The organism is Pseudomonas sp. LBUM1656 (genome assembly GCF_059716065.1).
Genome location: NZ_CP166800.1, coordinates 400,257 through 1,323,002, shown reverse-complemented (window position 1 = coordinate 1,323,002; position 922,746 = coordinate 400,257). Strand labels below are relative to the sequence as shown.

765 protein-coding genes, 7 tRNA genes, 3 rRNA genes, 1 other RNA gene, 10 pseudogenes and 1 riboswitch (2 of these 787 running past the window's edge) are annotated in these 922,746 nt (G+C 59.6%); of the genes and pseudogenes, 354 read left to right on the top strand and 432 right to left on the bottom strand.

Features of this window, described 5'->3' with window-relative positions; all coding sequences use genetic code 11:
- The 5 genes from ACA072_RS05775 to ACA072_RS05755 form a co-directional block, all read right to left on the bottom strand.
- Positions 1–103, bottom strand: partial view of a phage baseplate protein gene (locus ACA072_RS05775; protein ID WP_497623568.1) — the start only. The gene continues 230 nt to the left of window position 1, outside the view; only the first 103 of its 333 coding nucleotides appear in the window; it begins with the start codon at positions 101–103; the stop codon falls past the left edge of the window.
- Between the two features lie 10 nt (positions 104–113).
- Positions 114–725 carry a phage baseplate assembly protein V gene (locus tag ACA072_RS05770; RefSeq protein ID WP_497623567.1) on the bottom strand — a complete coding sequence of 204 codons (612 nt, stop codon included), beginning with the start codon at positions 723–725 and terminating at the stop codon, positions 114–116.
- Between the two features lie 3 nt (positions 726–728).
- Positions 729–1,241 (bottom strand): hypothetical protein, encoded by a 513-nt coding sequence (locus ACA072_RS05765; protein ID WP_497623566.1) that lies wholly within the window; start codon positions 1,239–1,241, stop codon positions 729–731.
- Between the two features lie 48 nt (positions 1,242–1,289).
- A complete protein-coding gene (locus tag ACA072_RS05760) occupies positions 1,290–1,640 on the bottom strand; it encodes a phage holin family protein (RefSeq protein ID WP_497374005.1) in 351 nt (116 codons plus the stop codon).
- Positions 1,641–2,142: 502 nt separating this feature from the next.
- Complete coding sequence (locus ACA072_RS05755) at positions 2,143–2,877, bottom strand: XRE family transcriptional regulator (RefSeq protein WP_462029906.1); 735 nt, start codon at positions 2,875–2,877, stop codon at positions 2,143–2,145.
- 211 nt (positions 2,878–3,088) lie between these two features.
- Here ACA072_RS05755 and mutS point away from each other — a divergent pair, with 211 nt between their 5' ends.
- Both mutS and fdxA read left to right on the top strand, forming a co-directional pair.
- Positions 3,089–5,656: a DNA mismatch repair protein MutS gene (mutS, locus tag ACA072_RS05750; RefSeq protein ID WP_497624947.1), complete on the top strand. Its 2,568-nt coding sequence runs from the start codon at positions 3,089–3,091 to the stop codon at positions 5,654–5,656.
- 142 nt (positions 5,657–5,798) lie between these two features.
- Positions 5,799–6,122 carry a ferredoxin FdxA gene (fdxA, locus tag ACA072_RS05745; protein ID WP_497623565.1) on the top strand — a complete coding sequence of 108 codons (324 nt, stop codon included), beginning with the start codon at positions 5,799–5,801 and terminating at the stop codon, positions 6,120–6,122.
- A gap of 473 nt (positions 6,123–6,595) precedes the next feature.
- Here fdxA and rpoS read toward each other — a convergent pair whose 3' ends face one another.
- From rpoS to ACA072_RS05705, 8 genes are all read right to left on the bottom strand, one after another.
- Complete coding sequence (rpoS, locus tag ACA072_RS05740) at positions 6,596–7,603, bottom strand: RNA polymerase sigma factor RpoS (RefSeq protein WP_056856224.1); 1,008 nt, start codon at positions 7,601–7,603, stop codon at positions 6,596–6,598.
- 105 nt (positions 7,604–7,708) lie between these two features.
- Positions 7,709–8,566 carry a peptidoglycan DD-metalloendopeptidase family protein gene (locus ACA072_RS05735; RefSeq protein ID WP_497623564.1) on the bottom strand — a complete coding sequence of 286 codons (858 nt, stop codon included), beginning with the start codon at positions 8,564–8,566 and terminating at the stop codon, positions 7,709–7,711.
- Between the two features lie 211 nt (positions 8,567–8,777).
- Positions 8,778–9,413 carry a protein-L-isoaspartate(D-aspartate) O-methyltransferase gene (locus tag ACA072_RS05730; RefSeq protein ID WP_170948756.1) on the bottom strand — a complete coding sequence of 212 codons (636 nt, stop codon included), beginning with the start codon at positions 9,411–9,413 and terminating at the stop codon, positions 8,778–8,780.
- A gap of 41 nt (positions 9,414–9,454) precedes the next feature.
- A complete protein-coding gene (gene surE / locus ACA072_RS05725; protein WP_462025006.1) occupies positions 9,455–10,204 on the bottom strand; it encodes a 5'/3'-nucleotidase SurE in 750 nt (249 codons plus the stop codon).
- Positions 10,192–11,250: a tRNA pseudouridine(13) synthase TruD gene (truD, locus tag ACA072_RS05720; RefSeq protein WP_497623563.1), complete on the bottom strand. Its 1,059-nt coding sequence runs from the start codon at positions 11,248–11,250 to the stop codon at positions 10,192–10,194. Before truD ends, surE begins: the two co-directional genes overlap by 13 nt.
- The gene (ispF, locus tag ACA072_RS05715) at positions 11,247–11,720 is read right to left on the bottom strand and encodes a 2-C-methyl-D-erythritol 2,4-cyclodiphosphate synthase (protein WP_010462780.1); all 474 of its coding nucleotides are present in this window, start codon (positions 11,718–11,720) and stop codon (positions 11,247–11,249) included. Before ispF ends, truD begins: the two co-directional genes overlap by 4 nt.
- Positions 11,721–11,773: 53 nt before the next feature.
- The gene (fghA, locus tag ACA072_RS05710; RefSeq protein WP_497623562.1) at positions 11,774–12,619 is read right to left on the bottom strand and encodes an S-formylglutathione hydrolase; all 846 of its coding nucleotides are present in this window, start codon (positions 12,617–12,619) and stop codon (positions 11,774–11,776) included.
- Between the two features lie 8 nt (positions 12,620–12,627).
- Positions 12,628–13,740: an S-(hydroxymethyl)glutathione dehydrogenase/class III alcohol dehydrogenase gene (locus ACA072_RS05705; RefSeq protein WP_497623561.1), complete on the bottom strand. Its 1,113-nt coding sequence runs from the start codon at positions 13,738–13,740 to the stop codon at positions 12,628–12,630.
- 107 nt (positions 13,741–13,847) lie between these two features.
- Between ACA072_RS05705 and ACA072_RS05700 the strand changes: the two genes are divergently transcribed.
- A complete protein-coding gene (locus ACA072_RS05700; protein WP_497623560.1) occupies positions 13,848–14,744 on the top strand; it encodes a LysR substrate-binding domain-containing protein in 897 nt (298 codons plus the stop codon).
- Positions 14,745–14,848: 104 nt separating this feature from the next.
- Here the strand turns inward: ACA072_RS05700 and ispD are convergent, their stop codons facing one another.
- The 23 genes from ispD to rpsB form a co-directional block, all read right to left on the bottom strand.
- The gene (gene ispD / locus ACA072_RS05695; protein ID WP_497623559.1) at positions 14,849–15,556 is read right to left on the bottom strand and encodes a 2-C-methyl-D-erythritol 4-phosphate cytidylyltransferase; all 708 of its coding nucleotides are present in this window, start codon (positions 15,554–15,556) and stop codon (positions 14,849–14,851) included.
- Positions 15,553–15,831 carry a cell division protein FtsB gene (gene ftsB, locus ACA072_RS05690; RefSeq protein WP_008028992.1) on the bottom strand — a complete coding sequence of 93 codons (279 nt, stop codon included), beginning with the start codon at positions 15,829–15,831 and terminating at the stop codon, positions 15,553–15,555. The genes ispD and ftsB overlap by 4 nt, the downstream gene beginning before the upstream one ends.
- 170 nt (positions 15,832–16,001) lie before the next feature.
- Positions 16,002–17,291 carry a phosphopyruvate hydratase gene (gene eno / locus ACA072_RS05685; RefSeq protein WP_008154033.1) on the bottom strand — a complete coding sequence of 430 codons (1,290 nt, stop codon included), beginning with the start codon at positions 17,289–17,291 and terminating at the stop codon, positions 16,002–16,004.
- 156 nt (positions 17,292–17,447) lie between these two features.
- Positions 17,448–18,293 (bottom strand): 3-deoxy-8-phosphooctulonate synthase, encoded by an 846-nt coding sequence (gene kdsA / locus ACA072_RS05680; RefSeq protein ID WP_007949350.1) that lies wholly within the window; start codon positions 18,291–18,293, stop codon positions 17,448–17,450.
- A gap of 5 nt (positions 18,294–18,298) precedes the next feature.
- Positions 18,299–19,930 (bottom strand): CTP synthase, encoded by a 1,632-nt coding sequence (gene pyrG / locus ACA072_RS05675; protein ID WP_131059170.1) that lies wholly within the window; start codon positions 19,928–19,930, stop codon positions 18,299–18,301.
- A 274-nt stretch (positions 19,931–20,204) separates the two neighbouring features.
- Positions 20,205–21,533 (bottom strand): tRNA lysidine(34) synthetase TilS, encoded by a 1,329-nt coding sequence (tilS, locus tag ACA072_RS05670; protein WP_497623558.1) that lies wholly within the window; start codon positions 21,531–21,533, stop codon positions 20,205–20,207.
- Between the two features lie 133 nt (positions 21,534–21,666).
- Positions 21,667–22,614: an acetyl-CoA carboxylase carboxyltransferase subunit alpha gene (locus ACA072_RS05665; RefSeq protein WP_497623557.1), complete on the bottom strand. Its 948-nt coding sequence runs from the start codon at positions 22,612–22,614 to the stop codon at positions 21,667–21,669.
- Between the two features lie 139 nt (positions 22,615–22,753).
- Positions 22,754–26,275, bottom strand: a complete 3,522-nt coding sequence (gene dnaE, locus ACA072_RS05660; protein WP_497623556.1) for a DNA polymerase III subunit alpha — start codon at positions 26,273–26,275, stop codon at positions 22,754–22,756.
- A 74-nt stretch (positions 26,276–26,349) separates the two neighbouring features.
- A complete protein-coding gene (gene rnhB / locus ACA072_RS05655; RefSeq protein WP_497623555.1) occupies positions 26,350–26,988 on the bottom strand; it encodes a ribonuclease HII in 639 nt (212 codons plus the stop codon).
- The gene (gene lpxB / locus ACA072_RS05650; RefSeq protein ID WP_497623554.1) at positions 26,985–28,115 is read right to left on the bottom strand and encodes a lipid-A-disaccharide synthase; all 1,131 of its coding nucleotides are present in this window, start codon (positions 28,113–28,115) and stop codon (positions 26,985–26,987) included. The genes rnhB and lpxB overlap by 4 nt, the downstream gene beginning before the upstream one ends.
- Before the next feature lie 2 nt (positions 28,116–28,117).
- Positions 28,118–28,894, bottom strand: a complete 777-nt coding sequence (gene lpxA, locus ACA072_RS05645; protein WP_131059164.1) for an acyl-ACP--UDP-N-acetylglucosamine O-acyltransferase — start codon at positions 28,892–28,894, stop codon at positions 28,118–28,120.
- Positions 28,891–29,331 carry a 3-hydroxyacyl-ACP dehydratase FabZ gene (gene fabZ, locus ACA072_RS05640; RefSeq protein WP_008154051.1) on the bottom strand — a complete coding sequence of 147 codons (441 nt, stop codon included), beginning with the start codon at positions 29,329–29,331 and terminating at the stop codon, positions 28,891–28,893. Before fabZ ends, lpxA begins: the two co-directional genes overlap by 4 nt.
- A 108-nt stretch (positions 29,332–29,439) precedes the next feature.
- Complete coding sequence (gene lpxD, locus ACA072_RS05635) at positions 29,440–30,495, bottom strand: UDP-3-O-(3-hydroxymyristoyl)glucosamine N-acyltransferase (protein WP_497623553.1); 1,056 nt, start codon at positions 30,493–30,495, stop codon at positions 29,440–29,442.
- A gap of 3 nt (positions 30,496–30,498) precedes the next feature.
- Positions 30,499–31,002, bottom strand: coding sequence for an OmpH/Skp family outer membrane protein (locus ACA072_RS05630; protein WP_010462812.1), 504 nt, complete (start codon positions 31,000–31,002; stop codon positions 30,499–30,501).
- Between the two features lie 45 nt (positions 31,003–31,047).
- Entirely contained in the window at positions 31,048–33,423 is a 2,376-nt protein-coding gene (bamA, locus tag ACA072_RS05625) for an outer membrane protein assembly factor BamA (RefSeq protein WP_497623552.1), read from the bottom strand.
- Positions 33,424–33,497: 74 nt separating this feature from the next.
- Positions 33,498–34,850, bottom strand: a complete 1,353-nt coding sequence (rseP, locus tag ACA072_RS05620; RefSeq protein ID WP_497623551.1) for a sigma E protease regulator RseP — start codon at positions 34,848–34,850, stop codon at positions 33,498–33,500.
- Between the two features lie 53 nt (positions 34,851–34,903).
- Positions 34,904–36,094, bottom strand: coding sequence for a 1-deoxy-D-xylulose-5-phosphate reductoisomerase (gene ispC / locus ACA072_RS05615; RefSeq protein WP_497623550.1), 1,191 nt, complete (start codon positions 36,092–36,094; stop codon positions 34,904–34,906).
- On the bottom strand, positions 36,091–36,897 hold the full coding sequence (locus ACA072_RS05610) for a phosphatidate cytidylyltransferase (protein ID WP_497623549.1): 807 nt from the start codon (positions 36,895–36,897) through the stop codon (positions 36,091–36,093). The genes ispC and ACA072_RS05610 overlap by 4 nt, the downstream gene beginning before the upstream one ends.
- Positions 36,897–37,652, bottom strand: coding sequence for a polyprenyl diphosphate synthase (uppS, locus tag ACA072_RS05605; RefSeq protein ID WP_461979908.1), 756 nt, complete (start codon positions 37,650–37,652; stop codon positions 36,897–36,899). The genes ACA072_RS05610 and uppS overlap by 1 nt, the downstream gene beginning before the upstream one ends.
- A 13-nt stretch (positions 37,653–37,665) precedes the next feature.
- Positions 37,666–38,223, bottom strand: coding sequence for a ribosome recycling factor (gene frr, locus ACA072_RS05600; RefSeq protein WP_007949335.1), 558 nt, complete (start codon positions 38,221–38,223; stop codon positions 37,666–37,668).
- Positions 38,220–38,963, bottom strand: a complete 744-nt coding sequence (gene pyrH, locus ACA072_RS05595; RefSeq protein ID WP_003172271.1) for a UMP kinase — start codon at positions 38,961–38,963, stop codon at positions 38,220–38,222. Before pyrH ends, frr begins: the two co-directional genes overlap by 4 nt.
- A 208-nt stretch (positions 38,964–39,171) precedes the next feature.
- Positions 39,172–40,035, bottom strand: coding sequence for a translation elongation factor Ts (gene tsf / locus ACA072_RS05590; protein ID WP_063342635.1), 864 nt, complete (start codon positions 40,033–40,035; stop codon positions 39,172–39,174).
- A gap of 191 nt (positions 40,036–40,226) precedes the next feature.
- On the bottom strand, positions 40,227–40,964 hold the full coding sequence (gene rpsB / locus ACA072_RS05585; protein ID WP_007907989.1) for a 30S ribosomal protein S2: 738 nt from the start codon (positions 40,962–40,964) through the stop codon (positions 40,227–40,229).
- 373 nt (positions 40,965–41,337) lie between these two features.
- Between rpsB and map the strand changes: the two genes are divergently transcribed.
- The 7 genes from map (at position 41,338) to ACA072_RS05550 (ending at position 49,581) form a co-directional block, all read left to right on the top strand.
- The gene (map, locus tag ACA072_RS05580; protein ID WP_497623548.1) at positions 41,338–42,120 is read left to right on the top strand and encodes a type I methionyl aminopeptidase; all 783 of its coding nucleotides are present in this window, start codon (positions 41,338–41,340) and stop codon (positions 42,118–42,120) included.
- Between the two features lie 50 nt (positions 42,121–42,170).
- Entirely contained in the window at positions 42,171–44,873 is a 2,703-nt protein-coding gene (locus ACA072_RS05575) for a [protein-PII] uridylyltransferase (RefSeq protein ID WP_497623547.1), read from the top strand.
- Between the two features lie 56 nt (positions 44,874–44,929).
- The gene (gene dapC / locus ACA072_RS05570) at positions 44,930–46,129 is read left to right on the top strand and encodes a succinyldiaminopimelate transaminase (RefSeq protein WP_497623546.1); all 1,200 of its coding nucleotides are present in this window, start codon (positions 44,930–44,932) and stop codon (positions 46,127–46,129) included.
- A 273-nt stretch (positions 46,130–46,402) separates the two neighbouring features.
- Complete coding sequence (locus ACA072_RS05565) at positions 46,403–46,765, top strand: ArsC family reductase (protein WP_222589966.1); 363 nt, start codon at positions 46,403–46,405, stop codon at positions 46,763–46,765.
- Positions 46,766–46,798: 33 nt separating this feature from the next.
- Entirely contained in the window at positions 46,799–47,833 is a 1,035-nt protein-coding gene (gene dapD / locus ACA072_RS05560) for a 2,3,4,5-tetrahydropyridine-2,6-dicarboxylate N-succinyltransferase (RefSeq protein WP_219096741.1), read from the top strand.
- Positions 47,834–47,974: 141 nt separating this feature from the next.
- On the top strand, positions 47,975–49,180 hold the full coding sequence (locus ACA072_RS05555; protein ID WP_497623545.1) for an aminotransferase class V-fold PLP-dependent enzyme: 1,206 nt from the start codon (positions 47,975–47,977) through the stop codon (positions 49,178–49,180).
- Positions 49,177–49,581, top strand: a complete 405-nt coding sequence (locus ACA072_RS05550) for a SufE family protein (RefSeq protein WP_497623544.1) — start codon at positions 49,177–49,179, stop codon at positions 49,579–49,581. Before ACA072_RS05555 ends, ACA072_RS05550 begins: the two co-directional genes overlap by 4 nt.
- 120 nt (positions 49,582–49,701) lie before the next feature.
- Here ACA072_RS05550 and tcdA read toward each other — a convergent pair whose 3' ends face one another.
- Positions 49,702–50,511, bottom strand: coding sequence for a tRNA cyclic N6-threonylcarbamoyladenosine(37) synthase TcdA (gene tcdA / locus ACA072_RS05545; RefSeq protein WP_497450344.1), 810 nt, complete (start codon positions 50,509–50,511; stop codon positions 49,702–49,704).
- Positions 50,512–50,729: 218 nt separating this feature from the next.
- On the opposite strand from tcdA, the gene ACA072_RS05540 reads away from it, so the two are divergent.
- The 4 genes from ACA072_RS05540 to ACA072_RS05525 all read left to right on the top strand — a co-directional run bounded on the left by ACA072_RS05540 (position 50,730) and on the right by ACA072_RS05525 (position 55,954).
- Entirely contained in the window at positions 50,730–53,321 is a 2,592-nt protein-coding gene (locus ACA072_RS05540; protein ID WP_497623543.1) for a glycosyltransferase, read from the top strand.
- Positions 53,322–53,540: 219 nt separating this feature from the next.
- Positions 53,541–54,692 carry a succinyl-diaminopimelate desuccinylase gene (gene dapE / locus ACA072_RS05535; protein WP_497623542.1) on the top strand — a complete coding sequence of 384 codons (1,152 nt, stop codon included), beginning with the start codon at positions 53,541–53,543 and terminating at the stop codon, positions 54,690–54,692.
- Entirely contained in the window at positions 54,692–55,501 is an 810-nt protein-coding gene (locus tag ACA072_RS05530; RefSeq protein ID WP_497623541.1) for a putative RNA methyltransferase, read from the top strand. The genes dapE and ACA072_RS05530 overlap by 1 nt, the downstream gene beginning before the upstream one ends.
- Before the next feature lie 75 nt (positions 55,502–55,576).
- Entirely contained in the window at positions 55,577–55,954 is a 378-nt protein-coding gene (locus tag ACA072_RS05525; protein WP_497623540.1) for a hypothetical protein, read from the top strand.
- A 136-nt stretch (positions 55,955–56,090) separates the two neighbouring features.
- On the opposite strand, the gene ACA072_RS05520 is transcribed toward ACA072_RS05525, so the two are convergent.
- Positions 56,091–56,300 carry a cold-shock protein gene (locus tag ACA072_RS05520; RefSeq protein ID WP_497623539.1) on the bottom strand — a complete coding sequence of 70 codons (210 nt, stop codon included), beginning with the start codon at positions 56,298–56,300 and terminating at the stop codon, positions 56,091–56,093.
- Positions 56,301–56,535: 235 nt separating this feature from the next.
- Between ACA072_RS05520 and plsB the strand changes: the two genes are divergently transcribed.
- The 5 genes from plsB (at position 56,536) to ACA072_RS05495 (ending at position 61,434) form a co-directional block, all read left to right on the top strand.
- A complete protein-coding gene (gene plsB, locus ACA072_RS05515) occupies positions 56,536–59,022 on the top strand; it encodes a glycerol-3-phosphate 1-O-acyltransferase PlsB (RefSeq protein ID WP_497623538.1) in 2,487 nt (828 codons plus the stop codon).
- 105 nt (positions 59,023–59,127) lie between these two features.
- Positions 59,128–59,724, top strand: coding sequence for a hypothetical protein (locus ACA072_RS05510; protein WP_497623537.1), 597 nt, complete (start codon positions 59,128–59,130; stop codon positions 59,722–59,724).
- Positions 59,725–59,876: 152 nt separating this feature from the next.
- Positions 59,877–60,242, top strand: coding sequence for a YbaY family lipoprotein (locus ACA072_RS05505; RefSeq protein ID WP_497623536.1), 366 nt, complete (start codon positions 59,877–59,879; stop codon positions 60,240–60,242).
- A gap of 76 nt (positions 60,243–60,318) precedes the next feature.
- Positions 60,319–60,717, top strand: a complete 399-nt coding sequence (locus ACA072_RS05500; protein ID WP_497623535.1) for a YbaY family lipoprotein — start codon at positions 60,319–60,321, stop codon at positions 60,715–60,717.
- Between the two features lie 27 nt (positions 60,718–60,744).
- Entirely contained in the window at positions 60,745–61,434 is a 690-nt protein-coding gene (locus ACA072_RS05495) for a DUF4197 domain-containing protein (protein WP_497623534.1), read from the top strand.
- A gap of 45 nt (positions 61,435–61,479) precedes the next feature.
- On the opposite strand, the gene ACA072_RS05490 is transcribed toward ACA072_RS05495, so the two are convergent.
- The 3 genes from ACA072_RS05490 to ACA072_RS05480 form a co-directional block, all read right to left on the bottom strand.
- Positions 61,480–62,826 (bottom strand): Fic family protein, encoded by a 1,347-nt coding sequence (locus tag ACA072_RS05490; protein WP_497623533.1) that lies wholly within the window; start codon positions 62,824–62,826, stop codon positions 61,480–61,482.
- Positions 62,827–62,922: 96 nt separating this feature from the next.
- Positions 62,923–65,988: an efflux RND transporter permease subunit gene (locus tag ACA072_RS05485; RefSeq protein ID WP_497623532.1), complete on the bottom strand. Its 3,066-nt coding sequence runs from the start codon at positions 65,986–65,988 to the stop codon at positions 62,923–62,925.
- 6 nt (positions 65,989–65,994) lie between these two features.
- Positions 65,995–67,095, bottom strand: coding sequence for an efflux RND transporter periplasmic adaptor subunit (locus ACA072_RS05480; RefSeq protein WP_497623531.1), 1,101 nt, complete (start codon positions 67,093–67,095; stop codon positions 65,995–65,997).
- A 94-nt stretch (positions 67,096–67,189) separates the two neighbouring features.
- On the opposite strand from ACA072_RS05480, the gene ACA072_RS05475 reads away from it, so the two are divergent.
- A complete protein-coding gene (locus ACA072_RS05475) occupies positions 67,190–67,834 on the top strand; it encodes a TetR/AcrR family transcriptional regulator (protein WP_497623530.1) in 645 nt (214 codons plus the stop codon).
- Between the two features lie 106 nt (positions 67,835–67,940).
- On the opposite strand, the gene ACA072_RS05470 is transcribed toward ACA072_RS05475, so the two are convergent.
- Positions 67,941–68,723, bottom strand: a complete 783-nt coding sequence (locus ACA072_RS05470; protein WP_010462878.1) for a class I SAM-dependent methyltransferase — start codon at positions 68,721–68,723, stop codon at positions 67,941–67,943.
- Positions 68,724–68,816: 93 nt separating this feature from the next.
- On the opposite strand from ACA072_RS05470, the gene ACA072_RS05465 reads away from it, so the two are divergent.
- On the top strand, positions 68,817–69,437 hold the full coding sequence (locus tag ACA072_RS05465) for an energy transducer TonB (protein WP_497623529.1): 621 nt from the start codon (positions 68,817–68,819) through the stop codon (positions 69,435–69,437).
- A 17-nt stretch (positions 69,438–69,454) separates the two neighbouring features.
- On the opposite strand, the gene ACA072_RS05460 is transcribed toward ACA072_RS05465, so the two are convergent.
- The 7 genes from ACA072_RS05460 to ppc all read right to left on the bottom strand — a co-directional run bounded on the left by ACA072_RS05460 (position 69,455) and on the right by ppc (position 76,775).
- The gene (locus tag ACA072_RS05460) at positions 69,455–70,150 is read right to left on the bottom strand and encodes an extensin-like domain-containing protein (RefSeq protein WP_497623528.1); all 696 of its coding nucleotides are present in this window, start codon (positions 70,148–70,150) and stop codon (positions 69,455–69,457) included.
- 2 nt (positions 70,151–70,152) lie between these two features.
- Entirely contained in the window at positions 70,153–70,974 is an 822-nt protein-coding gene (locus ACA072_RS05455) for an isocitrate lyase/PEP mutase family protein (RefSeq protein ID WP_497623527.1), read from the bottom strand.
- Positions 70,975–71,007: 33 nt separating this feature from the next.
- Positions 71,008–71,868, bottom strand: coding sequence for a DUF72 domain-containing protein (locus ACA072_RS05450; RefSeq protein ID WP_497623526.1), 861 nt, complete (start codon positions 71,866–71,868; stop codon positions 71,008–71,010).
- Complete coding sequence (locus ACA072_RS05445) at positions 71,868–72,173, bottom strand: hypothetical protein (RefSeq protein WP_497623525.1); 306 nt, start codon at positions 72,171–72,173, stop codon at positions 71,868–71,870. The genes ACA072_RS05450 and ACA072_RS05445 overlap by 1 nt, the downstream gene beginning before the upstream one ends.
- Before the next feature lie 267 nt (positions 72,174–72,440).
- Positions 72,441–73,115, bottom strand: a complete 675-nt coding sequence (gene tsaB, locus ACA072_RS05440; RefSeq protein ID WP_497623524.1) for a tRNA (adenosine(37)-N6)-threonylcarbamoyltransferase complex dimerization subunit type 1 TsaB — start codon at positions 73,113–73,115, stop codon at positions 72,441–72,443.
- Positions 73,116–73,208: 93 nt separating this feature from the next.
- Positions 73,209–73,856: an adenylate kinase gene (gene adk / locus ACA072_RS05435; RefSeq protein WP_497623523.1), complete on the bottom strand. Its 648-nt coding sequence runs from the start codon at positions 73,854–73,856 to the stop codon at positions 73,209–73,211.
- A 288-nt stretch (positions 73,857–74,144) separates the two neighbouring features.
- A complete protein-coding gene (gene ppc, locus ACA072_RS05430) occupies positions 74,145–76,775 on the bottom strand; it encodes a phosphoenolpyruvate carboxylase (RefSeq protein WP_497623522.1) in 2,631 nt (876 codons plus the stop codon).
- A 215-nt stretch (positions 76,776–76,990) separates the two neighbouring features.
- Between ppc and ACA072_RS05425 the strand changes: the two genes are divergently transcribed.
- The 3 genes from ACA072_RS05425 to lptF (ACA072_RS05415) all read left to right on the top strand — a co-directional run bounded on the left by ACA072_RS05425 (position 76,991) and on the right by lptF (ACA072_RS05415) (position 78,967).
- A complete protein-coding gene (locus ACA072_RS05425; protein ID WP_094468905.1) occupies positions 76,991–77,335 on the top strand; it encodes a pilin assembly protein in 345 nt (114 codons plus the stop codon).
- A gap of 374 nt (positions 77,336–77,709) precedes the next feature.
- Entirely contained in the window at positions 77,710–78,123 is a 414-nt protein-coding gene (locus ACA072_RS05420) for a DUF4398 domain-containing protein (protein WP_497623521.1), read from the top strand.
- Positions 78,124–78,178: 55 nt separating this feature from the next.
- Complete coding sequence (lptF, locus tag ACA072_RS05415) at positions 78,179–78,967, top strand: lipotoxin F family OmpA-related lipoprotein LptF (RefSeq protein ID WP_497623520.1); 789 nt, start codon at positions 78,179–78,181, stop codon at positions 78,965–78,967.
- A 202-nt stretch (positions 78,968–79,169) separates the two neighbouring features.
- Here lptF (ACA072_RS05415) and ACA072_RS05410 read toward each other — a convergent pair whose 3' ends face one another.
- The 16 genes from ACA072_RS05410 to ACA072_RS05335 all read right to left on the bottom strand — a co-directional run bounded on the left by ACA072_RS05410 (position 79,170) and on the right by ACA072_RS05335 (position 97,502).
- On the bottom strand, positions 79,170–79,499 hold the full coding sequence (locus tag ACA072_RS05410; RefSeq protein ID WP_497623519.1) for a PA3694 family proteiin: 330 nt from the start codon (positions 79,497–79,499) through the stop codon (positions 79,170–79,172).
- Complete coding sequence (locus ACA072_RS05405) at positions 79,496–80,410, bottom strand: alpha/beta hydrolase (protein ID WP_497623518.1); 915 nt, start codon at positions 80,408–80,410, stop codon at positions 79,496–79,498. Before ACA072_RS05405 ends, ACA072_RS05410 begins: the two co-directional genes overlap by 4 nt.
- A 162-nt stretch (positions 80,411–80,572) precedes the next feature.
- Positions 80,573–81,850, bottom strand: coding sequence for a flavohemoglobin expression-modulating QEGLA motif protein (locus ACA072_RS05400; protein WP_497623517.1), 1,278 nt, complete (start codon positions 81,848–81,850; stop codon positions 80,573–80,575).
- 35 nt (positions 81,851–81,885) lie between these two features.
- Positions 81,886–82,446, bottom strand: a complete 561-nt coding sequence (locus ACA072_RS05395; RefSeq protein WP_497623516.1) for a hypothetical protein — start codon at positions 82,444–82,446, stop codon at positions 81,886–81,888.
- Positions 82,447–82,606: 160 nt separating this feature from the next.
- The gene (locus tag ACA072_RS05390) at positions 82,607–83,323 is read right to left on the bottom strand and encodes a TetR/AcrR family transcriptional regulator (RefSeq protein WP_497623515.1); all 717 of its coding nucleotides are present in this window, start codon (positions 83,321–83,323) and stop codon (positions 82,607–82,609) included.
- A 102-nt stretch (positions 83,324–83,425) separates the two neighbouring features.
- Complete coding sequence (gene lysS, locus ACA072_RS05385) at positions 83,426–84,928, bottom strand: lysine--tRNA ligase (RefSeq protein WP_497623514.1); 1,503 nt, start codon at positions 84,926–84,928, stop codon at positions 83,426–83,428.
- Between the two features lie 71 nt (positions 84,929–84,999).
- Positions 85,000–86,095 (bottom strand): peptide chain release factor 2 gene (gene prfB, locus ACA072_RS05380; RefSeq protein WP_095920368.1). Its coding sequence is split into 2 segments (ribosomal slippage): positions 85,000–86,022 and positions 86,024–86,095, totalling 1,095 coding nucleotides; the frame shifts between segments, so codons are not numbered across the junction.
- 293 nt (positions 86,096–86,388) lie between these two features.
- Positions 86,389–87,390 carry a diguanylate cyclase domain-containing protein gene (locus tag ACA072_RS05375; RefSeq protein ID WP_497623513.1) on the bottom strand — a complete coding sequence of 334 codons (1,002 nt, stop codon included), beginning with the start codon at positions 87,388–87,390 and terminating at the stop codon, positions 86,389–86,391.
- Between the two features lie 48 nt (positions 87,391–87,438).
- Positions 87,439–88,449 (bottom strand): chemotaxis response regulator protein-glutamate methylesterase, encoded by a 1,011-nt coding sequence (locus ACA072_RS05370; RefSeq protein ID WP_497623512.1) that lies wholly within the window; start codon positions 88,447–88,449, stop codon positions 87,439–87,441.
- Positions 88,446–90,734: a hybrid sensor histidine kinase/response regulator gene (locus tag ACA072_RS05365; protein WP_497623511.1), complete on the bottom strand. Its 2,289-nt coding sequence runs from the start codon at positions 90,732–90,734 to the stop codon at positions 88,446–88,448. Before ACA072_RS05365 ends, ACA072_RS05370 begins: the two co-directional genes overlap by 4 nt.
- A complete protein-coding gene (locus tag ACA072_RS05360) occupies positions 90,731–91,414 on the bottom strand; it encodes a chemotaxis protein CheW (RefSeq protein WP_497623510.1) in 684 nt (227 codons plus the stop codon). The genes ACA072_RS05365 and ACA072_RS05360 overlap by 4 nt, the downstream gene beginning before the upstream one ends.
- Positions 91,411–92,676 (bottom strand): CheR family methyltransferase, encoded by a 1,266-nt coding sequence (locus ACA072_RS05355; protein ID WP_497623509.1) that lies wholly within the window; start codon positions 92,674–92,676, stop codon positions 91,411–91,413. The genes ACA072_RS05360 and ACA072_RS05355 overlap by 4 nt, the downstream gene beginning before the upstream one ends.
- Complete coding sequence (locus ACA072_RS05350; protein WP_497623508.1) at positions 92,673–93,209, bottom strand: chemotaxis protein CheW; 537 nt, start codon at positions 93,207–93,209, stop codon at positions 92,673–92,675. Before ACA072_RS05350 ends, ACA072_RS05355 begins: the two co-directional genes overlap by 4 nt.
- Positions 93,209–94,831 carry a methyl-accepting chemotaxis protein gene (locus ACA072_RS05345; protein ID WP_497623507.1) on the bottom strand — a complete coding sequence of 541 codons (1,623 nt, stop codon included), beginning with the start codon at positions 94,829–94,831 and terminating at the stop codon, positions 93,209–93,211. Before ACA072_RS05345 ends, ACA072_RS05350 begins: the two co-directional genes overlap by 1 nt.
- Before the next feature lie 404 nt (positions 94,832–95,235).
- Entirely contained in the window at positions 95,236–96,624 is a 1,389-nt protein-coding gene (locus ACA072_RS05340; protein ID WP_497623506.1) for a cytochrome D1 domain-containing protein, read from the bottom strand.
- A gap of 155 nt (positions 96,625–96,779) precedes the next feature.
- Positions 96,780–97,502 (bottom strand): tellurite resistance TerB family protein, encoded by a 723-nt coding sequence (locus tag ACA072_RS05335; protein WP_497623505.1) that lies wholly within the window; start codon positions 97,500–97,502, stop codon positions 96,780–96,782.
- A 174-nt stretch (positions 97,503–97,676) separates the two neighbouring features.
- On the opposite strand from ACA072_RS05335, the gene ACA072_RS05330 reads away from it, so the two are divergent.
- From ACA072_RS05330 to ACA072_RS05280, 11 genes and pseudogenes are all read left to right on the top strand, one after another.
- Positions 97,677–98,591: a LysR family transcriptional regulator gene (locus ACA072_RS05330; RefSeq protein WP_497623504.1), complete on the top strand. Its 915-nt coding sequence runs from the start codon at positions 97,677–97,679 to the stop codon at positions 98,589–98,591.
- Between the two features lie 99 nt (positions 98,592–98,690).
- A complete protein-coding gene (locus ACA072_RS05325) occupies positions 98,691–100,178 on the top strand; it encodes a gamma-aminobutyraldehyde dehydrogenase (RefSeq protein WP_462025713.1) in 1,488 nt (495 codons plus the stop codon).
- Positions 100,179–100,260: 82 nt separating this feature from the next.
- Positions 100,261–101,412 carry a putative ABC transporter substrate-binding protein YdcS gene (gene ydcS / locus ACA072_RS05320; RefSeq protein ID WP_497623503.1) on the top strand — a complete coding sequence of 384 codons (1,152 nt, stop codon included), beginning with the start codon at positions 100,261–100,263 and terminating at the stop codon, positions 101,410–101,412.
- Positions 101,413–101,610: 198 nt separating this feature from the next.
- Complete coding sequence (locus tag ACA072_RS05315; RefSeq protein ID WP_497623502.1) at positions 101,611–102,648, top strand: ABC transporter ATP-binding protein; 1,038 nt, start codon at positions 101,611–101,613, stop codon at positions 102,646–102,648.
- Between the two features lies 1 nt (position 102,649).
- Entirely contained in the window at positions 102,650–103,597 is a 948-nt protein-coding gene (locus ACA072_RS05310; protein ID WP_497623501.1) for an ABC transporter permease, read from the top strand.
- The gene (locus ACA072_RS05305; RefSeq protein ID WP_497623500.1) at positions 103,587–104,396 is read left to right on the top strand and encodes an ABC transporter permease; all 810 of its coding nucleotides are present in this window, start codon (positions 103,587–103,589) and stop codon (positions 104,394–104,396) included. Before ACA072_RS05310 ends, ACA072_RS05305 begins: the two co-directional genes overlap by 11 nt.
- Positions 104,397–104,553: 157 nt before the next feature.
- Positions 104,554–105,978 carry a gamma-aminobutyraldehyde dehydrogenase gene (locus tag ACA072_RS05300; protein WP_497623499.1) on the top strand — a complete coding sequence of 475 codons (1,425 nt, stop codon included), beginning with the start codon at positions 104,554–104,556 and terminating at the stop codon, positions 105,976–105,978.
- Between the two features lie 226 nt (positions 105,979–106,204).
- Positions 106,205–107,689 carry an APC family permease gene (locus ACA072_RS05295; protein WP_497623498.1) on the top strand — a complete coding sequence of 495 codons (1,485 nt, stop codon included), beginning with the start codon at positions 106,205–106,207 and terminating at the stop codon, positions 107,687–107,689.
- Positions 107,690–108,077: 388 nt separating this feature from the next.
- Positions 108,078–108,588 (top strand): annotated as a pseudogene (locus tag ACA072_RS05290) (BRO-N domain-containing protein).
- A gap of 269 nt (positions 108,589–108,857) precedes the next feature.
- Positions 108,858–109,106 carry a CopG family ribbon-helix-helix protein gene (locus ACA072_RS05285; RefSeq protein ID WP_134101860.1) on the top strand — a complete coding sequence of 83 codons (249 nt, stop codon included), beginning with the start codon at positions 108,858–108,860 and terminating at the stop codon, positions 109,104–109,106.
- Positions 109,084–109,374 (top strand): type II toxin-antitoxin system RelE/ParE family toxin, encoded by a 291-nt coding sequence (locus ACA072_RS05280; RefSeq protein ID WP_134101863.1) that lies wholly within the window; start codon positions 109,084–109,086, stop codon positions 109,372–109,374. The genes ACA072_RS05285 and ACA072_RS05280 overlap by 23 nt, the downstream gene beginning before the upstream one ends.
- Before the next feature lie 51 nt (positions 109,375–109,425).
- On the opposite strand, the gene ACA072_RS05275 is transcribed toward ACA072_RS05280, so the two are convergent.
- Positions 109,426–109,611, bottom strand: a complete 186-nt coding sequence (locus tag ACA072_RS05275) for a hypothetical protein (RefSeq protein WP_438662641.1) — start codon at positions 109,609–109,611, stop codon at positions 109,426–109,428.
- 391 nt (positions 109,612–110,002) lie between these two features.
- On the opposite strand from ACA072_RS05275, the gene ACA072_RS05270 reads away from it, so the two are divergent.
- A complete protein-coding gene (locus tag ACA072_RS05270) occupies positions 110,003–111,628 on the top strand; it encodes a glucan biosynthesis protein D (RefSeq protein WP_497623497.1) in 1,626 nt (541 codons plus the stop codon).
- Positions 111,629–111,836: 208 nt separating this feature from the next.
- Here ACA072_RS05270 and ACA072_RS05265 read toward each other — a convergent pair whose 3' ends face one another.
- The 3 genes from ACA072_RS05265 to ACA072_RS05255 form a co-directional block, all read right to left on the bottom strand.
- On the bottom strand, positions 111,837–112,943 hold the full coding sequence (locus ACA072_RS05265) for an NADH:flavin oxidoreductase/NADH oxidase (RefSeq protein ID WP_497623496.1): 1,107 nt from the start codon (positions 112,941–112,943) through the stop codon (positions 111,837–111,839).
- 358 nt (positions 112,944–113,301) lie between these two features.
- Complete coding sequence (gene recJ / locus ACA072_RS05260) at positions 113,302–115,011, bottom strand: single-stranded-DNA-specific exonuclease RecJ (protein WP_497623495.1); 1,710 nt, start codon at positions 115,009–115,011, stop codon at positions 113,302–113,304.
- A 66-nt stretch (positions 115,012–115,077) separates the two neighbouring features.
- The gene (locus ACA072_RS05255; protein WP_150709869.1) at positions 115,078–115,620 is read right to left on the bottom strand and encodes a YaeQ family protein; all 543 of its coding nucleotides are present in this window, start codon (positions 115,618–115,620) and stop codon (positions 115,078–115,080) included.
- 147 nt (positions 115,621–115,767) lie between these two features.
- On the opposite strand from ACA072_RS05255, the gene ACA072_RS05250 reads away from it, so the two are divergent.
- Together ACA072_RS05250 and ACA072_RS05245 are read left to right on the top strand one after the other, a co-directional pair.
- Positions 115,768–116,967, top strand: a complete 1,200-nt coding sequence (locus ACA072_RS05250; RefSeq protein ID WP_497623494.1) for a CaiB/BaiF CoA transferase family protein — start codon at positions 115,768–115,770, stop codon at positions 116,965–116,967.
- On the top strand, positions 116,915–117,874 hold the full coding sequence (locus ACA072_RS05245) for a TIGR02285 family protein (protein ID WP_497623493.1): 960 nt from the start codon (positions 116,915–116,917) through the stop codon (positions 117,872–117,874). Before ACA072_RS05250 ends, ACA072_RS05245 begins: the two co-directional genes overlap by 53 nt.
- Before the next feature lie 169 nt (positions 117,875–118,043).
- Here ACA072_RS05245 and ACA072_RS05240 read toward each other — a convergent pair whose 3' ends face one another.
- The 11 genes from ACA072_RS05240 to ffh form a co-directional block, all read right to left on the bottom strand.
- Complete coding sequence (locus ACA072_RS05240; RefSeq protein ID WP_497623492.1) at positions 118,044–118,331, bottom strand: DUF3509 domain-containing protein; 288 nt, start codon at positions 118,329–118,331, stop codon at positions 118,044–118,046.
- Between the two features lie 161 nt (positions 118,332–118,492).
- Positions 118,493–119,848, bottom strand: a complete 1,356-nt coding sequence (locus ACA072_RS05235; protein WP_497623491.1) for a transporter substrate-binding domain-containing protein — start codon at positions 119,846–119,848, stop codon at positions 118,493–118,495.
- Positions 119,849–119,969: 121 nt separating this feature from the next.
- Positions 119,970–121,379, bottom strand: a complete 1,410-nt coding sequence (gene thrC / locus ACA072_RS05230; RefSeq protein WP_497623490.1) for a threonine synthase — start codon at positions 121,377–121,379, stop codon at positions 119,970–119,972.
- A gap of 66 nt (positions 121,380–121,445) precedes the next feature.
- Positions 121,446–122,750 (bottom strand): homoserine dehydrogenase, encoded by a 1,305-nt coding sequence (locus ACA072_RS05225; RefSeq protein ID WP_109635956.1) that lies wholly within the window; start codon positions 122,748–122,750, stop codon positions 121,446–121,448.
- 133 nt (positions 122,751–122,883) lie between these two features.
- Entirely contained in the window at positions 122,884–123,615 is a 732-nt protein-coding gene (dsbC, locus tag ACA072_RS05220) for a bifunctional protein-disulfide isomerase/oxidoreductase DsbC (protein WP_497623489.1), read from the bottom strand.
- 252 nt (positions 123,616–123,867) lie between these two features.
- Positions 123,868–124,764 (bottom strand): site-specific tyrosine recombinase XerD, encoded by an 897-nt coding sequence (gene xerD / locus ACA072_RS05215; protein ID WP_497623488.1) that lies wholly within the window; start codon positions 124,762–124,764, stop codon positions 123,868–123,870.
- A 98-nt stretch (positions 124,765–124,862) separates the two neighbouring features.
- Positions 124,863–125,213 (bottom strand): 50S ribosomal protein L19, encoded by a 351-nt coding sequence (gene rplS / locus ACA072_RS05210; protein ID WP_003175895.1) that lies wholly within the window; start codon positions 125,211–125,213, stop codon positions 124,863–124,865.
- Between the two features lie 45 nt (positions 125,214–125,258).
- Complete coding sequence (gene trmD / locus ACA072_RS05205) at positions 125,259–126,032, bottom strand: tRNA (guanosine(37)-N1)-methyltransferase TrmD (protein ID WP_173860472.1); 774 nt, start codon at positions 126,030–126,032, stop codon at positions 125,259–125,261.
- Entirely contained in the window at positions 126,014–126,550 is a 537-nt protein-coding gene (gene rimM / locus ACA072_RS05200; protein ID WP_497623487.1) for a ribosome maturation factor RimM, read from the bottom strand. The genes trmD and rimM overlap by 19 nt, the downstream gene beginning before the upstream one ends.
- Positions 126,551–126,555: 5 nt before the next feature.
- Positions 126,556–126,807 carry a 30S ribosomal protein S16 gene (gene rpsP, locus ACA072_RS05195; RefSeq protein WP_007944872.1) on the bottom strand — a complete coding sequence of 84 codons (252 nt, stop codon included), beginning with the start codon at positions 126,805–126,807 and terminating at the stop codon, positions 126,556–126,558.
- Between the two features lie 250 nt (positions 126,808–127,057).
- Entirely contained in the window at positions 127,058–128,434 is a 1,377-nt protein-coding gene (gene ffh, locus ACA072_RS05190) for a signal recognition particle protein (RefSeq protein WP_497623486.1), read from the bottom strand.
- 210 nt (positions 128,435–128,644) lie between these two features.
- Here ffh and ACA072_RS05185 point away from each other — a divergent pair, with 210 nt between their 5' ends.
- The 3 genes from ACA072_RS05185 (at position 128,645) to ACA072_RS05175 (ending at position 132,414) form a co-directional block, all read left to right on the top strand.
- Positions 128,645–129,457, top strand: coding sequence for a cytochrome C assembly family protein (locus tag ACA072_RS05185; RefSeq protein ID WP_497623485.1), 813 nt, complete (start codon positions 128,645–128,647; stop codon positions 129,455–129,457).
- A 12-nt stretch (positions 129,458–129,469) separates the two neighbouring features.
- Entirely contained in the window at positions 129,470–130,705 is a 1,236-nt protein-coding gene (locus ACA072_RS05180; protein ID WP_497623484.1) for a transporter associated domain-containing protein, read from the top strand.
- Between the two features lie 392 nt (positions 130,706–131,097).
- Positions 131,098–132,414 (top strand): MFS transporter, encoded by a 1,317-nt coding sequence (locus ACA072_RS05175; protein ID WP_497623483.1) that lies wholly within the window; start codon positions 131,098–131,100, stop codon positions 132,412–132,414.
- Between the two features lie 113 nt (positions 132,415–132,527).
- Here ACA072_RS05175 and purT read toward each other — a convergent pair whose 3' ends face one another.
- From purT to ACA072_RS05150, 5 genes are all read right to left on the bottom strand, one after another.
- On the bottom strand, positions 132,528–133,709 hold the full coding sequence (gene purT / locus ACA072_RS05170; protein ID WP_497623482.1) for a formate-dependent phosphoribosylglycinamide formyltransferase: 1,182 nt from the start codon (positions 133,707–133,709) through the stop codon (positions 132,528–132,530).
- Between the two features lie 99 nt (positions 133,710–133,808).
- On the bottom strand, positions 133,809–134,276 hold the full coding sequence (locus ACA072_RS05165) for a 7-cyano-7-deazaguanine/7-aminomethyl-7-deazaguanine transporter (RefSeq protein ID WP_077748287.1): 468 nt from the start codon (positions 134,274–134,276) through the stop codon (positions 133,809–133,811).
- Between the two features lie 205 nt (positions 134,277–134,481).
- A complete protein-coding gene (locus ACA072_RS05160; RefSeq protein WP_497623481.1) occupies positions 134,482–134,697 on the bottom strand; it encodes a DUF1289 domain-containing protein in 216 nt (71 codons plus the stop codon).
- Positions 134,694–135,218 carry a gamma carbonic anhydrase family protein gene (locus ACA072_RS05155; RefSeq protein ID WP_497623480.1) on the bottom strand — a complete coding sequence of 175 codons (525 nt, stop codon included), beginning with the start codon at positions 135,216–135,218 and terminating at the stop codon, positions 134,694–134,696. Before ACA072_RS05155 ends, ACA072_RS05160 begins: the two co-directional genes overlap by 4 nt.
- A 54-nt stretch (positions 135,219–135,272) precedes the next feature.
- The gene (locus tag ACA072_RS05150; protein WP_497623479.1) at positions 135,273–135,872 is read right to left on the bottom strand and encodes a CoA pyrophosphatase; all 600 of its coding nucleotides are present in this window, start codon (positions 135,870–135,872) and stop codon (positions 135,273–135,275) included.
- A 146-nt stretch (positions 135,873–136,018) separates the two neighbouring features.
- Between ACA072_RS05150 and ACA072_RS05145 the strand changes: the two genes are divergently transcribed.
- The 7 genes from ACA072_RS05145 to nagE all read left to right on the top strand — a co-directional run bounded on the left by ACA072_RS05145 (position 136,019) and on the right by nagE (position 144,713).
- Complete coding sequence (locus tag ACA072_RS05145; protein WP_497623478.1) at positions 136,019–136,570, top strand: NUDIX hydrolase; 552 nt, start codon at positions 136,019–136,021, stop codon at positions 136,568–136,570.
- Positions 136,571–136,638: 68 nt separating this feature from the next.
- Entirely contained in the window at positions 136,639–137,142 is a 504-nt protein-coding gene (locus ACA072_RS05140; RefSeq protein ID WP_497623477.1) for a L,D-transpeptidase family protein, read from the top strand.
- 293 nt (positions 137,143–137,435) lie between these two features.
- Positions 137,436–138,167 carry a GntR family transcriptional regulator gene (locus ACA072_RS05135; RefSeq protein ID WP_497623476.1) on the top strand — a complete coding sequence of 244 codons (732 nt, stop codon included), beginning with the start codon at positions 137,436–137,438 and terminating at the stop codon, positions 138,165–138,167.
- Positions 138,168–138,188: 21 nt separating this feature from the next.
- A complete protein-coding gene (gene nagA / locus ACA072_RS05130) occupies positions 138,189–139,295 on the top strand; it encodes an N-acetylglucosamine-6-phosphate deacetylase (RefSeq protein ID WP_497623475.1) in 1,107 nt (368 codons plus the stop codon).
- The gene (locus tag ACA072_RS05125; protein WP_497623474.1) at positions 139,276–140,298 is read left to right on the top strand and encodes an SIS domain-containing protein; all 1,023 of its coding nucleotides are present in this window, start codon (positions 139,276–139,278) and stop codon (positions 140,296–140,298) included. The genes nagA and ACA072_RS05125 overlap by 20 nt, the downstream gene beginning before the upstream one ends.
- Positions 140,299–140,451: 153 nt before the next feature.
- Positions 140,452–142,968, top strand: coding sequence for a phosphoenolpyruvate--protein phosphotransferase (gene ptsP, locus ACA072_RS05120; RefSeq protein ID WP_497623473.1), 2,517 nt, complete (start codon positions 140,452–140,454; stop codon positions 142,966–142,968).
- 29 nt (positions 142,969–142,997) lie between these two features.
- A complete protein-coding gene (nagE, locus tag ACA072_RS05115) occupies positions 142,998–144,713 on the top strand; it encodes an N-acetylglucosamine-specific PTS transporter subunit IIBC (protein ID WP_497623472.1) in 1,716 nt (571 codons plus the stop codon).
- A 202-nt stretch (positions 144,714–144,915) separates the two neighbouring features.
- Here nagE and ACA072_RS05110 read toward each other — a convergent pair whose 3' ends face one another.
- Together ACA072_RS05110 and purL are read right to left on the bottom strand one after the other, a co-directional pair.
- On the bottom strand, positions 144,916–145,227 hold the full coding sequence (locus ACA072_RS05110) for an NGG1p interacting factor NIF3 (protein ID WP_497623471.1): 312 nt from the start codon (positions 145,225–145,227) through the stop codon (positions 144,916–144,918).
- A gap of 5 nt (positions 145,228–145,232) precedes the next feature.
- Entirely contained in the window at positions 145,233–149,129 is a 3,897-nt protein-coding gene (gene purL / locus ACA072_RS05105) for a phosphoribosylformylglycinamidine synthase (protein WP_497623470.1), read from the bottom strand.
- A 274-nt stretch (positions 149,130–149,403) separates the two neighbouring features.
- Between purL and mltF the strand changes: the two genes are divergently transcribed.
- Positions 149,404–150,864, top strand: a complete 1,461-nt coding sequence (gene mltF, locus ACA072_RS05100) for a membrane-bound lytic murein transglycosylase MltF (protein WP_497623469.1) — start codon at positions 149,404–149,406, stop codon at positions 150,862–150,864.
- A 158-nt stretch (positions 150,865–151,022) separates the two neighbouring features.
- Here mltF and pdxJ read toward each other — a convergent pair whose 3' ends face one another.
- From pdxJ to lptF (ACA072_RS05060), 8 genes are all read right to left on the bottom strand, one after another.
- Entirely contained in the window at positions 151,023–151,769 is a 747-nt protein-coding gene (gene pdxJ / locus ACA072_RS05095; RefSeq protein WP_497623468.1) for a pyridoxine 5'-phosphate synthase, read from the bottom strand.
- Between the two features lie 51 nt (positions 151,770–151,820).
- Positions 151,821–152,504: a DNA repair protein RecO gene (gene recO / locus ACA072_RS05090; protein ID WP_497623467.1), complete on the bottom strand. Its 684-nt coding sequence runs from the start codon at positions 152,502–152,504 to the stop codon at positions 151,821–151,823.
- 167 nt (positions 152,505–152,671) lie between these two features.
- Positions 152,672–153,574 (bottom strand): GTPase Era, encoded by a 903-nt coding sequence (gene era / locus ACA072_RS05085; protein WP_059403406.1) that lies wholly within the window; start codon positions 153,572–153,574, stop codon positions 152,672–152,674.
- A complete protein-coding gene (gene rnc / locus ACA072_RS05080) occupies positions 153,567–154,256 on the bottom strand; it encodes a ribonuclease III (RefSeq protein WP_010463056.1) in 690 nt (229 codons plus the stop codon). The genes era and rnc overlap by 8 nt, the downstream gene beginning before the upstream one ends.
- 184 nt (positions 154,257–154,440) lie before the next feature.
- A complete protein-coding gene (lepB, locus tag ACA072_RS05075) occupies positions 154,441–155,295 on the bottom strand; it encodes a signal peptidase I (protein WP_367372863.1) in 855 nt (284 codons plus the stop codon).
- 5 nt (positions 155,296–155,300) lie between these two features.
- Positions 155,301–157,100 carry a translation elongation factor 4 gene (lepA, locus tag ACA072_RS05070; RefSeq protein ID WP_497623466.1) on the bottom strand — a complete coding sequence of 600 codons (1,800 nt, stop codon included), beginning with the start codon at positions 157,098–157,100 and terminating at the stop codon, positions 155,301–155,303.
- 171 nt (positions 157,101–157,271) lie between these two features.
- The gene (lptG, locus tag ACA072_RS05065; RefSeq protein ID WP_497623465.1) at positions 157,272–158,333 is read right to left on the bottom strand and encodes an LPS export ABC transporter permease LptG; all 1,062 of its coding nucleotides are present in this window, start codon (positions 158,331–158,333) and stop codon (positions 157,272–157,274) included.
- Positions 158,326–159,444 carry an LPS export ABC transporter permease LptF gene (gene lptF / locus ACA072_RS05060; protein ID WP_497623464.1) on the bottom strand — a complete coding sequence of 373 codons (1,119 nt, stop codon included), beginning with the start codon at positions 159,442–159,444 and terminating at the stop codon, positions 158,326–158,328. Before lptF (ACA072_RS05060) ends, lptG begins: the two co-directional genes overlap by 8 nt.
- Before the next feature lie 307 nt (positions 159,445–159,751).
- On the opposite strand from lptF (ACA072_RS05060), the gene ACA072_RS05055 reads away from it, so the two are divergent.
- From ACA072_RS05055 to rlmF, 5 genes are all read left to right on the top strand, one after another.
- Positions 159,752–161,242, top strand: coding sequence for a leucyl aminopeptidase (locus tag ACA072_RS05055; RefSeq protein ID WP_497623463.1), 1,491 nt, complete (start codon positions 159,752–159,754; stop codon positions 161,240–161,242).
- Between the two features lie 60 nt (positions 161,243–161,302).
- The gene (locus tag ACA072_RS05050) at positions 161,303–161,731 is read left to right on the top strand and encodes a DNA polymerase III subunit chi (RefSeq protein WP_131062823.1); all 429 of its coding nucleotides are present in this window, start codon (positions 161,303–161,305) and stop codon (positions 161,729–161,731) included.
- An 8-nt stretch (positions 161,732–161,739) separates the two neighbouring features.
- Entirely contained in the window at positions 161,740–162,126 is a 387-nt protein-coding gene (locus ACA072_RS05045) for a DNA polymerase III subunit chi (protein WP_497623462.1), read from the top strand.
- A gap of 222 nt (positions 162,127–162,348) precedes the next feature.
- The gene (locus ACA072_RS05040) at positions 162,349–165,195 is read left to right on the top strand and encodes a valine--tRNA ligase (protein ID WP_497623461.1); all 2,847 of its coding nucleotides are present in this window, start codon (positions 162,349–162,351) and stop codon (positions 165,193–165,195) included.
- Positions 165,196–165,444: 249 nt separating this feature from the next.
- Entirely contained in the window at positions 165,445–166,467 is a 1,023-nt protein-coding gene (gene rlmF, locus ACA072_RS05035) for a 23S rRNA (adenine(1618)-N(6))-methyltransferase RlmF (protein WP_010463074.1), read from the top strand.
- Positions 166,468–166,618: 151 nt separating this feature from the next.
- Here the strand turns inward: rlmF and ACA072_RS05030 are convergent, their stop codons facing one another.
- Together ACA072_RS05030 and ACA072_RS05025 are read right to left on the bottom strand one after the other, a co-directional pair.
- The gene (locus tag ACA072_RS05030; RefSeq protein ID WP_497623460.1) at positions 166,619–167,548 is read right to left on the bottom strand and encodes an IS110 family transposase; all 930 of its coding nucleotides are present in this window, start codon (positions 167,546–167,548) and stop codon (positions 166,619–166,621) included.
- Between the two features lie 381 nt (positions 167,549–167,929).
- A complete protein-coding gene (locus tag ACA072_RS05025) occupies positions 167,930–168,211 on the bottom strand; it encodes an HU family DNA-binding protein (protein ID WP_007905514.1) in 282 nt (93 codons plus the stop codon).
- A 406-nt stretch (positions 168,212–168,617) separates the two neighbouring features.
- Here ACA072_RS05025 and yejK point away from each other — a divergent pair, with 406 nt between their 5' ends.
- Positions 168,618–169,622 (top strand): nucleoid-associated protein YejK, encoded by a 1,005-nt coding sequence (yejK, locus tag ACA072_RS05020; protein ID WP_010463075.1) that lies wholly within the window; start codon positions 168,618–168,620, stop codon positions 169,620–169,622.
- Positions 169,622–169,972 (top strand): glutaredoxin family protein, encoded by a 351-nt coding sequence (locus ACA072_RS05015; protein WP_497623459.1) that lies wholly within the window; start codon positions 169,622–169,624, stop codon positions 169,970–169,972. Before yejK ends, ACA072_RS05015 begins: the two co-directional genes overlap by 1 nt.
- Before the next feature lie 154 nt (positions 169,973–170,126).
- Here the strand turns inward: ACA072_RS05015 and ACA072_RS05010 are convergent, their stop codons facing one another.
- The 4 genes from ACA072_RS05010 to ACA072_RS04995 form a co-directional block, all read right to left on the bottom strand.
- Positions 170,127–171,062: a glutathione S-transferase family protein gene (locus ACA072_RS05010; protein WP_497623458.1), complete on the bottom strand. Its 936-nt coding sequence runs from the start codon at positions 171,060–171,062 to the stop codon at positions 170,127–170,129.
- A gap of 88 nt (positions 171,063–171,150) precedes the next feature.
- A complete protein-coding gene (locus ACA072_RS05005) occupies positions 171,151–171,468 on the bottom strand; it encodes a GIY-YIG nuclease family protein (protein WP_497623457.1) in 318 nt (105 codons plus the stop codon).
- Positions 171,469–171,508: 40 nt separating this feature from the next.
- Positions 171,509–171,979 (bottom strand): nuclear transport factor 2 family protein, encoded by a 471-nt coding sequence (locus tag ACA072_RS05000; RefSeq protein ID WP_497623456.1) that lies wholly within the window; start codon positions 171,977–171,979, stop codon positions 171,509–171,511.
- A gap of 103 nt (positions 171,980–172,082) precedes the next feature.
- Entirely contained in the window at positions 172,083–172,715 is a 633-nt protein-coding gene (locus ACA072_RS04995; RefSeq protein ID WP_497623455.1) for a response regulator, read from the bottom strand.
- Between the two features lie 353 nt (positions 172,716–173,068).
- Here ACA072_RS04995 and ACA072_RS04990 point away from each other — a divergent pair, with 353 nt between their 5' ends.
- The 7 genes from ACA072_RS04990 (at position 173,069) to ACA072_RS04960 (ending at position 180,308) form a co-directional block, all read left to right on the top strand.
- On the top strand, positions 173,069–173,698 hold the full coding sequence (locus tag ACA072_RS04990; protein WP_497623454.1) for a DUF1120 domain-containing protein: 630 nt from the start codon (positions 173,069–173,071) through the stop codon (positions 173,696–173,698).
- 66 nt (positions 173,699–173,764) lie between these two features.
- Positions 173,765–174,385, top strand: coding sequence for a DUF1120 domain-containing protein (locus tag ACA072_RS04985; RefSeq protein WP_497623453.1), 621 nt, complete (start codon positions 173,765–173,767; stop codon positions 174,383–174,385).
- A 52-nt stretch (positions 174,386–174,437) separates the two neighbouring features.
- Positions 174,438–175,154 (top strand): fimbria/pilus chaperone family protein, encoded by a 717-nt coding sequence (locus ACA072_RS04980; protein WP_497623452.1) that lies wholly within the window; start codon positions 174,438–174,440, stop codon positions 175,152–175,154.
- A gap of 117 nt (positions 175,155–175,271) precedes the next feature.
- Complete coding sequence (locus ACA072_RS04975) at positions 175,272–177,728, top strand: fimbria/pilus outer membrane usher protein (RefSeq protein ID WP_497623451.1); 2,457 nt, start codon at positions 175,272–175,274, stop codon at positions 177,726–177,728.
- Positions 177,729–177,738: 10 nt separating this feature from the next.
- Positions 177,739–178,881 (top strand): DUF1120 domain-containing protein, encoded by a 1,143-nt coding sequence (locus ACA072_RS04970; RefSeq protein ID WP_497623450.1) that lies wholly within the window; start codon positions 177,739–177,741, stop codon positions 178,879–178,881.
- Positions 178,882–178,962: 81 nt separating this feature from the next.
- Complete coding sequence (locus tag ACA072_RS04965; protein ID WP_497623449.1) at positions 178,963–179,583, top strand: DUF1120 domain-containing protein; 621 nt, start codon at positions 178,963–178,965, stop codon at positions 179,581–179,583.
- A gap of 74 nt (positions 179,584–179,657) precedes the next feature.
- Complete coding sequence (locus tag ACA072_RS04960) at positions 179,658–180,308, top strand: DUF1120 domain-containing protein (protein ID WP_497623448.1); 651 nt, start codon at positions 179,658–179,660, stop codon at positions 180,306–180,308.
- Here ACA072_RS04960 and ACA072_RS04955 read toward each other — a convergent pair whose 3' ends face one another.
- The 6 genes from ACA072_RS04955 to ACA072_RS04930 all read right to left on the bottom strand — a co-directional run bounded on the left by ACA072_RS04955 (position 180,309) and on the right by ACA072_RS04930 (position 186,694).
- Positions 180,309–181,613 (bottom strand): CynX/NimT family MFS transporter, encoded by a 1,305-nt coding sequence (locus tag ACA072_RS04955; RefSeq protein WP_497623447.1) that lies wholly within the window; start codon positions 181,611–181,613, stop codon positions 180,309–180,311.
- Entirely contained in the window at positions 181,603–182,262 is a 660-nt protein-coding gene (locus ACA072_RS04950; protein WP_497623445.1) for a FadR/GntR family transcriptional regulator, read from the bottom strand. The genes ACA072_RS04955 and ACA072_RS04950 overlap by 11 nt, the downstream gene beginning before the upstream one ends.
- Positions 182,263–182,517: 255 nt before the next feature.
- Positions 182,518–183,282, bottom strand: a complete 765-nt coding sequence (locus ACA072_RS04945) for an amino acid ABC transporter ATP-binding protein (RefSeq protein WP_461953338.1) — start codon at positions 183,280–183,282, stop codon at positions 182,518–182,520.
- 28 nt (positions 183,283–183,310) lie between these two features.
- On the bottom strand, positions 183,311–184,408 hold the full coding sequence (locus ACA072_RS04940) for an amino acid ABC transporter permease (protein ID WP_497623444.1): 1,098 nt from the start codon (positions 184,406–184,408) through the stop codon (positions 183,311–183,313).
- Between the two features lie 10 nt (positions 184,409–184,418).
- Positions 184,419–185,600: an amino acid ABC transporter permease gene (locus ACA072_RS04935; protein ID WP_497623442.1), complete on the bottom strand. Its 1,182-nt coding sequence runs from the start codon at positions 185,598–185,600 to the stop codon at positions 184,419–184,421.
- A 65-nt stretch (positions 185,601–185,665) separates the two neighbouring features.
- On the bottom strand, positions 185,666–186,694 hold the full coding sequence (locus tag ACA072_RS04930; protein WP_497623440.1) for an amino acid ABC transporter substrate-binding protein: 1,029 nt from the start codon (positions 186,692–186,694) through the stop codon (positions 185,666–185,668).
- A 469-nt stretch (positions 186,695–187,163) separates the two neighbouring features.
- Between ACA072_RS04930 and ACA072_RS04925 the strand changes: the two genes are divergently transcribed.
- The 5 genes from ACA072_RS04925 to ACA072_RS04905 all read left to right on the top strand — a co-directional run bounded on the left by ACA072_RS04925 (position 187,164) and on the right by ACA072_RS04905 (position 192,473).
- Complete coding sequence (locus ACA072_RS04925) at positions 187,164–187,820, top strand: alpha/beta hydrolase (RefSeq protein ID WP_497623439.1); 657 nt, start codon at positions 187,164–187,166, stop codon at positions 187,818–187,820.
- 85 nt (positions 187,821–187,905) lie between these two features.
- Positions 187,906–189,393 carry an ATP-dependent RNA helicase RhlB gene (gene rhlB / locus ACA072_RS04920; protein ID WP_497623438.1) on the top strand — a complete coding sequence of 496 codons (1,488 nt, stop codon included), beginning with the start codon at positions 187,906–187,908 and terminating at the stop codon, positions 189,391–189,393.
- 126 nt (positions 189,394–189,519) lie between these two features.
- Positions 189,520–190,467, top strand: coding sequence for an ornithine cyclodeaminase family protein (locus ACA072_RS04915; RefSeq protein WP_497623437.1), 948 nt, complete (start codon positions 189,520–189,522; stop codon positions 190,465–190,467).
- Positions 190,468–190,613: 146 nt separating this feature from the next.
- Positions 190,614–191,741, top strand: coding sequence for an NAD(P)/FAD-dependent oxidoreductase (locus ACA072_RS04910; RefSeq protein ID WP_497623436.1), 1,128 nt, complete (start codon positions 190,614–190,616; stop codon positions 191,739–191,741).
- A gap of 90 nt (positions 191,742–191,831) precedes the next feature.
- Positions 191,832–192,473 carry a helix-turn-helix transcriptional regulator gene (locus ACA072_RS04905; RefSeq protein WP_497623435.1) on the top strand — a complete coding sequence of 214 codons (642 nt, stop codon included), beginning with the start codon at positions 191,832–191,834 and terminating at the stop codon, positions 192,471–192,473.
- Between the two features lie 114 nt (positions 192,474–192,587).
- Here ACA072_RS04905 and ACA072_RS04900 read toward each other — a convergent pair whose 3' ends face one another.
- The 6 genes from ACA072_RS04900 to ACA072_RS04875 all read right to left on the bottom strand — a co-directional run bounded on the left by ACA072_RS04900 (position 192,588) and on the right by ACA072_RS04875 (position 197,971).
- A complete protein-coding gene (locus tag ACA072_RS04900) occupies positions 192,588–193,364 on the bottom strand; it encodes an ABC transporter substrate-binding protein (protein ID WP_497623434.1) in 777 nt (258 codons plus the stop codon).
- A 334-nt stretch (positions 193,365–193,698) separates the two neighbouring features.
- Positions 193,699–194,151 carry a molybdopterin synthase catalytic subunit MoaE gene (gene moaE / locus ACA072_RS04895; RefSeq protein WP_497623433.1) on the bottom strand — a complete coding sequence of 151 codons (453 nt, stop codon included), beginning with the start codon at positions 194,149–194,151 and terminating at the stop codon, positions 193,699–193,701.
- A gap of 2 nt (positions 194,152–194,153) precedes the next feature.
- Positions 194,154–194,396 carry a molybdopterin converting factor subunit 1 gene (gene moaD, locus ACA072_RS04890; protein ID WP_497623432.1) on the bottom strand — a complete coding sequence of 81 codons (243 nt, stop codon included), beginning with the start codon at positions 194,394–194,396 and terminating at the stop codon, positions 194,154–194,156.
- Positions 194,393–194,866: a cyclic pyranopterin monophosphate synthase MoaC gene (moaC, locus tag ACA072_RS04885; protein WP_497623431.1), complete on the bottom strand. Its 474-nt coding sequence runs from the start codon at positions 194,864–194,866 to the stop codon at positions 194,393–194,395. The genes moaD and moaC overlap by 4 nt, the downstream gene beginning before the upstream one ends.
- 237 nt (positions 194,867–195,103) lie before the next feature.
- Positions 195,104–196,498 carry a PhoH family protein gene (locus ACA072_RS04880; RefSeq protein ID WP_109628080.1) on the bottom strand — a complete coding sequence of 465 codons (1,395 nt, stop codon included), beginning with the start codon at positions 196,496–196,498 and terminating at the stop codon, positions 195,104–195,106.
- 348 nt (positions 196,499–196,846) lie between these two features.
- Entirely contained in the window at positions 196,847–197,971 is a 1,125-nt protein-coding gene (locus ACA072_RS04875; protein ID WP_497623430.1) for a polysaccharide deacetylase family protein, read from the bottom strand.
- Positions 197,972–198,205: 234 nt separating this feature from the next.
- On the opposite strand from ACA072_RS04875, the gene yaaA reads away from it, so the two are divergent.
- The 13 genes from yaaA (at position 198,206) to ACA072_RS04810 (ending at position 216,493) form a co-directional block, all read left to right on the top strand.
- Complete coding sequence (gene yaaA / locus ACA072_RS04870) at positions 198,206–198,985, top strand: peroxide stress protein YaaA (RefSeq protein WP_462025593.1); 780 nt, start codon at positions 198,206–198,208, stop codon at positions 198,983–198,985.
- 808 nt (positions 198,986–199,793) lie between these two features.
- Positions 199,794–201,110: a nucleotide sugar dehydrogenase gene (locus ACA072_RS04865; protein WP_497623429.1), complete on the top strand. Its 1,317-nt coding sequence runs from the start codon at positions 199,794–199,796 to the stop codon at positions 201,108–201,110.
- A 188-nt stretch (positions 201,111–201,298) separates the two neighbouring features.
- The gene (gene alg8 / locus ACA072_RS04860) at positions 201,299–202,780 is read left to right on the top strand and encodes a mannuronan synthase (protein WP_497623428.1); all 1,482 of its coding nucleotides are present in this window, start codon (positions 201,299–201,301) and stop codon (positions 202,778–202,780) included.
- Between the two features lie 36 nt (positions 202,781–202,816).
- Positions 202,817–203,986 carry a PilZ domain-containing protein gene (locus tag ACA072_RS04855; protein ID WP_497623427.1) on the top strand — a complete coding sequence of 390 codons (1,170 nt, stop codon included), beginning with the start codon at positions 202,817–202,819 and terminating at the stop codon, positions 203,984–203,986.
- A gap of 138 nt (positions 203,987–204,124) precedes the next feature.
- Positions 204,125–205,504 carry an alginate biosynthesis TPR repeat lipoprotein AlgK gene (gene algK, locus ACA072_RS04850; RefSeq protein WP_497624946.1) on the top strand — a complete coding sequence of 460 codons (1,380 nt, stop codon included), beginning with the start codon at positions 204,125–204,127 and terminating at the stop codon, positions 205,502–205,504.
- Positions 205,501–206,988, top strand: coding sequence for an alginate export family protein (locus ACA072_RS04845; protein ID WP_497623426.1), 1,488 nt, complete (start codon positions 205,501–205,503; stop codon positions 206,986–206,988). The genes algK and ACA072_RS04845 overlap by 4 nt, the downstream gene beginning before the upstream one ends.
- Positions 206,989–207,014: 26 nt before the next feature.
- Entirely contained in the window at positions 207,015–208,604 is a 1,590-nt protein-coding gene (algG, locus tag ACA072_RS04840) for a mannuronan 5-epimerase AlgG (RefSeq protein WP_497623425.1), read from the top strand.
- Positions 208,605–208,614: 10 nt separating this feature from the next.
- Positions 208,615–210,063, top strand: coding sequence for an alginate O-acetyltransferase (locus ACA072_RS04835; protein ID WP_497623424.1), 1,449 nt, complete (start codon positions 208,615–208,617; stop codon positions 210,061–210,063).
- 7 nt (positions 210,064–210,070) lie between these two features.
- Positions 210,071–211,192, top strand: coding sequence for a mannuronate-specific alginate lyase (locus tag ACA072_RS04830; RefSeq protein WP_497623423.1), 1,122 nt, complete (start codon positions 210,071–210,073; stop codon positions 211,190–211,192).
- A 212-nt stretch (positions 211,193–211,404) separates the two neighbouring features.
- A complete protein-coding gene (locus ACA072_RS04825) occupies positions 211,405–212,970 on the top strand; it encodes an MBOAT family O-acyltransferase (protein WP_462025585.1) in 1,566 nt (521 codons plus the stop codon).
- An 11-nt stretch (positions 212,971–212,981) separates the two neighbouring features.
- Positions 212,982–214,157, top strand: coding sequence for an alginate O-acetyltransferase (locus ACA072_RS04820; protein ID WP_145306902.1), 1,176 nt, complete (start codon positions 212,982–212,984; stop codon positions 214,155–214,157).
- A 17-nt stretch (positions 214,158–214,174) separates the two neighbouring features.
- On the top strand, positions 214,175–214,828 hold the full coding sequence (locus ACA072_RS04815) for an alginate O-acetyltransferase AlgF (protein WP_042932354.1): 654 nt from the start codon (positions 214,175–214,177) through the stop codon (positions 214,826–214,828).
- A 213-nt stretch (positions 214,829–215,041) separates the two neighbouring features.
- Positions 215,042–216,493, top strand: a complete 1,452-nt coding sequence (locus ACA072_RS04810; RefSeq protein WP_497623422.1) for a mannose-1-phosphate guanylyltransferase/mannose-6-phosphate isomerase — start codon at positions 215,042–215,044, stop codon at positions 216,491–216,493.
- A gap of 84 nt (positions 216,494–216,577) precedes the next feature.
- Here ACA072_RS04810 and ACA072_RS04805 read toward each other — a convergent pair whose 3' ends face one another.
- Positions 216,578–219,457, bottom strand: a complete 2,880-nt coding sequence (locus ACA072_RS04805) for an RHS repeat domain-containing protein (RefSeq protein WP_497623421.1) — start codon at positions 219,455–219,457, stop codon at positions 216,578–216,580.
- Between the two features lie 166 nt (positions 219,458–219,623).
- Between ACA072_RS04805 and ACA072_RS04800 the strand changes: the two genes are divergently transcribed.
- From ACA072_RS04800 to ACA072_RS04790, 3 genes are all read left to right on the top strand, one after another.
- On the top strand, positions 219,624–220,088 hold the full coding sequence (locus ACA072_RS04800) for a multidrug transporter (protein WP_131063464.1): 465 nt from the start codon (positions 219,624–219,626) through the stop codon (positions 220,086–220,088).
- Between the two features lie 33 nt (positions 220,089–220,121).
- Positions 220,122–220,946 carry an SDR family oxidoreductase gene (locus tag ACA072_RS04795; protein ID WP_497623420.1) on the top strand — a complete coding sequence of 275 codons (825 nt, stop codon included), beginning with the start codon at positions 220,122–220,124 and terminating at the stop codon, positions 220,944–220,946.
- A gap of 118 nt (positions 220,947–221,064) precedes the next feature.
- Complete coding sequence (locus ACA072_RS04790; RefSeq protein WP_497623419.1) at positions 221,065–221,463, top strand: DUF4440 domain-containing protein; 399 nt, start codon at positions 221,065–221,067, stop codon at positions 221,461–221,463.
- Positions 221,464–221,611: 148 nt separating this feature from the next.
- Here the strand turns inward: ACA072_RS04790 and ACA072_RS04785 are convergent, their stop codons facing one another.
- The 4 genes from ACA072_RS04785 to ACA072_RS04770 all read right to left on the bottom strand — a co-directional run bounded on the left by ACA072_RS04785 (position 221,612) and on the right by ACA072_RS04770 (position 226,507).
- The gene (locus tag ACA072_RS04785) at positions 221,612–222,460 is read right to left on the bottom strand and encodes an efflux RND transporter periplasmic adaptor subunit (protein ID WP_497623418.1); all 849 of its coding nucleotides are present in this window, start codon (positions 222,458–222,460) and stop codon (positions 221,612–221,614) included.
- A 25-nt stretch (positions 222,461–222,485) separates the two neighbouring features.
- Positions 222,486–222,686, bottom strand: coding sequence for a DUF1656 domain-containing protein (locus ACA072_RS04780; protein WP_497623417.1), 201 nt, complete (start codon positions 222,684–222,686; stop codon positions 222,486–222,488).
- Positions 222,676–224,868 carry an FUSC family protein gene (locus ACA072_RS04775; protein ID WP_497623416.1) on the bottom strand — a complete coding sequence of 731 codons (2,193 nt, stop codon included), beginning with the start codon at positions 224,866–224,868 and terminating at the stop codon, positions 222,676–222,678. The genes ACA072_RS04780 and ACA072_RS04775 overlap by 11 nt, the downstream gene beginning before the upstream one ends.
- 139 nt (positions 224,869–225,007) lie before the next feature.
- The gene (locus tag ACA072_RS04770; protein ID WP_497623415.1) at positions 225,008–226,507 is read right to left on the bottom strand and encodes an efflux transporter outer membrane subunit; all 1,500 of its coding nucleotides are present in this window, start codon (positions 226,505–226,507) and stop codon (positions 225,008–225,010) included.
- Between the two features lie 282 nt (positions 226,508–226,789).
- On the opposite strand from ACA072_RS04770, the gene ACA072_RS04765 reads away from it, so the two are divergent.
- The 4 genes from ACA072_RS04765 (at position 226,790) to ACA072_RS04750 (ending at position 231,058) form a co-directional block, all read left to right on the top strand.
- Positions 226,790–227,758: a LysR family transcriptional regulator gene (locus tag ACA072_RS04765; protein WP_010463147.1), complete on the top strand. Its 969-nt coding sequence runs from the start codon at positions 226,790–226,792 to the stop codon at positions 227,756–227,758.
- Between the two features lie 328 nt (positions 227,759–228,086).
- Positions 228,087–228,464, top strand: a complete 378-nt coding sequence (locus tag ACA072_RS04760; protein ID WP_497623414.1) for a DUF6124 family protein — start codon at positions 228,087–228,089, stop codon at positions 228,462–228,464.
- Between the two features lie 967 nt (positions 228,465–229,431).
- Entirely contained in the window at positions 229,432–230,406 is a 975-nt protein-coding gene (locus ACA072_RS04755) for a 2-hydroxyacid dehydrogenase (RefSeq protein ID WP_497623413.1), read from the top strand.
- 142 nt (positions 230,407–230,548) lie between these two features.
- Entirely contained in the window at positions 230,549–231,058 is a 510-nt protein-coding gene (locus tag ACA072_RS04750; protein WP_497623412.1) for a DUF2165 family protein, read from the top strand.
- Positions 231,059–231,079: 21 nt separating this feature from the next.
- Here ACA072_RS04750 and ACA072_RS04745 read toward each other — a convergent pair whose 3' ends face one another.
- Positions 231,080–231,982, bottom strand: coding sequence for a DMT family transporter (locus ACA072_RS04745; RefSeq protein WP_497623411.1), 903 nt, complete (start codon positions 231,980–231,982; stop codon positions 231,080–231,082).
- Positions 231,983–232,120: 138 nt separating this feature from the next.
- On the opposite strand from ACA072_RS04745, the gene ACA072_RS04740 reads away from it, so the two are divergent.
- Positions 232,121–233,002 carry a helix-turn-helix domain-containing protein gene (locus tag ACA072_RS04740; RefSeq protein WP_497623410.1) on the top strand — a complete coding sequence of 294 codons (882 nt, stop codon included), beginning with the start codon at positions 232,121–232,123 and terminating at the stop codon, positions 233,000–233,002.
- A gap of 111 nt (positions 233,003–233,113) precedes the next feature.
- Here the strand turns inward: ACA072_RS04740 and ACA072_RS04735 are convergent, their stop codons facing one another.
- The 6 genes from ACA072_RS04735 to ACA072_RS04710 form a co-directional block, all read right to left on the bottom strand.
- Positions 233,114–235,543 (bottom strand): TonB-dependent siderophore receptor, encoded by a 2,430-nt coding sequence (locus ACA072_RS04735; protein WP_497623409.1) that lies wholly within the window; start codon positions 235,541–235,543, stop codon positions 233,114–233,116.
- 243 nt (positions 235,544–235,786) lie between these two features.
- Positions 235,787–236,776 (bottom strand): FecR family protein, encoded by a 990-nt coding sequence (locus tag ACA072_RS04730; protein ID WP_497623408.1) that lies wholly within the window; start codon positions 236,774–236,776, stop codon positions 235,787–235,789.
- The gene (locus ACA072_RS04725) at positions 236,773–237,336 is read right to left on the bottom strand and encodes an RNA polymerase sigma factor (protein ID WP_497623407.1); all 564 of its coding nucleotides are present in this window, start codon (positions 237,334–237,336) and stop codon (positions 236,773–236,775) included. Before ACA072_RS04725 ends, ACA072_RS04730 begins: the two co-directional genes overlap by 4 nt.
- Positions 237,336–237,659 (bottom strand): DUF3325 domain-containing protein, encoded by a 324-nt coding sequence (locus ACA072_RS04720; protein ID WP_497623406.1) that lies wholly within the window; start codon positions 237,657–237,659, stop codon positions 237,336–237,338. The genes ACA072_RS04725 and ACA072_RS04720 overlap by 1 nt, the downstream gene beginning before the upstream one ends.
- Positions 237,660–239,240 carry a PepSY-associated TM helix domain-containing protein gene (locus ACA072_RS04715; RefSeq protein ID WP_497623405.1) on the bottom strand — a complete coding sequence of 527 codons (1,581 nt, stop codon included), beginning with the start codon at positions 239,238–239,240 and terminating at the stop codon, positions 237,660–237,662.
- Positions 239,237–239,542 carry a DUF3649 domain-containing protein gene (locus tag ACA072_RS04710; RefSeq protein WP_497623404.1) on the bottom strand — a complete coding sequence of 102 codons (306 nt, stop codon included), beginning with the start codon at positions 239,540–239,542 and terminating at the stop codon, positions 239,237–239,239. The genes ACA072_RS04715 and ACA072_RS04710 overlap by 4 nt, the downstream gene beginning before the upstream one ends.
- Positions 239,543–239,719: 177 nt before the next feature.
- On the opposite strand from ACA072_RS04710, the gene ACA072_RS04705 reads away from it, so the two are divergent.
- The 3 genes from ACA072_RS04705 (at position 239,720) to fecA (ending at position 243,673) form a co-directional block, all read left to right on the top strand.
- A complete protein-coding gene (locus tag ACA072_RS04705; protein ID WP_497623403.1) occupies positions 239,720–240,208 on the top strand; it encodes a sigma-70 family RNA polymerase sigma factor in 489 nt (162 codons plus the stop codon).
- Positions 240,205–241,143 carry a FecR domain-containing protein gene (locus ACA072_RS04700; RefSeq protein ID WP_497623402.1) on the top strand — a complete coding sequence of 313 codons (939 nt, stop codon included), beginning with the start codon at positions 240,205–240,207 and terminating at the stop codon, positions 241,141–241,143. The genes ACA072_RS04705 and ACA072_RS04700 overlap by 4 nt, the downstream gene beginning before the upstream one ends.
- A 196-nt stretch (positions 241,144–241,339) precedes the next feature.
- Positions 241,340–243,673, top strand: coding sequence for a TonB-dependent Fe(3+) dicitrate receptor FecA (fecA, locus tag ACA072_RS04695; RefSeq protein WP_497623401.1), 2,334 nt, complete (start codon positions 241,340–241,342; stop codon positions 243,671–243,673).
- A 252-nt stretch (positions 243,674–243,925) separates the two neighbouring features.
- Here fecA and ACA072_RS04690 read toward each other — a convergent pair whose 3' ends face one another.
- Both ACA072_RS04690 and ACA072_RS04685 read right to left on the bottom strand, forming a co-directional pair.
- Entirely contained in the window at positions 243,926–244,333 is a 408-nt protein-coding gene (locus ACA072_RS04690) for an HPF/RaiA family ribosome-associated protein (protein ID WP_054049780.1), read from the bottom strand.
- Between the two features lie 213 nt (positions 244,334–244,546).
- Positions 244,547–245,494: a LysR substrate-binding domain-containing protein gene (locus ACA072_RS04685; protein WP_497623400.1), complete on the bottom strand. Its 948-nt coding sequence runs from the start codon at positions 245,492–245,494 to the stop codon at positions 244,547–244,549.
- A gap of 135 nt (positions 245,495–245,629) precedes the next feature.
- On the opposite strand from ACA072_RS04685, the gene ACA072_RS04680 reads away from it, so the two are divergent.
- From ACA072_RS04680 to ACA072_RS04670, 3 genes are all read left to right on the top strand, one after another.
- Positions 245,630–247,006, top strand: a complete 1,377-nt coding sequence (locus ACA072_RS04680) for an L-serine ammonia-lyase (protein WP_497623399.1) — start codon at positions 245,630–245,632, stop codon at positions 247,004–247,006.
- 61 nt (positions 247,007–247,067) lie between these two features.
- On the top strand, positions 247,068–248,369 hold the full coding sequence (locus ACA072_RS04675) for an HAAAP family serine/threonine permease (RefSeq protein WP_497623398.1): 1,302 nt from the start codon (positions 247,068–247,070) through the stop codon (positions 248,367–248,369).
- Between the two features lie 384 nt (positions 248,370–248,753).
- Entirely contained in the window at positions 248,754–249,071 is a 318-nt protein-coding gene (locus ACA072_RS04670; RefSeq protein ID WP_403101276.1) for a DUF3509 domain-containing protein, read from the top strand.
- On the opposite strand, the gene ACA072_RS04665 is transcribed toward ACA072_RS04670, so the two are convergent.
- Positions 249,068–249,568 (bottom strand): phosphate-starvation-inducible protein PsiE, encoded by a 501-nt coding sequence (locus ACA072_RS04665; RefSeq protein WP_497623397.1) that lies wholly within the window; start codon positions 249,566–249,568, stop codon positions 249,068–249,070. The two genes, ACA072_RS04670 and ACA072_RS04665, sit on opposite strands and share 4 nt — an antisense overlap.
- 357 nt (positions 249,569–249,925) lie before the next feature.
- Between ACA072_RS04665 and ACA072_RS04660 the strand changes: the two are divergent.
- A pseudogene (locus ACA072_RS04660) lies at positions 249,926–250,180 on the top strand (YebG family protein); the annotation flags it as partial.
- A 160-nt stretch (positions 250,181–250,340) separates the two neighbouring features.
- Here the strand turns inward: ACA072_RS04660 and ACA072_RS04655 are convergent.
- Positions 250,341–251,360 (bottom strand): Glu/Leu/Phe/Val dehydrogenase family protein, encoded by a 1,020-nt coding sequence (locus ACA072_RS04655; RefSeq protein ID WP_219095759.1) that lies wholly within the window; start codon positions 251,358–251,360, stop codon positions 250,341–250,343.
- Between the two features lie 183 nt (positions 251,361–251,543).
- Between ACA072_RS04655 and ACA072_RS04650 the strand changes: the two genes are divergently transcribed.
- A complete protein-coding gene (locus ACA072_RS04650; protein ID WP_497623396.1) occupies positions 251,544–252,347 on the top strand; it encodes a SirB1 family protein in 804 nt (267 codons plus the stop codon).
- Between the two features lie 111 nt (positions 252,348–252,458).
- On the opposite strand, the gene maiA is transcribed toward ACA072_RS04650, so the two are convergent.
- From maiA to hmgA, 3 genes are read right to left on the bottom strand one after another with little or no spacing between them, the layout of a single operon-like run.
- Positions 252,459–253,100: a maleylacetoacetate isomerase gene (gene maiA / locus ACA072_RS04645; protein ID WP_497623395.1), complete on the bottom strand. Its 642-nt coding sequence runs from the start codon at positions 253,098–253,100 to the stop codon at positions 252,459–252,461.
- Between the two features lie 12 nt (positions 253,101–253,112).
- On the bottom strand, positions 253,113–254,417 hold the full coding sequence (gene fahA / locus ACA072_RS04640) for a fumarylacetoacetase (RefSeq protein WP_497623394.1): 1,305 nt from the start codon (positions 254,415–254,417) through the stop codon (positions 253,113–253,115).
- A 3-nt stretch (positions 254,418–254,420) separates the two neighbouring features.
- Entirely contained in the window at positions 254,421–255,725 is a 1,305-nt protein-coding gene (gene hmgA, locus ACA072_RS04635; RefSeq protein ID WP_497623393.1) for a homogentisate 1,2-dioxygenase, read from the bottom strand.
- Between the two features lie 165 nt (positions 255,726–255,890).
- Here hmgA and ACA072_RS04630 point away from each other — a divergent pair, with 165 nt between their 5' ends.
- Positions 255,891–256,682, top strand: a complete 792-nt coding sequence (locus ACA072_RS04630) for an IclR family transcriptional regulator (RefSeq protein ID WP_497623392.1) — start codon at positions 255,891–255,893, stop codon at positions 256,680–256,682.
- A 38-nt stretch (positions 256,683–256,720) separates the two neighbouring features.
- Here ACA072_RS04630 and ACA072_RS04625 read toward each other — a convergent pair whose 3' ends face one another.
- From ACA072_RS04625 to ACA072_RS04605, 5 genes are all read right to left on the bottom strand, one after another.
- On the bottom strand, positions 256,721–260,137 hold the full coding sequence (locus tag ACA072_RS04625; protein ID WP_497623391.1) for a dermonecrotic toxin domain-containing protein: 3,417 nt from the start codon (positions 260,135–260,137) through the stop codon (positions 256,721–256,723).
- Between the two features lie 119 nt (positions 260,138–260,256).
- The gene (locus ACA072_RS04620; protein ID WP_497623390.1) at positions 260,257–262,791 is read right to left on the bottom strand and encodes a LuxR C-terminal-related transcriptional regulator; all 2,535 of its coding nucleotides are present in this window, start codon (positions 262,789–262,791) and stop codon (positions 260,257–260,259) included.
- Between the two features lie 140 nt (positions 262,792–262,931).
- Positions 262,932–264,299: a DUF1329 domain-containing protein gene (locus tag ACA072_RS04615; protein ID WP_497623389.1), complete on the bottom strand. Its 1,368-nt coding sequence runs from the start codon at positions 264,297–264,299 to the stop codon at positions 262,932–262,934.
- A gap of 23 nt (positions 264,300–264,322) precedes the next feature.
- Positions 264,323–266,116, bottom strand: a complete 1,794-nt coding sequence (locus ACA072_RS04610; protein ID WP_497623388.1) for a DUF1302 domain-containing protein — start codon at positions 266,114–266,116, stop codon at positions 264,323–264,325.
- A gap of 305 nt (positions 266,117–266,421) precedes the next feature.
- Positions 266,422–266,676: a hypothetical protein gene (locus ACA072_RS04605; RefSeq protein WP_497623387.1), complete on the bottom strand. Its 255-nt coding sequence runs from the start codon at positions 266,674–266,676 to the stop codon at positions 266,422–266,424.
- Between the two features lie 237 nt (positions 266,677–266,913).
- On the opposite strand from ACA072_RS04605, the gene ACA072_RS04600 reads away from it, so the two are divergent.
- The 3 genes from ACA072_RS04600 to ACA072_RS04590 are packed head-to-tail and all read left to right on the top strand — an operon-like array spanning position 266,914 to position 269,236.
- Positions 266,914–268,569, top strand: a complete 1,656-nt coding sequence (locus ACA072_RS04600; protein WP_497623386.1) for an S-type pyocin domain-containing protein — start codon at positions 266,914–266,916, stop codon at positions 268,567–268,569.
- Positions 268,570–268,584: 15 nt separating this feature from the next.
- On the top strand, positions 268,585–268,971 hold the full coding sequence (locus ACA072_RS04595; RefSeq protein ID WP_497624945.1) for an HNH endonuclease signature motif containing protein: 387 nt from the start codon (positions 268,585–268,587) through the stop codon (positions 268,969–268,971).
- Position 268,972: 1 nt separating this feature from the next.
- Complete coding sequence (locus tag ACA072_RS04590) at positions 268,973–269,236, top strand: bacteriocin immunity protein (RefSeq protein WP_497623385.1); 264 nt, start codon at positions 268,973–268,975, stop codon at positions 269,234–269,236.
- A 41-nt stretch (positions 269,237–269,277) separates the two neighbouring features.
- On the opposite strand, the gene ACA072_RS04585 is transcribed toward ACA072_RS04590, so the two are convergent.
- The 5 genes from ACA072_RS04585 to ACA072_RS04565 all read right to left on the bottom strand — a co-directional run bounded on the left by ACA072_RS04585 (position 269,278) and on the right by ACA072_RS04565 (position 273,178).
- A complete protein-coding gene (locus tag ACA072_RS04585; protein WP_497623384.1) occupies positions 269,278–270,189 on the bottom strand; it encodes an SDR family oxidoreductase in 912 nt (303 codons plus the stop codon).
- 109 nt (positions 270,190–270,298) lie between these two features.
- Positions 270,299–271,201, bottom strand: a complete 903-nt coding sequence (locus tag ACA072_RS04580) for an alpha/beta fold hydrolase (protein WP_497623383.1) — start codon at positions 271,199–271,201, stop codon at positions 270,299–270,301.
- A complete protein-coding gene (locus tag ACA072_RS04575; protein WP_497623382.1) occupies positions 271,201–271,983 on the bottom strand; it encodes a class II aldolase/adducin family protein in 783 nt (260 codons plus the stop codon). Before ACA072_RS04575 ends, ACA072_RS04580 begins: the two co-directional genes overlap by 1 nt.
- A 132-nt stretch (positions 271,984–272,115) precedes the next feature.
- The gene (locus ACA072_RS04570) at positions 272,116–272,802 is read right to left on the bottom strand and encodes an LrgB family protein (protein ID WP_497623381.1); all 687 of its coding nucleotides are present in this window, start codon (positions 272,800–272,802) and stop codon (positions 272,116–272,118) included.
- Positions 272,792–273,178, bottom strand: a complete 387-nt coding sequence (locus tag ACA072_RS04565) for a CidA/LrgA family protein (protein WP_497623380.1) — start codon at positions 273,176–273,178, stop codon at positions 272,792–272,794. The genes ACA072_RS04570 and ACA072_RS04565 overlap by 11 nt, the downstream gene beginning before the upstream one ends.
- Positions 273,179–273,272: 94 nt before the next feature.
- Here ACA072_RS04565 and ACA072_RS04560 point away from each other — a divergent pair, with 94 nt between their 5' ends.
- A complete protein-coding gene (locus tag ACA072_RS04560; protein ID WP_497623379.1) occupies positions 273,273–274,169 on the top strand; it encodes a LysR family transcriptional regulator in 897 nt (298 codons plus the stop codon).
- Here the strand turns inward: ACA072_RS04560 and ACA072_RS04555 are convergent.
- Positions 274,150–274,605 (bottom strand): flavodoxin, encoded by a 456-nt coding sequence (locus ACA072_RS04555; protein WP_497623378.1) that lies wholly within the window; start codon positions 274,603–274,605, stop codon positions 274,150–274,152. The two genes, ACA072_RS04560 and ACA072_RS04555, sit on opposite strands and share 20 nt — an antisense overlap.
- Positions 274,606–274,707: 102 nt before the next feature.
- On the opposite strand from ACA072_RS04555, the gene ACA072_RS04550 reads away from it, so the two are divergent.
- Both ACA072_RS04550 and ACA072_RS04545 read left to right on the top strand, forming a co-directional pair.
- A complete protein-coding gene (locus ACA072_RS04550; RefSeq protein WP_497623377.1) occupies positions 274,708–275,184 on the top strand; it encodes a PAS domain-containing protein in 477 nt (158 codons plus the stop codon).
- Positions 275,185–275,238: 54 nt separating this feature from the next.
- Positions 275,239–275,844 (top strand): hypothetical protein, encoded by a 606-nt coding sequence (locus tag ACA072_RS04545; RefSeq protein ID WP_109628017.1) that lies wholly within the window; start codon positions 275,239–275,241, stop codon positions 275,842–275,844.
- A 1-nt stretch (position 275,845) separates the two neighbouring features.
- Here ACA072_RS04545 and ACA072_RS04540 read toward each other — a convergent pair whose 3' ends face one another.
- Positions 275,846–276,805: a MerR family transcriptional regulator gene (locus ACA072_RS04540; protein ID WP_497623376.1), complete on the bottom strand. Its 960-nt coding sequence runs from the start codon at positions 276,803–276,805 to the stop codon at positions 275,846–275,848.
- A gap of 210 nt (positions 276,806–277,015) precedes the next feature.
- Between ACA072_RS04540 and ACA072_RS04535 the strand changes: the two genes are divergently transcribed.
- The 7 genes from ACA072_RS04535 (at position 277,016) to ACA072_RS04505 (ending at position 281,589) form a co-directional block, all read left to right on the top strand.
- Positions 277,016–277,585, top strand: a complete 570-nt coding sequence (locus tag ACA072_RS04535) for an antibiotic biosynthesis monooxygenase (RefSeq protein ID WP_497623375.1) — start codon at positions 277,016–277,018, stop codon at positions 277,583–277,585.
- A gap of 155 nt (positions 277,586–277,740) precedes the next feature.
- Positions 277,741–278,451, top strand: coding sequence for a dihydromonapterin reductase (folM, locus tag ACA072_RS04530; RefSeq protein ID WP_497623374.1), 711 nt, complete (start codon positions 277,741–277,743; stop codon positions 278,449–278,451).
- Between the two features lie 22 nt (positions 278,452–278,473).
- Positions 278,474–279,049 carry a GTP cyclohydrolase I FolE gene (folE, locus tag ACA072_RS04525; RefSeq protein WP_497623373.1) on the top strand — a complete coding sequence of 192 codons (576 nt, stop codon included), beginning with the start codon at positions 278,474–278,476 and terminating at the stop codon, positions 279,047–279,049.
- Positions 279,050–279,051: 2 nt separating this feature from the next.
- Positions 279,052–279,423 (top strand): dihydroneopterin triphosphate 2'-epimerase, encoded by a 372-nt coding sequence (folX, locus tag ACA072_RS04520; RefSeq protein WP_007970304.1) that lies wholly within the window; start codon positions 279,052–279,054, stop codon positions 279,421–279,423.
- A 68-nt stretch (positions 279,424–279,491) separates the two neighbouring features.
- Positions 279,492–279,788, top strand: coding sequence for a DUF1244 domain-containing protein (locus tag ACA072_RS04515; protein WP_339502431.1), 297 nt, complete (start codon positions 279,492–279,494; stop codon positions 279,786–279,788).
- A complete protein-coding gene (locus ACA072_RS04510; protein WP_497623372.1) occupies positions 279,781–280,119 on the top strand; it encodes a HopJ type III effector protein in 339 nt (112 codons plus the stop codon). The genes ACA072_RS04515 and ACA072_RS04510 overlap by 8 nt, the downstream gene beginning before the upstream one ends.
- A gap of 219 nt (positions 280,120–280,338) precedes the next feature.
- Positions 280,339–281,589 carry a 2-aminoadipate transaminase gene (locus ACA072_RS04505; RefSeq protein ID WP_497623371.1) on the top strand — a complete coding sequence of 417 codons (1,251 nt, stop codon included), beginning with the start codon at positions 280,339–280,341 and terminating at the stop codon, positions 281,587–281,589.
- A gap of 176 nt (positions 281,590–281,765) precedes the next feature.
- Here ACA072_RS04505 and trxB read toward each other — a convergent pair whose 3' ends face one another.
- Positions 281,766–282,728: a thioredoxin-disulfide reductase gene (gene trxB, locus ACA072_RS04500; RefSeq protein ID WP_497623370.1), complete on the bottom strand. Its 963-nt coding sequence runs from the start codon at positions 282,726–282,728 to the stop codon at positions 281,766–281,768.
- A gap of 314 nt (positions 282,729–283,042) precedes the next feature.
- On the opposite strand from trxB, the gene cysZ reads away from it, so the two are divergent.
- Entirely contained in the window at positions 283,043–283,795 is a 753-nt protein-coding gene (gene cysZ, locus ACA072_RS04495) for a sulfate transporter CysZ (RefSeq protein ID WP_497623369.1), read from the top strand.
- Positions 283,796–283,835: 40 nt separating this feature from the next.
- A complete protein-coding gene (locus ACA072_RS04490) occupies positions 283,836–285,041 on the top strand; it encodes a glycosyltransferase family 4 protein (protein WP_497623368.1) in 1,206 nt (401 codons plus the stop codon).
- Between the two features lie 111 nt (positions 285,042–285,152).
- On the opposite strand, the gene ACA072_RS04485 is transcribed toward ACA072_RS04490, so the two are convergent.
- From ACA072_RS04485 to ACA072_RS04475, 3 genes are all read right to left on the bottom strand, one after another.
- The gene (locus tag ACA072_RS04485; RefSeq protein ID WP_497623367.1) at positions 285,153–286,256 is read right to left on the bottom strand and encodes an NADH:flavin oxidoreductase; all 1,104 of its coding nucleotides are present in this window, start codon (positions 286,254–286,256) and stop codon (positions 285,153–285,155) included.
- Positions 286,257–286,413: 157 nt separating this feature from the next.
- Entirely contained in the window at positions 286,414–286,896 is a 483-nt protein-coding gene (locus ACA072_RS04480) for a glutathione peroxidase (RefSeq protein ID WP_497623366.1), read from the bottom strand.
- A 123-nt stretch (positions 286,897–287,019) separates the two neighbouring features.
- A complete protein-coding gene (locus ACA072_RS04475) occupies positions 287,020–287,505 on the bottom strand; it encodes an FKBP-type peptidyl-prolyl cis-trans isomerase (protein WP_027924551.1) in 486 nt (161 codons plus the stop codon).
- On the opposite strand from ACA072_RS04475, the gene ACA072_RS04470 reads away from it, so the two are divergent.
- Genes ACA072_RS04470 through yihG form a run of 3 tightly spaced genes read left to right on the top strand, consistent with a single transcriptional unit; the run spans position 287,474 to position 290,878 of the window.
- Positions 287,474–287,812, top strand: a complete 339-nt coding sequence (locus ACA072_RS04470; RefSeq protein ID WP_497623365.1) for a DUF3565 domain-containing protein — start codon at positions 287,474–287,476, stop codon at positions 287,810–287,812. The two genes, ACA072_RS04475 and ACA072_RS04470, sit on opposite strands and share 32 nt — an antisense overlap.
- 60 nt (positions 287,813–287,872) lie before the next feature.
- On the top strand, positions 287,873–289,972 hold the full coding sequence (pta, locus tag ACA072_RS04465; RefSeq protein ID WP_438658248.1) for a phosphate acetyltransferase: 2,100 nt from the start codon (positions 287,873–287,875) through the stop codon (positions 289,970–289,972).
- Positions 289,973–290,878, top strand: coding sequence for a 1-acylglycerol-3-phosphate O-acyltransferase, YihG family (gene yihG, locus ACA072_RS04460; RefSeq protein WP_497623364.1), 906 nt, complete (start codon positions 289,973–289,975; stop codon positions 290,876–290,878).
- A gap of 170 nt (positions 290,879–291,048) precedes the next feature.
- Here the strand turns inward: yihG and cysN are convergent, their stop codons facing one another.
- The 3 genes from cysN to ACA072_RS04445 all read right to left on the bottom strand — a co-directional run bounded on the left by cysN (position 291,049) and on the right by ACA072_RS04445 (position 294,901).
- Positions 291,049–292,947 carry a sulfate adenylyltransferase subunit CysN gene (cysN, locus tag ACA072_RS04455; RefSeq protein ID WP_497623363.1) on the bottom strand — a complete coding sequence of 633 codons (1,899 nt, stop codon included), beginning with the start codon at positions 292,945–292,947 and terminating at the stop codon, positions 291,049–291,051.
- Between the two features lie 9 nt (positions 292,948–292,956).
- Positions 292,957–293,874 (bottom strand): sulfate adenylyltransferase subunit CysD, encoded by a 918-nt coding sequence (gene cysD / locus ACA072_RS04450; RefSeq protein WP_090175435.1) that lies wholly within the window; start codon positions 293,872–293,874, stop codon positions 292,957–292,959.
- A gap of 268 nt (positions 293,875–294,142) precedes the next feature.
- A complete protein-coding gene (locus tag ACA072_RS04445) occupies positions 294,143–294,901 on the bottom strand; it encodes a Nif3-like dinuclear metal center hexameric protein (RefSeq protein ID WP_497623362.1) in 759 nt (252 codons plus the stop codon).
- Between the two features lie 102 nt (positions 294,902–295,003).
- Between ACA072_RS04445 and algW the strand changes: the two genes are divergently transcribed.
- The 3 genes from algW to ACA072_RS04430 all read left to right on the top strand — a co-directional run bounded on the left by algW (position 295,004) and on the right by ACA072_RS04430 (position 299,109).
- Positions 295,004–296,176, top strand: coding sequence for a Do family serine endopeptidase AlgW (algW, locus tag ACA072_RS04440; RefSeq protein ID WP_497623361.1), 1,173 nt, complete (start codon positions 295,004–295,006; stop codon positions 296,174–296,176).
- A gap of 86 nt (positions 296,177–296,262) precedes the next feature.
- Positions 296,263–298,368, top strand: coding sequence for a TonB-dependent siderophore receptor (locus ACA072_RS04435; protein ID WP_497623360.1), 2,106 nt, complete (start codon positions 296,263–296,265; stop codon positions 298,366–298,368).
- A gap of 12 nt (positions 298,369–298,380) precedes the next feature.
- On the top strand, positions 298,381–299,109 hold the full coding sequence (locus tag ACA072_RS04430) for a DUF4198 domain-containing protein (RefSeq protein WP_497623359.1): 729 nt from the start codon (positions 298,381–298,383) through the stop codon (positions 299,107–299,109).
- A 117-nt stretch (positions 299,110–299,226) separates the two neighbouring features.
- On the opposite strand, the gene hisC is transcribed toward ACA072_RS04430, so the two are convergent.
- The 10 genes from hisC to ACA072_RS04380 form a co-directional block, all read right to left on the bottom strand.
- Entirely contained in the window at positions 299,227–300,279 is a 1,053-nt protein-coding gene (gene hisC / locus ACA072_RS04425) for a histidinol-phosphate transaminase (RefSeq protein WP_497623358.1), read from the bottom strand.
- 2 nt (positions 300,280–300,281) lie between these two features.
- Positions 300,282–301,607, bottom strand: a complete 1,326-nt coding sequence (gene hisD, locus ACA072_RS04420) for a histidinol dehydrogenase (RefSeq protein ID WP_497623357.1) — start codon at positions 301,605–301,607, stop codon at positions 300,282–300,284.
- 124 nt (positions 301,608–301,731) lie between these two features.
- Positions 301,732–302,367, bottom strand: coding sequence for an ATP phosphoribosyltransferase (gene hisG / locus ACA072_RS04415; protein ID WP_007901570.1), 636 nt, complete (start codon positions 302,365–302,367; stop codon positions 301,732–301,734).
- A gap of 143 nt (positions 302,368–302,510) precedes the next feature.
- On the bottom strand, positions 302,511–303,776 hold the full coding sequence (murA, locus tag ACA072_RS04410) for a UDP-N-acetylglucosamine 1-carboxyvinyltransferase (protein ID WP_109627995.1): 1,266 nt from the start codon (positions 303,774–303,776) through the stop codon (positions 302,511–302,513).
- A gap of 22 nt (positions 303,777–303,798) precedes the next feature.
- Complete coding sequence (locus tag ACA072_RS04405) at positions 303,799–304,038, bottom strand: BolA family protein (RefSeq protein WP_007912386.1); 240 nt, start codon at positions 304,036–304,038, stop codon at positions 303,799–303,801.
- Positions 304,039–304,152: 114 nt separating this feature from the next.
- A complete protein-coding gene (locus ACA072_RS04400) occupies positions 304,153–304,458 on the bottom strand; it encodes an STAS domain-containing protein (protein ID WP_497623356.1) in 306 nt (101 codons plus the stop codon).
- Positions 304,455–305,108: an MlaC/ttg2D family ABC transporter substrate-binding protein gene (locus ACA072_RS04395; RefSeq protein WP_497623355.1), complete on the bottom strand. Its 654-nt coding sequence runs from the start codon at positions 305,106–305,108 to the stop codon at positions 304,455–304,457. Before ACA072_RS04395 ends, ACA072_RS04400 begins: the two co-directional genes overlap by 4 nt.
- A gap of 11 nt (positions 305,109–305,119) precedes the next feature.
- The gene (gene mlaD, locus ACA072_RS04390; RefSeq protein ID WP_109627992.1) at positions 305,120–305,587 is read right to left on the bottom strand and encodes an outer membrane lipid asymmetry maintenance protein MlaD; all 468 of its coding nucleotides are present in this window, start codon (positions 305,585–305,587) and stop codon (positions 305,120–305,122) included.
- Entirely contained in the window at positions 305,587–306,384 is a 798-nt protein-coding gene (mlaE, locus tag ACA072_RS04385; protein WP_219095728.1) for a lipid asymmetry maintenance ABC transporter permease subunit MlaE, read from the bottom strand. Before mlaE ends, mlaD begins: the two co-directional genes overlap by 1 nt.
- On the bottom strand, positions 306,384–307,193 hold the full coding sequence (locus ACA072_RS04380; RefSeq protein ID WP_109627990.1) for an ATP-binding cassette domain-containing protein: 810 nt from the start codon (positions 307,191–307,193) through the stop codon (positions 306,384–306,386). Before ACA072_RS04380 ends, mlaE begins: the two co-directional genes overlap by 1 nt.
- 277 nt (positions 307,194–307,470) lie before the next feature.
- Between ACA072_RS04380 and ACA072_RS04375 the strand changes: the two genes are divergently transcribed.
- The 10 genes from ACA072_RS04375 to ACA072_RS04330 all read left to right on the top strand — a co-directional run bounded on the left by ACA072_RS04375 (position 307,471) and on the right by ACA072_RS04330 (position 314,586).
- Positions 307,471–308,445, top strand: coding sequence for a KpsF/GutQ family sugar-phosphate isomerase (locus ACA072_RS04375; RefSeq protein ID WP_497623354.1), 975 nt, complete (start codon positions 307,471–307,473; stop codon positions 308,443–308,445).
- On the top strand, positions 308,445–308,969 hold the full coding sequence (locus ACA072_RS04370) for a KdsC family phosphatase (protein ID WP_497623353.1): 525 nt from the start codon (positions 308,445–308,447) through the stop codon (positions 308,967–308,969). The genes ACA072_RS04375 and ACA072_RS04370 overlap by 1 nt, the downstream gene beginning before the upstream one ends.
- A gap of 7 nt (positions 308,970–308,976) precedes the next feature.
- Positions 308,977–309,549 (top strand): LPS export ABC transporter periplasmic protein LptC, encoded by a 573-nt coding sequence (gene lptC, locus ACA072_RS04365; protein ID WP_497623352.1) that lies wholly within the window; start codon positions 308,977–308,979, stop codon positions 309,547–309,549.
- On the top strand, positions 309,536–310,084 hold the full coding sequence (lptA, locus tag ACA072_RS04360; protein ID WP_461979519.1) for a lipopolysaccharide transport periplasmic protein LptA: 549 nt from the start codon (positions 309,536–309,538) through the stop codon (positions 310,082–310,084). Before lptC ends, lptA begins: the two co-directional genes overlap by 14 nt.
- Complete coding sequence (gene lptB / locus ACA072_RS04355) at positions 310,084–310,809, top strand: LPS export ABC transporter ATP-binding protein (protein ID WP_109627985.1); 726 nt, start codon at positions 310,084–310,086, stop codon at positions 310,807–310,809. The genes lptA and lptB overlap by 1 nt, the downstream gene beginning before the upstream one ends.
- Before the next feature lie 272 nt (positions 310,810–311,081).
- Complete coding sequence (locus tag ACA072_RS04350; protein ID WP_497623351.1) at positions 311,082–312,575, top strand: RNA polymerase factor sigma-54; 1,494 nt, start codon at positions 311,082–311,084, stop codon at positions 312,573–312,575.
- A gap of 74 nt (positions 312,576–312,649) precedes the next feature.
- Complete coding sequence (gene hpf, locus ACA072_RS04345; RefSeq protein ID WP_007941242.1) at positions 312,650–312,958, top strand: ribosome hibernation-promoting factor, HPF/YfiA family; 309 nt, start codon at positions 312,650–312,652, stop codon at positions 312,956–312,958.
- 12 nt (positions 312,959–312,970) lie between these two features.
- Positions 312,971–313,435, top strand: a complete 465-nt coding sequence (ptsN, locus tag ACA072_RS04340) for a PTS IIA-like nitrogen regulatory protein PtsN (RefSeq protein WP_497450162.1) — start codon at positions 312,971–312,973, stop codon at positions 313,433–313,435.
- Positions 313,436–313,437: 2 nt separating this feature from the next.
- Entirely contained in the window at positions 313,438–314,295 is an 858-nt protein-coding gene (rapZ, locus tag ACA072_RS04335; protein ID WP_497623350.1) for an RNase adapter RapZ, read from the top strand.
- Between the two features lie 15 nt (positions 314,296–314,310).
- On the top strand, positions 314,311–314,586 hold the full coding sequence (locus ACA072_RS04330; RefSeq protein ID WP_462004003.1) for an HPr family phosphocarrier protein: 276 nt from the start codon (positions 314,311–314,313) through the stop codon (positions 314,584–314,586).
- A 106-nt stretch (positions 314,587–314,692) separates the two neighbouring features.
- On the opposite strand, the gene ACA072_RS04325 is transcribed toward ACA072_RS04330, so the two are convergent.
- The 6 genes from ACA072_RS04325 to pmbA all read right to left on the bottom strand — a co-directional run bounded on the left by ACA072_RS04325 (position 314,693) and on the right by pmbA (position 320,045).
- On the bottom strand, positions 314,693–315,586 hold the full coding sequence (locus ACA072_RS04325) for a ZIP family metal transporter (RefSeq protein WP_219095721.1): 894 nt from the start codon (positions 315,584–315,586) through the stop codon (positions 314,693–314,695).
- A 30-nt stretch (positions 315,587–315,616) separates the two neighbouring features.
- Positions 315,617–316,228, bottom strand: a complete 612-nt coding sequence (locus ACA072_RS04320) for a superoxide dismutase (protein WP_497623349.1) — start codon at positions 316,226–316,228, stop codon at positions 315,617–315,619.
- Between the two features lies 1 nt (position 316,229).
- On the bottom strand, positions 316,230–316,658 hold the full coding sequence (locus ACA072_RS04315) for a DUF2753 family protein (RefSeq protein WP_497623348.1): 429 nt from the start codon (positions 316,656–316,658) through the stop codon (positions 316,230–316,232).
- 27 nt (positions 316,659–316,685) lie between these two features.
- Complete coding sequence (locus ACA072_RS04310) at positions 316,686–318,062, bottom strand: class II fumarate hydratase (RefSeq protein ID WP_497623347.1); 1,377 nt, start codon at positions 318,060–318,062, stop codon at positions 316,686–316,688.
- Positions 318,043–318,450, bottom strand: a complete 408-nt coding sequence (locus ACA072_RS04305; protein ID WP_497623346.1) for a FagA protein — start codon at positions 318,448–318,450, stop codon at positions 318,043–318,045. Before ACA072_RS04305 ends, ACA072_RS04310 begins: the two co-directional genes overlap by 20 nt.
- Positions 318,451–318,698: 248 nt before the next feature.
- Positions 318,699–320,045, bottom strand: a complete 1,347-nt coding sequence (pmbA, locus tag ACA072_RS04300) for a metalloprotease PmbA (protein ID WP_010463346.1) — start codon at positions 320,043–320,045, stop codon at positions 318,699–318,701.
- 108 nt (positions 320,046–320,153) lie between these two features.
- On the opposite strand from pmbA, the gene yjgA reads away from it, so the two are divergent.
- On the top strand, positions 320,154–320,678 hold the full coding sequence (yjgA, locus tag ACA072_RS04295; protein WP_007901505.1) for a ribosome biogenesis factor YjgA: 525 nt from the start codon (positions 320,154–320,156) through the stop codon (positions 320,676–320,678).
- A 48-nt stretch (positions 320,679–320,726) separates the two neighbouring features.
- Here the strand turns inward: yjgA and tldD are convergent, their stop codons facing one another.
- The 8 genes from tldD to mreB all read right to left on the bottom strand — a co-directional run bounded on the left by tldD (position 320,727) and on the right by mreB (position 331,959).
- A complete protein-coding gene (gene tldD / locus ACA072_RS04290) occupies positions 320,727–322,169 on the bottom strand; it encodes a metalloprotease TldD (protein ID WP_497623345.1) in 1,443 nt (480 codons plus the stop codon).
- Between the two features lie 4 nt (positions 322,170–322,173).
- Positions 322,174–323,034, bottom strand: coding sequence for a carbon-nitrogen hydrolase family protein (locus ACA072_RS04285; protein WP_497623344.1), 861 nt, complete (start codon positions 323,032–323,034; stop codon positions 322,174–322,176).
- Between the two features lie 82 nt (positions 323,035–323,116).
- Positions 323,117–326,920, bottom strand: coding sequence for a YhdP family protein (locus ACA072_RS04280; RefSeq protein WP_497623343.1), 3,804 nt, complete (start codon positions 326,918–326,920; stop codon positions 323,117–323,119).
- 75 nt (positions 326,921–326,995) lie between these two features.
- Positions 326,996–328,453, bottom strand: a complete 1,458-nt coding sequence (rng, locus tag ACA072_RS04275; RefSeq protein WP_497623342.1) for a ribonuclease G — start codon at positions 328,451–328,453, stop codon at positions 326,996–326,998.
- A 57-nt stretch (positions 328,454–328,510) separates the two neighbouring features.
- Positions 328,511–329,107, bottom strand: a complete 597-nt coding sequence (locus ACA072_RS04270) for a Maf family protein (protein ID WP_497623341.1) — start codon at positions 329,105–329,107, stop codon at positions 328,511–328,513.
- Between the two features lie 43 nt (positions 329,108–329,150).
- The gene (gene mreD, locus ACA072_RS04265) at positions 329,151–329,642 is read right to left on the bottom strand and encodes a rod shape-determining protein MreD (protein WP_109627971.1); all 492 of its coding nucleotides are present in this window, start codon (positions 329,640–329,642) and stop codon (positions 329,151–329,153) included.
- Positions 329,642–330,781, bottom strand: a complete 1,140-nt coding sequence (mreC, locus tag ACA072_RS04260; RefSeq protein WP_497624944.1) for a rod shape-determining protein MreC — start codon at positions 330,779–330,781, stop codon at positions 329,642–329,644. Before mreC ends, mreD begins: the two co-directional genes overlap by 1 nt.
- 140 nt (positions 330,782–330,921) lie before the next feature.
- Positions 330,922–331,959, bottom strand: coding sequence for a rod shape-determining protein MreB (gene mreB, locus ACA072_RS04255; protein WP_002555108.1), 1,038 nt, complete (start codon positions 331,957–331,959; stop codon positions 330,922–330,924).
- Positions 331,960–332,173: 214 nt separating this feature from the next.
- Between mreB and gatC the strand changes: the two genes are divergently transcribed.
- From gatC to ACA072_RS04225, 6 genes are all read left to right on the top strand, one after another.
- Positions 332,174–332,461, top strand: a complete 288-nt coding sequence (gene gatC / locus ACA072_RS04250; protein ID WP_008026876.1) for an Asp-tRNA(Asn)/Glu-tRNA(Gln) amidotransferase subunit GatC — start codon at positions 332,174–332,176, stop codon at positions 332,459–332,461.
- A gap of 16 nt (positions 332,462–332,477) precedes the next feature.
- Entirely contained in the window at positions 332,478–333,929 is a 1,452-nt protein-coding gene (gatA, locus tag ACA072_RS04245; RefSeq protein WP_497623340.1) for an Asp-tRNA(Asn)/Glu-tRNA(Gln) amidotransferase subunit GatA, read from the top strand.
- Between the two features lie 10 nt (positions 333,930–333,939).
- The gene (gene gatB, locus ACA072_RS04240) at positions 333,940–335,385 is read left to right on the top strand and encodes an Asp-tRNA(Asn)/Glu-tRNA(Gln) amidotransferase subunit GatB (protein WP_497450148.1); all 1,446 of its coding nucleotides are present in this window, start codon (positions 333,940–333,942) and stop codon (positions 335,383–335,385) included.
- 148 nt (positions 335,386–335,533) lie between these two features.
- The gene (locus ACA072_RS04235; protein WP_497623339.1) at positions 335,534–335,908 is read left to right on the top strand and encodes a septal ring lytic transglycosylase RlpA family protein; all 375 of its coding nucleotides are present in this window, start codon (positions 335,534–335,536) and stop codon (positions 335,906–335,908) included.
- Between the two features lie 50 nt (positions 335,909–335,958).
- Complete coding sequence (locus ACA072_RS04230) at positions 335,959–337,017, top strand: calcium/sodium antiporter (protein WP_497623338.1); 1,059 nt, start codon at positions 335,959–335,961, stop codon at positions 337,015–337,017.
- A gap of 41 nt (positions 337,018–337,058) precedes the next feature.
- Positions 337,059–337,394: a carboxymuconolactone decarboxylase family protein gene (locus tag ACA072_RS04225; RefSeq protein WP_371922076.1), complete on the top strand. Its 336-nt coding sequence runs from the start codon at positions 337,059–337,061 to the stop codon at positions 337,392–337,394.
- Positions 337,395–337,540: 146 nt separating this feature from the next.
- On the opposite strand, the gene ACA072_RS04220 is transcribed toward ACA072_RS04225, so the two are convergent.
- The 5 genes from ACA072_RS04220 to kdgD all read right to left on the bottom strand — a co-directional run bounded on the left by ACA072_RS04220 (position 337,541) and on the right by kdgD (position 344,202).
- Entirely contained in the window at positions 337,541–338,482 is a 942-nt protein-coding gene (locus tag ACA072_RS04220; RefSeq protein ID WP_497623337.1) for an AEC family transporter, read from the bottom strand.
- Between the two features lie 185 nt (positions 338,483–338,667).
- Positions 338,668–340,221 (bottom strand): galactarate dehydratase, encoded by a 1,554-nt coding sequence (gene garD, locus ACA072_RS04215; protein WP_497450144.1) that lies wholly within the window; start codon positions 340,219–340,221, stop codon positions 338,668–338,670.
- Between the two features lie 11 nt (positions 340,222–340,232).
- Complete coding sequence (locus tag ACA072_RS04210) at positions 340,233–341,603, bottom strand: MFS transporter (protein ID WP_497623336.1); 1,371 nt, start codon at positions 341,601–341,603, stop codon at positions 340,233–340,235.
- A 183-nt stretch (positions 341,604–341,786) separates the two neighbouring features.
- Positions 341,787–343,232, bottom strand: coding sequence for an aldehyde dehydrogenase family protein (locus ACA072_RS04205; protein WP_497623335.1), 1,446 nt, complete (start codon positions 343,230–343,232; stop codon positions 341,787–341,789).
- Positions 343,233–343,290: 58 nt separating this feature from the next.
- Complete coding sequence (gene kdgD / locus ACA072_RS04200) at positions 343,291–344,202, bottom strand: 5-dehydro-4-deoxyglucarate dehydratase (RefSeq protein WP_046052865.1); 912 nt, start codon at positions 344,200–344,202, stop codon at positions 343,291–343,293.
- A 235-nt stretch (positions 344,203–344,437) separates the two neighbouring features.
- On the opposite strand from kdgD, the gene ACA072_RS04195 reads away from it, so the two are divergent.
- Positions 344,438–345,739, top strand: a complete 1,302-nt coding sequence (locus ACA072_RS04195; protein WP_497623334.1) for a phospholipase — start codon at positions 344,438–344,440, stop codon at positions 345,737–345,739.
- Between the two features lie 14 nt (positions 345,740–345,753).
- Positions 345,754–345,945, top strand: a complete 192-nt coding sequence (locus ACA072_RS04190; protein WP_497624943.1) for a hypothetical protein — start codon at positions 345,754–345,756, stop codon at positions 345,943–345,945.
- A 156-nt stretch (positions 345,946–346,101) separates the two neighbouring features.
- Here ACA072_RS04190 and ACA072_RS04185 read toward each other — a convergent pair whose 3' ends face one another.
- From ACA072_RS04185 to ACA072_RS04170, 4 genes are all read right to left on the bottom strand, one after another.
- Entirely contained in the window at positions 346,102–346,851 is a 750-nt protein-coding gene (locus tag ACA072_RS04185) for a FadR/GntR family transcriptional regulator (RefSeq protein ID WP_497623333.1), read from the bottom strand.
- Between the two features lie 96 nt (positions 346,852–346,947).
- Positions 346,948–348,675 (bottom strand): ABC transporter ATP-binding protein/permease, encoded by a 1,728-nt coding sequence (locus ACA072_RS04180; RefSeq protein ID WP_497623332.1) that lies wholly within the window; start codon positions 348,673–348,675, stop codon positions 346,948–346,950.
- A 96-nt stretch (positions 348,676–348,771) separates the two neighbouring features.
- Positions 348,772–349,332: a response regulator transcription factor gene (locus ACA072_RS04175; protein ID WP_109627955.1), complete on the bottom strand. Its 561-nt coding sequence runs from the start codon at positions 349,330–349,332 to the stop codon at positions 348,772–348,774.
- Complete coding sequence (locus ACA072_RS04170) at positions 349,325–350,587, bottom strand: ATP-binding protein (protein WP_403101124.1); 1,263 nt, start codon at positions 350,585–350,587, stop codon at positions 349,325–349,327. Before ACA072_RS04170 ends, ACA072_RS04175 begins: the two co-directional genes overlap by 8 nt.
- Positions 350,588–350,950: 363 nt before the next feature.
- Here ACA072_RS04170 and ACA072_RS04165 point away from each other — a divergent pair, with 363 nt between their 5' ends.
- Positions 350,951–351,667: an SIMPL domain-containing protein gene (locus tag ACA072_RS04165; protein ID WP_497623331.1), complete on the top strand. Its 717-nt coding sequence runs from the start codon at positions 350,951–350,953 to the stop codon at positions 351,665–351,667.
- A 216-nt stretch (positions 351,668–351,883) separates the two neighbouring features.
- Here ACA072_RS04165 and ACA072_RS04160 read toward each other — a convergent pair whose 3' ends face one another.
- Positions 351,884–352,252, bottom strand: a complete 369-nt coding sequence (locus ACA072_RS04160; protein WP_497623330.1) for a DUF6124 family protein — start codon at positions 352,250–352,252, stop codon at positions 351,884–351,886.
- A 1,494-nt stretch (positions 352,253–353,746) separates the two neighbouring features.
- On the opposite strand from ACA072_RS04160, the gene ACA072_RS04155 reads away from it, so the two are divergent.
- The 8 genes from ACA072_RS04155 (at position 353,747) to ACA072_RS04120 (ending at position 364,525) form a co-directional block, all read left to right on the top strand.
- Positions 353,747–355,372, top strand: coding sequence for an ABC transporter substrate-binding protein (locus tag ACA072_RS04155; RefSeq protein ID WP_438658028.1), 1,626 nt, complete (start codon positions 353,747–353,749; stop codon positions 355,370–355,372).
- A 307-nt stretch (positions 355,373–355,679) separates the two neighbouring features.
- On the top strand, positions 355,680–357,281 hold the full coding sequence (locus ACA072_RS04150) for an ABC transporter substrate-binding protein (RefSeq protein ID WP_497333386.1): 1,602 nt from the start codon (positions 355,680–355,682) through the stop codon (positions 357,279–357,281).
- 172 nt (positions 357,282–357,453) lie between these two features.
- Positions 357,454–358,872 carry an OprD family porin gene (locus ACA072_RS04145; protein ID WP_497623329.1) on the top strand — a complete coding sequence of 473 codons (1,419 nt, stop codon included), beginning with the start codon at positions 357,454–357,456 and terminating at the stop codon, positions 358,870–358,872.
- Between the two features lie 78 nt (positions 358,873–358,950).
- Positions 358,951–360,546, top strand: a complete 1,596-nt coding sequence (locus tag ACA072_RS04140) for an ABC transporter substrate-binding protein (protein ID WP_497623328.1) — start codon at positions 358,951–358,953, stop codon at positions 360,544–360,546.
- A gap of 72 nt (positions 360,547–360,618) precedes the next feature.
- Entirely contained in the window at positions 360,619–361,629 is a 1,011-nt protein-coding gene (locus ACA072_RS04135) for an ABC transporter permease subunit (RefSeq protein WP_007900379.1), read from the top strand.
- Between the two features lie 7 nt (positions 361,630–361,636).
- Entirely contained in the window at positions 361,637–362,566 is a 930-nt protein-coding gene (locus ACA072_RS04130) for an ABC transporter permease subunit (protein WP_371922044.1), read from the top strand.
- Positions 362,567–362,576: 10 nt separating this feature from the next.
- Positions 362,577–363,545, top strand: a complete 969-nt coding sequence (locus ACA072_RS04125; RefSeq protein ID WP_497623327.1) for an ABC transporter ATP-binding protein — start codon at positions 362,577–362,579, stop codon at positions 363,543–363,545.
- On the top strand, positions 363,545–364,525 hold the full coding sequence (locus ACA072_RS04120) for a peptide ABC transporter ATP-binding protein (protein ID WP_219096535.1): 981 nt from the start codon (positions 363,545–363,547) through the stop codon (positions 364,523–364,525). The genes ACA072_RS04125 and ACA072_RS04120 overlap by 1 nt, the downstream gene beginning before the upstream one ends.
- A gap of 115 nt (positions 364,526–364,640) precedes the next feature.
- Here ACA072_RS04120 and ACA072_RS04115 read toward each other — a convergent pair whose 3' ends face one another.
- The 3 genes from ACA072_RS04115 to ACA072_RS04105 all read right to left on the bottom strand — a co-directional run bounded on the left by ACA072_RS04115 (position 364,641) and on the right by ACA072_RS04105 (position 368,087).
- Positions 364,641–364,892, bottom strand: coding sequence for a hypothetical protein (locus ACA072_RS04115; RefSeq protein WP_497450129.1), 252 nt, complete (start codon positions 364,890–364,892; stop codon positions 364,641–364,643).
- Between the two features lie 156 nt (positions 364,893–365,048).
- Positions 365,049–366,284 carry an MFS transporter gene (locus ACA072_RS04110; protein WP_497623326.1) on the bottom strand — a complete coding sequence of 412 codons (1,236 nt, stop codon included), beginning with the start codon at positions 366,282–366,284 and terminating at the stop codon, positions 365,049–365,051.
- A 219-nt stretch (positions 366,285–366,503) separates the two neighbouring features.
- The gene (locus ACA072_RS04105) at positions 366,504–368,087 is read right to left on the bottom strand and encodes a peptide chain release factor 3 (RefSeq protein ID WP_007942808.1); all 1,584 of its coding nucleotides are present in this window, start codon (positions 368,085–368,087) and stop codon (positions 366,504–366,506) included.
- Positions 368,088–368,576: 489 nt separating this feature from the next.
- Between ACA072_RS04105 and ACA072_RS04100 the strand changes: the two genes are divergently transcribed.
- From ACA072_RS04100 to ACA072_RS04080, 5 genes are all read left to right on the top strand, one after another.
- Positions 368,577–369,293, top strand: a complete 717-nt coding sequence (locus ACA072_RS04100; RefSeq protein ID WP_054049992.1) for an ABC transporter permease — start codon at positions 368,577–368,579, stop codon at positions 369,291–369,293.
- Between the two features lie 20 nt (positions 369,294–369,313).
- Entirely contained in the window at positions 369,314–370,207 is an 894-nt protein-coding gene (locus ACA072_RS04095) for a glycine betaine ABC transporter substrate-binding protein (RefSeq protein WP_497623324.1), read from the top strand.
- Positions 370,208–370,219: 12 nt separating this feature from the next.
- Positions 370,220–370,873 (top strand): ABC transporter permease, encoded by a 654-nt coding sequence (locus ACA072_RS04090; RefSeq protein WP_497623322.1) that lies wholly within the window; start codon positions 370,220–370,222, stop codon positions 370,871–370,873.
- A complete protein-coding gene (locus ACA072_RS04085) occupies positions 370,870–372,027 on the top strand; it encodes an osmoprotectant ABC transporter ATP-binding protein OsmV (protein ID WP_497623320.1) in 1,158 nt (385 codons plus the stop codon). The genes ACA072_RS04090 and ACA072_RS04085 overlap by 4 nt, the downstream gene beginning before the upstream one ends.
- 470 nt (positions 372,028–372,497) lie before the next feature.
- Positions 372,498–373,661: a type III PLP-dependent enzyme gene (locus ACA072_RS04080; protein WP_438658037.1), complete on the top strand. Its 1,164-nt coding sequence runs from the start codon at positions 372,498–372,500 to the stop codon at positions 373,659–373,661.
- Positions 373,662–373,742: 81 nt separating this feature from the next.
- Here the strand turns inward: ACA072_RS04080 and ACA072_RS04075 are convergent, their stop codons facing one another.
- Genes ACA072_RS04075 through ACA072_RS04060 form a run of 4 tightly spaced genes read right to left on the bottom strand, consistent with a single transcriptional unit; the run spans position 373,743 to position 375,801 of the window.
- Positions 373,743–374,018 carry a type II toxin-antitoxin system RelE/ParE family toxin gene (locus ACA072_RS04075; protein WP_497623318.1) on the bottom strand — a complete coding sequence of 92 codons (276 nt, stop codon included), beginning with the start codon at positions 374,016–374,018 and terminating at the stop codon, positions 373,743–373,745.
- Positions 374,018–374,305 carry a CopG family ribbon-helix-helix protein gene (locus ACA072_RS04070; protein ID WP_497624942.1) on the bottom strand — a complete coding sequence of 96 codons (288 nt, stop codon included), beginning with the start codon at positions 374,303–374,305 and terminating at the stop codon, positions 374,018–374,020. Before ACA072_RS04070 ends, ACA072_RS04075 begins: the two co-directional genes overlap by 1 nt.
- Positions 374,306–374,338: 33 nt before the next feature.
- The gene (locus tag ACA072_RS04065) at positions 374,339–375,124 is read right to left on the bottom strand and encodes a tetratricopeptide repeat protein (protein WP_497623316.1); all 786 of its coding nucleotides are present in this window, start codon (positions 375,122–375,124) and stop codon (positions 374,339–374,341) included.
- On the bottom strand, positions 375,121–375,801 hold the full coding sequence (locus ACA072_RS04060) for a Fe2+-dependent dioxygenase (RefSeq protein WP_497623314.1): 681 nt from the start codon (positions 375,799–375,801) through the stop codon (positions 375,121–375,123). The genes ACA072_RS04065 and ACA072_RS04060 overlap by 4 nt, the downstream gene beginning before the upstream one ends.
- Before the next feature lie 206 nt (positions 375,802–376,007).
- Between ACA072_RS04060 and ACA072_RS04055 the strand changes: the two genes are divergently transcribed.
- Together ACA072_RS04055 and ACA072_RS04050 are read left to right on the top strand one after the other, a co-directional pair.
- On the top strand, positions 376,008–378,329 hold the full coding sequence (locus tag ACA072_RS04055; protein WP_497623312.1) for a TonB-dependent receptor: 2,322 nt from the start codon (positions 376,008–376,010) through the stop codon (positions 378,327–378,329).
- 169 nt (positions 378,330–378,498) lie between these two features.
- On the top strand, positions 378,499–381,027 hold the full coding sequence (locus tag ACA072_RS04050; RefSeq protein ID WP_497623310.1) for a PepSY domain-containing protein: 2,529 nt from the start codon (positions 378,499–378,501) through the stop codon (positions 381,025–381,027).
- A gap of 135 nt (positions 381,028–381,162) precedes the next feature.
- On the opposite strand, the gene ACA072_RS04045 is transcribed toward ACA072_RS04050, so the two are convergent.
- The 4 genes from ACA072_RS04045 to ptsP (ACA072_RS04030) form a co-directional block, all read right to left on the bottom strand.
- Positions 381,163–382,704, bottom strand: coding sequence for an alkaline phosphatase D family protein (locus tag ACA072_RS04045; protein WP_497623308.1), 1,542 nt, complete (start codon positions 382,702–382,704; stop codon positions 381,163–381,165).
- 187 nt (positions 382,705–382,891) lie between these two features.
- Complete coding sequence (locus ACA072_RS04040) at positions 382,892–384,631, bottom strand: PTS fructose-like transporter subunit IIB (protein WP_497623307.1); 1,740 nt, start codon at positions 384,629–384,631, stop codon at positions 382,892–382,894.
- Between the two features lie 11 nt (positions 384,632–384,642).
- Positions 384,643–385,584, bottom strand: a complete 942-nt coding sequence (pfkB, locus tag ACA072_RS04035) for a 1-phosphofructokinase (protein ID WP_497623306.1) — start codon at positions 385,582–385,584, stop codon at positions 384,643–384,645.
- Complete coding sequence (ptsP, locus tag ACA072_RS04030) at positions 385,584–388,445, bottom strand: phosphoenolpyruvate--protein phosphotransferase (RefSeq protein ID WP_497623304.1); 2,862 nt, start codon at positions 388,443–388,445, stop codon at positions 385,584–385,586. The genes pfkB and ptsP (ACA072_RS04030) overlap by 1 nt, the downstream gene beginning before the upstream one ends.
- 283 nt (positions 388,446–388,728) lie before the next feature.
- Here ptsP (ACA072_RS04030) and cra point away from each other — a divergent pair, with 283 nt between their 5' ends.
- Positions 388,729–389,724 carry a catabolite repressor/activator gene (gene cra, locus ACA072_RS04025; RefSeq protein WP_497451909.1) on the top strand — a complete coding sequence of 332 codons (996 nt, stop codon included), beginning with the start codon at positions 388,729–388,731 and terminating at the stop codon, positions 389,722–389,724.
- A 3-nt stretch (positions 389,725–389,727) separates the two neighbouring features.
- Positions 389,728–390,504, top strand: coding sequence for a TatD family hydrolase (locus tag ACA072_RS04020; RefSeq protein ID WP_497623302.1), 777 nt, complete (start codon positions 389,728–389,730; stop codon positions 390,502–390,504).
- 144 nt (positions 390,505–390,648) lie between these two features.
- On the opposite strand, the gene ACA072_RS04015 is transcribed toward ACA072_RS04020, so the two are convergent.
- The 4 genes from ACA072_RS04015 to ACA072_RS04000 all read right to left on the bottom strand — a co-directional run bounded on the left by ACA072_RS04015 (position 390,649) and on the right by ACA072_RS04000 (position 396,642).
- Complete coding sequence (locus ACA072_RS04015; protein WP_462029896.1) at positions 390,649–391,353, bottom strand: methyl-accepting chemotaxis protein; 705 nt, start codon at positions 391,351–391,353, stop codon at positions 390,649–390,651.
- Positions 391,354–392,961: 1,608 nt separating this feature from the next.
- Positions 392,962–393,798 carry a regulatory signaling modulator protein AmpE gene (ampE, locus tag ACA072_RS04010; protein WP_497623300.1) on the bottom strand — a complete coding sequence of 279 codons (837 nt, stop codon included), beginning with the start codon at positions 393,796–393,798 and terminating at the stop codon, positions 392,962–392,964.
- On the bottom strand, positions 393,795–394,370 hold the full coding sequence (gene ampD, locus ACA072_RS04005) for a 1,6-anhydro-N-acetylmuramyl-L-alanine amidase AmpD (RefSeq protein WP_497623298.1): 576 nt from the start codon (positions 394,368–394,370) through the stop codon (positions 393,795–393,797). The genes ampE and ampD overlap by 4 nt, the downstream gene beginning before the upstream one ends.
- A 64-nt stretch (positions 394,371–394,434) precedes the next feature.
- On the bottom strand, positions 394,435–396,642 hold the full coding sequence (locus tag ACA072_RS04000) for a DUF1631 domain-containing protein (protein WP_497623297.1): 2,208 nt from the start codon (positions 396,640–396,642) through the stop codon (positions 394,435–394,437).
- A 285-nt stretch (positions 396,643–396,927) separates the two neighbouring features.
- Here ACA072_RS04000 and nadC point away from each other — a divergent pair, with 285 nt between their 5' ends.
- Positions 396,928–397,776 carry a carboxylating nicotinate-nucleotide diphosphorylase gene (nadC, locus tag ACA072_RS03995; RefSeq protein WP_497623295.1) on the top strand — a complete coding sequence of 283 codons (849 nt, stop codon included), beginning with the start codon at positions 396,928–396,930 and terminating at the stop codon, positions 397,774–397,776.
- Positions 397,777–397,902: 126 nt separating this feature from the next.
- Here the strand turns inward: nadC and ACA072_RS03990 are convergent, their stop codons facing one another.
- Entirely contained in the window at positions 397,903–398,208 is a 306-nt protein-coding gene (locus tag ACA072_RS03990; RefSeq protein WP_497623293.1) for a DUF6388 family protein, read from the bottom strand.
- 315 nt (positions 398,209–398,523) lie between these two features.
- On the opposite strand from ACA072_RS03990, the gene ACA072_RS03985 reads away from it, so the two are divergent.
- On the top strand, positions 398,524–399,555 hold the full coding sequence (locus tag ACA072_RS03985) for a hypothetical protein (protein ID WP_497623292.1): 1,032 nt from the start codon (positions 398,524–398,526) through the stop codon (positions 399,553–399,555).
- Positions 399,556–399,566: 11 nt separating this feature from the next.
- Here the strand turns inward: ACA072_RS03985 and ACA072_RS03980 are convergent.
- The 16 genes from ACA072_RS03980 to rlmE form a co-directional block, all read right to left on the bottom strand.
- A tRNA-Thr gene (locus ACA072_RS03980) sits at positions 399,567–399,639 on the bottom strand.
- A gap of 135 nt (positions 399,640–399,774) precedes the next feature.
- On the bottom strand, positions 399,775–401,880 hold the full coding sequence (gene pnp, locus ACA072_RS03975; protein WP_497623290.1) for a polyribonucleotide nucleotidyltransferase: 2,106 nt from the start codon (positions 401,878–401,880) through the stop codon (positions 399,775–399,777).
- Positions 401,881–402,075: 195 nt separating this feature from the next.
- A complete protein-coding gene (gene rpsO / locus ACA072_RS03970; RefSeq protein WP_003176135.1) occupies positions 402,076–402,345 on the bottom strand; it encodes a 30S ribosomal protein S15 in 270 nt (89 codons plus the stop codon).
- Positions 402,346–402,460: 115 nt separating this feature from the next.
- Complete coding sequence (gene truB, locus ACA072_RS03965) at positions 402,461–403,378, bottom strand: tRNA pseudouridine(55) synthase TruB (RefSeq protein ID WP_123405159.1); 918 nt, start codon at positions 403,376–403,378, stop codon at positions 402,461–402,463.
- Between the two features lie 3 nt (positions 403,379–403,381).
- The gene (gene rbfA / locus ACA072_RS03960; RefSeq protein ID WP_461979409.1) at positions 403,382–403,783 is read right to left on the bottom strand and encodes a 30S ribosome-binding factor RbfA; all 402 of its coding nucleotides are present in this window, start codon (positions 403,781–403,783) and stop codon (positions 403,382–403,384) included.
- 156 nt (positions 403,784–403,939) lie between these two features.
- Positions 403,940–406,468 (bottom strand): translation initiation factor IF-2, encoded by a 2,529-nt coding sequence (gene infB, locus ACA072_RS03955; protein ID WP_497623287.1) that lies wholly within the window; start codon positions 406,466–406,468, stop codon positions 403,940–403,942.
- 27 nt (positions 406,469–406,495) lie between these two features.
- Positions 406,496–407,977: a transcription termination factor NusA gene (nusA, locus tag ACA072_RS03950; protein WP_045060041.1), complete on the bottom strand. Its 1,482-nt coding sequence runs from the start codon at positions 407,975–407,977 to the stop codon at positions 406,496–406,498.
- Positions 407,978–408,024: 47 nt separating this feature from the next.
- Positions 408,025–408,483: a ribosome maturation factor RimP gene (gene rimP / locus ACA072_RS03945; RefSeq protein WP_010463487.1), complete on the bottom strand. Its 459-nt coding sequence runs from the start codon at positions 408,481–408,483 to the stop codon at positions 408,025–408,027.
- Between the two features lie 138 nt (positions 408,484–408,621).
- A tRNA-Met gene (locus ACA072_RS03940) sits at positions 408,622–408,698 on the bottom strand.
- Positions 408,699–408,794: 96 nt separating this feature from the next.
- Positions 408,795–408,880 (bottom strand) — tRNA-Leu (locus ACA072_RS03935).
- Between the two features lie 22 nt (positions 408,881–408,902).
- A complete protein-coding gene (secG, locus tag ACA072_RS03930; RefSeq protein ID WP_010463489.1) occupies positions 408,903–409,286 on the bottom strand; it encodes a preprotein translocase subunit SecG in 384 nt (127 codons plus the stop codon).
- Between the two features lie 4 nt (positions 409,287–409,290).
- Positions 409,291–410,046: a triose-phosphate isomerase gene (gene tpiA / locus ACA072_RS03925; protein WP_497623285.1), complete on the bottom strand. Its 756-nt coding sequence runs from the start codon at positions 410,044–410,046 to the stop codon at positions 409,291–409,293.
- A 66-nt stretch (positions 410,047–410,112) separates the two neighbouring features.
- Positions 410,113–411,450 carry a phosphoglucosamine mutase gene (gene glmM, locus ACA072_RS03920; RefSeq protein ID WP_497623283.1) on the bottom strand — a complete coding sequence of 446 codons (1,338 nt, stop codon included), beginning with the start codon at positions 411,448–411,450 and terminating at the stop codon, positions 410,113–410,115.
- 16 nt (positions 411,451–411,466) lie between these two features.
- Positions 411,467–412,318 (bottom strand): dihydropteroate synthase, encoded by an 852-nt coding sequence (folP, locus tag ACA072_RS03915; protein ID WP_497623282.1) that lies wholly within the window; start codon positions 412,316–412,318, stop codon positions 411,467–411,469.
- Between the two features lie 8 nt (positions 412,319–412,326).
- Positions 412,327–414,240: an ATP-dependent zinc metalloprotease FtsH gene (gene ftsH / locus ACA072_RS03910; RefSeq protein WP_109627910.1), complete on the bottom strand. Its 1,914-nt coding sequence runs from the start codon at positions 414,238–414,240 to the stop codon at positions 412,327–412,329.
- Between the two features lie 202 nt (positions 414,241–414,442).
- Complete coding sequence (rlmE, locus tag ACA072_RS03905) at positions 414,443–415,072, bottom strand: 23S rRNA (uridine(2552)-2'-O)-methyltransferase RlmE (RefSeq protein ID WP_008005470.1); 630 nt, start codon at positions 415,070–415,072, stop codon at positions 414,443–414,445.
- A gap of 105 nt (positions 415,073–415,177) precedes the next feature.
- Here rlmE and ACA072_RS03900 point away from each other — a divergent pair, with 105 nt between their 5' ends.
- Positions 415,178–415,486: a YhbY family RNA-binding protein gene (locus tag ACA072_RS03900; protein ID WP_008057408.1), complete on the top strand. Its 309-nt coding sequence runs from the start codon at positions 415,178–415,180 to the stop codon at positions 415,484–415,486.
- 9 nt (positions 415,487–415,495) lie between these two features.
- On the opposite strand, the gene ACA072_RS03895 is transcribed toward ACA072_RS03900, so the two are convergent.
- From ACA072_RS03895 to grpE, 8 genes are all read right to left on the bottom strand, one after another.
- Positions 415,496–415,900 carry an MFS transporter gene (locus ACA072_RS03895; protein WP_497623280.1) on the bottom strand — a complete coding sequence of 135 codons (405 nt, stop codon included), beginning with the start codon at positions 415,898–415,900 and terminating at the stop codon, positions 415,496–415,498.
- A 28-nt stretch (positions 415,901–415,928) separates the two neighbouring features.
- Complete coding sequence (gene greA / locus ACA072_RS03890; RefSeq protein WP_131060787.1) at positions 415,929–416,405, bottom strand: transcription elongation factor GreA; 477 nt, start codon at positions 416,403–416,405, stop codon at positions 415,929–415,931.
- Complete coding sequence (gene carB, locus ACA072_RS03885; RefSeq protein ID WP_497623278.1) at positions 416,402–419,623, bottom strand: carbamoyl-phosphate synthase large subunit; 3,222 nt, start codon at positions 419,621–419,623, stop codon at positions 416,402–416,404. Before carB ends, greA begins: the two co-directional genes overlap by 4 nt.
- A 121-nt stretch (positions 419,624–419,744) precedes the next feature.
- A complete protein-coding gene (carA, locus tag ACA072_RS03880) occupies positions 419,745–420,881 on the bottom strand; it encodes a glutamine-hydrolyzing carbamoyl-phosphate synthase small subunit (protein WP_045060050.1) in 1,137 nt (378 codons plus the stop codon).
- 257 nt (positions 420,882–421,138) lie between these two features.
- The gene (dapB, locus tag ACA072_RS03875) at positions 421,139–421,942 is read right to left on the bottom strand and encodes a 4-hydroxy-tetrahydrodipicolinate reductase (RefSeq protein ID WP_109627907.1); all 804 of its coding nucleotides are present in this window, start codon (positions 421,940–421,942) and stop codon (positions 421,139–421,141) included.
- A 10-nt stretch (positions 421,943–421,952) separates the two neighbouring features.
- Positions 421,953–423,077, bottom strand: a complete 1,125-nt coding sequence (dnaJ, locus tag ACA072_RS03870) for a molecular chaperone DnaJ (protein ID WP_109627906.1) — start codon at positions 423,075–423,077, stop codon at positions 421,953–421,955.
- A 297-nt stretch (positions 423,078–423,374) separates the two neighbouring features.
- Positions 423,375–425,291: a molecular chaperone DnaK gene (gene dnaK / locus ACA072_RS03865; RefSeq protein WP_109627905.1), complete on the bottom strand. Its 1,917-nt coding sequence runs from the start codon at positions 425,289–425,291 to the stop codon at positions 423,375–423,377.
- 102 nt (positions 425,292–425,393) lie between these two features.
- Positions 425,394–425,960: a nucleotide exchange factor GrpE gene (grpE, locus tag ACA072_RS03860; protein WP_497623276.1), complete on the bottom strand. Its 567-nt coding sequence runs from the start codon at positions 425,958–425,960 to the stop codon at positions 425,394–425,396.
- A gap of 240 nt (positions 425,961–426,200) precedes the next feature.
- On the opposite strand from grpE, the gene recN reads away from it, so the two are divergent.
- Positions 426,201–427,874: a DNA repair protein RecN gene (gene recN / locus ACA072_RS03855; protein ID WP_497623274.1), complete on the top strand. Its 1,674-nt coding sequence runs from the start codon at positions 426,201–426,203 to the stop codon at positions 427,872–427,874.
- A 75-nt stretch (positions 427,875–427,949) separates the two neighbouring features.
- On the opposite strand, the gene fur is transcribed toward recN, so the two are convergent.
- Positions 427,950–428,354 carry a ferric iron uptake transcriptional regulator gene (gene fur, locus ACA072_RS03850; protein ID WP_003197684.1) on the bottom strand — a complete coding sequence of 135 codons (405 nt, stop codon included), beginning with the start codon at positions 428,352–428,354 and terminating at the stop codon, positions 427,950–427,952.
- 97 nt (positions 428,355–428,451) lie between these two features.
- Here fur and ACA072_RS03845 point away from each other — a divergent pair, with 97 nt between their 5' ends.
- On the top strand, positions 428,452–428,979 hold the full coding sequence (locus tag ACA072_RS03845) for an outer membrane protein assembly factor BamE (protein WP_109627901.1): 528 nt from the start codon (positions 428,452–428,454) through the stop codon (positions 428,977–428,979).
- Positions 428,980–429,040: 61 nt separating this feature from the next.
- On the opposite strand, the gene ACA072_RS03840 is transcribed toward ACA072_RS03845, so the two are convergent.
- The 3 genes from ACA072_RS03840 to ACA072_RS03830 are packed head-to-tail and all read right to left on the bottom strand — an operon-like array spanning position 429,041 to position 431,193.
- Positions 429,041–429,355, bottom strand: coding sequence for an RnfH family protein (locus ACA072_RS03840; RefSeq protein ID WP_497623273.1), 315 nt, complete (start codon positions 429,353–429,355; stop codon positions 429,041–429,043).
- Positions 429,348–429,782: a type II toxin-antitoxin system RatA family toxin gene (locus ACA072_RS03835; RefSeq protein ID WP_010463538.1), complete on the bottom strand. Its 435-nt coding sequence runs from the start codon at positions 429,780–429,782 to the stop codon at positions 429,348–429,350. Before ACA072_RS03835 ends, ACA072_RS03840 begins: the two co-directional genes overlap by 8 nt.
- A 7-nt stretch (positions 429,783–429,789) precedes the next feature.
- The gene (locus ACA072_RS03830) at positions 429,790–431,193 is read right to left on the bottom strand and encodes a sodium-dependent transporter (protein ID WP_497450097.1); all 1,404 of its coding nucleotides are present in this window, start codon (positions 431,191–431,193) and stop codon (positions 429,790–429,792) included.
- 118 nt (positions 431,194–431,311) lie between these two features.
- On the opposite strand from ACA072_RS03830, the gene smpB reads away from it, so the two are divergent.
- Positions 431,312–431,794, top strand: coding sequence for an SsrA-binding protein SmpB (gene smpB / locus ACA072_RS03825; protein WP_131060797.1), 483 nt, complete (start codon positions 431,312–431,314; stop codon positions 431,792–431,794).
- 144 nt (positions 431,795–431,938) lie between these two features.
- Here the strand turns inward: smpB and ACA072_RS03820 are convergent, their stop codons facing one another.
- Entirely contained in the window at positions 431,939–432,706 is a 768-nt protein-coding gene (locus ACA072_RS03820) for a GntR family transcriptional regulator (RefSeq protein ID WP_497623271.1), read from the bottom strand.
- A gap of 262 nt (positions 432,707–432,968) precedes the next feature.
- Between ACA072_RS03820 and ACA072_RS03815 the strand changes: the two genes are divergently transcribed.
- From ACA072_RS03815 to ACA072_RS03770, 10 genes and pseudogenes are all read left to right on the top strand, one after another.
- Positions 432,969–434,663: a lactate permease LctP family transporter gene (locus ACA072_RS03815; protein WP_497623269.1), complete on the top strand. Its 1,695-nt coding sequence runs from the start codon at positions 432,969–432,971 to the stop codon at positions 434,661–434,663.
- A gap of 151 nt (positions 434,664–434,814) precedes the next feature.
- Positions 434,815–435,639, top strand: a complete 825-nt coding sequence (locus ACA072_RS03810) for a (Fe-S)-binding protein (protein WP_497623267.1) — start codon at positions 434,815–434,817, stop codon at positions 435,637–435,639.
- Positions 435,636–437,090: a LutB/LldF family L-lactate oxidation iron-sulfur protein gene (locus ACA072_RS03805; protein WP_497623265.1), complete on the top strand. Its 1,455-nt coding sequence runs from the start codon at positions 435,636–435,638 to the stop codon at positions 437,088–437,090. The genes ACA072_RS03810 and ACA072_RS03805 overlap by 4 nt, the downstream gene beginning before the upstream one ends.
- On the top strand, positions 437,090–437,761 hold the full coding sequence (locus ACA072_RS03800; protein ID WP_497623264.1) for a LutC/YkgG family protein: 672 nt from the start codon (positions 437,090–437,092) through the stop codon (positions 437,759–437,761). Before ACA072_RS03805 ends, ACA072_RS03800 begins: the two co-directional genes overlap by 1 nt.
- The gene (locus ACA072_RS03795; protein ID WP_497623263.1) at positions 437,758–440,568 is read left to right on the top strand and encodes an FAD-binding and (Fe-S)-binding domain-containing protein; all 2,811 of its coding nucleotides are present in this window, start codon (positions 437,758–437,760) and stop codon (positions 440,566–440,568) included. The genes ACA072_RS03800 and ACA072_RS03795 overlap by 4 nt, the downstream gene beginning before the upstream one ends.
- Before the next feature lie 205 nt (positions 440,569–440,773).
- Entirely contained in the window at positions 440,774–441,049 is a 276-nt protein-coding gene (locus ACA072_RS03790; RefSeq protein WP_497623262.1) for a PA2433 domain-containing protein, read from the top strand.
- A 420-nt stretch (positions 441,050–441,469) separates the two neighbouring features.
- Positions 441,470–441,748, top strand: coding sequence for a PA2433 domain-containing protein (locus ACA072_RS03785; RefSeq protein ID WP_497623260.1), 279 nt, complete (start codon positions 441,470–441,472; stop codon positions 441,746–441,748).
- A gap of 95 nt (positions 441,749–441,843) precedes the next feature.
- Positions 441,844–442,241, top strand: a transfer-messenger RNA (tmRNA) gene (gene ssrA / locus ACA072_RS03780).
- A gap of 169 nt (positions 442,242–442,410) precedes the next feature.
- A pseudogene (locus ACA072_RS03775) lies at positions 442,411–442,917 on the top strand (integrase arm-type DNA-binding domain-containing protein); the annotation flags it as partial.
- Positions 442,918–443,193 (top strand): hypothetical protein, encoded by a 276-nt coding sequence (locus ACA072_RS03770; protein WP_497624941.1) that lies wholly within the window; start codon positions 442,918–442,920, stop codon positions 443,191–443,193.
- Between the two features lie 375 nt (positions 443,194–443,568).
- Here the strand turns inward: ACA072_RS03770 and ACA072_RS03765 are convergent, their stop codons facing one another.
- The 6 genes from ACA072_RS03765 to ACA072_RS03740 form a co-directional block, all read right to left on the bottom strand.
- A complete protein-coding gene (locus tag ACA072_RS03765; protein WP_497623259.1) occupies positions 443,569–446,670 on the bottom strand; it encodes an HsdR family type I site-specific deoxyribonuclease in 3,102 nt (1,033 codons plus the stop codon).
- On the bottom strand, positions 446,663–447,862 hold the full coding sequence (locus ACA072_RS03760) for an anticodon nuclease (RefSeq protein ID WP_497623257.1): 1,200 nt from the start codon (positions 447,860–447,862) through the stop codon (positions 446,663–446,665). Before ACA072_RS03760 ends, ACA072_RS03765 begins: the two co-directional genes overlap by 8 nt.
- Before the next feature lies 1 nt (position 447,863).
- Complete coding sequence (locus ACA072_RS03755) at positions 447,864–448,976, bottom strand: restriction endonuclease subunit S (protein WP_497623255.1); 1,113 nt, start codon at positions 448,974–448,976, stop codon at positions 447,864–447,866.
- Positions 448,973–450,529: a type I restriction-modification system subunit M gene (locus tag ACA072_RS03750; RefSeq protein ID WP_497623253.1), complete on the bottom strand. Its 1,557-nt coding sequence runs from the start codon at positions 450,527–450,529 to the stop codon at positions 448,973–448,975. Before ACA072_RS03750 ends, ACA072_RS03755 begins: the two co-directional genes overlap by 4 nt.
- 92 nt (positions 450,530–450,621) lie before the next feature.
- The gene (locus ACA072_RS03745; protein ID WP_497623251.1) at positions 450,622–450,825 is read right to left on the bottom strand and encodes a helix-turn-helix domain-containing protein; all 204 of its coding nucleotides are present in this window, start codon (positions 450,823–450,825) and stop codon (positions 450,622–450,624) included.
- A gap of 162 nt (positions 450,826–450,987) precedes the next feature.
- Positions 450,988–451,224 (bottom strand): hypothetical protein, encoded by a 237-nt coding sequence (locus tag ACA072_RS03740; protein WP_497623249.1) that lies wholly within the window; start codon positions 451,222–451,224, stop codon positions 450,988–450,990.
- A 223-nt stretch (positions 451,225–451,447) separates the two neighbouring features.
- Here ACA072_RS03740 and ACA072_RS03735 point away from each other — a divergent pair, with 223 nt between their 5' ends.
- Both ACA072_RS03735 and ACA072_RS03730 read left to right on the top strand, forming a co-directional pair.
- Positions 451,448–451,651, top strand: a complete 204-nt coding sequence (locus ACA072_RS03735; protein ID WP_497623248.1) for a hypothetical protein — start codon at positions 451,448–451,450, stop codon at positions 451,649–451,651.
- Positions 451,652–452,038: 387 nt separating this feature from the next.
- A complete protein-coding gene (locus ACA072_RS03730; RefSeq protein ID WP_497623246.1) occupies positions 452,039–452,416 on the top strand; it encodes a DUF6124 family protein in 378 nt (125 codons plus the stop codon).
- Positions 452,417–452,547: 131 nt separating this feature from the next.
- On the opposite strand, the gene ACA072_RS03725 is transcribed toward ACA072_RS03730, so the two are convergent.
- The 10 genes from ACA072_RS03725 to ACA072_RS03680 all read right to left on the bottom strand — a co-directional run bounded on the left by ACA072_RS03725 (position 452,548) and on the right by ACA072_RS03680 (position 467,309).
- The gene (locus tag ACA072_RS03725) at positions 452,548–452,970 is read right to left on the bottom strand and encodes an organic hydroperoxide resistance protein (RefSeq protein ID WP_497623244.1); all 423 of its coding nucleotides are present in this window, start codon (positions 452,968–452,970) and stop codon (positions 452,548–452,550) included.
- A 37-nt stretch (positions 452,971–453,007) separates the two neighbouring features.
- Entirely contained in the window at positions 453,008–453,967 is a 960-nt protein-coding gene (locus tag ACA072_RS03720) for an enoyl-CoA hydratase/isomerase family protein (RefSeq protein ID WP_497623242.1), read from the bottom strand.
- Positions 453,968–454,160: 193 nt separating this feature from the next.
- On the bottom strand, positions 454,161–455,531 hold the full coding sequence (gene pelG, locus ACA072_RS03715) for an exopolysaccharide Pel transporter PelG (RefSeq protein WP_497623240.1): 1,371 nt from the start codon (positions 455,529–455,531) through the stop codon (positions 454,161–454,163).
- Positions 455,532–457,046, bottom strand: coding sequence for a GT4 family glycosyltransferase PelF (pelF, locus tag ACA072_RS03710; protein WP_497623238.1), 1,515 nt, complete (start codon positions 457,044–457,046; stop codon positions 455,532–455,534).
- Positions 457,043–458,032 (bottom strand): HEAT repeat domain-containing protein, encoded by a 990-nt coding sequence (locus ACA072_RS03705; RefSeq protein WP_497623237.1) that lies wholly within the window; start codon positions 458,030–458,032, stop codon positions 457,043–457,045. Before ACA072_RS03705 ends, pelF begins: the two co-directional genes overlap by 4 nt.
- Positions 458,010–459,377, bottom strand: coding sequence for a PelD GGDEF domain-containing protein (locus ACA072_RS03700; RefSeq protein ID WP_497623235.1), 1,368 nt, complete (start codon positions 459,375–459,377; stop codon positions 458,010–458,012). The genes ACA072_RS03705 and ACA072_RS03700 overlap by 23 nt, the downstream gene beginning before the upstream one ends.
- Before the next feature lie 5 nt (positions 459,378–459,382).
- Complete coding sequence (locus ACA072_RS03695; protein ID WP_497333254.1) at positions 459,383–459,901, bottom strand: penicillin-binding protein activator LpoB; 519 nt, start codon at positions 459,899–459,901, stop codon at positions 459,383–459,385.
- 28 nt (positions 459,902–459,929) lie between these two features.
- Positions 459,930–463,523, bottom strand: a complete 3,594-nt coding sequence (locus ACA072_RS03690) for a tetratricopeptide repeat protein (RefSeq protein ID WP_497623233.1) — start codon at positions 463,521–463,523, stop codon at positions 459,930–459,932.
- On the bottom strand, positions 463,501–466,314 hold the full coding sequence (locus tag ACA072_RS03685) for a bifunctional glycoside hydrolase/polysaccharide deacetylase family protein (RefSeq protein ID WP_497623231.1): 2,814 nt from the start codon (positions 466,312–466,314) through the stop codon (positions 463,501–463,503). The genes ACA072_RS03690 and ACA072_RS03685 overlap by 23 nt, the downstream gene beginning before the upstream one ends.
- Before the next feature lie 62 nt (positions 466,315–466,376).
- Entirely contained in the window at positions 466,377–467,309 is a 933-nt protein-coding gene (locus ACA072_RS03680; protein ID WP_497623229.1) for an NAD-dependent epimerase/dehydratase family protein, read from the bottom strand.
- A gap of 265 nt (positions 467,310–467,574) precedes the next feature.
- On the opposite strand from ACA072_RS03680, the pseudogene ACA072_RS03675 reads away from it, so the two are divergent.
- From ACA072_RS03675 to ACA072_RS03660, 4 genes and pseudogenes are all read left to right on the top strand, one after another.
- Positions 467,575–467,771 (top strand): annotated as a pseudogene (locus ACA072_RS03675) (hydrolase); the annotation flags it as partial.
- A gap of 106 nt (positions 467,772–467,877) precedes the next feature.
- Complete coding sequence (locus ACA072_RS03670; protein ID WP_497623227.1) at positions 467,878–468,801, top strand: hypothetical protein; 924 nt, start codon at positions 467,878–467,880, stop codon at positions 468,799–468,801.
- A gap of 349 nt (positions 468,802–469,150) precedes the next feature.
- On the top strand, positions 469,151–469,534 hold the full coding sequence (locus tag ACA072_RS03665) for a DUF6124 family protein (RefSeq protein ID WP_497623225.1): 384 nt from the start codon (positions 469,151–469,153) through the stop codon (positions 469,532–469,534).
- Positions 469,535–469,569: 35 nt separating this feature from the next.
- Positions 469,570–469,827, top strand: a complete 258-nt coding sequence (locus ACA072_RS03660) for a hypothetical protein (protein WP_208670081.1) — start codon at positions 469,570–469,572, stop codon at positions 469,825–469,827.
- Between the two features lie 261 nt (positions 469,828–470,088).
- On the opposite strand, the gene ACA072_RS03655 is transcribed toward ACA072_RS03660, so the two are convergent.
- The 3 genes from ACA072_RS03655 to ACA072_RS03645 form a co-directional block, all read right to left on the bottom strand.
- A complete protein-coding gene (locus tag ACA072_RS03655) occupies positions 470,089–471,288 on the bottom strand; it encodes a type II toxin-antitoxin system HipA family toxin (RefSeq protein ID WP_497623223.1) in 1,200 nt (399 codons plus the stop codon).
- On the bottom strand, positions 471,285–471,536 hold the full coding sequence (locus tag ACA072_RS03650) for a helix-turn-helix transcriptional regulator (RefSeq protein WP_497623221.1): 252 nt from the start codon (positions 471,534–471,536) through the stop codon (positions 471,285–471,287). The genes ACA072_RS03655 and ACA072_RS03650 overlap by 4 nt, the downstream gene beginning before the upstream one ends.
- Before the next feature lie 70 nt (positions 471,537–471,606).
- The gene (locus tag ACA072_RS03645; protein ID WP_497623219.1) at positions 471,607–472,524 is read right to left on the bottom strand and encodes a YeeE/YedE thiosulfate transporter family protein; all 918 of its coding nucleotides are present in this window, start codon (positions 472,522–472,524) and stop codon (positions 471,607–471,609) included.
- A gap of 140 nt (positions 472,525–472,664) precedes the next feature.
- Here ACA072_RS03645 and ACA072_RS03640 point away from each other — a divergent pair, with 140 nt between their 5' ends.
- From ACA072_RS03640 to ACA072_RS03615, 6 genes are all read left to right on the top strand, one after another.
- Positions 472,665–474,071: a DUF2252 domain-containing protein gene (locus ACA072_RS03640; RefSeq protein ID WP_497623217.1), complete on the top strand. Its 1,407-nt coding sequence runs from the start codon at positions 472,665–472,667 to the stop codon at positions 474,069–474,071.
- Positions 474,072–474,313: 242 nt separating this feature from the next.
- Entirely contained in the window at positions 474,314–474,748 is a 435-nt protein-coding gene (locus tag ACA072_RS03635; protein WP_497623215.1) for a hypothetical protein, read from the top strand.
- Entirely contained in the window at positions 474,745–476,202 is a 1,458-nt protein-coding gene (locus tag ACA072_RS03630) for an ATPase domain-containing protein (protein ID WP_497623213.1), read from the top strand. The genes ACA072_RS03635 and ACA072_RS03630 overlap by 4 nt, the downstream gene beginning before the upstream one ends.
- Before the next feature lie 9 nt (positions 476,203–476,211).
- On the top strand, positions 476,212–477,234 hold the full coding sequence (locus ACA072_RS03625; RefSeq protein WP_497623211.1) for a sensor histidine kinase: 1,023 nt from the start codon (positions 476,212–476,214) through the stop codon (positions 477,232–477,234).
- 57 nt (positions 477,235–477,291) lie between these two features.
- Positions 477,292–477,879, top strand: a complete 588-nt coding sequence (gene rimJ, locus ACA072_RS03620; RefSeq protein WP_497623209.1) for a ribosomal protein S5-alanine N-acetyltransferase — start codon at positions 477,292–477,294, stop codon at positions 477,877–477,879.
- A gap of 84 nt (positions 477,880–477,963) precedes the next feature.
- On the top strand, positions 477,964–479,403 hold the full coding sequence (locus ACA072_RS03615; RefSeq protein WP_497623207.1) for an ArnT family glycosyltransferase: 1,440 nt from the start codon (positions 477,964–477,966) through the stop codon (positions 479,401–479,403).
- Here the strand turns inward: ACA072_RS03615 and ACA072_RS03610 are convergent.
- Positions 479,354–480,217, bottom strand: coding sequence for a phosphatase PAP2 family protein (locus ACA072_RS03610; protein WP_497623205.1), 864 nt, complete (start codon positions 480,215–480,217; stop codon positions 479,354–479,356). The two genes, ACA072_RS03615 and ACA072_RS03610, sit on opposite strands and share 50 nt — an antisense overlap.
- 26 nt (positions 480,218–480,243) lie before the next feature.
- Entirely contained in the window at positions 480,244–480,915 is a 672-nt protein-coding gene (gene pmrG / locus ACA072_RS03605) for a lipopolysaccharide core heptose(II)-phosphate phosphatase PmrG (RefSeq protein ID WP_497623204.1), read from the bottom strand.
- Between the two features lie 261 nt (positions 480,916–481,176).
- Here pmrG and ACA072_RS03600 point away from each other — a divergent pair.
- From ACA072_RS03600 to ACA072_RS03575, 6 genes and pseudogenes are all read left to right on the top strand, one after another.
- Positions 481,177–482,190: pseudogene (locus ACA072_RS03600) on the top strand (methyl-accepting chemotaxis protein); the annotation flags it as partial.
- 42 nt (positions 482,191–482,232) lie between these two features.
- Positions 482,233–483,096 (top strand): methyl-accepting chemotaxis protein, encoded by an 864-nt coding sequence (locus tag ACA072_RS03595; RefSeq protein WP_497618187.1) that lies wholly within the window; start codon positions 482,233–482,235, stop codon positions 483,094–483,096.
- 211 nt (positions 483,097–483,307) lie between these two features.
- Positions 483,308–486,715 (top strand): Tc toxin subunit A, encoded by a 3,408-nt coding sequence (locus ACA072_RS03590; RefSeq protein ID WP_497623201.1) that lies wholly within the window; start codon positions 483,308–483,310, stop codon positions 486,713–486,715.
- Positions 486,716–486,741: 26 nt separating this feature from the next.
- Positions 486,742–490,554, top strand: coding sequence for a Tc toxin subunit A-related protein (locus ACA072_RS03585; RefSeq protein WP_497623199.1), 3,813 nt, complete (start codon positions 486,742–486,744; stop codon positions 490,552–490,554).
- A complete protein-coding gene (locus ACA072_RS03580) occupies positions 490,551–495,068 on the top strand; it encodes a SpvB/TcaC N-terminal domain-containing protein (protein WP_497623197.1) in 4,518 nt (1,505 codons plus the stop codon). Before ACA072_RS03585 ends, ACA072_RS03580 begins: the two co-directional genes overlap by 4 nt.
- Entirely contained in the window at positions 495,065–497,857 is a 2,793-nt protein-coding gene (locus ACA072_RS03575) for an RHS repeat-associated core domain-containing protein (protein ID WP_497623194.1), read from the top strand. Before ACA072_RS03580 ends, ACA072_RS03575 begins: the two co-directional genes overlap by 4 nt.
- 11 nt (positions 497,858–497,868) lie before the next feature.
- On the opposite strand, the gene ACA072_RS03570 is transcribed toward ACA072_RS03575, so the two are convergent.
- The 9 genes from ACA072_RS03570 to mdaB form a co-directional block, all read right to left on the bottom strand.
- Complete coding sequence (locus ACA072_RS03570; protein WP_497623192.1) at positions 497,869–498,237, bottom strand: glyoxalase superfamily protein; 369 nt, start codon at positions 498,235–498,237, stop codon at positions 497,869–497,871.
- A 67-nt stretch (positions 498,238–498,304) separates the two neighbouring features.
- Positions 498,305–499,717, bottom strand: a complete 1,413-nt coding sequence (locus ACA072_RS03565; protein WP_497623190.1) for a hypothetical protein — start codon at positions 499,715–499,717, stop codon at positions 498,305–498,307.
- Positions 499,718–499,814: 97 nt separating this feature from the next.
- The gene (locus ACA072_RS03560; RefSeq protein WP_497623188.1) at positions 499,815–501,272 is read right to left on the bottom strand and encodes an N-acyl-D-amino-acid deacylase family protein; all 1,458 of its coding nucleotides are present in this window, start codon (positions 501,270–501,272) and stop codon (positions 499,815–499,817) included.
- A gap of 1 nt (position 501,273) precedes the next feature.
- Positions 501,274–502,134, bottom strand: a complete 861-nt coding sequence (locus ACA072_RS03555) for a MurR/RpiR family transcriptional regulator (RefSeq protein ID WP_219096629.1) — start codon at positions 502,132–502,134, stop codon at positions 501,274–501,276.
- A gap of 15 nt (positions 502,135–502,149) precedes the next feature.
- Positions 502,150–503,499, bottom strand: a complete 1,350-nt coding sequence (locus ACA072_RS03550; protein WP_497623186.1) for a GntT/GntP/DsdX family permease — start codon at positions 503,497–503,499, stop codon at positions 502,150–502,152.
- A gap of 182 nt (positions 503,500–503,681) precedes the next feature.
- The gene (locus tag ACA072_RS03545) at positions 503,682–505,127 is read right to left on the bottom strand and encodes a SulP family inorganic anion transporter (protein ID WP_497623184.1); all 1,446 of its coding nucleotides are present in this window, start codon (positions 505,125–505,127) and stop codon (positions 503,682–503,684) included.
- Positions 505,128–505,332: 205 nt separating this feature from the next.
- Positions 505,333–506,226, bottom strand: coding sequence for an NAD-dependent epimerase/dehydratase family protein (locus tag ACA072_RS03540; protein WP_497623182.1), 894 nt, complete (start codon positions 506,224–506,226; stop codon positions 505,333–505,335).
- Positions 506,227–506,329: 103 nt separating this feature from the next.
- Positions 506,330–507,241, bottom strand: coding sequence for a LysR substrate-binding domain-containing protein (locus ACA072_RS03535; protein WP_497623180.1), 912 nt, complete (start codon positions 507,239–507,241; stop codon positions 506,330–506,332).
- A 57-nt stretch (positions 507,242–507,298) separates the two neighbouring features.
- The gene (gene mdaB / locus ACA072_RS03530; protein ID WP_497623178.1) at positions 507,299–507,889 is read right to left on the bottom strand and encodes an NADPH:quinone oxidoreductase MdaB; all 591 of its coding nucleotides are present in this window, start codon (positions 507,887–507,889) and stop codon (positions 507,299–507,301) included.
- 161 nt (positions 507,890–508,050) lie between these two features.
- On the opposite strand from mdaB, the gene ACA072_RS03525 reads away from it, so the two are divergent.
- Positions 508,051–508,365 (top strand): putative quinol monooxygenase, encoded by a 315-nt coding sequence (locus tag ACA072_RS03525; protein WP_497623177.1) that lies wholly within the window; start codon positions 508,051–508,053, stop codon positions 508,363–508,365.
- Here ACA072_RS03525 and ACA072_RS03520 read toward each other — a convergent pair.
- Positions 508,355–509,119, bottom strand: a complete 765-nt coding sequence (locus tag ACA072_RS03520; protein WP_497623175.1) for a sulfite exporter TauE/SafE family protein — start codon at positions 509,117–509,119, stop codon at positions 508,355–508,357. The two genes, ACA072_RS03525 and ACA072_RS03520, sit on opposite strands and share 11 nt — an antisense overlap.
- Before the next feature lie 223 nt (positions 509,120–509,342).
- Here ACA072_RS03520 and ACA072_RS03515 point away from each other — a divergent pair, with 223 nt between their 5' ends.
- The 3 genes from ACA072_RS03515 (at position 509,343) to ACA072_RS03505 (ending at position 511,475) form a co-directional block, all read left to right on the top strand.
- The gene (locus ACA072_RS03515) at positions 509,343–510,233 is read left to right on the top strand and encodes a LysR family transcriptional regulator (RefSeq protein WP_497623174.1); all 891 of its coding nucleotides are present in this window, start codon (positions 509,343–509,345) and stop codon (positions 510,231–510,233) included.
- Between the two features lie 55 nt (positions 510,234–510,288).
- Positions 510,289–510,864, top strand: a complete 576-nt coding sequence (locus tag ACA072_RS03510; protein WP_497623172.1) for an NAD(P)H-dependent oxidoreductase — start codon at positions 510,289–510,291, stop codon at positions 510,862–510,864.
- A gap of 200 nt (positions 510,865–511,064) precedes the next feature.
- Positions 511,065–511,475: a MerR family transcriptional regulator gene (locus ACA072_RS03505; RefSeq protein ID WP_497623171.1), complete on the top strand. Its 411-nt coding sequence runs from the start codon at positions 511,065–511,067 to the stop codon at positions 511,473–511,475.
- A 66-nt stretch (positions 511,476–511,541) separates the two neighbouring features.
- On the opposite strand, the gene ACA072_RS03500 is transcribed toward ACA072_RS03505, so the two are convergent.
- The 11 genes from ACA072_RS03500 to ACA072_RS03450 form a co-directional block, all read right to left on the bottom strand.
- The gene (locus tag ACA072_RS03500; RefSeq protein WP_497623169.1) at positions 511,542–514,157 is read right to left on the bottom strand and encodes an efflux RND transporter permease subunit; all 2,616 of its coding nucleotides are present in this window, start codon (positions 514,155–514,157) and stop codon (positions 511,542–511,544) included.
- Between the two features lie 33 nt (positions 514,158–514,190).
- Positions 514,191–515,027: an outer membrane lipoprotein-sorting protein gene (locus tag ACA072_RS03495; protein ID WP_497623167.1), complete on the bottom strand. Its 837-nt coding sequence runs from the start codon at positions 515,025–515,027 to the stop codon at positions 514,191–514,193.
- Positions 515,028–515,096: 69 nt separating this feature from the next.
- Positions 515,097–516,395 (bottom strand): DUF1302 domain-containing protein, encoded by a 1,299-nt coding sequence (locus ACA072_RS03490; RefSeq protein WP_497623165.1) that lies wholly within the window; start codon positions 516,393–516,395, stop codon positions 515,097–515,099.
- 2 nt (positions 516,396–516,397) lie between these two features.
- A complete protein-coding gene (locus ACA072_RS03485) occupies positions 516,398–517,162 on the bottom strand; it encodes an SDR family NAD(P)-dependent oxidoreductase (RefSeq protein ID WP_497623163.1) in 765 nt (254 codons plus the stop codon).
- Positions 517,159–517,896 (bottom strand): 3-oxoacyl-ACP reductase family protein, encoded by a 738-nt coding sequence (locus tag ACA072_RS03480; protein WP_497623161.1) that lies wholly within the window; start codon positions 517,894–517,896, stop codon positions 517,159–517,161. Before ACA072_RS03480 ends, ACA072_RS03485 begins: the two co-directional genes overlap by 4 nt.
- A 9-nt stretch (positions 517,897–517,905) precedes the next feature.
- Positions 517,906–520,776, bottom strand: a complete 2,871-nt coding sequence (locus tag ACA072_RS03475; protein WP_497623159.1) for an aminotransferase class III-fold pyridoxal phosphate-dependent enzyme — start codon at positions 520,774–520,776, stop codon at positions 517,906–517,908.
- A gap of 46 nt (positions 520,777–520,822) precedes the next feature.
- Positions 520,823–522,040, bottom strand: coding sequence for a beta-ketoacyl synthase N-terminal-like domain-containing protein (locus ACA072_RS03470; protein ID WP_497623158.1), 1,218 nt, complete (start codon positions 522,038–522,040; stop codon positions 520,823–520,825).
- On the bottom strand, positions 522,037–523,332 hold the full coding sequence (locus ACA072_RS03465) for a beta-ketoacyl-[acyl-carrier-protein] synthase family protein (protein ID WP_497623156.1): 1,296 nt from the start codon (positions 523,330–523,332) through the stop codon (positions 522,037–522,039). Before ACA072_RS03465 ends, ACA072_RS03470 begins: the two co-directional genes overlap by 4 nt.
- The gene (locus ACA072_RS03460; protein WP_497623154.1) at positions 523,329–524,387 is read right to left on the bottom strand and encodes a beta-ketoacyl synthase; all 1,059 of its coding nucleotides are present in this window, start codon (positions 524,385–524,387) and stop codon (positions 523,329–523,331) included. Before ACA072_RS03460 ends, ACA072_RS03465 begins: the two co-directional genes overlap by 4 nt.
- 1 nt (position 524,388) lies before the next feature.
- On the bottom strand, positions 524,389–525,663 hold the full coding sequence (locus ACA072_RS03455; protein WP_497623152.1) for a beta-ketoacyl-[acyl-carrier-protein] synthase family protein: 1,275 nt from the start codon (positions 525,661–525,663) through the stop codon (positions 524,389–524,391).
- Between the two features lie 8 nt (positions 525,664–525,671).
- Positions 525,672–526,241 carry an acyl carrier protein gene (locus ACA072_RS03450; protein WP_497623150.1) on the bottom strand — a complete coding sequence of 190 codons (570 nt, stop codon included), beginning with the start codon at positions 526,239–526,241 and terminating at the stop codon, positions 525,672–525,674.
- A gap of 522 nt (positions 526,242–526,763) precedes the next feature.
- On the opposite strand from ACA072_RS03450, the gene ACA072_RS03445 reads away from it, so the two are divergent.
- Complete coding sequence (locus ACA072_RS03445) at positions 526,764–527,108, top strand: cupin domain-containing protein (protein ID WP_007946320.1); 345 nt, start codon at positions 526,764–526,766, stop codon at positions 527,106–527,108.
- A 188-nt stretch (positions 527,109–527,296) separates the two neighbouring features.
- Here ACA072_RS03445 and mmsB read toward each other — a convergent pair whose 3' ends face one another.
- Both mmsB and ACA072_RS03435 read right to left on the bottom strand, forming a co-directional pair.
- Positions 527,297–528,184: a 3-hydroxyisobutyrate dehydrogenase gene (mmsB, locus tag ACA072_RS03440; protein WP_077747330.1), complete on the bottom strand. Its 888-nt coding sequence runs from the start codon at positions 528,182–528,184 to the stop codon at positions 527,297–527,299.
- A 10-nt stretch (positions 528,185–528,194) separates the two neighbouring features.
- A complete protein-coding gene (locus ACA072_RS03435; protein WP_461957110.1) occupies positions 528,195–529,721 on the bottom strand; it encodes a CoA-acylating methylmalonate-semialdehyde dehydrogenase in 1,527 nt (508 codons plus the stop codon).
- A 149-nt stretch (positions 529,722–529,870) separates the two neighbouring features.
- On the opposite strand from ACA072_RS03435, the gene ACA072_RS03430 reads away from it, so the two are divergent.
- Positions 529,871–530,818, top strand: coding sequence for a LysR family transcriptional regulator (locus ACA072_RS03430; RefSeq protein WP_109627838.1), 948 nt, complete (start codon positions 529,871–529,873; stop codon positions 530,816–530,818).
- On the opposite strand, the gene yfiB is transcribed toward ACA072_RS03430, so the two are convergent.
- From yfiB to aptA, 13 genes are all read right to left on the bottom strand, one after another.
- A complete protein-coding gene (gene yfiB, locus ACA072_RS03425) occupies positions 530,815–531,318 on the bottom strand; it encodes an outer membrane lipoprotein YfiB (RefSeq protein ID WP_497623147.1) in 504 nt (167 codons plus the stop codon). The two genes, ACA072_RS03430 and yfiB, sit on opposite strands and share 4 nt — an antisense overlap.
- A 5-nt stretch (positions 531,319–531,323) precedes the next feature.
- Positions 531,324–532,592 (bottom strand): diguanylate cyclase DgcN/YfiN, encoded by a 1,269-nt coding sequence (gene dgcN, locus ACA072_RS03420; RefSeq protein WP_497623145.1) that lies wholly within the window; start codon positions 532,590–532,592, stop codon positions 531,324–531,326.
- Positions 532,589–533,164: a regulatory sequestration protein YfiR gene (gene yfiR, locus ACA072_RS03415; protein WP_497623143.1), complete on the bottom strand. Its 576-nt coding sequence runs from the start codon at positions 533,162–533,164 to the stop codon at positions 532,589–532,591. Before yfiR ends, dgcN begins: the two co-directional genes overlap by 4 nt.
- Positions 533,165–533,281: 117 nt before the next feature.
- Entirely contained in the window at positions 533,282–535,390 is a 2,109-nt protein-coding gene (recD, locus tag ACA072_RS03410; protein ID WP_497623141.1) for an exodeoxyribonuclease V subunit alpha, read from the bottom strand.
- Positions 535,387–539,076 (bottom strand): exodeoxyribonuclease V subunit beta, encoded by a 3,690-nt coding sequence (recB, locus tag ACA072_RS03405; RefSeq protein ID WP_497623138.1) that lies wholly within the window; start codon positions 539,074–539,076, stop codon positions 535,387–535,389. The genes recD and recB overlap by 4 nt, the downstream gene beginning before the upstream one ends.
- Positions 539,073–542,525 carry an exodeoxyribonuclease V subunit gamma gene (recC, locus tag ACA072_RS03400; RefSeq protein ID WP_497623137.1) on the bottom strand — a complete coding sequence of 1,151 codons (3,453 nt, stop codon included), beginning with the start codon at positions 542,523–542,525 and terminating at the stop codon, positions 539,073–539,075. The genes recB and recC overlap by 4 nt, the downstream gene beginning before the upstream one ends.
- Positions 542,526–542,679: 154 nt before the next feature.
- Positions 542,680–542,795, bottom strand: a 5S ribosomal RNA gene (rrf, locus tag ACA072_RS03395).
- A 158-nt stretch (positions 542,796–542,953) separates the two neighbouring features.
- Positions 542,954–545,845: ribosomal RNA gene (locus tag ACA072_RS03390) — 23S ribosomal RNA — on the bottom strand.
- A gap of 250 nt (positions 545,846–546,095) precedes the next feature.
- A tRNA-Ala gene (locus ACA072_RS03385) sits at positions 546,096–546,171 on the bottom strand.
- Between the two features lie 27 nt (positions 546,172–546,198).
- A tRNA-Ile gene (locus tag ACA072_RS03380) sits at positions 546,199–546,275 on the bottom strand.
- Positions 546,276–546,357: 82 nt separating this feature from the next.
- A 16S ribosomal RNA gene (locus ACA072_RS03375) occupies positions 546,358–547,896 on the bottom strand.
- Together the 16S, 23S and 5S rRNA genes with 2 tRNA genes alongside form the textbook arrangement of a ribosomal RNA operon.
- Before the next feature lie 627 nt (positions 547,897–548,523).
- Positions 548,524–550,017 (bottom strand): CoA-acylating methylmalonate-semialdehyde dehydrogenase, encoded by a 1,494-nt coding sequence (locus ACA072_RS03370; RefSeq protein WP_497623135.1) that lies wholly within the window; start codon positions 550,015–550,017, stop codon positions 548,524–548,526.
- Between the two features lie 65 nt (positions 550,018–550,082).
- Positions 550,083–551,432, bottom strand: a complete 1,350-nt coding sequence (gene aptA, locus ACA072_RS03365; RefSeq protein WP_208670133.1) for an omega-aminotransferase AptA — start codon at positions 551,430–551,432, stop codon at positions 550,083–550,085.
- Positions 551,433–551,556: 124 nt separating this feature from the next.
- On the opposite strand from aptA, the gene ACA072_RS03360 reads away from it, so the two are divergent.
- The 6 genes from ACA072_RS03360 to ACA072_RS03335 all read left to right on the top strand — a co-directional run bounded on the left by ACA072_RS03360 (position 551,557) and on the right by ACA072_RS03335 (position 558,058).
- Positions 551,557–552,477 (top strand): LysR family transcriptional regulator, encoded by a 921-nt coding sequence (locus ACA072_RS03360; RefSeq protein ID WP_497623132.1) that lies wholly within the window; start codon positions 551,557–551,559, stop codon positions 552,475–552,477.
- A gap of 199 nt (positions 552,478–552,676) precedes the next feature.
- A complete protein-coding gene (locus ACA072_RS03355; RefSeq protein WP_109627829.1) occupies positions 552,677–553,327 on the top strand; it encodes a TetR/AcrR family transcriptional regulator in 651 nt (216 codons plus the stop codon).
- Between the two features lie 7 nt (positions 553,328–553,334).
- Positions 553,335–553,916 carry an IMPACT family protein gene (locus ACA072_RS03350; RefSeq protein ID WP_497623130.1) on the top strand — a complete coding sequence of 194 codons (582 nt, stop codon included), beginning with the start codon at positions 553,335–553,337 and terminating at the stop codon, positions 553,914–553,916.
- 532 nt (positions 553,917–554,448) lie between these two features.
- Positions 554,449–556,014 (top strand): ABC transporter ATP-binding protein, encoded by a 1,566-nt coding sequence (locus ACA072_RS03345; protein WP_497623128.1) that lies wholly within the window; start codon positions 554,449–554,451, stop codon positions 556,012–556,014.
- Positions 556,015–556,025: 11 nt separating this feature from the next.
- Positions 556,026–557,132: an ABC transporter permease gene (locus ACA072_RS03340; RefSeq protein ID WP_497623126.1), complete on the top strand. Its 1,107-nt coding sequence runs from the start codon at positions 556,026–556,028 to the stop codon at positions 557,130–557,132.
- A complete protein-coding gene (locus ACA072_RS03335; protein ID WP_497623124.1) occupies positions 557,132–558,058 on the top strand; it encodes an ABC transporter permease in 927 nt (308 codons plus the stop codon). Before ACA072_RS03340 ends, ACA072_RS03335 begins: the two co-directional genes overlap by 1 nt.
- 81 nt (positions 558,059–558,139) lie before the next feature.
- Here ACA072_RS03335 and ACA072_RS03330 read toward each other — a convergent pair whose 3' ends face one another.
- On the bottom strand, positions 558,140–558,562 hold the full coding sequence (locus ACA072_RS03330) for a hypothetical protein (RefSeq protein ID WP_497623122.1): 423 nt from the start codon (positions 558,560–558,562) through the stop codon (positions 558,140–558,142).
- A gap of 83 nt (positions 558,563–558,645) precedes the next feature.
- Here ACA072_RS03330 and ACA072_RS03325 point away from each other — a divergent pair, with 83 nt between their 5' ends.
- From ACA072_RS03325 to ACA072_RS03315, 3 genes are all read left to right on the top strand, one after another.
- A complete protein-coding gene (locus ACA072_RS03325) occupies positions 558,646–558,996 on the top strand; it encodes a MerR family transcriptional regulator (protein ID WP_497624940.1) in 351 nt (116 codons plus the stop codon).
- A gap of 25 nt (positions 558,997–559,021) precedes the next feature.
- On the top strand, positions 559,022–559,708 hold the full coding sequence (locus tag ACA072_RS03320) for an SDR family oxidoreductase (protein WP_497623120.1): 687 nt from the start codon (positions 559,022–559,024) through the stop codon (positions 559,706–559,708).
- A gap of 271 nt (positions 559,709–559,979) precedes the next feature.
- A complete protein-coding gene (locus tag ACA072_RS03315; RefSeq protein WP_497623118.1) occupies positions 559,980–561,338 on the top strand; it encodes an 8-oxoguanine deaminase in 1,359 nt (452 codons plus the stop codon).
- 124 nt (positions 561,339–561,462) lie between these two features.
- On the opposite strand, the gene ACA072_RS03310 is transcribed toward ACA072_RS03315, so the two are convergent.
- Entirely contained in the window at positions 561,463–562,551 is a 1,089-nt protein-coding gene (locus ACA072_RS03310) for a calcium:cation antiporter (protein ID WP_497623116.1), read from the bottom strand.
- Between the two features lie 296 nt (positions 562,552–562,847).
- Between ACA072_RS03310 and ACA072_RS03305 the strand changes: the two genes are divergently transcribed.
- From ACA072_RS03305 to ACA072_RS03295, 3 genes are all read left to right on the top strand, one after another.
- Entirely contained in the window at positions 562,848–563,930 is a 1,083-nt protein-coding gene (locus tag ACA072_RS03305; RefSeq protein ID WP_497623114.1) for a BMP family ABC transporter substrate-binding protein, read from the top strand.
- A 138-nt stretch (positions 563,931–564,068) separates the two neighbouring features.
- Positions 564,069–565,034, top strand: a complete 966-nt coding sequence (locus tag ACA072_RS03300; protein ID WP_497623112.1) for a 2-oxoglutarate and iron-dependent oxygenase domain-containing protein — start codon at positions 564,069–564,071, stop codon at positions 565,032–565,034.
- A gap of 82 nt (positions 565,035–565,116) precedes the next feature.
- Positions 565,117–566,070 carry an adenosine deaminase gene (locus tag ACA072_RS03295; protein ID WP_497623110.1) on the top strand — a complete coding sequence of 318 codons (954 nt, stop codon included), beginning with the start codon at positions 565,117–565,119 and terminating at the stop codon, positions 566,068–566,070.
- A gap of 151 nt (positions 566,071–566,221) precedes the next feature.
- On the opposite strand, the gene ACA072_RS03290 is transcribed toward ACA072_RS03295, so the two are convergent.
- Together ACA072_RS03290 and vimR are read right to left on the bottom strand one after the other, a co-directional pair.
- On the bottom strand, positions 566,222–566,956 hold the full coding sequence (locus tag ACA072_RS03290) for an ArsR/SmtB family transcription factor (protein WP_497623108.1): 735 nt from the start codon (positions 566,954–566,956) through the stop codon (positions 566,222–566,224).
- Between the two features lie 296 nt (positions 566,957–567,252).
- Positions 567,253–568,182 carry a transcription regulator VimR gene (gene vimR / locus ACA072_RS03285; protein WP_497623106.1) on the bottom strand — a complete coding sequence of 310 codons (930 nt, stop codon included), beginning with the start codon at positions 568,180–568,182 and terminating at the stop codon, positions 567,253–567,255.
- Between the two features lie 118 nt (positions 568,183–568,300).
- Here vimR and ACA072_RS03280 point away from each other — a divergent pair, with 118 nt between their 5' ends.
- The 3 genes from ACA072_RS03280 to ACA072_RS03270 all read left to right on the top strand — a co-directional run bounded on the left by ACA072_RS03280 (position 568,301) and on the right by ACA072_RS03270 (position 569,961).
- Entirely contained in the window at positions 568,301–568,594 is a 294-nt protein-coding gene (locus tag ACA072_RS03280; protein ID WP_438659709.1) for a putative quinol monooxygenase, read from the top strand.
- A gap of 32 nt (positions 568,595–568,626) precedes the next feature.
- Complete coding sequence (locus ACA072_RS03275; RefSeq protein WP_497623104.1) at positions 568,627–569,640, top strand: zinc-binding alcohol dehydrogenase family protein; 1,014 nt, start codon at positions 568,627–568,629, stop codon at positions 569,638–569,640.
- Positions 569,641–569,790: 150 nt separating this feature from the next.
- Positions 569,791–569,961, top strand: coding sequence for a hypothetical protein (locus ACA072_RS03270; RefSeq protein ID WP_497450012.1), 171 nt, complete (start codon positions 569,791–569,793; stop codon positions 569,959–569,961).
- 8 nt (positions 569,962–569,969) lie between these two features.
- Here ACA072_RS03270 and ACA072_RS03265 read toward each other — a convergent pair whose 3' ends face one another.
- Both ACA072_RS03265 and ACA072_RS03260 read right to left on the bottom strand, forming a co-directional pair.
- Positions 569,970–571,166: a multidrug effflux MFS transporter gene (locus tag ACA072_RS03265; protein ID WP_497623102.1), complete on the bottom strand. Its 1,197-nt coding sequence runs from the start codon at positions 571,164–571,166 to the stop codon at positions 569,970–569,972.
- Between the two features lie 222 nt (positions 571,167–571,388).
- Positions 571,389–571,586 carry a heavy-metal-associated domain-containing protein gene (locus ACA072_RS03260; protein ID WP_497623100.1) on the bottom strand — a complete coding sequence of 66 codons (198 nt, stop codon included), beginning with the start codon at positions 571,584–571,586 and terminating at the stop codon, positions 571,389–571,391.
- Positions 571,587–571,733: 147 nt separating this feature from the next.
- On the opposite strand from ACA072_RS03260, the gene ACA072_RS03255 reads away from it, so the two are divergent.
- From ACA072_RS03255 to ACA072_RS03240, 4 genes are all read left to right on the top strand, one after another.
- Entirely contained in the window at positions 571,734–572,117 is a 384-nt protein-coding gene (locus ACA072_RS03255) for a hypothetical protein (protein WP_094469285.1), read from the top strand.
- A 95-nt stretch (positions 572,118–572,212) separates the two neighbouring features.
- A complete protein-coding gene (locus ACA072_RS03250) occupies positions 572,213–574,606 on the top strand; it encodes a heavy metal translocating P-type ATPase (RefSeq protein WP_497623097.1) in 2,394 nt (797 codons plus the stop codon).
- Positions 574,603–575,016, top strand: a complete 414-nt coding sequence (gene cueR, locus ACA072_RS03245) for a Cu(I)-responsive transcriptional regulator (RefSeq protein ID WP_497623095.1) — start codon at positions 574,603–574,605, stop codon at positions 575,014–575,016. The genes ACA072_RS03250 and cueR overlap by 4 nt, the downstream gene beginning before the upstream one ends.
- Before the next feature lie 105 nt (positions 575,017–575,121).
- Positions 575,122–576,423, top strand: coding sequence for a transposase (locus ACA072_RS03240; protein WP_497618676.1), 1,302 nt, complete (start codon positions 575,122–575,124; stop codon positions 576,421–576,423).
- A gap of 185 nt (positions 576,424–576,608) precedes the next feature.
- Here ACA072_RS03240 and ACA072_RS03235 read toward each other — a convergent pair whose 3' ends face one another.
- A complete protein-coding gene (locus tag ACA072_RS03235; RefSeq protein ID WP_462028721.1) occupies positions 576,609–577,502 on the bottom strand; it encodes a PA4780 family RIO1-like protein kinase in 894 nt (297 codons plus the stop codon).
- 447 nt (positions 577,503–577,949) lie between these two features.
- On the opposite strand from ACA072_RS03235, the pseudogene ACA072_RS03230 reads away from it, so the two are divergent.
- Positions 577,950–579,038 (top strand): annotated as a pseudogene (locus ACA072_RS03230) (HAMP domain-containing protein); the annotation flags it as partial.
- Between the two features lie 90 nt (positions 579,039–579,128).
- Positions 579,129–579,896, top strand: coding sequence for a methyl-accepting chemotaxis protein (locus ACA072_RS03225; protein ID WP_370655161.1), 768 nt, complete (start codon positions 579,129–579,131; stop codon positions 579,894–579,896).
- A gap of 127 nt (positions 579,897–580,023) precedes the next feature.
- Here the strand turns inward: ACA072_RS03225 and ACA072_RS03220 are convergent, their stop codons facing one another.
- Complete coding sequence (locus ACA072_RS03220; protein ID WP_497623093.1) at positions 580,024–580,815, bottom strand: AraC family transcriptional regulator; 792 nt, start codon at positions 580,813–580,815, stop codon at positions 580,024–580,026.
- A gap of 84 nt (positions 580,816–580,899) precedes the next feature.
- Between ACA072_RS03220 and ACA072_RS03215 the strand changes: the two genes are divergently transcribed.
- On the top strand, positions 580,900–581,928 hold the full coding sequence (locus ACA072_RS03215) for a bile acid:sodium symporter family protein (protein ID WP_497623091.1): 1,029 nt from the start codon (positions 580,900–580,902) through the stop codon (positions 581,926–581,928).
- Here the strand turns inward: ACA072_RS03215 and ACA072_RS03210 are convergent.
- Positions 581,915–583,192 carry an acetyl-CoA C-acetyltransferase gene (locus ACA072_RS03210; RefSeq protein ID WP_497623089.1) on the bottom strand — a complete coding sequence of 426 codons (1,278 nt, stop codon included), beginning with the start codon at positions 583,190–583,192 and terminating at the stop codon, positions 581,915–581,917. The two genes, ACA072_RS03215 and ACA072_RS03210, sit on opposite strands and share 14 nt — an antisense overlap.
- A gap of 279 nt (positions 583,193–583,471) precedes the next feature.
- On the opposite strand from ACA072_RS03210, the gene ACA072_RS03205 reads away from it, so the two are divergent.
- Together ACA072_RS03205 and ACA072_RS03200 are read left to right on the top strand one after the other, a co-directional pair.
- On the top strand, positions 583,472–584,824 hold the full coding sequence (locus ACA072_RS03205; RefSeq protein ID WP_497623087.1) for a 3-oxoacyl-ACP reductase: 1,353 nt from the start codon (positions 583,472–583,474) through the stop codon (positions 584,822–584,824).
- A gap of 2 nt (positions 584,825–584,826) precedes the next feature.
- The gene (locus tag ACA072_RS03200) at positions 584,827–585,681 is read left to right on the top strand and encodes a MaoC family dehydratase (RefSeq protein WP_497623085.1); all 855 of its coding nucleotides are present in this window, start codon (positions 584,827–584,829) and stop codon (positions 585,679–585,681) included.
- A gap of 179 nt (positions 585,682–585,860) precedes the next feature.
- On the opposite strand, the gene ACA072_RS03195 is transcribed toward ACA072_RS03200, so the two are convergent.
- The 5 genes from ACA072_RS03195 to ACA072_RS03175 form a co-directional block, all read right to left on the bottom strand.
- Entirely contained in the window at positions 585,861–588,248 is a 2,388-nt protein-coding gene (locus tag ACA072_RS03195) for an autotransporter family protein (RefSeq protein ID WP_497623083.1), read from the bottom strand.
- A 222-nt stretch (positions 588,249–588,470) separates the two neighbouring features.
- The gene (locus ACA072_RS03190) at positions 588,471–589,028 is read right to left on the bottom strand and encodes a DUF4136 domain-containing protein (RefSeq protein WP_497623081.1); all 558 of its coding nucleotides are present in this window, start codon (positions 589,026–589,028) and stop codon (positions 588,471–588,473) included.
- 54 nt (positions 589,029–589,082) lie between these two features.
- Positions 589,083–589,700 carry a DUF4136 domain-containing protein gene (locus tag ACA072_RS03185; RefSeq protein ID WP_497623079.1) on the bottom strand — a complete coding sequence of 206 codons (618 nt, stop codon included), beginning with the start codon at positions 589,698–589,700 and terminating at the stop codon, positions 589,083–589,085.
- Between the two features lie 12 nt (positions 589,701–589,712).
- Positions 589,713–590,462: a methyltransferase domain-containing protein gene (locus tag ACA072_RS03180; RefSeq protein ID WP_497623077.1), complete on the bottom strand. Its 750-nt coding sequence runs from the start codon at positions 590,460–590,462 to the stop codon at positions 589,713–589,715.
- Positions 590,462–590,764: a MazG-like family protein gene (locus ACA072_RS03175; RefSeq protein ID WP_497623075.1), complete on the bottom strand. Its 303-nt coding sequence runs from the start codon at positions 590,762–590,764 to the stop codon at positions 590,462–590,464. The genes ACA072_RS03180 and ACA072_RS03175 overlap by 1 nt, the downstream gene beginning before the upstream one ends.
- A gap of 257 nt (positions 590,765–591,021) precedes the next feature.
- On the opposite strand from ACA072_RS03175, the gene ACA072_RS03170 reads away from it, so the two are divergent.
- Together ACA072_RS03170 and ACA072_RS03165 are read left to right on the top strand one after the other, a co-directional pair.
- On the top strand, positions 591,022–591,315 hold the full coding sequence (locus ACA072_RS03170; RefSeq protein WP_109627794.1) for a hypothetical protein: 294 nt from the start codon (positions 591,022–591,024) through the stop codon (positions 591,313–591,315).
- Between the two features lie 162 nt (positions 591,316–591,477).
- Positions 591,478–592,827 carry an MATE family efflux transporter gene (locus ACA072_RS03165; RefSeq protein WP_497623073.1) on the top strand — a complete coding sequence of 450 codons (1,350 nt, stop codon included), beginning with the start codon at positions 591,478–591,480 and terminating at the stop codon, positions 592,825–592,827.
- Positions 592,828–592,875: 48 nt separating this feature from the next.
- Here the strand turns inward: ACA072_RS03165 and ACA072_RS03160 are convergent, their stop codons facing one another.
- The 6 genes from ACA072_RS03160 to ACA072_RS03135 all read right to left on the bottom strand — a co-directional run bounded on the left by ACA072_RS03160 (position 592,876) and on the right by ACA072_RS03135 (position 599,655).
- Positions 592,876–593,673 carry a DUF4123 domain-containing protein gene (locus ACA072_RS03160; protein WP_497623072.1) on the bottom strand — a complete coding sequence of 266 codons (798 nt, stop codon included), beginning with the start codon at positions 593,671–593,673 and terminating at the stop codon, positions 592,876–592,878.
- Positions 593,670–594,992, bottom strand: a complete 1,323-nt coding sequence (locus ACA072_RS03155; protein ID WP_497623070.1) for a type VI secretion system Vgr family protein — start codon at positions 594,990–594,992, stop codon at positions 593,670–593,672. Before ACA072_RS03155 ends, ACA072_RS03160 begins: the two co-directional genes overlap by 4 nt.
- Before the next feature lie 234 nt (positions 594,993–595,226).
- On the bottom strand, positions 595,227–597,140 hold the full coding sequence (speA, locus tag ACA072_RS03150) for an arginine decarboxylase (RefSeq protein ID WP_497623068.1): 1,914 nt from the start codon (positions 597,138–597,140) through the stop codon (positions 595,227–595,229).
- Between the two features lie 223 nt (positions 597,141–597,363).
- Positions 597,364–597,735, bottom strand: a complete 372-nt coding sequence (locus tag ACA072_RS03145; protein ID WP_010463867.1) for a translation initiation factor Sui1 — start codon at positions 597,733–597,735, stop codon at positions 597,364–597,366.
- 291 nt (positions 597,736–598,026) lie between these two features.
- The gene (locus ACA072_RS03140) at positions 598,027–598,584 is read right to left on the bottom strand and encodes an NUDIX hydrolase (protein ID WP_497623066.1); all 558 of its coding nucleotides are present in this window, start codon (positions 598,582–598,584) and stop codon (positions 598,027–598,029) included.
- Between the two features lie 3 nt (positions 598,585–598,587).
- Entirely contained in the window at positions 598,588–599,655 is a 1,068-nt protein-coding gene (locus ACA072_RS03135; protein WP_462028737.1) for a DUF2333 family protein, read from the bottom strand.
- Between the two features lie 409 nt (positions 599,656–600,064).
- On the opposite strand from ACA072_RS03135, the gene gcbA reads away from it, so the two are divergent.
- The 14 genes from gcbA to ACA072_RS03065 all read left to right on the top strand — a co-directional run bounded on the left by gcbA (position 600,065) and on the right by ACA072_RS03065 (position 618,794).
- Positions 600,065–601,735, top strand: coding sequence for a diguanylate cyclase GcbA (gcbA, locus tag ACA072_RS03130; RefSeq protein ID WP_109627786.1), 1,671 nt, complete (start codon positions 600,065–600,067; stop codon positions 601,733–601,735).
- A 52-nt stretch (positions 601,736–601,787) separates the two neighbouring features.
- Positions 601,788–603,734, top strand: a complete 1,947-nt coding sequence (locus ACA072_RS03125; RefSeq protein ID WP_497623063.1) for a methyl-accepting chemotaxis protein — start codon at positions 601,788–601,790, stop codon at positions 603,732–603,734.
- A gap of 190 nt (positions 603,735–603,924) precedes the next feature.
- Positions 603,925–605,676 (top strand): protein-disulfide reductase DsbD, encoded by a 1,752-nt coding sequence (locus ACA072_RS03120; RefSeq protein WP_497623061.1) that lies wholly within the window; start codon positions 603,925–603,927, stop codon positions 605,674–605,676.
- Positions 605,677–605,807: 131 nt separating this feature from the next.
- The gene (aroQ, locus tag ACA072_RS03115) at positions 605,808–606,260 is read left to right on the top strand and encodes a type II 3-dehydroquinate dehydratase (protein WP_497623059.1); all 453 of its coding nucleotides are present in this window, start codon (positions 605,808–605,810) and stop codon (positions 606,258–606,260) included.
- Between the two features lie 46 nt (positions 606,261–606,306).
- A complete protein-coding gene (gene accB, locus ACA072_RS03110) occupies positions 606,307–606,768 on the top strand; it encodes an acetyl-CoA carboxylase biotin carboxyl carrier protein (RefSeq protein ID WP_054044024.1) in 462 nt (153 codons plus the stop codon).
- A 17-nt stretch (positions 606,769–606,785) separates the two neighbouring features.
- Positions 606,786–608,144 carry an acetyl-CoA carboxylase biotin carboxylase subunit gene (accC, locus tag ACA072_RS03105; protein WP_008153754.1) on the top strand — a complete coding sequence of 453 codons (1,359 nt, stop codon included), beginning with the start codon at positions 606,786–606,788 and terminating at the stop codon, positions 608,142–608,144.
- A 331-nt stretch (positions 608,145–608,475) separates the two neighbouring features.
- Positions 608,476–609,354 carry a 50S ribosomal protein L11 methyltransferase gene (gene prmA / locus ACA072_RS03100; RefSeq protein ID WP_497623057.1) on the top strand — a complete coding sequence of 293 codons (879 nt, stop codon included), beginning with the start codon at positions 608,476–608,478 and terminating at the stop codon, positions 609,352–609,354.
- Between the two features lie 30 nt (positions 609,355–609,384).
- Positions 609,385–610,602 carry a DUF3426 domain-containing protein gene (locus tag ACA072_RS03095; RefSeq protein ID WP_497623055.1) on the top strand — a complete coding sequence of 406 codons (1,218 nt, stop codon included), beginning with the start codon at positions 609,385–609,387 and terminating at the stop codon, positions 610,600–610,602.
- 185 nt (positions 610,603–610,787) lie between these two features.
- Positions 610,788–611,798: a tRNA dihydrouridine synthase DusB gene (dusB, locus tag ACA072_RS03090; RefSeq protein WP_010463890.1), complete on the top strand. Its 1,011-nt coding sequence runs from the start codon at positions 610,788–610,790 to the stop codon at positions 611,796–611,798.
- On the top strand, positions 611,795–612,115 hold the full coding sequence (gene fis, locus ACA072_RS03085) for a DNA-binding transcriptional regulator Fis (RefSeq protein ID WP_007907419.1): 321 nt from the start codon (positions 611,795–611,797) through the stop codon (positions 612,113–612,115). Before dusB ends, fis begins: the two co-directional genes overlap by 4 nt.
- An 81-nt stretch (positions 612,116–612,196) precedes the next feature.
- Positions 612,197–613,804 carry a bifunctional phosphoribosylaminoimidazolecarboxamide formyltransferase/IMP cyclohydrolase gene (purH, locus tag ACA072_RS03080; RefSeq protein ID WP_497623052.1) on the top strand — a complete coding sequence of 536 codons (1,608 nt, stop codon included), beginning with the start codon at positions 612,197–612,199 and terminating at the stop codon, positions 613,802–613,804.
- A 156-nt stretch (positions 613,805–613,960) separates the two neighbouring features.
- Entirely contained in the window at positions 613,961–615,256 is a 1,296-nt protein-coding gene (gene purD / locus ACA072_RS03075) for a phosphoribosylamine--glycine ligase (protein WP_497623050.1), read from the top strand.
- A gap of 99 nt (positions 615,257–615,355) precedes the next feature.
- The gene (locus ACA072_RS03070) at positions 615,356–618,133 is read left to right on the top strand and encodes a hybrid sensor histidine kinase/response regulator (protein ID WP_497623048.1); all 2,778 of its coding nucleotides are present in this window, start codon (positions 615,356–615,358) and stop codon (positions 618,131–618,133) included.
- Between the two features lie 64 nt (positions 618,134–618,197).
- On the top strand, positions 618,198–618,794 hold the full coding sequence (locus ACA072_RS03065) for a MarC family protein (protein ID WP_008153762.1): 597 nt from the start codon (positions 618,198–618,200) through the stop codon (positions 618,792–618,794).
- A 20-nt stretch (positions 618,795–618,814) separates the two neighbouring features.
- On the opposite strand, the gene ACA072_RS03060 is transcribed toward ACA072_RS03065, so the two are convergent.
- From ACA072_RS03060 to cobG, 5 genes are all read right to left on the bottom strand, one after another.
- Positions 618,815–625,909, bottom strand: a complete 7,095-nt coding sequence (locus tag ACA072_RS03060; protein WP_497623045.1) for a TcdA/TcdB pore-forming domain-containing protein — start codon at positions 625,907–625,909, stop codon at positions 618,815–618,817.
- A gap of 319 nt (positions 625,910–626,228) precedes the next feature.
- Positions 626,229–627,932, bottom strand: coding sequence for a precorrin-3B C(17)-methyltransferase (cobJ, locus tag ACA072_RS03055; RefSeq protein ID WP_497623043.1), 1,704 nt, complete (start codon positions 627,930–627,932; stop codon positions 626,229–626,231).
- On the bottom strand, positions 627,932–628,666 hold the full coding sequence (locus ACA072_RS03050) for a precorrin-2 C(20)-methyltransferase (RefSeq protein WP_497623041.1): 735 nt from the start codon (positions 628,664–628,666) through the stop codon (positions 627,932–627,934). The genes cobJ and ACA072_RS03050 overlap by 1 nt, the downstream gene beginning before the upstream one ends.
- A complete protein-coding gene (locus ACA072_RS03045; RefSeq protein ID WP_497623039.1) occupies positions 628,663–629,289 on the bottom strand; it encodes a precorrin-8X methylmutase in 627 nt (208 codons plus the stop codon). Before ACA072_RS03045 ends, ACA072_RS03050 begins: the two co-directional genes overlap by 4 nt.
- Positions 629,282–630,589 carry a precorrin-3B synthase gene (cobG, locus tag ACA072_RS03040; RefSeq protein ID WP_497623037.1) on the bottom strand — a complete coding sequence of 436 codons (1,308 nt, stop codon included), beginning with the start codon at positions 630,587–630,589 and terminating at the stop codon, positions 629,282–629,284. The genes ACA072_RS03045 and cobG overlap by 8 nt, the downstream gene beginning before the upstream one ends.
- 142 nt (positions 630,590–630,731) lie before the next feature.
- Between cobG and cbiE the strand changes: the two genes are divergently transcribed.
- The 11 genes from cbiE to ACA072_RS02985 all read left to right on the top strand — a co-directional run bounded on the left by cbiE (position 630,732) and on the right by ACA072_RS02985 (position 642,190).
- Positions 630,732–631,943 carry a precorrin-6y C5,15-methyltransferase (decarboxylating) subunit CbiE gene (gene cbiE / locus ACA072_RS03035; protein ID WP_497623035.1) on the top strand — a complete coding sequence of 404 codons (1,212 nt, stop codon included), beginning with the start codon at positions 630,732–630,734 and terminating at the stop codon, positions 631,941–631,943.
- Positions 631,936–633,033 (top strand): cobalt-precorrin-5B (C(1))-methyltransferase, encoded by a 1,098-nt coding sequence (locus ACA072_RS03030; RefSeq protein ID WP_497623033.1) that lies wholly within the window; start codon positions 631,936–631,938, stop codon positions 633,031–633,033. The genes cbiE and ACA072_RS03030 overlap by 8 nt, the downstream gene beginning before the upstream one ends.
- Positions 633,030–633,758 (top strand): cobalt-precorrin-6A reductase, encoded by a 729-nt coding sequence (locus ACA072_RS03025; RefSeq protein WP_497623031.1) that lies wholly within the window; start codon positions 633,030–633,032, stop codon positions 633,756–633,758. Before ACA072_RS03030 ends, ACA072_RS03025 begins: the two co-directional genes overlap by 4 nt.
- Before the next feature lie 306 nt (positions 633,759–634,064).
- Positions 634,065–634,463 (top strand): DUF2946 domain-containing protein, encoded by a 399-nt coding sequence (locus tag ACA072_RS03020; RefSeq protein ID WP_497623029.1) that lies wholly within the window; start codon positions 634,065–634,067, stop codon positions 634,461–634,463.
- A 48-nt stretch (positions 634,464–634,511) separates the two neighbouring features.
- Positions 634,512–634,991: a copper chaperone PCu(A)C gene (locus tag ACA072_RS03015; RefSeq protein ID WP_497623027.1), complete on the top strand. Its 480-nt coding sequence runs from the start codon at positions 634,512–634,514 to the stop codon at positions 634,989–634,991.
- Between the two features lie 20 nt (positions 634,992–635,011).
- Positions 635,012–635,461 (top strand): DUF2946 domain-containing protein, encoded by a 450-nt coding sequence (locus ACA072_RS03010; protein WP_497623025.1) that lies wholly within the window; start codon positions 635,012–635,014, stop codon positions 635,459–635,461.
- A gap of 84 nt (positions 635,462–635,545) precedes the next feature.
- Complete coding sequence (locus ACA072_RS03005) at positions 635,546–637,663, top strand: TonB-dependent copper receptor (protein ID WP_497623023.1); 2,118 nt, start codon at positions 635,546–635,548, stop codon at positions 637,661–637,663.
- 194 nt (positions 637,664–637,857) lie between these two features.
- Positions 637,858–639,237 carry a PepSY-associated TM helix domain-containing protein gene (locus tag ACA072_RS03000; protein ID WP_497623021.1) on the top strand — a complete coding sequence of 460 codons (1,380 nt, stop codon included), beginning with the start codon at positions 637,858–637,860 and terminating at the stop codon, positions 639,235–639,237.
- Between the two features lie 213 nt (positions 639,238–639,450).
- Positions 639,451–640,239: an ABC transporter ATP-binding protein gene (locus ACA072_RS02995; protein WP_497623019.1), complete on the top strand. Its 789-nt coding sequence runs from the start codon at positions 639,451–639,453 to the stop codon at positions 640,237–640,239.
- Complete coding sequence (locus ACA072_RS02990) at positions 640,236–641,183, top strand: ABC transporter substrate-binding protein (RefSeq protein WP_497623017.1); 948 nt, start codon at positions 640,236–640,238, stop codon at positions 641,181–641,183. Before ACA072_RS02995 ends, ACA072_RS02990 begins: the two co-directional genes overlap by 4 nt.
- Complete coding sequence (locus tag ACA072_RS02985; protein ID WP_497623015.1) at positions 641,180–642,190, top strand: FecCD family ABC transporter permease; 1,011 nt, start codon at positions 641,180–641,182, stop codon at positions 642,188–642,190. The genes ACA072_RS02990 and ACA072_RS02985 overlap by 4 nt, the downstream gene beginning before the upstream one ends.
- 32 nt (positions 642,191–642,222) lie before the next feature.
- Here the strand turns inward: ACA072_RS02985 and ACA072_RS02980 are convergent, their stop codons facing one another.
- Together ACA072_RS02980 and ACA072_RS02975 are read right to left on the bottom strand one after the other, a co-directional pair.
- Complete coding sequence (locus ACA072_RS02980) at positions 642,223–645,582, bottom strand: hypothetical protein (protein WP_497623013.1); 3,360 nt, start codon at positions 645,580–645,582, stop codon at positions 642,223–642,225.
- A 149-nt stretch (positions 645,583–645,731) separates the two neighbouring features.
- The gene (locus ACA072_RS02975; protein ID WP_497623011.1) at positions 645,732–650,414 is read right to left on the bottom strand and encodes a hypothetical protein; all 4,683 of its coding nucleotides are present in this window, start codon (positions 650,412–650,414) and stop codon (positions 645,732–645,734) included.
- A gap of 150 nt (positions 650,415–650,564) precedes the next feature.
- On the opposite strand from ACA072_RS02975, the gene urtA reads away from it, so the two are divergent.
- The 11 genes from urtA to ureC all read left to right on the top strand — a co-directional run bounded on the left by urtA (position 650,565) and on the right by ureC (position 660,808).
- Positions 650,565–651,830 carry an urea ABC transporter substrate-binding protein gene (gene urtA, locus ACA072_RS02970; RefSeq protein ID WP_461979036.1) on the top strand — a complete coding sequence of 422 codons (1,266 nt, stop codon included), beginning with the start codon at positions 650,565–650,567 and terminating at the stop codon, positions 651,828–651,830.
- Positions 651,831–651,991: 161 nt separating this feature from the next.
- Positions 651,992–653,494, top strand: coding sequence for an urea ABC transporter permease subunit UrtB (gene urtB, locus ACA072_RS02965; protein ID WP_497623008.1), 1,503 nt, complete (start codon positions 651,992–651,994; stop codon positions 653,492–653,494).
- On the top strand, positions 653,494–654,573 hold the full coding sequence (gene urtC / locus ACA072_RS02960) for an urea ABC transporter permease subunit UrtC (RefSeq protein WP_497623006.1): 1,080 nt from the start codon (positions 653,494–653,496) through the stop codon (positions 654,571–654,573). The genes urtB and urtC overlap by 1 nt, the downstream gene beginning before the upstream one ends.
- Positions 654,570–655,442 (top strand): urea ABC transporter ATP-binding protein UrtD, encoded by an 873-nt coding sequence (urtD, locus tag ACA072_RS02955; RefSeq protein ID WP_497623004.1) that lies wholly within the window; start codon positions 654,570–654,572, stop codon positions 655,440–655,442. The genes urtC and urtD overlap by 4 nt, the downstream gene beginning before the upstream one ends.
- A 105-nt stretch (positions 655,443–655,547) precedes the next feature.
- Complete coding sequence (gene urtE / locus ACA072_RS02950; protein ID WP_497623002.1) at positions 655,548–656,246, top strand: urea ABC transporter ATP-binding subunit UrtE; 699 nt, start codon at positions 655,548–655,550, stop codon at positions 656,244–656,246.
- Positions 656,247–656,276: 30 nt separating this feature from the next.
- Complete coding sequence (locus ACA072_RS02945) at positions 656,277–657,116, top strand: urease accessory protein UreD (protein WP_497623001.1); 840 nt, start codon at positions 656,277–656,279, stop codon at positions 657,114–657,116.
- Positions 657,117–657,276: 160 nt separating this feature from the next.
- Positions 657,277–657,579, top strand: a complete 303-nt coding sequence (locus tag ACA072_RS02940) for an urease subunit gamma (RefSeq protein WP_128874348.1) — start codon at positions 657,277–657,279, stop codon at positions 657,577–657,579.
- Positions 657,580–657,588: 9 nt separating this feature from the next.
- Positions 657,589–658,122: a GNAT family N-acetyltransferase gene (locus ACA072_RS02935; protein ID WP_497622998.1), complete on the top strand. Its 534-nt coding sequence runs from the start codon at positions 657,589–657,591 to the stop codon at positions 658,120–658,122.
- Positions 658,123–658,128: 6 nt separating this feature from the next.
- Entirely contained in the window at positions 658,129–658,662 is a 534-nt protein-coding gene (locus tag ACA072_RS02930; RefSeq protein WP_462028770.1) for a GNAT family N-acetyltransferase, read from the top strand.
- Entirely contained in the window at positions 658,662–658,967 is a 306-nt protein-coding gene (locus ACA072_RS02925) for an urease subunit beta (protein WP_008146494.1), read from the top strand. The genes ACA072_RS02930 and ACA072_RS02925 overlap by 1 nt, the downstream gene beginning before the upstream one ends.
- Before the next feature lie 140 nt (positions 658,968–659,107).
- Positions 659,108–660,808, top strand: coding sequence for an urease subunit alpha (gene ureC, locus ACA072_RS02920; RefSeq protein WP_497622996.1), 1,701 nt, complete (start codon positions 659,108–659,110; stop codon positions 660,806–660,808).
- A gap of 75 nt (positions 660,809–660,883) precedes the next feature.
- Here ureC and ACA072_RS02915 read toward each other — a convergent pair whose 3' ends face one another.
- Positions 660,884–666,172, bottom strand: a complete 5,289-nt coding sequence (locus ACA072_RS02915) for an NEL-type E3 ubiquitin ligase domain-containing protein (protein ID WP_497622994.1) — start codon at positions 666,170–666,172, stop codon at positions 660,884–660,886.
- A gap of 236 nt (positions 666,173–666,408) precedes the next feature.
- Here ACA072_RS02915 and ACA072_RS02910 point away from each other — a divergent pair, with 236 nt between their 5' ends.
- The gene (locus tag ACA072_RS02910; protein WP_497622992.1) at positions 666,409–667,536 is read left to right on the top strand and encodes a sensor histidine kinase; all 1,128 of its coding nucleotides are present in this window, start codon (positions 666,409–666,411) and stop codon (positions 667,534–667,536) included.
- A gap of 143 nt (positions 667,537–667,679) precedes the next feature.
- Here the strand turns inward: ACA072_RS02910 and ACA072_RS02905 are convergent, their stop codons facing one another.
- Positions 667,680–667,985: a chaperone modulator CbpM gene (locus ACA072_RS02905; RefSeq protein ID WP_109627747.1), complete on the bottom strand. Its 306-nt coding sequence runs from the start codon at positions 667,983–667,985 to the stop codon at positions 667,680–667,682.
- A gap of 23 nt (positions 667,986–668,008) precedes the next feature.
- Positions 668,009–668,959: a DnaJ C-terminal domain-containing protein gene (locus ACA072_RS02900; protein ID WP_497622990.1), complete on the bottom strand. Its 951-nt coding sequence runs from the start codon at positions 668,957–668,959 to the stop codon at positions 668,009–668,011.
- 297 nt (positions 668,960–669,256) lie between these two features.
- Here ACA072_RS02900 and ACA072_RS02895 point away from each other — a divergent pair, with 297 nt between their 5' ends.
- The gene (locus tag ACA072_RS02895; protein ID WP_497622988.1) at positions 669,257–670,531 is read left to right on the top strand and encodes an Hsp70 family protein; all 1,275 of its coding nucleotides are present in this window, start codon (positions 669,257–669,259) and stop codon (positions 670,529–670,531) included.
- A 142-nt stretch (positions 670,532–670,673) separates the two neighbouring features.
- Here the strand turns inward: ACA072_RS02895 and ACA072_RS02890 are convergent, their stop codons facing one another.
- The 4 genes from ACA072_RS02890 to ACA072_RS02875 all read right to left on the bottom strand — a co-directional run bounded on the left by ACA072_RS02890 (position 670,674) and on the right by ACA072_RS02875 (position 677,689).
- Complete coding sequence (locus tag ACA072_RS02890; RefSeq protein ID WP_497622986.1) at positions 670,674–671,687, bottom strand: AI-2E family transporter; 1,014 nt, start codon at positions 671,685–671,687, stop codon at positions 670,674–670,676.
- A gap of 249 nt (positions 671,688–671,936) precedes the next feature.
- Complete coding sequence (locus ACA072_RS02885; protein ID WP_497622984.1) at positions 671,937–672,242, bottom strand: PsiF family protein; 306 nt, start codon at positions 672,240–672,242, stop codon at positions 671,937–671,939.
- A gap of 98 nt (positions 672,243–672,340) precedes the next feature.
- The gene (locus ACA072_RS02880; RefSeq protein WP_497622982.1) at positions 672,341–676,759 is read right to left on the bottom strand and encodes a dermonecrotic toxin domain-containing protein; all 4,419 of its coding nucleotides are present in this window, start codon (positions 676,757–676,759) and stop codon (positions 672,341–672,343) included.
- A 147-nt stretch (positions 676,760–676,906) separates the two neighbouring features.
- Entirely contained in the window at positions 676,907–677,689 is a 783-nt protein-coding gene (locus ACA072_RS02875) for an AraC family transcriptional regulator (RefSeq protein WP_497622980.1), read from the bottom strand.
- 97 nt (positions 677,690–677,786) lie between these two features.
- Between ACA072_RS02875 and ACA072_RS02870 the strand changes: the two genes are divergently transcribed.
- Complete coding sequence (locus tag ACA072_RS02870; protein ID WP_497622978.1) at positions 677,787–678,674, top strand: DMT family transporter; 888 nt, start codon at positions 677,787–677,789, stop codon at positions 678,672–678,674.
- Between the two features lie 97 nt (positions 678,675–678,771).
- Here the strand turns inward: ACA072_RS02870 and ACA072_RS02865 are convergent, their stop codons facing one another.
- From ACA072_RS02865 to ACA072_RS02855, 3 genes are all read right to left on the bottom strand, one after another.
- Positions 678,772–679,662: an alpha/beta fold hydrolase gene (locus ACA072_RS02865; RefSeq protein WP_438659782.1), complete on the bottom strand. Its 891-nt coding sequence runs from the start codon at positions 679,660–679,662 to the stop codon at positions 678,772–678,774.
- Between the two features lie 108 nt (positions 679,663–679,770).
- Positions 679,771–680,076, bottom strand: coding sequence for a DMT family transporter (locus ACA072_RS02860; RefSeq protein WP_034149667.1), 306 nt, complete (start codon positions 680,074–680,076; stop codon positions 679,771–679,773).
- Positions 680,077–680,715: an FMN-dependent NADH-azoreductase gene (locus ACA072_RS02855; RefSeq protein ID WP_497622975.1), complete on the bottom strand. Its 639-nt coding sequence runs from the start codon at positions 680,713–680,715 to the stop codon at positions 680,077–680,079.
- A 117-nt stretch (positions 680,716–680,832) separates the two neighbouring features.
- Here ACA072_RS02855 and ACA072_RS02850 point away from each other — a divergent pair, with 117 nt between their 5' ends.
- A complete protein-coding gene (locus ACA072_RS02850; protein ID WP_497622973.1) occupies positions 680,833–681,735 on the top strand; it encodes a LysR substrate-binding domain-containing protein in 903 nt (300 codons plus the stop codon).
- Positions 681,736–681,850: 115 nt separating this feature from the next.
- Complete coding sequence (locus ACA072_RS02845; protein WP_497622971.1) at positions 681,851–682,381, top strand: ferritin-like domain-containing protein; 531 nt, start codon at positions 681,851–681,853, stop codon at positions 682,379–682,381.
- A gap of 130 nt (positions 682,382–682,511) precedes the next feature.
- Here ACA072_RS02845 and ACA072_RS02840 read toward each other — a convergent pair whose 3' ends face one another.
- On the bottom strand, positions 682,512–684,587 hold the full coding sequence (locus tag ACA072_RS02840) for an AsmA family protein (RefSeq protein WP_497622969.1): 2,076 nt from the start codon (positions 684,585–684,587) through the stop codon (positions 682,512–682,514).
- 386 nt (positions 684,588–684,973) lie between these two features.
- Between ACA072_RS02840 and ACA072_RS02835 the strand changes: the two genes are divergently transcribed.
- The 7 genes from ACA072_RS02835 to ACA072_RS02805 all read left to right on the top strand — a co-directional run bounded on the left by ACA072_RS02835 (position 684,974) and on the right by ACA072_RS02805 (position 690,265).
- Positions 684,974–685,444, top strand: a complete 471-nt coding sequence (locus ACA072_RS02835) for a hypothetical protein (RefSeq protein ID WP_497622967.1) — start codon at positions 684,974–684,976, stop codon at positions 685,442–685,444.
- A gap of 173 nt (positions 685,445–685,617) precedes the next feature.
- A complete protein-coding gene (locus ACA072_RS02830; RefSeq protein WP_010464134.1) occupies positions 685,618–686,250 on the top strand; it encodes a TetR family transcriptional regulator in 633 nt (210 codons plus the stop codon).
- A 268-nt stretch (positions 686,251–686,518) separates the two neighbouring features.
- On the top strand, positions 686,519–687,019 hold the full coding sequence (gene ureE, locus ACA072_RS02825; RefSeq protein WP_497622966.1) for an urease accessory protein UreE: 501 nt from the start codon (positions 686,519–686,521) through the stop codon (positions 687,017–687,019).
- Positions 687,016–687,690, top strand: a complete 675-nt coding sequence (locus tag ACA072_RS02820) for an urease accessory protein UreF (RefSeq protein ID WP_497622964.1) — start codon at positions 687,016–687,018, stop codon at positions 687,688–687,690. Before ureE ends, ACA072_RS02820 begins: the two co-directional genes overlap by 4 nt.
- A gap of 23 nt (positions 687,691–687,713) precedes the next feature.
- Positions 687,714–688,328, top strand: a complete 615-nt coding sequence (gene ureG, locus ACA072_RS02815) for an urease accessory protein UreG (RefSeq protein WP_109627732.1) — start codon at positions 687,714–687,716, stop codon at positions 688,326–688,328.
- 29 nt (positions 688,329–688,357) lie between these two features.
- Positions 688,358–688,930: a HupE/UreJ family protein gene (locus ACA072_RS02810; RefSeq protein ID WP_497622962.1), complete on the top strand. Its 573-nt coding sequence runs from the start codon at positions 688,358–688,360 to the stop codon at positions 688,928–688,930.
- A 207-nt stretch (positions 688,931–689,137) separates the two neighbouring features.
- Positions 689,138–690,265 (top strand): AGE family epimerase/isomerase, encoded by a 1,128-nt coding sequence (locus tag ACA072_RS02805; protein ID WP_497622961.1) that lies wholly within the window; start codon positions 689,138–689,140, stop codon positions 690,263–690,265.
- Positions 690,266–690,372: 107 nt separating this feature from the next.
- Here ACA072_RS02805 and ACA072_RS02800 read toward each other — a convergent pair whose 3' ends face one another.
- The 9 genes from ACA072_RS02800 to amaB form a co-directional block, all read right to left on the bottom strand.
- Positions 690,373–691,140 (bottom strand): SDR family oxidoreductase, encoded by a 768-nt coding sequence (locus ACA072_RS02800; protein WP_497622959.1) that lies wholly within the window; start codon positions 691,138–691,140, stop codon positions 690,373–690,375.
- 110 nt (positions 691,141–691,250) lie between these two features.
- The gene (locus ACA072_RS02795; RefSeq protein ID WP_497622958.1) at positions 691,251–691,685 is read right to left on the bottom strand and encodes a hypothetical protein; all 435 of its coding nucleotides are present in this window, start codon (positions 691,683–691,685) and stop codon (positions 691,251–691,253) included.
- Positions 691,686–691,980: 295 nt separating this feature from the next.
- On the bottom strand, positions 691,981–692,697 hold the full coding sequence (locus tag ACA072_RS02790) for an ABC transporter ATP-binding protein (RefSeq protein ID WP_497622957.1): 717 nt from the start codon (positions 692,695–692,697) through the stop codon (positions 691,981–691,983).
- Positions 692,694–693,569 (bottom strand): ABC transporter ATP-binding protein, encoded by an 876-nt coding sequence (locus ACA072_RS02785; protein ID WP_109627727.1) that lies wholly within the window; start codon positions 693,567–693,569, stop codon positions 692,694–692,696. Before ACA072_RS02785 ends, ACA072_RS02790 begins: the two co-directional genes overlap by 4 nt.
- A complete protein-coding gene (gene livM, locus ACA072_RS02780; RefSeq protein ID WP_497622955.1) occupies positions 693,566–694,849 on the bottom strand; it encodes a high-affinity branched-chain amino acid ABC transporter permease LivM in 1,284 nt (427 codons plus the stop codon). Before livM ends, ACA072_RS02785 begins: the two co-directional genes overlap by 4 nt.
- A 3-nt stretch (positions 694,850–694,852) precedes the next feature.
- Positions 694,853–695,767 (bottom strand): ABC transporter permease subunit, encoded by a 915-nt coding sequence (locus ACA072_RS02775; RefSeq protein ID WP_010464150.1) that lies wholly within the window; start codon positions 695,765–695,767, stop codon positions 694,853–694,855.
- A gap of 171 nt (positions 695,768–695,938) precedes the next feature.
- A complete protein-coding gene (locus ACA072_RS02770) occupies positions 695,939–697,072 on the bottom strand; it encodes an ABC transporter substrate-binding protein (protein WP_438659795.1) in 1,134 nt (377 codons plus the stop codon).
- A gap of 364 nt (positions 697,073–697,436) precedes the next feature.
- Entirely contained in the window at positions 697,437–698,720 is a 1,284-nt protein-coding gene (gene amaA, locus ACA072_RS02765; RefSeq protein ID WP_497622953.1) for an L-pipecolate oxidase, read from the bottom strand.
- Between the two features lie 154 nt (positions 698,721–698,874).
- Positions 698,875–700,365: an L-piperidine-6-carboxylate dehydrogenase gene (amaB, locus tag ACA072_RS02760; RefSeq protein ID WP_497332967.1), complete on the bottom strand. Its 1,491-nt coding sequence runs from the start codon at positions 700,363–700,365 to the stop codon at positions 698,875–698,877.
- 175 nt (positions 700,366–700,540) lie between these two features.
- Here amaB and ACA072_RS02755 point away from each other — a divergent pair, with 175 nt between their 5' ends.
- From ACA072_RS02755 to nadE, 3 genes are all read left to right on the top strand, one after another.
- A complete protein-coding gene (locus tag ACA072_RS02755) occupies positions 700,541–701,452 on the top strand; it encodes a LysR family transcriptional regulator (RefSeq protein ID WP_497622951.1) in 912 nt (303 codons plus the stop codon).
- A gap of 229 nt (positions 701,453–701,681) precedes the next feature.
- On the top strand, positions 701,682–702,908 hold the full coding sequence (pncB, locus tag ACA072_RS02750) for a nicotinate phosphoribosyltransferase (protein WP_497622950.1): 1,227 nt from the start codon (positions 701,682–701,684) through the stop codon (positions 702,906–702,908).
- 4 nt (positions 702,909–702,912) lie between these two features.
- Positions 702,913–703,740: an NAD(+) synthase gene (gene nadE / locus ACA072_RS02745; protein ID WP_497622948.1), complete on the top strand. Its 828-nt coding sequence runs from the start codon at positions 702,913–702,915 to the stop codon at positions 703,738–703,740.
- A gap of 192 nt (positions 703,741–703,932) precedes the next feature.
- Here the strand turns inward: nadE and azu are convergent, their stop codons facing one another.
- Positions 703,933–704,379 (bottom strand): azurin, encoded by a 447-nt coding sequence (azu, locus tag ACA072_RS02740; RefSeq protein WP_461978961.1) that lies wholly within the window; start codon positions 704,377–704,379, stop codon positions 703,933–703,935.
- Between the two features lie 344 nt (positions 704,380–704,723).
- On the opposite strand from azu, the gene ACA072_RS02735 reads away from it, so the two are divergent.
- Positions 704,724–705,311: a cytokinin riboside 5'-monophosphate phosphoribohydrolase gene (locus tag ACA072_RS02735; protein WP_109627716.1), complete on the top strand. Its 588-nt coding sequence runs from the start codon at positions 704,724–704,726 to the stop codon at positions 705,309–705,311.
- A gap of 68 nt (positions 705,312–705,379) precedes the next feature.
- Positions 705,380–705,568 carry a hypothetical protein gene (locus tag ACA072_RS02730; RefSeq protein WP_007947526.1) on the top strand — a complete coding sequence of 63 codons (189 nt, stop codon included), beginning with the start codon at positions 705,380–705,382 and terminating at the stop codon, positions 705,566–705,568.
- Positions 705,569–705,790: 222 nt separating this feature from the next.
- Here ACA072_RS02730 and ACA072_RS02725 read toward each other — a convergent pair whose 3' ends face one another.
- From ACA072_RS02725 to rnr, 11 genes are all read right to left on the bottom strand, one after another.
- Positions 705,791–706,681, bottom strand: coding sequence for a transglutaminase family protein (locus ACA072_RS02725; protein ID WP_497622946.1), 891 nt, complete (start codon positions 706,679–706,681; stop codon positions 705,791–705,793).
- Positions 706,681–709,167 carry a circularly permuted type 2 ATP-grasp protein gene (locus ACA072_RS02720; protein ID WP_497622944.1) on the bottom strand — a complete coding sequence of 829 codons (2,487 nt, stop codon included), beginning with the start codon at positions 709,165–709,167 and terminating at the stop codon, positions 706,681–706,683. The genes ACA072_RS02725 and ACA072_RS02720 overlap by 1 nt, the downstream gene beginning before the upstream one ends.
- An 88-nt stretch (positions 709,168–709,255) precedes the next feature.
- On the bottom strand, positions 709,256–712,531 hold the full coding sequence (locus tag ACA072_RS02715; RefSeq protein ID WP_497622942.1) for a transglutaminase family protein: 3,276 nt from the start codon (positions 712,529–712,531) through the stop codon (positions 709,256–709,258).
- A gap of 327 nt (positions 712,532–712,858) precedes the next feature.
- Positions 712,859–715,162, bottom strand: a complete 2,304-nt coding sequence (locus tag ACA072_RS02710) for a YgiQ family radical SAM protein (protein WP_497622940.1) — start codon at positions 715,160–715,162, stop codon at positions 712,859–712,861.
- Between the two features lie 189 nt (positions 715,163–715,351).
- On the bottom strand, positions 715,352–716,746 hold the full coding sequence (dnaB, locus tag ACA072_RS02705; RefSeq protein WP_045061826.1) for a replicative DNA helicase: 1,395 nt from the start codon (positions 716,744–716,746) through the stop codon (positions 715,352–715,354).
- Between the two features lie 120 nt (positions 716,747–716,866).
- On the bottom strand, positions 716,867–717,313 hold the full coding sequence (gene rplI, locus ACA072_RS02700; RefSeq protein ID WP_003197251.1) for a 50S ribosomal protein L9: 447 nt from the start codon (positions 717,311–717,313) through the stop codon (positions 716,867–716,869).
- Positions 717,314–717,332: 19 nt separating this feature from the next.
- The gene (locus ACA072_RS02695; protein ID WP_497622937.1) at positions 717,333–718,226 is read right to left on the bottom strand and encodes a hypothetical protein; all 894 of its coding nucleotides are present in this window, start codon (positions 718,224–718,226) and stop codon (positions 717,333–717,335) included.
- Positions 718,227–718,262: 36 nt separating this feature from the next.
- Positions 718,263–718,493, bottom strand: a complete 231-nt coding sequence (gene rpsR / locus ACA072_RS02690; RefSeq protein WP_002551829.1) for a 30S ribosomal protein S18 — start codon at positions 718,491–718,493, stop codon at positions 718,263–718,265.
- A 28-nt stretch (positions 718,494–718,521) separates the two neighbouring features.
- Positions 718,522–718,944 carry a 30S ribosomal protein S6 gene (rpsF, locus tag ACA072_RS02685; RefSeq protein ID WP_003217491.1) on the bottom strand — a complete coding sequence of 141 codons (423 nt, stop codon included), beginning with the start codon at positions 718,942–718,944 and terminating at the stop codon, positions 718,522–718,524.
- A 318-nt stretch (positions 718,945–719,262) separates the two neighbouring features.
- Entirely contained in the window at positions 719,263–720,030 is a 768-nt protein-coding gene (gene rlmB / locus ACA072_RS02680; protein ID WP_282481578.1) for a 23S rRNA (guanosine(2251)-2'-O)-methyltransferase RlmB, read from the bottom strand.
- Entirely contained in the window at positions 720,027–722,657 is a 2,631-nt protein-coding gene (rnr, locus tag ACA072_RS02675; protein ID WP_497622936.1) for a ribonuclease R, read from the bottom strand. Before rnr ends, rlmB begins: the two co-directional genes overlap by 4 nt.
- Before the next feature lie 226 nt (positions 722,658–722,883).
- Between rnr and ACA072_RS02670 the strand changes: the two genes are divergently transcribed.
- From ACA072_RS02670 to ACA072_RS02650, 5 genes are all read left to right on the top strand, one after another.
- Positions 722,884–722,970: transfer RNA gene (locus tag ACA072_RS02670), tRNA-Leu, on the top strand.
- Positions 722,971–723,135: 165 nt separating this feature from the next.
- Positions 723,136–723,222: transfer RNA gene (locus ACA072_RS02665), tRNA-Leu, on the top strand.
- A 22-nt stretch (positions 723,223–723,244) separates the two neighbouring features.
- Positions 723,245–723,580 carry a hypothetical protein gene (locus ACA072_RS02660; protein ID WP_497622934.1) on the top strand — a complete coding sequence of 112 codons (336 nt, stop codon included), beginning with the start codon at positions 723,245–723,247 and terminating at the stop codon, positions 723,578–723,580.
- Positions 723,577–724,587 (top strand): extracellular solute-binding protein, encoded by a 1,011-nt coding sequence (locus tag ACA072_RS02655; protein WP_497622932.1) that lies wholly within the window; start codon positions 723,577–723,579, stop codon positions 724,585–724,587. Before ACA072_RS02660 ends, ACA072_RS02655 begins: the two co-directional genes overlap by 4 nt.
- A complete protein-coding gene (locus ACA072_RS02650) occupies positions 724,587–726,152 on the top strand; it encodes an ABC transporter permease (protein ID WP_497622931.1) in 1,566 nt (521 codons plus the stop codon). Before ACA072_RS02655 ends, ACA072_RS02650 begins: the two co-directional genes overlap by 1 nt.
- Before the next feature lie 124 nt (positions 726,153–726,276).
- On the opposite strand, the gene ACA072_RS02645 is transcribed toward ACA072_RS02650, so the two are convergent.
- The 12 genes from ACA072_RS02645 to ACA072_RS02590 all read right to left on the bottom strand — a co-directional run bounded on the left by ACA072_RS02645 (position 726,277) and on the right by ACA072_RS02590 (position 741,280).
- The gene (locus ACA072_RS02645; protein WP_497622929.1) at positions 726,277–728,211 is read right to left on the bottom strand and encodes a methyl-accepting chemotaxis protein; all 1,935 of its coding nucleotides are present in this window, start codon (positions 728,209–728,211) and stop codon (positions 726,277–726,279) included.
- Between the two features lie 150 nt (positions 728,212–728,361).
- Positions 728,362–729,651, bottom strand: a complete 1,290-nt coding sequence (locus ACA072_RS02640; RefSeq protein WP_497622927.1) for an adenylosuccinate synthase — start codon at positions 729,649–729,651, stop codon at positions 728,362–728,364.
- Positions 729,652–729,705: 54 nt separating this feature from the next.
- Complete coding sequence (locus ACA072_RS02635) at positions 729,706–730,893, bottom strand: ATP phosphoribosyltransferase regulatory subunit (RefSeq protein ID WP_109627704.1); 1,188 nt, start codon at positions 730,891–730,893, stop codon at positions 729,706–729,708.
- Between the two features lie 316 nt (positions 730,894–731,209).
- Complete coding sequence (gene hflC / locus ACA072_RS02630) at positions 731,210–732,079, bottom strand: protease modulator HflC (RefSeq protein ID WP_438659530.1); 870 nt, start codon at positions 732,077–732,079, stop codon at positions 731,210–731,212.
- On the bottom strand, positions 732,079–733,251 hold the full coding sequence (gene hflK, locus ACA072_RS02625) for an FtsH protease activity modulator HflK (protein WP_497332933.1): 1,173 nt from the start codon (positions 733,249–733,251) through the stop codon (positions 732,079–732,081). Before hflK ends, hflC begins: the two co-directional genes overlap by 1 nt.
- A 96-nt stretch (positions 733,252–733,347) precedes the next feature.
- Entirely contained in the window at positions 733,348–734,649 is a 1,302-nt protein-coding gene (gene hflX, locus ACA072_RS02620) for a ribosome rescue GTPase HflX (RefSeq protein WP_497622924.1), read from the bottom strand.
- Positions 734,650–734,661: 12 nt separating this feature from the next.
- Positions 734,662–734,922, bottom strand: a complete 261-nt coding sequence (gene hfq / locus ACA072_RS02615; RefSeq protein WP_007902656.1) for an RNA chaperone Hfq — start codon at positions 734,920–734,922, stop codon at positions 734,662–734,664.
- 94 nt (positions 734,923–735,016) lie between these two features.
- Complete coding sequence (gene miaA, locus ACA072_RS02610; RefSeq protein ID WP_497622922.1) at positions 735,017–735,988, bottom strand: tRNA (adenosine(37)-N6)-dimethylallyltransferase MiaA; 972 nt, start codon at positions 735,986–735,988, stop codon at positions 735,017–735,019.
- Positions 735,988–737,898 carry a DNA mismatch repair endonuclease MutL gene (gene mutL / locus ACA072_RS02605; RefSeq protein ID WP_497622920.1) on the bottom strand — a complete coding sequence of 637 codons (1,911 nt, stop codon included), beginning with the start codon at positions 737,896–737,898 and terminating at the stop codon, positions 735,988–735,990. Before mutL ends, miaA begins: the two co-directional genes overlap by 1 nt.
- Positions 737,895–739,274, bottom strand: a complete 1,380-nt coding sequence (locus ACA072_RS02600; RefSeq protein WP_497624939.1) for an N-acetylmuramoyl-L-alanine amidase — start codon at positions 739,272–739,274, stop codon at positions 737,895–737,897. The genes mutL and ACA072_RS02600 overlap by 4 nt, the downstream gene beginning before the upstream one ends.
- Before the next feature lie 48 nt (positions 739,275–739,322).
- Positions 739,323–739,793 (bottom strand): tRNA (adenosine(37)-N6)-threonylcarbamoyltransferase complex ATPase subunit type 1 TsaE, encoded by a 471-nt coding sequence (gene tsaE / locus ACA072_RS02595; protein ID WP_403106167.1) that lies wholly within the window; start codon positions 739,791–739,793, stop codon positions 739,323–739,325.
- Complete coding sequence (locus ACA072_RS02590; protein WP_497622918.1) at positions 739,781–741,280, bottom strand: NAD(P)H-hydrate dehydratase; 1,500 nt, start codon at positions 741,278–741,280, stop codon at positions 739,781–739,783. Before ACA072_RS02590 ends, tsaE begins: the two co-directional genes overlap by 13 nt.
- Before the next feature lie 63 nt (positions 741,281–741,343).
- Between ACA072_RS02590 and queG the strand changes: the two genes are divergently transcribed.
- Entirely contained in the window at positions 741,344–742,408 is a 1,065-nt protein-coding gene (queG, locus tag ACA072_RS02585; RefSeq protein ID WP_497622916.1) for a tRNA epoxyqueuosine(34) reductase QueG, read from the top strand.
- A 106-nt stretch (positions 742,409–742,514) separates the two neighbouring features.
- Here the strand turns inward: queG and ACA072_RS02580 are convergent, their stop codons facing one another.
- Both ACA072_RS02580 and orn read right to left on the bottom strand, forming a co-directional pair.
- Complete coding sequence (locus ACA072_RS02580) at positions 742,515–743,126, bottom strand: trimeric intracellular cation channel family protein (protein WP_145310220.1); 612 nt, start codon at positions 743,124–743,126, stop codon at positions 742,515–742,517.
- A gap of 243 nt (positions 743,127–743,369) precedes the next feature.
- Positions 743,370–743,912, bottom strand: coding sequence for an oligoribonuclease (orn, locus tag ACA072_RS02575; RefSeq protein ID WP_497622914.1), 543 nt, complete (start codon positions 743,910–743,912; stop codon positions 743,370–743,372).
- Positions 743,913–744,019: 107 nt separating this feature from the next.
- Between orn and rsgA the strand changes: the two genes are divergently transcribed.
- From rsgA to ACA072_RS02555, 4 genes are all read left to right on the top strand, one after another.
- Entirely contained in the window at positions 744,020–745,051 is a 1,032-nt protein-coding gene (gene rsgA, locus ACA072_RS02570; RefSeq protein ID WP_010464204.1) for a small ribosomal subunit biogenesis GTPase RsgA, read from the top strand.
- Positions 745,052–745,262: 211 nt separating this feature from the next.
- On the top strand, positions 745,263–745,670 hold the full coding sequence (locus ACA072_RS02565) for a TIR domain-containing protein (protein WP_010464205.1): 408 nt from the start codon (positions 745,263–745,265) through the stop codon (positions 745,668–745,670).
- Positions 745,671–745,673: 3 nt separating this feature from the next.
- On the top strand, positions 745,674–746,633 hold the full coding sequence (locus ACA072_RS02560; protein WP_497622911.1) for a caspase family protein: 960 nt from the start codon (positions 745,674–745,676) through the stop codon (positions 746,631–746,633).
- On the top strand, positions 746,633–747,118 hold the full coding sequence (locus ACA072_RS02555; protein ID WP_497449910.1) for a toll/interleukin-1 receptor domain-containing protein: 486 nt from the start codon (positions 746,633–746,635) through the stop codon (positions 747,116–747,118). The genes ACA072_RS02560 and ACA072_RS02555 overlap by 1 nt, the downstream gene beginning before the upstream one ends.
- A 43-nt stretch (positions 747,119–747,161) precedes the next feature.
- On the opposite strand, the gene motB is transcribed toward ACA072_RS02555, so the two are convergent.
- Both motB and motA read right to left on the bottom strand, forming a co-directional pair.
- Complete coding sequence (gene motB, locus ACA072_RS02550; RefSeq protein WP_497622909.1) at positions 747,162–748,190, bottom strand: flagellar motor protein MotB; 1,029 nt, start codon at positions 748,188–748,190, stop codon at positions 747,162–747,164.
- Between the two features lie 3 nt (positions 748,191–748,193).
- Positions 748,194–749,045, bottom strand: a complete 852-nt coding sequence (gene motA / locus ACA072_RS02545; protein ID WP_461978900.1) for a flagellar motor stator protein MotA — start codon at positions 749,043–749,045, stop codon at positions 748,194–748,196.
- A 166-nt stretch (positions 749,046–749,211) separates the two neighbouring features.
- On the opposite strand from motA, the gene ACA072_RS02540 reads away from it, so the two are divergent.
- From ACA072_RS02540 to asd, 3 genes are read left to right on the top strand one after another with little or no spacing between them, the layout of a single operon-like run.
- Positions 749,212–750,750, top strand: a complete 1,539-nt coding sequence (locus ACA072_RS02540; protein ID WP_497622907.1) for an HDOD domain-containing protein — start codon at positions 749,212–749,214, stop codon at positions 750,748–750,750.
- Positions 750,751–750,792: 42 nt separating this feature from the next.
- Complete coding sequence (locus ACA072_RS02535; RefSeq protein ID WP_497622905.1) at positions 750,793–751,608, top strand: rhodanese-like domain-containing protein; 816 nt, start codon at positions 750,793–750,795, stop codon at positions 751,606–751,608.
- Positions 751,609–751,626: 18 nt separating this feature from the next.
- Positions 751,627–752,487 (top strand): archaetidylserine decarboxylase, encoded by an 861-nt coding sequence (asd, locus tag ACA072_RS02530; protein ID WP_497622903.1) that lies wholly within the window; start codon positions 751,627–751,629, stop codon positions 752,485–752,487.
- A gap of 57 nt (positions 752,488–752,544) precedes the next feature.
- Here asd and ACA072_RS02525 read toward each other — a convergent pair.
- A pseudogene (locus tag ACA072_RS02525) lies at positions 752,545–752,907 on the bottom strand (lectin OAA family protein); the annotation flags it as partial.
- A gap of 236 nt (positions 752,908–753,143) precedes the next feature.
- On the opposite strand from ACA072_RS02525, the gene ACA072_RS02520 reads away from it, so the two are divergent.
- Positions 753,144–754,922: a cyclic-di-GMP receptor FimW-related protein gene (locus ACA072_RS02520; protein ID WP_497622902.1), complete on the top strand. Its 1,779-nt coding sequence runs from the start codon at positions 753,144–753,146 to the stop codon at positions 754,920–754,922.
- A gap of 145 nt (positions 754,923–755,067) precedes the next feature.
- On the opposite strand, the gene serB is transcribed toward ACA072_RS02520, so the two are convergent.
- On the bottom strand, positions 755,068–756,282 hold the full coding sequence (gene serB, locus ACA072_RS02515) for a phosphoserine phosphatase SerB (protein ID WP_054053330.1): 1,215 nt from the start codon (positions 756,280–756,282) through the stop codon (positions 755,068–755,070).
- A 135-nt stretch (positions 756,283–756,417) separates the two neighbouring features.
- On the opposite strand from serB, the gene ACA072_RS02510 reads away from it, so the two are divergent.
- Entirely contained in the window at positions 756,418–757,950 is a 1,533-nt protein-coding gene (locus ACA072_RS02510) for an AhpA/YtjB family protein (protein ID WP_497622899.1), read from the top strand.
- A gap of 267 nt (positions 757,951–758,217) precedes the next feature.
- On the opposite strand, the gene ACA072_RS02505 is transcribed toward ACA072_RS02510, so the two are convergent.
- The 9 genes from ACA072_RS02505 to ACA072_RS02465 all read right to left on the bottom strand — a co-directional run bounded on the left by ACA072_RS02505 (position 758,218) and on the right by ACA072_RS02465 (position 768,797).
- Entirely contained in the window at positions 758,218–758,931 is a 714-nt protein-coding gene (locus ACA072_RS02505) for a PqiC family protein (RefSeq protein WP_461956876.1), read from the bottom strand.
- 176 nt (positions 758,932–759,107) lie between these two features.
- Entirely contained in the window at positions 759,108–761,375 is a 2,268-nt protein-coding gene (gene parC / locus ACA072_RS02500; protein ID WP_497622897.1) for a DNA topoisomerase IV subunit A, read from the bottom strand.
- A gap of 7 nt (positions 761,376–761,382) precedes the next feature.
- Positions 761,383–761,907, bottom strand: coding sequence for a retropepsin-like aspartic protease family protein (locus ACA072_RS02495; protein WP_497622895.1), 525 nt, complete (start codon positions 761,905–761,907; stop codon positions 761,383–761,385).
- Positions 761,904–762,893 (bottom strand): esterase-like activity of phytase family protein, encoded by a 990-nt coding sequence (locus tag ACA072_RS02490; RefSeq protein WP_497622893.1) that lies wholly within the window; start codon positions 762,891–762,893, stop codon positions 761,904–761,906. The genes ACA072_RS02495 and ACA072_RS02490 overlap by 4 nt, the downstream gene beginning before the upstream one ends.
- Positions 762,893–764,797, bottom strand: coding sequence for a DNA topoisomerase IV subunit B (gene parE / locus ACA072_RS02485; RefSeq protein WP_497622891.1), 1,905 nt, complete (start codon positions 764,795–764,797; stop codon positions 762,893–762,895). Before parE ends, ACA072_RS02490 begins: the two co-directional genes overlap by 1 nt.
- A gap of 54 nt (positions 764,798–764,851) precedes the next feature.
- Positions 764,852–765,460 (bottom strand): YqiA/YcfP family alpha/beta fold hydrolase, encoded by a 609-nt coding sequence (locus ACA072_RS02480; protein WP_497622890.1) that lies wholly within the window; start codon positions 765,458–765,460, stop codon positions 764,852–764,854.
- A 1,362-nt stretch (positions 765,461–766,822) separates the two neighbouring features.
- The gene (cpdA, locus tag ACA072_RS02475) at positions 766,823–767,638 is read right to left on the bottom strand and encodes a 3',5'-cyclic-AMP phosphodiesterase (RefSeq protein ID WP_497622889.1); all 816 of its coding nucleotides are present in this window, start codon (positions 767,636–767,638) and stop codon (positions 766,823–766,825) included.
- 98 nt (positions 767,639–767,736) lie between these two features.
- Positions 767,737–768,189, bottom strand: coding sequence for a DUF1249 domain-containing protein (locus ACA072_RS02470; protein ID WP_008153350.1), 453 nt, complete (start codon positions 768,187–768,189; stop codon positions 767,737–767,739).
- Complete coding sequence (locus ACA072_RS02465; RefSeq protein WP_497622888.1) at positions 768,180–768,797, bottom strand: NUDIX domain-containing protein; 618 nt, start codon at positions 768,795–768,797, stop codon at positions 768,180–768,182. Before ACA072_RS02465 ends, ACA072_RS02470 begins: the two co-directional genes overlap by 10 nt.
- Positions 768,798–769,025: 228 nt before the next feature.
- Here ACA072_RS02465 and ACA072_RS02460 point away from each other — a divergent pair, with 228 nt between their 5' ends.
- Complete coding sequence (locus tag ACA072_RS02460) at positions 769,026–769,772, top strand: RsiV family protein (RefSeq protein WP_497622886.1); 747 nt, start codon at positions 769,026–769,028, stop codon at positions 769,770–769,772.
- Here ACA072_RS02460 and cytX read toward each other — a convergent pair.
- Together cytX and thiC are read right to left on the bottom strand one after the other, a co-directional pair.
- Complete coding sequence (gene cytX / locus ACA072_RS02455) at positions 769,741–771,033, bottom strand: putative hydroxymethylpyrimidine transporter CytX (RefSeq protein WP_497622884.1); 1,293 nt, start codon at positions 771,031–771,033, stop codon at positions 769,741–769,743. The genes ACA072_RS02460 and cytX overlap by 32 nt on opposite strands.
- Before the next feature lie 151 nt (positions 771,034–771,184).
- Positions 771,185–773,074 (bottom strand): phosphomethylpyrimidine synthase ThiC, encoded by a 1,890-nt coding sequence (thiC, locus tag ACA072_RS02450; RefSeq protein ID WP_416740561.1) that lies wholly within the window; start codon positions 773,072–773,074, stop codon positions 771,185–771,187.
- 163 nt (positions 773,075–773,237) lie between these two features.
- Positions 773,238–773,343: riboswitch (TPP riboswitch) on the bottom strand.
- Between the two features lie 191 nt (positions 773,344–773,534).
- Here thiC and ACA072_RS02445 point away from each other — a divergent pair.
- Positions 773,535–774,974 carry a TolC family outer membrane protein gene (locus ACA072_RS02445; RefSeq protein WP_497622881.1) on the top strand — a complete coding sequence of 480 codons (1,440 nt, stop codon included), beginning with the start codon at positions 773,535–773,537 and terminating at the stop codon, positions 774,972–774,974.
- A 119-nt stretch (positions 774,975–775,093) separates the two neighbouring features.
- Here the strand turns inward: ACA072_RS02445 and waaA are convergent, their stop codons facing one another.
- Positions 775,094–776,371 (bottom strand): lipid IV(A) 3-deoxy-D-manno-octulosonic acid transferase, encoded by a 1,278-nt coding sequence (gene waaA, locus ACA072_RS02440; RefSeq protein ID WP_497622879.1) that lies wholly within the window; start codon positions 776,369–776,371, stop codon positions 775,094–775,096.
- The gene (locus ACA072_RS02435) at positions 776,364–777,284 is read right to left on the bottom strand and encodes a LysR family transcriptional regulator (protein ID WP_497622878.1); all 921 of its coding nucleotides are present in this window, start codon (positions 777,282–777,284) and stop codon (positions 776,364–776,366) included. Before ACA072_RS02435 ends, waaA begins: the two co-directional genes overlap by 8 nt.
- 103 nt (positions 777,285–777,387) lie before the next feature.
- Here ACA072_RS02435 and ACA072_RS02430 point away from each other — a divergent pair, with 103 nt between their 5' ends.
- From ACA072_RS02430 to ACA072_RS02415, 4 genes are all read left to right on the top strand, one after another.
- Positions 777,388–777,720 (top strand): DMT family transporter, encoded by a 333-nt coding sequence (locus ACA072_RS02430; RefSeq protein ID WP_008027887.1) that lies wholly within the window; start codon positions 777,388–777,390, stop codon positions 777,718–777,720.
- Between the two features lie 191 nt (positions 777,721–777,911).
- Positions 777,912–779,087 carry an NAD(P)/FAD-dependent oxidoreductase gene (locus ACA072_RS02425; protein WP_497622877.1) on the top strand — a complete coding sequence of 392 codons (1,176 nt, stop codon included), beginning with the start codon at positions 777,912–777,914 and terminating at the stop codon, positions 779,085–779,087.
- Positions 779,084–779,896, top strand: a complete 813-nt coding sequence (locus tag ACA072_RS02420; protein ID WP_497622875.1) for an aldo/keto reductase — start codon at positions 779,084–779,086, stop codon at positions 779,894–779,896. The genes ACA072_RS02425 and ACA072_RS02420 overlap by 4 nt, the downstream gene beginning before the upstream one ends.
- Before the next feature lie 32 nt (positions 779,897–779,928).
- Complete coding sequence (locus ACA072_RS02415) at positions 779,929–780,897, top strand: metal ABC transporter ATPase (protein ID WP_497622873.1); 969 nt, start codon at positions 779,929–779,931, stop codon at positions 780,895–780,897.
- Positions 780,898–780,998: 101 nt separating this feature from the next.
- Here the strand turns inward: ACA072_RS02415 and hldE are convergent, their stop codons facing one another.
- Complete coding sequence (gene hldE / locus ACA072_RS02410) at positions 780,999–782,423, bottom strand: bifunctional D-glycero-beta-D-manno-heptose-7-phosphate kinase/D-glycero-beta-D-manno-heptose 1-phosphate adenylyltransferase HldE (protein ID WP_131058771.1); 1,425 nt, start codon at positions 782,421–782,423, stop codon at positions 780,999–781,001.
- A 173-nt stretch (positions 782,424–782,596) separates the two neighbouring features.
- Positions 782,597–784,399, bottom strand: a complete 1,803-nt coding sequence (gene msbA / locus ACA072_RS02405; RefSeq protein WP_497622871.1) for a lipid A export permease/ATP-binding protein MsbA — start codon at positions 784,397–784,399, stop codon at positions 782,597–782,599.
- Positions 784,400–784,555: 156 nt separating this feature from the next.
- Here msbA and ACA072_RS02400 point away from each other — a divergent pair, with 156 nt between their 5' ends.
- Complete coding sequence (locus ACA072_RS02400; protein WP_497622869.1) at positions 784,556–786,418, top strand: O-antigen ligase family protein; 1,863 nt, start codon at positions 784,556–784,558, stop codon at positions 786,416–786,418.
- Entirely contained in the window at positions 786,418–787,635 is a 1,218-nt protein-coding gene (locus ACA072_RS02395) for an acyltransferase family protein (RefSeq protein WP_497622867.1), read from the top strand. Before ACA072_RS02400 ends, ACA072_RS02395 begins: the two co-directional genes overlap by 1 nt.
- Before the next feature lie 87 nt (positions 787,636–787,722).
- Here ACA072_RS02395 and ACA072_RS02390 read toward each other — a convergent pair whose 3' ends face one another.
- From ACA072_RS02390 to glnE, 17 genes and pseudogenes are all read right to left on the bottom strand, one after another.
- Positions 787,723–788,607 carry a glycosyltransferase gene (locus ACA072_RS02390; protein WP_497622866.1) on the bottom strand — a complete coding sequence of 295 codons (885 nt, stop codon included), beginning with the start codon at positions 788,605–788,607 and terminating at the stop codon, positions 787,723–787,725.
- The gene (locus tag ACA072_RS02385; RefSeq protein WP_497622865.1) at positions 788,604–789,758 is read right to left on the bottom strand and encodes a glycosyltransferase family 4 protein; all 1,155 of its coding nucleotides are present in this window, start codon (positions 789,756–789,758) and stop codon (positions 788,604–788,606) included. Before ACA072_RS02385 ends, ACA072_RS02390 begins: the two co-directional genes overlap by 4 nt.
- Entirely contained in the window at positions 789,755–790,639 is an 885-nt protein-coding gene (locus ACA072_RS02380; RefSeq protein WP_497622864.1) for a DUF6625 family protein, read from the bottom strand. Before ACA072_RS02380 ends, ACA072_RS02385 begins: the two co-directional genes overlap by 4 nt.
- 53 nt (positions 790,640–790,692) lie before the next feature.
- On the bottom strand, positions 790,693–792,126 hold the full coding sequence (locus ACA072_RS02375) for a PIG-L family deacetylase (RefSeq protein WP_497622863.1): 1,434 nt from the start codon (positions 792,124–792,126) through the stop codon (positions 790,693–790,695).
- Between the two features lie 8 nt (positions 792,127–792,134).
- Positions 792,135–793,031, bottom strand: a complete 897-nt coding sequence (locus ACA072_RS02370; RefSeq protein ID WP_497622862.1) for an antimicrobial resistance protein Mig-14 — start codon at positions 793,029–793,031, stop codon at positions 792,135–792,137.
- On the bottom strand, positions 793,031–794,161 hold the full coding sequence (locus ACA072_RS02365) for a glycosyltransferase (protein WP_497622861.1): 1,131 nt from the start codon (positions 794,159–794,161) through the stop codon (positions 793,031–793,033). Before ACA072_RS02365 ends, ACA072_RS02370 begins: the two co-directional genes overlap by 1 nt.
- Positions 794,145–795,902: a carbamoyltransferase family protein gene (locus ACA072_RS02360; RefSeq protein WP_461956849.1), complete on the bottom strand. Its 1,758-nt coding sequence runs from the start codon at positions 795,900–795,902 to the stop codon at positions 794,145–794,147. The genes ACA072_RS02365 and ACA072_RS02360 overlap by 17 nt, the downstream gene beginning before the upstream one ends.
- A gap of 228 nt (positions 795,903–796,130) precedes the next feature.
- Positions 796,131–797,011 (bottom strand): annotated as a pseudogene (locus tag ACA072_RS02355) (DUF3800 domain-containing protein).
- Between the two features lie 72 nt (positions 797,012–797,083).
- Positions 797,084–797,419, bottom strand: coding sequence for a YceK/YidQ family lipoprotein (locus tag ACA072_RS02350; RefSeq protein WP_497622860.1), 336 nt, complete (start codon positions 797,417–797,419; stop codon positions 797,084–797,086).
- A gap of 242 nt (positions 797,420–797,661) precedes the next feature.
- Positions 797,662–799,113, bottom strand: coding sequence for a lipopolysaccharide kinase InaA family protein (locus ACA072_RS02345; protein ID WP_497622858.1), 1,452 nt, complete (start codon positions 799,111–799,113; stop codon positions 797,662–797,664).
- Positions 799,113–799,865, bottom strand: coding sequence for a lipopolysaccharide kinase InaA family protein (locus ACA072_RS02340; protein WP_497622856.1), 753 nt, complete (start codon positions 799,863–799,865; stop codon positions 799,113–799,115). Before ACA072_RS02340 ends, ACA072_RS02345 begins: the two co-directional genes overlap by 1 nt.
- Positions 799,862–800,596 carry a lipopolysaccharide kinase InaA family protein gene (locus tag ACA072_RS02335; RefSeq protein WP_497622854.1) on the bottom strand — a complete coding sequence of 245 codons (735 nt, stop codon included), beginning with the start codon at positions 800,594–800,596 and terminating at the stop codon, positions 799,862–799,864. Before ACA072_RS02335 ends, ACA072_RS02340 begins: the two co-directional genes overlap by 4 nt.
- Positions 800,596–801,402, bottom strand: coding sequence for a lipopolysaccharide core heptose(I) kinase RfaP (gene rfaP / locus ACA072_RS02330; protein ID WP_497622852.1), 807 nt, complete (start codon positions 801,400–801,402; stop codon positions 800,596–800,598). The genes ACA072_RS02335 and rfaP overlap by 1 nt, the downstream gene beginning before the upstream one ends.
- Positions 801,402–802,523: a glycosyltransferase family 4 protein gene (locus tag ACA072_RS02325; protein ID WP_497622850.1), complete on the bottom strand. Its 1,122-nt coding sequence runs from the start codon at positions 802,521–802,523 to the stop codon at positions 801,402–801,404. The genes rfaP and ACA072_RS02325 overlap by 1 nt, the downstream gene beginning before the upstream one ends.
- The gene (waaC, locus tag ACA072_RS02320) at positions 802,523–803,584 is read right to left on the bottom strand and encodes a lipopolysaccharide heptosyltransferase I (RefSeq protein ID WP_497622848.1); all 1,062 of its coding nucleotides are present in this window, start codon (positions 803,582–803,584) and stop codon (positions 802,523–802,525) included. Before waaC ends, ACA072_RS02325 begins: the two co-directional genes overlap by 1 nt.
- A gap of 1 nt (position 803,585) precedes the next feature.
- On the bottom strand, positions 803,586–804,620 hold the full coding sequence (waaF, locus tag ACA072_RS02315; RefSeq protein ID WP_497622846.1) for a lipopolysaccharide heptosyltransferase II: 1,035 nt from the start codon (positions 804,618–804,620) through the stop codon (positions 803,586–803,588).
- Positions 804,621–804,927: 307 nt separating this feature from the next.
- Positions 804,928–807,867 (bottom strand): bifunctional [glutamate--ammonia ligase]-adenylyl-L-tyrosine phosphorylase/[glutamate--ammonia-ligase] adenylyltransferase, encoded by a 2,940-nt coding sequence (gene glnE, locus ACA072_RS02310; protein WP_497622844.1) that lies wholly within the window; start codon positions 807,865–807,867, stop codon positions 804,928–804,930.
- 384 nt (positions 807,868–808,251) lie between these two features.
- On the opposite strand from glnE, the gene aceE reads away from it, so the two are divergent.
- From aceE to msrA, 5 genes are all read left to right on the top strand, one after another.
- The gene (aceE, locus tag ACA072_RS02305; RefSeq protein WP_497622842.1) at positions 808,252–810,897 is read left to right on the top strand and encodes a pyruvate dehydrogenase (acetyl-transferring), homodimeric type; all 2,646 of its coding nucleotides are present in this window, start codon (positions 808,252–808,254) and stop codon (positions 810,895–810,897) included.
- Positions 810,898–810,908: 11 nt separating this feature from the next.
- Positions 810,909–812,855: a dihydrolipoyllysine-residue acetyltransferase gene (gene aceF / locus ACA072_RS02300; RefSeq protein ID WP_497622840.1), complete on the top strand. Its 1,947-nt coding sequence runs from the start codon at positions 810,909–810,911 to the stop codon at positions 812,853–812,855.
- Positions 812,856–813,126: 271 nt separating this feature from the next.
- Positions 813,127–814,521, top strand: a complete 1,395-nt coding sequence (locus ACA072_RS02295) for an alkaline phosphatase D family protein (protein ID WP_497622838.1) — start codon at positions 813,127–813,129, stop codon at positions 814,519–814,521.
- 192 nt (positions 814,522–814,713) lie between these two features.
- Entirely contained in the window at positions 814,714–817,407 is a 2,694-nt protein-coding gene (locus tag ACA072_RS02290; RefSeq protein WP_497622836.1) for a putative bifunctional diguanylate cyclase/phosphodiesterase, read from the top strand.
- A gap of 184 nt (positions 817,408–817,591) precedes the next feature.
- Positions 817,592–818,239: a peptide-methionine (S)-S-oxide reductase MsrA gene (gene msrA / locus ACA072_RS02285; protein ID WP_497624938.1), complete on the top strand. Its 648-nt coding sequence runs from the start codon at positions 817,592–817,594 to the stop codon at positions 818,237–818,239.
- A 121-nt stretch (positions 818,240–818,360) separates the two neighbouring features.
- Here msrA and ACA072_RS02280 read toward each other — a convergent pair whose 3' ends face one another.
- The gene (locus tag ACA072_RS02280; RefSeq protein ID WP_497622835.1) at positions 818,361–819,200 is read right to left on the bottom strand and encodes a 23S rRNA (adenine(2030)-N(6))-methyltransferase RlmJ; all 840 of its coding nucleotides are present in this window, start codon (positions 819,198–819,200) and stop codon (positions 818,361–818,363) included.
- 270 nt (positions 819,201–819,470) lie between these two features.
- Here ACA072_RS02280 and ACA072_RS02275 point away from each other — a divergent pair, with 270 nt between their 5' ends.
- Positions 819,471–819,884: a T6SS amidase immunity protein Tai4 family protein gene (locus ACA072_RS02275; protein WP_497622834.1), complete on the top strand. Its 414-nt coding sequence runs from the start codon at positions 819,471–819,473 to the stop codon at positions 819,882–819,884.
- Positions 819,885–819,929: 45 nt separating this feature from the next.
- Here the strand turns inward: ACA072_RS02275 and ACA072_RS02270 are convergent, their stop codons facing one another.
- From ACA072_RS02270 to putP, 6 genes are all read right to left on the bottom strand, one after another.
- Entirely contained in the window at positions 819,930–820,253 is a 324-nt protein-coding gene (locus ACA072_RS02270) for a hypothetical protein (protein WP_497622832.1), read from the bottom strand.
- Between the two features lie 383 nt (positions 820,254–820,636).
- Positions 820,637–820,924, bottom strand: a complete 288-nt coding sequence (locus ACA072_RS02265; protein WP_497622831.1) for a contact-dependent growth inhibition system immunity protein — start codon at positions 820,922–820,924, stop codon at positions 820,637–820,639.
- Complete coding sequence (locus ACA072_RS02260; RefSeq protein WP_497622829.1) at positions 820,924–825,579, bottom strand: RHS repeat-associated core domain-containing protein; 4,656 nt, start codon at positions 825,577–825,579, stop codon at positions 820,924–820,926. Before ACA072_RS02260 ends, ACA072_RS02265 begins: the two co-directional genes overlap by 1 nt.
- Positions 825,579–826,316, bottom strand: a complete 738-nt coding sequence (locus ACA072_RS02255) for a DUF4123 domain-containing protein (RefSeq protein ID WP_497622828.1) — start codon at positions 826,314–826,316, stop codon at positions 825,579–825,581. The genes ACA072_RS02260 and ACA072_RS02255 overlap by 1 nt, the downstream gene beginning before the upstream one ends.
- Positions 826,306–828,324: a type VI secretion system Vgr family protein gene (locus ACA072_RS02250; RefSeq protein WP_497622826.1), complete on the bottom strand. Its 2,019-nt coding sequence runs from the start codon at positions 828,322–828,324 to the stop codon at positions 826,306–826,308. The genes ACA072_RS02255 and ACA072_RS02250 overlap by 11 nt, the downstream gene beginning before the upstream one ends.
- A 366-nt stretch (positions 828,325–828,690) precedes the next feature.
- Positions 828,691–830,175, bottom strand: a complete 1,485-nt coding sequence (gene putP / locus ACA072_RS02245; RefSeq protein WP_497622824.1) for a sodium/proline symporter PutP — start codon at positions 830,173–830,175, stop codon at positions 828,691–828,693.
- A gap of 462 nt (positions 830,176–830,637) precedes the next feature.
- Between putP and putA the strand changes: the two genes are divergently transcribed.
- The 3 genes from putA (at position 830,638) to ACA072_RS02230 (ending at position 837,230) form a co-directional block, all read left to right on the top strand.
- Entirely contained in the window at positions 830,638–834,588 is a 3,951-nt protein-coding gene (putA, locus tag ACA072_RS02240; protein ID WP_497622823.1) for a trifunctional transcriptional regulator/proline dehydrogenase/L-glutamate gamma-semialdehyde dehydrogenase, read from the top strand.
- 236 nt (positions 834,589–834,824) lie between these two features.
- Complete coding sequence (locus tag ACA072_RS02235) at positions 834,825–836,627, top strand: acyl-CoA dehydrogenase (RefSeq protein WP_497622821.1); 1,803 nt, start codon at positions 834,825–834,827, stop codon at positions 836,625–836,627.
- 231 nt (positions 836,628–836,858) lie between these two features.
- On the top strand, positions 836,859–837,230 hold the full coding sequence (locus tag ACA072_RS02230) for a hypothetical protein (protein ID WP_497622819.1): 372 nt from the start codon (positions 836,859–836,861) through the stop codon (positions 837,228–837,230).
- A gap of 90 nt (positions 837,231–837,320) precedes the next feature.
- Here ACA072_RS02230 and ACA072_RS02225 read toward each other — a convergent pair whose 3' ends face one another.
- From ACA072_RS02225 to ACA072_RS02210, 4 genes and pseudogenes are all read right to left on the bottom strand, one after another.
- Positions 837,321–838,052, bottom strand: coding sequence for a methyl-accepting chemotaxis protein (locus ACA072_RS02225; protein WP_497624937.1), 732 nt, complete (start codon positions 838,050–838,052; stop codon positions 837,321–837,323).
- A gap of 132 nt (positions 838,053–838,184) precedes the next feature.
- Positions 838,185–839,213: pseudogene (locus ACA072_RS02220) on the bottom strand (HAMP domain-containing protein); the annotation flags it as partial.
- Positions 839,214–839,358: 145 nt separating this feature from the next.
- Positions 839,359–839,661 carry a cell division protein ZapA gene (locus ACA072_RS02215; protein ID WP_010464343.1) on the bottom strand — a complete coding sequence of 101 codons (303 nt, stop codon included), beginning with the start codon at positions 839,659–839,661 and terminating at the stop codon, positions 839,359–839,361.
- Positions 839,658–839,888 (bottom strand): hypothetical protein, encoded by a 231-nt coding sequence (locus ACA072_RS02210; RefSeq protein ID WP_497622817.1) that lies wholly within the window; start codon positions 839,886–839,888, stop codon positions 839,658–839,660. The genes ACA072_RS02215 and ACA072_RS02210 overlap by 4 nt, the downstream gene beginning before the upstream one ends.
- Before the next feature lie 285 nt (positions 839,889–840,173).
- Here ACA072_RS02210 and ACA072_RS02205 point away from each other — a divergent pair, with 285 nt between their 5' ends.
- The 5 genes from ACA072_RS02205 (at position 840,174) to trxC (ending at position 849,473) form a co-directional block, all read left to right on the top strand.
- Positions 840,174–841,799, top strand: coding sequence for a methyl-accepting chemotaxis protein (locus tag ACA072_RS02205; RefSeq protein WP_497622815.1), 1,626 nt, complete (start codon positions 840,174–840,176; stop codon positions 841,797–841,799).
- A gap of 196 nt (positions 841,800–841,995) precedes the next feature.
- Positions 841,996–843,738 (top strand): potassium/proton antiporter, encoded by a 1,743-nt coding sequence (locus ACA072_RS02200; protein ID WP_497622813.1) that lies wholly within the window; start codon positions 841,996–841,998, stop codon positions 843,736–843,738.
- Between the two features lie 34 nt (positions 843,739–843,772).
- Positions 843,773–847,123 carry a mechanosensitive channel MscK gene (gene mscK / locus ACA072_RS02195; RefSeq protein WP_497622811.1) on the top strand — a complete coding sequence of 1,117 codons (3,351 nt, stop codon included), beginning with the start codon at positions 843,773–843,775 and terminating at the stop codon, positions 847,121–847,123.
- A gap of 48 nt (positions 847,124–847,171) precedes the next feature.
- Complete coding sequence (selO, locus tag ACA072_RS02190; protein ID WP_497622809.1) at positions 847,172–848,635, top strand: protein adenylyltransferase SelO; 1,464 nt, start codon at positions 847,172–847,174, stop codon at positions 848,633–848,635.
- A 403-nt stretch (positions 848,636–849,038) separates the two neighbouring features.
- Entirely contained in the window at positions 849,039–849,473 is a 435-nt protein-coding gene (trxC, locus tag ACA072_RS02185) for a thioredoxin TrxC (RefSeq protein WP_223544479.1), read from the top strand.
- 70 nt (positions 849,474–849,543) lie between these two features.
- Here trxC and ACA072_RS02180 read toward each other — a convergent pair whose 3' ends face one another.
- Positions 849,544–850,314 carry a ParA family protein gene (locus tag ACA072_RS02180; protein WP_403103163.1) on the bottom strand — a complete coding sequence of 257 codons (771 nt, stop codon included), beginning with the start codon at positions 850,312–850,314 and terminating at the stop codon, positions 849,544–849,546.
- Positions 850,315–850,668: 354 nt separating this feature from the next.
- On the opposite strand from ACA072_RS02180, the gene ACA072_RS02175 reads away from it, so the two are divergent.
- The 20 genes from ACA072_RS02175 (at position 850,669) to ACA072_RS02080 (ending at position 868,557) form a co-directional block, all read left to right on the top strand.
- The gene (locus ACA072_RS02175) at positions 850,669–851,394 is read left to right on the top strand and encodes a beta-ketoacyl synthase chain length factor (protein ID WP_497622807.1); all 726 of its coding nucleotides are present in this window, start codon (positions 850,669–850,671) and stop codon (positions 851,392–851,394) included.
- Positions 851,370–852,179, top strand: a complete 810-nt coding sequence (locus ACA072_RS02170) for a lysophospholipid acyltransferase family protein (RefSeq protein ID WP_497622805.1) — start codon at positions 851,370–851,372, stop codon at positions 852,177–852,179. Before ACA072_RS02175 ends, ACA072_RS02170 begins: the two co-directional genes overlap by 25 nt.
- Positions 852,160–852,420, top strand: a complete 261-nt coding sequence (locus ACA072_RS02165; protein ID WP_461956815.1) for a phosphopantetheine-binding protein — start codon at positions 852,160–852,162, stop codon at positions 852,418–852,420. Before ACA072_RS02170 ends, ACA072_RS02165 begins: the two co-directional genes overlap by 20 nt.
- Positions 852,421–852,429: 9 nt before the next feature.
- A complete protein-coding gene (locus tag ACA072_RS02160; RefSeq protein ID WP_007992314.1) occupies positions 852,430–852,684 on the top strand; it encodes an acyl carrier protein in 255 nt (84 codons plus the stop codon).
- Positions 852,681–853,226 carry a COG4648 family protein gene (locus ACA072_RS02155; protein WP_497622803.1) on the top strand — a complete coding sequence of 182 codons (546 nt, stop codon included), beginning with the start codon at positions 852,681–852,683 and terminating at the stop codon, positions 853,224–853,226. The genes ACA072_RS02160 and ACA072_RS02155 overlap by 4 nt, the downstream gene beginning before the upstream one ends.
- Positions 853,223–854,902, top strand: coding sequence for an ApeI family dehydratase (locus ACA072_RS02150; RefSeq protein ID WP_497622802.1), 1,680 nt, complete (start codon positions 853,223–853,225; stop codon positions 854,900–854,902). Before ACA072_RS02155 ends, ACA072_RS02150 begins: the two co-directional genes overlap by 4 nt.
- Before the next feature lie 163 nt (positions 854,903–855,065).
- Positions 855,066–855,800 carry a glycosyltransferase family 2 protein gene (locus ACA072_RS02145; protein WP_497622800.1) on the top strand — a complete coding sequence of 245 codons (735 nt, stop codon included), beginning with the start codon at positions 855,066–855,068 and terminating at the stop codon, positions 855,798–855,800.
- Positions 855,797–856,744 (top strand): lysophospholipid acyltransferase family protein, encoded by a 948-nt coding sequence (locus ACA072_RS02140; RefSeq protein ID WP_497622799.1) that lies wholly within the window; start codon positions 855,797–855,799, stop codon positions 856,742–856,744. Before ACA072_RS02145 ends, ACA072_RS02140 begins: the two co-directional genes overlap by 4 nt.
- The gene (locus ACA072_RS02135) at positions 856,725–858,269 is read left to right on the top strand and encodes an HAL/PAL/TAL family ammonia-lyase (RefSeq protein WP_497622797.1); all 1,545 of its coding nucleotides are present in this window, start codon (positions 856,725–856,727) and stop codon (positions 858,267–858,269) included. Before ACA072_RS02140 ends, ACA072_RS02135 begins: the two co-directional genes overlap by 20 nt.
- A complete protein-coding gene (locus ACA072_RS02130; RefSeq protein ID WP_403103193.1) occupies positions 858,262–858,687 on the top strand; it encodes an acyl-CoA thioesterase in 426 nt (141 codons plus the stop codon). Before ACA072_RS02135 ends, ACA072_RS02130 begins: the two co-directional genes overlap by 8 nt.
- A complete protein-coding gene (locus ACA072_RS02125; protein ID WP_497622796.1) occupies positions 858,684–859,286 on the top strand; it encodes an outer membrane lipoprotein carrier protein LolA in 603 nt (200 codons plus the stop codon). Before ACA072_RS02130 ends, ACA072_RS02125 begins: the two co-directional genes overlap by 4 nt.
- Positions 859,270–861,609 (top strand): MMPL family transporter, encoded by a 2,340-nt coding sequence (locus ACA072_RS02120; protein WP_497622795.1) that lies wholly within the window; start codon positions 859,270–859,272, stop codon positions 861,607–861,609. The genes ACA072_RS02125 and ACA072_RS02120 overlap by 17 nt, the downstream gene beginning before the upstream one ends.
- Positions 861,606–862,766 (top strand): sodium:proton antiporter, encoded by a 1,161-nt coding sequence (locus tag ACA072_RS02115; protein ID WP_497622794.1) that lies wholly within the window; start codon positions 861,606–861,608, stop codon positions 862,764–862,766. Before ACA072_RS02120 ends, ACA072_RS02115 begins: the two co-directional genes overlap by 4 nt.
- Positions 862,753–864,000, top strand: coding sequence for an NAD(P)/FAD-dependent oxidoreductase (locus ACA072_RS02110; RefSeq protein ID WP_497622793.1), 1,248 nt, complete (start codon positions 862,753–862,755; stop codon positions 863,998–864,000). Before ACA072_RS02115 ends, ACA072_RS02110 begins: the two co-directional genes overlap by 14 nt.
- The gene (locus ACA072_RS02105; protein WP_497622792.1) at positions 863,997–864,479 is read left to right on the top strand and encodes a hypothetical protein; all 483 of its coding nucleotides are present in this window, start codon (positions 863,997–863,999) and stop codon (positions 864,477–864,479) included. The genes ACA072_RS02110 and ACA072_RS02105 overlap by 4 nt, the downstream gene beginning before the upstream one ends.
- Positions 864,476–865,672: a beta-ketoacyl-[acyl-carrier-protein] synthase family protein gene (locus ACA072_RS02100; protein ID WP_497622790.1), complete on the top strand. Its 1,197-nt coding sequence runs from the start codon at positions 864,476–864,478 to the stop codon at positions 865,670–865,672. The genes ACA072_RS02105 and ACA072_RS02100 overlap by 4 nt, the downstream gene beginning before the upstream one ends.
- Positions 865,669–866,127: a hotdog family protein gene (locus tag ACA072_RS02095; RefSeq protein WP_054053151.1), complete on the top strand. Its 459-nt coding sequence runs from the start codon at positions 865,669–865,671 to the stop codon at positions 866,125–866,127. Before ACA072_RS02100 ends, ACA072_RS02095 begins: the two co-directional genes overlap by 4 nt.
- Complete coding sequence (fabG, locus tag ACA072_RS02090; RefSeq protein WP_054053149.1) at positions 866,127–866,855, top strand: 3-oxoacyl-ACP reductase FabG; 729 nt, start codon at positions 866,127–866,129, stop codon at positions 866,853–866,855. The genes ACA072_RS02095 and fabG overlap by 1 nt, the downstream gene beginning before the upstream one ends.
- A complete protein-coding gene (locus ACA072_RS02085; RefSeq protein WP_497622788.1) occupies positions 866,855–868,081 on the top strand; it encodes a beta-ketoacyl-ACP synthase in 1,227 nt (408 codons plus the stop codon). The genes fabG and ACA072_RS02085 overlap by 1 nt, the downstream gene beginning before the upstream one ends.
- A 29-nt stretch (positions 868,082–868,110) precedes the next feature.
- On the top strand, positions 868,111–868,557 hold the full coding sequence (locus tag ACA072_RS02080; protein WP_497622786.1) for an excinuclease: 447 nt from the start codon (positions 868,111–868,113) through the stop codon (positions 868,555–868,557).
- Positions 868,558–868,747: 190 nt separating this feature from the next.
- Here ACA072_RS02080 and ACA072_RS02075 read toward each other — a convergent pair whose 3' ends face one another.
- Both ACA072_RS02075 and ACA072_RS02070 read right to left on the bottom strand, forming a co-directional pair.
- The gene (locus ACA072_RS02075) at positions 868,748–869,035 is read right to left on the bottom strand and encodes an addiction module antidote protein (protein ID WP_131061443.1); all 288 of its coding nucleotides are present in this window, start codon (positions 869,033–869,035) and stop codon (positions 868,748–868,750) included.
- A 182-nt stretch (positions 869,036–869,217) separates the two neighbouring features.
- Positions 869,218–870,120, bottom strand: coding sequence for a LysR family transcriptional regulator (locus ACA072_RS02070; protein WP_497622785.1), 903 nt, complete (start codon positions 870,118–870,120; stop codon positions 869,218–869,220).
- 167 nt (positions 870,121–870,287) lie between these two features.
- On the opposite strand from ACA072_RS02070, the gene ACA072_RS02065 reads away from it, so the two are divergent.
- The gene (locus tag ACA072_RS02065; RefSeq protein WP_497624936.1) at positions 870,288–871,514 is read left to right on the top strand and encodes an MFS transporter; all 1,227 of its coding nucleotides are present in this window, start codon (positions 870,288–870,290) and stop codon (positions 871,512–871,514) included.
- Positions 871,515–871,687: 173 nt separating this feature from the next.
- Here the strand turns inward: ACA072_RS02065 and hemE are convergent, their stop codons facing one another.
- The 11 genes from hemE to ACA072_RS02010 all read right to left on the bottom strand — a co-directional run bounded on the left by hemE (position 871,688) and on the right by ACA072_RS02010 (position 887,487).
- Positions 871,688–872,755 (bottom strand): uroporphyrinogen decarboxylase, encoded by a 1,068-nt coding sequence (gene hemE, locus ACA072_RS02060; RefSeq protein WP_169371984.1) that lies wholly within the window; start codon positions 872,753–872,755, stop codon positions 871,688–871,690.
- Between the two features lie 230 nt (positions 872,756–872,985).
- Positions 872,986–874,404 carry an FAD-dependent oxidoreductase gene (locus tag ACA072_RS02055; RefSeq protein WP_033055376.1) on the bottom strand — a complete coding sequence of 473 codons (1,419 nt, stop codon included), beginning with the start codon at positions 874,402–874,404 and terminating at the stop codon, positions 872,986–872,988.
- A 33-nt stretch (positions 874,405–874,437) separates the two neighbouring features.
- A complete protein-coding gene (gene gltB, locus ACA072_RS02050) occupies positions 874,438–878,883 on the bottom strand; it encodes a glutamate synthase large subunit (RefSeq protein WP_497622784.1) in 4,446 nt (1,481 codons plus the stop codon).
- Positions 878,884–879,233: 350 nt separating this feature from the next.
- Positions 879,234–880,832 carry an SPOR domain-containing protein gene (locus ACA072_RS02045; protein WP_497622783.1) on the bottom strand — a complete coding sequence of 533 codons (1,599 nt, stop codon included), beginning with the start codon at positions 880,830–880,832 and terminating at the stop codon, positions 879,234–879,236.
- 10 nt (positions 880,833–880,842) lie between these two features.
- A complete protein-coding gene (gene aroB, locus ACA072_RS02040) occupies positions 880,843–881,943 on the bottom strand; it encodes a 3-dehydroquinate synthase (protein ID WP_497622782.1) in 1,101 nt (366 codons plus the stop codon).
- Between the two features lie 151 nt (positions 881,944–882,094).
- The gene (aroK, locus tag ACA072_RS02035) at positions 882,095–882,613 is read right to left on the bottom strand and encodes a shikimate kinase AroK (RefSeq protein ID WP_010464421.1); all 519 of its coding nucleotides are present in this window, start codon (positions 882,611–882,613) and stop codon (positions 882,095–882,097) included.
- A gap of 4 nt (positions 882,614–882,617) precedes the next feature.
- Complete coding sequence (locus ACA072_RS02030; protein WP_497622780.1) at positions 882,618–884,699, bottom strand: type IV pilus secretin PilQ; 2,082 nt, start codon at positions 884,697–884,699, stop codon at positions 882,618–882,620.
- 13 nt (positions 884,700–884,712) lie between these two features.
- The gene (locus tag ACA072_RS02025) at positions 884,713–885,240 is read right to left on the bottom strand and encodes a pilus assembly protein PilP (RefSeq protein ID WP_497622778.1); all 528 of its coding nucleotides are present in this window, start codon (positions 885,238–885,240) and stop codon (positions 884,713–884,715) included.
- Positions 885,237–885,860: a type 4a pilus biogenesis protein PilO gene (pilO, locus tag ACA072_RS02020; protein WP_497622777.1), complete on the bottom strand. Its 624-nt coding sequence runs from the start codon at positions 885,858–885,860 to the stop codon at positions 885,237–885,239. Before pilO ends, ACA072_RS02025 begins: the two co-directional genes overlap by 4 nt.
- Entirely contained in the window at positions 885,857–886,423 is a 567-nt protein-coding gene (locus tag ACA072_RS02015) for a PilN domain-containing protein (protein WP_497622776.1), read from the bottom strand. The genes pilO and ACA072_RS02015 overlap by 4 nt, the downstream gene beginning before the upstream one ends.
- Complete coding sequence (locus ACA072_RS02010; RefSeq protein WP_497622775.1) at positions 886,423–887,487, bottom strand: pilus assembly protein PilM; 1,065 nt, start codon at positions 887,485–887,487, stop codon at positions 886,423–886,425. The genes ACA072_RS02015 and ACA072_RS02010 overlap by 1 nt, the downstream gene beginning before the upstream one ends.
- A 217-nt stretch (positions 887,488–887,704) precedes the next feature.
- On the opposite strand from ACA072_RS02010, the gene ACA072_RS02005 reads away from it, so the two are divergent.
- Positions 887,705–890,149, top strand: coding sequence for a penicillin-binding protein 1A (locus ACA072_RS02005; protein WP_497624935.1), 2,445 nt, complete (start codon positions 887,705–887,707; stop codon positions 890,147–890,149).
- A gap of 238 nt (positions 890,150–890,387) precedes the next feature.
- On the opposite strand, the gene ACA072_RS02000 is transcribed toward ACA072_RS02005, so the two are convergent.
- The 3 genes from ACA072_RS02000 to rpmE all read right to left on the bottom strand — a co-directional run bounded on the left by ACA072_RS02000 (position 890,388) and on the right by rpmE (position 892,884).
- Complete coding sequence (locus tag ACA072_RS02000) at positions 890,388–891,656, bottom strand: malic enzyme-like NAD(P)-binding protein (protein ID WP_497622774.1); 1,269 nt, start codon at positions 891,654–891,656, stop codon at positions 890,388–890,390.
- A gap of 182 nt (positions 891,657–891,838) precedes the next feature.
- Complete coding sequence (locus ACA072_RS01995) at positions 891,839–892,639, bottom strand: thermonuclease family protein (RefSeq protein ID WP_497622773.1); 801 nt, start codon at positions 892,637–892,639, stop codon at positions 891,839–891,841.
- A 14-nt stretch (positions 892,640–892,653) separates the two neighbouring features.
- Positions 892,654–892,884: a 50S ribosomal protein L31 gene (rpmE, locus tag ACA072_RS01990; RefSeq protein ID WP_077747612.1), complete on the bottom strand. Its 231-nt coding sequence runs from the start codon at positions 892,882–892,884 to the stop codon at positions 892,654–892,656.
- Between the two features lie 291 nt (positions 892,885–893,175).
- Here rpmE and ACA072_RS01985 point away from each other — a divergent pair, with 291 nt between their 5' ends.
- The 10 genes from ACA072_RS01985 to ACA072_RS01940 all read left to right on the top strand — a co-directional run bounded on the left by ACA072_RS01985 (position 893,176) and on the right by ACA072_RS01940 (position 906,250).
- Complete coding sequence (locus ACA072_RS01985) at positions 893,176–895,395, top strand: primosomal protein N' (protein WP_497622772.1); 2,220 nt, start codon at positions 893,176–893,178, stop codon at positions 895,393–895,395.
- Between the two features lie 236 nt (positions 895,396–895,631).
- Positions 895,632–897,368: an arginine--tRNA ligase gene (gene argS / locus ACA072_RS01980; RefSeq protein ID WP_497622771.1), complete on the top strand. Its 1,737-nt coding sequence runs from the start codon at positions 895,632–895,634 to the stop codon at positions 897,366–897,368.
- Between the two features lies 1 nt (position 897,369).
- Positions 897,370–898,077 carry an SPOR domain-containing protein gene (locus tag ACA072_RS01975; RefSeq protein ID WP_219093402.1) on the top strand — a complete coding sequence of 236 codons (708 nt, stop codon included), beginning with the start codon at positions 897,370–897,372 and terminating at the stop codon, positions 898,075–898,077.
- Positions 898,078–898,377: 300 nt separating this feature from the next.
- Positions 898,378–898,908: an ATP-dependent protease subunit HslV gene (gene hslV / locus ACA072_RS01970; RefSeq protein ID WP_007899242.1), complete on the top strand. Its 531-nt coding sequence runs from the start codon at positions 898,378–898,380 to the stop codon at positions 898,906–898,908.
- 55 nt (positions 898,909–898,963) lie between these two features.
- Positions 898,964–900,301 (top strand): ATP-dependent protease ATPase subunit HslU, encoded by a 1,338-nt coding sequence (gene hslU / locus ACA072_RS01965; RefSeq protein WP_462028929.1) that lies wholly within the window; start codon positions 898,964–898,966, stop codon positions 900,299–900,301.
- Between the two features lie 153 nt (positions 900,302–900,454).
- Entirely contained in the window at positions 900,455–900,832 is a 378-nt protein-coding gene (locus tag ACA072_RS01960) for a gamma-butyrobetaine hydroxylase family protein (protein ID WP_497622768.1), read from the top strand.
- Positions 900,833–901,091: 259 nt separating this feature from the next.
- Positions 901,092–902,771 (top strand): class II poly(R)-hydroxyalkanoic acid synthase, encoded by a 1,680-nt coding sequence (phaC, locus tag ACA072_RS01955; protein WP_497622767.1) that lies wholly within the window; start codon positions 901,092–901,094, stop codon positions 902,769–902,771.
- 147 nt (positions 902,772–902,918) lie between these two features.
- Positions 902,919–903,773, top strand: coding sequence for a poly(3-hydroxyalkanoate) depolymerase (gene phaZ, locus ACA072_RS01950; RefSeq protein WP_438659104.1), 855 nt, complete (start codon positions 902,919–902,921; stop codon positions 903,771–903,773).
- Positions 903,774–903,887: 114 nt separating this feature from the next.
- Complete coding sequence (gene phaC / locus ACA072_RS01945) at positions 903,888–905,570, top strand: class II poly(R)-hydroxyalkanoic acid synthase (protein WP_497622765.1); 1,683 nt, start codon at positions 903,888–903,890, stop codon at positions 905,568–905,570.
- Between the two features lie 59 nt (positions 905,571–905,629).
- Positions 905,630–906,250, top strand: coding sequence for a TetR/AcrR family transcriptional regulator (locus tag ACA072_RS01940; RefSeq protein WP_033055348.1), 621 nt, complete (start codon positions 905,630–905,632; stop codon positions 906,248–906,250).
- Positions 906,251–906,441: 191 nt separating this feature from the next.
- Here the strand turns inward: ACA072_RS01940 and ACA072_RS01935 are convergent, their stop codons facing one another.
- The 3 genes from ACA072_RS01935 to ACA072_RS01925 form a co-directional block, all read right to left on the bottom strand.
- Complete coding sequence (locus ACA072_RS01935; RefSeq protein ID WP_497622763.1) at positions 906,442–907,347, bottom strand: phasin family protein; 906 nt, start codon at positions 907,345–907,347, stop codon at positions 906,442–906,444.
- A gap of 10 nt (positions 907,348–907,357) precedes the next feature.
- The gene (locus tag ACA072_RS01930) at positions 907,358–907,780 is read right to left on the bottom strand and encodes a phasin family protein (RefSeq protein WP_497622761.1); all 423 of its coding nucleotides are present in this window, start codon (positions 907,778–907,780) and stop codon (positions 907,358–907,360) included.
- 244 nt (positions 907,781–908,024) lie between these two features.
- Positions 908,025–908,300 carry a polyhydroxyalkanoic acid system family protein gene (locus ACA072_RS01925; RefSeq protein ID WP_462028935.1) on the bottom strand — a complete coding sequence of 92 codons (276 nt, stop codon included), beginning with the start codon at positions 908,298–908,300 and terminating at the stop codon, positions 908,025–908,027.
- Positions 908,301–908,455: 155 nt separating this feature from the next.
- On the opposite strand from ACA072_RS01925, the gene ubiE reads away from it, so the two are divergent.
- The 10 genes from ubiE to ACA072_RS01875 all read left to right on the top strand — a co-directional run bounded on the left by ubiE (position 908,456) and on the right by ACA072_RS01875 (position 916,564).
- On the top strand, positions 908,456–909,226 hold the full coding sequence (ubiE, locus tag ACA072_RS01920; RefSeq protein ID WP_007948968.1) for a bifunctional demethylmenaquinone methyltransferase/2-methoxy-6-polyprenyl-1,4-benzoquinol methylase UbiE: 771 nt from the start codon (positions 908,456–908,458) through the stop codon (positions 909,224–909,226).
- Complete coding sequence (locus tag ACA072_RS01915) at positions 909,226–909,849, top strand: ubiquinone biosynthesis accessory factor UbiJ (RefSeq protein WP_497622759.1); 624 nt, start codon at positions 909,226–909,228, stop codon at positions 909,847–909,849. Before ubiE ends, ACA072_RS01915 begins: the two co-directional genes overlap by 1 nt.
- Positions 909,846–911,450, top strand: a complete 1,605-nt coding sequence (gene ubiB, locus ACA072_RS01910; RefSeq protein ID WP_497622758.1) for a ubiquinone biosynthesis regulatory protein kinase UbiB — start codon at positions 909,846–909,848, stop codon at positions 911,448–911,450. The genes ACA072_RS01915 and ubiB overlap by 4 nt, the downstream gene beginning before the upstream one ends.
- Before the next feature lie 81 nt (positions 911,451–911,531).
- Positions 911,532–911,933, top strand: a complete 402-nt coding sequence (hisI, locus tag ACA072_RS01905) for a phosphoribosyl-AMP cyclohydrolase (RefSeq protein WP_054054645.1) — start codon at positions 911,532–911,534, stop codon at positions 911,931–911,933.
- Positions 911,926–912,258: a phosphoribosyl-ATP diphosphatase gene (locus tag ACA072_RS01900; protein ID WP_008047820.1), complete on the top strand. Its 333-nt coding sequence runs from the start codon at positions 911,926–911,928 to the stop codon at positions 912,256–912,258. Before hisI ends, ACA072_RS01900 begins: the two co-directional genes overlap by 8 nt.
- A gap of 25 nt (positions 912,259–912,283) precedes the next feature.
- Positions 912,284–912,556 (top strand): twin-arginine translocase TatA/TatE family subunit, encoded by a 273-nt coding sequence (locus tag ACA072_RS01895; RefSeq protein ID WP_150763379.1) that lies wholly within the window; start codon positions 912,284–912,286, stop codon positions 912,554–912,556.
- 10 nt (positions 912,557–912,566) lie between these two features.
- Positions 912,567–913,019: a Sec-independent protein translocase protein TatB gene (tatB, locus tag ACA072_RS01890; protein ID WP_497622756.1), complete on the top strand. Its 453-nt coding sequence runs from the start codon at positions 912,567–912,569 to the stop codon at positions 913,017–913,019.
- Positions 913,016–913,810, top strand: coding sequence for a twin-arginine translocase subunit TatC (gene tatC / locus ACA072_RS01885; protein WP_497622754.1), 795 nt, complete (start codon positions 913,016–913,018; stop codon positions 913,808–913,810). Before tatB ends, tatC begins: the two co-directional genes overlap by 4 nt.
- The gene (locus tag ACA072_RS01880) at positions 913,807–914,514 is read left to right on the top strand and encodes a 16S rRNA (uracil(1498)-N(3))-methyltransferase (protein ID WP_497622752.1); all 708 of its coding nucleotides are present in this window, start codon (positions 913,807–913,809) and stop codon (positions 914,512–914,514) included. The genes tatC and ACA072_RS01880 overlap by 4 nt, the downstream gene beginning before the upstream one ends.
- Before the next feature lie 133 nt (positions 914,515–914,647).
- A complete protein-coding gene (locus tag ACA072_RS01875; RefSeq protein WP_497622750.1) occupies positions 914,648–916,564 on the top strand; it encodes a methyl-accepting chemotaxis protein in 1,917 nt (638 codons plus the stop codon).
- Positions 916,565–916,675: 111 nt separating this feature from the next.
- On the opposite strand, the pseudogene ACA072_RS01870 reads toward ACA072_RS01875, so the two are convergent.
- From ACA072_RS01870 to pip, 5 genes and pseudogenes are all read right to left on the bottom strand, one after another.
- A pseudogene (locus ACA072_RS01870) lies at positions 916,676–916,910 on the bottom strand (amino acid ABC transporter ATP-binding protein); the annotation flags it as partial.
- 148 nt (positions 916,911–917,058) lie between these two features.
- Positions 917,059–919,629 (bottom strand): glucans biosynthesis glucosyltransferase MdoH, encoded by a 2,571-nt coding sequence (gene mdoH, locus ACA072_RS01865; protein WP_497622748.1) that lies wholly within the window; start codon positions 919,627–919,629, stop codon positions 917,059–917,061.
- Positions 919,622–921,445: a glucan biosynthesis protein G gene (locus ACA072_RS01860; RefSeq protein ID WP_497622746.1), complete on the bottom strand. Its 1,824-nt coding sequence runs from the start codon at positions 921,443–921,445 to the stop codon at positions 919,622–919,624. Before ACA072_RS01860 ends, mdoH begins: the two co-directional genes overlap by 8 nt.
- Positions 921,446–921,721: 276 nt before the next feature.
- Positions 921,722–922,159 (bottom strand): D-aminoacyl-tRNA deacylase, encoded by a 438-nt coding sequence (dtd, locus tag ACA072_RS01855; protein ID WP_497622744.1) that lies wholly within the window; start codon positions 922,157–922,159, stop codon positions 921,722–921,724.
- A protein-coding gene (gene pip, locus ACA072_RS01850; protein WP_109627529.1) for a prolyl aminopeptidase crosses the window boundary here: on the bottom strand, positions 922,156–922,746 show its 3' portion. It continues 381 nt past the right edge of the window; 591 of the gene's 972 nt are visible here — the last part of the coding sequence; its start codon lies off the right edge, out of view — the gene reads right to left on this strand; it ends in the stop codon at positions 922,156–922,158. The genes dtd and pip overlap by 4 nt, the downstream gene beginning before the upstream one ends.

Sequence of the window (922,746 nt, the reverse complement as noted above, 5' to 3'; positions counted from 1 at the left end):
TCTGACGAGTGCCCAAGGGGGTGGTCAGGGCCCGGGTTGCGCGCTGTACAAACTGCAGCCAGTCGTCGACCGCTACGCCGGTGTTTCTATCGATTCCAATCATGGAAAACTCTTTATGCAGTGCTAATGACTCGACCCTGGTGATCCACCAAGGGGCCGCTCAGGTGCACACCGGATGCGTCGAGCAGCAGGCCGGTCGTGCCCAGTTGCAGTTGGATCGCCTCAGGTGTCATGACCAACCGGGCCGGGCCGATGCTCAGTTTGAGCGATTCGCGAGTGCCGATGAAGGCGGCCGGGCCGTTTTGCCAGCGCAGGGTATGGCTGGCGTCGTCGTAGCCAGTTTCGGTGCCGTCCTGATAGCGGCGACGCGTCAGCGAAGCCTGCGTTGAGACCGGCGGAAACTGGCCACCATTGAGGCCGAACAAAGCAACGGACTGACCGCTGCTGTCGCCGCCGCCATGGTTCAGCAACACGCACTGTTCACCGACGGAGGGAATGCGCGACTCGCTTTGTGCACCAGCGCTGGGGTTGAAAAAGCGGATGGCCGGGGTTAGCAACTCACCGTGGCGGACCCTGCACGTGTTGCTGCTCGCATCGACTTCCTCGCACACGCCAATGCGGCAAAGGCTGTCGGCACGCCGATGCAGGTCTTCGATCTCGGTTTCCATTTCGGCCAGACGCTCGATGATCGGGCCCAGTTGCTGGTTGAACAGTGCATCGAACATGGATTACGCCTCGAGTGGCTGGTACTGGTCCGGATCGTCGATGTTCGACACCTCCCAGGTACGGGCGAATTTCGGAGTGCCCACCGGGTCGTCCAGCAACAACGGGCCGAGGTACAAGGTCTGGGTGAAGGAGACAGTCCAGGTGGCGTATACCCGGACGCCGCTGTTGAATGTGGACGCAATGCCATCAATGCCCAACGGCAGATCGCATTGATCGGCGGGCAGTTTCCAGCGGTTGTCAGTGATCAGGTTTTTCAGCTGGCTGCCCAGATCGCAGGCGGCCAGCGCGGAAACGGGCGACACGACCTGCAATGAAACGGTCATGGCATGAGCGATGCGTCCGTCATTGCCACGGTCACCGGGGGCGTCGTGTTCCAGTGCAATCAGCACCCAATCGGAATCAACCGTACTGTCGAAGTCTTGATGACGGGTTACTTTCAAACCTGCAATGGCAGTGCGTAGCGCCTCGGAGACGGCGTAAACCAGCTGCGAAGGTTTTTCGATGATGGCGGGCATTAGTAACCTCCTTTTTCTTTTAGCAATGTGAAGATCGACGAGGCCTGGTTACTGTCGATCAGAGCGAGAGTCGCGCGGCGGCACTTCGCAGACACCGATTCGCTTGGCCGCCCAGCGCTCATAAAGCCCAATGGCCACGTCCGCCCCGGCCATCGCCGTCAGGCAGCCAAACGCGCAAGCGGCCCAAATCGACACGCCGGCGGCGTACAGCAGCATGATGGCCGAGACCCCGCAGATCACGCAGGCCCCGGAGCGCAAGGCCAGACGCCGCAGCAGTGACCAGCCACGGGCACCGTCCTTGTCGGCGCGCCACATTTCGCCAGACACCCCGCCCACCAGGGCGAGCACGATGACCAGCCATATCGGCATGTCCAGCAACGCTTGTTGCTCGTTTGTCATGTCACGCCTCCTGGGGGTGATTGATGAGTGATGTGTGGTTCTTTCAAGCGGTGTCTCTTGGAGTGTTGAAGGTAGGCATTCCAAAAAGCCCGGCGCTTGCCGGGCTTTTCAGTAATGCGGTCCTTCGCGTTGATCTTTCGGCGCTACTGGCGCGGTACGGATCCATTCAGATTGTTTTTCCGACCGCGGTCCATGCCCGCCGGATAACTGCTTCTGGTGCTTTACGCTGCACACCCGGGTCAGTTGCCAACCCTCTGAACCGTTGAGGCCGGTTCATCGCTGCCTTTGTGATGGAACTGAAGAGCTTCGTTTCGAGCTGCTTTGTTGAGCGGCTTGAGACAAAGAATATGCATGGATGCATATCCAGTCAATGCATAAATGCATTTATTTATGCACTTCAAATGCACTGACGCATTAAAGTCCCGAAAACATAAGCGCTGAGGGTTTTTGGCAGGCGAAAAAAAACCCGCTCTCGGGCGGGTTTCAGCGGACAGCGGTGAGGTTAACGGGCGTACATGCCCCACCAGAAAACGTGACCGAGGATGACGATTTGCTCTTCCTGGACTTCCTGGAAGGTGTAGTCCTCGTCCGGGTGTTCATCGCGATTGAAGCTGCGCAGGCGAATGCCGGTGGGCAAGCGATAAAGCTGTTTCACGCGCAACTGGCCGTTATGGTTGATGGCATACAGGTCGCCATCAATAATGTCGCCAATCCCGCACTTGCCCGCATTCACGCCAACGGTGGCGCCATCACGCAGCACCGGTAACATGCTGTTGCCGCGCACCGTCACGCATTTGGCCTGATCGAACTGCACACCGTTGTGGCGCAAGCTACGTTTGCCGAAGCGCAGGCTAGAGCGCTCGCTCTCTTCGATGACGAATCTTCCTGATCCAGCAGCCAATTCAACCTCGCGAAGAAAGGGGACCGACACCTCGTCGTCATCGACGGGCGTGTCGTCATCCCACAGACTTATGTCCTTGAGTTCGGAATGCAATTCATCGCGCCCGGTATTGGCGGTGGACGCAACATCCGCGCGCCCCCGCAACTGATCGGTGCTCACGGCGAAGTACTCGGCGATTTTCGAGATGTGTTTATCCGAAGGATCGACGATCTTCCCGCTGAGGATCCGCGAGAGAGTGGATTGAGGCACGCCGGTGCGACGGTGAAGCTCCGTGGGGGAGATCCCGTGCTGATCGAGCAGCGCTCTTAAGACGGTAGAAACATTGCGTTTTTGCATAACCGGCATAGTGCTTGATCTTTTTTCGGGAGGCAAATGCCGAATTGCATAAATCGTGCATAAACAGCAGAAATGTATCGCAGGGGTTTCATGCCTGCGTCCGGCAGAGCGCTCATGTTAACCTTGCGCCCATCGCGGAAAAGCCGGGCCGATGTCCCTCCTTTGCCCCACACCTTTCAACGAATTTGCCTGATATCCGATGAATAAAGCACTGTCCGATCTGTCCTCCCACACGCCAATGATGCAGCAGTACTGGCGCCTGAAGAACCAGCACCCCGACCAGCTGATGTTCTACCGCATGGGCGACTTCTACGAGATCTTCTACGAAGACGCGAAGAAGGCCGCCAAGTTGCTGGACATCACCCTGACCGCCCGTGGGCAGTCGGCTGGCCAGGCGATCCCGATGTGTGGGATTCCTTACCACGCCGCCGAAGGTTACCTGGCGAAACTGGTCAAGCTCGGCGAGTCGGTGGTGATTTGTGAGCAGGTCGGCGATCCGGCCACCAGCAAGGGGCCGGTGGATCGTCAGGTGGTGCGGATTATCACGCCTGGGACGGTCAGCGATGAAGCGCTGCTGGATGAGCGTCGGGACAATCTGATCGCGGCGGTACTGGGTGACGAGCGCCTGTTCGGCCTGGCCGTGCTGGACATCACCAGCGGCAACTTCACCGTGCTGGAAATCAAAGGCTGGGAAAACCTGCTGGCGGAACTGGAGCGGGTCAATCCGGTGGAGCTGATGATCCCGGATGACTGGCCAAAGGACCTGCCGGCGGAGAAACGTCGTGGGGTTCGTCGCCGTGCGCCGTGGGATTTCGAGCGTGACTCGGCGCTGAAAAGTCTTTGTCAGCAGTTTTCCACCCAGGATCTGAAGGGTTTCGGCTGTGAAAACCTGACCCTGGCCATCGGCGCCGCCGGTTGCCTGCTCAGCTACGCCAAGGAAACCCAGCGCACCGCCCTGCCGCACTTGCGCAGCCTGCGGCATGAACGCCTGGACGACACCGTGGTGCTGGATGGCGCGAGCCGTCGCAACCTGGAACTGGACACCAACCTGGGAGGCGGGCGCGACAACACGCTGCAATCGGTGGTCGATCGTTGCCAGACGGCCATGGGCAGCCGCCTGCTGACTCGGTGGCTGAACCGTCCGCTGCGCGATCTCACCGTATTGCTGGCGCGCCAGACTTCGATCACCTGCCTGCTCGACGGCTACCGCTTCGAAAAACTGCAACCGCAGCTCAAGGAAATTGGCGACATCGAGCGGATCCTGGCGCGGATCGGCCTGCGCAATGCCCGCCCTCGTGACCTGGCGCGTCTGCGCGATGCGCTCGGTGCGCTGCCAGAATTGCAAGTCGCGATGGCTGAGCTGGAAGCCCCGCATATCATTCAACTGGCGAAGACCACTAGCACCTACCCGGAACTGGCGGCTCTGCTGGAAAAAGCCATCATCGACAACCCGCCGGCGGTGATCCGTGACGGCGGCGTGTTGAAAACCGGTTACGACGCAGAGTTGGACGATTTGCAATCGCTCAGCGAAAACGCCGGCCAGTTCCTGATCGACCTCGAAGCACGCGAGAAGGCCCGTACCGGTCTGTCGCACCTGAAAGTCGGTTACAACCGTATTCATGGCTACTTCATTGAGTTGCCAAGCAAGCAGGCCGAGTCGGCACCGGCCGACTACATCCGGCGCCAGACGCTCAAAGGTGCCGAGCGCTTCATTACGCCGGAACTGAAAGCGTTCGAGGACAAGGCGCTGTCGGCCAAGAGCCGCGCCCTCGCCCGCGAAAAGATGCTTTACGAAGCGCTGCTCGAAGACCTGATCGCCCAGTTGCCGCCGTTGCAAGACACCGCCGCGGCATTGGCCGAGCTGGACGTGCTGAACAACCTTGCCGAACGCGCCCTGAACCTTGACCTGAACTGCCCGCGCTTCGTTGACGAACCATGCATGCGCATCACCCAGGGTCGCCACCCGGTGGTCGAGCAAGTGCTGACTACGCCATTCGTGGCCAACGACCTGAGCCTCGACGACAATACGCGCATGCTGGTGATCACCGGGCCGAACATGGGCGGTAAATCCACCTACATGCGTCAGACCGCTTTGATCGTACTGCTGGCGCACATCGGCAGTTTCGTGCCGGCGGCCAGTTGCGAATTGTCACTGGTGGACCGCATCTTCACCCGGATCGGTTCCAGCGATGACCTGGCGGGCGGGCGCTCGACCTTCATGGTCGAAATGAGCGAAACCGCGAACATTCTGCACAACGCCACCGAACGCAGCCTGGTTCTGATGGACGAAGTCGGCCGCGGCACCAGCACCTTCGATGGTCTGTCCCTGGCGTGGGCCGCCGCCGAACGCCTGGCCCATCTGCGAGCCTATACGCTGTTCGCCACCCACTACTTCGAGCTGACGGTGCTACCGGAAGCGCAACCGCTGGTGGCCAACGTTCACCTCAATGCCACCGAGCACAACGAGCGCATCGTCTTCCTGCACCATGTGCTGCCCGGGCCTGCCAGCCAGAGCTATGGTCTGGCGGTGGCGCAGTTGGCCGGTGTGCCGAGCGAAGTGATCGTGCGCGCCCGCGAGCACCTGGGCCGACTGGAAGCGACTGCCCTGCCCCATGAAGTCCCGAAACCGACTAAAGGCAAACCGGCCGCGCCGCAGCAGAGCGACATGTTTGCGAGCCTGCCGCATCCGGTGCTGGATGAGCTGGCCAAACTTGATCTGGACGACATGACACCGCGTCGGGCGCTCGAAATGCTCTATACACTAAAGACACGGATCTAACGCACTTGCCTGCAAGCTGTTAGAATCTCGCGCGGTTTGGGATGCTGCTGGCTTATAGCCTGACCAGCAGACTATCGCTCCCAAACCTGGCGACCCCAACGTGAAGGGGCTCCGCTGCCGCCGCCTGAGGAGAAAATTAGAAATGACCTTCGTCGTCACCGACAACTGCATCAAGTGCAAGTACACCGACTGCGTAGAAGTCTGTCCGGTGGACTGCTTTTACGAAGGCCCGAACTTCCTGGTGATTCACCCGGATGAGTGCATCGACTGCGCACTGTGCGAACCAGAATGCCCTGCCGTGGCCATCTTCTCTGAAGATGAAGTGCCGCAAGACATGCAGGAATTCATTCAGCTGAACGTTGAGTTGGCCGAGATCTGGCCTAACATCACCGAGAAGAAAGAATCGCTGCCAGACGCTGAAGAGTGGGATGGCAAGAAAGGCAAGATCAAAGACCTCGAACGCTGATTTCCCCCGCGTTCTCGAAAAGGCCCCTCGCGGGCCTTTTTGTTTTTCTGCAGGCAAAAAAAGGGGCGGTTTGACCCGCCCACATTTTTTCCCTATTCCCTGTGTTCCTTTTCATCGTCCTGATGAAACGCTCCCTGCGATGTCCTTTCCCCTCATCCTTGAAGGGTGTGTCTGTCCGTCGACACAGTTCAGATACTAGAGAATTCTCCACCGAGAGCAATCGACCAAAAACACTGAAACTGTCTGTCACATGCATTTAATAATTAATAATAACCATATAATTCATATAGATAGAAACCAACGCAGCGAAAGATGGCCTACTGCCATGCTGTAAAAATAACGAACACTTACGAAAGAGTAAGCCAAGACTTACAGCGCAAGACTACAAAGCCGAGTCGATTGCCATTCCATATTCCAGGCATTAAAAAACCCCGAACCAGTCGGGGTTTTTTAATGCCACTCAAGCTCGTCGCTTATTGAAACAGCGACTCGCTCGACAGGCCGTTCTTCTCGAGAATCTCGCGAAGACGTTTCAGGCCTTCCACCTGAATCTGTCTGACCCGTTCCCGGGTCAGGCCGATCTCCAGGCCCACATCTTCAAGCGTGCTGCTCTCGTGGCCGCGCAAGCCGAAGCGGCGTACCACCACTTCGCGTTGCTTGTCGGTCAGTTCCGAAAGCCATTGATCGATGCTCTGGGACAGGTCGTCATCCTGCAACAGCTCACATGGATCGGTTGGTCGGTCATCGGTAAGGGTGTCCAGCAGGGTTTTATCCGAATCCGGACCCAGCGAGACGTCGACCGAAGAAACCCGCTCGTTCAAGCCCAGCATGCGCTTGACCTCTGCCACTGGTTTTTCCAGCAGGTTGGCGATTTCTTCGGGTGAGGGTTCGTGATCGAGCTTTTGAGTCAGCTCTCGTGCAGCCCGCAGGTACACGTTGAGCTCTTTGACCACATGGATCGGCAACCGGATGGTCCGGGTCTGATTCATGATTGCGCGCTCGATGGTCTGACGAATCCACCAGGTAGCGTAAGTCGAGAAGCGGAAGCCGCGTTCAGGGTCGAATTTCTCCACTGCGCGGATCAGCCCGAGGTTGCCCTCTTCGATCAGGTCCAGCAGCGACAGGCCACGATTGACATAACGTCGGGCGATTTTCACCACCAGCCGCAGGTTGCTTTCAATCATGCGCTTGCGCCCGGCCGGATCGCCACTTTGCGACAAGCGCGCAAAATGAACTTCTTCTTCCGGGGAGAGCAATGGGGAAAAGCCGATTTCATTGAGGTACAACTGCGTGGCATCGAGTGCCCGCGTGTAATCGATATACTTGTGTTGCTTTAACGAAGCGGAGTGTTTGGATTTGGCACGAACGGAAGGTGGAGCAGCCCCTTCATCATTCGACATCGAATCCGTACCGATGCCGGTCTCCATCAGGAGAACCTCATCGTCGATGTCAAACTCCGGCACTTCTTTACTGAGAGCCATTGTTATAGTCCTTTGGTGAGTTCGACCTCAAGCTCAAGCGGCGCCTCTATCCTTGGCAACGCTGGAGCCTGTTCCCTCTACGTGACGGAACAGGCTGGTAACAAATCAACGACGTGGCAGGAACTGCAGTGGATCTACAGGTTTACCTTGTCGGCGAATCTCAAAATGCAGCTTCACCCGGTCTGTACCCGTTGACCCCATCTCGGCAATTGTCTGTCCGACCTTGACCTGCTGCCCCTCCCGAACCAACAGCCTGCGGTTATGTCCGTAGGCACTGACGTAGGTATCGCTGTGTTTGATGATGACTAACTCGCCGTAGCCCCTTAAGCCACTCCCGGCGTATACCACCGTCCCATCAGACGCAGCTAAAACAGGCTGTCCCAAATCTCCGGCGATATCAATTCCTTTATTCAAACTACCGTTTGAGGAGAACTTTCCTATGAGAATGCCATTAGATGGCCATCCCCAGCCGGTCGGGGCCGGACCGGCAGGAGGCATCGGAGCGGGGGTCGGCTTGTTGGCGACGGACGGTGCAACCACCGCTGTGCTGGTAGTTGCGCCATTCGGTTGGCGTCGGATTACCGTGGTTTTCAGCGACGACGAAGGCGTTGAATCGGTAGTGCTGGCCATCGGTGCCGGGGTTGAACCGGAGCGACCGTCGAAGCGAATTGTCTGACCCGGATGGATCGTGTACGGCGTAGGAATATTGTTCCGTGCGGCGAGGGCTTTGTAGTCCCAGCCGTAGCGAAAAGCGATCGAGAACAACGTATCTTTTGGTCGAACGACATACTGACCCGTGGTCACGGCCGGACGCTGGGCAACGCCCTTGTTACGATCGACGACACGCACATCACTCGTTTTGGAACTGGAGCAACCGACCAGCAAGGTGCTCAAGACGAGGCCAGTCACCAGGCACTGAAAGCTCTTTGTACCCATACGCTGCGCAATGACTGTGAGACTCACCCGCCGCTCCCTTTGTGGTGGCTGAAATTGTGGATTGCCGTATTTCGGCACGAAATGTCGCAAGTATAACGGGCCAGACAGGCTTTACCTTTAATGAAGCGAAATCGCTTCGCGCACACGTTTGCTGCCTGCCGATGAATACCGTTTAACCCATCGATGCCGCTGTAAGACCCGGGCAATCGAAGAGAATTCAGCGCGCCTGAACAAATGCTCAGGCGAGTGGCCCGTTGAGCAGAGGCACGAAGCGCACCGACCCCAAAACACGACGGGAAAAACCGTGCTCTTCGCGGATGATCAGCATCAGTTGCTGCACCTCACCGGAGCCGACAGGAATCACCAGTCGCCCGCCCGGCGCCAACTGATCGAGCAGCGCCTGAGGAACATCGGTGGCCACCGCCGTCACGATAATGCCGTTGTACGGCGCCAGCGCCGGCCAGCCTTCCCAACCATCGCCCCAACGGAACACCACATTGCGCAGGTTCAACTCGACCAGGCGTTCCTTGGCCCGGTCCTGCAAAACCTTGATGCGCTCCACGGAGAACACCCGTTCAACCAGCTGCGACAGCACTGCCGTCTGGTAGCCCGAGCCGGTGCCGATTTCCATCACCTTGTCCAAGGGACCTGCTTCCAGCAGCAGCTCGCTCATGCGCGCCACCATATAAGGCTGGGAGATGGTCTGGTTGTGCCCGATCGGCAGCGCCGTGTCTTCGTAGGCGCGATGAGCGAGCGCTTCGTCGACGAACAGGTGACGCGGTGTACGGCGGATGACTTCCAGCACCTTGGCGTTGGAAACCCCTTCTTCATACAGGCGTTGAATCAGGCGCTCGCGGGTTCGTTGCGAAGTCATCCCGATGCCACGGCGCAGAATATCGTCTTGTTCACGAGCCATTAGCGCAGCCCCTCCAACCAGCCATCGAGACTTCTGAAGGCATCATTGAAGGTGCGATCCAGTTGCAGCGGGGTAATCGACACATAGCCCTGCATCACCGCATGGAAATCGGTGCCCGGGCCGCCATCTTCGGCATCCCCGGCGGCGGCGATCCAGTAACCGGATTTGCCGCGCGGGTCGACCACTTTCATCGGCGCCGCAGCACGTGCGCGGTGCCCGAGACGGGTCAGCTGAATACCGCGAATGTGATCCAGCGGCAGATTGGGAATGTTCACGTTCAATACCGTGCGCGGTGGCAAGTCGAGGTCCGCGTGGGCCTCGACCAGTTTGCGCGCAAAGTAAGCGGCTGTGGGGAGGTTGTCCACTTGCCGTGAGACCAACGAAAAGGCGAACGAAGGACGCTCGAGGAAACGCCCCTCAAGTGCTGCAGCGACGGTGCCGGAATACAACACGTCGTCCCCCAGGTTGGCGCCCAGGTTGATACCGGAAACCACCATGTCCGGTTCGCGCTCCAGCAAGCCGTTAAGGCCCAGGTGCACGCAATCGGTGGGTGTGCCGTTCAGGCTGATAAAGCCGTTGGCCAGGGTTTGCGGGTGCAACGGACGGTCGAGCGTCAGCGAGCTGCTGGCGCCGCTTTTGTCCTGGTCCGGGGCGATAACCACGCACTCGGTGTAATCCGCCAGCGCAGCATAAAGCGCGGCGAGACCGGGTGCGGTTACCCCATCGTCGTTAGAAATCAGAATACGCATGGGCTGTCCGTCTGCCCTACCGGCACCAGATCAACAAGCTCGCGCACCAATACGGTGGCAAAGCATCCGGCCGGGAGGACGAATTCCAGTTGCAGAATGTCAGGCTCGGGATAATGCCACGTCAACCCACCAATGGGCAGCCGCAGGATGCGACGTTCGTGGCTCATTCCGGCGTTAATCAACCAATCGCGCAGATCCGCTTCGCGAGCGGCGATTGCCTGCTCCAGTACATGGACAGCGCCGGTCGCCGGCGAGTCACCTTCGCCCCACTGTGGACCGGTCGGGTGCAGGTCGAGAATCGCCAGGCGCGGGTCGCTGCATTCGGCTTCACCTGCCGGAAAAAAGCTGCGGCTGTCGGTGAAGGCCAGCAGATCGCCGACCTGCGCTTGCTGCCAGGTGCCATCCGCCACACGCGCCGCCAGCACTTGGTTAAACAGAAAACTGCGGGCGGTTGAGAGCAGGCGCGAACGCACATTGCGCTGCTCCGGCAATGCCTTGCGCGCGGCCCAACCTCGGGCGTCGACCACATTGCCACCGTCAAAGCCGAAACGCTGGGCACCGAAATAATTGGGAATACCTTGCTTGGCGATCAGTTGCAGACGCTCTTCAATCGCGGCCTTGTCGCCAGCAAATTGCGTCAGGCGCAAGGTGAAGCCATTGGCCGAATGAGCACCGCGTTGCAGCTTGCGTTTGTGTCGACCGGTCTTGAGGATTTTCAGCGTGTCGTTTTCCGCCGCCGACAAATCAGGATCCGCCTTGCCCGGCAGTTGCACGCTGAACCACTGGCAAGTCAGCGCCTGGCGATCCTTGAGGCCCGCATAACTGACGGTGCGCAATGGCACACCCGCCGCCTTGGAAATCCGCCGTGCGGCTTCTTCAGTATTCAGGCCGCGTTTTTCCACCCAGATCCACAGATGTTCGCCATCACCGCTGAGGGGGATGTTGAGCACTTCATCGACCTGAAAATCTTCCGCCGTGGCTTTTAAAACCGCCGTACCGAGGGCGTCGCCATAGGCTCGCGGGCCGAGCAATTGCGCTTCGTTCATGCGCGCAGCAACAAGGCAACGGAATGCACGGCAATGCCTTCTTCGCGACCGACAAAGCCGAGCTTTTCGGTGGTGGTAGCTTTCACGTTCACTTGATCCAACTCAACTTGAAGATCCGCGGCAATCAGCGCGCGCATCGATTCGATATGCGGGGCCATTTTCGGCGCCTGGGCGACGATGGTGTTATCGACGTTGCCGACTTTCCAGCCTTTGGCGTGGATCAGTGCGACGACGTGACGCAACAGCACTCGGCTGTCGGCGCCCTTGAATGTCGGGTCGGTGTCCGGGAAATGCTTGCCGATATCACCCAGCGCCGCGGCGCCGAGCAAGGCATCGCTCAAGGCGTGCAGCAGGACGTCACCGTCGGAGTGAGCGAGCAGCCCGAAGCCGTGTGCAATGCGCACACCGCCCAGAGTAATGAAATCGCCTTCAGCGAAACGGTGCACATCATAGCCGTGGCCAATACGCATAAAAAAACGCCCCGATTTTTGTCAGGGCGTGATTCTACCTGCTTTGTCGGACATTAGGCGCTTAGAGCGCGCGCATGATGTTGCAAGTGGTCGTCGATGAAACTGGCGATGAAGAAATAGCTGTGGTCGTAGCCCGGTTGCAGGCGCAACGTCAGCGGATGACCGGCCAGTTTGGCCGCCTGTTGAAGGGCTTCAGGCTTAAGCTGAGTGGCTAGAAAATCATCGCGATCACCTTGATCCACCAGCAGCGGCAACTTCTCGTGAGCTTCGACAATCAACGCGCAGGCATCCCATTCGCGCCACTTCGAGCGGTCTTCGCCCAGGTAACGGGAAAAGGCTTTCTGGCCCCACGGGCAATCCATCGGATTGTTGATCGGCGAGAACGCCGACACCGACTGATATCTCCCCGGATTGCGCAAGGCACAGACCAGCGCACCGTGGCCGCCCATGGAGTGACCGCTGATGCCGCGCTTGTCCGACGCCGGGAAATGGGCTTCGACCAATGCAGGCAATTCCTGCACGACATAGTCATGCATCCGATAGTGCCGCGACCACGGTTCCTGCGTGGCATTCAGATAAAACCCGGCGCCGAGGCCGAAGTCCCAGGCGCCATCCAGATCGCCTGGTACATCGGGACCGCGAGGGCTGGTGTCCGGCGCGACGATGATCAACCCCAGCTCAGCGGCCATGCGCATCGCGCCGGCCTTGTGCATGAAATTCTCGTCGGTGCAGGTCAGGCCGGACAACCAATACAACACCGGCAGTTTGCCGCCCTGCTCCGCTTGCGGCGGCAGGTAAACGGCGAACACCATGTCGCAGCCGAGCACATCGGAGCGGTGCTTGTAGCGTTTGTGCCAGCCGCCGAAGCTTTTCTGGCAGGAAATATTTTCCAGGCTCATGACCGACCTCAGAAATGGATGACGCTACGGATGCTTTTGCCTTCGTGCATCAGGTCGAAAGCCTTGTTGATGTCTTCCAGGCCCATGGTGTGGGTGATGAACGTATCCAGCGGGATTTCGCCGGTCTCGGCCATTTCGACGTAGCTTGGCAGCTCGGTACGACCGCGCACGCCGCCGAACGCCGAACCGCGCCAGACGCGACCGGTCACCAACTGGAAGGGACGGGTAGAGATTTCCTGGCCGGCACCGGCCACGCCGATGATCACCGACTCGCCCCAACCCTTGTGGCAGCACTCAAGTGCGGCGCGCATCAATTGCACATTGCCGATGCATTCGAAGGAAAAGTCGACGCCGCCATCAGTCATGTCGACGATGACTTCCTGGATAGGACGGTCGAAATCTTTCGGGTTTACGCAGTCGGTTGCACCGAGCTGTTTGGCGATCTCGAACTTGGCCGGGTTGATGTCGATGGCGATGATCCGCGCCGCCTTGGCTTTGACCGCGCCGATCACGGCCGACAGACCAATGCCACCGAGGCCGAAAATGGCCACGGTGTCACCCGGTTTCACCTTGGCGGTATTGAGCACCGCGCCGATGCCGGTGGTGACACCGCAGCCCAGCAGGCAGACTTTTTCCAGTGGCGCTTCTTTCGCGATCCTGGCGACGGAGATTTCCGGCAACACGGTGTACTCGGAAAACGTCGAGGTGCCCATGTAGTGGAAAATCGGCTGGCCCTTGTAGGAAAAACGCGAAGTGCCATCCGGCATCAGGCCTTTGCCTTGAGTCGCGCGAATCGCCTGGCACAGGTTGGTTTTGCCCGACAAACAGAATTTGCACTGGCGGCATTCCGGGGTGTACAGCGGGATCACATGATCGCCGACGGCGACGGAGGTCACGCCCTCGCCAATCGCTTCAACCACCGCGCCACCTTCGTGACCGAGGATAGACGGGAAGATGCCTTCCGGGTCAGCGCCCGACAGGGTGTAGGCGTCGGTATGACAGACACCGGAGGCAACCACACGCAACAGAACTTCACCGGCCTTGGGCATGGCGACATCGACTTCGACGATCTCGAGGGGTTTCTTGGCCTCGAAGGCAACGGCAGCGCGCGACTTGATCATGTGGATTCTCCAGTGAATAAAAACGAGACAGGGAGTGTAATACACCGCCTTACGAGGAATAATCCGGACAAAAGCAAAACATTATTGCCATACAGGGATAATCCTTGATGTCCGAAAATCGCTGGGAAGGGATCGACGAGTTCGTCGCCGTGGCCGAGTGCAGTCAATTCACGGCGGCTGCGGAACGGTTAGGGGTTTCTTCCTCCCACATCAGTCGACAAATCGTACGCCTCGAAGAGCGTCTTCAGACCCGTCTGCTTTATCGCAGCACCCGCCGGGTCACGCTGACCGAAGCCGGGCAAACCTTTTTGCAGCATTGCCAGCGTTTGCAGGACGGGCGGGAAGAAGCCTTGCGCGCGGTTGGCGACCTGACCAGCGAGCCCAAAGGCATGCTGCGCATGACCTGCGCCGTGGCGTATGGCGAACGCTTCATCGTGCCGCTAGTGACCCGCTTCATGGGCCTCTATCCGCAACTGCGTGTCGACATTGAACTAAGCAACCGCCCGCTCGATCTGGTGCACGAAGGGCTGGACCTGGCGATCCGTCTCGGTCGCCTTCAGGATTCGCGACTGGTCGCCACACGCCTGTCACCACGGCGCATGTATTTGTGCGCATCACCGTCCTACCTGGAGCGGTATGGTCGCCCACACAGTTTGTCGGAACTCAGCCGCCACAATTGCCTGATCGGTAGTTCGGACATGTGGCAACTGGAACAGAACGGGCGGGAATTTTCGCAACGGGTACAGGGAAACTGGCGCTGTAACAGTGGGCAAGCCGTGTTGGATGCGGCGCTACAGGGTGTGGGTTTGTGTCAGCTGCCGGATTACTACGTGCTGGAGCATCTGAAAAGCGGTTCGTTGATTTCATTGCTGGAGGCGCACCAACCGCCGAACACCGCCGTGTGGGCGCTTTACCCACAGCAACGGCATCTGTCGCCGAAGGTGCGCAAGTTGGTGGATTATTTGAAGGAGGGGTTGGCGCAAAGGCCGGAGTACCGCGTTTGAAGATCAAAAGATCGCAGCCTCGTTGCACTCGACAGCTCCTACAGGTGCCGTACGGTAAACGTGGACAATGTAGGAGCTGTCGAGTGCAACGAGGCTGCGATCTTTTAGCGACGGTTAGCCCAACGCTGGCGCAGCCACTCTAGGTCTTCAGGGCGTGTGACTTTGAGGTTGTCGGATCGACCTTCGATCAAACGAGGAGCCAAACCCGCCCACTCCATGGCCGAAGCTTCATCCGTCACCAACGCATCCGCCACCAGACTGTCCGCCAAGGCCCGATGCAAGGCCCCAAGACGAAACATCTGCGGCGTATACGCCTGCCAGATCACGCTACGATCCACGGTTTCGACGACACGACCGTGCTTGTCGACCCGTTTGAGCGTATCGCGGGCAGGCACTGCCAGCAGCCCGCCAACTGGATCGTCCGCTAACTCACTCAACAATTTATCAAGATCATCACGCGAAAGATTCGGCCGTGCGGCGTCGTGAACCAGCACCCAATCTTCATCGTCCGCGCCCTGAGCATGCAAATGCAGCAACGCATTGAGCACCGAACCGGAACGCTCGTCGCCACCGTCAACGCGCTGAATGCGCGAGTCAGACGCACACGCCAGGTTCGGCCAGTAAGGATCATCAACAGCAAGACTGACCACCAACCCCTTCAGGGCAGGATGATCAAGGAAACAGCCAAGGCTGTGTTCGAGAATAGTACGCCCGCCCAGTTGCAAGTATTGCTTGGGACGGTCCGCAGCCATACGGGCACCGACGCCCGCGGCAGGAATCACGGCCCAGAAGGCCGGTAACGACTGGATCATTGGGCCAACTGGTAAAGGGTTTCACCGTCCTTGACCATGCCCAACTCATGGCGAGCCCGCTCTTCAACGGTCTCCATGCCTTTTTTCAACTCACTGACCTCAGCGTCCATGACCCGATTGCGCTCAAGCAGGCCCTCGTTCTCAGCATGTTGATCCGCGATCTGCTGAGTCAGCTCGGCCACTTGCGCCAGACTGCCATTACCCACCCACAGGCGGTATTGCAGGCCAGCCAGCAGCAAGAGCAAGACGAGGAACAACCAATTGGGACTGCGCATCGAATATCAGGTATCCAGTGGAAAAAGACAGCCATGCCAAACTATGAAGCTTCTGATAGCACGAAGCCTGGAAGACCCAGGCTTGTGCTGATAAGGCATCAGATTAGTGGCAAATTCATCGCTGTAGCGACTTTTCCGACACAATCCGGTGTCTTTTTACCAGTTAACGATTAGCCGCGGAATTCGCTGCGACCGTTGTACTTGGCTTTGCCATTCAACTGCTCTTCGATACGCAGCAGTTGGTTGTATTTGGAAACGCGGTCCGAACGGCACAGGGAACCGGTCTTGATCTGGCCAGCCGCGGTACCCACAGCCAGGTCGGCAATGGTCGAATCTTCGGTTTCGCCGGAGCGGTGCGAGATCACGGCAGTGTAACCAGCGGCCTTGGCCATCTGGATGGCTTCCAGGGTTTCGGTCAGGGTGCCGATCTGGTTGAACTTGATCAGGATCGAGTTGGCGATCTTTTTATCGATGCCTTCTTTCAGGATCTTGGTGTTGGTCACGAACAGGTCGTCGCCTACCAGCTGAGTCTTCTCGCCGATCTTGTCGGTGAGGATTTTCCAGCCAGCCCAGTCGGACTCGTCCAGGCCATCTTCGATGGAGATGATCGGGTAACGCTCGGTCAGGCCTTTGAGGTAGTCAGCGAAACCTTCAGCGGTGAACACCTGGCCTTCGCCGGATAGGTTGTATTTGCCGTCTTCGTAGAATTCGCTCGCCGCGCAGTCCAGTGCCAGGGTCACGTCGGTGCCCAGCTTGTAACCGGCGTTGGCTACGGCTTCGGAGATCACTTTCAAAGCGTCTTCGTTGGAAGCCAGGTTTGGTGCAAAACCACCTTCGTCACCGACAGCAGTGCTCAGGCCACGGGCCTTCAGAACGGCTTTGAGGTGATGGAAAATCTCGGTGCCCATGCGCAGACCTTCCGAGAAAGACTTGGCGCCAACCGGCTGAACCATGAATTCCTGGATGTCGACGTTGTTATCGGCGTGCTCGCCACCGTTGATGATGTTCATCATCGGAACCGGCATCGAGTAAACACCCGGGGTGCCGTTCAGGTTGGCGATGTGAGCGTACAGCGGCAGGTCCTGGTCCTGTGCTGCTGCCTTGGCCGCAGCCAGGGAAACGGCAAGGATCGCGTTAGCGCCCAGGGAACCTTTGTTTTCAGTACCGTCGAGCTTGATCATCGCGTGATCCAGCGCTTTCTGGTCGCTTGGGTCTGCACCTTTCAACAGGTCGCGGATCGGACCGTTGATGTTGGCGACGGCTTTGAGCACGCCTTTGCCCAGGTAACGGCTCTTGTCGCCATCACGCAGCTCGAGCGCTTCACGCGAGCCAGTGGAAGCACCGGACGGCGCGCAAGCGCTACCGATGATGCCGTTATCGAGAAGCACGTCCGCTTCCACGGTGGGATTGCCACGGGAGTCGAGAACTTCACGACCTTTGATGTCGACGATTTTTGCCATTGTTGTAAACACTCCAAAGTTGACGAAAACGACGCAGCTAGAGGAAATCTTTTACCGTCGGCAAGTGGTGTGCAGCGGGCAGACTTGCGGACGATAAGGCTCAGGCCCGAGGGCCTGAGCAACAAATCGTGCGGTACTTTACCGGAGAAATGAGGTTTACGCGGTTTCTACCGTCGGAAAACTCTTCACCAGTTCGTCCAGAGCTTTGAGCTGGGCCAGGAATGGCTCCAGTTTGTCCAGGCGCAAGGCGCAAGGGCCGTCGCATTTGGCGTTGTCCGGGTCCGGGTGGGCTTCGAGGAACAGACCGGCCAGCGACTGGCTCATGCCTGCCTTGGCCAGGTCAGTGACCTGGGCGCGACGACCGCCGGCGGAATCGGAGCGACCGCCGGGCATTTGCAGCGCGTGGGTCACGTCGAAGAATACCGGGTATTCGAACTGCTTCATGATGCCGAAGCCGAGCATGTCGACGACCAGGTTGTTGTAGCCAAAGCTCGAACCGCGTTCGCAGAGGATCAACTGATCGTTACCCGCTTCCACGCACTTGCTCAAGATGTGTTTCATCTCATGCGGGGCGAGGAACTGGGCTTTCTTGATGTTGATCACCGCGCCGGTCTTGGCCATCGCGACCACGAGGTCGGTCTGGCGCGACAGGAAGGCCGGCAGCTGGATGATGTCGCAGACTTCAGCGACGACCGCGGCCTGATCAGGTTCGTGGACGTCGGTGATGATCGGCACGCCGAAGGCTTGCTTGATGTCCTGGAAAATCCGCATGCCCTCTTCCAGGCCGGGGCCTCGGTAAGAGGTCACGGAGGAACGGTTGGCCTTGTCGAAGCTGGCCTTGAACACGTAAGGGATACCGAGTTTCTCGGTGACCTTGACGTACTCTTCGCAGACCTGCATCGCCATGTCGCGGCTTTCCAGCACGTTCATGCCACCGAAAAGCACCATTGGCTTGTCGTTGGCAATCTCGATATCGCCTACACGAATGATCTTCTGCGCCATTGGAATTACGCCTTCTTCTGGTGTTGAACCAAAGCTGCTTTAACGAAACCGCTGAACAACGGGTGACCGTCGCGCGGTGTCGAGGTGAACTCAGGGTGGAACTGGCAAGCGACGAACCATGGATGATCCGGGGCTTCAACCACTTCGACCAGCGCGCCATCACCGGAACGACCGGAGATTTTCAGGCCGGCCTCCATGATTTGCGGTAGCAGGTTGTTGTTCACTTCGTAGCGATGACGGTGACGCTCGACGATCACGTCCTTGGCGTAGCAATCATGCACCAGGGAACCCGGCTCAAGCAGGCAATCCTGCGCGCCGAGGCGCATGGTGCCGCCCAGGTCGGAGGTTTCGGTACGGGTTTCGACGGCGCCGGTGGCATCTTCCCACTCGGTGATCAGACCCACGACCGGGTGACCGCTTGCACGATCGAACTCGGTGGAGTTGGCGTCTTTCCAGCCCAGCACGTTACGAGCGAACTCGATCACGGCCACTTGCATGCCCAGGCAGATGCCGAGGTACGGAACCTTGTTTTCGCGTGCGTATTGGACGGCGGTGATCTTGCCTTCCACGCCACGCAGACCGAAGCCGCCCGGTACGAGGATCGCGTCGACACCTTCGAGCAGCGCGGTGCCCTGGTTTTCGATGTCTTCGGAATCGATGTAGCGCAGGTTGACCTTGGTGCGGTTGCTGATGCCGGCGTGACTCATCGCTTCGATCAGCGACTTGTAGGCGTCCAGCAGTTCCATGTACTTGCCGACCATCGCGATGGTGACTTCGTGTTCCGGGTTCAGCTTGGCGTCAACCACGGCTTCCCACTCGGACAGATCGGCGCTGCCGCATTGCAGGCCGAAACGCTCGACAACGAAATCATCCAGGCCCTGGGAGTGCAGGATGCCCGGGATCTTGTAGATAGTATCGGCGTCTTCCAGCGCGATCACTGCACGTTCTTCAACGTTGGTGAATTGCGCGATCTTGCGACGCGACGAGATGTCGATCGGGTGATCGGAGCGGCACACCAGCACGTCCGGCTGCAGACCGATGGAACGCAGTTCCTTGACCGAGTGCTGAGTAGGCTTGGTTTTGGTTTCGCCGGCAGTGGCGATGTACGGCACCAGTGTCAGGTGCATCAGCATTGCGCGTTTGGCGCCGACTTCGAACCGCAATTGACGGATCGCTTCGAGGAACGGCTGGGATTCGATGTCACCTACGGTGCCACCGATTTCGACCATGGCCACGTCGGCATCGCCGGCGCCCTTGATGATCCGGCGCTTGATTTCGTCGGTGATGTGCGGGATCACCTGAATGGTGGCGCCCAGGTAATCACCACGGCGCTCTTTGCGCAGGACGTGTTCGTAGACACGGCCGGTGGTGAAGTTGTTGTTCTGGGTCATGGTCGTGCGGATGAACCGCTCGTAGTGGCCCAGGTCCAGGTCGGTCTCGGCGCCGTCGTGGGTGACGAACACTTCACCGTGCTGGAACGGGCTCATGGTGCCCGGGTCAACGTTGATGTACGGGTCCAGCTTCAGCATGGTGACCTTAAGTCCCCGCGCCTCCAGGATGGCCGCCAATGAAGCCGAGGCAATGCCTTTCCCCAATGAAGAAACAACACCGCCCGTGACGAATATGTAGCGCGTCATGAAAAACCCTAGAAGTCTGCGTTAAAGCGGTCCGAGCCGCCGGGGAAAGCGAAGGAAGGCCGAAGCCCCCGATCACCTGCATTAATCACAGTGCACCTTTCAAAAAAACCGCCGCGTTGGGACAGACCGGCAGATGAAACACCGGTACGTTGCTCGCTACACATTTTTTGGAATCGCCCAGCAAAGACTGCTTGGTAATCGGCAACTTCTGTAATTCAGGCGAATCCACAGAAGTTGTATCAAGAAGGGAGCGTAGTCTACCGGAAAGCCCCTTTCAGCTCAAACCTTGATCTTCGCTCAATGGGTCCCAATGCAAATGCCAGCCTTCCTGCTCACAGCCATCAAGGCCCCGCAGGTTGGCCACCGCCAGCAATTGCGCACCTCGGTAGAGCAGCGGCAATCTGCCACGGACGAAGCCCGGAACACCGCGTTCGTTGAGCAAACGCTTTAGATCACGGTGGCCGCGATCAGGCAGATTCATCACCTCGCCTCCCTCACGATAGCGGATATGCAGCGGGCCAGCGGGGATTTGGCCGTTGAAGGTGAGTACGCCATTTTCCGGTAACACCAGCGACGTCGAGGGCTCGGCCCAGACGCCGGCGGGTGGTGGATTAAGCAGCCAGCTGCCTGATAGCCACCAGATACGCCCGCCCGCACGATGCAATTCGCCATCGGCCAGCCGCCAGACTGGACGGGCATCGCCGGTGGCATCGCGTAAATCGTCCCAACCCGACCAATGGTCGCTGTCCGGCAGCCGCGTCAACGCTGTGAGCCAGTGACTCAGGGCGTTGCGTTGGCGCGCGGCAGAAAGTTTTGCAATCGGCGCCAGCTCCAGAGACGGCACGCCCAGCCAATCGAAATCACTGACGGTGTTGGCATTGGCCAGATCGATTTGCGCCAGATCATCAAGCAACCCCTGCGCTTCGCTCAGATGCGCGGCGCTGCGGGCCATGGTCGCCATCGCTTGCGGCCATCGCTCGGTCAGGACCGGGAACACTTGATGGCGCAGGTAATTGCGAGAGAACTGACGATCCTGGTTCGAAGGGTCTTCGATCCAGCTCAGCTGGTGCTCGGCCGCGTAAGCCTCAAGTTCGGCGCGCGTGACATCGAGCAACGGACGCAGAAGATGCCCGCGACCCAAGGCGCGTTCGCGAGGCATTCCCGACAAACCTCTCACCCCCGCCCCACGCAACAACCGGAACAGCAGGGTTTCCGCCTGATCGTCCTGGTGCTGCGCGGTCAGCAGCAGTTCATTGGCTTGACTGGCTTCAACGAAGGCGCCATAGCGCGCATCCCGGGCGGCACGCTCAAGGCTGGCGCCGGGCAGAACCTGAACGTGAACTACCTGTAGCGGCACACCCAGCGCGTCACAGACCGACTGACAATGTTGTGGCCACGCATCAGCAGCAGCCTGAAGGCCGTGATGAACATGAATGGTGCTGAGCGCTGGAAGTGATTGGTTTTTTGCGAGGTGGGCGAGCAGGTGCAGCAGGACGGTGGAATCGAGCCCGCCGGAGAAGGCGATGCGCCAGGTTGTGGCGTTGCGCCAGGGTTTCAGATTCAGCAGAAGCCTGGTAGACAGATCACTTGTAGGCAGACTCATATCGATCACTTCGCACAAATCAAATGTGGGAGCGGGCTTGCTCGCGAAGGCGGCTCAACATTCAACACATCGGTTGACTGTCATACCGCTTTCGCGAGCAAGCCCGCTCCCACATGGGTAAAGCGCGGTCAGATCAGAGACCGTAGCTCATCAGACGCTCGTAACGACGGGCCAGCAGCGCTTCGTTATCGAACTTCTTCAGCATCGCCAGTTGCGAGCTCAGCTCGGCACGGATCGAAGCAGCCGCCGCCGCAGGATCGCGGTGAGCGCCGCCCAACGGCTCGCCGATCACTTTGTCGACGATGCCCAGGCCTTTCAGGCGCTCGGCGGTGATGCCCATGGCTTCAGCAGCGTCCGGTGCTTTCTCGGCGGTTTTCCACAGGATCGAGGCGCAACCTTCCGGCGAAATCACCGCGTAGGTCGAGTACTGCAGCATGTTCAGCTGATCGCAAACGCCGATCGCCAGAGCGCCACCGGAACCACCTTCACCGATCACGGTGGCGATGATTGGGGTTTTCAGACGAGACATGACGCGCAGGTTCCAGGCAATTGCTTCGCTCTGGTTGCGCTCTTCAGCGTCGATGCCAGGGTAAGCGCCCGGGGTGTCGATGAAGGTCAGGATCGGCATTTTGAAACGTTCGGCCATTTCCATCAGGCGGCACGCCTTGCGGTAGCCTTCCGGACGCGGCATGCCGAAATTGCGGCGAACCTTCTCGCGCACTTCACGGCCCTTCTGGTGACCGATGATCATCACCGGCTGATCGTCCAGTCGGGCAATGCCGCCAACGATCGCAGCGTCGTCGGAGAAGTGACGGTCGCCGTGCAGTTCGTCGAACTCGGTAAAGATGTGTTCGATATAGTCCAGGGTATACGGACGTTTCGGGTGACGCGCGAGACGTGCGATCTGCCAGCTGGTCAGCTTGCCGAAGATGTCTTCGGTCAGCGTGCTGCTTTTGTCCTGCAGGCGGGAGATCTCATCGCCGATATTCAGCGAATTGTCGTTACCGACCAAGCGCAACTCTTCGATCTTGGCTTGCAGGTCGGCGATCGGCTGTTCGAAATCTAGAAAATTCGGGTTCATAGGCGTCCGTCTTGGGTCGACGTCCAAGAGAGCTTGGGCCGGCCGGTTGTCTATTCGCGCCCTACCTTAAGGGACAGGCGCGTTCAGGTCGAGATTAAAAATTCAGGTCGAGATCAGGGCCTTCGGCGGAACCTGACCGTCAACGGTATTGGAGGAAGACGTTGTCTCGCCCGAACTGGTCACGCAAGGCTTGAATCAACGCATCCGCCGGGTCGATCCGCCAGGTCTCGCCAAACTGCAGCAAGGCCTTCGCATCGGGACTCGTGTACTCCATGGTGATCGGGCAAGCGCCGCGGTGACGCTTGAACAACTCACCCAGCCAGCGTAGCTGATCGCCCTTCAAATCCTTGGTCTGCAGCTTCAGGCGCAGGCTTTCGGCGAGGTTGGTGCGCGCATCTTCCATGCTCATCACCCGCTTGACCCGCAGGCGCAAGCCGCCGGAGAAGTCGTCATTGCTGACTTCGCCTTCGACCACCACCATCGCGTCGGTCTGCAACAGCGATTGCGCGGAATGGAACGCTTCGGCAAACAGCGAAGCTTCGATTCGCCCGGAGCGGTCATCGAGGGTGATGAAACCCATCTTGTCGCCCTTTTTGTTCTTCATCACCCGCAGGGCGATGATCATGCCCGCGACAGTCTGTGTGTCACGAGCCGGCTTCAGGTCGATGATGCGCTGACGGGCAAAACGGCGGATCTCGCCTTCGTATTCGTCGATCGGGTGACCGGTCAGGTACAGGCCCAGGGTGTCTTTCTCCCCTTTCAGGCGTTCCTTGAGGGTCAGTTCCTTGGCCTTGCGGTTATTGGCGTAGACATCGGCGTCTTCTTCGACGAACAGACCGCCAAACAGGTCGACGTGGCCGCTGTCTTTGGTTCGCAGGGTTTGTTCGGCGGCCTTGATCGCCCCTTCCATGGCGTTCAGCAGGACCGCACGGTTGCGGTCGATATTGGCCTGGTAGGCTTTCTGCTCGTCATGGAAGTAAGGACCGAGACGATCCAACGCACCGCTGCGGATCAAACCGTCCAGGGTGCGCTTGTTGATTCGCTTGAGATCGACGCGAGCGCAGAAATCGAACAGATCCTTGAACGGGCCGTCCTGACGCGCCTCGGTGATCGCTTCCACCGGACCTTCGCCCACCCCCTTGATCGCGCCGAGGCCGTAAATGATCCGGCCTTCGTCATTCACCGTGAACTTGAACTCCGAAGTATTCACATCCGGCGCGTCGAGACGCAGCTTCATGGTGCGAATTTCTTCGATCAAGGTCACGACCTTGTCGGTGTTGTGCATATCCGCCGACAGCACGGCGGCCATGAACGGCGCCGGGTAGTGCGTCTTCAGCCACGCTGTCTGGTACGACACCAGGCCGTAAGCGGCGGAGTGGGATTTGTTGAAACCGTAACCGGCGAATTTTTCTACCAGGTCGAAAATGTTACCGGCAAGGTCGGCCTCGATATTGTTGGTCTTGCAACCTTCAATGAAACCGCCGCGCTGCTTGGCCATTTCCTCAGGCTTTTTCTTACCCATGGCCCGGCGCAGCATGTCCGCACCGCCGAGGGTGTAACCGGCCATGACCTGGGCAATCTGCATCACCTGTTCCTGATACAGGATGATGCCGTAAGTCGGTGCCAAGACGGGCTTGAGGCCTTCGTACTGGTAGTCCGAGTGCGGGTACGCCAGTTCAGCGCGGCCGTGCTTACGGTTGATGAAGTCGTCCACCATGCCCGATTGCAGCGGGCCCGGACGGAACAGGGCCACCAGTGCGATCAAGTCTTCCAGGCAGTCGGGCTTGAGCTTTTTGATCAGCTCTTTCATGCCGCGCGACTCAAGCTGGAACACCGCGGTGGTCTCAGCCTTTTGCAGCAGTTGGTAAGTCGGTTTGTCATCCAGCGGGATGAACGCGATGTCCAGCGGCGGCTCGTCGACCTTGGCGCGGTCGCGGTTGATGGTTTTCAGTGCCCAGTCGATGACCGTCAGGGTCCGCAGACCCAAGAAGTCGAACTTCACCAGGCCAGCGGCCTCAACGTCGTCCTTGTCGAACTGGGTCACCAGACCATCGCCGGCCTCATCACAATAGATTGGCGAGAAGTCCGTCAGCTTGGTCGGGGCGATGACCACCCCCCCGGCGTGCTTACCGACGTTACGCACAACGCCTTCGAGCTTGCGCGCCATCTCCCAGATTTCCGCGGCCTCTTCATCGACCTTGATGAAGTCACGCAGGATCTCTTCCTGCTCGTAGGCTTTTTCCAGGGTCATGCCGACTTCGAACGGAATCATCTTCGACAGACGATCCGCCAGACCGTAGGACTTGCCCTGCACCCGCGCCACGTCACGGACCACAGCCTTGGCGGCCATGGAACCGAAGGTGATGATCTGGCTCACCGCGTTGCGGCCGTACTTCTCGGCCACGTAGTCGATCACGCGGTCGCGACCGTCCATGCAGAAGTCGACGTCGAAGTCGGGCATGGAGACCCGTTCCGGGTTAAGGAAACGTTCGAACAGCAGGTCATATTCCAGCGGATCGAGGTCGGTGATCTTTTGCACATAGGCCACCAGCGACCCGGCACCCGATCCCCGGCCAGGACCCACCGGTACGCCATTGCTCTTGGCCCACTGGATAAAGTCCATAACGATCAGGAAGTAACCCGGGAAACCCATCTGGATGATGATATCCAGCTCGAAATTCAGCCGGTCGACGTAGACCTGACGCTTGGTTTCGTAATCTTCGGTGGTGTCTCGGGGCAGCAGAACACTGAGGCGCTCTTCCAGACCGTCGAACGAGACCTTGCGGAAATACTCGTCGATGGTCATGCCATCAGGGATCGGGAAATTGGGCAGGAAGTGAGTGCCCAGCTTCACTTCAATGTTGCAGCGCTTGGCGATCTCGACGGTGTTGGCCAGCGCCTCGGGAATGTCGCTGAACAGCTCGGCCATTTCCTCGGCGCTTTTGAGGTATTGCTGATCGCTGTAATTCTTCGAACGCCGCGGATCGTCGAGGGCGCGGCCCTCACCGATGCAGACGCGGGTTTCGTGAGCGGCAAAATCTTCCTGCTTGATAAAGCGCACGTCGTTGGTCGCGACCAGCGGCGCACCGATTTTTTCGGCCAGGGCCACGGCGCCGTGCAATTGTTCTTCGTCGTTGGGGCGGTTGGTGCGCTGGATCTCCAGATAGAAACGATCCGGGAACACGGCCATCCATTCGCGGGCGAGGTTTTCCGCTTCAGCCGGATTGCCACTGAGCATGGCCAGGCCGATCTCACCCTCTTTTGCCGCCGACAGCATGATCAAGCCTTCGCTGGCTTCGGCCACCCACTCGCGCTCAATGATGATCGAGCCATTGCGCTGGCCGTCGATGAAGCCGCGGGAAATCAGTTCTGTGAGGTTGCGATAGCCCACAGCGTTCATCGCCAGCAGGCTGATCCGGCTCAAGGCGTTGTCCGGATCCTTGTTCGACAGCCACAGGTCGGCGCCGCAGATTGGCTTGATGCCTGCGCCCATGGCCGCTTTATAGAATTTGACCAGGGAACACATGTTGTTCTGGTCGGTGACCGCTACGGCAGGCATGTTCATGCCGACCAGGGTCTTGACCAGCGGTTTGATCCGCACCAGACCGTCGACCAGGGAATATTCAGTGTGCAGGCGTAGATGAACGAATGAAGCCGGCATAGTGATCCTGTCTAGAAACGTGAAGACAACAAGGCCCGGATTGTACCGGGCCTTGAGTAAAACATCAGCTGCGACTAACTCACGATCAGGTTTTCCCGCGCCTCATAAGCCAGGCGAACCGGCGCGAATGAGCGACGGTGAATCGGGGTCGGCCCCAAGCGGGCCAGGGCTTCCAGATGAACGGGGGTCGGGTAGCCTTTGTGGCCACCGATCCCGTAACCCGGGTAAATCAATTCGAAAGCAGCCATTTCACGGTCACGGCTGACCTTGGCCAGGATCGATGCTGCAGCGATGGCCGGCACCTTGCCGTCGCCCTGCACCACCGCTTCGGCGCGCATGGACAGTTTCGGGCAACGGTTGCCGTCGATCATCGCCAGTTTCGGCTGGATGTGTAGGCCTTCGATCGCGCGCTGCATGGCCAGCATGGTGGCATGGAGGATGTTCAGCTCATCGATTTCTTCGACTTCGGCCCGGGCGATACACCAGCTCAGGGCCTTCTCGCAGATTTCGTTGTAGAGCTTTTCGCGGCGGGCTTCGGTGAGCTTCTTTGAGTCGTTGAGACCGAGGATCGGACGGTTCGGATCGAGGATCACCGCGGCCGTTACCACGGCACCGCAGAGCGGGCCGCGGCCGACTTCATCAACGCCGGCAACCAATTCTTCGACTTCAGCGACCAGGGTGAAATCGAGGCCCATCTGTTGTGCTTTTGTCATTGTGTTTTGCCGATCAGATTCAGTACCGCGTCCGCTGCCTGATTGGAGGCGTCCAGACGCAAGGTACGGTGGATTTCATCGAAGCCGCGGGTCTGTTCTTCGCCACCTTCGATCAGCGGCGACAACGTCTGGGCCAGCGCTTCAACCGTCGCATCATCCTGCAGCAACTCAGGCACCAACAGGCGCTGGGCCAACAGGTTCGGCAACGAGACGTAGGGGCTCTTGACCATGCGCTTGAGAATCCAGAACGTCAGCGGCGCCAGGCGATAAGCGACGACCATCGGCCGCTTGTACAACAACGCTTCAAGGGTAGCCGTTCCGGAGGCAATCAACACCGCGTCGCAGGCTGCGAGCGCCAGATGAGACTTGCCGTCAAGCAGGGTCAGCGGCAGATCGCGACCGGCGAGCAACTCTTCAAGCTGCGCGCGGCGCTGAGGGCTGGCGCACGGAATAATGAACCGCACGCCTGGGCGCATGGCGCGCAAACGCTCGGCGGTATCAAGGAACAACGCGCCCAGGCGCCCGACTTCGCCACCGCGACTGCCCGGCATCAGCGCGACCAATGGCCCAACAGGCAAACCGAGCTCGGCGCGTGCGGCGAGACGATCCGCTTGGAGGGGTATCGCATCGGCCAGGGTGTGCCCGACAAACCGCACCGGCACGCCCTTCTCTTCATAGAATTTGGCTTCAAACGGAAACAGCGTCAGCATCAGGTCGCAGCCTTCGCGGATCTTCAGCACCCGCTTCTGCCGCCACGCCCACACCGACGGGCTGACGTAATGAACGGTCTTGATCCCGGCCTGACGCAGTTTGAGTTCGATGTTGAGGTTGAAGTCCGGGGCATCGATGCCGATAAACGCGTCAGGCTTTTCGGCGATCAGGTCGGCAATCAGCTTTTTACGACGCGCCATCAACTCACGCAATCGCCCCAGCACTTCCACCAGGCCCATGACCGAAAGACGTTCCATCGGGAAATACGAAGTCAGGCCTTCGGCCTGCATCAGCGGGCCACCGACACCGATGAACTCCACCCCCGGATGCTGAGCCTTCAACGCGCGCATGAGACCCGCGCCCAGAATGTCACCGGAAGCCTCACCCGCCACCAGCGCAATACGCAGATTAGCCATGATTAACGTGTGATGCCGCGGGTCGAAGACTGGATGGAATCACGGAACACCGCGACTTCCGGGAACTGGTCCGAAGGTTCGGCCAATTCGGCGAGTGCCTGTTCAACCGTCAGGCCTTGGCGGTAAACCACCTTGTAGGCACGACGCAGGGCGTGGATCGCGTCTTCGCTGAAACCACGACGGCGCATGCCTTCGAAGTTCATGCTGCGCGCTTCGGCGGGGTTGCCGAATACCGTGACGTACGCTGGAACGTCCTTGCCAATGGCGGTACCCATGCCGGAAAAGCTGTGGGCGCCGATGTGGCAATACTGGTGAACCAAGGTAAAACCGGACAGGATCGCCCAGTCTTCGACGTGCACATGACCCGCCAACGCGGTGTTGTTGACCAGGATGCAGTGGTTGCCGATCACGCTGTCGTGGCCGATGTGGGCATAGGCCATGATCAGGTTGTGATCACCCAGGGTCGTTTCCGAACGGTCCTGGACGGTCCCGCGGTGAATCGTCACGCCTTCACGGATGACGTTGTGGTCACCGATGACCAGACGGGTTTCTTCGCCTTTGTATTTCAGATCGGGCGTGTCCTCACCTACCGAAGAAAACTGGTAGATGCGGTTATGCTTACCGATTCGGGTCGGGCCCTTGAGAATCACATGCGGCCCGATCACTGTCCCCTCGCCGATTTCCACACCTGCGCCGACGATCGACCATGGGCCGACCTCGACACCTTCGGCCAGAACGGCCGTCGGATCGATGATTGCGCGAGGGTCAATCAAACTCATAGTTTGCGTTCCGCGCAGATGATTTCAGCGGAGCAGACTGGCTTGCCATCGACCGAAGCCTGGCACTCGAATTTCCAGATTTGGCGCTTGCAGCTGATGAAGCGGGCTTCGAGAATCAACTGATCACCGGGGGTGACAGGCTGGCGAAAACGCAGCTTGTCGGAGCCGACGAAGTAGTAAAGCGTGCCGTCGGCGGGCTTCACGTCGAGCATTTTGAAGCCAAGGATACCGGCAGCCTGAGCCATCGCTTCGATGATCAACACGCCCGGCATGATTGGATGCGCAGGGAAGTGGCCATTGAAGAACGGTTCGTTGATGCTGACATTCTTGTAGGCGCGAATGCGCTTGCCTTCCACATCCAGATCCACGACCCGGTCCACCAGCAGGAACGGGTAACGGTGAGGCAGGTATTCGCGAATCTCGTTGATGTCCATCATTTCGGGGGGAAGCCTATGTAAAGATTGGGAGCGCGCGACTGACGCGCACCCCTCTAGCAAATCAAGGAGGCAGTCTAGCGGCTGTGCACACTTGATATGGAAATGGTATCAGCCATCTGATGAAGCATTACCGTCAGGGGTCACGTCCCCTACACGCTTTTCCAGCTGTCGCAAACGTCGCGCGATGTCATCGAGCTGACGGATACGGGCCGCGCTTTTGCGCCATTCGGCGGCTGGTTGCATCGCCGTACCGGAAGAATAGGAACCCTTTTCGGTAATCGAGTGGGTCACCATGGTCATCCCGGTGATAAAAACGTTGTCGCAAATTTCGATATGCCCCACCAGCCCTACGCCACCGGCGAGCATGCAATGCTTGCCGATTTTGGTGCTGCCGGAGATCCCCACGCACGCGGCCATGGCGGTGTGATCACCGACCTGCACGTTGTGGGCGATCTGAATCTGATTGTCGAGCTTCACACCGTTACCCAATACGGTATCGGCCAGGGCACCGCGATCGATAGCGGTATTCACGCCAATCTCCACATCATCACCGACCAATACACCACCGATCTGGGCGATTTTCTGCCAGACACCTTTCTCGTTGGCAAAACCGAAGCCTTCGCCACCGAGTACCGCGCCGGACTGAATCACTACACGTTTGCCGATGCGCACGTCGTGGTACAACGTAACCCGCGGGGCCAGCCAGCCGCCCTCGCCGATTTCGCTACGGGCACCAATGAAGCAATGCGCGCCCACGGTCACACCGGCAGCGATACGCGCGCCGCTTTCGATCACAGCAAAGGCACCGATGCTCGCCGCCGGATCAACCACTGCGTCCGCAGCCACTACCGCTGTCGGGTGAATACCGACAGGCGCCTTGGGCTTGGGATCGAACAGATGGGAAATACGTGCGTAGGCCAGATACGGATCAGGCACCACCAAGGCATCGCCGTCAAAACCTTCAGCGTCTGCGGCCTTTAGCAACAGCGCCGCGGCCCGGCAGTCCACCAGGTATTTACGGTATTGGGGGTTTGCAAGAAAGCTCAACTGAGCTGGGCCAGCCTCTTGTAAAGTGGCTAGCCCAGTAATTTCTTTCTCCGGGTCGCCACGTAGCGTGGCGCCGAGGAACTCGGCCAACTGGCCGAGCTTTATAGTCGCTGTCATGGATTACTTCAGCTGATTCATGCGCTCGATAACCTGGCGAGTGATGTCGTACTGAGGTTTGACATCAATCACTGCGCCACGCTCGAAGACCAGGTCAAAAGCACCTTTCTTGATGACTTCTTCCACAGCGCTGTCCAGTTTCGGCTTGAGCTGCTTCAGCATTTCACGGTCAGCAACGGCTTTGGCTTCGTTCAGTTCCTTGGACTGGAACTGGAAGTCACGAGCCTTTTGCTTGAACTCGAGCTCAAGGCGTTCACGCTCGCCTTGCTGCATCTTGTCGCCGCCAGCCATCAGACGATCCTGGATACCTTTGGCGCTGCTTTCCAGCGTCTTGAGCTTGGACAGTTGCGGACCAAACTTCTTCTCGGCATCCACAGCGTATTTCTTGGCCGCGTCGGATTCCAGCAGGGCCATCTGATAGTTCAGAACGGCGATTTTCATGTCGGCAAAAGCCGGGCCTGCTACCAGTACGGTCGCCAGGAGAACCAATTGAGTCAACTTACGCACGATGCACTCCTACAAAATCCATTGTCGTTATTTTGGGGCAGACGCTTAGAACGTCTGGCCGAGAGAGAATTGGAACACTTGAGTCTCAGCGTCATCCGGTTTCTTGATCGGCATGGCCAACGCGAAGCTCAGAGGACCCAGTGCGGTGACCCAGGTCACGCCCACACCGACGGAACTGGCCATGTTGCTCAGGCTGATGTCGTTGCACTTTGTATTGGACGCCGAACCGTTTGCGTTGGTGGTGTCTTTGCACTGCGAGTCAAATACGTTACCCACATCCCAGAATACCGAGGTACGCAGAGAGCGTTGATCCTTGACGAACGGCAGAGGGAACAGAAGCTCTGCACCACCCTGGATCAGGACGTTGCCACCAAATGGCAGTGGATCCTGGTCCGGATCGGCCAATGTACCCGGGTTTGTACCACGGCTAGGTGTACTGCGCGGACCCAGGGTGCTGTCCTTGAAGCCACGAACCGAGTTGAAACCACCAGCATAGTAGTTTTCATAGAACGGCAAGCCATCGGTCGAACCGTATCCGTCGCCATAGCCCAGTTCGGTGTGCAGACGCACGGTGTAGTTTTCAGACAATGGCTGGAACAACTGGCCACGGTAATCAACTTTGAAGAATGACAGGTCGCTACCTGGCGTGGTGGTTTCCAGTGTCAGGCTCTGGGAACGTCCACGGGTCGCCAACACGCCTTTGTTCAGGGTGGACTCGGACCAGCCGGCCGACGCCTTGAAGTTCAGGTAGTTGTCGCCTTCCTTGTTTACGAAGTCGAAAATCTCGTCAACGGTGTACTGACCGGTCTTGATCTTGTCCTGTTGCACGCTCAGGCCAAAGGTCAGGCGCGACGTCTCGCTGATCGGGTAACCGACGTTGACGCCAGCACCCAGGCTGTCCACGGCATAGCTGGCTACGTCGACATCGAGGTCATCGTAGTCGGTGGTGCGATAGAAAGCGTTGTAACCCAGGCTCACGCCATCAGCAGTCCAGTACGGATCGACATAACCGAAGTTATAGCGGCTCTGGTATTCACTTCGGGTCAAGCCGACGCTGACCTTGTTACCAGTACCCAGGAAGTTGTTCTGGGTAATCGAGCCACCGAGAATCAGACCGGCGCTCTGGGCAAAACCGACGCTGGCGGTGATCGAACCGGAAGCCTGCTCTTCAACGCTGTAGTTCACGTCAACCTGGTCATCGACACCCGGTACGGCAGGGGTTTCGACGTTCACTTCTTTAAAGAAGCCCAGACGCTCAAGACGGGTCTTGGATTGGTCGATCAGGTAGGTAGAAGCCCAACCGCCTTCCATCTGACGCATTTCACGGCGTAGCACTTCGTCTTCGGACTTGGTGTTGCCACGGAAGTTGATGCGGTTGACGTAAGCACGCTTGCCCGGATCGACGGCGAAAGTGATGTCGACGGTGTGATCTTCATCGTGCGGCTGCGGCACGCCGTTGACGTTGGCGAAGGTGTAACCCTCGTTACCCAGACGACGGGTGATCAGTTCGGACGTAGTGGTCATCAGCTTGCGCGAGAACACCTGGCCTTTTTGCACCAGCAGCAGGGACTTGACCTGGTCTTCAGGGACTTTCAGGTCGCCGCTCAGTTTGACGTCACGAACGGTGTATTTCTCGCCTTCGTTGACGTTGACGGTGATGTAGACGTGTTTCTTGTCCGGGGTAATAGACACCTGGGTCGAAGCGATATCCATGTTGATATAGCCACGGTCCAGGTAGTAGGAGCGCAGACGCTCCAGGTCACCCGACAGCTTTTCACGAGCGTACTTGTCATCGTTCTTGAAGAACGACAACCAGTTGGTAGTCTTCAATTCAAACAAGTCGATCAGGTCTTCATCAGCGAAGACCGTGTTACCCACCACGTTGATGTGCTGGATAGCTGCAACGGTGCCTTCGTTGATGTTGACCTTCAGGCCGACGCGGTTACGCGGCTGCGGCACCACTTCGGTGTCAACAGTAGCCGAGTAGCGACCCTGGGCGACATATTGGCGCTGCAGTTCGTTACGGACACCTTCGAGGGTGGCACGCTGGAAGATCTCGCCTTCAGCCAGACCGGATTGTTTGAGCCCCTTCATGAGGTCTTCAGTAGAGATCGCCTTGTTACCTTCGATCTCGATACTGGCGACCGATGGACGCTCGACTACCGTAATGACAAGGACGTTGCCATCGCGGCCCAGCTGGATATCTTGAAAGAACCCGGTTTTGAACAGCGCACGAGTGGATTCCACCAGGCGACGATCATCCGCCTGTTCACCGACGTTTAACGGCAAAGCACCAAAGACGCTACCCGCGGAGACCCGCTGGAGGCCATTGACGCGAATATCAGAGATAGTGAAGGACTCGGCGTGAACTTCGGCGATCATCAATACGGTGAGAACCGCAGTTAGCAGCAGACGTTTCATGAAGTCCTTTCTTATTCCAACTGGCAATAAACAAACTGCCGCAAAATGCGGCAGATTCGCAATTCAGCGAAGTGTTACAGACGGCCCAAATCATTGACCAGAGCAAGCAACATCACCCCGACCACCAAACTGATACCGATCTGTATCCCCCAACCCTGCACCCGATCCGACAAGGGACGACCACGCGCCCACTCGATCAGATAAAACAACAAATGTCCCCCATCCAGTACAGGAATGGGCAACAAATTCAGAACCCCCAGGCTAATACTCAGATAAGCAAGGAAATTCAGGAAATCAGCGACACCCGACTGGGCAGAAGCGCCCGCCACTTTAGCAATGGTTATCGGTCCACTCAAGTTTTTTACCGAGAGCTCGCCGAACAACATTTTCTTGAGCGAATCGAGGGTCAGTACGCTCATGGTCCAGGTGCGTCGAGCACCCTCGCCAATTGCGGCCAACGGACCATAACTGACTTCACGAATCATCTCTGGTGGCCAATCGACCGCTTTCACCCCAGCGCCCAGATAACCGGTGGGCGCCTTGCTCTCGCCGCGAGCGGCCAAGGTCACAGGGACGTCGATTTGAGCACCATCGCGCTCAACGCGCAGCATGATTTTGGTATCGGGACGCATACGAACGGTATCGACCACCTGCTGCCAGTCATCAAGCGACTTGCCATCAAGGGCCAACAGCCGATCACCGGTCTTCAGGCCCGCAGCCTGTGCCGGCCCTTTCGAATCAAGCTCAGCCAACACCGGCGGCAGCGCCGGACGCCAAGGGCGAATACCCAACGAACGAATCGGATCCGGTTCGTCAGCACCCTTGAGCCATTTATCCAGCATCAGCTCACGAGGCGAATCCGCCGTGGAGCCCTGCTCACGCACCAATAACTGAAGAGAACCGCTCTCGCCAAGCCGACGGACCAGTTGCAGATTTACCGCGCCCCAGCCAGAAGTCGGCTCGCCGTCAATGGCAATAATTTCCTGACCAGCACCCAGACCGGCCTTGGCCGCAATGCTGCCAGATTCGACCGCGCCGATGACCGGCCGCACCTGCTCGCTGCCGAGCATGGCCAACACCCAGAAAAACACCATTGCCAGTAGAAAGTTGGCGATCGGTCCTGCGGCCACGATAGCAATACGCTGACGGACCGATTTGCGATTGAAGGATTGATCGACCTGATCGGCCGGCACTTCGCCTTCGCGCTCGTCGAGCATCTTCACGTAGCCGCCCAACGGAATGGCAGCCACCACGAACTCAGTGCCTTTCTTGTCGTGCCAGCGCAGCAGCGGCATGCCGAAACCCACGGAGAAACGCAGCACTTTGACCCCACAGCGACGTGCGACCCAGAAATGGCCGAATTCGTGGAAGGTGACCAGCACGCCCAACGCAACCAGGGTGCCGACAATCATATAGAGCGCGCTCATCTACTTTCTCCGCAATCCTATCCAGTGCCGCATGGGCCAACGTATTGCAGCACTTACCGCCCGTGACGGCTCAACCATTGCCCGGCCAGTTCTCGCGCTTTCGCGTCGGCCGTAAACACCGCCTCGAGATCATCCACCGCAACGACCGGCTCGAGGTTTAACACCTCCTCGATGATACTCGCGATTTCCGGGTAGCGAACCCGCTCGTCGAGAAACGCCGCGACAGCTACTTCATTCGCCGCATTAAGCATGGCCGGCGCGCTGTTGCCAGCTTCGGCAGCCTGACGCGCAAGGCGCAGGCAAGGGAAGCGCTCTTCATCGGGTGCCTGGAAGTCCAGGCGCGCGATGGCAAACAGATCCAGCGGCGCTACGCCCGAATCGATACGCTCCGGCCAGGCCAGGGCGTTGGCGATCGGCGTGCGCATGTCCGGATTGCCCAACTGCGCCAGCACCGAGCCATCGACATAGTCGACCAGCGAATGAATCACGCTCTGAGGGTGAATCACCACTTCGACCTGGGACGGCTTGGCGTCGAACAGCCAGCAGGCTTCGATCAACTCAAGCCCTTTGTTCATCATGCTGGCCGAATCGACCGAAATCTTGCGACCCATGGACCAGTTCGGGTGCGCGCACGCTTGCTCAGGGGAAACATGCGCCAACTCGGCCATCGGCGTCTGTCGGAACGGACCACCAGAGGCGGTCAGCAGAATCCGGCGCACACCAACCGCACCAAGCCCGCGAGCGAAATCCTGTGGCATGCACTGAAAAATCGCGTTGTGCTCGCTGTCGATCGGGAGCAACACCGAACCGCTTTTGCGCACCGCCTGCATGAACAGCGCACCCGACATGACCAGCGCTTCTTTGTTGGCCAGCAGAATTTTCTTGCCGGCCTCGACCGCCGCCAGGGTCGGACGCAAGCCCGCCGCACCAACGATGGCCGCCATGACCGCATCGACTTCAGGGTCGGAAGCCACCTGACACAGCCCCTCCTCCCCCACCAACACGCGAGTCGACAGGCCGGCGGCGCGCAGGTCGTCCTGCAAGGTCCGGGCAGCGCCCGCCTCCGGCACGACGGCGAACCGCGGCGTATGACGCACGCACAAGGCGAGCAACTCGCTCAGGCGGGTGAAGCCGCTCAAGGCGAATACTTGATAACGCTCGGGATGGCGAGCGATCACGTCCAGGGTGCTCAGACCGATCGAGCCGGTCGCCCCCAGAACGGTAATCTGCTGTGGGCGGCTCACGGTGCAGCCATCCACAACAGCACGGCAAATACGGGGATCGCGGCCGTCAGGCTGTCGATGCGATCCAGCACACCGCCATGCCCCGGCAGCAGATTACTGCTGTCCTTGATCCCGGACTGGCGCTTGAACATGCTTTCGGTGAGATCACCCACTACCGAGATAAACACGATAATTGCCGCACCGATCAGCCCTTTGAAAAGCTCGGCGACCGTCCAGTCGCGAACAAGGCCAACAATGACGGTGATGACCAGGCTCAGCGCCAGGCCGCCATACACGCCTTCCCAGCTCTTGCCAGGACTGACCTGCGGCGCCAGCTTGCGCTTGCCAAAGGCCCGACCGGAAAAGTACGCGCCGATATCCGCACCCCAGACCAGCACCATCACCGCCATGATCAGCCAGTTGCCCAACGGGTATTGTTTGATCTGCACCAGACCCTGCCAAGCCGGCAGGAGAATCAACAGGCCGATGACCAATTTGGTCGCCGCACTGGACCAACGTTCGCTCGAACGCGGATACGTCAGCACCAGATACGTCGCCACGCCCCACCAGAGCACCGAAGCGCCCAACACCCAAGGTGCGAGCCCCGGCAGGATGTGCATGACAAACAGCATCAATGCGACCACTACCGCATAGGCCACGCGAGTCGGCTGGGCGTTGAAGCCTGCCAGGCGAGCCCACTCCCACGCACCGAGGGTCACGACCAGCCCGATGAACAGCGCAAAGCCTGTGCCTTCGAGCAGGAAAAACCCGCACAAGGCGATCGGCAGCAGGATCAGCGCGGTGATGATTCGTTGTTTGAGCATTAAACCCGGGCTCCAGACTCGACCTGCTCGCTCGTTTTACCGAAGCGGCGCTGACGAGAAGCGAAATCGGCCAGCGCGTTACGCATGGCGTCGTGTTTGAAGTCCGGCCAGAACAGGTCGGAGAAGTACAACTCGGCGTAGGCCAGTTGCCACAGCAGGAAGTTGCTGATGCGGTGTTCGCCGCCGGTGCGGATGCACAAGTCCGGCAACGGCAGATCGCCGGTGGCGAGACAGGTCTGCAACAGCTCAGGCGTGATGTCCTCCGGACGCAGATGCCCGGCCTGAACCTCCCGCGCCAGACGTTGCGCGGCTTGCGCGATGTCCCACTGACCGCCGTAGTTGGCGGCGATCTGCAAGACAAAGCGGTTGGCACCGGCGGTCATAGCCTCGGCTTCACGCATGGCAGCCTGAAGCTCTGGATGAAAGCGCGAACGATCACCGATGATGCGCAGACTGATGTTGTTGTCATTGAGGCGCTTGGCCTCGCGACGCAACGCCTTGAAGAACAGATCCATCAAGGCACTGACTTCATCGGCCGGGCGCTGCCAGTTCTCACTGGAGAAGGCAAACAGGGTCAAGACCTCGACCCCGGCCTCGGCGCACACCTCGATCACTGCGCGAACGGCATCCACGCCCGCTTTATGCCCGGCGACACCCGGCATAAAGCGTTTCTTCGCCCAGCGATTATTACCATCCATGATGATCGCGACATGGCGCGGCACCGCGGACGGCGCAGTCTGCTTAGTCTTTTCCATGAAAACGCGACCCTTATACGGCCATCAGGTCGGCTTCTTTCTGCTTGGTGGCCGCATCAATGTCAGCCTCAGCCTTGTCGGTCAGCTTCTGGATATCGGCAGCGGCACGACGCTCTTCGTCTTCGCTGATTTCCTTGTCTTTTACCAGCTTCTTCAAATCACCCAAAGCATCGCGACGGATGTTACGTACCGCCACACGAGCGTCTTCGGCAGCGCTACGCGCCTGCTTGGTAAAACCTTTGCGGGTCTCTTCGGTCAGCGCCGGCATCGAGATCAGCAGCAGCTCACCCAGGTTGGTCGGATTGAGGTTCAGACCTGCGCTCTGGATAGCCTTGTCGACAGCGGCAAGCATATTGCGCTCAAACGCTACTACTTGCAGGGTGCGGGAGTCTTTTACGGTGATGTTGGCCACTTGGGTGATGGAGGTGTCTGTGCCGTAGTACGGCACCATCACGCTACCCAGAATGCTCGGGTGTGCCTTGCCAGTGCGAATCTGGCCGAATGCATGATTCAGAGAATCCAGGGATTTCTGCATACGCTCTTGAGCGTCTTTCTTGATTTCATTGATCATTGTTGGCCTTCCTCGATCAGAGTCCCTTCAGCGCCGCCATGCACGATATTCAGCAGGGCGCCGGGCTTGTTCATGTTAAAGACGCGCAACGGCATCTTGTGGTCGCGGCACAGGCAAATGGCCGTCAGATCCATCACACCCAGCTTGCGATCCAGTACTTCATCGTAGGTCAGATGATCGAACTTCTCGGCATGCGGGTCTTTGAATGGGTCAGCGGTGTAGACGCCATCGACCTTGGTCGCCTTGAGCACGACATCGGCGTCGATTTCGATCGCTCGCAAGCAGGCTGCCGAATCCGTGGTGAAGAACGGATTACCGGTACCGGCCGCGAAGATCACCACTTCCTTGGCGTTCAGGTGACGCATGGCTTTGCGGCGATCGTAGTGATCGGTCACGCCCACCATGGAAATGGCCGACATCACGATGGCCGAGATATTGGCACGTTCCAGCGCGTCGCGCATGGCCAAGGCGTTCATCACAGTGGCCAGCATGCCCATGTGGTCGCCAGTCACCCGATCCATGCCGGCCGCGCTCAGCGCTGCACCGCGGAACAGGTTGCCACCGCCGATCACCAGACCGACCTGAACACCGATGCCGACCAGTTGGCCGACTTCGAGCGCCATGCGATCCAGAACTTTCGGATCGATCCCGAACTCTTCCGAGCCCATCAGGGCCTCGCCGCTAAGCTTGAGTAGAATGCGTTTATAGCGAGCCTGATAACCACTGCCCTGCTGAGCCATTGCGAATCTCTCCTGCGGCGTATTTTAAAATTCTTTGCGAGCTGTTTACAGCTGGCGTTCACTCTAGCTTGGCGCTGCTTCAGCGCCATCGGAACATGGCTTTGTAAGCCAGTTCCAAAGGGAAACCAATAAAAATTGGTGCCCCATCTGAAAAGAGGCTGCGCGCGTAAGCGGGCAGCCTCTTCAGGGCGACAGTTAAAAAACCGTCTTATTGCTTGGCGGCAGCCAGCTGGGCAGCAACTTCTTCAGCGAAGTTGTCGACCGGCTTCTCGATGCCTTCGCCTACTTTGAAGTAGGTGAAAGAAACGATTTCTGCACCGGCCTTCTTGGCCAGTTCGCCAACCTTGATTTCAGGGTTCTTGACGAACGCCTGCTCAACCAGGCTCGCTTCAGCCAGGAACTTGCTGATACGGCCTTTGACCATGTTTTCAACGATGTTTTCCGGCTTGCCGGCGATCTTGTCAGCGTTGAGGGTCAGGAACACGCCTTTCTCGCGCTCGACCGCTTCAGCGGAAACTTCCGATGGCAGCAGGAATTCAGGGTTGGTGGCCGCTACGTGCATAGCGATGTCTTTGGCCAGCTCAACGTTGCCGCCTTTCAGAACAACTGCAACACCGATCTTGTTACCGTGCAGGTAACCACCAACAACATCACCTTCAACGCGAGCCAGGCGACGAATGTTGACGTTTTCGCCAACCTTGCCGACCAGAACCAGGCGATCAGCTTCTTGAGCTTCGATCAGCGGAGCAACATCTGTCAGCTTGTCAGCGAATGCTTTTTCAACGCTGGAAGCAACGAATGCCTTGAAGTCGTCCTGCAGAGCCAGGAAGTCGGTCTGCGAGTTCACTTCCAGCAGAACGGCGGATTTACCGTCTTCCTTCAGAGCGATCGCGCCTTCAGCAGCTACGTTGCCTGCTTTCTTGGCAGCCTTGATGGCGCCCGAAGCACGCATGTCATCAATGGCTTTTTCGATGTCGCCGCCGGCCTTGGTCAAGGCCTTTTTGCAGTCCATCATGCCTTCGCCAGTACGCTCACGCAGTTCTTTAACCAACGCTGCAGTAATCTCTGCCATTTCAAAATTCCTCTTGGATAGGTTTTCAACCATTCCACCCGATCGAACGGGCGATCAATTCTTCCCGACCCCACTTGTTAGCGGCTGCACGTTACAAAGGCTGTAGCTGCGCTGCTCACAAACGGTTTTCGAGGTGGCAAAAAGGGGGCCAAGCCCCCTTTTTGCTTACTGAGTCAACGCCAGGGCGTCAATTACTCAGCTGCAGCTGCCGGAGCTTCTTCAACGAACTGCTCGGTGCCGCCAGCAACGTGGTTGCGACCGCGGATGACTGCGTCAGCCATCGAACCCATGTACAGCTGGATAGCGCGGATTGCGTCATCGTTGCCTGGGATGATGTAGTCAACGCCTTCCGGGCTGCTGTTGGTATCGACTACGCCGATAACCGGGATGCCCAGCTTGTTGGCTTCGGTGATCGCGATGCGCTCGTGATCAACGTCGATAACGAACAAAGCGTCTGGCAGACCGCCCATGTCCTTGATACCACCCAGGGAACGATCGAGCTTCTCAAGATCGCGAGTGCGCATCAGCGCTTCTTTCTTGGTCAGCTTGGCGAAAGTACCGTCTTCGGCTTGCACTTCAAGGTCACGCAGACGCTTGATGGAAGCACGGATGGTTTTGAAGTTGGTCAGCATGCCGCCCAACCAGCGGTGATCGACGTACGGCGAACCGCAACGTGCTGCTTCTTCAGCAACGATCTTGCCAGCGGAACGCTTGGTGCCGACGAACAGAATCTTGTTTTTGCCCTGGGCCAGACGCTCTACGAAAGTCAGAGCTTCGTTGAACATTGGCAGGGTTTTTTCAAGGTTGATAATGTGGATCTTGTTACGCGCGCCGAAAATGTACTTGCCCATTTTCGGGTTCCAGTAACGGGTCTGGTGACCGAAGTGCACACCGGCCTTCAGCATATCGCGCATGTTGACTTGGGACATGATAGTTCCTTAATAAGTCGGGTTTGGCCTCCACGTATCCCAATGACCAACCAGCAGCATCAGCTGAAGGCACCCAGGTCATCGTGTCGACACGTGTGTGGATTTAAGCCTTTCGGGGTATCCCCGGAAAGCGGCGCATTTTATATCACAGGACTGCAAAAAACGGAACCCGGATTCTCGATTCCTGATGCGCGACTTCAACCGGGCCCTTGGAATCGCCCAAGAATGCGCCAATCTATAGAGAGAAGCGATGCACAGAGGCTCAGATTTGCGCTGATCGTCTGTTAGAATCGCGTTTTTCAGGGCCGCGAAGATCAACCGCGCAATGCCCATTCCGTTTTAGCAAGCGCCATCGAGCGCAGAGAGAGCCTGTATGACCGTCACCCTCAAAACCCCCGAGGACATCGCAAAGATGCGTGTCGCCGGCAAACTGGCCGCCGATGTGCTGGAAATGATTGCCGAACATGTCAAGCCGGGGATCACCACCGAAGAACTGGACCGCATCTGCCACGACTACATCGTCAACGAGCAGAAAGCCATCCCTGCCCCGCTCAACTACAAAGGCTACCCGAAGTCGATCTGCACCTCGATCAACCACGTGGTCTGCCACGGCATCCCGAACGAGAAGCCGCTGAAGGATGGCGACACCTTGAACATCGACGTCACTGTCATCAAGGACGGTTTCCACGGTGACACCAGTCGCATGTTCCACGTCGGCACCGTGCCGGTCTGGGCCGAGCGCCTGTCGCAAGTGACTCAGGAATGCATGTACAAGGCCATCGAGATCGTCAAACCCGGCTGCCGCCTGGGCGACATCGGTGAAATCATCCAGAAACACGCTGAAAAGAACGGTTTCTCGGTGGTTCGCGAGTTCTGTGGTCACGGCATCGGCAAGGTGTTCCACGAAGAGCCGCAGATCTTGCACTATGGCCGCGCCGGCACCGGCATGGAACTGAAAGCGGGCATGACCTTCACCATCGAGCCGATGATCAACCAGGGCAAGGCTGACACCAAGGTATTGGGCGACGGCTGGACCGCGATCACCAAGGACCGCAAGCTGTCGGCCCAGTGGGAACACACACTGGTGGTGACCGAGACCGGATACGAGATCTTCACCCTGCGCGCCGATGACACCATCCCGCGCGTTTCGGCCTGATCCGACCCCAGGCAGTTCCCAGCCTTATAGATAGATAGGAAAGCCAATCGATGCCGCAGGTGGATCCCGAACTCTTCGACCGCGGCCAGTTCCAGGCTGAACTGGCCCTGAAGGCAAGCCCGATCGCGGCCTTCAAGAAGGCGATCCGCCAGGCCCGCGAGGTACTCGACGGGCGCTTTCGCAGCGGCCGGGACATTCGCCGGCTGATCGAGGATCGCGCCTGGTTCGTCGATAACATCCTGCAAAAGGCCTGGGAGCAATTCAGCTTGAGTTCCGAAGCCGACATCGCGCTGGTCGCGGTTGGCGGCTACGGTCGCGGTGAGTTGCACCCTTATTCCGACATCGACTTGTTGATCCTGCTGGACAGCGCCGATCACGAAGTTTTCCGTGATTCCATCGAGCGTTTTCTGACGCTGTTGTGGGACATCGGCCTGGAAGTCGGCCAGAGTGTTCGCTCGGTGGACGAATGCGCCGTCGAGGCCCGCGCCGACCTGACGGTCGTTACCAACCTGATGGAAAGCCGCACCATCTGCGGCCCCGAGCGCTTGCGCCAGCGCATGCTCGACGTCACCAGCACTGCGCACATGTGGCCGAGCAAGGACTTCTTCCTGGCCAAGCGCGCCGAGCAGAAGGCTCGTCACCACAAGTACAACGACACCGAATACAACCTGGAACCCAACGTCAAAGGCTCGCCCGGCGGCCTGCGGGATATTCAGACGATTCTGTGGGTGGCCCGTCGCGAATACGGCACCCTGAACCTGCGAGCCCTGGCCGGCGAAGGTTTCCTGGTCGAAAGCGAAAACGCCCTGCTGGCCTCGTCCCAGGAGTTTTTGTGGAAGGTACGGTACGCGCTGCACATGCTCGCCGGGCGCTCTGAAGACCGCTTGCTGTTCGACCACCAACGATCGATTGCCAAGCTGCTGGGTTTCGAAGGCGATGACGCCAAGCAATCCATCGAAAACTTCATGCAGCAGTATTACCGGGTGGTCATGAGCATTGCCCAGCTCAGCGACCTGATCATCCAGCACTTCGAGGAAGTCATCCTCGCGCCAGAAGACGAAGCGCCGCCCCAGCCGATCAACTCGCGGTTCCAGCTGCACGATGGCTATATCGAAGCACGCAACGACAACGTGTTCCGGCGTACGCCGTTCGCCATGCTCGAGATCTTCGTGCTGATGGCCCAGCAGCCGGAAATCAAAGGCGTGCGCGCCGATACCATCCGTCTGCTGCGCGAGCACCGTCACCTGATCGACGACGATTTCCGCAATGACATTCGCAACACCAGCCTGTTCATCGAGCTGTTCAAGTGCAAGATCGGTATCCACCGTAACCTGCGCAGGATGAACCGTTACGGGATCCTCGGGCGTTACCTGCCGGAGTTCGGCTTTATTGTCGGGCAGATGCAGCACGACCTGTTTCACATCTATACGGTCGATGCCCACACCCTGAATCTAATCAAGCACCTGCGTAAGTTGCAGTACACCCAGGTGTCGGAAAAATTCCCGCTGGCCAGCAAGCTCATGGCCAAGCTGCCCAAACCCGAGCTGATTTACCTGGCGGGCCTGTACCACGACATCGGCAAGGGCCGGCATGGCGATCACTCGGAAATTGGTGCGGTGGATGCCGAAGCCTTTTGCCAGCGCCACCAACTCCCGGTGTGGGACAGCCGCCTGATCGTCTGGCTGGTGCAGAACCACCTGGTGATGTCGACCACCGCCCAGCGCAAGGACTTGTCCGACCCGCAGGTGATCCACGATTTCGCACAAGCCGTCGCCGACGAAACCCGTCTCGATTATCTGTACGTGCTGACCGTCGCCGACATCAACGCCACCAACCCGACGCTGTGGAATTCATGGCGCGCCAGCCTCTTGCGTCAGCTCTACACCGAAACCAAGCGCGCCTTGCGCCGCGGCCTGGAAAACCCGGTGGACCGCGAAATGCAGATCCGTCAGACCCAGAGCGCAGCTCTGGATATTCTGGTGCGCGGCGGTACCGATCCGGACGATGTCGAACAGCTGTGGTCGCAATTGGGCGATGACTATTTCCTGCGTCACACCGCCGGCGACGTCGCCTGGCACAGTGACGCGATCCTCCAGCAACCGGCCGATGGCGGGCCGCTGGTGTTGATCAAGGAAACCACCCAGCGCGAATTCGAGGGCGGCACGCAGATCTTCATCTACGCACCCGACCAGCATGATTTCTTCGCCGTGACCGTGGCCGCGATGGACCAGCTCAACCTGAACATTCACGACGCCCGGGTCATCACCTCCAGCAGCCAGTTCACCCTCGACACCTACATCGTGCTCGATACTGACGGCGACTCGATTGGCGATAACCCGGCGCGGGTAAAACAAATCCGCGAAGGCCTGACCGAAGCGTTACGCAACCCGGACGACTACCCGACCATCATTCAGCGCCGCGTGCCGCGCCAGCTCAAGCATTTCGCGTTTGCGCCACAGGTGACGATTCACAATGATGCTCAGCGTCCGGTGACGGTGCTGGAACTCAGTGCTCCGGATCGCCCGGGGCTGCTGGCACGGATCGGCACGATCTTCCTTGAGTTCGACCTTTCGCTGCAAAACGCCAAGATTGCGACCCTCGGCGAACGGGTGGAAGACGTGTTCTTTATTACCGACGCGAACAACCATCCGCTGTCCGACCCGCTGCTGTGCACCCGCTTGCAGGATGCGATCGTTGAACAGCTGACCGTCAGTAATGAACCCGATATCAAATTGTCCCGACTCAGTATCTGAGTTAACAAACTTCCCCCTGTGGGAGCAGGCTCACTCCCACATTGAAAGAGGCCCCCATGAACAACGCTTTGTCCCAGTTGCAGCCCTACCCGTTCGAGAAGCTCCGCGCCCTGCTCGGCAGCGTCACGCCAAACCCGGACAAACGCGCCATCGCGCTGTCCATCGGCGAGCCTAAACATCGTTCGCCAAGCTTCGTCGCCGAAGCCCTGGCAAGCAATCTGGACCAGATGGCCGTGTACCCGACCACTCTGGGCATCCCGGCCCTGCGTGAGGCCATCGCCGCCTGGTGCGAGCGCCGCTTCAGCGTCCCGACCGGCTGGCTCGACCCGGCCCGCAACGTGCTGCCGGTCAACGGCACCCGTGAAGCGCTGTTTGCCTTCACCCAGACCGTGGTCAACCGTGGCGCAGACGCACTGGTGGTCAGCCCGAACCCGTTCTATCAGATCTACGAGGGCGCGGCGTTCCTCGCCGGGGCCAAGCCTCACTACCTGCCATGCCTGGACGAAAACGGCTTCAACCCGGATTTCGACGCGGTTTCGCCGGACATCTGGAAACGCTGCCAGATCCTGTTCCTGTGTTCGCCAGGTAATCCGACGGGTGCGCTGATCCCGGTCGAAACACTAAAGAAACTGATCGCCCTCGCCGACGAATACGACTTCGTGATTGCCGCCGACGAGTGCTACAGCGAACTGTATTTCGACGAACACACCCCGCCGGCTGGCCTGCTCAGCGCCTGCGTCGAACTGGGCCGCAAGGATTTCAAGCGTTGCGTGGTATTCCACAGTCTGTCCAAGCGCTCCAACTTGCCAGGCCTGCGTTCAGGTTTCGTCGCCGGCGACGCCGACATTCTCAAAGGCTTCCTGCTCTATCGCACTTACCACGGCTGCGCGATGCCGGTTCAGACCCAACTGGCCAGCGTTGCCGCGTGGAACGACGAAGTGCATGTACGCGCCAACCGTGCGCTGTACCGCGAGAAGTACGATGCGGTGCTGGAAATCCTCGGCCCAGTGATGGATGTACAGCGACCGGATGGTGGCTTTTACTTGTGGCCGAATGTTGAAGGCGACGACGAGGCGTTCTGCCGTGATCTGTTTGTTGAAGAACACGTGACGGTGGTGCCGGGTTCTTATCTGTCCCGAGAGGTTGATGGATCCAATCCGGGTGCAGGTCGCGTGCGCATGGCCCTGGTCGCGCCGCTGGCCGAATGTATAGAAGCCGCAGAACGTATTCGCGCGTTTATTACCCGCAACAAATAGTCTCCCGCCCGCACTGTGCAACGCAGTGCGGGCACACTTTTATAACCGGTAACACGTCAGCCGAAATAGCATTGAAGTGCCATATTAGCTGCTTAGACTGCGGACAGGCCGTTGCACCAATGTCGCATCGCCCTTGCACACCGCAATCCATGTGGGAGCAAGCTCGCTCCCACAGCTTTTGCGGTGGCATACAACCACGGCCGACGCGAAACCGTCCGGTCATGGCATAATCCGTCACCTTCAATTTCCAGCACCTGCAAAGGGGGCAATTCCTTGACCGTTTCAAGCAAAACGTTGCACCTTTTCGGCATCAAAGCCTGCGACACCATGAAAAAGGCGCGCACCTGGCTCGATGAACACGCTGTCAGCTATGACTTCCATGATTACAAGACGGTCGGAATCGACCGTGAACACCTGACCCAATGGTGCGACGAGCACGGCTGGCAAGTGGTGTTGAACCGTGCAGGCACGACCTTTCGCAAGCTCGACGACGAACGCAAAGCCGATCTCGACCAGCGCAAAGCCATCGAACTGATGCTCGCACAACCCTCGATGATCAAGCGCCCGGTGCTTGATCTCGGTGACCGAACCCTGATTGGCTTCAAGCCAGATATCTACGCGGCAGCTCTCAAGTAAGGCAGCCCGTTCCATTTTGTTAGAGGTATCAACATGTCCACTACTCTGTTCAGCCTGGCCTTTGGTGTCGGCACTCAAAACCGTCAAGGCGCATGGCTGGAAGTGTTTTACGCACAGCCACTGCTCAATCCGTCGGCCGAACTGGTCGCGGCCATTGCGCCGATTCTGGGCTACACCGAAGGCAATCAGGCCATCGCATTCAGCACCGCCCAGGCCTCGCAACTGGCTGAAGCGCTGAAGGGCGTCGATGCTGCACAGGCTGCCTTGCTGACCCGTCTGGCCGAGAGCCACAAGCCGCTGGTCGCGACCATTCTGGCTGAAGACGCTCAGCTGACCTCCACGCCTGAGGCTTACCTCAAGCTGCATCTGCTGTCCCATCGTCTGGTCAAGCCGCATGGCCTGAACCTGGCGGGCGTGTTCCCGCTGCTGCCGAACGTGGCGTGGACCAGCCAGGGCGCCATCGACCTGGCCGAACTAGCCGAGCATCAACTGGAAGCCCGTCTGCGCGGCGAGCTGCTGGAAGTATTCTCGGTAGACAAGTTCCCGAAAATGACCGACTACGTGGTTCCGGCTGGCGTGCGTATCGCTGACGCGGCGCGTATCCGCCTGGGCGCTTACGTCGGCGAAGGCACCACCGTGATGCACGAAGGCTTCGTCAACTTCAATGCCGGCACCGAAGGCCCGGGCATGATCGAAGGCCGCGTTTCCGCTGGCGTCTTCGTCGGCAAGGGTTCGGACCTGGGCGGCGGTTGCTCGACCATGGGCACCCTGTCGGGCGGCGGCAACATCGTGATCAAGGTCGGCGAAGGCTGCCTGATCGGCGCAAACGCCGGTATCGGCATTCCGTTGGGCGACCGCAACACCGTTGAGTCCGGCCTGTACGTGACCGCGGGGACCAAAGTGGCGTTGCTGGACGAGAAAAATCAGCTGGTTAAAGTCGTGAAGGCCCGCGAACTGGCCGGTCAGCCTGATCTGCTGTTCCGCCGCAATTCGGAAACCGGTGCCGTGGAATGCAAAACCCACAAATCGGCGATCGAACTGAACGAAGCGCTGCACGCTCACAACTAAGCGTCGCGGGCAACGAAACTGAACCTGTGGGAGCGGGCTTGCTCGCGAAGGGAGCTTTTGAAGCCGCCAAAAGCTTCGCGAGCAAGCCCGCTCCCACAAGGTCAGGCGCATATCCGCCCATGTTCACCAGGGCCGAACAACATGATGACTCCCTCTCCCTGGCGCGCCGATTTCCCGGCCATCGCCGCGCTGCAACGGCAAGACCAGACCTATCTGGACAACGCCGCCACCACGCAAAAACCTCAAGCCCTGCTGGATGCCCTGGCGCATTACTACGCCAACGGCGCGGCCAACGTGCATCGGGCGCAACACTTGCCCGGCGCCCATGCCACCCAGGCGTTCGAGGCCAGCCGCAGCAAAGTCGCCCAATGGCTGAATACCGGCGAGTGCGGGCAGATCATCTTTACCCACGGCGCGACCTCCGCGCTGAACCTCCTGGCGTATGGCCTGGAACACGTATTCAAACCGGGCGATGAGATTGTCATCAGCGCCCTGGAGCATCACGCCAACCTGCTGCCGTGGCAGCAACTGGCCCTGCGTCGCGACTTGAAACTGGTGATTCTGCCGCTGGACGCTGACGGCTTGATCGACCTTGATGCCGCCGCGCAGTTGATCGGTCCGCAAACCCGCTTGCTGGCGGTCAGTCAGCTGTCCAACGTACTCGGTGCATGGCAGCCCTTGCCCGCCTTGCTGGCGATGGCCCAGGCACATGACGCATTGACCGTGGTCGATGGCGCGCAAGGCGTGGTCCATGGCCGGCATGACGTGCAGGCGCTGGGTTGCGACTTTTATGTGTTTTCCAGCCACAAGCTCTATGGCCCCGACGGTTTGGGCGTGCTGTTCGGTCGCCATGAAGCGCTGAAACAACTGCGCCATTGGCAGTTCGGCGGCGAAATGGTACTGGATGCGGATTACCACAGCGCACGCTTTCGCCCTGCTCCATTGGGTTTCGAGGCGGGCACACCGCCGATTGCCGGTGTGATCGGCCTGGGGGCAACGCTGGATTATTTGGCGGGGCTTGATCAGGACGCCGTGTCTACCCATGAGGCGGCGCTGCATGACTATTTGTTGAAAGGCCTTGAAGCGCGCAATGGCATTCGGCTGCTGGGCAAGCCGCAACTGGCGCTGGCCAGTTTTGTCGTCGAGGGTGTGCATAACTCGGATCTGGCGCATTTACTGACGGAACAGGGCATCGCCGTGCGCGCCGGTCATCACTGTGCCATGCCGTTGCTCAAAAGTTTCGAACTGGCCGGAGCAATCCGGGTGTCGTTGGCGCTGTACAACGACTCCGAAGATTTGGAGCGGTTCTTTGAAGCGCTGGATCAGGCGCTGGAGTTGTTGCGATGAGCTTGCCGGCCGATGCGGTGACGGCGCTGGAAACCTTTCAGAGCGCGGCTGGCTGGGAGCAGCGGGCGCGGTTGTTGATGCAATGGGGCGACCGCCTGCCTGCGTTGAGTGATGTGGACAAGGTAGATGCCAACCGCGTGCATGGTTGTGAAAGCCAGTTGTGGTTGGTGGGGTCGCTGGAGGATGGTCACTGGCAGTTTGCGGCCAGCAGCGATGCGCGGATGATTCGCGGGTTGGTGGCGTTGCTGCTGGCGCGGGTCAACGGGTTGTCGGCGGATGAGTTGCGGCAGGTCGACCTACCTGACTGGTTTACTCAGCTAGGTCTGTCGCGACAACTATCGCCTTCGCGCAGTAATGGCCTCAATGCCGTGCTACAGCGGATGAATGAGTTGGCTCAGTAACTGATCGTTCCCACGCTCTGCGTGGGAATGCCTCAAGGGACGCTCCGCGTTCCAGCTTTCGAAAGGGACGCAGAGCGTCCCGGGCTGCATTCCCACGCAGAGCGTGGGAATGATCACGGGTCAGGCAGGCTTAACCCGATCCGCCGGGCGCCGAACCCCCGCCACAATCTTATCCACAGCCTTGGTCGCCGCGACCATACCGAACGTCGCCGTGACCATCATCACCGCGCCAAACCCGCCGGCGCAGTCGAGCTTCACGCCATCGCCGACAAAACTCTTCTGCAGGCAAATGCTGCCATCCGGTTTCGGGTAGCGCAGTTGCTCGGTCGAGAACACGCACGGCACGCTGTAATGACGCGTCACGGTGCGTGAAAAGCCGTAATCCCGACGCAGAGTCGAACGCACTTTTGAAGCCAGCGGATCATTGAAGGTCCGGTTCAAGTCGCAGACCTGAATCAGCGTCGGGTCGATCTGCCCGCCCGCACCGCCTGTGGTGATGATCTGGATCTTGCGGCGTTTGCACCAGGCAATCAGCGCAGCCTTCGCATTCACGCTGTCGATGCAATCGATCACGCAGTCGATGTTCGGCGTGATGTATTCGGCCATGGTCTCGCGCGTCACGAAATCCGCCACGGCGTGCACGGTGCAGTCCGGGTTGATCCCGCGCAAGCGCTCAGCCATCACCTCGACCTTGGGTTTGCCGACGGTGCTGTCCAGCGCGTGCAACTGACGGTTGGCATTGCTGACGCAGACGTCATCGAGGTCGAACAGCGAAATCTCGCCCACACCACAACGGGCGATGGCTTCCGCCGCCCAGGAACCGACGCCACCGACGCCGACGATGGCCACATGGGCTGCGCGCAGGCGCTCAAGGCCGTCGATGCCATACAAACGGGCGATACCTGCAAACCGCGGATCTTCTGTACTCATGAGCATTACCCCAAAAACCGGCGCGCATTATAGGGCTAGTACGACAACAAGATCTAAGTTACCGCGACAAGTGAAAGAACTTATGCGAAACGGGATTGCCAAACGTAGGGCATTTCCCTGTCAGCTATACGCTCAAGGAATGCCCGGTGTAGGATGCGCGCCCCTTGGCACACGCCGACCGGTCCTTCGTTCCACAGCCTTTGGAACCTGAAATAACTATGTCATCGCGTAAATTTGGACTCAACCTGGTCGTGGTGCTTGCCATCGCAGCCTTGTTTACCGGCTTCTGGGCGCTGATCAATCGCCCGGTGACCGCTCCCAACTGGCCTGAGCAGATCTCCGGCTTTTCGTACTCGCCGTTCCAGCAGGGTCAGTACCCACAAAAAGAGCAGTACCCGACCGACGATGAAATGCGTCGCGACCTGGAGATCATGAGCAAGCTGACGGACAACATCCGTACTTACTCGGTCGACGGTTCCCTGGGAGACATTCCCAAACTGGCGGAAGAATTCGGTCTGCGGGTCACCCTCGGTATCTGGATCAGCCCGGACGAGGTACGCAACGAGCGTGAGATCCTGCGCGCCATCGAACTCGCCAACACCTCCCGCAGTGTGGTTCGCGTGGTCGTAGGCAACGAGGCGATCTTCCGTAAGGAAATTACCGCCGCAGAACTCAGCATCATTCTGGATCGCGTTCGCGCGGCAGTTAAAGTGCCGGTAACCACGTCCGAGCAATGGCACGTCTGGGAAGAGAACCCGAGCCTGGCCAAGCACGTCGACCTGATCGCTGCCCACGTCTTGCCGTATTGGGAACATGTGCCGATGGAGCAATCCGGGCAGTTCGTACTCGACCGTGCCCGCGATCTGAAAAAGATGTTCCCGAAAAAGCCGCTGTTGCTGTCGGAAGTCGGCTGGCCGAGCAACGGCCGCATGCGCGGTGGCGCCGATGCATCACCCGCGGATCAGGCGATTTACCTGCGCACGCTGGTCAACAAGCTCAACCGCCAGGGTTTCAACTACTTCGTGATCGAAGCGTTTGACCAACCGTGGAAGGCTAGCGACGAAGGTTCGGTGGGCGCTTACTGGGGCGTGTTCAACGCCGCACGCCAGCAGAAATTCAACTTCGAAGGCCCGGTCGTTGCGATCCCGCAATGGCGCGTGCTGGCGGTTGGCTCGGTGGTGCTCGCGCTGCTGTCTCTGACCCTGTTGATGATCGACGGCTCGGCCCTGCGTCAACGCGGCCGCACCTTCCTGACCTTTATCGCCTTCCTCTGCGGATCGGTGCTGGTGTGGATCGGTTATGACTACAGCCTGCAATACAGCACCTGGTTCAGCCTGACGGTCGGGGGCCTCCTCGCCCTCGGCGCACTCGGGGTCTTTATTGTGCTGCTGACCGAGGCCCATGAACTGGCCGAAGCGGTCTGGACCCACAAGCGCCGGCGTGAATTCCTGCCAGTAGTGGGCGATTCGGACTACCGACCAAAAGTGTCGATTCACGTCCCTTGCTACAACGAGCCGCCGGAGATGGTCAAACAGACCCTCAACGCCCTGGCCAACCTCGACTATCCGGACTTCGAAGTCCTGATCATCGACAACAACACCAAGGACCCGGCGGTCTGGGAACCGGTGCGCGATTATTGCGAGACCCTCGGCCCGCGCTTCAAGTTCTTCCACGTCGCGCCGTTGGCCGGCTTCAAGGGCGGCGCGCTGAATTACCTGATTCCGCACACCGCCAAGGATGCCGAAGTCATTGCCGTGATCGACTCGGACTACTGCGTCGACCCGAACTGGCTCAAGCACATGGTGCCGCACTTCGCCGATCCGAAAATCGCCGTGGTGCAGTCGCCACAGGATTATCGCGACCAGAACGAAAGCACCTTCAAAAAGCTGTGCTACGCGGAATACAAAGGCTTCTTCCACATCGGCATGGTCACCCGAAACGACCGTGACGCGATCATCCAGCACGGCACCATGACCATGACCCGGCGCTCGGTGCTCGAGGAACTGGGCTGGGCCGACTGGTGCATTTGTGAAGACGCCGAGTTGGGTCTGCGCGTGTTCGAAAAAGGCTTGTCGGCGGCGTATTACCACACCAGCTACGGCAAGGGTTTGATGCCCGATACCTTTATCGACTTCAAGAAACAGCGATTCCGCTGGGCCTATGGCGCGATTCAGATCATCAAGCGTCACACCACCAGCCTGTTGCGCGGCAAGGGCACCGAACTCACCCGTGGCCAGCGTTACCACTTCCTCGCGGGCTGGTTGCCGTGGGTCGCGGACGGCATGAACATCTTCTTCACCGTCGGCGCGCTGTTGTGGTCGGCGGCGATGATCATCGTGCCGCAGCGGGTCGATCCGCCGTTGCTGATTTTCGCGATCCCGCCACTGGCGCTGTTCGTGTTCAAGGTGGGCAAGATCATTTTCCTCTACCGTCGTGCGGTCGGGGTCAACCTGAAAGATGCGTTCTGCGCGGCACTGGCCGGGCTGGCGTTGTCGCACACCATCGCCAAAGCGGTGCTGTACGGCTTCTTCACCAGCAGCATTCCGTTTTTCCGCACACCGAAGAACGCCGATAACCACGGCTTCTGGGTGGCGATTTCGGAAGCGCGCGAAGAAGTGTTCATCATGCTGCTGTTGTGGGGCGCGGCGCTGGGGATTTACCTGGTGAACGGCATGCCGAGCAACGACATGCGCTTCTGGGTGACCATGTTGCTGGTCCAGTCGCTGCCGTACCTGGCGGCGCTGATCATGGCGTTCCTGTCTTCGCTGCCGAAACCGGCACCTGTAGCTGAAACGGCACCGGCAGTCTAAATCTGCGCTGATGCACTAAACGGCGGCCAATGGTCGCCGTTTTGCTTTAAGATAACCGCCATTTTGCGGGCCTTGGCGGGACTCGGTTTAACGGCCGAACTCAATACCTGTGGGAGCGGGCTTGCTCGCGAAGGCGTCGTCACTGACGCCAAAAGCTTCGCGAGCAAGCCCGCACCCACATTTAGACCGCGCCCATATTCAAGTTTTCCGGAGTTTTCCATGACGGCCCACGCCGACCTTTCGCCGACCCTTCAACTCGCCATCGACCTGATCCGCCGTCCGTCCGTGACGCCGGTCGACGCCGATTGCCAGAAGCAGATGATGCAGCGCCTGGGCAATGCCGGTTTCACCCTGGAGCCGATGCGCATCGAAGATGTGGATAACTTCTGGGCCACCCACGGCCAACACGACGGCCCGGTGCTGTGCTTCGCCGGTCACACCGACGTGGTGCCGACCGGCCCGGTGTCCGCCTGGCAGATCGACCCGTTCAACGCGCTGATCGACGAACACGGCATGCTCTGCGGCCGTGGCGCGGCCGACATGAAAGGCAGCCTCGCTTCCATGACCGTGGCGGCCGAGCGTTTCGTCGCCGACTACCCGGACCACAAGGGCAAGGTCGCGTTCCTGATCACCAGCGACGAAGAAGGCCCGGCGCACCACGGCACCAAGGCTGTTATTGAGCGCCTCGTCGCGCGCAAGGAACGTCTGGACTGGTGCATCGTCGGCGAACCGTCGAGCACCACCCTGGTGGGTGACGTGGTCAAGAACGGTCGTCGCGGCTCCCTCGGCGCCAAGCTGACCGTGCGCGGTGTGCAGGGTCACGTGGCGTATCCGCATCTGGCGAAAAACCCGATCCACCTCGCCGCCCCGGCCCTGACCGAACTGGCCGCCGAGCATTGGGACCACGGCAACGATTTCTTCCCGCCAACCAGTTTCCAGATCTCCAACGTGAATTCCGGCACCGGCGCGACCAATGTGATTCCGGGCGACCTGGTGGCGGTGTTCAACTTCCGCTTCTCCACCGAATCCACCGTTGAAGGCCTGCAAAAGCGCGTTGCTGACATCCTCGACAAACATGGCCTGGACTGGCACATCGACTGGGCACTGTCCGGTCTGCCGTTCCTGACCGAGCCGGGTGCGCTGCTGGATGCCGTGGCGTCGAGCATCAAGGACATCACCGGCCGTGAAACCAAGGCATCCACCAGCGGTGGCACCTCCGATGGCCGCTTCATCGCGACCATGGGCACGCAAGTGGTTGAACTGGGCCCGGTCAACGCAACGATCCACCAGGTCAACGAGCGTGTACTGGCTGCCGACCTCGACGTGCTGACCGAAATCTATTACCAGACCCTGATCAAGTTGCTCGCCTGATGCTCGCCTGCCCGATCTGCAGCGAACCGCTGAACGCGGTGGACAACGGCGTGGCCTGCCCCGCCGGGCATCGATTCGACCGTGCGCGGCAGGGTTACCTGAACCTGCTGCCGGTGCAGCACAAGAACAGCCGCGACCCTGGGGATAACCTTGCCATGGTCGAAGCCCGTCGCGACTTCTTGAACGCCGGCCATTACGCGCCGGTGGCCAAGCGCCTGGCGGAGCTGGCAGCGCAATACGCGCCCCAGCGCTGGCTGGACATCGGTTGTGGCGAGGGTTACTACACTGCGCAAATCGCCGAGGCGTTGCCGAATGCTGACGGTTACGCCCTGGACATCTCCCGGGAAGCGGTGAAACGCGCCTGCAAGCGCAATCCGCAGCTGACCTGGTTGATCGCCAGCATGGCGCGGGTGCCATTGGCCTCGGGCAGTTGCCAGTTTCTCGCCAGCGTCTTCAGTCCGCTGGATTGGGAGGAAGCCAAGCGCTTGCTCAGCCCCGGTGGCGGCTTGATGAAAGTCGGGCCGACCAGCGGCCATCTGATGGAATTGCGCGAGCGCCTGTACGACGAAGTCCGTGAATACACCGACGACAAGCATCTGGCCCTGGTGCCGGAAGGCATGGCGCTGCAACACAGCGAAACCCTGGAATTCAAACTGACGCTTTCAAAGAGTCAGGACCGTGCCAACCTGCTGGCCATGACGCCTCACGGCTGGCGCGCCAGTGCTGAACGCCGCACAGCAGTGATCGAACAGGCCGAGCCGTTCGAGGTCACCGTGTCGATGCGCTACGATTATTTCGTACTTCAATAATTTTTGGTTTCGAGCAATGGCTCGAGGCCGGCTAAATCCGCGAATGGATTTTTCAGACCCGCAGTGAGGACATCCATGCGCCAACCCGATATCGAGATTTACCTGAAAGACGCCGACGTCGACTACAAGGCCATTGCGGCCTGGCTCGGCGCCGCTATCGGCCCATGCACCGACTGGGTTCAGAAAGGCCAGACCTACAAGTGCAAGGCCGGCAACGTGCCCGTCACCTGGCTGCCGAAGGCGGTAGGCAAATGGAACAGCCTGTACCTGGAAAGCGACCAGACCCCATGGGACGACGACATCGCCTGTGCCCGCGCAGCCTTTGCCGCACTGAACGTCGAAGTGCGTTGCGCGCCGGGTACATGGGTCGAGGAGGAAGGCGAAGAGACAGCCGACCGCTGGATGCGCATCAGCGCCGACGGCGAAGAAGAAATCACCTGGAAAACTGCTTAAGAGCGACACCGACCAAATGTGGGAGCGAGCCTGCTCGCGATGAGGCCCTTTCAGTCAACATTGATGTTGAATGTCAGTCAGCTATCGCGAGCAGGCTCGCTCACACAGTAGGTTTGGGGTGATCTGAAGAGTGGTTTTACAGACCCACCACATCCTCAGCCTGCAAGCCCTTCTCGCCAGTCACCAGGCCGTATTCAACCTGCTGACCTTCAGCCAGCGAGCGATGCCCCTCACCGCGAATCGCGCGGTAGTGCACGAACACGTCCACCCCGTCCTCGCGCTGAATAAAGCCGTAGCCCTTGGCGTCGTTGAACCACTTCACATTGCCGGTTTCACGTGTTGCCATCTGTTCATACTCCTTTCTTATTATTGATCGGGCTTTTCGCAGGAAAGCCTCGGGAACATTGCTTGCACTGAGAGGTGCCACTGTCTGGCCAGTGCGGGCACGCCGAGTATATGTCAGAGGTTAAAACTCTCAACTGGAGTTTACTTGCGCGCTTTTTTGCCGATTTTCGGCGAATCCGGCACACTATCGGCCGCCCGAGCATTTGCTCGGTTTTACTCACTCACGCAGATGCCGTATGACCCGTTCCCCGTTCCGCCGTCTTGTGTTTGGCACCCTGCGCCGGCTGCTCTATCTCTGGGTTCGCTCGGAGACGATCAACCAGTCGTCGTTCACCCTCAACCTCGACCGCAGTCGTCCGGTGTTCTACGTCCTGCAAAACCCTTCGCTGACCGACCTTGCCGTGGTCGACACCGAATGCAGCAAGGCTGGTTTGCCCCGTTCGGTGCTGCCCGTGTCGGTGGGCAACCTGGTGGAACCCGCCGCGTTTTTCTACCTGACGCCGGAGCCCGACTGGCTTGGTCGTCAGGACAAACGCGGTGCACCGCCCACCTTGACCCGCCTGGTCAGTGCCCTGAGCCAGAACGCCGCCGAAGACGCGCAGATCATTCCGGTCAGCGTGTTTTGGGGCCAGTCGCCGGACAGCGAATCGAGCCCGTGGAAACTGCTCTTCGCCGACAGCTGGGCGGTTACCGGGCGCCTGCGCCGCTTGCTGAGCATCATCGTGCTGGGGCGCAAGACCCGCGTGCAATTCTCCGCACCGATCCACTTGCGCGAACTGATCGACCACAACAAAGGTCACGAGCGCACCGTGCGCATGGCCCAGCGGATCCTGCGCGTGCACTTCCGCAACCTCAAAGCCGCCGTGATCGGCCCGGACATCTCCCACCGTCGCAATCTGGTCAAAGGCCTGCTCAACCAGCCGCTGGTCAAGCAAGCGATCCTCGATGAAGCCGAGCGCGAAAACATCTCCCCGGAGAAAGCCAAGGCCCAGGCCCTGCGCTACGGCAACGAGATCGCCTCGGACTACACCTACACCGCGATCCGCTTTATGGAAGTGGTGCTGAGCTGGTTCTGGAACAAGATCTACGACGGCATCAAGGTCAACAATATCGAAGGCGTGCAGAAGGTCGCCCCGGGTTACGAAGTGATCTATGTGCCGTGCCACCGCAGCCATATCGACTACCTGCTGCTGTCCTATCTGCTATTTCGCAACGGCTTGACCCCGCCGCACATTGCCGCCGGGATCAACCTCAACATGCCGGGCATCGGCGGTCTGCTACGTCGCGGCGGCGCGTTCTTCATGCGCCGTACCTTCAAGGGCAACCCGCTGTACACCTCGGTGTTCAACGAATACCTGCACACCTTGTTCACCAAAGGTTTCCCGGTCGAGTACTTCGTCGAGGGCGGCCGTTCGCGCACCGGGCGCATGCTGCAACCGAAAACCGGGATGCTGGCGATTACCCTGCGTAGCTTCCTGCGTTCGTCGCGCATGCCCATCGTGTTCATTCCGGTGTACATCGGTTACGAGCGTGTACTGGAAGGCCGGACCTACCTCGGCGAACTTCGCGGCGCGAGCAAGAAGAAAGAATCGATCTTCGACATTTTCAAAGTCATCGGCGCACTCAAGCAGCGTTTTGGCCAGGTGGCGGTGAACTTCGGTGAGCCGATCAAACTCGCGGAATTCCTCGACAGCGAACAGCCTGACTGGCGTAAACAGGAACTCGGTCCGCAGTTCAAACCGGCCTGGCTCAATGAAACCACCAACCGTCTCGGCGAGAAAGTCGCGCAGCACTTGAACGAAGCAGCGGCGATCAACCCGGTCAACCTGGTGGCCCTGGCGCTGCTGTCCACCACGCGCTTGGCCCTGGACGATCGCGCCATGGCACGGGTGCTGGATTTGTATCTGGCGCTGTTGCGCAAGGTCCCGTATTCGCCGCACACCACCCTGCCGGAAGGTGACGGCCGGGCGCTGATCGAACATGTGAAGGACATGGACCTGCTGTCCGAACAGAACGATGCCTTGGGCAAGATTCTGTACCTGGACGAGCAGAACGCCGTCCTGATGACCTACTACCGCAACAACGTGCTGCACATCTTCGCCCTGCCGGCGCTGCTCGCGAGTTTCTTCCAGAGCGCGTCGCGCATGAGCCGCGAACAGATCCTGCGCTACACCCGGGCGCTGTATCCGTACCTGCAATCGGAGCTGTTCATTCGCTGGACGCTGGACGAACTGGATGGCGTGATTGACCAATGGCTCGAAGCGTTCGTCGAGCAAGGGTTGTTACGTTTCGAGAACGACGTCTACCTGCGCCCTGCGCCAAGCTCACGGCATTTTGTGTTGCTGACCTTGTTGTCGAAGAGCATCGCCCAGACGCTGCAACGCTTCTACATGACCGTGTCCCTGCTGCTCAACAGCGGCCAGAACAGCATCAGCGCCGAAGAGCTGGAAGATTTGTGCACCGTCATGGCCCAGCGCCTGTCGATCTTGCACGGGCTGAATGCCCCGGAGTTCTTCGACAAGAGCCTGTTCCGCCACTTCATCCAGACCCTGCTGGATCTCGACGTGCTCAAGCGCGACGAGGCCGGCAAGTTGAGTTATCACGAACTGCTGGGTGAACTGGCAGAAGGCGCGGCCAAACGGGTGTTGCCGGCGGAGATTCGTTTGTCGATCCGTCAGGTGGCGTTGCATCGAAGTGAAGATGCGGCGGACCAGGCTAGTTGAAGTAGCCCGTAACTTTCTGACAATGTCTATAAGAACAAGGAAGTTCTTATAATCGGTCAGTTATGGATTAATAGAGATCCATTTAATCCAGATACGGATATCGCAATGAACCCTTTGGAAGACACCAACCATTACGTCACCCTCACCTTTAGTTTGCCTGAAGGCTTTCTGCCTCCAAGTGATGGCGAAACTTGTATAAATGTTCAAACTGCCAACACGTCTCCTCCCGTCAACGTAGCGCAATCCCGTGAACCGATACTACGCATTGGGCGCTGGAACTTTTCATTTGCACACAACTATTCCGATGTCAGCGTCAAATACCGTGTGACGATCAACATGACCCATAACGGAGCTCCCCTGTTGATTGACCTGGACTACTTTGTGATTGTCCATCGCGCCCCGCACCGACAGACCCTGCATCTCAGTCCGATCGGACGCCTTTATATCCAGGCACAAGCGCCTCGATCGGTCGAACCCGAGCAGGCCGTTACCGTTGCCGCCCACGAACACGACGACCCCCATGCACTCGTCACTCAGATAGATATAAGCGAAAGAATGGCGGAGGCATTTTATCTGGAATACGATCCAGCCACTGTCGTTCCCGGCAAGCGCTATACCCTGACCGCCACCGAAAACGAATACCGAAATTCAATCGCAGTCTATCCGGGATCCGTTGTATTGAAGCCCTTTGGCACGGTTTGAAAGAGGTTCGATAATTCCACCTTCGTCGCTCGCCATCTATTTCGCTGCCTATTCGCTCAGCAAGTAAGGAAACACCCTACATAGGTTCGTTGCTCTCGGCGATATGCTGACGACTCGTCATTCCCGACGATTCTTTTGATAAGGAAATCAAAATGAGCAACGATTACGAAAAGAGCATCAGCGGCACCGTACACTATCTGCTAAGAATTCAGTTACCAATAAACTCGACACTTCACGTCAATCTATTGGATATTACTTCAGCGGACGCCCCGGCCAAAGAACTCGCCCAGCAAGTCATTCCCCACGCAGAAACAACAGGGTTGGACTTTAGCTTGCTGTACAAGATGGCCGATGTGCTGACTGGCCACCGATATGTAATCCGTGCACGAATCGAAACCACCGAACAAGTGATCTTCGCGACCACTAAAGATCACGCAGTGGAGTTGGGTGTCGACCACCTCCGTCCTGAGGACGTTATTGTCCGCAATGTTCGTACCAAACCAGACAGTAACTTCTAAGCCTTGAGCTGAAAAAATCCGTTAAATTGTCGTTGGCGCCGGTCTTCTTCGGGCGCCAGGGACAAGGATTGAATTCATGAAAAAACTCTCGCTTCTGGGGCTGACTGCTTTGCTCAGCGCCTGCCAAACCCTGCAACCTGCCGCGAAAACCAGCCTCGACGGCGAAGTCTTCTACCTGCAACGCATCGCGCTGCCGCCAAGCGCCACCTTGAGCGTCAGCCTGCAGGACGTGTCCCTCGCCGACGCGCCCGCCGTTGTCCTCGACGAACAGAAAGGCCCGGTCAAAGGCCAGGTGCCGCTGCCGTTTCATCTGAGGTACGATCCGGCCCAAGTCAAACCCGGCCGTCGCTATTCCGTCAGCGCGCGCATCGAAGTCAACGGCGAACTGATGTTCATCACCACCGAACACCACGCCGTACAGCTTGATGGCAGCGATCCGCAGCCACTGAAAATCCGCGTCGAGGCCGTCCGCTAATTTCCTCTTTCAAACAAGGAAGCTGCCATGCTCCGCCCTACCCTCCGCTTCGCCGGCCTCTGCGCAGGCTTGATGATCTCCGCCAGCGCGCTGGCACTGTCGCTCAGTGACCTGTCACAAAAAGACGCCACCGGCGGCCTCAAGGATGCCCTGACCCAAGGCGCGCAACTGGCCGTCAAACAACTCGGCACACCGGGCGGTTTCAGCAACAACCCGGACGTGAAAATCGAACTGCCGGGCAAACTGGGCAAAGTCGCCAGCAAAATGAAACAGTTTGGTATGGGTGATCAGGTCGATCAGCTGGAAACCAGCATGAACAAAGCGGCTGAAACCGCCGTGACTCAAGCCCAGCCAATCCTGGTGGACGCGGTGAAGAAGATGAGCGTCGAAGACGCCAAAGGGATTCTCAGCGGCGGCAATGATTCGGCCACCCAGTACCTGAGCAAGACCAGCCGCGAACAGATTCGCCTCAAGTTCCTGCCGATCGTCAAACAAGCCACTGACCAGGTTGGCTTGGCCAAGCAATACAACACCTTCGCGGGCCAAGCGGCGACGATGGGTGTGCTGGATACCAAGAACGCCAACATCGAAAGCTACGTCACCGAGCAGGCTCTGAACGGTTTGTTCGAAATGATCGGCAAACAGGAAGAAACCATCCGCCAGAACCCTGCGGCGGCGGCGACGAGTCTGGCGAAGAAGGTCTTCGGCACGCTCTAAGCCTTAACACCGATCCTGTGGGAGCGGGCTTGCTCCCACAGAAGATCAGATCGCCGATGCTGCACGCAGAAAGAACACCCATTCACGTCCCATCTTTCTCTTCTCAAATACATTCAACTCCACCAGCCCGTTCAACGTGGCTGATGCGGTGTTGTATGAGCACTCCAGATTCTCTTTCACATTGACCGCCGTGAACTCTTTGGCCATTCCGCTCTTGGCTACTTGGTAAACGGCGCGCTGCTTCTCGGTCAGACGATCAAAAAATCCGGATTCTGTCAGCCAGCGATCAAAGCGTTCCGTATACGTCAGACTTTTCCGATACGCCTCGGTAAAACCACTGACAGCTCGCAGAATCACTGAGCACTGAAAGTCGATGAAATAAGTCAGATCCAGATCATCAGCCTCGGTATTCAAATAGGATCGCCCATATTTCACCGGCGCATTGCGCAGCAAAATACTGATCGCTACGTAACGGAATGCAGAAAAATCATTCTTGAACATGAACCAGTAGAACAGCGCCCGCGCGACCCGGCCGTTGCCATCACGGAAAGGATGCTCATAACCCAAGGCAAAATGCAGCGCGGTGCCTTTAATCATCGGATGCAGATAGTCCGCTCGTTCGGGATCGTCGTGTGACTGGTTGATCCATTCCGACAATGTCCGCAATCGCGAAACCAGACCCATGGCAGGTGGCGGGATATGAACGGTGTTCCCCTCGCCGTCCTGCACCACCACATCGTCGTTGGCCCTGAATTCCCCGGGCGAATACTGTGCATCTTCAATCCCCTCGACACCGACGCGGTGCATCGCCGTTATCAACTGGACGCTCAGGGGTTCATAACGCTGTTCCCAGGCGAAATTCATCATCTTGTAATTGCCCACCACCATTCGCTCATCCGGCGTGCTTGGCAGCCTTTTGCGCTTAAGCATGTCCTTGGCCACCCGCGTGGTGGTTGCCGCACCTTCGAGTTGGCTGCTGCTGATGGCTTCGTCTTCGATCAGGTCGTTGAGCAGATAACTGAAATGCGCATGCTCACCGATCCGGCTGGTCATGTATTTCAGCGCAGCTGTCGTGGCCTGTCGGTCTACCGCCGAGATGGCCTTTTGCGCCAATGGGGTCAGGACGAAGTTGCCCCACTGAACGGGCTCGCCCAATGGCAGCAGACTTGAATACTGTGCGGTCCGGGCTTTCTTCACCAACGCCCAGCACAGACTCGAGTCCATTCCTGGGGCCCAGCGGTAGCGTAATTCGTGGAATGGCAAGTAACGCCCTTGGTCATCCAGCGGCTTGAGCAAGGCGAGATAGTCCGTAAGGCGCTCTTTGTGGGGCGACTGCGCCAACAGATCAAACACCGGGTCCGACCGTCCCGAGAACAAGGGTGGTTTTTTCACTATTGCTGTCTCAAAAGCTCATTAAACTGAGCCTCGAGTACAGCATCCGGATCTCTCTGACTCAATATCAGAGGGATCCGAGATTGTTGTAGGAAGTCAGACCGACTCTTTCTTGATCCTGAACCACGCCGCATACAACGCCGGCAAAAACAGCAGCGTCAGCGCCGTCGCCACGATCAGCCCGCCCATGATCGCCACCGCCATCGGCCCGAAGAACACGCTGCGGGACAACGGGATCATTGCCAGCACCGCTGCGAGCGCGGTCAACACGATAGGCCGGAAACGCCGCACCGTGGCTTCGATAATCGCTTGCCACGGCTTGAGCCCGGCGGCGATGTCCTGCTCGATCTGGTCCACCAGGATCACCGAGTTACGCATGATCATCCCGGACAGCGCGATGGTCCCGAGCATCGCCACAAAACCGAACGGCTGGCGGAACACCATCAAGAACAGCGTCACACCAATCAAGCCCAGCGGCGCGGTCAGGAACACCATCACCGTGCGTGAGAAACTGCGCAATTGCAGCATCAGCAAGGTCAGCACCACCACGATGAACAGCGGCACGCCGGCCTTCACCGAGTTCTGGCCACGGGCCGAGTCCTCCACGGTGCCGCCGACGTCCAGCAAGTAGCCATCCGGCAATTCGGCGCGAATCGGGTCGAGGGTCGGCATGATCTGCTGCACCAGCGTCGCCGGTTGTTCCTTGCCGTAGATGTCGGCGCGGATCGTCACGTTCGGCAGGCGGTTGCGGTGCCAGATGATGCCTTCTTCGAAGCCGTATTCCAGCGTCGCGATCTGCGAGAGTGCGACGCTGCGACCGTTGTCGGTCGGCACCGCCAGGCTCGGCAGCAACGACAGTTCGGTACGCTCATGCAAGGTGCCGCGCAGCAGGATCTCGATCAACTCGTTGTCTTCGCGGTACTGACTGACGCTGGAACCGGTCAGGGAGCTTTGCAGAAACTTCGACAGGTTCGCCGTGCTCACGCCCAGCGCCCGGGCGCGGTCCTGATCAATATTCAGGTAAACCACTTTGCTCGGCTCTTCCCAGTCCAGATGCACGTTTACCACATGCGGGTTCTCGCGAACCTTGGCCGCCACTTTACGGGCCAATGCGCGAACTTCCTCGATGTGCTCACCGGTCACCCGAAATTGCACCGGATAGCCAACCGGCGGACCATTTTCAAGGCGTGTAACCCGCGAGCGCAGGGCCGGGAATTGTTCGTTGAGGGTTTCGATCAGCCAGGTGCGCAGGGTTTCGCGCTCCTCGATGGTCTTGGCCAGGACGACAAACTGGGCAAAGCTCGCCGCCGGCAGTTGCTGATCCAGCGGCAGGTAGAAACGCGGCGAACCGGTGCCGACGTAGGCCACGTAGTTGTCGATGCCGGCGTGATCCTTGAGCAAGGCTTCAAGGCGTTTGACCTCGTCGGCGGTGTTGCTCAGGGACGCGCCTTCAGCGAGTTTCAGATCGACCATCAACTCGAGCCGACCCGAAGCCGGGAAGAATTGTTGCGGCACAAAGCGGAACAGCACGATGGAGCCGATGAACAACACCACCGTCAGCACGATGACGGTTTTACGCCAGCGCACGCACCACTCCACCAAGCGTCTGACACGCTGATAGAACGGCGTACCGTAAGGGTCAGGCTGGCCCGCGCCATGTTTGGCAGCATGAATCTTCGCCAGGTCCGGCAGGAGTTTTTCCCCCAGATATGGCACGAAAACCACCGCCGCAATCCACGAGGCCAACAACGCGATGGTCACCACCTGGAAGATCGAACGCGTGTATTCGCCTGTGCCCGATTGCGCGGTGGCGATCGGCAGGAACCCGGCAGCGGTAATCAGGGTGCCGGTGAGCATCGGGAACGCGGTGCTGGTCCAGGCATAACTCGCGGCCTTGATGCGGTCGAAGCCCTGCTCCATTTTGATCGCCATCATTTCCACGGCGATGATCGCGTCGTCCACCAACAGGCCCAGCGCCAAGACCAGCGCACCGAGGGAAATCTTGTGCAGGCCGATGCCAAGGTAATACATGCAGGCGAAGGTCATCGCCAACACCAGCGGAATCGCCAGCGCCACCACCATGCCGGTGCGCACGCCGAGGGAGAAAAAGCTCACCAGCAACACAATTGCCAGGGCTTCCACCAGCACCTGAACGAACTCGCCAACGCCGGTTTTCACTGCGGCAGGCTGATCGGACACCTTGCGCAGTTGCATGCCGGCCGGGAGATTCTTCTGGATGCGGTCAAACTCGATTTCCAGCGCCTTGCCCAGCACCAGAATGTCGCCGCCGTCCTTCATCGCTACGGCCAGACCGATGGCGTTTTCCGCCATGAAGCGCATGCGCGGTGCCGGCGGATCGTTGAAGCCACGACGCACGTCCGCCACATCGGAGATACGGAAGGTGCGATCACCGACGCGGATCGGGAAGTTCTTGATTTCGTCGACGGTCTGAAAATTCCCAGAAACCCGTAGCTGCAATCGCTCGCTGGTGGTTTCAAAGAAACCGGCCGTGGACACCGCGTTCTGCTCTTCAAGGGCTTGCTGCACGGCGGCCAATGGCAAACCGAGTGTCGCCAGTTTGACGTTGGATAGCTCGATCCAGATCTTCTCGTCCTGCAGCCCGAGCAGATCGACCTTGCCCACATCCTTGACCCGTTGCAGCTGAATCTGGATGCGGTCGGCGTAATCCTTGAGCACCGCGTAATCAAAACCGTCGCCGGTCAGCGCATAGATATTGCCGAAGGTGGTGCCGAACTCATCGTTGAAAAACGGCCCCTGAATGCCCGGCGGCAACGTGTGCCGTATGTCGCTGATCTTTTTGCGGACCTGATACCACAGCTCCGGTATTTGCACCGAGTGCATGGAATCCCGGGCAATGAAGGTAACCTGGGATTCGCCGGGGCGCGAGAACGAGACGATGCGCTCGTACTCGCCGGTTTCCATCAGTTTCTTTTCAATGCGCTCGGTGACCTGGCGCGACACTTCCTGCGCCGTGGCACCCGGCCAGTTGGTGCGAATCACCATGGCTTTGAAGGTGAACGGCGGGTCTTCGCTTTGGCCGAGTTTGGTGTAGGAAAGCGCGCCGACGATGGCCAGCAAGAGCATCAGGAACAGTACGATCTGGCGATTGCGCAGCGCCCATTCAGAAAGATTGAAACCCATCGGGGATTACTCCTTGTCCGCCAGATTGACCACGCGGTTGGAGCGATCCACCGGGCGCACTTGCTGCCCTTCAAGCAGGACATGGACGCCAGCGGCCACCACCCAGTCGCTCGCATTCAGGCCTTCGAGCACCGGCACGGTTTTCTCGCCGAAGGCACCGACCCGGACCGGGGTTTTCTTCAAGGTATTGTTGGCACTGACGACCCAGACGTAGGTCGCGCCGTTTTCCGCCGTCAGTGCCGACAGCGGAACAGACAGCGGTATCACGTCAGCGGTCTGGACGAACACCCGGGCGCTCTGGCCGAGTTCGGCCGGGACCTTGCCGCCAGTGAATGAAATGCGGGCAGCGAAGGTGCGCGACTTGGGATCGGCAGCGGGTGACAGCTCACGAATGCGCCCGGCGAAACGCTGATCGGGTTGAGTCCAGAGTTCCACCGACACCGGCTGACCGACCTTGAAGCGGCCGAAGCTCTGCTCCGGCAAGCTGATCAACACTTCGCGCTCACCATCGGTGGCAAGGGTAAACACGGTTTGCCCCGCCGCCACCACTTGCCCGACTTCAACTGCGCGTTTAGCCACCACGCCATCCTGGGGCGCACGCAGCACCGCATAGCTGGCCTGATTGGTCGACACGTTGAATTCGGCTTTGATTTGCTTGAGGCGTGCTTCACCGGATCGGTAAAGGTTTTCGGCATTGTCGTATTGCGAACGGCTGACCATCTGACGGTCCATCAGGGTCTTGTAGCGATCACGCTCGGCGCGCACCAGGCTCAGATTGGCCTCGGCGGCGGCAACCTGGGCGCGGGTGGCTTCCAGTTGCAGGCGAACGTCCTGAGGATCGAGTTCGGCCAAAGGCTGATCAGCCTTGACCCGCTGCCCTTCTTCAACCAGTCGTCGGCTGACCTTGCCGCCAATGCGAAACGCCAGGTCCGGCTCATAACGAGCCCGCACTTCACCCGGAAAGCTTTCCATTGCCTGGGCCGAAGGCTCTGGCTGCACGACCATGGCCGGGCGGACAGTGGCTTTAGGCGCCTCTTCGTGGCCACACGCAGACAATAAAAGCGCCAGGCTGACTGGCAACGCGAGGGGCAAGGCATAGCGGAACATGGTGAAGGACCTTTCGCTAATGGTGCTTGGAATAATTATACTGGCGAGTATGTTATTAATAGCAAACTCACCAGTCCAGTATTAAAAGCGAAGAATGTCGAACAATCTTTCAGCACCCAACGGTCCGGGCCGTCCCAAGGATCTGGCCAAGCGTCAGGCCATCCTCGATGCGGCGAAAATTCTGTTTCTGAGTAATGGTTACGCCAGCACCAGCATGGATGCCGTGGCGGCTGAAGCCGGCGTGTCGAAGCTGACGGTCTACAGCCATTTCAACGACAAGGAGACGCTGTTCTCCGCCGCCGTGATGGCCAAATGCGAAGAGCAGCTGCCCACGCTGTTTTTCGAGTTGCCGGACGGCATTTCGGTAGAAACGGTGCTGCTGAACATCGCCCGTGGCTTTCATCAGCTGATCAACAGCGATGAATCGGTGAACCTGCACCGGCTGATGATGGCCCTGGGCAGCCAAGACCCAAAACTCTCACTGATTTTCTTCGAGGCCGGGCCGCAGCGCATGCTGCATGGCATGGAGCGGTTGCTGGCCAAGGTTGATCAGAGCGGCGCGTTGAGCATCGATAAACCACGCAACGCGGCCGAGCATTTCTTCTGTTTGCTCAAGGGTGCGGGGAATTTTCGCTTGCTGTATGGCTGCGGCGAGCCGGTGACCGGCGATGCGGCCGAGGAGCATGTGAGGGAAGTGGTGGGGTTGTTTATGCGGGCTTATCGACCTGAGACAGCCTGATCGATTTGGGTTGCCTGGTCTGGCGCCTTCGCGAGCAAGCCCGCTCCCACAGGGTTAGCAGAGATCCTGTGGGAGCGGGCTTGCTCGCGAATGGGGCGATGCGGTCTTACGGCTTGAGCGCTTTCTTCGGATAAATGTCATACCGACTGGATTTCCCGTCCAGCGCATGGCTCGGCTTGGGCCCGGCAATACAAGGCGCCTTGCGCGGTCGCTTGACCACCACCCGATGGCTGGCCAGTGCCAATGCAGCTTCGAGCAGTGCCGGCGCGTCCGGGTCATCGCCGACCAACGGCCGGAACAGACGCATTTCCTTCTTCACCAACGCCGTTTTCTCACGGTGCGGAAACATCGGGTCGAGGTAGATCACCTGCGGCGGCTCGCCTTCCCAGTTGCGCATCACCTCGATCGAATTGCCTTTGAGCAACTTCATTCGCGCCACAATCGGTGCGACATCGAAATCTTCCGCGCCACGGGCCAGTCCATCCTCAAGCAACGCCCCAATCAACGGCTGCCGCTCGATCAGGCTCATCTCGCAGCCCAGGCTCGCCAGCACGAACGCATCCTTGCCCAGCCCCGCCGTGGCATCCAGTACACGGGGACGCACGCCCTGGGCGATGCCAACCGCCTTGGCGATCATCTGCCCCGTGCCACCGCCGAACAACCGGCGATGCGCCGCGCCACCTTCGACGAAGTCCACCCGCACCGGCCCCGGTGCGTCCGGCCCGAGTTGTTGCAGCTGCAAACCCTGTTCGCCCACCTGCAAGGCAAACTCGCCGTCATCCACGTGCAAAGGCAAGCCCAGGCGTTCGGCCCATTGCTCGGCTTGTGGCTGAAACGCCGGGGCCGAGGCCTCGACGTGGATGCGGCAGGCCGCAGGTTGCTCAATCATGGGAAAACACGCTCAAAAAATTAATGATCGGCAAAAACGGCCGATAACAAAACTAACGAGCATTTTGCCAGAGCTGAGCGTTGACCGAGAAAAATGTCAGGCATTCAATCCACATCCGTAGGTTACCTATCGCGTCATGGCGATTATGGCTTGCGAAATTCACAGGCACTGAGCGGCGTCAGTCACCTGTGGCAGGATTTTTTTGCCCAGGCAATGGCCGAACAGTCGACCGATGTGGTGCCGGCGTGCGGGACTTTCCCACCGGTTGATCTTGAAAGCCCGGTCGAGCCTACCGTTGGCAGCGAGCTGCTGGCGCACATCGTCAGCCAGCGCGAATGCGATGTGAAAGAAACCGAAGTCAAGCCACCCGAGCCGCTGTTCCTGCCGATCGCCGAGTTCGAAATGGACCTGGCCGACAAACCTTTCCCGCCGTTCCCGGCTGAAGAAATCGTCGCGCAACAGAAACAACAAGACTTCGAAAGTGGCTGGGTGCGTCCGATCGTGCTCACCGCTGGCCAGCCTGCGCCCGAAGCCGGCCCGGCGCCACAACCGCGCCCGCTGCGTTTGCCGATCGCTGAATTCGAAATGGACCTGCTGGACAAACCCTTCCCGCCGTTCTCCGCCGAAGAACTGGTGGAGCAACAGAAACAACTCGATTTCGATAACGGCTGGGCTCGCCCGATCGTCCTGCAAAACCTGCGCATCGCCGCCTGATCTTCAATAACAGGCAGTCAGCGACACACCCACCACGGCCCGACATCGACATGAAAGTGATTGCGATGAGCGGCGTTGTAGTCCGGGCTCAACACCACACTGAACAGGCCACAGGCGCCATCGCGAACCTGGCGCAGAAACCGTGCGTCCTGATTATCCTTCGGCCAATCCCTGAGCACGCTGATGGCTCGACCGTCCGCCAGGCGGAAACCGGCAATATCCAGCGCATCGGCGCTGGCATGCTGGCTTCGCCGGCCGTTTTCGCGGCCATAGACGTTGCGGCAGGCAAAGCTGCCGAGATGATCGACCCGGCTGACGGGCTGTCCATACACCGCTTGAGCAGCAGGTTGCAGGGCATGGTGTTCGAACAGGGCAAACGAAACCGCCAGGCGGCAACTGGCGAGAAAGCTGCTGCTTAGCGCGACATCGCCGCCCTGCACACGCAAGGTGTTCATCAAGGGACACGTCGCGCCAGGGCTGTCGGCCTGATGTGCAACGCGTAAACCGGAACTGCTCAAGGCTTGGTCACACAACTGCGGATCATCACGCAGGCGCATCAGTTTGTAGCGCGTCAGGAAGTTCGGTTCAGCCTTCACGTCCAGCGGTGCCCAAGGGTTCCACTGGGGTGGCAGCGAGATCCAGCCGCGCCAGACGCTCACGCCTGCCGCACCAATGATCAACAGCATCAACAACAGCCACCACCGAAACCGCATCGTCAGCCTTTGAACAATTGATTGGCCTGCGCATAGGGCATGGACCGCGACGTGAACCCGAAGGTGCCCGACGTCTTGATCTCTTCGGCGGCGCGGAAGAACTCGCCATAGGCCGCCAGGGCCAGGGCCGAACCGACGCTGATGCGTTTGACGCCCATCTCGCTCAACTGCTGGACCGTCAATTTGAGCCCGCCAGACATCAACACGTTGACCGGTTTCGGTGCCACGGCGCGGACCACCGCCAACACGTCTTCAGCGCTGCGCAGACCCGGCGCGTACAACACGTCGGCGCCCGCCTTGGCGAACGCCTGCAAGCGGCGGATGGTATCGGCCAGGTCAGGATTGCCGTGCAGAAAATTCTCGGCGCGGGCGGTCAGGACAAAAGGGAAAGGCAAGCTGCGAGCGGCTGAGACGGCGGCTTCAATGCGCGCCACAGCATGTTCGAAGCAATAGATTGGCGCTTCTTCACGGCCGGTGGCATCTTCGATCGAGCCACCAACAGCGCCGGCCGCGGCAGCCTGCAAAATGCTTTGTGCGCACTCGGCCGGGTCGTCTGCGAAGCCGTTTTCCAGATCCACCGCCACCGGCAAGTCGGTTGCCGCGACAATCGCCCGGACGTTCGCCAGCGTATCGTCCAGCGTCAACCCGCCATCGGGGCGCGCGTTGGAAAAAGCATAACCGGCACTGGTGGTCGCCAGCGCCTCGAAACCCAGGCTGGCGAGCATCTTCGCCGAGCCGGCGTCCCACGGGTTGGGAATGACAAAAGCGCCCTCGCGTTCGTGCAGTGCTTTGAACGCCTGGGCTCGAAGGGTTTGCGCATCCATTGGCAGGCTCCTGAAAAGGGGGACGAATCCGCCTCAGAGCAGGCCAAGTTGCTCGGCGGCGGGCTCTCTGTATAGCTCAGGCAACGGCGGCAAGCCAGGCAAACGCAGCATCAGTTTTGCGTGAAAACGTTGCGCCAGTTTCGCGGCCAGCAGGTTATCGGCGGTGTGCAGGAAGATATAGGGCGTGCGGCCCTCTTCGATCCACACGGCGACTTTCTCGACCCACGGCTCGAGGAACGGATCATTCGCCTCAAGCTGTGGATGGCCGATGAAGCGCACTTGCGGGAACTGGGTGAACGCTGCCGGACGCGGCGGCACCCTGGGCTTTTTCGATTGGGCGTGGAGTACCGAAGGCTCGGTCGACGTGCAACTGAACAGCGCTCGCGGATCGAGGCAGATACGCTCGACGCCGCGGTCCAGCAGCAGGCGATTGAGCATCCGCTCGTTATCACCCTTGGCGAAGAATTCGTCATGCCGTACTTCAACGGCCAGCGGGCGCTCAAGTGCATCAATGAAACCGGCGAGTTCGGGCAATCGGTGAGGCGTGAAGCTTTTCGACAATTGCAGCCACAGTGGCGAAACCCGTTCACCGAGCGGGCTGAGCAATTGCAGGAAAGTTTCGGCGGCGGTCAGTTGTTCGCGCAGGTCACCGCCGTGACTGATCTCACCGGGAAACTTGGCGGTGAAGCGAAAGTGTTCAGGCATGGTTTCGGCCCAGCGCTGCACGGTGCTGGCAGCCGGGCTCGCGTAGAAGGTTGTATTGCCTTCTACGGCGTTGAATACCTGGGAATAGAGGTTCAGAAATTCGGCGGGTTTGGCGTCTGGCGGATACAGATAATCGCGCCAGGCGTTTTCACTCCAGGATGGGCAGCCGAGGTAGTAAGGCAGCAACATCAGATGTACAGGTCGAGGCCCAGCACATCCGTATCCCAATCGACAAAACCGGCGGTACTCAGGTAGCTGGCGAGTGCCATGGCTACGCTTTTCTTCATGGCGCGGTGATAGATCATGTCTTGTTGACGAGCAGGAAGATTGCTCAGGCGTTGCGCGGAAGCTTTGGCGGCACGGGCGGCCATTTGCTCTTCGGACGGAATTTCCAGTTCGCCGTCGATATCGACGTAATCGTCATCCGCCACCGGGCCTTTGCGGGGCTTGCGCTTGATGGGGTAGGACTGGGAGGAAACGCCGTCTATACGCATGGAGTACATGTCCGGTATCAGTAGTGGCAGTCTAGTGGCACATAACCCACTTCGCAAACCGCCGAGTGATAACTAGAACACAGAAATACGAAAAGGTTTAAAAGCCAGGGGATAAATCGACGATTGGCTGCAGTTAAACGCTGATTGTGGACAGGTCACTGACCTGTGGGAGCTTGCTTGCTCGCGAAGGCGGTGGGTCAGCCAATATCTATGTCGACTGACACTACGCCTTCGCGAGCAAGCCCGCTCCCACATGGACCGAGCAGATCAACGCGCTTTGGGGGTCGCCACTTTGTCGCGCAGGTAAACTGGCTGAGCCTCATCCGCCACAATCGCCTCACCACGTTCCCAGGCAAACCGCGCCAGCGTCAGCAGGTCTTCAGCGTGGGGCAGCATGCCTGCGTCCTGCCCGCTCAGATTGACGGCTATGCGCTCGGCATATCCCCAACCCGTGCCGGCGCCGAACCATTCACCGTTGGCATCGGCCGGCAATGCGGCCGCTTCCGGGGCCAACACCGCTTCATTGCCGACCAGGCGCATCTCCCCCGCCGTTTCACGGTAGCAGCCCCAATACACTTCATCCATCCGCGCATCGATGGCAGCCGCGACCTGGCTCACGCCGTGTTCGCGATACGCCCGCTGCGCCAACACCGCCAGGTTGGAGACCGGCAACACTGGGCGATCCAGTGCAAACGCCAGGCCTTGCACCACACCGATGGCGATCCGCACGCCGGTGAATGCGCCCGGGCCGCGACCGAAGGCGATGGCATCGACCGCTTGCAGGGTGGTCCCGGCATCGGCGAGCAACTGCTGGATCATCGGCAACAGCTTCTGCGCATGCAGGCGCGGGATCACCTCGTAATGGCTCGTGACTTTGCCGTCATGCAGCAAGGCAACGGAGCAAGCTTCAGTCGCGGTGTCCAGGGCCAGCAAGGTGCTCATCGATGTTTCCGTAAGAGAGGTCAGAAAAAGTGCGCCAGTATAAACAACTACGGCCCGCAAGCGGGCCGTAGACGATAAAGCGATTCAGTCTTTTCAGTTCAGCGCTTCGAGCACCTTGCCGGTGATCGCTTCAACCGAGCCAACGCCTTCGACGTGGCTGTACTTCGGTTTGCCTTGAGCGACGGACAGTTCCTGGTAAAACTTCACCAGAGGCTCGGTCTGGGCGTGGTAGACCGACAGGCGATGACGCACGGTTTCTTCGGTGTCGTCTTTGCGCTGTACCAGCTCTTCACCGGTGATGTCGTCTTTACCGGCAATTTTCGGCGGGTTGTAGACGATGTGGTACACGCGGCCGCTGGCCTCGTGAACACGACGGCCAGCGATACGCTGGACGATGTCTTCGTCTTTAACGTCGATTTCCAACACGTGGTCCAGCTGAACGCCGGCTTTCACCAGGGCTTCAGCCTGAGGAATGGTGCGCGGGAAACCGTCAAACAGGAAACCGTTGGCGCAATCGGCCTGGCTGATGCGTTCCTTGACCAGATTGATGATCAGGTCATCGGAAACCAGGCCACCGCTGTCCATGACGCTCTTGGCGATCAGGCCCAGCTCGGTGCCGGCCTTGACTGCGGCACGCAGCATGTCGCCGGTGGAGATTTGCGGGATGCCGAACTTTTCGGTGATGAACTTAGCCTGAGTACCTTTACCGGCCCCGGGAGCTCCCAGCAGAATGACGCGCATCGATGTGCTCCTCAATTTTTTATATAGATAACAACGGATTCGCCTCGTGGGGCCAATCTCAAAAACAGGGTCGTGGCCGCCCAAACGGCCAAAGGCTGATCAAGATACACAGCAGGCCCGGACCACACAAGCCGCCGAAAGTCGGAGAAACCCGCGCCTTGTGTGACCTTGCGACGGGGTACCCCAAGTCGCAACCCCATCATTAACTGTCGCCTGGCAGACCTTTTTCGCTCCTCGCCCACCGGCACCCGAACCTCGCGCCGGGCGCCTTTCCCCACGACGAAAACCTTAGCCGGTATTTCGCAAACCGGCAGCAATCCCCGCCACAGACACCAGCAGCGCCTGTTCTACCGGGCTGCCCTGCGCCACTTCCTGTTGCCGCGAACGGGCCAGCAGTTCAGCCTGCAATAGATGAAGCGGGTCGAGATAGGTGTTGCGCAGGCGGATGAATTCGAGGGTGGCTGGGCTATGTGCCAGTAGTTGAGACTGTCCAGTCAGCCCAAGGACCACGGCGCAGGCCTGCGACAATAGGTCGCGTAAATGCGCACCCAAAGGGAGCAAATCCGGCTCGACCAGGCGCTCATCGTAGGATCGGGCGATGTCGGCATCGGCTTTGGCCAGGACCATTTCCAGCATATCGATGCGCGTGCGGAAGAACGGCCACTGTTCGCGCATCTGCCCCAACAGCTCACCTTCGCCACGTTCCAGCGCCTTGCTCAGCGACGCTTCCCAGCCAAGCCAGGCCGGCAACATCAGGCGCGTCTGGGTCCAGCCGAAGATCCATGGAATGGCGCGCAGGCTTTCTATACCGCCAGCACGGCGCTTGGCCGGGCGGCTGCCCAGCGGCAAACGACCCAATTCCTGTTCCGGGGTGGACTGGCGGAAATACTCGACGAACTGCGGGTTTTCCCGCACCACGGCGCGGTAAGCCTTGACGCCATCGGCAGCCAATTCGTCCATCAGATGGCGCCAGGCCGGTTCCGGTGGAGGCGGCGGCAGCAAGGTCGCTTCCAGCACGGCGGCCAGGTACAGATTGAGGTTTTGCTCGGCGATGTCCGGCAGGCCAAATTTGAAACGAATCATTTCCCCCTGCTCGGTAGTACGGAAACGCCCCGCCACCGAACCCGGCGGCTGCGACAGAATCGCCGCGTGCGCCGGACCGCCGCCGCGCCCCACGGTGCCGCCACGACCATGGAACAACAACAGCTCGACTTGCTGCTCGTGGCAGATATCGACCAAACGCTCCTGCGCCCGGTACTGCGCCCAGGCCGCCGCAGTGGTGCCGGCGTCCTTGGCCGAGTCGGAATAGCCGATCATCACTTCCTGCGGCCCTTGCAGGCGCGAACGATAGCCCGGCAGCAGCAACAGCTTTTCAATCACTGGACCGGCGTTGTCGAGGTCGGCGAGGGTTTCGAACAGCGGCACCACGCGCATCGGCCGCAACACGCCGGACTCTTTGAGCAACAGTTGCACGGCGAGCACGTCGGAGGCGGCGCCGGCCATGGAGATCACATAAGAGCCAAGCGAAGCCCCCGGGGCCGCTGCAATTTCCCGGCACGTCGCCAGTACTTCGGCGGTGTCGGCCGACGGTTTGAAATACGCCGGCAGCAACGGCCGACGGTTGTTCTGTTCACGCACCAGGAAGGCGATGCGCTCCTCTTCGCTCCAGTCTTCGTAGCGACCGAGGCCGAGGTAATCGGTGATTTCAGTCATCGCCGCGGTATGCCGCGACGAGTCCTGACGCACATCGAGCCGGACCAGGAACAGGCCGAAGGTCACCGCGCGGCGCAAGCAATCAAGCAACGGACCATCGGCGATCACGCCCATGCCGCACTCGTGCAAAGACTGGTAACACAACTCCAGCGGATCCAGCAGGTCGCGGTTGTTGTGCAGCACATCGGCGGGGGCCGGGGTGGTGGCCGTCAATGAGGCGTGAGCCCAGTTACGCGTCGCCCGCAGACGTTCACGCAACTGTTTAAGCACCGCGCGATAAGGTTCGGCGCTGTCCCCGGCCTTGGCTTTCAGCGCATCGCTGGCCTGCTGCATCGACAGTTCAGCGGCGAGGTGATCGACATCGCGCACGTACAAATCAGCGGCCATCCAGCGCGCCAGCAGCAATACTTCGCGGGTCACGGCGGCCGTCACGTTCGGGTTGCCGTCGCGGTCGCCGCCCATCCACGAAGCGAAGCGGATCGGCGCGCCTTCCAGCGGCAGATGCAGGCCGGTGGCGGCATGCAGGGCTTTATCGGCCTTACGCATGTAGTTGGGGATCGCTTGCCACAGTGAATGCTCGATCACCGCGAAACCCCATTTGGCTTCGTCCACGGGCGTCGGGCGGGTGCGGCGAATTTCTTCGGTGTGCCAGGCTTCGGCGATCAGGCGCTGCAACTTCGCCTGGATCTGCTCACGCTCGGCGGTGGTCAGGTCGCGATGGTCCTGGGCGGCCAGTTGCGCGGCGATGGCGTCGTATTTCTGGATCAGCGTGCGGCGCGCCACTTCGGTCGGGTGCGCGGTGAGGACCAGTTCGATCTCCAGCCGTCCCAGCTGCCGGGCCAGGGATTCGCCGCTATGGCCTTCGGCGCGCAGGCGCTCGAGCAGTTCCGGCAGCACCCGTGATTCGAACGGGGCCGGCTGCGACTCTTCGCGGCGGTGAATCAGCTGATATTGCTCGGCGATATTGGCCAGATTGAGAAACTGGTTGAACGCCCGCGCCACCGGCAGCAACTCTTCTTCGCTCAATTGGTTGAGGCTGGCGCTCAGTTCAGCGTCCATCGAACCGCGACGGTCAGCCTTGGCGCCCTTGCGGATCTGCTCGATCTTGTCGAGAAAGCCGTCCCCGTACTGTTCACGAATGGTGTTGCCCAACAGCTCACCCAACAGGTGAACGTCCTCGCGCAAGCGTGCATCAATATCGGTCATCAGCAGTTCTCCAGCGAAAATCCGGGTGTCTTGGAATGCCATGCTCTGATAGCAGAGAGTGCCGCTCTAAAGCGCTTCTTACAAGCAGACGACGAAGGGACGTTAAACCTTGTGCGTTCGAGCTAGTCTGAAGAGTAAGCCGTATAACGGCTTGCCGCCGACCATTGGCGGACACTCACACCGCCTGCCACGAGCAGGAGCGCAATGAGGTTTTTATGAAAATCCGCGAACTTGCCCAGCATTGGGAAGAAAACGCCAAGGGTCGCCTGACCGACACCGGTTACAGGATTCATCTGGACATGGAAGCGGCCGCACGGCTGGCGGCAATTACCGAGATGTACCCCAAACGCCAGCCCGAAGAACTGCTTGGCGAGCTGATCGGCGCCGCGCTGGAAGAGCTCGAAAAGAGCTTTCCGTACGTGAAAGGATCGACCGTGGTGGCTACCGATGAAGAAGGTGATCCACTGTACGAAGACGTCGGCCCGACCCCGCGTTTTCTCGCGTTGTCCCGTCGTCACCTGCACGATTTGTCATCGGGTGACGACAAGCAAAAACACTGATTCCCCACGAACCCTGTGGGAGCGGGCTTGCTCGCGAAGGCGTCGTGTCAGTCGCCATCTGCTTGACTGATGCACCGCTTTCGCGAGCAAGCCCGCTCCCACAATGGATTTGTAAATCCCTTCCAGATAACGAGTTTCCGAGCCTTGAAAAGGTCGGGCATACCGCTGCAGGTTGCCAAAGTTCCCGATTTAGAGCCTTGTCCGTTCGGTCAAAGTATTTTCAGGCGATGGGCCATCTTCTCTGAACTTTTGAAAAACCCCTCGGGTCACAGCCATTAACCACGCCTGGGACGGCCGTTTCAAAACACCCCGGAAATTGACGGTTACGGCTCCTTGCCCAGCATGGATTTTTAAGTTTTTCAGGAGTTATACCAATGGAGTTGAAGACCATGAAGATCAGCACTGCCAAGAACTCGTCCAATCACCTGCACGGTCTGAAACTGGCTGCCCTGGCAATCGGCAGCAGCTTCGTATTGGCCGGGTGTGCCGGCAACCCGCCGACCGAGCAATTCGCCGTGACCCAATCCGCAGTGAATGGCGCCGTCAGCGCCGGCGGTACCGAGTTTGCCGCCGTGGAAATGAAGTCCGCGCAAGACAAGCTCAAACAAGCCGAAATCGCCATGCACGACAAAAAGTATGCCGAGGCCAAAGTGCTGGCCGAGCAGGCTGAGTGGGACGCACGCGTAGCCGAACGCAAAGCTCAGGCGATAAAAGCCGAACAAGCTGTGAAGGACTCTCAGAAAGGGGTTCAGGAACTGCGTCAGGAAAGCCAGCGCACCGTGCAGTAAGCGCGCATCCCGTCATCAGACTTGAAGCTCTTATCGATAGAAAGGACGAATTATTATGCGTAAACAATTGATGATCCCCGCTCTCCTGGCCGCAAGCGTTGCACTGGCTGCCTGCTCCACCCCGCCTAACGCGAACCTGGAGCAGGCCCGCACCAACTACACCGGCCTGCAAACCAACCCGCAAGCGAGCAAGGTCGCGGCGCTGGAAACCAAAGACGCCAGCGATTACCTGGACAAGGCCGACAAGGCTTATCTGGACAAGAAAGATCCGAACGAGGTCGATCAACTGGCCTATCTGACCAATCAGCGTGTTGAAGTGGCGAAGCAGACCATTGCCCTGCGCACTGCTGAAGCCAATCTGAAAAACGCTGCCGCACAACGTGCCCAGGCGCGTCTCGATGCTCGCGATCAGCAGATCAAGCAGTTGCAGGACAGCCTGAACGCCAAGCAGACCGATCGCGGTACGCTGGTGACCTTCGGCGACGTGCTGTTCGCCACCGACCGTGCAGACCTGAAATCCAGCGGTCTGGTGAACATCAACAAACTGGCGCAGTTCCTCTCGGAAAACCCTGATCGCAAAGTGATCGTCGAGGGTTACACCGACAGCACCGGCACCGCGAGCCACAACCAGTCGCTGTCCGAGCGTCGTGCGGGTTCCGTGCGCATGGCACTGGTGAAAATGGGCGTTGATCCCGCGCGCGTCGTTGCGCAGGGTTACGGCAAGGAATACCCGGTTGCGGAAAACACCAGCACCTCGGGTCGTGCGATGAACCGTCGGGTGGAAGTGACCATTTCCAACGACAACCAGCCCGTGATCCCGCGTTCGGCTGTCAGCTCGAACTAAGCCTCACCTGCTGAAACACAAAAGCCCCGCCTGAGTCGATCAGGCGGGGCTTTTTTGGTCTTCACCGAACCTGTGGGAGCGGCGGTGCGACGATTCGACTTGCCCGCGATGGCAGACTGTCAGGCAACAAAATGGTGAAAGTGCCGGCCTCATCGCGGGCAAGCCCGCTCCCACAGGGGATCTTTGGTGAATTCCGGATTGGTTATTGCTCGAGTTTTTGCGGGGTTTCTTCGCCCATGCAACGCACGGCTTTTTTCTTGCTGTTGATCAGCACACCGGTCAGGCCTTTTTGTTCGGTGTCGAACATCACCAGCACGCCATCGATGCATTGGGCCACTTGCGCTGCGGGTTCCAGGGAGACTTTGTAGTCTTCACCCGGCACGGTCTTGAGCATGGTGAAGTCGCTGAGCAGCAGCGCATCTTCGGGTTTGGCGAAGTGCAGATAGCCGTAGAACCACAGGGCACCGACAGTGCCGAGGATGCTGCAGATACCGGTGATGATCAGCGGGATGGCGTTACGTTCTTCACTCATTGCGGACTCTCTGAGGGTTCATCTTCTGAATTCGGGGGTGCCGGGTAATTGGGGATTTCACCCAGGCGGCGCAGACCGTTGAAATGCTGCGGGTCGTCAAGATAACGCAGCATCACTTTGCGCCAGACCGGGTCGGCGAATGTCTGCACATGACCGCCACGGGTCAGTTGCAGCACGCGCGGCGGCGGCGCAGCTTGATACAGACGGATGCCGTTGGAAAGGGGCACGATCGGATCATCGATGCTGTGGTAGATCAGTTTCGGCACGCCGTTGAGCTGAGCCATGGAGTTGATCGCACTGTCGCCGTCCGGCACCAGCCACGAAAGCGGCACCTGGAACGCCCAGGTCAGCCAGGAATTGCTCAGGGCAAACCGGCCGATGCTGCGATAACTGGCGGGCACGCCGTCGAGGACGAAGGCCTTGAGTTGTTTCTGGCGTTCAGGATGCTGAACCAGGTAATGCACGGCCATCGAACCGCCGAGGCTCTGGCCGAGCAGAATCAGCGGTTTGCCTTTGACTTCCGGCGCCTGGTCGAGCCATTTGAAGGCGGCATCGATGTCCTGATAGATCGCCGGCAGGCTCGGTTCGCCTTCGGACAACCCGTAACCGCGATAATCGATCAGCAGCACTTGGTAGCCTTCCTCAGGCAACCACCAACTGCCGCCCAAATGCATCGGCAGATTGCCGCCGTTGCCGTGCAGATGCAGCACCGTGCCCTTGACCTCGACGCCTTTTTTCGCCGGCAGCCACCAAGCATTCAGCCTGAGGCCATCGGCGGTGGTGAGGGTCACTTCGCGGTAGTCGAGCTTGGCTTTTTCCGGGGTGAACAGCTGGCCGGGTTCGGGGTAGAACAGCAGGGAGCTGCAACCGTTCAGAGTCAGAAGAAGGCAGAGGATGCCGAGGATTCTCATCCGTTGAAACCTCGCGAGAAATGGAGTTGAAACACAATCCTGTGGAGAGACAATTAACCTGTGGGAGCGGGCTTGCCCGCGATAGCGGTGTGTCAGGCGACACCAATGTTAAATGTTAAACCGCAATCGCGGGCAAGCCCGCTCCCACAGGTGTTGTGCTGATCACAGGATGTTCGAGTAATCCGCTTCGATCCGGTCCAGGCTCAGGTGGTTGAGGAAGTTGGAGAAGCACATCCACGCCGACAGCGCATTCAGGTCACGGAACTGATCCGGTAAATACTTGGGTGGCACCACCAACCCTTCGTCTACCAACTGGCGCAAGGTGCGCATGTCTTCCAGCGTGGTCTTGCCGCAAAAAAGCAGCGGAATCTGCTCAAGCTTGCCTTTGCGCACAGCCAACTGAATGTAGTTGTAAACCATGATAAAGCCCTTGAGGTAGGACAAGTCTTTGGTAAAGGGCAGGCCGGTCGGTATCGAACCACGGAACACCCGGCTGGCGTTGCCGTAGCTTTCAGCCATTTCAAAACCTTGCTCGCGGAAGAAATCGAAGACCTGCAAGAAGTCCGCGCCCTCTTCCACCATGTGAATGGCACGGGTGCGGTTGGTCAGTTTGCGCAGGCGGCTCGGGTAGGACGCGAAGGTGATGATTTCCATCAGGATCGCCAGGCCTTCCTGGGTCACCGTCGACGACGGCGGACCTTTGGACAGGAAGGTGCAGATCGGCTGGTTGAGCCCGTTGAGCGTGGTGCCCACGTGCACCAGCCCTTCGTGGACTTCCAGGGCACGCACGTCGCGTTCGTTGAACATCGCGTCGGTGCGAATCTTGATGTAGTCAGCGCCGGCCGCCGCGTCGGCCACGATGCCGTCGGACTCGAACACCCGAATGGTTTCTTCTGCTTCGCCAAACACTTTGCTCAAGCGGGTTTGCAACAGATGCACGGCATCCTTGGCGGTGAGGATTTTCGGCTCGTCCTTCAGGTCTCCCCGGCCATCGATGTTGTTCAGGTAATCGGAGAGCATCAGGCCGAGGTCGGACAGGGTCGGGTCGCCGGCATGGAACGCGTCGGACGCGGCGCCGTACAGCTCCTGGGAAATCAGCCCGAAATCCTCGGTGCCGCGCGCTTCGAGCATGCGCACCACCATCCGGTATTCCTTGCACATGCGCCGCATGATCTGGCCGACCGGGTTGAACTGGCCGAGCTGACGGGTGATGTCACGCTCGATGTTCTGGAATTCCAGTTTCACTTTGCTGGAGTCGAACGACAGTGGCCGATTGAGGTAATAGTCGCGATCCACCGCCGGCATTTCCTTGCCCTTGGCCTTGAGGAAACCCTTGCGGATGCTGTCATCCCACTTGACCGCATCGAGGACGCGAATCGGCGTCTGTGCCAGCACAATGCGATCGGACAAAATGCGTATCGTCTGCTGGTAATCGTCCACCCGTAACTCCTGTAGAAAAACCGTTATGTGCTGGCTTATTTAACTTTAGCTTTGGCCAGGCGCTGATAGCGCGCCGCCTCGACGAAGACATCAGAATTGGCCGGATCATCGAGGTAAGCAAAGACCTGGTCCATGCTGTTGCTGATCAGCACGCCGTCGCCATCATCGGTCTGGAAGCCTTCGCCGTTCAGGACTTTTTGACCCATGGCTTGATTGATCTGCTCGAGATCGAGGTTGTAGACCACCAATTCGTGCTTATCGGTGAGTTCAAAACCGGCAATAGTGAAATGCCCACCGAACTGCGCCGGCACCTTCGCCGACAAATACCAGCGGTTGCCATGGCGCGACACTGTAAACGGGTAGGCCTCGCGCTCCTTGGGTTTGGCCTTGAAATAGCTGACCGCCTGATAGCGATTGTCGCCCAGACGCGTCAGCTCCAGGTTCATCGGCTCACCCCAGGCGTTGGTGCTGGTCCATTTGCCGAGCAGACCTTTAGGCGCGGGGTCGCTGGCGGGCAGTGGGTCCTTGAAGGTCACCAGACAGCCACTGAGCAGCAGGAACGACAAGGCGATCACAACGACACGCCAGGCTTTCATTCAACACTCCCTATGAACACAACGCAGTCCTCAGGTGAGCAGCGACCCTGTGTGGGAGCGGGCTTGCTCGCGAAGGCGATTTAACATTCAACATTTGCATCGACTGTCACACCGCCTTCGCGAGCAAGCCCGCTCCCACAGGATCGCAGTCCCGCAGGTGTTACACCGACGCCAGTACCAGGTGCATGTAGCGATTGAGGATACCGAGCATTTCAGCCTCGGAGACAGGCTCGGCGTCGTTGAGCAGGCCCTGATATTCCATCCGTCCGATAATCGCCGTCAACACCTTGGCATCCTGTTGCGGTTCGCGCGAACCCAATACCTGGAAAAGCTGGCACGTACCCTGTAGCAGAATCTGCTGATGTGAGCGTACCAACAGCGCCAGGCGCGGGTTCAACAGCGCTTCCTGGCGGAACGCCTGTTCGGCCATCAAGTGTTCGCGGCGGTTGATCAGTTGCCGGTGTACATAGTCCGCCATCAACCGCGCAATGTCGTCCGCCAGTTGCGAGCGCGACTCGGGACTGCCGTCGCCGCTGACCACCATCTCGCGCAGCAGGCCCTCGTTGTTCACCCACAGCTTGGCCATGAACGCCGCACTGCGCTCCACGTATTGGGCGAAGGTATCGGTGAGCAGGTCATCGATATCCTTGAAATAGTAAGTGGTGGCCGACAGCGGCACCCCGGCCTCGGCCGCTACCGCACGGTGCCTTACGGCCCGTACGCCATCGCGCACGACAATGCGCATCGCCGCATCGAGAATGTCCTGTCGACGCTGCTCGCTGCCCTGTCGGCTGGCCTTGCGGCCCTGGTACTGAACGCTTTCAGCGACCGCAGTGGCGATGCCCGCTGCACCTTCTTGAGCAATTGCACGGTTCACGACAGGTAGTCCTCTCTTACTTCAAAAGTAACCATTTGATACGTTTGTACCAGACAGGCAATAAAAAGCCGCCTGTTATAGGCGGCTTTTTTATCGAAACACTTACGCTTGCGGCCGCATGTGCGGGAACAGGATCACGTCGCGGATCGACGGTGAGTTGGTCAGCAACATCACCAGACGGTCGATACCGATACCTTCACCCGCCGTTGGCGGCATGCCGTACTCCAACGCACGAACGAAGTCGGCGTCGTAGTGCATGGCTTCGTCGTCGCCCGCGTCCTTGTCGGCCACCTGAGCCATGAAACGCTCGGCCTGGTCTTCCGCGTCGTTCAACTCGGAATAGGCGTTGGCGATTTCGCGGCCACCGATGAACAGTTCAAAACGGTCGGTGACGCTTGGGTTCTCGTCGTTACGACGGGCCAGCGGCGACACTTCGAACGGGTACTGGGTAATGAAGTGCGGCTGCTCCAGCTTGTGCTCGACCAGTTCTTCGAAAATCATCACCTGCAATTTACCCAGGCCTTCAAAGCCCAGCACCTTGGCGCCGGCCTTCTTGGCGATGGCGCGAGCCTTCTCGATGTCGGTCAGGTCGTCAGCGGTCAGCTCAGGGTTGTACTTGAGGATCGAGTCGAACACCGACAGACGCACGAACGGTTCGCCGAAGTGGAACACCTTGTCGCCGTACGGCACGTCGGTGCTGCCCAGAACCAGCTGCGCCAGTTCACGGAACAGCTCTTCGGTCAGGTCCATGTTGTCTTCGTAGTCGGCGTACGCCTGGTAGAACTCCAACATGGTGAATTCAGGGTTGTGACGCGTCGAAACGCCTTCGTTACGGAAGTTGCGGTTGATCTCGAACACTTTCTCGAAGCCGCCGACAACCAGGCGCTTCAAGTACAGCTCAGGCGCGATACGCAGGAACATTTCCATGTCCAGCGCGTTGTGGTGCGTCTCGAAAGGCTTGGCCGCAGCGCCACCAGGAATGGTTTGCAGCATCGGCGTTTCGACTTCAAGGAAGTCACGCTTCATCAGGAAGCTGCGAATGTGCGCAATCACTTGCGAACGCACGCGGAACGTCTGGCGCACTTCTTCGTTGACGATCAGGTCAACGTAGCGCTGGCGGTAGCGCTGTTCGGTGTCGGTCAGGCCGTGGTGCTTGTCCGGCAGCGGGCGCAGCGACTTGGTCAGCAGGCGCACTTCGGTCATTTCAACGTACAGGTCGCCCTTGCCGGAACGGGCCAGGGTGCCAACGGCGGCAATGATGTCGCCCATGTCCCAGGTTTTCACCGCGGCCAGGGTGTCTTCGGACAGGGTCTTGCGGTTGACGTAGACCTGAATGCGCCCGGTCATGTCCTGGATCACCATGAACGAGCCACGGTTGAGCATGATGCGACCGGCAACCTTGACCGGGATCGCAGCCTCTGCCAGCTCTTCCTTGGTCTTGTCCGCGTACTGTTTCTGCAAGTCTTCGCAGTAGTTGTCGCGGCGGAAGTCGTTGGGGAAGGCATTGCCCTTGGCGCGCTCGGCAGCAAGCTTTTCCTTGCGCAGGGCGATCAGGGAGTTTTCTTCCTGTTGCAGGGCTTGCGGGTCGAGTTGTAGGTCGCTCATGTCTTTAAAAATTCCATCACAGGTTCGTTGCCCCCACCGAGGGCAGGGGACTTAAGGTCTTGACTGGCGGTTTACAGCCCTTGTTTCAGGCTCGCCACCAGGTATTCGTCGATATCGCCGTCGAGTACCTTGTCGCAGTCACTGCGTTCGATGTTAGTGCGCAAATCCTTGATTCGCGACGCATCAAGCACGTAAGAGCGAATCTGGTGACCCCAGCCGATGTCCGACTTGGTGTCTTCCAGGGCTTGGGAGGCGGCGTTGCGTTTCTGCACTTCCTGCTCGTACAAGCGCGCCCGCAACATTTTCATCGCGGTGTCTTTGTTGGCGTGCTGGGAGCGTTCGTTCTGGCAGCTGACCACGGTGTTGGTTGGTACGTGAGTAATCCGTACGGCCGAGTCGGTGGTGTTTACGTGCTGGCCACCGGCACCCGAGGAGCGGTAAGTGTCGATGCGCAGGTCCGACGGGTTGATGTCGATTTCGATGTTGTCATCGATTTCCGGCGACACGAACACGGCAGAGAACGAGGTGTGGCGACGGTTGCCGGAGTCGAACGGGCTCTTGCGCACCAGACGGTGCACGCCGATCTCGGTGCGCAGCCAGCCAAAGGCGTATTCGCCCTTGATGTGGACCGTGGCGCCCTTGATCCCGGCGACTTCACCGGCCGACAGCTCCATGATGGTCGCGTCGAAACCGCGTTTGTCAGCCCAGCGCAGGTACATGCGCAGCAGGATGTTGGCCCAGTCCTGGGCCTCGGTACCGCCGGAGCCGGCCTGAATGTCCAGGTAGGCGTTGTTGGCGTCCATCTCACCGCTGAACATGCGACGGAATTCGAGTTTTTCCAGCGACTCGCGCAGGCGCTCGACTTCGGCAGCGACGTCATCGACGGCGGCCTGGTCTTCTTCTTCGGCGGACATCAGCAGCAGGTCTTTGGCATCGGCCAGACCGCTGTGCATTTCGTCGAGGGTTTCGACGATCTGAGCCAGCAGCGACCGCTCGCGGCCCAGCTCCTGAGCGTACGACGGGTTGTTCCAGACAGACGGATCTTCAAGCTCGCGATTGACTTCAGTCAGACGCTCATGCTTTTGATCGTAGTCAAAGATACCCCCGAATAGTTTCGGAGCGCTCGGACAGGTCCTTGATACTGTTAAGGATCGGGTTGATTTCCATGGCGGGCAGCACTCGTTGGCGAACTTTTGAAAGCCGGCGAGTATAACGTAATCAAGCTGTCACGGCAGCCCGCCTGGCGGCTTTAGGGGCGAATGGTTTGCGAACACCTGTAGCAGCGGTCGAGCCCCGCGAGGCCGCGTTCGGTGCGGGCCGCGTTCGGACGAAGCCGTCGTAAACCATACAACATGGTCTTTTAGACAAACCGCGTACACAGGACTGGCGAGGACTTCGTCCTCGGACGCGGCCTCGCGGGGCTCGACCGCTGCTACATGGGATCGTATTTCAGCAACGAATTACTCAATCCCCACCTGATTGCGCCCATTGTTCTTCGCCAGGTACAGCCCCTTGTCCGCCGCCGAGATCAGTTGCCGGCAATCGCTGCCCGGCTGCGGGACCATGGTCGACAGGCCGATGCTGATGGTCAGGCTTGAGCCTTCACTGGGGAAAATGTGCGGAATCTTCAGCGCTTCCACGGTCATGCGCAGTTTTTCCGCCACCAGTCGTGCGCCACCCGGCGTGGTGTTGGGCAACACCAGGACAAACTCTTCCCCGCCGTAACGGGCGGGCAGGTCCGACGGGCGGGCGCTCGCATCGCGAATAGCGGTGGCGACTTTACGCAGGGCTTCGTCGCCTTCGAGGTGGCCAAAGCTGTCGTTGTAGGACTTGAAGTAGTCGACATCAATCATCAACAGCGACAATTGGCTCTGATCACGCAGCGAACGGCGCCATTCCAGCTCCAGGTATTCGTCGAAGTGCCGGCGGTTCGACAGCCCGGTCAAGCCGTCGGAGTTCATCAACCGCTGCAGCACAAGATTGGTGTCGAGCAACTGCTGCTGGCTGACCCGCAACGCGCGATAGGCCGCATCGCGCTGCAACAATGTCATGTAGGAGCGCGAGTGGTAGCGAATGCGCGCCACCAGTTCGATGTTGTCCGGCAGCTTGACCAGGTAATCATTGGCCCCGGCCGCAAACGCCGCGCTCTTGATCAGCGGGTCTTCCTTGGTCGAGAGAACAATGATCGGGATGTTCTTGGTCGCCGGGTGGTTGCGGTATTCACGCACCAGACTCAGGCCGTCCAGGCCCGGCATCACCAAGTCCTGCAGGATCACCGTCGGTTTGATACGAATCGCCTGCGCAATGGCCTGATGCGGGTCGGCGCAGAAGTGGAAGTCGATATTTTCTTCATTCGACAACCCGCGGCGCACCGCTTCGCCGATCATCGCCTGATCGTCCACCAACAGCACCATGGCGGCGTTTTCGTCGGTCTTGAAGTCGTCGAGCTGTAAGTCATTCATGTGCGGTCACCTGAATACTGCCTGGGCCAGGATTGCTGCGAAAAGTCTTCATTTGGGGAAAATCTCCAGCAATCGTGGCGCTATCTTGTCCAGTGGGCGAACTTCCACGGCGGCATCGATGGCCGCTGCCGCTTTCGGCATTCCGTAAACCGCACTGCTTTGTTGGTCCTGAGCGATGGTCAGGTAGCCCTGTTGGCGCATGAGTTTAAGCCCCTGCGCGCCGTCGCGCCCCATACCGGTGAGCAAAACCCCCACGGCATCGCCGTTCCAGTAACTGGCCACGCTCTCGAAAAACACATCGATCGAGGGCCGATAGATCTCGTTGACCGGTTCGGCGGTGTAGGCCAGCGTGCCGTTTTTCAGCAAGCGAATATGGTGGTTGGTGCCCGCCAGCAACACCGTGCCGGCCTGTGGGGGCTCGCCTTCCTGGGCCAGTCGAACCTTCAGGCCGCTGGCACTGCTGAGCCATTCGGCCATGCCGGCGGCGAACACCTGGTCCACATGCTGCACCAACACGATCGCGGTCGAAAAATCTTGTGGCAGGCCCTTGAGCAAGACTTCCAGCGCCGCCGGGCCGCCTGCGGACGAGCCGATCGCGATCAGGCGCTGGCGCGAAGCCGAGCTGCGCAGCGGGCTAGGGCCCGGTCGTTCGCGATTGCCCTTGTCACCAATCAGCCAGCCAATGTTCATGATCTTGCGCAACAGCGGCGCCGCCGCCTCTTGGGCATTGCCGGCACCGAGGGCGGGAGTGTCGACCACGTCCAGCGCGCCGTGGCCCATGGCCTCGAACACCCGGTGCACGTTCTGCTGGCGGTCGACCGTGACAATGACAATGGCGCAGGGCGTCTCGGCCATGATCCGCCGGGTAGCTTCCACGCCGTCCATTATCGGCATGATCAGGTCCATCAGGATCAGGTCCGGGGTATTTTCGGCGCAGCGTTGCACCGCCTCGGCGCCGTTGCCGGCGACCCAGACCACTTCATGCGCCGGTTCGAATGCCAGGGCGCGGCGCAGGGCCTCCACGGCCATGGGCATGTCGTTGACGATCGCTATTTTCATGCCCGCGCTCCTCCGATGAGCTCAACCACTGCATCAAGCAGGGCGTCGTCATGAAAACTGGCTTTGGCTAGATAATAGTCGGCTCCGGCGTCCAGTCCACGACGACGGTCTTCTTCGCGATCTTTATAGGACACCACCATAACCGGCAGCGATTGCAGGCGATTGTCCTGACGCAACAAAGACACCAGTTCGATGCCGTCCATGCGCGGCATATCAATGTCGGTGATCAGCAGATCGAAATCCTCCGAACGCAGGGCGTTCCAGCCATCCATACCATCGACCGCCACGGCCACGTCGTAGCCACGATTGAGCAGCAACTTGCGCTGCAACTCGCGAACGGTCAGCGAATCGTCGACCACCAGAATCCGTTTACGAGCCGCCTCGACGGCCTGGCTGCCTTGACGGGCAATCCGCTCCAGACGTCCGGTGTTGAGCAGCTTGTCCACCGAGCGCAGCATGTCTTCGACGTCGACAATCAGCACCACCGACCCGTCGTCGAGCAAAGCCCCGGCGGAAATGTCCTGCACCTTGCCCAGACGTTCATCCAGCGGCAATACGACCAGCGTCCGCTCGCCAATAAACCGTTCGACCGCGACACCGTAAATCGCCTCGCGCTCGCGGATTACCACGACTTTCAGGGTTTGCTGGCTGCTCGTGCTCGCCGGGCGCTGCAACAGCTGACTGGCGGCGACCAGCCCGACATGCCGGCCTTCGTGCCAGAAGTGCTGACGCCCTTCGACCTGAACGATGTCCGCCGGCTCCAGATCACGCATGCGTTCGATGTGCGCCAGCGGAAAGGCGTACGCCTCGTCACCGACTTCCACCACCAGACTGCGCACCACAGACAGCGTCAGCGGCACTTCGAGGTGAAAACGGCTACCCTCGCCCGCCGTCTGCTCCAGCACCACCGCGCCGCGCAACTGACGGACCATGTGCTGAACCGCGTCCAGGCCGACGCCCCGCCCGGACACTTCAGTGACCTTGTCGCGAAGGCTGAAACCCGGCAGGAACAGGAACGTCAGCAGCTCTTCTTCGCTCAACTGGGCAGCGGTTTCAGCCGGGGATAACTGCCGCGCGATGATGCTGCGGCGGACTTTTTCCAGATCGACGCCGTGACCGTCATCGCTCAACTCCAGCACCAGCAGACCCGCTTGATGGGAGGCGCGCAGACGAATCAGGCCTTCTTCAGGCTTGCCGGCCAGCAAGCGTAGCTCGGGGGACTCGATGCCGTGATCCACCGCGTTGCGCAGCAAGTGCGTCAACGGCGCTTCGAGCTTTTCCAGGACGTCGCGATCAACCTGGGTTTTCTCGCCCTCGATCTCCAGCCGCACCTGTTTACCGAGGCTGCGACCGAGGTCGCGGACCATGCGCACTTGCCCGCCCAACACGTCGGCAAACGGCCGCATGCGACAGGCCAGCGCGGTGTCGTACAACACCTGCGCCCGTTGACTGGCCTGCCAGGCAAACTCATCCAGTTCGGCGTTTTTTTCCACCAGCAATTGCTGGGACTCGGCCAGCAGCCGCCGGGCATCGGCCAAGGCTTCCTGGGCTTCGAGGCTCAAGGCATGTTCCTTGAGGTGGACGTTGAGGTTTTCCAGCGCCCGCAGGCCATTGTTCTGCATGCGTTTGAGGCGCTGCATCGTGGCCAGGTGCGGCTTGAGTCGCTGGGTTTCCACCAGGGATTTGCTCGACAGGTCGAGCAGGCTGTTCAAGCGTTCGGCCGTGACGCGCAGCACGCGTTCGCCATTATCGGTGGTGCGCCGGGTCCTTTTCGCTGGCTCTGCGGGTGGCGGTTCGGCGACCGGAATCAGGGCTTCGACCATCGGCGCGAGCGCTTCAGGCTCGGACTCGGTGATGAACGGTGCAATCGGCGTGCTGATCGGCATGGCCAACGCGAGCGGATCCAGCAACCGCGCCATCAGTGCCACATAGGCCTCGATATCCGCCGCCCCGGGATTGTTATTCGGCGTCGCGATACGCATCAGCAAATCGGTGCCTTGCAGCAAGGCGTCAATGTGCTCGGGCCGCAGGTACAGGCGCCCTTCCTGCGCGCTGACCAGGCAATCTTCCATCACATGCGCGACGCTGACGCCGGCATCGACCCCGACAATCCGCGCCGCGCCTTTGAGCGAGTGGGCCGCGCGCATGCACGATTCAAGGTGATCAGCCTGGGTCGGATCGCGCTCAAGCGCCAGAAGGCCTGCGCTCAGCACCTGGGTCTGCGCTTCGGCTTCGAGGCTGAACAGCTCCAGCAACGAAGCGTCGCGCATTTGCTCGGGGGTCATGTGAGGCTCCGGGTCACGGCGGACAACAGCTGTTCTTCATCCAGCCAACGCAGGCTGCGACCTTTGAATTGCAACACGCCCCGGGTGTATTTGGCGCTGGCCTGGTTGCCGGACGGCGACGCAGCATCGAGGATGCGCTCGTCAATGGCATGTATGCCGTCCACTTCGTCCACCGGCACCACCACCGGCCCGCCGTGCGCAGCAATGATCAGCATCCTCGGCATCACTCGCGTACCAGACGCCACGCTGCTGGTGCCATCGAGACCGAGCAGTTCCACCAGGGACAGGCACGCCACCAAAGCACCGCGCACGTTCGCCACGCCGAGCAGGGCCCGGGAGCGCTGGTGCGGCAAGGAATGAATCGCTTGCAGCGGCGCTACTTCGACCAGACTGCGGGTGGCCAGGCCCAGCCATTCTTCGCCCAGACGAAACATCAGCAGCGAGCGGGTTTTCACGTCAATTTCGGCCGCCACCGAGACCTGCTCGCGATCGTCCTGTTGCAAGGCGTAGCGGTCGAGCAAGCGCGTGGCCGCGGCGGAATACACCGCGCAGTTGCGACAATGAATGTGTTCGATCAGCAGCGGGCAGGATTTGTCGCCGTGGATACCGATGCGGTTCCAGCAGTCGTCGATGGCCTGGGCATCTTCATGGGTGACGCTCAAGGTGTCGGAGCCGTTCATCGTTTACGCTCACTGTCGGCGGCACGCTCGCTGCGGGCGGCGCGGTCCTGCAATCTTTTGGCACCCGCCGTGTCGCCCTGGGATTGCAGCAAGGCTGCCAGGTGCATCAACGCGTCGGGGTGTTGCGGTTCGAGGTACAACGCCTTGCGATAAAACCCCTGGGCTTCGAGGACTCTGCCGGCGACATCGCTGAGCAGCCCCAGCCAATAAAACACCTGGGCCACCGGTTCGTGACTGCGCAAATAACGTTCGCAGGCAGCGCGGGCATCGGCGCTTTTGCCTTCGTTGGCCAGCGCTGCGATGTTCGCCAACAAGGTGGCAGCGTCCGAGGCTTTCGGGGTGACGGTCGGCGGCAAAATGGTTGCGAACGGACGATTGCGCACGGGCGGCGGTGTCACGCTGCGCACCGGTTGGCGCACCGGCAGCGGTGTCGGGACGAAGACTGACAGAGGTTCGGGTGCAGGCGCGCTCTGACGGCTGAACGCAAAAGACTGCGGGATGCCAATCGAGCGCATGCCGAAACGACCGAGCAAACTGCCTTCGGCCGGGCCGATAAACAGCACGCCGTCGACATGCGTCAGGCGTTTGAGCACTTCGAAGACTTGCTGCTGGGTGGGCAGGTCGAAATAGATCAGCAGGTTGCGGCAGAACACAAAATCATAAGGCGACTCGCTGGCCAGCAGCGCCGGATCCAGCAAGTTGCCGACCTGCAAACGCACCTGTTCAAGCACTCGTTCGTTGAGGCGGTAGCCGTCTTCTTCGGCACTGAAATGGCGCTCGCGAAACTCGATGTCCTGGCCACGGAATGAATTCTTGCCATACAACGCACGCTTGGCTTTTTCCACCGACAGCGGGCTGACGTCCATGCCTTCGACCTTGAACTGATGCGGCTTGAGTCCGGCATCGAGCAAGGCCATGGCGATGGAGTACGGCTCCTCGCCAGTGGAACAGGGCAGGCTGAGAATCCGCAGCGCGCGCAGGTTGTTGATGTCGGCCAAGCGTTTGGTGGCCAGTTTCGCCAACGTCGCGAAAGATTCCGGGTAGCGGAAAAACCAGGTCTCTGGAACGATCACCGCTTCGATCAGCGCCTGCTGTTCGTCCCGCGAACCTTGCAGCGTGTGCCAATACTCATCCGCCGTCAGCGCTCTGGAAGCGGTGCTGCGCTGGCGCACCGCGCGCTCGATGATCGCCGGCCCCACTGACGTCACGTCGAGGCCGATGCGTTCCTTGAGGAAATCGAAAAAGCGCTGATCGCTGCTCATGGCCGTTCCTCAAGCAGCGCCAGGTCCAGCGGTGACGAAGGAAACAGCAGCGCGCGCACCTGATCATCGAGCAAATCAGCCACCCGCACCCATTGCAGCAAACCCTGGGCATCTTCACGAACCGGCCCCAGGTAGGGCGCCTGGCGATTGTCCAGGCCATAGGGTTTAAAGTCCGCCGGGTTGCAGCGCAAGGTGTCGGTGGCTTGCTCCAGAATCAGCCCGAGCAACTTTGCAGGCGTTTCCTCATCCGGCCAATAGTGCACAAGTACCAGCCGCGTGCTGGTGCGGGCTTGCGCCGGTTGACCAAAGGTCAGCGCGCTGAGGTCGATCACCGGCACCACCGCGCCGCGATAGGCGAACACCCCGGCGACCCAGTCCGGCGCCTTGGCAATCGGCTTCAACGGCAGACGCGGCAGCACCTCGGCCACTTCGCGCGCCTGCAAGGCATAACGCTCGTTGCCGATGCGAAACAGCAGAAACAACGCGTGTTTTGCCGGCATCACCGCACCGCGTTTGACCACAAGTTCGCTCATCAGACTTTGAATCGCGAAACGCCGCCCCGCAGCCCCACGGCCACCTGGCTCAGCTCGTCAATGGCGAAACTGGCCTGGCGCAGGGACTCGACGGTCTGGCTGCTGGCATCGCCCAACTGCACCAGCGCATGGTTGATCTGCTCGGCGCCGGTGGCCTGCGCCTGCATGCCTTCGTTGACCATCAACACCCGCGGCGCCAGCGCCTGAACCTGGTGGATGATCTGCGACAGCTGCTCGCCGACCTGCTGCACTTCGGACATGCCGCGGCGCACTTCTTCGGAGAATTTGTCCATGCCCATCACCCCGGCCGACACCGCCGACTGGATCTCGCGCACCATCTGCTCGATGTCATACGTGGCCACGGCGGTCTGGTCCGCCAGACGCCGCACTTCGGTGGCGACCACGGCAAACCCGCGACCGTACTCACCGGCCTTTTCGGCTTCGATGGCGGCGTTCAACGACAAGAGATTGGTCTGGTCGGCGACTTTGACGATGGTCACGACCACCTGGTTAATGTTGCCGGCCTTCTCGTTGAGGATCGCCAGTTTGGCGTTGACCAGATCGGCCGCGCCCATCACCGAGTGCATGGTCTCTTCCATCCGCGCCAGGCCTTGCTGCCCGGAGCCGGCCGCTACCGAGGCCTGATCGGCGGCGGTGGAAACTTCAGTCATGGTGCGCACCAGATCACGGGAGGTGGCCGCGATTTCACGGGACGTCGCGCCGATTTCGGTGGTGGTGGCGGCGGTTTCGGTGGCGGTGGCTTGCTGTTGCTTGGAGGTGGCGGCGATCTCGGTCACCGACGTGGTGACCTGGACGGAGGAGCGCTGGGCCTGAGACACGAGCGAGGTGAGCTCGGCCATCATGTCGTTGAAGCCGGTTTCCACCGCATTGAACTCGTCTTTGCGCTCCAGGTTCAGGCGGCCGCTGAGGTCGCCAGTGCGCATGATTTCGAGGATCTGCACAATCCGGTTCATCGGCGCCATGATTGCGCGCATCAACAACAAGCCGCAGAGGCCGGCGGCCAATACCGCGACCAACAGGGAAATGCCCATGATGATTTTAGCGGTGACCACGGCGTCATCGATGTTCGCGATGTCCTGGTCGGCCACGGCTTTGTTTTCGCGGAGGATGTCATTGAGCTTCATTCGACCTGCGGTCCAGGCCGGAGTCAGTTGTTCGTTGAACAACTTGATAGCGTCAGCCTCTTGATTGCGCTTGTGCAAGTCGAGCACCGCGGCCAGGAGCTTGCCGTACTCCGCATGGAGTTTTTCGAATGTCGCGAATTCGACCTTGTCTTCCTCCGTAGTCACGGTGCCGCGATAGTTACTCATCGCTTCCTGCACACGCGCTTCGTAGCTTTTGAAGTCTGCGGCGTCTTCGGCACTGATGCCCTGCCCTTCCTTCAGGCCCAGCATTTCCTGAATATGGAGAAAACTGTCGACCCAGGCACCGCGAATCGTCGAGCTGTAATAGACCCCGGGCAACGCGTCCTCACGAACGCTGGCTTCGCTGATTTCGATCTTCAGCAGCCGGGAATACGAGACGACGACCATCAGCAACATGATGGCGATAATCACCGCAAAGCTCGCCAAGATGCGTTGGCGCAACGTCCAGTTCTTCACAGTCAGTCCTCGGGGCGGTTCAAATGCTGCGGAGTATAGCTGAGGGTGTTTCATTTATAAGACGGGTGTCATGCCACTGTTGCACTTGGCGAGAACCCGTTCTGTGGCTCACTTTGTAGGCCGAGAGGTCTGCAGCGTGCGCCACTCACTCCCGAAAGTAGGGATGCACCAAAACTGCCAAAGAACAAAATGGACTGTGGATTGCGCCAAAGGATTTGTTGGGCAGAAGACGCCTTCGCGAGCAGGCTCGCTCCCACTAGGACTGCGATCGTGTTGACAACCCGGTCAAGTGTGGAAACGAGCTTGCTCGCGAAGAACGTAGACGCGATTTATAGACTGCGCTTGTGATGTGGAGAGAGCCAGATTAAAAACCCGCCCCCCGAACAACCGCTGTATTTTCCTCGTTAACCACGTTTAACCGTAATGTTATCAATGAGAAATTGGCCATTCGTCCTGATTTGTATCTTCCTGATACCTTCGAGACGACCGGAATCAACCATTCTTTCGAGAAAAGTATAGGGTGTTCCAACAAAATGCTGAGCGTTGAGTTCATTATCGAACTCGTCAAAAAACCACACATCCACATAAGGGATACTTGATCCGATATTACCGCCAGCCACCCAAAAAACCACCGAAGTTGCGACACCCACAACTAACTCTAGAGAATACACCATCCTATGGTCGGCAAAAACATCAAAATTATATAGCAAGTTTCCTTTTACCTGCTCACCATTCCAACCGATATTGGCAAATTCCAACGATTGTCCCGGGTCTGACTTTTCGAGTAATGTCACATTAAAAATACGGGTCGACATCACCTCCTTGACCTCCGTAATTTTTTGCAGTTCTACGGACTCAAAATCTTCTGTTTCTTCAGATGGAGTAGATCTGAGACTGATAACCGAGACGGAATTAGCAGTCAGGTTTGCCGTACACACAAAAGAACCGGTGCAATCAACTGCAATATCCACAGGGTCGCGTCCAACACCCAAACGCCCAACCTCTTTGAATGTATTGAGATCGATGACGCTGACACCACCTTCATCAAGCGCAACATACGCATGCTGATTATCAGGGCTTATCGCGACAGCCCAAGGTGAACTTTCAACAGGAGTTGTCGAAACCACTCGCTCATCTTCCAGATCGACAAATGAAATAGTTTTATCTTGAAAATTACAGACACAAAGGAGACTATCGTCACTGTTTATGGCAACATCGAATGGATTTCTCCCTACTTCAATACTACTGATTACCTGCCCAGTATTTGTATCCAATACATTGACCACATCATTGCCACTTGAAAAATAAGCTTTGGTCTTGGTTTGACTGATCGCAATCGCATCTGGTGATCTGGCATCGCATATTGAGTGCAGTTCTTCCTTAGTTTCAAAATCCAAAATCACTAACTGGGGCGCGCTCAGCTTGCAAAAATACAGGCGTTTTCCATCAGGGCTAAACCCCACCGAAACGTCAGAGCCAATTAGTTCGATCTCAGCCACTACTTCCAGGGTGTTAACACTGATAATAAATGTTCCGTTCTGCCAACACACAACAATATATTTATTATCTGGACTAACGGCAATTGCGCGCACCGCCACGCCAACTTTTATAATCTTGATTTCCTTCAATGTCGCAAGATCTATTATAGTGACAGCGCCATCAGAAGTATCGTGAGTCACAATGGCAAGTTTTCCATCACGACTACAAGCAATGCCGATTGGCCTGTCACTGACCGGAATATCGAATCTTTTATCTGTTAGTGCCGTTGTGCTGTTGACTGGGTTGGTGGTCATGGTAATGGCTCCTGCCAATGGTTTTGACAGGGCTATTGAGAACGCGAAAGAGGATGACCGTCTACTGTCAGATCTGACAGTAGCCGGCGTATTCCGATGAGCGGTGATATCGCATATTCAACTCGAAACAGTTGCCCGCAGGCGCCTGGATCGACCTACATAGCAGCCTGCCGCACCTGCTTCTCCAACTCCGCCTTCAACCCCGGCTCAAGCTTCAACTGCCGCGCCAGCTCATCCAGGTAGGACTTCTCCATGAAGCTCTCCTCATCCACCAGCATCACGCTGGCGATGTACATCTCGGCAGCCATTTCCGGCGTGCTGGCCGCGCGGGCGACTTCCGTCGGGTCAAGCGGCTTGCTGAGTTCGGCGTGCAGCCACTGCTGCAATTCCTGATCGTTGTCGAGCTTGGTGAATTCACCTTCGATCAGCGCACGCTCACGATCGTCGACATGGCCATCGGCTTTGGCCGCGGCGACCAGCGCCTTGAGAATCGCCTGGCTGTGCAACTCGACCTGCGCGGGTGGCAGACGATCGAGTGTCTGCGGCTCAGTCTTCGGCGCAGTGCCCTGCTGGGCCTGCCAATTGCCATATGCCTTGTAGGCAATCACGCCGAGCGCCGCGAGGCCACCGTAGATGGCGACTTTTCCGCCAACGTTGCGGGCCTTTTTGCTGCCGAGCAACAGGCCCATGGCGCCGGCCGCCAGTGCGCCACCGCCCGCGCCGGAGAGCAACCCGCCGAGGCCGCCCGAACCACCGCTGCCGCCGAGCAACCCGCCCAATCCACCGCTGGACGCCTTGTGTTGAGCGCCACCGGCCTTGTTCTGCATCAGGTCCTGACCGGACTTGAGTAGTTGATCGAGCAATCCACGCGTATTCATTTTGCCGCCTCCACGAAAGGGGTTAACCGGACACTAAGGCCACCAGCCTAGAACGAAAGTGCCCGTCGACCGGGGACGAGAGTGCTTCTGGATGTTGCTTGGAAAAACTTGGCCATCGATTAAAGCGATATACACTCAAGCGAATCTATAAAACCGCCCACTGGGTAATTCCCCATGATGACCTTGCGTCAGATCCGTCACTTCATCGCCGTGGCCGAGACCGGCTCGATCTCCGCTGCCGCGCAAACCGCGTTCATTTCCCAATCGACATTGACCCTGGCGATCCAGCAACTGGAAGAGGAGATTGGTGTCGGCCTGTTTAATCGACACGCCAAGGGCATGAGCCTGACCCACCAGGGCCATCAATTCCTGCGCCAGGCGCACCTGATCCTGGCCACCGTGGACAACGCCAAGCGCAGCCTGCAACAAAGCACTGATCAAGTCGCCGGGCAGTTGATCATCGGCGTGACCAGCCTGGTGGCCGGTTATTACCTCGCGGATTTGCTCACTCGTTTTCAGCGCGCCTACCCCAACGTCGAAATCCGCGTGATGGAGGACGAGCGCCCGTACATCGAGCATTTGCTGGTCAGCGGCGAGATCGATGTCGGTGTATTGATCCTTTCCAACCTCGAAGACCGCCACGCCTTGCAGACCGAGGTGCTGACTCACTCACCCCATCGGCTGTGGTTGCCGGCCCAGCATCCGCTGCTGGAACACGACAGCATCAACCTCGCCGATGTAGCCCGTGAGCCGCTGATTCAGCTCAACGTCGATGAAATGGACCGCAACGCCCACCGCATGTGGTGCGGGGTCGGCCTGCAACCGCGCATCACCCTGAAAACCGCGTCGACGGAAGCGGTTCGAAGCCTCGTGGCTGCTGGGCTGGGCGTATCAATTCAGCCGGACATGACTTACCGCCCCTGGTCTCTGGAGGGCGACATCATCGAAGCTCGGCCGATTGCCGACCTGAGCCAGACCCTCGATGTGGGCCTGGCCTGGCGTCGTGGCACCGCGCGCCCGGCATTGGTGGACCCGTTTTTGACCGTCGCCCGGGAGCAACCCCACGGCGGACGCAAGCCATCTATTTAATCGAACGCCACCTTCAGTATTTAGAATTTGTCGACCTCGGGCCCGCGCACTAGTCTTGCTACATCTATAAGACGGCCAGGCCCAGTCTCAGGGAGCACCATGGCCACACAAGAAAAGAGAACCCGAAAAATGGCTGGCGCGCAGACCCCGTTGTTCACCGCGTTGTTGATCGATGGCGAATTGGTCGCGGGCCAGGGTTTTGTCGAACCGATCCTCAACCCGGCCACCGGGGAAGTGCTGACCCACATCGCGGAAGCCAGCACCGAGCAAGTCGAAGCCGCCATCCTCGCCGCCCACCGCGCCTTCGCCGGCTGGTCGCGGACCACGCCGCAGCAACGCTCGAACCTGCTGCTGGACATCGCCAACGCCATCGAAAAACAAGCCGACCTCCTCGCCCGCCTCGAATCCCTGAACTGCGGCAAGCCGCTGCACCTGGCCCGTCAGGACGACTTGAGCGCGACGGTCGATGTGTTCCGCTTCTTCGCCGGGGCCGTGCGCTGCCAGACCGGCCAGCTCAGCGGCGAATACCTGCCGGGTTACACCAGCATGGTCCGTCGAGATCCGATTGGCGTGGTCGCGTCGATTGCGCCGTGGAACTACCCGATCATGATGGCTGCGTGGAAAATCGCCCCGGCCCTCGCGGCCGGCAACACACTGGTGTTCAAACCGTCCGAACACACGCCGCTGTCGATCCTGGCCCTGGCACCTGCGCTGGCCGAGATCCTGCCACGCGGCGTGATCAACATCGTCTGCGGCGGCGGTGAAGGCGTTGGCAGCCACTTGGTCAGCCATCCCAAAGTGCGCATGGTGTCGCTGACCGGCGATATCGTCACCGGGCAGAAAATCCTCCAGGCCGCGGCAAAAACCCTGAAACGCACGCACCTTGAACTCGGCGGCAAAGCGCCGGTGATCGTCTGCAACGATGCGGACATTCAGGCCGTGGTCGAAGGCGTGCGCACCTACGGTTACTACAACGCTGGCCAGGATTGCACCGCGGCGTGCCGGATTTATGCACAGGCCGGGATTCATGACCGGCTGGTGGCGGAACTCGGCGCGGCGGTCAGCAGCCTGCGCTTCGCCGGTAAACGCGACGCCGACAACGAAATCGGCCCGCTCATCAGCACTCGCCAGCGCGACCGCGTGGCCAGTTTCGTCGAGCGCGCCCTCGGTCAGCCGCACATCGAACGGGTGACCGGCGCGGCGGTGCATTCCGGTGCCGGCTTCTATTACCAGCCAACCTTGCTGGCCGGCTGCAAACAGAACGATGAAATCGTCCAGCGCGAAGTGTTCGGGCCGGTGGTCACCGTGACCCGTTTCGATGAACTCGAACAAGCCGTGGACTGGGCCAACGACTCGGAATACGGCCTCGCCTCGTCGGTCTGGACCCAGAACCTCGACAAGGCCATGCAAGTGGCGGCGCGGTTGCAGTACGGCTGCACCTGGATCAACAGCCATTTCATGCTGGTCAGCGAGATGCCCCACGGCGGCCTGAAACGCTCGGGTTATGGCAAAGACTTATCCAGCGATTCGCTTCAGGACTACAGCGTGGTGCGGCACATCATGGCGCGCCACGGACAGCATCTCTGACTACGCTAATAACAAGCCGCTCACGGCATGCTTCACCACGTTCACAACTGCCCCGACCATAATTAAAGAAGAGGGAATTCCCATGTTCGTGCACAAGACCGCACTGTTCAGTGCAATCACCACGGCGCTGTTGGCCAGCGCCAGTATCCAGGCCGCCGAACCGCTGAAAGCCGTCGGTGCCGGCGAAGGTCAGTTGGATATCGTGGCGTGGCCCGGCTACATCGAACGTGGCGAAAGCGACAAGGCTTACGATTGGGTGACCGGTTTCGAGAAGGAAACCGGCTGCAAGGTCAATGTGAAGACCGCGGCGACGTCCGATGAAATGGTCAGCCTGATGGCCAAGGGCGGCTATGACCTGGTGACTGCATCCGGCGATGCCTCCCTGCGACTGATCGCCGGCAAGCGTGTGCAGCCGATTAACACGACGTTGATCCCGAACTGGAAGAACATAGACCCTCGCCTCAAGGATGGCCCTTGGTACGTCGTCAATAAACAAACCTACGGCACCCCGTATCAGTGGGGCCCGAACGTGTTGATGTACAACACCAACGTGTTCAAGACGGCGCCGGATAGCTGGAGTGTGGTGTTCGAAGAGCAAACCCTGCCGGACGGCAAGTCCAACAAGGGCCGGGTTCAGGCATACGACGGCCCGATCTATATCGCCGATGCCGCCCTCTACCTCAAATCAACCAAGCCGGAACTGGGCATCAAGAACCCGTACGAGCTCAACGAAGTGCAGTACAAAGCGGCGCTGGACCTGCTTCGCAAGCAACAGCCCCTGATCCACCGCTACTGGCATGACGCAACCGTGCAGATGAGTGACGTCAAAAACGAAGGCGTCGTGGCTTCAAGCACCTGGGGATACATGGTCAATGGCCTGGTCGCTGACAAGCAGCCGGTCGCCTCTGTCATCCCGAAAGAAGGGGCTACGGGCTGGGTGGACACCACCATGATGCACGTCGAAGCCAAGCACCCGAACTGTGCTTACAAGTGGATGGACTGGTCGCTGCAACCAAAAGTGCAAGGCGACGTATCGGCTTGGTTTGGCGCGCTTCCAGCCGTGCCTGAAGGCTGCAAGGCCAGCGAGCTGCTGGGCGCCGAAGGGTGTGCGTCCAATGGCTACGCTCAGTTCGACAACCTGGCCTTCTGGAAAACCCCGCAGGCTGAGGGCGGCAAATTCGTGCCGTACAGCCGTTGGACCCAGGATTACATCGCGATCATGGGCGGTCGCTAGTCCCTTGTAGCAGCTGCCGAGGAACGAGGCTGCGTTGCGTGTCCGCAGGACCGCCCTCGGGGGCCGCTGCGCAGCCCGACGCAGCCTCGTTCCTCGGCAGCTGCTACAGATCGCTCCCACAAAATCACCGCAAAATCTGTGGGAGCGAGTCGGCTCCGACGATGCTTTTGAAGATTCAGATTTTTGGAGTTGAGCACCATGACGCTTGCAGTCCAGTTCACCAACGTTTCCCGTCAGTTCGGCGAAGTGAAGGCCGTTGACCGGGTTTCCATCGATATCCAGGACGGCGAGTTCTTTTCCATGCTGGGCCCTTCCGGCTCGGGCAAAACCACGTGTTTGCGCCTGATCGCCGGTTTTGAACAACCGAGCGCAGGCTCCATCCGTATTCATGGCGAAGAAGCCGCCGGGCTGCCGCCGTATGAGCGTGACGTCAACACCGTGTTTCAGGATTACGCGCTGTTCCCGCACATGAACGTCCGCGACAACGTCGCTTACGGTTTGAAGGTCAAAGGCGTCGGTAAAACCGAACGTCATAAACGTGCCGAAGAAGCCCTCGACATGGTCGCCCTCGGCGGCTACGGCGAACGCAAACCGGTGCAACTTTCCGGCGGTCAGCGCCAGCGTGTGGCCCTGGCCCGCGCTCTGGTCAATCGCCCACGCGTACTGCTGCTCGATGAGCCGTTGGGCGCGCTCGATTTGAAGCTGCGCGAACAAATGCAGAGCGAGTTGAAGAAGCTGCAACGCCAGCTCGGCATCACCTTCATCTTCGTCACCCACGACCAGACCGAAGCGCTGTCGATGTCCGATCGCGTGGCCGTCTTCAACAAGGGTCGCATTGAGCAGGTCGACACTCCGCGCAACTTGTATATGAAACCGGCCACCACATTCGTCGCGGAATTCGTCGGCACGTCCAACGTGATTCGCGGTGATCTGGCGAAGCAATTGAGCGGCAATCCACAGCCGTTTTCGATACGCCCGGAACACGTGCGTTTCGCCGAAGGCCCGCTGGCCAGTCACGAGATTGAAGTCAGCGGCTTGCTCCACGACATTCAGTACCAGGGCAGCGCCACGCGCTATGAACTGAAACTGGAAAACGGCCAGACCCTCAACATCAGCCAGGCCAACGTGCAGTGGCTGGACGTCAGCGCCCAGCACCAGACCGGGCAACGCATCAGCGCACGCTGGGCGCGCGAGGCGATGATCCCGCTGCACGACACCGTTGTCGGCGGAGTGTGAGATGACCACCGTGGCTATCCCTCAAACCCAGGCCGGCGGTTCGCCGCTCCGCAGGTTTTCCAACCTGTTGTACCGTCGACCGAATTTTTACCTGTCGCTGCTGCTGGTGCCGCCGTTGCTATGGTTCGGCGCGATCTACCTCGGTTCGCTGCTGGTGCTGCTGTGGCAAGGCTTCTACACCTTCGATGACTTCACCATGGCGGTCACCCCCGACCTGACCCTGGCGAACTTTGCAGCGCTGTTCCAGCCGTCGAACTTCGACATCATCCTGCGCACCCTGAGCATGGCCGTTGCCGTGTCGATCGCCAGCGCCATCGTCGCGTTCCCGATTGCCTATTACATGGCGCGTTACACCACCGGCAAGACCAAGGCGTTTTTCTACATCGCGGTGATGCTGCCGATGTGGGCCAGTTACATCGTCAAGGCCTACGCCTGGACCTTGCTGCTGGCCAAGGGTGGCGTGGCGCAGTGGTTCGTTCAACACTTGGGACTGGAGCCGGTTTTGCAATTCGTGTTGGGCATTCCGGGGGTGGGCGGCAGCACGCTGTCGACCTCGCATCTGGGTCGTTTCATGGTGTTCGTCTACATTTGGCTGCCGTTCATGATCCTGCCGATCCAGGCTTCGCTGGAACGTCTGCCGCCGTCTCTGCTGCAAGCGTCTGCCGACCTTGGTGCCAAGCCACGCCAGACCTTTATGCAGGTGACTCTGCCGCTGTCGATTCCAGGCATCGCGGCCGGTTCGATCTTCACCTTTTCGCTGACCCTGGGCGACTTCATCGTGCCGCAACTGGTGGGGCCGCCGGGGTACTTCGTCGGCAGCATGGTTTATGCCCAGCAAGGCGCGATCGGCAACATGCCGATGGCGGCGGCCTTCACCCTGGTGCCGATTGTGTTGATCGCCATCTACCTGACCATCGTCAAACGACTGGGGGCTTTCGATGCACTCTGAGAAGGCTTCACTGGGTTTGCGCATCGCAGCCTGGGGCGGGTTGGTGTTTCTGCACTTCCCGATCCTGATCATCTTCCTGTACGCCTTCAACACCGAAGAAGCGGCGTTCAGCTTTCCGCCCAAGGGTTTTACCCTGAAGTGGATCGGTGTGGCGTTCTCGCGGCCCGACGTGCTGGAGGCGATCAAGTTGTCGGCTGAAATTGCCGCCATCGCAACGTTGATCGCGATGGTCCTTGGCACCCTCGCCTCGGCCGCGCTGTACCGGCGGGATTTCTTCGGCAAGCAAGGCATCTCGCTGATGCTGATCCTGCCGATTGCGCTACCGGGGATCATCACCGGGATCGCGTTGCTGGCGACCTTCAAGACCTTGGGGATCGAGCCGGGGATGTTCACCATCATCGTCGGCCACGCGACCTTCTGTGTGGTGATCGTCTACAACAACGTCATCGCCCGTTTGCGCCGCACTTCACACAGCCTGATCGAGGCCTCGATGGACCTCGGCGCCGATGGCTGGCAGACCTTCCGCTACATCGTCTTGCCGAACCTCGGCTCGGCGCTGCTGGCCGGCGGCATGCTCGCGTTTGCGCTGTCGTTCGACGAGATCATCGTCACCACCTTCACCGCCGGCCATGAACGCACCTTGCCGCTGTGGCTGCTCAATCAACTCAGTCGCCCACGGGACGTGCCGGTGACCAACGTCGTCGCGATGCTGGTGATGATGGTGACCATGCTGCCGATTCTCGGCGCGTATTACCTGACCCGGGGTGGTGAAAGCGTGGCCGGTAGCGGCGGGAAATAACGAACAACTCAATATCCACTGTAGAAACCGGCCCCTGTAGGAGCGAGGCTTGCCCGCGAAGGCGTCCTCAAGAAAGCCAAAAGCTTCGCGGGCAAGCCTCGCTCCTACAGGGATCCGGTTCCGGCAGAAAAATAATAGCTTCGAAGAGGACAAAGCCATGCAAACCAAACTCTTGATCAACGGCCAACTGATCGATGGCGACGGCCCCGCCCAACCGGTGTTCAACCCGGCCCTCGGTCGTGTGCTGGTGGAAATCAACGAGGCCAGCGAAGCCCAGGTTGATGCCGCCGTGCGTGCCGCCGACAGCGCCTTCGAAGGCTGGTCGCAAACCACACCAAAAGACCGTTCATTACTGCTCCTCAAACTCGCCGACACCATCGAAGCCCACGGCGAAGAGTTGGCCAAACTGGAATCGGACAACTGCGGCAAACCCTACAACGCCGCGCTGAACGATGAGATCCCGGCGATTGCCGACGTGTTCCGTTTCTTCGCCGGCGCCAGCCGTTGCATGAGCGGTTCGGCGGGCGGCGAATACTTGCCCGGCCACACCTCGATGATCCGCCGCGACCCGGTCGGCGTGATCGCCTCCATCGCGCCGTGGAACTACCCGCTGATGATGGTCGCCTGGAAAATCGCCCCGGCCCTTGCCGCGGGTAATACCGTGGTGCTCAAGCCGTCGGAACAAACCCCGTTGACCGCATTGCGTCTGGCTGAACTGGCGTCGGAAATCTTCCCGGCCGGTGTACTCAACCTGGTGTTCGGTCGGGGTCCTACGGTGGGCAGCCCACTGGTCACCCACCCGAAAGTGCGCATGGTCTCGCTGACCGGTTCGATCGCCACCGGTTCTAACATCATTTCCAGCACCGCCGACAGCGTCAAACGCATGCACATGGAACTGGGTGGCAAGGCCCCGGTGATCATCTTCGACGACGCCGACATCGACGCCGCCGTGGAAGGCATTCGCACCTTCGGTTTCTACAATGCCGGCCAGGATTGCACCGCCGCTTGCCGCATCTACGCGCAGGAAGGTATCTACGACAAATTCGTCGAGAAACTCGGCGAAGCGGTCAGCAGCATCAAGTACGGGTTGCAGGATGATCCGTCGACCGAGCTGGGGCCTTTGATCACTGCGCAGCACCGTGACCGCGTGGCCGGGTTCGTCGAACGTGCCGTGGCGCAACCGCATATCCGTTTAATCACCGGCGGCAAGTCTGTCGAGGGCAATGGTTTCTTCTTCGAACCCACCGTCTTGGCAGATGCTCAGCAGGACGACGAAATCGTGCGTCGCGAAGTGTTCGGGCCGGTGGTGTCGGTGACCAAATTCACCGATGAAGCACAAGTGCTGGGTTGGGCCAACGATTCGAACTACGGCTTGGCGTCGTCGGTCTGGACCTCGGACGTTGGTCGCGCGCATCGCTTGTCTGCACGCTTGCAGTACGGCTGCACCTGGGTGAATACGCACTTCATGCTGGTCAGCGAAATGCCCCATGGCGGTCAGAAACTGTCCGGCTACGGGAAGGACATGTCGATGTACGGGCTGGAGGACTACACCGTCGTTCGGCATGTGATGTTCAAGCATTAAAAGCTTCGCGAGCAGGCTCGCTCCTATAGGTAATCGCATTCCCCTGTAGGAGCGTGGCTTGCCCGCGATGGCGTCACCTCGGTTTCAAGGCCGAAACCGGCATTACGTACCATCAGGTTCCAAAGCAGAAAACCAAAACAATAACCACCGATCCGGGCAGCGCCTTCAAGGCCCCGCCACGGTTTCGGACATCCGAAATCTGCCGATTTTCCGGAGCTGACACACCATGAGTACACCCGAACTCTCTCCATCCATCGCCGACAGCGACGCCGAACAGCTACGCAAGCTGGGTTACACCTCGAACTTCAACCGCAGCATGAGTCTGTGGGAAAACTTCGCCCTGGGCTTCACTTACCTCTCCCCGGTCGTAGGGGTTTATACCCTCTTCGGCCTGTGCCTCGCCGCCGGTGGACCACCGATGTTCTGGGCCTATTTGCTGGTCGGTTGCGGCCAGTTGCTGGTGTGCCTGATCTTCGGCGAAGTGGTCTCGCAGTTCCCGATTTCCGGCGGCGTGTACCCGTGGGCCCGTCGCCTGGTGGGCAAGCGTTGGGCTTGGATGGTTGGCTGGATTTACTCCATTGCCTTGTGCGTGACCATCGCTGCTGTTGCGGTTGGCGCCGGCCCGTACCTGGCCGCGATGATGGGTTTTGAACCGAGCAATAACACCAACATCGTCATCGCGCTGTTCCTGACGCTGTTCGCCACCCTGGTCAACCTCAGCGGCACCAAAGTGCTGGCGCGGATCGCCATGTTCGGCTTCCTCTGCGAACTGATCGGTGCGGTGATCGTTGGTGTTTATCTGTTGATCTTCGAACGTCACCAGTCGATCAACGTGTTGTTCAACACCTTCGACATCAGCATCGACGGCTCGTACCTGCCGGCCTTCCTCACCGCCTCGCTGGCGGGGATGTTCCTGTACTACGGCTTCGAGGCCTGCGGCGACGTGGCCGAAGAAACCCCGAACCCGAGCAAGCAGATCCCGGTGGCCATGCGCATGACCATCTACATCGGCGGCATCGCGGCAATGTTCGCCTGCCTGGCGCTGATCCTCGCCGTGCCAGACATGCAAGCCGTGATCAACGGCACCGACAAAGACCCGGTCACCACCATCCTCAACAACGCCTTCGGCCCGGTCGGTTCGAAAGTGGTGATGGGCGTGGTGATGATTTCCTTCATCTCTTGCGTCATCAGCCTGCAAGCGGCGGCGAGTCGTCTGCTGTATTCCTACGCCCGGGATGAAATGGTCGTCGGCAGCTCACTGCTGAAGAAGATCTCTCCTACGACGCAGGTGCCAGTTGCTGCGCTGTTCGTGTCCGGCGTCCTGCCAGCGTTGATCATTATTCTTGGCTTCTTCCTGCAAGACGCAGTGGCAACCATCGTCAGCTTCGCCGCGATCGGCATCTACCTGGCGTTCCAGATGATCGTGCTCGCGGCGCTCTATGCACGCATGAAAGGCTGGAAACCAAGCGGCAAATTCACCCTCGGCGCTTGGGGCTGGGCGGTGAATATCGGTGCGCTGGTTTACGGTGTCGGCGCGATCATCAACATGGCTTGGCCACGTACGCCGGACGCGGCGTGGTACATCAACTATGCGATGGTGCTGAGTACGGCGATCGTTATCGGGTTGGGGTTGTTGTACATGTGGATTGCCAAGCCGTATGACCACGGGACTGCGCCTGCGGGGGATGCGTGGAAGGTTAGTCGTAATTAATGTGCCCAGCCCGCAGCGATGCGGGCCTGGTTCATGGTCGGTTTCTCCTACAGACTAACCCTTCCTGAAAAAGCTCCAATTCCTACAACACGCGGCGCCAGAGTAGACTTGGCGCCGCGAGCGCCTGACCGATAGGCTTTACCTCGTCGCTGCCAAATCAGCGACCCGGGGTCGAAGCCGGGAAATCATCAACATGGCGCATCCGCGCCCCCATATGAAATGGGGCAATTTTTTGCCTTTCAGTTTCGCTTTATGGTGGGCCGTGTGGCGCGGGCCTCTTGGCTTGCATGTTGATCGAGAATGTCCCGACTTCGAACGCCGCACGGTCCGCCACCCAAATCTGTCGAAGGATTAGTGGCGGCTCCTTTTTCAACATGGAGTCGAAAAAATGCTCAAACACACGCTAAATCCGTCTGAAAATCATCCTCACTTCATTCCCACCGTCTTCACTCGCCACAACCGTTTTCTCCACGCTTTCATGCAGGACAACCAAGCCTGGTTCTGCGTCCAGGATCTGGGTCGCTTGATGGGCCGTCCGATGGACCAACGCCTCACCCTTAAACTCGATCCCGATCAACGCCGATACGTCTGGTTGCTGAAGGACGGCAAAACCGTCGAATCGCTGATGGTCAGCGAGTCAGGTATGTACGCCCTGTTGGTTCATCATTTCGTCCCGGAAAACCGAAACCTGCGCCAATGGCTGAGCAACGAAGTCATTCCAATGTTGCGTGATTTGAATGCTTCATCTGTGGATAACATTCCAAGCCTGAGTTCGTTGCAATGGGGCGGGCTCTCGGTGCCACTGCTGCACTGGCAACACTCGGCCTGGATCAAGGCGGGATATGCCGGATTTGGTTCAGTTACGGCGACCGTTCCCGATCATGGGCACCTGTAGGTGAAGACAGGGTGAATCAGCGAGTGTAAAGCAGCCCGGTGTAGGAGTAAGCCTGCAGCGATGCTTGGGAGATACGTCGGTCAACGAGTTTGCCCTGGTGCCATCAATGGCAGTGGGGTACTCATAGCATTTCGAAATAAATCCCCTCCTCTCGTTCTTCTTTCGCCCGCTAAGGTTTCTTCAACAGATGCACGATGAGTGGTTGACGAACAAGCCGGCAAGACCTAGGGTGTTTACGTCGTTTACAGCGTATACATCTCTAGGAGAGCCACCATGGCCTCACCCGTTTTGTCCTTTCGCGTTGAAGAAACGCTAGCCCAACAGCTGGATAATCTGGCGGCGGCCACCGACCGAGACCGTCAGTACCACCTCAAGCGTGCATTGGTTCGATATGTAGAAGCCGAGTCATGGCATCTGCAAGCCATAAGCGACGGCATAAAAGACGCCGACGCAGGAAAACTCACCGATCTGGATGCCGTAAAGGCTAAGTGGGCAAAACGTGCCGAGCGTAGTACTGACTGAAAAAGCTGAAAGTGACCTCGATTCTATTCATGAGTATTACCAAGGCGTCCTTGGTGCTGATGCCGCACTGGAGGTCATAGCGATTTTTCTGCAATCCTTCCATCAACTGGAGCAGTTTCCAGGCTCAGGAAGGCCTTCAGTAGTTCCGGATGTACGTGAGCTGGTTTTCGGTCGTTATCCATTCATTGCTCCCTATCGATTGATGCATGGCCAGATACAGGTATTGCGTGTTCTGCACCAGCGGGCAGAGCGATCGCAAAATTGGTAATCGGCGACATTCAGCCGCAACACTATCGCCGCGGCTGAACGTCTGACCTCCTCAAAACCGCGAAACACTCCGCATCGCATCCACCAGGTACCGCATCGCAATCCGGTCGCTTTCCGACAATTCGCGGTACCGCTCCAACAGCTTCATTTCGTCCGAATTGAGGCGATGCCTTCGCCGCCCGGTCGCCAGGCAGGGAAAGATTCCTAACATTTCGGTGATGCCTTGTACTTTCGTCATGGACGACGTCCTTCTATAAGACCGAGAAAACTTCAAAAACCGCATCGCCCTATCCTTTTATGAGTCGCCGGCCTGAAGGGCAGAAACCGGTCATGAACACAGAATAGGAAGATTCCCGGCGCTGAAAAGCAGTTTTTAGAGTAATTAGTCAAAAAAAGCAGAAATGCCCTATAAATCAGAAAGTGCTGTCGGAAAACTTAACCGACATTTCTTGTTTCATTGCCGCATCATCAAAGTGCTACCAATCATTTTTTCTCTGCAACCGAACGGTTTAAGCTATTCGGCATCTGTTTAAAGTCCGTTGCGTTTGGCCGAAGGCATGTCCGAACCGATATTTTTGATCCAGCACGTGCCAGGAACGGCGCGGGATTGTTCACGACAGGTTTTACTTATGCATCGCAGGAATTTGCTCAAAGCGTCCATGGCCATCGCTGCCTACACCGGCTTGTCTGCCACCGGCCTGCTGGCCGCCCGTGCATGGGCGGGCACCGGCGCCGCGGATGGCGAGGCCCAGGCGTTCGATTTCGAAACGCTGAAGATTCAGGCCAAGCAACTCGCCGGCAATCGCTATCAGGACACCAAGCAGGTGCTGCCGCCGACGCTGGCGACCATGACGCCGCAGAATTTCAACGCGATCCGCTACGACGGCAACCACTCGCTGTGGAAAGACTTGAACGGTCAGCTGGACGTGCAGTTTTTCCACGTCGGCATGGGCTTCAAGCAGCCGGTGCGCATGTACAGCGTCGATCCGAAGACGCGTCAGGCACGTGAAGTGCATTTCCGCCCTTCCTTGTTCAATTATGAAAAAACCACGGTCGACACCAAGCAGCTCACCGGCGACCTGGGGTTTTCCGGATTCAAACTGTTCAAGGCACCGGAACTGGACCGGCATGACGTGTTGTCCTTCCTCGGCGCCAGTTATTTCCGTGCGGTAGACGCCACCGGCCAGTACGGTCTGTCGGCCCGCGGCCTGGCGGTCGATACCTACGCGAAGAAGCGCGAGGAGTTCCCGGACTTCACCAAGTTCTGGTTCGAGACCCCAGGCAAGGACAGCACCCGCTTCGTGGTCTACGCCCTGCTGGACTCGCCGAGCGCCACCGGTGCCTACCGTTTTGACATCGATTGCCAGGCCGAACGCGTGGTCATGGAGATTGACGCTCACATCAACGCGCGCACCGCCATCGAACAACTGGGCATCGCACCGATGACCAGCATGTTCAGCTGCGGCACCCACGAGCGCCGCATGTGCGACACCATTCACCCGCAAATCCACGACTCCGACCGACTGGCCATGTGGCGCGGCAACGGCGAGTGGATCTGCCGCCCGCTGAACAACCCGGCGACCCTGCAGTTCAACGCCTTCGCCGACACCGACCCGAAAGGTTTCGGCCTGGTGCAGACCGATCACGAGTTCGCCAATTATCAGGACACCGTCGACTGGTACAGCAAGCGTCCAAGCCTGTGGGTAGAACCTACAACGGCGTGGGGCGAGGGCTCTATCGATCTGTTGGAAATTCCTACGACCGGCGAAACCCTCGATAACATCGTCGCGTTCTGGACCCCGAAAAAACCGGTCGCGGCCGGTGATTCCCTGAACTACGGCTACAAACTCTACTGGAGTGCCCTGCCACCAGTAGGTACGCCGTTGGCGCGGGTCAACGCGACCCGTTCGGGCATGGGCGGCTTTATTGAAGGCTGGGCGCCGGGCGAGCATTACCCGGAAGTCTGGGCACGACGCTTTGCCGTGGACTTCACCGGTGGCGGCCTGGACCGTTTGCCGGAAGGCGCGGGGATCGAGCCAGTGGTGACCTGCTCGAACGGCGAGGTGAAGGACTTCAACGTGCTGGTGCTGGATGACATCAAGGGTTATCGGATCACCTTCGATTGGTACCCGACCAATGACAGCGTGGCGCCGGTTGAGCTGCGGTTGTTCATTCGCACCAATGACCGGACGTTGAGCGAGACCTGGTTGTACCAGTATTTCCCGCCGGCGCCGGATAAGCGTAAGTACACCTGATAGTAAGAGGTTGTCTGGGCCGGCCCTTTCGCGAGCAAGCCCGCTCCCACAGGGGATCTTCGTTGGATACAGAAGCTGTGTCTCATGGAGATCCAATGTGGGAGCGGGCTTGCCCGCGAAGACGGCCTGACAGACAACAAACATCCCGGCACAGAAACACAAAAGCCCCGATCACATCGATCGGGGCTTTTTGGTTTTACAGCCGCATTCAGTCCCGCAAATCCGACTCATGAATCGGCTGATCCCGATGGGTCGCCCGCTGATACTGCGCTGGCCAGATCGCCTTGCGACCGCCCAGATCATCATCGGCGTGCAGCGGCCAATAAGGATCGCGCAGCAACTCCCGTGCGAGGAAGATGATGTCCGCCTGGCAGGTACGCAATATGTGCTCGGCCTGGGCTGGTTCGGTAATCATGCCTACCGTACCGGTGGCGATGCCTGACTCCTTGCGCACACGTTCGGCGAAACGAGTCTGATAGCCCGGTCCTGTAGGAATTTCCGCGTTGGCCGCCGTACCGCCCGACGAAACGTCAATCAGGTCCACGCCCAAATTTTTCAAGCGCCGCGCCAACTCCACCGTTTCATCCGGGTTCCAGCCGTCTTCCACCCAGTCGGTGGCCGACACTCGCACGAACAACGGCAGTTCTTCAGGCCAGACAGCACGCACCGCTTCGGTGACTTGCAGCACCAGCCGGATTCGGTTCTCGAACGAACCGCCATATTGATCGCGTCGCTGATTGCTCAGTGGAGAAAGAAACTGATGCAACAGGTAACCGTGAGCGGCGTGTATTTCGACTACTTTGAAACCGGCGGTCAATGCCCGCTTGGCTGAGGCGACAAAGGCGTGGATGACTTCGGCGATCGCGCTTTCATCAAGCTGCGTGGGGTGGGTGTGCTGCGGGTCGAAAGCAATCGGCGAAGGCCCCACCGGCACCCAGCCACCGTCTTCGGGTTTGACGCTGCCATGCTTGCCGATCCACGGCCGATGGGTGCTGGCCTTGCGCCCGGCGTGCGCCAGTTGAATGCCGGCCACGGCGCCCTGAGCGGCGATGAAGCGCGTGATGCGTTGCAGGGGTTCGATCTGTTCGTCATTCCACAAGCCGAGATCCTCGGCGGTGATGCGCCCGTCAGCCGTGACCGCCGTGGCTTCGGTAAAAATCAGGCCAGCCCCGCCGACGGCGCGGCTGCCGAGGTGGACCAGGTGCCAGTCATTGGCCAGCCCATCGACGCTGGAGTACTGGCACATCGGTGACACGGCAATGCGGTTGAGCAGGGTCAATTGACGAAGGGTATAGGGTTCAAGCAGCAGACTCATGGGGCACCTCTCGAATCAGTGGGCAGGCTCCAGGGTTCTGTTTGAAAAGTCGACGAGTGACAGGAAAAAGGCGCAGCACCCGCCCCCGCGGGCAAAAATTGGACAAGACGTCACAAGGATAATCAAGCAGTGCTTAGAGCCTAGTCGACATCGGGGGATGAGGGAGGGTTCAAGAAATGAAACACATCGAATTAGAGGTCAACGCAGAACCCTGTGGCGAGGGAGCTTGCTCCCGCTGGGCTGCGCAGCAGCCCTAAAACCTGCAATCGAATTTTGCCAGACACACCGCACCAAATGGTTTACGACTGCTGCGCAGCCGAGCGGGAGCAAGCTCCCTCGCCACAAAAGCAATGGGCCACTATCTGGGTTCGATATGGGCAATCATCAACTGCACCGTCTCGTTCCCGCGAAACTCGTTGAGGTCGAGTTTGTAGGCCAACTCCACCCACTTGATCGTCGGGTTCGGCCAGATGTCGCGGTCAATGCCGAAGGCAATGCCATCGAGCTTCACCGAGCCGCATTCGCTTCTCAGCACTACCTTGAGATGTCGCTCGCCGACCACGCGCTGCTCAACCAACTGAAACACGCCGTGAAACAGCGGCTCCGGGAAGTGCTGCCCCCACGGCCCTGCATGGCGCAGGGCACGGGCCAGTTCAAGATGGAATTCTTCGACAGCCAACACCCCGTCCGACAGCAGACGTCCGGTCAGGTCTTCTTCGCGCAATTGCCTGCGCACTTCAGCGTCAAAGGCCTCGGCGAACAACGGAAAATTCGCTTCCGGCAAGGTCAAACCGGCCGCCATGGCATGGCCGCCGTATTTGCTGATCAGGTTCGGATGCTGCGCTGCCACCACGCTCAAGGCGTCACGGATGTGGAAACCCTGCACCGACCGCCCCGAGCCCTTGAGCAAACCATCGCCGGCATCGGCGAAGGCAATGGTCGGACGAAAATAACGCTCTTTCATGCGCGAGGCGAGGATTCCGATGACACCCTGGTGCCACTCGGGATCAAACAGGCACAGGCCAAACGGCATCGACTCGACGGGTAGATCCTTGAGCTGAGCCAGCGCTTCACGCTGCATGCCCTGCTCGATGGATTTGCGGTCCTGGTTCATACCGTCGAGTTGCACGGCCATTTCCCGCGCCAGACCCGCATCGTCGGTGATCAGGCATTCGATGCCCAGGCTCATGTCATCCAGACGTCCCGCCGCATTCAGGCGCGGGCCGACAATGAAGCCCAGGTCGGTCGAGGTGATGCGCGCCGGTTCACGCTTGGCCACTTCGAGAATCGCCTTGATGCCCGGGCGGGCACGCCCGGCACGAATCCGCTCCAGGCCCTGGTGCACCAGAATCCGGTTGTTGGCATCCAGCGGCACGACGTCGGCGACGCTGCCCAGCGCCACCAGATCCAGCAACTCGCCGATGTTCGGCTGCGGCGTGTTTGCGTACCAGCCGAGGCTGCGCAACCGCGCGCGCAGGGCCATCAATACGTAGAAAATCACCCCGACGCCGGCCAGTGCCTTGCTCGGAAATTCGCAACCGGGCTGGTTCGGATTGACGATAGCATCGGCCAGCGGCAGTTCGTCGCCGGGCAAGTGGTGGTCGGTGACCAACACGCTCAAGCCGGCGTTTTTCGCCGCCGCCACGCCTTCGACACTGGAAATGCCGTTGTCGACTGTGATCAGCAACTGCGGCGTGCGCGTCAGCGCCACTTCAACGATTTCCGGGGTCAGGCCATAGCCATACTCAAATCGGTTCGGCACCAGGTAATCGACATGCGCCGCACCCAGCAGCCGCAACCCCAGCACGCCCACGGTACTGGCGGTCGCGCCATCGGCGTCGAAGTCGCCGACAATCAGAATCCGCTGACGCTGTTCCAGCGCCGTCACCAGCAATTCCACCGCCGCATCGATGCCCTTGAGCTGCTGGAACGGAATCAACCGCGCCAGGCTCTTGTCCAGTTCCGCCTCCGATTGCACGCCCCGCGCCGCGTAAAGACGCGTCAGCAGAGGCGGCAGATCACCGAGGAATGGCAGGGTGTCGGGCAACAGGCGAGGTTCGATGCGCATGGGGTGACAGGTGCTTCTCTTGAATACGTAGGATAAAACCGGATAACGCGACGGAACGGCGAAATATCAGCCGCGTTCGCCGCTCAGCCACTGCAACTGGACTTCGTGCTGACCACGGTCGTCGGTGACGAAAATCGTTCCTTCGCTGATCATCACGTCCCACTTGATAACACGGGGCATGTCTTTGGCCAGGGTTTCCAGGATGTCCTGAGGTACGGCCGCGATGTGCACGTTTTTCAGGTTCTTGATCGCCGGAATCACTTTGGTTTCCCAGACGCGCAGGCTGCCGTAGGCCAGCAGGCTGGTGCGCTCGGTACGGCGCGAGCACCAGGTCAGGCGATCGGCGTCTGGCTGGCCGACTTCGATCCAGTGCAGGACGCGGTCGTCCAGGCTCTTTTCCCACAGGGCGGGTTCATCCACGTCTGACAGACCGCGTCCGAACGACAGCTGCTCGTTGTACCAAAAGGCGTAGGCCAGCAGCCGCACGGTCATGCGCTCTTCGGTTTCCGAAGGGTGGCGGGCGATGGTCTGCTTCACGGTCTCGTAAACGCTGCGGTCGAGGTCGGTGAGGTTCAGTTCAAACTTGTAGGTCGTGGACGGCTGGGCCATGAACGGGCTTCTTGATACGAGGAAAGGCGGCAAGTCTAACCGATGCAGTAGGCAATCAACGAATTGAAGGCGATGAACCTTGGTCGTCTGACATTGGGCTATGTTAAAAGGCTATATCCGCTCAGCCTTTGTCCTACAGGATCCAGCATGCCGTTCACCGCCAAACCGCTCTCAGGTCTGAAAGTCATCGAATTGGGCACCTTGATCGCCGGGCCGTTTGCCTCGCGAATTTGCGGTGAATTCGGCGCCGAAGTGATCAAGATCGAATCCCCCGACGGCGGTGATCCGCTGCGCAAATGGCGCAAACTCTACGAAGGCACCTCATTGTGGTGGTTCGTCCAGGCCCGCAATAAAAAGTCCCTGACCCTGAACCTGAAACACCCCGACGGCTTGGCGATTCTAAAAAAACTGCTGACCGAAGCAGACATCCTGATCGAGAATTTTCGCCCTGGTGTACTGGAAAAGCTCGGTCTGGGCTGGGACGTCTTGCACGCCCTCAACCCGAAACTGGTGATGGTGCGGCTGTCGGGGTTCGGCCAGACCGGACCGATGAAAGATCAGCCCGGTTTCGGTGCGGTCGGCGAATCCATGGGCGGCCTGCGCTACATCACCGGTTTCGAAGACCGGCCACCGGTGCGCACCGGGATCTCCATCGGAGACTCGATTGCCGCGCTGTGGGGTGTGATAGGTGCGCTGATGGCATTGCGTCATCGCGAGGTCAACGGCGGCCAGGGCCAGGTGGTGGACGTGGCGCTGTATGAAGCGATCTTCGCCATGATGGAAAGCATGGTGCCGGAGTTCGACGTGTTCGGTTTCATCCGCGAGCGCACCGGCAACATCATGCCGGGCATCACCCCCTCCTCGATCCATACCAGCGCCGACGGCAAGCACGTGCAGATAGGCGCCAATGGCGACGCGATCTTCAAACGCTTCATGCTGGTTATCGGTCGCGAAGACCTGGCCAACGACCCGGTGCTGGCCAGCAACGACGGACGTGACAGCCGCCGCGACGAGATTTACGGGGTGATCGATCGCTGGGTCAATTCGCTGCCGCTGGACACCGTGCTGGCGCAGCTGAATCAGGCCGATGTGCCCGTCAGCCGGATCTTCAGCGCCGAAGACATGTTCAGCGATCCGCAATACCTGGCCCGGGAAATGTTCCTGCAAGCCAAGCTGCCGGACGGCAAAGACTTCAAGATGCCGGGGATTGTGCCGAAACTCTCTGAGACACCCGGCGATTGCGAATGGGTCGGGCCACAATTGGGTGAGCACAACGCACAGGTACTCAACGATCTTGGTTACGACCAGCAACAGATTGCGAAGCTGCGCGAAGACGGGGCCATCTAAGCTGAAACGCCTGCTTTCAACAGCCATTCACACCACCCGCAACTGGCGTACAGCGGCGGTGCTGGGGCTATTGGCCGGGCTGGCGACACCGGTTTTGGCGCAACCCAAAGAGACGCTGATCTGGTTACTGCGCGACTTGCCACCCACGATGATCTTCGAAGGTCCGAAAAAAGGTCAGGGGATTGTCGATCAGATCCTGCCGCTATTGATTGCCGGCATGCCGCAATACGAGCACGCCCTGATGCGGGTCAACCGGGCTCGTGGCATGCAGATGCTTCAGGAGGAATCGTTTACTTGCGATCCCTCGCTGGTCTGGACCAAGGCGCGTGAACAGTGGATTGCGTTCTCCATTCCGGCCTTCCGTGCGGTGAGCAATGGACTGGTCGTCCGCCGGGCAGACCGCGCGGTGCTGGATCCTTTTCTGATCGACGGCGAAGTCGATCTTGCAGCACTGCTGGCCAGTGGCGGAAAAAAAATCGGGGTCGTCGCCGAGCGCAGTTATGGCCAGGTCCTCGACGCGTTGCTGAAACTGGCGCCCCCGGACGCGCTGACTCCTCATTACGGCAACGATGCCCTCGCCAGTCTGTTGCAGATGCAGCGCCTGGGTCGTTTGCAAATAGTCTTGGGGTACTGGCCGGAGATTCGCTATCAGGCCAATCGAGAGCACATCGCCGACGATCAGCTGGAGTTTTACCCGGTCAGGGGCACGGGCAAATACCTGTCCGGGCACATTGGTTGCTCCAATACGCCCCAAGGCCGACAAGCCATCCTCGAGATCAATCAGTTGTTGCGCACCCTGCCCCATGATCGATTGGATCAGCTGTACGCTGACTGGCTGGACCCGGAAAGGCGCAACGACTACCTGAAAGAAACCAAAGCCTTTTTCGAAAATCAGGCAGGGCAATGACAAATCGCAGGCAAAAGAAACCCCGAGAAGTGGGGAGACGACTCGGGGTTAAACGTGGCCTACATAAAGACCAGTAACAGCAGGCTACAATCACCGGAGCACAATGCTTGATCCTGCTGTTACATGGTCTGACGACCTGAGCGCAGGAAGGTTCCCACAAAAGAACAATTCAATTTCGACTGGCCAGAACCTTGTCCTGAGCCGCATTGCGCAAAGCCGCGATGACGCAGGGTTCCAGCCTTCCTTCGGCAATCAGTACGTCGCGGTGCAAGCCGTCGACGACATCCGTCAGCAGGCGGTAATCGGTTAACTGGGCTTGATTGAACGCCCGTTCGACCACGATCGCGCCGGTCGCATTCTTCAGTGTCACCAGGCATTCGCCATGGGTGCCCGACGGGGTCAGCGTGACCTGATACGGGCTCAGAGCCTCACCGAGCAATAGACTGATACTTTCCATCTCGATCACCACTCAATAGTCCGAAAACAAGTGCCTGGGGCGTGTTCACAGTAAGTGACCACAGGCCCGAGAAGAAAGTTCTGGATTCCAGCTGCAGACGCGTCGGCGTCCCTGGTCGATTGAGCATGCACGGCAAAGATGACAGGGAAAAAACAGCCGATTCACGTTTGCCTTGTGCGACGACCGATATCGGTCCATCCACCCAGCAATCCTCGCAACTGACCGTCGGCGCTGTAGAACGGCACCGTCCATTGGTAGATATCCCGGACACCGTTGTTGAACATCAATTGACGCTCACTGAACCTGGGCTTTCGAGTCTCCATTTGCGCCATGAATTCAGCATGCAGCAGCGTTGCAGTCTCTTTGGGCAACACATCAAGTTCAATCAGCCGTCGCCCCTGAGCCTGATCAAAACGAGTGCGCAGGCTTTCTTCGTAACTCTTGTTGCACATGATCAAGCGCCCTTGCAGATCACGAACAAACATCGGGTCGGGCATGGCGTCCATCAACGCTTGCTGGAAGGCAAGCTGGTCGCCAAGACCTTTCTCTGCGTCCACCCGCTGCTTGATCAGCGCCGCGAGCCTGCGGTTCCAGAGCAAGGAAAGCAGGCCGAACAGACTGACGATAAACATGCCCCAACAAACCCAGTGAGTCATTTTCCGCCAAGGAGAGGGTGACTGAACGGGAGCGATCCCATTGAGCCATTTCAGGCGAATGGCGCGCAATTCCGCCGTTGGAAAGGCCTCAAGCGCCTTGTTCAGAATACTCAGCAACGGCGCCTGACCTTTGCGTACTGCCAGGTGATCAGCCTCCCATTTGCCCTCCACCGCATGCCCGACCTTGAGCTGGCCCAACGGATAGAGCTGCGCTCCGATTTCATTTTCGATGGTGGCAAAGGCTTCACCACTTTCAACCAGTGCCCTGGCTTCGGCATACGTCTTGACCGAGCGCAACTCGATAGCCGGGTGGTCGCGGCGAATCATGCCTTCGAGTGCATGCCGGGCCGGCAATACCAGGACTCTTTTCGCCAGCTGCTCCAGAGAGTGCACGACGGGAGCATCTGCCCGCCCGACAAACACCCATCCAGCGCCACCGAACGCATGGCTGAAATCCAGAAACACCCTGCGCTCGTCATTCATGGCCAGTGTGGTACTCATGTCCGCCTCGCTACTTTCCAGACGCCCGAGCAACTGATCGGTAGAGAACGACTCTTCATGAACAAACTGCAAGCCCGTCATGGCGCTGATGCGATTGAGCAGATCGTTGTTCAGACCGCTCCACTGACCGTGTTCATCCTTGAACAGATAAAGCGGGTATTGCACCGATGAGACGATGACTTGCGGGTGCTCGGCAATCCACCTCATTTCCTGAGCGTCCAGCTCGATGGTTGCATCGACGCCCGAGCTCCAGGACTCGGGCGTCGCCAATTGCGCGGCCATCCCCCCGTGAGCAAAGCCCAGGACGCCGATCAAAAACATCCAGCACGCAGCTGGTTTTAACCCTCTGAAAAACAGCATTACCACTTCCTTCGCGATCAACTCGCCCGTCCTTTCTGGGGCGAAAACGCGACAAGTGTGGCATGCAGAAATGAGAAAGCCCGTCAGGAGACGGGCTTCAAAATGTGACAGGTTTTACCGGTTACAGAGGCTTGCCGCGGTTGCCATGCTGACTGACAAAGGCCTGCACGGCTTTCAAATCATTCGGCAACACGGTGCAACGCTCATCTCTCTCAAACAAATCAGAAAGATGTGCAGGTAGTTCAAGCTCTTTTCCTACGCCGGCTTTCTCCACTGCATCAGGGAATTTGACCGGATGGGCCGTGCCGAGAATCACCATTGGAATATCCAGGCTACGACGGCATTCGCGCGCAGCCTTCACACCGATGGCGGTGTGCGGATCCAGCAGCTCGCCGGTTTGCTCGTAGACTTCGGCGATGGTTTCGCAGGTTTGTGCGTCATCCACGGCCAGGGAATCGAACAGTTTGCGGGCTTCGGTCCAGCGCTCCTGTTCGACGCTGAAACCGCCACCCTGCTTGAAGTTGTCCATCAAACCGGCAATCGCTGCACCGTTGCGACCGTGCAGGTCGAACAGCAGACGTTCGAAGTTCGACGAGACCATGATGTCCATCGACGGCGACAGCGTGGCGTGCAGGGTTTCCTTGACGTACTGGTTGCCGCTCATGAAGCGGTGCAGGATGTCGTTGCGGTTGGTGGCGACGATCAACTGATTGATCGGCAGGCCCATGTTGCGTGCCAGGTAACCGGCGAAGATATCGCCAAAGTTGCCGGTCGGCACCGAGAACGACACCGAACGCGCCGGGCCGCCTAATTGCAGGGCTGCGTGGAAGTAGTAAACGATCTGGGCCATGATCCGCGCCCAGTTGATCGAGTTCACGGCGACCAGACGCGTGCCTTTGAGGAAGCTCTGGTCAGCGAAGCTGGCCTTGACCATTTCCTGGCAGTCATCGAAGTTGCCTTCAATGGCGATGTTGTGGATGTTCTCGCCGAAGATAGTGGTCATCTGCCGACGCTGCACCTCAGACACGCGGTTGTGCGGGTGCAGGATGAAGATGTCGACGTTTTCGCAGTGCTTGCAGCCTTCGATGGCGGCCGAACCGGTATCACCGGAGGTGGCGCCGACAATCACCACGCGCTCGCCGCGTTTTTCCAGCACGTAGTCGAGCAAGCGACCGAGCAGTTGCAAGGCGAAGTCCTTGAACGCCAGGGTGGGGCCGTGGAACAGTTCCAGCACCCATTCGTTGCCGTTCAACTGACGCAACGGCGCCACGGCGTTGTGCGAGAACACGCCGTAAGTCTCTTCCAGAATCTTTTTGAAATCGGCATCCGGGATGCTACCGGTGACGAACGGGCGCATCACCCGGAAGGCCAGTTCGTGGTACGGCAGGCCGGCCCAGGACGCGATTTCTTCCTGGGTGAAACGTGGCAGGTTTTCCGGGACGTACAGACCGCCGTCGGTGGCGAGACCGGCCAGCAGGACATCTTCGAAATTCAGGGCCGGTGCCTGGCCGCGGGTACTGATATAACGCATGACTGGCTCCAATAGACAGTGTTCGTAAATCCGGGCTCGCACGCGAGCCCGGTGAACGATAACGGCTTAGTTCAGGTGCTCGACGCGGATCCGTACGACCGGACCGACCACGCCTGTCAGGGCTTCCAGGGCGGCGATTGCGTCGTTCATGTGCTGTTCCAGCACGCGGTGAGTCAGCAGGATCATCGGCACCAGACCGTCATGCTCTTCGACTTCTTTTTGCATGATCGATTCGATGTTGATGCCGCGCTCCGACAGGATGCTCGCCACCTGGGCCAATACGCCCGGATGGTCCTTGGCCTGAATGCGCAGGTAGTAGGCGCTTTCGCAGGCTTCGATCGGCAGGATCGGGTGCGCCGACAGCGAATCCGGCTGGAAGGCCAGGTGCGGCACACGGTTTTCCGGGTCGGATGTCATGGCGCGAACCACGTCCACCAGGTCGGCGATCACCGACGAAGCGGTCGGCTCCATGCCAGCACCCGCGCCGTAGAACAGGGTCGAACCGGCGGCGTCACCGTTGACCATCACCGCGTTCATCACGCCGTTGACGTTGGCGATCAGGCGATCGGCCGGGATCAGCGTCGGGTGCACGCGCAACTCAATGCCGGACGCGGTGCTGCGAGCGACGCCGAGGTGCTTGATGCGATAGCCCAATGCTTCAGCGTAGTTCACGTCAGCGGTGGTCAGCTTGGTGATGCCTTCGGTGTAGGCCTTGTCGAATTGCAGCGGGATGCCGAACGCGATGGAGGCCAGGATCGTCAACTTGTGGGCCGCGTCGATGCCTTCAACGTCGAAGGTCGGATCGGCTTCGGCGTAACCCAGGGCTTGCGCCTCGGCGAGTACGTCTTCGAAGGTGCGACCCTTCTCACGCATCTCGGTGAGGATGAAGTTGCCGGTGCCGTTGATGATCCCGGCAACCCAGTTGATGCGGTTGGCGGACAGGCCTTCACGGATCGCCTTGATCACCGGAATCCCACCGGCCACAGCCGCTTCGAACGCCACGATCACGCCTTTCTCGCGAGCCTTGGCGAAAATCTCATTACCGTGAACGGCGATCAGTGCCTTGTTCGCGGTGACCACATGCTTGCCATTCTCGATGGCCTTGAGTACCAGCTCGCGGGCAACGGTATAGCCGCCCATCAGCTCTATAACGATGTCGATCTCAGGGTTCGTGGCCACTTCGAAGACATCGTTGGTAATCGCAATACCGGTCGTTTGGAACTGAGGCTTTGGCGTGCGCATGGCAATTTGTGCCACTTCGATTCCACGCCCGGCACGACGAGCAATTTCCTCGGCGTTGCGCTGAAGTACGTTGAAGGTACCGCCACCGACGGTCCCTAACCCACAGATGCCTACTTTGACCGGTTTCACTGTGAACTCCCCATAAAACGGCCGACTCAAGGCCGGCCGTGAAAACAGCCGCATACTCGCGGCTCTCTATTAATGGCCCGGCAAATGCTGCCGCCGGACCATGCTCGTCAAAGGCTGGCCGTGACGATGCGAATTATTTCGCGCCCAGCGCCAGTTTGGCGACTTGTGGCGCAGGCTGGTAGCCCGGAATGACCTGACCGTCCGCCAAAACGATGGCCGGTGTGCCGTTCACGCCGATCGACTGACCCAGGGCGAACTGTTTGGAAACCGGGTTCTCGCACTTGGCGGCCTTGATTTCCTTACCGTCGACCATTTTGTCCATGGCGGCTTTCTTGTCTTTCGAGCACCAGACCGCTTGCAGCTGTTCGTCACCCGGCGAGCCCAGGCCCTGGCGCGGGAACGCAACGTAGCGCACTTCGATGCCGCGCTTGTTCAGCTCAGGCACTTCGGCGTGCAGCTTGTGGCAGTACGGGCAGGTGGTGTCGGTGAACACGGTGATGTGCGACTTGGTTTCGCCGATCGCCGGGTAGACCACGGTTTCCGCGACTGGAATGGCGTTGACCAGTTTGGACACGCCCAGGCGTTCGGTCTTCTCGGTCAGGTTGACCGGTTTGCCGTCCTTGAGCTGGAACATGTAACCCTGAACCACGTATTGACCGTCGGCGCTGGCGTAGAGCACGCGGCTGCCTTGCAGTTTGACTTCGTACAGGCCCGGCAGCGGACTCGCGGAGATGCTTTCTACTGGCACTTCAAGCTGGAGGTTTTCCAGGCTTTTACGAATGGCTTTGTCGGCCGCGTCATCGGCGACGGCAAAGGTACTGACCAACGCAATGGCTGCGGCGGCGAAAATCTGGATCAGACGCATGAGAACTCCTGAAGGCGGACAAATGGGACGATCAGAACGCCCGTGCCGAAACACCGGGTCATAACCGCCCATCGTGCAAACCGGCAAAGCCTACCACATAAGGCCCCTGTGGCCGAATGCGCCTGTCGCAACACTTGGGACAACGCTAAACCTGTGGGAGCGGGCTTGCCCGCGAAGAGGCCATAACATTCAGAGTAGCTGTTGACTGTTACATAGCCTTCGCGGGCAAGCCCGCTCCCACAGGGATTGTATTCAGCCGCGCGGGTGATGTTTGGCGTGCAGGTCTTGCAAGCGCGCGCGCGCGACGTGGGTGTAGATCTGGGTGGTGGACAGGTCGCTGTGGCCGAGGAGCATTTGCACCACCCGCAGGTCGGCACCGTGGTTGAGCAGGTGCGTAGCGAAAGCGTGGCGCAAGGTGTGCGGCGACAGCGACTTGCTGATCCCGGCGACCTTCGCCTGGTGCTTGATGCGGTGCCAAAAAGTCTGGCGAGTCATCTGCTCGCCGCGCTGGCTGGGGAACATCACATCGCTGGGACGCCCACCGAGCAGCTCTTGGCGGCCATCACGCATATAACGCTCTACCCAGACAATCGCCTCCTCGCCCATCGGCACCAGGCGCTCCTTGCTGCCCTTGCCCATCACCCGCAGCACACCCTGGCGCAAGTTGACCTGCTCCAGTGTCAGGCTGATCAGCTCCGTCACCCGTAAACCGCACGCGTAAAGCACTTCGAGCATGGCACGGTCACGTTGGCCGATAGCCTCGCTCAAGTCCGGTGCTTTCAGCAGCGCTTCCACGTCGGCTTCCGACAGAGACTTAGGCAACGGCCTGCCCAATTGGGGCATATCGACACGCAAGGTTGGATCGACGGCGATCAGCTTTTCACGCAGTAGATAACGATAAAAGCCGCGTACGCCCGAGAGAAATCGCGCAGTGGAACGGGGTTTGTAGTTCTGCTCCAGGCGCCAGGCCAGGTGATCGAGGATCAATTCACGGCCGGCGTTGATCAACTCCAGACCCTTCTCCTGCAGCCAGCCGTTGAACAGGGCCAAGTCACTGCGGTAGGCATCGCGGGTGTTATCGGAGAGGCCTTTCTCCAGCCACAGGGCGTCGAGAAACTGGTCTATCAAGGGATGATCGATGGCGGGCATAAAGACTCAGACAAGACCGACAGTACGGCCTAGGAAGATAAATCGCAGGCAACAAAAAAGCAGCCCGCAGGCTGCTTTTTTTGCATCGGAAGCTGGACTTAAGCCAGTTTTTCCTTGATGCGAGCTGCTTTACCGGACAGGTCACGCAGGTAGTACAGCTTGGCTTTGCGTACGTCACCGCGACGTTTAACGGCCATGCTGTCGATTTGCGGGCTGTAGGTCTGGAAAGTACGCTCTACGCCAACACCGTTGGAGATTTTACGAACGGTGAAAGCACTGTTTACGCCGCGGTTACGCTTGGCGATAACAACACCTTCGAACGCTTGCAGACGCGAACGGTCGCCTTCCTTCACTTTCACCTGAACGACAATGGTGTCGCCCGGGGCAAAGGTAGGGATCTCTTTGGTCATCTGCTCTGCTTCGAGTGCAAGGATGATTTTGTTAGTCATGCTGTGCTCCTAAGGTAAATCAACGGACTTACCATCGATACGTTGTTAACTATCGTCCCGCTCGCGGATGTATTCCTCGAGCAGCTTCTTCTCTTCTCCAGAAAGCGAGCGGCTTTCCAGAAGATCGGCGCGTCGTTCAAAGGTCCTACCAAGGGACTGCTGTAAACGCCAACGCCGGATATGCGCGTGATTGCCACTTAGCAACACGTCGGGAACACGCTGATCCGCATACACCTCAGGTCGGGTGTAGTGCGGGCAATCCAGCAAACCATCCGTAAAGGAATCTTCCTCGGCGGAGTCCGCATGCCCTAAAGCTCCAGGCAGCAGTCGTGTAACCGCATCGATCAGGACCATCGCCGGCAGCTCGCCGCCAGACAGTACATAGTCGCCAATCGACCACTCTTCATCGACATGAGCATCAATAAAACGCTCGTCAATGCCTTCATAGCGACCGGCAATCAGGATCAATGCATCCAGATTCGCCAACTCGCGTACCGCCGACTGAGTCAGTTGACGGCCTTGGGGGGACAGGTAAATCACCTTCGCCGCCTCCCCGGCTGCTGCCTTGGCCTGAACCAGAGCATCTTCCAGGGGCTTGATCTTCATCACCATGCCCGGACCACCGCCAAATGGGCGATCGTCCACAGTGTGATGTCGATCCGTCGTGTAGTCTCGCGGATTCCAACAGGTGAGCTGCAACAGCCCCTGTTTCACCGCACGACTGGTGATGCCGTACTCGCTGATGGCGGAGAACATCTCGGGAAACAAACTGATCACTTCTACGCGCAAGTTAGCCACGCTTAGAAGTCCGCATCCCATTCCACCTTCATCTCGCCTGCGGCAAGGTCGACGGCCAACACGCATTGCTCCGTATAGGGCAACAGGCGTTCGCGATCATCCAGGCTGCCAGCGCAAGGCTTGACCACCATTACATCATTGGCGCCGGTTTCCAGAAGATGATCGATTTTCCCGAGCAATTGCCCGAGTTGATCAATAACCTTCAGACCTTCCAGCTGGTACCAGTAGTACTCGCCGTCGGTCAATTCAGGGAACAGGTTGCGCGGCACGCAGATCTCATAACCGGCCAGAAGACGAGCTTCTTCGCGATCATCCAGACCCTTGAGCTTTGCGACCAGGAACTTGTCGTTCCCACGTCCGCTGACCAGCTCGACCTGTTTCACATTGCCTTCGCGCTTGAGCGTCCAGGTTTTGTACTGCAACAGGTTTTCAGTCGGATCAGTAAAGGAATAAACCTTCACTTCGCCGCGAACGCCATGAACAGAGTAAATCTTGCCGATAACGATCAAATCATCAGCAGCAGCAGGCGTCGCGTTCATATTGCTCAGGCCGCAGCCTTAGCAGCGTCCTTCAACAACTGAGCAACACGCTCAGAAGGCTGTGCACCAACGCTCAGCCAGTAGGCTACGCGCTCTTGGTTCACGGACAGACGGACTTCTTGACCACGAGCAACAGGGTTGAAGAAACCAACCTGTTCCTTGTGCGAACCGTCGCGCGGGTTGCGGCTGTCGGTTACGGTCAAGTGGTAAAACGGGCGCTTTTTGGAGCCGCCAAGGGCAAGACGGATTGTTAGCATGTGAACATCGTTCCTGTAGTCGGTGCTGCAAATCTAAAGGCACAGCGGGCATAGGTGCCCGAAAGGCCGCATATTCTAAGGAATATCCGGACTTTTGCAAATGACTTTTTCCGACGGCCTTTCGGACGCCATCAAGATTTGCTATAGAGCCGTCGTTGAAAACGGCCAGTCAGCTCCCGCCAAGTGCGGGTTTGCTGGAGATCCCGCATCCCTGCGGGTCTGCGCCGGTGCGATGACCGGCGCGGATTCTTTACATCTTGGGCATGCCGCCGCCGGGCAACATACCGCCCATGCCGCGCATCATTTTGGCCATTCCGCCTTTCGCGGAGAATTTCTTCATCATCTTCTGCATCTGCTTGTGCTGCTTGATCAAGCGACCGATGTCCTGCACCTGGGTGCCGGAACCCATGGCGATCCGGCGTTTGCGCGAACCGCTGATCAACTCAGGGTCGCGGCGCTCGGCCGGGGTCATGGAATTGATGATGGCTTCCATCTGCTTGAACTGTTTCTCTGCCGCGCCCTGGGCATTGCCCATCTGCGCCAGGTTCACGCCGCCGATGTTCGGCAGTTTGTCCATGAGGCCGCCCAGGCCGCCCATGTTCTTCATCTGTTGCAGCTGATCGCGGAAGTCTTCGAGGTCGAAGCCCTTGCCCTTCTTCAGCTTCTTGGCCAGCTTGTCGGCCTTGTCCTTGTCGAGCGTCGCTTCCGCTTGTTCGATCAGGCTGAGCACGTCGCCCATGCCGAGGATGCGCGAAGCAATACGCTCGGGGTGGAACGGTTCGAGCGCTTCGCTCTTCTCGCCCATACCGATGAACTTGATCGGCTTGCCGGTAATGGCACGCACCGACAGGGCGGCACCGCCACGGGCGTCGCCGTCGACCTTGGTCAGGATCACACCGGTCAGCGGCAATGCGTCGCCGAAGGCTTTGGCCGTGTTGGCGGCATCCTGGCCGGTCATGGCGTCGACCACGAACAGGGTTTCGACCGGGTTGATCGCGGCGTGCAAGGCCTTGATCTCGCCCATCATCTCTTCATCGATGTGCAGACGACCGGCGGTATCGACGATGACGACATCAATAAACTTAAGCTTTGCTTCTTTTATAGCCGCTTGCGCGATCTCGACCGGCTTCTGGCTCAGGTCGGACGGGAAGAAGGTAACGCCGACTTCACCCGCGAGCATTTCCAACTGCTTGATCGCCGCCGGACGGTAAACGTCCGCAGACACGACCATGACCGACTTCTTCTTGCGCTCTTTAAGGAAGCGCGCGAGTTTGCCGGCGGTGGTGGTTTTACCCGCGCCCTGCAAACCGGCCATCAGCACGACGGCTGGCGGAACGGCGCTCAGGTTCAAATCTTCGTTGGCGACGCCCATCAGGCTTTCGAGTTCGGCCTGGACGATTTTCACGAAGGCCTGGCCCGGCGTCAGGCTGCGTGACACCTCGGTGCCGACGGCGCGCTCCTTGACCGAATTGACGAAGTCCTTCACCACCGGCAAGGCGACGTCGGCTTCGAGCAACGCCATGCGCACTTCGCGCAGGGTGTCTTTGATGTTGTCCTCGGTCAGCTTGGCCTTGCCGGTGACATGGCGCAGCGTCTGCGAGAGACGGTCGGTTAAGTTTTCAAACATTGCGCGATCCTTTCAGGCCCTGTGTAGACCGGGATAATGGCGGCCCAGACCGGAATAAACGTGTGCTCGGCGAGCCTGCGGCGTGGGCAGGTCGCGGATTATAGCGAAGACTGCGTCTGGCGGACACCTCGTCGTCAGGTTGCATGGTCTTTCGTGCTGCGGGGGTTCTATGCCAAACTCAGCGCCTTTCGGGCTTGCCTAACAGGATTTATGCTCCCCTTGTCACCCAGTTTGCTGACTACCCTCGCCGCCGCCTGCTTATATGCCGCTGCGACTATCTATCAAGGCACTCGTCTGGCCACCGGCGCCAAGGCGAACAAACGCCTGCTGGTCACGCTCGGCGTGCTTGCCGTGCTGGCTCACAGCGCCAGCCTGTTCGCCCACCTGCTGACACCGATCGGCCTGGGCCTGGACTTCTTCAGTGCTGCCAGTCTGATTGCCGCAGCAGTCATCGCCCTGACCCTGCTGGCCTGTTCGCGGATACCGGTGGAAAACCTGCTTATATTGCTGTTCCCACTCGGGGCCGCCACGGTGCTGCTGGCGCAGTTCGCCCCCGCTGGCACGGTACAAGTCATCGACGAGGAGCCGGGCATTCTCGCCCATATCCTGCTGTCGATCCTCGCCTACGGCATGTTCACCATCGCGATGTTCCAGGCCTTGTTGCTGCTGGTCCAGGACCATCAGCTCAAGCACAAGCATCCATCAGGGCTGATCAAGAACTTCCCACCGCTGCAAACCATGGAAAGCCTGCTGTTCGGTTTCCTCTGGGCCGGCTGGAGCCTGTTGTCGCTGTCGCTGATTTCCGGCTGGCTGTTCGTCGACAACCTGTTCGCCCAGCACCTGGTGCACAAAACCTTGCTGGCTTGCCTGGCCTGGATCGTCTTCAGCGTGCTGCTATGGGGCCGTAACCGCCTCGGCTGGCGCGGACACAAGGCCATTCGCTGGACCCTCGCCGGTTTCTGCCTGCTGATGCTGGCGTACTTCGGCAGTAAGCTGGTCCGTGAATACATCCTGCACATCTGACGGGCGGCATTAATGGACGACTTGCCCATAGGGCCGATGCTCGCGGTATTGGCCTTGCTGATTTTATGGTCGGGGCTGTTTACCGCCATCGAAACCGCGCAACAGTACTTGTTGGCCCAGCGAACCGCCTCGCGCTCCAGCGATAAACCGGTCGCGAAGCTGAGCTTCCCGCTCAACAGCCTGATCTTCTGCAATACCCTGTGCCGCGCACTGGCCGTGGTCATCAGCACCTTGCTGGCGATTTTCATATGGGCGGAAAACGGTCCGTGGATTGCCTGTGCAGGCGCCGGTGCCGCGCTTCTGGTGTTTGCCGACTACCTGCCGCGCACCCTCGCCGTGCGCTATCCCGACGCCGTCCTGGCCCTGGGCAACACGTTGCTCGGCGCGCCCCTGAAGATCATTTACCCGGCCGCCTGGCTGCTCAATGGCTTCACTCAGCTGCTGATGCGACCGTTTGCCCGCAAAGTCAAAGTGGTGCAACAGAGCGAAGACGAGAGCCCGAACGACCGGAAGGACGATTACGATCAAGCCGTCTGCCGCCCGCACCCGCTGTCGGGCATTCACGCGCTCGACAACATCACGGTCAATGACATCCTGGTGACCCGCAGTGACGTCGACGGGATCAACCTCGACGACTCCCTCGCAGAAATCATCGAGCAACTGCGCAACAACAAGCGCACGCGCCTGCCGGTGTTCCACAGCGACATCAACCAGGTCGAAGCGGTGCTCAATACCCGGCAGATCCGCCACTTGCTGGCCGATGCGAGCCTGACCCTGGAAGCACTGCTGGCCGCCAGTCACGAACCGTACTTCGTGCCGGAAAGCACCCCGCTGCAACTGCAACTGCTGAATTTCCACAAACAGCAGCGACGCCTGGGCATGGTGGTAGACGAATACGGCGAAGTGCTCGGCATCGTGACCCTCGAAGACATTCTCGAAGAAATCGTCGGCGAATTCGAAAGCCAGCACAGCCTGGATAACCCGCATATCCACCCGCAGGCCGATGGGCGCTTGATGATCGAAGGTGCGGCGTCGATTCGCGAATTGAACAAGAGCCTGGGCTGGCACCTGCCCAGTGATGGCCCGAAAACCCTTAACGGGTTGGTGACCGAGGCGCTGGAGACAATTCCGGACAGCGCGGTGTGCCTGAAGATCGGGCGTTATCGGCTGGAAATTCTGGAGACGGAAGATAATCGCGTTACTCGGGTGCTGATCTGGCATACCAGTTCGGTTCCCGCCCTCCAATAACCACCACCGATTACGCTCTGTAGCAGGTGGCGAAGCCTGCGTTCGGCGGCGCAGCCGTCGTGAAATCTGGCGACGCAGCCTTTCAGGTCAATCGTGGATTCTGGATTTACGACGGCTGCGCCGCCGAACGCAGGCTTCGCCAGCTGCTACAAAGGCCTGCCACTTGTTTGATCGTTAGCCTCCTTCCTATAATCAGATCCGCTTACCCAAGCCCCGCCGGACCACGTGCTTACCCCGCACGCAGCAGGTTCCGGCCAGTCCATCGGCAATATCCGCAGCACACCGACGACTGTTCCTACCTTGAACAGCGGCCGCGCCTCACTCCCACATCCCTGGGTGTTCGACCATAATAATTCGCTCCACTGGGGCACATGACTGTCAGGGATAACCGCATGACGACCAGCACGACTTATACCGAAACCACACCTGCGCAACCGACGAACTCCGCCACCCGCGTAGCGACGGCGAGTTTTATCGGCACGGCCATCGAGTTTTACGACTTCTACGTTTACGCCACCGCTGCGGCACTGGTGATCGGTCCGGTGTTCTTTCCGCAGACCTCCGGCACCGCCCAGATGCTGTCAGCGTTCCTCACCTTCGGCATCGCCTTCCTGGCCCGACCATTGGGCTCGGCGTTGTTCGGGCACTTCGGTGACCGCATCGGGCGCAAATCGACACTGGTCGCTTCATTGCTGCTGATGGGCGTGTGCACCACGCTAATTGGCGTGCTGCCGGGTTACGACAGCATCGGGGCCTGGGCGCCAATCTTGCTGTGCGTGCTGCGTTTCGGCCAAGGCCTCGGCCTGGGCGGCGAATGGGGCGGTGCGGCGTTGCTGGCGACGGAGAATGCGCCCAAGGGCAAGCGCGCCTGGTTCGGCATGTTCCCGCAGCTCGGCCCGTCGATTGGCTTTCTGGCAGCGAACGGCTTGTTTCTCACCTTGGCAATGACCCTGGATGACGAGCAGTTCCGCTCGTGGGGCTGGCGGATTCCGTTCCTCCTTAGCGCCGCGCTGGTGATGGTGGGTCTGTATGTGCGACTCAAACTCCACGAAACCCCGGTGTTTGCCAACGCGATGGCCCGTCAGGAGCGAGTGAAGATCCCGCTGGTCGAGCTGTTCAGCCAGTATTGGGTGCCGATGCTGCTGGGGGCCGGGTCGATGGTGGTGTGCTACGCGCTGTTCTACATCTCGACGGTGTTTTCGCTAAGTTATGGCGTGGCGACACTTGGCTACAGCCGCGAAACCTTCCTCGGCCTGCTGTGTTTCGCCGTGCTGTTCATGGCCGCTGCCACACCGCTGTCGGCCTGGGCCAGTGACCGCTACGGGCGTAAACCGGTGCTGATCATTGGTGGCGTGCTGGCGATTCTGTCCGGCTTCTTGATGGAGCCGCTGCTGACCCAAGGCTCGACCTGGGGCGTGGCGCTGTTCCTGTGCATCGAGCTGTTTCTGATGGGCGTGACATTTGCGCCGATGGGCGCGCTGCTGCCGGAGCTGTTTCCTACGCATGTGCGCTATACCGGCGCGTCGGCAGCCTACAACCTGGGCGGGATCGTCGGGGCCTCGGCGGCGCCGTTCTTCGCGCAGAAACTGGTGGCGATGGGCGGTTTGAGCTATGTCGGCGGGTATGTGTCGGGGGCGGCGGTGTTGAGTTTGATTGCGGTGCTGTGCCTGAAAGAGACGCGGCATAACGATCTGAATCGGGTGGCCTGAATCAGCAGCATCGCCAGCAGGCTGGCTCCCACATGGAAATTGGGTGTACACAAAATCTGTGACCAACCAATAATCCTGTGGGAGCTAGCCTGCTAGCGATCGCCGCGCCGCGGTTACAGCTCGACTACGACCGCCTGAGAAGCGCGAGTCGCTTTTGCACGAGCCGCTTCAATCGACTCATCCCGCGCCAACGCCACACCCATCCGACGCTGACCATTCACCTCAGGTTTGCCAAACAGACGCAACGCCGTATCCGGTTCGCTCAACGCTGCCCCCAAATTGGCAAAAGCAGTCTGGGTCGACTGCCCTTCCACCAGAATCACCGCCGACGCCGACGGCCCGAACTGACGGATCAACGGAATCGGCAGGCCCAGGATCGCCCGTGCGTGCAGTGCGAACTGCGACAGGTCCTGGGAAATCAGCGTCACCAGACCGGTGTCATGCGGACGCGGCGACACTTCGCTGAACCACACCTGATCACCCTTGATAAACAACTCGACACCAAACAGACCACGACCGCCCAGGGCCTCGGTGACCGCTTTGGCAACGCGCTCGGACCCAGCCAGGGCAATCGGGCTCATGGCTTGAGGCTGCCAGGATTCCTGATAATCGCCCTTCTCCTGACGGTGACCGACTGGCGCGCAGAAGGTGGTGCCGCCGACGTGACGTACGGTCAGCAAGGTGATTTCGTAGTCGAAGTCGATGAAACCTTCAACGATCACGCGACCTTTACCGGCGCGGCCGCCTTCCTGCGCGTAATCCCAAGCGGTTTTCACGTCATCGGCGCTGCGCAGCAGGCTCTGGCCTTTGCCCGACGAACTCATCACTGGCTTGACCACGCACGGGAAGCCCAGGTCCTGGACGGCCTTGCTGTAGTCCTCGAAAGTGTCGGCGAAATGGTACGGCGAGGTCGGCAGGTCCAGCTCTTCGGCGGCCAGGCGACGGATGCCTTCGCGGTTCATGGTCAGTTGCGCGGCGCGCGCGGTCGGGATCACGGTGAAGCCTTCGGCTTCCAGTTCCACGAGGGTCGCAGTGGCGATGGCTTCGATTTCCGGCACGATGAAGTGCGGCTTCTCGGCTTCGATCACCGCACGCAAGGCGGCGCCGTCGAGCATGTTGATCACGTGGCTGCGATGGGCGACTTGCATGGCCGGCGCGTTGGCGTAACGGTCGACGGCAATCACTTCAACGCCCAGGCGTTGCAGCTCGATCACCACTTCCTTGCCCAACTCACCACAGCCACACAGCAATACGCGGGTCGCGGTTGGCGACAATGGAGTTCCGATACGGGTCATCTCAGGTCCTCAAGAAGCGGATCATCGAGGGATGCAGCGCCTGGCGCGCTTCCCATGGGGAGAAAGCGCGGCATTTTACATGAACCGCGGGGTTTGGCTTCAGCTGGCGACGGCCTGTTTGCGCAAGCGCCAGGCCATGATCAGCCACACGACTGTCACGCCCGCGAACTTCGAGCCCATGGCGGTAAGGATCACGGCCGGAGTGAAGGCGTCGATCATGCCGAAGAAGATGAAGGTATCGAGGGGAATGCTCAGGGCCGAACTTATCCACAGGCGATCATGCAAAGGGCGCTTGGTGATGCTGAACACCAGCCAGTCGATGCACTCGGACACCGCGAAAGCTGTGGCGCTGGCCAAAGCGATGGACGGATCGGAAGTGACATAGGACAGGACCAGCGCCGCGAGCATCGCCGCGATGGCGCCATGGCCGAAGCGGGTTTGCACCATGTCGCGCAAGACAAACACCAACCCGCCCCAGGCGGACCAGATGATGTCCAGGTGCGGGGCGGTGGAAAAGGCGTAGTTGATCAGCACGACGCTGCTGATGTAGGCGATCAGGAAGAGCATGGGGTGGCGGGATACCTGTCAATTTGGCGCGTAGATTACTTCAGCCATGCACAAGCACCAAATCCAAACGCGATTCCTGTAGCAGCTGCCGAAGGCTGCGTTCGGCTGCGCAGCAGTCGTAGATTCTGAGTTCACGGATTACCTGAAAAACCGCGGCGACTGATTTTACGACTGCTGCGCAGCCGAACGCAGGCTGCGCCAGCTGCTACAGGTCCGGGGTTTTTCCCAGCATCCAGATCAACCCACTGGACTTCGCCCGCTCATGACACAACCCCAACACCGTCCGGCGTTCGTCATTACTCATCCGGCTCCAGCGCGTGATCTCTTCCACCGTACGCTGACACCCGGTGCAAACGTCATCGGCGTCCAGCGCGCAGATATTTACACAGGGCGAACGGACCGGGCGTTCGGGCGTGTTCATTCTTCCTGCTCAACCAGATCGCGAGCGTAACGCTGGGAGTTATGCACATAGTGCGCAGCGCTGGCTTCTAGCATTTTCTTCTGCTGTTCAGTCAGCTCACGCACCACTTTACCGGGCGAACCCATAACCAGCGAACCGTCGGGAATCTCCTTGCCCTCGCCGATCAGCGAGTTGGCGCCGATGATGCAGTTCTTGCCGATTTTTGCGCCGTTGAGAATTACCGCATTAATGCCGATCAGGCTGTAATCGCCCACAGTGCAGCCGTGAAGCATGGCGTTGTGGCCGATGGTCACGCCGGTGCCAATGGTCAGCGGGTAGCCCATGTCGGTGTGCATCACCGTGCCGTCCTGGACGTTGCTGTTCTTGCCGATCAGGATCAGTTCGTTGTCGCCACGCAACACGGCGTTAAACCAGACGTTGGCGCCCTCTTCCAGTTTAACCTTGCCCACCAGCACGGCATTGGGTGCGACCCAGCTCTGCGGATGGGTGTCGACGCGGGCGTCGCCCAGGCGATATTTCATCTTATTGTCCTCAAGGCTCAGGCAGCCGCGTTTCACGCCATACGAACGATGGCTTCACGTATTGATATAGCTTTTGGGTGGGTGGTGCAGGCTGATGTCGGCGTCATAGAGCAGATTGATCAACTCGACGATCATGATCGCGGTCAGGCCCCAGATTTTGTATTCGCCGTAACGATAACTCGGCACGTACCAACTGCGCCCCTGGTAATCGATGCGATGGGTGTGTTCCCGAGGATCCTCGCGGAAGAACTCCAGGGGCACGCTGAACACTGCGGCGATCTCGGCATCGTTGGCCAGGTATTCGACAAAATCCGGAATCACTCCGACATAGGGCGTGACCTTGATGCCGTGCAGGGAGATCAGCGGGCTCAACGGGCCGATCACTTCGACCAGCCCCGGCGGCAAGCCGATTTCTTCTTCGGCTTCCCGTAGCGCGGTGAAAATCAGGTCCGGGTCTTCGGGGTCGCGCCGCCCGCCGGGGAAGGCGACTTCACCGCCATGGGTCGAGAGCCCACTGGCGCGCAGGGTCAGAACCAGTTCCGGTTCGTCACTGCGAGTGATGGGCACCAATACCGCGGCTTCGGGGAAACGTTTGTCGGTTTCCAGTGTGCGAGGGGTGTGGTTGCTTACTCGATGCAGTAGCTCGTCCAGCATGAGACTTCTCGATTTATTCGCTACCTCGCATCATGCACCAATCACACCGGCCGCCCAACCCCATAACCACTGCATGTCGCTAAACGACAACTTGCCGACAGGCACCGACGCACGCCAAGATAGGCGCAGCATTCAGGAACCCCAGCATGAAATTTTGCAGTCAGTGCGGCAACCCGGTCACCCAGCGCATCCCCGAAGGCGATTCGCGCCTGCGTTTTGTCTGTGACAGCTGTCAGGCGATTCACTACCAGAATCCCAATATTGTCGCCGGCTGCGTGGCGACCTGGGGCTCGAAAGTGTTGCTGTGCCGACGCGCCATCGAGCCTCGGCTCGGTTACTGGACCCTGCCCGCCGGCTTCATGGAAAACGGTGAGACCATCGAGCAGGCGGCCATTCGCGAGACCGCCGAAGAAGCCTGCGCGCGGGTGCGCAACCTGAGCATCTATACGTTGATCGACGTGCCGCACATCAGCCAGGTGCACGTGTTCTTTCGCGCGGAGCTGGTGGACCTGGACTTTTCCGCCGGCCCCGAGAGCCTGGAAGTGCAGCTTTTCGACGAAGCCGACATCCCGTGGTCCGAGTTGGCTTTCCGCACGGTGGGCCGTACCTTAGAATGCTTCTTCGCTGACCGGCGGACCAAGGTCTACCCCGTGCGGTCGGAGTCGATCCCGCCGCTTGCTCAGCCTGCCATCACCTAAAGCTCCTTGCTCCAAAATCACCTATAACTAACTAAATAGTCGCGACACCTTTCAGGGATATCGTTTCAATGCGCTGGTTGCTTGCCGTGTTTTGCTTGTCGTTCGTCGCCATGTCACAGGCTTCCGTTGCGGAGACCCTGAACGGCAAAGTCATCGAAAAAGTTCTGGTGCTCAAATCCGCCCATCAATTGCAATTGATTAATGACGGCAAGCCGCTCAAGACCTATCGCATCTCCCTGGGCAAACGCCCCAAGGGCCCGAAGCTGATGGAAGGCGACAAGCGCACGCCTGAAGGTTTCTACTGGCTGGACTGGCGCAAGGTCAGCGACAAATTCAACCTGTCGATGCACATCTCCTACCCGAACATCAGCGACTCGGCCCGCGCCCGGCGCGAAGGCGTCGAGCCGGGTGGCATGATCATGATCCATGGCACCCCGGACACCGAGGACACCCCGGAAGACCTGTTCCACACCCTGGACTGGACCGACGGCTGCATCGCCATGCGCAACATGGACATGCGCGAAGTGTGGGGCCTGGTGCCGGATGGCACGATGATCGAGATTCGCCCGTAACGGCTACCTTTGGTCGCTCCTCGAAAAATAAATTCAAAAGATCGCAGCCTGCGGTAACGCCTGTCGGGAAGATACCAATCCTCCCGGCAAGCATTACTGCAGGCTGCGATCTTTGCGCTCAAAACACCCACCTCTAATACCACTTAAAACCAAACCCTAATCCCACCCTCCAACAGGGCAGGCTTTACGATGCCAACAGCAAAGTACTGGCATTGACATGGTATTCAAGTGGTATTAATTTCCACCCATCACCGAGCGACAACAATCCTACATCCGCATCGGACCAAACCTACATGAACGACCTCCAGGCCCTACGCCCTGACGACTCCCAGCCCACGCCGTTGTACCTGCAACTGGCGCGTAACCTGGAAGTGGCGATTCACGCCGGCCAGTGGAAAGCCGAGCAGGCGATGCCCTCGGAACGCAGCCTCAGCGAACTGCTGGGCATTTCCCGCGTCACCGCTCGCAAGGCGCTGGAAGTGTTGTTCGAGCAAGGCCTGATCCGCCGCAACCAGGGTTCCGGCACGTTCATCACGCCGCGCCTGGAACAGCCGCTGTCGCGACTCTCGGGTTTCAGCGAAATGCTGCGCCTCAAGGGCTTCGTCCCCGGCTCGCAATGGCTCGAACGTGAAATCACCCCGCCGACCCACGAAGAACTGATTCGCCTCGGCCTCTCGCCCAACGACAAGGTCGCGCGGCTCAAACGCCTGCGTAAAGCCGACGACACGGTGATGGCGATCGAGATGAGTACCCTGCCCGCCTCGATCATTCCCAAACCACAAGCAGTGGGCGATTCCCTCTACGAATACCTCGACGGCATCGGCAAGCCGATCGTCCGCGCACTGCAGCACATCCAGGCGATCAACGCCTCGGACGAATTCGCCGCCCTCGTCGGCATCGCGCCCGGCACCGCCATGCTGCTGATGACCCGGGTCGGCTACCTGGAAGACAACACACCGATCGAAGTCACCGACACCTATTGCCGCAACGACTACTACGACTTTGTCGCAGAGCTTCGTCGCTAGACAAGCAACCGAGAACCGATCATGTCCGAAGACAACATCCTCACCGCCCACGGCTGGGTTCGCGGCCGGCTGATTCACGAACACGGCAAGGTCGTGTCCATCGAAGGCGTGCCCTGCGATCCGGCCGACAACGACCTGCCTTATCTGCTGCCCGGCTTCATCGACCTGCACGTTCACGGCGGCGGCGGCAAAGACATCATGGAAGGTGCACCGGCCTTCGAAACGATCAGCAAAACCCACGTGCGCTTCGGCACCACATCGCTGTTGGCGACCACGATGACCGCGCCGCCGGAAGAGATTTCCGGCGTACTCAAAGCCGTCGGCGAGTTCTGCGAGCAGCGGCCGAAAGGCTGCGCCCGAGTGCTCGGTGTGCACCTCGAAGGCCCGTACATCAACCCCGGTAAACTCGGCGCCCAGCCGAATTTCGCCCACACCGCGTTGATGGCCGAAGTCGAGGAATACCTGGCGCTGGCGCCGATCCGGGTCATCACCATTGCCCCGGAAATCGCCGGTCACGATGCCTTGATTCGTACCCTCAGTGCGCGCGGCATCCGCATGCAGATCGGCCACACCCTCGGCAGTTACGAGGAAGGCGTCGCGGCGCTGGCGGCCGGTGCCAGCAGTTTCACTCACCTCTACAACGCCATGAGCCCGCTGCATCACCGCGAGCCAGGCATCGTCGGCGCAGCGCTGGCCCACGCCACATACGCCGAGCTGATCCCGGACTTGCTGCACGTGCATCCCGGCGCCATGCGGGTGGCCTTGCGCTCGATCCCCTGCCTGTATTGCGTGACTGATTCCACCGCCGCCGCTGGCATGCCGGACGGTGAATACAAGCTCGGCAGCCACACCGTGACCAAGTGCCTGGGCGGCGTGCGTTTGCCCGACGGCACTCTGGCCGGCAGCACGCTGACCATGGATCAAGCGCTGCGCAATCTGGTGAAGATCGGATTGCCGATCGCCGAAGCGTCGCAACGTCTTTCGCAATTCCCCGCCGATTACCTCGGCCTTCAAGAACGCGGCCGCCTTGCACCGGGCAGCTGGGCCGACTGCGTGCGGCTGGATCGCTCACTCACACTCACCGCCGTCATGGTCGAAGGAGAAGACATTGACTTCAAAAATGCTTGAAGAGGCGCTGTCCTCGTTCGAGGCCGTGCAAGCCCAACTGCAACAGCTCGACCCGCAGATGATCGAGATCGCCGGACGCCTGCGCCGTCAGCCACCGCAAGTGGCGATGACCGTCGCTCGCGGCAGCTCCGACCATGCCGCCAGTTACTTCGCCTACCTGACCATGCAGCAACTGGGCATCCCGGTGGCGTCGCTGCCGATGTCGGTGGTGACCATGCTGCAAGCACCGTTGAAGGTCAGCGGCCAGGTGGCGTTTGCATTTTCGCAGTCGGGGCAAAGTCCGGACCTGGTGAATAGCCTGCGTCTGTTGCGCAAACGCGGCGCCTTGAGCATTTCCATGGTCAACGCCGAAAGTTCGCCACTGGAAGCGGCCTGCGAATTCAGCCTGCCGCTGTGCGCCGGCACAGAAAGCAGCGTCGCTGCGACCAAGAGTTTTATCGCCACCCTCAGCGCCAGCGCCCGTCTGATCGCCCATTGGAAGGAAGACGTGGAATTGCTGGACGCCGGCAACGCTTTGCCGGAAGGCCTGCGCGAAGCGGCGAAGCAGGACTGGAGCCCAGCCATCGACGCCCTGCGCGATTGCCAACGCTTGATGGTGATCGGCCGCGGCGCCGGTTTTGCCATCGCTCAGGAAGCGGCCCTCAAATTCAAGGAAACCTCGGCGATTCAGGCCGAGGCCTTCAGCAGCGCCGAAGTCCGTCACGGCCCAATGGCATTGATCGACGAGAACTACCCACTGCTGATCTTCGCCCCACGCGGTGCCGAACAGGCCGGGTTGCTGAGCCTCGCCGCGGACATGCGCCAACGCGGCGCTCGCGTTCTGCTGGCAGCACCGGATGACATCGCCGAACGCGAACTCACCCTGACCCGCGCCGAACACCCGGTCCTTGATCCGATTCTGGCGATCCAGAGTTTCTACGTCATGGCCGCCGGCCTGGCCGTGGCCCGAGGCATGGACCCGGATCAACCGCGGCACCTCAGCAAAGTCACGCGAACCCACTGAGCCGAATTGAAACAACCCTGTAGCAGCTGTCGAGTGAAACGAGGCTGCGATCTTTTCAACGCAGAATCAAAAGATCGCAGCCTCGTTTCACTCGACAGCTCCTACAGGGGGCGAGCTGATCCGAACCGTAGTTTTTACTGATGAGACCGAGCCATGCATAACAACAATAAAGAGCTGACCCTCAGCGCCCCGCTCAGCGGCCCGGTGCTCACGCTCGCCAAAGTCCCGGACCCGGTGTTCGCCAGCGGTGCCATGGGCGACGGGATCGCAATCGACCCGCTGAACGACACCCTTCACGCCCCGTGCGCTGGCGTCGTGGTGCACGTCGCCCGCAGCGGTCACGCCGTCACCTTGCGTGCCGACAACGGTGCCGAATTGCTCCTGCACCTGGGCCTCGACACCGTCGAGTTACAGGGCGAAGGCTTCTCGATGCTGGTCAAGGAAGGCGCGCGGGTCAGCAACGGCCAGCCGCTGTTGCGCTATGACCTGGACAAGGTCGCGCAGCAGTGCAAAAGCCTGGTCAGCCTGATGATCCTGACCAACAGCCAAGAGTTTCAGGCACGGCCCATCACGCTGAAATCGGTGAAGGTCGGCGACCCGTTGCTGCACATCATTCGTCGTCTGGCGCCCGGCGCGCAGGCTGAGGCAGACCTTTCGGGCGAAGAGCTTTTCGGCCACGTTTGCATCGCCCATCGTGGCGGTTTGCACGCTCGTCCGGCCGCGCTGATTCGCCAGACCGCGCAAGGGTTCAAGAGCAAATCGCAGCTGCATTTCGCCGGCAAATCGGCAACCTGCGACAGCTTGATCGGGCTGATGAGCCTGGCCGTCGGCGAGCAGGACGAGGTTCAGGTCAGCTGCCAAGGCCCGGATGCCGAAGCGGCGTTGCAAGCGTTGCTGATCGCCTTGTCCACGGCACTGGCCGAAGACAGCCACGCCGCCGCGCCTGCGCCGATCACCCGACGCCATCGGACGGCCGAAGCCGGCGTGCTGCACGGTGTGTGCGCCGCGCCCGGCCTGGTCGGTGGGCCGTTGTTTCGCTTGAACGCCATCAGCCTGCCGGTGGATGCCGGCAGCCACGATCCCGAGCAACAATTGCACGCCCTCGATACCGCGCTGAGCGCCGTACGCTGCGAAATCGACCACACCTTGGCCCAGGCCAGGAAACACAAAAACACTGACGAAGAAGCGATCTTCACCGCGCACCTCGCCTTGCTCGAAGACCCGGCGCTGCTGGATGCGGCCAACGCCTCCATCGCTCAAGGCATAGCTGCGACGCACGCCTGGAGCCAATCGATCGACGCGCAATGCGACGTCCTCCAACAACTTGGCAGCACGCTGCTGGCCGAACGCGCCAACGATCTGCGCGACCTCAAGCAGCGGGTGCTGCGTGCCTTGCTCGGCGAGGCCTGGCATTACGACGTGCCGGCCGGCGCCATTGTTGCCGCCCATGAACTGACGCCGTCGGACTTGCTGCAACTGAGCGAGCAAGGGGTCGCCGGGTTGTGCATGGTCGAGGGTGGCGCGACTTCTCACGTGGCCATTCTGGCGCGCGGCAAAGGCTTGCCGTGCCTGGTTGCGTTGGGTTCGGCGCTGCTGGATCAGCCGCAAGGCCAAGCGATGGTGCTGGATGCCGACGGTGGTCGTCTCGAATTGACGCCGACGGCCGAACGCCTGGCCGAAGTGCACCAAGCGCAACTCGATCATCAACAACGCCGCGCACTTCAACAATCTCAGGCGCACACCCCGGCGCTGACGCTCGACGGCGTGCACATCGAAGTCGCCGCCAATGTCGCCTCCAGCGCAGAAGCGGCCGACGCGCTGGCCAATGGCGCCGATGGCGTCGGCCTGCTGCGCACCGAGTTTCTGTTTGTCGACCGCAACACCGCGCCAGACGAACAGGAACAACGCCTCGCCTATCAAGCCGTGCTCGACGCCATGGGCGACAAGTCGGTGATCATCCGCACCATCGATGTCGGCGGCGACAAACAACTCGACTATCTGCCGTTGCCGGTCGAAACCAATCCGGTGCTCGGCTTGCGTGGCATTCGTCTGGCTCAGGTGCGCCCGGAATTGCTCGATCAGCAACTGCGCGCGCTGTTGCACGTCAGCCCGCTGTCGCGCTGCCGGATCCTGTTACCCATGGTTACCGAGGTCGATGAGCTGCTGCACATCCGCCAGCGCCTCGACGCGTTGTGCACTGAACTCGGTGTGAGTGAACGCCCGGAGCTGGGCGTAATGATCGAAGTCCCGGCCGCCGCGCTGCTGGCCGAACAACTGGCCGAACACGCGGACTTTCTGTCCATCGGCACCAACGACTTATCGCAATACACCTTGGCCATGGACCGCGACCACGCCGGCCTCGCCTCTCGCGTCGACTCGATGCATCCGGCACTGCTGCGGCTGATCGCCCAGACCTGCGCCGGTGCAGCGGTGCATAACCGTTGGGTGGGCGTCTGCGGCGCACTCGCCTCCGACCCGCTGGCCACGCCGGTACTGATCGGCCTGGGCGTCAGCGAGCTGTCGGTCAGCCCGGTGCAGATCGGTGAAATAAAGGACCGCGTGCGCCACCTCGACGCCGCCGAATGCCGACGCATCAGCCACGACCTGCTCAAGCTGAGCAGCGCCGGGGCGGTGCGTCATGCCTGTCACCAGCAATGGCCTGTGAGCTGAACAACAAAAAGAATCCAGGGAGATACGCCATGTACCAATACTTTATCGAAGGCCTGCAGCGCCTCGGCCGCGCGCTGATGCTACCCATCGCAATCCTGCCGATTGCGGGGCTGCTGCTGCGACTGGGCGACACCGACCTGCTGAACATCGCGATCATCCACGACGCCGGCCAGGTAATCTTCGCCAACCTGGCAATGATCTTCGCCATCGGCATCGCGGTCGGTTTCGCCAAGGACAACAACGGCACCGCAGGCCTCGCCGGGGTCATTGGCTACCTGGTGATGATCTCCACGCTCAAGGTGCTGGATGCAAGCATCAACATGGGCATGCTCGCCGGGATCGTCAGCGGCTTGATGGCCGGCGCGCTGTACAACCGCTTCAAGGACATCAAGTTGCCGGAGTACCTGGCGTTCTTCGGTGGCCGGCGTTTTGTGCCGATCGTCACCGGCTTCGCCGCCGTCGGCCTGGGCGTGATCTTCGGTTTGATCTGGCCGCCGATCCAGCACGGCATCAACGGCTTCGGCACGTTGATGATGGAGAGTGGCAGCATCGGCGCCTTTATTTTCGGCGTGTTCAACCGCCTGCTGATCGTCACTGGCCTGCACCACATCCTCAACAACATGGCGTGGTTCGTCTTCGGCAACTTCACCGACCCGACCACAGGCGCGATGGTCACTGGCGACTTGTCGCGCTACTTCGCCGGTGACCCGAAGGGTGGCCAGTTCATGACCGGCATGTTCCCGGTGATGATCTTCGGCCTGCCCGCCGCCTGCCTGGCAATGTACCGCAACGCCCTGCCGGAACGCCGCAAGGTCATGGGCGGGATCTTCCTGTCCATGGCGCTGACCTCGTTTCTGACCGGCGTCACCGAGCCCATCGAATTTGCGTTCATGTTCCTCGCGCCGTTTCTGTTTTTGCTCCATGCGCTGCTGACCGGTCTGTCGATGGCAGTCACCAATGCGCTGAACATCCACCTCGGTTTCACCTTCTCCGGCGGCTTCATCGACATGGTGCTGGGCTGGGGCGAATCCACCAATGGCTGGCGGGTGGTGCCGGTGGGGTTGGCGTATGCGGTGATCTACTACGTGGTGTTTGATTTCTGCATTCGCCGCTTCAATCTCAAGACACCGGGGCGTGAAGAAGTGCCAACCGGTGACAAGGTGGTGGTCGCCGAGAATGAGCGGGCCGGTGCTTACATCAAGGCGTTGGGTGGTGCGCAGAATCTGATCACCATCGGGGCGTGCACCACTCGGTTGCGCCTGGACATGGTGGATCGCAACAAGGCAAACGACGCAGAGTTGAAAGCGCTGGGGGCGATGGCTGTCGTGCGTCCGGGCAAGGGCGGGAGTTTGCAGGTGGTGGTCGGGCCGATGGCCGACAGCATTGCTGATGAGATTCGGTTGGCGATGCCGGCGTTGGGTCGAGCGCTGGTCTCCTCCCCTCCTGCCGTTGTCGATGCGCCTGAACCTGCATCTGTAGCGAAGTCAGAGGCGCAGCAATGGCTGAAAGCGTTGGGCGGCGGGGACAACGTATTGCAGATGGATTGCGTGGCCATGACCCGGATTCGGCTGCAACTGGCGGATGGCAAGGCATTGTCGGAAGGTGATTTGAAGGCGCTGGGTTGTCAGGGGGTCAGTCAGCTTGAAGGGGGTGTCTGGCACTTGCTGATTGGTGACAAGGCAGCGATTTTGAGTGGGGCTTTGGAGGCGTTGGTTAATCGCAGTGAGGTGAGTGCCAAGGTCTAATTTAGCGGCGCCTCTTAGGGCCTCATCGCGGGCAAGCCCGCTCCCACAGGGATCTGAGGAGTACGCAGCAATTGTGAATGACATAAAACACTGTGGGAGCGGGCTTGCCCGCGATAGGGCCCTCATTTCCACTACAAATCCAGGGCAATGAAAAACCCGCTGATTTTCATCAGCGGGTTTCTCATTTCAGCAGCCGGGAAGATCAGAAATCCTCCAACCGCCACACCTCATAAGCCGGCGTCTCGTAGGGATGGCTGAGTTTCAGCGCGGCCACCGCAGCCACGATCAACTCATCCGCCACCACCAGCTCAACCTTCCATTCCTCGGATTGCTCGACCTGACCCGCTTCACCAATAAACGGCTGGCTGCCATCCAAAGGTCGAAACTGACCTAACCCAAGCACCTGCCACGCACAATGATCATACGCGCCGATCCGTCCGCCACCGGCGGCGAATACGGCACTTTTGACCTGTTCCACATGGCTGGCCGGAACAAAAAAACTGAGCTTATACACAGCCTTTAGTTAACCCAGACGCGCGCGTTACGGAACATACGCATCCAAGGTGCGTCTTCGTTCCAGTCTTCCGAACGCCACGAGTTCTGCACGGCGCGGAACACACGTTCCGGGTGCGGCATCATGATCGTTACGCGACCGTCGCGGCTGGTCAAACCGGTGATCCCGCGCGGCGAGCCATTCGGGTTGGCCGGGTAGTTTTCAGTGACCTTGCCGTGGTTGTCGACGAAACGCATCGCCACGCAACCCGACAGATCGGCTTCCAGCAATGCTTCTTCGCTGGCGAACTCGGCATGACCTTCACCGTGAGCAATAGCGATCGGCATACGCGAACCGGCCATGCCTTGCAGGAAGATCGAGTTCGATTCCTGGACCTGGACCATTGCCACACGCGCTTCGAACTGCTCGGAACGGTTGCGCACAAAGTGCGGCCAGAACTCGCTGCCCGGGATCAGCTCGTGCAGGTTGGACATCATCTGGCAACCGTTGCACACGCCGAGGGTGAAGCTGTCGGTACGTTCGAAGAAGCCCTGGAATGCGTCACGAGCACGGCTGTTGAACAGCGCAGATTTCGCCCAGCCTTCGCCGGCACCCAATACGTCGCCGTAGGAGAAACCGCCGCAAGCGACCAGACCTTTGAACTCGTTCAGGTCGACACGGCCGGCCAGAATGTCGCTCATGTGCACGTCGATCGCGTTGAAACCGGCGCGATCGAACGCAGCCGCCATTTCCACCTGACCGTTGACGCCCTGCTCACGCAGCACGGCAACCTGTGGGCGGATGCCTTTCTTGATGTAAGGCGCGGCGACGTCCTGATTGACGTCGTAGCTCAGCTTGACGCTCAAGCCCGGGTTGTCTTCTTCCAGCAGCACGTCGAATTCTTGCTCGGCGCAGTCGGCGTTATCGCGCAGACGCTGGATCTGGTAGCTGGTTTCAGCCCAGGTACGTTGCAGCAGACGACGCTGACCTTCGAACACGGTTTCGCCGTTGAAGGTGATGTTGATCTGGCCGTTGTTCATCGGCTGACCGATCACCGAAACGCAATCGCCCAGACCGGCTGCGCTGAACTGCGCGAGGATGTCCGGCGTGGCGTCCTGGCGAACCTGGATCACAGCGCCGAGTTCTTCGTTGAACAGGATCGCGGCGATGTCGGCGGAGGTTTCTGCCAGACCGTCGAGGTTCAGGCTCAGACCGCAGTGACCGGCGAAGGCCATTTCCACCACGCTGGTCAGCAGACCACCGTCGGAACGGTCGTGGTAGGCCAACAGGTGACCGTCGGCGTTGAGGCCCTGGATCACGGCGAAGAAGGCTTTGAGGTCTTCGGCATCATCGACGTCCGGCGCCTGCGAACCGAGCTTGCCGTGAACCTGGGCCAGGATCGAAGCGCCCATGCGGTTCTGGCCACGGCCCAGATCGATCAGGATCAGGTCGGTGGTGCCCTTGTCCATGCGCAGTTCCGGGGTCAGGGTCTGACGGATGTCAGCTACTGGCGCGAAACCGGTCACGATCAGGGACATCGGCGAGGTCACGGTCTTGTCGACGCCTTCATCGTTCCAGCGCGTGGCCATGGACATCGAGTCCTTGCCCACCGGAATGGTAATGCCCAGGTCCGGGCACAATTCCATACCGACCGCTTTCACAGTGTCGTACAGACGCGCATCTTCACCCGGGTGACCGGCAGCGGACATCCAGTTCGCCGACAGTTTGATGTCGGAGATCTTGTTGATGCGCGAAGCCGCGATGTTGGTCAGGGTTTCGCCGATGGCCATGCGGCCCGACGCCGGAGCGTCCAGCAGGGCCAGCGGAGTACGCTCGCCCATGGCCATGGCTTCACCGGTGTAGACGTCGAAGCTGGTGGCGGTGACGGCAACGTCGGCCACCGGAACTTGCCACGGGCCGACCATCTGATCACGGGCAACAAGGCCGGTGATGGTGCGGTCGCCGATGGTGATCAGGAAGCTTTTGCTCGCCACGGCCGGGTGATGCAGAACGCGCTCGACGCAGTCTGCAATCTCGAGGGTCGACGGATCGAAGTCGTCGCCCAGTTCGTTTTCGCGAACGGCCGAACGGTGCATGCGCGGGGCTTTGCCCAGCAGCACTTCGAGTGGCATGTCTACCGGGCTGTTGCCGAAGTGGCTGTCGGTGACAGTCAGTTGCGGCTCGGCAGTGGCTTCGCCGACCACGGCAAACGGGCAACGCTCGCGCTCGCAGATCGCCTGGAAGCGCTCGAAGTCGGCCGGGCCGACTGCCAGAACGTAGCGTTCCTGGGATTCGTTACTCCAGATTTCGTGCGGGGCCATGCCCGGCTCGTCGTTTGGAATGTTGCGCAGTTCGAAGCGACCACCACGGTTGCCGTCGTTGACCAGTTCCGGGAAGGCGTTGGACAGACCGCCCGCGCCGACGTCGTGGATGAAGCTGATCGGGTTTTTGTCGCCCAGTTGCCAGCAACGGTCGATAACTTCCTGGCAGCGACGTTCCATTTCCGGGTTTTCGCGCTGTACCGAAGCGAAGTCCAGGTCGGCCGAACTGGTGCCGGTGGCCATGGAGGAAGCAGCGCCGCCGCCCAGGCCGATCAACATCGCCGGGCCGCCGAGCACGATCAGCTTGGAGCCGACGGTGATCTCGCCTTTCTGTACGTGTTCGGCACGGATGTTACCCATGCCGCCGGCCAGCATGATCGGCTTGTGGTAACCGCGAACTTCGTCGCCACGGGGGGTGGTGATCGACTGTTCGAAGGTACGGAAATAACCGGTCAGGGCCGGACGACCGAATTCATTGTTGAACGCGGCGCCACCCAGTGGGCCTTCGATCATGATGTCCAGCGCGGTGACGATGCGCTCGGGCTTGCCGTACGGCACTTCCCACGGCTGTTCGAAGCCCGGGATCTGCAAGTTCGATACGGTGAAACCGGTCAGGCCAGCTTTTGGCTTGGCGCCACGACCGGTAGCGCCTTCGTCGCGAATCTCGCCACCTGAACCGGTGGACGCGCCCGGGAACGGGGCAATCGCGGTCGGGTGGTTGTGCGTCTCGACTTTCATCAGGATGTGCACCGGTTCCTGCACCGCGCCGTACTGGCGGGTTTCAGGGTCCGGGAAGAAACGGCCGGCGACGTTGCCGACGATCACCGAAGCGTTGTCCTTATAAGCCGACAGAACGCCTTCGCTGTGCATCACGTAGGTGTTCTTGATCATGCCGAACAGGCTTTTTTCCTGGCTCTGACCGTCGATGTCCCAACTGGCGTTGAAGATCTTGTGACGGCAGTGCTCGGAGTTCGCCTGGGCGAACATCATCAGTTCGATGTCGTGCGGGTTGCGCTTGAGGCCGACGAAGGCGTTGACCAGGTAGTCGATCTCGTCTTCGGCCAGGGCCAGGCCCAGCTCGGTGTTAGCTTTTTCCAGCGCGGCGCGGCCGCCACCCAAGACGTCGATCGCGGTCAGCGGTTTCGGCTCGGCGTGGCTGAACAGGCCGGCGGCCTGTTCGAGGTTGGCGAGGACGATCTGGGTCATGCGGTCGTGCAACGCGTCCGAGATCAGCTGGGCTTCGGCGTCGCTGAACTGGCCGGCGACGTAGAACGCAATGCCGCGTTCCAGGCGCTGGATCTTGCTCAGGCCGCAGTTGCGAGCGATATCGCTGGCCTTGCTGGACCACGGCGAGATGGTGCCGAAACGTGGCAACACCAGGAACAGACGACCGGTTGGCTCTTGTACCGGAACACTTGGGCCGTACTTCAGAAGGCGCGCGAGCACCTGCTGTTCGTCGCCGGTCAGGACGCCGGTAACTTCAGCGAAGTGGGCGAATTCAGCATACAAGCCGCTGACAGCCGGGACCTTCTGGCTCAGTTGCTCAAGGAGTTTGCTGTGGCGAAAGGCAGAAAGGGCAGGAGCGCCGCGCAGGATCAACATCTTCGGGACAGCCTCGGGAAGGGGTGTGCTTTGAGGCCGTGCATTCTAGCCTAAACAGCCCGCGACATCACCCGAAACGGTGCGCGCGGCCGCCCCCGAACGTCGGGCCGGGTATTTGGAGCTTAAACGGCGGTTCATCGAGCGTTATTTTTTATGTCAAAAATTAGCGTTTGGGCCCATTCCTGCGGGCTCCAAGCGGCTTTTTCGCTCCCTAGCAGACAAGCCCCTCGCTGTCGAGATATGGCGGTCGTGGTCCTTTGCGTATACTGCGCAGATGTTTTCCCCAACGGCTTTGCGTCCGCGATACGCCAAATGGCTGATCGCAACCGGACTCTTCCTGATGCTCAGTGGCTGTGTTGATAAACCCAACACGCTGGAGCGCGTAAAGGAGGATGGTGTGCTGCGGGTGGTTACCCGAAACAGCCCCGCCACCTACTTTCAGGATCGCAACGGTGAAACCGGCTTCGAATACGAGCTGGTGAAGCGCTTCGCCGACGATCTGGGGGTGGAGCTCAAGATCGAGACCGCCGACAACCTTGACGATCTGTTCAACCAGGTGGGCAAGCCTAATGGCCCGGTGCTGGCTGCTGCCGGTCTGGTCAGCAGCGAGCAACGCAAACAACAGGTGCGGTTTTCCCATTCCTACCTGGAAGTCACCCCGCAGGTCATCTACCGCAACGGCCAGTCACGGCCGACCGACGCGGGCGATCTGGTCGGCAAGAAGATCATGGTGCTCAAGGGCAGTACCCACGCCGGCCAGTTGGCGGAGCTGAAAAAGAAATACCCCGGCATTGAATACGAAGAGTCCGACGCAGTTGAAGTCGTCGACCTGCTGCGCATGGTCGATGAAGGCCAGATCGACCTGACCCTGGTTGATTCCAACGAAGTGGCAATGAACCAGGTGTATTTCCCCAACGTGCGGGTCGCCTTCGACCTCGGTGACGCCAGCGATCAGAGCTGGGCCGTGGCGGCTGGGGATGACAACAGCCTGCTCAACGAGATCAACGCCTACCTCGACAAGGTCAAGAAAAACGGCACCCTGCAACGCCTGAAAGACCGTTACTACGGTCACGTCGATGTTCTCGGCTACGTGGGCGCCTACACCTTTGCCCAGCACTTGCAGCAACGGCTGCCCAAGTACGAACAGCACTTCAAGACGTACGCCAAGAAAGAAAAAGTCGACTGGCGCCTGCTGGCGGCCGTCGGTTATCAGGAATCGTTGTGGCAAGCGGCGGTCACGTCCAAGACCGGCGTTCGCGGGCTGATGATGCTGACCCAGAACACGGCGCAGGCCATGGGCGTGTCCAACCGGCTCGATCCCAAGCAAAGCATCATGGGCGGCGCCAAATACCTGGCTTATATGAAGGATCAGCTGGACGAATCGATCCAGGAGCCGGATCGCACCTGGTTTGCACTGGCGGCCTACAACGTCGGCAGCGGTCACCTGGATGACGCGCGCAAACTGGCGGCGAAGGAAGGGCTGAACCCGGACAAGTGGCTGGACGTGAAGAAAATCCTGCCGCGCCTGTCAGAGAAAAAGTGGTACAGCAAGACGCGTTATGGCTACGCCCGGGGCGGCGAGCCGGTGCATTTCGTGGCGAACATCCGTCGCTACTACGACATCCTGACGTGGGTTACGCAGCCACAGCTTGAAGGCAATCAGGTCGCTGAAGGCAACCTGCATGTGCCGGGGGTCGACAAGACCAAGCCGAATCAGGAAACCCCGCAGCTCTAAATCTTCGCTGCGTTCAAAGACGCCATCGCGGGCAAGTCGGATCGCCGCACCGCACGCTCCCACAGGTCCGCGTCGAACATACAACTATCGTTCAACGCGAACCTGTGGGAGCGTGCGGTGCGGCGATCCGACTTGCCCGCGATGGCAGCGCCTCGGTCTTAGCCCTTTAACGCGGCGGCCAGGATCAGCGCTTTCATTTCGGACACAGCCGACTTGAAGCCCACGAACAACGCATGCGCCACCAGCGCATGGCCGATGTTCAGTTCGTTGATGCCCTTGATCGCGGCCACGGCTTCAACGTTGTGATAATGCAGACCGTGACCGGCATTGACGATCAATCCCTGAGCCAAACCAAACGCCACGCCATCCGCCACACGCTTGAGTTCTTCAGCCACTTCAGTCGGCGTCTCGGCATCCGCATAACGGCCGGTGTGCAGTTCGATTGCCGGTGCACCCACACGACGGGACGCTTCGATTTGCCGCTCGTCCGCATCGATGAACAGCGACACTTCACAACCAATCTTCGCCAGGCGATCCACCGCTGCCTTGATCCGCGCTTCCTGCCCCGCCACGTCCAGACCGCCTTCGGTGGTCAGCTCCTGACGGGTTTCCGGAACCAGGCAAATGTGCGCCGGGCGGATGCGCTCGGCGAACAGCATCATTTCTTCAGTGACGCCCATTTCGAAGTTCATGCGGGTCTGCAGCACGTCCTTGAGCAACAGCACGTCGCGCTCCTGGATGTGCCGACGGTCTTCGCGCAGGTGCACGGTGATGCCATCAGCGCCCGCCTCTTCCGCGTCCAGTGCAGCCTTGACCGGATCCGGGTAGCGAGTGCCCCGGGCCTGACGCAGGGTGGCAACGTGGTCGATGTTCACGCCAAGAAGAATGCGATTGCTGGTGATCACGGAAGCGCTCCTGAAAATGGGAAAGTTCGGTGCACAGCATACACGGGGAATTTACGGCTTTCGAAACAACTCGCGACTGACCAGCGGACGACCGCCCAAGTGAACGGCCAGTGCCTGCCGCATCAACCGTTTGGCAGCGGACAATGCACCGGGTGCGGTCCAGTCGGCGTCGGCCATGGCCAGTAACTCGGTGCCGTTGAACAGACCGGGTTGCAGCAGGTAGACCTGCTCCAGACCGGCGTCCACTTGCAAGCGGTAGAGGCCATCCGGGGCGATGGGTTCGCCGTGTATGTCGGTGGTCAGGGCAAAACCGTAACCGAGGTCGTCGAGCAGGCGCCACTCGAAAGATCGCAGCAGCGGCTCCAGCGGCCGACCTTCGGCCAGCGCGAGCAACGTCGCGGCATAGTGATCAAACACGCCAGGGTGCGGGTCTTCGGCAGGCAACAGGCGGATCAGCAGTTCGTTGAGGTAGAGGCCGCTGAACAGCGCCTCACCGTTGAGCCAGGTTGAAACACCGGCGGCTTCCATTCGCCCAACGTTCTTCAGCTCTCCCCGCCCGCGAAACTCGACTTCCAGCGGCACGAATGGCCGGGCCAATGTCCCGGCCTTGCCCCGCGCGCTACGCAACACCGCCCGCAGCCGACCTTGCGGCGTGAGGAAGTCCACCAGCGCGCTGCTTTCGCGGTAGGCGCGACTGTGGAGTACGAAAGCGGGTTGGCCGATGGGCTGGGACATGGATTTCTCAATGACGGAACGCAACTTTACTAACAACCCGAAACCAATGTGGGAGCGGGCTTGCTCGCGAATACGGTGTGACAGTCAACATCAAGGCTGAATGTTACATCGTCTTCGCGAGCAAGCCCGCTCCCACAGGGTTTCTTCGGTGTATCGGGAACCGAGACTTACAGGTCGCCGTAACCCAGCGAACGCAGAGCACGTTCGTCGTCGGACCAGCCGCCTTTCACTTTCACCCAAAGGTTAAGCATGATCTTGGAGTCGAACAGCAATTCCATGTCCTTGCGCGCCTCGGTGCCGATGCGTTTTATCCGCTCGCCCTTGTCGCCAATGATGATTTTCTTCTGGCCATCACGCTCGACGAGAATCAAGGCATGGATGTGCAGGGTTTTGCCTTGCTGCTTGAATTCTTCGATTTCGACGGTGATCTGGTACGGCAGCTCGGCGCCCATCTGGCGCATGATTTTCTCGCGCACCAGTTCAGCGGCGAGGAAGCGGCTGCTGCGGTCGGTGATCTGGTCTTCCGGGAAGAAGTGATCGTTTTCCGGCAGGTAACCGGCAATCACACGCTCCAGCGCTTCGAGGTTATGCCCGTGCTGGGCCGAGATCGGCATGATCTGCGCATTCGGCAGCTGCTCCTGCAACCAGCTCAGGTGCGGCATCAGCTCGGCTTTGTCTTCGATGCGATCGGTCTTGTTCAGCGCCACGATCAGCGGGCCGGTCACGTACTGGACGCGCTCGAGGACCATCTGGTCTTCGTCGGTCCACTTGGTGCGATCCACCACGAAGATCACCACGTCGACGTCTTTCAACGCCGCCGAAGCGGTCTTGTTCATGTAGCGGTTCAGGGCCTTCTCGCCGCCCTTGTGCATGCCCGGGGTGTCGACGTAGATCGCCTGCACGGCGCCTTCGGTCTTGATGCCCAGCATGTTGTGGCGGGTGGTTTGCGGCTTGCGCGAGGTGATCGCCAGCTTCTGACCCAGGATGTGGTTCAGCAGCGTGGACTTGCCCACGTTGGGACGGCCGACGATGGCAACATAGCCACAGCGAGTTGCAGTTGAATCAGTCATTGCCATTCTCCACACCCAGGGCAATCAGTGCTGCGGCGGCCGCTACCTGTTCGGCAATACGACGACTCACACCCTGACCTCGGCTTTTTTCATTCAGTAAGGTGATTTCACATTCGACGAAGAACGTCCGGCAATGCGGCTCACCCTGGATATCCACCACTTCGTAACGCGGCAGCTCACACCCACGCGATTGCAGGAATTCCTGCAGGCGGGTCTTTGGATCTTTGTTGGTGTCGACCAGCGTCAGGCCTTCGAACTCACCGGCCAGCCAGGCCAGCACGCGCTCGCGCGCCATGTCCATGCCGGCGTCCAGGTAGATCGCACCGATCAGCGCTTCGAGGGCATCGGCCAGAATCGACTCGCGACGGAACCCGCCGCTTTTCAACTCACCGGAGCCCAGACGCAGGTATTCGCCCAGGTCAAAACCGCGGGCCAGTACGGCCAGCGTCTCACCTTTCACCAGACGTGCGCGCAAACGCGACAACTGGCCTTCGCGCGCCAGCGGGAAGCGATCGAACAGCGCCTCGCCAGCGACGAAGTTGAGGATGGCATCACCGAGGAATTCCAGGCGTTCGTTGTTGCGCCCGGCAAAACTGCGGTGAGTCAGGGCCAGGACCATCAGTTCCTGATCCTTGAAGGTGTAGCCGAGCTGACGCTCTAGACGGCTTAAGGAGACGCTCACGGTTTACCCACGCTGAGTTCGTGGCTGGATTCCACCGCCATGGCCGTGGTGCGGCGCAGGCTTGGGACAATTAACGCTGTGTTCAAAAATAACGTCCTGAATATCGTTGTTTTCATGCTTCTGTCGCCGATTATGCCGACTCCAGAAATGCATTCGGCGCTGTGTTCAACAGCGCCGTGTGTGATTACTTGATCAGGCCAACCCGCGAGAAATTCGGCAGGTGACTGAGTTTGGGTTCCGGCCAGCTCATCCAGACTGCGAAGGCCTTGCCGACGATATTCTTGTCGGGAACCATGCCCAGCAGATCCTTGGGAATGCTCGGATCATCCCAGTAGCGACTGTCGTTGGAGTTGTCGCGGTTGTCGCCCATCATGAAGTAGTGCCCGGCCGGCACGGTCCACGAATGGTCCGGCGTGGCGCGGTAGCGGCTCATTTCCTTGCGGATCAGGTGCTCGGCCACGCCGAGTTTTTCCTTGTAGAGCTCGGCGCTGCCCAGCGTGCCCGGCTCGGAGCCGACCAGTTGCTCGGCGATCGATTCGCCGTTGACGAACAGACGCTTGTCGGCGGTGTAGCGAATCTGGTCGCCCGGCAGGCCTACTACACGCTTGATGTAGTTGACGTTCGGATCGCTCGGGTAGCGGAACACCATCACATCGCCGCGCTGCGGATCACCGACTTCGATGACTTTCTTGTCGAGCACCGGCAGGCGGATCCCGTAAGAAAACTTGTTCACCAGAATGAAGTCGCCGACGTCCAGGGTCGGTTTCATCGAGCCGGAAGGAATCTGGAACGGTTCCACCAGGAACGAACGCAGCACCAGCACGATGAACAACACCGGGAAGAACGACTTGCCGTATTCGACCAGCAGCGGCTCTTTGTTCAGTTTCTCGACGACCACCATGTCAGCCTGGCTGACGCTCCCCTGATAGGAGTTGATGGCAGCCCGACGCCGAGGCGCCAGGAACAGCAGATCGAGCAACGCCAACAGGCCGCAGACGAACACGGCGATGACCAGCAACAGCGGGAAATTTAGTGACATAGGACCTAACTATCCAACCTGAGCACCGCAAGGAAGGCTTCTTGTGGAATTTCCACGTTGCCGACTTGCTTCATGCGTTTTTTACCGGCCTTCTGCTTTTCCAACAGCTTGCGCTTACGGCTAACGTCACCGCCGTAGCATTTGGCCAATACGTTCTTTCTGAGAGCCTTGACGGAGGTCCGCGCAATGATCTGCCCGCCGATGGCGGCCTGGATCGCGACGTCGAACATCTGGCGCGGAATCAGTTCTTTCATCTTCTCGGTCAACTGGCGACCTTTGTAGTGCGCATTGTCCCGGTGCACGATCAACGCCAGGGCGTCGACCTTGTCACCGTTGATCAGCACATCCAGTTTCACCAGACTAGCCGATTGGTAACGGTCGAAATGGTAATCCAGCGAAGCATAGCCGCGGCTGGTGGATTTCAGACGGTCGAAGAAGTCCAGGACCACTTCGTTCATCGGAATATCGTAGGTCACCTGGACCTGGGACCCGAGGAACAGCATGTCGTGCTGCACGCCACGCTTCTCGATGCACAGGGTAATGACGTTGCCCAGGTGCTCTTGCGGCACAAGAATATTGGCCCGCACGATCGGCTCGCGCATGTCTTCGATCGAAGACACATCCGGGAGCTTCGACGGGTTGTCGACGTAAATCGTTTCACCGGTTTTCAGCAACAGCTCGAAAATTACCGTCGGCGCCGTGGTGATCAGGTCCAGGTCGTACTCGCGCTCCAGGCGCTCCTGGATGATTTCCATGTGCAGCATGCCGAGAAACCCGCAACGGAAGCCGAAGCCCAGGGCGTCGGAGCTTTCCGGGGTGTACTGCAGGGACGAATCGTTGAGCGTGAGCTTTTGCAGGGCTTCACGGAAATCTTCGAAGTCGTCGGAGCTGACCGGAAACAGGCCCGCGTAGACCTGCGGCTGAATGCGTTTGAAACCCGGCAACACGTCAACGTCTGGCGTGGAGTTCAAGGTCAGGGTGTCACCGACCGGTGCACCGTGAATGTCCTTGATGCCGGCAATGATGAAGCCCACTTCGCCGGCCTTCAGGTCAACGGTGGCGGTGTGTTTCGGGTTGAAGACACCGACGCTGTCCACCAGGTGGATCTTGCCGGTGGACTTGACCAGAATCTTGTCGCCCTTCTTCACACGACCGTGACGCACGCGTACCAGGGAAACAACGCCCAGGTAGTTGTCGAACCAGGAATCGATGATCAACGCTTGCAGCGGATCTTCGTAGTTGCCGGTCGGCGCAGGAATGGTGTGAACCAGGCGCTCGAGTACTTCGTCGACGCCCAGGCCGGTCTTGGCACTGCACTCGACCGCATCAGTGGCATCGATGCCGATGATTTTTTCGATTTCTTCCTTGACGCGGTCCGGATCGGCCTGTGGCAGGTCAATCTTGTTCAGGACCGGCATGACTTCCAGGCCCTGCTCGATCGCCGTGTAGCAGTTGGCAACCGACTGCGCTTCAACGCCCTGACCGGCATCGACCACCAGCAACGCACCTTCACAGGCCGCCAGCGACCGGCTGACTTCGTAGGTGAAGTCAACGTGGCCCGGGGTGTCAATGAAGTTCAGCTGGTACTTGATGCCATCGCGAGCGGTGTAATACAGGGTGACGCTGTGGGCCTTGATGGTGATCCCGCGTTCACGTTCCAGGTCCATGGAGTCCAGCACCTGGGCTTCCATTTCGCGCTCGGCAAGGCCGCCGCACATCTGGATGAAGCGATCGGCCAGCGTCGACTTGCCATGGTCAATGTGGGCGATGATGGAGAAATTGCGGATATGACTCAAATCACTCACGGATCAACACTCAAAAAGGCTGCAGGCATAGCCCGCCGAAAAATAGCCGGGAATTGTACCTGATCCACGGCGCAAGCGTCACGTTCACAGGTCAGACGGCGCCTACAAAAACGCCCCGGTCTTGCGACAGGGGCGTTTTTTATCACCAGCGAGGTCGTACAAACCCCGTGATCAGCCGGCTCGGCGCAACAGCCAGACACCGGCCAGGGCACAGACACCCGCCGGAACCAGCACCGCAAACAGCGGCGAGAAACCGAACACCAGGCTCGAGGGCCCCAGCAAATCCTGGACGATGCGGAAGGTGAAGCCCACCAGCACGCCAGTGAAGACCCGCTGACCCAGGGTCACCGAGCGCAACGGGCCAAAGATGAAGGAAATCGCCATCAGTACCAGCGCGGCGGTTACCAGCGGCTGCAACACCTTGACCCAAAACGCCAGCCAGTAACGGCCGTTGCTCAGGCCCTGGTCAGCCAGGTAGTGGATGTAACCCCACAGGCCGCTGATCGACAGTGTGTCCGGCGACATCACCACCGTGCTCAGCAGTTGCGGACTCAAGGCGACGTCCCAGCGCTCGACCGGGGTAGTGACCACTTCGGTGCTCTTTTCATGGAACAGCGTGGTGGTAACGTCGCTCAATTGCCAGTGATCCTGATCGAACTTCGCCCGCTTGGCGAAACTGGACGACAGCATATGACGCTCATTGTCGAAGCGATAACGGGTGACGCCGTACAGCAGACCGTTCGGTTGCACAGAATTGACGTGAATGAATTCGTCACCCTGGCGATGCCACAAACCATGCTTGGCGCTCTGCGCATCACCGCCCCCCTGAGCCAGGGAGCGGTTGGCCTGAGCGGTGACTTCGGTGGCCGGCGCGACGTATTCGCCGATCAGCACACCCACAACCATCAGCACCAGCATTGGCTTCATGACCGCCCAGACAATCCGGCCGACCGACACACCGGCGGCGCGCATGATGGTCAGTTCGCTGTGGCTGGCCAGGCTGCCCAGGCCGATCAGGCAACCGATCAATGCCGCCATCGGCAACATGTCATACAAACGACGAGGCGCGGTCAACAGGACGTAGCTCAAGACGTCGATCAAGGTGTAGGTATCGCTGACCTCACTCATCTCATCGATGAAGGCAAACAGCGTCGCCAGGCCAAGGATAATCCCCAGTACCGCGAGGATGGCTACGAAGACGCTGCTACCGATGTAGCGATCGAGCTTAACCACGGGCCACCTCCAGCGCACTGCGGCGACTCGCCATCTTCAAGCGTAACGGCTCCCAGTAGAGCAAGCCCAGGCCAATGGCCAGGAAGATTGCGTGAACCCACCACAACCCCAGCGCCGGCGGGATCTTGCCCTTTTCGAGGGCGCCGCGCGCGGCAATCAGGATGCTCAGGTAAGCCATATAAAGAAGAATCGCCGGCAGCAGCTTGAGGAAACGGCCCTGACGGGGGTTGACCCGCGACAGCGGCACCGCCATCAGGGTCACGATGAACACCAGCAACGGTAGGGACAGGCGCCATTGCAGCTCAGTGCGCGAGCGAATGTCATCGCTGCCGATCAACGAGCTGGTGGTCATTGCATCACGGTCGGTGACTTCGTCGCTGACGTCCGGCTTGGGCAGCAATACGCCGTACTCCTCGTACTTGATTGCCCGGTAGTCGGCCTGCCCCGGGTTACCGTCGTAGCGATAGCCGTTGTCGAGAATCAGGTAGCGGTTGCCGTCTGGGCGGATTTCCTGACGGCCCTTCTCGGCCACCAGCACGGAAATCCCGCGATCCTTCTTGTCAGAGCTGATGTTCTTTTGCGAAATGAACACACCGCCCAGATTGATGCGGTCATCCGACAATTGTTCGGTGTAGGTCACCCGGGTGCCGTCGCGCAGGGCCTGGAAGCGACCCGGCTCCAGCGTATCGAACTCGGTCAGCGCATCCTGCTTGTTCAGCAGCAGCTGGAACTGATTGGCACCTTGTGGCGCCAGGCTCAGGCTCAGCCAGGCCACGACCAGCGCCACCAGCGTGGCCGGAAACAGCGTCATGGCAAGCAGACGTTGCTGACTCATGCCGGTGGCCGACAACACGGTCATTTCGCTTTCGAGGTACAGGCGACCGTAGGCCAGCAGGATCCCGAGGAACAGGCCCAGTGGCAGGATCAGCTGCAGGAAACCCGGCAGACGAAAGCCCATGATCAGGAACAGGGAGCCCGGATCCAGCAGGCCCGAGGCCGCCTGGGCGAGGTATTTGATGAAGCGCCCGCTCATGATGATGACCAGCAGCACGGCGCTGACGGCGCTCAAGGTCAACAGGACTTCGCGGGACAGATAACGGAAGACAATCAAACCAGACACTCCAGGGTTGTCAGGCTAAGGCGGCCAAACAAGCAAACGTATCAGGCAGCCCGCAGGGCAGGGCCGCCGAAAAAGTTGGCGCATTATCCTGTGATTGGGTGCGCCTGTCACTGCGCATGCTCAAGCAGGCGGGTAATGCGTTGAAGATCGTACAACCGAGGGTTGTCAGGCGCAGGGAGCGAGGTTCAAACTGCGGCCTTTGTCGCGGGCCGTGACCTGCGTCTTTCTATTTATAAGCAAGCGTCTGTGCGCCGCCGTTTTGCCCGCGCACGTTGACCATTAATTCAGGGACCCGGACATGGAACTGGTTGTAAAAAGCGTTAGCCCAGAAACGTTGAAGACCGCCACTCTGGTGGTCGCCGTCGGCGAAGGCCGCAAGCTCGGCGCCGTGGCAAAACAACTCGACGAACTGAGCGGCGGCGCCATCAGCGCGGTACTCAAGCGCGGCGACCTGGCCGGCAAAGTCGGCCAGAGCCTGTTGCTGCACAGCCTGCCGAACCTCAAGGCAGAGCGCGTTCTACTGGTCGGCGTAGGCAAGGACGAAGAGCTGGGCGACCGCCCGTTCCGTAAAATCATCGCCGGCGTTCTCAACACCCTTAAAGGCCTGGGCGGCAACGATGCGGTGCTGGCGCTGGACGAAGTCGTGGTCAAAGGCCGCGACAGCTACGGCAAGACCCGCCTGCTGGCCGAAACCCTGGTGGACGGCGAATACACCTTCGACCAGTTCAAGAGCCAAAAAGCCGAACCTCGCGCCCTGAAGAAAATCACCCTGGTGACCATCAAGGCTGCACAGGCCGAAGTCGAGCGCGCCGTGGCCCACGCCACTGCGATTGCCAACGGCATGGCGTTCACCCGCAACCTGGGCAACCTGCCGCCGAACATCTGCCACCCGACATTCCTCGGCGAACAAGCCAAGAACCTGGGTAAAGAATTCAAGAGTCTGAAAGTCGAAGTCCTTGATGAGAAGAAAATCAAGGACCTGGGCATGGGCTCGTTCTACGCCGTCGGCCAGGGCAGCGCCCAGCCACCACGCCTGATCGTCATGCAATACAACGGCGGCAAGAAATCCGAGAAGCCGTACGCACTGGTCGGCAAAGGCATCACCTTCGACACCGGCGGCATCAGCCTGAAGCCGGGCGCCGGCATGGATGAAATGAAGTACGACATGGGCGGCGCTGCCAGCGTATTCGGTACCCTGCGCGCCGTGCTTGAGCTGAAACTGCCGATCAACCTGGTGTGCATCCTGGCCTGTGCCGAGAACATGCCAAGCGGCAACGCTTCGCGCCCAGGCGACATCGTCACCACCATGAGCGGCCAGACCGTGGAAATCCTCAACACCGACGCCGAAGGCCGTCTGGTGCTGTGCGATGCATTGACCTACTCCGAGCGCTTCAAGCCACAAGCCGTGATCGACATCGCGACCCTGACCGGCGCTTGCGTCGTTGCACTGGGCGCGCACACCTCCGGCCTGCTGGGCAACAACGACGAGCTGATCGGCCAACTGCTGAGCGCCGGCAAGGCTGCCGACGACCGCGCCTGGCAACTACCGCTGTTCGATGAATATCAAGAACAGCTGGACAGCCCGTTCGCCGACATCGCCAACATCGGCGGCCCGAAAGCCGGCACCATCACCGCCGCCTGCTTCCTGTCGCGTTTCACCAAGAACCTGAACTGGGCGCACCTGGACATCGCCGGCACCGCATGGACCAGCGGCGGCAAGGACAAGGGCGCCACTGGCCGTCCGGTTCCGTTGCTGACCCAATACCTGCTGGACCGCGCCAAAGCCTGAAACCGATGACCTCGGGCGGCGTTACTTTCGGGTGACGCCGTTCGTGGCTCAGGAACCGCAATGACCAAAGTCGACTTCTATATCCTGCCCAGCGCCGATCCGTCGGCACGGCTGGATTTCGCCTGCAAACTCACCGAAAAAGCCTGGCGCATGGGCCACCGCATTTACCTGCACTGCAGCGATGCCGCCCAGCGCGAGGATCTCGATGCACGTCTGTGGGCCTTCAAGGGTGAAAGCTTCGTGCCTCACGGGCCTGCCGAAAGCGAACCCGAAGGCTTGATTGTCCTGGGCCTGGGTGATGACTGCGGTCCGCATCAGGATCTGCTGGTCAATCTCGACCTGAAAGTGCCGGTATTCGCCAAACAGTTCGCCCGAGTGGCGGAAGTGGTGGTGGAAGATCCGACGATTCGTGCGGCTGCGCGGGAGAGTTTCCGTTTCTATCGCGAACAGGGCTATCCTCTGCAAGATCACCGTTTACAGCGACTTTGAGCATTCCGATGGACACTCCAAAACCGCAACAGAAGTCCGCGCACCTGCTGGATGACCTCGAGTCGATCCGCCAACTGCTCGGCGATGACAACCTGCAACCGCCGCTGCTGACCGACACGGTCAATGACGGTGATCAGGAACAGATTCCGATGTTGTTCGACTCCGTCAGCGTCGCGTCGCAGACCGTCGAACCGACACCGCCCGCCCCTGCCGCGCAACCGGCTCCGGTAGCCAGCAAAGGCCCCGACGCCTTGCTGCACCTCGATAGCGAACTGCGTGCTGCTGCACTGTTGATCATGCAGGACGTGATCGATGACTTCGCGCCGCACATTGAAACCGAGATCAAGCGCCGGCTGGATGCGCGGATGGAGCGGTTGCTTAGCCAGTACGAATAACACCACCATTCCAATGTGGGAGCGGGCTTGCTCGCGAAAGCGGTTTCACATTCAGCATCGTTGCTGACTGGAAGACCGTATTCGCGAGCAAGCCCGCTCCCACATTGGATCTATGGTGTTGCTGGTGGTCAGGTTCATCCCGCGATCAACTCGCCCTCCGCCCCATGCCCCGCTATACTCGTCGGCTTTTCCTGAATTAATGCCAATAGGGTCCCGCCGCGCATGGATAAGACCTACCAGCCGCACGCCATTGAAACTTCCTGGTACAACACCTGGGAGTCTGAGAATTACTTCGCCCCGCAAGGCGCGGGCGAGTCCTACACCATCATGATCCCGCCGCCGAACGTCACCGGCAGCCTGCACATGGGTCACGGCTTCAACAACGCGATCATGGACGCCCTGATCCGTTTCCGCCGCATGCAGGGTCGCAACACCCTATGGCAGCCGGGTACCGACCACGCCGGTATCGCCACGCAAATGCTGGTGGAGCGTCAACTCGAAGCTCAGGGCCAGAGCCGACACGACCTGGGCCGCGAAAAATTCCTTGAGAAAGTCTGGGAGTGGAAGGATCAGTCCGGCGGCAACATCAGCCGTCAGATCCGCCGCCTCGGCTCGTCCGTCGACTGGGGCCGCGAGCGCTTCACCATGGACGACGGTCTCTCGGAAGCGGTTAAAGAAGCGTTCGTGCGCCTGCACGAAGACGGCCTGATCTACCGCGGCAAGCGACTGGTCAACTGGGACACCAAGTTGCACACGGCGATTTCCGACCTCGAAGTGGAAAACCACGACGAGAAAGGTTTCCTGTGGAACCTGAAATACCCGCTGGCCGACGGCGTCAAGACCGCTGAAGGTAACGATTTCCTGATCGTCGCGACCACTCGCCCGGAAACCATGCTCGGCGACGCCGCCGTAGCGGTAAACCCGAACGATGAACGCTACCAGGCCCTGATCGGCAAATTTGTCGAGCTGCCGCTGGTCGGCCGCCGCATCCCGATCATCGCCGACGATTACTGCGACCCTGAATTCGGCACCGGCTGCGTGAAAATCACCCCGGCCCACGATTTCAACGACTACGAAGTCGGCAAGCGCCACAACCTGCCGCTGCTGAACATCTTCGACAAGAACGCTGCCGTACTGCCAGCCTGTCAGGTGTTCAACCTCGACGGCAAGCTCAACGAAAGCATCGACGGCAAGATCCCGGCCGAATACGCCGGTCTCGATCGCTTCGAAGCGCGCAAGCAGATCGTGGCGGCGTTCGACGCCGCCGGCCTGCTGGTCAGCGTCAATGACCACGCGTTGAAAGTGCCGAAAGGCGACCGTTCCGGCACCATCATCGAGCCGTGGCTGACCGACCAGTGGTACGTGTCGACCAAGCCGTTGGCCGAGCCTGCGATTGCTGCCGTTGAAGACGGTCGTATCCAGTTCGTGCCCAAGCAATACGAAAACATGTACTTCTCGTGGATGCGCGACATCCAGGATTGGTGCATCAGCCGTCAGCTGTGGTGGGGCCACCGGATTCCGGCCTGGTACGACGAGTCGGGCAAGGTCTACGTCGGTCGCGATGAAGCCGAAGTCCGTGCCAAGCACAACCTCGGCCCGGACGTTGCGCTGCAACAGGACAACGACGTTCTCGACACCTGGTTCAGTTCGGGTCTGTGGACTTTCTCCACGCTCGGCTGGCCGGAGCAGACAGAATTCCTTAAGAAATTCCACTCCACCGACGTGTTGGTGACCGGTTTCGACATCATTTTCTTCTGGGTTGCCCGGATGATCATGCTCACCATGCATTTGGTGAAAAACGAAGACGGCACGCCGCAGGTTCCGTTCAAGACCGTTTACGTTCACGGTCTGGTGCGAGATGGCCAGGGCCAGAAGATGTCCAAGTCCAAGGGCAACGTCCTGGACCCGCTGGACATCATCGACGGTATCGAGCTGGAAGACCTGGTGCAGAAACGCACCTCCGGCATGATGCAGCCGAAACTGGCGAAGAAGATCGAGAAGCAGACCCGCGACGAGTTCGCCGACGGCATCGCCAGCTACGGCACCGACGCCCTGCGCTTCACCTTCTGCTCGCTGGCGTCCACCGGTCGCGACATCAAGTTCGACATGGGCCGCGTCGAGGGCTATCGCAACTTCTGCAACAAGATCTGGAACGCCGCGCGTTATGTTCTGGACAAGGGCGAAGACTGCGGCCAGAACGGCGAGGCTTACGAGCTGTCGCTGGCGGATCGCTGGATCATCTCACAGCTGCAACGCACCGAAGCCGAAGTGACCCGTCAACTGGATCAGTTCCGTTTCGACCTGGCCGCACAAGCCTTGTACGAGTTCATCTGGAACCAGTATTGCGACTGGTACCTGGAACTGTCCAAGCCTGTGTTGTGGGACGAGAACGCTCCGGTAGAACGTCAGCGCGGTACACGTCGCACGCTGGTTCGGGTACTGGAAGTTGCGCTGCGTCTGGCGCACCCGTTCATGCCGTTCATCACCGAAGAAATCTGGCAGCGCATCGCGCCGCTGGCCGGTATCGAAGGCAAGACGATCATGCTGCAACCTTGGCCAGTGGCCAACGAAGAGCGCATCGATCCGGCGGCCGAGAACGACATCGAATGGCTCAAGGAGCTGATGCTCGGCACGCGTAACATTCGGGGCGAGATGAACATCGGTCCGGGCAAGCCGCTGAACCTGTTCCTGAAGAACGTCAGCGCCGAAGACCAGCGTCGTCTCACCGAGAACGAAGCCCTGTTGAAGAAACTGGCTCGCCTCGAATCGATCACCGTGCTGGCTGCTGGCGAAGAAGCACCGCTGTCCGCTACTGCACTGGTGGGCGAGATGGAAGTGCTGGTGCCGATGGCCGGCCTGATCGACAAGGACGCCGAACTGGCGCGCCTGGACAAAGAAATCCTGCGTTTGCAGGGCGAAGTTCAGCGCGTGGGCGGTAAATTGTCCAACGCCGGTTTCGTTGACAAGGCCCCGGCCGAAGTCATCGAGAAGGAACGCGCCAAACTGGCTGAAGCTGAACAGGCTTTGGGCAAGCTGGCCGAGCAGCATGCGCGGATTGCCAGCCTGTAACGGCAAGTCGTGATGAAAGAGGGAGGCCCGAAACGGCCTCCCTTTTTTATGCCCGCCACTTTCTCCCAAACACCACTAAACCCCTGTGGGAGCGGGCTTGCTCGCGAATGCGGAGTGTCCAGTCAACTTCAATACTGCCTGACAACACCGCATTCGCGAGCAAGCCCGCTCCCACAGGTATTGGGTTCACAAGGCCTGGATGTGGGACAATACCCGCCACTTTCAGCCATACCCGAATCGACCACGCCAATGAACGCCCCCCGCACTCCAAGACCTGCGCGCAAGAAGCCTGACACCGCGACCCCGGCCAAAGCCGTTGAGCCGCGTGAAAAGGCCAGCCTGCACCCGCGTAATCGCCATCAAGGTCGCTACGACTTCCCGGCGCTGATCAAAACCACGCCGGAACTGGCGAAGTTCGTGATCATCAATCCTTACGGCAAGGAAAGCATCGACTTCGCCAGCCCGGATGCGGTGCGCGTGTTCAACCGGGCGCTGCTCAAGTCGTTCTATGGCATCGCCCATTGGGACATCCCGGCCGATTACCTCTGCCCGCCGGTTCCGGGGCGCGCGGACTACGTGCACTTCCTGGCCGACCTGCTGGCCAGTGTCAACGACGGCGAAATCCCGCGCGGCGCACCGGTCAAAGTGCTCGACATCGGCATGGGCGCCAACTGCGTCTATCCGTTGATCGGCTACAGCGACTACCGCTGGCACTTCCTGGGCTCGGAAATCGACCCGACGGCCGTGGCCGCTGCCAAAGCCATCGTGCAGTCCAATGGGCTGAACAAAGCCATCCAGTTGCGCCAGCAAAGCAATCCCAAGCACATTCTGCTGGGCCTGCTCGAACCCGGCGAACGCTTTGACCTGACCATGTGCAACCCGCCATTCCACGCCTCGATGGATGAGGCGACCAAAGGCAGCGAGCGTAAATGGCGCGCCTTGGGCCGCGCCGACCCGAAACGCAAGCTGCCGGTGCTGAACTTTGGCGGTCAATCGGCCGAACTGTGGTGCGAAGGCGGCGAAGCCCGGTTTGTGACGCAGTTGATCGCCGAAAGCGCGCATTTCCAGCACAAAGTGCTGTGGTTCAGCACGCTGGTTTCGAAGGCGTCAAACCTGCCTTCGATCCAGACGGCGCTGAAAAAGGCCGGCGTACTGGAAAGCCAGGTCGTGGAAATGTCCCAGGGCCAGAAGCAAAGCCGCTTTGTTGCCTGGACCTTCCAGACCAAATCCGAGCAGCAGGTGTGGCGCGAACGTTGGGCTCGCAAGAGCTGAGTAAAGGCAGGTTAGCCGCCCATTCCTGAGCTGCGAAAATCAAATGTGGGAGCAACTGTCTTGATGTCTTTTATTTTGAAGATAGATCAGAGGGCAGCCGAACTCCCACAGTCGCAAACCATGTGGTTTTCCAGATGAGCACGCAGTCTGTTTAGGCTGCCTGCTCTCTCCAATCGGTTTTGTCTCGGATCATGGCGTTCAGCCGTATCAACAACACCCGCATGCAGGCGATCAGAGCTACTTTCGCGCATTTACCCTTCTGACGAAGCGCGTCATATCGGGTTTTGAACTCGGGCTGTCGCCGAATCACAGTCCAGCAGGCCATGTACATCGCGCGCCGCACAGCAAATCGGCCACCGCTTATATGACGAGGCCCTTGATGTTTGCCGCTGTCGTCGTTGTATGGGGCGATACCTGCCAGCGCTGCAATCTCGTGCCGTCCAACCTCTCCGATCTCAGGCAGGTAGGCCATTATGCTGGCTGCAGTGACAAGCCCTATTCCCTTGACCGAGCACAAGCGGGCAGCTTTTTCACTATCCAGATCTTTGACGCTTTGGCAGATCAACTTTTCTATCGACTTTATTGCCTGATCCAAATAGTCGATATGGCTTTGCAACAAGGGTTTTACCGAGTCAGCAGACGCCGTTTTGATACGCCGCCTATCGTCACTTTGCTGCTGAACAACGTTTTCGCGTTGCTGTACCAACGCACGCAAATTGTCCTGCTCAGCGCTTGTGATTCGGCTATCGGAGTCCTTTATAACTGCCGCAAACTCGGCAAGAAGCCGCGCATCTATCGGATCGGTTTTAGCGCGATAACCCATCGCCCTGGCAAAATCCTTCGCCCGACGAGGATTGATTCGAAAGACCTCAAAGTCGGCCCTTTGAAGCGCCTTCATGGCGTTTCGCTCATAGCCGCCGGTGGCTTCCAGCAATACGCGAGTGACTTCGTAGCGCTTTAACCAATCAATCAGCGCCGGGAAACCATTGGCGGTATTGGGATAACTCGCGCCAACGTCTTGGGGATTAATCCGGACTTCCAGACTGTCTTTGGAAACATCAATGCCTGCGCAGGAAAACATGGCCAAACCCTCTTACACTCATAGGTGAGAGCGCTCTGGCTGGGCACCACGCTTGTAATGTTCGAGGTCGGCTCGTTCAACTGTTCGGGCTCAATAACCAGAGTGGAGAGGTGAGTGGCAGCATGGGCTCCCACACGTGCTGCGAGCACTCCGGGCATTCAGCTTGCCACTCACCGCTCTCATCCTCAGTCTAAATCCTGCGTAAGACACAAGCGGGCTTGCTCGCGAAAGCGGTGTATCAGTTAACTTCAATGGTGACTGACACACCGCTTTCGCGAGCAAGCCCGCTCCCACATTGGTTGTAGGGTGTTTGCGGGTAAATCACAGACACAAAAAAGCCGTGCCCGGATTGCTCCGGAGCACGGCTTTTTTTACTGCGTCTTACTTGTTAACAGCGTCGGTCAGGCCTTTGGCCACAACCAGCTTGATAACTTTCTTGGCAGCGATTTCGATGGCAGCGCCAGTCGAAGGGTTGCGGCCGGTACGGGCTGGACGCTCGGTCACTTTCAGTTTGCCGATACCTGGCAGAGTGATTTCGCCGCCGTTTTCCAGCTGATCGGCAACGATTTGGCCCAGTTGGTCCAGAGCGTTACGCGCGGTGGTTTTTGGCGCGTCGATAGCTTCAGCGATGTCGGCGATCAGTTGGTCTTTAGTAAGAGCCATGTAGTGTTCCTTCCCTATCAAATTCATATGGATTGCAGAGTGCAGTGTCAGCCATCGAGCCCGATCTTCTGGATCTGGCACCCTCGGCCAATAACCACGGGATCGGGGTTATAGATACCGAAATCAGGGTTTGGTTCGACCTGACAAATGCTGAATGCACGCTTAACGCAGTGACTTCGCGTAAGACGGGGCAAAACTAGCACAGAGACGGGGAAATATCCGCCTCTAGCTACCCATTTGGTCAGCTTTATTGCTCTAAAACGGCAAAAAACTGCATAAGGACCGCCGGACGCCTGCGAATTGCCCTACGAGCCGCGCCAAAACCAGTGGTTGCGGTACACTTGGCACTTTTTCGGGAGCCTGCCCTGCTCTCTCCAACCATCCGCTTCAAACAGCCGAGAAGCCCATGCCGATCCGTCATTGCATCGTCCACCTGATCGACAAAAAACCCGACGGCACGCCCGCAGTTCTCCACGCCCGCGACTCTGAACTGGCCGAGTCGAGCGCCATCGAGAACATGCTTGCCGACCTCAACGAGAGTTACAACGCCAAACAAGGCAAGGCCTGGGGTTTCTTCCATGCCGAGTCCGGGGCGCATCCGTTCAGCGGCTGGCTGAAGGAATATCTCGAGGGCGGCAAGGATTTCACGGCGTTCAGCCGCGTGGCGGTGGAACACCTGCAAAAACTGATGGAGGAGTCGAACCTCTCAGTGGGCGGCCACGTGCTGTTCGCCCATTACCAGCAGGGCATGACCGATTACCTGGCGATCGCCCTGCTGCACCACAGTGAAGGCGTTGCAGTGACCGATCAGCTGGACGTGACCCCGTCCCGACACCTGGATTTGGGCCAGCTGCACCTGGCGGCACGGATCAACGTGTCCGAATGGCAAAACAACAAACAGTCCAAGCAGTACATTTCGTTCATCAAAGGCAAGAACGGGAAAAAGGTTTCGGAGTATTTCCGCGACTTCATCGGCTGCCAGGAAGGCGTCGACGGCCCGGGCGAAACACGCACCTTGCTCAAGGCCTTCAGTGATTTCGTCGAAAGCGAAGATTTGCCGGAAGAGTCCGCCCGCGAGAAAACCAAAACGTTGGTGGATTATGCCAGTAGCCAGGCGAAGCTCGGCGAACCGATGGGCCTGGAAGAACTCTCGGAACTGATCGACGAAGAGCGTCCGAAAGCTTTCTACGATCACATCCGCAACAAGGATTACGGCTTGTCTCCGGAGATTCCAGCGGATAAGCGCACGTTGAACCAGTTCCGCCGCTTCACCGGCCGCGCTGAAGGCCTGTCCATCAGCTTTGAAGCGCACCTGCTGGGCTCGAAGATCGAATACGACGAAGAGGCCGGCACGCTGATTATCAAGGGCTTGCCCACTCAGCTGACTGACCAGCTCAAGCGGCGCAACTGATGCTCGGCAACGTACTGAAGAAATGCCTGCTGATTCTGCTGGTGGTCGTGGTCTATCAGAACTGGGGCAAGATCGAGCGGGTGTTCAACCCTTCGCAAGGGGTGTCGGAGCAGACTCAGGCCAAGGCCAGTGTCGTGCTCTACGCCACTGAATGGTGTGGTTACTGCAAACTGACTCGGCGCTTTCTCGATCAGAAAGGTATTCCGTATAAAGAATTCGATATCGAAAAGGATGCCGAGGCGCGCAAGGCCTATGAGGCGCTGGGTGGCGGCGGGATTCCGATTATCGATGTAAACGGGACGTTGATTCGCGGGTATGACCCGGATGCAATCCTTGCCGCCCTGAAGTAACCCTTCTGACTTACTCAATCCCTGTGGCGAGGGAGCTTGCTCCCGTTGGACTGCGCAGCAGTCGTTATCCGGTGGATGCTGTTTCTGATTGAAATGCTGGGGCCGCTTCGCGACCCAACGGGGGCAAGCCCCCTCGCCACAGGGTGTGTGTTGATCAGTGTTTTTCGATGCGAAATCCAAATCGCGGAAAGTGCACATGCACCACGCCGCCACGCTCGTCTTCTCGACGCAGAATCAATTCTTCCCTGCCCGCAAACAGCAACTCCCCGGCCACCGGGTCAACCCCGTAATCGGTCGCTGCGATCAGCACCTGCTGACCCGCCTCAAAACCATTCGGTTCATCAAACTGCTCATCCGGCAGCGCGGCCGGTGAGGCGTTGCGCGCCACCGCCAACGCTTCCTCGGAGGTCATCTCGCTGGACGCGCCGTGACCGAAGCCCATCACCCGCCCTAACCACGCAGAAACCGCTGGATAAGCATCGACCAACGGTGCCGTCACCGGCGTCGCCTTGAGGAACCAAAGGCAGTGAGCCAACGCAAAATCGGCAATCGACGGCTCGCCAAACAGAAAATCACCCTGCTCGCGCTGAAGCTGCTGCTCAAGGCGCCCCATGATCGTCGGCCATTGATGCCGTGCTTGCTCGGCCGACAACTTCGCAGCACTGCCGCCAGTGAACAACCCGGCACGATCAGCCAGGAATGCCTTGATCGCTTCCGGCGGAAAATTGCCGAAACGCACCGCTATCGATTCCGGCTGAAACACCAGGCTGACCACATGCTGGAACACCACCGAATCCGCCCAGGCGGCGAAGCTCGCGGCGATCATTTCCTGACCTTCCGGGAAGAACGCCGGCAAGGCTTTTTCCTGCTCCAGACGACGGGCGATCAGCGCGGTATCGCAATAAATATCAGCACCAATCTGCAACACCGGGGTCTTGCGATAACCGCCCGTCAGGGCCGTCAAATCAGGCTTTGGCATCACCGGCGAGATCTTCACCGAGCGCCAGGACAGCCCCTTGAAGCCCAGCAACAGGCGGGCCTTTTCGGCGAAAAGGGACGTCGGGTAATGATGCAGAATCAACTCGGACATGCTCGGCTCCGGCGCACGGATAAGGAATTCGCAGCTTAGCGCGCAATCCGGGGGCAGCCTACAGATCTGCCTGATGGGCACTTATCAGTCAGGTTGATAAGCCCGCAGCAAAAGTAGCTACCAGGCATTCCTTGGCGCTTTTCCTGAGTTTTTTGATCAGCCGTTCCTGACGCAGTGCTTCGCTTTTGTCGCGGCAGACTTCGGTATAGACCAAGGCCACGGCGGGACTGGAGAGAAAGAAGCGCGCGCCTTTGCCGTTCTGGTGAGTGGCGAAGCGGCGGACGGGATCGTCGCTGATCCCGCAGTACAGCGAACCATTGGCCGCGCGAACGAGGTAGACGAACCACGGCTTGTTGACCGGTGCCGGTTCGGCGGCAATGACGGGAGATTCGCTCGGGGTGTTCACGTGACGATCAAGGCTTGAAAGGAAACAAGCCGCGATCTTATCAGCGACTGGCCTGGAATGCCTTCAACCCCTTCAAGGCTTGCGCGCGAACGGCACTTTTCACTGCTGGCGACCAGCCAAGCAGCAGCCCTTTGAAACCCAGCGCCTGCCGCGACCAGGCCCACATATCGAAGCTGTCATGGTGCTCGCAAATCTTGCCGTCTCGAAACACGAACTGCGCCTGGATATCGTTGACCACCGTGTTGCCGGTCTGGCTGAACAGGTAAGTTGCGACCCAATGCGCGCCTCCCGTGCGTTCTTCGGCTCGAACGTTATCGAAGGTCAGGGAAAAATCCTTCGCCCGAGTCGTGAGCATGCGCCACATGTCGCCGGCATCACGGCCGCGCAGTTCGCCGAACGCCGGATCGCTGAACAGCACATCGTCGGTATAGCAGGCACTCATGGCCTCGGCATCCAGCCGCTGGAAGGCTTGGTAGAACTGGGTGATCAATGCGCGGTTGGCATCACTCATGGACAGGCTCCGAAGTTTTTACAGAATTGCTTGCACGATAGTCTGCAAATGCACGGAACACTATTGGCATTCGCGGCAGGAATACCCCGAGGTGCGCCAAGATCTAATGCACCATGCCGTTGTCACGGGCATACGCAAAGAGATCCACATCCGTGGAAATGCCCAGCCTCTGCATGGCCATGCTTTTTTGTTTGCTGATCGTCGAAACGCTGCGTTTGAAGTAGCTGGCGATTTCACTGACGGTCATGCCGCTGGCGAGCATTCTCACCACTTCATGTTCTTTGGCCGACAGCGAAGGGGAACACGACTGAGCGGCGGTGTCTGCCTGAGCCAGCGCCGTGCGCAAGGACTCGCTGATGAAGCGCCGGCCTTCGCGCACCGACTTGATCGCCAGGGGAAGTTCCGTCGCCGAAGCATCCTTGGCGACGATCGCCATCACGCCATGAGCGAATGCCACTCTCAGCGTCGCAACGTTGGCAAACATCGTGACCAGAATAATCGGCGTCGAAGCGTAGTGACGTCGAACCGTGCTCAGCAGCTTCAGTCCATCGGCCTGTTGGTTGCCCGGCATGGAAAAGTCCGTGATCAACAGATCGCAAGGCGTGGTTGAGAGAAGGCTCAACAGGCTGTCCGGACCATCAGCCTCCCCCACGACCACACACGTGCGGCTTAAATCGATGAGCATCCGCAACCCGATGCGGACGACAGGATGATCGTCAGCAATAATTACGCGCATTGTCGGATTTATCCTGTTTGGTGACTGGAATACGCGAAAAATAACGCCGTCCTATTCCGACCACAACGTCCAATCTCGACCGCATAATCACTTCCCCCAACGTATCCGGGACTCTGTCCTTTCTCTGATAAAACAAAAGGAACCGCCCTACGTTTTAAAGCTACGCAGCTCACACAAAAAGACTACAGACAACACGTCGAAAAATGAGATCTGTAGCCCGCCATGAATTTTCATACACCCGGCCCTCCTTTTTCGTATTAGTTGCATTCCGCCCGGCTACCCCGACCGATAGATTGCGCCCTGCCTGCACAGGGCGAACTCCAAACAATCTTTCATCAAGGAAGAGCCGACACATGAACAAATCTTTATCCCTCCTGACGTCTGCGTTTCTGCTCACCGGCGCATCGTCCGTTTTTGCCGCCTCCAGCACGGACCTGACCGTTAAGGGGCTGATCACGCCGAACGCATGCACGCCAGTACTGGCCGGGGGCGGCATCGCCGACCACGGCAAGTTTTCCGTACAAGACCTCCATCCCGACAAAACCACTTACTTGCCTGAAATAATCATGCAAATGACAGTGAACTGCGATGCGGCTACGCCGTTTGCCATATCCCCGATTGATAACCGTGCAGGCACAGGCACTGCGGGTAATTACTTTGGCCTGGGGCTGATCAACACCAACGAAAAGCTGGGCCACTTTCGCGTTATTCCGCGCAATGTGATGGCGGATGCCTCCCACGCTCAAGCCATTCTCTCCACTGATGGCGGCGAGACCTGGCTCAAGGAAGGGTCTACAGCATTCTGGGGGGTCAACAACATCTGGAGTGTCGGCGCCCTGGGTGCCGTCATTGCGCCAATCGCGATGAAGGAGTTGAGCCTTGATCTCTATGTGCGTACCGGCATCGCCCCAGCCGACAGCCTGACCCTGACCGACGAAGTCACCCTCGACGGCTCCGCAACCCTGCAGATCAAGTACCTGTAACCCTCCGTCAGCAATGCGCAACGCCCGGCACGCGGCGATGCCCGCTCACTCAAAGGACGACCCATCATGGAAAGATGCTCCCTCGCTCTATTGATTCCCCTGCTGCTCATCGGTGCGCCCGCAGCCTTCGCCGCCAGCAGCACCGAACTGAGCGTCACCGGTCTGATCACACCGAGCGCCTGCACACCCAGCCTGTCCGGCGGCGGCATCGTCGACCACGGCAAAGTCACGGTGAAAGACCTGAAACCAGACCAACCTACGGCCCTGGAAAACGGCACGCTGTATCTTGAGGTGAATTGCGATGCCGCCACGCCGTTTACCCTGACCACGATCGATAACCGCGAAGGCTCTTCAGCCTTCCACCCCAACAGTCACGGGCTGGGCGTCATCAACGACGACCAGAACCTGGGCAGTGTTGCATTCGGCCTGTTCGATACGGTGGCCGATGGGGCGGCGGTGAAAACCATCATTACCCTCAACGACGGTGCCTCCTGGCGAGTGTCCTCCTACCTGGGGCACGCCGGCCAGACCGCATTCGCGGCGTTGAGCGACCTGAGTACACCAATAGCCATCAAGGATTTGCGCGCGCGGCTCACGGCGTTTACCACCATCGTTCGCGCGAACGAACTGACGCTGACCGACGAAATCCCCATCGACGGGCATGTCACCGTGCAGCTGAACTATTGATAGGTCGGTTATCCCGGCTGCAAATTTTTTTGAACATTCAACGAGACACGTCATGACGATGTTTACCAAAGTCACCCGTCATCTGTTCCATTCCGGCATCGGCGCATTCGCCCTGCTGCTGACCGCGCAAGTTCAGGCCGACGGCATGGTGCCGAACACTTCTGTGGTCATCGTCAACGAGGCCGACGGCGAAGCGTCCGTGTCGGTGACCAACACCGATGCCAACCTGGCGTTGATGCACGTCACCCTCGAAGACATTGCCGAGGACAGCGAATCGCTGGTGTTTGTGACGCCACCGCTGGCACGCGTCGAAGCGGGCAAAACCCAATTGGTGCGCTTCATTCTGCAATCGGATAAACCCCTGCTCACTCAACGTTTGAAGCGGGTGATCTTCGAAGGCATTCCCCAGGGCAAAGCGGCCGCCGAGGCGGGTCAGGCACGGGTCGGTGTGACGGTGCGCCAAAACTTGCCGGTGATCCTGCACCCCAAGGGACTGGCGCCCAACCGCACGCCGTGGACCGATCTGCAATGGTCGCTGAAGGACGGTCAACTGACCGTGCGCAACGACACGCCTTACGTAGTCCGTCTGGGCCAGGAAGTGCAATTGCTGCCGGCGGCAGGCAACGCGATACTGCCAAAAACCTATGTGCTGCCCGGAGAACACATCAGCATCAAGGTGCCCGAAGGCGCCGCCACGCAGGTGCGTTTTCAACCGGCGACGGTCTACGGTTTTGCGGTGCCGCATTACGAGGCGCCCATCCAGTCCTGAACCACCCTGACAGCGTCCTCAAGGAACGATGAGCACCCATGTTTCAAGGCGACGGCCGCTTGGCCGTTGCCACAGGCGTGCCTGTAACCGCACGCCGCAATAACCCAAGTGAACCCGATGACCACAGTATCGATTTACCGTGATGGCGAAGCCGTGCCCGTTATTCGGGCCAGCGCTCGCTCTCATCCATGGCGGCGGCGAACCACGGTGACGTTGCTGCTGAGCAACGCGCTGATGATCCACGATGCCCACGGCGAGGCGTCGTTCGACAGGGACACGCTGCAGCAGCGAGGCATCGATCCGGCGCTGGCGACGTTGCTGATGCAGGCACCGCAGTTCACGGCCGGCCGGCACCCGGTCACGCTTTCCGTCAACGGCCAGCGCCAGGGGCGGGTCGACGCCACGTTCGATCGCGAAGGGGCGTTGTGCTTCGATCGCGCGCTGCTCGATGCGGCGAACTTGCAGGTGCCCACGCTTACCCTGGACGATGGCCAGTGCCACGATTTTCTTGGCGTCGCGCCGCAGACTGTCATCGAACCGGACCCTGCGAGCCTTACCCTGTCGTTGATCGTGCCCACCGATGCGATACGCTCCGTTACCCGGGATTTTTCTGGCTATCAAACCGGTGGTATTGCCGGTTTGCTCAACTACGACGTCACCGGTTTGCACAGCCGTTCAGGGGACAGTTCGAGCCGCTACGCCTCGGCCAACACCGAACTCGGCTTCAATGCCGGTGACTGGATCGTGCGCAGCCGTCAGGTCCAGACCTGGCAGGACGACATTTCCCGTACCACGCACATTGCGGCCTACGCCCAGCGCACCTTCGCCAGCCAGGAAGCGGTGCTGCAAGCAGGTCAGATCAACCTTTACAACCCGGTGCTTGCCGGTGCGCAGATCACCGGCGTACAGGTGCTCAATGAGCAAGCACTGCAGGTCGAAGGGCAAAGCGCGGTCATTGAAGGGATCGCCAACAGTCAGGCACAGATCGAGGTCCGCCAGAACGGTTCGCTGATCCATTCCACGGTGGTGCCTGCCGGCCCGTTCGTGCTCACCAACGTGCGGCGGCTCAACCAACGCTCCGACGTGGAAGTCACGATCAAGGAAGACGATGGCAGCGAGCGCCGTTTTACCGTGCCCGCCGCAATGTTGGGGGTCAGTTTGCCTGCGCCCGGTTATTCGCTGGGCGCCGGTCAGGTGCGCAGTGTCGGGGATGCGCAGGGAGCCGATCCCTGGGTCATCAGCGGCGGCTGGAGCGGTGCGCTCACCCCGCAAGTGTTGCTCAGCGCCGGCCTGACCGGCGCCGCCGACTATCGCGCGGCGGGCGCCGGCGTCGGTCTGTTGCCCTCGCCCGCCACCCAGGTGCAAGCCACGCTGACCGGCGCGGACGCCAGCGGCAGTCAAGTCAGTCAGGGGCTTCAGGCGGACCTGAGCATCTCGCTCCGGTTGAGCGAGCAGTGGGCACTCAATGCCGGCAGTTCCTACCGAACCCTGGGCTACCGGGAACTGGAAGAGGCGGTGTTCGACACCACTTCCGACAACAGCCAATCACGTTATCGCGATCAGCAAAGTGCGGCCCTGTCGTGGTCGCATCCATGGCTCGGCGCCTTCAGCAGCGGCTTCAGCCGATCCAGTTCGTTTGATGGCCAAAGCAGCAGCCGCGCCCTCGCCTCCTGGGGCACCAGCATCGGTGGTGTGTCGGTCTCGGCGACCGCCGAATGGCAGGTCAGTGGCGCGAGCCGCAACGATGACAGCGTCTACCTGAACCTCAGCATTCCGTTGGGCGAGAACCGCCGGGCGCGCACCTGGGTGCGCAGTTCCGCCGGCGAATACCGCAGCGGCGTCGGCTTGAGTGAGCAGGTCAACGATCAACTGGGTTACCGGGTCGGCGCCGAACACGACACGCGCGACAAACAGGTGCAGTCCACGGCCGGCGTTTCGCTGCTGCCGCGCTACACCCAGCTTGATCTCAACTACACCCGCGCCGACGCCGAACGCTCCAGCTATCAGGCCAGCGCCCGGGGCGGCGCCGTGTTCCACGGTGGTGGCGTGACGCTGTCGCCCTACCCGGTGAGCGACACCTTTGCGCTGTTGTCGGTGGGCGACATGGGCTCCATCAAAGTGTCGACGCCCAGCGGTCCGGTGTGGACCGACTGGCAAGGTCAGGCGGTGATCCCGCAAGTGACGGCTTACGGCAACAGCCCGGTGGAAGTCGACACCAAAACCCTGCCGCGCAACGCCGACATTCAAAACGGGCTGGCGGTGATTTCGGCCGGTCGCGGTGCCGTCGACACCGTTGAATTCGGTATCACGATGACCCGCCGAGTCTTGCTCAAGACCACCACCGCCAACGGCGCGCCCCTGCCGCGCGGTGCCGCCGTGAACAACGCGGATGGCGAGTTTGTGACTCTGGTGCAGGACGGCGGCCTTGTGTTTTTGCCCAACGTTCTCGACCGCCGCGCGCTGTGGATTACCGCACCGGGGCTGGAGCGCTGCGAACTGCACTTCGAACTGCCCGCCGACGCGGACACCCACGCGTATTACGAGACCGCCCCCGCCAAGTGCCGAGCCCTCTGAGGATGACTTCATGAACCTGTCCCGCTATTTCCTCCTGACCTTCGTGCCGCTGGCACTGAGCAGTTTGACTCCACTGGCCTCGGCGTCCACCGACGACTGCCAGTTCAACCTGAGCCAGCCGGTGCTCGATTATGGGCTGATGAACCGGGCGATCCGCCCCGACTCGGCATTGGAAAGAAACCTCGGTGAACGCCCTCTCAGCCTGACCTTGAGTTGTTCGCAGCCGATCGACATGAGCCTGTTCTACCGGGCCATGGCCGCGACCACCGAACGCTTTCACTTTGCCGAACGCGGCAGCTATCAGGTGCGTATTCGAGATGCTGTGCTTGACGGCCAGTCGGTGGAGATCGGACTGATTGCCGGGATCGGTCAGCCGCCGGCAGAAACGGCCTCGAACCTGATCTGGCGACCGGAACACGGGGTCATTCCGATGCGGGCTGGCGTGCCGGCACAGGGTCGCAGTTTCTCGGCGCAACTTGAGCTGAACGCCTGGGTTCAAGAGCAAGGGATGCAGGTGCGTGACGCGGTGACTTGGGAAGCCTACGGGGTGTTCGACGCCATCGCCGCCGGACGCACCCGCGAGGCAACCTTGCGCGCCCGTTTCGCTCCGGCAGCCTGCGAGCCGGTGCTGTCCAACGGCGGCGTGGTCGACTTCGGCACTCTTTCAAAGAAAGACCTGAACGCAGACAAGGACACACCCCTGCCGCCCAAATCGTTGACGCTGATGGTCGGCTGCGACGCGCCGACTGCTTTAGCCTTGATCATGCATGACAACCGCTCAGGCTCAGCCACGCTCGACGACGAGAATCACTACGGCCTGGGCAAGGACAGCCGCGGCAACAAGATTGGCCAGTACTCACTGAATGTGGACCCTGCCGGCGCCAATGCCGACGGCTTCGCCCGCCTCTATCGAACCGACTCCTCCACCGCAGGCACAGCCTGGAGCACCGGCAGCGCCAACCCGATCCCCATCAGCCAGACCCGTTACCTGGCGTTCACCGACAGTGCCGGCAGCAGTACCGGCCCGGTACTGATCCAGAACCTCAGCACCATGGTGACCGTCGATGCCGTTATCGCCCCCACCAACAGCCTCGACCTCAGCAGCGCCATCGAGCTCGATGGCGCGGGGACGATCGAGATTATTTACCTGTAACACCCAACCCGATCCTGCCGGATCCGGAGCGCACTGAGCGTTTCCGGGCAGTCAGGACACAACCGTAGAAGTGAGTAAACAATGATTAAAAAGTACTTTGCAGCACTCTCCGCCACTGCGCTGATTGGCGTTGCGCCTGATGCATTGGCGGCTTCGAGCATTGACCTGACTGTCACAGGCCTCATTACGCCGAAAGCGTGTACACCTTCGCTGTCCGACGGAGGAATGGTCGACGTCGGCAAAGTGCAGGTAAAAGACCTTCATCCAACACAGCACACAACAGTAGGCAGGCAACCGATGCAATTGACCGTTGCGTGTGATGCGTCAACTCTATTCGCACTAAACGGTATAGATAATAAAGCCGGAACATCATCGTCCAACTCTTATTTCGGACTGGGCTTGACCCGCAATAACGAAAAAATAGGTTACTTCACGCCATTGATCCAAAGCGCTCTTGCGGACGGACAGCCTGTGCACTCGATCAGATCAATTGATAACGGGGCGAGTTGGACGCGCATCTATCAGATCCTCAAGGACAACCTCACATCGACAAGCGCTGTCGGCACCCTCATTCCAATCTCCGTAAAAGATCTCACTATGGAATTGATGGTTCAAACCGTGATTGCCCGCGCCGACAGCCTCACCTTAACCGACGATGTCCCGTTCGACGGTTCAGCAACCTTTGAAATGAAGTACCTGTAAGCCGTGCACCTTGCCCGAGGTCATGCTTCGGGCAAGGACTGATTCCGCTGACGACACAAAGCGAAAACTTTCCCATGAAAAAGACTCCACACGCTCTGGCGATGGCGTTCATCGTCCTGACGTCGACGCCCACGTTCGCCACCTCGTCGACGGATCTGACCGTCACAGGCCTTATCACCCCACTCGCCTGCACACCGATGCTGTCCAACAACGGCGTCGTCGACTACGGAAAAATTTCCCGGCAGGACCTCAACGTCGACAAGCGCACGCGGCTGCGCGACCAGACGCTCAACCTCAGCATTCAGTGCAATGCACCCGCGCGTTTTGCCCTGCGGATGCGCGACAACCGCGACGGCTCGGCCATCGTCAACAGCGAGATTTACTACGGCCTGAACCACGACCACAGCCACAATAAAATCGGCTTGTATTCGCTCAACTTCGATCCGGCCAGCACCGTGGTGGACGACCTGACGCGGGTCTATCGAACCGACTCCACCACGGGCGGCAAAGCCTGGAGTTCGTCGAACAGCCAGGCCATTCCGATTGGCGCCAAAAGCTATCTCGGCTTCACCGACAGTGCGGGCAGCAACGCCGGCCCGATTGCCATCCGCACACTGACCAGCCGGGTGACGGTCGAGACGGTCATCGCACCCACCTCCGAGCTGGACCTGAGCGCCGAGGTGCAACTCGACGGTTCGGCGACGCTGGACGTTGTTTACCTGTAGTCAGACCTTTTCGCTGACCACCTGCACGTACAACGAACGTCCAGCGCCGAGGCCGGCGATGATGGCGGCGAGGCCGATCACGCCGAAGATCCAGCCCACGGCGCTCCAGCCACCGGTCCAGTCATGCACGATGCCGACCGCGAATGGCCCCATCGACGCCAGCGTGTAACCGAAGCCTTGGGCCATGCTCGACAGGTTGGCCGCGACATGGGCATCGCGCGAGCGCAGCACGATCAGGGTCAACGCCAGGCTGAACGCACCGCCCTGCCCCAGGCCGAGCAGGATCGCCCAGCCCCATAAGCCTTCGATCGGTGCGTAGAGGCAGCCGAACAAGCCTCCAAGGGTCAGCAACATGACCACGACGATCGCCAGCCGCTGATCCTTGCCGCGCGTCGCCAGCCACGGCGCCGCCAGCGAACTGGCCAACTGCACGATCACCGAACCCGAGAGCACCAGGCCGGCCTGGGTCGGGGTCAGGCCGCGGCCGATCAGGATCGACGGCAACCAGCCAAAGACGATGTACGCCAGGGAGGATTGCAGGCCCATGTACAACGTCACTTGCCAGGCCAACGGGTCACGCAACAGGCCGCGCACCCGATACGCGACGTTATGTGCGCCGTGTTTCTGGCCAACTTGCGGCAACCAGAAAATCGCCGCGACCAGCGCCGGCACCACCCAGAAACCGAGCCCCAGGGCCCAGCTCTTGTCGAAATGCTCGCTCAACGGCACGGTCGCACCCGCCGCCATCGCTGCGCCCAGACACAAGGCCATCGTGTAGACGCCGGTCATGGTCCCGGCCTGTTTCGGGAAATCACGCTTGACGATACCCGGCAACAAAACGCCGATCACACCGATGCTCGCACCGGCCAGCACACTGCCGGCAAACAGACCGACCTCACCGAACGAACTGCGCAGGATGATCCCGCCGGCCAGCATCAGCAAAATCCCCAACACCACGCGCTCGGCGCCAAAACGTCGCGCCAGCAGGGGCGCCAGCGGAGCAAACAAACCGAGGCACAGCACCGGCAATGTTGTCAGCAATCCAGCCTGGGCCGCCGACAAGCCGAGGGTCTTTGAAACTTCGCTGAGCATCGGCGCCATGCTCGACAGCGCCGGGCGCAGGTTCAGCGCCACAAGGATCAAACCCAGCAGCAACAGCCACGGACGACCCAGGATCGGGTGCCGTTGCTGGACCTCTTCGTCATCTGCCTCGGCATCGATCAGCAACTCTTCGAGTTCTGCCGTGCGCTTGGGTTGAGTGATGTTGTTACTGCTCGACATGGAATTCTCGGTTTCAAGGTTCATTGATCAACTGCCTCGACAGGGCTTTGGCCCGTTCCGGGTCGCGTTGCTCGACGGCATCAAGCAGTTCGATATGCAGGTCGAACACCTCTTGGCGTCGGGGGGTGATGTTCAGGGTCTGGCGCAAGTGCGCGCCGACGATGCTGGAGAAATAGCGATACAACTCGCTGAGGGTCGGGTTGTGCGCGGCGTCCACCAGACGGCGGTGAAACACCAGATCGCAGGCGATGTAGCTGTCGAGATCGCCGTGGTAGTGACTGCCGCTGACGCCCAATGCTTCACGCAATGCCACCAGGTCCTCATCCGTTCTGCGCAGGGCAGCAAGGCCAATGGCCTCGACTTCAAGGATGTGCCGGGTTTCCCGAGCCTGTTCGTGGGAGCAGCGTGATAACGCTTTCATGGTGTCCAGCGGATCGATCACCGCCCGCAAGTAACTGCCGTCGCCCTGACGGATTTCGATCAACCCGGAAAACGCCAATACGCGCATGGCTTCACGCACGGTATTGCGGCTGATGCCCAGCTCGGCGGACAGCTCGGGTTCGGTGGGCAAGCGTTGGCCGACAACCCAGATGCCTGCATTAATGCGCTGGCGGAGCTGGTCCAGCGCCTGGTCAACCAAAGATCGCTTAACTAGTGGAGAAATGTCTGACATGAAATTCGCCCTTTCATCCAATCATAGGATGAATTTTCTGACATGTTAGTCAGCTTCGCCGGACAAGGCAACGGAGTCACCGCAAACCTGTAGGAGCCGGCTTGCTGGCGATAACGGTTTCACATTCAACACTGATGACGACTGATTCACCGCTATCACCAGCAAGCTGACTCCACCGAGCAGCAGGTGGAGCATTTCATCAGACAAAAATAAACCCGGAACTCAGTCCGGGTTTATTTCAACGCCTGCAATGGATCAATGCAGAATCTGGCTCAGGAACAGCTTCGTCCGCTCATTCTGCGGATTATCGAAGAAGTCGTTCGGCGCAGCCTGCTCGACGATTTCACCCTTGTCCATGAAGATCACGCGGTTGGCCACGGTGCGGGCAAAGCCCATTTCGTGGGTCACGCAGAGCATGGTCATGCCGTCTTCGGCCAGGCCGATCATGGTGTCCAGAACCTCTTTCACCATTTCCGGGTCGAGTGCCGAAGTCGGTTCGTCGAACAACATGATTTTCGGTTTCATGCACAAGGCACGGGCAATCGCCACACGCTGTTGTTGACCGCCGGACAGTTGCCCCGGGAATTTATGCGCCTGCTCCGGAATGCGGACGCGCTCCAGGTAATGCATGGCGATTTCTTCGGCCTGGCGCTTGGGCATCTTGCGCACCCACATCGGCGCCAGGGTGCAGTTCTGCAGGATGGTCAGGTGCGGGAACAGGTTGAAGTGCTGGAACACCATGCCGACTTCACGGCGGACCGATTCGATCTGCTTGAGGTCATTGGTCAACTCCACGCCATCGACCACGATGCGACCCTGCTGGTGTTCTTCCAGACGGTTGAGGCAACGAATGGTCGTCGACTTGCCGGAACCCGACGGGCCGCACAGGACGATTCGCTCGCCCTGCTTGACGTTCAGGTTGATGTCTTTCAGTACGTGGAACTGGCCGTACCACTTGTTCACGCCCTGCATCTGAATAATGCCTTCGGGGCTCACTGTCTTTTTGATTGCTTCGCTCATTACAGAACTTCCCAAATTAGGTAGCGACTTAGCGCTTGTGCCCAGTGTCGAGCTTGCGTTCCAGATGCATGGAATAGCGCGACATACCAAAACAGAAAATCCAGAACACCAGGGCCGCGAACACATAGCCTTCAGTGGCCATGCCCAACCATTTCGGGTCGGCGGCGGCTTGTTTGACGCTGTTGAGCAGGTCGAACAGGCCGATGATGATCACCAGGCTGGTGTCCTTGAACAGCGCAATGAAGGTGTTGACGATGCCAGGGATCACCAGCTTCAGGGCTTGCGGCAGAATCACCAGGCCCATGCTGCGCCAGTAACCGAGGCCCATCGCTGCGGCCGCTTCGTACTGACCTTTGGGAATCGCTTGCAGACCGCCACGCACCACTTCGGCGACGTAGGCCGACTGGAACAGGATCACGCCGATCAGCGCCCGCAGGAGTTTGTCGAAGTTCATGCCTTCAGGCAGGAACAACGGCAGCATCACCGAGGACATGAACAGCACCGTGATCAACGGCACGCCGCGCCAGAATTCGATGAAGGTCACGCAGACCACGCGAATCGCCGGCATGTTCGAACGACGGCCCAGCGCCAGCACGATCCCCAGCGGCAATGCACCGGCAATACCGACGGTGGCGATCACCAGGGTCAGCATCAGGCCGCCCCATTGGCTGGTCGCCACTTGGGTCAGACCGAAAACGCCGCCATGCAACAGGCACCAGGCAATGATCGGGTACAGCACCAGGAAGCTCAGGCCATACACGGCTTTATGGTGGAAGCGCGAGATGAACAACGGAGCCACGCCGATGACCGCCAGCCAAACGGTCAGGTCCACGCGCCAGCGAAGTTCCGGCGGGTAGTAGCCGTACATGAACTGGCCGAAGCGCTGCTGGATGAACACCCAGCAGGCGCCTTCCTTGGTGCAGTCGGCCTGGGAGGTGCCGACCCAGTTGGCGTCCAGGATGGCCCACTGCAGGATCGGCGGAACCACCAGATAGATGAGGTAGAACGCGAACAGGGTCAGCAGGGTGTTGAGCCAGCTGGAGAACATGTTCGCGCGCATCCATGCGACCACACCGATGCTGCTGCTCGGTGGAGGCATGTCAGGTTTGAATGTATGAGTACTCATGCGCTTTTCCTTACCGCTCGATCAGCGCAATGCGCTTGTTGTACCAGTTCATCAGCAGGGAAATGCTGATACTGATCGCCAGGTACACGCTCATGGTGATGGCAATCACCTCGATCGCCTGCCCGGTCTGGTTCAGCACCGTACCGGCAAACAGCGACACCATCTCCGGATAACCGATACCGGCCGCCAGCGAGGAGTTCTTCGCCAGGTTCAGGTATTGGCTGGTCAGCGGTGGAATGATCACGCGCAGGGCTTGCGGGATGATCACCTTGCGCAGGGTCGGACCGTTGCGCAGGCCCAGCGAGTGCGCCGCTTCGGTCTGGCCGTGGCTGACCGACTTGATGCCCGAACGCACGATCTCGGCGATAAACGCCGCGGTGTACACGGTGAGGGCCAGGGTCAGCGCCAGCAGTTCCGGGATCAGCACCCAGCCACCAACGAAGTTGAAGCCTTGCAGCTTCGGCATTTCCCAGTGCACCGGTGTGCCGAAGATCAGTGCGCACAGCGCCGGGATCACCAGGAACAGCGTCAGGCCGACCCAGAATTTATGGAATGGTACGCCGGTCGCCTCGAAGCGTTTGTTCGCCCAGCGGCTCATCAGCACGATGGCGACGATGGCCACGACGATGCTGACCACAAAGGGCCAGAAACCGTCCGCGGTCAACGCGGCCGGCATGTTCAGGCCACGACTGCTGACGAAGAAGGTGTCGCCGAAGTTATGGCTGTTGCGTGGCCCTGGCATGGTCAGGAACACCGCAAAGTACCAGAACAGGATTTGCAGCAGCGGCGGAATGTTGCGGAAGACTTCCACATAAACAGTCGCCAGCTTGGCAATGATCCAGTTCTTCGACAGCCGTGACACACCGACGATGAACCCGAGGATCGTCGCCAGGATCACGCCGATGAAGGTCACCAGCAGCGTGTTGAGCAAGCCGATGACAAACACCCGGGCATAGCTGTCCGATTCGGTGTAGTCGATCAGGTGTTGAGCGATGCCGAAACCGGCACTGCGCTCCAGAAAGCTGAAACCGGAGGTAATGCCCCGGTGTTGAAGGTTGGTCTGCGTGTTGTCGAACAGGTACCAGCCCATCGAGACCACCGCCACAATGGTGATGATCTGAAATAGCCACGCACGCACTTTGGGATCGCTGAGGCTGAGCCTCTGCTTTGGTGCGCCGATTGAATTTTGCATGAAGTGCCCCGGATGTAATGGAACAGAACATCACCCGGCAGTTGGCCTACCGGGTGATAGAACCATCAGCGCACTGGTGGTGCGTATTGAATGCCGCCAGCGTTCCACAGAGCGTTCAGCCCGCGGTCGATGGCCAGTGGAGTGCCCTTGCCGAGGTTTTTCTCGAACACTTCACCGTAGTTACCCACTTGCTTGACGATCTGCACGACCCAGTCTTTCTTCACTTTCAGGTCTTTGCCGTATTCACCGTCAGCACCCAGCAGACGAGCAACGTCCGGGTTCTTGGTGGCTTTGGCTTCAGCTTCAACGTTCTTCTGGGTGATACCCATTTCTTCAGCGTTGAGCATGGCGAACAGGGTCCACTTCACGATGCTGAACCACTCTTCGTCGCCTTTACGCACGACCGGGCCCAGAGGCTCCTTGGAGATGGTTTCCGGCAGAACGACGTAGTCGGTCGGCGTCGCCAGCTTGCTGCGTTGTGCGTAGAGCTGGGATTTGTCGGAGGTCAGCACGTCGCAACGACCGGATTCCAGCGACTTGGCGCTTTCATCGGAGGTGTCGAAAGTGATCGGGGTGTATTTCAGACCGTTGCCACGGAAGTAGTCGGAAACGTTCAACTCGGTGGTGGTACCGGCTTGAATGCAGATGGTCGCGCCGTCGAGCTCTTTAGCGCTTTTCACGCCCAGCTTGTTGTTCACCAGGAAGCCGATACCGTCGTAGTAAGTCACGCCGGCAAACACCAGGCCCATGCCCGAATCGCGGGAGCTGGTCCAGGTGGTGTTACGCGACAGCACGTCGATTTCGCCGGACTGCAGCGCGGTGAAGCGCTCCTTGGCGTTCAACTGGCTGAACTTGACCTTGGTCGCGTCGCCGAATACGGCAGCGGCCACAGCGCGGCAGACGTCAGCATCGATACCGATGATCTTGCCAGTGGAGTCCGGAACCGAGAAACCCGGCAGACCGTCACTGACGCCGCATTGTACGAAGCCTTTCTTCTGCACTGCATCCAGGGTTGCACCCGCCTGAGCGAACCCGCTGACACCGAGTACTGCGGCTGCAGTCACGATAGCCAGGGTGGATTTCAACATCTTCATTCAAACCTCCAGTTTTGCTCTTGTTGTGTCGGAGCTTGAGTCCTGTCGCACCCTTATGAGGCGTAGTCGACCCGTGTTGGCTTTTTTTGGGGTCAACCGACGTAGGACCTGCGCTATGAGTCTAGTAGGAGAAAATCCACATCATGGACCACTCACTTCTCACCAATCGGCCGAACGGGCTGTAGCCCTTTCATGTTCGCGAAGCCCGTAGCGGCCACTGGCGAACATCCATCACCGGATTTTTTTGCTATCCCACCAACCACAATGGCCTGATAGTGTTACCGACAGGCGTGGGATTTTCAGTACAGGCTTTCCCATAGCAAAGCCCGTACCAGACCGCTCGCCGAAGCCGTTCGGCGACAGGTCAATAGCAAAACTTGTAGCCTTGCGACATCTTCTTAACGGATCAACCAGACGCGCAACCACCTCTCGCACTCAATGAGAGCGCACGCACACAATTGGAGCAGCCATGACCGAGCCCTTGATTCTTCAACCCGTGAAGCCCGCAGACGCCTGCGTTATATGGCTGCACGGCCTGGGCGCTGACCGCTACGACTTCCTGCCGGTGGCCGAAGCCTTGCAGGAAAGCCTGCTGACCACCCGCTTCGTTCTCCCGCAGGCACCGACCCGCGCCGTCACCATCAACGGCGGATACGAGATGCCGAGCTGGTACGACATATTGGCCATGAGCCCGGCGCGCGCGATCAGCCGTGAGCAGCTGGAAGCGTCGGCGCAACGGGTGTCTGATTTGATCGAAGAACAGAAGGCCAGCGGAATAGACGCCTCGCGGATTTTCCTGGCAGGTTTTTCACAAGGTGGTGCCGTGGTATTGCACACCGCTTTCCTGAAATGGCAGGGGCCGTTGGGTGGCGTACTTGCCCTCTCTACTTATGCACCGACGTTCAGCGATGAGCTGGAGCTTTCGGCCAGCCAGCAACGCATTCCTGTGCTGTCTTTGCATGGCCAGTACGATGACGTCGTTCAAAACGCCATGGGTCGCACCGCTTACGAGTTTTTGAAGCAGCATGGTGTCACCGTGACATGGCAGGAATACCCAATGGGCCACGAAGTGTTACCCGAGGAAATTCGCGACATCGGCGTCTGGCTGACCGAGCGTTTACGCTAATAACTACCCATTGATCCATCCCACTACGCCGCGCCCGATTCTTGCATTACACTGGCCGGCGTATATTCCTTAACCAATTGATGAGATGACCGTGCTCAAAGCACTCAAGAAAATGTTCGGTAAAAGCGAGACTGAGCAGCTCGCGCCAGTTGCCAGCGCTCCGTCTCACATCCCCAGCCACCGCACCGACGGTAATCAGCCTGGCCGGACCGCAACCGTAGCGGCACCGAAACAAACGCCTGCGACCACACCGGCCGCCCAACCTGTCGAGATTATCGCCGCCGAGCCACCGCGCAGCGAAACGCCGAAACCGGCAAAACCGCGCCGCGAACCGAAGCCGAAAGCGCCGGTCATTCCCTGGAAACTCGAAGACTTCGCCGTCGAACCCCAGGAAGGCAAAACCCGTTTCCACGATTTCAAACTCGCCCCGGAACTGATGCACGCCATCCAGGACCTGGGCTTCCCGTATTGCACACCGATCCAGGCGCAAGTGCTGGGCTTCACCCTCGCGGGCAAAGACGCCATCGGTCGCGCCCAGACCGGCACCGGCAAAACCGCTGCGTTCCTGATTTCGATCATCACCCAGCTGCTGGAAACCCCGCCGCCCAAGGAACGCTACATGGGTGAACCGCGGGCACTGATCATCGCGCCGACCCGCGAGCTGGTGGTGCAGATCGCCAAGGATGCAGCCGACCTGACCAAGTACACCGGCCTCAACGTCATGACGTTTGTCGGCGGCATGGACTTCGACAAGCAGCTCAAGCACCTCGAAGCCCGTCACTGCGACATCCTCGTGGCCACCCCGGGACGCCTGCTCGACTTCAACCAGCGCGGCGACGTGCACCTGGACATGGTTGAAGTCATGGTGCTGGACGAAGCCGACCGGATGCTCGACATGGGTTTTATCCCGCAAGTGCGTCAGATCATTCGCCAGACGCCGCCGAAGAACGAACGTCAGACGCTGCTGTTCTCCGCCACCTTCACCGAAGACGTGATGAACCTCGCCAAGCAATGGACCACCGACCCGTCGATCGTCGAGATCGAGTCGCAGAACGTGGCCAGCGAAAACGTCGAGCAACACATCTACGCCGTTGCCGGAGCCGACAAATACAAACTGCTCTACAACCTGGTCAACGACAACGGTTGGGAGCGGGTGATGGTGTTCGCCAACCGCAAGGATGAAGTGCGGCGCATCGAAGAACGCCTGGTGCGTGACGGCGTCAACGCCGCGCAACTGTCCGGCGATGTGCCGCAGCACAAGCGCATCAAGACCCTGGAAGGTTTCCGCGAAGGCAAGATCCGTGTGCTGGTCGCCACCGATGTGGCCGGTCGCGGCATCCACATCGACGGCATCAGCCACGTGATCAACTTCACCCTGCCGGAAGTCCCGGACGATTACGTGCACCGTATCGGTCGTACCGGTCGTGCCGGCGCAGATGGCGTGTCCATCAGTTTTGCCGGTGAAGATGACTCCTACCAGCTACCGTCTATCGAGGCGTTGCTGGGTCGCAAAATCAGCTGTGAGACACCGCCGACGCATCTATTGCGGGCGGTTGAGCGTAAGCGCCCGTAACTCGGGCCTTACTGAAAAAGGCGCAGCCGGAAACGGACTGCGCTTTTTTTTCGTTCCGATATTGCCCAAGACAACTAAAAGTCCATAATGGACAAATTAGTTTACTTTCAGCATCCGGAGCCGACCATGACCAGTACGCCTTACGTGATCACCCAACCCCAGGCCCGGGAGCTGCTGGCACAGGTCGACGTGCCGCAGATCCTGCGCAAGCTGTTCCGTGACCTGGCTGCCGGGCAAGCAGTGCAACCGGCGCAACAGCTGGTGGAATTCCCTCAAGGCGCTGGCGACTTCATCAACTACCTGGGCGTGCTGGCTGAGGATGGCGTCTATGGGGTCAAGACTTCGCCTTACATCGTGCGTGAGCAAGGTCCGCTGGTGACGGCCTGGACGTTGTTGATGTCGATGCAGACGGGCCAACCGTTGCTGCTTTGCGACGCCGGCGAACTGACTACCGCTCGCACGGCCGCGACCACCGCCGTCGCCGTCGATGCCCTCGCCCCTTTGAAGGCGCAGCGCCTGGCGATTTTCGGCAGCGGCAAGGTCGCTCAGGCACACCTGCATTACGTTAAAGGACTGCGTGACTGGCAGAGCATCAGCCTCTATTCGCCGAGCCTGAGCGATAAAAATCCTGAAACGCTGGCACGGCTCAAAAGCCTCGATCCACGCCTGACCATCGCCGACAGTCGCGAAACAGCGATCCGGGACGTCGACGTGATCATGCTCTGCACTTCGTCCGCCGGCCCGGTGATCGACCCGTCAAGCTTGAGCAAACCGGCGCTGATCACCTCGATCAGCACCAACGCCCCGCGTGCCCACGAAGTGCCGCCGCAGAGTCTCAATGACATGCAGGTGTTCTGCGACTATCGTCAGACCACCCCGGGATCGGCGGGCGAAATGCTGATTGCAGGCGAACAACATGGCTGGGACAAGCGCGCGATCGTTGGCGACCTGCCCGATCTGCTCAGCGGCAAGGTGCAGCGTCCTGACTACAACCGCCATGTGTTCTTCCGTTCCATCGGCCTGGGCCTGGAAGACATTGCGCTGGCCAATGCCATCTACCGCTTACAACAATAACACCACGATCCCCTGTGGGAGCGGGCTTGCCCGCGATGCAGGCGCCGCGCTCTGTCAGGCACACCGCGGTGATGCCATCGCGGGCAAGCCCGGCTCCCACAGGGTTTATCTATAACCATGGCATTTGCGCTCGACAGGAGACGTTCATGAGCCAGGCAGATTTCATCATCATCGGCGGCGGGATTGCCGGCGCTTCCACCGGTTTCTGGCTCTCGCAGCACGCCCGGGTGATTGTGCTCGAACGCGAGTCCCATCCGGCTTATCACTCCACCGGACGCTCCGCCGCCCTGTATACCGCAGCCTATGGCACACCGCAGGTGCGCGCACTGACCCAGGCCAGCCGCGACTTCTTCGACGCCCCACCCAGCGGTTTCTGCGAACACCCGCTGCTGACCCCGCGCGGCGAGATGACCGTGGACTTCACCGGCGACCCGGCTGAGCTGAACAATCAATACCTGAGTGCCAAGGCCACGGTGTCGGAGATGCAATTGCTCAGTGCCGACGAAGCCTGCGCGCGCCTGCCGATCCTGCGCCGGGAAAAAGTCCATGGTGCGATCTACGACCCGACCGCCAGCGACATCGACACCGACGCGCTGCATCAGGGTTACCTGCGCGGCATCCGGCGCAACAAAGGCGAAGTCCACACCGACAGCGAAGTGCTGGGCCTGACCCGCGATGCCGAAGGGCAGTGGCAGGTTCAAACCAACAGTCAGACCTTCAGCGCGCCGATCATCATCAACGCGGCAGGCGCCTGGGCCGACAAGATCGGCGAACTGGCCGGCGCCAAGCCGCTGGGCCTGCAACCGAAGCGTCGTGCGGCTTTCATTTTCGCCGGCCCCGAGGGCGTGGACATCCACCATTGGCCGATGCTGGTCAGTCTTGATGAATCCTTCTATATGAAACCCGATGCGGGGATGTTCCTAGGCTCGCCGGCCAACGCCGACCCGGTGGAGCCCCATGACGTGCAGCCGGAAGAACTGGACATCGCGATGGGCATCTACCAGATCGAAGAAGCCACCACCCTGACCATCCGCCGTCCGACCCGCACTTGGGCCGGCCTGCGAAGCTTCGTCAGCGATGGAGATTTGATCAGCGGCTTCGATCCGCAAGTGCCGGGGCTGTTTTGGGTGGCAGCCCAAGGCGGTTACGGCATCCAGACATCACCCGCCATGGGCCAGGCCGGCGCTGCGCTGGTGCGCGGTGAAGCCTTGCCGGATCAGCTCAGCCGTTTCGGTCTGGACGCCGAGATGCTCTCCCCTGCTCGCCTGGGCTGATTGTCGTCCTCAGGTGACGTGTCGACACGATTGCGGCAAACTTCCAGCGCCCTTTTTGCAGGGCGCTGATGCTGCCTGGAGCTCCACTGTATGAACGCACCTGAAAACGACCCGGCTGTGGATAACACCTCTCTGGACAACTACCGTGCGATCGCCGACGCCATCGCAACGCTGTTCTTCCCTCACGCCGAAGTGGTGCTGCATGACCTGCGCACGCAGAAGGTCGATTACATCGCCAACAACTTGTCCAAGCGCGAAATCGGTGACGATTCGGCACTGGAGGACATGCTCAGCGACGATGTCAGCGAACGAAACATCGGGCCTTACGAAAAGCTCAATTGGGATGGCCAGAAGATTCGCAGCCTGAGCAGCGTGTTGCGTGACAGCGAAGGTCATCCGCTGGCGGTGCTGTGCATCAACCTGAATATTTCGCTGTTCGAAAACGCGAAGGCGGCACTGGATCTGTTCCTGTCGCCGAGCAAGCTGATCCCGCAGCCGGACTCACTGTTTCGTGATGACTGGCAGGAGCGGATCAATACGTTTCTGCACGCCTGGCTGCGCGAACGTCAGCTGAGCCTGAACCTGCTGACGCGCGACCACAAACGCGAGCTGGTGTTGGCGTTGCACGCTGAAGGGGCTTTCAAGGGGAAAAGTGCTTCGAACTATGTGGCCAATGTGCTGAACATGGGACGGGCGACTGTTTACAAGCATTTGAAGGAATTGAAGGGCTAGGCCCAAAGATGTGTATTGGCTGATTCGGCCTCTTCGCGAGCAAGCCCGCTCCCACATTTTGCCCTGTGTTCGCAGGACTAATGTGGGAGCGGGCTTGCTCGCGAAGACGGTTGATCAGTCGCCGTAGATATCGGACTTGAAATACTTCTCGGAAATCTTCTGGTATTCGCCACTCGCGCGAATGCCATCAATGGCCGTGTTTAGCTCGGCCACCAACTCGCTGTTGCCCTTGCGCACCGCAATCCCGGCACCCTCGCCCACGTATTTCGGATCCTTCAACTCCGGCCCGACAAACGCATAGCCCTTGCCACGGGGCATCGCCAGGAAGTCACTCAGCGGAATGGTGTCGGCAAAGACGGCGTCGAGGCGACCGGCGGCCAGGTCCATGTAGATTTCTTCGTTGTTGCCGTAGCGCTTGACGTTGATGCCTTTCGGCTCAAAAACGTCAGTGGCATAACGGTCAGTGGTGGTTGCGCGCTGCACGCCCACAGTCTTGCCTTTGAGGCTGGCGTATTGGTCATCCACGGCCGCGCCTTCCTTCATCACCAGGCGCGATGAGGTGAAGTAATACTTGTGGGTGAAGTCGACCGACTTCTTGCGGTCTTCGTTGATGGTCATGGACGACAGCGCCATGTCGATTTTCTTCACTTTCAGGGAAGGAATCAGACCGTCGAATTCGCCTTCGACCCACACACACTTGACCTTCATCTGCGCGCACAAGGCATTGCCGATGTCGTAGTCGAAACCGACGATCTCGCCTTTGTCGGTTTTGGATGCGAACGGCGGATAAGCGGCTTCGATGCCGATGCGCAGGGTTTTGTCAGCGGCGAACAGAGAGCTGCACGCCAACAGGCTCAGCGCCAGACCGGTGATGAGGGGGAATTTCTTCATGTTCGTTCTCTCGCGGGTTGTTGTTGGTTTGGCAAGACAGATGAAGAGCAGAAACGGGAGAAACCTTTTTTGTACTTATAATTCCATACTGGACTTTTATGTACAAACCGTCAATTGGGGGAAATGGAGAAGTGCCGGCCGGTGGTCGGGCGGTGGGTCATTGGGATTTTGGGTGTTGCTGATGGCCTCTTCGCGGGCAAGTCGAACCGTCGCACCGCACGCTCCCACAGGTACTACGTTGTTCACATAATCTGTGTACGACACAAAACCTGTGGGAGCGGCGGTGCGACGATTCGACTTGCCCGCGAAGGCTTACTTGTAGACACCACAGGAATCACTGCTTCCAGCGATCCGCCGCCGCATGATCACTGTCACGTCCCTCAACCCAGCGCGCCCCGTCACGGGTGTTTTCCTTCTTCCAGAACGGCGCACGGGTTTTCAGGTAGTCCATGACAAAGGCGCAGGCATCGAACGCCGCCTGGCGGTGGGCGCTGGCGGCGCCGACGAAGACGATCGGCTCGCCCGGCTCAAGAGCGCCGATACGATGCAGCACTTCAAGCTTCAACAGCGGCCAGCGCTGCTCGGCCTCAAGGGCGATTTTGCCGAGGGCTTTTTCGGTCATGCCCGGATAGTGCTCGAGAAACATCCCGGCCACATCGAGCCCGTCATTGAAGTCGCGCACGTAGCCGACAAAGCTTACCACCGCGCCAACACCGACATTGGCGGCGTGCATCGCATTGACTTCAGCGCCCGGATCGAAGGCCGTGGACTGCACGCGAATCGCCATGATCAGCCCCCGGTCACGGTCGGAAAGAATGCCACTTCATCACCGTCAGTCACCGGCTCGTCGAGTTGGCAAAGGTCCTCGTTGCGTGCACACATCAGGTTCTGCTCGCTCAACACCTCGGCACCGTCACGCTGAGCCAGCAGCGCACGCACATCGTCGACCGTGGCGAAATCGCCTTCAACCTTGACCGAGTCCACGCCAATCGCTTCTCGGTAACGGGCAAAAAACTTCACGGTGAGGTTCATGGCTGATCTGCCTGAAAATGGCCGCTTTTGCCGCCGAGTTTTTCCAGCAACCGAACGCTTTCGATGGTCATGCCACGGTCCACGGCCTTGCACATGTCGTAGATGGTCAGCGCGGCAACACTGGCGGCCGTCAGCGCTTCCATCTCGACGCCGGTCTGTCCGGACAGCTTGCAGCGCGCGACGATGCGCACGGTGTCGTCGCCTTCGGCACTGAGTTCGACCTTGACGCCGGTGAGCATCAGCGGATGGCACAGAGGAATCAGATCGCTGGTTTTCTTCGCCGCCTGAATGCCGGCGATGCGCGCCACGGCAAACACATCACCCTTGGGGTGACCGCCACTGACGATCATTTGCAGGGTTTCGGGCAGCATGCGCACCAGCGCTTGAGCTGTCGCCTCACGGAACGTCACGTCTTTTTCGGTGACGTCGACCATGTGGGCGCGACCTTGGGAATCGAGATGAGTCAGCACAGGGTTACTCCTGATCAGGAGCGTCGATTGTAAACCTGTGGGTCAATTTTCCGCACGTTTGATTATGTGTTCACCACAAATCCAAATGTGGGAGCGGGCTTGCTCGCGAAGGCGGCGTGTCAGCCAATATCAATGTGACTGACACAACGCTTTCGCGAGCAAGCCCGCTCCCACAGGTTTTGTATTGGGCATAAAAAACCGGGCGGCTTTTGGGGCCGCCCGGTTCTGGTGACGCGGTTACAAATGCGATTCGGCGTATTCGGCCAGAATCGAACGTGGCACCCCTTGCAGGGTGATATGCACACCGTTGGGGAAATCCTTGAAGCGTTCGGTCAGGTAGGTCAGCCCGGAGCTGGTCGCGGACAGGTAAGGGGTGTCGATTTGCGCCAGGTTGCCCAGGCACACCACTTTGGAACCGGCGCCGGCACGGGTGATGATGGTTTTCATCTGGTGCGGGGTCAGGTTCTGGCATTCATCGATCAGGATCAGGCTCTGCTGGAAGCTGCGGCCTCGAATGTAGTTGAGGGATTTGAACTGCAACGGCACTTTACTGAGGATGTAATCGACGCTGCCATGGGTGTTTTCATCGTCCATGTGCAAGGCTTCGAGGTTATCGGTGATGGCGCCCAGCCAGGGCTCCATTTTTTCCGCTTCGGTGCCGGGCAGGAAGCCGATTTCCTGGTCCAGGCCCTGCACGCTGCGCGTTGCGATGATCCGGCGGTAGCGTTTGCTGACCATCGTCTGCTCGATCGCCGCCGCCAGGGCCAGGATGGTTTTACCCGAGCCGGCGGCCCCGGTCAGGTTGACCAGGTGGATATCCGGATCGAGCAAGGCGTACAGCGCCAGGCTTTGATAGATGTCACGCGGTTTCAGGCCCCAGGCTTCCTGATGCAACAGGGGTTCCTGATGCAGGTCGAGAATCAGCAGGCGGTCTTCCTCGATCTCCTTGATCCAGCCGACAAACCCCTGTTCGTCGATGATGAACTCATTGATATGCACGGCCGGCAGGTTGTCGATCAACTGCACCTGATGCCAGGTGCGACCGTGGTCCTGACGGGTTTCGACATTCTTCACGCGATCCCAGAAGGAGCCGTCCATGTTGTGATAACCATTGGGCAGCAGCGATACGTCGTCGACCAGTTGGTCGGTGCTGTAGTCCTCGGCCGCGATCCCGCACGCCCGGGCCTTGAGGCGCATGTTGATGTCTTTGGTGACCAGCACCACCGGCAGTTTCGGCTCGCGCGCGTGCAAGTCAATCAACTGGTTGATGATGATGTTGTCGTTCAGGTGTTCGGGAAGAATGATGTTCGGTTCGGCACGCTTGCTCATCAGAATTGACAGCAAACCTTTGGGTCCGCTCTTGCCGCGCTGGATCGGCACACCCAGTTCGACATCTTCCGGGCTGGCATCGCCCAACGTCTTGTCGATCAGGCGAATCGCCTGACGGCACTCTGCAGCCACGCTGTGATGCCCGCTCTTGAGCTTGTCCAGCTCCTCAAGCACGGTCATCGGGATGGCAACGTGGTGTTCTTCGAAGTTAAGCAGGGCGTTTGGATCGTGAATCAATACGTTGGTATCGAGTACATAAAGGATTGGCTGGTTGGAGGAAGAACTACGTCCGTGATCATCCATACTCGGTCACCTTTGTGGGAGCCAGTCGACGCAATACCGTGACAGTGCTGCGCCTCGATGTGGCCACCGAATTCACCTGTTGGGACTCAAGTGAACTGCATCCATAGCTGGGTCTTGGAAGACGCCACCTGTGTTGCAGGTTTCGGCGGTCTGTCTTCGTAATACTCCAAAACCCATGACAGAAAAAAGTACTTTGACGCTTTTTTGAAGTTTATTTTTCAGAGTGACCAATAGCACTAGGCGGATGGCCATCACCCCGTTAAAGTCGGAAGTCCGCCTGCATCGAATTCTTCGCGAAAATCACCCCGCCGCACCCTCCTCCCCAATGATTCCGGGCTTTTTACGGCTTCAGCGAAACGCGTCCTGGCAGTCCTCCCAACCGATCCCGCTTTGCGCCGTTTGCGTGATGAGCCAGGGCAGCGACGTTTTCACTGCATCCTGCTTCACATTGAGGTTGATCACCCCGTGTCGCCACAGCAGCATCAGCGTCAACACACGCTGCGCGCTCGGGTTGCCCTTGAGCTTGCCGGCGCCGTCCTGGGCATCGATGTCCCACAGCGCCACCTGCAAACCCTGAGCCTTGAAGAAGCCTTCGGCATCCGAACGGCGCTGGCCATCGGGCGGGCGGAACAGCGGCACGTAATTCTCCGGCAATTTGCTTTTGACCAGCTCGACGCTGCGGCGTACCGAGTCCTGCCAGTCCTGCCAGTGGCTGTGGGAACGAAACTCCCAGCCTTGCACGCCGATGCACTGCGTTGAATACGTCGCTTGCAGGCTGGCCACCGAACGCTCGGCCAGACGCGCCTGGATGTCTTTGCCCAGCACGAAGAACGTGCCGCTCATGTTCGACTTGCGCAGGTACTCCGTGACCCACCCGGTATTGTCCGGCGTGACATTGGCGGCGCTGTCGAAGGTCAGCAAAAACAACCGGTCATGCATCTCGTCGCCGTTGCGCTCATAGTCACCAAAACGATCGACTTCGCTGCTGCTCTGTGGAAACAGCGCTGCCTTGCGCAGTTGCTCGTCCAGATACTGGGCGTGGAACAACCGGCTCGGCTCCGACCACTTGATGTAGTAACTGTCGTCGCTGACCTGAAACTTGGCCGCTTGCTGGCGCAGGGTGTCCATGTCCTCGACGAGGAAACAGAACGAAGCATCCTGATCGCAGCTCTGCTGGGCGAAGTTGTAGTTGGTGAGCAGGCGCTGCCACAGGCGCTGGCGCAGACTGTTGATTGCCTCCAGATTAATCTTGCGCAAGCCCAGGCGCTGGGCCAGGGCGGGTTCATCCAGTGACTCGCTGGCCAGCAACACCCGCGCGAACATGAGGATTTCGGCGCGTGATGCCACGTCGAACAGCGTCGGGCTGCTGAGCTGTTCCGGCCAGGTGCTGCGATCAAGCGTCGCCACGTCACCCGGCGCCGCCATGGCACCGACGCTCAAGAGCCACGCCGAAAATAGAAAAACGATACGCAAAGGGATGTCTCCATAACAAAACCCGCGCGGCACTATATCGCGGGAGGATCAAAAGATCGCAGCCTCGTTGCACTCGACAGCGCCTACAGGCCTGCGCAATCCCTGTAGGAGCTGTCGAGTGCAACGAGGCTGCGATCTTGTCCCATGACACCACCGATCACCTATGACACCCATAGCTGGAGTCAACACGGACAACCCCCTAGAATCGCCCCCACGATTAAAGGAGACGACTTCATGCTGATGGTGATTTCCCCCGCCAAGACCCTCGACTACGAAACACCGCCGGCGACCCAGCGCTTCACCCAGCCGCAATACCTCGACCATTCCCAGGAACTGATCATGCAGCTGCGCGACCTGACGCCAGCGCAGATCAGCGAGTTGATGCACGTCTCCGACAAGATCGGCGGCCTCAACGCCGCGCGTTTCGGCAGCTGGACGCCCGCGTTCACCCCGGAGAATGCCAAGCAGGCGTTGCTCGCCTTCAAGGGCGACGTGTACACCGGCCTCAACGCGCAAACCTTCAGTGAAGCCGATTTCGATTACGCGCAACAGCACTTGCGCATGCTTTCAGGCCTGTACGGCTTGCTGCGACCTCTGGACCTGATGCAACCGTATCGGCTGGAAATGGGCACCAAACTGGCGAATGCCCGCGGCAAGGATCTGTATGCGTTCTGGGGCACGCGGATCAGCGAATGGCTGAACGAAGCCCTGGCCGATCAGGGCGACGACGTGTTGCTGAACCTGGCCTCCAACGAGTACTTCTCGGCGGTCAAACGCAGTGCCTTGAACGCGCGCATCATTAATACCGACTTCAAGGACCTGAAGAACGGCCAATACAAGATCATCAGTTTCTACGCGAAAAAAGCGCGTGGAATGATGAGTCGTTTTGTCATTGAAGAGCGCGTCAACGACCCGGCAGACCTCAAAAAATTTGACGTTCAAGGGTATCGCTACAGCGCCGAGCAGTCTAAACCGGACCATTTGGTATTCCTGCGCGATCACGCGCCAGAGTAAGCACCCGGTCGGTGCACGACCGCAAAAAAACGTCGTGCGCCGCCGTCTGATCGTCCAACAATTCCCCGTCTGTTTCGTCGACTTATTGGCGCCAAAAACCCATCGCCCGATTTTCTAACTTTAGTTTCACTCGACTTTGATGATTTTTTTCAGTAGTGGCACTGAAAATTTTTATCGGTAGTGGCACAAAAGTATCTATCCCGATAATTGGCCTATATATAAAGGCCCAAACGGCAAGTGCTATCAATATGAGAGCAGTGCCATCTTTCTCAATATTTCAAGAAATTTCAGAATTCACGATGGGCGGACCGGAACTATGTCCAAATGCGTAGTTCATACCACCGGTAACGATTCTCCCAGCGATTGTGCGAGATAACTTACGCAGAGAAGAGAATCACCTAGCGAAGTTGTCACATGAACTTCTGCACACTGGGCCTCTAATTTGGGCAACACATAAAGGACAGGAGATACGCTTATCAATATCCCCTTCAAGGCCAAGGCTGCGCCCCTATAAACGTGCTCATCTGAGCACCCAACCGCTTGATTTACGGGCTTCTTGCCTGGCATCGAGCGCGCAAGACCTTTGCTCACGGTCCTCTGATTAGAAGATCGGCTGCATAACAGGGCACATCAGAACAATAAGGCCTAGTTGCGCACATCTTGAGTGCACTTATTTAGACACTCGGAACTTTGTATGCCTGCACGCGGCACTGTGGCGCCTGTAAGCCGCACTTCCGAGTGCACTATACCGCTGAACACCATTAACTCCGGCCATGTAATGGCTTGATAAAACACAGAGGTAATTGCGATGCGCATCAGCATATTTGGTTTGGGTTACGTCGGCGCAGTATGTGCCGGTTGCCTGTCTGCACGGGGCCATGACGTCGTTGGCGTCGATGTTGCCAAAGACAAAATCGATATGATCAACGCCGGCAAATCGCCGATCGTTGAACCGGGTCTGGGCGAACTTCTGAAGAAGGGCATCGAGACGGGCAAATTGCGCGGCACGACCAACTTCGCCGAGGCGATTCGTGACACCGACCTGTCGATGATCTGCGTCGGTACGCCGAGCAAGAAGAACGGCGACCTGGAACTGAACTACATCGAAGCCGTGTGCCGCGAGATCGGTTTTGTCCTGCGTGACAAGACGACCCGCCACACCATCGTGGTTCGCAGCACCGTTTTGCCGGGCACGGTCGCAAACGTTGTCATCCCGATCCTCGAAGACTGCTCCGGCAAGAAAGCCGGCGTTGATTTCGGCGTGGCAGTGAACCCTGAGTTCCTGCGTGAAAGCACTGCGATCGCCGACTACGACCTGCCGCCAATGACCGTCATCGGCGAGTTCGACAAGGCTTCGGGCGACGTTCTGCAATCGCTGTACGAAGAGCTCGACGCACCGATCATCCGCAAGGACATCGCCGTTGCCGAAATGATCAAGTACACCTGCAACGTGTGGCACGCCACCAAAGTGACCTTTGCCAACGAGATCGGCAACATTGCCAAGGCGTGCGGCGTCGACGGTCGCGAAGTGATGGAAGTGGTCTGCCAGGACAAGACACTGAACCTGTCCCAGTACTACATGCGCCCAGGCTTCGCGTTCGGCGGCTCTTGCCTGCCGAAAGACGTGCGCGCCCTGACCTACCGCGCCGGTGCCCTGGACGTGGAATCGCCGTTGCTGAACTCGCTGATGCGCAGTAACGAGTCCCAGGTGCAAAACGCCTTCGACATCGTTTCCAGCCACGACAAACGCAAAGTCGCCCTGCTGGGCCTGAGCTTCAAGGCCGGCACCGATGACCTGCGCGAAAGCCCGCTGGTGGATCTGGCGGAAATGCTGATCGGCAAGGGTTACGACCTGAGCATCTACGACAGCAACGTCGAATACGCCCGTGTCCACGGCGCGAACAAGGACTACATCGAGTCGAAGATCCCTCACGTCTCGTCCTTGCTCAACGCTGACTTCGACGACGTCATCGCCAACTCCGACGTGATCATCCTCGGCAACCGTGACGAGAAATTCCGCGCCCTGGCGCAGAACGCTCCGCACGGCAAGCAAGTCGTCGACCTGGTCGGCTTCATGTCTCAAGCCACCAGCGTCAAAGATCGCACCGAAGGCATCTGCTGGTAACCCGACTGTAGGAGCTGTCGAGTGAAACGAGGCTGCGATCTTTCCCGGGTCACTTGAGCCCCGAGCGAACGCTCAAAAGACCGCAGCCTTCGGCAGCTCCTACACGACCTTCGCCAGTTTTTGTAAGCCTGCCTTAACCCCATCGGGCCACCCCACAGGCTCGCCCGAGATAGAGACGGATGCAGATTATGCACAGGCTAAAGCACGGCCTACTTCAGGCCGCCGGTTGGCTGTTTTACCTAAGTTTATTGATGGGCATCGCCATGGCGTTGCCTGCGTCCACATTCGATTCCGATTCGAAGGACTTTATCTTCCTCATCGGTTTCATCGGCATCTGGCGCTACTCGATGGGCGCCACGCACTTTGTGCGCGGGATGCTGTTCCTGTACGTGGTCTACCCGCACCTGCGGCGCAAAGTGCGCAAGCTGGGTGACGCGGCAAACCCGTCCCATGTGTTTCTGATGGTCACCAGTTTCCGTATCGATGCGCTGACCACCGCACAGGTCTACGCCTCCGTCATTCGCGAAGCGATTGACTGCGGCCTGCCGACCACCATGGTTTGCTCCATCGTCGAAATGTCCGATGAGAAGCTGGTGAAAAGCCTTTGGTCGAAGATGAATCCGCCGGATCGGGTCAAGCTCGACTTCGTGCGTATTCCCGGCACCGGCAAGCGCGATGGCCTGGCTTACGGTTTCCGCGCCATCTCCCGCCACCTGCCGGACGACCGCGCAGTGGTTGCAGTGATCGATGGCGACACCGTGCTCGCCGAGGGCACCGTGCTCAAGACCGTGCCGTGGTTCCAGCTGTTCGGCAATGTCGGCGGCCTGACCACCAACGAGTTCTGCGAAGTGCGCGGCGGCTACATCATGAGCGAGTGGCACAAACTGCGCTTCGCCCAGCGCCATATCAACATGTGCTCGATGGCCCTGTCCAAGCGCGTGCTGACCATGACCGGCCGGATGTCGGTGTTTCGCGCGACCGTGGTCACCAACCCGGACTTCATCGCCGACGTGGAAAGCGACTCGCTGCAACACTGGCGCCTGGGCCGCTTCAAGTTCCTGACCGGTGACGACAAGTCGAGCTGGTTCAGCCTGATGCGTCTGGGTTACGACACGTTCTACGTGCCGGACGCCGCCATCCACACCGTGGAGCATCCGCCGGAAAAAAGTTTCATCAAGGCCAGTCGCAAACTGATGTTCCGCTGGTACGGCAACAACCTGCGCCAGAACGCCCGCGCCCTGGGCCTGGGGGTTAAACGCCTCGGCCTGTTCACCTCGGTGGTGCTGTTCGATCAGCGCGTGTCGATGTGGACTTCGTTGCTGGGCCTGACCGTCGCGCTGATCGCCAGCTTCAAGTACGGCACCGCGTTCATCCTCGTGTACCTGCTGTGGATCGGCATTACCCGCCTGATCCTGACCGTGCTGCTGTCCTTGTCCGGTCACCGGATCGGCCCGGCTTACCCGGCGATTCTCTATTACAACCAGATCGTTGGCGCGCTGGTGAAGATCTACGTGTTCTTCCGCCTCGACCAACAGTCCTGGACTCGCCAGCCCACTTCCCTGACCCGTGATCTCGCCAGCTTTCAACGTTGGTTCAACACCTGGTCGTCTCGGACCATGACCTTCTCCGCCGGCAGCATCTTTGTTGCCGTGCTGCTGATGATGGTCTGACCGCCCCCTTATTGAATTAACCAGGAAAACGCCCCTATGAATACCGCCGTCAACGCCAACGTAGTGCATGAGTCAGAAGCCCAGCGCCAACACGCCCGAGTGAAAATCCCGGCCAAGCTGCGTTTCTTCGGTCCCGACCGGACCCCGATGGAAGCTCGAGTGATCGACCTCTCCGCTGGCGGTCTGGCGTTCAACGCCGGTCAGCTGCCACTGAAAATCGGCGACGTGTACAAGGCTCGCCTGCAATTCGTCATCGATAACCTCGGCCTGGCCATGGACGTGGAGCTGCAAGTGCGCTCCTTCGACCGCCAGACCGGTCGTGCCGGCTGCCAGTTCCAGAACCTGGAACCACAAGACATCTCGACCCTGCGCCACTTGATCACCTCGCACCTGGCCGGTGACATCGTCAGCATGGGCGAAGTGTTGGCGACCCTGCAGCGCGACAACTTCACCAAGGCGCGCAAGATGAAGGATGGCGGCCACGGCATGTCGGCGTTCGGTCGTCTGCGTGCGGTGACGTTCAGCTTCGCGATTTTCCTCGTCGGCCTTGCAGCATTCGGTTTCATCTTCAAGTCGGTGTACGGCATGTACTTCGTCAGCCACGCCCAGGCTGGCCTTGTCAGCGTGCCGGGCATGAACATCACCATGCCGCGCGACGGCACCGTGCAGAGCCTGATCAAGGACGACGGCGTTGCCGCCAAAGGCGCTCCGCTCGCGACGTTCAGCACCAGCATGCTCGATGTGCTCAAGGGCCATCTTGACGACAATCAACTGCAACCGGCCAAGGTTGAAGAGCTGTTCGGCAAGCAAATGACCGGCACCCTGACGTCGCCGTGCGATTGCACCGTGGCACAGCAACTGGTCGCCAACGGTCAGTACGCCAGCAAGGGGGACGTGATCTTCCAACTGGTACCGCGCAACAGCGAAGCCAACGTTGAAGCACGCTTCACCTATCGCCAGTTCGCCGATGTGCGTCCAGGCAGCACGGTCAGCTTCCAGATCGCCGGCGAAGACACCACTCGCACCGGCAAGATCGTCAGCAGCACCAGCCTGAAAAGCGCCGACCTTTCTTCCGACATCCGCGTGCTGATCCAGCCCGACGAGCCACTGGACAGCAAGTTCGCCGGTCGCCCGGTTGAAGTGAACGCCACCCGTGGTCCGAACCTGAACTGGCTGATCGACAAAGCCATGGCTTCCGGTCTTTAAGCAGAGGACATGCCTGTGACTATCTCAAAAATCTCGAATACGCCGCAGTCTCTGTGGGAGCGAGCCTGCTCGCGATGGGATCGCCGCGGTTTGTCTGATGTACCGAGTCGCTTGAATCGCCAGCAGGCTGGCTCCCACATGGGTACGGTGTGTGCTTTGGCGTTGGCCGTGAGCCTCGCCGGTTGCGCCGGCCTGCCCGACCAGCGTCTGGCCAACGAAGCCCTCAAGCGCGGCGACACCGCGCTGGCGGCGCAGAACTATCAGCAACTGGCAGACCTGGGTTACAGCGAAGCCCAGGTTGGCCTGGCCGATATCCAGGTCGACAGCCGCGACCCGGCACAAATCAAACAGGCCGAGGCGACTTACCGCGCCGCGGCCAGCGTCTCGCCGCGAGCCCAGGCTCGTCTGGGTCGCCTGCTGGTGGCCAAGCCGGGTTCTACCGAAGCCGAACAGCACGAAGCTGAAGGCCTGTTGAAAAAAGCCTCGGCCGCAGGCGAAGGCAACACCCTGATCCCGCTGGCGATGCTGTACCTGCAATACCCGCACAGTTTCCCGAACGTGAACGCTCAGCAGCAGATCAGCCAATGGCGCGCCGAAGGCAAACCGGAAGCAGGCCTGGCCCAAGTGCTGCTTTATCGCACCCAGGGCACTTACGACCAGCATCTGGACGAAGTGGAAACCATCTGCAAAGCCGCGTTGAACACCACCGACATTTGCTACGTCGAGCTGGCCACGGTCTATCAGAAACAGGCCAAGCCTGAGCAACAGGCCGAGCTGATCAAGCAGATGCAAGCCGCTCACGCTCGCGGCACGGTCACCGCTCAACGCGTGGACAGCGTCGCTCGCGTATTGGGCGATGCGACCCTCGGCAAGACCGACGAGAAAACCGCTCAGTCGCTGCTCGAAGGCATCGCTCCGGGCTACCCCGCTTCCTGGGTCAGCCTCGCGCAATTGCTCTACGACTTCCCGGAACTGGGCGACGTCGACACCATGATGAAGTACCTGGACAACGGCCGCGCCGCTGACCAGCCGCGTGCCGAACTGTTGCTGGGCAAGCTCTACTACGAAGGCAAAATGGTGCCGGCCGACGCGAAGGCCGCCGAAGAACACTTCAAGAAAGCCGTCGACCGGGAAGTGGCCGCCGATTACTACCTCGGCCAGATCTACCGTCGCGGTTACCTGGGCAAGGTCTATTCGCAGAAAGCGCTGGACCACCTGCTCAAGGCGGCGCGCAACGGCCAGAACAGCGCCGACTTCGCCATTGCCCAACTGTTTTCCCAAGGCAAGGGCACCAAGCCCGACCCGCTTAATGCTTACGTCTTCAGCCAATTGGCCAAGGCGCAGAACACCCCGCAAGCCACCGAGCTTGCACAAACACTCGAAGCGCAACTGCCGCCTGCCCAGCTCGCCGAGGCCCAACGCCTGTTGAAACAAGAACAGGCCGTGCGTGGTGCCTTGAGCCAGAACACGCTGGAACTGCATGCCCTGCAAGAAGAAGACGGCGAGGAATCCCTATGAAGTTGAATCCATTTGTGAAGGCCGGTATCGGCCTGTCATTCGCCCTCTTGTGGTCGTGCCCGACCCTGGCGGCCCTGACCGAAACCCAGAACTACGGCCTTGATGTAAAAATCACTGCCCAGTCCGAAGATGACACCGACCTGGGTACGGCAAGCGGCGGCGACGTCAACGGCGTCGGCCTCGACCTGCGTCCATGGATCTACGGCGAGAGCGGCGCGTGGAGCGGCTACGCCATGGGTCAAGCCGTGACGTCCACCGACATCATCGAGACCGACACCCTGCAGCAGTCCGACAGCGACGGCACCCAGGCCACCGACAACGGTGATCGCAAGAGCAAGAAAAACTACCTGGCGATGCGCGAGTTCTGGGTCGGCTACAGCGGCTTGACCCCGTACCCTGGCGAGATCCTCAAGCTCGGTCGTCAACGCCTGCGCAACGACGACGGCCAATGGCGCGACACCAACATCGAAGCCCTGAACTGGACCTTCGACACCACCCTGTTGCGCGCCAACGCCGGTGTTGCCGAACGCTTCAGCGAATACCGCACCGACCTCACCGAGCTGGCGCCGAAAGACAAGGATCGCCTGCACGCTTACGCCGACGCGGCGTACCAGTGGAACCCGGGCAACTGGGTTGGCATTCGTGGTCATCACACCCACGATGACGGCAAGCTCGACTACCCGCAACCGGGTGTTCCCGCCGATTCTCTGGACAAGAAAGAGAATGGCGACATCAGCTGGATCGGCCTCACCGCCGATAGCGATGCCTACAACTGGCGCAACACCAACACCGTCAATTACTGGGGCAGCGTCACCGGCATGAGCGGCGACCGCGACACGGTCAACCCGCTGAACGCCGACGGCACTCCGCCGGCACAAGCCAAGACCAGCGGCAATGTGGATGGCTGGGCCACTGACCTGGGCGTACGCCTGCGCCTCGATCCGCAATGGCAAGTCGGTGCAGCCTACGCCCGCGCCAGCGCCGATTACGAACAGAACGGCCTGGAAAGCAACCGCTCGAACTACACCGGTACCCGTTCCCGTGTTCATCGTTTCGGCGAAGCGTTCCGTGGCGAAATGAACAACATGCAGACCGCTACGTTGTTCGGTTCGTGGATGCTCAACGACGAATACGACGCCAGCGTGATCTACCACAAATTCTGGCGCGTCGACGGCAACAAGCCAGTTGGCAGCAACGGCATCAACGCCGTGCAGAACGACACCGACGACGTGACCGGCGCCGTGCTCTCCAGCACGTCCCTGCCACTGGAAGATGGCAACAAAGACCTCGGCCAGGAAATGGACGTGGTCGTCACCAAGTACTTCAAGCAAGGCCTGCTGCCGGCCTCCCTGAGTCAGTCGATCGATGAGCCTTCGGCCCTCGTGCGTTTGCGTGGCGGTGTGTTCAAGCCGGGTGATGCGTATGGCAAAGGCGTCGACTCGTACATGCACCGCGCGTTTATCGACGTGATCTGGCGCTTCTGATGCGAAGCGCGAAGGGAGTTCCTGACATGAACAGTCCGAAGAGAGGCTCGTTGACCTTGCTGGCCGGCGCGATGCTGCTGGCCAGCTCAGCGGCCTTCGCCACGGCGGAGCCGGCAGCGCCCGTGCAGAAAGAGCAGCCGGCGACCATCGCCAAGGGCTTGCAACAGGCCAAGACCTACACCGTCAGCAGCGCGCCGACCGAGCCGCTGGAACTGGCTGCGCCGAAACTGCCGGACACTTCCGGGTACACCGCCGAAGCCATCGCCGCGAAAATCGTGCGCACCAAGGCCGGCAAGATCAGCGTGCGCCGGATGATGCAGGAAGACGCCTTGAAGGATTTCATCGGCGGCGACAACAAGATGGCCGAGTGGGTGGTGCGTCAGCACGGCATCCCGCAGGCGATCTTCGTCGACGACGGCTACATGAACCTCAAGGACCTGGCCAAGAAAGTACCCAAGCAGTACTTCAGCGAAACCTCGCCGGGCGTGTTCCTGGCGAAGTTGCCGATCGTGGTCGGCAAGAACGGCATCCTCGAAATCGACAAGCAAACCCAGGAATTGCGCCTGTCCCAAGAGGCCGGTTCGTTCCTGGTCAACGACGGTCAGTTGTTTGTGCGCGATACCAAGATCACTGGCTGGCGCGAGAAGGAAAACGGCCCGGCGACGTTCAAGTCCCCGAAGGAATTCCGTCCGTTCCTGCTGGCCTGGGGCGGCACCCAGACCTACATCGCCAACAGCAAGATGGCCAGTTTCGGCTACGCCAACAGTAAGTCTTACGGCGTGAGTATTTCCCAGTACACGCCGAACATGGCCAAGGTGCTCAAGCGTCCTGAACCGACTGGCTGGATCATCGGCTCCGAGTTCTCGGACATGTGGTACGGCTTCTATTGCTACGAAACCCGCGACTTCGTGGTCAAGGGCAACACCTACAAAGACAACATCGTCTATGGCATTGACCCGCATGACCGTTCCCACGGTCTGATCATCGCCGACAACAACGTTTTCGGGACCAAGAAGAAGCACGGGATCATCATTTCCCGTGAGGTCAACGACAGCTTCATCTTCAACAACCGCAGCTACGACAACAAGTTATCGGGCCTGGTCATCGACCGTAACAGCGTCAACAACCTGATCGCCTACAACGAGATCTACAAGAACCACACGGACGGCATCACCCTCTACGAGAGTGGCGACAACCTGCTGTGGGCCAACAAGGTGATCAGCAACCGTCGCCACGGCATTCGTATTCGTAACAGCGTGAACATTCGCCTCTACGAAAACCTCGCCATGGCCAACGGCCTGACCGGCGTCTACGGCCACATCAAGGACCTGAGCGACACCGACCGGGACATCAAGCTCGACCCGTTCGACGCCCAGGTGTCGCTGATCATCGTCGGCGGCGAACTGGCCGGTAACGGCAGCGGACCGCTGTCCATCGACTCGCCTCTGAGCGTCGAGCTGTATCGCGTGTCCATGCTCGCCCCGACCAAATCCAGTGGCATCAGCTTCAACGGGATTCTTGGCGAGCGCCAGGATGAAATTCTCGACCTGCTGGTGCGCCAGCAGAAAGCCGTGCTGATCGACCCTGTCGAACGCCAGACCGAAATGCAGGACTGAGGATAATTTTATGCACCCACACTTGATCAAATTACTCAGCCTGTCGGCCCTGACCGCCGGCATTCTCGCGGCCAGCGCCGGCGTCCGGGCCGATGAAGTCAAGGCGCCCAGCTTCAGTGCCGAACCGTGCTGCAACCTGTGCCCAGAAGCCCACGACGCGAAGAACTACACCACGCGTTATCAGCAGAACTTCACCACGCTGGTGCAGGCTCAGGGCGACTGGCTGTTCCGTACGCAGGAAGACTTGCGTACCGAATTCGACACCACGCCCGCTGGCTACAAACGCATGAAAGAGCTGCACGATGCGTTCAAGAGCAAAGGCGTGGAACTCGTTGTTGTTTATCAACCCACTCGTGGCCTGGTGAACCGCAACAAGCTGAATCCGGAAGACAAAGCCAAATTCGATTTCGACAAGGCCCTGAAGAACTACAAGACCATGCTCGGGCGTTTCGCCGCCATGGGTTATGTGGTTCCGGACCTGTCGCCGCTGACCAACGAATCGCTGCCCGACACCCTGCCGGCGCACGACTTCTACTTCCGCGGCGACCAACACTGGACACCGTATGGCGCCCAGCGCACGGCGAAAATCGTCGGCGAGAAAATCAAGCAATTGCCTGAGTTCGCGGACATTCCGAAGCGCGAATTCGAGAGCCATAAGTCGGGTCGCATGGGCAAGACCGGAACATTACACAACATGGCCGGTCAACTCTGTGGCACCAGCTACGCGATCCAGTACATGGATCAGTTCACCACAGAGCCAAAGGGCGAAGCCGCCGACGGCGACCTGTTCAGTGACTCCGGCAATCCAGAGATCACCCTGGTCGGCACCAGCCACAGTGGCAAGAACTACAACTTCGCCGGTTTCCTCGAAGAGGCCATCGGCGCCGACATCCTCAACGTAGCGTTCCCCGGCGGTGGCCTGGAAGGTTCGATGCTGCAGTACCTGGGCAGCGAAGAGTTCCAGACCAAGCCGCCGAAGATTCTGATCTGGGAATTCTCGCCGCTCTATCGCCTCGACCAGGAAACCATCTACCGCCAGATGATGGCGCTGCTGGACAACGGTTGCGAAGGAAAGGATGCACAGTTGACCGGCAGCAAAACATTGAAACCGGGCAAGAACGAATTAATGGTCAACAGCAACAACCTGAACCTGCAAAACGGCAGTCACCAGGTTGACATCCAGTTCGCCGATGCGTCGGTGAAAGTCCTGCAAGCCACCCTCTGGTACATGAACGGTCGCCACGAGGACATCAAAATCGAAAAACCGGAAACTTCCGACACCGACGGGCGTTTCGCCTTTGAGTTGCGTACGGACGAAGACTGGGCCTCGCAGAATCTGCTGGCCGTCGAAATCCAGGGCCCTGAAGCAGGTGCCACGCCACAGAAAGTCGAAGCGAAAATCTGCAAACGCAACGTGTTCTCTGGTCCTGGGCAGCGTACCGCTCAGGCCGGGCAATGAGGCAATTATGCAAACCCGAACTTTGAAAAAGTTACTCGCACCATCACTGCTGACGCTGGCCATGTTTGCCGGCGCCACCCAGGCCGCCGCACCACTGCGTCCGCCACAGGGTTACTTCGCGCCGATTGAAAAAGTCAAAACCGGCGACAAGAGCGAAGGCTGTGATGCCATGCCGACGCCATACACCGGCTCGCTGCAATTTCGCAGCAAGTACGAAGGCTCCGACAAGGCCCGTTCGACCCTGAACGAAGCCTCGGAAAAAGCCTTCCGCGATACCACTGCAGACATCACCAAGATTGAGCGCGGCACCAGCAAGCGCGTGATGCAGTACATGCGTGACGGTCGTCCGGAACAACTGGAATGCACCCTGAATTGGCTGACCGCGTGGGCCAAGGCCGATGCGTTGATGTCCAAGGACTTCAACCACACCGGCAAGTCCATGCGCAAATGGGCGTTGGGCAGCATGGCGTCGTCCTACATTCGCCTGAAGTTCTCCGACTCGCATCCGCTGGCGAACCATCAGCAAGAGTCGCAGTTGATTGAAGCCTGGTTCAGCAAAATGGCGGATCAGGTGGTCAGCGATTGGGACAACCTGCCGCTGGAAAAAACCAACAACCACTCGTACTGGTCCGCCTGGTCGGTGATGGCAACGTCCATCGCCACCAACCGTCGCGACCTGTTCGACTGGGCGGTGAAGGAATACAAAGTCGGCGCCAATCAGATTGACGCCCAGGGTTTCCTGCCTAACGAGCTGAAGCGCGAGCAACGCGCCCTCGCCTATCACAACTATGCACTGCCGCCGCTGTCGATGATCGCCAGCTTTGCGCTGGTCAACGGTGTGGATCTGCGTCAGGAAAACAACGGCGCGCTGAAACGCCTGGGTGATCGAGTGCTCGCGGGTGTCGAAGACCCGGAAGAATTCGAGAAAAAGAACGGCAAGGAACAGGACATGACCGACCTCAAGGTCGATTCGAAATTCGCCTGGCTCGAACCGTTCTGCACGCTCTACACCTGCTCGCCGGATGTGCTCGAGAAAAAACACGAGATGCAGCCGTTCAAGACCTTCCGCCTCGGGGGTGACCTGACCAAGGTCTACGACCCGGCCAGCGAGAAAGGCAAAGGTTCTTAGGGCCAACACATAACCCCTGTGGGAGCGGGCTTGCTCGCGAAAGCGGTGTGTCAGTCGACATCATCGGTGAATGTCAGACCGCATTCGCGAGCAAGCCCGCTCCCACAAGGGTCAGTGCAAGATTTGAGTTGAGTGATATTCCCCCGGTTTTCGGTGGGGGGTTTGGGGGGGCCGTTGGCCCTTGACTGTTGGTTAAACATGGAGAGACCGGGATGGTATTTTCATCCAACGTGTTCCTGTTTTTGTTCTTGCCGATCTTTCTCGGCATGTATTACTTAAGCGGAATACGCTATCGCAACCTGCTGCTGCTGCTCGCCAGCTACGTGTTCTATGCCTGGTGGCGTGTGGACTTCCTTGCGCTGTTCGCAGCCGTCACGCTGTGGAACTACTGGATCGGCCTCAAAGTCGGTGCCGCAGGCGTTCGGACCAAACCGGCACAGCGCTGGTTGCTCCTGGGCGTAGGCGTCGACCTGTGCATCCTCGGCTACTTCAAGTACGCCAACTTCGGCGTCGACAGCATCAACGCGATGATGACTTCGGTCGGTCTGTCGCCGTTTATCCTGACTCACGTGCTGTTGCCGATCGGGATCTCGTTCTACATCTTCGAGTCCATCAGCTACATCATCGACGTCTACCGGGGTGATACCCCGGCGACCCGCAACCTGATCGACTTTGCCGCGTTCGTGGCGATCTTCCCGCACTTGATCGCCGGCCCGGTGCTGCGTTTTCGCGACCTCGCCGACCAGTTCAACAACCGCACCCACACCCTCGACAAGTTCTCCGAAGGTGCCACGCGGTTCATGCAGGGTTTCATCAAGAAGGTCTTCATCGCCGACACCCTCGCGGTGGTGGCCGACCATTGCTTCGCCTTGCAAAACCCGACCACGGGCGATGCCTGGCTCGGCGCCCTCGCCTACACCGCGCAGTTGTACTTCGACTTCTCCGGCTACAGCGACATGGCCATCGGCCTGGGCTTGATGATGGGTTTCCGCTTCATGGAAAACTTCAAGCAGCCATACATCAGCCAGTCGATCACCGAGTTCTGGCGTCGCTGGCACATCAGTCTGTCGACCTGGTTGCGTGACTATCTGTACATCACGCTGGGCGGTAACCGCAAAGGCACGTTGATGACCTATCGCAACCTGTTCCTGACCATGTTGCTCGGTGGTCTGTGGCACGGCGCGAACATCACGTACGTCATCTGGGGCGCCTGGCACGGCATGTGGCTGGCGATCGAAAAGGCCCTGGGCCTGAACACCTCGCCACGCAGCATCAACCCGATCCGCTGGGCGCTGACCTTCCTGCTCGTGGTCATGGGCTGGGTGATCTTCCGCTCGGAAAACCTGCACGTCGCCGGTCGCATGTACGGCGCAATGTTCAGCTTCGGCGAATGGTCGCTGTCGGAACTCAACGCGGCCAGCCTCACCGGCCTGCAAGTGGCGACCCTGGTGGTGGCTTACATGACCCTGGCGTTCTTCGGCATCCGCGATTTCTACAGCAATCTGCCGCCTGAGAAGACCAAGCCTGTGGTCAACGTCGAGGCCGATGGCCCGGCCGCCGCTCAGCCTGGAATGATCAAAGCCGTACCGGGCGACAACCCGGCCAGCATCCACGAGCCTGGTTACACCGTCGGCGTTGAAGCCACCGTGCAACCGGCCTACTGGACGGCGGACTGGTCCCGCTACGTGATGCGCACGCTGGTTCTGGTGCTGTTCATCGCCTCGATTTTCAAACTCTCGGCGCAAAGCTTCTCGCCGTTCCTTTACTTCCAGTTCTGAGGGATCTGACCATGACCCGCTCATTACGTATCTTCTACATCGCCCTGTTCATGGTGACCCTGCTGGTGCTGGGCCTGTGGTCGACACGCAGCTTCTTCGGCTTCAGCACCAACGCCGATGCGACGGTGCTCAATGGCCGCTGGGCCAAAGCCGTGGAAACACACTACGACGACGAGTTCCCGATCAAGCGCCTGGGCACCAACCTTTGGGCCGCGCTGGATTTCAAACTGTTCAACGAAGGTCGTCCGGGCGTGGTGCTCGGTCGCGATCAATGGTTGTACAGCGATGAAGAATTCAACCCGATCGTCAACGAAGAACTGAACCTGCAAGGCAACTACGCCCTCGTAGAAGGCGTGCGTCAGGAACTCAAGGCGAAAGGCGTAAAACTGGTGATGGCGATCGTGCCGGCCAAGACTCGCCTGTACCCGGAACACCTGGGCGCAGTGAAGCCTTCGAGCATTCACGCCAACCTCTATGAAGACTTCCACGCTCGTGTGGCGGCCAACAAGATCATCGCGCCCGACCTGTTCGGCCCGATGCTCAAAGCCAAGCTGGATGGTCAGCAAGTGTTCTTGCGCACCGACACCCACTGGACCCCGGAAGGCGCACAAATCGCCGCCGAGACTTTGGCCAAAACCATTGCCGAGAAAACCCCGCTCAGCGGCGAGCCGCAACGCTTCGTCACCGAACCTGCGGAGAAGGTCACGCACAAGGGCGACCTGCGGTTGTTCCTGCCGCTGGACCCGCTGTTCGAGAACCTGATGCCGAAGACCGAACCGTTGCAAAAGCGCAACACCGTGGTCGCGCAAGACCAGCCTGCCGGTGATGACGCGCTGTTCGCCAACACTGAAGTGCCGGTGGCCCTGATCGGCACCAGCTACAGCGCCAACCCGAACTGGAACTTCGTCGGTGCGCTGAAACAAGCGCTGAACAGCGACGTGGTCAATTACGCCGAAGACGGCCACGGCCCGATTCTGCCGATGCTCAGCTACCTGAAAAGCGATGCTTTCAAGAACAGCCCGCCACAGGTGCTGATCTGGGAGTTTCCTGAACGTTATCTGCCTGTGAACAACGAAATCGGCGACGCCGACCCGCAGTGGGTCGCAGAGCTCAAAGAAGCTGGTGCTCGCCAACAAAACGTAGCCGCAAACACTAAATCCGAGACGCCCGACCGGGCGCAAAACTGAAAGAGAGAGGTACTACCATGACTTTCACTACTACTCCTCGCCGTCTCGCCAAGACCTTCGCACTCGTTGCAGGCATGAGCGTGTTGTCGATGTCCGCCTTCGCTGGCGACGCCGCACTTTATGGCCCGACTGCACCAAAAGGTTCGAGCTTCGTACGTGTCTACAACGCCGGTAACGCTGAAGTCAGCGCCACCGTCGGCAGCACCAACCTGGCCGAAGTCGCGCCGCTGTCCAGCACCGATTTCAGCTTCATGCCGGGCGGCGACTACAGCGCCAAGGTCGGCAGCCAGACCCTGCCGGTGAAACTGGCCGGCGACCACTATTACACCCTGGTCAACAACGCCAGCGGCGCGCCGCAACTGATCGAAGAGCCGCCATTCAAGAACAAGCAGAAATCCCTGGTTCGCGTACAGAACCTCAGCGACAAGGCCCTGACCCTGAAAACCGCTGACGGCAAGACCGAAGTGGTTCCGTCCGTAGCGGCCAAGGGCCGTGGCGAGCGTGAAATCAACCCGGTCAAAGTCAGCCTGGCCCTGTATGACGGCGCCACCAAAGTCGGCGACGTGAAGCCGGTTGCCCTGGAACGCGGTGAAGCCGCCGTGCTGTACGTCACCGGTAAAGGCAGCAGCCTGTCGCCAGTCTGGGTAAAACGCCCGGTTTCGACGCGCTAATCAATTTTCCTGACTGACCCCGCCCCTGTGGGAGCGGGCTTGCTCGCGAAAGCGGTCTGACATTCAACAACGATGTCGACTGATACACCGCCTTCGCGAGCAAGCCCGCTCCCACAGTGGACCGAGGCGTCCAGTCGGGCTACGGAATAAGAACAAGAGTGAAACGACAGAACGCAGTAGCTCTGACCCATACGATTTTCAAGGAGTAACAACATGATTCCGGTGATCTTGTCAGGTGGTAGCGGCTCACGTCTTTGGCCGCTTTCCCGTAAGCAGTTCCCTAAACAGTTCCTCGCCCTGACCGGCGAACACACGCTGTTCCAGCAAACCCTGGAACGCCTGGTGTTTGAAGGCATGGACACCCCGATCGTGGTCTGCAACAAAGACCACCGCTTCATCGTCAACGAGCAGTTGACCAACCGTAAACTGGAAACCCAGCGCATCCTGATGGAACCGTTCGGCCGCAACACTGCGCCGGCCGTGGCCCTGACCGCGATGATGCTGGTCAACGAAGGTCGTGACGAGTTGATGCTGGTGCTGCCGGCCGATCACGTACTGGAAGACCAGAAAGCCCTGCAACGCGCCCTGGCCCTGGCCACCGTCGCTGCCGAAAACGGCGAAATGGTGCTGTTCGGCGTCCCGGCCACCAAACCGGAAACCGGCTACGGCTACATCAAGTCGACCAATGACTCGCTGCTGCCGGAAGGCGTCAGCCGCGTCTCGCACTTCGTCGAAAAACCGGATGTGAAACGCGCCACCGAGTTCGTCCAGTCCGGCGGTTACTTCTGGAACAGCGGCATGTTCCTGTTCCGCGCCAGCCGTTTCCTGGAAGAGCTGAAAAAGCACGATCCGGACATCTACGACACCTGCCTGCTGACGCTTGAGCGCAGCGAACAGGATGCCGACACCGTCACCATCGACGAAGCCACGTTCGCCTGCTGCCCGGACAATTCCATCGATTACTCGGTGATGGAAAAAACCCAGCGCGCCTGCGTCGTACCGCTGACCGCCGGCTGGAGCGATGTCGGTTGCTGGGCGTCGCTGTGGGAAGTGAATGACAAAGACGTCAACGGTAACGTCACCAAAGGCGACGTGGTCATCCAGGACAGCAAAAACTGCATGATCCACGGCAACGGCAAACTGGTGTCGGTGATCGGCCTGGAAAACATCGTGGTCGTCGAAACCAAGGACGCCATGATGATCGCCCACAAGGACTCGGTCCAAGGCGTGAAACAGATGGTCAACACCCTCAACGAGCAGGGCCGCACTGAAACCCAGAACCACTGCGAAGTCTATCGTCCGTGGGGCTCGTACGACTCGGTGGACATGGGCGGCCGTTTCCAGGTCAAGCACATCTCGGTCAAACCGGGCGCGTGCCTGTCGCTGCAAATGCACCACCACCGCGCCGAACACTGGATCGTGGTCAGCGGCACCGCCGAAGTGACCTGCGACGACAACGTGTTCCTGCTCTGCGAAAACCAGTCGACCTACATTCCGATCGCTTCGGTTCACCGTCTGCGCAACCCGGGCAAGATTCCACTCGAGATCATCGAAGTGCAATCGGGCAGCTACCTGGGCGAAGACGATATCGAGCGGTTTGAAGATATCTACGGTCGCTCCACCCCGATCGAGCGTGGCGTATCGGTGAAAACCATCGCGCAGTAAGCGTTCAGTAAAACCAGAAGCCCCCGTCCAGTCCGCTGCGTTTTCCCTATCCGCAGCGGGTTGGGCGGGGGCTTTTTGCTGGTATCAGCCCTGTGACACCTGCCGAACCGGAGCTGAACGGGACCTTCCACTTAACGATTGCCGTCTACCGGCATAAGGCTTGGGCGCGACAAGCCCGATCAAATCCTGGTTTCTATTCAATTGCTGAACCACCTCCCCCGTTTGCGAGGAGAGTTCGGCAATATCCTCAAAGGCTTTCGGGTCCGAACTGCCGGAGCCGGCGAACTCGGTTTTGATTGCCTGCATCCGGAACTCCAACATGTCGATCACCGCCGGCGTATCGTCGTAAACCTCGCTGAGCGATGCGGCGTTCAGTCCCTGTGACGCCTTGTAAAACTCCAGGCCTGTCTTGATCAGACCTGGCGCTTCCGATCCCAGCTGACTGCCGACCTCATCGACAACTTTATCAACCACTGCTTTGTGGAACTTTTTCCTCAGTTTTGTTCGCCCATCGCTTGTCCGCGGGTCTAGCGCCGACAGCTCCAATTTTACCAGTCTGGAATTGGGTATTTTTTTCGGTTCGACGCGCTCAATGAATGACTTGGGGTTCATTTCGTTACCCTTGAAGCTGATCGGGCGATCCAGCCGATAGGTGCTCACCGCTTTGGAAATCATAGCCTTCGCGGCCTTCGTGCCGATTGCCGCCCCAGCCTTACTTCCCCATGCGCCGGTCGCAGGGCCTGCCAGCCCACCAATGGCACCGCCCGCTGCGGCCCCCGCCGCCGCACCGGCCGAACTGACAGCGCTGCTGGCAAGCTGGGTAATCACACGCCTGCCCAACGCCTTAAAACGATGCTGCGCATAGACGTGATTGAGTAGCGAATTCTTGAAATCAGACGCGCCACCTCCCACCGATTTCAACAAGGCACCCTGTTTGTCCAGGCCTTCGTTCAGCGGCGAGGTTCCGATCAATTCGCCGCCGTCGCTGTCGACGTAAGTCATGGGAGAATTTCCCACCATCTGATACAGGTTGGGCCCATCAATGAAGCCTTTGGGGTCAGGATTGAGCCACCGGAACAACCACGGTACGTAGTAGCGCAATCCATAGTAATAAAGCCCCGTCGCATCCCGCTCCTTGCCCGAATAACGAATGGTTTTATAGTCGCTGTCTACCACGTCCGGCCCGGCGTACCACGCGGTTTCGCCGTAGGGGTAAAAGACTTCCTGGCTGATGATCTGTGCGTCGTCTGCCAGTTCCACGGTGCAGGAGCTCAGGTGATCAACCAGGGTGTAGCGGTACTGATCGTTGACCCCGGACGGTGGAACGCTTTCCCAATGCAGCACCCGCACGGAGTTGAGCCCGGCTTGAGCGGTGATGACCTGCAGCACCTCTCCGGTGCCGTTGTCGGTACGAAGTTCCAGCCCCGGCAAGTAACGCACTTCGGCCGTGACGGTTCGGGCATTGGTTTGCAACAAGCGGATTTTGCGCACCCGCTGGCCAGCGCCATCGTAGAGATAACGTTCACAGTCATTGCGTCCGGAATCGCGCTCTACCGGGCAGACCGAGTGCAATTGATTACGCAAATCCCAGGTCAGAAAGCGCCCCGGATCCAGTTCCAGCAAATTGCCGTTGGCATCGAATGCGGCGGCGATGTCTGCTTCGGTCGGCGGCACGCCGTTGCGCCAGGGCAGGCAGCGATTGCTGTAACGCGCGGCGGTCAGTTCACGGCCCGGGTTTTGTGCGCCGACATGCGTCAGCTTCAGCAGGTTGCCGCCTTCGTCATAGCGGTAGGTCTGATGGTAATTGCTGACCGCCGCCGGATCAGCACGACCGACTGAGTCCGGCCCTTGGGTGGGACTGCCCGCCTCCCAGCCCAACGCCTGGATCAATTGATAAAGGCTGTCGTAGATAAAAAGACTGAGCGGATCAATACGCTGGTTGTTGAAGAAACGCACTGGCAGCGCCTTGTCTTCGATGCTCAAGACATTGCCCATTCGGTCATAGAGGTAGAACAAATGTTGTAGCAATCCGACGCCTTCACCGTAGGCCCGTCGCTCCATCAGCCGACCATCCTCGGGCTCATACGTGAGCGTTGTCTGAACGCCGTTACCCGCCACTTCCCGCAGGGTCTGCCCGTCGGCGTTGTACTCGATCTCGCTGACCAGTGTTTGCCAAGTGGTTTTGCCGGCTAGCATCAAGGCGCTTTGGCGCAGCCGGCCATCCACGGTGAAGGCGTAAGTCTGGCGATTCTGCCGGGCATCGACCGTTTCCAGCACATCACCCAACGGCCCGTAACGCCACGTCGAGACGGCACCCTCGCCCGGTTCCAGCAGTGTTTGCCGATCGACTATCGGTTCCGGCCAATCCGGCGCAACGGCTTGCCGGGTGAAGTGCTGAACGTGCCTGATGCATTGGCCGGTGATCGCAAACGCCTCAAACAGCACGGTTCCGCCGGGGCCATCCTGGCGAATCAATTGGCCGCACTGGTTACGATCGCGGTAAACCGGGTCGGCCCCACCATATTCCATACGTTCGGCACATTGGGAGGGTTGCGTGGCGACCTGCTCAAACACCGTCACGGGACGAAGCAGGTCGTCGTAGCGAATCTCGCGTCGGGTACCGCGACTGTCCCAGCTCTGCCGCACTTCACTGGCCAAACCGAAAAGACTGATCTGTGAGCCGGCATCGACACTGACCGTGCGGACGGGATCACCGGGCAACGAATGCACGGTCATGAGATTGGCCGGGGCCGAGGGGTCGTCCTTTTGCAACGCCCACAGCCGCGGATCCCACTGCTTGATCGCGAAACCTGCGATATCGTGGAGAGTGCGGTTGATGCGCGCCTGAGCCGGGGCACCTTCGATCTCACGCCAATAATCAACCGAACGAACCGGCAACCCTCGCGGATCGACGACGGACAATCGGGGTGTTTTGTGGTGCATTCCCGTCGTCGATGCCTGCATGCCGGTTTGTCCTTGTTTACCTGCGGTTATCTAACCCCGTGTGTTAAGGGCTGGCTACTGTCAGAAATTACAGGTCCGACCAACGGTGATCGCGGATAATCCGTGAATGTCCATTCCCGTAGTCGTTCGGTAGGATGGTGATCATGAGTTCAAGGAGTGTTCAAACATGTTCATCGGCGTCCTGCTGGTCATCACCTGGCTGATTTTATTGCTGCGCTACCCGGCCAAGGCGTTGCCCGTCTCTGTGGCGGCCGCCATCGGGCTGGGTCTGGTGGCCACGTGGGTGATCTGGATGGACAACCGCGAGGTCAAGCAACTGGCGCGCCTGGAGTTGCGCATCACCTATGCGCCGGAACATTGCCCGGCGGACCGGCCGTTGCAGCTGACCATGAACAATGGCAACGATGTGCCGCTGACCGAGTTGCGCTGGCGTGTCGCCGCGTATGCGCCGGGCGATACGGTCAATCTGGCCGACAATCAATACGCTGCCCCGCGCTATCGCGGCCCCGGTGAATTGCAGGCTGGCGCCAATTGGGAAGACTGCTTGCCCCTGCCACCCCTGCGTCCAGGCTATCGCCCACAAACCCTGGAGTTTCGCGCCGAGCGTTTGCAGGGTAGTTTCTCCGACTGATCCCTCTATTTCTTTTTGTACAAGGACCGCGCCATGCCCGTTGCGTTGATTACCGGTTGCTCCAGCGGCATTGGCCGCGCCCTCGCCGACGTGTTCAAAGGTGCCGGATACGAAGTCTGGGCCAGCGCCCGCAAGGCTGAAGACGTGGCGGCTCTGGCCGCCGCCGGCTTCACCGCCGTGCAACTGGACGTCAACGACGGCGTGGCCCTTGAGCAGTTGAGCGAGCGCATCAATCAGCAACATGGCGGCCTCGATGTGCTGATCAACAACGCCGGTTATGGCGCCATGGGGCCGCTGCTCGACGGCGGTGTACCGGCGATGCAGCGGCAGTTCGAAACCAATGTGTTTGCGATTGTCGGTGTGACCCGCGCACTGTTTCCGGTGCTGCGTCGGGCCAAAGGGATCGTGGTGAACATCGGCAGCGTTTCCGGGGTATTGGTCACGCCGTTTGCCGGCGCGTACTGCGCCTCGAAAGCAGCGGTGCATGCGTTGAGCGATGCATTGCGCATGGAGTTGGCACCGTTTGGCGTGCGCGTGATGGAAGTGCAGCCGGGTGCGATCGAATCCAGCTTCGCCAAAAATGCCGGGCATGAGGCGGAGCAGTTGATCACAGAACAATCACCGTGGTTTGCGCTGCGCGAAGGCATTCGTGCGCGGGCCAAGGCCTCTCAGGATAAACCGACACCGGCCAAGGAGTTTGCCGAAGGTTTGCTCAAGGCTGTGCAGCAGGGCAAACCGCCGCGTTTGATTCGTTTGGGGAATGGCAGTCGGGCGTTGCCGTTGTTGGCGGGGTTGTTGCCAAAAGGGCTGTTGGAGGCGGGGTTGATGAAGCGGTTTGGGCTTAAGGGGCAACTCTGAATCGAGGCGCCCCCTTCGCGAGCAAGCCCGCTCCCACAGGTTTCGCAGCGCCCTTTGTGGGAGCGGGCTTGCTCGCGAAGGCGTCAGACCGGTCGCTGCATAATTTCAGGAAACAACCATGACTGACTACACCGAATACTTTGACGAAGTGATCCAGGCCCATGTCGCCATCGAGCAATGGCTGGCCGAGGACCAGGACGAGTCCGCACTTGAACACCTGCTGACCCGATTTTCGCCACAGTTTTCCATGATCTCGCCGTTGGGCCGTGTGCTGGATTTCGCCGCGTTGAACGAGTTGTTCCTGCTGGCGGGCGGAAGGAAGCTCGGCTTCAGGATTGAGCTCAGCGATTTACGGGGTATCGCGCTGTATGACGGTGGCGCGGTGGTGAGTTATCGCGAGCAGCAGAAAGATGCGACCGGCCTGCACTCTGATCGCCGGTCGACGGTGGTGTTTGAGAAACAGGCCGGTGGCAAAGTGGTTTGGCGGCATTTGCATGAGACGTTTTGCAAAGGCTGAGCCTTTGTCTTATGTCTGATGGACCGAGTCGCGGCCTTCGCGAGCAAGCCCGCTCCCACAGGGGATTTGTGTCGTTCGCTTAGTCCGCGTCCGACTCGATCAGTGTGGGAGCGGGCTTGCTCGCGAATGAAACGACTCGGTCTACAGGCTAGTTAACGACGACGGTACACGTAATCCCCGCCGCCAACAGCACCCCCTCCGGCACTTCATCAATGTGTATCCGCACCGGCACCCGCTGCGCCAGGCGCACCCAGTTGAACGTCGGGTTCACGTCCGCAATCAGCTCGCGACTCTCTGGGTTATCCCGGTCATAGATGCCGCGAGAAATGCTTTCCACATGCCCCTTCAACACCTCGCCACTCATCAACTGCATGTCGGCTTTATCCCCCACGCGCACGTGCGGCAGTTTGGTTTCCTCGAAGAAGCCGTAGACCCAGAACGAGTTCATATCGACCACGGCCATTTTCGCTTCGCCGATGCGCGCGTAATCGCCGCGATGCACGTTGAGGTTGGTCACGTAGCCGTCCACCGCAGCGCGGACCTCGGTGCGTTTGAGGTTCAGTTCGGCCGCTTCCAGTTGCGCCTGGGCATGCTGGTAATCGGCCAGGGCCGAGTCGGCGATATTGCTGGCGTCGTCGCGGTTTTCTTTGGAGATCACCAGCGCGTCCATGTCGGCGCGGCGATGGGCGTTGACCTTGCGCATCTCCCAGGTCGACTTGCGTGAAGCCACCAGTGCCTGCGCCTGTTTGACCGCGATGCGGTAGTGCTCGGGGTCGATGCGCATCAGCAAATCGCCCTTCTTCACCTGTTGGTTGTCACGTACCGGCACCTCGACCACTTCCCCGGTAACGTCGGCGGCGACGTTGATGATGTCGGCTCGCACCCGGCCGTCGCGGGTCCACGGCGTGTCCATGTAATGCACCCAGAGGGTCCGGCCGATCCATAGCGCGAGGGCCAGCACCAGCAGGGTCGCGAGCAGGCTGAAAAGCTTTTTCATCGGTGCCTTCTTCAGAGATAGAGAGTCAACGGTAGACAGTCAGCGCCAGGACGCCGAACAGACAGGTAAACAGGCTCAGGCGCAGCAGCGCCGGGTGCCAGAAAAAACGGTACAGGTCGAACCCGGACAGAAACCGGTCCAGTGCCCAGGCCAATGCGGCGGCGATGAAAAACATCAGCGTCATGGTCGGCATGTACACGCCGTGGAAGGCGATTTCACGCGGCATGTTCAACTCCTTGGGGCTGAGTGATTGCGTAAGCGGCAAGTGGCGATTGCGGGTCCAGTAATGACGTGCGGATGAAGTGCAAATAACTCTTCACCCGACGTAACGCGGAGGTGTCGAAGTGCGGCGCGAACGGTTCATCGGTGGCCTGCACACGGCTGATCGCATGGTCGACCGCGATCAATCCGCGGTCCAGATTGCTCTGGCTCGGTTGCAGAAACAGCCGCACCAGCGAACGGCCCATCACACGGATCGCCTGGCGCCACGACTGGGATTCGGCGTAGGCCGGATGCACCGGCAGAATCGCCTGTTCCTTGCGCAACTCAATGATCGCGTGGCCGACCTCCAGCACCACGAACATCCAGCGCAGCAAGTCCCGTTGCACCTGCGGCTGACCCGCCGCAAGGCCGTAAGCCTGATGCAGCAAGTCCCGGGTACGGCTTTCAAAACTCGAGGCCAGGCCCTTGAGTTTGCCGCTGATCGCGTACACCACTTGCCCGCGCAAATCCTGCTCAAGCCGGCGCCACAACCAACGGCTGTTCGGCGGAAGAATGATTGCTCCGGCCGCCGCGCACACCAGCATGCCGAGCACCATGGCGATGTAGTCGTTGATGAACGCGTAAGGGTTGTAGACGGTGAGGTTGTCCGGCACCGAACCGGTGCTGAAGAAGATCAGTAACCCGAGTCCGACACCGGCATAGTGCGGCCGCGAGGTGAGGAACGAACCGAGCACGATCACCGGTGCGAGCATCACGCACAGCAATGGAAAACCGTCGATCCACGGGAAGATGAAAAACATCTCGACGAAGCCGATCAGCGCCCCGAGGAAAGTCCCGCAGGCCATCTGGAATGCCATGCGTTTCGGGTTCGGCGTCGCGGCAGAAAGGCCGACGGTGGCAGCGGCAATCAGGGTCATGGTCGCCCCGCTCGGCCACGCCGTCGCCACCCAATAACTGCCCAGCACCACCAGAATGAACGCTGCACGAATCCCCGAAGCCGCCGAGGCCATCCAGTTGGTTTGCGGGGTGAACGGCTCGTCCCATTGCTCCCGAGCATGGCTGTGATCGGCCAGCGAGGCGTGGGTCTGTGCATAACTGTGCAGCTCGTCGACGAAGCGATAGAGCAGTTCGTACGCGGTGTGGAAATCGAGCTGCTCGGCGTCGCTCGGATCGCTCTCCTGAAAGGTCGCCCGCAAGCTGCGAACCCGCGCCGGCAGGTTTTCCTTGTAGGTGGTCAACGCGCTGGTCAGGCGTGCGGCGTCGGGGCTGGTCAAGGCGCGACCGCTGAAGCCGTCGAGCAATTCCGCCAGGTCCTGCAAGCCCGGTTTGATTGCCGCCACCACGTGGTCGGTGCCGCTGCTGCGCAAGCGTTCAAGCAACTGGTGCAAGGCGTTGAACCGCGTGGTGATGCCCATGAATTCGCTGTTCAAGCGACTCAGTCGGCCGTTGCGCCGACGCATGTGCGGGTCTTCGAACACGGTGACGCTGCGCAGCCCTTCCAGCCCGACCGCTTCGGCGATAAAGCGCACGTTACTGGCTTCGAAGGCCTCTCGTTTGCTGCGACCGCGCAGGCCATCGGTAACGAACAAGGCGAACACACCGAAGCGCTGATACAAGGCGTTGCGCATCGCCGCGCTGGCGGTTTGCGGCAGGATCGCGGCGCTGACCACGGTGGCGCAGAGAATCCCCAGGGAGATTTCCAGCACCCGCCAGACCGCCGCCATGAAAGCGCCGTCCGGGTGCGCCAATGCGGGCAAACCGACCATCGCGGCGGTGTACCCGGCGAGCACAAAACCGTAAGCGCGAAAGTTGCGATACCGCGCGGCGCCGGCCGAACAGATGCCGACCCAGATCGCCAGCGAGCCGAGGAACAGTTCAGTGTTCTGGGCGAACAAGGCGATCAATGCCACCATCACCGCCGAACCGGCCAAGGTGCCCAGAAAACGGTAAAAACTCTTGGCGAATACCTGACCGCTTTGCGGCTGCATGACGATGAACACGGTGATCATCGCCGTGCGCGGCTGCGGCAATTCCAGACGCATTGCGAGCCACAGGGTCAGGAACGCGGCGAACAGCACCTTGAAAATGTAGACCCAGGTCACGCCATCACTGCGTGCCCAGTCGAAGAAACCCCGGCGCCATTCGAGGGAATACAGCCAGCGCAGAGGTGCGGGCGAGGGGGTCATGGAATTCTGCTCAATGAATTTAAGTTCAGACTCAGAACCTGTGGGAGCCAGCCTGCTGGCGATAGCGGTGTGTCAGTCAATGCTGATGTCACCTGACACACCGCAATCGCCAGCAGGCTGGCTCCCACAGGTTGTGTGTTCACTTAAGAAGAACCGGAGTTTTCGGTGCAGCGGTCCGGCTGTCTTCCGGCACATCGTTCCCCGCACCAACACCGCCGCCGAGCGCCGTCACCAATTCAGCATGAGCACCAAGACGCGCCGCCTGAACCTGCTGCTGGACTTGCTGCTGCTTGAACAACAAGGTCTGCGCATTGAGCACATTGAGGTAATCGGTGAGCCCTCGCTGATACGCGATCATCGCGATGTCGTAAGTCTTCTGCGCAGTGGCCACCGACTCGGCGGCGAAGGTTTGCTGCTTGTCCATGGACTCGCGGCGGATCAACTGGTCGGAGATGTTTTTCAGGGCGTTGACCAGCGTCTGGTTGTACCTGGCCACGGCGATGTCATACCCGGCCGAGGCTTCGCCCAGTTCCGAACGCAAGCGCCCGCCATCGAAGATCGGCAACGAGATCGCCGGGCCGACGCTGTAGTTGAGTTTCTTGCCGGTCAAAAACTCCAGCGCCCCGCCACCGGTGGCCATGTAGCCGAGGCTGCCGACCAGATCGACGTTGGGGTAAAAACCGGCGTGAGCGACATCGATGCCCCGCGCCTGGGCCGCTACTTGCCAGCGGCTGGCGACCACGTCCGGGCGTTGCCCGAGCAATTGCGCGGGCAGCGCCGACGGCAGTTTCAGCGGCGCGGCCAACGACAGCGTGGGTCGTTGCAATTGCGCGCCCTCGCCCGGGCCTTTGCCCGCGAGGGCTGCCAGTTGGTTGCGACTCAGGGCGATTTCTTCGTCCAGCGCGTCGATCTGGCGATGGGTTTCCGGCAGCGGCGTTTCAGCCTGGCTGACTTCGAAATGGGTGCCGATACCGCCGTTCAGACGTTTTTGCGCGAGGTCGAGAATTTGCTGCTGTTGGTTCAGGGTTGCCTCGACAATGTCCCGCTGTGCGTAATGCAACGACAGTTCGATGTAGGCGCGGACGATGTTGTTCTGAAGTTCGAGTTGCGCCAGACGCGCTTCAGCGGCCGTCATGTGCGCCATGTCCACGGCGCGCTCGGTGGCGTTGCTTTCGCGTCCCCAGAGGTCGAGGGCGTAGCTGAAACCCAGCGCGGCGTTGTTGTCCCAGGTCGTGGTATTGGCCAACTTGCCCGGCCCGTAGAACTGATCGGTCGGCCAGTTGTGGCGCTTGAGGGTGGATTCGCCATTGATCTGCAACGATTCGGCGGACTCCGCAATCCCGGCCATGGACTTGGCCTGACGCACTCGCGCGGCGGCCATGTCCATGGTCGGGCTGCCTTGCACGGCGAGGTCGATCCAGCGGTTCAATTGCGGGTCGCCATAAGCCCGCCACCATTGCGCGGTGGGCCAGTGAGCGTCCTGTTCGGCGCTTTGGATAGCTTCGTCGGTGGCCAGTGAATTGGCCTCCAGTGCCTTGCCCTGCGGGGCAATACCTGCGGTTCCGATGCAGCCGCTGAGGGTCAGGGATAAAGCCAAAACACTGAGCGTCTGAAGCGCTCTGCTGATGCGACGCGGCACTGCTGAAAATTCCTGAGGAGAGATAGATCCCCTGTAGGAGCTGTCGAGTGAAACGAGGCTGCGATCTTTTGATGTGCTTCTAAAAGCGAAGATCAAAAGATCGCAGCCTCGTTTCACTCGACAGCTCCTACAGAGGTGGACGCAATTCTAGGGGTGGGTCTTAAGGGCGATAAGCTGGGAATCTTGTGAATCTTTGTTACCGTTAACGCGATAATCCCTTGGTCGGGGTCACCGCCCCCGCAACTTCGTGTCACAATTTGCCATCGCACCCGAGAGCACCCCATGGACACTTTGCAAAACATGCGCGCCTTCAGTTACGTGGCCGAGGCCGGCAGCTTCACCGCCGCCGCCGTGCAACTGGACACCACCACGGCCAACGTCTCGCGCGCGGTCTCCAACCTGGAAGCCCACCTGCAAACCCGCCTGCTCAACCGCACGACCCGCCGCATCGCCCTGACCGAGGCTGGCAAGCGCTATCTGTTGCGCTGCGAGCAAATCCTGGCCTACGTCGAAGAAGCCGAAGCCGAGGCCAGCGACGCCCACGCACGCCCGGCCGGGCAGCTCAAAGTGCACACCATGACCGGCATCGGTCAGCACTTCGTGATCGACGCCATCGCCCGCTATCGCAAAACACACCCCGACGTCACCTTCGACCTGACCATGGCCAACCGCGTGCCGGACCTGCTCGACGAGGGCTACGACGTGTCCATCGTGCTGGCCAGCGAACTGCCGGACTCAGGCTTTGTCTCCCAGCGCCTGGGCATCACCTACAGCATCGTCTGCGCCTCGCCGGCCTATGTGAAAGCCAACGGCTGCGCACACAAGCCCAGCGACCTGCTGAACCACGCGTGCCTGCGCCTGGTGAGCCCGGTGATCCCGCTGGAAAAGTGGACCTTCGACGGTCCGGAAGGCCAGGAAATGGTCACCATCAACAGCTCACCGTTCCTGGTGAACTCGGCTGACGCGATGAAGACAGCGATCATCAGCGGCATGGGCGTCGGCGTATTGCCGGTTTATGCGGCGATCGAAGGATTGCGCAACGGCACGCTGGTGCGAGTGATGCCGAACTACCGGTCGCAGGAACTGAATCTGTATGCGATCTACCCGTCGCGGCAGTATCTGGATGCGAAGATCAAGACGTGGGTCGAGTACCTGCGGGGGTCGTTGCCGGAGATATTGGCGGCGCATCAGGCGGAATTGGTGGCGTATGAATTGAGTGGGAGTCTGGGTGGGGTTCGGGTGGCGAACTGATTTCACGGTCCTACAGACGTGATGATTTTGGGGAATGTTTCCGACGGGTTCTGTCGGTTGTCGGGTCGGACGGGAAATGGGTAGGCTTTGTGGGTCGCTGCAAAATCAGCGGCCAGGCTTGGAAACCTGATATTCCCATCACAGCACATGGCATACTGCTGCGCTTTTTTCTGCACGCATCTCTTTGTTATGGCGGCTGTGCGCGGGAGACCTTCGGGTCTGCCGGTTTTGGTGGGATATCCGGTTTTCCAGTCCGCGCATGGCTGCCACCCTTTCGCTTGGAAACGAAAATGGCAGCTCGATTAATCCCATATCAAGTAACTTTTTCATGATTAAAGAAACACCGAATCCCCCGGAAACCGACGACGTTTCCCCCTACGAATCCCTCGATTCAAAAAAACTCAACGAAGCCGCCGAGCGTGCGCTGGATCACTACCTCAATCCCGCAGCCCTCAAATACCCCGTCACCCGCAAACCCAGCACGATGTTTTTGATTGCCTCGGATATCAAAGACGAAGACCTGTTGGCCCATACCTGCGAGTCATTGGCCCAGGCCAGTGTGATGGCGAGCGATTTCGCGGACTATCTGGAAGGCCCGCACCGACACAAGGCAATGGCCATTCAACAGATCGTCATGCTGGCCGAACTGGCAGCGAACCGGATGCTGGATAACGTCGCCGTACCAAAACCTTCGTCACACAGCTGATCCCCTGTAGGAGCAAGCCTGCTCGCAATTGCGGTCTGACATCTGGCATTGATGTCGTCTGACACTCCGCGATCGCGAGCAGGCTCACTCCCACAGTTGAATTGGGTACATCAGCAAGATATTGGTCGGCTGTCAGGCCGCCATCGCTGGCAAGCCAGCTCCCACAATTGAATTTGGTACTTCCGCAAGATCTTGGTCGGCTGTCAGGCCGCCATCGCTGGCAGGCCAGCTCCCACAATTGAATTTGGTACTTCCGCAAGATCTTGGTCGGCTGTCAGGCCGCCATCGCTGGCAGGCCAGCTCCCACAATTGAATTTGGTACTTCCGCAAGATCTTGGTCGGCTGTCAGGCCGCCATCGCTGGCAGGCCAGCTCCCACAGTGGAATTTTGTACATCCGCAAGATGTTGGTCGGCTGTCAGGCCGCCTTCGCGGGCAAGTCGGATCGCCGCACCGCTCGCTCCTACAAGGGATCGGTGTACACCGTTCGCTCCTCACCACTCAACAGGCCGAGCGTTAGCTCGCCTGCAGCTCTTGATCTTGATCTACCCGCCCCGTTCGGGAGGCTGAGTGGAGGTGTTCATCCGGGGAGTGGCGCGCAGCGCCGTTCGACGCAGTCGAACACGCTGCATGTAGGTGCAGCGAAGCCAACCGGAGGGCAGTGTCCCCGGATGAATACCGGAGCGAAGGTACGCCGAGCCTTAGCGAGGGGCCGGACGTTTGGGGCGAGACTTTTTGGTTCCTTTTGTGGCGTTTGACAAAAGGGACTCGCCGTAAGGGCGAAACCGCCAGCCGCCGTTACCGCAGGAATGGATATGTACCCGGTCAACCACAACATGGTCGGCCCGAAGGCCGCCATCGCTGGCAGGCCAGCTCCCACAGATACCCGCGAACCCGAGCACTCGCACAACGCTGGAAAAGAATGTTAGCGTGCTTGGCATTCTCCAAGCCCCGACGAGCCCTCCCCCCATGAAAAAGACCGTCCTCGCCTTCAGCCGCGTCACCCCGGAAATGGTCGAACAGCTGAAGCAAGACTTCGACGTCATCGTCCCCAACCCGAAAAACGGCGACATCAACGCCCAATTCAACGAAGCCCTGCCCCACGCCCACGGCCTGATCGGTGTCGGCCGCAAACTCGGCCGCGCGCAACTGGAAAACGCCGCCAAACTTGAAGTGGTGTCCAGCGTCTCCGTCGGCTACGACAACTACGACGTCGCCTACTTCAACGAACGCGGCATCATGCTCACCAACACGCCGGATGTCCTCACCGAAAGCACCGCCGACCTGGCCTTCGCCCTGCTCATGAGCAGCGCCCGCCGCGTCGCCGAACTCGATACCTGGACCAAGGCCGGCCAATGGCAAGCCACCGTCGGCGCACCGTTGTTTGGCTGTGACGTGCACGGCAAAACCCTGGGCATCGTCGGCATGGGCAACATCGGCGCGGCCATTGCCCGTCGCGGACGGCTGGGCTTCAACATGCCGATCCTCTACAGCGGCAACAGCCGCAAGACCGGGCTGGAGCAAGAACTCGGCGCGCAGTTCCGCAGCCTCGACGAACTTCTGGCCGAAGCCGATTTCGTCTGCCTCGTCGTGCCGCTCAGCGAGAAAACCAGACACCTGATCAGCCACCGCGAACTGGCCCTGATGAAGGCAGGCGCCATCCTGGTCAACATCTCCCGCGGTCCGGTGGTCGATGAGCCTGCGCTGATCGAAGCGCTGCAAAACAACCGCATTCGCGGCGCAGGCCTGGACGTCTACGAGAAAGAACCGCTGGCCGAGTCGCCGTTGTTCCAATTGAAAAACGCGGTGACATTGCCGCACATCGGCTCCGCTACCCATGAAACCCGCGAGGCCATGGCCAACCGCGCATTGGCTAACTTGCGCAGCGCACTGCTGGGTGAGCGGCCACAAGATCTGGTTAACCCGCAAGTCTGGAAAGGTTAACTAAAACGGGCAGACACTTTTAAAGTATCTGCCCGCTTTTACATAACTTGCAATTCAGTCAACGCACTAAAATCAATTAAGCGCTATACACTCCACACCACTTATCCGAGCCTACGGAAAACAGTGACGGAGCATACTCACCTTGAACAGCCTCACCACCGACAAAATCATCAGATACAGCAAGTTTTCATTGATGGCTTATATAAGCTTTTTTGGACTTCTGGTGATGTACAGCAACTTCACCGACTATTCATCCAACTATGAATACGTGGGCCATATTTTGAGCATGGACACCACCCGGGAAAACATCAACCTAAACTACCGGGCAATCACATCGCCCATGTTCCACCACCGGATCTACTGGCTAATTATCACTCTTGAAGTGATTTATACCGCCTTCTGCCTGTTTGGCGCGTATCACCTTTACCGAAATATGAATGCGTCCGCCGAGGTGTTCCATGAGGCCAAAAAGTTTTCACTCATTGGACTGATGATCGCTATCTTTGTTTATTACGTCTGCCTGCAAGTGATCGGCGTCGAGTGGTTCAACATGGATGAATCGCAAGTATGGAACGCCAAGGACTGGGCTCGGCATATTGTCGATTTCATGCTTCCGTTGCTGATATTCGTCGCCCTCAGGACCGAGCGCTGAGCGCGCTCGGGCCCAGGTTTTTCAAGCAAGCTTGCCATTGCCTTGCGCCATGGACACTTTGGGTTTACGGAACACCAGCACATTACCCAACATCACCAACACTAACCCCATCAATGCCGGCGCGGTCCATTGATAGCCTTCGGCAAATGCCGAGACATTCAGTGCCACCACCGGGAACAGCACGGTGCAATAGGCCGCACGCTCCGGGCCCATCCGCCCGACCAGCGTCAAGTAAGCGGTGAAGCCGATGACCGAGCCCGGAATGACCAGGTACAGCAGCGAGCCGATGTAACGCGTGTTCCATTCCATGTCGAACGGGATGCCTTTGACCAGGCACCACACCGACAACATCGCGGCGCCATACGCCATGCCCCAGGCGTTGGTGGTCAGCGGCTTAAAACCGGCCTTCTGTTGCAGGCTCGAGAGCATGTTGCCGGCCGAGAAACACAGGGTCCCGAGCAGTGCCAGACCCAACCCGAGCAAGGTTTCCGGGCTGGCCGTGTGGCCGGCCAGTTCCGGCCAGAACAACAGGCCCAGACCGGACAAGCCTAACGCACCGCCCATCAATACGTTGCGGGCGATTTTCTGACCGAAGAACACCCGCGCATTGAGCGCGTTCCACAGGGTGGCGGTGGAAAACACTACGGCGACCAAGCCGCTGGGAATCCACTGACTGGCGGTCAGGAAACACATGAAGTTGACGCAGAACAGGCACAAACCCTGTGCCAGACAAATCAAATGCCCGCGACGGTTCATCACTTGCAGGCGTCGGCTGAGCAGCAACAGGACAAACAGCACCAGCGCAGCCAGGCCGAAGCGATAGACGATCGACACGGGAATGGCCACCACGCCCAGCTGCCATTTCAAGGCAATCCAGGTGGTGCCCCAGATCAGCACGGTCAGCAAATACAACGAAAGGTTCATGGCTAGGCTCCTCAATAGGCGTTCAGTGTCCTGCGCCAATCCTTTTCGCACTTGCATAAACTTGCGCTTTTGTCGGCCGACGGGCTGGCAGGCCGAAGTCTACGGAGTAGGATGCGAAGCGTTGGAGAGAAAACGATCATGCCCGCACTGGAAACCCTGCAAGTCTTTCAAGCCCTCAACCGCTCGCCCAATGCTCGCCTCGAGCACAGCGCCGAGCTCGGTGACGGCATGGCTGCAGCCTTGTGGAGCAACCATCACGACGCCCAGGACTACGAGGCGCCAAGCCACCACACGTTGTCCTGCTACATCGCCGGCGGCACCGGCACTTTTCGCCGCGACCAGCCCGGTACCAAGGGCGGCCCGGACAAGCTGTGCATCCTGCCGGCCGAGCATCAATCGGGCTGGGTGATCAACGGCGACATTCGCCTGGCCCACCTCTATTTCAGCCCCGAACAATTTGCCCTCGGCTGCGTCACGCTGCTGGACCGCGAACCTCGCGAACTGCAATTGCGCGAAGCCACCTTTCTTGACGATCCGGCGCAAGCCCGTCGCTTTCGGCAGATGCTCACCCTCAACTGGGACGAACCCGGCGAACGCTTGCTCACCAGCAGCCTCGCTCACGAAATGCTCAGCCACGTGTTGCTCGGCCAGGTCGGCATGCGTGAAGGCTTGCGGCTCAAGGGTGGACTCGCGGCGCATCAGCGGCGGCAGTTGGTGGAGTTCATCGACAATCAGTTGGCCGAAGCGATCAGCCTCGGGCAATTAGCGGTGTTGTGTGCGCTGTCGGAATATCACTTCGCGCGGATGTTTCGCGAGAGCTTTGGCTTGCCGCCGCATCAGTATGTATTGGCACGACGTATGAGCCGGGCGCGGGAGTTGTTGCGTTCGACTTCGCAGCCGTTGGGGGAGATTGCATTGGCGTGCGGGTTTGCCAGTGCGAGTCATTTCACCAATCGGTTTCGGCAGGTTTTGGGCGGGACGCCTGGGGAGTATCGGCAGGCGTTTTTGCGTCAATCCTGAGACTTTTGGTGCCTGTACAGCCGCCTTCGCGAGCAAGCCCGCTCCCACATTTGAAATGCATTCCCATGTGGGAGCGGGCTTGCTCGCGAAGAACGATGACGCGGTTTTCCGTCAGAACTCCAATGTGCTGGACAACGAAACCTGCCGCGAATCCCCCATCGACACAAAGAACCGGCTCGCCGCCGATGTGTAGTAGGTGCGATCAAACAGGTTCTTCACGTTGAGTTGAAACTTGACCTTCTGCCCTTCGACCTTGGTGTCGTAAGTCGCGAAGGCATCGGCCACGGTGTAGCTCGGCAGGTCGAAATCGTTCACGGCGTTACCCGCCCGCTCGCCGACATACCGCGCACCCGCGCCGACGCGCAATTGATCGCCGCCGATAAGGGTGCCGAAGTCGTAGACCGCCGACAACGAGCCACTGTTCTTGGCCACGTTTTGCAGTTTTTTGCCCTTGTAGACCGGGTCTTCGGTGACTTCGGCGTCGGTGTAGGCATAGCTGCCGATCATGCTCCAGCGGTCGCTGAGCTGGCCGGTCAAATCCACTTCCAGCCCTCGGGAGCGCACTTCGCCGGCGGCGCTGTAAATCGTCACCGGGCCTTCGGAATTGGCCACCAGCACGTTACGTTTCTTGATGTCGAACAGCGCGACGTTACCGGTCACGCGACCCGGCATGTCGAGCTTGGCGCCGATTTCCCAGGACTTGGCTTCTTCCGGCGCCACGCTGCCGTCGAGTACGGTGCTGCTGCCACTCAACGGTGCGATGGTCGAGTTGGGTTTGAACGATTCGGTGTAGCTGCCGTAGAACGACAGTTCATCGGTGAAGCGATAGACCAGGCCGGCACGCGGCACCCACTTCTGGCCATTGCTGTCGGTGTTGGCCTGGAACGGCACGCCTTTGCCGGCGTACTGGTCGTATTCCTGGAAGCGTGCGCCAGCGACGAAAATCCATTGATCGGTGAGGTGAATCGAGTCCTGCAGGAAGATCGAATCGCTACGTAGCTCATCGGTCTGCGCGCTGTCGGCCGCGCTGACCGTGGTGCCGGCGACTTCGCGGCCATAGACCGGGTTGACGTAGCTAAAGGTGCTCAGGCTTCTCTGGCGGATCAGGTCTTCGCGGTAGATCTTGCGGTACTCGTCATCGACGCCGAACACCAGGTCGTGTTGCATACCCAGCACGTCCACCTTGCCTTCGAGGCTGGCGGTGGTGAAACGGTCAGTGCTGATCGCGTTCTGGGTGCCGTCCATGCTGCGGGTCAGCGTGCCCCGTCGGGTGTCGATGGCGGTGACGCGCACCTGGCTGGCGTCGTAGGTTTCGCGGTTCCAGCTGTAGCCGAAGTGGGCGTTCCAGTTGTCGTTGAGTTCGTGATCGGCCTCGAAGTGGTACAGGTCCGAGCGGCCTTCCATGTTGTTGAAAGGCTCGTCCAGCCGCTCATTGCGCGAGATGTCCAACGGGTGAATGGTGCGCGGATCGATGATCGTGCCGCGGTCGAACGGGGTCAGAAATTCGCGGTGTTCGTAGGAGAACAACAGCTGGGTGCTTTCGCCGAACCAGGCCAGTGACGGCGCCACCAGCGTCTCGCGGTGGGTGCCGAAGTTGCGCCAGTAATCTTCGTCCTCGTGGTCCAGCACCATGCGGTAAGCGAAGCCGGAATCACCGAGTGCACCGGTGCTGTCGAGGCCGCCGCCGCTGCCGTTTTTGCCGTCGCCGTAGGTCGAACCGCGCAGCGTCAGGGCGTTGTATTGCTCAAGCTCGGGCTTCTTGCTGACCATGTTGACCACGCCGCCCGGGTCCTGGATGCCGTACAGCAGCGAGGCCGGGCCCTTGAGCACTTCGACCCGGTCCACGGTCGCATTCATGCCACGGCCCTGCACGATCGGCATGCCGTCGCGCATGATCGAGCCGTTGCGGTTGTCGCCGAAACCGCGGGTCATCACCGAATCCTGGGTGCTTGCCAGCGTGTTGCCCTGGGTGATGCCACTGACGTTGGCCAGCGCGTCGTCCAGATTGCGCGGTGCCTGATCGCGAATGACCTGGGCCGGGATGACGTTGACGGTCTGCGGGATTTCCTGGAGCAAGGCCGACGAGCGCATCACCGAACTGGTGGGCGGCGGCTGATAGCTCATGGATTGATCGGCCACCGAGTTGATGGTGGTGGTGCCCAGATTCAACGTGCCGGCGGTGGGCAGCGGTTCAAGCACCAAGGTGTGAGCGTCGCTGCGGCGGAAGGTGAAACCCGAACCGCCGAGCAAACGCTGCAGGGCATGCTCGGCGCTCAACTGGCCATTGATCGCCGGGGCAGTGAGACCGTACGGCGCTTCGTCGGTATAGACCACGCTGATGCCGGTGACCCGGCTGAAGTCGCTCAGGGCCTGGGGCAGCGGTTTGGCAGCGATGGCGAAGCTGAACTGCGTAAGCGGCTGCGTGTTGGCCGCCTCAGCGGCGGATGCGACGCTCGATGGCATCAAGGCCAACGCCGACATGCTCAGTGCAGAAGCACCCAACCACTGTTTGACCGAACCCGATTTTGCCCTGGACTTCATTGCTCAATGACCTGTGTAGAACCTACGGGATGCGAATGACTCGCAGTTTCAGTCACTACACGGATGGGGGTTGGGTTTACCTCACCATAATTTTGAAAATAATTTTATTGGGAAGTCGATGGTGTTTGATCTGGCCTCATCGCGAGCAGGCTCACCCCCACAGGGGATCAGAGTTGAGCCACATTTGTGTGATCAACACCTACCCCTGTGGGAGCGAGCCTGCTCGCGATGGGGCCAGTTGATTCAACGCAAAATAATCAGATGCCCCATCAGCTTGGTTTGCTCAAACCCCAACACCCCCTGCAACGAACCCAACACCGCCTCTGGATCCTTGCTCGGAAAACTGCCACTCACCCGCCGCGCCGCCAATTCATCGTTGAGCAGCACAATCCGCCCCGGGTAATACCGCCCCAAATCCTGCACCACCTCAGCCAGCGTGGCCTTGTAGTAATTGAGCCACCCCTGACGCCACGCCAGCTGCGCTTCGCTGTCGACCGCACGCAGCTGTTGCGCCGAACCTTCCCCATACGCCACTTGCTGGCCGGCGATCAGAATCTGTTGCTCGCCGTGCTTGTCCGCGGTCACGCCGACCCGCCCGGACAACACCGTGACCTGCGCGCCTTGGGGTTGAAGGCGCACTTCAAACTGCGTGCCCAACACCCGCGCCTGACCCTTTTCAGCGTCGACCACAAACGGATCCCCTGTGTGGGTCACGCTAAAAAAACCGGCACCGCGACGTAGCTGAACATGGCGTTCACCGCGACTGAAATCCACGGCGATGGCGCTGTCGGCATCCAGCGTGACGTGTGACTGATCGGCCAACGTAATGGTGCGAACTTCCCCCGGTCCAGACACGTAGTCCGCCCCCAGATCATCGATCCAGCGCATCGGCTGCAAACCCGCACCGAGGCCAATCATCAGCACCAGGCATGCGGCCATTGCCAGCGCGCCAGACCAGCGCCGCACGCTGGAGCGTCGAGATTGGTTCATGGCATTAAGGTAACCCTGCAAGGCAAACGCATCTTCATCGGCCAGGGTTCGCGCCGGCACTTCGCTCAATTCCCACAGCACTTGCACCTGAGCGTAAGCCTCGGCGTGGGCGGGATCGGCCTGCAACCAATGACTGAAGGTGAGTTGATCGGCGCTGCTGGGCTGGTCGTGCAACAGGCTCAGCCAGGTGAGCGCGGCCTGCTCCTGAGCGGGCGTCGGGGTGACGCGGTCGGGTTGATTCACGGTGCTTTCCCTGGCGTGCGCGTTGGCGGTTCCCGCAGGCTGGCCTTGCAGGCATCGAGGGCACGCATCATATGTTTTTCCACAGCGCTTTGGGACAGGCCCATCGCCTTGGCGATCTCGGCGTATTTGCGCCCGTGGATGCGGTTGAGCAGAAAGATTTGCCGGGTGCGTTCCGGCAACGCGCGCAACGCCGCTTCGACGTGACGCAGGTCGTTGCCCGCCTCCAGCGCGGCTTGCGGTTCGCTGCCCTGGCTGTCTGGCTGATCCGGCATCCAGCCTTCGTTGGCCCGCGCCCGTGTACCTTCGCTGCGCAGATGGTCGATGGCGATGTTGCCGGCGCAGCGCAGCAAGTAAGTGCTGAGTTCTTCGACTTGCACCAGCGGCCGCCGCCAGAAACGCAGGAACAAATCCTGCACCAGATCGGCTGCGGTCGCTCGGCAGCCGACACGCCGGCTCACCAGCGCTTCCATCTGCGAACGCTGGGACAGGAACACCTGAAGGAAATGCGCGCGGGCGCCGCGATGCTCTTCGTCGTGTGATTCAGGTGGCTTGGTGATCATCACTGCGCAAACACGGCGACGGGGCTGGCGAGCACGCTCAACCCGGCCAACCCCAGAGCCAGACGCGGTCGATACGGCAGCAACAGCACCAGCAGCAAAGCGCTGAGCATCAACACCGCGAACCACTCCACCAATCCCAAGCCCCAACCGGTTTGCGACACCGCCGCCCATAAGGAAACCGTCAGCAGCAACCAGCCGCTCAGCTTGAACATTTTGCGCCGCCGGGCCGACGACTTGTACCCCAGCAATTCGACATGATGCCGATCCATCGATAGACACAGCGCGGTGAAGCCGCCGTAGCACAGCAGCAAGGCCAACAGCATTCAGTTCACCTTCTGCTCAAGCGTGATCGGTCGGGCTCGTTCTTTGGCAACGCGAACGGTCTGCCCGGCGCGCTGCATTTTCCACGCAGCCCAGGCTAGAAACAGACCACTGCCCAGGCACGTCAAATCGAAACCGGCGAGCGTCCAGTCGCCTTGAGCCAGCGTCACGCCCAAGTGGTACGGCGTGGTCAGCGCGTTCAATAGCGGCACGCCACAGAACATCAACGCGGCCAACGCCAACTGCTCGACCCACGCCGCGCGGCCACGGCGCACCACCGCATGAATCACGCTCACGCCCCAAACGATGAAGAAGCTGTTCACTTCCCAATCCGCTCTTGTCGCCATCTCGACCGGCAGCAACCGATTGGCCCAGAAGAACGCCGCGACCGCGACCACCAGCCCGGACATGCTGGCAATGTTTAGCACTTCCACCAGCCGCAGCTCGAAGGGCATCACCGCGCTTTTCGCATGTTTGAGCTGCCGCTTGCCGAGCCAGATCACCAGCCCGGTGCCAATCATCGCCGTGCTCGCCAAACCGCAAATGAAGTACAGCCAACGAAGAACGGGGCTCGCGAAATGGCCCATGTGCAAGCCATAGAAACTGCCGGCGATGGCCATCGGCACCGGTTGCTGCGGCGTGGCGCTGAGTTGTTGGCCGGTCACGCCGTTGAAGGTCACCGCGCTGCTGGCGTCATAAATCACGCGGTCGGCGTCGTCCCTTGAGACGACAATCGAGGCATTCGCATCTCCCGGATTGTTCACCGACAAACGTTCTGCCCGACCGCCCGACCACTGCGCGCGCGCCCGCTCCAACAGCGGCGCCATCGGCGCCAGATCAGCCGGTTTGCCGGCGAGTTCAGGTGTGCTGGAGGCCGGGAACACCTCCGCGTAAAACGCGCGGGCATCACCTTTATACGAGGCCAGGATGCTCGCCGGCATCACCATCGCCATGAAAATCACCAGGCTGCTGTAAGTGATCATCAGGTGAAACGGCAACACCAGAACGCCCACCGCGTTGTGCCCGTCCAGCCAGGAACGCTGGCCTTTGCGGGGGCGGAAGGTGAAGAAGTCCTTGAAGATTTTCTTGTGGGTGATGATCCCGGTGATCAGGCCGATGAACATCACCATGGCCGCGATCGTCGACAACCAGCGGCCCCACGGATAGGGCATTTGCAGCTGGAAGTGGAAGCGATAAAAGAAGTCGCCGCCCCTGGATTCACGGCCCTGCACTTCGCTGCCGGTTTGCGCGTCGAGGAGCTTTTCAGTGAATTGTCCACGCTCGCCGGGTTTGGCCGGTGTCTGTTGCCAGCGCACTGAAAGACCCGGTTCTCGGGCACTCGGTAAATCGATCAGCCAGCGCGAGGCACCCGCTGCGTGTTGCTGAAGGTAATTTTGCGCCAGCGTCAAACTGGCTTCGGAGGTCACCGAACGCGCCGGTATTTCGGGCTGCATCCAGTGACTGATCTCGTCCTTGAAGTAGGCCAGCGTGCCGGTCAGGAAAATCGCGAACAACAACCAGCCGAAGATCAACCCGGCCCAGGTGTGCAACCAGGCCATCGCCTGACGAAAACCCTCTTTCATACGTGGCCCATCCAATACGCCAGCCCTGACACCGCCGCCAGCACCATGCCCGACACGATCAAGCCGAGCCAGGCCAGCCACGCACTGCGACAGGCAAAACACCAGAGCACCGCGACCAGATAGACCAGAAACGAGGTCATCATCCCGGTCACCACCGCTTCGGCCCGGGCCATCGGCAGCCATAAGCTCAGGCTGACACTGGCCAGCGCCGCAACGACATAACCGCCCAACACCGCGGCCAGCACGCGGGAAGTGACGGCCAGTCGATAAGAAACGGGGAGCGTGCTGATTTTGCCTTTCATGTTTCGACCTTGAAACCGGGTGAGGCCGCGTGAAGGTCACGGGCCAGCAAGCGCGCAATATTAATGATAAATATTCTCATACGCAAAACAGATACGATTGCCGGGGGCTGCTGCACACCCCTACAATGCGAACAATTCTTGTTCTCTAACGTATCTGTTTGTGTCGGAGTGGTTCTGTTGCAGCCCGCCAATCCCGTCGAAGTCCTCTATCACGCCCACCACAACTGGCTCACCGGTTGGTTGCGGCGCAGGCTTGGCTGCCCGGACAGCGCGGCGGACCTGGCTCAGGACACGTTCATTCGCGTGCTAACCGCCCGGGAAACACCGCAGATCATCGAACCGCGAGCATTCCTCACCACAATCGCCAAACGCGTGCTGTTCAACCATTACCGTCGCCAGGACCTGGAACGCGCCTACGCCGAAGCACTGGCGCAACTGCCTGAGGTGTACGCGCCGTCCGAGGAAGAACGGGCGATCATCCTGCAAACCCTGATGGAGCTGGACCAGTTGCTCGACGGTTTGCCGCGACTAGTCAAACGCGCCTTTCTGCTGGCGCAGGTCGATGGCCTGACTTATCCACAGATCGCGGTCGAACTGGGGATTTCCATTGCCACGGTCAAACGCCATTTGAGTAAAGCAGCCATGCGCTGCTACTTCGCCTTATGAACGGCACTGCGGATTTTTCCACACAGGTCGCCGAGCAGGCCGTGTACTGGCTGATGGAAATACAGCAAGGCCCGCTGAACCCGCGTCAGCAATTAGCCTGGCAGCAATGGCACGATGCGCACAGTGAGCATCAAAGGGCGTGGGAGCATATCCAGCGGGTCAACCAGCGACTTCGCGGTTTGTCTTCACCGCTGGCCCACGCGGCGCTTAATGCGCCGAAGTCCGGCGGCCGACGCCAGGCGCTGAAACTGTTGCTGATTCTAGGCGCCGGTTCTGCGGTCACCTGGGGCATGCGCGAACACAACGTGCTGCCGCCGTTGCTCGCCGATTACCGCAGCCCTATTGGCCAGCGGAGCAAGGTGGCGCTCGGCGCCGGCAATCAGTTGCAGCTCAACACCGCGAGTTCGGCGGATGTGCGGGTGGAGGGTCAGCAACGGTTGATCCGTTTGCTGGAGGGCGAACTGCTGCTGACCGCCACCCAGGCGTTTCAGGTGCAGACCGCGCAGGGTGTTTTGACGACACAAGGCGGGCGATTCAACGTCCGGCAGTTCGCTGATCGCACGCAGGTGGCGGTGTTCGAGGGCAGCGTCGAGGTGACCCTGGACGGTGGAACTCCACTGATTTTGCCAGCCGCCCGGCAACTGGGTTTCGGCCCGCGAGGCGTGGGCAAACCGCTGCCGCTGGACGCCAACAGCGGCGCCTGGGCCGACGGCATGCTGGTGGCCGCGCACATGCGCCTCGGGGATTTTCTCGACGAGCTCGGCCGTTATCGTCGCGGGCAGCTTAAGTGCGATACGCAAGTGGCGGATTTGTTGATCTCCGGGACGTATCCGCTGGATGACAGTGAGCGGATTCTGGATCTGCTGGAAATCAGTTTGCCGGTGAAGGTGAAGCGGTTTACGCGGTATTGGGTAACCGTCGAAGCCCGTACTTGAATATCGTTCCCACGCTCCGCGTGGGAATGCAGCCCGGGACGCTCCGCGTCCCTTCCAAAGCCGAACGCGGAGCGTCCGTTGAGGCATTCCCACGCAGAGCGTGGGAACGATCTTCGAAATAAATGAGCCGTTTTTCAGATCTGGCGTGACAGAGAAGGAAAGCCCCCTTGATTTCACCTTCTCAGGATCGTCCTCCATGCACCCCACCCGCCTCACCCCGCTGGCCCGCACCGTGCGCCACCTCTTGCTGGGCGCCAGCCTGAGCTTCGGCGCGTTGCCGCTCGCATTCGCCGCCGATGCCAAGCCGTACCACATCGCACCGTCCTCGTTGGAAAACGCGCTCAACCAGTTCGGCCGTGAAGCCGGCGTGTTGATCACCTTCGGTTCGCAAGTCACCCGCGGTGTGCAAAGTCGTGGCCTGGAAGGCAACTTCACCCCGTCGCAGGGCCTGGACGCCTTGCTCGAAGGCACCGGCCTGCAAGCGCGCGCCGAGGGCGACAACGCCTTCAGCCTGCAACCGGCGGGAGACACCGCGCTGGAGCTGGAAACCTCGAAAGTGGTCGGCGACTGGCTCGGTGACGCCGCGCAACTCAACGTCTTCGAGCATCCCGGCGCACGTGATGTGATCCGTCGCGAAGAGTTCGAACGCCAGGGCGCGACCCAGGCCAAGGACGTGCTCAACCGCATCCCCGGCGTGAACGCGCCGGACAACAACGGCACCGGCAGCCACGACATGGCGCTGAACTTCGGCATTCGCGGGCTCAATCCGCGACTGGCTTCACGCTCGACCGTATTGATGGACGGCATCCCGGTGCCCTTCGCCCCTTATGGCCAGCCGCAGTTGTCCTTCGCTCCGGTGAGCATCGGCAACATGGATGCGGTGGACGTGGTGCGCGGCGGCGGCGCGGTGCGTTACGGCCCGCAGAACGTTGGCGGCGTGGTCAACTTCGTGACCCGTGCGATTCCCGATGAGCCAACGGTGAAAGGCGGTTTCCAGACCGAAACCAGCCCGTCCTCCAGCCACGACGGTTTCAAAACCACCGGGAACTTGCTGGCTGGCGGCACCGCCGACAACGGCCTGGGCGGTGCGCTGCTGTACTCCGGCACCCGCGGCGGCGACTGGCGTGAACACAGCGACACCGAAATCGACGACCTGATTCTCAAGGGCAAATATCAGCTCGATGACGCCAACAGCTTTAACGCGATGGCTCAGTATTACGAAGGCAAGGCCGACATGCCCGGCGGTCTGAACGTCGCCGATTACGACGCCGACCCGTACCAGTCCACACGCCCGAAAGACCAGTTCTGGGGCCGCCGGACGATGTTCAACTTCGGCTATCGCTATCAGGAAGATCGCCGCGAATTCACCGCCAACACCTTCTTCACCAAAACCCTGCGCAGCGGTTATCTGGATCAGGGCACGTTCCTGTCGCTGTCGCCGCGCGAGTATTGGGTACGCGGTCTGGAAACACGATTCGCCCAAGGCTTTGACCTCGGCCCGACCAGCCATGAAGTCGGCGTCGGCTATCGCTACATCAATGAAGCCGGCCATGAACTGCGCTACCGCGAGCCGATCGCCAACAACACCTTCCCGACCACCAACAGCCGCAATGACCGCGACACCCGTGGCGGCACCGAAGCCAACGCGTTCTTCGTCGACGACCGGATCGACATCGGCAAGTGGACGATCACCCCAGGCATTCGCTACGAGATGATCGATTCGCAGCAAACCAACAACCTGACCAACGTGAAGTACAAGGGCGACTACAACACCGCATTGCCGGCTCTGAATGTGCTCTATCACGTGACGGACACCTGGAACCTCTACGCCAACACCGAAGGCTCCTTCGGCAGCGTGCAATACAGCCAGATGCCTAACCGGGTGACCAGCGGCGAAGTCAAACCGGAGAAGGCGCGTACCTGGGAACTGGGCACCCGTTACGACAACGGTGCGTTGAGAGCGGAGATCGGTGCGTTCCTGATCAACTTCGACAACCAGTACGAAAGTAATCAGACCAATGACTCGGTGATCGCTCGCGGCGAGACGCGTCATCAAGGGATCGAAAGCAGCATCAATTATTCACTCGATGATTTGAGCCCGTCGCTGGCCGGCTTCGATGTGTACGCCACTTACGCCTATGTGGACGCGACCATCCGCGAAGACGGACCGAACAAGGGCAATCGTGTGCCGTTCTCCTCCAAACACAAAGGCACGATCGGGGTGGGCTACACCGAAGGCGCCTGGAAGCTGAACCTGGACAGCAACTACCAGAGCGACCAGTTTGCCGACAACGCCAATACCTCGGCCGAAAGCGCTGATGGCAGCACGGGCAAGATTCCTGGGTACATGTTGTTCAGCAGCCGCGCGGCGTATGACTTCGGGCCGAAGTTGTCGGATTTGAATGTGGCGGTGGGGGTGAAAAACATCTTCAACCACCAGTACTTCACCCGCTCGTTTGATGACAACAACAAGGGCAAGTACGTGGGGGAACCGCGGACGGTTTATGTGCAGACATCGGTGGCTTTCTGAAGCTTAAGACATAACGCGATTTGTAGCAGCTGGCGAAGCCTGCGTTCGGCTGCGCAGCAGTCGTAAAATCAGACGGCGCGGTGGATCAAGAACACCGCGCATTACGGTTTTACGACTGCTTCGCAGCCGAACGCAGGCTTCGCCAGCTGCTACATAGAGCGCGTCACAGTTAAGGTCACTGAACACTGAAACCAAAACGGGCCTGCATTAGCAGGCCCGTCTTCAGTGGGAAGGTAAAAATCAAATCAGGCTTCAGCCGTTTTGCGCAGCCTGTTCGTTCTCGAGAAACTCGTCTTCCAGCAGCGCATCGGCAGCGACTCTTTCGAACGGCACCACAGCGGCACGTGGTTTGCCCCGCAGTTTGCCGAACAGATGCTCCAGCGCATGTTCAAGTTTTTCCGCCGCACCGTCGATCGCTTGCTCCAGGGTGTCGGCTTTATGAGTGACAGAAATCGGTTGGTGGCCTTTTGGCCGCGCTTCCAGCTGGCAGCGCATGTCATGGGGACCTGGCTTGTCGCCATTCTCGTCCCGCAGATGAACCTCGACGCGCGTCAGGTCCTCTTCATAACGTTCGAGCGTGCTCTCAATGGTAGTACGTACCCACTCCTCCAGTCGGATGCTGCTTTGAATATGGTTATCACTGTTGACTTGGATTTGCATAGTTCATCCCTTATTTCAGCTAGCTCGCGAGAGGCACATCGGCTGGCCCTTGGGCGTCATCACCGTGACCTCTTACTTACACAATCGGTCTGCGCGCAGAACATTTCAACCCCTAAAAAAAGATAAATATGGATTCGCAAAAAAAGCCGGACAACGGCCAAAAGCGCTGTTAAGGTCGGGAGTTGGGTCGCCCCTCTCTTTAGTCACAATTGCTCACATCTGCCGCTCCGCCAGCGGGTGCAGACTCCGGAAAATCCCCGCCTCCTCTACCAGCCAGTCATGTACCGCACGCACACCCGGATGGCTCAGCGCCCCTGGCGCATAGAGCAGCATGTAACGTTTGTGATTGGGCACCGCCAGGCCGAACGGCACAATCAAGGTCCCGCGCTCCAGCTCATCGTTGAGCAACGTTCGCCGCGCAATCGCCACGCCCATCCCGGCAATCGCCGCTTCGATGGTCAGGTGATTGCGATTGAAGGTATGCCCGCGCCGCACGTCCGCGCCCTCGAAGCCGATGGCATTGAGGTAGAACTCCCATTCCGCGTACTCGTAACTGCCGCGCCAGGCGGTGATGTCGTGCAGCAATGGGAAGTGCACCAGGCCTGCCGGACCGTGCAGCGGTGGCCGGCCACGCAGCAGGCTCGGGGCGCAGACCGGGAAGATCTGCTCGTCGAGCAGGGTTGTGGATAACAGTCCCGGATAGCTGCCGTCGTTCAGGTCGATCGCCAGGTCGAAGTCACCCTCGTGCAACGGCACGCTGCTGTCCTCGGCCACCAGGCGCAGTTGAATGTCCGGGAAGCGCTGCTGCAAGCGCGGCAGGCGAGGGGTCAGCCACTTGCTCAGGAACGATGGAATCGAACGCACCCGCAGAATCCCGCTGATCATTCCCGCGTCCAGTCGTCGCAACTCCGCATCGATGCTGCCGTAAGCCTCGTTGACCGTAATGGCCAGTCGCTGGCCTTCGGCGCTCAACTCCACGCCGCGAGCACGGCGGTGAAACAAGCGAAAGCCCAGGCGTTCTTCCAGTTGACGGATTTGCTGACTGACGGCACCCGGCGTGATGTGCAGTTCTTCAGCGCATCGGGTGAACGACAAGTGCCGCGCGGCACAGGAAAACACGTGCAGCCAGACGTAAGTCTGGGCGTGCAATTGGCGACTCATTGTTTAGTCCTGCTAAAGGCTGTCTTAGGAAGTTTCGTTGGTCACGTAGGACCGAGGTAGGCAGTATCGCCGACATTGCGCTTGTCCTACAAAAATGGCAGCGATTTCTCTTCCATTGCTTGTATAGGCTTTAGCATGGCTATCAGTGTTTTCGATCTCTTCAAAGTCGGCATCGGTCCGTCCAGTTCCCACACCGTCGGCCCGATGCGCGCCGCGGCGACATTTGCCCAGGCACTGATCGATCAGGATTTGCTCGACGCCGTCCATCGGGTGGAAATCCGTCTGTACGGCTCCCTCTCGGCCACCGGCATCGGCCACGCTACTGATCGTGCCTGCGTCATGGGCCTGATGGGCGAATGGCCGGACAGTATCGATCCGACCACCATCGACAGCCGCATCCAGACCCTGCGCGAAACCGGCGAACTGTCTCTGGCCGGCCAAAAGACTATTGCCTTCAAGTGGCAACGAGATCTCCTGCTGCTCAATGAGAGCCTGCCCTACCACCCCAACGCCATGTCTCTGACAGCCTTCGGCGAAACCGGTGAACTGTCGGAGCAAACGTACTACTCGATTGGCGGCGGCTTCATCATCGAAGCGGCGGAAGCCGAGTCCGGCATCGCGCCGACCAGCGACGTGGTGTTGCCGTACGATTTTTCCAGTGCCGCCGAATTGCTCAAACTCTGCAACCAACACGGTCTGCGCGTTTCCGAGTTGATGATGGCCAACGAATTGGCCTGGCGCAGCGAAGCCGAGATCCGTCAGGGCTTGCTGCACATTTGGTCGGTGATGCGCGAGTGCGTCGAGCAAGGCATGCGTCACGAAGGCATCCTGCCGGGCGGTCTGAATGTTCCCCGTCGCGCTGCGAAATTGCACCGCAGTCTGTTGGAAATCGGCAAGCCGAATGTCATCACGTCCACCCTGTCGGCCATGGAGTGGGTGAACCTGTTCGCCCTCGCCGTGAACGAAGAAAACGCAGCGGGCGGGCGTATGGTGACAGCACCGACCAACGGCGCGGCAGGGATCATTCCGGCGGTGCTGCACTACTACATGAAATTCAACCCGGACGCGTCGGACGATGACGTCATCGCGTTCTTTTTGGGCGCGGCGGCCGTAGGCATTCTCTGCAAGAAAAACGCGTCGATCTCCGGTGCCGAAGTCGGCTGCCAGGGTGAAGTCGGTTCCGCCTGCGCCATGGCGGCTGCCGGTCTGGCCGACGTACTCGGCGCGACGCCCGAGCAACTGGAAAACGCCGCCGAAATCGGCCTGGAACACAACCTCGGCCTGACCTGCGACCCGGTCGGCGGCCTGGTGCAAGTGCCGTGCATCGAGCGCAATGCGATTGCTGCAGTGAAGGCAATCAACGCCACGCAAATGGCCCTGCGCGGCGACGGCAAACACTTCATTTCCCTGGACCGGGTCATCCGCACCATGCGCGATACCGGCGCCGACATGCACGACAAATACAAAGAGACTTCACGGGGCGGCCTGGCAGTGAGCTGGGTGGAGTGCTGAGGAGCATTCCCTGACCGCCCGTAACCGTGAGCCCGAGCAAGAACAATAACGAGGCCAAACGATGACCGATGTACGTACACCTGCTGCCGATAATCCTGCTGTAGAACTCAAACGCGACACAGCAACAGCCACCAAAGGCTGGAGCAAACACGACACCACCTGGATGCTCGGCCTCTATGGCACGGCCATCGGCGCCGGCACCCTGTTCCTGCCGATCAATGCGGGCGTGGGTGGTTTCTGGCCGCTGCTGATCCTGGCGGTGCTGGCATTCCCGATGACCTACTTCGCTCACCGGGGCCTGACCCGCTTCGTGCTGTCCGGTCGCTCCGGAGACATCACCGAAGTGGTGGAAGAACACTTCGGCGTTGGCGCCGGCAAGCTGATCACGCTGCTGTACTTCTTCGCGATCTTCCCGATTCTGCTGGTGTACAGCGTGGCGCTGACCAACACCTTGAGCAGCTTCATGGAGCATCAATTGCACATCGCCCCGCCACCCCGGTCGATTCTGTCGCTGGTGCTGATTCTCGGTCTGATGGCGATCGTGCGGTGTGGCCAGGGCGTCATCGTCAAGTGCATGAGCGTGCTGGTTTACCCGTTCGTCGCGGCGTTGCTGCTGCTCGGTTTCAGCCTGATCCCGAACTGGAACGGTGCGTTCTTCGCCACCGCCAGCGAAGGCATGCCGATGCCGCTGTTCTTCAAAACCTTGTGGCTGGCGATCCCGGTCATGGTGTTCTCGTTCAACCATTCGCCGATCATTTCCGCGTTTGCCGTTGACCAGAAACAGCGGTACGGCGAACAGGCCGAGCGCAAGAGCAGCGGCATCCTGGCCATCGCCCACGCCATGATGGTGGTGACGGTGATGTTCTTCTGCTTCAGCTGCGTGCTGGCGCTGTCCCCGGCCGATCTGGCGGCGGCGAAGGCACAGAACATCTCGATCCTGTCGTACCTGGCCAACCACTTCCAGACCCCGGTCATCGCCTATGCCGCGCCGCTGATTGCGCTGGTGGCGATCACCAAATCCTTCCTCGGCCACTACATCGGCGCCAGTGAAGGCTTTCAGGGCCTGATCGTGAAAAGCCTGCGCGGCCGTGGACGGGTGATGTCGGCGAGCTGGCTGAATCGCATCACGGCACTGTTCATGATCCTCAGCTGCTGGGCCGTGGCGACCTTCAACCCGAGCATCCTCGGCATGATCGAAACCCTCGGCGGGCCGATCATTGCGTGCCTGTTGTTCCTGATGCCGATGTACGCCATCCGCCGCGTGCCGGCCTTGCGCCAGTACTCGGGTCAGGCGTCGAATGCGTTCGTGGTACTGATCGGTTTGATTGCACTGTCTGCGATCATCTATTCATTCATGCCCTGAATCGGGCAGGCAAAAAGAAGGCGGGCTGTAGCAGCTGGCGAAGCCTGCGTTCGGCTGCGCAGCAGTCGTCAAACCTGAGGACTCGGTCCTACTGAGGCACCGCATCGCCTGATTTCACGACTGCTACGCAGCCGAACGCAGGCTTCGCCAGCTGCTACACGGATCGTGTTGCAGCGTGAATACTCAGCATTAGCCTCAGTGCCCGCCTCTTTTTTGCCGTGATCATTGTTCGACAATTTTCCCGGCATGGCCCTTGCTAAGTCTTGTCTGAGGCAAAAGGACTTTTGAAAACCTCAGCGAGCGGCCTGCCAATGGTCCGGTAATGCGAACCAACCCGATCATGGCCGGTCAACAACTGCACGTTCAATCAAGCGGTGACGCATCATGGACAACCCTTTTCAGCTCATTACCGATGCCTTTGCAGCGGACTATCAGATCAACCTGAGCATTCAGGGGCTGGACGGCAGCATCATGCTGACCCTGTCCAACAGCGGCCACGTGGTTGCCAAGCGGATGATCAGCGCCGAACAGCGCAATGACCCCAAGCGCCTCAAGCGCCTGGTGCAAAGCATTCAATTCGGCATCGCCATCGAACAGGGCCACAGCGCCATGTCGATCCTTGAAGCCATGACCGATGGCGACAATCGCAACCTGCCGCCACCTCAAGTCAAAGCCAAGCCCCGCCCAACCATGGGGCTTTAAATCTCGCCCTTCTCCACTTCGGGATGTTCACCGGAACCCGCACCGACCTTGCGTTGCGGGTTCTCGATCTTCACCGAAGGGAATTGCGACGAAGCGTAACGCACCACCAGAATCGCAAACGCCAGCAGCAGAATCCCGCCGCACAGGTAGATGATGCCGATGTCCGGCGGATTGTGGTGCGAGACGTTGGAAATCAGCAGCCGCGTCAGCGCCGTGATCGCCACGTAGATCAGGAAGCGCACCGGCATGTGGTTGGTCTTGAAGTAAATCCCGACCATCGCCCCCAGTTCCAGGTAGATGAACAGCAGCAAGATGTCATCGATCTTGATGTGCCCCTCTTCGATCATCCCCAGAAATTCCATCACCGCCGCCCACGCGGTCACTGCACCGATGGCGAACAACGCCAGGTAATGGAAGGTCTCGACGAACAGGTTGCCCAGGGACTCGGCCAATTGATGCACGTTCTGCCGCAGTTTCTCGGCCCAGTTGATTTTCACGATGATTCTTCCTTAGCTCGGTTCGAGCGGATGATGCGGGTTTGACGTGACGATTGTTCTGCATGCAGAAAAAAGGCCAGAGGCGTTGGGTGAGATGGCGATGGGCTGCTATTGGACACTTTTGTAGTGTCTGAACCGACGCCTTCGCGAGCAAGCCCGCTCCCACAAGGATCAGCGGTGATCTTGTGGGAGCGGGCTTGCTCGCGAATGGAGCGACACGGTTTAACTGACAAACGCTGATTTCGGTCTACATTAAAAAGCCACTACCCAAAGCGCAGGGATTCGCTTATCCTTTTCGCTGTATATAAATACAGTGGTCGAAACAGACAACTATCGTGAAGGCATGTGAGGTGGTGAATGGCCGTCGAAGTGGTATACCGCAGCAGCCGAGATCTGGAGCGTTTGTTCATGGATAAAGCCGAAGCTGACCGTCATGACAAAATGCTCGAACTGGCTGAATTGCTGGCTGAAGTGTTGCAGAAAGCCGTTCCGTCCCTGACCGAACAGCAAGTGGAAGAAGCCGGGATCTACATGGCGAAGAATCGCGATGTGTTTGCCAAGGCGTTCAAGAGCCAGCCGGATGCTTTGTCCGAGCTGCTGAATGCGCCGGCCGAAGTAATTGAAAAGGCTGAACCGGTTGAAGAAGTTGCCGCCGCTGAGCCGACCAAGCCAGCCAAAGCCGCCAAGGCACCGAAGTAAGCAATGCCCGAATTGAATAGGCCCTGAGTCGAATGGCTCAGGGCCTTTTTCATGTCTGGAATAAAGGTATGTCTCAGCGGTACAGCACTTTCTCCGCCAATTCGTCCGCCACCCGCGCCGGTGAGCGTTTTTCCGCCTGCGCGTGGGCGAAGACTTCGGTCAGCCGCGAGGCAATTTTCGACAGGTGCGCAGTGATGGTCGTGAGTTCTTCGCCGCGGTGTTTAAGCGAAACGTAGATCAGCCCACCGGAATTAATTACATAGTCCGGCGCATACAAAATGCCCCGCCGTTCCAGTTGATCGGCGACTTCCAGATGAGTCAGCTGATTGTTCGCCGAACCGGCCACCGCCGAGCAGCGCAGTTGAGTGACGCTGTGGCTGTTGAGCACGCCACCGAGGCCGCAGGGCGCGAGAATGTCGCACGGCGTGCTGAGCAGCGCGTCGTTGGCGATCGGGTGAGCGCCCAGTTGCTCCATCGCCAATTGCACCTTGCCGTGATCGATGTCGCTGACCAGCAGTTCGGCGCCTGCGGCGTGCAGTTGCTCGGCCAAGGCATAGCCGACATTGCCCAGGCCCTGGATCGCGACCCGCAAGCCTTCGAGGTTATCGCTGCCCAGACGGGCCATGGCGGTGGCACGAATGCCGGTGAACACCCCCATCGCTGCGTGAGGCGCGGGGTCGCCCGCCGAAGTGGTGCTGGTGACGTGTTGGGTCTGTTGGGCGATGCAATCCATGTCCGCCACCGAGGTGCCGCTGTCGATTGCGGTGATGTAGCGCCCGTCGAGCTGATTGATGCATCGTCCGAAGGCTTCGAACAGCGCGGCGCGGTTTTCCACATGCACTGGCCGAACAATCACCGCCACCCCGCCGCCCTGGGCGAGGCCGGCCAGCGCCGCCTTGTAACTCATGCCCTGCGCCAGGCGAATGGCATCCTCGACCGCAGACTCGTCGCTGGGATAGGCAAGGTAACGACATCCACCCAGGGCAGGCCCCAAGCGGCTGTTATGAATGGCAATGACCGCCTTCAACCCGGTGACCGGGTCGACGCTCAGATGCAGCGATTCAAGGCGAGTGCTTTGCATGAGAGCAAACATCGTAAGGCTCCCGAATCACTTCTTGTAGTCGCCAGTATAGGCTTGCGCCCAAAATTTGCAGAAGCGCACCGGAATAAGCAGCGCCGCGATGCAGGCTTTCGGACATATCCTGATACCGCAGGTGTGCAGCACTGGACGAATGCCGGCGACGGGGCTAAAACGAGGCATTGCCCGGAGATTTCGATGACCCCGCGCCAGCATTTTTTTGACTGCCTGCAACGATCACCGCCCGCGCTGTTCGAGGCGGCGCTGTGGATGGCGGCTGAACACGACAAAGAGGTGAATCCCGAGAAGGTGCTGGCAGACTTTCGCGATCTGCAACAGCGGGTCAGCTATGGCTTGCCGATGCTGCCCGTGAGCGAACTGGCCCAGCCGCTGTTGCGGCGCATGAATGACCTGGGGTTTGCCCAGGACGACTTTACGCCGCTACGTCCACAAGTGGCCTTGATCAATAAGGTGCTGGAACTCAGGCGCGGCCAGCCGCTGTCCTTGGGGTTGATAGCACTGGAGCTGGCTAGACGCCTGGAGATCCCGTTGGTCGGGGTCAACTTCCCCGGACATTTCCTGCTGAGGGTACCGGGCGCCGATCATCTGCTGGACCCGTGTGGCGGGCGTCGTTTGTATCCCAACGATTGCCGTGAACTGCTGCAACGCCAGTACGGCCCGAACATGAAACTCAACGCCGAGCATTTGCTGACCGCCGAACCGGTGCAGATGCTGCAACGGCTGTCACGCAATCTGCGCCAGTTGCACCTTTCCCACGATGACTATATCGGCGCGCTGATCGACGCCGAACGCGTGCTGGAACTGGGCAACGCAAACGCCTCCGATTACCTGGCCCGGGCGAGCCTCTATCAACGGCTGGACTGCCCGAACGCCGAACGCTTCGACCTGGAGCATGCGCTGCTGCTCAGCGACGATCCGATCCAGCGGATTCGCCTGACTGAGCGGCTGGGGCATCTGCCGCCCAACTCCATCGTCCATTGACCACAACTCCTTGTGGGAGCGGGCTTGCCCGCGATGAGGTGTGTCAGTCGACATTCATGCAGCTGACACGCCGCCATCGCGGGCAAGCCCGCTCCCACAGGGGTGGCGGTGTCAGGTCTCAGGGGTGTCCGGCTGGTTGGCCGGGTGAGCCTTGATGAACGCGGGATGCTGCGCCGCCAACGCCGCTACCCGGCGAATCCGCGGGTACGCCTCAAGCGAAATGTTGAACCGGTCAGCCGCGTACAGCTGCGGGATCAGATAGACGTCGGCCAAGCCTGGCCGCGGCCCAAAGCAATACCCCTCATCCCCAATCAACTGCTCGACCGTCGCCAGCCCCTGGCTGATCCAGTGCCCGATCCACTCCACCACTTGCGGTTCATCGTGGCCCAATTGCCGCAGTTTGTTGAGCACGCTGACGTTGTGCAGCGGATGCACGTCGCAGCCGATCACCGCCGCGACACCACGCTCGTGAGCGCGTGAGGCCAGGTCCTTGGACAGTAGCGGCACCTGTGGATAACGCTCCTCCAGGTACTCGATGATGGCCGGCGACTGAATCAACAGTTCGCCTTCATCGGTGCGCAAGGCCGGTACCCGGCCTTGCGGGTTGATGGCCAGATACGGCGCTTGCCGATGTTCGCCACCTGACGGCGCGATCAGATTCACCGGCAGCGCCTGGGCATCCAGGCCCTTCAGCGCCAACGCAATGCGCACCCGGTAAGACGACGTGGAACGGTAGTAAGTGTAAAGCTCCATGACCCGATCCTCTTAGCGTGCCGCGATCACTTTGCCACGGCATTCGCCGAAACCGATGGAGGCAAAACCGTCGCGGCTGCAACGGGCACGCAGGATGATTTCGTCGCCGTCTTCGAGGAACTTGCGCACCTCGCCCGACGCCAGCTCGATCGGCTTTTTCCCGCCTTCGGTAATTTCCAGTAAGCTGCCGAACTGACCGTTTTCCGGCCCCGACAACGTGCCCGAACCGAACAGATCACCGGCCTGCAACTGGCAGCCGTTGACGCTGTGGTGCGCGACCATTTGTGCCACGGTCCAGTACATGTGTTTGGTGTTGCTGAGGGTCAGGCGATGGGCCGGCAGTTTTTGCTCGCGAAGGCCTTCTGTGAGCAGCAGCACTTCCAGCTCGATATCGAATGCGCCAGCGGCTTGATCACGTTTGTCAGACAGATACGGCAGCGGCTGCGGGTCTCCCTCAGGGCGCGCCGGCTGAGCACGACGGAACGGTTCCAGTGCTTCGGCCGTCACGACCCACGGCGAGATGCTGGTGATAAAACTTTTCGACAGGAACGGCCCCAGCGGCTGGTATTCCCAGGCCTGGATATCCCGCGCCGACCAGTCGTTGAGCAGGCAGAAACCGGCGATGTGATCGGCAGCGTCGCCAATGGCGATCGAGTCGCCCATTTCGTTGCCCTGACCGATCCAGATGCCCAGTTCCAGTTCGTAATCCAGGCGTGCGCACGGGCCAAATGTCGGCTCGGTCTGACCGGCCGGCAAGGTCTGGCCTTTCGGGCGGCGAACGTCGGTGCCGGACGGGCGAATGGTCGAGGCACGGCCGTGGTAGCCGATCGGTACGTACTTGTAGTTCGGCAACAACGGGTTGTCCGGACGGAACAGTTTGCCGACGTTCTGCGCGTGTTCGATACCGACGTAGAAGTCGGTGTAATCGTTGATTTTCGCCGGCAGGTGCATCTCGCAATTCGCCGCCAGTGGCAGCAGTTTTGCGCCTTGGGCTTCGATCTTGCCGTGCAGGGTGCTGCCTTCAGCGAAGAGTTCCAGCAGACGTTCACGCAAGGCAACGCGAGCCTCACGGCCCAATTCGAAAAACGCATTGAGCTGGCCGCCACGGGTGGCTTCTACTGCGGTTTTTGCGAGGCCATCGAACAGGCCAGCGTCCAGCGCCGCTTCCAGATCAAAAATGTGTTCGCCAATGGCGACGCCACTGCGCGGTGCCGAACCCTTCACGCTGAACACGCCCAATGGCAGGTTTTGCAGCGGGAAATCAATATGGCCGTTGGCGGAAGAAACCCAGCTACGAGTGATGGAAGTCTGAGTCATGGGTTATCTCCGGGTCGGGTCGAAAGTGGCGGGCAGCGTGGCCCAGCAGGCATCGTAGTTGTTTTGCAGTTGCGGGCAATCCAGCGCGAAACGGCTCGGGCGCAACACCTGGCTGGTCTCGAACATGAACGCCATGGTGTTGTCGATTTTCGCTGGCGCGAGTTCAGCGTTGATCGCCTTGGTGCAGGTTTCGCCATCCGGGCCGTGGGCGCTCATGCAGCTGTGCAACGACGCGCCGCCAGGCACGAAGCCCTCGGCCTTGGCGTCGTATTCGCCCTTGATCAGGCCCATGAATTCGTTCATCAGGTTGCGGTGGAACCACGGCGGACGAAAGGTTTTCTCGGCGACCATCCAGCGTGGCGGGAAGATCACGAAGTCGAGATTGGCCAGACCGTGAACGCTGGTTGGCGAGGTCAGAACGGTGAAAATCGACGGATCCGGGTGATCGAAACTGACCGTGCCGATGGTGTTGAAACGGCGCAGGTCATATTTGTACGGCACGTTATTGCCATGCCAGGCGACCACGTTCAGCGGCGAATGATCGAGCTCGCAACCCCACAACTGGCCGAGGAATTTCTGCACCAGAGTAGTCGGTTGCTTGAGGTTTTCGTAATGCGCAACGGGCGTCAGGAAATCCCGGGCATTGGCCAGGCCATTGCTGCCGATCGGCCCCAAGTCTGGCAGGCGCAGTGGCGCGCCGTGGTTTTCGGCGATGTAGCCGCGCGCTTGCGGGTCAAGCAATTCGACGCGGAATTTCAGACCCCGCGGCAGCACGGCGATTTCCAGCGGCTCCAGTTCCAGCACGCCCAATTCGGTGACGATGCGCAGGCGTCCCAGCTCAGGCACCAGCAGCAGTTCACCGTCGGCATTGAAGAACACGCGCTCCATGGACCGGTTGGCGCGGTAGCTGTAGATGCTGATCCCGGCCGGTTTGTCCGCGCCCGAGTTGGCGGCCATGCTCACCAGCCCGTCGATGAAATCGGTCGGCTCGCTCGGGATGTCCAACGGGTTCCAGCGCAGGCGATTGGGGGTCACTTCACCCAACGGACCACCGGCCAGTTGCCGATCCAGTTTGACGAACGCCGGGTGATTGGCCGACGGCTGAATCCGGTACATCCAGGTGCGCCGCGCTTCACTGCGGGCCATGGTGAACGCGGTGCCGGAAAACAGTTCGGTGTAGAGGCCGTAAGGGGCTTTTTGCGGGGAGTTCTGGCCGACAGGCAGTGCGCCGGGCAACGCTTCACTGCTGAATTCGTTACCGAAGCCTGACTGATAAGCCAGCGCTGGCGTCGTTGAATCGAGGTTCATGGAGCCTCCTGAACAGGGAGTAGGCAATGGCCTGTCGCTCTGCTGCAGAGGTCTCGGCACGCCCGGGTTATTTTTGTCGTAATTCGATTACGCATAACGTAATTTGATTGGTATTGACCGTCAAGCTATAAAGACGCCCATTCGTCCCGGGATCAAACCGCCTCCATGGAAACGCCGCGCAACAACGATAAGCAGAAAGTCCGCTCGGCCGAGGTCGGTACCGACATCCTCAAGGCTCTCGCCGAGTTGTCGCCCTCGACCTCGTTGTCACGCTTGGCCGAACATGTGCAGATGCCGGCGAGCAAGGTTCACCGTTATTTACAGGCGCTGATCGCCAGCGGTTTCGCCGAGCAGAATACCGCCACCAACCACTACGGCCTCGGCCGTGAAGCCTTGCGTGTCGGCCTTGCCGCACTCAACAGTATGGACGTGCTGAAAGTCGCCGCCCTGCCCTTGGCCGAGTTGCGCGATGAACTGAATGAAACCTGCTTTTTAGCGGTGTGGGGCAATCAGGGCGCGACCGTGGTGCATATCGAGCCGGCCGTGCGCGCGGTGACGGTGGTCACGCAGTTGGGCTCGGTGTTGCCGTTGCTCAGCTCATCCACTGGCCTGGTGTTTGGCGCATTTCTACCGAAGCGGGAAACTGTGGACTTGCGCCATCAGGAACTGCAAAACGCCACCGACCACGCCTTGGCGAATGATCAGACTTATGGGGACTTGTGCGAACAGATCCGCGAGCGCGGCCTGCATCATGTGCATGGTTTGTTGATGCCCGGGGTGGACGCCTTGTCGGCACCGGTATTCAACGCCGTGGGAAATGTCGCGGCGGTCTTGACCATTGTCGGTCCGACCTCGCTATTCCACGCCGACGAAAACGGCCCGGCGGCGCAGCGATTGCTGGCGGCGACGCGGGCCGTGAGTTGGCGGATGGGGTATGAACACGTCCGACCCGCCTGACACTATCCATTATCAGGCGGTCATTCACCCACCTGGAATCAAATCAGGGTGGTTTTGCTCCTGTTGGCATCTTCTTCATCAAGCACTTGCTGGATAATCTCCTGCAGGCGCTCATGCCCCAGTGTCTGCCCCGTCGCCTTGGCGACCAGGCTCACCAAAGACTTTGCCTCGCCCATCAGGTGAATCAAGCCTTTCTGCACCTTTGTTACTTTCCCGGTGCCCGAGATTCCCTTGCTCAGCGTCACAAGACCAACGAGAGCATCTTTGAAGTGGGTAAACGAAGCGTCGTAATCCCCATAATATTGAGCTTTTACACCATCGTAGAAACTTTTACTCACTTCGACAGCGGTGACTAACAAGCCGACTGGAGGGACCACCAGACTTATAATAGTTGCAGCTAACAAGACATTATCGTAAATCAGACCCGCAATGATTTCGTTGAGACTCATAGTCTGCGCGTCAATATCGTCAATAACTCGTTTTATTCTAATCTCGTAAGATGTACGTAGGTTTCTGACCCTCACATTGACCAAGGGCCCAGGCGCTTTCACAGCATCGACCGTAGCCTGTAATTCATCGAAGTAATCATTTACGATCTTCTGATCAAGTATTTTGACCCGGTTGATGTAGTAACTCCGCATCAGTCCTCGACGATCACGAATGGAACCAACAAAGCTGCTTGCTGCGCGAAATGCAACGCCGTCGGGCGCATTTGGTGTGTACAGGAAATCATCAAGACGAGTCCCGACACGAGCCCTGAATATGTAGACCCCTTCAACTTCCCGTGTGGTTTTCAGACGGAATTTATAGACACTCTCACTGTCGACGACAGGATCCGAATGGGGTTCTGGTACCGGAACTTCAAGGCTGGTGACAAGACGGGTCAAACCAGCGAATTGGTCAGAACTCAGCCGTCCTTCAAAATACTGGGATAGCAAATCCCGATTCATCTCACCGATTACACGCTTGAAATTAACCTCGCGCCTGATTTTTCCGGCCGGAAGACTGAACGTTAAGTAATCAGACTTGAGCAACTCAATGTATTTATCCCCCGAGCGCAAGGTTTTTGACCACCCGGAAATATGGCGAATGTCAAGCTTATCGATGGCCGGGTGCCCTGAAGTCACATAAAACTTGGGATAAGATCCCGGAAGCGGCTGAGGACTACGATTAGGTTCGAAACTACGCCCCTCGACAATGAGGTTTGTCAACGACATCTGCTCGTCGCCGTTTATCTGTACAAAGATAAGATCCGGGTCGACAGAGACATAACTTCCTTGGGAGCGAAGCACCTCTTCAACCTTGTCTTTGATCAGGTTGCGCGAGAATGCTTCAAAAGAAGGTAATCCAAGTTCACGAGCCTCTAATGTGTAGAGGGCCTTAAGTTCAGTGCTAAGTCGGGCATGCTGCTGGCGCAATGAGCGCTGCGCACGCCGGTAATTTAATGGAGCCAATCGATTGACCTCTGCAAGCGTCCACCGATAAGCCATCAGCGCAAAACCATCCGGCGCCGTTTGCGATGTGCTTCTGAGAGGCGCAAGGCCTACCGGGATTCGCTCCAGGATATGTTGCAATTCGCGCAAGACTTCACTCACCCGGACCTGATCATTGGGATTGACAAGCGAGTTGGCATACGCGGGATCCTCACTCATCCAGCGCTTAAGGTGAGCTGCAAAATCGGTGAAATTATTAAACCGTAAAAACTCGTACTGTCCTTCGGGATTCCTCAAGAACACTTGCTGCGTTCCATAAGTGGATTGCGGGCCTTGAAAAACCAGTACGTCTTGTAGCGGATAAGTTGCCCCTGCGACATTAATACCGTTTACGGAAACTGCTGAGTCTCCCAGCATTCCACGATTGACCAGATTCACATCGGCGTCATTGAATTTGCCTGAATAGCGAGCCACATACAGTTCATATTCAAGCTTGCTTCTCTGCTGATTGCGAAGGGCATCGAAATACTCCATGGGTGGCACGGACGATTGCATCTCAACGAAGTCCACCCGCACGTCGACGGTCTGCAGCCAGCTTTCCAGTCTGGCAGCGGTCAGGCCGGTCAGGGAGGCTGCCCCGTCCAGACGTATCGAAACCCGCTGGCCGGCGTCGTGCAGACCAAACGTAACAAACTCCGTCAGTGTTCGGCTGTCTTCCTGAATGATCGTTTTTCCTTCGACCTTTATTTGATAGCGACTGTGTACTTGCACGGTATCCGAATCGCATTGGATACCCAACGCACTCTGGCTCCACTGCGAAACTCGCCTGCGTGCATATTCCTTAAGCGAAAAAAATTTGTTGAATGCTGCCTTCAACTCTTGCTGATATTTAATCTGTGAATAGTCAAGCTCCTCATAACGTTGCTGTATTGCCTGGGGTGCAGACGTTAACCATGCTGGCCATTCAGTGCGTTTTATGGCCCCTCGCAGCGATTCAAACTGCGCCAGCCAATCATTTTTAATCGCAGCCATGGACTGGACAGTTTCCAGTGCAGCGGCCCGGAGTTGACCGTCGACCTCTTGCCTGCCAAACAACTTCGTAAATTCAGCTTTCTGGTATTTCAATCGAACACTGGCAAAATACTCAAATACACTTCCTTCCAGATTAATATATTTAATATCATCACCAGGAACAGACAATCGTGAGCAAAGCACCGCGTGCAGCTCATTGCTCGTATCTAAATATTCAAAGCCATAATCCGGCGTGTATACCACATAACCATAGGCATCACCATTAAGCGGCAGTTCACTGGGTGAGAACCCACTGGCATGCACTACGAAACTTGCCGTCAGACGAAGATCTACGTTTTCATTATTGCTAAATATCTTGTATACAGATTTCCCGGTATCCGACATCACAAGTTCAGCAACACGCCGTCCTTGGTGCTCGCCTATTTTGCCGCCAATAACACTTAACGACAATTCCGCCAACAACGTGCGCGTCAAGGAGTGTTGCAAAACATCTTTGTGAGTACTGCCTGGCATGCCCGTCACAGGCGCCGCCCAATAGTTTTTTATGGCCGCCTGATGTTCTGTATGCAGATACCTCAAAGACTGATTCAGAATTTTTTCAATTTTTGCGATATCCAAGCCCGCGACACTGAATTCCTTGGCATTGGTATCGGGGCGATTGAAAACACCATCTTCACCAATAACATAGTTAGGAAAAATGCCACTATTCATACACTCAAAAAACACGACCAACAACGAACCCGTCGGTCGGCTTTCCAGATCTTCTGCATAGCGGCCACGATTAATGAACACCTTGTCTATATCTGCATTTGGATTATAGGCACGGACTTTTTCGATCAGTCGTTCGCGCACCATCGTCTTGAACGAAGGAATGGCTTTCAACACATCAACCAAACGTTCTCCTGCCAATGTGGCTCTATCCAGCTCACTGGCACTACTGGTTTTCTGCCCCATCGAATCAATCATAAAACTTGTATATACCTTGCCCATCTTCACTGATCCTTTATAGAGTTAAGACCTGGAGTAGCTCCTGCCACCCCAAAAACGCTGCCAACTCTATCGACTAACTTTTCCCAGCAAAAGAAGTGCTTTATTTCAACTCATGTTAACTACCACAACTTCAGAAACTTGGCCTTTGCAACGGCTTGCGTTCGCCGCTCAACCCCCAGCTTTCCATGAATCCTTCGCGCATGTGTCTTTACGGTATGCACTGAAATATAAAGTTGCTCGGCAATTTGCTGATTCGAACTACCCTGAGCAATTAACGTCAACACTTCCAATTCTCGGCGGCTCAGTAGACTGTCGGTGATTGACTCTGTTTTTTTCAGCACGCTGGATGAAAGCAGATCAGGTTGGCGCAGACTTAGCTCTCGCAGTGATTGCTGCAAATTACAGCGTTCAATCAGGCATAACCCTATTTGTAAAATCTCTTGAGATTGAGTGACATTGCCCCTTAACCATTCGACTTGAGCGAGCACCAGATACAATTCGGCTTCCAGGCTGACCATGCCTTGCTGCTGCGCCGCATCCAGACAATGTTGAAGCTGGGCCAGGGGGGCATTGGCCGGTTCAAGCTGCGTATCGGCAATGGCCAGCAGGTATTCGATACGTGGAATAAGTTCCAGCGTTGCGGGAGGGGCTTGTCGTGCGCATGGCCCTCGGTAATGGCGCAGTACGCGAGTCAACGCTTCATGAGCCAGCTGTGGACGATTTTGCTGTAACCAAAAATGGCTACTGACTTGCAGCAGGACACCGCGGTAAACCGTGTCCGGAATCTGCCGTTGTTGCATCAGCCTCTCTGCGTCGCGCAGCAAGACGAATGCCTGGGCATAGTCGCACTGGTTGGCCGCCAATTGCGCCAGACCGAGAAAGCCGTAAAGCACACGTTTGTCGTGGCTGCGCAGGCACTGTTCCAGGCCGGTCCGAAAGAACGCCTCGGCGCGCTCATCATGTCCCTGGCACAATGCAAGCCGCCCGCGACGCAGCGCGATTCGCCCCAGCAACGGCACAGGTCGCTCGACTGGCTGACTCAGCAATTCATGGATGTTCGCAAGCAAGTGTTCGGCACGTTGGGGAGCCCCCCGCTGCTCCAGCAATTGTGCATGATCAAGCTCCAGCAGCCCCTCGAAGACCAGTGAACCTTGCGCACGCGCCAGGCACAAAGCATCACGGTTCATCGCCTGAGCGACATCCAGTTCGCCCCGCAGCAATGCCTGCTGCGTCAACCCCGACAAGCACATCACGCGCACGGTCCAGAGCTCTGGGCCGAGGTCATTCAGCGCTTCGAGAAAATGCGCACGCGAACCGTCCATCCGCCCTTGAAGATGCAACAGCCAACCCTGCTGAGCCTGCCACCGTGCGATCAGTTGCCGCTGCAGAATCGCCGACGGTTGCGGGGTGAACCGAGACAACTGCTCAATGCAATCGCCAGCTTGCTCGAATCGCCCGGCAAACAACGACGCCGCCGTGATCAATCCGACCAATTGCGGCGAGCCGAACATCAGCGCTTCGCCTTGTTGCTCGTACAACCGCAACAACAGCACGACCGTCTGCGCCTCGAACAAATGCTCGAAACTGAAATGCTGCAACAGGCTGACCGCGACCTCGAACTCCTCAGCCAGCAAGGCCTGTTCGAAGGCGGCTTTCCAGTCCAGTTCGGCAGCGAACCACTGACAGGCGCGGCGATGCCAGGAACGTCCGGCCGGCCATTGCTCATCGCGCATCAATTGCGTGAGTGGAGGGAAGATCTGCAGCCAGTCGGCCGAGTCCTGCCACGGCTCGATGAAGCACCCCAGGTCCTGCAACGTCTTCAGACATTGCGCGCCCTCCCCCGCGCCAAACAGGTGATCGCACAGCCGTGCATTGAATCGCGGCAAATGTGCGAGCACCCGCCAGGCTTCCGTCAGCTCCGGGGTCAGGCTGGTGAACAGTTCGTGCTCGAGGTAATCGAGCAACGTGTCCGGTCGGCTGTGATGCGGGTCGTTGCGCGACCAGTCGCACTTTTGCAGCAGCGCAACGCGGACACCGGCGCACCAGCCGCCACTGCGCTGGATAATCTTGCTGGCGGCGGTGTTGGCTTCGGCCGGTGTCAGGTGATGCAACAGCGCGGCGATTTCAACTTGATTGAAAGCCAGCGTGGCGCGCTCACATTCGTACAATTCGTCATCGAGCAGCAACCGAGGCCAGTTGCATTGCGGGCGACGGCGGGCGCCCAGCCACCAGGTCAGCATCGGGCTGCTGACGGCCAGCATGCGATCCAGCAGGTGATCGAGTTCCGGGTTCGGAACGCGGCAATAGTCATCGAGAAACAGCCGGGTTGGCGCCTGCAATCGAGCCAGCGCGCCGAGCATCGCCGACTCTTCTGACGAAGCCATTCCCAACGCATCTGCCACACGCTGACGAAAATCCGCCGCACTCATCGCCACGCCGGACAACGGCAACCAGCACACCCGACAGTTCGGCGGCGCCTGCAACAGGCAGTCGGCGAGCAGCGCGGTCTTGCCGCTGCCAGCTGGCGCACAGAGTAATTTCACCCGAGATGTGGAAGCCAGCAAGGGCTCGGTCAATCGATCACGGGACAGGTGATGAGAGGACAGACGGGGCAGGAATCCAGAACGGTCAAGACACGGGGTCATGGCGGTCATTGCGGCGTGCCTATTTATAATTGTCCGGCAACCCTAGCCCTCTCCAACCCGCTTGTTTAGAAGTATTCAGGACGCTGATTGACGCCCATAAAAAAGGCGACCAAGCGGTCGCCTTTCGCACAGCGAATGTATCAATTGCCTTACCGAACCCCCTCGGCACGCAATGCCGATGGCGTGTAGTCGGCGGCCTTGGCTTCGAAGCCGAACTCAAAGCTGTGCTTCTCTTCGTTCTTCATCCCCAGCGCAATGTAGCGACCGGCAATGATGTCGTAGAGCGCTTCCAGTGTGTACGCCTGGGCCTGGTGATCGTAGTAGTACTGGGCGTGCCCCTCCGCCACTCGCCACAGTTGACCGCGACCGTCGTAGTGGTCCACCAGCGCCACTTGCCAGCTGTCTTCGTCGATGTACATGTGGCGCTTGGCGTAGATGTGTCGCTCGCTCGGCTTGACCGTGCCGATCACTTCCCAGACGCGGTGCAATTCATAGCGGGTCAGGTCCTGGTTGATGTGGCCGGCCTTGACGATGTCGTCGTACTTGAGGCTCGGCGAGTCGAGTTTGTAGCTGTTGTAGGGGATGTACATTTCCTTCTTGCCGACCAGTTTCCAGTCGTAGCGATCCGGCGCACCCGAGAACATGTCGAAGTTATCGGAAGTGCGCAGGCCGTCAGCGGCAGTACCCGGCCCGTCATAGGCTACTTGCGGCGCGCGACGCACACGGCGTTGGCCGGCGTTGTAGATCCACGCCAGACGCGGTTCTTTCACCTGGTCGAGGGTTTCGTGCACCAGCAGCACGTTACCCGCCAGACGCGCCGGCGCCGTGACCGACTGCTTGAAGAAGGTCAGCACGTTGGCGGCTTTTTCCGGGTCCAGGTCCTTCATCAATTGCGGGACGGCGATCTCTTCTTCAAAGCGGATCGGCGTGTAGCTGCCGTTGGTCTGCGGCGTCACCTGAGTGATGATGCGGCGCAGGTTGCCGCCGTGATAACGGGTGATGTGGTTCCACAACACCTCTACCCCGGTCTTCGGAATCGGGAACGCGTAGTAGCGGTTACCGGTGAAGTTGGCCAGGCCGTTACCCTCGTTGATGCTGTTCACGTTCAGCGCACTGCGCTTGGCCGACTCGTAAATTTCCGGCGGCACGGCCACGGTGCGGTGCGTCGGGTAGACCGGGATCTTGTAGGTTTCCGGGTAGCGCTTGAACATCGCCACCTGGCCTTCCGATAGTTTGTCCTTGTACTTGTCGACGTTGGCGGGGGTGATCACGAACAGTGGTTTTTCGCTGGCGAAGGGGTCAGCCAGGAAGCCTTTGCTGTCCACCGCGCCCGCGTTTTTCGGGATGCCACCGGTCCACGCCGGGATCGAGCCATCCGCGTTACCGGCCTTCTCGGCGCCGAGCGGCGTGAGGCTGGTGCCGAGCTTGTTCGCTTCGTCCGGCGAGACCGCCGCCATCACGTTGGCCGCCAGCAGGCTCAGGGCCAGGGCGCCGCATTGCAGAATCATTTTGCGCATCAAATTCATCCTTCTCAGCCAGATCAGAAGTTCACGCCGAAGCTCAGTGCCAGAAAGTCGCGGTCTTCCAGGGTGTTGTAGTCACCGCCGAAGAAATCGGTGTAACTGAGGCTCGCGGTATAGGTGTTGCGGTAGTCGGCATCAACGCCGACGCTGACCGCCTTGGCGCCTTCGTTGAACAGCCCGTTGGGGCCGTAGCCAGCGACGTCATGGGACCAGGACAGATTGGGTTTGAGGTTGATCCCGCCGATCACGTTGGCGTAATCGAGGATCGCCCGCGCGCGGTAGCCCCACGAAGTCGAGGTGACGAAGCCTTCGGTATCGCCGCCGAAACCGTACTGGCCGTAGACCGAGTCGCGGCCGTAACGCAGATTGCTGCGCGATTCCAGGCCACCGACGTGAACCACCGCCGCTTCGCCAACCAGGGTCAAGCGCTGGGCGCCCCACACTTGATCGAAGAACTGCGTGAAGGTGGTCTGGACTTGCGTGACTTCCTTGCGGCGGTAGCCTTTGTTGTCAGCGCCAGGGGTGGTGGCAATCGGTGACGCAGTGCCACCGGCAATCGGGTTGACCATTGCCAGGGTCAAGTCGTTGGTGCTGAGCTGCACCGGAGCATTCGGGCGATAGCTGATCTCACCGCTCCACGCGGTGCCGGTAGGCAGGGTGGTGGAGAAACTCGCGCCATAGAGACGAATGTCTTCCGGGTATTCGAGGTAGTACTGACCGCGTCCGAGCATCACGCTTTGGGCCAGGCCTGCTCCGCTGCCCGGCGCCAGTCGGTTGGCCACACTCACCATGCCCGGCAGGCTGGCCAGCGTCGACAGGCCGGCGGTGGTGGTGCCGACCGTCGGTGTGCGGCTGTGGTAATTCATGAAATACAGGCCGTATTCGGTGTCGTCACCGAGCCAGCGCAACGCCGTGCCCCACTGCCCGGAATCCCGCGCATCGCGGTCGCCGCCACGGGGAACGACCACGCCCTCGCGGGTCACCTGGATCGGTTGACCGAAGGCAGCCGCCAATGGCGCCAACGGGGCAATCGCGGGGCTGCCGACGGTGTAGTTGTTGTTGCAACCATCCGCCACCACGTCGTTGCCAAAGAAGGTGCCGCAGTTGTCGACGACCGTCTGGTCCCACTCCAGTTGATAGAACCCTTCCACCGAGAGCTGATCGGTCAGACCCTGGGAGGCGAACAGCATGTTCACCGGAATCAGCCCTTCCTTGATCTCGGCGCCCGGACGACGGAACGCCGAGACGTCGATCGGGTTGATGCTGTTGATCGAGTTGCCGATGAAAGTACTTTCACCCCAACTGACCACCTGTTTGCCGGCGCGCACGGTGCCTGGCAAATCGGCGATGGAATAGTTGTGATAAACGAAGGCATCGAGAATCTGCGCGCCGGAAGACTTGGCGCCCTCCTTGCGGCCACTGTCGCTGATCGGCTTGAACTCGCGGTCTTCGTCCTTGAGCTCGAAGTCGTACCAGTACTTGCCACGGACGAACACGCCGGTGTCGCCGTATTTCAATTCGAGGTCGTGCAGGCCCTTGAAGATCTTGGAGAAGGTTTCGCCCTTCTTGAAGTTCAGCCGGCCATCATCACCAGTCGAAGATTGACCGGTCCCGCCGTTGACCGTACCCACCAACGATCTATCGGCATCGCGCATGCCCCAACTCGCGCCGACGGAGAGCGAGGAGTCGAAGGTCCCCTCGATTTCGCCAATGTTGAATGCAACCGCTTGCGCCTGGGCGCAGCAGCCCAAGGCAACCGCAGCGGCCAGCGCTTGCGGCGTGAAGATGGCGCGCATTGTTGTTTTTGTCATGCGTCTTCCCCGGTGAGTGACAGAAGGCCCCACCCTACTGCCGCACGTGGGGAGCGATAAGCGCACCAAGGAGGTATTCGTGGTGTACCTCTAAAGGATGAATGGCCTGATGGTGCGGGGGTTTTCGCCGGGTATGGATGGGCTGGATGGGGGGTTATCAGCAGAACGCATGGATGGCACCGCCCCCTGTAGCAGCTGTCGAGCAGCGCGAGCCTGCTGCTACAGGGGACGTGGCGAGGCGCACTGTTACTCATGCTGCAACAGTTCATGTCGCGAATCGCTATTTTTCCTTTGGGCTCAAGGCCTTATTCTTGCCGGGCTTTCACGGTGAATAGCCAGGAAGCGCGAAGCGATGGTGTGTGATCAGCCCGTGCCATGGCGACAGGATCCAGATGAATCGACGCTTTTCGATTGATCGCCCCGTGTTCACTGACGTTGATTTGTAGCTCCTTGATCCAACGTCTTACTTTGGCCGCTGCGTTTGCAGCGGCCTTTTTTATGGGCGATGGTTTTGTGGCTGGTGGGGTGACAGGGATTTTTCGCTCAAGCACCTCATGCAAGATATTTCCTATAACGAGATAAGAAACATCTCTTTACGCGAAAGACATTCGCAGGTTTATTCCTGCCGCATAGAAACCTCTCTCAACTCTATATGTAAGGGCCTACACATTTCTCGGACCCAGACTTTCAGTTTTGGTTGTAACGTTTTATGGCACGCCCCAATAACTCGAATTTTTTAGAACATGCCACTAATACACGGCATCTAAAACACCCTGCACATTCAAAAGGATATGAATATGCAAAAGCCACCAAGACCAGGTTTTCTGGATATCAGTGAACCTGTCCATACGATCGGCCAAGCACCCGATCACATGACACCTGCACCGAGAACATCGACCACAGTGATTACGGGCCCACACGGGCACGGCATACCGGTTTACTACCAGAATATCAACACAATTAAAGCCACTTCTAATGCGCTGGAACAGGAATATAAAACCAAGTCCAGCCAACTGCCGCAAACCATTGAAAATGAACTCGCCACCACTCGGCTTGAGGGCTCAACTGATCCACTTCCGCCTGTGCAATCGATCATTCGCGAGCTGGACGTACGAAGCAGACTCATCGATCGAAAAACGGCTGAGTTCCAAAACAAAACAGCTGTCGCCAATTTTTTCTATGGAGGAGATCCATTTAACAGACACATCAACGAATTCATGACGAAAGCCACAACTATTGAAAAGAGGCCAGTGCCGAACGGCGTTGCCATGCAGGCATTGTTTCACTCCCTTCGGGCGGCCCACGATGCAAGATTGTTGGCTCAAGGCCTCGAATTACTAAGACAGCAGAACGTCAATGTGCAGAACTTTCTCAGTGCTGTGCAGGCCAATGAGCAAGCCCAGAAAGCGGCTGAAGAGTTGGTACGCGTAAATGAGGAAGCAGCAGCCCGGGTTCGAGAACAAGCGCGACTTGCAGCATTGGAAAGTGCGCGGCGGGCGGCGGCCGAGCAAGCTCAAGTCGCGGCGCAAGCGGCAGCGCAGCAGGTCGCCGCCGAAAAGGCCCGTCTTGATGCACAAGCCAAGGCCAAGTGGGAAGCAGAATTGGAGCGGTTCCGCAAACAAAGGGAAGCAAACACACGGGAGTTGATGGAAAAGCACGCCGAGTTCGTTCGGCAAAACGAGCAGGCGCGAATTGAAAAGCAACAGGTGGAGAGAGAAAAGGCGCGCCTCCATGCGCTATGGAGCACGCAGGTATACCAGGCCAGTCTGACGTTCGCCAACGCAGGATCGACAGCGGCATCGGGCCCCGTATTCTCCGGAACAAACGGAACCGTGGACGTTAGCCGCGAGGCCTCTTTAGCCCTTAAGGCTGCGCTGCGAACTGCGGTAGCCGCCGTTGTCGAAGCGCTCGCAACAGCAACGGCGCCGACCCTTATGGGTTTCGCCGCGCTGATCGTTCCCGCCAGGCTAAGCAATAGTGATCTTTATTCTGTCAGCGTTCCCCTGTCAGAACTCGCGTCCCTTCCGACCGCTAATCTGTACGAGCAAGCAGTCACCGGAGGAGAAATTGAGCTGCCGGTGACAATCGGCTCGACGACGTTTCGCAATAGAGTGGAGCTCTTCGTCGTTGCCACTGACAGCGTTACGGTCCCCGACAAAGTGCCAGTGAAGCTTGCTCACTTTGACCCACAGAAGAATGTTTACACCTCCGGCAGCACCACCACAAACGGTCCCGTCATTACCTGGACGCCATTGGTTGACCCAAAAAATACGTCGACTGACTTCCCTCTGACCGAAACAGACCTGCCGATCTATGAAGGCGCCACTGTCACTCCCCTCACCGGACGAATCGATCCATTTCCGGAGTTTGATCGCTACGGTTTTGGCGGATTCATCACCGTCTTTCCGATCGACTCTGGCCTTCCTCCGATTTTCACCCTGCTCAGGGATTGACGGCAGGATTCGGGTATTGCCATAGGCGTTGGTGAGTCGGTTTCAGGAAATTGGTTGGGTGCGGCCGCGACGCTGGAAGGCGCGCCAATTCCCACGCGGATTGCGGATAAACTTCGTGGGAGGGAGTTTTCGAGTTTCGATGCTTTTCGGAGAGAGTTTTGGAGGAAGGTGGCGAATGACGACCTTTTGATGGACCAATTCCCCTTCTTCAACAAGATTGATATCAGGAGAGGGCTTTCTCCAAGCGCTCTGCCATCAGAGCAAGTGGGTGGACGGCAAAAGTTTGAAATTCACCACATCAAGCCAATCAGCGAAGGTGGTTCGATCTACGATCTAGATAATCTTCGAGTACTAACACCAAAACAGCACATCAGAATCCACTCCAAAAAAGGAGATAAATGAGATGACCTTTCAAAAAAAATTCGAAGAATACACAGAATCCGAATATATGAGCCTGATAAATCGATTAATTGAAGACGACTACTTATCGGAGAAAGAACACGACGCAATTGTCGACCACATCGTAAGCACTTCAGAACACCCAAACGGAACAGGTATTTTGTATTATCCCGCGCCGGGCGTTGAAGACAGCCCTGCCGGCGTACTAAAAGCCATCAAGGAATGGCGAACCGCCAACGGAAAACCAGGCTTCAAACCCGAAGAATAAACATAAGGGAGCAAGCATTCATGCTTGCTCCCCCTAAACTGTTAAATCGAATACTTCTGCAAATTCCCCATCATCTCCTTCAACGCCTCAATATTGTCCTTCGGATGCGCGGCCCCTTCGAAATCACAAATCTGCTCCCACTGCGCCGCCACGTCTTCCGGGGAGAAACCCACCCGCGGATCAAACCCGGCTCCCAGGCTGCGTTCCCAACGTACCTTGCCCATCCAGCCGCCACCGACTTCAAACAACCCGGAAGTCTCCTGGCAATTCTCACTGGCCAGGTACACCACCAACGGGCTGACCAGTTCGGGCTTGAGTTGCTCGAACACTTGCGGCGGAATCAGGCCTTCGGTCATGCGAGTGCCGCCGGTGGGCGCGATGGCGTTGACCAGGATGTTGTTCTTGCGGCCTTCGATGGCGAGGGTGCGGGTCAGGCCGTAGAGGCCGAGTTTGGCCATGCCGTAGTTGGACTGGCCGAAGTTGCCGTAGATGCCTGAGGTCGAGGCGGTGAAGATCACGCGGCCATAGTTTTGCTCGCGCATGTGCGGCCAGGCGGCGCGGGTGACTTTGTAGGCGCCTTCGACGTGGACGCGGTAAACCAGGTCCCAGTCGGCGTCGTCCATTTTGTGGAAGGTCTTGTCGCGCAGAATTCCGGCGTTGTTGACCACCACGTCAATGCGACCGAACGCGTCGAGGGCGTGCTGGACGATTTTGTCGCCGTCGGTGACGGAGTCGTGGTTGGCTTCGGCGATGCCGCCCGCCTCGCGGATTTCCGCCACTACGCGGTCTGCTGCCGACGCGTTCGCGCCTTCCCCCTGAGCCGAGCCGCCGAGATCATTGACCAGCACTTTGGCGCCCTGCTTTGCGAACAGCAGTGCGTGAGCCCGGCCCAGGCCGCCGCCTGCACCCGTGACGATCACTACTTTATCTTCGAAGCGCACAGACTCATTCATGGGGAACTCCAGCAGACCAGGGACAATAAGTCCGAGTGTCAGGCACCAGGCTGCTGGTCACAATAAACACGGGTAGAGCTGAATGGTGCCCGATAAGGCAGGGGGATAGTCAGGAACACGCCACCCTGCGTGGTGGTGAAACCAGCCGATCCCGAAACTCCAGGTAATGCTTGAGCACCTGCGCCGGCGCTTCGGTCTGTGGGTAATGGCCAATATCAGGCAGCAAGACCGTGTCCGGGTCGGGGACCAGCTCCCGATAGCGCTTGACCATGTGAGCACCGGAAATCGGATCGACCTCGCCGTCGATGACCCGCAGCGGCACTTCACCGCGCTGCATGGCGCTGACCCAACGCTCGCGCTGGACACGCCGTTCAGGGATGTAGGCGATGAGTTTGTGCATGATCCGCGGGCCGTGATTGCTGTCGATCAGCCCCCAGAAATCATCCATCTCGCTTTCGCTGGGTCGCGTCTGCGGACCGAAGATCTGCCGGAAACTTTTCACCAGTCTGTCGCGGGTAAAGGCTCGCCCAATCATCCAGCCCAAGGGGCTGAGCAGCAGTTTTTGCATCAATACCGGGCGATGGGTTTCAGGAAACAAGCCACCGTTGAGGAACACGCAACTGGCGAGATCAATGCGGGTTTCGTAATGCCGGGCCAACAGCTCCTGAGCTACGCTGTCGCCATAATCGTGGGCCAGCACGTGCACCGGCTGCTCGACGTCCAGGTGCGCGAGCAAGGCCTGTTGCAGATTGGCCTGCTCCAACAGGCTGTATTCATGGTTGACCGGTTTGGCTGAGTCGCCAAAGCCGAGCATGTCGCAGGCAATCACCCGATAGCGTTGCGCCAGCGGTTGCCACAGGTAATGCCAGTCCCAACTGGCAGTCGGGAAGCCATGAATGAGCAGCAGCGGCTCACCCTGCCCCGCCGTCCAGTAACGGATGGCCTGGCCACGGAATACAAACGTCTGGCCCCGTTTGCGCCAGACACACAGGGGGATCTCGGCGAGTGCCATTAGAGTTTATAACCCGGGTCTTGTTGATCGAGTTTGCGCAGCAACGCCGGCCAGGCCAACGCGCCGCCCATCCCTTGAGCACTTTTGGTCACGCCAGCGATCATCGCCTTGGCGCCCGCCAGAATCTGCGGCTCGATGGCGATCAGTTCGGTACCACCGTTCTGCGCCAGCACCTGGATATCGCAGGCACGCTGGAAGGTGAACATCATCAGGAACGTGTCGGCGATGGTGCTGCCACAGGTCAGCAAGCCGTGGTTGTGCAGCATCAGGAAATTGTTTTCGCCGAGGTCGGCTTGCAGGCGTGCCTTCTCTTCATGGTTCAGGGCAACGCCTTCGTAGGCGTGGTAAGCCAGGCTGGACAGCACAAACAATGACTGCTGACTGATTGGCAGAATGCCCTGCTTTTGCGCGGACACCGCCACACCTGCGGCGGTGTGGGTGTGCAGCACGCAGACCACATCGTGACGCACTTCATGCACGGCGCTGTGAATGGTGTAGCCCGCCGGGTTGATCTCGTAAGGACTGTCCATCAGCTTGTTGCCGGCCTGATCGACCTTGACCAGGCTCGACGCGGTGATCTCGTGAAACATCAATCCGAACGGGTTGATCAGAAAATCTTCGGTGCCCGGCACCTTGGCGGAAATGTGCGTAAAGATCAGATCGTCCCAACCATGCGAGGCGACCAGACGATAACAGGCAGCCAGGTCGACGCGGGTCTGCCACTCGGCGGCACTGACCTGGTCTTTGACATTGTGGGGGGATTGGACGGGAGCAACGTTCACGGCAAGGACCTCCTGTTCTTATTGTTTTACTGTCGTTACAGCAGTCTAGTCAGCCCCCCGAGTTCGTGTAGTTGCATTGGCAGCCAGCTTGATGGCCTAACGAGTCAGTTCAGAAGAAAGCCTGGATCCATGTCAAAGGACCGCCGCCAATAACGGGGCGGCAAACAGGTTCAAAAGTCCCGTCAGCACCATGACAAGCCCCGCGACCGAGCCTTCTTCACCGCCCACTTCATGGGCCCGACTGACGCCGGCACCGTGCGCGCCGACGCCAAACAACGCGCCGCGCGCAAGGGCACTGCGCAACGGCAGCCACTTCAACAGAATGCCGCCGAGCATCGCCCCGAACACCCCGGTGAACATCACGAACACCGCCGTCAACTCGGGCACCCCGCCGAGATCGTGAGCCAGTGGCATGGCAAACGGCGTGGTGATGGAACGGGGCACCAGCGACATCGTCACCGAACTGTCCAGCGCCAACGCCTTGGCCAGTCCGAACGAGGTGCCGATGGACGCCGCACTGCCCGCCAGCATTCCGAGCAGCAACGCCGACCAATGCCGCATCAGCATCTGCCGTTGCTGCCAGATCGGCACGGCGAACGCGACGGTCACCGGCCCCAGCACCAACATCAGCCAATGGGTGTTGCTCGAATATTCCGAATACGCGGTGTGCAGCGGCACAGCGAGGGCCAGCAGCAGGGCCGGAACCAGGATCAGCGGTGACAGCAGATAACGCCCGGTGCGCCGGTAGATCCAGCGACTGAACCAATAGGCCAAGAGCGTGAAGGCCAGCCAGAACATCGGCATCAGCTCAAGCTTCATGGGACCTCCTCAACCGCACAACACATTCCACGGTAAACGCGGTGACCAGCATCACCATTAGTGTACTGACACCAATCACCAACAGAATCCGCCAGCCGTCATCGCGCATCAGGCCGCCGTAGTCGAGCAGGCTCATCAGCGCCGGGATAAAAAACAGCAGCATCTCGGCCATTAACAGGCCGGCTCCCATTTGCAGTGCCGCGGGTTTGATCGCGCCAACGGCGAACGCCAGCAGCAACAGCGCCATACCGACGACCCCACCCGGGATTGGCCAGGCAAACCATGCGGCGATCTCACAACCGAGCAGGTAGATGCCGAGCAGCACGGCCAGTTCAGCGGTCAATCGAGCCAGGCGTTTCAGGGTGCATGCATTCATGGTTTCGGTCCTCAGGCGCTCATTTTACGGAGCGGGCTGCTATCCCCGAAACGAATTGTTAGACTCAGTACTATTCCAATCTGGAATCATGCATATGGAATTTAAACAGCTCCGCAGCTTCGTCGAAGTGATGCACCAAGGTGGTTTCACCCAAGCGGCCAAGACGCTGCACATCAGCCAATCGGCGGTCAGCAAGCAAATCGCTCAGCTGGAACAGAGCCTGGGCACCCCGCTGCTCGAACGCCTGGGTTCGCAACTTCGCCTGACCGCCGCCGGCAATGTGGTGCTGCAACGGGCCGAAGGCATGCTGCGGCTGCGCAACGAGTTGCTCAGCGAGCTGGACGATTTGAGCCAACTGGCACGCGGGGAATTGCGCCTGGGGCTGCCACTGCTGGGCAGTGATGCACTGTTCGCCGGGCTGTTTGCCGAATACCGACGGCGTTATCCGAATATCAGCATTCAGTTACTGGAGGGCGGCAGCCTGAACATCGAGCAGGCGGTATTGAGCGGTGAGCTCGAACTCGGTGGCAGTCTGTTGCCGAAGGATCCGCAGTTCGCCTTTCAGCCGTTCTGTGACGAGCCGCTGGACGCGCTGATACCGGCGGATCATCCGCTGGCGACCCAGTCGGTAATCGGTTTGGAGGAATTGGCCGAGACGCCGTTCCTGCTGTATCAACGCAGCTTCGTGCTCAACGACCGTTTGCTGCAGGCGTGTCACCAGCTGGGCTTTACGCCCAGGGAAGGTGGACGCAGTGGCCAGGCGGATTTTCTCGCGGCGCTGGTGGCCGCCGGCCAGGGCGTGGTGCTGTTGCCCAGCGTGGTGGCGCGTGGGCTGGTGCGGCCGGGGGTGGTACGCCTGACCTTGAATGCCCCGAGCTATTTGCGTTGGGACATTGCCTTTATCTGGCGTCAGGGGGCGTACCTGTCGAAAGCCGCGCAAGCCTGGCTCGCCCTGTTGCGCGAGCGGCCGGTCAGCCCCGCAGCGCAGTAATCAACTCGGTCAGCCAAGGTTCGGCGTCGGTTTCCGGGGTCACGCTTTCGCTGGCGTCCAGGCGTAGCATCGGCAGCACTTCGCGCAGGCCCAGTTCGCCGAACAATTCCCGCATCTGCTCACCGCCACCGCAGAACGTATCGCCATAACTTGCATCGCCCAAGCCAATCACGGCACCCGGCAGGCCACGCCACGCGGCGGGCAACAGATCGCGAATCGTCGAGTACAGCGGCTGCAGGTTATCGGGCAACTCACCCATGCCGGTGGTCGACGTCACCGCCAAAAACGCTTCCGGGCCGAATGCCTGGACATCGGCAAGCGTTGCCCGCGGGTTGTGCCAGGTTTCGAAACCTGCTTCTTTTAAAAGAGTGGCTGCGTGACGGGCAACTTCTTCAGCCGAGCCGTACACCGAGCCGGAAATGATGGCAACTTTCATCAAACTGATCCTGAAGCTGAGTAAAAGACACAGATATTAACAGCACAGGCTCATTTGATCTTTTAGAATGCGGCCCTCAACCCACTCGGAAAGGACTCTCCGATGATCAACGCTCAACTGCTGCAAATGGTGATCAACGCTTCCAACGACGGCATCGTGATTGCCGAAAAGGAAGGCGAACAGGACAACATCCTGATTTACGTAAACCCGGCGTTCGAGCGTCTGACGGGTTACACCAGCGAAGAAATCCTCTACCAGGATTGCCGTTTCCTGCAGTCTGGCGACCGTGATCAAGAAGCACTCGCTACGATTCGCGAGTCGTTGAGCAGTGGCGGCTCCTGCCGGGAAATCCTGAGAAACTACCGCAAGGACGGCACGCCGTTCTGGAATGAACTGTCCCTTTCTACAGTGAAAAATCCGAGTGACGGACAAACCTACTTTGTTGGCGTGCAGAAAGACGTCACCGTCCAGGTCAAGGCACAGCAGCGAGTTGCGCAGCTGGAAGCGCAATTGGCTAAGACGCAAGCCGAACTGGCTGCGCTGAAAGCGACGAACGGCGAAAACAAAACAGCGAATTAATTGTCATTAACTACAATCACCGATGACTTTGTAACTTTTTCTTTCGAGTTAGCCATGCAACGCGACGCACTCCTGACACAGGATGAGCTGGATTTCATCCAGACCATGCAACACAACCCGCAACTGAATGTGCGGGATGCGACGTCGAGCCTGCTCGTCAACGGAGGATCGCAAATCCGTGATTTGCTCACGCGCCTGGCGGCACATGAGCAAGTTACCATTCAGGCGAACTTCGAAAACCAGCAAATGACCTTTCCGCTGCACCTGGTGGAAGACGAGTTTCACGCGCTGCATTTGCGCCTGGGCGTGCCGAGTATTTTTGAAGACGGGCCGATGGTTCGTCCATGGCGCTTGTCACTTGAAGAGCCGGTGGCGCTGGAAAATGCCAAAGGCCAACCCGGCACTATGTGGGTGCATGAAATATCGTTCAAAGGGGTTTTGCTGGAAGTGCGCAACAAGACCAAACCACCCAAGCACTTTGCGCTGTGGTTCAGCCCGTCAGGCTATGAGCGGATTGCATTGCGCGGCACCTTCGAGCGTGAAACCGAGCAAGGTTTCTACGCCTACGAATTGAGCCAGAGCGACAAGGACGAGACCGAGCGTCTGCGTCAGTACATCCTTCAGCAACATCGCCTGACACATCCCGCCCTGCACATCTGATTCAGGTATCCAGGTTTCCTGCCAGGAACTGTTTCAGACGCTGACGCATCACCATTCCCTCATTCCCCAGGCACCCGATCGACGTTCCGGCCAGGCTGTCCTGGACCAGGTCGGACGCATCGCCGGCCAGCAGCAACTGACAATCCAGGCTCAGGGCCAGACGATTCAAACGTCGAGGCAACTCAACGGCCGGCGCGTGATTGGACACCAGCACCAGTGCCGTGGGCTTGATCCGCTCGCAAACCAGGGTCAACTCGTCGAAGGGCTGCCCGATCGCCAGCAATTGAATGGCCGAGTCGACACTGCTCAGATACAACGCCGTGAGCAACACTTCGAGTTCATGGGCCTGATCGGCCAGGGCGCAGACAATCACGCGTCGCGGTTGCATGACGCGCACCAGCAACATGCGCTGCAACACGCGAGATCGCAGAAAACCATCCAGAAAAAGCCATTCGCTGGTCTGACCGAACGCTTCATGACGCTGCAGCATCAGCTTCCAGATCGGCATCAGGATGTCCTGAAACACCACAGTCAGGGGATAACTGGAAAAAATCTGTCCGTAGATCTGCTCCAGCTGCACTTCATCAAACGCCGTCACGGCCACCTGAACCTGCTGCTGCCACTGGGCATAGTCGGCCTGAACGAGTTCGTCCGGAATGATGTTCGCCAGGACTCTGAGCGGTTCGGTCTTCGCCAGTATCTTGCCGACCTTGCTGACCGCGACGCCGCGATCGATCCAGCCGAGAATGCTGCGAACCTTTTCGATATCGGCCATCGAGTACAACCGATGCCCGCTTTCGGTGCGTGTAGGCTGGATCAGGCCATATCGCCGCTCCCATGCCCGCAAGGTGACGGGGTTGATACCCGTCAAACGCGCGACTTCACGAATGGGAAACAGCTCCTCTTTTTCCAGCGAAGTACCTTGCTGCAACGCTTGGGCACCCTCGGTCAGGACAGGCATTAGACAATTGACGTCCGTGTGCAAAATTGGATCCCATTCTAACCCTTCTACCCCGGACCTGTTCAAGGCTGATAAACGACGAATGTCGCTGGTGTATCCCTCAGAATCAGGAATAATCCTTGCTTGTCTCAAGACGCAGCCCATTACCCCGGCGCTGCGCCTGGCGAATCTCCTACCCGGAGTGACGCGTTTGTTATACGGAGATTCACCATGTCTACCTCACCCGTCACGCTGATGGTTGCGCGCCGCGTCGCCGATGGGCGTTATCAGGACCTGATGGCCTGGTTGCGCGAAGGCGAACAACTGGCCACCGACTTTCCTGGTTATCTGGGCTCAGGCGTGCTCGCTCCGCCCCCCGGCGATAACGAATTCCAGATTATTTTCCGCTTTGCCAACGAGCAAACCATGCACGCCTGGGAGCATTCCGCTTCGCGTACCGCATGGCTGGCCCGCGGCAGCGATCTGTTTGCGCACAAGACGGAACATCGCGTGAGCGGCATCGAAGGCTGGTTCGGCGCGGTCGGCCAGCGTCCCCCCCGCTGGAAACAGGCCGTAGCGATCTGGCTGGCATTCTTCCCGGTTTCGCTGCTGTTCAACTTTATCCTGGGGCCGTTGCTCGGCGACATGAGCCTGCTGCCTCGCGTGCTCATCAGCACCCTGTGCCTGACGCCGCTGATGGTGTATCTCTTCATTCCGCTGTCCACCCGCCTGCTGGCCGGCTGGCTGGACAGCACTCCGGCGCGCCCGTTGCCCGCAAAGCCCTCCACCCAAAACCACTGATCTCCTTGTGGGAGCGGGTTTGCTCGCGAAACGGATTGTCAGTCAAATAATAATGTCGACTGCTACACCGCTTTCGCGAGCATGCCCCGTCCCACAATAGGTGCTCTCCTCCCGTCGCTGGTATAGTTTTGCTCTCTCCGCGACGCGAGCCGTTCATGACCTCTTCCGCAGCTCCGATCCTCATCACCGGTGCCGGCCAGCGTGTCGGCCTGCACTGTGCGCAGCGTTTGCTCGAAGACGGCCATCCGGTGATCTTCAGCTACCGCAGCGAACGCCCAGGCGTACAGAATTTGCGCGACCTGGGTGCCACCGCGGTATTTGCAGACTTCTCCACGGAAGCGGGCATCCTCGCGTTCATCACCCAACTGAAAACCCACACCGACAGCCTGCGAGCCATTGTCCATAACGCTTCCGAATGGCTGGCCGAAACCCCGGACACCGACGCCGAGGCCTTCACTCGCATGTTCAGCGTGCACATGCTGGCGCCCTACCTGATCAACCTGCACTGTGCCGACTTGCTCGAACGCTCAAGCCCCGCCGACATCGTGCACATCAGCGATGACGTGACTCGCAAGGGCAGCAGCAAACACATCGGCTACTGCGCCAGCAAAGCCGGGCTCGACAGCCTCACCCTGTCCTTCGCCGCGAAATACGCGCCGACAATCAAGGTCAACGGCATCGCGCCAGCCCTGCTAATGTTCAACCCCGACGACGATGCCGCTTACCGCACCAAGGCCCTGGCCAAATCTGCGCTGGGCATCGAGCCCGGCAGCGAAGTGATCTACCAGAGCCTGCGTTATTTGCTCGACAACCCTTATGTCACCGGCACGACCCTGACCGTCAATGGCGGACGGCACATCAAATAAGCGGCCCCCGCGAGGATGTTCCATGACGTTATCCCTGCCCCAGAACTCACTGTCCCAGAGCTATCGCGAGATCCTCATCGGCCTCGGTGAAAACCCCGACCGTGAAGGCCTGCAAGACACCCCGGCTCGTGCGGCAAAAGCCATGCAGTACCTCTGCCATGGTTACGACCAGAGTGTCGAAGAGATCGTCAACGGTGCACTCTTCGCTTCCGACAACGATGAAATGATCATCGTCGACAACATCGAGCTGTACTCGCTCTGCGAACATCACATGCTGCCCTTCATCGGCAAGGCGCATGTGGCTTATATTCCGACGGGAAAGGTGCTGGGCCTGTCGAAGATTGCGCGGTTGGTTGACATGTTCGCCCGTCGCCTGCAGATCCAGGAAAACCTCACCCGGCAAATCGCCGACGCAGTGCAGCAAGTGACCGGCGCGGCGGGTGTCGCGGTGGTCATCGAAGCCAGGCACATGTGCATGATGATGCGCGGCGTCGAGAAACAGAATTCGACCATGAACACCTCAGTGATGCTCGGCGCCTTCCGCGAGTCGAGCAACACCCGCCAGGAGTTCCTGCAATTGATTGGACGGAGCAAGTAGCAATGCCACAACTTCAACCAGGAATGGCACGTATCCGGGTCAAGGACCTGTGCCTGCGGACCTTCATCGGGATCAACGAGGATGAAATCCTCAACAAGCAGGATGTGCTGATCAACCTGACCATCCTGTATGCCGCTCAGGAAGCTGTGCGTGACAACGATATCGATCACGCGCTGAATTACCGGACCATCACCAAGGCGATCATCGCCCACGTGGAGGGCAATCGCTTTGCGTTGCTCGAACGCCTGACCCAGGAAATCCTCGATCTGGTCATGGCCAACGCATCGGTGTTGTACGCCGAGGTCGAAGTCGACAAGCCGCACGCCCTGCGATTCGCCGAGTCGGTGTCGATTACCCTGGCCGCGAGCCGCTGACCGCGTCTGGCGCATTGTCCGCCAGACTTTTATCATCCGCGCCACGATTGGATTGCACAGAGCCCGCCATGAACGATCAACAACGCCTGGAACTTGAAGCCGCCGCCTTTCGCCGGCTGGTCGCCCACCTGGACAGCCGCAAGGACGTGCAGAACATCGACCTGATGAACCTCTCGGGTTTCTGCCGCAACTGCCTGTCCAAGTGGTACAAGGCCGCCGCCGACGAACGCCAGATCGAGGTCAGCCTCGATGACGCCCGCGAAGTGGTCTACGGCATGCCGTACGCCGAGTGGAAAGCCCAATACCAGCAAGAAGCCAGCGCCGAACAACAAGCCGCGTTCGCCAAGGGAAAAACCAATGAGTGATTTGAATACCCTGCGTGCCAGCCTCAATAGCGGCGAACACGTTTTCGCCGACACCCTGGCGTTCATCGCCGAGAGTTACGACTATCAGCCTCAGGCTTTCAACAACGGTGGCGTGGAAAACGCCGCCGGGCAGAACGAAGGTTCGTGCAAGACTTTGGGACTGGCGCTGCTGGAAGGTCTGAGCAATGAAGAAGCGCTGTTGGCCTTTGGCGAGCATTACCGCTCGGTGGTGGCCACGCCTGAAGGCAGTGACCACGGCAATATCCGTGCGTTGATCGCTCATGGTCTGTCGGGCGTGAAATTCACCCAACAGCCGCTGACTCGCCGCTGATTCAAAAGCAAAAGATCGCAGCCTCGTTTCACTCGACAGCTCCTACATGGAAATACGATCCCTGTAGGAGCTGTCGAGTGAAACGAGGCTGCGATCTTTTGATCTTCCAGGGCACATCCCGACTTTTAAGATTGACCCGGCCACTTTATTTCGTTTGCCCCAAACCACCGCTCGCGGCTTAGATAAAAAGAAGCATCCCTTCTTCAGAGTCGGTCATCCATGAGCAGCGAAACCATCAGTCAGTCGATCAACGTCGTTCATCCCGTCACGCTCAGCCACGGCAAAAATGCCGAGGTCTGGGACGCGGATGGCAAACGCTATATCGACTTCGTCGGCGGCATCGGCGTACTGAACCTCGGCCATTGCCATCCGCGGATTGTCGAAGCCATTCGCGAACAAGCCACCCGGCTGACTCACTACGCGTTCAACGCCGCCCCGCATGTGCCCTACCTCGAACTGATGGACCGTCTCACCGCGTTCATGCCGGTGGACTACCCGGTCAGCGGCATGCTCACCAACAGCGGTGCAGAAGCGGCGGAAAACGCCCTGAAGATCGTCCGCGGTTCGACCGGTCGCACGGCTGTCATTGCCTTCGACGGCGCCTTCCATGGCCGCACCCTCGCTACACTCAATCTCAATGGCAAAGTCGCGCCTTATAAACAGAAAGTCGGCGTGCTGCCGGGGCCGGTGTTCCATTTGCCGTACCCAAGCAAGGACAACGGCGTGACCTGCGCCGAAGCCTTGAAGGCCATGGATCGCCTGTTCAGTGTCGAGATCGACGTTGAAGATGTGGCCTGCTTTATCGTCGAACCGGTGCAAGGCGAAGCGGGATTCCTGGCAATGGACGTGGAGTTCGCTCAAGCGCTACGACGCTTCTGTGATAAAAAAAACATCCTGCTGATCGCCGACGAAATCCAGTCCGGCTTCGGCCGCACCGGCGAGCGTTTTGCCTTTTCGCGACTCGGCATTGAGCCGGACCTGATCCTGCTGGGCAAAAGCATCGCCGGGGGCGTGCCACTGGGCGCGGTGGTCGGACGCAAGTCGCTGCTCGACACCTTGCCCAAGGGCGGACTCGGCGGCACCTACTCGGGTAATCCCATCGCCTGCGCCGCCGGGTTGGCGACGCTGGATGAAATGACGGATGCCAACCTGCACGCCTGGGGCGGTCAACAGGAAGAAGCGATTGTCAGCCGCTACGAATTCTGGCGCGCCAGCAAGCTGTCGCCGTACCTGGGCCGCTTGACCGGCGTCGGTGCAATGCGCGGTATCGAACTGATCAACGCCGACGGCTCGCCGGCCTCGGCGCAGTTGACGCAACTCCTGAGCCTTGCGCGCGACGCGGGCTTGCTGCTGATGCCCAGCGGCAAGTCGCGCCACATCATTCGGCTGCTGGCGCCGTTGACCACCGAGGCTGCCGTGCTGGAGGAAGGGCTGGATATTCTTGAGGCGTGCCTGAAGAAACTGATCTGAATATAAAGTCCCTGCAGTCCCTGTGGGAGCTAGCCTGCTAGCGATGGTGTGTCAGCTACATCGATGTGACTGACACACCATCGCTAGCAGGCTAGCTCCCACAAGGGTTTGTGTTGACCGCACTTTCTGTTGGCACAAAAAAACCGGCCGAAGCCGGTTTCTTCATTTCAACAGACTCAGAACGAAGCGTTCTGCAGGCCGTCGAGGTAACGTTCGGTGTCCAGTGCCGCCATGCAACCGGCGCCGGCCGAGGTGATGGCCTGACGGTAAACGTGGTCAGCCACGTCACCGGCCGCGAAGATGCCTTCAACGCTGGTGGCTGTTGCGTTGCCGTCACGGCCGCCGTGGACAACCAGGTATCCGTCTTTCAGCGTCAGCTGACCTTCGAACAGCGAAGTGTTCGGGGTGTGGCCGATCGCGATGAACACGCCGTCGACTGTCAGCTCGTCGAAGCTGCCGTCGTTGTTCTTCAGGCGAGCGCCGGTCACACCCATGTTGTCGCCCAGGACTTCGTCCAGGTTCGAGTTCAACTTCAGGATGATCTTGCCTTCGGCAACCCGGGCATTCAGCTTGTCGATCAGGATCTTCTCGGCGCGGAAAGTCTCGCGGCGGTGGATCAAAGTCACGGTGCTGGCGATGTTGGCCAGGTACAGCGCTTCTTCGACAGCGGTGTTGCCGCCACCGACCACGGCCACTGGCTTGTTGCGGTAGAAGAAACCGTCGCAGGTCGCGCAGGCCGAAACGCCTTTGCCCATGAACGCTTCTTCCGACGGCAGACCGAGGTAACGCGCGCTGGCGCCGGTGGCGATGATCAGGGCGTCGCAGGTGTACGTCGCACTGTCACCGATCAGGGTGTACGGCTTGGCAGCGAAGTCGACGGCATTGATGTGATCGAAAACGATCTCGGTTTCAAAGCGCTCGGCGTGCTCTCTCATGCGCTCCATCAGCGCCGGGCCGGTCAGGCCGTGGACGTCGCCCGGCCAGTTGTCGACTTCGGTGGTGGTGGTCAGTTGACCGCCGGCCTGCATGCCGGTGATCAGCAGCGGCTTGAGGTTGGCACGGGCGGCATAGACCGCGGCGCTGTAACCGGCAGGGCCGGAACCGAGAATAATCACTCGCGAATGACGGACTTCAGACATGACCTGCTCCTGTTGACCGGCCCGGAACACCTGGCACGGAACGCCGGGTTGCCGGCGGGAATAAAAAAGGACCGTTGAATGCCTTGGGGAAGGCTCGGGTTCGACAGTCCTGTAAAAAGAATGGGTGCAGCGTATCGAGGGGGCGAAGATTAAGGAAATACGGTTTAACAATCCAGCTCATAGGTGGTCTCTATCCCGTCACGCTGAATATAGAGACGCCTTTGTTACAGTTGATGTCGATGCTTCGACCGCGCTTTCGCCTGTCAGGCAAAGCCGGTAAGGTCGGCGCGTTTTCCCTCTGCTCGGAGCACGTTATGCCCGCCCCCGTTCTGTCCGGCCCGCAATACCTGCGCGAAGGCCTCAAGTTGATCCTGAGCCCCAGCCTGCGCTTATTCGTGTTGCTGCCCCTGGTGATCAACCTTGTGCTGTTCGTCGGATTGATTTACCTGGCCAGCCATCAATTCAGTCTGTGGGTCGATACGCTGATGCCGTCCCTGCCCGACTGGCTGAGTTTTCTCAGTTACGTCCTCTGGCCGATTTTTGTCGTGTTGGTGGTATTGATGGTGTTTTTCACCTTCACCATGCTCGCCAACGTCATCGCCGCGCCGTTCAACGGCTTCCTGGCGGAGAAAGTCGAAGTGGTGGTGCGCGGCACCGATGACTTCCCGGCATTCAGCTGGGGCGAGCTGATCGCCATGATCCCCCGCACCTTGTCCCGGGAAATGCGCAAACTCGGCTACTTCCTGCCGCGAGCGATCGGGTTGTTCATTCTCTCGTTCATCCCCGTGGTGAACATCATTGCTGCGCCATTGTGGCTGCTGTTCGGGGTGTGGATGATGGCGATCCAGTACATCGACTACCCGGCGGACAACCACAAGCTGGGCTGGAACGAGATGCTGGCCTGGCTGCGCGAGAAGCGCTGGCAGAGCATGAGTTTTGGCGGCAGCGTTTACCTGGTGCTGCTGATTCCGGTGGTCAACATCCTGATGATGCCGGCGGCCGTGGCGGGTGCGACGCTGTTCTGGGTGCGTGAGCGTGGCGCGGAGAATCTGGTGACCCAACGCTGACACCGTCACAAATCCATCATCGAAACGCCACAATGACGACATGGCCTCAGCCGACACTGGGGTCATGACGACAGCTCTGCATATCACTCTGATCACCGAAACCTTCCCACCGGAAATCAACGGCGTGGCCAACACCCTCGGCCGCTTGTGTGATGGCTTGCGCGCGCGCGGGCATCAGGTCGAGCTGGTGCGGCCACGTCAGGGCTGCGATCAGCAGTTGGGCAGCAACGATGAGTTGTTGCTGTGTCGCGGCTGGCCGCTGCCAGGCTATCCCGGTTTGCAATGGGGTCAGTCGTCGATGCACAAGCTGCTGCGGCGCTGGAAGCGCAATCGCCCGGACGTGCTCTACATCGCCACGGAAGGGCCGCTGGGGTTGTCGGCATTGCGAGCGGCACGGCGTCTGGGGATTTCAGTGGTCAGCGGCTTCCACACCAATTTCCAGCAGTATTCCAGTCAGTACGGGCTCGGATTGCTGTCGCGCTTGCTGACTCACTACCTGCGCTGGTTTCACAATCGTTCTACGTTGACGCTGGTGCCCAGCATCAGCCAGCGACTGGAACTGGAGCGGCGTCATTTCGAACGTCTGGCGCTGTTGTCCCGAGGGGTCGACAGCCAATTGTTTCATCCGGTCAAACGCCTGCAATCGCTGCGCGAACAGTGGGGGCTGGGCGAGAAGGACATCGCAGTCATCCATGTAGGACGTCTGGCGCAGGAGAAGAATCTTGGCGTGCTCAAGCGCTGCTTCGACGCGCTGAAAACGACTTATCCCCAGCGCAACATGAAGCTGATTGTGGTCGGCGACGGTCCGCAGCGAGGCGCCTTGGAGCAGGCACTCCCCGAAGCGATTTTCTGTGGCTCACAACGCGGCGAGGTTTTGGCCAGCCACTATGCGTCGGCGGATGTGTTTCTGTTTCCGAGTTTGACCGAAACGTTTGGCAACGTCGTGCTTGAGGCATTGGCCTCGGGATTGGGCGTGGTGGCTTACGATCAGGCAGCAGCGGCTCAGCATATTCGCCATGGCTACAACGGCGTGCTGGCGATGCCTGGGGACGAAGAGGCGTTCTGCGATGCGGCAACGTGGTTGCTGGAAGAACGCGAAACCTTGCGCTGCGTGCGGCTCAATGCGCGCCAGCATGCGAGTCGTCAGGGCTGGGCAGCGATTATCGAGCAGTTTGAGGGGCAGTTGCGGGGGGCTTGTGTGGGGGAGCAGGTGGTGCCGAATGCACCAACCTTGCCCCGAGCCTAAGGTGACATTAAGTCAGTCATCGCCAGCAGGCTGGCTCCCACAGGTTCCGTGTACACCGCAGAACCCCTGTGGGAGCCAGCCTGCTGGCGATGAGGCCTTGCCAGTCGCCGCTTAAACCAAGGTCATCAACGCCTCACGGCTGAACGGCAGGATGTCTTCCTCACGACCATCACGCACTTTCTGCGCCCAGTCCGGATCAACCAGCAGCGCACGCCCTACCGCCACCAGATCGAATTCATCGTTGTTCAACCGCTCCAGCAGTTTTTCCAGGCTGGCCGGCTGTGCGATCTTGTCGGTGTTGACCATGAACTGCAGGAACTCGCCGTCCAGGCCAACGCTGCCCACAGTGATGGTTGGCTTGCCGGTGAGTTTGCGGGTCCAGCCGGCCAGGTTCAACTCGGAGCCATCGAACTCCGGTTCCCAGAAACGGCGCGTCGAGCAGTGGAAAATATCCACGCCGGCGTCTGACAACGGCTTGAGGAACTCGCCCAACGCTTCAGGGGTTTGCACCAGACGTGCGGTGTAATCCTGCTGCTTCCACTGCGAGAAACGGAAGATGATCGGAAAGCCTTCGCCGACCGCTGCACGCACGGCTTGAATCAATTCAATGGCGAAACGCGAACGACTGGCCAGGTCCCCACCGTATTCGTCGGTGCGCTGGTTGCTGCCTTCCCAGAAGAACTGATCCACGAGATAGCCGTGGGCACCGTGGATTTCCACGCCGTCCATGCCGATGCTTTGGGCATCTTTGGCAGCTTGGGCGAACGCGGCGATCACATCCTGGATGTCTTGTTTGGTCATGCCGTGAACCACAACCTGACCATCCTTCAATTTTTCCGACGGACCGTAACCCGGCACGCTGGCATCCGGCTCGGTGCCTATGCGGCGCACGCTGCCCACATGCCACAGCTGAGGAACGATCTTGCCGCCCTCGGCGTGGACCGCGTCGACTACTTTCTTCCAGCCGGCCAGCGCTGCATCGCCGTAGAAATGCGGAACGTTCGGGTAGCCATTGGAGGCCTTGTGCCCGACGGTGGTGCCTTCGGTGATGATCAGGCCGACGCCTGCGGCGGCACGACGACGGTAGTACTCGATCACTTTGGAATTAGGCACGCCGCCCGGCGAGAACGAACGGGTCATCGGCGCCATGACGACGCGGGTCGGCAGTTCGAGGGTGCCGAGGTGGAACGGTTTAAACAGGGCTTTGACGGGCATGGGACGCTCCACGAAAACGATATCGACGGGATACAAATTTTATGACGGCGATAATATGCGTGACCGGAGACGATGCACAGCACTATTGATCTGGGTGATTAAGGGTCAAAAGGCAGGCATAAAAAATCGCAGCTCGGTGGCTGCGATTTTTGGGGGTTCAGCTCAGCGCTTTTTCAATCGCATGGATGACCGTCGGATCATCCGGTGACGTACGCGGCGAGAACCGCGCCAACACGCGCCCATCCTTGCCCAGCAGGAATTTCTCGAAGTTCCAGGTAATGTCCCCCGGAAACTCCGCACCCTCGCCCGCCAGCAGACGGTACAACTGATGACGATCGTGACCGTTGACTTCCAGCTTGCTGGACAACGGAAAGGTCACGCCATAGTTGAGGCTGCAGAAATCCTGGATCTCTTGCTCGGAGCCCGGTTCCTGCCCGGCAAACTGGTTGCACGGCAAGCCCAGCACACTGAAACCCTGGCCTTTGTACTTCTGGTAAAGGTTTTCCAGTGCCGCGTACTGTGGGGTCAAGCCACATTTGGAGGCGACGTTGACCACCAGCACGACGTTCCCTTTAAAGGGCGCCAGTGGTAGCTCCTGTCCATCCAGGGCTGTCAATTTAAGGTCGTGAAAAGCACTCATGACGAACTCCAGATTCCCGTGTTCTACTCGAAACAGCCACTTGGCGATGTCGCCAGGGACAGCCGCGGACTAAAAAGGCGCCCCTCGGGCGCCTCTCCAGTTCTCTGAGCTTAGCGCAGAAAATCAGTGGTGATGGCCACCTTCGCCATGGACGTGACCATGAGCGACTTCTTCCTGGCTGGCGTCACGGATGTCGATGATCTTGACCTGGAAATTCAGGCGCTGACCAGCCAACGGGTGGTTGCCGTCGACGGTAACTTCGTCGCCGTCCAGATCGCGGATGGTAACGATCTGCATCTGGCCGTCCGGCGCGGAAGCGTGGAACTGCATGCCCACTTCCAGTTCGTCGACGCCTTCGAACATGCTGCGGCTCAGGGTGCTGACCAGTTCGGCAGCGTATTCGCCGTAAGCATCTTCAGGTTCAACGGCTACGGTCAGCTCGTCGCCGACTGCTTTGCCTTCCAGTGCCTTTTCCAGGCCCGGGATGATGTTACCTGCGCCTTGCAGGTAGACCAGCGGCGCGCCGCCGGCGGAACTGTCGATGACCTCACCAGCGTCGTTGGTCAGGGTATAGTCGATGGAGACAGCCTTATTGGCGGCGATCAGCATGGGGCGAGACCTTTTGCATAAGAATGAAGAAAGGCCAAGTTTAGCGAAGCAATCGTCCGAAAGCGAACACAACCCGGACAGACGGATTGCGGCGAAAGCCTCGACGGTCACCGGTTTCCATCAGGATGAGGATGGCCATTGGGTGGCCGAGCTGTCCTGCGGCCACACCCAGCACCTGCGTCACCAGCCACCGTGGCAATCGCGCGTCTGGGTCCTGGACCCTGCGCAACGTATTGAAAAAATAGGCCAGCCCTTTGATTGCGGTTGGTGCGCACAAGGCTCGGTTAGCGATAACCTTGGCGACTGAATTTAGGTAGATCGTCAGATATAGATGATCACCATTGCCATGCTCCCTTAGAGAATCCGCATGCAAACTTTTTTTATCGCACCCACCGATTTTGGTGTGGGTCTGACCTCCATCAGCCTCGGGCTGGTGCGCACCCTTGAGCGGGCCGGCCTCAAAGTCGGCTTTTTCAAACCGATTGCCCAGCCGCACCCGGGTGACACAGGCCCGGAACGCTCCACTGAACTGGTGGCGCGCACTCATGGTTTGAAACCGCCTCAGCCACTCGGCCTGGCGCACGTCGAGCGCATGCTCGGCGACGGTCAGCTGGATGAGCTGCTCGAAGAAATCATCACCCTTTATCAGCAAGCTGCCGTCGGCAAGGACGTGCTGATCGTCGAAGGCATGGTCCCGACCCGCAGCGCCAGTTACGCCGCCCGGGTCAATCTGCATTTGGCCAAGAGTCTCGATGCCGAAGTGATCCTGGTCTCGGCACCGGAAAACGAAGTGCTGACCGAACTGTCGGGCCGGGTGGAGTTGCAGGCACAATTGTTTGGCGGTCCGAAAGACCCGAAAGTCCTCGGTGTGATCCTCAACAAGGTCAAGACCGAAGAAAGCATGGAGGCCTTCGCCTCCCGCCTCAAAGAGCATTCGCCGTTGCTGCGTAGCGGTGATTTCCGCTTGCTCGGCTGCATCCCGTTCCAGCCGGAATTGAACGCCCCGCGCACCCGCGACGTCGCCGACCTGATGGGCGCGCAAATCCTCAATGCCGGCGATTACGAAACCCGGCGCATGACCAAAATCATTATCTGCGCCCGCACCATGCGCAACACCGTGGAGCTGCTCAAGCCAGGCGTGCTGGTGGTGACGCCCGGCGATCGCGACGACATCATCCTCGCCGTCAGCCTCGCCGCCATGAACGGCGTGCCGCTGGCCGGCCTGTTGCTGACCAGCGACACCCTGCCCGACCCACGCATCATGGACCTGTGCCGGGGCGCGTTGCAGGCGGGCTTGCCGGTGCTGTCGGTGAGCACCGGTTCCTACGACACCGCCAACCAGCTGAACGGTTTGAACAAGGAAATCCCGATAGACGATCGCGAGCGTGCGGAGATCATCACCGACTTCGTCGCCAGTCATCTGGATGCCGACTGGCTGCACCAGCGTTGCGGTACGCCGCGCGAAATGCGCCTGTCGCCAGCGGTGTTCCGCTATCAATTGATCCAGCGCGCCCAGGCCGCCAACAAGCGCATCGTTCTGCCCGAAGGCAGCGAGCCGCTGACCGTGCAAGCTGCAGCGATCTGTCAGGCGCGCGGCATCGCCCGTTGCGTGTTGCTGGCGAAACCGGAAGACGTCGAAGCCGTGGCCCGCGCGCAAGGTATCGAGTTGCCGCCGGGGCTGGAGATTCTTGACCCGGACCTGATTCGCGAGCGCTATGTCGAACCGATGGTGGCGCTGCGCAAAAGCAAAAGCCTCAACGCACCAATGGCCGAGCAGCAACTGGAAGATACCGTGGTGATCGGCACCATGATGCTGGCGCTGGATGAGGTCGACGGCCTTGTGTCCGGGGTCATCCACTCCACCGCCAACACCATCCGCCCGGCCTTGCAGCTGATTAAAACCGCACCGGGCTGCACGCTGGTGTCGTCGGTGTTCTTCATGCTGTTTCCTGAGGAAGTGCTGGTCTACGGCGACTGCGTGATGAACCCGCACCCGAGCGCCAGCGAACTGGCCGAGATCGCCTTGCAAAGTGCCGACTCGGCGGCGGCGTTCGGTATCATCCCGCGCGTGGCGATGATCAGTTATTCCAGCGGTGAATCGGCCAGCGGCGAAGAAGTCGAGAAAGTTCGCGAAGCAACACTGCTCGCCCACGAACAACAGAACTCGCTGCTGATCGACGGCCCGTTGCAGTACGATGCCGCCGCCAACGAAACCGTGGCCCGGCAACTGGCGCCGAACAGCCAGGTCGCCGGTCGCGCCACGGTGTTCGTGTTCCCCGACTTGAACACCGGCAACACCACGCACAAAGCCGTGCAGCGCAGTGCCGATTGCGTCAGCCTCGGGCCGATGTTGCAAGGCCTGCGCAAACCGGTGAACGACCTGCCGCGTGGCGCGCAAGTCGATGACATCGTGTACACCATCGCGTTGACCGCGATTCAAGCTGCCAACCGACCTATGGATCTCTAAATGCTGGCTTTTCTACCTGCCGCCGTGCGCGGCGTGATTGCATCGTTGTTGCTGGCGTTGAATACCATTGTGCTGTGCTCGTTTCTGTTCTGCGTGGCGATCTTCAAGGTGCTGCCCTTTGCCCTCACCCAGCGTTTCACGCTCTGGTTGATGAGCCATACCCATGAAGCCTGGATCAGCAACAACAAGGCCTGGATGAACCTGGTCTGCCGCACCCGCTGGCACCTCAGCGGCCTGCAAGGGCTGGATTATCAACACTCGTACCTGATCACCAGCAACCACCAGAGCTGGGTCGACATCATGGTGTTGCAGTACGTGCTCAACCGCCGCATCCAGCCGCTGAAGTTCTTTCTCAAACAGGAACTGATCTGGGTGCCGGTGATTGGCTTGGCCTGGTGGGCGCTCGGTTTTCCGTTCATGAAGCGCTACTCCAAAGCCTACCTGGAAAAGCACCCGGAAAAGAAAGGCAAGGACCTGGAAACCACCCGCAAGACCTGCGACAAGTTCCGCAATAACCCGGTGGGGATTTTCAATTTTGTCGAAGGCACGCGCTTCACTGAAGGCAAACATGCGCAGCAGAAATCACCGTTCAAGTACCTGCTCAAGCCCAAGGCCGGCGGCATTGCGTTTGTGCTGGATGCGATGGGTGAGCAGCTGGAGTCGATCGTCAATGTGACGATTCACTATCCGGGCGGGCGTCCGGGGTATTGGGATTTGCTCTGCGGGAACGTTGCGGATGTGGTGGTGCATTTTCAGGAGCTGAAGATTCCGCCGCAGTTCATTGGCAAGAATTACGACCAGGATGGGGAGTATCGATTGCAGTTTCAGGGCTGGATCAATCAGCTTTGGGAAGACAAGGATGCGTTGCTGGAGCAGATGCATCGCGAATATCCAGCCAAACACTGACCTACTGTGGGAGCCAGCCTGCTGGCGATAGCGGGTTCACATTCAGCAGATTTATTGCCTGAATCACCGCAATCGCTAGCAGGCTAGCTCCCACAGTTGACCGAGTTGACCCACAAAAAAACCCGCCGATGATCACTCATCGGCGGGTTTTTTATTGGAGCGGCTAACGCTTAGATCGCGCCACGCTTGCGCAGCAGATCCAGCACTTGCTTGACGCTTTCTTCCAGCGACAGCGACTGGGTGTCGACCACGAGGTCGGCGTCCAGCGGCACGTCGTACGGGAAGGAATCGCCCGGGATGTTATCCCCGGCCGCTGCGTACAGGCCTTGTGGGTCACGCTCGGCACAGACCGTCGGCGAAGCCTGGACGTAGACCGTCAGCAGACGCTCCTTGCCGATCAGTTCCCGGGCTTGCTCACGACCTTCAGCACTCGGCGCCACAAAGGCCGCCAGGGTGACCAGGCCGGCTTCGTTGAACTGACGCGCAACGTGCGCGGCACGGCGCCAGTTCTCGGTACGTCCGGCGCGATCCTGTGGCAGACCTTTGTTCAGGTCGTGACGCAGGTTCTGGCCATCGAGTACAAACACCGCACGGCCCATGTCGAACAGCTTGCGTTCAACCGCATAGGCCAAGGTGCTTTTGCCCGCGCCCGACAAGCCGCTGAACAACACGGTGGCCGGTTGCTGGCCGAAACGCTGAGCGCGCTCTTCGGTGGCCACGTGCGCCAGTTTGCCGTGGTGCGTACTGCTGCCATGCGCCAACGGCTGAGCGATGATCATGCCGGCGGCAACGGTGCCGTTGGTCAAACGATCAATCACGATGAACGAACCGGTGGTGCGGTTGCTGGCGTAACCGTCCAGCGCGATCGCGGCGTCGAGGCTGACCTTGACCCGACCAATCTCGTTCAGTTGCAACGCGCTGGCAGGACCTTCTTCCAGGGTGTTCACGTCAACACGATTGACGATGCTGGTGATCGAACCCGGCACGTAACTGGTGGCGCGCTTGATGTCGTATTTCTTGCCCGGCAGCATCGGTTCTTCGGCCATCCACACCAGCATGGCGTCGAAGGCGTCAGTCACTTGCGGCAGGTTGTCGGCGTGCACCAGCAGATCGCCGCGAGAGATGTCGATCTCGTCTTCCATGGTCAGCGTCACCGCTTGACCTGGACCGGCATGTTCCAGCTCACCTTCGAAGGTGACGATGGACTTCACGCGGCTGCTCTTGCCCGACGGCAGCACAACGACTTCGTCGCCCTTGTGCACGACGCCGCTCGCCAGCGTGCCGGCGAATCCACGGAAGTTCAGGTTCGGACGGTTGACGTACTGCACCGGAAAACGCAAATCGGTGTAGTTGCGGTCGTTGGCGATCTCGACGGTCTCGAGAATTTCCATCAGCGACTGGCCGGTGTACCACGGCGAGCGCTCGGACTTGTTCACCACGTTGTCGCCCTTGAGCGCCGACATCGGCACAAAGGCCATGGTGGTCGGCTTGAACGCGATGCCTTCGGCGAACTTCAGGTAATCGGCCTTGATCGACTCGAAGACGGTTTCGTCGAAGCCGTTGAGGTCCATCTTGTTGATGGCGACAACGATGTGCTTGATGCCCAGCAACGAGGCGATGAAGCTGTGGCGACGGGTCTGGGTCTGCACGCCGTAGCGGGCGTCGACCAGGATGATCGCCAAGTCACAGGTGGATGCACCGGTGGCCATGTTGCGGGTGTATTGCTCATGGCCTGGGGTGTCGGCGATGATGAATTTGCGCTTGGCGGTAGAGAAATAGCGATAAGCGACATCGATGGTGATGCCCTGCTCACGCTCGGCCTGCAGGCCGTCGACCAGCAACGCCAGGTCGATGTCTTCGCCGGTGGTGCCGACTTTTTTCGAGTCGCGGGTAATGGCTTCCAGGTGATCTTCGTAGATCATCTTGGAGTCGTGCAGCAGGCGCCCGATCAGGGTGCTCTTGCCGTCGTCGACGTTGCCACAGGTCAGAAAGCGCAGCATTTCCTTGCGTTCGTGCTGGCCCAGGTAGGCGAGGATGTCCTCGCTGATCAAATCAGATACGTGCGACATGACAACCCCTTAGAAATAACCCTGACGTTTCTTTTCTTCCATCGAGCCTGCGCCATCGTGGTCGATGACCCGGCCCTGGCGTTCGGAAGTTCGCGTCAGGAGCATTTCCTGAATGATGTCGGTCAGGCTGGTGGCCTCGGACTCGACCGCACCGGTCAGCGGGTAGTCACCGAGCGTACGGAAACGGACCTTCTTCTTGACGATGCGCGCCTTGTCTTCGTCGCTCAGGTGATTGAGCAGGCGTTCGTCGTCGATCATGATCCAGGTGCCATTCATCTCGATGACGTCGCGCTCGGCGGCGAAATACAGCGGCACGATCGGGATGCCTTCGAGGTAGATGTACTGCCAGATGTCCAGTTCGGTCCAGTTCGACAATGGGAACACACGAATGGATTCGCCCTTGTTAACGTTGCCGTTGTAGACGTTCCAGAGCTCTGGACGCTGGTTTTTCGGGTCCCAGCGGTGCTTGGTGTCGCGGAAGGAATACACGCGCTCTTTGGCACGGGACTTCTCTTCGTCGCGGCGAGCGCCACCGAAAGCGGCGTCGAAACCGTACTTGTCGAGGGCTTGTTTCAGGCCTTCGGTTTTCATGATGTCGGTGTGCTTGGCACTGCCGTGGGTCAGCGGGTTGATGCCCTGCGCGACGCCATCGGGGTTCACGTGCACGATCAGGTCCAGGCCGAGCTCTTCGACCATGCGGTCGCGGAACGCGTACATTTCCTTGAACTTCCACCGGGTGTCGACGTGCATCACCGGGAACGGCAGTTTGCCCGGGAAGAATGCCTTGCGCGCAAGGTGCAGCATCACGGCGGAGTCTTTACCGACGGAGTACAGCATCACCGGGTTATCGAACTCGGCGGCGACCTCGCGGATGATGTGGATGCTTTCGGCCTCCAGCTGTTTCAGATGCGTCAGTTTGTCGACCATGGCTACTCACGAAAACGATCTTATGGACGGCCAGCGGGCCGTGTTCGAGCGGGGAATCCTAGCACAGCGACCTCTTCTAATCAGGACGCCGACTAGATCGAAAGGGTATATGAATATACCCCCTCGTTTGGGCGCCGAAACCACTGTGGGAGCGAGCTTGCTCGCGAAAGCGGTGGATCAGTCAACATCAATGTTGAATGTCAGTATGCCTTCGCGAGCAAGTCGAATCGTCGCACCGCCGCTCCCACATTTGATCTGTGGTGTGATCTCAAATCGGATTCGGGCAATCAATGAAGATGTGCTCAAGGGCAAACCGCCGGGCCAGGTAGTCGCCCAATGCCTGCACGCCGTAACGCTCGGTGGCGTGGTGACCGGCGGCGATGAAGCTGATGTTGTTTTCCCGGGCGCTGTGGAAGGTTTGTTCGGAAGCCTCGCCGCTGAGGTACAAATCGACCCCGGCCAGCACCGCCTGATCGATGTAACCCTGGCCACCACCGGTGCACCAGCCAACACGACGAATCATCTCGCTGCCTTCGATCAGCAGCGGTTCGCGACCCATGACCTCCTGCACACGACGAGCAAAATCACGCGGTGTCATCGGTTCGTTCAACGAGCCGACCAGGCCGACAACCTTGAGGTTGTCCAGATCCAGCGGGCCTTCGACCGTGATGTCGAGCTGACGCGCCAACTGCACGTTGTTACCGACGTCCGGGTGCAGATCCAGCGGCAAGTGATAGGACAGCAGGCTGATGTCGTGCTTGAGCAGGGTTTTCAACCGGCGCTGCTTCATGCCGGTGATGCACGGGTTCTCGCCCTTCCAGAAATAGCCGTGATGCACCAGCACCAGATCGGCCTGCGCTTCGACGGCGGCGTCCAGCAACGCCTGGCTGGCGGTGACGCCACTGACGATGCGCATCACTTGCGGGCGGCCTTCGACCTGTAAGCCGTTGGGGCAGTAATCGGCAATCCTGGCACTGTTAAGGTAACGGTCGGCTTCTTCGACCAGGGTGCTCAGAGCGACGGCCATAAAAGACTCCTAAATATCCCGTTCAGAGGCGAGCTGCGCCTCGTATAATGCGCGACATTATGGGCGGTCTCATACCGCCTGCAACCTCTCAGGACGTGCTTAATGCTCAAGGCGCTGCGTTTTTCCGGCTGGCCGCTGTTGGCCGGCGTGCTTATCGCTCTGTTGATCATCCAGCGTTACCCGCAGTGGGTCGGGCTTCCGAGCCTCGACGTCAACCTGCAGCAAGCCCCGCAAACCACCACCATGCAGCAAGGTCCGGTGTCCTATGCCGACGCGGTGACCACCGCCGCGCCGTCGGTGGTGAACCTGTACACCACTAAAGTCATCAACAAACCGAACCATCCACTGTTTGAAGATCCGCAGTTCCGCCGCTTCTTCGGCGACAACTCGCCCAAGCAGAAGCGCATGGAGTCGAGCCTGGGCTCGGGCGTGATCATGAGCCCGGAAGGTTACTTACTGACCAACAACCACGTCACCAGCGGCGCCGACCAGATTGTGGTCGCGCTCAAGGATGGTCGCGAAACCCTGGCCCGGGTAATCGGCAGCGATCCGGAAACCGACCTCGCGGTCCTGAAGATCGATCTGAAAAACCTGCCATCGATTACCGTCGGCCGCTCCGACAATATCCGCATCGGTGACGTCGCCCTGGCCATCGGCAACCCGTTCGGCGTCGGCCAGACCGTGACCATGGGCATCATCAGTGCCACCGGGCGTAACCAGCTGGGCCTGAACAACTACGAAGACTTCATCCAGACCGACGCCGCGATCAACCCCGGCAACTCCGGCGGTGCGCTGGTGGACGCCAACGGCAACCTGACCGGCATCAACACAGCGATTTTCTCCAAGTCCGGCGGCTCGCAAGGCATCGGTTTTGCGATCCCGGTCAAACTGGCCATGGAAGTGATGAAGTCGATCATCGAACACGGCCAGGTGATTCGCGGCTGGCTCGGCATCGAAGTGCAACCATTGAGTCAGGAACTGGCGGAGTCGTTTGGCCTGTCGGGACGCCCGGGGATTGTGGTCGCAGGGATTTTCCGCGACGGTCCGGCGCAGAAGGCCGGCCTGCAACTGGGTGACGTGATTCTCAGCATCGACGGCGAACCGGCCGGCGATGGTCGTCGTTCGATGAACCAGGTCGCGCGGATCAAACCGACCGACAAGGTCACCATTCAGGTGATGCGCAACGGCAAAGAGCTGAAGCTCACCGCTGAGATCGGCCTGCGCCCCCCGCCGGCGCCGGCTAAAGAGAAAGAGAAAGAAAAAGAAGAAGACTGACGCCAGCCCGAGGATCTCGGGCTAATAGAAGACATTCTCATTGGACATGTTATATTGTTTCAATATCTATATTGGAACAACATAACATGTCGTCTCGAACAATGGTTTCCGTGGCAAGTCTTGCCCTTGGCCTGCTGGCGGATCCGGTCTTCGCCGAAAAGCCCGGCACCCTCGAACTGGACGCCATCAGCGTCACCTCCGACTACGAATCGCCCACCGGCCCGGTCAAGGGTTATCGCGCCACGCGGTCTTCCAGCGCGACCAAAACCGACACCGCGATCCGCGAGATCCCGCAATCCATCAGCGTCATTCCCGTCAGCGTGCTCAACGACCTGGGCAGCACCAGCGTCGAACGTGCCCTTGATTTTGCCGGCGGCGTGTCGAAGCAGAACAACTTCGGCGGCCTGACGCTTTACGAATACAGCGTGCGCGGCTTCACCACGTCGGAGTTCTACAAGGACGGCTTCAGCGCCAACCGGGGTTATCCGAGCACGCCGGACGCGGCCAACATCGAGCGTATCGAAGTGCTCAAAGGCCCCGCCGCCAGTCTCTATGGACGCGGCGATCCCGGCGGCACGGTGAACATCGTCACCAAAAAACCGCAACCCGAAGCGTTCACCACCCTGCACACCAGCGCCGGCAGCTGGGATCGCTATCGCACCGCCCTCGACGTCAACACGCCGCTGGATGACGACGCCAACGTGCTCTCGCGAATCAACCTGGCCGTCGAGGACAACCACAGCTTCCGCGATCACGTCGACAGTCAGCGAGTATTCGTCGCGCCCTCCTTCAGTTGGCAACTGAACCCGGACACCAGCCTGTTGGTGGAAAGCGAATTCGTCCGTCACAGCTCCACGTTCGACCGCGGCATCGTTGCGCCGAACAATAAATGGAGTGGCGTTTCTCGCTCGACATTCCTTGGCGAACCCAATGACGGCAACATCGACAACCACAACAACCTGCTGCAAGCCACGCTCGAACACCATCTCAACGACAATTGGAAACTGCGGCTGGCCAGCCATTACAAGGAAGGCAAACTCTGGGGCTACGCTTCCGAAAATCGCCCGTTGAATGCCGACGGCCACACCCTCAACCGACGCTACCGCGAGCGCGATACCAACTGGCACGACAGCATCACCCAGCTCGAATTGCGCGGTTTGTTCGACCTCGGTAGCTGGCAGCACGAATTGCTGATTGGCACCGAGTACGAGAACTTCCGCAAAAACGAACGGGTCACGACCATTGCGGGCGGCCCCTACGCCATCGACGTTTATCAGCCCATCTACGGTCAGCCGAAACCCAACGGCACGCGCTCCGGTACGGATTTGTTTGAGCACGTCGAAAGCCAGGCGCTGAACCTTCAGGACCAGATCGTCTTCACCGACAAACTGCGCGGCATGCTCGGGGCCCGTTTCGAACACTTTGAGCAAAGCATCGACGATCACAGCCGCGGCGCCACCAACCGCCAGAGCCACGATGCATTGACCCAGCGGGCCGGCCTGCTCTATCAGCTGACACCCGAAGTCGGACTGTTCGCCAACGCCTCCACCTCGTTCAAACCGAACAACGGCCTGGACGCTGGCGGCAAATCCTTCGACCCGGAAGAAGGCGTCGGTTACGAAGTGGGGATCAAGAGCGAGCTGTTCGATGACCGCCTGAGTACCACCCTCGCCGCCTTCCATATCGAAAAGGAAAACGTCCTCGCACTCGACCCGGGCACGGACACCAGCCGCGCCATGGGCAAGGCTCGCAGCCAGGGATTCGACCTGCAAGTCACCGGGCAAGTGACGGACGCCGTGCGGGTGATCGGTGCATTCGCCTACATCGACGCCGAGGTCACTCAAGGCGACAAGGTGATTCCCACTGGCAGCCGCATCCTCGGCGTCGCCAAGCGCAGCGGCAGTCTGTTGGGCGTCTATGAATTTCAGGATGGCCGTCTACGAGGTTCGGACGTCGGCGCGGCGTTCACCTATGTCGGCGATCGCTCGGGCGAATCCGGCAGCGATTTCGAACTGCCGGCCTACCACACCGTCGACTTGCTGGCCCATTACAAGGCCAGTGAAAACGTCACTCTCGGCCTGAACCTGAACAACCTTTTCGACGAAAAATACTACGAGCGCTCGTACAGCAATTACTGGGTCAACCCCGGCGAGCCGCGCAATTTCACCGTCAGCCTCACACTCAATCTGTAAAAGGAAGTTCCCGTGCACCACCTCAATCCCGCACTGCTCGGCCTGCTGCTCGGCCTGTTGTTTACCGGCCAGGTCTCGGCCCATGGCCTCTGGACCGAACAACGTCGTGGCAACATCGAAGTGATTTACGGCCATGGTGCCGAAGACAACGCCTTCAAGGCGCAGAAAATCAGCGGCGCCTGGGCCTATGACGTCAGCGGCAAAATGATCCCGGTGACCGTGCAACGCCTGGCCGATCACGCACGCCTGCAACCGCTGAAGCCGCCCGCCGTGATGGCGGTGGCACTGGACAACGGCATGTGGTCGCAGACGGCGGATAAAAAATGGATCAATGAAGGACGCAGTAAAGTACCGGGGGCGATCGAGTCGACACAGACTTTCAAATACAGTCTGGCGATCTATCAGCCGGGGGCGGAGTTGCCGAAGCTTGATCAACTGAAACTGCTGATTCTGCCGGAGGTCGATCCGCTGACAGTCGGGCCGGGCAAGTTGCTGCCGGTGCGGGTGCTACTGGATGGAAAACCGGCGGCGGGAGTGAAGTTGACTGGCGACTATCGCAGCGCGCCGAATACGTTGAGCACTGAGACCGATAAGGATGGCCGGGCGCAGGTGGTGGTGCGTAATGAGGGGTTGAATGTGATTTCGGCGCAGATGGAGATTGTGCTCAAGGACAATCCGGATGTAGCGACACGCGGGCTGTTCAGTTCGTTGACGTTTTTGGGCGAACCGCATCACGAGTAAGACACACCCCCCTGTGGGAGCGAGCCTGCTCGCGATAGCGGTTTTGCATTCAACATCAATGCTGAATGTTATGACCTCATCGCGAGCAGGCTCGCTCCCACAGGGCCGGGGGATGGCTTAGAGGTCGCCGAGGCCGTCGATCAGCGCCTTGTTCTGCTCAGGCGTGCCGATGGAGATCCGCAGGAACTGTGCAATCCGCTCCTGCTTGAAGTGCCGAACGATCACGCCTTGCTCACGCAGCTTCGCAGCCAATCCCGCCGCGTCATGCTTCGGATGGCGCGCGAAGATGAAGTTCGCCGCCGACGGCAGCACTTCAAAGCCCTTCCCTTCCAGTTGCGCAACCACCCACTCGCGATGCTCGATGACCAACCGGCAGGTCTTGTCGAAGTATTCACGGTCTTCAAACGCGGCGGCAGCCCCGACATTTGCCAGGCGATCCAGAGGATAGGAGTTGAAGCTGTTCTTGATCCGCTCCAGCGCCTCGATCAAATCCGGATGCCCCACCGCCAGACCAACGCGCAGGCCAGCCAGTGAGCGGGACTTGGACAGGGTCTGAGTCACCAGCAGGTTCGGATAACGGTCCACCAAAGTGATCGCCGTCTCGCCGCCGAAGTCGATGTAAGCCTCATCCACCACCACGGCCGAATCCGGGCTGGCTTTCAGGATTTGCTCAACGGCGTCCAGCGCCAACAGACAACCGGTTGGCGCGTTCGGGTTCGGGAAGATGATCCCGCCGTTCGGCCTGGCGTAGTCCGCCGGGTTGATCTGGAACTGCTCGTCCAGCGGCACCGCATCGAACTGGATGCCATACAACCCGCAATAGACCGGATAGAAGCTGTAGCTGATGTCCGGGAACAGCACCGCTTTGTCGTGTTGCAGCAAGCCGTGGAAGATGTGCGCCAGGACTTCATCGGAACCGTTGCCGAGGAACACCTGATTGGCCTTCACGCCGTAATACGCAGCCACGGCGTTTTTCAGCAGATCGCTGTTCGGGTCCGGATACAGGCGCAGATTGTCGTTGAGTTCGGTCTGCATCGCCGCCAAGGCTTTTGGCGATGGACCGTAAGGGTTTTCGTTGGTGTTGAGCTTTACCAGCTTCGCCAGTTTCGGCTGCTCGCCCGGCACGTAAGGCACCAGATCCTTGACGAACGGGCTCCAGAATTTACTCATGTTCAGTTCCCCTTTTGCTCGTCAACGATGCGGTATTCGGCACTGCGGGCGTGGGCAGTCAGGGACTCGCCACGGGCCAACACGGAAGCGGTTTTGCCCAGTTCGGACGCACCCTGCTCGGAGCAGAAGATGATCGACGAGCGTTTCTGGAAATCGTACACACCCAGTGGCGAAGAGAACCGCGCGGTGCCGGAGGTCGGCAATACGTGGTTCGGACCTGCGCAGTAATCGCCCAGGGCTTCGGAGGTGTGACGGCCCATGAAGATCGCGCCCGCGTGACGGATCAGCGGCAGCCAGGCTTGCGGATCGGCCACCGACAACTCCAGGTGTTCCGGCGCAATACGGTTGGCCACTTCGATGGCTTGCTCCATGTCACGAACCTGGATCAGCGCGCCACGGCCATTGACCGAGGTTTCGATGATCTCGGCGCGTTCCATGGTTGGCAGCAGTTTGGCAATGCTGGCGGCGACCTTGTCGAGGAACTCGGCGTCCGGGCTGACCAGGATCGCCTGGGCGTCTTCGTCGTGCTCGGCCTGGGAGAACAGGTCCATGGCGATCCAGTCCGGATCGGTGTGGCCGTCACACACCACGAGGATCTCGGATGGGCCGGCGATCATGTCGATGCCGACCTGGCCGAACACGTGGCGCTTGGCGGTGGCAACATAGATGTTGCCCGGGCCAACCACCTTGTCGACCTTCGGCACGCTTTCAGTGCCGTACGCCAATGCGGCAACCGCTTGCGCGCCGCCAATGGTGAAGACGCGGTCGACACCGGCAATGCAGGCCGCGGCTAGTACCAGTTCGTTGATTTCACCGCGCGGAGTCGGTACCACCATGACCACTTCGGTCACACCGGCGACCTTGGCCGGAATCGCGTTCATCAGGACGGAGGATGGGTACGACGCCTTGCCGCCCGGCACGTAAAGGCCAGCGCGATCCAGCGGCGTGACCTTCTGGCCCAGCACCGTGCCGTCGGCTTCGGTGTAGCTCCAGGAGTCCTGTTTCTGCTTTTCGTGGTAGCTGCGCACTCGGGTCGCGGCTTTTTCCAGCGCTTCACGCTGAGGCACAGTGATCCGGGTCAGGGCCAGTTCCAGGCGCTCACGCGGCAGGATCAGATCCGCCATGGACGCAACGTCCAGGCCGTCGAACTGCCGGGTGAAGTCCACCAACGCCGCATCGCCACGCTCGCGCACGGCTTTTATGATGTCCAGCACGCGCTGATTGACCGAGTCGTCAGACACACTTTCCCAGCTCAGCAGATGATCCAGATGATGCGCGAAATCCGGGTCAGCAGCGTTGAGTCGGCGAATTGCAGTCGGTGCGGTCATAGCGAGAGCCTCATAGGAATGGCGAAAACTCAGGTACCCGAAGCTACCATCGATCCGCTTGGGCACCTGAGAATTCTGGCTATGAGGCGGATAGACGGGCGCGACTTAACGTCGCGCAGGTGAATCAGCCGCGGTGTCGAGACTCCACTGCCTTGCGCAGGGTGTCGATCAACGCCTGGATACGGGCGTGTTGCATCTTCATCGAAGCTTTGTTGACGATCAGCCGGGAGCTGATGTCGGCAATGAAATCCTGGGGTTCCAGGCCATTGGCACGCAAGGTGTTGCCGGTGTCGACCACGTCGATGATCTTGTCCGCCAGACCGATCAGCGGCGCCAGTTCCATCGAGCCGTAAAGCTTGATGATGTCGACCTGACGGCCCTGCTCGGCGTAGTAACGCTTGGCAACGTTGACGAACTTGGTCGCCACGCGCAGGCGGCCCTTGGGCTCCACGTCGCCGACACGGCCGGCGGTCATCAGCTTGCACAGGGCAATGCGCAGGTCCAGAGGCTCGTACAGCCCCTGGCCGCCGTATTCCATCAGCACATCTTTACCCGCGACGCCCAGGTCCGCGGCACCATGCTCGACGTAAGTCGGCACATCGGTGGCGCGCACGATCAGCAGACGCACGTCGGCCTGGGTCGTGGGGATGATCAGCTTGCGGCTCTTGTCCGGATTCTCGGTCGGCACGATGCCCGCTTCAGCCAGAAGCGGCAGGGTGTCGTCAAGGATGCGGCCCTTGGACAGTGCGATGGTCAACATGGGAAACGTCAGTCCTTATCAGGCTACTGATGCCCGGTCGCAAACGGCGCCGGACACACTTCGAGGGTGTTCTCAATAATGAAAAGACACCCTCGACTTGAAACGAAACCAGTGGGCACCTCCCTGTGCCCATACAGCAGAAACTAGCCCGGTACGCGGCGGATCTTGGCGCCGAGCATCTGCAGCTTCTCTTCGATGCACTCGTAACCACGGTCGATGTGGTAGATGCGGTCGATCAGGGTGTCGCCTTCGGCGATCAGCGCCGAGATCACCAGGCTGGCCGAAGCACGCAGGTCAGTGGCCATGACTGGCGCGCCCTTGAGCTTTTCGATGCCGGTGACGATGGCTGTGTTGCCTTCGACCTGGATGTGAGCGCCCATGCGGTGCAGTTCGTAAACGTGCATGAAGCGGTTTTCAAAGATCGTCTCGATCACAGCGCCGGTGCCTTCGGCAATGGCGTTGAGGGAGATGAACTGCGCCTGCATGTCAGTCGGGAACGCCGGGTATGGAGCGGTCCGCACGTTGACGGCTTTCGGCCGCTTGCCGTGCATGTTCAGCTCGATCCAGTCTTCGCCGCAGGTGATTTCAGCACCCGACTCGCGGAGTTTTTCCAGGACGGCTTCAAGGATGGTCGGATCAGTGTCCTTGACCTTCACGCGACCGCCGGTCACGGCTGCCGCCACCAGGTAGGTGCCGGTTTCGATACGGTCAGGCATCACTTTGTAGGTGGTCGGGTGCAGACGCTCAACGCCATCGATGGTGATGGTGTCGGTGCCGGCGCCAGTGATCTTGGCACCCATGGCAATCAGGAAGTTCGCCAGGTCGATGACTTCAGGTTCGCGAGCGGCGTTCTGCAACACGCTGCGGCCCTTGGCCAGAGCGGCGGCCATCATGATGTTTTCGGTACCGGTCACGCTGACGGTGTCGAAGAAGAAGTGCGCACCGCGCAAGCCGCCTTCTGGCGCCTTGGCCTTGATGTAGCCGCCTTCGACGTCGATGACCGCGCCCATGGCTTCGAGACCACGGATGTGCAGGTCAACCGGACGCGAACCGATGGCGCAACCGCCAGGCAGTGCGACTTCGGCTTCACCGAAACGGGCAACCATAGGGCCCAGCACCAGGATCGATGCACGCATGGTTTTCACCAGTTCGTACGGTGCGATCAGGGTCTTGATGGTGCGCGGGTCGATTTCGACGCTGAGCTTCTCGTCGATCACCGGCTCGATGCCCATGCGGCCGAACAGCTCGATCATGGTGGTGATGTCGTGCAGGTGCGGCAAGTTGGCAACGGTTACCGGGCCATCGCACAGCAGGGTTGCAGCCAGGATCGGCAGGGCAGAGTTCTTTGCCCCGGAGATGCGGATTTCGCCATCAAGACGAACGCCGCCAGTAATAATCAATTTATCCATAAGAATCTCGACGCCCTTGGGCTCAGGTGCGCTCGGCCCAGGCCGCGCTGCTGAAAAATTTCATAGTGACCGCATGGATGCTGCCATCGGTGATCCATGGGTTCAAATGGGCATAGATCTGCTGCTGACGCTTCACCGGGCTCAACGCCGCCAGTTCATCGCTAATCACGTTCAGCTGGAAATTGCAGCCTTCGCCCTCGACTTCTACCAACGTTCCGGGCAGCTTTCCTTCAAGGAAGCTCTTCACTTCTACGGCCTGCATGCTCAACCTCAATCGGCGCCCTGTGCGCGCGGGTCGGACATCATACAAAAAAGCCCCGCGCCTGCGAACCCCGCGAAGCAGGACTCTGACGGGGGGCTTCTTTATAGATGCTGGTTAGGGATGCGCCAACAGCTCGGTCAATTCGCTGACCTGAGCGATTTCGCGCATGTCTTCTGGCATCCCGCGGATGCTCAGCGCCTTGCCGGCCGCCTCAGCATCACGCATGAAACACAGCAGCAAGGACAAGCCTACGCTACTGGACTTCAACACTGCCGAACAATCGACCACCACTTCAGTAGCCGTGCTGGATTTGATCAACGCCTGCCCCTGCTTGCGCAAACCGGGACCGGTACGGTAATCCAGCATGCCGCTAAGGCGCAGCTCGCCGGTTTCGCTCATGCGAATGGCCGACACGCTCATTGGGCAGATTTCTCGGTGGCGTCCGCGGATTTTTCCTTGGCTTTGGCAACTTCCCCGGCCCAACCGTTGATGGTCTTGTCCAGGTCATTGCCATTGCGCTGCATCGCATCCGCGAATTGATCTCGGAACAGCTTGCCGATATTGATACCGTTGATGATCACGTTGCGCAGTTTCCACTCGCCATTGATCTTCTCGAGTGTGTACGACACAGGATAGATCGAGCCGTTGGTGCCCTTGACCGTCATGGCAACGCTGGTACGGTCGCCGGACTCATCCTTGGCAGGATCGACGGTGATGCCCTGGTTGTTGTACTCGAGCAAGGCGTTGCCATAGAACTGGAACAGACCCTTCTTGAAGTTCTCTTCGAAGGTCTTCATCTGCGCCGGCGTGGCTTTGCGCGAGTATTTGACCGTCATGATGCTTTTGGAAATGCCCTCGGCATCCACGACCGGCCCGACGATGGTGTTCAGCGCCGTGTAAAAGTCTTGCGGATCCTGCTTGTACTTCTCTTTGTTGGCCGACAGATCGGCAAGCAGCCGATCGGTAGTGTCTTTCACGATATCGTGCGCTGAGGGCGCTGCCACGGCGTGAGCCATCAACGGCAAGGCCGCGAGTAATATCAACAGGCTACGTCGCAAGGTAGAGATCATTCAAAAGCTCCTCATTTGGCGTCTTTGCTAACGGTATTGAGCAGGAATTTACCGATCAGGTCCTCGAGCACCAGCGACGACTGCGTGTCGTGGATGGTTCCACCATCCTTGAGCAGGGCTTCTTCCCCGCCCACACTGATACCGATGTACTTCTCGCCCAACAGGCCAGCCGTCAGAATAGATGCAGTGGAGTCAGCCGGCAGGTTGTCTACGCGCTTTTCCAGTTGCATGGTCACCCGACCGGTGAAGCTGTCGCGGTCCAGATCGATCGCCGTGACCTTGCCGATGGTCACACCGGCCATGGTCACTTTAGCTCTGACCGTCAAACCGGCGATATTGTCGAAATAGGCATAAAGTTTATAAGTATCGGTGGTGGCGCTCGGGGACAGGCCACTGACCCGCAACGCTAGCAACAGCAAAGCCAGGATGCCAGCCAGCAAGAAAAGGCCGACACCGATTTCCAGGGTGCGGTTTTGCATCAGAAATCTCCAAACATCAAGGCGGTCAAAATAAAGTCCAGGCCGAGCACAGCCAAAGAGGCATACACCACGGTCTTGGTAGTGGCACGACTGATCCCCTCGGAAGTGGGCTCGCAGTCATAGCCTTGGAATACGGCGATCCAGGTCACGACAAAGGCGAAGACGATGCTCTTGATGATGCCGTTGAGCACATCATCGGTGAACGTCACGCTGTTCTGCATGTTGGACCAATAGGAACCTTCATAGACACCCAGCCAGTCGACAGCCACCCACGAACCACCCCAGATACCCACCACGCTGAAAATCATCGCCAGCACCGGCAGGGAAATGAAGCCGGCCCACAGGCGCGGGGCAATGATGTACTTGAGCGGGTCGACACCAATCATTTCCAGACTGGACAACTGTTCAGTGGATTTCATGTTGCCGATTTCGGCGGTCAACGCCGAACCTGCGCGCCCGGCGAACAGCAAGGCCGTTACCACCGGGCCGAGTTCACGCAACAGCGTCAGCGCAACCATCTGCCCGACCGCCTGCTCCGAACCGTAGCTGGACAGAATGTTGAAGCCTTGCAGCGCCAGCACCATGCCGATGAACACCCCGGAAACCACAATGATCACCAGGGACATTACGCCCACCGAATGCAATTGCTTGATCAGCAGGCCAAAACCGCCGCCGATACCGCCACGGCCGAGCAAGGCATGAAACAGAAAAATCGCCGAACGCCCGAACACCGCCAATACATCGATGCCGCCGTGGCCGAATCGACGCACGCGTTCTAATAGTGAAATCTTGCGCATCAACGCTTCCCCAGGAGATCTGCGCGGTAATCCGTCGCTGGAAAGTGGTATGCAACCGGACCGTCGGGCTCGCCGGTCATGAATTGACGAATCCGCGGTTCCTGCGAGTTCATCAGCTCCTCGGGAGTACCCTGCCCCAGGACTTGCCCCTCACCCACCACATAGATGTAATCGGCAATGCTGGCGGTCTCGGCCAGATCGTGGGAGACCACGATACTGGTGATGCCCAGCGCATCGTTGAGCAAGCGGATCAGGCGCACCAACACCCCCATGGCGATAGGGTCCTGGCCGACAAAGGGTTCGTCGTACATGAGAATCTGTGGATCGAGGGCAATCGCCCGCGCCAGCGCGACACGACGCTTCATGCCACCGGACAGCTCGTCGGGCATCAGGTCGATGGCGCCACGCAACCCCACGGCCTGCAATTTGAGCAGGACGATGTCACGGATCATTTCTTCCGGCAGCTCGGTATGAACGCGCAGCGGAAAGGCGACGTTCTCGAACACATCGAGGTCGGTAAACAGCGCGCCGCTCTGGAACAGCACGCCCATGTGCTTGCGCGCATCGAACAGATCGCTGCGCGACAGCTTTGGCAGGTTCTGGCCGTTGACCCAGACTTCGCCCTTGGTAGGACGCAACTGTGCGCCCATCAGACGCAACAGCGTGGTCTTGCCACACCCGGAAGGCCCCATGATGCCGGTGACCTTGCCGCGCGGGATACGGATATCGACGTTATTGAAAATGCTGCGCGCACCGCGCTTGAAGGACAGTCCCTTCAGCTCGACCGCGTAGGCGTTATCGGCACTCATCTAAACTCCTTGCGATGCAGCCTCACACTCGGACGCCTGGCTTCCTGACGAAAGCACATACCTCCCCGGGCAGGCCGAACTGGCGGCGAACTATATCACTGCAAAGGCCAAGCGCCCAAGGCCCAAGCCGGCCCATGTTCAGCAACATGACAGGCAAAAAGCCTCGTCCGGAGGGGATTCGGTAACAGGGAATGACAAAGCATGACGAACTTGCGTGAGGGTTTTGATCATTACCGCTATAATCGCCGCCTTTTCATCAGGCTATACGATTTCTGACATGAGCCAATCCAGCGACCTGATTCAATCTGCACAACGCACCATCCGCCTCGAACTGGAAGCCGTACAAGGCTTGCTGACCCATATCGACGCAGATTTCGTACGCGCTTGCGAGATGATTCTGGAGAGCAAAGGACGCGTGGTCGTGGTCGGCATGGGCAAATCGGGGCACATCGGCAACAAGATCGCCGCCACCCTGGCCAGCACCGGCACGACGGCGTTTTTCGTGCACCCGGCCGAAGCCAGCCATGGCGACATGGGCATGATCACGCGCGACGACATCATCCTGGCCCTGTCGAACTCCGGCTCCACCAATGAAATCGTCACCCTGCTGCCCCTGATCAAACGCCTGGGCATCAAGTTGATCAGCGTGACCGGCAACCCGGACTCCGCGCTGGCCAAGGCTGCCGAGGTCAACCTCAACGTTCACGTCGAGCATGAAGCCTGTCCGCTGAACCTGGCGCCGACTTCGTCGACCACCGCCGCACTGGTCATGGGCGATGCCCTGGCCGTTGCGCTACTGGAAGCCCGCGGCTTTACTGCTGAAGACTTCGCCTTTTCCCATCCGGGCGGCGCGCTGGGCCGACGCCTGCTGCTGAAGGTCGAAAACGTCATGCACGCCGGCCAGGAACTGCCACAGGTCCAGCGCGGCACGTTGCTCAAGGACGCGCTGATGGAAATGACCCGCAAGGGCCTAGGCATGACCGTGATCCTGGAAGCCGACGGCAAACTGGCCGGAATCTTCACTGACGGTGACTTGCGCCGAACGCTGGACCGCAGCATCGACATCCACAGCGCCACGATCGATCAGGTCATGACTGCGCACGGCAAGACCGCTCGCGCCGAGATGCTCGCCGCCGAAGCCCTGAAAATCATGGAAGACCACAAGATCAACGCACTGGTCGTGGTCGACAGCGAAGACCGTCCGGTCGGCGCCTTGAACATGCACGACTTGTTGCGTGCGGGAGTAATGTAATGAGCACGGACCTGCTGCAACGCGGCAAACAGATCAAACTCGCGGTGTTCGACGTCGATGGCGTGCTGACCGACGGGCGCCTGTACTTCCTCGAAGACGGCAGTGAATTCAAGACGTTCAGTACCCTCGACGGCCAAGGCATCAAGATGTTGATGGCAGCCGGCGTGCAGACCGCTATCATCAGCGGCCGCAAGACCCCGGTGGTCGAACGTCGAGCGAAGAATCTCGGCATTCCTCACGTTTATCAGGGGCGCGAAGACAAACTGGTGGTGCTCGACGAACTTCTGGCTCAACTCAACCTGAGCTATGAGCAGGTCGCCTATCTGGGCGACGACTTGCCGGACCTGCCGGTGATTCGCCGCGTGGGCCTGGGCATGGCGGTAGCAAACGCCGCCAGCTTCGTGCGTGAACACGCCCACGGCATCACCCTGGCCCGTGGTGGCGAGGGTGCCGCTCGCGAATTCTGTGAATTGATCCTGCGCGCCCAGGGCCGCCTCGATGCGGCCAACGCCGCGTACCTGTGAGCCCACTATGCTGAGCAAAAAGATTCGCAACATCCTGATGTTCGGTTGCATCGCGGCGCTGTTTGCCGCGGTCGGCTACTGGAACATCAGCCCGGAACGCTTCCTCGACAAACCCGTGGTCAAGGTCGATGAAACCGCGATCGACTATTACGCACTCAACGCCCACAGCGTGCAGTACCTGCCGGACGGCAAATTGCAGTACGAAATGACGTCCGACAAGGTCGAGCACCTGAAAGTGAGCGAGGTGACGTTGCTGACCAACCCCGACCTGAACATGTTTCGTGGCACCGAGTTTCCCTGGCACGTCCAGAGCGAGCACGGCGAAGTCAACCCGGACGGCACTCAGGTCGAGCTGATCGACTCGGTGCGCATCACGCGTTTCGACGAAAAAAACCGCAAAACCCTGATTACCACCACCCGAATGACGGTGTTCCCGCAGCAGCAATATGCGCAGACCGATCAACCCGTTAGAATCGACGGCGCTGGCGGTGTATCGACAGGCAACGGAATGAAAGCGTACTTGAAAGAAAGCAGGATACACCTGCTATCGAACGTAAGAGGACAGTATGAGGCTCGTTAAAACTCTCCCTATTTTGCTCAGTCTGGGCGCAGCACTGGGAAGCGTGAGCGCCTGGGCTCTGCCGAACGATCAAGAGCAGCCTATCCGCATTCAGGCCGACGACGCCCAACTGGACGACAAGAATGGCATTGCCACCTATAAAGGTGACGTGATCATTACCCAGGGCTCGATGAAGGTTACCGGCAACACCGTGACCATCACCCGCACCGCGGCTGGTGACATCGACGTGGTGACTTCGGTGGGCAACCTCGCCTACTTCGAGCAACTGCAAACGGCCGGTGACACCAAGCCTGTTCAGGGTTGGGGTGTGACCATCCAGTACCACGCCTCGCAAAACCGCGTCGTGCTGATCGACAAGGCGAAAGTTGTCGACAAGGACAACAACGTCACCCAAGGCGAAAAAATCGTCTACGACACCGCGAAAAAGCTGGCGAGCGCCGGGCGTGCTACGGGCAGCAAGGTTACCGAGTCGCGTCCGCGCATTGACATGGTGATCCAGCCCAAGCCGAAAACCGACGAGAAAAAGGCCCAGTAATGGCAACTCTGAAAGCTCAGCATCTGGCCAAGAGCTACAAGAGCCGCCAGGTCGTGCGTGACGTCAGCCTGTCCATCGACAGCGGTCAGATCGTCGGCCTGCTGGGTCCTAACGGCGCCGGCAAGACCACCTGTTTCTACATGATCGTTGGCCTGGTGCAGGCCGATCAGGGTCGCGTATTGATCGACGACCTCGACGTCAGCCACCAGCCTATGCACGGTCGTGCAAAGGCCGGTATCGGCTATCTTCCGCAAGAAGCGTCGATCTTCCGCAAACTCTCGGTGGCCGACAACATCATGGCCATCCTCGAGACCCGCAAGGAACTCGACAAGGCCGATCGTCGCAAAGAGCTGGAAAGCCTGCTGCAGGAATTCCACATCAGTCACATCCGCGACAACCTTGGCATGAGCCTGTCCGGTGGTGAACGCCGCCGCGTGGAAATTGCACGTGCACTGGCCACCAACCCGAAATTCATCCTGCTCGACGAACCTTTCGCCGGTGTGGACCCGATTTCGGTGGGCGACATCAAACAGATCATCTATCACCTCAAGGCCAAAGGCATTGGCGTGCTGATCACGGACCACAACGTCCGTGAAACCCTGGACATCTGCGAAACCGCCTACATCGTCAACGATGGCCAACTGATCGCCGAAGGTGACTCCGCTACCATCCTGGCCAACGAACTGGTCAAGGAAGTGTATCTGGGCCACGAGTTCCGCCTTTAAGCACCAAGGTGTCTGGCTGATTGTCCGAGCGTTTGTCTCGATAAAAAATCAACATTTTTTTATTGTTACAGCGCTCTAGGCAAACGCTGGCCTCAAAGATGTTCAGCTATCAGCAAGGGCAGCTCGTCAATAAGACTTTAAAAGTTTTTATTGTTACAGCGCTCTAGGCAAACGCTGCAGTTTCGGGCATATAATTTGCTTATGTTTGGCGCTCCGGCGCCCTGTAGTGGATGGCGCATGTGCGCCGGCGAATAAGGTGTTAAGCCCCTGCCATGAAACCATCGCTAGTCTTGAGAATGGGCCAGCAGCTGACGATGACACCGCAGCTGCAACAGGCCATCCGCCTGCTCCAATTGTCGACCCTGGACCTGCAACAGGAAATCCAGGAGGCCCTGGAGTCCAATCCGATGCTCGAACGCCAGGAAGAAGGCGACGACTTCGATAACGCCGACCCCTTGGCCGACAAAGCCGAACAGCTCCCCAACGCCGATGTCTCGGAACCCTCCTACCAGGAAACCGCCCCGACGGTGGACAACCTCGAGGAAGGTGACTGGAACGAGCGCATTCCCAACGAACTGCCTGTCGATACCGCGTGGGAAGACGTCTACCAGACCAGCGCCAGCAGCCTGCCGAGCAACGATGACGACGAGTGGGACTTCACCACCCGCACATCGGCCGGCGAAAGCCTGCAAAGCCATTTGCTGTGGCAACTGAACCTTGCACCGATGTCCGACACCGATCGCCTGATCGCCGTGACCCTGATCGATTGCATCAACAATCAGGGCTACCTGGACGAAACCCTCGAAGAAATTCTCGAGGCCTTCGATCCGGAGCTGGACATCGAGCTGGACGAGATCGAAGCCGTACTGCACCGCATCCAGCAATTCGAACCTGCCGGCATTGGCGCCCGCAACCTGGGCGAATGCCTGCTGCTGCAACTGCGCCAACTGCCCGCCAAGACGCCTTGGCTGGCCGAAGCCAAGCGTCTGGTCACTGATTACATCGACCTGCTAGGCGGCCGCGACTACAGCCAGCTGATGCGCCGCATGAAGCTCAAGGAAGATGAACTGCGCCAGGTGATCGAGCTGGTGCAGAGCCTCAACCCTCGTCCGGGTTCGCAGATCGAGTCCAGTGAAGCCGAGTACGTTGTTCCTGACGTGATCGTGCGCAAGGACAATGAGCGCTGGCTGGTGGAGCTGAACCAGGAATCCGTGCCACGTCTGCGGGTCAACGCCCAGTACGCCGGCTTTGTGCGCCGCGCCGACACCAGCGCCGACAACACTTTCATGCGCAATCAGTTGCAAGAAGCCCGCTGGTTCATCAAAAGCCTGCAAAGTCGCAACGAAACCCTGATGAAAGTAGCCACCCAGATCGTCGAGCATCAGCGCGGCTTCCTGGAGTACGGCGACGAAGCAATGAAACCGCTGGTGCTGCATGACATCGCCGAAGCGGTGGGTATGCACGAATCGACGATTTCCCGGGTGACCACGCAGAAATTCATGCATACCCCTCGGGGCATATATGAACTGAAATACTTTTTCTCCAGCCACGTCAGCACCTCCGAAGGCGGTGAATGCTCGTCCACAGCGATTCGCGCGATCATCAAAAAACTGGTTGCCGCGGAAAATCAGAAAAAGCCGTTGAGTGACAGCAAGATCGCTGGTTTACTGGAGGCACAAGGCATTCAGGTGGCTCGCCGCACCGTCGCCAAGTACCGCGAATCCCTCGGGATCGCGCCTTCGAGCGAACGCAAGCGGTTGATGTAGAGCCACGCCACAGCGTTCCAGTGGCAGGCATTTCTGCCTGCCGCTTTATGCACTGGCAACGAAGGAGAAGCTGTATGCAAGTCAACATCAGTGGACACCAACTGGAAGTGACCGAACCTCTTCGCACCTACATCGGCGAAAAACTCGAACGATTAGAGAGGCATTTCGACAAGATCACCAACGTGCAGGTCACGATGACGGTCGAAAAGCTCAAGCAAAAAATCGAAGCCACGCTGCATATTCCCGGCAATGAAGTGGTCGCCAACGCGGAGCATACTGATATGTACGCGGCGATCGACGCATTGACCGACAAGCTCGATAAACAACTCAAAAAGCATAAGGAAAAGACCCAGAGCCTCCTACAGGGCGCGACCGGTCGTTAACACTCCCAACCCATGATCCGACTTGAAAGCATCCTGACCCCCGGCCGTTCCCTCGTGAACGTGCCGGGCGGCAGCAAAAAGAAAGCCCTCGAGCAAATTGCCAACCTAATCCATCGCGAAGTGCCGGATCTGGCCATGCAGGATGTTTTCGAGAGCCTGGTCGCCCGTGAAAAACTCGGTTCTACCGGTTTTGGCAACGGCATCGCCATCCCCCACTGTCGCCTCAAGGGTTGCACCTCACCCATCAGTGCCTTGATGCACCTCGATGCACCCATCGATTTCGACGCCATCGACGGCGCCCCGGTTGACCTGTTATTCGTTCTGCTGGTCCCGCAAGCCGCCACCGATGCGCACCTGGAGCTACTGCGCCAGATCGCTAGCATGCTCGATCGCAAGGAGGTGCGCGAAAAACTGCGCAGCGCCCCGAGCAATGAAGCCTTGTATCAGGTTGTCCTGGACGAGCAAAACGGTCACTAATCATGCGCTTGATCATTGTCAGTGGCCGTTCCGGCTCAGGTAAAAGTACCGCACTCGATGTTCTCGAGGACAACGGCTACTACTGCATCGACAACCTGCCCGCCGGATTGCTGCCGGAGCTGGCCGAGCGCGCGCTGATTCATACCGAACTGGCACAACCGCTGGTTGCCGTCTCCATCGACGCGCGCAACCTGCCGAGTCACCTGTCGCGGTTTCCCGAATTACTCGAAGAAGTCCGCAGTCGGCATATCAAATGCGATGTGCTGTATCTGGACGCCGATGAAGAAACGTTGCTCAAACGCTTTTCGGAAACCCGTCGACGCCACCCTCTGAGCACTGCGCACCGTTCGTTGGCCGAGGCGATTCAAGACGAGACCCAGTTACTGGGCCCTATCGCCGACCTGGCCGATCTCAAGGTCAACACCACCAACCTGAACCTGTATCAGCTGCGCGATACCATCAAGTTGCGCCTGTTGAACCAGCCTGAAGCCGGTACTGCGTTCCTGGTGGAATCTTTCGGGTTCAAGCGTGGCATGCCGGTGGATGCCGACCTGGTGTTCGACGTGCGCTGCCTGCCCAACCCTTACTGGAAGCCCGAATTGCGCGAGCAGTCCGGGCTTGATCAACCGGTGGCCGAGTACCTGGCGGCGCAACCGGATGTCGAAGAGATGTTCCAGGACATCTCAACGTACCTGCTCAAGTGGTTGCCGCGCTTTGCCGCCAGCAACCGAGCCTATGTCACCGTTGCCATTGGCTGCACTGGCGGGCATCACCGCTCCGTCTACCTGACCGAACGTCTGGGCCAGGTCCTGCAACAATCCCTGAAGAACGTCCAGGTTCGCCACCGCGACCTCAGCTAAAGGATTCACATCGCGATGCCTGCTCTGGAAATCGAAATCATCAACAAGCTGGGCCTGCATGCGCGCGCTTCGGCAAAATTCGTCGGTGTTGCCGGTGAGTTCAAGGACTGCACGATCAGAGTAGGACGCACGCCAGAATCCACGGTCGATGGCAAAAGCATCATGGCGATGATGATGTTGGCGGCGGGCAAAGGCACAAAGATTCACCTGAGCACCGAAGGTGAAAAGGCTGATGAGGCGCTGCAGGCATTGGTGGATTTGATCAACGACTACTTTGGCGAAGGCGAATAAAAGTCAAAAGATCGCAGCCTCGTTTCACTCGACAGCTCCTACAGGGATCCGCGTAGGCCTGTAGGAGCTGTCGAGTGAAACGAGGCTGCGATCTTTTGATCTTGTCTCAAGCCAACGCCGTATCCATCACCATCATCAAACAAAACCCGATCAACAACCCAAGGCTCGCCAGCTTGTCGTGGCCATTGCGTCGCGACTCGGGGATGACTTCATGGGTGACCACCAGCAACATCGCCCCCGCCGCCAGCGCCAATCCCAACGGCAACAGCAATTCGGCCAGGCTCACCAACCACGCGCACAACAACGCGAAGACTGGTTCGACCAGCCCTGATGCCGCACCGATCAGGAACGCCTTGACCCGCGACATACCCGCCCCTGCCAGCACCAGCGCGATCACCAGCCCTTCCGGTACATCCTGCAACGCGATGCCCATGGCCAGGCTGTCGGCATCCGGCATTCCGCCACCGGCCGAAACCCCGACCGCCATGCCTTCAGGAATGTTGTGGGCAATGATGGCAAACACAAACAACCAGATCCGTGGCGGGATGACTGGCCGTTCCAAGGTTCCGACAAGCATTTCCGGCGAGGCGCCCGACACTTTTCGGTCCACCAGAAACAGCCCGAATGCGCCGAGCATGATGCCGAAGCTGATCAGGCCGCTGGCCGCCCAAGGTGTCAGTCCCAGGCTTTCAGCGGCGGAGATACCCGGAACGATCAGCGAAAACGCCGTCGCCGCTAGCATCACCCCGGCGCCAAAACCCAGCAGTGTATCGCTGACCGCCTGCGGCATCCGCCGAATCACCAGCACCGGCACCGCACCCAACGCCGTGCCCAAGGCGCAAATCGCCCCGCCCTGCAGTGCGCGCAACAGTTTGGGTTCGAGATCGAGCCACGCCAGTCCATGGGCAACCAACAACGACATGCCCGCCAGCAGCAATAGCGACCCCAATGCGTAACGAAACATTCGTCCGCTTCCGATCGCCAGTGTTTCAGTGCCCATAGTCAGCCTTGGATTGTTTTTATAGAGGACTTAAACCAGCGCAGCCTGATAACGCGCAGCGACTTCGGGCCAATTGATCACGCTGTAGAACGCATTGATGTATTCCGGACGGCGGTTCTGGTATTGCAGGTAGTAGGCGTGCTCCCAGACATCCAGGCCGAGGATTGGCGTGTTGCCATTCATCAACGGGCTGTCCTGGTTACCGCTGCTTTCCACGATCAGGGTCTTTTGCGACGTGACACTCAGCCAGGCCCAGCCACTGCCAAAGCGGGTCAGCGCGGCTTTGGTGAACGCTTCCTTGAAACTCTCCAGGCCACCCAGTTGCTCATCAATCGCCTTGGCCAACGCACCTTCGGGTTTGCCGCCGCCGTGAGGCGCCATCACTTCCCAGAACAGCGAGTGGTTGGCGTGGCCGCCGCCCTGATTGATCACCGCCGCGCGGAGTTTTTCCGGCAGGTGCTGGACGCTGGCCACCAGTTTTTCCACCGACCATTCGGCAAATTCGGTACCTTCCACCGCGGCGTTGAGATTATTGATGTAGGTCTGGTGGTGCTTGGTGTAGTGGATCTCCATGGTCTGCGCATCGATATGCGGTTCCAGGGCATCGTAGGCGTAAGGCAGGGCAGGCAAGGTAAAAGCCATTTCAATGGACTCCATGATGTAGAGGCGCACGCGATGCGGTATCGGTGTGCAGCAAACGGTGCGTGCGCGGGTATTCGCCATGCTCGCTGATGAAATTCAGCAGCTCGACATAGGTTTTGCTGCTTTGGCGCAGCGCGGCTTCACGCAGGGCCGGGGCCAGGCGCGGGTCCTGCATGGTTTGCAATAACCGCTGATGGATCGCGCACAAATATTCGGCGCTCTCCTCCGGCTGGTTAAGACGCAAATGCAAGTCGGCCAGGTTGTGATGGGAAATCACGCAGGCCGCCACCGCTTCGTCGGCATCCGCCCAGCGCTCGAACAACACCTGGGCCAGAGCCAGGGCCTGCAAGTAAGCCTCGCGGGCATCGACCAATTCGCCCAGCATGAAATGGCGATTGGCCCTTTCGATCGTGCGTTTCCAGTGCTCCATGGTGAGCCTCCAAAGCGGTAGCGGTGATTACACGCCGCCTGCGGTGAGCGTCTCTGGGTTGAGTAATTCTTCCAGTTGGCTGCGCGTCAGGTCGGTGTGTTCCAGGGCGACATCGATCACCGGGCGACCCTGCTGATAGGCCTTCTTGGCGATTTCAGCGGCTTTTTGGTAACCAATGATCGGGTTGAGTGCGGTCACCAGAATCGGGTTGCGCGACAGCGCCTCTTTGATCCGCGACTCATTGACCTTGAAGCTGGCGATGGCCTTCTCACCCAGCAGATGGCTGGAGTTGGCCAGCAATTCGATGCTGCTCAGCAGGTTCTGCGCGATGATCGGCAGCATCACGTTCAATTCGAAATTGCCCGACTGACCGGCGATGGTGATAACGGTGTCATTGCCGATCACCTGGGCGGCAACCATCGCGGTGGCTTCCGGGATCACCGGGTTGACCTTGCCGGGCATGATCGACGAACCCGGCTGCAAGGCTTCGAGTTCGATTTCACCGAGTCCGGCCAGCGGACCAGAGTTCATCCAGCGCAGGTCGTTGGCGATTTTCATCAGCGAAACCGCTGTTGCTTTGAGCTGGCCGGAGACCGCCACCGCGGTGTCCTGGGAGCCGATCAGCGCAAACAGATCCTTGCCGGGCGTGAATTGAACGTGAGTCAGTTCGCTCAGCTGTTGGCTGAAACGCGCGGCGAATTGCGGATGGGCGTTGATCCCGGTGCCTACCGCCGTGCCGCCCTGGGCCAGGGATTGCAGGCTCGGCAGCAAGTCCTGTAAATGGCCGATGTTGGCCTTGAGCTGCTGCGCCCAGCCATTCAGCACCTGGCTCATGCGCACCGGCATCGCGTCCATCAGGTGCGTGCGACCGGTTTTGACGTGGTGATGAACCTCTTCAGCCTTGCGCTCAATGACCTGTGCCAAACGCACCAGCGCTGGCAGCAGTTGCTCATGCAACGCGAGCGCAGCGCTGACGTGGATGGTGGTCGGGATAATGTCGTTGCTGCTTTGGCCGCAATTCACGTGATCGTTAGGGTTCACCGGTTCGCCGAGCAGACGGCTGGCCAGGGTGGCGATCACTTCGTTGGCGTTCATGTTGGAACTGGTACCGGAACCGGTCTGGAAGATATCCACCGGAAAATGCTGCATGAAGTCGCCCTGAAGCAAACCCAGTGCCGCATCGACGATGGCTTCGCCCCGGGACTCGCTGATTTGCTTGAGCTCGACGTTTGCACGGGCGGCGGCGGCTTTGGCCAGAATCAGCGACCGGATGAACTGCGCGGGCATCGGCTTGCCGCTGATCGGGAAGTTATCCACCGCACGCTGGGTCTGCGCGCCATAGAGCGCGTCCACCGGGACCTGAAGCTCGCCCATGCTGTCGCGCTCAATACGAGTCTTGTTCATCACTAAATCCTTGCACCAGTTCTATAAGAGGAATCGAGGGCTGCAACTCGCAGATCGCCAGTTGCCAGGTGTAGCTTTGCCAGCGCTTGAGGCGGCATTTGCACAGAGAGAGGCGTTCCAGATCGCGCAGCGGGCGCCAGGCCTGGTCCAGGCAGTAAGTCCGCCAGTGCCAGGGCAGCGCGACATCGGCGGCGGTGTCGAGCAACAAACGGAAAGAGGTTTCTGCGATGGTCCACGGCGAGGTTGCCGTGCAACAGGCCAGATAACGGCCTTCAGCCAGGTAATGTTCGATCAGGCGCGGTTCATCGGGGGCCATCGCGCAACGGATCTGGCGACTCATCCAGCGCCAGCTTTCGAGGTAAGGCTGCTCGTGCAAGGCAGAACTCATGATCCGGGCTCATTCGGTAATGAGATTTATTATTAGATGATAATGAGAACCAACACAACCCCGAGAGAACACGACACATTCCTTGTGGGAGCGGGCTTGCTCGCGAAGGGGCCATCACATTCAGCATCTTTGTTGACTGATACACCGTCTTCGCGAGCAAGCCCGCTCCCACAGGGGGTCGATGTAGGGCGCATAAAAAAGGCGCGCCATCCGATTGGATGGCGCGCCTTTTTGTGTAGCGGTAAGCGTCAGCTGCCCGCGACGGTCATCCGCTCGATCAACACCGAACCGGTGCGAATGTTGCTGCGCAGTTCCAGGTCATTACCGACGGCAACGATCTGCTTGAACATGTCGCGCATGTTGCCGGCGATGGTCACTTCCTGGACCGCGAACTGGATTTCGCCGTTCTCGACCCAATAACCCGCCGCACCACGGGAGTAATCGCCGGTGACCATGTTCAGGCCCTGGCCCATCAGCTCAGTGACCAGCAAACCGCGACCCATGCGGCGCAGCAACGCGGCCTGATCTTCATCACCATGGGTGACGAACAGGTTGTGCACGCCCCCCGCGTTGGCGGTGCTCGGCATGCCCAGTTTGCGACCGGAATAGGTGCCGAGGATGTAGGACACCAACTCGCCTTTTTCGACGAACGGTTTGGCGTAAGTCGCCAGGCCATCGCCATCGAACGCCGAACTGCCCATGGCGCGCATCAAGTGCGGGCGCTCATCGATGGTCAGCCATTCAGGGAATAGTTTCTGACCCAGCGTGCCTTCAAGGAACGACGATTTGCGATACAGGCTGCCGCCGGAGATCGCCGAAAGGAAGCTGCCAAACAAGCCACCGGCCAGTTCAGCGGAAAACAGCACCGGTACTTCGCAGGTCGGCACCGGACGCGCGCCCAGTCGGCTCGCGGCCCTTTGCGCCGCCCGCTGGCCGATGCTCACCGGGTCGGCCAACAAGTTGCCCTGACGGTTGACGTCGTACCAGTAATCGCGCTGCATCTGGCCGTCGGCCTCGGCGATCATCACGCAGCTCAGGCTGTGACGAGTCGACGCATAGCCGCCGATAAAACCGTGACTATTGCCGTAAACGCGGCAGCCTTGATGGGTGCTGAGGGTGGTGCCGTCGGCATTTTTGATCCGGCTGTCGGCAGCAAATGCCGCTGCTTCACAAGTCAGCGCCTGCTCAATGGCTTGCTCCGGGGTGATATCCCATTCGTGGAACAGGTCGAAATCCTGCAGATCCCTGGCCATCAACGCGGCGTCTGCCAGGCCTGAAGCTTCGTCTTCGGAGGTATGCTTGGCAATGGCCAACGCTGCCGCGACGGTTTCACGAATCGCCTCAGGACCGCTGGCCGAAGTGCTGGCCGAGCCTTTGCGCTGACCGACATACAAGGTGATGCCAAAGCCTTGGTCGCGGTTGAATTCGACGGTTTCAACTTCACGCTGGCGCACCGAGGTGGACAAGCCCTGCTCCAGGGACACGGCCACTTCACAGGCACTGGCACCCTGACGCTTGGCTTCAGCGATGATCTGCTCGACTTGTTCTTGCAGTGCCGGCAACGCTTGTGGGCCGACGCTTTCAACTGCACTCATGCTGTTCTCCACTCAAATTCTGCTTTCGGCTAGGGCCTTCGAGCGACCGGGCCGGACAAGCGGCCCCCGACTGGTTATCATGGCGGCGTTTCTTTGCGGACGGCCACCATGGTTGATTCTTACGACGACTCCCTCGATACGGGAGAAAAAAGCAAATCCCAGGTTAAACGCGAGCTTCATGCTCTGGTTGACCTCGGCGAGCGCCTTACAACGCTCAAGCCTGACTTGCTGGCAAAACTGCCGTTGACCGACGCTATGCGCCGGGCACTGGCCGATGCGCCCAAGCACACCGCGAATATCGCGCGTAAACGGCACCTCATGTTCATCGGCAAGTTGATGCGCGATCAGGACACTGACGCCATTCTGACCCTGCTCGATCAACTCGATGCCTCCACCCGGCAGTACAACGAACGTTTCCATGGCCTGGAACGCTGGCGCGATCGCTTGATCGCGGGCGACGATGCGGTCCTGGAGAAGTTCGTGCTCGACTACCCGGAGGCTGATCGTCAGCAGTTGCGCTCCCTGATCCGTCAGGCCCAGCACGAACTGGCGACCAACAAGCCACCGGCATCGAGCCGTAAAATCTTCAAGTACATCCGTGAGCTGGACGAGACTCAACGCGGTCTGCGTTAAGTCCCGAATCGGGTGAATCGCCAAGCGATTCACCCGAGGCTCCATCCCTTATGATCCTGTGCCACCCACAGTGATCGCATCAATTTTCAGCGTTGGCTGGCCGACACCCACCGGCACCGACTGCCCATCTTTGCCACACGTGCCCACGCCGCTGTCCAGCGCCAGATCATTACCGACCATCGACACCTTGCTCATGGCTTCCGGGCCGTTGCCGATCAACGTTGCGCCTTTGACCGGGGCAGTGATTTTGCCGTCTTCGATCAGGTACGCCTCGCTGGTAGAGAACACGAATTTGCCGCTGGTGATGTCCACCTGCCCGCCGCCGAGGTTGGCGCAGTAGATGCCGCGCTTCACCGAGGCGATGATTTCCGCCGGGTCGCTTTCGCCCGCCAGCATGTAGGTGTTGGTCATCCGTGGCATCGGCAGGTGCGCGTAGGATTCACGACGACCGTTGCCGGTGCGGGCCACGCCCATCAGGCGCGCGTTGAGCTTGTCCTGCATGTAACCCTTGAGTACGCCGTTTTCGATCAGCGTGGTGCACTCGGTCGGGGTGCCTTCGTCGTCGACGCTCAGGGAACCGCGGCGACCGGCCAGCGTTCCGTCATCGACGATGGTGCACAGCTTGGAAGCAACCATCTCGCCCATGCGCCCGCTGTAGGCCGAACTGCCCTTGCGGTTGAAGTCGCCTTCCAGACCATGGCCGACCGCTTCGTGCAACAGCACGCCGGACCAGCCCGAGCCCAGCACCACCGGCAACGTACCGGCCGGCGCCGGAATGGCTTCCAGATTCACCAGCGCTTGACGCAGCGCTTCACGGGCGTAGCCCATGGCGCGGTCATCGCTGAGGAAATAGCGGTAATCGGTACGACCGCCGCCGCCATGACCACCGCGCTCGCGACGACCGTTTTGCTCAACGATCACGCTGACGTTGAAGCGCACCAATGGCCGCACATCGGCGGCCAGGCTGCCATCGGTCGAAGCAACAAGAATGCGTTCCCAGACACCGGCCATGCTCACGGTGACTTGCTGGATACGCGGGTCGAGGGCGCGAGTCGCGACGTCGATGCGCTTGAGCAGTTCGACTTTTTCCGCGCGGCTCATCACTTCTAGCGGGTTGTCCGGCCCGTATAACTGGGTGACGTCCGCGGTAGTGAAGGCCTGCACCGAGCCGTTCTGACCGGCGCGGGAGATCGAGCGGGCCGCACGGGCCGCAGCGCCGAGGGCTTCAAGGGTGATGGCGTTACTGTAGGCGAAACCGGTTTTTTCACCCGATTGCGCACGCACGCCCACACCCTGGTCGAGGTTGAAGCTGCCTTCCTTGACGATCCCGTCTTCCAGCGCCCAGGACTCGGAAATCTGCCCCTGGAAATACAGATCCGCGGCATCGATGCCCGGGCCGGCCAGATCGCCGAGCACGCCTTGCAGGCTCTCGATCGTTACGCCACCGGGCGCCAGGAGGTGTTCACTGACGGAGGACAACAACTCGCTCATATTTTTACGCCTTAAATTCGTCGTTCCGGGCAGGTCGCTGTGCGCCCTGCGAGAAAAAGCGCCGGTGACTGGACACCGGCATCCGCGCCCTGATGGACGCCTGTTCGCTGCTATCGCGTTCGGCCAGCAGCACGGCCTCGCCTTGATCCTGTTGGGCCAGCACCCGACCCCAAGGGTCGACAATCGCGGCATGCCCCCAGGTTTCCCGAGGCCCCGGATGCGTCCCACCCTGGGCGGCCGCGAGCACATAACACTGGGTCTCTATGGCCCGTGCGCGAATCAGCACATCCCAATGCGCCGCGCCGGTCACCGCGGTAAACGCCGACGGCGCGGTAATCAATTGCGCGCCCGCAGCACGCAGTTCGCTATACAACTCCGGGAAACGCAGGTCGTAACATACCGTCAGGCCAACCCGGCCGACAGGCGTGTCCGCCACCACGACCCCACTGCCATAAGCATAGTCATCGGACTCGCGATAACGCCCGCGATTGTCCGCCACGTCCACGTCGAACAGGTGCAACTTGTCGTAGCGCGCCACCGTTTCGCCCTGATCATTGACCAGCAACGAGCAGGCATGGGCTTTGGACGTCGGATGGTCCACCGGCGGCAACGGCAACGTGCCAGCCACTATCCATAACTTGAGGTCGCGAGCGGTCTGTTTCAACCACGGCAGGATCGGACCTTCACCCAACGCCTCGGCGCGGCCGATGTCGGCAATGTCGCGACGGCCCATGGCCGCGAAGTTTTCCGGCAGCACCGCCAGTTGCGCACCACCGGCCGCGGCCTGTTCGAGCAGACGCCGAGCCTGGGCCAGGTTAGCCAGCACATCGCTCTGGCTGACCATTTGAATCACCGCGAAAGTCATGGCGCGCTCCTGGGTCGCTTTTTATAAGGACAGGCCGCCATGCTACTCCATAGGCTTGGGGAGTGCCTTTTCAAAAAAAAACTCAAAAAGGCTTGTCGAAGGTGATTTTCGGCTCTTTCCAAGGGCCTTTGACCGTGTATTTGACGCTGGCAAAACGTGCCACGCGGTCACCGATCAGCTTGTCGATCAGGAACAGCGCGCCGCCGATGGCCGGTGCGCCGACGATCAGCGCGGCAATCGGCAGGTTGTTGGTCACCGGTAAAGTCACTAGCAGCTTCGCGTCAACTTGATCGGCCACCAGGTTCAGGGTCCCGTTCAGTTCGATGTTGCTCGACGGGCCGGTCAGCAGGATCGGCTCCTGCGTCACATAAACCCCGTTGGTCGCGGCCAGCAGACCCTTGACCCGGTCATAACTCAAGCCTTTGCCGAACAGATCGGAGAAGTCCAGACGCAGACGGCGGCCGATGGAATTGAAGTTGAGCAGGCCGAAGACTCGCAGGGCCTGGGCGCTGCCCTCGACTTCAACGAACTGGCCTTTATTCAGCGAAGCATCGAGGGTGCCGGAGAAACGTTTGGTGGCCAGCCACGCCGGTGAGCCGGGCCAGCGACCGTCGACATCCATATGAAACTCTTCACTGGTGACACTCGGCGCAAAGCCCCAGCCCTTCAGCACGTCAGCGAGATTCTTGCCGCTGATCCGCCCTTTGTACCAACTGCTGGAGCTGCCGGGTATGCCTTCCCAGCCGCCAGTGCCCTGCAACAGAATGCCCTTGAGGCCCAGGTCCAGCGTATTGAGCGCAATGCCCTTGGCGGTCGGACGGACTTTCAAGTACCAGGCACCTACCAGGTCCTGGCCCTGGTACAGCTGGTTGATGGTGATATCCAGCGCAGGGATTTTCGTCGGGTCGACCGAGGCCAGCGGGTCCGGCGAGTTCTCGTCGGCCAGCACTGTCGGGTCTGGCGCGGGCAACCGCACGGTTTGCAGATTGATCGCAATCGGCGCGCCTTTCGCATCAGGAATGCTCGCGCTGCCCTTGACCTGCTGACTGTCGAGTTGCATGGCCCACGCTGCGGCTTTGCGGTTCAACTGCACCGACGCCTGATCGAGTGTCGTGCCGATACCGCTGAGCTTGCCCACCTTGAAGTCTGCACTGCTGAGCAACTGCTTGGCATTGCCGCCCGGATCCTGGCCGGCGTACTTGTCCACCAGATCTTTCCACGGGCCGACGTCCAGTTCGGACAGCACGCCGCGCACACGCAGCCCTTTGGCGCCGGGCAGCACGGCATTGCCGCCCCCCAAGAACAACTCGCCACGACCGTCGGCAAAATTGCCGGGCGGCGCCGCAAACGTGAAGTCTGCCAGCCCACCATAGGTGACCCAATAGCGCCGTTCCGGTCCCTGTAAGGTCATGCGGAACGTGGTGTCGCGGCCGACATCGGCGGCCATGCCGAACGGCGCCGGCAAATCGATCGCCACGCCATTGAGGCTGGAATTGACCATCAACTGGCTATCCGCACCATCCAGGCTCAATTGCAGCTGATACGGGATCAAACCGGACACCGGCAATGGCTGGGTGACGCCCAGCCAGTCCGTGAGTTTTTTGACCTCGACCTGACCGGATGCAGTAACGCGGGTCTTGAGGTTGCCTGCGCTGCCATCGGCAAATATCTGCGCGGTGACCGGTTTATCGAAGGCGCGTGCGGTGATGTTCTGTCCGCTCAAGCCCTTGGCGCTGTCGAAGCGAAAATCACCCTTGAGCTGCGTCAGCTCCAGTGAAGGATCAGCCAGCTTCAAACGCGCCTTGGCGGTCTTGAAGTCGACGAGAATCTTCGGCTGCTCGCCTTTGACCAGCGGAATGTCCAGCTTCAGCTTGCCTTGCAGATCACCTTCGCCTTCCCATCCGGCAAAAGTTTCAGCGGTGCCGATCGGCGCTTCCTGAAGAATCTTCAGGCCATCACCCAATCCGCCGGAAAACCCGCCGTCGAGTAGCAGATGAACGCTTTGCCCTTGCGGCGCATGGGGAATATTCACGTAAATGTCGCGAACCTGCGTGTCGAGCAATTGGCCCTTGCTGGCCAGGATCCGCACGCCGCTGTCTTCAACAAACACATCACCGGTGACTTTGCTGACATGCGGCCAACCCGGCTGAAACGCCAGTTCGGCATCGTGCACCTTGAAGAACAGGCTGATGCTGCGCGCCGTCTCGGCGGCACCGTGGTTCAGCGAACCTTGATACTGGAAGAAGCCCTGGTCCACCGCGCCTTTGAGAATCGCCGTGCGCAGCCATTCGTCCAGCGCCGGGCTAAGCATGGTCGGCAGGTACTTGGCGGTGTAGCGACCGTCGCCGTCCACCAGGCCGACCCGCAGGTCCATGTAGTCTTCCTGGGTGTGGTCGAAATGCAGGCGGATCAGGAAGTCACCGGCAATCTTGCCCTCCTCGCCCAGCACCTTCAGGTACGGCGCGATCAGGGTGAAGCGTTCTTTGTCGAGCTTCCAGGTCAGCCGGGCGTTGGCCTGGATGTATTGCCATGGCTTGGCGAAAATCGGGTCCAGGTGCAGGACAAAGTCTTTGCTGTCCATCCGCAGCTCGCCCTGACCGAGGTCACCGCTGATGCTGCCGCTGACATTCCGTGCCGCCGGCGCGCCGTGGTAGGCGTTAAAACCGACTTGGTCGAGGTTGGCGGCAAAGCTGAACTTGCTGTCATCGGTGGCATTGGGCCGCATATCGATCAGCACGTTGCGCAAGCCACCGGTCACCTTGAGTCGCTCGACCGCCGTGGCAACGCCCTCGGGCAGTGGCCCCAAAGCATTTATCAGCGGGGTCAGCGGGGTGAGGTCGAGGCGGTCGGCTTGCAAGTGCCAGAGTTCTTCCGACTTGTCGGTGGCGGCGGTCTGTCGAAGTTGCAGATGCGACTCCCAGCGGGTCTCGCCGAAGTTCATGGCCAGGGAATCCAGAGTCACCAGCATGCCTTCGCTGCTGCGCTGGAAATAACCGTTGAGCGCCAGGTTATTGATCTGGATCGGCTTGCGTTCGGCGTACGCACCCTTGAGTTGCGGTGCGTTCAAGCGAATCGCACCGCTTTGCAGCGCGCCCTTGCCCCAGTTCACCCAGAGTTCGCCACCGGCCTTGAGCTCGGAGAAGTTCCATTGCCGGGTCACGCGCTCGGGCAGCCATTTTGACCAGTCGCTTTGCGGCAGGCTCAGGTAGGCCTCGGCCTCGCCGTCCTTCCACTGGCTGGCACGAATACGCGTACGCACACTCATGGCCACCGGCTGGCCGTCGGGCAGGGTCAAACGGGCATCGAGGCGCTGGCGGGAGACGCCGGTTTTCAGATTCAGGCCAACGTAGGTCAAGGTCAGCGGCGGGTGGTCCAGTGGTTGCAAGGTCACCTGGCTGTCGATTACCGACAGCTGCTGGACCATTTGCATGCGATTGAGCAGTTGCTCCGGATCAAGCGGCTGGTCTTGTTGCACCGGCAACCCTTCCAGCGCCCATTGACCGTCCGCGCCTTCCTTGAGGCTGATCTTCAGGCCGTTGAGTTCCAGGTGGGCGATGCGAACCTCACGAGCCAGCAGGCTTTCCCAAAGATCCGGTACCGCCCGCACCTGATCCAGGTGCAGGGCGTTGGCGCCCTCGCCGACCGTCACATCGTGGGCCAGCAAAATCGGCGCGAAACCGCTCCAGTTACCTTCCAGCTTGCCGATCTGCAGCGGCATGCCCAAAGCGGCGCTGGCTTTGGTTTCGACGTCGGCACGGTATTCGGCCACCAGGGGCGTCAGCTCCCGGCCGAGGCTGACGTACAACGCCATCAACACCAGGACCAACGCGCACAGGCCAAGACCCCAGCGGGTCAGTGCGGCCAAAATGCGTGTCAGACGTTCCATGTCAGTTGGCTCCCATAGCGAAAATACTGCAAAAAGCTGAGGCCAGCCGTTCTAGTAAGGGTGAAACACAGCGATTCAGAGCAGCACCACGTCGTATTGTTCCTGGGAATACATGGTTTCCACCTGGAACCGAATGGTGCGTCCGATAAATCCTTCCAGCTCGGCGACATTTCCCGACTCTTCATCGAGCAAACGGTCGACGACTTTCTGGTTTGCCAATACACGATAGCCTTCCGCTTGATAGGCTCGCGCCTCGCGGAGGATTTCGCGAAAAATTTCGTAGCAGACCGTTTCCGGCGTCTTCAGCTTGCCGCGGCCCTGACAGCTGCTGCACGGTTCGCACAGCACTTGTTCGAGACTTTCGCGGGTGCGCTTGCGGGTCATCTGCACCAGGCCCAACTCGGTGATGCCGATAATGTTGGTCTTGGCGTGATCGCGTTCCAGCTGCTTCTCGAGCGTGCGCAGCACCTGGCGCTGGTGCTCTTCGTCTTCCATGTCGATGAAGTCGATGATGATGATTCCGCCCAGGTTGCGCAGACGCAGCTGGCGGGCGATGGCGGTCGCGGCTTCGAGGTTGGTCTTGAAAATGGTTTCTTCGAGGTTGCGATGGCCGACGAACGCCCCGGTGTTGACGTCGATGGTGCTCATGGCTTCCGCCGGATCGACCACCAGATAACCACCGGACTTGAGCGGCACTTTGCGCTCGAGGGCTTTCTGGATTTCATCTTCGACACCGTACAGGTCGAAAATCGGCCGCTCGCCTGGGTAATGCTCAAGACGATCGGCGATTTCCGGCATCAGTTCGGCGACGAACTGCGTGGTTTTCTGGAAGGTTTCCCGAGAATCGATGCGGATCTTCTCGATCTTCGGGCTCACCAGGTCGCGCAAGGTGCGCAGCGCCAGGCCGAGGTCTTCGTAGATCACACTCGGGGCGCCGATGGTTTTGATCTGTTCGTTGATCTGGTCCCAGAGCCGGCGCAGGTAGCGGATGTCCATGAGGATTTCATCGGCACCGGCCCCTTCGGCAGCGGTACGCAGAATGAAACCGCCCGCCTCTTTGATGCCTTCTTTGGCCACGCAATCGGTGACCACTTGCTTGAGACGTTCGCGCTCGGCTTCGTCTTCAATCTTCAGCGAAATGCCGACGTGGGCCGTGCGCGGCATGTACACCAGATAGCGCGACGGAATCGACAGCTGGGTGGTCAGGCGTGCGCCCTTGGAGCCGATCGGGTCCTTGGTGACCTGGACGACCAGGCTCTGACCCTCATGAACCAGCGAGCTGATGCTTTCGACCGTCGGGCCTTCGCGCAGGGAAATTTCAGAGGCATGAATGAACGCGGCGCGGTCCAGACCGATATCGACGAAGGCCGCCTGCATGCCCGGCAATACCCGCACCACCTTGCCTTTATAGATGTTGCCGACAATCCCGCGTTTTTGCGTGCGCTCGACGTGGACCTCTTGCAGGACGCCGTTTTCGACCACCGCCACGCGCGATTCCATCGGCGTGATGTTGATCAGGATCTCTTCACTCATGGCAGGGTCTCGTTCAGGCATGTTCACGATAATGGCCGCATCTTGTCAGTACGACGCTCAGCGCGCGTTAAGGGTTTGCCAACAGGGTATGCCGAAATGGCCGAGCAGCTCAGCGGTTTCGCACAGCGGCAGTCCGACCACCGCCGAGTAGCTTCCAATCAGCTGAGCGACAAACACCGCGCCCAGTCCTTGAATGCCATAGCCACCCGCCTTGTCCCGGGGTTCGCCGCTGGCCCAGTAGACCGCCGCCTCATCACGAGCGATGTTGCGAAAACGCACCAGACTGCGCACCACCCGCGACTCACAACGCTCACCGTCGAGCACCGCGATGGCGGTCAACACTTCGTGTTCCTGACCGGCCAACATCATAAGCATGGCGCACGCATCGGCTTCGTCCACCGGTTTGCCGAGAATTTTCCCGTTGAGTACGACAGCTGTGTCAGCGCCCAGTACGCAAAAATCGGTGTCGGACACAAACGCGCGTCGCCCGGCCTCGGCCTTGCCGCGCGCCAGGCGCTCGACATAGGCCGACGGGGATTCATCTTTTAAAGGGGTTTCATCGATGTCCGCACTGATGGCGCAGAACGGCACGCCGATCTGCGTGAGCAGTTCACGCCGACGCGGCGAGCCTGAGGCGAGGTACAGCTTTCTCATCAAGACATCTCCCTGTCGAGGTGCGGGCAAATGCCTGACCGAATTAATTGATCTTGTAGCGCCGACGCAGACCGCGCAAACCGTAGCTGATCCAAGGCCAGAGCAATGCGCTGACCAGTGCCGGCAGAACAAGTGCCAGGGTTGGCTGACGGTTGCCGGTCAGGGCGCTCAGCCATAGTTGAACAAGCTGAGCGAGGCCGAAGATCACCAGGATCACCAGGCTCTGTTGCCACATCGGGAACATGCGCAGGCGCTGTTGCAACGACAGCACCAGGAAGGTGATCAGGCACAGGATCAACGCGTTCTGGCCCAGCAACGTGCCGTAGAGAACGTCTTCAGCCAGGCCCAGGCACCATGCGGTGACCATGCCGACTTTCTGCGGCAGGTACAACGCCCAGAACGCCAGCAGCAAGGCCAGCCAGAGCGGGCGGAGGATTTCCATGAATTGCGGCAGCGGCGAAACGCTGAGCAGCAGGCCAATGGCAAACGTCAGCCAGATCATCCAGCCATTTCGGGATGCGGTAGCACCGACCATTATTCTCGTCCCCCAGTGGAAGCCGGTGCGGAGACAGGCGGTTTGGCGGCAGGCTTCACCGCAGCCGGTTGAATGGCTGGCGGTTTGGTTGCGGCAGGTTGCGATGCTGGCGGCTTGGCGGCTGCAGGTTTGGCCGGGGTTGTCGCCGGAGCCGGTGCCGGTGCCGCCGGAGTTGCAGCAGGTGCAGCGGCTGCGGCGGGCACCACCACGGTCGCAGGCACCGGTTTAGGCACGGTCGCCGGAATGATCGGCCCACCACCGTGCTGGTCCAGCGCTTCTTGCGCCTGGGCAGCATCGTTGGCGCGCTCTTCGGCGGTACGGCCGTCGGTGAACACCAGCAGCAAGTAACGGCTGCGGTTCAACGCGGCGGTCGGCACGGCACGCACAATGGCAAACGGCTGGCCGGAATCGTGAATCACTTCCTTGACTGTCGCCACCGGGTAACCGGCCGGGAACCGCTGACCGAGGCCGGAACTGACCAGCAGATCGCCTTCCTTGATATCCGCCGTGTCGGCAACGTGACGCAGTTCCAGGCGTTCCGGGTTGCCAGTGCCGCTGGCAATTGCCCGCAGACCGTTGCGGTTCACCTGCACCGGAATACTGTGGGTGGTATCGGTCAACAGCAGCACGCGGGAGGTGTAAGGCATCAACTCGACCACCTGGCCCATCAGGCCGCGGGCATCGAGCACCGGCTGACCGAGGACCACACCGTCGCGCTCACCTTTATTGATGATGATGCGATGGGTGAACGGGTTGGGGTCCATGCCGATCAACTCGGCCACTTCGACCTTCTCGTTGACCAGCGCAGAGGAATTGAGCAACTCGCGCAGCCGAACGTTCTGCTCGGTCAGGGCGGCAAGCTTTTGCATGCGGCCCTGCAACAGCAGGTTTTCGGTCTTGAGTTTTTCGTTTTCGGCGACCAGCTCGGTACGGCTGCCGAATTGGCTGGCCACACCCTGCCATAGCCGCTGCGGCAGGTCGGTGATCCAGTAAGACTGCATCAGCACCAGCGACATCTGGCTACGCACTGGCTTGAGCAGTGTGAAGCGGGCATCGACCACCATCAGCGCGACCGATAGCACGACCAGCACCAACAAGCGCACGCCCAGTGAAGGCCCTTTGGTGAAAAGCGGTTTAATAAGCCGCTCCTCCCAGGCAAATGTTTTGTTTATTCATACGGCAGACCGGCCTGGATACAGACTGACAGAAGGTAAACGCAAACAGGCAGCACTGCAAAGTGCCGCCTGCGCGCTCAACAGCATAGAGGCGATCCGGCGACTTATTCGCTGGAAAGCAGATCCATGGTGTGTTTATCCATCATTTCCAAGGCACGGCCACCGCCGCGAGCAACGCAGGTCAGCGGGTCTTCGGCAACGATCACCGGCAGACCAGTTTCCTGGGCCAGCAACTTGTCGAGGTCACGCAGCAAGGCGCCACCACCGGTCAGCACCAGACCACGCTCGGCGATATCGGAAGCCAGCTCCGGAGGCGATTGCTCCAGTGCACTTTTCACAGCCTGAACGATGGTGGCCAGGGACTCTTGCAGAGCTTCCAGCACTTCATTGGAGTTCAAGGTGAAGGCACGTGGAACGCCTTCGGCCAGGTTACGGCCACGAACGTCGACTTCACGAACTTCGCCGCCCGGGTAGGCCGTACCGATTTCCTGCTTGATGCGCTCGGCGGTGGATTCGCCGATCAGGCTGCCGTAGTTGCGACGCACGTAGGTGATGATCGCTTCGTCGAAGCGGTCGCCGCCAACCCGTACGGATTCGGCGTAAACCACACCATTCAGGGAGATCAGTGCAATTTCAGTGGTACCACCACCGATATCGACGACCATCGAACCGCGTGCTTCTTCAACCGGCAGGCCGGCACCGATCGCAGCAGCCATTGGCTCTTCGATCAGGAACACTTCACGAGCACCGGCACCAAGGGCCGATTCACGGATGGCACGACGCTCAACCTGGGTGGATTTGCACGGAACGCAGATCAGCACCCGCGGGCTAGGCTGCAGGAAGCTGTTTTCGTGAACCTTGTTGATAAAGTATTGCAGCATCTTTTCGCAGACGCTGAAGTCGGCGATCACGCCGTCCTTCATCGGACGAATGGCAGCAATGTTGCCCGGCGTACGGCCGAGCATGCGCTTCGCCTCGGTGCCGACAGCAACGACACTTTTCTGGTTACCGTGTGTCCGAATAGCCACAACCGATGGCTCATTCAGGACGATACCGCGCTCGCGCACGTAAATAAGGGTGTTGGCAGTGCCCAGGTCAATGGAGAGATCGCTGGAAAACATGCCACGCAGTTTCTTGAACATGGGAAAGGGACCCTAGGCAACGCGTGGGTAAAAAAGTGCGGCAAACTCTAACAACGACAGGGATTTTGGGCAAGGCGCCAATATGTTAAATTGGCCGCTTTTCTGTGCACCAACCCCCACAATCGCGGCCTTATGACCGTAGAAATGCGGTAGTGTTCCGACAATCTAACACACGGATAGCATCCGTTCTGTTTTCCTTCCACTGGAGAATCCCATGACGCTTGAACGCTCCGACGTGGAAAAAATCGCTCATCTGGCCTGTCTGGGCCTCAATGATGCCGATCTTCCACACATCACTTCGGCCCTGAACAGCATTCTGGGACTGGTCGACGAAATGCAGGCGGTCAATACCGACGGTATCGAGCCGCTCGCCCACCCACTGGAAGCCAGCCAGCGCCTGCGTGCAGACGTCGTGACCGAGACCAATCATCGCGAGGCCTATCAGTCCATCGCACCAGCGGTCGAAAACGGCCTGTACCTGGTTCCGAAAGTCATCGACTAAAGGGAAAGAGCCTGCAATGCATCAATTGACTCTGGCCGAGATCGCCCGCGGACTCGCCGATAAAAAGTTTTCTTCCGAAGAGCTGACCAAAACCTTGCTGGCGCGTATCGCCCAGCTCGATCCTCAGCTCAACAGCTTCATCAGCCTCACCGAAGACCTGGCGCTCCAGCAGGCGAAAGCCGCCGACGCACGCCGGGCCAATGGTGAGAGCGGCGCCCTGCTCGGCGCGCCGATCGCCCACAAAGACCTGTTCTGCACCCAGGGCATCCGCACCAGCTGCGGCTCGAAGATGCTCGACAACTTTAAAGCACCGTACGACGCCACCGTCGTCGCCAAACTGGCCGCTGCCGGCGCCGTGACCCTGGGCAAGACCAACATGGACGAATTCGCCATGGGTTCGGCCAACGAGTCGAGCTACTACGGCCCGGTGAAAAACCCGTGGAACCTGGAACATGTTCCGGGTGGTTCGTCCGGCGGTTCGGCCGCAGCCGTTGCCGCTCGTCTGTTGCCGGCAGCCACTGGCACCGACACCGGCGGCTCGATCCGCCAGCCCGCCGCACTGACCAACCTCACCGGCCTGAAACCGACGTACGGTCGCGTTTCGCGCTGGGGCATGATCGCCTACGCGTCCAGCCTCGATCAGGGTGGCCCTCTGGCCCGCACCGCCGAAGACTGCGCGATCCTGCTGCAAGGCATGGCCGGTTTCGACCCGCAGGACTCCACCAGCATCGACGAGCCCGTGCCGGATTACAGCGCCAGCCTCAACGGTTCGCTGAAAGGCCTGCGCATCGGCGTGCCGAAGGAATACTTCAGCGCCGGGCTCGACCCGCGCATCGCCGAGCTGATCCACAACAGCGTCAAGGAGCTGGAAAAGCTCGGCGCCGTGATCAAGGAAATCAGCCTGCCGAACATGCAGCACGCGATCCCGGCGTACTACGTGATCGCCCCGGCAGAAGCCTCTTCCAACCTGTCGCGTTTCGACGGCGTGCGTTTCGGCCACCGCTGCGAAAACCCGGTCAACCTGATCGACCTGTACAAGCGTTCCCGTGGCGAAGGTTTCGGCCCGGAAGTGCAGCGCCGGATCATGGTCGGCGCCTACGCGCTGTCGGCCGGTTACTACGATGCCTATTACCTGAAGGCGCAGAAGATCCGTCGCTTGATCAAGAACGACTTCATGGCAGCCTTTAATGAAGTCGACATCATCCTCGGCCCAACCACACCGAACCCGGCCTGGAAGCTTGGCGCCAAGAACAGCGACCCGGTGGCTGCGTACCTGGAAGACGTCTACACCATCACCGCCAACCTCGCGGGCCTGCCAGGCTTGTCCATGCCCGCCGGTTTTGTCGATGGTCTGCCGGTCGGCGTGCAACTGCTCGCCCCGTATTTCCAGGAAGGCCGCTTGCTCAACGTTGCGCACCAGTATCAGCTGAACACTGACTGGCACACCCGCACCCCAACCGGCTTCTGAGGAGAAACACATGCAATGGGAAGTCGTGATCGGGCTGGAGATTCATACCCAGCTCACCACCCGGTCGAAAATCTTTTCCGGTAGTTCCACCACTTTCGGTTCCGAGCCGAACACCCAGGCCAGCCTGGTAGACCTCGGCATGCCCGGCGTATTGCCGGTGCTGAACCAGGAAGCGGTGCGCATGGCGGTGATGTTCGGTCTGGCCATCGATGCCGAAATCGGCCAGCACAACGTGTTCGCCCGTAAAAACTATTTCTACCCGGACCTGCCGAAGGGCTACCAGATCAGCCAGATGGAATTGCCGATCGTCGGCAAGGGCCACCTGGACATCGCCATGGAAGACGGCACGATCAAACGTGTCGGCGTCACCCGTGCGCACCTGGAAGAAGACGCCGGTAAAAGCCTGCACGAAGAGTTCAACGGTGCCACCGGCATCGACCTGAACCGTGCCGGCACGCCGCTGCTGGAAATCGTTTCCGAGCCGGACATGCGCAGCGCCAAGGAAGCCGTTGCCTACGTCAAGACCATTCACGCGCTGGTGCGCTACCTCGGCATCTGCGACGGCAACATGGCCGAAGGCTCGCTGCGTTGCGACTGCAACGTGTCGATCCGTCCGAAAGGCCAGGTCGAATATGGCACCCGCTGCGAGATCAAGAACGTCAACTCGTTCCGCTTCATCGAGAAGGCGATCAACAGCGAAGTGCAGCGTCAGATCGAGCTGATCGAAGACGGCGGCAAAGTGATCCAGCAGACCCGTCTGTACGATCCGAACAAGGACGAAACCCGTCCGATGCGCAGCAAAGAGGAAGCCAACGACTACCGTTACTTCCCCGATCCGGACCTGCTGCCGGTGGTCATCGAGAACTCGTTCCTCGACGAAGTCCGCGCCACCCTGCCGGAATTGCCACCGCAGAAACGCGAGCGCTTCCAGGCGCAATTCGGCCTGTCGGTGTATGACGCCAGCGTCCTGGCCACCAGCCGCGAGCAAGCCGATTACTTCGAGAAAGTCGTGAGCATCAGCGGCGACGCCAAGCTGGCGGCCAACTGGGTCATGGTTGAACTGGGCAGCCTGCTGAACAAGCAAGGCGTGGAAATCGACCAGTCGCCGGTCTCGGCCGAGCAACTGGGCGGCATGCTGCTGCGCATCAAGGACAACACCATCTCCGGCAAAATCGCCAAGGTCGTGTTTGAAGCGATGGCCAACGGCGAAGGCAGCGCAGACGAGATCATCGACAAGCGCGGTCTGAAGCAAGTGACCGACAGCGGTGCGATCTCGGCGGTGCTGGACGAAATGCTCGCGGCCAACGCCGAGCAGGTCGAGCAATACCGTGCGGCAGACGAAGCCAAACGCGGCAAGATGTTCGGCTTTTTCGTCGGCCAGGCCATGAAAGCCTCCAAAGGCAAGGCCAACCCGCAACAGGTCAACGAACTGCTGAAAAGCAAGCTCGAAGGCTGATGCGAATGGAGCCAGCCTTCAAATCTGGCTCCACTCCTTGTGGGAGCCAGCCTGCTGGCGATAGCGGTCTGACATTCAACATATCCATGTCTGACACTCCGCAATCGCCAGCAGGCTGGCTCCCACATTTGTTTTCGGGAAACCTTCAATGAAGCGTCTGCTCAGCCTTTGCGCCCTGCTCTCTCTGCTAGCCGGTTGCGCCAGCAACGACATCATTGATCCACACGGTTACGACAAGACCGGCACGGCTTCGTATTACGGCGCCAAACACCAAGGCAAACGCACCGCCAGTGGCGAGCGTTTCAACAAGAATTCCCTGACCGCTGCCCATCGCCAGCTGCCCTTTGGCACACGGGTGAAGGTCACCAATCTGAATAACGACAGATCCTGCGTGGTGCGTATCAACGACCGCGGGCCGCATACCCGTGGGCGCCTGATTGATCTTTCACACGAGGCCGCCGAACAACTGGGTATGCTCCGAAGCGGCACAGCGAAGGTTCGCGTGCAAGCCCTCGACGATTAACAGACGGAGCCCCGACCATTTTCGGACTTGCCGATTTACCCCTGATCAGCGTGATTGAATTGCTCGGCGGCCTGCTGTTGCTGATCGCCGGCGCCGAGTTGATGGTCCGTGGCGCCGTCCGGCTTGCCGCGCGCTTGCAGGTGCGACCGCTGATCATCGGCCTGACCATCGTCGCCCTGGGCAGCAGCGCGCCGCAAATGGCGGTCAGCCTGCAAGCCACCTTGGCGCAAAACGCCGACATCGCCGTCGGCAGCGTGATCGGCAGCAGCATCTTCAACATCCTCGTCACCCTCGGGCTGTCGGCGCTGATTATTCCGCTGCGGGTATCGCGGCAATTGGTGCGCCTGGACATTCCGCTGATGATCGGCGCCAGCCTGCTGGTGTTTTTACTGGCGTGGAATGAGGAACTGAACCGCGTCGACGGCATGATTTTGCTCGCCGCCCTGGCGCTGTATCTGGGCTTGCTGCTGCGTCAGTCGCGGCATTCCGTCCGTCCGCCCTCCCATGACGGAACACCCCAAGCACCGTGGTTCAGCAGCGCGCTGATGATCGTCGCCGGACTGGCGATGCTGGTCTACGCCGGGCACTTGTTGCTGGGCGCCGCCGTGGCAGTCGCAACCGATCTGGGGCTGTCGGAGCGGGTCATCGGCCTGACCATCGTCGCGATCAGCACGTCCCTGCCGGAACTGGCCACCTCATTGATCGCGGCGTTGCGCGGTCAACGGGACATTGCCGTGGGCAACGTGATCGGCAGCAACCTCTTCAATCTCCTGGGCGTGCTCGGCCTGACCGCGCTGGTCGCACCCTCACCGCTCTCGGTCTCGCCCAATGCCCTGGATTTCGACTTGCCGGTGATGCTCGGTGTCGCGGTGCTGTGCCTGCCGCTGTTTTACACCGGTTACCGGGTGACCCGCGCCGAAGGTCTGCTGTTTCTGGGGCTGTATTTCGCTTACGGTCTGCATGTGGTGTCGTTCACCACCGGCATGCCACTGGCCGGCAAGCTTGAACACCTGATGCTGTTTTTCGTCCTGCCGGCGCTGGTGGCTTATCTGCTGTTCACATCGCTGCGCGCCTGGCGTCGCCAACACCACAAGAGGGAAATGCCGTGACCGACAATAAGAAGCCTGGCGTTGAAGTCCGCCGCCAAGTGATGGGCGATGCGTTCGTCGACCGCGCACTGGGCAATGCCACCGAGTTTACCCAGCCGCTGCAGGATTTCGTCAATGAACACGCGTGGGGCAGCGTGTGGAATCGCGAAGGTCTGCCGCTGAAAACCCGCAGCCTGATCACTCTCGCCGCACTGACGGCTTTGAAGTGCCCGCAGGAATTGAAGGGGCACGTGCGCGGTGCGCTGAACAACGGTTGCACGGTGGAGGAGATTCGTGAGGCGCTGCTGCATTGCGCGGTGTATGCCGGTGTGCCGGCGGCGATCGATGCGTTTCGGGCGGCGCAGGAAGTGATTGATACCTACCAGAAGCCCGAGTAATTAGCCGCCATTTTTGGTGACTGTTCGGCCGTCTTCGCGAGCAAGCCCGCTCCCACATTTTGACCGCATTCTCATGTCGGATACGGTCAAATGCGGGAGCGGGCTTGCTCGCGAAGAGGCCCGACAAAACGCCACAAATCCCGAAGCTAAATCCACCCACCCCACTGCAACAAAAAGATCCCTATGTTGGTGGTCACCGCCGCCATCAACGTGGTGATAACGATGATCGCCGCCGCCAGTTCATGATTGCCATCAGCCTGTCGGGCCATGACAAAACTGGCCGCTGCCGTCGGGCTGCCGAAGTACAGAAACAGAATCCCCAACTCCGCCCCGCGAAAGCCCCAAAGCCACGCCCCCAGTGTCGCCAGCACCGGCAGGCCGATCATCTTCACCAGGCTTGAGCTCAGCGCCATCGAGCCGCTCTTGCGCATCGCCGCCAGCGACAACGTGCCGCCGATGCAAATCAGCGCCAACGGCAACGTGGTTTGCGCCAGGTACTGACCGGAGGTTTCCAGCCAACCCGGCAAGCCGATCTTGAAATAGGCAAAGGGGGCTGCTGCAAACACGCTGATGATCAGCGGGTTCACCATCACGCTTTTACAGATACTCCACGGATCGGATTTGATCACCGGGCTGTACACCGCCAGCACGATGGTCGAGAGCGTGTTGTAAAACAGGATCACCAGCGCCGCGAGAATCGCCCCGAGGGAAATCCCGTAATCGCCGTACATGCTCGCCGCCAGTGCGAGGCCGATGACACCGTTGTTGCCGCGAAACGCACCTTGGGTGTAAATCCCCCGGTCTTCCCGTGGGCACTTCCAGATCGCCCAGCCCCAGGCGATGGCAAAACCCACCAGCGTGGCCAGCGAGAAATAGATCAGCAGCGCCGGTTGCAGCGCGGCTTGCAGGTCGGCATGCAGGATGCCCAGAAACAGCAACGCAGGCATGGTGACGTTGAACACCAGGGCCGACGCGGTGTGGATGAAGTTGTCGTTGATCCAGTTGATGCGCTTGAGCACCACTCCCAGAAACAGCATGGCAAACACCGGCGCGGTGATGTTCAGGGTTTCGAGGAAGATAGCCAGCATGCCGGGGGGAACCTTGGGTGAGCGTCGTTAGGGGGCTAATGATAAGCCACTTTCACCCAGATCGTTCCCACGCTCTGCGTGGGAATGCCTCTTGTGACGCTCTGCGTCACGCTTTTGGGACGCAGAGCGTCCCGGGCTGCATTCCCACGCAGAGCGTGGGAACGATCAATAATCCAACACCTAACTCAAGTGATCGGCGCCGGGTTAAACAAGGTGATGTCGTTATGCAGCTTATGCTGCTCCGCCCACGTCTGTTTCTTGCCGCTGGCCACGTCCAGGTAGTAATGAAACAACTCCCAGCCGAGGTCTTCAATCGAGGCCCGCCCGGTCGCAATCCGCCCGGCATCGATGTCGATCAGGTCCGGCCAGCGCTGCGCCAGTTCGGTCCGGGTCGACACCTTCACCACGGGCGCCATCGCCAGACCATACGGTGTGCCACGCCCGGTGGTGAATACATGCAGGTTCATCCCCGCCGCCAACTGCAACGTCCCGCAGACAAAATCACTGGCCGGGGTCGCGCAGAAAATCAGCCCTTTGCGCTTGAAGCGCTCGCCAGGGCCAAGCACGCCGTTGATCGCGCTGCTGCCGGATTTGACGATTGAGCCCAGAGACTTCTCGACAATGTTCGACAACCCGCCCTTCTTGTTCCCCGGCGTGGTGTTGGCGCTGCGATCCGCCTCGCCTTTGGCCAGGTAACGGTCGTACCAGTCCATTTCCCGCACCAGTTCCTGAGCGACTTCCTCAGTCTCCGCGCGAGAAGTCAGCAGGTAAATCGCGTCGCGCACTTCGGTGACTTCGGAAAACATCACCGTCGCACCGGCGCGCAATAACAGGTCCGAGGCATAACCCAATGCCGGGTTGGCGGTGATGCCGGAGAACGCATCGCTCCCCCCGCATTGCATGCCGAGAATCAGTTCGGACGCCGGCACGGTTTCCCGGCGACGCAGATCGAGCTTCTTCAAACGGGTCTCGGCCAGCGCCATGATCTGCTCGATCATCTCGGTGAAACCGTGACTCGAATCCTGCAAGCGGTACAACCACGGATCACTCAGATCCACCGAACTGTCGCCCTCGTGCATCACCTGCCCGGCCTGCAATTTCTCGCAGCCCAGGCTGATAACCAAGGCTTCGCCACCCAGGTTCGGGTTGCGCGCCAGGTTGCGCACGGTGCGGATCGGGATGTACGCGTCGGTGGCGGTAATCGCCACACCGCAGCCGTAGCTGTGGGTCAGCGCCACCACGTCATCGACGTTCGGATAACGCGGCAGCAACTCGTCCTTGATGCGCTTGACCGCATGGTCCAGCACACCGGTCACACACTGCACGGTCGTGGTAATCCCGAGAATGTTGCGCGTGCCGACGGTGCCGTCGGCGTTGCGATAACCCTCGAACGTGTAGCCTTCCAGCGGTGCCTGCGCCGCCGGCACTTCGGTGGACAGCGGCAAGCTGTCCAGCGGTGGCGCGGTGGGCATGCGCAGTTGATCTTCCTTGACCCAGCTGCCGCGCGGAATCGGCTGCAACGCGTAACCAATAGTCTGGCCGTACCGAATCACCTGGCCGCCCTCAGGAATGTCTTCCAGGGTGACTTTATGGCTCTGCGGCACGAAGTCCACCGTCACCAGGCCATCGGGAAACTCGGTGCCGGCCGGAACGCCTTGGTCATTGACCACAATCACGACGTTGTCCCGCTCGTGCAGGCGGATGTAGCGCGGCGAGTCGGAATGTTCAATCAACTGCATGACGCCGCTCCTCAGGAATGCGCTTGAGACAATTTGTTGTTGGTTTCAGGACCGCTGACCGGCGGCTCTTTAAGCACCACACGCTTGATCGGGCCAACGATCACCAAGTAGCTGAACACCGCGACCAGTGCGTTGCAACCGACAAACACCAGCGCCCATTTGAACGAACCGGTGGAGCTGATGATGTAGCCGATCACGATTGGAGTGGTGATCGAAGCGATGTTGCCGAAGGTGTTGAACAAGCCACCGCTGAGACCGGCGATCTGTTTTGGCGAGGTGTCGGACACCACGGCCCAACCCAACGCACCCACGCCTTTGCCGAAGAACGCCAGGGCCATGAAGCCGACGACCATCCATTCAACATCGACATAGTTGCACGCCACGATGCTGCTGGAGACCAGCAAGCCAGCGATGATCGGCGCCTTGCGAGCGAAGGTCAGGGAATGGCCTTTGCGCAGCAGGTAATCGGAAATCACGCCGCCGAGCACACCACCGATGAAGCCGCAGATCGCCGGCAACGAGGCAATGAAACCGGCCTTGAGGATGGTCATGCCGCGTTCTTGCACCAGGTACACCGGGAACCAGGTCAGGAAGAAATAGGTGATGCCGTTGATGCAGTACTGGCCCAGATAGACGCCGAGCATCATGCGATTGGTCAGCAACTGGCGGATGTAGTCCCACTTCGGACCGTCAGACTTTGTACCTTTGCCTTTGTCCTGGTCCATGTCGACCATGCCGCCGTTGTCGGCGATGTGCTTGAACTCGGCGTCGTTGATCATAGGGTGTTGGCGCGGGCTGTAGATCACCTTCAGCCAGATACCCGAGAAGATAATGCCGATCACGCCCATGACGATGAACACGTGCTGCCAGCCGAAGCTGTAGACGATCCAGCCCATCAGCGGTGCGAACAACACGGTGGCGAAGTATTGCGCCGAGTTGAAGATCGCCGAGGCCGTACCGCGTTCAGCCGTCGGGAACCAGGCCGCCACAATGCGCGCATTGCCAGGGAAGGATGGCGCTTCGGCCAGGCCCACCAGGAAGCGCAGCATGAACAGCGCAACCACTGCCGTGGACATGCCGAACTCACCGACATAACCCTGCAGCACGGTGAACAGCGACCAGGTGAAGATGCTCAATGCGTAGATTTTTTTCGAGCCAAAACGGTCCAGCAGCCAGCCACCGGGAATTTGCCCGGCCACATAGGCCCAACCGAATGCGGAGAAGATATAACCGAGAGTGACCGCGTCGATGCCGAGGTCTTTTTGCAGGCTGGAGCCGGCGATAGCGATGGTCGCCCGGTCGGCGTAGTTGATCGTGGTCACCAGAAACAGCATGAGCAGGATCAAATAGCGGACGTGAGTCGGCTTCTGGGTCGATTGCATGTAGATGTACTCCCACTGATTATTTTTATGCGCGGGTGAAACTGTTGACCCCTGTAGCAGCTGACGAGTGAAACGAGGCTGCGATCTTTTGATCTTTAAAAGCAAAGATCGCAGCCTCGTTTCACTCGACAGCTCCTACAGGGTTGCGGTGTCCGATAGGACCGGACACCGCGATGTTGCGTATTACGAACCGATGTAAGAGGTCTTCACGACCGTGTAGAACTCTTGCGCATAGCGACCTTGCTCACGTGATCCATAGGATGAACCTTTACGCCCACCGAATGGAACGTGGTAATCCACGCCCGCCGTCGGCAGGTTGACCATCACCATCCCGGCCTGGGAGTGGCGCTTGAAGTGGTTGGCGTACTTCAACGACGTGGTGGCGATGCCCGCCGACAGACCGAATTCGGTGTCGTTGGCCATGGCCAGTGCGGCGTCGTAATCGGCAACGCGAACGATGTTGGCCACCGGGCCAAAGATCTCTTCACGGCTGATGCGCATTGCGGCTTCGCTGTCGGCAAACAGCGTCGGCGCGAGGTAGTAGCCTTCGGTATCGCAAGTCACCAGACCGCCACCGCTGACCAGACGTGCACCTTCGGACTGGCCGATGTCGATGTACTTCAGGTCCTGTTCCAGCTGGGCTTGCGAGACGACCGGACCGATGTCGGTGCCGGTTTTCAGCGCGTGGCCGACCTTGATCGACTTCATGCGCTCGGCCATGGCTTCGACGAATTTGTCGTGGATGCCGGCAGTGACAATGAAGCGGCTCGAAGCGGTGCAACGCTGGCCGGTGGAGTAGAACGCGCTCTGCACCGACAGCTCGACCGCTTGTTTGAGGTCGGCGTCGTCGAGAATGATCTGCGGGTTCTTGCCACCCATTTCCAGCTGAACCTTGGCCTGGCGCGAGACGCAGCTGACGGCGATCTGGCGACCGACGCCGACCGAACCGGTGAAGCTGATGCCGTCGACTTTCGGGCTCTGCACCAGCGCATCGCCCACCACACGACCGCTGCCCATCACCAGATTGAACACGCCGGCCGGGAAGCCTGCGCGGGAGATGATTTCAGCCAGCGCCCAGGCGCAACCCGGCACCAGATCGGCCGGTTTCAGCACGACGCAGTTGCCGTAGGCCAGGGCCGGAGCGATTTTCCACGAAGGGATCGCGATCGGGAAGTTCCATGGCGTAATCAGGCCAACAACGCCCAATGCTTCGCGAGTGACTTCGACGTTCACACCCGGACGCACCGACGGCAGGTAGTCGCCGGACAGACGCAGGCATTCACCGGCGAAGAACTTGAAGATGTTGCCGGCGCGGGTCACTTCGCCGATGGCTTCGGGCAGGGTCTTGCCCTCTTCCCGAGCGAGCAAGGTGCCGAGTTCTTCGCGACGGGCGAGGATTTCGGTACCGACTTTATCCAGCGAATCGTGGCGAGCCTGAATGCCCGAAGTGGACCAGGCCGGGAACGCGGCGCGCGCGGCGTCGATGGCGGCGTGGACTTGGGCCAGATCAGCCTTGGCGTAGTCGCCGATGGTATCGGTCAGTTCGGACGGGTTGATGTTGGCGCAGTAATCACTGCCCGCTACCCATTCGCCGTTGATGTAGTTATCGAAACGCTTTGTATCTGCCACTAGAAGATCTCCTCACGCAAAAGGCCGCTGATTGCTCAGCGGCCTTGTTTAATCGTTTTTACTGCGCGCCCTGCTTGTCGATCAGCGCGGCCAGAGCTTCGTACTCTTCTGGCAGCAGATCGGTCAGCGGTGCACGCACAGGACCTGCGTCATAGCCGGCAATTTTTGCCCCGGCCTTGACGATGCTTACCGCGTAACCGGCTTTGCGGTTACGGATGTCCAGGTACGGCAGGAAGAAGTCGTCGATGATCTTGCCGACGGTGGCGTGATCTTCGCGGGCAATGGCGTGGTAGAAATCCATCGCGGTTTTCGGGATGAAGTTGAACACCGCCGAGGAGTAGACCGGTACGCCCAGCGCCTTATAGGCAGCGGCGTACACTTCGGCAGTCGGCAAACCACCCAGGTAGCTGAAGCGATCACCGAGGCGGCGACGGATCGACACCATCAACTCGATATCGCCCAAGCCATCCTTGTAGCCGATCAGGTTCGGGCAGCGCTCGGCCAGGCGTTCCAGCAGCGGCGCGGTCAGGCGGCAGACGTTGCGGTTGTAAACCACCACACCGATTTTCACCGATTTGCACACAGCTTCAACGTGGGCGGCAACGCCGTCCTGGCTGGCTTCGGTCAGGTAGTGCGGCAGCAGCAGCAAACCTTTGGCGCCCAGGCGCTCGGCTTCCTGTGCGTATTCGATGGCTTGGCGAGTCGAACCACCCACACCGGCCAGAATCGGCACGCTGGTTTCGCAGGTGTCGACGGCCGTCTTGATGATTTCCGAATATTCGCTGGCCGCCAGAGAGAAGAACTCACCGGTGCCGCCCGCGGCGAACAACGCCGTGGCGCCGTATGGGGCCAGCCATTCGAGACGCTTGATGTAGCCAGCGCGATGGAAATCGCCCTGGGCATTGAAATCGGTGACCGGGAAAGACAGCAGGCCAGAAGAGAGGATGGACTTCAGTTCTTGTGGATTCATTATTCGAACACCCTGGGTAGCGACGTTTGTGTGAGAAAAGCGTTCAGCCTGTGGCCGAGTTGTAGGTCATCGTACAACTTAAATAATAACCGTCAACTGCATTTCATCGGTGTGCCCGGAATTTGTGTCGGAAAGGGATTTTCTTGACGTAGGAAGTTTCTCGCCTAAGCTTTGAATAACTGTATATACATACAGTTATTTTGAACCGTACCGACGACATATCAAGGAGCCAGAAATGTCAGGTCTACACACTCAATCGCAGGAAAACCCCGAACAGATCATCGCTAATTTGGATGATCTTTTTACCAAAGACGGCATCGCCGTCACCGCCAACAGTTCGCTGATGCTGCAGCTCGGCGAACATCACGACGCACCTCAAACACCTCACGCTACGCCTGGCAAAGCCTTGAAAGGCAAGCCTCAGCTGAAGTTCGAAGGCGGCGAGCACACAGCCATCGGTGACAGCACCCTGCTGCGTTTCATCAAGGACGCGCCTGCTGTCCCGGCTTCGCAGGTGGAGTTGCATCTGCCGAATGGACTGGCGCTGACTTACGGCCAGATCATCGCCCTGGGTGGCGATTTTTACGGTATTCCCGATCAACCGGTCAGCGAAGGCGCCGCCCCTGCCGATCGCATTCAGCGATTTATCAATGCCTTCAACTCGCTGGCTGTTCTGCCTGCGTCCAATGCCGAAGCCAAGCTGATCCTCGGCGTCATGCAAAAGGAAATCGCCGCCGTTAAACAGGCGATCAAGGACGACAAGCAACCTCATGAGGCGTATGACGCCCTCGGAGATACGTTGTCCGAAGAGTGGAACAAAATCACTGGCGGCGGCAGTTTCGTTTCGGCGCTGTTTCCATTGGGGCGCTATCTGAAACTGGCCGCCAACAATGCCGATCACTTTGCCGAGTGGGCGCTGCTGGCGTACATCGCCGGGCATGCCGCGGCGCTGCAACAAGCGGTCAAGGCTCATAACAGCGGCGATGAAAAGCAGCTGGAACTGGCCTACGCAATGAACGCGTTTGCCGATCATTACCTGACCGATCTGTTTTCCGCCGGCCACTTGCGCGTGCCGCGTAAACAGTTGGCAGCGGTGGTGACGCCGAGTGATCTGGGCTCGTTGATTACCCGCTTCATGCACGACGAAGACAGCAAGTTCGGCCTCAACGTGCGCAACGGCAACCGCGATCAATGGCGGGCGTACGGCGACAAACGCTACTTCGACGCCCTCTCCAGCGCCAATCGCGTCCAGGTTAATCAGGCGGTCCAGGTGTCGGCGGACGAAGTATTTGCCGCGTACCTCACCGGCACAGCCCCGGCGCCCGGCAACTTCGGCGCCTTGAAAAAGACGCCGGATCTGCAAGCCGTGCTGAACCTGGCGAACAACTTTTCACCACTGTTCCGGGTTGAAGGCAGCAAGGTGCTGCGGCGCAAGGACGTCAACAACCTGAACGACACCGCCACCGTTGATGACTGGTGGGGCTGGAGCACTTACTTGCTGCTCAAGGACTACAACCCCACTGGCAACGTGGCCTGATAAGGAGATCGATGATGACTGTCAAATTGAAACTGGAACTGGCGTCGGGGCAATCGCTGAAGGGTGCGCCGTTGGAGTTGTTGTCCAAGGGTGTGGTGATTGGGCGGGCGATGGTGGATGAGCGTGGGGATGTGACGTTTGATGCCAAGCCCGGGGTGGCTGAATTGGCTGTGCGGGTGGATCGTTCGATTCTGCGCTCAGGCTGACAATTAAGTATTAAAGCTGCCGGCCCAATCGCTAGCAGGCTAGCTCCCACATTTATCGAGGGTGAACACCCATAGTGGGTTCACTTGAGATCCACTGTGGGAGCTAGCCTGCTAGCGATGGCTATCTGTCAGGCAACCATCCTCCAGCCTGGAAACCTAACCCCGCTGCGCCTCAGCCTCTTCATGCGCATGGCGCAGCCGCTCGCGGCTATTGGTCAAATGCAAACGCATCGCAGCCCGCGCCGCATCCGAATCCTGGCGTGCAATCGCGTCGTAGATCTCTTCGTGCTCACGGCTCAGACGATTCATGTAGTGCTGCTGATCATCATGGGCCAGGCGTGCGGAGTTGAGGCGGGTGCGCGGAATGATGCTGGTGCCCAGGTGGGTCATGATGTCGGTGAAGTAGCGGTTGCCGGTCGACAGGGCGATTTGCAGGTGGAACTGGAAGTCCGACGCCACGGCATCGCTGGCGTGGGAGACGCTTTCATTCAGCGCGTCCAGCGCGGCCCTCATCAGACCAAGCTGCTCGGGGCTGCGACGTTGAGCCGCGAGGCCGGCGGATTCCACTTCGAGGCTGATGCGCAGTTCCAGGATCGCCAGTACATCCCGCAGGGTAACCACAGTGGCCGGGTCGATACGGAAACCGCTCGGGCTCGGGGTGTCGAGCACGAAGGTGCCGATGCCGTGGCGGGTTTCCACTTGGCCAGCGGCCTGCAAACGGGAAATCGCTTCGCGCACCACGGTGCGGCTGACGCCATGGGCATCCATGATTGCCGACTCGGTGGGCAATTTGTCGCCGCGCTTGAGGTGGCCGTCGCGGATCTGCTCGGACAGCACCGTCACCAATTCCTGTGCGAGGCTGCGGCGCTTGCGAGGGAGGCGTGGTGCGTCGATCGGGTTTTCCATGGTGAACGTCTGTCTCGAAAATTGCGGCTGAAACCGCATCATAGCTCAACGCGGTTGTACGATCACCATCACCCCTTTTGTAGGAGCGAGCTGTGTTCATGCGGTCACGGTTTGGTCCACCAAATGCCCATTTTCAATGCGCACATGCCTTGGGTGGAAACGCTTCAGACTGCTGCGATGCCCGACGCTGACAATGCTCAGCCCCGGAATCTCATCGATCAACGCCTGATACAGCGACGCTTCATCCTCTTCGTCCATCGCCGACGTCGCTTCATCCATGTACAGCCACTGCGGTGCATAAAGCAGCGCACGGGCGAAGGCCAGGCGTTGCTGTTCACCCGGCGACAGCATGCGCTGCCAGTGATTGGCTTCGTCCAGACGTGCAACGAGGTGCGGCAAGCGACAAGTTTCCAGCACGTGAACATAACGCTCGTTCGGATAGGTCTCGCCGGCCTGTGGATAACTCAAGGCCTCGCGCAACGTACCGATCGGCAGATACGGTTTTTGTGGCAGGAACAGATAACGCGCCGTCGGCAGACGAATGCTGCCGTGGCCCGCCGGCCACAGATGCCCCATCGCCCGAAACAACGTGGACTTGCCACTGCCGGAACGGCCACTGATCATCACGCGCTCGCCCTCCTCCACGGTCATATCGGCGTTGGTCAGCAGGTGACGGTCATCTGCGAGGTCGAGGCCCAGGTTATGCACTTTCAACGCCGAGCCTGAATTCTGCACGTCGATCGCGGGTTCGCGCTCTTCGTTGTCGGTCATGGCCTGACGGAAACTCAGCAGACGATCACAGGTGGCCCGCCACGACGCGAGGTTCTGGTAGGCACTGATAAACCAGCTGAAACTCTCCTGCACATTGCCGAACGCCGAACTGATCTGCATCAGCTCGCCGAGTTCGATCTTGCCGGACAAGTAACGCGGCGAAGCGACGATGAACGGAAAGATGATGGCGGCCTGTTGGTAACCTGCGGTAAAGAACGTCAGACGCTTGGACACCTTCATGATGTCCCAGAAGTTGTGCCAGACCATCCCGAAGCGGTTGCTCAAGCGACGGTTTTCATTGGGCTCGCCGTTGTACAGCGCAATGCTCTCGGCATTCTCGCGAATCCGCACCATGGAGAAACGCAGATCGGCTTCGAAACGTTGTTGCTGGTTATTCAGGCCGATCAAGCGACGACCGATCAAATGTGTCAGCCAGCTGCCGATCACGGCATACACCAGCACACACCAGAACATATAGCCGGGAATGGTAAAACCAAACACTTCGATACTGCCCGACACGCCCCACAGAATGATCGAGAACGACACCAGGCTGACAATATTGCGCAGCAATCCGATGCCCAGTTCCAGAGTATTAGAGGTGAAGTTGTTGAGGTCTTCGGAAATCCGCTGGTCCGGGTTATCGGTGTAACCGCCCTGCTCCAGCTGGTAGTAATTCTTGTTGCCGAGCCAGCGGGCGAAATGCTTTTCCGTGAGCCAGGCACGCCAGCGAATGGTCAGCATCTGGGTCAGGTAGAGCCGGTAAACGGCACCGACAATCGCCACCGCTGCAATCCCGCAGAAATACAGAATCAGCCGCCAGAACGCCGCTTCGTCTTTTTGCTGCAGCGCGTTGTAAAAATCCTTGTACCAGGTGTTGAACCACACCGAGATCCCCACGCTGACCAGGGACAACACAATCACCGCAATCAGCAGCGTCCAGGCCTTGACCTTCTCCTCGCTGCGCCAGTAAGGCGTGATCATCGCCCAGACTTTTCGAAAAAACTGCCCGCGCACAGCATCGTTGACCGCGGAATACTCAGCGTTCTGATTCATGGAAAAGGCTCGATAAAGAAAAGAACACACACGAACCGATCATAGATGATCGGTTCGGGTTATCGCGAGGGCTGGCGATAATCGTTCAGCGTCCGTTCAGCGGCGGACCGGGCGCTTCTGCAGTTTGCGCTGCAGGGTGCGACGGTGCATGCCCAGGGCGCGGGCGGTGGCGGAGATGTTACCTTCGTGTTCGGTGAGCACGCGCTGGATGTGTTCCCACTGCAGGCGGTCCACCGACATCGGGTTTTCCGGCACCAGGGTATCGAGGTCGGCGTGTTCGGAGAGCAGCGCGGCCAGCACGTCATCGGCGTCCGCCGGTTTGCACAGGTAGTTGCAGGCGCCGCGCTTGATCGCCTCGACGGCGGTAGCGATGCTCGAATAACCGGTGAGGATTACCACGCGCATTTCCGGGTCGAGTTCGAGCAGTTTAGGCAGCAACACCAGGCCTGAGTCGCCGTCCATTTTCAGGTCCAGTGCGGCGTAGTCCGGGATATCAGCCTGGGCGATGACCAGCCCTTCTTCGGCGGAACCGGCGGTGCTTACCCGAAAACCACGGCGGGCCATGGCGCGGGCCATCACGCGGGTAAAGGTTGCATCGTCGTCTACCAGCAGCAAATGCGGCAGTTCTTCGCCTTCAACTTGGATCTCGTCACTCATGTTCGTCTCCTCGGGCGACACGGGGCAGGCGCAGCTCGGTGAGCGTGCCGCCTTCCTCATGACTGTAGAGTTTCACTGAGCCGCCGGCGCGTGTCACGCTGGCCTTGCTCAAAAACAGGCCCAGGCCGAAACCTTTGCCCTTGGTGGTAAAAAAAGGTTTGCCGATCTGTTCGGCAATGGCCAGTGGCACACCGGCGCCGTGGTCGCGAATGCTGATCGTCAGGTCCTCGGCATTCCAGTCCAGCGTCACCTGCAACCCTTCTGGACAGGCATCGGCGGCATTGTTCAGCAAATTCAGCAGGGCTTGCGTCAGGTCTGGCGGCGGCGCCATGCGCGGCACGGTGCCTTGGCCCAAGCGCTGGAAGCGGTAACTGGCTTCCGGGCGCATCAGGTGCCAGCGGTTCAATGCTTCGTCGAGCCAGTCGGTGACGTCCTGCATCTCCACCGCCAAGCGGCGATTGGCCTCGGCGGCGCGCACCAGTTGCTGCAAGGTCTCTTTGCAGAGTTTGACCTGATCCTGCAACACGCTCAAATCGTCCTGCAACAACGGGTCGGGATGGTCCTGGCGCATTTCCTTGAGCAGCACGCTCATGGTCGCCAACGGCGTGCCCAACTCATGGGCCGCCCCCGCCGCCTGAGTCGCAACGGCCAGCAATTGCTGGTCGCGCAGGCCTTCTTCACGGCGGATGGCGCGCAATTCCTCCTGACGGCGCAACTCTTCGGCCATGCGCGCGGCGAAGAACGTGATGACCGCTGCGGCGAGGGCGAAACTCAGCCACATGCCGTAGACCTGCAGATTTTCCCGGGCGATGGGGAAGGTTTCCAGCGGATAGAACCGCGCCAGCAACAACGTATAAAGCGCCAGCGCGATCCCGGACAGAATCACCGAATAGCGCCATGGCAACGTCACGGCGGCGATGGTCAGCGGCACCAGGTAATAGGAGACGAACGGGTTGGTCGAGCCACCGGAGAAATACAGCAAGGCACTGTGGATAAACAGGTCGCAGGCCAGTTGCAGAGCATATTCCAGCTCCGTCACCGGCCACGAGGTACGCAGACGAACCGCGGTGAACGCGCACAGCAGCGTTGAACAACCCAGGGTCATTGCCAGTTGCACCCACGGCAACGGCAGCAGATCGAACCAGTAGGCCAAGCCCACGGAACCGGCCTGGGCGGCGAGTACTAAAGTGCGGATGAACGTGAGCCGCCAGAGGTTCTGGCGAGTGGCGGAAGTGATTTGAACGGGGGCGAGCATGAGCTCTCCTGATGAGCGCTCCAGGCGGATCGCACGGAGTATAACCAAGCACGGGGGCTGGCAGGCAAAAGTGCGGCAAACAGCCACATGCCCCCAGCCTCCCCTCCGCCCTTGTAGCAGCTGCCGAAGGCTGCGTTCGAGCGCGCAGCGGTCGCAATCGGTCTGACGCGTTTTTCCTGCAGAACTGAGGTCTCAGGTTTTACGACCGCTGCGCGCTCGAACGCAGCCTTCGGCAGCTGCTACACAGGAACGCGTCGATCTGTATAGAAGTTGTAACTGTGCGAACCGGATCATTAAAGCTAGAGTCTGATGGTTTCACGCAGGCTCGGACCTTAACCCCTGCGCACCGCCCAAGGAGTTTTCATGCACAGTTTCCGCCGCAGCGCCGCCCTTCTTGCCCTTAGCGTTGGCACCGTCGCCAGCCTCCCGGCCCTGGCCGCCGACGAGCTTCATTACAATCAGATCGCCCTGCGTGCCGAAGTCAGCCAGGAAGTCGCTCGCGACCTGATGATCGTGACGCTCTACACCGAAGAACAAAACACCGACCCGGCCAAACTCGCGGCCGACGTCAGCACCACCATGAACAAAGCGCTGGCCCAGGCCAAACAGGTCAAGGAAGTCACCCTGCGCCAGGGTAGCCGCAACAGCTACCCGATCTACGACACCAAGGGCCAGAAAATCACCGGCTGGCGTGAACGCGCCGAACTGCGCCTGGAAAGCTCCGACTTTGCCGCGCTGTCGAAACTGACCGGCGAACTGCTGACCGACCTGAAAATGGGCGGCATGGATTTCGCCATCGCCACGCCAACCCGCAAGGCCAGCGAGGACGCGCTACTTAAAGAAGCCGTCACCGCCTTCAAGGCCCGCGCGCAGCTGGCGACCGACGCCTTGGGCGGCAAGGGTTACAAAATCGTCAGCCTGAACCTGAATAGCAGCGGTTATCCACAACCGTACCTGCGCGGGCCAATGATGATGAAAGCGGCCGGCATGGACGGCGCACCGGTGACGCCTGAAGTTGAGGCCGGCACGAGCCAGGTCGGCATGACAGCGGATGGGGCGATTGAAGTGTTGATGCCTTGATTCGATAACTCGTACAAAAAAACGGCGATCATCGAAATGGTCGCCGTTTTTTATTGCCCGCCAAAAGTCAGGTGAACCCGTCAGTTTTTGTGGTGAATGATCTACCGCCATCGCCAGCAGGCTGGCTCCCACAGGGGTCGAGTGTGTAGACGGATTTTGTGTACGGCAAAGATCAAATGTGGGAGCGAGCCTGCTCGCGATGAACGATTACGCGGTCTACGCCGGATCGACGTTATCCAATGCCCGGTTCACCGCCAACTCCGCCAGCATGATGATCTGCTGAATAGCCAACACCGTATTGCGCTGCGGGCCGATCAGGTTCGCGGCGAAATCACTGGCCATGACACTCTCGGAAGCCAATGACTCGCAAGCTTGTGCCAGGAGACTTTCGCTATCCATGTCCGGGGCGATCATGAACATGGTGCTGGGACGGCGGGGTTTGAGGGCGTATTGGTCGGGGGGATCGAGGTAGTAATCGAGGGCGCGTTTTATGGCTTCGCGGTCCCTGAGGAGCGCTTCGGCTTCGGTGGATTCGGGATTAGGAGTGGTGGTGTTGACGGGTGGATCGGGGACAATTTTGTTCATTTGATTTCCCTGTTCATTTTGGGAGCCATCACTTTTCGTTTCTCACACGAAAAGTGGTGGCAGCTATGTGCAGGGTGAGAAAACCGGGAACAGAGAACCGGCCGGACCGAAGTCCGCCCGCACACAGCTGCCATAGAGCATTGCAGGCAGCGAATAGCTGGCGGCAATTATGGTGATGCTGGCGCTAGATTCATACATATCTGTTACCGGGTTCTCACACCCGATCGCTGAGTTTTTCAGCGACAGCCAGAGGTTAGAGACACTGCTTCCTACCCGGCAACCTGAAAAATGCGTGGGAAAGCGCTGCGTTTTTTTACACATCGTTCAACACAAAAATGGAACGCGAAGCGTCCCGGGCTGCATTCCCACGCAGAGCGTAGGGAACGATCAATCGGGGGAAGGAGAAAGAGATTGGTTGGCTGTCGGGACGCCATCGCAGGCAAGCCAGCTCCCACAGGGAACGGGGTACATCCGCAAAATACAGGTCGGCTGTCAGGCCGCCATCGCAGGCGAGCCAGCTCCCACAAGGATTGGGCGTGCACTCGCTTCTCACCACTCAACAGGCCGAGCGTTAGCTCGCCTGCAGCTGTTGATCTTGATCCACCCGCCCCGTCGGGAGGCTGAGTGGAGGTGTTCATCCGGGGAGTGGCGCGCAGCGCCGTTCGACGCAGTCGAACACGCTGCATGTAGGTGCAGCGAAGCCAACCGGAGGGCAGTGTCCCCGGATGGATACCGGAGCGAAGGAACGCCGAGCCTAGGCGAGGGGCCGGACGTTGGGGCGAAGACCTTTGCTTCCTTTGGGGCGTTTGCCAAAGGGAGTCGCCGTAAGGGCGAAACCGCCAGCAGCCGTTACCGCAGGATTGGATATGTACACCTGAAAGAGACTGGTCGGCTATCAGGCCGCCATCGCGAGCAGGCTCACTCCCAACATCTGACACTCTCCAGAAATTGCTCATTTATCAGACATTCAAAATTGTGAAAAAACCAAAAGCGCCACCGCAAGCAACAAAGGGTTGCACCCCAGGTACTACCAACACGCCAACGCAGCCCCCCACCAAATCCCAAATCCAAAACCCACCCACAGATGTCCACCGACAAACAGTAACGAAACAATCTGCCCCCACAGACACAACATCCCTTTAAACAACAACCACCTACCCACCAAACTGGAACTCAATCTCATTCACGCCCGCACTGCCCATTCACACCCCTCGATGATGGGTATAAATAAGTAACACCGCGCTCCAATCGAGTGCGCAAGAGGTTCAGAACGCCCCTCGCAGGTGCGCCGATTGCACCGAAAAAACCCTGCGCAAACGGTCAAATGCGCATGAATTTATACATATGCGACATTAAGGTACGTTCGTGCCACCGTTTAACGCTTGTGGTCGCTCAGGATCTTGCAATGGGTATGGCCCCTGCATAAGTATCCGCAGGCACGACTCACGAGGTCGTCCTCTAATTCCAAAAATGACAACAAATCATGAGGCCAACATGCTTAAACACGCGGTCATTCCGTTTTTAGTCGGCGCAGGCTTGTTAGCCTCCGCACCTTTCGCCCAAGCGGCGACTAACCTGGTGTTTTGCTCCGAAGGGAGCCCGGCCGGTTTTGATCCTGGTCAGTACACCACCGGAACCGACTTCGACGCCTCTGCAGAAACCATGTTCAACCGCCTGACCCAGTTCGAGCGCGGCGGCACCGCTGTGATTCCTGGTCTGGCGACCAAGTGGGACATCTCCGATGATGGCCTGACTTACACCTTTCACCTGCGTGAAGGCGTCAAGTTCCACACCACTCCGTACTTCAAGCCGACTCGTGAGTTCAACGCCGACGACGTACTGTTCACCTTCAATCGCATGATTAACAAGGATGATCCGTTCCGTAAGGCGTACCCAACCGAATTCCCGTACTTCACCGACATGGCGATGGATACCAACATCACCAAGATCGATAAAGTCGACGATCACACCGTCAAGTTCACCTTGAAAGAAGTTGATGCCGCGTTCATCCAGAACATGGCCATGAGCTTCGCGTCGGTCCAGTCCGCCGAGTACGCCGCCCAGCTGCTGAAAGAAGGCAAAGCCGCCGACATCAACCAGAAGCCGGTCGGCACTGGCCCGTTCGTGTTCAAGAGCTACCAGAAAGACTCCAACATCCGCTACACCGGGAACAAAGACTACTGGAAGCCTGAAGACGTCAAGATCGACAACCTGATCTTCGCGATCACCACCGATCCGTCAGTGCGCATTCAGAAGCTGAAAAAGAACGAGTGCCAGATCACTCTGTTCCCGCGCCCGGCCGACCTGGCAGCGCTCAAGGCCGACAAAACCCTGAAGATGCCTGATCAGGCTGGTTTCAACCTGGGCTACATCGCCTACAACGTGATGGACAAGGTCAAGGGCAGCAACGAGCCGAACCCGCTGGCCAACCTTAAAGTCCGTCAAGCACTGGACATGGCCGTCAACAAGCCAGAAATCATTAAATCGGTGTATCAGGGCGCTGGCCAACTGGCCGTTAACGCCATGCCGCCAACCCAGTGGTCTTACGACACCACCATCAAGGACGCGCCGTACAACCCTGAGAAAGCCAAAGAGCTGCTCAAGGAAGCTGGCGTCAAGGAAGGTACCGAGATCGTCCTGTGGGCAATGCCGGTACAGCGTCCGTACAACCCGAACGCCAAACTGATGGCCGAGATGCTGCAGTCCGACTGGAAGAAGATCGGCCTGAACGTCAAGATCACCAGCTACGAATGGGGCGAGTACATCAAGCGTTCCAAGGGCGGTGAAAACCAGGCGATGATCATTGGCTGGAGCGGTGACAATGGTGATCCGGACAACTGGCTCAACGTTCTGTTCGGCTGCGACTCGCTGAGCGGCAACAACTTCTCCAAATGGTGCGACAAGAAGTTCGACGGTCTCGTCAAAGAAGCCAAGCGCACAACCGACCAGGGCAAGCGCACCGAACTGTACCAACAGGCGCAACACGTCCTCAAAGACGCTGTTCCGATGACACCTATCGCTCACTCGACGGTGTTCCAACCCATGCGCGACAACGTGCAGGACTTCAAGATCAGCCCGTTTGGCTTGAACTCCTTCTACGGCGTCAGCGTCAGCAAATAAGGTTTTGCAACGGCGACGTCTTTAACGTCGCCGTTGCTTTATCTGCCGAGAAAGTAGGAAACCGCCTACATCCAATTCCGTCGCGGAAGACCGCCGTGGCGTCGGATGCGTTGCCTTTTCCCACAAGTCTTTCGGACTCTACGCATTTACTGCCAGACCTACGGCTCCTACCGTCGGGATCTGACCAGTGCATGCGTGGGTTCTCGGTTTTGCTGCATGCCATGGTTTGAACTCAGTGGTGCCTCCACGTCCGCGGACGGGACGGCGGCTCATTGAAAACACTTAGCGAACGAGAAAAGGGAGCGTCATGCGCCATACCTTGGTTTTATCCGCATTGCTGGGCACCGGCCTGTTGGCCGCCACTTCCATCAGCCAGGCCGCCAATAACAGCCTGGTGTTCTGTTCCGAAGGCAGCCCCGCTGGCTTCGACACGGCGCAGTACACGACATCGACCGACAACGATGCCGCCGAGCCGCTGTACAACCGATTGGCAGAGTTTGAAAAAGGCGCCACCAACGTCGTACCAGGCCTGGCGACGAGCTGGGATATTTCCGAGGACGGCCTCAAGTACACTTTTCACCTGCGCGAAGGGGTGAAATTTCATACGACCAAGTACTTCACGCCGACCCGCGATTTCAACGCCGACGACGTGCTGTTCACGTTCAATCGCATGCTCGATCCGCAGCAACCTTTCCGTAAGGCTTATCCGACCGAGTTCCCGTATTTCAACGGGATGAGCCTGAACAAGAACATCGCCAAGGTCGAGAAGACCGGGCCGCTGACGGTGGTCATGACGCTCAACAGCGTCGATGCCGCGTTCATCCAGAACATCGCCATGAGCTTCGCCGCCATTCTGTCCGCCGAATACGCCGACAAACTGCTGGCAGAAGGCAAGCCGAGCGACATCAACCAGAAGCCGATCGGCACTGGCCCGTTCGCGTTCAAGAGCTACCAGAAAGATTCCAACATCCGCTACACGGGCAACAAGCAGTACTGGGACCCGAGCCGGGTCAAGCTCGACAACCTGATCTTCTCGATCAACACCGACGCTTCGGTACGTGTACAGAAGCTCAAGGCCAATGAGTGCCAGATCACCCTGAGCCCGCGCCCCGCCGACGTACCAGCGCTGAAGAACGACCCGGCACTCAAGCTCATCGAGAAGCCTGGTTTCAACCTTGGCTACATCGCCTACAACGTCCGGCACAAACCGTTCGACCAGCTCGAAGTGCGTCAGGCGCTGGACATGGCGGTGAACAAGCAAGGCATTCTCAACGCGGTGTACCAAGGCGCCGGGCAACTCGCGCAAAACGCCATGCCGCCGACCCAATGGTCTTACGACGACACCATCAAAGACGTCGCCTACAACCCGGAAAAAGCCAAGGAATTGCTCAAGGCGGCCGGCGTGAAGGAAGGCACCGAGATCACCTTGTGGGCGATGCCCGTGCAGCGCCCTTACAACCCGAACGCCAAGTTGATGGCCGAGATGCTCCAGGCTGACTGGGCAAAAATCGGTCTTAAAGTGAAGATCGTCAGCTACGAATGGGGCGAGTACATCAAGCGCACCAAGAATGGCGAACACGACGTCAGCCTGATTGGCTGGACCGGCGACAACGGGGACCCGGACAACTGGCTCGGCACGCTTTACAGCTGCGACGCCATTGGTGGCAACAACTACTCCATGTGGTGCGATCCGGCTTATGACAAGTTCATCAAGCAGGCCAAGGTCGTCACCGACCGCGACCAGCGCACCGTGCTCTACAAACAGGCGCAGCACTATCTCAAGCAACAAGTGCCGATCACGCCTATCGCCCATTCGACGGTCAACCAGCCGTTGAGCGCCAAAATCGAAGGATTCAAGGTGAGTCCATTCGGTCGTAACGTGTTCTCGGGCGTCAGTATCGACCAATAACCGATTAGCCAGAACGCTGGGGGCGCATTGCGCCCTCACGCAAGCGTATTGCCTTAATTCGCCAATTCGGCCTACAGCAAACGTTTGCGAAGCCTTGTATGAGTCCTAAACCAAATAGCCGGATCACCAAAAAAGACCGGCATTAAAAAAAAGAAAGTAAGGAGCTTCACCCATGAAACTGAGCAGCACCGCGTTATTGGCCCTGGCCATCAGCAGCGTAACCGCCACGGCTTACGCAGAAACCCAAAGCCAGGCGTTCACCCCGGTTACCGTGAAAGAGAAAAGTGCCCAAAGCGAAGCCACTGGCTTTGTTGAAGGCCAATCGATCACCGGTTCCACGCGTAACTGGTATGCGAATGAGTCGTTCAAGCGGGGCGCGACGCTCAACTATCGTAAAAATGGTGAGACTCGTACGACTGACCGTCGCATCAACTGGGTTCAAGGCACGATCATCAAGTACAACTCGGGCTTCACCGAGGGTACTGTCGGTTTCAGCACCGAAGTGGCGGCGTACAACGCCATTGCTCTGGACCGCGATCGCAAAGACCTCGCATCCGGTAACGGTGGTGCTCCCGAGCCAGGTCGTGGCGGCCGTGGCAACAACCGTACTTTGACTGAAAATGGCGGTGACGCTGTTGATCAGTGGAGCAAACTGGGCCTGGCCAACGTCAAGGCACGTTTCTCCAACACCACGCTGACGGCCGGTCGCCAGAACTTCAGCAGCCCGCAAGTGGATGTCATCGGTAACCGTCCACTGCCTTCGAGCTTTGAAGGTGTCAGCCTGCACAGCGAAGAGCTGGAAAACCTGTCTTTTGACATCGCCACCTTCGACCGTAACTCCCCGCGTACCGAACAGAGCCAGCGCAAGTTCCGTTCCGAATACGGTGACGGTACCGCTGAAGCCGATCACGTCAACACCGCCGGTATCACCTACACACCTTTCGCCAGCCTGACCACCAGCCTGTGGGGCACCCAGGCAGAAGACCTGTGGAACCAGTACTACTTCGGCGCCACCCACGTTCTGGGTGACAGCTCGGTACTGAGCCTGACCACCGGCCTGAACTACTACAAGACCGTTGATGAAGGCAAAAAGCTGCTGGGCGAAATCGACAACGACACCTACTCCCTGTCGCTCGGTTTGACTCACCAGGCACACAGCCTGACCTTCTCGTACCAGGAAGTGAACGGTAACGAGTACTTCGACTACCTGCACGAAACCAACGGCATCTACCTGGCCAACTCCCTGCTGTCGGACTTCAACGGCCCGAACGAGAAATCGTTCCAGATTGCTTATGGTCTGAACATGGCTGAATACGGCGTTCCAGGCCTGAAGTTCAACATCTACCAGGCTCGCGGCTGGGGCATCGACGGTACCCACTATGCCGGCGGCGGTTACGACGGCGTGCAGTCGATGGACGGCGAAAACCACTATGAATACGGTATCGGTACGTCGTACGCCGTGCAGAGCGGGCCGCTCAAGGCCACCACTGTTCGCGCGACCTACACCGCTCACCGCGCCAGCGATAACCAGGCGGATGGCAGCCTCAACGAGTTCCGTCTCGTGACCACCATCCCGTTCAACATTCTGTAATACACCTGCCGAACGGCTGATTCAGTGACGAATCGGCCGTTCGGCTTTTGTCCTTTAACCGATTGCAGAGGGTTCTTGATGAAAATGCTTCCCCTACGTGCGGCCATCGCAGCCGCGTTGCTGAGTGTCGCTGTTGGCGTCTCGGCCAAACCCCTGGTGGTCTGCACCGAAGCCAGCCCGGAAGGCTTCGATATGGTCCAGTACACGACTGCAGTCACAGCCGATGCGGTGGCCGAAACCATCTTCAATCGCCTGGCGGACTTCAAGCCCGGCACCACTGAAGTGATTCCGGCACTGGCCGACTCCTGGGACATCAGCGAGGACGGTCTGACCTACACGTTCCACCTGCGCAAAGGCGTCAAGTTTCACACCACCGAATATTTCAAGCCGACTCGCGACATGAACGCCGACGACGTGGTCTGGAGCTTCCAGCGTCAGCTGGACCCGAACCACCCATGGCACAAACTGTCGAGCGTGGGCTTCCCGTACTTTGAAAGCATGGGCTTCAAGGAACTGCTGAAAAGCGTCGAGAAAGTTGACGACAACACCGTCAAATTCACCCTGACCCGCCGCGAAGCACCGTTCCTGGCCGACATCGCCATGGCCTTCTCCTCGATCTACTCCGCCGAGTATGCCGACCAGCTGCTCAAGGCCAACAAGACCGGCGACCTGAACAACAAGCCAGTCGGCACCGGCCCGTTCATTTTCCAGCGCTACGCCAAGGACGCCCAGGTTCGCTTCAAGGCCAACCCGGACTACTTCCGTGGCAAGGCGCCGGCTGATGCGTTGATCCTGGCCATCGCCACCGACAACAACGTGCGCCTGCAGAAGCTGAAAGCCAACGAATGCCAGATCGCGCTGTACCCGAAACCGGATGACATCCCGAGCATCAAGAGCGACACCAAGCTGAAGGTCGATGAGCTGAACGCGATGACTGTCGCGTATATCGCCATCAACACCACGCACAAATACCTGAGTGATGTGCGCGTGCGTAAAGCCATCGACATCGCCTTCGACAAGGAAGCGGCCGTCAACGCGCTGTTTGGCAAAGGCAATGCGACCGCTGCGGTCAACCCGTTCCCGGACACGCTGCTGGGTTACAACCACACCCTGAAGAATCCGGCCCGCGACCTCGACAAGGCCCGCGCCCTGCTCAAGGAAGCCGGCGTACCGGAAGGCACGGTATTCACCCTGTTCACCCGCAATGGTGGGGGTGCGACCAACCCGAACCCGATGCTCGGCGCGCAGATGATGCAGGCCGACCTCGCCAAAGTGGGCATCAAGATCGATATCCGCGTGATGGAATGGGGCGAAATGCTCAAACGCGCGAAAAACGGCGAGCACGATATGGTATCCGCCGGATGGGCGGGCGATAACGGCGACCCGGATAACTTCCTGACGCCTATGCTCAGTTGCGAAGCCGCGAAGAACGGCGAAAACTACGCGCGCTGGTGCAATGAAAAGTTCCAGACCCTGATCGATCAGGCCCGCGAAAAAACCGACCCGGCCGAGCGAGCAGCGCTGTACGAACAGGCTCAGGTTATTTTTAACCAGGACCAGCCATGGATCAGCATCGCTCACACTAGAATGTTCACCGCAATGCGCAACAACGTAGAGGGCTACCACATTAGCCCCCTCACCACTAATAACTTCGCCACCACCCAGGTGAAGTAGATAAGAAACTACCGGCATTCCTGACCCAGGAATGCCGGGCACGCCTAACCGGCTGATGAGGTACACCACAAGATGTTTAGTTTTATTGCCCGCCGATTGGGGTTATTGATCCCCACATTCTTCGGCATCACCTTGCTGACTTTCGCGTTGATTCGCATGATTCCTGGCGACCCCGTGGAAGTGATGATGGGCGAACGTCGGGTCGACCCCGAAATGCACGCTCAGGCAATGGAACGCCTTGGCCTGAACAAACCGCTGTATGCCCAGTACCTGGACTACATCGGCAAGTTGGCCCACGGCGACCTTGGCGAATCCCTGCGTACCCGTGAAAGTGTCTGGACCGAGTTCAGCTCTCTATTCCCCGCGACCCTGGAACTGTCCATGGCCGCACTGTTGTTCGCCGGCATCCTGGGCCTGTTGGCCGGGGTGATCGCGGCACTCAAGCGAGGATCCCTGTTCGACCACGGGGTGATGGGCATCTCCCTGGCGGGATATTCGATGCCGATCTTCTGGTGGGGCCTGATCCTGATCATGTTCTTCTCGGTGTCCCTGGGCTGGACCCCGGTGTCCGGGCGGATCGATTTGCTCTACGACATCGAGCCGCGGACCGGCTTCATGCTGATTGACACGCTGCTGGCCGATGACGTCGGTGCGTTCTTCGATGCCCTGCATCACCTGATCCTGCCGGCCATCGTGCTTGGCACCATTCCGCTGGCGGTGATCGCGCGGATGACCCGCTCCTCGATGCTCGAAGTGCTGCGTGAAGACTACATCCGTACCGCTCGCGCCAAAGGCCTGTCGCCGTCGCGCGTGGTCTTTGTTCACGGCCTGCGCAACGCACTGATCCCGGTACTGACCGTGGTCGGCCTGCAAGTCGGCACATTGCTGGCCGGTGCGGTCCTGACCGAAACCATCTTCTCCTGGCCCGGCATCGGCAAATGGCTGATCGAAGCCATTGGCGCACGGGACTATCCCGTGGTGCAGAACGGCATCCTGTTAATCGCCTGCCTGGTGATTCTGGTCAACTTCGTGGTGGACATCCTCTACGGCTTTGCCAACCCACGCATTCGTCACCAGCGCTGAGATCATCATGACCATGACCACTCCAGCTTCAACTACAAATCAAGCGGTAACAGTCGATCAAAGCCTGCTGTATCCGTCTCCGTACAAAGAATTCTGGCAAGCGTTTTCCAAGAACAAAGGTGCCGTTGCCGGCCTGATGTTCATGCTGCTGGTTATTTTCTGCGCAATCTTCGCGCCGTGGGTTGCTCCGCATAACCCGAGCGAGCAATACCGTGACTTCCTGCTGACCCCGCCGTCCTGGCTGGAAGGCGGGCAGATCCAGTTCCTGCTCGGCACCGATGAGCTGGGTCGCGACCTGCTGTCGCGCTTGATCAACGGTTCGCGCCTATCCCTGCTGATCGGCTTGTCGTCGGTGGTGATGTCGCTGATTCCGGGCATCCTTTTGGGTCTGTTCGCCGGCTTCTTCCCGAAACTGCTCGGCCCGACCATCATGCGTCTGATGGACATCATGCTGGCCCTGCCGTCGCTGCTGCTGGCCGTGGCGATTGTCGCCATCCTCGGCCCTGGCCTGATCAACACCATCATTGCCATCGCCGTGGTTTCGTTGCCGTCCTATGTTCGTCTGACCCGCGCCGCGGTGATGGGCGAATTGAACCGCGACTATGTGACCGCCGCGCGTCTGGCCGGTGCCGGTCTGCCACGCCTGATGTTCGTCACCGTGCTGCCCAACTGCATGGCGCCGCTGATCGTTCAAGCGACCTTGAGCTTCTCCTCGGCGATCCTCGATGCCGCGGCACTGGGCTTCCTCGGCCTTGGCGTACAACCGCCAACCCCTGAGTGGGGCACCATGCTGGCTTCGGCACGCGACTACATCGAACGCGCCTGGTGGGTCGTCAGTCTGCCTGGTTTGACCATTTTGCTCAGCGTGCTGGCAATCAACTTGATGGGCGACGGTCTGCGCGATGCGCTGGACCCGAAACTCAAGAACGCCGCCTGAGGAGATTCAAATGTCACTGTTAGAAATCAAGAATCTCAACGTCCGCTTCGGCGACAAAAACGCCGTTCCGGTGGTCGATGGCCTCGACATTACCGTGGACAAAGGCGAAGTCCTGGCCATCGTTGGCGAGTCGGGTTCCGGTAAATCCGTGACCATGATGGCGCTGATGGGCCTGATCGAACACCCGGGGATCGTCACCGCCGACGCGCTGAATTTCGACGGCAAGAACATGCTCAAGCTCAGCAACCGTCAGCGTCGGCAAATCGTCGGCAAAGATTTGGCCATGGTCTTCCAGGACCCGATGACCGCGCTGAACCCGAGCTACACCGTCGGTTTCCAGATCGAAGAAGTGCTGCGCCTGCACCTGAAAATGTCCAGCAAGCAAGCCCGCAAGCGCGCCATCGAACTGCTGGAAAAAGTTGAAATCCCGGGCGCTGCCAGCCGCATGGACGCCTACCCGCATCAACTCTCCGGCGGTATGAGCCAGCGTGTTGCGATCGCCATGGCGATTGCCGGCGAGCCGAAACTGCTGATCGCCGACGAACCCACCACCGCACTGGACGTAACGATTCAGGCGCAGATCATGGACCTGCTGCTGGCGTTGCAGAAAGAGCAGAACATGGGCCTGGTGCTGATCACTCACGACCTCGCGGTCGTGGCCGAAACCGCTCAGCGTGTGTGCGTGATGTACGCCGGCCAGGCGGTCGAAGTGGGTCAGGTGCCTCAGTTGTTCGACATCCCGGCGCATCCGTACAGCGAAGCGCTGCTCAAGGCGATTCCGGAACACAGCCTCGGTGCCACACGCCTGGCCACGCTGCCGGGCATCGTTCCCGGTCGTTATGACCGTCCGCAGGGTTGCCTGCTGTCGCCACGCTGCCCGTATGTGCAAGACAGCTGCCGCGCGCAGCGTCCGGCCCTCGACCCGAAAAGCAACAGCCTCGCCCGCTGCTTCTACCCGCTGAATCAGGAGGTGGCGTAATGGCCGTCGTACTTACCGCCCGCGACCTGACCCGCCACTACGAAGTGTCCCGTGGCCTGTTCAAGGGCCATGCGACCGTGCGCGCCCTGAACGGTGTGTCGTTCGAACTGGAAGCCGGCAAGACCCTCGCCGTCGTAGGCGAATCGGGCTGCGGCAAATCCACCCTGGCCCGTGCCCTGACGCTGATCGAAGAGCCGTCCTCAGGTTCCTTGAAAATCGCCGGGCAAGAAGTCGCCGGTGCCGACAAGGCTCAGCGCAAGCAGTTGCGCAAAGACGTGCAGATGGTGTTCCAGAGCCCGTACGCGTCGTTGAACCCTCGGCAGAAAGTCGGTGATCAACTGGCCGAGCCATTGCTGATCAACACCAGCCTGAGCGCGGCCGAACGTCGTGAGAAAGTCCAGGCGATGATGAAGCAGGTGGGCTTGCGTCCTGAGCACTACCAGCGTTATCCGCACATGTTCTCCGGCGGTCAGCGCCAGCGGATCGCCCTCGCTCGCGCAATGATGCTGCAACCGAAAGTACTGGTGGCGGACGAACCGACCTCGGCGCTGGACGTATCGATTCAGGCGCAGGTATTGAACCTGTTCATGGATCTGCAGCAAGAGTTCAACACCGCCTACGTGTTCATTTCCCACAACCTGGCGGTAGTGCAACACGTTGCCGATGACGTGATGGTGATGTACCTCGGCCGTCCAGTGGAAATGGGCCCGAAGAACGACATCTACGAGCGCCCTCTGCACCCGTACACCCAGGCGCTGCTGTCGGCCACCCCGACCATTCACCCGGACCCGAACAAGCCGAAAATCAAGATCGTCGGCGAGTTGCCTAACCCGCTGAACCCGCCGTCCGGCTGCGCTTTCCACAAGCGCTGCCCGTACGCGACCGAGCGCTGCAGCACCGAAGAGCCGGCCCTGCGCCTGCTCGACAGCCGCCAGGTGGCTTGCCACTACGCCGAGCAATTCCTCGACGGCGCGGCGTAACAAACTGTGGGAGCGAGCCGGCTCGCTCCCACAGGGATTTGCGATCTGTTCAATAACCCCTTCTGCCCCAGCTGCGTATCAGTCGGGGGATAAGGGGTTTTCTTTTGCCTGCTACCTAAGCCCCTTCATTTTCATCGGTATCGGCATCGGGATCGTCAGTAGTCGAGTCGTCATCGTCCGCGCTGCCACCCTGCCCCTGATCACCCGGCTCTGATTCGGACTTGGCAAGCATCAAATCACCCTGCACCACCGTTGCGCTCGACGCCTGAGTATCGTGATCCTCACATTCGGCCCACACCGCCGAACTGCCGAGGGACAACATCACCACCACCTTCAACAGCAATAAAACCCGTAGAAATCTGTTCATAGCCGATTCCATCCTTTTACAGGTGAAACACAAGTGCCTGACTGGCGCTGTATGAAATCTAGTAGCGCTCAGCCGGGTTCTCCAGATAGGACGCTATCGAATGGGCAGAAATGCCGTCGATTTCCAGATTGGTTTCGAATAACCCCCATAATCGAATCAGCTAAGCGAAGTGGCGCTCCGCGCTTGCGGATCAAGCTCTTTTGAGGCGCCCAAACGTGTAGCCTGATAAACCAGTGGGGTGGACAACAAGGCCAGCGCGGCGCTGGCCCACCAGACAATGTGCCCGCCGAAATGGCCATAGAGCTGACCGCCAAGTACCGGTGAAAGCAGGGCGCTCGCACTCCAGCACATGAAGAACAGGCCAAAATACTGGCCGCTTTTTCCGGCTTGCGCGTGCTGCATGACGAGTACATTGAGCGGCGGCATGAACAGGGCTTCCCCCAGCGTCCAGACCACCGTCGACAGGCAGGCGTAAAACACCCCGGAACCGAGCGGTAACATGCCAAGTCCGACTGCCAGCAATACACATCCCGCCATCAGTTGCCGGCGCGCGCCCCAGCGTTCGCCCCAGTGCGACAGCGGTATTTGCAATACCACGATCAGCATCGCATTGAGCCCGAACTGCCAGCCGATGGCTTCAGTGCTCAACCGGTAGTAATCGCGCAGGTAATTGCCGAGCATGCTGTAGATCGAGTCGAACGCCATGCCGAGCAGGATCACCGCTGCCAGCAACCAGAGGAATGGTCGATCTCGATAAGGGACGCCTGTGCCTGCGCCGGCATCGCGCGTTTCGTCAGGCATCAGCACCGGTCGGTGCCATGTCGTGCGGACAAACCAGAGCAATGCCAGCAGCGTCATGGCCGCACTGACAAAAAACACCCAGCGAAAATCGGTCTGCGCCAGCACCCCGCCCGCCAAGCCGGCGGCAGCCATCCCAAGATTTCTGGCGACACGGCTCAAGGCCTGCGCGCGAGGGCGCTGCGCCACCTCGCAGTACTCCATGATCAGCCGCTGATGCAGCGTACGAATCGCCCCGTCGAGTGTCCCGCTGAGCAAAAGCAAACCTGCCAGCAGCGGCACCTGCGTGGTCAGCCCGAGCAAGACCAGCGTCCACACCGAGGCAAAAAACAATGCAGCGGTCAGCCGCGCCGTGGGCACACGATCGCTCAGCCATCCGCCCAGCATCGAGCCGATCAGCAGCCCGGCGCCATAAGCGGACAACAGCCAGCCGACGGTTTCAATGGCCAGCCCCAGTTCCTGACGCAGGTAGAGCGCCATGAACAGCTTGACCATGCTGCTCAAGCGATTGATGAAAAGCAGCGCCGCCAGCACCCAGGCCATGGTGCAGAAATAGCCGTCCAGCCGCAGCAGGTGAGTCAGCCGACTCGTCATTCCATTGATCCTTAAAAGGCAGCTATTTGGGAATTGCCTTTCGAACAGTAGATGGCTACGACTGAGTTGTCTCGAGTAAAACCACCAATGACGAATAAACAGAGTCGAGCTACCCGGCCAAGGGAAATAACCTACAGAAGCGTGGGAACGATCAGGCTTCAGGCAATAAAAAACCCCGAGGCTTTCGCAACGGGGTTTTTCGGTATAGCCACTCAGCGCTTAGTGATGCTCACGCGTCGCACGGAATTTCACGTCCGGCCAGCGCTCTTCCATCAGTGCCAGGTTGACTCGCGTCGGGGCCAGGTAGGTCAGGTGACCACCACCGTCGACCGCAAGGTTTTCCACGGCCTTGACCCGGAATTCCTCGAGCTTCTTCTTATCGTCGCAATCGATCCAGCGCGCGGAGTACACAGTGATCGGCTCGTAAGAGCACTCGACCTTGTATTCCTCTTTCAAGCGGCTGGCGACCACATCGAACTGCAGCACACCGACGGCGCCAAGGATGATGTCGTTGCTGCGCTCGGGGAAGAACACCTGGGTGGCGCCCTCTTCCGCCAGTTGCTGCAAGCCCTGACGCAGTTGCTTGGATTTCAGCGGGTCACGCAGGCGCACGCGCCGGAACAGTTCCGGGGCGAAGTGCGGGATGCCGGTGAAGCCCAGGACTTCGCCTTCGGTGAAGGTGTCACCGATCTGGATGGTGCCGTGGTTGTGCAGGCCGATGATGTCGCCGGCAAACGCTTCTTCCAGTTGCTCACGCTCGGAGGAGAAGAAGGTCAGGGCGTCGCCGATCCGCACGTCCTTGCCGGTGCGCACGTGGCGCATCTTCATGCCTTTTTCGTATTTGCCGGAGCAGATACGCATGAAGGCGATACGGTCGCGGTGTTTCGGGTCCATGTTCGCCTGGATCTTGAACACGAAGCCGGCGAATTTCTCTTCAACCGGTTCCACGGTGCGCTCGTTGGCGACACGGGCCAGCGGTTTCGGCGCCCAGTTGACCACGGCGTCGAGCACGTGATCGACACCGAAGTTGCCCAGTGCAGTACCGAAGAACACCGGAGTCAGTTGGCCGTCGAGGAATTCCTGTTGATTGAATTCGTGACAGGCGCCCTGCACCAGCTCCAGCTGATCGACGAAGCGATCGTACTCGTCGCCCAGGTGCGCGCGAGCTTCATCGGAGTCGAGCTTCTCGATGATTTTCACATCGGTACGTTCGTGGCCGTGGCCCGCGGTGTACACGATGATGTAATCGTCGGCGAGGTGGTAAACGCCCTTGAAATCGCGGTAGCAGCCGATCGGCCAGGTGATTGGCGCCGCCTTGATCTTCAGGACCGCTTCGATTTCGTCGAGCAGTTCGATCGGGTCGCGGATGTCACGGTCGAGTTTGTTGATGAAGCTGACAATCGGCGTGTCCCGCAGACGGCAGACATCCATCAGCGCGATGGTCCGTGGCTCTACACCCTTACCGCCGTCGAGGACCATCAATGCCGAGTCCACCGCCGTCAGGGTGCGGTAGGTATCTTCGGAGAAGTCTTCGTGACCCGGGGTGTCGAGCAGGTTGATCATGTGATCGCGATACGGGAACTGCATGACCGACGTGGTAATCGAGATACCACGCTGCTTTTCCATTTCCATCCAGTCGGAGGTGGCATGGCGGTCGGATTTACGGGATTTCACCGTGCCCGCAATCGCAATCGCCTTGCCCATCAGCAAGAGCTTCTCGGTGATGGTGGTTTTACCGGCATCGGGGTGGGAAATAATGGCGAAAGTGCGGCGTTTCGCGACTTCGGCGGCCTGTTTGGTCATGGGAAATCGCCTGGCAGGTGATTCAAAAAAGGGCGGCGAGTATAGCGCAAACACTGCCTTACGGACCACCGTTCGCCCGTAGCAGCTGTCGAGCTTGCGAGGCTGCGTTCGGCGGCGAAGCCGTCGTAGAGTCGACACTCGCGGTCGGTCAGATACACCGTATTGCCTGGTTTTACGACGGCTCCGCCGCCGAACGCAGCCTCGCGCTGCTCGGCAGCTGCTACACGGGTAAACGAGATGCGTGGTAGCTAAATGCTGCTAAATATGGAACCTTTTAAAAGGTGGAGGCGTCCACTCCCCTGTTACAGCTCTCGTAGCAGGGTTTGAAAAACCTGCAAGTTAGCCTGACGAGGCTGCGCTTATGGCTCGATCTCATGCGGTTGCATCAGCATGAAGAGCTGCTTCTCGCGAACGTTGTTTTTCCCGGCAGCCAGGAATGGCATGCCACACGGGACTGCGTTCGCCGACAAAGAAAAAAGGAGTCCGCCTGTGGCTATTCGCTATGGCAAGGGGCTGATAGGAGGTGCGGTTGTCGTCGCACTCCTGGCCCTGCTGGTCCACTGGATTGGCATCAACACGATCGAACATTACCGCGACGATTTGTTGTTTTACCTGCAAGCTCACCTGATTCTCGTCCTTGTTTCCATGCTGGCCGCCCTTGTTGTGGGCATCCCCGCCGGTATCTTCCTCAGCCGCCCGACCATGGTGGGCCGCGCTGAACGCTTCATGCAGATCTTCAACATCGGCAACACCGTGCCGCCTCTTGCCGTACTGGCCATCGCCCTGGGGATCCTCGGCATCGGCAGCGGCCCCGCGATCTTCGCCCTGTTCCTCGCCTCGCTGTTGCCGATCGTGCGCAACACCTATGAAGGCCTGAAAAACGTTCAGGGTTCTTTGAAAGAAGCGGCGGTCGGCATCGGCATGACGCCTACGCAAGTGCTGTGGCGGGTCGAACTGCCGAACGCCGTACCGATCATCATCGGTGGCGTGCGCGTGGCCCTGGCGATCAACGTCGGGACGGCACCGTTGGCGTTCCTGATCGGCGCCAACAGTCTGGGTAGCCTGATTTTCCCGGGGATCGCCCTGAACAATCAGCCGCAACTGCTGCTCGGTGCGGCCTGTACCGCCCTGCTGGCCTTGCTGCTCGACGGTCTGGTGACACTCGCCAGCCGCCTCTGGCTCGAACGCGGCCTACGCCCGTCTTAAGCCTCGGCAAAGGAATAATCATGAAAAAATTAAGCTTTCTAATAGGCTGCGTCCTGCTGTTCTCGGGAATCGCCCAAGCCGCTGAAAAACCCGTGATCCGCATCGGCGCCCGGGTGTTCACCGAACAAACCCTGCTCGCGGAAATCACCTCCCAGTACCTGCGCACCAAGGGTTACGACACCCAGGTGACCGGCGGTCTGGGCAGCAACCTCGCCCGCAGCGCCCACGAAAGTGGCCAGCTGGATTTGATGTGGGAATACACCGGCGTATCGCTGGTGGCTTATAACCACATCACCGAGAAACTCGACAGTGCCCAGTCCTACGCCAAGGTGAAAAAACTCGACGCGAAAAAAGGTCTGGTCTGGCTGACCCCGTCGAAGTTCAGCAACACCTACGCCCTGGCCCTGCCGGAAAGTACCGCAAAGGCTTACCCGCAGATCAACACCATCAGCGAGCTGAACACGGTGATGCAGGCTGAGGCGAAGACCAATCACCTTGTCGCCCTGGACACCGAGTTCGCCAATCGTTCCGACGGTCTGGACGGCATGGTCGACCTCTACGGCATGAACCTGACCCGCAAAAACATCCGGCAGATGGATGCTGGTTTGGTCTACACCGCCCTGCGCAATGGCCAGGTGTTTGCCGGCCTGGTCTACACCACCGACGGTCGATTGAACGCCTTCAAGCTCAAACTGCTGGAAGACGACAAGCACTACTTCCCGGACTACACCGCCGCGCCGGTGGTGCGTCAGGACTACCTCGACGCCCATCCAAAACTGGCGGACGAAATCAAGCCGCTGGCCGAATTGTTCGACGACGCCACCATGCGCCAGCTCAACGCGCGGGTCGATGTCGATCACGAAAGCCCTTCATCCGTTGCCGCAGATTTCCTGCGCCAGCATCCCCTGAACTGAGGAGGAGAAGACATGGAATTTCTGAACGCCTTTTCCCATCTCGACTGGCCGCTGGTGCTGCACCTGACCTGGCAGCACATCACCCTGGTCGGCATCGCTGTGACACTGGCGATCCTCGTTGGCGTGCCACTCGGCATCCTGATGACGCGCTTCCCGCCCCTCGCCGGCCCGTTGCAAGCCAGCGCCACGGTGCTGCTGACCGTGCCGTCGATTGCCCTGTTCGGTCTGCTGCTGCCGTTCTACTCGAAATTTGGCCAGGGCCTGGGTCCGATGCCGGCGATCACCGCCGTTTTCCTGTACTCGCTGCTGCCGATCATGCGTAACACCTATCTGGCGCTGACCGGTGTCGAGCCGGGCATTCGCGAAGCCGCCCGTGGCATCGGCATGACCTTCGGCCAGCGCCTGCGCATGGTCGAACTGCCAATTGCGGTGCCGGTGATCCTCGCCGGCGTGCGCACCGCCGTGGTCATGAACATTGGTGTCATGACCATCGCCGCGACCATCGGCGCCGGTGGCCTCGGTGTACTTATTCTCGCTTCAATCAGCCGCAGCGACATGTCGATGCTGATCGTCGGCGCCGTGCTGGTCAGTCTCCTGGCCATCTTCGCCGACCTGCTTCTGCAATGGCTGCAACGCACGCTGACTCCAAAAGGACTGCTCAAATGATCGAACTTCAAAACCTCAGCAAGACCTTCCAAAGCAACGGCAAAGATGTGAAAGCCGTGGACTCCGTCAGCCTGACCGTCAATGAAGGCGAAATCTGCGTATTCCTCGGACCATCGGGCTGTGGCAAAAGCACCACGCTGAAAATGATCAACCGCCTGATCAAGCCGACTTCCGGCAAGATCCTGATCAACGGCGAAGACACCACCGACCTCGACGCCGTGACCCTGCGCCGCAACATCGGTTATGTGATCCAGCAGATCGGTCTGTTCCCGAACATGACCATCGAGGAAAACATCACCATCGTTCCGCGCCTGCTCGGCTGGGACAAGCAGAAATGCCACGACCGCGCCCGCGAGTTGATGAGCATGATCAAGCTCGAACCCAAGCAGTATCTGAATCGCTATCCACGTGAATTGTCCGGTGGCCAGCAGCAGCGGATCGGCGTGATTCGTGCGCTGGCAGCGGATGCACCGTTATTGCTGATGGATGAGCCGTTCGGCGCGGTCGACCCGATCAACCGCGAAATGATCCAGAACGAGTTCTTCGAGATGCAACGCGCGCTGAACAAGACCGTGATCATGGTCAGCCACGACATCGACGAAGCGATCAAGCTGGGCGACAAGATCGCAATCTTCCGCGCCGGCAAGCTATTGCAGATCGATCACCCGGACACGCTGCTGGCGCATCCGGCGGATGACTTTGTCAGCAACTTCGTTGGCCAGGACAGTACGCTCAAGCGTCTGTTGCTGGTGAAAGCCGAAGACGCGGCAGACAACGCCCCGTCGGTAAGCCCGGAAACGCCGGTGGCTGAAGCCCTGGAGTTGATGGACGAACTGGACCGTCGTTATGTGGTGGTCACAGACGGTGAGAACAAGGCGATGGGTTATGTACGACGTCGCGACCTGCATCGTCAGACCGGTACTTGCGCGCAGTATCTGCGCGAGTTCAACGCCACGGCGGCGTTTGACGAGCATCTGCGCATCCTGTTGTCGCGGATGTACGAGTTCAACCGTTCGTGGTTGCCGGTGATGGATGCGGAGCGGGTGTTCCTCGGTGAAGTGACCCAGGAATCGATTGCCGAGTACCTGAGCTCCGGCAAGTCTCGTGGGGGCAAGACCAGCATTGTTTCGCCTGCCGAGACTGCTGTCGCCTGATCTGACGCTATCGCTAGCAGGCTAGCTCCCACATTGGATCTGTGGTGTGCATGCAATCTGTGCAACAACATAAATCCCCTGTGGGAGCTAGCCTGCTAGCGATTGGGGCAAACAAAATTCCCGCCTGAAACACCTCAAATATCCCTGCCAGGGGAACATCACACTGTCATGCAGGTCGGTTACATCAGTAACTGTCGAGGACCGCACGACGGAAGCGTGCAAAAACGCGACATTTTTTGTTGATCTCAAGCCCCTCACGCCCTAAAGTTCGCGCCGAACGTCCATGCTGGAAACGATCCATCCGGCTCAAGTACTGACGACGAGACAGCAAGGCCAAGGGAAGCACCGCCTCCCGTGGCCTTTTTGCTTTCGGCGACATGCCTTGGGAAGTAGGCGAACCAAAGTGGGGATACGGAGGACGTTCATTTGCACCCATTGAATAATCTAGTTTGCCAGTAGGAGTTCCCAGCATGTCGATCAACGTCGAAGACTATTACGCGCGCGATACCTTCAACAAATTGAAGGCGTTCGCCGACACGCAAGAAACCCCTTTCGTGGTGATCGACACCGCGATGATCAGCCAGGCCTATGACGACCTGCGCGCCGGTTTCGAATTCGCCAAGGTCTACTACGCGGTCAAGGCCAACCCGGCCGTGGAAATCATCGACCTGCTCAAAGAGAAAGGCTCGAGCTTCGACATCGCCTCGATCTACGAGCTGGACAAAGTGATGGACCGCGGCGTCAGCGCCGACCGTATCAGCTACGGCAACACCATCAAGAAATCCAAGGACATCCGCTACTTCTACGAGAAGGGCGTGCGTCTGTTCTCCACCGACTCCGAAGCCGACCTGCGCAACATCGCCAAGGCTGCACCGGGTTCGAAAGTCTACGTGCGCATCCTCACCGAAGGCTCGACCACCGCTGACTGGCCTTTGTCGCGCAAATTCGGCTGCCAGACCGACATGGCCATGGACCTGCTGATCCTCGCTCGCGACCTGGGCCTGGTGCCTTACGGCATCTCGTTCCACGTCGGCTCGCAACAGCGCGACATCAGCGTCTGGGACGCGGCGATCGCCAAGGTCAAAGTGATCTTCGAACGCCTGAAAGAAGAAGACGGCATTCACCTCAAGCTGATCAACATGGGCGGCGGCTTCCCGGCCAACTACATCACCCGCACCAACAGCCTGGAAACCTACGCCGAAGAAATCATCCGTTTCCTCAAGGAAGACTTCGGTGATGAATTGCCGGAAATCATCCTGGAGCCGGGCCGTTCGCTGATCGCCAACGCCGGCATTCTGGTCAGCGAAGTGGTGCTGGTGGCGCGTAAATCCCGCACCGCCGTCGAGCGCTGGGTGTACACGGATGTGGGCAAGTTCTCCGGCCTGATCGAAACCATGGACGAAGCCATCAAGTTCCCGATCTGGACCGAGAAGAAAGGCGAGATGGAAGAAGTGGTCATCGCCGGTCCGACGTGCGACAGCGCCGACATCATGTACGAAAACTACAAGTACGGTTTGCCGTTGAACCTGGCCATTGGTGATCGTCTGTACTGGTTGTCGACCGGTGCTTACACCACCAGTTACAGCGCGGTTGAATTCAATGGCTTTCCGCCGCTGAAATCGTTTTACGTGTAAGCGCTACTCGTAGAAATGAAAAAGCCCATGACGTGTCATGGGCTTTTTTGTGTCTGGAATCCGCATAGTCGAAGAAATTGTCTATCGGTCTTTCCGCACATGCCACAGGCGAAGTATGTAGAGGGAGGAGCCTTGAATCTCGTAGCGCATTTCGTAAGGACCAACTAGCAACCTCCGCACATCTCGCGGCTCGAACTCTTCGACCCGTTCTCCAATTCTAGGATTACCCAGCAAGGCGGTTGGGGCCTGAGTGAGCGATTGCACAGTGCGCGCTGCTGCCGGTCGATTGACCACTGCAAGAAACTCAAAAAGCCGAGCCAAATCCGATAACGCTTTACTCGTCCACTTCAACTCCATTAACGCGGTACCGGCAACGGGTTTTCAGTACTCAAACTTTCTGCCCATGCCTGGACAGACTGATGATCAATTACCTTTCCGGCGTCAACGTCCGCCATTGCCTCGCGAGTAAGTCGGCTTCGCTCTTCTTCCAGATCTACCCAGTCGGCAAGTGCCTGCTTCACAATCCAGCCGCGTGAACGTTCCATCTTGGCCGCCATTTGATCGACCTTATCAGCAAGGTCCATGGGCACATGTGCAGTCAAAACTTTGGTTGCAGCCACGGTATCTTCTCCACGAAACAACATGATTAGATGTGATTGACTTCCAATCATAGTGATTTAATCCAATACAACACCCTTCGATTCACTCCGCCCGTCGGTCTTCTGAACCATGTGCTGGCGATAGATTGCTGCGAATTCGCGAATTTCTGCATGTGGAGCGCCTAGCAGCGCTTTACTCGCCACCTGCAGAAAATTCAGATTTCCCCCAGCCAGTGCTTTTCGTAACCAAACCAGCGCCTCATCGATGTTGCCTTCATCCGCCACCACAGCGGCATAACTGAACTGCCCACGAAAATCCCCGCCAAGCGCCGAGCGTCGATACCAGTCACGTGCAGCTTTCGGATCAGCCGGACAAACCCGTCCCTCTTCCAGATAACGACCGAACAGGTTCATTGACTTCGCATGGCCCAATTCTGCGGCGTGACGATAAAGATTCAGCGCTTGCACCTGGTCCTCGACCACTCCGCGCCCGGTGGCGAGCAGGTTGGCGTAGTTGTACATCGCCCAGTCCAGCCCGGCTTCGGCTGCGATTCGATAATGCCCCGCAGCCAGCTTGACGTCGGTAGCGCAACCCCAGCCATGCTCATGACAACGACCGAGCATGTTGCGCGCCATCAAATGCCCACGCCGGGCAGCAATCTCGAACCAGCGCAGCGCCAGCGGTTGATCCTGCTCGATGCCCTGCCCGTCCAGCAGAATCTGCCCAAGCAAGGCTTGAGCGTCGAGTAAGCCTTCGCGGGCAGCGATCAGAATCGCCTGCGCCGCACGAGCGGGACTTTCCTCCAGCATGGCCTTGAGCGCATCACCGTCGAGGACTTCCTCGCGGCGTAATTGATAGCTCATACCTCGACCCAGCGACGCAACAGGTTGTGATAAGTGCCCGTAAGGCGGATCAGCGACGGGTGATCAGGCATGTCCTGAGTCAGTTGCTGGATCGCCCCATCCATCTCGAACAGCAAGGCGCGCTGACTGTCCTCGCGCACCAGGCTTTGGGTCCAGAAGAACGAGGCATAGCGGGTGCCGCGGGTGACGGCGTTGACCTTGTGCAGGCTGGTGCCGGGGTACAGGACCATGTCCCCGGCCGGCAACTTCACGCGCTGGGTGCCGAAGGTGTCCTGGATTTCCAGTTCGCCGCCGTCATAGTCCCCCGGTTCGCTGAAAAACAGCGTCGCCGACAGATCGGTGCGGACTCGTTCGATGCTGCCCTTTGGCTGGCGCACGGCGTTGTCGATGTGGAAGTCGAAACTGCCGCCCGCCGTGTAACAGTTCAGCAACGGAGGGAAGACTTTGTGCGGCAGCGCCGCGGACATGAACAGCGGATTCTTCCACAGCCGCTCAAGCATCGTCGCACCCACTTCCTTGGCCAGCGGGTGGCCTTCGGGCAACTGCAGATTGTGCTTGGCTTTGGCCGACTGGTAGCCGGCGGTGATTTTGCCGTCGGCCCAATCCGCTTGCTCCAAAGCTTCGCGGATGCGCTGCACTTCTTCTTTCGCGAATACGCCGGGAATGTGCAGCAGCATGGGAGGACACCTGAGGGTAAAGAGGCGGCAATGGTATTGATTCTTATTGACTGTGTAAAACCCCCACGACGAACGAATCATCAAAAACCGTAAGGCTAAATTGTAAAGAATGTAAATTCTTCGCGAATAGTAACGTTTCGCAATTGATACAAATACGCGTCTACCCTATATTCCGCGGCCTCAAATCCTTGGGGAGGGGAATTCACATGTCACGCCAACAATTACAATTACCAGTCAGTTCACCGCGTTTGCTCGCGTCTGCAATTGGCGTGGCGCTCACTGCCAGCTCCGCCGGCCACATGGTTTTCGCGGCTGAAAAGGCCGACGAAAAAGCGCCTGGCAATGCGATTTCGCTGGGGGCTACCGCGATCACTGGCGAAGCCCAGGATGCGACTTCCTACAACGTCGAAAAAGCCTCCTCGCCCAAGTACACCGCACCGTTGGTGGACACACCGCGTTCGATCACCGTAATCCCGCAACAGGTTCTCAAGGATACCGGCGCCCTCAATATGCAGGACGCGCTACGCACCGTTCCGGGCATCACCTTTGGTGCCGGTGAAGGTGGCAACCCACAAGGCGATCGTCCGTTCATTCGTGGTTTCGACGCTCAGGGCGATACGTATCTGGACGGCGTGCGCGACACGGGTTCGCAGAGCCGCGAGATCTTCGCCGTCGAGTCGATTGAAGTCAGCAAAGGTCCGAACTCGGCCATTGGCGGCCGTGGCGCTGCGGGCGGCAGCATTAACCTGGTGAGCAAAAAGGCGCACTTGGGCGACTCGTTTGACGGTGGTTTTACCTGGGGTTCGGACCAGACCCAGCGCTACACCCTGGACGGCAACTACCAGTTCACCGACACCGCCGCTGGCCGCCTGAACCTGATGAGCCACGAAAGCAACGTCGCCGGCCGTGACAGCGTCGATTACGACCGCTGGGGCATCGCGCCGTCGCTGGCGTTCGGCCTGGGCACCGACACTCGGGTCAACCTCGATTACTACCATCTCGAAAGCAACGACACGCCGGACTCTGGCATTCCGTACACCATCCCCGTCGCCGGTTCCGCCGCCCGCACCAAGTCCAACCCGGACAAGCCGTTCGCCGGCGGCGATCACAGCAATTTCTACGGGCTGGATCGCGACTTCCTCAAGGGCCGCACCGACACGGCAACCTTCGCCATCGAGCACGACCTGAGCGATGCGCTGACCGTCAAGAACACCCTGCGCCACGGCAGCAGCATGCAGGATTACATCCTGACCCAGCCGGACGACAGCAAGGGCAACGTCAATAACGGCAGCGTCTGGCGCCGGGCCAATACCCGCGTCAGCAATACCGAGACCACCACCAACCAGACCGATCTGTTTGGTGACGTCTACATCGCCGGCTTCAAGAACAGCTTCGCCACCGGTATCGAGTTGAGCCGTGAGGAAAGCCAGAAATCCTCCTACAACGTCAACGTCGACACCACCCCGCGAACAGCGGCTTCGACCACCAACTGCTCACCGGCATTGATTGGCGCGCCAAGCGGCTACAACTGCACCTCGCTGGCCAACCCGAACCCGAACGATCCGTGGAACGGTGCGATCTCGCGCAACTACGCCGGCACCGACACCCAGGCCGACACCTACGCGCTGTATGTGTTCGACACCCTGGAATTGTCCGAACAATGGCTGGTGAACATGGGCCTGCGTTACGACCATTTCGACACAAAATACAAAACCTACAACGCCTCCAGCGTGACCACGTCCAAGGGCGATGACGTCAGCGAGTTCGTGACCGGCCAATTCGGCGTGGTTTACAAACCAGCGGAAAACGGCAGCATCTATGCGTCGTACGCCACCTCCGCCACTCCGCCAGGCAACACCCTGGGCGAAGGCCAGGAAGGCAACCCGTTGGGCGGCACTCCGGATCGCAACGGCAACCTGCTGAGCAGCGACATGGAGCCGGAAACCACCAAGAACTACGAAATCGGCACCAAGTGGGATTTGCTGAACGATCGCCTGTCGCTGACCGCCGATATCTTCCGCACCGAGAAAGAAAACGCCCGCGTTCAAGTCGATACCACGTCCTATGAAAACGCCGGCAAAACCCGCGTTCAAGGTATCGAACTGTCGGCCACTGGCAAGATCACCGAAAAATGGCAGGTCTTCGCCGGTTACGCCTACATGGACAGCGAGCAAGTCGATGGTGGTGACCTGACGGCCAACAAAGCCAACAACGGCAACGAACTGCCAAACACCCCGAAAAACAGCGCCAGCCTGTGGACGACTTATCAGGTAACGCCGAAGCTGACCATCGGTGGCGGCGCGTTCTATGTCGACGACGTATTCGGTAGCGTGGCCAACACCACCATGGTGGATTCCTACGTTCGCTACGACGCAATGGCCGCGTACAAGTTAAGTAAAAACGTGGATCTGCAACTCAACGTGCAGAACCTGACCGACGAAACCTACTACGACAAAGCCTTCTCGACCCACTTCGCCAACCAGGCGGCGGGCCGCACGGCATTGCTGAGCACCAACTTCCACTTCTGATAGCCAGCCACACCGCAATCCCTTGTGGAATGTGGTGGAGACTGAAATCAGGGTCAGGCCCCGTTCATCCACATGTACGGGGCTTTTCTGCGTAAAAAAGAATGTTTCTCAGCAACCCACGGCATAATGCGCGCCGTGATGATTATTTCGAACGAACAAGGCGAGCGACGTGTTGAAGAAAACCCTGTTCCAGTTGCACTGGTTTTTCGGCATCAGTGCCGGGCTGGTCCTGGCCCTGATGGGCATCACCGGGGCGATGGTCTCGTTTGAGGATGAAATCCTCAGCGTGCTCAATCCTTCCGTGCTGCAAGTCGAGAAGCAGGTTGCCGGCGTCCTGCCGCCCGCCGAACTGGTGGAAAAAATCGAGGGTGCCTCCGGTAAAAAAGTCGCGATGCTCTGGGTCGAGACCGACAGCGGCAACGCCGCACGGGTTAGCTTCACGCCGCCACCGGGCGAACGCCGGGGCGAGATGCGCTACTTCGATCCGTACACCGCCGAATTCATGGGCGACGCCACCGGCCAGGATTTCTTTGGCCTGATGCTGCAACTGCACCGCTTCCTCGCCATGGGCGATACCGGGCGGCAGATCACCGGAGCCTGCACGCTGATCCTGGTGTTCTTCTGCCTGTCCGGCCTGTACCTGCGCTGGCCGCGCCAATGGAAAAACTGGCGCGCCTGGCTGACCCTCGACTGGAAGAAAAAGGGCCGCAGCTTCAACTGGGACCTGCACTCCGTGGCCGGCACCTGGTGCCTGGTGTTTTACCTCCTGTCAGCGCTGACCGGGTTGTCCTGGTCCTATGAGTGGTACAACAAGGGCCTGACCCAATTGCTTTCCGACTCACCGCAAAACGAGCGCGTTCGCGGCGGTCGTGGTCCTGCACCGAGCGGCCCGGCGCCCACCGCCGACTATGCCGTCATGTGGAGCAGCATTTATAGCGCCGCAGGTCCGGCACTCAGTGCCTATAATATCCGCATGCCGCCAGTGGCTGGCCAACCGGCCACGGTTTTCTACCTGTTGAACACCTCGCCCCATGACCGCGCGTTGAACCAGATCAGCCTCGACCCGGCCACCGGCGTCGTCAAACGGCATGACCGTTACAGCGACAAGAGCCTCAAGGCACAGCTGCTGACCAGCATCTACGCGCTGCACGTGGGCAGTTACTTCGGCATTGTCGGGCGGATCATCCTGACCCTTACCGCGCTGACCATGCCGCTGTTCTTCATCACCGGCTGGTTGCTGTATCTGGATCGTCGTCGCAAGAAAAAGCAGATCAAGGACGCGCGCAAAGACTTTGCGCAAACGGGCAGCAACACACCGGCCTGGTTGATTGGCTTCGCCAGCCAAAGCGGGTTTGCCGAGCAACTGGCGTGGCAGACCGCCGGGCAATTACAGGCGGCCGGCTTGCCGGTGAAGGTTCAGCCGCTGGCGACTGTCAGCGAACAGGATTTGCGTGAATCCAGTAACGCGCTGTTCGTGGTCAGCACCTTCGGCGATGGCGAAGCACCGGACAGCGCCCGGGGTTTCGAACGCAAAGTACTGGGCCAGGCGTCGAACCTGGAAAGCCTGAACTACGCGGTACTGGGTCTCGGTGATCGCCAGTATCAACACTTCTGCGGATTCGCCCGACGCTTGCACACCTGGCTGGGCGAGCATGGCGGCAAGACCCTGTTCGCGCCGGTGGAAGTCGACAGCGGCGACCCTTACGCCTTGCGTCACTGGCAGCAGCAACTCGGTCTGCTGACCGGGCAAGCGCCGGTCGACACCTGGCAAGCACCGAGCTTCGACAACTGGACCCTGACCCGCCGCGAGTTGATGAACCCGGACAGCAGCGGCTCGCCGGTGTATTTGCTGGGCTTCACTGCCCCGACGACCAGTAGTTGGCTGGCCGGGGATCTGGTGGAAGTGTTGCCACGCAATTGCCCATGGGCGATCGAGCATTTCCTTGGTGGGCTGGGCATTGAAGGCCGGGCGATGGTGACCTTCGATGGCCTGTCGCAACCGCTTGAGCAAGCCCTCGCCAGTCGCCAACTGCCCGAGAACAGAGCGCATCTGGTCGGCCTGCACGCGCAAGCGCTGGTCGACGCCCTGGTGCCGTTGGCCATGCGCGAATACTCCATTGCCTCGATCGCCGCTGACGGTGTGCTGGAACTGATCGTGCGTCAGGAACTGCATGCCGACGGCAGCCTGGGCATCGGCTCCGGCTGGCTGACCGAACATGCGCCGGTGGGTGGCACTGTCAGCCTGCGAGTGCGGCGCAACAGTAGTTTCCACCTGCCGACCGAGCCGGTACCGATGATCCTGCTGGCCAACGGCACCGGGTTGGCCGGGCTGCGCAGTTTGCTCAAGGCGCGCATTGCCGATGGGCAGCAACGGCATTGGCTGCTGTTTGGCGAGCGCAATCGGGAGTACGACTACCTGTGCCGCGATGAGCTTGAGGATTGGTTGATTTCAGGCGATCTGGAGCGACTGGACCTGGCGTTCTCGCGGGATCAGGCCGAGAAGATTTATGTGCAGGATCGCCTGCGCGAGTCGGCCGATCTACTGAAGCAATGGCTGGCCGACGGCGCCGTGATTTACATCTGCGGCAGCTTGCAGGGAATGGCTTCAGGCGTGGATCACGTGCTCAACGAAGTACTCGGGATTGAAGAAGTCGATCGCCTGATCGAGCAGGGCCGCTACCGCCGCGACGTCTACTGACACCACACCACCAAATATGTGGGAGCGGGCTTGCTCGCGAAAGCGGTGTGTCATTCAACGATGATGTTGACTGATCCACCGCGTTCGCGAGCAAGCCCGCTCCCACATTGATCGAAGCCAGCCTGCTATTTCATCTCAAACCGGCTGAAGCTTTTTCTCAAACACCGCCACCCCATCCAGATCCCGCAACACCACCCCCATCTCCCCCGTCCGCCCATCGATATTCACCTCGCCAAAAAACTGAAACCCGGCAAACGGCGAGGTGTTCTGTGCAGGTGGTGCCTTCTCGAAAATCACCTCGGGCCCGAACGTCTTGTCCAGGGGATTAGGCCCGTAGCTCCCGGCATTCAACGGCCCGGCCACAAACTCCCAGAACGGTTCGAAATCCTGAAACGCTGCCCGATCCGGGTGGTAATGATGGGCTGCGCAGTAATGCACATCCGCTGTCAGGAAAACGAAATTGCGCACCTGTTGGGCACGTAGAAAGCCCAACAACTCAGCGATTTCCAGTTCACGTCCCTGGGCCGGTCCGGGATCACCGTTGGCCACCGCCTCCCAGCGCGACACACCCGGGCTGACCTCTCCGTCGGGGACGCCGAGGCCGATCGGCATGTCGGCGGCGATGACTTTCCATTGCGCATTGGAGGCTTTCAACGACGCCTTGAGCCAGTCGAGTTGCTCACGACCGAGAAAGGGTTTGGCGCCGCCGAGGTTGTCGTCATTGGCCCCGCGATAGCTGCGCATGTCCAGCACGAACACATCCAGCATCGGTCCATAACCGAGCTGGCGATAGATCCGCCCGCCGCCATCGGCGCTCTGCAAACGCATGGGCGCATATTCGAGCCAGGCTTGCCGGGCCCGGCCCACCAGGCTGTGGATATCTTTGCGCTTGTAGCGCTCATCCAACTGCTTGCCCGGCGACCAGTTGTTCACCACTTCGTGGTCGTCCCACTGCCAGATCTGCGGAACTTCGGCGTTGAAGCGGCGGACGTTTTCGTCCATCAGGTTGTAGCGGTAGTTGCCGCGGTAGTCGTCGAGGGTCTCGGCGACTTTGCTCTTGGCTTCGCTGGTGATATTGCGCCACACCCGGCCGCTTTCGGTGGTCAGTTGCGCCGGCACCGGGCCGTCGGCGTAGATGGTGTCGCCGCTGTGGATAAAAAAGTCGGGCAGGCGCAAACGCATGGCTTCGTAGATGCGCATGCCGCCAATGTCCGGGTTGATGCCGAAGCCTTGGCCGACGGTGTCGCCGCTCCAGACGAAACGAATGTCGCGCCGGGTTTGCGGCACACTGCGCAAGTGACCGAACCAGGGTTCGCTGGCAACGCCGCTTTGGGCGTCTTCGAAATAGACGCGATAGAAAATCGCCTGATCGGCCGGAAGACCCGTGAGCTCGACCCTTGCGGTGAAGTCGGTGCGCGCATCGGCCAATGGCGAGACGAATCGACGAGGGTTGCCGAACAGGCTGCGGGTGTCCCATTCCACCACCATCCGCGCCGGCCGGTCACTGCGACTCCAGATCATCGCCCGGTCGCCCTGCAAATCGCCGGACTGCACACCGTCGGTGAGTAGGGGACGATCCTTGACCGAGGCGATGACGGCCGGTGCCAGACCTGGAAGCAACAGCCCGGCGCCGACGGCCTGCATGACACGGCGACGGCCGAGGTCGAATTCGCTCATGGTGTTCTCCCTGAAAAGGGGAAACTAAAGCACGTGCGCATGAAACCGGTGTGACACAAAAATCTGCCAACACACTGATCCCCTGTAGGAGCGAGCCTGCTCGCGATGACGGTGTGTCAGACAACATCATTGTTGACTGACACACCGTCATCGCGAGCAGGCTCACTCCCACAGGTTTTGTGGTGTGTCAGGCCTTGGCGGGTTCTAGCGCCATCTCTACAAATTCCGGCCGCTTGAGCAGTGCATACGCCACCGCCGTCAACAGACTCCCGGCCACAATCGCCAACAGATACAACAGCGCATGGTTGATCGCATTCGGGATCGCCAGCACAAACAACCCACCGTGCGGCGCCATCAGTTTGCAGCCGAAATACATCGACAACGCACCGGTCAGCGCGCCCCCGGCGATGCTCGCCGGAATCACCCGCAGCGGGTCTTTGGCGGCAAACGGAATTGCGCCTTCGGAGATGAAACACAGTCCCAACACCAGCGCTGCCTTACCGGCCTCGCGCTCGGCCTGGGCAAACTTGCGCCGTGCGATAAACGTGGCGATGCCCAAGCCAATCGGCGGCACCATGCCGGCGGCCATGGTCGCGGCCATCGGTGCGTAACTTTGCGAGGCCAGCAACCCGACCGAGAACGCATACGCAGCTTTGTTGATCGGCCCGCCGAGGTCGACGCACATCATCCCGCCGAGCAGCACACCGAGCAGAATCGCGTTGGTGGTGCCCATGCTGTCGAGGAAGTGCGTGAGCCCTTCGAGCATCCCGGCCACCGGTTTGCCGACGATGTAAATCATCACCAGACCGGTGAACAGGCTCGCCAGCAACGGGATGATCAGGATCGGTTTCAGCGCCTCAAGACTTTGCGGCAGACGCGCGTATCGATTGATCGCCTGTGCCGCATAACCGGCGATGAAACCGGCAATGATCCCGCCGATAAAACCGGCGCCCAGGGTGCTCGCCAACAGGCCACCGATCATCCCCGGCGCCAGGCCCGGACGGTCGGCGATCGAGTAGGCGATGTAACCCGCCAGCAGCGGCACCATCAGTTTGAACGCGGTCTCACCGCCGATCTGCATCAGGGCGGCGGCGAGTGTGCCCTCCTCCTTGAACGCGGTGATGCCAAACACAAACGACAAGGCGATCATCAGACCGCCCGCCACCACCATCGGCAGCATGAACGACACGCCGGTCAGCAGGTGTTTGTAGACGCCGGTTTTCTCTTGTTTGGCGGGGCCTTTGGCACCGGTCGCAGCGGTTTCCTGCTTGCCTTCGGCCAGTGCTTTGTTGAGCGTCGCTTCAGCCTGCTTCAACGCAATGCCGGTGCCGCAACGGTAAATCTTCTTGCCAGCAAAACGCTCAGTGGCGACTTCGATATCGCAGGCCAGCAGCACCACATCAGCATCGGCAATCACTGCAGCGCTGAGTGGATTGCGCGCACCGACCGAGCCTTGGGTTTCCACCTGCAGGTCGTAGCCCAGACGCTTGGCCGCTTGCTGCAAGGCTTCAGCGGCCATGAAGGTATGGGCGACGCCGGTCGGGCACGCGGTAATCGCGACCAATCGCGGTGCACTTTGGCTAGCCGCAACAGGCTCGGCGACGGCTTCGGGCGCGACGTAAACCTGAGCTTCTTCAGCGCCTCGGCGCAGCACCGCTTCGACATCCTGCAACGCCTGGGCCGGCGTACTCTGGAACACGCGTTTGCCCACAAACCGCGACATGTCCACCGGCGTGCTGGTCACCAGCAACACCCACTCGGCGGCTTCAATCGTGGCTGCCGACAGCTGACGTTCCGGATGCGCGGCGTCCACCACTTCGACGCTAGTGCTCCAGCCCTGACGCTGGGCCGCTGCATCAAGCAAGCGGGCGCACAGCACACTGGTGACCATGCCGTTCGGACAGGCCGTAACAATGGCTAACTTCATGACAAACCCTCTTATTGTTCTGTCAGGGTGCGCATGCGCACGCCCTGTTCGAGCTGCGCCAACTGCGCCGCATCGCCAATGCCGAAACCGATCTGGGTGACCGCCATCGCGGCAATCGCCGTGGCGGTGCGCAGGGTCTGTTCAGGCGTGTCGGCGCTGAGCAAACCGTGGAGCATACCGGCCAGCAACGAATCGCCCGCGCCCACCGTGCTGACGACGCTGACCTTGGGCGGCGTGGCGTGCATCGCAGAGCCGACACTGAACCAGTTCACGCCTTCGGAACCGTGGGAAATCACCACATGCTCGATGCCTTGAGCGTGCAAACGGCTCGCTGCTTCGGCTTGCGCCGCCACCGAGATCACTTCACAGCCGAGCGCGTCGGCCAGTTCTTCGGTGTTCGGTTTGATCAGCCACGGACCGGCCTTGAGTGCCGCGCGCAACGCTTCGCCGCTGCTGTCAAGGGCGACGTTCAGACCCAGGTTTTTCAAACGCTCAATCAACGCCTGCAACCACTGGGGACTGATCCCTTGCGGCAGGCTGCCGGCTACGACGACCGCGTCATGACCGGGTGCGATCTGATCGAGTCGATCCAGCAACGCTTGCTGCGCCGCCTCATTGACCATCGGCCCCGGCCCGTTGATGTCGGTGATGCGCCCATCGTTTTCCGCCAGTTTGATGTTACTGCGAGTCTCGCCGGGCACCCGAATGAACGCATCGACAAAACCGCGTTTGGCGAACAGGGTTTCGAAGGCTTGAAGATTGTCCTCCCCGAGGAAACCGCTGACCGTCAGTTGATGCCCGAGGTCAGCCAGCACCTGCGCCACGTTCACGCCCTTACCGGCAGCGTGGGTATGCATCTCGTCGCTGCGATTGACTTGGCCCGGCTCAAGGCGAGGTAGCTGCACCGTCAGGTCCAGCGCAGGGTTGAGCGTCAGGGTCAGGATTTTGGCCATTACAGGGCCTCCACTAATGCGCGCACTTCATTGGCGCTGCCCACGGCCAAGGCCTGCTGGGCGAGAATTTTGGTTTGGCTGAGGCTGAGCTCGCGGATGCGCGCCTTGACCTCGGCAATGCTGCGGCCCGACACGCTCAACTCATCCACGCCGAGGCCGACCAACACCGGCACCGCCAGCGGATCGGCCGCCAGCTCGCCGCACACGCCGACCCACTTGCCGTTGGCATGAGCCGCGCGCACGGTGATGTCGATCAGTTGCAGCACCGCCGGGTGCAAGCCGTCCGCCTGGGCCGACAAGGTTGGATGACCCCGGTCGATGGCCAGGGTGTATTGGGTCAGGTCATTGGTGCCGACGCTGAAGAAGTCGACTTCCTTGGCCAGCACCGGAGCAAGCAGCGCCGCCGATGGCACCTCGATCATGATCCCCAGTTGCAGGTCGGCGACCGGGATTTCCAGACGCAGGCGTTCGGTCATGTCCCGCGCCTGGCGCCACTCATCAACGCTGCCGACCATGGGGAACATGATCCGCAGCGGGCGGTTGTCGGCAGCACGCAGCAAGGCGCGCAATTGCGCTTCCATGATCTGCGGACGTTGCAAGGTCAGGCGAATGCCACGCACACCGAGGAACGGGTTTTCTTCTTTCGCAATCGGCCAGTACGGCAATGGTTTGTCGCCGCCGACGTCGAGGGTGCGAACCACCAAGGGACGACCGGCCAGGCCATCGAGTACACGACGGTATTCGACTTCCTGGGTGGCTTCGTCCGGCGCTTGGGAATGGGCCATGAAAATCAGTTCGGTGCGCAGCAAACCAATGCCTTCGGCGCCCTGCTCCACCGCGCTGGTCACACCAGCGCTTTCGCCGATGTTGGCGAACACTTCGACCGCATGACCGTCGGTGGTCAATGCCGGTTGATGGCGTTGTTCGGCGGCCGCTTTGAGGCGTTGCTCGCGGGTTTCACGTTCTTCGGTAGCGCGTTGCAGGGTCGCCGCGTCGGCGTCCACGTGCAGGCGACCGCGCTGGCCGTCAATCAGCAACGGCGTGCCCGGCGCCAGCAGCAACACCGCCGCACCGGCGCCGACCAAGGCCGGAATGCCCAGCGCCCGGGCGACAATCGCGCTGTGAGCGGTCGCGCCGCCACGGGCCGTGAGAATACCCGCGACGCGGGTCGGGTCGAGACGCGCGACATCGGACGGACCGACTTCGTCCATCACCAGAATGTACGGTTGATCGGGCTCACTTGGGGTTTCGACGCCACAGAGTTGCGCCAGTACCCGACGGCCGATGTCGCGCAAGTCGGCGGCACGTTCGGCGAGCAAGGCGTCCTGCAACGATTCCTGTTGTTTGGCCGCCGCTTCGATCACCGCCATCCACGCCGCTTCGGCGCTTTCGCCTTGCTTGAGGCGGGTGTCGACTTCATCGGTCAGTTCCGGGTCGTCGAGCATTTCCTGGTGGGTGATGAAAATCTCGCGGATGGCCTTGGACTTGCTGCGTTCGATCAGGCCTTCGATGTCGCTACGCACGTGCGCCAGCGCTTGCTTGAGACGCTCGCGCTCGATCGCGGCAGATTCGCCACGCAGCGGGTAATCGATGGTTTGCAGCACTTGAATATGCGCTGGACCGATGGCGATGCCCGGTGCGGCGGCAATCGCCTGGACCAGACTGCCGGACGCTGGCGCCAAGAGCACTTCGGCGACATCGGCAAACACTTCGCGCTGCTGGCTCACGGCGGGCAACGGCTCGACTTCTTCACCCAGGCCTTCTTCGATGGCGGCGAGCAAGGCTGGCAGCGCATCAGCGGCGATGCTCGGTTCGGCGACAAATTCCAGCACCTGACCGCGACGGGCGCCGAGGCTGAGCAGTTTGCTCAAACTCTTCACCGATACGGCGCTGTCCTGGCCATCGACGATGCGCACGCGGATTTCGCCTTCAAAACTTTTTGCCAGTTGCGCGAGGATCTTTGCCGGACGGGCATGCAAACCGTGGGCGTTGGCCAACGCAATGCGCGCGCTCGGCCAATCCGCCGGCAGTTCACCGCCCAGGACTTCGAGGACTTTACGGCTGCTGGTGGCGCGGCCCAATTCGTGGCCACGGCCTTCGATCAGCAACGCACAAAGGCGTTCGAGCAAAGCCTGATGCGCCTCGCCGAGGCTCGCCAGACAAAACAGGCCGCTGAGCGGCTGGCCGAGGTAACGCATGGGTTTGTCCGGCGTGACGAAGGCCAGGCCTGGGCGCTTGACCGTTTGCTCGCTGTGCAACCACCACAGGCCATCGCCCAGCGGCAGCGCTTCGACTTGCTGCAACACGGCGGAGAAACCGTTGCTCACGCAATCCGCCTGGCGCAGCAAACGCGCACCGCGCCACACCAGTTCTTCGAAATCGTCCGCCGAGACACCGAGGCCGATCATCTGTGCATCCAGCGCCAGTTCCTGCGGTGCGCCTTGCAGCAGTTTCAACAAGGCTTCGGCGGAACTGGCACGACGCAGGGCCTGGCCCAGGTCGGTTTCACCGAGGGCCCGGGTCAGCAGTTGCAGCAGTCGCAAGTGCTCATCGGATTTGGCGGCGATGCCGATCGCCAGGTAGACGATCTGACCGTCGCCCCAGTCCACACCCTCGGGGAACTGCATCAGTCGCACGCCGGTGGAAAACACCTGATCGCGGGTTTCCGGGGTACCGTGGGGGATGGCAATACCTTGACCGAGAAAGGTCGAGCCCTGGGCTTCGCGTGCTTGCAAGCCGGCAAGGTAACCCTCGGCCACCAGGCCATCGGTGACCAGATGCCGGGCCAGCAGCTGCAAGGCTTCGGACTTATCCACAGCCGACTGGCCCATGGATATCTGCTCTATGGTGAGCTCGAGCATGCTTTCTCCTTTTTGGCGTCTGTTGGCGCCAGGTATTGTTTTGAATGATTCCAGCTTAGGCGCTTAGTCTTCACTTTTGGCGGTTTCGCGGCAGAACCGGCCAAATGCGCTTACAACGTAGAAAATACGCTTGCTGAAACGTTTAATCTAGAATGATTGGCACGTTACTCGATTATGTCCCATCCTTGAAGTCCAACTTGTCGGAAGCGTTGCGACAATGGTCGTCTACCGGAATCGGGTAGGATTGGCGAAAATGTCGGCCGTAAAACAAGGAAAGCCCGCGTTGAAACTCAGTGATATCGCACAATTGGCCGGTGTGTCCGTTACCACCGCCAGTTATGTCATTAATGGCAAGGCCGAACAGCAACGTATCAGCAGTGCCACCGTCGAGCGCGTTCGTGCGGTCGTCGAACAACATGGCTTCACTCCTAACCCCCAGGCCGCCGGGCTGCGCAGTCGGCACACCCGCACGTTGGGCTTCATTCTGCCGGACCTGGAAAACCCCAGTTACGCACGCATTGCCAAACTGCTTGAGCAAGGCGCCCGGGCGCGCGGTTATCAATTGCTGATCGCCAGTTCCGACGACGCACCGGATAGCGAACGGCAATTGCTGCAACTGTTCCGCGCCCGACGTTGTGATGCGCTGATCGTCGCCAGTTGCCTGCCCGCCGGTGACGACAGCTACCGTCAGTTGCAGGCCAAAGGCATGCCGATCATCGCCATCGACCGGGTGATGGAGCCTGAGCATTTCTGTTCAGTGATCAGCGATGATCGCGAGGCCAGCCTGCAACTGACCCGCAGCCTGCTCGATCCGCTGCCCAAGCAAATCGCCCTGATCGGTGCCCGTCCAGAGTTGAGCATCAGCCAGGAACGGGCCGCCGGATTCAAGGAAGCCCTGACCGGGTTCAAAGGCGAAGTGTTGATCGAGCACGCTGAGTCGTTCAGCCGTGAGTGCGGCAAGCAGTTGATGGAAGAACTGCTTCAGCGTCTGGGGCATTTGCCGGATGCGCTGGTGACCACGTCCTACGTGCTGCTTCAAGGCGTGTTTGATGCCTTGCACGACTACCCGCTGAAACCCCGCCCGCTGCGCCTCGGCACATTCGGCGACACGCAGTTGCTGGACTTCCTGCCACTGCCGGTCAACGCCATGGCCCAGCAGCATCAGTTGATTGCCGACAAGGCCCTGGCACTGGCCCTGGCCGCCATCGAGCAGTCCGATTACCAACCCGGCGTGCAGGCCATCGCGCGGACCTTCAAGCAGCGTATTCGCCAGGACTGAACCGTGGAGCTGATCGACAGCCACACTCATCTGGATTTTCCGGACTTCGACGAGGACCGCGCGGCGCTGCTCGCCGAGAGCCGCGCCCTTGGAGTGCGGCGGATGGTGGTGCTGGGGGTTTATCAGGGGAATTGGCAGCGGGTTTGGGATCTGGTGCAAAGCGATCCCGATCTGCATGCGGCGTTCGGGTTGCACCCCGTTTATCTGGATCAACATCGCCCTGAAGACTTACCCGAACTCGGAGATTGGCTGACCCGCCTGGCGGGCCATCGGCAATTGTGTGCTGTGGGCGAGATCGGACTGGATTACTTCATCGAAACCCTCGACCGTGAACGCCAGCAGGCGTTATTCGACGCGCAGCTGCAACTGGCAGTGGACTTCAACCTTCCGGCGCTGATTCATGTGCGGCGCAGCCATGCGGCGGTGATTGCCACGCTCAAACGTTTCCGACTGAAACGCGCGGGCATCATTCATGCCTTCGCCGGCAGCAAGGAAGAGGCTCGCGAGTACATCAAGCTGGGTTTCAAACTCGGCCTGGGCGGTGCCGCCACTTGGCCGCAGGCGTTGCGCATGCACCGCGTGCTCGCCGAGCTTCCGCTTGACGCGGTAGTGCTTGAAACCGACTCGCCGGACATGGCGCCCGTCATGTTTCCCGGTCAACGCAACAGCCCGACGCATCTGCCAGCGATCTGCTCGGCACTGGCCGGGATCATGGCGATCAGCCCCGAGCAATTGGCCGCCGCCAGCACGGCCAATGCCTGCGAGTTGTTCAACTGGTAGTCAATCGTTGCGCACATTCCATGTGGGAGCGGGCTTGCTCGCGAAGGCGGTGTATCAGTCACGCATGATGTTGACTGACACACCGCTTTCGCGAGCAAGTCGGATCGCCGCACCGCCGCTCCCACAGGTGATCACTGCGTACCTTCAGACCCGGAACGCGCTGATCAGTTGTTTGAGTTCCACCACCTGAGCCGACAACGCACGACTGGCATCTTCAGTCTGGTGCGCACCTTCGGCTGTACGTTCACCTGCGCGGTTGATCTCAACGATGTTCTGGTCGATGTCGTGGGCCACCGCGGTCTGCTGCTCCACCGCCGCCGCGATCTGCTGGTTCTGATCGACGATCATGCCGACGGCGCCGAGGATGTTTTCCAGCGCCTGCTGGACCTTTTCCGACTGCCCGACGGTGCCATCGGCCACCTGATGACTGACGCCCATGGCTTTCACAGCCGCGCCGACACCAGTCTGGAGCTTGGTAATCATCTGCTCGATTTCTTCGGTCGATTGCTGGGTGCGCTTGGCCAGGGTCCGGACCTCATCGGCCACCACCGCAAAACCACGCCCCTGCTCACCGGCCCGAGCGGCTTCGATTGCCGCGTTGAGCGCCAGCAGGTTGGTCTGCTCGGCGATGCTTTTGATCACTTCCAGCACGCGACTGATGGATTGGCTGTCGCTGGCCAGTTGATTGATTACCCGCACCGACTGATCGATCTCACTGGCCAGTTGCGCGATGCTGCCCTGCTGGGACGCCACCAGGCCGCGACCGCTGATGGTCTCGTCGTTGACGCTGTGAGCGCTGCTGACCGCCGCGGCGGCACTGCGCGCCACCTCAAGCGAGGTGGCCGACATCTGGTTCATGGCCGTGGCGACCTGCTCGATCTGTGAGCGCTGCCCCGCCACCGCCTGGTTGCTCTGGGCAGAAACACTCTCGACCTGCCCGGCCTGGCGCTCGACCTCATTCACGGTCTGGCCTACACGTTCGATCAGGTCGTGGATCTTTTTCACGGTGCCGTTGAACACCTCGCCCAACTCGCCCAGCTCATCGCGACTTTCGGCGCGGAACGTGACGGTCATGTCGCCCGCCGCGACTTTATCCAGCGTCGCGCCGAGGCGTTTGAGGGTGGTGCGGGTCGAGGCGTAGAAGCCGCCGTAGAGGTAGAAAATCAACACGAACACCACCGACAGCGCCACGGCCTGCAAGACCATGTGGGTGCGGTTCTGCTCCAGACGCTGCTGCAACTGGGTGCCGAGGAATGTCAGGGTGGCTTCGTTGAGTTGGTAGGTCTGGTCCATCAGGCCGGTGACCTGATCGTAAAAGGCCTGCCACGGCGCATCGAGGGTGTCGGCCATCACCACCTGTTCTTCGAACAGTTCACTGGCCTTTTTCAGCGAGGCCTTGCTGCTTTCGGCCTGGGCGGCCAGGGTTTCACGCGCGGCCTTGCTGGAGCCCAATGCGTCATTCAGCTTCAGGCCGTATTCGCCCTGGAGCTTTTCGATCTGCGCCAGCAGTTCATCGAATCGAGTGCTCGACGACGAATTGAGAAAACCTTGCCCCAGCGAATAGGAACCCATCGCCCGGCCGTCGCCCAGGATCTGGGTCACCGGTGGCGTGACGTTGGTAATGAGTTCGCTGAGCTGACGCATGTCGCTTTGACTGTCGCGACTCAGGCCGGCTTGAGTGGCAATGATCTGGCTGAAAATCTGCGCGTTACCGAGCAGTTTGCCGATCAGCGCGCTTTTACTTTGCAGGGAGGTTTCCGCTTGCTGGGCCTTGAACGCCGCGATCATCTCATCGCGCTTGCCATCGAACACCGTGATCTGCTCCGGGTCCGTGGTCATCGCCGTCAGCCCTTGCAGGCGGGCCAGAACACTTTGCTCCAGGGTGCTGATCTTGGTCTCGACGTTGCCAGCCTTGCCGGACTGGCCGAGGGTGACGTTGATCTGCACCAGGTTGTTCAGGGTTTCCAGATCACGCCGCAGGGTCAGGCTGCTGCCGAGCAGGTCGAGGCTTTGCAGCTCGACTTGGGTGCCCTGGAATTCACGATAGGAATCGCGGACCAGATAGAAGTTGGTCACCAGCATCGGCACGAGGAATAGCACACTGATCAGGCTGAATTTCATGCCGAAGCTCAGGCGATTCATCAGCGCGACGGCGGGATAGAGCAAGCTCTTCACTGGAAGTCTCCCTTTTGATTCTTATTTTTATTGGCAGGCGCGGGTCGACGGCAGATAGCCACTATTTAGCGCTGACTCTGTATAGCTTAAATCGGCAGGGGGTTTTGTAACTTAAGGTTAACGGGGCGCGCGGACCTGTAGCAGCTGGCGCAGCCTGCGTTCGGCTGCGCAGCAGTCGTGAATCCTGCTGACGCGATCAATCTGAAAAACCGCAGCACCTGAATTCACGACTGCTGCGCAGCCGAACGCAGGCTGCGCCAGCTGCTACAGGGGATCGGCGTATCAGGGGAGGACCGTCCACAACGCAAAACCGGCATACCAGAGCACCGCCGCACGCAGCAGTAACTCCCAGATCCGGTCCAGGCTGTTGATGCCATCCGGTCCGACGACCGGCGCAGGAATTTCACCGGCCACCAGTCCAACTTTCTCGATCAACTGGGCAGCGCTGATGTTCCAGTTCAGCAGTTCATGCAGCATCACCCGGCTGACCGCAACAAAGTTTCCGACCAGCGCGAAACTGGCCGCCAACAGACGCACCGGCACCCAATCAAACGCGTGCCGCAACTGTGCAGCGCGTTCGACCACGGCCGGGTTCTGCCCGTGCTCTTCGGCCAACGCCAGCAGCCGGTAGCTCAGGGCGGCGACCGGGCCCAGCACGAAGTACCAGAAAATCACCGCGAAAAAGCTCTGGTAAGCCTCCCACAGCAAATGGCCTTCGACCCGCTCAAGCAGTTGCTCACCGTTATCGGCGCAGATGTCCAGGTCGCGCTTGGCCACATGGGCCGCTGCTTGCAGGTCCTCCCGGCGCCAGGCATCGCGAAACGGCCCGAGGCCGGCCAGCAAATCGCCGCGACCCAGGCTGTAAATCACCACCAGCAGGTGCACCGGCAACGCCAGCAACCCGTAGGCCACCGGTTCCAGCACCACCAACAACAAACCCAGCAGCGCCACCGGCAACAACACCAGCACCACCAAAATCAGCCATGGCCGATCGATCAGACGCGGGCTGACTTCAAGCTTGTTCAGCTCACGCACCCAACCGCCATCACGCTGTACCCGATGGCGCAGGGCCGAGAATTTCTCGATCCAGACAGCCAACAGCAACACCAGAAAACTCATTGTCCTTCCTCTTGTTCCAGAGCGGCTTTTGCCAGGGCGGCGCGGTAGCGTGCCCAATCGAACGCGGGTCCCGGGTCCGTCTTGCGCCCCGGTGCGATGTCGCTATGCCCACAAATGCGCTGCGAGGTGATTGCCGTAAACGTGCTTTGCAGCTGCCGGGTCAGCTTGGTCAACGCTTGATACTGAGCATCGGTAAACGGCAGATCATCCGTACCTTCAAGCTCGATGCCCAAGGAAAAATCGTTACAGGTGTCCCGCCCCTCGAAACTCGATACACCGGCGTGCCACGCGCGCTCAAGACAAGAGACAAACTGAGTGACGGTGCCGTCACGTTCGATCAAAAAGTGCGCAGACACCCGCAGGTCAGCAATCCCCTCAAAGTAGGGATGCTCCGTGACATCCAGACGATTCTGGAAAAATTCCTGCACCTTGCCGGTGGCGAACTGCGCGGGCGGCAGGCTGATGTTGTGGATCACCAGCAGGGAAATTTCGCCCGAGGGGCGCGCATTGAAGTTGGGCGAGGGGCATACACATACGCCCTGACACCAACCGCTCGCGGGGTCCAACTGCATACAGGTTCCTTCAACGACGATTGTGTTGGCGCCCAGTATGCCGCGATAGACCCTCGGGGCGCGATCACTTGCCGCGATTGAGACGCCGCAGGTTGCCCAGCACCGACTCCAGAGCCCGGTCGAACAGCAAGGTGTCGTCCAGCGCCCGCACCGCACCGCGACGAAATTCCAGGGCCAGGCCGGTGCGGCTGCGCTCCCATACTTTCATTCCGGTGCGGTCGACGAAGATGTATTTCCCGGTGGCATCGATGATCGCCGCCAGCTTGCAGCGCAGGGTGTTTTCATCGTCCTCCTGGATCTCCACCCAACTGCCGGGACGCAGTTGATCGACCTGAAGCAAACCGGCATCGTCCGCCGGCAAACGCACCGACACCGTATCGTCCGGCCCCTCGTCGGCGGTTCGCAACACGATGTGCTGCAGCACTTCGACCATCACCGGCGGCTCGACGGGTTGTTCCCCCCCCTGGCCTGGGCGCTCGAACAGTTGCACGTGCAAGGTTTCCAGCTCACTGAAAAACCCACTGGTGGCGAACGGATCGAACGCCGAGCTGCTCAACCCGTCGCGCAATGCCTTCAGCAGCCCGGGCACCAGTGCCAATAAACGCTGGACTGCATCAGGCTCGTCATGGCGCTGCACGCTCCAGATCAATTGCTCCATGGTCTGCACATCGGCCTGCCATTGCGCCGATGCCTCGCCATGCTTGAGGCAGGTCAACAACAGCACTTTGCTCCAGGCCTGCTGGACGAAAATCACCACACCTTGTGGCAACACTTTGCCCAGCAACGCCTGATTCAGCGCCTGCTCGACACGCTGGCGTGCCAGTTCAGTCCTGGCGCGACCTTCTTCGGCGTCACGGGTACGCTGCTCCAGCAGTTCACTGCGACGGCGCTCGTCACTGGTGAAGGCGAGAAAGTCCGCCAGCAGTTCTGAGAAAATGGCCGGGTCGTCAACAAAGTCGTTCAACAGGCGCTGCACCACTTGCTCGATGCGCAGGTACAGGCTGTCACGCTCGTGGTCATCGCACTCGCCCCAGCCCATCGCCGCGGCGGCGATTTCGTTGAGCAGGCGCCGGGCCGGATGGCTGGCGCGGCTGAAGAAGCTCTTGTCGAGCACCGCCACCTTGAGCATCGGGATCTGCAAACGGCCAATCAGCGCCTTGAGGGAGTCCGGCAGGTTGCGGTCATCAAGAATGCATTCAAAAAGCATGGCAATCAGGTTGATTACGTCTTCGTCGGCCACGCCGACTACACGCGACTTGCCGCTTTTGACGCTGACCCGGGTCAGCAGTTGTTCGAGCTGATTACGCAGATCGAAGTCGTCCTGAGTCGCCAGCGCCGGCACGTATTGCTGCAAGTGCGAGAGCAGGCGCAACAGGTCGCGGGTGGAAATGGGCTGGGTCTGGGTACTGGCGTCGAGGGTGGGTGCGACGCTGCCGCGCACGTGCAGCAGCAACTCCTGTAATGCGGCAAAGACTTCCTGCACGCCGTCGTCAATCGGCGTATTGCTTGAGTGGACGCCGGCCTCGATCGGTTCGGCATGGGCGCTGGCGGCCGCATGATCGGTGGCTCGCCGCGCGGGAGCGGGCTTGAGGTCGGGTAACACGCCGGTAGCGATGAGCAGTTGATTGGCTTCGGCGTACAGCTGATCCGCGCTGCTTAGCACGTAACGGTCGAACAGTTTGAGGATGATCAGCTTGACCTTGATCTCCACCCCAAGGTTGCGCCAGGCCTGCAAGAAATACTCGCAGAGCTTCGCCGGCCCCAACGGGTTGTGCTGATCGTCCAGCGCCTTGCCCAGCAGAGCGCTGAGTCGGGCCGTCAGTTGGTCCAGGGCGAAGCCGTCGCGGTTCAGCACCTTGCTGACCATGGCGTCCACCGCGACGCTGCGCTCCAGATCGTCATTGGGTAAAGCATCGGCATCGAACGTCAATGTCTGAGGCAAGGTCGCGTGGGTGCTGTCGTACTGCGAGAGGCTGACGAACGCCTCAAAAAATTGTTCGAGAAAACCGCGCTCGATGCTTTTTCGCTTGAGGCGCAAGTCGCGCATGGCTTCGAAAAAGAGGTTCTGCTCGACGTCGTTGCGGGCCCGATCGGCCATTTCGAACAGCGTGTCGTCGGCGTTATCAAACAGTTCCTGCAAGCCATGCCTGAGCTGTTGAGTGGCCTTGTCGCGAACCTGAAGCAGAATCACCGGCAGGCGGGCGAGCGGCGATTGCGTCGCCTGATCGGTAGTCGCCTTGTGCAAAGGCACTACATTCCCGTCGTTGTGCATCCAAGCCTCCTGAAACGGTGATTCTGCGAATAGTTTTTAACCCAAGAACACGTCAAAGCCATGACGTCAAAAGCAAGGCGGATTATCTTGTAAAAGAGCCCTCGTGTGCCAGCAGACTCTGTGCTTCGCATTGAAATAGACGCGTAGGGGAGACGCTGACTTAGTGCGGATGACTCAAGGGAATCGACCAAAGGCAGGTTCGCAAGTGACAGGAACGCTTCTGATGCCTTGGGTTGCCTTGCGCCATGGCCCTATAATCGGACCACTTTGTTTGTGGAGCCCGTTATGCCGAATCTACGTCTCGCCGATTTGACCGCCGAAATCGAAGCCAACGTGCGCCGTGCGTTGCTCGAAGACATCGGCAGCGGCGACATCACCGCGCAGCTGATCCCGGCCGAACGCCTGGCCAAAGCCACCATCATCACCCGCGACGCCGCGGTCATTGCCGGCACCGCTTGGGTCGATGCCGTTTTCCGGCAGCTTGATCCACGGGTCGCGGTGCACTGGCAGGTGCGCGACGGCGAACGAGTGAAACCGAATCAGGCATTGTTCCACCTCGAAGGCCCGGCACGTTCGCTGCTGACCGGCGAACGCTGCGCACTGAATTTCCTGCAACTGCTATCGGGCGTGGCCACTCGCGCACAATACCTGGCGGATTTTGTCGCCGAGACGCAGGTGAAGCTGCTGGACACACGCAAAACCCTGCCAGGGCTGCGTCTGGCGCAAAAGTACGCCGTGACCTGCGGCGGTTGTCATAACCACCGCATCGGCCTGTACGACGCCTTCCTGATCAAGGAAAACCACATCGCTGCCTGCGGGGGCATTCCTGAGGCCATTAACGCCGCGCACAAGATCGCCCCGGGCAAGCCGGTCGAGATTGAAGTGGAAAGCCTGGATGAGCTCAAGGAAGCCCTGGCGGCGGGCGCAGACATCATCATGCTCGATGAGCTGAGCCTGGATGACATGCGTGAAGCGGTGCGCCTCAACGCGGGCAAGGCGAAACTGGAAGCCAGCGGCGGCATCAACGAAAGTACGCTGCTGCCGATCGCCGAAACCGGGGTGGATTACATTTCGATTGGTGCGATGACCAAGGATGTGAAGGCTGTCGACCTGTCGATGCGCTTAAGCCTCTGATCGAGAAACGCATCGCAAATGTGGGAGCGGGCTTGCTCGCGAATGCGGTGTGTCAGTCGACATTTCTATTGACTGACACACCGCATTCGCGAGCAAGCCCGCTCCCACATTACGCTGGCGTTTTTGTCAGACCACCAGATTGTTCATCTCGCAATACTCTTCCCACTCGACGCCCAACACCTCGGCCGCCTCCTTGTGCAGCACCAGGCGCGCAGCCTCGAACTCTTCAGGGGTCGAGGTGTACTTGAGCGTCAGCTCCCACGGCTGCAAGCCCTGGGATTCCGCCTCATCCTCAAATGCCCACTGAATCTGGTCTTTCTGATCGTCGGCGGGCAGGTCCTTGATCTCTTCAGCCAGCTGGGGTGTATCCAGCAGGTACTTTTTCAGCGCTTCTTCGTGTCTGGCTTCTTGACTCAATTCTTTAACGGTCATGGCGTTCTCGCTGATCTGGGGAATGGAAGATGGATCTGGATCATCAAGGATCTCTCTGACGCAAAAAACCGTTTGAAGCCCGGTTTGTCTGGCCTTCAGAACCATTCGGGGATCATCTGAAAACTGCAAAGTGGTACGTGTGCAACGTTCGAATATAGGACGTTTGGTCGACGATTTATATGGACTTTTACATCAAATCTACAAAAAACCCGTTGATCGCACATTCTGCAAATTTTCCTTCGCTACCCAGGAACAACGTTCAAAAGGTAAAGTCATAGCGATGTGCCATCTAGGCACTTCACAAGGAACCCGGTGATGCGCAATTTCTCCAAGCTTTCGTCCATCTTGTCTGCAACCGGCATGGCTGCCCTCCTTCTAGGCAGCCTGGCACTGTCCAACACCGCTCAAGCCGGTCTGGAATACAAATCCGACAGCGCTAATTCTTCCGATAAGCTCCTTGTTTTCCATAACTATTACGGCACCGACGTGATGGTCAAATCCGGTATCAGTATCGAAGACGTGGAAAAATTACAAAGGATGGTTAAAACCAATACGGCCGATCTGGAAGAGCTGAAGAAAACCGTCAGTGCACAGGCGCGGCTCATCGAAGAGTTGAAAAAGAACACGGTGTCCGGTTCGAGTTCGACTGCCAGCGAAGTGGACAAACTCAAGCGCACCGTCAGTGATCAGGAAACGGCGCTGAAAAACCTCGCCAAGGCCATGGACGAGTTCAAACGCAACAGCGGCTCGAGTTCCAGCTCCAGCGCCGGTGAAGTTAACGACCTTAAACGTACGGTCAGTGAGCAGAACACTGGTTTGGTAAACCTCGCCAAGGCCGTGGACGAACTCAAGCGCAATAGCACCACGAGTTCCAGCTCAAGCTCCAGCGAAGTCAACGACCTCAAGCGTACGGTCAGCGAACAGGACAACGGGCTGAAAAAACTCGCCAGTCAGATGGACGATCTCAAGCGCAGCAGCGGCTCGAACTCCAGTTCGAACTCCAGCTCCAGCGAAGTAAGCGATCTCAAGCGTACGGTCAGCGAACAAGACAACAACCTGAAAAAGCTCGCCAGTCAGATGGACGATTTCAAACGCAGCAGCGGCTCGAACTCCAGTTCGAACTCTAGCTCCAGCGAAGTGAGCGACCTCAAGCGTACCGTCAACGGACAGGAAAACGACCTGAAAAGGCTTGCCAGCCAGGTCGAAGACCTCAAGCGCAGTGCCGGATCGAGCTCCAGCTCAAGTTCCAGCGACCTGTCCAGCCTTAAGCGGGAAGTCAGCGATCAGGACAATCAACTGGATCAGCTCAAACGCACCGTGGAAGATCTGAGCCGGAAGGTGAAGTAACAGATAATTTTTGCCCGAGACAGGAATCGAACCTGCGACCTTCGCGTTACGAGTGCGCTGCTCTACCAACTGAGCTACACGGGCGGTGAGCTAAACCTAGCACAGCTTTCGCGAGTCGCAACCGCAAGTCCATCTCGGTTTATTGCAGACAAAAAAATGCCCCGCAGCTTTCACTGCGGGGCATTTTTTACAACGTTGAAACGGTCAGGCGGGGGGTAATTAAACGCCCGAAGCCTTGGCCGCTGCTACGTCTTTGATGGACAGCTTGATACGGCCGCGGTTGTCCACGTCCAGTACCAGTACTTCCACTTCCTGGCCTTCTTTCAGGATGTCGGTCACTTTCTCTACGCGAGCGTCGCTCAGCATCGAGATGTGAACCAGACCGTCCTTGCCAGGCAGGATGTTGACGAATGCGCCGAAGTCGACGATGCGCTCAACCTTACCGACGTAGATCTTGCCGATTTCAGCTTCTGCGGTGATGCCCAGAACGCGCTGACGTGCTGCTTCAGCCGCTTCCTTGGTTTCGCCGAAGATCTTGATCGAGCCGTCGTCTTCGATGTCGATCGAAGCCTTGGTCTCTTCACAGATCGCACGAATGGTCGCACCGCCTTTACCGATGACATCACGGATTTTGTCGGTGTCGATTTTCATCGCGATCATGGTCGGAGCGTTTTCCGACAGTTCGGTACGCGACTGACCAATGATCTGGTTCATCTGGCCGAGGATATTCAGGCGCGCTTCAAGGGCTTGGCCCAGAGCGATTTCCATGATTTCTTCGGTGATGCCTTTGATCTTGATGTCCATCTGCAGCGCGGTAACACCTTTGGCGGTACCGGCTACTTTGAAGTCCATGTCGCCCAGGTGATCTTCGTCACCCAGGATGTCGGTCAGGATGGCGAATTTCTCGCCTTCTTTAACCAGACCCATGGCGATACCGGCAACCGGTGCCTTCATCGGAACACCAGCGTCCATCAGGGCCAGGGAAGCGCCGCAGACCGAAGCCATGGAGCTCGAACCGTTGGACTCGGTGATTTCCGATACAACACGAATGGTGTACGGGAACACGTCGGCAGCAGGCAGCATGGCGGCGATCGAACGACGGGCCAGACGGCCGTGACCGATTTCGCGACGACCAGCGCCACCCATGCGACCACACTCACCTACCGAGAACGGAGGGAAGTTGTAGTGCAGCATGAACGGGTCTTTTTTCTCGCCTTCCAGGGTGTCCAGCAGCTGTGCATCACGGGCGGTGCCCAGTGTTGCAACGACCAGAGCCTGGGTTTCGCCACGGGTGAACAGTGCCGAACCGTGGGTCTTTGGCAGAACACCGACTTCGATGTTCAAAGGACGTACGGTCTTGGTGTCGCGGCCGTCGATACGTGGCTTGCCGTTGACGATGTTTTCGCGAACGGTGCGGTATTCGATTTCGCCGAAAGCCGCTTTGACTTCGCTGGAGGAAGGCTGGCCTTCTTCACCGGACAGCTTGGCAACCACCTGGTCTTTCAGTTCGCCCAGGCGAGCGTAACGGTCGGCCTTGATGGTGATGGTGTAAGCCTGGGAGATCGCGTCGCCGAACTTGGCACGGATAGCGCCCAGCAGAGCGGTGGCTTCTGGCTGTGGAGCCCAGGTCCAGGTCGGCTTGGCAGCTTCAGCGGCCAGTTCTTTGACGGCGTTGATCACCACCTGGAACTCGTCGTGAGCAAACAGTACCGCGCCCAGCATCTGGTCTTCGGTCAGCTCTTTGGCTTCCGATTCAACCATCAGAACGGCTTCCGAAGTACCGGCTACGACCATGTCCAGGCTCGAAGCTTTCTGTTGTTCGTAAGTCGGGTTCAGCAGGTAGCCGGTGCTTTCGTGGAACGCAACGCGGGCAGCGCCGATCGGGCCATCGAAAGGAATGCCGGAGATGGCCAGGGCAGCCGAGGTACCGATCATCGCAGCGATGTCCGGATCGGTCTTCTTGCTGGTGGAAACGACGGTGCAGACTACCTGCACTTCGTTCATGAAGCCTTCTGGGAACAGCGGACGGATCGGACGGTCGATCAGTCGGGAAGTCAGGGTTTCTTTCTCGGAAGGACGGCCTTCGCGCTTGAAGAAACCGCCAGGGATCTTACCGGCAGCGTAAGTCTTTTCCTGGTAGTGAACGGACAAAGGGAAGAAGCCCTTGCCTGGATCGGCTTGCTTGGCACCGACCACAGTCACCAATACGCTGACGTCGTCGTCAACGGTGACCAATACTGCGCCGGAGGCCTGACGGGCGATACGGCCGGTCTCGAGGGTAACGGTCGACTGACCGAACTGGAATTTTTTGATTACCGGGTTCACGGTGTCCTACCTTCTTTTGTGGCTCTTGGGGAACTTGTCTTCTTGCGAAATTCTTGGGCAATGTCGGGAATCGGCCCAACGCCTGTCCAGGGTAAAACGACTATCCAGATAAAACTTGAGGCTGGGAGCCTGCCATGTGCCTGCGGGAAACCCGCTGACACACAGCAAACAACCAACCTCTAGCGCAATCGCTTATTAGCGACGCAGACCCAGGCGACCGATCAGAGCCTGGTAACGGCCCAGATCCTTGCCTTTCAGGTAGTCCAGCAGCTTACGACGCTGGTTTACCATGCGGATCAGACCACGACGGGAGTGGTGATCTTTACCGTTGGCCTTGAAGTGACCTTGCAGCTTGTTGATGTTGTGGGTCAGCAGTGCAACCTGCACTTCTGGCGAACCAGTGTCACCAACAGCTTGCTGGTAGTCAGCTACGATTTGAGCTTTTTCTTGAACGTCGAGAGCCATGAGGCAATCCTTTTATCAGGAAACCATCCAGAGGACGGTTTCAACAGGCCAGGGACAAATCCCTGTATCTAAAAATGAGTAGTGACCGTGCCTGTTGACAGCCACCCTCGTCCGGTCATTCTGACCGAATCAGTCGACGCGGCGCGATGCGCCCGTCTTCGCTCACTTCACCGATGCCGATGAAGCGACCGTTGTGATCCTGTACCCGCACCATGCCGAACTTCGGTGCATCCGGGGCTCGTACCGGCTGGCCGTTAAGCCAGTAGAACGAGCTGTGCTCCGAGAACTGCAACAGTGGCCAATCCAGCAAGCCGCTGTCCGATGGCATCAGGAAGCGGTCGACCGCTTCGTTGCCGCCTTCGGCATGTACCGCTTCCAACTCTTCAAGCGTGACCGTCTGCGCCAGCGTGAAAGGCCCGGCCTGGGTACGTCGCAATTCAGCCACGTAAGCGCCACAACCGAGTTGCTCACCGATATCCTCCACCAGGGTGCGAATATAGGTGCCTTTGCTGCAATCCACCGCAAGCCGCGCAGTATCACCCTCAAAGGCGAGCAATTCCAAGCGCGCAATAGTAACAGAACGCGGTTCGCGCTCCACTACTTCGCCTGCACGGGCCAGCTTGTACAGCGGTTGGCCATCACGCTTGAGCGCCGAGTACATCGGCGGTATCTGACTGATTTGCCCACGAAAACCCGGCAATACGGCTTCGACATCGGCGCGACCAACGGTCACCGGACGCTCCTGCAAAACTTCACCTTCGGCATCGGCCGTGGTGGTGGTCTTGCCCAGTTGCGCCAGGGTTTCATAAGCCTTGTCGGAATCGAGCAGGTACTGGGAGAACTTGGTGGCCTCACCGAAGCACAACGGCAACACGCCGGTGGCCAGCGGATCGAGACTGCCGGTATGACCGGCCTTCTCGGCGTTCAGCAACCAGCGAACCTTCTGCAACGCGGCATTGGAGGTAAACCCCAACGGCTTGTCGAGCAGAATGATACCGCTGACGTTACGACGGATACGTTTGACCTGAGCCACCGATTACTCCTTGGCGTCTTCGGGTGCAGCCGCTTCCGGGCGCTGGCTGTCTTCAGCCACTGCACGTTCGATCAGGGCGGACAGGTGCGCGCCACGCACAACACTCTCGTCGTAGTGGAAGTGCAGCTGCGGAACGCTGCGCAACTTCATTTCGCGGGCCAACTGCATACGCAGGAAACCAGCGGCGGAGTTGAGCACCTTGATGCTTTGTGCGATGTCTTCGGCATTGTCCTGCCCCATCACGGTGATGAAGATCTTGGCGTGACCGACGTCACGGCTGACTTCAACAGCGGTAATGGTAACCAGGCCGACGCGCGGGTCTTTGACTTCACGACGGATCAGCTGTGCCAGCTCACGCTGCATCTGATCGCCGATACGTTGGGTACGGCTGTATTCTTTTGCCATGTCTTGTTACCTGTTACTGCCCCACGGTGAAACCCGAGGGGTCTGAAAGCGGCAAACGCCCGGCCTGACAAAAGCCAGACCGGGCGTTGCGTTTAGAGTCCTGCCGTGCCGCGCACTCGCATGCGGCGGCTCGCCGTGGCCCTTGAAGTGCGCGAGTTAGAGGCTGCGAGCAACCTGAACCTTCTCGTAGACTTCGATCTTGTCGCCAGCTTTGACGTCGTTGTAGCTCTTGACGCCAATACCGCATTCCATGCCGGCACGTACTTCGGAAGCGTCATCCTTGAAGCGGCGCAGGGATTCCAGCTCGCCTTCGAAGATAACGATGTCTTCACGCAGTACACGGATTGGACGGTTACGGTGAACAACACCTTCGATAACCATGCAACCGGCGATCGCGCCAAACTTCGGCGAGCGGAACACGTCACGCACTTCAGCGGTACCCAGGATGTTCTCGCGAACATCGCTGCCCAGCATACCGGTGAGGGCTTTCTTGACGTCTTCGATGATGTCGTAGATCACGTTGTAGTAACGCATATCCAGACCTTCCTGCTCGACGATCTTACGAGCGCCAGCATCGGCACGCACGTTGAAGCCGAACAATACAGCGTTGGAGGCCAGTGCCAGGTTAGCGTCGGACTCGGTGATACCACCGACGCCGCCACCGACAACACGCACTTGCACTTCGTCGTTACCCAGGCCATTCAAGGCGCCGTTCAACGCTTCGAGGGAACCACGGACGTCAGATTTGAGGACGATGTTGAGCGTCTTCTTCTCTGCCTGGCCCATGTTTTCGAAGATGTTTTCCAGCTTGCCAGCGTGAGCGCGAGCCAGTTTGACTTCGCGGAACTTGCCTTGACGGAACAGAGCCACTTCACGGGCTTTCTTCTCGTCTGACAGCACGCTCATCTCGTCGCCAGCGTCCGGGGTACCGTCCAGGCCGAGAATCTCGACAGGAATGGAAGGACCGGCTTCCTTGATTGGCTTGCCGTTCTCGTCGAGCATGGCACGTACACGGCCATAGTTCGAACCGACCAGCACCATGTCGCCTTGGCGCAGGGTACCGTCTTGAACCAGAACGGTTGCAACCGGGCCACGACCTTTGTCGAGACGCGATTCAACTACAACACCACGGCCTGGAGCCGACGGAGTTGCCTTCAGTTCCAGAACTTCGGCTTGCAGCAGAACAGCTTCGAGCAACTCGTCCACGCCGGTACCGACTTTCGCCGAAACCGATACGAACGGGGTGTCGCCGCCCCACTCTTCCGAGGTCACGCCGTGAACCGACAGTTCGCTACGGATGCGATCGAGATCGGCGCCCGGCTTGTCGATTTTGTTCACAGCAACGACCAGTGGAACACCGGCAGCCTTGGCGTGCTGGACAGCTTCAATGGTCTGCGGCATCACGCCGTCGTCCGCTGCAACGACCAGGATCACAATGTCAGTCGCCTTGGCACCACGGGCACGCATTGCGGTAAACGCAGCGTGACCCGGGGTGTCGAGGAAAGTGACCATGCCGCGATCAGTTTCAACGTGGTACGCACCGATGTGCTGGGTGATACCGCCGGCTTCGCCAGCAGCTACCTTGGCACGACGGATGTAGTCGAGCAGCGAGGTCTTACCGTGGTCAACGTGGCCCATTACGGTCACAACCGGTGCACGGGAGAACGATTCACCTTCAAACTTCAGGGACTCGGCCAGGGAATCTTCCAGGGCGGTGTCGCTGACCAGGGTCACTTTGTGGCCCAGCTCTTCAGCAACCAGTTGGGCAGTTTCCTGATCCAATACCTGGTTGATGGTCGCTGGAGTACCCAGTTTGAACATGAACTTGATGATTTCAGCTGCCTTGACCGACATCTGCTGTGCGAGATCGCCAACAGTGATGGTCTCGCCGATCTGCACATCACGCACGACAGGACCGGTTGGGTTCTGGAAACCGTGAGCGTTGCGTTTCTTCAGCTTGGCCTTGCCGCGACCACCGCGACGGAAGCCATCGCTTTCTTCGTCGGTAGTACGAGGCGCAACACGTGGAGCAGGCGCTTTTTCTTTAACCGAAGCACGATGTGGAGCGTTTTTGCGCTCACCATCGCCACTGCCACGACGATTGTTATCGTCGGCACGTGGTTTGTCCGGACGGCGCTGTTCGTTCTGCTTGTTGCGAACATCAGCAGACGGCGCTGGAGCAGCGGCTACAACCGGCGCGCTTTCGCGTACTGGTTCGGCAACTGCAGCAGGTGCTGCAACGGCGTCGTTAGTAGCGGTTTGCGCAGCAGCAGGCTGGCGACGCGCTTCTTCTTCGGCGCGACGCTTGGCTTCTTCTTCAGCCTTCTGACGAGCAGCATTTTCTACTGCGCGACGTTCGTCCAGCTCGCGTTTGCGCTCGGCTTCGATTTCTTCCGGGCTGCGCTGTACGAAGACTTTCTTCTTGCGTACTTCAACGCTGATGCTTTTGCTGCCAGCAACACGCAGGGTGCTGGTGGTTTTGCGCTGCAATGTAATCTTGCGCGGTTCTTCCACTTTCGCCTTGTGGCTGCTCTTCAAGTGAGTCAGCAAAGACTGCTTCTCACTATCGCTCACACCTTCATCGGCGGCGGTGTGCGGCAGACCTGCCTCACGCATCTGCTGCAACAGGCGCTCTACCGGTGTTTTGACCTCATCGGCCAGTTGTTTCACCGTGACTTGCGTCATGCACTTCTCTCCTCAGGCCGCGCCTAATTACTCGAACCAATGGGCTCGGGCGGCCATGATCAACTTGCCGGCACGATCATCGTCAATGCCGTCGATGTCGAGCAGATCGTCAATAGACTGCTCGGCCAGGTCTTCGCGGGTAATTACGCCGCGCACCGCCAGTTCCATCGCCAAATCCTTGTCCATACCCTCAAGCGAGAGCAGGTCTTCGGCCGGATGGGCGTCTGCCAGCTTTTCCTCAGTAGCGATGGCTTTGGTCAACAAACGATCCTTGGCACGAGCGCGAAGCTCGTTGACGGTTTCTTCGTCAAAGCCATCGATGTTGAGCATTTCCTCCACCGGTACGTAGGCAATCTCTTCCAGGCTGGTGAAGCCTTCATCTACCAGCACCTGTGCCAGGTCTTCGTCGACTTCCAGCTCGTCGATGAAGTTGCGCAGGATGTCGCCGGTTTCTGCTTGCTGCTTAGCCTGGATGTCCGATTCGGTCATCACGTTCAGGGTCCAGCCAGTCAATTGGCTAGCCAGACGCACGTTCTGACCACCACGACCAATGGCCTGAGCCAGATTGTCTGCGCCAACGGCGATGTCCATTGCATGGGCATCTTCGTCAACGATAATTGCCGCAACCTCAGCCGGGGACATGGCGTTGATTACGAACTGAGCCGGGTTGTCGTCCCACAGGACGATATCAACACGCTCACCGCCCAACTCACCCGACACTGCCTGGACGCGCGAACCGCGCATACCGATGCAAGCGCCTTGCGGGTCAATGCGTTTGTCTTTCGAGCGGACCGCGATCTTGGCACGCGAACCCGGGTCACGGGACGCAGCCATTACTTCGATCAGGCCTTCAGCGATTTCCGGCACTTCGATGCGGAACAACTCGATCAGCATTTCCGGCGCGGTACGCGACAGGATCAGCTGCGGGCCGCGGTTCTCGGTGCGGATTTCCTTGAGCAGCGCACGCAAGCGCACGCCAACCCGGAAGGTTTCGCGAGAGATGATGTCTTCACGAGCCAGCAACGCTTCAGCGTTGTTGCCCAGGTCGACGATCACGTTGTCGCGGGTGACTTTCTTCACGGTGCCGGAGATGATTTCCCCCAGGCGCTCGCGATAGGCGTCAACGACTTGAGCGCGCTCGGCTTCGCGAACTTTCTGCACGATGACTTGCTTGGCAGTCTGTGCAGCAATGCGGCCGAACTCGATGGATTCGATTTTCTCTTCGACTACATCACCCACCTGGGCGCCCGGGTGCGTTTCGGCAACCTTGCTCGGCCAGGTTTCGATGGCCGGATCATCCAGGTCTGCTTCTTCGACGACCGTCCAGCGACGGAAGGTCTCATAAGCACCGGTGTGGCGATTGATTTCCACACGCAGATCGACTTCGTCCTCAAAACGCTTTTTGGTAGCAGTGGCCAGAGCCAGCTCCAGCGCTTCAAAAATTACGTTTGCCGGTACGCCCTTTTCATTGGATACCGACTCAACAACCAGCAGTACTTCTTTGCTCATCGTACGCCTCGCCTTTCGCAAGCCATTGGATCCGCGGGATCCGCGTCTCAGTCAAAACTGGGAATAATGTTGGCCTTGTCGATCATATCGATCGGCAACAGGAACTCATGGTCTTCTACCTGCACCACGACGTCCTGCTCTTCTACACCGCGCAGAAGGCCCTGAAAGTTGCGTCGTCCTTCAAAAGGCGAGCGCAGCTTGATCTTCACTTGTTCACCGGCAAATTTTGCAAACTGCTCAATAGTGAACAGTGGGCGTTCCATGCCAGGCGAGGAAACTTCAAGGGTGTATTCAACGGCGATTGGATCTTCAACATCCAGCACACCGCTGATCTGACGGCTGACGATGGCACAATCGTCCACCAGCACACCGCCCTCTTTATCAATATAAACGCGCAACATTGAGTGGCGACCTTGAGCCGAAAACTCAATACCCCAGCATTCATAGCCCAGGGCCACGACCACCGGGGCCAACAAGGCCTGCAACTCTTCTAGCTTGCTCGACACCTGAACCCCCTCGTGCATGTATGTGCATGCTATGCAAAATAAAAAAATGGGCGAAACGCCCATCCTTGAAACGCCGTCGAACAGCGGCGTAGAAAGTGTCCAGCTAACAAAAAGCCCCTTAAAAGGGGCTCCTTAAACTGGTTGCGGGGGCCGGATTTGAACCGACGACCTTCGGGTTATGAGCCCGACGAGCTACCAGACTGCTCCACCCCGCGACAAAGCTGGGGCGGAAGTATACGACCGATCCCTGACAGGGTCAATGTAACCTTCCACCTACAAGAAAGCCCGCAACAGCGGGCTCTCCTGATAATTGGTACCGAGAAGGGGACTCGAACCCCTACACCCTATGGGCACAACCACCTCAAGGTTGCGTGTCTACCAATTCCACCACCTCGGCAATACTACGTTTGAAACCCTTCTTACTTTTGCTCTTGAGCTGGAGGCACGTCAGTCGCTGGAGTAGCCGACTTTTGCTCTTGAAGCACCGGTACATCATCAGAAGCCGGTTGTTGCTTTGGAACTTCCAACACTGCCGGGTTTGGCAAACCTACTTGAGTCAGCTGTTGAGCTTTCTCTTTAGCAAAGTAACCTAACCCCAAGCTGGTTATGAAGAAACCGGCGGCAAGTATAGCAGTAAACTTACTAAGAAAGGTAGAGGAACCTTGGCTTCCGAACACAGTATTTGAAGCACCTGCTCCGAAAGACGCGCCAGCATCCGCACCTTTACCCTGCTGCAGCAATACCAGAGCAACTACGCCCAATGCACCCAGCAGATGAAAAACGACTACGACTGTTTCCAGCATTTTTTCAGTTTCCCGCGGCGCGACAGATCGCACCGAACTCATCTGCATTCAGGGAAGCTCCACCAATGAGCCCCCCATCGATATCCGGCATGCCGAACAGTTCGACCGCATTGGCCGCCTTCACGCTGCCGCCGTATAGAAGCCGCACACCTTGCGCGACTTCAGAATTCTCTGCCGCCAACTGAGCGCGAATGGCTGCATGCACATCCTGCGCCTGTTGCGGCGAAGCAGTCAGCCCGGTACCAATGGCCCAGACCGGCTCGTAAGCAATTACTGCATTTGCAAAGGCATCGATACCCAGCTCCTCTATGATACTGCCTAGCTGACGCCCGACAACCTCAAGAGTTTTACCGGCTTCGCGCTGCTCAAGGGTTTCCCCTATGCACAACACCGGAATCAAGCCACATGCCTGTGCCGCTGCGAACTTGCGAATCAGCATACCGTCCTGCTCGCCCATAATCTGGCGGCGTTCGGAGTGCCCGACAAGAACCAGGGAACAACCTGCATCCACCAACTGACTCGGCGCAACTTCACCGGTCAATGCGCCTTGCATGGATTCCACCGCAGAATTCTGCGCGCCGATCAAAATCGACTTGCCTTCCAAGCCACCAATCACTTGATTGATATACAAGCAAGGCGGGAATACCGCCACATCAACACCGCTCGGCAAGGCCATATCACGCAGGCCATTGATCAGCTCAGCGACGCTGGCGCGGGTACCGTGCATCTTCCAGTTACCAGCTACCATAGGGCGACGCATGCTGTACCTCGTCGGTCAAAGTGGGCGCAGATGTTACCCAACACAATCATGGCTGGCAAGCCGAATTCAGGCAGAAACTTCAGTAACCAGTTTTGCCAGCTCTTCGGCGTAGCCGCGAACCTGTGTTTCGTCCTCGCCTTCGACCATCACCCGCACCAGCGGCTCTGTCCCGGACTTGCGCAACAGCACGCGCCCACGACCGGCCATAGCCTCGGTGACACGGGCACTGGCCTCCTTGACTGCCGGATGGTCGAGCGGACTCGCCCCGCCGCCGAACCGGACATTAATCAGTACCTGAGGGCACTTGCGCAGCGCCTGACGGGCTTGAGCCAGACCTTCCGAGCGAGTTTTCAGCGCCATCAGTACCTGCAATGCAGCGATGATCGCATCACCTGTGGTGGTGTGGTTGAAGCAGACGATATGACCCGAGTTCTCACCGCCTACCAACCAGTTGCGCTCCAGCAGGTCAGCGATCACATAACGGTCACCGACGTTGGCACGCACGAAAGGAATCGACAGATCCGCCAGGGCCAATTCCAACCCCAGGTTACTCATCAACGTACCAACCACACCGCCTTGCAGCTTGTCGCGCTCATGCAAGTCGCGGGCAATGATGTACAGCAACTCGTCACCATCAACAATGGCGCCAGTGTGGTCGACCATCAAGACGCGATCACCGTCGCCGTCAAAGGCAATACCCAGATCGGCGTGCTCGGCCAGTACGGCGGCCTGCAATGGACCCATATGGGTCGAACCGCAATTGTCATTGATGTTCAGGCCATCAGGCTGTGCGGAAAGCACAACGACTTCGGCACCCAGCTCGCGAAATACGCTGGGTGCAACCTTGTAGGTCGCGCCGTGAGCGCAGTCGATCACGATCTTCAACCCAGAGAAGTTGGTACCGGTCGGTACGCTGCTCTTGCAGAATTCGATATAGCGGCCAGAGGCGTCGTTGATGCGCGACACTTTGCCGATCTTGCTCGATTCAACCACGGTCATCGGGGTGTCGAGCAACTCTTCGATCATCAGTTCGACTTCGTCCGGCAGCTTTGTGCCCTTTCCGGAGAAGAACTTGATGCCGTTGTCGTCGTGAGGATTGTGCGAGGCACTGATCACAATACCGGCTTCAGCATGGAAGGTGCGTGTCAGGTAGGCGATCGCCGGCGTCGGCATCGGGCCCAATAGCATCACGTCAGCACCTGCCGACGTCAGCCCAGCCTCGAGCGCGGACTCAAACATGTAACCGGAGATCCGGGTGTCCTTGCCGACCAGCACCTTGCAGGCGCCCATTTTGCGGAACGCCATGCCTGCCGCCCAACCAAGCTTGAGCATGAAATCAGGAGTAATCGGGTATTCGCCGACCCGACCACGAATACCGTCGGTGCCAAAGTATTTTTTGCTCATAAGTGCTCCATAATTCTTATTCGGCTGATTCCACTGCGGCGATCATCCGCACCACGTCCACTGTTTCGGCGACATCATGGACGCGCAATATACGCGCCCCCTTGGCCGAAGCCAGCGCCGCGAGTGCCAGACCGCCAAACAGGCGCTCTCCAACCGGGCGACTCAAGGCCTGGCCTATCATGCTCTTTCGCGAAACCCCGACCAACAGGGGCCGCCCCAAGGCATGCAGGTCTTCCATATGCTTGAACAAGCTTAGATTGTGCTGCAAGGTTTTCGCGAACCCAAAGCCTGGATCAAGAATAATCCGCTCGGCCGGAATTCCCACCAGCGCACATTGAGCCATGCGCTCGGCGAGAAACTCGCCGACCTCCCTGGTCACGTCCCCGTAGTGCGGATTGTCCTGCATGTCGCCCGGCTCTCCGAGCATATGCATCAGACACACCGGCAATCCGGTGGCAGCTGCCGCATCCAGGGCGCCGTCTCGACGCAGCGAACGCACATCATTGATCAATCCCGCCCCCAGTCGTGCGGTTTCGCGCATGACCGCTGGAGTGGAGGTATCGACCGAAATAATTACATCCAGCTCGCGACTGATGCGCTCAACGATAGGCGCTACACGCTCCAGTTCTTCAAGTGGCGAAACCGCCCTTGCGCCAGGACGTGTCGATTCGCCACCGACATCGATCAGCGTGGCGCCCGCCGCAACCATCGACTCGGCGTGGCGCAGGGCCGCATCGAGCTGGCTGTATCGGCCGCCATCAGAAAAGGAATCGGGAGTGACATTGAGAATGCCCATGACATGCGCCTGGGCCAAATCAAGAACCCGGTTGCCGCAAGGCAACCGGGTCGAGGACTGAACAGAAGTCATTTCAAGCCTTATACGTCAGCAGCCGGACCGCCAATCGGTGTTTCCGGACGCTCATCCTGCACCACCGGAGGTGTACCGGAAGTACCGGTACCGCCACCCGACCAGTCGCGTGGTTCGCGAGGCGTACGACCGGCCATGATGTCATCGATCTGATCGGCATCGATCGTTTCGTATTTCATCAAGGCATCGGCCATGGCGTCGAGCTTGTCGCGGTTGTCCGTGAGGATCTGCTTGGCCGTGCCGTAGCACTGGTCAATGATGCTGCGTACCTCGGAGTCGATCAGCTTGGCTGTCTCACCGGAGAAGCTTGCACCCTGACCACCACCGCCGCGACCGAGGAACACTTCGCCCTCTTCTTCGGCATACATCAACGGACCGAGTTTTTCGGACAGCCCCCACTTGGTCACCATGTTCCGCGCAATCTGGCTGGCACGCATGATGTCGTTGGAGGCTCCAGTGGTCACACCGTCGAAGCCCAGGGTCATTTCTTCAGCAATACGGCCACCGTACAGCGAGCAAATCTGGCTGATCAGTGCACGCTTGGACAGGCTGTAGCGATCTTCTTCCGGCAGGAACATGGTCACACCCAGCGCACGACCGCGCGGGATGATCGAAACCTTGTAGACCGGATCATGCTCTGGCACGACACGACCGACGATGGCGTGACCTGCTTCGTGATAAGCGGTGTTCTGCTTCTCTTTCTCGGACATGACCATGGATTTGCGCTCGGCACCCATCATGATCTTGTCTTTGGCCAGCTCGAATTCTTTCATTTCGACGATGCGCTTGCCGGTACGGGCAGCGAACAACGAAGCCTCGTTCACCAGGTTAGCCAAATCGGCACCGGAGAAGCCAGGCGTACCACGTGCGATGACCGCAGGAGCGACGTCGTCACCCATTGGCACTTTGCGCATGTGAACCTTGAGAATCTGTTCACGACCACGAATGTCCGGCAGCCCGACCACGACCTGACGGTCGAAACGGCCCGGACGCAGCAACGCAGGGTCCAGTACGTCTGGACGGTTGGTTGCGGCGATGACGATGATGCCGTCATTCATTTCAAAGCCGTCCATCTCAACCAGCAATTGGTTGAGCGTCTGCTCGCGTTCGTCGTGACCACCACCCATGCCGGCGCCACGGTGGCGACCGACGGCGTCAATTTCATCGATGAAGATGATGCATGGCGCGTGCTTCTTGGCCTGCTCGAACATGTCACGAACACGGCTGGCACCGACACCGACGAACATCTCGACGAAATCGGAACCGGAAATGGTGAAGAACGGCACTTTGGCTTCGCCGGCAATCGCCTTGGCCAGCAAGGTTTTACCGGTACCCGGAGGCCCCACCATCAGCACGCCGCGTGGAATGCGGCCGCCCAGGCGCTGGAATTTGCCCGGATCACGAAGGAACTCGACCAGCTCACCGACCTCTTCCTTGGCTTCGTCGCAACCGGCAACGTCACCCAAGGTGGTTTTCACCTGATCTTCGGAGAGCAGGCGTGCCTTGCTCTTGCCGAAGCTCATCGGCCCGCCCTTACCACCTGCACCACCCTGCATCTGCCGCATGAAGAACATGAACACGGCGATGATCACGAGGATCGGGAAGCTTGCGACCAGGAGTTGAGTCCAGATGCTTTGCTGCTCAGGCTGCTTGCCTTCAACCACAACGTGGTTATCCACAAGGTCGCCGATCAGACCGTTGTCCTGGATTGCAGGACGAATGGTCTTGAAGCTGTCGCCATCGTTGCGTTTGCCGGTAATCACATAGCCGTCAACTGCTACGCGCTCGACCTTGCCATCCTTGACCTGCTGGATGAAGTCGGAATAGTTGAGGGTCTGCGGCTCGTTAGGGCTGGAGAAGTTGTTCATCACTGTCACCAGGACAGCCGCGATGATCAACCACAGGATCAGATTCTTTGCCATATCGTTCAATTAACTACCCTCTGAAGCAAGCTCCGCTAATGGCGCGCGCTTCGCATGATATTCACCGGCCTAACTTACTACATTACCTACGACTCTGGCAGGCGCCGTCTGTAACCCTTTGTGAAACACTTTCTACACAATATTCGCTATTTCCCACAGGGCGAAATACGAAAATCCTATCGACCCGCAAAAAAACCTCGATTCACTCACTACGGCCGCGGTAGCCCCAAGCCAGCATGTATTGCTCGCGGGAACTGCCACGGGAGGAGTCCGGCTTGATCATCTGGACCTTGTCGAATTTCTGACGGGCGTCCTTCACGTAAGCATCAAACCCTTCGCCCTGAAACACCTTGATCACGAAATTACCGCCTGGTTTGAGTATCCGAGCCGCCAGATCAAGAGCCAGCTCACACAGAAACATGGCTTTCGGCATGTCCACCTCAGGCGTACCACTCATATTGGGGGCCATATCGGAAATCACAAGGTCCACCTGCGAATTACCCACGGCTTCAAGGATCTGAGCGAGCACTTCGTCCTGGGTGAAGTCACCCTGAATGAAAGTCACGTCCGGAATGCTGTCCATTTCCAGGATGTCCGAGGCGATCAGACGCCCCTGACCACCGATCAGCCGACTAGTGACCTGCGACCAGCCGCCGGGTGCCGCCCCCAAGTCGACAACGCTCATACCCGGACGGATCAGCTTGTATTTTTCCTGGACCTCCAGAAGCTTGTAACTCGCACGCGAGCGGTAACCATCCTTCTGCGCCTGCTTCACATAGGGATCATTGACATGTCTTTGCAGCCATTTAAGGCTTGTCTTGGAACGGGCCACGGGCCACCTCGAAAATAAAACGGGTCGTGATTAACTGGGCGGTCCCGGACTCGCTCGGGTAAACTGGCCGCCGCTTTTTACAAGATCAGACGCAGGGGTCAGATTATGCCGCTCACTCAAGAGCAGAAGAAACAGTACAAATCCATTGGCCACCATCTGAAACCGGTTTTGATCGTGGCTGACAACGGTTTGACTGAAGGTGTGTTAGCCGAACTTGAACGCGCTTTGGCGGATCACGAGCTGATTAAAATCAAGCTCAACATCCTCGATCGCGAGTCGCGCCTGGCGAACATTGCAGAACTGTGCAAGGTCGGCAAAGCGGACCTGGTTCAGGTCATCGGCAAGATGGCACTGATTTACCGCAAGAACTTCAGCGTCAACAAGCAGCTGTCGAACGTTCATCGCTTCAAGTGATGGCAAGGGTCAAGGGTGTGCTTCGCGCACCCTGCCACTCCATCCCGGTACCGGTTGCAACACCAGCACCAGCCCGGAAAAGCCCAGAACAAGAAAGCTGAACACCTGCCAGCGCACCGCATCCGGCCAACCGACGCGCACCGCGAAAAACATCGCACACGCATACAGCGCCATCAGCAGCATTTGCCCACGAATATCGCGCCATAGACTGGCAAGGCCCTCGGCCTGAATCAGCACCAAAGCCTGAAAAATCACACACGCTGTGGCGAAACCCACCACCAGCGCATTCAGCTCGCCTGCAATTTCGTCGATCAGCAGCGGCGCCAGACCTATCTGGCCCAGCACCGGCAGCAGACCGATGTGCAACAGCCACAGACCGCCAACCCATAACATCTGAGTCAGCTGCCAAAGCATGGCGCCCGCACGGAGCGGGCGCCTTCTTTCAGATGTGGCGGACTTCGACAATCTCGTACTCGATTACGCCACTCGGCGTCTTCACGGCAACCACGTCACCCTCTTCCTTGGCAATCAAGGCGCGAGCCAGTGGCGAACCCACCGAAATCTTGCCGAGTTTGAAGTCAGCCTCATCCTCACCCACGATGTGGTAAGTGACGCTTTCATCAGTCTCGACGTTGGCGATTTCAACGGTAGTGCCGAAAATCACTTTGCCGGTATGAGGAATGGACGTGACGTCGATGATGACCTGATTCTGAATCCGGCCCTCGATGTCACGAATCCGCGCCTCGACCATCCCTTGCTGCTCGCGAGCAGCGTGGTATTCGGCGTTTTCCTTCAAGTCACCCAACTCGCGGGCCGTCCCGATGTCCTGGCTGAGCTTCGGACGGACGACCTTCGTCAGGTGAGCATGTTCTTCTTCCAGGGCTTTCGCGCCCTGGACGGTCATTGGGTACTTGATCATGCCTTCAATCCTGCGTGTAGATCCTGCAAGCGGCGCACGGTCTTCTCGGGACCGAACTTCAGCGCTTCGCAGATGGCTTCGCCAGCAGCAATGGTGGTGGTGCAGTAGATCTTGTGCTGCAAGGCATTACGACGAATGGAGTACGAGTCGGCGATCGACTGACGACCTTCGGTGGTGTTGATGATCAGGGTGACTTCGTCATTCTTGATCATGTCGACCACGTGCGGACGACCCTCGGTCACCTTGTTCACACGACGCACTTTCAGGCCTGCGGCTTCGATCAGCTTGGCAGTACCGGCAGTGGCAACCACTTCGAAACCCAAGTTGATCAGATCACGGGCCACGCCTGCAACCAGTGGCTTGTCGTCGTCACGCACGCTGATGAACGCAGTACCGCCGGTCGGCAGCACTTCGCTGGCGCCCATCTGGGCCTTGGCGAACGCTTCGCCGAAGGTGTCACCCACACCCATCACTTCACCGGTGGACTTCATCTCCGGGCCCAGGATCGGGTCCACGCCAGGGAACTTGGCGAATGGGAACACCGCCTCTTTCACGCTGTAGAAGTTCGGAATGATTTCTTTGGTGAAGCCGATTTCTTTCAGGGTTTTACCGGCCATGACGCGAGCCGCGATCATTGCCAGGGAAACACCGATGCACTTGGACACGAACGGTACGGTACGGGAAGCGCGCGGGTTGACTTCGATGACGTAGATGTCTTCGCCTTGCAGCGCCAACTGAACGTTCATCAGACCAACAACGCCCAGCTCCAGGGCCATTTTCTTGACCTGTTCGCGCATCTCGTCCTGGATATGCGCCGGCAGCGAGTACGGCGGCAGGGAGCATGCGGAGTCACCGGAGTGAACGCCGGCCTGCTCGATGTGCTGCATGATCGCGCCGATCACCACGTCGGTGCCGTCGCAGACCGCATCCACGTCCATTTCGATGGCGCAGTTGAGGAAGTGGTCGAGCAGCACCGGGCTGTCGTTGGACACTTTCACCGCGTCACGCAGGTAGCGCTTGAGCTCTTCTTCTTCGTAGACGATTTCCATCGCGCGGCCGCCCAGTACGTAGGACGGACGAACCACCAGCGGGTAACCGATCTTGCTGGCTGCACGAATCGCTTCGTCTTCGCTGCGCACGGTGGCGTTTGGTGGTTGACGCAGGTTCAGGCGCTCAACCATTTGCTGGAAGCGCTCACGGTCTTCGGCACGGTCGATGGCGTCAGGGCTGGTGCCGATGATCGGCACGCCGGCTTCTTCGAGGGCACGGGCCAGTTTCAGCGGGGTCTGGCCGCCGTACTGGACGATCACGCCTTTTGGCTTCTCGACTCGGCAGATCTCCAGTACGTCTTCCAGGGTCACTGGTTCGAAGTAAAGGCGATCGGAGGTGTCGTAATCGGTGGAAACGGTTTCCGGGTTGCAGTTGACCATGATGGTCTCGTAGCCATCTTCGCGCAGAGCCAATGCCGCGTGTACGCAGCAGTAGTCGAACTCGATGCCCTGGCCGATACGGTTAGGACCGCCGCCGAGGATCATGATCTTGTCGCGGCCCGACGGCGCTGCTTCGCACTCTTCCTCGTAAGTCGAGTACATGTAGGCGGTGTCGGTGGCGAACTCGGCCGCGCAGGTGTCAACGCGCTTGTAGACCGGGAAGATCTCGAGCTTGTGACGGTGGCGACGCAGAGCCTTCTCGGTCACGCCCAGCAGCTTGGCCAGACGCATGTCGGAGAAGCCTTTGCGCTTGAGCTTGTACATCAAGTCGCGGTCGATGCTGGCCAGACCCAGGGTCTTGACCTTCTCTTCTTCCTTGATCAGATCTTCGATCTGCACCAGGAACCACGGGTCGATCATGTTCATGCCGAAGATGTCTTCGACCGACAGGCCGGCGCGGAAGGCGTCAGCCACGTACCAGATACGCTCGGCGCCCGGCACAGTCAGTTCGCGCTTGAGCACGCTCATGCTTTCCGGGTTGCTCAGGTCGAGCTTCTCGTCCAGACCGCAAACGCCTACTTCCAGACCGCGCAGGGCTTTCTGCAGGGATTCCTGGAAAGTCCGGCCAATGGCCATGACTTCACCGACCGACTTCATTTGAGTGGTCAGGCGGGCGTCGGCTTTCGGGAATTTCTCGAAGGCGAAGCGTGGCAACTTGGTGACGACGTAGTCGATCGACGGCTCGAAAGACGCAGGGGTAGCGCCGCCGGTGATTTCGTTCTGCAGTTCGTCCAGGGTGTAGCCGATCGCCAGCTTGGCAGCGATACGCGCAATCGGGAAACCAGTGGCTTTCGAGGCCAGCGCCGAAGAGCGGGATACACGCGGGTTCATCTCGATCACGACCATACGGCCAGTGTCCGGGCAGATGCCAAACTGAACGTTGGAACCGCCGGTTTCCACGCCGATCTCACGCAGTACCGCCAACGAGGCGTTACGCATGATCTGGTATTCCTTGTCCGTCAGGGTCTGTGCCGGAGCAACGGTGATCGAGTCACCGGTGTGCACGCCCATCGGGTCAAAGTTTTCGATGGAGCAGACGATGATGCAGTTGTCCTTCTTATCGCGGACAACCTCCATCTCGTACTCTTTCCAGCCGATCAGGGATTCGTCGATCAGCAGTTCTTTGGTCGGCGACAGGTCCAGGCCGCGGGCGCAGATTTCTTCGAACTCTTCACGATTGTAAGCGATACCGCCACCGGTGCCGCCCATGGTGAAAGACGGACGGATGATGCACGGGAAGCCGAGCTTTTCGAGGACCGCGTTGGCCTCTTCCATGCTGTGGGCGATACCCGAACGCGGGCAGTCCAGGCCGATGGATTTCATCGCCTTGTCGAAACGCGAGCGGTCTTCGGCTTTGTCGATGGTGTCAGCGTTGGCGCCGATCATCTCTACGCCGAACTTCTCCAGAACGCCTTCGCGCTCCAGGTCCAGTGCGCAGTTCAGGGCGGTCTGGCCACCCATGGTCGGCAGCAGCGCGTCCGGACGCTCTTTCTCGATGATCTTGGCAACGGTCTGCCACTTGATCGGCTCGATGTAGGTGGCGTCGGCCATGTCCGGGTCGGTCATGATGGTCGCCGGGTTGGAGTTCACCAGGATGACGCGGTAACCCTCCTCGCGCAGGGCTTTGCAGGCCTGGGCGCCGGAGTAGTCGAATTCGCAGGCCTGGCCGATCACGATCGGGCCAGCGCCGAGAATCAGGATGCTTTTTATGTCTGTACGTTTTGGCATGGGTTTGTCACTCAAATCCGCAGGTCAGTCGGCAAGCCGTCTTGTTCAATCTGTGAAGCCTTGAGAGGGGCCGCCGGTGTTCGGGTCCGCCCCTCAAGCTATGCAACATCAAGGCGAGCGATTAGCGTCGCTTGGCCATTTCGTTGATGAAGCGATCGAACAATGGCGCTACGTCGTTCGGGCCAGGGCTGGCTTCCGGATGACCCTGGAAGCTGAAGGCGCTCTTGTCGGTACGCTCGATGCCTTGCAGGGTGCCATCGAACAGCGATTTGTGAATCGCGCGAACGTTGGCTGGCAGGGTCGCTTCGTCTACCGCAAAACCGTGGTTCTGGCTGGTGATCATCACCACACCGCTGTCCAGGTCCTGGACCGGGTGGTTGGCACCGTGGTGGCCATGACCCATTTTCAGGGTCTTGGCGCCGGAGGCCAGGGCCAGCAGCTGGTGACCGAGGCAGATGCCGAATACCGGAATCTCGGTTTCCAGCACGTCCTTGATCGCCTGGATCGCGTAGTCGCAAGGCTCCGGATCACCAGGACCGTTGGACAGGAACACGCCGTCCGGCTTCATCGCCAGAACATCGGCGGCTGGCGTTTGCGCCGGCACCACGGTCACGCGGCAACCGCGCTCGACCAGCATGCGCAGAATGTTCAGCTTGACGCCGTAGTCGTAGGCCACCACGTGGTACGGCAGCTCGGAAGCGTCGATGGTCGCGTGGCTGTCGGTTTTCAGGTCCCAGACCGTCGAGCGCCATTCGTACTGCTCTTTGGTGCTGACGACTTTCGCCAGGTCCATGCCTTTGAGGCCTGGGAAACCCTGGGCTGCGGCGATGGCGGCTTCTTCGGAGATGTTGTCACCGGCCATGATGCAGCCGTTCTGTGCGCCTTTCTCACGCAGGATGCGCGTCAGGCGGCGAGTGTCGATACCGGCGATGGCCACAACATTGTTGGCTTTCAGGTAATCGGACAGGGACATCGTGTTACGCCAGTTGCTCGCAACCAGCGGCAGGTCACGGATGACCAGGCCAGCGGACCATACGCGGTCGGACTCGGCGTCTTCCGGCGTGGTGCCGGTATTGCCGATGTGCGGGTAAGTCAGGGTAACGATCTGTTGGGCGTAGGAAGGATCGGTAAGGATTTCCTGATAGCCGGTCATGGCGGTGTTGAACACCACCTCACCAACGGTCTGACCGTCGGCTCCAATTGCTTCGCCGCGAAAAATGCTGCCATCAGCAAGGGCGAGTATGGCTGGCTTAGTCAAGAAGACCTCCCGTAAATAAAGCCTGAAAGGGCGATCGCAGGTGTAAAAAAGCGGAGTGACGTATGGACACGTCACCCCGCTCATTCACTGAATTATTCTGCGCGCTTTTAGTGAACACACTAAAGCTGTAGCTTACAGAAAAAGGCATTTTTGGTCTACCGCCAATGAGCCTTAAAGGCCGGAGAATGCGACAGGACGTCGCTTGGCGGAGTAAAACCGGGCTCAAACGCTGTGTTTGAACCCGATTTCAGGCACTCTTAACGCAGGTCAAGTACGTCTTGCATGTCATAAAGACCAGGCTCGCGACCGTCCAGCCACAAAGCTGCCCTTACGGCACCTTTGGCGAAGGTCATGCGACTGGACGCTTTGTGCGTGATTTCGACACGCTCACCATCGGCGGCGAACAGCACAGTGTGATCACCGACGATGTCGCCGGCACGCACAGTGGCGAAGCCGATGGTTTCGCGAGCGCGTGCGCCGGTCTGGCCTTCACGACCGTAAACCGCCACCTTCTTCAGATCACGCCCCAGCGCATCGGCAATCACTTCACCCATGCGCACGGCAGTACCGGACGGCGCATCGACTTTATGCCGATGGTGGGCTTCAGTGATTTCGATATCGACATCATCACCCAACACGCGAGCAGCGGTGTCGAGCAGCTTCAGGCACAGGTTGACGCCGACACTGAAGTTAGCCGCAAAGACAATCGGAATGTCCTTGCCCGCTTCCGCCAGCAACTGCTTCTCTTCAACACTGAAACCGGTGGTGCCGATGATCATCGCCTTGTGATGCTTGCGGCAGAACGCGAGGTTTTTCAGGGTTACCGTCGGATGCGTGAAGTCGATCAGCACGTCGAACTCGTCGACCACCCGATCCAGATCACCCGACAGTGGCACACCGATACGACCCAGCGCAGCCAGTTCGCCGGCATCCGCACCGACCAGCGAGCTGTCCGGACGATCAATGGCCGCCGTCAGACCTGCGCCCGGCTGTTGCTGCACGGCTTCGATCAGGGTTTTGCCCATGCGCCCGGCGGCGCCCATCACTGCAATACGTCGCATGCCTGTCTCCTTACAAATCGCCGAAGAAGCGCTTTACGCCTTCGAACCAACCGGTGGTTTTCGGCGAATGGCTGTTGTCGTCCGCCAGCGAACTGCGGAACTCTTCCAGCAATTCGCGCTGACGACGACCCAGATTGACCGGGGTTTCGACCGCCACACGGCACATCAAGTCACCGGCACCGCCGCCACGCACAGGCGCGACGCCCTTGCCGCGAACACGGAACTGCTTGCCGGTCTGAGTCCCTTCAGGGATTTTCAGTTTGACTCGACCATCAAGGGTCGGAATCTCCAGCTCGCCGCCCAGCGCCGCATCAACAAAGCTGATGGGCACTTCGCAGAACAAATGCTTGCCGTCACGCTGGAAGATCGCGTGTTCGCGCACATTGATCACCACGTACAGGTCGCCCGTCGGACCGCCCTGCGCACCCGCCTCACCTTCGCCGGACAGACGAATGCGATCACCGGTATCAACACCGGCCGGCACTTTCACCGAGAGGGTTTTGTACTCTTCGACACGGCCTTCGCCGTTGCAGGAGTTGCACGGGTCGGAAATGATCTTGCCTTGGCCATGGCAGCGCGGGCAGGTCTGCTGCACCGAGAAGAAGCCTTGCTGCATGCGCACTTGACCGATACCGCCGCACGTCGGACAGGTGACCGGCGAGGAGCCTTTCTTGGCGCCCGAGCCGTCACACGGCTTGCAGTTGACCAGTGTCGGAACGCGGATATTCACGGTCGTGCCGCGTACCGCTTCTTCCAGGTTCAGCTCAAGGGTGTAACGCAAGTCGCTGCCGCGCTGAGCGCCGCCACGGGAACCGCCGCGACCGCCACCGAAGAAGTCACTGAAGACATCACCAAAGATGTCGGAGAAGTTCTGACCGCCAAAGCCAGCACCGCCGCCACCCATGCTCGGGTCGACGCCGGCATGACCGTACTGGTCGTATGCCGCGCGCTTGCTGGAATCGGACAGCACTTCGTAGGCCTCGTTGGCCTCCTTGAACATCTCTTCCGACGCTTTGTCGTCAGGATTACGGTCCGGGTGGTGCTTCATCGCCAGGCGACGGTAGGCCTTTTTCAGGTCCGCTTCGCTTGAGCCACGCTCAACACCCAATACTTCGTAATAGTCACGCTTTGCCATAAGTCTTTGCACTCTTAAGGACGTTCAGCAAACCTCTCCTGAGCCTCGCCAAACTCGTTGAGCCCCAATACAGGCCCGGACCCAACTCACGTCAATTCAACGATCCTGGTCTTTGATTCAATGCGGTACTTTCGGCTCGAGAAGCAGGAGCATTCCCGGCCATACCATCAGCACCCGAGCGTTGTCGCATGCTGTAAAAATTCGCTAACTCCAGACACGCCAACGCGGGAGCAAGCTCCCGCGCGGCGACATCCTACCAGTCACCGCCTGAAGGCAGTCAACCGGGCGACCAACAACTTACTTGTGGTCTTTGACTTCTTCGAACTCGGCATCGACAACGTCATCAGCCTTTTCAGCCTTGTCGTCCTGCGGTGCCGCGCCTTCAGCAGGCTGGGCCTGTTCGGCGTACATCTTCTGCGCCACTGGAGCGGAGACTTTCGACAGCTCTTCAACCTTGGCTTCGATGGCAGCCTTGTCGTCGCCTTTGACAGCGGCTTCCAGGGCAACAACAGCGGCTTCGATTGCAGTCTTCTCTTCAGCAGTCACTTTATCGCCAGCATCAGCGACCATTTTGCGCGTCGAGTGAACCAGCGCATCACCCTGGTTACGGGCCGCTGCCAGCTCTGCGAACTTGCTGTCTTCCTCGGCGTTGGCTTCAGCATCGCGAATCATCTGCTGAATCTCTTCCTCGGACAGACCGGAGTTGGCCTTGATCACGATCGACTGAGTCTTGCCGGTGGCCTTGTCTTTGGCGCCTACGTGCAGGATGCCGTTGGCGTCGATGTCGAAGGTCACTTCAATTTGTGGCACGCCACGCGGTGCTGGTGGAATCTCGGCCAGGTCGAACTTGCCCAGGGACTTGTTCTGAGCCGCTTGCTTACGCTCACCTTGCAGCACGTGAATGGTCACGGCGCCTTGGTTGTCATCGGCAGTCGAGAACACTTGCGATTTCTTGGTAGGAATCGTGGTGTTTTTCTCGATCAGCGCGGTCATCACGCCACCCATGGTTTCGATACCCAGGGTCAGCGGGCTGACGTCGAGCAGCAAAACGTCTTTCACGTCACCGGCCAATACGGCGCCCTGGATGGCAGCACCCATGGCAACAGCTTCGTCCGGGTTCACGTCTTTACGAGCTTCTTTACCGAAGAACTCGGTCACCAGCTTCTGAACCAGTGGCATACGGGTCTGACCGCCGACCAGGATCACGTCGTTGATCGCGCCAACGTCGATGCCGGAGTCTTTCAGAGCGATGCGGCAAGGTTCGATGGTGCGCTGAACCAGGTCTTCTACCAGCGCTTCGAGCTTGGCGCGGGAGATTTTCACGTTCAAGTGCTTGGGACCGGTGGCGTCTGCAGTGATGTACGGCAGGTTCACGTCGGTCGACATGCTCGAGGACAGTTCGATTTTGGCTTTTTCAGCGGCTTCTTTCAGGCGCTGCATGGCCAGCGGATCACCTTTAAGGTTCATGCCGCTTTCTTTCTTGAATTCGTCGACGAGGTAGTCGATCAGACGGATGTCAAAGTCTTCACCGCCCAGGAACGTGTCACCGTTGGTGGCCAATACTTCGAACTGGTGCTCGCCATCGACTTCAGCGATTTCGATCACGGAAACGTCGAAAGTACCGCCGCCCAAGTCGTAAACGATCACGGTGTGATCGCCCTTCGCCTTGTCCATACCGTAAGCCAGAGCGGCTGCAGTAGGTTCGTTGATGATGCGTTTTACGTCCAGACCCGCAATACGGCCGGCGTCTTTGGTGGCTTGACGCTGGCTGTCGTTGAAGTAGGCCGGAACGGTAATCACCGCTTCAGTCACTGGCTCGCCGAGGTAGTCTTCGGCGGTCTTCTTCATTTTCTTCAGAATTTCAGCCGAGATCTGTGGCGGCGACATTTTCTGGCCGTTCACTTCTACCCATGCGTCGCCGTTGTCAGCCTTGGCGATTTTGTAAGGCACCATCTTGATGTCTTTCTGTACGACTTCTTCGTCGAACTTACGACCGATCAGACGCTTCACCGCGTACAGGGTGTTATGCGGATTGGTCACAGCCTGACGCTTGGCCGACTGGCCAACCAGGATTTCGCCATCGTTGGCGTAAGCGATGATCGACGGCGTGGTGCGCGCGCCTTCAGCGTTTTCAATAACTTTGGCTTTGCCGTTTTCCATCACGGAGACGCAGGAGTTGGTAGTCCCCAGGTCGATACCGATAATTTTGCCCATGTTAACTCTCCCGAAACTTTGGATTTGGTTGCCGCAGCAGTGGTGGCTAACTGCGGTAGCACTTAAACGCTTGACTTATAAATGGGGGCCTTGCGGCCAATTTCAAGCCTGCTCGTCAATCGAGGGCGAAACTGGCGCCACAGCCTTGCTGACCACGACCATGGCCGGGCGCAGCAGGCGTCCATTGAGCTGGTAGCCCTTCTGGAACACCTTGAGCACGCTGTTCGGCTCAACGTCGGCGCTTTCCTGCATGGCCATCGCCTGATGAAGAACAGCGTTGAACGGTTCGCCATGCGGATCGATGGCTTCCAGCTGATAACGTTTCAGGGTGTCCTGGAACATTTTCAGGGTCAGCTCGATGCCTTCGCGCATTGGGCGGATGCTTTCGTCATCCGGGTTGGACAACTCCAGACCACGCTCCAGGCTGTCGATGATCGGCAACAAATCACCAGCAAATTTTTCCAGGGCGAATTTGTGCGCTTTTTCTACATCCTGCTCGGCGCGACGGCGGACGTTCTGCAGATCAGCTGCTACACGCAAAGCCTGATCATGAGCGCCAGCCAATTGCTCTTCGAGCACTTGTACACGAGCCGCCAGTTCATCACCCGAATTCTGGGCAGCCTGATCGGCGTCTAGATTTTGCGTATCCACTGTCTGTTCGTCAGCCATAGAATTCTCCTTTCAATAACGTCCGCGAGCTCAACTCGCGCTTCTGTCCCGGTATATGGGGCCGCAAAAATCAGCTTCAAGGGGTGGCTTACGATTAACCCTACAAAAAACGCTGCATTGCGATTGCTCGATGGACTAAGCATTTCGTCAGACCGAGCAAATCGAGCTAAGCGAGGGCATTGTCAGCCGCAAATAAAACACTGTATAAATAACCAGACCTAAAGCCTGGGAGCGGCCTTTATGCTGGTGCACCTGTCCGTACATAACTACGCCATCGTTGAACATCTCGATCTCGAGCTCGATCGCGGGATGAGCGTGATAACCGGTGAAACCGGCGCCGGCAAGTCGATCATGCTCGACGCCCTCGGCCTGACCCTGGGCGATCGCGCCGACAGTGGCGTCGTCCGCCCCGGCGCCGACAAGGCCGATATTCTTGCGACTTTCGACCTGATCGACATCCCGGAAGCCAGCGCCTGGCTGGCGGAGCGCGACCTGGAGAGCGATGGCCCATGCATCCTGCGGCGGGTAATCACCGCGGAAGGACGCTCGCGCGGCTATATCAACGGCACACCCTGCCCGCTCGGCGACCTCAAGGCCCTCGGTGAACTGCTGATTGATATCCACAGCCAGCACGAACACCAATCCCTGCTGAAGACCGACACTCACCGCCGCCTGCTCGACGAATACGCCGGTGCCACCGACCTTGCCCGCCAGGTGCAACTGGCCGCCCAACGCTGGCGCCAGACTCGTCAAGAGGTGGAGCGCCTCTCCAACTCCGGCGATGAGCAGCGCGCTCGCCATCAGTTGCTCAGCTATCAACTCGAAGAGCTGGAAAACCTCGGCCTCGGCGAAAACGAGCTGGAGCAACTGGAGCAGGAACACAAGAACCTCACCAACGCCGAAACCCTGCTGGGCATCTGCCGGCAAGTGGTTGAGCAATGCAGCGAGAGTGATTCCGGGAATGTCCTGAACGCGCTGACCGCCAGCCTCAACCGTCTTTCGAGCGTCAATAACTCGATCGGCGCGCTGGGTGAAGCCAGCAGCCTGTTGACCAGTGCACAGATACAGGTTGAAGAGGCCGTGGGCGAACTGAACCGCTTCCTCGACAACTTCGACGCCGATCCGGCGCGCCTTCAGTACCTGGAAGAACGCCTGGATGCGATCTACACGATGGCGCGCAAACACCGCATCCAGCCGACGGAGGTCGCGGAGATGCAGCAGCGCTTGCTGGATGAAATCGAAACCCTGAACGCCAACGACGAGTCCATCGAGCGACTGAGCGATGAGCTGGCTTCTTATGCCCGTCATTATCAGGAGAAGGCACGGGAGCTGAGTGATTTGCGTCATCAAGCCTCGAACAGCCTGGCCAGCGCCGTGGAGCAGGAAATCCAGCGACTGGGCATGCCCGGCGGGCGCTTCACCATCGAGTTACGCCCAAACAGCAGCGATGAACTGCTGCCTAATGGACTTGAGCAGGTGGAGCTGCTGGTGAGCGCCAACCCCGGTCAGCCACTGAAAGCGCTGGCCAAAGTGGCCTCGGGCGGTGAGCTGTCACGGATCAGTCTGGCTATTCAGGTGATTACCGCGCAGACCTCGCGCGTACCGACGCTGGTGTTCGATGAAGTGGACGTGGGCATCGGTGGCCCGACTGCCGAGATCGTGGGCCAGTTGCTGCGTCGGCTCGGGGAGCGCGGGCAGGTGCTGACGGTGACTCACTTGCCGCAAGTGGCCGCTCAGGGCCATCAACATCTATTCGTGCACAAGGTGCGTGGCGAAGAGGCGACCCACACGGCTGTTTCCAAGCTGAGCAAGAATGATCGCGTCGAAGAAGTGGCGCGGATGCTCGGCGGCATCGATCTGACCAAGGAGTCCCTGGCTCACGCGAAAAAAATGGTCGTCACCGCCAAAATTTAAGAACGGTAGACAGCACGAAGGCGACCCGGGGGTCGCCTTCGCTCGTTTCGCGAATGTGAAATTCGCGCGACATGCTTACTTTTTCTTGCGTACGTACAGCACCAGATTGTGATCAACCATCTCGAAGCCGTACTTATCGACGATGGCTTTCTGCAGGCGCTCGATTTCTTCGTCGAAGAATTCGATCACTTCGCTGGTTTCGACGTTGACCATATGGTCGTGATGCTTGCCGTCATCCAGCTCGAAGACCGCATGGCCTCCGTCGAAGTTGTGCCGCACCACAAGGCCAGCTGCCTCGAACTGAGTCAGTACACGGTAAACCGTGGCCAGACCGACGTCCTCACCAGCCTCCATCAGCGCCTTGTAAACATCCTCGGCACTCATGTGGCGTTGCTCGGCGGAATCGAGCATTTGCAGAATTTTGACCCGTGGAAGGGTCACTTTGAGGCCGGCTTTGCGTAGTTCGCTATTTTCAACCATGGTCAGCTTTCTCGCGATGCTGCTTCGCAGCTTCTCTTAATGCGGGTATGATCGGCGTTTACGTTGTCCCAGCCAAGATAGTGGAAGTCGCCCACCGATGCAAAACACCAAGCTCTTGCTAACCAGTTTCACCTTTGTGGGACTGCTCGCACTCGCCGGTTGTTCATTCCCCGGGGTTTACAAAATCGACATCCAGCAGGGCAATGTCGTCACGCAGGACATGATAAACCAGTTACGCCCGGGAATGACCCGTAAGCAAGTACGGTTTATCATGGGCAATCCCCTGCTGACCGACACGTTCCATGCCGATCGCTGGGATTATCTGTACAGCCTGCAACCGGGTGGCGGTGAACGCCAACAGGAACGCATTAGCGTTATCTTCAACCCAAATGACCAACTTGTCAGCCTCTCTGGTGATTTCATGCCAGGCGTGAGCCGCGACGAAGCCATTCTCGGCAAGGACAGTGGCACGACAGTCACTGCACCAGCAGAAAATGCCGAGAAGCCGAAACCGGAAAAACCGGTCAAGCCAGGTTCGTTGCTGGACCAGATCCAGAAGGACGTAGACGGTGTAGAAACCGTTCCGGTCCCGACGCCAGAACCGTTGGATACTTCGCCGCAATAATGTGCGACGCAATAAAAAACCCGGCATGTCCGGGTTTTTTATTGCCTTGCGTTTGGGCTGCTTACTGATTCCGGGCTTTAGCCTCAGCAGCCTTGGCGGCACGCAGCCGACGCACCTCTTTCGGATCTGCCAGCAATGGCCGGTAAATCTCGATACGATCCCCCGCCTGGACAGGACGACTGTCCGCATCAGTGATCACTTTACCGAAGATCCCCACTGGGCAATCGGCCAGATTCAGCTCCGAAAAGGCTTCGCCGACGCCCGACTTCAGCAAAGCCGCGCGCACGGTCGTGCCTGCCGGTACCGCCACCGAGAGCAGCACTTGACGATCAACTGCGGCGTACACCACCTCGACGTCAACCATCGACTCAACCATGCATTTGTTTGGCGCGCTGGCAAAACGCGTCCACCAGCGTATTCGCAGCTTGATTGAACAACGGCCCCAAGGTCGCGCGGACAATCGGCCCGGCGTAATCGAACGACAGGTCCAGACTGATCTTGCAGGCCTTTTCGCCCAACGGCTTGAACACCCAAATGCCGTGCAACTGGGTGAAAGGACCTTCCTCGAGGTTCATCTCGATCGAATGGCCGGGCACTAACGTGTTTCTGGTGACGAAATGCTGACTCAATCCACCCTTGGCCACACCGACGCTGGCACGCATGTGCTCGGGCGTGCTTTCCAGCACTTCGGCAGTCGAACACCACGGCAGAAACTCCGGGTAACGCGCCACATCATTGACCAGGTCATAAAGCGCTTGCGCCGGGTATGGCAGCAGAGCCGAACGTTGAATGTGCGTCGTCATGTCAGCGTCACTTCCACAGCTGTGCGGCAAACACTACGAGAATGCCGATGGGCGCCACATAGCGCATCAAGAATAAGGACAGGGCGAACCACGCGGGGTTGCGGATCGACAACTCGTCGCGTACCGCTTCACGCCCCATCACCCAGCCTGCAAACACCACGAAACACAAACCACCGAGTGGCAACATGATCCGCGACGTGAAGAAGTCGATTACGCCAAAGAAGTCCAGACCACCGGCCGCACCCCATTGATAGAGATGGAAAAGCCCGCCTTCGTTCACGAAAAATTTGGCTTCCTTCCAGATATTGAAGGAAAACACCGTACCCAGACCGACAAACCAGCAGATAAACGCCAGCCAGAAGGTTACCCAGGCGCGACTGACTTTCGTGCGCTCGACCAGGTAAGCCACCATCGGTTCAAGCAGGGAAATCGCCGAACTCCAGGCAGCCACCGCGACCAGTACGAAGAACACTACGCCCATCAACTGGCCGAACGCTACGTTACCGAAGGCAAACGGCAAGCTGACAAACATCAGGCCCGGGCCTTCGCTCGGGTTCAAGCCTGCGGCGAACACAATCGGAAACAATGCCAGACCGGCTACCAGCGAAACGAAGGTGTCGAGCAGCGCCACGCCGACCACCGTGCCAGAGATCGACGAATGCTTCGGCATGTACGCACCGTAAATCATGATCGAACCAACACCCACGCTCAGGGAAAAAAACGCGTGCCCCATGGCTGGCAACAAGCCGTCGAGGACTTTTTCCGGGTGGAAGTCGAACATGAAATGCACACCTTCCATGAAATGCCCGGTGGTCATGCTGTAACCCAGCAGCACCAGAATCATCACGAAGAGCAGCGGCATCATGATCCGCAGGCTGCGTTCCAGCCCGGCAACCACGCCTTTGGCGATGACGACGGCAGACAGCAGCATGAAAATCGTGTGCCAAAGTGTCAGACGCCACGGATCGGCGATCACATTGCCAAAGTACGCGCCGACCTGATCAGGCGTCGCCCCCTGGAAGTCGCCGCGGCCCATGTCGATGATGTAATCCAGCGACCAGCCGCCAACCACGCTGTAGAAAGACAGGATCAGCAACGCCGTGATCATCCCGGCGAATGCACCCCAGGACCACTTGCCCGAATGCCCCGCCTCCACCGCCAGCACCTTCAAGGCGTTGGCCGGGCTCTGCCGCGCGCGGCGGCCAATCAGGGTTTCAGCCAGCATGACCGGCACACCGATCAGCGCGATACAGGCCAGGAACATCAGCACGAAGGCGCCGCCGCCGTAGACGCCGACCATGTACGGGAATTTCCAGATACTACCCAGGCCCACGGCCGAACCGGTCGCGGCGAGTATGAAGACCCAGCGGCTAGCCCAACTGCCGTGGACAGAAACCTTGTCTGTCGACATCGTTATCACGCCCAAGCGTTCAAAAAAGAGGGCGCATTGTCCGGGATTCAATCAACCTGCTCAAGCACGTAGCGATACCGTAGCCGACTTGCTTGCAACTCCCTATAATGCCGCCCCTATGGCTAAACAGAAGAAACACCCTACAGGGACCATCGCGCAAAATAAAAAGGCGCGACACGATTACTTCATCGAACATCGGTTCGAGGCTGGTCTGGTCCTGGCCGGCTGGGAAGTAAAAAGTCTGCGGGCAAGCAAGCTGCAACTGGTTGACAGTTACGTGCTGCTCAAGGATGGCGAAGCCTGGTTGCTCGGCAGCCACATTACGCCACTGATGACCGCCAGCACTCACGTCATTGCTGATCCGACCCGCACCCGGAAATTGCTGCTCAACCGCCGCGAGCTGGAAAAACTCGCCGCCGCCGTGCAGCAAAAAGGCTACGCCTGCGTGTGCCTGTCCTGGTACTGGAGCAAGCACATGGTCAAGTGCGAGATCGCTCTGGGCAAAGGCAAGAAGGAATACGACAAGCGTGATACCGAGCGCGAACGCGATGCCGGTCGCGAGTTGCAGCGTGCGGTGCGCAACAAGGGCAAGGAAGAGTAATTCGTTCGCCTTGATTGCGCTTTCGCGAGCAAGCCCGCTCCCACAAGGTCCGTGGACGCCGATATTTTTGCGTCCAACCGGAAATCCCTGTGGGAGCGGGCTTGCTCGCGAATGCAATCGCACATTCGCCGATAAACCATCTGGCTACATCCCCTTGCGCCGCTCCGCCCGGGCCACGCGCTGCACTTCCTGACGCACCTCTTCCAGCACTTCCTGCACATACAGGATGTGTCGGCTGGACACTTCCCGCGCCTGCTCGGCCCTTCCCTCGATAATCGCCATGTACAACTCCCGGTGCTGCGTAATCAGCATGTCGCGGGTTTCCGTGCGCTGCTTGTACATGCCGCCAATGTTGGTCACCACGTTGCGTTTGAGCAGATCGAACAGCCCACGAATGGTGTGCAGCAACACGGCGTTGTGACTGGCTTCGGCAATCGCCAGGTGAAATTTCGCATCCGCCGCGCCCTCTTCCACCCGGCTCACTTCATCGTGACGCGTATAGCAGTCCTGTAACTCATTGAAGGCTGCCGTCAATCGCTCGCGATCGACATCCGTGGCGCGCAATGCCGCGTAATAGGCACAGGAGGCTTCCAGCGTATGGCGAAATTCCAGCAGATCGCGCTGGGCTTCGGGGTTGCTTTCCAGCAGATGCAGCAGCGGATCGCTGAAGGTTGAACCCAGCGACTCCACCACATAATTGCCACCGCCCTGGCGACTGACCAGCAAGCCCTTGGCCGCCAGTTTCTGGATTGCCTCGCGCAACGAAGGGCGTGACACGCCGAACTGCTCGGCCAACGCGCGCTCGGCCGGCAAGCGTTCGCCAGACTTCAACGTGCCTTCGAGGATCATGCCCTCGAGCTGCTCGACAATATCGTCAGACAAACGGCGCTGACGAATCTGATCAAACCCCATAACTCAATTCTCCACGGTCCCGGCGGCTCGCCGGGCTCTCTATTCTGGCCTATCGGCGCTGTGCCAGCACCTACCAGACGGCATTTGTTAAAGCGGATCAAGCATGCGCAACAGCGCTTATTCGACAAAAGTTTTAGGGCGACAAATTGACACGCCGCCTACAACGCTTTTACCCTAGCCAACAGCGATTGTAAATTGGTATTACCAATTATCCAAGAACGCTGACCAGTGCCTGACCAACAACAATTAGGGGCCACCCCATATGCAAACCTGGCAACAGCTCTATACCCCGCTCGGCAGCCTTGGCTTCTCCGCGCTCGCCGCCGTTATCCCCATCGTGTTTTTCTTCCTGGCGCTGGCGGTGTTCCGCCTCAAAGGACACGTGGCCGGCAGCATCACGCTGGCGTTGTCCATCGCCGTCGCAATCTTCGCTTTCCAGATGCCAGTCGACATGGCCTTCGCCGCCGCCGGCTATGGCTTCGCCTATGGTCTTTGGCCGATTGCGTGGATCATCGTCGCCGCCGTGTTCCTCTACAAACTGACGGTCAAGAGTGGTCAGTTCGAAGTGATCCGCAGCTCGGTGTTGTCGATCACCGACGACCAGCGTTTGCAGGTTCTGCTGATCGGCTTCTGCTTCGGTGCGTTCCTGGAAGGAGCCGCCGGTTTCGGTGCGCCGGTAGCGATTACCGCCGCATTGCTGGTAGGACTCGGCTTCAACCCGCTGTACGCCGCGGGCCTTTGCCTGATCGCCAACACCGCGCCAGTGGCCTTCGGCGCCTTGGGCATTCCGATCATCGTGGCCGGGCAAGTGACTGGCATCGATGCGTTCAAGATCGGCGCCATGACCGGTCGGCAACTGCCGCTGCTGTCACTGTTCGTGCCGTTCTGGCTGGTGTTCATGATGGACGGCCTGCGCGGCGTTCGTGAGACCTGGCCGGCAGCGCTGGTGGCCGGTTTGAGCTTTGCCATCACCCAATACTTCACGTCGAACTTCATCGGCCCAGAGTTGCCGGACATCACCTCGGCCCTGGCCAGCCTGATCTCCCTGACGCTGTTCCTGAAAGTCTGGCAGCCGAAACGCGCCGCCGGCCAACACATCGCTGGTGCCGTATCGGCCTCAGTGGTGACCGCCAGCGCCGGTGGTTTCGGCCAGCCGCGCACCAGCGTGGCGTCCCCTTACAGCCTGTTCGAAATCATCAAAGCCTGGTCGCCGTTCCTGATTCTCACCGTGCTGGTCACCATCTGGACCCTGAAACCGTTCAAGGCCATGTTCGCCGCCGGCGGTTCGATGTACAGCTGGGTGTTCAACTTCGCCATCCCGCACCTTGATCATATGGTGATCAAGGTCGCTCCGATCGTGACTGCTCCGACCGCCATCCCGGCGGTGTTCAAGCTCGATCCGATTTCCGCGACCGGCACGGCGATTTTCTTCTCCGCGCTGATCTCGATGCTGGTGTTGAAGATCAATTTCAAAATTGGTCTGACCACTTTGAAAGAGACCTTCTACGAGCTGCGCTGGCCGATTCTGTCCATCGGCATGGTCTTGGCCTTCGCCTTCGTCACCAACTACTCGGGCATGTCTTCGACCATGGCGCTGGTATTGGCAGGCACCGGCGCGGCCTTCCCGTTCTTCTCGCCATTCCTTGGCTGGCTGGGCGTGTTCCTGACCGGTTCCGATACCTCCTCCAACGCGCTGTTCAGTTCGTTGCAAGCGACCACCGCGCACCAGATCGGCGTCAGCGATGTGCTGCTGGTAGCGGCAAACACCAGCGGCGGCGTGACCGGCAAGATGATCTCGCCGCAATCGATCGCCGTGGCCTGCGCCGCAACCGGCCTGGTGGGCAAGGAATCGGACCTGTTCCGCTTCACCCTCAAGCACAGCCTGTTCTTCGCAACGATCGTCGGCCTGATTACTTACATCCAGGCCTATTGGCTCACCGGCATGCTGGTGCACTAAGTCCTACACGATAAAACGCAAAAACCGACGCCGGACCACGATTCCGGCGTCAGCTATTCACAACCCGGTCTGTAAGGCTGCTGAAAGTTTCCCCCTTTATATTCAGCAGCCTCAGCGGACGGATAACCGGGCCCACCCGGAGACACGCCTGATGAGCGAGCTTTTTTACAACGCAGTGCCGAACGCGACCCGTGTCGCCCCGCCACTGCCTGAGCCTCGGAAATACCCCAGCGAGAAACCGTCACGGGTCTACCTGTTCGGAACCTGCGTGGTCGATCTGTTCTACCCCGAAGCCGGGATGGACGCGATTCACCTGCTGGAACGCGAAGGCATTCGGGTCGAATACCCGCAGGGGCAAAGCTGCTGCGGACAACCGGCCTACACCTCGGGTTACACCGAGCAGGCAAGGACCGTGGCACGCTCGCAACTGGCGCTGTTCGCCGGGGATTATCCGGTGGTGGTGCCGTCGGGATCGTGTGCCGGGATGTTGCGCGAACACTATGCCGACTTGTTCAAGGACGAGCCGCACACCCTGAAACAGGTTCAGGCATTGGCTGCCCGGACCTATGAACTGGCCGAGTTCCTGCTGTTTGTCTGCAAGGTGCAGCTCAAGGACAGCGGCACGCCTGTGAAAGTGGCGTTGCACACCTCGTGTTCGGCGCGTCGTGAGATGAACACCCACCTGCATGGTCGCGAGTTGTTGTCGCAACTGAGCAACGTGGAGCGAGTCGACCACAGCCACGAAAGTGAATGCTGTGGCTTCGGTGGGACTTTCAGCGTCCGTATGCCAGACATTTCCGGCGCGATGGTGGCTGACAAGACCCGGTCGTTGAAGGAATCAGGTGCGAACAAGGTACTCAGTGCCGATTGCGGTTGCCTGATGAACATCAACGGCTCGCTGGAGAAACAGAAGGAAGCGTTGCGCGGCCAACACCTGGCCAGTTTCCTTTGGCAGAGAACCGGAGGTGTTCTATGAACGCTTCCGCGATTATTCCTACGGTTGCCGTGGAAGAAGACTTTCGTACCCGGGCTCACAAGGCGTTGGGTGACAAGCAACTGCGAAATAACTTTCGCACGGCGATGGATTCTCTGATGACCAAACGGGCAGCGTCCTTCAGCGATGCCCACGAACGAGAACATTTACGAGTGCTGGGCAATGCTGTCCGCGCCCGTGCGTTATCCAAGTTGCCCGACCTGCTCGAGCAGCTTGAACAGAACCTGACCCGCAACGGTGTGACAGTGCACTGGGCGGAAACGGTGGACGAAGCCAATGGCATCGTCCTCTCGATCATCCGCGCTCACGAGGGGCGGCAAGTGATCAAGGGCAAATCGATGGTCAGCGAAGAGATGGAGATGAATCACTTCCTCGCTGATCGGGGCATTGAATGCCTGGAATCGGACATGGGCGAGTACATCGTCCAGCTCGACCACGAGAAGCCTTCACACATTATTATGCCGGCGATCCACAAGAATGCCGGTCAGGTCGCGTCCTTGTTCCACGACAAACTTGGCGTGGAGTACACCAAGGACGTTGACCAACTCATTCAGATCGGTCGCAAAGTCTTGCGACAGAAATTCTTCGAAGCGGACATCGGCGTCTCCGGCGTCAACTTCGCCGTGGCCGAAACCGGCACCTTGCTGCTGGTGGAAAACGAAGGCAACGGCCGCATGACCACCACGGTGCCGCCGGTACACATCGCCGTCACCGGTATCGAAAAAGTCGTGGAAAACCTGCGCGACGTTGTGCCGCTGTTGTCGCTGCTGACTCGCTCGGCTCTTGGTCAGCCGATCACCACCTACGTCAACATGATCTCCGGCCCGCGCAAGGAACACGAACTCGACGGCCCGCAGGAAGTGCATCTGGTCCTGCTCGACAACGGTCGCAGCCAGGCCTTCGCCGACAGCGAATTGCGCCAGACCCTGAACTGCATTCGCTGCGGCGCTTGTATGAATCATTGCCCGGTCTACACCCGAATCGGCGGCCACGCCTATGGGGAGGTGTACCCTGGGCCTATCGGAAAAATCATCACCCCGCACATGGTCGGCCTGGCGAACGTCCCGGACCATCCGAGCGCGTCGTCGTTGTGCGGCGCTTGCGGTGAAGTCTGCCCGGTAAAAATCCCTATCCCGGCGCTGCTACGTCGCCTGCGGGAAGAAAACGTCAAAGCCCCGGACAGCCCGCATCAAGTGATGCGCGGCCAAGGTAGCAAGTATTCGCGCAAGGAACGCTTTATCTGGAACGCCTGGGCCAGGCTCAACAGTTCGCCGATGCTGTATCGTCTGTTTGGCTTCTTCGCAACGCGACTGTGCGCACTCGCGCCGAGCAACGTCGGCCCCTGGACGCAAAACCACAGCGCACCGAAACCCGCTGCCCGCTCACTGCACGACATGGCCCGCGAGCATCTGGCCAAACAGGGAGATCGTTGATGAGCGCCAAGCAAAACATCCTCGCCAAATTGCGGAATAGTCTGACCGGCACCACGCCAGTGTCCGACGAATTCGACGTCGAACTGGTGACTGCGCCTTACACCTACACCGCCGAGCAACGCATTCCGCAATTGCGCAAACTGATGGAGGCGGTGCACACCGAAATCCACCTGACGTCCGGTGAGGGCTGGCCTTCATTGCTTGCTCAGTTGTTGCGGGACCGCCAATTGCCGAGCCTGTTGATTGCGCCGACTACGCCTCACGGTCAACGTGTCACTCAACACTGGGCGAACAATCCGGGTCTGCCGACACTCAAGTCCTACGACCGCCCGGTTGAAGAATGGAAAACCGAGCTGTTCAACGACACACCGTCCAGCCTGACCACCACCCTCGGTGCAATCGCCGCGACAGGCAGTCTTATCCTCTGGCCGACACGGGAAGAACCGCGCCTGATGAGCCTGGTGCCGCCGGTGCATTTCGCCCTGCTCAAGGCCAGTGAAATTCGCGACAACTTCTATCAGGTCCAGCAGGAATTCAACTGGTCCCAAGGTATGCCGACCAACGCCTTGCTGGTGTCCGGCCCGTCGAAAACCGCTGACATCGAGCAAGTCCTGGCCTATGGTGCGCACGGTCCGAAAGACCTGGTGGTTTTGATTCTGGAGGACCAATGAGTCTACCGGCGGCTTTCCTGCGAGATGCGCAGCAACTGATTCCCCAAGAGCGACGTTTCGACGACCCGCTGTCGACATTGGCCTTCGGCACCGACGCCAGTTTCTATCGGCTGATTCCGAAACTGGTGATCCGTGTCGAGTCCGAAGATGAAGTGGTCGCACTGCTGAAACTGGCGCAACGGGATCAAGTCCCGGTGACCTTCCGCGCTGCCGGCACCAGCCTGTCCGGCCAGGCCATCAGCGATTCGGTACTGATCGTACTTGGGGACAACTGGAACGGTCGCGAGATCCGCGGCCAAGGCACGCAAATCCGCCTGCAACCGGGCGTGATCGGCGCGCAGGCCAACGCATGGCTGGCGCCGTTCGGGCGCAAGATCGGCCCGGACCCGGCCTCGATCAACGCCTGCAAAATCGGCGGCATCGTCGCCAACAACGCCAGCGGCATGTGCTGCGGCACCGCGCAAAATACTTACCACACGCTGGCCGGTATTCGACTGGTACTGGCCGACGGCAGCCGTCTCGACACCGAAGATTCAGCGAACGTCGCGGCGTTTCGCCAGAGTCATGCTTCGCTGCTTGAGCGTCTGGCGACCTTGGGCCGCGAGACCCGCGCCAATGCCGAACTGGCGGCAAGAATCCGCCACAAATACCGTCTGAAAAATACCACCGGCCTGTCACTCAATGCGCTGGTGGATTTCGACGAGCCTGTGGATATCTTGAGCCACTTGCTGGTGGGTTCCGAAGGCACGCTCGGCTTCATCAGCGCGGTGACCTACGACACGGTGATCGACCACCCGAACAAGGCCTCGGCGCTGATCGTGTTCCCGGATGTGGAAACCTGCTGCAACGCGGTCACCGTGCTGAAAAGCCAGCCAGTGTCGGCCGTAGAACTGCTCGATCGTCGCAGTCTGCGTTCGGTACAAGACAAACCCGGCATGCCGGCTTTCGTACAACTGCTGTCGAACAATGCCTGCGCGCTGCTGATCGAATCCCGCGCTGCATCGTCCACTTTGCTACAGGAACAACTGGCGCAGATCATGGCGTCATTGACTTCATTCCCGGTGGAGAAACAAGTCGACTTCACCGAAGACCCGCTAGAAAACGCCCGGCTCTGGTCGATCCGCAAGGACACCTTCCCCGCCGTCGGCGCGGTGCGCAAAACCGGCACCACGGTGATCATCGAAGACGTGACCTTCCCGGTGGAACAACTGGCCATCGGCGTGAACCGACTGATCGAGCTGTTCGACAAACATCACTACGACGAAGCGATCCTTTTCGGACACGCGCTGGAAGGCAATCTGCACTTCGTCTTCACTCAAGGCTTCAACAACCCGGAAGAAGTCGCACGCTACCAGGCGTTCATGGACGACGTGGCGCAGTTGGTAGCGGTGGAATTTGGCGGTTCGCTGAAGGCCGAGCACGGCACCGGCCGCAACATGGCGCCCTTCGTCGAACTGGAATGGGGCAGCGATGCCTATCAGCTGATGTGGCAGCTCAAACGGCTGCTCGATCCCAATGGGATTCTCAACCCGGACGTGGTGCTCAGCGAGGATCCGCAGATCCACCTCAAGCACCTGAAACCGCTGCCGGCCGCCGACGAGATTGTGGATAAGTGCATCGAATGCGGTTTCTGCGAACCGGTGTGCCCGTCTAAAGGACTGACCTTGAGCCCGCGCCAACGCATCGTGATCTGGCGGGATATCCAGGCAAAGAAACGCGCAGGCGTCGACACCTCCGAGCTTGAAGCCGCCTACGAATACCAGGGCATCGACACCTGCGCTGCCACAGGGTTATGTGCGCAACGTTGTCCTGTAGGCATCAACACTGGCGAACTGGTGAAAAAGCTTCGCAGCCGCAAGGCGACGCACACGAAAACCGCCAACTGGCTTGAAGGAAATTTCGCCACGGCGTTGCAAGGCGCGCGCTTCACCCTGCATGTGGCCAACGGCGCGCGGATGCTGCTCGGGGCGCCGCGCCTGGCCAAGCTGTCGGCGACGCTGACTAAATTGTCCAAAGGCCAAGTCCCGCAATGGACCAACGCCATGCCGCAGCCTGAACGGGCAATCCGCTTCAGCCCGGCGTCGACTGATGAGCGCCCGCGAGTGGTGTACCTCGCTGCCTGCGTCTCACGCGCCATGGGACCGGCGGCTGGCGACAAGGAACAAATGTCACTGTATGACAAAACCCGTGGCCTGCTGGAAAAAGCCGGCTATCAGGTGGTGTTTCCGGACAACCTGGACAACCTCTGCTGCGGCCAGCCGTTCGCTTCCAAGGGCTATGCCGAACAAGCCGAACACAAACGCCAGGAGTTGATCGGCGCATTGCTCCACGCCAGTCGTGGTGGACTCGATCCAATCTATTGCGACACCAGCCCCTGCACCTTGCGTCTGGTTCAGGACCTTGGCGATGTTCGACTGGACCTGTACGACCCGGTGCGTTTCATTCGTACGCATTTGATGGATCGTCTGGATTTCACACCGCAGGAAGCGCCTATCGCGGTGCACGTCACCTGTAGCACCCAGCACCTTGGCGAGAGCCAGGCGCTGATCGATCTGGCGCGAAAATGCAGCAACAACGTGGTCATTCCCGAGGGCATTCACTGTTGCGGGTTTGCCGGGGACAAGGGATTCACCACCCCCGAATTGAACGCTCACTCACTGCGCAGCCTGAAAGACGCCGTGCAGTTCTGCGCAGAAGGCATTTCCACCAGCCGCACCTGCGAAATCGGCTTGAGCCAACATGGCGGGATCGACTATCACGGCTTGGTTTACTTGGTGGATCGTGTGACGCAAGTGCGTCCGGCTTGAGGGTACTTGGGTGAAAACGGGGCGATTTCGCCCCTTTTCATGTACTGCTGTTGTGCCAATCTTGTCGACACTCCTTCAAAAAAAAACCGAACTCCAGCATGCGGCTATAGTCATTTAGCTAGGCCCTGTGAACGGGCTTATAACCACCTCGGCCAGCAGCCTGCTTCACCGGCAGCACCGAGCCCTCATGCGCAAGGAGATACCCATGAAGCACTCTGCTATTGCTGGATTGTTCATCACCGCCGCACTGTTGGCCTCGCCGGTGTTTGCGGCTGATAAAGACCTTTGCAAACAAAACATAAGCCAAATTCAGCAGGCTCTGGATTCTGATCCCGCCACATCTGAAAACGCCGAGGACAACATACAAGCCGGCTTGGACAAAGCAAAAGCAGCCCAAGCCGCAGGGGACGACAAGGGGTGCATTGGAATAACTGGCGGTTTGCTTGAGAAAATTCAAACGCGCAACCCAACCAACAAGTAATCCCGTGTGACCAGGCCAACCTTCGGGTTGGCCTTATCCACTGCGGTGGCGTAAACAGCGCACGCTTGTTGCTTTCTTCGAATCACAGAGCAACAGCCTCGGAGCTGTTCAGGATTCGACGCCGGTTTAAGCGGCTGAAATTTACACAACTCGCCCCAAAACAAACCCGCCAAGTGCGGGTTTGTTGCATCGCAGGATTGGTCATGCGTGCGATACAGAGGCAATTGCCCGCAATTTTTTAGCGCCACTGCTCCTATCGACTATCAAACAGTCTTTTCATAGCCTTTCTGAAAAAACCGAATTTCTGCGCGGCGTCGTAGTCTTTTAAGTAGCTCCCCATCAATCGTGGCTTATTTTTCGGACTCGCCCGAGCCCCCGCTCATACGGCAGCACCGAGACCATCAGTACAAGGAGATATCCATGAAACGTACCGCACTCGCTGGTCTGTTCATTTCTGCTGCAATGTTGGCCTCTCCCGTATTTGCTGCGGACAACGACCTTTGTACGAGCAAGCTGCAAGAGCTCAAAAACAAAGCAAATTCACTGCCGGCGAGCTCCGGCAACACCGCAATGGAGATCAAAAGACTGATGTCCAGCGCCGAAGCTTCCCAAGCCTCCGGGGACGACAAAAAATGCGTCACCGAGGCCACCCAGGGCTTGTCACTCGTTGACCAGCAGCGCAACCAACCCACCCCATAATTTGTGCTGGCCAACCTTCGGGTTGGCCTTCTCGCGCGTGTTGGCGTACACTGCACAGGCTTGTTGCTCACCATGATTCACAGAGCAACAGGCACGGGGCCGTTTAGGATTCGACGCCGGTCGCGAAACTTTAGGTGCATGCCGAGTTGGTAACAGAACTCGTAAATCCACTGTTGCAACTACTTATAGTTGCCAATGACGAAACCTACGGCCAGGAATTCTCTCTCGCTGCGTAAGCAGCTTTAGATCCTGAGCTTCTGGTACCTTCGGGTCCAGCAATCACCAGGGGATGTCTGTAAACCCAAAGTGATTGTCATATAGAACAGAATCGCCGTGCAGTACGTTGTGGACGAAGCGGCTAAAACTTACACAACTCGCCCAAAGCACCCTGCCCTTCGGGTCGCTGAGGGTTAACTTAATAGAAACGGCTACGCATGTAGTACCGACAGCGGAGTACTGGCGGACGGGGGTTCAAATCCCCCCGGCTCCACCACTTCATCATCTAAAGACGTCCACGGACGTCTTTTTTTGTGCCTGCGATCCAGTAAATACGCGGCCTCCAGCGCTTTTGCGGTCCTCTAAGATTTTTTGAGTTCCAGCCATTCTGGTATTCCAAACGGTATCCCAGCCCATCCGGTACTAATCTTTGGAATACCGAATCAGTGCCTGAGGACAATCTCAAGCCTGCCCAAAACCTCCGCCTCTCCGATCGACAGCTCAAGGGAGTCAAACCCGCGTCCAAGGATTACGTCCTCACTGACGGTGACGGTTTGCAGCTCCGCATACGCAGCAACGGCTCGTTGCTGTGGAATTTTAACTACCACGAACCGCTCAACAAAAAGCGCATCAACATCGGCTTCGGGACCTACCCCGAACTGTCACTGGCGAACGCACGAAAGAAGGCAGTCGAGGCGCGCGAGCTGCTCGCCCAGGGCATCGATCCGAAGGCGCAGCGCAATACGTTGAATGAAGCCAAGCGTGCAGAAACGGAACACACCTTCGAGAACGTGGCCACCGCCTGGTTCGAGCTCAAGAAAGACTCGGTCACTCCGGCCTACGCTGAGGACATTTGGCGGTCGCTCACGCTGCATGTGTTCCCCGACTTGAGGACGACACCACTCGTGAAAATCACCGCACCGATGGTGATCGGGTTACTTCGTCCAATCGACATGAGCAAGCCATTCGATATGGAGTTGTTCTTGGCTGGCGTGCTGATCGGTTCGCACGCAACGCGGCAACGTCATTTGCGCCAGGCGAAAATCATTCAGGTTGAAATCGCAAAGCGCTGGCTGCGAAAAAACCCGTGGACTTGGCAAAGGAAGCATGTAGCGTGGTTTCTTGAGCATCGCTTAAATCAACGCAGCGATTCGACACGGTATTACTACTTGCTGACAGTGCGGCTGCTCGCTCGTCGTTTACGAAAAACATGGGGGTTCAGTCGCTGAGTGAGACCGGCCGCTATAAACTGTGCCGCCACTAGCGGAGGGTAGCTGGCGGCCCGAAGCGGCCATTCGAAGGTGTCTACGAATCTAGGGGCAATTCAATGCTAGCCTTTCGAAGAAGCACCGGATGAGCGCGCCACCCATCTTGAGTTCGGTGGAGTTTATGGAGCGCTTACGATACACCATCGCTATGTACACATCTCTAGTCGACTCATCATTGAGCAACTTGGGCGCCATACTGGCATGGCTGCTCACTGCGCGAACATTGAGTAGCACAAGGCCCCCTCAACAAGACTGGTTCACGCGCAAACTCACGCGAATTTTGCCCAGTGCCTGCGTTGAATGGGGCCACCTATGAAAATGCTCGCTCAGCTTTTTTTATACGCTCCCACCCACACCTTTGAACTTCTCGACAAACGTAGCGATCTTTTGCAAGACGCTCTGCTTCTTGGTCAGGTATTGCGGGTTCAGCGGGCTCATCTTGGGTAGTACGGCGTTGAGTTCTGTACCGTTGTCGCTGGCGAACTCCCGCTTCAGAGAGGTGGTGATATAGCGTCTGGCCGCTTCCGCATTAAGGTTCTCAGCGCTAATCAATTCCTGAGCCTCTCTTTGTTGTTCCGCTTGGGCAAAGATGAAGAAGGCGTCTATCACACTGGCCTTATCGCCAATCTGGTCAAGGTCGGTTTGATTGATGAAGTCCACAAGCAAGCTCTCTTTGGCGCGATTGCCCAGACTTGCGCGAATCACGCGACGCACCTCATCCACTAGGTCGGACTTGCTCTTGATCTTTTTGTTGTGCTCGAAGATCAGCTCAAGGATGTAATCTAGGTTGATTTCTTGCGACTTGAGCAGGTCCACCTCAAAGACCACATCATCCCAATCGATAGTTGATTTTTCTTTGTCGTTGGAGGACTTCTCCCGACGCAGCCAATCGCGAACATCGTTATAGGTTGAGCGATAGTCCTGAATTTTCCGCTCTGCTGGTATCTTGATTGCTTGCAACACAGCCAGATCTTCATCGTTTAAATAGTGCTTGGCCTTGAATGCCTCAACTGCCTCCGGATCATCCAGGCCGACACTTTGCAAGACCTTCAGGCTGGCAAATTCATCGTAGTTCTGAAGCACGTTCTCAACGCGCAAATATTCGCCGAACAGTTTCGCGAAGGCCTTTTTATCGGACTCTTTTTCAATGGCTGAAGGGTCAGGAAAACGCTGTTCCAACTCTTTCACCACTTCCACAAAACCGCGTCGCGCTTCACCGGTGACCACATCGGTAAAGCCTTCCATGTATTCCTTGTAGCTCTTCTCCAACACCACATTCTTGGTATTTTTATCTCCAAACAAGGTAATGGCGTCGATGGTCGCCTGTTCCAGGTCGCGGAAGGTAACGATATTGCCAAAGGTCTTGGTGGCGTCAAAAATTCGATTGGTGCGCGAGTAAGCCTGCATCAAACCATGGTAGCGCAGGTTCTTGTCCACAAACAGGGTGTTCAGCGTGGGGGCGTCAAAGCCGGTCAGGAACATGCCGACCACGATCAGCAGGTCAATTTCCTTGGCTTTGACCTGCTTGGCCAGATCACGGTAGTAATTCTGGAAGCCATTGCTGTCCACACTGAAGTTGGTTTTGAACAGCGCGTTGTAGTCGACAATGGCCGCGCTCAAGAACTCCTTGGCACTGCTGTTCATGGCAGCCACATCAAAACTTTCGTCCTGAATGTCGCCAATCGCATCCTGCTCCTCGTTGGCAGCGAACGAGAAGATAGTGGCCACCCTCAGTGGTTTGTCGCTGCTCTTCTGCAGTTCCCTGAAGCACTCGTAGTACAGCTTGGCTGCATCCACGCTGCTAACCGCAAACATGGCGTTGAAGCCTTTTGTCGCAGATTGCAGGCGGTGGGTTTTCTGCCGGAAGTTATTCAGAATGTACTGCGTAATCTCGCGGATACGATCGGGGTGCAACAGGGCTTGCTTGTTCTCTGCCGCGCTCAGCTTTTTCTCGTCCTTCTCGGTTTCGATGGCTTTGAACTGCGGGCGCACATCGTTGTAGTCCACCTTAAACTTGAGCACCTTTTCATCACGAATGGCGTCGGTTATTACATAAGAATGCAACTCTCGACCGAACACGCTGGCAGTAGTGTCCGCGCCCAGGGCGTTTTGCGGGAAAATCGGCGTGCCGGTAAAGCCAAACTGATAGAACTTTTTGAATTCCTTCTTCAGATTTTTCTGAGCTTCGCCAAACTGGCTGCGGTGGCATTCATCAAAAATAAACACCACCTGCTTGTTGTAGATAGGTAGGTCGCCTTCGCTCTTCATCAGGTTATTGAGCTTCTGGATCGTGGTGACGATAATTTTGTTGTCGTCCTTATCCAGATTGCGCTTCAGGCCGGAGGTAGAGTCAGAGCCGTTCACGCTATCCGGTGAAAAGCGCTGGTATTCCTTCATGGTCTGGTAATCCAGATCCTTGCGATCCACCACGAAGAACACTTTGTCGATGAACTCCAGCTCGGTAGCCAAACGTGCCGCTTTAAAACTGGTCAGCGTCTTGCCTGAGCCGGTGGTGTGCCAAATAAAGCCGCCGCCCTCAAGCTGGCTCCAGCTCTTGGCCTGATAGGCGCTGTTGATCTTCCACAAAATTCGCTCAGTGGCGGCAATTTGGTAGGGACGCATTACCAAAAGCGCATTGCTGACATCAAACACCGAATAATGCAGCAACACATTGAGCAGGGTGTTTTTCTGAAAGAACGTAGCGGTAAAGTCTTTCAGATCTTTGATCAGGCTGTTATCCGACTTTGCCCAATTCATGGTGAAGTCGAAGCTGTTTTTGTTGCGCTGGGTGGTGTTGGCGAAATAACGGCTATCGGTGCCGTTGGAAATGACAAACAGCTGCAGATACTTGAACAAAGACTGCTCGCTGTTAAAGCTTTCTTTGCTGTAACGGTGCACCTGATTAAAGGCTTCGCGAATCGCCACGCCTCGCTTCTTCAGCTCCACCTGCACCAGCGGCAGACCATTGACCAAGATCGTCACATCGTATCGGTTGGCATAGCTGCCCGCTTGCTCAAACTGCTTGATCACCTGCACCTTATTGCGGGCAATATTCTTTTTATCCAGCAGGTAGATGTTCTGAATATGACCATCGTCAAACACAAAGTCATGGATATAGTCATCATGGATCTTGCGGGTTTTATCGACAATGCTGTCGCTGGGCCTGTCCAGATAGGTTTCCACAAAGCGCTGCCACTCGCCTTCAAGAAACTGCATGCTGTTCAATGCCTGCAACTGCTCGCGCGCATTGGACAGCAGTTTCGCAGGCGTGTTTAAACCAAGGGCATACTCGTAGCCTTGATTCTGCATGTCTTGAATGAACTCTCGCTCTAGGTCGCCTTCGCTTTGGTAGTTTTCCGCGACCTTCCATTCTTGGGTGTATTTGTCCAGAACGATGAAGCTATTCAATTCGGCGATGGGCTTTGTGTAATCAACCATTTTGATTTTCCTGCTGCCAAAATCTGTAGGTGCTCGCCAAGTGATTAAGCAATAGCGCGACCGTATTTTTTTCTGGCTCACTGGGCTCGGCGACGGTTTCATGGGATAAGGTGCTATGACTGGTAAATTGAATAATAAACTTTAAATAGGTTTGTTTATCATCCGGCAAAAGCTCCGCCCATCTTGGATAGCCCAGATAACTGGCTGTTTTCTCGTATAAATTACGCAAGAGTGTAAAGTGATATTTTTGCACCTGATTATCAGCAATTGCTTTCTCAAGAATTTTCTTAAGGTGCAAGTGATAGGAAAAGCTCGTATCGGAGTCACCCTGCTTTTCAGCCAGATCAAAGGTACCATCCTCAAGTCGCCCTAACATATAACAGGTTTTATTTTTTAGCTCATTGTGCAGCACGTTATAAAACAGCGGACTGTGCGTTGTAATGATGAACTTTAGAGAAGACTGACTGGATTTTATCAAGCTCGCCAAGTTGACAGCCAATTCAATTAAATGGTTCTCATCCAGAGAGCTGACCGGATCATCAATAAACACATACTCCAACTTGTCGAACTGGTTGGTTTCTCTCTCGCTAGGCTCGACGACATTTAAAATCGTTACCACCTGATCTAGCAGAGTGTGAAAAACGCTCCAAATGAAGTTACTTTCTTCGCCTTTTGATATTTTTATATGACCGGTACGTTCATCGTCACCTCGCTCTAATGAAAAGCTAACTTCAGTAAAGTCCTCACTGAAATGCGGAGTTAGTTTGTCATTCGCATATCGCTGGAAGTAGGTAACGATGTTTCTATCTTGACCCAGATCTTTCAGTAGAGTGAGCAGCCAGTCTGTATAAGTATTGGGCTGAATTTTGAGTTTCGGTTTTGCATCACTCTCCAGATCGTTATCCCAATAAAACAAGTCCTCGGTAAAAGCGTTGTAATAAAGGACTTTGTTGCGCGTCAACTCAGCCTGATTGGGTTCATCATCGCCCTCATTGTCATCGGCTTTAGGCGCAATCAGCTGCTTGAACTCCCGTGAAAGGCGTGTCTTGCCTGTACCGTTAAAGGCATATATCAGCTGCACCTTTGGAACCGGCTTGGCTTCTTCAACCTCCTTGGTTTTTTCAGGTACAGTTTTTTTAACTATTTTTGGTGTACTCAGTTGTTGAGCAATTTCCGTTAGCGTCTTGCTCATGTTATGTCGCCACTTCTTCAGGCTTAGGGAAGCTCAGCAGCAAATCGCGGTAATGCTCGTACTGCTGTTGACGCAAGGCAATTTCGCGGGGCAAGCCTTCGCTGATGAAGTTGCTGAGGGTGTCGAATTTATCGAGAATGTAAGCAACACGCTTTTGCTCACTAATGGAAGGCAAAGGGATCTTTAACCCTTGCAAATTCCCAACTGCAAGGCCAGGTTGAGCAGATTGCGAGGCATATTGATTTAAATTCATCACGGTTAGTATATGAAAAGCCCAATCAATATCGATTTCATTATTAGTGGTAACAACTACAGCATGTTCAGTGGCATAGAATTGACCTTTCACTCTCTGAACATTACCGCAGAGTGCGCCTTGCCTCCCAATTAGCAAATATTCTCCATCATGACTTTTATTTTCAACAAAACCTCGAACTCCATTGCCCCCGAAACATGGATAAGAATACTCATCGCTAGAATTCGGCATGATTTTGCTTGCTGAAATATGTTGTCCGGCACGCATCTGAAGAACCGCCCCCAACGTCTTCCACTCCACTTCCCCCTCATCAAAACTCAACAACTGGTCGCGATAGTGGTTGTATTGTTTTTTGCGGGCTTTAAGTTCGCTTGTAAGCTCGCTTGTAAGGTCGCTTGTAAGCTCACTAAATGCGTCCAGAATACGAACGATTTCGCGCTGCACTTCAAGCGGAGGGACGGGAACTCTCAGCTCGTTCAACACGGTTTGAGTTTGGCTCGGAACGCCGCCCGCTTGGTTCATGTCGCCAAGACCTACCGTTGTCAAAAAGTAGTAAAGGAATTTCGGGCGAATCTGTGCTTCGTCAATTTCCGTGTAGAAGATGGTGTCAACATTCCAGAATGGAACATCGACGAAGAACAGATTACCAAGCGAGCCTTTCCTTGGAATCAATACCGAAGGCTTGTTGTAGGCGTAGGTGTCGGCGTATCGCATGATTCCACCGGAACCGTAAACTGGGAATTTGCCATCGCTAAGGGTCTTGTGGTCCTTGCCGTTCTTGATGCGCACAATGTCGCCAAGACGCCTGAACTTCACTCCATCTGGGCAGTGCTCGGCGATTAGGTCATCAATACGACTCATACTTCAGTCTCCCCGCCATCAATCTCGGCCACGATGGAATCAATCTCCGCACGCAGTTTGTCGATCTTGGCCACGGTGATTTTCAGCTCGGCGTTGAGCTCCCCAATGTTAACCATCTCACGGTTGTCCTTGGTGTCGACATAGCTGCTGACAGACAGGTTGTAGTCCTTAGCAGCGATGGTCTCAAAACGTACGGACTGGGCGAAGTGGTCGATGTTCGCCTTGCTGTCGAACACTGCCATGATTTGCTCGATATGCGCGTCCAGCAGCACGTTGTTATTGGTTTCTTTTTTGAACAGACCGCTGGCATCAATAAACTGGGTGTGGGTGTCTGTTTTGTGTTTGGACAGCACCAGAATATTCACCGCAATGGTGGTGCCAAAGAACAGGTTGGGTGCGAGCGAAATCACGGTTTCGACGTAATTGTTATCCACCAGATATTGACGGATTTTCTGCTCCGCGCCGCGACGGTAAAAAATACCGGGGAAACAAACGATCGCCGCGCGGCCTTTGCTGGAAAGATAGCTGAGCGCATGCAGTACAAAAGCAAAGTCGGCTTTGGATTTGGGTGCCAGCACACCGGCAGGCGCAAAGCGGTCATCGTTGATCAGGGTGGGGTCGTCTGCGCCTATCCACTTCACCGAGTACGGCGGGTTGGAGACGATGGCGTCAAAAGGTTTGTCGTCGCCAAAATGCGGGGCGATCAGGGTATTGCCCAGTTGAATATTGAACTTATCGTAGTTGATGTTGTGCAAAAACATGTTCATACGAGCAAGGTTGTAAGTGGTGTGGTTGAGCTCCTGGCCCCAAAAACCATCTTCAATGATGTGTGCGTCAAAATGCTTTTTGGCTTGCAGCAGCAACGAGCCAGAACCGCACGCCGGGTCATAAATTTTGTTGACGCTGGTTTGCTTGTGCATGGCCAGTTGGGCAATCAATCTGGACACATGCTGCGGGGTGAAAAACTCACCGCCAGATTTTCCGGCATTGGCGGCGTAGTTGGAGATGAGGAATTCGTAGGCATCGCCAAACAGGTCGATGTGGTTGCCTTCAAAATCACCAAAATTCAGTCCAGCCACGCCTTTGAGCACGGCGGCCAAACGGGTGTTTTTGTCGGTGACGGTGTTGCCAAGGCGGTTGCTGGTGGTGTCAAAATCGGCAAACAGGCCTTTGATGTCGCGCTCGGAGGGGTAGCCGTTTGCTGAGCTTTCGATAGCGGCAAAGATGGCGGCTAGATCGGTGTTCAGGCTTTCGTTGGTGTTGGCACCGGCAGCGATAGTGGCAAACAACTGGCTGGGGTAGATGAAATAGCCCTTGGTCTTAATGGCATCGTCTTTGATATCTGCGGTGATGACCTTATCGGGCAACTCTGCGTATTTGATGCTGTCGTCTCCGCCTTCAATGTAGCTGGCGAAGTTTTCGCTGATGAAACGGTAGAACAAGGTGCCAAGCACGTACTGCTTAAAGTCCCAACCATCGACTGCGCCACGAACATCGTTAGCAATTGCCCAAATCTGGCGTTGCAGGGCGGCGCGTTGTTGGGTGCTGGTCATGGGTTATTCCTATTGATTATCTAGATGTTTTTCATTTGTTTGATGTGGTTAAGACGTTTGCTTGTGATCTGGAGCCTTGGCGGAAGCGCCATCTATGTTTGTCTAAGCTCAAACAGATCGCCTACTCGGCATTCAAACAGCAGGCACAGCCTCTCAATGGCTTCCAGATCCACTTTCTGCGCTGTTTCTTTGTAGAGCAGGGTTACCGTGGCGCGGCTGAGTCCTGTTTCTCTGGCAACATCAGCAATGCGCATCTTGTGCTCGCCCATCATGCGGGCGAGGTGGCAGCGGATCATGGCTGTGCCCCCTAGCAATTTGTCTTCTCGCGAAACCCTGAGAGTAACGCGACGCTTTTCTTGGTACGACATTTTGTTAGTCAAACTCAAATTTTTCAATCAAAAACAACTTTTATCGATTATTGGCTTGCTTGGAGATTTAGCCCAAGTAGGAGATCCGCTTCAGCCGCTATTCGGCAGGCGCCTTCGTGGGCTAGCGAGGTGCAACAGCAGCTCGACACTGACCGCATTATCGGAATGCAGCGCGCGACTGAGGGCTAGGCTGGCGAGTTCGGATTGAGCAACCGCATCCACATCAAGCCAAAACGATTCCGGTGCCAGGCGTTGATCAAGAAAATGATGCTGGCATTCATCAAGAGTACGGCCCTTGTTGAGTTCTGGCGGATTCAGTTCGTACACCGACTGGTAGTGCTGTCGGCAGCGCTCTACTTTCTGTCATCCCCCAGCGCTCATATCAGCCTATAGTCATGGCCAGGGACTAAACCATCGGCAGGCTTGGGCCCACCAAACACGAAACAAGACAAAACCCGCCAAGTGCGGGTTTTGTTGCATCTGGGGGTTGGTGATTTGCGGTTGAACACAACTCGACCTAGGCTGGCGATCTACCCGCAAGGATGCCACCATGAAATTCAAAGTACTGATTGCCGCGCTATCCCTTTCCCTGACGTCCGGTTGTGCGCACTACAACGACCGCACCACCGACACCAATAAAAACGGGCGGATTGCCTGTGATGCCGAGCCCAAGAATCAGGCTGGCTGCTATACGAAGCAGTCGAAGGACTGGAATTGGGGTGGGCTGAAGTTTGGGGTTGGGGCTTCGAACTAGATTCTGGTCTTGTAGGAAACCGCCGGGATTGAAGGCGTTTTTTTAAACAAAAAATCTCGCCCTGATCCTACAGACGCGGTGATTTTCGGGGATGTTTCCGACAGGTCACGGCGGTTGTCGGGTAGGAAGGCGAGTGGATAGGCTTTGTCGGTCGCTGCACATCAGCGACCGGGCCTGGAAACCCGAGGGAATAGAGCTAATCAGTAGTCCACATGACATACTGCGGCGTTTTTTTCAGCCTGCAGTTCAATGTTATGGCGGCTGTGTGCGGGAGACCTTCGGGTCTGCCAAGGGTTAGCTCCTACCTCGGTTTCCAGCCCTCGCACAGCTGCCACCCACTCGCCTGGAAATGAAAGTGGCAGCTCCAATTATTTAGGAGCTTTTACCATGATCAAAGAAACCCCAAACCCGCCCGCCCCGGACGACGTTTCCCCCTACGATTCCCTCGATTCAAAAAAACTCCACGACGCCGCCGACCGCGCGCTCGATCACTACCTCAACCCCTCCGCGCTGAAATCACCCAAAACCCGCAAACCAAGCACGATGTTTCTCATTGCGCCGGACATCAAGGACGAAGACCTGCTCGCCCATACCTGTGAATCATTGGCTCAGGCCAGTGTGATGGCGGGTGATTTTGCCGGATATCTGGAAGGCCCACACCGACACACGGCGATGGCGATTCAGCAGATTGTGATGCTGGCGGAACTGGCGGTGAATCGGATGCTGGATAACGTTGAAGTGCCGAAATCTGCGCCACGCAGTTGATTCATTGTGGGAGCGGGCTTGCTCGCGAAGGCGGCGGATCAGTCGACATAATTGTTGAATGACAAACCGTATTCGCGAGCAAGCCCGCTCCCACATTGGTCAGGGGTATGGCAGGGATTTTCTCAGTGCATTCAAAGCACTTTCAGATCCACCGACACATGCCCACGCGTCATCCGCGAATACGGGCAGATCTGATGCGCAGCCTCTGCCAGCTCCCGCTTCACCTTCTCCTCCAACCCGGGAATGTTGACGTTCAACCTGACCGCCAGCTGAAAGTCCCCGCTACCGACCTTGCCCAGGTCCACCTCGGCATCCACCGACGTGTCTTCCGGCAGTTTGATTTTCATCTTGCCCGCCGCCACCTGAATCGCGCCGATGAAGCAGGCGGAATACCCCAGCGCAAACAGTTGCTCCGGATTGGTGCCGGGTTTGCCCGAGCCGGGTGAGCTGAATTTGACGTCCAGCTCGCCATCGCTGGATTTGCCGGTGCCGGTGCGGCCGCCGACGGTGTGGGTCTTGGCTGTGTAGAGAACGGTTTCCAGTGCAGCACTCATGACAGTGACTCCTGATAAGGATTGAACAACCGCGAGGTCATTTCGAGGCCTCGCCCAAGGTGCCGGTGTAGTGCGCCAGGCGTTTTTCGACGTCGGCTTTTTTCTGCAGGCCAAGCTCCATCAGCTGGGTGATGCGTTGCTGCGCCGCCGGGCGTTTGACCGAGCCGATGAAACCCTCCCATTCGGCGGCGATGGCTTCGTTGGGCGGCAGGCTGGCGGCGTCGACCAGGCGTTTGATGTCGGCGATCGAGTGTTTGTCGAAGCGAGCGATGCGCCGGGCCATGGTGTCGACGAATTGATCGAGTTCGGCGTCGGGCAGCGCGCGATTGACGTAGCCGTAACGTTCGGCGAGTTCGCCATTGATGTCGTTGCCGGTGAGCAGCACTTCCAGCGCGCGCCCACGGCCCATCAGCCGAGGCAGGCGCGCCATCGGGCCGCCGCCGGGCACCAGGGCGGCACCTATTTCCCATTGCGAGAGGATGGCTTTTTCGCGGCTGGCGAAACGCATGTCGCTAGCCAGTGCCAGCTCGCTGCCGACACCGGTGGCGCGGCCGCGAATCGACACAATCGAGACCACCGGCGCCTTACTCAATCGCACCAGCATGTCGGGCAGCGGCGGCAGGCCGGTCGGGCCGTTGGGCAGGCTGGTGGTGTCGGTCAGTGGCGGGACGAAGTCGTAGTGGGTGAGGAAGAAGTCCGGGACGTCGCTGTCGAAGACCACGACCACCACTTTCGGATCAGTCTCGATGGCCGTGACGACCTCGTTCAGCTGCGGCATGGTCTCGGGGCCGTAGATGTTGTACGGCGGGTTGTGGAAGGTGACGCGCCAATATTCGGGGGTGATGCGGGTGAGCTTGATCTCCTGTTTTACCGCGCTGGCGGGTTGTGTCTTGTCAGGTTGTGAGGCGGATGTGGACGCTGCTTCACCGGCGAGAGACGAACCGGTGGCCGCCATGCTGGCGACAATGATCGCTGCGTTGAATAGCTGCAGTCTCATGGGAAAACCTCCAATGGAAAAACATGGGTTCCCGCGTACAACGTTCTACAGTTTGATGCCGTTTTCGGGCAGGCCGGAAAGGTCCGGGCTGAACAAGCCTAGCAGCGTAACGTCGACTCACAAGTGACGTCAGTCGGACGAAAAAAAAGGCACTGGCGATGATCGCCAGTGCCTTTTTTGTCCGACCGTAACGTCAGCGAGACAACATGAAGGTGTCGTACTCCAGATCTTCCAGCGCCGTCGAAAGCCTGTGTAAACCCAGCAATACACAAATCAGCAACGACAACGTAAACCCATACCCGAAGAAGCTTGGCCCCAGGTACATGCTGAACAGCGTCAACATGGCGTTCAACACCGCGAACAGCACGCACAGCTCCAGCACCACGGTGCGTTTGTCGAGGTAGAAGAACACGTTGAGCAACGCCATGAACACCACTTGAATGCTCACACCGATCAGGTCGATGTAGAACAGCGGCAGGTAGTAACTGGAGATGCCCAGCCATTCCAGCAAGCGCGGCGCGAACAGGAACAACAGCACTGCCGTCAGCCCCTGGACCTTGCAGATTTCCAGCAAACCCTGGCGGATCGACAAGGTCATTTCGGTTTTCAGCTGGCCGATGTGTTGCAGAGTTTCGCCTTCGCGGATCGCCCGAAACAGGCGGTCGTACCACTCGGCAAAGTCGGTCTCGATGCGCACCAGAAACACCGCCATGCCGGGGATGATCGCCAGGTACGCGAGGAAGATCGGTAAGTCATAAAGGATCGAAGCGCGCAGCGGGCCGACGATTTCGTTGGAGGTGCCGGGGTTGAACCAGAACAGGAATTTGTCGATCCAGATGCCCAGGTTGTAGAAGAAACCGGTGGCCAGCAGGCTGAGGAACACGTTGCGCCGATCGAGGAAATCGAAGGCGATCAGTTTCTCGGCGCGGTACTCGCGCAGGATGTCGTAGAGGAACAGAAACAGCAGCGTGCTGTGCCCGATCAACAGCGCCAGCAGCAAGCCCGGCATCTGCAAAAAGCTCAGCACGTAGGCACTCGCGACCATCAGCGAATACCCCACCAGCATCACCAGCAGAATGCGGTTATAAGCTTTCATCCCCGAGAGGAAGATGATCACCAGCCACAAATTGCACAACACCACGAAGTTCGCCAACACCAGCACGCGGTAAATCAGCGGCTCATCGAACAGCAAGCCCAGCACCACAATGCCCAACAACCCGGCGCCGAGGGTGACCAGCAACAACACGCCCAGCAGGTTGGGCAGGATCTGATCGTACTTGTGTTCGAACAAGCGGTCGGACACAAATCGGGTGAAGAACAGCTGCAAGCCGCCCGTCAGGATCAACGAAGTGGCCATCAGGTACGTCACGGTCACGAGGAACTGCCCGACCAACATGTTCGGTAGCAGCAAGCCGATGCTGATGATGCCCACCAACATCACGCTGATGATCGACAACACCCACGGGCCAGAGCTGATCAGCCCGGCGTAGACGTAGGCGTGCAAGGTCGCCGTGTAGGAATCGCGCGAAAGGATTTTTCGCAGTTCAAAGCCAATACCAGCCATTTAGCTGTTCTCCATGGCGGCTTGATACAGGTCGCGGTAACGCTGCAGCATCAAGGCTTCGGTGTAATAACGGGTGACCCGCAACAAGCCGCTGGCCTGGGCGGCCTGCCAGCGTCGCGGGCTGCGCAACAGTTCAAGGATCGCGTTGCAGGTGGCTTGTGGATCGGCAATCGCCACCACTTTGCCGGCGTGCCCGAGGTCGCGGTCTTCGGCGCTGCCACCTTCGATCAATTCGCGGCACGAACCCACGTCGCTGCTGACCACCGGCGTACCGGCGGCCCAGGCTTCGAGGATCACCAGCGGCTGCGCTTCACTGATCGAGGTCAGCACCATCAAACCGAGTTTCGGCAGAATGTCCTGGATGCGCTGGAAGCCAAGGAAATGCACCTTGCCTTCCAGGCCCAGACTGGCCATCAGGCTGCGGCATTCGCTGACGTATTCCGGGTCTTCCTCTTCCGGGCCGACGATCCACCCCTCGGCTTGCGGCATGGCGCTGATCACGCCGCGCATGGCCCGCAGAAAGGTTTTCACGTCCTTGATCGGCACCACACGCCCGATCAAACCAACCACGGGCGCAATGCCGTGAGCGCGGGATTCCAGCGCTGCGGTCCAGACCGGCAGGTCGATACCGTTCGGAATGACTTGAGTGCGGGCCGCGAGGGCACCGTCCTTGATTTGCCGCTGACGGTTACCGTCGTAGAGCGCGATGATGTTGTCGGCGCTGTTGTACGTCAGCTGGCCGATGCGTTCGAAGAAACGCACCCACAACGTGCGGATGTAACCCGAGCCGGCATCGAGGCTGCGGTTCAGTGCCTGGCCGGAACTCTCGGCGATCCAGCTGGCCTGGGCCAGGTCGATCTTGCGTTCCTTGGTGTAGATCCCGTGCTCGCTGAGCAGATAGGTGCACTTCCAGCGTTGCTTGAGGATGCAGCCGAGGAAGCCCGCATACCCGGTGGAAATCGAATGCAGCACCCGCGCTTTCGGCATCCGTTGCGCGGCTTCCGCGAGCATCAGCAACGGCGACTGCATTGCGCGCAGGGTCCAGAAATAATTGACGAAGGACGGGTCGGCGCAATGCTGACGATAACCTTCGCTCAACGACTCCCAGCTGGCGCGGCTGCGCAGTACGTCGTCGAGAGTCATGCGGCCTTGGGCGATGCAGTCGAGCAAGCGTTCGCCCAATGCAGGGTCCGGCGCATCCGGGTGATGCAGGAAGCGATACAAATCTTGCAGCTGCTGTTCGTCGGCCTCGCGGGGCACCAGTAGCTTGTCGGCCGGATGGGTCGCATCCTCGAGGAATACTTCTTCGATGTGCAGCACGTTCGCCGGCACTTCGTAGCGCCGGGCCGGATACGCCTGACGTTGGCCGCCGATGAACATCACCGAAAAAGTCAGTTCCGGCAGGCCGAGGATCATCTGGTGAATCCAGCTGGAAACGCCGCCGCGCACGTAAGGCCAGGTGCCTTCGAGCAGCAGACAGATGTCGGCAACCGGTGCCTGTTCCTTGTGACTCATGTCCAGCTCCTGACCAATGCGGCGAACGGCGGCCGCTGACGGGTTTCCTCGGGGAGGCGTGCGAGTAGTCCGGGAATTTCGTGGTAACGACCGGCCTCGAACGCCAGCTCGGCGCGAAATGGCAGCACCTGCGCGGCGCCCATGCCGTTCTCTTGCGCCTGACTGAGCAGCACTTCGGCACGCTCGACGTCACCACGCTCCAGCGCGATGCGCCCGGCCAGCAGGAACAGCTCGCCGCCCTCGCCCGCTTCCAGGCCTTGCTCGGCATGTTCGCTGGCCTGGGTCAGCACGTGGTCGAGCACACTGCCTTGCGCCAGGCCCAGATATGCAAGTTCCCAATACCAGCGCGCCAGCCTGCCATGCAGCGCACCCGCCGCCTTGGCAGTGGCACCGGCCAGTTCGCCGAGTGCGATCTGGATGTGCAGGTTGATGTCGCTTTCCTGCTTGTCGAGCATCGAGTACGCCAGCAGCCGCACATCGTCACTCGGGTCCCCGAGGGCCAGTTTGAGGATCGGCACCGCTTCTTTGCCGGGCATGCGTCGCGTGGCCAACAGAGCGGCCAGACGTTGATCCGGATCGGGGGCATGCCGCAACACGTCCTGCAAACCGCCATCGGCGAAGATCGGCGAGTGCAGTTGCAACTGCGCCCGGAACGGCAGTTTCGGGATGCCCACCGCTTGCCACGCTTGCTTGTCGCGTTTGCGCGGCAGGTACAGCGCCGGGAAGATCGCCGCCACCACGCCGACCGCGCCGAGCACCGGCACGAAGAACGCCAGGCTGAAGATAAACAGCGGGCTCCACGGCAACGGTGAACGGTAGCGCGCCGGCAGCAACAGCCACACGGCCCCGCACAACATCACGCAGGCCAAACCGTGGCTGAGGGTGAACACCAGCAATTGTTGTAACTCGGGGGCCGCGAGCCACAAACTGGCCCAACTGCCCGCCTCTAACAACAAGGCTCCGCTAAACAGCCACTTGCTGATCATTCAGGCCACACTCGTTGAACAGGAAATTACGCAGCCCGTTGCGTTCACAGCCAGGCTCCAGGTTGAACGGCAACACGCGCACGCCGAGGCTGTCGAGGCTGCTTTCAATGCCGAAGTGTTCGTGCAGCATCAGGTTCATCCGCGCAAGATAACCTTCGGTGCCTTGCGGACTGGTCAACGGCAACAGCACCAGCAACAGCTGATGATCGCGGTTGTTACGCAGCGGCAATTGCAGGTCGAGGCCACGCTGGCTGCGTTCGAACAGACGCGACAGCTCATCGTTGGGACGGGTCATTTCGAAGGCGAAAAGACCGGCCGCCAGTTTGTGCTGTTCGACATCCACCAGCGAACGCTTGAGTTGCAGCGTGAACTGCTGCGCATCGGCGTCGGCCAGTTGCAGCACTTGCGGGTCGCGGCGCAACAGGTCGGCGATGTGCCCGGCAAGCAACGCCAACAGGCTCAGCGTACGATCTTGAAACGCGAAAAACGGCATCTGCCGCACCGCCAGGATCGCCAGCAAACGACCTTCGGCATCGATCAGCGGGATGCAGGCCTGCAACGACGAAAACTGTGCCGAGCTGCCGGCATCAATCAGTTCCTGACGCACGCTGACCAGTTCACCGCGCTCCAGGCACAGTTTGACCAGACCGTCTTCGGTGCCCAGCGGGCCCATGACGCCAATGGTCGCCAAGGCTTCGGGCAACACGTTCTCTTCGCGCTCATCGACGCGATACAACCCGGCCACACGCAACGCGCCGTACTGACCCAGCATCGCCACGATCGGGTCGGCCAGCGCGGCCAGGGCATCACCTTCGTCCGGCATCACCCGCAGCTTGTCGCGCAAGCCGAGCAACGAACTGCGCAGGCTCTGATCGCTGCCTGCCACGCGCTGCTCCAGCAGGTCGTGGGAGACCCGCAGAATCTGGTGCGCGCGGGTGAATTCGTCGAGTCGATACTGGCGGTAATCGTTGGCCATCTGCAGGCGCTGCAAGCGCCGCTCCCACAGATCGCGAACCTCGCCCACCAGCATGCCACTGACCAGCACGCCGACAATAAACGACGGATCAAGCTGCGCGTAAGCTTCATGCCCGATGTAACGCAGCGCAAACAATGCCGCCACCAACAGGCTGGCGCTAAGCAGGCCACGCACAAAACCGTAACGCACACCCAGCAGCAGCGGCGCCAGCACCGGCCAGGGAAAACCGGCGTGCATTTGCAACGGGTCTTCGGGGGTCAGCCACAAGCCCAGGCCGATCGCAGCACCCGTGACCAACAGCGTTTCCAGCCAAGACACCGGGCCGCTGGCACGCGGCGCGAGGGTGTAATCCATGTGAGGAGAATTCATTGCATTCACTCGAACCGAAGGGCGCCAACAAGTGTGTCGAGCACCGTTTGCGCGGTGCCGGCGAGGCTTTCACGGGACCAGCCCGCACGCGCGCCGCTTTTGCTCCAGAGCACACGACCGCTGCTGGCTTCAAGCACGCGCAGGCTGATGCCCACGGCCGGTTCGCCGTCCAGACCGTTCTTGTACTGCCACTCTTCAACGCTACCGGCGACCACGTAATCAAGCTTCTGATCCCGAGCCCAATCGAGGGCGCCGGCCAGGCGTTCGTTGTCGTCCATCAGCGCTTGTTCGCCCTGCGTGCTGACCGGGTAAACCCGTGGTTGCAGACCATGGCTGCTGAGCACGCTGAGCAGGATCTGCTCGGCGCGTTCACCGGCTTGCGGGGTTTGCGAATAGTTGATCATCGGCACAGTGCCCCACTTCGCAGTACGCGGAAGGTTCGGGCTGGTGTCGCCGGTGAAGCTGGCGCAACCGGCGACGAACAGGACTGCCAGAGCCAGGCTCAGATTACGAATTGCTTGCATCAGTTTTTCTCCTGTAAACATTTCATGATCAGCGTCCGAATCGCACGCCGTAGCTCACACCCAGTGTTCCGCCCGCTTGACCATCCCCGCCTTGTGGCGCGGATTGGTAGCCGACGGTGAGGGCCAATTCGTCACCGCCCAGCACCTCGACGCCGATCCCGGTGTTGATGCCGTAGTTGAAGGTTTGATCCAGCCATTGCCAGCCCGCCGTCACGTCCACCAGCCAGGTGTATTGCGGGCGAGTGCGCACCAGCGCGCCCGGCAAACCGCGACGCCAGGAGCTGCCGACATACAGTTGGCCGTAACGGCTTTGCAGCAGATCGTCGGCCGTCACGACCGTGGGGTCGTCCGAGTCATCAACGCTTTTCACCGGACCGCCGTTGGCGCTGGACAAGTAGTCCAGGGTGCGGTCCTTGACGTTGTTGTGCTGATAATCGACACCGCTGCGCACGGTCCAGTTCGGCCCGGCGAATTCCAGCGTGTGGTTGTATTCCATCTTCAGCGCCTGGCCGTTGCCCAGGGAATCGCCCGCACGGGTGGAGAACGATTTCTGCGCCACTTCCCAGCTGATCTGATCCCGCGCCGAGAGCCCGTGACGACCGCCGACCCACACGCTGTCGTGCTGGCCGAAAGCGCGCATCAGGCCGCTGTCTTCGCTTTTGCGATGCCAGTCCACACCGGTCTCGATCTGGTCACTGGCGCTCAACTGCCACGTCCGGGACAGGCCCAAACCGTTACGGTCGTCGTCATCGCGCTGGCTGGTGTCGGCGAACAGTTTGTAGCCGCCATCCTCCACCGAACGTTGCAGGGTCAGCGCGGCGTTGCGCTCATCGCCCATGCGCGATTCGATCAGTTGATCGCTGTTGTAGGTGCCGTTCTCCAGCTCAAGATTGGCGTACCACTGAGCGCCAAGGTTGTGCGCGATTTGCAGACGCGGGGCGTTGAATTCCAGGCCACCGAAATCCTGCTGATGCCAGGACAGCTGCGCGCCTTGCGGCGTCAATTCCTGAAGTTCCACGGCCTGACGGCGCAGTTGCTCGCGCACGGCGGCCGGCTGATCGTCACCCAGCGCGGACTGGCTGAGGTCGAGGGCTTCATCGAAGCGGCCGAGACGACTCAGCGCCTGAGCGCGTTGCGCCGGGTTCAGGTCGCTACTGGCCAACAGCGTTTCGACTTGCGCCTTGTTACGGCTGCGCAAGGCTTGCTGAATTTCTTCGTAACGCTGGACCTTCAAGCCCTGGCCGCGCGCCCACTCCAGCCACTGGTCTTTCTGCGATTCCTGGTTGGTCGCGTCGAGACGCGCCAGCAAACGTTCGAACCACAATTGCAACATCGCTGGCGAGCCGTCCTTCCACTTCGCCACTTCCTGCTGCGCCTTGCCCGGCGAATAACTGCTGGCCATCAACCGCAACCAGATCGCGTAACGTTGGGACGATGGCTGAATGTTTTCGCCTTCGGGACTGCGCAGCAGCTTCAAGCGCAAGCGTTGAGCCGCGTCCTGATAACCGGCGCTTTCGAGGGCATCGGCATACGCCGCGCGCACCAGCCAATCCTGCGGACTGGTCTTGAGGTACAGGCGATACCAGGCCAACGCTTCGGTATCGCGGCCGAGCATCTGACTGGCACTGGCAAACGGCAGCCAGAGGATTCGGTCCTGACGTGCCTGGGGTTTCCATTCCGTCAGCAACGGCTTGAGCGCGGCGGTGTTGCCTTGATCGACGTACAGCCACATTAAGCGCTCGCGGAACAGGTTGTCATCCGGGAAACGCGACAGGCCCAGCAGGTACAAACGCTGTGCCTCGTCGACGTTGCCCTGCTGCACCGCCAAGGCACCGCGTATCGCCAGCACTTGTGCTTGCTCGTTGGCGTCCGGGTATTGCTCGGCGTCTTTGAGCAGCGCGATCACTTGCGGCCAGTCCTGCAATTCCTGGGCTTGCTGCAAGGATTCAACCAGACGCTGCGGATCACGGGTGCGCTTCCAGCTGCCGACCATCATGGTCAGGGCGCGCTTGGGATCGCTGGTGCGATACATGGTGATCAGCTGACTCTCGTCACCACTGTTGAGCGAACCCTTGAGCGCGAGGAGTCTTTCCAGGGAAACCTGCAATTCATCATCGAGTTCCAGATCCCACGCCAAGGCAGCGCGCAGGCGCCAGTAACCCTCATCGGTGATCTTGCGGTTATCGACCTGCAACACGTCCCACGCCGCCTGATTATCAAACAGCTTGAGGTCGGTGTTGGCCCAGTCGATGCGCTCGGTCGTCGTCAGTGCGAAGCGTTTCGAGTAGCGCTTGTAGACTTCGGTTTTCTGCGCAAACTGCCCGGTGTTCTCTAGGTTTTGCAGCAAGCGTGTCCAGGCCAGACGGTGCGCCGGGTACTTGCGCAAGTAAGCGTGCAACCAGGTTTCGGCTTGGGTCGGTGTGCCGCGGGACTCGTGGGCGTAGTTCAGCGCGTCGAGTTCGATATCGGTCAGCGCACGCTGCTCCATGATCTCGGCGAGCAAAGGGATCGCCCGGTCGAAATCGAACTGCTGGCTGGCCAGACGCCAGGCGTGTTCACGGGTTTGCGGGTCCTCGTGCAGCTTCAGCAGACGAATCCAGTAACCCAGGGCGGCCTGACTGTCGCCACGCCACTCGCCCAGATGCCCCATTTGCTCGAGCAACGCCAGGTCATCCGGGTGTTCAGCCACGAGCTGCTGACCACTGTCCCACGCACCGGACAGGTCGCCGAGGGCCAGACGCATGCTGAATTCCTCGCGCAGGATTTGCGGATTGTCCGGCTGCAACACGCGCCACTGATCCAGAAAACGCTGGGCCAGATCGAAGCGCTTGCTGCCCACGGCAACGTCGACGCCCTGCTCCAGCCACGGCGAATCGGTTTGCGGATCCTTGAGCTGATCCAGTTCATCGGCCAGCACACGCGCGGCCTGTTCGCCGCGACCGGCGGCCAACAGACTGTTGAACGCCAGTTGCGCGTATTCACGTCGCTCGGACGATTGCTGGCTATCTTGCTTGAGCAGTAGATAAATGTCGGCGGCGCGGCCAGGTTGCTCGCCGGCCAGGTACCACTGCGCGGCGGACTTGAGCGCAGCAATGCGCTGAGCTGGATCGCGGTCGGCGATTTCTTCGTAGACGCTGGCCGCGAAGGCTGGCGCCTGTAATGTCAGCGCCAGCTTGGCCAGGTTCTGCAATTGCGGCAGCGGCAACAGGCGGTGATCGAAGCTTTTCAGGCGTTCGATCAAGGCTTTCTGCGCGATTGGATCGTCGGCCTTCGCCGCTTCCAGCGCATCCAGTTCCAACCGGTAATACGCCTGCAACTCAACGACCGGTTTCGGCCAGTTCTCAAGGTGCTGGCGCGCCTTCGGGTAGTCGCCGAGACGGATCAACAGATCGACCAGTTGCAAGCGCAGGTGATCGTCATCCGGGTGCGCCGCCAGCAGCAATTCGGCGTAATTGGCCGAGACCGCATCCGGCTCGCGGCCGTCAGGCTGGAACACTTCTTCGCGCTGGAACGTCAACCACAGCAGGCCGCCCACGGCGACCGCGACCACCGCCAATGCCCAGGGATTGAGCAGGCGGCGGCTTTTGGTTGCTGAGGAGTTAGATGCAGTAGAGCTGACCATGACTCACCTGCTTCATTGGTAATTGAAAAGTCCACAGGCCGGCGGATGCCTTGCCTGCAAATTGTTGCCCGTCCACGTCCACCCGGCAGCTGCTTGCCGAGCGCACGGAGAAGGTCAGGTCGACCTGCCCGGCAAACGAAAAGCTCACGTGCTTTTCGTCCACATATTTCCAGTCCAGCAACGGCAGATTGGCCTCCTCCAGCGCCGGCCGTGGATCCCGGTCGGAACGCAACACCAGCAACGCCTGGTCGCTGCTCAACGCCACATACCGGCCTTGCGGCAGGTCGCGAACACCGGCGACGCCTTGCGAACGCAGCAGATCCGGCCAACCCATCTGCGGGTCGAGTCGCAGGGTGCGCAACGCATCCATCCCGCGAACCTGCCAGTCGCCTTCGGCGGTGCGCGCCAGACTGGCTTGATACAAACCGTGCACGCGATCGAGGTAATCGCTCATCCACAGCGACATCGGTTGTTGGTCCTTCATGTAGCCGTAGATCTCGTTCATCGCCTTGATCGAGGCCTGCTTGGTGCTCGAATAGAAGTGGTAATACAGGTGCAGGCCGCGCAAACGCCGTGGGCTGTCGGTGAGCTCGAAGGTGTCGATCACATCGCGGAAACCGTAATACGGTCCCTTCCACAGGTTGGTGTAGAGGTTCTCGTTGATGATCGGCGCGTAGTACTGCAAGCCGCCTTCGGTGGGGCGCAGTAAGGGGTTGAGACCGGTCAGCGACGGGTTGGCCTTGGTCAGCATGGTCTCGGCGCCGTTGACGTTTTTCAGGCCCGCGTCGTAGGCCAGCTTCAGAGTGGCTGCCGAGGGCAAGGCATCGCCCGGCCAGAAGATCAACTTCACCGGTTTTTCCGGGGTGGTGAGCTGCTGGTTGATGTAGTCGCGCGAGCCAAAAATCTCGCGGCGGAAATCGATTTTGTCGTAGCCCGGGATGGCCATTTTCAAGCCGTATTCCGGATTGAAATTCTCACGTTTCTGCGCCACTTCCGGCTGCATGAAAAACGGATGGCTGAAGGTGTGACTGGCGACTTCAACTTTCGGGTTGGCAAACAACTCACGGGCAATGGGTTCCAGCTCGCGGGCCAGGAACGGGAACATACCGCGCGGTGAAATCTCGCCTTCGACAATCGACACCGACGTCAGGAACGGGTTGGGCCGAATGAAATCGTCGAGCACCTGTTTGCCGGCATACGGCGTGCCGCGCACTTCGGCGCGCGACGGAAAACCATCTCCGTCGATGTGCACGGTGGCGATGCGGCGGCCGTTTTCAGTGGTGGTGTCCGGACGCGGCTGAACCGGCAAGCGCAGGCTGGCCTGGAGGAAGGCGAACGGATCGAGAATCCAGCGGCTGCGCTCGTTGTTCGTTTCGAGAATGTACGGCGCCAGGGCCACACCGCCCCACTCGGCGGTCGCCACCGGAGCGAATGTCTGGCCGTCCGCAGTGGTCAGCAGCAACGCGGCTTTCGGACCTTTGGGCAGCAGGGAGATCGCGGTCAGGTCACGGGAGCGCGGCTGCACCGGCGCTTCGAAAGCGCCGATCAGCGCCTTGTCCTGATAGTTGATGGTCAACGCTTGAGTGCCAATGGGCGCCGAGCGAATCAGGCCCAGACGCTTGAGCAGCAGCGGGTCTTGAATCGGCAGCCCGGAAAAGAACACCACCGGGACGTGTTCGTCCAGACGCTTGCCGATCCAGCTATTGAAAGCCGATGCATCCTGCGGTGGGCCACTGGTCATCCAGGTAATGATCCCGGCGTACAAACCGCTGAATCGGTGTTCCGGCAAGGTGCTGTCAACGGGCAGGTAATCCACCCGATAGCCGAGGTATTCGAGCAAACCGCCGAGCAAGGTGTGCCCGGCGTTGCGCACCAGGTCACCTTCGCGCGGATCGTAAAGCAGCGCGATTCGGCGCGGCTGGATTTCGATGCTGCTGATGCCCATCGAGTCCAGCTCGGGCGTGCTGATGTAAGGAATGAAGCCCTCATCGCGCAGCCGCTTGGCCAGTTTGCGCGCTTCATCGCGACGCTCCGGTGGCAGGTAGTCGATCGCTACCAGCGGGATGCCTTTGGCACGCAGCGGCTGGATCTGGGTTTCCAGCCACTCGCGGTCGGCTTCAGGCACCGGGCGATAGCGCTTGGCAGAAGCGTCCCAGCCGGCGTGAATCGATTCGATCGCCACGGCGGCGGCCACGCCATCGAGGTCAGGCAACACTTCAAATCCACGGTTGAAAAACAGCTTCAGGTTCGGCTGACGCTGATGCAATTCCCGCAGGAACCCGGCGAGGGCCACACGCTGTGTTTCTCGCGCCGACTCCGGCAGCAACTGGAAGCTGTCGAGGGTGTCGAGAAACAAACCGGCGTAGCCTTCGGCCTGCAACGCCTTGGCTCGGCCGAACAAATGTTCACGCCAGGCGGGTGCTGCGAGGTCCATGACCTGACTGTCCCACGCGCCATTACGCACCGGGCTGACCGCCCCCGAGAGAGATGCCTTGTCGAGTTCGGCCTTGCCACCGTGGAACTCGCCCACCGACAGGTAGGCGAACGGCTGGCTGCCCAATTTGCGCAGGGTTTTGACGTCGCCCACGGTCATGTGCCCCGGCTCGACCACCGACCAGTCGAACTGAGCCAACTCGGAAATGGGCGGTTGATCGGCGTACCAGAAAACCACGCTGGCGGGTTGCGGCAATGCTGCGGCCTGGACGGCGGGCCCGCTGACGAACAACGCTAAAGCGGCGAGCAGCCGTTTAGCGGCCGCGCGGACACGCGTCCTGCGAAAAACGATTTCCATAACTCACTCTTGAATTGACTGAACCGATACTGCTTGGATGTCGGACAGTAGAACCGGCCGGATTAGAGGCTGCGGATTAGCTGCGCCAGGCCCTTGCCGATGGCGGTCGGTTCCGGGAGCGCGAAACGCTCGAGCAGGCGACTGTTGTTGGCGCGCGAATGGCGAATGTCGCCTTGACGTGGCGCGTGATGAATCACCTTCAACGGGCTACCGGTGACGGTACCCAATTCGGCAATCAGGTCGTTGAGGCTGGTGGAACGACTCAGGCCAACGTTCACCGCGCCGGGGCTCGGTTCGCTGACTTCCAGGGACTGAACGAGGATGCTCACCAGGTCCTGGACATAGACGAAGTCGCGGGTCTGCGCACCGTCACCGAAAATCGCCACCGACTGCTCCGCCATGGCCAGCTTGGTAAAAATGCTGATCACGCCGGAGTAAGGCGATGAAGGATCCTGGCGTGGGCCGAAGATGTTGAAGAACCGAAAGATCATCGGTTCCAGGCCATGTTCGCGGCGATAGAAATCCAGGTATTGCTCACTCGCCAGTTTGTCGCTGGCATACGGCGTGAGCGGGGATTTTGGCGTGTCTTCGTGAATCGCCGTGCCTTCGCCGTTGTTGCCGTAGATGGCCGCGCTGGAGGCGAACACCACGCGCTTGATCCCGGCCTTCACCATGCTTTCGCACACGTTGAGGGTGCCGACGAAGTTGCTTTGATGGGTGCTGACCGGATCATCCACCGACGCTTGCACCGAGGCCACCGCCGCCAGGTGAACAACAGCACCGCAATCGCGCATGGCCTGTGCCACCACGGCGCCGTCGGCGACATCACCGATGACCAGGCTCAGATTGGCATTATCCATCGGCAGATTGCTGACCTTGCCGGTCGACAAATTATCCAGCACGCGGACTTTGTAGCCTTTACCCAGCAAAGCTTCTACAAGGTGCGACCCGATGAAACCTGCACCGCCAGTCACCAATACTCGCTCAACAAACATGAAATCTCTCCCTGAACAGTAGAGCGGATACGAGTGGTTGAATTCCGCCGAGTTTGTGGCGCAAGGCCATCAAAACGCGGCCGATAATGGGAGATCAGATTGCCACTGTCAATACTTTGTCTAACTTATCGCCGAGCGGTATTTTACCCCGAAAAACGTCACTTATTTGACGACATTTATTAGCTACAGGCTGTCATGCAATTGCCATTTCAGGCCGTCAAACTACGTCTAGAACGGAACTTTCGCCTTTCCTTAAGCCCTCCTTATCATCGACGTCCAACCAGCTTTTCCCCACCGTAATGGCTCATCGACGGCATCCGGAAAATCCTCGGCAGCCTGCCCAGCGTCGCCACCGTCGAACATCACGACGAATCAAAAACACCCTTTGAGAAACAACTTGGATGGCACCCTGCATCGGACGATGACAGCCTGATCGAGGCGGATCGCTTCTTTATCAACCACTCGGATGGGGGCGTTGGGGGTGAGACTTTAGGAGCATCATTTCAAGCACACGATGAGGTCGGATGAACTGTAATCAACAGGGAGCGCTGCTCTAAGGAAGATAAATATGAACATCTGGATCACTGCCGCCCTTGCGGCCATGGTTTCCCTGTCTGTACACGCCGCGACCGAAGTCGCGCCCCGTGTCGAGCAAGTCCCTTACGACAAGGGCACCGATGCCGTCGAGATCAAACAGTCCATCCAGGGCCGGCTCACTGCGCAATACCGTGTGAGTGCGAGGGCAGGCCAGATGCTGACCGTCGACCTCAAGCCTTCCAACACGTCTGCCTACTTCAATATCACCGCCAACGGCGCGGACTATGCGCTGTTTAACGGCTCAATCATGGGCAACCATTTCATGGGGCCGTTGCCCGTCGACGGCGAATATACGGTTCAGGTGTACCTCATGCGCAATGCCGCACGGCGCAACGAGGTGGCGAACTACAACCTTTCCTTGAACCTCAGCCCCTCCGACACCTCGAACAGCACTCAGCCGTTTGACCAGACGCTTGAACTACAGGGCATCCGTTTTCATGTGACGGGGAAATGGGTCGACGGCAACCCTGCCGTGAGCATCTCGCCTCAAGGGCTGGAGATCGATAACGCAGAGATCACCCGGTCGCTGACCGGCAATATCGTCCGGGCGGAGGTGGCGGACCTTGATCGGGATGGCTCGCCGGAGATTTACGTCTTCGCCAGATCGCCCGGACGTGGAATGCCGGGGGAGTTGCTTGCCTATGCGGCCAATCGCAAGAAATCGCTGAGCGAGATTTATCTTCCGGTTGTTAGTGAGAATGCGAAAGCGGCGGAGGGGTATCAGGGCGAGGATGAGTTTGCGGTGGTTGAGGGTGTGTTGGTGCGGCGGTTTCCGGTGTATGAAAGTGCGGATGAGGGGGCTGGAAGGACGGGGAAGATGCGAGAGGTTCGGTATCGGTTGGTGGCTGGGGAGGCTGGGTGGGTTTTGCGGGGGGATGGGGTTGCGGAGTATTGAGATAAGCAGTTACTTGGCTTGTAGGAACGTAGTACTCGTCCTAGGAAACTTCCCGCAACTCGTGTCGGCTTTCATGAACTGGCGGAAGGTGTTTTGCATCGATAGCCTTCAGGTGTCGCTGCAAAAACAGCGAACGGCTTTGACAGGCTGAAGAACCGCAAGCTTTCACTCCTCCGGATAAAACGGCATCCTTTCACGTGTGCAGTTTCGTTTTGGTGGCTGTGCGTGGGGCACTTTCGGGTGCACTGGATGCTTGCGTTTCCGGTCTGTCAACCCGCGTACAGCCGCCACCCAATCCTGTTTGACAGCAGGGGACTGGCAGCTCCCAAACAACGCAAGGAGTTCCAGCATGAAAAAGATCACCCCAAATCCGCCCGAATCTGCGGCACATTCAGATGCAGACGCACCCGATTTAGGCCAACTTTCCAAAACCACCGAACGCATCATCAGCGCCCGCCTCCGCAACCCAAACCACCCCGACCCCATCAGCCACGTTTTCACCCTCCTCCCCGACGTCGACACACCCACCCTGCTCGCTCACGCCTGCGAAACCCTCGCCTCGCTCAACGTAATGACCACCGACCTGGCCTGCGAACTTGAAGGCTCGCGCCGCAACGTGGCATTGGCGATTCAGCAGTTGGCGTTGCTCGGCGAACTGTTGGTAAACCGAGCGCTGGACAACCTCGACCCGCCCGATGGCGTGGCCAAAGCTCCGTCCGCCAGCCACAACTGAGTGGTCGCGCTCTTTTACCTAATGGAGGTTTTGTCATGGATCGATACATGCCTGTCACCGGCATCGACTGCACCATCGCGTCGCTGCTGATCGACACTGAAGCACCGCTGGACGTATTGCACGAAACCGCGGCTTACCGCATCCGCACGGCGACTCAATTGCTGGAGAGCTTTGCTGTGAGCGAAGGTGTTCACAGTGAATTGGCGCGGGTGTTAGTGACTTCACTGCGCGATGGCTGCGATTTGATGGATGTGGTTGGGCGAAGATTGCAGGCGCAGGTTTCGTCGATGTAAATACCAAATCATCGAATTCGCCCATCAAAAAAAGGCACCTGACGAGAATATCGCAGGTGCCTTTTTGGGCTTGGGCTCAACAGAAGGTTTCATAAACTGTAACTTTCTGTCGACTCAATTGACTCCCCTTCCCTCGATCCGTCGCAAGAGCGAATTACAGAAATTTGATCAGGTAAAGATTTAACGCTCGCCATTCACTAAAGTGATTGCCTTCATTCACATCGATAAGCCACGACGCTCCGCTGGTCCCTCTAAAAAATCCTACCCAAACGTCAGCACAAATGGCGCCGCCGCTTCTTGAATGGCAGCAACAACATGAGGTGCACGTTCCCGATGCTCGGGATACCGCCCAAGCACCACTTCAAGTGCCGCAAGTAAGCTCTGAATACGTTCCTTGGGCTGGGCGATCTCACACGTTCGTGCAAACTCCAGCAACCCTTGGCGAGACGCAAACAATGACTTGTTGCCCGCCAAATCCAGCGCCAACACATCCTCCGGGATATAGGCCGTGGTGTTGACGATGTCGTAAGCGGGTGCCAGGCGTGCATCGCGTTGCGTAGGCTCGGAGTACAGCAAGCCAAAATTCTTCAGGTGAGCGTCACCGTTTCCGACGATGCAACTCAAGGCGATGCTATCGAACAGTTGATCAAGGGAAGATCGCAGATGCTTAGCGGGGCAGAAAAGCCGTACAGCCTTGGCGATTGCCGCGTAGCTTTTGCTGTACTTCTGATCGGCCGAAAGCCCCATCAACGCCGCCATGTCTTCGAAACCAATCGGGTCTTGCTGATCGTCTCGGTCAAAGCGCCGCATGACAAAAAGCTGCGCATTATCGGACAGGAAAAACTCCGGAACGGGAATGCCTGCTTCCTTGGCAATGGACATGCAAAGAAACTCGTTGATGGCCAGCCCCGGAAACTCCTCTCGACCACTTTTGATGATCAAGTCCGGGGTTTTCGAGGTGACCCGCGGCGAGGCAGTTTCCTGCCGTTCAGGCACTAACACTTTGGGTTGAACACCTGAAATGCCCGCCCGCAGGATGTAGCGATCGAGCAGATCAGAGAAGATATCTTCAGTACCGTCCCACGTCAGAATCTCTTCGAGCCTTTCGCCAGGAAACTGCTGTCCAGCAAGCAAGGAATCGACCGTTTCGGAGCGCACCAAAACACGACCAATGGGTGAACTGCTACCAGACAATGCCAACAGCAGCATTGGATCGACGTTAACGGTTTTAGCCAAGCGATTACGTATTTGCTCCAGGACATAACCTTCCGGCAGGTTCATCTGGAAAATCGGGTGCAGCTCTCGGCGACGAAACTCGTCAGGCCGTACAGGCATCGACAAGCTGATGGCCGTAGGGGGTAATGCGTCTTCGTCATAGCGAAACAGGAAATCCTCTGCGCTGGTCAGGATTCTGCCGCTACTCCCTTCTGGCGTACTGACTTTGAGCGACGTCATTTTCATTCGAACAGATCCCCAAGCTCTTCAAGTGTCGGCATAGCCGCTGGAATAACCGCTAACTCGCAATCCAGCGCAGCCAGAATCCGCGCATAGGCGATCATTCCTACAGAAAGTGTCCCCTTCTCTATGGCAATGACTTTGTATCGTGTCATCCCTGCGAGTTCGGCAACCTGAGCCTGAGTCAGGCCACGATTCATACGTTTTTCGCGTATCTGGTTGCCGAGACGGGAAATGAGCAGACTGTAATCCATGTGTAGTTACCGCAACATTGATAGAAAAATGTAACGCATACGGAACATTACAGCCAAATCAAATTTTGGTTTAATAGATCCGCCCCCTTGCCCGCCTCACCCCAATCCCCACCAATATCCCCAAAACAATCGCCCCCAACGGCACCGCGCCTACCCAAGTCATCGTCGGAAACACCAGCAAAATCTGCGAATCATTTCCACCCAGCATCATCGATGCACCAATCCCCATCATCACCCCCGCCAGTAAATGCTTCACCGCTGCCCTCCATTCAAACCGCTGATAGCTGAAAGTCCGTCGATGCAGCGTGTAACTGAGCATTCCCGCCAACAGCATGACGAACACCGCCACGCGCTGGCTGGTCAGCGAGTTGTCGCCCGAGGACCAGAACATTTGCGATAGGTTGTAAAAGAACACGCTCGGGGTCCACAGCGGTTCGAAGGTGTAGAGGGCGCTGGTCAAGGCGCCCAGGAGCATGCTGGACAGCACCAGGTGTTTGTCGCCGTGAACACGGATCAGGAAGAGTATTGCCGCCAGCAAGATGCCGATGGTCAGCCAGTATTGGTGGCTGGAGATCGTCGGCATTTGCAGGGTTTTGTGTTCGGTCAGCATGTTCAGGTGATACCAGAGGACGATCCCCACCACCCAGCCAATAATCGTGAAGGCTTTGCTGAGGTTGCCGCTGGCGAGTTTGGTGAGGGTGCCGACGCTGCAACCGTCGTTGAGCACCGAGGCGATGCCGAACAGCAACCCGCCTCCGACCAGCGACAAGTAGCCGACTTTGGGAATGAACAACGGCTGACTGACATCAAACAGACTATAGAACGGTGCCAGTAACAGGCCGAACAGACCGCAAGAGATGAGCGAAACAAACAGCGTCGGCCGGCGCCTGAGCAACAACCCGGTGGCATTGACCAGGCACATGCCCATCCGCTGGGATACCCAACCGATGAGGAAGGCCAGGAGCAGCGAAATCAGCAGTGAAAGCACAGGCCTCCTTGTTTCCAGCCCCAGACATTGAACATGTTCCTGAAGGATAGATCAGCCGCAGCCCAAACTTCGGGTGAACCCGCGAAGGCCTTCTACACTAAAACCGCAAACGCCCCAACACACTCACTCAAAGAGCTCCCATGACCACCCTCAAAGACCGCTTGAAGCAAGGCAAGGATGCTCGCAAGAACTGCCCCCGCAATGCTCAAGCCTCAACGGGGAAAATAACCCGCGACCCGCTCCCGCTGATCAAAGCGTCCAGTAGAGACCGCATCAAATCCCTGGTCGAATTACGCTACGGTCGGATGCTCGATTCCCCCTTCACTTTCTATCGCGGCAACGCGCTGTTGCAGGCCCACGATCTGGCCACCACGCCAACCATGGGACTGACATCGCCCATCTGCGGCGATTGCCACCTGATGAACTTCGGCGGTTTCGCCACGCCCGAACGCAATCTGTTGTTCGGCGTCCACGACTTCGATGAGGTCCATCCCGGCCCTTGGGAGTGGGACGTTAAACGGCTGGTGACGAGTGTCGTGGTGGCCGCCCGCGACTTGCGTCATAGCGAAACAGTCGAGGAAACGGTCTGCCGCGAAGCGGTCGGCGCCTACCGGGAAACCATGTTTGAGTGCGCCGAACAAAGCTCGCTGGAAACCTGGTACGAGTCCATCCGATACGACGACCTGCGCAAGCAGGCGAACAAAAAAACGTTGGAGCATATCGAACGCGCCATCGAAAAAGCCGAGGGCCGCTCCCACGCCGAACTGCTGCCGAAAATCAGCGAGCGTGACGCCCATGGCCGTCTGATCATTCGTGATGACCTGCCGGAAATTTTCCATCTGCACAAAAACACCACGCTGCTGGATGCCAGCGATGACTGGCTGCGCCTCTCGGATTGGCGGCCGATCTACGACGCCTTCATGCGCAAGTATCCCGGCACGCTGCAAGCTGACCGACGAGCGTTGTTTTCACGTTTTCATGTCCAGGACATGGCGTTCAAAGTCGTAGGTGTGGGCAGCGTCGGTACTCGGTGCCTGGTGGCTCTGCTGACCGATGATCAGGAGTTCCCGCTGTTTCTGCAGTTCAAGGAAGCACGCCGTTCAGTGCTGGCCAATTACGTGAAGACAAAATCAAAAGAGCGGCACAACGGTCAGCGGGTGGTCGATGGTCAACGGTTGATGCAGGCGGCCAGTGACCTGTTTCTCGGTTGGACCACCGGCCCCAGCGGTCGACACTTCTATGTGCGGCAGTTGCGCGACATGAAAATCTCGGCCGAACTCGAGACGTTCGATGCGCAGACCTTCGCCGCTTATGGACGCGTCTGTGGTCGCGCCCTCGCCCGCGCACATGCCAAATCATCCGGGCAGGCCGCGCAGATCAGCGGCTACATCGGCAAAAGTGATGCGCTGGCCGACGCGCTGTTCAAGTATGCCAATAGCTATGCTGTACAGAATGAACGCGACTTCGAACGCTTCCAGCAGGCCTGCCACGAGGGACGGTTGCGGGCACGTTCGGAGGCAGACTTTGCGGCAGATCATTTGCCGTAAGCGCTAACCCGGGGATCTCCCTCCACATAAATTTTTCTTCACCCCGCCGGCCCTCTCCAACCGGTACAGTGCGCTCGCTCATTCAAGAAACTACGGTTTGCCCGCCCTCCCGCGGGCTTTTTTTTGCCTTTTGATTGATTAGCTGCGGGTTGGCATCCAAAACCCTGCGCCCTGATGCAAATCACACCCGGCCGCTTCATTGGGTGTAGCATGGATGTCTGTCCATCAGATATCAGTTAGCCATGTCCACGCTAAGCGAAGAGAGCCGCCAGATCGTAGCTTCTCTGGCGCACCGTGTTGGCCCCAATGCTGACATCGCAAGGATCGCCCAGGCGATCATTTCAACCTTGCAGGATATGGATGTAGCCCTCACGCCCATCATCGGCCCGCAGGGAGTTGCTGCGCTTTATCGCCGCAGCCTCCACCTGTGCGCCTCTACTCATCCGCGTTTAGCCGGCATCTATGACAAAGTGCCGGCCGGCATGGACCTGACTGCCCTCAAGTCCGTAATCGTTGAGCAAAACGACACCGATGCGCTGTTTTTTGGTGAAGTGTTGCTGACTACCTTTTACGAGCTGCTGACCACGCTCATCGGGCCCTCGCTTACCGAACGCTTGCTTCGTGGCATGTGGGAACCTTCTTTGAGCGACACCCCTTCGCAGGAAAATTCGCCATGAGCACCAAAGTGACTATCAACCGCCTGGCCACCGGCGTGCCAGGACTGGACGAGGTGCTGGGCGGGGGATTACCGGAGTTTTCGTTCAACCTGATCGCCGGCCCGCCTGGCTGTGGCAAGACCACCCTCGCGCATCAGATGATGTTCGCCCTGGCGACACCTGAACGCCCGGCGCTGTTTTTTACCGTGCTGGGAGAGCCGCCGCTGAAGATGCTGCGCTATCAACAGCAATTCGATTTTTTCGACAGCGAAGCGATCAACCATTCGATTCGCTACATCAACCTGGCCGACGACACCCTGGCGGGGAATCTGGACGAGGTGCTGCGGCGCATCGTCAGCGAGGTGGAAGCTCACTCACCGGGGCTGGTGTTTGTCGATTCGTTCCGCTCCGTGGTGCTGGCCAGCCAGACCCAGGACAACCCCAACAACAACCTGCCGCAATTCGTTCAGCAACTGGGCATGTTGATGACCACCTGGCAGGCGACGACCTTCCTGATTGGCGAATATTTCACCGAAACCGACACCAACCCGATTTTCACCGTGGCCGATGGCCTGATCTGGCTGCGCCAAAGCGTTCAGCGCAACTCCATGGTGCGCAAGATGGAAATCATGAAGATGCGCGGCCAGCCAACGCTGCCGGGGCTGCATACCTTCCGTATTGCGACGTCGGGGATCAAGGTCTTCGCACCGGCCTCCGCCAACCCGGTTGAAGCACCGCTGGAATTCCCGAGTAAACGCCTGAAAATGGGCGTGCCGCAGCTCGATGACATGCTCGGCGGCGGCCTGCCCCGGGGTTATTCCTTGCTGGTGGCCGGGCCGTCGGGCTCGGGCAAAAGCATTCTGGCGTCAACCTTCCTGGCCGAAGGCGCGCGCAATGGCGAAACCGGCGTGATCGCGGTGTTTGAACAACGGCCGAACCACTCCCAGAACTCCACTTTGGCGGGACTGATTCAAAGCGGACAAGTCGGCCTGGTGGACAGCCGTGCGCCGGACCTGTCCATCGACGAAATCGTGCATTTGCTGCTCAGCGAGATCAGCCGACTGAAAGCCACCCGTGTGGTGATCGATTCGTTGTCGGGTTTCGAACTGGCGCTGGCACCGACCTTCCGCGAAGACTTTCGTGAATCACTGTCGCGCATGGTCACGGCACTGACCAGCATTGGTGTCAGTGTGTTGCTGACTTCGGAACTGGAAGACCGCTACACCGACCTGCGCTTCAGCCCTTACGGCACGGCGTTTCTCACCGACGCAATCATCGTCCAGCGCTATATTGAAGTGCAGAGCCGCTTGTTGCGCATCATGGCGGTGGTCAAGGTTCGGGCCAGCGCCCACTCCGACGAATTGCGCCTGTACCGCATCGACAATAACGGCTTGCAAATCGGCGAAATGTTACCGGATCAGGAAGGATTACTGGGAGGCCGGCCAACCCGGCAGCTCACCAAGGACGAGGGGTAAAAAGGGACTATGACTGAGGCCAATGGCACGAACGCGCAAACGATGGCCTCGGCCGCTCGTGAGTTGTTCCTGATCGGCCAGAAAACCGTCGAAGCCCGTGCGGTGCTGGCGGCGCTGAAAAAAGAACTGAGCGATACCAATAACCAACTGGTGGACGCCCAGCAAATCGAGCAATTGGTCGAAGCCAATCAGCAATTGGTGCTGGCCATCCTGCTGGCACAATCGGATGCGGAAAAACCCCAGCGCTCGCAAGAAGAGCAGCGGCTGTTTCTGGAAATGCGCGAGGCCAACGCACAATTGGTGATCGCGGCCCTCAGCGCGCAAAACCTGCAAGCCTCGGCAGAACATATGCTGGCGCAGCAACGCAACCTCCTCACGCTGGTCGCCCATGAACTGCGCAACCCGCTGACCCCCATCAGCATGATCGCCGGCCGACTGGTGCGGGCGCCCAGTGAAGAGCTGCCGCGCATGCAGGCATTGATCGAGGGCCAGGTGCGGCACATGACGCGGCTGGTGGATGACTTGCTCGACGTGTCCCGCGCCAGCACCGGCAAGCTGCGCCTCGATTGCCGGATCGTCGACATGGTGCAGATTATCCATGAGGCCATCGAGGTGTGCCGCCCGGTGATGAACACCCGACAGCTGCATTTCACCACCGAACTGCCCGCATGCACACTGTCGGTGGACGGCGACCCGGTGCGGCTGACGCAGATTCTCGGCAACCTGCTGGGCAATGCAGCCAAATACACACCCTCGGGAGGCCACGTCACGCTGTCAGTCACGGCCAAGGACAACGTGCTGGAAATGAGCATTAGCGATGACGGCATCGGAATTTCCGCCCAGGCCCTGCCGTTTATCTTCGAGCCGTTTGTACAAGACGTTCACGCCGTCGGTTTCAACGGCGCAGGCCTGGGCATTGGCCTGACGGTGGTTCGCGAATTGGTTGAAGCCCATGGCGGCAAAGTGATCGGTAACAGCGACGGTGACGGCAAAGGCAGCACCTTTATCGTGACATTGCCGCTGGCGGTTTGAGTTTTTCCGTTGGCCACGTAATGCTTGCGCGACGATCCCCTCGAACCGGAGCGCCCTATGCCGCTGTTGTCCCTGCCCTGTAAACGCTTGACGCTGGCGGTGCTCGACCCTGAGCAGGCGGCGCTGGAAAGCGACTTCTACCGGCGCAACCATCGGCATCTCGCCCGGTGGTCGCCGATTCGCCCCACCGATTACCACAGCCCTGAAAACATCCGCCCGCGTCTTGAAGTGCAAGCCAGTGCGTTCCAGGCCGGCCTGGCGGTGCATTTCGCGCTGCTGGACCTGGACAACGGCCAGATGATCGGCGCCTGCAACTTCAGCGGCATCACTCGCGGGGCGTTTCAGGCGTGTTATCTCGGTTATCACATAGACGAGTCCCATCAGGGCCGGGGCTTGATGCAGGAAGCGCTGGAAGCAGCCATCGGCTACATGTTCGATGAGCAGAAACTGCACCGGATCATGGCCAATTACATCCCCGGCAATGAGCGCAGCGCACGGCTGCTGGAGCGTCTGGGATTTGAACGTGAGGGCTACGCCAAGGCTTACCTGAGCATTGCCGGGCGCTGGCAGGATCACGTGTTGACGGCGTTGATCAACGATCGCTTTGAAGCCCCGGAACAGCGTTGGTCCAGACCTCTCTCGTAATACTCGCAAGCCGTTCACAATTCGTTAAGCATTCGCCCCGTATGCTCGGGCTTCCCGGTCCACCTCCTCGGTAACCAGAAGCCTATGTCGCGTCCCGCCACTTCCCTGTTTCTGCTTGCCGCTGTGCTGTTTTTCTTTGCCTTGGGCAATCATCAACTGCAAGGTTCCACGGAGTCCCGGGTGGCCGGGATCGCCATGCAAATGCACCTGGACAACGACTGGGTGACGCCCCGTTTGTTCGGCGAACCGTTTCTGGAAAAACCGCCCTTGAGCTTGTGGCTCGATGCCGGCGCCATCCGCGCCTTTGGCGGCACGCCGTGGGCGGTGCGACTGGCCTCGGCGTTCGCCGGATTGTTCAGTGTGATGCTGTTGTACGCGATGCTGCGCCGGTTCGGCCGGCCCAAGGCGATTGCCTGGACGGCGGGGATCTTTCTGGCAACCATGGCCAGTTACTGGAGCAACGTGCGCGGCGTCGGTGAAGACGCGTTGCTCGCCCTCGGCGTGAGCATGGCGCTGCTGGCGTTCTTTCAGGGGCAGCGACAGTCGACGCTCGGCAACGCGTTGCTGTTTGCCTCGGGAATCGCCATCGCCACATTGAGCAAAGGCGTATTGGGCCTGGCGATGCCGGGCGTGGTGATTTTCGCCTATCTGCTGGCCCAGACCTTGATGGACAAGCGCCTGAAACTCTCGGACTGGCTACGCCCCGGTTTACTGACGCTTGCGGGATTGATCCCGCTGATGGTCTGGCTCGCCGTGCTGTATCAGCGCGGTGGCGCTCAGGCCGTGGGGGAAGTGCTGCTAACCAACAGCGTCGGACGCTTTAGCGGATCCTTTGTCGAGGCCGGGCACTACGAGCCGTTCCACTACTACCTGGCCAAGCTGCCCCAGGCGTTTCTGCCGTGGAATATCCTGGTGTACATGGGACTGTGGCATTTCCGAAAAAGCCTGATGGCCAATCGTTACTTGCTGTTTTTCACGCTGTGGATTGTGGCGCAGTTGGTGATGCTGACGTTGGCGTCGAGCAAGCGCACGGTGTATCTCATGTCGATGACGCCAGCGGCGGCGGTGATTGCTGCGGAGTATGCGAGCGTCCTGTTCGAGCGGCTCAAGGTACGCGAAGGGGCTTCGAACCTGTTGGGGCTCATCGCACGACATCGACGTGGCGTGGCCATTGGCGCCCTCGCGTTGGTAATCGGCATTTATCTGGCCGCCGCTCAATGGGCACTGCCCCATGCCGATCGTAAACTGTCGTTTCTGCCGTTGACCGCACAGATTCAGACGATGCAGGCCAACGGGCAACACGTCGCCCTGTTCCAGGCTAACGAACGGGTGGGCGGCGCCAGCGTGTTCTACACCCAGCGAGTGCTCAAGGGGTTGGACACCGAGGCGCAATTGCATGAATTTCTGACCGCCTCCCCTTCCAACGTGGCAGTCATGTCCGGTGAAACCGAACCGGCCGCGCCCTTGAAAGTGCTCAAGTCCATGAAGGTGGGACGTCAGGCTTACTACTTTGTAAACCAGTAAGCGGCTCAGCGGCCGGCCGTTCGGCCTTTTGCAGCACCGGCATCTCCAGGCGCGCTCGCCCGTAAAACGCCAACGCCGTCAGCAAACACGCCAGCCACACGAAGATCCCGGCCCAGAAGGTGTGGGACATGTAATGCCAGCCTTGCAGAACCCGCGTCGTGCCGTAGACGAAACCGAGCAGCAACGAGCCATACATCAGCGCTTTGGAATAACGCCAACGGTAACGGCGAGCCACGAAGTACAGCGCAAGCATGGTGAAACCACCGGAAGCATGACCGCCCGGCCAGCAACGGCCATCACCGGCTTCCTTGAAGAGCTGGAAGTTTTCGTACCATTCAATGTGCGGCATTTTCCCACCGTAGAGGGTCGTTTCAATCGGACAGTACACGCTGGTGTGCGCCTTGAGGAAATGGATCACGCCGGTGCAGATGGCAAACGCGAAGACCACAAACAGAAAATCCCGACGATGCTCATGGGCAAATCGCAGCACCGCCGCCGCTTTGCTGCGTTCGAGAAAGTGGCCGAGACGCGGAGACTTTTGCGTGTTAATCAGCGGCCAGACAAACGACAGCATCGCGCCGATCAAGGCAATCTCGGCCGTCCAGTTCGGAATGATGCGCGCCCACTTGTGAGTCAGCTTCTCGAAGAAGTGAACCTTGTCGAGCGGAAAGATCTGGGTGACGGGATCAAACAACAGATTACTGAAGGCGATGTCGATTCTGGTCATGTCGAACATCAGGAAAACCACGGCCGCGCAGAACAGCGGGATACCGAAATTCACCCAGTAAAACCGATGGCACGAAGACGTCAGCATGGTGTGTCCTGATCCAGAAGGAATACTCATTCGGAGGTCACCGAGCGCCAGTCGGAGGCTTCGATGAAACCGAGCATGCGCGGTGCTTTATGGGTTTTGGCGGAGATAAAAAGAGAAGCGCCGTAACCGAGCGTGGAGGTCGACACCTTGAGGTCTTTCTCAAGTTGCGCCATGCATTCGCTGTGGGTCACCAGAATCAGATTGCGACCGGCCACTTTGTGCGCCAGGGCATCACGCAGCATCGTGCCCCTGCAGCTGATCAGCCAGTCCTCGCCCACACCGACCTTGTTGAACATGTAGCTGGCCGTCTGTGACGTACGCATCATGGGGCTGTTGTAGATATCGGCCTTTTCCAGCCCCAATTGTTCGAACTGCGCACCGACACCCACCGCGACGCTGCGCGAGCGATCGGTAATCCCGTCGTTGCCGCTCAGGCACGCGGCTTTCGAGTGATCGCAACGCTCGACGTGGCGTACCAGCACGATCACATCGCCTTTGGCCCAACTCTTGGCCAATGCTCGTGCGCCGGCCACATTGCCATGCGCCAGGTCCGGCACTGCGGCCGGCTGCAACAGCCATACGGTCAATGGAATCACCAACAACGCCGAGGCCAGCACCACCGCGGTGTTTCGATAACGGACCAAAACGCTCAGATTGATCGAGCGTTTTATCCCGAACAGATTCAGTCTCAATTCCACATCAAACGGCCTCACCCGCATGCACCATTGTCATTCGATACCGCGAGGGTAGAGAGGCGCGCGTCGGCGGTCGGTGAAACCCATGTGAAAAAAAGCTTAAGCCTCCCACAAAAACCTTGTTACAGAATCTGTCCGACAAAATCCTTTCAGCTCTCGCGTTTGCTGCCGATACAGACCTGCTACACACCCTTGCTGGCTCCTAAAAACAACAATCTTCCAGCCAACCGACGATCGAAAGCGCAACGTTCCTGGAGGAATTTGATGAATAGCTGGTTCGGCAACATCAGCGTGAACATGAAGCTGGGCCTGGGGTTCGGCCTGGTCCTGGCACTTACCTGCGTACTGGCCCTGACCGGCTGGACGAGCCTGGGCGGGTTGATTGACCGCAGTAACTGGATGAGCGACATCACCCAGCTCAACTCCGGCCTGACCAAGCTTCGTGTGGTTCGCCTGCAATACATGCTGACCAACGGCGATGAAACCGCCGCTCAGAACGTACAGACCACCCTAGATGCCTTCTCCGCTCAGCAACAATCGCTGTTGTCGAAGTTCAAGAGCCCGGAAAACCTCAAGCTGCTCAAGGAGCAAGGCACGTACATCGACGCCTACAAGACGTCGCTGAACAAAATGCGCAGCGCTTACCGCACTGGCAATAGCGCCCGCGACACCATGGCCGCCAATGCCGAAACGGCCAGCACGCTGATCGACGCCATCAGCGCCCGCGTGCAACAAATGCCCCTGAGCGATCAGCGTTTCGAACAATTCCAGGCTGTCACCGCCGCCAAGGAAGCGTTCATCCTGGCCCGCTACGAAGTGCGCGGCTACACCGCCACCACCAATGCCGAGACCGAGCAAAAAGCCGTCGTCCAACTGGATTCGACGATTGCCAGCCTGAAACCGCTCAACGCGCAGTTTGCCGAGACCCAGCAAGACGCCCTGCGTCAGCTGGAAACCGCGCTCGGTAACTACCGCAGTGCGTTGCTCGCCTATAAAGCGGCCAACACCGATGCTGTGCAGGCCCGCAAGGAAATGACCGACCAGGGCGCTGCCATCGTGACCCTGAGCGATCAGCTGTATCAGATCCAGCTCGATCGTCGTGACGTCGAAAGCGCCCAGGCGCGCACGCTGCAGCTGATCAGTACGTTGCTGGCGTTGTTGGTGGGCATCATTGCTGCCGTGATCATCACCCGTCAGATCACCGGCCCGTTGCGCGACACCCTGGCCGTGGTCGAACGCATCGCCAGCGGCGACCTGTCCCAGGACGTCAAAGTGACGCGCCGCGACGAACTCGGCGTATTGCAGCAAGGCATCGCCCGCATGGGCGTGACCCTGCGTGACTTGATCAGCGGCATCCGCGACGGTGTCACCCAGATCGCCAGCGCCGCTGAAGAATTGTCCGCCGTCACCGAGCAAACCAGCGCCGGCGTCAACAGCCAGAAGATCGAGACCGATCAAGTGGCCACTGCCATGCACGAGATGACCGCCACCGTGCAGGAAGTCGCGCGCAACGCCGAAGAAGCCTCCCAGGCTGCAGCCGCCGCTGACGGCGAAGCTCGCGAAGGCGACAAAGTGGTCAACGAAGCCATCGCCCAGATCGAGCGTCTGGCCAGCGAAGTGGCGCGCTCCACTGAAGCCATGAGCGTGCTGCAACAGGAAAGCGACAAGATCGGCAGCGTCATGGACGTGATCAAGGCCGTCGCCGAACAGACCAACCTGCTGGCCCTCAACGCCGCCATCGAAGCTGCGCGTGCCGGTGAAGCCGGTCGTGGTTTTGCCGTGGTTGCCGACGAAGTCCGCGGCCTGGCGCAGCGCACTCAGAAATCCACCGAAGAAATCGAAGGCCTGGTAGCCGGTCTGCAAAATGGCACTCAACAAGTGTCGGCCGTGATGAACAACAGCCGCGCCCTGACCGACAGCAGCGTCGCCCTGACCCGCAAGGCGGGCGTGTCGCTGGAAAACATCACCCGCACGGTGTCCAACATCCAGTCGATGAACCAGCAGATCGCCGCCGCTGCCGAGCAGCAAAGCGCCGTGGCCGAAGAGATCAGCCGCAGCATCATCAACGTGCGCGACGTGTCAGAGCAGACCGCCGCCGCCAGTGATGAAACCGCTGCGTCCAGTGTCGAGCTGGCGCGGTTGGGGGGGCAGTTGCAGCAGATGGTCAGCCATTTCCGAGTGTAACGCCGCGATCCTGACCCTCCGGTATCTTGCTGGAGGGTCAGGGGCTTACCGGCGAATTTCATTGCCATCACCCTTAAAAATCCTACAGCCTTCCCGCCCCTCTTCCCCTGCCCAGTGACGAAACTTCCAGCCTGCCCTGAATGGAAGAGCTGACAGCGTTCCCCCCTGCTAGTCCGTAATGTCGATATCTCCACATTGGAGGCTCATCGGCATGGACGACAATTTCGCAACCGATAACAAAGAAAATCCCCTGCTCGATATGTTGATCGGGGCCTTCGCTCCCGAGGGCGAATCGATAGCCTTTGAAAAACTCTTCAAAGAAAAGCTGAACATCACTTCCGTGTTCGACATCACGGGGATGACCGAAGCCGAGTTCAAGGACCGTTTAGCGACCGCGATCAATAGCGACGAAAAGCTCAAGGCACACGCCGAAAGCATCGACTCCGGTGCGCTCTACAAAGACGCCAGATGTTACGCCGCCCAGATCAGTCACCTTTACCGGGAGCAGCGGACATCGGACGGAACGGCACAGCACCACTGGCATCCCCCGGGCATTCGCGCCGTCGAGAAACAGGGCCCCACCTACACCCATCTGTTCAAAGAGAATTGGGACGACGCGTGCAAGAACGATTCGATCGCCGCCATCGATTCACCGGTCGCCTACCTCAGAGCGCTGTACCGGTTTGCGCTGCAACTGGAGTCCAGCGCCTCGTCAACAGAGGGAGAAAAAGACAACCGGATCACGCTGGATAAACGCCGTCCGGATCTCGCAGATCTGTCGATTGATCAGCAAAGCACCTTCACCGCGCAACCGATGCTCGGGATCGTCAATGCGATCCTGGGCCAGAATATTCAGGACGCGCTGAAGACCACCGACGACAGAGGCAGATCGATCTATGACGTTTTGGCGCAAAGGAATTACCCCTTTGCCCTTCCGTACGAGTTTTTCCATCATCAGTGCCTGCTGGGTCTGAGCGCGGACAAACCAACGCTCGGAGAGCTGAATTACCTCGTCAGCGAATACCTGCCTGTCACGAAAAACTACGGTTCTCGTTTCGGTACGGTGCAGAACGTCTCCTCGGCTCAAGCTCAGAGGCTGATGTCCGGGCTGGGCCCGCAACAACAGGCGCTGCTGAAAGAACTTCCTTGGGCTGAACAGATCCTGGCTGATACGGCATTCGCCAGACTGCCCTCCGGAGAGCAGAGCAAGAAAAAAGAAAATTACTGGATAAAGATCTACGGCACAGCATCAATTTCCGACCTGAAAAAAATACAAACTTTCCTTGAGCGAACCGAACTTAAGGCCGAACAACTGGAGGCCTTGCTGGCGCAAGGCAAGCACGCGCCCTATACCTCTGCGCATTACTTGTTGTCGGCACCTTACAACCAGCCCTACGGCGCTCGGTACGTAAACGGCCCTCTCGCCCCCCCTGAAAAAAGCATGACGCTGGACAGAGAGAAAAGCCCCGGGGCGATCGCTGATGCGACAGAGGACCAACTCGAACGCCTGCATCGAATGATTCGCCTCCAGCGTTGGCTCGACATTCCTTTCACAGAGCTGGACAGTCTGCTGTGCAGCGCATTTGAATTGAAGCGGCCGCGTAATGCCCAGATGCAGCTCGACTGCCATGCCATCCGTGCCCTTGGTGCTTATCGATACCTGAATCGCAAGTACTCAATCACCGCTGAAGAGTTTGGCGCGCTGCTGCACCAGGTATCACCCTGCGCGACCGGCGATAACATCACGCTGTTCGATAAGGTGTTCAATCAGGCCCGGGTATTTGACGCACCGCTGAAGCTCAATGGCCGTGTCTTTCGGGCGGAAAATTCGGACCCTGCCTCTCACACCATTCTCCAGCACCTGAGCATCAGCCTTGGCTTGCCTCTGACAGAGGACTCGCTATTGCAGGTCGTCAGAAATACGCAAAAACACATGGGTTCTCTCAAGTGTGATTTGCCCACGCTGTCGTCCATCTATCGCCAGGCGCGTATCGCGCGGATGTTCGGTCTCTCGATCAGCGACAGTTCGACGCTGGCCAATTTGCTGGGAGGGGAAAACATTTCCAGGTGCCTGGCAACGGGCAACGACGGCATGCGGACACTCAGAATAAGGGGCCAAAATGGAACGCAGTTTTTCGAGCTGATCGCACATTTTCTGCTTCCGGAACAGCACGGCCCGGGCAGCGCCACCCTCCTTGCGGGGTCAAGCCTGCAGACCAACACGTCATGGTTCGCAAACAGCACAACAGACAAAAGGATTGACCTGAGCTTTACCAAAGAATCAGGTGAGATGGATGAGCCGTCGATCTACATCAACCAGACACCAACCACTGGTTCGACAGGCATCACTTCGCTGGAGGGCCAGAACATCAAATGGAGTGGCGCTGGTTTCGATGAATTGACCCACCGGAAAAATCCGCGCCTGATACTGCAATCCATTTATCAGGGAGGGGGATTAACCTCGATTGGCACCTTGACTGGCCAGATAACTGAAGTGCTTTTGAGTCATGAAGCCCCCCAGGGCGTTTTTGCATTCGACCTCATCGACGTCCTGATGCAATTGGACTGGATAACCCGCTGGATCAAAGAGTCCGGCTACGACATCCCGATGCTGCAACGTGTCCTTGAATTGCAAACCAGTGCCGATTATCCGTTGGGGGATTTGCAGCAGTACCTCACTAAATTCATCGCCGACACCCACGCGAGTGTGGTCACCGCACAAGAGTGGGCGGCGCTGGCATTGCCGGGGAAAGTTGATTGGAGGGCGATGCTGGCGAATACCCTGTTAGATGACAAAGGGCTGGTAAAAAACTTCGCCCCCACGATCAAACACGATGTACCACAGACGTTGACCGCCGCACTGAACAGACTCGTCGATGACGACTCCATCAAACTGGACGACGATCACGGAAAAAACCGCAAGCTCAAAGACGAGAGCAAGCAGAAGCTCAAGAATTTTCTCTTGCTGGCCCATGATCGTCAGCAGCATTTGATCGAAGCGTTTTTGCAGGAAACATTCTTGCTGCCCATGAACTGTGCAAAAGACGTCGTGATATGGGCGAGCACTTCAGTCCATCAGATTCTCTGCGCAGCTCTGGTCTCTAAAGACTCACATGAGCTCGCGCGCACCTTGCATCCGCTTCTGCGCCACACCGAGGCCGCTGTCCGGTTGCAGTTGAGCAACAAGGCCCTGCGCGCACTTCTGAGCACTGCCCGCTGGCTGGACACGCCGGATGGACAACTGAGGCTCTCGTTCAAAACCTTGTACCTGTTCGATCGCTTCAACCACTTCATGAGCACTTATCAGCAGCCGGAAGAAAACCTGCTGAGCTACCTGGAGTTCGCCAATTTTTATGGCCGCGAGACAAGCGCTGTCAACGAGCGTCTGGCCCAACTCCTGAACTGGACAGCGGCAGAAGTCACCGTGCTTACCTCGCAGTTGCCGTTACGCATGGCCCAAACCATAAAGGACATCGATTGGGTCATGCGCTGTCACAGCGCCTGTAACGCCACCGGGCTGGGCACGAGTGCGTTACTCGGTGCTATTGCTCTCAACGACAACAGTTCGACAGCGCAATGGAAAACGGTCGGTGAAGCCATCATGGCGGCCAGTCACTAATCCCCATACATGCTCAAGGAGTGAACATGTCTGTTGCTATTGAAAAACAACTGAACGAAAGCCTGCGTGATGCGCAGCTCGGGCTCTATCTGTCTGCGATTGTTGAGCAAGACAAGACGCTGCAAGCCTTGAAGATCTCAGAACACCTCAAGACGGCTGATGACCTCTACCACTATTGGCTGCTTGATGTGCTGGTCAGCCAGGATGTACCGACCAGCCCGGTAGCCTGCGCAATTGCCAGTCTTCAGCAGTACATCATCAGCATTCTGGCCAACATGGAACCGGGGTATCACACCGCGCAGATTCCAACAGACCAGGTCGACACCTGGCACGCCGTCATGCATCACTATCAGGACTGGGCCACCCATCAGCGCCTGTACTATTTTCCGGCGGCTTATCTTGATCCGACGCTGCGCAAGACCCGCACCGCAAGCTTCGAGCAACTGGAAAACGACCTCAACCGTAACCAGCTCACAGCCGAGTCCGTGCAAACAGCGGTGCTGGCTTATCTGACCAGACTGGAGGAAGTGGCCAACCTGCAAATCGTCAACGGTTACATCGACGGCAGCGATTTCGCCAACAGCACTTATTACTTCATTGCCAAATCCCGTGCTGCCAATACGTGGTACTGGCGCTCGCTGGACATGGCGTGTCGCCCCTTCGTGGCCGGCTCCCGGACTGCCAAATATGATGCTCCGGAGCCGCAAGCGTGGTCCGACTGGCACCGCATCAACTTACCCGTTTCGGACAGCACCATTGAACACACCATCCGTCCGGTCATGTTCAACAATCGTTTGTATGTCATCTGGGCGGAATGCGTTTTTCAGGATCAGATGAGCAAAGAAGATAACAAGAACAAAACCTCTCCCTTGTTTCGTCTGAACCTGTGTTTCAAGAAATACGACGGGAGCTGGAGTACGCCGCAAACATGCATTCAACATTACTGGTCGGCCGAATCAATTGAAGGCATGAACCTGGCGGAATTGAAGGTGAACACGAGAACCATTGCCGCCTGTCATCACACGTCCTCATCCCTGTTCGTCGCCTTGTATGTCAATAAATTGAGTCGAGAAGAGTTTGGTATTTATCTCGACTTCTGCCTGTCGATCGTCATCGACAAAGACGCCGTTATCCAGTCGACCGTTCACCTTAAAACACTCGATAAAGATAAAGACAAAACACTTATTGAGCTGATCGGGAAGTGGCCACCTTCCAACCCGAGAATGCTCCAGTGCAGTCACTCGTCAACCTTGTCGCACGCTCCCAGTATCGAATCACGTCTGGACAACGTATTAGGTACAACAGAATTCATCGACTTCTCGAAGTCCGAAATAAAGAATAGCGAGAGTCCAAAAGCCCCGCCTCGCCAACCTATCCGAATGAACATCACCTTCGCCCGGCATCTGATCAAGCGCGCAGAAACCGGCATGGACACGTTGCTGAGCTGGTCCTCCCAGCACCTGCAAGAGCCTCCCTTCGAAAGCGGCAAACCGCCCGAGCAACTGGACTTCTACGGCGCCTACGGTCGTTACTTCGTCGAGTTGTTCCTCTATCTGCCCTGGCTGGTAGCACACCGCTTTAACCAGGAGCGCCAGTACGGCGAAGCCGAACGCTGGATTCAATCCCTGTTCAATCCCGCCCGAAAAGCAGTCAGTGGCAGCAACCCTGACTACTGGAACGCGGTGCCCCTGATCTCCGGCACGCCCAAGCCCGGCCAACCCAGCTACGCCCTCCAGGGACCGCAGGACCCACACCAGATTGCACTGAGTCACCCTGCGCACTTTCGCAAAGCCCTGTACATGCTCTACCTCGATATTCTGCTCAATCGTGGCGACACCGCTTACCGCCAACTATCTCCCGACAGCCTGACCGACGCGAAGCTCTGGTATCTGCGCGCCCAGGATCTGTTGGGTCCGCGACCGGATATCAGGCAAACCGATCTATGGGCAAAGATCACATTGAAAGCGTTCAGCGAGGAGCCCAATACAAAACTGCGTGCGTTTGAAAAAACCTTGGGAGAAACAGGCAAGCACCTACCGACAACCGCCGCCCCGGGGCTAGCCCCTCAGGTGTGTGTCCGTCCTTACGTCCACTCACATTCAGCCCACGCGATTGACGCACCGCATTCGCGCTTGCCCTTCAACCCCGTGCTGTTCCCGCGCTGGGAAAAGCTCGAAAGCCGCCTGCATAACCTGCGACATAATCTCGACATTGTGGGTCGCCCCCTGAGGCTTGCGCTCTTCACAGCTCCAGCCGCTTCAAACAAACAGCTCGGAGCCAACTCTCCTCGCGCTGCAGAACCGGGCCTGGCCCAGCGACTGGGGACAGAGATTCCGCCTTACCGTTTCAGTGCCCTGCTTGCCCATGCCATGAGTGCGGTAGACACGGTGATTCAGTTCGGCGAAACGCTGATGTCGTTCATCGAGCGCAGCGAGCAGGCCAGCTATCAGGAACTTCAGCAGCAGCACCTCTGGGATATCGCCACCCTTGCGGTAGACCTGCAGACCCAGGCCCTGAAGATTGACCAGAAAACCCTGGAAGCGTTACTCGCCAGTAAGGCCATCGTTGAAAGCCGCCATGATTACTACAGCCAGCTGGTCAACGAGGTCGTCAATCTGGAAGAAGTGACGGCTGCCGCGTTCCATCTGGAGGGGCGTATCGCTGAAGCAGGCGCCCATGCGGCACATGCCGGCGGTCAGGGCCTGAAAGTAGTTCCCAACATTTTTGGTCTGGCGGACGGCGGGGTTCGCCTTGAGGGCGGGCCGCTCGCCATGATGGCCATGCAACAAGGGGTAGCAACTGCCGCTTATGGCGCGGGCGAAGCCCTGGAACGTGCCGCGCAGTATCGACGTCGTCATCAGGATTGGACTCTCGCCCGCGACCAGGCAAAGCTCGAAATCGCCCAGATTGATGCACAGCTTGCACTGGAGGCTGAACGCGAGACTGCTTCGCGACTGCTTCTGCAACAGACTCAAACATCGCTGGCCCAAGCCCGGTCCTCCTACGATTTTCTCAGCCAGCGCTTCACAAACTCGCAGCTTTACCAGTGGTTCACCCACCAACTCTCCAGCTTTTACTACCAGGTGTATGACTCGACGTTCTCGCTGTGCCAGTTCACCGAACGCAGCTGGCGTTACGAGATGGCCGACACCACCACTCAAGCGATCTTCCAGAACCAGACCTGGAACAGCACCTACCGTGGACTGGGCCCTGGCGAGCGTATGAAGCTGGGCTTGATGAAGATGAAGAATGCCTGGCTGCTGGGCAACGAGCGCGAGCTGGAAATTCGCAAGACCGTATCGTTAAGCAAGCTCCACATGCAGGAAAACATCACGCCATCATTCAACAAACCCTGGGACGGTACGCTCGCAGCAGACAACACGTTCATCAAAGGAATGAAGGCCATCCTGCTGGACACGGGCTCCTGCGAGTTTGAATTGACGCAAGCTCTTTTTGACAACGACTACCCGGGGCATTGCCTGCGCCGGATCAAGAGCATCAGCATCTCCCTGCCGGCCGTCCTCGGCCCTTATGAAGATATCCGCGCAACGCTGACCCAGACCGGCAGCGAAGTCGTCCTGCCCGGTGACGACAAGACGGTCCTGAAGAGTCTGCGCGCCAATCAGCAAATTGCCCTGTCCACAGGCATCGACGACAACGGCCTGTTCACCTTGAGCTTTCAGGACGAACGCTACCTGCCCTTCGAATACACCGGAGCGGTATCGAAATGGCTGTTGTCGTTCCCCAATCATGGCGCTCAGAAAAGCATGCTCGAATCACTGACCGATATCATCGTGCACGTGCAGTACTCGGCCAGGGCAAAGGGAGGTGCACAATGAGCGAACACGCGGCCCTGCCCGTCACCTCGCCGGCCTTGCCCAAGGGCGGGGGGGCAATTCAAAGCATCGGCAATGGTCTCGGTGCAATCGGCTCCAGCGGGGCCGCTTCCTGCGAGATTCCGCTGCCCGTTTCATCCGGTCGCGGATACGCCCCGGCCCTTGCCTTGCGCTACAACAGCGCTCAAGGCAACGGGGTGTTCGGTCTGGGTTGGACACTGCCTCTGCCGATAGTCTCACGACGCACCCAGATGGGTGTTCCGGCCTATACCCGCGATGATTTGTTCATCGGCCCCGACGGCGAGGTCTTGATGCCTGAACGGAACCGGGCCACCGGAGTGATCGAATCCAGTCAAAAGCTTTGCAGCGACGGCACACAGCAGGTGGCACACACGGTCGTGCACTATCGACCGCGCATCGAAACGGCGTTCAACCTGGTCGAGCATTGGTCCAGCGCAACAGACGAACCGGGCTTCTGGCTGATACACAACGCTGACGGCACTCAGCATCTGTTTGGAAAAACGCCATCGGCACGCCGTGCGAATCCCGATGCACTTTCGCACGTGGCCGAGTGGTTGCTTGAAGAGAGCATGAACCCTCATGGCGAGCATATTGTGTATGAGTACAACGCGGACCCGGCCTCGGCGCAGGCCCCTGCCGACAGCCGCGCCCAGCGTTATCTCGGGCGGGTACGCTATGGCAATTTCGAAGCTGACGCTCAGTTGTATCTAGGCAAAAACGGGGGGCTGAACGGTGTACGTTGGCACTTCGAAGTGTGCTTCGACTACGGTGAGCGCAGCACCGCACTGGATGAAAAACCTGCGTATCGAGCTACAGAAACGTCGCCGCTACGGAGCGATCCCTTTTCGGATTTTTCCTATGGGTTTGAACTGAGAACCCGACGCTTATGCCGGCAGGTTCTGATGTTTCACTACTTCCCCGATGAAACATCAATGGGTCCCGAGCCGGTACTGGTTCGCCGCACCGCGTTGGAGTATCAGACCAGCCCCCACTCCTACAGCTGCCTGGGCGCAGCGCTGGACCAGGCTTTCGGCGCAAGCACCGATGAATTCCATCCGCCCCTCGAATTCACCTACACCGACTTCTCGCTGGAGCCCGACGTTCAGCGCTTCATCCCATTCGAGGCGCTTTCCGGGCTCAATCACCAACAGCGCTTTCAGTTCGTCGATCTACTGGGAGAAGGTCTTCCCGGCATCCTGCACCGTACCGACAAAAGCTGGCGCTATAGCCAACCGGTGCGCGATGACCTGGGAGGGGATCATGTCACGTACAAGGCGTTGAGCGAGCTGCCGCAACTCCCGGCAGGCGACAGCCGCAAACCCACCCGACAGTTTCTCGGCAACCTCAATGCAAGCGGTCGCCCGGACTGGATCCTGGCACAGCCCGGGCTCAGTGGTTTCTTCACGCTGAAACCCAACGGCACCTGGTCGAACTTCACCTCGCTTGATGCCGTTCCGACAGAGTTTTTCCATCCTCAAGGGCAACTGGCCAATCTGATGGGCGCCGGGCTCAACGATCTGGTGATGCTTGGTCCGCGCAGTGTTCGTCTGTATGCCAACACGAACGGCACAGGCTTCGCCGCTGCAACTGAAGTCGATCGCGGGACTGATGAGGATGACCTGCCACCGCCCGGCAATTCATCCCGCGAACTGGTGGCGTTCAGCGACCTTCTGGGCACCGGACAACAGCATCTGGTTCGTATCCGCCGTAACGAAGTGAAATGCTGGCCGAACCTCAGCCGGGGACGCTTTGGCAAAGGTCGGGTGATCGCCACGCCGGAGCTTTCATTGGAAGAATTCGATGCATCGCGTCTGTTGCTGGCCGACCTGGACGGTTCTGGAAGCGCAGACCTTATTTATCTGGAGCCCCACTGCGCGCGCATTTTCATGAACCTGTGCGGCAATGGCCTGAGCCCGGCGATCGACGTGCCATGGCCCACAGGTCTGAGCTATGACCGGTTCTGCCAGGTCAGTGCTACCGACCTGCAAGGACTTGGTTGCTCCAGCCTGGTTTTAAGCGTGCCGGGAGCAACTCCCCGGCATTGGCGATGCGATTTCGTCAGCACCAAACCCTATTTACTGCAAGCGACCAACAACAATATGGGTGCAGGGGGCAGCATCAACTATCGCAGTTCGGCACAGGAGTGGCTGGACGAAAAAGAACAGGTACTCAAAAACAGAAAAACGGCGGTTTCACGCTTGCCGTTTCCATTGTTTCTGGTCAAACAGCAGATTCGATTCGACGAAATTTCCGGCAATCGCCTGACCCAAAAATTCAAATATCGACGCGGCGTCTACGACGGTAATGAACGCGAATTCCGGGGTTTCGGCCTGCTCGTGCAAACCGACATCGGTGGCGATAAAACACGCAATCCGCGCACCGTACGAACATTGACCAAAACCTGGTTTCACATCGGCAAAGAAGTTGATCCCGTCATTCATGATCGAGATAACAGCGACAAAAATGCCGTGCGGCTCAAAAGCACCATCCAGAACCTGGGAGAAAGCTGGACACCACGCAGCGATCGGGATATTCCGGCCAACACCCGGTCCAAAGCCCGCCGGCTTGAAATTGCCCGGGCGCTGAACGGGCGTATCTTGCGGGTAGAAATTTACGGCCAGGAACAGGGCGACAAGTCAAAGCTGCCGTACTCGGTGCAACAACACCGCTACAAGGTCAACGAGCTCAAGGGCATGGGCACGCACAGCCCTTACTCGATCCTGCACCCGGTACTCGTGGAGTCGATTCATTATCAGTACGAGCGCTTCCCGCAAGATCCGCGCTGTACCCACACGATCAATCTGAACTGGGACGCCTACGGTTACCTGACTCACCATCTGGAGATCAGCTACGCCCGGCGCATAACGGCGGACGATGCCTGTCCCTTCACCGATCCCTGGGAGAAAAAATGGTGGGTCGACGCCCATGACGAGGCCCAGCAGTTCTTCTACGTGACCGAACATAAAGCCCAATTCATTCACATCATCACCCCGCAGAACAGGCGACTGGGCCTGCCTTATCTGCAACGCACGAATGCTCTGAAACTGCCGAAAGTACCGCTGGCCGATGGCCTGGCGCCTTCTGGCATCAACCATGAGGCACTGCTGAACCTGAGCGTTTCGGCGGCCTGGAAAGCGCGACAGGTCATGACCGGCCTGTCTTTGCAGCGTTATGGAAAGCCTGATGCCGGTGGTCTCTATGCAGATGGAGAAGCCAGTGTCGAAGCGTTGGTTGATCACACGGAAACCGCCGAACTCAATGAGCTGGCATTGAAGGCTTACGACGTGCTCAAGTCGCAGGCTCCGTCCTTTGATTTGACCCGCCGCCTGGAACTCGCAGGCTACAAAAAAATGCCCACCGCCTTACCGAGTGACGCTGAGTGGGATAAGCAGGACAAACTCTGGTCGGTACAACGCCACTTCGTCGCGTACAAAAAACTGGAGGGTTTCTTCAAACCTTCGAGTTTTAGACAGAGTTCGCAACAGGGGCCAACCACCTTCACTCATGACTCCTATTTCTGCCTGACCACTGGCATCAAGTTGCCGGACGATTGCACGACTACAGCCTCCCTTATTGACTACAGACTCCTCCAACCCACTCGGGTAACCGACGCCAATAACATTGTTCAGGAAACGTCGTACGATGCATTCGGACAGGTTCACGCCATCACCCATTTCAAAAGCAGTGCCGATGGCCAAATCGGGTTCGCGCCACTTTCCACCTATATCCGTCGCTATCCCGGCCGGCCGGACCTTGCAATTGAAAACCCGCAGCAGGCATTACAGCAAGTCGCCAGCGCTTACTTCTACGATGCGTTCAGCTGGATGGGACGTATTGCGCTCACAACACAGCAGGAGCAGGCCTGGTGCAAAGAGGCAATTGCCAAAGGCGATCTGCTGCCCGGTGGGCACATCCGTGCCAGCGCACGTGCGCGTCTGGCCCGTAGCGGCATCAATAAAACCCCTTACGAACAAGCACTCCAGACAAAGATCGAAAACGTGCAGCGCGAACCGGTCCACTGCGCCACATTGCAGGCCGATCGACATCTCAACGATTCCGAAAGCAAAAAAATCCGCATCAGAGTCGAGTGTTGGGATGGCTTTGGCCGGCCGTTGCAAAGCAAACATAAGGTTGGGCCAGGAACAGCGTTAGCGGTCAACGAAGACGGCACATTGAAATGGATAAGCTACAAACCGCAAGAACACGAAACCATCCTTCGCTGGCGTGTCAGCCAGCGCACTGAATACAACAACGAAGGCCTGGTGACTCGCACTTATCGGCCTTACTTCAGTGATCGGCACCGCTACATCAACGATGAATCCCTGCGCAAATCAGGCCTTTGCGACCAGTATTTTCATGACCCCATGGGCCGACTCATTCGCGTCATCAATGCCAAGGGTGACGAACGTCATCACACCTGGCACCCCTGGTATTCCATCACCGAAGACGAGAACGACACCCAGCCCGAGTTGCCGGCTCAAGGAGGTGCGCAATGAGCGTGAATGTTCATCGCCACACTCCGACCCTGAACGTCATCGACGGCCGTGGTCTTGCGCTGCGCGAAGTCCGTTACTTGTGCAACGAATCGGTCAAGACGCCAGAAGCCCGTGTCACACGTTACTTGCATGACCTCAGCGGTCAGATCATCGAGCACTTTTCGCCCGCAACTCCGGTCGGCTTGACCACCGCTGACTCAAGACAAGTCCGCAGCCTGTCGGGCGCGACACTCCTGATCGACAGCATCGATGCCGGCTGGCGTCTGACGTTTTGTGGAGAAGCCGGCCAGACGCTGGACACGTGGGACTCGCGCGGTAGCCATTGGCAAACCGACTATGACAATCAGCTACGCCCACTGGCGATCCACGAAGAATCTGCCCAGCAATCCTGTCAGGTCATCGAGCGCTTCACCTACGCAGCCAGCTCCACCGACGAAGCGAAAACCAACCGATGTGGACGGTTGATTCGTCATGATGATCCGGCAGGCAGCGTGCTTTTTTCCGGGTATGACCTGGCTGGAAAACTGCTCAGCCAAACGCGCCATCTGCTGAAAGATCAGCGCGCCGCCGACTGGCCGGAAGATCTCAACGAGCGCAAGGGGTTGCTCGAAAGTGGTGCCGGCCATACCACCACTTGGCAATACGCTCCGACCGGCGAAATCATTAAGCAAGTAGACGCCAAAGGACATACGCAACGTTTCTGGTTCGATGTTGCCGGTCAGCTGGAGAAAGTCACCCTGCAACTCAATGGCACGACTGAGCAGAGGCTGGTTCTCGATCAAGTCAGCTATAACGCGCAAGGTCAGATAGAGTCGCAGGTGCTGGGAGGCAAGATCACCAGCGCGGCGATGTATGCGTCTGAAAACGGCCGCATGATCCAGCGCAGCCTTTCACGTGCAAACACCCACGTTCTTCAGGAACTGCACTACGCCTACGACGCAGTCGGCAATGTGTTGAGTGTCGAAGACCACAGCAAACCCGAGCAGTACAACGCCAATCAATGCGTAAGGCCGGGCAACTCTTATAGTTACGACAGCCTGTATCAGCTGGTCAAGGCGACGGGCCGGGAAGAACAGTCAGCAAACATCCGCGCGGCGCTTCCTGCCTGGCTATCCAGCCCGGCCGACCGCAGCCGACTGCTCAATTTCACTCAACATTACACCTACGATGAACGCGCCAACCTGACCAAACTGCAGCATCAGCGCGAAGGCAACAACTACACCCGAGAGATGGGTATTGCCCCCACCAGCAATCGGGGGCTGTCATGGAAAACCGGTGACCCGCCACCCGATTTTGCAACTGCCTTCGATGCCAACGGCAATCTGCAAGCCCTGCAAACCGGCCAACCGCTGCTGTGGAACGCACGTAACCAATTACAAAGCGTGACCCTGGTGGAGCGTGACGAGCAGCAAGAGGATACAGAGAGTTACCTCTACGACGGCAGCGGCCAGCGCATTCGCAAACGGCAAACCCAAAAGTCCCACGCCCTCACCCACTACCGCGACGTGTTGTACTTGCCTGGCCTGGAGATCCGGGAAAGCACGACGGAAAAATTCGAGGTCATCACTGTTCAGGCGGGAACCTGCAACGTTCGGTGCCTGCACTGGAGCCTGGGAACACCTTCAGGCATCACCAATGACGCGTTGCGCTTCAGCTTCGACGATCACTTGGGGTCCAACACTATGGAGCTGGATGGCGAAGGCAACCTGATCAGCGAGGAAGGTTATTACCCCTTTGGCGGCACCGCGTGGAGAGCGGCGCGTAACGTGCTGGAAGCGAAATACAGAACCCTTCGTTACTCGGGCAAAGAGCGTGATGCCAGCGGGCTGTATTACTACGGCCAGCGGTATTACGCGCCATGGTTGCAACGCTGGATCAGCCCGGACCCGGCGGGCACGGCTGACGGGTTGAACCTGTATTGCATGGTGGGGAACAACCCGGTGCGATTTGCCGACTCACAGGGACTGGTGCGCGATGATCTGGTCAACGTCCCCATCGTTCTCGACTTCTACGACCGGTTTTCAGAAAAAACCGTTTCGATGACTGATGCTCCAAGGCTATTTGCAGAAGCAAAGGACGGGAAACTGGCCGCACTGAAAGCTCAATTTCCCAATCGGACGAATCCTCTGACACCCAAGGAAATCGCCGGGGTCGAAGCCGCTCACCCACCGTTCAGGGCCTACACGAAAAAGAAGTTGAATGAGTACACCGCACACGCAGCGGTCACAACGGCGGACGGAAGCTTTTCGTCCTGGGATCATTTCAACTTCCCTGAACAGCTGGGGGACAGGCCCTATCCCGGGATCGCCCTCTTTCGCAATCCGTTCCCCTCAACAAGCGGGCCGGGGGATTTGGGGATCTTTGAAGTCACCCAACCAGAAACCTACATGGCTCAAGTTGAACGCGATTACGCCAATCAGAATGACGTCACCCTCCACCCGGCGCTGGCCAGGGACATTCGCGACCATATTGGTGACTCCGGACATTTATTCCCCATCCAGTCCGGCACCCCTGGGCGTCATGCGGAAGTGCGGGGCAGAAACGCTTTGCTACACAGCCCATTGAGTGCAGGCGTCCCACTTGAAAACATCTTTGTGATGACTCAACGACTCAAGGGCGTTTCCAATTCCCGGCGCGCCACCGATTTCCCCACCTGCATGAACTGCAACGCCTTGATCCCGAGGGACATCAACATCCCCACCGGCCGATTGGAGCCCATTGACTACGCCGCGCATGTGCAATCGATGCGGTCATCCAGAACCCATTATCAGCGCGTCGCCAATCCGTAAGTCGGTGTTGCTTACATGCAGATCGCGTTGGTAAACACCAACCGGTTACCGAACGGATCACTGATCGTCATGTCCTGGCTTCCCCAGGGCATGGCCTGGATCTGTGGGTGGGAAAACGAATATTCCTTCGCCAGCAGTTGCTGCTGAAATGCCTCAAGTTCATCGGTCTCGATCCGCAAGGCCGAACCCGGCGTGCTGTCACCATGGTGCTCGGACAGGTGCAGCACGCATTCGCCACGGGAGACTTGCAGGTACAGCGGGAAATTCGCTTCGAAGCGATGCTGCCAGTCGACCGTGAACCCGAGGAAGTCGACGTAGAACTCCAATGCTTTGGTCTCGTCGAAAATCCGCAAGATCGGGGTGGTTTTGCCGAAGCTCATAGGGTCGCTCTCGCCAAGTAAGAAAGGCCCGCACGCGACGGGCATTGATTCAAGAACAGAGTAGCCATCAACGTGCAGTCTTGATGCTTGCGTCTTGATAGGACTCCACATTTTTGTCGGTACGGGCGTAGAAGAAGTAGCCGTAGTCCTGCAAATAATAATAGGTGTTCAGGCGATGGTACTGCGACGCCTGCAATTGGCATTTGAGCTCTTTGGCGCTGCCGCTCAGGCTTGCATTAAGCTCGCTGGCCGGTAAGTCACGGGCAACTGTACAGTCCATGGAGGATTCGTACCGGTTAGTTTCACCGAGCATCGAGTTGACGTTGCGGTACTTGGTGCTGAAACCCACCTGGCTGTTGATCGGCATCTGTCGCCAGTCGCCATGAAAAATCAGGCTGGTGGTGCTAGTGATGTCTTTGACGGAAGTGTCCGTCAGATCGGTGAAGCGCATTTGCGCCGTCAGGTCAAACAATCCCCTGAAACTGATTTTATTGTCCTCGAACCCCTTCCCCACAGAACGCTCTCTCAATTGCTGAGAAGCCTTGTCGACATCGATGAAATACTCCTGACGCAGCTCACTGCTCTTTCCCTTATAGGTGTGAGTTCCGACCACTTCCAGGTAGCTCAGTGTCTTGATCGGTGGCGGCAGGTTCAAGCCCTGAATCGCGGACGCGACCGCGTCAGACAACGGAGGCAGGGACACGGGTGAGGTTTTTTTCGCACGCGGGATAAATACCGGCAATTGCGACACCGCTTCGGGCCTCCCGCAGACCAGCCCGAACAACCGCTGATGGTTCTCGTTGTTGCCGGAAATGGCTTGTGGCGCCAGCGGGAAATTATCCTGCCCATCGGTCACGGTGTTGCTGGCATTCACGTCGTACACGGCCACCCGACGATAATTTTGCTGGGCGCAATCGACGGCGTAGCGTTCACGTTTTTGCGCAGAGGGCGCGTTGTAAAGCTCACTAAGGCCGACGACAGGGCTATCGTAAGCCGCCCAGAAGCGGATCTCGGGCCCGTCAGCCTTGAGGCTGTTGCGATCCAGCAATACCCACTGCTGGTCGCCACTGCCATTAACGAGGCGCCAGTCCGATTTCGGTGTATTGGCGCAGGCCTTGATGAAGTCCGGATTATTTTTCAACACTGGGTAGATGGTCGCCGGAATGGGCTGGCCCGCGGTGTACTGCTGATTGTTGGCTCCTGTATACAGGCGTCCGTCACCCGTCAAGTAGAGCAGGCTGGCTTGCGGCGTTGTGCAGGACGCTTCCAGTTGAGCGGCCAGTCCGGCGCCTTTCTGCGCCGCACTGAACTTGCTGAGCTGAAAGCTCAGGACGTCGCCTTCTCGCATGACCGAATCGACGGCGATGGGACGGGAAAGCAGCCCGCCATAAGTTTTTTCGGCTTGTGCTGCCTGCCGTGCCTGAGGGCCGACACATCCGGCCAACAGCGTGATCGCGGCCAGTAAAGTAATGCGTTGCATGAGTCCCCTCGGCGGCAGACGCCAAATCCTTTGAATGCCAGCACTTCGGCTTGGCGGCGAGATTCTTTAATCTCACAACGCCACCACTGCACCCGCCTCATTGAAACCCGTCACGCAAGTCGCCTTCACGCGCCAGAAACCGCCCTTCCCGTTTGCCGTTCGCCTGGCCTTCGCTGTAACTCAAAACCCCGTTGATCCACACCCCCTCAATCCCCTCCGCCGCCCGTTGCGGGTCACTGAAGTCCGCCACGTCGCGAATGGTCAGCGGATCGAACAACACCAGATCCGCCCAATGTCCTTCACGGATTTCACCCCGATGCTTCAAGCCAAAACGCGCCGCCGACAGCCCGGTCATTTTGTGTACGGCAGTGTGCAGCGGAAACAGCCCGACGTCGCGACTGAAATGTCCGAGCACACGTGGGAAAGCGCCCCACAAGCGCGGATGCGGGAACGGGTCTTCCGGCAAGCCGTCAGACCCCACCATCGACAACGGATGGGCGAGGATTCTTCGTACATCGGCCTCGTCCATGCCGTAGTACACCGCGCCGGCCGGCTGCAGTCGCCGGGCGGCCTCGAGTAATGGCAGGTTCCATTCGGCGGCGATGTCCATCAGGTCGCGACCGCCCAGCTCCGGGTGCGGCGTCGACCAGGTGATGGTGATGCGATGGGCGTCGGTGACTTGCTTGAGGTCCAGGGTCGAAGAACTCGCCGCGTAGGGATAACAATCGCAACCCACGGGATGAGTTTTCGCAGCCTCCTCAAGCGAGGCCAACACTTGCGGACTCCGCCCCCAGTTGCCGGCCCCTGCGCATTTAAGGTGGGAAATAATCACCGGGGATTTCGCATGCCGACCGATCTGGAAGGCTTCGTCCATGGCCTCCAGCACCGGCTCGAATTCGCTGCGCAAATGGGTGGTGTACACCGCGCCGAATGCCGTCAGTTCTTCGGTCAGTTGCATCACTTCATCGGTGGACGCCGAGAACGCGCTGGCGTAGGCCAGACCGGTGGATAAGCCCAGGGCGCCGGCCTCGAGACTTTCGCACAGTTGCTCGCGCATCGCGCTGATTTCATCCGCCGTGGCGGTGCGAAACAGGTCGTCGAGGTGGTTGCTGCGCAACGCGGTGTGGCCCACCAGTGCAGCGACATTCAGCGTGGTGTTCGCGGCTTCGACCGCTGCGCGGTAATCGCTGAACGTCGGATACACAAAGGCTGCCGAAGTGCCGAGCAGATTCATCGGGTCCGGCGGATCGCCGCGCAAACTCACCGGTGACGCGCTGATTCCGCAGTTGCCGACAATCACCGTGGTCACGCCCTGGCTGAGCTTGGGCAGCATCTGCGGCTGACGGATCACCACCGTGTCGTCGTGGGTGTGCACGTCGATAAAACCGGGCGCCAGTACGCGGCCGGCGGCGTTGATTTCTTCACTGGCGGTGGCCTCGCGCAGGTCGCCGATGCACGCGATGCGACCGTTCAGAATCGCCACGTCGGCGGGATAGCCGGGGCTGTTGCTGCCATCGATGACCAAGGCGTTGCGAATCAGCGTGTCGTACATCATGTCAGTCTCCCAGCGGCAAGTGATCGTCGCCGCCGCGGTAATCGTCGAGGGCGAGTTTGATCCGCCGCAGACGTTCTTGATTGTTTTCAGGATTGGCCAGCGCCAGCTCGGTGGCAAGCACGTCGATGGCCAGCAGCATGCCGTAGCGCGCTGCCGTGGGTTTGTAGATGAACGAGGTCTCGACGCCTTGCAGCGGCAGCAACACATCGGCCAATTGCGCCAGCGGCGAATCGGCGCGGGTGATGGCGATAATCCGTGCGCCGTAGTTGCGCGCCAGTTCGACGGCTTCGATGAGTTCGGGGGTGATGCCGGTCAGCGAGCAGGCAATCACGGCGCGTTCGGCATCGAGACTGGCGGCGGTGACGCGCATCATCACCGGGTCGTGGCACGCCGCAATGGGGTAGCCGAAGCGCACCAACCGCACTTGCAGTTCATCGCTGCACAAGGTCGAGCAACCGCCCATGCCAAACGCATGAATCATCCGCGCCTTGCCCAGCAGCTTCACCGCATCGGCGAAACGCGACTCGTCGAACGCCGACAAGTGCTGACGCAAGGTCGACTCGATATCGCCGACGATCTGGCCGTAGAACGCCGACTGGTCAGGCGTGCCCGCCGGGTCGAGGAAACGGCTGCCGACGCCGCTCGCCTGGGCCAGTTGCAGGCGCAGATCGCGCAGGTCGCGACAGCCCACCGTGCGGGCAAACCGCGACAGCGTGGCGGTGCTGACTTCCGCTCGCTGCGCCAGCTCATCGAGGCTGGCGGCGGAGGCAAAGCCGACGTCGTCGAGCATCAGTCGTGCGATACGCCCTTCACCGGCACTGAAGGAATCCTGGCGGGCGCGGATCTGATAGAGGATGTCCATGGCAGGCGGCTCCGGTTAAATCAGGTAAGAAAGACCGACGGTCAGCGCGAAAGCGACCACCGAAATAATGGTCTCAAGCACGGTCCAGGTCTTGAAAGTCTGGGCAACGGTCATGTTGAAGTATTCCTTGATCAACCAGAAGCCGCCGTCGTTGACGTGAGAAAAAATCACTGACCCGGCACCGGTTGCCAGCACCAGCAGTTCCGGATGCGGATACTCCAGACCAATGGCCACCGGCGCCACGATGCCCGAGGCGGTGGTCATCGCCACGGTGGCCGAACCGGTCGCGATCCTCATCAGTGCAGCAAACAGCCAACCCATGATCAGCGGTGACAGGTGAAATTCGTCGGCGAGGCTGACGATCTGGTTGGTCACCCCAGCGTCCACCAGAATCCGGTTCAAACCGCCACCGGCGCCGACCAGCAAGGTGATGCTGGCGGTCGGTGCCAGGCATTCGTTGGTGAACTTGAGGATCGATTCGCGGTTGAAGCCCTGGGCGATGCCGAGGGTCCAGAAGCTCAGCAGGGTTGCCAGCAGCAGCGCGATCACCGAGTTGCCGATAAACAGCAGGAACTGGTTGAAACCGCTGCCCGGCGTGGAGAGCAGGTTGGCCCAACCGCCGATCAGCATCAGCACCACCGGCAACAGGATGGTCGCCATGGTGATGCCGAACCCTGGCAGGCTGTCGCGCGGTTCGCGGTCGAGGAACTGCCGCTCCAGCGGGTTTTCCGCCGGCAGTTGAATGCGCGGCACGATGAATTTGGCGTACAACGGACCAGCAATGATCGCCGTCGGAATGCCGATCAGGATCGCATACATCAACGTCTGCCCCACCGACGCTCCATACACCTGCACTGCGAGCATGGCCGCCGGGTGCGGCGGCACCAGCGCATGCACCACCGACAGGCCGGCGACCATCGGCAAACCGACCATCAGGATCGACACGCCGACCCGGCGCGCCACGGTAAAGGCAATCGGCACCAGCAACACAAAACCGACCTCGAAGAACAGCGGCAGCCCGACCAGGAAGGCGATGCACACCATGGCCCAGTGCGCGTTCTTCTCGCCGAACCGGTCGATCAAGGTCCGCGCCACCTGCTCGGCACCGCCGGACTCGGCCATCATCTTGCCGAGCATCGTGCCCAGCGCCACCACCAGCGCGATGTGCCCCAGGGTTTTGCCGACTCCGGCCTCGTACGCGCCGACCACGCCGGACGGCGGCATGCCGGCCAGCAGCGCGAGGCCGATGGAGACCAGGGTGATGACAATGAACGGATTAAGCCGGTAACGGGCGATCAGAACGATCAGGGCAATGATGGCGATAGCGGCATACACCAGCAGCCAATAGCCGAAGGACAGGGTCATGCGGTACTCCTCGAAAGGGTCACGTCGAAAGTTTTGTGAAACTCTTAAAACATTTCGAGACGCGATATTCAAACGAGGTGAAAGTTATTTTCGTGCAGAGGTAAGGGATGTCGTGCAGAGGTATGTGAGGTCGGTGGATATGAAAATCAGGCAGGCGGATTTACATCGCACCTGCGTGGATCTCAGTCGTGATTCACGCGAGCGCGCTTGAGCAGTTTCTTGCAGCGCTCGGACAAATGCAGCACGCGCAAATGCTTACCGGCCTTGGCGTAGCGCTCACGCAGCGTCTTGAGCGCGGCGATGGCCGAGTAGTCGACAAAGCTCAAGTGGCGGCAGTCGATGGTCACGACAGGCGGATCGTTGGCAGGATCAAACTGATTGAGAAAAGGCGTGGTCGAGGCAAAGAACAGCGTGCCATGGAGATGATAGAGCTTGCTGCCATCGGTTTCGAGATGAGCGTCGGCATACAGCTCGCGGGCCTGCTGCCAGGCAAAGTTGAGCGCCGCGATGATGATCCCGCACAGCACGGCGGTCGCCAGGTCGGTAAACACGGTGATGACCGTTACCGCGACAATCACCAATACATCGTTCAGCGGGACCTTGTTCACCACCCGCAACGACGCCCATGCAAAGGTCTGTTGCGACACCACGAACATCACGCCGACCAGCGCGGCCAACGGTATGCGCTCGATCAGCGGCGACAGAAACAGAATGAACAGCAGAATCAGCACCCCGGCCACCACACCGGACAGCCGGCCACGACCACCGGAACTGAGGTTGATGACGGTCTGCCCGATCATCGCGCAACCACCCATGCCGCCAAACACACCGGACACCATATTGGCCGCGCCCAACGCCACGCACTCGCGATCCGGAAAGCCACGGCTCTCGGTGATCTCGTCGGTGAGGTTCAGGGTCAGCAGGGTTTCCAGCAGACCGACCAGCGCCATCAAGATCGCGTAGGGCGCGATGATGCGCAGGGTCTCCAGGCTCCACGCAATGTCTGGCAACGCGAACGCCGGCAAACCGCCAGCGATATGCGCCATGTCGCCCAGGGTGCGCGTCGGCAGGCCGAGTAGATACACCGCCAGCCCGACACTCAGGATCGCCACCAGCGCCGGCGGCACGGCACGCGTCAGGCGCGGTAGCAGGTAAACGATTGCCATCGTGACCACCACCAACCCGGTCATCATGTACAACGGCGTGCCGCTGAGCCAGGTTTCGCCATCCTTGAAGTGTTCGAGTTGGGCCAGGGCAATGATGATCGCCAGGCCGTTGACGAAACCGAGCATCACCGGATGCGGCACCATGCGTACCAGTTTGCCCAGTCTCAGCAGCCCGAACGCCAGCATGATCAGGCCACCGAGCAACACGGTCGCGAGTAGATACTGCACGCCGTGCTGCACCACCAGCGCGACGATCACCACCGCCATCGAACCGGCCGCACCGGAGACCATGCCCGGGCGCCCGCCGAAAAGCGCGGTGAGGGTGCAAATGATGAACGCACCGTAAAGCCCCATCAGCGGATTGAGATGGGCCACCAGCGCGAAGGCAATGCATTCGGGGAGCAGGGCAAAAGAGGTGGTGAGTCCGGCCAGGACATCGGCGCGCAGACGTTTGGGTTTCATGGAAGGTCGGACACAACAGGGAAAGAGGGAGCGGATGTTACGGAATTGAGCACGGCCCGGCCAGTTGTCGGGCTGCCGAAAACGCCTTCGCGAGCAAGCCCGCTCCCACAGTGGATCTGCGCTGCACACAAAATCTGTGTCCTATGAAGATCAAAATGTGGGAGCGGGCTTGCTCGCGAAGGTGGCGACGTGGTCTAAAGCGAACTCAAACCATCTCGTCCCGAATCCACTCAACCACCGACGTCCGCTTCGGCACCCAACCCAGCAATTCACGCGCATGCTTGCCGCGCACCCGGCTGTTGGAACCCAAACCATAGTTGGCCATTTCATAACCCCACTCGGCTTCGGCCTCTTTCAACGGCCAGTCTTGCGCCTTGCCCAGTTTCAGGGCTTCAGCCATGGCGGTGGTCATGTCGATGAACGACGCCTCACCGCTTTCGACGAAGTAAAACGTGCCCGGAACATTCTTGGCCAGCGCCAGCAGGTACAGGGACACCACGTCTTCGATGTGCACATTGGACCAGATGTTCTGTCCCGTGCCGACATGCCGGACCACACCGCTTTTACGCGCCTGTTTCAGCAAGCGCGGCAGTTGCACGCTGTCACGATTGACGCCCAGGCTGTGGCCGTAAATCAGGGTGTTGCAGATCACGGCCGAGTTCACGCCGTCTTTTGCCGCCGCAAGGATCAGGTTGTCGATGGCCACGCGGGCGGCCTTGTCGACGGTCGGTTCCGGCAGGCTGTCTTCGAAGTAGATGACGTCGCTGGATTTACCGCCCGACGCATCGCCGACGATGCTCGAACCGCTGGTGTGCAGGAACACTTTGTGGGAGCCGCGCAAGGCATTGAGCAAGGCTTCCACCGCGCCACGATGGTCGCTGCTGGCGGCATTGATCACGGCATCGGCTACGCGGGCCTGTTCGGCCAATAGTGCGCTGTCGTCAAGAGTGCCGATCACCGGGGTAATGCCCAGTGCGCTCAGTTCAGTGGCTTGTTCGGCATTGCGAACCAGGCCGGTGACCTGGTGGCCCGCCCGAACAAGACCGGTAGCGATGGAGCCGCCGATGAATCCAGCGGCGCCGGTAACGAATACGTTCATGGAGAAACTCCCTGCGTGAATAAGTGATGCATTGAGTATCGAGGACCGTCCCGTGACGAAACAGACCCGCTGACCCAAATCACTCTTGCGCAGGAGTCACGAATCAGCCTTTGAAGTCCGCATTCGCATACGCCGCCAATTTGCCCTGGATGAAGTCCAGGAAGCACTGGATACGCAGGGCAAGTTGCGAGTTGCGGTAATACACCGCGTTGATCGGCTGGCGATAGCCACTGTTGAAATCCGCCAGCAGCACCTGTAATCGACCGGCGCGAATGTCGTCGATCGTCATGAAGTGCGACAGGCAGGCAATGCCCTGACCTTCCAGCGCCAAGTGCCGGATCGTCTCGCCGCTGGAGGCACTGATCGAAGCCTGAATCGGCCAACGATCACCGTGCACATACCGCAACGGCCACTGGTTGAGGCCTTCGTTCTGGGTGAAACCCAGCAACGCATGCCCGGTCAGGTCGGCAACAGCGGCCGGGGTTCCGTGTTGCTCAAGGTACGCCGGGCTGGCGACGATGTGCAGCGGGCTGCAACCCAGCGAGCGCGCGTGCAGGGTCGAATCGGCCAGTGTGCCGATGCGGATGGCGATGTCGGTGCTTTGTTCGAGCAAGTCGATGATCAGGTCGTTGCTGTTGAGTTCGAGCTGGATGTCCGGGTAGAGCCGGCGGAACTCGTCGATGTACGGCACGATGGCGTGCAGCATGAACGGCGACGCGGCGTTGATCCGCAAACGCCCGGACGGGGTTTGCTGGCGTGAGGTCAGGCGTTCTTCGAGCTCGTCCATCTGATCGAGAATCAGCTTGGCGTGTTCAAAGAAATACTTACCCTCCTCCGTCAAGTCCATGCGCCGCGTAGTGCGGTTGATCAGCGTGGTATCGAGTTTGGCCTCCAGCCGAGACAGCGTGCGGCTGACCGCCGAAGGCGTCTGCCCGACCTGTTCGGCCGCCGCGGAGATCGACCCGCACTCAATCACGCAGACGAAAATCTGCAACTCATCGGATCTGGCTTTCACGGATGCCCCTCATTCAAAACTGGCTTGATAGTAGCTGGATGCGGGGCAAAAGGAACCTCACGCTGGCAGACCGAACACCTCAGTCAAATGCTGTTCATAGCGCGCCACGTCGCCTTCGATATCCGGACGTTTCATCACATCGACCGCCAGGAAGGTCGGCAAACCGGTCATGCCAAGGAATTCGTTGGCCTTGTGGAACGGGAAGTAAACCGCGTCCACGCCCTTGCCTTCGAAGAAATCGGTCGGGTCGTCAAAGGCTTGCTGCGGTGCGTTCCAGGTCAGCGACAACATGTATTGCTTGCCGTGCACCAAACCACCGCTGCCGTACTTTTGCGAGGCGTCGGAACGGGTGCGGCCGTCGCTGGCGTAGAGGCTGCCGTGGCCTTCGGTGAAGACTTCGTCGATGTACTTTTTCACGGTCCACGGCGCGCCCATCCACCAGCCGGGCATCTGATAGATGATCACATCGGCCCAGAGGAACTTGGCAACTTCTTCGGCAACGTCGTACCCCTCGTCGATAAAAGTGGCTTTCACATCGACACCACCACGATCCAACACGCTCAGCGCAGCTTCATGCAGGGTGGTGTTGTAGCGGCCATCAGAGTGGGCGAACTTTTTGCCGCCATTGAGCAACAGGACTTTTTTCATGAGCAGTCTCGGAAGGTTGGGAATTCGATGGCGGCAGAGTAACGACCTGCCTCGCGCGGAATAAGCGTTGAATTCGCAAAATTCATTTGACCAATACGCACGAATCGACAGGCGATTGTTGCCATACACTTGCGCCGATTCTGAACTTGAGGGGATTTCTGATGAGTGAAATGCAAGGCTTCATCCTGCACGCCAAGACCCGCCCGGAAAAATCCGACGCCTTCGAAGCGTTTTTCAGCGGCTACGTAGAAGCCAGTCGCGCCGAGCCCGGCTGCATCGAGTACCACATGCTGCGCGACAAACAGGACCCGACGCTGTTTATCTTCTACGAGATCTGGCAGTCCCAGGAACATCTCGACGTGCACTCGAACCTGCCACACATGCAGCAGTTCCGTGACATGCGCATGGAGTACCTGGAGCGGGATTTCGATATTCGCGCCATAGAAATGCTTAGCCCGTCTTCCGCTACCCGCTGATCAGCAAGTGGCCGCCGAGCAGGCCAAGGCCGATGAAGAACACGCGTTTGAACAGCACGGCGCTGATCCGCTGGCGAAGCCATTGACCCAGCAGCATGCCGAGCACCGCCGGAACCAGCGCCAGCAATGACGCGCTCAACTCGCCACCGCCGAGGGCACCGCGCCATAACAGTCCGGCGGCCAGGGCGAGGGTCGAGACGGTGAACGACAGGCCCAGCGCCTGCACCAGTTCATCCTTGCTCAAACCCAATGCTTGCAGATAAGGCACCGCCGGTATCACGAAGACGCCGGTGGCTGATGTGATAACGCCTGTCAGCACGCCGCACAGCGGACCGAGCCAGCGTTCGGTTCGACCTTCGACGCGCAAGGCTGGCAGGAATAAACCGCTCATCGCATAGAGCAACAGCGCAGCGCCCAACCCCCGCACCACCCAATGACCACCGGCCATGCCGATCCATACTGTGCCTGCCCCGGTGCCGATTAAGATCGCCAGCAGCATTGGCCACAACCGTTTGATCAAACCGAGCAAATGCCCGCCGAATACCAGTTGCCAGACATTGGTGAGGGTTGCGGGAATGATCAACAGCGCCGCAGCCTGCGACGGCGCCATAGCCAGACCGAGCAGGCCCATGGCGATGGTGGGCAGGCCGAGGCCGATGATGCCTTTGATCATGCCGGCCAGTAGAAAAGTGGCGATTACCAGCAGGGAAAGGGCCAAACCGAGGTTTTGATAGAACGCGGTCAGAGTATTCATGGGGCAATGGTGTGCCTGGATTGGCGGCTTGAAAATCTGCCATATACTGAGACTGCCTATTGCATGGCAAGAGGCTGATAATTTCGCTGCGGTTGCTGACGCCTTCGCGAGCAAGCCCGCTCCCACAGTGGACCGAGCAAGCCCGGACGACGCGGCCACCTGTGGGAGCGGGCTTGCTCGCGAAGGCGCCCGTCCAGACAACACACCTTCCGAGGCTGCACCGATGCACTTCGACCTGACCGACCTGCGCCTCTACCTGAACATCCTCGACACCGGCAACATCACCGCCGGTGCCGCCCGCAGCCATTTATCCCTGGCAGCCGCGAGCGCACGAATCCGCGCCATGGAAGCCTCGCTGGGCATCGACTTCCTGGACCGCGGTCGTCGCGGTGTCACACCAACCCCGGCCGGCAAAGCCCTGGCAAAACACGCCCGGGCCCTGCTGCAACAAGCCGAACGCCTGCAGCAGGACCTGGCCGAATACGCCAAGGGCGTCAAAGGTCAGGTGCGGTTGTTGTGCAACACCACTGCGATCACCGAATACCTGCCGGAGCTGCTCGCCGATTTTCTACGCGAGCATCCGAACCTCGACATCGACCTTCAAGAGCTGCCCAGCGCCCGCATCACCCATGCGTTGCGTCAGGGGGCGGCAGACCTCGGGATCGTGTCCGACGCGGTGGACACCGATGACCTGCACACCCGACCGTTTCGCGATGACCCGCTGGTGTTGATCCTGCCCCCGGAACATCCCCTGACCAAACACCCGTCACTGACCTTCGCCGACACCTTGAGCCACGACTATGTGGCCTTGACTGCCAGCAGTGCCTTGGCCATTCACCTGGAAGAACAGGCCCTGCACATTGGTCAGCGCATGCCGATCCGCATTCGTGCCGACGGCTTCGATGGGGTCATTCGCATGGTTGCGCGCGGCGCAGGATTGGCCATCGTGCCTCGGGTAGCCATCGAGCGATGGCCACAGGCACAAGCGGTCACGACCCGCTCTCTTCCCGAAGACTGGGCCAACCGCACCCTGAAAATCTGTGCTCGCGACTTCGACAGCCTGCCCGGTTACGCCCGGGCCTTGCTGGAGGCACTGACGCCGGGAACGCCTTGACTCTACCGTTAGGGGCAGACTCTATGCTGCGGGCTTCATTTCAGGAGTACACGCGATGAGCAAACGAATGCTCGTGATTCTGGGTCACCCCTCCACCGACAGTTTCTGCGGTGCGCTGAGCGAAACTTACGTCCAGGCCGCCAAGGATGCTGGTCACGACGTGCGGCTACTGCGTCTGGATGCGCTGGACTTTGATCCGGTCTTGCACGACGGCTATAACACTATTCAGCCGCTGGAGCCGGACCTGTTGCAAGCCCAGGCCGATATCACCTGGGCCGAACACCTGACGTTCGTTTATCCGATCTGGTGGGGCGGGATACCGGCCTTGATGAAAGGCTTTCTCGACCGCATTTTCCTCCCCGGTTTTGCCTTCAAATACCGTGAAGGCAAGGCCTTCCCCGACAAACTGCTCAAGGGCCGGACCGCGCATTTACTGGTGACCATGGACACGCCGCCCTGGTATTACAAATGGGTCTATCGCATGCCCGGCCTGCACCAGATGCGCAAGACGACCCTGGAGTTCTGCGGCATCAAGCCGTTGAAGACCCTGACTTTCGGGCCGATCCTGGGCTCCAAGTCGACCCAGCGCGACGCCTGGCTGGAACAGGCCCGGGTCACCGCCGGTAGCTGACGCACCCTTCGCTGCCTGCTGACGGCGCGCCCTCGCCGTCAGCCCGTCCCCACGTCCCCCTCTCAAGCGGTCGTTCGTCGGCTGTGCGCGTCATTTACACGCCGCTGCAACCTTTGAATGTTATTCACTATATTATTCGCTCCGATCAGGCATGAGGCCTGGTCGCGCTACGCCCTGTTTGATCATCGAGACGGATCTTTATGTATATCGGCAAAGCCGCCCAGCTGTCGGGCACCACAGTCAAAAGCATTCGCCATTACGAAGAAATCGGCCTGCTGCCCGAGCCCAAGCGTGAAGGCAAATACCGCATCTACAGCCAGCAGAGTGTCGAGGTGTTGACGTTCATCAAGTGCGCCCAGCAACTGGGTTTCAAGCTCAAAGAGCTGCAGGTGATGTTGAACAACTACCACGGTGACGAATTCCCGTGGGACATGGCGCAAAAAGCGATTGCCGAAAAAAAGGCCGAGCTGGTCTCCCAGATCGGCGCTCTACAGCAACTGCACAATGGCCTCGAAGAATTCGAGAACAACCTCAACGATGCCCGAGAAGAATGTCAGTTCGAGCGCATCGCCCGCTACGGCGAAAAAAACCCGGGCAATACACTGAACTGAAGACTTTGCTGCGCTGGATGAGCCGGCTCGCAGGCCGACTTAGCGCCTGCGGTGCCGGTCATCAGATCAGCTCAAGGCGGGCTTCCCCACCGCTCGATCTTTTTCCGGCACTGGCGCGACCGGAACAATCGCCGCGAAGAACCACGGTGACACCAGCGTCACCAGCAGAATGGTCATGACACCGCTGGAAAACAGCGCCATCGCCACCAGCGCGCCCAGATCGACAATAGGCTTGAAGTCGGAAAACAGCAGCGCCATGAAACCCACGGAGAAAATCACCACGTTGACCACGGTTGAACGGCCGACGCTGTGCATCGCCTGCAAAATAGCCGCATCAATATGAATGCCTTGCTGCACCAGCAGTTTGATCCGTGACAGCAGGTGCACCGCGTAATCGACCACGCCAACCACCAGGAAGGTCACCAGCGTCGTGCCGATGTTCAGCTCGATGCCGAACAGGAACATGAAGCCATACACCGTCACCGAGGTGGTCAACAGGGTCAGCATGCCGAGTACGCCCAACCGTACCGACTTGAGCCAATACATCATCATCAGCGTGACCACCAGCAACGCCAGGGAAAAACTCAAGACCTGGCCCTGGGTGATTTCCTGCAACACGCCGGTCCAGATCAACGGGGTGCCAGCGTGCGTCACCTCGAGGTTGGCCGGTTTGTTCACCAGCAACCAGGCATCGAGCCGATCCAGCATGGCCTGGTAGTCGCTGGCCACCGACGACGTCATGGTGTACAGCGTCAGCGCCTTGGAATAGTCGGCGTTGAGCACGTTGTTGAGGTCCGAACCGCCGCCGTTCTCGAACAGCATCACGTGCTGCTCGATCAGTGAGTTGCCCGCCACCTCGAACCGTTCGACCTGCCCCTCGTCATTGACCGACGTGACTTGCTCCAGCGCCTGAGGCACGCGCAAGTAGTCGGGGTTCATGTCGTTGAGCACCAGGTTCATGCGCTTGACGTAGGTCGCCAGGGAGTAGCCGTAACTGACGTGCGGTTGCTGCTTGATGAAGTGGTCGAGTTTGTCGATGAACTGCACCACCTCCGTGGTCAGCACGCCGCGCGGCTCTTTGCTGTCGATGGCGATCCAGCCCGGTGCCGTGCCCGCGACCTTGGCCTGGTTGATGAACTGGTCCGAAACTCGGATATGACTCTCGGGCTTGAAGTAGGCGATGCCCGAGTCTTCGATATCGACACGGAAGGTGAACACTGCCATCAAGACCAGCAACGGCAGGGTCACCATCAGGATCGGCTTGCGCCACTGAATCAGTCGCGCACAAAACGCTACCAGATAGCGCGAGATGATCGATTCCTTGTGCACCGCGGCCAGGGTTTTCGGGGTTTGATCCTTGCCCCAGATCGAGATCCAGGCCGGAATCAGCAACAGTGAAATGATCAGCGCCGCCGTCAGACCGATGGACATGAATACGCCGAAATTGCGAATGCTGACAATGTTGTTGGTGGTGGAAATCATAAAGGTGGCGATGGTGGTCACCGTCGTCAACACCACAGGCACCACCATCAGCCGTTGCGTCTCGCGATTGGCTTCACGGTTACTCTTACCGGCGTTTTTCTGCTCGTAATACTCGGCCATCACATGGATCGCATCCGAGCAGCAAATGGTGAACAGAAACACCGGCAGGACGCTGGTCAGCAAGTCGAACGGCACTCGCAGCAAGGCCATCAGGCCCAGTGTCCAGATGGTGCAGAACAGAATATTGAACAGCGGCAACAGCACGCCCAGCGGTTTGCGGAAAAAGAAAATCAACAGCAGGGTGATCAGCAGAAAGACAATCGGAAACAGCACCGCCAGGTCATGGTCGATGATCTCCTGCTGGGCTGCGATGAAGATCGGCATGCCAGCAATGAAGATCTCATCCTTGAACTCGGGGTGCGCCGCCTGATAGTCCGCGACGATGCCGCGCACGATCTGGTAGGCGCGCAGTTGCGCCTGGGCGTCGTCCTGTTTGGTGCCCAGTTCCGCCACCAGCATCGCGACTTTTTTGTCCTTGGAGACCACCCCGTCGACCATCAGCTCATTGCCCATGATCTGCGACTCGACCAGTGCCGGGTCCATGTCGTAGGCGTTGAGGGTCTTGTGGATCAGCAACTCGCCATCGTCGGTCAGCACGATGTTTTCCAGATCGCCCATCGACGCCATTTCGCGAATCGGGTTGATTCGCTCGGCGAGAAAAGTCAGGAATTGCTGATCATGGACATCCCAGTCCTGGCGCTGGGCGTAATCACGCAGGGCCTTGGCCTGGGCGTAGTCGTTCTGGGAAAACCCGTTCTCCAGAATGTCCCGCGCCAGCAACTGTGCACGGCTGTCGTCCGGATGCCTGGCGACGAGTTGCGTCAACTGCGCCTTGTCGGCGTCGTTGGCCAGGATCATCTTGCGCAACGATTGCGACATCGAAAACAGTGCGTTGAGGGTCGGCTTGTTGAACACCGTCTGCGGGTTGTTGATGGCCACCATCACCGAGTCGAACGTGCCGGTGAATTCGCTTTGCAGGTCGATGATGGTCTTGCGCGCCGGATGAGTTTCCTTGAGCAGATAAGGGTTGGTGTCGGAGATCAGCGCGCCCAGCGTATAGGTGAAATACGCCGTGACCGCCACCAGCAGAAAAACGATCGCCCGCGCATAGCGCTCGACGAAGTTCAGGTATCTTTCCATGATCATGCGTTCCAGGGTCGTCGGGGTCGGTGCTTAGCGGGCAGACACGGCAAAGTCCGGCACGTCGCCGGTTTTCAGCCCGCGCTTGATGGCGGTCTGGGTGAACAAGCGGTCTTCCAGTTGCACGTTGTATTGCAGGTGGTTGAAGCGCATCTCGGAACGCGTGCCGTCGATGAAGTGCTCGGTTTCGCTCAGCACGATGCTGTCGATCGAGTCGATGGTGTCGACCTTTTGCGTGCGCATTTGCTTGACCAGCACGCCTTTGACGTCAAAGAAGTCCTGACGCATGACCAGGAAATTCTGCTTGTCGATCCACACTTTCAGTTTGTTGTAGCCGGTTTTGGCCAGCACCTCGGGCGACGCCGGCTCACGCTCGATCACGTAGCAATCGCGGCCCTTGACCTGCTCTTCGCCGACCAGCGTCTGGGTGTAATCCTTGACCCGGATCTTGTCCAGGTCCGCGTAGGAGTACTCACTGCCCATGAACGAGCCGCGCTTGTCGGTGGTGGAGATCCGCCGCGTCTGGCGGCTGACCGGCAAGTACATCCACTGGCTGTCTTCCAGGCCCAGGGTTTCGTGGGGGTTTTCGATATGAAAGGCCACGTCGCGCACGTCGGTGGGGGCCGAGAAATACATGCTGAATTTGTCGCTGTCCGGGTAATCCTTTTGCAGGTAAGTGAACTCGCGAACCCGGGTATTGCCCTTCTTGTCGTGGAGGATCAGCGACACTTGGGACATAAAGCTTTTGCCGTCATTTCGATCCCGCACCTGGCGGATGATTTCATCGGCATTCTGGCCGTCGGCGGCGGTGGCGCAAGCGCCGCTCAGGATCAATGCGGCGGCGGTCAGACTTTTGAATAGCGGCAACATGGGAACTTCCCTTTTCGTCAGATGAATATGGTCGAGCCAATGCGCCAGGGGCACGCAGGCGTCATGGGGTTAAAACAGATAACCGGCGGACAGCCGCACTTGATCGCGGTTGTCGTACTCGCCGAAGGGCTTGTCGGGCTTGCCGAAGAACACATCCACTTCCAGCCCGAGCTTGATCCAGTCCACCGGTTTGTAGGTGAAGATGCCTTGCAACAGCGCATCGTCGCTAAACGGTGGCGAGGCAGCGACCACCAGCCGGCTCTTGAGTCGGTCCTGCCAATGAGTGCCCTCGGCGGATAAGGTGAACAGGTGCTCGCGCTTGTCTTGCAGCATGCCGTCCTGCCAGTCGAGCAGTTGCTGTTGCTGCCACTGCACGGAAATCAGCCAGTCGCGCAGCAGGTAATCGACACCCAGCAACGACTTGACCATCGGGGTGCTGTCGGCGCCGTAGGCACGGGTCGGATTGGTCACCCGCCAGTTGTCGAACCAGGCAATTTCGCTGCGCACCACGATGCTGTGACCGGCGTCGATCGCCAGTCCCGCGCCGCCCATGGTGTAACGGGGAAACTGGCGTTCCAGTCGCGTGCGGCCGTCATCGGCCAGGCCTTCTACGGCGTACACCGGGTCCTGCTGGCGTGCGTTCAGTGCGACGAAACTGGTGTCCACCGAACCGATCCGGCCGTTGGCGCTCAGGCCATACGAAAAGCCCTTGTCACCGTCGTAGCCGGGCTTGGAATCCAGCAGGAAATACTGAGGATCCGGCGCGGCAAACAGCGGCGCGTCGAACTCGCTGCCAGCCACCGGCGGCTGGTTTCTCACAAAATCGGTGACCCACAGCGCCTCCAGTTCCCACTCGCCCACCGGTTGCGCAAATCGCACCATGGGCACCGCGATGCGGCTGTCTTCCAGTAGCGGAGTCAGGCCATCGCGATAGTCCACCGGGTTGATCTGGTCGAGCACCCGTAACTCATCGGCACGCCCCCAGACCACTTGCTGCCAGCCGATAGTCACCTCGCCGTCGCCCACCGACTGGCCCCAGTACAAATGCCGCCAGTCAGCGTCGAAGCGGTATTTGTCCCGCGCCCGTTCGCTGTACGGATTGTTGCCGTCGTAGCGGGCGTCGTAACGCACCCGGCCCTTGGCCTTGTAGTAACCGCCGTCCCAGTTGTCTTCCAGGTTGGCCTTGAAATACATGGCCTTCTGGGTGACCTGGTCGTCACCGTGCAAGCGCAACGCAGTGGCCACGCCGACTTCGGCGTCGGCGTAATCCGGTTTGAAGTCTTCGACCGTCAATTCAGCCAACGCTGGCGGTGTGACCATGCAGGCCAATACCGCCCACGCGGCGCGGTTGATGTGTGATCCCGGCATGGCTACATTCCCAACCCGACACCGCCGTCGATCACCAGGCTCTGGGCGGTCACCCCGCCCGCTTCGGGGCTCGCCAGGTAACGCACCATCGCCGCGACTTCCTCGCTTTGAATGAAGCGGCGCATCGGCAGTTTCTTCTTGGCGTTGCGCAGGATCTGTTCCTGGGTCAGCCCGGCAATGGCCGCTTGCGCCGCCAGTTCACCTTGCAGCATGGGCGTATCGATCCACGCGGGCAGAATCGCATTGACGGTGATCAGCCGGGGTGCCAGGTCCATCGCCAGGGCTTTGGTCATACCGACGATGCCGTGCTTGGACGCGCAGTACGCGGTGTTGCGGACCTTGCCGGCGCGGCCGAGGATCGAGGACATGTTGATGATCCGCCCGCGATCCGGCATCAACGGCAGGCACAACGACGTGACGTAGAACGTACCGTTGAGGTTGACCGAAATCACCTTGTGCCAGTTGTGCAAATCTTCCGGTTCATTCTCGTTGCAGATGCCGGCGCTGTTGACCAGCACATCGACATAATCCACTTGTTTTGCGAGCATCTTGAAGAACGCTTCCATGCCCGGCAGGTCGGCAATGTTCGCGGCATGGGTTTCGACCCGGGCCTTGATCTGCCCGTGCTGCTCGTCGACCCAGCGTTGCAGTTCCGGCAAATCCAGGTCCAGCAGGATCAAGCGGTGCCCGGCGTCGGTGGCAAAATTCTCTGCTACCGCGCGGCCGATGCCTTTGGCGGCACCGGTAATCAGAATGGTCCGGCTCATGGCATTTTCAACCCGCCGTTGACCGGCAAGACCTCACCCGTCAGGTACAAACCGCGATCGGCGATGTACAGCACCGCCTCGGCAATCTCATGAGGTTCGGCGTAACGCTTGATCAGCAACCGCGACTGGATTTCCTGTTCCTGACTGCCGATCAGCGCGGTGCTCATTTCGGTGTTGACGATGCCCGGGGCCACCGCATTCACCCGAATGTTGCGCGGCGCCAGCTCCACTGCCAGAGCACGGGTCAGCGCTTCGACGCCGCCCTTGGCCGCGGCATAGTTGCTTTGGCCTTTGCCTGGCTTCTGCGCCGCCACCGAGCTGATGTTGACGATGCACCCGCTGCGCTGGCGCATCATGGACGGCACCACTTGCTGACAGCAGAGCAAGGTGCCGATCAGGTTGGTTTGGATGACCTCGATGATGTCGAGGCTCGGCATCGTCGCCAGCAACCCGTCACGGGTGATGCCGGCGTTGTTGACCAGCAAATCGATGCGCTGGAAATGCTGGTCGACCCGTTCAAAAAAGCCTTTGATGCTGTCGCCACTGCTGACATCGCATTGCAGCGCCAGACACTCGAGGCCCAATACCTGGACCTCGTCACGCAAGGACATGGCGGCCACTTCATCGCGTACATAACTGAATGCGATCTGATAGCCCGCGCCGGCCAGGGCCAGGACAATCGCCCGGCCGATGCCACGACTGCCACCGGTCACCACTGCTACTTTATTCGGCATGACCGTTCCTTAGAGTGAGTTGTCAGTCTTGAACTGGGCGAGGCTGAAGCCGTGGGTCGCGGCCAAGGCACGAATCTGCTGCACTTGCTCGCGGCTGATATCGCCATAGGAGTAGTGCTGCTTCATCCCGGACAACCCCATCAACACCGACTCCGCCATGCAGGCGTACAGCTGGCCTTCCTTGAGGTAGGCGCGCACGTTGCGGATCAGGCCATCGCCCAACGGGGTCTGGACAATCCCGCCGTGCATGTACAGCACGTCGGGCCGTTGGCTGGAGAGGTTCTGATCGACGTTCAGCGGTACCGCGATGTCGCAGATCACGCTGTTTTCGGCGAAGTGATCGGCACCGAGAAACGGTTGAGGGGCGTTCGCCGCACAGAGCACGATGCGCGCCTGTTTCAGCACATCGAGGTCATTGCTGACGGTGATGAATGCATTCGCACCCAGGTGCTCTTCGACCAGGCGCTGCACTCGCAAACCGAGGTCGGCGCCAGCACCGTGGGCCTGCAACAACGCGTCGATGCCATCGAGTTTCTGCAAGCGGCTGGCGAGGCGGTCGTGCTCGGCGACACCTTTGAGAATCGCGCGGGCGGCCTCGGCGTAAATCAGCTGGGCGGTCTTCTCCAGACGCCGCAGGGAGCCGTCGCGGCCGCTACCGATAAGAATCAGGTGTTCGACACTGGTGGACAGCAACGAGGCGTAAGTCGAAGCAATGTTGCCGGCCGCGCCGACCACTGCTGCCGTCTGCTGGCTCAGTTCCAGGCCTTGCTGCTTACAGCCCTGCTCGATCGCTTCCAGGCCCATGCCGATGGTCAGCGCATTGCCCGAGGTCAGCGCCATGTCGGGGATCTTCAGCGCCTGACAGTTGTTGGTGACGATCGAGGTGTACATGCCCAGACCGGCCACGCTGTAGCCATCGGCCCGGGCATCGCGGATACGATTGCCGACTTCATCACGAATGGTGTCCAGGTCACCACTGGCGATGTACGCGGCCATGGCATCGGAGTCCATGCACAACGGGTACAGGGTGAACTCCACGGCGGTGCCGAGTTTCGACCGGATCAGCACCGGGCCGATTGGCGCAGCACGTCGCTCCGGGGCCATGCGCTTGATGAACTCACGTTTCTGTTCGGCGCTGAGGGTGGACAGCGATGGGTCGACATCACTGAGCATGTCCGAATCGATCAGGTGATTGATGAACGCCACACGCGCCACCACGCGAACGTTCTCGTCAGGCTTTGGGAGATTTTCAGGCTCCTTGAAGCTCACCTCGCGGGCCGGTACTTCGGGGATGCTGTCGGCGCACACCCCGGCCGCCAGCGGGAAGGCATCGCGGCGACGCAGCATGTCGCAGACCTTTTGCAACGAGCCGATCAAGCCGTCGATTTCCTCGAAAGTGATGCACACCGGCGGCTCCAGGCGAATCACGTTGGCGTTGCTGCCCGACGGGGCGACCCGCAGCGATTCGAATTGCAGCAGGTAGCCGGCGATGATGTAACCCAGCGCATCGTTGTACTGCGCCGACGCCTGCACCAGCGAACTGGTACCGGTCAGGTCGTGCAGTTCGAAGCCCAACAACAAGCCGCGACCCCGCACATCGGCAATCACGTCCGGGTACGCGGCTTTGAGTTCGAGCAACGACGACTTGAGGTATTCGCCTTTTTTGTTCACGTCCTTGAGCATTGCGCTGTCGTTCTCGAACAAGCGGCGCAACGCCGACAGGGCGATATGGCATGAGGCATCGTCCTCGGCAAAGGTCGAGCTGTGGATGTAGCTGAAATCGTTTTCGTAGTGGCTGGCGCGGATCACTGTCGCGGCAATTTTCATCAAGCCACCGCCCAACGCCTTGGACAGGCAGTAGTAATCGCCCTGCAAGTTGAAATGGCTGGCGCCGAGCAACGTGCCGGTGCGGCCGAAACCCGATTGCACTTCGTCGATGATCAGCGGGCATTGCTGCTCGTTGCACAGGCGACGCAGGCCCAGGTAAAACTCGCTGGCGAACTCGTTGATGCCGCCCTCGCCCTGGATCGGCTCCAGCAACACCGCCGTGATCGCGCTGAAAGCCTCACGGCGCACCTGCAAGGTCTCGCCACTCCACTCCAGGCTCAGCCAATGCCGCGTGTGACGGGCCGGTAAATCCTGAAGTTGTTGGGGTTGTTGCGGATCGATGAACTCGACGTTGAGGCCAAAGCGGGCGAACGGCTGGCGGTACTGTTTGCCGTACGTCAGCTGAACCGTGTTCACCAGTTTGCCGTGGAAGCTGCCGCGCAGGGCGACGAACACCGGCTCGACATGCAACTGCGCGAGGTTGTGTTGACGCACTGCTTCCACGACTTGGCGCACGGTCACATAAGTCAGATTGTCCGGCAGCAAGCCCACGGGCAGGTCGAGGTCATCAACGTCCAGTTCGACATAGGCCTTGTCGCTGGCGGTCAGGTTGGCCAGGGCGAAATCCCGTTCGTCGAATTGCTTCTGCAAGGTTTTCTGACGGCGGTATTCGGCATGCTTGACGGCTATTTCCACCGACTCGGCGCCACTGTTGGAGAAGGTCGAAATGTAGCGCTCGTTGTTGTTCAACTCCCGGTTGAAGGCCTCGCTGAGTTCGCGCCCCAGCATACCGGCGGCGCCACGCACGGACATCTGCGCATTGAACGGCACATCGGCGCGCAACAGGCCGCAGAGTTGATCGACGAACTGCGGGTCATTGTGGCCATACAACGCAGCGCCGTAACCACCGAGAAAGTCGGTGACGGTCACCTCGGCGCCTTGTTTGTCGCGGTAAAACAGCTTGCTGCCCAGCGCCCGGTGGAACTGGCATTCCAGGCCCAGGGCCTGCATCAATTCAACGAATTTAGGTCGTACGTAATCGCGGTAATCCATGACAGTCATATCCCTTAAACAGAAAAATAGAAGTGATTCAATGCGCTCAAAACGGCTGGCCGGCCGACTGATAATCGAGTTGGTAACAGGCGCTGAAACCGTTGTCGTCGCGGTTGATGATCAGGCAGTCACGCAACACCGCGTCCCGGCCCTCACCGAGCACAAACGGCAGCTGCGGATCCACCGACTGCTGCATCCCGATGATCGGCGGCACACGCTGTGCGTGCAGTGCGTTGCGGGCCAGGATCAGGTCGACCAGGCTGGGCGCGCCGCTGAGAATGCCGGTCACCGGCACGCTACTGGTGATGTGCGCGGCACCGGCGCGGGCCAGCGTGCGGGCCAGGTCGGCGTCCTTGTGCGGATCGCCAGTGGCGCTGCTGACCAGCAAATCGACCTGCTTGTCCGGCAGGTTCAACGACCCCAGACGTGGGTGGGCGGAAAGTCCCGACAGCCAGGTCTGCGGCCCATCCGGTAAATCGTCGGCCCGGCGCAAAATCAATGCCGCCGCGCCTTCACCGGCAATCCCGCCCGTGCCTTGGCGATCAAATGCACGCAAGGTTTGGGAACCATCGGTGCTGATCACGCCCGCCTCGGCCAGTGCGGCCAGCGCCAACGGATCGAGTTCACTGCCGGCGCCGACCACAATCGCCGCATCGATACGACCGCTTTGCAACGCCGCGCACGCCTCGCGCAAGGCCGCCAGATTGCCGGCCACGCCTTGCATGTAAGCGTTGCATTCGCACTCCAGTTTCAGCGCCAGGCTGACAATCCCGAGCAAGCCGTTGCTCAGGCTTTTGAGCACCAGGAACGGGTCGAGCGCGCGCTCCTGCAACACCCGTTGAGCGAGGCGCCGCATGTCGGCGCCGGACTCATCGCGGCACTCGTGAAGCAACTCGCCATAGGCCGCCAACGACGGATGGGTGTAACCGCCCTGACAGCAATAGAGGCCATAACGCAGCCCGTCGTTGCCCGGTTCAAGCCCGGCTTCGGCCAGGGCCTGACGCACCGCGCTGACACCCCAGATCACGGCCGGCGGGCAGTAACGCTGGAGGTTCTGGGCCACGTCCTGGCGACTGGTTTGATGGTCTTCATCACTGACATGCCCGAAAGCCGTCACGCGCTCACTGTGAAACAACTTCGACTGCAGCAAAGCGATGCCGCTGCGGGCCTCACTGGCCGCCGACCAGAAGCGTTGCACGCCCCAGCCGCTGGGTAATACGCAACCGCTGCCGGCGATGGCAACGCGCACAGTAGCGCCCGTCATTGTCCGTGCTCCCGGTATTTGCCCAAGGCCAGCGAAGTGTTGAGTCCGCCAAAACCGAAGGAGTTGCTCAAGGCAAAATCCACTCGGCGGCTGACCGCTTGCCCGGCGCAATAGTCCAGGTCGCACTGCTCATCGACGTCATGCAGGTTCACGGTCGGCGTGACCAGATCGTTCAGGCATGCCAGTGCCGTGACCATGCATTCGGGTGCGCCGGCGGCGGCAATCAAATGCCCGAACTGCGATTTGTTGGCACTGACAGCCAGGGACCGGTAATGCTTGTGCTCGGCGAACACACTTTTGATCGCCAGGGTTTCGGCGACGTCATTGAGCGGTGTCGAAGTGCCGTGGGCGTTGATCAGATCGATTTGTTGCGCACGCAGGCCGGCGTCGTCCAGCGCGGCTTGCATTGCCAGCGCTGCGCCCCGACCTTCGGGTTGCGGGGCGGTGACTTTGTAGGCGTCCAGGCTGCTGCCGAAGCCGAGCACTTCGGCATACGGCGTCGCACCTCGCGCCAGCGCATGCTCAAGGCTTTCCAGCACCACGAAACCACCGCCCTCGCCGGCAATCAGGCCGCTGCGGTCACGGTCGAACGGCCGGCACAGATCGACACCCCAGCGCTGTTCGCTCGAGGCCGCGCCGAGCAGGTACAGCGCGGCCATGGTGTCGAGGTTCAGCACCGAATCGGCGCCACCGGCAATCGCCACGCTCACTTCACCGCGACGAATCATCTGGAAGGCGTTGCCGATGGCCTGGGAGGCTCCGGCGCACGCGCTGCTGATATTGATCACAGGCCCTTCGCAGCCCAATCCGTCGGCAATCACCCGCGCCAGTCGATCATTGCTTTGACGCAGCGAGCCCTCGGCACTTACCTGATCGGCACGGGGCATCAGGTGTTGCCAGCCCGGGGCTTGGTCATCCGGGGCCTGGGTCAACAGCATGTCGGCCAGCATGTGTTGGGGCGCGCCCGAGGCGCAGAGCACGGCGGCTTCACGTAGCTGCTCAGGCGCAAGTCCGCTGTCTTTCACCGCTTGAGTGGCGGCCACCCAGCCAAAGCGGCTGCGTTTTTCCAGGTCAACGCTCCAGGCCGGATGGCCCTTCAAGGCCTCGGGCAACAGGTTCATATCCACGGCCGCGGCGTAGCGCACCGGGAACGTGCCGTCCTCCACCCCGTCGGGCTGCCATGGACGTACACAATGTTCGGCGCCGAGCATTTTTTCCCAGAGGGTCTGCCATTCGAAACCGAACCCGGTCACGGCGCCCATGCCGGTGATCACAATCCGTGTCGCGCTCATGTGTGCTTCTCCATGGTTTCACTGGCCAGCAGCAAGGCGCCCCAATGACCGGCGCGGCTATGGCTGATAAACAGCGTGTAGCCCGGTGTCGCCGAGGCGTTGTGGGTATCGTGCAAGGCCAGCGCGATGTCGGTCAGCAAGGCGCTGGCGCCAAGATCGCCGGTCAGGGCACGAGTGCTGCGAACGTCCCGTGGGCGCCCGGCGAACAAGCTCATCAATTGCGCATCCTCGGGATTGGCGACGATTTGCTCGACGTCACCGAGGCACAGTTTTTCCAGACTCAGTGCCTGGTCGATCACCCGCCGGGCAACCGCGGCGCCCCGTTGCGGATCAGCGCTGTAACCCCGGGCGAACCCGGCAATGCGCAAGGCGTTCGGGGTGGTGCGCGAAGGCGCCGAGCTGAGCAGCAGCGCCGCGGCACCTTCGCCATAAATCGCTTCGTCGGGCTGATGGGGCTCACGCAGATACAGAGCCGGCGTCAGGTTCGGACTGCTGCTGACCACCAGCGCAGCGTCGGCGCGTTGCTCGACAATTTGCTGGCACGCTTCGATCAGCGCATCGAGCCCGGCGTTGTCCTGGGAACAAAATCCGCCCATCGGCCCGTGACATTGCAACGCTTCGGCGACGTAGGCCATCACGCTGCTGTTGAGCAGCGTCAGGGCATGCAGCGGCGGTGTGTTGGCCAACAGCTGTGCCAGAGGCTTTTGCGGTTGCTCGCCGATCGCTTGCACCGCGTCCCAGCATGGGCTTGGCGCGTCGACCTCAGGAATGGCCGCCGTCAGGGCGATCCGTGCCGGCGGCAGTTGCAGGGCTGCCAGCACGGGGGCCAGGCGCGCCGCGCAATGCAACAGGCGCAAGCCCTGGGGTTCGACGCTGCGCTGGATCTTGCGGTCGAACAGATCGCTGGCCAGGCGCGGCGTCGGCAGCGAGTAAGCCCGCCGAGTCGCGTCAAATGCCAAGGGTTGCGACGACGGTGGCGTCCCGAGCAGGTCGGCACATTCGCTGCCGGCGGCGTTCAATACGGCCGCCGAATGGATGTAAACGGCAAGGCTCATGTCATGCCCTCCCCAGAACCAGCGAGCTGTTGACGCCGCCGAAACCGAACGAGTTGGACATCACCACGTTGATCGACTGGCGCATCGGTTCGCTGAGAAACTTCAGTGAGGGGTATTCGGCGCGGTCGTGATCGTAGTTCAGGGTCGGCAACAGCACGCCATCCCGCAGGCTGATCAATGACAGCACCGCTTCAATCGCGCCGCTGCCCGCCAGGGAATGACCGATGGCCGATTTGTTGGCGGTGAACGTCACGTGTTCCTGGCACTCGCCGAACACTCGCTGCAGAGCCAAGGCTTCGCAGCTGTCGTTGGCCTGGGTGGACGTGCCGTGAGTATTGACGTGTTGCACGGCGCTGCTGAGCAACCCGGCGTCTTCGATTGCGGCTTCCATGCATTCCTCGTATTTGCTGCCATCCCGGCTGCTGGAGGTCATTTTTTGTGCCTCGCACACATTCGCGTAACCCAACACGCGCCCCAACGGCGTGGCTTTGCGACGCTGGGCATGCTCGGCGGATTCGAGAATGATCATCGCCGCGCCTTCGCTGATCACGAAGCCGCAACGGTCCGGCATGAAGGGTCGACTCTGCTCGCTGGCCGGCAGGTCGGCCTGGCACAGCGCGCCGAGGCTGTTGAACATGTAATACGGCAACTCGTTGGCCATCAGTTCGACGGCGCCGCAAATGGCCAGGTCGATTTCGCCGCGCTCGATCGCCCGGTAGGCGCTGCCGATCGCCATGGTGCCGGCGGCGCAGGCATCGGAGTGGGTCGAAATGTGATCGCGGATACCGAGCGTCTCGGCCAGGTGCAGCGTCTGCTGATCGACCCGGCGACCGAAGACCGCGCTCGACGCTGCCGGGTTATCCAGCAGTTGATCCAGATCGACACGTCCCGCCTCATCCATGCAGCGACTGGCCCGATGCAGATCGTGACTGTCCGCGCAGTACTTGTTGGCCCCAAGGAACAATCCACTGCGGGTGTGAGCAAAGGCTGTCGGCGTCAGACCGGCGTGCTGCATGGCTTGTCGAGCGACAAACCCGGCCAGCACACTTTGCCGCGGATGCAGCGCAGCATTGCCGCCGAAACCCGCAGCGATCTGCTGCCACTGGCCGTCATCGATAAACCCGGCAGCGCTGTTGTTGAAGCCCAGCGCCTTGAACCGTGGATGTTCGCGAACACAGGACTGCTTCTGGCAGATCCGCTCGAACAACGTGTCGGCGTCCAGCGCCATGGGCGCCACCAGACCGAATCCGGTCACATAGACTTCTCGTGCCCGCATGAGAACTCCTACACCGTCTCTTGGGCGTGAGTGGCCACAAATTGCTCCACCAGCCGGCGTGAAACCTCGTCGCCGTCGGCCGGCACCAGCCGTGCACTGCAAGCGCCACACACCACTTGCTGACGTTCGTTCAGCACGGCTTGATGAGCGCCGCAATCGGGGCAGTTCTGCGGCAGATAGTTGAAGAGGTTGCGGCACTGTTGCGCCCAGTTGCGCACGGTGGTGGCGGCAAATACCTGCGCCGGTTGCATGCCGGACTGAAGCTGATCCGGGGAGTAGGCGCTGAGGCTCTGTTCGAGCAAGGCCTTGCCGTTTTCGGTAATGCGACCGCTGGCCAGGAACTCGCTGGCGTCGCCGCAGACAGTGACGGCGTGATCAAGCACGCTGGTTTTGGGCAAGGTGCAGCCATACTGACGGCCCAGCTGAAAACTCAAGTCGACGATATCCAGCGAATCGGCGCTGAGGTCCTCGACGATACTGCTGTTCTCATCGATATCATCGGCGCTCATCACCAACAGTTGCGCGAGGATCTCGCGGGTGCTGGCAATGACGTTTTCCAACTCCAATGGATTGTTCATCTCTATCTCCCTTTATCGTGATTTTCTTCATGAATTCCGTATGCTTGAAGTAACTATTCCCACAGCAACTTCTCACGCGGCGGAAATCTAAACTCTGCCCTTAAGGGGAGAGTCAACGAACTATTCAAAGTTTTTTAACAACTTGAGACAGGCGTCCTAACAAGCCCGCGCACAGCACTCGATTGGTGCGAAGCCCCATGCCAGCCGACTTATTTACTTAACAAAGGCTGCGTATGGTGGGGGGCGCGCACTGTATCGCGGGCTAAATAGAGAGGGGCTCGAAAGTACTAACTTCCGGCTGACAGCACAGACGTACAAATAATAAAAACCGGATAAGAAAATAGTTATAACTTCATAACTATCAGCGTAGCCGTCAAACAATGTGTCTTGAGGGTTTAGAAGCCGATCAGGCAAATCGGCACAGCGCTTCTGGGTAACTGAGTGTCGAGCACAGACAACTGACCGAATGCGCGGCGCTATAGGGTGCGGCTTCAGTTCTCTAATCCACTGCCCGGAGTCCACATGACCGCACCCATTACCGTTCTTCGCGACACACACCCGCTACCGGTACTCGACGCCTGCAAATGGGAAAAACTCGAAGGCGACCCGCACACCGTCAACCTCAACGCCTACACCAGCGAAGACGGCAGCAAGATCATGGGCACCTGGATCTGCACGCCGGGCAAGTGGTACGTGGAATATGTGAAGTGGGAATACTGCGATTTCCGCGAGGGGTACTGCATCATCACGCCGGAAGGCAAAGAGCCGATCCATCTGCGTGCCGGTGATATTTTCGTGATCGAGCCGGGGATGAAAGGCACGTGGGAAGTGGTTGAAACCGTGCGCAAGTATTTCGTGTTTGCCTGATGCAAAAAACCGGGAGATCACCCGACGTGATCTCCCGGTAAATGTCGATGCGTAGATGCAGTACCTGTGGGAGCGGGCTTGCTCGCGAAAGCGGTGTTTCAGTCAGCATTGATGTTAACTGACACTCCCTCTTCGCGAGCAAGCCCGCTCCCACACTTCGTCAAGCTCACTGCCTGACTTGGTTCTACTTACTGGGGTTTGCGATAGCTGTTGATGATCGCCGAGAAGTCTTTACCACCCTCCCCACGCTGACTCATCGCCTGATACAACTGCTGGGCCACCGCGCCGAGTACCACCGGCTGGTGCGCCTGACGTGCCGCTTCCGTGGCCAGCCCCAGGTCCTTGAGCATCAGTTCGGCACCGAAGCCGCCGGTATAGCCGCGCGAGGCCGGCGCCGTTTCGACGATGCCCGGCCACGGGTTGTACATCTCCGAACTCCAGCAACGCCCGGTAGAACTGTTGATAATCCCCGCCAGCACGGTGGTGTCGATGCCGAGCGCATCACCCAGCGCCATGGCTTCACTCACGCCGACCATGGAAATCGCCAGAAGCAGGTTGTTGCAGATCTTGGCGATTTGCCCGGTGCCGACTTCGCCGCAATGAACGATGTTGCGGCCCATCTGCGCCAGCACCGGTTGCAGGGTAGCGAACAGTTCAGGGGTGGCGCCGACCATGAAGGTCAGCGTTCCGGCCGCTGCGCCGCCAGTACCGCCAGACACCGGCGCATCGGCCATGGCCACGCCTTGCTTGGCCGCAGCAGCCGCCACATCTCGCGCCGTCTGCGGATCAATGGTGCTGCAATCCACCGCAGGCACGCCTTTGCCGATACCGGCGAGTACGCCGTCTTCACCCAGCCAGACGCTGCGCACATGCACAGCGGCGGGCAACATGGTGATCACCAGCTCTGCACCCTGTGCCGCTTCACGAGCCGAAGCGCTGATGCTGCCGCCCAGTTGCTCCAGTTCAGCCAGAACGGTTTTGTTCAGGTCGACCAGGCTCAGCGCGTGGCCGGCCTTGATCAGGTTGCGCGCCATCGGCGCGCCCATGTTGCCGAGACCGATAAAAGCGATTTTCATGCCTGGCTCCTTAACGCAAGTTGATGGTGGTGTTCACACCGTCGTTGACGCTGTCGTCATCGAACCAGCGACTGGTGACCGTCTTGGTCTGAGTGTAGAACTGCACCACTTGCTTGCCATACGGACCGAGGTCGCCGAGTTTGGAGCCGCGCGAACCGGTGAAGCTGAAGAACGGGACCGGCACCGGAATCGGGATGTTGATGCCCACCTGGCCAACGTCGATTTCCGTCTGGAATTTACGCGCCGCCGCACCGCTCTGAGTGAACAGGCCAGTGCCGTTGCCGAACGGGTTGGCGTTGACCAGCGCGATGGCCTCGTCGAGGGTATCGACTTCCAGAACCACCAGCACCGGGCCGAAGATTTCCTGGGTGTAGATCTGCATCTCTGGGGTTACGCCGGAGAACAGGGTCGGGCCGACAAAGTTGCCCTTCTCGAAGCCTGGAACGGTCACGTCGCGACCATCGAGCTCAAGCTTGGCGCCTTCCTTGATGCCGCTTTCGATCAGATCGAGAATCCGGGCCTTGGCTTTTTTGGAAATCACCGGCCCCACATCAGTGCCCGGCTCGCTGCCGGCATTCACTGTGAGTTTCTGTGCCAGTGCTTTCAGGTCTGGCAGCCATTGTTTGGCCGCGCCCACCAACACCACCACGGACGTGGCCATGCAACGTTGACCCGCCGCGCCGAAACCGGCGCCGACCAGTGCGTTCAGTGCTTGCACGCGATTGGCATCCGGCAGCACCACGGCGTGGTTCTTCGCGCCCATCATCGATTGCACGCGCTTGCCGTGTTTACCGGCCAGGTCGTAGACGTGAGTACCGACCGCAGTCGAACCGACGAAGGACACAGCCTTGATGTCTTTGTGGGTGCAAAGCGCGTCCACCACGTCTTTGCCACCATGGACCACGTTGAGCACGCCCGCCGGAACGCCGGCCTCGATCGCCAGCTCCACCAGCAGCATGGTCGACATCGGGTCCTGTTCGGACGGTTTGAGTACGAAGGTGTTGCCGCAGGCAATGGCCATCGGGAACATCCACAGCGGAATCATCGCCGGGAAGTTGAACGGGGTAATGCCGGCGCAGACGCCGATGGGCTGACGCAGGGTGTAGGTATCGACGCCGCCGGCAACGTTCTCGGCGAACTCGCCCATTTGCAGGCTGCCGATGGAGCAGGCGTGTTCGACCACTTCAAGGCCGCGGAAGATATCGCCTTCAGCGTCGGCGATGGTTTTGCCCTGCTCGTTGCTGAGCACCACGGCGATGCGCTTGGAGTGCTCGCGAATCAACGCCTGGAGCTTGAGCATGATGCGCATCCGCGCGCCGATCGGCGTCAGCTTCCAGGTCTGGAAAGCGCGATGGGCGGCGCTGATTGCAGCGTCCACTTCCTGCGCGGTGGCGAACGGAACCTTGGCCAGCACTTGCTGGGTCGCCGGGTTGACGATGTCGTGCCACTCGGTGGTCTGGGACTCGACCCACTCGCCGTCGATCAACAGCTTGACGTTCTGGACAGTGGTTTCGTTGGGCGTGAGCGATGCGTTCATGCTGGTCTCCTGGACTTGTTGTTATGCAGGGAGCCAAGGCGGGTAAGTCGCCTTGAGATGAGGCGTGTGTCGCGAATTGGTTGTCGGACTGTTTTTGGAGTATAGATGTGCAAACTTCTAATAAGAACGCACATAAAAGCCGGTCCATCATGCAAAAAAACATCACGTCGTTAGGTTCGTTGAACTGGGATGACCTCAAGTTTTTCCTCGAAGTCGCCCGCACCCGCAAGGCCAGCACTGCGGCCAAGCGCCTGGCGGTGGACTACACCACCGTGTCGCGGCGCATCAGCTCGCTGGAAGCGGCATTGGGCACATTACTGTTCGAGAAATCCCGGACCAGCGGTTTTGTCCTGACCGCCGAAGGCCAGCGGTTGCTCGGTTACGCCGAGTCGATTGAAAGCACCCTGCACATGGCCTGCGAACAGGTTTCCGGTTCTGGCGTGGCGCTGTCCGGGCATGTGCGCATGGGTTGCACCGAAGGTTTCGGCAGTTTTTTCATCACCCCGCAGTTGAGCCATTTCGTCGACGCCTACCCGGCCATCTCGGTGGACATCCTGCCGCTGCCGCACTTCATCAGCCTGTCCAAGCGCGAGGCGGACATCGTCATCGCCTTGGAGCGTCCGGAGCATGGGCCGTACGTCTGCTGCAAACTCTGCGACTACAAACTGCAGCTGTACGCGACTCAGGATTATCTCGACAAGCACCCGCCGATCCGCCGCCCGGCAGACTTGGGCAAACATTCATTCATCAGTTATGTAGACGATCTGGCGTTCAGCTCGGAGCTGTTGTACCTGGCGAACGTGTTGCCCGGCGCCAGCGCCAACTTGCGTAGCACCAGTGTGATCGCGCAATTCGTGGCGGCGCAGCAAGGACGCTCGCTGGCGATTCTGCCGTGCTTCCTCGCGGCTCAGGACCCGCGTTTGCTGCCGGTGTTGCCGGAAGAGATCAACATCACCCGGCAATTCTGGATGTACTGCCGGGAGGACCTGCGCAAGCTCAAGCGGATTACCCTGTTGTGGGATTACATCCGCGCCGTTACTGAGCAGAATCAGGGCCTGTTGATGGGCGAAAGTCGGGAGATGCTGTTCGCCGATTAGTCGGCGCTCACCACGATCGATACCCGGCGGTTCTCGGTGCGGCCCGCCGCCGTGGTGTTCGACGTCACCGGCTGACTGCTGCCGAGACCGCGCAGCTGAATGTTTTCTTCTTTCATGCCTACCGTGGTCAGGACGTTACCGACGCTTTTAGCGCGACGCAGGGAGAGTTGTTCGTTGTAGGACTCTTTACCCGAGGCATCGGTGTGCCCGTCGACCCGCACTCGCTCGATGCCTACACCGAGCAATGCCTTGCCGATCTTTTGGACGATACCGGTACTGGCGGCGTTCAGGCTGTCGTCGTCACTGCCAAACAGCACTTTGCCGGACAAACCAAACGCCCAGCCCTCATCGGTCAGCTCGAAACCTTGCTGTTTGAGTACCGTGATTTGCGCCGGGGTCAGACCCTTTGGCGGTGCGGTCTGGCACCCGGTCAATGCCAGCACGGCCATGAACAAGGTGATCGCGAAAAATCGCAGGGAACGAGGGGTGATTGAGAACACAACAATTAGCTCCTGGTTTGAACGTGGGCGACCGGGTGCTCCGACCCGGACGTGTGTTGTGCACCTCGGGAAAGGCGTTTGGCCTGGTACATGGCCGCGTCGGCGGCATTGAGCAACGCGCCCGGAGTGGCGCCATGATCCGGATACACGGCGATGCCGATACTGAGCGAGGTCAAGACCTGGGTATGACCCGGTAACGGGATTGGCACTTCCATGCTGGCGAGGATCTTGTCAGCAATCCGCTCGGCATCTTCGGTTTTGTGCAGCGGTGTCAGTAGCACCGCAAATTCATCGCCGCCCAGACGTGCCACCAGATCCTCTTCGCGCAACTGCGCCCGAACCCTGCTGGCCACTGCAACCAGCACGGCATCGCCGGCGGCATGACCGAAGCTGTCATTGATTTCCTTGAACCGGTCGCTGTCGAGAAACAGCACGGCCACGCGCTCATTGAGCTTTTGGGCATTGCGCAGCGCACGAATCAGACGGCCTTCGAAGAACGCCCGATTCGGTAACCCGGTGAGACTGTCGTGGCTGGCCTTGTGCGCCAGGGTTTCATTTTCGCTTTGCAAATGGGTCTGCCAGGACTCGAGTTCATCGAGCAAGGCATTGAAGTCGTTGCCCAGGTTGTCGAGTTCGGCGATGTCGGCGGGCGGCACACGGCGGTCGAAGGCTCGATCGCTACGGGCGGCGTGGGCAACGGTGGCGAGGCTGCGCAGTGGCCCGGTTATGCCGCGAAGTTGTCGGCGCGCCAGATAGAGGGCGACCCAGGCGCTGATGGCCGTGCACAGCACGATCCCCACCAGACCACTGAGCAGAAAGCGCATCAAGCTGCCACCGTGACCGGTGAGCTGGATGCTGCCGATTTCCCGACCTTGATGAACGATCGGCATGTCGATGGGTTTTTCCAGAAAGGTTTTGGCGATCTGCAATTCCAGATCGGAGAACAACCCGTTTTCCGGTCGCTGCCAACGCGCCAGTAACCGGCCTTTTTCATCCAGCACCTTGGCGTCGGCGACTTCTTCCGTGGAGGCGATCAACGCCAGCACCTCAGTGGCCGCGGCTTTGTCGTTGAACACCACCGCGGCTTCCACCGTGTAATTGATTGAACGCGCGATCAGATGCAGGTTGTGGTCGGCATACACCCGCAACGCCAGAACACCCAGCAGTGTCAGCGAGATGCTGGCCATGGTCACGCCTACCAGAGCGACGATCAAGTGGCCGCGGCCGATGACCGAGCGCAAGGTTGGGCGACTACCCGGCTTGAATAGACTCATGGCGCCGCCGACTTGCGACGGGACAGTTGCAGCACGCTGGGGTGAATGCGCACACCGCTGCGGGCGACGGAGTCGAGGTTGACCTCGAAAGACACCTGATCATCAGTGACCCGGAGGCAAAACAGACTGCCGACAGCGCATTGATCATCGCTTTCGCTGATGCTCAGCACCGGACGCCCTGTCAGCGAAGCAAAGAGTTGGCTGCGCTCGTCACCGGTCAACTTGCCGATATACACCGCATCGCATTCACTGATAATCGACGGGTTGTCGGCCAACAGCCGGCGCACGGTGACGGGCCGGCCGGTGGCTTGGGTCGTGCCCTTGACCAGGTCATCAGTATATTCGGTGGGGCCAACCACACACAGGCGCAGTTGCGCAGGCTCAACAGGCCAGCGCGCGTAACTGAGAATCCCGAGGACGACCTGCGTGACGGATTTGGCGCGTTGGTCGGCCATGCTCGCCGGAGCTTCCGATTGAGCGAACACAACACCGGTCAGCAAGCAGAGAAAACCCGCGAGCAGCACTTGCTTGCGGCCAACGACACGCCCTGTCGTCCAGACAGCCAACTTCATGCAGGGATTCTCTTCGATGTTACGAAATAATGCCGCAACGATAGCATAGCGTTGAAACCCCAGCGAGGCGGCGCACTACGGCACTTCGGACAGTTTTCGTCATCCGGTGCCACCCTTTCAATGGCTCGGTTCGATCCCATCTTCCAACTCCAGCATCAACCCGCTTAAACGCTTGACCCTGCGCCGCACCGCCTCCTCGAACACCCCGGCACGAGGCTCGATAAGGGTGAACCAGTGCTTGGCCCGGGTGATCCCGGTGTAGATCAGTTCCTTGGTCAGTACGGGGTTCAGGGCATCCGGCAGAATCAACGCTGTATGGGCAAACTCCGACCCCTGGGATTTGTGTACGGTCATGGCGTAAACCGTTTCGACATCGTTGAGCCGGCTCGGTAGAACAAATCGCACGCCACCCTGCCCGTCGTTACGCGGGAACGCGACACGCAGTACGTGCTTCCCGGCCTCGAGACCATCACGCTCCGGCAGTTTGAGGGCAATGCCGATGTCGCCGTTCATCAACCCCAAGCCGTAGTCATTACGCGTCATCAAAACGGGGCGGCCTTCGTACCACTGCTGGTCGCTGTCGATCAGTCGAGCCTTGAGCAACGCGGCGGTCACACGTTGATTCAAACCCTCTACGCCCCACGGCCCTCTGCGTACTGCGCATAGCAATTGGAAGGCGTCGAAGGCTTGTAACACCTGTCGCGCCCAATCGGTCCAGCGTGGATCATCGAGCAGACTGTCGAGCGGTGGCCGTTGGCTGCGAAGAAGGCTCAAGTAGTGACGATAACCTTGCGGTCCCTCGCCATGGCCTTCGAGCAGCAAGCGTTCCAGCGCCCGGTCCTGCTCTCCTTTGAGGGGCAAGGAAAACACGTCGGCGTGACTTCGAGCCGCCAGCAACGTGCGCGCTTCTTCCGGTTGTTGCTGGTTGACCCAACGTGCCAACTGGCCGATGCCGCTGCCCTCACCGAACCGGCGCGAGTGGCGCAGCATCACGACTTGCTGGGCCAAGGGGTGAGTTCCGTCAACGTCTTCCTGCAAACCGCTGGCTTCAAGGCTTTCACCACTGACCGTCTCCAGCCACTGGCGAGTTGGCGGGCTGTACCAACCGGCTTCGGCGTCACGGCACAGATCTCCCAGCACGGCGCCGGCCTCCACCGATGCCAGTTGATCCTTGTCGCCGAGCAACACCAGCCGGGCATGGGCCGGCATCGCGTCGAGCAGGTTGGCCATCATTTCCAGGTCGATCATCGAGGCTTCGTCCACCACCAGTACATCCAGTGGCAAGCGATTACCGGCATGGTGACGGAAGTGCCGGGTGCCGGGCCGACTGCCCAGCAACCGGTGCACGGTAGTGACATCAGACGGGATCTTGCCTCTTACGTTTTCATCGACTTCCAGCGTCCGGACTTGCTGGCTGATGGACTCTGTCAGCCGTGCCGCCGCTTTGCCGGTAGGTGCGGCAAGGCGGATGCGCAGCGGTTTTCCAGCCTCTACCGCAGGCGCCTGAAGCAATGCCAGCAACCGCACGACCGTGGTGGTCTTGCCGGTCCCCGGGCCGCCGGTGACGATACTGAACGCACTGCGGGTAGCGAGGGCACAAGCGAGTTTTTGCCAGTCGATCACTTCACTGGATTTGGCTGGACCGAATAAGCCAGTGAGTCGCAGAGGCAAGTCATTCGGCGTTGTTTCGTGCTCAGCCAGGCGCAGACGCAGGGCATTGTCGATGCGTCGTTCGTAAACCCAATAGCGGCGCAGGTACAGACGCTTGCCCGATAAAACCAAGGGCCGGGATTGCGCGGCCTCACGACCATCGACGGCCAGCGCCACCAGACGACTGGACGCCAGGACCTTGCACCAATGGGCGCCGTCCAGCGCTTCAAGCAGTTGCGACGGCAACAACATCGCGCCACTTTGCAGATCGCCTTCCGGTGGCAGCGACAGGGCAAAATCCGGTTCTTTCAGTGTCTCGAACAGATCCAGGCAGACATGGCCGTGACCCAGTTGGTGACTGGTCAATGCAGCGGCGAGCAGCACCAGCGGATCGTCGTCGGGGGCAAGCTCGTGGAGGAAGGCCACAAAGGCCTTGTCCAGCGCCCGCAGCCAGCCGCGTTCAACCCAGCGCGTCAGCAACAGCAACAAATCATCGGCGCGACTCAGGGGCGCGAGATCCGCCAGGCTTTCGGCTGCCAATGGCGTGGGCAGCAAATCGGCGAAGGTGCGACTCATAGCAGTACTCCCTGTTCCCAGGCGGGTTCGGCCTTCGGTTCTGCTTTGCCCTGAAATAGACGGTCCAGACGCTCGATCAGTTCTCTGGGCGGACGGGCGAAATACACGCCTTGGGTGGATGCCCGCGTACCGCGCAGGAACAGGTACAGCGCGCCACCGACATGCCGGTCGTAATCGTAGTCGGCAAGCCGCGCCTTGAGCTGGCGATGCAAAGCCAGCAGGTACAACACGTATTGCAGGTCGTAACGATTGTCGAGAATCGACTGTTCCATGGCCTGTTCTGTGTAAGCCGCGTCATCGGGCCCCAGCCAGTTGGATTTGTAGTCGGCGACGTAATATTTGCCATCGTGTTCGAACGTCAGGTCGATGAAGCCCTTGAACATACCGTTGAGCAATACCGGCTCAGCGGCCACTCGGGCAACGCCGTTGTGGGTATGTTTATGCACCAGTTCATCAAGCTTGAGCACATCGACTTTATGACTGGCGAACCAGAATTCCATCTCGACGCGATATTGGGTGAGCTGCTCGAACACGACCGGAGCCTGTCCCCCGCCGAGGTGCAACGGAGACTTGAGCAAGTGTTGCAGCCAATCGCTCAAGGTGGTGATCCAGCCTTCCCAGCCACGGCGATTGCAGCGACGGGCAATGGCGTCTTCCACGAGTTGTGGCGTAGCAGAAAAACCTTCATCACCGGCCCATTCCAGCAAACCATGGAGGAAGGTCCCGGGGTTTGGGCCGCGAGGGAATCGATGGATATCGGCACCGCCGGCGACCACTTCTCGTGGTGCGTCCGGATCGAGGCGTTCGTCGTCGAATAGCTTTTGTGCTTGCGGGTTTTCCGGCGCTTCGTCACTGCCCACGCTCAGACTGTCGCCGATGCGCAAGGCACTGTACGAGGCGATCCACCAGTTTTCACTGGCCTTGCGCTTGGGTATCAGCGGCGCAAGTAACGTCGCATCATTGCGGGGGGGATGATAATGCTCGGCCGTTGCTTGTGGCATATCACCATACAGAAGTGCCGGGCAGTCCTGCTGGAGGTCTTCGAGCCAGCGTTTCAAACCTGCGGATTCAGCCAGTGGAGCTCCGCCGCCCAACAAGTAACCCAATGCCGAAAAGTGCAGCACCGAGCTGTTGTTATTACCGCGCTTGAGATCGGTCACCCCCAGCCAGCAGGCATGTTGCGCCCGGGTCAGGGCGACATAGAGCAAACGAAGATCCTCGGCCAGACGCTCATCATCGGCCAGGGCGATCAACTCGGCAGTCGGCTTCAAAGTCACCTGCGCCTTGCCGTTTGCATCGTGATAATGCAGCGGCAAACGGCTGCCATCCACGGGTTTTGCCGAGCAGATGAACGGCAGAAACACCAAGGGATACTCAAGCCCCTTGGATTTGTGAATGGTCACGACCTTGACCAGTTGTTCATCGCTTTCCAGACGCAGAATCTGTTCTTCGCCGGCCTGACCGGACAACGCCAGATGCTCGGACAGATGACGAATCAGTGCTTGCTCGCCATCGAGTTCGGCAGCGGCCTGCTGCAACAGCTCGGAGAGGTGCAGCAAGTTAGTCAGTACCCGTTCACCGTCGCTGCGGGCGATCAACGACCGAGGCAACTGAAAGTCATGCAGCAAGCGTCGCAACATGGGCAGCACGCCTTGCTTGCGCCACAGCTCGCGATAACCGCGGAACTGCATGACCCGTGCCTCCCAAGCCAGTTCGTCCTGATTCAGCCGTTCCAGTTCCGCCAGGGAAAGGTTCAGCGTGATGCAGGCCAGCGCGGCTCGCAGCGGCCGCTCGACATCCGGCTCGGCACAGGCTTTGAGCCAGGTCAGCAGGTCGTGGGCTTCTTGAGCGGCGAATACCGAATCCTTGTCCGACAGATAAACGCTGCGCACACCCCGGGCAGACAATTCGCCGCGAACGGCCTGAGCCTCTTTGCCGTCGCGGACCAGGATCGCAATGTCCGCAGGCAGCAGGCCCCTGAAGTCTTTGTCCTTCTCGATGAAACCTGCCCGGCCTTGTTGGCCGCCATTGAGTAGTGCGGTGATCTCACTGGCGCACGCGGCGGCGAGTTTTTGTCGGTACTCCGCGCCGGACATTGGCTGATCGGCTGACAGGTGCCAGATGTTCAAAGCTGGCACGAGCTGGCCGTCAATGTGCAGAACTTCTTTGCGCCCTTGGGATTCGACGGGCAGGAACGGGACCGGGTTGTCGCCGTTCTTTTCACGAAACAGAAACGCGCCGCGCCCCAGTTCACGTGACTCGGCGCGCTCGAACACATGGTTCACCGCATTGACCATGCCATGGCTGGAGCGAAAGTTCGTACCCAGGGTATGCAAACGGCCAGCGGTGGCCTGGCGGGCGCGCAGATAGGTATAGATGTCAGCGCCGCGGAACGCGTAGATCGCTTGCTTGGGATCGCCGATCAGAAACAGGCCGCATTCGGGGTTGTTGTCTTCGATGCGATAGATGCTTTCGAAAATCCGGTACTGCACCGGGTCGGTGTCCTGGAACTCATCGATGAGCGCTACTGGAAACTGCTCGCGAATGAGGGTCGCCAGGCGTTCACCGCCATCGGACTGCAACGCCGCATCGAGGCGCAGCAGCATGTCATCGAAGCCCATCTCCGCGCGGCGACGTTTCTCTTCCTCGAACCGAGCACCAACCCACTGAGCTGCATGTTGTAGAACTGCAGCGTCGGGGGTCGGCAAGCCGTCGAGACTGGCCTTGAGCCCGGCCATGGCGTCCAGCCCCGGATGACTGGGTGCGTCGCCCTTCCAGGCTTCGGCCATACCGTCAGGCGTCAGGCGATTGAACCCTGTGCCAATATCCAGTTGCTCAAGGGACTCATCTTCAGCCCAGGCTTTCAGTTTCTCAAACCAGGGCTCGAAATAACGGGCCTGCATCTTTCGACCGTCGACGCTCTTGCTCGCAACACCCTGGTGGCAGATGGTGAGCAGCTCATCTGCCCACTGGCGCCATGGCATCTTGAGTTCAAGCAAAGCTAATCGTCGCTCCTGCAAGCACTCGGTGATCAGCTCGGCAGGCTCCTTGCCTTCAACGCTGTCACGCTCGCTGGCGAACAAACTGCGTACACGCGGCAATAACGCAGCCGGGCCACCCCAATTACCCCGTACCCAGCTCAGCGCATCACCTTGCATCGGGTAGCAGAACAGCCGCCAGTAATCACGCAGGACTTCGCCGAGCAAATCGCTGTGGTCGGTTTCCAGGGTCTGGGTAAACAGGCTGCCACTGTCGAACGCATGCTCACGCAGCATGCGCTGGCACCAACTGTGGATGGTCGAGACGGCTGCCTCATCCATCCACTGCGCGGCGATGTCCAGACGGTTTGCGCAGCCGGACCATTGTTCGGGCAGGTACTGATCACGCAGTTCAGCGATGAGGCTATCGGGTGCCTCGGTCTCATCACGAAAGTATCGCGCCGCCTCGGCAAGACGGGTGCGAATACGTTCGCGCAGCTCTTTGGTTGCGGCATCGGTGAACGTTACAACGAGGATTTGCGGCGGCAACAGTTCACGCCCAAAACCACTCGATTCGCCGCCGTGGCCAAGAACCAGACGCAGGTACAACGCGGAAATGGTGAAGGTCTTGCCGGTACCGGCGCTCGCTTCGATCAGTTGGCTGCCGCTCAGGGGGAATGCCAGGGCCAGCGGTGTTTTCGCGGTCATGAGCGCGCCTCCTCGCTGGTCAATGAACGCCAGGGGGCTTCAAGCATCGGTTTGTACAAAGCGTTACACCAATCGGGGAAGGTCTCGTCAGCGGTCAGAGCGTCGTAATCGGTGAACTGCCGGGCGAGTGCCGGGCTTTCGCGGCGCTCGCCGTCGGTGGTTTGGCCGTCGCCTTCATAGGCCTTGCGAGCGGCAGCGTCGGCTTTGACCGGGTCAGTTTGAGAGAGCCAGGCGAAGGCGGTTTTTACGGCAATCGGAAGGGGTTGGCGCATGCCTGTTTGCCATGCTTGCAACAGGTTACTGAGGGCATGACGTGCAGCGTCCTCCTCCAAAGTGGCGAGTAGAAGAGTGTCATCGCTGGCCACTAACGCAGTGGTCATCGACATGCCGCTGGCGCAAGCGACCAAATGATTGACCCAGGGGCGCGTCAGACGATGCCACTTGCGGGTCTTGATCGAACCGATGCTGTTGGGAATGGTGGTGACAGACAACAGGCCACCGTCTGCACGTTCATGCAGGCCACTGAGCCAGCCTTCCAGATGCAGACCTTCCAGTTCCAGGTTGACTGGTAACGCACTGGCAAGTGGTGTCGGCCACAACGCAAGGAGCTGTTGATAACGCTGCAACAGATCCGGCAATGGCTCGATCAACTCCCGCTGCAGACATTCACCGAAACCGGCCATGGGCAAGAGCCCGCTGTTTTGCAGACGCTTTGCCTGGGCCTCAAGCGCGATATCGGCGCGATCCAGTTGCCCGAGCGCCGCTTCGAGCAGACTGTCACTGAGGCTATAGCGTTGGAGAGCATCGAGTACAAAGGGCTCTTCATCGGCCAAGGGCGCTTCAGCCGCTTCGAAGAACACCTTGAGCCGCTGACTGAAAAAATGTCGCACGGGATTGCGCAGGAAATCCTGCAATTGACCGAGGCTTAGCGGCTCTTCCTGAACGTAGGCTTCAAGGACCTTGGTGTCGGTTGCCTGCTCACTGGTTTGATGAAGCACCTGCCACTCGCTGGCATAGCTGAACAGGGCGTCTCCTTCATGAAAATAGCGGGCGCTGAAGGGTTGCAGCGGGTGCTCCTGAGTCATGGCCCCAAGCAGCTTTTCATTGTCGGCCTGCAATCGCCAGCCGCCGGCCAGGTGATCGCGCAGTTGGCTAATCAGTACCGAAGCCGGACGCTCGCTATTGTCCCGAATGCTGCGGCCGACCCAGCTGATATAAAGTTGGTCACGTGCCGACAACAGGGCTTCCAACAAGAGATAACGGTCATCCTCGCGTCGGGAACGGTCACCCGGACGGTAGTCGCTGCCCATGAGATCGAAGTCCAGTGGCGGTTGCGCTCGCGGGTAATCGCCGTCATTCATCCCGAGCAGGCAGACCAGCTTGAACGGAATCGCTCGCATGGGCATCAAGGTGCAGAAGTTAACGGCCCCGGCCAGAAAACGCTGGGACAAGCGGCCCTGGTCGAGGCCTGCCAGCCAGGCTTCTCGGACCACGGTCAACGGCAGTTCATCATGCAAGCCCACTGACTCGCAGGTCTCGAGCCAGGTTTCCCGCAGCTCTTCGAGTTGGGCCAGCAAGTAGTCGTCATGCTCATTGCTGGCCTGGAAGAACAGTTGCACCAACGCTTGCAACCGAACGCCCCATTTTTGGGGCGGTGCGGGCTGCGTCAACTCCAGGTGGGCAATCTCCAGCGCATCCAGCAGTGCAACCAAAGGACCGATCAGCGCAGCGTCCAGCCCGCCAATCTCGTCGTAAGGCTCAATGCCTTCGCAGGCAGTGGCGCTGCCGACGGCATAACCAAGCAGCATCCGGCGCAGGCCGAAACGCCAACTGTTTTGCTCCAATTCTTCAGGCAAGCCCAGACCCGCGCGCTGCTCGGCATTCATTCCCCAGCGAATACCAGCACCTTCGATCCAGCGGTGCAGGGTCGGCAGATCACGCTCCTCTACACCGAAGCGAGCGCGCAGCGCCGGAACATCTAGCAAATCGAGGATCTCGCTGACGGGAAATCGGCTGTCGGGTAGCTTGAGTAGATGTTCAACAGCGATCAGCAACGGATCACGACCGCGTTGGCCTTGATCCGCGAGTGTGAAGGGAATGAAGCGCGGGTCGAAGCGATCAAGTTGACCAAATACTGCCCGGATATGCGGTGCATAGCTGTCGATGTCCGGGACCATCACGATCACATCGCGAGGCTTCAAGTCTGGATCTGCACTGAAGCGTGCGAGCAGCTGATCGTGGAGGATCTCCACTTCGCGCTGGGCGCTATGTGCGATGTGGAAACGAATTGATTCGTCCTGATTGATATCGATAACCGGCCAGCGCTCGCGAGTTTCGTTCAGGGGGCGCAGTTCAAGGATGTCGTCCTGAAGCTGGTTGAGCATGTTCTGTGGCTGGCTATCGCTGAACAAGTCGATGCGCCCATCACGGAATGCCGAGCGGTAGCTGTTGGGATCGTCGTAGCTGTCGAGCAGATTGATGTAGTCCCGCCCCTGCTTGCCCCAAGCCGCCAATAGCGGGTGAGCATGCTGGTGAAGGGTTTTCGGATCGAGCACAACAGGCATGCCGCTCTTGCGAGCCTGACGCTTGTATTGATGCCGCAACAGGTCTTTATCGGCGACGATATCTGCCCAATGGTGACGACATGGGTTGTGCACGCAAAGCAGAACCTGGCTGAATCGGGCCAGTCCCGCAAGTGCTTCCAGCGCTTGTGCCGGGAGAGAAGAGATCCCGAAAACGATCACCCGAGAAGGTAATCCATGGGGTGCTACGTCGAGGCTGTTGATACGTTCGATGAACCGTTGATGAACACCGGCACGGCTTTGCGCCATGCCTTGCTCACCCACATCCACTAACAGAGCACGCCACAATTCTGCCTGCCAGCAGTTGGCTGGGGTCAGGGGTTTGGATTCACCTCTGCCGTTTCGCAATTGATGACGACCTTCTGCCCAGTCTTCGAGCCAGTCGGCCCGGTATACCTGGTATTGGTCGAACAGATCCGCCAGCCGCTCGGACAACTGGTAACGCTTGCGCAGATCGGTGTCATTGGTCAGGAAGCGTTGCAGCGGTTCGAAATGCGGCTGATTGATCAGCTGCGGAAGCAGACGCATCAGGCGCCAGGTCAGTGGAGCCTTGTCGAGCAGGGATTTGACCGGAATTTCATCGCGACCCAGAACCATGCGGTAGAGCTGCCACATAAAGCTGCCCGGGAGTTGAACGTCGATGGCTGCCGCAATTCCGCAACCGCCCATGTCGTCGTCTTCAGGGTCTTCAGCCAGAGCCAGCTTCAGCCACTGGGCGATGCCGTTACTCTGAACCAGGGCGATTTCATTTTCCAAGGGAGCCAGCGGGTAGCGCCGCATCCAGCTGACCACCAGGCTGCGTAACTCGTCCAGGCGGTTACCGTGAACCACCATAAAACCAGCACTGAGGGACGTCGCGTCCGGCATAAAGGCTTCCTTGGGAAAATACAAAAGCTAGGGCCGAACCTTAGCATTGTCGGGAGACTGTGACAGCCGGGAGCCGTCCGATGTTGCTGTACGAACTTTCCTGCGGACAAAACAAAACCCCAACTGCTTTCGCAATTGGGGTTTCGGAATTTAATCTTGACGATGACCTACTCTCACATGGGGAAACCCCACACTACCATCGGCGATGCATCGTTTCACTGCTGAGTTCGGGATGGGATCAGGTGGTTCCAATGCTCTATGGTCGTCAAGAAATTCGGTAGCCAGGTCGTGTTCTCTTGCGAGATCACGCTCCAGCGAATGGGTATGTGATAGTCAGGTGTTTTGTGAGTGTCTCGAACTTTCGGTTCGTTTCGTCTTCACACACCGCAATCTGGCCTCTTTCGAGTCACAAATTGCTTGGGTGTTATATGGTCAAGCCTCACGGGCAATTAGTATTGGTTAGCTCAACGCCTCACAGCGCTTACACACCCAACCTATCAACGTCGTAGTCTTCGACGGCCCTTCAGGGGACTCAAGGTCCCAGTGAGATCTCATCTTGAGGCTAGTTTCCCGCTTAGATGCTTTCAGCGGTTATCTATTCCGAACATAGCTACCCGGCAATGCCACTGGCGTGACAACCGGAACACCAGAGGTTCGTCCACTCCGGTCCTCTCGTACTAGGAGCAGCCCCTCTCAAATCTCAAACGTCCACGGCAGATAGGGACCGAACTGTCTCACGACGTTCTAAACCCAGCTCGCGTACCACTTTAAATGGCGAACAGCCATACCCTTGGGACCGGCTTCAGCCCCAGGATGTGATGAGCCGACATCGAGGTGCCAAACACCGCCGTCGATATGAACTCTTGGGCGGTATCAGCCTGTTATCCCCGGAGTACCTTTTATCCGTTGAGCGATGGCCCTTCCATACAGAACCACCGGATCACTAAGACCTACTTTCGTACCTGCTCGACGTGTCTGTCTCGCAGTCAAGCGCGCTTTTGCCTTTATACTCTACGACCGATTTCCGACCGGTCTGAGCGCACCTTCGTACTCCTCCGTTACTCTTTAGGAGGAGACCGCCCCAGTCAAACTACCCACCATACACTGTCCTCGATCCGGATAACGGACCTGAGTTAGAACCTCAAAGTTGCCAGGGTGGTATTTCAAGGTTGGCTCCACGCGAACTGGCGTCCACGCTTCAAAGCCTCCCACCTATCCTACACAAGCAAATTCAAAGTCCAGTGCAAAGCTATAGTAAAGGTTCACGGGGTCTTTCCGTCTAGCCGCGGATACACTGCATCTTCACAGCGATTTCAATTTCACTGAGTCTCGGGTGGAGACAGCGCCGCCATCGTTACGCCATTCGTGCAGGTCGGAACTTACCCGACAAGGAATTTCGCTACCTTAGGACCGTTATAGTTACGGCCGCCGTTTACCGGGGCTTCGATCAAGAGCTTCGCGTTAGCTAACCCCATCAATTAACCTTCCGGCACCGGGCAGGCGTCACACCCTATACGTCCACTTTCGTGTTTGCAGAGTGCTGTGTTTTTAATAAACAGTCGCAGCGGCCTGGTATCTTCGACCGGCATGGGCTTACGCAGTAAATGCTTCACCCTCACCGGCGCACCTTCTCCCGAAGTTACGGTGCCATTTTGCCTAGTTCCTTCACCCGAGTTCTCTCAAGCGCCTTGGTATTCTCTACCCAACCACCTGTGTCGGTTTGGGGTACGGTTCCTGGTTACCTGAAGCTTAGAAGCTTTTCTTGGAAGCATGGCATCAACCACTTCGTGTTCTAAAAGAACACTCGTCATCAGCTCTCGGCCTTAGAATCCCGGATTTACCTAAGATTCCAGCCTACCACCTTAAACTTGGACAACCAACGCCAAGCTGGCCTAGCCTTCTCCGTCCCTCCATCGCAATAACCAGAAGTACAGGAATATTAACCTGTTTTCCATCGACTACGCTTTTCAGCCTCGCCTTAGGGACCGACTAACCCTGCGTCGATTAACGTTGCGCAGGAAACCTTGGTCTTTCGGCGTGGGTGTTTTTCACACCCATTGTCGTTACTCATGTCAGCATTCGCACTTCTGATACCTCCAGCAAGCTTCTCAACTCACCTTCACAGGCTTACAGAACGCTCCTCTACCGCATCACCTAAGTGATACCCGTAGCTTCGGTGTATGGTTTGAGCCCCGTTACATCTTCCGCGCAGGCCGACTCGACTAGTGAGCTATTACGCTTTCTTTAAAGGGTGGCTGCTTCTAAGCCAACCTCCTAGCTGTCTAAGCCTTCCCACATCGTTTCCCACTTAACCATAACTTTGGGACCTTAGCTGACGGTCTGGGTTGTTTCCCTTTTCACGACGGACGTTAGCACCCGCCGTGTGTCTCCCATGCTCGGCACTTGTAGGTATTCGGAGTTTGCATCGGTTTGGTAAGTCGGGATGACCCCCTAGCCGAAACAGTGCTCTACCCCCTACAGTGATACATGAGGCGCTACCTAAATAGCTTTCGAGGAGAACCAGCTATCTCCGAGCTTGATTAGCCTTTCACTCCGATCCACAGGTCATCCGCTAACTTTTCAACGGTAGTCGGTTCGGTCCTCCAGTTAGTGTTACCCAACCTTCAACCTGCCCATGGATAGATCGCCCGGTTTCGGGTCTATTCCCAGCGACTAGACGCCCTATTAAGACTCGCTTTCGCTACGCCTCCCCTATTCGGTTAAGCTCGCCACTGAAAATAAGTCGCTGACCCATTATACAAAAGGTACGCAGTCACCCAACAAAGTGGGCTCCCACTGCTTGTACGCATACGGTTTCAGGATCTATTTCACTCCCCTCTCCGGGGTTCTTTTCGCCTTTCCCTCACGGTACTAGTTCACTATCGGTCAGTCAGTAGTATTTAGCCTTGGAGGATGGTCCCCCCATATTCAGACAAAGTTTCTCGTGCTCCGTCCTACTCGATTTCATGACTAAGAGATTTTCGCGTACAGGGCTATCACCCACTATGGCCGCACTTTCCAGAGCGTTCCGCTAATCTCAAAGCCACTTAAGGGCTAGTCCCCGTTCGCTCGCCACTACTAAGGGAATCTCGGTTGATTTCTTTTCCTCAGGGTACTTAGATGTTTCAGTTCCCCTGGTTCGCCTCTTAAGCCTATGTATTCAGCTTAAGATAACCATCTTATGATGGCTGGGTTCCCCCATTCAGACATCTCCGGATCAAAGTCTGTTTGCCGACTCCCCGAAGCTTTTCGCAGGCTACCACGTCTTTCATCGCCTCTGACTGCCAAGGCATCCACCGTATGCGCTTCTTCACTTGACCATATAACCCCAAGCAATCTGGTTATACTGTGAAGACGACATTCGCCGAAAATTCGATGCTGCTCAATTAAGAGCAACTCACAAATTTTACCTTAGCCTGATCCGTTACCAGTGAAAGTAACGTTCAGTCTATCTTTCTATCACATACCCAAATTTTTAAAGAACGATCTAATCCAAAGACTAGAAATCAACATTCACCATCATCACAATGGAATGCTCATTTCTAAGCTTTCAACAAACAGAAGCAGTAGTGGTGGAGCCAAACGGGATCGAACCGTTGACCTCCTGCGTGCAAGGCAGGCGCTCTCCCAGCTGAGCTATGGCCCCGTATTTCTACAGGTTCCCACACAAAATTGGTGGGTCTGGGCAGATTCGAACTGCCGACCTCACCCTTATCAGGGGTGCGCTCTAACCAACTGAGCTACAGACCCAATTTCGGGCTGCTTCTTATCGTCTTCTTCAATGAATCAAGCAATTCGTGTGGGAACTTATGGAGCAGCTGATGTCGTCGATTAAGGAGGTGATCCAGCCGCAGGTTCCCCTACGGCTACCTTGTTACGACTTCACCCCAGTCATGAATCACACCGTGGTAACCGTCCTCCCGAAGGTTAGACTAGCTACTTCTGGTGCAACCCACTCCCATGGTGTGACGGGCGGTGTGTACAAGGCCCGGGAACGTATTCACCGCGACATTCTGATTCGCGATTACTAGCGATTCCGACTTCACGCAGTCGAGTTGCAGACTGCGATCCGGACTACGATCGGTTTTCTGGGATTAGCTCCACCTCGCGGCTTGGCAACCCTCTGTACCGACCATTGTAGCACGTGTGTAGCCCAGGCCGTAAGGGCCATGATGACTTGACGTCATCCCCACCTTCCTCCGGTTTGTCACCGGCAGTCTCCTTAGAGTGCCCACCATTACGTGCTGGTAACTAAGGACAAGGGTTGCGCTCGTTACGGGACTTAACCCAACATCTCACGACACGAGCTGACGACAGCCATGCAGCACCTGTCTCAATGTTCCCGAAGGCACCAATCCATCTCTGGAAAGTTCATTGGATGTCAAGGCCTGGTAAGGTTCTTCGCGTTGCTTCGAATTAAACCACATGCTCCACCGCTTGTGCGGGCCCCCGTCAATTCATTTGAGTTTTAACCTTGCGGCCGTACTCCCCAGGCGGTCAACTTAATGCGTTAGCTGCGCCACTAAGAGCTCAAGGCTCCCAACGGCTAGTTGACATCGTTTACGGCGTGGACTACCAGGGTATCTAATCCTGTTTGCTCCCCACGCTTTCGCACCTCAGTGTCAGTATCAGTCCAGGTGGTCGCCTTCGCCACTGGTGTTCCTTCCTATATCTACGCATTTCACCGCTACACAGGAAATTCCACCACCCTCTACCATACTCTAGCTTGTCAGTTTTGAATGCAGTTCCCAGGTTGAGCCCGGGGATTTCACATCCAACTTAACAAACCACCTACGCGCGCTTTACGCCCAGTAATTCCGATTAACGCTTGCACCCTCTGTATTACCGCGGCTGCTGGCACAGAGTTAGCCGGTGCTTATTCTGTCGGTAACGTCAAAACACTTACGTATTAGGTAAATGCCCTTCCTCCCAACTTAAAGTGCTTTACAATCCGAAGACCTTCTTCACACACGCGGCATGGCTGGATCAGGCTTTCGCCCATTGTCCAATATTCCCCACTGCTGCCTCCCGTAGGAGTCTGGACCGTGTCTCAGTTCCAGTGTGACTGATCATCCTCTCAGACCAGTTACGGATCGTCGCCTTGGTGAGCCATTACCTCACCAACTAGCTAATCCGACCTAGGCTCATCTGATAGCGCAAGGCCCGAAGGTCCCCTGCTTTCTCCCGTAGGACGTATGCGGTATTAGCGTCCGTTTCCGAGCGTTATCCCCCACTACCAGGCAGATTCCTAGGCATTACTCACCCGTCCGCCGCTCGCCACCAGGTACAAGTACCCGTGCTGCCGCTCGACTTGCATGTGTTAGGCCTGCCGCCAGCGTTCAATCTGAGCCATGATCAAACTCTTCAGTTCAAACATCTTTGGGTTTTTAAGAAACCCTAAACTTGGCTCAGCAATCGTTGGTTACATCTTTGATTTCTCGCGGAGTAACTTGTGATGCTGATAATCTTGTTGACTATCAGTCTGACTCCACAAGCACCCACACGAATTGCTTGATTCAGTTGTTAAAGAGCGGTTGGTTAAGATCTTTCGTCTCAACCGAGGCGCGCATTCTACAGCAGCCTCTGTTGCTGTCAAGCGGTTATTTTCAGAAGTTTTCAAAGTTTCCTTTGCAACTTCAACCACTTGCGCTTTCGATCTCTCGTTAGCGGGAGGCGAATTCTACAGCGTTACTCGCTGCTGTCAACACCTCTTTTTCTCCGCTTTCGACCGAGAAGATCGAACCGTCAATCAAGCCAAACAACCTCGCTTGATCAACTCCTTCTGGGCTTCGATGACCTGAAGCAACTCGCTGTCGAAAACTGCGTAACTCTTTGTTTACCAAGGAGTTTTCCGTTTCGACTGCGCCGGAAGTGGGGCGAATTATAGACTTCCAGAATCTGCCGTCAACCCCTATTTTCACATTTCTGTCATATAGGTCAGTAAAGCCCGGAAACAAGAAGGCCGAGCCCCTTGGGGCTCGGCCTTCTGCCCTTCTACTTACAAGCTAGGGAATGCGAATTGCGACGCTTCATGGCTCGCACGCTGAGGCCAGCGCTGGGTAATGGCCTTGCGGCGGGTGTAGAAACGCACGCCATCCGGACCATACGCATGCAGATCGCCAAACAGCGAACGCTTCCAGCCACCGAAGCTGTGATAAGCCACCGGCACCGGCAGCGGCACGTTGACGCCGACCATGCCGACTTCAATCTCGTCACAGAACAACCGGGCCGCTTCCCCGTCACGGGTGAAGATGCAGGTGCCGTTGCCATATTCGTGATCGTTGATCAGCTGCATCGCCTCTTCCAGGCTGTTGACCCGGACCACACACAACACCGGCCCGAAGATCTCTTCTTTATAGATGCGCATCTCTGGCGTGACGTTATCGAACAGGCAGCCGCCCAGGAAGAAGCCTTCCTCATGACCGGCCACGCTCAGACCACGACCATCGACCACCAGGGACGCACCCGAAGTAACGCCGTCTTCTATATAGCCACTGACTTTGTCGCGAGCCTGACCGGAAACCAGTGGCCCCATGTCCAGGCCACAGGTCGTCCCGGCACCGATTTTCAGCGCCTTGATTTGCGGTACCAACTTGGCCACCAATGCATCCGCCACCTGGTCGCCTACACACACGGCCACCGAGATCGCCATGCAACGCTCACCGCAAGAACCGTACGCCGCGCCCATCAGTGCGCTGACAGCATTATCCAGATCCGCATCCGGCATCAGCACCGCATGGTTCTTCGCGCCGCCCAGTGCCTGGACGCGTTTGCCGCGCTTGGTGCCTTCGGCATAAATGTATTCGGCAATCGGCGTCGAGCCAACGAAGCTCAACGCTTTGACTTCCGGCGCTTCGATCAACGCGTCCACCGCCGCCTTGTCGCCATGAACGACACTCAGCACACCTTTCGGCAGGCCAGCTTCCAGCAACAGTTGAGCAATCAACAACGTCGAACTTGGATCACGCTCGGACGGCTTGAGGATGAAGCAGTTGCCGCAGACGATCGCCAGTGGATACATCCACAGCGGCACCATGGCCGGGAAGTTGAACGGAGTGATACCGGCCACCACGCCCAGCGGCTGGAAGTCCGACCAGGCATCAATGTTCGGGCCGACGTTACGGCTGTACTCGCCCTTGAGGATTTCCGGTGCGGCGCATGCGAACTCGACGTTCTCGATACCGCGCTTCAGTTCCCCGGCAGCATCTTCCAGGGTCTTGCCATGTTCTTCACTGATCAACTGAGCGATGCGCGCTTCGTTCTGCTCAAGCAGTTGCTTGAAGCGGAACATCACTTGCGCACGTTTGGCCGGCGGCGTGTTACGCCAGGCCGGGAACGCAGCCTTGGCCGAGTCGATGGCTTTCTGAATGGTTTCGCGGCTGGCCAACGGCAGCTTGTGGATGGCCTGGCCGGTGGACGGGTTGAACACGTCGGCCGTGCGACCGTCTTCGGTCACCAGTTCGCCATTGATCAAATGTGGGATAAGGCTCATGCGGGGCTCCTGAAAAGTTGTCCACGGGCGCCCTTCAAAGGGCGCCTCTATATAGAAGGGAAAAATCAGTCGATTTTGTTCAGCACTTCGCCGACCGCGTCGAACAGACGATCAAGGTCTTGCGGCTTGCTGTTGAAGGTTGGGCCGAACTGCAGGGTGTCGCCGCCGAAGCGCACGTAGAACCCGGCTTTCCACAGCGCCATGCCCGCTTCGAACGGACGCACGATGGCGTCGCCGTCACGTGGTGCGATCTGGATCGCGCCGGCCAGACCGTAGTTACGAATATCGATAATGTTTTTCGAGCCCTTCAGTCCGTGCAGCGCATTTTCGAAATGCGGCGCGACTTCGGCCACGCTCTGCACCAGGTTTTCCTTTTGCAGCAGATCGAGTGCCGCAAGGCCAGCGGCGCAAGCAACAGGGTGCGCGGAGTAGGTGTAGCCGTGCGGGAATTCCACCGCATATTCCGGCGTCGCCTGGTTCATGAAGGTCTGGTAGATCTCGGAACTGGCAATCACCGCGCCCATCGGAATCGCACCGTTGGTGACTTGCTTGGCGATGCACATCAGGTCCGGGGTTACGCCGAAGCTGTCGGCACCGAACATCGAGCCGGTACGGCCGAAACCGGTGATCACTTCGTCGAACACCAGCAGGATGTTGTGCTGATCGCAGATCTCGCGCAGACGCTTCAGGTAACCCTGCGGCGGAACGAGCACGCCAGCGGAACCGGCCATTGGCTCGACGAATACAGCGGCGATGTTTGAAGCGTCATGCAGCTCGATCAGCTTCAACAATTCATCCGCCAGCGCGATACCGCCCTCTGTCGGCATGCCACGAGAGTAGGCATTGCTCGCCAGCAAGGTGTGCGGCAGGTGATCGACGTCCATCATCGCCTGACCGAACATTTTCCGGTTGCCGTTCACACCGCCGAGGCTGGTGCCGGCGATGTTCACACCGTGGTAGCCACGGGCGCGGCCGATCATTTTGGTCTTGGTCGCCTGGCCTTTCAGGCGCCAGTAGGCACGCACCATCTTCACTGCCGTGTCGGCGCACTCGGAACCCGAGTCGGTGAAAAACACGTGGTTCAGATTGCCCGGGGTCAGGTCAGTGATTTTTTCAGCCAGTTGAAACGACAACGGATGGCCGTACTGGAAACCTGGCGAGTAATCGAGCGTACCAAGTTGCTTGGCGACGGCTTCCTGGATTTCCTTGCGAGTGTGCCCGGCGCCACAGGTCCACAGACCCGACAGCGAATCGTAGACCTTGCGCCCCTTGTCGTCCGTCAGCCAGCTGCCTTCCGCCGCCACAATCAGTCGAGGATCGCGCTGGAAATTGCGGTTCGCGGTGTAGGGCATCCAGTGGGCATCGAGCTTGAGCTGGCTGGCCAGGGAAGTCGGGGCGTTTTCGGGCAAGTTCATGGGCAAAACCTCGCAGGGCAATAAGCGGCATAGAGATCAAAAGCGTTCTTGCAGCTAAATTGCCACGAGGATAAAGTCGGTGAAATCCAACTCTTCTAACGTTCAGTCAGGCCACCACTAAACTATGAGTAGCCGTCGCCCCGATCCACTCGCGCAAGTCAGCGACTTTGATATCCGCCTGCTGCGGATTTTCCGCAGCGTGGTGGAATGCGGCGGCTTCTCCGCGGCGGAGTCGGTTCTGGGGATCGGCCGCTCAGCCATCAGCCAGCAGATGAGCGATCTGGAACAGCGCCTCGGCCTGCGTTTATGCCAACGCGGTCGCGCCGGGTTTTCCCTGACCGAAGAAGGCCGTGAGGTTTACCAATCGGCGTTGCAGCTATTAAGTGCGCTGGAAAGTTTCCGCACCGAGGTCAACGGTCTGCACCAGCATCTTCGCGGCGAATTGACCATCGGCCTGACCGACAACCTCGTCACCCTGCCCCACATGCGCATCACCCATGCCCTCGCGCAGTTGAAGGAGCGCGGGCCGGACGTGCAGATTCAGATCCGCATGATCGCCCCCAATGAAGTCGAACAAGGTGTGCTCGACGGTCGCTTGCACGTCGGCGTGGTGCCGCAGGCCAGCGCACTGTCAGGGCTGGAATATCAGCCGCTCTACAGCGAACGTTCGCTGCTGTATTGCGCGGTCGGCCATCCGTTGTTTTATGTCGATGACAGGCAACTGGACGACGAGCGACTCAACAGCCAGGACGCCATCGCGCCGACCTTCCGTTTGCCGGCGGAAATCCAGGCCCATTACCAGGCGCTCAATTGCACCGCCAGTGCCTCAGACCGCGAAGGCATGGCGTTCCTGATCCTCACCGGGCGCTACATCGGCTACCTGCCGGACCACTACGCCAGCCTTTGGGTGCAGCAAGGCCGGTTGCGGGCGCTTAAACCCAAGACGCGGTTCTATGACCTGAGCCTCGCATCGGTCACGCGCAAGGGTCGTCGTCCGCATCTGGTGCTAGAAAGTTTTCTAGAGAGTCTGGCCGCGACGCGCTAGAAACCTGTGGGAGCGGGCTTGCTCGCGAATGCGGTGTGTCAGTGCATTAATGTCGACTGACACTCCCTCTTCGCGAGCAAGCCCGCTCCCACAGGGGATTGGGGGTGTTCAGGTTTTATCGCGTCAGGACTTGTCTGAAGGCTGTGGGTGCGCTATCAACGCATTTGGTTGCACCCACCCATCCTGTTCGGAAGTGCCTATGACCTTTGAAGTCCCCGCTCACGGCGGCAAACCTGCCAGCCGCATTCGTCAGAAGAACGAAGAGACCATCATCAAAGCCGCCGAAGACGAGTTCGCCCGTCACGGATTCAAAGGCACCAGCATGAACACCATCGCCCTGAATGCGGGGTTGCCCAAGGCGAACCTGCATTACTACTTCACCAACAAACTCGGTTTGTACGTGGCGGTGTTGAGCAACATCCTCCAGTTGTGGGACAGCACCTTCAACACCTTGACTGCCGAGGATGATCCGGCCGAAGCACTGACGCGGTACATCCGCGCCAAAATGGAATTCTCCCGACGCCAGCCACAAGCCTCGCGAATCTTCGCCATGGAAGTGATCAGTGGCGGCGAGTGCCTGACCGAGTATTTTAATCAGGACTATCGCGCCTGGTTCCAGGGTCGGGCGGCGGTGTTCCAGGCATGGATCGACGCGGGCAAGATGGACCCGGTCGACCCGGTGAACCTGATCTTCCTGCTGTGGGGCAGCACCCAGCATTACGCCGACTTCGCCACACAAATCTGCCGTGTCAGCGGCCGCACCAAGCTGACCAAGCAAGACATGGAAGACGCCGGCAACAACTTGATCCGCATCATTCTCAAGGGCTGCGGCCTCACGCCAGCTATCTAAGACACTTATGCCTTTTACCCTCAGCGGTTTTTGCGAATACCGCGAAGAGATTCGCAAAAGCCGTTTCATCACCTTCGCCGGGCCGATCTCCAGCCCTGCCGAAGCCCAGGCGTTCATTGATCAGCACAGCGACTTAAACGCCTCGCACAACTGCTGGGCGTGGAAGCTCGGCGATCAATACCGCAGCAACGACGATGGTGAACCGGGCGGCACCGCAGGGCGACCGATTCTGGCGGCCATCGAAGCGCAGGATTGCGATCAAGTCGCGGTACTGGTGATTCGTTGGTACGGCGGCATCCAACTGGGCACCGGCGGCCTCGCCCGAGCCTACGGCGGCGGCGCGAACAAATGCCTGCAAGGCGCCGCGAAAGTCGAGCTGATCAGCCGGGTGCCGGTGAGTTGTGCCTGTGCATTTGGTGAGTTGGCGCTGGTGAAACTGCGCGTCGCGGAATCGGGTGGCTTGGTGGTGGAAGAAACCTTCACCGCCAATGGCGTGGAATTGCAATTGGCGATCGGCAAAGAGCAGATCACTACCTTGCAAACGCAGCTGGCCGACCTGAGTCGCGGGCGCATTGTGTTGCAGCACTGATCGCACCAACAACGTTCACTTTCCTTTTGTCGAGCCTGTTCACTTGCCCACATCTACTGTGCACCCGGCTGTGGATAACCTGCGCATATCCTGCTGTAACCCTTCTGTCATGCGGCTTTGCGGGCTTTGCTCATTTTTCGTCCAATTTTCCGCACCAACGACTAATTCCACGAAAAAACAAACAGTTAGGTTCGGTTATCACCTTTAGAAGATAGCCGCACAGTGCTTATGCCCGTGCTTTCGGCTTGCGCACAAATACTGTGGAACAACCTGTGGATAACCCGTTCATGGCTGGCGCAGCCCTATATCCGGCATAGGCTGCCGCGTGTTGCTCGTTTTTTGACCAATAACCGGCGAGCAAAATCAGAGCCTGATCAAGGACTTTGCCCCCAAGTAGTGCCTGATCAGGAATCGAAAGATGGCGAGGTACCGACCTCGATGCCTTTGCCTACAGGGATTTGTGGTTTTCCTGACTCAATGGCCAGGAAATTGCTTTATCCACAGGCATACCTTCTGTCGACCCGAGCCAGTCATGCCCAACCCCGTGCCGATCCCCGATCAAACGCCCCGCCTGCAATTGCGCAGAATCAGCAAACGTTACCCCGGTTGCCTGGCCAACGACGCCATCGACCTGAACATTGCTCCCGGCGAAATCCACGCCCTGCTCGGCGAAAACGGCGCGGGCAAAAGCACGTTGATGAAAATCATCTACGGCGTTACCCACGCCGATTCCGGGGAAATGATCTGGCAAGGCCAGCGCGTGAGCATGCGCAATCCGGCGCAGGCTCGCACATTGGGGATAGGCATGGTGTTCCAGCATTTCTCGCTGTTCGAAACCCTCAGCGTGGCGCAGAACATTGCCCTGGCGATGGGGGCGGCGGCCGGCACGCCGAAACAGCTTGAGCCAAAAATTCGTGAAGTCTCCCGGCGCTATGGCATGGCGCTGGAACCGGAGCGACTTGTCCACAGCCTGTCGATCGGGGAGCGGCAACGGGTGGAAATCATTCGCTGCCTGATGCAGGACATTCGCCTGCTGATTCTCGATGAGCCGACGTCGGTGCTGACTCCGCAGGAGGCCGACGACCTCTTCATCACCCTGCGCCGACTCGCGGCCGAGGGCTGCAGCATTCTGTTTATCAGCCACAAACTCGGTGAGGTGCGCGCGTTGTGCCACAGCGCCACGGTGCTGCGCGGCGGTCGAGTGGCCGGGCATTGCGTGCCGGCCGAGTGTTCGGATCAGCAACTGGCAACGCTGATGGTGGGTGAGGCGGCTGAACTGATTACTGATTATCCGAAGGTGATTGGCGGCGATGCATGTTTGAACGTGAACGGCTTGTCGTGGCACAACCCCGACCCGTTCGGCTGCTCCCTGACGGACATTGACCTAGAAGTGCGCAGCGGCGAAATCGTCGGTATCGCCGGCGTTGCAGGCAACGGTCAGGATGAGTTGCTGGCCCTGCTAAGCGGCGAAGAACGGCTGAGCCGAAACGATAACGCGACGATCCGTTTCGGCGGGCAGCCGGTCGCCGATTTGCGGCCCGATGCACGACGCAAACTCGGCCTCGCGTTCGTTCCTGCCGAGCGTCTTGGCCACGGTGCGGTGCCCGAATTGAGCCTTGCCGACAACGCCCTGCTCACTGCATTTCAACAAGGGCTGGTCAGCAACGGGCTGATCCAGCGGGCCAAGGTCGAAGCGTTGGCGCAAGAAATCATCCGCCGCTTTGGCGTGAAGACACCCGATACCCAAGCGCCGGCCCGCAGCCTTTCAGGCGGTAACTTGCAGAAATTCATCCTCGGCCGCGAGATCCTCCAACAACCAAAATTACTGGTGGCCGCGCACCCGACCTGGGGCGTGGACGTCGGCGCCGCCGCCACCATTCACCGTGCATTGATTGCCTTGCGCGATGCCGGCGCGGCGATCCTGGTGATCAGCGAGGACCTCGACGAATTGTTCCAGATCAGCGACCGCCTCGGCGCCTTGTGCAGCGGACGTCTGTCGCCGCTCAGGGCCACGGTCGATACGCGCCTGATCGATGTCGGCGGCTGGATGGCCGGCCAGTTCGACGCCCCTCAACCACTCGCATCCGCAACGGTTTAACGGAGTTTCACATGCTGCTTTCTCTCGAACCCCGTGGCCAGCAATCGCGCCTGATGCTGTGGTGCTCGCCGTTGCTGGCGGCTGCCCTGACATTGGGCTGTGGCTCGTTGCTGTTTATCGCGCTGGGTCATGACCCATTGCTGACCTTGCACACCTTGCTCATCGCACCGATCAGCGACCTATATGGCGTCTCGGAACTGTTGGTCAAAGCCTTGCCGATTCTGCTTTGCGCGCTGGGTCTGGCGGTGGCGTATCAGGCGCGGATATGGAACATCGGCGCCGAAGGCCAATTGCTGCTCGGCGCCCTGGCCGGCAGCGCATTGGCGGTGAACATCATCGACATGCAAAGTCGCTGGGCGCTGGTGCTGATCCTGCTCGTCGGCACCCTGGCCGGTGCCGCGTGGGCCGGGCTGACGGCATGGTTACGCACACGTTTCAACGCCAACGAAATCCTCACCAGCATCATGCTCAATTACATCGCGCTGAACCTGCTGCTGTTCTGCGTGCATGGGCCGCTGAAGGACCCGGCCGGGTTCAACTTTCCGGAGTCGGCGATGTTCGGCGATGCCAGCCGCTTGCCGCTGTTGATGGAGGACGGCCGGGCTCACGCCGGGGCGTATTTCGCCCTGCTCGCGTTGGTGGCGGTCTGGGTCCTGATGCAGAAAAGCTTTGTCGGTTTCCAGATCAAAGTGCTCGGGCTGGACAAGCGTGCGGCGGGTTTCGTCGGGTTTCGCGAGAAGCGGCTGATCTGGCTGGCGCTGCTGATCAGCGGCGCATTGGCAGGGCTGGCCGGGGTGTGTGAAGTCACCGGACCGATTGGCCAACTGGTGCCGCAAGTCTCGCCCGGTTACGGCTATGCGGCGATCACCGTGGCATTTCTCGGGAGGTTGAATCCCATCGGCATTCTGTTTTCCAGCCTGCTGATGGCGTTGCTGTACATCGGCGGCGAGAGCGCGCAGATGAGCATGAATCTGCCGCAAGCGATCACCCAACTGTTCCAGGGAATGATGCTGTTTTTCCTGTTGGCCAGTGACGTGCTGATTCTCTACCGGCCGCGTTTGAACCTGCGCTGGACTCGCCGCGCGCAAGTCACCGCCTTACACGCAGGAGCGCAGTGATGGATATCGATCTGTTGAGCAATATTTTCTACGCCATGGTCCGTTGCGGCACGCCGCTGCTGTTGGTGGCGTTGGGGGAATTGATCTGCGAGAAAAGCGGCGTCCTGAATCTGGGTCAGGAAGGCATGATGCTGTTTGGCGCGGTGATCGGTTTTATCGTCGCGCTGAACAGCGGGAACCTGTGGCTCGGCGTGTTGCTGGCGATGCTCGCCGGGATGCTGTTGTCGTCTCTGTTTGCGCTGGTGGCGCTGGTATTCAACGCCAATCAGGTGGCCACCGGGTTGGCGCTGACGATTTTCGGTGTGGGCCTGTCGACGTTTGTCGGCGCGGCGTGGGTCGGTAAACCGCTGGCGGGTTTTGAACCGTTGGCGATTCCGTATCTGAGTGAGATTCCGCTGATCGGGCGGATGCTGTTTGCGCAGGATCTGCTGGTGTATCTGTCGTTCGCACTGTTTGCGCTGGTGGCGTGGGTGATTCTGAAAAGTCGCGTCGGGCTGATCATTCAGGCCGTCGGGGAAAGCCCGGATGCGGCCAGCGCCATGGGCTTGCCAGTGTTGGGCATACGCACGTTGGCAGTGCTGTTTGGTGGGGCGATGGCGGGATTGGCCGGGGCCTATTTGTCCCTGGCCTACACGCCGATGTGGGCGGAAAACATGAGCGCCGGCCGGGGCTGGATTGCCTTGGCACTGGTGGTGTTTGCCAGTTGGCGGGTGTGGCGATTGTTGCTCGGGGCGTACCTCTTCGGGCTCGCCAGCATCCTGCACCTGGTGGCGCAGGGGTTGGGGCTGGCGATACCGTCGAGTCTGCTGGCAATGCTGCCGTATGTCGCGACGATTGTGGTGTTGGTGCTGCTGTCGCGAGATGCGGTGCGCACGCGGTTGTATGCGCCGGTGTCGTTGGGGCAGCCGTGGCGGGCTGGGCATTAGCGGACTGTTCGGACGCTTTCGCGAGCAAGCCCGCTCCCACATTTGACCGAGTTAAACGCGGCATTTTTGACCGACACAAATCTACTGTGGGAGCGGGCTTGCTCGCGAAGAGGCCCTGACAGGCAATACCTGAACCACGCCCCACGCCAATTCAAAGACCAGGAAAATCACCAACAATGAACTGGCCCCGTGGAGCAATGCATAGAGCTGCCAAGCAGAGAACAGGAATCTCCCAACCGCGTCATACCGCCCAAACACCAACTGCGGATCACGAATCCGCAGCACCGCCCAGACACACACAATCGAACCCAACAGATTCACCATCAACATGTGCATCGGCTCAAACGTCGGAAGCTCTCCAGGCAAATCGAACGCCTGGCTCACACTCGACAACACCCCATGCAACGCGGCAAAACTCCACGGCGTGATAAACGCCGCCGTCACGATCAAGTCATACCAGGCGCTGCCGCGCACCAACCGGCGATATTGCGTTGAAGTCCACATCGGCCTTGCTCCATAAATTCAGGGAGCAACAAGGCTAAAGCCTGGAGTAAGCTCCAGGGTCAAGCCCCTCTCGAGACGTCATGATGCGCATCGGTGAATTAGCCCAGGCCAGCGCCGTCAGCCGCGACACACTGCGCTTCTACGAGCAGCGCGGGCTGATCGCTGCGCAACGCAGTGCCAACGGCTACCGCGACTATCCGCCAGACATGGTGCAACTGGTGCTGTACATCAAGACGGCTCAGCGGCTGGGCTTTACGCTGGGCGAGATCGGCAACAGCGTCGCGACGATATGGCAATCGCCCGATCCTGACACCGCCGTCACGCAATTGCTGCAAGACAAGCTCAAGCTGATTGAAACCCGTATGGACGAACTCGGTGCATTGCGCCACGAGTTGCAACAACGGCTCGGGCAACGCTGTCCACTGAGTCCATGATCCTCACTTATCAAGGAAGCTACTTATGTCCAAGGCAAAAACCGCACTCATCATCGGTGCCTCCCGGGGCCTGGGCCTCGGCCTGGTGAAAACCCTGCTGGCCGACGGCTGGCAAGTCACCGCCACCGTGCGCAACCCGCAGAACGCCGAGGCACTGCAAGCGTTGGGCAAGGTGCGGATCGAAAAACTCGACATGGATGATCAGCAAGCCGTCATCGCCTTGAGCCAGCAGCTCAAGGGCGAAGTGTTTGATTTGCTGTTCGTGAATGCCGGGGTCAAGGGGCCGGAGGTGCAGACGCCAGGCGGCGCGACCCTGGCCGAGGTCGGTCAGTTGTTCTTCACCAATGCCGTGGCGCCGATCAACCTGGCGCAGCGTTTTGCCGGGCAGATTCGTCCCGATACCGGCGTGCTGGCGTTCATGAGTTCGGTACTCGGTAGCGTGACCATGCCGGACGCGCCGGAGTTGGCGCTGTACAAGGCGAGCAAGGCTGCGCTGAACTCGATGACCAACAGCTTTGTGACGCAATTGGGCGATCAGAAACTGACCGTGCTGTCGTTGCATCCGGGTTGGGTGAAGACCGACATGGGCGGTGAAGGCGCCGATATCGATGTCGAAACCAGTACCCGTGGGTTGGTTGATCAGGTGAATGCTTATGTCGCCAAGGGCGGTCATCATTTTGTGAACTACCGAGGCGAAACCATTCCCTGGTAATCACCACGGCCCTCCTGTGGGAGCGGGCTTGCTCGCGAAGGGGCCGTGTCAGTCAATATCAATGTCGACTGACACACCGCTTTCGCGAGCAAGTCGAATCGTCGCACCGCCGCTCCCACAGGGTTTTGCGTCGTCTGGTCGGGCCGGGCTTGCCGGCCAGGCGGTTTTGTTCGAAACTCCGCACCTCGCCCCCGCGGCGACCCTGGATCAGCAGACAGGGTAATCACTGAGCTGGCTAACCTGAACCCCACTTTCAGAGGAGCCGGCCAACATGCCTGCGACCCGTACCTGGTTAAAAAATCCCCTCGCCATTTTCACTGCCAATGACCTCGATGCCCGTGGCGGTCTGGTTGTGCAAGACGGTGTGATCGTCGAAGTCCTCGCTGCCGGTCAGCAGCCGTCCGCGCCCTGTGGACAAGTGTTCGATGCCCGCGAGCATGTGATCCTGCCGGGGCTGATCAACACCCATCACCACTTCTATCAAACCCTGACCCGCGCCTGGGCGCCGGTGGTCAATCAGCCGTTGTTCCCGTGGTTGAAAACCCTCTACCCGGTCTGGGCACGCCTCACCCCTGAAAAACTCGCCCTCGCCACCAAAGTCGCCCTGGCTGAATTGCTGCTGTCCGGCTGCACCACCGCCGCTGACCACCATTACCTGTTTCCGGAAGGCCTGGAAAACGCGATCGACGTGCAAGTCGAGAGCGTCCGCGAATTGGGCATGCGCGCAATGCTGACGCGCGGTTCCATGAGCCTTGGCGAAAAGGACGGCGGCCTGCCACCGCAGCAGACCGTTCAGGAAGGCGAAGTGATCCTCGACGACAGTCAGCGTTTGATCGCCGAATACCACGAGCGGGGTGATGGCGCGCAAATCCAGATCGCTCTGGCGCCGTGCTCGCCCTTTTCGGTGACCCCGGAAATCATGTCTGCCAGCGCCGAACTGGCGAACAAACTCGACGTGCGCCTGCACACGCACTTGGCCGAAACCCTCGACGAAGAAGACTTCTGCCTGCAACGCTTCGGCTTGCGCACCGTGGATTATCTGGACAGCGTCGGCTGGCTCGGCCCGCGGACCTGGCTGGCCCACGGCATTCACTTCAACCCGGATGAAATCACCCGCCTCGGCGCCGCGGGCACCGGGATTTGCCATTGCCCGAGTTCGAACATGCGCCTGGCCTCCGGCATTTGCCCAACCCTGGACCTGACCGCTGCTGGCGCGTTGCTGGGTCTGGGCGTGGACGGGTCGGCGTCCAACGATGCGTCGAACATGATGCTCGAAACCCGTCAGGCGCTTTACATTCAGCGGCTGCGTTATGGCGCGGAGAAGATCACGCCGGAACTGGTTTTGGGTTGGGCGACCAAGGGCTCGGCGAGTTTGCTCGGGCGTACCGATATTGGTGAGCTGGCGGTGGGCAAGCAGGCGGACCTGGCGTTGTTCAAGCTCGATGAGCTGCGCTTCTCCGGCAGTCACGATCCGGTGTCGGCGTTGCTGCTGTGTGGGGCGGATCGGGCGGATCGGGTGATGATTGGCGGCAAGTGGCGAGTGATTGATGGGCAGGTTGAGGGGCTGGATCTGAAGGGGTTGATTGCCGATCACAGCCAGGCGGCTCGACAACTGATCGCCGGCACCTAAGTTGATGGAGATCTAATGTGGGAGCGGGCTTGCTCGCGAAAGCGGTCTATCATTCAACATTGATGTCGACTGACACGCCGCTTTCGCGAGCAAGCCCGCTCCCACAATTTGTTTTGTGGTGTGTTCAGAGGCCCAGCAGCGACAACATGATAAACGTCGCAAACAACACGAAATGCGTCATGCCTTCGATGGCATTGGTTTCGCCGTCGTTGAGGTTGATCGCGCTGACGATCAGGGTGAGGAAGATCATCACCGTCTGCACCGGGGTCATCGCCATCTGGAACGGCTGGCCGGTGTAGAGCGCCATTGCTTCCATCACCGGCACCGTCAGGATCACCGTCGACAGTGACGCCCCCATGGCGATGTTGACCACCGACTGCATGCGGTTGGCCAAGGCCGCGCGCAACGCGGTCAGAATCTCCGGCGCGGCGGAAATGGCCGCCACCAGGATCGCCGTGATCACCGGCGGTGCGCCCGTGCCTTCCAGGCCCAGGTCGAGGGTCTTGGACATCACTTCAGCCAACGCGCCAATGACCACCACACCGAACACCAACGTGCCGATACTCAGCGCCAGATTGACCGGTTCAGGTTCTTCCTCCGACACTTTCTTGCGGCGTTTTTCCGGGTAGCTGTAGCTGAAAAAGTAACTGTGCGGCCCGACCTGCATACGCAGGAACAGGGTGTAGAGCACGACCATCGCGCCGATGGTGAATGCCGAATACAGCTTCCAGTTGGCTTCGGGAATGAACTCCGGCACCACCATGGAAACGCCCATGGCGGTGAGGATCATCACGCTGTAACTGCGGGCCGAGTCGTCGTTGTAGGACTGTTCGCCATGCTTGATCCCGCCCATCAACGCGGCCAGGCCGAGGATGCCGTTGATGTCGAGCATCACCGCCGAATAAATCGTGTCCCGCACCAGAGTCGGTGAAGCTTCGTTGCTCATCATGATCGCCAGAATCACCACTTCCACCAGCACCGCCGCCAGGGTCAGGATCATCGTGCCGTAAGGGTCGCCGACTTTTTCGGCGAGCAGTTCGGCGTGATGGGCGACGCGCATGGAGGCGACGACAATAAACGCGATCAGCACCAGGCCCGCGGTCAGCGCGATGGGTTGGCCGCTGTGCAGCATCCAGTGTTCCAGCGGGTACGCGACGACGGCGGCAATGACGGCCAGCAGCAGAAATTTTTCTTGCTTGAGGAGTGTGAGCATCGCGGGCCTTTTTGCCGAATGGAGCGAACAGAGTGATGAGCTACTGACTGCGGGGCGGCGCTAACGTTTCGTTACACCTTAGCGCACCAGTGGATGGCGACCGTGCCCGGCGATGCACTTTTATTGACCTTGCGGGCCCCTTCGCGAGCAAGCCCGCTCCCACAGGGGAATGCGATCCAATGTGGGAGCGGGCTTGCTCGCGAAGGCATCACCTCGGTTTAGGAGGTTTTGTTGTCTTGTTGGTCAGCAATTTGCATTGCCCCTGCCAACCTCACCACAACATGGAGTTCGAATTCATGCACAAACGTCCGTTGAAGAAGCTGCTTTGCGCCGTTGCCGCGGCCATCGGTCTGAGCGCAAGCCTGACCGCCAGTGCCGCCGACCCGCTGAAAGTCGGCTTCGTCTATATCGGTCCGATCGGTGACCACGGCTGGACGTATCAGCATGAACAAGGGCGCAAGGCGCTGGCCGAGAAGCTCGGCAATCAGATCACCACCAACTACGTGGAAAACGTCGCCGAAGGGGCCGACGCCGAGCGGGTGATCCGCAACATGGCCAAGGACAACTACGACCTGATCTTCACCACATCTTTCGGCTACATGAACCCGACCCTGAAAGTCGCCAAGCAGTTTCCCAAGGTGACCTTCGAACACGCCACCGGCTACAAGCAGGACAAGAACCTCGGCACCTACCTGGCGCGCACCTATGAAGGTCGCTACGTCGGCGGTTTCCTCGCGGCGAAGATGACCAAGACCAAGAAAATCGGTTACGTCGCATCCTTCCCGATCCCGGAAGTGATCCGCGACATCAACGCCATTCAACTGGCCTTGAACAAATACAACCCTGGCACCGAGATCAAGGTGGTGTGGGTCAATTCCTGGTTCGATCCGGGCAAGGAAGCCGACGCCGCTAACGCGCTGATCGATCAGGGTGTGGACGTGGTGTTCCAGCACACCGACAGTCCGGCGCCGATCCAGGCAGCTGAGCGTCGCGGCGTGTATGCGGTGGGCTACGCTTCGGACATGGCGCACTTCGGGCCGAAAGCTGTACTGACTTCAATCGTCAATGACTGGGGGCCGCATTACATTCAAGCGACCCAAAGCGTGCTCGAGCACACGTGGGAGTCGCAGGATTACTGGGGCGGTTTGAAGGAAGGTACGGTTGAGTTGCCGATCAGCGACCTGGTGCCTGCGGCGGTGAAAACCGAGGCCGAGCAGATCATTGCGGACATCAAGAGCGGCGCCTTCCACCCGTTCACCGGGCCGATCAAGGATCAGGCCGGCACCGAGAAAATCGCAGCGGGCGCGACGGCCAGCAATGCGGAACTGGCGTCGATGAACTACTACGTTGAAGGCATGAAGGCCGACATCCCCAAGTAATTCCTTTCACAGGATCATTCCCACGCTCTGCGTGGGAATGCCTCAATGGACGCTCCGCGTCCGCTTTGGGGACGCGGAGCGTCCCGGGCTGCATTCCCACGCGGAGCGTGGGAACGATCATTACCGAGATAGCGCGACATGAACCAACTCCCGATCATTGACATCGCCCCGCTCTACAGCGATGACAAAACCGCCTGGCAATCCGTCGCCAGCAAAATCGACCGCGCCTGCCGCGAATGGGGCTTTTTCTACATCAAGGGGCATCCGATCAGCCCTTCGCGCATCAACACCGTGCTCGACCACGCCCAACGCTTCTTCGCCCTGCCCGCCGCCGAAAAGCTCAAGATCGACATCACCCAGACCCGCCATCACCGCGGCTACGGCGCTATCGCCACCGAGCAACTCGACCCGAGCAAACCCAGCGACCTGAAAGAAACCTTCGACATGGGCCTGCACCTGTCGGCCGACCATCCTGAGGTGCGGGCGGAAAAACCGTTGCGCGGGCCCAACCGTCATCCAGCAATCCCGGGATGGGAAGTGCTGATGGAGCAACACTACGTCGACATGCAGGCGCTCGCCCAAACCCTGCTGCGAGCCATGACCCTGGCGCTGAACATCGAGCGCGATTTCTTCGACACGCGCTTCCATGAGCCGGTCAGCGTCCTGCGGATGATTCACTACCCACCGCGCCACACCGCCAGTTGCGAAGAGCAGCAAGGCGCCGGCGCCCACACCGATTACGGCTGCATCACCCTGCTGTACCAGGACGCCGCCGGTGGCTTGCAAGTGCGCAACGTCAAAGGCGAATGGATCGACGCGCCGCCAATCGAAGGCACGTTCGTGGTCAACCTCGGCGACATGATGGCGCGCTGGAGCAACGACCGTTACGTATCGACGCCGCACCGGGTGATCAGCCCGCTGGGCGTCGATCGTTATTCGATGCCGTTCTTCGCCGAACCGCACCCCGATACGCCGATTGAATGCCTGCCCGGCTGCCAGGACCAATCGCACCCGGCGAAGTACCCGGCCACCACCTGCGCCGAATTCCTGCTCTCGCGTTTCGCCGAGACCTACGCCTATCGACGTGAACAGACTGCGATGTGATGAACCGGCTGGTCAGGTTTTGCTAATTGTTTATACGGGCATCTGTAGAATGCTCGCCATCTGCACCTGATGAGAAAAGACTATGTACGACTGGCTGAACGCCCTGCCCAAGGCAGAACTGCACCTGCACCTCGAGGGTTCGCTGGAGCCTGAGTTGCTGTTCGCCCTGGCCGAACGCAACAAGATCGCCCTGCCGTGGAGCGATGTCGACACCCTGCGTAAGGCGTACGCCTTCAACAACCTGCAAGAGTTCCTAGACCTGTATTACCAGGGCGCCGACGTGTTGCGCACCTCGCAGGATTTCTACGACCTGACCTGGGCTTACCTGTTGCGTTGCAAGGCGCAGAACGTGATTCACACTGAACCGTTCTTTGATCCGCAGACCCACACCGACCGTGGCGTGCCGTTCGAAGTGGTCCTCAATGGCATCGCCGCTGCACTAAAAGATGGCGAGCAGCAACTGGGCATCACCAGCGGTTTGATCCTGAGCTTCCTGCGCCATTTGAGCGAAGAAGAAGCTCAGAAAACCCTCGACCAGGCGCTGCCGTTTCGCGAGGCGTTTGTGGCTGTCGGCCTGGACAGTTCGGAAATGGGCCACCCGCCGAGCAAGTTCCAGCGCGTGTTCGATCGTGCTCGTCACGAAGGTTTCCTGACCGTCGCCCACGCCGGTGAAGAAGGCCCGCCCGAGTACATCTGGGAAGCCCTCGACCTGCTGAAAATCCAGCGCATCGACCACGGCGTGCGCGCCATCGAAGACGAACGCTTGATGCAGCGGATCATCGACGAGCAGATCCCGCTGACCGTGTGCCCGTTGTCCAACACCAAGCTCTGCGTGTTCGACCACATGTCCCAGCACAACATCCTCGACATGCTCGAGCGTGGCGTGAAAGTGACCGTGAACTCGGATGACCCGGCGTACTTTGGCGGGTATGTGACCGAGAACTTCCATGCGCTATACACCGATCTGGGCATGACCCAGGATCAGGCCAAGCGACTGGCGCAGAACAGCCTGGATGCGCGGTTGGTGAAACCTTAAAGGTCACCAAATAACCGTGTGGGAGTGAGCCTGCTCGCGATTGCAGTCTGTCAGTTGACTTAGATATTAACTGACACACCGCCATCGCGAGCAGGCTCGCTCCTACAGGTTCTGTATTCAGCCTGCTTCCGGTTTAGCACATCAATCGTCTCTAAAGCGCCATTTCCAGTTCGGTTTCCTTGGCGAAACGATGGATTTCACGCTGCCCCGCGGCCGTGATCTGCAACGCTCGTGAATCGCTGGGCAGGCTCAACCAGCCGGACTGCATGAACAGCTGCAACAACGCAGCGCCCAGCGACCCGCCCATGTGCGGGCGTCTTTCGCTCCAGTCAGGACACGCGCAGGCGACTTTGCTGTTGCGATGGGCCAGTGCCTGGATGTACACGCCCCGCGAGGCCAGTTGTGTGGACCCCTTGTGGGTGATCATGACCCGCTGCTCGAACTGCTCGATCCAGCCGGCATCCAGCAACCGCTGGTAAAGATCGGCGGCCAGGGTGCCTCCCAAATGGTCATCGCACAGTCGGGCCCGCAACAACGACGATGGCGCCGCCTGAGGTTTGGCGATGGGGCTGGTGCGTTTGAAAACGTCCGGGACTGGCTGCGGGGTACTGGCCAGCGTCGCGCTGGCCAACGCTTCGATTGCCGCGCCGACTTCAGGCGCGGCCAGGCGGAAAAAGCGTTTGCGCCCCCGGATTTCGACTTTCAACAGACCTCCGGTGGACAAACGCCCCAGGTGTGCACTGGCCGAAGACGGTGACAGGCCGGCCAATAATGCCAGCTCTTCGGTCTGCCGCGCCGAGCCGTCCATCAAGGCCCACATCATTGCGCTGCGCTTGGGGTCAGCCAGCAACGTGGCGATCTGGCTGATGCAAGGTGCATGTTCCATGTATTCACTCCCTGTTGAATCGTTTCGTCTGCTGCTCAGAGACATCTTGACCAGTAATGTGTCGTCGGCCAAGACGCGGAAACCGCCATAAGCCGGGCAAAGCCCCGCTCACCCATGCCATTGCTTCGCAGGTATGGCGAAGGTCTGGTGATTGACCGTGAGGCCATCGCCATCGCGAGATCGACGGTGCGTACATGAGGCGGGCGCTAGTATAAGCGGGTTAACCGCCGGTTCCTGCCCTTGGGAAAGCGTGGGTGGTGATAGTTCCTGACAGAAATTTCGCTATTTACCTGCGACTAATGATCGATGCCCGATATCGTCGGAAATTGGCTGCCTAAATGAGCGCATCGGCTGGCAAGCATTTCCCGCAAAAGGTTCACCGGCTTACTCAATTGTGCGCGATGGGCGCACAGCAAATTCAGCGGTGCGCGCTCACAGAGCAACTCTGGCATCAGCACTTTCAACCGGCCGGCGATTACATCGGCGGCGACATCGAGCCAGGACTTATAAGCAATCCCCGCCCCCGCCACGGCCCACAGCCGCACGACATCGGCATCGTCACTGAAGCGATCACCGCTGACGGTCAGGCCGACTTCGCGTTTGCCGTCGTGGAAACTCCAGTGGTCATGGACCCGGCTGCCGAGCATGAACAATAAACAATTGTGCTGCGCCAGTTGTTCCAGATGCCGCGGCTCGCCATGCCTGGCCAGATAACTCGGTGCAGCGCAAAGCACGCGGCGGTTCTGCGGGGCGATGGGCAGTGCCACCAGGCTTGAGTCTTCCGGTTCGCCGTAACGCAGGGCAATGTCCACTGGTTGGCGGAACAGGTCGGCGATGCGATCACCCAGCAACAGGCGCACGGTCAGCTTCGGATGCTCACGCTGGAATTCGTCGAGCCACGGCAATAACAGATTGCGACCAAAGTCCGACGGCGCCGACAACTGCAAGATCCCGCTGACCTGGTCCTGACCGCTGGCCAACAAACGACGGCCTTCATCGAGATTGCTCAGGGCGGCCCGGGCATATTCCAGGAAGCCCTCACCTTCGGCGGTCAGGCGCAAACTGCGGGTGGAACGCGCCAGCAAACGCGCGCCGAGTTGCTGCTCGATGCGCTTGAGCGCCGCACTGGCCACCGCCGCCGACATGTCCATCACCCGCGCCGCTGCCGACAGGCTCCCAAGGTCGGCAGCCCGGACAAACAACTGCAAGTCATCGAAACGCAGCATTTCCAACCCCGATTATCAAAAAAATATTGAAAGAGACTGCTCTTTTAGCGGGTTTTATCTTGCAGAGAAATAGCCAATCATCTGTCCCATCGAAATCATCCCGCTTCCGGAGTCGACCATGTCCCAGCCTTTCACCGCCATTGCCACCCTCATTGCCAAAGCCGGCCAGCAAGACGCCCTTGAACAGCATTTGCGTGCGCTGGTTGAACCGACCCGCGCCGAGGCCGGTTGCGGTCAATACGACCTGCATCAGGACCTGGCCAATCCTCTGGCGTTCTACATGATCGAACACTGGAGCAGCGACGAAGCCCTGCAAGCCCATGACGCCAGCGCCCATGTCCAGAACTTCCGCGCCAAGGCCGGCGACTTTCTCGAACACTTCGAACTCAAGCGCCTGCGCACCGTGGCTTGATCCCTTCTTCCATTACAGTTCAGGAGCCCTACATGAAAGCCATCGCCTACTACGCATCTTTGCCGATCAGCGACGCCAATTCCCTGCAAGACATCGAACTGCCAGAACCTGTGGCCGGTCCGCGCGATCTGCTGGTGGAAGTCAAAGCCATCTCGGTGAACCCGGTCGACACCAAGGTCCGGCAGAACGTCCAGCCTGAAGGCGGCACGGCAAAGGTGCTGGGTTGGGACGTGGCCGGTGTGGTCAAGGCTGTCGGCAGCGAAGTCACGCTGTTCAAGGCGGGCGACAAGGTGTTTTACGCGGGCTCCATCGCCCGTGCGGGGGGCAATAGCGAATTGCACGTGGTGGACGAACGCATCGTCGGCCATATGCCAAAAACCCTCGGTTTCGCCGAAGCTGCCGCGCTGCCGCTGACCGCCATCACGGCCTGGGAGTTGCTCTTCGAACGCCTGCAAGTGCGCGAAGGTAAAACCGACGAGGGCCAGAGCCTGCTGATCGTCGGCGCGGCGGGCGGTGTGGGCTCGATCCTCACGCAACTGGCCAGCCAGCTCACCGGGCTGAAGGTCATCGGTACTGCTTCTCGCCCGCAAACCCAGAGCTGGGTACGCGAGCTGGGTGCCGATCTGGTGATCGATCACAGCCAGCCGCTGAGTGAAGAACTCAAGCGTGCAGGTATCGAGCAGGTGACCCACGTCGCCAGCCTGACCCAGACCGATCATCACCTGGATCAACTGGTCGAGGCGTTGGCGCCGCAAGGCAAACTGGCACTGATCGACGATCCGAAAGCGCTGGACGTGACCAAGCTCAAGCGCAAGAGCCTGTCACTGCACTGGGAATTCATGTACACCCGCTCGCTGTTCGAAACGGCGGACATGATCGAGCAGCACAAACTGCTCAACCGCGTGGCCGGGCTGATCGACGCCGGAACCCTGAAGACCACGGTTGGCGAGCACTTTGGGACCATCAACGCGGCCAACCTGCGTCGTGCCCATGAGCTTCTGGAAAGCGGCAAGTCCAAGGGCAAAATTGTGCTTGAAGGGTTCTGAAACAAGATGAAACAGGTGTCGTCCATCTGGACGACACCGTCAGTCCGAGAGTTGACCGTTGTCACAATTGCGATCGTATTCGGGTCTACAATCGAAACCTCTGCGATGCATTCTTTTACGTAACATCTTTTAAGAGAGGAGAGTTCAGCAATGAAGATCCTGATAAAAGAAGTGGCTAAATCCCAGTGGCAGGTCCGTCTGGACCAACACGCGGTAACGTTCCGTAGCGAAGCTGAAGCACTCGCCTTCACCAGAACCCTTGAAGCGCGATTGTTCGCGCCCCATCAATTTCCCGACCGCCAGCAGCGCGCCGCTGGCTGAGTCTGTCCTCAGACCTGGGCTTGCACCAATGCCCGGGCATTTTGCAAACGCCGGGTGAGCATCGCCGCGCTCACCACCAGAATCCCGCACAGGCTGATGACTATCGCCATCGGCACGGCGCTGCCATCGTGTAAAACACCGACCAACGCTGCCGCTCCGGCGGCGACGCTGAATTGCAGGCAACCAAGCATCGCCGACGCACTGCCGGCGCGTGCGCCCTGCCCGTTCATGGCGCAGGCCGAGGCGTTGGGCAGGATGCAACCGAGGCTGGCGATGCAGATAAACAGTGGAATCAGCAACGGCCATAACTGTTCGGTGTGCAGCGCACTGACGGCGAGCAGCGTCAGGCCGGCCCCCACGTAGATCCATACGGTACGCACCAGCAGGAACGCCGGGCCACGCTTGGCCAGCAATCGCGCGTTGACCTGCGCCACCAGAATGAAACCCGCGGCGTTGGTCCCGAACAGCCAGCCGAAATGCTCGGCCGGGACGCCGTAGAGCTTGATGAAGACGAACGGTGAACCGGCGATGTAGGCAAACATCCCGGCAATGGCGATACCGCCGGTCAAGGCGTGGCCGAGGTAGACCGGATCCGCCAACAGCCGACCGTACTGACGCAACGCCCCCGACAACGGTTGGCGGGGCACATGGGCCGGCAGACTTTCCGGCAACCCGATCGCCACGGCCAACCCCGCCAGCGCACTGAAACCGGTCAGCACCAGGAAGATTGACTGCCAGCCCGTGGTGTTGACCAGCAGTCCCCCCAGCATGGGCGCGAGAATCGGTGCCAGGCCCATTACCAGCATCAGCTGCGAAAAGACTTTCGCCGATCCCACCGCATCGCATTTGTCACTGACCACCGCACGGGCGATCACCATCCCTGCGCAACCACCGAGCGCCTGAATGAACCGCGCACCGATCAACCATTCCAGATTCGGTGCAAACGCACAGGCCAGGGAGGCGACGGTGAACAACCCGACGCCCGTCAACAAGGGAATCCGTCGCCCGAAGCGATCCGCCACCGGGCCGTACGCCAGTTGACCGAGGGACAGGCCGAGGAAATACGCGGCCAGCGTCAGCTGAACGTGTTTTTCGTCGGTGCCGAACGCGAGCGCCATCGCCGGGAAGGCCGGCAGGTAGAAATCGATCGCCAAAGGGCCGAAAGCGCTCAGGGCGCCGAGAATCAAAATGGTACGGAAGTTCATCAGGCATCCAGTTGGGCATAAGTCGGCAGCCCGACAGTCTAGCCGCGCAGGGGCGGCTTGAACATTCCGATAGCTCGCTAACTATTAAAAACCCCTGGACCAACACAAATCCCCTGTGGGAGCGGGCTTGCTCGCGAATGCGGAGTGTCAGTCGCCGTCAATGGTATCTGACACACCGCATTCGCGAGCAAGCCCGCTCCCACAGGGGATTTGTGTATGGCCTCAGGCGAGTTTTGCGTCGTAGCCTTCTTCGGTGATCGCAGCGATCACCTGTTCGTTCGTCAGCGCGCTTTCAACGCCGACTTCTTTTGCCGCCAGATCGATCCGCACGCTGGCCGCAGGATCCTTGGCTTGCAGCGCCTGGGTAATGGCTTTGACGCAATGACCGCAGGACATGCCTTGAACGTTGAACACTTGCATGGTGTGGCTCCTTTGATGAGGTTGCGAGCAGTCTCGAGCTTGCCACCATGGCAAGGTCAAGTTCTGCAGAAACCTGCCGGGCTGGCAATCGGCGACGCGCTCGGCCAAGCTGCGTGCATCAATGACTCGACTTCAGGAGATTCAGCCATGCGCTGGTCAGCTCTCAGCCTGTTTGGCTTCCTCAGCCTCTTTGCCGCGACACCTTCGGTTCAAGCCGCCGGGGAGGACTATGGCGTACTGATCATTTCCCGCGAGCGCCTGGAAGTCGCGACCTCCTGCGAGATCGGCGTGTACATCCAGGATCAACTGTCGGCGCGGCTGTTCCAGGAGCAAAGCACCTCGTTCAACCTGCCGCCGGGCAATGTGTCCCTGCGCCTCAAACTGTTGCCGGGCCAGGCACCGGGTTGCAACCCGGGCATGCTCGCACCGGGCTCGCAGAACATCTCGCTCAAGGCCGGGGATGTGTTGAAGTTCCGGATTGCGATGACGCAGGAAGGGATGTACCTCAAGCCGACGGCTCTCGACTACTAAGCGCCACACCGATCATTTGATCTGAGACATAGCGCTTGACCTTGCCAGCATGGCAAGGTTGATCCTGTAGGCATCTTCTACAGGGAGCGCGACCGATGTCCGAATCCACTACGTTCGATCTGCCGATTGCAGGCATGACCTGCGCCAGCTGCGCGGGGCGTGTCGAGCGTGCCTTGAGCAAAGTCATCGGCGCCTCTGCCGTCAGCGTCAACCTCGCCACCGAGCAGGCCCGGGTGCAGGCACCCAGCAACAGTTTGCCGGCCTTGATGGACGCGGTGCAGCAGGCCGGTTACAGCGTGCCGCAGCACAGCCTGGAATTGAGCGTCGACGGCATGACCTGCGCCTCCTGCGTCGGCCGCGTTGAACGGGCGCTGGCCAAAGTGCCAGGGGTGAAAAGCGTCAGCGTTAACCTCGCCAACGAACGTGCCCACCTTGAACTGCTCGGACACATCGACCCGCAAGCCTTGATCGCCGCAGTGACCAAGGCTGGCTATAACGCCAGCGTCCGGGAAGTCGAACATCCGCAAACCGACCAGCAACAACAGCGCCTGCATCGTGAGCGTTGGGCGTTGATCATGGCGATCGCCCTCGCCTTGCCACTGGTGTTGCCGATGCTGCTGCAACCGTTTGGCGTGCACTGGATGCTCCCGGCCTGGGCGCAATTCGCGCTGGCCACGCCGGTGCAGTTCATTTTCGGCGCACGTTTTTATGTCGCCGCCTGGAAAGCCGTACGTGCCGGGGCCGGCAACATGGACTTGCTGGTCGCTCTGGGCACCAGCGCCGGCTATGGCTTGAGTCTTTATGAATGGGCCACCGCGGCCGGGCGCATGCCGCACTTGTATTTCGAAGCTTCGGCGGTGGTGATCGCCTTGGTGTTGCTCGGCAAATACCTGGAAAGCCGTGCCAAACGCCAGACCGCCAGCGCCATCCGCGCCCTCGAAGCCTTGCGCCCTGAGCGCGCCATTCAGGTGATCGACGGTCGCGAACAGGACGTCGCCATCAGCGCCCTGCGCCTCAATGACCTGGTCATGGTCAAACCCGGCGAACGTTTTCCGGTGGACGGTGAAGTGGTCGAAGGCCAGAGCCACGCCGACGAAGCGCTGATCAGCGGCGAAAGCCTGCCCGTACCGAAACAGCCTGGCGATAAAGTGACCGGCGGCGCAATCAATGGCGAAGGTCGGCTGTTGGTTCGCACTCAGGCCCTGGGCGCAGAAACCGTGCTGGCGCGGATCATCCGTCTGGTCGAAGACGCACAGGCCGCGAAAGCGCCGATCCAGAAGCTGGTGGATAAAGTCAGCCAGGTGTTTGTGCCCACCGTTCTGTTGATCGCGCTGGCGACATTGATCGGCTGGTGGTTGTACGGCGCACCGATGGAAACAGCGTTGATCAACGCCGTGGCGGTGCTGGTGATTGCCTGCCCTTGTGCATTGGGCCTGGCAACGCCGACCGCGATCATGGCCGGCACCGGCGTCGCGGCTCGCTACGGAATTTTGATCAAAGACGCCGAAGCCCTGGAACGTGCGCATGAAGTCAGCGCCGTGGTGTTCGACAAGACCGGCACGCTAACCTCGGGTGCGCCGCGCATCGCTCATCTGAGTGCCATCAACGGTGACGAAGCCGCCCTGCTGCAAATGGCCGGCGCACTGCAACGGGGTAGCGAACATCCGCTGGCCAAGGCGGTTCTGGACGCTTGCACCGAACGTGGCTTGACCGTGGCCGATGTCAGCGACAGCCAGTCGCTGACCGGGCGTGGCATCGCCGGCACCCTCGACGGTCGTCGCCTGGCGTTGGGCAATCGCAGGCTGCTGGAAGAAGGCGCAATGAGCGCAGGTCAACTGGCGGACTCCGCAACCGCATGGGAAACCGAAGGCCGCACCCTTTCCTGGCTGATCGAACAAGGCCCCAAGCCAAAGGTACTGGGCCTGTTCGCGTTCGGTGACACGTTGAAAACCGGCGCACTGCAAGCCGTGCAACAACTCAGCGCACGCAACATCAGCAGCCACCTGCTGACCGGCGATAACCGCGGCAGTGCCAAAGTAGTTGCCGAAGCGTTGGGCATTACCGATGTCCACGCCGAAGTCTTGCCGGCAGACAAAGCCGCCACGGTTGCCGAACTGAAGAAAGCCGGCGTGGTAGCAATGGTCGGCGACGGCATCAACGACGCCCCGGCCCTGGCGGCCGCCGACATCGGCATCGCCATGGGTGGCGGCACCGATGTGGCCATGCACGCGGCCGGGATCACCCTGATGCGTGGCGATCCACGGCTGGTACCCGCCGCGCTGGACATCAGCCGCAAGACCTACGCAAAAATCCGGCAAAACCTGTTCTGGGCGTTTGTCTATAACCTGATCGGCATTCCGCTGGCCGCGTTCGGCTTCCTCAACCCGGTGCTGGCCGGCGCGGCGATGGCGTTGTCGAGCGTCAGCGTGGTGAGCAATGCGCTACTGTTGAAAACCTGGAAACCCAAGGAACTGGAGGACAACCGATGAACATCGGCCAAGCAGCCCGTCATAGCGGCCTGAGCGCAAAGATGATTCGTTATTACGAGTCCATCGGCTTGCTCAAGGCCGCCCATCGCACCGACAGCGGCTACCGCGTTTATGGTGACGACGACCTGCACACACTGGCGTTCATCAAGCGCTCCCGGGACCTGGGGTTTTCACTGGAAGAGGTCGGCAAATTGCTGACCCTGTGGCAGGACCGCCAGCGGGCCAGTGCCGACGTGAAAGCCCTGGCCCGCCAACACATCGACGAACTGAACCAGAAAATCCGCGAACTCGGCCAGTTGCGCGACACCCTGCAGGACCTGGTCGAGCACTGCCAGGGCGACCATCGCCCCGACTGTCCGATCCTCAAGAACCTGGAGTCGGGCTGCTGCGCGCAATCTGTTCGTGCCTGATCGCTAAAGTCAGGCGGATTGATTTTGAAGGTGACGGCCCCATCGCGGCATCGGTATCTACACATCTCCCGATCCTGGTCTATAAAAGGACGGCATGGATATCAAATGACCGGGCTAGATGCCCGACTGGCAAAACGATACGACGAGTTAGTCATGGGACACAGTAATGGATTACCGGCGCTGGCCGCCGGGATGAAAGCCTTGCCGCGAAGCGACAAGGCTTTTGCACAGACGCAAGCCCTTTGGCGATTTTTGAGCAATGACCGAGTCAGGCCCGTTGATCTGGTTAAACCGCTGCTGGCGTTGGCCCACGAAGGCTGTCGGGACGACTGTGATGACTATGCCTTGGTCATGCATGACTGGTCTCGGCTCAATTACATGCACCACCACAGCAAGGCTGATCGCCTGCAAATGACCCACCGGGGCGACATCGGTTACGAGCTGCAAAGCAGTCTGCTAGTCACGGATCGTGACGGTGCACCGATCTGTACTCCTGCTCAGAATCTAGCGACCAGGGACGGCGTGCTCAGCACGCGAACCGAAGAAGTGCTGGCCCCTGAAAAACATCTGGATGAGCTAACCGCTCGTATTGCTTGGTTGGAGCAGCAAAAATTTGCCAAGCCTCTGGTCCATATTGTGGATCGAGAAGCTGACTCTGTGGCTCACATGAGGCAGTGGCAAGCTGAGAACTGGAACTGGCTGTTACGCGTAAAAGCGGGCTCTACAGCGAGTTATGAAGGCCAATCTCAGCCGCTAAGCCAGATCGGCAAGGGGCTCATTTACAAAGAAACCCGCAAGGTTGAATACAAAGGCAAGCCCGCGATTCAATGGATCGGGGAAACCTCGGTCGTACTGACTCGCAAAGCTCAGCCGTTTCTCAAAGACAGAACCGAGCGCAAGACGCGGCATAAATCTGGAGAGCCATTACCGGCGCGGTTGATCGTTAGCCGAATCACGGGGGCGGACGGTCATTTGCTGGCCGAATGGTATTTGCTGAGCAACCTTGAACAAGAGGTCGCGGGTGAACGATTGGCGCTCTGGTATTACTGGCGCTGGCGTATCGAGTCCTACTTCAAACTGCTTAAAGGGGGTGGGCATCAGCTAGAAAACTGGCAGCAAGAGAGCGGTGAAGCCGTGTTCAAACGGCTGCTGATCGCTAGTCAGGCGTGTGCAGTTAGTTGGCGTCTGATGCGGGCAGAGGGTGAGTTTGCTGAGCAAACACGGGACTTTTTGGTCCGTCTGTCCGGTCGGCAGATGAAGCGCTCGCAGCCGGTAACGGCTTCTGCGGTGCTGGCCGGTTTGTACATGCTGTTGGCCATGTGCGAGACGCTGGAGCAATACACTCCCCAGGAACTGGCGGGTTTTGCTAAAGAAGCCATCGGCTGGGTGGCCAGCCGAAGACTTTAGAGATGTGTAGATACCGATGCCCATCGCGGGCAAGCCACGCTCCCACAGGATTGGTGTCGGCCATGAAGTCCGGGGTTGACACAAATCCTGTGGGAGCGTGGCTTGCCCGCGATGCAGGCGACCCGATATAGAGTTGATCCCCTCTTACAAAAAACCCGGCCGAAGCCGGGTTTCTCGTTAACCGATTACTGCATCCAGGGCGGAGGCGGTTCTTCGGTTTTGCCCGGTGGCGCGTCGTCTGCCGCGCGCACCGCTTGTTTACGCTCTTCATCCAGGCGTGCCGCCTCGATCTCGCGCATGATCCCGCCCACGTCAGCCAACTCTTCCGGCTCGTCGAACTCGCCGGTCAAGATACTGGCCGGGTGCAAGGTGCCGGCTTCGTACAACGCCCACATTTCCTTGGCGAACCGGGTCTTTTTCAACTCTGGCGCAAAGCGGCCGAAGTAGGACGCCATGTTGCCCACGTCCCGCTCCAGCATGCTGAACGCGTGGTTGTTGCCCGCCGCGTCAACCGCTTGCGGCAAGTCGATGATCACCGGGCCGGTCGGGGTCAACAGCACGTTGAACTCGGACAGGTCACCGTGCACCAGACCGGTACACAGCATCAGCACGATCTGCGAAATCAGGAACGCGTGATATTCGCGCGCCTGGTCCGGTTCCAGCACCACGTCGTTCAGACGCGGCGCGGCATCGCCGTATTCGTCGGCCACCAGCTCCATGAGCAGTACGCCTTCGAGGAAGTCATACGGCTTGGGCACCCGAACACCGGCACCGGCCAGACGGAACAGGGCCGCCACTTCGGCGTTCTGCCAGGCGTCTTCGGTTTCTTTCTTGCCGAATTTCGAGCCTTTGGCCATCGCTCGAGCCTGACGGCTGTTGCGCACCTTGCGGCCTTCCTGATATTCGGCCGCCTGACGGAAACTGCGTTTATTCGCCTCCTTGTAGACCTTCGCGCAACGTAACTCGTTACCGCAGCGCACCACATAAACAGCTGCTTCTTTACCACTCATGAGTGGGCGCAGCACCTCGTCGACCAGACCGTCCTCGATCAGGGGTTCAATGCGTTTTGGAGTCTTCATCAGCTTTTATTGTGGGTCCTTTATTACCAAACACGCGAAAGTCATTCGTTATACGGCAATCCACTCGTTCGGGGGAGGGGTTGCCGACCTATGAACGTCGTGATGCACACAATGTGCCGGATAAATCAGTCAATCGCCGCCGGTCATTATCGGCCGCCCGAGATCATAGCTGAGCCTGCGCTTCTGGGTGACAAAGGGGTGTGAGGGCATTTACGACAGACGCTGACATCCGAATTCATACCCTTCGTAGGATTTTTCTCAACCGACCTCAATTTCCTCTTCATTCAGCCGAAGTCCTCAATGACAGAGTGATTTGTCCGACAATCGTTCCGACCACAAAAACGATGGCGCGCTCAAGGATCAGGGTTGATCAACAACGTTTACGGCTGCCAATAATCCGCGAGTCATCTGCACTGCGTGGGCCTACAAGAAAAATCTGGAGCGCGGATGAACATCAAACAAAAGTTGACCTGGGCGTTTGCAATCATCGCCTGCCTGCCCGTGGTGCTGGTCGCCACCCTCGTCGTGCTGAACTTGCGCAGTGACGCCAAAGAGAATTTCGTCGACAGCAGTGGCCGTGAAATTCGTCAGGTCAGCAATGCCATGCAATTGTTTTTCGACGGCATCAGCCAGAACGTCGATTACCTGGCCAAGCAACCGCTGATCAAGGACTCCGACGACAGCCTCAAGACCTACATGAGCGCCAACGCCGAGAGCATTCCGCAAGGCGAGATGGACAAGAAAGTTTTCAGCCTCCTGCAAGACCTGGGTAACAGCCATCCGTCCTACGCCTATGCGATCCTCGGCACCGCGGCGGGCGGTTACGTGTCCTGGCCGGACGATGCGAAGCTGAACAATTACGACCCGCGCCAACGCCCCTGGTACAAGGCGGCCCAGGCCAAACCGGGCAAGCCGTTTCGCACCGAGGCCTATTACTGGGCCCAGGATGATGCGACCTACGTCAGCACCGTGCGCACCATCGACAACAAATTGGGCAGCAACGGCGGCGTGGTCAGCATCGACGTGACGCTAAAACAGCTCACCGAAATCGTCAAACAGATCAAGCTGGGTGAAACCGGCTACCTGATGTTGCTGGAGAACACCGGCACCGTGCTGGTCGATCCAAAGCAACCGGAACACAACTTCAAAGCCTTGAGCAGCCTGGGCGAGGGTTACGCGCAACTGGCCAAGGCCGGCAAAGGCCTGGTGGAAGTCGAGTTGAACGGCGAGCGCTACATGGCCAACGTCTGGCCGTCGGAGCAACTGGGCTGGACCTTCATCGGCCTGATCAAGCAAAACGACGTGATGAGCTCCGCGACCCAACTGACGTGGCTGATCGCAATCATCGCCGCCGTGCTGGCGGTGGTCTTCGCCGTCCTCGGCGCCAGTTTCGCCAGCGTCATCGTGCGGCCGATCCGCAGCGTGGCCAGCGGTCTGGAAGGCATCGCCCAAGGTGAAGGCGACCTGACCAAGAATCTGGAAATCCGTGGCAGCGACGAAACCGCGCAACTGGCCAACTGGTTCAATCAGTTCCTGACGGCGATTCGCAACCTGATCCAAAGCATCGGCGGCGCCGCGACCAAGATCCTCGCCACCTCCAAGAGCTCGACCCAGGTCTCCAGCGACATGGCTGAAGCCGCCGGGCGCCAGCGTGAAGCGGTGGACATGGTGTCCACTGCGTTCCACGAAATGGTCGCCACCGCCAACGAAGTCGCGCGCTCTTGCAGCCAGGCCGCGGAATCCGCCGACAGTGGGCAGCGCCAGGCGCGTCAAGGTCAGCAACAGATTGATGCGGCCGTGACCAGCGTTGATCGCCTGAGCCAGGAAATCGAACAGTCGGCGCAGTCGATGCAGCAGCTGGAACGCGACAGCAACGACATTCAGTCGATCCTGGGGACCATTCGCTCGATTGCCGAACAGACCAACCTGCTGGCGCTGAACGCTGCCATTGAGGCTGCACGGGCCGGAGAGCAAGGTCGCGGGTTTGCGGTGGTGGCGGATGAAGTCCGGGCGCTGGCCAAACGTACGGCGGATTCCACGGCGGAAATCGATGGCTTGCTGGGCAACCTGGCCAAGCGCACCAGCCAAGTGACTCAGCAGATGCATGCGAGCCTGGAAGTGTCGCAACAGTCGGTGACCCGCATCGGTGAAGCGCGCAGCAGTTTCGGGCTGATTCGTGAGTCGGTGGACGTGATTCGCGACATGAACACGCAGATCGCCACGGCGGCGGAAGAACAGCATCAGGTGGCGGAAGACATCAATCGGCACATCAGCCAGATCCATGGCGATGCGCAATTGGTGGCAGAACTGGCAAACTCGGCGCGACTGGATTCCCAGAGCCTGGCTGGATTGTCGAATGAGCTGGATGGGTTGGTTCGCCGGTTCCGAACCTGACCCTCAAGAGCGCCGCAAATCGAGTGTGGGAGCGGGCTTGCTCGCGAAAGCGGCCTGTCAGTCAACAACGATATCGACTGATACACCGCCTTCGCGAGCAAGCCCGCTCTCACATTGATCTGCGGTGTTACTGCTTGAAGAGTTCTCCAGGGGTAAACCCGAATAGCCCCTTGAACGCCGCAATAAACGCCGACGTCGAGTCATACCCGCAAGACAGCGCCGCATTGGTCACGCTGTCGCCCTCCTCCAGCAAACTCAACGACGACAGCAGCCGCATCCGCTGCCGCCACCCGCGAAAACTCAACCCGGTCTCGCGCTGGAACAAGCGCATCAGCGTCTTCTCCGACATCCCCGACCGCTGCGCCCATTCCTGCAACGTCACGTTGCGTTCCGGGCTTTCGATCAGCTCATTGCACAACCCGAGCAGCCGCTCATGCCGCGGCAACGGCAGGGAAAATGCCACCTCCGGCAGATTCGCCAACTGATCCAGCAGCACATTCACCAACCGTGCTTCCTGGCTCTCCCCCTGTGGATACTCCACCGGCAGCAAGCAAAAACTCTTGATCAGCTCCCGGGCCAGCGGCGTGACTTCCAGCACCCGGCAACGCCCGTCCGCCCATTCACAATCCTCACGGCGCACATAGAGGCTGCGCATCTCGGCGCGCATCGAGGTCACCACCTGGTGCTCAAGATCCGCCGGAATCCAGATTCCCCACTGCGGCGGCGCAAAGAAGCTGCCCTCCGCAGTGTGCACACCGAGAACGCCGCTGATGGCGTAGGAAAACTGCACCCAATCGTGGCGATGTGTCGGCGTCCATGACCCGGCATTCAGACTTTCCGCCCGCGCGAACAACGGTCGCGGCAACGCCTTCAGCGTCGGAATCGTTCGTTCGAGGGAAAGTTGTCCGTTAGTCGGCATTGATTGGCCTTATGTCGCAAGACGGCAGATAGGGCCGACGTTAGGCTAAGTCATCAATTCTTACAAATGTATTCGGTGCCTGTTATGCATGCCTTCAAACACCTCAAACGTGTGGTCACCGACTGGTTCTTGTGCGGCATGCTGATCGCCACGCTGCTGTCGTATTTCTTCCCGGTCTTCGGCGCCACGGGCGGCGGAATGCACGCCGAATACGTGATCAACATCGGCGTGTTCCTGGTGTTCTTCCTGCACGGGGTCAACCTGTCCAGCGAGCAGATCAGCCATGGATTGAAGAACTGGAAGCTGCATGTGATGGTTCAGGGCTTCACCTTCGCGGTGTTCCCGCTGATCTGGTGGCTGAGCGACAGGCTGGTGGGTTCGCACATTCCGTCGCTGCTGATGCTCGGCTTCTTCTACCTGTGCGCCCTGCCCTCAACCATTTCGTCTTCCGTGGCCCTGACCGGCAGCGCAGGCGGCAACGTGCCGGCGGCGATTCTCAACGCGAGCCTGTCCAGCGTGCTGGGGATTTTTCTGACGCCGTTGTTGGTGAGTCTGGTGGTCGGCAGCGGTGCCGGCGGCATTGATCTGGGCTCAACTCTTCTCGACCTCTGCGCCATGTTGCTGTTGCCGCTGGTACTCGGCCAACTGTTGCGGCCGCTGTTGGGCAAATTCTTTGCCCGCCACAAGCGCTACACCAACATCGTCGATAAGCTGGTGATCCTGCTGCTGGTCTACTCGGCCTTTTGTAATTCGATGGTCTCGGGCATGTGGCAGCAACAGGGCAACAGCGTGATTCTCAGCGCGCTGATCGGCAGTGCGATCCTGCTGGCGATCATCCTGTGGATGACCACCCGCACCGCTCGCGCCTTGAAATTCAGCCCGGCCGACGAGATCGCGGCGGTGTTCTGCGCCAGCAAAAAATCCCTGGCGGCGGGTGCGCCGATGGCCGCGTTGATCTTCGGCGCTAACCCGGGTCTCGGCTTGATCCTGCTGCCGATCATGATTTACCACCCGTTGCAGCTGATCGTCTGCTCGGTGATGGCCGAGAATTACGCCAACCGCAACCGCGAACGCCTCGCGCAACAGAACGTTGAACTGATCAGCGCTCGATAATCGCCGTCACGCCCTGACCACCGGCGGCGCAGATCGAGATCAAGCCTCGGCCCTTGCCCGCTGCGTCGAGCAACTTCGCCAGGTTGGCGACGATGCGCCCGCCGGTCGCGGCAAACGGATGCCCGGCCGCCAGTGAACTGCCTTTGACATTGAGGCGGCTGCGGTCGATGGCGCCCAGCGGCGCGTCGAGGCCGAGGCGGGTTTTGCAATACTCCGGATCTTCCCAGGCCTTTAGCGTGCAGAGCACTTGTGCGGCAAAGGCTTCGTGGATTTCGTAGTAGTCGAAGTCCTGCAAGGTCAGGCCGTTGCGTGCCAGCAAACGCGGCACCGCGTAGACCGGCGCCATCAACAGCCCCTCAGCGCCGTTGACGAAATCCACCGCCGCGGCCTCGCCGTCACGCAAATACGCGAGGATCGGCAAGCCGCGTTCCTTCGCCCATTCTTCACTGCCCAGCAGCACCAGCGACGCGCCATCGGTGAGCGGCGTAGAGTTGCCAGCCGTCATCGTGCCCTTGGCGCTTTTCTCGAAAGCCGGTTTCAGCGACGCGAGTTTTTCCAGGGTCAGGTCCGGGCGCAGGTTGTTGTCACGGGTCAGGCCAAGGAACGGTGTCATCAGGTCGTTGTGCCAGCCTTCGGTGTACGAGGCCGCGAGTTTCTGGTGACTCTCCAGCGCCAGTTGATCCTGTTCTTCGCGGGGGATGTTCCAGGTCTGGGCCATCAATTCGCAATGCTGCCCCATGGACAACCCTGTGCGCGGTTCGCCGTTACGCGGGAACTCCGGGATCAAGTCCCGGGGACGCAGTTGCAGAAACGTTTTCAGTTTGTCGCCGGTGGTCTTGGCGCGATTGGCCTGCAGCAGCACCCGGCGCAAACCTTCACTGACGCTGATCGGCGCATCCGAGGTGGTGTCGACGCCACCGGCAATGCCGCAATCGATCTGTCCCAGGGCAATCTTGTTCGCGACCAGCAACGCTGCTTCAAGACCCGTGCCGCAAGCCTGCTGGATGTCATAGGCCGGCGTATAGGGAGACAACCGTGAACCGAGCACGCATTCGCGCGTCAGGTTCATGTCTCGGGACAGCTTGAGGACCGCCCCCGCGACCACTTCGCCAATGCGCAGGCCATGCAGGTTGTAGCGTTCGATCAGGCCTTCGAGCGCTGCGGTGAGCATCGCCTGGTTACTGGCGGTGGCGTACGGCCCGTTGGAGCGGGCGAAGGGGATACGGTTACCGCCAATAATCGCGACGCGGCGCAGCTGAGTCATGAAAAGCTCCTGATCAATTTTCTGAAAGTTAAACCGTCCCCTGTGGGAGCGGCGGTGCGGCGATCCGACTTGCTCGCGAAAGCGTCGGGTCAGCCAACAGAGATGTTGAATGTGCTGGCCTCTTCGCGAGCAAGCCCGCTCCCACAGTGACCTCATTGCCCACAAATCCGGTGTTCCAACTAATCTGCTGAGTTCAAGCGTAGGCCTAATCTCGTGGATCGAACGACTGATTGCCATTCGTGGTCCACACTTTGAACCCCAGCTGCCGGAGTGCGTTCCATGTCTGACCGTTATATCGACTTCGCCAATTCCTCCATCGGCCATCGTCTGGTCGGGGCCATGGGACTGCCGTCTCCGGTGCGCCTGGAGCGTTGGCAAGCAGGACGGCTGCGGCCTGTCGAAGGGGCGCTGTTGATTGGCGGCGGCCCGCTGGCAGAGAAAGTCAGCGCCTTCGCCAACCGCTTGACCGACGCAATCTACAGCTACGGTGCCGAGCCGTCCCTGGCCACCGCGTGGTTTCCCGGCCACGGCCCCAAGCTCAAGGCCGTGGTGTTCGACGCCAGCGACCTGGTGCAGACCGATCAGCTCAAACAGCTGCGCGAGTTTTTCCAGCCGCTGATAAAAAACCTCGACCACAGTGCGCACCTGGTAATTCTGGGGCGTGCGCCCGAGACATTGAGCGACCCGTTCGCCGCCAGCGCCCAGCGTGCGGTGGAAGGGTTCAGTCGTTCCCTGGCCAAGGAATTGCGCAGTGGCGGCACCTTGCAGCTGATCTATGTCGGTGAAGGCGCCGAGGATCAACTCGAAGGGCCGCTGCGGTTTTTCCTCTCGCCCAAAAGTGCGTTCGTGTCCGGGCAAGTGGTTCGCCTGAAAGCCTGCGCTACGCAGGTATCGGACTGGACTCGCCCACTGGCCGGACGCAAGGCGCTGGTCACGGGTGCCGCACGCGGCATCGGCGCCTCCATCGCCGAAACCCTGGCCCGTGACGGCGCCGAGGTCATTCTGCTTGACGTGCCCCCGGCGAAAACCGATCTCGATGCACTTGCCGCACGCCTCGGCGGGCGCAGCATCACCCTGGACATTTGCGCCGAAGACGCCGCCGCACAGTTGATCGAATTGCTGCCCGACGGCGTCGACATCGTGGTCCACAACGCCGGCATCACCCGCGATAAAACCCTGGCCAACATGACTCCGGAATTCTGGGACGCGGTGCTCGCGGTCAACCTAAACGCGCCGCAAGTGCTGACCAAGGCACTGCTCGACAGCGGAGCCCTGCATGACAACGGTCGTGTAATTCTGCTGGCGTCCATCAGCGGCATCGCCGGCAATCGCGGGCAGACCAATTACGCGGCGAGCAAGGCCGGGCTGATCGGTCTGGCCCAGGCCTGGGCGCCGCTGCTGGATCAGCGCGGCATCAGCATCAATGCGGTGGCACCGGGGTTCATCGAAACCCAGATGACCGCGCACCTGCCGTTCGGCATCCGCGAGGCCGGGCGACGCATGAGTTCATTGGGCCAGGGCGGCTTGCCACAAGACGTTGCCGAAGCGGTCGCGTGGCTCGCTCAACCGGGGACCGGCGCGTTCACCGGGCAAGCGTTGCGGGTCTGCGGACAAAGTGTCTTGGGGGCATAAAGATGATCACCGACTGGCACACACTCAACCGCGAACCGAGCCTGACGGGTCTGTATATGCAGGCGGCACTGCGGCGCAAAATCACCGGTACAACGCTGCCCGACAAGGGTTTGCGCTGCTGGGTCGAGGTCGATCCGCAACGCCTGGCGGCGTACCGCAAGGTCTGCGGTTTTGCCGACAACGGTTTGCTGCCGCCGACCTATCCACACATTCTGGCGTTTGCCTTGCAAATGCAATTGCTCACGGCCAAAGACTTTCCGTTCCCGCTGCTGGGGCTGATTCATCTGAGCAATCGCATCCGCGTCTTGCGCCCCATGGGCGGGGTGAACCGCGTGCGGGTCAGCGTGCAAGTACAGAACCTGCAACCCCATGCCAAGGGTGCGACGTTTGATCTGGTGACGTCGCTCGACGATCAGTTGGGGCCGCTGTGGGAGGCTGAAAGTCAGATGCTGTGTCGCGGGGTCAAGCTGGAAGGCGAGCCGGTCGAGGAAGTGTTGGCATCGACAACGGCGCTGACAGAAGTGGCGCGCTGGAATGCCCCGGCAGATATTGGCCGGCAGTACGCGAAAGTGTCCGGGGACTACAACCCGATTCACCTGAGTGCCGTCAGCGCCAAATTGTTCGGGTTTCCGACAGCCATCGCCCATGGGTTGTGGAACAAGGCCCGAACATTAGCGGCGTTGAGTGAGCATCTGCCCACGGCGAATGTCGAGATCGCGGTGCAGTTCAGGAAACCGGTGCGGTTGCCGAGCGAGGTGACGTTGCTGGCCAGCGCGGCAGGGTCCAGTGGAGACTTCCAGCTGGTGGGCGCGGGGGATCTGGAGCACATGGTGGGGCATTGGCGGCCGATTGCCTGATTGATCTCTGGTGCCTGTCAGACCGCTTTCGCGAGCAAGTCGAATCGTCGCACCGCCGCTCCCACATTTGACCTTTTGCGATCACATATTTTGTATTCGCTGGAGATCCAATGTGGGAGCGGCGGTGCGACGATTCGACTTGCTCGCGAAGGCGGTGGTTCAGACACTACCGAGGAGGATCAGAACGCGTACCGCACCTTCGCCGTAAACGTATCGGCATTGAAGTCGCTGCCGGTCACGTAGTTATACGAACCACCCACGCTCCAGGCGCCCACACGGTAGTTGGCACCGAGGCCTAGTTCATAGCTGTCACGCACTGGCGTCGTACCACGCGTGGTGAACGAATCGCCACCCAGCACGAACGCCGAAGTGGTGGCGGTCTTGTCGCCGATGAAGTCGTGCCAGGCCATGACCTTCGCTTCAGGCTCAAGACTGCCAGCGCCGACACCAAACGCCGCGGCCAGCCGCGCACCAACGCCCATCTCGCCGACTTCATATCGCTGACTGCCGACATTCAGCGACGCCGAACTGCCCTTCTCGCGATAAGCATCCATGCCTACGTTGGCATAACGTGCACCGATCTGCGGCTCCAGCAGAAGGCTGTGATTGAGGCGAAAGCTGTAACCGGCCAGCGCACTCACGCCAAAGATGTCGCTGTCGTAATCGCCCTTGGCACGTGTGCCGGCGATGTAGCGCCTGGATTCGTTGTCGTTCCAGCCGTACATCAGTGATGAGTCCACGAACCAGTTGTCGTGGGTCCAGTTGCCGTACAGCGTCAGCGCATGACCGGTTACGTCGGTTTTGCTGCCGGCGTCGGATTTCACATCAGTCGTGAGGTAGCTGTACGCCAGACCGAGGGTGGTGTCGGCGTTCAACTGGCCGTCCGCACCTACGGCGATACCCTGGCTGTCGGCGTCGTAGCCATCGACCCCACGGCGGGCGTCCTGGTCGGCGTTGCTGGTGAGCGCTTGCAGCCACACGCCTTTTTCAGTGGATGAGTTCAGTGTGCGCGCGCGGCTCGAACGATCATTGATCGCGCTCGACACCAGCGTCTGACTGTTAGTGGCGGCGTGCAGCACCCCACGGCTCACGTCGGGGCTGAGTTTTTCAGCCAGTGCTGCCAGCTCGGCGTCGGTGCCGGCATTGGCGAATGCCTGGAACACCGGGTCTTGTTCGTCGAGCCCGGGCATGACCGCCGAAGAAAAACGCCCGACTGCCGTGGCGGCGTTGCGGGTGCCGCCGGCAACCAGGGTGTTTTGCGCCAGCACCTCTTCCGACTTGGCGCTGACCAGCGCCTTCACATCGTTACCTTCGACCCCGAAGCTTTTGACGTCCAGCAAGGCCGAGGTGGAAGAAATGCTCAGGTTCTCGCCACCAATCAGTTCCCCCGAGCTGATCAGGGTGTAGCGATTACCGCCCGCGGTCGTGCGGAAATCGCTGGAACGAGCCTGTAATTCAAGACGTGCGCCAGCGCCGATGTCAGTCGTACCCGTAACCTTGAGCACTGGTTGATTGACGTCGGTATCGTTGCCCAGGAACAAACCCAGCACCGAGTTGGAATCCTGCATGTCCAGATCGCCGATGATCGTCGTGTGCGGGCGCAACAGCGTCAGTTTGCCGTACTGCACATCCACGTAGCCGGACTGGATCGTCGTACCGTCAAAGGTCACGTCATTGTCGATGAGCACCCCGGATAGCCCCATCAGGTTCCCTTTCACATCACCGCCATTCCAGTAGAAATAGCTGAAGCCATCGTCGACCTGAATGGCCGCCGTACCGCCCTCGATCAGCCCCTGGCTTTGATAAATATTGAATGAGCCCTGACCCGCAGGCTGTTGGCTGACATGAATACCAATGGATTGGCCGGAGATCGTGCCCGAGTTCCACACGTCGTAGCGGTTGGTGGCCGGAGAGATAACCCCATAGAAACTCAACGCTTGGGCATTGTTCCCGGTGGCGCGGATACTGCCGCTGTTATTGACGGTGCCGCGCAGGTTCGCGCGGTCTATCAACACCGCCACTGCGTCATCACCGCTGACTCCGATGATGCCTTGGTTGTCGATACCCGCCAGCGCCGTGTGCGACAGCAAGATGCCGGACGCTTCTGTACCGCTGACTGAAATCTCACCACGATTGATCAGGCTGCCGGTCAGCTGGCTACCGATGTCGTAAAGGCCCCTGAAAAGATTGCCACCCGCTGCGCCATTGATTTTGATTGAACCGTCATTGACCAGATTGCCGCCAATGACCGAGGCACTACCACCACCCGGCCCCACCACGATACCGATACCCGAGGTGGCGCCGTCAATATTGATCGAGCTTTTATTGATCAGGTCATTTTGCGTGGTCAGCCCGTTCAGGCGCACAGCAAAAGTCAGACCCGGGGAAGCAACGGTCACGACATTGGCGCTGCCGGAAAACGTCAGGGTTTGCCAGTTATCCTGAAGCGTTGAATAAGGTCCATTGCCCACGTTGTAGTCAAGGTTGGCGGCAACGACAGCAGAAGTATGAGAAGCGGCAGCAACAGACAGCGCCAGCAGCGAGCGGCGCAGGCAAGAGGTGTTCAATCGAGAATCCCTTCCGAAACGTGAATGTTCCAGCAGGGTTCACAGTTTCAATGAGGCATCCCTACCGGCCCGTCAGCAGGCTGCTTGTTCAGGCGCGGCAAATGTACACGAGCCATCATTTAGACACTACACAAAAGTCAAAGTGATGGCGTCAAATTATGAGGCGTCGCAAGCGGGGGAGAAAAAGCAGCGCTCCAACAGGGGGTGTTTGAGATTCGGTGTTTAGTGCGGCGGATAGTTGGCGAGGATCCGCCCCACGGTTTCGCGTATCGCCGTGCTGCGGTCCGACGGATTCGTCGTGCGACTGAGCATTTGTTCATCGCTGCCACGCCACACCAGCTTGCCGTCATTGCCATCGAGCAGGTCGATCTGGATGGTCGCCACCTTGTAGGTCACGTTGCGGGTTTCGTTGTACATCGGCCCGCCCCAGTAACCGTTCCAGGGATTACCCCAACCGCCGCCATAGTTGGTGGTCACCTGTTGCTGGCGCTCTTCGATGATCAGGTAGGTCTGGACGTTCAGATTACCTTTGCTGCCGGCCGCGGCCGGGCGCAGACCACGCTGATCCAGTTGATCGGCCACCGATTGGCGGATGCGCTGTTCGGTCAGGTCGCTCTTGATCCGTGGGTCATCGGGGCGATATTGCAGGGCGGGTTCTTTCCAGGTCCAGCTGCGATAGGCGGCGAAGTCGCGGCTGGCATCGAAGTCATTATTGACCTGGTTGGCGGCGCAGGCACTGAGCAACGCGGCCACAGCCAGTAAAGCGAAACGGCGGATCATGATGGTTCTCCGGTTGAAGACATGAACCTGTGAAAGGCTTCCAGATAACAGAAGCTAACTGGGAGGATACGCCGACATGGCCTTTTCTACAGCCTCCCTTATCGCGTCGGCACGCTCGCTCTGGCTGCCCCGATTACCGGTTTCGGCGCTGGCACTCCACACCGGTTGGCCGCTTTGAGCGTCGAACAAATCGACCCGCACCACCACGACCTGTTCCTGATAAGTGCGCACGATTGGCACCGTGTTGTACATGCCATAACCGTTGCCGTAACGGTTATAGCCACCATAACCACCGCCGTAATAACCGTAGTCGTCCCGGACCTGGCGCAAACGGGTTTCCAGATGCAGATCGGCGCTGACAAACAGGTCAGCCGGACGGTTGTTATCGTGCAACGGGCGCAACCCGCGCTGATCGAGGGCGTTGCTGACCGCTTCGGCGACCTGGGCCGAGTCCGCCCAGGCGCTGCCCGGTGGCAGTTGCCCGTTGAGCCAGGCCCAGCTGCGATAACGCCCATAGTCACGCGGCGGTGCCGGATAGGCGCTACGGTCGAAGGTCTTGGCCGCCTGAGGCGGTGCCGGCGGCAACGGGTTGGAGGTCGCCACATAAGGGTTGGTGCCCTGGCAGGCCGCCAACCCGAGACAGATCACCAGTAACCCTGAACGACTTTTCATGTTGCGCTCCGATCAGACCGGCCGACAGATCCAGTGCAGATAGCGCCCAAGCCCGGCAAAGCTTGGGTGGCGACGGTGGGCCAGCTCCATTTCGAGCAAGTCCACGAGTTCGGCGCGGGCCTGGAACTCCACCGGCATGTAGTCGTGAAAAACCCGCACCCCGCTCTGGGTTTCGACCTGCCACAGGCCCTCAAGTTGCGCCGCCAGCTCACGCGGATCAAGGGGCTGCTGCGGGGTCAGGCTCTGCTTCTCGCCAGCCATGTCATTCTTACGCATCTTGCGAAAGTGGCCCTTGAGCAAGTTGCGATAAATCAGCGCATCGCGGTTGTAGAAGGCCAGGGACAGCCAGCCGTCCTGCCTGGTCAACTGATGCAGCACCGGCAGGATCGCGTGGGGTTCGGCGAGCCATTCCAGCACGGCGTGGCACAGCACCAGGTCGTAGGGCTCAGTGAGCTGACCGAGCAACTCCTGCCACGGCGCCTGAATGAACGTGGCGGTCTGCCCGGCGTCGGCGAAGCGCTGTCGGGCGCCTTCGAGCATCGGTTCGGCGGGTTCGGCCAGCGTGACGTCATGACCACGCTGGGCCAGCCACAACGACATGTGGCCCAGGCCCGCGCCGATATCCAGCACGCGCAGCGGCCGGTCCGGCAGGGTTTCGACCAGGTCGGCCTGAAGCACTGCCAGGCGGATCGCGCCTTTGGCCCCGCCGTAGATTTTCTCGGCAAACCGGGTCGCCAGTTGATCGAAATGACGATCGCTCATCAGCTGAACCTCTTTTCGCTGTCTGCGAGTTTGCTGCGTACCACTTCATTCATGTCCAGGCCCAACTCGCTGCACAGCAGCAATAGATAGAGGACGATGTCGCCGATTTCCTGCCCGGTGTGGGCGAGTTTGTCCGCCGGCAACTGGCGCGACTGGTCTTCGGTCAGCCACTGGAAAATCTCCACCAGCTCGGACATTTCCACGCTCGCGGCCATGGCCAGGTTTTTCGGGCTGTGAAATTGCCGCCAGTCATTGCGGTCACGGATGGCGTGCAGGCGTTCGGTCAGTTCAACAAGGTTCATCGGGCTCTCCTGAAGGCGTATAGCTTCGGGGGGATGGCCGGGGATGGCAAGGGTGCTTTTCTGTGGGAGCGGGCTTGCTCGCGATAGCGGACTGGAATTCAACGTAGAAGTTACCAGATACACCGCCTTCGCGAGCAAGCCCGCTCCCACAGGGTCTATGCAACCCTCTATGCTTGTGGGGAACTCGGCAGCGCAATCCATGGCCCAAGGCTCAAGTCCGGCAAGCACGCCACCACTTACATCAGGACGTTCAAGACATGCAGGTAGAAAGTTTTTTCGAATGGCTCGGCCAGGCACTCGGTTCGGTCATCCGGTTTATCGTTGACGGCCTCAGCGGCTTGTTCAACCTGTTGAGCCATGCCGGCAGCAACTTTGTCGAAGGCTTGTCCCGTGCGCTGGGGATGGATACGTCGATCATCAGCATCATCGCGCTGATCCTGGGGTTGATGCTGTTGTGGTCGGCGATCCGGGCGTTCATGAATGCGTCGATCATCATGGGGATTATCTGGTTGCTGTTGGGGCTGTGGTTGCTGAGCTGGATTATTCATTAACCATCTGATCCCCCTGTGGGAGCGGGCTTGCTCGCGAAAGCGTCGGCACATCCGGCATCACCTTGACTGATACACCGCCTTCGCGAGCAAGCCCGCTCCCACAATGGATCGCTGCAGATTCCGAATGTATCGCTACAATGCCCGCTCCCCCAAGGAGCCTGCATGTCCAACCTGATTGCCGACTGGCGCGACCGCCCTACCCATCGTCGGGTCTGGGCGCTGGCTGCGCCGATGATTCTTTCGAACATTTCCGTTCCGCTGGTGGCGTTGGTCGACAGCACCGTCATCGGTCACCTGCCCCACGCCCATCAGTTGGGCGCCGTGGCGGTCGGGGCCAGCCTGTATACCTTTCTGGCCTGGGGCATGGGTTTTCTGCGCATGGGCACGACCGGTTTCGCGGCCCAGGCCGCCGGGCGCGGAGATGGCGCGGCGTTACGGCAGATTTTGTTGCAGGGCTTGTTACTGGCGATGGGGCTGGCGATTGTCCTGGGAGCATTGGGTGTCCCCCTGAGCGGTGTCGCGTTGCACTTCATGCAACCCTCGGCCGAGCTCGACCAACTCACCCGCGAATTTTTCCACACACGGCTATTCGGTCTGCCGGCGGCACTGGCCAGTTATGCGCTGGTCGGCTGGTTCCTCGGCACCCAGAACGCCCGGGCACCGCTGGCGATTCTGTTGAGTACCAACCTGGTAAACATCGCGTTGAACCTGTGGTTCGTGCTCGGGCTGGACTGGGGCGTAGTCGGCTCGGCCAAGGCGTCGGTGATCGCCGAATGGACCGGCGCCGTAATCGGCCTGCTGATGACTCGCAAAGCCCTGCGCGCCTATCCCGGCCACATCGCCTGGGCCGCGCTGGCACTGTGGCAGAGCTGGCGACCACTGCTGGCCGTGAACCGCGACATTTTCATCCGTAGCCTGGCGCTGCAATCGGTGTTTTTCCTGATCACCGTACAGGGCGCGCGGCTCGGTGATGCCACCGTCGCCGCCAACGCCCTGCTGCTCAACGGCTTGCTGCTGACCGCCCACGCGCTGGATGGCCTGGCCCATGCCGTGGAGGCCCTGTGCGGGCATGCCATCGGCGCCCGTGATCGCGAGGCGCTGCGTCGTTCATTGGTGGTTGCCTGCGGCTGGTCGTTGCTGGCGAGTCTGGGTTTTGCGGTGCTGTTCGCCTTAGCCGGACACCTGTTCATCGAGATGCAGACCGACATACAGAGCGTGCGCGACACCGCATTCATCTACCTGCCCTACCTCGCCGCGCTGCCGCTGATTGCCGTCTGGAGTTACCTGCTCGACGGGCTGTTCATCGGCGCAACGCGTGCCCGGGAAATGCGCAATGGCATGCTGCTGACAGTCATTTTGCTGCTGCCGTTCGCCTGGGCACTGCAAGGTTTGGGTAACCATGGACTGTGGATAACGTTCCTGTTGTTCATGGCATTGCGCAGCCTGACTCTCGGCGCGTTTGCCTGGTTCCTGCGCAAAAACGACGGTTGGTTTACAGGCAGGGCTCATTGAGTCAGCCTGCGCCGGTCAGGGGTCGCCTCTCAATGTCGAACCCCGTGTTCAGGATTGACCTCTCTGCCACAGGTTGCGCAGGCTATCGAGACGTTCCTGCTGAGTAACCCCCGGCAATGGTTGCGCGGGTGTAGCCCCCGGGTACTGCAAGCGCAACCATAGCCAGCCATCGAGCACCGGGCGCTCGCTGAAACCCAGCGCCAGCCCTTCTTGCACATGAGCCCACAGACGGGTGTAGTCGGTTCCGGTGGACCGGCTCCAATGCCAGGCGTGCTGTTCAAGCAAGCAGGTTTGCAAGGTGTCCCGTTGACGAGGCGTCAGGTTTTCTTCGATGGCCAACGGGCTGACAGCAAGCCCCGGATTAAACAACTGCTGCCAGCCCTGACTGCCAATTGCCCGGTCGGCCCAGGTTCCGCCAAACCAGCGCAACTGACTGATCGGCCCCAGCCAGCGACTCAGTTCCAGGGCATCGCAGGCATCGAAAAAGTAACTGGCGGTGTGGGGGTTGTAGTAACTCAACAACGCGCGGTGATGCAGGCCAAAGGTGACCGTGAGCATGCGGCGCAAATGCTCGAGCAACTGCGACGGCGACGCCTCACTGAGCAGCAACAAACCGCTCCAGCTGTGCGGTTCGCGCAGGCACAGCTCGGCCAGCGCCGGGCAGCCCTTGAGGTCGACCAACAGCGGCCCGTGCTCGCGTAACGGCTGAAACTCGGTGCCATCGAACAGCCAGAACCGTCGCGCCTGCGCGAACTGCTCGTGCAGCATCGCACCAGTCTCAGGCTCTCCCGGCACGTCGAGCAACAGCCATTGCGCGGTTGAGTCCGGCGCCTGGGCGACGATCATGCCGCACCGCTCTGGCCAAGCTGCGTTGCTGCCCGGCAAGTGCAGAAGGCTTGCGCGCAATGGCTGAAACTGCCCCCGCCGGGCATCAGACACAGCAGCACGATCGGTTCACTGGATTGCAACGTACGCAACAACCCGTCGAGCACCCCGTTGTCATCTATTGCTGCGGCGGGTGGAAGTTCGGGCAAGTCGCACGCTTGGGTGCGAGGTGGGCCAGGAAGAAACCCGGTGATTAACGGTTGATCCGGATCGCCTTCGACAAAGCTCACCAGCACCTGCGCGCCTTCACTCAACGACAGGGCGTGCGCATCGCCCAATTCTGGCGCCAGCGGTAGCCAGCAGTGGCTGGGCTCAGCGCCTTCGCCTTGATAGGTCCAGTCAAACTGCACGGCAACAGGCCTGGACGAATCGGGTTGCGGCTCATCGACGTCAACCACCCAGGCCCGCTGCAGGCTGTGCATCCGGAGGGGCTTTACCGAATCAGGCACTGGGAGCGGTAACGCCCCGGCAACCGCGCGGATCTGGTTGCCATAAGCCCCCCCCGGCATTTGACCACCCTGATGCTCGACATGGATCAGCAGCCAGAGACGATTCCAGTCGGTACACGGATGACCGGAGAGCAGCACACGCTGGCCGCTGCGTAGCGTGGCCAGGTTCGTCTGACCTTCGCCAGCCTGTGCGCTGCCTTGAACCTTGAACTGCTGCACGCCAGGTTGTTCGATGTCGGGGTCAAAAACCATCTCGGTTCCTCGCTGAAATTGCCCTGGCTCATCACCAATGACCAGACAATGTCCGCGCCGGCGATGCTCGAAGTGGTAGTGAAGCCGCTCCTGTGCGCACAGTCGCTGGAGGAACTGCAGATCCGACTCCCGGTACTGCGTGCAGAAGTCACGGGGCGGATAATCGCCGCTCAAGTCAAAGCGCCGATCCTTGCCGGCAATGCCATGCTCCTTGAGTACCTGGGCGAGGATCTCGGGTACAGAACGGTTGCTGAAGATGCGCTGGCTGAAACGCTGGGCCAGGCAGGCCAGTTTCGGTTTCAGGCGCACACGACAAAGCCTGGGCGCAGCACCCTGGCCAGCCTGGACGAGTTCATGCAACTGGCCGTGAAAACCGGTCACCGACGATCCGAGATGCAAAAAGGCCGGGCGGTACAGCAGGCTTGCCAGGTCCAATGTCGGGTCATCGATCAACAGATCCACGTCGAACACGAAGGGTTCGCTGATCGCTTCATTGCCGGTAAAGGCCAAGACCTCAACGGGGTCGGGCAGACCCTCTACATCCAGACGAAATGACGGCTCGTTGACTGGATCGAACATCGGCGATTCTCTACAGGAGGGGCGGCCGGGGATTCTCTCCGAGAGAGTTGGCCGAGTAGAGTGCCGAAGTACAACTTAGGAAATGACCTACGCGAAAAGAGGACCACATCGCTTGGATAGCCGGGGATGTGAGTCATTTCGCTTTGAATCAGGGGAGCGTCCCACCAGGTCATCTGAAATTTCCCGCACCGAGCGGAATATTTTCAGACAACCTGCTGAGAGCGGTGCCTTACCTCAAGAAGACAGGTAAGACGAACGGGTCAGGCCCAGACGCAGTGCGTCGAGGAACTGAGTGCGCTCGGCGGCGGTGATGCGCGCACTGGCGCATTTGTCGCGGTAGTGGGTCATCAGCTCTTCCGGCGACAAGTGCACGTAACGCAGCATGTCTTCGATGGTGTCGTGGGTTTCGATACCGGCGTGGTACACGCTGCCGTCAGCGTTCTGGTAGATGTTCACCGAGTCGGTGTCACCAAACAGGTTGTGCATGTCGCCAAGGATTTCCTGGTAAGCGCCGACCAGGAAAATACCCAGCAGGTAGTCCTCGCCTTCGTTCAAACCGTGAACCGGCAAGCTGGTTTCGATGCTCTGCTCATCGACGTATTGCTTGATCTTGCCGTCGGAGTCGCAGGTCAGATCCTGCAGCACGGCGCGGCGCAGCGGCTCTTCGTCAAGACGGTGCAACGGCAGGATCGGCAGGACCTGGCCGATGGCCCAGGTGTCCGGCAGGCTCTGGAATACCGAGAAATTGCAGATGTACTTGTCGGCCAGCTTGTCGTTGAGTTCGTCGAGTACCTGGCGGTGCGAACGCTGACGCGCTTTCAACGAGTTGTGCAGGCGACGGCACACGGCGAAGTAGCATTGCTCGGCCAGGGCTTTCTCGGCCAGGGTCAGTTTGCCATCGGCGTACTGGGTGGCCACGTCGCTCATGTAGTGAGTGGCGCGCCAGTACGTTTCAGTGACCATCTCGATGTCGGTCGGGCCCAGCAGGTCAACCAGCCACTGTACGGTTTCCGGCAGCTCTTCCTTGTTGTCGATCTTCGGCACGTCGTCGTTGTGTTTCTCGACGTCGGTCACCTGCACCACCAGCATGGCGTGGTGAGCGGTCAGCGAGCGGCCGCTTTCGGAGAAGATGTTCGGGTGCGGCAGGCTCTGCGCGTCGCAGAATTCCTTGAGCATCCCGACCACGACACCGGCGTAATCGTCCATGTCGTAGTTGATCGAGCTGGCGTTGCGCGAGTGGGTACCGTCGTAGTCGACGCCCAGACCGCCACCGACGTCGATGTGGTCAACCGGCAAGCCGAGGTTGCGCAGTTCGCCGTAGTAACGAATCGCTTCCTTGAAGCCGTGCTGGTAGTCCGCCAGGTTGGCGATCTGCGAGCCCATGTGGAAGTGCAGCAGGCGGATGCCCTGATCCAGGCCGGCCGCGCGGAAACGCTCGACCACCGACAGCAGCTGCGCCGCCGACAGACCGAACTTGGATTTCTCGCCACCGGTGTCCGCCCACTTGCTGGAGGCCAGGGACGACAGACGCACGCGCAAGCCGACTTGAGGCTTGACCTTCAGCGAGGCAGCTTCTTCGATCACCAGAGCGACTTCGGATTCTTTCTCGATCACGATGAACACGTTGTGGCCGAGTTTCTGACCCATCAGCGCCAGACGGATGAACTCGCGATCCTTGTAACCGTTGCACACGATGGTGCCGCCCTTCGGCGCCAGGGCCAACACGGCCAGCAGCTCAGGCTTTGAGCCGGCTTCCAGGCCGATGGAAACGTCCTGGGTGGCGATGATGTTTTCGATCACCGCTTCTTGCTGGTTCACCTTGATCGGGTACAGCGCGGTGTACTTGCTCTGGTATTCCAGGCGCTCGATGTTGGCGTCGAACGCACCGGTCAGCTGACGCACGCGGTCTTGCAGAATGTCCGGGAAACGCACCAGCAACGGCAAGGACAGGCCGCTTTTGCGCAGCTGGTCGACTTGCTCGAAGAGGTCGATAGGCGAACTGGCCGGACCGTTCGGACGAACTTCGACGCGACCGGCGTCATTGATCGCGAAGTACCCGGCCCCCCAATGGCGAATCCCGTAAACACTGCGGCTGTCCGCAACTGTCCATTGGCTGCCATCGTCTTTGCGTGTGCGTCGTACGGACATTGAAGTCCCCTATAAAGAAGTCATAGAGCGTCGCCTGGGTTCAGGCCGGCGCAGTCTAAAGAATGAAAATGACGATTAGCCTGCATGCAAGGGCCATAGACCTCACATTCAGCGCTGAGTTTAGAAACCGGTCAGAACAGGCTCTGTGAAAACCATGTAGACGACGCCAGGCCAGAGTTGAATCGGGACTGGATCAAGCCGAGGGTGGTTTTCACAGAGGCTGCTAGCCGCCGGACTTCTTCGCTTTGAAACCCAGCTTGATCAATTCAGCCAAGAGTAGCTCGACATGATCGCCCTGGATTTCGATGATTCCGTCCTTCAACGCTCCACCGGTCCCGCACCGTTTCTTCAACGTGGTGGCCAGGTCCTTGAGCGCTTCTTCTGCCAACGGTACGCCGGTGATGGTGGTCACCGTCTTGCCGCCGCGGCCCTTGCTTTCGCGACGCACGCGAGCGATGCCGTCGCCGGCCGGGATAACGGTCTGTTTGCAGATGCAGGCGTCCACCGGTTTACTGCAATCGGGGCAATGACGACCTGCGTCGGTGGAAAATACCAGGCCACCAAGGGCGGCGAAGGATGCGGCTTTTTTGGCCACCGGCAATCCTCTTGGGAGGACAAAGACTGGTCGCGGCAACTTGGGAAGCTGCCATCGACCGCGAAGCCCCACTCAGGCAGGGGCAGCGCTACCGAAACGGTAATTCCCTATGTAGCAGCTGTCGAGTGCAACGAGGCTGCGATCTTTTGATTTCGATTCAAAAGCAAAGTCAAAAGATCGCAGCCTCGTTGCACTCGACAGCTGCTACAAAGAGCAATGCCGGCTCAGCTTGAAAAGGTCGCGCAGTGTAACGGCAAAAAGCCGACTTGCTAAGAGCCAATCGGCGCCAATTTATGCCTCTTTTGCGACGTCATCCCCGCGAGCCCGAAGGTAGCGCTTCAACGCAGCCAGAGAGTCCGGGCAATAAGGCTTTTGCTGGATTTCCAGCAGGACCTGATCGATGGGGATGAAGCGCGCTTCCAGCACCTCTTCCGGTTGCAGGATCAACGGACCGTCCCACACCGCCGAAAACGCCGAACACCAGAGGCGATTGCCGGTGTCCTCGAAGAAAAAGTGGTCATGGGCGCTCAGTTCCACGCCGCTCACACCCAGCTCTTCTTCCAGTTCACGCGCGGCCGATTCGGCGTACGTCTCGGTGGCGAGCACCATGCCGCCTGCCGCTACGTCCCAGTAACCGGGGTAAATGGCTTTGCTCAGGGTTCGACGGTGAACGCACAGTTCACCGGCCGAATTGAACAGCATGATGTAGGTGCCACGCCCGATCAGCCCGCGTTCGCGCAGGTCGGAACGGACCAGGGCGCCGAGCAGGTTGTCCTGCTCGTCGACCCAGGCGATCTGTTCGGCATCCGAGGCCGCGCGATGGGCGGCCTCTTTGGCGTTATCGACCATGACTCAGCCCTGATTGAGCAATTGACGCAGATCGATCACTGCGGCGTTGGCCCGGGAGATGTAGTTGGCCATGACCAGCGAGTGGTTGGCCAGCACGCCGAAGCCGCTGCCGTTGAGGATCATCGGGCTCCACACCGGCTCTTGCGAAGCTTCCAGCTCACGAATGATCTGGCGCACGCTGACCGTGGCGTTCTTCTTCGCCAGCACATCGGCGAAGTCGACTTCAATGGCGCGCAGCAGATGGGACAAGGCCCAAGCCTGGCCGCGGGCTTCGTAGAACACATTGTCGATCTGCATCCAAGGTGTCTCGACGATTTCCTCATCGACCTGCGGCACCTGACCCGGGGCCAGGACTTCGGTTTTCAGCGCGGTGTTGAGTTTCACCCGGCCAACGCTGGCCGACAGCCGTTGTGACAACGAACCCAAACGGGTACCGACATCGCCCAGCCAGTTGTTCAGGTTATCGGCGCGAGCATAGAACAGCGCGCTTTTCTGACTCGGATCGGACAGGCGAGCCTGATAACGGCTCAGGGAATTGATGCCTTCCTGGTATTCGGACTCACTGGAAGGCAGCACCCAGCTCTTGTTGTCGAAGTTGAAACGCGGCTCGGCCTTGGCCAGGTCAGCGTCTTCAGTGGATTGCGACTGGGAGCGGGCGAAGTCTTTACGCATGGCACGGCTCAGGTCGCGGACCTGGACCAGCACGCCATATTCCCAGCTCGGCGTGTTGTCCATCCACAGGCCCGGCGGGAAACGGTCGTTGGAAATATAGCCACCTGGTTTGCTCAGCAACGTACCGGCGACAGTCTTGAGGGTTTCCACCGTGGTGTACCCGATGACCATCTGCTTGCCTTCTTTCTCGGCAGCCGCCTGAGCATTTTGTTGAACAGGGAACAGCGCAGGCTCCTGGCTCCAATACCAACCCAGCCCGATCGCTACCAGCAGGTAAAGGCCAATCAGCGTAGCCAACGCCCGGCTGAACAACAGGCCGCCAACGTAACTGCGGGTGGCCGATTTCGGTTCAGCGGCACGTTCAGGCGCGCTGCCCGCGCGATTCTTCCAGTCCAGCATGGCGATATCCTTTCAATCACTTGAGTTCATCGGTTCGACCACAACCCTACGCCATCGTGCCTCGTTTGCCACACAATCGCATCGTCGAGGCGCCACTATAAATGAAGCACACGCCTTTGTAGCAGCTGGCGCAGCCTGCGTTCGGCTGCGAAGCAGTCGTAAAACCTGAGCGCGAGATCTTTCTGAAACACCGCATCGACTGATTTGACGACTGCTCCGCAGCCGAACGCAGGCTTCGCCAGCTGCTACAAGTATTGCGTACCGCGGCGAGCCTATGCGACCAGCCAGTCAGAAACTGAATGTTGCCGCTTTGCAGATTATTGACACACGACGCTCATGGGATTGAAAAGAGGTGCTAGCATAGAGCCACCAGTCGATCTCAGCATGCACCCTAACTAGTAGTCAGGATATGACCGAGCCAGAAGACCCCAGCCGTGAGCGCCTCAAGCACCACTTTGCCCAGCGGGTAATTCATCAGGCACGTCAAATTCTTGAGATATGGCAGCGCCTGCAACGCAGCGAGTGGTCCACCACCGATTTGTCGGAACTGAGCGAGGCCAACCTGCGCCTGCTGCGCTTTGCCGAGCGTTTCGAACAACCGGAACACACTCAACTGGCGCGCCACATCGGCCTGTCGCTGGAGGCGGTCGACGCCAATCGCGGACGCCTGAGCAGCGGCCTGATCACTGACCTCAATCGCTTGATGCAACGCCTGTCGCGCACCGGCCTGCGCCACGGCGACCAGCTCGAACAAACCTTCCTGCCGCCGTTGCGCAAGCCGATCTACGTGATGCTGCAGGATCACGACCGCGCCGAGCGCCTGGCCAAGCAGCTGGAGTTTTTCGGGCTCAGCGCCCAATCCCTGGACAGTGTGGCGGCGTTTCGCTCCTCAATGGTCGAGCGTCTACCCGCGGCAATCGTCATGGACGTGGACTTCAGTGGCACCGGCATCGGCCTGAAACTGGCCGCCGAGGCCCAGGTCGGACTGGACGAGCCTTTACCGCTGCTGTTCTTCAGTTTGCACGAGACCGACACCCCGACCCGCCTCGCCGCCGTGCGTGCCGGCGGCCAGGAATTCCTCACCGGCACTCTCGAAGCCTCGAGCCTGCTGGAGAAGATCGAAGTCCTGACCTGTGTCGCCCAGTACGAACCGTATAAAGTGCTGATCATCGACGACTCCCGCGCCCAGGCCTTGCACACCGAGCGTTTGCTGAACAGCGCCGGGATCGTCACGCGCACCTTGATCGACCCGATTCAGGCCATGGCCGAACTGGCGGACTTTCAGCCGGACCTGATCATCCTCGACATGTACATGCCGACCTGCACCGGCACGGAACTGGCCAAAGTGATCCGGCACAACGACCGCTACGTCAGCGTGCCGATCATTTACCTGTCGGCCGAAGACGACCTGGACAAGCAGCTCGACGCCATGAGCGAAGGCGGCGACGACTTCCTGACCAAACCGATCAAGCCGCGGCACCTGATTACCACCGTGCGCAACCGCGCGGCGCGGGCGCGCAATCTGAAAGCGCGGATGGTCCGCGACAGCCTGACCGGTCTGTACAACCACACCCACATCCTGCAATTGCTCGAAGACTGCAGCTTCCGCGCCCGCCGCGAGAGCAAGCCCCTGAGCTTTGCGATGCTCGACATCGACCACTTCAAACGGGTCAACGACAGCCACGGCCACCCCATGGGCGACCGCGTCATCAAGAGCCTGGCGCTGTTCCTCAAGCAGCGGTTGCGCAAGACCGACTTCATCGGCCGCTACGGCGGTGAAGAGTTCGCCATTGTCATGCCGGACACCGATCTCGAAGCGGCCCACAAAGTGCTCGATGAAATCCGCCAGCGCTTTGCTGAAATACACTACCCGGCCCAGCCCCAGGATTTGTGGTGCACGTTCAGTGCCGGGGTGGTGGAGCTGTGCGACCACTCTGACAGCCTGATGATGGCCAGCCAGGCCGACGAAGCGCTGTACCGCGCCAAGGACGGTGGACGTAACCGTGTGCAGGCGGCGCGGACGTCAAAGCAAAGTGCCACTTTTTCATCGGAATGGACCCATTCGGTCATAACCCTGTAATAGAAACGCAATAACTTCAGGCGCTTACCATTCTGCCGTTGGTAGACCCGTGATGCGCCTTAAGCTGCTGACCAATCTCAACACCCTCCTTTTAGTCGCCGTGTGCGTCGCCCTTGGCGCGACGCTCTGGTGGTCGCAAAAAGCCCTCGAACGCCCTTATCTGCTGATGGAGCGTTACCTGGGGCTGTCCCAGCAATTTCAGAATGAAGTGGCGCGCAACGTCGAGGACTACCTCGCCAGCGGCGATGCCCTGCGCCTGAGCAGCGCCAGCCAGGCCATTGACAGCCTGCAAAAGGAACTCGGTGAACTGCCGCCGGCCTTGGCCGACACGTTGCGTCCGAGCCTGTCGAACCTGAATGAATTCAGCAAAACCGACCTGCTGGCCGCCGGTAAACTCGCCGGTGATCCTCAGGCGCTGTTGCTGCAAGCCGAACGCGAACTCGGCGCCAGTCTTGACCAGCTCAGCCAATACGCCAGCGGCAACGCGGCGTACCTCGCGCCTTTGCTCGCCGCGTCCCAGCACTTGGGCAAACTGTCGTTGGCCCGGGACAAACTGGTCAGCAGCGGTCGCAGTGAATTGGCCGCCGATGTCGAACGCGAAGTCGCCAGCATCCGCGCGCAGTCCGAGCTGATCGGCGCCTTGCCACTGCTCGGCGTGGCCGCCAGCAATGAATCCGGCACCGATGATTTCGCGGCGATGATGGGATTGGATAGCAGCGAAAAAGCTGTCGCCGAAGATGCCGGCGTCGGCCTCAAGCGGGAACTCAACAGCCTGCTGACGCGCTACCCCGCTGAGCTGGCGCGGACCCGGGATCAGATCCAGAAACGCACCGACCTCAGCACGGCGACGCACCTGAAAATCGCCGACGTGCAGCAGGCCATCGCAGGGCTGGAGCCGGTGGTCCGCGCCCAGCACGGGCAGATCCAGGGCGAAGTGCGCTTGATGCAGGGCGTGATGATCGGCCTGATTCTGCTGATCGCCTTGTTGATCGACACCTTGCAACGGAAACTGGCCCGGACGCTGACCAACCTCGCCCCCGCCCTTTCGACCTGGGCCGAAGGCGACTTCAGCCAGGACATTCAACTGGGCAAAACCAATCGCGAACTGCACGACATTGAAGCGTCGCTCAATCGCATGCGTGCGTACCTGGTGGACCTGGTGGGGACCATTCGCCTGAATGCCGAGCAGGTCGCCGGCAGCAGCCGCACCCTGGCCGAGTTGAGCAACGACTTGCACAGCGGCGCCGAACACCAGGCCGGCGACACCGCGCTGATCCGTGACTCTCTCGGCGAACTGGAGGCGACGATTCAACAAGTCGCCGGCGATGCCAGCCAGGCCGCCGACGCCAGTCGCCATGCCGGTCTAGCGGTCGAGCACGGACAGAAAGTCATTGGCCTGAGCCTCACCGGCCTGCACGCGCTGGTGGGTGAAGTGCAGGGCAATGCGCAGATGATCGAGCACCTGGCTGAAGAGTCGGCGACCATCGGCGGCGTGCTGACGGTGATCCGCTCGATTGCCGACCAGACCAACCTGCTGGCCCTGAACGCCGCCATCGAAGCCGCCCGCGCCGGGGAAATGGGTCGCGGGTTTGCGGTGGTAGCGGAAGAGGTTCGCTCACTGGCGCAACGTACGGCGGGTGCCACGGCCGAGATCCAGACGTTGATCGCCGGCCTGCAAACCGCCGCACGGCAATCGGTGGAAGGCATGCGCGCCCAGGTCGAACACGCCGAAGCCACGGCCAACCAGGCTCAGGCGGCCGACGGCGCTTTGGATAAAATCGTCGGGGCGATCCAGACCATCTCCGACACCGCGGTGCGCATTGCCGATGTCACGGCGCAGCAGAGTGGTGCGGTCAGTGAGATTCGCGATCACAGCGAGCGGATTCATCAATTGGGTGGGGATAACTTGCTGCGCATCGGCGAGGGACGTGTGCAGGGGGAGAACTTGTTGGTGCTGGGTGGGCGACTGCATACAGCCGTTCAAGCCTTCCGCGTCTGATGGCTTACTGATGATCGTTCCCACGCTCTGCGTGGGAATGCCTCAATGGAAGCTCTGCGTCCGCTTTTGGGACGCGGAGCGTCCCGGGCTGCATTCCCACGCGGAGCGTGGGAACGATCAAAAACGCCCCGCCCTGCACACCCGGCCGACGTCCGCTATCATGCCCCCTATTCCGATACGCGAGATTGTCATGCGCCGTTTGCTCTGCCTGCTGCTTTTAGTACTCGCCCTGCCGGCCACCGCCGCCGGGTTGCTGGAGAGTCGGCCCAGTTCCACCCTGGGTTCGATCAACAACAGCGCCGACTTCCTGCCGGTGCGCGAGGCATTTCAGCTGAGCCTGGTCGACAGCACGCCGCAATCGATCAAGCTGCGTTTTGTCGCGACCGAGGGTTACTACCTTTATCGGCATCGCTTTCAGTTTCGTGCCGAGCCAGCCGAGGTTGTCCTGGGCGCGGCGCAATTGCCCAAGGGCGAGCAAAAGCACGATGAGTACTTTGGCGATGTCGAGGTCTATCACGGCATTCTCGACGTCGAAGTGCCGCGCACCGATCCGCGCGCCTTCACATTAGCTGTGACCTATCAGGGCTGCGCCGACAAAGGCCTGTGTTATCCACCGGAAACCGAACGCCTGAACATTGATGGCATTGGCGCACCGACGCCCACCACGGTACAGAGCTGGAGCTGGCGCGAGCTCGCCTTGTTCTTTCTCGCAGGCCTGGGTTTGACCTTCACCCCTTGTGTGCTGCCAATGCTGCCAATCCTCTCCGGCGTGGTATTGCGCGGTCAGGTTGGCGGGTTGCGCGGCTTCAATCTGTCGCTCGCTTACGTACTGCCAATGGCCATCTGCTTCGCCCTGCTGGGAGCGTTGATGGGGATGTTCGGCGCTCAGCTCAACCTTCAGGCGCGCCTGCAATCGGCATGGGTGCTGGTGCCGTTCGCGATGTTTTTTGCGGTGTTTGCCCTGGCGATGTTCGGCGTGTTCGAACTCAAGTTGCCACAGGTCATCAGCAGTCGCCTGGACCGGATCGCCGGGCGCACCCAAGGCGGATCGCTGTGGGGCGCCGCAGTATTGGGCGTGGTTTCGAGCTTGCTGGTGTCGCCCTGCGTTTCGGCGCCGCTGGCCGGTGCATTGCTCTATATCAGCGCCAGCGGCGATGCGCTGGGGGGCGGATTGAAACTATTCATGCTCGGCCTCGGCATGGGCGCACCGCTGCTGCTCGCGGCCACCGGCGGTGCAGCCTGGCTGCCGAAAAGCGGGCCGTGGCTGGTCTATGTGAAGAACGCGATTGGCGTGTTGTTGCTGGGATTGGCGATCGGGCTGGTCAGTCGCGTATTGCCGGGCCAGATCACCTTGCTGCTGATCGGCTTGCTGGCCGGTGGCGTCGGCTTGTTCATGGGCGCGCTGGAATTCGTCTACAAACCTCCGCGAAAACGCCTCGGCCAATTGCTCGGAATGTTCCTGCTGTTTTACGCACTGGCCTGTTGGTTCGGGGCGTTCAGCGGTCAGACCGACCCGCTCAACCCGATTGGCCAGCCGCGCATTGTTGCCGGCAATGAACCGTTGCAAAACACCAGCGCCTGGCAAACCATCACTACCCCGGCGGACCTGGACCGGGTCCTCGCCGATGCAAAATCTTCAGGCACCCCGCTGCTGCTCGACTGGTACGCCGACTGGTGCATCAGCTGCAAAGTCATCGAACGGGAAGTGCTTAACGACGCCACGGTCATCGAACGTTTGAAAGGCTATCGCCTCGTGCGCTTCGACATCACCGCCAGCAATGCCGAGCAGCGTGCACTGCTCGATCGCTACAAACTGTTCGGCCCTCCGGCCCTGATGTTTTTCGGCAAGGACGGTGTCGAACGCGCCGATGTGCGAGTGATCGGAGAGGTCAACGCGACAGACTTCGCCGAACGTGTTGCCAAAGCAAATGACCGGATTTAATCACGCGGTCACATATTTCGCGCAAACATCGGCCATCGTGCTGGCTATTGCATAGAACTGGACAGTCACAAAGGCTTTGCGGCATAGTCGCCGGGTTCTGACAATTGCACACAGATAACAAGGAACAGCAGATGGCGACGCTATTGGTTCTGCACGGACCCAACCTGAACTTGCTCGGCACCCGTGAACCGGGCACCTATGGCGCTACGACGCTGGAGCAGATCAACCAGGACCTGGAACGCCGTGCCCGTGAAGCCGGCCATCATTTGCTGTACCTGCAAAGCAACGCCGAGTACGAATTGATCGACCGCATCCACGCCGCGAAAGGCGAAGGTGTGGACTTCATTCTGATCAACCCAGCAGCTTTTACGCACACAAGTGTCGCATTACGTGACGCGCTGCTGGCGGTGAGCATCCCATTCATCGAAGTGCATTTGTCTAACGTGCACAAACGCGAACCTTTCCGCCATCACTCTTACTTCTCCGATGTAGCGGTGGGAGTGATCTGCGGCCTTGGCGCCAGCGGTTATCGACTGGCCCTGGAGGCCGCCCTGGAACAGCTTGAAAGACCGGCAACGGCTTGAATAACAAGCGTAACGCCCCTGACCGACCCTTGGGAGTTGATGATTCATGGATATCCGTAAAGTTAAGAAACTGATCGAATTGCTGGAAGAGTCCGGCATCGACGAGCTCGAGATCAAGGAAGGCGAAGAGTCCGTACGCATCAGCCGTCATAGCAAGACCCCGGCTCAGCAGTACTACGCACCGGCTCCAATGCATGCTCCGGCTCCAGCGCCAGTTGCTGCCGCCCCGGTTGCCGCTGCAGCGCCTGCTGCTCCGGCCGCGCCAGTGCTGAACGGCACCGTTGCCCGTTCGCCGATGGTCGGCACCTTCTATCGCAAGTCTTCGCCAAGCTCGCCGTCCTTCGTTGAAGTCGGCCAGACCGTGAAGAAAGGCGACACTCTGTGCATCGTCGAAGCCATGAAGATGATGAACCACATCGAAGCTGAAACCAGCGGTGTGATCGAATCCATCCTCGTCGAAGACGGCCAGCCGGTTGAGTACGACCAACCGCTGTTCACCATCGTTTGAACCGCGGAGAAACTTTGATGACTGCGAAGTTGGAAAAAGTTCTGATCGCCAACCGCGGTGAGATCGCCCTGCGGATTCTGCGTGCCTGCAAAGAGATGGGCATCAAGACTGTCGCCGTTTACTCCAAGGCCGACAAAGAGCTGATGCACCTGGGTCTGGCAGACGAATCCGTCTGCATCGGTCCGGCCTCGGCCGCACACTCTTACCTGCACATTCCGGCCATCATCGCTGCGGCTGAAGTGACCGGCGCCACCGCCATTCACCCTGGCTACGGTTTCCTTGCGGAAAACGCTGATTTCGCTGAACAGGTCGAGAATTCCGGCTTCGCGTTCATTGGCCCGAAAGCCGACACCATTCGCCTGATGGGCGACAAGGTTTCGGCCAAGCACGCCATGATCGCTGCAGGCGTTCCAACCGTTCCGGGCTCCGACGGCCCACTGCCTGAAGACGAAGAAACCGCTCTGCGCATCGGTCGCGAAGTCGGTTACCCGGTGATCATCAAAGCCGCTGGCGGCGGTGGTGGTCGTGGCATGCGCGTTGTGCATAAAGAAGAAGACCTGATCTCCTTCGCCAAACTGACCCGCACCGAAGCAGGCGCGGCGTTTGGCAACCCGATGGTCTATCTGGAAAAATTCCTGACCAACCCACGTCACGTGGAAGTTCAGGTACTTTCCGATGGCCAGGGCCACGCCATCCATCTGGGCGACCGCGATTGCTCGCTGCAACGTCGTCACCAGAAGGTTCTTGAAGAAGCGCCGGCACCGGGCATCGACGAGAAGGCTCGCGCTGAAGTCCTCGCACGCTGCGTCAAGGCGTGCATCGACATCAACTACCGTGGCGCGGGTACTTTCGAGTTCCTGTACGAGAACGGCGCGTTCTATTTCATCGAAATGAACACCCGCGTTCAGGTTGAGCACCCGGTTTCGGAAATGGTCACCGGCATCGACATCGTCAAGGAGATGCTCAGCATCGCCGCTGGCAACAAGTTGTCGTACACCCAGGAAGACGTGGTTATCCGCGGTCATGCTCTGGAATGCCGAATCAACGCCGAAGACCCGAAAACCTTCATGCCAAGCCCAGGCACGGTCAAGCATTTCCACGCTCCAGGCGGCAACGGCGTTCGCGTCGATTCGCACCTGTACAGCGGTTATGCCGTTCCGCCGAACTACGATTCGTTGATCGGCAAGCTGATCACCTACGGCGCAACCCGTGACGAAGCGTTGGCACGCATGCGCAATGCGCTGGACGAAATCGTTGTCGACGGGATCAAGACCAACATCCCGCTGCACCGCGACCTGGTCCGCGATGAAGGCTTCTGCAAAGGTGGGATCAACATCCACTACCTGGAACACAAGCTGGCTGGCGAGAAGCACTAAGCTTTAGCCCGATCAACAAAGCCGCCCTCGGGCGGCTTTGTTGTTTCTGGAGGTTTCATTCTGCCCCTCTTGTAGCAGCTGGCGAAGCCTGCGTCCGGCTGCGAAGCAGTCGTGAATGCTAGCGACGCGGTATTTCAGGTAGACCGTGCACTCAGGTTTTACGACTGCTTCGCAGCCGGACGCAGGCTTCGCCAGCTGCTACAGGGGGGCGTTGCAACCGGGCTTCTGTGTTCGGAGGCACCGACTCCCACAAAAGCTTCGCGCTCGCGTAAACTTGCGCGCTTCTCGCAGCCCGCTAGGCTGCAATCAATATTTTTCAAAGGTGCCCGCCATGCCTTGGCTGCAAGTCCGTCTCGCCATCAGCCCAGAACAAGCCGAAACCTACGAAGACGCTTTCCTCGAAGTGGGCGCCGTGTCGGTGACCTTCATGGACGCCGAAGACCAGCCGATCTTCGAACCCGAACTCAACACCACGCCGCTGTGGTCGCACACGCACCTGCTGGCCCTGTTCGAAGGTGGCACCGAAGCCGCCAGCGTGCTGGCCCACCTTGAGCTGCTGACCGGCAACCCACTGCCGGAGCATCACAGCGAAATCATCGAAGACCAGGACTGGGAACGCAGCTGGATGGACGATTTCCAGCCCATGCGCTTCGGTCAACGCCTGTGGATCGTTCCAAGCTGGCACGCGGCCCCTGAACCCGACGCCGTGAACATTCTGCTGGACCCGGGCCTGGCGTTCGGTACCGGCACGCACCCGACCACCGCGCTGTGCCTGGAATGGCTCGACGGTCAGGACCTCAAAGACTGCAACGTGCTCGATTTCGGTTGCGGCTCGGGGATTCTGGCGATTGCCGCCCTGTTGCTGGGCGCCAAGGAAGCTGTCGGCACAGACATAGACGTGCAAGCCCTGGAAGCCTCCCGCGACAACGCCGGGCGCAACAACATCGCCGACGCACTCTTCCCGCTGTATCTGCCGGAAGACCTGCCGCAGGTTCAGGCCGACGTGCTGGTGGCCAACATTCTTGCCGGCCCGCTGGTTTACCTGGCGCCGCAATTGTCCAGCCTGGTCAAACCCGGTGGTCGTCTGGCGCTTTCGGGCATCCTCGCCGAGCAAGGTGAAGAAGTGGCCAAAGCCTACGCCCAGGACTTCGATCTGGACCCGATCGCCAATCGCGATGGCTGGGTGCGCATCACTGGCCGTCGGCGCTAGAATGAGCGCCTGCATAAACCGGATCGCCGCATGACCGACAGCTTCGTCACCCAGTGCCCGCATTGCCAAACCAGCTTCCGCGTCAGCCATGCTCAATTGAGCGTGGCCCGCGGAGTGGTTCGTTGCGGCTCATGCTTGCAGGTGTTCAACGCTGCCAGGCAGTTGCTTGAGCAGCGGGCCGACAAGGAAGCCGTCACACCTGCAGCCCCGGCCATTGTCGAGCCGCCAGCACCGCGCGCTATCAGCCAGAAGCAGTGGTCCGCCACGGAAATGGATCTGGATAGCCTGGACCTGGACGAAGAACTCGCCCGGCTTGAGCAACGGGAAATCCAGCCGACCACCGAATTCGGCCGGCACCGCGAAAACGGTCTCAGTGCTCGGCGCGACTCTGCCGAGCACGACGATGAACCCTGGTCCGACAGCCTCTTCAGCGAATCGGCGGCCGATCGCGCCCAGGCGGTCGAAGCCGACCAACGGGAAACGCAGCCAGAACCGGTCAAGCACTCGCGCACCGAACCTTCGTTCTCGCTGGAACCGGTTGATCCGGACGACGAGCCTCAGGTGCCGCAACTGCGCCTGAATGACCCGCTCGACATGCCCCTGCGCCATGATCGCCTGTCGGCAACCGATGCACCTGACGACGACTTGCCCCCGATTGCCCCGCTGCGCAAGCGACACGAACGCAGCGAGTCAACCGAACGTGCTGAGGCGTTGCAGGACCTGTCCGACGACCCGCTGCAACTGGACTGGCAAAGACGTCGCTCCCCCTGGGGCCGGCGGCTTTTCTGGCTGCTACTGGTGCTGCTCGGCGCTGTCGCACTCGCCGGACAATACATCGCTTATCACTTCGACGAACTGGCGCGTCAGGACCAATACCGTCCGTGGTTCCAGCAACTGTGCCCGCAAATCGGTTGCACCGTTCCATCGAAGGTTGATATCGCGAAAATCAAAAGCAGCAACCTGGTGGTCCGCAGTCACCCTGAATTCAACGGTGCGCTGGTGGTCGATGCGATCATCTACAACCGTGCGCCCTTCTCCCAGCCCTTCCCGCTGCTGGAACTGCGCTTCGCCGACCTTAACGGCCACCTGATCGCCAGCCGTCGTTTCAAGCCCGGCGAGTACCTCAACGGTGACCTCGAGGGCATGGCGGAGATGCCGCCGCAAACACCGATCCACATCGCACTGGATATCCTCGATCCAGGCTCCAAAGCGGTGAATTACAGCCTGAGCTTCCATTCGCCCGAGTGAAACGCTTCAGTGTTACGGCTTTGACGGCGTATTTCTGACTTCGACCGCTCATACCAAACCGCTGGCGATAACAGAATTACTGTTCAGATTTTGTTCAATTCAGCCTTTATCCAGTCATCGAGAGCGGGTATCATGCCAACCCTTTTTCGAACTCTCATGATCCGGCCCCACAACAGGGAAGTCCTATGTCGGCGGTACGCATCGGTCCATATACATTGCACAACGGCTTGATTCTCGCCCCCATGGCGGGCGTCACCGACCAGCCCTTTCGTCAGCTGTGCAAGCGACTGGGCGCAGGGCTTGTAGTCTCGGAAATGGTCACCAGCGACATGAGCTTGTGGAACACCCGCAAATCACGGATGCGCATGATCCACGAAGGTGATCCCGAGCCACGCTCGGTCCAGATCGCCGGGGGTGATGCACAGATGCTGGCGGATGCGGCCCGGGCCAACGTCGAACTGGGCGCACAGATTATTGACATCAACATGGGCTGTCCGGCGAAGAAGGTCTGCAACAAGGCCGCCGGCTCCGCCCTGTTGAAGGATGAAGCATTGGTCACCGAGATCCTGCAGGCCGTGGTGGCTGCGGTTGATGTGCCGGTCACCTTGAAGATCCGTACCGGCTGGGACCGGGACAACAAGAACGGCCTGACGGTGGCGAAGATCGCCGAGCAGGCAGGCATTACGGCGTTGGCGGTTCATGGCCGTACCCGTGCCGATCTGTACACCGGTGAAGCCGAGTACGACACCATCGCCGCGATCAAGCAGGCGGTGTCGATGCCGGTCTTTGCCAATGGCGATATCGATTCACCCGAGAAGGCCCGGTACGTGCTCGACGCGACCGGTGCCGATGGCCTGCTGGTAGGCCGGGCCGCCCAGGGGCGGCCGTGGATTTTTCGTGAGATCGATCATTTCCTGCGTACCGGCGAGAAACTCCCGGCGCTGGAACTGATCGAGGTGGAACGCATTCTGCTAGAGCATCTGGCTGCGCTGCACGTCTTCTATGGAGACGTCATGGGCGTGCGGATCGCTCGAAAGCATGTGGGCTGGTATCTCGCAACCTTGCCGGGCGCCAGGGAGTTTCGCGCCCACTTCAATCGTTTGGAAGATACGGAAGCACAATGCGCCAACGTTCAGGGCTTCTTCGCCGAACGTTACAAGAGCCTGACAGGGGACGGAGAAGGGGTGGCCGCATGACGATGATGACCGAGACTTTAGTGAGTGGAACAACACCCGTGAGCGACAACGTGAATTTGAAACAGCACCTCAATACGCCGAGCGAAGAAGGTCAGACCCTTCGCGGGAGTGTCGAGAAGGCGCTGCACAATTATTTCGCCCACCTTGAGGGCGCTGCCGTCACGGATGTGTACAACCTGGTGCTCTCCGAAGTCGAGGCGCCCCTGCTCGAGTGCGTGATGAACTACGTCAAGGGCAACCAGACCAAGGCCAGCGAGCTGCTCGGGCTGAACCGAGGCACGCTGCGCAAGAAACTCAAGCAGTACGATTTGCTGTAAGCATTCAATCAAACCAGAAAGGCGCCCGCGTAAAACCGGTCGCCTTTTTTGCTGACTCCTTTGCTTTTGATGGAAATTGAAATGACCGACCAGACTACCCGCCTGCCGATCCGCCGCGCCTTGATCAGCGTTTCCGACAAGACCGGGATCCTCGAATTCGCCAAGGAGCTCGAAGCCCTGGGTGTCGAGATCCTCTCCACCGGCGGAACGTTCAAGCTGCTGCGCGACAACGGTGTTGCCGCAGTGGAAGTCGCGGATTACACCGGTTTCGCAGAAATGATGGACGGTCGGGTAAAAACCCTGCACCCGAAAATCCACGGCGGGATCCTCGGTCGTCGCGGTATCGATGACGCCATCATGAACGAGCACGGCATCAAGCCGATCGATCTGGTGGCGGTCAACCTGTACCCGTTCGAAGCCACCATCAACAAGCCAGGCTGCGACCTGCCGACCGCGATCGAAAACATCGATATCGGCGGCCCGACCATGGTCCGTTCGGCAGCAAAAAACCATAAAGACGTGGCCATCGTGGTGAATGCCAGCGACTACGCCAGCGTCCTCGAAGGCCTGAAGGTCGGCGGCCTGACTTACGCTCAGCGTTTCGACCTGATGCTCAAGGCCTTCGAACACACCGCAGCCTACGACGGCATGATCGCCAACTACATGGGCACCGTGAACCAGGCCGCTGACACCCTCAGCACTGAAGGTCGCAGCGAGTTCCCGCGCACCTTCAACAGCCAGTTCGTCAAGGCGCAGGAAATGCGCTACGGCGAGAACCCGCACCAGAGCGCGGCGTTCTATGTGGAAGCCAAGCCTGCCGAAGTCGGCATCGCCACCGCGACCCAACTGCAAGGCAAAGAACTGTCGTACAACAACGTGGCCGACACCGACGCCGCGCTGGAATGCGTGAAGAGCTTCGTCAAACCCGCCTGCGTGATCGTCAAACACGCCAACCCGTGCGGCGTTGCAGTCAGCCCGGACGCCGAAGGCGGTATCCGTCAGGCCTACGAACTGGCCTACGCCACCGACACCGAATCCGCGTTCGGCGGCATCATCGCGTTCAACCGTGAACTGGATGCTGAAACCGCCAAGGCCATCGTCGAGCGTCAGTTCGTCGAAGTGATCATCGCGCCAAGCGTCAGCGAAGAAGCCCGCGCCATTGTGGCTGCTAAAGCCAACGTGCGCCTGCTGGCCTGCGGCGAGTGGTCGGCTGATCGCGCCGCTGCCTGGGACTACAAACGAGTCAACGGTGGTTTGCTGGTACAAAGCCGCGATGTCGGCATGATCGGCAGCGAAGACCTGAAAGTCGTGACCAAACGTGCGCCGACCGAACAGGAAATCAACGACCTGATCTTCGCCTGGAAAGTCGCCAAGTACGTTAAATCCAACGCCATTGTCTACGCCAAGAACCGTCAGACCATCGGCGTCGGCGCTGGCCAGATGAGCCGCGTGAACTCCGCGCGTATCGCCGCGATCAAGGCTGAACACGCCGGTTTGCAAGTGGCAGGCTCGGTGATGGCATCCGACGCGTTCTTCCCGTTCCGTGACGGCCTGGACAATGCGGCCAAGGTCGGCATCACTGCGGTGATCCAGCCGGGTGGTTCGATGCGTGATGCGGAAGTGATTGCAGCTGCTGACGAAGCCGGCATCGCCATGGTATTCACCGGCATGCGCCACTTCCGTCATTGATTCAACTCGATCCAAATGTGGGAGCTGGCCTGCCAGCGATAGCATCTCCTCGGTCTAACTGATGAACCGAGTCGCCTGCATCGCCGGCAGGCCAGCTCCCACAGAAAAGCAGCTTCAGCGCTGCCCACAGAATTAGCGTCATCCGAGGTTTTTAAAATGAATGTTTTGATCATTGGCAGCGGTGGCCGTGAACACGCACTGGCCTGGAAAGTGGCTCAGGATCCGCGTGTGCAGAAAGTGTTTGTTGCCCCGGGCAACGCCGGCACCGCCACTGAAGCCAAGTGCGAGAACGTCGCAATCGACGTATTGGCCCTTGAGCAGCTGGCCGACTTTGCCGAGAAGAACGTTTCCCTGACCATCGTTGGCCCGGAAGTGCCGCTGGTCGCCGGTGTTGTCGATCTGTTCCGCTCCCGCGGCCTGGATTGCTTCGGCCCGACGGCCGGTGCTGCGCAGCTGGAAGGTTCGAAAGCCTTCACCAAGGACTTCCTGGCACGCCACAAGATCCCGACGGCCGATTACCAGAACTTCACCGAGATCGAGCCAGCCTTGGCTTATCTGCGTGAAAAAGGCGCGCCAATCGTGATCAAGGCCGATGGCCTGGCCGCCGGCAAAGGTGTGATCGTCGCCATGACCCTGCGCGACGCCGAAGACGCCGTGCGCGATATGCTCGCAGGCAACGCTTTTGGCGACGCCGGTTCACGCGTTGTGATCGAAGAATTCCTCGACGGCGAAGAAGCCAGTTTCATCGTCATGGTCGACGGCAAGAATGTGTTGCCGATGGCCACCAGCCAGGACCACAAACGCGTCGGCGACGGCGACACCGGCCCGAACACTGGCGGCATGGGTGCCTACTCCCCTGCCCCGGTCGTGACCGCTGAAGTGCACAAGCGCGTCATGGACCTGGTGATCTGGCCGACCGTGCGCGGCATGGCCGATGAAGGCAATGTCTACACCGGTTTCCTGTATGCCGGTCTGATGATCGACAAGGCTGGTAACCCAAAAGTTATCGAGTTCAACTGCCGTTTCGGTGATCCTGAGACCCAACCGGTGATGCTGCGTTTGCAGTCGAGCCTGGTGTTGCTGGTCGAAGCGGCCCTGGCGCAAGCCCTGGACAAGGTCGAAGCACAATGGGATCCGCGTCCGAGCGTCGGCATCGTGCTGGCGGCGGGCGGCTATCCTGGTGACTACGCTAAAGGCATTGCCATCAACGGTCTCGATGCAGCTGCCGCACTGGAAGGCAAAGTCTTCCACGCAGGTACTGCACTAAAAGACGGTCAAGTGGTGACGGCCGGTGGCCGGGTGCTTTGCGCAACCGCCATGGGCGCCAGCGTTGATGCTGCCCAGCAGCAGGCTTACAAGCTGGCGGCCAAAATTGATTGGGAAGGCTGTTTCTATCGCAAGGACATTGGCTACCGTGCCATTGCCCGTGAGCGCGGCGAAAATCAGGAATAAGCGATCCGTTCGGCAGGGCTTGGGCTTCAGGCCCTTGCCGGACTGTTCCGGCGCCGCGCATAGTTATAATCTGGCATCAACCTACGAAGGGATTTCGCCGTGCGCTGGCTCAGGATTGCCATAGGTTTCACTGTCACGCTGCTGACCTTGCTCTGCATGCTCCCGGCACAGGCCGCGCAAGGCAGTGGTTGGGCGGTATTGCTTGACGAACAGGGCGACCTGCAGCTGAGCGATATCCGCTCATCTCGCTACACCAATCAATTCAGCCCCACCGAACTCGATCGCCTCACCGCGGCCGAGCCCGATGGCGCGTTGTGGCTGCGTTTCCGGCTGGCGCCCGGCAAGCACGAGCAATTGCTGCGAGTGTTCGCCCCCGACCTGTCGCGCCTCAATCTGTATGTGCTCGACGGCGACACGCTGATCGATCAATTGAACACCGGCACCGGCCAGCCCCAGGCTGACCGTCCCCTGCCCAGCAGCGATTTCATGTTACCGCTGCCGCAAAGCGACAAACCCCTCGACGTCTACCTGCGGCTGGTGTCCGAACACCAGTTGCGGCCGTACATCACCCTGCAATCGGCGATCATGACCGCGGCCAATCAGAACCAGATGCTGATTTACGGCCTGTTGTTCGGTTGCATCGGCATGCTGATCCTGCACAACCTCGTCCGCTATGCCTATACCCGCTCGCGCAGCAGCCTCTGGCTGGCCGGATGCGAAGCGTTGTTGATGCTCAGCCTGTTGCTGTTGCTGAATCTGGCAGGGCCCTGGCTACCCAACTGGCACGCAGTGCAGACGCCCGGCGCGTATCTTGCCTTGCTGATGACGGCGCCCTGCGGCCTGATGTTCGCCTATCGCTTCTTCGCCCCCCTCGGCTCGCATCCGCTGAACAAGCTGTTGCTGGGGGACATTCTATTCATCGTGGTCTGCGGCTTGCTGTTGTTGTTCGTCAACACACTGCCTTTGAACATCATTACCTACGCCCTGGTCGCACTCGCGGGCCTGAGCATGTTGTTCGTCGGCGCCTATCACTGGCAAAAGGGTTATCGCCCGGCGCGCCTGTTCGTGGCAGCGATGGTGGTGTTCAACATCGGCACGCTGATCATCTTGCCGGCGCTATTGGGGCTGACACTGGTCGCACCTCAAGGCTTGATCATGACGCTGCTGGCGTTCATCTGCATCAGTGGCCTGTTGATGAGCATTGCGTTGGGCGAACGCCAGCGCAGCATTACCGAAGACCGTTTCAGCGTCAGCCGCGATCTGGCAGCCAGCAACGCCGAGATCAACGCCAAGGCCGAGTTCCTGGCGAAGATCAGCCACGAAATCCGCACCCCGATGAACGGCGTGCTGGGCATGACCGAACTGCTGCTGGGCACACCGTTGTCGGTCAAGCAGCGTGACTATGTGCAGACCATCCACAGCGCCGGCAACGAACTGCTGACCCTGATCAACGAGATTCTCGACATCTCCAAGCTCGAGTCCGGGCAGATCGAACTGGACGACGTGCAGTTCGACCTCAACGCCTTGATCGAAGACTGCCTGAGCATCTTCCGCGCCAAGGCCGAACAGCAGAACGTCGAGCTGATCAGCTTCATCCAGCCGCAAGTGCCGCGTGTCATCAGCGGCGATCCGACGCGCCTGCGCCAGACCTTGCTGAGCCTGCTGGAAAACGCCCTGAAGAAAACCGACGAGGGCGAGATCCTGATTGTCGTCGCCCTCGACGAACGCAGTGCCAAACCGCGCCTGCGCATTGCCGTGCAGGACAGCGGCGTGCCGATGGAGGCCGAAGAACGCGACGCGCTGATGCACGCCGAACTGCACAGCAAGCACTTCCTCTCGGCGACCAGTCTGGGCGGCAATCTGGGGCTGGTGATTGCCCGTCAGCTGATCCGTTTGATGCAAGGGGAATTCGGCATCAAGAGCGGCGCCAACCAAGGCAGCACCTTGTGGCTGACCCTGCCCCTGGACCCTGATCGTCTCGAACACCCGACTTCCGACCTCGACGGTCCGCTGCAAGGTGCGCGCGTGCTGGTGGTGGACGATAACGACACCTGCCGCAAAGTGCTGGTGCAGCAATGCAGCGCCTGGGGCCTGAACGTCAGCGCCGTGCCATCCGGTAAAGAGGCGCTGGCGCTGCTGCGCACCAAGGCTCACCTGCGCGATTATTTCGACGTGGTCCTGCTGGATCAGAACATGCCCGGCATGACCGGCATGCAACTGGCGGCCAAGATCAAGGAAGACCCGAGCCTGAACCACGACATTCTGCTGATCATGCTCACCGGCATCAGTAACGCGCCGAGCAAGATCATCGCGCGCAACTCCGGGATCAAACGCATCCTCGCCAAACCGGTGGCCGGCTACACCCTCAAGACCACCCTGGCCGACGAGCTCAACCAACGCAACAAGGGCCCGGCCGTCTCGCCGCATTTGCCCACCGGCCCGACGCTTCCGGTCAAGGTCCCGAGTGATTTCCGTATCCTGGTGGCCGAGGACAACAACATCTCGACCAAGGTGATTCGCGGCATGCTCGGCAAGCTCAACCTGCAACCGGACACCGCCAGCAATGGCGAAGAAGCCTTGCAGGCCATGAAAGCCCAGCGTTATGACCTGGTCCTGATGGACTGTGAAATGCCGATCCTCGATGGCTTTTCTGCCACCCAGCAGCTACGTGCCTGGGAAGTCGGCAACCAGCGGATTCGCACGCCAGTGGTGGCGCTGACCGCACACATCCTGGCAGAGCATAAAGAGCGTGCACGCCAGGCCGGCATGGACGGGCACATGGCCAAACCGGTCGAACTGTCGCAGTTGCGCGATTTGATCGAGCACTGGGTTGCCCAGCGCGATCAACACAACCGGGCAGCGGCGCCTACCTCTTGAGCCGACAGACCCCGTAACGCCTGATAGACTCCCCCTCGACTTCCCCAGACTGTGAGCCTGCACCATGCTCCACGTGTTATTCAGCGTTTACCTGAAGATGCTGGTGCTCTACAGCCCGTTCTTCGTGTTGTCCTGCTTCATCAGCCTGACTCGCGGTTATTCACGCAAGGAACAGCGACGCCTGGCCTGGAAAGTGGCAACCGCCACACTGGTGTCCAGCATCTTGCTGTATCTGTTCGGGCGGGTAATTTTCAGTGTCTTCGGCATCACCGTGGACGCGTTCCGCATCGGTGCCGGCAGCGTGCTGTTTATCTCGGCGCTGGGCATGGCCCAGGGCAAGTCGGCGGTGCAGACTGACAACGTGCAGCAGGACGTGACCATCGTCCCGCTGACCATTCCATTGACGGTCGGCCCCGGCACCATTGGTGCCTTGCTGGTCATGGGCGTGAGCCAGCCGCATTGGGACGACAAACTCACGGCCATTCTCAGTATTGCCCTGGCCAGTTTTACGGTCGGCGTGGTGCTTTACCTGTCCAACCGTATCGAGCGGATTCTCGGAGACCAAGGCTTGCAGATTGTCAGCCGGTTGATGGGACTGTTCGTGTGCGCGCTGGCGGCACAGATTATCTTCACGGGCGTGAAAGGTTATCTGGTGCCGTAGTCAGCGAGGGAATGCACGCTCTAAATAGCCGGCTCCGCGATCACCTCGAGCTGATAATTCGACATCAGCTCCGCCAACGTTGCGCTGCCGGAAACACCCTTTTGCCTCAGCAACTCGCTCACTATTTCCGAAACCGCACGTGATCGATAGCCATTGAGCGAAAGAAACACATCACCCCGCAACGCCACATCCGCTGAGTAAACGCCACGAAAAATCAGGCTATGCCCGCTATCCACGCCGTTCATCACCAAGTGTTCATCGACCAGGCTGACCCATAACTGATCCATGATCGAAGCGTCCAGAATCAGTTTCCCCGGAATCAAGGGTGGACGCTCAAGCGGATAACGACAATCGACGATCACCGATTCAAGTTTCAACCAGGCCGCTCGGTTCAGCCGGCCAGTCGTTGCCCCCTGCCCCATTTTGAGCACCAGGATGCTGACATCATCGGCAATCAACGGCAGAAGGTCAGTGACCGTCTTCGCCCCCTCGACCACCAGCACTTCGGCGTTTCGCTGCACATAGTCGAGTGGCCCGACAGAGCTTTTCTGCGGATAGGTGTGCAACAGCCCATCCCCGCTTTCGTGCAGCATCACATTGGTTTGATCCCGGGTGCCCACCAGCGTGTATTGCGCAGTAATGGCGGCTTTCGGAATCCGGATCAATCGTCCGGTCCGGACCACATACCATTGAAGGTACTCAGGGTCTTTGACCGACAGGAAATCGGCGCATCGATATTCGTTGGCCAGCGCCGCCAGCCCCTCACTCAAGGGGCCTTCCAGTGCCATGACCCAGCGGCTGTCCACACCCCTAATACGTACCAGTTCGTTGTGCTGTAAATCCACCTCCAGGCCATCGAGCGTCGTGGCCGTCAAGCCTGCACCCTCCACCTTCACGTCGGTAAAGATCCAGGGTGCCCACTCCTGCATCGGGGCGGGTAATGCCTCAGCGTGCAAAAGTCTGGTTCCTTGGCCGAATGCAGTGCTCAAAAGTTTCGAATCGATAAAGCGCTGGCGCAAAATCCTGCCCGTTGAGAGATCGAACAACCAGGCGGCTTGACTGTCTGGAGCGATACTCAGCAACCGCACTTCTTTGCCATGGCCGAGATCCGCGAGCAACAGACGATCCTCCAGGTACCAGGCGCACAATCCGGCGTCCCCCGCAAAGTTGGTCAACCCAAGGAGGGCGAAACTCGACACCGGGTAGCGCGTCGACACCGCTGGCAATGCAGACCACCACTGGGTTCGATCCTTGAACCAGGTTTCGGTCAAGCCGCCCAAGCGCAGATACCCGTCCGGCGTCATATTGAAGAACAGACCGGCGTCGGTCAGGGCGAGGTGGCCCTGCTCAACAGCAACAACATTTTTCAGCCCGGGAGGGGCAATTTCCCTGGACGACCATTGCACGCGTCCCTCCACCATCGATCGTTGCTGTCGCATGAGGCTTCCAACAGGCTTGTCGTAAGTGACGAACACCTCTCCCTCGGCACCAGCGGGAGCGACAAGCAAAAGGGTATTCAAAGCCTTGATCGAATCTTCCCATCCCCTCGCATGGTGACGTCGGGCAGCCGCACGGATGATCAACCCGTCCACATCGCGGACCCAGACCAGATCACGAGACGTGTCTTCGAACTGCCAACAAATCGAAACCAATGCAGCGGGGCGCCAATTTACGGTATCGATGGACTCTGCCGGCAACACATAGTCGCCCAGTACCTGCTTCCAGTCCGTGAGCGTGTCGCCCTGTAAAACGGCCTGCAATGCCGGATCGTGACCGCGGGTGATTGAGCCAAGCAACACGGCCCCTTCATGGATCATAAAAGTCAGCTCATCGTGCGGGCCATCCTTTGGCGTGGACTGCTGCACGACCTGAATGCCGCCGTTGGCCACAGCCTCACAGCGGGTAATGGTCAAGCCCTCGCTGACCAGCAAACGATAGCGTCGGACCAGCGTGCCGGTGGTCGCGTCGACCTGCCAGACATCGAAACTCTCGGGGTGATAGAAAAAGGCCGAGTCTTCGACCACCGCTCCCAACACAACCTCATCGGCCAACAAGACATTCGGGTCGCGGATATACAGAAAACGATCCTGAGCCGAGTCGTAATAGGCGACCACCGTCCTCGGCTCGTCCGGTTTTTCAAACGGCACCACAAAGTTGTGAACGGCGGTGTAAGGCATGGCCAGTCGGTGTGCACGAGCCAGTGATTTAAAGTGATCCAGCAACGCTTCCTCTCCGAGCGCCGGATCGGCCTCTTCTTCGACCACCTCCAACGTCAGGGCAACAAGATCAACGCGCATGATTGTGTTACCCGCAAGCTTGAGCAACACATCGTGAACACCGCCGCCTGTGAACGTCACACCCAACGTAGTCGAAATGAGGCGACCACCAGCGGCTATCCGGATGTCTGCCTCGGCCAGCCAGGGAGCCTGCAGCACCCAGCGCATGGCCGTGTGGCCGGGCGCCTCGAGCTCAAGGTTCACCCCGGGATTGAGCAGCACGGAGCATTGGGCACCGGCACCTTCGATCTGGTAGCTAACCAGGCCGTGCCACGCTTTTGGCAGAGCAGGCACCACCAGCGAGCGCTCAACGTTGTCGAGACGAACGTTGAACACCGTTGCTTTGTAGACAGGGTTCAGCCGGTTGACCACGTACTCGCCGGGAAACGAGTAGAACGAAAACAGAAACTGCCATTGCCCCTGTTCGTTCTTTTTCTCCAGGCGACGTGCCGTATCAAAGCCGCCGGCATGACGAAACGAGACAAACGGCAGCAACTTGTACTCATAGCCGTACCAGGTTTTTGGGGTGGCGGGCAATACGATCGTCTGCCCGGGCTGCGGCGAAAAAGACGCCGAGTCGGGCAACCCCAGGCCCTCGCGGATATCGGTGGCGCGTTCGTAATCCACATCGAAATCCGGGACCCCGAAATGGTCGCGAAGCGGGAACAGTTTCGGGCTGTCGAAACGTGCCGCCGATGCGCGCAAATCAAGCTCGGCGAATACCAGCAAGGGATGCGCAATCCAGGCATTCGAGGCCTTCTCCAGATGATAGCCGCCCTGTAGATAAGCCTTTTCCAGCCCCTCAAAAAACCGGGCGACTTCTTTGGCTTCCTCGGCAATGGTGGCAAATCCTTCGGCCAGCGCAGCGACGCCCACCGCCAACCCGCCCAGAATCACCCCGGCACCGCCCAGCACCGCCGCCACGGTACCGGCGCCCGCCAATGCCGCACCCAGCCCGGCTGCGCCCAACACGGCGCTCGCGGAATCGAACGCCAACTGCGTCCCGAACTGCGCCTTTTCAATGTCATTGGTGGCATGGCTCAACTGGTAAATATCAAACCCGACATTCACCATCCCCAGTACCGTACCGACGCCTTCATTGGCCACATGACCCAAGGCCTTTTGCACCAACGGCGCACTGGTGCGGGCGATCAGCTTTTCATCGTCCAGCGCCTGTCGCACCAGTGCCACAACGCCAATCACATCCACCACGTTGCCGTGGACCAATTGGGCGTAGTTGACGTAGGCATGCAAGCGAATGGCAGTGGTCAGTGCCTTGTCACCACCGCTGTCCGCGCCTTCGTGATGACGCAGTGCGTTCATCAAGGCTTGCACGGTGAAACCGGCATTGAGCGTATGGACGCTGCCGGCGTCCGTCGGGTCAGACAGGCTCGCCGCTTCATGCGGTTGCGCTGCCAACGCATGGAAGGTTTGCGAGAGGTAATTCTTGATCCTCAGGAATCGCGGATCATCGGTGGTGACGCGCACAATGGTGTGAGCTGGATCGGTATCGACCAGACTGATTTTGTACTCGCCTGCCGGGGTTATCTCCAGGGTCTCGAACAACGCGACGGTGCCCGACGCCAGCCCGTGTTGCTCCTGCAACTGCCGTGTCGCCTGCGCGATCTGTCTGCCCCACCAGTGAGCGTCCAGTTCCAGTAACGAACTGCCCAGCACCGCGTTGTTGACCAGCGACTGCCCTCGCGCACTGGCCAGCCGCTGCCTGACTCTAGGCACCTGTTCTGGCAGGCTGCCCGAGTCGGAAAGACTGGACACCCGGACACCCGACGGCAGTACTTTTGCATTGAGCCTGGCGGCGTCGAGTTCAATCAAATCAAAGGTCGGACGAGCGGGTTCGCCATAAACGGCGTAAGGCCCCGCCATCTCTTGGCGAACAAAAAAATGGGTCAACGCTGTGCTGAGCGCTACAGCGGTATCGAACTCGAACACACCAAAATTCGGGTCGTAGAAATGATAGGTACTGCGCTCACCAACACGACTTTTGGCCAGCAGCATCGAGTGATTATCCGAGTTGAGCATCAACGTGCCGCTGCCGGTTTTCCCTTCAAGCGTCGTGATCACCTGTGTCAGATCGGAGCGCACTACCGGTCCGCCGAGGTCATGGACGTCGACGTCGCGAAGCTCTTCGAGAATGCTCACGAATGCACTCGAGTCGCGGGTATCGGGTTCAATGACCGCCAGGTAAAAACGCTCACGAAGGATGTTGCCCGCATCGCTCCCCTTGCCGATCGCCGCCGCCATGGCCAATGTCAACGGGTAACAACGCCCGGCGATCCGGTCACCGGCGCCCTGAAGCAACAAGTCTTGAGGCACCAGTTTGAAACTGCCGTGATCGAAGCTTTCCAGCACACCGGTCATGCGCTCGCTGATGCGGTCACGGAATTCGAGTTTTGCCACCTGCTGAATCCGGGCGACCTGGCGCCCCCATTGCAGCAAGGTCAGTGATTGCTCCAGCGCCTGCCTCTTCAGCTCGATGCTGGTCTCGGAAAAGGCTACGGAAGGTGTCGAGGCACTGGCCAGACCGTCAACGAACGCAGGGTGATTCTCCTTGAACAACTCCCGCTCAATAGCCCCGTAACGGTGTGACACACCCAGTTCAGAGACGTTGTTGGCGAGGTTTTCCAGCCGTGCGCGGACCTGGTCAAAGTTGCGTTGATCCATGGCTCGCGCGCCCAGCAAAGACCCCATCAAAAAACGCTGCCGGGGATCAAGTTGCTCAACCTGCAAAGTTCCTCGGCCAATGCGGTGAAGCAATTCATCCAGAGGTAAATCCCTGGTAGCCGGCTCACCGACCAACGATGGGGGTAGAGCGACCTCCTGCGCAAGAATGGATTGACGCTCGTCAAAACTCAGCGGCAACGGCTTGTCGAAAGTCACCTCACCGGTGGTCCGCTGACTCATCGCTCGCAAAAAGGGTTCACCAAGCTGTTGCGCCAGGGATTGCAGCAATTCGGTCGATAACACATGTCGACCTTCAATAACGGGCCAGCCATGGTCGAAATGGATGGTCTGGCTCTTCAGCAACTGATCCACTTTGCCAACGTAACGCGCCTTGAACTTTCCGCTTTCCCAACGTTGCCGTTCGTTCTTGAGCCAGGCATCGGCGTTACTTTCGTTTTCTTTCCAGGAATGGTCTTGCTCCTCCTCCGTCTGCCGGTTCACCGTTGCGATGGGGTCAATAGCCACATCCTTTCGCCAGGCGCCTGCGGCACGAGGGGTGAAATGCATTTTTGCGTAATCAGAGAGCGCATCGCGCATCGCAGCAGGCCCGGTCAGATAGATGGTCACTTCGCTTTGGGGGCGAATGCCGTCGCTGAAGTAAGACGCTGCGGCCTGGGCCAGAAGAAACTGCGCAGGTTCCAAATGTGTCGGCAGAGCATGCAAGCTGGCGAACTTTTCTTCGACGACTTCCAACGCAATACCACTCCTGGCCTCACCGTCAATAGCGGCGATCCGGCGTTCCATGGCCAAGCGGGCCGTGGTATCAACGATCTCATAATTGAGTTTGAAGCGATCGATGACCGCGTTCAACATCGCCGACCCGGGATGAGCCATGAGAAACGCATTACTCAGGCTGCCCTCCTCGGCGACCGCTCGCAGTCCGTTCGGACGAACGAGACGTTCTTCGGGCGCGCGAAAAACACTGGTCAACGGCGGGTGATTTTTCGCGAAATGTTCCAGCGTCGGGCGATGCTCTTCAGGAATATGCTCAAGGTAACTTTCATACTGACTTCTTGATGCTTCGCGACCAGGCATCCATTGCGGGTTTTGGTCCAGCAACAATTGCAGCACGCCCAAGCGTGCATCGCTGCTGAATTGACTGATGTCCACATCGCCCATCATCCTCACAAGAGGTGGCAGGTTATCGACATCCGCATAATTCCCACCTTCAGCCATCAAGGCCTCAATGCGTGCCACATCGGAGGCCGCGGCGAAGTTTCCTCGCAGACTGATTTCCCGTTGGTAAATGTCCTGCAAGTGAAGCGGAGTTACATTCGCCGCAAGATCACGAAGTTCCATCCCGCTCTCGCCCAGTACCGAAATACTCTGGTCATTTTTATCACGCAAGGCTTTCAAGCTTGCTTCATTCTGGCCATATCCACGGACCAGAAGATCAATTCGTGCTTCATCCGCGCTAACACCGCGCCCTACCGCTTTATTAATATGGGCGAACATTTGTTGTTTGAGAACAATGGCCCGCTCCTCATATTTATCACCAAGATCAAAATGCGATTTGGCGCTTTGACCGCCATTCACCATCGCGTCAGCCTTCGCCGCCTCGACAATGATCCGGTTGGTTTCATAGGCCAGTAACGCATCGCTGTCGTACCAGAGCTTTACGGTATAGCCCTCTCCAGCCAACACCGTTCTCCAGACATTGATGTAATCGCGCTGAATCGTTCCGAGGCCACCTCCAAGCCAGACGAAGTGCAGATTTTTCGGCACTTCTGTGGCCGTGGCACTCAGGTGTTCAATGCTGTCGGACAGGCGAACCTGAAAGCCTTCAACTCTGTCTCGGATTTCCGTCAGACCCAGGGCCGCAGCGCCCTGCTGTGCAGTTGGCGTTTCTATTCCCGTCGCACGTCGACGCCGGTGACTGGGCTCGACAAAAGACCCGAGCGCCTCGCGCAGCAACCCCAGTGGGGCAAGCATTCGCGGAAAATCGAGCATGGCGATACAAGCGAAGTAATATCGAAACACCGCATCGTATTCGTCTGTCCCTTTATGTTCCTGTAACGCTTGTTCTAGATCAGACAGTTTAAATAGATCAATAAAATTGACGTAGCCGTTCACATGACGAGCTGCTTGCTCACCCATAAAGATACTTCCCTGTAAAAATAACAGCGGGCGACCCACCAAGGCGGCCTTCTCAAAAAACACTAACCGAAGGAGCTTCCAGTCTCAAAAAAGAAAACAAACAATTGATGACCAACCGAACATTCAGAAACTTTAAAACCACAAAAAACCACAAACAAAAAACAATTAAAAAGACAGCCATCAACGAAGGCGGCAGTTCTCTTTACCCCAGAGCAAACATTAACTTACATCAAGACATCGAACCGTCTGCCACAAAGACTTCCTGTTCATTCACGACAGACCGGTTATAAAAGCGGCCTCAGGACGAGGCCGCCGACTTTTACGAAGTTGGCTTGTCGCCGTACCAACGAGGCGTATACACCCAGCTGCCACCTTCGGCGCGCGGGAACACGCAGGTGGTGGAAGAACCGATCAGCACCATGGTGCGCATGTCGACCTGATCAGGGGTCAACTCACCGAGCGTGGTGACACGCAAGGTCTGGCCCGGACGACCAATGTCGCGCCCCAACACCACCGGCGTTTCAGCGGTGCGGTGCTGCGCGACAATCTCCAGTGCTCGCCCCAATTGCCAGGGACGCGATCGAGAGATCGGGTTATAGAACGCCAGCGCCAGGTCAGCCTGAGACGCCAGGTCCAGCCGCTTCTCGATAATTGCCCAAGGCTTGAGGTTGTCCGACAAGGACATCACACAGAAGTCGTGGCCCAGCGGCGCGCCAGCCTGAGCCGCTGTTGCGAGGGACGCAGAGACGCCCGGAAGAATCTCCAGATCAACGCTGTGCCAGCCCGGCTCACTCGACTCGTGCAACGCTTCGAGTACTGCCGCGGCCATGGCAAAAACACCCGGATCGCCGGACGACACCACCACCACCGACCGTCCTTGAGCCGCCAGTTCAAAGGCGTGACGAGCGCGCTGCATTTCCTCGCGGTTGTCGGTGCAATGCAGCACCTGATCCTCACGAAACGGCCCGGCCATGCGCACGTAGGTTTCATAACCGAGCACATCGTTGGCGCGCGCCAGTTCGGCCTTGACCGCAGGCACCATCAGTTCGGCGGCGCCAGGGCCCAGGCCGATCACGGCCAAACGACCGCGTGCGCGACCGATCTGTGCAACCTCCAGTGGCTGGCTGGCCACCGCGATGGCGATGCCGGTATCCGCCGACACCACGGTTGCGCTCGGCACGGTGTGACGGGCCAGCTCGCTGACATCGCCGTTGACCGAGGTAAACCGCAGCGGCACGCCCAGCTCAAGTGCCGCCTCACGCAACGCAGGATTGGCCATGTGCAGTTCGCTGGCCAGCAGACACGCCAGCGACTGCACGGCAATGTTCGCCTGATGCAGCGCCGTGCGAATCGCATTCGGCAGATCCGCCACCTCGGCGCTGACCGCCACCAGCACGCTGCGTGGGTAGATCAGCAATTCATTGGTCGCCGGCGTGCGCTCGGCACTGCCGACGTGGATCGACAACGGCGCCTGTGGGTCTTCCGGCAGGTGCGCTTGCGCCAGCCACGGCGCGGCGCCTTCGATGCGCACGCTTTGACCCGCGAGCAAATCCGAGACAAAGCGTTTACCCAGTTCCAGGTCGCCGAGGGCGTAACCGCTCGGTGGATTGAGCAGGCAGGTGCCGAAGCGCAATTCGCCGCTGGTGGTGATCGCCGCAGCGACCTCAAGACCGGCAGCAATCTCCCGCGCCATGACGTTCACGCCACCGAGGCCGCCGAGCAGCGGCACCACGGCGCTGCCATCTTCGGCCACGGCCAGCACCGGTGGCTCCGCACCCTTCTCCAGCAGCAATGGCGCCAGTGTGCGAATCACGATACCCGCCGCGCACAAAGCCACGATCGGCGTGTCCTGCTGATAGAACTCACGCAAGGTCGCGCCGAACTCGTGATAGACCCGGTCCGCACCTTCAACCCGCTCGGCCAGGCCATGGATCAAGGCGCCGGGATAGACCTGCTGAATCTTGCGCGCGGTCGCAAGGCTCCCGTTGCCGAGAATGACAATCGCCGGAACTGGACGGGCCATCAGCCTTGCCACCTTTCACCGGGAACGATGATCAGCGAGAAGTACGGCGAGGACATCGGCTCGACCTGATCCAGCGGGACGATTTTCTGATTGGCCATGGTCGCGCGTTCGACGTACAGCGCGCGCTCTGCCAGACCGAGTTCTTCGAGTACCTGACGGACCTTGGGGAAGTTGCGCCCCAGCTTCATGATCACCGCCGCGTCGGCATCGGCCAGACGACGCTTGAGATCGTCGGCGGGCAATACACCCGACAGCACCGACAGACTCTGATTGCGATACACCAACGGCGCACCCAGCACCGAAGCGCCACCCAGCATCGAGCAGACGCCCGGCACGACTTCGGCTTCGTAGCGTTCGGCCAGGCGATCGTGCAGGTACATGTAGGAGCCGTAGAAGAACGGATCACCTTCGCAGATCACCGCCACGTCACGACCGGCATCCAGATGCGCAGCAAGTTCTTCGCCGGCTGCATCGTAGAAATCGCTGATCACTTGCTCATACGACAGCGGTGCCGGCAGCGCTTCGGTGGTCACCGGATATACCAGCGGCAGCAGCGTTTGCGCGTCCTGCAAATGCGCTTCGATGATGCCGAAGGCGTTGCCCTTTTTGCCCTTGGCGACGAAGTACGCCACCACCGGCGACTCGCGCAGCAGGCGCAGGGCTTTAACGGTAATCAGCTCCGGATCACCGGGGCCGACGCCCAGGCCGATCAAGCGTCCAGGGGTCTGCATCATTCGATCTCCGTGGCGAGGGCGTTGACGGCAGCGGCGGCCATGGCACTACCGCCCAGCCGGCCTTGCATGATGACAAACGGCACGCCGCGACTGTCTGCCGCCAGCGCTGCCTTGGATTCGGCGGCGCCGACGAAGCCGACCGGGAAGCCGAGGATCAGCGCCGGTTTCGGTGCTCCGGCATCGAGCATTTCCAACAGATAGAACAACGCGGTCGGTGCGTTACCGATCACCACCACGCTGCCTTCCAGATGCGGGCGCCACAGCTCCAGCGCGGCGGCGGAACGGGTGTTGCCCAGCTCACGGGCCAGCTCAGGAACGCTTTCATCGCGCAGGGTGCAGATCACTTGATTGTTGGCCGGCAAGCGCGTGCGGGTCACGCCTTCGCTGACCATCCGCGCGTCGCACAGGATCGGCGCACCCGCGGCCAGCGCCTCGCGTCCGGCCTTGCCTGCGCCTTCCGAGAATTGCAGGCCGTCGATGGCATCGACCATGCCGCAGGCGTGGACCACCCGCACCGCGAGTTTTTCCAGATCGGCCGGGATGCGCTCGAGGTTGGCCTCGGCACGAATGATCGCGAAGGAGTTGCGATAGATCTCCTGACCGTCGCGGATGTAATCAAGCATTAAGGGGGCTCCGTGAGCGGGCGTCGAGCAAGGCCGCGACCGCTTCAATAGTAAGGTTGCGTGCGTGCAGCGCGCCGAAACCCGGCTGCGCTGCATCGCGAAAATAGAGGTCGTAGTGACCGGAAGAAACCGCCAGCAAGGTCACTGGTGCAATGTGCGCGGCCGCGCAGGAACGTTGGCAGCCGGACAGATGAACGTTCAGCGTCTGACCGTGGCGTTGCAGCAGTGCCGCCAGTTGTCGGGCGTCACCCTTGGTGTCGGTCAGGCCTTTACCGCAACCGGTCGAGCCGGTGCAGGCGATGAGATGCGCCAGGGCATCGTCAGGCGAGCAGCGCAGACCGAGGTGTTCAAGGTTGTGGATAACTTGAGGCGCATTTTCGCCATGAACACCGGGCAGTAACAGGCTTTGCCAAGGCGTGAAACGCAGAGTGCCGTCACCCTGTTCACGCGCCAGTTGTGCGAGGCCTCTGAGCATCGCCGGGTTGAGGCGGCCCAGCGGCGGTACTGCACCGATGTACACACGTCCGGCGTCCCGCTGTGGGTGAGCGCCGATGTGCAGGACACTTGGAGTTGCCTCGCGGTGCCAAGCCTTGATCGACATCAACGGCACACGCTCGGCGAGACGCGCGAGAAACGTGTCGAGCGCACACTCGGCGAGCAGGTGCCGCATGCGGGTCTGCTCGGGGCGCGCCAGTTCCAGAAATAACTCCATCACCGCGACCACCAACGCATGCCCCCGCTCCAGCGACACTGCGCCTGCGGGCGTTTCGACAAGGCAACCCGCCAGACCGAAGGCAAACACTCGCTCACCGTCGCGTTCAGCAGCGGACAACCAAAGATCATGAGGGTGTTCGAGCATCGCCAGACCTTCGCCGCCATCCAGTTGCACAGCGAACTTGGCGCTGAGATCGTGAAAGCGCTCATCGCTTTGCAGCGTGGTGAGGATCTGTTCGGCCAGCGGGCGGGTATCGATCAGCATCTGCCGATCAATGCCGGCGCCGGGGCTGAGCATCAGATTGCGCACGTCATCGCCCGCCGCGCTGGTCGGGCCGAGCCCGGTCGCCATCAGGCTATCGATCAAGACCCCGTGTTCACTGCCGATCCCGCGAATCTGCAGGTTGGCGCGGTTGGTGGCCTCGATCACCCCGCCAGCGAAGCGCTCGGCGGCGTCGGCCACCGCCTCGGCTTGAGCCGCGCTGATTGAACCGCCAGTCAATTTGATCCGGCAGATGCCGCCATCCAGTGCCTGGACAATACGCAGCAACCCCGGGCAGGCCGAGGGGCGGAAGGCTGAAGACATCGGGCGTTCGTTCAAGGGGGCGACCGGCTATGGGGAAAGACGCTTCGAGGGCGAAGGCGCGGTATTATGCCTGCTTTGTTCGACGGCATGAAAAGCCTGCCCGTCGGAACAGCTCGTTTGCGACTATTTTTGAGGGCTACAGATGTCACCCTGGCTGACAGTAGTGGGAATCGGCGAAGACGGCTTCAAGGGCCTGGACAAAAACGCCCGCCACGCCCTGTTGCGCGCTTCGCGGATCATTGGCGGTCAGCGGCAACTGGATTTGCTGCCGGCCTGCATCCGTGGCGAGCGGCAGTTGTGGCCCAGTCCGTTTTCCCTCGACCCGGTTCTGGCACTGCGTGGCGAACCGGTCTGCGTGTTGGCCAGCGGTGATCCGATGTTCTTTGGCGTCGGTGCCAGCCTGGCCCGGCAACTGCCCAGTGATGAAATGCTGATCCTTCCCGCGCCCTCCTCCTGCTCGCTCGCGGCGGCGCGAATGGGCTGGCCGTTGCAGGAGGTAGTGACGCTTTCGGTAGTTGCCCGGCCCATCACCGCACTCAACGCGCAGCTGTTCAGCGGCGTGCGCTTGCTGGTGCTGAGCAACGATGGCCAAAGCCCCGCCGCCGTTGCGGCACTGCTGCGTGAACGCGGTTTCGGTCCAAGCCGTCTCAGCGTGCTGGAACATCTGGGCGGCTCAGCCGAACGACGCATCGACGGGGTGGCCAATGACTGGAACGACCCGTCGGTCGCCGATCTGAACCTGATCGCCATCGAGTGCATCGCCGAGCCGAATACCCCGCGTCTCTCTCGACTGGCCGGCCTGCCGGATTCGGCCTTCCAGCACGACGGTCAACTGACCAAACGCGACGTCCGTGCGATCACCCTTGCGCGCCTCGCACCGGTCCCCGGCGAACTGCTGTGGGATGTCGGCGCCGGCAGCGGTTCGATCGGCATCGAATGGATGCGCGCTCACCCCGGTTGCCGCGCGCTGGCGATCGAAGCCGATGAAGGTCGGCAACGGCTGATCGAACATAACCGCGATGCCCTCGGCGTGCCCGGTTTGCAGCTGATTCGTGGCAGTGCACCGCAGGCCCTGGCCGGGCTCGAACGTCCGGATGCGATTTTTATTGGTGGCGGGGTCACCCGTGACGGTGTGCTCGACACCTGCTGGGCGCAGCTCAAACCCGGTGGTCGACTGATCGCCAACGCGGTCACGTTGCAAAGCGAAGTGACCCTGATGGCCTGGCGCGAACGCCACGGCGGTGAGCTGACCCGCATTCATGTTGCTCAAGCCCAACCGCTGGGCGAGTTCGACACCTGGCGTCAGGCGCTGCCGATTACCCTGCTGGACGTGACGAAGCCCCTCGATGCGTGACGAAACCGCCGAACAACCCGCCCCGCTGCGCAGCGGCCTGACCACCGGCAGTTGCGCCACCGCGACCAGTCTCGCGGCGGCACGTTTGTTGTTGAGCGGGATGGGTGCGGACGCCGTGGAAATCGTGTTGCCCAAGGGCAAGCAGGTGCAGATGCGTCTGGAGTTCTGCCGACTGATCGACAACGGCGCCGAAGCCGGAACGATCAAGGACGCCGGGGATGACCCGGACGTGACCCATGGCGCGCTGTTGTATTCCCAGGTTCGACTGAGTGGCGAGCCGGGTGTCCGTTTCAACGCCGGTCGCGGTGTCGGCACGGTCACCCGGCCGGGGCTGGTGCTGGGTGTCGGCGAGCCGGCGATCAACCCGGTGCCGCGCAAAATGATCACCGAGCACTTGACGCTATTGGCCGACGAACTCGGCTACGGCGGCGGCTTTGAGGTCACGGTCAACGTCGAGGACGGCGAGGCGCTGGCGTTGAAGACCATGAACCCGCGACTGGGCATTCTGGGCGGGCTGTCGATCCTTGGCACCAGCGGCATCGTCCGGCCGTTTTCCTGCGCGGCCTACATCGCCTCAATCCACCAAGGCATCGACGTCGCCAAAACCAACGGCTACCTGCACATCGCCGCGTGTACCGGCAACGCCAGCGAAGACACCATGCGCCGCGTCTACGACCTGCCGGAAATCGCCCTGATCGAAATGGGCGACTTCGTCGGCGCCGTCCTTAAACACTTGCGCAAAGTGCCGGTGGATAAACTCAGCCTGTGCGGTGGCTTCGGCAAGATCAGCAAACTGGCGGCCGGGCACATGGATTTGCACAGCCGGCATTCCAGCATCGACCTGCCGCAACTGGCCGAGTGGGCGGCGGCGATTGGCGCCGATGAGGTATTGCAGCAAGGCATTCGCGAAGCCAACACCAGCCAGCAAGCCCTAGCGATGGCCAGCGCGGCGGGCATCGCCCTTGGTGATGCGGTGTGTCAGCACGCGCTGGACTTTGCTCGCAGCGTGGTGCCGGCGCAGGTTCAGGTTGAAGTATTTGCCATCGATCGCCAGGGCGGGATTGTTGGCCATGCGGGAGCTTTTCAATGAAGCGCATTTTGCTGCTCGGCGGCGTGACCGAAGCCCTGGCCATCGCCCGCACGCTGGGGCCGGAACACATCTACAGCCTGGCCGGTGTCGGTCGCGTGCCGACGGACCTGACCTGCCAGGTGCGCGTCGGCGGTTACGGCGGAGCCGAAGGCCTGGCGCAGTTCATTCGCGATGAAGGGATCGACCTGCTGCTGGACGCGACCCATCCCTACGCTGCACAAATCAGCCAAAACGCCGCCACCGCCGCGAAGCAGACCGGCATTGCATGCTGGGCGTTGCGGCGCCCGGCCTGGCAGCCGCAAGCCGGAGATGACTGGCGGGACGTCAGCAATTGGGCGGAACTGATCGAAGCCCTGAAACCCTTCCGCCGACCGCTGTTCACCCTCGGCCGCGAACCCTTGCAGCACCTGCACGAAATTCCGCCGGAGCAATTCTGGACCCTGCGTGCACTGGACGTTTACCCCGGCAACGAACGCTGCGAAGTGATCGGCGCGCGCGGGCCGTTCCTGATCGAGGATGAACGTGAGCTGTTTGAGCGGCGACAGATTGATGTGTTGATCAGCAAGAACAGCGGCAGCACCGCGACCGAGCCGAAGCTGGAAGTGGCACGGGAATGCGGGGTGCCGGTGATTGTGTTGCGGCGGCCGGTGTTGCCGGGGGTGGATCGGGAGCTTGGGTCGGTGGCAGATGTGCTGGCAGCCCTAACCGCAAAATCCACCACATGACGTGTAGCAGCTGGCGAAGCCTGCGTTCGGCTGCGCAGCAGTCGTAAATCCTGACACCACGGTTTACCTGCAGAATCGCGCTGCATGATTTTACGACTGCTTCGCAGCCGAACGCAGGCTTCGCCAGCTGCTACAAAAAATGTGTGAGGTTGAGCCGGGCGGTACTGGCAATCCGAAATTCGCGACTATCATCAAGGTTATGAAAGCATGGCGCTGCGACACCACACCGCACACCGCTTTTTTACTTATCGGCCCTGATCAGGCTAAATAGCCGCGCCTGATCGCCCACCCAACGGATTTTGTCCCATGTCCCGACAACGGCTCGCAATTGCCTGGATCGCCTGCTTCGCAGTGCTGTTCAACATGCTCGCCATGCCGATGACCGGAGCCATGGCGCAGTCGGCGAAATCACCCGCCGAGCAATTGTTGTGGGGCAGTTTCTGTACGTCCAGCGGCACGAAGATGGTGGCTATTTCCCTGGGCGACCTTGAGCAAAAAGCCCCACAGAACGACGATCATTCCAACATGCAGCATTGCTGGTGCTGCTCAGGCTTCGCATCGCTCGTGGCGTTGCCTGGGCATGTGCCGCAGCTGTATTTCGCCCGTTTCGAGGCCAATCGAAGCGTGCCTGCCACCGCTCTCGAAACACCCACCCCGCGCCAGCAATGGCCGAGCCTCAACCCCCGCGCTTCCCCTCTGGTGTGATTCCTTCTCGCAATTGAACTGCGTCTTGAATCGCTCTGGAGAACCGCCATGTTGAACAAACTCATCGTTCTGGCTGCGTTGCTGCTGCCTGCCTGCTTTGCCAATGCCCACGAATACAAGGCTGGCGAACTGGAGATCGCTCACCCGTGGTCGCAGGAGTTGCCGCCCAACGCGCCAACCGTAGCGGCCTATTTTGTCATTCAGAACCCAGGCAAAACCACAGACCGCCTGCTCGGCGTCGACTCGCCGATTGCCGGTGAAGCTCAATTACATGAGCACATCATGCAAAACGATCTGATGAAAATGCAGCAAGTGCCGAGCGTCGAGATTCCTGCCGGTGGCAACGTGACGTTTGCGCCGATGGCCTATCACGTGATGCTGGTAAACCTGAAAGACCGCAGCCTGCTGAGCGACGGCAAGCGTTTTCCGCTGACGATGCACTTCGAAAAGGCCGGTGATGTGACGGTCGAAGTCTCGGTGCAGAAGAAGCCGCCGGAAGATTCGCAGATGCACGCCCACGCCCAGTAATCGACTGAGCAGAACACGCCATGCGCCCGCTTAGCGCCAGGTCATCCGCCCACCGTCGTCAGTCGTCTAGCCTGACGCGCGGCAGCTGGATCAGCCTGTTCGCCATGCTGATGATCTTTATCGGCCCGCTGATTTCTCAGTCGATGCCGATGGATCAACGCGCCTCGTCGATGTCGATGAGCATGTCGATGGACATGAGCATGGACATGTCGGCCATGGAGCACGCCGACCACGGCGCGCAACCCGCCGCCGAGCACTGCCCGCCCAAAGCCTCGCACCACGCGCTCTGGGAAAAGTGCGGCTATTGCAGCCTATTGTTCAATTGCCCGGCGCTGACCGGCGGCCAGACCTTCGCCGCATTCGACACGCCAACCGCCACCACCTTCACCACCCCTTCCCCGCGCCTGGGCCACGCCCGGCAAACCTTTTTCCCTGGCGCCCGAACCCGCGCGCCACCCATCGTCGCGTAAACACGCACCACTGAGTTCACACGGTTTCGAAGACAGCCACAGGCTGCCGGCCGTGTCGTTTACGACTGTTCGATGGAAATTGTCATGTCCAGGTTTGCTGCTGACACACGCTTGAGCCCTGCCCAAGCTTCTTTTGCCCTGAACGAATCGAGTATTCGTTTCAGGCACGCCACCGCCGTCCTTTGCGGCGCATTGCTGACACCCTCGGTGTTGGCCAACGAACACGCGGGCCACAGTGAAGATCTGAGCCCGACGGTGATCACCGCCATCGCGCCGAGTTCGCCACTGACCATCGTCACCAACCCCAAGGACCCGCGCCAACCGGTTCCGGCCAGCGACGGCGGCGACTACCTGAAAACCATCCCCGGCTTTGCCTTGGTTCGCAATGGCGGCACCAACGGTGATCCGGTGCTGCGCGGCATGTTCGGTTCGCGCCTGAACATCCTCACCAACGGCGGCCAATTGCTCGGCGCCTGCCCCGGCCGTATGGACGCGCCCACCTCCTACATCTCGCCGGAAACCTACGACAAACTCACCGTCATCAAGGGCCCGCAAACCGTACTGTGGGGACCGGGCGCATCGGCGGGCACCATCCTCTTCGACCGTGAACCGGAAAGCTTCGGCGAACTGGGTACGCGCGTGAACGCCAGCGTATTGGCCGGCTCCAACGGCCGTTTTGACAAAGTGGTGGACGCCGCAGCCGGCGGGCCGTTGGGTTACGTGCGGGTGATCGGCAACACCGCGCATTCCGACGACTACCGGGACGGCAACAACGACACCGTGCCGTCGCGCTACGACAAATGGAACGGCGACGTGGCACTCGGCTGGACGCCGGACGCCGACACCCTGCTGGAACTGACCGCCGGCAAAGGCGATGGCGAAGCGCGTTACGCAGGGCGCGGCATGGACGGCTCGCAGTTCAAGCGTGAAAGCCTGGGCCTGCGGTTCGAGAAGTCCAACATCGGCGACGTGCTGGACAAGGTCGAAGGGCAGATCTACTACAACTACGCCGACCACGTGATGGACAACTACACCCTGCGCACGCCGTCGGGCACCGGGATGATGGCCGGCCCGATGGCCTCCAACGTCGACCGCCGCACCCTCGGCGCGCGAATCAAGGCCACCTGGCGCTGGGCCGATGTGCAGTTGATCAGCGGCATCGATGCGCAGACCAACGAGCATCGCCAACGCGGCAGCATGGGCATCGATACCTACAAGGACCTGCCGTATACCAAGGATGCCGACTTCCATAACTACGGTGTGTTCAGCGAACTGACCTGGTACGCCACCGACCGTGACCGGCTGATTACCGGCGCGCGCCTGGACCGTGCCTCGGTCAAGGATTATCGGCAGACCACCGGTTCCGGGATGACGACCCGCCCCAACCCGACCGCCGACGACACCCGCGTGGACACCTTGCCGAGCGGCTTCGTCCGCTACGAGCATGACTTGGCCGACAGCCCGACCACGTTGTATGCCGGCCTCGGTCACACCCAGCGTTTCCCGGATTACTGGGAGCTGTTTTCACCCAAGTCCGGCCCCGCCGGATCGGTGAATGCCTTCGATTCGATCAAGCCGGAAAAAACCACCCAGCTCGATTTCGGCCTGCAATACAAGACCGAAGACCTCGAAGCCTGGGCTTCGGGTTACGTCGGGCAAGTGCGCGATTACATCCTGTTCAACTACACCCCGACCATGATGGGCACCACTTCCCAGGCTCAAAACATCGACGCGCGAATCATGGGCGGCGAACTCGGCGCGGCCTACCAACTGACCTCCAACTGGAAAGCTGACGCGACCCTGGCCTACGCCTGGGGCAAGAACAGCAGCGACGGCAACGCATTGCCGCAAATGCCGCCGCTGGACGCGCGTTTCGGCCTGACCTACAGCGAAGACAACTGGAGCGCCGGGGCCTTGTGGCGCGTGGTCGCGGCGCAGAACCGCATCGACCGGAACAAGGGTAACGTCGTCGGCAAGGACTTCGACAAGACCTCGGGTTTTGGCGTGTTCTCGCTCAATGGCGCCTACCGTATCAACAAGAACTGGAAGGTCAGCAGTGGCGTCGACAACCTGTTCGGCAAGGCGTACGCCGAGCATTTGAACCTGGCCGGCAACGCCGGTTTTGGCTACCCGGCCAATGACCCGCAGGCCATTAAAGAACCGGGGCGAACGCTCTGGACCAAGGTGGACATGAGCTTCTAAGAGCATCGCGGGCAAGCCAAACGCTACCCCTGTGGGAGCGGGCTTGCTCGCGAAAGCGGTGTGTCGGTCGATATCAATGTTGGCTGTGCCGCCGTCTTCGCGAGCAAGCCCGCTCCCACAGGGTGGTGTTGAGGCCAGGCCCGCGATCGATTGCCAAACAACTAAAAGAACCAAGCCAAAGCGGAGCAGACGTGATGAAACAGCCCAAAGTGAATTTCTACAACCTGGCCTGGCGCTGGCATTTCTATGCCGGTCTGTTCGTCGCGCCATTCATGGTGATGCTGGCCCTGACCGGCGTCATTTACCTGTTCAAGCCGCAACTCGATCCGTTGATGTACGGCAGCCTGATGAACGTCCCGGCCGGGCATCACAGCGTCCCGGCCGACGACCTGCTCAAGCGGGTGAAACAGGCGTATCCACAAGCCACGATCAAACAGTACCTGCCACCGGTCAACGCCGAGCGCAGCGCTCAATTTGTGGTGATCAATGGCGGTACCGAGCTCAACGTCTTCATCGATCCCTACCAGGGCGACATCCTCGGCGAGCAAGACGCCAAGAAGAATCTGCAAGCGGTGGCGCGAGCGATTCACGGTGAGTTGATGATCGGCACTGTCGGTGATCGGCTGGTCGAACTGGCCGCTGGCTGGGGCGTCGTGCTGGTGGTTTCCGGCGTGTTCCTGTGGTGGCCGCGTGGCCAGGCCGCGGGTATTTTGTGGCCGCGCCTGACCAGTCGCGGTCGGGTGTTGTGGCGCGATTTGCATGCCGTCACCGGCTTCTGGGGCGCGTCGTTGCTGCTGGTGATGCTGCTCAGCGGCATGACCTGGACCGGGTTCTGGGGCCAGAAATACGCGCAGGTGTGGAACGTGTTCCCTGCCGCGATGTGGGACAACGTGCCCAAGTCTGACATCGAGGCCCGCAGCCTCAACACCGCCACCCGCCAAACTGTGCCTTGGGCCATGGAAAACACGCCGATGCCGATGTCCGGCGACCACGCCGAACACATGGCCCACGACGGCGCACAAGCCGGCCCTGCCGCGCCGACCATCAGCCTGCAAGACGTGCAGAACATCGCCGTGCAGCGCAAGGTCGAGCCGGGTTACAGCATCACCTTCCCAACCACTGCAACGGGCGTATTCACCATCGCCGTGTTTGCCGACGACCCGCGCAACGACGCCACGCTGCATGTCGATCAGTACACCGGCGATGTCCTCGCCGACGTGCGTTACGAACAATACGGCACCGTCGCCCGCGCCACGGAAATCGGCGTGATGTTGCACGAAGGCAAGATGTTCGGCGTGTTCAACCAGATCATCGTGTTGCTGATCTGCCTGATGATTTTGCTCAGCGCGGTCAGTGGCGTGGTGATCTGGTGGAAGCGTCGCCCGCAAGGCAAGTTCGGTGTTCCGCCGTTGCGCCACGACCTGCCGAAATGGAAAACCGCGATGGTGATCATGTTCGCCCTGGCCGTGGCATTTCCGTTGGTGGGGGCATCGCTGGTCGTGGTGTGGGTGCTGGATCGCGTGCTGTTTTCGCGGTTTACACGCCAAACTGAATCGGCCTCATCTTCATCATGAAACAGGCGAGATGCGCGGTTTAGAGGGATCTGTAGACTTTCCGCGCTTATCTCCCGGTCAAATTTAGTGTTACGGTATAACCACAAAACACCCTTCTGATTCAAAGGCCCCATCGCGAGCAGGCTCGCTCCCACGGGATTTGCGCGATCCCTGTGGGAGCGGGCTTGCCTGCGATAGGGCCATCAGCCGCACCGAAAATTTCAGAGTTAACGCATGACCTCGCTGAACCTCACAAACCTCGCCTGGACTCCCCTGGGCCACGGCCATTGCCATCACCAGTTCCAGCTGCGTGATGCCTCCCTGCACGTGGCCGGCGGTGAGTTGGTCGGGTTGATCGGCCCCAACGGCAGCGGCAAGACCAGCCTGCTGCGTTGCGCTTATCGCTTCAGTAAGCCGGAGAGCGGCGAGGTCCGGCTTGACCACCACAACGTCTGGAAGCAATCCTCTCGCTGGTGCGCCAGACGCATCGCCGTGGTGTTGCAGGAATTCCCCGACGCCTTCGGCCTGACCGTAGACGAGGTGGTCGCCATGGGCCGCACACCGCACAAAGGCCTGTTCGATGGCGACACCAATGAAGACCGAAATCTGGCGACTCAAGCATTGGAATCCGTCGGCCTCAAAGGCTTCGAAGACCACGCCTTCGCCACCCTGTCCGGGGGAGAAAAACAACGTGTGATTCTCGCCCGCGCCCTGGCCCAGCAACCGCAATTGCTGATTCTCGATGAGCCGACCAACCACCTCGACCCGCGCTATCAGCTCGAACTGCTGCAATTGGTCAAACGCCTGAAAATCGGCACCCTGGCCAGCATCCACGACCTCAATCTGGCCGCCGCCTTCTGCGATCGTTTGTACGTGATCAATCACGGTCGCATCGTCGCCAGCGGCACACCGAAAGAAGTCCTGACCGCCCCGCTGCTGCGCGAAGTATTTGGCGTGGAAGCGTTGATCGATGAACACCCCTTGCACGGCTACCCACGAATCACCTGGATAACCCAACCATGACTTTGCGTTCCCTGCTTTGCGTCACCCTGTTGCTGGGCAGTGCCCAAGCGTTGGCCGAAGCCACGAAATACCCGTTGACGATCCAGAGCTGCAACCGCGAAGTGACGTTCAGGCAAGCGCCGAAACACGCGGTCAGCCACGACATCAACATGACCCAGATGATGCTCGCCCTCGGCCTCAAGCCGAGCATGGCCGGGTACAGCGGCGTCACGGGATGGAAGTCGGTCACGCCCGAGATGCAGACCATCCTCGACGGTTTGCCAGAGCTGGCAGCCAAATACCCGTCGGTGGAAACCCTGCTCAACGCCAATGTCGATTTCTTCTTCGCCGGCTGGGATTACGGCATGCGCGTGGGCGGTGACCTCACGCCGCAAACGCTCCAGCCATTGGGTATCAATGTCTACGAGCTGACCGAGTCCTGCGCCTTCGTCATGAAGCGCCCACCGGCCAGCCTGGAAGACACCTACAACGACCTGCGCAACCTCGGCAAAATCTTCGACGTACAAGATCGCGCCAATGCCCTGATCGCCGACATGCAGGCGCAAGTCGCCGAAGTGCGCAAGGATTTGCCCGCCGATAAGCCGCGGGTGTTCCTCTACGACAGCGGCGAAGACCGCGCCATGACCTCCGGCCGACTCGGCATGCCACAGGCGCTGATCGATGCAGCGGGCGGGCGCAACATCCTGGACGACGTCGAGGCCAGTTGGACTCGGGTCAACTGGGAAAACGTGGTCGAGCGCAATCCGCAGGTGATCGTGATCGTCGATTACGGCGAAGTCACCGCCGAGCAGAAGGAGCAATTTCTGCTCAGTAACAAGGCGCTGCAATCGGTGGACGCGATCAAGAACCAGCGCTTCATCGTGATTCCATACGTGCAGGCCACCCCGGGCATCGACAACGTGCTGGCGGTTGAAACCCTGGCCAAAGGTTTCCACGGCGAATGATGGATCGTCGCTATGCCTTGCTGCTGGTGGCGCTCGGTGCGTTGTTGCTGGTGTCGTGCGTGGTGACGCTGGGCTTTGGCCCGGCGCGGGTTCCGGTGGACGTGGTATGGCGGATCCTGCTGCACAAGATTTTGGGTATCGGCGTTCCGGACTGGACCGCCGGGCAGGAACACATCGTGTGGTTGATCCGTGTGCCGCGCATGCTGCTCGGTGCGTTGGTGGGTGCTGGCCTGGCGCTGATTGGCGCAGTGTTGCAAGCGGTGACGCGCAATCCGTTGGCCGACCCGCATCTGCTCGGGGTCACGTCTGGCGCGACCCTTGGCGCGGTGATCGTGGTGCTGCATGTCGGTGAAATCGTCGGGCTGCTGACCTTGCCGATCGCAGCGTTTATCGGCGCGCTGCTGAGCATGTTGATCGTGCTGATGATCGCCAATCGTAACGGTCGCCTGGACAGTGATCGGCTGTTGTTGTGCGGCGTGGCGGTGTCGTTCGTGATGATGGCGATTGCCAATTTGCTGCTGTTCCTCGGCGATCACCGGGCGAGTTCTGCGGTGATGTTCTGGATGCTCGGCGGTCTCGGGTTGGCTCGTTGGGAGTTGCTTGCGGTGCCGGCCGCCAGTGTGTTGCTGGGTTTGGTTTTGCTGCTGGGCATGGCCCGACCGCTGAATGCGTTGATGGCCGGTGAACAGACAGCCGTGACCCTCGGCCTCAACGCCCGGACCGTGCGCCTGCGGGTGTTTTTGATTGCGTCGCTGATGACCGGCGTGCTGGTGTCGATCAGCGGGTCGATCGGGTTTGTCGGGCTGATGGTGCCGCATATTGCCCGTCGATTGGTCGGCGCCGAACACCGGCGTTTGTTGCCGGTGTGTGTGCTGTCGGGCAGTGTATTTCTGGTGTGGGTCGATGTTGCCGCACGCACCCTGATCGCCCCCGAGGACTTGCCCATTGGCGTGGCCACGGCGGCGATTGGCGGGTTGTTTTTCATCGGCCTCATGCGCAAGCGTTGACCGGGTGCGACGGGGTCAGGCTGCTGACACGGTTACAACTCATCCCGGGGAAGCTGGACGGATACGTCGGGATACTGTTGGCGTACATTTTTCCAGTCGGTGCCCATACGCCCGGCGAGGCGCCAATAACCGCCGGCCTTCAACACTTCTAGATGGCTGTTGTTAGCCAGCCTGGAAATGAACGCATCGAACGACAACACAGTGGTCCATTGATCATTGGGGGGTTGCACCAGTTTGACTTTAAGCAGTGCTTGCTCCGCGATCGAATAGGTCGGTACGTATTTCAACAATGCACCGTCGCGTGACGAATAGTAGAACGCCGTAAGACCAAAACCTTTGTTTTTCACGACCTGGGTGTGCGAATGAATCGAGTCGGGAGAGGCGAAATACGCAGCGTCGACATTTGATCCCGGTCGCGCGTCATCTGATTGAGCAATCTGATGGCTGGCCATCCATGTGTAACCGTCAGGCAAGCGCGGCAATCGGGTGCTGGGGGAAGCCGAAACGTCGCTCGCCGTGCGGAAGATCAGCCCGATGGCTGCGTCGGGATCACGGGTGCCTGCGAGGGGTTGCATGCCAACGTATGAATAGGTACCGGGTTTAGTCAGGATTGCGCCTGTACACGCCATTCCTCGATTGAACCGTGCCGCTCGAAGCTGAGCATAACGAGCGGCATCGTCCGGATGATGAAACATCGGTCCAAACGGCAGCCTGGCCTTGCTTGCCCACCTGGCTTCGACGGACACAGACGGCATACCAGCAATCCAGTCCTGACCCACCTCCCCCGGCCGGGACCAGTAAGCGCTGGTCAACAGCACCTCCAGTTTCCCCGCCGCCGCCATACGTCGAACGTAATCGGTCATCGTGAATGAGCCACGGTTGATAGCGTCCTGATCACGTTGAGCCTGCGCCGTTGTCGCAAACGGATTGTCCCTGACCTGGACCTGACCAAATCTGTCCTGAGACACAACCGGATCGAATGGGGCGAGTTCAAGACGTAGCAATGCGCCGTCGCCACAGGAAAAATAAATCGGCCTGTACCCGTTGGACGTACGGACGCCGTCACGCGCCAGGCTTACGTCCATGGGTGAAAAGAAGTGCCGATAGTCATCGTCCGACAACCCCAGCGGCGTAGCGGTTGCACACAGGATGAGCCCACTGTCCACGTAGCGGTAAGGCAATACACCGGGGAAGACACGGTCATACGCCAACCGTGAGTTGCGCACACTCACGGGCAGCGTTGCGAGGAATGAACCGTCGCGAGCGTTGCGCAGGATAAATCCAAAGCCGAGGAGTGAGCGACTGCCTGCCTGTTCGTGTGCCAGACGTGCGGCATCCTGCTCCTGGATGCAGACAGCGCTATAAGCCGGTTCCACCAAAGCCCTCGGGTAACCTGTCGTATGGGCTATTGCCTGATACGGTTCAAACTCCGTGACGTCACGAGCCGCCCCCCAGAGACGGCTACCTGCAACCACCTTCAGATATCCGGAACTGACCAGCTTTTTAACCCACGCGGTCGGCGTCAAAGCACCGGCATGGATCTGCTCCTTGATCCAGGTGGCATCCAGATCACGAGCCGGTTTACCCGACATGCTTATCGCAATGCCCAGATCCGCGCGGATTCGCTCCCAAGTGCCGATTCGGTAACGGATGATCGCTCCGTCGGGTGCAAACAGGTATTCATCAAACGCCTGCGTTTTACGCATGAAGGCGGTGTAAACGGAGTCGACAGAGAGCATGTTGCGATAGAGTTCTTTGTCGACGTCCGATAACAAGACGGGTAACGCGCGCAGCACTCGGGAGCGATAACGAGCAACGACCGTACAGTCTGGCGGAAACTGGCCGAGCTCAACCGCTGCCTCCGCAAAGATCCACTTGATATCAAAGTCTTCCTGGGGAATGTAGGCAGGGTCAGTGGCCACATACCTTCCGTCAGAGCGCTGGAGAATCAGGCCACCGAATGCTCTGGGCGTGCCGGCGGGCACCTGCGAACGCGCATGCACGGCGGCGTCATCGGCCGTCAGGAACACCGGACCGAGCGAACGACGCTGCAGGTTCTGGTTCGGCACCCAATGAATGCCGACCAGCCCTTTCCTGTCCCAGCACACACTGGTGCGCAACACGTGCAACTCATCATTCCTGGCGACCGTCGCGACAAAATCGGTTGCGCTCGACACGCCCTTGGCGAGATTGTTTTGAATCGCCTCCAGGCCCATGTTCGGGACGTCGTTGTCAAACAGCGGGGTGTCCGGGCGGGGAACGTACTTCAGCAGTGCGCCGTCCGGTGTCGACACGTAGAGGAAGGCCGGAACTCTTCCCCCAAAGACAAGGGGTGGTTTGGGAATTATTGTTTTTTTTGCGTTGTAGACAGCGACCCACAAATCTTTCGGAACAATGAAATGCTCGGCCAACCAGCGTCGTGGATCATCCCGCTCATTGTTGACCCGCTGGCGCGAATAGAAATAGGAGTGAGGGGTGAATGACTCTGGATAGACATACTCCCCGGACTTTGGGGAGCTCCGGAACAGACTGCGCTCCAGGAAAAGCCTGTCTCTTGGATAACTGACGGGAACCAGTTCTGAAGCGACATATTCTTCTTTGTCCTTGTGCTTGAGAATGAACCCGAACCAGGTCTGTCCTTCATCGCGTTGTACGGTGCTTCGGGCATAACGATCGAGCGCCGCTTCGTCGGCTGACTGGAAAACCGCACCCAGCGACACCCACTCCGGGACATTCCGCTTCCAGGGGCCGGGAACGAAGTGCTCCGTGACCTTTCCCCGTGGTCGCCATCGACCGTTGCTGATAATGACCTGCAAATCGCCGGCGGCCGCCGCCTCTGTCACGAGTTGTTCCGGTTTGACCACGCCCTTTTCCAGGTCGAGGGCAAGCTTGCCGGGCGATACGGTGGTTCCCAACTGTTTGAGCAGCGCCAACGAGCGCGGGCTGCTGTCGGGGGTGAATCGGATCAAGCTGTCTTCGGCCCCCGACAGATAGGCGGACAGGTCGGTTGCAAGGATGTTGCGCAGCGCTTTGACACTCAACATCAACAAGCTCGTCGTCGCATCATCGACGGACCATTCCAGATCCGCGACCTCGTGTGCATCGAGTGTCGAAAGCGCAGCGTGAGAATAAAAAAGACTGTGCAAGACATGGTTGTCGGGGACGAGCTCGTGATGCGTACTCGAACTGGACGAATGTTCGACGGGATCAGTAATCACGTAGCGTTGATCTTTTCGCTGAAGGATATAGCCGTAACAGCCACGATTACGGCGCCGCCCTACCCGTTCGTGGGCATAACAGGCGGCGTCGTCCGCCGACAGAAAGGTCCGGCCCAATACACTTAGTGTTGATACAGCGTTCGTCGAATCGGGCTGTTGTGGTTGCTCATCCATGAGGGGGTGCTCCATTGAGTCTTTATTGAGTACTCACTGTCGCACTGTCGAATACGACCATGGCGGTACATAGTTATTCCTCCTCCCCTGACTGTTTGCGTTCGCGTGGGCACGACTCATCAGGCGCTCTGGCCGATAAAAGCAGCGCTCTACAGTTCATCACGGCCTGGCTTCACCTCCGGTTGTACAGCGGGCGTCCAGGTCGAATTCAGACGTCCGCGGTGGCGCCAGTAACCATCGGTGTCCACGACTTCAAGCCGGCCGACGCTGGCGAGCCCTGCGAGGTATGCGGCGACCCCGTCCTTTGCCCCCCCATTGAAAAATGCGGTTTCCTGCGCCGAGAAGCTGGGGGTGAATTTGAACAGCGCGCCCCCACGACCGGTGAAGTAGCAACAGCCACCGGAGACCCCGCTCTTTTTCACCACGTCCCTGCTGAACCACAGGTCGGCCAGGGCCAGGTTGTCCAGCAGCAACTGGTCAGATGCGCTGGGGTCCTTCACGAACAGATTGAAGCGTTTGTAGAACTGATGAACCGCGATCCATTTGTAGCCAGGAGGAAATACCGGTAATGGCAAAGCCGGAAAACCGGGTACGGTAACCGGGGCAATCGGCCCGCCCGGCCCTGAGTAAAACAGCGCGCTGGCAGCAAAACTGTCGATGCCGTCTTCAAGCGGCTCGACGGCAACGAACGAAGCTGTGGCCTCATGCATCAAAACACCACCCAGGTACTGCTGGCCGACGTACTCGCCAATCAGCCTCTGCGCCGAGCGAGCCGCATCGTCGGCATGGGCGAATACTGGCCCGAGAGCAAAACGGTTATCCGGGGCCCACCTCACCAGACCGATGCCGGTTTTGACACCCTTGGCATCCACCCTGAACGGCGACCAGAATGCGCTGCGCACCACGGCCTGCAACTCACCGTTCGCGATCACTTTGCGCAGATACTCGAACAGCGTTTCGTGCCCTGACTGCAGAATTTTCCCGTAGGCGACCGCGGCATTTAACCGGGTCCACTCCGGTGCGCTGGCCTTGGGTTTGTATCGCAACAAGGCGCCATCGGCACAGGACACGTACATATTCAGGTATGAAGTCACTGCGCCTGTGCGCACACGGACAGCGTCCAGCCCGTACGTCAGGTCCCGAGGCGCGATGAAACTCTGATTCAAGTCATGCGGTTGTTGCTCTGTCCCGGTAGACGGGCACAGATATATTCCCTCAACGCGGTACCCCGAGGGTAACAGCCCATCGGGAAACACCTTCTCGACGGCGAGACTTCCTCGCCGCCCGTCAATCGGCAACGTTGTCATATACCGCTCCTCGTTCAGTGCCTTGAGCACGAATCCGAAACTCAATCCGGTTCGAGCACCACCTTCTCGATGAACATGCCGTACGGCGTCGTCCATTTGCGTGAAGACCGGACTGAGCGCCGGGTCAGCGATGGCCGACCGATGCACTTGCGATGGGCCTCCTGTGAAATAAGCAAGCCATTCTGACAACTGCCTGGCCTTGCCCCATAGTCGACTGCCCTTGATCACCTGCAACCGGCCGGCTCTTGCAACCTGATTGACGTATTCACTCGGGGCCAGCGTACCGTTGCGCATTTGCAGTTCTATCGGGGTGTGTCTGCGCTGCAATTGACTCGGCGCCGCCAATGACCGCGCGAGTTGTTTTTCAGCAGCACTGGCGCTGAGGGTGTAGCTGATCAGGCTGCCATCGAGTCCCAGCAGATATTCCTTGCCGGGCGACAGCGACGGCGAAAGCCTGGAGCCGTTCAGAATTGCCGCCAGAAAATCGGTGGAAAACATAGCGAGGTACACATCCCGCTCCCGGTTCGACAGCGCGAAAATCGGCTCGACCTGGATTCTCGAATGGTAGCGGGCAACGATCGTGCTCCCCGCCAGAAACAATCCCTGCTCGGTCAATTCATCAAGGCGAATCCAGCTCGCGGGAAAGTTCTCGACCTCGACGGCCACCGGTAACGTGGCGACAAACAAACCATCGCGCCGACGCAGCACCAGGCCACCGTAGACCCGCTCACGTCGCGCGCCCAACTGCGCCAGCGCGTAGCGCACCGCGTCATCCTGCGACACAAAGACCGGACTGAGCGCTCGCCGCTGGATCTGCGCGTAGGGTTTCCAATCCGCACCGACAACGCCCGCCTCGTCCCACAGTTCACTGGTACGCAGCACCTTCAGTTCTCCGGCCTTGGCGATCAATTGAATGACGTTGGCATAGGGCGGCGTGTCGTTGAGCAACAGCAACTTCAGTTGCTGCAAACCTTTAGCGTCGAACTGTGTTGAGGTGGCCGAGTATTGATACCGCAACAAGGCCCCATCCAGGGTCGCGACGAAAACGCTCAGGTCCTGAAAATGCGTAAGACGTTGCGTGCCTTCGTCGTCATAGATCGCCGCAGCCAGTTCGGTCAGGGAAGCAAAATGCCGGGCAAACCAGGCATCCGCTGTCGATAACCCGTCAAGAATCCAGCTTGCCGAGTAATAAAGCGTGAGCGTGCGAAACTCGTCGATCAATACGGGAGCGCCGAAGTCGCTCGCCTGGTTCAGCGCACCCAGGCGGCCGGCAGATACCGTTTCTGTCGCCACGTACTCTTCGCGATCCTTGTGTTTCAGGATAAATCCCCAACCCGCCGCAGCCGTGCGGTAGTCGAGCCTGGCTCGATGACGGGCGTTCAGTGCGGCTTCTTCGGCACTGGTAAAAATCTGCCCGAGCACCGGAGCGCAAACGCCTGCGGGAGTTGGCTCATCACCCAGTACCGTTCCTCGCGGGCCCCACACATCATTGCCTGCTACCACACGCAGTCGGCCAGTCCCGGCCAGTTCGTTGACAACGGCATCGGGTGCCAATGTGCCGGCCTTCAGTTCCAGGTCGATCAGGGTGGAGCCATCGGCGAGCATGGCGACTCGTTCTTTCACCTTGTCGCGAGCGGTCACTTTCGATGAATCGGGGCTGTAAATCAAAAGGCTGTCTGGCGAGCCCGAGAGGTAGAAATCGACAACATGCGCGCTATTGGCGAGCACCGAGCGAATGTCCTCAGTGGTGAACATCTGCGCCTGCGTCAATTGCTCTTGTACGTCGGCACGCACAACGGCGCTTGAGTCGGATTGCCAGCGCGAAGCGTACAGGCCATAAAACGAGTATCCCTCGAGCAACACGATCGGTGCCCCTGAAGCGTCAAGAGGGCAGAGCCAGTCCAGGGCAAACCGTGGCTGCGCGCCGATAACCGGCTCGGTAGCTACGAACCGTTTGTCTTGATCCTGCAAAATCAGCCCGACATAGCCTTGTTCACGTCGGCTGCCAATGTACTCGTGCGCAAAACGTGCGGCATCGTCCGCCATGAGGAAAGCAGGACTCAAACGCCGCGACCTGGCATAGGGTTGCCAGTCGGCGCCAATAATCCCGACAACATCCCACAACGAGCTGTCCTTCAGCACCGTCAGTTCGCCGGCTGCAGCCACTTGCCTGATGTAATCCGAAGGTTTGAGCGTGCCAGCCTTCAAACGAGCGTTGAGATCCGCGCTGTCCTTCAGCGCAACTTCACGCAGGTGTGCCGAAGGGCGGTACTGCAACACGGCTCCTTCCTGGGTCCGGGCGTACACCTTCAGAAAGTCGGGGTATTCCTGCCGATAGACATCCCATAGCGAAAACCTGATGCCCGCAGCCAACTCGTCCGGTGAAAAAAATCGCTCATAAAGCCAAGGCTCGCTGGCGCTCTGAGCCGCTTCGCCCTGGGGCAGAAAGTAAACGCCGTTCAGGTCGAAATCGAGCAGGGGCTCCAGCTTGCGATCGGCTTTCATCGCAAAGGTCTTGAACAGTTCGGCTGCCGGCTCGCTGGAAAGTACCGGATAGGTCGCCATGCAGTCCGAGCTGCCGGCGGAGGTCACGACAAACCCCAAATGAACGCTGCCGGTAGACGGGGACACCGTCGCGGCGGCCGCTTCGATGGCCTTGTCCACTTGATCGAACACACCACAAAAAAACGGCTGTACCGGCGTCGGATCTCGAACCGCCGCGGCACCGAGGGTCCAGCTCGCCGGCACGTTTCCTCGTACACCGCCCCACTGTTCATTGGCGACCAGTACGGTAAGGGTGCCGGTTTGGGCCACTTTCCGAATCAATTGTTCGACATCGGAGAACGGCCCGAAAGCCTTGAACCCCTGCTCAAAAAGCTGTTTCTCTTCTGCCGGCTGAGTGGACTCGTACTTGATCAGCGAACCATCGGGCCCCGACAGGTAGTGACGCTGGCCATAGGCGCCCGGGTCCTGCATGTGGCTGAGGATATGTCCTCTCGAAAAAAAACCGAGGCTCAACTTGATCTGCTCGGCCGTCCAGCGGGGATGAGTACGCAGGACTTCGGCGTGACTGGCCGAATGGGACAGGTAATACGCCGCCCCACTGTAGCCAATAGGGGCAAACAGTTCTCCGGCAGTCCCGGTAGACAGCATCGTGTCGAAATCGAAATGCCCCATCCTTCCCGCCACGGGCAATGTCGGCTGAAACTTTCCGTCGCCACGCTGCACGATCACCCCGCCATAAGCCCTGTCACGGCGCGCGCCGATCTGCCGGTGTACCCAATACGCCGCATCATCCGCACTGATGAATGACGGCCCCAAGGCAGGAAATCTGGCCGCTCCTCCGGGTTTTGAAGGTGTGCTGATAGAGGTGCTGTCCATGCGCTGCTCACTTGATTGAGAAGCCACGATGATCAAGATCCTGGAGCGCCGCAGGTGGTACATATTTATCGCCAACAGGATTTCTGCTTTTTGGCGCAGCCGGCACCAATGCCGCGCACGACGATGCACCCGCGCCTTGATCAAGCCCCAGTCTGGTGCGTCGCCAGAATCACCGAGAGCTCTATCACGCTGTTTCCCTGCCTGTGCCAATCAGGCACAGCCCTTGCTAAAGACCCTTCAGTAGTCCGCATCTGCCAACCCAGAAAAATTACTAACGTTCATGGAGATCGCACAATGAAGCGTCGCAGCTTGATCAAGGCTTTCACACTCACGGCAAGCATTGCCGCGATGGGCATGACCTGGACCGTCCAGGCCGCCGAGACCATCAAGGTCGGTATTCTGCATTCGTTGTCCGGGACCATGGCGATCTCCGAAACCTCGCTCAAAGACATGGCGTTGATGACCATCGACGAAATCAACGCCAAGGGCGGCGTGAACGGCAAGATGCTGGAACCGGTGGTCGTCGACCCTGCGTCGAACTGGCCGCTGTTCGCGGAAAAGGGTCGTCAGTTGCTGACCCAGGACAAGGTTGCCGTGGTGTTCGGTTGCTGGACATCGGTGTCGCGTAAATCAGTGTTGCCGGTGTTCGAAGAACTCAATGGCCTGCTGTTCTACCCGGTGCAATACGAAGGCGAAGAAATGTCGCCGAACGTGTTCTACACCGGCGCCGCGCCGAACCAGCAGGCGATTCCGGCGGTGGAATACCTGATGAGCGAAGAAGGCGGCAGCGCCAAGCGTTACTTCCTGTTAGGCACCGACTACGTCTACCCGCGCACTACCAACAAGATTCTGCGCTCGTTCCTGCATTCCAAAGGCGTGGCGGACAAGGACATCGAAGAGGTCTACACCCCGTTCGGCCACAGCGATTACCAGACCATCGTGGCCAACATCAAGAAATTCTCGGCCGGCGGCAAGACTGCGGTCATCTCCACCGTCAACGGCGACTCCAACGTGCCGTTCTATAAAGAGCTGGCCAACCAGGGCTTGAAAGCCACCGACGTTCCGGTCGTGGCGTTCTCGGTCGGCGAAGAAGAACTGCGCGGCATCGACACCAAACCGCTGGTGGGCAACCTCGCGGCATGGAACTACTTCGAGTCGGTCGAGAACCCGGCGAACAAGAAGTTCGTGGCCGACTGGAAAGCCTACGCCAAGAAACACAACCTGCCGGGCGCCGATAAAGCGGTGACCAACGACCCGATGGAAGCCACGTACGTGGGCATCCACATGTGGGCGCAAGCGGCTGAAAAAGCCAAGTCCACCGACGTCGACAAAGTCCGCGAAGCCCTCGCCGGCCAGACCTTTGCCGCACCGTCGGGTTACACGCTGACCATGGACAAGACCAACCACCATTTGCACAAGCCAGTGATGATCGGCGAGATCCAGGCCGACGGTCAGTTCAACGTCGTGTGGCAAACCGAAGGGCCGATCCGTGCCCAGCCGTGGAGCCCGTTCATTTCGGGCAACGACAAGCGGCCGGATTATGCGGTGAAGAGCAACTAAGCCACTGGATGTCAGGGTCTGGGCAGGAAGCTTGGGCCTGACACAAATCCCTGTGGGAGCTGGCTTGCCTGCGATGGCATCACCTCGGTGCATCAGATAAACCGAGTCGTCTGTATCGCCGGCAAGCCAGCTCCCACATAGTCCGAGCAAGGCGACTCTTTATGCCCACTGCCCTTTACCGCTTCATCCTCGCCATCGCACTTTTGCTGCCGATGGCCGCGCATTCAGGCGACGCCGAAGACTTCGTCGCCGCCAACCCCGTGCAGCAAGCCAAGCTTCTCGAATCCTGGGCCGCGCAGCCCGACCCGGCCCGTGTAGAGCTGATCAACGCCCTGCAACAAGGCGAGTTGACCGTCGACGGCCAACCGAAAACCCTGCGCCTGAATAACCGCCTGCGGGGTCTGATCGACACCGCGCTGGCCAGCCACCAACTGCTCGCCGCCGACGCCAAAATCCGTCTGGCCGCCGCGCAGCAATTGCAGAAAAGCGCCAAACCCGCGCAGTTGAAATACCTGGATCGGCAACTGACCGGCGAAAAAGATGAAAGCGTCCATGCCGCATTGAGCCTGGCCCTGGCCAACCTGCAACTGGTCGACACCGACCCGGCCGTGCGCCTGGCGGCCGTGCGTCTGCTCGGCGAAACCGGTGATCCACTGGCGCGCACCCGCCTCGAAAGCCTGCTGGAACCGGGCGTCGAAGCCGACGCCAACGTCCGCACCGCCGCTGAAACCAGCCTGGCGCAAGTCAAACGCAAACTGCTGATCGGCGAGATCCTCGGCCAGGCCTTCAGCGGCATGTCGCTGGGTTCGATTTTGCTGCTCGCAGCATTGGGCCTGGCGATTACCTTCGGCCTGCTCGGCGTAATCAACATGGCCCACGGCGAGATGCTGATGCTCGGCGCGTACTCGACGTACGTGGTGCAACTGATGTTCCAGCGCTTCGCCCCGCAAGCCATCGAGTTCTACCCTTTGATTGCGTTGCCGGTGGCATTTTTCGTCACCGCCGCGATCGGCATGGCGCTGGAACGTACGGTGATTCGTCACCTCTACGGCCGCCCGCTGGAAACCCTGCTGGCGACCTGGGGCATCAGCCTCATGCTGATTCAGCTTGTCCGGTTGCTGTTCGGTGCACAGAACGTTGAAGTGGCCAACCCGGCGTGGCTCTCGGGCGGTATTCAAGTGCTGCCCAACCTCGTGCTGCCGTACAACCGCATCGTGATCATCGCCTTCGCCCTGTTTGTGGTGGTACTGACCTGGTTGCTGCTGAACAAGACGCGCCTCGGTTTGAACGTTCGCGCCGTTACCCAAAACCGCAACATGGCCGCCTGCTGCGGCGTGCCGACCGGGCGGGTCGACATGCTCGCGTTCGGCCTCGGTTCCGGCATTGCCGGCCTTGGTGGTGTGGCGCTCAGCCAGATCGGCAACGTCGGCCCGGACCTCGGTCAGAGCTACATCATCGACTCGTTCCTGGTGGTGGTGCTCGGCGGCGTCGGTCAGTTGGCCGGTAGCGTGCTGGCCGCGTTCGGCCTGGGCATCGCCAACAAAATTCTCGAACCGCAGATCGGCGCCGTACTCGGCAAGATCCTGATCCTCGCGCTGATCATTCTGTTCATCCAGAAGCGTCCGCAAGGCCTCTTCGCACTGAAAGGACGGGTGATCGACTGATGAACCAGCCTCTGATGCTCACGGCCAGCCAAAAGGCCGGCCCCAAAGTCACGATCGCCGTCGGTGCGGTGGTCCTCGTTCTGTTGCTGGCGTTGCCGCTGCTCTCGCTGTTGTCGCCGGACAGCGCGTTTCATGTCTCGGCCTACACGCTGACGCTGGTGGGCAAAATTCTTTGCTACGCGATTGTCGCGCTGGCCCTGGATCTGGTCTGGGGTTACGCCGGCCTGTTGTCGCTCGGCCACGGCCTGTTCTTCGCCCTCGGCGGTTATGCGATGGGCATGTACCTGATGCGCCAGGCGTCGGGCGATGGCTTGCCGGCGTTCATGACCTTTCTGTCGTGGACCGAATTGCCGTGGTACTGGATCGGTACCAGCAGCTTTCTGTGGTCGATGTGCCTGGTGGTGTTGGCGCCGGGGTTGCTGGCGCTGGTGTTCGGGTTCTTCGCCTTCCGCTCGCGGATCAAGGGCGTGTATTTCTCGATAATGACCCAGGCCCTGACCTTCGCCGGAATGCTGCTGTTTTTCCGCAACGAAACCGGGTTCGGCGGCAACAACGGCTTCACCAACTTCCGCACGATTCTCGGGTTTGGCATCACTGAACCGGGTACTCGCGCGGTGCTGTTTTTCGCCACGGTGGTGTTGCTGATGGCGAGTCTGTTTATCGGATGGAGGCTGGCGCAAAGCAAGTTTGGCCGGGTGCTGACGGCGCTAAGGGATGCGGAAAACCGCCTGATGTTTTGCGGCTACGATCCACGGGGTTTCAAGCTGTTCGTCTGGGTGTTGAGCGCGGTGCTGTGTGGCTTGGCCGGTGCGTTGTACGTGCCGCAGGTCGGGATCATCAACCCGAGTGAAATGTCGCCGACCAACTCCATTGAGGCCGCCGTTTGGGTGGCCCTCGGTGGACGCGGCACGCTGATCGGTCCGCTGCTCGGCGCCGGTGTGGTCAACGGAATGAAGAGCTGGTTCACCGTGGCGTTCCCCGAATACTGGCTGTTCTTCCTCGGCGCGCTGTTCATTGTCGTGACCTTGTATTTGCCCAAAGGCGTGATCGGTCTGCTGAAAAAGAGAGGTGAATCATGAGAGTCACTGCGACGGCGGAATTCATGCTCGAACCGGCGTTTTTTCCGCCACTGGAACCCAACCGCGACGCCGGCAGCAGCCGCGATGCCATCGGCCTCGGGCAACGTGTCGGCCCCGGTCTGAATACGCGCCACGGCACGATCCTGACCCTGGAAGACATCAGCGTCAGCTTCGATGGCTTCAAGGCCCTCAACGATCTGAACCTGTACATCGGCGTCGGCGAATTGCGCTGCATCATCGGCCCCAACGGCGCCGGCAAGACCACGCTGATGGACGTGATCACCGGCAAGACTCGCCCCAGTCACGGCAAAGCCTGGTTCGGTGAAACCCTGGACCTGACGTCGATGAGCGAAGTGCAAATCGCCCAGGCCGGCATCGGTCGCAAGTTCCAGAAGCCGACGGTGTTCGAAGCCTTGAGTGTGTTCGAGAACCTGGAACTGGCGCAGAAAACCGACAAGTCGGTGTGGGCCAGCCTGCGGGCTCGCCTCAGTGGCGAACAGAAAGACCGCATCAGCGAAGTGCTGGAAACCATTCGCCTGACGGCCTCGGTCAATCGCCCCGCGGGGTTGTTGTCCCACGGTCAGAAGCAGTTTCTGGAAATCGGCATGCTGCTCATGCAAGACCCGCAACTGCTGCTGCTCGACGAACCGGTGGCGGGCATGACCGACGCCGAAACCGAGTTCACCGCCGAACTGTTCAAAAGCCTGGCCGGAAAGCATTCGCTGATGGTGGTGGAACACGACATGGGCTTCGTCGGCTCCATCGCCGACCACGTCACGGTGTTGCACCAGGGCAGCGTGCTGGCCGAAGGGTCGCTGGAACAGGTGCAGGATAACGAGCGGGTGATCGAGGTGTACCTCGGCCGATGATTTTGCTCCCGTAGGAGCGAGGCTTGCCCGCGAAGCTTTTGGCGGCCTTGAGGTCCCCTTCACGGGCAAGCCTCGCTCCTACAGGGGATTGAGGAGGATTTGAGAATGCTGCAAGTCGAAAAGCTGCACCAGTATTACGGCGGTAGCCACATCCTGCGCGGCCTGACGTTTGACGTGAAGGTCGGCGAAGTCACTTGCCTGCTGGGGCGCAACGGCGTGGGTAAAACCACTCTGCTCAAGTGCCTGATGGGTTTGCTGCCGGCCAAAGAAGGCGCGGTGAACTGGGAAGGCAAACCGATCACCACGTTCAAGCCGCACCAGCGGGTGCATGCGGGGATCGCTTATGTACCTCAGGGACGCGAGATTTTCGGCCGGCTGACCGTGGAAGAAAACCTGCTGATGGGCCTGTCGCGATTTCCTGGCTCTGAAGCCAAGGAAGTCCCGGCGTTCATCTACGAGCTGTTCCCGGTGCTGCTGCAAATGAAGCAACGACGCGGCGGTGACTTGTCCGGCGGCCAACAGCAGCAGCTGGCAATCGGTCGTGCACTGGCCAGCCGTCCTCGGTTGTTGATTCTCGATGAGCCCACCGAAGGCATCCAGCCGTCGGTGATCAAGGAGATCGGCGTAGTGATCAAAAAACTCGCGGCCCGCGGAGACATGGCGATTCTGTTGGTCGAGCAGTTCTACGACTTCGCCGCCGAACTGGCCGATCAGTACCTGGTGATGTCCCGGGGCGAGATCGTGCAGCAAGGTCGCGGCAAAAACATGGAAGCCGAGGGTGTACGTGGTCTGGTTACGATCTAATCTGAAGCGTCCTGACGATAATTAGAAAATATGAATTCACCTCTCCCCACTGCCCTGTTTACCCCGAGCTGGCACGCCGAGCTGGAACTGGCTTACGCCCGTTTCGGCGATAGCACGCGCCCGGTCCAGCGCCGACACAAAGGCCCGCTGCGGGTGCAGAAGCACCTGTATGCCGAAGGGCCCGAGGTGTGCCAACACATCATCGTTCATCCGCCAGGAGGGATTGCCGGCGGGGATCGACTGGATATCTCGGCCAGCGTCGGCACGCACGCCTGGGCGCAAATCACCAGCCCGGGTGCTGCCAAGTGGTATCGCGCAGCGGGGCCCGCCTATCAGCGGCTGGCATTGAAAGTGGCGCCCGGTGCGACACTGGAGTGGCTGCCGCAAGAGACGATTATCTTCAGCAACGCTCAGGCCGAACTCAGCACCTCCATTGATCTGGAGGGCGACGCCCGGTTGTTTTACTGGGACGTTGTAGCACTGGGCCGGCCGGCCAGTGGCGAGCGCTTCGACCTCGGTCATTTTCAGGCGCAACTGGATATCCGCCGTGACGGCCGGTTGCTCTGGCACGAACGCCAGCGCATTGTCGGGGATGACGGCCTGCTCGACTCGCCGATTGGCCTGGATGGGCAACCGGTGTTTGCGACGTTGCTGGTGACGGGGGAGATTGATAGCGAGTTGCTGGAAACCTGTCGTTCGCTGCCCAATGACGTGCGCGGGGATCTTACCCAATTGCCTGGTTTGCTCGTCGCCCGCTGCCTGGCCGGTGAAGCGTTGTTGGCGAGAGGTTGGTTGATAGATTTATGGCGATTGCTCCGGCCTGCGTTACTCGGCCGAGAAGCCGTCCCACCCCGAATATGGAGCACCTGAAATGCAATCCAATGTGGGAGCGAGCCTGCTCGCGATAGCGTCGGCACATTCAACAAATCAGTTGCCAGACACACCGCCATCGCGAGCAGGCTCGCTCCCACAGGGGTTTTGTATTCACAGATCCGATTACTTTTTTATCTGCCCAGATGGATTCCAAACAATGGACCTGACCCCACGCGAAAAAGACAAGCTGCTGATCTTCACCGCTGGCCTCGTGGCCGAGCGGCGTTTGGCGCGCGGCGTGAAACTCAATTACCCGGAAGCCATGGCCTATATTTCCGCAGCGCTGCTCGAAGGCGCGCGTGACGGCCAGACCGTGGCCGACCTGATGCACTTCGGCACCACCCTGCTCAGCCGTGAACAAGTGATGGAAGGCATCCCGGAAATGATCCCGGAGATCCAGGTTGAAGCGACCTTTCCCGACGGCACCAAACTGGTCACCGTTCACCAACCCATCGCCTGAGGACGCGCCATGAGCTATCAAATCCGCGATGCGCTGTACGCCGACCTGCCGGCGATCCGCGACATCTACAACGACGCCGTGCTCAACACAACGGCGATCTGGAACGAGCAGGCCGTGGACCTGGGCAATCGCCAGGCCTGGTTCAGCGCCCGGCAAGCCCAGGGTTATCCGATCCTGGTGATTGTCGACGGTGATAACAGCGTGCTGGGCTACGCTTCATTTGGCGACTGGCGGCCGTTCGACGGATTCCGCCACACCGTCGAGCATTCGGTCTACGTGCGCAGCGACCAGCGTGGCAACGGTCTCGGCCCGCAATTGATGACGGCGCTGATCGAGCGCGCCAAAGGCTGTGACAAACATGTCATGGTCGCGGCCATCGAAAGCGGCAACGCTGCTTCCATTCGTTTGCATGAACGGGCGGGTTTCTTGATCACCGGAGAGATGCCCCAGGTGGGCACAAAATTCGGTCGCTGGCTGGACCTGACCTTCATGCAACTGACCCTCAATCCTGGCGCGGAGCCGCCGCCCGCCAACAAGGAGTAATTGCCGATGAACGCTGCCCAACTGCGCCGCGTCAATGTTGAAAGCTTTGCGCACTATCGTCAGGGGTTGATCGATCTGCTGCTCGACGCCGTCGGCTATGGCGCCAGCGTCGGGTTCATGGCCAATCTGGACGCCGCTGCGGCCCGCGCCTATTTCGATGACGTTCAGGACAACCTGAACAAGGGCAACGTGCTGCTGTGGGTGGTGGTCAAGGACGAGCAAGTGCAGGCCAGCGTGCAGCTGACCCTGTGTCAGAAAGCCAATGGCCTGAACCGTGCCGAAGTGCAGAAGTTGCTGGTGCGCGAACATGCGCGCCGCCGGGGTCTGGGCCAACAGTTGATGAGCGCGCTGGAACAGGCCGCGCTCCAGCACAAGCGCGGCATGCTCTACCTCGACACCGAAGCCGGCTCCCCCGCTGAAGATTTCTACAAAGCCCTGGGTTACACCAAATCAGGTGAAATCCCTGACTACGCCTGCGACCCGAGCGGCCAGTACAAACCGACCGCCCTCTACTACAAGATTCTCCAGGGGGCCCATTGATGATTCCCGGTGAATACCAGATCCAGCCCGGTGACATCGAACTCAATGTGGGCCGCCGCACTGTCAGCCTGAAAGTGGCCAACAGCGGCGACCGTCCGATCCAGGTCGGCTCCCATTACCACTTCTTCGAAACCAACGACGCCCTGACCTTCGACCGCGCGGCCAGTCGCGGCATGCGCCTGAACATCCCCGCCGGCACCGCCGTGCGCTTCGAGCCGGGGCAGAGTCGTGAGGTCGAGTTGGTCGACCTGGCCGGACATCGCCGGGTGTTCGGGTTTGCCGGCAGGATCATGGGTGACCTGTAACAAATGCGGTGTCTGTTCTGGCCCCTTCGCGGGCAAGCCTCGCTCCTACAATTGATCGCATACCCCGTAGGAGCGAGGCTTGCCCGCGATAGCGAGCTATGCGAGCGGTCTTCAACACAATTGAATCTCAAGGCAAGCCCATGAAAATCTCAAGACAAGCCTACGCCGACATGTTCGGCCCCACCGTCGGTGACAAGGTCCGTCTGGCCGATACCGAGCTGTGGATCGAAGTGGAAAAAGACTTCACCACCTACGGCGAAGAAGTGAAATTCGGCGGCGGCAAAGTCATCCGCGACGGCCAGGGCCAGAGCCAGCTGTTGGCCGCCGAAGTCGTCGACACCCTGATCACCAACGCGCTGATCATCGATCACTGGGGCATTGTCAAAGCCGACGTCGGCCTCAAGGACGGCCGCATCGCCGGCATCGGCAAGGCCGGCAACCCGGACGTCCAGCCAAACGTGACTATCGCAATCGGCGCCAGCACCGAAGTCATCGCCGGTGAAGGCATGATCCTCACCGCCGGCGGCATCGACACGCACATCCATTTCATCTGCCCGCAGCAGATCGAAGAAGCGTTGATGAGCGGCGTCACCACCATGATCGGTGGCGGCACCGGTCCGGCCACCGGCACCAACGCCACCACCTGCACCTCCGGGCCGTGGCACCTGGCGCGCATGCTCCAGGCCGCTGACGCGTTCCCGATGAACATCGGCTTCACCGGCAAGGGCAACGCCAGCCTGCCGGAGCCGTTGATCGAGCAGGTCAAGGCCGGCGCCATCGGCCTCAAGCTGCACGAAGACTGGGGCACCACCCCGGCGAGTATCGACAACTGCCTGAACGTCGCCGACCAATACGACGTGCAGGTCGCCATCCACACCGACACCCTCAACGAGTCGGGCTTCGTCGAAACCACCCTCGCCGCTTTCAAGGGCCGCACCATCCACACCTATCACACCGAAGGCGCGGGTGGCGGCCACGCCCCGGACATTATCAAGGCCTGCGGTTTTGCCAACGTGCTGCCGAGCTCGACCAACCCGACCCGGCCGTTCACCCGCAACACCATCGACGAACACCTCGACATGCTGATGGTCTGCCACCACCTGGACCCGAGCATCGCCGAAGATGTGGCCTTCGCCGAAAGCCGCATCCGCCGCGAAACCATCGCCGCCGAAGACATCCTGCACGACCTCGGCGCGTTCTCGATGATCAGCTCCGACAGCCAGGCCATGGGCCGCGTCGGTGAAGTGATCACGCGCACCTGGCAGACCGCCGACAAGATGAAAAAGCAGCGCGGCCCGCTAACCGGTGATGGCGAGGGCAACGACAATTTCCGCGCCAAACGCTACATCGCCAAGTACACGATCAACCCGGCGATCACCCATGGCATCAGCCATGAAGTGGGCTCGGTTGAAGTGGGAAAATGGGCGGATCTGGTGCTCTGGCGGCCGGCGTTTTTTGGCGTCAAACCGACCTTGATCCTCAAGGGCGGCGCCATCGCGGCCAGCCTGATGGGCGATGCCAATGCGTCGATTCCGACACCGCAACCGGTGCATTACCGCCCGATGTTTGCCAGCTACGGCGGCTCGTTGCACGCCACCAGCCTGACCTTCATCAGCCAGGCAGCGCAGGAAGCCGGGTTGCCCGAAGCCTTGGGTTTGAAGAAGAAAATCGCGGTGGTCAAAGGTTGCCGCGACGTGCAGAAAACCGATTTGATCCACAACGACTACCTGCCGACTATCGATGTCGACCCACAGACTTATCAGGTCAAGGCTGACGGTGTTTTGCTGTGGTGTGAGCCAGCGGAGGTGCTGCCGATGGCCCAGCGTTACTTCCTGTTTTGAGCGTTCGACAGGCTTGACAAACCGAATCGAAATCCCAGGGCCTGGCATGCCAGGCCCTGGGAAAACCAGGAGCAATCAGCTATCCGGCTGTACGACAAAGGGGATTTCTACCCTTTGCAGTTTTGCCCGGTCGATTGCCTGCTGTGTAAGGCTTTTGACCAACGCATTCTTTTCTTCATCGATCACATTCAACTCAGCGGCGTATTGCGCATCGGTCATGACCCGTCCCGGCGCAAACTCGCTTTCCGGTTTGTTCAATTCAGCGCCGAGCACCCTGAGCTCTTCCTTCACCTGAGCCTTTTGCTCAAGGGAAAGCGTGGTGTCGGTCGCGCGCTTGTCCAACGCCATGTAGAACTCTGTCGTGGTATCGATCCGGCGCCTGAAGCCTTTGAAAGCACTTCGGTTAGAGCCCTCGACGTAGGATGACCAGAACGGCTGCTCAATCAGTAAATCACAGAGCAGTTCACCTTCCTCCAGGTCCAACACACGTCGGTACGCAGACTCGATCATCTCTGGCGTCACGCCAGCAATCTTTCTGAACTGCATGTTTCGAGACTGCCATGGCAGGTCCAGTCTATCGGCAAGGTCCGTCATGAATGCCAGGTGAACTTCAACTTCATCAATCGTGCCTGTCACCTCGTCCGTGGCATTCACGCGTCTGAATTCCTCGCCCATCGCCTCGCGCTCGGAAATCGTTTTGCGGGCAATTCTGCTCAGTTCATCCAGCCGCGACTTGCCCCGCGCCAACGTCACCAGTTCGGTCTCCACCAGTCCGGGGTTGGCCAGTTCATAAGCCTCATGAATAAGCACCTCCAGCCCCATTGCGTTGAACAGCTGTGCACCGGCATCGACGCACGCCGTGGGCACGGTGGTCATGGTGAAGAGTTTTTGGCGCAGCTCGGTATTCTTGGCCATGGCTTCGAGCATTCGCCAGACCTTGGCGGTCATGTCGACACGGAACGCACGGTCGTGCTGGAAATGCCCCGATTCGGTGAGTTTACGAATCTCATTGAAAAACCCGACCGAACCCATCTCATCTTCGACGCTGTTCCAGACCTCTTGTTTCGCCACCCACTCCGGCCGTGTCATGCCCGTCTCCCAGTCGAGACTGTCGCGCACACCGCGCGGCGGATAGGGTCGATCAGGGTCCATGCCGACGGACTCGGTGTAGTCCCTGAGCGTCTGCAGATTGGCCTCCGCCAACCACCGCGGTTCCCGGTTCAACATTGTGCGCGCCAGCAGTTCTGCCTGGACGGAACCACGGGGTACCGTCGGGATTTGCGTGATTGGGTTGTGCTGCATATCAAGGAAAAAATGCCGGAACCGAGGCTGTGCGAACAAACCATCGGGCCAGGTATGAATACCAGTGTCACTCAGGATCAGGGTATGCAACATCCTCATGCTGCCAATATCCGGGACCCTCCCCAACGGATTACCGAGCAGGTCCAGGATCTGAAGCCGCGTCAGGTTGCGCAGGTCAGCGATCGCCCGTGCATCCAGTACAATCCGGTTTCCTCGCATGTTCAGTTCCGTCAACGCGCGCATTCGGCCAATAGCCCGAGGAAACCGCAAGAGTGCATTGCCCTTGACGTTGAGCGAACGCAAACGGGGGAAATGATCGAGAAAGGACATATGCGCGTCGGTCAATTCGGTCAGGGACAGATTGAGGCGTGTGACATGATCGAAATTACCCTCTAGTGCGGGCACGGTCCCCAGATGACGCCCCAGCGGGAAGTTTTCCAGGTCGAGTACCGCGCCGTGCTGATCGCCGAACGGATCCACATCGCGCAACCCGGTTTGCTGCCAGCACTCCCTGACCGCCTTGTACAAAGCATTTCTGGACTGCCATTCGGCAATGCCGGCTGGCGTGAAGCTGTACGCTTCGGTGGGTGATTTCAACCAACGTTGAAAATTGGCGTTGAGCCGATCGAATTCCGCTTCGAGTGCGCTCGCCCTCTGCTCCAGACTGACTTCGCTGCCACCCGCCTGCAGATAAGCCAGGGCTTCGGCCTCTGTCCATCCGGGGCGCACGACACGGACCCGCTCTTGCGGCGTGATGGGTCCCCTGACTTGACGCACCCCTTGAGGAACCCCGCGCATGCCGCCACGCAGGCGCATCGTGGCGGGATCGAACGCCGGTTTGCGCACGGGGTTGTCCACGAGAAGGGCGCTGAACGTGTCGCGTGGCAACGGCGCTTTTTGAATGGCGTGCTTGAGCGTGGAGCCTTGATTGATTTGATATCCCAGCGCATTTCGTTCAGCGTCAGGCAGGGCATGCAACACCGAAGCGTAAAGAGTGTCGGCGCCGTGCAAATGAAGATCATCGGCATCGCGTGCCTGGTACTGACCGTCCTCGCTGACCAGGATTCTGCGGTGGGCGGCATCTGCCGGGCCGACGCTGTCGCGCAACGGACCGTCGAATGAAGATTCACGGATTTCGATCCGAACGTTTTCGGGCCAGTTGGGCAGTGCTTGCAACGAGCGCAGTGCCAGCCGCTCGGTGTCCGCTCCGTACGCCAAATCGAGGAAGAGCCCTTCATAGGCACGCGCGGCTCGTATCGCCTGCAAGGTGGCTCTCACACGTTCTCTGAGCTGCAACGGAATGCGCGACGGTTCGGTAATGTTGAGCAGGTCTTGCGGTTCGATGTCTGCCAGCAACTCCCGCGCCACCGCAGTGGGGAGTTCGCCGAAGGCGTCCTGGAGCACCAGCACTTGCGGGTTACTGGTCTGTTGCATACGACGATTCAGCGCGTCAAACAGAGGCCCACGCCTATTGCCGGCTCGCTCGGCAAGCTGGTTTTTCAAGGCATCGATTCGGATTTGCTCGTCAGTGGAAATGCCTTGCCCGAGCATCGCATGGATGTCGGTCTCGTTCACAAACTTCACGGCAAGCTTCGGCAGTTTCCCTGCACGGACCTCGGCACGGCTTATCTTCAGTGTGTCGGCCGGCAAGGCATCGACGTTGCCAAACTTTATGGAGCGCCCTCCGTGCCCGGCACCGTCAATAAGCTCGATGCTTTTTAGCTCAGGCCATCTCGGCAGTTCAACCAGCAACCGGGGCACCTGCTCGACGAACGCTTGCGGAACCTCATTGAGCCTTATCTGCCCGGGCAGCTTCTGCACATCAGCCCAGCTCCTGAAGCGCTCGATGGTGTTGGTCAGCAACGCTGGCGCCGGATCGCTGACGACATGCAACCTGCGCAATTCCTCCTCTTCTATTCCACTGACGAGACGAATCTGCTCCAGCGTGTTTTCAGAGAAACCCTCGACTGTCGGCCCCATGCGCCGCATGAGTGTGGTTTTGTCCCACTCGAGCGGGCGGTCGAGTTCTGTCTTCCAGATGCCGGCACCGTTGTGCTCCAGCTTCGGTTGATACGCCTGTGGCCGGTTTGGGTGACGCAAGCGCGGCTGGCCGGTGCCTGGATCGTTGATCACTTCGAAGTGTTTGCTTTCATGCCTGAGGATGTCTTTTTCGCTATGCCGGTACATACCCAGTTCGTTTGACTTCGCCTCATTGGGCAGCACGATGTCATGGGCGTAGGGCGAAAGGTCCGGGTTCCACAGGCGCGTCTTGCCATCAGCCAGCTCGACTTTTTTCAACTGGTCGATAAAAGCCGATGGTTTGACAGTCGCAGCTGCACCAGAGGGTAAGACATGCCCGGCGGCCATAATGGCCAGCTGCGCAAAATTGATCATGACACCGGTGAGATGGGCCGCCGCCTCTTCCTTGTCGCCCTTGCTCCAGTCTTCGATGCCTTCCATGGTTTCGAAGAGCATCTGCCCGACCATGATGGCCAGCATCGCTTCGCCCAGGTAGGGAACCAACATGGCCCCAAAGTTGAACACGTTCCAGCCGATGTTCAGATAGCTGCTCAAGCGATTCCAGCGGGTGGTGGCGTCTTCATCGTCGGTCGGCACGGCGATTTGCCGCGCATCTGCAATCGCTTTCGCCCTGCGCCACAGACCCATTTGCGGCCAGAGATCATCAGGGATGATATTGGTGACAGGCTCTGGATCGGGATTCTCGACTGCGGTTTCCCGCCACCACGGCCCCATGCTCAGGGGTTCACGCTGTTGCCAGGTGAACGTCGAGAGACGCTCGCGAACTCGGGCAAAAAACTTGCCCTTGTCTTTTTGCGCCACGAAACGGCTGAAAAACTCTTGATAGCTCGGCGAGCGCAACTGGCTCGTCAGTTCCTTCATGAAATCAGTGAAGGACTCGTACTCTTTGAAGGGATGCTCGGGATCATCCGGGACATACGCAATCAACGTCCCGTCGAGACGGCTTTGTTGATAAACATCATCTCTTTGCAACATGGCGTCGACGAGACCGCTGGGGCCATTGGCAAAAAACGCCTCGAGCAACTTGAACTGTTCAAACTCCTGTCCCGGGAGCAGGGTCAGACGGCGTGACCAATCCAGCATCGTTCGTTGATGCTGCGGAATCAGCGCGTCGTAAGTTCTTTTGATTTTTGAAGGGTCCGCCACCGCACTGAACAACACAATCCCGGACAACCTGAAACCCATGAGCGAAAGCCGATGGTATTGCAAGGGACGACGCCCCATCAAAATGCCTGGTTCATTGTCACGAATCTGCCGAAGCTTCCCGTAGCCATAGGACGTGATGTCTTTTTTCAGATACGCGATCAGCGCCGATTCGTTGAAAGCGGCTTTTTCACTGGCCGTGCATTGCCGCATAACTGTCGCTTTGGCCGCGACCTCTTCGGGGGCCAGTAATGCCTTGATGTGCGTCTGATATTGCGCACCGATATCGAGGGTCCGGCACAGGGCAGCAAATCGTTCGACCGTCAGTGCCTGCCGCTGAAGTTCGTTTTCGTCATCCCTGATGAAGATGCCCGATCCATCGCGAAATGCGCCCGCCTGCGTTTCGGGCGCCTCGAAATTGTGCAGCGCCGCTTCCAGCAATGAGGATTGTCTGAGCCGACTGGCATTGGTATCGATGCCGATAGCCAGTTTGGCAGGGATGTACAGTCGAATCAGCGTCGCATTGACGTCCAGTTCCAGATTCAATTGTTCTTTTAATGCCTGAACCAGCAGGGGTTTGGCAAAGGCATGAATGTCCTGCTGCACGTTCTCCAGCGTCTCGTCCAATGGACCCTGGAGGCGCCAATGCTCGTCGATCAACTCCTTGAGGTACTGGCGATCCATGGCCCTTGCATTCAAATACCATTCAGGAAATTCCGGTCTCGAATGGGCAAGTGAAACAAGGCGTGAGGCGGGTGCATCTTTGATCGGCGAGGGCAGTTTGCTCAGAAGATAATCACGATAGACATCGGGTTCTCCCTCTTCTCCTGCGTACCCGGTCGTTATCTGCAACAACGGAGTGCCCGAAAGTTCGCTCATTTCGCAAATCCTTATGCGATGAAAGGAACGCCCAGACTATTGATTGGCGACAAAAACAAAAGCGCAAAAAACAGCTCAGAAATCAGTAATACATCACAATCGCATCGGATTTCAGAATGCAAAAAACAAGTAATTACCACCCGAACGCCGCCGAAAAGAGCCTCCCGCGTAATGGTAGTTTTTAGCCAGTAACAAAGAGGCTAAGATGCGCCAGACTTCCCCTCAGGACTCCGGCCATGCGCCTACCCGAATTCATCAGGCAACACGTGGACCGTATCGTCGATGAATGGGAGCAGTTCGCCAGCACCATCACGCCGGCGGCCGAGCACATGGACAGGGTCGCCTTGCGCGATCACGCCAAGGCCATTTTGTTGGCCGCGGCACGCGACATGACCTCGGCGCAAACCTCCAGGGAGCAGATGGCCAAGGCCAAGGGTGAGGGCCCGGAAAAAACCCCGAGCCTGGATGAGGCTGCCGCCAGCCATGGCGAACTGCGGCATACCGTGGGGTTTGATCTGGTGCAGATGACGTCGGAGTTCCGTCATCTGCGGGCGTGCGTCATCCGTTTGTGGGTCGCCAGCCTGGAGTCGCCGGACCTGGCCTATTTCCAGGACATGATCCGTTTCAACGAAGCCATTGACCAAGCACTCGCCGAATCCACCGCCGCCTACGCCGAACAGGTCAATCGTTCGCGGGATATCTTTCTGGCGATCCTCGGGCATGACCTGCGGGCACCTTTGCAAGCGGTGAGCATGTCCACCGAATTGCTGATGCGCAAAGTAACGCTTGATGGCGATGCACTGGCCTGCGCGATCAATATCAAGCATGGCGCGCGGCACATGGCGGTGATGGTCAGCGATTTGCTGGAGTTGGTGCGCAGTCGACTGGGTAAAAGCCTGCCGATCGAACCGGCACCCATGGTCCTGGCCGATGCCGTCCATGCGGCGATTGCCGAAGCCTGCGCCGGTAATCCGGAGTGCAATCCGACGATCGACGTAGTGGGAGACACCCGAGGTGTCTGGGACGCCGGGCGGGTTGGCCAACTGCTGCAGAATCTGATCGGCAACGCGTTGCAGCATGGTTTGAACAAACGTGACGTAACAGTGACCCTGACAGGCGAGCCAGACACGGTTCGCCTCACGGTGCATAACTACGGCGTGCCGATTTCCGAGGACGCGATCGGCACGATTTTCGATCCGCTGGTGCGCAGCGCCGACGAAGAACTCGGCCAGCCTTCCACCAGCCTTGGCCTGGGGTTGTTTATCGTCAAGGAAGTGGTAGACGCGCACGGCGGGACGATTGAGGTCAGCTCCAGCGAGGCTGGTGGCACGTTGTTTACCGTGGTGTTGCCCCGGAAGATGTAAAGCAAGGAAACCGAGTCATCGTTCATCGCGAGCAGGCTCACTCCCACATTGGATCAGGTTCTTCCAGAAAGAATACGGTCGATTGTGGGAGTGAGCCTGCTCGCGATAGCGTCCGAACAGGCACTGCAGAAACATCAGAACACTTACTCGACCACCAACCGCCCCAACCGCTGCTTGAGCATGCGATTCTCGGCCCGCAGCTGCTGGACCTCTTCAAGCAGGTCCAGCGCCAGGGCGACGCCTTCCCATTCCAGCTCCAGGTCGCGCCGCAGCTTGGCGGCGCGCTTGGCCAGGGCCAATTCATAATCGTTGAAACGCCAATCCTTGGGCTGCTTGCCCTGAGGTTCGAGGATGCCGTGTTCGACGATTTCGATCACGTAGACGTCCGACAGGTCGGTCGCCTCACAGAATTCTGCCATGTCCAGTTGAACGATCAGGGGGTTGCTCATGATGGGCTACTCCGTCTCTTGGATCAGAAGTTTTCTCTCGGGTTGAACGCTGCTTTTTCTGCCAACTGCTGCCACAGCGCCTTGACCTCATCGCTCGAGGTTTTAGGCATGACCGCCTTGAGTTGCACAAACAGGAAACCGCGCTCGCCCGCCTTGTTCAGCAGACCGTGCCCCTTGGCGCGCATGCGCTGGCCGTTCTGGCTGCCGGCCGGCACCTTGAGGTTGATCTTGCCTGTCAGTGTAGGCACTGCCACTTCGGCCCCCAGCGCCAATTCCCACGGCGCCAGCGGCAAGGTAATGATCAGGTTCTCGCCTTCGACGTCGAATTTTGGGTGCGGCGCAAAACGAATGATCAGGAACAGGTCGCCATTGGCGCCGCCACCGGTGCCCGGTGCACCCTGACCCTTGAGGCGGATGCGCTCGCCGTCGGCCACGCCGGCCGGGATCTTCACGTTCAGGCTTTTACTGGTGTTGCTGACATGCTGGCCTGCAGCGTTGTACTGCGGCACCTGGAAGGTGACCTTCTTCGATTCGTTCGAGAGGGTTTCTTCCAGGAAAATCCCGAGTTCCATTTCCACGTCTTGCCCTCGACGCCCGGCGCTGCGGCCCGACTGCCCACCACCAAAACCAGGACCACGGTTGCCGAAGATCGAACTGAAAAAGTCCGAGAAATCGCCCGTGTCCTGACCGCCACCACCGAAACCACCGCCCCCACGCCCCTGCCAGCCCGGCGGGCCCTGGAATGGCTGGCCGTGCTGGCCATACTTGCGCAAGTCGTCGTATTCGGCGCGCTTGTCGGCGCTTTTCAGCGCTTCATAGGCTTCCGAGGCGTCCTTGAACTTGGACTCGGCATCCTTTTCCTTGCTGACGTCGGGGTGATACTTGCGCGCCAGTTTGCGATAGGCGGCCTTGATCGTCTTATCGTCCGCGGTCGGTTCCACACCGAGTATCTTGTAATAGTCTTTGAAGTCCATCTAAGGATCACCATCCGTTATCGATATCGCGCCACCACCGGCAGCATGCGCTTATTGGCAGCCGCGAGGTTGACCGATCTCAAGGTTGTGACCGGGCAGCGCATCAGAAGTTTATCGGCAGCAGCAGGCGGTTCTTTCGACCGTCCCGGGGCTGCCAGGTGCAATGCAGACAAGTTTGGGGCATCTCGCCATCTTTACAAGGCGCCAATCACCGAGATTTAGCGGATAGTCGGCCTTCGAATATTCGCCGCACTGACATACACTGCGCGGCCGTTTTTTAACCGGAACTCGAAAGACATGAAAAACGCATCTCCAGCCCGTGCCTGTGGTATCGACTTCGGCACGTCCAACTCCACCGTCGGCTGGCTGCGCCCCGGCATGGAAACGCTGATCGCGCTGGAGGACGACAAGATCACCCTGCCCTCGGTGGTCTTCTTCAACATGGAAGAACGCCGCCCGGTGTACGGCCGGCTGGCGCTGCACGAGTACCTGGAAGGCTATGAAGGCCGGCTGATGCGCTCGCTCAAGAGCCTGCTGGGTTCCAAGCTGATCAAGCACGACACCAGCGTCCTCGGCACGGCGATGCCGTTCAAGGACCTGCTCGGCTTGTTCATCGGCCAGCTGAAGAAGCGCGCCGAGACTGCCGCCGGTCGGGAGTTCGATGAAGTGGTGCTGGGTCGTCCAGTGTTCTTCGTCGACGACGATGAAATGGCCGACCAGGAAGCCGAGAACACCCTGGTGGACGTGGCGCGCGCCATTGGCTTCAAGGATGTGTCGTTCCAGTACGAACCGATTGCGGCGGCATTCGACTACGAGTCGACCATCGAAAAAGAAGAGCTGGTGCTGATCGTCGACATCGGCGGTGGTACGTCCGACTTCTCGCTGGTGCGCCTTTCCCCGGAGCGCCGCGCCCACGACAACCGTCACGATGACATCCTCGCCACCGGCGGCGTGCACATCGGCGGGACCGATTTCGACAAGCAGCTGAGCCTGCAAGGCCTGATGCCGCTGTTCGGCTACGGCAGCCGCATGAAGAGCGGCGCCTACATGCCGACCAGTCACCACATGAACCTGGCGACCTGGCACACCATCAACTCGGTGTACTCGCAGAAGTCGACCCTGGCGCTGGGCAGCATGCGTTACGACATCGAAGACACGGGCGGCATCGACCGCCTGTTCAAGCTGATCGACCAGCGCGCCGGTCACTGGCTGGCCATGGAAGTGGAAGAAACCAAGATCCAGCTGACCCACGCCGACAGCCGCCACGTGCCGCTGGACCGCATCGAGCCGGGCTTGAGCGTGGAGCTGAGCCGGGCGCTGTTCGAATCGGCGATCGACAATTTGCTGGAGCGCGTACGCAACAGCGTCACGCAATTGCTGGACGATGCCAACGTGCGAGTCGATCAGGTCGACACGGTGTTCTTCACTGGTGGTTCGAGCGGGATTCCTGCACTGCGCAACAGCGTGTCGGCGATGTTGCCGAATGCGCGGCATGTGGAAGGGAACATCTTTGGCAGCATCGGCAGCGGGTTGGCGATCGAGGCGATGAAGCGTTACGGCACAATGGATTGATCTGAGACCGAGTTGCGCCCTTCGCGGGCAAGCCACGCTCCCACAAGTTTTGTGTCGCAACTATTTTCGGCGAACGACACAGAACCTGTGGGAGCGTGGCTGCCCGCGAAGGCGTCAGATCAGGCAATACACATCTACCGAATCAAACCATCCCCACCTGCTTCAACTCGCTCTTCAGGTACGCGTAATAAATCGGCCCCGCCACCACCCCCGGCAGGCCGAACGCGGCCTCGAACACCAGCATTGCCAGCAGCAACTCCCACGACTTGGCACTGATCTGCCCGCCGACAATGCGCGCGTTGAGGAAGTATTCGAGCTTGTGGATAACAATCAGGTAACCCAGCGCCGCCACGGCCACCCAGATCGACAGCGACAGGCCGACGATGGTGATCAGGGTGTTCGATATCAGGTTGCCGATCACCGGCAGCAGCCCTAGCAGGAACGTCAGCACGATCAGGGTTTTGGTCAGCGGCAGCTTGATGCCGAACATCGGCAGGACCACCGCCAGGAAAATCCCGGTGAAGAAGGTGTTGAGCAGGGAAATCTTGATCTGGGCGAACACGATGTTGCGAAACGCCTGGACCAGCAGGTGCAAGCGGTCGAACAGCGCGGCGGCCAATGGCTTGCGCTTGGTCAAGTCCGGCACGCGCTGCAAGGCAATGATCGCCCCCAGCACCATGCCGATCAGCAGCGTCACAAACATGTGCGCCGCGTCCTTGCCCACCAGTTGCAAGTCGCTGAGGTGCTTGCTCATCCACTCGCCAATCGCCACGCGAAATTCGGCGGCACTGGCGGGCAGATAGGCGTCGATGAACGGCGGCAGTTGCCCGCGCGCGCGGTCAACCACGAGCATGAATTTGTCGAGGGACGCTCCGGGGTTTTCCGCCTCGTGCAGCAGAAAACTGATGGCTCCGGCAAAGATCAGCGTCAACACGCTGACCACTAACGTTCCCAACAACGCCACCGCCAGCCAGCGCGCGCGCCGGCCTTCGATCAACCGCTGCAATTGCGGGGTGAGCATGTTGACCAGTTCGAACACCAGCAACCCGGCCAGCAGGCTGGGCAGCAATCGCAACGGGATCACCAGCAGCAAACCACCAAAGATGATGACCCAACTGATCAGCAGCAAAACTTGGCGTTGAGAAAACGTTGGCATACAGCCTCAAAACGAACGGCGTAAAAGGATTGGCAGTCTGCCAGCGTTCGGAGGCCAGCACTAGGGATTGTGTAGGTCGACCTTAGTGGGACTTTTCTTGTCCTTTCCGGCCTCATTGCGGGCAAGCCCGCTCCCAAAGGGATATCTGGGGCCTGCACATTCTTAGTTCAACATCGAAACCTGTGGGAGCGGACTTGCCCGCGATGAGGCCAGCCCGGTCACTGCAAGTATCCACCCCCAAACAAATGTCTATTTTTTCTTCAGGCAATCACTCATGAAGGCTTTACGCGCATCGCCCTTCAGCGCCTGGGTGGCAGCGGTGGCGTTGCAGGTTTTCATCTTCTCTTGCTGAGGGGTCAGGGTCTTGCCGTCATTGGCGGCCGGTGCCGCTTTGAGACAGGTACTCATGAAGGCTTTGCGCTCGTCGCCCTTGAGGCTTTTCGCAGTAGCGTCAGCGTTGCAGGTGGTCATCTTGTTCTGTTGCTCAGTGGCGGCGAAGCCCTGGGCGCAAAGCATCAAACCGATCATCAACAAAGGGACACGCAACATCTTCATGGAGTTTTCTCCTTGTTGCCGCACCGAGGGGTGCGGCCTCATTCTGGAGTGTAGACAACCCCTGTTACACCTTCATCCACCGACGCATCAGATTGCCCTCAATCGGTATCCGCCTCCTCGTCCAGGAGATCCTTGAACGCCTCCCGGTATCGATCGTATGCATCAATCCGGTTTTCAATGACCGATGCGGGCATCCGCTCGAACGAAACCGGCGTGCCGCCCTCGACAGCGTATGTTTGGCCAGTCTCACCCAACGACGTCCATTGCGCGTATGCCGCTGCCTCCTTCTTATACAGCTTGTCGATTTTTATCTGCCGGTACGTGTTCGCCTCGGAAACCGCAGGCAATGCCGCCGGGCCTGGCGGTACTTCACTGATAAAGCTGTAATCGGTCACGGCTGGTCCGGGTGGCAGTGTCATCAAAGGCGATCTGTCAAACTGGAAGTAGCCATTGCTGGCCAGGTGCGCAGCGGGAAATTCCGGCCAGGAGTCAGCAACGACCAGTCCATTGAGATTGTTCAAATCATCACCAATCACCACATATTGATGATCAAAATCGGAGACTTTGACGATATGAATGCTGGACGTCCGGGTTTGGTTGGCGAGGATCGAAAACGTTACCTTCGAGTTCTCAGAGCAGGTGCCACCCTTGATTTCGATGGCTTTGCGAGCGGCTTCGGCAGTGGTCAGTTTTGCGGTGAACCCGCCGTCCTCCAGATCCAGCCCTCGGAGACCTTTTATTTTCGCGATTGCCGAACCGCCCTTTTCCCACATGCTCGGCAACTGATTACCCGACAACGGCAGGAGTTCCTTGGCTCGATAGATCGCTTCCTGTGCCATTTTCAAGTTGGCCATGGTTTGAGCCGAAACCTGAATCGGCTCTTCGGTCGTGGCTACGGGCCGGGACAACAACTCTCCATAACTACTGATATCGGCCAACTCCGGACTTAACGTTACCGCGTTATCCCGGACTGAGCGTAACAGCGCCTGGTATTCAATTGCGCGTCCGGTCTGTTCCAGATTCCGCGCATTCATGCCGAGTTTTCGTTCTGACTCCGTGAGCGGCACCACGCCTTCTTCCGTAAACAGTCGTCCGGTTAATAAGTCAAACTGCTCAGGCAGCATCAGCTTCTGCAAATCAGGCAAAGCTTCAATGCTTTGAATAATTTCCTGACCGGGCCCGGCCTCGCCGGTAGCATTGGCGGCGTCCAGTGCATCCAACAGATCGTAGAAGTAATCCTGCGCAAAGCTCTCATGCATCAGTCTCAGGCCACGCAGATAATCGAATTGCTTGAACTCTGAAACAGAAGGATGGAACGCTAACTTGACCAGATCGCTGTACTGGCTGCCGATTCCTTCCAAGTCTGCACGCTCGCTGCCAGCGTTCGGCGCACCGCCGCGCAGGCGCATGAATCGAGGATCGTAAGTGACGCGGTCCAGGACCGGGAGATCGTCCAGCACCTTCAGCAGCTGATAGGGCTTCAATGCGTTTTCCCGCAGGGCCAGCTTCAGTTTTGGCCCTTGGCCGATATGGATGTTCAGCGCGTCGCGCTCGGCATCCGGCAATGCCTGCAACATAGAGGAAAACAAATCCATGCCCGAATGCAGGCCGTTACCCTCTTCGTCATAAGCGACGAACGTCGAATCCTGAAGCTCGACGAGTGTGCGCTGAATCCCTGCGTCGCTCTTGCCGATGCTGTCGAGCAGGCGACCACCGTACTCGAACCGCCGGACTTCAATGCGTACATCGGGATTCCAGCCGCGAAGATTCTCAAGCGAGTGCAGCGCCAGTCTGTCCATATCGGAACTCTCGACCGAGTCCAGGTAAAAACCCTCATAAGCGCGACTGATCCGCACGTCTCGAAGGCCCCAGCTCGCGAGGTTTTCCAGCCTCTTGGGTAACTGACCGCGCTCAATCGCCTGGACTTCCGAAGGTGTGGCGATTGACAGCAACTCACGGGCGACAGTGCCAGGAAGGCCCGGAACTTTGGCCTGGATCGTTTTTGCGTTGCCTAGGGTGGCGGCATCGATACGACGATAACGCGCTTCGAACAACGATGTGCGCTTGCTCTTGGCCAGTTTCGTCAATTCTGCCCGAAGATTCTTGGCGTTCAGTTCGGGCGTGCTCAGTTCGATGCCAAACTCGACAGTCAACAAGGTTTTCAGCTGCGCGTCATCAAGGTGCGATAACAGCATCTTGACCAGATCGACGTCGGTCAGACGATTGCTGTTTATCCGGACACGTCGCCCGCCCGCGCGACCAATGACTCGAAGTACTTCGCCACTGGCGTTTGCCAGTTCAATCGCCGTGCCGGGCCACACACCGTCGAGCAGCTGAAACTGCATGTCGGGATCGGCACTTGAATAGTCGCGCACCTGTTCGCTGCCCAGTTGCTCGATGAAGGTCTGAATGTCGCGGTCGATGCGGAACCGGGTCACGGTATCGCTGAGTAAAGGCAGGGGCCGTTCATTGTCGGCATACATCCGGCGGATCGCGTTGGCGTCGGTCTGGCTGACCGCCCGGATGTCCCCGTAGGACTCGGCCAGTTCGTCCATGTCCGGAGAGAGTCGCGCCATCAAAGTCGTGTCATCCCATGTGTGAGGCTGCTCGCCTTCAATCTTAAATGCACCTTCGCCGTTGCTGTCCACCACGGGTTGATAGGCGTCGAGACGGGTCGGATGTTTAACCCTGTGTTTGCCGGTCTGCCGATCTTTCGTGAGTTCGAAGTGTTTGGTGTCCAGTTTGAGAATCGGCTTGCCCTCATGCTGGTGCAGCCAGTTTTCATCAGGCTTTGAATCTGCAGCCAGGATCAGGTTTTGTTTCTCGTAGGGTTCGAGGTCCTGGCTCCACAGGCGTTTGGCGCCGTTGGGGAGGGTGACCGGTTTTGTCGACTCGATGAACGATGAAAGTATGGGCAGTACAACCTCGCTGCCGATTTTCATGCCGCCGGCGAATGCCACTAACTGGATCACGCTTTCGAAGAAACCAATGATGTGCTCGGCCCCTTCCAGATAAAGACCTTCAGCCAGATCCACGATGCCTTCGATGACCTCGCTGACCAACTGATAAACCATGTAACCCATCATTACCTCACCCACAAAGGGTATGAACGGCCCCACCACCATCAACGCGGCATTGAAGATATCGGAAAGCATTTTTTCCAGATTGTCGAACCACGCCCAGCGTTCCATGCGATCGGCATCTTGCGTCGAGATGACCATCTCCCGGGCATCGTTGAGGATTTTGTTTTGCTGTTGCTGATAGAGATATAACCAAGGGTCGCCAATAAAGCGTGTATCGATGTCGTTCTCGAATCGAATGTGGTCGAATTGCAGGCGCGGATTCTCCACGGGCGTTTCGCGCCATACCGGCTGATCGACACCCGGGACTTTGTCGTGCTGGGTTATTTCCACCAGTGCAGCGTTGAGCGCCGCAAAGAAGTGTCCTCGTTTCTGATGGTCGACAAAGCGGCTGAAGAACTGCTGATAGCTCGTTGCGGAATCAGCTGGGTCCTTTGCGGTGTCACGTAACTGGCGAGTGAGCTCGCGGGCGAACTCGGCCTTTGAAGCGTACTCTTTCAGCGGATGTTCCGGATCGTGCGGTACATAGGCAATGACTCGCCGGGCAGCGGCGTCGTGAAGATAAAGATCAGGCGCTATCAGCACGATCCCTCTCAACTGAACATCAAGCATTTTCAGCTGATAGTAACGAACAGGAAGACCATCCATCGTCGACTCTTTGGAATCCTTTAGCAGACCTTTTATCGCCAGAAAGCCATCATCCGAGATATCTTTTTTCAGCTTGGCCAGATACAGGGCTGCATTCAGAGCAGCTTTTTGGCTTCTGGTAACTTTGCGTTGCAACATGCCACGCGCCACCCCATCGACAGGACGCACATAGTTCTCAAGATAGGCCTTATATCGGGCGCCGATGTCCAGGCTGCGACATAGCACCTTGAACTGTTCAATACTCATTTTGTTGCGGACATCGGTTATTTCGAATCGGTTCGATTTATCGGGTCGGGTAATGAACTGCGAATCGGACGTTAATACTTCTTTCTCGGAAAAATTATGCAATGCCGCATCAAGCAGCGATACAACACGGGAGACCACCCCGCTATTGAAATTCATCGCCCAAGGAGATAAGTGAACTGGAGAAAACAACTGCAAAAAAGTTTCTTTTACATCGACATCAACGCCATATTGATTCTTCAGCGCCTGACGGAGCAGAGGCTCGGCAAAGGCGTACACATCTTGCGCTTCGCGCAGTATGTGGTCGACATCATTTTGCGCGCGCCAACTTTCCTCGATGGCACTTTTGAAAAGCCCATACTCAATCGGCGAGGCTGTCTTAGCCCATTCCGGAAGTGGGGCAATGGCGCCTTTTAATGCACTTATTCTGTGCAGCGAAGCCTGGTTGATCCACTCTGGAATAGCGCTTTTTATAAAATCGTGGTGAACGCTTTTTTCTTGCACTGCGGATATCAGCACTTCACGGATCGGAATGACAGTGGCCACATTTACACTCTGCATAAGTAAGTTGAACAGGAACAGCTTATGCAACCAGCGTACAACGTTAATCCTGCGACCAAATGAAGTGCATTTCCGATTAGTCTGTAAGAAACGTCTCCACTACAAACTCTAAAACTGTTCTTACAAATAAACTTACATCACGCGTTGCCGCCGATACTGCTCTGGCGTACATCCAGCCTGGCGTTGAAACATCGCGATAAATGCCGAGCCCGTGCTGTAACCCATGTCGAAGGCAATGTTCTGAATGCTGCGCTGGCTGTCCAGCGCTTCGATCGCGGCGAGGAAGCGCAAGCGTTGCCGCCATTCACCGAAACTCATGCCCAGTTCGCGGATAAATTGCCGGGCCAATGTCCGTTCACTGACATGGATCTGCTCGGCCCAGTGCGCCAATGGCCGGTTGTCCCCAGGCTCGGCTTGCAGGGCCTCCAGTATCCCGAGCAATCCCGAACTGCTGGCGTATGGCAAATAACACTCGTGGACGGGCGCCTGTTGCAGTTGATCCACCAGCACTTGCGCCAGACGCTGGTCGGCGTCCTGCTCGGGAATTTTCACGTCACGGGCGGCGAAGTCCTTGAGGATCGCCTTGAGAATGTCGCTGATCGCCAGGGTGCAGGCTTGTTGCGGCAACGCGCGGCACAACGTCGGTGCCAGGCAGACCGCGCGATAATTGATCGGTTGATTGCTGTAGAAACTGTGCTCGGTCTCGGGCGGTACCCACACGGCGTATCGCGGCGGCGACATGAAGCGACTGCTGCCGATTTCCATGTGCAACACACCGTTGGCCGAATACTCGAGGGTGCCCCACGGGTGACGGTGAGCCGAGGCGTATTCGTGGGTGTTGAAGTCGGCGTAGCGGAAATACACCGGGGCCGGCAGTTCTGCGAAGTCGAGCAGGTCGATGTGTTTGCTGTTCATGCTGTCCGTCATCAGGGGCAGGTTGTCTGGATTGAAGTATAGGCTTGCATCCAGACAGGCGGATAATCGCTCCTTACTAACGTTGATGGTTTTTCTGATGCAATACGCTTATCCCCTGCTGGCCATTTTCATTTGGGCCGGCAATACCGTGATCACCAAGATGTCAGCCGGGGCGATCTTCCCCGCCGAGATTGGTTTCTACCGCTGGCTGCTGGCCGGGATTCTGTTTACACCGTTCATGCTCAAACCGGTGATTGCCCATTGGTCGCTGATTCGCCCGAACCTGGGCAAGATTTTCATCCTTGGCGTGCTCGGCATGGCGGTCTATCAGAGCCTGGCGTACTTCGCCGCGACGCTGACGACGGCCACCAACATGGGGATCATTCTGTCGCTGATGCCATTGATGTCGCTGGCCATGGCGATTGTCAGCCTCGGCCAGCGCTTGACTGCGGGCGCACTGGCCGGCGCAGTGTTGTCGTTCGCCGGGGTTTTGGTGGTGGTGTCGTCCGGCAGCCTGGGCGCGCTGCTTGAGCATGGCGTGAACCTGGGTGACGCGATGATGTTGATCGCCACGCTGGCCTATGCGATTTACAGCACCCTGCTGAAGAAATGGCAGCTGCGCTTGCCGCCGCTCGTGTTGTTGTATTTGCAGGTGCTGGTGGCAGTGGTGGTGCTGTTTCCGCTGTTTGTCGCTTCACCGAAGGTGGGGCCGACCTTGCAAAACGTTCCGCTGGTGCTTTACGCCTGCCTGCTGGCTTCGATGGTCGCGCCGCTGGCGTGGATGCAGGCCGTGGTGCGCCTGGGACCGAGCCGGACCACGCTGTTTTTCAATTTGCTGCCGTTGATTACCGCATTGATTGCGGCGCTGGTGTTGCATGAACAACTGGCGCTGTATCACCTGATGGGTGGGATGTTGACGTTGGGCGGGGTGGTGCTTTCGGAGCGGTGGACTACCGTGTTGAGCCGCAAGATTGCCGCTGCCTGACCCGACGCCTTCGCGAGCAAGCCCGCTCCCACCTGTTGGAATGCATTCTCCTGTGGGAGCGGGCTTGCTCGCGAAGAACGATGACTCGTTCAGAAGGTTAAACCCCGGCGGCCTTTAACCGGGCCGCATGCTCGACAAACAACCGCACCGGATCAGCCCCCTTCCCCACCAGCCCCAGCGACTGATTGACGATGTCGAAGTGATCCATCGGATATTCATCGCCAATCACCGTCCCAAGGTGCGAGCTGTAACGCCCGACCATCCCGTCGCAATGCCCGGTTTCGCGCACAAACGTTCTGGCAAACAAGCGGCAGCTGCGATTCGTCCCGTCGAACAGGTTACCGCCGCGATCCGTCTTGCCCGGCTGCAAGGTCCCGGACCAGGAGTAATAGCGCACGCCGTTGACCTCTTCCGGCCCGTGCCCACCCCAGGTTTCAGGCAGGCCCTGTGGATAACGCTGATTGAACGCCGCCACGCCTGCACTCGTCAGGGACTCATGGGAAGCGTGGATATCCACCGGTAGTTTCGGCCCGCGATACCCGGTTTCCAACAGGCTCATCAACGCGCCAATGAACCGCAGCAATACCGCCAGCAGCCGACCTTTGGCGGTGTCGGCCGGGTAGTGTTTTTCCAGATAATCCGCCAGCTCCGAACCATGATTGGGCCCTGCGACTGAAGTGACGGACGCCACGCGATCCGGGCGTTTGGCGGCTGCGTAACGGGCCGTGAGTGAGCCTTGGCTGTGGCCGATCAGGTTGACCTTCTCGGCCCCGGTTTCCCGCAGAATCTCCTCGATCCGCGCCAGCAACTGCTCGCCGCGCACCTCGCTGGAATTGAGCGGCGAGACCTGCACCGCAAACACCGTCGCCCCGCCCCGGCGCAACGCCGAAATGATCCCGTACCAGTACGGATACAGCACCAGACGGATAAACCCGAGCATTCCCGGGACCAGCACCAACGGGTAACGCGTAGCGGAACCTTGCGACATGGGCGAACATCCTTGTGATCGATGAGATGAAGCAAGGCGCGATGCAAGACGTCAGCCAAGCATCGTCACCCAAGATGACAACTCGACGACCAGTCTATGACATCCACCCTACTTCAGCCCCACCACGCCCGCCACAATCAGCCCCACCGACACCAGTTTGACCGCTGTCAGGCTTTCGCCCAGCAACGCAAAGCCGAGAAACACCGTGCCCAGTGAACCGATGGCGGTCCATATCGGGTAGGCGATGCTCACCGGCAACTCGCGCATGGCCAGGGTCAGGAAGTAAATCCCGCCGACGGCCGCCACCACGGTGATCAGCGACGGCCAAAGCCGGGTGAAGCCTTCGGCGTATTTCATGCCCATGGCGAAGGTGACTTCAAACCCGGCGGCGATCAGCAGAAACAGCCAGGCCATCTAGAACTCCCGGGCCAGCGTGAGCAGTTGCTGTTCAGCCTCGGCCGCCGAAATCTCGAAGGTTCGTGCGGCAGACTCTTCGCCTTCGGCGGCCACCACGGTGATGTCGGTGATGCCGATGAACCCCAGCGCGGTGCGCAGCAACGGATCGGCGTGGTTCATGGCCTCCAGCTCACCGCCCGGCCCGAAACCGAAGCCGCCGCGACTGGTGACAATCAGGGCTTTTTTGCCCTGGACCAGCGGTTCGTACTGGGCCACGCCGTTGTCCAGGGTGTGATTGAACGTGAGCCCGAGCCGCACTATCTGATCGATCCAGGCCTTGAGGCCGCTGGGGACGCTGAAGTTGTGCATCGGCGTGGAAATCACCAGCAGATCGTGGTCGAGCAATTCGCCGACCAATTCATCGCTGAACGCCAGGTCGGCCTGCATCGATAACGGACGCGCATTGGGCTCTGGGTAAAACGCTGCCGCCACAAAGGCTTCGTTAACCGGCGGAATCAGCGCCCGACCGACTTCGCGGCGGGTCAGCTGCGACTGAGGGTTACGCGCCTGCCAGGCTGAAAGAAACACCTCAGCCAGACGCCGGGAGTGGGAACGTTCGCCGCGTGGGCTGGCATGAATAGCAAGAATCTTACTCATCTGAATCTCCTCAAGGGCTAAACTGCTTGTGGCCTGCAGATTGAAGCTTGCAAGCGCCCTTCTTCAAATGAGCAGAAATCAGTCTGGATGAATTTGTTTCATCCATGGAGTTATTGAATGTTTGCCTCGTTGCCGCTGACCGCCCTGCGCGCTTTCGAATCCGCCTCGCGCCTGCTGAGTTTCAAGGCTGCCGCCGAAGAACTCTCTGTGACGCCGACGGCGGTGTCCCATCAGATCCGCTCGCTGGAGAGTTGGCTCGGCGTGCCGCTGTTCGAGCGCCTGCCACGGCAAGTACGCCTGACCGACTGCGGCGAACGGCTGTTCCACAGCCTGCATGGCGCCTTGCTGGAAGTGGCGCAAAGCGTCGACACCTTGCGCCCGCAACGCAGCGGCGCAAGCCTGACGATTTCCACCACGGCCGCTTTCGCCGCGCTGTGGCTGGTGCCGCGACTGGGCCGTTTTTACGCCCGCCATCCGAACATCAGCCTGCGCCTGGACACCCATTGCGAAGTGATCGATTTGCATCAGGACGCCAGCGTCGATCTGGTGGTGCGCTACAGCTTGGGTGACTACCCGAACCTTTATGGGCTGTGCCTGTTCGACGAATCGTTCGGCGTCTATGGCTCGCCCGAACAGGTAGCCCTGGCAACTGACCGGCCGCCTGCGCTGATTAGCGTGCGCTGGCACAACTCCAAACTGTATGCCCATGGCTGGGCGGCCTGGTGCGCGCAGTCCGGCGAGACCTGGCTGACGGGTCAACCGGCGGTCCGTGAATACGACGAAGAGCATTACGCCCTGCAGGCGGCAATCGCCGGCCAAGGCCTGGTGCTGGCGAGCAACATTCTGGTGTCGGAAAGCGTGGCCAGCGGTTTGCTGGTGGCTTACCGGGGTGAAGTTCAGGTCGATGGCGCCGGCTACAGCGCGCTTTGCGTGCCAGGGCGCGAGCGACATCCGCCGGTTCGGGCGTTTTTTGCGTGGCTGCGCGAGGAGGCGTTGCTCTCCGGTCATGCGTTGGCGTGATCGTTTCGACGGCCAAATTACATCAAACTTTTCGCAATGCCCGTCACTCACACTTTAAGTAGCGATCACTTCCCCAGAAGGTGACGCAAACCGGATTAGCCTCCAGGAGAACGAGATGAGTGACATGCATTTGTCTGACGTAACCACCCTTCGCGAACGCGCCCGCAAGAACGTCGAGAACGGCGCGGTGACCGAAAGCTATAGCGCCGATATTGAGGAAGTGCTGCGCCTGCTCAACGAATCGCTGGCCACCGAACTGGTCTGCGTGTTGCGCTACAAGCGCCACTACTTCATGGCCAGCGGCTTGAAAGCCAACGTCGCAGCCGATGAATTCCTCGAACACGCGAAACAGGAAGCCGAGCACGCCGACCGACTGGCCGAGCGGATCGTGCAACTGGGCGGTGAGCCGGAGTTCAACCCTGACCTGCTGTCGAAAAACTCCCACGCGCAATATGTCGCGGGTAACAGCCTCAAGGAAATGGTCTACGAAGACTTGGTCGCCGAGCGGATCGCCATCGACAGCTACCGCGAGATCATTCAGTACATTGGCGAAAAAGACCCGACAACCCGACGCATCTTTGAAGACATTCTGGCTCAGGAAGAAGAGCATGCGGATGACATGGCCGATATCCTGAAAGATCTGTAGCGCCTGTCAGATTGCTATCGCGGGCAAGCCCGCTCCCACAGGAGTGAGGGTGAACACAACATCTGTGATCACCCCCAAAACCTGTGGGAGCGGGCTTGCCCGCGATGGCGTTTTCACAGACGCCGCACATTTACCTGGTGGGTTTAACGGTCACCGGCGCCTTGCCCGCCTTCATCTGCTCCAGCAACGGCGCACACTGATTCGGCTCACCGCCACTCGGTGCCACCAACGCCAGCAACCCCGCCGCCGGCGCCGCAATCAGCCCCAACGCAACCATCCCCGCACCACGCAAAATCAGCGGCACCGCCTTTACACCCGCATCCGGCTTGATGAACTTGCCCCGCACATACAGCGGCGACCGCAACGAAATCAATCGCCAGCCTTTGGACTCCGGGGTAATCGTCAGGTCCAGTTGCTCCGTCGCCATATTCGCCGTGCCATCGATGTAGATGATCGCGTTCTCGGTATCGAAGACAAACAGGCGAGTGGTGGCTAAACCGGTCTTGATGTCGAAGTCGGCCGCCGCGCAATTGATCTTCACTTCCTTGTCGCCAAAGATCTTGCCCACCACATAGTTGCCGACGTTGAGCCCCGCCAGTTCCATCAACTCGCGACTGATGGCGCCGTCGTTGATCAGCATCTTCAGGTTGCCATTGGCGCCGCCCAACAGCTTGGCCACCGAGTTGCCGCGGCCGGTGATGTCGGCATCGCCATTGAGCTCGCCGAAACTGGTTTTCATCGGTTCAAAGGTCGGGAACAGTTGTTTGAGCTTGAACTTGCGCGCAGTGAGTTTGGCCCGGCCTTCCAGGGGTTCGGTGCGGCCATTGAGGCGAATCTGCGCATCCAGGGTGCCGCCCGCCACGCCGAAACGCAGGGGTTCGAGACTCAGAACACCGTCGGTCAGCACCAGATGCGTGTAGAGATCCTTGAACGGCAGTTTTTCGCTGTGGACGATGCGCTTGCCGGTGAATTCGACATCAGCGTCCATGTCGCGCCAACGCTCGGTCTTGAACTCCTCGACCGGCAACACCTTGTCCGTTGGCTGCTTGCTTTCGCCACCCCGGGCCTTTTGCTTGGCGTTGGAATCAGCGCCGATCAGCGGCGCCAGGTCGGCGAACAGCAGTTGATTGGAAACCAGCGACCCACTGAGCTTCGGCCGCGGCTGGCTGGCGACATAGGCCAGGCTGCCATGGATGTCGCTCTCGCCGATCTTGCCGTTGAACGCTTCATAGCGGAACACCGCGCCGCCCGGCTCATGCAGCTTGGCGATCAAATGCCCATCGGTCGCGTACGGCGGTGTATCCGGTAGCGTCACACCGGTCAGCGCATAGAGATTGCCCAAGCTGGTGCCGGCCAGTTTCAGGCGCAAGTCCAGGGCGCCAAGGTTCAGCGGATCGGTCAGCGTGCCGGCCAGTTCGACGCTGGTGTCGGCGATCTTTACGTTCGCCTGAAGCGGAAACGGCCTGGCCGCGTCCTGCAACGCCAGCAACCCGCCGATCTTGCCTTCGCCCGCGAGCTTCTGATCGTGGTATTGGCCTTTGACCTTCAGCGCGAACGCGTAATCCTGTGGCGCTGCGCCTTTCTCCTGCACGGTTTTTGCGGCTTTGTCGCCGACGATATCGCTGAATGGAATGGGTTTGCCCAGCGGATCGATCAGGACATCGAGCTGAGTCTTGAGGTTCTGGTCGTCGAGGGTGACGTGGCCCTTATCGAAGCCGATGGCGCCGATGTCCACCACCCAGCTGGAAGGTTCGGCATTCGGGTCTTTGGGGTCGAATTTAAACGTCCAGTTGGCGCGGCCATCGGCCAGCCGCTGCAGGTCAGCATTGGGTTCAGTCAGGTCAATGCGCGGAATGACCACCCGCTGCGTCAGCAATGCCAAGGGTGAGATGCGCAGTTCGACGCGTTTGAGGGTGACCATCTGCGGCTTCTTCGACCAGTCCGGGTTGCCCAGGCTCAGGTCTTCAGCCACCACATGCGGCCAAGGCACCCAGGCCCGCCAACCGCCTTCGTCAGGCTCGCGCTGCCAGACCACCGCGAGGTTGCCATCGATGGCGAACGGACGATGCAGCTCTTCGGAGACTTTGGCATTAAGGGACGGTTTGATCCGGTTCCAATCGAAGAACACGATGATCAGGACCAATACCGCCAGCACGACAATCAGGCAGGCGAAGGTCCAGGTAACAATTTTACGAGTGCGCGTCATTGCACAGGGCTCCTGATACGACTGAGCGCCCTGACTGCGACGCACGTGTGAAACGTTAGGCCAGAACCGGCCTGCCATGGAATCTACGACTGAAAAACCGCCTGCAGGTTTAACCAAATCGCCGATTAATCCTCAAATAATCGGCCGGGGACAGACTGCCCCCGAATCCGGCGTTACCGCCTCCGCACTTTTGTGCGGCACGAGTGGGTCGAAAATACCCACCTCAGGGCAAAAACGATCGCCGGAAACGCCCGTTCTAGAGCGCCGCGGCAGAACAATCAATTCCGTTGATTATTACCATTGCGTTTATGAACTTTTATATCGACTTATCGAGAGTAGCATTGCCCTCGTACCCACTTTATCGCCCCCCCAAGGAGCAACCCATCATGAAACGCCAATTACTGCTTAGCCTTTCCCTTTCACTGCTGGCCAGCACCGCATTTGCCCTGCCAGCTGCTGACCAAGCCACTCCGCAAGTCAAAGACAGCCGCTCGGTGTTCAGCCAAACCGTCGCTGCCGATGGTTCCGACCGCACTCCACAGGGCCAGACCCTTGCCGAAGGTGGTAATGATCGCCTGAAAGAAAAAGGCTTGATCACCCAGGATGGCTCGGACCGTACTCCACAAGGTCAAACCCTCGCCGCTGACGGTTCCGACCGCACTCCACAAGGTCAAACCCTGGCTGCTGACGGTTCTGATCGCACTCCACAAGGCCAAACCCTGGCTGAAGGTGGTTCCGATCGCACCCCACAAGGCCAAACCCTGGCTGCTGACGGTTCCGACCGCACTCCACAAGGTCAAACCCTGGCCGAAGGTGGTGGTGACCGTGTAATCGAACGCAACAGCGCTGTGAGCTGAGCCCATGGCGGCCCTGAAAAAAAGCCCAATCCCCGGATTGGGCTTTTGACTTTATAGGGTTTGACCGCTTTAAAGCTGCACATCCCCGCTTGATCCCCCGATAGTCGTTCGACGCCAGCGAAGCCGATTTGCTAGAGTGCGCCGCTGTCCCTGTCCAGAAAAACAACCTTGCGATGCTGCCCCGCGCCGAACAGAAACAACAAACCCGCAACGCCCTGATGGACGCTGCCCGTCACCTGATGGAATGTGGCCGAGGATTCGGCAGCCTGAGCCTGCGCGAAGTGGCGAAAACCGCCGGCATCGTGCCCACCGGTTTCTACCGGCATTTCGCCGATATGGATGAGCTGGGCCTGGTACTGGTCAGCGAAGTTGGCCAGACCTTTCGCGAAACCATTCGCCTGGTGCGCCATAACGAGTTCGTCATGGGCGGCATCATCGACGCTTCGGTACGGATCTTTCTCGACGTGGTCTCGGCCAATCGTTCACAGTTTCTGTTCCTGGCTCGCGAACAGTACGGCGGATCGCTGCCGGTGCGTCAGGCCATTGGCCGCCTGCGTGAAGACATCAGCTCGGACCTGGCAGCCGACTTGTCCCTGATGCCTAAACTGCAGCATCTGGACATCGCCGGTTTGAGCGTCATGGCTGATCTGATTGTCAAAAGCGTGTTTGCGACCTTGCCGGACATTATTGATCCGCCAGCGGAGGCGTTGCCCGAGCATCTGACGCCACAGGCGAAAATCACCCAGCAACTGCGCTTTATCTTCATCGGCCTCAAGCACTGGCAAGGCCTCGGAAGCACCGAATAACCCTTGTGGGAGCGGGCTTGCTCGCGAAGGCGGTGTGTCAGAAACACATGTATTGGCTGACACACCGTCTTCGCGAGCAAGCCCGCTCCCACAAAAAGCATGTAAAGCATCAATTTGGTGCCACCGAAAAATCCCCGCACCATTCCAGTTCAAAATCCTGCAACATCCCGAATCACCCACTGCGCTCCGACAGGTATTTCCTACGTATCGCCCGATTGGCAAGGCCCTTGCTCTAGCCTGAGCATTGTCCATTGCTGGAAGCCTTCCGATGCTGGTGATTCATCGCAGAATCGACCCTCAACCCGTCTGGGCCGCCGAGTTGCTCTTGACCTTCGAAGCCCGGAGCAAAAGCCGTTTGCGCTGTTTCAGTGCCGAAGGCGAAGACGTCGGGTTGTTTTTGGAGCGCGGTCAGCCGCCGCTGTATGACGGTGAATGCCTGCAAGCCGAAGACGGGCGCATCGTTCGTGTCTGCGCCCGCCCCGAGCTATTGCTGCACGTCACCTGCGCCAACGCCTTCGAACTGACCCGCGCCGCCTATCACTTGGGCAACCGCCATGTCGCCCTGCAAGTCGGCGATGGCTGGCTGCGCCTGCTCGACGATTACGTGCTCAAGGCCATGCTCGAACAGCTGGATGCCCGAGTCGAAAACATCGAAGCCCCGTTCCAGCCGGAGCACGGTGCGTATGGCGGCGGCCATCACCATTCCCGCCACGGCGACGAGGACTTCAACTACCCGCCGAAACTGCACCAGTTCGGCGTCCGGTTATGAACCCGGCCTGGGCGCTGCTGCGCCTGGCCAGCCCACAACTGCCGATCGGCGGCTACAGCTATTCGCAAGGCCTGGAAATGGCCGTGGATAACGGCCGGGTGAAGGATGCAGACAGCGCGCGACGCTGGATCAGCGATCAACTGCTGCTGAACCTCGCACGTTTCGAAGCGCCGCTGCTGCTCGCCCATTGCGTGGCCGCAGCCGAAGAAAACTGGGCAGAGTTGCTGCAACGCTGCGAAGAACACCGCGCCAGCCGGGAAACCCGCGAGCTGCATCAGGAGAGCCGGCAGATGGGCTATTCGTTGCAGCAACTGCTCAATGGCTTGCCGGAGCTCGATGCGCCGGCCCGCGCCTTTCTCGAACAGCGCCCCGAACCGCACCTGGCCCTCGGCTGGGCGCTGGCCGCTCGCGCCTGGACGATCAGCCCGCAAGATGCGCTGGCGGCGTGGCTCTGGAGCTGGCTGGAAAATCAATTGGCGGTGTTGATGAAAACCCTGCCGCTCGGCCAGCAAGCCGCGCAGCGCCTGACCAGCGAACTGCTGCCGCTGCTGCAACAAGCCCAGCAAGACGCCACCCGAATCAATCCCGAACACTACGGCAGCGCCGCGTTCGGCCTGTCCCTGGCGTGCATGGCCCATGAGCGCCAATACAGCCGTCTGTTCCGTTCCTAGGGCCTTTTAATTTGGAGAACCACATGAACACACAACCCCTGCGCGTCGGCATTGGCGGCCCGGTCGGCTCCGGCAAAACCGCCCTGACGCTGGCGCTTTGCCTGGCCCTGCGCGACCGCTACAACCTGGCCGTCGTCACCAACGACATCTACACCCGCGAAGACGCCGATTTCCTGGTGCGTAACGAAGCCCTGGCGCCTGAGCGCATCATCGGCGTGGAAACCGGCGGCTGCCCGCACACGGCAATCCGCGAAGACGCCTCGATCAATCTCGAAGCGGTGGATCAACTGAACCGCCGCTTTCCGGGCCTGGATCTGATTCTGGTGGAGTCCGGCGGCGATAACCTCTCGGCGACCTTCAGCCCGGAACTGTCCGACCTGACCATCTACGTGATCGACGTCTCGGCCGGCGACAAGCTGCCGCGCAAGGGTGGACCGGGGATCTGCAAATCCGACTTGCTGGTGATCAACAAGGTCGACCTCGCGCCTCTGGTGGGCGCGTCGCTGGAGATGATGGACAGCGACACCCAACGCATGCGCAACGGCAAGCCGTTTGTCTTCAGCAATCAGAAAACCGGTTTGGGCCTGGAAGCAATCATCGCCTTCATCGAACGCCAGGGACTGCTAACCGCAGCCTGATCAAGACTTATCAACAAGGAAGCTTATCCATGACACTTCAACGCATCCTGGGCGCCATGGCCCTGCTGCTGACCCCGGCCATCGCCTTCGCCCACCCGGGACATGGCGATAACGGTTTGCTCGCCGGCATTAGCCACCCGATTGGCGGCCTTGATCACTTGCTGGCGATGGTTGCAGTCGGTCTGTGGGCAGCGCAGCAGAAAGGCGCCGCGCGCTGGGCGCTGCCGTGCACATTCGTTGGCACCATGTTGATTGGCGGGTTGCTGGGGTTTGAAGGGCTGAACCTGCCGGCACTGGAAAGCGGGATTGCGGCTTCGGTGCTGGCGTTGGGTCTGGCGGTTGCGTTGGCGGTGCGTCCGCCGTTGAGCGTGGCGGTGGGGGCGACTGCTTTGTTTGCGCTGTTCCATGGGGTGGCGCATGGGCTGGAATTGCCGGACATGTCGAGCCCTTGGGCGTATGCCGCAGGTTTTGTGGCGGCGACGGCGGCGTTGCATGCAGTGGGTTATGGCGTAGTGCGCGTGTTGCCGCAAGCAGCGGCGCCGTTGGTTCGATTGGCGGGAGCGGCTTCGGCGGCGACTGGTGTGTGGTTGCTCGCAGGTTAATCTTTTATTGCCTGTGATGGCCTCTTCGTCGGAACGCCGCCCGGAGCAAGCCCGCTCCCACAGGGATTGATGGTGTGTCTGTAATCCTGGATACGCCACCGCTCCCTGTGGGAGCGGGCTTGCTCGCGAAGGCGGCGTGACAGACACCGCATCTCTCAGGCCTGCTAACATGTCGCGCAATCAACCCTGCCGTGACGACGCCAGCCAATGCCGCCTGTTTCCCGCTCCGCCTCCCAGCCTGAATTGACCGCTCTGTTCGCCTCGGTGCAACAGCATTTCCAGGACGTGATCGTGCCGCTCTGGCAAGACCCCGGCTGGAATGCCGAGATGGCGTTGCCGTATGAAGCGCTGGACGCCGGGCATTTGCCGTTGCCACCCCAGCGCTACCGGGCGATGGCCTGCGCGCGGCAGCTGTATCTGTTTTCCAGCCTGATCGGCCAGGTGCCGGCCGCCGAGGAGCGCGCTGCGGCGCTGTTTCGTTCCTTGCAACAGCATTTCCACGACGCCGAACACGGCGGCTGGTTCTACAGCATCGACCCGCAAGGTGCGCCGCTGGATCAGCGCAAAGACCTCTACACCCATGCCTTCATCCTGTTCGCGTGCGCCCATTACTGGGACAAGGTTCGCGAACCGCTGGTGGAATCGGTGCTCAATGCCACGCTGGAAGTGCTGGCGCGGCGCTTCGCCACGGGCGACGGCCTGTATGAAGCCAGCCTCAATCGTGACTGGTCCTCGCTCAACTCCGGCCCCCTGCAAAATCCCCTGATGCACCTGGCCGAAGCCTTTCTCGCAACCCTGTCGGTGCGCGAAGACATTGCCGTGCAGCGTGCGCTGGTCGATTTATGCACAGCCATGCAGAAGCGTTTTATCGACCCGCAACACAGCGTGTTGATGGAGAAACCGCTGGGTGCTGTGGATAACTGGTTTGAACCGGGGCATCAATTTGAGTGGTATTTCCTGCTGGAGTCATCGCCGTTGCTTCGCGGCACTCAGCTGCATGCTTCGCTGGAGCGTGCGTTTGTGCTTACCGAAGAACTGGGCGTTGATCCGCAAACCGGTGCAGTGACGGCGATGCTTGATCTGAATGGCTCGGCGAAAGATGCCACCCAACGCATCTGGGCCCAGGCTGAATACCTGCGCGCCCTGACCTTGCGTCCGGACAGCGAAGCCTCGGTGCAACGCCAGTTGCAGGCGTTACAGCAGCGCTTTCTGCATGTGGGAGGTTGGTATGAGTGTCGAGATGAGCAGGGCGAAGTCAGCCGCAAGGACATGCCTTCGACGACGCCTTATCACTTGGCGACCTGCTATCGCGGGTTGGTCGATTATCTTCGCTGACTGACAGATAGCTATCGCGGGCAAGTCGGATCGCCGCACCGCCGCTCCCAAAAGGATCACGCTGACCTGTGGGAGCGTGGCTTGCCCGCGATGGCCGTTACGCGGTCTTAAGCCTTGTTATGACGCTCAATCGCAAACCCGGCCCACGTCTGGCTCACCGGCATCAGTTCCAGGCTGTTGATGTTGATGTGCGCCGGCGCATTGAGCACCCAGAAAATGGTCTCGGCGATGTCCTGCGGCTGAATCGGCTCGGCACCGGCGTAGGTCGCATTGTAGCGTTCCTGGTCACCCGCGAAACGCACCAGCGAGAACTCGCTCTCGCACAGGCCCGGTTCAATATTGCTGACGCGCACGCCAGTGCCTTGCAGGTCGCAGCGCAGGTTCAGCGAGAACTGTCCAACGAATGCCTTGGTCCCACCATAGACATGGCTACCCGGGTACGGATAGTTGCCGGCGACGGAGCCGAGGTTGACGATACCGGCACCGCGACCGTGGGCGATCAGGCGTGGCAACAGCAGGCGTGTGGCGTACATCAGGCCTTTGATGTTGGTGTCGACCATGGTGTCCCAATCGTCGAGATCGCACTTCGGCGCCGGGTCAGCGCCCAGTGCCAGGCCAGCGTTGTTGATCAGCCCGCGCAGCTTGGCAAAGGACGGCGGCAGATTGGCGATCGCCTCCTCCATGGCCTTGCGATCACGCACGTCGAGCACCAGGCCATGGACCTCGGTCTGTTTCGACAACTCGGCGCACAGGGCGTTGAGGCGTTCTTCACGACGGCCTGTCAGCACCAGTTTCCAGCCGGCATCGGCAAAACGACGGGCACAGGCTTCACCAAAACCGGAAGTCGCGCCGGTAATAAACAGGGTGTTGGACATCGTGTTCTCCTTGCTTCGGCTGACGGTCAGCCATTGGAATAGAAAATCAGCTGGCAGCATGCCCGGCCCCGCTCCCACGGGCAACCATCGTATTTTTGTATGAAAAGTAATCAATCATGGCAACGCCTTGCCTGGCGTGGCCTGCAGCTATGTACGCGCACGTTATCCACAGGCGGGTCCACAATTTCCGGGGGCAAGTGGAAAAGCTGGGAGCCGCTATCCACAAGGCTTTGCGGGCAGATTACAAAGTTTTTCGCTTGACCCTCAGGTGCGAGCTGTGTAGCCCATGGCATTTTGCACGATGGGAAGATCAAACCGACGATGGCGCCAAGCCAGTAACTACGGCCCTCAGCCGAGTCTTTCCAGAGTTTAACCACAGACTTATCCACAGGCAGGCCCAGCACATTTCGCGCCACTTTAGCTGCCAACAAAAAGGTTGACAAAGCCGACTCCGGGTCCAGCAAAAACGCCTGATCAAAAAACAACCACATCGCTGCAAGCCACGGATTTAAAGGCTCGCAGACAGCTACTCCCACGTTATTCACAGCCAGCTCCACAGCAAACGGGGACAAGTCAAAAGCGAGACAAAACAACTATTTGCAGCGGCTTTATGTCGCGCTTTGAGAGCTTGTGAATATTGTTTTCCACAATTTCCAAAAAGCACACAGCTACCCCTATGGGAGCGGGCTTGCTCGCGAAAGCGGTGGAATATCCAGCATCAACGTGACTGACACACCGCTTTCGCGAGCAAGCCCGCTCGCACAGGGAATTTTGGTGTATTGGAGGTGTAAAAAAGCCCCGGCGATTGCTCGTCAGGGCTGTGGATATTTCGGCGGCGTGTCAGTGCCCGCCGAGATAAGCGTTACGCACCTCCTCGTTGACCAGCAACTCCTTGCCGGTGCCGGTGATGCGGATCTCACCGTTGACCATCACGTACGCCCGGTCCGACAGCTTCAGCGCGTGGTTGGCGTTCTGCTCGACCAGGAAGATGGTCATGCCGGTACTCGCCAGTTCCCGCAGGGTCGCGAAGATCTGTTTCACCACGATCGGCGCAAGCCCCAGGCTCGGTTCATCGAGCAACAACAGCTTGGGCCGACTCATCAACGCACGTGCGATGGCGAGCATTTGTTGCTCGCCGCCGGACATGGTCATGGCGCGCTGGTTACGGCGTTCCTTGAGTCGCGGAAACAGCTCGAACATGCGCTGCATGTCTTCGGAAGCGTACTTGTCACCGATAGGAATGGTGCCCATCAGCAGGTTTTCCTCGACGGTCATGTCGGGGAACACCCGCCGGCCCTCAGGCGACTGAGCAATGCCATTGGACGCAATGTAGTGCGACGATTTGTGTGTGATGTCCACGCCTTGATAGATAATCTGCCCGCCAGCCGCCCGCGGCTGGCCGAAGATCGACATCAGCAAGGTCGATTTACCGGCGCCGTTGGAGCCGATCAGGCTGACGGTTTCGCCTTCTTCGATATGCAGCGAGACTTTTTTCAGGGCCTGGATCGGCCCGTAAAACACATCCAGATCCTTGAGTTCGAGGATGGGTTGGCTCATAGCACCACTTCCTCTTCATCAGCGCCCAGGTAGGCCGCAATCACTTTCGGGTCGTTGCGAATCGCTTCAGGTCCGCCCTCGGCGATGACGATGCCGTGGTCCAGCACCACGATGTGGTCGGAAATGCTCATTACCATGCCCATGTCATGTTCGATCAGCACCACGGTCAGATCGTGCTCGTCGCGCAGCAGACGGATCATCGCGCTCAGCGCTTCGGTTTCCTGAGGGTTGAGGCCGGCAGCCGGTTCGTCGAGGCAGATGATCTGCGGCCGTGTGCACATGGCACGGGCGATTTCCAGACGGCGTTGCTGGCCGTAGGACAGTTCACCCGCCAGACGGTTGGCGCAATCCACCAGGTCCACGACTTCCAGCCAGTAGAAGGCGTGGTCCAGCGCATCGCTTTCGGCCTTGCGGTAGCCCTTGGTGTTGAGGATGCCGGCCAACATGTTGCGATTGACCCACATGTGCTGGGCCACCAGCAGGTTTTCCAGCACCGACATTTCCTTGAACAGGCGAATGTTCTGGAACGTACGCGCCAGCCCGGCACGGTTCACCAGGTGGGTGCCGCCGAACATCTTGTAGCGCATCCGGGTGATGAAGCTTTTCGGTGAAACGAAATCCGTGGCTTTGAACGATTCACCCAGCAGCTGGATGACATCGGTGCGCTCGCCGCGGGTATTGAGTTCGATCTTGCCGCCGGAGGCCTTGTAGAACCCGGTCAGGCAGTTGAACACGGTGGTCTTGCCGGCGCCGTTGGGTCCGATCAGGGCGAAGATCGAGTTGCGATGCACCTTGAGGCTGACATCGCTCAACGCCTTGATGCCGCCGAAGTGCATCATCAGCTTCTCGACCGAGAGTACGACTTCGCTCATGGCGCTACTCCTTTACGCGGGGTCACACCGGTACGGCTGATCCGAATCAGGCCGCGCGGTCGCCAGATCATCATCAACACCATCAACACGCCGAACAGCAACACGCGATATTCCGCAAAGCCGCGCAGCAGTTCCGGGGCAACGGTCAGCACGAAGGCTGCAATCACCACGCCGATGGTCGAGCCCATGCCGCCGAGTACCACGATGGCGAGGATCAGGGCCGATTCAAAGAAGGTAAACGAGGTCGGGTTGACGAAGCCTTGATAGGTGGCAAAGAACACCCCGGCCAGGCCGGCCGTCGAGGCACCAATGGTGAACGCCGAGAGCTTGACCAGTACGTGGTTCAAACCCATGGAGCGGCAGGCGATTTCGTCTTCACGCAGGGCTTCCCAGGCGCGGCCGACCGGCATCTTGACCAGACGATGCTTGATGTACAGCACGGCCAGCACCACCAGGAACAACACCGCGTAAATGAAGTAATACTTCACGTCCGGGTTATAGGCGATGCCGAAGAACTCATGGAACGGGACACCGCCCTCCTTCGCGCGCTTGCCAAACTCGAGGCCGAAGAAAGTCGGCAACGGAGCCGCCATGCCATTCGGACCGCCGGTCAGGGACAGCCAGTTGTTGAGGACCAGGCGAATGATTTCACCGAAACCCAAGGTCACGATCGCCAGGTAATCACCGTGCAGCCGCAACACCGGAAAACCGAGGATGCAGCCGGCCAGGCCAGCGACGATTGCCGCCAACGGCAGCACCGTCCAGAAACCCAGCCCGAGGTATTGATAACCCAGCGCCAGGCCGTAGGCACCGATGGCGTAGAACGCCACGTAACCCAGGTCGAGCAGACCGGCGAGGCCGACCACGATATTCAGGCCCAGGCCCAGCAATACGTAGATCAGCCCGAGGATCACCACGCCCAGCAGATAGGAGTTGGAGAAAAACGGGAAGACTACGGCAACGAGGATCAACAGCGGGATGATCCAGCGCAACCGGGACTTGTAATCAGGCGGCAGTACATGAACCCCGGAGCCGGTGCTTTCAAAGCCTTCAAGAATCTTCAGGCCCTTGGGTGTTTGCAGGAACAGGCTCAGGGCAAACCGGCCAGCCATGACGATGGCGACAATCCACGCCACCCGGGTCGTTTCCATATTGAAGCCGTAGCCGTCGAGGACCACGCCGACAATCGGGCCGAACACAATCAGGGCGACAAGGCCGGCAAGAATCGCGTCAACCAGGCTTCTTTTGAGATCAATGGTTTTTTTAGTGGTTGAAGACATCGCTTACACCTTCGACACAAGAGGACGGCCGAGCAGGCCTTGGGGCCGAAAGACCAGAACGAGAACGAGCAGCGAGAAGCTGAAAACGTCTTTGTAGTCCGAGTTGACCAAACCGGAGAACAGCGACTCGGAGATCCCGAGAATGATCCCGCCGAGCATCGCGCCAGGCAGCGAGCCGATGCCGCCGAGTACCGCTGCGGTAAACGCCTTGATGCCGATGATGAAGCCGGCATAGAAGTCGAACGTGCCGTAGTTCATGGTGATCAGCACGCCGGCCAGGGCCGCCATCGCTGCACCGATGATGAACACGTAGGAAATCACGCGGTCGGTGTTGATGCCCAGGATCGAGGCCATCTTGCGGTCTTGCTGGGTAGCGCGGCACATGCGGCCGAGCTTGGTGTACTTGATGATGTAGGTCAGCAGGGCCATGCCGGCAAATGCGGCAATCAGGATGAAGACCTTGGTGTAGGTCAACTGCACGAAACCAGTGCCGATTTCGACGCGCCAGGCTCCCGTCAGCAAGGTCGGAACGCCTTGTTGCTTCGCGCCTTGGGCGATCTGGGCATAGTTCTGCAGGATCAGCGAAATCCCGATGGCGCTGATCAGCGGTGCCAGTCGAGTGGAGTTACGCAGAGGCTTGTAGGCGACGCGCTCAATGACCCAGCCATACACCGCCGTAACCACGATGGTGAAGATCAAGGTGCCGAGCATCAGTAGCGGGAAGGATTCAATACCGAAGTATGCCAGCAGAGCCAGACTGATTGCCGCGAGGTAAGCGGAAATCATGTAAACCTCGCCGTGGGCGAAGTTGATCATGCCGATGATGCCATAGACCATTGTGTAGCCGATGGCGATCAGGCCATAGACCGACCCGAGGGTCAGACCGTTGACCAGTTGCTGCAGGAAAATACCATCCATAACGCAATCTCACGCATTTGAGAGACTGCACAGAAGCGGGGTGCGACGGACCGGGGTTCAGCCGCCGAAGCAACTCGGTTTTGTGCAGCTCTACGAGAAAAGACAGGTACTGCACGGACATGTTGTTTGATTGCCCGGCGCACAAGGCACCGGGCGAATCAGCAGTTCATATCACTTCTGCTTTTCCAGTTGGTGGTATTTGCCGTCCTTGTCCCACTGGTAAACCACGTAGTCGGAGACTTTCAGGTCGCCCTTGGCGTCCCAGGTCTTCTCGCCCATCACGGTTTTGACCGGGTTTTTCTTCAGCCACTCAGCGGCTTTCTCGCCACTGTTGGACTTGGCGCCGTTGAAAGCTGCAGCCAGGGTCTGAACCGAAGCGTAGGCGTACAGGGTGTAGCCTTCAGGCTCGGTGCCTTTCTTGCGGAACTCGTCTACCACCGTCTTGCTGTCTGGCAGCAGGCGTGGATCGGCGCCGAAGGTCATCAGCACGCCATCAACGAATTGCGGGCCGCCCGCGGTGGTCACCAGTTCGTCGGTCACGATGCCGTCATCGGACATGAACTTGACATCTTTCAGACCTTGCTCACGCAGTTGACGAACCAGAGGACCGGCTTCCGGGTGCAGACCGCCGAAGTAGACGACGTCGGCGCCAGCGCCGCGGATTTTGGTAACGATGGTGCTGAAGTCTTTCTCGCCACGGGTCAGGCCTTCATACAGCACAGGCTTCACGCCGCGTTTTTCCAGCTGGGCCTTGGTAGCGTCCGCCAGACCCTGACCGTAGGTGTCCTTGTCGTGCAGGACGACGACTTTTTTGCCCTTGAGCACGTCGACGATGTAGTCACCGGCCACGATGCCTTGCTGATCATCACGCCCGCACATACGGAACATGGCGCTCAGGCCGCGTTCGGTGACTGCCGGGTTGGTGGAACCAGGGGTGATTGCAATGATGCCCGCTTCGTCGTAGATCTCGGAGGCCGGGATGGTCGACGAGGAGCAGAAGTGACCGACCACGCCAGCGACTTTCTGGTTGGTCAGGTCCTTGGCGACCGTCACAGCCTGTTTCGGTTCGCAGGCGTCATCGCCCTTCACCAGTACGATTTTTTCCCCGTTGACGCCGCCCGCCGCGTTGACCGCGTCGGCTGCAGCCTGTGCACCCTTCATGTACTGCTCGCCAAATGCCGCGTTGGCACCTGTCATCGGACCCGCCACACCGATTTTCACATCAGCCTGTGCAAACGCAGAAACACCCAACGCAGTTGCCACTGCGAGGGCCAGAAAGCCTTTCTTGTAAAACGTCTGGGACATGAGGTGGTGCTCCAAGGTTTTTTTTAGTTGGCACTTCGACTTCTCTGAATGCTCAGAGCAAGGGCCGTGCCATCGGTTTTTTATTCTGAGAAAAGTCGCTGCTTTATTGTTATTTCGACTGTTTCGATCCCATTTTCATTGGGCGTGCAACCGTCTAAACCGCGGAAGGTGAAACCATTTATTTTTAAAGGCGCAACCCGCGCGCGCCATCATTGCAACCGCGGCGCCAAACGACGTGCAACCAGCCTGTAACAACGTGCGTCACCGAAGTGCACACTGCTGGTGCGGTACTGCTACAACCCGCACCTTTTACAGGCTAGTCGCTGCGCGAAAAAGCGCCGCTTCCAGCAACAAATTTCAACAATCAAATAACGATCCGCAAGCACTGGCCTGCGTGATACAGCGAAAAACCAGCCTCGTACAGACAGCTGCGCAAACCCACCCCCGCCAGTGGCTGCATGGGGGCGAAGGGGATCGGCAGCGCCTGAGGATTTCCGTTACACAGATAATCGGCGAAGGCTTTGCCAACCACCGTCCCCGTTGTCACGCCCCGGCCGTTATAACCGGTGACTGCCACTAAACCGGGCGCCGGCTCGAATAAACGCATCAAGTGATCGGGGGTAAACGCGATGCAACCGGTCCAGGTGCATTCCCATTCCACGGGTTTGAGGTAGGGAAAATAGTGCTGCTGCACCCGATCGGCCCAGGCCTTGAGGAACCAGGTCGGTTTCTGATTGCCATTGCCGAGGCTGCCGAGCAGCAGACGACCGTCTTTATCGCGACGAATACTGCTGAGTACCTGGCGGGTGTCCCAGGAACCCTGGCCGCCGGGCAGGATTTGCTGCGCGGCGTCTTCGGTCAGCGGAACCGAAGCCACCTGATAGTAATAACCGGGGAAAAAATTGCGTCGCAGCTCGGTCCAGTCGCCTTCGGTGTAAGCATTGGAGGCGATGACCACTTGCTCGGCGAGCACCGAACCCTGAGCGGTTTGCACCGACCAGCGTTGGCCCTGACGTTCGAGCCGGGTGACCGGGGAATGATCGAACAGCTGACCGCCGAGGTTGATAGCCGCTTTGGCCAGCCCCGTGGTGTAAGCCATCGGATTGATCGTACCTGCACGCTTGTCGAGCAATGCGGCCGCGATTTTTTTGGTGCCCGTCGCTTGCTCGCAGGCTTGTCCGGTCAGCAGCTCGACCGGCGCCCCGCGACGTTTCCATTGTTCTTCACGACTGCGCAGATCGGCTTCGCCACGGGCGTTGTGCGCCATGTGCAGCGTGCCTTCGCGGCGTAACTGGCAATCGATGTTGTATTTGTCGACCAGGCTGAACACCAGGGACGGCGCCGCACCCAGCATGCGATTAAGCTGACTGCCTACCGCTTCGCCGAACCCGGCTTCGATCTCGTCCGGTGGAATCCACATCCCGGCGTTGACCAGCCCGACGTTGCGCCCCGATCCGCCGTGACCGGCGCGATGGGCTTCCAGCACACAAACAGTCTTGCCTTTTTCCAGCAGATGCACCGCCGCCGACAGACCGGTGAAGCCGGCGCCAATGACGCAGACGTCGACCTTCACTTCGCCCTTGAGCGCGGCATTGTCAGGCCTTTGCGGCGTCAGTTTTTCCCACAGACACTCTTCGCGTAACGGCATTGCCAGACTCCAACAGAAACCTAACCAACACACAAATCAGTGTGGGAGCGGGCTTGCTCGCGAAAGCGGTGTATCAACCACCATTGATGTCGGCTGACAGATTGCATTCGCGAGCAAGCCCGCTCCCACAGGGAATCATTGTTCGACTGGAGGATCAGTCGAACGTAATGCCCTGCGCCAACGGCAACTCCAGCGAATAGTTCACGGTGTTGGTCTGGCGGCGCATGTAGCCGCGCCATGCATCGGAGCCCGACTCACGACCGCCGCCGGTTTCTTTCTCACCACCAAACGCGCCGCCGATTTCCGCGCCGCTCGGGCCGATGTTGACGTTGGCGATGCCGCAGTCGCTGCCGACCGCCGACATGAACTGCTCGGCTTCACGCACGTCGGTGGTGAAGATGCACGAGGACAAGCCTTGTGGCACGGAGTTGTTCAGGCGCAGCGCCTCGTCGAAATCCTTGTAACCGACCACGTACAGAATCGGCGCGAAGGTTTCGTTGCAGACCACATCGCTTTGCTCCGGCATTTCAACGATGGCTGGCGAAACGTAGTAAGCATTCGGGAATTTGTCTTCCAGCTGACGTTTGCCGCCAAATACCCGGCCGCCTTCGCTCAAGGCCTGCTCCAGCGCGTCCTGCATGTTGTCGAAACTGTGTTTGTCGATCAGCGGGCCGATCAGGTTGCCTTCCAGCGGATTGCCGATACGCACTTTCGAGTAAGCGGCTTTCAGGCGGGTGACGATTTCTTCTTTCACCGATTCGTGAGCGATCAGGCGACGCAACGTGGTGCAACGCTGACCGGCGGTGCCGACGGCGCTGAACAGGATGGCGCGAACGGCCATGTCCAGGTCGGCGCTTGGGGCGAGAATCATGGCGTTGTTGCCGCCCAGTTCCAGAATGCTGCGGGCGAAGCGTGCGGCGATTTTCGGCGCCACTTCACGGCCCATGCGGGTGCTGCCGGTGGCGCTGATCAGCGCAACACGCGGGTCATCGACCAGGGCTTCGCCGGCATCGCGGCCGCCGATAATCACTTGGCTCAGGTGTGGAGGTGCGTCGCTGAAGTTCTTCAGTACGCGGTCGAACAGTGCCTGGCAGGCCAGCGCGGTCAGCGGGGTTTTTTCGGACGGTTTCCAGATCACCGGGTTGCCGCACACCAGCGCCAGCGTGGTATTCCAGGCCCAGACCGCGACCGGGAAGTTGAACGCACTGATCACGCCGACAACGCCCAACGGGTGCCAGGTTTCGCGCATGTGGTGGCCAGGACGCTCGGACGCGATGGTCAAACCGTACAGTTGACGGGACAGGCCGACGGCGAAGTCGCAGATGTCGATCATTTCCTGAACTTCACCCAGGCCTTCCTGAGTGATCTTGCCCGCTTCCCAGGACACCAGCTCGCCGAGGTCGGCCTTGTATTCGCGAAGGATGTCGCCCAACTGGCGCACCAGTTCGCCACGGCGCGGTGCCGGGACCTTGCGCCACAATTCGAACGCATGATCTGCACGACTGATGTGCTGCTCGACTTCAGCAGCGCCTTCCCAGTTAACAGCGGCAATCTGGCTGCCATCGATCGGCGAATGCACCGGCACTTTGCCGTTCTGGTACAGGGCCGGGTTCACACCAAGACGATCAAGCAATGCGGCAACCATGGGTCACTCCTCAAGCAAAAAACAAAAAACGTGCAGCCGGATATTCACGACTGATCAGGCCTGTAGTTTTAGCTCCCCGGAGGTTACCCAACAAACGACCTTTAAGAGAGATATCATTCCGTTTATTCATGCTTTGAATTGCTGGCAGTAAAAGAAACAAGAAAAAGGACCGTCCATGCTGAATAAACGCTACTTGCCATCGATCACCGCGCTGCAGTGTTTCGAGGCCGTCACCCGGCATTTGAGCTTCACCCGGGCCGCCGAAGAGCTGAACCTGACCCAGAGCGCCGTCAGCAAACAGGTCGCGCAACTTGAAGAGTTGCTGCAGCACCTGCTGTTCCGCCGGGTGCGCCGACGCCTGCAAATGACTCCGGCCGGTGATTTGTACCTGGTGGAAGTACGAAAAATCCTCACGCAGGTCGAGATGTCGACCCATTACCTGCGTTCCTACGGCGGCGAGACCGAAGTCTTGCGGGTTTCAACACCGCCGACCTTCGGTGCCCGCTGGCTGGTGCCGCGCTTGAAAGGGTGGCGCCTGCGCCATCCTTCGATCCATCTGGACCTGTGCAGCGAGCAGGAAGCCGATGATCTGCTGCAAGGTCGCAGCGACCTTGCGTTCTATTTCGGCCAGGGCTCCCGTCCCGGCACCGAATGCCTGAAGCTGTTTGGCGAGGAGCTTGTTCCTGTGTGCGCACCGGGCAGCCTGCCGGACACGCCGTTCACCGATCCTACGCAACTCACCGACCTCGTCCTGCTGCAAAACGCCTCGCGACCCCAGGCTTGGCACGACTGGTTCAACAGTCAGGGCTATCACACCGAACACAGCTACCACGGCCCGCGCTTCGAAACCTTCTACATGTGCATCCGCGCCGCTCAGGTCGGCTGCGGCGTGGCGTTGCTGCCGCGTTTCCTGGTGGAAGAGGAATTGGCCGACGGCAAACTGGTCATACCCTGGCAGCACGCGATGCCCAGCACCGATGCCTATTACCTGGCGTATCCCGAGCACTCAGCGGAAGTGCCCAAGGTGCGGGACTTTGTGAAGTGGATGCTGGAGCAGATTGATAGCCCGGAAATGTCACTTATCTAGGGTTGCGACCAAACCCTGTGGGAGCGGGCTTGCTCGCGAAAGGGCCGGCACATTCAACATCAATGTTGGCTGACCCACCCCCTTCGCGAGCAAGCCCGCTCCCACAGGAATCTGCTGCGGTCTAAAAATTGCTGGCAATACACACCACTGATATGCGCCACTAGCCCCATTCATTGAAACAGCTGAAACGTCGCGACCACGGGCCGCGGCCAGCCTGGAGACCCCCGTTATGAGCGAGAGCGTGTTTGGCGATCGCATCGTGCAGAACCTGCTCGACACCGACTTCTACAAACTGACGATGATGCAGGCGGTGCTGCACAACTACCCGAACGTGGAAGTCGAATGGGAGTTTCGTTGCCGTAACAGTGAAGACTTACGCCCATATCTGGCGGAAATCCGCTTCCAGATCGAACGCCTGGCCGAGTTGAGCCTAAGCGCCGACCAACTGAGTTTCATGGAGCGCATCAGCTTCATGAAACCGGACTTCCTGCGTTTTCTCGGGCTGTTCCGCTTCAATCTGCGCTACGTCCACACCGGCATTGAAAACGGCGAACTGTTCATCCGTCTGCGCGGTCCGTGGTTGCATGTGATTCTCTTTGAAGTACCGCTGCTGTCCATCGTCAGCGAAGTACGCAACCGCTATCGCTACCGCGAAATCGTTCTGGAACAGGCTCGCGAGCAGCTCTACCGCAAGTTCGACTGGCTCACCGCCAATGCCAGCGCAGACGAATTGTCCGAATTGCAGGTGGCGGATTTCGGCACGCGTCGGCGTTTTTCGTACCGCGTGCAGGAAGAAGTGGTGAACGTGCTCAAGCACGATTTCCCCGGGCGTTTCGTCGGCACCAGCAACGTGCATCTGTCCCGGGAGCTGGACATGAAACCTCTGGGTACCATGGCCCACGAGTGGATCATGGCCCATCAACAGCTCGGCCCACGGCTGATCGACAGCCAGATTGCCGCCCTCGACTGCTGGGTGCGCGAGTACCGTGGCTTGCTAGGGATCGCCCTCACCGACTGCATCACCATGGATGCCTTCCTCAACGACTTCGACCTGTACTTTGCCAAGCTCTTCGACGGCCTGCGCCATGACTCCGGGGATCCGGTGGTCTGGGCAGAAAAGGCTATAGACCACTATCAAAAGCTGGGCATCGACCCGATGAGCAAGACGCTGACGTTCTCCGACAGCCTGACACTGCCCAAAGCTCTGGAAATATTCCGGGCGTTGCGCGGCCGGATCAATGTCAGCTTCGGTATAGGCACCAACCTGACGTGTGATATTCCGGGTGTCGAACCGATGAGCATCGTGCTTAAAATGGCGGCCTGCAACGGTCAGCCCGTGGCAAAGATTTCCGATGAGCCTGGCAAGACTCACTGCAAAGACCCGAATTTCGTCGCCTATTTGCGACATGTTTTCAAAGTACCTGCCGCCCTTTCCAGCACCACTAGCAAGGAGTGAATTCATGCAAGCCGTACAGCGTGAGATTGCTGAGCAGCTCAACGTTCAACCGCCGTTCGCCGACCATGCCGCCCTCGAGGCCGAAGTCGCCCGACGGGTCAGCTTCATTCAGGAGTGCCTGGTCAATTCCGGGCTCAAGACCCTGGTGCTGGGCATCAGTGGCGGCGTCGATTCCCTGACCGCCGGCCTGCTGGCCCAACGCGCCATGCGTGAACTGCGCGATCAAACCAACGACAAAAGCTACAAGTTCATCGCCGTGCGCCTGCCGTACGAAACCCAGTTCGATGAACACGACGCCCAGGCCTCGGTGGATTTCATTGCCCCGGACGAACGCCACACGGTGAACATCGGCCCGGCGGTGAAATCCCTGGCCAATGAAGTCGCGGCCTTCGAAGGCAAGCACGCGGTCTCGGTGGATTTCGTACTCGGCAACACCAAGGCGCGGATGCGCATGGTGGCCCAGTACACCATCGCCGGCGCAGCGCAGGGCCTGGTGATCGGCACCGACCACGCGGCGGAAGCGGTGATGGGCTTCTTCACCAAGTTCGGTGATGGCGCCTGCGACCTGGCCCCGTTGAGCGGCCTGGTGAAAAACCAGGTTCGAGACATTGCCCGCAGTTTCGGCGCGCCGGAATCGCTGGTGGAAAAAATCCCGACGGCCGACCTTGAAGACCTGTCGCCGGGCAAACCGGACGAAGCGTCCCACGGGGTGACCTACGCCGAGATCGACGCGTTCCTGCACGGCCAGTCGGTGCGTGAGGAAGCGTTTAAGATCATTTGCGATACGTATAAGAAGACGCATCACAAGCGCGTAATGCCGTTTGCACCTTAAATCTGTTGGCGTCTGTTCTGACGCCATCGCGGGCAAGCCACGCTCCCACAGGTATTGTGTCGGACGCCGGTATTGAGTACGACTCAAATCCTCTGGGAGCGTGGCTTGCCCGCGATGAACGATGATGCGGTCCTCTGTCAGGCACAAAAAAAGCGCCCTAATTGGGGCGCTTTTTTTATGGGCTCGAATCGATTACTTCAGCGTAACCGTACCTTTCATCATCGAGATGTGGCCCGGGAACGAGCAGAAGAAGCCGTATTTCTCGTTGGCATCAAGCTTCGACACGTCGAAGGTCACCGAGTCGGTTTCCTTGGCACCAATGATTTTGGTGTGGGCGATGACGCGGGCATCACCTTCCGGCAAATATTGCTTGTCGATACCAGCGGCCAGGCCTGCGGTGGCGATCGGCTGCATGTCAGCTTCTTTACTCAGAACCCAGTTATGGCCCATGACGTTTTTCGGCAAGCTGCCGGAATGAGTCAGTTCGACGGTGAACGTCTTGCAGCTTTTGTCGATTTCGATGGCCTTGGTGTTGAAGGACATCTGATCGGTGGAGTCGACAGTGACCTTGCATTCGGCAGCCATCAGTTGGCTGCTGGCCAGTGTCAGCAGGGATACCGCAACAAGTTTGGCAAACATGGTGAATCTCCAGGGCAGGGTTAAACAAAAGTGCGAATGGACAGAAGACTGCCTGAAAACTTCGCAAGTTCCTATGACCTGAATCAAAAATTGTATACAACTTTCGGGCTATGACACCTATCGAAACAATCTACCAGCCAGACGTCTACCCCGGCTCTATCATCAGCGCGTCATCCCTCATCTGGAGCGCCTGTCATGTCCTTTAACAGCCTGTTACGCAGTTTACTCGCCGCTTATGCCTGTGGCGCCAGCGGCACCTATGAAACACCTGAACGCGAAGTTTAGACCTTGGAGCGCCGAGCGCCTGCCTTTACTCTGTGGCCATCCTGACCATGGAGTAAGGCATGTCTTTAACGTCCGTTTGTGTATTTTGCGGTGCCAGCACCGGCACCAACCCGGCTTATCGTGAAGCGGCTGTCGCCCTCGGGCGAGCATTGGCTGAGCGCAAGCTGACTTTGGTTTATGGCGGCGGTGCCGTCGGGCTGATGGGCATCGTCGCCGATGCGGCACTGGCGGCTGGCGGTGAAGTGATCGGGATCATCCCGCAAAGCCTGAAAGACAAGGAAATCGGCCACAGCGGCCTGACTCGCCTGGAAGTGGTCGACGGCATGCATGCGCGCAAGGCGCGGATGGCAGAGCTCAGCGACGCCTTCATCGCGCTGCCCGGCGGCCTGGGCACCCTGGAAGAACTGTTCGAAGTCTGGACCTGGGGCCAGCTCGGCTACCACGGCAAACCGCTCGGATTGCTGGAAGTGAACGGTTTCTACAGCAAATTGACCGGTTTTCTTGATCATATCGTCGGCGAAGGCTTCGTTCGCGAAGCGCACCGTGACATGCTGCAAGTGAGCGAATCGCCGCAAACCCTGCTCGATGCCCTCGACGCTTGGCAGCCGACAGTGGTGCCCAAATGGACAGAGCAAAAACCCAGCTAACGGCTCGGCACCGATACAGGGCAGAATATGCGCCGCTCAACCTCACCTTCGACCCCAGAGGATCGCCCATGGCTAAACCTAATTATTCCTTCGCCAAACGTCAGAGAGACTTGGCCAAGGAGCAGAAGAAAGAGGAAAAGCTTCAGCGCAAGAAAGCTACAGCTGAAGAAGAAGCAGCAGCACTGAACCCGGATGCCGAAGGCGAAGTGGCTACAGACGAAACTGAAGCACCGAAAGATCAGGCGCCCGACGCCTGAGACCCTCAGGGCCCGATGATCTGATCAGGCCCACCGGATCTGTGTCCAGGGTCAGCAGCGACGTTGCTGACCCTCACAGCCCCCTCTGAAATACCCCATCCCCAAAGAACTGCACACTCTCCTGTGGGAGCGGGCTTGCTCGCGAAGGCGTCGGCACAGCCAACATCTATGTGACTGTGAAACCGCTTTCGCGAGCAAGCCCGCTCCCACAGGGGATCGTGGTTAATCCAATGGCATCACGGTGACGCGGACTTCGGGATCATGGCTTCCACCACCCAGAATCACCCCTCGCAACGGCGACACATCGGAGAAGTCCCGGCCCCAGGCCAGGGTGATGTGTTCAAGCGCGGGTTGCACATTGTTGGTCGGATCAAAATCCACCCAGCCCAGCACCGGGCAAAACACTGAAACCCAGGCATGGGACGCATCGGCACCGATCAGTCGCGGCTGGCCGGGCGGTGGCTGGGTCAGCAGGTATCCGCTGATGTACCGCGCCGCCAGTCCCCGGGAGCGCACGCAAGCGAGCATCAGGTGAGCGAAGTCCTGACAAACCCCGCGCCGACGCTCCAGCACTTCCACCAGCGGCGTCGCCACCTGGGTCGCTTCGGCGTCGAAGGTGAACTCGCTGAAAATTTTCTCCATCAACGCCTGGACGCCCAGCAACAACGGCCGCCCGGGTGGAAAACAGCTTTCCGAAAAATCGACAAAGTTGCGTTTCAAATGCACGTAGGGCGATTCGAATCGATAACGGCACGCTTCCAGCAACTCAGGAGAAAGCGGCTGGCTACTGTAGGTCAGCGCGTTACGGGTTTCTTCCCACGCGGGAGACTGATGGAAATCCAGCGTTGGCCGGGCCAGCACCTCGACGGTGAGTCGGGCGTTGACCAGCAATTCATCATGCGGCCGCTCAAACGCCAACCGGGTAAGCGGATTGCCAAACACATCCAGCTCATCCCGGCGCGAGGTCGGTTCGGGACTGATCTGCAAGTGTTGCTCGGTGCAACGCTGCCAGGCACAGGCCCGTGGCCACAGGTGCGCGAGTTGCTGGGCCAGGGACACCGGGCTGTCGTAGTGATAATGGGTGTCGTGGAGAATCTGGTAATGGGCGCTCATCAGACGGACACCGTGCGCTGGCTGACATCATCGACATGGGCGAAATGGCGCAAGGCCAGACGATCCGACACCTGTCCGCTGGCATCGGCGATCTCTTGCAGCAAATCGGCCAGGCCATTGATGGCAGCGCGAACGCTGGCTTCGCCGAACAGCGAATTCTCCAGGCAGCCCAGATCGAAACGCGCCAAGCGTTCCACTAGATCCGGCAGGCCCGCTTCACGAGGTGCCCCAAAATCATCGTTCAAGCGTTTCAGTGTGCGGGTGACCAGTTTCAACTGGAACAAAACTGCATGGGGGTTTTGCTCGTCGAGCAGCAAAAGATCGAGCACCGGAATCAACTGCGCCACTGCCAGATACCGCGAACGATAGGTGATGCTGCTGTTGCCCAGTTCCAGCAGCCATTCCAGCCCGGCCTGATCAAAAGCACCGGCACCGCGCAGAAACGCCGCCAGGCTGGCGCTGAGAAATTGCAGGCGTTCGATCCGCCGACCGATCATCAGGAACCGCCAGCCTTCATCCCGGGTCATGTCGTCCAGGGCAAAACCGGAAAGCGCCGCCAGGGACATCACCAGACGGTTGAGGAAATCCAGTAACTCGCCAAAATCCGGCTCTTCGGTTTCCAGCTCCATGGCTTCACGCTGCAACTCCACCAGCGCCTGCCAGTTTTCCCGCGAGAGCTTGCCGCGCACTTGCGAGGCGGCCCACTGCAAGCGCTGCAGGTTGGAGCGCAGACTGAAAGGCCAATCATCGCCAAGTAACGCGGCCAACAGGCGCTCGGGCAACTCGCCTTCGTCCGGCAACAGATTCAGGCGCTCACCCAGATCGACCGCCGCTTCCAGGGCCTGTGGATCATCGCCATCGACGTAGCGCGCCAGCATGATCCGAAGCAGTCGCGCGCTGTCATCACAACGTTCGCAATAACGGCCAAACCAGAACAGGTTCTCGACCACCCGCGACGGCAGGTACGGATCCCGTCGAACCAGGTCATGCACGCCGATCGTACGCTGGGTTTTCCATTGCTCGCCGCTGGGAGGACGATCCCCCAATACCCAAGTGTCCTTGCTTGCGCCGCCGCGCTGCATCGACACCACTTCGGCATCCGCTTCGGCGGCGACGCGGGTCAGACCGCCGGGCAGCACTCGATAGCCGTCGCGGCTCGCCACCGCATACACACGCATACCGATGGCTCGTGGTTGCAACTGACCGTCCTCGGCCTGCCAGATCGGGGCCTGGGACAATTGCGCCAATTCTTGCGCGACATAGGCGTAAGGCCGTGCCTGCATGCGCTCGGCCAAAGCAAAGCGCTGTTTTTCACTCAGATCGCGACCAAACACAGGTACGAAGCTTTGCGAGGGGAACGCTGGTTTGATCAGCAACTCCGGCAGTTTCTCCAACGCCTGGGCCAGCACCGGCGTTTCACCGCACCACCAGGTCGCGATGGACGGCAGGATCAGTTCTTCGCCAAACAGGAATTGATTGATCTTCGGCAAGAAGCCCAGCAAACCCGGCGACTCCAGCACACCGCTGCCGAGGGCATTGGCCACCAGCACCCGCCCCTGCCGCACGGCTTCGAGCAAGCCCGGCACGCCGAGGGCCGAATCGGTCCGCAACTCCAGCGGATCGCAGAAGTCGTCGTCGAGCCGACGCATGATCGCGTGAACCCGACGCAGGCCACTGAGGGTTTTCAGGTACACCGTGGCATCGCGCACCGTGAGATCGCCGCCTTCCACCAGTGGATAGCCGAGCTGGCGCGCCAGATAGAGATGTTCGAAATAGCTTTCGTTGAAACGCCCCGGCGTCAACAGCACGATCAGCGGCACGTCATCATCGGTTGGCGCCTGACGGGCGAGAGTTTCCTGAAGCGTGCGGAAGAACCCGGCCAGGTGCTGCACCTTCAGGTCGCGGTACAACTCGGGAAAGGCCCGGGACACGATGGTGCGGTTTTCCAGCGCATAACCGGCACCGGAGGGCGCTTGAGTCCGGTCCGCCGTCACCCACCAGCGGCCATCCGGCGTACGCGCCAGATCGACGGCATACAAATGCAGAAAAGCCCCGTCCGGCGGTGTAATGCCCTGACAGGGCCAGAGGAAGTTGTTGTGACCGAACACCAGCTCTGCCGGCAGCAGCCCTTCGGCAATCAAGCGTTGCGGGCCGTAGAGGTCAGCCAGCACGGCGTTCAACAGTCGAGCCCGCTGGGCGATCCCGGCCGATAACTGCTGCCACTCATCCGCAGCAATCACATGCGGCAGCAGGTCGAGTTCCCACGGCCGGTCGGCCCCCTTGGGGTCGGCGTAGACGTTATAGGTCACGCCGTTTTCCTGGATCTGCCGGGTCAACAGTGCCTGACGCTGCACCAATTGCGCTGGCGTGCTGCGTTGCAATTGGTCGAACAACCGGCGCCAATGCGGCCGTACGGCGCCGCTGTCGTCGAGCAGTTCGTGATAAGTGCCCGCCGTCAGCGGGTAGCGGTCAAGCAGGTCAGGCATGGAAAGCTCGGCAGACAGCAAAGAACGGTCAGACTAACGCAGGCTCATGACGCCCGGATATACGAAAAATCCGAGCGTCGCGTACGGTTTAGAAACGTCGTAAATCGAGCGTCATCGGCAGCTCGTCGTTAATGTCCAGAATCGGCACAGGAAGTTTCCCCGGGCTGTGTCCGATGCGGAAGAAACGCGCCATTCGCCGGCTCTCGGCCTCATTGGCGTTCACCGGCAGGCTGTCGTAGTTGCGCCCGCCCGGATGGGCGACGTGGTACTGACAGCCACCCAGCGAGCGCTGCATCCAGGTGTCGAGCAGGTCGAACACTAACGGTGCGTGGACCGGGATGGTCGGTTGCAGGCAGTTGGCCGGTTGCCAGGCACGAAAGCGCACACCAGCGACGAACTCGCCGACGCGTCCGGTCGGCTGCAAAGGCACGGGAACGCCGTTGCACGTCAGCAAATAACGCTGCGGCGCCAGGCCGGTGAGCTTGACCTGCAAGCGCTCCAGGGACGAATCCACGTAGCGCACCGTGCCGCCGACCGCGCCCTCCTCACCCAGCACATGCCAAGGCTCCAGCGCCTGACGCACTTCCAGTTCGATGCCGCTGACGGCGTAATCGCCGACCTTGGGAAAACGAAACTCCAGGTGCGCGGCAAACCACTCCGCCCGCACGGGATAGCCGGCGGCATTGAGATCGACGATCACATCCGCGAAATCCTGCTCGATAAAGTGCGGCAACAGGAATCGGTCATGCAGCTCAGTGCCCCAGCGCGCCAGTTTCGGCGGCGCATAAGGTTCGCGCCAGAACCGCGCGACCAGCGCCCGCAGCAGCAACTGCTGCGCCAGACTCATTCGCGCATGCGGCGGCATTTCAAAGGCACGTAATTCCAGCAATCCAAGTCGTCCCGTAGCGCCATCCGGGGAATAGAGCTTGTCGATGCAGAACTCAGAGCGGTGCGTGTTGCCGGTCACGTCGATCAGCAAGTTGCGCAGCAACCGGTCGACCAGCCATGGCGCGCACTCCTCGCCCGGTTCGGGCATCTGGGCAAAGGCAATTTCGAGTTCGTACAACGCATCGTTGCGCGCTTCATCGACGCGCGGCGCCTGGGACGTCGGGCCGATGAACAATCCGGAAAACAGGTAGGACAAGGACGGGTGGTTATGCCAGTAACTGATCAGGCTGCGCAGCAGATCGGGACGGCGCAGGAACGGCGAGTCAGCCGGCGTCGCGCCACCCAGGACGAAATGGTTGCCGCCGCCCGTGCCGGTGTGCCGGCCGTCGATCATGAATTTCTCGGTGGTCAGTCGGGTCTGGCGTGCTTCTTCATAGAGAAACTCGGTGCGCTCCACCAGCTCATCCCAGGTGGCGGATGGCTGCACGTTGACCTCGATCACGCCCGGATCCGGGGTGATGCGGAAGTTGCTAAGGCGCGGATCGCTCGGCGGCTCGTAGCCTTCCAGCAACACCGGGCAACGCAGTTCCTGAGCCGTGGCCTCGATTGCGGTGACCAGCTCCAGATAGTCCTCGACCCGTTCCAGCGGCGGCATGAACAGGTACAACCGCCCTTCTCGAGCCTCGGCGCAGAACGCGGTGCGGGTCAGCCAGTCGGCGGATTCATCGACCTCCAGATCCCGCTCGATTGCCTCGGCCGGTGCGCCCGGACAGTTCAACTGCTGAGTGTCGGGAAGCGCAGGGAATTCCTGATTGGGGTCATTCGGGTAGATAAACGGGTATTCGGCCGCTTTTACCCAAGGCTGCGAAGCCAGCGGCAAGCGATAACCCAGCGGCGAATCCCCCGGCACCAACCGACAATGCTCGTCACGCAGGTACCAGCGGCCGCTTTGCCATTGATCGCCCTTGGCGGTACGTGCCAGCGGCAGGACCTGACCGATCACCTTGTCCAGCCCCTGACTGAAGACTTTACGCAGACGCGCCCGCTCCAGCGGTTCCTCGAGACGTGAGTCTTCGGCGCTGACGTTCAGCGGCAACGTGCCTTCGCGCCAGAGGTAATAGAAATTGTCTTCGTAGGCCGGGAACACAAAGCGTGTCGGAATTTTCAGGCGTTCGGCGACACTCGACAGAAAACGCCCGGCCAGTTCGCCGTCAGCGCCATAGTCTTCCTGCTCATCGGCGATCAGTGCGCTGTTGTGCCAGATCGGCACGCCATCGCGGCGCCAGTAGCAGTTGAGCGACCAGCGTGGCAGTTGCTCGCCGGGGTACCACTTGCCCTGGCCGAAATGCACCAGGCCTTTGGGCGCGTAATGTTTGCGCATGCGTTGGAACAGTTCAGCGGACAGGCGACGTTTGTCCGGCCCGAGCGCGGCGGTGTTCCACTCGGCGCCGTCCGGGTCATCAATGGACACGAAAGTCGGCTCCCCGCCCATGGTCAGGCGCACGTCGCCTTCAAGCAGGTCGGCATCGATCTGCCGTCCCAGTGCCTGGATCGCCAGCCACTGATCTTCGGTGTAGGGCTTGGTGACCCGCGGCGCTTCCCAAATCCGCTCCACGGACATTTCGTGGGTGAATTCACACTCGCACGGTTCCACCAAGCCACTGATCGGTGCCGCAGAGCCCGGATCGGGACTGCACGCCAACGGAATGTGTCCTTCACCGGCAAACAGCCCCGAGGTCGCGTCCAGGCCGATCCAGCCGGCACCGGGCAAATAGACCTCGCACCAGGCGTGCAGGTCGGTGAAGTCGACTTCGGTGCCCGAAGGGCCGTCGAGGCTTTTGACGTCGGCGGTGAGTTGAATCAGGTAGCCGGAGACAAAACGCGCCGCCAGCCCGAGGTTGCGCAGCAGTTGCACCAGCAACCACGCCGAGTCGCGGCAGGAACCGGAGGCGTGTTCGAGGGTGTGTTCGGGAGTTTGTACGCCCGGCTCCATGCGGATCAGGTAGCCGATGTCTTCGCTCAGGCGCTGATTGAGCGCCACGAGGAAATCCACACTGGGCAGCGGCGTGCGGTCGATGCCATCCAGATAAGCCTTGAACGTCGGCGTCAGGGGCAAGGTTTCCAGGTACGGCGCCAGTTCTTTGCGCTCGTCTGCGGCGTAGGCGAACGGGATCTTTTCGGCGTAGGGCTCGAGGAAGAAGTCGAATGGGTTGAAGACCGCCATCTCCGCCAGCAGATCGACCTCGATCCGCAGCTCATTGGTTTTCTCCGGGAACACCAACCGGGCCAGGTAATTGCCCTGGGGATCTTGCTGCCAGTTGATGAAATGCTGCTCAGGGGAGACTTTCAGCGCATAGGACAGGATCCGCGTGCGACTGTGAGCAGCCGGGCGCAGGCGAACGATCTGCGGACCGAGCTCGACGGCGCGGTCGTAGCGGTAATGCGTGACGTGGTGCAATGCGACATGAATCGACACGGCGTGCCTCCTGCGAGCCTTAAGCGTATCGGGAAAGCGCGCAAGACTTATGCCATCCAGCGGCACTGGCGCTTTCTTCGGTTGCTTGAGGCAGTACAGCACCAAAATCGGGCGATGCGGGAATTTGGTTGGGAGGAGTTGCACGCAAATGTTGCGAGGCATCCAAGATCGTTCCCACGCTCTGCGTGGGAATGCAGCCCGTGACGCTCCGCGTCACTGGACGCGGAGCGTCCCTAGAGGCATTCCCACGCAGAGCGTGGGAACGATCTGTGCCTGAAACGAAAACGCCAACCCGAAGGTTGGCGTTCTTTTATCAGCGGTCAGCGCTTAGCGCGGCACAACCGGCTTGCGCGCAGGCTTGGGCCCTTTGCCTTTCGCCGCGTCCTTGCGCTCCTTGGCCGCCTGCTGGTTGCGGGCAAATGCCGCAGCCTTGGCCTGTTCACGCTTGTCCCAAGGGTTGCCGCCATCACTGGCGCGCGGTGGCAGCCCGGTGTGCTGGGTCAGGATCTTGGTGGTCTTCTCCCCGGCCACTTTATGGCTGCCGACCGGCGTCGAGTTCTTGCGACGGGCGCTCTGGTAGCTGTCGGTCGCCGGCTGGTGCAGCGGGATCAACTGATTCTTGCCCGGCCCGATCAGGTCGGCGCGGCCCATGCGGGTCAGCGCTTCGCGCAGCATCGGCCAGCCTTTCGGGTCGTGATAACGCAAGAACGCCTTGTGCAGGCGACGCTGCTCTTCGCTCTTGACGATGGTCACGGCGTCGCTCTTGTAAGTGACCTTGCGCAGCGGGTTCTTGCCCGAGTGGTACATCGCGGTGGCGGTGGCCATCGGTGACGGGTAGAACGCCTGTACCTGGTCGGCACGGAAGCCGTTGCCCTTGAGCCACAGGGCCAGGTTCATCATGTCTTCGTCGGTGGTGCCCGGGTGGGCGGCGATGAAGTACGGAATCAGGTACTGCTCTTTCCCGGCTTCCTTGGTGTACTTCTCGAACATGCGCTTGAACTTGTCATAGCTGCCAATGCCCGGTTTCATCATCTGGTTGAGCGGACCTTCCTCGGTGTGTTCCGGGGCGATCTTCAGGTAACCACCGACGTGGTGGGTCACCAGTTCCTTGACGTATTCCGGCGACTCGACCGCGAGGTCGTAACGCAGGCCGGACGCGATCAGGATTTTCTTCACACCGGGCAACGCACGGGCGCTGCGATACAGCTGGATCAGCGACGAGTGGTCGGTGTTCAGATTCGGGCAGATACCGGGGAACACGCACGACGGCTTGCGGCACGCGGATTCGATTTCCGGGGTCTTGCAGGCAATGCGGTACATGTTCGCGGTCGGGCCGCCGAGGTCGGAAATGACGCCGGTAAAGCCTGGCACCTTGTCGCGGATCTCTTCGATTTCGCGAATGATCGACTCTTCGGAACGGTTCTGGATGATCCGGCCTTCGTGCTCGGTGATCGAGCAGAACGTGCAGCCACCGAAGCAGCCACGCATGATGTTCACCGAGAAACGGATCATGTCGTAGGCCGGGATTTTTTCCTTGCCGTACGCCGGGTGCGGGACTCGTGCGTAAGGCATGCCGAACACGTAGTCCATTTCTTCGGTGGTCATCGGAATCGGCGGCGGGTTGAACCAGACGTCGACTTCGCCGTGCTTCTGCACCAGCGCACGGGCGTTGCCCGGGTTGGTTTCCAGGTGAAGCACGCGGTTGGCGTGAGCGTAAAGAACGGCGTCGCCACGGACTTTTTCAACCGACGGCAGACGAATCACGGTCTTGTCGCGGGTCATCTTCGGGCTGGCCAGGATCTGCACGACCTTGGCTTCGCTCGGATCTTCAACCGGACCCTTTTCCTGCTCGATGGCGCAGGCCTGGGTGTCCTGGGTATTGACGTACGGGTTAATGATCTTGTCGACCTTACCCGGTCGGTCGATACGCGTGGAATCGACTTCGTACCAGTCTTTCGGCGTATCGCGACGGATAAACGCCGTGCCGCGCACATCGGTGATGTCTTCGATCTTGTGACCGTAGGACAGGCGCTGGGCAACTTCGACGATCGCACGCTCGGCATTGCCGTAGAGCAGGATGTCGGCGCAGGCGTCGATCAGGATCGAGTTGCGCACCCGGTCCTGCCAGTAATCGTAGTGGGCGATGCGGCGCAGGGAAGCTTCGATGCCACCGAGCACGATCGGCACGTCCTTGTAGGCTTCCTTGCAGCGCTGGCTGTAAACCAGGCTCGCGCGGTCCGGACGTTTGCCCGCCATGCCGCCGGGGGTGTAGGCGTCGTCGGAACGAATTTTCTTGTCGGCGGTGTAGCGGTTGATCATCGAATCCATGTTGCCGGCCGCGACGCCGAAAAACAGGTTCGGCTCGCCGAGCTTCATGAAGTCGTCTTTGGACTGCCAGTTTGGCTGGGCAATGATCCCGACGCGAAAGCCTTGCGACTCCAGCAGCCGGCCGATGATTGCCATACCGAAAGACGGGTGGTCGACGTACGCATCACCGGTGACGATGATGATGTCGCATGAATCCCAGCCAAGCTGATCCATCTCCTCCCTGCTCATCGGCAGGAATGGCGCCGGACCGAAACATTCGGCCCAGTACTTGGGATAGTCAAATAACGGCTTGGCTGTTTGCATGACGATGACCGGTGTTGAGATGAAAAATCGCGGGCGCGGAATATAGCACAAAAAATAACCAATTCCGACGGCTATGGTCGGAAATTACGCGCAACCCATGTGGGAGCGGGCTTGCTCGCGAAAGCGATACATCAGTCAACATTGATATCGACTGACACTCCCTCTTCGCGAGCAAGCCCGCTCGCAGGGTTACTCGTCGTCGAAGTTGTAGCTGCCCGGCGCGAGGTTTTCGAAGCGGGTGTACTTGCCGATGAACGCCAGTCGTGACGTACCGATCGGGCCGTTCCGCTGCTTGCCGATGATGATCTCGGCGATGCCTTTGTGCTCGGTTTCGGGGTGATACACCTCGTCCCGGTACACGAACATGATCACGTCAGCATCCTGCTCGATCGCTCCGGATTCCCGGAGGTCGGAGTTGATCGGGCGTTTGTTCGGTCGCTGCTCCAGGGAGCGGTTGAGCTGGGACAACGCCACTACCGGGCAGTTGAATTCCTTGGCCAGGGCTTTCAAGGAACGGGAGATCTCGGAAATCTCGTTGGTCCGGTTATCACCGCCCGAACCCGGGATCTGCATCAATTGCAGGTAGTCGATCATGATCAGTGCCACGTCGCCGTGCTCACGCACCAGACGCCGGGTGCGTGCACGCATCTCCGACGGGCTGATACCGGCCGTATCGTCGATGAACAGCTTGCGATCATTCAGCAGATTGACCGCCGAGGTCAGGCGTGGCCAATCGTCGTCGTCCAGGCGACCGGCACGAACCTTGGTCTGGTCGATACGGCCGAGGGACGACAACATACGCATGATCAGCGATTCGCCTGGCATCTCGAGCGAGTAGACCAGAACGCACTTGTCGCTGCGCAGCACGGCGTTTTCCACCAGGTTCATCGCAAAAGTGGTTTTACCCATGGACGGACGGCCGGCGACGATGATCAGGTCGGACGGCTGCAGGCCGCTGGTCATGCCGTCGAGATCGGTATAACCGGTGGAGAGGCCCGTAATCGCGTTGTCCGTGTTGAACAGCGTATCGATACGGTCGATGGCTTTGGTCAACAGGTCATTCACGCTCACCGGGCCGCCGGTTTTTGGCCGGGCCTCGGCGATCTGGAAGATCTGCCGTTCGGCTTCGTCGAGAATCTCTTCAGCTGTGCGGCCTTCCGGGTTGAAGGCGCTATCGGCGATTTCGCTGGCGATGCCGATCAACTGCCGCAACGTTGCCCGCGCACGGACGATCTGCGCATAGGCCTTGATGTTGGCGACGGACGGCGTGTTTTTTGCCAGCTCCCCCAGATAGCCGAGGCCACCCACTTGCGAGGTCTGACCTTCCTTGTCCAATTGCTCGGCAAGGGTCACGACGTCGATGGGGGAGTTCTGGTCGGCGAGCTTGGCGATCGCACGGAAGATCAGGCGGTGGTCATGTCGATAGAAATCGCCGTCGGAGACTTGATCAAGCACGCGTTCCCAGGCGTTGTTGTCCAGCATCAGACCACCGAGCACGGCCTGTTCGGCCTCGATGGAATGCGGCGGCACCTTCAGGGCAGCGGTTTGCAGATCGTATTGCTCGGGAGCGGAGATATCGTTCATGGCCACTTGAATAGTTATGAAAATCAGGAACTGCAGAAAGACAAAGGGCACGACCTGTAAACAGGATCGTGCCCGATGTTAACCGTCTGACAGACAAGCCGCCAGCCGATCAAGTGTTGCTTAAGCTGCTACCACGACAACGCGTACGGTGGCTTCAACTTCGGCGTGCAGGTGCACGGCTACGTCGAATTCGCCTACGTTGCGGATGGTGCCGTTCGGCAGACGAACTTCGCTTTTTGCCACTTCAACGCCAGAGGCGGTCAGTGCATCAGCGATGTCGTGAGTACCGATCGAACCGAACAGCTTGCCTTCGTCACCAGCGGTGGCAGTGATAGTCACTTCCAGCTCAGCCAGTTGGGCGGCACGGCTTTCAGCCGAAGTCTTACGGTCTGCTGCGGCTTTTTCCAGCTCAGCGCGACGCTCTTCGAACGCGGCCAGGTTGGCAGCGGTCGCAGCGGTCGCTTTGCCGTAAGGCAGCAGGTAGTTACGACCGTAACCAGCCTTAACGTTTACTTTGTCACCCAGGTTGCCCAGGTTGGTGACTTTTTCCAGAAGGATCAGTTGCATGTGAAAATCCTCTTAACTTTTAACCTTCACCGTTCGCGCTATCGGCGTCTTTCGGCGCCGAACGACCGCGAAAATCAATCAGGCTGTCGACGATGGCCAAGACCACCAGCAACGGATAGATCAGCTGCATGAACAGCAACAGCGTGACGTACAACCCCACCAGCCAGAATCTGCCCAGTTTCTTTTGCGCCACCAGCCCGTGAATCAGGGCCAGCCCGGCGAACACCAGCGGTACGCTGCACAACGGCGTCAACATGGCCATCTGAGGACCGATATTCGGCCCCAGAAGCATGAACGCCAGCAGCAACATCGCTGGTAAAAGCGGGAATCGGATGGCGCGAAACTCGCGACCAAAACCACCCGGGTTGTACAACAACGCCTGCCAGTAGCGCCCGACAATCAGGCTCAGCACACTGACGATTTGCAACAAGGCCGCAATCAGGCCGGTCAGGACCGGTGCAATCAGGGACGCAAAATGCGCTTGCTCGTCTACCGACAGCTTCTGGTAGACATCACCGAGTAGCGACGGCATGACTTTTATCAAAGCCTGCGCCAGCATCTCGATTTGGGGAGCAAAAACTGTCCCCAGCACCACTGCAAACACCACTCCCATCGCTATGCTGACCAGCAGCACGCGGTTCCAGGACTCGCTTGCGCGCAAAACCAACGCAAGGCTCGAAGACCCCAGCAGCACCAGAAGTGCGCGTGGGTCATCGGAGTAAAGCCACCAGGCCAAGGCCGGCAACAGTCCCAGAGCAAGGACACCAAAGGCGTCCTTCAATCCGCGCCGCAGGAGCACGAAGCATCCAGCGGCAGCACCCAACCAATACAACAACGGCAATGCCGCGCATCCAGCCACTACGAGAGTGGCCTGCATACGGCCGCGCATGATGAACTCAGCTATGGCACGCATGCATTCAATCCTTTGCTACGTGTCGACTGCCCGGTCTCAGCGGCCGTGGCTGTCGGTGTAGGCCAGCAGGGCCAGGAAGCGGGCGCGCTTGATAGCGGTGGCCAGCTGACGCTGATAACGAGCTTTGGTACCGGTGATGCGGCTTGGAACGATTTTGCCGGTCTCGGATACGTAGGCTTTCAGAGTGTTGAGATCTTTGTAATCGATCTCTTTCACGTCTTCAGCGGTGAAGCGGCAGAATTTACGACGACGGAAGAAACGTGCCATTTGATAGGCTCCTTAAAAGGTCCGTGGATTACTCGTCAGCGTTATCGCTGTTGTCGCTGTCATCACTATCAGCGCTTTCAGCGCCTTCGTGCTCAGGACGGTCGCGACGCTCACGGCGCTCACTGCGGTTTTCTTCAGCCTTGAGCATCTCGGATTGGCCGGTAACGGCTTCTTCGCGACGGATGACCAGGTTACGGATCACTGCATCGTTGTAGCGGAAGTTGTCTTCCAGCTCGGCCAGGGCCTTGCCAGTGCACTCAACGTTCAGCATCACGTAGTGAGCCTTGTGAACATTGTTGATTGCGTAGGCCAGTTGACGACGGCCCCAATCTTCCAGACGGTGGATTTTGCCGCCGTCTTCTTCGATCAGCTTGGTGTAACGCTCTACCATGCCGCCGACTTGCTCGCTTTGATCCGGGTGGACCAAAAAGATGATTTCGTAATGACGCATGAATGCTCCTTACGGGTTGTAGCCTGCCGCTAAAAAGCGGTCAGACAAGGAGTGAATGACACTTATGGACTTGCTTGCGAGAGACACATGCGTGCCTGCCGTCACAGCAAGGGGCGCAATTGTAGAGAAGGGACAGGAGAGGTGCAAGGCAATTGGTGATTATTTGAACAGTTCGTTCACACCACCAATCTTTGCATTGGTACATAACCAATGTGGGAGCGGGCTTGCTCGCGAATGCGGTACATCAGTCAACATTGATGTCAACTGACACTCCCTCTTCGCGAGCAAGCCCGCTCCCACATTTGGATCGCATGCGGCTTAAGACTTCTTGGCGGTTCCGGCGGCTTTTACGCTGCGCTGACGCTGGGCCTCGAACAGGCACACTCCAGTCGCCACGGAAACGTTGAGACTGCTGACGCTGCCGGTCATCGGCAAGTGCACCAGGTAGTCGCAAAGGTCGCGAGTCAGGCGACGCATGCCGCTGCCTTCCGCGCCCATGATCAGGATTGTCGGCCCGGTCATGTCTTGCTGATACAGACTCTGTTCCGCCTCGCCCGCCGTGCCAACAACCCACAAGCCACGCTGCTTGAGTTTTTCAAGTGTGCGCGCCAGGTTGGTCACGGCGACCAACGGAATCACTTCCGCCGCACCGCAGGCAACTTTACGCACTGTCGGGGTCAGGGTCGCAGACTTGTCCTTCGGCACAATGACCGCCAGCGCACCGGCCGCATCGGCCGAACGCAGGCAAGCGCCGAGGTTGTGCGGATCGGTCACGCCGTCGAGCACCAGCAACAACGGCGCACCTTCGGAGCGATCCAGCAACTCGTCGAGCATCGCCTCGCCCCAGACCTGGCTCGGACTCACGTCCGCGACCACGCCTTGGTGCACGCCATCCACCCAGGCATCGAGTTCACGACGCTCGGCGTTGCCGACGGGCACGCGATTTTCATTCGCCAGCGCGATCAGCGCCTGTACTCGCGGCTCACTGCGTCCTTCAGCCAGCCAGATCTGCTTGACGCGTTTCGGGTGGTGACGCAGTAACGCTTCTACAGCATGTACGCCGTAGATCTTTTCCAACTGACTCATGGCTTGGCCTTAGGTTTACGCGCCCCGCCGCTTTTGGCTGGGGCCGAACCCGCTTTCGGCGGGCCTTTACGGTGTTTGCTTGGTTTGCTGCCGGGAGCCTTGTCAGGCGCCGACCGTCCGGTCTTTCCCCCAGACGCCGCTTTACCGCCGCTTTTCGCTTCAGACAGCAACGCCTGTTTCAATTCACGGCTTTTACGCAACTCGGCATTTTTCGCCGCAGCATCGCTTGGGCGATAGGCTTCGACAGCCTTTTCCTTGGCAGGACGACGACCGGTTTTCGCCGAGGCCGGCTCTGCCGCGGTTTTTGCGGCCGTCTTGGCGGCTGGCTCAGCCTTTTCAGTCCCGCGCTTCTTGCGGCCGATCGGCGCGCTGATGGTTTTTTCAGCCATCTCGAAATCGATCTTGCGCTCATCGAGGTCAACGCGCATCACGCGCACTTCAACGGTGTCGCCAAGGCGGAAGCTGCGACCGGTACGCTCACCGGCGAGGCGGTGGTGCACAGGATCGAAGTGGTAGTAATCGCCCGGCAGCGCGGTGACGTGCACCAGGCCTTCGACGTAGATGTCGGTCAGCTCGACGAACAGGCCAAAACCGGTCACGGCGGTAATCACACCCGGGAACGATTCGCCCACGCGGTCTTTCATGAACTCGCACTTGAGCCAGTTCACCACGTCGCGGGTCGCTTCGTCGGCACGGCGCTCACTCATCGAGCATTGCTCGCCGAGCTGTTCCAGCGCCGCTTCGTCGTACGGATAGATGCGCGCTTTCGGAATGGTCATCGCGCCGGCACGGCGAACGTGCGGCGTGTCCTGCTTGGAATGGATGACGCTGCGGATCGCCCGGTGCGTGAGCAAGTCCGGGTAGCGGCGGATCGGCGAGGTGAAGTGGGTATAGGCTTCGTAATTCAGGCCGAAGTGGCCCTGGTTATCGGCGCTGTACACCGCCTGGCTCAACGAGCGCAGCATGACGGTCTGGATCAGATGGAAATCCGGACGGTCCTTGATGCTGGCCAGCAATGCCTGGTAATCCTTCGGCGACGGGCCGTCCTTGCCTTTGTGCAGGGACAGACCGAGCTCGCCGAGGAAGGCGCGCAGTTTTTCCAGACGCTCCGGCGGCGGGCCGTTGTGAACGCGATACAGCGCAGGGATTTCGTGCTTCTTGAGGAATTCAGCCGTGGCCACGTTGGCCGCCAGCATGCATTCTTCGATCAGCTTGTGTGCATCGTTGCGAACGGTCGGACGGATCTCGGCAATCTTGCGCTCGGTGCCGAAGATGATCCGGGTTTCCTGCGTTTCGAAATCGATCGCGCCACGTACGTGACGAGCGCCCAGCAGAACCTTGTACAGCGCGTAGAGCTGCTTCAGGTGCGGCAGAACATCGTTGTACTCGCCGCGAAGCTGACGCGCCTCGGTGAGTTTCGGCGTCTCCAGCATCGAGCTGACCTTGTTGTAGGTCAGGCGCGCGTGGGAATGAATCACCGCTTCGTAGAAGCAGTAATCAGTCATCTCGCCGGTTTTCGAGATGGTCATCTCGCAGACCATGGCCAGGCGATCGACGTGCGGGTTCAGCGAGCACAGTCCGTTGGACAGTTGCTCCGGCAGCATCGGCACCACGCGCTCCGGGAAGTAGACGGAGTTGCCGCGGACCTGGGACTCGTTATCCAGCGCCGAACCGATTTTCACGTAGCTGGAGACGTCGGCGATCGCCACGTACAACTTCCAGCCGCCGGAGAACAGTCGCAGCTTGCCCGGCTTGGCTTCACAGTAAACCGCGTCATCGAAATCGCGCGCGTCCTCACCGTCGATGGTCACGAACGGCAGGTGACGCAGGTCGATGCGCTTCTCTTTGTCTTTCTCTTCGACTTCAGGCTTGAGCTTGGCGGCTTCTTTCAAGACCGCTTCAGGCCAGACGTGCGGGATATCGTACGCGCGGAGGGCAACATCGATTTCCATGCCCGGCGCCATGTAGTTGCCCACGACTTCGACCACGTCGCCTTGCGGCTGGAAGCGTGGGGTTGGCCAGTGAGTGATCTTCACTTCGACGAATTGACCGACCTTGGCATTGGCGTTGCGACCCGGGGTGACCAGCACTTCTTGCTGGATCTTCGGATTGTCCGCCACCACGAAGCCGATACCGCCCTCTTCGAAGTAACGACCGACGATGGTCTCGTGGGCACGGGACACCACTTCGACGATCATGCCTTCGCGGCGACCGCGACGGTCGAGACCGGAAACACGGGCCAGCGCACGGTCGCCATCGAACACCAGGCGCATTTGCGCCGGGCTCATGAACAAGTCGTCGCTGCCGTCATCCGGAACCAGGAAGCCGAAGCCGTCACGGTGACCGCTGATGCGGCCGAGGATCAGGTCGAGCTTGTCCACCGGCGCATACGTACCGCGCCGCGTGTAAATAAGCTGGGCATCGCGCTCCATGGCGCGCAGGCGGCGACGCAGGGCTTCGATCTGGTCTTCTGTGGTCAGACCAAACTCTTCCACCAGCTGCTCGCGGTTAGCAGGCGAACCCCGGTCAGCAAGATGCTGAAGGATCAGTTCGCGGCTAGGGATAGGGTTATCATATTTTTCCGCTTCACGAGCGGCCTCGGGATCGAGGGACTGCCAATCGGCCATTAGAGAGTTTTCACCTTGTCTATATGCGGGTTAGTTTGGCATAGGCGTAATGAAACGGGAAATTTCAGGCTGTGACAGCCCATCTAAAGCCTTATATCGACAGCGCAAAGCTGATTTAAATGCCGCTGGTAAAATTTTCCAGGTTTTTTTGATGCCAGGGGTTTACAGTTAAAAAGACGCTCCGTATAGTGCGCGCCATCGACGACGCACTAGCGTTGCCGATACTGCCCAGATGGTGAAATTGGTAGACACGCCAGCTTCAGGTGCTGGTGACCGCAAGGTCGTGGAAGTTCGAGTCTTCTTCTGGGCACCAATTCAGAGCTTGAGATTAGATCAATTTCAAGGCTCACACAAAAACCCGCGAAAGCGGGTTTTTGCATTCTAAACATCTGATTTATTAAATCTAAATCAGGGGTTTACAGATCAAAACGCTCTCCGTATAGTGCGCCACATCAACAGCGGCGACGCTGAAGATTATGCCCAGATGGTGAAATTGGTAGACACGCCAGCTTCAGGTGCTGGTGACCGCAAGGTCGTGGAAGTTCGAGTCTTCTTCTGGGCACCAATTCAAATTCAAGGTCACGATCTTGAATTTCACAAAAACCCGCGAAAGCGGGTTTTTGCGTTTCTGGCATTCAAAAAACCAGAAGCGCGGAGCTCCCCACGATCCTGTAGCAGCTGGCGAAGCCTGCGCCAGCTGCGAAGCAGTCGTGAGTTCAAGCGACGCGGCGCAACAGAAAGACCATGTGCTCAGGTTTTGCGACCACTTCGCAGCCGAACGCAGGCTGCGCCAGCTGCTACAAGTGCCTGCGACAGCCGCTCTAGCAACCACTTCCCAGCCCCGCAAGGCGCACTTGAGAAACAATATCGTTTATCATTGTTTCAAGTTTTTGCAATGCGACAGTGAGGAACCCTGCGAATGATGTTTCGAAATACCCTGCGCCGAGGCCTGACCTTCACCCTCCTCGGCCTGGCACTCGCCACTCCCCTCACCCAGGCTGCTGATCCAGTTTCCCTGACCCTCTACAACGGCCAACACAAAGAAGTCGGCGATGCCATCGCCAAAGCCTTCGAAGCCAAGACCGGCATTCACGTCAACGTGCGCAAAGGCAGCAGCAATCAGCTCGCCAGCCAGGTCGTCGAAGAAGGTGATCGCTCCCCTGCCGACGTGATCTACACCGAAGAGTCGCCACCGCTGAACAAGCTCGGCGAACAAGGCCTGTTGGCTCAGACCGATGCCGCCACCCTTGCCGTTCTGCCGAAAGACTACGTCGCCGGCAATGGCACCTGGATCGGCGTCACCGCTCGAGTTCGCGTGGTCGCGTTCAACCCGAAACTGATCGACGAAAAAGACCTGCCGAAATCGGTGATGGAATTCTCCGATCCGAAATGGCAGGGCAAGGTCGGCTTCGTGCCTACCAGCGGCGCGTTCCAGGAACAGGCCGTAGCAATCATCAAGGTGCACGGCATGGACGCGGCCGAAGAATGGCTGACCGGCCTGCGCGCATTCGGCAAGACTTACAGCAACAACATGGTTGCCCTGAAGGCGGTGGAAAACGGCGAAGTCGCCACCGTGCTGGTGAACAACTACTACTGGTTCGCCTTGCAACGGGAAAAAGGCCAGCTCGATTCGAAACTGCATTACTTCACCGGCGGCGACGTCGGCGGGTTGATCACCGTTTCCAGCGCCGCGGTGCTGAAATCCAGCAAGCATCCAAAAGAAGCCCAGCAATTTCTCGCCTATATGGCCAGTGAAGAGGGTCAGCGCGTGATCACCCAGACGACCGCCGAATACCCGCTGCACAAAGGCATGGAATCGGATCGCGGCCTCAAACCGTTCAGCGAACTGCAAGCACCGAAAGTCACCCCGGCCGACCTCGGCAATGCCGAAGAAGCCCTGGACCTGGAACGTGACGTTGGCTTGAACTGATGAGCGCATCGTTATCCGCCCCCGCCTCGCGCGGGGGTTACGTACCACGGCGCAAGCGGCCGTCAATCTGGCTGCTGCTGCCGGTTTTGCTGTTGGTGGTGCTCAGTCTTTTGCCGCTGGTGTACGTCGGACTCAAGACCTGGCAGGCCGGCTGGGCCGAGGCGCTGCACCTGCTGTGGCGGCCTTATGTGTTCGGGCTGCTGCGCAATACGTTGGCACTGATGATCGGCGTGACGGTTGCTTGCGGCGTGATCGGTTTGTCGCTGGCGTGGCTGCTGGAACGCAGCAATCTGCCGGGACGGCGGTTATGGGGCGTGATTCTGTGTTTGCCGTTCGCCGTGCCGGCGTTTGTCAGCAGTTTTACCTGGGTGTCCCTGAGCGCGCATTTCGAAGGCTTGGGCGGGGCGATCCTGGTGATGACCCTGTCGAAATACCCGCTGATTTTTCTGCCAGTCGCCGCGACCTTGCGCAATCTCGATCCGTCTCTTGAGGAGTCCGCACGGACCCTTGGGCAGAACCGCTGGGGCGTGTTTTTCAGAATCACCTTGCCGCTGCTCTGGCCGTCATTGCTCGCCGGCTCGCTGCTGATCGCGCTGCACATGCTGGTGGAATTCGGCGCCCTGTCGATCATCGGCCTGCAAACCTTCACCACGGCGATCTATCAGCAATTCGAACTCGAATTCAGCAACGCCAACGCGGCGATGCTGTCGGCGGTGCTGCTGGCGCTTTGTCTGGTGTTGTTGTGGCTTGAGCTGCGCGTACGCGGCAAAGGCCGGCACGTGCGCACCGGCCAAGGCGCTGCGCGGCGCGCGGAGCAGGTTCGACTGGGGTCGTGGACGGTCGCCGGACAGGTTTACTGCCTGGCACTGGCGATTATCGGCAGCGGCGTTCCACTAGGGATGCTCGTCTACTGGCTGGCAGTGGGTTCGTCGGCGGCGTTCCCGGTGGCGGCAATCAGCGAAGCACTGCTGTCTTCCCTCGCCCTATCGCTGGGCGGCGCTGCGCTGTGCCTGGTGCTGGCGGTGCCGTTGGGGTTGCTGGTGGTGCGTCATAAAGGCCGACTGGCGATCTGGGCCGAGCGCTTGCCGTATCTGCTACACGCGCTGCCAGGCTTGGTGATTGCGCTGACGCTGGTGTATTTCGCCCTGCACTATGTGCCGGTGCTGTACCAGACTTCGGCGTTGCTGCTGATCGCTTATGCGTTGCTGTTTTTGCCATTGGCCCAGGCGCCGATTCGTACGGCGCTGAATAAGGCCGCGCCACAACTGGAAGAGGCGGCACGCACGCTGGGGGCGTCGTCTTTCAGCGCGTTTTGCCGGGTGACACTGCCGATCATCTTCCCGGCACTGGGGGCGGCGTTTGCGCTGGTGTTTCTGGATGCGATGAAGGAACTGACGGCGACGCTGCTGTTAAGTCCGACCGGGCTCAACACACTGGCGACTGAGGTTTGGGCGCATACCGCGAATGTGGAGTTTGCGGCGGCGGCGCCTTATGCGGCGTTATTGATTTTGGTGTCGGGGTTGCCGGTCTATTTGCTTACTACCCGAATGTATTTGAGCCGTTGAGATCGCCTTCGCGAGCAAGCCCGCTCCCACATTAGATCCAGGGTGCTCACACATTGTGAATTCACTGCAGATCCAGGTGGGAGCGGGCTTGCTCGCGAAGAGGCCAGCCAGAACAACACAAATCTTAAGCCCTGAACTGCCCCAGGCTCGCCTTCAACTGCGCCGCCAATCCATCCAGCACCTTGCCGCTGGCCGTGGTCTCCACCACCGCCTGAGCTGCTTTCTCAGCCTGTGCATGAATGGTCTCGACCCGACCCCGCACCGCTTGCGCGCCTTGCGCCTGATGCGCCGCTGCCTGCGTCGCCAGACCAATCGCCGCATGCACCTGCTCGACCGACGCCTGCACCGATTGTTGCAACCTTGCGCTATCACGCAACACCAGCAAACCTTCATTGGCTTGACGCCCGGCCTGGCCAATCGCGGCCACCGCTTCCCGCGCACCTTGCTGCAAGGCAACGATGTGCGCCTGGATGTCGCCGGTAGAGCTCTGGGTCTTGCTTGCCAGCGCTCGGACTTCGTCCGCCACCACGGCAAAGCCGCGACCGGTTTCGCCGGCACGCGCCGCTTCGATGGCGGCGTTGAGTGCCAGCAGATTGGTTTGTTCGGCGATCCCGTGAATCACCGTCAGCACCACCTCAATCTGCTCGCTCTGCTGCGCCAGCCGCTCGATGACTTTCGACCCGGTATCGACCTGCCCGGCCAACGCCTCGATCAGGCTGCCGACTTTCGCCGAGGTCCGGGTGTTCTCATCGGTGGCCGACCGAATGTCCACCACCTGCTGCAACGCTGCCTGCATGGCGTGGCTTTCTGACTGGGCTTCATCCGCCATCTGCGACAACGCACGCAAGCTCTCGGCCACTTCATCGCGCTGCATGCCCGCCGCTTTATCCGCTCCGGCATTGCGCAGGGTCATGGCGCCGATTTCCACGCCGGTGCGCTGAGCCACATCCCCCGCTTCGCGCACGATTGGCTGCAACTTATCCACGAAGCGGTTGACCGCGGCGGCCATGTCGCCGATTTCGTCTTTGCTGTTGATCTGCACACGCTTGGTCAGGTCGCCCTCGCCCGCCGCCAGGTCATCCATCGCGGCGATGAGCAATTTCAAGCGATTGACCACTCGACGGCCCAACACAACAGCGAGCAACAGCAGCACACCGCAACCGACCAGCGCCAGGAACATCCCGATGCGCCAGCGCAATGTCGATGCCGCTTCCTGCACGGTACTGGTGGTGTTGGCTTTCATTTCCGACGCCGTGGCCTGCGCGGACGTCAGGCGTGCACGCATCGCCGTGGCGCTGTCGGCAGCAGCACCTTTGAGGCTGTCGCCGACCAGTTGATCACCGCTGGCGATCAGCGCCGCAAAACGTTTATCCAGGGCTGCCAGATCGGTTTCCACCGAAGCGGTCGAAACGCCCATCAAGACCTTGCCGATTTCCACGCCATTGGGATTGATCGAGGCTTCGAGGTAGTAGACCGACGGATCGTTCTTCGCCGCATCCAGCACCTTGTCCAGCGCACGCTCGCCCTGGCCTTTCTCCAGCAATGCCTTGTTGATCGGGTTTTCGCGGTTGAGGTAGCGCGTCAGGTGCTGACCCGTCGCATCGTCATACACCACGAACAACACGTTGGGATTGCGCTGGGCCCGGCGGGCGAATTCGGAGAGGGTTGGAACGTCGCTGTCCCACATGGCACGCGGAGCGACCGAGGCCAGCAGTTGCGCCATGTCATTGGCCGAATCCTTGAGATCCTTTTCCAACGTCGCACGCAGTTGCAGCTGCTCGTCTTTCAATCGCGTAGACAGGCCGGCGGTGAGTCGCTGGCGGGTACTGGTGGAGAGGCTGTCCAGGCTCGACGTGACTTCACGCCCCGCCTGCTCAAGTTCGCCAGACAGTTTTTGGCTGTCGGCACCCAGGCGAGCAGCCAAATCGGCTTCAAGCGCAGTCACCGTGCTCCGAGTCAGGGCAACAGCCACCAGCACCTGCACCAAAAGGGCGATACCAAGGGTAACGAACACAGGCCGCAACAAACGGCTTTGTAACAGTGAGAGAACGGCCGACACTTGGAATCCCTCTGCTTTGGCGCCATTAAATTGATGGCGCGCTGGAAGCGATGCTTTTATTCAACATCACAGCAAAGGTCATGCCGTCCGGCAGGCAGAAACGACAAAGGGTCCAATCAAGGACCCTTTGCTTTTTACATCAACGACTTATTAAGCGAACGGGTGACGCAAAACGATGGTTTCGTTGCGATCCGGGCCCGTCGAAATAATGTCAATCGGCGCACCGATCAGCTCTTCGACCCGTTTGATGTAGGCACGCGCGTTAGCTGGCAGCTCTTCCAGGGCTTTGGCACCCACAGTCGACTCGGTCCAGCCCGGCACTACTTCGTACACAGGCTGCAGACCCACGTAGCTGTCAGCGTCAGTCGGGGCAACATCGTTACCTTCGGCATTTTTGTAGCCGACGCAGATATTGATGGTTTCCAGACCGTCGAGTACGTCCAGCTTGGTCAGGCAGATGCCCGAGATGCTGTTCACATCGATAGCGCGACGCAGGATAACAGCGTCAAACCAGCCACAACGACGGGCACGGCCAGTAGTCGCACCGAACTCGTGACCTTGTTTGGCCAGGTGCGCACCGACTTCGTCGAACAGCTCAGTCGGGAACGGACCCGAACCTACACGCGTGGTGTAAGCCTTGGTGATGCCCAGGATGTAGTCGAGGAACATCGGGCCAACTCCCGAACCGGTAGCAACGCCACCAGCGGTAGTGTTAGAGCTGGTCACGTACGGGTAGGTACCGTGGTCGATGTCCAGCAACGAACCTTGGGCGCCTTCAAACATGATGTCTTTGCCGGCGCGACGCAGGTCGTGCAGCTCGGCCGTCACGTCCAGCATCAGCGGCTTGAGCAGCTCAGCGTATTCTTTGCATTCAGCCAGGGTCTTTTCGAACTCGATGGCCGGCTCTTTGTAGTAACCCACCAGCATGAAGTTGTGGTAATCCACCAGTTCACGCAGCTTTTCTTCAAAGCGCGGCATGTTTAGCAGGTCGCCAACACGCAGGCCACGACGCGCAACCTTGTCTTCGTAGGCCGGGCCGATGCCGCGACCGGTCGTACCGATCTTCAGCTCGCCACGGGCCTTTTCACGAGCCTGGTCCAGCGCTACGTGGAAGGACAGGATCAGTGGGCAGGACGGGCTGATACGCAGGCGCTCACGCACTGGTACGCCTTTCTCTTCCAGCTTGATGATTTCCCGCAGCAGAGCGTCGGGTGCAACCACCACACCGTTACCAATCAGGCACTGCACGCCTTCGCGCAGCACGCCCGACGGGATCAGGTGCAAGACGGTTTTTTCGCCATCGATCACCAGGGTGTGACCCGCGTTGTGGCCACCCTGGTAGCGCACTACGGCGGCAGCATGTTCGGTCAGCAGATCAACGATCTTGCCTTTGCCCTCATCACCCCATTGGGTGCCCAGGACTACGACATTCTTACCCATAACACTTGTCCTCATTCGCGCAAACTTGGTGCCGGCCGCAGCCGGCAGGAAAACTCAAGAAGCCAGTGGCGATACTTGCCAAAGCCCGTTCTGCTGGATCAATTGCCGGTCGCAGTCCGCTTCACGGGCGGCGGCCAAAGGTTGTCCAGGCAATGCCTGAACGACACGCTGACCCTCACTGCGCAACTGGCAAACCTGCTGCCAGAGTGCCGCATCCGTACTGTCAGGCATCCAGATACCGCCAGACGGTAGCTCGATCTCAGCACGCCCCAGGGTCACCAGGGTTTTCAAATCGGTAGAGAAGCCGGTGGCCGGACGCGCGCGACCGAAGTCGGCGCCGATGTCGTCGTAACGACCGCCCTGGGCAATGGACTGGCCAACGCCCGGTACGAACACCGCGAACACGACACCGGTGTGGTAGTGATAGCCGCGCAGCTCGCCCAGGTCGAAGTAAAGCGGTAATTCCGGGAAACGCGTGGACAGTCGCTCGGCTATCGCCAGCAAATCATCCAGCGCCGCCAGAACCGGCGCCGGCGCATTGGCCAGACGCTCGCGGGCAGCGCTCAATACTTCGCGGCCGCCACACAAATCGACCAACGCTCGCAGCATTCCTGACAGATCGGCAGGCAAGCCTTCGGTCAAGGTAATGACCTCGTCGATCGCCTTGCGTTGCAACGCATCGAACAACTGCTGTTCAACTTCACCGGACAGACCGGCCGCACGGGCCAGGCCACGGTAGATGCCGACATGACCGAGATCCATGTGCACATCCGGCACATCGGCCAGTTGCAGCATGGCCAGCATCAGGCTGATGACTTCCACGTCGCTGCTCGGGCTGGCATCGCCGTACAACTCGGCGCCCAGCTGGATCGGGCTGCGCGAGGATGACAAGGCGCGCGGCTGAGCATGCAGCACGCTACCGGCATAGCACAGACGGCTCGGGCCTTCGCGGCGCAGGGTGTGCGCATCGATGCGCGCCACTTGCGGCGTGATGTCGGCACGAAAGCCCATCTGCCGGCCCGATTGCGGGTCGATGACCTTGAAGGTACGCAGATCGAGGTCCGAGCCCGCGCCGGTCAGCAGGGATTCCAGGTACTCGATATGGGGAGTCACGACAAACTCGTAACCCCAGCTCTGGAACAGATCCAACACCTGACGACGCGCGACTTCAATACGCGCCGCCTCTGGTGGCAGTACTTCTTCGATGCCATCTGGCAGCAGCCAGCGGTCTACCGTTGCCATTACGCCATTCCCCTATGATCCGGGCGGCCAGCCGTTGGGCGAGCCTTGAGTGAAGCAGAAAATGGTCGGTTCATGTGCAAACCACGCGCATAAACAACGTGGCGAAAAGCCTGAAACCGGCTTCGCCAACCACTTTCCTCGAAAAACCTGTCGAGTCATTCAACTCGGGCGCCTGCATAACAAACAGCAATCAAACGTGCAGACGCAAAAAAGCCGGGAATTTCCCGGCTGCCGCATCATACACACGTTTTCCCAAAGGATCACCCCGCCCGAGGCTTTAGCCGCCAGGCGGGGGATGATTCAGGTCAACGCTGTATCAAGGCTTGGCTTTTTCCAGGTAACGGAAGAAGTCGCTGCTTGGGTCCAGGACCATGACGTCGGATTTGTTCGCGAAGCTTTCACGGTAGGCGCGCAAGCTACGGTAGAAACCGTAGAACTCCTGGTCCTGGCCGTAAGCCTTGGAGTAGATCGCAGCGGCCTGGGCATCACCGTCACCGCGAACCTCTTCAGATTCACGATAGGCTTCAGCCAGCAGCACGCGGCGTTGACGATCGGCGTCGGCACGGATGCCTTCTGCCAGTTCGTTACCCTTGGCGCGGTGCTCGCGAGCTTCACGCTCACGCTCGGAGCTCATACGCTCGAACACACTGCGGTTCACTTCTTTAGGCAGATCGATGGCCTTGACCCGAACATCGACGACTTCGATGCCCAGCTCTTTTTCCGCCATCTTGTTCAGCGACGCCGTGATATCGGTCATCAGCGCATCGCGCTCACCGGAAACCACTTCGTGCAACGTGCGCTTACCGAACTGGTCACGCAGGCCCGATTCCAGACGACGGGAAAGACGCTCGTCGGCAATCTGCTTGAGGCCGGAGGTCGCGGTGTAGTAACGCTCAGCGTCCTTCACACGCCACTTGGCGTAGGCATCGACCATGACGGCTTTCTTTTCCAGCGTCAGGAAGCGTTGTGTCGGTGCATCCAGCGTCATCAGGCGTGCGTCGAATTTGCGCACCTGGTTAACGTAAGGCACTTTCACATGCAGGCCCGGCTGAACATCAGTCTGGACCACACGACCGAACTGCAGCAGCACCGCACGCTCGGTCTGAGCCACGATGTAGAAGCAGTTCCAGGCAGCGATGGCCACGACGACGCCGACAATAAGGGCGATCAGCGATTTATTGCTCATCAGCGACTCTCCCTGGTACGTGCTTGCTGTTGCTGCAGATCAGCGGCTGCACGCGCATTCGCTTCATTGCTGGTGGCTGCCGCACCGGTCACCGGAGTGCTGGTGTTGCGACCACTTTCGACCATCTTGTCCAGCGGCAAGTAGAGCAGATTGCTCTGGCCATTCTTGTTGCCGGTCACGAGAACCTTGCTGGTGTTGGTGAAGACTTCCTGCATGGTGTCCAGGTACAGACGCTCACGGGTCACCTCAGGTGCCTTGCGGTACTCGCTCACCAGTTTGGTGAAGCGATCAGCCTCACCCTTGGCGCGCGAGACGGTTTCGTCACGGTATCCGTTGGCATCTTCGATGATGCGCTGGGCCTGACCACGGGCTTCCGGCACGACGCCGTTGGCGTAGGTTTCAGCCTGGTTGCGCGAACGCTGCTCGTCTTCACGGGCACGGATCACGTCATCGAAGGCTTCCTGTACTTCACGCGGTGCCGCTGCGCTCTGTACGTTCACCTGGGTAACGGTGATACCGGTGCGATAAGTATCCATGAAGCGTTGCAGACGCTCCTTGATTTCGCTGGCCATCAACTCACGACCTTCGGTCAGCACCTGGTCCATCGCGGTAGAACCCACCACATGGCGCAAGGCACTTTCGGTCGCGTGCTGCAGGCTGATTTCCGGCTGATCGACGCTCAGCACGAAGTCCTGCAGGTTGCTGATCTTGTACTGCACGGTCAGCGGCACTTCGACGATGTTCTCGTCCTCAGTGAGCATTTGACCCTGCTTGGTATAGGCACGCTCACGCGTGACGTTTTCCAGGTACTTGCGATCGATCGGCGGGAAATAGATGTTCAGGCCCGGGCCGACGGTTTCGTAGTACTTGCCGAAGCGCAGCACCACGGCTTGCTCCTGCTCGTCGACTACGTAGACCGCACTGTACAGCCACACGGCCGCCAGCACGACCAGGCCGATGCCGAGCAGGCCGCCGAAGCCGCCACTCTTGCCCGAACCACCGCCGTCATCACCACGTTTCTTACCACCACCGAACAACCCGTTCAGGCTTTCCTGCAGCTTTCGGAAGGCCTCGTCGAGATCCGGTGGTCCCTTGCGGTCGCCGTTATTGCGGCGCTTGCCACCCCAAGGATCCTGATTATTCGAGTTGCCACCCGGCTCATTCCAAGCCATAGCGCTCTCCATCTGATAAAGCAAAGACGCACCCACGGCGCGCCGACCAATGCTACAGAATGCCTGTCACCGCGGCACAACCGCTTTCTCAGGCTTTTATTGCAAAGTGTGTTGCTCGATGAACTCCGTCGGCACAACGCCTTCACGGCTGACCAGTCGATTGAGCTCCGAGCGCGGCAATCTAACGGCCAGCAAGCTGACACCTTCTTCGTCGTGTTCTTCTTTCTGCACCGCTCCGAGTTCGAAGAACTGCGCACGCAGTCGAGCGAATCGTTGCGGCAAGCGCAAGGTACCGACAAACAAATCACCGCCCAGTAACTCGGCAATGGCTTGCTCAAGCAATTCCAGACCACTGCCATCACGCGCCGACAGCCAGACCCGTTGAGGTTTGCCGTTTTCGTCGCGCTGGATTTGTGGCTCAACGCCTTCAAGCAAATCGAGTTTGTTATAGACCTCGAGGATCGGCAAGTCCTGGGCACCAATCTCGCCCAGCACTACCATCACCTGCTCGATCTGCAACATGCGATCCGGTTCGGCCGCATCGATCACGTGCAACAGCAGGTCGGAGTTGCTCGACTCTTCGAGCGTAGACCGAAATGCCTCAACCAGCTTGTGAGGCAAGTGGCGGATGAAACCCACAGTGTCGGCCAGGACAATCGGCCCCAGGTCGTCCAGTTCCAGACGGCGCAAGGTCGGGTCCAGCGTGGCAAACAACTGGTCAGCTGCGTACACGTCGGATTTCGTCACGTTATTGAAAAGCGTGGATTTACCGGCGTTGGTATACCCCACCAAAGACACGGTAGGGATATCTGCACGCGTACGGCCACGTCGCGACTGTTCGCGCTGGCTGCGCACTTTTTCCAGCCGACCCTTGATCTGTCGCAGGCGAACCCGCAGCAAACGGCGGTCGGTTTCCAGCTGGGTTTCACCCGGGCCACGCATGCCGATACCGCCACCTTGACGCTCAAGGTGAGTCCAGCCACGAACCAGCCGGGTGCTCATGTGGTCAAGCTGGGCCAGTTCTACCTGGAGCTTGCCTTCATGGGTACGGGCGCGTTGGGCGAAAATATCGAGAATCAGACCGGTGCGGTCGATCACGCGACACTCGAAAACACGTTCGAGGTTACGTTCCTGACTGGGCGTGAGGGTGTGATTGAAAATCACCAGATCGGCCTCTTCGGCATGGACCAGGTCGCGTAGTTCCTCGACCTTGCCACTGCCGATCAGGAATTTGGCGGTTGGCCGATGACGCGGCACGTTAAAAAACGCAACGGTCTCGGCGCCGGCCGAATTAGCCAACTCCTGAAACTCCTGCGGATCTTCGCGCGCCTCAGGGTCCTGTCCATCCAAGTGAACGAGGATCACTCGCTCACCACCACCGTGGCGCTCAAAGAACAAAGGAGACTCCTATCAGGCGTTACCTGGCTCAGCGTCACCTGCTTCGGATTCGGTTGCACTAGGCAGACGAATTGGACGAACCGGCACCACTGTAGAGATAGCGTGTTTGTAGACCATTTGGCTGACGGTGTTCTTCAGCAGGATAACGAACTGGTCGAAAGACTCGATCGTGCCTTGCAGTTTGATCCCGTTGACCAGGTAGATGGACACCCCAACTTTCTCTTTACGTAAAGTATTCAAGTAAGGGTCTTGTAGCGAATGCCCTTTTGACATGTGCCGCACTCCTTTAAGGATTCAATATAAAAAATAGGTAAACAGATGGCTTGTGGCCGTCACACCCCCAAGGATAGACGGCAATTGCAAGGACTCAGCTCAATATGGAGATGGTCCCAAGGTATTTCAAGGCGCGCGGCAGATTGTCGCAATCCAGGCTGTCCAGCCAGTGTAAATCAGCCCAACTGCGCAGCCAGGTGAACTGACGTTTTGCCAATTGGCGCGTGGCAATGATTCCACGTTCCTGCATCTCGGCTTGTGTCAGCTTGCCATCCAGGTAGTCCCAGACTTGTCGGTAGCCTACCGCACGTATCGACGGCAACCCTGAATGCAGGTCACTTCGCTTACGCAGGGCTACGACCTCGTCAATGAATCCCTGTTCCAACATAACTGTGAATCTTTGTTTAATTCGCTCGTGCAATACCTGGCGATTTGCCGGAGCAATGGCCAAGTTCGCGACAGTATAGGGCAATTGTTGCAGTCCCGAAGCGGCTGCTTCAGTACTTTGCGCACTTTGTCTCAGTCGCAGCTCGGTCATGCTCTGACCGCTGACGCGATAAACTTCCAGTGCTCGACTGAGTCGCTGGGGATCGTTCGGATGAATTCGCGCCGCCGATACCGGATCGACGAGCGCCAACTGGTCGTGCAGGGCTTGCCAGCCAAGGCGTGCAGCCTCTTCTTCGATCTGCGCGCGAACCTCGGGATCGGCCGCCGGCATTTCCGCCAGTCCTTCGACCAAAGCCTTGTAGTAGAGCATCGTGCCGCCTACAAGCAACGGAATTTTGCCTCGCGAAGTGATCTCGGCCATCGCCTCAAGTGCATCACGACGAAATTCCGCCGCCGAATAGCTCTCGGCCGGGTCGAGAATATCGATCAATCGGTGCGGAAACTCGGCCAGAATCTCTTTCGAAGGCTTGGCGGTGCCGATGTCCATGCCGCGATAGACCAACGCCGAATCGACACTGATCAGCTCGCAAGGCAGGACCTTGGTCAGCTCGATAGCCAGATCAGTCTTGCCCGCTGCGGTCGGGCCCATCAGGAAAATCGCAGGAGGGAGCTGGCTCATCAGCGACCGCGCAAGAACAGTTTGTCCAGATCGTCCAGGCCCAGTTGGGTCCAGGTCGGTCGGCCATGGTTGCATTGACCGCTGCGCTCGGTGTTTTCCATGTCCCGCAGTAGACCGTTCATCTCCGGCAGCGCCAGACGCCGGTTCGCCCGAATCGCGCCGTGGCAGGCCATGGTGCCAAGCAGTTCGTTCAGGTGTGCCTGGATGCGATCGCTGGTGCCGTATTCCATCAGGTCCGCCAGCACATCACTGACCAAGCGGTTGGCTTCGGCTTGCTTGAGCAAGGCCGGGATCTGCCGGATCGCCAGTGTTTCCGGGCCAAGTCGCTGCAGCTCGAAGCCAAGACGCTGGAACCACGCGACGTTTTCTTCGGCGCAGTCACCTTCGCGCTCGCTCACTGCCAACGATTCCGGCACCAACAGCGGCTGGCCGCTCAGGCCTTCGCTGGCCATGGCGACTTTCAGGCGCTCGTACATGATCCGCTCGTGGGCGGCGTGCATGTCCACCAGCACCAGGCCCTGGGCGTTTTCCGAGAGGATGTAGATACCTTTGAGTTGCGCCAAGGCGTAACCCAGCGGTGGAATATCGTCCTGTCCGGCCGGAAGTGCAGCAGCGTTGGCTTCTGGCAGCGGCGCAAAAAACTCCTTGTACGCAGACTGAGCCTCAGCCGCCGGCACGCCGGACTGAGGACGCGGCGTGTATTGATACTGATAACCGGCGCCAGCGCCCGAGCCTGCCGGCGTGTTGAATGACGGCTGTGCCTGCGGCTGCTCCAGCAACGCATTGGCCGCCAGGCGCATTTCACCCTGCGGCCCGAACTCGCCGGCATCGATACCGGACGGGCGAACAATCGCCGTCGCCACCGGTGCAGCCAGGTGATCATCCGGACGCACATCGCCCAAGGCGCGGTGCAAGGTGCCGTAGAGAAAGTCGTGAACCATGCGCCCGTCACGGAAGCGCACTTCGTGTTTGGTCGGGTGAACGTTGACGTCGACACCGGCCGGATCGACTTCGAAAAACAGCACGAACGTCGGGTGCCGACCATTGAACAGCACGTCGCGATAAGCCTGGCGCACCGCGTGGGCCACCAGTTTGTCGCGTACGGCGCGACCGTTCACAAAGAAATACTGCAAATCCGCCTGGCTGCGGTTGAACGTCGGCAAACCGACCCAACCCCACAAATGCAGGCCGTTGCGTTCGATTTCTATCGGCAGCGCCTGCTCGAGAAAACCCGAACCGCAGATGGCCGCCACTCGCCGGGCGCGGGCCGCGTCGTCATGGGCTTCGTGCAGGCTGAGGATGGTTTTGCCGTTGTGACGCAAATGGAACGCCACATCGAAACGTGCCAACGCCAGGCGCTTGATCACTTCTTGCAGGTGATCGAATTCGGTTTTTTCAGTCTTGAGGAATTTGCGCCGCGCCGGCGTATTGAAGAACAGGTCGCGCACTTCCACCGAGGTGCCCACCGGATGGGCCGCGGGTTGGACGCGAGGCGCCATGTCCCGACCTTCGGTCTCGACCTGCCAGGCCTGGTCGGCATCCTTGGTGCGGGACGTCAGGGTCAGACGCGCCACGGAGCTGATCGAAGCGAGGGCTTCACCACGAAACCCGAGGCTCATGACCTGCTCGAGGTCTTCCAGGTTGCGGATCTTGCTGGTGGCGTGTCGCGCCAAGGCCAGCGGCAAGTCATCGGCCGAAATGCCGCTGCCGTCATCGCGCACCCGCAGCAGCTTGACGCCGCCCTGCTCCACATCGACATCAATACGCCTGGCGCCGGAGTCGAGGCTGTTCTCCAGCAACTCCTTGATCACCGAAGCCGGACGTTCAACCACCTCACCGGCGGCAATCTGGTTCGCCAGTCGCGGGCTGAGCAGCTCGATGCGAGCCGTATGGGTCAACACCTGGTTCATTCTTTGGACGCCAGTTCTGTGCCGGGAATGGTCAGGGTCTGACCGATCTTCAGCTCGTCGCTTTTCAGGTTATTGGCGCTGCGCAGGGTCGCGGGAGACACTTGATAACGCACGGCAATCATCGCCAGCGTCTCGCCCGGATTCACCCGATGATCACGTGGCCCCTGGGCGATCTTGCCGGAATCACGCAGCCAGGCAATGTAGGTGCCCGGCGGCGGGTTCTGCTGGAAGAACTGGCGCACGCCGCTGCTGATCGAACGCGCCAGCGCCTGCTGGTGGTTCGCTGCGGCCAGTTTGGAGGCTTCGTTGGCGTTGGAGATGAACCCGGTCTCCACCAGGATCGACGGAATGTCCGGCGACTTCAGCACCATGAACCCGGCCTGCTCCACGCGCTGCTTGTGCAGCGGCGTGACGCGACCGATGTTGCTCAAGACTTTCTGGCCAACGTTGAGACTGGAGGTCAGGGACGCGGTCATCGACAAATCGAGAAGCACGCCTGCGAGCATACGGTCCTTATCGTCGAGGCTGACGTTGCCGGCACCGCCGATCAAATCGGAACGGTTTTCGCTATCGGCCAACCAGCGCGCGGTCTCCGAGGTAGCACCACGATCAGACAGGGCAAATACCGATGCACCGAACGCTGCAGCCGAAGGCGCGGCATCGGCGTGGATCGAGACGAACAGGTCAGCGCCTTTCTTGCGGGCGATTTCGGTACGGCCGCGCAGAGGAATGAAGTAGTCGCCGGTGCGGGTCAGTTCGGCGCGGAAGCCTTTCATGCCGTTGACCTGACGCTGCAGTTCGCGGGCGATGGCCAGCACCACGTCTTTTTCACGCTGACCGCGTGAGCCCGAGGCCCCCGGGTCTTCGCCGCCGTGGCCGGCGTCGATCACCACGATGATGTCGCGCTTGCCGGCAGGCGCAGGCGGCAGCTTCACGGCAGGCTCCACCGGAGTCACTGGTACCGGGGCCACCTTGGCGACGTTGGTCTGCACAGGAATCGGCGCGGCATCGGCAGGGTTATCGAACAAGTCGACCACCAGGCGATTGCCGTACTGGGCGTTTGGCGCCAGGGTAAAACTTTTTGGCGTGACGGCTTTTTTCAGGTCGATGACCACCCGCAGATCGGTCGGCGTGCGTTGAGCCGAGCGCATGGCAGTGATCGGGCTATTGGCGCTGTTGACGTTCAACGGCGCACCAAGGGTGGCGCCATTGATGTCGATCACCAGCCGATCCGGTGAGGTCAGAGTGAACACGCTGTGCTGCACTGGCCCGGTCAAGTCGAACACCAGCCGTGTGTTGTCCGGCGCCCGCCACAGGCGAACGCTGTTGACCTTCGTCTCGGCCACAGCGTCGACGGTCACCGCCAAAAACAACATCCCTACGGCAGCTACCATCGCGCGAAAGCGCATACCTGACCCCATCATTTAATTGGTTTCCAATGCCAAAGCGGCACACCAGGACTCGCCGCGCGAGCCTTGGGACAAAATTTTCAGCGAACGCCCGCTGTCTTGCGGGCTAATGGTAATGGTCAGGTCGGGCTTTGGCAAAAAGCCTGCACCTTTCTGGGGCCATTCGATCAGGCACATCGCGTCATCTTCGAAGTAATCACGGATGCCGAGGTACTCCAGCTCTTCCGGATCGACCAGTCGATAGAGGTCGAAATGGAAAGCCCGGATGTCGCCGATCTCGTAGGGCTCGACCAAAGTGAACGTAGGACTCTTTACTGCCCCGACATGCCCCAAGCCACGGATGATGCCCCGTGACAGCGTGGTTTTCCCCGCCCCCAGATCGCCCTCGAGAAATATCAGACCGTGCCCTTGAGTAGTTTGTGCGATGCGTGCGCCAAAGGCGGTCATCGCCTCTTCATCGGCCAGGTACAGGGTTACTTCAGACACGGTGCTTGCTCCTCCAACAACTGACGAATGGCTGGGATCAGATCACTGGCCGCCAGCCCACGGCCCGATTTACCTGCTTGCGCGCCGGCATTGGCGTGCAGCCAGACCGCCAGGCAGGCGGCGTCGAACGCGTCCATACCCTGGGCCAGTAATGCGCCGACCAGACCGGCCAGTACATCACCCAAACCGGCGGCGGCCATGGCCGGATGGCCCTGATGGCACAACGACAACCGCCCATCGGGGCTGGCGATGAGGCTGCCGGCGCCTTTTAGAATCACCACAGCTGTATATTTTTTGCTCAATGCATGGGCGGCCGCCGGGCGATCAGCCTGAACCTCGGCGGTGCTTATCCCCAGCAACCGTGCCGCTTCACCCGGATGCGGTGTGATCACGCAGTCCTTGGGCAAGCTCACGTGCTTTGAGGCCAGCAAATTCAACGCATCGGCGTCCCAGACTTGCGGCAACGGTGCGTTGGCCGCCGCCGACAACAGACTGCGCCCCCAGGCGGCCTGCCCGAGGCCCGGGCCGACCACCAGTACGGAAACCTTTTGCAGCAGTTCCATCAGTTGATTAGCCGAGGAAGTGCCCAGCACCATGGCTTCGGGGATTCTCGCCAGTGCTGCGGCCACATGTTCACTGCGGGTGGCTATGGACACCATGCCGGCGCCACTGCGCAGCGCACTTTGTGCACTCAGCAGAATGGCACCGCCGAAACCGCGATCACCGCCGATCAGCAATACATGGCCGAATTTGCCTTTATGGGAAGTTGGCGTGCGACCTGCCAGACGCGGCAAGTTACCGACTGTCAGGCGGATAGCATCAATGTCGCCCCCGTCAAACGACTCGGGGGAGGCTTGGAGATCGTTGAACACCAGCTCGCCGACCACGTCCGCCGCATCGCCCGTAAACAGGCCCAGCTTCAGACCAATGAAGGTCACGGTCAGATCAGCCCGAACTGACGAACCGAGCACGCGCCCAGTATTGGCACAAAGGCCGGAAGGGATATCCACAGCCGCCACCGGCAGGCCGCTGGCATTGATCGTCGCGATGACACTCGCGTACGGCTCTCGCACTTCGCCCGTCAGACCGGTGCCGAGCAAGGCGTCCAGCACAACACCACGCAACTCGGATTGCGCGCTCCAGCCCTGAACGGCGACACCTTCAGCAAGGGCCTCGGCATGGGCCAGTGCCGCATCTCCCCGCAAACGCTGAGGATCACCAGCGGCCAACACCCGGACATGCCAACCGGCACGCCGGGCTAATACCGCCACCAGATAGCCGTCACCGGCGTTGTTGCCATGGCCGGCAACCACCGTCAATTCGTTCGCCGACGGCCATTGACGGACCAGCGCACGCCAGGTCGCCCGCGCTGCGCGCTGCATCAATTCGAAGCCCGGCGTACCGGCCGCGATCAGGTTCGCATCAAGGGCTCGCACGTGCGCGGCGCTGTACAGCGCGTCGGGTAAATCATCTTTAGTGTGCGGCATGCGTCTTCGGGCTCCGATGTCTGGCAGAATTATACGCACCTCAGCTCCGGTTTCTCTCGCCTCATGCCCGCTATTACCACAGACCTGCCCGCCCTCGCCCAATCCATCAAGGACTGGGGCCGCGAGCTGGGCTTTCAGCAAGTCGGCATCAGCGGCCTCGACCTGGCCGAGCATGAGCAGCACCTGGAGCGCTGGCTGGCGGCCGGCTACCACGGCGAAATGGACTACATGGGCGCCCACGGCAGCAAACGCTCGCACCCGGAGGAGCTCGTCCCCGGCACCTTGCGCGTGGTTTCCCTGCGCATGGACTACCTGCCGGGCGACACCGAAATGGCCAAACGTCTGGCCCAACCGGAAAAAGCCTACGTATCGCGTTATGCCTTGGGCCGCGATTACCACAAATTGATCCGTAAACGTGTGCAACACCTGGCAGAAAAAATTCAGGCGGTCATCGGGCCGTTCGGTTACCGCGCCTTTGTCGACAGCGCGCCGGTGCTGGAAAAGGCCATTGCGGAAAAGGCTGGCCTGGGCTGGATCGGCAAAAACACCCTGGTCTTGAATCGCAAGGCCGGCAGTTACTTCTTCCTCAGCGAGCTGTTTGTTGATCTGCCGCTGCCGGTCGACCCGCCTCACAGCACCGAACATTGCGGCCGCTGCACCGCGTGCCTCGACATTTGTCCGACCAATGCCTTTGTCGGTCCGTATGTGCTGGATGCCCGGCGCTGCATTTCTTACCTGACCATCGAACTGAAAAGCGCGATCCCCGAAGACTTGCGCCCGCTGATCGGCAATCGGGTGTTCGGCTGCGATGACTGCCAGATCGTCTGCCCGTGGAACCGCTTCGCCCGCCCGTCCGGCGAAAGCGACTTCAAGCCACGGCACAATCTGGACAACGCCGAACTGGCCGAGCTGTTCATGTGGGATGAGGACAAGTTCCTCAGCAGCACTGAAGGTTCGCCGCTGCGCCGCGCGGGTTACGAGCGTTGGCTGCGCAATCTGGCGGTAGGGTTGGGGAACGCTCCATCGAGCATTCCGGTGCTGGAAGCGCTAAAGGCGCGGCGAGACTATCCGTCGGAGTTGGTGCGCGAACACGTCGAGTGGGCACTGAAACAACACGGACTCCTGTAGCAGCTGCCGAAGGCTGCGTTCGGCTGCGGAGCAGTCGTCATCCTGCAAGCGAGTCCTGCGGCCTCGAACGCAGCCTTCGGCAGCTGCTACAGGGACCGTGCGGAAATCAGGCCTCGTCGTTATAGACGAACTTCGGCATTTCCCAGTGGAAACGAATCGCCAGCAACCGCAGCAGGAAGCCGCCAAACAGCGTGATCAAAATCGCCTGCTCGCCGGGTAATTGCAGGTAGATGCAGAACATGTAGCACCACGCCGCCGCGAACGAGACGCTGGCGTAGAGCTCACGGCGGAAGATCAGCGGGATGTCGTTGCAGAAGATGTCGCGCAGGATGCCGCCGAACACCCCGGTGATCACGCCGCTGACCGAGGCCACCAACATGCCGTGGCCCATTTCCAGGGCGGTCATGCAGCCGATCAGGGTGAATGCCACCAGACCCACGGCGTCGAGTACCAGAAACAGCGAGCGCAGATGGCGCATCCAGCGTGCAGCGAAGACGGTGAACATCGCCGCGATCGAGGTCAGCACCAGGTATTCCGGGTGTTTGACCCAGGTCAGCGGATAGTGACCGAGCAGCACATCACGCACCGAACCGCCGCCGAGCGCCGTGATGCATGCGATCAGCACCACGCCAAACCAGTCCATCCCGCGACGGCCTGCGGACAGGGCACCGGTCATGGCTTCGGCGGTGATGGCGATCAGGTAAAGCATCAGCAACATGGTGGCGGTCCCTGCAGAAAGGCGCGCAGTCTAGCCATTTCGGTGCGGCACCAAAAGAGGGCGAGAACAGACACTGAAAACCTGTGGCGAGGGGGCTTGCCCCCGTTGGGTCGCGAAGCGGCCCCAAAATCAGGCAATGTGTTTTTTCAGGCAATTCGCGCTGACGGGATTTCGACTGCTTCGCAGCCGAACGGGGCGATGCGGCGTTCCGACAAGCCCCCTCGCCACAAAGGCACCGCAGCATCAGAACTTGATGAAATGCTTGCGGTAGTGCTGCAGCTCGGCGATGGATTCGCGGATATCGTCCAAGGCCAGGTGGGTACTGCCCTTCTTGAAGCTGTCGCGCACGTCCGGCGCCCAGCGTGCGGCCAGCTCTTTAAGGGTCGACACGTCGAGGTTGCGGTAGTGGAAGAAGCTTTCCAGGGACTTCATGTGGGTATAAAGGAAGCGACGGTCCTGGCAGATGCTGTTGCCACAGATCGGCGACTTGCCCTTCGGCACCCATTGCTCCAGGAAGACGATGGTTTGGGCTTCGGCTTCGGCCATGCTGATGCGGCTGTCGCGCACCCGTTGGGTCAGGCCCGAGCCGCCGTGCTGACGGGTGTTCCACTCGTCCATGCCGGCGAGGATCTCGTCGCTGTGGTGGATAGCGATCACTGGCCCTTCGGCCAAGGTGTTCAGGTCACTGTCGGTGACAATGGTGGCCATCTCGATGATGACGTCGGTATCAGGGTTCAGACCGGTCATTTCCAGGTCGATCCAGATCAGATTCTGCGGGTTTTGCATGTGTCGGCTCCTAGGCAATGCTGCGCAGTTTAGCCTAGGGCGGCGCCCGGGCGTGCTAAACTCGCGGCCGTTTTACCTAATCGCTGCATTCTTGATACGGAACACCCATGGCCAAACGCCAACTCAATCGTCGTCAAAACTGGCGCATCGAAAAGATCCAAGGCGAACGCGCTGCCCGCGCCGCCAAACGCGAGTCCTCGGCTGTCGAGGCACTTGAGGGCGGCGACCTGGGTCCGGAACAGACCGGCCTGGTGATCGCGCACTTCGGTGTGCAGGTCGAAGTCGAAGCCCTTGAAGGCGAATTGGCCGGCGAAGTGTTCCGTTGTCACTTGCGCGCCAACTTGCCTGCACTGGTGACCGGCGATCAGGTGGTCTGGCGTGCCGGCAACCAGGGCATCGGTGTGATCGTGGCGCAACTGCCGCGTAAAACCGAACTCTGCCGTCCGGACAGCCGTGGCCAGCTCAAGCCTGTAGCCGCCAACGTCGACATGATCGTCATCGTCTTCGCCCCGCTGCCCGAGCCTCATGCGAACCTGATCGACCGTTACCTGGTTGCAGCTGAGCACGCCGGCATCCGGCCGCTGCTGCTGCTCAACAAGTTCGACCTGATCGACGAGCAGAACGCCCCGGCGTTGAATGCCTTGCTGGCGGTTTACCGCACGCTGGGTTACCCGGTGCTGGAAGTCTCGGCGCACCACGGCAACGGCATGGAACAACTGCAGAAGCAGCTGGACGGACGCATCAGCGTCTTCGTCGGCCAGTCCGGCGTCGGCAAGTCCTCGCTGGTCAACAGTCTGCTGCCGGAAGTCGAAGCCCGTGTCGGTCCGTTGTCCGAGTTGTCCGGCCAGGGCACCCACACCACCACGACCGCGCGGTTGTTCCACTTCCCCGGTGGCGGTGAGTTGATCGACTCCCCGGGCATCCGCGAATTCGGCCTGGGCCACGTCAGCCGCGCCGACGTCGAAGCTGGTTTCATCGAGTTCAACGACCTGATCGGCACCTGCCGCTTCCGCGACTGCAAGCACGATCGCGAGCCGGGTTGCGCCCTGCTCAAGGCACTGGAAGAGGGTCGCGTGCAGCAACAACGAATGAACAGCTACCGCTCGATCATCGCCAGCCTGCCCGAAACCAGCTACTAAACAGAAACGCCCACCGCCCCGAGCCTTTCGGGGCGGTGGGTGGCTCGTCCGTCCTACAAAAATCCTTTCGAATTAAACGTCAGACCTTTCTGTAAGGCCTCTTCGCGCCTGTTTGAAGGACACTTCTCTTTAACCGCTCAGACCTTGTTGCGGCCATCCAAGTGCATACATTCAAGCCCTCTAAGCACTCCGGCGATACCGAGGGACATCCATGCAAACCTATCATTTGTTCATCAGCCACTCGTGGAGTTATCCCCACGCCCACGACAACCTCGTGCGGCTGCTCAACGCAAAACCCGGCTTCACATTCAAAAATTTTTCAGTGCCGACGGACAACCCGATCATCGGCGCGCAGACCGATAAACAACTGGAAGAAGCCATCGAGAACAAGATCAGGCCCTGCTCGGCGGTCCTGATCATGGCAGGGATGTATTCCACGTACAGCAAGTGGATCAACAAGGAGATCGAGATCGCCCGGCGCATGGGTAAGGTGATCATTGCGGTCAAACCGTTTGGTGCGGAGCGGATTTCTGCCGTGGTACGTCAGGCGGCACATGCCGAATGCGCCTGGAACACCAACAGCATCATCAGTGCCATTCGCACTCACGCGGCGGGGTGAACCATGCGCAAGGGATTGTTCATCGGGATCAACCATTACGCTCACGTCTCCCCTTTGAGCGGATGCAACAACGACGCGATGGCCATGGCCTCGGTGCTGGAGCGTCACGCCAATGGGCGGCCGAACTTCAGCAGCAAGGTGCTGACCTCGGCCGAAGATGACCTTTCGCTGACGGCCATGAAGCGGCACATCCAAAGCCTGTTTTCCGGCGATTGCGATGTGGCGCTGCTGTATTTCGCCGGCCACGGCCAGTTCGATACCAGCATCGACGAGGGGCTGCTGATCCCTCAGGACTTTGCTCCGGGTGGCGATGGCATCCGCATCAGCGACCTATTGAGTTGGGCGGACAACGCTCCCCACATCAAGAACAAAATCATCATTCTCGACTGCTGCCAGGCTGGCGCAGCCGCCGCGATGCGCGGGTTACGCGGCGGCAGCAGCGTCATCGGCGAAGGCATGACCATTCTCACTGCCTGCAAAAAAGATCAGGTTGCGCTTGAAGGACGCGGCCACGGCGTGTTTACCGATCTGCTGCTGCAAGCGCTGCACGGTGGAGCCGCCAACGTATTGGGCAAAGTCACTCCCGGCAGCGTGTATTCGTTCGTCGACAACGCACTGGGAGCGTGGGAACAACGGCCAGTGTTCAAGACCAACGTCTCGCAATTTGTCCCCTTGCGTGAGGTCACTCCACTGATCGCCGAAGAGACCCTGCGCAAACTCAAGGACTGGTTCCCGGAGCCCAGCCATGTCTTTGCGCTCGACCCCAGCTACGAACCGACCGAAACATCGTTCGACCCGGACCACGGCGAAGTTTTTGCTCAATTGCAAAAGTGCAATCGCCACAGCCTGATTGAACCGGTGGACGCCGAGCACATGTACTACGCCGCCTTGAACTCCACCGGTTGCCGCCTCACCGCCCTCGGCGCCTATTACCGCGAACTCGCGATCAAGGGACATTTCTGATGCCAGTGTTTATCAGCTACCGGCACACCGACCGCGCCCAGGCAATGGTCATCAATGCACGCCTGAAACAGGCGAACATCAAAACCTATCTCGATGTGCTGGACACCGAATCCCAGCAAACCGACGACATTACGACCGTCATCACCCGCAACATTACCGAATGCACGCACTTGTTGGCGGTGGTCTCGCAGGAGACTGCCATGTCCTGGTGGGTGCCGTTCGAAATCGGTGAAGCGACCATCAGTGATCGCAGGATCTGCTCCTACAAGATCGGGGCCAGCGCGCTGCCGCTGTACCTCGATAAATGGCCGAAACTGAGCAACGATGTCGACCTCAGCTTTTTCATCGATGCCTACCGCAAAGAGTCCATGTCCAAACGCTCAATAGGAATGGAGTCCTTCAGCGAATCCGTTGGCGGCACCTACAAGAGCGACGCCGACCTATTTCACGACCAGCTCAAAAACCGCATCCGTCGCGGCTTCTGACAGGCACAAAAAAGCCGCGATCATCTCGCGGCTTTTTTGTGGGTCACTGCTTCGGCGGTTCCGCCGGTTTCGGTGCCGGGTCTTCGAAGATATTCAGTCGCTCGCGTAGCTCATGGGCCGGCAGCGGTTGTTTATCCGCCGGCAAGGCGTTCGGATCGACCGGCGCGGTCGGCACTTCGCCCGGACCGCCCTGACCTTGCGCTGGAGCAGGCGCCGGTTCAGCACCTTGCGAACCTTCGATGGCGCGCTGGGCTTTCTTGGTCAGCACCACGATGTCGATCCGGCGGTTGACCGGGTTGAACGGGTTATCGCGATCGAACAGCGCCGACGAGGCATAACCGACCACCCGCGCCACTTGCTGATCCGGATAGCTGCCGGCGACCAGCGCACGGCGAGCGGCATTGGCACGGTTGGCCGAGAGTTCCCAGTTGCCGAAATCACCGGTGCCCGAGTACGGCTTGGCATCGGTGTGGCCGCTGATGCTGATCTTGTTCGGCACCGCTTTGATGGTGTCGGCCATGGCCAGCAGGATGTCTTCGAAATACGGTTTCAGACGCGCTGAGCCTGAGTCGAACATCGGCCGGTTTTCCGCGTCCATGATCTGGATGCGCAGGCCGTCCTGAGTGATCTCGAACAGGATCTGGTCCTTGAATTTCTGCAACTGCGGATTTTCATCGACCTTGTTCTGCAACTCTTGCAGCAACAGTTCCAGGCGTTCCTTCTCGACCTGCTCGGCCATGCCTTCGACCTGTTCGGTGTCGACGGTGACGCGGTCCGGCTGCGGCTGAGACTTCACCTCGGGGTTGAGGGTGTTCTCGGGCGCCAGGGTCGGGGAACCGCCCAGATCGATGATGTACGGCGTGCCGCTTTCGGAAAAGCCGACCGGGTCCTTGAAGTAACCGGCGATGGCAATCTTCTGTTCCGGCGTGGCGGTGGACAGCAGCCACAGCACCAGGAAGAACGCCATCATCGCCGTCGCGAAGTCAGCGAAGGCGATTTTCCAGGAGCCCCCGTGATGCCCGCCCGCGTATTTTTTTACGCGCTTGATGATTATCGGCTGGTTATTTTCCATGACTTAGCGACCGCGAACCGCTTGTTCCAGCTCAGCGAAGCTAGGACGGTGCGCCGGGTACAGAACCTTGCGGCCGAACTCCACCGCCAGCGATGGCGGCATACCGGAAGCCGAAGCCACCAGCGATGCCTTGATGGCTTCGTAGACGTTCAGTTCTTCCTTGGCTTCGTGGGCCAGGGCATGGGCCAGCGGGCCAAAGAAACCGTAGGCGGCGAGAATACCGAAGAAAGTACCCACCAGTGCCGCACCCACGTGTACGCCGATCATTTTCTGATCGCTTTCACCCAGGGAGGCCATGGTCACCACGATACCCAACACGGCCGCGACGATACCGAAACCGGGCATGGCGTCGGCGATGCCGTTCACCGCATGAGAAGGATGATCCAAATCTTCCTTGAGGCTAGTCAGCTCCATGTCGAACAGGCCTTCGAGCTCGTGGGGAGCCATGTTGCCGGAGGACATGATGCGCAGGTAATCGCAGATGTACGCGGTCATGCGGTCATCTTTCAGGACGGCCGGGTACTTGGCGAAAATCGGGCTCGCGGCGGCATCTTCGATGTCGCCTTCGATCGCCATCATGCCTTCGCGGCGGCTCTTGTTGAGGATCTCGTAGATCAGGCCCAGCACTTCCAGATAGAACGTGTGGTTGAAGCGCGAGCTGAACATTCCCAAGGATTTCTTGAGAACGTGTTTGAACATGTGACCCGGGTTGGCCTGCAGGAATGCACCGAGGGCCGCGCCCCCGATAATCAACACCTCGAAAGGCTGGATCAGGGCGGCAATCTTGCCGTGGGAAAGCACGTATCCGCCGAGCACGCTCGCGAATACGACGATGATGCCGATTAATTTAGCCATAGGTAGGAGAGCACTTACTGAGTCGGGTTCAAGGTCATATTCGGAAGTTAAAAAATCTCTTCTTCTACTTATCGGCAAAACTGCGCCAGACTATAGCCAGTTCAAGCGAAAAGCTAATTTAGCCCTCTGGGGGCATAGGTAATGCAGACGATGATCACGTCCAACCATGGCTAACGAAACGAACATCCCAACCCCGAAACCGACCACGCTTGAAGGCTGGGTAAAGCTTCTCGATGGCGTGCGCCTGCCGGTTCCGCAAGACAGTCACGACCGCGTCTGCAAGGCCCTCGCCGATAACCGCAGCTCGCTTCGCGACATCGCCGAACTGTTGCAGGACAGCCCGGCCCTGGCCTTGAGTGTGATTCGCGAAGCCAACCGCCACACCCACGGCAGCATGACCGAGCCTGCTGAGAACCTTGAGGTGGCGATCAATCGACTCGGGTTGAAACGCACCGAAGAATTGCTCGCCCGATTGCCTGCCGAACCTCAATCACAGATACCCGTGGCGCTGCGTCAGTTGCAGCTGATCAGCCAGCATGCGACTCAACAGGCCAACGGTTTTTTCGCCGGTCGCCTGGCGCGCCTGTGGCAGGACATCCACTGGGGCAGCCTGCTGTTTCTCTCGCCGCTGTGGCCGATGGCGTTGACTCATCCGCAGTTGCTTGAAGAGTGGGAACTGCGGGTCATTCATAAGGGCCAGTCAGCGCGCAAAGTCGAAAAGGACCTGTTCGGCGTTCGCCTGCTGGACATCTGCCAGGCACTGGTGGACATCTGGCGCCTGCCGATCTGGGTGCAACAAGGTTATCGGTTGCTGCTCAACGAGCAGCGCGAACTGGTCAAAGTCCTGCGCATTGCCCGGGACAGCGAGCATCCCCTGCGCCAGCAAAACCGTCTCGATGACGATCCGACCCTGCGGCGCTGGCTCAACCAGCCGGCCAATACCGTGTTGCTGGCCAACGGGCTGGCACTGTCGGCGCAACAGGCCTGGGACAGTCCGCACAGTGAGCGCTGGCAGTACCTGACCAGCCTTTACCTGCAAATGCCGATGAGCGACGTGCAGCAGCAATTGCATCAACAGGCCGCCAACAGTGCGCGCCAGCATGCAATGCCGGACCTCTGGCACCCTGCCGTCTCGCTGATCTGGCCAGCGGGCGTAAACCGCATTCACGCCGGTTTATTGCCGGCACCGGCGCCGACCACCGAAGACCTGACGGCGTGGCGTAAACAATGCGCCGAGCTGCTGGTCGAGCCGAGCCGCTTCACCAATGCGATGCACCTGACCACCTCTGCCCGAGACGCCCTCGTCGCGTGCGGCATGCGTCGGGTGATGATTTTGATGGCCGACCGCACCCACGCCAATCTGCGTGCGCATCAAACGGCCGGGCTAGAGAAAGAAGCGGCGGGCCTGAACGTGGTCGTCAGTCAGAGCACCGTGCTGCAACGGCTGCTCTCGCAACAGGCCCAAGTTCGATTGACCCCGGCCAACAACGCCCAGTTTACGGCCTTGTTACCCGCCAGCCTGCGTGCGCAGTTTCGCGGTGAACACTTGCTGCTGCGCTCACTGGTCAATAATGGTCGGGTGATCATGGTAGTTGTTGCGGATCAGGGCGGCGGACCCTTTTCGGAAATTACCGTGCAAGCCTTTGGCAAAACCGCGCAGTGCATTGAAAAGGCACTCCATAGCTTTAGCCAGCGCGGCCAATAAGGCTGCGCTACAATCCTCCCCTTTGTGCTCTGGAGACCTCACATGTCTGACTTCTCTGGCTTGGCGCTGGTCATCGAGCCGAGCGACTTGCTCCCTCGCCTTGAGTCCCGCGAACTGATTCTGGTGGACCTGACCAGCAGCGCCCGCTATGCCGAAGGGCATATTCCCGGTGCGCGTTTTGTCGATCCCAAGCGTACGCAACTCGGTCAGGCGCCTGCGCCAGGGCTGATGCCGCCGCAAGCGGCACTCGAAACGTTGTTCGGCGAGCTGGGACACAACCCCGATGCGGTCTACGTGGTGTATGACGATGAAGGCGGCGGTTGGGCCGGGCGTTTTATCTGGCTGCTGGATGTCATCGGTCATAAGAAATACCACTACATCGACGGTGGCCTGACGTCCTGGCTGGCAGATGGCATGCCCATGTCGATCCAGATCCCGGCGCCCGTTGGCGGCCCGGTTGCACTGATCCTGCACGACGAACCGACGGCCACCCGCGAATACCTGCAAAGCCGTCTCGGCGCCGCTGACCTGGCGATCTGGGACGCGCGCGGCCCGCTGGAATACTCCGGCGAGAAAGTCCTGGCAGCCAAGGCCGGGCACATTCCCGGCGCGGTGAATTTCGAATGGACGGCCGGCATGGATCAGGCGCGCAACTTGCGCATCCGCACGGACATGCCGCAGATCCTCGAACAACTCGGCATCACCCAAGACAAAGAAATCATTACCCACTGCCAGACTCACCATCGCTCTGGCTTCACTTATCTGGTGGCCAAATCCCTCGGTTATCCGCGGGTCAAAGGCTACGCCGGTTCCTGGGGCGAATGGGGCAACCACCCCGACACGCCCGTAGAGATTTAAGGTTTTTAAGGACAGTTAATGAATAAGCGTCTGTTTATCCTCAGCCAATACCTGCTGCCTCACCACTTGCTCTCGCGACTGGCCGGCTGCATTGCCGAATGCCGCGTGCGCTGGTTCAAGAACGCCTTTACCGCCTGGTTCGCCAAGCGCTATCAGGTGGACATGTCCCAGGCGCTGGTCGAAGACTTGACGGCTTACGAGCACTTCAACGCGTTCTTCACCCGCGCATTGAAAGAAGGCGCCCGTCCACTGGATGAAACCCCGGGCGCGATCCTCAGCCCGGCCGACGGCGCAGTCAGCCAGCTCGGCCCGATCGAACACGGTCGCGTGTTCCAGGCCAAGGGCCACAGCTTCAGCGTCCTGGAGTTGCTGGGCGGTGATGCCGCGAATGCGGCGCCGTTCATGGGCGGCGATTTCGCGACGATTTACCTGTCGCCAAAAGACTACCACCGTGTGCACATGCCACTGGCTGGCACCTTGCGTGAGATGGTCTACATCCCGGGCCGGATTTTCTCGGTCAACCAGACCACCGCCGAAAACGTGCCGGAACTGTTTGCCCGCAACGAGCGCGTGGCGTGCATTTTCGACACCGAGCGCGGGCCGATGGCCGTGGTGCTGGTGGGCGCGATGATCGTGGCGTCGATTGAAACCGTGTGGGCCGGGCTGGTGACGCCGCCGAAACGCGAGCTGAAAACCTTCCGTTACGACGAAGCCGCCCGTGCGCCGATCCATCTGGAGAAAGGCGCGGAACTGGGTCGCTTCAAACTGGGTTCGACCGCTGTCGTGCTGTTCGGGCCGGACCAGGTGAAATGGGCTGAAGAACTGGCGGCCGGTTCGCCGGTACAGATGGGCCAGGGCATGGGCCTGCCAAACGCCTGATCTGGCTAATCCGCCCCGTCGAACGTCTTCGAAGGGGCGGACATTTCGGTAGCGCCGTTACTCTATCTGCCCACGAAAACCGATCGGCCCTTCGTTGGCGTAAGTATTGGTGCCACTGAGGTTTTTCCCTCCATCATTGGAGGTGACGCTCAACGCGACAACGTTCTGATTATCACGGCCGCCGATGACCCACTTGCCACCCGGATGCCATGGAGCGTCGTTGCCGCCCCACTGATTTTCCACGTTGTACTGGTTCTGGCCCGTGCGTTGAGCCTTGAAGCCAATGGGACCTTCACCGGCGTAAGTCATGGTGCCGGTGAAGCTCTTCCCGCCATCGCCCGATTTGATCTCGATCGCGACCACGTTCTGGTTGTCCCGCGCGCCTAACACCCAGTCTCCGCCCGGATGCCAGGGTGCCGAACTACCGCCCCATTAATTTGCCACTACGTATTTAGACATGAACCTCATCTCCTTGAAGTTACAAGAGACCTGCCCTGCGTAGGCAGCAGGCCATACGACTGTGCGTATCCAGTCGCACGTGTGTCAGATTAGTAGTACACCCGAGCAGCACTCGGCTGACAGACAAACGGTCGACATCTGTAGGTGCTACAGTCAGGTCATTCACTGCCCATTTTCCGGTTGGAGTTTTCCACGGCATGAATGAGACCAGTCCCCACCTGCTGCTACGTGCACCGATCCCGACGCAGTTGCGCCTGTCGTTCTGTGAACCGACGCCACGCGACCTCAAGCGCTGGATCGCCAACCTGCCCAAAGCCAACATCGGCGAAACCGCTCGCCTGCTCTATCAAGGCTTGAGCGAACTCAACCAACTGCTCACCCCCAGCGACAATCGCCTGCAACTGCTCGAACTGTTGCGACCCGAGGTGTATTACGTCTGCAAACACCTGGAACGGCATTTCCTGCATCAGGCGATCGTGCTCGACGAGCGTTCGCGCAAGATCGCCAACCTCTGCCAGGCCCTGCAAAGCCACTTGGCGATTGGCTACAAACAGATCGTCGTGCGCATCACCCCTCGCTTCAGCAAGGATCGAGCCTCGCTGTTGACCCAAGCGCTGCAACGGGCGATCCATTGCCTGAACGGCCCGTTGATTCGCTCGACTCAACTGTATTGCCCGGTGCCGGAAGGCCTGTGGCTGGAGTTGCATCAGCTGTACCGGATCGCTTGCGCACATAAACTCCAGCACCTGAGCCTGCGCGATGAACTGGCCAGCCAGACGCAAACCCTCAGCATCGAACAGACTTACGTAACCGCCCTTCTGCTGGGCGCCTCACGCTGCAATCAACTGCGCCAGAACCAGATCGCCCGGCTCGCCGAGGTACTGGAGCCCTGGAGCCAATGGATCAAGTTGCAACCCGGCCAACCCGCGGATGGATTGTTTGCTGTCGCGCCGGACCTGGATACCGGGCCGCGCTATCGCTCGAAGTTCCGGGCCGAGCAGCAGGACAGTTTGCTGGGGATTGATCCGCAGCCACTGGTCGCCGCCATTGAAGCGCATTTGCAAGGCACTGTCGGCACACCGCCGCTGCCGGTACCGAGCGGGCTCAGCCTGGATACGCTGCAACACTTGCATGCCGCGTGGGGCCAGGCGGCCGAGCGCAGCTTTCAACGCACCGTCGGCCACGGCACCTTGACCCTGTGCGTGGGCATGAGCGCGCTGCACTTCTATCTGGGAGGGGAACGTTCGTTCAGCGATATTCTGAAAAAACCCGGCACCCGGCTCGCGCAGTTCTCCGCCACGTCTCCGGCGGGACGGGCAAGCGATCAATGGAGTCAGGCGTTCGACGCGGCGCCCCACGCCCCGGCCGATGCCTTGCTGCCTTACGAAGAAATTGAATACCCGCACCTTCAGAACGACGACAGTCATGAGGCGGCTGATAGTAATCGGCATTTTCCGACGTACGCCCTGCCGGTCATCAACCACAGCCCCGGCGGTTATTGCCTGGCATGGCCCAACGCGGTGCCCGCCGAGTTGCAGGCTGGCGAGATGGTTGGCATCCAGGACTCTGCCAATCAGGGCTGGAGTATCGCGGTGGTGCGCTGGATTCGTCAGGTGCGTGGCGGTGGTACGCAGATGGGTATCGAACAGGTCGCGCCTTACGCCGAGCCTTGCGGGCTGCAACTGGTGAGAACGCGGGACGATCACAGTCAGTATTTGCGTGGCCTGTTGCTGCCGGAAATCAGCGCCATCGACCTCCCCGCCACACTGCTCGCCCCGCGCCTGCCCTTCCAGGAGGGCAGCAAAGTGCTGATAAACACCAACGGCCAGGAACGCCGCGCCGGACTGGATCGGCGGGTGGCGAGCACCAACAGCTTTAATCAGTTTGCTTATCGCTCGCTGGAGGCGAGCAGAAACGACAACGCCGCAGTGAGCGGCGTCGAGGAGGATTTTGATTCGTTGTGGAAGTCGCTTTGAGATGGTCTGAAAAACCGCGGCGCCCCCTTCGCGAGCAAGCCCGCTCCCACACTGGATCTCTGGTGCTCACAAATAGTGTGTCCACAACAGATCAAATGTGGGAGCGGGCTTGCTCGCGAAGAGGCCCTATCAATCAATACAAATCTCAGAGCTGCCCGTCACGATCCCGAAAGCCCAGCAGATACAGCACGCCATCCAGCCCAAGGGTGGAAATCGCCTGCTTCGCCGACTGTTTCACCAGCGGCTTGGCCCGGAACGCCACGCCCAGACCGGCAATCGCCAGCATCGGCAAATCGTTGGCGCCGTCGCCGACCGCAATGGTCTGCTCCAGACGCAAACCTTCCTTGTGCGCCAGTTCCTTCAGCAGATCCGCCTTGCGCTGTGCATCAACAATTGGCTCAACCGCCACGCCGGTAACCTTGCCGTCGACCACTTCCAGTTCGTTGGCAAATACGTAGTCGATACCCAGCTTGGCCTGCAATTGCTTGGCGAAGTAGGTGAAGCCGCCGGACAGGATCGCGGTCTTATAGCCCAGGCGCTTGAGTTCGGCGAACAGGGTTTCGGCGCCTTCGGTCAGACGCAACGAAGCACCGATCGAGTCCAGCACACTGACGTCCAGCCCTTTGAGCAAGGCCAGGCGCTCCTTGAAGCTCGCGCGGAAATCCAGCTCGCCGGCCATCGCCCGCTCGGTGATTTCCGACACTTGGTCACCCACGCCGGCAGCCTTGGCCAGTTCGTCGATGACTTCGGCTTCGATCAGGGTCGAGTCCATGTCGAACACCGCCAGGCGGCGGTTGCGGCGGAACAGCGAATCTTCCTGAAAGGCGATGTCGACATTCAGTTCCTGGGCAACGCTGAGGAATTCGGCCCGCAGCGCCTGCGGATCAGCCGCTTCGCCACGCACGGAAAACTCGATGCAGCCCTTGCCCTTGTCGGCCGGGGTGTCCAGCGGCATGCGCCCGGACAGGCGATCGATGTGATCGATGTTCAGGCCATATTTGGCGGTGATCGAGCTCACGGCCTGCAATTGCCCGGCGGTCACTTTGCGGGTCAACAGCGTCACGATGTGGCGCTTTTTGCCCTGGTTGCCGACCCACTGCTGGTAATCCTCTTCGGACACCGGGGTGAAACGCACCTGCTGATCGAGCTCGTAACCCTTGAACAGGATGTCCTTGAGCACCGACTTGCCTTGCTCGGTATCAGGAATTTCAACCAGGATGCCGAACGACAGGGTGTCATGGATCACCGCCTGACCGATGTCGAGAATGTTCACACCACCCTGGGCCAGAACGCCGGTGATGGCCGCAGTCAGACCCGGTCGGTCGACTCCCGTGATGTTTATCAGGACGATTTCGCGCAAGGCGCACCCCCGCAAGTGGAAAAAAACCGCATTCTACCCACTTTCAGTGACCATCGGGCACCGTGAGCGCTTTGCCGGTCTAGGGCCTGTCGCTATACTGCGCGTCAACTTCACGGACAAAAGAGCCGAGCTCAAGTGAACCGGCCCACGCCAGTAAAAACCGATAACTTCTTTCTGCTGATCTTCCGTGCACTGCGCCACCGCCGTGTACCGATTGCATTGCGCATCGCCAGCCATAACGTGATCCTGGTCGCTCTGGCCCTGGTGATCTATGCCTGCGTGATGGGTTTGCAGTTCAAGCAGGCCATGCACGAGCAGGCGGATGCGCTGGGCGAAAGCCTGACCACGCAGACCGCCACCTCCGCCACGGAGCTGTTGGTGTCCAACGACATCCTCAGCCTCAACGTGCTGCTCAACAACCTGACCAAAAACAAGCTGGTGGCCCACGCCGCCATCTACAGCGTGGATAACCGCATCCTCGCCGAAGCCGGTCAGCGCCCCAAGCACAGCCTGTTGGGCGAAGCAGAGGGCATGTACCAGAGCAAGATCACCTTCCAGGACGTGACCGCCGGGCAACTGCGCATCAGCCTGGACATGGATCAGTTCCAGCAGCCGATGACCATCAGCCTGCAAAGCATGGGCATTTTGAGTGCGATTCTGCTGGCCCTGTCCCTGGCCTTGAGCTTACGCCTGGGTCGGCACATCTCCACGCCGCTGCTGCAACTGCGCGTGTGGCTTCGCAATATCGACGAATACACCCCGGCCACCGAGCGTCAGGACGAGATCGGCGACCTGGCCCGTCAGCTGCACGCCAACTTCGCGCCGGAGCCGGCCGAACCGGAACCTGTGCCTGAGCCGGAATACGACGAAAGCGACTACGAAGACGCCGACGACAACGAGCCGAGCTTCGAAGTGCGTAACCTGCGGGATCCGAGCTTCGATGAAAGCAAGCCCGTGGCTGGCCTCAAGCCTGCGCCACGGCGCAGTGTCAGCACCGTTGAAGACGACGATGACGATGATGCGTTTGCCGACTTGCGTGACGAATCGACCGACGTTGCACCGAAACCGGTCGCAAAACCGGTGATCTCGAACGTGCCTCAACACAGCGCAGTTCTGGCCGTGCAACTGGGCGCTCAGGAACAACTGCGTCGCCTGCCCCGTACACGTCTGGAAGAATTGCTCAAACGCTATCGCGATTGCCTCGATCAGGCGGCCTCGCTCTACCAGAGCGAACTGCACACCCTGAACGATGGCAGCACGCTGATGTTGTTCCACACCGAAGACAGCGGCGACGATTACCTGACCAACGCGATCTGCTGTGGTGAATTGCTGCGAGCGCTGGGCCATCAGTTGCAGATCGAAGTCGCTGACAGCGGCATCACCCTGCAATTGCAGCTGGGGCTGACACTGGGCGACGAGTTGTTCGGCCTGAGCCAGATCGATCTGCTGTTGACCGAAGCCGCTCAGGATGCACTGGCCTTGTCGCAACACAGCCGCAACCTGCTGCTGGTGGAGCGCAAGATCAGTGACGACGCGTTGATCCGCCAGCGTGCACGGATCCGCCCGATCGCCAGCCCTGAGGGTGCGTGCTGTGTGGAGCGGTTGATGGAGCCTTATCCTTCAATGCTGGAGCGGCAACTGGCGCGGATGCATGAGCGTCGGGCGTAAATAGCCCCGTTACAAAGAAGCCCGCACACGAGTGATCGTCTGCGGGCTTTTTATTGGCTTCATGTAGCAGCTGCCGAGCCTGCGAGGCTGCGTTCGACTGCGCAGCAGTCGTAAGGGGCAATGGGTGCATTCGGATATAACGCACTCACAGGATTTGCGAGGACTTCGTCCTCGAACGCAGCCTCGCAGGCTCGACAGCTGCTACAAGCCCCTGCAGAAACAACAAAGCCCGCTTCTCTGCGGGCTTTGTGTTGAATCAATCCAGGCTTAGAACCTGAACACTTCCATATCGGTGCGGATTGGCGAAGCCATCGGGATCTTCGGCTGTTTCTCTTGTTCTGCCGCCGGAGCCACAGGCTTGGCAGCCGGTTTTTTTGGCGCTTCGGCAATCGGTGGCTGGTTAGCCAGTGGCTTGAGCGCTACCGACAACTGCTCGGCTAGACGCTGCAGCAACACACCCTGTGCCTGAACCTGAGCCGCCGTGCCGCCTGCGTGCTGCTCCTGCAGGTGAATGATGCGGTTGTCGCGAACCTGGCCACGACGGTCGATCAGACGCCATTGCGCATCCAGGATCGCCGGTTGCGATTCGCCCGAGTCCAGTCGAGTGATCGTCATCAGCACCTGAACATCCGGCGTGAAGCCGGCGGTCGCAGGCGCCAGCACGACGCGCTGGCTGTCTAGATGACCCGCTACCTGACGCAGCAATAACTGATCGATGTCGGAAGACAAGCTGCCCGCCCAACGACCGTCAAGCGATGCCTGCAGGCTGCCATCGGGTTGTCGCTGCAACAGGGTTTCGCGCTGCAGGTAATCCGCAACCGTTACCGGGCCCAGCAAAACCGCCATGCCCGCGCTTTGCGCAGGCTGAGCCGGACTTCCGCTGTCCAGCTGATACAGCGACACCGGTTGGTGAACGCTGCAACCCGCCAGGCCAAGAACGCCGGCGAGCATCAAAATAAAAGGAAGGCGCAGAGCAGTCATCGTCCCATCCAGGTGGTTGCCACAAGGCTAACCACAGTGAAAATACTCAATAAATATGAAGAACGCTCGGCCACGCCGGCGCTTGAAAGGCCATATCATCCGTGAATATGCGTTCCGACTCCAGCGGCAAAGCGTCGATCTACGCGTTAAATCGTAGATCGAGCGCTCTAGGACGCTTAATTGAGGTTTTCGACGAGCAGCGCATCGACCCGCTGGAAGCCACGTGGCAGTTTGTTACCACGACGTCCACGCTCACCTTTGTAGTGTTCGAGGTCGTCCGCTTTCAGCGACAACGTACGTTTTCCGGCCTGAAGCACCAAGGTGGCGCCATCCGGCAGTACGGCGATGTCCGTGACATATTCTTCGCGACTGGCTACACGCTCACCGTTGATCCCGATGATCTTGTTGCCTTTGCCCTTACCTAATTGTGGCAGATCACTGATTTTGAAGATCAGCAGGCGACCTTCGGTGGTCACCGAGGCCAGCCAGTTGTTCTCGCGATCCGTTACCGGGCGCGGAAGAATGACCTTCGAGTTGTTCGGCAAGCTCAACAACGCCTTGCCGGCCTTGTTCTTGGCTTGCAGGTCTTCACCCTTGACCACGAAGCCGTAGCCGGCGTCGGAGGCGATCACGTACAGCGAATCGTCATCCGGCATCAGCACGCATTCGAAACTCGCTCCTGGCGGCGGCGTCAGACGGCCGGTCAACGGCTCGCCCTGGCCACGGGCCGATGGCAACGTGTGCGCGGCCACCGAATAGCTGCGACCGGTGGAGTCGATAAACACCGCAAACTGGTTGGAACGCCCCGGCGCCAAAGCCTTGAAACCATCCCCGGCCTTGTAGGAAAGCCCGGTAGCGTCGATCTCATGGCCCTTGGCAGAACGGACCCAGCCTTTTTCCGACAGCACAACGGTGACTTTCTCGTTCGGCAGCAGATCGTGCTCGGTCAGGGCCTTGGCTTCGGTGCGCTCAACGATGGGCGAACGGCGGTCGTCGCCATAGGTTTCGGCATCCTTGATCAGCTCGGTGCGCACCAGTTTTTTCAGCTTGGCTTCGCTGCTCAACAGAGCTTGCAGCTTGGCTTGTTCTTTGAGCAGTTCGTCCTGCTCGGCACGCAGCTTCATCTCTTCCAGTCGCGCCAACTGACGCAAACGGGTATCGAGGATGTAGTCGGCCTGGATTTCGCTGAGGGCGAAACGCTCGATCAGCGCGGCTTTCGGGTGTTCCTCGGTGCGGATGATGTGGATCACTTCATCCAGGTTGAGGTAGGCAATCAACAAACCGTCCAATAGGTGCAAGCGACGCTCGACCTTGTCGAGACGGAATTGCAGACGACGACGTACGGTCTGGACCCGGAACTCCAGCCACTCGACCAGCAGCGCACGCAGGTTTTTCAGCTGCGGCTTGCCGTCCAGGCCGATGATGTTGATGTTGACCCGGTAGCTCGACTCCAGCTCAGTGCTGGCGAACAGGTGCTGCATCAGTGCGTCGTGGTCAAAGTTTTTCCGCGCGCCCGGAATGATCACGATCCGGCACGGGTTCTCGTGGTCGGATTCGTCGCGCAGGTCAGCGATCTGCGGGGCCTTGGACGGTTTGGCCTGCATCATCGCGGCAATCTGTTCCAGCACCTTGGCACCGGAGACCTGATGCGGCAACGCGGTGACGATGATGTCGCCGTCTTCGATGTGGTACACGGCGCGCATGCGCACCGAGCCCTTGCCGGTTTCGTACATTTTCAGCAGATCGGTGCGGGGCGTGATGATTTCTGCTTCGGTCGGGTAATCCGGGCCCTGAATGTGTTCGCAGAGCTGCTCGACGGTGGCTTTTGGCTCATCGAGCAAACGCACGCAAGCCGTCGCGACTTCGCGCAGATTGTGCGGCGGAACGTCAGTGGCCATGCCCACGGCGATGCCCGTGGTGCCGTTGAGCAGGATGTTTGGCAAACGTGCCGGCAACACCAGCGGCTCGTCGAGCGTACCGTCGAAGTTCGGGCCCCAGTCCGCGGTGCCCTGGCCCAGTTCGCTGAGCAGCACTTCGGAATAACGCGACAGCCGCGCCTCGGTGTAACGCATGGCGGCGAAGGACTTGGGATCATCCGGCGCCCCCCAGTTACCTTGGCCGTCGACCAGCGTGTAGCGGTAGCTGAACGGCTGGGCCATCAGGACCATGGCTTCGTAGCAGGCCGAATCGCCGTGCGGGTGGAATTTACCGAGCACGTCACCGACGGTACGCGCCGATTTCTTGTGCTTGGAATCGGCGTCCAGCCCCAACTCGCTCATCGCATAGATGATGCGCCGCTGTACCGGTTTCAGGCCGTCGCCGATATGCGGCAAGGCACGGTCCATGATCACGTACATGGAGTAGTTGAGGTAGGCATTTTCGGTGAAGTCAGCCAGCGATCGGCGTTCTACGCCGTCTAAGCTGTCTGCAAGGATGTCGCTCATGCGGGCCTCATCGGTTCGTTGTCTGGCGCAGCAGCATGGTGCCACCGCGCTGAGTAAATTCAAGTTTGTTCAGCGCGCTCATACCGAGCAGCACTTGCTTGCCATCCAGGCCTGGCACGACGATGGCGCGCACATCACGCAGCACAATGTCGCCCAGTTGCAGCCGGTCGACGCGGGTTCGATAACCCTCGGTGCGACCGTTGGCGGTGCTCAGGGTCACCCCGAAGCCTTGTTCCAGTTTCAGCCGTTTGGCCATTTGGGCCGGGATCGCCACGTCGGTTGCCCCGGTATCGAGCATGAAATCCACCGGCTGGCCGTTGATCTGGCCGCTGGCGACGAAGTGCCCCTGGGTGTTACTGGCCAGTTTCACTTCGATAAACCCTTCGCCCTGCTCCGAGCTGACGACCACATTGGGATTTTGCTGCCGATCCTCCCACTGCCCGAAAAACCGCGTCGCCAGAAACAGCGCCGCGCACCAGGCCAGCACCATGAACACCCGGCCGGCGCGTTTCCCCGGCGTCTGCTGGCTCACGGCTTGGCACTCCAGCCACCTTCAGGCGCGGCGAAGCGCCAGACAACCGGACGAACCTCGCCATCGGCGCGGGCATCGTTGTTGTTGTCAGTGCCGACCCAGGCACCCTCGGCATCGACTATCAACGCTTCGGTCAGACCAAACGGATTTTGATAGCGGCGGTGTTCCTGCAAGGCTTCATCGGCAAACGACCAGCAACGCTCGACCTTGGCCGTCGCCGGGTCGCGGCGGCAGATCTGGTAAGCGTTGCGATCAAGGGTAAACAGCTTGCCGTTGAACAGCGATACATCGGCGAAGTCCCGAGTGACGGCTTTGGCCCGCGGAAATTGTGCCGGCTGCATTTCTTTCCCCGCCTCGCTCAGCAACACGCAGCCACCGTCGCAATCCCACACCGTCTGTTTGCGCTTGATCAGCAGCAAGCCACGGCTTTGACGCTCGGCGGCGAGCCACATTTGATCGCCTGCCGGATTGATCGCCAGGCCCTCGAACAGCGCATTGAATTGCAACAGCATGCCGCTGGCCCGCGCTTCGCGAACCAGCATCGGCGAGATCTTCAGCCAGGACGAAGGCCCAACGGGCGGCACTTGCAGGACTGCCGCATGGGACTCGCTGACGATGTAGCGATTACCGGCGCTGTCGCAGGTGATGCCTTCAAAATCCAGGTCGCCGCCTCGTACAAACGCCGCGACCCAGGCCCGCGAACGCAAACCCCAGGGCAAACCGCTGTCCGGCACCGGCGGAACGCCGATGCCCACGGTTTCGGCCTGCCAGACGGTGTCGCGGGTATCGAGGCGGTAGATCTGGTCATCATCGCGATCGGAGATCGTCCACAAATCCTTGCCACACTGGGCCAGCCCCGACAGGTTGCCGCCGCGCATACCGTCGACGGGATGCTCGGACAACAGGCGCAACTCCGGTGCCGGTTCGGCGAATGCCGAAACGGAAGTCAGGAGTAACGCACACGCCAGGGCAAAGCCAACCCGCATCAGCCAAGGACCTCGGCGAGGTTGCCTTTGGATTCGAGCCAGGATTTACGATCACCGGCGCGTTTCTTCGCCAGCAACATGTCCATCATTTCTGCGGTTGCGTCGTAATCTTCCAGCGTCAGCTGCACCAGACGCCGAGTGTTCGGGTCCATGGTGGTTTCGCGCAGCTGCGGCGGGTTCATTTCACCCAGACCTTTGAATCGGGTGACCTGCGGCTTGCCGCGTTTCTTCTCGGCCACCAGACGATCGAGAATGCCATCGCGCTCCGCATCGTCGAGGGCGTAGTAAATCTCTTTGCCCAGGTCGATGCGGTACAGCGGCGGCATCGCGACATAGACGTGACCGGCATCCACCAACGGGCGGAAATGCTGGACGAACAAGGCGCAAAGCAAAGTAGCGATGTGCAGACCGTCGGAGTCGGCGTCGGCGAGGATGCAGATCTTGCCGTAGCGCAGCTGGGCGATGTCCGCCGAGCCCGGATCGACACCGATGGCCACGGCGATGTTGTGCACTTCCTGGCTGGCCAGTACTTCGCCGCCGTCGACTTCCCACGTGTTCAGAATCTTGCCGCGCAATGGCAGGATCGCCTGGAACTCTTTGTCCCGCGCTTGTTTGGCCGAACCGCCAGCGGAATCACCTTCCACCAGGAACAGCTCGGAACGCATCGGGTCCTGCCCGGCGCAGTCGGCAAGCTTGCCCGGCAGTGCCGGCCCCGCGGTAATGCGCTTGCGCTCGACCTTCTTGCTGGCCTTGAGACGACGGCCGGCGTTGTTGATCGCTAGCTCCGCCAGCAGCATGCCGGTTTCCGGATGGGCGTTGAGCCACAGGCTGAACGCATCCTTGACCACACCGGATACGAAAGCCGCCGCTTCACGGGACGATAGACGTTCTTTGGTCTGGCCGGAAAATTGCGGCTCCTGCATCTTCATCGAAAGCACGAAAGCGATGCGCTCCCAGACGTCTTCCGGCGCCAGCTTCACACCGCGCGGCAGCAAGCTGCGGAATTCGCAGAACTCGCGCATCGCATCGAGCAAGCCCTGACGCAGACCGTTGACGTGCGTACCGCCCTGCGCCGTCGGGATCAGGTTGACATAGCTTTCCTGCACGCTATCGCCACCTTCCGGCAGCCACAGCAGCGCCCAGTCGACCGCTTCCTTGTTACCAGCCAGGCTGCCGCAGAACGGCTCGTCCGGCAGGCGCTCGAATTCGTTGACCGCGTCGACAAGGTAGGAGCGCAGGCCGTCTTCGTAATGCCACTCGACTTTCTCGCCGGTGGCCTTGTCTTCAAAACTGACCAGCAGCCCCGGGCACAGAACGGCCTTGGCCTTGAGCACGTGCTTGAGGCGGCTGATGGAGAATTTCGGCGAATCAAAGTATTTCGGGTCCGGCGCGAAGAACACGCTGGTGCCGGTGTTGCGCTTGCCGACGGTGCCGATCACTTCCAGATCGGTTTTCTTGTAACCGTCGGCGAAAGTCATCTGGTATTCGTTGCCGTCACGCTTCACGCGCACCCGGACTTCGGTCGACAAGGCGTTGACCACCGAAATACCCACCCCGTGCAGACCGCCGGAGAACTGGTAGTTCTTGTTGGAAAACTTGCCGCCCGCGTGAAGCTTGGTGAGGATCAGCTCGACCCCGGAAACGCCCTCTTCCGGGTGAATGTCCACCGGCATGCCACGGCCGTCATCGCTGACTTCCAGGGAGTGATCGGCGTGCAGGATGACCTGCACCGACGTCGCATGCCCGGCCAAGGCTTCGTCGACGCTGTTGTCGATGACTTCCTGGGCGAGGTGGTTCGGCCGACTGGTGTCGGTGTACATGCCGGGGCGTTTGCGCACCGGGTCGAGGCCCGAGAGGACTTCGATGGCGTCTGCGTTATAAGAGCTAGCGCTGGGAGTGGCCATGGGGTCTCGTCGTCCGCCTGTAAAAAGAGTGTTCAGTGAAAAAGAGGCGACGACTCACAGTGCTGTGAAATCGATCGCCTGATACAAATCTGCGCCGATGCCGGCAAAACTCAACATTGCCGGCAATTGCGCGGCAAAACCCTGGAAACTATGGTCGCCGCCGGCCTGGATACGCAAGGCACAAGCGCGGTAATACTGCTGGGCGAGGCGATAGTCCAGCGTTTCGTCGCCGGTCTGCAACCACACCTGATACCGCTGCGAATCCCGGGGCGCCGGCACTTCCAGCTCGGCCAGGGCCGTCACGTGGTCGTGGGTCAATTCCCAGGCCTCATCGGTATACAGGTTTTTCTGCGTCCCCAGATACCCGTCGAACATCCGGTGCGGACTGACGGCAGGGTTGATCAACAGGGCCTTGAGGCCATGGCGCTCGGCCAGGTGAGTCGCATAGTAGCCGCCGAGTGAGCTGCCGACCAGCAGTGGCCGCCCCAGCTCTTCAATCGCCTTGTTTAGCTGACCGATGGCTTCGCGCGGATGATGATGCAAGGCCGGAACGCGCAATTGATCGCTCAAACCCAGCCGTTCCATCACGTGCACCAGCTGCGTGGCCTTTTTCGATGAAGGCGCGCTGTTGAAACCGTGGATATAAAGGATCGAACCGGACATTTGAACTCCCTGTGCGTCGGGTAAAGAAGGCGGAGTTTACAGGGAGTCGGGTGGATCGGGGATATCCTCGGGATTACAGGCGCCTGAACTGACGCTTTCGCGAGCAGGCTCGCTCCTACAGGGGGATTTTGTACATCAGCAAGATATTGGTCGGCTGTCAGGCCGCCATCGCTGGCAGGCCAGCTCCCACAGTGGATTTTGTACATCAGCAAGATATTGGTCGGCTGTCAGGCCGCCATCGCAGGCAAGTCAGCTCCCACAGGGGAATTTTGTACATCCGCAAGATATTGGTCGGCTGTCAGGCCGCCATCGCAGGCAAGCCAGCGCCCACAGGGGAATTTTGTACATCCGCAAGATATTGGTCGGCTGTCAGGCCGCCTTCGCAGGCAAGCCAACTCCCACAGGGGAATTTTGTACATCCGTAAGATATTGGTCGGCTGTCAGGCCGCCATCGCTGGCAGGCCAGCTCCCACAGTGGAATTAAGTACATCAGCAAGATATTGGTCGGCTGTCAGGCCGCCATCGCTGGCAGGCCAGCTCCCACAGTGGATTTTGTACATCAGCAAGATATTGGTCGGCTGTCAGGCCGCCATCGCAAGTCAGCTCCCACAGGGGAATTTTGTACATCCGCAAGATATTGGTCGGCTGTCAGGCCGCCTTCGCAGGCAAGCCAACTCCCACAGGGGAATTTTGTACATCCGTAAGATATTGGTCGGCTGTCAGGCCGCCATCGCTGGCAGGCCAGCTCCCACAGTGGAATTAAGTACATCAGCAAGATATTGGTCGGCTGTCAGGCCGCCATCGCTGGCAGGCCAGCTCCCACAGTGGAATTGGGTACATCAGCAAGATGCTGGTCGGCTGTCAGGCCGCCATCGCAGGCAGGCCAGCTCCCACAGGGGGGTTGGTGTACCTCTGCAAGAAATTGGTCGGCTGTCAGGCCGCCATCGCAGGCAAGCCAGCTCCCACAAGGATTAGGCGTGCACTCGCTTCTCACCACTCAATAGGCCGAGCGTTAGCTCGCCTGCTTTTGATCTTGATCCACCCGCCCCTTCGGGAGGCTGAGTGGAGGTGTTCATCCGGGGAGTGGCGCGTAGCGCCGTTCGACGCAGTCGAACACGCTGCATGTAGGTGCAGCGAAGCCAACCGGAGGGCAGTGCCCCCGGATGGATACCGGAGCGAAGGTACGCCGAGCCTAGGCGAGGGGCCGGACGCTTGGGGCGAGACCTTTTGGTTCCTTTTGGGGCGTTTGCCAAAAGGGACTCGCCGTAAGGGCGAAACCCTAAGTGGCCGTTACCGCAGGAATGGATATGTACCCGATCAACCACAACATGGTCGGCCCACAGGCCGCCAAGTTCACAACCGTCAATAACCGTTGGAACCGTAATCAACCTGGAAGTCGAACCCGGTCACCCGCTCAACGCCAGTTTCAATCAGGCCATCCGGTAACAAGCGCAGCCAACGGTAACCGGGCGCCTGCTCCCCAACCTTGAAATCATCACTCCCCGGCTCAAACTGAATACAAGTCGAAGGCGAAGCAATCAACCGCACCCCATTGCGATCCCGATCAATCTCCTGATGCACATGCCCCCACAACACCGCACGCACCTGCGGAAAACGATCCAGCACCGCAAACAACGCCTCAGGATTACGCAACCCGATCGGCTCCATCCACGCACACCCAATCGACACCGGATGATGGTGAAAACACACCAAATGATGCCGCTCAGGCGCCTCACTCAGGGAACGCACGAGCAACTGCAACTGCTCATCCTGCAAAAAACCCGGCACCGACCCCGGCACCGCCGAATCCAGCAAAGTGACCCGCCAGTTACCAACATCCACCACCGGCTCCAGCAACGCACTTTGCACAGCCGCCTCGGCCATGATCCGCGGTTCATCGTGATTACCGGGAATCCAGCGCGCCGGCGCATCAAGCTGCCGGGTCAGGTCGCGAAACAGCTGATACGACTCCAGCGTCCCGTCCTGAGACAAATCACCGCTGGCAACGATCAGATCAATCTGCGGCTGCTGAAGGCGCACCAGCTCAATGACCTTTTGCAGGCTGTCCCGGGTATTCATGCCCAGCAACGTCCCGTCCGCTTCGGCAAACAGATGACTGTCGGACAGTTGCACCAGCAACGCCGAATCGGCGGTGGTCAAAGTGGATACGCTCGGCAAGGCGTTCTCCCAGGCTGAATCACGGGATCGGATAAGTGCCGCAATTATGCTGGGGGACGATCAAAAGAGGAAACCTGTGAACCTGACGCAGTTCACATCTATCGAACGACGGCGTACTCATGTCCGCAGGCCAGACAATGGCTCAGCCATTCACCCAGGAACATATTCAACTGGGCTTTTTCGTCCGGCTGATGCATCGAGGCATTCGGGTAAGGATAGATGCCGCGAAAGCGTCGCGCATGTTCGGCGCTGACCACTTCGGCCATGCATGCGTCGTGATAAACCTGCACTTCCAGTTGCGGCACCGGCAACCACGGCAGGCTATGTTCCTGGCGCACTTGCAGAGTCGTGGTGTACGGACAGACCTGCAGCACTTCGAGGGCCAGTACGCCGAGCATCTGGTCGCCGTGGGTCACGGCAATGCGCCGCGCCTCCGGTTCGTTGCGCATGTCCGGCAACAGTCGCATCAGGCGCGCGTAGTTAGCCTCGCAGGAGGCTTGCAAACCCACGAGGTCCACCCGATAGCGATCGCGCAACTTGTTTACGACCATAGCCCCCTCACTTCAGCGCGGTTCAAAGCTAACCATTGCAAGGCAATGATGCTGGCCGCGTTGGCAATTCGTCCGTCGCGTACGGCCTGCAGCGCATCTTCGAACGCCCAGACCGTGACGCGGATATCTTCTGCTTCTTCCTCCAGCCCATGCAGGCCGCCAACTCCGGTGCTGTCGCAACGCCCCAGGTACAAATGCACAAATTCGTTGCTGCCGCCCGGCGATGGAAAGTATTTGGTCATCGGCCAGAGCGCCCCGAACACAAGCCCAGCTTCCTCCTGCGCTTCGCGGTGAGCAACTTCTTCCGGTACTTCATCCTTGTCGATCAGACCGGCGACCAGCTCGATCAACCACGGGTTCTCGGTCTTGCCCATGGCGCCGACGCGAAACTGCTCGATCAGCACCACTTCATCGCGCTGCGGATCGTACGGCAGCACGCACACCGCGTCATGGCGAACAAACACTTCACGATTGATCTCGCGACTCATGCCACCGGCAAACAACTCGTGGCGCAAGTGCACACGATCGAGCTTGTAGAAGCCCTCGTAGCACTTTTCGCGCCGAACGATATCAACGGCGGTCGGAATGGCGTTGGCAAAATCAGTCATGACAATCCTCGTTTACTGCAAATCCGTGACGAGGTTCCTATTTGTTACTTGCAACCTCGACTTCGCGCCATCCTAACGCGCTCGCGCCGTTTGATGCAGCCCCTTTCCGTCAGCGAGATAGACGGTGAGGGCGAAACCAACTCTAATTAGCTTAGTGGCGAACTGACTGCTTCGTTGAGAGTCGAAGCGGATAACTTTTTGCCTTTCCCTGTTTTATGAAGGACGCCCATGTCGCTTTTTAAAATCGCCTCCGTGGCCGCAATCGCCCTGACCCTGGGTGCCTGCCAGAGCTTGTTCCAACCCAACTACCGGGCACCGCTGGAAACCACCCGCGATGCTACCGAAACACTGAAACCGGGTTGCACGACACCTGAATGCCCACTGGTGAATATCGATACGCTGCGCTTCCCGGACGAGCCTCAGCTGGACGGTATTATCGAAAAACGCCTGCTGCAAATGACCCGTACCTCGCCCGACGCCCCTGCGGCACCGACGCTGGCGGCCTATCGCGATGAGTTTTTGCGCACCGCCGGCCCACGCAGCAGCAGCTACCTGCAAGCCAAGGTACGTGAGCAGCATGACGGCTTGGTGATCGTCGAATTTTCCAGCTACCTGGACACCGGCGGCGCCCATGGCACGCCGGGCCGCAGCTTCATCAACTATTCGCGCCAGCAGCATAAAGTGCTGACCTTGTCCGACATGTTGGTGCCGGGACAGGAAGAGGCGTTCTGGAAAGCCGCGCAAGTGGCGCACAACAGCTGGCTGATCAGCACCAAGCTCGATCAGGAACCGGAGTTCCTGAAGGAATGGCATTTCCAGAAAACCCAGAACGTGGCGCTGACCTACGGCGGGGTGATCCTCAAGTACGAAACCAGCACCATCGCGCCTTACGCGCTGGGCCACGTCGAACTGAAGATCCCCTACCCGCGCCTGAACGGCATCATCAAGCCCGAGCTGTTTCCCGGCCGTAACTGAAGGCCCGGCCCAGCACTAGCTGGAGCAACCCCGCCACAATCAACGCCGGCAGGGTTGCGCCGATGTCCGGATACAGATTCGCCAGCAAGTGATAAGTGCTCACACCGCCCAACCAGGCGAGCAGCGCCGGCCAGCGCAATGCGGCTGACGCCACCTGAGCACTGCGTTTGCGCAGGATGAAGTGATCCACCAGCACCACGCCGAACAGCGGCGCAAACACCGAGCCGATCAACAGCAGAAAGTTCTGGTACTGGGCCAAGGGCGCCAGGCACGCGATCAGTGTGCAGATCACGCCAATCGCCAAGGCCAGATGCTCGACTTTCAAGCGCAACAGAATCCCGCTGGAAACTGCCGCCGAGTGAATGTCGGCGAAGGCATTTTCCGACTCGTCCAGCAGAATCAGCAGCAATGGAATCCCCAGGCCTGCACCGGCCAATGCCAACAGTAAGGCATTTACTTCACCGCTTGGCGCGAACGCCAGGGTGTACGCCACGCCAAGGCTCATCAGCCAGAAGTTACCGATAAAGAAACCAATGGCGGTACCGCCGAAGACGTTTTTTGCACGCTTGCCGAAACGTGAGTAGTCGGCAATCAGCGGCAGCCACGACAGCGGCATGGCGATGGCAATGTCGAAGCCCACAGCAAACGGCATCGAACCGTCACCGGCCTGCGCCCACAATGCGGCCAAATCGGCCTTGGCGAACAGGTTCCAGGTCAGCCAGATGCACGCGGCCAGCAGCAGCCAGATGCCCCATTTGCGCAGGATCTGACGGACGAATGTCAGCGGACCGCTGACGGCCAGCAAGGTCGCCAGAGCACCGAAGAACACGGTCCAGAGCAGCGTATTCGACAGCAGACTGCCTTCGCTGAACGCCCGCGCGCCGAGCAGGCTGGCCGCGTCGCGCATGACGATGATTTCGAACGAGCCCCAACCGATCAGCTGCAGCAGGTTCAGCACGGCAGGCAGGCTCGCGCCATGTTTGCCGAGGCTGAGTTTGAGCGCGGCCATCGACGACAGGCCGGTGTCGCTGCCGATCACGCCGACAGCGGCCAGCAGCAGAACGCCGACCAGCGTGCCGAGGAAAATCGCCAGCAACGAACCGGACAAGCCCAGACCTGGCGCGAGCAATGCGCCGGTCTGCAGCACCATCAGGCCGATGCCGAGGGAGAACCACAGGGAAAACAGATCGCGACCGCCGAAGACACGTTTGTCGGTCGGCACCGCAATGTCAGGGGAATAAGTGCTGGGTTGAATGCTCAAGGGTGTTATCTCAGAGGGACATTTGTTGTTGTGTAGATCGCTATCGCCAGCAGGCTGGCTCCCACAGGGGACATGTGAACGCCACAGATCCAGTGTGGGAGCCAGCCTGCTGGCGATGGGGCCTGTGCAGGCCCCACCCTTTCAGGTCAGATCAAACCTTCTTGTACAGCTGACTGCCTTCCTGCTTGAACCGCTCAGCCTGCTCCGCCAATCCCTGGGCGACTTCGGCGTCGACGGTTTCGATGCGCTGGTTGGCCGCGTATTCGCGAACTTCCTGGGTGATTTTCATCGAGCAGAATTTCGGCCCGCACATGGAGCAGAAGTGCGCGACCTTGGCCGAATCCTTCGGCAGGGTTTCATCGTGATACGAACGGGCGGTGTCCGGATCAAGGCCCAGGTTGAACTGGTCTTCCCAACGGAATTCGAAACGCGCCTTGCTCAAGGCATTGTCGCGAATCTGCGCGCCCGGATGCCCCTTGGCCAGATCGGCGGCATGCGCGGCGATCTTGTAGGTGATGATCCCGGTCTTCACGTCATCCTTGTTCGGTAGGCCCAAGTGTTCCTTCGGCGTCACGTAGCAAAGCATGGCGCACCCGAACCAGCCGATCATCGCCGCACCGATACCCGAGGTGATGTGGTCGTAGCCCGGCGCGATGTCCGTGGTCAGCGGGCCGAGGGTGTAGAACGGCGCCTCGTCACAGCATTCCAGCTGCTTGTCCATGTTCTCTTTGATCAACTGCATCGGCACGTGGCCCGGGCCTTCGATCATGCACTGCACGTCATGCTTCCACGCGATCTTGGTCAGCTCGCCGAGGGTTTCCAGTTCACCGAATTGTGCCGCGTCGTTGGCGTCGGCAATCGAGCCCGGACGCAGGCCATCGCCCAGCGAGAAGCTGACGTCGTAGGCCTTCATGATTTCGCAGATGTCTTCGAAATGGGTGTAGAGGAAGTTCTCTTTGTGGTGCGCCAGGCACCACTTGGCCATGATCGAACCGCCACGGGAAACGATACCGGTGACGCGCTTGGCGGTCAGCGGCACGTAGCGCAGCAGCACGCCGGCGTGGATGGTGAAGTAATCGACGCCCTGCTCGGCCTGCTCGATCAGCGTGTCGCGGAACAGCTCCCACGTCAGGTCTTCGGCCGCGCCGCCGACTTTTTCCAGCGCCTGATAAATCGGCACCGTACCGATCGGCACCGGCGAGTTACGGATGATCCACTCGCGGGTTTCGTGAATGTGCTTGCCGGTGGACAAGTCCATGACCGTGTCCGAACCCCAGCGAATGCCCCAGGTCAGTTTCGCCACTTCTTCTTCGATGGACGAACCCAGTGCGCTGTTGCCGATGTTGCCGTTGATCTTCACCAGGAAGTTACGGCCGATGATCATCGGTTCCAGTTCGGTGTGGTTGATGTTGGCCGGAATAATTGCGCGACCGCGGGCAATCTCGTCACGGACGAATTCGGGGGTGATGATTTTCGGCACGCTGGCGCCGAAGCTGTGACCGGCGTGTTGCTGGTCCAGCAGCCCGGCAGCGCGAGCCACTTCGAGCTTCATGTTTTCGCGGATGGCGACGTATTCCATCTCGGCGGTGATGATGCCTTTGCGGGCGTAGTGCATCTGGCTGACGTTGGCCCCGGCCTTGGCGCGGCGCGGGTTGTTCACGTGGGCGAAACGCAACTTGGTCAGCTCGGCGTCGGCGAGGCGTTCCTGGCCGAAGTTGGAACTCAGGCCGGGCAGACGTTCGGTGTCGCCACGGGATTCGATCCACGGCGAACGAACATCGGCCAGGCCTTTGCGTACATCGATGATGACGTTGGGGTCGGTGTACGGGCCCGAGGTGTCGTAGACAACAACTGGCGCGTTGATCTCGCCGCCGAAATCGGTCGGGGTCACATCGAGGCTGATTTCGCGCATTGGCACGAGGATGTCCGGGCGGGAACCCTGGACATAGATTTTTTGCGAGCGGGTAAACGGTTGAACCGACTGTTGATCGACTTGGGCCGAGTCACTCAGGTTCGTCGTATTTTTTAGTTTTATCGTCATCACGGGCTCTCCAAACACATCCAGGCAGTGGATTTTTGTCGGAGCGAACCTGTAATCGAATGGACGCACGGGCGCTGGGAAAACCAGCAGTGCTGTGCTCAGTGCACGAGGGGTGTTCGATTGTCGAACAACATCCCGGACGAAGCACAAGAGGACTCGCCGGGTGACGAGAAATCTTGTTCCCTACGCAGGCGCTAACCTGATCAGGTTCAACGGGATCCGAAATTATTCGATCTCAGCCTCATAGCAAGGCACCCCGACAAGAACCCGGCCAGTCTAGACACAACTGCCAAAGAACGCCAACACCGCGGTAAACACCATGATGAATGGCGCAATTACAGGATTGTTGCCATCGTTGCGCACAACTACACTCGCCAAGCCATGCTGCGCCTTGACGCTGTATGGGCCGCGCCGTAGCCTTGGCGCTCAAATTATCAGCGTAATTTTTAGGGATGGCCTCATGCTGCGCAAACTCTCACTGGCCCTTGCCGTGTCTTGTGCGTCCAATGGAATGGCCTGGGCAGCAGAAGCGCCCTTATCGACCAAGACCGATCTGGTCAGCGTCTACCAGGAAGCGGTGGACAACAACGCCGACCTGGCCGCCGCCCGCGCCCAATACGGAGCCCAGAAAGAAGTGGTGCCCCAGGCCCGCGCCGGTCTGCTGCCCAATCTCTCGGGTGGCGCTGAACTGGCCAACGTGCGCACCGCAATCGATCAGCCATCGGCCACCGCCAACCGTAACGCTCATTCCTATCAAGCGACGTTGGCTCAACCCTTGTTCCGTGCCGATCGCTGGTTCCAGTTCCAGGCCGCCAAAGACGTCAACGAGCAGGCTGCACTGCAACTTTCGGCTACCGAACAGGACCTGATTTTGCAAACCGCTGAAAGCTATTTCAACGTGTTGCGCTCTCAGGACACCCTGGCCTCGACCAAGGCTGAAGAAGCGGCGTTCAAGCGCCAACTCGACCAGTCCAACGAACGCTTCGATGTCGGCCTGTCGGACAAGACCGATGTGCTGCAATCGCAAGCCAGCTACGACACCGCACGTGCCAATCGCATCGTCGCGCAGCGCCAGGTGGATGATGCTTTCGAAGCCCTGATCACCCTGACCAACCGTCAGTACAATTCGATCTGGGGCATTTCCCATACTTTGCCGATCCTGCCGCCCGCACCGAACGACGCCAAGGCTTGGGTCGATACGGCCGCCAGACAGAACCTCAATCTGCTGGCCAGCAACTACGCCGTGAGCGCCGCCGAAGAAACCCTCAAGCAACGCAAGGCCGGCCATGCGCCGACCATCGATGCCGTGGCGAAGTACGAGAAAGGTGACAACGATGCGCTGGGGTTCAGCAACCCTAACGCTTTCGGCCAACCGTACAAAGGTAACGTCGAGCAGACGTCGGTTGGGCTGCAACTGAACATCCCGATCTACAGTGGCGGCCTGATCAACTCCCAGGTGCGCCAATCGTATGCACAACTGGACCAGTCCGAGCAGCAACGTGAATCCCTGCGCCGGCAAATCGTGGAAAGCACGCGCAACCTGCACCGTGCGGTGAACACCGACGTTGAGCAGGTGCAGGCGCGCAAGCAGTCGATCATCTCCAACCAGAGCGCGGTGGAAGCCACCGAAATCGGTTATCAGGTGGGGACGCGCAATATTGTCGACGTGCTGGATGCGCAGCGTCAGCTGTACACCTCGGTGCGCGACTACAACAACACTCGCTACGACTACATCCTCGACAATCTGCGTTTGAAGCAGGCCGCCGGCACGTTGAACCCGGGGGATTTGCAGGACCTGGCGCGCTGGCTCAAGCCTGACTACAACCCGGACAAGGACTTCCTGCCACCGGATCTGGCCAAGGCTGCGGCGGAACAGCTGAAGGCCAAGCCTACGCAATAAAAAGCAAAAGCTTCGCGAGCAAGCCCGCTCCCACATTTGATCTCTGTCGCGCACAAGTTTTGTGTTCACAGGAGATCAAATGTGGGAGCGGGCTTGCTCGCGAATGCAGACGACTCGATCTAACGATCGATCAACCGCCCCAACCCATCCAGCAGCCGCTGCAACGCGCCCTGATTGGTGCGCATCACTTTCAACCCTGCCTCCGCCATCCGCTGCGCATCCCGCGGCAATTCGAATAGCCGCTGCACCGCCAGCGCCAGTCCTTCTGCATCCTCCACTTCCTGCAACGCCCCGGCGCTGCGCAATTGCGCGGCGATTTCGAGGAAGTTGAACAGGTGCGGGCCGCTCAGCACCGGTTTGGCCAGCGCCGCCGGTTCCAGCAGGTTATGCCCGCCGTTCGGCACCAGACTGCCACCGACAAACGCGCTGTCTGCCAGGGCGTAAAGAAACAGCAACTCGCCCATGGTGTCGCCCAGCAGCACCGAAGTATTTGCCGTGACCGCCTCGCCGGAGGAACGACGCACCGTGGCGCCCCCCTGCTGCTGGCACAACTCATACACCGAGTTGAAACGCTCCGGATGACGCGGCACCAGAATCAACAACGTATCGGGATGATTGGCGAGCAACTGACGATGGGCCGCCAGCACCACTTCGTCTTCACCTTCGTGAGTGCTCGCGGCGATCCACACCGGACGTTCCTGCGCCTGCCATTGCGCACGCAATTCGGTGGCGCGCTGAAGCAATGCAGGGTCGATCGTCAGGTCAAACTTGATCGAGCCGGTCACTTCCACGGTGTCCGCACGCGCACCCAAGTCACGGAAGCGCTGCGCCTCGGCTTCGGTCTGCACCGCGAACAGGCTCATCTCGGCGAGCATCGGCCCGGTGAGTTTGCTGAAGCGGCCGTAGCCCTTGGCCGAACGCTCGGACAATCGCGCATTGGCCAACGCCACCGGAATCCCGCGCCTGGCGCACTGATGGATGTGGTTCGGCCAGAGCTCGGTCTCCATGATCACCGCCAGTTTCGGCTGGACCCGATCAAGGAACCTCGCCGCCGCGCACGGCAAGTCGTAAGGCAGATAGCAGTGCTGGATGCGCGGCTCGTTGGCAAACAGTGCGTGGATGCGCTCCGAACCGGTCGGGGTCATGCAGGTCACGGTAATCGGCAGCTGTGGATAACGTTGCAGCAAGGCGTGAATCATCGGTGCCGCGGCAATGCTTTCGCCCACGGACACCGCGTGCACCCAAATGCCGCCCGGCTTCATCGCCGGCAGACCGAGGGAGAAGCGCTCGCCAATGCGCTTGGCATACGCTGGCGCCTTGCGCGAACGCAGCCACAGCCGAATCGCTACCAATGGCAGCCCCAGGTAAAACAGCGCGGTGTAGAGAGTTCTATTCATGGCGGCGGAGTTTATCGGTTTTTTCGCCGATCGCCTGCAAATGCACGGCAAAACGTTCCGCCAGCCAACGAGCCGCCGGGCCTAGGGGCTCGTCGCGACGCCAGACCAGTTCCACGACCAGCGCCGGCGGGGTCCATTCGCTGTCCAGTTCGATCATCAGATCCTGATACGCAGGGTATTGCACCACGTGGCGCGGCAGCCAGGCCCAGCCGAGGCCGCGCACCAGCCATTCAGCCATCACGTAGAAACTGTCGGCCCGCCAGACCTGCGGGCTGGCCGGCTCGCTGCCGGGGTAGACGCTGGACTGCGTCGACATCAGCAACTGGCGATGCTGCGCCAGTTGCTGACAATCAACCTGCGTCTGTTTCGCCAACGGATGACCGACGCCGCACACGGTGACCATCTCGACGCTGCCGAGCACTCGACGCTCAAGTGCTTCGGGAATCTGGTCGTGATAAAACAGCAGCCCCAGATCGGCCCGACGCTCGACCAGTTTGCGCGCCACATCACCTTGAGCGGCGCTGGTCAGCTGCACTTCAAGGCTGGGGAATTTCTCCGCCAGAGCCTCGAAGCTTTCGATGATGGGCTGATAGGGCATCGCCTCATCCTGAGCCACGCGCAGACGCGCTTCCTGTCCGCGCATCATCGCCAGCGCCCGACCGTTCAGGCGTTCGCACTGGCGCAAGACTTCGCGCGCCTCCTCCAGCAAGGCATTGCCGGCCTCGGTGAGTTTCGGCTGACGACCGCTGCTGCGATCGAACAGGCTGACACCGAGGTCTTCTTCCAGAAGAGCAATCGAACTGCTGACCGCCGACTGCGCCTTGCGCTGATCCCGCGCCACAGCGGAAAACGAACGCTGCTCCGCTACGCTGACAAACAAGCGCAGCTGTTCCAGATTCCATTGCGTGTTCATGAGACAACCCATCTTCAGAACAGATAGGTAATGACTTTACCGCATCTGGAGAATCTCTAAAATGCCGATCTCAGAGAGCAACACTTCACATGAGGACGCACCTATGACCGCTTATTACTACCTGGCCATTGCCATCTGCGCCGAAGTGATCGCGACCGTTTCGATGAAAGCCGTCAAAGGCTTCAGCACCCCGCTGCCGCTGATTCTGGTGATTGTCGGTTACGGGATTGCCTTCTGGATGCTGACCCTGGTGGTGCGCAGCGTACCGGTGGGCGTGGCCTACGCAGTGTGGGCCGGCATGGGGATCGTGATGGTCAGCGTCGCGGCGCTGTTTATCTACGGGCAGAAACTGGACGTGCCTGCGATGTTGGGGATGGCGCTCATTGTTTTGGGCGTTGTAGTGATTCAGTTGTTCTCGAAAACCGCCGGACACTGAAGCACGCTTTTTTTGTAGCAGCTGCCGAAGGCTGCGTCCGGCTGCGAAGCAGTCGTAAACCTGACGACGCGATCTCGCAGGTAGATCGATGGCGAGGACTTCGTCCTCGAACGCAGCCTTCGGCAGCTGCTACAAAGCGCTCGGCATGAGTCTGTATACTGCGCCCTCGTCTTGAACACTGAGGTCGCTGCATGCCATCCGTTATTTCCACCGACGTTCTGATTGTCGGCGCTGGTGTCGCCGGCCTCTGGCTGAATGCGCGCCTGCGCCGCCAGGGTTTTTCGACCGTGCTGGTGGAAAGCGCCAGCCTCGGCGGCGGGCAGAGTGTGAAGTCCCAGGGCATCATCCATGGCGGCGCCAAGTACGCGTTGCACGGCGCCCTGACGGGTGCCTCGGAAGCCATCGCCGACATGCCGCGCCGCTGGCGTGAAGCCTTGGCCGGCGACGGCGAACTGGATCTGTCCGGCGTGCGCCTGTTGTCCGAAGCGCATTACCTCTGGTCCCCCGGCACCCTCGCCGGCAACCTCACCAGTTTCTTCGCCAGCAAAGCGGTGCGCGGCCGTGTCGATCAGGTCAAGGGCGACCAACTGCCGCCGGCCCTGCAAGACAAGCGCTTCAAGGGCAAGGTTTACCGATTGGCAGAATTGGTGATCGACGTGCCGAGCCTGATTCAGCGCCTGGCCGATCTGGCCGGTGATGGCCTGCTCGCCGGCCAGAAGATCGAGCCCTTGCTGGAAGGTGGCGTCCTGGTGGGCCTGAAAGTCGACGAGCGCGAGATCCGCGCCCAGCGCATCGTGCTCAGCGCCGGTGCCGGCACAGCAGCGCTGCTCGAAGCCCTGGGACTGAGCCAGCCGGCCATGCAGCGACGGCCGTTGCACATGATCATCGCCAAAGGCCCAAGCCTCAAACCGCTGTACGCCCACTGCCTGGGCGGTGGTACCAAACCGCGACTGACCGTGACGACCCATCCGGCCGCCGATGGCCAATGGGTCTGGTACATGGGCGGCGACATCGCCGAAGCCGAAGGGGTTGCCCGCGAACCCGCCGAGCAGATCGCCACCGCGCAGAAAGAGCTCGGCCAGTTGCTGCCATGGATCGACCTGAGCACCGCGCAATGGGCGACCTTGCGCGTGGATCGCGCCGAACCGCTGCAATCGGGGCTGACTCGTCCTGACAATGCATTCCTTGCCGAAGAAGGCCGGCTGCTGGTTGGCTGGCCAACCAAACTGGCGCTGGCGCCGGACTTCGCCGACCGAGTCATCACGTCCTTGCAGCGCGACGGCATCCAGCCAAGCCATCCGGCGCCGTTGCCCGAGCTGCCAAAACCACCGATTTGCGTACCAGCCTGGGAGCAACTGCTGCCATGAGCGTAAAGACCCTGCACGACCTGCATCGCCCCCTGGGCAGCACTGGCCTGTTGGTTTCGCCCTTGGGCCTGGGCACGGTAAAACTGGGCCGCGACCAAGGCGTGAAGTACCCCAACGGCTTCCAGATTCCCGGCGATGACGAAGCGCGCATGCTGCTCAAACTCGCACGCGACATGGGCATCAACCTGATCGACACCGCCCCGGCCTATGGCCGTAGCGAAGAGCGCCTCGGCCCATTGCTGCGAGGGCAGCGTCAGGCGTGGGTGATCGTCAGCAAGGTCGGCGAAGAATTTGCCGACGGCCAGTCGAGCCACGACTTCAGCGCCGCCCACACTCGCCGTTCAGTGGAGCGCAGCCTGCAACGCCTGGAAACGGATGTTATCGACCTGGTGCTGGTGCACTCCGACGGCAACGATCTGGCGATCCTCAATGACAGCGAGGTCTACGCGACCCTCGCCGCGCTCAAGGCCGAAGGCAAGATTCGCGGCTTCGGTTTTTCCGGGAAAACTGTCGAAGGGGGTTTGAAGGCTCTGGAACAAGGTGATTGCGCCATGGTCACCTACAATCTGAACGAACAGAGCGAGAAGCCAGTCATTGACTATGCTGCTGCTCACGGTAAAGCCATTCTGGTCAAGAAAGCCCTCGCCAGCGGTCACGTCTGCCTGAGTCCGGGCGTGGACCCGGTGCGCGCCAGCTTTGAGTTGTTGTTTGAGCACCCGGGTGTTGCCAGTGCTATTGTCGGGACCATCAATCCGCTGCACCTCGCCCACAACGTCGCGACCGTTGCCCAGGTCCTACGTAGAAACTGATGCCGCCCACGCGGCCTTAAGCAGGAGCCGACATGCCGCGTACGCTCATAAGAAAGAACCCGAGCAACTTCAAGACCCTGCCGTTATACGTCGAAGCGACTCCCGAAGGCCTGAGTTACCAGAGCGTCGGGATGCCGCTCAATTTCTCCCAGACCCTGCAACGCCGCCGTCCGGTGACGGTGCCCGACACTGAGCGGTTCGCCCTTGAACTGGCCAACCTAGGGGTCTCGGTACGCCTGACCCTGCATTGGCAAAATCGCGATTACTGGGTGTTGGTGCGTCAGCGCCGGCAGGACCGTGGCGATGTGGTGCTCAAGCTGATCTCCGGTTACGTGCCGGCCCATGAGCTGAACCTGCCGCTGCACACGGCGATCCAGGAGATTGCCGAAGAGTGCCTGCTGGAAACGCCGGAAGGCTGGCTCGGCGGACGTTTCAATGACACCTGGCTGCCAGCGCCCTACTCGTCCGCGCTGCATTATCGCGAGGCGCTGCCCTTTCGCCTGACGCCGTTGTCGGGCTCGGCGCGGCCGGTGCGTTGCGCCAAAATGCAGTTGATCGAACGTCCACGGGCTTACGTGCACTTGCCGACGGCCTCGTTGCAATTGATCTATGACTTGCGCCTGGACGTGCCCAAGGAAGCCAAATCCCTGAGTTTGTTTCATGTCGACGAACGACTGGAAGGTGATCAGCTGGTGGCCCGGCTCGATCGCAAGCGCCCCGATCTGTATTTGATGCCGCTGCAGGACGGCCAGCCGATGGCCGAGCTGTATACCTTGAAAAAGGATCAGCTGTACCCGGCGAGTACGCGCGGGTTGTATCTGGCAGAGAGCTTTGCCCAACAGGAAGGCTGGCTGGTGCGCGATGAGCGGATTCGATGGAAGGATTGGGTGCGCCAGCAGGGGTTGAGTCCGCCAGGGAAGGATTCGGGTCTGGCGCGGTTGCGTGGGAAGGCGAAGCTGCTGTTGAAGAAGATTGTGCCGCGCAAGAAAGTCAGCTCTTAAAGCAAAAGATCGCAGCCTCGTTTCACTCGACAGCTCCTACATTGAAATGCGATTCCCTGTAGGAGCTGTCGAGTGAAACGAGGCTGCGATCTTTTATGGCATTACTCGGACTTGCGGATTTTCTCGACAATCGCGGTAGTCGAGCTGTTTGCCACCAGCCCCAGCACTTTCACGGTCCCGCCATAAGCGGTGACGATGTCTGCGCCGACCACCTGGTCGATCCCGTAATCACCGCCCTTGACCAACACGTCCGGCTTGACCTCGCGCAGCAGGTTTTCCGGGGTGCCTTCAGGGAAGCTGATCACCCAATCCACGGCGCCCAGACCGGCCAAGACCGCCATGCGACGGTCGACGCTGTTGATCGGACGACCCGGCCCTTTCAGGCGACTGACCGAGGCATCGTCGTTGACCGCAACGATCAGACGATCGCCTTGGGCACGAGCCTGCTCGAGGTAGGTCACGTGGCCCGCGTGCAGGATGTCGAAACAGCCGTTGGTGAACACGATCTTCTCTTTATGCGCACGCGCATCGTCGACCGCCAGCAACAACTGTTCAAGGCCCAGCACACCTCGCTCGGAACCTTCTTCACGCTGAATGGCACGACGCAGTTCCGGGGCGCTGATCGCCGCCGTACCGAGTTTGCCGACCACGATGCCCGCCGCCAGGTTGGCCAGGGCCACCGCGTGAGGCAGTTCTTCGCCCGCGGCAATCGCGGCCGCCAGCGTGGAAATTACCGTGTCACCGGCACCGGTCACGTCGAACACTTCACGGGCCCGGGCAGGCAGGTGCAACGCCGGATGATCCGGACGCAGCAAGGTCATGCCGTGCTCGCCACGGGTCACCAGCAACGCGCCGAGGTCGAGGTCGTGCATCAGCTGCGCGCCCTTGCTCACCAGCTCGTGCTCATCGGCGCAACCGCCGACGATGGTTTCGAATTCACTGAGGTTCGGCGTGATCAGGCTGGCGCCACGGTAGATCGAGAAATCCTTGCCCTTGGGATCGGCCAGCACCGGAATGCCACGAGCACGGGCGGCCTGGATCAGCACCTGATGGTTTTTCAGCGCGCCTTTGCCGTAGTCGGACAGCACCAGGACCTTGATGCCTTCGAGCAGTTCGTCGACTTGCTCGCCAAGCGCCAGGGCGTCGGTGGCGAAAGGTTCTTCGAAGTCGATACGCAGCAGTTGCTGGTGACGGCTCATGACACGCAGCTTGACGATGGTCGGCTGGTGCGCGATGCGCTGGAACAACGCCCGTACGCCAGCGCCCTTGAGGCTGTTGGCCAGGCTGTCGGCAGCTTCATCGTCGCCCGTCACGCCGACCAGCGAGGCTGGTGCGCCGAGGGCGGCAATGTTCAACGCAACGTTGGCGGCACCGCCCGGGCGGTCCTCGATTTGCTCGACCTTGACTACCGGTACCGGCGCCTCAGGGGAAATCCGTGAGGTACCACCATGCCAGTAACGGTCGAGCATGACATCGCCGACCACCAAGACAGGGGCTTGATCGAATCGCGGCATGGACAACTTCATGGAGCAACCCACATACAAAATGAACAGGGGCGCGATATTACCACAGGGTTGGCGCTGGCTTGCGCGACGGCTGCAAAGGGATGTTTCGGCAATGAAAACTGGTTGTTTTTTGAGCAGAAATGCCGATAAGCGATACACATCACCGGGCGCATTGCGCGCCCGGTGAACAAGGGTCAGGCGATGTCTTCCGCCGGGGCGTCCAGCCCCATGGCGTTCAGTCGGGCGTAGTAGCCGTTGTGCGCCAGGAGTTCAGCGTGGGTGCCGCGCTCGACGATCCGGCCCTGGTCCATGACCAGAATCAGGTCCGCTTTTTCGATGGTCGACAAGCGGTGAGCGATCACCAGGGTGGTCCGGCCTTTCATGACCTGGTCCAGCGCTGCCTGAATATGCCGCTCGGACTCGGTATCGAGGGCCGAGGTGGCTTCGTCGAGAATCAGCAACGGGGCGTTCTTCAACAGGGCCCGTGCAATCGCCAGGCGCTGGCGCTGACCGCCGGACAGCAACACGCCGTTCTCGCCGACCTGGGTGTCCAGGCCTTCGGGCAACTGCTCGATGAAGTCCATCGCATAAGCGTCTCTCGCCGCTTTTTCGATGTCTTCACGGGGCGCGCCAGCCAGGTCGCCGTAGGCAATATTGTTGGCCACGGTGTCGCTGAACAGGGTCACATGCTGGGTTACCTGAGCGATGTGCTTGCGCAGGTTCAGCAGTTTGTACTGCTCCACTTCAACGCCATCGATCAGGATCTCGCCCTTGTCGTGGTGATAGAAGCGCGGAATCAGGTTGGCCAGCGTCGACTTGCCGCTGCCCGAACGCCCGACCAGCGCGACCATTTGCCCCGGCTCGACCGAGAAACTGATGTCGTCGAGGACCTGGCGATCGGTATCGGGGTAAGTGAAGCTCAAGTTGCGTACGTCCAGACGACCACTGACGGCGTCGCGCTCGACGGTGCCCGTATCGACTTCAGGCGCGACGTCCAGCTGCTCGAAGATGCTCTCGGCACCGGCCACGCCTTTCTGGATGGTCGAGCTGACTTCGGACAATTGACGGATCGGCTTGGGCAGCAGGCCGGCCAGGGTGATGTAGGCGACCATGTCACCCGCCGACGCATCGCCGCGCAGGTACAGCACCAGGAACATCAACACCGCCATGGCGCTGTAGATCACCAGTTGCAGCAACGGCGTATAGATGGCGCCGGTACGGGTCATGCGCAGTTGTTTGTCGGTGTTGCCCTGGCTGGCCGCGAGGAATCGCTTCTGCTCGAAGACTTCGCCGCCGAAGCTGCGCACCACGCGATAGCCCTGGATCGTTTCCGAGGACACGTGCGTCACGTCACCCATGGCCGCCTGAATCTTCTTGCTCTGCTTGCGGAATTTCTTGCTCGCGGTGCGCACCATCACGGCGATCAACGGCAGGATCGCAACCATCACCAGGGTCAGCTTCCAGTTCATGAACAGCAGCGAGGCGAACAGGAAGATCACCGTCATGCCTTCACGGATTACGACCTTGATCGCATCTGTGGCCGCCCCGGTGACCATCGTCACGTTAAAGGTGATACGCGAAATCAGATGACCCGAGTTATGCTTGTCGAAATACCGATTGGGCAAAACCAGCAGGTTATTGAACAGCTGCACACGCAAATCATGCACCAGCCCAAGGGAAACCTTAGCCAGGAAGTAGTTGCCCAGATAAGATCCCAACCCCTGCCATGCGGCGATCAGGATGATCAGCAACGGCACCGCCTGCAGCAGCTGCAGGTCACGCAGGTAAGGCACGGTTGGAAACAGCACCGCCTCAGGGTTGGACAGGCCGTCGACGAAGTACTTGAGGATGTAGCCGAGCATTGGCTGCGTCGAAGCGAAAATCAGAAAACCGACGATGCTGATCAGAAACAGGCTGATATACGGCCGGACATAGCCGAGCAGGCGGAAGTAGATTTTCAAGCTCGAAGGGCTTGCGGAGAGACTGGAGTCGGTCATATCACGCGAATGTCGATAAAAAGGACGCTGACTTTAGCACAGCTTCTTCAGGGTTCTGGCAATCGCATAAAGGCTGTTATTGTTACGCGTCAGATTAAGCATCAAATAGCCATCACCCCGAAATGGCCGATCAACTTCAGGATTGAATCTCTCAGCATGCAACTCAGCGGTTTCAATAGCGTGTCCAATCGAGTCTTCGATTTCATCTGCCTCTGGATTCTACCGGTCGGCTATTTCCTGCTCCTTTGTGCGCTGTTTTTCCTGCCGGGCCGAAGTTTGCACCACAAGCTTTTTTATGGGCTGTTCAGCATTCCAGCGCTGATCACCCTTTGTTTGCGACCTCGTGAATTCAAGGAGTTACTGCGCGAACCCATCTTCATCGCTGCGTTGCTGTTCGCGGCCTGGGCGCTGATCAGTTTGTGTTGGGGGCCTGGCAGCGACCGCATCGCCGCCCAGTTCAAACCACCGCTCCATACGCTGTTGCTGTTCGCCGGCTGCTACTTGCTGGTGCGTTATCGCAGCGAAATCGTCCAGCCTTTGCTGTTCACCGCTGCGATGGTCGGGCTGATCGGCACGATCTACAACCTGTTCATGTTCGCCCGCATTTACGAGCCAGGCTTGCGCCTGATTGGCGGAGGTGCATTCGATAACCCGCTGCTCGCCTCCCACATGTACGGCTTTTTCTGTGCTTACTGGCTGAGTCTGAGCATGCTCTGCAAGCGCCGGCAGATGCTCTGGCTGAGCATCCCTGCAATGGCCATCATGTTCGCTGCCGTGATCGCCACCGGCTCCAGAACCCCCCTGGTCGCCCTGACACTGGCCGCGCTCTGGCTGGGCTTTATCTGCTGGAACCGCCGCTCCGTTGTATTACTGAGCGCTCTGATCGTCAGCGGTGCGGCCGTGGCGGCAATGTTTTCCCACATGATCATCGAACGCGGCGATTCCTTTCGCATCGAAATCTGGCAGTTGGTCCTGCAAAAAATTGCCGACCACCCATGGATCGGTCATGGCTACAACGCCGATCTGACTCTCGACCCCGGCATTGGCTACTCTTTGCAGGAACCGCATAGTTTTGCCTTGGGCGTGCTCTATTACGTCGGTATTTTCGGTTTGTTGCCGTGGTTGTTTTTCCAGGCGTGGGGATTATTGAGCAGCTGGCGCAATCGCGTGCAACCGCTGTTCATCATTGCCTCAACCTGGTTGATATTTGGCATCGGCGCGGGTTTGACCGAAGGTGGCGGGATCATTTCCCGACCGAAAGAACACTGGTTCCTGCTGTGGATTCCGCTGGCGCTGATCGCCGCACTGAGTATCAACCAGCGTGCCAAACGTTTATTGGCGATGCCGGTCAAGCCACTGAAATCGACCGTCATGCACACGATGACTGCCAATGCGCAGGTGATTGAAGAGGATGGCCTGGGCCCCAAAGTGCTGCGCCTGGTCGATGGCAGCTTCCTCAAGCTGTTCCGTCGCCGTCGCTGGTACACCTCGGGCAGTTTCAATCCATATTCCGAGCGTTTCGCCACCAACAGCATTCAACTGCGCAACCTGGGTATTCCAACGCCGCAGATCCTTGATCTGTACCGTCTCGCGGACGGCAGCAGCGCCGTGCACTATTCCCCGCTGCCGGGCAACACGCTGCGTCAGGTCCTGCAAGGCATTACCGCGCCAGCGGTGCGTCAGGCACTGGTGGAGCGTTTCGGCAAGTTCATGGCTCAACTGCATGAGCAAGGCGTCTATTTCCGCTCGCTGCATCTGGGTAACGTGCTGGTGCTGGAGGATGGCGAGTTCGGCCTGATCGATGTGGCCGACATGCGCCTCTATCCTTCGTCGCTGAGCCTGTCACTGCGTCAGCGTAATCTGCGCCATATGCAGCGTTACACGGTGGATAAGCGCTGGTTGTTCGAAGAACATTTCGAAGCGCTGCTACAGGGATACGCCCTGATGGCGTCCAAATCTGCTGTCGATAACTTGCAAAGGCAAGTGCTGTCCGGGAGTTCCCCGGCCCGGGCTCATTGATGACTGAAACCAACCCGTTCATTGCGCTGGCAGCCTACCTGCTGGCCATCGTGACCGCCGCCCTGATGCTGCGCGCCGTTCCGAAAATTGCCCGCCACCTGGAGCATTCCGGCGAAAGCCGCTATGCCAGCATTGATGGGCTACGCGGCTATCTGGCGTTTGGTGTGTTCGTGCACCATTCGATCATTACCTGGATCTTCCTGCGCACCGGCGTTATCGAATTTCCGCCGAGCAACTTCTACTCGCAGCTCGGACAAGGCAGCGTTGCGCTGTTTTTCATGATCACCGGTTTTCTGTTCTGGAACCGGTTGCTCACCCAGGGACGTCAACACGACTGGCTGGCCTTCGCCGTTTCCCGGGTTTTCCGCCTCTATCCGTTGTACTTGCCGTTGATGCTCATTGTGTTTGTCACGGTGTTCTATTTGCAGAACTGGGAACTCAAGGAGCCCGGCATCCGCCTGGTCGGGCAGATCCTGGCCTGGCTGACCTTCGACCGACCGGACGTCAACCAGTACCACCAAACCGGCATGCTGATCTCCAACGTCACCTGGACGTTGGGCTACGAGGTGTTTTTCTACCTGGCATTGCCATTGGCCGGCATGGTCTTCATCTATCGCGGCAGCTGGCTGCAAGTGGTGCTGTGCCTGATCGGCATTTACGCGCTGTACCAGTTGGTCGGTTGGGAGCACTCACTGAAGAAGCACTTTCTGGCGAGTTTCCTGGGCGGCATTGGTGCGGCGTACTGGGTACGCCGGCCACAACTGGTGGTTTGGGGGCAGACGCGACTGGCGGGGATTATCGCGTTGCTGGCGCTGGCGATAGCATTTACGGCATTCAACCGCGCGTTCAAACTGGCGCCGCTGCTGCTGCTTTCCTTGTTTTTTGTGATCGTGGCCTCGGGAAACACCCTGTTCGGCGCCCTCAAGCCGCGCAGCATCCGCTGGCTTGGGGAGATCAGCTACAGCACCTATTTGCTCCACGGGTTCGTGCTTTGGGTGATGGTGCAACGCCTGCCGCGGGTGCTGCAGCTGGACGCTCGTGACACCTGGACCTACCTGTCGCTGCTGGCCGTGTGCACTTGCCTGCTGATCGTCATCAGCAGTTTGACGTTCCTGTACGTAGAGAGGCCAGGCATGGCGGCCGGCAAGAAAGTCTTGCAGTGGCTGCGCCAGGGCAAAAAGGTCGACAAGGGCCTGGCAGAAAAGATCGCTCGCTGAAGCTTTCAACGCACCCTTTCTGAAGACGAATCCTGTGTAGCAGCCGGACGCAGGCTGCGTCAGCTGCTACAGGGATCGCATTCGACCTTAGTCTTTTTCCAGTGGCGAGAAGTACAGTCGCCCCAGACCACGCCAGGTTTTCTTGTTCCAGGCCTTGAGCGGGATCTGCGCCAGCAGCTCGCGGGCCAGTTTGCGATCACGGTTGGCGGTCTTGAGGAACATCGAACTGAGGAACTTGTAACGCACCTCGTCGTACTGCGGATGATCGCTGAACAGCGCGTAGGAGCGCAGGATATTGTCGATCATGAAGCGGTGGTTCTTGTAAGAGTTGGTGGCGTGCTTGCGATAACGCGCCATCAGCACATTCAGGCCATCGATGAAGTAACCGGCACGGGTCACCTTCAGCTCGATCAGCAGGTCTTCCAGTCGGATGTTCGGATCGAACCCACCCACCTTGTCCAGCGCTTCCCGGCGAATCATCAGGGTTGGCGCGGGCGGATAAGGTTTGCGCTCCAGGAACATGTCATCGAAGTCCAGGCGACGGAACGGCACATCACGACGCTGACGCTTCTCCGGATACAGATTGCCGTCGGCGTCGATCAGCTCGATGTTGCCGGCGCAAATACCGACCTCGGGCTTGCCGTCCATGTACGCCACCTGAGTCGCAATGCGCTCCGGCAGCATGATGTCGTCGGAACCGAACGGCACAATCAGGCTACCGCTGGAACGTGCGATAGCACCATTGAGCGTGTTGGTCAGACCCTGATTCTGCTGGACCCGGAAATCGAAACCGTGCTGCGCCTGCAACACCTTGATGCGCTCGACGCTGTCATCCTTGGAGCCGTCATCGATCACCAGAAGCTCGATGCTCTTATAGGTCTGGTTGAGAACGCTGAGAATGCTTTCCTCGATGTAGCGAGCGTGGTTATACGACGCGATGATGACGGTTACGAGAGGTTGCGCGTCGCTCATGGTTGTTCCTTGCGGGCCTGATCCAGGCCGGATTCGATCAAGTTCAGGTACTCCTGGCGGAACACCTCGATGTCATGTTCTTGCTGGAGATAACGGTAGGACTGTTCGCCCTTGGCCTTGAGCTCGTCATCCGACAGCCCGAGATAATTATCCAGCGCCGCAACCAGGCTCGGCACGTCCTTGGGTGTTATCGCCAGACCGCCCGCGCCTTCGATCAGCGGCAGCATGGCCGGCACATTGGAGGCGATCACCGGCAGGTGCCCGCTCATGCCCTCGAGCAGCGCCAGACCCAGGCCCTCAGCCAGGGACGGCATGGTCCAGACGTCGAACGCGCGAATGTACTGCAAGGCGATTTCCTTGAAGCCCAGCAGGTGCGCACGACCGGTCAGGCCCAGGCTTTCGATCTCGGCTTTCAGGCGCGACTCTTCGCGACCGGCACCGATGATCGCCAATTGAGTGTTCGGGTATTTGTCCTTGAGGGCGGCAAACGCCTGCAACAGATAGGTGTGGCCCTTGATCGGCACCAGGCGACCCAGCGCCCCGATCAAGCGCACCGACGGATCGATGCCCAACAACTCGCGGGCACGCTCGCGGCTGTGCTGCAAGCCTTCGGCCTGTTCGATGTCGATGGCGTTGGTAATGGCGTAGGTATTCTGGTCGGTGAAACCGCAGTCACAGTCCAGCAGGTACTGCTTGACCGCCGGCGACACGCCGACGAAGCGCCAGTGACGATCAATCAGCCGCTGGGTCTGGCGGCGCCGGTAAAACCGGTCGTATTCACCAAAACCGTGGGAAATGCCGATGCACAGCGGGACTTTCAACCAACGGTTGAGCGTCAGCATCATGTTCACCGGTTTGAAGCGGTTACAAATCACCACGTCGAACTTTTCCGCACGACAAAACTTGTACAACGTCCACATCGCCCGCAGGCGCATGCCCTTGAGGGACTTGTCGGAAAACTCGAAATACACCGAACGGTCGGCTCGGCTCACAGCTTCGCCTGGCCCTGGCTTGCCACGCAGGAACGCCGCCGTGACTTCATAGCGATCACTCGGCAGCGCCTTGACGATTTGCTCCGCGAGGTCGGCAAAATCATGGGCTTTGACGTTGTAGTCAGGCTGCAATTGCAGAACCTTTGACCGTTGACTCATAACTCTCCTCGGTGAAAACCTGTCGCATCGATGTCCCAGGCCGGTTCGGCGGCAATACGCCTGACCTCGGCTGGATCGGGTGGAGGCAACCGTGACCACTCGTTGCGTTTCCAGCACACGAAGTGGAAGTACGGAAACCGGCGATCGCCATCGCGATCATTACTCAAACAGCCATTGCGCCAATACCAGTGATGCGGAAAATCATCCGTGCCGTCGTGCCACTTGATGCAGCCACCCGGCGTGCTGAACGCCTCGGTGAACTCGCTGCGCCGACGCCACGGATTGAGCTTGCCCACCAAGGTGAACAAAGGCTCGGGAAAATTCTTGCGCCAGAGGAAGATCCGACTGAATGCGCCCTCGTCCAGCGCGTGGTGCGCCTGATCAGTAAAACGCTTTCGCCAGTCCTTGATCTGCATGAACAACTCACGCTTGCGGGCGTTATTGCGCATCAGGCAGAGATGCCCTGCTACCCGTCGCTCGTGAGTCGAGAACAGGTCAAAACCGGCCAGGCGATCGGGGGTGAAGTAACTTCGCAGGTCACCATACACCAGATCAATATCGCCGAACCCCCAGAAATCATAGCCTTGCAGCCGGTCGGCATGAATATGCCCCAACGCCGGCTTGATGTCGCAGAGCTTGTAAGCCGCATCCGGAGCAAAGTCGATATCCAGCCGTTGCGACACCAGTGCGCAGTAATCACGGAACGTCATGCACTCGACCGTGACATTGGGCGGAAGATTCTCGGGCGTGCCGCAGTCGCTGAACAGCAACCAGTCGATATCGGCATTACGACGACAACTCTCCAGGAAAAACGGCATCCAGAACGGCCATTGGCCGAAATACGGAATCAGAAAAACAATACGCGGGCATGGGTCGATCACAGAAGTATCACTGCTGAAGCTAAAGACGCGGTCATGCTAGGCCGCGAAGTGCTTCATTTCTGCTGTTGAGATGTTTCACCATGCTTCAAAAGCCAAAACAATTCATGGCGTCTGACCGCTTTGCGAAAAAACTCGTTCTCGCCATAAAGGGGCGGCACTCTACGGGCCAGCAGCCGTTGTATCAACCGACGCAAACGTCGCTTGAACGGCATGGGCGGTTGCAGGTCGTGCATCATGCCCAGCGCCATGGCTTTGTCACGCTGAAGATCCAGCGACAGCGGCAGGCAGCAAGGCTGCATCGGCGTCGCCGGGTCGAAGGCCGGCGGCAGCGCGATACCGTGCCCCGCGTCGCCCATCGGCCAGCGATCGTTATCGTGCAGATGATTGGCGTAGCCGAGCAAGGTGGTCGGCTGCCATTCCAGGCCTTTCAAGGCTTCAAGGACCGCCTGCTGGGCGCAGAGATGATCGGGATGCGGATCGAGCGTCGGGTGCGGCAGCACGATCACTTCAGGGCGCGCGCGCAACAACAGTTCACGCAGATCGGCCAACAGATTGTTCCAGGTTGGCGCGCCGTCGATGTCGCCCGGCAGGGCAAATGGATTCAACTGGCGATAGACGCGGGTGTCGCTCAACTCGGCTTCACGGGAACCCATCGGCTGCGCCGGGGCGGCTTGCATCGCCGCCAGTTGCAGACAGAAATAACCCAACTGCACGCAATGCGCTTCAGGCACGCCCGCCCAACGCGGCACAGCGATGCTGTCCCAGGCGCGCAAACGGCCCTTGAGTCGGGCGGCCTCGACTTTGCTCAGGCCGATCTGTTGATAATGTTCGGCTTCGATTTCGCCAGCCGTCAGGGTGACAATCCAGGCTTCGTCAGCCTGGCTGTACAAACCGTAGGCGGCCAGTTCGGCGTCGTCGGCGTGGGGCGCGATCACCATCACCCGCTGGCGGCGATAATCCGGTTGCTCCAGCGCCCACAGCACCGGCTCGCCGAGCAAGCGGCAGAAGCGTCCGTGCAGGCGCAACTCGCCACGCGACAACACGTCTGCCTGACCGCTGAGGTTCAGGTAACGCAGGCCATTCACACCGCGCTCAAACGTCTGGCGGTCCGGGTTTTCGCCACCCAGCAATTCGACCACCGGGTCTATAAAACGCCCCAGCCACGTGCTTTTTACCCGCAGCGCCAACATCAGCGTCGCGTCGTCGACCAGCATCACGCCTTCGTCCAGGCGCAACCGCTCACCGTCCAGATGCACCTTGGGCTGCGGGGTGTAAGGCGGGAAGCTGTAGTGGTAATCGTCTTTTGGCGAGTAGAAGAGGTGATCGGCAAACCAGGCTTCGTGAGCAATCCAGCCCAGCACTGCGAGCACCAGCGGCAACCACCACGCCACCAGCACGCCGATGACAATCATCAGCACCAGCGCGATCAACAGGCCGATGCGTTTGTTGCGCCGATGGCGCTTGAGCAGTAGCTGTTTGCGGCTCATGGGTTCACTCACACAGTGAAGACCGGCACAGGATTGCACCAGCGGTCCTTGTATTCCCGGTCGGCGCGGCCGAAGGAAAACCGCAAGGGTTTACCCAGGGCGCGGGCGTGTTCCCAGGCACTTTGGGTGTTGAGGAAACTCAGCACGCTGCCGGGACTGAACTCGCGTGTTTCAGGATCGACGCCGCCATTGATGTACTCGACGCTGATCCACTCCGGGGCCTCGACGCGGTACACCAGCTGAATCGCAATCGGGGCATCGTTGAGAAAAATCACCGAGCCGATCAGCAAATCCCGCAACAGCTCGATCACCTCGCCCATACGTTCGGCTCCAGTGGCCGGGAAACCCCAGCGCCGCTGGAACAGGTCGCAGTAGATCGCGGCCAGCTCAGCGCTGGAAAAGTCGGCGACCGGCCGCACCACCCCGCCCGCTTCTTCCAGCAGTCGCAATTCACGGCGCTGGTTGTAGCGAAACTTCTTTGACAACTCTTCGGGTGTGCGGGCCATGGCCAGCTGTTCGGTCTGCAACTTGATATCGGTGAAACGGCCTTCGCTGAGCGCCGATAAATAACGTCCGCGATGGCGCAGAGGCGCCTGGGCGCCAGCGGCGGCGGGCAGGATCAACTCGGCATTGCCGAGGTCGAACAAGCCTTTTTTACCGCGGCGCTTGAGCACGTCTTTGGACAGTGCCAGGTCGCGCCCCCAGGTCGGGATGGCGGCTTTCACTTCACCGTTCTGCTCCCAGGCCAGGTAACGCACCGGGATGTCGGCCAACTGTGCCAGTCTTTCAACCACCAGCGGATGGGTCGCGACGCTGCCGCCAAAACGCTGCCAGGCTTGTGCATAAGTCGAGGCGTCGACTACCGCCCAGCCACGCTCGCGCCAGCCTTGAAATCGGTTGAGCATCAGCCCCTCGGTGCCAGTTCGGTGACGTGTGGCAAATGCCAGAAAGCATCGCGTACCGCGCGGTCGGAGAAACGCTCACGCAGGCGATCGAGCATCATCTCGGCGCACTGGTGACGTTGCTGGTCGTCCATCGCTGCCAGGTGTTGCAGCCCTTGGGCCAAGTGTTCGGCATCGCCCAGCGGGAACAGAATGCCCACGCCTTCAACGACTTCCTTCGCCCCACCGCAAGCAGTGGCGAGCAACGGTACACCGGCGGCCATGGCTTCGAGCAGCACCATGCCGAAGGGTTCGTGATCAGAGCTCAGGGCAAACACATCGAATGCACGGAAGTAGCGGCGGGCATCCGGCACTTGACCGAGAAACAGCACGCGATCACCGATACCCAGTTCCCGGGCCAGGGCCTTGAGGTCCTGTTCCAGTCGACCGCTGCCGAGGATCACCAGTTGGCTGTTGGGCGGCAAGCCCGGCAATGCCTCGGCAAAACCGTGCAGCAGCGTGGTCTGGTCTTTGTCCGGATGCAGCCGCCCGACGTTGCCGACAATCCAGGCATCCGCCGACAGGCCGAGGGTTTCCCGGGCTTCGCGCACTGACACCTGGCTGGTCTGCAAGGCCGGCACATCGACACGGTTATAAAGCGTCTGAATCCGCCCGGCCGGCCATTTCGGCAGGCAACGACGCATGTCGTCACGCACCGCATCGGAGACGCCGAGCAGGCTCAGGCGCTTGCGGAAAATATGCGCGAACAGTTTGCGGGTGCCGCGTTTGTAATCGCCAAAGGCGTGATGCACACCAATCACCGGCAGCGAGGTGCCGAGCAAGGCGATGTAGATCGGTTTGAAGCGGTGGGCAATGCAGAAACTGAAGTTGCGCGAGGCGGCGATCTTGCGCAGATCGCCGATGGCGCCCAGTTTCAGGCCACGAATGGCCTTGGAGCTGTATTCCATGAACAGCACTTCATCGGAAGCGCAGTTCGCGGCGACTTCGCTATCGGCGGCCCCGGTCAAAAAGACCGTGGTCACACGATAGCCAGTCCCCGCGAACAGGCTGGCGTACTGCCGGGCGCAGTCCAGGAACGGCCCGTCATAGCCGTGGCAGAACTGCAACACATGGCGTTCAGCCGAGCGTGTCATAAGCGTTGGCGCCCTCTTTGACCACCAGGATGTCTTCCATGATCAGATACTGTAGATCGGAACCGAAGAACATGTTCAGCGCGTCGGTCGGCGAGCAGATCATTGGCTCGCCACGACGGTTGAGCGAGGTGTTCAGCGACACGCCGTTGCCGGTCAGCACTTCCAGTGCCTTCATCATGTCGTAGTAGCGCGGGTTGTATTCGCGCTTGAGCACCTGGGCCCGGGACGTGCCGTCTTCGTGGACGACTTCCGGCACGCGGGTTTTCCACTCTTCCGCCACTTCAAAGGTGAAGGTCATGAACGGCGCAGGGTGATCGATCTTGATCATCTGCGGAGCCACGGTGTCGAGCATCGACGGGCAGAAAGGCCTCCAGCGCTCGCGGAACTTGATCTGGTGGTTGATGCGGTCAGCCACGCCGACAGCACTCGGGCAACCGATGATCGAACGACCGCCCAAGGCGCGCGGGCCGAACTCCATGCGGCCCTGGAACCAGGCCACAGGGTTGCCGTCGACCATGATCTTGGCAATGTTTTCCGGCATGTTTTCGAGCTTGCGCCATACCGGCTTGCTCGGGTGACGGGCACACGCGGCGACAACGTCTTCGTTGCTGTAGGACGGGCCGAGGTAGACGTGTTCCATCTTCTCGACCGGTACACCACGGGCGTGGGACACATAGGCCGCAGCACCGACCGCCGTACCGGCATCGCCGGACGCAGGCTGGACGAACAGTTCCTTGACGTCATCGCGAGCGATGATTTTCTGGTTGAGCTTGACGTTCAACGCACAGCCGCCGGCGTAGGCCAGCTTGCCGGTTTCCTTGAGCACGTCGCCCAGGTAGTAGTCGATCATCTGCAGCGAGATTTTTTCGAACAGCGCTTGAATGCTCGCGGCGTAGTGGATGTAGGGCTCGTCGGCGATATCACCTTCGCGCTTCGGACCCAGCCACTCGATCAGCTTCGGCGAGAAGTAGTAGCCTTTGCCCTTCTCTTTATAACGACGCAGGCCGATGACGTTGGCGTAGTCGGTGTTGATCACCAACTCGCCGTTTTCGAACGAAGCCAGGCGCGAGAAATCGTATTTGCTGGCGTCGCCGTACGGCGCCATGCCCATGACCTTGAACTCACCGTCGAGCATATCGAAACCGAGGAACTCGGTGATCGCGCCATACAGGCCGCCGAGGGAGTCCGGGTCGAAGAATTCCTTGATCTTGTGGATCTTGCCGTTTTCGCCGTAACCGAAGAAGGTCGTGGCGTACTCACCCTTGCCGTCGATCCCCAGGATCGCGGTTTTCTCTTTGAAACCGGAGCAGTGGTAAGCACTGGAGGCGTGGGCCAGGTGATGCTCAACGGGTTCGATCTTGATTTTCTTCGGATCGAAGCCCAGTTGCTCGAGGCACCAGACGATCTTGTTGCGATAGCGCTTGTAGCGACGGTTGCCCATCAGGATCGCATCGAGGGCGCGGTCCGGGGCGTACCAGTAACGCTTGGCGTACTGCCACCGAGCCTTGCCGAACAGGCTGATCGGGGCGAATGGGATCGCGACCACGTCAACGTCGGACGGCTTGATGCCTGCTTGCTCGAGGCAGAACTTCGCCGATTCGTAGGGCATGCGGTTCTTTGCATGTTTATCGCGCACAAAGCGCTCTTCTTCAGCCGCCGCGACCAGCTTGCCGTCGATGTACAAGGCTGCGGAAGGATCATGGCTAAGGGCGCCGGACAGGCCAAGAATCGTCAATGCCACAGGGGTCTAGCCTCTTTAGTCTGCATGCAGGCGACAAGCGCCTCAAAAATTGATGTGCCCCTCGCAAGGGGCGAGAGACAGCTAAAGGGCGGGATTATAGCGTAAAAGCGGCGGCAAGCCTCTAGCGGGAAGTGGCATGCTGGCGCGTTGACAGATGAAGGACCCCGACATAAACTCCTGCGCAAATGGACTGGGGGATCCCGGTCGGCGTTCTGGCCTCGGTGAGTTTCATCGGGGCTTTTCGCTTTCTGAAAGAGGGAAAATTTTCAAACCCCAGTTTTCGAAACCCTCCCCCACCTTTTCGCGACCACCACTGCAGTAGAACTTACGCTTGAGCACGTCAAAGGCACGATTTTCTTGCCCTGACCGTAAAACGCTCATACCAATGGGTCTTGCAACAAGATCCGCTAGCTGTAACCCCGTGGAATTCACTTGCTTGGTTGCAAAGACGATGGTCGAACGGCAACTGAATGCTCAGCCGGTTCGCGCCATCACACATCCGACGAAATTCCAGTTCAAGCTCGTTATCCTCCCTTTTTCCGCGACGCTCGAAAATCACATGAGTCAACGCACTCTGCTGATTCTTTTCCTGTAGAAATTCATAAAGCGTTTCCAGGCAGAAGCCGAGGGCGACGTGATAAGGATTGTGAACAGGACCTTGTTTTTCGCGAAGAGCGGCTTTTGTCGATAACGCAACTGATTAGCACGAAATTGCTTGCGTTAATGATGGCCGTCAACTCTTCCAGAAAGGCGTGTTTGTGATGCCTGGATGTGAACAGGCTAGAGAACGCTCCCTTTTCTTTCCGGATTTCCAACTCATGCAGACCGACCAGGTCGTGCCCCATATGATTGAACTTAAACTTCTGAATGGCAGGGATAACCTTCTCGCAATAATGCCTTTTATGAAATACACAAAATGCGAGCACAAACATTGGATAGTTTGGATCTAATGTTTGCATCCCATGATCGCCGCTTTCATCCACATAAATTATGAAATCGCTATACCTCCCGGACGGAGGTAAGAGCTTTTTCGCCTCAACATTTGCTTCGAATTCGCTTTCGTTTTCAAAAAGAAAAAACTGTTGAGAGGGCAAAGTCGGGGTCGACACTGAGCAAGTCTTCCTTATTTTTTTGAGCCAGGTGCGTTTGGTGCAGCACTGACACGCTGGAATACAACAGCGTTACCCACGACCTGCCCGCCAGTAAATACCGAGATTGCCGTCGGTGGCCTGCCGATAAATCGTGTAGGGCAAGGAAACCGTGTCCATGACCCCCGACAGGGTCAGGTCCAGCAATACGAAGGGGACGAGGAAGCCGGTGGGATCAGGCGGGGCATTCAAGATGCAGAAGTCGTAGGCCAGTCCGCTGTAAATGCGGGGGATGGACTGGCAGTAGGTTTTTTGCTTGCGCAGGCCGCGAGCGGCGTCTTCGTCATCTTGCAGCACCGTCAGTGCGGTGCCGCAGCCCGATAAAACCAGTGAGAAAGTACCGATTGCAACAGCCGTTTTTATGGTCAAGATTTGCCCTCCGTGAACGTCAGGCAAACTAGCATCGTGGCTATTCGGGGCACAGTTCATGGGGTCTGTGGATCATGTAGGACTGTTCACAAAAACTTGTCCCCTTAATCTCGGGTGTCTGTTCTGGCCCCTTTCGCGAGCAAGCCCGCTCCCACAGTGGTTTTGTGTCGTACACATATTTTGTGTGCGACGCAGAACCACTGTGGGAGCGGGCTTGCTCGCGAAAGGGTCGAAGACCCAATTCAGGCAGCGTCAGAGATGTCTTTGGGAAGCCGCTGATCAATGACTTGGTAGAGCGCGCTTTCTTCGGGCCAGTTACGCATGAACCGAGCCCGGTCCCGCGCATACGCGGGGGCAAAGCTGCTTGCCGAGCCGTGCTGACACATCGAATCCAGATCGATCAGCGCCCAGCGATCCTGCTGCCAGAACAGGTTGTGCCCCTTGAAATCCCCATGACTGATCCGCTCGCGAATCAGCTCGGCAAACAAATGATCCAGTGCCGCCAATTCAGCCTCAGGCGCATCACCACGTTCAACGTAGGGCGCAAAGCGCTCGATGATGTCCGGCCCCGGCAGATATTCGGTGATCAAGTACGCCCGGCTGCGCAGCCAGAAAAAACGCTTCTCCAGCAGTGCCAACGGTTTTGGCGTAGCGATACCGAGGAAGGCGAGGCGATTGCCTTCGCGCCACGAGTGCCAGGCACGACTCGGGCGCCAGAAGCGTTTGAGCCAGTGTGCAAAGCCTTTGATGTTGTAGCGCTTGATCACCAGCGTCCGACCATCAACCTCGACTTTTCCTACGCTCGCCGCGCCGCCGGTCTTATACAGATGACCCTGATCGAGCAAGGCATCGGCCTGCTCCAACACGGGCAGCATTGCCGCTTCTTCCTCGCGACGAATAGCCCGCAGGCCAAACGCCCCACGCTGGACGCAGAACAACGTGCATTCGCGACCCGCCTTGATCAGGTAATCCTTCAAACGCCAGCTGCGAACCTTGTCGATCTGCTTCTGCAACGCTTCCATCGGCAATGCATGTTCGCCATTGCTCAGCAGGTAATACACCAGCAATTCTTCGGTGAACGGCTCCAGCGACTTGGGCAACTGGGCGAAAAATACACCGAGGTTTTCCAGGACTTTCTGCCGTGACAGCGGCTGGCCCGGGGTTTCAGCACAGACACCGCCGCCATCGATCAGGTACAACCGACCTCGCTGACGCAAGAGATTGTCCAGATGCAGGTCTTCCTGCCAGAGCCCCTTGCGATGCATTTGGCCAATGGCACCCAACGCCTCGGCCAGCACGGCGCCTTGCATGTCCGCCAGCACCGGTAGATGTTCGACTTTTTTCCAGGTATCACCGAGGCTCTCGGCGCCTTCGAGGAAGTCGAACAACAGCCAGCCACCCTGGCCCTCGTTCAAACCGTCCGCCAACAGCTGCGGCGTGGTCAGGCCTTGATCGGCGAGCAAACGCACGCCGTCCCGCTCACGTTGAAAATGCCGCGCCGCTTTACTGCCGACCAACAATTTGGCCAGCACCGGACGGCCGCGCCATACACCGGCGCCGACGTAACGCTGCCCCGGCAGGACTCGCAGCAGACTCAGCAACTGCAACTCGGCGGGACCGGCAGCATCGGCCAGCGAAATGCTCATCGGCAGGCGCGGGCTGCGACCGGCGTTTTTCAGTTCAGACAACCGCATCAGCGCGTCTCCTTGCGACTGCGCCGCGCAGTCAGGCGCGACACCCAACTGTCCACCAGCGAACTGTCCCGCGGCTGATCCACGTACACCGCCAGCAACTCGCGCAGCTGCGCTTCAGTCCACTCCGGCGCGCGGCGCAGCAACGGCTCAAGGTCCTTGATCCGGTCACGCTGACCGAACAGTAACGGTCGGGTCTTTTCCAGGTCGATCAACTGCGCCTGATAACCGTCGCCCGTGGCCTGCAGAAAAATGTGTTTAGGGTAGAAACACCCGTGAAGCTGGCGTACGCCGTGCAGGCGTCGCGCCAGTTCGCCACAGGCTTTCATAATGGCCACGTGCTGCGCCTCGCTCAGGTCCGACCAGCGCTGCAACAGCGAATCCAGGTCATCCCAACCGTCCAGCGCGCGGGTCAGCAGTACCGCCCGCACTTCCCCGTCGACTTTGCGCTCACCGAAAAACGCTGCCTGCAGCGCTGGAATGCCCAGCTTCTGATAACGACTGATGTTGCGAAACTCGCGGGCAAAACTCGGCTCGCCCAACGGCGCATGGAAGGTGCGCGTCAGGTAGTTGCTCTGGCGCTTGAGGTAATAGCCATGACCTTCCAGATCCAGCCGAAACACACTGCTCCAGCCGCCACCGACAGTGTTGGGTTCATCCACCGCGTCGAGCTGCTTGGCCCAGAGTGCATCGAACGTGCCGAGACCATGACGCTCAAGCAGCGCACGGTCTTCAGCGGCCAGAAAATCAGTCATTCGCGTCCCTCGAAAAATCTCACCACGTGCCGGATGCGTTTTTTGTCGTCGGCATTCAGCCGGTCACGCTGGCGGTATTGCAGGTAAAAGCGCAGTCGCTGGGTGGCCGACAGGTGATATTTCGCCACCTTGTCGAGGCAGGCCAGGTCCTTGGTGATCCGGTACTTGAGCCAGAAGCCGCGCCAGAAATCGCCGTTGGGGCAATCGATCAGGAACAGCTTGGCCTCATCGTCGATCAGCAGGTTGCGCCACTTCAAATCGTTATGGGTAAAACGGTTGTCGTGCATGGTCCGGGTATAACCGGCCAACTGACGGCTGACGGTATCGACCCAGGCGCGGTCCGCCAACTTGGGATCGTGCCGGTCGGCGAGGGCCGACAAGTCTTCGGTGTTCGGCAGTTCACGGGTGATCATCGCGCCACGGGCATAGGCCGCGCCACGCCGCTCCAGGCCCCAGGCAACCACTTCAGCGGTCGGAATGCCCCACTTGGCGAAGCGCTTGAGGTTCTGCCATTCGGCCTTGACCCGAGGCTTGCCCAAATAGCGGCGCAGGCCTTTGCCGGCGCCGCTGTAGCGCTTGACGTAATAATTGACGCCGTTGCGATTGACGCGGATGACCTCGGACAGCGGGTCGCGGGTCAGGCGTTCGCCCTGAAGCGCGAACACCGCTTCCAGGCTGCCAAAATCTTCCGTCAGGTCGCTGTAAGCAGGTTCCAGTTTCCAACCGGGCATCAGAGCGCATCCCCGTATCGCTGTTTACGGTCGTAGAGTTTGTTGGCCTTGCCTTCGAGCCAGGCGAGCAATCCGGCTTCCTCGCCCAGAATCTGGCGCAAGGGCCGCTGGAAGTAGCCTTTGAGGAATCGCAGTTTGTCGCGCTTGGACAGGCCGATATCCAGGGCCGAAAAGTACAGCGCCGCCAGATCCTTGTTGCGCCAGCGCTGGGTGATCGTCGGACGAGTCTGGGCACGGTGCAGGTCGATCACCGAAAGCTTGAAGTCGTCAGCTGTCACCGGTTTATCGGTGTGCAGCAGGAAGTGACAGATGTAGCAGTCGCGGTGGTTGACCCCGGCGCGGTGCATCATGCCGGTCATGCGTGCGACTTCGGCGATCAGGGCGCGCTTGAGTCTGGGTTCGGGCGGGTTCTTGATCCAGTCGATGCTGAAGTCTTCGAGACTGACGGTCGGCGCCAGCTCTTCGGTGACGATAAACGAGTGCTGATCCGCCGGATTGCGGCCCTTCTCGCCGTAAGCGACTGCGGTCATGGTCGGCACGCCGACTTCTTTCAGGCGCTGAATGGCCTTCCACTCCTGACCCGCGCCGAGTACCGGCAGCTTGGCCGTCAGCAGGTTCTTGAAAATCTCGCCCCAGCCGATGCCACGGTGGATCTTCACGAAAAAACCATTGCCGTTCACTTCAGTGCGCAAGGTGCGGCGCGCTTCCAGTTCACGGTAAACCTCGCCCTGCAAGCCTTCGACTTCGGTGAACGCATCGCGTCCGGCCCAAAGGCTCTTGAACGGTTCAGCCAGCATCAACTTCATTAAGCGTGCTCCGCCAGAATCACATCGGCCGCGTGCTGCGGCATGCTGTAGAGGTCGGCCGTCTCAGCGAAGGCCAGACCGTTGCGGCTCCAGGCCGCCCGTGCTTGAGCGTCGTTCAACATGCCGGTCAGGTACTGGGTCAGTTGCGACTGATCGAACGGTTCGTCCAACACCAGGCCCGCATCGGCCTCGGCGATGTAATGGGCGTAACCGCACACCGCGCTCACCAATACTGGCAACCCGGCCACCAGGGCTTCGAGCAACACGGTCCCGGTGTTTTCGTTATACGCCGGGTGGATCAACAAATCGGCGCCGAGCAGGAAACGCGGGATATCGCTGCGCCCCTTGAGAAACGTCACGTTCTCGCCGAGCCCAAGGGTGGCGCTCTGCATCTGGAATAATTTGGGGTCATCCTGGCCAATTACAAACAGCCGGGTGCGTTTCTTCAGATCAGCGGGCAACGCGGCCAGCGCCTTGAGGCTGCGATCCACGCCCTTGGTCTTGAACCCGGAGCCAATCTGCACCAGCAGCAACTCATCGTCCTTGAGGTTGAATTCGCGACGGAAATCGGCACGGATTTCGGCGGCATTGGCCGGCGCGCGACGGTCATGGGAAATACCCGGCGGCAGCAAATGGAAGCGCTCCAGCGGTGTGTCGTAATGCTTGATGAACAGCGGCTGCTGAACCTCTGAAATCATCAGCACTTCAGTCTTGGCGTCCTTGGCGAACACCGCGCGTTCGTACTCGGCGAAGTGCCGGTAGCGACCCCAGCGACGGTACAGCGAGTTGCGCAGGTTCTGCGCCTTGTCTTCGAAACAGCCATCGGCGGCGTAGTAAACGTCGAGGCCCGGCATCTTGTTGAATCCGATCAGACGGTCCACGGGACGCTTGGCCAGGTCCGCTTCCATCCATTCGCTGAGTTTCTCGTTGCGCCGATGATTGAAGAACGCCTTGACCGGCGCCACCAGCACTTCGAAACCCGGCGGGACATCGCCTTCCCAGATCAGCGTGTAGACGCGAATCTGATGGCCGCGTTGCTGGCATTCCAGGGCGATGCGCATGAAATCGCGCTGCAAGCCCCCGAATGGAAAGTACTTGTACAAGACGAATGCCAATTGCATCAGCGCAGCTCCTCAGCCAGTAACAACGTGCTCAGTCGGGTCGCGACACGCTCGGGATTCAGACGCGTGAAGCACAGCGGCCACTCGCGTTTCAGGTCGAACTGACGGGCATCTTCGGCCGTCGGTTGATAGGTGCATTTCTTTTGCAGACACGGCGCGCAGGGGAAATCGCTGGCAATGTGAATCTGCGCCTTGCCATAGGCGCCGGTCAGGCCCGGGTTGGTCGGGCCGAACAGCGACAGGGTCGGTACGTCGAGCGCGGCGGCCAAATGACCGAGGCCCGTGTCGACTGCCACGCAGGCCTGAGCACCGGCCAGCACTTTGCCGACACCCGCGAGGTTCAGTTTGGGCAGTACTTCGACATGCCTGAAACCTGCAGCAATGCGCTCGGCCCGGGCTTTCTCGATTGGATTGCCCCACGGCAGCTTCACGCCGACGCCGAGATAGCCAACCCGCTCGGCCAGTTCGCGCCAATAGGCTTCCGGCCAGTGTTTGGTGTCCCACGTGGTGCCGTGCAGGAACAGCACGTACGGATTCTTGCGCGGCAGTTCCACCAGCCGCTCGACGTTCAGGCCGTAATCGCCCAGGCCTTTGGGCAAGTCGTAGCCCAACGCCAGGGCGAACAATTGACGCACTCGCTCGACCGCGTGCTGCCCACGGCCCACGGCCAGGCGACGGGAATAGAAGCGGGCGGCGATTGGCTCCCGGGCCGAGTCCTTGTCCAGCCCGGCGACCGGCGCTTTGACATAGCGCGTCAGCCAAGCGCTTTTCAGCAGGCCCTGAGCGTCAATCACCAGATCGTATTGGGTAGCGCGAACGCTTTGCTTGAAGCGCTTCCACTCGCCACTTTTGATGGTCTGCCAGAGGTTTTTGCGCCAGCGACGGATCGCCACCGGGATCACCTTGCCCACGGCCGGGTGCCAGGTCGGGATTTCGGCGAAGCCTTCTTCCACCACCCAGTCGAACGTGATACCGGGGATCGCCCGCGCCGCGTCGGTCAACGCTGGCAATGCGTGAATCACGTCGCCGAGCGAAGAAGTCTTGATCAACAGAACGCGCAAACTATTTGACCTCGACCACAGTGCCCTGCAAACGCTGCAAGGCTTCGTTCACCGCTTGCGGCATAAGCTGGCGCAGGCAGTTGTAATGACCGAAACGGCAGGTTCGATCGAAGCACGGGCTGCATTCGAGGCCCAGGCGCACGATCTCGACGTGCTCGGCCAAGGGCGGCGTGAAGCCCGGCGAGGTCGAGCCGTAAACCGCCACCAACGGACGGTTCAACGCGGCGGCGACGTGCATCAGGCCGGAGTCGTTGGACACCACCGAATCGGCGCAGGACATCAGGTCGATGGCTTCGGCCAGGGACGTACCGCCGCTGAGGTTGACCGACTCTTCACGCAGGCCGGGTATCAGCCGCGCGCGGATGTCTTCGCCGACCGCGTGATCGTTTTTCGAACCGAACAACCAGACTTGCCAGCCTTCGCGGATCTTCGCTTCGGCGACCTTGGCGTAGTGCTCGGATGGCCAGCGCTTGGATTCGCCGAACTCGGCACCGGGACACAGGGCCAACACCGGACGGTCGAGGGCCAGACCGAACTTGGCCAGCGCCGCCTCGCGGGTGACCGGGTCGATCTGCAGGCTTGGCCGTGGATACGGTGTCGGCAGTTCGGCATCGCGCTCATAAGCCAGCGCCATGAAGCGCTCGATCATCAGCGGATAACGTTCTTTATCGAGGGTGCGCACGTCATTGAGCAGGCCGTAGCGAAACTCGCCACGCCAGCCGGTGCGTTTCGGAATGCCGGCGAAGAACGGCACGAGCGCCGACTTCAAGGAATTTGGCAGCAGGATCGCCTGGTCGTACTGGCCGGCCAGGGATTTGCCGATGCGTCGACGTGTCGCCAGCTCGAGGGCGCCGTGGCCGAGCGGAAAGCTCAAGGCCTGGCGGACTTCGGGCATGCGCTCCAGGATCGGCCGGCTCCACTCGGGGGCCAGGACGTCGATTTCGCATTGCGGGTGGCGTTGCTTGAGACACTGAAACAGTGTCTGCGCCATCACCATGTCACCGACCCAACTGGGCCCAACGATCAGAATTTTCATGTGGTTTCCAAAAACGAACCGGGGAGGCATACGCCTCCCCGCCTCGAGAATCACTGCGGGAGCCTGCACGCTTGCGATGGGTCATCACCTTCAACATTGCTGTCGACTGTCACTCCACTATCGCGAGCAAGCTCGCTCCCACATTGGGATTTGGTGTACATCAATCTGCGAAGCAATGCAGATCTACTGTGGGAGCGGGCTTGCTCGCGAAGGGGCCGTCACATCAAAAATCCCTGTCGACTGACACTCCGCTTTCGCGAGCAAGCCCGCTCCCACATTGGGTATCCAGTGTTACAACTATCCGGTTTCAGCTTAGCCCCAGCTCACGCCAGATCCGCAATACCTGCCGCCGTTCGTCCGCGAACTGGTCGCCCGGTATCACCCCGGCGTCCTTCTGCAAGGCCTGCCGGTGCGCGGCGGAGCGGTAGGCTTTGTAGGCCTCGCGCAGCAAACTGGCATCTTCGGCGGGCATCAGCCCTTCGTGTTCCAGCTCTTCCAGAATGCGGATGTTGTCCGTCCAGCGCAGCAATGGCGGGTGTGTTTCGGACCACGCCAGGGCCGCGTATTGCACCATAAATTCAATATCGACGATACCTCCGGCGTCCTGCTTGAGATCGAACAGCGCCGCGGCCTCGAAGGCGTTTGCCGCGGTGCCGGCCGCGGTGCTCTTGCTGCCGAGGTTATCGCGCATCTTGGCACGCATCTCGCTCACCTCCTGGCGCAAGGTCGCCAGGTCCCGCGCCTTGCCCAATATCGCCGCGCGAACCTTCTCAAAGGCCTGGCCGACATCCTGACTGCCGACCAGCACCCGCGCCCGCACCAGCGCCTGGTGCTCCCAGGTCCAGGCTTCGTTTTCCTGATAACGGGCAAATGCGCCCACCGAACTCACCAGCAACCCCGAGGCACCGGACGGTCGCAGGCGCATATCGACTTCATACAACTGACCGGAGTTGGTCTGGGTCGTAATCAAATGAATGATCCGCTGCCCTAATCGGGTGAAGAACTGCGCGCCGTCGATAGGTTTCGGCCCGTCGGTTTCCGCCTGCGGATCACCGTCATGGATGAACACCAGGTCCAGGTCTGAACCATGCCCCAGTTCCAGCCCGCCGACTTTCCCATAACCGACAATGATGAAGCCCGGATCGCACAAGGTGCCGTCGGTGCGCAGTGGCGTGCCGTATTTGGCCACGGTCTGGCGCCAGGCCAGCGCCAGCACTTGCGCGAGGATCGCTTCAGCGAGCCAGGTCAGGTAATCGCTGACTTTCATCAACGGCAGGCTGCCGGCGATTTCCGAAGCCGCAACCCGCAAGCGGTGCGCCAGTTTGAAATGGCGCAGGGCTTCCATTTGCTGCTCGAGGTCGTCTTCGGGAATCCGTGTCAGGCGCTCGCGCAATTCGGCGGCCAGTTCCGGCGCAAGGGGTGGCTTGAACAACCGGCCTTCATTGAGCAATTCGTCGAGCAGCAGCGGGAAGCGGGTGATTTGCTCAGCAATCCACGGGCTCGCGGCGCACAAGGTCAGCAAACGGCGCAGCGCGCCGGGGTTCTCGGTCAGCAACACCAGATACGCGGAGCGACGGGCCACCGCTTCAACGAGCGGCAGCACACGTTCCAGCACCAGATCCGGATTGGCATGCTCGACAGCCTGAGCCAGCAACCGCGGAATAAACGCATCGAGGCGTTCGCGACCCAAGCGCTGCATCGCGCGCAGTTGCGGGCTGCTGCGCAAACCGGCTAACGCTTTCAGCGCCTTGGTGGCATCGGCAAAACCGCCTTCTTCCAACTGACGGCAAGCGGCCTCTTCATCCTGAGCCTCTTCCCACAGCGGCAGCCATTCACCGCCGACCACCACTTCGCTTTCAGTGCCTTCTTCTTCATCGGGATCGGCGATCACCTGACCGAAGTGCCAGGCCACACGGCCGCGCCAATACATCAGCTGCTCATGGAAAGCCTCCCAGTCAGCGAAGCCCAACATAAAGGCAATGCGCGCCTGATCCTGTGCGCCGTCCGGCAGCATCTGGGTCTGGCGGTCGGCAATCGCCTGGATCGCGTGCTCGGTGTAACGCAGGAATTCGTAGCCTTCGCGCAGTTCGCTGACCACCGCCGGCGGCAGGTAACCCTGACCTTCCAGGGTGCTCAGTACTTTTAATAGAGGACGTTGCTGCAGGCTCAGGTCGCGGCCGCCGTGGATCAGTTGAAACGCCTGGGCGATAAATTCCACTTCGCGGATGCCGCCCGATCCCAGCTTGATGTTGTCGGCCATGCCCTTGCGCCGCACTTCCTGCTGGATCAACTGCTTCATGGTGCGCAGCGCTTCGATCGCAGAGAAATCGAGATAACGTCGATAAACGAACGGGCGTAGCATTTCTTGCAATTGCGCGCCGCCCACTTGATCGCCGGCCACCACCCGCGATTTGATCATCGCGTAGCGTTCCCAGTCGCGACCCTGGTCCTGGTAATACTGCTCCAGCGCGTTGAAGCTCAACACCAGCGCGCCGGCCGAGCCGTATGGACGCAGGCGCATGTCGACGCGGAACACAAAACCGTCAACAGTCATCGGGTCCAGTGCCTTGATCAGGCGCTGGCCGAGACGAATGAAAAATTCCTGGTTATCCAGCGAGCGTTTCACGCCGACGGTTTCGCCACCCTCGGGGTAGGCGAAAATCAAGTCGATGTCCGACGATAGATTCAACTCTACGGCACCGAGCTTACCCATGCCGAGGATGACCATCTGCTGCGGCTCGCCACTGCGCCGGCCGGTCGGCACCCCGAACTGCTGGCAATGCCGCGCGTACAACCACTGATAGGCCTGATCGATGCTCGCATCGGCCATGTCCGAGAGGTCGCGGCAGGTCTGGATCAGGTCGGCCTGACGGGTCAGGTCACGCCAGATGATCCGCACTTGATGACGGGTGCGCTGACGGCGCAAGACACGTCCGAGCTCGTCGTCGGTTTCGGCCGCATTCACCGCCGCCGCGATCTGCCCGCACAGCTCGCCGGGGGTGAAGCAGCGGTCCAGTTCGCCGGACTGCACCAGCGTCAGCAACATCAAAGGGTCACGCACACTCTGCTCAGTCACGAAGTCGCTGGCGGCGGTGACGCGGGCGAATTGCGCCCAGCGCTCAGGCGTCCAGGCAGACAGGCCATGGTCGTCTTCCAACTCGGCCACGGCAGTGCGGAACGACTGCTCGGCGCGGGTGACAAACGGCAGGAGAATGCCGGGCAGTTCGGCAAGCACAGGGAGGCTCATGGTCTATCCTTGATCGGCGTATAGAGGGCGGCATGTAGTGAATTTTCAAATCGCACTACGTGATCGACTGTCGAACAAAGGTTAGAAATAGCTGAAATTTCTTCATTTTTGGCAGACAGCATCAAGCTTTCACCTTTTTCGGTTGGCAAAAGACCAACCTTAACGATTATTCTCACAACGCAGCCGGAGGCCACAAGCCGCTCATCTGTAGTTTTACTACTCGTATATACATTCGGATAGCTGAAATGCCCGATGATTTGTAGTAAAACTACACGCCGCCGGAACCTACCACTCGGCAATCCAAGAATTTATATCGTCTGCCCACAAGGCCAGTCGCAAACTCAGGCAACCGATTCTGGAAGCCTTTCCGCCCTGGAGCAAGCCATGCAAGACCTCGATCCCGTCGAAACCCAGGAATGGCTGGACGCCCTGGAATCGGTTCTCGACAAAGAAGGCGAAGACCGCGCTCACTATTTGATGACCCGTATGGGTGAACTCGCAACCCGCAGCGGTTCGCAGTTGCCTTATGCCATCACCACGCCATACCGCAACACCATTCCAGTAACCCACGAAGCACGCATGCCCGGCGACCTGTTCATGGAACGCCGCATTCGCTCGTTGGTGCGCTGGAACGCGATGGCCATGGTGATGCGTACGAACCTGAAAGATTCGGACCTGGGCGGTCACATCTCCAGCTTCGCCTCCAGCGCCACCCTGTATGACATCGGCTTCAACTATTTCTTCCAGGCCCCGACCGACGAACACGGCGGCGACCTGATCTACTTCCAGGGTCACACCTCGCCAGGCGTTTACGCCCGTGCGTTCATGGAAGGCCGCATTACCGAAGACCAGATGAACAACTTCCGCCAGGAAGTCGACGGCCAGGGCCTCTCGTCCTATCCGCACCCTTGGCTGATGCCTGATTTCTGGCAGTTCCCGACCGTATCCATGGGTCTGGGCCCGATCCAGGCGATCTACCAGGCACGCTTCATGAAGTACCTGGAAGCCCGTGGCTTCATCCCTGAAGGCAAGCAGAAAGTCTGGTGCTTCCTGGGCGACGGCGAGTGCGACGAGCCGGAATCCCTGGGCGCAATCTCGCTGGCTGGCCGCGAGAAGCTCGACAACCTGATCTTCGTCATCAACTGCAACCTGCAGCGCCTCGACGGCCCGGTTCGCGGCAACGGCAAGATCATCCAGGAACTCGAAGGCGTGTTCCGCGGTGCTCAGTGGAACGTGACCAAAGTCATCTGGGGCCGTTTCTGGGACCCACTGCTGGCCAAAGACGTCGACGGTATCCTGCAACGTCGCATGGACGAAGTCATCGACGGCGAGTACCAGAACTACAAAGCCAAAGACGGCGCGTTCGTGCGTGAACACTTCTTCAACTCGCCAGAACTCAAGGCGATGGTTGCTGATCTGTCCGACGACGAGATCTGGAAACTCAACCGTGGCGGCCACGACCCGTACAAGGTCTACGCGGCGTACCACGAAGCGGTCAACCACAAAGAACAACCGACCGTCATCCTGGCCAAGACCATCAAGGGTTATGGCACCGGTGCCGGCGAAGCGAAGAACACTGCGCACAACACCAAGAAAGTCGACGTCGACAGCCTGAAGTTGTTCCGTGATCGCTTCGACATTCCGGTCAAAGACGAAGAACTGGAAAACCTGCCGTTCTTCAAACCGGAACCAAACAGCGCTGAAGCCCGTTACCTGAGCGAGCGCCGCACTGCACTGGGCGGTTTCGTGCCACAGCGCCGCGCCAAAAGCTTCGACATCCCGACGCCATCGCTGGATACCCTCAAGGCAATCCTGGACGGCTCGGGCGACCGTGAAATCTCCACCACCATGGCCTTCGTGCGGATCCTCGCGCAGCTGGTCAAGGACAAGGAAATCGGTCCACGCATCGTTCCGATCATCCCGGACGAAGCCCGTACCTTCGGTATGGAAGGCATGTTCCGTCAGTTGGGCATCTACTCGTCCGTCGGCCAGCTCTACGAGCCAGTCGATAAAGACCAGGTGATGTTCTACAAGGAAGACAAGAAGGGCCAGATCCTCGAAGAAGGCATCAACGAAGCGGGCGCCATGAGCTCCTTCATCGCTGCCGGTACTTCGTACTCCAGCCACAACCAGCCAATGCTGCCGTTCTACATCTTCTATTCGATGTTCGGCTTCCAGCGTATCGGCGACCTCGCCTGGGCCGCTGGCGACAGCCGTACCCGTGGCTTCCTGATCGGCGGCACCGCCGGCCGGACCACGCTGAACGGCGAAGGCCTGCAACACGAAGACGGTCACAGCCACATCCTGGCTGCCACCATCCCGAACTGCCGCACCTTTGATCCAACCTACGGCTACGAGCTGGCGGTGATCATCCAGGACGGCATGAAGAAGATGACCGAACAGCAGCAGGACGTTTTCTACTACATCACCGTGATGAACGAGTCCTACCAGCAGCCAGCCATGCCGGCCGGTGTCGAGGAAGGCATCATCAAGGGCATGTACCTGCTCGAAGAGGACACCCGCGAAGCGGCGCATCACGTTCAGCTGATGGGCTCCGGCACCATCCTGCGTGAAGTCCGTGAAGCGGCGAAGATCCTGCGTGAAGAGTTCAACGTTGCCGCCGACGTCTGGAGCGTTACCAGCTTCAACGAACTGCGTCGCGATGGCCTGGCCGTCGAGCGCACCAACCGTCTGCACCCAGGCCAGAAGCCTAAACTGAGCTATGTCGAAGAGTGCCTGAACGGCCGTAAAGGTCCGGTCATCGCGTCTACCGACTACATGAAGCTGTTTGCTGAGCAAATTCGTCAGTGGGTCCCGTCCAAGGAATTCAAAGTCCTGGGCACCGACGGTTTCGGCCGCAGTGACAGCCGCAAGAAGCTGCGTCACTTCTTCGAAGTCGACCGTCATTTCGTGGTGTTGGCAGCCCTGGAAGCCTTGGCTGACCGTGGTGATATCGAACCCAAGGTGGTGTCTGAAGCCATCGCCAAGTTCGGGATCAACCCGGAAAAACGCAACCCACTGGACTGCTGAGGAGACACTCTGTGAGCGAACTCATTCGCGTACCTGACATCGGCAGCGGTGAAGGTGAAGTAATTGAACTGTTTGTGAAGGTCGGCGACCGTATCGAAGCCGAACAGAGCATCCTGACGCTGGAATCGGACAAGGCGAGCATGGAAGTCCCTGCTCCCAAGGCCGGCATCGTCAAAAGCCTGAAAGTGAAGCTGGGCGATCGCCTGAAAGAAGGCGACGAACTGCTGGAGCTGGAAGTCGAAGGTGCCGCTGCTGCGGCCCCTTCGGCTGCCGCTGCACCGGCTGCCAAGGCTGAAGAGAAACCGGCTGCTGCCGCTGCTGCTCCAGCACCAGCTGCCGCACCGGCTGCCGCTTCGGTCCAGCAAGTGCACGTGCCGGATATCGGCTCGGCGGGCAAGGCCCAGATCATCGAGATCCAGGTCAAGGTCGGCGACACCGTCGAGGCTGATCAGTCACTGATCACCCTGGAATCCGACAAGGCCAGCATGGAAATCCCATCGCCTGCCGCTGGCGTGGTCAAGAGCATCAGCGTCAAGCTCAACGACGAAGTCGGCACCGGCGACCTGATCCTGGACCTGGAAGTGGCGGGTGCTGCGGCCCCTGCTGCGGCCGCGCCAGCTCAGGCTGCTGCGCCTGCTGCCGCTGCTCCGGCACCTGCCGCTGCGGCCCCGGCTGCACCGGTTGCCGACAGCGTTCAGGACATCCATGTCCCGGACATTGGCTCGTCGGGCAAGGCCAAGATCATCGAAGTGCTGGTCAAGGCGGGCGACACCGTCACCGCCGATCAGTCGCTGATCACCCTGGAATCCGACAAGGCGAGCATGGAAATTCCATCGCCTGCTGCTGGTGTGGTGGAAAGCGTTTCCATCAAGCTGGATGACGAAGTCGGTACCGGCGACCTGATCCTGAAGCTGAAAGTCAAAGGCGCTGCTCCGGCCGCTGCTCCAGCCCCTGCCGCTGCTGCTCCGAGCGCTCCTGCTCCGGCCGCCGCGGCGCCTGCTGCTCCGGCACCTGCCGCTGCACCGGCCAAGCCGGGCGCCAAGGTTCACGCTGGCCCGGCTGTACGCCAACTGGCTCGTGAGTTCGGCGTCGAGCTGAACGCCGTCGGCGCCAGTGGCCCGCACGGTCGCATCCTCAAAGAAGACGTGCAGGTTTACGTCAAAGCCATGATGCAGAAGGCCAAGGAAGCACCGGCCGCTGCTGCTGGCGCAACCGGCGGCGCGGGCATCCCGCCGATTCCGGTCGTGGACTTCAGCCGCTTCGGTGAAACCGAAGAAGTGCCGATGACCCGCCTGATGCAAATCGGCGCGTCGAGCCTGCATCGCAGCTGGCTGAACATCCCGCACGTGACTCAGTTCGATTCGGCTGATATCACCGAGCTGGAAGCGTTCCGTATCGCTCAGAAAGCCGTTGCAGAGAAGGCTGGCGTCAAGCTGACCATCCTGCCGCTGCTGCTCAAGTCCTGCGCGCACCTGCTCAAGGAACTGCCGGACTTCAACAGTTCGCTGGCACCAAGCGGCAAGGCGATCATTCGCAAGAAGTACGTGAACATCGGCTTCGCGGTTGACACCCCTGAAGGCCTGCTGGTACCGGTCATCAAGAACGTCGACCAGAAGAGCCTGTTGCAACTGGCCGCCGAAGCCGCTGCGCTGGCCGCCAAGGCCCGCGACAAGAAGCTCACCGCTGACGACATGCAAGGCGCCTGCTTCACCATTTCCAGCCTCGGCCACATTGGCGGCACCGGCTTCACGCCGATCGTCAACGCGCCGGAAGTGGCGATCCTCGGTGTTTCCAAGGCAACCATCCAGCCAGTCTGGGACGGCAAAGCCTTCCAGCCGAAACTGATGCTGCCACTGTCGCTGTCCTACGATCACCGTGTGATCAACGGCGCCGCTGCTGCACGCTTCACCAAGCGTCTGAGTGACCTGCTGGCGGACATCCGCACCATCTTGCTGTAACACCGGCCGGCCCTCCTTCACCGGAGGGCCTGTCGCGCTCCACGTTTTCCGAGCGCCACGCTCGTACCTCAACCCCGCCAATTTGGCGGGGCTTTTTTTTGCCTTAAACAAAGTAATTTCCTACAGCTGTGGCTTACATTGCCCACAACTCATGGCGACATTCGCTCGATATTTTTTGCTGTTTAATAACTAGGCTTAGTTCAACAGAATTTTCTTATAAATACTGCAAACCTCACTTTATTAGTTAGCGTTATTTCGAACGGATTCGAACATGTTCAAACCAACAGTCGGCCCTATTATTGGCCACACTACAACTAACCACGTACGTATTTTTTTGCGCGGAGAACTTCAAGACAACGCTCTGGTATTTGCCGGCATTCGTTATCGGCACGCAGGAGAAGAGCGTTGGTCGCAAGGTGTCTTTGCCAAACTGTCGATCTTGCGCGACATGTCCGATGTGATTGCACTCAACAACCTCGCCACCGATACCGAGTATGAATACCAGGCCGGGTGGTTCAGCCCGATGAGCCCGGTGCATACCGTGGAAACCGTCCAGGAACTGCCGCTGCAATGGCCGCGGGAGATTTATCGTTTTCGCACCCTGTCCAGCAAGGCCAGCACACCGCGGGCGTACATCGTCGGCTCATGCCGCTACCTGCGCATGACCGCAGGCATCCCCTCGGCGCCTCATCTGGGCGACCGGATTTTTGCCTCGATCACCGAACTTGCCCAGCGGGCCGAACCGCCCATCAGCGCGATACTGATGACCGGTGATCAAATTTATGTCGATGATCTGAACGTTATTGCTCCCGACCGGGAGTACAAGGAAATACTCAGCAAGTATCGCACGGCGTTTTCCCAACCGAATATCGCCAGGTTAATGTCTAACACCTCGACTTATATGATCCTCGACGATCATGAAATAGAAGACAACTGGCCCACCAACGAGAGCAAGGCCGATGCTTATTTATATAAGAACGCGATGGCAGCCTATGAGATATACCAAGCCAGCCACAGCCCGGCGCATGACTTACTAGCCAACGGCCAAGTAAGTCGAAAGCTGGAACAGTATTGGTATCAGTTCGCCGAAGGCGATATTGAATGGTTTGTCACCGACAGCCGCACCCGTCGCACCTTGTCGGCCGATGATCGACGCATCCTCGACGATGAGCAGGAACAGGCGCTGTGCAAATGGCTGATCCACAGCCCGGCCCGGGTCAAGTTCGTGGTCACCAGCGTGATGTTCTACCCCGACCGCAAGCTCAATGGGGATGACGCCTGGAAAGCCTTCCCGGAACAACGCCTACGGTTGCTGGAGGCGATTCGTACGCACCGCATAAAGAACGTCATCTTCGTTTCCGGCGATGTGCACGGCTCCCTGACCAGCCGACTGACCCACAGCGAGGATCCGGACTTCGAAGTCCACACCATCGTGTCGTCCCCCCTGTGCAACAGCAAACTGCTGCCATATGCCTCCGCCTCCACCTTCATTCTCGATCAGGCACTGGCGCGAACCGCAGCGGGGGATTACCGGCATGAATTGACCAGCAAGGTGGTCAGCGAAGACAACTTTGCCCATTTGGTGGTCGATCAGGATCAGATTAAGGTCAATTACCACGACCGAAACGGCAAGGGATTGCAATCGATCAACATCCCGCTGCGTTAAGGCAATGAAGGCCAAATGCATTAGTTTTCGGCGCTTGCTGGAGAAATCTTCGCCCCTGCCGACATATTCTTATAGCACTTGGCCTTCATGTCTCTTGTCAGTCAGTGTCGCAATGATGCAACCTTGCCGCAGGCAACAGTTAAGAGGGCGAGAGCCCGGCGCGATCAGCACATTCGAAGCGAGTTTCCCTCAATGAAAAGCCAACCCGATGCCGCCAGCCGTATGGTGGCCGAGGTAGTGACGCAATTGCCTGTGCCCTCGCGGCTCGGCATGCTGCGTTTCGAACGGCTGAATGAAGCGAGCTGGGCGCTGCTGTTTCTCGATCCCAATTGCGAACGACAGTTCGGGCTGCCGGCCGTGGAGCTTTGTGCCCTGGTCGACTCCCCCTACGCCAGCCTGATGGAGCCCGAAGCGCGCTATCAGCTGCACGACGCCATCCAGCAACAACTCAGCGACGGCCCGCATTACCTGATCCGCTACAACCTGCACACCGCCAAAGGCTCCCTGAGCCTTCTCGAACTCGGCGAAGCCTACCGACAACACAATCGACACCTGCTGCGCGGCTACCTGATGGTCGTGGACGGCTTGTTCGAAGGCGAACCGCTGCTGCCGTCGCTGGACCTGGAAACCCAGAACTCGCGCCTGCAAATCGCCCTGGAACTCAATCAACGCGCCCAGCTGGAACAGCTGCAGCACCTGGACCGGGTGCGCGCCCAGCAAGACTTGATCCTGCTGCTGACCCGCCAGCGCTACAGCACCAACAATTCCCTGCAAGAAGCCGCCGAACTGATCACCCGCAGCGCTTGCGATATCTACGAAATCGACTGCGCCAGCCTGTGGAACCTCGAAAATTCGATGCTGGTGCCGATTTCGGCCTATCACCGCGCCTCCGGGGAGTACCAACTGCCGGATCCGATCGATGTCAGCGGCTTCCCGGATTACCTCGACGCCTTGCACAGCAGCCGCGCCATCGACGCCCACAACGCCATGCGCGACCCGCGCACCCGGGAAATGGCCGAGAGCCTGCGCCCGCGCGATGTGAACGCGATGCTCGACGCCAGTATCCGTGTCGACGGCCAAGTGGTCGGCGTGCTGTGCCTGGAACAGACCGGCGCGACCCGCGCCTGGCAGTCGGACGAAATCGCCTTCGCCGGCGAGCTGGCCGATCAGTTCGCCCAAGTCATCAACAACCACAACCGCCGCACCGCCACCAGCGCCCTGCACCTGTTCCAGCGTGCGGTCGAGCAAAGCGCGAACGCCTTTTTGCTGGTCAATTGCGATGGCGTGGTGGAATACGTCAACCCGAGCTTCACGGCGATCACCCAGTACACCACCGAAGAAGTCCACGGCCAGCGGCTGTCGGAACTGCCGGCACTGGAAAACCTCAGCGAGCTGCTGTTCGACGCGCCCTCGGCGCTGGCCAAGAGCAACAGCTGGCAGGGCGAGTTCAAGAGCCGCCGTAAAAACCTCGAACCCTACTGGGGCCAGTTATCGATTTCCAAGGTCTATGGCGACAACCGCGAGCTGACGCATTACATCGGCATCTACGAAGACATCACCCAGACCAAACTCGCCCAGCAGCGCATTGAGCGCCTGGCCTACACCGACAACCTGACCAACCTCGGCAACCGCCCGGCGTTCATTCGAAACCTCGACGAACGCTTCGCCCGGGACAGCGACACGCCGATCAGCCTGTTGCTGGTGGACATCGACAACTTCAAGCGCATCAACGACAGCCTCGGCCACCAGACCGGCGACAAACTGCTGATCAGCCTGGCCCGGCGCCTGCGCAACAGCCTGAGCCCGAGCGGCAGCCTGGCGCGGTTCGCCAGTAACGAATTCGCCGTGTTGCTGGACAACACCGACCTCGCGATGGGCCAGCACGTCGCCAACCAATTGCTCGCGACCCTCGACAAGCCGATGTTCGTCGACAACCAGTTGATCAGTGTCACCGGCTCCGTGGGCCTGGCCTGCGCGCCACTGCACGGTCGCGATCCACAGACCCTGATGCGCAACGCCGGCCTGGCGCTGCACAAGGCCAAGGCCAACGGCAAACACCAGGTCCAGGTGTTCACCGAAGCGCTGAACGCTGAGGCCAGTTACAAGCTGTTCGTCGAGAACAACCTGCGCCGCGCACTGACCCAGAACGAGCTGGACGTGTTCTACCAGCCCAAACTGTGCCTGCGCAGCGGTCGCTTGCTGGGCATGGAAGCGCTGCTGCGCTGGAACCATCCGGAAAAAGGCATGATCCGTCCGGACCAGTTCATCAGCGTCGCCGAAGAAACCGGCTTGATCATTCCCATCGGCAAATGGATCGCCCGCCAGGCCTGCCGCATGAGCAAAGACCTCACCGCCGCCGGCCTGGGCAATCTTCAAGTGGCGATCAACTTGTCACCCAAGCAGTTCTCCGACCCCGACCTGGTGGCCTCCATCGCCAACATCCTCAAGGAAGAAGCGTTGCCGGGGAACCTGCTGGAGCTGGAACTGACCGAAGGCCTGCTGCTGGAAGCCACCGAAGACACCCACTTGCAGCTCGACCAGCTCAAGCGCCTGGGCCTGACCCTGGCCATGGATGACTTCGGCACCGGGTACTCGTCGCTCAGCTACCTGAAAAAATTCCCGATCGACATCATCAAGATCGATCGAAGCTTCATCCACGAAATCCCGGACAACCAGGACGACATGGAAATCACCTCCGCAGTGATCGCCATGGCCCACAACTTGAAACTCAAGGTCGTGGCTGAAGGCATCGAAACCGCTGAGCAACTGGCCTTCCTGCGGCGCCACCGCTGCGACGTCGGCCAGGGCTACCTGTTCGACCGACCGATCCCCGGTGCCGAGCTGATCGAAAAGCTCAAGCGCTACCCCCGCGGCCCGCTCGTCTGAGCCCACCGCAAATCCCTGTGGGAGCGGGCTTGCTCGCGAAAGCGGTGTATCAGTCACCATTACTGTCATCTGACACACCGCCTTCGCGAGCAAGCCCGCTCCCACAAGGTAGTGCGTAACCGGCCGGCATTGGGCAAACTGCGTGTCTGACAATTCACATTCAACCTGACTGAGGGGACTGATGATGGTCTTGCGCTCGGAAATCCTGGTGAACAAAAACGTGCTCCCTACCAAAGAACAAGCTCTGCCTGGCCGCGAAACGCCAATGACCGTGCCGGAAAAACACTTCGTCCACGACGCCCCGCTGCTGGGCCCGTTCGCGATGGACGTGGATTTCGCGATCTTCGGCCTTGGCTGCTTCTGGGGCGCGGAACGCAAATTCTGGCAACGTGAAGGCGTGGTCAGCACGGCGGTGGGTTATGCCGGCGGTTTCACGCCGAACCCGACGTACGAAGAAGTCTGCTCGGGCCTGACCGGCCACAGCGAAGTGGTGCTGGTGGTCTATGAGCCGGCGAAAGTCAGCTACGAAGAACTGCTGAAAATGTTCTGGGAATTGCACAACCCGACCCAAGGCATGCGCCAGGGTAATGACATCGGCACGCAGTACCGCTCGGTGATCTACGCGACCAATCCGACTCAACTGGACGCGGCCAAAGCCAGCGAGAAAGTCTTCCAGACCGAATTGACCAAGGCCGGCAAAGGCGACATCACCACTGAAATCGACGAAGCGCCGACGTTCTACTTCGCCGAGGCGTATCACCAGCAGTACCTGGCGAAGAACCCTGAAGGGTATTGCGGGATTGGCGGTACGGGCGTTACCTGCCCGATCTAACCCCGCACTGATCGTTCCCACGCTCCGCGTGGGAATGCCTCAAGGGACGCTCCGCGTCCGCTTCGGCTGGGACGCGGAGCGTCCCGGGCTGCATTCCCACGCAGAGCGTGGGAACGATCGGTCAACTCTCAGCAATCAACCAATCCATCTGCCACCCACCCTGGGTCTGCCCAAGCTTCTTGGACAACCACGGCAGCAGCTCACGCAATTCCTCTTCCAGCCCCCACGGCGGATTCGCAATCGCCAACCCGGACCCGTTCAAGCTGTTCGGCGTATCCAGCGGATGCACCAGCAACTCCACCCGCAACAACTTCGGCGCGCCCGAGCCCGCCAGATCCTGATAAAACCGCCGCAACATGCGCTGATCCTTCACCGGGTACCAGATCGCCGCCACGGTTTGACGCATCCGGCCAATCGCTTCTTTCAACGACGCCGCACAACGCTGCATCTCATCGAGCTGCTCGAACGGCGGATCAATCAACATGACCGCCCGCTTCTCCTGCACCGGCAACATCGCACGCGGCACATGCCAGCCTTCGCCCAGATGCACCTTCACCCGACGGTCGCCGGCCATGTTGTCCTTGAGCAACACACCGTCTTCCGGGTGCTTCTCGTTGAGCATCACCCGATCCTGCGACCGCGTAAGACGCCGCGCCAACTCCGGCGAACCCGGGTAATAGCGCAACTGGCCATCCGGGTTCATGTCGTGCAGCACCTTCATGTAATCGGCGGTCAGCGCCGGCAGATCCGGCTGATCCCACAACCGCGCGATGCCTTCCAGGTACTCACCGGTACGGCTCGCCTGATCACCCTGCAAGTCATACAGACCAATGCCGGCGTGAGTGTCGAGATAGGCAAACGGCTGCTCCTTGCGCGACATCAGGGCGATGAGGCGGGTCAAAGTCAGGTGTTTGAACACATCGGCGTGATTGCCGGCATGGAAGGCGTGACGATAATTCATGATTGCTCCTGCGAAGGCCGGGAAGTTTACCTTGTACGGGGCTGAACGTCAGGGGTTCGCGGCTGAGCGGCCAATCGCAACAGCCACAATCTCCGACCGGACACAAAACCTGTGGCGAGGGGGCTTGCCCCCGTTGGGCTGCGAAGCAGCCCCAAAGCCTGACATCCGGCGATTCCTGACAGCCCAGAGTTCTCGGTCAACCACAAAAGATACTTACCAACTCCCTGACGCTACACTGATCTCAACGTCCGACAGGAAGTCGAAAAACCGATGCGTATTCCAGCCATTTCTTTTCTATGCCTGCTGTATTCAGGCTTCGTCGTTTCTAACGAACAACACACCGAAGAAGCACGTCAATCGCTAAAGAACTATGGCCTAAGTCAATGCATTTTGAAGCCATTCAAAGAAATGTCAGCATTAAAGAAAGACATCGGCCTGGCCGCGGGGGCCTTCTCATTCATGGGCAAAGGAATGCACACCATTCTTCAAAATGAAGACTCGCTTCAGGTACTGCACGACCCCTACAAAGAAACAACAGACTACGTATTAACGGCCTACCAACACACATCCTCGACCAGCAAGCACTCGAGCCAAAAAATGGTGTTTTATGGGTGTTTGGAAGTTTACAACTCAGTGGCATTCGACCGTTTCATCAAGACTCAAGACCGGTTTATCTCCGATTGACGTCTGCGGCGAGGGGAACTCCATCGCCACAGAAGCAACTGGACGCTACTCCGAAGGCCGCGCCCTCAGCCGTCGCCCCACCACGTCTAGCACATCACACCCATCCCGCAACGGAATGGCACACAGCAATGCGAAATCACTAAGAATGAAAGATTCACACTCAACCGAACCGCGCATCGACATGTTCTCAAGCACCTGCGTGACGGCGCGAATTCGATAGTTCGCGGCGTCGTATAAAACATCGAGTGGCGCGTGAGTATCGACGAACAGTGTGGGCATGTCGTTGCAGTTGCCGGTGAGGGCCATGAAGCGGTTGTCGGGGTGGGGAATTGGTTTTTCGTAGGGTGGATCGGGGTGAAGACTTTTCATTTTTGTAGACCTTGGTGATTGAGTTAAAAGCTACCAACGGCCTTTCCTACGGGCTTGGGTGGCAGCCGTACGCGGGAGTAGGAAACTGAGCAACTCACCAAACTCAGCCACGCCGTAGCGTGCCCCGCGCACAGCCGCCGCGAACGATGTTACGGACACAAGTTAAGTGCCGCAATCAAACGACAGCGCTGATGCGCGGTGAGTTGCCCAGGGTTCCTACACCCTGCCACTGCATTTGCAGCGACAGCCAAAGAATATCCATGGATCTCACTTCGCACCAGTTCATGGAAACCGATACGGTTTGAAGGAAACTTCCGACGACCTTGCCCAGAAATTTCACTCACACCTTCATCCGAGGGGTACAGCAAATCTAAGGTTCATAGCTAAAGCATGCCAAAAATATGTTCCAACCAAGCTTTACCTGAGGGCCATGCATAGGGGTAATAGTAGGAACATCCAATTTCCTCAAACAAAAATATCTGTAATTCCTCTTCACTTTGGAAAGTACAAAAAACGACCTGCAACTCGTCCTTCACTTGAGAAATAGTTTCTAGAGATGAGTCAGTAACAAATGATCGAACGACATCATCTTCTGACTCGTGATCACATCGCCAATCTTCATGGAAGTAGCCAGCCAAGAACTGGAATAGCGCCGGAAATCTTGTTCTCATTATTCTGCATACCCTGTATGTATTCGATAACCGTCTGGCATTTTCCTGTCCTTGCGTAAAAGTAGATACACACCGGATACAGGCTTCACGGTAGACGCTTTGCGTCTTAAAACAACGCCTACTGGATAAGGGACCGAGTCACTAATAAGGATCTGGCTATCTTTGTTCTTTATGAATTTTCTTATCACAGCTTTATTGGTCGCTATCACACTGGACATAGCTTTCTCCGCCGTTGCCCGATCATAGAAAGTAGACGCCCTACCAAGCCACGGCTCATCTTTTAGCCTTTGTGCCAGCTGAGCTTCAGATCGACCAATGTGTTTTTCAATGAAGTGCCCTCCCCGAGCCTCATGCGCATCTAAGCCCCCACCAGGAACAATTTCGCTGTACGGTCCATCGACCTCTCTATCTCCAGGACACGGGCTGCACGCCAACCCCAACGGATCAACCCACCCCGTCGGATTCGGCGTGTACTGGTACTGGTTCAGCCCACCCGCCAATTTCACCGGGTCCGGCGTCAGATACCGGCCAACTTCCGGATCATAGTACCGATGCCGGTTGTAGTGCAGGCCGCTCTCCGCATCAAAGTACTGCCCCTGAAACCGCAACGGTTGCTCAAGTTGCTCGCCCCCGCCGAACGCCAGGCGCGTGATTTTTCCGTAGGCGTTGTATTTCGCGGACCACACGATCTCGCCACCAAAGTCGGTCAGTTCCTGCGGCGTGCCGAGGTGGTCGAGTTGGTAGTAGAACGGGCAGGCTTTTCGCGGGCCTTTGCCGTCGAGCATGGCGAGGGGGCGGTAGCTGGCGGGTTCGTAGAGGTAGCTGCGGTAGTGTTCGCGGCTGCTTTCGGCGATGAGGTTGTCGCCTTGCCAGAAGAATTCGGTGGTTTTGCCGTCGACGGTTTTGGCGATGCGGCGGCCGAAGGCGTCGTAGCGGTAGCTGGCGCTGCGACCGTCCGGGGTCGTGACACCGATGAGCCGGTGCTGGCAGTCGTAGCGGTATTCGGTGGCGAGTTTTTGCGCGGTGCCGCGGCGCTCACGAGCCAGATTGCCGAAGGCGTCGTAGTCGTAATGGCGGTCGCCTTGCATCAGCAGGCGATTACCTTTAATGGTCGCCAAACCGGGTCGATCCTGCATCAGCAGGTTGCCGGCCGGGTCGTGGGCGAAGGTTTCCGGTGGGTCGTCGCGGGTGTGGCGGACGCGGGTCAGGTGGTTGAGCGGGTCGTAGTGGTAGTTGCGTTGGCCGTGGCGGGTGTCGGCGATGCTGTCGAGATTGCCGTTATGGCTGTAGGCGTAGTCGCGGCGATACAACGGTTGCTGCTGTTGGCTGACAGCGTGGGCTTTCAGACGTCCCTGATCGTCGTAGGCAAAGTCGCTTAGCAATTGACCTTGCTGGCGTTGTTGCTCGCGACCAAAGGTAAATTGGTGGCTGGTGAGCCGCGCGCCGTTGAGGTCGATGGCGGTCAGCGCCCCGCCCTTGGCGTGGTGGTAATCGAGTTTGCTGCCGTCCGGCAGGCGCAGGCGATTGAGTTGGCCGCAGGCGTCGTAGCCATAACGCAGCGTGCCCCAACCTTGGTGCTCGGTGATCAGGCGGTCCTGTTGGTCGTACTCGAATTCCAGCGGATGGTCTTGACCGTCATCGACGCTGATCAGTCGGCCGAGGCTGTCGTAGCGGTATTCGACCTTGATGCCGTCGGGCAGCGTTTTGACCAGCAACCGGCCGGCCGAGTCTCGTTCATAAGCGGTGACGAGCTGAGAGCCATCGTCGCCAAACTCGATTTTTTCCAGCAGGTGGCCGTTGAGGTCGTAGGCATACGCGGTGCGTTGGCCGTCGAAGCCGGTTTCCTGTCGGATCAATCCATTGGGTGTGTAGTCCAGCTGATATTTTTCGCCGGATTCGTTTTCGATCTCGGTAAGAAGCAGCTGCGCATTGTCGTAGCGATATTTGAGCTGGGTGCCATCGGCATTGAGGCGGCGGCTGACCAGGTGCAGATCGTCGAGGTATTCGTAGCGCGTGATGCGGCCGAGTTCATCGCGTTCGGCGGTGATTTTTCCGTAGGCGTTGTAGCTGTAGGCTCGACTGGTACCCGTAGGAAGCGTGGTCTGGATCAGTCGGCCGACGGCATCCCACTGGGACTTCGTGACCGCACCGTGTTCGTCCTGCCGGGTAGTCTGCCGCCCCAGCGCGTCGTAGGAAAACCGCCGCTGACCACCGTCCGGCAGTGTCTCTTCTACCAGTTGCCCCAAGCCATTCCAGACAAAGACATGCCGACTGGTGTCCGGGTAGCGGATCGACAGCAGCTGACCTTTTTCGTCGTAGTAGTAATGGGTGACGTGGCCGTCGGGGTCGCTCGCTTCGGTGATGTCGCCCTGAGCATTGCGCTGATACTTCCACACTGATTTGCCGCGATAGCGCGCGTGCAGGAAACCGTTGCGGTACTCGTAGGACGTTGGTTCGTCTTCCGACGGAATCAGCGCGACCAGCCGTCCGACTTCGTCATAACGGTATTCGGTAACCGCACCCAGTGGGTCTTGCTCGGCAATCAGCCGACCTTGGTCATCGTAAGCCTTGAGGTGTTCACCGCCGTCCAGCTCGACCTTGCGCACCAGCCGCGCCTGCTCGTCGTGGACGTAAACTTCTTCGCTGCCGTCAATGTTGTGGACAGTGACGCTGCCCTCGTCATCCCAGGTATACCGCGCGTCCATTTGTGAAAACGACGCCCAGTGGCGGATGCATCGCGCAGCCTTGCCGGACCTTTCCCACTCCCAGAAGAAACTCGCCCCACCGGCCAGTTGCCGCTGCAGGATGACGTGCTGATCGTCGTAGTCGTAGCGCTCGCTTTCACCGGCTGCGTTGGTGGCTTCAATGAGTCGACTACGTTCGTCGTAGCGGTAACAGACCAGTGCTTGCTCGGTCTGCCACGCTTCTTCGAGGGTTTGGGCCGGGACAAAAACCTGATAGTCAACGGCGACCAGATGGCTGCGTTCATAGCGCAGCAGCAAGGCGCGGCCGGCACCGTTGTCGAGGCGTTGGATGCGGCCATGGCGGTCGCGGGTGATGCGTAGACGGTTGTCGTATCCGTCGCTGATCGCTGTCAGAAAACCATTATGAAAATGGTAGAAACGTGCCTCGTCGCCGGCCTGGGCGAGGATCAGTTCTTCGCGCTCATTGCCGAGGTAAGTCGCGGCGCGCGAGAGGCTGTTGTGGATTGCCGGGCGTGCGCTGCTCGGTAGCGGGAAGGTGGTGCGACGGTTCTCGTGGTCGATCCAGATGACCGTTTCACCTTCGATTTCCAGGCGATGGGATAACGAATGGCTCCAGCCAAATCCGAGGCCGACATCGATCTCGGCGGCGCTGGTGCGGTAGAGCCGGGTGAAGTCGAACGGCAGGATGCCGTCCAGCGAACCGTCGGTGAGGGTCAGCAGTTCTTCGCCGGTGACCATCGATACCGGGCATTTGTTGGTGGCGGTTTTATCGACGGAGTCGGCGCTGTCGCCGTTGGGGTTTTTCGCCTGATCCGGAGCGTTGTCGTGGTGTTCGTTTTGCTTGAGCGTGGTGTTGCGCTTGGCATCCCAACGCAGTTGCATGCGGCCTTTTTTCAGGCCTGCCGCCACACCGCGTGCGGCGACTTTTTTATAGCGGTCGACGTAAGTAATGAAGCTATTGATGATGTTGAAGATCGCTTTGACGAAGCCCACTACAGCATCGACGATCCGGGCGCCGTAGTTGGCAAGGCGCATACTCAAATAGGCAATACCTGCACCTGCACCGGCAAAAGTCAGAACTACCCCGATCAGAATATCGATGAGCAGTTGCACCACCACGGTTGAAACCGCTTCGGCCGTTTTGCCGGCGATTTCGCTGGGTGGCAGCATCTCTAACCAAAGGCTGGCAGTGCGCAGCAACAGACAGAGGGCCGCTTCATCACTGGCCAGCAGTTGGACCTTTTCCATCGTTGCCGGGAATTTCTCAGCCAGCTCGGCCAGTTGGGCAGCACCGCTACCCAAGCGGTCAACGAACTTGCGGGGATCCTGGAGAATGTCCGAGAGCAGGCTGATGCTGTCCCACACACCCACTATCGCGGCCCAACTTCCCGCGAGCATTCCATTACCAGCGGCTGCAAAAGCCGACTGCGACCATTGCGGTTTGAACCCCTCCCACTCCTTGCGCAGCCAACCTTCCAGTTCTGATGTCAGGCCATCGTAAGAGGCAAACAGATCCTTGATTTGTGCCGGGGTGACTTCACTCTGGACATGAACGCGATAGAACTTGCCAGGCGCACCTTTGAACTGTCCCTTACCATTTTTATCGAGCCTGACAGGCTTACTTTCACCGCCATCAACGGCAATCACATCAACCGAAATATTCCCCAGTGGAATGTCATAGACCGATTCAAACTTGCTCTCTATCTCCAGAATTCCATTTGCCGGACACTGCGCAACACTCGAGAGAAAATCATCGTCACCACTGCTCACCGCCGTCGTGGTATTGCCAAGTTTTACCAGCCGCTCCATGTCCATCAGCGAGGGCATGTCCGCAGCCCGACTGACCCTGTCTGCGTTCCGGATCAAAAAGCCGCCAAGTTGCTGGCGATACAAACTCAGCGTGTCTTTAAAACCGTCGAGCTCCTGCTCGATCCGTACAATCTGATCCATCAGTTCAGCTCCGCCATCAGGTAATCCACCAAGGCTTGTTTCAGTGCTTGAGGCAGGTCCGGCGTCTGCAGAAAGATCGCGACTTTGTGCCGCAATACGCTCTCCGAAAACGCCTCAAAAAGATCAGGACGGTCCTCGCTCAACCACTTCACCAAGTTGTTGATGCGGGTTGTCGCAGACTCGGCGGCGAGGTCTTCAAGCAGCGATTCGGAAACTTCCCACCACGGAAAAACCCTGGAGGTTTTCAAGGCACTGCCGCCGATATCGAGCGGCTGCCCATTGATCAAACAGCGGTCAATCACCGGCATTAACTGCGTGGCGTTAACGTCGGCAGACTGAAGAATCGACAGCAGATAACGCCCATCCCAGAAGCGGAAAAACACCGCACTACCGTTGGGCAACAGAACTTGCGTGAGGCTGCGCAGATGCTCAACCAGCACTTCTTGAGAAGCAGAAGAAACCGCCAGCCACCCCCAGTCACGGGATTCGGTCGCGGCGACCCACTCCAGAAACTCACTGCCAGCGGCGACGATTCCGACATAGGGCATCACCGGTTCCCACTCGGCATACGCTGTGTCGGCCCAGATCGGGCTCGGCGCTTGTGCCGTGGTCGAGTGTTGCCAGGCGCTCAACGGCTGCGCAGCACTGGCGTTGCCAAAGATCGCGAATAACTGCTCGCCAGGTTTGAGCGGTTGGCGTTTCAGCCAGGCGTGGGGTGAAAAGCGATCAGGCTGCACAGACACCGTCCTTGCAGCGCTCGCATTCTTCGCAGAACGGCGCATCGCTTTGCAGACTGATGATCTGTGCGGCGCTCAGTAGCGCAGCCGGGGCGGCGGCGAGTTTCAACGGTGCATTCGGCGACACAGGCGCTGCGGCCATCGACGGCATCAGCGCGCCGCCGACCTGAATCGGCACACTGCTGAAAATCCCGCCGGGACCAATGTTGATCCACTGCCCGCCCGCCTGGATCGTCGCGCTGGCGCCGCCATCGATCACCACTTGCTGACCGGCGCTGACGTGGAATTGCTGACTGGCGTTGAGCGCCTGACTGTTCACGCGAATGTGCCGGTCGCCGACTACCAGCAAGTGATCGTCGAGCTTCACTTCGGCCTGACGCTGGCCGTGGGTGATGCGTTGTTCGTCGGCCTTCAGCTCATGGCGAGCGGTACCCGTGACGACGATACTGCGCTGGTTATCGACCTGCACCTGCTGATCATTCAACACATGCTGAGTCCAGTTTCGCTGGGCGCGCAGGTAGATTTCCTCGGCGCCTTTGCGATCCTCGATGCGCAATTCGTTGTAACCGCCGCCTCCGGGACTGCTCCGGCTGCGGAAAATGCTGCGGGTCTTGTCGGCGGGCAGATCCAGCGGCACCGGTGTGGCTGCGTTTGGCAGGCAACCCATCACCAGCGGTTTGTCGGCATCGGCGTCGATGAACCCCACCAGCACTTCCATGCCGACTCGCGGGATCAGCACGCTGCCGTAACGGTCGTGGGCCCAGCCCGTGGCGACCCGTAGCCAGCAACTGGAATGTTCGTCGAGCTGACCGTCGCGGTCCCAGGCGAGCTGGACCTTGACCCGACCGAACTCGTCGCAATGGATTTCGCTGTCGACGGGACCGGTGACCACAGCCGGTTGATAGCCGAGCATCCGTGGCTTTTCCGGTCCCAACGGTGGGCGAAACGAAACGTCCCACGGCGTCGCCAGAAAAGTATTGCGATAGCCCTGGAAATCATCCGGGTCGTCGCTGGTGGCAGACTCCTCCAGCACTTGCGGCTGTCGGCCACGGTGTTCAATGCCGGTGATCAGCCACAGGTCGTTCCATGCCTGACGCGGATGCTCTGCAAGGTGCAGGAAATGTCCGCTGACCAACGCAACATCGTCGCCACGACCTTCGGCCTGGCGGAAGTCCGCGTTGTGCCGCTCCAGCGCTCGTTGCGTCAGCTGTTTGCCGTATTCGCGATCGGTGAATTGGCCCGGAAAGTGGTAGTCCTCCAGCACCGGGCGCTGTTCGCTGTCGACACGGTTTTCAAGTTGCAGGCGCGGCTTCTGAAAGTCGTAATCGCGACGGGAGACCGCCGTGGTACGGGTCTCCAGACGTACGTTGAAACGCTTGATGGCTGGAGCATCTGCCGCCATACCGCTGCCCGGAAGGTAAAGGGTCGGCTCGGGCAGGCGCGGGAAAACAGTCTGGTCATCGCCGAACACCAGAAGATGCCCGTCGACGCTGTGCTGGAAGTGGTAATGAATGCCGATCTCGGCGCACAGGCGCTGGATAAATGCGAGGTCGCTTTCGGCGTACTGCACGCAGTACTCGCGAGGCGCGTAGTCGCTACCAAGCCGGAACTCGAATGCATCGCGCTGGATGCCATGGTCCTTGAGGACCTGCGCGATGATCGCCGGCACGCTTTTGTGCTGGAAGATCCGCTGGTTGATGCGCTGACCGAGGTAGGCCAGCCTCGGTACGAGACTGATTTGGTAGCCCGTCAGACGTTTCCCGGAATCGCTTTGACCGACGCGAAAGATCTGGCCGTGTATGCCGCAGCCTTGTGCATCGAAACTCAGAAACGCCTGACGGTGCAGCAAGCTTTCGAGCTCGATGTCTGGCCGCTCGCTGACCAGTTCCAGGTCAAAGCGGTAGGGTTGGCTGATGGCTTCCGTGCCCGTGAACTCAAGCACCTTGAGCTCATTCTGGACGCCGTCGATCGTCAACGTGAAACGCGGTTGATTGGCAGGAGCGAACATCCGATGTGTCTCTGCAGAATGAAGGCGGGCGATTCTGCATGAGCGACAAGGGGTGTTGAGGGAGGGACAGGAAAATCAGATTTGCCCTACTTTTTTAGGGATTTGTCCTTCAATAATCTACGTGTTTGGCTACAGACATTTCCCTCAAGACCACCACCAATCCCCTTGTGGGAGCGGGCTTGCTCGCGAATGCGATTCCACATTCAGCATTGATGCAAGCTGACCCACCGCTTTCGCGAGCAAGCCCGCTCCCACAAGGATCTTCAACATCTCGGGATTTGCGTAACCAAAAAAAACGGCCCGCCTCCATAAGGAAGCGGGCCGTTTTCATGTTCGGCGAACGGTCAGAGCATCAGCTCATTCCGATCACTTGTTCAGGCGGAAATCAGCCTCGGCAGCGGCGAAGCGCTGAAGCATGCCCTGAGTCGGCGCGCCCAGTTTGCTGACGATGTAGATCGCCAGGCTGGCGAAGATGAAACCCGGGATGATTTCGTACAGGCCCAGCAGCTCGAAGTGTTTCCACACGATCACGGTGATCGCGCCGACCAGGATGCCGGCCAGTGCGCCGTTGCGGGTCATGTCTTTCCAGATCACGGAGATCAGGACAACAGGACCGAACGCAGCACCGAAACCTGCCCAGGCGTAGCTCACCAGGCCCAGTACGCGGTTTTCCGGGTTAGCGGCCAACGCGATGGCGATCAGGGCAACCAGCAACACCATGGCACGACCGACCCAGACCAGTTCAACCTGGGAAGCGGATTTACGCAGGAAGGTTTTGTAGAAGTCTTCGGTCAGGGCGCTCGAGCACACCAGCAACTGGCAGCTCAGGGTGCTCATTACGGCAGCTAGAATGGCCGACAGCAGTACACCGGCAATCCATGGGTTGAACAAGATTTTCGCCAGTTCGATGAACACGCGCTCGTGGTTTTCGGTCACTGGTGCAGCCAGCTCAGGATGCGCCGAGAAGTAAGCGATACCGAAGAAACCTACAGCGACGGTGCCGCCCAGGCACAGGATCATCCAGGCCATGGAGATGCGACGTGCTTTAGCGATCGACTTGACCGAATCCGCCGCCATGAAACGCGCGAGGATGTGCGGCTGGCCGAAGTAGCCCAGGCCCCAGCCCATCAGCGAGATGATGCCAATGAAGGTAGTGTTTTTCAGCATGTCGAAGTTGCTTGGATCTTGCGCTTCGATGGCCAGGAACGTGGTGTCGACGCCGCCGGTGGCCAGCAGCACGATGATCGGCGTCAGCAACAGGGCGAAGATCATCAGCGTGGCTTGTACGGTGTCAGTCCAGCTCACTGCCAGGAAACCGCCGACGAAGGTGTAGGCAATCGTCGCCGCAGCACCGGCCCACAACGCGGTCTCGTAGGACATGCCGAAGGTGCTTTCGAACAGACGGGCACCCGCCACGATGCCGGAGGCGCAGTAGATGGTGAAGAACACCAGGATCACGACGGCAGAGATGATCCGCAGCAGACCGCTTTTGTCTTCAAAACGGCTGGAGAAGTAATCCGGCAGGGTCAGTGCATCGCCGTTGTGTTCGGTTTGCACGCGCAGACGACCGGCGACAAACAGCCAGTTCAGGTAAGCACCGATGATCAGGCCGATGGCGATCCAGCTTTCGGACAGACCGGACATGTAGATGGCGCCCGGCAGGCCCATCAACAACCAGCCGCTCATGTCGGAGGCGCCGGCGGACAATGCAGTCACGACGCTGCCCAGGCTGCGACCGCCCAGAATGTAGTCAGAAAGGTTGTTGGTGGAACGATAGGCCATGAAGCCGATCAGCACCATTGCTGCGATGTAGATCACGAACGTGATCAGAGTTGGATTGCTAACGCTCATTAAGTTTCGCCCTGGCTTTGTTTTTATGTAGCGGCGGCTGGTGAACCGCGCGCAAACGACGACGTTTGACAGACGATTTCAGGTCCCGCGCATTTATGACTGATGTTTCCCCAGGAAAGCCATCAGCCGGCGCACCTGTCTTTTATGACTGGTTGCACCTTGGCCGCGAATGCTATTCAACAAAGCAAATAAGGTGCAACCCATTTTTTGAGAATAAGTTGCACCTAGTCGGATTTACCTGAAAAACCCCTGTTTTTGCTCCCTTTTAGGGCAGTCCTGACGGTTTACTAGAATGAAAAGCACCAAGCCGGCGCGGTACGTTCGTTCCGGAATTTATTTCCTGACGAGCTGCTTATTATTCCGACAAAAAAAGGGTTGCACCCGGTTGCACCTCAAAGATTGCCCAGCTAATCTTGCGGCCAGCTGATGCCACGCGGTCGTGGCAAACATGAGGATAAAAATATGGCTACCACCACCCTTGGGGTCAAACTTGACGACCCGACCCGCGAGCGCCTCAAGGCGGCCGCGACCTCGATTGATCGCACGCCGCACTGGCTGATCAAGCAGGCAATTTTCAATTACCTGGAAAAACTCGAGGGTGGTGCAACCCTGACCGAGCTGAGCGGTTTGACCAAGGATTCCGACGAAGCCGTCGATGCGCCTCTGGATCACGCCCACCAGTGCTTCCTCGAGTTCGCCGAAAGCATCCTGCCGCAATCGGTGCTCCGTGCCTCGATCACTGCCGCTTACCGTCGCCCGGAACCGGAAGTGGTGCCAATGCTGATCGAGCAGGCGCGCCTGCCGGCTGCGATGGCAGAAGCCACCAACAAGCTCGCCTCCTCGATTGCCGAGAAACTGCGCAATCAGAAAAGCGCCGGCGGCCGTGCCGGAATTGTTCAGGGACTGCTGCAGGAATTTTCCCTGTCGTCTCAGGAAGGCGTAGCGCTGATGTGCCTCGCCGAAGCGCTGCTGCGTATCCCGGACAAAGGCACCCGTGACGCACTGATCCGCGACAAGATCAGCACCGGCAACTGGCACCCGCACTTGGGCAACAGCCCGTCGCTGTTCGTCAACGCTGCCACTTGGGGCTTGCTGTTGACCGGCAAACTGGTCGCCACCCATAACGAAGCAGGCCTGACTTCGTCGTTGAGCCGCATCATCGGCAAGAGCGGCGAGCCGATGATCCGCAAGGGCGTCGACATGGCCATGCGCCTGATGGGCGAGCAGTTCGTCACCGGCGAAACCATCGCCGAAGCTTTGGCCAACGCCAGCAAGTTCGAAGCCAAGGGCTTCCGCTATTCCTACGACATGCTGGGTGAAGCCGCACTCACCGAGCACGACGCCCAGAAATACCTGGCCTCGTACGAACAAGCCATCCACTCGATCGGCAAAGCGTCCCACGGTCGTGGGATTTATGAAGGCCCGGGCATTTCCATCAAGCTCTCGGCCCTGCACCCGCGTTATAGCCGTGCGCAGTACGAGCGCGTGATGGACGAGTTGTACCCGCGCCTGTTGTCGCTGACCCTGCTGGCCAAGCAATACGACATCGGCCTGAACATCGACGCCGAAGAAGCCGACCGCCTCGAGCTGTCGCTGGATCTGCTGGAGCGCCTGTGCTTCGAGCCGCAACTGACTGGCTGGAACGGCATCGGTTTCGTGATCCAGGCTTACCAGAAGCGTTGCCCATACGTGATCGACTACGTGATCGACCTGGCTCGCCGCAGCCGTCATCGCCTGATGATCCGCCTGGTGAAAGGCGCGTACTGGGACAGCGAAATCAAGCGCGCCCAGGTCGAAGGCCTGGAAGGCTATCCGGTCTACACCCGCAAGGTGTACACCGACGTTTCCTACATCGCCTGCGCCCGCAAACTGCTGTCGGTGCCGGAAGTCATCTATCCGCAGTTCGCCACGCACAACGCCCACACCCTGTCGGCCATTTACCACATCGCCGGTCAGAACTATTACCCGGGTCAGTACGAGTTCCAGTGCCTGCACGGCATGGGTGAACCGCTGTACGAACAGGTTGTAGGCAAAGTTTCCGAAGGCAAGTTGAACCGTCCGTGCCGCGTGTACGCACCGGTCGGTACTCACGAAACATTGCTCGCGTACCTCGTACGTCGTCTGCTGGAAAACGGTGCGAACACCTCGTTCGTCAACCGCATCGCCGACCAATCCATTTCGATTCAGGAGCTGGTGGCCGATCCAGTGGCCAGCATCGAGCAGATGGCGACGCTGGAAGGCGGCTTCGGCCTGCCGCACCCGCGTATCCCGCTGCCGCGTGATCTTTATGGTGCCGAGCGCGCCAACTCCAGCGGCATCGACATGGCCAACGAACATCGTCTGGCTTCGCTGTCCTGCGCCCTGCTGGCCACTGCTCACAACCACTGGAAAGCTGCGCCGATGCTCGGTTGCGCGTCCAGCACAGAAACCCCTGCGCCGGTTCTGAACCCGTCCGATCTGCGTGACGTGGTCGGCCATGTGCAGGAAGCCACCGTCGAAGACGTCGACAACGCTATCCAGTGCGCCCTGAACGCTGCGCCGATCTGGCAGGCCACCCCGCCCGCCGAACGTGCCGCGATTCTGGAACGTGCCGCCGATTTGATGGAAGGCGAGATCCAGCCGCTGATGGGCCTGCTGGCTCGCGAAGCCGGCAAGACCTTCGCCAACGCCATCGCCGAAGTGCGTGAAGCCGTGGACTTCCTGCGTTATTACGCGGTGCAGGCCCGCAACGATTTCACCAACGACGCCCACCGCCCACTGGGCCCAGTGGTGTGCATCAGCCCGTGGAACTTCCCGCTGGCCATCTTCAGTGGTCAAGTCGCTGCGGCACTGGCCGCCGGTAACCCGGTACTGGCCAAGCCCGCGGAACAAACACCGCTGGTAGCCGCTCAAGCCGTGCGCTTGATGATCGAAGCCGGTATTCCGGAAGGCGTGCTGCAACTGCTGCCGGGCCGTGGCGAAACTGTCGGCGCCCGTCTGGTCGGCGACGATCGGGTCAAAGGCGTGATGTTTACCGGTTCCACCGAAGTTGCTCGTCTGCTGCAACGCAACGTCGCCGGTCGCCTGGATGCACAGGGTCGTCCGATTCCGCTGATCGCCGAAACCGGCGGCCAGAACGCGATGATCGTCGACTCCTCGGCACTGACCGAACAGGTTGTGATAGACGTCGTATCGTCGGCCTTCGACAGCGCCGGTCAACGTTGCTCGGCACTGCGTGTGCTGTGCTTGCAAGAAGATTCCGCTGAACGTGTCATCGAAATGCTCAAGGGCGCCATGGCTGAATGCCGTCTTGGCAACCCTGAGCGCCTGTCCGTGGACATCGGCCCGGTGATCGACGCCGAAGCCAAGGCCGGCATCGAGAAGCACATCCAGGCCATGCGCGACAAAGGTCGCAACGTGTACCAGGTGGCCATCGCCAACAGCGAAGAAGTCAAACGCGGCACCTTCGTGATGCCGACGCTGATCGAACTGGAAAGCTTCGACGAACTGCAACGGGAGATCTTTGGTCCGGTGCTGCACGTGGTTCGCTACAAGCGCAAAGACATCGACCAGCTGATCGGTCAGATCAACGCTTCCGGCTACGGCCTGACGCTGGGCGTGCACACTCGCATCGACGAGACCATCGCCAAAGTGATCGACAACGTCAACGCGGGTAACGTCTACGTGAACCGCAACATCGTCGGTGCTGTGGTTGGCGTGCAACCGTTCGGCGGCGAAGGCTTGTCGGGCACTGGCCCGAAAGCCGGTGGTCCGCTGTACCTGTACCGCTTGCTGTCGACGCGTCCTACCGATGCGATCGAACAATCCTTCGCTCGCGGTGACGCCATCGCAGCCCCGGACGTTCGCTTGCGTGATGCCATGAGCAAACCGCTGACTGCCCTGAAGGCCTGGGCCGACAGCAACAAGTTCGCTGACCTGAGCACGCTGTGTGTGCAGTTCGCGGCGCAATCGCAAAGCGGCATCACCCGCGTACTCGCTGGCCCGACCGGCGAGCGCAACAGCTACGCCATCCTGCCGCGCGAACACGTGCTGTGCCTGGCGGAAGTCGAAGGCGATCTGCTGACTCAACTGGCGGCGGTATTGGCCGTCGGCGGCTCGGCGGTATGGCCGGAAGCTGAATTGACCAAGGCACTGTCCGCACGTCTGCCGAAGGAAATTCAAGCGAAGATCAAACTGGTTGCTGACTGGGGCAAGGACGAAGTGGTGTTTGATGCGGTTCTGCATCATGGCCATTCCGACCAGCTGCGTGCGGTGTGCCAGCAAGTGGCCAAGCGTGCGGGCGCCATCGTTGGGGTTCATGGGTTGTCGCAGGGCGAGACCAGCATTGCGCTGGAGCGCCTGGTGATCGAGCGGGCGTTGAGTGTTAACACTGCTGCGGCGGGTGGTAATGCCAGCTTGATGACTATCGGCTAATCACCGATTCATAAGCGACCCAAAATGGGCGCCCTTACCGGCGCCCATTTTTTTGCCTTGTAGGAGCCGGCTTGCTGGCGATCAATACACTGCGGTGTATCTTATGCACCGCCATCGCCAGCAAGCCGGCTCCTACAGGGTTCGTGTTTGGCCTGTGCATCACCGACATCAATCATCCTGTTCAGCCTTTGTTCCCACGCCTAGACTCGGTCCACTCCAAAAAAAGGTAGGCCGCCATGTCCGAGACGTTGCTCAGTTCCCGCAATCTGGCTTTCGAGCTGTACGAAGTCCTCGATGCCGAAGGCCTGACCCAGCGTGAGCGTTTCGCCGAGCACAACCGCGAAACCTTCGATGCCGCCATCGGCACTGCCCGCAGCATCGCGGAAAAGTTCTTCGCCCCGCACAACCGCAAGAACGACGAGAACGAGCCGCGCTACGAGAACGGTCAGGCGATTCTGATTCCGGAAGTAAAACCGGCGGTGGATGCCTTCCTCGAAGCCGGTTTCCTCAACGCGGCGCGCAGTTTCGACGCCGGCGGCATGCAACTTCCTACGTTGTTGTCCCAGGCCTGTTTCGCGCACTTTCAATCGGCCAACGCGGCGTCGACCTCTTATCCGTTCCTGACCATGGGCGCGGCGAACCTGATCGAAAGTTTCGGCACCGAGGAGCAGAAGCAAAGCTTCCTGCAACCGATGATCGACGGTCGCTTCTTCGGCACCATGGCCCTGACCGAACCGCATGCCGGCTCGTCCCTGTCGGATATTCGTACCCGCGCAGAGCCTGCGTCTGACGGCACGTATCGCCTGAAGGGCAACAAGATTTTCATCTCCGGTGGCGATCACCCGCTGTCGGAAAACATCGTGCACATGGTGCTGGCCAAGTTGCCGGACGCACCCGCAGGGGTGAAGGGGATTTCGTTGTTCATCGTGCCCAAGTTCCTGGTCAACGATGACGGCAGCCTCGGCAAGCGCAACGACGTCCTGCTGGCGGGCCTGTTCCACAAAATGGGCTGGCGCGGCACCACGTCCACCGCACTGAACTTCGGCGATAACGGCGAATGCGTTGGCTACCTGGTGGGCAAGCCGCACCACGGCTTGAGCTACATGTTCCAGATGATGAACGAGGCGCGGATTGGTGTCGGCATGGGCGCGGTGATGCTCGGTTACGCCGGTTACCTGTATTCCCTGGAGTACGCTCGCGAGCGTCCGCAAGGTCGCGTGCCGGACAGCAAGGACCCGAGTACCGCGCCAGTGGCGATCATTCAACACGCCGACGTCAAACGCATGTTGCTGACGCAGAAAGCCTATGTTGAAGGCTCGTTCGACCTTGGCCTGTACGCCGCGCGGTTGTTCGATGACACCACGACGCTGGAGACTGAAGCCGAGCGCAAACAAGCGCATGAGCTGCTGGATTTACTGACGCCGATCGTCAAATCCTGGCCGTCGGAGTTTTGTCTGAAGGCCAACGAACTGGCGATCCAGATTCTCGGTGGCCACGGTTATACCCGTGAGTACCCGGTGGAGCAGTATTACCGCGACAACCGTTTGAACCCGATTCATGAAGGCACCCACGGCATTCAGTCGCTGGACTTGCTGGGGCGCAAACTGGCGCAGAACGGTGGTGCGGGGCTCAAGCAATTGATCCGCTTGATTACTGGCACGGCCGAACGGGCGCAGGCGCATGAATCGTTGACCGCGTTGCGTGAACCGCTGGAGAAACTGGTCGCGCGTCTGCAAACGGTGACGATTGGTTTGCTGACGGATCTGGGGCAAGGCAAGGTCAACAGCAGCCTGGCGAACTCGGCGCTATACCTGAAGGTGTTCGGGCACACGGTGATTGGCTGGCGTTGGCTGGAGCAGGCAATTCGCGCTGAAGAAGGGTTGGCCAAGGGGAACGCGGCGGATGTGAGCTTCTATAAGGGCAAGCTGCAGGCGGCGCGGTATTTCCTGACGTGGGAAGTGCCGGGTTGTCATCACGAGCTGGCGATTCTTGAGGCTCGGGATGATGTGTGTTTGACGATGCAGGATGAGTGGTTCTGAGATAGTCCTTCACCATTAATGGATGGTGCATGACCCAGATGGGTTAAAAGCCCATCCATTAATACAGCAACAAAACATACGATAGTACTGCGTGAAAAACTCGTACACACCTGTCATATATGACAGGTTACAGCCTTGATTATTTTATTTTAGAGTTGTGTTGTGCTTGAAGTCCGAAACTCTAGACCTCGGTATATTCAAAATTAAAATAATGACCAAGGATAAATAAGAATGAGCGAAATTAACGCTGAAACAAGCCCGGTCGATAAAGTTGGCTTCCTCTTGGGGCTTACTACTTCAGAGAACATCACAATCAATGGCACCAAATATATCGTCGCCGCCAAGTTTTACCACTGGCACTCTGACGAACAAAATGCACGCTACATTTTGGAAGTGAAATTATTTAACCCGGTTGCTTGCATTAGCCTCAAAACAGACAAACCCGTCAGCACCGCCAGCTTTTCCACTCATGTCAAATCTGGAGATTATGTATTCGTAGAAAGAACAAAGGGGTATCACCAAGTACTCTATAAGCATGGGAACATCGATAACACCGAACACACTATAACTGTAGAGACTCCCGTGATTCCTGTATTCCAATGAAAAAACAACAACTATTGGTGCCTTTTATTCAAAGGCACCAATGATCTGGGCTTCACCATGACGGTGAAGCCTCAGAACGCATGCAATTACTCAATTCAGCCTGAACCCACCCATCTGCCGCGCCAAATCATCCGCCAATCGCTGCAGCGTCTGGCAATCCTCACGGCACGCTCTCACTTCCCCCGCCGTCGCCCGGGCCAAATCGGAAATCCCCTGAACATTGCGGTTGATCTCTTCCGTCACCGCCGACTGCTCTTCCGTGGCCGTCGCCACCTGATGGTTCATGTCGCTGATGCGCTCGACCTGTCCGGTAATCGCCGTCAATGACGCCCCGGTACGCTGGCTCGACTCGACCCCGGTGCCCGTCGCTGCTTGTCCGGAATGCATGGATGAAACCGCATTCTCCGCGCCCTGCTTGAGGCTGCCGATCATCTGCTGAATCTCGTCGGTCGACGCCTGTGTTCGCCGCGCTAATGTGCGCACTTCATCCGCCACCACTGCAAACCCACGCCCCATGTCTCCCGCTCGCGCCGCTTCGATGGCCGCGTTCAGTGCCAGCAGATTGGTCTGCTCGGAGATCCCGCGAATCACCGCCAGCACCTGATCGATCGACGCGACCTGATTGGCCAGTTCGCCCACGGCACCCGCCGCGATACCGATTTCATCGGACATGCTTTCTATATGCCGGATCGACCCGCCCACAACCTCCCGCGCCTGCATGGCTTCATCGCGAGCATTCTGCGAAGCAACAGCGGCATTACCCGCGTTCTGGGCGATTTCCTGCACCGTCAGGCCCATCTCGTGGACAGCGGTGGCAACCATGTCAGTCATTTCCTGCTGACGACCGGAACGTTCGGCGGTGTTGTCCACCACCCGCGCTACCTGGCCGACGGCGGTGCGCAAACGCTCGCTGGTGGTCAGCACTTCGCCGATCATTTCGCGCTGACTGTCGAGGAATCGATTGAAGCCGCGCGCCAAGTCACCGAGTTCATCGGCGCGGCTGGAATCTAACCGGTGGGTCAAATCTCCCCCACCGCTACCGATGGCTACCAGCGCGGCTGTTACCTGACGGATCGGCCGCACCAACCCACGGGCCAGCAAAACCACCAGCAACAGGCACACCAGCGCCACTGCCAGGCCAATACCGCTGCTCATCCACATGGCGCGTCGGGCTTCGGCGTAGATCTGCGACTGCGGCACTTCGGCCACCAGGGTCCAGCCCAGGTCCCGCAATGGCAGGCTCAATGCCAGAAAATCTTCGCCGTCACGGACAAAGCTGCTGTTGGTGGCGGCTTTTTGACCCATCACCGCTTGTGCCGCGGTTGCACCGATCTGCTCGGCCAAGGTGCGCTTGCCGCTGAATTGCGCCTCGGGATGAACCTGGATCAAACCGTCGGAACGCACGAGATAGACCTTGCCGCGCTCACCGAAGTTGAAGTTGTGGATCAGCTCCGACAGCTCTTTCATGCTCAACCCCAGCCCGGCAACGCCCACGACTTTACCGGCCTGCTCGACCTTGAGGTCGATGAACAGCGCCAATTCTCCGGTCGCGGTGTCATTGTCGATATTGAGGGTGCGCGGCTGATTGCTGTCGAGGAAGGCGTAGAACCAGGCGTCCTTGGGATTGGAGCGGCTGAGAGTCCGATCCAGGCCTTTTTCCGTGAAGTAATGGTTTGAAGCAGTGCCGACGATCAGCGCGGTGAAGGCTTTGTGCTCGGCGCGGATGCCTTCCAGGTACTCCACAAACGTGGCGGTTTGGGCGCTGTTTTCACCCCCGGCCAGCCAGTCGCGCACCATGCTGTTGCTGGCGATGTCCTTCGCGGCGGTGAGGGGTTGGACGAGGATTCGTTCGATGTCGTTGCGCATCGCCTCGATGCTCGACGGCAGTGCCTGTTCGACCAGATAGCTCTGGGCGAGACGGTTGACCACGAGGGTATAAATGCCAACCACGATCAGGATGCTGACCAGCAGGGCGGTGCCCATGCTGAGGATCAACTGCCATTGAATACTGCGTCGCCAGAACTGCATGGAGCACCCCCAAAGAATAAGAGGCTGAAACACTGCAACAGCCGTGCCGATTGTATACAACTAAACCGACAATTTATTCTTTGGTTGTGCGCAAAGCCGATCAGGCCTGATTGATCGTCTTGGAGATCACTTCAACCGTGGCGCTGACTTGCTCTTGGTAACGGTCGAGTTCCTGCTTGTGCTGCTTCTGCATTTCAATCTGCTGGGAGCACAGATTCATCGCGGCCAGCACCAGCAAGCGGTCACCGATCAGCGTCGGGTACTTTCTTTTGGTGTCGGCCAAGGCAGCTTTCAACATCATTGCGGCGTCCAGCAGGGTTTGCTCTTCCCCGGCCGGCGCCTTGATCGAATAGTCCTCCCCCAGGATCGAGACGACTTTCACCCCTGCGGCGCCGTGATTCATGCGCTGACCGGGCCGGCGCTGACGCGCTCAACCAGGGCCTGGATGCGGGCCGCGGTGGCACCTTGTTTTTCTTCCTGTTCCATCAGGTTCAGTTGCAGGCTTTCGTTTTCATCCTTGGCCTGGGCCAGTTCGGCGCTCAGGGTCTGGTTAGTGCCGAGCAGCGTCTGGTTCTGTTGCACCAGGTCGTTGACCAGCTGTTCCAATTGGCTAAGGGATGCTTCCAACATTTTGATTTTCCAAGCATTTTCAAGGGGCGCGTACGATAAAGAAAAGTCACCACGGATGCCAGGGTTATTCAGGCGCAAGCCCTTGATTTTCCTGGCGGGCGACCGTCCTCGTGAGCTTTAAAGACTGTGATTGGCGAATCTGGTTCCCTCACTTCGTCGCTCCTACAAATAACGGCCTTTCTGCGACAAAACCGCACACGCACTCAAGACTTTAGTCGTATGACCGATAAGTCACTCATACGTCAGCTTCAGCGCCGCACGGGTGCGCTCACTTTGGTAAACAGCATGTCCCTTCGTAATATGAATATCGCACCGCGGGCGTTCCTCGGTTTCGCCCTGATTGGCGGCTTGATGCTGGTTTTGGGTGTGTTTGCCCTGAACCAGATGAGCAAGATTCGCGGCGCCGGCGAGAACATCGTCGAGAGCAGCGTGCCGAGCATCAAGGCGCTGGACGAGTTCACCCAACTGACGCTGCGCCTGCGGGTCCTGTCCTATCGCCTGCTGACAAACCGCGAACCGGACGTTCAGCAAAAAACCATCGAGCTGTTCGACCAGCGCAATCAACAGATCCGTGCCGCCCAGACTGAGTATGAAAAATTCATCAGCAGCCCTGAAGAGCGTGCGGCTTACGACCAGTACGTGCAGTTGCTCGGCCAGTATCGTCAGCTTGAAGACCGGATGAAGACGCTGTCGCGCAACAACCAGGTGGAAGAACTGCGCACCTTGCTCAACACCGATCTGTTGAACAACTCTGAAGCCGTCAACGCTGTGCTCAACCGGCTGATGCTGATCAACAATCAACAGGCGGTCGATCTTAATCAGCAGGCAGCTGATCAGTATTCCTCGGCGTTCAACCTGGTCGTCACCCTGCTGGTGATCGCCTCCGGCCTGACCGTGCTGTTCGCCTGGCTGCTGACCAACAGCATCACCAAGCCGATCGCCAATGCCCTGAGCGCTGCCGAAGAAATCGCCGAGGGCAACCTGACTCGCCCGATCACGGTTGATGGCGAAGACGAAGCCGGTCGCTTGTTGCTGGCCATGTCGAAGATGCAGGACAAGTTGCGCGATACCCTGCAACGCATTTCCGGTTCGGCCACGCAACTGGCGTCCGCCGCTGAAGAGTTGAACAGTGTCACCGACGAAAGCGCCCGTGGCCTGACCCAGCAGAACAACGAAATCGAACAGGCCGCCACCGCAGTCAATGAAATGACCAGCGCCGTGGAAGAAGTCGCGCGCAACGCCGTGAGCACTTCCGAAGCTTCGAAAAACGCCACCACCTCGGCCGGCGACGGTCGTGACCTGGTGCAGGAAACCGTCAGCGCCATCGAACGCATGAGCGCCGATGTGCAGAGCACGGCGACCCTGATTGGCGACTTGGCCAATGAGTCCCGTGACATCGGCAAGGTGCTGGACGTGATTCGTGGCCTGGCTGACCAGACCAACCTGTTGGCATTGAACGCAGCAATCGAAGCCGCACGTGCCGGTGAAGCCGGGCGTGGTTTCGCGGTAGTGGCGGATGAGGTTCGTGCACTGGCGCATCGCACCCAGCAGTCGACCAGCGAAATCGAACGCATGATCGGCAGCATCCAGAGCGGTACCGAACACGCGGTGGATTCGATGCGTAACAGTACCGAACGTGCCGAATCGACCTTGAACATTGCCCGCGGTGCAGGTCTGTCCCTGGACACCATCAACAGCGCCATTGTCGAGATCAACGAGCGCAACCTGGTGATCGCCAGCGCGGCGGAAGAACAGGCGCAGGTGGCCCGTGAAGTGGATCGCAACCTGGTGAACATTCGGGATTTGTCGGTGCAGTCGGCGACCGGGGCGAATCAGACGAGCGCGGCGAGTAATGAACTGTCGCGATTGGCGCTGGACCTGAACAACATGGTTGGGCGGTTCAGCCTCTAAGCGCAGATCGCGTCACGGCGGAAAAGATCGCAGCCTCGTTTCACTCGACAGCTCCTACACCGGATCTGCGTGAGGCGGCGATCTTTTGATCTGCAAAACCTTTTTGACAGCATCACATTTCAACAGGTTAGAATCGCTGGCACGCAGACTGCATGGTCAGTTTGTGCCCGCCTTTCAGCTTTCTGGAGTATTGCCTTTGAATGCGACGACCATCAACAGCCTGTTCTTGATCGGCGCGTTGCTGGTAGGTGCGAGCATTCTGGTGAGCTCACTTTCCTCGCGCCTCGGTATCCCGATTCTGGTGATCATCCTGGCGGTGGGCATGGCCGCTGGTGTCGACGGCGGCGGCATTATTTTCGATAACTACCCAACGGCTTATCTGGTCGGCAACCTTGCCCTCGCGGTGATCCTCCTCGATGGCGGCTTGCGCACCCGGGTCTCGAGTTTCCGCGTGGCGCTTTGGCCCGCGCTGTCGCTGGCCACGGTCGGGGTGTTGATCACGACCGCACTGACCGGCCTGGCTGCCGCCTGGCTGTTCAACCTGAACCTCATCCAGGGTTTGCTGATCGGCGCCATCGTCGGTTCCACGGACGCCGCGGCGGTGTTCTCGCTGCTGGGCGGCAAAGGCCTGAACGAACGGGTCACCGCCAGCCTCGAAATCGAATCCGGCAGCAACGACCCGATGGCGGTGTTCCTCACCGTGACCCTGATCGACATGCTCGCCAGCGGCCAGACCGGCTTGCACTGGAGCCTGCTCGCCCACTTCGTGCGTGAGTTCGGTATCGGTGCCGTCATCGGCCTCGGTGGTGGCTGGGTCATGCTGCAATTGGTCAACCGGATCCACCTGGCCAACGGCCTCTATCCGATTCTGGTGATTGCCGGTGGCCTGGTCGTGTTTGCCCTGACCAACGCCCTGCACGGCAGCGGCTTCCTGGCGGTCTACCTCTGCGGCCTGGTGATCGGCAACCGTCCGGTGCGCAGCCGCCATGGCATTCTGCACATGCTCGACGGCATGGCCTGGCTCGCGCAGATCGGCATGTTCCTGGTGCTGGGGCTGCTGGTGACGCCGCATGACCTGCTGCCGATCGCCCTGCCCGCCCTGGGCCTGGCGTTGTGGATGATTTTGTTCGCACGGCCGTTGTCGGTGCTGGTCGGCCTGCTGCCGTTCAAAGCGTTCCACGGCCGCGAAAAGGCGTTTATATCCTGGGTCGGACTCCGCGGCGCGGTCCCGATCATTCTGGCGGTGTTCCCGCTGATGGCCGGCCTGCCGAATGCCCAGCTCTACTTCAACCTCGCCTTCTTTATCGTGCTGGTGTCGCTGCTGGTGCAGGGCACGAGCCTGCCGTGGGTGGCGAAGCTGTTGAAAGTGACCGTTCCACCGGAGCCGGCGCCGATCTCGCGCGCAGCGCTGGAGGTGCATGTCACCAGCGAGTGGGAGTTGTTCGTTTATCGCCTCGGTGCCGAGAAATGGTGCATCGGTTCGCCCCTTCGCGAGCTGAAAATGCCCGAAGGCACGCGTATCGCCGCACTGTTTCGTGGCCAGCAACTGCTCCATCCGTCGGGTAGTACGGTGCTCGAAGTCGATGATTTGCTGTGTGTTATCGGCCACGAACACAACCTTCCAGCCCTCGGAAAACTCTTCAGTCAGGCACCGCAACGCGGCCTCGATTTGCGCTTCTTCGGCGACTTCGTACTCGAAGGAGACGCCCAGTTGGCCGCGGTTGCGGCGCTGTACGGGTTGAAAGTCGAGGGCATCGATCCGGACATGTCCCTGGGCCGTTTCATTGCCCAGAAAGTCGGCGGTGCTCCCGTCGTCGGCGACCAGGTGGAGTGGAACAACACCATCTGGACCGTTGCGGTCATGGAGGGGAACAAGATCGGCAAAGTGGGCGTCAGATTCCCCGAAGGAAGTCGCCCGGGTCCCGGCTTGTTCCTCTAAACTCCACACTTCGTCTCGTTTTCGATCGGTCTCTATGTCAACCCTGCGCACTTTATTCATCATGGCCCTGCTGGGCTTGAGTCTTTCTGTCGGTACGTTGCAAGCGGCCGAACCACCGACCAGCGAAGCCGTGCAGGCGAGTCTGGACAAGATCGCCGATCGCAAACTGCCGGAGGCAGATCAGAAAGCCTTGCAGAGCATTCTGCAAAGCACGCTGACACAGCTCGGCAACCAGCGCGATTACCAACAAAAGCTGGTCGCACTCAAACAGCAACTGGCCACGGCGCCCAAGCAGAACATCGAGAACCAGCGTGAGCTGACCAAGCTCAAAGCCAGCAGTATGCCACCGGTGCCGCAACGCTACGCTAACCAGTCAATCCAGCAGCTTGAGCAAATGCTCACCGAGCGCTCGACCCAGCAAAGCGACCTGCAGAAGGCGCTGGCGGACGCCAACAGCCTGGTGATTACCGCCCAGACCCGCCCCGAGCGCGCACAGGCCGAAATTTCCGCCAGCCAGACACGCATTCAGCAGATCAACAACATCCTCAAGGCCGGAAAGGATGCCGGCAAGACCTTGAGCAGCGAACAGCGTGACCTGCTGAATGCCGAGCTCGCAGCACTGAATGCACTGATTCCGCTGCGTCGCCAGGAACTGGCCGGCAACAACCAGTTGCAGGATCTGGGCAATAGCCAGCACGACTTGCTGACCGAAAAGTCCGATCGCCTGGATCAGGAAATCCAGGAGCTGCAAACCCTGATCAACCAGAAGCGCCTGGCTCAGTCCCAGGAGACGGTGACGCAGCAGTCCATCGAAGCGCAGAAGTCCGGCGGTAGCGCGCTGCTGGCCACCGAAAGTGCGGCCAACCTGAAGCTCTCGGACTACCTGCTCAAAAGCACTGACCGCCTCAACGAAGTCACCCAGCAAAACCTGCAGACCAAACAGCAGCTGGACAACGTGACCCAAAGCGATTCGGCGCTGGACGAACAAATCAACGTGCTCAAGGGCAGCCTGCTGCTCTCCAAGATTCTCTATAAACAGAAGCAGGCCCTGCCGCGTCTCAAGCTCGACCGCGACCTGGCCGACCAGATCGCCGACATTCGCCTGTACCAGTTTGAAGTGAGCCAGCAACGGGAATTGCTCAGCAACCCCGCGACCTATGTCGACAACCTGCTGTCCACCCAACCGCCGGAGCAAGTCACCCCGCAGCTGCGAAAAAGCCTGCTGGAACTGGCCACCACCCGTGCGGATCTTCTGGAGCGGCTGAACCGTGAACTGAGCGCGGTACTCAATGAATCCATCACCCTGCAACTTAATCAGAAACAATTGCTCAGCACCGCGCAAAGTCTGAGGGCGACCCTCGATGAGCAGATGTTCTGGATTCCCAGCAACAAGCCGCTGGACCTGGAATGGATGCGCGCCGTGCCGGAGCGCCTGGAACGTCAGGTCACAACGCTGCCGTGGGCTTCCAGCCTGAGCGAACTGAGTGATGGCCTGATCCAGCGGCCGTTGCTGTTCCTGCCCCTGGTGTTGCTGATCGGTGCTCTGCTGTGGCGACGTAAAAGCCTGTATGCCCGACTGAGCAAAGTTCACCAGGACATCGGCCACTTCAAGCGTGACAGCCAGTGGCACACGCCGCAGGCCATCCTGATCAATATTCTGTTGGCAATGCCGGTCTCGCTGGGCCTGGCCTTGTGCGGCCTGGCCTTGCAGATCGACGCCCGCGGGCAGAACGCGAACATGGGCGCGGCGCTGCTGCAAATGGCCCAGGCCTGGCTGGTGTTCTACACCGCTTACCGGATCCTCGCGCCGGGCGGCGTGGCGGAGCTGCATTTCCGTTGGGAAAAACCTCAGGTTGAATTCCTTCAGGGCTGGGTCCGCCGACTCGGCTTGGTGGTGATGGCCTTGGTTGCCGTGGTGGCGGTGGCCGAACTGCAACCCTCGACGCTGGCCGATGACGTGCTCGGCATGCCCGTGGTGCTGATCTGCTACGCCTTGATGGCCTGGCTGCTCAGCCGTCTGCTGGTCAGCAGCCCGACGCACCAGAACGCTTCGCTGTTCCGCAAAGCGGTCGGGGTCATGTTCACCGTCCTGCCCGTCGCGTTATTTGTGGCGGTGTGCTTCGGCTACTACTACACCGCGCTGAAGCTCAGTGACCGATTGATCAACACCCTTTACTTGCTGATGTTCTGGCTGGTGATCGAAGCCACTTTCGTTCGCGGTCTCAGCGTTGCAGCACGACGCCTGGCCTACCAGCGCGCCCTGGCCAAACGCCAGGCCGCCAAAGAGGCTGGCGACGGCGAAGCGGTGATCGAAGAGCCGACGCTGGACATCGAGAAGGTCAACGAACAGTCCCTGCGCCTGATCCGCCTGGCACTGCTTGGCGGTTTCATCGCGGCGCTGTACTGGGTCTGGTCCGACTTGATCTCGGTGTTCTCGTACCTCGACAACATCACCCTTTACGAATACACCAGCGGCACCGGCGCCAACATGAGCATGGTGCCGATCAGCATCGGCGACATGCTCGGCGCGCTGATCATCATAGGCATTACCTTCGCGCTGGCGCGTAACTTGCCCGGCCTGCTGGAAGTGTTGGTGCTGTCCAAGCTCAACCTGGCTCAGGGCAGCGCGTACGCTACAACCACGTTGCTGTCCTACGTGATCGCCGGCGTCGGTTTCGTCTCGACCCTGTCGACCCTCGGCGTGAGTTGGGACAAGTTGCAATGGCTGGTGGCGGCGCTCTCGGTCGGTCTTGGCTTCGGGATGCAGGAAATTTTCGCGAACTTCATCTCCGGCATCATGATCCTGTTCGAGCGTCCGGTGCGGATCGGCGACACCATCACCATCGGCAACCTGTCTGGCACGGTCAGCAAGATCCGTATCCGCGCCACGACCATCACCGACTTCGATCGCAAGGACATCATTGTCCCGAACAAGACGTTCATCACCGGGCAATTGATCAACTGGTCCCTGACCGACACCATCACGCGGGTGACCCTCAAGCTCGGCGTCGATTACGGGTCGGACCTGGACCTGGTGAAAGAACTGCTGCTCAAAGCCGCACGCGATAACCCGCGGGTCCTGAAAGACCCGGAACCCCACGTGTACTTCCTGAACTTCGGCGAAAGCACCCTCGACCACGAGTTGCGCATGCACGTGCGCGACCTCGGTGACCGTAACCCGGTACTCGACGAGGTCAACCGCTTCATCAACCGCGAGTTCAAGAAGCAGCACATCAACATCTCGTTCCGGCAGATGGAGGTTTACCTCAAGAACCTTCACGGCCAGGAATACAAAATGGTGCCGATCGAGCCGGAAGCCAAAACCATCGTGCCGCTGGTGGAAGGCAAGTCGCCCCTTCAGCCGCCGCCCGCCAAGCTCGACTAACCGCCCTATCCCTAGCAGAATGCTCGGACATTCTGCTGGAGATGGCCGTTGAAAGCCCTCGACGAACTGACCTTCGATAATCGCTTCGCCCGCCTGGGTGATACGTTTTCCGCCCATGTGCTGCCTGAGCCCATCGACAACCCGCGTCTGGTGGTGGCCAGCCCTGCCGCCATGGCGCTGCTGGATCTCGATCCCGCCGTAGCGGATACCCCGGAATTCGCCGAGCTGTTCAGCGGCCACAAGCTCTGGGCCGACGCAGTGCCTCGGGCGATGGTCTATTCCGGGCACCAGTTCGGCTCCTACAACCCGCAACTGGGCGATGGACGCGGCCTGTTGCTGGGCGAGGTCTACAACGAGGCCGGCGAACACTGGGACCTGCACCTCAAAGGCGCCGGCCAGACGCCTTTTTCGCGCATGGGCGATGGACGGGCTGTACTGCGTTCGTCGATCCGCGAGTTTCTCGCCTCCGAAGCGCTTAACGCCTTGAACATCCCGACCACCCGCGCCCTGTGCGTGATCGGCTCCGACACCCCGGTGTGGCGCGAGAAACAGGAACGCGCGGCCATGGTTCTGCGCTTGGCGCCGAGCCACGTGCGCTTCGGGCACTTCGAATATTTCTACTACACCAAACGCCCTGAGAAGCAGAAAGAACTCGGCGAACACGTGCTGGCCATGCATTTTCCGGAATGCCTTGAGCAGCCGGAACCGTATCTGGCGATGTTCCGCGAAATCGTCGAACGCAATGCCGAGCTGATCGCTAAATGGCAGGCGTACGGTTTCTGCCACGGCGTGATGAACACCGACAACATGTCGATCCTCGGCATCACCTTCGACTTCGGCCCATTCGCCTTCCTCGACGACTTCGACGCCCACTTCATCTGCAATCACTCGGATGATCAGGGCCGCTACTCCTTCAGCAACCAGGTGCCGATCGGCCAGTGGAACCTCAGCGCCCTCGCCCAGGCGCTCACGCCGTTCATCAGCGTCGACGCCCTGCGCGAAACCCTCGGCCTGTACTTGCCGCTGTACCAGGCCCATTACCTGGACCTGATGCGCCGTCGCCTCGGCCTCACCACGGCCGAAGACGATGACCAGAAACTGCTGGAACACCTGCTGCAACTGATGCAGAACAGCGGCGTCGACTACACGTTGTTCTTCCGCCGCCTGGGGGATGAATCCCCAGAACGGGCCGTCACCCGTTTGCGTGATGACTTCGTCGATATCAAGGGCTTCGATGCCTGGGCCGAGTTGTATGTCGCCCGTGTGGCTCGTGATGGCGAGGTTAATCAGGAGCAGCGACGCAAGCGGATGCACGCGGTCAATCCGCTGTACATCCTGCGCAACTACCTGGCGCAGAAAGCCATCGATGCGGCGGAAAGTGGCGACTATTCAGAGGTTCGGCGACTGCATACGGTGCTGAGCAATCCATTCGACGAGCAAGCGGGGATGGAGAGCTATGCCGAGCGGCCGCCGGAGTGGGGGAAGCATTTGGAAATCAGTTGTTCGTCGTGAGCACACAAGGCGTCGCGCTTGAAACATTCCTGTTTCTCGTTTCGATCCCAACTCAAATCACGCCAGACATCTTCATGCCCCACAAAGTCTCCGTTTCTCGTAAGTGCAGTGTTTACATTTAGAGTTTCAACGCACTCAGTGTTCGCTAAAAGCTCTGAGATTGAAAAACGCTTATGGGATTTAACTGGCATTGATGCAAAGGACTCCAAAATAAAATTGCGAGTTCGAAGCTGTCGCGAAAGACTAAAAGCCAAACCTTTCGCCGTAAATCAGTGTGGACGCCAGTATGCGTAGGCCTTATCCGCAACTTTAAGAAGGTTAAAGCCTACACATCACTGTCTTGATATAAACCATCATCGACTCCAGATCTGCTTCATAGACCGCCGAAATCAGAGCTAAGACCATGACCGACCCGCTCCTCATCCCCTGCCCTCACTGCAGTGGCCTCAACCGCATCCCCGCCGAGCGCCTCAACGATCACCCAAAATGCGGCCGTTGCAAGGCTGAGGTGTTGCTGAACAAACCGTTCGAATTGAAACAAGGCGATTACGCCAGCCAGATCAAGGGCGATCTGCCGTTGCTGGTTGACGTGTGGGCGGATTGGTGCGGGCCGTGCAAGTCGTTTGCGCCGGTTTTCGAGCAGGCGGCGGGGCAATTGGCGGGTAAATGTCGGCTGGCGAAACTGGACAGCGAGGCGAACCAGCAATTGTCGGCACAGCTGGGGATTCGCTCGATTCCGAGTCTGATTCTGTTCAAGAACGGCCGGGAAGTGGCCCGTCAGAGCGGGGCGTTTCCGTTACCGCAGTTGATGAGCTGGTTGCGTAGCCAGGGGATTTAAACCCATCACCGAACCAAATGTGGGAGCGGGCTTGCTCGCTCCCACATTTGGTTCGGTGACGTTGGCCGATTCAGGCGTTTTCGAGCAGGTTATGCAGCTCGACAAACTGCTGCGTCAGCTTGTGCCGCGGATCGAGGTGGATCAGCGGCGTATTGGCCTGGTGGGACTCACGCATGCGCACCGAACTGGTCAGGTACACCGGCAGCACCGGCAACCCTTCGGCGATCAGCTCGTCGAGAATCTGCTGCGGCAGGCTGGCGCGAGCCTGGAACTGATTGACCACGATGCCTTCGACTTCCAGACCTTCGTTGTGGTCGTCCTTCAATTCTTCGATTTCCGCCAGCAGGCCGTACAGCGCCTGGCGCGAGAAGCTGTCGCAGTCGAAGGGGATCAGCACCCGGTCAGCGGCAATCAATGCCGATACCGCGTAGAAGTTCAGCGCTGGCGGGGTATCCAGGTAGATGCGATCGTAATCTTCCCCCAGTTCCTCAAGCAATTTGCGCAGCTTGTTGATCTTGTGTTTGGCCTCAAGCTTGGGCTGCAGGTCGGCCAACTCGGCGGTCGCGGTGATGACGTGGAGGTTTTCGAACGGCGTTTCGTAGATATCGACCTGGTTTTTTTTCGAGAACGGTCCTGAGGACAAGGTTTGCTTGAAGAAGTCGGCAATACCCATCGGGATGTCATCCCCGGTGAGGCCCGTCAGGTACTGAGTGGAGTTGGCCTGGGCGTCGAGATCCACCAATAGGGTGCGATAACCCTCGCTGGCGCTGACCGCCGCCAGATTGCAGGCAATGCTGGATTTGCCTACGCCACCTTTCTGATTGAACACCACGCGCCGCATGTGAAAAACCTCCGTGTATCAAAGAATGACCGAGTGTAGTAGTCCATGGCGCTGCTTAGCTACCTCGTCGGCATGGGGACTACACAGTCAGCGGCAATCTCTCCATAAAAAACCGCAAACTCTGCCATTGAACACCGACAGAGCCGACAGACTTGCTCAGCACGATGTGGATAATGGCCAAACGACAGCTTTTCGCGGACCAATCAGTACATTTGACTGCGCAAAACGTAACCATCATTTGCTACACGCCCGCCGCAACGGGATAATGCGCGCCACTCGGCGCCAAGCGCCACGTAAGGTCGTCGCGTTTTTCTGCGACTCACCGCGTCAAGAAAGCCCGCAGGGGCGGGATGAATGCCTGTGATCAACTTCAACATCGCCCAATGGCGCGCGTGGGCCCCTGGGCTCGAAAGCGTGGACGATTGGCAGGCCTGGAGCCGACAACCGGTCGTGCTTCAGAGCAGCGATGCCGCCCCCGACGTGTCTTTTCTGCCGGCCATGCAGCGCCGACGGCTCAGCCGTCTGGCGCGCATGGCATTCAGCGTCGGTTGGCCCCTGGCCGATGGTCGCCAGGACCTACCGTTGGTCTTTATTTCCCGTCACGGCGAAACACCCCGCACCTTCGAAATACTCAGTGACCTGGCAGCCGAACAACCGTTGTCACCGACTCAATTCAGCTTGTCGGTGCACAACGCGGTAATTGGTCTTTGGTCGATCATGCGCGGTGAAACCAGCGAGATGACAGCCCTTGCCGCCGCCGGTGACGGTCTTGAACACGGCATGCTAGAGGCCGCGGCGCTGCTTGCCGAAGGCGCGCCAGCCGTACTGCTGATCGTCACTGAAGAAAAGCCGCCGGAGGCCTATTCGGCCTGGATCGACGACGTGCCGTTCCCTTATGCCGTCGGTCTGTTGCTGACGCCAGGTACCGACTGGCAGCTGACCCTGAACAGCACTTCGGATGCGTTGTCCAAAGCCCACTGGCCCCATGCCCTGAATCTATTGCATACCCTGCTCGGCCAGCAGACCACCTGCCAACATGCCTGGAAAAATCGTGTATGGACCTGGCAACGCAACCTGTAAGCGAAAAAAACCGCGACGCCTATTACTGGCGTTTGCTGGCCACCGCCGCAAGCTTCACACTGTTCGGGTTGGGCGGGCTGTGCCTGCGCCTGGTGGTTTTCCCGTTGCTGAGTTGCCTGCCCGGCGATGCCCAGACTCACCGGCTGCGGGCGCGTGAAACCGTCAGTCGCTGCTTTTGGTTTTTTGTCAGGTTCATGGCCCGTACCGGCGTACTGACCTATGACATCCAGGGCGCGGAGAAGCTTGGTCGCCCGGGCCAGATGATCATTGCCAATCACCCGTCACTGATCGATGTGGTGTTCCTGATCGGACTGGTGCGCCACACCAACTGCGTGGTCAAAAAAAGCCTCTGGGAGAACCCGTTCACCCGCGGTCCGCTACGCCGCACCGAATACATCAGCAACGACGGCAGCATGGACATGCTTGACGCTGCGGCCGACGCCCTGAAAAGCGGCCAGACGCTGATCATCTTTCCCGAAGGCACTCGCACCCAGCCAGGCGAACCGCCGGCCTTTCATCGGGGTGGTGCGTCCATTGCCCTGCGGGGTGCGAAAATCCTGACCCCGGTGATCATCAAGGTCAGTCCGACCACATTGACCAAGGCCGAACCCTGGTATCGCATCCCGAAACGCCGCGTGCACTTCAGTTTTCGTGTGGGGGCCGATATAGACCCACAAGCCTTTGCCGCGTGTGGCCCTGCGCCTCAGGCTTCGCGCAAGCTCAACGATTATTTGCATTCTTACTTTATTAAGGAGCTCGCCGAAGATGAGCGATCTGCACCGTGACATCAAACTGCTGATCATCGACGCCCTGGGCCTTGAAGACATCAGCGCAGACGACATTAAAGACGACCAGGCCTTGTTCGGCGAAGGCCTGGGCCTGGACTCGGTAGACGCCCTGGAACTGGGCCTGGCGATCCAGAAAAAGTACGGCATCAAAATCGATGCCGACGCCAAGGACACCCGTAATCATTTCAGTAACGTGGCGAGCCTTGCGGCGTTCGTCACCGCAAAACAGGCAGCTTGAGACCGGACCATGCAAACTCGTGATGACATTTTCAACACCCTGCGCGATGCCTTGGTCGAACTCTTCGAGCTGGACCCTGAGCGTGTGAGCCTCGAATCCAATCTGTATCAGGACCTGGAAATCGACAGCATCGACGCCGTCGACCTGATCGATCACATCAAGCGTCAGACCGGCAAGAAAATCGCCGCCGAAGAATTCAAATCGGTGCGTACCGTCAGCGATGTGGTCGAGGCGGTCTACCGTCTGGTTCAACCGGCCGCATGAGTCGACTGATCGGCCTCGGCCTGCTGCTGGCAGGCCTGTTGTACCCCTTTGCGGTGTATTTCGGCATGGAACACTTTGCTCCGTGGCAGTTCGGTCTGCTGCTGGGCAGCCTGTGGCTGGCGCGGGCGCTGCTGGGTGCGCGTCGCCCGGGCAACCTGTGGATGGCGCTCACCGCGATTGGCTTTTGCCTGTTGCTGGCGCTGTTTGACAGTCCGCTGTTGCTGCGTTGGTACCCGGTGCTGATCAGCGCGTTCATGCTCGGGCTGTTTGGCCTGAGCCTGAAAATCGGGCCGCCGATGGTAGAACGCCTGGCGCGCCTGCGTGAACCGCACTTGCCGGCCAAAGCGATTGTTTATACCCGCCAGGTGACGATTGTCTGGTGTGTGTTTTTTCTCTGTAACGGTTTGCTCGCCGCCGCCCTGACCCTGTGGGCGCCGCTGAGTTGGTGGATGTTGTACACCGGCCTGATTTCCTATGGATTGATGGGCCTGCTGTTTGCCATTGAATGGCTCATACGACAACGGGTACGAGGCCACCCATGAATTGGATAACACTTGAGCAGCTGTTGCTCAAGGCTCAGCCGGAGCGTGCCGTGACGGCCGAACCGGCGTTGAATCACGCGCACCTGTGCGAACAGGCGTTGAGCCTCGCGGCCGGCCTGCAATCCCAGGGCGTGCAGCGCATTGCCGTGCACCTTGAAGACGCTGCGGACCTGGCAATTGCCCTGCTTGGCGCCTGGCGTGCAGGGGTCAGCGTGCTGCTGCCTGCCGACCTGCAAGCGCAGACTCGCCAACGCTGGTCGAGCGAAGTCGATCTGTGGCTGACTGATCAGGCCGATGACGCGCACCTTGGCGATTATCAACATGCGCCCATGTCCCCCGCCGCACTGGATCTGGACACCTGCCAGCTGAGCTTGAGTACCTCCGGTTCCAGCGGTGAACCCAAGCGCATCGACAAGACGCTGCGCCAGATCGCCAATGAAGTCCACGCGCTGGAACAGCTCTGGGGCCTCGACCTGGGCCAGGCGTGCATCATCGGCAGCGTCGCTACCCAACACATCTACGGTTTGCTGTTTCGGGTGCTGTGGCCGCTGTGCGCCGGGCGCCCGTTCGTGCGCAAGCAACTGGCCTTTCCGGAAGACTTGCAGCGCGCCAGTCGCGAACACCCGGCGTTTGCCTGGGTCGCCAGCCCGGCGCTGCTCAAGCGCATGGGTGACAACCTCGACTGGCCGGCCATGAGCGCGGTTCGCCGGGTGTTTTCTTCCGGTGGCGCGCTACCGGTCGAGGCTGCGCAAAGCCTTTACGAACGCCTGCAACAATGGCCGACGGAAATCCTCGGCAGCTCGGAGACCGGTGGCATCGCCTGGCGTCAGGGTCACGATCTGTGGCAGCCGTTTGCTGGCGTCGAGCTAAGTCAGGACAGCGAGGGCGCCCTGCTGATTGCTTCTCCCTACTTGCCTGCCGGCCATGTCGAACACACCGCCGATGCCGCCAGAATCGCCGCCGACGGTCGATTCGAACTGCTCGGGCGGCTGGACCGGATCGTCAAACTGGAAGAAAAACGTATCTCGCTGCCGATGCTGGAAAAGGCGTTGATGGAGCATGACTGGGTCGCCGACGCGCGCCTCGGTGTGGTCCAGGAAAACCGCGCCTCGCTGGGTGCACTGCTAGTGCTGACGGACGCGGGCCTGCATGCCTTGCGCAATCAGGGCCGCCGCACCCTGACGCAAGAATTGCGTCAGCACCTGAGCCAGCATTGCGAAGCCCTGGCCCTGCCACGACGCTGGCGATTGCTGCGGCAATTGCCCCTGAACGCTCAGGGCAAACTGCCTCAGGCCGACGTCGAAGCCTTGCTGCTGGCCCCCCGCCCCAAGGCGCCGGAAGTGTTGGAGCAGGTCGAAGTCGATGGCGAATGGAGCCTGCAACTGGCCATTCCGCCGGACCTCGCCTACTTCAGCGGCCACTTCCCGCAAACGCCGGTACTTCCTGGCGTGGTGCAGGTGGATTGGGCGCTGAGCCTCGGCCAGCAATTGATGAATCTGCCGGCCAAGTTCGCCGGCATGGAAGTGCTGAAGTTCCAGCAACTGGTGCGCCCGGGCGATGAAATCCAGCTGCACCTGCGCTTCGACCCGGAACGCGGAAAATTGTATTTCGCCTACCGCAATGAAACCGCGACCTGCTCCAGTGGGCGGATTTTGCTGGAGACGGCCTGTGGATAAGTTGAAGTCCCCTGTAGCAGCTGCCGAAGGCTGCGTCCGAGTGCGAAGCGCTCGCATGGCATCCACCACCATTGTTCTGAGAAACCGCAAATACTGGTTTACGACCGCTTCGCGGCCGGACGCAGGCTTCGCCAGCTGCTACATGGATGAGGTGTGACCCGGCATGCATAACCCCTGCGCAATCATCCCGGTCTACAACCACGAAACCGCGATTACCACGGTGGTCGACGCGCTGATCGCCAGTGGTCTGCCATGCATTCTGGTGGACGATGCCAGCGATCAACCCTGCGCCAGAGTGCTGGACCAACTGGCCCAACGTGAGATGGTCAACCTGATCCGCCTCGCTGCCAACCAGGGCAAGGGCGGTGCGGTGATGACCGGCCTGCGAGAAGCTTCGCGCCTGGGTTTCAGCCACGCCTTGCAGGTGGACGCCGATGGCCAGCACGATCTGCACGATGTCACGACGTTCATCGCACAATCACGCGCGCACCCCAACGCGGTGATTTGCGGCTATCCGCAATACGACGCCAGCGTGCCGAAAGGCCGCTTGTACGCCCGCTACCTGACCCACGTCATGGTCTGGATCAACACGCTTTCACTGCAGATCCGCGACTCGATGTGCGGTTTCCGCGTTTATCCATTACCAGCGACCCTGGCGCTGATCGACTCGGCGAAGATCGGCAAGCGCATGGACTTCGACTCGGACATTCTCGTGCGTCTGGCCTGGCGCAATCAGCCGATGCAGTGGTTGCCGACCAAGGTCCATTACCCGCTGGACGGTGTCTCGCACTTCCGTATGTTCCACGACAATGTGCTGATTTCGAGCATGCACACCCGGCTGTTCTTCGGCATGTTGCTGCGGGCACCGGTGATCCTCTGGCGACGGTGGCGAGCATGAGCGGCAACGTGGATAAGGAACATTGGGCCGACCGTCGGGAGCGTGGCAGTTTCTGGCTGATGAAACTCACCGCGTTCGGCGCCAAAGTGCTGGGCCGGCGGCTGCTGAGTCCGCTGCTGTACGGCATCGTTTTGTACTTTTTCCTGTTCGGTCGCAGCGCCCGTCGTAGCGCCTGGCAATACCAGCAACGCCTCGCGGACTGGAGCGCTCGCCCTGAATTGCGTCCGACCCACTGGCGAGTGTTCAGCCAGTTCATGGCCTTCGCCGATTCGATGCTCGACAAACTCGACGTGTGGAACGGCAAGCTGAGTATCGAGCACATCGAAATCGTCGACCCGGCGCTGCTGCGCAATCAGTTGCGTGGCACTCGCGGGCAGATGCTGGTGGGCGCGCATCTGGGCAACCTTGAGGTCTGTCGCGCACTGGCGGAAATCGGTGAAAAGGTCACCATGAACGTGCTGGTACACACCAAGCACGCCGAGCAGTTCAACCGCTTGCTCGGCGAAGCCGGTGCGACCAACTTGCGACTGATTCAGGTCAGCGAGCTCAACCCGGTGATCATGCTGCAACTGCATGAACGCCTGGAGCGCGGCGAGTGGCTGGCGATTGCCGGCGACCGCGTGCCGCTGCATGGCGGGCGCAGCGTGACCGTGGATTTCCTCGGTCATCAGGCAGCATTTCCGCAAGGGCCGTGGCTGCTGGCCGGCCTATTGAAATGCCCGATCCATTTGCTGATGTGCCTGAAAAAACCGACGGGCCAATATCAAGTCACCCTCGAACCGTTTACCGAGGCCGTGGTGTGGAAACGCAGCGACCGCGAACAGGTCATTCATCAGTGGGCTTCCCGCTACGCCGAACGCCTGGGTCACTATTGCCTCGACGCGCCCCGACAATGGTTCAACTTTTACCCTTTCTGGAAGACCGATGACGACGCCAACGCTTGAGCCGGTAACCTTCGGCGAACTCCCTTTGCGCATCGAAGACGTGCTGGCCGCGGCCAACCGTCAGGTGCCGACGCAGTTGCAAAGCGACCCTGCGTACCGCGAGCGCATCGCCAAGGGCGCGCGATTCCTCGATTCCCTGCTGGACAAGGAAGGCGTGATCTATGGCGTGACCACCGGTTACGGCGATTCCTGCGTCGTCGCGGTGCCGCTGCATCACGTCGAGGCGTTGCCGCGTCATCTGTACACCTTCCACGGCTGCGGCCTGGGCAAACTGCTCGACGCGCAAGCCACGCGCGCGGTGCTGGCGGCGCGTTTGCAGTCACTGTGCCACGGCGTGTCCGGGGTGCGCGTGGAACTGCTGGAACGCCTTCAGGCGTTTCTCGAACACGACATCCTGCCGCTAATCCCCGAAGAAGGTTCGGTGGGCGCCAGCGGTGATCTGACGCCGTTGTCCTACGTCGCGGCGACCTTGTCCGGCGAGCGCGAAGTGATGTTCCGGGGTGAGCGCCGGCAAGCAGCCGATGTCCATCGCGAACTCGGCTGGACACCGCTGGTGCTGCGCCCGAAAGAAGCGTTGGCGCTGATGAACGGCACCGCCGTGATGACCGGCCTCGCCTGCCTGGCCTACGCCCGCGCCGATTACCTGCTGCAACTCGCTACCCGCATCACTGCGCTGAACGTGGTCGCGCTGCAAGGCAATCCCGAGCATTTCGACGAACGCCTGTTCGCCGCCAAACCGCATCCGGGGCAGATGCAAGTGGCCGCGTGGCTGCGCAAGGATCTGGCGATCGACGCGCCGACCGCACCGCTGCATCGTCTGCAAGACCGTTACTCGCTGCGATGCGCGCCGCATGTTCTCGGCGTCTTGGCCGACAGCCTGAACTGGCTGCGTTCGTTCATCGAAATCGAGCTCAACAGCGCCAACGACAACCCGATCATCGATGCTGAAGCCGAACGCGTTCTGCACGGCGGCCACTTCTACGGTGGCCACATTGCGTTCGCCATGGACAGCCTGAAAAACCTGGTGGCCAACGTGGCCGATCTGCTGGATCGCCAACTCGCGCTGCTGGTGGATGAGCGTTACAACCACGGACTGCCGAGTAACCTGTCCGGCGCCACGGCGGACCGCGCGATGCTCAATCACGGCTTCAAGGCTGTGCAGATCGGCACCAGTGCCTGGACCGCCGAAGCACTGAAAAACACCATGCCGGCCAGCGTCTTCTCGCGCTCCACCGAATGCCACAACCAGGACAAGGTGAGCATGGGCACCATCGCCGCCCGCGATGCGATCCGCGTGCTGGAGCTGACCGAACAGGTCGCCGCCGCCACCCTCCTCGCCGCCAACCAGGGCGTTTGGCTGCGCAGCAAGGCCAAAGACGCACGTCCGTTGCCACCCGCACTGGCCGCGATGCACGAAGAACTGGCCAAGGACTTCCCGCCGGTCATCGAAGACCGTGCGCTGGAAGGCGAATTGCGCCTGTGCCTCAAGCGTATCGCCGAGCAACACTGGAGGCTGCATGCGTAGCAAGGGAGTGCTTCACACCGATACGGAAATCCTCGTGCCGTTCTTTGATGTCGACACCATGAACGTCGTCTGGCACGGCCATTACGTCAAATACCTGGAAGTCGCCCGTTGTGCGCTGCTGGACAAGATCGGCCACAACTACACCGCCATGGTCGAGTCCGGTTACGCCTGGCCGGTGATCGACCTGCAATTGCGTTATGTACGCGGCGCAGTGTTTGGTCAGAAGCTGAATGTGCGGGCCAATCTGGTGGAATGGGAGAACCGTCTGAAGATCAACTATCTGATCAGCGATCTGCAAACCGGCGAGCGTTTGACCCGCGCCAGTTCCGTACAAGTCGCCGTCGACATGAGCAGCCGCGAGATGCAGTTGGCCTCACCGAAGATCTTCACCGATGCCGTTGAAAGGATGCTGGCATGAACCTGTTTTTCAAATATCTCGGCGCGTTGGCGCTGCTCGGGCTGTCATCGATTGCTCACGCTTTCGATTTGCAGCAGTTGAGCGATCAACTGGCCAAACCCGATGTGATCCATGGCAACTTCATCCAGGAAAAACACCTGCGCGCATTGCCCAAGCCGCTGACCAGCAAAGGCACTTTCGTCCTCGCAAAAAACCACGGTTTGCTGTGGCTGCTGAAAACGCCGCTGCAACAGGATTACCGCATCAGCGCCAAAGGCATTGCCCGACGTGACGGCAATGGCTGGCAAATGCTCCCGAGCAAGAGTGCCGGCGCCGAACAGAACCGTTTGTTCCTCGCCGTGCTGCAAGGTGACAGCAGCGGGTTGCAGCGGGACTTCGAACTCTCGCTGAGCGGCGACGCGCAAAACTGGAAGCTGACGCTGACCCCGCGCTCATTACTGCTCAAGCAAGTGTTCAACCAGATCAACATCACCGGCAGCGAATTGGTGCACAGCATCGAACTGCTGGAAACCCAGGGCGACAGCACCCTTTTGCGCATGCAGGACAGCACCAGCACCCAACCGTTGAGCGACGCGGAGCAACATGACTTTGCCGAGTGAACGCAGGCTTCCGTGGCTGTTTCTGATCCTGCTGCTGGCGGTGCTTGCGCTCGCCGGTTGGCAATGGCGCGACGGCGCACCGCTGTCGGCCAACCTGATGGAACTGGTGCCGGGCACGGCGCCGGACGCGCTGGAATTGCGCGCCGAACAACGCATGCAAGAACCGCTGAACCGCGAAATGCTGGTGCTGGTTGGCCATAAGGATCGTCCGCAAGCCATCGCCATGGCGCAAAAACTGGGCGAGCAGTGGCAGGCCAGCGGTTTGTTCGAGAAGGTTCAGTGGAACCTGCAAGCCGACTTGCCCGCGCTGCGCACGCAACTGCTGCAAGGCCGACTGGCGATGCTCTCGGCGATGGATCGGCAGCAGCTGATCGAACATCCCGAGGCCTTTATCCAGCAGCGCGTGCAAGCGCTGTTCGACCCGTTCACCGGCTTCAGCCTGGTGCCGAGCCAGGATGACTGGCTGGGCCTGACCGGGCGCATCCAGAACAGCCAGCCGCAACACGGCGCCGTGCAACTGGACATCGGCAGCGGTGCGTTGGTCGCCGATGCCAACGGCAAGAGTTGGGTGTTGTTGCGGGCAAAAACCACGGGCAACGCCTTCGACATGAGCTTGCCGCTGCAAGTGGCGGACTTGCTCGCACACAGCCGCGAAGAAGCCGGCCTGGCCGACGTACAACTGCTCGCCGCCAGCGGTTTGCTCTATGCAGCCAACGGTCAGCAACAAGCCACCCGCGAGATGACATGGGTCGGTGGCGGCGCCACCGTCGGCATTCTGTTGCTGCTGTTGCTGGCCTTCCGGCGCTGGCGTGTCTTGCTCGCGTTCGTTCCGGTGCTGGTGGGCATGCTGTTTGGTGCGGTGGCCTGCGTGGCGCTGTTCGGTCACATGCATGTGATGACGTTGGTGCTGGGTTCGAGCCTGATCGGCGTGGCCGTCGATTACCCGCTGCATTACCTGTCGAAAAGCTGGAGCCTGAAACCCTGGAACAGCTGGCCGGCGTTACGCCTGACCCTGCCGGGCCTGACGCTGAGCCTGATCACCAGTTGCATCGGCTACCTGGCCCTGGCCTGGACGCCCTTCCCGGCCCTGACCCAGATTGCCGTGTTCTCCGCCGCCGGTCTGCTCGGCGCCTACCTGTCAGCAGTGTGCCTGTTGCCTGCGCTGCTCAAGGGCGTGAATCTGCGACCGGCGCGCTGGCCATTGCGTGTCTGCGAGTGTTTGCTGAACCTGCGCGAAGCGCTGCTCAAGCACATCAGTACGCCAGTGTTGCTGGCGCTGCTGATTGCCTTCTGCGTCGGCGGTTTGTTGCAGCTCGAGAGCAAGAACGATATCCGTCAGTGGATCGGCGCACCGCAGCAATTGACTGACGAAGCCCAGGCCATTGCGCGCATCACCGGCTTTCAACCGACCAGCCAGTTCTTCCTGGTGCGCGCGGCCGATCAGCAGGAATTGCTCGAACGCCAGACCGCGCTGAGCGAGCGGCTGGACCAGTTGGTCAACCTGGAAAAACTCCAGGGTTACCTGTCCCTGAATCAACTGGTCAGCCAACCGAGCGATCAGCGCAAAGTGCGCGACGCGTTGAGCAAGTTGCCGCAGTTCTGGCAGCCCTTGCTCGACCTCGGCGTGCCGGCAGAAGCGCTGCAAGCGGAGCTTGCAACGTTGCAGGCGCTGCCCGTCGAAGACATCGACGCATCGCTTGTCGGGCCGCTGGCGGAACCTTATCGCACGCTGTGGCTGGGGCCGTCCGATGACGGCGTGGCGGCGATGGTCAGCCTGCAAGGTCTGAATAACCCTTCGCTGCTGCGCATTCAGGCGCTGGACTTGCCGGGCGTCGAACTGGTCGACCGCCTCGGTGAATTGAACAGCGTTTTCGCGGCGACTCAGATCAGCGCGGCGGAGCTTAAACTCGCCTCCTGCGTGTTGATCGTGCTGGTGCTGATCCTGCCCTTCGGCTTCGGCGGCGCATTACGCATCGTCTCGCTGCCCTTGCTCGCCGCCCTGTGCAGCCTGGCCAGTCTCGGCTGGATGGGCCAACCGCTGACCCTGTTCAGCCTGTTCGGCCTGTTGCTGGTGACGGCAATCAGCGTCGATTACGCGATCCTCATGCGCGAACAGGTTGGCGGCGCCGCCGTGAGCCTGCTGGGCACCTTGCTGGCGGCGGTCACGACATGGCTGTCGTTCGGTTTGCTGGCGGTGTCCAGCACCCCGGCAGTGAGCAACTTCGGCCTGTCGGTGAGCCTCGGCCTGGCCTTCAGCTTCATCCTTGCGCCGTGGGCCGGACGCCAAGTGCATGCCGCCACTGTCGTGGAGCCAGCAGCATGATGATCGTCCTGTTTTGGCTGATGGCACTGGCGATGTTCGCCGTGGCTACACGAATCGGTCGGCACTTCGGTCTGATCCCGATCGTCAGCCAATTGCTGCTGGCGACCTTCGGCCTGCCGCTGCTGATGTACTTCTGGATCGAGCCGGGCTGGCAACTCAGCGGCGCCGAGCTGATCTCGCCGGTGTGGCTGAAAAACCTCTACAGCCTCGGTTTTGCCTTGTTGCTGGGAAACATCCTCAGCGATGTGATCGACCTGCGGCTGGATCGCCAGAGCCTGAAAATTGCCTTGCCGAGTTTTTGCATTCCGTTCGCCTGCGGGCTGGTCACTTCGGTCTGGCTGCTGCCGCCGCAACCGTGGATCAGTTCGCTGGCGGTCGGTCTGGTGTTCGCCATTACCGCCATTCCGGTGTTGTTTTTGTACTTGCGACACATCAACTACCCACCCGACGCCACCCGACGCCTGGTGCAAACCGCGATCCTCATCGACCTGACGTGCTGGACCCTGTTCGGCTTTGCCCAAGGCAGCCTGCACCTGAGCAGTCTGCTGTTGCCGCTGGCTGGCGCCTGCCTGCCGCTGCTTCTGCGTTTGCTGGGTTTGCGTCAGCCGTTGCTACACAGTGGCTGCTTCTTCGCGCTGCTGGTGGTCGCCGAACACTTCAAGCTCAACGCACTGATTTTCGGCATCGGTTATCTGCTGTGCATGGCCGCACTGAAAGTGCCGCTGGGGTTGCCATTGCCGCCGATCTGGATGATCCGTTTGCAGACCTGGATCGCCATCCCGCTGATCCTCACGTTCGGTATCGTGCAGATCAACGTCCACGCCGCCATGGCCAGCCTCGGCTGGGTGCAACTGGCGGCGCTGCTGCTGTTGCCGATTGCCAGCAAACTGCTGGGCAACTGGCTCGGCCTCGGCTGGGCCGGCGCTTCGTTTGAAGGCGCCAGTCGCTGGCGCGAAAGCCTGCTGCTGAACATTCGCGGGTTGAGTGAGATCGTCTTTCTCAACCTGCTGCTGCAACAACAGCTCATCAGCCCGGCGTTGTACTTCGCACTGATGGTGATGGGCCTGATCGCTACACTGCTGCCGGCACTCGCCGGCATGCATCAAACCCCTTTGAATCTCGCCGCCCCGGCAAGGAGCCCCCGTGCCAACAGTTGAAATGGAACGTCGCCAGGTAGTTGTCATTGGCGCGGGTCCTTCGGGCGCCATTGCCGCCGCGCTGCTCAAGCGCAAAGGTCACGACGTGCTGATGATCGAACGCCAGCACTTCCCACGGTTTTCCATCGGTGAAAGCCTGCTGTCGCACTGCCTGGATTTCGTCGAAGAAGCGGGCATGCTCGAGGCCGTGAACGCCGCCGGGTTCCAGATGAAAAACGGCGCCGCGTTCGCCTGGGGCGAGCACTACAGCGCCTTTGATTTCGGCGACACCTTCAGCAACGGCAAGCCGACCACTTTCCAGGTCCAGCGCGCCGATTTCGACAAGCTGCTGGCCGATCAGGCTGCGCTGCAAGGCGTCGACGTTCGTTATGGCGAAGCCATTGTCAGCGCCGATTTCGACTTGCCGAAACCACAGCTTGATGTGCTGCGCGAGGATGGCAGCCAGTACCGTGTCGAAGCGGACTTCGTGCTCGATGCCAGCGGTTACGGCCGCGTGCTGCCACGTCTGCTGGACCTTGAAGCACCATCGAATTTCCCGGTGCGCCAGGCCGTGTTCACCCACATCGAAGACCATATCGACAGCCCGACCTTCGAGCGGGAAAAGATCCTCATCACCACCCACCCGATCCATCGCGACATCTGGTTCTGGACCATCCCGTTCAGCAACGGCCGATGCTCGGTGGGCGTGGTCGCGGCCGCCGAACATTTCGAAGGCCGCATGGAGAATCTGGACGATTGCCTGCGCGGCTTCATCGCTGAAACCCCAAGCCTGCAAGGCGTCCTGAAAAACGCCGTGTGGGATACGCCGGCCCGTACCATCGGCGGCTACTCGGCCAACGTCAAGACCCTGCACGGTCCGGGCTTCGCGTTGCTCGGCAACGCCGCAGAATTCCTCGACCCGGTGTTCTCCTCCGGCGTGACCATCGCCATGCGCTCGGCGAGCATGGCCGCCGGCGTTTTGCATCGGCAACTGCAGGGTGAAAGCGTCGACTGGCAGACCGAGTTCGCCACACCGCTCAAGCGCGGCGTCGACACGTTCCGCTGCTACGTCGAAGGCTGGTACGCCGGGACTTTCCAGGATGTGATTTACCATCCGGGCAGCTCAGCGGATATCCGCCGTATGATCAGTGCGATCCTCGCCGGCTATGCCTGGGACGAGCGCAATCCGTTCGTCAGCGAACCCAAGCGTCGGCTGCGCGTGTTGTCGGAACTCTGCGCAAGAGATGTCACATGATCCGTTCCCTGCTTCTGGGCTGCCTTTTGCTGCTGAGCGCTTGCGCCAGCCAGGCGCCGCTGCCCGGGCAAACCGAAAACCTGCCGTTGCCGCTGCAATTGCATATTCAGCGCTTAGTGGCTGATCAGCGTCAGGACTGGGTGCTGGTGATTGCGCGCGAAGGGCCGGGTATCCGCTGGTCGATGATGGATTTGCTGGGTATTCCGCAGGCACGCCAGAAACTGATCGATGGCCAATGGCAAGCCGACGGCTTGCTGCCGCCGAATCCAGAAGCACGGGAATTGTTCGCCGCCTTACTGTTTGCGCTGACCCCGGAAGGCGAATTGCAGGGCAACTACCCCGACGCCTGGCAACATGGATCGCAACGTTCCCTGCCCGCTCGCTGGGACGTACATTACTCGCAACCACTGAGATTTGAGTTGAACCTGCCTAAAGGTCCGAAGTACCTGGTCACGCCTCTGAGCGGTGAAACGCCATGACCGCCTACCTGAATGCCCTCGGGGTGATCTGCGCCCTGGGTCGCGACAAACAGGAAGTCGCCCGCAACCTGTTTGCCGGCGATTGCTCCGGCATGCGCAGCGAGTCTGGCTGGGTGCCGGAGCGGTCGTTGCCGGTGGCGGCGGTGCGTGGAGAACTGACGTCGATTCCGGCCGAACTGGCGCAGCAAAGCAGCCGCAACAACCAACTGCTACTGGAAGCCGCGCTGCAAATTCGCGACGAAATTGATCAAGCGATCCAGACTTACGGCCGCGATCGAATCGGTGTGATTCTGGGCACCAGCACCTCGGGCATTGATGAGGCCAGCCGTGGCCTGGCCCATTACATCCGTGAACATGAATTCCCCGCTGACTACGACTATCAGCAGCAGGAGCTGGGCGCGCCGGCCAACTTCCTCGCCGACTGGCTGCAATTGAGCGGCCCGGCGTATGTAATCTCGACCGCTTGCACCTCCAGCGCCCGGGCGCTGATGAGTGCCCAGCGCCTGCTGGACCTGGGCTTATGCGATGCCGTGCTGTGCGGCGGCGTCGACAGCTTGTGCAAACTGACCCTCAACGGCTTTTCGGCCTTGGAAGCGGTATCCGAACACCGCTGCAACCCGTTTTCGGTCAACCGCAACGGCATCAATATCGGCGAAGCCGCCGTGCTGTTTCTGATGAGCAAAAAGGCCGGCGACAGCCAACCGATCGCCCTGCTCGGCAGCGGCGCCAGTTCCGATGCGCACCATATCTCGGCGCCGGAACCGACCGGCCGTGGTGCCCTGCAAGCGATGAGCAAAGCCCTGAGCCGCGCAAATTTGCAGCCCGAACAAATTGGCTACCTGAACCTGCACGGCACCGCGACCCAACACAACGACGCGATGGAAAGCCTGGCGGTCTCGGCCGTGTTCCCGCACGGCGTGCCCTGCTCTTCCACCAAACCGATGACCGGTCATACGCTCGGCGCTGCCGGCGCCCTGGAAGCAGCGTTCTGCTGGTTGAGCCTGAGCACAGACAACCGGGAAAACCTCGTGCCGCCCCACGTCTGGGACGGTCAGCCCGACCCCGACTTGCCGGCCTTGCAATGGGTGACCCCGGCCGATCGCCTGACGTCCATTGCACCTCGCTATCTGATGAGCAATTCCTTTGCCTTCGGTGGCAACAACGTCAGCCTGATTATCGGAGACGCCCCATGATTGACTGGCCGCTCGCCGAACTGCTGCCTCACGCTGGCGACATGATCCTCATCGAGCAGATCCTGTCGTTCGATGACGAGCAGATTCACACCCGCCTCACCGTCAAGCCCGGTGGCCTGTTCAATCGGCCCGATGGCAGCCTGCCGGCCTGGGTCGGCATCGAGTTGATGGCGCAAAGCGTCGCCGCCTACGCCGGTTGTCATGCCCGCGCCCGGGGCGATGCGGTGGAGCTGGGTTTTCTGCTTGGCACCCGTAAATTCGAATGCAACGTCGAACACTTCCCCGCCGGCACCGAGCTGACCATCCACGGGCTGCGCTCCCTGGAAGACGACAGCGGCATGGGCGTGTTCGAATGCCACATCAACGCCCCCGGCATCCACGCCACCGCGCGCCTGAACGTGTACCGTCCGCCCCAGGCCGCGCAATATCTTCAAGAAATCCAAGGAGTCGAGTGATGACTGAATCCGTACTGGTCACCGGTTCCAGCCGTGGTATCGGCCGCGCCATCGCGTTGCGTCTGGCGCAGGCCGGGCACGACATCGTGCTGCATTGCCGCAGCGGTCTGGCCGAGGCTGAAGCGGTTAAAACCGAAGTCGAAGCCTTGGGCCGTAATGCCCGAGTCCTGCAATTCGACGTGTCCGACCGCGCCAGTTGCAAAGCCATTCTCGAAGCCGACGTCGAAACCCACGGCGCCTATTACGGCGTGGTGCTCAACGCCGGGCTGACCCGCGACGGTGCTTTTCCGGCGCTGAGCGAGGATGATTGGGATGTGGTGATGCGCACCAACCTCGACGGTTTCTACAACGTGCTGCACCCGGTGATGATGCCGATGATTCGTCGTCGCGCCGCCGGGCGGATTGTGTGCATCACCTCGGTGTCCGGCTTGATCGGCAATCGCGGGCAGGTCAACTACAGCGCTTCCAAGGCCGGGTTGATCGGCGCGGCGAAAGCGTTGGCGATCGAACTGGGCAAGCGCAAGATTACCGTCAACTGTGTCGCACCCGGCCTGATCGACACTGCCATGCTCGACGAAAACGTGCCGGTGGAAGAACTGATGAAAATGATCCCCGCACAACGCATGGGCACCCCTGAAGAGGTGGCCGGCGCGGTGAATTTCCTGATGTCGGCGGAAGCCTCGTACATCACCCGGCAGGTTCTGGCCGTCAATGGAGGCCTGTGCTGATGAAGCGCGTCGTCGTCACCGGCATGGCCGGCATCACCTCACTGGGCAGCGACTGGGCCACCATTGCCGCCAACTTCGCGGCCAACCGCAGCGGCATTCGCCGCATGGACGAGTGGGATCGGTTCACCGAACTCAACACACGTCTGGCCGGGCCGATCGATGACTTCAAGGTCCCGAGCCACTGGACCCGCAAGCAACTGCGCAGCATGGGCCGCGTCTCGCGCCTCGCTGTCGGTGCGGCTGAGCAAGCGCTGGCCGACGCCGGGCTGTTGGGCGATGAATCGATCAAGGACGGGCGCATGGGCGTCGCGTGCGGCTCGTCCACCGGCAGCACCGATGAGATCAAAGCCTTCGGCAACATGCTGCTCAACTCGGTGGCGGAAGGCCTGAACGCCAACTCCTACGTGCGGATGATGCCGCACACCACGGCGGCGAATATCAGCATCTTCTTCGGCCTCACCGGCCGGCTGATCCCGACGTCCAGCGCCTGCACCAGCGGCAGCCAAGGCATCGGCTATGCCTACGAGTCGATCAAGTTCGGTCGCCTGCCGCTGATGCTCGCCGGCGGCGCCGAAGAACTGTGCCCGACCGAAGCCATGGTCTTCGACGCGCTCTACGCCACCAGCCTGAAAAACGACGCCCCGCAAACCAGCCCACGCCCGTATGACAAGGGCCGCGACGGCCTGGTGATCGGCGAAGGCGGCGGCATGCTGGTGCTCGAAGAACTCGAACACGCATTGGCACGCGGTGCGCACATCCATGCCGAACTCGTCGGGTTCGGCAGCAACGCCGACGGCCAGCACACCACGCGTCCAGAGCAGCTCACCATGCGCCGAGCCATGGAACTGGCGCTGGAAGACGCCGGGTTGCAGCCCTCGGACATCGGCTACGTAAACGGTCACGGCACGGCTACAGAACAGGGTGACATTGCCGAAACACTGGCGACCAGCGCGTTGTTCGGCGAGCGCATGCCGATCAGCTCGCAGAAGAGCTTCCTCGGTCACACCTTGGGCGCCTGCGGTGCACTGGAGTCCTGGTTCAGCATCGAAATGATGAATCGTGACCTGTACGTGCACACGTTCAACCTCGACGAGGTCGATCCGCATTGCGGCAAGCTCGACTATCTGCGGGGCGAGTTTCGCCAGATGAGTAATGAGTATGTGATGAACAACAATTTCGCGTTCGGTGGCGTCAACACTTCGTTGATTTTCCGTCGCTGGTCATAACCGAATCAATCCGGGTCAAGGAGACCTCCATGCACTTCAAGAAACTCGCTGCCACCGCCACCCTGCTGATCTGCGCCCTCCCGGCCGTCAGCCAGGCCCGCGACACCCCGGTGTACCTGCCCTTCGACAAAGCGGTCGCCGAAGCCACCCGCACCGGCAAGATCGATGGCAGCGTGAAGTTCTACCTGGCCGGTAACACCCCGGCCGGCAACGTCACCGTCATCAGCACCGGCTCCGTCACCAACAAGAAAACCAACGCCTTCAACAAGTCCGACGAAGTGGCCTGCGAATGGGTCGCGCAATCGGCAATCATCAGTTTGTTCCAAGCGGCCAAGAGCGCCGGGGCTAATGCGGTGACCAACATTGTCAGCTTCTACAAGAGCAATGAGCGTAAAGACGCCAAGAACTATGAATGCCACGCCGGGGCGATCCTGGCGGGTGTTGCGTTGAAAGGGGATCTGGTGAAGGTTCAGTAACACTGGAAACGACAAAGGGCGCCTTTTCAGGCGCCCTTTTTTTGCAAACAGGCTGGCTTGTCATCGCCTTGTACCTGCCTGGCTCTGCGATGGCTGGTTGCCCAGGATCCTCAGAGTCTCACAAGCCCCTTTCGGGAACGGGAGGAGTATTGCTTAAGACACCACTAGTCGTCTTTCCTCTTCGTTTGACTCAGGTACTGGCGTGTAACTTCAGTCCTAAAGCCTTCATAACTTTAAGAATGGTACCGAATTCCGGATTGCCTTCACCCGAAAGTGCACGGTAAAGGCTTTCCCGAGAGAGCCCCGCATCCCGTGCGACCTGGGTCATGCCTCGAGCACGCGCAATAGTCCCAAGTGCTCTGGCGATAAATGCTGGATCATCCCCCGCTTCTTCCATGCTAGCGTCAAGATAATTGGCCATGTCCTCTTCGGTCTTGAGGTACTCGGCAGAGTCCCAGCGAGTGAATTGTTCGGTCATGGGTTTTGCTCCTGCCAGGATTTTGCAATGAGCCTGGCCTGTTTGATGTCACGTGTTTGGCTGCTTTTGTCACCTCCGCAAAGGAGGATGACTAACCTCGGTCATGCAGCGAGCGTAGCTCTTGAGCCACACCTCCTCAACCAGGAATTTTAATCAGCCGAAATTCTATGATCGCGAAACAGTCACGACTTCAACGGCTCAACCTTTCTCGTCAACAACTCCACAAACGCCTTGGCCATCGGCGACTTCTGGTCCTTGCGCTGCACCAGCCACACCGCCGACACCGCTGCCGGATCGAGCAACGGCCGATACACCACGCCGTCGATGCGCATCCGTTGATAAGACGCCGGCAGCACCGACACGCCCAACCCCGCCGCCACCAACCCGATAATGGTCATTGCCTCGCCCGCCTCTTGCGCGAAGTGCGGGCTGAAACCGGCATCCCGGGCCAGGCTGAGCAACTGTGCGTACAAGCCACTGCCATAACTGCGCGGGAAAAATACGAACGGTTCGAGGGCCAATGCCGACAGGAACAACCCTTCTTCACTGCCGTTGACCAGCGGATGTTTTGAGCTGAGCACCGCCACCAGCGGCTCACGCATCAACTCCACGACGCTGAGGGAATCCGGCAACCCGAGTGGTCGCATGATGCCGACTTCGATCGACTCATCGACCAGCGCATCGGCCACTTGGGTGCTGCTCATCTCCCGCAGATTCAAATGTACCGCGGGGAAGCGCTGGCGAAACGAAAAAATCGCTTGGGGAATGGTCGAGTTGAAAGGTGCCGATGAAGTGAAGCCGATCTTCAGCTCGCCCAACTCACCCAGCTGCGCACGCCGAGCCACATCCGCCGCTTTGTCGACCTGCGCCAGCACCAGTCGCGCCTCCTCCAGAAACAGCCGACCGGCTTCGCTAAGCTCGACCCGACGATTGGTACGCTCGAACAGCCGCGCGCCAACCTCTTGCTCCAGCGCCTGGATCTGCTGGCTCAGCGGCGGTTGCGAGATGCCCAGTACCTGAGCAGCGCGGCCGAAGTGCAGCTCTTCAGCGACGGCGATGAAGTAGCGCAGGTGACGCAATTCCATGAAAACTCCATTAGGTCGTAAAACCTATCAAACAGGTCGAACAATATATTGGATTGAATCATTAGGCAGCTATATGCTTTTTTCATTGCCTGACCGGCTGCGCTCCTCCGAGGTCCGAAGTGAAAACTGCTGTCGCCCCCCTTGCCCATGAAGTTCCGCCCGCCGCGGTGGACGATGTTGTCGCCGAATTGAAAGAGATCTACATCGAGAAAGGCACGCCGATGTTCATGCGCACCGTATTGGCGCTGTTCTCCGGCGGCTTCGCGACCTTCGCTTTGCTCTACTGCGTGCAGCCGATGATGCCTTTGCTGTCCCACGAGTACTCGATCAACGCAGCACAGAGCAGCCTGATCCTGTCGGTGGCCACCGGGATGCTCGCCATCGGCCTGCTGATCACCGGCCCGATCTCCGACCGTGTCGGACGCAAACCCGTGATGGTGGCGGCCTTGTTCGCCGCCGCGCTGTGCACCATGGCCAGCGCGATGATGCCGAGCTGGCAGGGCGTGCTGGTGATGCGTGCGTTGATCGGGTTGTCGTTGAGCGGCCTGGCGGCGGTCGCCATGACGTACCTGAGCGAAGAGATCCACCCGCAGCACATCGGCCTGGCAATGGGTTTGTACATCGGTGGCAACGCGATTGGCGGGATGAGCGGCCGTTTGATCACTGGCGTGCTGATCGACTTTGTCAGCTGGCACACGGCGATGCTGGTGATCGGCGGTCTGGCGCTGATCGCCGCGACGGTGTTCTGGAAAATCCTCCCCGAATCACGCAACTTCCGCGCTCGCTCGCTGCACCCTCGCAGCCTGCTCGACGGCTTCACCATGCACTTTCGTGACGCCGGTCTGCCGCTGCTGTTCCTCGAAGCCTTTGTGTTGATGGGCGCTTTCGTCACGCTGTTCAACTATATCGGCTATCGCTTGCTGGCCGAGCCGTACCACATGGACCAGGTCTTCGTCGGACTGCTGTCGGTGGTGTATTTGTCGGGCATCTACAGCTCGGCAAAAATCGGCTCTTTGGCCGATCAACTGGGCCGGCGCAAAGTGCTGTGGGCGACGATCGTGCTGATGCTCGCCGGCCTTGCCCTGACCATGTTCACGCCCCTGCCGGTGGTGATTATCGGCATGTTGATCTTCACCTTCGGCTTCTTTGGCGCGCACTCGGTGGCCAGCAGCTGGATCGGGCGTCGGGCGCTCAAGGCCAAGGGGCAGGCGTCGTCGCTGTACCTGTTCAGCTATTACGCCGGGTCGAGTATTGCAGGGACGGCGGGCGGGGTGTTCTGGCACTTGGGCGGGTGGAACGGGATCGGGCTGTTCATTGGCGCGTTGCTGGTGATTGCGCTGCTGGTGGCGTTGAAGCTGGCGAAATTGCCGCCGTTAGGTGGCGTCAAAGCCTGACACCAATCCCTGTGGGAGCGAGCCTGCTCGCGATGGCGGCGTAACAGGCAACATTGATGTTGAATGTTATGGCCTCATCGCGAGCAGGCTCACTCCCACATTGACCGAGTGTGGCTTGAGATCTCCATACAAAAACGCCCGGCATAAGCCGGGCGTTTTTTATTGGGCGACGATCACTCGTGATACTGCGCCGACAGTTCATGCACCGCGCGCATGAACGCGCCCGCGTGCTCTGGATCGACTTCAGGCGTGATGCCATGGCCGAGGTTGAACACGTGACCGCTGCCCTTGCCGTAGCTGGCGAGGATTCGGCCGACTTCGGTGCGAATGGCTTCTGGCTTGGCGTACAGCACCGTCGGGTCCATGTTGCCTTGCAGGGCGACTTTGTTACCGACACGCTGGCGGGCTTCGCCGATGTCGCAGGTCCAGTCCAGGCCGAGGGCATCAGCGCCAGCATCAGCAATGCTTTCCAGCCATAGCCCGCCGTTCTTGGTAAACAGGATGACCGGCACTTTACGGCCTTCGTGCTCACGGATCAGGCCGCTGACGATTTTGCGCATGTAGGCCAGGGAGAACTCCTGATACGCCGCCGCTGACAGGTTGCCGCCCCAGGTGTCGAAAATCTGCACCGCTTGCGCGCCAGCCATGATCTGGCCGTTGAGATAGGAAGTAACCGACTGCGCGAGCTTGTCCAGCAGCAGGTGCATGGCTTGCGGGTTGTCGTAGAGCATGGCCTTGGTCTTGCGGAAGTCTTTCGACGAACCGCCTTCGACCATGTAGGTGGCCAGGGTCCATGGGCTGCCGGAGAAGCCGATCAGCGGCACGCGACCGTTCAGTTCGCGGCGGATGGTGCTGACCGCGTCCATGACGTAGCCGAGGTCTTTGTGCGGATCAGGAATCGGCAGGGCTTCGATGTCAGCCATCGTGCTGACGACTTTCTTGAAGCGCGGACCTTCACCGGTTTCGAAGTACAGGCCTTGGCCCATGGCATCGGGGATGGTGAGGATGTCGGAGAACAGGATCGCCGCGTCCAGTTGTGGATAGCGGTCGAGCGGCTGCATCGTGACTTCGCAAGCGAACTCCGGGTTCATGCACAGGCTCATGAAGTCGCCGGCCTTGGCACGGCTGGCGCGGTATTCCGGCAGGTAGCGACCGGCCTGACGCATCATCCAGACAGGGGTGACGTCTACGGGTTGCTTGAGCAGGGCGCGAAGGAAACGGTCGTTCTTCAGGGCAGTCATGTCGGCATCCGGAAAAAAAGTGCGGGCATTTTCTCAGAGCCGGGCGCAAAAGGCACGGCAAGCGCCGCACCTTTTGTCTATCGGGTCAATTTGTCGCGGATTAGCCACCGAAAGATCGTTCCCACGCTCCGCGTGGTAACGCCTCCTGTGACGCTCCGCGTCACGACTTTTGGGACGCGGAGCGTCCCGGGCTGCATTCCCACGCGGAGCGTGGGAACGATCAGTGTCGATCAGACGCCCAGGTAGTCCAGGATCCCTTCGGCAGCATTACGCCCTTCGAAGATCGCCGTTACCACCAGGTCAGAACCGCGAACCATGTCGCCACCGGCGAAGATTTTCGGGTTGCTGGTCTGGTGCTTGTACTGACCTTGTTCCGGTGCCACGACGCGGCCCTGGCTGTCGGTCTGGATGCTGTGCTGTTCGAACCACGACGCCGGGCTTGGACGGAAACCGAACGCGATGACCACGGCGTCGGCCGGGATGATCTCTTCGGAACCCGGGATCGGCTCGGGGCTGCGACGACCACGGGCATCCGGTTCGCCGAGACGGGTCTCGACCACCTTCACGCCTTCGACGCGGTCTTCACCGACGATGGCGATCGGCTGGCGGTTGTAGAGGAATTTCACGCCTTCTTCCTTGGCGTTCTTCACCTCTTTGCGCGAGCCCGGCATGTTCGCTTCGTCACGACGATAAGCGCAGGTCACCGACTTGGCACCCTGGCGAATCGAAGTTCGGTTGCAGTCCATCGCCGTGTCGCCGCCACCGAGCACCACAACCTTCTTGCCTTTCATGTCGACGAAATCTTCCGGCGACTTTTCAAAGCCCAGGTTGCGGTTGACGTTGGCGATCAGGAAGTCCAGCGCGTCATGCACGCCCGGCAGGTCCTCACCGGCAAAGCCGCCCTTCATGTAGGTGTAGGTGCCCATGCCCATGAACACAGCATCGTATTCTTCGAGCAGTTGCTCGACGGTCACGTCCTTGCCCACTTCGGTGTTCAGACGGAACTCGATGCCCATACCGGTGAAGACTTCGCGACGATTGCTCAGCACGGTCTTTTCCAGCTTGAACTCCGGGATGCCGAAGGTCAGCAGACCACCGATTTCCGGGTTCTTGTCGAACACCACCGGGGTCACGCCGCCACGTACCAGCACGTCGGCACAGCCCAAGCCAGCAGGGCCGGCGCCGATGATAGCGACACGCTTGCCGGTTGGTATGACCTTGGACATGTCCGGGCGCCAGCCCATGGCGAACGCGGTGTCGGTGATGTACTTCTCGACCGAACCGATGGTCACCGCGCCGAAGCCGTCGTTGAGGGTGCAGGCACCCTCGCACAGACGATCCTGCGGGCACACCCGGCCGCAGACTTCCGGCAGGGTATTGGTCTGGTGCGACAGCTCGGCGGCCTGGAGGATGTTGCCCTCGGCCACCAGCTTCAGCCAGTTCGGAATGAAGTTGTGCACCGGGCACTTCCATTCGCAATACGGGTTACCGCAACCCAGGCAGCGGTGGGCCTGATCGGCCGAATGCTGGGGTTTGAAGGGTTCGTAGATCTCCACGAACTCTTTCTTGCGTTGACGCAACAGTTTCTTCTTCGGATCTTTGCGCCCGACGTCGATGAACTGGAAGTCGTTATTCAGACGTTCAGCCATTGTTAAAACCTCATCAAACTCTTCAGGCGCATATCACTGCGGGTTGGCACGGGTGCTGGAAAGCAACGATTTCAGGTTGGCAGCCTTGGGCTTGACCAGCCAGAAACGACGCAGATAGTCGTCGAGGTTTTCAGCGAGGTTACGGCCCCATTCGCTGTCTGTTTCCTCGACGTATTCGTTCAGCACGCGTTGCAGGTGGCTGCGATAGGCTTCCATCGCCTCACCGCTGATCCGCTGGATTTCCACCAGTTCGTGGTTGACCCGGTCAACGAAGCTGTTGTCCTGGTCGAGCACGTAGGCGAAACCGCCGGTCATGCCTGAGCCGAAGTTGTAACCGGTCTTGCCCAGGACGCAGACGAAACCACCGGTCATGTACTCGCAGCAGTGATCGCCAGTGCCTTCCACAACTGTGTGGGCACCGGAGTTACGCACGGCAAAACGCTCGCCCGCGGTCCCGGCGGCGAACAGCTTGCCGCCCGTGGCGCCGTACAGGCAGGTGTTGCCGATGATGGCACTGTCCTGCGTCTTGTAGACGCTGCCCTTCGGCGGAACGATGACCAGTTTGCCACCGGTCATGCCTTTGCCGACGTAGTCGTTGGCGTCGCCTTCCAGGTACATGTTCAGGCCGCCAGCGTTCCACACGCCGAAGCTCTGACCGGCCGTCCCTTTGAAGCGGAAGGTGATCGGCGCGTTCGCCATGCCTTGGTTGCCATGCTTGCGGGCGATTTCACCGGAGATCCGTGCGCCGATCGAACGGTCGCAGTTGCAGATATCCAGCGCGAAGTCGGCGCCGCTCATGTCGTTGATGGCCGAGGTGGCCATGTCGACCATTTTCTCGGCCAGCAGGCCTTTGTCGAACGGCGGGTTGCGGTCGACCTGGCAGAATTGAGGCTTGTCTGCCGGGATGTGATCGCTGCCGAGCAACGGGGTCAGGTCCAGGTGTTGCTGCTTGGCGGTCTGGCCTTCGAGGATGTCCAGCAGATCGGTACGACCGATCAGCTCTTCGAGGGAACGCACGCCCAGCTTGGCCAGCCACTCACGGGTTTCTTCGGCGACGTAGGTGAAGAAATTCACCACCATGTCGACGGTCCCGATGTAGTGATCCTTGCGCAGCTTCTCGTTCTGAGTCGCGACGCCGGTGGCGCAGTTGTTCAGGTGGCAGATGCGCAGGTATTTGCAGCCCAGGGCGATCATTGGCGCGGTGCCGAAGCCGAAGCTTTCAGCGCCGAGGATGGCAGCCTTGATCACGTCGAGGCCGGTTTTCAGGCCGCCGTCGGTTTGTACCCGCACTTTGCCGCGCAGGTCGTTGCCGCGCAGGGTCTGGTGGGTTTCGGCCAGACCGAGTTCCCACGGAGCGCCCGCGTATTTGATCGAGGTCAGTGGCGATGCACCGGTGCCGCCGTCGTAGCCGGAGATGGTGATCAAGTCCGCGTAGGCCTTGGCCACACCGGCAGCGATGGTGCCGACGCCCGCTTCTGCCACCAGCTTCACCGAGACCAAAGCCTTCGGGTTGACTTGTTTCAGGTCGAAAATCAGCTGCGACAAGTCTTCGATCGAATAGATGTCGTGGTGCGGTGGAGGCGAGATCAGGGTCACGCCCGGCACTGCGTAACGCAGCTTGGCGATCAGACCGTTGACCTTACCGCCTGGCAGTTGACCACCTTCGCCGGGCTTGGCGCCCTGGGCGACTTTGATCTGCAGCACTTCAGCGTTGACCAGGTATTCCGGCGTCACACCGAAACGGCCAGTCGCAACCTGCTTGATTTTCGAGCTCTTGATGGTGCCGTAACGCGCCGGGTCTTCGCCGCCTTCGCCGGAGTTGGAACGCGCACCGAGGCGGTTCATGGCTTCGGCCAGGGCTTCGTGAGCTTCCGGCGACAAGGCGCCGAGGGAGATGCCGGCGGAGTCAAAGCGCTTGAGCACCGATTCCAGCGGTTCGATCTCGCTGATGTCCAGCGGCGTGTCCAGGGTTTTGACCTTGAACAGGTCGCGGATCATCGACACCGGACGGTTGTCCACCAGCGCCGTGTATTCCTTGAACTTGCTGTAGTCGCCCTGCTGCACAGCGGCTTGCAGGGTGTTGACCACGTCCGGGTTGTAGGCGTGATATTCGCCGCCGTGGACGAATTTCAGCAGACCGCCCTGCTGGATCGGCTTGCGCGGACTCCAGGCTTCGGCGGCCAGGGCTTTCTGCTCGGCTTCGATGTCGACGAAACGCGCACCCTTGATGCGGCTTGGCACGCCACGGAAGCTCAGCTCGCAAACTTCTTCGGACAGGCCGATGGCTTCGAACAGCTGCGCACCGCGGTACGAGGTGATGGTCGAGATGCCCATCTTCGACAGGATCTTCAACAGACCTTTGGTGATGCCTTTACGGTAGTTCTTGAACACCTCATAGAGGTCGCCCAGCACTTCACCGGTGCGGATGAGGTCGCCCAGCACTTCGTAGGCCAGGAACGGATAGACCGCCGAGGCGCCGAAACCGATCAACACCGCAAAGTGATGCGGGTCACGAGCGGTGGCGGTTTCCACGAGGATGTTGGAGTCGCAACGCAGGCCTTTCTCGGTCAGGCGGTGGTGCACAGCGCCGGTCGCGAGCGAAGCGTGGATCGGCAACTTGCCCGGAGCAATGTGACGGTCACTCAGCACAACCTGTGTACGACCGGAGCGCACGGCTTCTTCAGCCTGATCGGCAACGTTGCGAATGGCCGCTTCGAGGCCGACGCTTTCGTCGTAGTTGAGGTCGATGATCGCGCGCTCGAAGCCCGGGCGATCGAGGTTCATCAGCGAGCGCCACTTGGCCGGGGAAATGACCGGCGAGCTGAGGATCACGCGCGAGGCGTGTTCCGGCGACTCCTGGAAGATGTTGCGCTCGGCACCGAGGCAGATCTCCAGCGACATGACGATGGCTTCACGCAGCGGGTCGATCGGCGGGTTGGTGACCTGCGCGAACTGCTGACGGAAATAGTCGTACGGCGTGCGCACGCGCTGGGACAGCACGGCCATCGGCGTATCATCGCCCATCGAGCCGACGGCTTCATAACCTTGCTCGCCGAGCGGACGCAGCACTTGGTCACGCTCTTCGAACGTGACCTGGTACATCTTCATGTACTGCTTGAGCTGATCGACGTCGTAAAAAGCCGAACCGTGGTCGTTGTCTTCCATGGTCGCCTGGATGCGCAGGGCATTCTTGCGCAGCCATTGCTTGTACGGATGACGCGACTTCAAGCGGTTATCGATGGCGTCGGTGTCGAGGATCTGACCGGTTTCGGTGTCCACGGCAAAGATCTGACCCGGGCCAACCCGGCCCTTGGCGATCACGTCTTCAGGCTGGTAGTTCCAGACACCGATTTCCGACGCCAGGGTGATGAAACCGTTTTTGGTGGTGACCCAACGTGCCGGACGCAGACCGTTACGGTCGAGCAGGCACACCGCGTAGCGACCGTCGGTCATTACCACGCCGGCCGGGCCGTCCCACGGTTCCATGTGCATCGAGTTGTATTCGTAGAACGCACGCAGGTCCGGGTCCATGGTTTCGACGTTCTGCCACGCAGGCGGAATGATCATCCGCACGCCACGGAACAGGTCGATGCCACCGGTGACCATCAACTCAAGCATGTTGTCCATGCTGGAGGAGTCGGAACCGACGCGGTTAACCAGCGGGCCGAGCTCTTCCAGGTCCATCAAATCGTTGGTGAACTTGGTGCGACGGGCCACAGCCCAGTTGCGGTTGCCGGTGATGGTGTTGATCTCGCCGTTGTGGGCGAGGAAGCGGAACGGCTGAGCCAGTGGCCATTTCGGCAGGGTGTTGGTGGAGAAGCGCTGGTGGAACACGCAAATCGAGGTTTGCAGGCGCTGGTCGCTGAGGTCTGGATAGAAGGCGGACAGATCCGCCGGCATCATCAGGCCTTTATAAATAATGGTCTTGTGCGAAAAGCTGCAGATGTAGTGATCGGTGTCGGCGGCGTTGGCCACGGACGAACGACGACGGGAGGTGAACAGCTTAATCGCCATGTCCTGATCGCTCAGGCCTTCACCGCCGATGTATACCTGTTCAATCTGCGGCAGGCGCTCCAGGGCCAGACGGCCGAGAACGCTGGTGTCGATCGGCACTTTGCGCCAGCCGACGAGGGTCAGGCCAGCAGCGAGGATCTCGCGGTTCATGTTCTCGCGAGCGGCTTCGGCTTTGACCGGGTCCTGGTTGAAGAAGACCATGCCCACAGCGTACTGCTTGGGCAGTTCGACGCCGAAGGTTTCCTGGGCGATGGCTCGCAGGAACACGTCCGGCTTTTGAATCAGCAAGCCGCAACCGTCACCGGTCTTGCCGTCGGCGTTGATCCCACCACGGTGGGTCATGCAGGTCAGGGCCTCAATGGCCGTTTGCAAAAGGGTATGACTGGGCTCGCCCTGCATATGGGCTATCAGGCCGAAACCGCAGTTATCCTTGAATTCATCTGGTTGGTACAGACCTGCTTTCATAGACACTTTCTCACCAGGCTGCCTCTTTTCGAGGCAAATTTCTTTTCAATTCAACCACTTGCGATCCGCGCCGAACGTACGCCGGCTTAGCGGGGGCAAAAGGGTGGTCATTGTACACAGCGACACAGAGGCTCACAAATTTGACGACGAACTGTCGCAAATCTATGTCGCATTTGTGAAAGGTTTAAAGCGATCTGCTGTGCTAGTCAAAACTTTTTTAATTTTGACCGCAACGACTCAAAGACTACTGTAACGCAGACACCACAAGGCACGCGGTCTGTAGAGACGGCATGCACTTGCAGAAATTTTGAGGTGCTTGGAGAGGCGGCCTGGGTAAGGCCGCCGAATCTTCAGCGAGTTGTTGCCAGTTCCTGTTGGACGCTGGCGACAGTGCGAGGCCAAGGTTTACCAGCCTGAACCTTCGCTGGCAAGGCCTTGATGGCGGTAAGGGCTGCATCACGGTTGGCGAAGTTACCGTAAGTGATGACGTAAAGCGGCTTGCCGTTGAGGACTTTCTTGAAATAACGGTACTCGCCGCCCTGCTCCTTGACGAAGGTTTGCGCGGTCGCTTCGGAGCTGGTGCCGAGGATCTGCACCACGTAGTTGCTCGTCGGTTGACCGGCGTACCAGGTACCACCAGCGCCTTTCGCAGCAGCGGCGGCAGGTTTCTCTGCAGGCTTGGCGGTGGCCACGACGGCTGGCTTGGCTGGCGCTGGAGCCGGCTTCACGGCAGGCGCTGTCGGGACTGGCTTGGCGGTCGCCACCTGAGTCGGCGCTGGCACCGGTTTGGCGGCAGGCGTCGGCGCAGGGCCAGGCTGGATACCCGCAGGCGGCGCAGTCGTGGTCACGGTTGGCGGTGTAGCGCTGGAACCTTCGACCGGCACGCCGTCGTCGCCTTCGGTGATGCCACCGGCTGCTTCGGCCAACGGACCGCGCATGACCGGTTGCGAATTGCCGACCAGCGGCAATGGCATCGGTTGCGAATTACCGGCGAATTCGACGGCAGGAGCACCGCCGCTGTTTGGTTGTGGCGCGCCCTGGCCGAGCGGCAGTTGCGCCTGCTCGTTGGCGGGCGCGCCGGTGGTCGGTGCTTTGCTGCGACCCGGCATCAACCAGGCGGCGGCTACCGCGACCACGACGACGGCGGAAATCGCCAATACGTGTTTCTTCGGCATGTTGAACCCCATACTTGGACGCTTGACCGCTGAGCGGCTGGCAATCATGGCTTCGATCATTGCATCGCGGGCAACCTGGTTGATGGTGCCAGGCCAGCCGTCGGAGCTTTCGTGAATATCAGAGATCTGATCTGCGGTGAAAAGTTCGATACCCCGGCCGGCGCCTTCAAGCCGCTGGTCCAGATATTCTCTGGTTTCTTCTTCGGTGTAAGGCTGCAACTCGATGACGTGGAAACGCTCTTCCTCGAGGCTCAGCGCGTCCAGTTGCGCAATCAGCGACGACTCACCGAACAGGAACACATGCGGACGACCTTCCGGTGCGCCAGCCGCCAGGGCCAGCAGGGCCTCCAGCGCGGATTCGTCGAGCTGCTCGGCGTCATCCACCAGCAAATAGACTTCCTGACCGGTCAGCGCCAGCTGCACGACCTGCGACAGAATCGCATTGACCTCCGCCTGGGCGACGTTCAGCGCCTGAGCCACCTGACGCAGCACGCCGGCCGCATCGCCGGCGCCACGGGCGGAAACCACCACACTCTGCACTGATTGCTTGTTGGTGCTGGCCACCAGGGCCTGGCGCAACAGGGTCTTGCCACTGCCTTGCGGACCGGTGACCACCAGCAGCAACTGGCTATAGCGTGCCAGGTGATGCAGTTGCCCCAGCACCGGTTTGCGCTGGGCCGGGAAGAATTTGAAGCCAGGCACCCGTGGAGCAAAAGGGTCATGACTCAACTGGTAATGGCCGAGGAAAGCCTCGTCGGCATGCAAACTAGTCATCGGGATCTTATTAACCTTTAAGCTGAGCCAGGGCGCGGTAATCCGCTCCCAGCGTGGCCTGTAAAACTTCTTTCGGATAATCGTCGGTCACCACCGCTTCGCCCATGTGGCGCAGCAGCACCAGGCGTAAACGACCGTCGATCACTTTCTTGTCAATTGCCATGTGTTCGAGAAAATCGGCTTCGGTCATCTCTTCAGGTGGGATGACCGGCAGGCCGGCACGCTGAAACAGGCGAATGCCGCGATCGCGTTCCTGCTCGCTGATCCAGCCCAGTCGCGCGGACATTTCCAAAGCCATTACGGTGCCAGCAGCGACGGCTTCACCATGAAGCCAGACACCATAGCCCATATGGGTTTCGATAGCGTGTCCGAAGGTGTGGCCCAGGTTCAACGTGGCACGAACACCAGTTTCCTTCTCGTCGGCACCGACCACCTCAGCCTTGGCGGCGCAGGAACGCTCGATGGCGTACGTCAGGGCGACCTGGTCCAGCGCGCGCAGGCGATCAACGTTTTCTTCGAGCCAGGTCAGGAACGGCTCGTCGCAGATCAGCCCGTACTTGATGACTTCGGCCAGCCCCGCAGAGAGTTCGCGGGCCGGCAGGGTATTGAGGGTCGCAGTATCGATCAGCACCACGTTCGGCTGATAGAAGGCGCCGACCATGTTCTTGCCCAGCGGATGGTTGATTCCGGTCTTGCCGCCCACCGAGGAGTCGACTTGCGACAGCAACGTGGTCGGGACCTGGATGAAATCGACACCGCGCTGGTAGCAGGCTGCTGCGAAACCGGCCATGTCACCAATGACACCGCCACCGAGGGCGATCACCGTAGTACGGCGGTCGTGGCGTGCGGTCAGCAGCCCGTCGAAAATCAGCTGCAGGGTTTCCCAGGTCTTGAAGGCTTCGCCGTCGGGCAAAACCACGGAAATCACCGAGAACTGCACGAGGCTGCGGGTCAGACGCTCGAGATAGAGCGGTGCAACGGTCTCGTTGGAGATGATCGCCACTTGCCGTCCGCGGATGTGCGGGGCCAGTAGCTCGGGCTGATCCAACAAACCTTCACCAATGTGAATCGGGTAGCTGCGCTCGCCTAGGTCGACCTTGAGTGTCTGCATGTGTCCCCACAGTGAAGATGGAATCAGGCGTCCTGCCTTGAGTTAACGAATGTCCACGGCGTCTGCTGGTGTGACGCCGTTCGGTAGCCATCCGCCACAACCTTGAGCGGTCGTGACAGGACGCCGAGGATAGCGCATTTCGCGCCTCGCTTTAACGGGGAGGTAGTTGCTGCAAGCGTTCGAGAATATCGAGCACCACCATTCGCGGTGGTCGCTCATCGGTTTCAACCACCAGATCGGCGATTTCCCGATAAAGCGGATCGCGGATTGCCAACAGATCCCGCAGGGTCTTGGCCGGATCGGCGGTGCGCAACAAAGGCCGATTGCGATCGCGGGACGTGCGCCCGACCTGCTGCTCGACAGAGGCATGCAGATAGACCACCCGACCGCCGGCGTGCAACGCCCGACGATTGGCTTCGCGCATCACCGCGCCGCCACCGGTCGCCAGCACCACGCCATCGCAGCCGCACAGCTCGGCAATCATCGCCTGCTCACGGTCACGAAAGCCCGGCTCGCCTTCTTTATCGAAAATCCACGGGATATTGGCGCCCGTGCGCAATTCAATTTCCTTATCGGAATCTTTGAACGGCAGGCGCAGCTCTTTGGCCAGCAACCGGCCGATGGTGCTTTTTCCAGCCCCCATCGGTCCAACAAGAATCAAATTTCGCACAGAATCAATGACTCACAGCAATCGCCTGGTTATTCATGATACGCGGAGTGAGAAATACCAGCAGCTCGGATTTTTTCTCCGAAACCACGTCACGCCGGAAAAGGCGGCCAAGATACGGCACATCACCGAGAAATGGCACCTTATCTACAACCTTGCTCTGAGTATTTGAGAAAACGCCGCCAATGACGATGGTCTCGCCATCATTGACCAGGACCTTGGCATTGACCTCGTTTTTCTTGATCGGCGGTACATCCTGGACCTTGTTCAGGTAGTCCGGTTCGTCCTTGGTGACCTTGACCTCCATGATGATCCGGTTGTCCGGGGTGATCTGCGGCGTGACCTCAAGGGACAGCGACGCTTCCTTGAACGACACCGACGTGGCACCGCTGGAGCTGGCTTCCTGATACGGAATCTCGGTGCCCTTGAGGATTTTCGCGGTTTCCTTGTCGGACGTGACCACCTTCGGTTGCGAGACGATTTCGCCGTTACCGGTCTTTTCCATCGCGGTCAGCTCCAGGTCCAGCAGCACGTTATCGGTGATGAAGGCGATGCCGATCCCCGAGGTATTGCCCGCAGCGCCCAGGTCGACAAACGGCGAATTGGTGCTGGTGCTGCCCGGCGTACCGATGGTGGTCGACGAACCATTGCTGACCCCTGATGTGTTCCAGTTGCCTTTGTTCTGCACCGAACCACCCCAGCGCACGCCGAGGCTTTTGTCGTAGTCAACGTTGGCCTCGACGATGCGTGCCTCGATCATCACCTGGCGCACCGGGATATCCAGTTGCGCAACGATGCGACGAAGTTCGTCGAGCCGGTCCTGGGTCTGATAGGCAATGATGTTGTTGGTCCGCTCATCGACCGTGATCGAACCCCGCTCGTCGATTTTCGCTTCGGCACTGGTCACCGACGTGAACAGCTTGGCGATGTCCGCCGCCTTGGCGTAGTTGACCTGCAGCAACTCACGACGCAGGGGCGCGAGTTCGGAGATCTGCTTTTGCGATTCCAGTTCCTGACGCTCGCGCGCGGCGATTTCATCGGCCGGCGCCACCAGCAGGACGTTGCCGATCTTGCGCTTGTCCAGGCCTTTGGTTTTCAGCACCAGATCCAGCGCCTGGTCCCACGGCACGTTCTGCAAACGCAAGGTGATGCCGCCCTGCACCGTGTCGCTGGCCACCAGATTGAGGTTGGTGAAATCGGCGATCAGTTGCAGCACCGAACGCACATCGATGTCCTGGAAGTTCAGCGAAAGCTTTTCACCGGTATAGGCAAAACGTTCGGCGTTGCGCTTTTGCAGGTCGTCGACGGTCATCGGCCGGATGCTGACCGTCAGCTTGTTGTCGGTCTGGTAGGTCGAATAATCGAAGGCGCCGCTGGGCTCGATGCTGATCGTGGCCCGGTCGCCCGTGGCGCTGGCATTGACGAACTGCACCGGCGTGGCGAAATCCTTGACGTCCAGACGCACACGCAACGGCTCGGGCAGTTGGGTTCTGGCGAAACCGAGGATGATCTTGCCATCGCGCTCCTGAATGTCCGGGGCAATGGACGGATCCGACAGATCAATCACCACATTGCCTTCACCCTGAGTGCCGCGCTGGAAATCCACACCGCGGATGGCCTTGCCCACGGGGGCGTAGACTTTCGCCGGGGCTGGCGTTGCGGTCGCGGCGCGGGGTGCGCTGGTCGGCGGGCGAGACGCCCTGCTGTTGGCGCCTTGCCCGACCACCACGAACAGTTTGTTGCCTTCGACGCGGGCGCTGTACGGGGTCAGTTGCGTCAGATTGATGATCAGCCGTGTCCGGTCCTTGGCTTCCACCACCGTGGCGCTACGGGCATTGCCGCCGCCCAGCTCGCGACTCTTGCTCGACAGCTGATTGACCACGCCGGGCAGGTCCAGCGCAATGCGTGCAGGCGACTCGGTCGTGTAGCCGTGGGGCTGCGGTGGCGGGCCATCGAAAGATAGCTTCAACTCGACACGATCACCCGGCAGCGCCGCAACATCCAGCGCCTTGAGGTTGGCCGCTTGTACCATCGGCGACAGCAACGCTATCCATAGCGAGATACCGAGGGTTGAGAAAATCCTGTTCATTATTCGAGTTCCACTATGAGTGCTCTTTCAAAGGGATGGTCCGCGGCCGTTCCAGCCAGGCGCCTTCGCCGTCGGGAACGATTTCGACCACATCGACTTGCGAGCCGCTGATGGCGACGATCCGACCATCGTTACGCCCCAGGTAATCGCCGACTTTCAGCCGATGCACCCCGCCTGCCCCGCGCAATAGCGCGAAGGAGCCGGTCGCATTGGAGATCGTGCCGACCATTTCAAACTGCTCGATGTTGAAACCTTCGAGGTATTGCTTGGCCCGGTTGGGGTCCGGCTTGACGTTGCGCGAGCCGCGCTTCTGTCCCGCGAGGTCGACCCTGACCTGCCGGGAAAACGGGCTGCGCAGGTTGGCAGCGTTGTAGGTGAACGTTGGGTAAGACCGGAATGTCGGCGTTGGTTCAATCTTGCCGGGTGGCCTTAAGCGCACTTCGTTCATGTAGGCGTCGAGGTCACCGACGTCATTGCCGTTGCCGCAACCGGCGAGACCGGCGAACAACACGACCATCGAAAAACAACGAATCGGGGTCATTTCTGCAGCCCCTTGTCGTTATAGCGGTAGGTCTTGGCCAGGATGCTCATGCGCAGTTTCGGACCGCCCTCAGGGTCGGCGGGCGCGAGGTCGAAATCATGCAGCGTAACGATCCGCGGCAACCCGGCGACACCACTGACGAACGTCGCCAGGTCGTGATAGGCGCCGGTCACGGTGATCTGGATCGGCAGTTCGATGTAGAACTGCTGAGTAACCTCCGGCAGCAACTTGATCTCTTCGAACTCCAGCCCGCTACCGAGGCCAGTGCGGGTGATGTCCTCCAGCAGCCCAGGGACTTCGGTGTCGCTGGGCAATTGCCGCAGCAGCACGCCGAACGAGTTTTCCATCTCCTTCATTTGCTGGGTGTACAGCTCCAGGTTCGCCGCCATGTGCGCCTTGGTAGCGAATTGCTCCTTGAGGGTCGACTCTTCTTCACGTTTGAGTGTGAGGTGATCTTCCTGATCGCTGATGTAAAAGGTGTAACCGAGGGTCAACACCAGCACCATCAGCAAGACACCCGCCAGGGCTTTGATCGCTGGCGGCCAGGAACCCATGTTGTTGGTGTCCAGATCGTTGATGTCAATCTTGCGCAGGCCTTCGAACCATTCGGAGGGGCTCATTTGGCAGCCTCCACAACGGCGGGCTGAGTCTGACGGACGGTCAACTGAAAGACGTTGGCCTGATCCAACTGACCGGCGGTGGTGGCTTTGACTTCCGTGAGGCTCGGCGCGTCGAACCAGTCGGACGCATCCAGATTGCGCATCAGGTCCGAAACACGATTGTTCGATTCCGCCGCGCCGGTAATCGACAGGGTTTTGCCGGCCATTTTCACTTCGGTGAAATACACCCCGTCCGGCAGGGTACGCGCCAACTGGTCGAAAATCCGCCCGCTGATCGGACGGTTGCCTTGCAGGTCCTGAATAATGCGCATGCGCTCGACAAGCTGCTGGCGACGGGACTTCAGCTCGCTGATCTGCTTGATGCGCTCGTCGACCACAGCGATCTGCTTGCCGATGTAATCGTTACGAGCCACTTGCCGGTCTATGGCACTGCTGATGACCTGGTCCGCGATAAAAATCGCGCCCACCGAGCACACCAACACGCCGACCAGCGCCAGCAAAAAGCGTTTGCGACGTTCTTCTCGCAGCTCTTCCCGCCAGGGTAAAAGGTTGATCCGCGCCATCAGTCGAAACTCCTGAGGGCGAGCCCACAGGCAATCATCAGTGCCGGCGCATCACTTGCCAGGGCGCCGGCGTTGACCTTGCTGCTCAACGCCATGTCGGAGAACGGGTTGGCCACCTGGGTCGGCGTGCCCAGCCGCTGTTCGATCAAGCGATCAAGCCCCGGCACCGACGCAGTACCGCCCGCCAGCAGGATGTGATCGACCGCGTTGTACTGACCTGAGGCGAAGAAGAACTGCAACGACCGGGAAACCTGCTGCACCAGCGCATCGCGAAAAGGCTGCAAGACTTCGCTGACGTAGTCGTCCGGCAACCCGCCCTGCTTCTTCGCCAGCCCAGCCTGCTCGATGGTCAGCCCATAACGCCGCTGGATTTCCTCCGTCAGCTGACGGCCGCCGAACAATTGTTCGCGGGTGTAGATGATCCGCCCGTTGTACAGCACGCTCAGGGTGGTCATGGTCGCACCGATGTCGACCACCGCCACAGTCAGCCCTTCCTGGGAGATCGCGAGCTGAGCCGCCAACAAGCTGAACGATCGCTCCAGCGCGTAGGCCTCGACGTCGACCACTCGCGCCGTCAGGCCGGCCAGCGCCAATGCGGCTTCACGCACCTCGACGTTTTCCTTGCGACAGGCTGCCAGCAGCACATTGACCCGCTCGGGGTTGCGCACCGACACGCCCTGGACTTCGAAGTCGATGGCGACTTCATCCAAGGGGTAGGGGATGTACTGATCGGCCTCGATCTTCAGCTGGTTTTCCATCTCGTCGTCGGAAAGGCCGGCGTCCATCTCGATGGTTTTGGTGATGACTGCCGAACCGGCGACGGCCACGGCGACATTCCTGAGATTGGTCTTGGCCTTGAGCAGCACGCGAGAGAGTGCCTGGCCCACGCCTTCGAGCTCGGCGATATTTTTTTCGACCACCGCGTTGGCGGGCAAGGGTTCGACCGCATAGGCCTCGACCCGATAACGCTCGCCCTGGCGACTAAGCTCAAGCAGCTTCACCGACGTGGAGCTGATGTCGATCCCCAGAAGCGTGTTGGCTTTTTTATTGAAGAGTCCTAGCACTACCAATTCCCTATGACTATCCGTGTCTTACGGACTCTGTATTACCCATTGCGTTCAAACCACCCGTCTTGACAGCAGCGCAAATGACGCCCTCGACGGAAAAATGCTTATAATGCCCAGCGTTTTTTTCCGGTTTTTACTGCAAGCGCGGGTCGTTCCCTGTTATCTGAACCCTGTTGCCCAATTCATTCTTTGCCCTGGATATCCCAAAGCCTTGATTCGTCTGCTGAAATTTTTCGGTTGGTCCATCGTCGCCGTTTTCTGCGGACTGCTCCTTGGTCTGAGCGGCGCGTTTCTTTACCTTAGTCCGGGATTGCCATCTGTGGAGGCTCTGAGAAGCATCCAGTTGCAGATTCCGTTGCGGGTATACAGCAGCGACAACAAGTTGATCGCAGAATTTGGCGAAATGCGCCGTACACCGATCCGTTTCGCCGACATTCCCCCCAATTTCATCAATGCGTTACTAAGTGCTGAAGACGACAATTTCGCCAATCACTATGGCGTCGACCCCAGCAGCCTGATGCGCGCAGCAACCCAGCTGGTCAAAAGCGGACACATTCAGTCCGGCGGCAGCACCATCACCATGCAGGTGGCGAAGAACTTCTTCCTGACCAGCGAACGCAGCTTCTCGCGCAAAACCACCGAAATTCTCCTGGCCCTGCAGATCGAACGGCAGCTGACCAAGGACGAGATCCTTGAGCTGTACGTCAACAAGATCTACCTGGGTAACCGCGCCTACGGCATCGAAGCCGCCGCGCAGGTTTACTACGGCAAATCGATTCGTGACGTCAGCCTGGCGCAGATGGCGATGATCGCCGGCCTGCCAAAAGCCCCTTCGCGCTTCAACCCGCTGGCCAACCCGGCCCGCAGCAAGGAACGTCGCGACTGGATCCTGGGGCGCATGTACAAGCTCGGCAAGATCACCGAAGCCGACTACACCACCGCGATCAACGAGCCGCTGAACGCCAGCTACCACGTGCCGACGCCGGAAGTGAACGCGCCGTACATTGCCGAAATGGCCCGCGCCGAAATGGTCGGGCGCTATGGCAGCGACGCGTACACCGAAGGTTTCCGCGTCACCACGACGGTGCCGAGCAATCTTCAGGAAATGGCCAACACCGCGGTCCACGAAGGCTTGATGACCTACGATCAGCGTCACGGCTATCGCGGTCCCGAGTCGCGCCTGCCGGGCAAGACTCGCGAGGCCTGGGCCACCGAGCTGACCAAACAGCGGACCATCAGCAGCCTTGAGCCGGCCATCGTCACTCAGGTCGACAAGAACGGCCTGCAGGTGATTACCCGCACCGGTGAAGAACACGTCGCCTGGGACACCATGAAATGGGCACGTCCATTCCTGAACACCAACAGCATGGGCGCCAATCCGAAGCAGCCATCTGACGTGGCCCAGGTCGGTGACCTGATTCGCGTGCAGCGCCAACCGGACAATTCGCTGAAATTCAGCCAGATCCCGCAAGCGCAAGGCGCGCTGGTGTCCCTTGATCCGCAGAACGGCGCCATCCGCTCGCTGGTCGGTGGTTTTGCCTTCGAGCAGAGCAACTACAACCGCGCCATGCAGGCCAAGCGTCAGCCGGGCTCGAGCTTCAAGCCCTTCGTGTACAGCGCCGCACTGGATAACGGCTACACCGCCGCCAGCCTGGTCAACGATGCGCCGATCGTGTTCGTCGATGAATACCTGGACAAGGTCTGGCGTCCGAAGAACGACACCAACACCTTCCTTGGCCCGATCCGTCTGCGCGAAGGGCTGTACAAGTCGCGCAACCTGGTGTCGATCCGACTGGTGCAGGCGCTGGGCGTCGATCGCACCATCGACTACATCAGCAAGTTCGGCTTCAACAAGCAGGACCTGCCGCGCAACTTGTCCCTGGCGCTCGGCACCGCGACCCTGACGCCCATGGAAATCGCTACCGGCTGGAGCACCTTCGCTAACGGTGGCTACAAGATCACCCCGTACATCATCGACAAGATCGAAAGCCGCAATGGCGACACGCTGTTCGTCGCCAACCCGCCGAGCGTTCCTCAGGGCGACGTAGCGACCAACGGCATTGCTGCACCGACCGACGCCCAGGCATTCACGGTCAATGCAACCCCAGGCGAGGCTCCGGCCGCACCAGGCGCCGCGCCGCAAACGCCGGCCGTGGCCGAGCGCATTGTCGACGGTCGCACCACCTACATCCTCAACAGCATGCTCGAGGACGTGATCAAGCTCGGCACCGGCCGTCGTGCTCTGGCCTTGGGCCGCAGTGACATTGCAGGCAAGACCGGGACCACAAACGAATCCAAGGACGCCTGGTTCTCCGGCTACAACGCCGATTATGTGACCACCGTCTGGACCGGCTTCGATCAGCCTGAAAGCCTGGGCAAACGCGAGTTCGGCGGCACCGTCGCGCTGCCGATCTGGATGAACTACATGGCAGCCGCCCTCAAAGACAAGCCGCCTCACACCCAGGCAGAGCCGGAAGGCCTCCTCAGCCTGCGGGTTGACCCCGTCAGCGGTCGCGCGGCCAGCCCTGGCACGCCAGGCGCGTACTTTGAGCTGTTCAAGGCCGAGGACACGCCACCGTCGGTGAATGAGCTGGGTAACGGCAATGCACCGGGCAGCCCGCTGCCAGCGGATGAAGCGGCGCCGATCGATTTGTTCTGATCAGCTAAAGCTGCAAAAAGCCCCGCCTTCGAAAGAAGAGCGGGGCTTTTTATTGCCTCACATGATCGTTCCCACGCTCTGCGTGGGAATGCAGCCCGGGACGCTCCGCGTCCCTTCCCACAGCCGAACGCGGAGCGTCCGTAGAGGCATTCCCACGCAGAGCGTGGGAACGATCACAGGCAAAAAAAAGCCCCAACTCAAATGAGCCGGGGCTTTTTGGTTGAAGCGCTACAACGACTTAGCCGTTGAACACGTCATCTACGCTTTTCAGCGGGTAGTTCTTTGGATACGGCAGGGTCGCTACGCCGGTCTCGATGGCAGCCTTGGCCACGGCATCGGAGATCAGGGTGATCAGGCGGGCATCCATTGGTTTCGGAATGATGTACTCACGACCGAATTCCAGCTTGATGCCACCGTAGGCGTCGCACACTTCCTGAGGAACCGGCAGTTTGGCCAGTTCACGCAGGGCGTTGGCCGCTGCTACTTTCATTTCTTCGTTGATGCGCTTGGCGCGAACGTCCAGGGCACCGCGGAAGATGAACGGGAAGCCCAGTACGTTGTTGACCTGGTTCGGGTAGTCCGAACGGCCGGTCGCCATGATCACGTCGTCACGGGTGGCGTGCGCCAGTTCCGGGGAGATTTCCGGATCAGGGTTGGAGCAGGCGAACACGATCGGGTTGGCAGCCATGGATTTCAGGCCTTCAGGGCTCAGCAGGTTCGGGCCGGACAGGCCAACGAACACGTCTGCACCGGTCAGGGCGTCAGCCAGGGTGCGCTTGTCGGTCGCGTGAGCGAAGACAGCCTTGTACTGGTTCAGGTCGTCACGGCCGGAGTGGATCACACCGGTACGGTCAACCATGAAGATGTTTTCGATGTTGGCGCCCATGCTCACCAGCAATTTCATGCAGGAGATGGCGGCCGCACCGGCGCCCAGGCAAACGATCTTGGCGTCAGCCAGGGTTTTGCCAGCGATTTCCAGGGCGTTGATCATGCCGGCGGCGGTAACGATCGCGGTGCCGTGCTGGTCATCGTGGAAGACTGGAATGTCGCACTGCTCGATCAGAGCGCGCTCGATTTCAAAGCACTCAGGTGCCTTGATGTCTTCCAGGTTGATGCCACCGAAGGTGATGGAGATACGCTTGACGGTGTCGATGAAGGCTTGCGGGCTTTCGGAGTCGACTTCGATGTCGAAAACGTCGATGCCGGCAAAGCGCTTGAACAGCACGCCTTTACCTTCCATGACTGGCTTGGAAGCCAATGGGCCGAGGTTACCCAGGCCAAGAATCGCGGTGCCATCGGAAATGACTGCAACCAGGTTGCCTTTGCCGGTGTATTTGTAGGCCAGTTCAGGATCGCGGGCGATTTCGCGTACTGGTTCGGCTACGCCGGGGCTGTAGGCCAGCGACAGATCGCGGGCGGTAGCGGTGGCCTTGGTGAGCTCGACACTCAGCTTCCCTGGACGAGGATGGGCGTGATATTCGAGAGCGGCAGTTTTCAAATCAGACATGTGGGCATTCCGCTTTTACTGTTGGACAGACGGACCGCCGAGGATACGCGTGTCGCAAAGTCCCCACAAGACTGACCAGTCACCCCTGTCAAGCGCCCTGCCTTACGACTTTGGGCCAAGAGCCACGGAACACAAGGGATAGACTGTTCACAATTGACAGAAAAAATGTCTACAGTTTTTTCTCAGGGCGCCGCTTGCAGCATCGATGGATCGGTCAGCGGCAGAAGCCAGCGCGCTTGTCCGGATTTCAAACCGCCCCGGCGCGATCGATCCACCACCCAGCCACGCGCCTCAATCTGCTTGCCCTTCAGTCGCTCAAGCGATGCCACATCGAATTGCCCGAGCATATTGGGTGCAACACGCAATACAACCGAGTCCTGCAACTCAATCCAAACCCCGCCGCGATTGCGCTGAACCTTGCTCACACGACCACTGAGCACCGCGAAACCGGAGGCGTTGATCTGCTCTGCTTTCAGTACAGGTGATTGCCGCCACAGGCCAAGGCCGGCCTGGCGTGCGCTGCGTTCGGCGGCTTGCTGGCAGACGACCAAATCGACATTCGGCGCGACCGCCACCTGAAAACCCAGGCCCTCGGCGAGCATCTGCGCTTCGAGGTTGGCGCCATCGGCACCGTAGACATGGGCCAGCGTGCGACCGTAATGATCTTTGCTTTCTTTACCGGGCAGCAAACTCACGCGTCCGTCGCTGGCGGCCACCAGCGCTTCCAGGCGTTTGCGCGCAGCAACGGCAAACGGCTCGTCGGAGCGGCCCTGTTTACCTAGCTCAGGCGTGTTCAAGCCGATCATGCGCACACTGCGGCCATCGTTCAGGCGCAAAGTGTCGCCATCCACCACTCGCTGCACCGCGACGGGTGTCAGACCGCTCGGTGCCGGGCAGAAGGCCTGGGCGCCGGACAGCCAAATCGCGGACACAAAAAAGGCGCCCGCGAGGGACGCCTTTTTCATTAGCAAGGTAAAGCCCATGGGGCTTTCGAACCTTACTCTGCTGCAGCAGGAGCTTTCTTGCCGAAAGCACCGAAACGGTCTGCGAAGCGCTGAACGCGGCCGCCAGTGTCCAGAGTCTTCTGCTTACCGGTGTAGAACGGGTGGCACTCGTTGCAAACGTCGATCGGCAGAGCTTTGCCGAAGGTCGAACGAGTTTCGAACTTGTTGCCACAGCTGCAAGTAACAGCAATGACTGGATAATCTGGATGGATATCAGCTTTCATGGTGTCTTCCTCGGGCTGCGTGCCGCCACCCAACACTATTGTTGAATACCGCACGTAATTAGGCCGCGGATTCTATCAGACATTGACAATCGCGCAAGCTGTCGCTTCTACCGACCGTCTGCTAGGCTCCCGACCCAAAGCACCGTCCATGTGGGAGCGGGCTTGCTCGCGAAAGCGGTGTGCCAGACGACATGAATGCTGACAGACACACCGCTTTCGCGAGCAAGCCCGCTCCCACAGGTTATGCGCCCAGCCTCTCATTTACTGCCCCGCCCAAAGAGAATCCCCCGCGTGCCCGACGCCATTTTGCGCCTCGCCCTGCCTTCGCCGCTGCGCCGTCTGTTCGATTACCGTGCCCCGGCCGGGGTCCTGCGCGCCCAGTTGCAACCAGGCATGCGTCTGCGTGTGCCGTTCGGCCGGCGGGAGATGATCGGGATCCTGGTGGAGGTCACCGACACCAGCGAAGTCCCGGTAGAAAAGCTCAAGCCGGCTCTTGCCCTGCTCGACGCCACGCCGCCGTTGCCGCCGGCGCTGTTCAAGCTGTGCCTGTGGACCTCGCAGTATTATCAGCACAGCCTTGGCGACACCTTGAGTTGGGCGCTGCCAGTGTTGTTGCGCCAGGGCGAACTGGCCGAGGCGCGCCAGGAACGCTTCTGGTCAGCCGCGCCCGGCGCCAGCCTGGATGATCCGCGCATCGCCCGCGCACCGCGTCAGCGAGAAGCCTTGGCGACATTGGCCCAGCACCCTCACGGCGTCGCTCATCAGTTGTTGAGCAAGCTGATGCTGAGCAAGGACAGCCTCGATCTGTTGCTGGCCAAGGATCTGGTGCAGGTGGAAATCCGCAAGCACGCTCCCGGTGCCCGCCACGAGCACTGGCTGGCGCAACCGGAGTTGCCGCTCAACCCGGAGCAGCGCGCCGCCTATGAGGCGATTCGCGCCGGGTTCGACAGTTATCACGCGTTCCTGCTGGCCGGCGTCACTGGCAGCGGCAAGACCGAAGTCTATTTACAGCTGATCCGCGAAACCCTCCAAGCCGGCAAGCAAGCGCTGGTGTTGATTCCGGAGATCAACCTCGGCCCACAAACCCTGGCGCGCTTTGAGCAGCGTTTTAATGCGCGCATCGCCCTGATTCACTCGGGGGTCAATGATCGCGAGCGCCTCGAAGCCTGGCTCGCCGCCCGGGACGGTGACGCCGACATCATTATCGGCACGCGTTCGGCGCTGTTCACACCGATGAAAAATCCCGGTCTGATCATCATCGACGAAGAGCACGACGGCTCCTATAAACAGCAGGAAGGCCTGCGCTATCACGCCCGCGATCTGGCGTTGGTGCGTGCGCGGCAGGAAAACATCCCGATCGTGCTCGGCTCCGCCACGCCTTCGCTGGAAAGCCTGCACAACGCCTACACCGGTCGGTACGGTCTCTTACGCCTGAACGAGCGCGCTGGCGGTGCCAAGCAGCCGCGCTTCCTGCGCCTGGACGTGAAAAGTCGTCCGCTGGACAGCGGCATTTCCGGGCCGATGCAGCAGGCCATCGGTCAGACGCTGGCCGCTGGCCAACAAGTGTTGGTGTTCCTCAACCGTCGCGGTTTTGCGCCGACGTTGCTGTGTCACGACTGCGGCTGGATGTCCGAGTGTCAGCGCTGCGATGCGCGGATGACCGTGCATCAGCGCTCCGGCGAACTGCGCTGCCACCATTGCGGCTACGTCGAGCGCGTGCCCCGGCATTGCCCGAAATGCGGCAAGGTCGATTTGCGGCCGGTGGGTGCCGGCACCGAGCGTGCAGAGGAGCGCCTTGCGATTCTGTTCCCGGATGTTCCGGTGCTGCGGGTCGATCGCGACAGCACGTCGCGCAAGGATGCGATGAATCAGCTGTTCGCGACCATCCAGAAAGGCCACCCATGCATTTTGGTCGGCACGCAAATGCTTGCCAAAGGGCACCACTTTCCACGGGTGACGCTGGTGTCGATTCTCGATGCCGACGGCGGGCTGTTCTCCGGCGACTTCCGTGCCAGCGAGCGCATGGCGCAGTTGATCGTTCAGGTTGCGGGCCGAGCCGGGCGGGCTGAAGAGCCGGGCAAGGTGATTATCCAGACGCACCTCGCCGATCATCCGCTGCTGGTGCAGTTGACTGAACAAGGCTATTTCGCCTTTGCCGAACAGGCTTTGAGCGAACGTCGCTCGGCAGGATTGCCGCCGTTTGCGCATCTGGCGTTGCTGCGGGCCGAAGCACACAAACCGGGGCAGGCCGAAGGTTTTCTCGATGAGGCGTGCAGCGAGGCCGAGCGTTTGCTGGCTGAGCAGAATCTGACTGGAATCGAATTGCTTGGCCCGGTGCCGGCGCCAATGGAGCGCCGCGCGGGGCGTTATCGCGCGCAGTTGTTGTTGCAGGCCACGGCCCGGGCGCCGTTGCACCGGCTGTTGAGCAATTGGTTGCTGGTGCTGGAGCAGATGCCGAGTGGGCGGGCGGTGCGTTGGTCTCTGGATGTCGATCCTGTCGATTTGTATTGATTGGACCATCGCCTTCGCGAGCAAATCGAATCGTCGCACCGCCGCTCCCACAGGGAATTTTTGGTGCACACAGATCCAATGTGGGAGCGGGCTTGCCCGCGAAGGCTGACTATTTGTCACCGCATATCCATAACCTGCCCGCTATAGTTGGCAAGCCCGTCTTCGCAACGGATAATGCCCAGTTTTTCCACTAGCGCATCCAGGCGCCGCCGCGCTTGCGGTCGAAAGAGAACACCATGAAAGACACCATTCGCCAGCTGATCCAACAAGCCATCACCCAACTCGTCAACGAAGGTGTGTTGCCTGAAGGCCTGTCGCCGGCGATCCAGGTGGAAAACTCCCGTGACAAGAAGAACGGCGACTTCGCCAGCAATATCGCGATGATGCTCGCCAAACCGGCCGGCATGAAGCCGCGTGATCTGGCGGAAAAAATCATCGCCGCGCTGCCGGCTGATGAAAACGTCACCAAGACTGAAATCGCCGGCCCGGGCTTCCTGAACTTCTTCCAGAACACTGATGCCCTGGCCACTCGCCTGGACGCCGCCCTGGCCGATGAGCACATCGGCGTGCGCAAGGCCGGCCCGGTGCAGCGCACGGTGGTCGACCTGTCGGCCCCTAACCTGGCCAAAGAGATGCACGTCGGCCACTTGCGTTCGACCATCATCGGCGACGGCGTGGCGCGTGTGCTTGAGTTCCTTGGCGACGACGTCGTCCGTCAGAACCACGTCGGCGACTGGGGTACCCAGTTCGGCATGCTGATGGCCTATCTGCAAGAAAACCCGATCACCAGCGACGAGCTGTCAGACCTGGAAAACTTCTACCGCGCCGCCAAGGGACGCTTCGACGAATCCGAAGAGTTCGCCGATCGCGCCCGTGGCCTGGTGGTCAAGCTGCAAGCCGGTGATCCGGACTGCCTGGCGCTGTGGACCAAGTTCAAGGACATCTCGCTGTCCCATTGCCAGAAAATCTACGAGCTGCTGAACGTCAAACTGACCATGGCCGACGTGATGGGCGAAAGTGCCTACAACGACGACCTGATCAATGTGGTCAACGACCTCAAGGCCGCCGGCATGCTGGTCGAGAGTAATGGCGCGCAGTGCGTGTTCCTCGATGAATTCAAGAACGCCGACGGCGACCCGCTGCCCGTGATCATCGTCAAGGCTGATGGCGGCTACCTTTACGCCACCACCGACCTGGCGGCCGTGCGTTACCGCAGCGGCAAGTTGAAGGCTGATCGCGCGCTGTATTTCGTCGATCAGCGTCAAGCGCTGCACTTCCAGCAAGTGTTCGCGGTCGCCCGCAAGGCCGGCTTCGTGACGCACCCGATGGAAATGGAACACATGGGCTTCGGCACCATGAACGGCGCCGATGGCCGTCCGTTCAAGACCCGTGATGGCGGCACCGTGAAGCTGATCGACCTGCTGACTGAAGCCCAGGAACGCGCCTACACCCTGGTGAAGGACAAGAACCCGGAACTGGCCGAAGACGAATTGCGCAACATCGCCAAAGTCGTGGGCATTGGCGCAGTGAAATACGCCGACCTGTCCAAGCACCGCACCAGCGACTACAGCTTCAACTTCGACCAGATGCTGAACTTCGAAGGCAACACCGCGCCGTACCTGCTGTACGCCTACACCCGCGTGGCCGGCGTGTTCCGCAAACTCGGCAAGGACTTCAGCGAAGTCGAAGGCCAGATCGTTCTCGAAGCCGCCCACGAACACGAACTGGCCGCCAAGCTCGCGCAGTTCGGTGAAGTGCTGAACAACGTGTGCGAAAAAGGCACACCGCACATCCTGTGCACCTACCTGTACGATGTCGCCGGCCTGTTCTCCAGTTTCTACGAGAACTGTCCGATCCTCAGCGCCGACACCCCGGCGCAAATGCAGAGCCGTCTGCGCCTCGCCGCGTTGACTGGCCGCACTCTCAAGCAAGGCCTGGAACTCTTGGGTCTGGAAACTCTGGAGCGTATGTAAGTTGGCTGCCAAGAAAAAACCTGCACCCAAGCGTGGCGCCAGCCGTTACCAAGCTCCTGCAAAACAACCGATCCCGGGTTGGCTGTGGATGGCCATCGGCCTGACGGTCGGCGCGTTCATTGTTTTCCTGATGAAACTGGAACCGGGCAAGGGCAGCGAGAGCGTCAAGCGCGAGAAGATCGAGCAGCAGAAAGCCACCAAGATCGCCGAGGCCAACAAAACCCCGCCGAGCCCGACGCAACCGGTGAAGCCGAAATACGACTTCTACACCTTGCTGCCGGAATCGGAAGTGATCGTGCCGCCGGATGCCGTGCCGGAGAAAACCCTGCCGACGCCACAAGTGCCGGCGGTTCCGACGACGCCGGTCACGCCTGAGCAAGCGGCGAAAATTGATACTGCGCGCGCTCAGGCGGCACTGGCCGGGATCACTCCGCCGCCAGCACCGCCTGTGTCCAAAGCGGCACCGGTGACCAAGTTCTTCTTGCAGGCCGGTTCGTTCCGCAAGGAGGCTGACGCGGACAAGGTTCGGGCGCAGATCATTCTGCTGGGCCAGGCGGTGGCGGTTGAATCCGGCACGGTCAAAGACGAAACCTGGTATCGGGTTTTGGTCGGACCGTTCAGCAACCGCGAACAACTGACCACGGCGCAGAAACAACTGTCCGGCGCCGGCTTCAGCAACCTGTTGTTACAACAACGCCAGAACCGGTAAAAAGCACTGCGCCAACAGATCATGGCGGGGCAAATGCCTTGGGCAGCCTGACACATCGGGTTGCCCCATTCGCGAGCAAGCCCGCTCCCACCTTGAATCTTCGTTTGCCATGGAATCTGCAAACAACACAGATCCAGTGTGGGAGCGGGCTTGCTCGCGAATGGCGGCAGCACCCGCGCCACATGTCTTACTGTAACCCCACCGCTCGTCCCCTCTCCCGCCCCGCAGTTGAAAAACGCATCACCACCCCCATATGAGTTGGCATAAGGCATTTTCGCCCCGCTGCGTGGAGACTCTCCCTTGACCACCATCGTTTCAGTTCGCCGCCACGGCAAAGTCGTCATGGGCGGCGACGGCCAGGTTTCTCTCGGCAATACCGTGATGAAAGGCAACGCGAAGAAAGTTCGTCGCCTTTACCACGGCCAGGTAATCGCCGGTTTTGCCGGGGCCACCGCTGACGCCTTCACCCTCTTCGAGCGTTTCGAAGGCCAGCTTGAGAAACATCAGGGCCACCTGGTGCGCGCCGCTGTCGAACTCGCCAAAGAATGGCGCACTGACCGCTCCCTCAGCCGCCTCGAAGCCATGCTCGCGGTCGCGAACAAAGACGCCTCCCTGATCATCACCGGCAACGGCGACGTGGTCGAACCTGAAGAAGGCCTGATCGCCATGGGCTCCGGCGGCGGTTACGCCCAGGCCGCCGCCAGCGCGCTGCTGAAGAAAACCGATCTGTCGGCCCGGGAAATCGTCGAAACCGCGCTCGGCATCGCCGGCGACATCTGCGTATTCACCAACCACACCTTCACCATTGAGGAGCAGGACCTCGCCGAGTAAGCCTGTTCCGGCCTTAGCGCCACGGCTCACTTTTGCTTGAGGACCGCCAATTACTATGTCCATGACTCCCCGTGAAATCGTCCACGAACTCAATCGCCACATCATCGGCCAGGACGATGCCAAGCGCGCCGTCGCCATCGCGCTGCGTAACCGCTGGCGCCGGATGCAGCTGCCCGAAGAGCTGCGCGTTGAAGTAACCCCCAAGAACATCCTGATGATCGGCCCGACCGGTGTCGGTAAAACCGAGATCGCCCGTCGCTTGGCCAAGCTTGCCAACGCGCCGTTCATCAAAGTCGAAGCGACCAAGTTCACCGAAGTCGGCTACGTCGGTCGCGACGTTGAATCGATCATTCGTGACCTGGCCGACGCAGCGATCAAGTTGCTGCGCGAACAGGAAATGACCAAGGTTCGCCACCGCGCCGAAGACGCCGCTGAAGAGCGCATCCTCGACGCCCTGCTGCCACCGGCACGCATGGGCTTTAACAATGACGACGCCCCGTCGGCCGACTCCAACACCCGCCAGCTGTTTCGCAAGCGCCTGCGTGAAGGTCAGCTGGATGACAAGGAGATCGAAATCGAAGTCGCCGAAATGGCCGGCGTCGATATCTCCGCGCCACCGGGCATGGAAGAGATGACCAACCAGTTGCAGAGCCTGTTCGCCAACATGGGCAAGGGCAAAAAGAAAAACCGCAAGATCAAGGTCAAGGAAGCGCTGAAACTGGTGCGTGACGAAGAAGCCAGCCGCCTGGTCAACGATGAAGAGTTGAAGGCCAAGGCGCTGGAAGCGGTCGAGCAGCACGGCATCGTGTTCATCGACGAAATCGACAAGGTCGCCAAGCGCGGCAATTCCGGTGGCGTCGACGTGTCCCGCGAAGGCGTGCAGCGCGACTTGCTGCCACTGATCGAAGGCTGCACCGTCAACACCAAGCTGGGCATGGTCAAGACTGACCACATCCTGTTCATCGCCTCCGGTGCGTTCCACTTGAGCAAGCCGAGCGACCTGGTGCCTGAGCTGCAAGGTCGTCTGCCGATTCGTGTCGAGCTGAAGGCGCTGACGCCGGAAGACTTCGAACGCATCCTCAGCGAGCCGCACGCGTCGCTCACCGAGCAGTATTGCGCCTTGCTGAAAACCGAAGGCCTGGTCATCGAGTTTCAGCCTGACGGCATCAAGCGCATCGCCGAGATCGCCTGGCAGGTCAACGAGAAGACCGAGAACATCGGTGCCCGTCGCCTGCACACATTGCTCGAGCGTCTGCTCGAAGAGGTGTCGTTCAGCGCCGGCGACCTGGCCAGCGCCCACGATGACAAGGTGATCCTGATCGACGCCGAATACGTCAACAGCCACCTCGGCGAATTGGCGCAGAACGAAGACCTGTCCCGTTATATCCTGTAAGCAATACTTACAGGCGAATGCAGTCCTGTGGGAGCGGGGTTGCTCGCGAAAGCGGTATATCAGTCGGCTCAACGTCGTCTGACACACCGCTTTCGCGAGCAAGCCCGCTCCCACATTTGAACCGAGCGCGCCTACAAAAATGGATTGCTGGTCATGACCCAACTCCCCACCGACATCAAACTGCACAAAGCCTCGAAAACCCTGTCGCTGAAATACGCGTCCGGCGAGGAACATGATCTGCCCGCCGAGTTCTTGCGCGTGCACTCTCCTTCCGCCGAGGTCCAGGGCCACGGCAAACCTATCCTGCAATTTGGCAAGATCGGCGTAGGCCTGACCAAGGTAGAACCGGCCGGTCAGTACGCACTGAAATTGACCTTCGACGACGGCCACGACAGCGGCCTGTTCACCTGGGAATATCTGTACCAGCTGGGCATGCGTCAGGAGGACCTTTGGAACGATTATCTTGCCGAACTAAAAGCCGCCGGAAAAACCCGCGATCCGAATGAATCCATCGTCAAGCTGATGCTCTAGGTCAGCCCTCTTGCTCTTTAGAGGGCATTTTCTAATTCCATCTGTTTGAATGCTCCGCTCCTGGGTCAATGATTGGCCCGCTTGCGAAAAAAATTAAACTCGGGTAACCAATGGAGCTGGCAAGTTCCCTGCAGTGCTCTCTGCCGTAAAAAAGCAGCGATGCAGAATTAACGGTCACCCGAGCAGAAGTACCTGGCATTGGCTGTGTGATGACACGGCTGGACCCAGGTACTCGTCTCAGGACAATGGAGCGTCGTAGATGAGTAACAAGAATAACGATGACTTGAAGTATCAAGCCTCGGAAAACACCTTGGGGCTGAATCCTGTCGTTGGGCTGCGTGGAAAGGATCTACTGGCGTCTGCTCGAATGGTGCTCAGGCAGGCCATCAAACAACCGATTCACAGTGCCAGGCATGTTGCCCATTTCGGCCTTGAACTGAAGAACGTGTTGTTCGGCAAATCCGAGCTTCAACCTACAAGTGATGACCGTCGCTTTGCCGATCCGGCCTGGAGCCAGAACCCGCTCTACAAACGTTATCTGCAAACTTACCTGGCGTGGCGCAAGGAACTCCACGACTGGATCGACGACAGCAACCTGCCGCCCAAAGACGTCAGTCGCGGGCATTTCGTGATCAACCTCATGACCGAAGCCATGGCCCCGACCAACAGTGCGGCCAACCCGGCGGCGGTCAAACGCTTCTTCGAAACCGGCGGCAAAAGCCTGCTCGACGGCCTCTCGCATCTGGCCAAGGATCTGGTGCACAACGGCGGTATGCCGAGCCAGGTCAACATGGGTGCGTTCGAAGTCGGCAAGAGCCTGGGCGTGACCGAAGGCGCGGTGGTGTTTCGCAACGACGTGCTGGAATTGATCCAGTACCGCCCGATCACCGAGCAGGTGCACGAGCGTCCGCTGTTGGTGGTGCCGCCGCAGATTAATAAGTTCTATGTATTCGATCTGAGCCCGGACAAGAGCCTGGCGCGCTTCTGCCTGCGCAACAACGTGCAGACGTTCATCGTCAGCTGGCGCAACCCGACCAAGGAGCAGCGCGAGTGGGGTCTGTCGACCTACATTGAGGCGCTCAAGGAAGCGGTCGACGTGGTCACCGCGATCACTGGCAGCAAAGACGTGAACATGCTCGGCGCCTGCTCCGGTGGCATCACCTGCACCGCCCTGCTGGGCCACTACGCTGCGATCGGCGAGAAGAAGGTCAACGCCCTCACGCTGCTGGTCAGCGTGCTGGACACCACCCTGGACAGCGACGTAGCCCTGTTCGTCGACGAGCAGACCCTCGAAGCCGCCAAGCGCCATTCCTACCAGGCCGGTGTGCTGGAAGGCCGCGACATGGCGAAAGTCTTCGCCTGGATGCGCCCCAACGATTTGATCTGGAACTACTGGGTCAATAACTACCTGCTGGGCAACGAGCCGCCGGTGTTCGACATCCTCTTCTGGAACAACGACACCACACGGTTACCCGCCGCATTCCACGGCGACCTGATCGAAATGTTCAAAAGCAACCCACTGATCCGTCCCGATGCACTGGAAGTGTGCGGCACGCCGATCGACCTGAAGCAGGTCACGGCCGACATCTTCTCCCTGGCCGGCACCAACGACCACATCACCCCGTGGAAGTCCTGCTACAAGTCGGCGCAGTTGTTCGGCGGCAAGGTTGAATTCGTGCTGTCCAGCAGCGGGCATATCCAGAGCATTCTGAACCCGCCGGGCAACCCGAAATCGCGCTACATGACCAGCACGGAGATGCCGGTCAAAGCCGAAGAATGGCAAGAGAATTCCACCAAGCACACTGACTCCTGGTGGCTGCACTGGCAGGCCTGGCAGGCCGAGCGTTCGGGCAAGCTGAAGAAATCCCCGGCGAGCCTGGGCAACAAGGCTTACCCGGCAGGCGAGTCGGCGCCAGGCACTTACGTACACGAGCGGTAACCGACACACCCCACCCCACTGTGGGAGCGGGCTTGCTCGCGAATGCGGTTGAACATTCAACATCGTGGTCGACTGACCCGACGCTTTCGCGAGCAAGCCCGCTCCCACAAGGGGACAGGGGATGAATTCACCCACAGGGCCTGAAGCATGCCGCAACCGTTCATATTCCGTACTGTCGACCTGGATGGCCAGACCCTCCGCACGGCGGTACGCCCCGGCAAGCCTCACTTGACGCCCTTGCTGATTTTCAACGGCATCGGCGCCAACCTGGAGCTGGTGTTTCCGTTCGTCGCGGCGCTGGACCCGGACCTGGAAGTCATCGCCTTCGACGTACCCGGTGTCGGCGGTTCCTCGACGCCCAATCGGCCGTACCGTTTTCCGGGGCTGGCGAAACTCACGGCACGGATGCTCGACTATCTCGACTATGGGCAGGTCAACGTCATCGGCGTTTCCTGGGGCGGCGCCCTCGCCCAGCAGTTCGCGTACGACTATCCGGAGCGCTGCAAGAAACTCGTGCTGGCGGCCACGGCGGCCGGTGCGGTGATGGTGCCGGGCAAACCGAAAGTGCTGTGGATGATGGCCAGCCCACGGCGCTACATCCAGCCGTCTCATGTGATCCGTATTGCGCCGATGATCTATGGCGGTTCGTTCCGTCGCGATCCGACCCTGGCCGCCAGTCATGCTGCCAAGGTTCGCTCGGCAGGCAAACTCGGTTACTACTGGCAGCTGTTCGCCGGCCTCGGCTGGACCAGCATTCACTGGCTGCACAAGATCCATCAGCCGACCCTGGTCCTGGCCGGCGACGACGATCCGCTGATCCCGCTGATCAACATGCGCGTGCTGGCCTGGCGGATCCCCAATGCTCAGTTGCACATCATCGATGACGGGCATTTGTTCCTGATTACCCGCGCCGAAGCCGTGGCGCCGATCATCATGAAATTCCTCGAGGAGGAACGTCAGCGCGCCGTGATGCACCCGCATCCGGCGCCATTGGGCGGTTAACCGGCCCATTGTCGGTCGGCAGGACGCCGTACCGCGCAACAACCCGCAACAGCGTCTATGGTGTTCTGGTTCGGTGTATTTGTATTTGGCCTGAAGACGAAGGAGTGTTGATTCATGCGCGAAAAACCAGCGAGGGACTTTTTGCCCACTCCCGCCGCGTTCATCAACGCACAGAGTGCGATCACCGGCCTGCGTGGCCGGGATCTGCTGTCGACCCTGCGCAGCGTTGCCGCCCATGGCCTGCGCAACCCGGTGCACAGCGCCCGACACGCACTGAAACTGGGCGGCCAATTGGGCCGCGTGCTGCTGGGTGAAACCCTGCACCCGACCAACCCGCAGGACAATCGCTTCGCCGACCCGGCATGGAGTCTCAACCCGTTTTATCGCCGCAGCTTGCAGGCCTACCTGAGCTGGCAGAAACAGGTCAAAAGCTGGATCGACGAGAGCAACATGACCCCGGACGATCGCGCTCGCGCGCACTTCGCGTTCGCCTTGCTCAACGACGCCGTGGCGCCGTCCAACACCCTGCTCAATCCGTTGGCGATCAAGGAGATCTTCAACTCCGGCGGCAACAGCCTGGTGCGTGGCATCAGCCACCTGTTCGACGACTTCCTGCACAACGACGGCCTGCCCCGGCAAGTCACCAAGCACTCTTTCGAGGTCGGCAAAACCGTCGCCACCACCACCGGTTCCGTGGTGTTTCGCAACGAGTTGCTGGAGCTGATCCAGTACAAGCCGATGAGCGAAAAGCAGTATTCCAAACCGCTGCTGGTGGTGCCGCCACAGATCAACAAGTACTACATTTTCGACCTGAGCCCGCACAACAGCTTCGTCCAGTTCGCCCTGAAAAACGGCCTGCAGACGTTCATGATCAGCTGGCGCAACCCGGATGTGCGTCATCGCGAATGGGGCCTGTCGACCTACGTCGAAGCAGTGGAAGAAGCGATGAACGTCTGCCGCGCCATCACCGGCGCTCGCGAAGTCAACCTGATGGGCGCTTGCGCCGGCGGGCTGACCATCGCTGCGCTGCAAGGCCACTTGCAGGCCAAGCGGCAGCTACGGCGAGTGTCCAGCGCGACGTATCTGGTGAGCCTGCTCGACAGTCAGATGGACAGCCCCGCCACGCTCTTCGCCGACGAACAAACCCTGGAAGCGGCCAAGCGCCGCTCCTATCAGAAAGGTGTGCTGGACGGCCGCGACATGGCGAAAGTCTTCGCCTGGATGCGCCCCAACGATTTGATCTGGAGCTATTTCGTCAACAATTACCTGCTGGGCAAAGAGCCGCCAGCGTTCGACATTCTCTACTGGAACAACGACAACACGCGCCTGCCGGCGGCCTTGCATGGCGACCTGCTGGACTTCTTCAAGCACAACCCGCTGGGTCATCCGGGCGGCCTGGAAGTGTGCGGCACGCCGATCGACCTGCAGAAAGTCACCGTCGACAGCTTCAGCGTGGCCGGCATCAACGACCACATCACGCCGTGGGATGCGGTGTATCGCTCGACGCTGCTGTTGGGTGGCGAGCGACGCTTCGTGCTGTCCAACAGCGGTCATGTGCAGAGCATCCTCAACCCGCCGTCGAACCCGAAAGCCAACTTCGTCGAGAGCGCGAAACTGAGCAGCGATCCACGGGCCTGGTACTACGACGCCAAGCAAGTCGACGGTAGTTGGTGGACACAATGGCTGGGCTGGATTCAGGAACGCTCGGGCGCGCAAAAAGAAACCCACATGACCCTCGGCAACCAGAACTATCCACCGCTGGAGGCGGCACCCGGCACTTACGTTCGTGTGCGCTGACTGATAACGAACCACGGCACACGTCTGCCGTGGCATGACTCGACCATTAAGAAGACTGGATGAAAACCCGCGACCGGATCCTCGAATGTGCCCTGCAATTGTTCAATCAGAAGGGCGAACCGAACGTTTCCACCATGGAAGTTGCCAACGAAATGGGGATCAGCCCAGGCAACCTCTACTACCACTTCCACGGCAAGGAACCGCTGATACTCGGATTGTTCGAGCGCTTCCAGGCTGAGCTTGCACCACTGCTTGATCCTCCGGCCGATGTGGAATTGGCTCCGGAGGATTACTGGCTGTTCCTGCACTTGATCGTCGAACGGCTGGCCCATTACCGGTTCCTGTTTCAGGACCTGTCGAACCTGGCCGGGCGCTTGCCGAAACTGGCCAAGGGGATTCGCAACCTGCTCAATGCGCTGAAGCGCACGCTGGCTTCATTGCTGGCGCGATTGAAGGCTCAGGGGCAGTTGGTCAGCGATACGCAGGCGCTGGGGCAATTGGTGGAGCAGATCACCATGACACTGCTGTTCTCGCTGGACTATCAGCGGATTCTTGATCGAGAAGGCGAAGTGAGGTTGGTGGTGTATCAGATCATGATGTTGGTGGCGCCGCATTTGCTGCCGCCGATCAAGGTGGCGACGGAGCAGTTGGCGCTGCAATACCTAGAAGAACACGAGTAACCCCTGAACACCGCCTCCCCTGTGGGAGCTAGCCTGCTAGCGATAGCGATTTATCCGTCGACATTGTTGTGACTGATGAACCGTTATCGCTAGCAGGCTAGCTCCCACAGGGGGCCGCAGTGTGTGCAGGATCGTGTACAAACAAAAACGCCCGACCTTTGCAGGCCGGGCGTTTTCTTGAGCCCTGAAAATCAGGACTGACTGGTTGGCGTCGATGGAGCTGGCGCGGCAGTCGGGGTTACAGCAGGGGTCGGCGCGGTAGCAGAGTTCGATGTGCTGGCCGGTGTCGACGGGGTTGCCGGTTTGGCGGCAGCCACTGCTGGTTTTGGTGCGGCAGCTTTAGGAGCGGCCGGCTTTTTCACTGCTGGCTTCTTCGCTGCGGCAGGTTTTGCCGCTGGCTTGGCTGCGGGTTTGGCCGCTGCGGTTTTAGCAGCTGGTTTAGTCGCTGGTTTGGCCGCTGCCGTTTTAGCAGCTGGTTTGGCGGCAGCTTTGGCAGCGACGGATTTGACCGCTGCCTTGGCTGCAGCAGGTTTAGCGGCGGCAGTTTTGGTAGCAGACTTGGCTGCGGACGCGACTTTCGATGCGGTTTTGGCAACCGGTTTAGCGGCAGCCTTTGCCAGTGGCTTGGCAGCGGATTTCGCAGCAGGTTTGGCCGCAGCAGTTTTCGCCGCAACAGGCGCAACCTTGGCACCGGTCAGCCTTTCGATTTGCTTGGTCAGGGTATCGACCTTGCTGTGCAGTGCTTTCACTTCATTGCGGCTTGGTACACCCAGGCGCGAAATGGCGCTGTTCAGGCGCTTGTCGAAAGCCCCTTCCAGCTCATCCCACTTGCCCAGTGCACGATCTTTCACGCCGCTGATGCGCGACTTGGCCGACGAAGCGGAATCCTTGACGTCATCGACTTTTTTGCCGACAGCGCTCTTGGTGAGCTTCTCGGCTTTCTCGCCGTCTTTGACCAATGTATCGAAGAGCTTGCTGCCGTCAGTGTCGATCTTCGAGTACACGCCTAAACCAGCCAGCCAGATTTTGCGGGAGTAGTCTTCGACTTTCCCGATCCACGAGCTGCCTTCTTTTTCGGTGTTCTTTTTACCAGCCATCCCGTTCTCCTTAAGATTTACGCGCGACGCGTTCGAGCAATGCCGTCAGCTCATCGAGCTTAGCAGAGAGTGTCTCAACGTCATGTTTAGACGGAATGCCGATACGATTCAAGGCACTTGCGACACGCGAGTCAAAAGCCTTCTCGACCTTGTCGAGTTGAACTTCGACCTTGGCTTTGAAAGTGCTCACATCACTCTTGGCTTCGTCGATCTCTGAGTTAGCCGCTTCAAGTTTCTCGGCAACTACTTTTTTGCCTTTGGTTTCAACAGTTTGACCAGCCTTGATCAACTCTTGAAAGTAGTCGCTGCCCTCTTGACCGACCTTGGTGTAGGCACCCAGGCCTGCCAGCCAGATCTTGCGGGCATAAGATTTGACGTCGCCCAGAGCAGTGGTCGATGCGTCGATTTTTTTCTTCAAAATAACTTTGGCCATGGTGCACCTCACGCGCAGAAGGTTTGAGGAACTGCCCGCGAAAGTGTCGGGCTCAGGCACAAAGTAGGGAGAAAAATTAGAAACGGCACCCTAACAACTGACATAAACCTTTGGGCACATCACAAAACAAATGTGGGAGCCAGCCTGCTGGCGATAGCGATTTATCCATCAACATCAATGTTGACTGATGCACCGCCATCGCCAGCAGGGTGGCTCCCACAGGGGATGTAGTTCGACTCGAAAATCAGACCAGCGCTTTATCCAACGCCTTTTCGATTTCCGCTTTGATCATGCCACTCATGGCCGACATCATCAGGCCCAGTTCGACATCGACCTTGATTGAATCCTCGCTCACATGCACCGCGCCTTTAACGCCTGAGCGCTTGAGGTTCAGGGTGTCGCCGGACCACTGCGGCTCCAGGCCATACTGATCGGACAGTTTCTGCGCCAACTGGTCGGCCTTCTCGCGGGCCGCTTCCTTGCCCAGGCCGTGGGCACGCTCAACACTAATACGGGCCATCGAATGACTCCTGTTTTATGAATGCTTTCCTGAAGCATCTTGACCGCTGCTGCGGCAAAACGTCCCGGTGGTTGCCTATCTTACCTGCAGCCTTGCCAAGACAAAGCAGGCCACCGGGATTAGAATGTCCCGCATTCTCTTTTGGTGACAGCGATATGACTGATCAGCGCAAAGGCAGCGATGCCGAACCCACCACACACTTCGGCTTCAAAAACGTTCCGGAAAGCCAGAAAGCGGAAAAAGTCGCTGAAGTTTTCCACTCGGTAGCCGCCAAGTACGACTTGATGAACGACCTCCTGTCGGGCGGCATGCACCGTCTGTGGAAGCGTTTCGCGATCGAGCTGTCGGGCGTTCGCACCGGTAACCGCGTGCTGGACATCGCCGGCGGCACGGGAGATCTGACCAAAAAGTTCTCGCACCTCGTTGGCCCGACCGGCCAGGTGGTGTTGGCCGACATCAACGAATCCATGCTCAAGGTCGGTCGTGACCGCCTGTTGGATCTGGGTGTGGCCGGCAACGTCGAGTTCGTTCAGGCCGACGCTGAAAAGCTGCCGTTCCCGGACAACCATTTCGACTGCGTGACCATCGCTTTCGGCCTGCGCAACGTTACCCATAAAGAAGACGCCCTGCGCTCGATGCTGCGCGTGCTGAAACCAGGCGGCCGTTTGCTGGTGCTGGAGTTCTCCAAACCGACCAACGCGCTGATGTCCAAAGCCTACGACGCCTACTCGTTCGCTTTCATGCCGTTGATGGGCAAGCTGATCACCAACGATTCGGAAAGCTATCGCTACCTGGCCGAATCGATCCGTATGCACCCGAATCAGGAAACCCTGAAGTCGATGATGGTCGAGGCCGGTTTCGACCGCGTGACCTACCACAACATGACCGCAGGCATCGTCGCCCTGCACCGCGGCATCAAACCCTGATGTTGCTGGCCGGCCTGCTCGCCAGCGTTGAACTCGGTCTGAACCGGGTGCTGCGTCTCGACAGCACGGCGCTGCCGCGGCTAGCGCATTTGAGCGGCAGAGTGATTGCCGTCGATTGCCGCAGCCCGGCCCTGCAACTGTTCATCCTGCCCAGCGACGAAGGCCTGATGCTCGCCTCCCACTGGGAGACCGGTGCTGACTGCACCTTGCGCGCACCGGCCTCAAGCGTGTTGAAACTGGCGATGAGCAAGGACAAAACCTCGGTGCTGCATGGCCCTGAAGTCGAGCTCGACGGCGACAGCGGCGTGCTGCTGGAACTGGCGGCAATCCTTCAAGACCTTGAGCTGGACTGGGAGTACGAACTCTCGCGCTGGCTGGGACCTGTGGCCACGCAACTGGTCAGCGGTCACCTGCGCAGCCGCGCACGCTGGTATCAGCAAGGGTTCGCCAGCCTGAATCAGAATCTTGGCGAATACCTGGCCGAAGAATCGCGCACCCTCGTCGGTCAGCGCGAAGCCGAAGCCCGTTTCAGTGAACTGGACCAGATCAAACTCGATCTGGAACGTCTCGAGGCGCGTTTCGAGCGCCTTTCCCGATCCCTCGACCCAAGCGATAACGCATGAAGCTGCTTGCCGTCCGCCGTTTGTTGCGCATCCAGCGCGTTGTGATTCGCTACCGCCTCGATGACCTGCTGTTCGCCCTGCCGCTGCCCTGGTTTCTCCTGGCGCTGCGCTATGCGTTGCCGTGGCGCTGGTTTCCGCGCAAAACGCTGGACCTGAGCCGAGGCGCACGCTTGCGCCTGGCGTTGCAGGACCTTGGACCGATTTTCATCAAGTTCGGACAAATCCTTTCGACGCGCCGCGACCTGCTGCCCGAAGACATCGCCGATGAGCTGATGAAGCTGCAGGACCGCGTACCGCCGTTCGACTCGCAAGTGTCGGTCAACCTGATCGAAGAGCAGCTCGGCAAGAAGATCAGTGAAGTGTTCAGCCGTTTCGACGTCGAACCGCTGGCCTCGGCCTCGGTAGCCCAGGTGCATGCCGCGCAGCTGAAGACCGGCGAAGAAGTCGTCGTCAAAGTCATCCGTCCCGGCCTGAAACCGATCATCGCCCAAGACCTGGCGTGGCTGTTCATCCTCGCCCGCACCGCTGAAAAACTCTCGGCCGACGCACGTCTGCTGCACCCGGTGGACGTGGTCCAGGACTACGAAAAAACCATCTACGACGAACTCGACCTGCTGCGCGAAGCGGCCAACGCCAGCCAGTTGAAGCGCAACTTTGACGGCTCGCCGCTGCTGTACGTACCGCAAGTCTATTGGGACTGGTGCCGGCCGAAAGTGCTGGTAATGGAGCGGATCTACGGGATTCAGGTGACCGACCTCGCCACCCTGGCCGACCAGCGCACCGACATGAAAATGCTCGCCGAACGCGGTGTGGAAATCTTCTTCACCCAGGTGTTCCGCGACAGCTTTTTCCACGCCGACATGCACCCGGGCAACATCTTCGTCAGCACCGTGAACCCGTGGAGCCCGCAGTACATTGCGATCGATTGCGGCATCGTCGGCAGCCTGACCCCGGAAGACCAGGACTATCTGGCGCGCAACCTGTTCGCGTTTTTCAAGCGCGATTACCGTCGTGTGGCGCAATTGCACATCGATTCTGGCTGGGTACCGGCGGAAACCAAACTCAACGAATTCGAAGCGGCGATCCGCACCGTGTGCGAGCCGATCTTCGAAAAACCATTAAAAGATATTTCATTCGGTCAGGTGCTGATGCGCCTTTTCCAGACCGCTCGACGCTTCAACATGGAAGTGCAGCCGCAGCTCGTGCTGCTGCAAAAAACCTTGTTGAACATCGAAGGCCTGGGCCGTCAGCTCTACCCGGACCTCGATCTGTGGAACACCGCGCAACCGTTCCTCGAACGCTGGATGCGCGAGCGCGTCAGCCCCAAAGCCTTGCTCGGCAACGTGCAGAGCCAGTTCGAACAGATTCCGCACCTGGCCAACATGGCCCGCGACCTGCTCGAGCGCATGTCCCAGCCCCATGCCAACGATCCGCCGCCACCGTGGCATCGACGCAAGGACGACTGGTTCCTGCGACTGCTCGGCTGTGCGCACCTGGCCGGCGGCACGATACTCGCTGCCGGTGGGCCGTTGAACGAACTGGGCCACTGGCCGGCCGGCATCATGGTGGCCGTCGGTTTGTATCTGGTCGTTCGCCGATAGCCAGCGCCCCCGCACGCTGGCACACTGTTTCAACGCTTGGGTTCTGCTCATGAAGTGTGGAACCCGCTGTCGGAGTCGAAGATGAAAAACTGGCTGGACGAGATCAAGTGGGACGCAGACGGCCTGGTGCCGGCGATAGCCCAGGATCACAAGACCGGGCGCGTCCTGATGATGGCCTGGATGAACCGCGAAGCACTGGAACTGAGCGCGGCCGAAAACCGTGCCATTTACTGGTCACGTTCCCGTGGCAAGCTGTGGCGCAAGGGCGAAGAGTCTGGTCACGTGCAAACGTTGCATGAGATGCGCCTGGACTGTGACGCCGACGTGATCATCCTGATGGTCGAGCAGATCGGCGACATCGCCTGCCATACCGGCCGCCAGAGCTGCTTCTATCGCGTCTTCGAGAACGGCGACTGGAAAACCGTCGACCCGGTCCTGAAAGACCCGCACGCCATCTATTCCGCAGGACACACCCATGAGTGACACACTGACCCGTCTGGCCGAGGTGCTGGAAGAGCGCAAAGGCGCCGCCGCCGACAGCTCGTATGTCGCCAGCCTGTACCACAAGGGCTTGAACAAGATTCTGGAAAAAGTCGGCGAAGAGTCGGTCGAAACCATCATTGCCGCCAAGGATGCCGCCATCAGCGGTGACTGCAGCGATGTGATCTACGAGACCGCCGATTTGTGGTTCCACAGCATGGTCATGCTTGCCCAACTGGGGCAGCATCCACAGGCTGTGCTCGATGAACTGGACCGTCGTTTCGGTCTGTCCGGACACGCCGAGAAAGCCTCGCGCCCGTCCGCCTGAACAACTATTAGAGAGGAGCAGCAACATGGGCATTTTTGACTGGAAACACTGGATCGTCATCCTGGTTGTTGTCGTTTTGGTGTTCGGTACCAAGAAACTGAAAAACCTCGGCACTGACGTGGGCGAATCGATCAAGGGCTTCAAGAAAGCCATGAACGACGACGAAAAACCGGCCGATCCGACTGTTACCCCGGCACAACCGGTGCCACCGGTTCAGCCACAGCAATCCGTGAACCAACCGCACACCATCGACGTGCAGGCGCAAAAAGTCGAAGAGCCGATTCGCAAAGACGTGTGAGCACTGACTAATGTTTGGTATCAGCTTCTCTGAACTGCTGCTCGTCGGCCTCGTCGCCCTGCTGGTGCTGGGTCCCGAGCGCCTGCCGGGTGCTGCGCGCACGGCCGGCCTGTGGGTCGGTCGTCTGAAGCGCAGCTTCAACGCGATCAAACAGGAAGTTGAACGTGAAATCGGTGCCGACGAGATTCGTCGGCAACTGCACAACGAGCACATCCTGTCACTGGAACAGGAGGCGCGGAAGATCTTCACGCCGACCCAACAGGAGGCCACACCGGTTCAGCCGGTTGAACCGGTGGCGGAGCAGACGATTCATGCTCCCGCCGCCGTGCCTGCACCTGTTGTAGCGGCCACGGAGCCTACGCCCGTTGCTGCAACGCCACCGGTTGCACCTGCCACGACGCCTGCGGCTGCGCCTGTTGCGCTGGCCCCTCATGACCCAACACTGCCGCCGCGAGCCCCATGAGCGATCTTCCTGAAAACGACCAGCACATGCCGCTGGTTTCGCACCTCACCGAGTTGCGTACCCGCTTGCTGCGTTGCGTAGCGGCGATCTTCATCATCTTCGCCGGGCTGTTCGCCTTCACCCAGCAGATCTACACCTTCGTTTCGACGCCGCTGCGCCAGTACCTGCCAGTGGGCGCGACGATGATCGCCACCGACGTGTCGTCGCCGTTCCTGACGCCGCTGAAGCTGACCATGATGGTCTCGCTGTTCCTGGCGATCCCGGTGATCCTGCATCAGATCTGGGGCTTCATCGCGCCGGGCCTGTACAAGCATGAGAAGCGCGTCGCCGTGCCGTTGCTGGTATCGAGCATCATGCTGTTCTACGCCGGCATGGCGTTCGCCTATTACCTGGTGTTCCCGCTGATCTTCAAATTCTTCGCCGCCGCCACCCCGGCCGGTGTGGAAATGATGACGGACATCAGCAGTTACCTCGACTTCGTCATGACGCTGTTCTTCGCCTTCGGCGTGGCGTTCGAGATCCCGGTGGCCGTGGTGTTGCTGGTGTGGATCGGCGTGGTCAACGTCGCTTACCTGAAGAAAATCCGCCCGTACGTGATCATCGGCTGCTTCGTGGTCGGCATGATCCTGACGCCGCCGGACATCTTCTCGCAGACGCTGTTGGCCGTACCGATGTGGTTGCTGTTTGAAATCGGCATCCTGTTCGGCGGCCTGATCAGCAAGCGCGGCGAGCATCCCGACGACCAGCCGGTTGACGATCACAACGACCAGCCGCCAGCGACCCAGCCGTGAACCTGCTGCTCCTCATCGATGCCGATTTCATTGCGGCCGACCGGGTGATCCTGCGTGATCGCCGGTTGACGCACATGCAGGAAGTTCATCGTTGCGAGGTGGGTGACAGCATGCGCGTCGGGCGTATCGGCGGGCTGATGGGCTCGGCCGAAGTGCTGCGTCTGGACGCCGATGAAGCCGAACTGCGCGTCACCCTCGACCAGCCGCCACCGGCCAAGCTGCCGCTGACACTGGTATTGGCCCTGCCACGGCCGAAAATGCTGCGCAGGGTGTTTCAGACCGTGGCGGCCATGGGTGTGCCACGAATCATCCTGGTGAACAGCTATCGCGTCGAGAAGAGCTTCTGGCAAACGCCGTTTCTGGAGCCCGAGGCAATTCGTGAGCAATTGATCCTCGGCCTGGAACAGGCCCGGGACAGTGTGCTGCCGGAAATTGTCATCGAGAAACGCTTCAAGCCCTTCGTCGAAGATCGCCTGCCGGCCATAACCGAAGGCACCCTCGGCCTGGTCGGCCACCCCGGCAACTACCCGCCCTGCCCCCGAGGTCTGGACGAACCGGTAACCCTGGCCATCGGCCCCGAGGGCGGCTGGATCCCTTACGAAATCGACCTGCTGGCCAAGTCTGGCCTGCAACCGGTGCAACTCGGCGAGCGCATCCTGCGCGTCGAAACCGCCGTCACCGCGCTGCTCGCCCGGCTGTTCTAACCTCCGGTCACCGCTGCAAGCCCGCTCCCACAGGGGAGTTTGTCGTCCCAACCACGGTGTACGCCTACAGATTCCCGCCCGCCTGCCGATACAGTTCCCATAAAACCAATGAGTGGTCCGAGGGAGTAGCAGCATGTACCGTTGGCTAGCCGAGAGTCTGGGAAATGTAAGCGTCAATCGCAAACTGGGGATCGGCTTCGGTCTGGTGCTGCTGCTCACGTTGCTGATCACCTTCACCGGCTGGACCGGCCTGACGGGTGTGATGAGCCGTGGCGACAAGCTCGGGTTTATCGCCAGCCTCAATGACCTGACCAAAGACCTGCGCCTGGCCCGCATGGACTACGACATGCGCCGCGGCGAACAAGGCCCGGCCGCCGTGAACGACCTGCTGAGCCAACTCGATGCCGGTTTGCAAACCGCCCGGAAATTGATCGAACAACCTTCCGACGTGGCGATGATTGACCAGCAACTGGCCGCTGTCAGCCAGTACAAGCAAGCCTTCATCGCGATGACCCAAGCCGGTGCCACCCGCGAAGACGCTCGCAGCAAACTGGGCGCGACCGCCGATAACGCAGTGGCCCGCGTCGCCGAGGTCGAAAAATCCATGCTGCAAGGCGAGAGTGTCGCCGACTTCAACAGCGTGATCGACTTGAGCAAGCTGATCCAGCAAGCCCGCTTCCAGGTTCGCGGCTACACCTACAGCGGCAAGACCGAGGCCGAACAGCCTGCGCTGGACGCCATCGACAACGCCCTGAAGAACCTGGAAAGCCTGCCGTCCAAACTGCCGGAACAGCACATCGCCAACCTGCAACAGGCCACCGATTCACTCAAAGCCTACCGCGCCGCTGTCAGTCAGTTCCGTGATTCTCAAGTTGCCAGCGCCGCAGCCCTCAAGCGCATGGCCGAGCAAGGCGAGATCCTGCTCAATGTCAGCAAAAAACTCACCGTGTCACAAACTGTCGTCCGCGACACCGACGCCGCGCACGCCAAGAACCTGCTGCTGATGGCCACCGTTCTGGCCTTGGCGTTTGGCTTGCTGGCGGCATGGGCGATCACTCGCCAGATCGTGATCCCGTTGAACCAGACCCTCAAAGTCGCCGAGCGTGTGGCGGCCGGCGACCTGACGCAAAACCTGGTTTCCGAGCGTCGCGACGAATTGGGACAACTCCAGCGCGCCATGCAGAGCATGACTCTGGGCCTGCGCGAGCTGATCGGTGGCATCAGCGATGGCGTCACGCAAATTGCCAGCGCCGCCGAAGAACTGTCGGCCGTCACCGAGCAGACCAGCGCCGGGGTCAACAGCCAGAAGGTCGAGACCGACCAGGTGGCCACCGCGATGAACGAAATGACCGCCACCGTGCAGGAAGTCGCGCGTAACGCCGAAGAAGCCTCCGAAGCTGCCGTCGCCGCCGACCAACAGGCCCGCGAAGGCGACAAAGTGGTCGGCGAAGCCATCGCCCAGATCGAGCGCCTGGCCCTTGAAGTCGGCAACTCCACGGCGGCCATGGGCGATCTGAAACGCGAGAGCGACAAAATCGGCAGCGTGCTCGACGTGATCAAATCCGTCGCCCAGCAAACCAACCTGTTGGCGCTCAACGCTGCGATTGAAGCCGCCCGTGCCGGTGAGGCCGGACGTGGTTTCGCGGTGGTCGCCGATGAAGTCCGCAGCCTGGCCCAGCGCACCCAGAAGTCCACCGAGGAAATCGAAGAGCTGATCGTCGGCCTGCAAACCGGCACCCAGCAGGTGGCAACCATCATGGACAACAGCCGCAGTCTGACCGACAGCAGCGTCGAACTGACCCGCCGCGCCGGCAGCTCGCTGGAAAGCATCACCCGCACCGTGTCGGCGATTCAGTCGATGAACCAGCAGATTGCTGCGGCGGCCGAGCAGCAAACCGCGGTGGCCGAGGAGATCAACCGTAGCGTGCTGAACGTGCGCGATGTGTCCGAGCAGACCTCGGCAGCCAGTGAAGAGACCGCGGCCTCCAGCGTTGAGCTGGCGCGGTTGGGGACGCATCTGCAGATGTTGGTTGGCAGGTTCAAGGTTTGAGGTGATGCGAATGCCTGGGTCCGCTTGGAACCGAGTTGATGCCATCGCCAGCAGGCTGGCTCCCACAGGGTTTGGTGTGAACACCACAAATCCACTGTGGGAGCTAGCCTGCTAGCGATTAGCGGCCCCCAAGGCGCTACTGTTGAGGACCTGACGCAAAAACGCCTGCGCCCGCGGATCCTTCGGCGTATCGAAGAACTCGGACGGCGAGGCATCTTCCAGCAATTTGCCGTGATCGAAGAACAGCACCCGATCCGCCACTTCCCGCGCAAAGCACATTTCGTGGGTGACGCAGACCATGCGTCATGCCTTCCACGGCCAGGGTTTTCATCACGCCCAGCACTTTTTGATCGTTCCCACGCTCCTGCGCGGGAATGCCTCAATGGACGCTCTGCGTCCGCTCGTGGGACGCGGAGCGTCCCGGGCTGCATTCCCACGCGGAGCGTGGGAATGATCATCAGCACAAAAAAACCCCGCTTTCGCGGGGTTTTTTGTTATGCCAACTGAGGCTGCGCACTCAGCGGTCTGAGCGGCAGCAGCGGCGCATGGGGATCGGCTTTCACCGATTTGCGCCAGGCGGCCAGCCACTCGGGGTGGCTTTCATTCCAGATCTGCTCGTGCAAGCGAGCCAATGCCACCGGATCGCTCAGCAGTTGCACACGCTCATTGTTGTTCAGGCCTTCAGGCCCGACTTTCAATGCGTGACGCACCCGTTCGATCCGCAACCATTCGATCGGCTCGGCCTGACCGTGACGCGAGGTCGCCAGCGAGCACGCCAAGGCGTTCTGCTGCGGATCGACCACCGCGCGGGTAAAGCCGTCGTTCAGTGCATGCCAACGGTTTTCGTGGGTGTACTGATCGGTCGCCAGCAACGCCTGTGGCGGATTGTATTCCTCAGGGATCAGGAACAGGCTCTCGTCACGGGACTTGAGGCCCAGGCCGACACGGCTGGAAATCACCGACACCGGGATCGACAGCATCAACGAACCGACGATCGGCACCAGCCACCAGAGGAAGCTCGGGTTCAGCCAGATCACCAGCAGGGCCCAGAAGAAGCCCAGCAAGGTTTGCGGACCGTGGCGCTTGACCGCTTCGCTCCATGGCGTGGAGTCGTCGTCACGTTGAGGCGAGTTCCAGGTTGCGGCCCAGCCGAGGAACGCGGCGAGGACGAAACGGGTGTGAAAAATCATCCGCACCGGCGCCAGCAGCATGGAGAACAGCATCTCCAGCAGCATCGACAAGGTCACCTTGAACTTGCCACCGAACTCTTTCGCGCCCTTGGCCCAGATCAGGATGATGCTCAACAGCTTCGGCAGAAACAGCAGCACGATCGTTGTCGAGAACAGCGCAATCGCTTTGTCCGGGTGCCATTGCGGCCACAGCGGATAGAGCTGGCGCGGCTCTAGGAAGTACTGCGGCTCCATCAAGGTGTTGACCGCCAGCAGCGCGGTCGACAGCACGAGGAAGAAGAACCACAACGGCGCCGACAGATAAGACATCACGCCGGTCAGGAACACCGCACGGTGAACCGGGTGCATGCCCTTGACCAGGAACAGGCGGAAGTTCATCAGGTTGCCGTGGCACCAGCGACGGTCACGCTTGAGCTCGTCCAGCAGGTTCGGCGGCAGCTCTTCGTAGCTGCCCGGCAAATCGTAGGCAATCCACACGCCCCAGCCAGCACGGCGCATCAGCGCAGCTTCGACGAAGTCGTGGGACAGAATCGCACCGGCAAAAGCACCCTTACCCGGCAACGGCGCGAGGGCGCAGTGCTCGATGAAAGGCTTCATGCGGATGATCGCGTTGTGGCCCCAGTAGTGGGATTCGCCCAACTGCCAGAAGTGCAGGCCGGCGGTGAACAGCGGACCATACACACGAGTCGCAAACTGCTGCATGCGCGCATAAAGGGTGTCCATGCCCGACGCACGCGGCGCGGTCTGGATGATCCCGGCATCCGGAGTCGCTTCCATCAAGCGCACCAGGCTGGTCAGGCAGTCACCGCTCATCACGGAGTCTGCGTCGAGCACGACCATGTACTTGTAGTCACCGCCCCAGCGACGGCAGAAGTCGTCGAGGTTGCCGCTTTTACGTTTCACACGACGGCGACGACGGCGATAGAAAATCTTGCCGAAACCCTTGGCTTCACGGCAGACGTCCAGCCAGGCCTGTTGCTCGGCCACGCAGATATCCGCGTCATTACTGTCGCTGAGGACGAAGAAGTCGAAGCGATCCAGGTCACCCGTGGCCGCCACCGACTCGAACGTCGCGCGCAAACCGGCAAACACGCGAGGCACGTCTTCGTTGCAGATCGGCATCACCAGTGCGGTGCGCGCGTCCTTGGCGATCGGCTCGTTGCCGGCACTTTTACCGGAGATGCGGTATTTGTCGTGGCCGGTGAGCAGTTCAAGGAAGCCCATCAGCGCGGTCCAGAAACCGGCCGAGACCCAGCAGAACAGAATCCCGAACAGAATCAGGATGCTGGTTTGCAGCGCATACGGCAGCACTTGCGTGACGGTTTGCAGGATCGGTTGATGCAAGACTTCGTTCAGGTCGACGAACGACCAGCCCTGGTACGGCATGATGCCTTTCATGTACCAGCCGGCGACGATGGTCTGGCCGAGCATCAGGACCAGCAGGATGTAACGGCGGATCGAACCGACGGTGCGCCAGCGGGCTGCCGGCAGCACATTCTCATCCTTCGGCGGAGCCGGCGGATTGGTACGACCGGTCAGGCGACGCCAGCCACGCACCAGGATGTTGGTGCGCCACGGCTCCGGCACGACTTTGGTCCGACGGATCGGCGGGGTAGCCTTGAGGCAAACCCGTCCGCTGGCGTCGACCGCCAGCATTTCCGCTTCTTCCAGCTCTTCAGCGGTGTTCAGGGTCAGGCGACGGCCCACCGAGGCTTGAGCAGCCTCGGCCGGTGCGTCAAATGTCGAAGACGAAAGACGCTGGTGCAGTTCGCTGAAGGACTGGCAGCCCGCGAGTTCCGCGCGCTGCTGGTCGGTCATCGGTAGATGCGCCAGATACTCGGCAAGAGTCTCTGGCTGTACTTGAGAATTACTCATCGGCAGGCAACTGGTAGCTCCAGGTCTCGGTCAGGACTTCTTCAGTCGAGGCCGATTCCGGTGTGGCTGGGGCCGCGTCCGCAGCAACAGGCTGCTTGGCGTCTTTGTTGTCCTTGTCCTTGGTATCGGCAACTGGCTTGGCGTCAGCCTGTTTGGCTTCGGCTTGCTTGGCGTCCTTGGCTTCCTTGTCCGCCTTCTCTTGTTGCTTGGCGGCCACTTTGTCGGCCTTGGCAACAGAAGAGTTGGAGACCGGCAGCGCGTTCTTGGACAGGTCGCCCGGCACGATGTTCTCGACCAGTGCCGCACGCATCTCGGTAGGCTTGCTCGGATCCTTGATTTTCATCCGCAGGGTCAAGCGCCAGCCCTTGGTTTCAGGGTTGTAGCGCACGCTGTTCTCGACCAGCTCGGCATTGTCGCCAACGCTGACCTGGCTGCGAACGTCCGCGGTTTCCGGCAGTGCCGCCAGGGACGGACCTTCGAAGTCCACCAGATAGGCAACGCTGCCATCCGGCTGACGGATCAGGTTGGACTGTTTCACGTCACCCGTGGAGCGCAGGGTCTGCTGGACCCAGGCGCTGTCCGGTGCGTGAAGAGAGGCTTCGTCGATGGTCCAGTGCATGCGGTAAGCGACATCCAGCGGCTGGCCAGGCTCAGGCAGTTTTTCCGGGCTCCAGAAGGCAACGATATTGTCGTTGGTTTCGTCGGCAGTCGGAATCTCTACCAGATCGACGGAACCCTTGCCCCAATCGCCTTTTGGTTCGATCCAGGCACTCGGGCGCTTGTCGTAGCGGTCGTCGAGGTCTTCGTAGTGGCTGAAGTCGCGGCCACGTTGCAGCAAGCCGAAACCGCGCGGGTTCTCGATCGAGAAGTTGCTCACGGCCAAGTGTTTCGGATTGTTCAGTGGGCGCCAGATCCACTCGCCGTTGCCGGCATGGATCGACAGACCGCTGGAGTCGTGCAGTTCACGGCGGTAGTTCAGCACTTTCGACGGTTGGTTGGCGCCGAACAGGAACATGCTGGTCAGCGGCGCAACGCCTAGCTTGGTGACCTTGTCACGCAGGAACATGCGGGCCTTGACGTCGACAATGGTGTCGCTGCCAGGACGCAGGGTCAGACGGTAAGCACCGGTGGCGCGCGGCGAATCCAGCAGCGCGAAGATCACCAGGTGCTTGTCACCCGGTTTTGGCTGTTGAATCCAGAATTCGGTAAAACGCGGGAATTCTTCGCCGGACGGCAAGGCGGTATCGATGGCCATGCCGCGAGCGGACAAGCCATAGGTGTGACCCTTGCCGACAACGCGGAAGTAGCTCGCGCCGAGCATGGTCATGATTTCGTCTTGCTTGTCGGCCTTGTTGATCGGGTAAAGCACGCGGAAACCGGCGTAACCCAGTTGCTCGGTAGCTTTAGGATCGAACTTCACATCGCCGAAATCGAAACGACTTGGGTCGTATTTGATCTCTTCGACGGTGTTGGCCGTGATTTCGTTGATTTTCACCGGCGTATCGAAGTGCATGCCCTGGTGATAGAACGAAAGCTTGAACGGGGTTTTCTGATCGGCCCATTCGGCTTTCTCAGTGCGGAAACGAATTTTTTGATAGTCCGCGAATTTCATTTCGCGGAATTCGTTCGGCAGGTTACTGCGCGGGGCTTCGTATTTTTGACCGGCCATCTCTTTGGCTTTGACCGATACATCATCCAGATTGAATGCCCAAAGCTGGCCGGCGCTGAGCAGGCAGAGCAGTGCAGAGCCCGCTACCAGAGCGCTTCGGAACCGTTTGGCAGTCATATTTGGTGCATTACAGGGACTAACAATCACGAGCAACCCTCGCCGAAAACAGATCAAAAAACCAACGGCCAGCTATCTATATGCCAGGTTGGCGAGCATTGTTCCGACTCCCATGGGGCTAAATGATTCCCCAACAGGTCCCGGACAAGTCTCTACCTAAGTCAAAATGGACCAACGAACGCTGATCCCCGTAGCGCGCGATTATCTAGTAGGCCGCGTTACAACGCATCAGGGGTAACAAAGTATTTATCGCGAAAACCCCCTGTTTTCAGTCGAAAAGCCCTGAAAAACATGTTTCAAGGGCTTTCACGTCTGTAACAGGAAGGTGACCGGGCCATCGTTGACCAGGTGCACCTGCATATCCGCGCCGAATCTACCTGATGCCACAGTGCCATGCACCTGTTTCGCTTTGCTTAATAGATAGTCGAAAAGCTCCTCGCCCAGGGCAGGAGGGGCAGCCGTCGAAAAACTCGGGCGCAACCCGCTCTTGGTGTCAGCGGCCAGGGTGAACTGCGAGACCAGCAGCAACCCACCACCTACATCGGCCAAAGACAGATTCATCTTGCCCTCGGCGTCACTGAATACTCGATAGTTAAGCAGTTTATGCAGAAGTTTGTCGGCGCTGGCCCGAGTATCCTCGGGTTCGACCGCCACCAGCACCAGCAACCCCTGATCCACCGCACCCACCACCTCTCCCGCTACCTCGACTCGCGCGCCAAGCACGCGTTGCAGCAGGCCCTTCATGCTTCTTCGGGCGGCAGATCGAGCAAGCGGCGAGCCATCTGCCCGGCGGCGCGTACCAGCGCATCGGTGATTCCCGGCTCGGACGCAGCGTGGCCCGCGTCGCGGATCACCTGGAGCTCGCTGTTCGGCCAGGCTTGATGCAGTTCCCAGGCATTGTCCAGCGGGCAAATCACGTCATAACGACCATGGACGATCACGCCTGGCAAATGGGCGATCTTGCCCATGTCGCGAATCAGCTGGTTCGGCTCAAGGAAGGCATTGTTGGTGAAGTAGTGGCATTCAATCCGTGCGATGGACAACGCGCGCTGAGGCTCGGAGAAGCGATCGACCACCAGCGGGTTCGGACGCAAGGTCGCGGTCCGGCCTTCCCAGGTGGACCAGGCCTTGGCCGCGTGCATCTGGGCGATCTGATCGTTGCCGGTCAGGCGCTTGTGAAAAGCGCTGAGCAGGTCGTCGCGTTCGTCCAGTGGAATCGGCGCGACATAGTCCTGCCAGTAATCGGGGAACAGACGGCTGGCGCCACACTGGTAGAACCACTCGATTTCCTGCGGACGACAAAGAAAAATCCCGCGCAGAATCAGACCGTG

Excerpts from the sequence above, each read along its gene's own strand:
- ACA072_RS05770 (WP_497623567.1), bottom strand. The coding sequence starts at position 725 with ATGTTCGATGCACTGTTCAACCAGCAACTGGGCCCGATCATCGAGCGT.
- ACA072_RS05765 (WP_497623566.1), bottom strand. The coding sequence starts at position 1,241 with ATGCCCGCCATCATCGAAAAACCTTCGCAGCTGGTTTACGCCGTCTCC.
- ACA072_RS05760 (WP_497374005.1), bottom strand. The coding sequence starts at position 1,640 with ATGACAAACGAGCAACAAGCGTTGCTGGACATGCCGATATGGCTGGTC.
- ACA072_RS05755 (WP_462029906.1), bottom strand. The coding sequence starts at position 2,877 with ATGCAAAAACGCAATGTTTCTACCGTCTTAAGAGCGCTGCTCGATCAG.
- fdxA (WP_497623565.1), top strand. The coding sequence starts at position 5,799 with ATGACCTTCGTCGTCACCGACAACTGCATCAAGTGCAAGTACACCGAC.
- rpoS (WP_056856224.1), bottom strand. The coding sequence starts at position 7,603 with ATGGCTCTCAGTAAAGAAGTGCCGGAGTTTGACATCGACGATGAGGTT.
- ACA072_RS05730 (WP_170948756.1), bottom strand. The coding sequence starts at position 9,413 with ATGACTTCGCAACGAACCCGCGAGCGCCTGATTCAACGCCTGTATGAA.
- surE (WP_462025006.1), bottom strand. The coding sequence starts at position 10,204 with ATGCGTATTCTGATTTCTAACGACGATGGGGTAACCGCACCCGGTCTC.
- truD (WP_497623563.1), bottom strand. The coding sequence starts at position 11,250 with ATGAACGAAGCGCAATTGCTCGGCCCGCGAGCCTATGGCGACGCCCTC.
- ispF (WP_010462780.1), bottom strand. The coding sequence starts at position 11,720 with ATGCGTATTGGCCACGGCTATGATGTGCACCGTTTCGCTGAAGGCGAT.
- fghA (WP_497623562.1), bottom strand. The coding sequence starts at position 12,619 with ATGAGCCTGGAAAATATTTCCTGCCAGAAAAGCTTCGGCGGCTGGCAC.
- ACA072_RS05705 (WP_497623561.1), bottom strand. The coding sequence starts at position 13,740 with ATGATCAAGTCGCGCGCTGCCGTTGCCTTCGAGGCCAAGAAACCCCTC.
- ACA072_RS05700 (WP_497623560.1), top strand. The coding sequence starts at position 13,848 with ATGTCCGAAAATCGCTGGGAAGGGATCGACGAGTTCGTCGCCGTGGCC.
- ispD (WP_497623559.1), bottom strand. The coding sequence starts at position 15,556 with ATGATCCAGTCGTTACCGGCCTTCTGGGCCGTGATTCCTGCCGCGGGC.
- ftsB (WP_008028992.1), bottom strand. The coding sequence starts at position 15,831 with ATGCGCAGTCCCAATTGGTTGTTCCTCGTCTTGCTCTTGCTGCTGGCT.
- eno (WP_008154033.1), bottom strand. The coding sequence starts at position 17,291 with ATGGCAAAAATCGTCGACATCAAAGGTCGTGAAGTTCTCGACTCCCGT.
- kdsA (WP_007949350.1), bottom strand. The coding sequence starts at position 18,293 with ATGGCGCAGAAGATCATTCGTGTAGGCGATATCGAGATTGCCAACGAC.
- pyrG (WP_131059170.1), bottom strand. The coding sequence starts at position 19,930 with ATGACGCGCTACATATTCGTCACGGGCGGTGTTGTTTCTTCATTGGGG.
- tilS (WP_497623558.1), bottom strand. The coding sequence starts at position 21,533 with ATGAGTCTGCCTACAAGTGATCTGTCTACCAGGCTTCTGCTGAATCTG.
- ACA072_RS05665 (WP_497623557.1), bottom strand. The coding sequence starts at position 22,614 with ATGAACCCGAATTTTCTAGATTTCGAACAGCCGATCGCCGACCTGCAA.
- dnaE (WP_497623556.1), bottom strand. The coding sequence starts at position 26,275 with ATGCCGGCTTCATTCGTTCATCTACGCCTGCACACTGAATATTCCCTG.
- rnhB (WP_497623555.1), bottom strand. The coding sequence starts at position 26,988 with ATGACAAAAGCACAACAGATGGGCCTCGATTTCACCCTGGTCGCTGAA.
- lpxB (WP_497623554.1), bottom strand. The coding sequence starts at position 28,115 with ATGGCTAATCTGCGTATTGCGCTGGTGGCGGGTGAGGCTTCCGGTGAC.
- lpxA (WP_131059164.1), bottom strand. The coding sequence starts at position 28,894 with ATGAGTTTGATTGACCCTCGCGCAATCATCGATCCGACGGCCGTTCTG.
- fabZ (WP_008154051.1), bottom strand. The coding sequence starts at position 29,331 with ATGATGGACATCAACGAGATTCGCGAATACCTGCCTCACCGTTACCCG.
- lpxD (WP_497623553.1), bottom strand. The coding sequence starts at position 30,495 with ATGACAGCGACTATAAAGCTCGGCCAGTTGGCCGAGTTCCTCGGCGCC.
- bamA (WP_497623552.1), bottom strand. The coding sequence starts at position 33,423 with ATGAAACGTCTGCTGCTAACTGCGGTTCTCACCGTATTGATGATCGCC.
- rseP (WP_497623551.1), bottom strand. The coding sequence starts at position 34,850 with ATGAGCGCGCTCTATATGATTGTCGGCACCCTGGTTGCGTTGGGCGTG.
- ACA072_RS05610 (WP_497623549.1), bottom strand. The coding sequence starts at position 36,897 with ATGCTCAAACAACGAATCATCACCGCGCTGATCCTGCTGCCGATCGCC.
- uppS (WP_461979908.1), bottom strand. The coding sequence starts at position 37,652 with ATGGAAAAGACTAAGCAGACTGCGCCGTCCGCGGTGCCGCGCCATGTC.
- frr (WP_007949335.1), bottom strand. The coding sequence starts at position 38,223 with ATGATCAATGAAATCAAGAAAGACGCTCAAGAGCGTATGCAGAAATCC.
- pyrH (WP_003172271.1), bottom strand. The coding sequence starts at position 38,963 with ATGGCTCAGCAGGGCAGTGGTTATCAGGCTCGCTATAAACGCATTCTA.
- tsf (WP_063342635.1), bottom strand. The coding sequence starts at position 40,035 with ATGGCAGAGATTACTGCAGCGTTGGTTAAAGAACTGCGTGAGCGTACT.
- rpsB (WP_007907989.1), bottom strand. The coding sequence starts at position 40,964 with ATGTCCCAAGTCAACATGCGCGATATGCTGAAGGCCGGTGTGCACTTC.
- map (WP_497623548.1), top strand. The coding sequence starts at position 41,338 with ATGACCGTCACCCTCAAAACCCCCGAGGACATCGCAAAGATGCGTGTC.
- ACA072_RS05575 (WP_497623547.1), top strand. The coding sequence starts at position 42,171 with ATGCCGCAGGTGGATCCCGAACTCTTCGACCGCGGCCAGTTCCAGGCT.
- dapC (WP_497623546.1), top strand. The coding sequence starts at position 44,930 with ATGAACAACGCTTTGTCCCAGTTGCAGCCCTACCCGTTCGAGAAGCTC.
- dapD (WP_219096741.1), top strand. The coding sequence starts at position 46,799 with ATGTCCACTACTCTGTTCAGCCTGGCCTTTGGTGTCGGCACTCAAAAC.
- ACA072_RS05555 (WP_497623545.1), top strand. The coding sequence starts at position 47,975 with ATGATGACTCCCTCTCCCTGGCGCGCCGATTTCCCGGCCATCGCCGCG.
- ACA072_RS05550 (WP_497623544.1), top strand. The coding sequence starts at position 49,177 with ATGAGCTTGCCGGCCGATGCGGTGACGGCGCTGGAAACCTTTCAGAGC.
- tcdA (WP_497450344.1), bottom strand. The coding sequence starts at position 50,511 with ATGAGTACAGAAGATCCGCGGTTTGCAGGTATCGCCCGTTTGTATGGC.
- ACA072_RS05540 (WP_497623543.1), top strand. The coding sequence starts at position 50,730 with ATGTCATCGCGTAAATTTGGACTCAACCTGGTCGTGGTGCTTGCCATC.
- dapE (WP_497623542.1), top strand. The coding sequence starts at position 53,541 with ATGACGGCCCACGCCGACCTTTCGCCGACCCTTCAACTCGCCATCGAC.
- ACA072_RS05530 (WP_497623541.1), top strand. The coding sequence starts at position 54,692 with ATGCTCGCCTGCCCGATCTGCAGCGAACCGCTGAACGCGGTGGACAAC.
- ACA072_RS05525 (WP_497623540.1), top strand. The coding sequence starts at position 55,577 with ATGCGCCAACCCGATATCGAGATTTACCTGAAAGACGCCGACGTCGAC.
- ACA072_RS05520 (WP_497623539.1), bottom strand. The coding sequence starts at position 56,300 with ATGGCAACACGTGAAACCGGCAATGTGAAGTGGTTCAACGACGCCAAG.
- plsB (WP_497623538.1), top strand. The coding sequence starts at position 56,536 with ATGACCCGTTCCCCGTTCCGCCGTCTTGTGTTTGGCACCCTGCGCCGG.
- ACA072_RS05510 (WP_497623537.1), top strand. The coding sequence starts at position 59,128 with ATGAACCCTTTGGAAGACACCAACCATTACGTCACCCTCACCTTTAGT.
- ACA072_RS05505 (WP_497623536.1), top strand. The coding sequence starts at position 59,877 with ATGAGCAACGATTACGAAAAGAGCATCAGCGGCACCGTACACTATCTG.
- ACA072_RS05500 (WP_497623535.1), top strand. The coding sequence starts at position 60,319 with ATGAAAAAACTCTCGCTTCTGGGGCTGACTGCTTTGCTCAGCGCCTGC.
- ACA072_RS05495 (WP_497623534.1), top strand. The coding sequence starts at position 60,745 with ATGCTCCGCCCTACCCTCCGCTTCGCCGGCCTCTGCGCAGGCTTGATG.
- ACA072_RS05485 (WP_497623532.1), bottom strand. The coding sequence starts at position 65,988 with ATGGGTTTCAATCTTTCTGAATGGGCGCTGCGCAATCGCCAGATCGTA.
- ACA072_RS05480 (WP_497623531.1), bottom strand. The coding sequence starts at position 67,095 with ATGTTCCGCTATGCCTTGCCCCTCGCGTTGCCAGTCAGCCTGGCGCTT.
- ACA072_RS05475 (WP_497623530.1), top strand. The coding sequence starts at position 67,190 with ATGTCGAACAATCTTTCAGCACCCAACGGTCCGGGCCGTCCCAAGGAT.
- ACA072_RS05470 (WP_010462878.1), bottom strand. The coding sequence starts at position 68,723 with ATGATTGAGCAACCTGCGGCCTGCCGCATCCACGTCGAGGCCTCGGCC.
- ACA072_RS05465 (WP_497623529.1), top strand. The coding sequence starts at position 68,817 with ATGTCAGGCATTCAATCCACATCCGTAGGTTACCTATCGCGTCATGGC.
- ACA072_RS05460 (WP_497623528.1), bottom strand. The coding sequence starts at position 70,150 with ATGCGGTTTCGGTGGTGGCTGTTGTTGATGCTGTTGATCATTGGTGCG.
- ACA072_RS05455 (WP_497623527.1), bottom strand. The coding sequence starts at position 70,974 with ATGGATGCGCAAACCCTTCGAGCCCAGGCGTTCAAAGCACTGCACGAA.
- ACA072_RS05450 (WP_497623526.1), bottom strand. The coding sequence starts at position 71,868 with ATGTTGCTGCCTTACTACCTCGGCTGCCCATCCTGGAGTGAAAACGCC.
- ACA072_RS05445 (WP_497623525.1), bottom strand. The coding sequence starts at position 72,173 with ATGCGTATAGACGGCGTTTCCTCCCAGTCCTACCCCATCAAGCGCAAG.
- tsaB (WP_497623524.1), bottom strand. The coding sequence starts at position 73,115 with ATGAGCACCTTGCTGGCCCTGGACACCGCGACTGAAGCTTGCTCCGTT.
- adk (WP_497623523.1), bottom strand. The coding sequence starts at position 73,856 with ATGCGCGTCATTCTGCTGGGAGCTCCCGGGGCCGGTAAAGGTACTCAG.
- ppc (WP_497623522.1), bottom strand. The coding sequence starts at position 76,775 with ATGACCGATATTGATGCACGCTTGCGCGAGGACGTTCACCTGTTGGGT.
- ACA072_RS05425 (WP_094468905.1), top strand. The coding sequence starts at position 76,991 with ATGAAAATCCGCGAACTTGCCCAGCATTGGGAAGAAAACGCCAAGGGT.
- ACA072_RS05420 (WP_497623521.1), top strand. The coding sequence starts at position 77,710 with ATGGAGTTGAAGACCATGAAGATCAGCACTGCCAAGAACTCGTCCAAT.
- lptF (WP_497623520.1), top strand. The coding sequence starts at position 78,179 with ATGCGTAAACAATTGATGATCCCCGCTCTCCTGGCCGCAAGCGTTGCA.
- ACA072_RS05410 (WP_497623519.1), bottom strand. The coding sequence starts at position 79,499 with ATGAGTGAAGAACGTAACGCCATCCCGCTGATCATCACCGGTATCTGC.
- ACA072_RS05405 (WP_497623518.1), bottom strand. The coding sequence starts at position 80,410 with ATGAGAATCCTCGGCATCCTCTGCCTTCTTCTGACTCTGAACGGTTGC.
- ACA072_RS05395 (WP_497623516.1), bottom strand. The coding sequence starts at position 82,446 with ATGAAAGCCTGGCGTGTCGTTGTGATCGCCTTGTCGTTCCTGCTGCTC.
- lysS (WP_497623514.1), bottom strand. The coding sequence starts at position 84,928 with ATGAGCGACCTACAACTCGACCCGCAAGCCCTGCAACAGGAAGAAAAC.
- ACA072_RS05375 (WP_497623513.1), bottom strand. The coding sequence starts at position 87,390 with ATGAATGACTTACAGCTCGACGACTTCAAGACCGACGAAAACGCCGCC.
- ACA072_RS05370 (WP_497623512.1), bottom strand. The coding sequence starts at position 88,449 with ATGAAAATAGCGATCGTCAACGACATGCCCATGGCCGTGGAGGCCCTG.
- ACA072_RS05365 (WP_497623511.1), bottom strand. The coding sequence starts at position 90,734 with ATGACCCCCGAGCAAATGCGCGACGCTTCGTTGCTGGAGCTGTTCAGC.
- ACA072_RS05360 (WP_497623510.1), bottom strand. The coding sequence starts at position 91,414 with ATGAACGGCTCCGACACCTTGAGCGTCACCCATGAAGATGCCCAGGCC.
- ACA072_RS05355 (WP_497623509.1), bottom strand. The coding sequence starts at position 92,676 with ATGAGCAGCGATCAGCGCTTTTTCGATTTCCTCAAGGAACGCATCGGC.
- ACA072_RS05350 (WP_497623508.1), bottom strand. The coding sequence starts at position 93,209 with ATGAGCGAACTTGTGGTCAAACGCGGTGCGGTGATGCCGGCAAAACAC.
- ACA072_RS05340 (WP_497623506.1), bottom strand. The coding sequence starts at position 96,624 with ATGACCACCAACCCAGTCAACAGCACAACGGCACTAACAGATAAAAGA.
- ACA072_RS05335 (WP_497623505.1), bottom strand. The coding sequence starts at position 97,502 with ATGAATACGCGTGGATTGCTCGATCAACTACTCAAGTCCGGTCAGGAC.
- ACA072_RS05330 (WP_497623504.1), top strand. The coding sequence starts at position 97,677 with ATGATGACCTTGCGTCAGATCCGTCACTTCATCGCCGTGGCCGAGACC.
- ACA072_RS05325 (WP_462025713.1), top strand. The coding sequence starts at position 98,691 with ATGGCCACACAAGAAAAGAGAACCCGAAAAATGGCTGGCGCGCAGACC.
- ydcS (WP_497623503.1), top strand. The coding sequence starts at position 100,261 with ATGTTCGTGCACAAGACCGCACTGTTCAGTGCAATCACCACGGCGCTG.
- ACA072_RS05315 (WP_497623502.1), top strand. The coding sequence starts at position 101,611 with ATGACGCTTGCAGTCCAGTTCACCAACGTTTCCCGTCAGTTCGGCGAA.
- ACA072_RS05310 (WP_497623501.1), top strand. The coding sequence starts at position 102,650 with ATGACCACCGTGGCTATCCCTCAAACCCAGGCCGGCGGTTCGCCGCTC.
- ACA072_RS05305 (WP_497623500.1), top strand. The coding sequence starts at position 103,587 with ATGCACTCTGAGAAGGCTTCACTGGGTTTGCGCATCGCAGCCTGGGGC.
- ACA072_RS05300 (WP_497623499.1), top strand. The coding sequence starts at position 104,554 with ATGCAAACCAAACTCTTGATCAACGGCCAACTGATCGATGGCGACGGC.
- ACA072_RS05295 (WP_497623498.1), top strand. The coding sequence starts at position 106,205 with ATGAGTACACCCGAACTCTCTCCATCCATCGCCGACAGCGACGCCGAA.
- ACA072_RS05285 (WP_134101860.1), top strand. The coding sequence starts at position 108,858 with ATGGCCTCACCCGTTTTGTCCTTTCGCGTTGAAGAAACGCTAGCCCAA.
- ACA072_RS05275 (WP_438662641.1), bottom strand. The coding sequence starts at position 109,611 with ATGACGAAAGTACAAGGCATCACCGAAATGTTAGGAATCTTTCCCTGC.
- ACA072_RS05270 (WP_497623497.1), top strand. The coding sequence starts at position 110,003 with ATGCATCGCAGGAATTTGCTCAAAGCGTCCATGGCCATCGCTGCCTAC.
- ACA072_RS05265 (WP_497623496.1), bottom strand. The coding sequence starts at position 112,943 with ATGAGTCTGCTGCTTGAACCCTATACCCTTCGTCAATTGACCCTGCTC.
- recJ (WP_497623495.1), bottom strand. The coding sequence starts at position 115,011 with ATGCGCATCGAACCTCGCCTGTTGCCCGACACCCTGCCATTCCTCGGT.
- ACA072_RS05255 (WP_150709869.1), bottom strand. The coding sequence starts at position 115,620 with ATGGCCCAGCCGTCCACGACCTACAAGTTTGAACTGAACCTCACCGAC.
- ACA072_RS05250 (WP_497623494.1), top strand. The coding sequence starts at position 115,768 with ATGCCGTTCACCGCCAAACCGCTCTCAGGTCTGAAAGTCATCGAATTG.
- ACA072_RS05240 (WP_497623492.1), bottom strand. The coding sequence starts at position 118,331 with ATGGAAAGTATCAGTCTATTGCTCGGTGAGGCTCTGAGCCCGTATCAG.
- ACA072_RS05235 (WP_497623491.1), bottom strand. The coding sequence starts at position 119,848 with ATGCTGTTTTTCAGAGGGTTAAAACCAGCTGCGTGCTGGATGTTTTTG.
- thrC (WP_497623490.1), bottom strand. The coding sequence starts at position 121,379 with ATGCGTTATATCAGTACCCGCGGCCAGGCACCGGCCCTGAATTTCGAA.
- dsbC (WP_497623489.1), bottom strand. The coding sequence starts at position 123,615 with ATGCGTCTGATCCAGATTTTCGCCGCCGCAGCCATTGCGTTGGTCAGT.
- xerD (WP_497623488.1), bottom strand. The coding sequence starts at position 124,764 with ATGCCCGCCATCGATCATCCCTTGATAGACCAGTTTCTCGACGCCCTG.
- rplS (WP_003175895.1), bottom strand. The coding sequence starts at position 125,213 with ATGACTAACAAAATCATCCTTGCACTCGAAGCAGAGCAGATGACCAAA.
- trmD (WP_173860472.1), bottom strand. The coding sequence starts at position 126,032 with ATGGGATGCGGACTTCTAAGCGTGGCTAACTTGCGCGTAGAAGTGATC.
- rimM (WP_497623487.1), bottom strand. The coding sequence starts at position 126,550 with ATGAACGCGACGCCTGCTGCTGCTGATGATTTGATCGTTATCGGCAAG.
- rpsP (WP_007944872.1), bottom strand. The coding sequence starts at position 126,807 with ATGCTAACAATCCGTCTTGCCCTTGGCGGCTCCAAAAAGCGCCCGTTT.
- ffh (WP_497623486.1), bottom strand. The coding sequence starts at position 128,434 with ATGTTTGAAAACTTAACCGACCGTCTCTCGCAGACGCTGCGCCATGTC.
- ACA072_RS05185 (WP_497623485.1), top strand. The coding sequence starts at position 128,645 with ATGCTCCCCTTGTCACCCAGTTTGCTGACTACCCTCGCCGCCGCCTGC.
- ACA072_RS05180 (WP_497623484.1), top strand. The coding sequence starts at position 129,470 with ATGGACGACTTGCCCATAGGGCCGATGCTCGCGGTATTGGCCTTGCTG.
- ACA072_RS05175 (WP_497623483.1), top strand. The coding sequence starts at position 131,098 with ATGACGACCAGCACGACTTATACCGAAACCACACCTGCGCAACCGACG.
- purT (WP_497623482.1), bottom strand. The coding sequence starts at position 133,709 with ATGACCCGTATCGGAACTCCATTGTCGCCAACCGCGACCCGCGTATTG.
- ACA072_RS05165 (WP_077748287.1), bottom strand. The coding sequence starts at position 134,276 with ATGCTCTTCCTGATCGCCTACATCAGCAGCGTCGTGCTGATCAACTAC.
- ACA072_RS05160 (WP_497623481.1), bottom strand. The coding sequence starts at position 134,697 with ATGAACACGCCCGAACGCCCGGTCCGTTCGCCCTGTGTAAATATCTGC.
- ACA072_RS05155 (WP_497623480.1), bottom strand. The coding sequence starts at position 135,218 with ATGAAATATCGCCTGGGCGACGCCCGCGTCGACACCCATCCGCAGAGC.
- ACA072_RS05150 (WP_497623479.1), bottom strand. The coding sequence starts at position 135,872 with ATGCTGGACGAGCTACTGCATCGAGTAAGCAACCACACCCCTCGCACA.
- ACA072_RS05145 (WP_497623478.1), top strand. The coding sequence starts at position 136,019 with ATGAAATTTTGCAGTCAGTGCGGCAACCCGGTCACCCAGCGCATCCCC.
- ACA072_RS05140 (WP_497623477.1), top strand. The coding sequence starts at position 136,639 with ATGCGCTGGTTGCTTGCCGTGTTTTGCTTGTCGTTCGTCGCCATGTCA.
- ACA072_RS05135 (WP_497623476.1), top strand. The coding sequence starts at position 137,436 with ATGAACGACCTCCAGGCCCTACGCCCTGACGACTCCCAGCCCACGCCG.
- nagA (WP_497623475.1), top strand. The coding sequence starts at position 138,189 with ATGTCCGAAGACAACATCCTCACCGCCCACGGCTGGGTTCGCGGCCGG.
- ptsP (WP_497623473.1), top strand. The coding sequence starts at position 140,452 with ATGCATAACAACAATAAAGAGCTGACCCTCAGCGCCCCGCTCAGCGGC.
- nagE (WP_497623472.1), top strand. The coding sequence starts at position 142,998 with ATGTACCAATACTTTATCGAAGGCCTGCAGCGCCTCGGCCGCGCGCTG.
- purL (WP_497623470.1), bottom strand. The coding sequence starts at position 149,129 with ATGTTGATCCTGCGCGGCGCTCCTGCCCTTTCTGCCTTTCGCCACAGC.
- mltF (WP_497623469.1), top strand. The coding sequence starts at position 149,404 with ATGTTTTCCCCAACGGCTTTGCGTCCGCGATACGCCAAATGGCTGATC.
- recO (WP_497623467.1), bottom strand. The coding sequence starts at position 152,504 with ATGTCCCAGCCCATCGGCCAACCCGCTTTCGTACTCCACAGTCGCGCC.
- era (WP_059403406.1), bottom strand. The coding sequence starts at position 153,574 with ATGACTGATTCAACTGCAACTCGCTGTGGCTATGTTGCCATCGTCGGC.
- lepB (WP_367372863.1), bottom strand. The coding sequence starts at position 155,295 with ATGTCACTAAATTTCCCGCTGTTGCTGGTCATCGCCGTGTTCGTCTGC.
- ACA072_RS05055 (WP_497623463.1), top strand. The coding sequence starts at position 159,752 with ATGGAACTGGTTGTAAAAAGCGTTAGCCCAGAAACGTTGAAGACCGCC.
- ACA072_RS05050 (WP_131062823.1), top strand. The coding sequence starts at position 161,303 with ATGACCAAAGTCGACTTCTATATCCTGCCCAGCGCCGATCCGTCGGCA.
- ACA072_RS05045 (WP_497623462.1), top strand. The coding sequence starts at position 161,740 with ATGGACACTCCAAAACCGCAACAGAAGTCCGCGCACCTGCTGGATGAC.
- ACA072_RS05040 (WP_497623461.1), top strand. The coding sequence starts at position 162,349 with ATGGATAAGACCTACCAGCCGCACGCCATTGAAACTTCCTGGTACAAC.
- rlmF (WP_010463074.1), top strand. The coding sequence starts at position 165,445 with ATGAACGCCCCCCGCACTCCAAGACCTGCGCGCAAGAAGCCTGACACC.
- ACA072_RS05030 (WP_497623460.1), bottom strand. The coding sequence starts at position 167,548 with ATGTTTTCCTGCGCAGGCATTGATGTTTCCAAAGACAGTCTGGAAGTC.
- ACA072_RS05025 (WP_007905514.1), bottom strand. The coding sequence starts at position 168,211 with ATGGCTCTTACTAAAGACCAACTGATCGCCGACATCGCTGAAGCTATC.
- yejK (WP_010463075.1), top strand. The coding sequence starts at position 168,618 with ATGCCGATCCGTCATTGCATCGTCCACCTGATCGACAAAAAACCCGAC.
- ACA072_RS05015 (WP_497623459.1), top strand. The coding sequence starts at position 169,622 with ATGCTCGGCAACGTACTGAAGAAATGCCTGCTGATTCTGCTGGTGGTC.
- ACA072_RS05010 (WP_497623458.1), bottom strand. The coding sequence starts at position 171,062 with ATGTCCGAGTTGATTCTGCATCATTACCCGACGTCCCTTTTCGCCGAA.
- ACA072_RS05000 (WP_497623456.1), bottom strand. The coding sequence starts at position 171,979 with ATGAGTGATGCCAACCGCGCATTGATCACCCAGTTCTACCAAGCCTTC.
- ACA072_RS04995 (WP_497623455.1), bottom strand. The coding sequence starts at position 172,715 with ATGCGCGTAATTATTGCTGACGATCATCCTGTCGTCCGCATCGGGTTG.
- ACA072_RS04990 (WP_497623454.1), top strand. The coding sequence starts at position 173,069 with ATGAACAAATCTTTATCCCTCCTGACGTCTGCGTTTCTGCTCACCGGC.
- ACA072_RS04985 (WP_497623453.1), top strand. The coding sequence starts at position 173,765 with ATGGAAAGATGCTCCCTCGCTCTATTGATTCCCCTGCTGCTCATCGGT.
- ACA072_RS04980 (WP_497623452.1), top strand. The coding sequence starts at position 174,438 with ATGACGATGTTTACCAAAGTCACCCGTCATCTGTTCCATTCCGGCATC.
- ACA072_RS04975 (WP_497623451.1), top strand. The coding sequence starts at position 175,272 with ATGACCACAGTATCGATTTACCGTGATGGCGAAGCCGTGCCCGTTATT.
- ACA072_RS04970 (WP_497623450.1), top strand. The coding sequence starts at position 177,739 with ATGAACCTGTCCCGCTATTTCCTCCTGACCTTCGTGCCGCTGGCACTG.
- ACA072_RS04965 (WP_497623449.1), top strand. The coding sequence starts at position 178,963 with ATGATTAAAAAGTACTTTGCAGCACTCTCCGCCACTGCGCTGATTGGC.
- ACA072_RS04960 (WP_497623448.1), top strand. The coding sequence starts at position 179,658 with ATGAAAAAGACTCCACACGCTCTGGCGATGGCGTTCATCGTCCTGACG.
- ACA072_RS04955 (WP_497623447.1), bottom strand. The coding sequence starts at position 181,613 with ATGAACCTTGAAACCGAGAATTCCATGTCGAGCAGTAACAACATCACT.
- ACA072_RS04950 (WP_497623445.1), bottom strand. The coding sequence starts at position 182,262 with ATGTCAGACATTTCTCCACTAGTTAAGCGATCTTTGGTTGACCAGGCG.
- ACA072_RS04945 (WP_461953338.1), bottom strand. The coding sequence starts at position 183,282 with ATGAGCGAAGCAATCAAAAAGACAGTGAGCCCCGAAGGCATTATTCAG.
- ACA072_RS04940 (WP_497623444.1), bottom strand. The coding sequence starts at position 184,408 with ATGAGTACTCATACATTCAAACCTGACATGCCTCCACCGAGCAGCAGC.
- ACA072_RS04935 (WP_497623442.1), bottom strand. The coding sequence starts at position 185,600 with ATGCAAAATTCAATCGGCGCACCAAAGCAGAGGCTCAGCCTCAGCGAT.
- ACA072_RS04930 (WP_497623440.1), bottom strand. The coding sequence starts at position 186,694 with ATGAAGATGTTGAAATCCACCCTGGCTATCGTGACTGCAGCCGCAGTA.
- ACA072_RS04925 (WP_497623439.1), top strand. The coding sequence starts at position 187,164 with ATGACCGAGCCCTTGATTCTTCAACCCGTGAAGCCCGCAGACGCCTGC.
- rhlB (WP_497623438.1), top strand. The coding sequence starts at position 187,906 with ATGACCGTGCTCAAAGCACTCAAGAAAATGTTCGGTAAAAGCGAGACT.
- ACA072_RS04915 (WP_497623437.1), top strand. The coding sequence starts at position 189,520 with ATGACCAGTACGCCTTACGTGATCACCCAACCCCAGGCCCGGGAGCTG.
- ACA072_RS04910 (WP_497623436.1), top strand. The coding sequence starts at position 190,614 with ATGAGCCAGGCAGATTTCATCATCATCGGCGGCGGGATTGCCGGCGCT.
- ACA072_RS04905 (WP_497623435.1), top strand. The coding sequence starts at position 191,832 with ATGAACGCACCTGAAAACGACCCGGCTGTGGATAACACCTCTCTGGAC.
- ACA072_RS04900 (WP_497623434.1), bottom strand. The coding sequence starts at position 193,364 with ATGAAGAAATTCCCCCTCATCACCGGTCTGGCGCTGAGCCTGTTGGCG.
- moaE (WP_497623433.1), bottom strand. The coding sequence starts at position 194,151 with ATGGCGATTCGCGTGCAGTCCACGGCCTTCGATCCGGGCGCTGAAGTC.
- moaD (WP_497623432.1), bottom strand. The coding sequence starts at position 194,396 with ATGAACCTCACCGTGAAGTTTTTTGCCCGTTACCGAGAAGCGATTGGC.
- ACA072_RS04880 (WP_109628080.1), bottom strand. The coding sequence starts at position 196,498 with ATGGATGATCACGGACGTAGTTCTTCCTCCAACCAGCCAATCCTTTAT.
- yaaA (WP_462025593.1), top strand. The coding sequence starts at position 198,206 with ATGCTGATGGTGATTTCCCCCGCCAAGACCCTCGACTACGAAACACCG.
- ACA072_RS04865 (WP_497623429.1), top strand. The coding sequence starts at position 199,794 with ATGCGCATCAGCATATTTGGTTTGGGTTACGTCGGCGCAGTATGTGCC.
- alg8 (WP_497623428.1), top strand. The coding sequence starts at position 201,299 with ATGCACAGGCTAAAGCACGGCCTACTTCAGGCCGCCGGTTGGCTGTTT.
- ACA072_RS04855 (WP_497623427.1), top strand. The coding sequence starts at position 202,817 with ATGAATACCGCCGTCAACGCCAACGTAGTGCATGAGTCAGAAGCCCAG.
- algK (WP_497624946.1), top strand. The coding sequence starts at position 204,125 with ATGGGTACGGTGTGTGCTTTGGCGTTGGCCGTGAGCCTCGCCGGTTGC.
- ACA072_RS04845 (WP_497623426.1), top strand. The coding sequence starts at position 205,501 with ATGAAGTTGAATCCATTTGTGAAGGCCGGTATCGGCCTGTCATTCGCC.
- algG (WP_497623425.1), top strand. The coding sequence starts at position 207,015 with ATGAACAGTCCGAAGAGAGGCTCGTTGACCTTGCTGGCCGGCGCGATG.
- ACA072_RS04835 (WP_497623424.1), top strand. The coding sequence starts at position 208,615 with ATGCACCCACACTTGATCAAATTACTCAGCCTGTCGGCCCTGACCGCC.
- ACA072_RS04830 (WP_497623423.1), top strand. The coding sequence starts at position 210,071 with ATGCAAACCCGAACTTTGAAAAAGTTACTCGCACCATCACTGCTGACG.
- ACA072_RS04825 (WP_462025585.1), top strand. The coding sequence starts at position 211,405 with ATGGTATTTTCATCCAACGTGTTCCTGTTTTTGTTCTTGCCGATCTTT.
- ACA072_RS04820 (WP_145306902.1), top strand. The coding sequence starts at position 212,982 with ATGACCCGCTCATTACGTATCTTCTACATCGCCCTGTTCATGGTGACC.
- ACA072_RS04815 (WP_042932354.1), top strand. The coding sequence starts at position 214,175 with ATGACTTTCACTACTACTCCTCGCCGTCTCGCCAAGACCTTCGCACTC.
- ACA072_RS04810 (WP_497623422.1), top strand. The coding sequence starts at position 215,042 with ATGATTCCGGTGATCTTGTCAGGTGGTAGCGGCTCACGTCTTTGGCCG.
- ACA072_RS04805 (WP_497623421.1), bottom strand. The coding sequence starts at position 219,457 with ATGCAGGCATCGACGACGGGAATGCACCACAAAACACCCCGATTGTCC.
- ACA072_RS04800 (WP_131063464.1), top strand. The coding sequence starts at position 219,624 with ATGTTCATCGGCGTCCTGCTGGTCATCACCTGGCTGATTTTATTGCTG.
- ACA072_RS04795 (WP_497623420.1), top strand. The coding sequence starts at position 220,122 with ATGCCCGTTGCGTTGATTACCGGTTGCTCCAGCGGCATTGGCCGCGCC.
- ACA072_RS04790 (WP_497623419.1), top strand. The coding sequence starts at position 221,065 with ATGACTGACTACACCGAATACTTTGACGAAGTGATCCAGGCCCATGTC.
- ACA072_RS04785 (WP_497623418.1), bottom strand. The coding sequence starts at position 222,460 with ATGAAAAAGCTTTTCAGCCTGCTCGCGACCCTGCTGGTGCTGGCCCTC.
- ACA072_RS04780 (WP_497623417.1), bottom strand. The coding sequence starts at position 222,686 with ATGCCGCGTGAAATCGCCTTCCACGGCGTGTACATGCCGACCATGACG.
- ACA072_RS04775 (WP_497623416.1), bottom strand. The coding sequence starts at position 224,868 with ATGACCCCCTCGCCCGCACCTCTGCGCTGGCTGTATTCCCTCGAATGG.
- ACA072_RS04765 (WP_010463147.1), top strand. The coding sequence starts at position 226,790 with ATGGACACTTTGCAAAACATGCGCGCCTTCAGTTACGTGGCCGAGGCC.
- ACA072_RS04760 (WP_497623414.1), top strand. The coding sequence starts at position 228,087 with ATGATTAAAGAAACACCGAATCCCCCGGAAACCGACGACGTTTCCCCC.
- ACA072_RS04755 (WP_497623413.1), top strand. The coding sequence starts at position 229,432 with ATGAAAAAGACCGTCCTCGCCTTCAGCCGCGTCACCCCGGAAATGGTC.
- ACA072_RS04745 (WP_497623411.1), bottom strand. The coding sequence starts at position 231,982 with ATGAACCTTTCGTTGTATTTGCTGACCGTGCTGATCTGGGGCACCACC.
- ACA072_RS04740 (WP_497623410.1), top strand. The coding sequence starts at position 232,121 with ATGCCCGCACTGGAAACCCTGCAAGTCTTTCAAGCCCTCAACCGCTCG.
- ACA072_RS04735 (WP_497623409.1), bottom strand. The coding sequence starts at position 235,543 with ATGAAGTCCAGGGCAAAATCGGGTTCGGTCAAACAGTGGTTGGGTGCT.
- ACA072_RS04725 (WP_497623407.1), bottom strand. The coding sequence starts at position 237,336 with ATGATCACCAAGCCACCTGAATCACACGACGAAGAGCATCGCGGCGCC.
- ACA072_RS04720 (WP_497623406.1), bottom strand. The coding sequence starts at position 237,659 with ATGCTGTTGGCCTTGCTGCTGTGCTACGGCGGCTTCACCGCGCTGTGT.
- ACA072_RS04715 (WP_497623405.1), bottom strand. The coding sequence starts at position 239,240 with ATGAAAGAGGGTTTTCGTCAGGCGATGGCCTGGTTGCACACCTGGGCC.
- ACA072_RS04710 (WP_497623404.1), bottom strand. The coding sequence starts at position 239,542 with ATGAAAGGCAAAATCAGCACGCTCCCCGTTTCTTATCGACTGGCCGTC.
- ACA072_RS04700 (WP_497623402.1), top strand. The coding sequence starts at position 240,205 with ATGAACGGCACTGCGGATTTTTCCACACAGGTCGCCGAGCAGGCCGTG.
- fecA (WP_497623401.1), top strand. The coding sequence starts at position 241,340 with ATGCACCCCACCCGCCTCACCCCGCTGGCCCGCACCGTGCGCCACCTC.
- ACA072_RS04690 (WP_054049780.1), bottom strand. The coding sequence starts at position 244,333 with ATGCAAATCCAAGTCAACAGTGATAACCATATTCAAAGCAGCATCCGA.
- ACA072_RS04685 (WP_497623400.1), bottom strand. The coding sequence starts at position 245,494 with ATGAGTCGCCAATTGCACGCCCAGACTTACGTCTGGCTGCACGTGTTT.
- ACA072_RS04680 (WP_497623399.1), top strand. The coding sequence starts at position 245,630 with ATGGCTATCAGTGTTTTCGATCTCTTCAAAGTCGGCATCGGTCCGTCC.
- ACA072_RS04675 (WP_497623398.1), top strand. The coding sequence starts at position 247,068 with ATGACCGATGTACGTACACCTGCTGCCGATAATCCTGCTGTAGAACTC.
- ACA072_RS04670 (WP_403101276.1), top strand. The coding sequence starts at position 248,754 with ATGGACAACCCTTTTCAGCTCATTACCGATGCCTTTGCAGCGGACTAT.
- ACA072_RS04655 (WP_219095759.1), bottom strand. The coding sequence starts at position 251,360 with ATGTTTGCTCTCATGCAAAGCACTCGCCTTGAATCGCTGCATCTGAGC.
- ACA072_RS04650 (WP_497623396.1), top strand. The coding sequence starts at position 251,544 with ATGACCCCGCGCCAGCATTTTTTTGACTGCCTGCAACGATCACCGCCC.
- maiA (WP_497623395.1), bottom strand. The coding sequence starts at position 253,100 with ATGGAGCTTTACACTTACTACCGTTCCACGTCGTCTTACCGGGTGCGC.
- fahA (WP_497623394.1), bottom strand. The coding sequence starts at position 254,417 with ATGACTCAGACTTCCATCACTCGTAGCTGGGTTTCTTCCGCCAACGGC.
- hmgA (WP_497623393.1), bottom strand. The coding sequence starts at position 255,725 with ATGAACCTCGATTCAACGACGCCAGCGCTGGCTTATCAGTCAGGCTTC.
- ACA072_RS04630 (WP_497623392.1), top strand. The coding sequence starts at position 255,891 with ATGGAAACGCCGCGCAACAACGATAAGCAGAAAGTCCGCTCGGCCGAG.
- ACA072_RS04625 (WP_497623391.1), bottom strand. The coding sequence starts at position 260,137 with ATGGGCAAGGTATATACAAGTTTTATGATTGATTCGATGGGGCAGAAA.
- ACA072_RS04620 (WP_497623390.1), bottom strand. The coding sequence starts at position 262,791 with ATGACCGCCATGACCCCGTGTCTTGACCGTTCTGGATTCCTGCCCCGT.
- ACA072_RS04615 (WP_497623389.1), bottom strand. The coding sequence starts at position 264,299 with ATGCGCAAAATGATTCTGCAATGCGGCGCCCTGGCCCTGAGCCTGCTG.
- ACA072_RS04610 (WP_497623388.1), bottom strand. The coding sequence starts at position 266,116 with ATGACAAAAACAACAATGCGCGCCATCTTCACGCCGCAAGCGCTGGCC.
- ACA072_RS04600 (WP_497623386.1), top strand. The coding sequence starts at position 266,914 with ATGCAAAAGCCACCAAGACCAGGTTTTCTGGATATCAGTGAACCTGTC.
- ACA072_RS04590 (WP_497623385.1), top strand. The coding sequence starts at position 268,973 with ATGACCTTTCAAAAAAAATTCGAAGAATACACAGAATCCGAATATATG.
- ACA072_RS04585 (WP_497623384.1), bottom strand. The coding sequence starts at position 270,189 with ATGAATGAGTCTGTGCGCTTCGAAGATAAAGTAGTGATCGTCACGGGT.
- ACA072_RS04580 (WP_497623383.1), bottom strand. The coding sequence starts at position 271,201 with ATGGCACTCGCCGAGATCCCCCTGTGTGTCTGGCGCAAACGGGGCCAG.
- ACA072_RS04570 (WP_497623381.1), bottom strand. The coding sequence starts at position 272,802 with ATGAAGCTTGAGCTGATGCCGATGTTCTGGCTGGCCTTCACGCTCTTG.
- ACA072_RS04565 (WP_497623380.1), bottom strand. The coding sequence starts at position 273,178 with ATGAATGCATGCACCCTGAAACGCCTGGCTCGATTGACCGCTGAACTG.
- ACA072_RS04560 (WP_497623379.1), top strand. The coding sequence starts at position 273,273 with ATGGAATTTAAACAGCTCCGCAGCTTCGTCGAAGTGATGCACCAAGGT.
- ACA072_RS04555 (WP_497623378.1), bottom strand. The coding sequence starts at position 274,605 with ATGAAAGTTGCCATCATTTCCGGCTCGGTGTACGGCTCGGCTGAAGAA.
- ACA072_RS04550 (WP_497623377.1), top strand. The coding sequence starts at position 274,708 with ATGATCAACGCTCAACTGCTGCAAATGGTGATCAACGCTTCCAACGAC.
- ACA072_RS04545 (WP_109628017.1), top strand. The coding sequence starts at position 275,239 with ATGCAACGCGACGCACTCCTGACACAGGATGAGCTGGATTTCATCCAG.
- ACA072_RS04540 (WP_497623376.1), bottom strand. The coding sequence starts at position 276,805 with ATGCCTGTCCTGACCGAGGGTGCCCAAGCGTTGCAGCAAGGTACTTCG.
- ACA072_RS04535 (WP_497623375.1), top strand. The coding sequence starts at position 277,016 with ATGTCTACCTCACCCGTCACGCTGATGGTTGCGCGCCGCGTCGCCGAT.
- folM (WP_497623374.1), top strand. The coding sequence starts at position 277,741 with ATGACCTCTTCCGCAGCTCCGATCCTCATCACCGGTGCCGGCCAGCGT.
- folE (WP_497623373.1), top strand. The coding sequence starts at position 278,474 with ATGACGTTATCCCTGCCCCAGAACTCACTGTCCCAGAGCTATCGCGAG.
- folX (WP_007970304.1), top strand. The coding sequence starts at position 279,052 with ATGCCACAACTTCAACCAGGAATGGCACGTATCCGGGTCAAGGACCTG.
- ACA072_RS04515 (WP_339502431.1), top strand. The coding sequence starts at position 279,492 with ATGAACGATCAACAACGCCTGGAACTTGAAGCCGCCGCCTTTCGCCGG.
- ACA072_RS04510 (WP_497623372.1), top strand. The coding sequence starts at position 279,781 with ATGAGTGATTTGAATACCCTGCGTGCCAGCCTCAATAGCGGCGAACAC.
- ACA072_RS04505 (WP_497623371.1), top strand. The coding sequence starts at position 280,339 with ATGAGCAGCGAAACCATCAGTCAGTCGATCAACGTCGTTCATCCCGTC.
- trxB (WP_497623370.1), bottom strand. The coding sequence starts at position 282,728 with ATGTCTGAAGTCCGTCATTCGCGAGTGATTATTCTCGGTTCCGGCCCT.
- cysZ (WP_497623369.1), top strand. The coding sequence starts at position 283,043 with ATGCCCGCCCCCGTTCTGTCCGGCCCGCAATACCTGCGCGAAGGCCTC.
- ACA072_RS04490 (WP_497623368.1), top strand. The coding sequence starts at position 283,836 with ATGGCCTCAGCCGACACTGGGGTCATGACGACAGCTCTGCATATCACT.
- ACA072_RS04485 (WP_497623367.1), bottom strand. The coding sequence starts at position 286,256 with ATGCCCGTCAAAGCCCTGTTTAAACCGTTCCACCTCGGCACCCTCGAA.
- ACA072_RS04480 (WP_497623366.1), bottom strand. The coding sequence starts at position 286,896 with ATGAGTGCTTTTCACGACCTTAAATTGACAGCCCTGGATGGACAGGAG.
- ACA072_RS04470 (WP_497623365.1), top strand. The coding sequence starts at position 287,474 with ATGGAGACAGCCTTATTGGCGGCGATCAGCATGGGGCGAGACCTTTTG.
- ACA072_RS04475 (WP_027924551.1), bottom strand. The coding sequence starts at position 287,505 with ATGCTGATCGCCGCCAATAAGGCTGTCTCCATCGACTATACCCTGACC.
- pta (WP_438658248.1), top strand. The coding sequence starts at position 287,873 with ATGCAAACTTTTTTTATCGCACCCACCGATTTTGGTGTGGGTCTGACC.
- yihG (WP_497623364.1), top strand. The coding sequence starts at position 289,973 with ATGCTGGCTTTTCTACCTGCCGCCGTGCGCGGCGTGATTGCATCGTTG.
- cysN (WP_497623363.1), bottom strand. The coding sequence starts at position 292,947 with ATGTCGCACGTATCTGATTTGATCAGCGAGGACATCCTCGCCTACCTG.
- cysD (WP_090175435.1), bottom strand. The coding sequence starts at position 293,874 with ATGGTCGACAAACTGACGCATCTGAAACAGCTGGAGGCCGAAAGCATC.
- ACA072_RS04445 (WP_497623362.1), bottom strand. The coding sequence starts at position 294,901 with ATGGCCGTCGCTCTGAGCACCCTGGTCGAAGAAGCCGACCGTTACCTT.
- algW (WP_497623361.1), top strand. The coding sequence starts at position 295,004 with ATGCTCAAGGCGCTGCGTTTTTCCGGCTGGCCGCTGTTGGCCGGCGTG.
- ACA072_RS04435 (WP_497623360.1), top strand. The coding sequence starts at position 296,263 with ATGTCGTCTCGAACAATGGTTTCCGTGGCAAGTCTTGCCCTTGGCCTG.
- hisC (WP_497623358.1), bottom strand. The coding sequence starts at position 300,279 with ATGAGTAAATTCTGGAGCCCGTTCGTCAAGGATCTGGTGCCTTACGTG.
- hisD (WP_497623357.1), bottom strand. The coding sequence starts at position 301,607 with ATGACCGCACCGACTGCAATTCGCCGACTCAACGCTGCTGACCCGGAT.
- hisG (WP_007901570.1), bottom strand. The coding sequence starts at position 302,367 with ATGTTGACCATCGCACTGTCCAAGGGCCGCATCCTTGACGACACCCTG.
- murA (WP_109627995.1), bottom strand. The coding sequence starts at position 303,776 with ATGGATAAATTGATTATTACTGGCGGCGTTCGTCTTGATGGCGAAATC.
- ACA072_RS04405 (WP_007912386.1), bottom strand. The coding sequence starts at position 304,038 with ATGCAGGCCGTAGAAGTGAAGAGCTTCCTTGAAGGAAAGCTGCCCGGA.
- ACA072_RS04400 (WP_497623356.1), bottom strand. The coding sequence starts at position 304,458 with ATGAGCGTGTCGGCCATTCGCATGAGCGAAACCGGCGAGCTGCGCCTT.
- ACA072_RS04395 (WP_497623355.1), bottom strand. The coding sequence starts at position 305,108 with ATGATCTCTACCTTGCGACGTAGCCTGTTGATATTACTCGCGGCCTTG.
- mlaD (WP_109627992.1), bottom strand. The coding sequence starts at position 305,587 with ATGCAAAACCGCACCCTGGAAATCGGTGTCGGCCTTTTCTTGCTGGCT.
- mlaE (WP_219095728.1), bottom strand. The coding sequence starts at position 306,384 with ATGCGCAAGATTTCACTATTAGAACGCGTGCGTCGATTCGGCCACGGC.
- ACA072_RS04380 (WP_109627990.1), bottom strand. The coding sequence starts at position 307,193 with ATGAGTGCCGATAACGCCTACGCGGTCGAGCTGAAGGGACTGTCCTTC.
- ACA072_RS04375 (WP_497623354.1), top strand. The coding sequence starts at position 307,471 with ATGAGCCAATCCAGCGACCTGATTCAATCTGCACAACGCACCATCCGC.
- ACA072_RS04370 (WP_497623353.1), top strand. The coding sequence starts at position 308,445 with ATGAGCACGGACCTGCTGCAACGCGGCAAACAGATCAAACTCGCGGTG.
- lptC (WP_497623352.1), top strand. The coding sequence starts at position 308,977 with ATGCTGAGCAAAAAGATTCGCAACATCCTGATGTTCGGTTGCATCGCG.
- lptA (WP_461979519.1), top strand. The coding sequence starts at position 309,536 with ATGAGGCTCGTTAAAACTCTCCCTATTTTGCTCAGTCTGGGCGCAGCA.
- lptB (WP_109627985.1), top strand. The coding sequence starts at position 310,084 with ATGGCAACTCTGAAAGCTCAGCATCTGGCCAAGAGCTACAAGAGCCGC.
- ACA072_RS04350 (WP_497623351.1), top strand. The coding sequence starts at position 311,082 with ATGAAACCATCGCTAGTCTTGAGAATGGGCCAGCAGCTGACGATGACA.
- hpf (WP_007941242.1), top strand. The coding sequence starts at position 312,650 with ATGCAAGTCAACATCAGTGGACACCAACTGGAAGTGACCGAACCTCTT.
- ptsN (WP_497450162.1), top strand. The coding sequence starts at position 312,971 with ATGATCCGACTTGAAAGCATCCTGACCCCCGGCCGTTCCCTCGTGAAC.
- rapZ (WP_497623350.1), top strand. The coding sequence starts at position 313,438 with ATGCGCTTGATCATTGTCAGTGGCCGTTCCGGCTCAGGTAAAAGTACC.
- ACA072_RS04330 (WP_462004003.1), top strand. The coding sequence starts at position 314,311 with ATGCCTGCTCTGGAAATCGAAATCATCAACAAGCTGGGCCTGCATGCG.
- ACA072_RS04325 (WP_219095721.1), bottom strand. The coding sequence starts at position 315,586 with ATGGGCACTGAAACACTGGCGATCGGAAGCGGACGAATGTTTCGTTAC.
- ACA072_RS04320 (WP_497623349.1), bottom strand. The coding sequence starts at position 316,228 with ATGGCTTTTACCTTGCCTGCCCTGCCTTACGCCTACGATGCCCTGGAA.
- ACA072_RS04315 (WP_497623348.1), bottom strand. The coding sequence starts at position 316,658 with ATGGAGCACTGGAAACGCACGATCGAAAGGGCCAATCGCCATTTCATG.
- ACA072_RS04310 (WP_497623347.1), bottom strand. The coding sequence starts at position 318,062 with ATGAACAAGACTCGTATTGAGCGCGACAGCATGGGCGAGCTTCAGGTC.
- ACA072_RS04305 (WP_497623346.1), bottom strand. The coding sequence starts at position 318,450 with ATGAGTTCTGCCTTGCACGAGCAGCCTTACCTCGAAAGCTGGCGCTGG.
- pmbA (WP_010463346.1), bottom strand. The coding sequence starts at position 320,045 with ATGAGTGCAGTTGAAAGCGTCGGCCCACAAGCGTTGCCGGCACTGCAA.
- yjgA (WP_007901505.1), top strand. The coding sequence starts at position 320,154 with ATGGTTGATTCTTACGACGACTCCCTCGATACGGGAGAAAAAAGCAAA.
- tldD (WP_497623345.1), bottom strand. The coding sequence starts at position 322,169 with ATGAGCGAGTTGTTGTCCTCCGTCAGTGAACACCTCCTGGCGCCCGGT.
- ACA072_RS04285 (WP_497623344.1), bottom strand. The coding sequence starts at position 323,034 with ATGACTTTCGCGGTGATTCAAATGGTCAGCCAGAGCGATGTGCTGGCT.
- ACA072_RS04280 (WP_497623343.1), bottom strand. The coding sequence starts at position 326,920 with ATGGAACGTCTGACACGCATTTTGGCCGCACTGACCCGCTGGGGTCTT.
- rng (WP_497623342.1), bottom strand. The coding sequence starts at position 328,453 with ATGAGTGAAGAGATCCTGATCAACATCACGCCGATGGAATCGCGCGTG.
- ACA072_RS04270 (WP_497623341.1), bottom strand. The coding sequence starts at position 329,107 with ATGAGAAAGCTGTACCTCGCCTCAGGCTCGCCGCGTCGGCGTGAACTG.
- mreD (WP_109627971.1), bottom strand. The coding sequence starts at position 329,642 with ATGGTCGGTGCTACCGCATCCCGAAATGGCTGGATGATCTGGCTGACG.
- mreB (WP_002555108.1), bottom strand. The coding sequence starts at position 331,959 with ATGTTCAAGAAACTGCGTGGCATGTTTTCCAGCGATCTCTCCATTGAC.
- gatC (WP_008026876.1), top strand. The coding sequence starts at position 332,174 with ATGACGCTTGAACGCTCCGACGTGGAAAAAATCGCTCATCTGGCCTGT.
- gatA (WP_497623340.1), top strand. The coding sequence starts at position 332,478 with ATGCATCAATTGACTCTGGCCGAGATCGCCCGCGGACTCGCCGATAAA.
- gatB (WP_497450148.1), top strand. The coding sequence starts at position 333,940 with ATGCAATGGGAAGTCGTGATCGGGCTGGAGATTCATACCCAGCTCACC.
- ACA072_RS04235 (WP_497623339.1), top strand. The coding sequence starts at position 335,534 with ATGAAGCGTCTGCTCAGCCTTTGCGCCCTGCTCTCTCTGCTAGCCGGT.
- ACA072_RS04225 (WP_371922076.1), top strand. The coding sequence starts at position 337,059 with ATGGGCGATGCGTTCGTCGACCGCGCACTGGGCAATGCCACCGAGTTT.
- ACA072_RS04220 (WP_497623337.1), bottom strand. The coding sequence starts at position 338,482 with ATGCTGGCTATCTTCCTCGAAACCCTGAACATCACCGCGCCGGTGTTT.
- garD (WP_497450144.1), bottom strand. The coding sequence starts at position 340,221 with ATGCAGTTGATTGAACATTCCGACTCGCCGCGCTACATCCGCCTGCAC.
- ACA072_RS04210 (WP_497623336.1), bottom strand. The coding sequence starts at position 341,603 with ATGCAATCGACCCAGAAGCCGACTCACGTCCGCTATTTGATCCTGCTC.
- kdgD (WP_046052865.1), bottom strand. The coding sequence starts at position 344,202 with ATGAATCCACAAGAACTGAAGTCCATCCTCTCTTCTGGCCTGCTGTCT.
- ACA072_RS04195 (WP_497623334.1), top strand. The coding sequence starts at position 344,438 with ATGTCAGGTCTACACACTCAATCGCAGGAAAACCCCGAACAGATCATC.
- ACA072_RS04190 (WP_497624943.1), top strand. The coding sequence starts at position 345,754 with ATGACTGTCAAATTGAAACTGGAACTGGCGTCGGGGCAATCGCTGAAG.
- ACA072_RS04185 (WP_497623333.1), bottom strand. The coding sequence starts at position 346,851 with ATGGAAAACCCGATCGACGCACCACGCCTCCCTCGCAAGCGCCGCAGC.
- ACA072_RS04180 (WP_497623332.1), bottom strand. The coding sequence starts at position 348,675 with ATGAATCAGAACGCTGAGTATTCCGCGGTCAACGATGCTGTGCGCGGG.
- ACA072_RS04175 (WP_109627955.1), bottom strand. The coding sequence starts at position 349,332 with ATGAGTGACGAGATCCAAGTTGAAGGCGAAGAACTGCCGCATTTGCTG.
- ACA072_RS04170 (WP_403101124.1), bottom strand. The coding sequence starts at position 350,587 with ATGCTCGCCCCCGTTCAAATCACTTCCGCCACTCGCCAGAACCTCTGG.
- ACA072_RS04165 (WP_497623331.1), top strand. The coding sequence starts at position 350,951 with ATGCACAGTTTCCGCCGCAGCGCCGCCCTTCTTGCCCTTAGCGTTGGC.
- ACA072_RS04160 (WP_497623330.1), bottom strand. The coding sequence starts at position 352,252 with ATGAACAAAATTGTCCCCGATCCACCCGTCAACACCACCACTCCTAAT.
- ACA072_RS04155 (WP_438658028.1), top strand. The coding sequence starts at position 353,747 with ATGCTTAAACACGCGGTCATTCCGTTTTTAGTCGGCGCAGGCTTGTTA.
- ACA072_RS04150 (WP_497333386.1), top strand. The coding sequence starts at position 355,680 with ATGCGCCATACCTTGGTTTTATCCGCATTGCTGGGCACCGGCCTGTTG.
- ACA072_RS04145 (WP_497623329.1), top strand. The coding sequence starts at position 357,454 with ATGAAACTGAGCAGCACCGCGTTATTGGCCCTGGCCATCAGCAGCGTA.
- ACA072_RS04140 (WP_497623328.1), top strand. The coding sequence starts at position 358,951 with ATGAAAATGCTTCCCCTACGTGCGGCCATCGCAGCCGCGTTGCTGAGT.
- ACA072_RS04135 (WP_007900379.1), top strand. The coding sequence starts at position 360,619 with ATGTTTAGTTTTATTGCCCGCCGATTGGGGTTATTGATCCCCACATTC.
- ACA072_RS04130 (WP_371922044.1), top strand. The coding sequence starts at position 361,637 with ATGACCATGACCACTCCAGCTTCAACTACAAATCAAGCGGTAACAGTC.
- ACA072_RS04125 (WP_497623327.1), top strand. The coding sequence starts at position 362,577 with ATGTCACTGTTAGAAATCAAGAATCTCAACGTCCGCTTCGGCGACAAA.
- ACA072_RS04120 (WP_219096535.1), top strand. The coding sequence starts at position 363,545 with ATGGCCGTCGTACTTACCGCCCGCGACCTGACCCGCCACTACGAAGTG.
- ACA072_RS04115 (WP_497450129.1), bottom strand. The coding sequence starts at position 364,892 with ATGAACAGATTTCTACGGGTTTTATTGCTGTTGAAGGTGGTGGTGATG.
- ACA072_RS04110 (WP_497623326.1), bottom strand. The coding sequence starts at position 366,284 with ATGACGAGTCGGCTGACTCACCTGCTGCGGCTGGACGGCTATTTCTGC.
- ACA072_RS04105 (WP_007942808.1), bottom strand. The coding sequence starts at position 368,087 with ATGACCAAACAGGCCGCCGAAGTCGCGAAACGCCGCACTTTCGCCATT.
- ACA072_RS04095 (WP_497623324.1), top strand. The coding sequence starts at position 369,314 with ATGAAAAAATTAAGCTTTCTAATAGGCTGCGTCCTGCTGTTCTCGGGA.
- ACA072_RS04090 (WP_497623322.1), top strand. The coding sequence starts at position 370,220 with ATGGAATTTCTGAACGCCTTTTCCCATCTCGACTGGCCGCTGGTGCTG.
- ACA072_RS04085 (WP_497623320.1), top strand. The coding sequence starts at position 370,870 with ATGATCGAACTTCAAAACCTCAGCAAGACCTTCCAAAGCAACGGCAAA.
- ACA072_RS04080 (WP_438658037.1), top strand. The coding sequence starts at position 372,498 with ATGTCGATCAACGTCGAAGACTATTACGCGCGCGATACCTTCAACAAA.
- ACA072_RS04075 (WP_497623318.1), bottom strand. The coding sequence starts at position 374,018 with ATGGAGTTGAAGTGGACGAGTAAAGCGTTATCGGATTTGGCTCGGCTT.
- ACA072_RS04070 (WP_497624942.1), bottom strand. The coding sequence starts at position 374,305 with ATGTTGTTTCGTGGAGAAGATACCGTGGCTGCAACCAAAGTTTTGACT.
- ACA072_RS04065 (WP_497623316.1), bottom strand. The coding sequence starts at position 375,124 with ATGAGCTATCAATTACGCCGCGAGGAAGTCCTCGACGGTGATGCGCTC.
- ACA072_RS04060 (WP_497623314.1), bottom strand. The coding sequence starts at position 375,801 with ATGCTGCTGCACATTCCCGGCGTATTCGCGAAAGAAGAAGTGCAGCGC.
- ACA072_RS04055 (WP_497623312.1), top strand. The coding sequence starts at position 376,008 with ATGTCACGCCAACAATTACAATTACCAGTCAGTTCACCGCGTTTGCTC.
- ACA072_RS04045 (WP_497623308.1), bottom strand. The coding sequence starts at position 382,704 with ATGAGCGAATTCGACCTCGGCCGTCGCCGTGTCATGCAGGCCGTCGGC.
- ACA072_RS04040 (WP_497623307.1), bottom strand. The coding sequence starts at position 384,631 with ATGAAGTTAGCCATTGTTACGGCCTGTCCGAACGGCATGGTCACCAGT.
- pfkB (WP_497623306.1), bottom strand. The coding sequence starts at position 385,584 with ATGGCCAAAATCCTGACCCTGACGCTCAACCCTGCGCTGGACCTGACG.
- ptsP (WP_497623304.1), bottom strand. The coding sequence starts at position 388,445 with ATGCTCGAGCTCACCATAGAGCAGATATCCATGGGCCAGTCGGCTGTG.
- ACA072_RS04015 (WP_462029896.1), bottom strand. The coding sequence starts at position 391,353 with ATGTCGGCCACCTCGCTTGAGGTGGCGCGCAGTGCCGCCGCGGCGGTC.
- ampE (WP_497623300.1), bottom strand. The coding sequence starts at position 393,798 with ATGAGTTTTCTGGTGTTGCTGTTGGCTGTCTGGATCGAGAAATTCTCG.
- ampD (WP_497623298.1), bottom strand. The coding sequence starts at position 394,370 with ATGCAGTTGGACCCCGCGAGCGGTTGGTGTCAGGGCGTATGTGTATGC.
- ACA072_RS04000 (WP_497623297.1), bottom strand. The coding sequence starts at position 396,642 with ATGCACAACGACGGGAATGTAGTGCCTTTGCACAAGGCGACTACCGAT.
- nadC (WP_497623295.1), top strand. The coding sequence starts at position 396,928 with ATGCCGAATCTACGTCTCGCCGATTTGACCGCCGAAATCGAAGCCAAC.
- ACA072_RS03990 (WP_497623293.1), bottom strand. The coding sequence starts at position 398,208 with ATGACCGTTAAAGAATTGAGTCAAGAAGCCAGACACGAAGAAGCGCTG.
- ACA072_RS03985 (WP_497623292.1), top strand. The coding sequence starts at position 398,524 with ATGCGCAATTTCTCCAAGCTTTCGTCCATCTTGTCTGCAACCGGCATG.
- rpsO (WP_003176135.1), bottom strand. The coding sequence starts at position 402,345 with ATGGCTCTCGACGTTCAAGAAAAAGCTCAAATCGTAGCTGACTACCAG.
- rbfA (WP_461979409.1), bottom strand. The coding sequence starts at position 403,783 with ATGGCAAAAGAATACAGCCGTACCCAACGTATCGGCGATCAGATGCAG.
- infB (WP_497623287.1), bottom strand. The coding sequence starts at position 406,468 with ATGACGCAAGTCACGGTGAAACAACTGGCCGATGAGGTCAAAACACCG.
- nusA (WP_045060041.1), bottom strand. The coding sequence starts at position 407,977 with ATGAGCAAAGAAGTACTGCTGGTTGTTGAGTCGGTATCCAATGAAAAG.
- secG (WP_010463489.1), bottom strand. The coding sequence starts at position 409,286 with ATGCTGGAAACAGTCGTAGTCGTTTTTCATCTGCTGGGTGCATTGGGC.
- tpiA (WP_497623285.1), bottom strand. The coding sequence starts at position 410,046 with ATGCGTCGCCCTATGGTAGCTGGTAACTGGAAGATGCACGGTACCCGC.
- glmM (WP_497623283.1), bottom strand. The coding sequence starts at position 411,450 with ATGAGCAAAAAATACTTTGGCACCGACGGTATTCGTGGTCGGGTCGGC.
- folP (WP_497623282.1), bottom strand. The coding sequence starts at position 412,318 with ATGACTTCTGTTCAGTCCTCGACCCGGTTGCCTTGCGGCAACCGGGTT.
- ftsH (WP_109627910.1), bottom strand. The coding sequence starts at position 414,240 with ATGGCAAAGAATCTGATCCTGTGGTTGATCATCGCGGCTGTCCTGGTG.
- ACA072_RS03900 (WP_008057408.1), top strand. The coding sequence starts at position 415,178 with ATGCCGCTCACTCAAGAGCAGAAGAAACAGTACAAATCCATTGGCCAC.
- ACA072_RS03895 (WP_497623280.1), bottom strand. The coding sequence starts at position 415,900 with ATGCTTTGGCAGCTGACTCAGATGTTATGGGTTGGCGGTCTGTGGCTG.
- greA (WP_131060787.1), bottom strand. The coding sequence starts at position 416,405 with ATGATCAAGTACCCAATGACCGTCCAGGGCGCGAAAGCCCTGGAAGAA.
- carB (WP_497623278.1), bottom strand. The coding sequence starts at position 419,623 with ATGCCAAAACGTACAGACATAAAAAGCATCCTGATTCTCGGCGCTGGC.
- dapB (WP_109627907.1), bottom strand. The coding sequence starts at position 421,942 with ATGCGACGTATTGCAGTGATGGGCGCCGCCGGGCGCATGGGCAAAACC.
- dnaJ (WP_109627906.1), bottom strand. The coding sequence starts at position 423,077 with ATGGCAAAGCGTGACTATTACGAAGTATTGGGTGTTGAGCGTGGCTCA.
- dnaK (WP_109627905.1), bottom strand. The coding sequence starts at position 425,291 with ATGGGCAAAATTATCGGTATCGACCTGGGGACTACCAACTCCTGCGTC.
- grpE (WP_497623276.1), bottom strand. The coding sequence starts at position 425,960 with ATGGCTGACGAACAGACAGTGGATACGCAAAATCTAGACGCCGATCAG.
- recN (WP_497623274.1), top strand. The coding sequence starts at position 426,201 with ATGCTGGTGCACCTGTCCGTACATAACTACGCCATCGTTGAACATCTC.
- fur (WP_003197684.1), bottom strand. The coding sequence starts at position 428,354 with ATGGTTGAAAATAGCGAACTACGCAAAGCCGGCCTCAAAGTGACCCTT.
- ACA072_RS03845 (WP_109627901.1), top strand. The coding sequence starts at position 428,452 with ATGCAAAACACCAAGCTCTTGCTAACCAGTTTCACCTTTGTGGGACTG.
- ACA072_RS03840 (WP_497623273.1), bottom strand. The coding sequence starts at position 429,355 with ATGGTTGAGTCGATGGTTGACGTCGAGGTGGTGTACGCCGCAGTTGAT.
- ACA072_RS03835 (WP_010463538.1), bottom strand. The coding sequence starts at position 429,782 with ATGACGACGCACATTCAACGTTCGGCTCTGCTGCCATACCCGGCGCAA.
- ACA072_RS03830 (WP_497450097.1), bottom strand. The coding sequence starts at position 431,193 with ATGTCGACAGACAAGGTTTCTGTCCACGGCAGTTGGGCTAGCCGCTGG.
- smpB (WP_131060797.1), top strand. The coding sequence starts at position 431,312 with ATGGCTAAACAGAAGAAACACCCTACAGGGACCATCGCGCAAAATAAA.
- ACA072_RS03820 (WP_497623271.1), bottom strand. The coding sequence starts at position 432,706 with ATGGGGTTTGATCAGATTCGTCAGCGCCGTTTGTCTGACGATATTGTC.
- ACA072_RS03815 (WP_497623269.1), top strand. The coding sequence starts at position 432,969 with ATGCAAACCTGGCAACAGCTCTATACCCCGCTCGGCAGCCTTGGCTTC.
- ACA072_RS03810 (WP_497623267.1), top strand. The coding sequence starts at position 434,815 with ATGAGCGAGCTTTTTTACAACGCAGTGCCGAACGCGACCCGTGTCGCC.
- ACA072_RS03805 (WP_497623265.1), top strand. The coding sequence starts at position 435,636 with ATGAACGCTTCCGCGATTATTCCTACGGTTGCCGTGGAAGAAGACTTT.
- ACA072_RS03800 (WP_497623264.1), top strand. The coding sequence starts at position 437,090 with ATGAGCGCCAAGCAAAACATCCTCGCCAAATTGCGGAATAGTCTGACC.
- ACA072_RS03795 (WP_497623263.1), top strand. The coding sequence starts at position 437,758 with ATGAGTCTACCGGCGGCTTTCCTGCGAGATGCGCAGCAACTGATTCCC.
- ACA072_RS03790 (WP_497623262.1), top strand. The coding sequence starts at position 440,774 with ATGAAGCACTCTGCTATTGCTGGATTGTTCATCACCGCCGCACTGTTG.
- ACA072_RS03785 (WP_497623260.1), top strand. The coding sequence starts at position 441,470 with ATGAAACGTACCGCACTCGCTGGTCTGTTCATTTCTGCTGCAATGTTG.
- ACA072_RS03770 (WP_497624941.1), top strand. The coding sequence starts at position 442,918 with ATGAGCAAGCCATTCGATATGGAGTTGTTCTTGGCTGGCGTGCTGATC.
- ACA072_RS03765 (WP_497623259.1), bottom strand. The coding sequence starts at position 446,670 with ATGGTTGATTACACAAAGCCCATCGCCGAATTGAATAGCTTCATCGTT.
- ACA072_RS03760 (WP_497623257.1), bottom strand. The coding sequence starts at position 447,862 with ATGAGCAAGACGCTAACGGAAATTGCTCAACAACTGAGTACACCAAAA.
- ACA072_RS03755 (WP_497623255.1), bottom strand. The coding sequence starts at position 448,976 with ATGAGTCGTATTGATGACCTAATCGCCGAGCACTGCCCAGATGGAGTG.
- ACA072_RS03750 (WP_497623253.1), bottom strand. The coding sequence starts at position 450,529 with ATGACCAGCACCCAACAACGCGCCGCCCTGCAACGCCAGATTTGGGCA.
- ACA072_RS03745 (WP_497623251.1), bottom strand. The coding sequence starts at position 450,825 with ATGATCCGCTGCCACCTCGCCCGCATGATGGGCGAGCACAAGATGCGC.
- ACA072_RS03735 (WP_497623248.1), top strand. The coding sequence starts at position 451,448 with ATGAAATTCAAAGTACTGATTGCCGCGCTATCCCTTTCCCTGACGTCC.
- ACA072_RS03730 (WP_497623246.1), top strand. The coding sequence starts at position 452,039 with ATGATCAAAGAAACCCCAAACCCGCCCGCCCCGGACGACGTTTCCCCC.
- ACA072_RS03725 (WP_497623244.1), bottom strand. The coding sequence starts at position 452,970 with ATGAGTGCTGCACTGGAAACCGTTCTCTACACAGCCAAGACCCACACC.
- ACA072_RS03720 (WP_497623242.1), bottom strand. The coding sequence starts at position 453,967 with ATGAGACTGCAGCTATTCAACGCAGCGATCATTGTCGCCAGCATGGCG.
- pelG (WP_497623240.1), bottom strand. The coding sequence starts at position 455,531 with ATGGCTGGTATTGGCTTTGAACTGCGAAAAATCCTTTCGCGCGATTCC.
- pelF (WP_497623238.1), bottom strand. The coding sequence starts at position 457,046 with ATGAGTCACAAGGAACAGGCACCGGTTGCCGACATCTGTCTGCTGCTC.
- ACA072_RS03705 (WP_497623237.1), bottom strand. The coding sequence starts at position 458,032 with ATGATCAGCAAGTGGCTGTTTAGCGGAGCCTTGTTGTTAGAGGCGGGC.
- ACA072_RS03700 (WP_497623235.1), bottom strand. The coding sequence starts at position 459,377 with ATGAATTCTCCTCACATGGATTACACCCTCGCGCCGCGTGCCAGCGGC.
- ACA072_RS03695 (WP_497333254.1), bottom strand. The coding sequence starts at position 459,901 with ATGCAAGCAATTCGTAATCTGAGCCTGGCTCTGGCAGTCCTGTTCGTC.
- ACA072_RS03690 (WP_497623233.1), bottom strand. The coding sequence starts at position 463,523 with ATGGTCAGCTCTACTGCATCTAACTCCTCAGCAACCAAAAGCCGCCGC.
- ACA072_RS03685 (WP_497623231.1), bottom strand. The coding sequence starts at position 466,314 with ATGGAAATCGTTTTTCGCAGGACGCGTGTCCGCGCGGCCGCTAAACGG.
- ACA072_RS03680 (WP_497623229.1), bottom strand. The coding sequence starts at position 467,309 with ATGTTTGTTGAGCGAGTATTGGTGACTGGCGGTGCAGGTTTCATCGGG.
- ACA072_RS03670 (WP_497623227.1), top strand. The coding sequence starts at position 467,878 with ATGAACATCTGGATCACTGCCGCCCTTGCGGCCATGGTTTCCCTGTCT.
- ACA072_RS03665 (WP_497623225.1), top strand. The coding sequence starts at position 469,151 with ATGAAAAAGATCACCCCAAATCCGCCCGAATCTGCGGCACATTCAGAT.
- ACA072_RS03660 (WP_208670081.1), top strand. The coding sequence starts at position 469,570 with ATGGATCGATACATGCCTGTCACCGGCATCGACTGCACCATCGCGTCG.
- ACA072_RS03655 (WP_497623223.1), bottom strand. The coding sequence starts at position 471,288 with ATGAAAATGACGTCGCTCAAAGTCAGTACGCCAGAAGGGAGTAGCGGC.
- ACA072_RS03650 (WP_497623221.1), bottom strand. The coding sequence starts at position 471,536 with ATGGATTACAGTCTGCTCATTTCCCGTCTCGGCAACCAGATACGCGAA.
- ACA072_RS03640 (WP_497623217.1), top strand. The coding sequence starts at position 472,665 with ATGACCACCCTCAAAGACCGCTTGAAGCAAGGCAAGGATGCTCGCAAG.
- ACA072_RS03635 (WP_497623215.1), top strand. The coding sequence starts at position 474,314 with ATGTCCACGCTAAGCGAAGAGAGCCGCCAGATCGTAGCTTCTCTGGCG.
- ACA072_RS03630 (WP_497623213.1), top strand. The coding sequence starts at position 474,745 with ATGAGCACCAAAGTGACTATCAACCGCCTGGCCACCGGCGTGCCAGGA.
- ACA072_RS03625 (WP_497623211.1), top strand. The coding sequence starts at position 476,212 with ATGACTGAGGCCAATGGCACGAACGCGCAAACGATGGCCTCGGCCGCT.
- rimJ (WP_497623209.1), top strand. The coding sequence starts at position 477,292 with ATGCCGCTGTTGTCCCTGCCCTGTAAACGCTTGACGCTGGCGGTGCTC.
- ACA072_RS03615 (WP_497623207.1), top strand. The coding sequence starts at position 477,964 with ATGTCGCGTCCCGCCACTTCCCTGTTTCTGCTTGCCGCTGTGCTGTTT.
- ACA072_RS03610 (WP_497623205.1), bottom strand. The coding sequence starts at position 480,217 with ATGCTGACGTCTTCGTGCCATCGGTTTTACTGGGTGAATTTCGGTATC.
- ACA072_RS03595 (WP_497618187.1), top strand. The coding sequence starts at position 482,233 with ATGGGCGTGACCCTGCGTGACTTGATCAGCGGCATCCGCGACGGTGTC.
- ACA072_RS03590 (WP_497623201.1), top strand. The coding sequence starts at position 483,308 with ATGGACGACAATTTCGCAACCGATAACAAAGAAAATCCCCTGCTCGAT.
- ACA072_RS03585 (WP_497623199.1), top strand. The coding sequence starts at position 486,742 with ATGTCTGTTGCTATTGAAAAACAACTGAACGAAAGCCTGCGTGATGCG.
- ACA072_RS03580 (WP_497623197.1), top strand. The coding sequence starts at position 490,551 with ATGAGCGAACACGCGGCCCTGCCCGTCACCTCGCCGGCCTTGCCCAAG.
- ACA072_RS03575 (WP_497623194.1), top strand. The coding sequence starts at position 495,065 with ATGAGCGTGAATGTTCATCGCCACACTCCGACCCTGAACGTCATCGAC.
- ACA072_RS03570 (WP_497623192.1), bottom strand. The coding sequence starts at position 498,237 with ATGAGCTTCGGCAAAACCACCCCGATCTTGCGGATTTTCGACGAGACC.
- ACA072_RS03565 (WP_497623190.1), bottom strand. The coding sequence starts at position 499,717 with ATGCAACGCATTACTTTACTGGCCGCGATCACGCTGTTGGCCGGATGT.
- ACA072_RS03560 (WP_497623188.1), bottom strand. The coding sequence starts at position 501,272 with ATGATGTACGACACGCTGATTCGCAACGCCTTGGTCATCGATGGCAGC.
- ACA072_RS03555 (WP_219096629.1), bottom strand. The coding sequence starts at position 502,134 with ATGGACATCCTCTATCAGATCCGCGCCCGCCAGGATTCCTTCAGTGCC.
- ACA072_RS03550 (WP_497623186.1), bottom strand. The coding sequence starts at position 503,499 with ATGACCCTGTCCTTCGGCTATTGGCTGCTGGTGTATGCCGCTATCGCC.
- ACA072_RS03545 (WP_497623184.1), bottom strand. The coding sequence starts at position 505,127 with ATGAAACCCAAACGTCTGCGCGCCGATGTCCTGGCCGGACTCACCACC.
- ACA072_RS03540 (WP_497623182.1), bottom strand. The coding sequence starts at position 506,226 with ATGAACGTATTCGTTACCGGCGCCGCTGGATTCATCGGCGGCTCCATC.
- mdaB (WP_497623178.1), bottom strand. The coding sequence starts at position 507,889 with ATGAAAAAAGTCCTGTTGCTCAATGGCGGCAAAAAGTTCGCCCACTCT.
- ACA072_RS03525 (WP_497623177.1), top strand. The coding sequence starts at position 508,051 with ATGAGTGAAATGCAAGGCTTCATCCTGCACGCCAAGACCCGCCCGGAA.
- ACA072_RS03520 (WP_497623175.1), bottom strand. The coding sequence starts at position 509,119 with ATGAATACTCTGACCGCGTTCTATCAAAACCTCGGTTTGGCCCTTTCC.
- ACA072_RS03515 (WP_497623174.1), top strand. The coding sequence starts at position 509,343 with ATGCACTTCGACCTGACCGACCTGCGCCTCTACCTGAACATCCTCGAC.
- ACA072_RS03510 (WP_497623172.1), top strand. The coding sequence starts at position 510,289 with ATGAGCAAACGAATGCTCGTGATTCTGGGTCACCCCTCCACCGACAGT.
- ACA072_RS03505 (WP_497623171.1), top strand. The coding sequence starts at position 511,065 with ATGTATATCGGCAAAGCCGCCCAGCTGTCGGGCACCACAGTCAAAAGC.
- ACA072_RS03500 (WP_497623169.1), bottom strand. The coding sequence starts at position 514,157 with ATGGAAAGATACCTGAACTTCGTCGAGCGCTATGCGCGGGCGATCGTT.
- ACA072_RS03495 (WP_497623167.1), bottom strand. The coding sequence starts at position 515,027 with ATGTTGCCGCTATTCAAAAGTCTGACCGCCGCCGCATTGATCCTGAGC.
- ACA072_RS03490 (WP_497623165.1), bottom strand. The coding sequence starts at position 516,395 with ATGCCGGGATCACACATCAACCGCGCCGCGTGGGCGGTATTGGCCTGC.
- ACA072_RS03485 (WP_497623163.1), bottom strand. The coding sequence starts at position 517,162 with ATGAGCCGGACCATTCTGATTACCGGTGCCGCCAAAGGCATCGGCCGC.
- ACA072_RS03480 (WP_497623161.1), bottom strand. The coding sequence starts at position 517,896 with ATGCCGAATAAAGTAGCAGTGGTGACCGGTGGCAGTCGTGGCATCGGC.
- ACA072_RS03475 (WP_497623159.1), bottom strand. The coding sequence starts at position 520,776 with ATGGATTACCGCGATTACGTACGACCTAAATTCGTTGAATTGATGCAG.
- ACA072_RS03470 (WP_497623158.1), bottom strand. The coding sequence starts at position 522,040 with ATGACGGGCGCTACTGTGCGCGTTGCCATCGCCGGCAGCGGTTGCGTA.
- ACA072_RS03465 (WP_497623156.1), bottom strand. The coding sequence starts at position 523,332 with ATGAGCGCGACACGGATTGTGATCACCGGCATGGGCGCCGTGACCGGG.
- ACA072_RS03460 (WP_497623154.1), bottom strand. The coding sequence starts at position 524,387 with ATGAGCCTTGCCGTTTACATCCATTCGGCGGCCGTATTGAACGCCGCC.
- ACA072_RS03455 (WP_497623152.1), bottom strand. The coding sequence starts at position 525,663 with ATGCGGGCACGAGAAGTCTATGTGACCGGATTCGGTCTGGTGGCGCCC.
- ACA072_RS03450 (WP_497623150.1), bottom strand. The coding sequence starts at position 526,241 with ATGAACAATCCATTGGAGTTGGAAAACGTCATTGCCAGCACCCGCGAG.
- ACA072_RS03445 (WP_007946320.1), top strand. The coding sequence starts at position 526,764 with ATGACCGCACCCATTACCGTTCTTCGCGACACACACCCGCTACCGGTA.
- mmsB (WP_077747330.1), bottom strand. The coding sequence starts at position 528,184 with ATGAAAATCGCTTTTATCGGTCTCGGCAACATGGGCGCGCCGATGGCG.
- ACA072_RS03435 (WP_461957110.1), bottom strand. The coding sequence starts at position 529,721 with ATGAACGCATCGCTCACGCCCAACGAAACCACTGTCCAGAACGTCAAG.
- ACA072_RS03430 (WP_109627838.1), top strand. The coding sequence starts at position 529,871 with ATGCAAAAAAACATCACGTCGTTAGGTTCGTTGAACTGGGATGACCTC.
- dgcN (WP_497623145.1), bottom strand. The coding sequence starts at position 532,592 with ATGAGTCTATTCAAGCCGGGTAGTCGCCCAACCTTGCGCTCGGTCATC.
- yfiR (WP_497623143.1), bottom strand. The coding sequence starts at position 533,164 with ATGAAGTTGGCTGTCTGGACGACAGGGCGTGTCGTTGGCCGCAAGCAA.
- recD (WP_497623141.1), bottom strand. The coding sequence starts at position 535,390 with ATGAGTCGCACCTTCGCCGATTTGCTGCCCACGCCATTGGCAGCCGAA.
- recB (WP_497623138.1), bottom strand. The coding sequence starts at position 539,076 with ATGACCGCGAAAACACCGCTGGCCCTGGCATTCCCCCTGAGCGGCAGC.
- recC (WP_497623137.1), bottom strand. The coding sequence starts at position 542,525 with ATGCCGGACGCGACGTCCCTCAGTGCTGGTTTTATGGTGGTTCACGGT.
- ACA072_RS03370 (WP_497623135.1), bottom strand. The coding sequence starts at position 550,017 with ATGAGCCTTATCCCACATTTGATCAATGGCGAACTGGTGACCGAAGAC.
- aptA (WP_208670133.1), bottom strand. The coding sequence starts at position 551,432 with ATGAACTTGCCCGAAAACGCCCCGACTTCCCTGGCCAGCCAGCTCAAG.
- ACA072_RS03360 (WP_497623132.1), top strand. The coding sequence starts at position 551,557 with ATGAGTAGCCGTCGCCCCGATCCACTCGCGCAAGTCAGCGACTTTGAT.
- ACA072_RS03355 (WP_109627829.1), top strand. The coding sequence starts at position 552,677 with ATGACCTTTGAAGTCCCCGCTCACGGCGGCAAACCTGCCAGCCGCATT.
- ACA072_RS03350 (WP_497623130.1), top strand. The coding sequence starts at position 553,335 with ATGCCTTTTACCCTCAGCGGTTTTTGCGAATACCGCGAAGAGATTCGC.
- ACA072_RS03345 (WP_497623128.1), top strand. The coding sequence starts at position 554,449 with ATGCCCAACCCCGTGCCGATCCCCGATCAAACGCCCCGCCTGCAATTG.
- ACA072_RS03340 (WP_497623126.1), top strand. The coding sequence starts at position 556,026 with ATGCTGCTTTCTCTCGAACCCCGTGGCCAGCAATCGCGCCTGATGCTG.
- ACA072_RS03335 (WP_497623124.1), top strand. The coding sequence starts at position 557,132 with ATGGATATCGATCTGTTGAGCAATATTTTCTACGCCATGGTCCGTTGC.
- ACA072_RS03330 (WP_497623122.1), bottom strand. The coding sequence starts at position 558,562 with ATGTGGACTTCAACGCAATATCGCCGGTTGGTGCGCGGCAGCGCCTGG.
- ACA072_RS03325 (WP_497624940.1), top strand. The coding sequence starts at position 558,646 with ATGCGCATCGGTGAATTAGCCCAGGCCAGCGCCGTCAGCCGCGACACA.
- ACA072_RS03320 (WP_497623120.1), top strand. The coding sequence starts at position 559,022 with ATGTCCAAGGCAAAAACCGCACTCATCATCGGTGCCTCCCGGGGCCTG.
- ACA072_RS03315 (WP_497623118.1), top strand. The coding sequence starts at position 559,980 with ATGCCTGCGACCCGTACCTGGTTAAAAAATCCCCTCGCCATTTTCACT.
- ACA072_RS03310 (WP_497623116.1), bottom strand. The coding sequence starts at position 562,551 with ATGCTCACACTCCTCAAGCAAGAAAAATTTCTGCTGCTGGCCGTCATT.
- ACA072_RS03305 (WP_497623114.1), top strand. The coding sequence starts at position 562,848 with ATGCACAAACGTCCGTTGAAGAAGCTGCTTTGCGCCGTTGCCGCGGCC.
- ACA072_RS03300 (WP_497623112.1), top strand. The coding sequence starts at position 564,069 with ATGAACCAACTCCCGATCATTGACATCGCCCCGCTCTACAGCGATGAC.
- ACA072_RS03295 (WP_497623110.1), top strand. The coding sequence starts at position 565,117 with ATGTACGACTGGCTGAACGCCCTGCCCAAGGCAGAACTGCACCTGCAC.
- ACA072_RS03290 (WP_497623108.1), bottom strand. The coding sequence starts at position 566,956 with ATGGAACATGCACCTTGCATCAGCCAGATCGCCACGTTGCTGGCTGAC.
- vimR (WP_497623106.1), bottom strand. The coding sequence starts at position 568,182 with ATGCTGCGTTTCGATGACTTGCAGTTGTTTGTCCGGGCTGCCGACCTT.
- ACA072_RS03280 (WP_438659709.1), top strand. The coding sequence starts at position 568,301 with ATGTCCCAGCCTTTCACCGCCATTGCCACCCTCATTGCCAAAGCCGGC.
- ACA072_RS03275 (WP_497623104.1), top strand. The coding sequence starts at position 568,627 with ATGAAAGCCATCGCCTACTACGCATCTTTGCCGATCAGCGACGCCAAT.
- ACA072_RS03270 (WP_497450012.1), top strand. The coding sequence starts at position 569,791 with ATGAAGATCCTGATAAAAGAAGTGGCTAAATCCCAGTGGCAGGTCCGT.
- ACA072_RS03265 (WP_497623102.1), bottom strand. The coding sequence starts at position 571,166 with ATGAACTTCCGTACCATTTTGATTCTCGGCGCCCTGAGCGCTTTCGGC.
- ACA072_RS03260 (WP_497623100.1), bottom strand. The coding sequence starts at position 571,586 with ATGCAAGTGTTCAACGTTCAAGGCATGTCCTGCGGTCATTGCGTCAAA.
- ACA072_RS03255 (WP_094469285.1), top strand. The coding sequence starts at position 571,734 with ATGCGCTGGTCAGCTCTCAGCCTGTTTGGCTTCCTCAGCCTCTTTGCC.
- ACA072_RS03250 (WP_497623097.1), top strand. The coding sequence starts at position 572,213 with ATGTCCGAATCCACTACGTTCGATCTGCCGATTGCAGGCATGACCTGC.
- cueR (WP_497623095.1), top strand. The coding sequence starts at position 574,603 with ATGAACATCGGCCAAGCAGCCCGTCATAGCGGCCTGAGCGCAAAGATG.
- ACA072_RS03240 (WP_497618676.1), top strand. The coding sequence starts at position 575,122 with ATGACCGGGCTAGATGCCCGACTGGCAAAACGATACGACGAGTTAGTC.
- ACA072_RS03235 (WP_462028721.1), bottom strand. The coding sequence starts at position 577,502 with ATGAAGACTCCAAAACGCATTGAACCCCTGATCGAGGACGGTCTGGTC.
- ACA072_RS03225 (WP_370655161.1), top strand. The coding sequence starts at position 579,129 with ATGGCTGAAGCCGCCGGGCGCCAGCGTGAAGCGGTGGACATGGTGTCC.
- ACA072_RS03220 (WP_497623093.1), bottom strand. The coding sequence starts at position 580,815 with ATGCCGACTAACGGACAACTTTCCCTCGAACGAACGATTCCGACGCTG.
- ACA072_RS03215 (WP_497623091.1), top strand. The coding sequence starts at position 580,900 with ATGCATGCCTTCAAACACCTCAAACGTGTGGTCACCGACTGGTTCTTG.
- ACA072_RS03210 (WP_497623089.1), bottom strand. The coding sequence starts at position 583,192 with ATGACTCAGCTGCGCCGCGTCGCGATTATTGGCGGTAACCGTATCCCC.
- ACA072_RS03205 (WP_497623087.1), top strand. The coding sequence starts at position 583,472 with ATGTCTGACCGTTATATCGACTTCGCCAATTCCTCCATCGGCCATCGT.
- ACA072_RS03200 (WP_497623085.1), top strand. The coding sequence starts at position 584,827 with ATGATCACCGACTGGCACACACTCAACCGCGAACCGAGCCTGACGGGT.
- ACA072_RS03190 (WP_497623081.1), bottom strand. The coding sequence starts at position 589,028 with ATGATCCGCCGTTTCGCTTTACTGGCTGTGGCCGCGTTGCTCAGTGCC.
- ACA072_RS03185 (WP_497623079.1), bottom strand. The coding sequence starts at position 589,700 with ATGAAAAGTCGTTCAGGGTTACTGGTGATCTGTCTCGGGTTGGCGGCC.
- ACA072_RS03180 (WP_497623077.1), bottom strand. The coding sequence starts at position 590,462 with ATGAGCGATCGTCATTTCGATCAACTGGCGACCCGGTTTGCCGAGAAA.
- ACA072_RS03175 (WP_497623075.1), bottom strand. The coding sequence starts at position 590,764 with ATGAACCTTGTTGAACTGACCGAACGCCTGCACGCCATCCGTGACCGC.
- ACA072_RS03170 (WP_109627794.1), top strand. The coding sequence starts at position 591,022 with ATGCAGGTAGAAAGTTTTTTCGAATGGCTCGGCCAGGCACTCGGTTCG.
- ACA072_RS03165 (WP_497623073.1), top strand. The coding sequence starts at position 591,478 with ATGTCCAACCTGATTGCCGACTGGCGCGACCGCCCTACCCATCGTCGG.
- ACA072_RS03160 (WP_497623072.1), bottom strand. The coding sequence starts at position 593,673 with ATGATCGTCGCCCAGGCGCCGGACTCAACCGCGCAATGGCTGTTGCTC.
- ACA072_RS03155 (WP_497623070.1), bottom strand. The coding sequence starts at position 594,992 with ATGTTCGATCCAGTCAACGAGCCGTCATTTCGTCTGGATGTAGAGGGT.
- speA (WP_497623068.1), bottom strand. The coding sequence starts at position 597,140 with ATGTCCGTACGACGCACACGCAAAGACGATGGCAGCCAATGGACAGTT.
- ACA072_RS03140 (WP_497623066.1), bottom strand. The coding sequence starts at position 598,584 with ATGGTCGATAACGCCAAAGAGGCCGCCCATCGCGCGGCCTCGGATGCC.
- ACA072_RS03135 (WP_462028737.1), bottom strand. The coding sequence starts at position 599,655 with ATGCTGGACTGGAAGAATCGCGCGGGCAGCGCGCCTGAACGTGCCGCT.
- gcbA (WP_109627786.1), top strand. The coding sequence starts at position 600,065 with ATGACCGAGCCAGAAGACCCCAGCCGTGAGCGCCTCAAGCACCACTTT.
- ACA072_RS03125 (WP_497623063.1), top strand. The coding sequence starts at position 601,788 with ATGCGCCTTAAGCTGCTGACCAATCTCAACACCCTCCTTTTAGTCGCC.
- ACA072_RS03120 (WP_497623061.1), top strand. The coding sequence starts at position 603,925 with ATGCGCCGTTTGCTCTGCCTGCTGCTTTTAGTACTCGCCCTGCCGGCC.
- aroQ (WP_497623059.1), top strand. The coding sequence starts at position 605,808 with ATGGCGACGCTATTGGTTCTGCACGGACCCAACCTGAACTTGCTCGGC.
- accB (WP_054044024.1), top strand. The coding sequence starts at position 606,307 with ATGGATATCCGTAAAGTTAAGAAACTGATCGAATTGCTGGAAGAGTCC.
- accC (WP_008153754.1), top strand. The coding sequence starts at position 606,786 with ATGACTGCGAAGTTGGAAAAAGTTCTGATCGCCAACCGCGGTGAGATC.
- prmA (WP_497623057.1), top strand. The coding sequence starts at position 608,476 with ATGCCTTGGCTGCAAGTCCGTCTCGCCATCAGCCCAGAACAAGCCGAA.
- ACA072_RS03095 (WP_497623055.1), top strand. The coding sequence starts at position 609,385 with ATGACCGACAGCTTCGTCACCCAGTGCCCGCATTGCCAAACCAGCTTC.
- dusB (WP_010463890.1), top strand. The coding sequence starts at position 610,788 with ATGTCGGCGGTACGCATCGGTCCATATACATTGCACAACGGCTTGATT.
- fis (WP_007907419.1), top strand. The coding sequence starts at position 611,795 with ATGACGATGATGACCGAGACTTTAGTGAGTGGAACAACACCCGTGAGC.
- purH (WP_497623052.1), top strand. The coding sequence starts at position 612,197 with ATGACCGACCAGACTACCCGCCTGCCGATCCGCCGCGCCTTGATCAGC.
- purD (WP_497623050.1), top strand. The coding sequence starts at position 613,961 with ATGAATGTTTTGATCATTGGCAGCGGTGGCCGTGAACACGCACTGGCC.
- ACA072_RS03065 (WP_008153762.1), top strand. The coding sequence starts at position 618,198 with ATGCTCCACGTGTTATTCAGCGTTTACCTGAAGATGCTGGTGCTCTAC.
- ACA072_RS03060 (WP_497623045.1), bottom strand. The coding sequence starts at position 625,909 with ATGGGTGAGCAAGCAGCTCGTCATGTGAACGGCTACGTCAATTTTATT.
- cobJ (WP_497623043.1), bottom strand. The coding sequence starts at position 627,932 with ATGGCCCGTCCAGTTCCGGCGATTGTCATTCTCGGCAACGGGAGCCTT.
- ACA072_RS03050 (WP_497623041.1), bottom strand. The coding sequence starts at position 628,666 with ATGATGCAGACCCCTGGACGCTTGATCGGCCTGGGCGTCGGCCCCGGT.
- ACA072_RS03045 (WP_497623039.1), bottom strand. The coding sequence starts at position 629,289 with ATGCTTGATTACATCCGCGACGGTCAGGAGATCTATCGCAACTCCTTC.
- cobG (WP_497623037.1), bottom strand. The coding sequence starts at position 630,589 with ATGTCTTCAGCCTTCCGCCCCTCGGCCTGCCCGGGGTTGCTGCGTATT.
- cbiE (WP_497623035.1), top strand. The coding sequence starts at position 630,732 with ATGTCACCCTGGCTGACAGTAGTGGGAATCGGCGAAGACGGCTTCAAG.
- ACA072_RS03030 (WP_497623033.1), top strand. The coding sequence starts at position 631,936 with ATGCGTGACGAAACCGCCGAACAACCCGCCCCGCTGCGCAGCGGCCTG.
- ACA072_RS03025 (WP_497623031.1), top strand. The coding sequence starts at position 633,030 with ATGAAGCGCATTTTGCTGCTCGGCGGCGTGACCGAAGCCCTGGCCATC.
- ACA072_RS03020 (WP_497623029.1), top strand. The coding sequence starts at position 634,065 with ATGTCCCGACAACGGCTCGCAATTGCCTGGATCGCCTGCTTCGCAGTG.
- ACA072_RS03015 (WP_497623027.1), top strand. The coding sequence starts at position 634,512 with ATGTTGAACAAACTCATCGTTCTGGCTGCGTTGCTGCTGCCTGCCTGC.
- ACA072_RS03010 (WP_497623025.1), top strand. The coding sequence starts at position 635,012 with ATGCGCCCGCTTAGCGCCAGGTCATCCGCCCACCGTCGTCAGTCGTCT.
- ACA072_RS03005 (WP_497623023.1), top strand. The coding sequence starts at position 635,546 with ATGTCCAGGTTTGCTGCTGACACACGCTTGAGCCCTGCCCAAGCTTCT.
- ACA072_RS03000 (WP_497623021.1), top strand. The coding sequence starts at position 637,858 with ATGAAACAGCCCAAAGTGAATTTCTACAACCTGGCCTGGCGCTGGCAT.
- ACA072_RS02995 (WP_497623019.1), top strand. The coding sequence starts at position 639,451 with ATGACCTCGCTGAACCTCACAAACCTCGCCTGGACTCCCCTGGGCCAC.
- ACA072_RS02990 (WP_497623017.1), top strand. The coding sequence starts at position 640,236 with ATGACTTTGCGTTCCCTGCTTTGCGTCACCCTGTTGCTGGGCAGTGCC.
- ACA072_RS02985 (WP_497623015.1), top strand. The coding sequence starts at position 641,180 with ATGATGGATCGTCGCTATGCCTTGCTGCTGGTGGCGCTCGGTGCGTTG.
- ACA072_RS02980 (WP_497623013.1), bottom strand. The coding sequence starts at position 645,582 with ATGGATGAGCAACCACAACAGCCCGATTCGACGAACGCTGTATCAACA.
- urtA (WP_461979036.1), top strand. The coding sequence starts at position 650,565 with ATGAAGCGTCGCAGCTTGATCAAGGCTTTCACACTCACGGCAAGCATT.
- urtB (WP_497623008.1), top strand. The coding sequence starts at position 651,992 with ATGCCCACTGCCCTTTACCGCTTCATCCTCGCCATCGCACTTTTGCTG.
- urtC (WP_497623006.1), top strand. The coding sequence starts at position 653,494 with ATGAACCAGCCTCTGATGCTCACGGCCAGCCAAAAGGCCGGCCCCAAA.
- urtD (WP_497623004.1), top strand. The coding sequence starts at position 654,570 with ATGAGAGTCACTGCGACGGCGGAATTCATGCTCGAACCGGCGTTTTTT.
- urtE (WP_497623002.1), top strand. The coding sequence starts at position 655,548 with ATGCTGCAAGTCGAAAAGCTGCACCAGTATTACGGCGGTAGCCACATC.
- ACA072_RS02945 (WP_497623001.1), top strand. The coding sequence starts at position 656,277 with ATGAATTCACCTCTCCCCACTGCCCTGTTTACCCCGAGCTGGCACGCC.
- ACA072_RS02940 (WP_128874348.1), top strand. The coding sequence starts at position 657,277 with ATGGACCTGACCCCACGCGAAAAAGACAAGCTGCTGATCTTCACCGCT.
- ACA072_RS02935 (WP_497622998.1), top strand. The coding sequence starts at position 657,589 with ATGAGCTATCAAATCCGCGATGCGCTGTACGCCGACCTGCCGGCGATC.
- ACA072_RS02930 (WP_462028770.1), top strand. The coding sequence starts at position 658,129 with ATGAACGCTGCCCAACTGCGCCGCGTCAATGTTGAAAGCTTTGCGCAC.
- ACA072_RS02925 (WP_008146494.1), top strand. The coding sequence starts at position 658,662 with ATGATTCCCGGTGAATACCAGATCCAGCCCGGTGACATCGAACTCAAT.
- ureC (WP_497622996.1), top strand. The coding sequence starts at position 659,108 with ATGAAAATCTCAAGACAAGCCTACGCCGACATGTTCGGCCCCACCGTC.
- ACA072_RS02915 (WP_497622994.1), bottom strand. The coding sequence starts at position 666,172 with ATGAGCGAACTTTCGGGCACTCCGTTGTTGCAGATAACGACCGGGTAC.
- ACA072_RS02910 (WP_497622992.1), top strand. The coding sequence starts at position 666,409 with ATGCGCCTACCCGAATTCATCAGGCAACACGTGGACCGTATCGTCGAT.
- ACA072_RS02905 (WP_109627747.1), bottom strand. The coding sequence starts at position 667,985 with ATGAGCAACCCCCTGATCGTTCAACTGGACATGGCAGAATTCTGTGAG.
- ACA072_RS02900 (WP_497622990.1), bottom strand. The coding sequence starts at position 668,959 with ATGGACTTCAAAGACTATTACAAGATACTCGGTGTGGAACCGACCGCG.
- ACA072_RS02895 (WP_497622988.1), top strand. The coding sequence starts at position 669,257 with ATGAAAAACGCATCTCCAGCCCGTGCCTGTGGTATCGACTTCGGCACG.
- ACA072_RS02890 (WP_497622986.1), bottom strand. The coding sequence starts at position 671,687 with ATGCCAACGTTTTCTCAACGCCAAGTTTTGCTGCTGATCAGTTGGGTC.
- ACA072_RS02885 (WP_497622984.1), bottom strand. The coding sequence starts at position 672,242 with ATGAAGATGTTGCGTGTCCCTTTGTTGATGATCGGTTTGATGCTTTGC.
- ACA072_RS02875 (WP_497622980.1), bottom strand. The coding sequence starts at position 677,689 with ATGAACAGCAAACACATCGACCTGCTCGACTTCGCAGAACTGCCGGCC.
- ACA072_RS02870 (WP_497622978.1), top strand. The coding sequence starts at position 677,787 with ATGCAATACGCTTATCCCCTGCTGGCCATTTTCATTTGGGCCGGCAAT.
- ACA072_RS02865 (WP_438659782.1), bottom strand. The coding sequence starts at position 679,662 with ATGTCGCAAGGTTCCGCTACGCGTTACCCGTTGGTGCTGGTCCCGGGA.
- ACA072_RS02860 (WP_034149667.1), bottom strand. The coding sequence starts at position 680,076 with ATGGCCTGGCTGTTTCTGCTGATCGCCGCCGGGTTTGAAGTCACCTTC.
- ACA072_RS02855 (WP_497622975.1), bottom strand. The coding sequence starts at position 680,715 with ATGAGTAAGATTCTTGCTATTCATGCCAGCCCACGCGGCGAACGTTCC.
- ACA072_RS02850 (WP_497622973.1), top strand. The coding sequence starts at position 680,833 with ATGTTTGCCTCGTTGCCGCTGACCGCCCTGCGCGCTTTCGAATCCGCC.
- ACA072_RS02845 (WP_497622971.1), top strand. The coding sequence starts at position 681,851 with ATGAGTGACATGCATTTGTCTGACGTAACCACCCTTCGCGAACGCGCC.
- ACA072_RS02840 (WP_497622969.1), bottom strand. The coding sequence starts at position 684,587 with ATGACGCGCACTCGTAAAATTGTTACCTGGACCTTCGCCTGCCTGATT.
- ACA072_RS02835 (WP_497622967.1), top strand. The coding sequence starts at position 684,974 with ATGAAACGCCAATTACTGCTTAGCCTTTCCCTTTCACTGCTGGCCAGC.
- ACA072_RS02830 (WP_010464134.1), top strand. The coding sequence starts at position 685,618 with ATGCTGCCCCGCGCCGAACAGAAACAACAAACCCGCAACGCCCTGATG.
- ureE (WP_497622966.1), top strand. The coding sequence starts at position 686,519 with ATGCTGGTGATTCATCGCAGAATCGACCCTCAACCCGTCTGGGCCGCC.
- ACA072_RS02820 (WP_497622964.1), top strand. The coding sequence starts at position 687,016 with ATGAACCCGGCCTGGGCGCTGCTGCGCCTGGCCAGCCCACAACTGCCG.
- ureG (WP_109627732.1), top strand. The coding sequence starts at position 687,714 with ATGAACACACAACCCCTGCGCGTCGGCATTGGCGGCCCGGTCGGCTCC.
- ACA072_RS02810 (WP_497622962.1), top strand. The coding sequence starts at position 688,358 with ATGACACTTCAACGCATCCTGGGCGCCATGGCCCTGCTGCTGACCCCG.
- ACA072_RS02805 (WP_497622961.1), top strand. The coding sequence starts at position 689,138 with ATGCCGCCTGTTTCCCGCTCCGCCTCCCAGCCTGAATTGACCGCTCTG.
- ACA072_RS02800 (WP_497622959.1), bottom strand. The coding sequence starts at position 691,140 with ATGTCCAACACCCTGTTTATTACCGGCGCGACTTCCGGTTTTGGTGAA.
- ACA072_RS02790 (WP_497622957.1), bottom strand. The coding sequence starts at position 692,697 with ATGAGCCAACCCATCCTCGAACTCAAGGATCTGGATGTGTTTTACGGG.
- ACA072_RS02785 (WP_109627727.1), bottom strand. The coding sequence starts at position 693,569 with ATGAGCGAAGTCGTACTCTCGGTCGAGAAGCTGATGATGCACTTCGGC.
- livM (WP_497622955.1), bottom strand. The coding sequence starts at position 694,849 with ATGTCTTCAACCACTAAAAAAACCATTGATCTCAAAAGAAGCCTGGTT.
- ACA072_RS02775 (WP_010464150.1), bottom strand. The coding sequence starts at position 695,767 with ATGGATGGTATTTTCCTGCAGCAACTGGTCAACGGTCTGACCCTCGGG.
- ACA072_RS02770 (WP_438659795.1), bottom strand. The coding sequence starts at position 697,072 with ATGTCCCAGACGTTTTACAAGAAAGGCTTTCTGGCCCTCGCAGTGGCA.
- amaA (WP_497622953.1), bottom strand. The coding sequence starts at position 698,720 with ATGCCGTTACGCGAAGAGTGTCTGTGGGAAAAACTGACGCCGCAAAGG.
- amaB (WP_497332967.1), bottom strand. The coding sequence starts at position 700,365 with ATGGTTGCCGCATTGCTTGATCGTCTTGGTGTGAACCCGGCCCTGTAC.
- ACA072_RS02755 (WP_497622951.1), top strand. The coding sequence starts at position 700,541 with ATGCTGAATAAACGCTACTTGCCATCGATCACCGCGCTGCAGTGTTTC.
- pncB (WP_497622950.1), top strand. The coding sequence starts at position 701,682 with ATGAGCGAGAGCGTGTTTGGCGATCGCATCGTGCAGAACCTGCTCGAC.
- nadE (WP_497622948.1), top strand. The coding sequence starts at position 702,913 with ATGCAAGCCGTACAGCGTGAGATTGCTGAGCAGCTCAACGTTCAACCG.
- azu (WP_461978961.1), bottom strand. The coding sequence starts at position 704,379 with ATGTTTGCCAAACTTGTTGCGGTATCCCTGCTGACACTGGCCAGCAGC.
- ACA072_RS02735 (WP_109627716.1), top strand. The coding sequence starts at position 704,724 with ATGTCTTTAACGTCCGTTTGTGTATTTTGCGGTGCCAGCACCGGCACC.
- ACA072_RS02730 (WP_007947526.1), top strand. The coding sequence starts at position 705,380 with ATGGCTAAACCTAATTATTCCTTCGCCAAACGTCAGAGAGACTTGGCC.
- ACA072_RS02725 (WP_497622946.1), bottom strand. The coding sequence starts at position 706,681 with ATGAGCGCCCATTACCAGATTCTCCACGACACCCATTATCACTACGAC.
- ACA072_RS02720 (WP_497622944.1), bottom strand. The coding sequence starts at position 709,167 with ATGCCTGACCTGCTTGACCGCTACCCGCTGACGGCGGGCACTTATCAC.
- ACA072_RS02710 (WP_497622940.1), bottom strand. The coding sequence starts at position 715,162 with ATGCAAACAGCCAAGCCGTTATTTGACTATCCCAAGTACTGGGCCGAA.
- dnaB (WP_045061826.1), bottom strand. The coding sequence starts at position 716,746 with ATGAACGATATCTCCGCTCCCGAGCAATACGATCTGCAAACCGCTGCC.
- rplI (WP_003197251.1), bottom strand. The coding sequence starts at position 717,313 with ATGCAACTGATCCTTCTGGAAAAAGTCACCAACCTGGGCAACCTGGGT.
- ACA072_RS02695 (WP_497622937.1), bottom strand. The coding sequence starts at position 718,226 with ATGCGTGCCATAGCTGAGTTCATCATGCGCGGCCGTATGCAGGCCACT.
- rpsR (WP_002551829.1), bottom strand. The coding sequence starts at position 718,493 with ATGGCACGTTTCTTCCGTCGTCGTAAATTCTGCCGCTTCACCGCTGAA.
- rpsF (WP_003217491.1), bottom strand. The coding sequence starts at position 718,944 with ATGCGTCATTACGAAATCATCTTTTTGGTCCACCCGGATCAAAGCGAG.
- rlmB (WP_282481578.1), bottom strand. The coding sequence starts at position 720,030 with ATGAGTCAGTTGGAAAAGATCTACGGCGTACATGCTGTAGAAGCGTTA.
- rnr (WP_497622936.1), bottom strand. The coding sequence starts at position 722,657 with ATGGCCGATTGGCAGTCCCTCGATCCCGAGGCCGCTCGTGAAGCGGAA.
- ACA072_RS02655 (WP_497622932.1), top strand. The coding sequence starts at position 723,577 with ATGATGTTTCGAAATACCCTGCGCCGAGGCCTGACCTTCACCCTCCTC.
- ACA072_RS02650 (WP_497622931.1), top strand. The coding sequence starts at position 724,587 with ATGAGCGCATCGTTATCCGCCCCCGCCTCGCGCGGGGGTTACGTACCA.
- ACA072_RS02640 (WP_497622927.1), bottom strand. The coding sequence starts at position 729,651 with ATGGGTAAGAATGTCGTAGTCCTGGGCACCCAATGGGGTGATGAGGGC.
- ACA072_RS02635 (WP_109627704.1), bottom strand. The coding sequence starts at position 730,893 with ATGGCAACGGTAGACCGCTGGCTGCTGCCAGATGGCATCGAAGAAGTA.
- hflC (WP_438659530.1), bottom strand. The coding sequence starts at position 732,079 with ATGAGCAATAAATCGCTGATCGCCCTTATTGTCGGCGTCGTCGTGGCC.
- hflK (WP_497332933.1), bottom strand. The coding sequence starts at position 733,251 with ATGGCTTGGAATGAGCCGGGTGGCAACTCGAATAATCAGGATCCTTGG.
- hfq (WP_007902656.1), bottom strand. The coding sequence starts at position 734,922 with ATGTCAAAAGGGCATTCGCTACAAGACCCTTACTTGAATACTTTACGT.
- miaA (WP_497622922.1), bottom strand. The coding sequence starts at position 735,988 with ATGAGCCAGCTCCCTCCTGCGATTTTCCTGATGGGCCCGACCGCAGCG.
- mutL (WP_497622920.1), bottom strand. The coding sequence starts at position 737,898 with ATGAACCAGGTGTTGACCCATACGGCTCGCATCGAGCTGCTCAGCCCG.
- ACA072_RS02600 (WP_497624939.1), bottom strand. The coding sequence starts at position 739,274 with ATGTTGTTTTTGGCGGTGACCGTCGACGCTGTGGCCGAGACGAAGGTC.
- ACA072_RS02590 (WP_497622918.1), bottom strand. The coding sequence starts at position 741,280 with ATGCCGCACACTAAAGATGATTTACCCGACGCGCTGTACAGCGCCGCG.
- queG (WP_497622916.1), top strand. The coding sequence starts at position 741,344 with ATGCCCGCTATTACCACAGACCTGCCCGCCCTCGCCCAATCCATCAAG.
- ACA072_RS02580 (WP_145310220.1), bottom strand. The coding sequence starts at position 743,126 with ATGTTGCTGATGCTTTACCTGATCGCCATCACCGCCGAAGCCATGACC.
- orn (WP_497622914.1), bottom strand. The coding sequence starts at position 743,912 with ATGCAAAACCCGCAGAATCTGATCTGGATCGACCTGGAAATGACCGGT.
- rsgA (WP_010464204.1), top strand. The coding sequence starts at position 744,020 with ATGGCCAAACGCCAACTCAATCGTCGTCAAAACTGGCGCATCGAAAAG.
- ACA072_RS02565 (WP_010464205.1), top strand. The coding sequence starts at position 745,263 with ATGCAAACCTATCATTTGTTCATCAGCCACTCGTGGAGTTATCCCCAC.
- ACA072_RS02560 (WP_497622911.1), top strand. The coding sequence starts at position 745,674 with ATGCGCAAGGGATTGTTCATCGGGATCAACCATTACGCTCACGTCTCC.
- ACA072_RS02555 (WP_497449910.1), top strand. The coding sequence starts at position 746,633 with ATGCCAGTGTTTATCAGCTACCGGCACACCGACCGCGCCCAGGCAATG.
- motB (WP_497622909.1), bottom strand. The coding sequence starts at position 748,190 with ATGGAAAATAACCAGCCGATAATCATCAAGCGCGTAAAAAAATACGCG.
- motA (WP_461978900.1), bottom strand. The coding sequence starts at position 749,045 with ATGGCTAAATTAATCGGCATCATCGTCGTATTCGCGAGCGTGCTCGGC.
- ACA072_RS02540 (WP_497622907.1), top strand. The coding sequence starts at position 749,212 with ATGGCTAACGAAACGAACATCCCAACCCCGAAACCGACCACGCTTGAA.
- ACA072_RS02535 (WP_497622905.1), top strand. The coding sequence starts at position 750,793 with ATGTCTGACTTCTCTGGCTTGGCGCTGGTCATCGAGCCGAGCGACTTG.
- asd (WP_497622903.1), top strand. The coding sequence starts at position 751,627 with ATGAATAAGCGTCTGTTTATCCTCAGCCAATACCTGCTGCCTCACCAC.
- ACA072_RS02520 (WP_497622902.1), top strand. The coding sequence starts at position 753,144 with ATGAATGAGACCAGTCCCCACCTGCTGCTACGTGCACCGATCCCGACG.
- ACA072_RS02505 (WP_461956876.1), bottom strand. The coding sequence starts at position 758,931 with ATGACTGCTCTGCGCCTTCCTTTTATTTTGATGCTCGCCGGCGTTCTT.
- parC (WP_497622897.1), bottom strand. The coding sequence starts at position 761,375 with ATGAGCGACATCCTTGCAGACAGCTTAGACGGCGTAGAACGCCGATCG.
- ACA072_RS02490 (WP_497622893.1), bottom strand. The coding sequence starts at position 762,893 with ATGCGGGTTGGCTTTGCCCTGGCGTGTGCGTTACTCCTGACTTCCGTT.
- parE (WP_497622891.1), bottom strand. The coding sequence starts at position 764,797 with ATGGCCACTCCCAGCGCTAGCTCTTATAACGCAGACGCCATCGAAGTC.
- ACA072_RS02480 (WP_497622890.1), bottom strand. The coding sequence starts at position 765,460 with ATGTCCGGTTCGATCCTTTATATCCACGGTTTCAACAGCGCGCCTTCA.
- ACA072_RS02470 (WP_008153350.1), bottom strand. The coding sequence starts at position 768,189 with ATGGTCGTAAACAAGTTGCGCGATCGCTATCGGGTGGACCTCGTGGGT.
- ACA072_RS02465 (WP_497622888.1), bottom strand. The coding sequence starts at position 768,797 with ATGACTGATTTTGCCAACGCCATTCCGACCGCCGTTGATATCGTTCGG.
- ACA072_RS02460 (WP_497622886.1), top strand. The coding sequence starts at position 769,026 with ATGTCGCTTTTTAAAATCGCCTCCGTGGCCGCAATCGCCCTGACCCTG.
- thiC (WP_416740561.1), bottom strand. The coding sequence starts at position 773,074 with ATGACGATAAAACTAAAAAATACGACGAACCTGAGTGACTCGGCCCAA.
- ACA072_RS02445 (WP_497622881.1), top strand. The coding sequence starts at position 773,535 with ATGCTGCGCAAACTCTCACTGGCCCTTGCCGTGTCTTGTGCGTCCAAT.
- waaA (WP_497622879.1), bottom strand. The coding sequence starts at position 776,371 with ATGAATAGAACTCTCTACACCGCGCTGTTTTACCTGGGGCTGCCATTG.
- ACA072_RS02435 (WP_497622878.1), bottom strand. The coding sequence starts at position 777,284 with ATGAACACGCAATGGAATCTGGAACAGCTGCGCTTGTTTGTCAGCGTA.
- ACA072_RS02430 (WP_008027887.1), top strand. The coding sequence starts at position 777,388 with ATGACCGCTTATTACTACCTGGCCATTGCCATCTGCGCCGAAGTGATC.
- ACA072_RS02425 (WP_497622877.1), top strand. The coding sequence starts at position 777,912 with ATGCCATCCGTTATTTCCACCGACGTTCTGATTGTCGGCGCTGGTGTC.
- ACA072_RS02420 (WP_497622875.1), top strand. The coding sequence starts at position 779,084 with ATGAGCGTAAAGACCCTGCACGACCTGCATCGCCCCCTGGGCAGCACT.
- ACA072_RS02415 (WP_497622873.1), top strand. The coding sequence starts at position 779,929 with ATGCCGCGTACGCTCATAAGAAAGAACCCGAGCAACTTCAAGACCCTG.
- hldE (WP_131058771.1), bottom strand. The coding sequence starts at position 782,423 with ATGAAGTTGTCCATGCCGCGATTCGATCAAGCCCCTGTCTTGGTGGTC.
- msbA (WP_497622871.1), bottom strand. The coding sequence starts at position 784,399 with ATGACCGACTCCAGTCTCTCCGCAAGCCCTTCGAGCTTGAAAATCTAC.
- ACA072_RS02400 (WP_497622869.1), top strand. The coding sequence starts at position 784,556 with ATGCAACTCAGCGGTTTCAATAGCGTGTCCAATCGAGTCTTCGATTTC.
- ACA072_RS02395 (WP_497622867.1), top strand. The coding sequence starts at position 786,418 with ATGACTGAAACCAACCCGTTCATTGCGCTGGCAGCCTACCTGCTGGCC.
- ACA072_RS02390 (WP_497622866.1), bottom strand. The coding sequence starts at position 788,607 with ATGAGCGACGCGCAACCTCTCGTAACCGTCATCATCGCGTCGTATAAC.
- ACA072_RS02385 (WP_497622865.1), bottom strand. The coding sequence starts at position 789,758 with ATGAGTCAACGGTCAAAGGTTCTGCAATTGCAGCCTGACTACAACGTC.
- ACA072_RS02375 (WP_497622863.1), bottom strand. The coding sequence starts at position 792,126 with ATGAGCCGCAAACAGCTACTGCTCAAGCGCCATCGGCGCAACAAACGC.
- ACA072_RS02370 (WP_497622862.1), bottom strand. The coding sequence starts at position 793,031 with ATGCTCAACCGATTTCAAGGCTGGCGCGAGCGTGGCTGGGCGGTAGTC.
- ACA072_RS02365 (WP_497622861.1), bottom strand. The coding sequence starts at position 794,161 with ATGACACGCTCGGCTGAACGCCATGTGTTGCAGTTCTGCCACGGCTAT.
- ACA072_RS02345 (WP_497622858.1), bottom strand. The coding sequence starts at position 799,113 with ATGCGGTTGTCTGAACTGAAAAACGCCGGTCGCAGCCCGCGCCTGCCG.
- ACA072_RS02340 (WP_497622856.1), bottom strand. The coding sequence starts at position 799,865 with ATGACTGATTTTCTGGCCGCTGAAGACCGTGCGCTGCTTGAGCGTCAT.
- ACA072_RS02335 (WP_497622854.1), bottom strand. The coding sequence starts at position 800,596 with ATGCCCGGTTGGAAACTGGAACCTGCTTACAGCGACCTGACGGAAGAT.
- rfaP (WP_497622852.1), bottom strand. The coding sequence starts at position 801,402 with ATGAAGTTGATGCTGGCTGAACCGTTCAAGAGCCTTTGGGCCGGACGC.
- ACA072_RS02325 (WP_497622850.1), bottom strand. The coding sequence starts at position 802,523 with ATGCAATTGGCATTCGTCTTGTACAAGTACTTTCCATTCGGGGGCTTG.
- waaF (WP_497622846.1), bottom strand. The coding sequence starts at position 804,620 with ATGAAAATTCTGATCGTTGGGCCCAGTTGGGTCGGTGACATGGTGATG.
- glnE (WP_497622844.1), bottom strand. The coding sequence starts at position 807,867 with ATGAGCCTCCCTGTGCTTGCCGAACTGCCCGGCATTCTCCTGCCGTTT.
- aceE (WP_497622842.1), top strand. The coding sequence starts at position 808,252 with ATGCAAGACCTCGATCCCGTCGAAACCCAGGAATGGCTGGACGCCCTG.
- ACA072_RS02295 (WP_497622838.1), top strand. The coding sequence starts at position 813,127 with ATGTTCAAACCAACAGTCGGCCCTATTATTGGCCACACTACAACTAAC.
- ACA072_RS02290 (WP_497622836.1), top strand. The coding sequence starts at position 814,714 with ATGAAAAGCCAACCCGATGCCGCCAGCCGTATGGTGGCCGAGGTAGTG.
- msrA (WP_497624938.1), top strand. The coding sequence starts at position 817,592 with ATGGTCTTGCGCTCGGAAATCCTGGTGAACAAAAACGTGCTCCCTACC.
- ACA072_RS02280 (WP_497622835.1), bottom strand. The coding sequence starts at position 819,200 with ATGAATTATCGTCACGCCTTCCATGCCGGCAATCACGCCGATGTGTTC.
- ACA072_RS02275 (WP_497622834.1), top strand. The coding sequence starts at position 819,471 with ATGCGTATTCCAGCCATTTCTTTTCTATGCCTGCTGTATTCAGGCTTC.
- ACA072_RS02270 (WP_497622832.1), bottom strand. The coding sequence starts at position 820,253 with ATGAAAAGTCTTCACCCCGATCCACCCTACGAAAAACCAATTCCCCAC.
- ACA072_RS02265 (WP_497622831.1), bottom strand. The coding sequence starts at position 820,924 with ATGAGAACAAGATTTCCGGCGCTATTCCAGTTCTTGGCTGGCTACTTC.
- ACA072_RS02260 (WP_497622829.1), bottom strand. The coding sequence starts at position 825,579 with ATGGATCAGATTGTACGGATCGAGCAGGAGCTCGACGGTTTTAAAGAC.
- ACA072_RS02250 (WP_497622826.1), bottom strand. The coding sequence starts at position 828,324 with ATGTTCGCTCCTGCCAATCAACCGCGTTTCACGTTGACGATCGACGGC.
- putP (WP_497622824.1), bottom strand. The coding sequence starts at position 830,175 with ATGAGCGTTAGCAATCCAACTCTGATCACGTTCGTGATCTACATCGCA.
- putA (WP_497622823.1), top strand. The coding sequence starts at position 830,638 with ATGGCTACCACCACCCTTGGGGTCAAACTTGACGACCCGACCCGCGAG.
- ACA072_RS02235 (WP_497622821.1), top strand. The coding sequence starts at position 834,825 with ATGTCCGAGACGTTGCTCAGTTCCCGCAATCTGGCTTTCGAGCTGTAC.
- ACA072_RS02230 (WP_497622819.1), top strand. The coding sequence starts at position 836,859 with ATGAGCGAAATTAACGCTGAAACAAGCCCGGTCGATAAAGTTGGCTTC.
- ACA072_RS02225 (WP_497624937.1), bottom strand. The coding sequence starts at position 838,052 with ATGGTTGCCACCGCTGTCCACGAGATGGGCCTGACGGTGCAGGAAATC.
- ACA072_RS02215 (WP_010464343.1), bottom strand. The coding sequence starts at position 839,661 with ATGAATCACGGCGCCGCAGGGGTGAAAGTCGTCTCGATCCTGGGGGAG.
- ACA072_RS02210 (WP_497622817.1), bottom strand. The coding sequence starts at position 839,888 with ATGTTGGAAGCATCCCTTAGCCAATTGGAACAGCTGGTCAACGACCTG.
- ACA072_RS02205 (WP_497622815.1), top strand. The coding sequence starts at position 840,174 with ATGTCCCTTCGTAATATGAATATCGCACCGCGGGCGTTCCTCGGTTTC.
- mscK (WP_497622811.1), top strand. The coding sequence starts at position 843,773 with ATGTCAACCCTGCGCACTTTATTCATCATGGCCCTGCTGGGCTTGAGT.
- trxC (WP_223544479.1), top strand. The coding sequence starts at position 849,039 with ATGACCGACCCGCTCCTCATCCCCTGCCCTCACTGCAGTGGCCTCAAC.
- ACA072_RS02180 (WP_403103163.1), bottom strand. The coding sequence starts at position 850,314 with ATGCGGCGCGTGGTGTTCAATCAGAAAGGTGGCGTAGGCAAATCCAGC.
- ACA072_RS02175 (WP_497622807.1), top strand. The coding sequence starts at position 850,669 with ATGCCTGTGATCAACTTCAACATCGCCCAATGGCGCGCGTGGGCCCCT.
- ACA072_RS02170 (WP_497622805.1), top strand. The coding sequence starts at position 851,370 with ATGGACCTGGCAACGCAACCTGTAAGCGAAAAAAACCGCGACGCCTAT.
- ACA072_RS02165 (WP_461956815.1), top strand. The coding sequence starts at position 852,160 with ATGAGCGATCTGCACCGTGACATCAAACTGCTGATCATCGACGCCCTG.
- ACA072_RS02160 (WP_007992314.1), top strand. The coding sequence starts at position 852,430 with ATGCAAACTCGTGATGACATTTTCAACACCCTGCGCGATGCCTTGGTC.
- ACA072_RS02155 (WP_497622803.1), top strand. The coding sequence starts at position 852,681 with ATGAGTCGACTGATCGGCCTCGGCCTGCTGCTGGCAGGCCTGTTGTAC.
- ACA072_RS02150 (WP_497622802.1), top strand. The coding sequence starts at position 853,223 with ATGAATTGGATAACACTTGAGCAGCTGTTGCTCAAGGCTCAGCCGGAG.
- ACA072_RS02145 (WP_497622800.1), top strand. The coding sequence starts at position 855,066 with ATGCATAACCCCTGCGCAATCATCCCGGTCTACAACCACGAAACCGCG.
- ACA072_RS02140 (WP_497622799.1), top strand. The coding sequence starts at position 855,797 with ATGAGCGGCAACGTGGATAAGGAACATTGGGCCGACCGTCGGGAGCGT.
- ACA072_RS02135 (WP_497622797.1), top strand. The coding sequence starts at position 856,725 with ATGACGACGCCAACGCTTGAGCCGGTAACCTTCGGCGAACTCCCTTTG.
- ACA072_RS02130 (WP_403103193.1), top strand. The coding sequence starts at position 858,262 with ATGCGTAGCAAGGGAGTGCTTCACACCGATACGGAAATCCTCGTGCCG.
- ACA072_RS02125 (WP_497622796.1), top strand. The coding sequence starts at position 858,684 with ATGAACCTGTTTTTCAAATATCTCGGCGCGTTGGCGCTGCTCGGGCTG.
- ACA072_RS02120 (WP_497622795.1), top strand. The coding sequence starts at position 859,270 with ATGACTTTGCCGAGTGAACGCAGGCTTCCGTGGCTGTTTCTGATCCTG.
- ACA072_RS02115 (WP_497622794.1), top strand. The coding sequence starts at position 861,606 with ATGATGATCGTCCTGTTTTGGCTGATGGCACTGGCGATGTTCGCCGTG.
- ACA072_RS02105 (WP_497622792.1), top strand. The coding sequence starts at position 863,997 with ATGATCCGTTCCCTGCTTCTGGGCTGCCTTTTGCTGCTGAGCGCTTGC.
- ACA072_RS02100 (WP_497622790.1), top strand. The coding sequence starts at position 864,476 with ATGACCGCCTACCTGAATGCCCTCGGGGTGATCTGCGCCCTGGGTCGC.
- ACA072_RS02095 (WP_054053151.1), top strand. The coding sequence starts at position 865,669 with ATGATTGACTGGCCGCTCGCCGAACTGCTGCCTCACGCTGGCGACATG.
- fabG (WP_054053149.1), top strand. The coding sequence starts at position 866,127 with ATGACTGAATCCGTACTGGTCACCGGTTCCAGCCGTGGTATCGGCCGC.
- ACA072_RS02085 (WP_497622788.1), top strand. The coding sequence starts at position 866,855 with ATGAAGCGCGTCGTCGTCACCGGCATGGCCGGCATCACCTCACTGGGC.
- ACA072_RS02080 (WP_497622786.1), top strand. The coding sequence starts at position 868,111 with ATGCACTTCAAGAAACTCGCTGCCACCGCCACCCTGCTGATCTGCGCC.
- ACA072_RS02075 (WP_131061443.1), bottom strand. The coding sequence starts at position 869,035 with ATGACCGAACAATTCACTCGCTGGGACTCTGCCGAGTACCTCAAGACC.
- ACA072_RS02070 (WP_497622785.1), bottom strand. The coding sequence starts at position 870,120 with ATGGAATTGCGTCACCTGCGCTACTTCATCGCCGTCGCTGAAGAGCTG.
- hemE (WP_169371984.1), bottom strand. The coding sequence starts at position 872,755 with ATGACTGCCCTGAAGAACGACCGTTTCCTTCGCGCCCTGCTCAAGCAA.
- ACA072_RS02055 (WP_033055376.1), bottom strand. The coding sequence starts at position 874,404 with ATGGCTGAACGTCTGAATAACGACTTCCAGTTCATCGACGTCGGGCGC.
- gltB (WP_497622784.1), bottom strand. The coding sequence starts at position 878,883 with ATGAAAGCAGGTCTGTACCAACCAGATGAATTCAAGGATAACTGCGGT.
- ACA072_RS02045 (WP_497622783.1), bottom strand. The coding sequence starts at position 880,832 with ATGACTAGTTTGCATGCCGACGAGGCTTTCCTCGGCCATTACCAGTTG.
- aroB (WP_497622782.1), bottom strand. The coding sequence starts at position 881,943 with ATGCAGACACTCAAGGTCGACCTAGGCGAGCGCAGCTACCCGATTCAC.
- ACA072_RS02030 (WP_497622780.1), bottom strand. The coding sequence starts at position 884,699 with ATGAACAGGATTTTCTCAACCCTCGGTATCTCGCTATGGATAGCGTTG.
- ACA072_RS02025 (WP_497622778.1), bottom strand. The coding sequence starts at position 885,240 with ATGACCCCGATTCGTTGTTTTTCGATGGTCGTGTTGTTCGCCGGTCTC.
- pilO (WP_497622777.1), bottom strand. The coding sequence starts at position 885,860 with ATGAGCCCCTCCGAATGGTTCGAAGGCCTGCGCAAGATTGACATCAAC.
- ACA072_RS02015 (WP_497622776.1), bottom strand. The coding sequence starts at position 886,423 with ATGGCGCGGATCAACCTTTTACCCTGGCGGGAAGAGCTGCGAGAAGAA.
- ACA072_RS02000 (WP_497622774.1), bottom strand. The coding sequence starts at position 891,656 with ATGTCTGATTTGAAAACTGCCGCTCTCGAATATCACGCCCATCCTCGT.
- ACA072_RS01995 (WP_497622773.1), bottom strand. The coding sequence starts at position 892,639 with ATGGGCTTTACCTTGCTAATGAAAAAGGCGTCCCTCGCGGGCGCCTTT.
- rpmE (WP_077747612.1), bottom strand. The coding sequence starts at position 892,884 with ATGAAAGCTGATATCCATCCAGATTATCCAGTCATTGCTGTTACTTGC.
- argS (WP_497622771.1), top strand. The coding sequence starts at position 895,632 with ATGAAAGACACCATTCGCCAGCTGATCCAACAAGCCATCACCCAACTC.
- hslU (WP_462028929.1), top strand. The coding sequence starts at position 898,964 with ATGTCCATGACTCCCCGTGAAATCGTCCACGAACTCAATCGCCACATC.
- ACA072_RS01960 (WP_497622768.1), top strand. The coding sequence starts at position 900,455 with ATGACCCAACTCCCCACCGACATCAAACTGCACAAAGCCTCGAAAACC.
- phaC (WP_497622767.1), top strand. The coding sequence starts at position 901,092 with ATGAGTAACAAGAATAACGATGACTTGAAGTATCAAGCCTCGGAAAAC.
- phaZ (WP_438659104.1), top strand. The coding sequence starts at position 902,919 with ATGCCGCAACCGTTCATATTCCGTACTGTCGACCTGGATGGCCAGACC.
- phaC (WP_497622765.1), top strand. The coding sequence starts at position 903,888 with ATGCGCGAAAAACCAGCGAGGGACTTTTTGCCCACTCCCGCCGCGTTC.
- ACA072_RS01940 (WP_033055348.1), top strand. The coding sequence starts at position 905,630 with ATGAAAACCCGCGACCGGATCCTCGAATGTGCCCTGCAATTGTTCAAT.
- ACA072_RS01935 (WP_497622763.1), bottom strand. The coding sequence starts at position 907,347 with ATGGCTGGTAAAAAGAACACCGAAAAAGAAGGCAGCTCGTGGATCGGG.
- ACA072_RS01930 (WP_497622761.1), bottom strand. The coding sequence starts at position 907,780 with ATGGCCAAAGTTATTTTGAAGAAAAAAATCGACGCATCGACCACTGCT.
- ACA072_RS01925 (WP_462028935.1), bottom strand. The coding sequence starts at position 908,300 with ATGGCCCGTATTAGTGTTGAGCGTGCCCACGGCCTGGGCAAGGAAGCG.
- ubiE (WP_007948968.1), top strand. The coding sequence starts at position 908,456 with ATGACTGATCAGCGCAAAGGCAGCGATGCCGAACCCACCACACACTTC.
- ACA072_RS01915 (WP_497622759.1), top strand. The coding sequence starts at position 909,226 with ATGTTGCTGGCCGGCCTGCTCGCCAGCGTTGAACTCGGTCTGAACCGG.
- ubiB (WP_497622758.1), top strand. The coding sequence starts at position 909,846 with ATGAAGCTGCTTGCCGTCCGCCGTTTGTTGCGCATCCAGCGCGTTGTG.
- hisI (WP_054054645.1), top strand. The coding sequence starts at position 911,532 with ATGAAAAACTGGCTGGACGAGATCAAGTGGGACGCAGACGGCCTGGTG.
- ACA072_RS01900 (WP_008047820.1), top strand. The coding sequence starts at position 911,926 with ATGAGTGACACACTGACCCGTCTGGCCGAGGTGCTGGAAGAGCGCAAA.
- ACA072_RS01895 (WP_150763379.1), top strand. The coding sequence starts at position 912,284 with ATGGGCATTTTTGACTGGAAACACTGGATCGTCATCCTGGTTGTTGTC.
- tatB (WP_497622756.1), top strand. The coding sequence starts at position 912,567 with ATGTTTGGTATCAGCTTCTCTGAACTGCTGCTCGTCGGCCTCGTCGCC.
- tatC (WP_497622754.1), top strand. The coding sequence starts at position 913,016 with ATGAGCGATCTTCCTGAAAACGACCAGCACATGCCGCTGGTTTCGCAC.
- ACA072_RS01875 (WP_497622750.1), top strand. The coding sequence starts at position 914,648 with ATGTACCGTTGGCTAGCCGAGAGTCTGGGAAATGTAAGCGTCAATCGC.
- mdoH (WP_497622748.1), bottom strand. The coding sequence starts at position 919,629 with ATGAGTAATTCTCAAGTACAGCCAGAGACTCTTGCCGAGTATCTGGCG.
- dtd (WP_497622744.1), bottom strand. The coding sequence starts at position 922,159 with ATGAAGGGCCTGCTGCAACGCGTGCTTGGCGCGCGAGTCGAGGTAGCG.